860 protein-coding genes, 3 tRNA genes, 3 rRNA genes, 11 pseudogenes and 5 riboswitches (2 of these 882 running past the window's edge) are annotated in these 904,315 nt (G+C 63.2%); of the genes and pseudogenes, 450 read left to right on the top strand and 427 right to left on the bottom strand.

Annotation, left to right across the window (positions count from 1 at the left end):
* From AUR_RS10390 to AUR_RS10365, 6 genes are all read left to right on the top strand, one after another.
* Positions 1-598, top strand: the 3' portion of a protein-coding gene (locus AUR_RS10390) for a response regulator (RefSeq protein ID WP_021473143.1). It extends 59 nt beyond the left edge of the window; only the last 598 of its 657 coding nucleotides appear in the window; the start codon falls outside the window, past its left edge; it ends in the stop codon at positions 596-598.
* A gap of 68 nt (positions 599-666) precedes the next feature.
* Positions 667-2,655 carry a penicillin-binding transpeptidase domain-containing protein gene (locus tag AUR_RS10385; RefSeq protein WP_031216748.1) on the top strand — a complete coding sequence of 663 codons (1,989 nt, stop codon included), beginning with the start codon at positions 667-669 and terminating at the stop codon, positions 2,653-2,655.
* A 12-nt stretch (positions 2,656-2,667) separates the two neighbouring features.
* Entirely contained in the window at positions 2,668-3,927 is a 1,260-nt protein-coding gene (locus tag AUR_RS10380) for an FAD-dependent oxidoreductase (protein WP_062098892.1), read from the top strand.
* Between the two features lie 95 nt (positions 3,928-4,022).
* Positions 4,023-5,705, top strand: a complete 1,683-nt coding sequence (locus AUR_RS10375; RefSeq protein WP_128397249.1) for an ABC-F family ATP-binding cassette domain-containing protein — start codon at positions 4,023-4,025, stop codon at positions 5,703-5,705.
* Between the two features lie 186 nt (positions 5,706-5,891).
* The gene (locus AUR_RS10370) at positions 5,892-6,647 is read left to right on the top strand and encodes a DeoR/GlpR family DNA-binding transcription regulator (RefSeq protein ID WP_128397141.1); all 756 of its coding nucleotides are present in this window, start codon (positions 5,892-5,894) and stop codon (positions 6,645-6,647) included.
* Complete coding sequence (locus tag AUR_RS10365) at positions 6,644-7,843, top strand: MFS transporter (RefSeq protein ID WP_062098886.1); 1,200 nt, start codon at positions 6,644-6,646, stop codon at positions 7,841-7,843. Before AUR_RS10370 ends, AUR_RS10365 begins: the two co-directional genes overlap by 4 nt.
* Here AUR_RS10365 and AUR_RS10360 read toward each other — a convergent pair.
* Entirely contained in the window at positions 7,779-8,483 is a 705-nt protein-coding gene (locus tag AUR_RS10360; RefSeq protein ID WP_062098884.1) for a phosphatase PAP2 family protein, read from the bottom strand. The two genes, AUR_RS10365 and AUR_RS10360, sit on opposite strands and share 65 nt — an antisense overlap.
* 83 nt (positions 8,484-8,566) lie before the next feature.
* Here AUR_RS10360 and AUR_RS10355 point away from each other — a divergent pair, with 83 nt between their 5' ends.
* From AUR_RS10355 to AUR_RS10315, 9 genes are all read left to right on the top strand, one after another.
* Positions 8,567-10,072, top strand: a complete 1,506-nt coding sequence (locus tag AUR_RS10355; RefSeq protein ID WP_021473335.1) for a bifunctional phosphatase PAP2/diacylglycerol kinase family protein — start codon at positions 8,567-8,569, stop codon at positions 10,070-10,072.
* 167 nt (positions 10,073-10,239) lie between these two features.
* Positions 10,240-11,187 carry an ABC transporter ATP-binding protein gene (locus AUR_RS10350; RefSeq protein WP_062098882.1) on the top strand — a complete coding sequence of 316 codons (948 nt, stop codon included), beginning with the start codon at positions 10,240-10,242 and terminating at the stop codon, positions 11,185-11,187.
* On the top strand, positions 11,187-12,038 hold the full coding sequence (locus tag AUR_RS10345; RefSeq protein ID WP_021473333.1) for an ABC transporter permease: 852 nt from the start codon (positions 11,187-11,189) through the stop codon (positions 12,036-12,038). The genes AUR_RS10350 and AUR_RS10345 overlap by 1 nt, the downstream gene beginning before the upstream one ends.
* An 18-nt stretch (positions 12,039-12,056) precedes the next feature.
* The gene (locus AUR_RS10340) at positions 12,057-13,337 is read left to right on the top strand and encodes a sensor histidine kinase (protein ID WP_021473332.1); all 1,281 of its coding nucleotides are present in this window, start codon (positions 12,057-12,059) and stop codon (positions 13,335-13,337) included.
* Positions 13,337-14,044: a response regulator gene (locus AUR_RS10335; protein ID WP_021473331.1), complete on the top strand. Its 708-nt coding sequence runs from the start codon at positions 13,337-13,339 to the stop codon at positions 14,042-14,044. The genes AUR_RS10340 and AUR_RS10335 overlap by 1 nt, the downstream gene beginning before the upstream one ends.
* Positions 14,045-14,063: 19 nt before the next feature.
* A complete protein-coding gene (locus AUR_RS10330; protein ID WP_062098880.1) occupies positions 14,064-15,365 on the top strand; it encodes a M18 family aminopeptidase in 1,302 nt (433 codons plus the stop codon).
* A 236-nt stretch (positions 15,366-15,601) separates the two neighbouring features.
* Positions 15,602-17,017, top strand: a complete 1,416-nt coding sequence (locus AUR_RS10325; RefSeq protein ID WP_128397140.1) for an amino acid permease — start codon at positions 15,602-15,604, stop codon at positions 17,015-17,017.
* A 190-nt stretch (positions 17,018-17,207) separates the two neighbouring features.
* Positions 17,208-18,188, top strand: a complete 981-nt coding sequence (locus tag AUR_RS10320; RefSeq protein WP_062098876.1) for a DMT family transporter — start codon at positions 17,208-17,210, stop codon at positions 18,186-18,188.
* A 75-nt stretch (positions 18,189-18,263) separates the two neighbouring features.
* Positions 18,264-18,611 carry an ArsR/SmtB family transcription factor gene (locus AUR_RS10315; protein WP_069696656.1) on the top strand — a complete coding sequence of 116 codons (348 nt, stop codon included), beginning with the start codon at positions 18,264-18,266 and terminating at the stop codon, positions 18,609-18,611.
* A gap of 119 nt (positions 18,612-18,730) precedes the next feature.
* On the opposite strand, the gene AUR_RS10310 is transcribed toward AUR_RS10315, so the two are convergent.
* Positions 18,731-19,084: a cupin domain-containing protein gene (locus AUR_RS10310; protein ID WP_021473326.1), complete on the bottom strand. Its 354-nt coding sequence runs from the start codon at positions 19,082-19,084 to the stop codon at positions 18,731-18,733.
* A 137-nt stretch (positions 19,085-19,221) separates the two neighbouring features.
* Here AUR_RS10310 and AUR_RS10305 point away from each other — a divergent pair.
* Positions 19,222-19,304, top strand: a tRNA-Leu gene (locus tag AUR_RS10305).
* Positions 19,305-19,386: 82 nt separating this feature from the next.
* Here the strand turns inward: AUR_RS10305 and AUR_RS10300 are convergent.
* On the bottom strand, positions 19,387-19,725 hold the full coding sequence (locus tag AUR_RS10300) for a YnfA family protein (protein ID WP_021473325.1): 339 nt from the start codon (positions 19,723-19,725) through the stop codon (positions 19,387-19,389).
* A 225-nt stretch (positions 19,726-19,950) separates the two neighbouring features.
* Between AUR_RS10300 and rpsF the strand changes: the two genes are divergently transcribed.
* From rpsF to rplI, 4 genes are all read left to right on the top strand, one after another.
* Positions 19,951-20,256 carry a 30S ribosomal protein S6 gene (gene rpsF, locus AUR_RS10295; RefSeq protein ID WP_021473324.1) on the top strand — a complete coding sequence of 102 codons (306 nt, stop codon included), beginning with the start codon at positions 19,951-19,953 and terminating at the stop codon, positions 20,254-20,256.
* Positions 20,257-20,306: 50 nt separating this feature from the next.
* Positions 20,307-20,894, top strand: coding sequence for a single-stranded DNA-binding protein (locus AUR_RS10290; RefSeq protein WP_021473323.1), 588 nt, complete (start codon positions 20,307-20,309; stop codon positions 20,892-20,894).
* 63 nt (positions 20,895-20,957) lie between these two features.
* Complete coding sequence (rpsR, locus tag AUR_RS10285) at positions 20,958-21,197, top strand: 30S ribosomal protein S18 (RefSeq protein WP_003800144.1); 240 nt, start codon at positions 20,958-20,960, stop codon at positions 21,195-21,197.
* A gap of 18 nt (positions 21,198-21,215) precedes the next feature.
* On the top strand, positions 21,216-21,668 hold the full coding sequence (gene rplI / locus AUR_RS10280; protein ID WP_062098874.1) for a 50S ribosomal protein L9: 453 nt from the start codon (positions 21,216-21,218) through the stop codon (positions 21,666-21,668).
* Between the two features lie 138 nt (positions 21,669-21,806).
* Here the strand turns inward: rplI and AUR_RS10275 are convergent, their stop codons facing one another.
* Complete coding sequence (locus AUR_RS10275; protein ID WP_062098873.1) at positions 21,807-22,229, bottom strand: DUF1801 domain-containing protein; 423 nt, start codon at positions 22,227-22,229, stop codon at positions 21,807-21,809.
* 57 nt (positions 22,230-22,286) lie between these two features.
* Here AUR_RS10275 and AUR_RS10270 point away from each other — a divergent pair, with 57 nt between their 5' ends.
* Together AUR_RS10270 and AUR_RS10265 are read left to right on the top strand one after the other, a co-directional pair.
* Positions 22,287-23,138, top strand: a complete 852-nt coding sequence (locus AUR_RS10270; RefSeq protein ID WP_128397139.1) for a PhzF family phenazine biosynthesis protein — start codon at positions 22,287-22,289, stop codon at positions 23,136-23,138.
* Positions 23,139-23,162: 24 nt separating this feature from the next.
* Positions 23,163-24,062: a diacylglycerol/lipid kinase family protein gene (locus AUR_RS10265; protein WP_062098869.1), complete on the top strand. Its 900-nt coding sequence runs from the start codon at positions 23,163-23,165 to the stop codon at positions 24,060-24,062.
* Between the two features lie 2 nt (positions 24,063-24,064).
* Here AUR_RS10265 and AUR_RS10260 read toward each other — a convergent pair whose 3' ends face one another.
* Positions 24,065-24,946 (bottom strand): hypothetical protein, encoded by an 882-nt coding sequence (locus tag AUR_RS10260; protein ID WP_241650906.1) that lies wholly within the window; start codon positions 24,944-24,946, stop codon positions 24,065-24,067.
* 110 nt (positions 24,947-25,056) lie between these two features.
* Between AUR_RS10260 and AUR_RS10255 the strand changes: the two genes are divergently transcribed.
* The 4 genes from AUR_RS10255 (at position 25,057) to AUR_RS10240 (ending at position 27,431) form a co-directional block, all read left to right on the top strand.
* The gene (locus tag AUR_RS10255) at positions 25,057-25,506 is read left to right on the top strand and encodes an SRPBCC family protein (RefSeq protein ID WP_021473317.1); all 450 of its coding nucleotides are present in this window, start codon (positions 25,057-25,059) and stop codon (positions 25,504-25,506) included.
* Positions 25,507-25,789: 283 nt separating this feature from the next.
* Positions 25,790-26,311: an alpha/beta hydrolase gene (locus AUR_RS10250; RefSeq protein ID WP_241650905.1), complete on the top strand. Its 522-nt coding sequence runs from the start codon at positions 25,790-25,792 to the stop codon at positions 26,309-26,311.
* 93 nt (positions 26,312-26,404) lie between these two features.
* Complete coding sequence (locus AUR_RS10245) at positions 26,405-27,028, top strand: FMN reductase (RefSeq protein WP_062098867.1); 624 nt, start codon at positions 26,405-26,407, stop codon at positions 27,026-27,028.
* A gap of 49 nt (positions 27,029-27,077) precedes the next feature.
* The gene (locus tag AUR_RS10240) at positions 27,078-27,431 is read left to right on the top strand and encodes a TFIIB-type zinc ribbon-containing protein (RefSeq protein WP_373325249.1); all 354 of its coding nucleotides are present in this window, start codon (positions 27,078-27,080) and stop codon (positions 27,429-27,431) included.
* Here AUR_RS10240 and AUR_RS10235 read toward each other — a convergent pair.
* Both AUR_RS10235 and AUR_RS10230 read right to left on the bottom strand, forming a co-directional pair.
* The gene (locus AUR_RS10235) at positions 27,428-28,003 is read right to left on the bottom strand and encodes a hypothetical protein (RefSeq protein ID WP_021473313.1); all 576 of its coding nucleotides are present in this window, start codon (positions 28,001-28,003) and stop codon (positions 27,428-27,430) included. The genes AUR_RS10240 and AUR_RS10235 overlap by 4 nt on opposite strands.
* Before the next feature lie 8 nt (positions 28,004-28,011).
* Positions 28,012-28,464, bottom strand: a complete 453-nt coding sequence (locus tag AUR_RS10230; RefSeq protein WP_062098863.1) for a hypothetical protein — start codon at positions 28,462-28,464, stop codon at positions 28,012-28,014.
* Between the two features lie 626 nt (positions 28,465-29,090).
* Between AUR_RS10230 and dnaB the strand changes: the two genes are divergently transcribed.
* Positions 29,091-30,476, top strand: coding sequence for a replicative DNA helicase (gene dnaB, locus AUR_RS10225; protein WP_031216797.1), 1,386 nt, complete (start codon positions 29,091-29,093; stop codon positions 30,474-30,476).
* Positions 30,477-30,482: 6 nt separating this feature from the next.
* Here dnaB and AUR_RS10220 read toward each other — a convergent pair.
* The 6 genes and pseudogenes from AUR_RS10220 to AUR_RS10195 all read right to left on the bottom strand — a co-directional run bounded on the left by AUR_RS10220 (position 30,483) and on the right by AUR_RS10195 (position 35,149).
* Positions 30,483-30,867: pseudogene (locus AUR_RS10220) on the bottom strand (VOC family protein).
* Positions 30,868-30,888: 21 nt separating this feature from the next.
* Positions 30,889-31,230, bottom strand: a complete 342-nt coding sequence (locus AUR_RS10215; RefSeq protein ID WP_241650904.1) for a DUF1304 family protein — start codon at positions 31,228-31,230, stop codon at positions 30,889-30,891.
* Positions 31,231-31,260: 30 nt separating this feature from the next.
* A complete protein-coding gene (locus AUR_RS10210; RefSeq protein WP_062098859.1) occupies positions 31,261-31,719 on the bottom strand; it encodes a ribose-5-phosphate isomerase in 459 nt (152 codons plus the stop codon).
* 10 nt (positions 31,720-31,729) lie between these two features.
* Entirely contained in the window at positions 31,730-33,469 is a 1,740-nt protein-coding gene (locus tag AUR_RS10205; RefSeq protein ID WP_062098856.1) for a dihydroxyacetone kinase family protein, read from the bottom strand.
* Between the two features lie 34 nt (positions 33,470-33,503).
* Entirely contained in the window at positions 33,504-34,277 is a 774-nt protein-coding gene (locus tag AUR_RS10200; RefSeq protein ID WP_062098854.1) for an SDR family NAD(P)-dependent oxidoreductase, read from the bottom strand.
* The gene (locus AUR_RS10195; protein WP_062098852.1) at positions 34,274-35,149 is read right to left on the bottom strand and encodes a sugar phosphate isomerase/epimerase family protein; all 876 of its coding nucleotides are present in this window, start codon (positions 35,147-35,149) and stop codon (positions 34,274-34,276) included. Before AUR_RS10195 ends, AUR_RS10200 begins: the two co-directional genes overlap by 4 nt.
* 201 nt (positions 35,150-35,350) lie before the next feature.
* Between AUR_RS10195 and AUR_RS10190 the strand changes: the two genes are divergently transcribed.
* The 5 genes from AUR_RS10190 to AUR_RS10170 all read left to right on the top strand — a co-directional run bounded on the left by AUR_RS10190 (position 35,351) and on the right by AUR_RS10170 (position 40,223).
* Positions 35,351-36,688 (top strand): MFS transporter, encoded by a 1,338-nt coding sequence (locus tag AUR_RS10190; protein WP_062098850.1) that lies wholly within the window; start codon positions 35,351-35,353, stop codon positions 36,686-36,688.
* Between the two features lie 63 nt (positions 36,689-36,751).
* Positions 36,752-37,642, top strand: coding sequence for a transketolase (locus tag AUR_RS10185; RefSeq protein WP_021473303.1), 891 nt, complete (start codon positions 36,752-36,754; stop codon positions 37,640-37,642).
* Positions 37,639-38,649 (top strand): transketolase family protein, encoded by a 1,011-nt coding sequence (locus AUR_RS10180; protein ID WP_062098847.1) that lies wholly within the window; start codon positions 37,639-37,641, stop codon positions 38,647-38,649. The genes AUR_RS10185 and AUR_RS10180 overlap by 4 nt, the downstream gene beginning before the upstream one ends.
* Positions 38,650-38,760: 111 nt before the next feature.
* Positions 38,761-39,417, top strand: a complete 657-nt coding sequence (locus tag AUR_RS10175; RefSeq protein ID WP_021473301.1) for a GntR family transcriptional regulator — start codon at positions 38,761-38,763, stop codon at positions 39,415-39,417.
* A gap of 50 nt (positions 39,418-39,467) precedes the next feature.
* A complete protein-coding gene (locus tag AUR_RS10170; RefSeq protein ID WP_062098845.1) occupies positions 39,468-40,223 on the top strand; it encodes a ZIP family metal transporter in 756 nt (251 codons plus the stop codon).
* 28 nt (positions 40,224-40,251) lie between these two features.
* On the opposite strand, the gene AUR_RS10165 is transcribed toward AUR_RS10170, so the two are convergent.
* Entirely contained in the window at positions 40,252-41,226 is a 975-nt protein-coding gene (locus AUR_RS10165) for an acyl-CoA thioesterase (protein ID WP_062098842.1), read from the bottom strand.
* Between the two features lie 296 nt (positions 41,227-41,522).
* Between AUR_RS10165 and aztD the strand changes: the two genes are divergently transcribed.
* The 4 genes from aztD to AUR_RS10145 all read left to right on the top strand — a co-directional run bounded on the left by aztD (position 41,523) and on the right by AUR_RS10145 (position 45,346).
* Positions 41,523-42,812, top strand: a complete 1,290-nt coding sequence (gene aztD, locus AUR_RS10160; protein WP_062098840.1) for a zinc metallochaperone AztD — start codon at positions 41,523-41,525, stop codon at positions 42,810-42,812.
* Positions 42,813-43,002: 190 nt separating this feature from the next.
* The gene (locus AUR_RS10155) at positions 43,003-44,343 is read left to right on the top strand and encodes an MATE family efflux transporter (protein WP_062098838.1); all 1,341 of its coding nucleotides are present in this window, start codon (positions 43,003-43,005) and stop codon (positions 44,341-44,343) included.
* A 9-nt stretch (positions 44,344-44,352) separates the two neighbouring features.
* Entirely contained in the window at positions 44,353-44,925 is a 573-nt protein-coding gene (locus AUR_RS10150) for a hypothetical protein (protein ID WP_241650903.1), read from the top strand.
* A gap of 73 nt (positions 44,926-44,998) precedes the next feature.
* Positions 44,999-45,346 (top strand): hypothetical protein, encoded by a 348-nt coding sequence (locus AUR_RS10145; protein WP_021473295.1) that lies wholly within the window; start codon positions 44,999-45,001, stop codon positions 45,344-45,346.
* Positions 45,347-45,404: 58 nt separating this feature from the next.
* On the opposite strand, the gene AUR_RS10140 is transcribed toward AUR_RS10145, so the two are convergent.
* Positions 45,405-45,953: a CGNR zinc finger domain-containing protein gene (locus AUR_RS10140; protein WP_128397137.1), complete on the bottom strand. Its 549-nt coding sequence runs from the start codon at positions 45,951-45,953 to the stop codon at positions 45,405-45,407.
* A gap of 89 nt (positions 45,954-46,042) precedes the next feature.
* Here AUR_RS10140 and AUR_RS10135 point away from each other — a divergent pair, with 89 nt between their 5' ends.
* Complete coding sequence (locus AUR_RS10135; protein WP_206616237.1) at positions 46,043-47,041, top strand: EamA family transporter; 999 nt, start codon at positions 46,043-46,045, stop codon at positions 47,039-47,041.
* A gap of 47 nt (positions 47,042-47,088) precedes the next feature.
* Here the strand turns inward: AUR_RS10135 and AUR_RS10130 are convergent, their stop codons facing one another.
* Positions 47,089-47,352 carry a WXG100 family type VII secretion target gene (locus AUR_RS10130; RefSeq protein ID WP_021473292.1) on the bottom strand — a complete coding sequence of 88 codons (264 nt, stop codon included), beginning with the start codon at positions 47,350-47,352 and terminating at the stop codon, positions 47,089-47,091.
* 160 nt (positions 47,353-47,512) lie between these two features.
* Between AUR_RS10130 and AUR_RS10125 the strand changes: the two genes are divergently transcribed.
* Positions 47,513-47,785: a DUF2277 domain-containing protein gene (locus tag AUR_RS10125; RefSeq protein ID WP_062098831.1), complete on the top strand. Its 273-nt coding sequence runs from the start codon at positions 47,513-47,515 to the stop codon at positions 47,783-47,785.
* A 23-nt stretch (positions 47,786-47,808) separates the two neighbouring features.
* Here AUR_RS10125 and AUR_RS10120 read toward each other — a convergent pair whose 3' ends face one another.
* From AUR_RS10120 to AUR_RS10110, 3 genes are read right to left on the bottom strand one after another with little or no spacing between them, the layout of a single operon-like run.
* Positions 47,809-50,196, bottom strand: a complete 2,388-nt coding sequence (locus tag AUR_RS10120) for a heavy metal translocating P-type ATPase (protein WP_062098829.1) — start codon at positions 50,194-50,196, stop codon at positions 47,809-47,811.
* Positions 50,197-50,204: 8 nt separating this feature from the next.
* Positions 50,205-50,438 (bottom strand): heavy-metal-associated domain-containing protein, encoded by a 234-nt coding sequence (locus tag AUR_RS10115; protein WP_021473289.1) that lies wholly within the window; start codon positions 50,436-50,438, stop codon positions 50,205-50,207.
* A gap of 49 nt (positions 50,439-50,487) precedes the next feature.
* A complete protein-coding gene (locus tag AUR_RS10110; protein ID WP_021473288.1) occupies positions 50,488-50,850 on the bottom strand; it encodes a metal-sensitive transcriptional regulator in 363 nt (120 codons plus the stop codon).
* 201 nt (positions 50,851-51,051) lie between these two features.
* Between AUR_RS10110 and hxlB the strand changes: the two genes are divergently transcribed.
* From hxlB to AUR_RS10095, 3 genes are all read left to right on the top strand, one after another.
* Complete coding sequence (gene hxlB / locus AUR_RS10105; protein ID WP_062098826.1) at positions 51,052-51,654, top strand: 6-phospho-3-hexuloisomerase; 603 nt, start codon at positions 51,052-51,054, stop codon at positions 51,652-51,654.
* A 52-nt stretch (positions 51,655-51,706) separates the two neighbouring features.
* Positions 51,707-52,330 carry a 3-hexulose-6-phosphate synthase gene (gene hxlA / locus AUR_RS10100; RefSeq protein WP_062098824.1) on the top strand — a complete coding sequence of 208 codons (624 nt, stop codon included), beginning with the start codon at positions 51,707-51,709 and terminating at the stop codon, positions 52,328-52,330.
* Between the two features lie 81 nt (positions 52,331-52,411).
* Positions 52,412-53,398 carry a glucose-6-phosphate dehydrogenase assembly protein OpcA gene (locus AUR_RS10095; RefSeq protein WP_082694613.1) on the top strand — a complete coding sequence of 329 codons (987 nt, stop codon included), beginning with the start codon at positions 52,412-52,414 and terminating at the stop codon, positions 53,396-53,398.
* Positions 53,399-53,400: 2 nt separating this feature from the next.
* Here the strand turns inward: AUR_RS10095 and AUR_RS10090 are convergent, their stop codons facing one another.
* On the bottom strand, positions 53,401-54,663 hold the full coding sequence (locus AUR_RS10090; protein ID WP_062098822.1) for a helix-turn-helix transcriptional regulator: 1,263 nt from the start codon (positions 54,661-54,663) through the stop codon (positions 53,401-53,403).
* A gap of 300 nt (positions 54,664-54,963) precedes the next feature.
* Here AUR_RS10090 and AUR_RS10085 point away from each other — a divergent pair, with 300 nt between their 5' ends.
* Positions 54,964-55,491, top strand: coding sequence for an RNA polymerase sigma factor (locus AUR_RS10085; RefSeq protein ID WP_069696566.1), 528 nt, complete (start codon positions 54,964-54,966; stop codon positions 55,489-55,491).
* Positions 55,488-56,177, top strand: coding sequence for a hypothetical protein (locus AUR_RS10080; RefSeq protein WP_062098820.1), 690 nt, complete (start codon positions 55,488-55,490; stop codon positions 56,175-56,177). The genes AUR_RS10085 and AUR_RS10080 overlap by 4 nt, the downstream gene beginning before the upstream one ends.
* A gap of 86 nt (positions 56,178-56,263) precedes the next feature.
* Here the strand turns inward: AUR_RS10080 and treS are convergent, their stop codons facing one another.
* Positions 56,264-58,537: a maltose alpha-D-glucosyltransferase gene (gene treS, locus AUR_RS10075; RefSeq protein WP_082694619.1), complete on the bottom strand. Its 2,274-nt coding sequence runs from the start codon at positions 58,535-58,537 to the stop codon at positions 56,264-56,266.
* A gap of 265 nt (positions 58,538-58,802) precedes the next feature.
* On the opposite strand from treS, the gene AUR_RS10070 reads away from it, so the two are divergent.
* The 5 genes and pseudogenes from AUR_RS10070 to AUR_RS10050 all read left to right on the top strand — a co-directional run bounded on the left by AUR_RS10070 (position 58,803) and on the right by AUR_RS10050 (position 64,289).
* Positions 58,803-60,116 carry an LssY C-terminal domain-containing protein gene (locus AUR_RS10070; protein WP_062098816.1) on the top strand — a complete coding sequence of 438 codons (1,314 nt, stop codon included), beginning with the start codon at positions 58,803-58,805 and terminating at the stop codon, positions 60,114-60,116.
* Positions 60,117-60,354: 238 nt separating this feature from the next.
* A complete protein-coding gene (locus AUR_RS10065; RefSeq protein WP_479680823.1) occupies positions 60,355-60,588 on the top strand; it encodes a hypothetical protein in 234 nt (77 codons plus the stop codon).
* 7 nt (positions 60,589-60,595) lie between these two features.
* Positions 60,596-62,250: pseudogene (locus AUR_RS20780) on the top strand (N-acyl-D-amino-acid deacylase family protein).
* Positions 62,247-62,882 (top strand): bifunctional 4-hydroxy-2-oxoglutarate aldolase/2-dehydro-3-deoxy-phosphogluconate aldolase, encoded by a 636-nt coding sequence (locus AUR_RS10055; protein WP_062098812.1) that lies wholly within the window; start codon positions 62,247-62,249, stop codon positions 62,880-62,882. The pseudogene AUR_RS20780 and the gene AUR_RS10055 overlap by 4 nt, the downstream one beginning before the upstream one ends.
* Before the next feature lie 22 nt (positions 62,883-62,904).
* A pseudogene (locus AUR_RS10050) lies at positions 62,905-64,289 on the top strand (GntP family permease).
* Between the two features lie 311 nt (positions 64,290-64,600).
* Here the strand turns inward: AUR_RS10050 and AUR_RS10045 are convergent.
* Positions 64,601-65,107: a universal stress protein gene (locus AUR_RS10045; protein ID WP_021473275.1), complete on the bottom strand. Its 507-nt coding sequence runs from the start codon at positions 65,105-65,107 to the stop codon at positions 64,601-64,603.
* A gap of 192 nt (positions 65,108-65,299) precedes the next feature.
* On the opposite strand from AUR_RS10045, the gene AUR_RS10040 reads away from it, so the two are divergent.
* Positions 65,300-66,586: a DDE-type integrase/transposase/recombinase gene (locus AUR_RS10040; protein ID WP_062095146.1), complete on the top strand. Its 1,287-nt coding sequence runs from the start codon at positions 65,300-65,302 to the stop codon at positions 66,584-66,586.
* A gap of 88 nt (positions 66,587-66,674) precedes the next feature.
* Here AUR_RS10040 and AUR_RS10035 read toward each other — a convergent pair whose 3' ends face one another.
* Both AUR_RS10035 and AUR_RS10030 read right to left on the bottom strand, forming a co-directional pair.
* The gene (locus AUR_RS10035; protein ID WP_021473274.1) at positions 66,675-67,022 is read right to left on the bottom strand and encodes a CU044_2847 family protein; all 348 of its coding nucleotides are present in this window, start codon (positions 67,020-67,022) and stop codon (positions 66,675-66,677) included.
* Positions 67,019-69,553: a CHAT domain-containing protein gene (locus AUR_RS10030; protein WP_062098810.1), complete on the bottom strand. Its 2,535-nt coding sequence runs from the start codon at positions 69,551-69,553 to the stop codon at positions 67,019-67,021. Before AUR_RS10030 ends, AUR_RS10035 begins: the two co-directional genes overlap by 4 nt.
* 152 nt (positions 69,554-69,705) lie before the next feature.
* On the opposite strand from AUR_RS10030, the gene AUR_RS10025 reads away from it, so the two are divergent.
* Complete coding sequence (locus AUR_RS10025) at positions 69,706-69,906, top strand: hypothetical protein (RefSeq protein ID WP_021473272.1); 201 nt, start codon at positions 69,706-69,708, stop codon at positions 69,904-69,906.
* Positions 69,907-69,917: 11 nt separating this feature from the next.
* Here the strand turns inward: AUR_RS10025 and AUR_RS10020 are convergent, their stop codons facing one another.
* Positions 69,918-70,241 carry a CBU_0592 family membrane protein gene (locus tag AUR_RS10020; RefSeq protein ID WP_021473271.1) on the bottom strand — a complete coding sequence of 108 codons (324 nt, stop codon included), beginning with the start codon at positions 70,239-70,241 and terminating at the stop codon, positions 69,918-69,920.
* Between the two features lie 159 nt (positions 70,242-70,400).
* Here AUR_RS10020 and AUR_RS10015 point away from each other — a divergent pair, with 159 nt between their 5' ends.
* The gene (locus AUR_RS10015) at positions 70,401-71,324 is read left to right on the top strand and encodes a LysR family transcriptional regulator (protein ID WP_021473270.1); all 924 of its coding nucleotides are present in this window, start codon (positions 70,401-70,403) and stop codon (positions 71,322-71,324) included.
* Between the two features lie 45 nt (positions 71,325-71,369).
* Here AUR_RS10015 and AUR_RS10010 read toward each other — a convergent pair whose 3' ends face one another.
* Positions 71,370-72,404, bottom strand: a complete 1,035-nt coding sequence (locus AUR_RS10010; RefSeq protein ID WP_062098808.1) for an LLM class flavin-dependent oxidoreductase — start codon at positions 72,402-72,404, stop codon at positions 71,370-71,372.
* Positions 72,405-72,590: 186 nt separating this feature from the next.
* Here AUR_RS10010 and AUR_RS10005 point away from each other — a divergent pair, with 186 nt between their 5' ends.
* The 13 genes from AUR_RS10005 to AUR_RS09945 all read left to right on the top strand — a co-directional run bounded on the left by AUR_RS10005 (position 72,591) and on the right by AUR_RS09945 (position 83,991).
* Positions 72,591-73,532, top strand: a complete 942-nt coding sequence (locus AUR_RS10005) for a 3-carboxyethylcatechol 2,3-dioxygenase (protein WP_062098806.1) — start codon at positions 72,591-72,593, stop codon at positions 73,530-73,532.
* Positions 73,529-74,389, top strand: a complete 861-nt coding sequence (locus tag AUR_RS10000) for an alpha/beta fold hydrolase (protein WP_062098803.1) — start codon at positions 73,529-73,531, stop codon at positions 74,387-74,389. The genes AUR_RS10005 and AUR_RS10000 overlap by 4 nt, the downstream gene beginning before the upstream one ends.
* Entirely contained in the window at positions 74,389-75,189 is an 801-nt protein-coding gene (locus AUR_RS09995) for a 2-keto-4-pentenoate hydratase (protein ID WP_062098801.1), read from the top strand. The genes AUR_RS10000 and AUR_RS09995 overlap by 1 nt, the downstream gene beginning before the upstream one ends.
* Positions 75,182-75,634, top strand: a complete 453-nt coding sequence (locus AUR_RS09990; protein ID WP_021473265.1) for a nuclear transport factor 2 family protein — start codon at positions 75,182-75,184, stop codon at positions 75,632-75,634. The genes AUR_RS09995 and AUR_RS09990 overlap by 8 nt, the downstream gene beginning before the upstream one ends.
* A complete protein-coding gene (locus AUR_RS09985) occupies positions 75,631-76,383 on the top strand; it encodes an HpcH/HpaI aldolase family protein (RefSeq protein ID WP_062098798.1) in 753 nt (250 codons plus the stop codon). Before AUR_RS09990 ends, AUR_RS09985 begins: the two co-directional genes overlap by 4 nt.
* Positions 76,380-78,023, top strand: a complete 1,644-nt coding sequence (locus AUR_RS09980) for a bifunctional 3-(3-hydroxy-phenyl)propionate/3-hydroxycinnamic acid hydroxylase (RefSeq protein WP_062098795.1) — start codon at positions 76,380-76,382, stop codon at positions 78,021-78,023. Before AUR_RS09985 ends, AUR_RS09980 begins: the two co-directional genes overlap by 4 nt.
* A 121-nt stretch (positions 78,024-78,144) precedes the next feature.
* Entirely contained in the window at positions 78,145-79,140 is a 996-nt protein-coding gene (locus tag AUR_RS09975; RefSeq protein ID WP_062098793.1) for an ABC transporter substrate-binding protein, read from the top strand.
* Positions 79,141-79,244: 104 nt separating this feature from the next.
* Positions 79,245-80,075: an ABC transporter permease gene (locus AUR_RS09970; RefSeq protein WP_241650899.1), complete on the top strand. Its 831-nt coding sequence runs from the start codon at positions 79,245-79,247 to the stop codon at positions 80,073-80,075.
* Positions 80,072-80,845, top strand: coding sequence for an ABC transporter permease (locus AUR_RS09965; protein ID WP_062098791.1), 774 nt, complete (start codon positions 80,072-80,074; stop codon positions 80,843-80,845). Before AUR_RS09970 ends, AUR_RS09965 begins: the two co-directional genes overlap by 4 nt.
* Entirely contained in the window at positions 80,835-81,671 is an 837-nt protein-coding gene (locus AUR_RS09960; protein WP_062098789.1) for an ABC transporter ATP-binding protein, read from the top strand. Before AUR_RS09965 ends, AUR_RS09960 begins: the two co-directional genes overlap by 11 nt.
* Entirely contained in the window at positions 81,668-82,360 is a 693-nt protein-coding gene (locus tag AUR_RS09955; protein ID WP_062098787.1) for a TetR/AcrR family transcriptional regulator, read from the top strand. Before AUR_RS09960 ends, AUR_RS09955 begins: the two co-directional genes overlap by 4 nt.
* Complete coding sequence (locus tag AUR_RS09950; protein WP_062098785.1) at positions 82,357-83,082, top strand: SDR family oxidoreductase; 726 nt, start codon at positions 82,357-82,359, stop codon at positions 83,080-83,082. Before AUR_RS09955 ends, AUR_RS09950 begins: the two co-directional genes overlap by 4 nt.
* Before the next feature lie 33 nt (positions 83,083-83,115).
* Positions 83,116-83,991, top strand: coding sequence for a VOC family protein (locus AUR_RS09945; protein ID WP_062098782.1), 876 nt, complete (start codon positions 83,116-83,118; stop codon positions 83,989-83,991).
* Positions 83,992-84,018: 27 nt separating this feature from the next.
* On the opposite strand, the gene AUR_RS09940 is transcribed toward AUR_RS09945, so the two are convergent.
* Positions 84,019-84,723 carry a GntR family transcriptional regulator gene (locus AUR_RS09940; RefSeq protein ID WP_062098780.1) on the bottom strand — a complete coding sequence of 235 codons (705 nt, stop codon included), beginning with the start codon at positions 84,721-84,723 and terminating at the stop codon, positions 84,019-84,021.
* Between the two features lie 124 nt (positions 84,724-84,847).
* Here AUR_RS09940 and AUR_RS09935 point away from each other — a divergent pair, with 124 nt between their 5' ends.
* Genes AUR_RS09935 through AUR_RS09920 form a run of 4 tightly spaced genes read left to right on the top strand, consistent with a single transcriptional unit; the run spans position 84,848 to position 90,710 of the window.
* On the top strand, positions 84,848-85,690 hold the full coding sequence (locus tag AUR_RS09935; RefSeq protein ID WP_062098778.1) for a fumarylacetoacetate hydrolase family protein: 843 nt from the start codon (positions 84,848-84,850) through the stop codon (positions 85,688-85,690).
* Positions 85,691-85,692: 2 nt separating this feature from the next.
* Positions 85,693-87,315 (top strand): FAD-dependent monooxygenase, encoded by a 1,623-nt coding sequence (locus AUR_RS09930; RefSeq protein ID WP_082694451.1) that lies wholly within the window; start codon positions 85,693-85,695, stop codon positions 87,313-87,315.
* Positions 87,316-87,333: 18 nt separating this feature from the next.
* Positions 87,334-89,316, top strand: coding sequence for a flavin-containing monooxygenase (locus tag AUR_RS09925; RefSeq protein ID WP_062098774.1), 1,983 nt, complete (start codon positions 87,334-87,336; stop codon positions 89,314-89,316).
* Positions 89,313-90,710: a carboxylesterase family protein gene (locus tag AUR_RS09920; RefSeq protein ID WP_164888675.1), complete on the top strand. Its 1,398-nt coding sequence runs from the start codon at positions 89,313-89,315 to the stop codon at positions 90,708-90,710. The genes AUR_RS09925 and AUR_RS09920 overlap by 4 nt, the downstream gene beginning before the upstream one ends.
* 18 nt (positions 90,711-90,728) lie before the next feature.
* Here AUR_RS09920 and AUR_RS09915 read toward each other — a convergent pair whose 3' ends face one another.
* From AUR_RS09915 to AUR_RS09885, 7 genes are all read right to left on the bottom strand, one after another.
* Complete coding sequence (locus AUR_RS09915; RefSeq protein WP_062098770.1) at positions 90,729-90,944, bottom strand: death domain-containing protein; 216 nt, start codon at positions 90,942-90,944, stop codon at positions 90,729-90,731.
* Between the two features lie 190 nt (positions 90,945-91,134).
* A complete protein-coding gene (locus AUR_RS09910) occupies positions 91,135-91,479 on the bottom strand; it encodes a DUF202 domain-containing protein (protein ID WP_062098768.1) in 345 nt (114 codons plus the stop codon).
* 3 nt (positions 91,480-91,482) lie between these two features.
* On the bottom strand, positions 91,483-91,881 hold the full coding sequence (locus tag AUR_RS09905; RefSeq protein WP_062098766.1) for a YidH family protein: 399 nt from the start codon (positions 91,879-91,881) through the stop codon (positions 91,483-91,485).
* A gap of 90 nt (positions 91,882-91,971) precedes the next feature.
* Positions 91,972-93,381, bottom strand: coding sequence for an MFS transporter (locus AUR_RS09900; RefSeq protein WP_241650898.1), 1,410 nt, complete (start codon positions 93,379-93,381; stop codon positions 91,972-91,974).
* A gap of 54 nt (positions 93,382-93,435) precedes the next feature.
* Positions 93,436-94,758, bottom strand: a complete 1,323-nt coding sequence (locus AUR_RS09895) for an MFS transporter (protein WP_241650897.1) — start codon at positions 94,756-94,758, stop codon at positions 93,436-93,438.
* A gap of 43 nt (positions 94,759-94,801) precedes the next feature.
* On the bottom strand, positions 94,802-95,728 hold the full coding sequence (locus AUR_RS09890) for an MBL fold metallo-hydrolase (RefSeq protein ID WP_241650896.1): 927 nt from the start codon (positions 95,726-95,728) through the stop codon (positions 94,802-94,804).
* Between the two features lie 32 nt (positions 95,729-95,760).
* Complete coding sequence (locus tag AUR_RS09885) at positions 95,761-97,140, bottom strand: aldehyde dehydrogenase family protein (protein WP_062098760.1); 1,380 nt, start codon at positions 97,138-97,140, stop codon at positions 95,761-95,763.
* Between the two features lie 156 nt (positions 97,141-97,296).
* Here AUR_RS09885 and AUR_RS09880 point away from each other — a divergent pair, with 156 nt between their 5' ends.
* From AUR_RS09880 to AUR_RS09865, 4 genes are all read left to right on the top strand, one after another.
* Positions 97,297-98,097 carry an SDR family oxidoreductase gene (locus tag AUR_RS09880; RefSeq protein ID WP_062098758.1) on the top strand — a complete coding sequence of 267 codons (801 nt, stop codon included), beginning with the start codon at positions 97,297-97,299 and terminating at the stop codon, positions 98,095-98,097.
* Positions 98,098-98,241: 144 nt separating this feature from the next.
* Entirely contained in the window at positions 98,242-99,069 is an 828-nt protein-coding gene (locus AUR_RS09875; protein WP_082694453.1) for an IclR family transcriptional regulator, read from the top strand.
* Between the two features lie 162 nt (positions 99,070-99,231).
* On the top strand, positions 99,232-100,197 hold the full coding sequence (locus AUR_RS09870) for a PDR/VanB family oxidoreductase (RefSeq protein WP_062098756.1): 966 nt from the start codon (positions 99,232-99,234) through the stop codon (positions 100,195-100,197).
* A 45-nt stretch (positions 100,198-100,242) separates the two neighbouring features.
* Complete coding sequence (locus tag AUR_RS09865) at positions 100,243-101,442, top strand: cytochrome P450 (protein WP_062098754.1); 1,200 nt, start codon at positions 100,243-100,245, stop codon at positions 101,440-101,442.
* A 54-nt stretch (positions 101,443-101,496) separates the two neighbouring features.
* On the opposite strand, the gene AUR_RS09860 is transcribed toward AUR_RS09865, so the two are convergent.
* The 5 genes from AUR_RS09860 to AUR_RS09840 all read right to left on the bottom strand — a co-directional run bounded on the left by AUR_RS09860 (position 101,497) and on the right by AUR_RS09840 (position 107,912).
* The gene (locus AUR_RS09860) at positions 101,497-103,506 is read right to left on the bottom strand and encodes a flavin-containing monooxygenase (RefSeq protein WP_082694454.1); all 2,010 of its coding nucleotides are present in this window, start codon (positions 103,504-103,506) and stop codon (positions 101,497-101,499) included.
* A gap of 104 nt (positions 103,507-103,610) precedes the next feature.
* On the bottom strand, positions 103,611-104,402 hold the full coding sequence (locus AUR_RS09855; RefSeq protein ID WP_062098752.1) for an IclR family transcriptional regulator: 792 nt from the start codon (positions 104,400-104,402) through the stop codon (positions 103,611-103,613).
* Positions 104,403-104,469: 67 nt separating this feature from the next.
* Entirely contained in the window at positions 104,470-106,056 is a 1,587-nt protein-coding gene (locus AUR_RS09850; protein ID WP_062098750.1) for a bifunctional 3-(3-hydroxy-phenyl)propionate/3-hydroxycinnamic acid hydroxylase, read from the bottom strand.
* A gap of 3 nt (positions 106,057-106,059) precedes the next feature.
* Positions 106,060-106,998 carry a fumarylacetoacetate hydrolase family protein gene (locus AUR_RS09845; protein ID WP_062098748.1) on the bottom strand — a complete coding sequence of 313 codons (939 nt, stop codon included), beginning with the start codon at positions 106,996-106,998 and terminating at the stop codon, positions 106,060-106,062.
* 2 nt (positions 106,999-107,000) lie between these two features.
* Positions 107,001-107,912, bottom strand: coding sequence for a VOC family protein (locus AUR_RS09840; RefSeq protein ID WP_062098746.1), 912 nt, complete (start codon positions 107,910-107,912; stop codon positions 107,001-107,003).
* 255 nt (positions 107,913-108,167) lie between these two features.
* On the opposite strand from AUR_RS09840, the gene AUR_RS09835 reads away from it, so the two are divergent.
* Complete coding sequence (locus tag AUR_RS09835) at positions 108,168-109,538, top strand: MFS transporter (protein WP_082694457.1); 1,371 nt, start codon at positions 108,168-108,170, stop codon at positions 109,536-109,538.
* 1 nt (position 109,539) lies between these two features.
* Complete coding sequence (locus AUR_RS09830) at positions 109,540-110,130, top strand: carboxymuconolactone decarboxylase family protein (RefSeq protein ID WP_062098743.1); 591 nt, start codon at positions 109,540-109,542, stop codon at positions 110,128-110,130.
* A 487-nt stretch (positions 110,131-110,617) separates the two neighbouring features.
* Here the strand turns inward: AUR_RS09830 and AUR_RS09820 are convergent, their stop codons facing one another.
* From AUR_RS09820 to AUR_RS09795, 6 genes are all read right to left on the bottom strand, one after another.
* Positions 110,618-110,884, bottom strand: coding sequence for an ArsR/SmtB family transcription factor (locus AUR_RS09820; RefSeq protein WP_062098739.1), 267 nt, complete (start codon positions 110,882-110,884; stop codon positions 110,618-110,620).
* Positions 110,885-110,886: 2 nt separating this feature from the next.
* Positions 110,887-112,533, bottom strand: coding sequence for an arylsulfatase (locus AUR_RS09815; RefSeq protein ID WP_062098736.1), 1,647 nt, complete (start codon positions 112,531-112,533; stop codon positions 110,887-110,889).
* A gap of 9 nt (positions 112,534-112,542) precedes the next feature.
* Positions 112,543-113,391, bottom strand: coding sequence for a carbohydrate ABC transporter permease (locus AUR_RS09810; protein WP_062098734.1), 849 nt, complete (start codon positions 113,389-113,391; stop codon positions 112,543-112,545).
* Positions 113,384-114,331 (bottom strand): carbohydrate ABC transporter permease, encoded by a 948-nt coding sequence (locus AUR_RS09805; RefSeq protein ID WP_082694458.1) that lies wholly within the window; start codon positions 114,329-114,331, stop codon positions 113,384-113,386. The genes AUR_RS09810 and AUR_RS09805 overlap by 8 nt, the downstream gene beginning before the upstream one ends.
* Positions 114,328-115,707, bottom strand: a complete 1,380-nt coding sequence (locus tag AUR_RS09800; RefSeq protein WP_164888674.1) for an extracellular solute-binding protein — start codon at positions 115,705-115,707, stop codon at positions 114,328-114,330. Before AUR_RS09800 ends, AUR_RS09805 begins: the two co-directional genes overlap by 4 nt.
* A gap of 119 nt (positions 115,708-115,826) precedes the next feature.
* Positions 115,827-117,083, bottom strand: a complete 1,257-nt coding sequence (locus tag AUR_RS09795; protein ID WP_082694459.1) for an ROK family transcriptional regulator — start codon at positions 117,081-117,083, stop codon at positions 115,827-115,829.
* A 99-nt stretch (positions 117,084-117,182) separates the two neighbouring features.
* Between AUR_RS09795 and AUR_RS09790 the strand changes: the two genes are divergently transcribed.
* From AUR_RS09790 to AUR_RS20840, 4 genes are read left to right on the top strand one after another with little or no spacing between them, the layout of a single operon-like run.
* Entirely contained in the window at positions 117,183-118,142 is a 960-nt protein-coding gene (locus AUR_RS09790) for a formylglycine-generating enzyme family protein (RefSeq protein WP_082694460.1), read from the top strand.
* Between the two features lie 25 nt (positions 118,143-118,167).
* On the top strand, positions 118,168-118,524 hold the full coding sequence (locus AUR_RS09785; protein ID WP_062098726.1) for a YidH family protein: 357 nt from the start codon (positions 118,168-118,170) through the stop codon (positions 118,522-118,524).
* 15 nt (positions 118,525-118,539) lie between these two features.
* Positions 118,540-118,881, top strand: coding sequence for a DUF202 domain-containing protein (locus tag AUR_RS09780; protein WP_062098724.1), 342 nt, complete (start codon positions 118,540-118,542; stop codon positions 118,879-118,881).
* Positions 118,882-118,926: 45 nt separating this feature from the next.
* Positions 118,927-119,064 carry a LacI family transcriptional regulator gene (locus tag AUR_RS20840; protein WP_164888673.1) on the top strand — a complete coding sequence of 46 codons (138 nt, stop codon included), beginning with the start codon at positions 118,927-118,929 and terminating at the stop codon, positions 119,062-119,064.
* A gap of 351 nt (positions 119,065-119,415) precedes the next feature.
* Here the strand turns inward: AUR_RS20840 and AUR_RS09770 are convergent, their stop codons facing one another.
* The 3 genes from AUR_RS09770 to AUR_RS09760 are packed head-to-tail and all read right to left on the bottom strand — an operon-like array spanning position 119,416 to position 121,841.
* The gene (locus AUR_RS09770; protein ID WP_062098719.1) at positions 119,416-120,570 is read right to left on the bottom strand and encodes an alcohol dehydrogenase catalytic domain-containing protein; all 1,155 of its coding nucleotides are present in this window, start codon (positions 120,568-120,570) and stop codon (positions 119,416-119,418) included.
* Positions 120,567-121,016: an FmdB family zinc ribbon protein gene (locus AUR_RS09765; RefSeq protein WP_179011362.1), complete on the bottom strand. Its 450-nt coding sequence runs from the start codon at positions 121,014-121,016 to the stop codon at positions 120,567-120,569. The genes AUR_RS09770 and AUR_RS09765 overlap by 4 nt, the downstream gene beginning before the upstream one ends.
* A gap of 9 nt (positions 121,017-121,025) precedes the next feature.
* Positions 121,026-121,841, bottom strand: a complete 816-nt coding sequence (locus tag AUR_RS09760; RefSeq protein WP_062098717.1) for an N-acyl homoserine lactonase family protein — start codon at positions 121,839-121,841, stop codon at positions 121,026-121,028.
* 147 nt (positions 121,842-121,988) lie between these two features.
* On the opposite strand from AUR_RS09760, the gene AUR_RS09755 reads away from it, so the two are divergent.
* Positions 121,989-123,905 carry a helix-turn-helix domain-containing protein gene (locus tag AUR_RS09755; protein ID WP_062098715.1) on the top strand — a complete coding sequence of 639 codons (1,917 nt, stop codon included), beginning with the start codon at positions 121,989-121,991 and terminating at the stop codon, positions 123,903-123,905.
* A 19-nt stretch (positions 123,906-123,924) separates the two neighbouring features.
* On the opposite strand, the gene AUR_RS09750 is transcribed toward AUR_RS09755, so the two are convergent.
* The 4 genes from AUR_RS09750 to AUR_RS09735 form a co-directional block, all read right to left on the bottom strand.
* The gene (locus AUR_RS09750; RefSeq protein ID WP_062098713.1) at positions 123,925-124,866 is read right to left on the bottom strand and encodes an ABC transporter substrate-binding protein; all 942 of its coding nucleotides are present in this window, start codon (positions 124,864-124,866) and stop codon (positions 123,925-123,927) included.
* A 78-nt stretch (positions 124,867-124,944) separates the two neighbouring features.
* Positions 124,945-125,802 (bottom strand): ABC transporter ATP-binding protein, encoded by an 858-nt coding sequence (locus AUR_RS09745; RefSeq protein ID WP_062098711.1) that lies wholly within the window; start codon positions 125,800-125,802, stop codon positions 124,945-124,947.
* Positions 125,792-126,565 (bottom strand): ABC transporter permease, encoded by a 774-nt coding sequence (locus AUR_RS09740; RefSeq protein WP_128397135.1) that lies wholly within the window; start codon positions 126,563-126,565, stop codon positions 125,792-125,794. Before AUR_RS09740 ends, AUR_RS09745 begins: the two co-directional genes overlap by 11 nt.
* Positions 126,562-127,335 (bottom strand): ABC transporter permease, encoded by a 774-nt coding sequence (locus AUR_RS09735; protein WP_062098708.1) that lies wholly within the window; start codon positions 127,333-127,335, stop codon positions 126,562-126,564. The genes AUR_RS09740 and AUR_RS09735 overlap by 4 nt, the downstream gene beginning before the upstream one ends.
* A gap of 224 nt (positions 127,336-127,559) precedes the next feature.
* Between AUR_RS09735 and AUR_RS09730 the strand changes: the two genes are divergently transcribed.
* The 4 genes from AUR_RS09730 to AUR_RS09715 all read left to right on the top strand — a co-directional run bounded on the left by AUR_RS09730 (position 127,560) and on the right by AUR_RS09715 (position 131,515).
* On the top strand, positions 127,560-128,477 hold the full coding sequence (locus AUR_RS09730) for a polysaccharide deacetylase family protein (RefSeq protein ID WP_206616236.1): 918 nt from the start codon (positions 127,560-127,562) through the stop codon (positions 128,475-128,477).
* A gap of 30 nt (positions 128,478-128,507) precedes the next feature.
* Positions 128,508-129,155 carry an isochorismatase family protein gene (locus AUR_RS09725; RefSeq protein ID WP_062098706.1) on the top strand — a complete coding sequence of 216 codons (648 nt, stop codon included), beginning with the start codon at positions 128,508-128,510 and terminating at the stop codon, positions 129,153-129,155.
* Positions 129,156-129,275: 120 nt separating this feature from the next.
* Positions 129,276-129,992, top strand: a complete 717-nt coding sequence (locus tag AUR_RS09720; protein WP_062098705.1) for a FadR/GntR family transcriptional regulator — start codon at positions 129,276-129,278, stop codon at positions 129,990-129,992.
* Between the two features lie 260 nt (positions 129,993-130,252).
* Positions 130,253-131,515, top strand: a complete 1,263-nt coding sequence (locus AUR_RS09715) for an NAD(P)/FAD-dependent oxidoreductase (RefSeq protein ID WP_062098704.1) — start codon at positions 130,253-130,255, stop codon at positions 131,513-131,515.
* Between the two features lie 87 nt (positions 131,516-131,602).
* On the opposite strand, the gene AUR_RS09710 is transcribed toward AUR_RS09715, so the two are convergent.
* Genes AUR_RS09710 through AUR_RS09700 form a run of 3 tightly spaced genes read right to left on the bottom strand, consistent with a single transcriptional unit; the run spans position 131,603 to position 134,450 of the window.
* Positions 131,603-132,598, bottom strand: coding sequence for an amidohydrolase family protein (locus tag AUR_RS09710; protein WP_062098703.1), 996 nt, complete (start codon positions 132,596-132,598; stop codon positions 131,603-131,605).
* Entirely contained in the window at positions 132,595-133,302 is a 708-nt protein-coding gene (locus AUR_RS09705; RefSeq protein WP_062098702.1) for a 4-carboxy-4-hydroxy-2-oxoadipate aldolase/oxaloacetate decarboxylase, read from the bottom strand. The genes AUR_RS09710 and AUR_RS09705 overlap by 4 nt, the downstream gene beginning before the upstream one ends.
* Positions 133,302-134,450: a zinc-dependent alcohol dehydrogenase gene (locus tag AUR_RS09700; protein ID WP_062098698.1), complete on the bottom strand. Its 1,149-nt coding sequence runs from the start codon at positions 134,448-134,450 to the stop codon at positions 133,302-133,304. The genes AUR_RS09705 and AUR_RS09700 overlap by 1 nt, the downstream gene beginning before the upstream one ends.
* A gap of 99 nt (positions 134,451-134,549) precedes the next feature.
* Between AUR_RS09700 and AUR_RS09695 the strand changes: the two genes are divergently transcribed.
* Positions 134,550-135,497: a substrate-binding domain-containing protein gene (locus tag AUR_RS09695; RefSeq protein WP_062098695.1), complete on the top strand. Its 948-nt coding sequence runs from the start codon at positions 134,550-134,552 to the stop codon at positions 135,495-135,497.
* Here AUR_RS09695 and AUR_RS09690 read toward each other — a convergent pair.
* The 13 genes from AUR_RS09690 to AUR_RS09630 form a co-directional block, all read right to left on the bottom strand.
* A complete protein-coding gene (locus tag AUR_RS09690; protein ID WP_062098689.1) occupies positions 135,494-136,162 on the bottom strand; it encodes a 2,3-bisphosphoglycerate-dependent phosphoglycerate mutase in 669 nt (222 codons plus the stop codon). The genes AUR_RS09695 and AUR_RS09690 overlap by 4 nt on opposite strands.
* Complete coding sequence (locus AUR_RS09685; RefSeq protein ID WP_062098687.1) at positions 136,162-137,010, bottom strand: alpha/beta fold hydrolase; 849 nt, start codon at positions 137,008-137,010, stop codon at positions 136,162-136,164. Before AUR_RS09685 ends, AUR_RS09690 begins: the two co-directional genes overlap by 1 nt.
* A 10-nt stretch (positions 137,011-137,020) precedes the next feature.
* Complete coding sequence (locus tag AUR_RS09680) at positions 137,021-137,827, bottom strand: 3-methyl-2-oxobutanoate hydroxymethyltransferase (RefSeq protein ID WP_062098685.1); 807 nt, start codon at positions 137,825-137,827, stop codon at positions 137,021-137,023.
* Entirely contained in the window at positions 137,824-138,297 is a 474-nt protein-coding gene (locus tag AUR_RS09675) for a 3-methyl-2-oxobutanoate hydroxymethyltransferase (protein WP_139126720.1), read from the bottom strand. Before AUR_RS09675 ends, AUR_RS09680 begins: the two co-directional genes overlap by 4 nt.
* 45 nt (positions 138,298-138,342) lie before the next feature.
* Positions 138,343-139,623 (bottom strand): aromatic ring-hydroxylating dioxygenase subunit alpha, encoded by a 1,281-nt coding sequence (locus AUR_RS09670; protein WP_062098681.1) that lies wholly within the window; start codon positions 139,621-139,623, stop codon positions 138,343-138,345.
* Between the two features lie 77 nt (positions 139,624-139,700).
* On the bottom strand, positions 139,701-140,024 hold the full coding sequence (locus AUR_RS09665; RefSeq protein WP_062098679.1) for a 2Fe-2S iron-sulfur cluster-binding protein: 324 nt from the start codon (positions 140,022-140,024) through the stop codon (positions 139,701-139,703).
* 179 nt (positions 140,025-140,203) lie between these two features.
* Positions 140,204-141,277, bottom strand: a complete 1,074-nt coding sequence (locus AUR_RS09660; protein WP_206616234.1) for a carbon-nitrogen hydrolase family protein — start codon at positions 141,275-141,277, stop codon at positions 140,204-140,206.
* A gap of 51 nt (positions 141,278-141,328) precedes the next feature.
* Positions 141,329-142,333: an ABC transporter substrate-binding protein gene (locus AUR_RS09655; RefSeq protein ID WP_062098675.1), complete on the bottom strand. Its 1,005-nt coding sequence runs from the start codon at positions 142,331-142,333 to the stop codon at positions 141,329-141,331.
* A gap of 43 nt (positions 142,334-142,376) precedes the next feature.
* Positions 142,377-143,819: a DHA2 family efflux MFS transporter permease subunit gene (locus AUR_RS09650; RefSeq protein ID WP_062098673.1), complete on the bottom strand. Its 1,443-nt coding sequence runs from the start codon at positions 143,817-143,819 to the stop codon at positions 142,377-142,379.
* Positions 143,820-143,832: 13 nt separating this feature from the next.
* A complete protein-coding gene (locus AUR_RS09645; RefSeq protein WP_062098672.1) occupies positions 143,833-144,615 on the bottom strand; it encodes an ABC transporter permease in 783 nt (260 codons plus the stop codon).
* Positions 144,616-144,623: 8 nt separating this feature from the next.
* A complete protein-coding gene (locus AUR_RS09640; RefSeq protein WP_062098671.1) occupies positions 144,624-145,418 on the bottom strand; it encodes an ABC transporter ATP-binding protein in 795 nt (264 codons plus the stop codon).
* Between the two features lie 16 nt (positions 145,419-145,434).
* A complete protein-coding gene (locus AUR_RS09635) occupies positions 145,435-146,298 on the bottom strand; it encodes an ABC transporter permease (RefSeq protein WP_062098670.1) in 864 nt (287 codons plus the stop codon).
* 33 nt (positions 146,299-146,331) lie between these two features.
* Positions 146,332-147,360, bottom strand: coding sequence for an ABC transporter substrate-binding protein (locus AUR_RS09630; protein ID WP_062159989.1), 1,029 nt, complete (start codon positions 147,358-147,360; stop codon positions 146,332-146,334).
* A gap of 182 nt (positions 147,361-147,542) precedes the next feature.
* Between AUR_RS09630 and AUR_RS09625 the strand changes: the two genes are divergently transcribed.
* On the top strand, positions 147,543-148,169 hold the full coding sequence (locus AUR_RS09625) for a cysteine hydrolase family protein (RefSeq protein ID WP_062098668.1): 627 nt from the start codon (positions 147,543-147,545) through the stop codon (positions 148,167-148,169).
* Between the two features lie 70 nt (positions 148,170-148,239).
* On the opposite strand, the gene AUR_RS09620 is transcribed toward AUR_RS09625, so the two are convergent.
* A complete protein-coding gene (locus tag AUR_RS09620; protein ID WP_062098667.1) occupies positions 148,240-149,586 on the bottom strand; it encodes an SLC13 family permease in 1,347 nt (448 codons plus the stop codon).
* A gap of 13 nt (positions 149,587-149,599) precedes the next feature.
* Entirely contained in the window at positions 149,600-150,418 is an 819-nt protein-coding gene (locus AUR_RS09615) for a maleate cis-trans isomerase family protein (protein ID WP_128397134.1), read from the bottom strand.
* A 166-nt stretch (positions 150,419-150,584) separates the two neighbouring features.
* Here AUR_RS09615 and AUR_RS09610 point away from each other — a divergent pair, with 166 nt between their 5' ends.
* The gene (locus AUR_RS09610) at positions 150,585-151,364 is read left to right on the top strand and encodes an IclR family transcriptional regulator (RefSeq protein ID WP_062098666.1); all 780 of its coding nucleotides are present in this window, start codon (positions 150,585-150,587) and stop codon (positions 151,362-151,364) included.
* Between the two features lie 148 nt (positions 151,365-151,512).
* Positions 151,513-152,145, top strand: a complete 633-nt coding sequence (locus AUR_RS09605) for a flavin reductase family protein (RefSeq protein ID WP_062098664.1) — start codon at positions 151,513-151,515, stop codon at positions 152,143-152,145.
* Between the two features lie 11 nt (positions 152,146-152,156).
* Here AUR_RS09605 and AUR_RS09600 read toward each other — a convergent pair whose 3' ends face one another.
* Entirely contained in the window at positions 152,157-152,648 is a 492-nt protein-coding gene (locus AUR_RS09600) for a MarR family winged helix-turn-helix transcriptional regulator (protein WP_062098662.1), read from the bottom strand.
* A 211-nt stretch (positions 152,649-152,859) separates the two neighbouring features.
* Here AUR_RS09600 and AUR_RS09595 point away from each other — a divergent pair, with 211 nt between their 5' ends.
* Together AUR_RS09595 and AUR_RS09590 are read left to right on the top strand one after the other, a co-directional pair.
* Positions 152,860-153,078 carry a hypothetical protein gene (locus tag AUR_RS09595; protein WP_062098660.1) on the top strand — a complete coding sequence of 73 codons (219 nt, stop codon included), beginning with the start codon at positions 152,860-152,862 and terminating at the stop codon, positions 153,076-153,078.
* Between the two features lie 75 nt (positions 153,079-153,153).
* Positions 153,154-153,687 (top strand): annotated as a pseudogene (locus AUR_RS09590) (EAL domain-containing protein); the annotation flags it as partial.
* Positions 153,688-153,845: 158 nt separating this feature from the next.
* On the opposite strand, the gene AUR_RS09585 reads toward AUR_RS09590, so the two are convergent.
* The 9 genes from AUR_RS09585 to AUR_RS09545 all read right to left on the bottom strand — a co-directional run bounded on the left by AUR_RS09585 (position 153,846) and on the right by AUR_RS09545 (position 162,906).
* Positions 153,846-154,298, bottom strand: a complete 453-nt coding sequence (locus AUR_RS09585) for a YybH family protein (protein WP_062098656.1) — start codon at positions 154,296-154,298, stop codon at positions 153,846-153,848.
* 64 nt (positions 154,299-154,362) lie between these two features.
* Complete coding sequence (locus AUR_RS09580; protein WP_062098655.1) at positions 154,363-155,358, bottom strand: sugar kinase; 996 nt, start codon at positions 155,356-155,358, stop codon at positions 154,363-154,365.
* A complete protein-coding gene (locus AUR_RS09575) occupies positions 155,355-156,023 on the bottom strand; it encodes a bifunctional 4-hydroxy-2-oxoglutarate aldolase/2-dehydro-3-deoxy-phosphogluconate aldolase (RefSeq protein WP_021473245.1) in 669 nt (222 codons plus the stop codon). The genes AUR_RS09580 and AUR_RS09575 overlap by 4 nt, the downstream gene beginning before the upstream one ends.
* 110 nt (positions 156,024-156,133) lie before the next feature.
* Positions 156,134-156,862 carry a FadR/GntR family transcriptional regulator gene (locus tag AUR_RS09570; protein WP_062098653.1) on the bottom strand — a complete coding sequence of 243 codons (729 nt, stop codon included), beginning with the start codon at positions 156,860-156,862 and terminating at the stop codon, positions 156,134-156,136.
* 179 nt (positions 156,863-157,041) lie between these two features.
* Positions 157,042-158,118, bottom strand: coding sequence for a sugar ABC transporter substrate-binding protein (locus AUR_RS09565; RefSeq protein WP_164888672.1), 1,077 nt, complete (start codon positions 158,116-158,118; stop codon positions 157,042-157,044).
* Positions 158,119-158,318: 200 nt separating this feature from the next.
* Positions 158,319-159,386, bottom strand: a complete 1,068-nt coding sequence (locus AUR_RS09560) for an ABC transporter permease (RefSeq protein WP_069694467.1) — start codon at positions 159,384-159,386, stop codon at positions 158,319-158,321.
* Between the two features lie 8 nt (positions 159,387-159,394).
* Entirely contained in the window at positions 159,395-160,402 is a 1,008-nt protein-coding gene (locus AUR_RS09555; protein ID WP_021473241.1) for an ABC transporter permease, read from the bottom strand.
* Entirely contained in the window at positions 160,399-162,009 is a 1,611-nt protein-coding gene (locus AUR_RS09550) for a sugar ABC transporter ATP-binding protein (RefSeq protein ID WP_021473240.1), read from the bottom strand. Before AUR_RS09550 ends, AUR_RS09555 begins: the two co-directional genes overlap by 4 nt.
* 192 nt (positions 162,010-162,201) lie before the next feature.
* Complete coding sequence (locus AUR_RS09545) at positions 162,202-162,906, bottom strand: cysteine hydrolase family protein (protein ID WP_021473239.1); 705 nt, start codon at positions 162,904-162,906, stop codon at positions 162,202-162,204.
* A gap of 382 nt (positions 162,907-163,288) precedes the next feature.
* Here AUR_RS09545 and AUR_RS09540 point away from each other — a divergent pair, with 382 nt between their 5' ends.
* The 10 genes and pseudogenes from AUR_RS09540 to AUR_RS09495 form a co-directional block, all read left to right on the top strand.
* The gene (locus AUR_RS09540; RefSeq protein WP_021473237.1) at positions 163,289-164,290 is read left to right on the top strand and encodes a dihydroxyacetone kinase subunit DhaK; all 1,002 of its coding nucleotides are present in this window, start codon (positions 163,289-163,291) and stop codon (positions 164,288-164,290) included.
* A gap of 2 nt (positions 164,291-164,292) precedes the next feature.
* On the top strand, positions 164,293-164,937 hold the full coding sequence (gene dhaL, locus AUR_RS09535; RefSeq protein WP_021473236.1) for a dihydroxyacetone kinase subunit DhaL: 645 nt from the start codon (positions 164,293-164,295) through the stop codon (positions 164,935-164,937).
* Between the two features lie 267 nt (positions 164,938-165,204).
* Positions 165,205-165,822, top strand: a complete 618-nt coding sequence (locus tag AUR_RS09530) for a type 1 glutamine amidotransferase domain-containing protein (protein WP_082694467.1) — start codon at positions 165,205-165,207, stop codon at positions 165,820-165,822.
* Positions 165,823-166,012: 190 nt separating this feature from the next.
* Positions 166,013-167,683, top strand: a complete 1,671-nt coding sequence (locus AUR_RS09525; RefSeq protein WP_021474676.1) for a GMC family oxidoreductase — start codon at positions 166,013-166,015, stop codon at positions 167,681-167,683.
* 18 nt (positions 167,684-167,701) lie between these two features.
* Positions 167,702-168,415, top strand: coding sequence for a gluconate 2-dehydrogenase subunit 3 family protein (locus AUR_RS09520; RefSeq protein ID WP_062098650.1), 714 nt, complete (start codon positions 167,702-167,704; stop codon positions 168,413-168,415).
* An 89-nt stretch (positions 168,416-168,504) separates the two neighbouring features.
* On the top strand, positions 168,505-169,650 hold the full coding sequence (locus tag AUR_RS09515) for a mandelate racemase/muconate lactonizing enzyme family protein (protein WP_062098649.1): 1,146 nt from the start codon (positions 168,505-168,507) through the stop codon (positions 169,648-169,650).
* 102 nt (positions 169,651-169,752) lie between these two features.
* Entirely contained in the window at positions 169,753-170,631 is an 879-nt protein-coding gene (locus AUR_RS09510; protein WP_021474679.1) for an SMP-30/gluconolactonase/LRE family protein, read from the top strand.
* A gap of 89 nt (positions 170,632-170,720) precedes the next feature.
* Positions 170,721-171,731 carry a 2-hydroxyacid dehydrogenase gene (locus AUR_RS09505; protein WP_021474680.1) on the top strand — a complete coding sequence of 337 codons (1,011 nt, stop codon included), beginning with the start codon at positions 170,721-170,723 and terminating at the stop codon, positions 171,729-171,731.
* A gap of 320 nt (positions 171,732-172,051) precedes the next feature.
* Positions 172,052-172,342, top strand: a complete 291-nt coding sequence (locus tag AUR_RS09500; RefSeq protein WP_062098648.1) for a transposase — start codon at positions 172,052-172,054, stop codon at positions 172,340-172,342.
* A 35-nt stretch (positions 172,343-172,377) separates the two neighbouring features.
* Positions 172,378-173,232, top strand: a pseudogene (locus AUR_RS09495) (IS3 family transposase); the annotation flags it as partial.
* 143 nt (positions 173,233-173,375) lie between these two features.
* Here the strand turns inward: AUR_RS09495 and AUR_RS09490 are convergent.
* The 7 genes from AUR_RS09490 to AUR_RS09460 all read right to left on the bottom strand — a co-directional run bounded on the left by AUR_RS09490 (position 173,376) and on the right by AUR_RS09460 (position 180,903).
* Positions 173,376-173,963, bottom strand: a complete 588-nt coding sequence (locus AUR_RS09490) for a type 1 glutamine amidotransferase domain-containing protein (RefSeq protein WP_128397130.1) — start codon at positions 173,961-173,963, stop codon at positions 173,376-173,378.
* A gap of 416 nt (positions 173,964-174,379) precedes the next feature.
* The gene (locus AUR_RS09485) at positions 174,380-175,429 is read right to left on the bottom strand and encodes a Gfo/Idh/MocA family protein (protein WP_062098646.1); all 1,050 of its coding nucleotides are present in this window, start codon (positions 175,427-175,429) and stop codon (positions 174,380-174,382) included.
* A 71-nt stretch (positions 175,430-175,500) separates the two neighbouring features.
* Positions 175,501-176,496, bottom strand: a complete 996-nt coding sequence (locus AUR_RS09480) for a sugar phosphate isomerase/epimerase family protein (protein ID WP_062098644.1) — start codon at positions 176,494-176,496, stop codon at positions 175,501-175,503.
* Between the two features lie 2 nt (positions 176,497-176,498).
* Entirely contained in the window at positions 176,499-177,677 is a 1,179-nt protein-coding gene (locus tag AUR_RS09475) for a Gfo/Idh/MocA family protein (RefSeq protein WP_062098642.1), read from the bottom strand.
* 80 nt (positions 177,678-177,757) lie between these two features.
* Positions 177,758-178,618 carry a carbohydrate ABC transporter permease gene (locus AUR_RS09470; protein WP_062098640.1) on the bottom strand — a complete coding sequence of 287 codons (861 nt, stop codon included), beginning with the start codon at positions 178,616-178,618 and terminating at the stop codon, positions 177,758-177,760.
* Entirely contained in the window at positions 178,618-179,598 is a 981-nt protein-coding gene (locus AUR_RS09465; protein ID WP_062098638.1) for a carbohydrate ABC transporter permease, read from the bottom strand. The genes AUR_RS09470 and AUR_RS09465 overlap by 1 nt, the downstream gene beginning before the upstream one ends.
* Before the next feature lie 27 nt (positions 179,599-179,625).
* Positions 179,626-180,903, bottom strand: a complete 1,278-nt coding sequence (locus tag AUR_RS09460) for an ABC transporter substrate-binding protein (protein WP_164888671.1) — start codon at positions 180,901-180,903, stop codon at positions 179,626-179,628.
* A 710-nt stretch (positions 180,904-181,613) separates the two neighbouring features.
* On the opposite strand from AUR_RS09460, the gene AUR_RS09455 reads away from it, so the two are divergent.
* The 3 genes from AUR_RS09455 to AUR_RS09445 all read left to right on the top strand — a co-directional run bounded on the left by AUR_RS09455 (position 181,614) and on the right by AUR_RS09445 (position 184,908).
* Positions 181,614-182,645, top strand: a complete 1,032-nt coding sequence (locus AUR_RS09455) for a zinc-binding dehydrogenase (protein ID WP_062098634.1) — start codon at positions 181,614-181,616, stop codon at positions 182,643-182,645.
* A 44-nt stretch (positions 182,646-182,689) separates the two neighbouring features.
* On the top strand, positions 182,690-183,547 hold the full coding sequence (locus AUR_RS09450) for a sugar phosphate isomerase/epimerase family protein (protein ID WP_062098632.1): 858 nt from the start codon (positions 182,690-182,692) through the stop codon (positions 183,545-183,547).
* 140 nt (positions 183,548-183,687) lie between these two features.
* The gene (locus tag AUR_RS09445; protein WP_062098630.1) at positions 183,688-184,908 is read left to right on the top strand and encodes an ROK family transcriptional regulator; all 1,221 of its coding nucleotides are present in this window, start codon (positions 183,688-183,690) and stop codon (positions 184,906-184,908) included.
* 466 nt (positions 184,909-185,374) lie between these two features.
* Here AUR_RS09445 and AUR_RS09440 read toward each other — a convergent pair whose 3' ends face one another.
* The 3 genes from AUR_RS09440 to AUR_RS09430 form a co-directional block, all read right to left on the bottom strand.
* The gene (locus AUR_RS09440) at positions 185,375-186,280 is read right to left on the bottom strand and encodes an Abi family protein (protein ID WP_062098628.1); all 906 of its coding nucleotides are present in this window, start codon (positions 186,278-186,280) and stop codon (positions 185,375-185,377) included.
* A 636-nt stretch (positions 186,281-186,916) separates the two neighbouring features.
* Positions 186,917-187,591, bottom strand: a complete 675-nt coding sequence (locus tag AUR_RS09435) for a GNAT family N-acetyltransferase (RefSeq protein ID WP_128397129.1) — start codon at positions 187,589-187,591, stop codon at positions 186,917-186,919.
* Positions 187,592-187,739: 148 nt separating this feature from the next.
* Entirely contained in the window at positions 187,740-188,420 is a 681-nt protein-coding gene (locus AUR_RS09430; protein WP_021474683.1) for a GntR family transcriptional regulator, read from the bottom strand.
* A gap of 254 nt (positions 188,421-188,674) precedes the next feature.
* Between AUR_RS09430 and AUR_RS09425 the strand changes: the two genes are divergently transcribed.
* The 11 genes from AUR_RS09425 to AUR_RS09375 all read left to right on the top strand — a co-directional run bounded on the left by AUR_RS09425 (position 188,675) and on the right by AUR_RS09375 (position 200,912).
* Positions 188,675-190,141: a sugar ABC transporter ATP-binding protein gene (locus AUR_RS09425; RefSeq protein ID WP_225740075.1), complete on the top strand. Its 1,467-nt coding sequence runs from the start codon at positions 188,675-188,677 to the stop codon at positions 190,139-190,141.
* On the top strand, positions 190,138-191,178 hold the full coding sequence (locus tag AUR_RS09420; RefSeq protein ID WP_241650895.1) for an ABC transporter permease: 1,041 nt from the start codon (positions 190,138-190,140) through the stop codon (positions 191,176-191,178). Before AUR_RS09425 ends, AUR_RS09420 begins: the two co-directional genes overlap by 4 nt.
* On the top strand, positions 191,175-192,218 hold the full coding sequence (locus tag AUR_RS09415; RefSeq protein ID WP_021474687.1) for an ABC transporter permease: 1,044 nt from the start codon (positions 191,175-191,177) through the stop codon (positions 192,216-192,218). Before AUR_RS09420 ends, AUR_RS09415 begins: the two co-directional genes overlap by 4 nt.
* A gap of 50 nt (positions 192,219-192,268) precedes the next feature.
* A complete protein-coding gene (locus tag AUR_RS09410) occupies positions 192,269-193,474 on the top strand; it encodes an ABC transporter substrate-binding protein (protein WP_321171927.1) in 1,206 nt (401 codons plus the stop codon).
* Between the two features lie 304 nt (positions 193,475-193,778).
* Positions 193,779-194,069, top strand: a complete 291-nt coding sequence (locus AUR_RS09405; RefSeq protein ID WP_021474689.1) for a hypothetical protein — start codon at positions 193,779-193,781, stop codon at positions 194,067-194,069.
* Positions 194,066-195,634, top strand: a complete 1,569-nt coding sequence (locus AUR_RS09400) for a GMC family oxidoreductase (RefSeq protein WP_062098624.1) — start codon at positions 194,066-194,068, stop codon at positions 195,632-195,634. Before AUR_RS09405 ends, AUR_RS09400 begins: the two co-directional genes overlap by 4 nt.
* Before the next feature lie 52 nt (positions 195,635-195,686).
* On the top strand, positions 195,687-197,063 hold the full coding sequence (aldh, locus tag AUR_RS09395; protein WP_062098622.1) for an aldehyde dehydrogenase AldH: 1,377 nt from the start codon (positions 195,687-195,689) through the stop codon (positions 197,061-197,063).
* Positions 197,064-197,138: 75 nt separating this feature from the next.
* Entirely contained in the window at positions 197,139-198,308 is a 1,170-nt protein-coding gene (locus AUR_RS09390; protein WP_128397128.1) for a Gfo/Idh/MocA family protein, read from the top strand.
* A complete protein-coding gene (locus AUR_RS09385; RefSeq protein ID WP_062098618.1) occupies positions 198,305-199,513 on the top strand; it encodes a dihydrodipicolinate synthase family protein in 1,209 nt (402 codons plus the stop codon). Before AUR_RS09390 ends, AUR_RS09385 begins: the two co-directional genes overlap by 4 nt.
* Entirely contained in the window at positions 199,514-200,683 is a 1,170-nt protein-coding gene (locus AUR_RS09380; RefSeq protein WP_062098617.1) for a glycerate kinase, read from the top strand.
* Between the two features lie 43 nt (positions 200,684-200,726).
* The gene (locus tag AUR_RS09375) at positions 200,727-200,912 is read left to right on the top strand and encodes a hypothetical protein (RefSeq protein WP_021474511.1); all 186 of its coding nucleotides are present in this window, start codon (positions 200,727-200,729) and stop codon (positions 200,910-200,912) included.
* A gap of 477 nt (positions 200,913-201,389) precedes the next feature.
* On the opposite strand, the gene AUR_RS09370 is transcribed toward AUR_RS09375, so the two are convergent.
* The 3 genes from AUR_RS09370 to AUR_RS09360 form a co-directional block, all read right to left on the bottom strand.
* A complete protein-coding gene (locus AUR_RS09370) occupies positions 201,390-202,034 on the bottom strand; it encodes an NADPH-dependent F420 reductase (RefSeq protein WP_062099402.1) in 645 nt (214 codons plus the stop codon).
* A 75-nt stretch (positions 202,035-202,109) separates the two neighbouring features.
* Complete coding sequence (locus AUR_RS09365) at positions 202,110-202,541, bottom strand: DoxX family protein (RefSeq protein WP_062098615.1); 432 nt, start codon at positions 202,539-202,541, stop codon at positions 202,110-202,112.
* Positions 202,542-202,705: 164 nt separating this feature from the next.
* Positions 202,706-203,191: a flavin reductase family protein gene (locus AUR_RS09360; RefSeq protein WP_128397127.1), complete on the bottom strand. Its 486-nt coding sequence runs from the start codon at positions 203,189-203,191 to the stop codon at positions 202,706-202,708.
* A gap of 266 nt (positions 203,192-203,457) precedes the next feature.
* Between AUR_RS09360 and AUR_RS09355 the strand changes: the two genes are divergently transcribed.
* The 7 genes from AUR_RS09355 to AUR_RS20280 all read left to right on the top strand — a co-directional run bounded on the left by AUR_RS09355 (position 203,458) and on the right by AUR_RS20280 (position 211,720).
* A complete protein-coding gene (locus tag AUR_RS09355) occupies positions 203,458-204,027 on the top strand; it encodes a hypothetical protein (RefSeq protein WP_062098611.1) in 570 nt (189 codons plus the stop codon).
* A complete protein-coding gene (locus AUR_RS09350; RefSeq protein WP_062098609.1) occupies positions 204,024-206,918 on the top strand; it encodes an ATP-binding cassette domain-containing protein in 2,895 nt (964 codons plus the stop codon). Before AUR_RS09355 ends, AUR_RS09350 begins: the two co-directional genes overlap by 4 nt.
* 563 nt (positions 206,919-207,481) lie before the next feature.
* Positions 207,482-208,567, top strand: coding sequence for an ABC transporter substrate-binding protein (locus tag AUR_RS09340; protein ID WP_021474505.1), 1,086 nt, complete (start codon positions 207,482-207,484; stop codon positions 208,565-208,567).
* A 48-nt stretch (positions 208,568-208,615) separates the two neighbouring features.
* Positions 208,616-209,728 (top strand): ABC transporter ATP-binding protein, encoded by a 1,113-nt coding sequence (locus tag AUR_RS09335; protein WP_062098607.1) that lies wholly within the window; start codon positions 208,616-208,618, stop codon positions 209,726-209,728.
* Positions 209,725-210,642, top strand: a complete 918-nt coding sequence (locus AUR_RS09330) for an ABC transporter permease (protein WP_021474503.1) — start codon at positions 209,725-209,727, stop codon at positions 210,640-210,642. Before AUR_RS09335 ends, AUR_RS09330 begins: the two co-directional genes overlap by 4 nt.
* Before the next feature lie 2 nt (positions 210,643-210,644).
* A complete protein-coding gene (locus AUR_RS09325) occupies positions 210,645-211,460 on the top strand; it encodes an ABC transporter permease (RefSeq protein WP_021474502.1) in 816 nt (271 codons plus the stop codon).
* A gap of 95 nt (positions 211,461-211,555) precedes the next feature.
* On the top strand, positions 211,556-211,720 hold the full coding sequence (locus tag AUR_RS20280) for a hypothetical protein (RefSeq protein ID WP_021474501.1): 165 nt from the start codon (positions 211,556-211,558) through the stop codon (positions 211,718-211,720).
* A gap of 73 nt (positions 211,721-211,793) precedes the next feature.
* Here the strand turns inward: AUR_RS20280 and metH are convergent, their stop codons facing one another.
* The 4 genes from metH to AUR_RS09310 form a co-directional block, all read right to left on the bottom strand.
* Complete coding sequence (metH, locus tag AUR_RS09320) at positions 211,794-215,456, bottom strand: methionine synthase (RefSeq protein WP_062098605.1); 3,663 nt, start codon at positions 215,454-215,456, stop codon at positions 211,794-211,796.
* A 58-nt stretch (positions 215,457-215,514) separates the two neighbouring features.
* Complete coding sequence (locus AUR_RS09315; RefSeq protein ID WP_062098604.1) at positions 215,515-216,180, bottom strand: ArsR/SmtB family transcription factor; 666 nt, start codon at positions 216,178-216,180, stop codon at positions 215,515-215,517.
* 73 nt (positions 216,181-216,253) lie between these two features.
* Entirely contained in the window at positions 216,254-216,394 is a 141-nt protein-coding gene (locus AUR_RS20275) for a hypothetical protein (RefSeq protein WP_164888670.1), read from the bottom strand.
* Between the two features lie 304 nt (positions 216,395-216,698).
* Positions 216,699-217,118: a hypothetical protein gene (locus tag AUR_RS09310; RefSeq protein ID WP_062098600.1), complete on the bottom strand. Its 420-nt coding sequence runs from the start codon at positions 217,116-217,118 to the stop codon at positions 216,699-216,701.
* An 845-nt stretch (positions 217,119-217,963) separates the two neighbouring features.
* Here AUR_RS09310 and AUR_RS09305 point away from each other — a divergent pair.
* Positions 217,964-219,208, top strand: a complete 1,245-nt coding sequence (locus AUR_RS09305; RefSeq protein ID WP_241650894.1) for a WD40/YVTN/BNR-like repeat-containing protein — start codon at positions 217,964-217,966, stop codon at positions 219,206-219,208.
* Between the two features lie 8 nt (positions 219,209-219,216).
* The gene (locus tag AUR_RS09300) at positions 219,217-219,504 is read left to right on the top strand and encodes a MoaD/ThiS family protein (protein ID WP_031217229.1); all 288 of its coding nucleotides are present in this window, start codon (positions 219,217-219,219) and stop codon (positions 219,502-219,504) included.
* A gap of 47 nt (positions 219,505-219,551) precedes the next feature.
* Here AUR_RS09300 and AUR_RS09295 read toward each other — a convergent pair whose 3' ends face one another.
* Complete coding sequence (locus AUR_RS09295) at positions 219,552-219,788, bottom strand: hypothetical protein (protein ID WP_062098596.1); 237 nt, start codon at positions 219,786-219,788, stop codon at positions 219,552-219,554.
* 278 nt (positions 219,789-220,066) lie between these two features.
* Between AUR_RS09295 and AUR_RS09290 the strand changes: the two genes are divergently transcribed.
* A complete protein-coding gene (locus AUR_RS09290) occupies positions 220,067-222,862 on the top strand; it encodes an FG-GAP repeat domain-containing protein (protein ID WP_062098594.1) in 2,796 nt (931 codons plus the stop codon).
* 68 nt (positions 222,863-222,930) lie between these two features.
* Here the strand turns inward: AUR_RS09290 and AUR_RS09285 are convergent, their stop codons facing one another.
* On the bottom strand, positions 222,931-224,253 hold the full coding sequence (locus AUR_RS09285; RefSeq protein WP_021474489.1) for an MFS transporter: 1,323 nt from the start codon (positions 224,251-224,253) through the stop codon (positions 222,931-222,933).
* Between the two features lie 202 nt (positions 224,254-224,455).
* Here AUR_RS09285 and AUR_RS09280 point away from each other — a divergent pair, with 202 nt between their 5' ends.
* The 12 genes from AUR_RS09280 to AUR_RS09225 all read left to right on the top strand — a co-directional run bounded on the left by AUR_RS09280 (position 224,456) and on the right by AUR_RS09225 (position 236,008).
* Entirely contained in the window at positions 224,456-225,226 is a 771-nt protein-coding gene (locus AUR_RS09280) for an IclR family transcriptional regulator (protein WP_062098593.1), read from the top strand.
* Between the two features lie 251 nt (positions 225,227-225,477).
* A complete protein-coding gene (locus AUR_RS09275) occupies positions 225,478-226,374 on the top strand; it encodes a shikimate dehydrogenase (protein ID WP_062098591.1) in 897 nt (298 codons plus the stop codon).
* Positions 226,374-228,254, top strand: a complete 1,881-nt coding sequence (locus tag AUR_RS09270; RefSeq protein ID WP_128397126.1) for a bifunctional sugar phosphate isomerase/epimerase/4-hydroxyphenylpyruvate dioxygenase family protein — start codon at positions 226,374-226,376, stop codon at positions 228,252-228,254. Before AUR_RS09275 ends, AUR_RS09270 begins: the two co-directional genes overlap by 1 nt.
* A gap of 54 nt (positions 228,255-228,308) precedes the next feature.
* Positions 228,309-229,178, top strand: coding sequence for a protocatechuate 3,4-dioxygenase subunit beta (gene pcaH / locus AUR_RS09265; protein WP_062098587.1), 870 nt, complete (start codon positions 228,309-228,311; stop codon positions 229,176-229,178).
* A 4-nt stretch (positions 229,179-229,182) separates the two neighbouring features.
* The gene (gene pcaG / locus AUR_RS09260) at positions 229,183-229,797 is read left to right on the top strand and encodes a protocatechuate 3,4-dioxygenase subunit alpha (protein ID WP_062098585.1); all 615 of its coding nucleotides are present in this window, start codon (positions 229,183-229,185) and stop codon (positions 229,795-229,797) included.
* A complete protein-coding gene (locus tag AUR_RS09255; protein WP_062098583.1) occupies positions 229,794-231,212 on the top strand; it encodes a class-II fumarase/aspartase family protein in 1,419 nt (472 codons plus the stop codon). The genes pcaG and AUR_RS09255 overlap by 4 nt, the downstream gene beginning before the upstream one ends.
* On the top strand, positions 231,205-232,008 hold the full coding sequence (locus AUR_RS09250) for an alpha/beta fold hydrolase (protein ID WP_062098582.1): 804 nt from the start codon (positions 231,205-231,207) through the stop codon (positions 232,006-232,008). The genes AUR_RS09255 and AUR_RS09250 overlap by 8 nt, the downstream gene beginning before the upstream one ends.
* Positions 232,005-232,481 carry a 4-carboxymuconolactone decarboxylase gene (gene pcaC / locus AUR_RS09245; RefSeq protein ID WP_021474648.1) on the top strand — a complete coding sequence of 159 codons (477 nt, stop codon included), beginning with the start codon at positions 232,005-232,007 and terminating at the stop codon, positions 232,479-232,481. The genes AUR_RS09250 and pcaC overlap by 4 nt, the downstream gene beginning before the upstream one ends.
* A gap of 80 nt (positions 232,482-232,561) precedes the next feature.
* Entirely contained in the window at positions 232,562-233,776 is a 1,215-nt protein-coding gene (locus tag AUR_RS09240) for a thiolase family protein (RefSeq protein WP_062098580.1), read from the top strand.
* 4 nt (positions 233,777-233,780) lie between these two features.
* A complete protein-coding gene (locus tag AUR_RS09235) occupies positions 233,781-234,500 on the top strand; it encodes a 3-oxoacid CoA-transferase subunit A (protein ID WP_062098578.1) in 720 nt (239 codons plus the stop codon).
* A gap of 2 nt (positions 234,501-234,502) precedes the next feature.
* A complete protein-coding gene (locus AUR_RS09230; RefSeq protein WP_062098576.1) occupies positions 234,503-235,171 on the top strand; it encodes a 3-oxoacid CoA-transferase subunit B in 669 nt (222 codons plus the stop codon).
* Between the two features lie 33 nt (positions 235,172-235,204).
* Positions 235,205-236,008 (top strand): IclR family transcriptional regulator domain-containing protein, encoded by an 804-nt coding sequence (locus AUR_RS09225; protein ID WP_031217312.1) that lies wholly within the window; start codon positions 235,205-235,207, stop codon positions 236,006-236,008.
* Positions 236,009-236,012: 4 nt separating this feature from the next.
* Here AUR_RS09225 and AUR_RS09220 read toward each other — a convergent pair whose 3' ends face one another.
* Positions 236,013-236,357 (bottom strand): iron chaperone, encoded by a 345-nt coding sequence (locus AUR_RS09220; RefSeq protein WP_021474653.1) that lies wholly within the window; start codon positions 236,355-236,357, stop codon positions 236,013-236,015.
* A 238-nt stretch (positions 236,358-236,595) separates the two neighbouring features.
* Between AUR_RS09220 and AUR_RS09215 the strand changes: the two genes are divergently transcribed.
* Complete coding sequence (locus AUR_RS09215; protein ID WP_062098574.1) at positions 236,596-237,705, top strand: EAL domain-containing protein; 1,110 nt, start codon at positions 236,596-236,598, stop codon at positions 237,703-237,705.
* 96 nt (positions 237,706-237,801) lie between these two features.
* Here the strand turns inward: AUR_RS09215 and AUR_RS09210 are convergent, their stop codons facing one another.
* Complete coding sequence (locus tag AUR_RS09210) at positions 237,802-238,581, bottom strand: VOC family protein (protein WP_021474655.1); 780 nt, start codon at positions 238,579-238,581, stop codon at positions 237,802-237,804.
* Between the two features lie 296 nt (positions 238,582-238,877).
* Here AUR_RS09210 and AUR_RS09205 point away from each other — a divergent pair, with 296 nt between their 5' ends.
* Complete coding sequence (locus tag AUR_RS09205; protein WP_021474656.1) at positions 238,878-239,144, top strand: hypothetical protein; 267 nt, start codon at positions 238,878-238,880, stop codon at positions 239,142-239,144.
* 1 nt (position 239,145) lies between these two features.
* Complete coding sequence (locus AUR_RS09200; RefSeq protein WP_062098572.1) at positions 239,146-239,823, top strand: HAD family hydrolase; 678 nt, start codon at positions 239,146-239,148, stop codon at positions 239,821-239,823.
* Here the strand turns inward: AUR_RS09200 and AUR_RS09195 are convergent.
* Positions 239,820-240,224, bottom strand: a complete 405-nt coding sequence (locus AUR_RS09195; protein ID WP_021474658.1) for a superantigen-like protein SSL4 — start codon at positions 240,222-240,224, stop codon at positions 239,820-239,822. The two genes, AUR_RS09200 and AUR_RS09195, sit on opposite strands and share 4 nt — an antisense overlap.
* A 113-nt stretch (positions 240,225-240,337) precedes the next feature.
* Positions 240,338-240,949: an NADPH-dependent FMN reductase gene (locus AUR_RS09190; RefSeq protein WP_021474659.1), complete on the bottom strand. Its 612-nt coding sequence runs from the start codon at positions 240,947-240,949 to the stop codon at positions 240,338-240,340.
* A 184-nt stretch (positions 240,950-241,133) separates the two neighbouring features.
* Here AUR_RS09190 and AUR_RS09185 point away from each other — a divergent pair, with 184 nt between their 5' ends.
* From AUR_RS09185 to AUR_RS09170, 4 genes are read left to right on the top strand one after another with little or no spacing between them, the layout of a single operon-like run.
* Entirely contained in the window at positions 241,134-242,294 is a 1,161-nt protein-coding gene (locus AUR_RS09185) for a Re/Si-specific NAD(P)(+) transhydrogenase subunit alpha (RefSeq protein ID WP_062099400.1), read from the top strand.
* On the top strand, positions 242,294-242,647 hold the full coding sequence (locus tag AUR_RS09180; protein WP_062098570.1) for an NAD(P) transhydrogenase subunit alpha part 2: 354 nt from the start codon (positions 242,294-242,296) through the stop codon (positions 242,645-242,647). The genes AUR_RS09185 and AUR_RS09180 overlap by 1 nt, the downstream gene beginning before the upstream one ends.
* On the top strand, positions 242,644-244,017 hold the full coding sequence (locus AUR_RS09175; protein WP_062098568.1) for an NAD(P)(+) transhydrogenase (Re/Si-specific) subunit beta: 1,374 nt from the start codon (positions 242,644-242,646) through the stop codon (positions 244,015-244,017). Before AUR_RS09180 ends, AUR_RS09175 begins: the two co-directional genes overlap by 4 nt.
* A 31-nt stretch (positions 244,018-244,048) precedes the next feature.
* On the top strand, positions 244,049-244,396 hold the full coding sequence (locus tag AUR_RS09170; protein WP_062098566.1) for a hypothetical protein: 348 nt from the start codon (positions 244,049-244,051) through the stop codon (positions 244,394-244,396).
* Between the two features lie 416 nt (positions 244,397-244,812).
* Here AUR_RS09170 and AUR_RS09160 read toward each other — a convergent pair whose 3' ends face one another.
* A complete protein-coding gene (locus tag AUR_RS09160; RefSeq protein ID WP_062098565.1) occupies positions 244,813-245,790 on the bottom strand; it encodes an IS481 family transposase in 978 nt (325 codons plus the stop codon).
* Between the two features lie 674 nt (positions 245,791-246,464).
* Between AUR_RS09160 and AUR_RS09155 the strand changes: the two genes are divergently transcribed.
* Positions 246,465-246,701 carry a hypothetical protein gene (locus tag AUR_RS09155; RefSeq protein ID WP_021474664.1) on the top strand — a complete coding sequence of 79 codons (237 nt, stop codon included), beginning with the start codon at positions 246,465-246,467 and terminating at the stop codon, positions 246,699-246,701.
* A gap of 287 nt (positions 246,702-246,988) precedes the next feature.
* Here AUR_RS09155 and AUR_RS09150 read toward each other — a convergent pair whose 3' ends face one another.
* On the bottom strand, positions 246,989-248,236 hold the full coding sequence (locus AUR_RS09150; RefSeq protein WP_021474838.1) for an IS256 family transposase: 1,248 nt from the start codon (positions 248,234-248,236) through the stop codon (positions 246,989-246,991).
* Positions 248,237-248,337: 101 nt separating this feature from the next.
* Between AUR_RS09150 and AUR_RS09145 the strand changes: the two genes are divergently transcribed.
* Positions 248,338-248,523 (top strand): hypothetical protein, encoded by a 186-nt coding sequence (locus tag AUR_RS09145; RefSeq protein ID WP_062098561.1) that lies wholly within the window; start codon positions 248,338-248,340, stop codon positions 248,521-248,523.
* A 46-nt stretch (positions 248,524-248,569) separates the two neighbouring features.
* Here AUR_RS09145 and AUR_RS09140 read toward each other — a convergent pair whose 3' ends face one another.
* Positions 248,570-248,914: a hypothetical protein gene (locus tag AUR_RS09140; RefSeq protein WP_021474465.1), complete on the bottom strand. Its 345-nt coding sequence runs from the start codon at positions 248,912-248,914 to the stop codon at positions 248,570-248,572.
* Positions 248,915-249,047: 133 nt separating this feature from the next.
* Positions 249,048-250,195, bottom strand: a protein-coding gene (locus AUR_RS09135; protein WP_128397125.1) for an IS3 family transposase whose coding sequence is annotated in 2 segments (ribosomal slippage) — positions 249,048-249,922 and positions 249,922-250,195 — 1,149 coding nt in all. Because the reading frame shifts where the segments join, the coding sequence is not laid out codon by codon here.
* 262 nt (positions 250,196-250,457) lie between these two features.
* Between AUR_RS09135 and AUR_RS20835 the strand changes: the two genes are divergently transcribed.
* Positions 250,458-250,646 (top strand): immunity protein Imm33 domain-containing protein, encoded by a 189-nt coding sequence (locus AUR_RS20835; RefSeq protein ID WP_421913980.1) that lies wholly within the window; start codon positions 250,458-250,460, stop codon positions 250,644-250,646.
* A gap of 240 nt (positions 250,647-250,886) precedes the next feature.
* On the opposite strand, the gene AUR_RS09130 is transcribed toward AUR_RS20835, so the two are convergent.
* From AUR_RS09130 to AUR_RS09120, 3 genes are all read right to left on the bottom strand, one after another.
* The gene (locus tag AUR_RS09130) at positions 250,887-251,381 is read right to left on the bottom strand and encodes a barstar family protein (protein WP_021474466.1); all 495 of its coding nucleotides are present in this window, start codon (positions 251,379-251,381) and stop codon (positions 250,887-250,889) included.
* 4 nt (positions 251,382-251,385) lie between these two features.
* Complete coding sequence (locus AUR_RS09125; RefSeq protein WP_062098559.1) at positions 251,386-253,482, bottom strand: ribonuclease domain-containing protein; 2,097 nt, start codon at positions 253,480-253,482, stop codon at positions 251,386-251,388.
* A gap of 400 nt (positions 253,483-253,882) precedes the next feature.
* Positions 253,883-254,293, bottom strand: a complete 411-nt coding sequence (locus tag AUR_RS09120) for a hypothetical protein (protein WP_021474470.1) — start codon at positions 254,291-254,293, stop codon at positions 253,883-253,885.
* Between the two features lie 214 nt (positions 254,294-254,507).
* On the opposite strand from AUR_RS09120, the gene AUR_RS09115 reads away from it, so the two are divergent.
* The 3 genes from AUR_RS09115 (at position 254,508) to AUR_RS20830 (ending at position 256,149) form a co-directional block, all read left to right on the top strand.
* Positions 254,508-255,053 carry an SMI1/KNR4 family protein gene (locus AUR_RS09115; RefSeq protein WP_206616232.1) on the top strand — a complete coding sequence of 182 codons (546 nt, stop codon included), beginning with the start codon at positions 254,508-254,510 and terminating at the stop codon, positions 255,051-255,053.
* A 211-nt stretch (positions 255,054-255,264) separates the two neighbouring features.
* Positions 255,265-255,726, top strand: a complete 462-nt coding sequence (locus AUR_RS09110) for a DUF6188 family protein (protein ID WP_021474472.1) — start codon at positions 255,265-255,267, stop codon at positions 255,724-255,726.
* Positions 255,727-255,849: 123 nt separating this feature from the next.
* On the top strand, positions 255,850-256,149 hold the full coding sequence (locus AUR_RS20830) for a DUF4262 domain-containing protein (protein ID WP_128397124.1): 300 nt from the start codon (positions 255,850-255,852) through the stop codon (positions 256,147-256,149).
* Positions 256,150-256,260: 111 nt separating this feature from the next.
* Here the strand turns inward: AUR_RS20830 and AUR_RS09100 are convergent, their stop codons facing one another.
* Positions 256,261-256,935, bottom strand: coding sequence for a hypothetical protein (locus AUR_RS09100; protein WP_128397123.1), 675 nt, complete (start codon positions 256,933-256,935; stop codon positions 256,261-256,263).
* A gap of 139 nt (positions 256,936-257,074) precedes the next feature.
* The gene (locus tag AUR_RS20270) at positions 257,075-257,239 is read right to left on the bottom strand and encodes a hypothetical protein (protein WP_156784028.1); all 165 of its coding nucleotides are present in this window, start codon (positions 257,237-257,239) and stop codon (positions 257,075-257,077) included.
* Between the two features lie 288 nt (positions 257,240-257,527).
* Between AUR_RS20270 and AUR_RS09095 the strand changes: the two genes are divergently transcribed.
* The gene (locus AUR_RS09095; protein ID WP_021474476.1) at positions 257,528-257,872 is read left to right on the top strand and encodes a hypothetical protein; all 345 of its coding nucleotides are present in this window, start codon (positions 257,528-257,530) and stop codon (positions 257,870-257,872) included.
* Between the two features lie 107 nt (positions 257,873-257,979).
* Here the strand turns inward: AUR_RS09095 and AUR_RS09090 are convergent, their stop codons facing one another.
* The 7 genes from AUR_RS09090 to AUR_RS09060 form a co-directional block, all read right to left on the bottom strand.
* Complete coding sequence (locus tag AUR_RS09090) at positions 257,980-258,708, bottom strand: maleate cis-trans isomerase family protein (protein ID WP_062098555.1); 729 nt, start codon at positions 258,706-258,708, stop codon at positions 257,980-257,982.
* 9 nt (positions 258,709-258,717) lie between these two features.
* Positions 258,718-260,139, bottom strand: a complete 1,422-nt coding sequence (locus AUR_RS09085) for an amidohydrolase family protein (protein ID WP_062098554.1) — start codon at positions 260,137-260,139, stop codon at positions 258,718-258,720.
* Between the two features lie 26 nt (positions 260,140-260,165).
* A complete protein-coding gene (locus tag AUR_RS09080; protein ID WP_062098552.1) occupies positions 260,166-260,975 on the bottom strand; it encodes an aspartate/glutamate racemase family protein in 810 nt (269 codons plus the stop codon).
* Positions 260,972-261,661 (bottom strand): GntR family transcriptional regulator, encoded by a 690-nt coding sequence (locus tag AUR_RS09075; protein WP_021474480.1) that lies wholly within the window; start codon positions 261,659-261,661, stop codon positions 260,972-260,974. Before AUR_RS09075 ends, AUR_RS09080 begins: the two co-directional genes overlap by 4 nt.
* A 100-nt stretch (positions 261,662-261,761) precedes the next feature.
* Complete coding sequence (locus AUR_RS09070; RefSeq protein ID WP_021474481.1) at positions 261,762-263,102, bottom strand: MFS transporter; 1,341 nt, start codon at positions 263,100-263,102, stop codon at positions 261,762-261,764.
* Positions 263,103-263,582: 480 nt separating this feature from the next.
* Positions 263,583-264,023: a large conductance mechanosensitive channel protein MscL gene (mscL, locus tag AUR_RS09065; RefSeq protein WP_062098548.1), complete on the bottom strand. Its 441-nt coding sequence runs from the start codon at positions 264,021-264,023 to the stop codon at positions 263,583-263,585.
* A gap of 76 nt (positions 264,024-264,099) precedes the next feature.
* Entirely contained in the window at positions 264,100-266,688 is a 2,589-nt protein-coding gene (locus tag AUR_RS09060) for an AMP-binding protein (RefSeq protein ID WP_062098546.1), read from the bottom strand.
* A gap of 255 nt (positions 266,689-266,943) precedes the next feature.
* Positions 266,944-267,043: riboswitch (glycine riboswitch) on the top strand.
* A gap of 149 nt (positions 267,044-267,192) precedes the next feature.
* Here AUR_RS09060 and gcvP point away from each other — a divergent pair.
* From gcvP to AUR_RS09025, 7 genes are all read left to right on the top strand, one after another.
* Positions 267,193-270,045, top strand: a complete 2,853-nt coding sequence (gcvP, locus tag AUR_RS09055; RefSeq protein WP_062098544.1) for an aminomethyl-transferring glycine dehydrogenase — start codon at positions 267,193-267,195, stop codon at positions 270,043-270,045.
* A gap of 11 nt (positions 270,046-270,056) precedes the next feature.
* On the top strand, positions 270,057-271,193 hold the full coding sequence (gene gcvT, locus AUR_RS09050) for a glycine cleavage system aminomethyltransferase GcvT (protein WP_062098542.1): 1,137 nt from the start codon (positions 270,057-270,059) through the stop codon (positions 271,191-271,193).
* A gap of 21 nt (positions 271,194-271,214) precedes the next feature.
* Positions 271,215-271,598, top strand: coding sequence for a glycine cleavage system protein GcvH (gene gcvH, locus AUR_RS09045; protein WP_128397122.1), 384 nt, complete (start codon positions 271,215-271,217; stop codon positions 271,596-271,598).
* Complete coding sequence (glyA, locus tag AUR_RS09040; protein ID WP_062098540.1) at positions 271,595-272,914, top strand: serine hydroxymethyltransferase; 1,320 nt, start codon at positions 271,595-271,597, stop codon at positions 272,912-272,914. The genes gcvH and glyA (AUR_RS09040) overlap by 4 nt, the downstream gene beginning before the upstream one ends.
* Before the next feature lie 276 nt (positions 272,915-273,190).
* Positions 273,191-274,603, top strand: coding sequence for an L-serine ammonia-lyase (locus AUR_RS09035; protein WP_062098538.1), 1,413 nt, complete (start codon positions 273,191-273,193; stop codon positions 274,601-274,603).
* Between the two features lie 23 nt (positions 274,604-274,626).
* Positions 274,627-275,634, top strand: a complete 1,008-nt coding sequence (lipA, locus tag AUR_RS09030) for a lipoyl synthase (RefSeq protein WP_128397121.1) — start codon at positions 274,627-274,629, stop codon at positions 275,632-275,634.
* Positions 275,635-275,664: 30 nt separating this feature from the next.
* Positions 275,665-276,426: a methylenetetrahydrofolate reductase gene (locus tag AUR_RS09025; protein WP_062098536.1), complete on the top strand. Its 762-nt coding sequence runs from the start codon at positions 275,665-275,667 to the stop codon at positions 276,424-276,426.
* A gap of 656 nt (positions 276,427-277,082) precedes the next feature.
* Here AUR_RS09025 and AUR_RS09020 read toward each other — a convergent pair.
* Positions 277,083-278,285, bottom strand: coding sequence for a hypothetical protein (locus AUR_RS09020; protein ID WP_062098534.1), 1,203 nt, complete (start codon positions 278,283-278,285; stop codon positions 277,083-277,085).
* Between the two features lie 558 nt (positions 278,286-278,843).
* Between AUR_RS09020 and AUR_RS09015 the strand changes: the two genes are divergently transcribed.
* Positions 278,844-279,329 (top strand): SRPBCC family protein, encoded by a 486-nt coding sequence (locus AUR_RS09015; RefSeq protein WP_128397120.1) that lies wholly within the window; start codon positions 278,844-278,846, stop codon positions 279,327-279,329.
* Positions 279,330-279,374: 45 nt separating this feature from the next.
* On the opposite strand, the gene AUR_RS09010 is transcribed toward AUR_RS09015, so the two are convergent.
* Both AUR_RS09010 and AUR_RS09005 read right to left on the bottom strand, forming a co-directional pair.
* Positions 279,375-279,623, bottom strand: coding sequence for a hypothetical protein (locus AUR_RS09010; RefSeq protein ID WP_128397119.1), 249 nt, complete (start codon positions 279,621-279,623; stop codon positions 279,375-279,377).
* A 175-nt stretch (positions 279,624-279,798) separates the two neighbouring features.
* Positions 279,799-280,215 carry a hypothetical protein gene (locus tag AUR_RS09005; protein ID WP_062098528.1) on the bottom strand — a complete coding sequence of 139 codons (417 nt, stop codon included), beginning with the start codon at positions 280,213-280,215 and terminating at the stop codon, positions 279,799-279,801.
* Positions 280,216-280,358: 143 nt separating this feature from the next.
* Between AUR_RS09005 and AUR_RS09000 the strand changes: the two genes are divergently transcribed.
* Complete coding sequence (locus AUR_RS09000) at positions 280,359-280,772, top strand: DUF6924 domain-containing protein (RefSeq protein WP_062098526.1); 414 nt, start codon at positions 280,359-280,361, stop codon at positions 280,770-280,772.
* A gap of 84 nt (positions 280,773-280,856) precedes the next feature.
* Complete coding sequence (locus AUR_RS08995) at positions 280,857-281,435, top strand: hypothetical protein (protein WP_062098519.1); 579 nt, start codon at positions 280,857-280,859, stop codon at positions 281,433-281,435.
* A 345-nt stretch (positions 281,436-281,780) separates the two neighbouring features.
* Here AUR_RS08995 and AUR_RS08990 read toward each other — a convergent pair whose 3' ends face one another.
* Positions 281,781-282,161, bottom strand: coding sequence for a hypothetical protein (locus AUR_RS08990; RefSeq protein ID WP_128397118.1), 381 nt, complete (start codon positions 282,159-282,161; stop codon positions 281,781-281,783).
* A gap of 535 nt (positions 282,162-282,696) precedes the next feature.
* Here AUR_RS08990 and AUR_RS08985 point away from each other — a divergent pair.
* The 10 genes from AUR_RS08985 to AUR_RS08940 all read left to right on the top strand — a co-directional run bounded on the left by AUR_RS08985 (position 282,697) and on the right by AUR_RS08940 (position 291,291).
* Complete coding sequence (locus tag AUR_RS08985) at positions 282,697-283,146, top strand: hypothetical protein (protein ID WP_062098515.1); 450 nt, start codon at positions 282,697-282,699, stop codon at positions 283,144-283,146.
* Between the two features lie 96 nt (positions 283,147-283,242).
* Positions 283,243-284,088, top strand: a complete 846-nt coding sequence (locus tag AUR_RS08980; RefSeq protein ID WP_062098513.1) for a COG1470 family protein — start codon at positions 283,243-283,245, stop codon at positions 284,086-284,088.
* A 1-nt stretch (position 284,089) separates the two neighbouring features.
* Positions 284,090-284,608, top strand: coding sequence for a hypothetical protein (locus AUR_RS08975; protein ID WP_062098511.1), 519 nt, complete (start codon positions 284,090-284,092; stop codon positions 284,606-284,608).
* Between the two features lie 29 nt (positions 284,609-284,637).
* The gene (locus tag AUR_RS08970; protein WP_062098509.1) at positions 284,638-285,834 is read left to right on the top strand and encodes a hypothetical protein; all 1,197 of its coding nucleotides are present in this window, start codon (positions 284,638-284,640) and stop codon (positions 285,832-285,834) included.
* 80 nt (positions 285,835-285,914) lie between these two features.
* Positions 285,915-286,277, top strand: a complete 363-nt coding sequence (locus AUR_RS20825; protein ID WP_306293988.1) for a helix-turn-helix transcriptional regulator — start codon at positions 285,915-285,917, stop codon at positions 286,275-286,277.
* A 539-nt stretch (positions 286,278-286,816) separates the two neighbouring features.
* Positions 286,817-287,848 (top strand): FUSC family protein, encoded by a 1,032-nt coding sequence (locus AUR_RS08960; protein ID WP_241650892.1) that lies wholly within the window; start codon positions 286,817-286,819, stop codon positions 287,846-287,848.
* A gap of 137 nt (positions 287,849-287,985) precedes the next feature.
* Positions 287,986-288,474, top strand: coding sequence for a MarR family winged helix-turn-helix transcriptional regulator (locus tag AUR_RS08955; RefSeq protein ID WP_062098504.1), 489 nt, complete (start codon positions 287,986-287,988; stop codon positions 288,472-288,474).
* A 182-nt stretch (positions 288,475-288,656) separates the two neighbouring features.
* Positions 288,657-289,559 carry a serine/threonine-protein kinase gene (locus tag AUR_RS08950; RefSeq protein WP_021472935.1) on the top strand — a complete coding sequence of 301 codons (903 nt, stop codon included), beginning with the start codon at positions 288,657-288,659 and terminating at the stop codon, positions 289,557-289,559.
* Between the two features lie 66 nt (positions 289,560-289,625).
* Positions 289,626-289,886: a GlsB/YeaQ/YmgE family stress response membrane protein gene (locus AUR_RS08945; RefSeq protein WP_021472936.1), complete on the top strand. Its 261-nt coding sequence runs from the start codon at positions 289,626-289,628 to the stop codon at positions 289,884-289,886.
* Between the two features lie 178 nt (positions 289,887-290,064).
* Positions 290,065-291,291 carry a hypothetical protein gene (locus tag AUR_RS08940; RefSeq protein ID WP_062098502.1) on the top strand — a complete coding sequence of 409 codons (1,227 nt, stop codon included), beginning with the start codon at positions 290,065-290,067 and terminating at the stop codon, positions 291,289-291,291.
* Between the two features lie 22 nt (positions 291,292-291,313).
* Here the strand turns inward: AUR_RS08940 and AUR_RS08935 are convergent, their stop codons facing one another.
* Genes AUR_RS08935 through AUR_RS08930 form a run of 3 tightly spaced genes read right to left on the bottom strand, consistent with a single transcriptional unit; the run spans position 291,314 to position 294,174 of the window.
* On the bottom strand, positions 291,314-291,625 hold the full coding sequence (locus AUR_RS08935; protein WP_241650891.1) for a hypothetical protein: 312 nt from the start codon (positions 291,623-291,625) through the stop codon (positions 291,314-291,316).
* Positions 291,626-291,775 (bottom strand): hypothetical protein, encoded by a 150-nt coding sequence (locus AUR_RS20520; protein ID WP_241650890.1) that lies wholly within the window; start codon positions 291,773-291,775, stop codon positions 291,626-291,628.
* Positions 291,772-294,174 (bottom strand): molybdopterin oxidoreductase family protein, encoded by a 2,403-nt coding sequence (locus AUR_RS08930; RefSeq protein ID WP_062098500.1) that lies wholly within the window; start codon positions 294,172-294,174, stop codon positions 291,772-291,774. Before AUR_RS08930 ends, AUR_RS20520 begins: the two co-directional genes overlap by 4 nt.
* Positions 294,175-294,466: 292 nt before the next feature.
* On the opposite strand from AUR_RS08930, the gene AUR_RS08925 reads away from it, so the two are divergent.
* Positions 294,467-294,964 (top strand): Hpt domain-containing protein, encoded by a 498-nt coding sequence (locus AUR_RS08925; RefSeq protein ID WP_241650889.1) that lies wholly within the window; start codon positions 294,467-294,469, stop codon positions 294,962-294,964.
* A gap of 65 nt (positions 294,965-295,029) precedes the next feature.
* Here AUR_RS08925 and AUR_RS08920 read toward each other — a convergent pair whose 3' ends face one another.
* Positions 295,030-296,298, bottom strand: coding sequence for an MFS transporter (locus AUR_RS08920; RefSeq protein ID WP_062098498.1), 1,269 nt, complete (start codon positions 296,296-296,298; stop codon positions 295,030-295,032).
* Between the two features lie 149 nt (positions 296,299-296,447).
* On the opposite strand from AUR_RS08920, the gene AUR_RS08915 reads away from it, so the two are divergent.
* From AUR_RS08915 to AUR_RS08905, 3 genes are all read left to right on the top strand, one after another.
* Positions 296,448-297,188, top strand: a complete 741-nt coding sequence (locus AUR_RS08915; protein WP_031216704.1) for an IclR family transcriptional regulator — start codon at positions 296,448-296,450, stop codon at positions 297,186-297,188.
* Positions 297,189-297,294: 106 nt separating this feature from the next.
* Positions 297,295-298,482 carry a 4-hydroxybenzoate 3-monooxygenase gene (locus AUR_RS08910; protein WP_128397117.1) on the top strand — a complete coding sequence of 396 codons (1,188 nt, stop codon included), beginning with the start codon at positions 297,295-297,297 and terminating at the stop codon, positions 298,480-298,482.
* A 50-nt stretch (positions 298,483-298,532) separates the two neighbouring features.
* Positions 298,533-298,742, top strand: a complete 210-nt coding sequence (locus AUR_RS08905; RefSeq protein ID WP_062098494.1) for a hypothetical protein — start codon at positions 298,533-298,535, stop codon at positions 298,740-298,742.
* A gap of 21 nt (positions 298,743-298,763) precedes the next feature.
* Here AUR_RS08905 and AUR_RS08900 read toward each other — a convergent pair whose 3' ends face one another.
* Positions 298,764-300,632 (bottom strand): glycoside hydrolase family 15 protein, encoded by a 1,869-nt coding sequence (locus AUR_RS08900; protein WP_062098492.1) that lies wholly within the window; start codon positions 300,630-300,632, stop codon positions 298,764-298,766.
* A gap of 225 nt (positions 300,633-300,857) precedes the next feature.
* On the opposite strand from AUR_RS08900, the gene AUR_RS08895 reads away from it, so the two are divergent.
* Together AUR_RS08895 and AUR_RS08890 are read left to right on the top strand one after the other, a co-directional pair.
* Complete coding sequence (locus AUR_RS08895) at positions 300,858-301,088, top strand: DUF6458 family protein (RefSeq protein ID WP_021472945.1); 231 nt, start codon at positions 300,858-300,860, stop codon at positions 301,086-301,088.
* Positions 301,089-301,161: 73 nt separating this feature from the next.
* The gene (locus AUR_RS08890) at positions 301,162-301,446 is read left to right on the top strand and encodes a hypothetical protein (RefSeq protein ID WP_062098490.1); all 285 of its coding nucleotides are present in this window, start codon (positions 301,162-301,164) and stop codon (positions 301,444-301,446) included.
* 9 nt (positions 301,447-301,455) lie between these two features.
* On the opposite strand, the gene AUR_RS08885 is transcribed toward AUR_RS08890, so the two are convergent.
* The 3 genes from AUR_RS08885 to AUR_RS08875 all read right to left on the bottom strand — a co-directional run bounded on the left by AUR_RS08885 (position 301,456) and on the right by AUR_RS08875 (position 303,024).
* Positions 301,456-301,989, bottom strand: a complete 534-nt coding sequence (locus tag AUR_RS08885) for a DUF488 domain-containing protein (protein ID WP_062098488.1) — start codon at positions 301,987-301,989, stop codon at positions 301,456-301,458.
* Positions 301,990-302,029: 40 nt separating this feature from the next.
* Entirely contained in the window at positions 302,030-302,311 is a 282-nt protein-coding gene (locus AUR_RS08880; RefSeq protein WP_062098486.1) for a hypothetical protein, read from the bottom strand.
* A gap of 119 nt (positions 302,312-302,430) precedes the next feature.
* Positions 302,431-303,024: a histidine phosphatase family protein gene (locus AUR_RS08875; protein WP_062098484.1), complete on the bottom strand. Its 594-nt coding sequence runs from the start codon at positions 303,022-303,024 to the stop codon at positions 302,431-302,433.
* Between the two features lie 271 nt (positions 303,025-303,295).
* Between AUR_RS08875 and AUR_RS08870 the strand changes: the two genes are divergently transcribed.
* Both AUR_RS08870 and AUR_RS08865 read left to right on the top strand, forming a co-directional pair.
* Positions 303,296-304,762: a serine/threonine-protein kinase gene (locus tag AUR_RS08870; RefSeq protein ID WP_062099393.1), complete on the top strand. Its 1,467-nt coding sequence runs from the start codon at positions 303,296-303,298 to the stop codon at positions 304,760-304,762.
* Between the two features lie 433 nt (positions 304,763-305,195).
* A complete protein-coding gene (locus AUR_RS08865) occupies positions 305,196-305,663 on the top strand; it encodes a hypothetical protein (protein ID WP_021472951.1) in 468 nt (155 codons plus the stop codon).
* Positions 305,664-305,711: 48 nt separating this feature from the next.
* On the opposite strand, the gene AUR_RS08860 is transcribed toward AUR_RS08865, so the two are convergent.
* The 7 genes from AUR_RS08860 to AUR_RS08830 all read right to left on the bottom strand — a co-directional run bounded on the left by AUR_RS08860 (position 305,712) and on the right by AUR_RS08830 (position 313,957).
* Positions 305,712-307,070: a NosD domain-containing protein gene (locus AUR_RS08860; protein ID WP_062099390.1), complete on the bottom strand. Its 1,359-nt coding sequence runs from the start codon at positions 307,068-307,070 to the stop codon at positions 305,712-305,714.
* Between the two features lie 59 nt (positions 307,071-307,129).
* On the bottom strand, positions 307,130-308,077 hold the full coding sequence (locus AUR_RS08855; RefSeq protein ID WP_062098482.1) for a carbohydrate kinase family protein: 948 nt from the start codon (positions 308,075-308,077) through the stop codon (positions 307,130-307,132).
* Positions 308,078-308,089: 12 nt separating this feature from the next.
* Positions 308,090-309,637: a glycoside hydrolase family 32 protein gene (locus AUR_RS08850; protein WP_062098480.1), complete on the bottom strand. Its 1,548-nt coding sequence runs from the start codon at positions 309,635-309,637 to the stop codon at positions 308,090-308,092.
* 38 nt (positions 309,638-309,675) lie between these two features.
* Complete coding sequence (locus AUR_RS08845) at positions 309,676-310,716, bottom strand: LacI family DNA-binding transcriptional regulator (protein WP_128397116.1); 1,041 nt, start codon at positions 310,714-310,716, stop codon at positions 309,676-309,678.
* Between the two features lie 58 nt (positions 310,717-310,774).
* A complete protein-coding gene (locus AUR_RS08840; protein ID WP_206616268.1) occupies positions 310,775-311,698 on the bottom strand; it encodes a carbohydrate ABC transporter permease in 924 nt (307 codons plus the stop codon).
* A 5-nt stretch (positions 311,699-311,703) separates the two neighbouring features.
* On the bottom strand, positions 311,704-312,591 hold the full coding sequence (locus AUR_RS08835; RefSeq protein ID WP_021472957.1) for a carbohydrate ABC transporter permease: 888 nt from the start codon (positions 312,589-312,591) through the stop codon (positions 311,704-311,706).
* Positions 312,592-312,670: 79 nt separating this feature from the next.
* The gene (locus AUR_RS08830) at positions 312,671-313,957 is read right to left on the bottom strand and encodes an ABC transporter substrate-binding protein (protein ID WP_062098474.1); all 1,287 of its coding nucleotides are present in this window, start codon (positions 313,955-313,957) and stop codon (positions 312,671-312,673) included.
* 567 nt (positions 313,958-314,524) lie between these two features.
* Here AUR_RS08830 and AUR_RS08825 point away from each other — a divergent pair.
* The 7 genes from AUR_RS08825 to AUR_RS08795 all read left to right on the top strand — a co-directional run bounded on the left by AUR_RS08825 (position 314,525) and on the right by AUR_RS08795 (position 321,464).
* Positions 314,525-314,719 (top strand): hypothetical protein, encoded by a 195-nt coding sequence (locus AUR_RS08825; protein WP_062098472.1) that lies wholly within the window; start codon positions 314,525-314,527, stop codon positions 314,717-314,719.
* Between the two features lie 89 nt (positions 314,720-314,808).
* The gene (locus AUR_RS08820) at positions 314,809-316,014 is read left to right on the top strand and encodes a NosD domain-containing protein (protein WP_062098470.1); all 1,206 of its coding nucleotides are present in this window, start codon (positions 314,809-314,811) and stop codon (positions 316,012-316,014) included.
* Between the two features lie 30 nt (positions 316,015-316,044).
* The gene (locus AUR_RS08815; protein ID WP_062099388.1) at positions 316,045-318,642 is read left to right on the top strand and encodes a GH32 C-terminal domain-containing protein; all 2,598 of its coding nucleotides are present in this window, start codon (positions 316,045-316,047) and stop codon (positions 318,640-318,642) included.
* Between the two features lie 116 nt (positions 318,643-318,758).
* A complete protein-coding gene (locus AUR_RS08810; RefSeq protein WP_021472962.1) occupies positions 318,759-318,986 on the top strand; it encodes a hypothetical protein in 228 nt (75 codons plus the stop codon).
* 87 nt (positions 318,987-319,073) lie between these two features.
* Positions 319,074-319,877, top strand: a complete 804-nt coding sequence (locus AUR_RS08805) for a DUF1206 domain-containing protein (RefSeq protein ID WP_062098468.1) — start codon at positions 319,074-319,076, stop codon at positions 319,875-319,877.
* A gap of 90 nt (positions 319,878-319,967) precedes the next feature.
* The gene (locus tag AUR_RS08800; RefSeq protein WP_062098466.1) at positions 319,968-320,888 is read left to right on the top strand and encodes an SDR family oxidoreductase; all 921 of its coding nucleotides are present in this window, start codon (positions 319,968-319,970) and stop codon (positions 320,886-320,888) included.
* 30 nt (positions 320,889-320,918) lie between these two features.
* On the top strand, positions 320,919-321,464 hold the full coding sequence (locus tag AUR_RS08795) for a cysteine hydrolase family protein (RefSeq protein ID WP_021472965.1): 546 nt from the start codon (positions 320,919-320,921) through the stop codon (positions 321,462-321,464).
* Here the strand turns inward: AUR_RS08795 and AUR_RS08790 are convergent.
* From AUR_RS08790 to AUR_RS08775, 4 genes are all read right to left on the bottom strand, one after another.
* Entirely contained in the window at positions 321,461-322,327 is an 867-nt protein-coding gene (locus AUR_RS08790) for an AraC family transcriptional regulator (protein WP_062099387.1), read from the bottom strand. The genes AUR_RS08795 and AUR_RS08790 overlap by 4 nt on opposite strands.
* A gap of 149 nt (positions 322,328-322,476) precedes the next feature.
* Positions 322,477-322,737 (bottom strand): hypothetical protein, encoded by a 261-nt coding sequence (locus AUR_RS08785; RefSeq protein ID WP_062098465.1) that lies wholly within the window; start codon positions 322,735-322,737, stop codon positions 322,477-322,479.
* On the bottom strand, positions 322,730-323,008 hold the full coding sequence (locus tag AUR_RS08780) for a GlsB/YeaQ/YmgE family stress response membrane protein (protein WP_021472968.1): 279 nt from the start codon (positions 323,006-323,008) through the stop codon (positions 322,730-322,732). The genes AUR_RS08785 and AUR_RS08780 overlap by 8 nt, the downstream gene beginning before the upstream one ends.
* Before the next feature lie 337 nt (positions 323,009-323,345).
* Complete coding sequence (locus AUR_RS08775) at positions 323,346-323,534, bottom strand: CsbD family protein (RefSeq protein WP_021472969.1); 189 nt, start codon at positions 323,532-323,534, stop codon at positions 323,346-323,348.
* A gap of 197 nt (positions 323,535-323,731) precedes the next feature.
* Here AUR_RS08775 and AUR_RS08770 point away from each other — a divergent pair, with 197 nt between their 5' ends.
* The gene (locus tag AUR_RS08770; protein WP_031216712.1) at positions 323,732-324,154 is read left to right on the top strand and encodes a hypothetical protein; all 423 of its coding nucleotides are present in this window, start codon (positions 323,732-323,734) and stop codon (positions 324,152-324,154) included.
* 4 nt (positions 324,155-324,158) lie between these two features.
* Here the strand turns inward: AUR_RS08770 and AUR_RS08765 are convergent, their stop codons facing one another.
* From AUR_RS08765 to AUR_RS08755, 3 genes are all read right to left on the bottom strand, one after another.
* Positions 324,159-324,863, bottom strand: a complete 705-nt coding sequence (locus AUR_RS08765; protein WP_021472971.1) for an alpha/beta fold hydrolase — start codon at positions 324,861-324,863, stop codon at positions 324,159-324,161.
* A 144-nt stretch (positions 324,864-325,007) separates the two neighbouring features.
* On the bottom strand, positions 325,008-325,370 hold the full coding sequence (locus tag AUR_RS08760; RefSeq protein WP_021472973.1) for a nuclear transport factor 2 family protein: 363 nt from the start codon (positions 325,368-325,370) through the stop codon (positions 325,008-325,010).
* 45 nt (positions 325,371-325,415) lie between these two features.
* A complete protein-coding gene (locus AUR_RS08755) occupies positions 325,416-325,973 on the bottom strand; it encodes a hypothetical protein (RefSeq protein ID WP_021472974.1) in 558 nt (185 codons plus the stop codon).
* A gap of 287 nt (positions 325,974-326,260) precedes the next feature.
* Between AUR_RS08755 and AUR_RS08750 the strand changes: the two genes are divergently transcribed.
* Positions 326,261-327,469, top strand: coding sequence for an aspartate transaminase (locus AUR_RS08750; RefSeq protein ID WP_021472975.1), 1,209 nt, complete (start codon positions 326,261-326,263; stop codon positions 327,467-327,469).
* 17 nt (positions 327,470-327,486) lie between these two features.
* Positions 327,487-328,161 (top strand): 4-carboxy-4-hydroxy-2-oxoadipate aldolase/oxaloacetate decarboxylase, encoded by a 675-nt coding sequence (locus AUR_RS08745; protein ID WP_062098463.1) that lies wholly within the window; start codon positions 327,487-327,489, stop codon positions 328,159-328,161.
* Between the two features lie 256 nt (positions 328,162-328,417).
* Here AUR_RS08745 and AUR_RS08740 read toward each other — a convergent pair whose 3' ends face one another.
* Positions 328,418-328,639, bottom strand: coding sequence for a hypothetical protein (locus tag AUR_RS08740; RefSeq protein ID WP_021472977.1), 222 nt, complete (start codon positions 328,637-328,639; stop codon positions 328,418-328,420).
* Positions 328,640-328,760: 121 nt separating this feature from the next.
* Positions 328,761-329,705: a LysR substrate-binding domain-containing protein gene (locus tag AUR_RS08735; RefSeq protein ID WP_021472978.1), complete on the bottom strand. Its 945-nt coding sequence runs from the start codon at positions 329,703-329,705 to the stop codon at positions 328,761-328,763.
* 286 nt (positions 329,706-329,991) lie between these two features.
* Between AUR_RS08735 and AUR_RS08730 the strand changes: the two genes are divergently transcribed.
* The 5 genes from AUR_RS08730 to AUR_RS08710 all read left to right on the top strand — a co-directional run bounded on the left by AUR_RS08730 (position 329,992) and on the right by AUR_RS08710 (position 334,777).
* Entirely contained in the window at positions 329,992-330,780 is a 789-nt protein-coding gene (locus AUR_RS08730; RefSeq protein ID WP_206616229.1) for a LamB/YcsF family protein, read from the top strand.
* Position 330,781: 1 nt separating this feature from the next.
* A complete protein-coding gene (locus AUR_RS08725) occupies positions 330,782-331,519 on the top strand; it encodes a 5-oxoprolinase subunit B family protein (RefSeq protein ID WP_128397115.1) in 738 nt (245 codons plus the stop codon).
* The gene (locus AUR_RS08720) at positions 331,516-332,529 is read left to right on the top strand and encodes a 5-oxoprolinase subunit C family protein (protein WP_062098456.1); all 1,014 of its coding nucleotides are present in this window, start codon (positions 331,516-331,518) and stop codon (positions 332,527-332,529) included. Before AUR_RS08725 ends, AUR_RS08720 begins: the two co-directional genes overlap by 4 nt.
* A 57-nt stretch (positions 332,530-332,586) precedes the next feature.
* Entirely contained in the window at positions 332,587-333,927 is a 1,341-nt protein-coding gene (locus tag AUR_RS08715) for an MFS transporter (protein WP_021472982.1), read from the top strand.
* A gap of 100 nt (positions 333,928-334,027) precedes the next feature.
* A complete protein-coding gene (locus AUR_RS08710) occupies positions 334,028-334,777 on the top strand; it encodes an SDR family oxidoreductase (protein WP_021472983.1) in 750 nt (249 codons plus the stop codon).
* 153 nt (positions 334,778-334,930) lie between these two features.
* On the opposite strand, the gene AUR_RS08705 is transcribed toward AUR_RS08710, so the two are convergent.
* The 4 genes from AUR_RS08705 to purB form a co-directional block, all read right to left on the bottom strand.
* A complete protein-coding gene (locus AUR_RS08705) occupies positions 334,931-335,365 on the bottom strand; it encodes an acyl-CoA thioesterase (protein ID WP_021472984.1) in 435 nt (144 codons plus the stop codon).
* Positions 335,366-335,467: 102 nt separating this feature from the next.
* The gene (locus tag AUR_RS08700) at positions 335,468-335,971 is read right to left on the bottom strand and encodes a GNAT family N-acetyltransferase (RefSeq protein ID WP_021472985.1); all 504 of its coding nucleotides are present in this window, start codon (positions 335,969-335,971) and stop codon (positions 335,468-335,470) included.
* 192 nt (positions 335,972-336,163) lie between these two features.
* Positions 336,164-336,820, bottom strand: a complete 657-nt coding sequence (locus AUR_RS08695) for a histidine phosphatase family protein (RefSeq protein ID WP_062098454.1) — start codon at positions 336,818-336,820, stop codon at positions 336,164-336,166.
* Between the two features lie 98 nt (positions 336,821-336,918).
* On the bottom strand, positions 336,919-338,325 hold the full coding sequence (purB, locus tag AUR_RS08690; protein ID WP_062099383.1) for an adenylosuccinate lyase: 1,407 nt from the start codon (positions 338,323-338,325) through the stop codon (positions 336,919-336,921).
* A gap of 168 nt (positions 338,326-338,493) precedes the next feature.
* On the opposite strand from purB, the gene AUR_RS08685 reads away from it, so the two are divergent.
* Positions 338,494-338,805: a hypothetical protein gene (locus tag AUR_RS08685; protein WP_062098452.1), complete on the top strand. Its 312-nt coding sequence runs from the start codon at positions 338,494-338,496 to the stop codon at positions 338,803-338,805.
* Complete coding sequence (locus AUR_RS08680; protein WP_062098450.1) at positions 338,805-340,163, top strand: alpha/beta hydrolase family protein; 1,359 nt, start codon at positions 338,805-338,807, stop codon at positions 340,161-340,163. The genes AUR_RS08685 and AUR_RS08680 overlap by 1 nt, the downstream gene beginning before the upstream one ends.
* 17 nt (positions 340,164-340,180) lie before the next feature.
* Here the strand turns inward: AUR_RS08680 and AUR_RS08675 are convergent, their stop codons facing one another.
* Positions 340,181-340,609 (bottom strand): phage holin family protein, encoded by a 429-nt coding sequence (locus AUR_RS08675; protein WP_021472990.1) that lies wholly within the window; start codon positions 340,607-340,609, stop codon positions 340,181-340,183.
* 105 nt (positions 340,610-340,714) lie between these two features.
* Here AUR_RS08675 and AUR_RS08670 point away from each other — a divergent pair, with 105 nt between their 5' ends.
* The 4 genes from AUR_RS08670 (at position 340,715) to AUR_RS08655 (ending at position 345,796) form a co-directional block, all read left to right on the top strand.
* Positions 340,715-341,833, top strand: a complete 1,119-nt coding sequence (locus tag AUR_RS08670; RefSeq protein ID WP_062098448.1) for a histidinol-phosphate transaminase — start codon at positions 340,715-340,717, stop codon at positions 341,831-341,833.
* 151 nt (positions 341,834-341,984) lie between these two features.
* Positions 341,985-343,169 (top strand): pyruvate dehydrogenase (acetyl-transferring) E1 component subunit alpha, encoded by a 1,185-nt coding sequence (gene pdhA, locus AUR_RS08665; RefSeq protein WP_062098446.1) that lies wholly within the window; start codon positions 341,985-341,987, stop codon positions 343,167-343,169.
* Positions 343,169-344,149: an alpha-ketoacid dehydrogenase subunit beta gene (locus tag AUR_RS08660; protein ID WP_021472993.1), complete on the top strand. Its 981-nt coding sequence runs from the start codon at positions 343,169-343,171 to the stop codon at positions 344,147-344,149. The genes pdhA and AUR_RS08660 overlap by 1 nt, the downstream gene beginning before the upstream one ends.
* A gap of 51 nt (positions 344,150-344,200) precedes the next feature.
* Positions 344,201-345,796, top strand: coding sequence for a 2-oxo acid dehydrogenase subunit E2 (locus tag AUR_RS08655; RefSeq protein ID WP_062098444.1), 1,596 nt, complete (start codon positions 344,201-344,203; stop codon positions 345,794-345,796).
* Positions 345,797-345,926: 130 nt separating this feature from the next.
* Here AUR_RS08655 and AUR_RS08650 read toward each other — a convergent pair whose 3' ends face one another.
* The 9 genes from AUR_RS08650 to AUR_RS08610 all read right to left on the bottom strand — a co-directional run bounded on the left by AUR_RS08650 (position 345,927) and on the right by AUR_RS08610 (position 352,648).
* The gene (locus tag AUR_RS08650) at positions 345,927-346,550 is read right to left on the bottom strand and encodes a hypothetical protein (RefSeq protein ID WP_062098441.1); all 624 of its coding nucleotides are present in this window, start codon (positions 346,548-346,550) and stop codon (positions 345,927-345,929) included.
* Complete coding sequence (locus AUR_RS08645) at positions 346,547-346,873, bottom strand: hypothetical protein (RefSeq protein WP_021472996.1); 327 nt, start codon at positions 346,871-346,873, stop codon at positions 346,547-346,549. Before AUR_RS08645 ends, AUR_RS08650 begins: the two co-directional genes overlap by 4 nt.
* Positions 346,874-346,947: 74 nt before the next feature.
* On the bottom strand, positions 346,948-347,337 hold the full coding sequence (locus AUR_RS08640; RefSeq protein WP_062098439.1) for a hypothetical protein: 390 nt from the start codon (positions 347,335-347,337) through the stop codon (positions 346,948-346,950).
* A gap of 24 nt (positions 347,338-347,361) precedes the next feature.
* Entirely contained in the window at positions 347,362-348,318 is a 957-nt protein-coding gene (locus tag AUR_RS08635; RefSeq protein WP_062098437.1) for a DUF808 domain-containing protein, read from the bottom strand.
* 117 nt (positions 348,319-348,435) lie between these two features.
* Positions 348,436-349,833, bottom strand: coding sequence for a mycothione reductase (gene mtr / locus AUR_RS08630; RefSeq protein ID WP_021472999.1), 1,398 nt, complete (start codon positions 349,831-349,833; stop codon positions 348,436-348,438).
* 50 nt (positions 349,834-349,883) lie between these two features.
* On the bottom strand, positions 349,884-350,372 hold the full coding sequence (locus AUR_RS08625) for a DUF2306 domain-containing protein (RefSeq protein ID WP_062098435.1): 489 nt from the start codon (positions 350,370-350,372) through the stop codon (positions 349,884-349,886).
* 60 nt (positions 350,373-350,432) lie between these two features.
* Positions 350,433-350,771 carry a hypothetical protein gene (locus tag AUR_RS08620; RefSeq protein ID WP_021473000.1) on the bottom strand — a complete coding sequence of 113 codons (339 nt, stop codon included), beginning with the start codon at positions 350,769-350,771 and terminating at the stop codon, positions 350,433-350,435.
* 144 nt (positions 350,772-350,915) lie between these two features.
* Entirely contained in the window at positions 350,916-351,344 is a 429-nt protein-coding gene (locus AUR_RS08615) for a universal stress protein (protein WP_021473001.1), read from the bottom strand.
* Complete coding sequence (locus tag AUR_RS08610; protein ID WP_062098433.1) at positions 351,341-352,648, bottom strand: aminotransferase-like domain-containing protein; 1,308 nt, start codon at positions 352,646-352,648, stop codon at positions 351,341-351,343. The genes AUR_RS08615 and AUR_RS08610 overlap by 4 nt, the downstream gene beginning before the upstream one ends.
* A gap of 104 nt (positions 352,649-352,752) precedes the next feature.
* Between AUR_RS08610 and AUR_RS08605 the strand changes: the two genes are divergently transcribed.
* From AUR_RS08605 to AUR_RS08595, 3 genes are all read left to right on the top strand, one after another.
* Positions 352,753-353,601: an isocitrate lyase/PEP mutase family protein gene (locus AUR_RS08605; RefSeq protein WP_062098431.1), complete on the top strand. Its 849-nt coding sequence runs from the start codon at positions 352,753-352,755 to the stop codon at positions 353,599-353,601.
* 125 nt (positions 353,602-353,726) lie between these two features.
* Positions 353,727-354,788 (top strand): hypothetical protein, encoded by a 1,062-nt coding sequence (locus tag AUR_RS08600; RefSeq protein ID WP_062098429.1) that lies wholly within the window; start codon positions 353,727-353,729, stop codon positions 354,786-354,788.
* Positions 354,769-355,308, top strand: a complete 540-nt coding sequence (locus tag AUR_RS08595) for a hypothetical protein (RefSeq protein ID WP_062098427.1) — start codon at positions 354,769-354,771, stop codon at positions 355,306-355,308. Before AUR_RS08600 ends, AUR_RS08595 begins: the two co-directional genes overlap by 20 nt.
* Before the next feature lie 12 nt (positions 355,309-355,320).
* Here AUR_RS08595 and AUR_RS20515 read toward each other — a convergent pair whose 3' ends face one another.
* Both AUR_RS20515 and AUR_RS08585 read right to left on the bottom strand, forming a co-directional pair.
* Positions 355,321-356,283 carry a hypothetical protein gene (locus AUR_RS20515; RefSeq protein ID WP_241650888.1) on the bottom strand — a complete coding sequence of 321 codons (963 nt, stop codon included), beginning with the start codon at positions 356,281-356,283 and terminating at the stop codon, positions 355,321-355,323.
* A 174-nt stretch (positions 356,284-356,457) separates the two neighbouring features.
* The gene (locus AUR_RS08585) at positions 356,458-357,027 is read right to left on the bottom strand and encodes an NAD(P)H-dependent oxidoreductase (RefSeq protein WP_021473007.1); all 570 of its coding nucleotides are present in this window, start codon (positions 357,025-357,027) and stop codon (positions 356,458-356,460) included.
* 87 nt (positions 357,028-357,114) lie between these two features.
* Between AUR_RS08585 and AUR_RS08580 the strand changes: the two genes are divergently transcribed.
* The 6 genes from AUR_RS08580 to AUR_RS08545 all read left to right on the top strand — a co-directional run bounded on the left by AUR_RS08580 (position 357,115) and on the right by AUR_RS08545 (position 366,046).
* Complete coding sequence (locus tag AUR_RS08580; RefSeq protein ID WP_021473008.1) at positions 357,115-357,720, top strand: TetR/AcrR family transcriptional regulator; 606 nt, start codon at positions 357,115-357,117, stop codon at positions 357,718-357,720.
* 332 nt (positions 357,721-358,052) lie between these two features.
* Positions 358,053-359,036 (top strand): ABC transporter permease, encoded by a 984-nt coding sequence (locus AUR_RS08575; protein ID WP_062098423.1) that lies wholly within the window; start codon positions 358,053-358,055, stop codon positions 359,034-359,036.
* Positions 359,036-360,025, top strand: a complete 990-nt coding sequence (locus AUR_RS08570; protein ID WP_128397114.1) for an ABC transporter permease — start codon at positions 359,036-359,038, stop codon at positions 360,023-360,025. The genes AUR_RS08575 and AUR_RS08570 overlap by 1 nt, the downstream gene beginning before the upstream one ends.
* Entirely contained in the window at positions 360,022-362,184 is a 2,163-nt protein-coding gene (locus AUR_RS08565; protein WP_021473011.1) for a dipeptide ABC transporter ATP-binding protein, read from the top strand. The genes AUR_RS08570 and AUR_RS08565 overlap by 4 nt, the downstream gene beginning before the upstream one ends.
* Positions 362,185-362,260: 76 nt before the next feature.
* Positions 362,261-363,988, top strand: coding sequence for an ABC transporter family substrate-binding protein (locus tag AUR_RS08560; RefSeq protein WP_021473012.1), 1,728 nt, complete (start codon positions 362,261-362,263; stop codon positions 363,986-363,988).
* A 1,008-nt stretch (positions 363,989-364,996) separates the two neighbouring features.
* Entirely contained in the window at positions 364,997-366,046 is a 1,050-nt protein-coding gene (locus tag AUR_RS08545; RefSeq protein ID WP_062098419.1) for a Gfo/Idh/MocA family protein, read from the top strand.
* Here the strand turns inward: AUR_RS08545 and AUR_RS08540 are convergent.
* Entirely contained in the window at positions 366,043-366,516 is a 474-nt protein-coding gene (locus tag AUR_RS08540; RefSeq protein WP_062098417.1) for a hypothetical protein, read from the bottom strand. The genes AUR_RS08545 and AUR_RS08540 overlap by 4 nt on opposite strands.
* Before the next feature lie 25 nt (positions 366,517-366,541).
* The gene (locus AUR_RS08535) at positions 366,542-367,729 is read right to left on the bottom strand and encodes a hypothetical protein (protein ID WP_128397113.1); all 1,188 of its coding nucleotides are present in this window, start codon (positions 367,727-367,729) and stop codon (positions 366,542-366,544) included.
* Between the two features lie 268 nt (positions 367,730-367,997).
* Between AUR_RS08535 and AUR_RS08530 the strand changes: the two genes are divergently transcribed.
* The 3 genes from AUR_RS08530 (at position 367,998) to AUR_RS08520 (ending at position 370,230) form a co-directional block, all read left to right on the top strand.
* Positions 367,998-368,711, top strand: a complete 714-nt coding sequence (locus AUR_RS08530) for a hypothetical protein (protein WP_062098413.1) — start codon at positions 367,998-368,000, stop codon at positions 368,709-368,711.
* Positions 368,712-368,857: 146 nt separating this feature from the next.
* The gene (locus AUR_RS08525) at positions 368,858-369,415 is read left to right on the top strand and encodes an RNA polymerase sigma factor (protein ID WP_062098411.1); all 558 of its coding nucleotides are present in this window, start codon (positions 368,858-368,860) and stop codon (positions 369,413-369,415) included.
* On the top strand, positions 369,412-370,230 hold the full coding sequence (locus AUR_RS08520; RefSeq protein ID WP_062098409.1) for a hypothetical protein: 819 nt from the start codon (positions 369,412-369,414) through the stop codon (positions 370,228-370,230). Before AUR_RS08525 ends, AUR_RS08520 begins: the two co-directional genes overlap by 4 nt.
* 177 nt (positions 370,231-370,407) lie before the next feature.
* On the opposite strand, the gene ald is transcribed toward AUR_RS08520, so the two are convergent.
* Positions 370,408-371,526 (bottom strand): alanine dehydrogenase, encoded by a 1,119-nt coding sequence (ald, locus tag AUR_RS08515; RefSeq protein WP_021473020.1) that lies wholly within the window; start codon positions 371,524-371,526, stop codon positions 370,408-370,410.
* Between the two features lie 199 nt (positions 371,527-371,725).
* Between ald and AUR_RS08510 the strand changes: the two genes are divergently transcribed.
* Positions 371,726-372,940 carry a PucR family transcriptional regulator gene (locus tag AUR_RS08510; RefSeq protein WP_241650887.1) on the top strand — a complete coding sequence of 405 codons (1,215 nt, stop codon included), beginning with the start codon at positions 371,726-371,728 and terminating at the stop codon, positions 372,938-372,940.
* A gap of 132 nt (positions 372,941-373,072) precedes the next feature.
* Positions 373,073-373,993 carry an AEC family transporter gene (locus AUR_RS08505; protein WP_062098405.1) on the top strand — a complete coding sequence of 307 codons (921 nt, stop codon included), beginning with the start codon at positions 373,073-373,075 and terminating at the stop codon, positions 373,991-373,993.
* Between the two features lie 258 nt (positions 373,994-374,251).
* Here the strand turns inward: AUR_RS08505 and AUR_RS08500 are convergent, their stop codons facing one another.
* Complete coding sequence (locus AUR_RS08500) at positions 374,252-375,547, bottom strand: hypothetical protein (protein ID WP_062098403.1); 1,296 nt, start codon at positions 375,545-375,547, stop codon at positions 374,252-374,254.
* Between the two features lie 2 nt (positions 375,548-375,549).
* Positions 375,550-375,699: riboswitch (cyclic di-AMP (ydaO/yuaA leader) on the bottom strand.
* 215 nt (positions 375,700-375,914) lie between these two features.
* Between AUR_RS08500 and AUR_RS08495 the strand changes: the two genes are divergently transcribed.
* Complete coding sequence (locus AUR_RS08495; protein WP_062098401.1) at positions 375,915-376,982, top strand: ATP-dependent DNA ligase; 1,068 nt, start codon at positions 375,915-375,917, stop codon at positions 376,980-376,982.
* A 7-nt stretch (positions 376,983-376,989) separates the two neighbouring features.
* Here the strand turns inward: AUR_RS08495 and AUR_RS08490 are convergent, their stop codons facing one another.
* From AUR_RS08490 to ptsP, 6 genes are all read right to left on the bottom strand, one after another.
* Positions 376,990-377,232 (bottom strand): DUF6480 family protein, encoded by a 243-nt coding sequence (locus tag AUR_RS08490; protein WP_021473025.1) that lies wholly within the window; start codon positions 377,230-377,232, stop codon positions 376,990-376,992.
* Positions 377,233-377,330: 98 nt separating this feature from the next.
* Positions 377,331-378,143, bottom strand: a complete 813-nt coding sequence (locus AUR_RS08485) for an alpha/beta fold hydrolase (protein WP_241650886.1) — start codon at positions 378,141-378,143, stop codon at positions 377,331-377,333.
* 18 nt (positions 378,144-378,161) lie between these two features.
* Positions 378,162-378,404, bottom strand: a complete 243-nt coding sequence (locus AUR_RS08480) for a hypothetical protein (protein WP_021473027.1) — start codon at positions 378,402-378,404, stop codon at positions 378,162-378,164.
* 80 nt (positions 378,405-378,484) lie between these two features.
* Positions 378,485-378,904 carry a helix-turn-helix domain-containing protein gene (locus AUR_RS08475; RefSeq protein ID WP_021473028.1) on the bottom strand — a complete coding sequence of 140 codons (420 nt, stop codon included), beginning with the start codon at positions 378,902-378,904 and terminating at the stop codon, positions 378,485-378,487.
* Positions 378,905-379,039: 135 nt separating this feature from the next.
* Positions 379,040-379,318: an HPr family phosphocarrier protein gene (locus AUR_RS08470; protein WP_062098398.1), complete on the bottom strand. Its 279-nt coding sequence runs from the start codon at positions 379,316-379,318 to the stop codon at positions 379,040-379,042.
* A 61-nt stretch (positions 379,319-379,379) separates the two neighbouring features.
* Positions 379,380-381,080 (bottom strand): phosphoenolpyruvate--protein phosphotransferase, encoded by a 1,701-nt coding sequence (gene ptsP / locus AUR_RS08465; RefSeq protein ID WP_031216722.1) that lies wholly within the window; start codon positions 381,078-381,080, stop codon positions 379,380-379,382.
* Between the two features lie 129 nt (positions 381,081-381,209).
* Here ptsP and AUR_RS08460 point away from each other — a divergent pair, with 129 nt between their 5' ends.
* From AUR_RS08460 to AUR_RS08445, 4 genes are all read left to right on the top strand, one after another.
* Complete coding sequence (locus tag AUR_RS08460; protein WP_021473031.1) at positions 381,210-381,932, top strand: TetR/AcrR family transcriptional regulator; 723 nt, start codon at positions 381,210-381,212, stop codon at positions 381,930-381,932.
* A 64-nt stretch (positions 381,933-381,996) separates the two neighbouring features.
* On the top strand, positions 381,997-384,066 hold the full coding sequence (locus tag AUR_RS08455) for a PTS mannitol transporter subunit IICBA (protein ID WP_021473032.1): 2,070 nt from the start codon (positions 381,997-381,999) through the stop codon (positions 384,064-384,066).
* Positions 384,066-385,211, top strand: a complete 1,146-nt coding sequence (locus tag AUR_RS08450) for a mannitol-1-phosphate 5-dehydrogenase (protein ID WP_062098396.1) — start codon at positions 384,066-384,068, stop codon at positions 385,209-385,211. The genes AUR_RS08455 and AUR_RS08450 overlap by 1 nt, the downstream gene beginning before the upstream one ends.
* Positions 385,212-385,349: 138 nt before the next feature.
* Positions 385,350-385,688, top strand: coding sequence for a DUF8129 domain-containing protein (locus AUR_RS08445; protein ID WP_062098394.1), 339 nt, complete (start codon positions 385,350-385,352; stop codon positions 385,686-385,688).
* Between the two features lie 207 nt (positions 385,689-385,895).
* Here AUR_RS08445 and cycA read toward each other — a convergent pair whose 3' ends face one another.
* The 5 genes from cycA to AUR_RS08420 form a co-directional block, all read right to left on the bottom strand.
* A complete protein-coding gene (gene cycA, locus AUR_RS08440; protein ID WP_021473902.1) occupies positions 385,896-387,356 on the bottom strand; it encodes a D-serine/D-alanine/glycine transporter in 1,461 nt (486 codons plus the stop codon).
* A 173-nt stretch (positions 387,357-387,529) separates the two neighbouring features.
* Positions 387,530-388,291, bottom strand: coding sequence for an ABC transporter permease (locus AUR_RS08435; protein WP_062098392.1), 762 nt, complete (start codon positions 388,289-388,291; stop codon positions 387,530-387,532).
* On the bottom strand, positions 388,288-389,073 hold the full coding sequence (locus AUR_RS08430; RefSeq protein WP_062098391.1) for an ABC transporter ATP-binding protein: 786 nt from the start codon (positions 389,071-389,073) through the stop codon (positions 388,288-388,290). The genes AUR_RS08435 and AUR_RS08430 overlap by 4 nt, the downstream gene beginning before the upstream one ends.
* A 3-nt stretch (positions 389,074-389,076) precedes the next feature.
* The gene (locus tag AUR_RS08425; RefSeq protein ID WP_021473905.1) at positions 389,077-389,442 is read right to left on the bottom strand and encodes a DUF1048 domain-containing protein; all 366 of its coding nucleotides are present in this window, start codon (positions 389,440-389,442) and stop codon (positions 389,077-389,079) included.
* A gap of 1 nt (position 389,443) precedes the next feature.
* Positions 389,444-389,773 carry a PadR family transcriptional regulator gene (locus tag AUR_RS08420; RefSeq protein WP_031217003.1) on the bottom strand — a complete coding sequence of 110 codons (330 nt, stop codon included), beginning with the start codon at positions 389,771-389,773 and terminating at the stop codon, positions 389,444-389,446.
* Between the two features lie 217 nt (positions 389,774-389,990).
* Between AUR_RS08420 and AUR_RS08415 the strand changes: the two genes are divergently transcribed.
* Complete coding sequence (locus AUR_RS08415) at positions 389,991-390,434, top strand: MarR family winged helix-turn-helix transcriptional regulator (RefSeq protein WP_062098389.1); 444 nt, start codon at positions 389,991-389,993, stop codon at positions 390,432-390,434.
* Between the two features lie 19 nt (positions 390,435-390,453).
* A complete protein-coding gene (locus tag AUR_RS08410) occupies positions 390,454-391,695 on the top strand; it encodes an MFS transporter (RefSeq protein WP_062098387.1) in 1,242 nt (413 codons plus the stop codon).
* 44 nt (positions 391,696-391,739) lie between these two features.
* Here the strand turns inward: AUR_RS08410 and AUR_RS08405 are convergent, their stop codons facing one another.
* The 3 genes from AUR_RS08405 to rraA form a co-directional block, all read right to left on the bottom strand.
* Positions 391,740-393,206, bottom strand: a complete 1,467-nt coding sequence (locus AUR_RS08405) for a sugar porter family MFS transporter (protein WP_031217005.1) — start codon at positions 393,204-393,206, stop codon at positions 391,740-391,742.
* A 276-nt stretch (positions 393,207-393,482) separates the two neighbouring features.
* Entirely contained in the window at positions 393,483-395,135 is a 1,653-nt protein-coding gene (locus AUR_RS08400) for an MDR family MFS transporter (protein WP_062098385.1), read from the bottom strand.
* Positions 395,136-395,248: 113 nt separating this feature from the next.
* Positions 395,249-395,722, bottom strand: coding sequence for a ribonuclease E activity regulator RraA (gene rraA / locus AUR_RS08395; RefSeq protein WP_062098383.1), 474 nt, complete (start codon positions 395,720-395,722; stop codon positions 395,249-395,251).
* A gap of 155 nt (positions 395,723-395,877) precedes the next feature.
* Here rraA and AUR_RS08390 point away from each other — a divergent pair, with 155 nt between their 5' ends.
* Positions 395,878-397,182, top strand: a complete 1,305-nt coding sequence (locus AUR_RS08390; RefSeq protein WP_062098381.1) for an MFS transporter — start codon at positions 395,878-395,880, stop codon at positions 397,180-397,182.
* Here AUR_RS08390 and AUR_RS08385 read toward each other — a convergent pair.
* The 4 genes from AUR_RS08385 to AUR_RS08370 all read right to left on the bottom strand — a co-directional run bounded on the left by AUR_RS08385 (position 397,179) and on the right by AUR_RS08370 (position 402,215).
* Positions 397,179-398,408, bottom strand: a complete 1,230-nt coding sequence (locus AUR_RS08385; protein ID WP_241650885.1) for an FG-GAP-like repeat-containing protein — start codon at positions 398,406-398,408, stop codon at positions 397,179-397,181. The genes AUR_RS08390 and AUR_RS08385 overlap by 4 nt on opposite strands.
* A gap of 57 nt (positions 398,409-398,465) precedes the next feature.
* On the bottom strand, positions 398,466-399,749 hold the full coding sequence (locus AUR_RS08380; RefSeq protein WP_062098379.1) for an FG-GAP repeat domain-containing protein: 1,284 nt from the start codon (positions 399,747-399,749) through the stop codon (positions 398,466-398,468).
* Between the two features lie 144 nt (positions 399,750-399,893).
* Positions 399,894-401,036, bottom strand: a complete 1,143-nt coding sequence (locus AUR_RS08375; protein ID WP_128397112.1) for an FG-GAP repeat domain-containing protein — start codon at positions 401,034-401,036, stop codon at positions 399,894-399,896.
* 51 nt (positions 401,037-401,087) lie between these two features.
* Entirely contained in the window at positions 401,088-402,215 is a 1,128-nt protein-coding gene (locus tag AUR_RS08370) for an FG-GAP repeat domain-containing protein (RefSeq protein ID WP_062098375.1), read from the bottom strand.
* Between the two features lie 204 nt (positions 402,216-402,419).
* Between AUR_RS08370 and AUR_RS08365 the strand changes: the two genes are divergently transcribed.
* The 3 genes from AUR_RS08365 to AUR_RS08355 all read left to right on the top strand — a co-directional run bounded on the left by AUR_RS08365 (position 402,420) and on the right by AUR_RS08355 (position 405,167).
* Complete coding sequence (locus AUR_RS08365; protein WP_062098373.1) at positions 402,420-403,028, top strand: TetR/AcrR family transcriptional regulator; 609 nt, start codon at positions 402,420-402,422, stop codon at positions 403,026-403,028.
* A 311-nt stretch (positions 403,029-403,339) separates the two neighbouring features.
* Positions 403,340-404,533 (top strand): NAD(P)-dependent malic enzyme, encoded by a 1,194-nt coding sequence (locus tag AUR_RS08360; RefSeq protein ID WP_062098371.1) that lies wholly within the window; start codon positions 403,340-403,342, stop codon positions 404,531-404,533.
* 130 nt (positions 404,534-404,663) lie between these two features.
* Positions 404,664-405,167, top strand: a complete 504-nt coding sequence (locus tag AUR_RS08355) for a DUF456 domain-containing protein (RefSeq protein ID WP_021473920.1) — start codon at positions 404,664-404,666, stop codon at positions 405,165-405,167.
* Positions 405,168-405,243: 76 nt separating this feature from the next.
* Here AUR_RS08355 and AUR_RS08350 read toward each other — a convergent pair whose 3' ends face one another.
* Together AUR_RS08350 and AUR_RS08345 are read right to left on the bottom strand one after the other, a co-directional pair.
* Positions 405,244-406,197, bottom strand: a complete 954-nt coding sequence (locus AUR_RS08350; protein ID WP_062098369.1) for a polysaccharide deacetylase family protein — start codon at positions 406,195-406,197, stop codon at positions 405,244-405,246.
* A gap of 11 nt (positions 406,198-406,208) precedes the next feature.
* Positions 406,209-407,750 (bottom strand): purine-cytosine permease family protein, encoded by a 1,542-nt coding sequence (locus AUR_RS08345; RefSeq protein WP_062098367.1) that lies wholly within the window; start codon positions 407,748-407,750, stop codon positions 406,209-406,211.
* Between the two features lie 108 nt (positions 407,751-407,858).
* Between AUR_RS08345 and AUR_RS08340 the strand changes: the two genes are divergently transcribed.
* Positions 407,859-409,325, top strand: a complete 1,467-nt coding sequence (locus AUR_RS08340; protein WP_062098365.1) for a PucR family transcriptional regulator — start codon at positions 407,859-407,861, stop codon at positions 409,323-409,325.
* 106 nt (positions 409,326-409,431) lie between these two features.
* Here the strand turns inward: AUR_RS08340 and purU are convergent, their stop codons facing one another.
* From purU to glyA (AUR_RS08305), 7 genes are read right to left on the bottom strand one after another with little or no spacing between them, the layout of a single operon-like run.
* Positions 409,432-410,331: a formyltetrahydrofolate deformylase gene (gene purU, locus AUR_RS08335; protein ID WP_021473924.1), complete on the bottom strand. Its 900-nt coding sequence runs from the start codon at positions 410,329-410,331 to the stop codon at positions 409,432-409,434.
* Positions 410,332-410,333: 2 nt separating this feature from the next.
* A complete protein-coding gene (locus AUR_RS08330; protein ID WP_021473925.1) occupies positions 410,334-411,713 on the bottom strand; it encodes an L-serine ammonia-lyase in 1,380 nt (459 codons plus the stop codon).
* Positions 411,713-412,357, bottom strand: a complete 645-nt coding sequence (locus AUR_RS08325; RefSeq protein ID WP_062098364.1) for a sarcosine oxidase subunit gamma — start codon at positions 412,355-412,357, stop codon at positions 411,713-411,715. The genes AUR_RS08330 and AUR_RS08325 overlap by 1 nt, the downstream gene beginning before the upstream one ends.
* Entirely contained in the window at positions 412,350-415,295 is a 2,946-nt protein-coding gene (locus AUR_RS08320; RefSeq protein WP_021473927.1) for a 2Fe-2S iron-sulfur cluster-binding protein, read from the bottom strand. The genes AUR_RS08325 and AUR_RS08320 overlap by 8 nt, the downstream gene beginning before the upstream one ends.
* Positions 415,292-415,672: a sarcosine oxidase subunit delta gene (locus AUR_RS08315; RefSeq protein WP_021473928.1), complete on the bottom strand. Its 381-nt coding sequence runs from the start codon at positions 415,670-415,672 to the stop codon at positions 415,292-415,294. The genes AUR_RS08320 and AUR_RS08315 overlap by 4 nt, the downstream gene beginning before the upstream one ends.
* Before the next feature lie 12 nt (positions 415,673-415,684).
* Positions 415,685-416,905 (bottom strand): sarcosine oxidase subunit beta family protein, encoded by a 1,221-nt coding sequence (locus AUR_RS08310; protein ID WP_021473929.1) that lies wholly within the window; start codon positions 416,903-416,905, stop codon positions 415,685-415,687.
* Complete coding sequence (glyA, locus tag AUR_RS08305; protein WP_062098362.1) at positions 416,902-418,251, bottom strand: serine hydroxymethyltransferase; 1,350 nt, start codon at positions 418,249-418,251, stop codon at positions 416,902-416,904. Before glyA (AUR_RS08305) ends, AUR_RS08310 begins: the two co-directional genes overlap by 4 nt.
* A gap of 152 nt (positions 418,252-418,403) precedes the next feature.
* Between glyA (AUR_RS08305) and AUR_RS08300 the strand changes: the two genes are divergently transcribed.
* From AUR_RS08300 to AUR_RS08280, 5 genes are all read left to right on the top strand, one after another.
* Positions 418,404-419,075 carry a GntR family transcriptional regulator gene (locus AUR_RS08300; RefSeq protein WP_062098360.1) on the top strand — a complete coding sequence of 224 codons (672 nt, stop codon included), beginning with the start codon at positions 418,404-418,406 and terminating at the stop codon, positions 419,073-419,075.
* Between the two features lie 1,298 nt (positions 419,076-420,373).
* Positions 420,374-421,735, top strand: coding sequence for an MFS transporter (locus AUR_RS08295; RefSeq protein WP_021473932.1), 1,362 nt, complete (start codon positions 420,374-420,376; stop codon positions 421,733-421,735).
* 31 nt (positions 421,736-421,766) lie between these two features.
* Positions 421,767-423,023, top strand: coding sequence for an aminopeptidase P family protein (locus tag AUR_RS08290; protein WP_062098358.1), 1,257 nt, complete (start codon positions 421,767-421,769; stop codon positions 423,021-423,023).
* Between the two features lie 107 nt (positions 423,024-423,130).
* Positions 423,131-423,946 (top strand): IclR family transcriptional regulator, encoded by an 816-nt coding sequence (locus AUR_RS08285; RefSeq protein ID WP_021473934.1) that lies wholly within the window; start codon positions 423,131-423,133, stop codon positions 423,944-423,946.
* 221 nt (positions 423,947-424,167) lie between these two features.
* Positions 424,168-426,216, top strand: coding sequence for a glycosyl hydrolase family 28 protein (locus tag AUR_RS08280; RefSeq protein ID WP_062098357.1), 2,049 nt, complete (start codon positions 424,168-424,170; stop codon positions 426,214-426,216).
* A 94-nt stretch (positions 426,217-426,310) separates the two neighbouring features.
* On the opposite strand, the gene AUR_RS08275 is transcribed toward AUR_RS08280, so the two are convergent.
* A complete protein-coding gene (locus AUR_RS08275) occupies positions 426,311-426,784 on the bottom strand; it encodes a DUF4383 domain-containing protein (RefSeq protein WP_021473937.1) in 474 nt (157 codons plus the stop codon).
* A gap of 155 nt (positions 426,785-426,939) precedes the next feature.
* Here AUR_RS08275 and AUR_RS08270 point away from each other — a divergent pair, with 155 nt between their 5' ends.
* Complete coding sequence (locus AUR_RS08270; protein ID WP_062098355.1) at positions 426,940-427,911, top strand: hypothetical protein; 972 nt, start codon at positions 426,940-426,942, stop codon at positions 427,909-427,911.
* A 55-nt stretch (positions 427,912-427,966) separates the two neighbouring features.
* Here the strand turns inward: AUR_RS08270 and AUR_RS08265 are convergent, their stop codons facing one another.
* Positions 427,967-428,611 carry a LysE family translocator gene (locus tag AUR_RS08265; protein ID WP_021473939.1) on the bottom strand — a complete coding sequence of 215 codons (645 nt, stop codon included), beginning with the start codon at positions 428,609-428,611 and terminating at the stop codon, positions 427,967-427,969.
* A 102-nt stretch (positions 428,612-428,713) separates the two neighbouring features.
* Here AUR_RS08265 and AUR_RS08260 point away from each other — a divergent pair, with 102 nt between their 5' ends.
* Complete coding sequence (locus AUR_RS08260) at positions 428,714-429,169, top strand: Lrp/AsnC family transcriptional regulator (RefSeq protein ID WP_062098353.1); 456 nt, start codon at positions 428,714-428,716, stop codon at positions 429,167-429,169.
* Between the two features lie 18 nt (positions 429,170-429,187).
* On the opposite strand, the gene AUR_RS08255 is transcribed toward AUR_RS08260, so the two are convergent.
* Positions 429,188-429,646, bottom strand: a complete 459-nt coding sequence (locus tag AUR_RS08255; protein ID WP_031217015.1) for an Lrp/AsnC family transcriptional regulator — start codon at positions 429,644-429,646, stop codon at positions 429,188-429,190.
* Between the two features lie 377 nt (positions 429,647-430,023).
* Between AUR_RS08255 and gluQRS the strand changes: the two genes are divergently transcribed.
* The 3 genes from gluQRS to AUR_RS08240 are packed head-to-tail and all read left to right on the top strand — an operon-like array spanning position 430,024 to position 432,920.
* A complete protein-coding gene (gluQRS, locus tag AUR_RS08250) occupies positions 430,024-430,926 on the top strand; it encodes a tRNA glutamyl-Q(34) synthetase GluQRS (RefSeq protein ID WP_062098351.1) in 903 nt (300 codons plus the stop codon).
* A gap of 9 nt (positions 430,927-430,935) precedes the next feature.
* On the top strand, positions 430,936-432,090 hold the full coding sequence (locus AUR_RS08245; RefSeq protein ID WP_062098349.1) for a serine hydrolase domain-containing protein: 1,155 nt from the start codon (positions 430,936-430,938) through the stop codon (positions 432,088-432,090).
* Between the two features lie 41 nt (positions 432,091-432,131).
* Positions 432,132-432,920 (top strand): SDR family NAD(P)-dependent oxidoreductase, encoded by a 789-nt coding sequence (locus AUR_RS08240; protein ID WP_021473945.1) that lies wholly within the window; start codon positions 432,132-432,134, stop codon positions 432,918-432,920.
* Positions 432,921-433,045: 125 nt separating this feature from the next.
* Here the strand turns inward: AUR_RS08240 and AUR_RS08235 are convergent, their stop codons facing one another.
* From AUR_RS08235 to AUR_RS08185, 11 genes are all read right to left on the bottom strand, one after another.
* Positions 433,046-434,365, bottom strand: coding sequence for an ATP-binding protein (locus AUR_RS08235; protein ID WP_062098347.1), 1,320 nt, complete (start codon positions 434,363-434,365; stop codon positions 433,046-433,048).
* A gap of 120 nt (positions 434,366-434,485) precedes the next feature.
* Positions 434,486-435,406, bottom strand: coding sequence for a fumarylacetoacetate hydrolase family protein (locus AUR_RS08230; RefSeq protein ID WP_062099380.1), 921 nt, complete (start codon positions 435,404-435,406; stop codon positions 434,486-434,488).
* 103 nt (positions 435,407-435,509) lie between these two features.
* Positions 435,510-436,181, bottom strand: a complete 672-nt coding sequence (locus tag AUR_RS08225) for a FadR/GntR family transcriptional regulator (RefSeq protein WP_062098345.1) — start codon at positions 436,179-436,181, stop codon at positions 435,510-435,512.
* 177 nt (positions 436,182-436,358) lie between these two features.
* Complete coding sequence (locus tag AUR_RS08220; RefSeq protein WP_021473949.1) at positions 436,359-437,867, bottom strand: amino acid permease; 1,509 nt, start codon at positions 437,865-437,867, stop codon at positions 436,359-436,361.
* A 126-nt stretch (positions 437,868-437,993) separates the two neighbouring features.
* Positions 437,994-439,409: an aspartate ammonia-lyase gene (aspA, locus tag AUR_RS08215; protein ID WP_062098343.1), complete on the bottom strand. Its 1,416-nt coding sequence runs from the start codon at positions 439,407-439,409 to the stop codon at positions 437,994-437,996.
* A gap of 9 nt (positions 439,410-439,418) precedes the next feature.
* A complete protein-coding gene (locus AUR_RS08210; RefSeq protein ID WP_128397111.1) occupies positions 439,419-440,411 on the bottom strand; it encodes an asparaginase in 993 nt (330 codons plus the stop codon).
* Positions 440,408-441,136, bottom strand: a complete 729-nt coding sequence (locus AUR_RS08205) for a FadR/GntR family transcriptional regulator (RefSeq protein ID WP_031217021.1) — start codon at positions 441,134-441,136, stop codon at positions 440,408-440,410. Before AUR_RS08205 ends, AUR_RS08210 begins: the two co-directional genes overlap by 4 nt.
* A 78-nt stretch (positions 441,137-441,214) precedes the next feature.
* Positions 441,215-442,105 carry a GIY-YIG nuclease family protein gene (locus AUR_RS08200; RefSeq protein ID WP_241650884.1) on the bottom strand — a complete coding sequence of 297 codons (891 nt, stop codon included), beginning with the start codon at positions 442,103-442,105 and terminating at the stop codon, positions 441,215-441,217.
* A gap of 78 nt (positions 442,106-442,183) precedes the next feature.
* Positions 442,184-443,476, bottom strand: coding sequence for a type II toxin-antitoxin system HipA family toxin (locus tag AUR_RS08195; protein WP_164888669.1), 1,293 nt, complete (start codon positions 443,474-443,476; stop codon positions 442,184-442,186).
* Positions 443,473-443,688 (bottom strand): helix-turn-helix domain-containing protein, encoded by a 216-nt coding sequence (locus tag AUR_RS08190; protein WP_225740095.1) that lies wholly within the window; start codon positions 443,686-443,688, stop codon positions 443,473-443,475. The genes AUR_RS08195 and AUR_RS08190 overlap by 4 nt, the downstream gene beginning before the upstream one ends.
* Positions 443,689-443,851: 163 nt before the next feature.
* A complete protein-coding gene (locus AUR_RS08185) occupies positions 443,852-444,946 on the bottom strand; it encodes a thermonuclease family protein (RefSeq protein ID WP_062098338.1) in 1,095 nt (364 codons plus the stop codon).
* Positions 444,947-445,165: 219 nt separating this feature from the next.
* Here AUR_RS08185 and AUR_RS08180 point away from each other — a divergent pair, with 219 nt between their 5' ends.
* Both AUR_RS08180 and AUR_RS08175 read left to right on the top strand, forming a co-directional pair.
* Entirely contained in the window at positions 445,166-445,771 is a 606-nt protein-coding gene (locus AUR_RS08180) for a hypothetical protein (protein ID WP_205680063.1), read from the top strand.
* A 33-nt stretch (positions 445,772-445,804) separates the two neighbouring features.
* A complete protein-coding gene (locus AUR_RS08175) occupies positions 445,805-446,266 on the top strand; it encodes a DUF3817 domain-containing protein (protein WP_021473960.1) in 462 nt (153 codons plus the stop codon).
* A gap of 519 nt (positions 446,267-446,785) precedes the next feature.
* Here the strand turns inward: AUR_RS08175 and AUR_RS08170 are convergent.
* From AUR_RS08170 to AUR_RS08150, 5 genes are all read right to left on the bottom strand, one after another.
* A complete protein-coding gene (locus AUR_RS08170; RefSeq protein WP_241650956.1) occupies positions 446,786-447,688 on the bottom strand; it encodes a hypothetical protein in 903 nt (300 codons plus the stop codon).
* Positions 447,689-447,731: 43 nt separating this feature from the next.
* The gene (locus tag AUR_RS08165; protein WP_062098336.1) at positions 447,732-448,205 is read right to left on the bottom strand and encodes a DUF6318 family protein; all 474 of its coding nucleotides are present in this window, start codon (positions 448,203-448,205) and stop codon (positions 447,732-447,734) included.
* A 417-nt stretch (positions 448,206-448,622) separates the two neighbouring features.
* Positions 448,623-449,000, bottom strand: coding sequence for an RNA-binding S4 domain-containing protein (locus AUR_RS08160; RefSeq protein ID WP_062098334.1), 378 nt, complete (start codon positions 448,998-449,000; stop codon positions 448,623-448,625).
* A gap of 187 nt (positions 449,001-449,187) precedes the next feature.
* Positions 449,188-450,285, bottom strand: coding sequence for a sulfite oxidase (locus AUR_RS08155; RefSeq protein WP_021473964.1), 1,098 nt, complete (start codon positions 450,283-450,285; stop codon positions 449,188-449,190).
* 102 nt (positions 450,286-450,387) lie between these two features.
* Positions 450,388-451,422 carry an aldo/keto reductase gene (locus tag AUR_RS08150; protein ID WP_062098332.1) on the bottom strand — a complete coding sequence of 345 codons (1,035 nt, stop codon included), beginning with the start codon at positions 451,420-451,422 and terminating at the stop codon, positions 450,388-450,390.
* A 243-nt stretch (positions 451,423-451,665) separates the two neighbouring features.
* On the opposite strand from AUR_RS08150, the gene AUR_RS08145 reads away from it, so the two are divergent.
* Positions 451,666-452,157, top strand: a complete 492-nt coding sequence (locus AUR_RS08145; protein ID WP_021473966.1) for a flavin reductase family protein — start codon at positions 451,666-451,668, stop codon at positions 452,155-452,157.
* A 6-nt stretch (positions 452,158-452,163) separates the two neighbouring features.
* On the opposite strand, the gene AUR_RS08140 is transcribed toward AUR_RS08145, so the two are convergent.
* Positions 452,164-453,021 (bottom strand): hypothetical protein, encoded by an 858-nt coding sequence (locus AUR_RS08140; protein WP_062098330.1) that lies wholly within the window; start codon positions 453,019-453,021, stop codon positions 452,164-452,166.
* A 182-nt stretch (positions 453,022-453,203) separates the two neighbouring features.
* Between AUR_RS08140 and AUR_RS08135 the strand changes: the two genes are divergently transcribed.
* Complete coding sequence (locus AUR_RS08135) at positions 453,204-453,608, top strand: YchJ family protein (protein WP_206616228.1); 405 nt, start codon at positions 453,204-453,206, stop codon at positions 453,606-453,608.
* Positions 453,609-453,620: 12 nt separating this feature from the next.
* Here AUR_RS08135 and AUR_RS08130 read toward each other — a convergent pair whose 3' ends face one another.
* Both AUR_RS08130 and AUR_RS08125 read right to left on the bottom strand, forming a co-directional pair.
* Positions 453,621-455,585, bottom strand: coding sequence for an acyl-CoA dehydrogenase family protein (locus AUR_RS08130; protein ID WP_062098328.1), 1,965 nt, complete (start codon positions 455,583-455,585; stop codon positions 453,621-453,623).
* A gap of 62 nt (positions 455,586-455,647) precedes the next feature.
* Positions 455,648-455,950: a hypothetical protein gene (locus AUR_RS08125; protein ID WP_062098326.1), complete on the bottom strand. Its 303-nt coding sequence runs from the start codon at positions 455,948-455,950 to the stop codon at positions 455,648-455,650.
* Between the two features lie 355 nt (positions 455,951-456,305).
* Here AUR_RS08125 and AUR_RS08120 point away from each other — a divergent pair, with 355 nt between their 5' ends.
* Genes AUR_RS08120 through AUR_RS08110 form a run of 3 tightly spaced genes read left to right on the top strand, consistent with a single transcriptional unit; the run spans position 456,306 to position 462,077 of the window.
* Positions 456,306-457,763, top strand: coding sequence for a DUF3375 family protein (locus AUR_RS08120; RefSeq protein ID WP_031217356.1), 1,458 nt, complete (start codon positions 456,306-456,308; stop codon positions 457,761-457,763).
* Between the two features lie 43 nt (positions 457,764-457,806).
* A complete protein-coding gene (locus AUR_RS08115; RefSeq protein WP_241650955.1) occupies positions 457,807-458,637 on the top strand; it encodes a DUF4194 domain-containing protein in 831 nt (276 codons plus the stop codon).
* The gene (locus tag AUR_RS08110) at positions 458,634-462,077 is read left to right on the top strand and encodes an ATP-binding protein (protein WP_062098322.1); all 3,444 of its coding nucleotides are present in this window, start codon (positions 458,634-458,636) and stop codon (positions 462,075-462,077) included. The genes AUR_RS08115 and AUR_RS08110 overlap by 4 nt, the downstream gene beginning before the upstream one ends.
* 84 nt (positions 462,078-462,161) lie before the next feature.
* On the opposite strand, the gene AUR_RS08105 is transcribed toward AUR_RS08110, so the two are convergent.
* Positions 462,162-462,656, bottom strand: a complete 495-nt coding sequence (locus AUR_RS08105) for an FBP domain-containing protein (protein WP_021474722.1) — start codon at positions 462,654-462,656, stop codon at positions 462,162-462,164.
* 464 nt (positions 462,657-463,120) lie between these two features.
* Here AUR_RS08105 and AUR_RS08100 point away from each other — a divergent pair, with 464 nt between their 5' ends.
* Genes AUR_RS08100 through AUR_RS08080 form a run of 5 tightly spaced genes read left to right on the top strand, consistent with a single transcriptional unit; the run spans position 463,121 to position 468,287 of the window.
* A complete protein-coding gene (locus AUR_RS08100; RefSeq protein WP_021474720.1) occupies positions 463,121-464,191 on the top strand; it encodes an iron-siderophore ABC transporter substrate-binding protein in 1,071 nt (356 codons plus the stop codon).
* A 5-nt stretch (positions 464,192-464,196) separates the two neighbouring features.
* Complete coding sequence (locus AUR_RS08095) at positions 464,197-465,309, top strand: FecCD family ABC transporter permease (protein WP_062098320.1); 1,113 nt, start codon at positions 464,197-464,199, stop codon at positions 465,307-465,309.
* Positions 465,306-466,412, top strand: a complete 1,107-nt coding sequence (locus tag AUR_RS08090) for a FecCD family ABC transporter permease (RefSeq protein ID WP_062098318.1) — start codon at positions 465,306-465,308, stop codon at positions 466,410-466,412. The genes AUR_RS08095 and AUR_RS08090 overlap by 4 nt, the downstream gene beginning before the upstream one ends.
* A gap of 1 nt (position 466,413) precedes the next feature.
* A complete protein-coding gene (locus AUR_RS08085) occupies positions 466,414-467,238 on the top strand; it encodes an ABC transporter ATP-binding protein (RefSeq protein WP_062098316.1) in 825 nt (274 codons plus the stop codon).
* Positions 467,235-468,287 carry a siderophore-interacting protein gene (locus AUR_RS08080; protein ID WP_128397110.1) on the top strand — a complete coding sequence of 351 codons (1,053 nt, stop codon included), beginning with the start codon at positions 467,235-467,237 and terminating at the stop codon, positions 468,285-468,287. Before AUR_RS08085 ends, AUR_RS08080 begins: the two co-directional genes overlap by 4 nt.
* A gap of 71 nt (positions 468,288-468,358) precedes the next feature.
* Here the strand turns inward: AUR_RS08080 and AUR_RS08075 are convergent, their stop codons facing one another.
* Entirely contained in the window at positions 468,359-468,646 is a 288-nt protein-coding gene (locus AUR_RS08075; RefSeq protein ID WP_021474715.1) for a YciI family protein, read from the bottom strand.
* A 67-nt stretch (positions 468,647-468,713) separates the two neighbouring features.
* On the opposite strand from AUR_RS08075, the gene AUR_RS08070 reads away from it, so the two are divergent.
* The 12 genes from AUR_RS08070 (at position 468,714) to AUR_RS08015 (ending at position 482,865) form a co-directional block, all read left to right on the top strand.
* Positions 468,714-469,193 (top strand): MarR family winged helix-turn-helix transcriptional regulator, encoded by a 480-nt coding sequence (locus AUR_RS08070; RefSeq protein ID WP_031217354.1) that lies wholly within the window; start codon positions 468,714-468,716, stop codon positions 469,191-469,193.
* Positions 469,194-469,242: 49 nt separating this feature from the next.
* Positions 469,243-470,013, top strand: coding sequence for an SGNH/GDSL hydrolase family protein (locus AUR_RS08065; protein WP_021474713.1), 771 nt, complete (start codon positions 469,243-469,245; stop codon positions 470,011-470,013).
* 317 nt (positions 470,014-470,330) lie between these two features.
* Positions 470,331-470,567: a 50S ribosomal protein L28 gene (gene rpmB / locus AUR_RS08060; RefSeq protein ID WP_021474712.1), complete on the top strand. Its 237-nt coding sequence runs from the start codon at positions 470,331-470,333 to the stop codon at positions 470,565-470,567.
* Positions 470,567-470,734, top strand: coding sequence for a 50S ribosomal protein L33 (rpmG, locus tag AUR_RS08055; RefSeq protein WP_003798558.1), 168 nt, complete (start codon positions 470,567-470,569; stop codon positions 470,732-470,734). Before rpmB ends, rpmG begins: the two co-directional genes overlap by 1 nt.
* 4 nt (positions 470,735-470,738) lie before the next feature.
* A complete protein-coding gene (rpsN, locus tag AUR_RS08050; protein WP_021474711.1) occupies positions 470,739-471,044 on the top strand; it encodes a 30S ribosomal protein S14 in 306 nt (101 codons plus the stop codon).
* A 759-nt stretch (positions 471,045-471,803) separates the two neighbouring features.
* A 16S ribosomal RNA gene (locus AUR_RS08045) occupies positions 471,804-473,332 on the top strand.
* Positions 473,333-473,892: 560 nt separating this feature from the next.
* A 23S ribosomal RNA gene (locus AUR_RS08040) occupies positions 473,893-477,054 on the top strand.
* Between the two features lie 139 nt (positions 477,055-477,193).
* Positions 477,194-477,310 (top strand): 5S ribosomal RNA (gene rrf / locus AUR_RS08035).
* The 16S, 23S and 5S rRNA genes sit together here, the layout of an rRNA operon.
* Before the next feature lie 85 nt (positions 477,311-477,395).
* The gene (locus AUR_RS08030) at positions 477,396-477,959 is read left to right on the top strand and encodes a GNAT family N-acetyltransferase (protein ID WP_062098313.1); all 564 of its coding nucleotides are present in this window, start codon (positions 477,396-477,398) and stop codon (positions 477,957-477,959) included.
* 215 nt (positions 477,960-478,174) lie between these two features.
* Entirely contained in the window at positions 478,175-478,462 is a 288-nt protein-coding gene (locus tag AUR_RS08025) for an HU family DNA-binding protein (protein ID WP_011776355.1), read from the top strand.
* Positions 478,463-478,720: 258 nt separating this feature from the next.
* Positions 478,721-480,880, top strand: a complete 2,160-nt coding sequence (locus tag AUR_RS08020; protein ID WP_079941392.1) for a bifunctional copper resistance protein CopD/cytochrome c oxidase assembly protein — start codon at positions 478,721-478,723, stop codon at positions 480,878-480,880.
* Positions 480,880-482,865 (top strand): NHL domain-containing thioredoxin family protein, encoded by a 1,986-nt coding sequence (locus AUR_RS08015; protein WP_062098311.1) that lies wholly within the window; start codon positions 480,880-480,882, stop codon positions 482,863-482,865. The genes AUR_RS08020 and AUR_RS08015 overlap by 1 nt, the downstream gene beginning before the upstream one ends.
* 105 nt (positions 482,866-482,970) lie before the next feature.
* Here the strand turns inward: AUR_RS08015 and AUR_RS08010 are convergent, their stop codons facing one another.
* The 4 genes from AUR_RS08010 to AUR_RS07995 all read right to left on the bottom strand — a co-directional run bounded on the left by AUR_RS08010 (position 482,971) and on the right by AUR_RS07995 (position 488,426).
* Complete coding sequence (locus AUR_RS08010; protein ID WP_164888699.1) at positions 482,971-483,963, bottom strand: hypothetical protein; 993 nt, start codon at positions 483,961-483,963, stop codon at positions 482,971-482,973.
* A 188-nt stretch (positions 483,964-484,151) separates the two neighbouring features.
* Complete coding sequence (locus AUR_RS08005) at positions 484,152-485,879, bottom strand: helicase HerA-like domain-containing protein (RefSeq protein ID WP_206616227.1); 1,728 nt, start codon at positions 485,877-485,879, stop codon at positions 484,152-484,154.
* Between the two features lie 9 nt (positions 485,880-485,888).
* A complete protein-coding gene (locus AUR_RS08000) occupies positions 485,889-486,407 on the bottom strand; it encodes a GNAT family N-acetyltransferase (RefSeq protein ID WP_021474188.1) in 519 nt (172 codons plus the stop codon).
* A gap of 69 nt (positions 486,408-486,476) precedes the next feature.
* Positions 486,477-488,426, bottom strand: a complete 1,950-nt coding sequence (locus AUR_RS07995) for an FAD/NAD(P)-binding protein (RefSeq protein WP_062098307.1) — start codon at positions 488,424-488,426, stop codon at positions 486,477-486,479.
* Between the two features lie 287 nt (positions 488,427-488,713).
* Between AUR_RS07995 and AUR_RS07990 the strand changes: the two genes are divergently transcribed.
* From AUR_RS07990 to AUR_RS07970, 5 genes are read left to right on the top strand one after another with little or no spacing between them, the layout of a single operon-like run.
* Positions 488,714-489,682, top strand: coding sequence for an amino acid ABC transporter permease (locus tag AUR_RS07990; protein ID WP_241650883.1), 969 nt, complete (start codon positions 488,714-488,716; stop codon positions 489,680-489,682).
* Positions 489,679-490,536: an amino acid ABC transporter ATP-binding protein gene (locus AUR_RS07985; protein ID WP_021474185.1), complete on the top strand. Its 858-nt coding sequence runs from the start codon at positions 489,679-489,681 to the stop codon at positions 490,534-490,536. The genes AUR_RS07990 and AUR_RS07985 overlap by 4 nt, the downstream gene beginning before the upstream one ends.
* Before the next feature lie 11 nt (positions 490,537-490,547).
* Positions 490,548-491,522: an ABC transporter substrate-binding protein gene (locus tag AUR_RS07980; protein ID WP_062098303.1), complete on the top strand. Its 975-nt coding sequence runs from the start codon at positions 490,548-490,550 to the stop codon at positions 491,520-491,522.
* Positions 491,523-491,546: 24 nt separating this feature from the next.
* Positions 491,547-492,614, top strand: coding sequence for an LLM class flavin-dependent oxidoreductase (locus tag AUR_RS07975; RefSeq protein ID WP_062098301.1), 1,068 nt, complete (start codon positions 491,547-491,549; stop codon positions 492,612-492,614).
* Between the two features lie 9 nt (positions 492,615-492,623).
* Complete coding sequence (locus tag AUR_RS07970; protein ID WP_062098299.1) at positions 492,624-493,967, top strand: NtaA/DmoA family FMN-dependent monooxygenase; 1,344 nt, start codon at positions 492,624-492,626, stop codon at positions 493,965-493,967.
* Between the two features lie 229 nt (positions 493,968-494,196).
* Here AUR_RS07970 and AUR_RS07965 read toward each other — a convergent pair whose 3' ends face one another.
* Positions 494,197-495,432, bottom strand: a complete 1,236-nt coding sequence (locus AUR_RS07965; protein WP_062098297.1) for an FG-GAP repeat domain-containing protein — start codon at positions 495,430-495,432, stop codon at positions 494,197-494,199.
* Between the two features lie 200 nt (positions 495,433-495,632).
* Between AUR_RS07965 and AUR_RS07960 the strand changes: the two genes are divergently transcribed.
* A complete protein-coding gene (locus tag AUR_RS07960; protein WP_062098295.1) occupies positions 495,633-496,562 on the top strand; it encodes a threonine/serine dehydratase in 930 nt (309 codons plus the stop codon).
* Between the two features lie 11 nt (positions 496,563-496,573).
* On the opposite strand, the pseudogene AUR_RS07955 reads toward AUR_RS07960, so the two are convergent.
* Both AUR_RS07955 and AUR_RS07950 read right to left on the bottom strand, forming a co-directional pair.
* A pseudogene (locus tag AUR_RS07955) lies at positions 496,574-496,989 on the bottom strand (DUF302 domain-containing protein).
* A 47-nt stretch (positions 496,990-497,036) separates the two neighbouring features.
* Positions 497,037-497,294, bottom strand: coding sequence for a metal-sensitive transcriptional regulator (locus AUR_RS07950; RefSeq protein ID WP_062098293.1), 258 nt, complete (start codon positions 497,292-497,294; stop codon positions 497,037-497,039).
* Between the two features lie 127 nt (positions 497,295-497,421).
* Between AUR_RS07950 and AUR_RS07945 the strand changes: the two genes are divergently transcribed.
* From AUR_RS07945 to AUR_RS07920, 6 genes are all read left to right on the top strand, one after another.
* The gene (locus tag AUR_RS07945; RefSeq protein WP_021474176.1) at positions 497,422-498,042 is read left to right on the top strand and encodes a rhodanese-like domain-containing protein; all 621 of its coding nucleotides are present in this window, start codon (positions 497,422-497,424) and stop codon (positions 498,040-498,042) included.
* Positions 498,042-498,941 carry a sulfite exporter TauE/SafE family protein gene (locus AUR_RS07940; protein WP_021474175.1) on the top strand — a complete coding sequence of 300 codons (900 nt, stop codon included), beginning with the start codon at positions 498,042-498,044 and terminating at the stop codon, positions 498,939-498,941. The genes AUR_RS07945 and AUR_RS07940 overlap by 1 nt, the downstream gene beginning before the upstream one ends.
* 104 nt (positions 498,942-499,045) lie before the next feature.
* A complete protein-coding gene (locus AUR_RS07935; RefSeq protein ID WP_062099373.1) occupies positions 499,046-499,348 on the top strand; it encodes a rhodanese-like domain-containing protein in 303 nt (100 codons plus the stop codon).
* 66 nt (positions 499,349-499,414) lie between these two features.
* Positions 499,415-499,777, top strand: a complete 363-nt coding sequence (locus tag AUR_RS07930) for a thioredoxin family protein (RefSeq protein WP_062098291.1) — start codon at positions 499,415-499,417, stop codon at positions 499,775-499,777.
* Between the two features lie 186 nt (positions 499,778-499,963).
* Entirely contained in the window at positions 499,964-501,364 is a 1,401-nt protein-coding gene (locus AUR_RS07925; protein ID WP_021474171.1) for an MBL fold metallo-hydrolase, read from the top strand.
* A 117-nt stretch (positions 501,365-501,481) separates the two neighbouring features.
* Complete coding sequence (locus tag AUR_RS07920; RefSeq protein ID WP_062098289.1) at positions 501,482-502,768, top strand: MFS transporter; 1,287 nt, start codon at positions 501,482-501,484, stop codon at positions 502,766-502,768.
* 21 nt (positions 502,769-502,789) lie between these two features.
* Here the strand turns inward: AUR_RS07920 and AUR_RS07915 are convergent, their stop codons facing one another.
* Together AUR_RS07915 and AUR_RS07910 are read right to left on the bottom strand one after the other, a co-directional pair.
* Positions 502,790-503,512, bottom strand: a complete 723-nt coding sequence (locus tag AUR_RS07915; protein WP_128397109.1) for a VIT1/CCC1 transporter family protein — start codon at positions 503,510-503,512, stop codon at positions 502,790-502,792.
* Between the two features lie 82 nt (positions 503,513-503,594).
* Entirely contained in the window at positions 503,595-504,575 is a 981-nt protein-coding gene (locus tag AUR_RS07910) for an ABC transporter substrate-binding protein (RefSeq protein ID WP_021474168.1), read from the bottom strand.
* Between the two features lie 266 nt (positions 504,576-504,841).
* On the opposite strand from AUR_RS07910, the gene AUR_RS07905 reads away from it, so the two are divergent.
* Together AUR_RS07905 and AUR_RS07900 are read left to right on the top strand one after the other, a co-directional pair.
* Positions 504,842-505,831, top strand: a complete 990-nt coding sequence (locus AUR_RS07905; protein ID WP_021474167.1) for an LLM class flavin-dependent oxidoreductase — start codon at positions 504,842-504,844, stop codon at positions 505,829-505,831.
* A gap of 90 nt (positions 505,832-505,921) precedes the next feature.
* The gene (locus tag AUR_RS07900; RefSeq protein WP_062098287.1) at positions 505,922-508,558 is read left to right on the top strand and encodes a trehalase-like domain-containing protein; all 2,637 of its coding nucleotides are present in this window, start codon (positions 505,922-505,924) and stop codon (positions 508,556-508,558) included.
* Positions 508,559-508,626: 68 nt separating this feature from the next.
* Here the strand turns inward: AUR_RS07900 and AUR_RS07895 are convergent, their stop codons facing one another.
* The 8 genes from AUR_RS07895 to AUR_RS07860 form a co-directional block, all read right to left on the bottom strand.
* Entirely contained in the window at positions 508,627-509,553 is a 927-nt protein-coding gene (locus AUR_RS07895) for an AEC family transporter (RefSeq protein WP_062098285.1), read from the bottom strand.
* A gap of 186 nt (positions 509,554-509,739) precedes the next feature.
* The gene (panD, locus tag AUR_RS07890; protein WP_170828595.1) at positions 509,740-510,171 is read right to left on the bottom strand and encodes an aspartate 1-decarboxylase; all 432 of its coding nucleotides are present in this window, start codon (positions 510,169-510,171) and stop codon (positions 509,740-509,742) included.
* Positions 510,172-510,275: 104 nt separating this feature from the next.
* Positions 510,276-510,872, bottom strand: a complete 597-nt coding sequence (locus AUR_RS07885; RefSeq protein WP_220459252.1) for a DUF6036 family nucleotidyltransferase — start codon at positions 510,870-510,872, stop codon at positions 510,276-510,278.
* Positions 510,839-511,417, bottom strand: coding sequence for a helix-turn-helix transcriptional regulator (locus AUR_RS07880; RefSeq protein ID WP_021474162.1), 579 nt, complete (start codon positions 511,415-511,417; stop codon positions 510,839-510,841). The genes AUR_RS07885 and AUR_RS07880 overlap by 34 nt, the downstream gene beginning before the upstream one ends.
* A gap of 32 nt (positions 511,418-511,449) precedes the next feature.
* Positions 511,450-512,958, bottom strand: coding sequence for a rhamnulokinase (locus tag AUR_RS07875; RefSeq protein ID WP_062098283.1), 1,509 nt, complete (start codon positions 512,956-512,958; stop codon positions 511,450-511,452).
* The gene (locus AUR_RS07870; RefSeq protein ID WP_062098281.1) at positions 512,955-515,042 is read right to left on the bottom strand and encodes a bifunctional rhamnulose-1-phosphate aldolase/short-chain dehydrogenase; all 2,088 of its coding nucleotides are present in this window, start codon (positions 515,040-515,042) and stop codon (positions 512,955-512,957) included. Before AUR_RS07870 ends, AUR_RS07875 begins: the two co-directional genes overlap by 4 nt.
* A 6-nt stretch (positions 515,043-515,048) precedes the next feature.
* Entirely contained in the window at positions 515,049-516,215 is a 1,167-nt protein-coding gene (rhaI, locus tag AUR_RS07865) for an L-rhamnose isomerase (RefSeq protein WP_062098279.1), read from the bottom strand.
* Entirely contained in the window at positions 516,212-516,574 is a 363-nt protein-coding gene (locus AUR_RS07860; RefSeq protein ID WP_062098277.1) for an L-rhamnose mutarotase, read from the bottom strand. The genes rhaI and AUR_RS07860 overlap by 4 nt, the downstream gene beginning before the upstream one ends.
* Positions 516,575-516,701: 127 nt before the next feature.
* Here AUR_RS07860 and AUR_RS07855 point away from each other — a divergent pair, with 127 nt between their 5' ends.
* Positions 516,702-517,718, top strand: coding sequence for a LacI family DNA-binding transcriptional regulator (locus AUR_RS07855; RefSeq protein ID WP_062098275.1), 1,017 nt, complete (start codon positions 516,702-516,704; stop codon positions 517,716-517,718).
* 58 nt (positions 517,719-517,776) lie between these two features.
* Here AUR_RS07855 and AUR_RS07850 read toward each other — a convergent pair whose 3' ends face one another.
* The 7 genes from AUR_RS07850 to xylA all read right to left on the bottom strand — a co-directional run bounded on the left by AUR_RS07850 (position 517,777) and on the right by xylA (position 526,654).
* Positions 517,777-518,673 (bottom strand): aldose 1-epimerase family protein, encoded by an 897-nt coding sequence (locus AUR_RS07850; protein WP_062098273.1) that lies wholly within the window; start codon positions 518,671-518,673, stop codon positions 517,777-517,779.
* Positions 518,670-520,199 carry an L-arabinose isomerase gene (araA, locus tag AUR_RS07845; RefSeq protein ID WP_062098271.1) on the bottom strand — a complete coding sequence of 510 codons (1,530 nt, stop codon included), beginning with the start codon at positions 520,197-520,199 and terminating at the stop codon, positions 518,670-518,672. Before araA ends, AUR_RS07850 begins: the two co-directional genes overlap by 4 nt.
* 31 nt (positions 520,200-520,230) lie before the next feature.
* Entirely contained in the window at positions 520,231-520,938 is a 708-nt protein-coding gene (locus AUR_RS07840; protein WP_062098269.1) for an L-ribulose-5-phosphate 4-epimerase, read from the bottom strand.
* Positions 520,935-522,701 (bottom strand): ribulokinase, encoded by a 1,767-nt coding sequence (araB, locus tag AUR_RS07835; protein WP_062098267.1) that lies wholly within the window; start codon positions 522,699-522,701, stop codon positions 520,935-520,937. Before araB ends, AUR_RS07840 begins: the two co-directional genes overlap by 4 nt.
* Positions 522,702-522,896: 195 nt before the next feature.
* Complete coding sequence (locus tag AUR_RS07830) at positions 522,897-523,880, bottom strand: LacI family DNA-binding transcriptional regulator (protein WP_062098265.1); 984 nt, start codon at positions 523,878-523,880, stop codon at positions 522,897-522,899.
* 69 nt (positions 523,881-523,949) lie between these two features.
* Complete coding sequence (gene xylB, locus AUR_RS07825) at positions 523,950-525,374, bottom strand: xylulokinase (protein ID WP_021474151.1); 1,425 nt, start codon at positions 525,372-525,374, stop codon at positions 523,950-523,952.
* Positions 525,375-525,466: 92 nt separating this feature from the next.
* Positions 525,467-526,654 carry a xylose isomerase gene (gene xylA / locus AUR_RS07820; protein ID WP_062098264.1) on the bottom strand — a complete coding sequence of 396 codons (1,188 nt, stop codon included), beginning with the start codon at positions 526,652-526,654 and terminating at the stop codon, positions 525,467-525,469.
* Between the two features lie 137 nt (positions 526,655-526,791).
* On the opposite strand from xylA, the gene AUR_RS07815 reads away from it, so the two are divergent.
* Entirely contained in the window at positions 526,792-528,003 is a 1,212-nt protein-coding gene (locus tag AUR_RS07815; RefSeq protein WP_062098262.1) for an ROK family transcriptional regulator, read from the top strand.
* Positions 528,004-528,133: 130 nt separating this feature from the next.
* Positions 528,134-529,216 carry a YihY/virulence factor BrkB family protein gene (locus AUR_RS07810; RefSeq protein ID WP_021474148.1) on the top strand — a complete coding sequence of 361 codons (1,083 nt, stop codon included), beginning with the start codon at positions 528,134-528,136 and terminating at the stop codon, positions 529,214-529,216.
* A gap of 116 nt (positions 529,217-529,332) precedes the next feature.
* Here AUR_RS07810 and AUR_RS07805 read toward each other — a convergent pair whose 3' ends face one another.
* Genes AUR_RS07805 through AUR_RS07795 form a run of 3 tightly spaced genes read right to left on the bottom strand, consistent with a single transcriptional unit; the run spans position 529,333 to position 532,552 of the window.
* A complete protein-coding gene (locus tag AUR_RS07805) occupies positions 529,333-530,172 on the bottom strand; it encodes a sugar phosphate isomerase/epimerase family protein (RefSeq protein ID WP_062098259.1) in 840 nt (279 codons plus the stop codon).
* On the bottom strand, positions 530,169-531,383 hold the full coding sequence (locus tag AUR_RS07800; protein ID WP_062098258.1) for a dihydrodipicolinate synthase family protein: 1,215 nt from the start codon (positions 531,381-531,383) through the stop codon (positions 530,169-530,171). The genes AUR_RS07805 and AUR_RS07800 overlap by 4 nt, the downstream gene beginning before the upstream one ends.
* Positions 531,383-532,552 (bottom strand): Gfo/Idh/MocA family protein, encoded by a 1,170-nt coding sequence (locus AUR_RS07795; RefSeq protein ID WP_062098256.1) that lies wholly within the window; start codon positions 532,550-532,552, stop codon positions 531,383-531,385. The genes AUR_RS07800 and AUR_RS07795 overlap by 1 nt, the downstream gene beginning before the upstream one ends.
* A 197-nt stretch (positions 532,553-532,749) precedes the next feature.
* Between AUR_RS07795 and AUR_RS07790 the strand changes: the two genes are divergently transcribed.
* On the top strand, positions 532,750-533,787 hold the full coding sequence (locus AUR_RS07790; protein WP_128397108.1) for a LacI family DNA-binding transcriptional regulator: 1,038 nt from the start codon (positions 532,750-532,752) through the stop codon (positions 533,785-533,787).
* 963 nt (positions 533,788-534,750) lie between these two features.
* Here AUR_RS07790 and AUR_RS07785 read toward each other — a convergent pair.
* Entirely contained in the window at positions 534,751-535,524 is a 774-nt protein-coding gene (locus tag AUR_RS07785; protein ID WP_021474040.1) for a sugar phosphate isomerase/epimerase family protein, read from the bottom strand.
* Positions 535,525-535,569: 45 nt separating this feature from the next.
* On the bottom strand, positions 535,570-536,424 hold the full coding sequence (locus tag AUR_RS07780; RefSeq protein ID WP_021474041.1) for a LysR substrate-binding domain-containing protein: 855 nt from the start codon (positions 536,422-536,424) through the stop codon (positions 535,570-535,572).
* Between the two features lie 151 nt (positions 536,425-536,575).
* Between AUR_RS07780 and AUR_RS07775 the strand changes: the two genes are divergently transcribed.
* On the top strand, positions 536,576-537,991 hold the full coding sequence (locus AUR_RS07775) for an MFS transporter (protein ID WP_062098252.1): 1,416 nt from the start codon (positions 536,576-536,578) through the stop codon (positions 537,989-537,991).
* A 21-nt stretch (positions 537,992-538,012) separates the two neighbouring features.
* On the opposite strand, the gene AUR_RS07770 is transcribed toward AUR_RS07775, so the two are convergent.
* The 3 genes from AUR_RS07770 to AUR_RS07760 form a co-directional block, all read right to left on the bottom strand.
* Positions 538,013-538,489 carry a nuclear transport factor 2 family protein gene (locus tag AUR_RS07770; protein WP_021474043.1) on the bottom strand — a complete coding sequence of 159 codons (477 nt, stop codon included), beginning with the start codon at positions 538,487-538,489 and terminating at the stop codon, positions 538,013-538,015.
* A gap of 102 nt (positions 538,490-538,591) precedes the next feature.
* Positions 538,592-538,662 (bottom strand) — tRNA-Gly (locus tag AUR_RS07765).
* A gap of 74 nt (positions 538,663-538,736) precedes the next feature.
* Positions 538,737-540,290 carry a M15 family metallopeptidase gene (locus AUR_RS07760; RefSeq protein WP_062098251.1) on the bottom strand — a complete coding sequence of 518 codons (1,554 nt, stop codon included), beginning with the start codon at positions 540,288-540,290 and terminating at the stop codon, positions 538,737-538,739.
* Between the two features lie 195 nt (positions 540,291-540,485).
* On the opposite strand from AUR_RS07760, the gene AUR_RS07755 reads away from it, so the two are divergent.
* Positions 540,486-540,929: an SRPBCC family protein gene (locus AUR_RS07755; protein WP_062098250.1), complete on the top strand. Its 444-nt coding sequence runs from the start codon at positions 540,486-540,488 to the stop codon at positions 540,927-540,929.
* Between the two features lie 46 nt (positions 540,930-540,975).
* Here AUR_RS07755 and AUR_RS20510 read toward each other — a convergent pair whose 3' ends face one another.
* Positions 540,976-542,208, bottom strand: coding sequence for a CAP domain-containing protein (locus AUR_RS20510; RefSeq protein WP_277749650.1), 1,233 nt, complete (start codon positions 542,206-542,208; stop codon positions 540,976-540,978).
* A gap of 13 nt (positions 542,209-542,221) precedes the next feature.
* Between AUR_RS20510 and AUR_RS20505 the strand changes: the two genes are divergently transcribed.
* The 3 genes from AUR_RS20505 (at position 542,222) to AUR_RS07740 (ending at position 544,759) form a co-directional block, all read left to right on the top strand.
* Positions 542,222-542,839, top strand: coding sequence for a hypothetical protein (locus tag AUR_RS20505; protein ID WP_241650970.1), 618 nt, complete (start codon positions 542,222-542,224; stop codon positions 542,837-542,839).
* Positions 542,840-543,090: 251 nt separating this feature from the next.
* Positions 543,091-543,666, top strand: coding sequence for a dCTP deaminase (dcd, locus tag AUR_RS07745; protein WP_021474048.1), 576 nt, complete (start codon positions 543,091-543,093; stop codon positions 543,664-543,666).
* Positions 543,667-543,817: 151 nt separating this feature from the next.
* On the top strand, positions 543,818-544,759 hold the full coding sequence (locus AUR_RS07740) for an endonuclease domain-containing protein (RefSeq protein WP_062098248.1): 942 nt from the start codon (positions 543,818-543,820) through the stop codon (positions 544,757-544,759).
* 61 nt (positions 544,760-544,820) lie between these two features.
* Here the strand turns inward: AUR_RS07740 and AUR_RS07735 are convergent, their stop codons facing one another.
* From AUR_RS07735 to AUR_RS07725, 3 genes are all read right to left on the bottom strand, one after another.
* A complete protein-coding gene (locus AUR_RS07735) occupies positions 544,821-546,020 on the bottom strand; it encodes a cation:proton antiporter (RefSeq protein ID WP_062098247.1) in 1,200 nt (399 codons plus the stop codon).
* A 5-nt stretch (positions 546,021-546,025) separates the two neighbouring features.
* On the bottom strand, positions 546,026-546,508 hold the full coding sequence (locus AUR_RS07730; RefSeq protein WP_021474051.1) for a cation:proton antiporter regulatory subunit: 483 nt from the start codon (positions 546,506-546,508) through the stop codon (positions 546,026-546,028).
* A 77-nt stretch (positions 546,509-546,585) separates the two neighbouring features.
* Entirely contained in the window at positions 546,586-547,989 is a 1,404-nt protein-coding gene (locus tag AUR_RS07725; RefSeq protein ID WP_062098245.1) for an MFS transporter, read from the bottom strand.
* 129 nt (positions 547,990-548,118) lie between these two features.
* On the opposite strand from AUR_RS07725, the gene AUR_RS07720 reads away from it, so the two are divergent.
* The 6 genes from AUR_RS07720 to mnhG are packed head-to-tail and all read left to right on the top strand — an operon-like array spanning position 548,119 to position 554,373.
* Positions 548,119-551,100 (top strand): Na+/H+ antiporter subunit A, encoded by a 2,982-nt coding sequence (locus AUR_RS07720; protein ID WP_062098243.1) that lies wholly within the window; start codon positions 548,119-548,121, stop codon positions 551,098-551,100.
* Positions 551,097-551,597 (top strand): Na(+)/H(+) antiporter subunit C, encoded by a 501-nt coding sequence (locus tag AUR_RS07715; RefSeq protein WP_021474054.1) that lies wholly within the window; start codon positions 551,097-551,099, stop codon positions 551,595-551,597. The genes AUR_RS07720 and AUR_RS07715 overlap by 4 nt, the downstream gene beginning before the upstream one ends.
* Positions 551,594-553,162: a Na+/H+ antiporter subunit D gene (locus AUR_RS07710; RefSeq protein ID WP_062098241.1), complete on the top strand. Its 1,569-nt coding sequence runs from the start codon at positions 551,594-551,596 to the stop codon at positions 553,160-553,162. Before AUR_RS07715 ends, AUR_RS07710 begins: the two co-directional genes overlap by 4 nt.
* Positions 553,159-553,725 (top strand): Na+/H+ antiporter subunit E, encoded by a 567-nt coding sequence (locus AUR_RS07705; protein ID WP_062098239.1) that lies wholly within the window; start codon positions 553,159-553,161, stop codon positions 553,723-553,725. The genes AUR_RS07710 and AUR_RS07705 overlap by 4 nt, the downstream gene beginning before the upstream one ends.
* A complete protein-coding gene (locus tag AUR_RS07700) occupies positions 553,722-554,000 on the top strand; it encodes an MrpF/PhaF family protein (RefSeq protein ID WP_062098237.1) in 279 nt (92 codons plus the stop codon). The genes AUR_RS07705 and AUR_RS07700 overlap by 4 nt, the downstream gene beginning before the upstream one ends.
* On the top strand, positions 553,990-554,373 hold the full coding sequence (gene mnhG, locus AUR_RS07695) for a monovalent cation/H(+) antiporter subunit G (RefSeq protein WP_062098235.1): 384 nt from the start codon (positions 553,990-553,992) through the stop codon (positions 554,371-554,373). Before AUR_RS07700 ends, mnhG begins: the two co-directional genes overlap by 11 nt.
* Before the next feature lie 73 nt (positions 554,374-554,446).
* Here the strand turns inward: mnhG and AUR_RS07690 are convergent, their stop codons facing one another.
* Both AUR_RS07690 and AUR_RS07685 read right to left on the bottom strand, forming a co-directional pair.
* The gene (locus tag AUR_RS07690; RefSeq protein ID WP_021474059.1) at positions 554,447-554,707 is read right to left on the bottom strand and encodes a DUF4235 domain-containing protein; all 261 of its coding nucleotides are present in this window, start codon (positions 554,705-554,707) and stop codon (positions 554,447-554,449) included.
* Between the two features lie 68 nt (positions 554,708-554,775).
* A complete protein-coding gene (locus AUR_RS07685) occupies positions 554,776-555,447 on the bottom strand; it encodes an NUDIX hydrolase (protein WP_062098233.1) in 672 nt (223 codons plus the stop codon).
* Positions 555,448-555,630: 183 nt separating this feature from the next.
* A riboswitch (TPP riboswitch) is annotated at positions 555,631-555,766 on the top strand.
* Between the two features lie 77 nt (positions 555,767-555,843).
* Here AUR_RS07685 and AUR_RS07680 point away from each other — a divergent pair.
* Genes AUR_RS07680 through AUR_RS07670 form a run of 3 tightly spaced genes read left to right on the top strand, consistent with a single transcriptional unit; the run spans position 555,844 to position 558,796 of the window.
* On the top strand, positions 555,844-556,464 hold the full coding sequence (locus AUR_RS07680; protein WP_062098231.1) for an ECF transporter S component: 621 nt from the start codon (positions 555,844-555,846) through the stop codon (positions 556,462-556,464).
* Positions 556,464-558,005 carry an ABC transporter ATP-binding protein gene (locus tag AUR_RS07675; RefSeq protein ID WP_062098229.1) on the top strand — a complete coding sequence of 514 codons (1,542 nt, stop codon included), beginning with the start codon at positions 556,464-556,466 and terminating at the stop codon, positions 558,003-558,005. Before AUR_RS07680 ends, AUR_RS07675 begins: the two co-directional genes overlap by 1 nt.
* Positions 558,002-558,796 (top strand): energy-coupling factor transporter transmembrane component T family protein, encoded by a 795-nt coding sequence (locus AUR_RS07670; protein ID WP_062098227.1) that lies wholly within the window; start codon positions 558,002-558,004, stop codon positions 558,794-558,796. Before AUR_RS07675 ends, AUR_RS07670 begins: the two co-directional genes overlap by 4 nt.
* A 4-nt stretch (positions 558,797-558,800) precedes the next feature.
* Here AUR_RS07670 and AUR_RS07665 read toward each other — a convergent pair whose 3' ends face one another.
* Both AUR_RS07665 and AUR_RS07660 read right to left on the bottom strand, forming a co-directional pair.
* Positions 558,801-559,403: a GNAT family N-acetyltransferase gene (locus tag AUR_RS07665; protein WP_062098225.1), complete on the bottom strand. Its 603-nt coding sequence runs from the start codon at positions 559,401-559,403 to the stop codon at positions 558,801-558,803.
* A 45-nt stretch (positions 559,404-559,448) separates the two neighbouring features.
* A complete protein-coding gene (locus AUR_RS07660; RefSeq protein ID WP_062098223.1) occupies positions 559,449-561,584 on the bottom strand; it encodes a penicillin acylase family protein in 2,136 nt (711 codons plus the stop codon).
* Positions 561,585-561,686: 102 nt separating this feature from the next.
* On the opposite strand from AUR_RS07660, the gene AUR_RS07655 reads away from it, so the two are divergent.
* Positions 561,687-562,415, top strand: coding sequence for a siderophore-interacting protein (locus AUR_RS07655; RefSeq protein WP_062098221.1), 729 nt, complete (start codon positions 561,687-561,689; stop codon positions 562,413-562,415).
* A 127-nt stretch (positions 562,416-562,542) separates the two neighbouring features.
* The gene (locus AUR_RS07650; RefSeq protein WP_062098219.1) at positions 562,543-564,066 is read left to right on the top strand and encodes a UDP-N-acetylglucosamine 1-carboxyvinyltransferase; all 1,524 of its coding nucleotides are present in this window, start codon (positions 562,543-562,545) and stop codon (positions 564,064-564,066) included.
* 23 nt (positions 564,067-564,089) lie between these two features.
* Here AUR_RS07650 and AUR_RS07645 read toward each other — a convergent pair whose 3' ends face one another.
* The gene (locus tag AUR_RS07645) at positions 564,090-564,611 is read right to left on the bottom strand and encodes a hypothetical protein (RefSeq protein ID WP_128397107.1); all 522 of its coding nucleotides are present in this window, start codon (positions 564,609-564,611) and stop codon (positions 564,090-564,092) included.
* Between the two features lie 219 nt (positions 564,612-564,830).
* Here AUR_RS07645 and AUR_RS07640 point away from each other — a divergent pair, with 219 nt between their 5' ends.
* Positions 564,831-566,042, top strand: a complete 1,212-nt coding sequence (locus AUR_RS07640; RefSeq protein WP_062098217.1) for a glutamate--cysteine ligase 2 — start codon at positions 564,831-564,833, stop codon at positions 566,040-566,042.
* A 54-nt stretch (positions 566,043-566,096) separates the two neighbouring features.
* On the opposite strand, the gene AUR_RS07635 is transcribed toward AUR_RS07640, so the two are convergent.
* The 4 genes from AUR_RS07635 to AUR_RS07620 are packed head-to-tail and all read right to left on the bottom strand — an operon-like array spanning position 566,097 to position 568,594.
* Positions 566,097-566,699 carry a hypothetical protein gene (locus AUR_RS07635; protein ID WP_062098215.1) on the bottom strand — a complete coding sequence of 201 codons (603 nt, stop codon included), beginning with the start codon at positions 566,697-566,699 and terminating at the stop codon, positions 566,097-566,099.
* Positions 566,700-566,708: 9 nt separating this feature from the next.
* Positions 566,709-567,917, bottom strand: a complete 1,209-nt coding sequence (locus tag AUR_RS07630; RefSeq protein WP_062098213.1) for an O-succinylhomoserine sulfhydrylase — start codon at positions 567,915-567,917, stop codon at positions 566,709-566,711.
* 3 nt (positions 567,918-567,920) lie between these two features.
* Positions 567,921-568,331, bottom strand: a complete 411-nt coding sequence (locus AUR_RS07625; protein WP_021474072.1) for a rhodanese-like domain-containing protein — start codon at positions 568,329-568,331, stop codon at positions 567,921-567,923.
* The gene (locus AUR_RS07620) at positions 568,328-568,594 is read right to left on the bottom strand and encodes a DUF1737 domain-containing protein (RefSeq protein WP_021474073.1); all 267 of its coding nucleotides are present in this window, start codon (positions 568,592-568,594) and stop codon (positions 568,328-568,330) included. Before AUR_RS07620 ends, AUR_RS07625 begins: the two co-directional genes overlap by 4 nt.
* Positions 568,595-568,606: 12 nt before the next feature.
* Positions 568,607-568,720: riboswitch (SAM riboswitch) on the bottom strand.
* A gap of 166 nt (positions 568,721-568,886) precedes the next feature.
* On the opposite strand from AUR_RS07620, the gene AUR_RS07615 reads away from it, so the two are divergent.
* From AUR_RS07615 to AUR_RS07600, 4 genes are all read left to right on the top strand, one after another.
* Positions 568,887-570,215 (top strand): NtaA/DmoA family FMN-dependent monooxygenase, encoded by a 1,329-nt coding sequence (locus AUR_RS07615; RefSeq protein ID WP_062098211.1) that lies wholly within the window; start codon positions 568,887-568,889, stop codon positions 570,213-570,215.
* A 2-nt stretch (positions 570,216-570,217) separates the two neighbouring features.
* Positions 570,218-571,771: an aromatic amino acid ammonia-lyase gene (locus AUR_RS07610; RefSeq protein WP_062098209.1), complete on the top strand. Its 1,554-nt coding sequence runs from the start codon at positions 570,218-570,220 to the stop codon at positions 571,769-571,771.
* Positions 571,765-572,826 carry a PLP-dependent cysteine synthase family protein gene (locus AUR_RS07605; protein WP_128397106.1) on the top strand — a complete coding sequence of 354 codons (1,062 nt, stop codon included), beginning with the start codon at positions 571,765-571,767 and terminating at the stop codon, positions 572,824-572,826. Before AUR_RS07610 ends, AUR_RS07605 begins: the two co-directional genes overlap by 7 nt.
* 67 nt (positions 572,827-572,893) lie before the next feature.
* The gene (locus tag AUR_RS07600) at positions 572,894-573,376 is read left to right on the top strand and encodes a carboxymuconolactone decarboxylase family protein (RefSeq protein WP_021474077.1); all 483 of its coding nucleotides are present in this window, start codon (positions 572,894-572,896) and stop codon (positions 573,374-573,376) included.
* Positions 573,377-573,589: 213 nt separating this feature from the next.
* Here AUR_RS07600 and AUR_RS07595 read toward each other — a convergent pair whose 3' ends face one another.
* A complete protein-coding gene (locus tag AUR_RS07595) occupies positions 573,590-575,092 on the bottom strand; it encodes an amino acid permease (RefSeq protein WP_031217070.1) in 1,503 nt (500 codons plus the stop codon).
* A gap of 294 nt (positions 575,093-575,386) precedes the next feature.
* Positions 575,387-576,328, bottom strand: coding sequence for an aminodeoxychorismate lyase (locus AUR_RS07590; RefSeq protein WP_062098205.1), 942 nt, complete (start codon positions 576,326-576,328; stop codon positions 575,387-575,389).
* Positions 576,329-576,412: 84 nt separating this feature from the next.
* Here AUR_RS07590 and cls point away from each other — a divergent pair, with 84 nt between their 5' ends.
* Complete coding sequence (cls, locus tag AUR_RS07585) at positions 576,413-577,885, top strand: cardiolipin synthase (RefSeq protein WP_021474080.1); 1,473 nt, start codon at positions 576,413-576,415, stop codon at positions 577,883-577,885.
* Between the two features lie 52 nt (positions 577,886-577,937).
* Here cls and pabB read toward each other — a convergent pair whose 3' ends face one another.
* The 5 genes from pabB to uriH all read right to left on the bottom strand — a co-directional run bounded on the left by pabB (position 577,938) and on the right by uriH (position 584,203).
* Positions 577,938-580,049 (bottom strand): aminodeoxychorismate synthase component I, encoded by a 2,112-nt coding sequence (pabB, locus tag AUR_RS07580; RefSeq protein ID WP_062098203.1) that lies wholly within the window; start codon positions 580,047-580,049, stop codon positions 577,938-577,940.
* Complete coding sequence (locus tag AUR_RS07575) at positions 580,046-580,618, bottom strand: low molecular weight protein-tyrosine-phosphatase (RefSeq protein WP_031217071.1); 573 nt, start codon at positions 580,616-580,618, stop codon at positions 580,046-580,048. The genes pabB and AUR_RS07575 overlap by 4 nt, the downstream gene beginning before the upstream one ends.
* 179 nt (positions 580,619-580,797) lie before the next feature.
* Complete coding sequence (locus tag AUR_RS07570) at positions 580,798-581,745, bottom strand: ribokinase (protein WP_062098201.1); 948 nt, start codon at positions 581,743-581,745, stop codon at positions 580,798-580,800.
* The gene (gene uriT / locus AUR_RS07565; protein WP_062098199.1) at positions 581,742-583,175 is read right to left on the bottom strand and encodes a uridine transporter UriT; all 1,434 of its coding nucleotides are present in this window, start codon (positions 583,173-583,175) and stop codon (positions 581,742-581,744) included. The genes AUR_RS07570 and uriT overlap by 4 nt, the downstream gene beginning before the upstream one ends.
* Positions 583,175-584,203, bottom strand: a complete 1,029-nt coding sequence (gene uriH / locus AUR_RS07560; protein WP_021474086.1) for a uridine-preferring nucleoside hydrolase UriH — start codon at positions 584,201-584,203, stop codon at positions 583,175-583,177. Before uriH ends, uriT begins: the two co-directional genes overlap by 1 nt.
* 197 nt (positions 584,204-584,400) lie before the next feature.
* Here uriH and AUR_RS07555 point away from each other — a divergent pair, with 197 nt between their 5' ends.
* Complete coding sequence (locus tag AUR_RS07555; protein ID WP_062098198.1) at positions 584,401-585,435, top strand: LacI family DNA-binding transcriptional regulator; 1,035 nt, start codon at positions 584,401-584,403, stop codon at positions 585,433-585,435.
* A 6-nt stretch (positions 585,436-585,441) separates the two neighbouring features.
* On the opposite strand, the gene AUR_RS07550 is transcribed toward AUR_RS07555, so the two are convergent.
* A complete protein-coding gene (locus AUR_RS07550; protein ID WP_021474088.1) occupies positions 585,442-586,065 on the bottom strand; it encodes a LysE family transporter in 624 nt (207 codons plus the stop codon).
* A 49-nt stretch (positions 586,066-586,114) separates the two neighbouring features.
* Between AUR_RS07550 and AUR_RS07545 the strand changes: the two genes are divergently transcribed.
* From AUR_RS07545 to AUR_RS07530, 4 genes are all read left to right on the top strand, one after another.
* Positions 586,115-587,188 carry a DNA polymerase IV gene (locus tag AUR_RS07545; protein ID WP_062098196.1) on the top strand — a complete coding sequence of 358 codons (1,074 nt, stop codon included), beginning with the start codon at positions 586,115-586,117 and terminating at the stop codon, positions 587,186-587,188.
* 279 nt (positions 587,189-587,467) lie between these two features.
* Positions 587,468-587,878 (top strand): hypothetical protein, encoded by a 411-nt coding sequence (locus AUR_RS07540; RefSeq protein WP_128397105.1) that lies wholly within the window; start codon positions 587,468-587,470, stop codon positions 587,876-587,878.
* 29 nt (positions 587,879-587,907) lie between these two features.
* Positions 587,908-588,486, top strand: a complete 579-nt coding sequence (locus tag AUR_RS07535; RefSeq protein ID WP_021474090.1) for a hypothetical protein — start codon at positions 587,908-587,910, stop codon at positions 588,484-588,486.
* 7 nt (positions 588,487-588,493) lie between these two features.
* Positions 588,494-588,934 (top strand): hypothetical protein, encoded by a 441-nt coding sequence (locus AUR_RS07530; RefSeq protein WP_128397104.1) that lies wholly within the window; start codon positions 588,494-588,496, stop codon positions 588,932-588,934.
* 46 nt (positions 588,935-588,980) lie between these two features.
* Here the strand turns inward: AUR_RS07530 and AUR_RS07525 are convergent, their stop codons facing one another.
* From AUR_RS07525 to AUR_RS07505, 5 genes are all read right to left on the bottom strand, one after another.
* Positions 588,981-589,961 carry an aldo/keto reductase gene (locus AUR_RS07525; protein ID WP_062098194.1) on the bottom strand — a complete coding sequence of 327 codons (981 nt, stop codon included), beginning with the start codon at positions 589,959-589,961 and terminating at the stop codon, positions 588,981-588,983.
* Positions 589,962-589,992: 31 nt separating this feature from the next.
* The gene (locus tag AUR_RS07520; RefSeq protein WP_062098192.1) at positions 589,993-591,210 is read right to left on the bottom strand and encodes an RNA polymerase sigma factor; all 1,218 of its coding nucleotides are present in this window, start codon (positions 591,208-591,210) and stop codon (positions 589,993-589,995) included.
* A gap of 47 nt (positions 591,211-591,257) precedes the next feature.
* Positions 591,258-591,617, bottom strand: a complete 360-nt coding sequence (locus AUR_RS07515) for a YciI family protein (protein WP_021474093.1) — start codon at positions 591,615-591,617, stop codon at positions 591,258-591,260.
* Between the two features lie 94 nt (positions 591,618-591,711).
* A complete protein-coding gene (locus tag AUR_RS07510) occupies positions 591,712-592,527 on the bottom strand; it encodes a class I SAM-dependent methyltransferase (protein ID WP_021474094.1) in 816 nt (271 codons plus the stop codon).
* An 80-nt stretch (positions 592,528-592,607) separates the two neighbouring features.
* Positions 592,608-593,210 (bottom strand): MarR family winged helix-turn-helix transcriptional regulator, encoded by a 603-nt coding sequence (locus tag AUR_RS07505; RefSeq protein WP_128397103.1) that lies wholly within the window; start codon positions 593,208-593,210, stop codon positions 592,608-592,610.
* 161 nt (positions 593,211-593,371) lie between these two features.
* On the opposite strand from AUR_RS07505, the gene AUR_RS07500 reads away from it, so the two are divergent.
* Both AUR_RS07500 and trxB read left to right on the top strand, forming a co-directional pair.
* A complete protein-coding gene (locus tag AUR_RS07500; protein WP_062098190.1) occupies positions 593,372-595,543 on the top strand; it encodes an MMPL family transporter in 2,172 nt (723 codons plus the stop codon).
* 63 nt (positions 595,544-595,606) lie between these two features.
* Positions 595,607-596,584 (top strand): thioredoxin-disulfide reductase, encoded by a 978-nt coding sequence (gene trxB / locus AUR_RS07495; protein WP_062098189.1) that lies wholly within the window; start codon positions 595,607-595,609, stop codon positions 596,582-596,584.
* A gap of 11 nt (positions 596,585-596,595) precedes the next feature.
* Here the strand turns inward: trxB and AUR_RS07490 are convergent, their stop codons facing one another.
* From AUR_RS07490 to AUR_RS07480, 3 genes are read right to left on the bottom strand one after another with little or no spacing between them, the layout of a single operon-like run.
* Complete coding sequence (locus AUR_RS07490; protein WP_021472908.1) at positions 596,596-596,886, bottom strand: type II toxin-antitoxin system RelE family toxin; 291 nt, start codon at positions 596,884-596,886, stop codon at positions 596,596-596,598.
* Positions 596,883-597,158, bottom strand: coding sequence for a type II toxin-antitoxin system Phd/YefM family antitoxin (locus AUR_RS07485; RefSeq protein ID WP_021472907.1), 276 nt, complete (start codon positions 597,156-597,158; stop codon positions 596,883-596,885). The genes AUR_RS07490 and AUR_RS07485 overlap by 4 nt, the downstream gene beginning before the upstream one ends.
* Before the next feature lie 32 nt (positions 597,159-597,190).
* The gene (locus tag AUR_RS07480; protein WP_062099365.1) at positions 597,191-598,069 is read right to left on the bottom strand and encodes a prephenate dehydratase; all 879 of its coding nucleotides are present in this window, start codon (positions 598,067-598,069) and stop codon (positions 597,191-597,193) included.
* A gap of 198 nt (positions 598,070-598,267) precedes the next feature.
* On the opposite strand from AUR_RS07480, the gene AUR_RS07475 reads away from it, so the two are divergent.
* Together AUR_RS07475 and AUR_RS07470 are read left to right on the top strand one after the other, a co-directional pair.
* Positions 598,268-598,909, top strand: coding sequence for a LysE family translocator (locus AUR_RS07475; protein WP_062098187.1), 642 nt, complete (start codon positions 598,268-598,270; stop codon positions 598,907-598,909).
* A 46-nt stretch (positions 598,910-598,955) separates the two neighbouring features.
* Complete coding sequence (locus tag AUR_RS07470) at positions 598,956-599,768, top strand: hypothetical protein (protein WP_021472904.1); 813 nt, start codon at positions 598,956-598,958, stop codon at positions 599,766-599,768.
* 114 nt (positions 599,769-599,882) lie between these two features.
* Here the strand turns inward: AUR_RS07470 and AUR_RS07465 are convergent, their stop codons facing one another.
* Entirely contained in the window at positions 599,883-600,767 is an 885-nt protein-coding gene (locus tag AUR_RS07465) for a sigma-70 family RNA polymerase sigma factor (protein WP_062099364.1), read from the bottom strand.
* 17 nt (positions 600,768-600,784) lie between these two features.
* On the bottom strand, positions 600,785-601,243 hold the full coding sequence (locus tag AUR_RS07460; protein ID WP_021472902.1) for a carboxymuconolactone decarboxylase family protein: 459 nt from the start codon (positions 601,241-601,243) through the stop codon (positions 600,785-600,787).
* An 81-nt stretch (positions 601,244-601,324) separates the two neighbouring features.
* Here AUR_RS07460 and AUR_RS07455 point away from each other — a divergent pair, with 81 nt between their 5' ends.
* Positions 601,325-602,362, top strand: coding sequence for a zinc-dependent alcohol dehydrogenase family protein (locus AUR_RS07455; protein WP_031216691.1), 1,038 nt, complete (start codon positions 601,325-601,327; stop codon positions 602,360-602,362).
* Between the two features lie 80 nt (positions 602,363-602,442).
* On the opposite strand, the gene AUR_RS07450 is transcribed toward AUR_RS07455, so the two are convergent.
* From AUR_RS07450 to AUR_RS07390, 13 genes are all read right to left on the bottom strand, one after another.
* Positions 602,443-603,669: a pyridoxal phosphate-dependent aminotransferase gene (locus AUR_RS07450; RefSeq protein ID WP_062098185.1), complete on the bottom strand. Its 1,227-nt coding sequence runs from the start codon at positions 603,667-603,669 to the stop codon at positions 602,443-602,445.
* Between the two features lie 43 nt (positions 603,670-603,712).
* Entirely contained in the window at positions 603,713-604,648 is a 936-nt protein-coding gene (locus AUR_RS07445; RefSeq protein WP_062098183.1) for a PASTA domain-containing protein, read from the bottom strand.
* Between the two features lie 45 nt (positions 604,649-604,693).
* Positions 604,694-605,152: a hypothetical protein gene (locus tag AUR_RS07440; protein WP_128397102.1), complete on the bottom strand. Its 459-nt coding sequence runs from the start codon at positions 605,150-605,152 to the stop codon at positions 604,694-604,696.
* Between the two features lie 48 nt (positions 605,153-605,200).
* Positions 605,201-605,758, bottom strand: coding sequence for a phage tail protein (locus tag AUR_RS07435; protein ID WP_164888668.1), 558 nt, complete (start codon positions 605,756-605,758; stop codon positions 605,201-605,203).
* On the bottom strand, positions 605,751-608,357 hold the full coding sequence (locus tag AUR_RS07430) for a baseplate J/gp47 family protein (protein ID WP_062098177.1): 2,607 nt from the start codon (positions 608,355-608,357) through the stop codon (positions 605,751-605,753). Before AUR_RS07430 ends, AUR_RS07435 begins: the two co-directional genes overlap by 8 nt.
* Positions 608,354-608,788, bottom strand: coding sequence for a GPW/gp25 family protein (locus AUR_RS07425; RefSeq protein WP_021472895.1), 435 nt, complete (start codon positions 608,786-608,788; stop codon positions 608,354-608,356). Before AUR_RS07425 ends, AUR_RS07430 begins: the two co-directional genes overlap by 4 nt.
* 25 nt (positions 608,789-608,813) lie before the next feature.
* The gene (locus AUR_RS07420; protein ID WP_021472894.1) at positions 608,814-609,152 is read right to left on the bottom strand and encodes a hypothetical protein; all 339 of its coding nucleotides are present in this window, start codon (positions 609,150-609,152) and stop codon (positions 608,814-608,816) included.
* A 13-nt stretch (positions 609,153-609,165) separates the two neighbouring features.
* A complete protein-coding gene (locus AUR_RS07415) occupies positions 609,166-610,686 on the bottom strand; it encodes a phage baseplate assembly protein V (RefSeq protein ID WP_062098175.1) in 1,521 nt (506 codons plus the stop codon).
* Positions 610,683-611,438 (bottom strand): CIS tube protein, encoded by a 756-nt coding sequence (locus AUR_RS07410; RefSeq protein ID WP_062098173.1) that lies wholly within the window; start codon positions 611,436-611,438, stop codon positions 610,683-610,685. Before AUR_RS07410 ends, AUR_RS07415 begins: the two co-directional genes overlap by 4 nt.
* 1,121 nt (positions 611,439-612,559) lie before the next feature.
* The gene (locus AUR_RS07405; RefSeq protein ID WP_021472891.1) at positions 612,560-613,039 is read right to left on the bottom strand and encodes a phage tail protein; all 480 of its coding nucleotides are present in this window, start codon (positions 613,037-613,039) and stop codon (positions 612,560-612,562) included.
* A gap of 1 nt (position 613,040) precedes the next feature.
* Complete coding sequence (locus AUR_RS07400; protein ID WP_062098172.1) at positions 613,041-614,375, bottom strand: phage tail sheath family protein; 1,335 nt, start codon at positions 614,373-614,375, stop codon at positions 613,041-613,043.
* A 35-nt stretch (positions 614,376-614,410) separates the two neighbouring features.
* Positions 614,411-615,073: a hypothetical protein gene (locus AUR_RS07395; protein ID WP_021472889.1), complete on the bottom strand. Its 663-nt coding sequence runs from the start codon at positions 615,071-615,073 to the stop codon at positions 614,411-614,413.
* 179 nt (positions 615,074-615,252) lie between these two features.
* Positions 615,253-616,833, bottom strand: coding sequence for an alkaline phosphatase D family protein (locus tag AUR_RS07390; RefSeq protein ID WP_062098170.1), 1,581 nt, complete (start codon positions 616,831-616,833; stop codon positions 615,253-615,255).
* Between the two features lie 186 nt (positions 616,834-617,019).
* Between AUR_RS07390 and AUR_RS07385 the strand changes: the two genes are divergently transcribed.
* Entirely contained in the window at positions 617,020-617,535 is a 516-nt protein-coding gene (locus tag AUR_RS07385; protein ID WP_062098168.1) for a hypothetical protein, read from the top strand.
* 216 nt (positions 617,536-617,751) lie between these two features.
* On the opposite strand, the gene AUR_RS07380 is transcribed toward AUR_RS07385, so the two are convergent.
* The gene (locus AUR_RS07380; protein ID WP_062099362.1) at positions 617,752-619,104 is read right to left on the bottom strand and encodes an MFS transporter; all 1,353 of its coding nucleotides are present in this window, start codon (positions 619,102-619,104) and stop codon (positions 617,752-617,754) included.
* Positions 619,105-619,440: 336 nt separating this feature from the next.
* On the opposite strand from AUR_RS07380, the gene AUR_RS07375 reads away from it, so the two are divergent.
* Entirely contained in the window at positions 619,441-620,220 is a 780-nt protein-coding gene (locus AUR_RS07375; RefSeq protein WP_021472885.1) for an N-carbamoylsarcosine amidohydrolase, read from the top strand.
* A gap of 154 nt (positions 620,221-620,374) precedes the next feature.
* On the opposite strand, the gene AUR_RS07370 is transcribed toward AUR_RS07375, so the two are convergent.
* Entirely contained in the window at positions 620,375-621,178 is an 804-nt protein-coding gene (locus AUR_RS07370; RefSeq protein ID WP_021472884.1) for an IclR family transcriptional regulator, read from the bottom strand.
* Positions 621,179-621,238: 60 nt separating this feature from the next.
* Positions 621,239-622,168, bottom strand: coding sequence for an NAD-dependent epimerase/dehydratase family protein (locus AUR_RS07365; RefSeq protein ID WP_062098162.1), 930 nt, complete (start codon positions 622,166-622,168; stop codon positions 621,239-621,241).
* Between the two features lie 132 nt (positions 622,169-622,300).
* On the opposite strand from AUR_RS07365, the gene AUR_RS07360 reads away from it, so the two are divergent.
* The 13 genes from AUR_RS07360 (at position 622,301) to AUR_RS07300 (ending at position 635,181) form a co-directional block, all read left to right on the top strand.
* Entirely contained in the window at positions 622,301-623,014 is a 714-nt protein-coding gene (locus AUR_RS07360; protein ID WP_062098160.1) for a TetR/AcrR family transcriptional regulator, read from the top strand.
* A 22-nt stretch (positions 623,015-623,036) separates the two neighbouring features.
* Positions 623,037-623,843 (top strand): oxygenase MpaB family protein, encoded by an 807-nt coding sequence (locus tag AUR_RS07355; RefSeq protein ID WP_021472881.1) that lies wholly within the window; start codon positions 623,037-623,039, stop codon positions 623,841-623,843.
* Positions 623,836-624,747, top strand: coding sequence for a DUF817 domain-containing protein (locus AUR_RS07350; protein WP_062098158.1), 912 nt, complete (start codon positions 623,836-623,838; stop codon positions 624,745-624,747). Before AUR_RS07355 ends, AUR_RS07350 begins: the two co-directional genes overlap by 8 nt.
* A 215-nt stretch (positions 624,748-624,962) precedes the next feature.
* The gene (dnaK, locus tag AUR_RS07345; protein WP_021472879.1) at positions 624,963-626,825 is read left to right on the top strand and encodes a molecular chaperone DnaK; all 1,863 of its coding nucleotides are present in this window, start codon (positions 624,963-624,965) and stop codon (positions 626,823-626,825) included.
* A gap of 2 nt (positions 626,826-626,827) precedes the next feature.
* Positions 626,828-627,469 (top strand): nucleotide exchange factor GrpE, encoded by a 642-nt coding sequence (locus tag AUR_RS07340; RefSeq protein WP_021472878.1) that lies wholly within the window; start codon positions 626,828-626,830, stop codon positions 627,467-627,469.
* A gap of 87 nt (positions 627,470-627,556) precedes the next feature.
* Positions 627,557-628,528 (top strand): DnaJ C-terminal domain-containing protein, encoded by a 972-nt coding sequence (locus AUR_RS07335; RefSeq protein WP_062098156.1) that lies wholly within the window; start codon positions 627,557-627,559, stop codon positions 628,526-628,528.
* 10 nt (positions 628,529-628,538) lie between these two features.
* Positions 628,539-628,967, top strand: coding sequence for a heat shock protein transcriptional repressor HspR (locus tag AUR_RS07330; protein WP_062098154.1), 429 nt, complete (start codon positions 628,539-628,541; stop codon positions 628,965-628,967).
* The gene (locus tag AUR_RS07325; protein ID WP_321175045.1) at positions 628,937-629,674 is read left to right on the top strand and encodes an HAD family hydrolase; all 738 of its coding nucleotides are present in this window, start codon (positions 628,937-628,939) and stop codon (positions 629,672-629,674) included. Before AUR_RS07330 ends, AUR_RS07325 begins: the two co-directional genes overlap by 31 nt.
* A 199-nt stretch (positions 629,675-629,873) precedes the next feature.
* A complete protein-coding gene (locus AUR_RS07320) occupies positions 629,874-630,899 on the top strand; it encodes a sugar ABC transporter substrate-binding protein (protein WP_082694524.1) in 1,026 nt (341 codons plus the stop codon).
* Positions 630,784-632,418, top strand: a complete 1,635-nt coding sequence (locus AUR_RS07315) for a sugar ABC transporter ATP-binding protein (RefSeq protein ID WP_082694523.1) — start codon at positions 630,784-630,786, stop codon at positions 632,416-632,418. Before AUR_RS07320 ends, AUR_RS07315 begins: the two co-directional genes overlap by 116 nt.
* A gap of 17 nt (positions 632,419-632,435) precedes the next feature.
* Positions 632,436-633,440: an ABC transporter permease gene (locus AUR_RS07310; RefSeq protein ID WP_021472872.1), complete on the top strand. Its 1,005-nt coding sequence runs from the start codon at positions 632,436-632,438 to the stop codon at positions 633,438-633,440.
* 95 nt (positions 633,441-633,535) lie between these two features.
* Positions 633,536-634,414 carry a sugar phosphate isomerase/epimerase family protein gene (locus tag AUR_RS07305; protein ID WP_021472871.1) on the top strand — a complete coding sequence of 293 codons (879 nt, stop codon included), beginning with the start codon at positions 633,536-633,538 and terminating at the stop codon, positions 634,412-634,414.
* The gene (locus AUR_RS07300) at positions 634,411-635,181 is read left to right on the top strand and encodes an acetoin reductase (protein WP_062098149.1); all 771 of its coding nucleotides are present in this window, start codon (positions 634,411-634,413) and stop codon (positions 635,179-635,181) included. Before AUR_RS07305 ends, AUR_RS07300 begins: the two co-directional genes overlap by 4 nt.
* Before the next feature lie 110 nt (positions 635,182-635,291).
* On the opposite strand, the gene AUR_RS07295 is transcribed toward AUR_RS07300, so the two are convergent.
* From AUR_RS07295 to AUR_RS07235, 13 genes are read right to left on the bottom strand one after another with little or no spacing between them, the layout of a single operon-like run.
* Positions 635,292-636,197 (bottom strand): MurR/RpiR family transcriptional regulator, encoded by a 906-nt coding sequence (locus AUR_RS07295; RefSeq protein WP_062098140.1) that lies wholly within the window; start codon positions 636,195-636,197, stop codon positions 635,292-635,294.
* 15 nt (positions 636,198-636,212) lie between these two features.
* A complete protein-coding gene (locus tag AUR_RS07290) occupies positions 636,213-637,169 on the bottom strand; it encodes a phosphoglycerate dehydrogenase (protein ID WP_062098138.1) in 957 nt (318 codons plus the stop codon).
* A 5-nt stretch (positions 637,170-637,174) separates the two neighbouring features.
* Positions 637,175-637,780, bottom strand: coding sequence for a glucose-6-phosphate isomerase (locus tag AUR_RS07285; RefSeq protein ID WP_021472867.1), 606 nt, complete (start codon positions 637,778-637,780; stop codon positions 637,175-637,177).
* The gene (locus tag AUR_RS07280) at positions 637,777-638,736 is read right to left on the bottom strand and encodes a shikimate dehydrogenase family protein (RefSeq protein ID WP_021472866.1); all 960 of its coding nucleotides are present in this window, start codon (positions 638,734-638,736) and stop codon (positions 637,777-637,779) included. The genes AUR_RS07285 and AUR_RS07280 overlap by 4 nt, the downstream gene beginning before the upstream one ends.
* 36 nt (positions 638,737-638,772) lie before the next feature.
* Positions 638,773-640,272, bottom strand: a complete 1,500-nt coding sequence (gene glpK / locus AUR_RS07275; protein WP_062098136.1) for a glycerol kinase GlpK — start codon at positions 640,270-640,272, stop codon at positions 638,773-638,775.
* A 39-nt stretch (positions 640,273-640,311) separates the two neighbouring features.
* Entirely contained in the window at positions 640,312-641,361 is a 1,050-nt protein-coding gene (locus AUR_RS07270; protein ID WP_062098135.1) for a zinc-dependent dehydrogenase, read from the bottom strand.
* The gene (locus AUR_RS07265) at positions 641,358-642,425 is read right to left on the bottom strand and encodes a galactitol-1-phosphate 5-dehydrogenase (RefSeq protein WP_062098134.1); all 1,068 of its coding nucleotides are present in this window, start codon (positions 642,423-642,425) and stop codon (positions 641,358-641,360) included. The genes AUR_RS07270 and AUR_RS07265 overlap by 4 nt, the downstream gene beginning before the upstream one ends.
* 6 nt (positions 642,426-642,431) lie before the next feature.
* Positions 642,432-643,271, bottom strand: coding sequence for an SDR family oxidoreductase (locus AUR_RS07260; protein WP_017200025.1), 840 nt, complete (start codon positions 643,269-643,271; stop codon positions 642,432-642,434).
* Between the two features lie 45 nt (positions 643,272-643,316).
* A complete protein-coding gene (gene eda, locus AUR_RS07255; RefSeq protein ID WP_021472862.1) occupies positions 643,317-643,958 on the bottom strand; it encodes a bifunctional 4-hydroxy-2-oxoglutarate aldolase/2-dehydro-3-deoxy-phosphogluconate aldolase in 642 nt (213 codons plus the stop codon).
* Between the two features lies 1 nt (position 643,959).
* Positions 643,960-644,856 carry an MBL fold metallo-hydrolase gene (locus AUR_RS07250; RefSeq protein WP_062098133.1) on the bottom strand — a complete coding sequence of 299 codons (897 nt, stop codon included), beginning with the start codon at positions 644,854-644,856 and terminating at the stop codon, positions 643,960-643,962.
* Positions 644,853-645,680 carry an ATP-binding cassette domain-containing protein gene (locus AUR_RS07245; RefSeq protein WP_021472860.1) on the bottom strand — a complete coding sequence of 276 codons (828 nt, stop codon included), beginning with the start codon at positions 645,678-645,680 and terminating at the stop codon, positions 644,853-644,855. Before AUR_RS07245 ends, AUR_RS07250 begins: the two co-directional genes overlap by 4 nt.
* Complete coding sequence (locus AUR_RS07240) at positions 645,677-646,753, bottom strand: ABC transporter permease (protein WP_021472859.1); 1,077 nt, start codon at positions 646,751-646,753, stop codon at positions 645,677-645,679. Before AUR_RS07240 ends, AUR_RS07245 begins: the two co-directional genes overlap by 4 nt.
* 46 nt (positions 646,754-646,799) lie before the next feature.
* On the bottom strand, positions 646,800-647,852 hold the full coding sequence (locus tag AUR_RS07235; protein ID WP_062098132.1) for a substrate-binding domain-containing protein: 1,053 nt from the start codon (positions 647,850-647,852) through the stop codon (positions 646,800-646,802).
* Between the two features lie 129 nt (positions 647,853-647,981).
* Here AUR_RS07235 and glmS point away from each other — a divergent pair, with 129 nt between their 5' ends.
* Complete coding sequence (gene glmS / locus AUR_RS07230) at positions 647,982-649,886, top strand: glutamine--fructose-6-phosphate transaminase (isomerizing) (protein ID WP_062098131.1); 1,905 nt, start codon at positions 647,982-647,984, stop codon at positions 649,884-649,886.
* 40 nt (positions 649,887-649,926) lie between these two features.
* Here glmS and AUR_RS07225 read toward each other — a convergent pair whose 3' ends face one another.
* On the bottom strand, positions 649,927-650,703 hold the full coding sequence (locus AUR_RS07225) for an SDR family oxidoreductase (RefSeq protein WP_062098130.1): 777 nt from the start codon (positions 650,701-650,703) through the stop codon (positions 649,927-649,929).
* A gap of 251 nt (positions 650,704-650,954) precedes the next feature.
* Here AUR_RS07225 and AUR_RS07220 point away from each other — a divergent pair, with 251 nt between their 5' ends.
* Positions 650,955-652,259, top strand: a complete 1,305-nt coding sequence (locus tag AUR_RS07220) for an MFS transporter (RefSeq protein ID WP_062098128.1) — start codon at positions 650,955-650,957, stop codon at positions 652,257-652,259.
* 78 nt (positions 652,260-652,337) lie between these two features.
* Positions 652,338-653,342 (top strand): alcohol dehydrogenase catalytic domain-containing protein, encoded by a 1,005-nt coding sequence (locus AUR_RS07215; protein ID WP_241650880.1) that lies wholly within the window; start codon positions 652,338-652,340, stop codon positions 653,340-653,342.
* A 71-nt stretch (positions 653,343-653,413) separates the two neighbouring features.
* Here AUR_RS07215 and AUR_RS07210 read toward each other — a convergent pair whose 3' ends face one another.
* From AUR_RS07210 to AUR_RS07190, 5 genes are all read right to left on the bottom strand, one after another.
* Positions 653,414-654,178, bottom strand: a complete 765-nt coding sequence (locus AUR_RS07210; protein WP_021472853.1) for an SDR family NAD(P)-dependent oxidoreductase — start codon at positions 654,176-654,178, stop codon at positions 653,414-653,416.
* 32 nt (positions 654,179-654,210) lie between these two features.
* Positions 654,211-655,302: a 1-phosphofructokinase family hexose kinase gene (locus AUR_RS07205; protein WP_128397099.1), complete on the bottom strand. Its 1,092-nt coding sequence runs from the start codon at positions 655,300-655,302 to the stop codon at positions 654,211-654,213.
* A 17-nt stretch (positions 655,303-655,319) separates the two neighbouring features.
* The gene (locus AUR_RS07200) at positions 655,320-656,252 is read right to left on the bottom strand and encodes a transketolase family protein (protein WP_062098124.1); all 933 of its coding nucleotides are present in this window, start codon (positions 656,250-656,252) and stop codon (positions 655,320-655,322) included.
* Positions 656,249-657,142, bottom strand: a complete 894-nt coding sequence (locus AUR_RS07195; RefSeq protein WP_062098123.1) for a transketolase — start codon at positions 657,140-657,142, stop codon at positions 656,249-656,251. The genes AUR_RS07200 and AUR_RS07195 overlap by 4 nt, the downstream gene beginning before the upstream one ends.
* Positions 657,143-657,226: 84 nt before the next feature.
* Positions 657,227-658,258 (bottom strand): zinc-dependent alcohol dehydrogenase, encoded by a 1,032-nt coding sequence (locus AUR_RS07190; protein WP_062098121.1) that lies wholly within the window; start codon positions 658,256-658,258, stop codon positions 657,227-657,229.
* A 150-nt stretch (positions 658,259-658,408) separates the two neighbouring features.
* Between AUR_RS07190 and AUR_RS07185 the strand changes: the two genes are divergently transcribed.
* A complete protein-coding gene (locus tag AUR_RS07185; protein ID WP_062098119.1) occupies positions 658,409-659,224 on the top strand; it encodes an IclR family transcriptional regulator in 816 nt (271 codons plus the stop codon).
* Positions 659,224-659,964, top strand: a complete 741-nt coding sequence (locus tag AUR_RS07180; protein WP_021472847.1) for an IclR family transcriptional regulator — start codon at positions 659,224-659,226, stop codon at positions 659,962-659,964. Before AUR_RS07185 ends, AUR_RS07180 begins: the two co-directional genes overlap by 1 nt.
* Here AUR_RS07180 and AUR_RS07175 read toward each other — a convergent pair.
* Positions 659,961-660,359, bottom strand: coding sequence for a YybH family protein (locus AUR_RS07175; RefSeq protein WP_021472846.1), 399 nt, complete (start codon positions 660,357-660,359; stop codon positions 659,961-659,963). The two genes, AUR_RS07180 and AUR_RS07175, sit on opposite strands and share 4 nt — an antisense overlap.
* Before the next feature lie 75 nt (positions 660,360-660,434).
* Positions 660,435-660,848: a hypothetical protein gene (locus AUR_RS20500; RefSeq protein WP_079941286.1), complete on the bottom strand. Its 414-nt coding sequence runs from the start codon at positions 660,846-660,848 to the stop codon at positions 660,435-660,437.
* A gap of 228 nt (positions 660,849-661,076) precedes the next feature.
* Here AUR_RS20500 and AUR_RS07165 point away from each other — a divergent pair, with 228 nt between their 5' ends.
* On the top strand, positions 661,077-661,412 hold the full coding sequence (locus AUR_RS07165) for a DUF3040 domain-containing protein (protein WP_062098117.1): 336 nt from the start codon (positions 661,077-661,079) through the stop codon (positions 661,410-661,412).
* Here AUR_RS07165 and AUR_RS07160 read toward each other — a convergent pair.
* Positions 661,409-661,852 carry a hypothetical protein gene (locus AUR_RS07160; RefSeq protein WP_062098115.1) on the bottom strand — a complete coding sequence of 148 codons (444 nt, stop codon included), beginning with the start codon at positions 661,850-661,852 and terminating at the stop codon, positions 661,409-661,411. The genes AUR_RS07165 and AUR_RS07160 overlap by 4 nt on opposite strands.
* A 90-nt stretch (positions 661,853-661,942) precedes the next feature.
* Complete coding sequence (locus AUR_RS07155; protein WP_021472842.1) at positions 661,943-662,593, bottom strand: CG0192-related protein; 651 nt, start codon at positions 662,591-662,593, stop codon at positions 661,943-661,945.
* A gap of 106 nt (positions 662,594-662,699) precedes the next feature.
* On the opposite strand from AUR_RS07155, the gene AUR_RS07150 reads away from it, so the two are divergent.
* Complete coding sequence (locus AUR_RS07150; RefSeq protein ID WP_021472841.1) at positions 662,700-663,044, top strand: hypothetical protein; 345 nt, start codon at positions 662,700-662,702, stop codon at positions 663,042-663,044.
* Positions 663,045-663,205: 161 nt separating this feature from the next.
* Here AUR_RS07150 and AUR_RS07145 read toward each other — a convergent pair whose 3' ends face one another.
* Positions 663,206-664,357, bottom strand: a complete 1,152-nt coding sequence (locus AUR_RS07145) for a Fic family protein (protein WP_062099358.1) — start codon at positions 664,355-664,357, stop codon at positions 663,206-663,208.
* Between the two features lie 182 nt (positions 664,358-664,539).
* Here AUR_RS07145 and AUR_RS07140 point away from each other — a divergent pair, with 182 nt between their 5' ends.
* On the top strand, positions 664,540-665,205 hold the full coding sequence (locus tag AUR_RS07140; RefSeq protein ID WP_021472839.1) for a GntR family transcriptional regulator: 666 nt from the start codon (positions 664,540-664,542) through the stop codon (positions 665,203-665,205).
* A complete protein-coding gene (locus AUR_RS07135; protein WP_062098113.1) occupies positions 665,202-666,380 on the top strand; it encodes an MFS transporter in 1,179 nt (392 codons plus the stop codon). The genes AUR_RS07140 and AUR_RS07135 overlap by 4 nt, the downstream gene beginning before the upstream one ends.
* 75 nt (positions 666,381-666,455) lie before the next feature.
* Here AUR_RS07135 and AUR_RS07130 read toward each other — a convergent pair whose 3' ends face one another.
* Positions 666,456-669,866 carry a DEAD/DEAH box helicase gene (locus AUR_RS07130; RefSeq protein WP_062098111.1) on the bottom strand — a complete coding sequence of 1,137 codons (3,411 nt, stop codon included), beginning with the start codon at positions 669,864-669,866 and terminating at the stop codon, positions 666,456-666,458.
* 374 nt (positions 669,867-670,240) lie between these two features.
* Between AUR_RS07130 and AUR_RS07125 the strand changes: the two genes are divergently transcribed.
* Positions 670,241-671,197, top strand: coding sequence for a type IV toxin-antitoxin system AbiEi family antitoxin domain-containing protein (locus AUR_RS07125; RefSeq protein ID WP_062098109.1), 957 nt, complete (start codon positions 670,241-670,243; stop codon positions 671,195-671,197).
* A gap of 241 nt (positions 671,198-671,438) precedes the next feature.
* Here the strand turns inward: AUR_RS07125 and AUR_RS07120 are convergent, their stop codons facing one another.
* On the bottom strand, positions 671,439-671,951 hold the full coding sequence (locus AUR_RS07120; RefSeq protein WP_031216668.1) for a COG4315 family predicted lipoprotein: 513 nt from the start codon (positions 671,949-671,951) through the stop codon (positions 671,439-671,441).
* A gap of 132 nt (positions 671,952-672,083) precedes the next feature.
* On the opposite strand from AUR_RS07120, the gene AUR_RS07115 reads away from it, so the two are divergent.
* Together AUR_RS07115 and AUR_RS07110 are read left to right on the top strand one after the other, a co-directional pair.
* Complete coding sequence (locus tag AUR_RS07115; RefSeq protein ID WP_021472833.1) at positions 672,084-672,581, top strand: sigma-70 family RNA polymerase sigma factor; 498 nt, start codon at positions 672,084-672,086, stop codon at positions 672,579-672,581.
* Positions 672,578-673,240, top strand: a complete 663-nt coding sequence (locus AUR_RS07110; RefSeq protein WP_062098108.1) for an anti-sigma factor family protein — start codon at positions 672,578-672,580, stop codon at positions 673,238-673,240. Before AUR_RS07115 ends, AUR_RS07110 begins: the two co-directional genes overlap by 4 nt.
* Here the strand turns inward: AUR_RS07110 and AUR_RS07105 are convergent.
* Genes AUR_RS07105 through trmB form a run of 3 tightly spaced genes read right to left on the bottom strand, consistent with a single transcriptional unit; the run spans position 673,223 to position 675,032 of the window.
* Positions 673,223-673,711: an SRPBCC family protein gene (locus AUR_RS07105; protein WP_062098107.1), complete on the bottom strand. Its 489-nt coding sequence runs from the start codon at positions 673,709-673,711 to the stop codon at positions 673,223-673,225. The two genes, AUR_RS07110 and AUR_RS07105, sit on opposite strands and share 18 nt — an antisense overlap.
* Position 673,712: 1 nt before the next feature.
* Positions 673,713-674,105, bottom strand: a complete 393-nt coding sequence (locus AUR_RS07100) for a hypothetical protein (protein ID WP_031216667.1) — start codon at positions 674,103-674,105, stop codon at positions 673,713-673,715.
* Positions 674,106-674,126: 21 nt separating this feature from the next.
* Positions 674,127-675,032 (bottom strand): tRNA (guanosine(46)-N7)-methyltransferase TrmB, encoded by a 906-nt coding sequence (gene trmB / locus AUR_RS07095; protein ID WP_062098106.1) that lies wholly within the window; start codon positions 675,030-675,032, stop codon positions 674,127-674,129.
* Positions 675,033-675,198: 166 nt separating this feature from the next.
* Between trmB and AUR_RS07090 the strand changes: the two genes are divergently transcribed.
* Complete coding sequence (locus tag AUR_RS07090; RefSeq protein WP_062099356.1) at positions 675,199-676,434, top strand: MFS transporter; 1,236 nt, start codon at positions 675,199-675,201, stop codon at positions 676,432-676,434.
* 71 nt (positions 676,435-676,505) lie between these two features.
* Here the strand turns inward: AUR_RS07090 and AUR_RS07085 are convergent, their stop codons facing one another.
* Positions 676,506-677,798, bottom strand: a complete 1,293-nt coding sequence (locus AUR_RS07085) for an MFS transporter (protein ID WP_128397098.1) — start codon at positions 677,796-677,798, stop codon at positions 676,506-676,508.
* A 15-nt stretch (positions 677,799-677,813) separates the two neighbouring features.
* Positions 677,814-679,031 carry a M20 metallopeptidase family protein gene (locus AUR_RS07080; protein ID WP_062098104.1) on the bottom strand — a complete coding sequence of 406 codons (1,218 nt, stop codon included), beginning with the start codon at positions 679,029-679,031 and terminating at the stop codon, positions 677,814-677,816.
* A 144-nt stretch (positions 679,032-679,175) separates the two neighbouring features.
* On the opposite strand from AUR_RS07080, the gene AUR_RS07075 reads away from it, so the two are divergent.
* The gene (locus AUR_RS07075; protein ID WP_128397097.1) at positions 679,176-680,213 is read left to right on the top strand and encodes an Lrp/AsnC family transcriptional regulator; all 1,038 of its coding nucleotides are present in this window, start codon (positions 679,176-679,178) and stop codon (positions 680,211-680,213) included.
* On the opposite strand, the gene AUR_RS07070 is transcribed toward AUR_RS07075, so the two are convergent.
* Positions 680,210-680,938 (bottom strand): SAM-dependent methyltransferase, encoded by a 729-nt coding sequence (locus AUR_RS07070; RefSeq protein ID WP_062098102.1) that lies wholly within the window; start codon positions 680,936-680,938, stop codon positions 680,210-680,212. The two genes, AUR_RS07075 and AUR_RS07070, sit on opposite strands and share 4 nt — an antisense overlap.
* Positions 680,939-681,058: 120 nt before the next feature.
* The gene (gene soxR, locus AUR_RS07065; protein WP_128397096.1) at positions 681,059-681,583 is read right to left on the bottom strand and encodes a redox-sensitive transcriptional activator SoxR; all 525 of its coding nucleotides are present in this window, start codon (positions 681,581-681,583) and stop codon (positions 681,059-681,061) included.
* On the opposite strand from soxR, the gene AUR_RS07060 reads away from it, so the two are divergent.
* Positions 681,582-683,027 (top strand): MFS transporter, encoded by a 1,446-nt coding sequence (locus tag AUR_RS07060; RefSeq protein ID WP_062098100.1) that lies wholly within the window; start codon positions 681,582-681,584, stop codon positions 683,025-683,027. The two genes, soxR and AUR_RS07060, sit on opposite strands and share 2 nt — an antisense overlap.
* Positions 683,028-683,357: 330 nt before the next feature.
* Positions 683,358-685,091, top strand: coding sequence for a DEAD/DEAH box helicase (locus tag AUR_RS07055; RefSeq protein ID WP_031216663.1), 1,734 nt, complete (start codon positions 683,358-683,360; stop codon positions 685,089-685,091).
* 102 nt (positions 685,092-685,193) lie between these two features.
* On the opposite strand, the gene AUR_RS07050 is transcribed toward AUR_RS07055, so the two are convergent.
* The 4 genes from AUR_RS07050 to AUR_RS07035 all read right to left on the bottom strand — a co-directional run bounded on the left by AUR_RS07050 (position 685,194) and on the right by AUR_RS07035 (position 687,646).
* On the bottom strand, positions 685,194-685,844 hold the full coding sequence (locus AUR_RS07050; RefSeq protein WP_021472819.1) for an MBL fold metallo-hydrolase: 651 nt from the start codon (positions 685,842-685,844) through the stop codon (positions 685,194-685,196).
* A gap of 292 nt (positions 685,845-686,136) precedes the next feature.
* On the bottom strand, positions 686,137-686,532 hold the full coding sequence (locus AUR_RS07045) for a DMT family transporter (protein WP_062098098.1): 396 nt from the start codon (positions 686,530-686,532) through the stop codon (positions 686,137-686,139).
* 2 nt (positions 686,533-686,534) lie between these two features.
* Positions 686,535-686,849 carry a DMT family transporter gene (locus tag AUR_RS07040; protein ID WP_021472817.1) on the bottom strand — a complete coding sequence of 105 codons (315 nt, stop codon included), beginning with the start codon at positions 686,847-686,849 and terminating at the stop codon, positions 686,535-686,537.
* Positions 686,850-686,858: 9 nt separating this feature from the next.
* Positions 686,859-686,924, bottom strand: a riboswitch (guanidine-III (ykkC-III) riboswitch).
* Between the two features lie 113 nt (positions 686,925-687,037).
* Complete coding sequence (locus AUR_RS07035; protein ID WP_021472816.1) at positions 687,038-687,646, bottom strand: HutD/Ves family protein; 609 nt, start codon at positions 687,644-687,646, stop codon at positions 687,038-687,040.
* 86 nt (positions 687,647-687,732) lie between these two features.
* Between AUR_RS07035 and AUR_RS07030 the strand changes: the two genes are divergently transcribed.
* A complete protein-coding gene (locus AUR_RS07030; protein WP_021472815.1) occupies positions 687,733-688,329 on the top strand; it encodes a phosphoribosylanthranilate isomerase in 597 nt (198 codons plus the stop codon).
* Positions 688,330-688,436: 107 nt separating this feature from the next.
* Here AUR_RS07030 and AUR_RS07025 read toward each other — a convergent pair whose 3' ends face one another.
* Complete coding sequence (locus AUR_RS07025) at positions 688,437-688,889, bottom strand: SRPBCC family protein (protein ID WP_062098097.1); 453 nt, start codon at positions 688,887-688,889, stop codon at positions 688,437-688,439.
* A 328-nt stretch (positions 688,890-689,217) separates the two neighbouring features.
* Between AUR_RS07025 and AUR_RS07020 the strand changes: the two genes are divergently transcribed.
* Positions 689,218-689,619, top strand: coding sequence for a YccF domain-containing protein (locus AUR_RS07020; RefSeq protein ID WP_021472813.1), 402 nt, complete (start codon positions 689,218-689,220; stop codon positions 689,617-689,619).
* A 20-nt stretch (positions 689,620-689,639) separates the two neighbouring features.
* On the opposite strand, the gene AUR_RS07015 is transcribed toward AUR_RS07020, so the two are convergent.
* From AUR_RS07015 to AUR_RS07005, 3 genes are all read right to left on the bottom strand, one after another.
* Positions 689,640-691,367: a sialidase family protein gene (locus AUR_RS07015; RefSeq protein WP_062098095.1), complete on the bottom strand. Its 1,728-nt coding sequence runs from the start codon at positions 691,365-691,367 to the stop codon at positions 689,640-689,642.
* Between the two features lie 10 nt (positions 691,368-691,377).
* Entirely contained in the window at positions 691,378-692,262 is an 885-nt protein-coding gene (locus AUR_RS07010; protein WP_031216661.1) for a DUF4031 domain-containing protein, read from the bottom strand.
* Between the two features lie 152 nt (positions 692,263-692,414).
* Positions 692,415-693,749, bottom strand: a complete 1,335-nt coding sequence (locus tag AUR_RS07005) for an FAD-binding oxidoreductase (RefSeq protein WP_062098093.1) — start codon at positions 693,747-693,749, stop codon at positions 692,415-692,417.
* Positions 693,750-694,040: 291 nt separating this feature from the next.
* Between AUR_RS07005 and AUR_RS07000 the strand changes: the two genes are divergently transcribed.
* The 4 genes from AUR_RS07000 to AUR_RS06985 are packed head-to-tail and all read left to right on the top strand — an operon-like array spanning position 694,041 to position 697,158.
* A complete protein-coding gene (locus tag AUR_RS07000; protein ID WP_062098091.1) occupies positions 694,041-694,451 on the top strand; it encodes a TOBE domain-containing protein in 411 nt (136 codons plus the stop codon).
* On the top strand, positions 694,448-695,227 hold the full coding sequence (modA, locus tag AUR_RS06995) for a molybdate ABC transporter substrate-binding protein (protein ID WP_062098089.1): 780 nt from the start codon (positions 694,448-694,450) through the stop codon (positions 695,225-695,227). The genes AUR_RS07000 and modA overlap by 4 nt, the downstream gene beginning before the upstream one ends.
* Positions 695,228-695,254: 27 nt before the next feature.
* A complete protein-coding gene (locus AUR_RS06990) occupies positions 695,255-696,091 on the top strand; it encodes an ABC transporter permease (protein ID WP_062099354.1) in 837 nt (278 codons plus the stop codon).
* Entirely contained in the window at positions 696,088-697,158 is a 1,071-nt protein-coding gene (locus AUR_RS06985; protein ID WP_021472806.1) for a sulfate/molybdate ABC transporter ATP-binding protein, read from the top strand. Before AUR_RS06990 ends, AUR_RS06985 begins: the two co-directional genes overlap by 4 nt.
* A 3-nt stretch (positions 697,159-697,161) precedes the next feature.
* Here AUR_RS06985 and AUR_RS06980 read toward each other — a convergent pair whose 3' ends face one another.
* Positions 697,162-697,779: a pyridoxamine 5'-phosphate oxidase family protein gene (locus AUR_RS06980; RefSeq protein WP_062098087.1), complete on the bottom strand. Its 618-nt coding sequence runs from the start codon at positions 697,777-697,779 to the stop codon at positions 697,162-697,164.
* Between the two features lie 324 nt (positions 697,780-698,103).
* Here AUR_RS06980 and clpB point away from each other — a divergent pair, with 324 nt between their 5' ends.
* On the top strand, positions 698,104-700,776 hold the full coding sequence (gene clpB, locus AUR_RS06975) for an ATP-dependent chaperone ClpB (protein WP_062098085.1): 2,673 nt from the start codon (positions 698,104-698,106) through the stop codon (positions 700,774-700,776).
* A 92-nt stretch (positions 700,777-700,868) separates the two neighbouring features.
* Here clpB and AUR_RS20715 read toward each other — a convergent pair whose 3' ends face one another.
* A complete protein-coding gene (locus AUR_RS20715; RefSeq protein WP_263885416.1) occupies positions 700,869-701,528 on the bottom strand; it encodes a septum formation family protein in 660 nt (219 codons plus the stop codon).
* Positions 701,529-701,905: 377 nt separating this feature from the next.
* Here AUR_RS20715 and AUR_RS06965 point away from each other — a divergent pair, with 377 nt between their 5' ends.
* Complete coding sequence (locus AUR_RS06965; RefSeq protein WP_021472802.1) at positions 701,906-702,130, top strand: DUF3073 domain-containing protein; 225 nt, start codon at positions 701,906-701,908, stop codon at positions 702,128-702,130.
* A 280-nt stretch (positions 702,131-702,410) separates the two neighbouring features.
* On the opposite strand, the gene AUR_RS06960 is transcribed toward AUR_RS06965, so the two are convergent.
* On the bottom strand, positions 702,411-702,878 hold the full coding sequence (locus AUR_RS06960) for a DUF4383 domain-containing protein (RefSeq protein WP_062098082.1): 468 nt from the start codon (positions 702,876-702,878) through the stop codon (positions 702,411-702,413).
* Between the two features lie 205 nt (positions 702,879-703,083).
* On the opposite strand from AUR_RS06960, the gene AUR_RS06955 reads away from it, so the two are divergent.
* The gene (locus AUR_RS06955; RefSeq protein WP_206616226.1) at positions 703,084-703,866 is read left to right on the top strand and encodes a VOC family protein; all 783 of its coding nucleotides are present in this window, start codon (positions 703,084-703,086) and stop codon (positions 703,864-703,866) included.
* Positions 703,863-704,645 carry a VOC family protein gene (locus AUR_RS06950; RefSeq protein WP_128397095.1) on the top strand — a complete coding sequence of 261 codons (783 nt, stop codon included), beginning with the start codon at positions 703,863-703,865 and terminating at the stop codon, positions 704,643-704,645. The genes AUR_RS06955 and AUR_RS06950 overlap by 4 nt, the downstream gene beginning before the upstream one ends.
* A 123-nt stretch (positions 704,646-704,768) precedes the next feature.
* Here the strand turns inward: AUR_RS06950 and purM are convergent, their stop codons facing one another.
* The 6 genes from purM to AUR_RS06920 form a co-directional block, all read right to left on the bottom strand.
* Positions 704,769-705,923 carry a phosphoribosylformylglycinamidine cyclo-ligase gene (purM, locus tag AUR_RS06945; RefSeq protein WP_062098078.1) on the bottom strand — a complete coding sequence of 385 codons (1,155 nt, stop codon included), beginning with the start codon at positions 705,921-705,923 and terminating at the stop codon, positions 704,769-704,771.
* Complete coding sequence (purF, locus tag AUR_RS06940; protein WP_062098076.1) at positions 705,920-707,563, bottom strand: amidophosphoribosyltransferase; 1,644 nt, start codon at positions 707,561-707,563, stop codon at positions 705,920-705,922. The genes purM and purF overlap by 4 nt, the downstream gene beginning before the upstream one ends.
* 156 nt (positions 707,564-707,719) lie before the next feature.
* Complete coding sequence (locus AUR_RS06935) at positions 707,720-708,067, bottom strand: hypothetical protein (RefSeq protein WP_062098074.1); 348 nt, start codon at positions 708,065-708,067, stop codon at positions 707,720-707,722.
* 89 nt (positions 708,068-708,156) lie between these two features.
* Positions 708,157-708,498 (bottom strand): hydroxyisourate hydrolase, encoded by a 342-nt coding sequence (uraH, locus tag AUR_RS06930; protein ID WP_062098071.1) that lies wholly within the window; start codon positions 708,496-708,498, stop codon positions 708,157-708,159.
* Positions 708,495-709,004: a 2-oxo-4-hydroxy-4-carboxy-5-ureidoimidazoline decarboxylase gene (gene uraD / locus AUR_RS06925; RefSeq protein ID WP_021472793.1), complete on the bottom strand. Its 510-nt coding sequence runs from the start codon at positions 709,002-709,004 to the stop codon at positions 708,495-708,497. The genes uraH and uraD overlap by 4 nt, the downstream gene beginning before the upstream one ends.
* Positions 709,005-709,162: 158 nt before the next feature.
* On the bottom strand, positions 709,163-709,993 hold the full coding sequence (locus AUR_RS06920) for a phosphatase PAP2 family protein (RefSeq protein ID WP_062098069.1): 831 nt from the start codon (positions 709,991-709,993) through the stop codon (positions 709,163-709,165).
* A gap of 163 nt (positions 709,994-710,156) precedes the next feature.
* On the opposite strand from AUR_RS06920, the gene AUR_RS06915 reads away from it, so the two are divergent.
* A complete protein-coding gene (locus AUR_RS06915; RefSeq protein ID WP_062098066.1) occupies positions 710,157-711,257 on the top strand; it encodes a pyridoxal-phosphate-dependent aminotransferase family protein in 1,101 nt (366 codons plus the stop codon).
* 106 nt (positions 711,258-711,363) lie between these two features.
* On the opposite strand, the gene AUR_RS06910 is transcribed toward AUR_RS06915, so the two are convergent.
* From AUR_RS06910 to AUR_RS06845, 15 genes and pseudogenes are all read right to left on the bottom strand, one after another.
* A complete protein-coding gene (locus tag AUR_RS06910; RefSeq protein WP_128397094.1) occupies positions 711,364-711,636 on the bottom strand; it encodes a hypothetical protein in 273 nt (90 codons plus the stop codon).
* Positions 711,637-711,644: 8 nt separating this feature from the next.
* Positions 711,645-712,730, bottom strand: coding sequence for a C2 family cysteine protease (locus AUR_RS06905; protein WP_062098061.1), 1,086 nt, complete (start codon positions 712,728-712,730; stop codon positions 711,645-711,647).
* Positions 712,731-712,853: 123 nt separating this feature from the next.
* Positions 712,854-713,405: a hypothetical protein gene (locus tag AUR_RS06900; RefSeq protein WP_062098059.1), complete on the bottom strand. Its 552-nt coding sequence runs from the start codon at positions 713,403-713,405 to the stop codon at positions 712,854-712,856.
* Between the two features lie 191 nt (positions 713,406-713,596).
* On the bottom strand, positions 713,597-714,016 hold the full coding sequence (locus tag AUR_RS06895; protein WP_062098058.1) for an ATP-binding protein: 420 nt from the start codon (positions 714,014-714,016) through the stop codon (positions 713,597-713,599).
* Positions 714,009-714,341, bottom strand: a complete 333-nt coding sequence (locus AUR_RS06890) for an STAS domain-containing protein (RefSeq protein WP_062098056.1) — start codon at positions 714,339-714,341, stop codon at positions 714,009-714,011. Before AUR_RS06890 ends, AUR_RS06895 begins: the two co-directional genes overlap by 8 nt.
* Positions 714,331-716,293 (bottom strand): annotated as a pseudogene (locus tag AUR_RS06885) (glycosyltransferase family 2 protein). The gene AUR_RS06890 and the pseudogene AUR_RS06885 overlap by 11 nt, the downstream one beginning before the upstream one ends.
* Positions 716,294-716,365: 72 nt before the next feature.
* Entirely contained in the window at positions 716,366-716,578 is a 213-nt protein-coding gene (locus AUR_RS20820) for a SpoIIE family protein phosphatase (protein WP_375338545.1), read from the bottom strand.
* 298 nt (positions 716,579-716,876) lie between these two features.
* Positions 716,877-717,173: pseudogene (locus tag AUR_RS20815) on the bottom strand (response regulator); the annotation flags it as partial.
* A gap of 211 nt (positions 717,174-717,384) precedes the next feature.
* Positions 717,385-717,852 (bottom strand): thioredoxin-dependent thiol peroxidase, encoded by a 468-nt coding sequence (bcp, locus tag AUR_RS06875; protein ID WP_021472783.1) that lies wholly within the window; start codon positions 717,850-717,852, stop codon positions 717,385-717,387.
* A 116-nt stretch (positions 717,853-717,968) separates the two neighbouring features.
* Positions 717,969-718,778, bottom strand: a complete 810-nt coding sequence (locus tag AUR_RS06870) for a winged helix-turn-helix domain-containing protein (RefSeq protein WP_062098054.1) — start codon at positions 718,776-718,778, stop codon at positions 717,969-717,971.
* An 11-nt stretch (positions 718,779-718,789) separates the two neighbouring features.
* On the bottom strand, positions 718,790-720,139 hold the full coding sequence (gene allB, locus AUR_RS06865) for an allantoinase AllB (RefSeq protein WP_062098052.1): 1,350 nt from the start codon (positions 720,137-720,139) through the stop codon (positions 718,790-718,792).
* A complete protein-coding gene (locus tag AUR_RS06860) occupies positions 720,132-721,301 on the bottom strand; it encodes a glycerate kinase (RefSeq protein ID WP_062098049.1) in 1,170 nt (389 codons plus the stop codon). The genes allB and AUR_RS06860 overlap by 8 nt, the downstream gene beginning before the upstream one ends.
* 70 nt (positions 721,302-721,371) lie before the next feature.
* Positions 721,372-723,147 (bottom strand): glyoxylate carboligase, encoded by a 1,776-nt coding sequence (gene gcl / locus AUR_RS06855; protein ID WP_062098047.1) that lies wholly within the window; start codon positions 723,145-723,147, stop codon positions 721,372-721,374.
* A 129-nt stretch (positions 723,148-723,276) separates the two neighbouring features.
* Positions 723,277-724,176, bottom strand: a pseudogene (locus AUR_RS06850) (2-hydroxy-3-oxopropionate reductase); the annotation flags it as partial.
* A 138-nt stretch (positions 724,177-724,314) separates the two neighbouring features.
* Positions 724,315-725,118, bottom strand: coding sequence for a hydroxypyruvate isomerase family protein (locus AUR_RS06845; protein WP_062098043.1), 804 nt, complete (start codon positions 725,116-725,118; stop codon positions 724,315-724,317).
* A 466-nt stretch (positions 725,119-725,584) separates the two neighbouring features.
* Here AUR_RS06845 and AUR_RS20490 point away from each other — a divergent pair, with 466 nt between their 5' ends.
* The 3 genes from AUR_RS20490 (at position 725,585) to AUR_RS06830 (ending at position 726,944) form a co-directional block, all read left to right on the top strand.
* Positions 725,585-725,890 carry a hypothetical protein gene (locus tag AUR_RS20490; protein WP_228145639.1) on the top strand — a complete coding sequence of 102 codons (306 nt, stop codon included), beginning with the start codon at positions 725,585-725,587 and terminating at the stop codon, positions 725,888-725,890.
* A 122-nt stretch (positions 725,891-726,012) separates the two neighbouring features.
* Positions 726,013-726,501, top strand: coding sequence for a hypothetical protein (locus tag AUR_RS06835; RefSeq protein WP_062098037.1), 489 nt, complete (start codon positions 726,013-726,015; stop codon positions 726,499-726,501).
* Positions 726,502-726,701: 200 nt separating this feature from the next.
* Complete coding sequence (locus AUR_RS06830) at positions 726,702-726,944, top strand: hypothetical protein (protein ID WP_062098035.1); 243 nt, start codon at positions 726,702-726,704, stop codon at positions 726,942-726,944.
* Positions 726,945-726,995: 51 nt separating this feature from the next.
* Here AUR_RS06830 and AUR_RS06825 read toward each other — a convergent pair whose 3' ends face one another.
* Complete coding sequence (locus AUR_RS06825; protein ID WP_062098033.1) at positions 726,996-727,862, bottom strand: S1 family peptidase; 867 nt, start codon at positions 727,860-727,862, stop codon at positions 726,996-726,998.
* A 122-nt stretch (positions 727,863-727,984) separates the two neighbouring features.
* Complete coding sequence (locus AUR_RS06820) at positions 727,985-728,245, bottom strand: hypothetical protein (protein ID WP_128397093.1); 261 nt, start codon at positions 728,243-728,245, stop codon at positions 727,985-727,987.
* A 1,644-nt stretch (positions 728,246-729,889) separates the two neighbouring features.
* On the opposite strand from AUR_RS06820, the gene AUR_RS06815 reads away from it, so the two are divergent.
* A complete protein-coding gene (locus tag AUR_RS06815; RefSeq protein ID WP_062098027.1) occupies positions 729,890-730,126 on the top strand; it encodes a hypothetical protein in 237 nt (78 codons plus the stop codon).
* A gap of 486 nt (positions 730,127-730,612) precedes the next feature.
* Here the strand turns inward: AUR_RS06815 and AUR_RS06810 are convergent, their stop codons facing one another.
* The 3 genes from AUR_RS06810 to AUR_RS06800 all read right to left on the bottom strand — a co-directional run bounded on the left by AUR_RS06810 (position 730,613) and on the right by AUR_RS06800 (position 735,097).
* Positions 730,613-731,188 (bottom strand): hypothetical protein, encoded by a 576-nt coding sequence (locus tag AUR_RS06810; protein WP_128397092.1) that lies wholly within the window; start codon positions 731,186-731,188, stop codon positions 730,613-730,615.
* A 1,726-nt stretch (positions 731,189-732,914) separates the two neighbouring features.
* Positions 732,915-733,340: a hypothetical protein gene (locus AUR_RS06805; RefSeq protein ID WP_062098020.1), complete on the bottom strand. Its 426-nt coding sequence runs from the start codon at positions 733,338-733,340 to the stop codon at positions 732,915-732,917.
* A 173-nt stretch (positions 733,341-733,513) separates the two neighbouring features.
* Positions 733,514-735,097 (bottom strand): RNA-directed DNA polymerase, encoded by a 1,584-nt coding sequence (locus tag AUR_RS06800; protein ID WP_062098018.1) that lies wholly within the window; start codon positions 735,095-735,097, stop codon positions 733,514-733,516.
* 294 nt (positions 735,098-735,391) lie between these two features.
* On the opposite strand from AUR_RS06800, the gene AUR_RS06795 reads away from it, so the two are divergent.
* The 7 genes from AUR_RS06795 to AUR_RS06765 all read left to right on the top strand — a co-directional run bounded on the left by AUR_RS06795 (position 735,392) and on the right by AUR_RS06765 (position 742,902).
* Positions 735,392-736,387: a LacI family DNA-binding transcriptional regulator gene (locus AUR_RS06795; RefSeq protein ID WP_062098016.1), complete on the top strand. Its 996-nt coding sequence runs from the start codon at positions 735,392-735,394 to the stop codon at positions 736,385-736,387.
* A gap of 198 nt (positions 736,388-736,585) precedes the next feature.
* Positions 736,586-737,890: an ABC transporter substrate-binding protein gene (locus AUR_RS06790; protein ID WP_062099350.1), complete on the top strand. Its 1,305-nt coding sequence runs from the start codon at positions 736,586-736,588 to the stop codon at positions 737,888-737,890.
* A gap of 2 nt (positions 737,891-737,892) precedes the next feature.
* A complete protein-coding gene (locus AUR_RS06785) occupies positions 737,893-738,852 on the top strand; it encodes a carbohydrate ABC transporter permease (RefSeq protein WP_062098014.1) in 960 nt (319 codons plus the stop codon).
* A complete protein-coding gene (locus AUR_RS06780) occupies positions 738,849-739,748 on the top strand; it encodes a carbohydrate ABC transporter permease (RefSeq protein WP_021473502.1) in 900 nt (299 codons plus the stop codon). Before AUR_RS06785 ends, AUR_RS06780 begins: the two co-directional genes overlap by 4 nt.
* Positions 739,749-739,820: 72 nt before the next feature.
* Positions 739,821-740,924, top strand: a complete 1,104-nt coding sequence (locus AUR_RS06775) for a Gfo/Idh/MocA family protein (RefSeq protein WP_062098012.1) — start codon at positions 739,821-739,823, stop codon at positions 740,922-740,924.
* A 1-nt stretch (position 740,925) separates the two neighbouring features.
* Entirely contained in the window at positions 740,926-741,672 is a 747-nt protein-coding gene (locus tag AUR_RS06770; RefSeq protein ID WP_062098010.1) for a ThuA domain-containing protein, read from the top strand.
* A 33-nt stretch (positions 741,673-741,705) separates the two neighbouring features.
* Positions 741,706-742,902 carry a Gfo/Idh/MocA family protein gene (locus AUR_RS06765; RefSeq protein ID WP_062098008.1) on the top strand — a complete coding sequence of 399 codons (1,197 nt, stop codon included), beginning with the start codon at positions 741,706-741,708 and terminating at the stop codon, positions 742,900-742,902.
* A gap of 47 nt (positions 742,903-742,949) precedes the next feature.
* Here the strand turns inward: AUR_RS06765 and AUR_RS06760 are convergent, their stop codons facing one another.
* Entirely contained in the window at positions 742,950-744,110 is a 1,161-nt protein-coding gene (locus AUR_RS06760; RefSeq protein WP_062098006.1) for a S1 family peptidase, read from the bottom strand.
* A gap of 336 nt (positions 744,111-744,446) precedes the next feature.
* On the opposite strand from AUR_RS06760, the gene AUR_RS06755 reads away from it, so the two are divergent.
* The 13 genes from AUR_RS06755 to AUR_RS06710 all read left to right on the top strand — a co-directional run bounded on the left by AUR_RS06755 (position 744,447) and on the right by AUR_RS06710 (position 755,013).
* Positions 744,447-744,959 (top strand): hypothetical protein, encoded by a 513-nt coding sequence (locus tag AUR_RS06755; protein ID WP_062098004.1) that lies wholly within the window; start codon positions 744,447-744,449, stop codon positions 744,957-744,959.
* A 174-nt stretch (positions 744,960-745,133) separates the two neighbouring features.
* Positions 745,134-746,162 (top strand): daptide biosynthesis RiPP recognition protein, encoded by a 1,029-nt coding sequence (gene mpaB / locus AUR_RS06750; RefSeq protein WP_241650879.1) that lies wholly within the window; start codon positions 745,134-745,136, stop codon positions 746,160-746,162.
* Positions 746,162-747,427, top strand: a complete 1,266-nt coding sequence (gene mpaD / locus AUR_RS06745) for a daptide-type RiPP biosynthesis aminotransferase (RefSeq protein ID WP_128397091.1) — start codon at positions 746,162-746,164, stop codon at positions 747,425-747,427. Before mpaB ends, mpaD begins: the two co-directional genes overlap by 1 nt.
* A 47-nt stretch (positions 747,428-747,474) precedes the next feature.
* Positions 747,475-748,578, top strand: a complete 1,104-nt coding sequence (mpaC, locus tag AUR_RS06740; RefSeq protein ID WP_241650878.1) for a daptide-type RiPP biosynthesis dehydogenase — start codon at positions 747,475-747,477, stop codon at positions 748,576-748,578.
* 74 nt (positions 748,579-748,652) lie between these two features.
* A complete protein-coding gene (locus AUR_RS20260) occupies positions 748,653-748,793 on the top strand; it encodes a hypothetical protein (protein ID WP_021473492.1) in 141 nt (46 codons plus the stop codon).
* A gap of 53 nt (positions 748,794-748,846) precedes the next feature.
* Positions 748,847-748,972, top strand: coding sequence for a daptide-type RiPP (locus tag AUR_RS20710; RefSeq protein ID WP_021473491.1), 126 nt, complete (start codon positions 748,847-748,849; stop codon positions 748,970-748,972).
* A 45-nt stretch (positions 748,973-749,017) separates the two neighbouring features.
* Entirely contained in the window at positions 749,018-749,143 is a 126-nt protein-coding gene (locus AUR_RS20705; protein WP_021473490.1) for a daptide-type RiPP, read from the top strand.
* An 81-nt stretch (positions 749,144-749,224) separates the two neighbouring features.
* Positions 749,225-750,043 (top strand): daptide-type RiPP biosynthesis methyltransferase, encoded by an 819-nt coding sequence (gene mpaM, locus AUR_RS06735; RefSeq protein ID WP_062098001.1) that lies wholly within the window; start codon positions 749,225-749,227, stop codon positions 750,041-750,043.
* Complete coding sequence (locus tag AUR_RS06730; protein WP_128397239.1) at positions 750,031-751,239, top strand: YcaO-like family protein; 1,209 nt, start codon at positions 750,031-750,033, stop codon at positions 751,237-751,239. Before mpaM ends, AUR_RS06730 begins: the two co-directional genes overlap by 13 nt.
* Positions 751,236-752,888: a daptide biosynthesis intramembrane metalloprotease gene (mpaP, locus tag AUR_RS06725; RefSeq protein ID WP_062097997.1), complete on the top strand. Its 1,653-nt coding sequence runs from the start codon at positions 751,236-751,238 to the stop codon at positions 752,886-752,888. The genes AUR_RS06730 and mpaP overlap by 4 nt, the downstream gene beginning before the upstream one ends.
* Positions 752,885-753,595: an ABC transporter ATP-binding protein gene (locus AUR_RS06720; RefSeq protein ID WP_062097995.1), complete on the top strand. Its 711-nt coding sequence runs from the start codon at positions 752,885-752,887 to the stop codon at positions 753,593-753,595. The genes mpaP and AUR_RS06720 overlap by 4 nt, the downstream gene beginning before the upstream one ends.
* Entirely contained in the window at positions 753,595-754,317 is a 723-nt protein-coding gene (locus tag AUR_RS06715; RefSeq protein ID WP_062097993.1) for a hypothetical protein, read from the top strand. Before AUR_RS06720 ends, AUR_RS06715 begins: the two co-directional genes overlap by 1 nt.
* Positions 754,318-755,013 (top strand): hypothetical protein, encoded by a 696-nt coding sequence (locus tag AUR_RS06710; protein WP_062097991.1) that lies wholly within the window; start codon positions 754,318-754,320, stop codon positions 755,011-755,013.
* 260 nt (positions 755,014-755,273) lie between these two features.
* Here AUR_RS06710 and ggt read toward each other — a convergent pair whose 3' ends face one another.
* Positions 755,274-757,139 (bottom strand): gamma-glutamyltransferase, encoded by a 1,866-nt coding sequence (ggt, locus tag AUR_RS06705; protein WP_062097989.1) that lies wholly within the window; start codon positions 757,137-757,139, stop codon positions 755,274-755,276.
* A 104-nt stretch (positions 757,140-757,243) separates the two neighbouring features.
* A complete protein-coding gene (locus AUR_RS06700; protein WP_062097987.1) occupies positions 757,244-758,146 on the bottom strand; it encodes a patatin-like phospholipase family protein in 903 nt (300 codons plus the stop codon).
* A gap of 279 nt (positions 758,147-758,425) precedes the next feature.
* On the opposite strand from AUR_RS06700, the pseudogene AUR_RS20810 reads away from it, so the two are divergent.
* Positions 758,426-758,569, top strand: a pseudogene (locus AUR_RS20810) (helix-turn-helix domain-containing protein); the annotation flags it as partial.
* A gap of 96 nt (positions 758,570-758,665) precedes the next feature.
* On the top strand, positions 758,666-759,121 hold the full coding sequence (locus AUR_RS06695) for a hypothetical protein (RefSeq protein WP_241650877.1): 456 nt from the start codon (positions 758,666-758,668) through the stop codon (positions 759,119-759,121).
* Between the two features lie 74 nt (positions 759,122-759,195).
* Here the strand turns inward: AUR_RS06695 and AUR_RS06690 are convergent, their stop codons facing one another.
* Entirely contained in the window at positions 759,196-760,098 is a 903-nt protein-coding gene (locus AUR_RS06690; RefSeq protein WP_062097982.1) for a diacylglycerol kinase catalytic domain-containing protein, read from the bottom strand.
* 10 nt (positions 760,099-760,108) lie between these two features.
* Positions 760,109-761,134 (bottom strand): SPFH domain-containing protein, encoded by a 1,026-nt coding sequence (locus AUR_RS06685; protein WP_062097980.1) that lies wholly within the window; start codon positions 761,132-761,134, stop codon positions 760,109-760,111.
* 105 nt (positions 761,135-761,239) lie between these two features.
* Here AUR_RS06685 and AUR_RS06680 point away from each other — a divergent pair, with 105 nt between their 5' ends.
* From AUR_RS06680 to AUR_RS06640, 10 genes are all read left to right on the top strand, one after another.
* Positions 761,240-761,974 carry an NUDIX hydrolase gene (locus AUR_RS06680; protein WP_062097978.1) on the top strand — a complete coding sequence of 245 codons (735 nt, stop codon included), beginning with the start codon at positions 761,240-761,242 and terminating at the stop codon, positions 761,972-761,974.
* 268 nt (positions 761,975-762,242) lie between these two features.
* Positions 762,243-762,401: a hypothetical protein gene (locus tag AUR_RS20255; RefSeq protein ID WP_017200690.1), complete on the top strand. Its 159-nt coding sequence runs from the start codon at positions 762,243-762,245 to the stop codon at positions 762,399-762,401.
* A gap of 355 nt (positions 762,402-762,756) precedes the next feature.
* Positions 762,757-762,960, top strand: a complete 204-nt coding sequence (locus AUR_RS06675) for a hypothetical protein (protein ID WP_082694519.1) — start codon at positions 762,757-762,759, stop codon at positions 762,958-762,960.
* Between the two features lie 26 nt (positions 762,961-762,986).
* Positions 762,987-763,442 (top strand): hypothetical protein, encoded by a 456-nt coding sequence (locus AUR_RS06670; RefSeq protein ID WP_128397089.1) that lies wholly within the window; start codon positions 762,987-762,989, stop codon positions 763,440-763,442.
* Complete coding sequence (locus AUR_RS06665) at positions 763,439-764,668, top strand: Nramp family divalent metal transporter (protein ID WP_062097974.1); 1,230 nt, start codon at positions 763,439-763,441, stop codon at positions 764,666-764,668. The genes AUR_RS06670 and AUR_RS06665 overlap by 4 nt, the downstream gene beginning before the upstream one ends.
* Positions 764,668-765,090, top strand: coding sequence for a hypothetical protein (locus tag AUR_RS06660; RefSeq protein WP_062097972.1), 423 nt, complete (start codon positions 764,668-764,670; stop codon positions 765,088-765,090). The genes AUR_RS06665 and AUR_RS06660 overlap by 1 nt, the downstream gene beginning before the upstream one ends.
* Positions 765,077-765,412, top strand: a complete 336-nt coding sequence (locus tag AUR_RS06655) for a PRC-barrel domain-containing protein (RefSeq protein ID WP_062097971.1) — start codon at positions 765,077-765,079, stop codon at positions 765,410-765,412. Before AUR_RS06660 ends, AUR_RS06655 begins: the two co-directional genes overlap by 14 nt.
* Before the next feature lie 115 nt (positions 765,413-765,527).
* Positions 765,528-765,899, top strand: coding sequence for a hypothetical protein (locus tag AUR_RS06650; protein ID WP_021473471.1), 372 nt, complete (start codon positions 765,528-765,530; stop codon positions 765,897-765,899).
* Between the two features lie 83 nt (positions 765,900-765,982).
* On the top strand, positions 765,983-766,468 hold the full coding sequence (locus AUR_RS06645; protein WP_062097970.1) for an SRPBCC family protein: 486 nt from the start codon (positions 765,983-765,985) through the stop codon (positions 766,466-766,468).
* An 84-nt stretch (positions 766,469-766,552) separates the two neighbouring features.
* On the top strand, positions 766,553-768,076 hold the full coding sequence (locus tag AUR_RS06640; RefSeq protein ID WP_021473469.1) for a CYTH and CHAD domain-containing protein: 1,524 nt from the start codon (positions 766,553-766,555) through the stop codon (positions 768,074-768,076).
* A 39-nt stretch (positions 768,077-768,115) separates the two neighbouring features.
* Here AUR_RS06640 and AUR_RS06635 read toward each other — a convergent pair whose 3' ends face one another.
* Positions 768,116-768,952 (bottom strand): alpha/beta fold hydrolase, encoded by an 837-nt coding sequence (locus tag AUR_RS06635; protein ID WP_062097967.1) that lies wholly within the window; start codon positions 768,950-768,952, stop codon positions 768,116-768,118.
* Between the two features lie 123 nt (positions 768,953-769,075).
* Between AUR_RS06635 and AUR_RS06630 the strand changes: the two genes are divergently transcribed.
* Together AUR_RS06630 and AUR_RS06625 are read left to right on the top strand one after the other, a co-directional pair.
* Entirely contained in the window at positions 769,076-770,812 is a 1,737-nt protein-coding gene (locus tag AUR_RS06630; RefSeq protein WP_062097965.1) for an ABC transporter ATP-binding protein, read from the top strand.
* Positions 770,809-772,767, top strand: a complete 1,959-nt coding sequence (locus AUR_RS06625) for an ABC transporter ATP-binding protein (protein WP_062097963.1) — start codon at positions 770,809-770,811, stop codon at positions 772,765-772,767. The genes AUR_RS06630 and AUR_RS06625 overlap by 4 nt, the downstream gene beginning before the upstream one ends.
* 15 nt (positions 772,768-772,782) lie before the next feature.
* Here AUR_RS06625 and AUR_RS06620 read toward each other — a convergent pair whose 3' ends face one another.
* Entirely contained in the window at positions 772,783-773,355 is a 573-nt protein-coding gene (locus tag AUR_RS06620; protein WP_062097962.1) for an MOSC domain-containing protein, read from the bottom strand.
* 58 nt (positions 773,356-773,413) lie between these two features.
* Between AUR_RS06620 and AUR_RS06615 the strand changes: the two genes are divergently transcribed.
* The 3 genes from AUR_RS06615 to AUR_RS06605 all read left to right on the top strand — a co-directional run bounded on the left by AUR_RS06615 (position 773,414) and on the right by AUR_RS06605 (position 775,270).
* The gene (locus AUR_RS06615) at positions 773,414-774,184 is read left to right on the top strand and encodes an alpha/beta fold hydrolase (protein ID WP_241650876.1); all 771 of its coding nucleotides are present in this window, start codon (positions 773,414-773,416) and stop codon (positions 774,182-774,184) included.
* A 75-nt stretch (positions 774,185-774,259) separates the two neighbouring features.
* Positions 774,260-774,715 (top strand): excisionase family DNA-binding protein, encoded by a 456-nt coding sequence (locus AUR_RS06610; RefSeq protein WP_062097961.1) that lies wholly within the window; start codon positions 774,260-774,262, stop codon positions 774,713-774,715.
* Positions 774,716-775,270: a PIN domain-containing protein gene (locus tag AUR_RS06605; RefSeq protein ID WP_062097960.1), complete on the top strand. Its 555-nt coding sequence runs from the start codon at positions 774,716-774,718 to the stop codon at positions 775,268-775,270.
* Here AUR_RS06605 and AUR_RS06600 read toward each other — a convergent pair whose 3' ends face one another.
* The 5 genes from AUR_RS06600 to AUR_RS06580 form a co-directional block, all read right to left on the bottom strand.
* Positions 775,271-775,741, bottom strand: a complete 471-nt coding sequence (locus tag AUR_RS06600) for an NUDIX hydrolase (protein ID WP_062099348.1) — start codon at positions 775,739-775,741, stop codon at positions 775,271-775,273.
* A gap of 198 nt (positions 775,742-775,939) precedes the next feature.
* Positions 775,940-776,110: a hypothetical protein gene (locus tag AUR_RS06595; protein ID WP_021473460.1), complete on the bottom strand. Its 171-nt coding sequence runs from the start codon at positions 776,108-776,110 to the stop codon at positions 775,940-775,942.
* Between the two features lie 179 nt (positions 776,111-776,289).
* Positions 776,290-777,120, bottom strand: coding sequence for an oxidoreductase (locus tag AUR_RS06590; protein WP_062097959.1), 831 nt, complete (start codon positions 777,118-777,120; stop codon positions 776,290-776,292).
* Positions 777,121-777,190: 70 nt separating this feature from the next.
* Positions 777,191-777,469 carry a hypothetical protein gene (locus AUR_RS06585; protein WP_062097958.1) on the bottom strand — a complete coding sequence of 93 codons (279 nt, stop codon included), beginning with the start codon at positions 777,467-777,469 and terminating at the stop codon, positions 777,191-777,193.
* An 80-nt stretch (positions 777,470-777,549) separates the two neighbouring features.
* Positions 777,550-780,228: an exo-rhamnogalacturonan lyase family protein gene (locus AUR_RS06580; RefSeq protein WP_128397088.1), complete on the bottom strand. Its 2,679-nt coding sequence runs from the start codon at positions 780,226-780,228 to the stop codon at positions 777,550-777,552.
* A gap of 113 nt (positions 780,229-780,341) precedes the next feature.
* Between AUR_RS06580 and AUR_RS06575 the strand changes: the two genes are divergently transcribed.
* Positions 780,342-780,959, top strand: coding sequence for an adenylate kinase (locus tag AUR_RS06575; RefSeq protein ID WP_375338544.1), 618 nt, complete (start codon positions 780,342-780,344; stop codon positions 780,957-780,959).
* 58 nt (positions 780,960-781,017) lie between these two features.
* Positions 781,018-781,900, top strand: a protein-coding gene (locus AUR_RS06570; protein WP_128397087.1) for an IS5 family transposase whose coding sequence is annotated in 2 segments (ribosomal slippage) — positions 781,018-781,380 and positions 781,382-781,900 — 882 coding nt in all. Because the reading frame shifts where the segments join, the coding sequence is not laid out codon by codon here.
* 11 nt (positions 781,901-781,911) lie between these two features.
* On the opposite strand, the gene AUR_RS06565 is transcribed toward AUR_RS06570, so the two are convergent.
* The 3 genes from AUR_RS06565 to AUR_RS06555 are packed head-to-tail and all read right to left on the bottom strand — an operon-like array spanning position 781,912 to position 785,158.
* Positions 781,912-782,739 carry a glycosyltransferase family 2 protein gene (locus tag AUR_RS06565; protein ID WP_062097954.1) on the bottom strand — a complete coding sequence of 276 codons (828 nt, stop codon included), beginning with the start codon at positions 782,737-782,739 and terminating at the stop codon, positions 781,912-781,914.
* Positions 782,736-784,100 carry a bifunctional PIG-L family deacetylase/class I SAM-dependent methyltransferase gene (locus AUR_RS06560; protein WP_062097952.1) on the bottom strand — a complete coding sequence of 455 codons (1,365 nt, stop codon included), beginning with the start codon at positions 784,098-784,100 and terminating at the stop codon, positions 782,736-782,738. The genes AUR_RS06565 and AUR_RS06560 overlap by 4 nt, the downstream gene beginning before the upstream one ends.
* Entirely contained in the window at positions 784,094-785,158 is a 1,065-nt protein-coding gene (locus AUR_RS06555; protein WP_062097950.1) for an acyl-CoA dehydrogenase family protein, read from the bottom strand. The genes AUR_RS06560 and AUR_RS06555 overlap by 7 nt, the downstream gene beginning before the upstream one ends.
* Positions 785,159-785,456: 298 nt before the next feature.
* Here AUR_RS06555 and AUR_RS06550 point away from each other — a divergent pair, with 298 nt between their 5' ends.
* Entirely contained in the window at positions 785,457-787,739 is a 2,283-nt protein-coding gene (locus tag AUR_RS06550; protein ID WP_062097948.1) for a SulP family inorganic anion transporter, read from the top strand.
* 213 nt (positions 787,740-787,952) lie between these two features.
* A complete protein-coding gene (locus AUR_RS06545) occupies positions 787,953-788,540 on the top strand; it encodes a DnaJ family domain-containing protein (protein WP_062097946.1) in 588 nt (195 codons plus the stop codon).
* Here AUR_RS06545 and AUR_RS06540 read toward each other — a convergent pair.
* Complete coding sequence (locus AUR_RS06540; RefSeq protein WP_062097944.1) at positions 788,537-789,865, bottom strand: ammonium transporter; 1,329 nt, start codon at positions 789,863-789,865, stop codon at positions 788,537-788,539. The two genes, AUR_RS06545 and AUR_RS06540, sit on opposite strands and share 4 nt — an antisense overlap.
* Before the next feature lie 175 nt (positions 789,866-790,040).
* The gene (locus tag AUR_RS06535; RefSeq protein WP_031216836.1) at positions 790,041-791,267 is read right to left on the bottom strand and encodes an MFS transporter; all 1,227 of its coding nucleotides are present in this window, start codon (positions 791,265-791,267) and stop codon (positions 790,041-790,043) included.
* Between the two features lie 276 nt (positions 791,268-791,543).
* Between AUR_RS06535 and AUR_RS06530 the strand changes: the two genes are divergently transcribed.
* Positions 791,544-792,275: a glutamine amidotransferase gene (locus AUR_RS06530; RefSeq protein WP_062097942.1), complete on the top strand. Its 732-nt coding sequence runs from the start codon at positions 791,544-791,546 to the stop codon at positions 792,273-792,275.
* A gap of 47 nt (positions 792,276-792,322) precedes the next feature.
* Here the strand turns inward: AUR_RS06530 and AUR_RS06525 are convergent, their stop codons facing one another.
* The 3 genes from AUR_RS06525 to AUR_RS06515 form a co-directional block, all read right to left on the bottom strand.
* Positions 792,323-794,512, bottom strand: a complete 2,190-nt coding sequence (locus AUR_RS06525) for a transglycosylase domain-containing protein (RefSeq protein ID WP_062097940.1) — start codon at positions 794,510-794,512, stop codon at positions 792,323-792,325.
* Between the two features lie 107 nt (positions 794,513-794,619).
* Positions 794,620-795,093 (bottom strand): sensor histidine kinase, encoded by a 474-nt coding sequence (locus AUR_RS06520; protein ID WP_043427142.1) that lies wholly within the window; start codon positions 795,091-795,093, stop codon positions 794,620-794,622.
* A 147-nt stretch (positions 795,094-795,240) separates the two neighbouring features.
* On the bottom strand, positions 795,241-795,825 hold the full coding sequence (locus tag AUR_RS06515; RefSeq protein WP_062097938.1) for a DinB family protein: 585 nt from the start codon (positions 795,823-795,825) through the stop codon (positions 795,241-795,243).
* A 197-nt stretch (positions 795,826-796,022) separates the two neighbouring features.
* Here AUR_RS06515 and AUR_RS06510 point away from each other — a divergent pair, with 197 nt between their 5' ends.
* Both AUR_RS06510 and AUR_RS06505 read left to right on the top strand, forming a co-directional pair.
* The gene (locus AUR_RS06510) at positions 796,023-796,331 is read left to right on the top strand and encodes an MmcQ/YjbR family DNA-binding protein (protein ID WP_031216833.1); all 309 of its coding nucleotides are present in this window, start codon (positions 796,023-796,025) and stop codon (positions 796,329-796,331) included.
* A 139-nt stretch (positions 796,332-796,470) separates the two neighbouring features.
* On the top strand, positions 796,471-796,767 hold the full coding sequence (locus tag AUR_RS06505) for a hypothetical protein (protein ID WP_062097936.1): 297 nt from the start codon (positions 796,471-796,473) through the stop codon (positions 796,765-796,767).
* An 82-nt stretch (positions 796,768-796,849) separates the two neighbouring features.
* On the opposite strand, the gene AUR_RS06500 is transcribed toward AUR_RS06505, so the two are convergent.
* The 4 genes from AUR_RS06500 to AUR_RS06485 are packed head-to-tail and all read right to left on the bottom strand — an operon-like array spanning position 796,850 to position 801,981.
* Complete coding sequence (locus tag AUR_RS06500; RefSeq protein WP_021473441.1) at positions 796,850-797,662, bottom strand: bifunctional allantoicase/(S)-ureidoglycine aminohydrolase; 813 nt, start codon at positions 797,660-797,662, stop codon at positions 796,850-796,852.
* A 14-nt stretch (positions 797,663-797,676) separates the two neighbouring features.
* Positions 797,677-798,939, bottom strand: a complete 1,263-nt coding sequence (locus AUR_RS06495; RefSeq protein WP_021473440.1) for a DUF6986 family protein — start codon at positions 798,937-798,939, stop codon at positions 797,677-797,679.
* Between the two features lies 1 nt (position 798,940).
* Positions 798,941-800,554, bottom strand: coding sequence for a malate synthase A (aceB, locus tag AUR_RS06490; RefSeq protein ID WP_062097934.1), 1,614 nt, complete (start codon positions 800,552-800,554; stop codon positions 798,941-798,943).
* A gap of 32 nt (positions 800,555-800,586) precedes the next feature.
* Positions 800,587-801,981, bottom strand: a complete 1,395-nt coding sequence (locus AUR_RS06485) for an NAD-dependent malic enzyme (protein ID WP_062097932.1) — start codon at positions 801,979-801,981, stop codon at positions 800,587-800,589.
* Between the two features lie 221 nt (positions 801,982-802,202).
* Here AUR_RS06485 and AUR_RS06480 point away from each other — a divergent pair, with 221 nt between their 5' ends.
* Positions 802,203-802,958: an IclR family transcriptional regulator gene (locus AUR_RS06480; RefSeq protein ID WP_021473437.1), complete on the top strand. Its 756-nt coding sequence runs from the start codon at positions 802,203-802,205 to the stop codon at positions 802,956-802,958.
* 182 nt (positions 802,959-803,140) lie between these two features.
* Here the strand turns inward: AUR_RS06480 and AUR_RS06475 are convergent, their stop codons facing one another.
* Entirely contained in the window at positions 803,141-804,640 is a 1,500-nt protein-coding gene (locus AUR_RS06475) for a nucleobase:cation symporter-2 family protein (protein WP_021473436.1), read from the bottom strand.
* Positions 804,641-804,867: 227 nt separating this feature from the next.
* Positions 804,868-805,782, bottom strand: coding sequence for a factor-independent urate hydroxylase (gene pucL, locus AUR_RS06470; protein ID WP_021473435.1), 915 nt, complete (start codon positions 805,780-805,782; stop codon positions 804,868-804,870).
* A gap of 369 nt (positions 805,783-806,151) precedes the next feature.
* On the opposite strand from pucL, the gene AUR_RS20250 reads away from it, so the two are divergent.
* On the top strand, positions 806,152-806,328 hold the full coding sequence (locus AUR_RS20250; RefSeq protein WP_164888665.1) for a hypothetical protein: 177 nt from the start codon (positions 806,152-806,154) through the stop codon (positions 806,326-806,328).
* Positions 806,329-806,637: 309 nt separating this feature from the next.
* On the opposite strand, the gene AUR_RS06465 is transcribed toward AUR_RS20250, so the two are convergent.
* Both AUR_RS06465 and AUR_RS06460 read right to left on the bottom strand, forming a co-directional pair.
* Positions 806,638-807,567 (bottom strand): type IV toxin-antitoxin system AbiEi family antitoxin domain-containing protein, encoded by a 930-nt coding sequence (locus AUR_RS06465; protein ID WP_128397086.1) that lies wholly within the window; start codon positions 807,565-807,567, stop codon positions 806,638-806,640.
* Between the two features lie 185 nt (positions 807,568-807,752).
* Entirely contained in the window at positions 807,753-809,093 is a 1,341-nt protein-coding gene (locus tag AUR_RS06460; RefSeq protein ID WP_062097926.1) for an 8-oxoguanine deaminase, read from the bottom strand.
* 409 nt (positions 809,094-809,502) lie between these two features.
* Between AUR_RS06460 and AUR_RS06455 the strand changes: the two genes are divergently transcribed.
* The 5 genes from AUR_RS06455 (at position 809,503) to AUR_RS06435 (ending at position 816,936) form a co-directional block, all read left to right on the top strand.
* Positions 809,503-809,997, top strand: a complete 495-nt coding sequence (locus tag AUR_RS06455; RefSeq protein ID WP_021473431.1) for a nucleoside deaminase — start codon at positions 809,503-809,505, stop codon at positions 809,995-809,997.
* 6 nt (positions 809,998-810,003) lie between these two features.
* Positions 810,004-811,596, top strand: a complete 1,593-nt coding sequence (locus AUR_RS06450; RefSeq protein WP_069696110.1) for an NCS2 family permease — start codon at positions 810,004-810,006, stop codon at positions 811,594-811,596.
* A 357-nt stretch (positions 811,597-811,953) separates the two neighbouring features.
* Complete coding sequence (locus AUR_RS06445; protein WP_128397085.1) at positions 811,954-813,201, top strand: XdhC family protein; 1,248 nt, start codon at positions 811,954-811,956, stop codon at positions 813,199-813,201.
* Positions 813,192-814,127 (top strand): FAD binding domain-containing protein, encoded by a 936-nt coding sequence (locus AUR_RS06440; protein WP_062097920.1) that lies wholly within the window; start codon positions 813,192-813,194, stop codon positions 814,125-814,127. The genes AUR_RS06445 and AUR_RS06440 overlap by 10 nt, the downstream gene beginning before the upstream one ends.
* The gene (locus AUR_RS06435) at positions 814,117-816,936 is read left to right on the top strand and encodes a molybdopterin-dependent oxidoreductase (protein ID WP_062097918.1); all 2,820 of its coding nucleotides are present in this window, start codon (positions 814,117-814,119) and stop codon (positions 816,934-816,936) included. The genes AUR_RS06440 and AUR_RS06435 overlap by 11 nt, the downstream gene beginning before the upstream one ends.
* A 131-nt stretch (positions 816,937-817,067) precedes the next feature.
* On the opposite strand, the gene nboR is transcribed toward AUR_RS06435, so the two are convergent.
* The gene (nboR, locus tag AUR_RS06430) at positions 817,068-817,679 is read right to left on the bottom strand and encodes a nicotine blue oxidoreductase (protein ID WP_062097916.1); all 612 of its coding nucleotides are present in this window, start codon (positions 817,677-817,679) and stop codon (positions 817,068-817,070) included.
* A 187-nt stretch (positions 817,680-817,866) separates the two neighbouring features.
* Between nboR and AUR_RS06425 the strand changes: the two genes are divergently transcribed.
* The gene (locus AUR_RS06425) at positions 817,867-818,058 is read left to right on the top strand and encodes a YegP family protein (RefSeq protein WP_021473425.1); all 192 of its coding nucleotides are present in this window, start codon (positions 817,867-817,869) and stop codon (positions 818,056-818,058) included.
* A 72-nt stretch (positions 818,059-818,130) separates the two neighbouring features.
* Here the strand turns inward: AUR_RS06425 and aceE are convergent, their stop codons facing one another.
* The gene (gene aceE / locus AUR_RS06420; protein ID WP_062099344.1) at positions 818,131-820,884 is read right to left on the bottom strand and encodes a pyruvate dehydrogenase (acetyl-transferring), homodimeric type; all 2,754 of its coding nucleotides are present in this window, start codon (positions 820,882-820,884) and stop codon (positions 818,131-818,133) included.
* 290 nt (positions 820,885-821,174) lie between these two features.
* Here aceE and AUR_RS06415 point away from each other — a divergent pair, with 290 nt between their 5' ends.
* The 4 genes from AUR_RS06415 (at position 821,175) to AUR_RS06400 (ending at position 826,123) form a co-directional block, all read left to right on the top strand.
* Positions 821,175-822,743 (top strand): NCS1 family nucleobase:cation symporter-1, encoded by a 1,569-nt coding sequence (locus AUR_RS06415; protein ID WP_021473770.1) that lies wholly within the window; start codon positions 821,175-821,177, stop codon positions 822,741-822,743.
* Positions 822,744-822,833: 90 nt separating this feature from the next.
* Positions 822,834-823,577, top strand: coding sequence for an aspartate/glutamate racemase family protein (locus tag AUR_RS06410; RefSeq protein WP_021473771.1), 744 nt, complete (start codon positions 822,834-822,836; stop codon positions 823,575-823,577).
* A gap of 23 nt (positions 823,578-823,600) precedes the next feature.
* Positions 823,601-824,368 carry an SDR family oxidoreductase gene (locus AUR_RS06405; RefSeq protein WP_021473772.1) on the top strand — a complete coding sequence of 256 codons (768 nt, stop codon included), beginning with the start codon at positions 823,601-823,603 and terminating at the stop codon, positions 824,366-824,368.
* Between the two features lie 267 nt (positions 824,369-824,635).
* Positions 824,636-826,123, top strand: a complete 1,488-nt coding sequence (locus AUR_RS06400) for a cation:dicarboxylate symporter family transporter (protein ID WP_062097914.1) — start codon at positions 824,636-824,638, stop codon at positions 826,121-826,123.
* A 77-nt stretch (positions 826,124-826,200) separates the two neighbouring features.
* Here AUR_RS06400 and AUR_RS06395 read toward each other — a convergent pair.
* Both AUR_RS06395 and AUR_RS06390 read right to left on the bottom strand, forming a co-directional pair.
* Positions 826,201-826,600, bottom strand: a pseudogene (locus AUR_RS06395) (sterol carrier family protein).
* Positions 826,601-826,628: 28 nt separating this feature from the next.
* Positions 826,629-827,645, bottom strand: a complete 1,017-nt coding sequence (locus AUR_RS06390) for an asparaginase (RefSeq protein WP_021473776.1) — start codon at positions 827,643-827,645, stop codon at positions 826,629-826,631.
* A gap of 159 nt (positions 827,646-827,804) precedes the next feature.
* Here AUR_RS06390 and purD point away from each other — a divergent pair, with 159 nt between their 5' ends.
* Both purD and AUR_RS06380 read left to right on the top strand, forming a co-directional pair.
* The gene (gene purD, locus AUR_RS06385; RefSeq protein WP_021473777.1) at positions 827,805-829,115 is read left to right on the top strand and encodes a phosphoribosylamine--glycine ligase; all 1,311 of its coding nucleotides are present in this window, start codon (positions 827,805-827,807) and stop codon (positions 829,113-829,115) included.
* A gap of 3 nt (positions 829,116-829,118) precedes the next feature.
* Positions 829,119-830,057, top strand: a complete 939-nt coding sequence (locus AUR_RS06380) for a phosphoribosylaminoimidazolesuccinocarboxamide synthase (RefSeq protein ID WP_062097912.1) — start codon at positions 829,119-829,121, stop codon at positions 830,055-830,057.
* Between the two features lie 74 nt (positions 830,058-830,131).
* Here the strand turns inward: AUR_RS06380 and AUR_RS06375 are convergent, their stop codons facing one another.
* Positions 830,132-831,400, bottom strand: a complete 1,269-nt coding sequence (locus AUR_RS06375; protein ID WP_062099342.1) for a helix-turn-helix domain-containing protein — start codon at positions 831,398-831,400, stop codon at positions 830,132-830,134.
* A gap of 124 nt (positions 831,401-831,524) precedes the next feature.
* On the opposite strand from AUR_RS06375, the gene AUR_RS06370 reads away from it, so the two are divergent.
* Positions 831,525-831,749 carry a hypothetical protein gene (locus tag AUR_RS06370; RefSeq protein ID WP_021473780.1) on the top strand — a complete coding sequence of 75 codons (225 nt, stop codon included), beginning with the start codon at positions 831,525-831,527 and terminating at the stop codon, positions 831,747-831,749.
* Between the two features lie 197 nt (positions 831,750-831,946).
* On the opposite strand, the gene AUR_RS06365 is transcribed toward AUR_RS06370, so the two are convergent.
* The 5 genes from AUR_RS06365 to AUR_RS06345 form a co-directional block, all read right to left on the bottom strand.
* Positions 831,947-832,023 (bottom strand) — tRNA-Pro (locus tag AUR_RS06365).
* 108 nt (positions 832,024-832,131) lie between these two features.
* On the bottom strand, positions 832,132-833,964 hold the full coding sequence (locus AUR_RS06360; RefSeq protein ID WP_062097910.1) for an ABC transporter ATP-binding protein: 1,833 nt from the start codon (positions 833,962-833,964) through the stop codon (positions 832,132-832,134).
* Positions 833,961-835,760 (bottom strand): ABC transporter ATP-binding protein, encoded by a 1,800-nt coding sequence (locus AUR_RS06355; RefSeq protein ID WP_062097908.1) that lies wholly within the window; start codon positions 835,758-835,760, stop codon positions 833,961-833,963. The genes AUR_RS06360 and AUR_RS06355 overlap by 4 nt, the downstream gene beginning before the upstream one ends.
* Before the next feature lie 151 nt (positions 835,761-835,911).
* Positions 835,912-836,859 carry a metallophosphoesterase gene (locus tag AUR_RS06350; RefSeq protein ID WP_062097905.1) on the bottom strand — a complete coding sequence of 316 codons (948 nt, stop codon included), beginning with the start codon at positions 836,857-836,859 and terminating at the stop codon, positions 835,912-835,914.
* Positions 836,860-836,862: 3 nt separating this feature from the next.
* A complete protein-coding gene (locus AUR_RS06345; RefSeq protein ID WP_062099340.1) occupies positions 836,863-839,181 on the bottom strand; it encodes a transglycosylase domain-containing protein in 2,319 nt (772 codons plus the stop codon).
* A 37-nt stretch (positions 839,182-839,218) separates the two neighbouring features.
* Between AUR_RS06345 and AUR_RS06340 the strand changes: the two genes are divergently transcribed.
* Genes AUR_RS06340 through AUR_RS06330 form a run of 3 tightly spaced genes read left to right on the top strand, consistent with a single transcriptional unit; the run spans position 839,219 to position 840,842 of the window.
* On the top strand, positions 839,219-839,374 hold the full coding sequence (locus AUR_RS06340; protein WP_011775990.1) for a Sp36 family protein: 156 nt from the start codon (positions 839,219-839,221) through the stop codon (positions 839,372-839,374).
* Positions 839,375-839,376: 2 nt separating this feature from the next.
* Entirely contained in the window at positions 839,377-839,913 is a 537-nt protein-coding gene (locus tag AUR_RS06335; RefSeq protein WP_021473785.1) for a RidA family protein, read from the top strand.
* 17 nt (positions 839,914-839,930) lie between these two features.
* Positions 839,931-840,842 carry an NUDIX hydrolase gene (locus tag AUR_RS06330; RefSeq protein WP_021473786.1) on the top strand — a complete coding sequence of 304 codons (912 nt, stop codon included), beginning with the start codon at positions 839,931-839,933 and terminating at the stop codon, positions 840,840-840,842.
* Between the two features lie 189 nt (positions 840,843-841,031).
* Here AUR_RS06330 and AUR_RS06325 read toward each other — a convergent pair whose 3' ends face one another.
* The gene (locus AUR_RS06325; RefSeq protein WP_011775987.1) at positions 841,032-841,709 is read right to left on the bottom strand and encodes a Crp/Fnr family transcriptional regulator; all 678 of its coding nucleotides are present in this window, start codon (positions 841,707-841,709) and stop codon (positions 841,032-841,034) included.
* Positions 841,710-841,945: 236 nt separating this feature from the next.
* On the opposite strand from AUR_RS06325, the gene AUR_RS06320 reads away from it, so the two are divergent.
* Positions 841,946-843,130, top strand: a complete 1,185-nt coding sequence (locus tag AUR_RS06320; RefSeq protein WP_062097903.1) for a MarP family serine protease — start codon at positions 841,946-841,948, stop codon at positions 843,128-843,130.
* 145 nt (positions 843,131-843,275) lie between these two features.
* Complete coding sequence (gene aroQ, locus AUR_RS06315; protein ID WP_021473788.1) at positions 843,276-843,740, top strand: type II 3-dehydroquinate dehydratase; 465 nt, start codon at positions 843,276-843,278, stop codon at positions 843,738-843,740.
* 213 nt (positions 843,741-843,953) lie between these two features.
* Here the strand turns inward: aroQ and AUR_RS06310 are convergent, their stop codons facing one another.
* From AUR_RS06310 to AUR_RS06295, 4 genes are all read right to left on the bottom strand, one after another.
* Complete coding sequence (locus AUR_RS06310) at positions 843,954-846,125, bottom strand: alpha-galactosidase (protein ID WP_128397084.1); 2,172 nt, start codon at positions 846,123-846,125, stop codon at positions 843,954-843,956.
* A 94-nt stretch (positions 846,126-846,219) separates the two neighbouring features.
* On the bottom strand, positions 846,220-847,557 hold the full coding sequence (locus tag AUR_RS06305) for an ABC transporter substrate-binding protein (RefSeq protein WP_062097899.1): 1,338 nt from the start codon (positions 847,555-847,557) through the stop codon (positions 846,220-846,222).
* A 29-nt stretch (positions 847,558-847,586) separates the two neighbouring features.
* The gene (locus tag AUR_RS06300; RefSeq protein WP_062097890.1) at positions 847,587-848,507 is read right to left on the bottom strand and encodes a carbohydrate ABC transporter permease; all 921 of its coding nucleotides are present in this window, start codon (positions 848,505-848,507) and stop codon (positions 847,587-847,589) included.
* A 9-nt stretch (positions 848,508-848,516) separates the two neighbouring features.
* Positions 848,517-849,479 (bottom strand): carbohydrate ABC transporter permease, encoded by a 963-nt coding sequence (locus tag AUR_RS06295; RefSeq protein ID WP_062097888.1) that lies wholly within the window; start codon positions 849,477-849,479, stop codon positions 848,517-848,519.
* Between the two features lie 197 nt (positions 849,480-849,676).
* On the opposite strand from AUR_RS06295, the gene AUR_RS06290 reads away from it, so the two are divergent.
* Together AUR_RS06290 and AUR_RS06285 are read left to right on the top strand one after the other, a co-directional pair.
* Positions 849,677-850,876, top strand: a complete 1,200-nt coding sequence (locus AUR_RS06290; protein ID WP_128397083.1) for a Gfo/Idh/MocA family protein — start codon at positions 849,677-849,679, stop codon at positions 850,874-850,876.
* 14 nt (positions 850,877-850,890) lie between these two features.
* On the top strand, positions 850,891-851,910 hold the full coding sequence (locus tag AUR_RS06285) for a LacI family DNA-binding transcriptional regulator (protein WP_021473794.1): 1,020 nt from the start codon (positions 850,891-850,893) through the stop codon (positions 851,908-851,910).
* 215 nt (positions 851,911-852,125) lie between these two features.
* Here the strand turns inward: AUR_RS06285 and AUR_RS06280 are convergent, their stop codons facing one another.
* Together AUR_RS06280 and acs are read right to left on the bottom strand one after the other, a co-directional pair.
* Positions 852,126-852,920: a DeoR/GlpR family DNA-binding transcription regulator gene (locus AUR_RS06280; RefSeq protein ID WP_062097882.1), complete on the bottom strand. Its 795-nt coding sequence runs from the start codon at positions 852,918-852,920 to the stop codon at positions 852,126-852,128.
* A 145-nt stretch (positions 852,921-853,065) separates the two neighbouring features.
* Positions 853,066-855,105 carry an acetate--CoA ligase gene (gene acs, locus AUR_RS06275; protein ID WP_062097880.1) on the bottom strand — a complete coding sequence of 680 codons (2,040 nt, stop codon included), beginning with the start codon at positions 855,103-855,105 and terminating at the stop codon, positions 853,066-853,068.
* A gap of 467 nt (positions 855,106-855,572) precedes the next feature.
* On the opposite strand from acs, the gene AUR_RS06270 reads away from it, so the two are divergent.
* The 3 genes from AUR_RS06270 to AUR_RS06260 are packed head-to-tail and all read left to right on the top strand — an operon-like array spanning position 855,573 to position 858,480.
* Positions 855,573-857,003: a hypothetical protein gene (locus AUR_RS06270; protein WP_062097874.1), complete on the top strand. Its 1,431-nt coding sequence runs from the start codon at positions 855,573-855,575 to the stop codon at positions 857,001-857,003.
* 9 nt (positions 857,004-857,012) lie between these two features.
* Entirely contained in the window at positions 857,013-857,816 is an 804-nt protein-coding gene (gene nth / locus AUR_RS06265) for an endonuclease III (RefSeq protein ID WP_062097871.1), read from the top strand.
* Complete coding sequence (locus AUR_RS06260) at positions 857,803-858,480, top strand: NUDIX hydrolase (protein ID WP_062097869.1); 678 nt, start codon at positions 857,803-857,805, stop codon at positions 858,478-858,480. Before nth ends, AUR_RS06260 begins: the two co-directional genes overlap by 14 nt.
* A gap of 38 nt (positions 858,481-858,518) precedes the next feature.
* Here AUR_RS06260 and AUR_RS06255 read toward each other — a convergent pair whose 3' ends face one another.
* The 3 genes from AUR_RS06255 to AUR_RS06245 all read right to left on the bottom strand — a co-directional run bounded on the left by AUR_RS06255 (position 858,519) and on the right by AUR_RS06245 (position 861,494).
* Positions 858,519-858,719 (bottom strand): YegP family protein, encoded by a 201-nt coding sequence (locus AUR_RS06255; RefSeq protein ID WP_021473802.1) that lies wholly within the window; start codon positions 858,717-858,719, stop codon positions 858,519-858,521.
* A gap of 151 nt (positions 858,720-858,870) precedes the next feature.
* Positions 858,871-859,767, bottom strand: coding sequence for a CHAD domain-containing protein (locus AUR_RS06250; RefSeq protein ID WP_062097868.1), 897 nt, complete (start codon positions 859,765-859,767; stop codon positions 858,871-858,873).
* Between the two features lie 44 nt (positions 859,768-859,811).
* Entirely contained in the window at positions 859,812-861,494 is a 1,683-nt protein-coding gene (locus AUR_RS06245) for a bifunctional 3'-5' exonuclease/DNA polymerase (protein ID WP_062099338.1), read from the bottom strand.
* A 156-nt stretch (positions 861,495-861,650) separates the two neighbouring features.
* Between AUR_RS06245 and ssd the strand changes: the two genes are divergently transcribed.
* The 7 genes from ssd to AUR_RS06210 all read left to right on the top strand — a co-directional run bounded on the left by ssd (position 861,651) and on the right by AUR_RS06210 (position 866,868).
* Positions 861,651-862,757: a septum site-determining protein Ssd gene (gene ssd, locus AUR_RS06240; RefSeq protein WP_128397081.1), complete on the top strand. Its 1,107-nt coding sequence runs from the start codon at positions 861,651-861,653 to the stop codon at positions 862,755-862,757.
* Positions 862,754-863,941: a TadA family conjugal transfer-associated ATPase gene (locus tag AUR_RS06235; RefSeq protein WP_128397080.1), complete on the top strand. Its 1,188-nt coding sequence runs from the start codon at positions 862,754-862,756 to the stop codon at positions 863,939-863,941. The genes ssd and AUR_RS06235 overlap by 4 nt, the downstream gene beginning before the upstream one ends.
* A complete protein-coding gene (locus AUR_RS06230) occupies positions 863,938-864,774 on the top strand; it encodes a hypothetical protein (protein ID WP_164888664.1) in 837 nt (278 codons plus the stop codon). Before AUR_RS06235 ends, AUR_RS06230 begins: the two co-directional genes overlap by 4 nt.
* On the top strand, positions 864,774-865,403 hold the full coding sequence (locus AUR_RS06225; protein ID WP_062097863.1) for a type II secretion system F family protein: 630 nt from the start codon (positions 864,774-864,776) through the stop codon (positions 865,401-865,403). The genes AUR_RS06230 and AUR_RS06225 overlap by 1 nt, the downstream gene beginning before the upstream one ends.
* A 297-nt stretch (positions 865,404-865,700) precedes the next feature.
* Positions 865,701-866,078 carry a DUF4244 domain-containing protein gene (locus AUR_RS20485; protein WP_228145566.1) on the top strand — a complete coding sequence of 126 codons (378 nt, stop codon included), beginning with the start codon at positions 865,701-865,703 and terminating at the stop codon, positions 866,076-866,078.
* Complete coding sequence (locus AUR_RS06215) at positions 866,075-866,467, top strand: TadE family type IV pilus minor pilin (protein ID WP_062097861.1); 393 nt, start codon at positions 866,075-866,077, stop codon at positions 866,465-866,467. Before AUR_RS20485 ends, AUR_RS06215 begins: the two co-directional genes overlap by 4 nt.
* Before the next feature lie 89 nt (positions 866,468-866,556).
* The gene (locus tag AUR_RS06210) at positions 866,557-866,868 is read left to right on the top strand and encodes an Rv3654c family TadE-like protein (protein ID WP_241650875.1); all 312 of its coding nucleotides are present in this window, start codon (positions 866,557-866,559) and stop codon (positions 866,866-866,868) included.
* A gap of 68 nt (positions 866,869-866,936) precedes the next feature.
* Here AUR_RS06210 and AUR_RS06205 read toward each other — a convergent pair whose 3' ends face one another.
* Positions 866,937-869,276 carry a DEAD/DEAH box helicase gene (locus AUR_RS06205; RefSeq protein WP_062099330.1) on the bottom strand — a complete coding sequence of 780 codons (2,340 nt, stop codon included), beginning with the start codon at positions 869,274-869,276 and terminating at the stop codon, positions 866,937-866,939.
* A 12-nt stretch (positions 869,277-869,288) separates the two neighbouring features.
* A complete protein-coding gene (locus AUR_RS06200) occupies positions 869,289-869,984 on the bottom strand; it encodes a GNAT family N-acetyltransferase (RefSeq protein ID WP_062097857.1) in 696 nt (231 codons plus the stop codon).
* 116 nt (positions 869,985-870,100) lie between these two features.
* Here AUR_RS06200 and trhO point away from each other — a divergent pair, with 116 nt between their 5' ends.
* Positions 870,101-870,997, top strand: coding sequence for an oxygen-dependent tRNA uridine(34) hydroxylase TrhO (gene trhO, locus AUR_RS06195; protein WP_062097855.1), 897 nt, complete (start codon positions 870,101-870,103; stop codon positions 870,995-870,997).
* 53 nt (positions 870,998-871,050) lie between these two features.
* On the opposite strand, the gene AUR_RS06190 is transcribed toward trhO, so the two are convergent.
* Both AUR_RS06190 and AUR_RS06185 read right to left on the bottom strand, forming a co-directional pair.
* A complete protein-coding gene (locus tag AUR_RS06190; protein ID WP_062097853.1) occupies positions 871,051-871,584 on the bottom strand; it encodes a DUF6023 family protein in 534 nt (177 codons plus the stop codon).
* Positions 871,585-871,650: 66 nt separating this feature from the next.
* Positions 871,651-872,094 carry a hypothetical protein gene (locus AUR_RS06185; RefSeq protein ID WP_062097851.1) on the bottom strand — a complete coding sequence of 148 codons (444 nt, stop codon included), beginning with the start codon at positions 872,092-872,094 and terminating at the stop codon, positions 871,651-871,653.
* 91 nt (positions 872,095-872,185) lie between these two features.
* Between AUR_RS06185 and AUR_RS06180 the strand changes: the two genes are divergently transcribed.
* From AUR_RS06180 to proC, 8 genes are all read left to right on the top strand, one after another.
* Complete coding sequence (locus AUR_RS06180) at positions 872,186-873,832, top strand: DUF7059 domain-containing protein (protein WP_062097849.1); 1,647 nt, start codon at positions 872,186-872,188, stop codon at positions 873,830-873,832.
* 107 nt (positions 873,833-873,939) lie between these two features.
* On the top strand, positions 873,940-874,578 hold the full coding sequence (locus AUR_RS06175) for a helix-turn-helix domain-containing protein (protein ID WP_241650874.1): 639 nt from the start codon (positions 873,940-873,942) through the stop codon (positions 874,576-874,578).
* A gap of 134 nt (positions 874,579-874,712) precedes the next feature.
* Positions 874,713-877,433, top strand: a complete 2,721-nt coding sequence (gene topA / locus AUR_RS06170) for a type I DNA topoisomerase (protein WP_128397078.1) — start codon at positions 874,713-874,715, stop codon at positions 877,431-877,433.
* A 68-nt stretch (positions 877,434-877,501) separates the two neighbouring features.
* Entirely contained in the window at positions 877,502-877,936 is a 435-nt protein-coding gene (locus tag AUR_RS06165) for an SseB family protein (protein ID WP_062097843.1), read from the top strand.
* Positions 877,937-878,008: 72 nt separating this feature from the next.
* Complete coding sequence (locus tag AUR_RS06160; protein WP_241650873.1) at positions 878,009-879,169, top strand: Ppx/GppA phosphatase family protein; 1,161 nt, start codon at positions 878,009-878,011, stop codon at positions 879,167-879,169.
* Between the two features lies 1 nt (position 879,170).
* A complete protein-coding gene (locus tag AUR_RS06155; RefSeq protein WP_062097841.1) occupies positions 879,171-880,001 on the top strand; it encodes a sugar phosphate isomerase/epimerase family protein in 831 nt (276 codons plus the stop codon).
* A 225-nt stretch (positions 880,002-880,226) separates the two neighbouring features.
* Positions 880,227-881,354: an IS1249 family transposase gene (locus tag AUR_RS06150; protein WP_164888660.1), complete on the top strand. Its 1,128-nt coding sequence runs from the start codon at positions 880,227-880,229 to the stop codon at positions 881,352-881,354.
* A gap of 284 nt (positions 881,355-881,638) precedes the next feature.
* Positions 881,639-882,469 (top strand): pyrroline-5-carboxylate reductase, encoded by an 831-nt coding sequence (proC, locus tag AUR_RS06145; RefSeq protein ID WP_062097839.1) that lies wholly within the window; start codon positions 881,639-881,641, stop codon positions 882,467-882,469.
* A 50-nt stretch (positions 882,470-882,519) separates the two neighbouring features.
* On the opposite strand, the gene AUR_RS06140 is transcribed toward proC, so the two are convergent.
* Entirely contained in the window at positions 882,520-883,206 is a 687-nt protein-coding gene (locus AUR_RS06140) for a potassium channel family protein (protein ID WP_021473824.1), read from the bottom strand.
* Positions 883,199-884,632: a TrkH family potassium uptake protein gene (locus AUR_RS06135; protein ID WP_062097837.1), complete on the bottom strand. Its 1,434-nt coding sequence runs from the start codon at positions 884,630-884,632 to the stop codon at positions 883,199-883,201. The genes AUR_RS06140 and AUR_RS06135 overlap by 8 nt, the downstream gene beginning before the upstream one ends.
* A gap of 103 nt (positions 884,633-884,735) precedes the next feature.
* Here AUR_RS06135 and AUR_RS06130 point away from each other — a divergent pair, with 103 nt between their 5' ends.
* The gene (locus AUR_RS06130) at positions 884,736-885,962 is read left to right on the top strand and encodes an acetoin utilization protein AcuC (RefSeq protein ID WP_062097836.1); all 1,227 of its coding nucleotides are present in this window, start codon (positions 884,736-884,738) and stop codon (positions 885,960-885,962) included.
* A 10-nt stretch (positions 885,963-885,972) separates the two neighbouring features.
* On the opposite strand, the gene AUR_RS06125 is transcribed toward AUR_RS06130, so the two are convergent.
* Positions 885,973-886,449: a hypothetical protein gene (locus AUR_RS06125; protein WP_062099328.1), complete on the bottom strand. Its 477-nt coding sequence runs from the start codon at positions 886,447-886,449 to the stop codon at positions 885,973-885,975.
* Positions 886,450-886,607: 158 nt separating this feature from the next.
* Here AUR_RS06125 and AUR_RS06120 point away from each other — a divergent pair, with 158 nt between their 5' ends.
* Both AUR_RS06120 and gdhA read left to right on the top strand, forming a co-directional pair.
* Complete coding sequence (locus tag AUR_RS06120; RefSeq protein WP_062099325.1) at positions 886,608-887,147, top strand: ArsR/SmtB family transcription factor; 540 nt, start codon at positions 886,608-886,610, stop codon at positions 887,145-887,147.
* A gap of 206 nt (positions 887,148-887,353) precedes the next feature.
* A complete protein-coding gene (gene gdhA, locus AUR_RS06115) occupies positions 887,354-888,691 on the top strand; it encodes an NADP-specific glutamate dehydrogenase (RefSeq protein ID WP_062099323.1) in 1,338 nt (445 codons plus the stop codon).
* An 85-nt stretch (positions 888,692-888,776) separates the two neighbouring features.
* Here the strand turns inward: gdhA and AUR_RS06110 are convergent, their stop codons facing one another.
* A complete protein-coding gene (locus AUR_RS06110) occupies positions 888,777-890,108 on the bottom strand; it encodes an alpha-hydroxy acid oxidase (protein ID WP_062097834.1) in 1,332 nt (443 codons plus the stop codon).
* 78 nt (positions 890,109-890,186) lie between these two features.
* Here AUR_RS06110 and AUR_RS06105 point away from each other — a divergent pair, with 78 nt between their 5' ends.
* On the top strand, positions 890,187-890,885 hold the full coding sequence (locus AUR_RS06105; RefSeq protein WP_062097831.1) for a FadR/GntR family transcriptional regulator: 699 nt from the start codon (positions 890,187-890,189) through the stop codon (positions 890,883-890,885).
* Positions 890,886-890,909: 24 nt separating this feature from the next.
* Here AUR_RS06105 and AUR_RS06100 read toward each other — a convergent pair whose 3' ends face one another.
* On the bottom strand, positions 890,910-891,959 hold the full coding sequence (locus tag AUR_RS06100; protein ID WP_062097829.1) for a LacI family DNA-binding transcriptional regulator: 1,050 nt from the start codon (positions 891,957-891,959) through the stop codon (positions 890,910-890,912).
* Between the two features lie 181 nt (positions 891,960-892,140).
* On the opposite strand from AUR_RS06100, the gene AUR_RS06095 reads away from it, so the two are divergent.
* From AUR_RS06095 to AUR_RS06075, 5 genes are read left to right on the top strand one after another with little or no spacing between them, the layout of a single operon-like run.
* On the top strand, positions 892,141-893,550 hold the full coding sequence (locus AUR_RS06095) for a Gfo/Idh/MocA family protein (protein WP_062097827.1): 1,410 nt from the start codon (positions 892,141-892,143) through the stop codon (positions 893,548-893,550).
* 27 nt (positions 893,551-893,577) lie between these two features.
* Positions 893,578-894,564 carry an NAD-dependent epimerase/dehydratase family protein gene (locus AUR_RS06090; protein WP_062097825.1) on the top strand — a complete coding sequence of 329 codons (987 nt, stop codon included), beginning with the start codon at positions 893,578-893,580 and terminating at the stop codon, positions 894,562-894,564.
* Positions 894,561-895,466, top strand: coding sequence for a 5-dehydro-4-deoxyglucarate dehydratase (locus AUR_RS06085; protein WP_062097823.1), 906 nt, complete (start codon positions 894,561-894,563; stop codon positions 895,464-895,466). The genes AUR_RS06090 and AUR_RS06085 overlap by 4 nt, the downstream gene beginning before the upstream one ends.
* The gene (locus AUR_RS06080; RefSeq protein WP_062097821.1) at positions 895,466-896,593 is read left to right on the top strand and encodes a mandelate racemase/muconate lactonizing enzyme family protein; all 1,128 of its coding nucleotides are present in this window, start codon (positions 895,466-895,468) and stop codon (positions 896,591-896,593) included. The genes AUR_RS06085 and AUR_RS06080 overlap by 1 nt, the downstream gene beginning before the upstream one ends.
* Positions 896,574-898,025, top strand: a complete 1,452-nt coding sequence (locus AUR_RS06075) for an aldehyde dehydrogenase (NADP(+)) (RefSeq protein ID WP_062097820.1) — start codon at positions 896,574-896,576, stop codon at positions 898,023-898,025. The genes AUR_RS06080 and AUR_RS06075 overlap by 20 nt, the downstream gene beginning before the upstream one ends.
* A gap of 139 nt (positions 898,026-898,164) precedes the next feature.
* Here the strand turns inward: AUR_RS06075 and AUR_RS06070 are convergent, their stop codons facing one another.
* The 3 genes from AUR_RS06070 to AUR_RS06060 are packed head-to-tail and all read right to left on the bottom strand — an operon-like array spanning position 898,165 to position 902,536.
* Positions 898,165-899,277 carry a M24 family metallopeptidase gene (locus AUR_RS06070; protein WP_062097819.1) on the bottom strand — a complete coding sequence of 371 codons (1,113 nt, stop codon included), beginning with the start codon at positions 899,275-899,277 and terminating at the stop codon, positions 898,165-898,167.
* Entirely contained in the window at positions 899,274-901,328 is a 2,055-nt protein-coding gene (locus AUR_RS06065; RefSeq protein WP_062097817.1) for a DUF6807 family protein, read from the bottom strand. The genes AUR_RS06070 and AUR_RS06065 overlap by 4 nt, the downstream gene beginning before the upstream one ends.
* Positions 901,325-902,536, bottom strand: coding sequence for an acetylxylan esterase (locus AUR_RS06060; RefSeq protein WP_062097814.1), 1,212 nt, complete (start codon positions 902,534-902,536; stop codon positions 901,325-901,327). The genes AUR_RS06065 and AUR_RS06060 overlap by 4 nt, the downstream gene beginning before the upstream one ends.
* Positions 902,537-902,920: 384 nt before the next feature.
* Between AUR_RS06060 and AUR_RS06055 the strand changes: the two genes are divergently transcribed.
* Entirely contained in the window at positions 902,921-903,865 is a 945-nt protein-coding gene (locus AUR_RS06055; protein ID WP_021474328.1) for a carbohydrate ABC transporter permease, read from the top strand.
* On the top strand, positions 903,858-904,315 hold the 5' portion of the coding sequence (locus tag AUR_RS06050) for a carbohydrate ABC transporter permease (RefSeq protein WP_021474329.1). Its footprint extends 475 nt past the window's final position; the window shows 458 of its 933 coding nt (coding positions 1-458); its start codon is at positions 903,858-903,860; its stop codon lies off the right edge, out of view. The genes AUR_RS06055 and AUR_RS06050 overlap by 8 nt, the downstream gene beginning before the upstream one ends.

Raw genomic sequence — 904,315 nt, 5'->3', positions numbered from 1 at the left:
CGCCATGTTGGCCGACTTCCCCGGGGTCGCCGTGGTGGCCGAAGCGGCTGATGGCGCCGCCGCGCTGGCTGAGTTGACCAGATTGAACACCCTGGGCGAACCCGTGCAGCTGGTGCTCATGGACCTGCAAATGGGTTCGGGAATGGACGGCGTCACCGCAACGGGAAAAATCAGGGCCGGCGAAGGCGGCAGTCCGCCGCCGCCTGTCCTCATCCTCACCACCTACGACACCGATGCGGACATCCTCGCCGCAGTGGAGGCGGGCGCAAGCGGCTACATGCTGAAGGACGCGCCACCCGAACAGATCCGGCAAGCCGTGCTGGCTGCCGCGTCGGGCGAAACCGCCTTGGCCCCGGAGGTTGCCGCCCGGCTCATGGGCCGCATCCGGAACCCATCGCCGGCGCTGAGCGGCAGGGAAGTCGAACTGCTTGAACTGCTGGCCACAGGTATGAGCAACCGTGCCCTGGCGAAGCAATTGTTTATCTCCGAGGCCACCGTAAAAACCCATCTGGTGCATATCTACGCCAAGCTCGGAGTGGACAACCGGACAGCCGCAATCGCCGCCGCAACCAAGCAAAGGATCATCAGGGGCCAGTAGGCACGCGCGACCGTCCGATGTGTGGTCGGGACGGGAAACTGTCAGTGGAACCCGGCATAATGACGCAAATGGGGAAACTTAGGAATCTGGTCTTGGGACTCGCTGCGCTGATGATGGCCGGCTCTTTGACAGCCTGCGGCGATGGCCGTGAGGGTGCCGAGAACGCCGCCAAGCAGCTGGCCTCGTCGCTGGAAGCGCTCGACGTCGGTCAGCTCGCCGTTCAGGGCAAGGACGCCGCGGCGGCGAATGACGAACTTAAGGCGGTGTTCCAGGGACTCGGTGCGAAACCTTCGGTCCAGTCCGGAGAGGTGAAGCTCGACGGAGACACCGCAACCGTCCCTTTGAATTACAGCTGGAACATCGGGTCCGCCCAATGGGAGTACAGCCTGGAGGCCTCCCTTAAGAAGGACGGGGACAAGTGGGCCGTTCAGTGGAACCCCGGGCTCCTGGCGCCTGAACTGACAGACGGAGAGACGTTGTCCGCCAAGACGGTTCCGGCCCAACGCGGCGGGATTCTTGGTGCCGGTGACACGCCGATCGTTGAGGACCGGCCGGTTTTCCGTGTGGGGATCGACAAAACCAAGGTTTCCGAGGATCAATCCGATGCCTCGGCCCGCGCCATGGCTGCCTTGCTCGGCTTGGACGTTGAAGAATACGCGAAGCAGGTTGCCGCTTCCGGACCGCAGGCGTTCGTTGAAGGAATTGTGCTCCGGGCCTACACGGCAGACATCACCGAGGCGAAGATCAAGGCAATCCCCGGCGGTGCGAGCATCGCCGATTCCATGGCGCTGGCACCGACGCGTACCTTCGCGCGGGCCCTGCTGGGCTCCGTGGGACAGGCCAGTGCCGAACAGATCGAGAAGTCGAACGGTGCCTTGCGGGCAGGCGACAGCACCGGGACCGGTGGCCTGCAGCAGAAGTACGACTCCCTTTTGCGCGGCAAGGACGGCGTGGAAGTGGTTGCTACCGCCAAGCCCGCAGCGGAAGGCGGGACCCCGGACACCAAAGTGCTCTTCTCGACCCCGGCTGAAGCGGGTACCACCCTCAAGACCACGCTGGACCTGAAACTCCAACAGCTGGCTGAAGAAACCCTCGCCAACATTGAACCGGCGTCCGCGATCGTTGCCCTCAGGCCGTCCACGGGGGCTGTGCTCGCGGCAGCGTCGGGTCCCGGCAGCAACGGTTACAACACGGCTTTCCTGGGCCAGTACGCGCCGGGTTCAACCTTTAAGATCGTGGACTCGCTGGCCATGTTCCGCAATGGTGCTACGCCGGATTCCAAGGTCGACTGCCCGCCGACAGTCACCGTGGACGGCCGCACTTTCAAGAATGCCGAGGGTTACCCGGAAGGTTCCCTGGGATCGGTCGCCCTCCGGGATGCCTTTGCACACTCCTGCAACACCGCATTCATCAATGCCCGGGATACCGTCACCCAAGCCCAGTTGGAGTCGGCGGCAACGGCACTTGGTGTGGCGGTTGAGGCCCCCAAGCTGGGTGCGGACGCATTCCTTGGGTCCGTGCCCGGCGAAGCTGAAGGCACCGAGCACGCGGCGTCCATGATCGGCCAGGGCAAGGTCCTGTTCTCACCCTTGGCCGCAGCGGTGATGGCCGCTTCCGTGGGCAACGGAGCTCCGGTCTCACCCCAGTTGGTGTTGAATGCAGACGCCGCTGATGCGGAAACCCGGAACCCCGACGCCGGTGCTGCGCCAGCGGAAGGCGGCACCGCGTCGCCGTCGTCGGCTTCCGCCACGGCAACCACAACGCCGTCCCCGGCGTCCACCAACCCGATCACCAAGGAAGAAGCCGCTGGGCTCTCGGACATGATGCGGGCCGTGGTGACATCCGGGCACGCCGGGTTCCTGGCCCAGGTTCCGGGGGCGCCTGTGGGCGCGAAGACCGGAACGGCTGAGTTCGGCAACGAGGATCCGCCAAAAACCCATGCATGGATTGTTGCTGTTCACGGAGACCTTGCGGTGGCAGTATTTGTCGAGGACGGCGGCTTGGGCGCAACCACCAGCGGACCCTTGCTGAAGTCATTCCTGACTGCGGCAGGCTAACGGGAGGCTGGCATGGAGAAACCCACTCAGTGCGCTGTGGTCGGCGGAGGTCCGGCCGGCATTGTGTTGGGTTTGCTCCTTGCAAGGGCCGGAGTCCACGTCACCGTGTTGGAGAAACACGCCGATTTCCTCCGGGACTTCCGCGGTGACACGGTGCACGCCTCCACCCTCCGTTTGCTCGATGAGTTGGGGCTGGGTGACGGGTTCCGGCAACTCCCGCAAAGCAGGATGGACAACTTCCGGCTCCCCGCCGGCTCCGGGGAGTTTGTGTTGGCGGATTTTGGGCTGCTGAAGGAGCCATACAACTACGTGGCCATGGTGCCGCAATGGGACCTTTTGAACTTCCTGGTGGACGCCGCCCGGCAGGAACCCTGCTTCACGCTCATCATGAATGCCGAGGCGACGGACCTGCTGACGGATGGCTCCGGGGCGGTCGCCGGCGTGCGCTACCGCATCAAGGATCCAATCACCGGTGGAACTTTGGAGACCCATGACCTGCAGGCTCCCCTGACGGTTGCCTGCGACGGCCGGGGATCGGTGCTGCGCGCAAAGTCGGGCCTGACCCCCAAGGAGTTCCCGGTCCCCTTCGATGTGTGGTGGTTCAGGCTCTCCCGCGACCCGGAAGAAATAGAACGGGTGGCCTCCATTTCCCCGCGCTTTGGCGACTCGGATGTCCTGCTCAGCCTGACCCGCAGGGATTACCACCAGATCGCCTACCTGGCAGCCAAGGGCTCGGACCCGGAGTTGCGGGCCGAAGGAGTGGACGCCTTCCGAAACCGGATCGCGCGGTTGCGCCCCGATCTCTCCGACCGTGTGGGTGAGATCCTGTCCATGGACAATCTTCACCTGCTCGATGTGAAACTCAACCGGCTTGCCACCTGGCACAAGCCCGGTCTCCTCCTGATCGGCGACGCAGCCCATGCGATGTCCCCCGCGGGCGGGGTGGGAATCAACCTGGCGGTCCAGGATGCGGTGGCTGCCGCCAGGATCCTGGCGCCGGCACTGTTGGATGGCAGTTTGGATGACCACACCCTCGCTGCGGTCCAGAAGAGGCGCTGGCTGCCCACAGTCATCGTGCAAACGTTCCAGCGACTCATGCACCGGGCCATCTTCAACCAGGTCATGGCGGGCAAGCAGCCGAAACCACCCAGAGCGCTGGTCTTCCTGAGCCGCAAGTTTCCGCTCTTCCGTAAGGTCCCTGCGCGGATGCTGGCTTTTGGTCCGCTGCCCGAACACGCACCCGGCTTTGCGCGACGGAAGCCGGACGCATAGCCAAACCTTCCGGAGCTGGTGCGCCGACGGTGCGGTGCGCCGCGTAGCCGGGCACCGCCGTCGAGCATTAACCCGTGCCGTGGGAAGATTGGGCGGTGGCCCATATTGACGTTTCCGGCATCGACTACTTCCTCTCCGACGGCACCCAGCTCCTGAACGGTGTGGCCTTCAAGGTCCCTGACGGCACCAAAACGGCTCTGATCGGTCCGAATGGAACCGGCAAAACGACGCTCTTCAAGATCATCTCCGGCGATCTCACTCCCGACGAGGGCGTGGTGGGACGCTCCGGAAACATGGGCATCATGCGCCAGTTTGTGGGACAGGTGCGCGACGAGTCCACCGTCCGCGACCTCCTTGTCTCCACGGCCCAACCCAACCTCGCCGCAGCTGCCAAAGCGGTTGAGGAAGCCGAACTGGCGATGATGGAGCGGGACGACGAGCCCACCCAGATGAAGTACGCGCAGGCCATTGTGGATTGGGGCGACGCCGGTGGTTACGACGTCGAGACCGTGTGGGACGAAGTTTGCATGGCTGCTTTGGGGATCTCCTTCGACAAAGCACAGTTCCGCCGCGCCTCAACACTGTCCGGCGGCGAGCAGAAGCGGCTGGTGCTGGAGGCGTTGTTCGCCGGACCGGATGAACTCCTGCTGCTTGACGAACCGGACAACTACCTGGACGTTCCGGGGAAGCGCTGGCTTGAGTCCAAGCTCAACGAATCCAAGAAGACTGTGCTCTTCATCAGCCACGACCGCGAGCTGCTCAACAACGCTGCCGGACGCATTGTGACGCTGGAACCAGGCATCAACGGTGCCAGCGCGTGGATCCACGGCGGCGGTTTCGCCTCCTACGTGGAAGCCCGGGCCGATCGGAACGCCCGGTTCGAAGAACTGCGCAAGCGGTGGGACGAGGAGCACGTCAAGCTCAAGGAACTCGTCAACATGTACAAGAACAAGGCTGCCTTCCGCTCGGATATGGCCAATCGCTACCAGGCTGCGCAGACGCGCCTGGCCAAGTTCCTTGAGGCCGGACCACCGGAAGCGTTGCCCATTGAGCAGAATGTGCGGATGCGGCTGAAAGGTGGACGAACCGCCAAACGTGCAGTGGTTGCGGAGAACCTGGAGTTGACCGGCCTCATGAAGCCGTTCTCCACGGAGATCTGGTTTGGCGATCGTGTCGGCGTGCTTGGCTCCAACGGATCAGGCAAGAGCCATTTCCTTCGTTTGCTTGCCACCGGCGGCACCGACCCGGAGCGCGAGCATTTGCCGGTGTCCGACGTCGTCATCGCCGAAGTTCCGCACGAGGGGACCGTGAAGCTGGGCGCCCGCATCCGCCCCGGGTTCTTCGCACAAACCCATGTCCGGCCGGACCTCCTTGGCCGCACCCTGCTGGAGATCCTGCACCGTGGCGACGAGCACCGTTCGGGACTGCCCCGCGAAGCAGCCGCCGGTGCGCTGGATTCCTACGGCTTGGCCGGCCAGTCCGAACAGAAGTATGAGTCGCTCTCCGGTGGCCAGCAGGCACGGTTCCAGATCCTGCTGCTGCAACTCTCCGGGGCTACCCTGCTGCTCCTCGACGAGCCGACCGACAACTTGGACCTGCACTCGGGCGAGGCCCTCGAGCGGGCTATTGACGCTTTCGAGGGGACTGTCCTGGCCGTGACCCACGACCGGTGGTTCGCGAAGTCGTTCGACCGCTTCCTGGTGTTCGGGTCCGATGGCAAGGTGTACGAATCCGAGGAACCGGTCTGGGACGAGAAGCGCGTGGACCGCGCCCGCTAGTCCGGTTCCTCTCCCACATCCCACCCCCTTTTGACCGACGCTCTTGCAGATACTGCGAGAGCATCGGCGGTTGAGGGGCGGGATGTGAGAGGAGGATGGTGGGAACGTGTCGGGATGTGATAGAGCAACGGTGAGCAAATGATCACACTTGGTGATCATTTGCTCAAGAGCTGATAGCCTGAAGACATGGGAACAGCCGACCGCCACCGCTTAATCGGTGAATTGCTGCGAACCCGCGAGGCTGTGACAGTCGATGAGCTGATGGCCGAATGCGGTGCTTCCGGTGCCACCATCCGGCGCGACTTGGAGATCCTCGCCGCCAACGGAGTGCTTAAGCGCGTCCACGGAGGCGCGCGGAGCCTCCTCTTCAAGGGCGATAACCCCGGCTACGGCCAGCGGGAGTTGGAAGACCACCAGGGCAAAGTCAGGATCGCGGCAGCCGTGGACGCCCTGCTCCAGGACCGCGAACACGTCTGGTTGGACAGCGGTTCGACGGCAACGGAAATTGCCCGCAGCATCGGAAAGCGCCAACTGACCGTCATGCCCATGTCCCTGCACAGTGTGGATGCTTTGGCAGGGGGACGTCCTGAGCTGATCCTGCCCGGAGGACGGCTGGTCCCCGGCGAGCTCTCCTTCCGCGGACCCATGGCTGAAGCCAACGTGCGGTCACTGCGTTTTGATACGGCCGTCATCACGCCGTGCGCGTTCAACCTCAAAGACGGACTCCTTGCCCACGACCTCGATGATGCGGCAGTGAAGCGGGCCGGCCTGGAATCAGCGTCGAGGGTGATAGTGGCAGGCTCCGGCAGCAAATGGAGGGCCAGCGCCCTTGCCTTGGTGGCTGCGATGGACGCAGCCGACGTACTGGTTACCGATGTGGAACCGGCCCCCAAAGATCTTTCCTTGCTCGACGAACTCTCTGTGGAAGTTGTGATTGCATGACCACCAGCACCCGAACCGTCCCCAACGTGAACGCGGCCGCAATAGCCACGTTTTTCGTCTTCGGCATGAACGGGCTGGTCTTTGCCAGTTGGGCTGCCCGCATTCCCGCCGTTACCGAAGCGCTCAGCCTCACGTCCGGACAGATGGGCAGCCTCCTGCTCTGCACCGCGGTGGGCTCCCTCCTGGCGCTGCCAACGGCGGGCTGGGTCGTAGGACGGATCGGGACCGCCAACACGGTCCGGACGGCCGGGGCGGTGGCAGCGGCAGCCGGGGTAGGGATCGCCGTTGCCCTCATGGCGGCCTCTGTTCCCGTGATGGCCGTCTCGCTGTTCTTCTTCGGCATTGGCATCGGCCTGTGGGACGTCGCCCAAAACATCGAGGGCGCCGACGTCGAACACCGGCTCAGGCGCACCATCATGCCGCAGTTCCATGCCGCCTTCAGCGGCGGCGCGTTCGTTGGCGCGCTCATCGGTGCGGGCCTTTCACACCTTGGCGTGGGCCTGCCTGAGCATCTGCTGGTCATTGCAGGCATCGCATTGGTACTGGCGCTGACGGCGCCGCGCTACTTCCTGCCGCACGCGCCAGTTGTTGAAGCGTCCGACGGCGGCACTGACGTCAAGCGCGGACCTTCTGCCTGGCGGGACGGCAGGACGCTGCTCATCGGCGTCGTGGTCCTGGGGGCGACCCTGACGGAAGGCGCGGGCAACGACTGGATTGCCAAGGCAGCGGTCGATGGCCTGGGAACGTCGGAAGGGGGAGGCGCCCTGCTCTTTGCCCTGTTCGTTGCCGGCATGACCCTCATGCGTTTCCTCGGTGGCAAGGTGATCGACAAGTTCGGTCGGGTGGCCGTACTCCGGGCAAGCATGGCTGCCGCTGCGGTCGGCTTGGTCCTGTTCGTCCTGGCGGACAATGTGGTTCTGGCTGGAGCCGGCGCAACCCTTTGGGGCGTCGGAGCCGCCCTGGCCTTCCCCATGGGGATGTCCGCTGCCGCCGACGACCCCAAACATGCTGCAGTCAGGGTTTCCGTGGTGTCGACTATCGGGTACGTAGCTTTCCTTGCGGGTCCTCCCCTGCTGGGTTACCTGGGCGACCACACAGGTATCCACAATGCGCTCCTGGCCATTGGAGCACCTATTCTGGTTGCCCTTCTGCTGGCTGGCGTCGCGAAGCCCTTGCCTGCCACACAGGAGAAGTAACCGCAGATAGATTCTCCTGGATGCATATCTTCATGAAAGGGACCCACAGCAGCAGCGTCACGCCCACTCCCACGCATGCACCACCAAGGACATCGCTGAGCCAGTGGGCGGAGAGATAGGTTCGGCTGGCCATCGTGACGAGGATTCCCGCGATGGCCAGAAGCTTGAACCACAGCTTGCCTGTGAGCAGTACGAGGGTCATGAGAAAGACGGCCGTTGCGGATACATGCCCTGAAGGGTATGAACCAGTGTCCGTCAGGACCTTTGCGCCTTCAGGACGATCGCGCCCAACCACTGCTTTGGCAAGCTGGGTCACTCCCAACGCAATCAACGCCGCGAGGGCGGAGAAGAGGGCCATCTTCGGCCTGCGCCAGAGGAGCAACACCGCCACCAAGAGGACTTCCAGAATGAGCACGCCCACATAACCGAGCCAGTTCAGGAAGGCATTGACCTGGTCCCAGAACGGCGAATGAAGCGTAAAGATCAAGGCCTGCCACTGGGTGTCTACCCCGTTGAACGCCGGTTCGCCCTGCCCGGCGAGGATCAAAAGTCCGGGCACGAGGAATGCCGTCAACAACAGCGCGGCAGGTGCGACGAGCAGCGAGCTTGGCCGGTGGCGGGGTTCCAATATGCGTGGCATGCCTTCATGGTAGCCAGAGCTTCCTGGGCATTCGGGGGAAGGGACCTCCGCCGAACTACGGAGCGGGGCGATACTGTGGGTTGATGCGAGGCTTCCCGGGCATAGGTCCCCACAACGTGACGAAATTCGATCACTTCCTCGTGCGGGCCGTATCCCGCCAGCGCCAGGGCAACCACGACGACTTCTTCCGTTACCTGTCCGCTGCCGCCACCAAGGGCAAGCTGTGGTTCGGCATCGCGGGGGTCATGGCGACCGTTCCGGGCAGGCCGCGCCGGGCCGCGCTGCACGGTTTGCTCGCCTTGGGCGTCGCGTCCGCCGTCACGAACCTGGTTTTCAAGACCGTCCTGCCGCGCACCAGGCCCTCGCCCGATCACCTTCCTGTTTTCAGGTTCGTGAATCCTCAGCCCACCAGCTCATCGATGCCGTCGGGACATTCCGCCTCGGCAGTGGCCTTCGCGGTGGGAGCCGGGATCGTTTCACCGGCAATCGGCCTCGCTTTGGCTCCCGTGGCTGCCGGTGTGGCCTACTCGAGGGTCCACACGGGCGCCCATTGGCCCTCGGATGTTGTCTTCGGTTCGGCCCTCGGCGCCGGAGCCGCCTTATTGACGCGCAAGTGGTGGCCGGCCCGTCCGCCGGAGCCTACGCCCCGGCGGACTCCGGCGGACGTACCGGCAATCGCCGACGGCGACGGGCTGGTGATCGCCGTCAACGCCATGGGAGGGTCTTATACGCCAGAGACCGGCGAGCTGCTCAAGAAACTATTCCCCAAGGCGCATATACACGAGATCGCTGAGGGAGAAGACGTCGAGGCAGCTGTCCGCACTGTGGCGTCAAGACCCGAGGCCGTCGCTCTGGGGGTATGGGGCGGTGACGGAACGGTAGGCACTGCGGCGGCTGCCGCCGTCGAACATTCCCTTCCACTACTGGTCCTGCCGGGCGGAACGCTCAACCACTTTGCCCGCGACCTGGGCAGCAACTCCATGGACGATGCCGTGGAAGCGCTCACCAAGGGCTGGGGCGCCTCTGTGGACCTGGGCTGGGTGGTGGTGCAGCGCGGTCTGCCGGAGATGCCGGAAACCATCGAGCTGGCCATGCTCAATACGGCCAGCGTGGGTGTTTACCCCAACCTGGTGAGACGGCGTGAACGTTTGCAGCCGGCACTCGGTAAGCCGCTGGCGAGCCTGGTGGCATCGCTGCGGACCTTCGCGGTGAACTCCCCCACCACGCTCAGAGTGGACGGCGTCAGGCACAAGCTGTGGATCATGTACATGGGCCGTGGACGCTACTACCCCGCTGACCATGCGCCCATTCGCCGCCCGGTGCTGGACGACGGCGTCCTGGACTTGCGGATGATTTCGGCGGACGAGCCGTTCGCCCGTGCCCGGTTGCTGTGGGCAGTGGTGACCGGCACTGTAGCCTCCTCCAAGGTGACGCACCTGTCCGAGGCCGGCAGCATCACGATTGAGGCCGCGGACCAGCCCCTGGCCCTGGCCGTCGACGGTGAGGCGAAGGCCAACGTCCGGAGTGCCGAATTCTCGATCCGGACAGGCGGACTGCGCGTGTACTCGCCGCTTCCCCCGGTGGGATAACCGGCCGGATATCCGGGCGGATATCCGGGCGGGTCATCCGGTAGGACTACCCTGACCGGACCCTGAATCATCCCTGGGACAGGCGATTTCCTTCTCTTCCCTGACTAGCGTTTAAGTACATTCACAACTCATCTGCACGTACACGTGTCTAGGGAGGGAACGCTTCCATGATCGAAGCAAAAGGCCTGACGAAGGTCTACGGCGAAAAAACAGCCGTAGGTGGCGTCAGTTTTACGGTCCAGGCCGGCCGGGTAACGGGCTTCCTCGGCCCGAACGGTGCCGGCAAGTCCACCACAATGCGCATGATTATGGGACTGGACACGCCCACGTCCGGCTCCGTGACCGTGAACGGCGTGCCATTCGAAAAGCATGTGGCTCCCCTGCGTGAGATTGGCGCCCTGCTGGATGCCAAGGCAGTCCACACCAGCCGCACGGCTTACAACCACCTGCTGGCCATGGCAGCAACGCACAGCATCCCCAAGAGCCGTGTGCGTGAAGTGATTGAGATGACCGGCCTGGGCGATGTTGCCAAGAAGAAGGTCAAGGGATTCTCGCTCGGCATGGGACAACGCCTGGGCATCGCCGCCGCGCTTCTGGGGGATCCCCAGACAATCATCCTGGACGAGCCGGTGAACGGCTTGGACCCTGAAGGCGTCGTGTGGGTCAGGAACCTGGTCAAGTACCTGGCGTCCGAGGGCCGCACGGTCTTCCTGTCCAGCCACCTCATGAGCGAAATGGCACTCACGGCAGACCACCTGATAGTGATCGGCCGCGGCAAGATCATCGCCGATGCTCCCATCGCCGACATCATCACCGGCAAGGGCCAGGCCCGCACCCGCGTCCGCACCGATCAGCCTGAACACCTCATGCAGCTGCTGGCCGGGCAAGGCGTTTCGGTGGAGGTCCACGAACGCGAGCTTCTGGAGGTAAGTGGACTTGATCCACGCGCCATCGCACGCACCGCGTTGGACAACCAGGTCATGGTCTACGAACTCACGCCTCTCCAAGCGAGCCTCGAGGAGGCCTACATGGAGCTGACCAAGGACGAGGTGGAGTACCACTCGCACATCAACACCGGGACGTCGGTTCCCGCTTCGGCCGGAGGGAAGAACTAGTGAGCACCGCAATCACGGACAGCAAACCCACACGCACCCCGGTGGGCCCAGGACCGGCTTTCCACCGGGTTCTGAACTCCGAATTCATCAAATTCCGCACTCTGCTTTCGACCCTCATCCTCCTGGCCTCCACGGCTGTGGTCATGGTCGGCTTCGCGGCCTTGGCTGCATGGGGAACAGGACAGTTCGCCGACCAGGCAGCCCGCGATCCTGAAGCGGCCGCCGCGATGGCAGCCCAGGGCGGAGACCTGGCCGTCAGCATTCCGACGTCCGGAATCTCGTTCGCCCAGCTCATCCTTGGCTCCCTGGGCGTGCTGCTCATGAGCTCGGAATTCACCACCGGCATGGCACGTTCCACCTTCGCCGCCGTGCCCAAGCGCCTCTCCCCGTTCCTGGCGAAGCTCATTGTGGTGGTGGTGAGCGCGTTCCTTCTGACCGCTGTTGCCACGTACGTAGCAGGGCTCGTTTCATTGCCGATCGTGGATAACTACAACCTCAAGCTGGACCTTGGCAGCTCGCAGTCCATCAAGCTCCTGCTGGTGAACAGCATCTATGTGGCCGCCGTGGCTGCGATCGGCATGGCCCTGGGAACGATCGTCCGGAACTCGGCCGGTGGCATCATGAGCCTCGTCGGCCTGTTGTTCGTGGCTCCCATCGCATTCCAGCTCATCCCCGGCGATTTCTTCAAGGAAGCCAACAAGTACCTCCCCACCAGCACCATCAACCCGATGACCGCCGTCGAGCACGTCCCGGACACGCTGGAAGCGTGGCAGGCCGCGCTGGTGCTGACCGCCTGGGTTGTTGTGCCGGTGGCAATTGCCATGGTTCTGCTCAAGAAGCGGGACGTCTAGGGCGTTTAGGCTCTCTTCATGATCGAAGTCCCACAAAGGAAGGACGCGTTGGCCGGTCCGGCTGACGCGTCCTTCGCGGAAATCACCCAGCGCCGCCGCGGACGCGTGCGGCGCTATTTCTACGAGCACCCGCTGGCCATGGATGCCGTGGTGGTCTCTTGCTATGTGCTTCTGGCGCTGCCCACCATCATCTCTTCGGTCATCGAGGGCAAGTGGCTGGTCACGTCATTCCTTTTGCTCATCGCCCTGGCACTGTGGTTCCGGCGGCAGAGCCCGATTCATGTGGCGGCCGCCGTTGCCCTCCTGGAAATCGCCGCTACCATCCTCAACCCTTGGGGATCGAACGTCTCGGCGGGTCTTTGGTTCGCCCTTTACGCCGTAGCATCCGCCAGAAAGCGTCCCGTTGCCTTCGTGGTGCTGGGCGCGGCCAGCCTCCCCCTGAGCTTGCTCTATCTCTTCATGTGGACTAGCCCCAGCAACATGGACACGCTCCGGGAGGTTCCGGAGAACTTCCACCTCATCAACAACATCGCCACGGCCGTGACCATCATGCTGTCCAACCTCCTGGCCACGGGAATCGGCATTTCGGTCCGGGAGCGCCGGGAGCATGAGGCGGAGATCGCCGCCTGGGTGGCTCGCACGACCCAGCTGGGCAAGGTCACCGAGCGCAACAGGATCGCCCGCGAGATGCACGACGTCGTGGCACACTCGCTCACGGTCATGGTGAGCCTTTCCGACGGTGCGGCAGTGGTAGTGAAGAAGGATCCCGAACGCGCCGGCGAGGTGCTTGGTGAACTATCCAGGACGGGGCGGAACGCCTTGGCTGACATGCGCAGGGTATTGGGCGTCCTAAGGGACGATTCCGGCCGTCCGGCGCCGCTCACACCGTTGGAATCGGGACACAACCTTTCCAAGCTGCTGGATGGATTCCGGACGGCAGGGCTTCCGCTTCACTATGCTCATACGGGACCCGCGCTCCCGGCCGATCCTGCGTTCGAACTGACGGTCTATCGGATTGTCCAGGAATCGCTGACCAACGTCCTGAGGTACGGAAGGTCGCTGAGCCGGGTGGACGTGCAGGTGGCGCGCAACGGCGACCTGGTCACCATCGACGTGCTCGACGACGGCCGCGGAACCAGGGACGGCAACGGGAAGGGAAGCCTGGGCACCGGCCAAGGAATTGCAGGCATGCGGGAGCGGGCCGGAATCTACGCCGGAAAAATCGGGGCCGGACCTGGCAGGAACGGCGGCTGGGCGGTACACGCCGAGCTGAACTGGAACGGCGACAAGGGGGAGTAATGAGGGACTACGAACTGACAGGTCAAGGGACCATCAAGATCCTGTTGGTGGATGACCAACCACTTCTGAGGATGGGCTTTCGGCTGATCCTTGAGGGCGAAGATGACCTGACGGTGGTGGGCGAAGCATCGGATGGCGCAGAGGCCGTCCGCCTGGTGGAAGAGCTGCAGCCGGACGTCGTCCTCATGGACGTCCGTATGCCCGCCATGGACGGCATCGAAGCCACCCGACGCATATCGGCCGCGGGTGCTGATGCGAGGGTCATCATTCTTACCACCTTCGACCTCGATGAATATGCTTTCTCCGGTCTGCAGGCCGGGGCGTCCGCCTTCCTCCTGAAGGACGTTGCTCCCGCTGAGCTGGTCCACGCGGTTCGGGTGGTGGCCAGCGGGGACGCAGTGGTGGCACCGAGGATCACCCAACGTCTGCTGGAGACTTACGTCCGCGGGGGACACACGCCAGGGATCACGCCGGCCCGCCGTGACCCTCTGCTGGATGAACTGACTCCGCGCGAAACGGAGATCCTCACCACCATCGCCGAAGGCCTGTCCAACGCCGAGATTGCCCACAAATTCTTCTTGTCCGAGGCAACAGTGAAGACCCACGTGCGCCGTATCCTGAGCAAGCTGCAGTTGCGGGACCGCGTGCAGGTGGTGGTCTACGCCTACGAAACCGGGCTCGTGGTGCCCAGCAACCCGGACTACTGATCCGGATAGACTCGGGAGCATGCCTACGAACGCCTCCGCAGCAGAGCACATCAAGGACCTTGGCGAGTACGTTTCGGCGTCGCCGTCGAGCTTCCATGCCGTCGATGAAGCGGCCCGCCGCTTAGATGCAGCCGGCTTTACGGGGCTGAATGAGCTGGAGCCGTGGTCCGGGGGCGCGGGCGGCTATTACGTCATCCGGGACGGCGCCCTGATTGCTTGGGTATCGCCGGAGAACGCAGGTCCCGCCACGGGGTTCAACATCCTTGGCGCTCACACCGATTCCCCGTCCTTCAAGCTCAAGCCGAAGCCCACAACGGGGAAGTTCGGTTGGCTGCAGGCGGGCGTGGAGGTCTACGGCGGCCCGCTGCTCAATTCCTGGCTGGACCGGGAACTGCAGCTTGCCGGCCGCCTGGTGATGCGTGACGGTACCCAGCACCTGACGGCCACTGGCCCCCTCCTGCGGTTCCCGCAGCTCGCCATCCATCTGGACCGGGCAGTCAACGAAGGCCTGACGTTGTCCAAACAGCAGCACATGAACCCGATTTTCGGGCTGGGAGATCCCGCAGGGGAGGATCTTTTGGGCCTGCTCGCCTCGCGCGTGCAGGACGCCTCGGTGGATGCTGCGGAGATCGGCGGGTACGACGTCGTCGTGGCAGACACGCAAGCGCCTGCGGTTTTCGGGGTCAATAGTGAGTTCTTCGCCTCCGGACGCCTGGACAACCTGTCGTCGACCCATGCGGGCTTGGTGGCGCTCATCGCCCACGCGGGGTCGGCGCGTGACGACGGACCCATCGCAGTCCTTGCCGCCTTCGACCATGAGGAAATCGGCTCAAACTCCCGGTCGGGCGCTTGCGGGCCGATCCTGGAGGACATCCTCACCCGGATCTCAGACGGTTTCGGGGCTTCGGTGAGCCAGCGGCGGCAGGCGTTGTCGGCGTCGTTCTGTGTTTCTGCCGATGCCGGCCACGCTGTCCACCCGAACTACGCCGAGCGCCATGACCCCGCCAACCGTCCGCTGCTCAACCGGGGCCCGTTGCTGAAGATCAATGCCAACCAGCGCTACGCAACAGATGCCACAGGCGCAGCTTTTTGGGCCCGGTTGTGCGCAGAGTCGGGTGTTCCGTACCAGGAGTTTGTTTCCAACAACGACATCCCCTGCGGTTCCACCATTGGTCCGTTGACGGCCACGCGCCTCGGCATCCGCACGGTTGATGTCGGAGTTCCGCTGCTTTCGATGCACTCCGCGCGTGAGCTGTGTGGCGTGGAGGATCCCTACTCCTTGGCCAGGGTGACGGAACTGTTCTTCGCCACTGCCATGTGACCCCCGCCACGGCCCAAAGCCTCAAGGGGTCGTTTCAGGACGGTTTCAAAAGTTCTCAATAAGAAACATTTGATGCTTTAAGCGATACATTTTGTGCATACTCCCGGTTTGGCTGACGTCAAAATGTTTGTCTGCACAGCATCAGCCCCGGTATGGGGTGGCTAGTGTGGGAAAGCCAAGTGGCCCACTGCACACCTCCGTGGGCCTTCCAAGTACTCAAAGGACGGCGACGTTCCATGCACGCTGACCAACAACTTTCCAAATCGCTTAAGCCCCGGCACCTGTCCATGATCGCCATTGCGGGCGTCATCGGCGCAGGCCTCTTCGTGGGCTCGGGCGCAGCTATCCAACAGGCGGGACCAGGAATCCTCGGGGCCTACCTCGCCGCGGGCCTGGTAGTCATCCTGGTGATGCGCATGCTGGGCGAAATGGCTGCAGCCAATCCGGAGACCGGCTCGTTCTCCACCTATGCCGACAAAGCGCTTGGCCGATGGGCCGGGTTCAGCATCGGTTGGCTCTACGCCTGGTTCTGGATCATCGTGCTGGGCATCGAAGCCACTGCCGGTGCCGCCATCATGCACCGCTGGGTGCCCGGCGTCGATCAGTGGATCTGGGCCCTGATACTCATGGTGCTCCTCACCCTCACCAACCTCGGTTCAGTGAAGTCCTACGGTGAGTTCGAGTTCTGGTTCGCGTCCATCAAAGTCGCGGCAATCGTCATCTTCCTGCTTGCAGGAATCGTCGCCATCCTCGGTTTCATGCCGGGCGTTCCTGCACCGGGAGTGACCAACCTCCTGGACCAGGGCGGCTTCATGCCCAGTGGGCCGGGCGCGGTCCTCGCCGGCATCCTCGTGGTCGTCTTCTCCTTCTTTGGCGCGGAGATCGCAACCATTGCTGCCGGGGAATCCGAGAATCCGGTGGACGCCGTCAAGAAGGCCGTGAAGTCGACCGTGTGGCGCATCCTGATCTTCTACATCGGCTCCATCGCCATCGTGGTCACCTTGCTCCCGTGGAACAGCGCCTCCGTTGCCAAGAGCCCGTACGTTGCAGTGATCGAGCTCTATGGCATCCCGGGAGCCGGCACCATCATGGACATCGTTGTCCTCACGTCGGTGCTTTCCTGCCTCAACTCGGGCCTCTACACCGCCAGCCGCATGCTGTTCTCGCTGTCCCGCCGCGGAGATGCACCGAAGTCCTGGACGCGTATTTCCAAGCGCGGTGTGCCTGCGGCGGCCGTGCTTGCGTCCACAGTGGTCGGATTTATCACTGTGGGACTGAACTACATTGCCCCGGATACGGTGTTCCTGTTCCTCGTCAACACCTCCGGCGCCATCGCACTGTTCGTGTGGTTGGTCATTGCAGCCTCCCAGTTGGTTCTCCGCCGCCGCATGGGGGCCGCCGCGAAGGACCTCCAGCTCAAGATGTGGTTCTTCCCCTACCTCACGTGGATTGCCATTGCGAGCATCGTGGCACTCATCATCGGCATGGTCATCCTGGAATCCACCCGCGAATCGCTGTTCCTGTCGCTGGCCTTGGCGGTAATCGTCGTAGGCATCGGCGTCTGGCGCTACCGCAAGGGCGGAGCTGCGCCCGCCCAAGCGACCAGTGGCGAAGAGGAGCCTGCAAGCGTCGGTGCCGGTCCGGCGTCGTAAGCGTCTGTTTTGCTGCGGGGCAGCTGCCGTCAATAACGACGGCGGCTGCCCCGTTCGCGTTAAAGCTTGGCAACTCACAGCCCAAAAAAAGTAGTTGACATTGGACTCCAGTTAGCATATTTTCATGTTTGTAAAATTACATAATTTTGCTACTACGAAACTGGGGGGTTTCACTATGCATCGACCTTTCATGCAGTTATCAACCGCGACCCGCGGCCTCATCCTCTGCCTCATCCCTCCTCTGATCTGGGGCGGCATGTTCCCGATCGCCAACGATCTTGCTACGACCGTCAACGCTTTTCACATGACTTTGATCAGGTATGTCATTGCTGCGGCCCTCCTCGTTTTAATGCTCTGGCGGGCCGAGGGTCTTCGCGCGCTCCGCGTCGATGGTCGCTTGGGCAGGTTGTTCCTGCTGGGCAGCGCCGGGTTCGCTGGATTTGGCCTGCTGGCATTTACGGCTTTGCGATATACGAGCTCGCCCAACGTCAGCCTCATTATGGCGATGATGCCCGCCATTGGGGCGGTTGTAGGTGCGATGGCTACGAGGAAACTGCCTGCCAGCTACACTGTCGCATCAATCCTGGTGGCGTTTGCCGGAGTCTCGCTTGTCATCACCGACGGCGACTATGGCCGACTGTTCAGTGGCCAACTCGGACTGGGTGAACTGCTCGCCCTCCTAGGAGCCGTCTGCTGGGTGACGTACACCCGGGGTGCCATCGGGTTCCAAGGGTGGTCCGCCCTGCGGTACACCACGGTTACCACGGTGCTCGGCTGCATCAGCATTATGGGTGGAGTCCTCATCGCTACAGGGGTTGGCTACGTCACTGCACCTGACCTTGAAGCTATTCTGGGCGGCTGGTTACACCTTGCCTACGTCATAATCTTCGCTGCAGTGGTTGCTGTCCTCTCATGGAACAAAGGCATCGGCTTGCTGGGACCGCTCAATGGAACCCTGTTCATGAACCTCGTCCCCGTGGTTACCTTCGCCATTGCGATGATCCGCGGATATCAACCGACTGTGACTGCTCTTGTCGGGGCTGGTCTGGTTATTGCGGCGCTGCTCACGAACAACTACTTCTCCAGGCGGTCTGCACGCGCCGTCCGGGCGCAGCAGGTGCCGGCCAGTGCTGAGGCGGCCAGCGAATCAGAGGGGGTCCGCGCACGCTAATCCGAGCATGCTAGGATCAATCTTCCATAATTATGAAAATAGCAGTGTATAAGCCTTTTCGTGGAAGAGAAGATCATGGCCACCCAGCTCCATCACCCGGACCTGAACGGTATCAGCGTCGTTAGCATGCTCCGAGCAGTAGCTGACCCTGTAAGGCTCCGCGTGGTCGAGCTCCTCAGGGATGGACCGGAACGGACCTGCTCCTGGCTCGCCGAAGAAGTCCAAATTCCGCTCCCCACCATGAGTCACCATCTCAAGACCCTGCGTGAGGCTGGTGTTACGTTGTCCCGCAAGGAAGGGACCACCCGGTGGACGGGCCTGCGTACTGAGGAGCTTGAAGCGCACTTCCCGGGATTTGTCGAACAACTGGCCCAGCTTGCCCGGGCAGAGCATAGGCGGGAAACGCAGCGGCGGGAGGGGTAGTCCTGAGCGTGCAACGGTGGCTGCCCCGCTGGCTTCAACGCGACGGCAGTGAGCTTTGACTCGGTGGTCCACGCCCGTAGCCAGGCGTGCGCAGGCAAGGTGCCGCCGTCGTTCTCCAATCACGCCGACGGCTGCGCCTGACGGTCGGTCTTGACTACTGTGAAGAGCACCGCTGAGTCCTCTTCCGCTTCGAGGCTGTGGCGGCCGTCCGGCACGATTAACAGGTCTCCCGTTTTCCCCTGCCACGAGTCTTCGCCTGCCTTGAGCCAGACATTTCCCTTCAGCACGAAGACGGTAGCCTCGCCGGGGTTCTGATGTTCGCTGAGCCGCGTGCCTGCGCGGAAAGCCATGACTGTTTGCCGGAGGGTCTTCTCATGCCCGCCGAATGCTGTGTCTGCAGCGCGTCCGCTGGGTGCGGCAACTGCGGCTTCGATTTGCTGGCGGGCGAGAGCCTCGATCGATATTTTCTGCATGAGGTCACCGTACCCACGTTTCCTTGTTCTGCCGAGGGGTGTTGCCGTAGGTCCCGAATCAACAGAATGGCCAATGACGTGTTAGTGTTTTTGACGCTGTTGAGGAGAAAAAGGAAACTGGTTCTCCGAATCACCCTGCGCGGGTGGCGGAATGGCAGACGCGCTAGCTTGAGGTGCTAGTCCTCGAAAGGGGGTGGGGGTTCAAGTCCCCCTCCGCGCACACAATGAGCCCTGGAAGGTCAATGATCTTCCAGGGCTCACATGTTTAAGCTCCCATGTTCCAGCCGGTAAGCCGCCGGCCGTCACGCGCCCGTGCGCGGCGCGAACATGATGACGCCGACGCCCACTATGCAGATGACGGCTCCAATGATGTCCCAGCGGTCCGGGCGGAATCCGTCAACCAGCATGCCCCAGGCAAGTGAGCCGGCTATGAAAACGCCCCCGTACGCCGCGAGAACCCTTCCGAAATGGGCGTCGGGCTGGAACGCCGCGAAGAAGCCATAGATTCCCAAGGCAACGACTCCCAGCCCGGCCCACCACCAGGCCTTGCCCTCCCGGACTGCCTGCCAAATGAGCCAGGCGCCTCCGATTTCGGCTGCCGCGGCCAGAACGAAGAGGACTGTGGACTTGAGGATGGTCATGGCTCAAGTATTCATTGGCCCGTTTTCCACATAGGCCTTCCCGGTGCTTTCGGCCACGACACACCGCCGAATAGCTTTGGATGCAGGAGATGCACTAAGATATTGAAGTCTGTGCTGCGCCCTCCTTCCGAATCTTTGGCGGGGGAGCGAGGCACAGCAATCGCAAATGAACCTCCTGTTACGGAGATACCGTAACCGCTTAGCCCAAAGGAGGTGGGTTCACATATGCGTCCTTACGAATTGATGGTAATCATCGACCCCGAGGTCGAAGAGCGTACCGTAGAGCCGTCGCTTCAGAAGTTCCTGAATGTCATCACCACCGATGGTGGAACCATCGAAAAGGTAGACATCTGGGGCCGTCGCCGCCTGGCATACGACATCAAGAAGAAGTCCGAAGGTATCTACGCAGTGGTGAACTTCACCGCTGAGCCTGCTACCGCCAAGGAACTTGATCGCCAGCTGTCTCTGAACGAGACGATCATGCGCACCAAGATCATCCGCCCCGAAGACCAGAAGGTTGTTGCTGAGTAATCAGCCCCTTCCGGATCTTTACCCCGCAGGAACGAACAAGGAGGCAGTAGATGGCAGGCGAAACCACTATTACGGTCATCGGTAATCTCACCAATGATCCGGAGCTGCGGTTCACCCCGTCTGGCTCAGCAGTAGCGAACTTCACCATCGCTTCTACTCCCCGGACCTTTGACCGCCAGTCGAATGAATGGAAGGACGGGGAAACCCTGTTCCTCCGCGCGTCCGTATGGCGGGAAGCAGCCGAGAACGTTGCCGAGTCCCTCACAAAGGGAACACGCGTCATTGTTTCCGGCCGTTTGAAGAGCCGTTCTTACGAAACCAAAGAAGGCGAGAAGCGCACCGTTATTGAGCTTGAGGTCGACGAGATCGGCCCGAGCTTGCGTTACGCGAATGCCAAAGTCAACCGCACCCAGCGCTCCGGCGGCGGGTTCGGCGCCGGCAACGGTGGCCAAGGTGGCTTCGGTGGCGGCAACGCAGGTGGCTTCGGAGGTGGCCCCGCTGGTGGAAACCAGGGCGGCAACTCCGGTGGAAACTGGGGCGGCAACCAGCCCGCACAGCAGGATGACCCTTGGGCTACGCCCGGTGTCAGCAACGCTGGTGGCTGGGGCAACGGCCCGGACTCCGAACCTCCCTTCTAAACAAAAAAACACCACCATCCCGTGGATCAATATCCACGGGCTCCATAGAAAAGGAGCTCCACGATGGCTAAGGCTGAACTCCGTAAGCCCAAACCAAAGTCCAACCCCTTGAAGGCCGCTGACATCACTGTCATCGACTACAAGGACGTAGCATTGCTGCGCAAGTTCATCTCCGACCGCGGAAAGATCCGCGCTCGTCGCGTCACTGGCGTTACCGTTCAGGAACAGCGCAAAATCGCCCAGGCAATCAAGAACGCCCGCGAAGTTGCTCTGCTGCCCTACTCCGGCGCTGGCCGCGGCTAAGGGAAGGGATTAACTAACATGGCAAAGCTCATTCTGACCCACGAAGTAACCGGTCTCGGTGCTGCTGGCGACGTTGTCGAGGTAAAGAACGGTTACGCACGTAACTACCTTCTGCCCCGCGGCTTCGCTCTGACCTGGACCCGTGGTGGCGAGAAGCAGGTTGAGAGCATCAAGGCAGCACGTGCTGCCCGTGCCCACGCAACTGTTGAAGCTGCACAGGCACAGGCTCAGGCATTGTCCTCCAAGAAGGTCAAGCTCGAGGTGAAGGCCGGTCAGTCCGGTCGTCTCTTCGGCACCGTCAAGCCTGCTGACGTCGCTGCTGCTGTTGAGGCTGCCGGCCTCGGCGCCATCGACAAGCGCAACGTTGAACTGCCGAACCACATCAAGTCTGTCGGTTCGTACCAGGCCAACGTTCGCCTGCACGAGGATGTTTCCGCTGTCATCGACCTTGAGGTCGTTGCCGGCAAGTAGTCTCTGACTAAACCTGAAGGACCCCGCTCCCGGATTCCGGGAACGGGGTCCTTTTGCATGCCCCGAGTTGGCATTTGATGACAATGTTGGAGCCCCGGATTGCCATTAAATGCCAACTCGCGGAGGGCTCGCGCGGGGTTAGGGCCTATGGATCTCCGTCATGGTGTGGTTGTAGCCGGTGCGGATCAGCTCGGCCAGCACATCCCTGTCCACGTCGTCCAGCTTGTTGACGTACAGGCAGGACGCGCCGGTTTTGTGCTTACCCAGTTCTGGAAGCAGACGGTCCGCCTCCGGCCCCATGGTCAGTCCGTAGAGGGCCAGGTTGGTCTTCCGGGATGAAAAACCGACGGCCGCGGAATCACCCTCACGGCCGCTCGCATACTTGTAGTGGTACTTGCCGAAGCCGACGATCGTGGGACCCCACATCACGGCTTCCTGGCCGGTGAGCTCCCGCATCATGTTCAGCAATTCAAAGCCGTCCGCACGCCGCGTCGGGTGCTCCACGGCACCGAGGAACTCCTCTACGGACGCGTCGGTGGGCTGCGTCTTGTTCTCTGCCATGCAGGTAGTCTTGCAGACACGCCACAGGCTCACCAGCACCAGTGATAGCCTGCACCGGTGAGTCCACTTTCCCCCCGAAACCGCCCATTCCACCAAGTAGACGTCTTCTCCGACCGTCCCTATTTCGGCAACCCGCTCGCCGTCGTCGTAGATGCCGAAGGGCTCAACAGCGAAACCATGCAGCGGTTCGCCAACTGGACCAATCTCTCCGAAACCACCTTCCTGATCCCGCCCACGCATCCGGACGCGGACTACAAGGTGCGCATCTTCACGGGCAGTGAGGAATTCCCGTTTGCAGGGCACCCCACTCTCGGTTCGGCGCACACGTGGCTGCAGGCAGGGGGAGTGCCCAAGTCTGTCGGCGTCGTGGTCCAGGAGTGCGGAGCAGGTTTGGTACGCGTCAAGCACGACGGCGGACGGCTGGCTTTCGCGGCCCCGCCACTGACCCGGTTCGGTCCGGTGGAGGACGCTGTGCGGAAGCAGTTGGCCGCGGGTCTTCGACTTTCGGAAGATGACATCCTGGATGCCTCGTGGCTGGTGAATGGGCCGGCGTGGATTGGCGTCCTGCTCGAATCCGCTGACCAGGTCCTTGGCCTGGAACCGGACATGCTTGCCTTGGGGGACTTGAAGGTGGGCGTCATCGGGCCGTATCCGGCAGGCTCCGACGTGGACTTTGAGGTTCGTACGTTTTTCCCGGGCGACGCCATGATCGAGGACCCGGTGACGGGTAGCTTCAACGCGGGGGCAGCTCAATGGCTGATAGGGAGCGGGCGTGCGCCGGAGGCATACGTGGCCGCCCAAGGCACGGTGTTGGGGAGGGCAGGGCGCATCCACATCAAGGCTGAAGGGGACCAGGTCTGGGTGGGCGGTGATTCGACTACCTGCATCCAGGGGACAGTACTGTTATAGGCCTGGGTAACTAAAGGAGAACACATGGGTTCCGCACGGACATTTGAGTCGATCGTCATCATCTTCAACCCCAACAGCACGGGGAATGCCCCGGAGCTTGCGGAAGAGCTGCACGGGAAGCTCATCAAGATGCTGCCGTACTCGCCGGAGATCGTCCTTGAACCAACCCAGCACGCGGGGCACGCGGTCGATCTGGCCCGCGATGCCGCCGGTAAGGGCGGCGACGTCCTGGTGGTCTCGGTCAGCGGCGACGGCGGCTACAACGAGGTTGTCAACGGTGTGATGCAGGCGGAGAACCCCAAGGCAGTGGCCGCAGTCATGGCTGCCGGCAACGCGAACGACCACCGGCGGACGGTTGGAACCAAGCCTTTGGAGGAGGCCATCGCGGAGGGCAACGTCCACAACATCGACCTGCTCCGGATCCACACCGGCCAGAAAGAGAATGAGCCGCTGGAATACGCTCACTCGTACATCGGGTTCGGCCTGACTCCGGTTGTGGCGACGGAGTTGGAAAAGGGAAGCAAGGGCGCCCTGACGGAGATGGTGTCCGTGATCAAGACGTTCTCTGAGTTCAAGCCGTTCGAAATCCGGTTGGACAACGGCAAGCGCCAGAAGGTGGACAGCCTCGTTTTTGCGAACATCCCCGAAATGGCAAAGTACGCCACCCTCAGCGAGGCGGAGGAGACGCCCCGTGACGGCAAGTTTGAGGTCATCTTCTTCCCCCACATGCCCAAATGGCGGGTGGTCTTGAACGCTTTGCGGGCCACCACCCAGGGCCTGGGCGATCAGCCGAGCGTCAGCAGCTACGAATTCACCACGCTGAAGCCCCTGCCGTACCAAATGGACGGGGAAGTAAAGAACGTGGAAGCCGGGATCAAGGTCCGCGTGGAGAGCGCACCGGCGGCGCTGCCCACCATCGGCTGAGTTCAGCCCGCGCTGCAGGCAGCGGTGACAAAGTCATGGATGCGTCCGCGCAGATCTGCAGGAGCCGGCACCTTCAGGGCACCCTGACGGTTGCCGATGGCCACATTCAATGGAACCAGTGTTCCCACCTTGTCTTCAGCGACGGCATGGGGGTCGCAGCGGGCAGGGCGTACGCGCAGGGACAGCACCCGGGCGTCCGCTGCGGCCGCAATGGCGACGTCGCGGGGCCACGGGTCCGACGGCTGCTCCGCCAGTAACGTGGTGCCACCGATCGACTCGATGACCAGGGTCTGGTTGGGCGTAGCGGTTCTGGTTGGGGTGATAATCAGGCGCACGACGGCGGTTCTTCCGTCCGGCGCTACGTCCAGTTCCGGGGCCAAGGCGATGGATGCCACCGCCGCGGCCTCCTTGGCGAGGCAGAGTTCGTCCGAGTTGCGCTGCAGGACGCCGAAGGGATCTTGGCCTTCGGCGTTGATTTGTTGTTGCTCATTATTGGTGCGGGCGTACTGGATAGTGGCTGCCGGGGGTTCGCCCGTATGGCTCCCGCAGCGTGGCTCCGTAAGGTTGACGGGGAGGCTTTTGGGTTGGTTCGGCGGGAGTTCCAGTGGACCGTTCTCCGGCCTCCATGTGATGTCCTGCTGAAACAAGCCTGAGCGGAGGTCCACGCCGCTGACCGTGACGGGCGACCCGGAGGTGTTGGTCAGTTGGATGAGGATGGCTTGCTTTCCGTACTGGTCGCGGGACTGGTTGATGTTCACCACGATCTCTGCGGCCGGCTCACTGGTGCCCGATTCCGGAGCGGTCACGGGCTGGCAGGAAGAGACCGCACCCGCGGTGCACAGCAAAAGAATGGGTGCCTTCCAGGAATGCCGCTGCCGGGCCATGCGATCAATCTAGGCCTGGCGTTGGGAACCTGTACGGGTTCCTCTGGCGATAGCTTCGTAAGCATGCTTAGCTTAATTCCCAATACTGGTGCGCCACCGGAAAGGAAGTCATGTCCACTGTTACCCGGCCCTTCAAGTCTTCAGCAGCCGACGTCTGGAAAGTGATCGCCGACGGCTGGCTTTACCCTGGCTGGGTGGTGGGTGCCTCACGGATCCGCGCTGTGGATGATCAGTGGCCCCAGGTCGGTGCGAAGCTTCATCACTCCGTAGGCGTATGGCCCTTCCTGATCGATGACAGCACCAGCGTGGCTGCGGTCCAGGCCGGACGCTCCCTTGAGCTCCTTGCCCGTGGATGGCCGATGGGTGAGGCCAAGGTGCTGATCACGGTGGAAGAGGCCGGTCCGGACGAATGCCGCGTCTCCATCTCCGAGGACGCAGTGCGAGGTCCCGGCAAGTTGGTTCCCAAAGTCCTGCGGGATCCTGTGATCGACGTTAGGAACAACGAGACCCTGCGGCGACTGGAACTGATGGCAGTCGGCGGGGCTGGGCGGCAGAGGTAGTCTTTTCTGCAAGATCCTTCGCCCAGGGCCTCTTCCGTCCTAGCATGGTCCGCAGGTGCGCACACGGACGGTGCACAGGCGGGGGATGGGTTCATGGGGTCATCGGAAGCGGCAGAAGCCAGGGTGGCGGCAGCGGCCAGTGCAGGGCCCCCCAAGACGGAGAATGAGCCGGGCAGGCGCAGGCGTCCGCGGAGAATCCGAAGGCTGGAGCTCGCCGTCGTGCTGGTCCTGGCTGTACTCCTGGCCCTTTCTGCCACCCCGTGGCCATCGGCGATGGTGATCCGTGGGGTGGGACTCTGCGGGTGCACAGCTGGCCAGCCAAATAGCCACCCTGACAGTCAATCCTGCCTACGCCAACCTGCTTGGCGTAGAGCCGGCGTTGCGCAAGGAGGATCTGGCTGCCACCATTCTTCACTGCGGTGTTTACGATCTGGACGCCATGAGCAAGCTCAACGGTCTGGTGGAGTGGGGTCTCAAGACGTCTTTGTGGTCCTATACGGGCACCAAGGACTGGTCCGCCACCTATGCCGGGGCAACCATGTCTACCATCGGGTTCGTCACCGGTGACTTGCCCCCTACGTTCATCAGCGGCGGCAACGGAGACGGGTTGACCTGGTTGCAGTCCGTTCCCTACAGCAATCGCTTGAAAGCAGCCGGAGTTCCCGTGACAGAGCTTTTCTGGCCAGCCGACCACACTCCGGCACTTCCTCATGAGTACCAGTTCCAGTTGAATTTCTCCGAAGCCAAGGATGCCAAGGACAGGACCCTGGACTTTCTGGCCGCTCACGTGCGCCCGGGCCGGTAGAAGCGTCCGGGAATACTTCCGGAGCCCGCCCGGTTCAACCACATAGATGCATATGCATGTAAGCTGAGTTGAATCGAGCAACAGGAGAACGCCATGGAAACCCGCCGCATAACCGTCCTTTCAGCAGGGCTTGGCGTGCCGTCGTCGAGCCGTCTGCTGGCCGACCAATTGGCTGCCTCCACGGAACGGCAGCTGCAGGCAGCCGGGTACCAGGCGAAGATCGACATCGTTGAACTAAGGGACTTGGCGGTGGACATCGCCAACAACTTCGTCACCGGATACGCAGCTCCCCGCCTCGCGGAGGTGATCGCCGGCGTCGAAGGCTCCGACGGCATTATCGCCGTCAGCCCCGTTTTCAGCGCCTCCTACAGCGGCCTCTTCAAGTCCTTCATCGACGTTCTGGATCCCAAGTCGCTGGACGGCAAGGCGGTCCTCATTGGCGCCACGGGCGGCACCGACCGCCACCAGATGGTTCTGGACCACGCCATGCGGCCGCTCTTCAGCTACCTGCGGACCAGGATGGCGGCGACTGCCATCTTCGCCGGGCCCCAGGACTGGGGTAATGACGACGGCGGCTCACCGCTTTCCGCGCGCGTGGACCGGGCGGCCGGTGAGCTCGTGCAACTGCTGAGCGGCCCCCAGCCCGGGCGGAAGTCGCCCGCCTTGGAGTCGTTGCCGTTCGAGCAATTGCTGGCAGGAATCTCTGCTGCGCAGTAGGCCGAACTAATCGCCGTGCCGGGTCGTTGGGCAAGGCATGAAATGTCCTGTGGATTCTGTAGACCTGGTGATGAGCGAACGCAGCGGGGTTGAGATTGATTACTGCCCGCAATGCAGGGGTGTGTGGCTGGACCGCGGTGAGCTGGACAAAATCATCGATCGGGTGGCCGCCGACCCCCCACCCGCTCCGGCGCCGCACGTTCCAAGCCAACCTCCCATAGCCCCGCCACCGCTCTACAACCCTTTCGAATCTAGGCCCGGGCAGCCGCGGTACGACGACCGGGGTGGGCGCCGGGATTATGAGCGGAGGGACGCTGATCGGCGGGACTACGACCGTCGCGATGACTATGGCCGCAAGCGGAAGAAGAAGGAAGGCTGGCTCGGAGACCTGTTCGACTTCTAGTCGTCCAGCAGCTCGATGAATTCGCGCGCCTGCTTGATGGTGATGTCCGAGTGGCGGGTCAGGGCCAGCGCTGCGCCCTCCACGTCCCCGCTTTTGGCGAGGGTCCTGATCCGCCCGTAGATCTCGTCATTGAGCATATTGCTGCTCACCTCGCGGGTCACATCGCCCTTGCTGACGATTGCACGGTACCGGTAAGGGAACCGCTCGGGCTCGTCGTCATCGTCCGCCAGCAGGTCCTTGGCGGGAGCTTCCGGCCGGTAGGGCTGTGGATGGGCGGCGAGGGCTCCGACGGCGTCGCGAGAGGCCCGCAGACCTTCTCCGGTGGCCTGCAAGTAGAGCTTGATGGCCGCCATCCCTTGGCCCTGCGCTATGAGGGAGTACAGGCGACGGTGCTGTTCCTCATTTAGTTTGGCTGCCGACTCCTTGGCGAGGGTGACTGCATCCTTGGGCACGTTCAAGGCCGCGGCGTCGGCACGGGTCTCGGCAGATCGCTTGGTGTAGGAGCGAATGAGCAGCAGCACGCCCGCAATGACCGCAATGAGGATCACGAGCGGGATGAGAAGCGAATCCATGGCGTTTATCAGAGCCGATCTATGTAGTTCTTGGCGGTCATGAGATCTGAGTGTGTTGCCTGCCGCAGTACCTTGATGGCTTGGATCTTTTGGCCGCTGCGGACAAGGTTTTGGAGCTCAAATGCCAACTGTGGGTTGAGCTGGCCGTTGGGAAGTATTGCGGGTTGCTGACCCCGGGCAGGGGAATTCGGGGACTGCTGGCCAGGGGCCGGGCGCGAAGTGTGGGAACGGTTCTGGCTGGGCTGCGCGGAAGCTTCTATGCGTGCCCGCTGGGCCAGTGCCGCCTGGATTTGCGAGGCTTGGTGCGCGGCGGAGCGTGACGCCAGTTCACGTTGGTAGCGCTCCGCCTCGGACACTCCGGTATCACGGGGCCGAAGCGCCGTGGACACGGCCCATAACAGGCCAATAAGGATCACCAAAGGGAGGGCTGTCAGGAGCAGGTCGCCAAGGTTGTTCCCCATGCTTAGAGCTTATGCCAGATTGAGGTTATCCACAGCACATTCCATGAGCGGCATAAGCTTCCGAGAGGGAAGTGTCAAATGCGGCATGAACTTGTTGAATGCATCACATTCCGGGCATGTTTGTGCCTCGTCGAGGCGTGATGGGCTTCCCTCCTTGTGAATGTATCTGTGGATGGTTATCCACTAAAAAATCTTTTGCTCCACAAGCTGTGAGGGACGTTTTCCCATTTCAAAAGCGGTTTTGAGCGAAAAGAATTTTTGTATCCACAGGTTCACGCACAGTCTGTGCACAACCAATGAGGCTTATTCCACAGGTTATCCACAGATGTGCAAGACGGCCGGCTTTGTGCTTCCCAAGAGCGCGGATACCGTGGCTCAGGTACCTGTTTCAGGATGGAAATAACCCTCCCGAATACCCTCAGCCGACGGCGCGCAAATCAGCTTGGGGATACTTCTGTGGATAAGTTGTGGGTAACGGGGACGGCCCTAAGAATGTCGGTCCCGGACGATATAACAGGAGCACTCGGCTGGTCCGGATGCCAGGGTTATCCATTCCAGGTCCACCCGCGCTTTACGCACCGCCGAGGGACGGAATCTCTGCAGCGGTACACATATGGAGGACGGCTTTGTCAGTAACGCACTTGGACTCACTCGAGGGCACCCGGGCTTCGGATTCGAGCCGCAAACCTCCGCAGGACATCGCGGCTGAACAATCAGTCCTCGGTGGCATGATGCTCTCCAAGGACGCCATTGCCGACGTCGTGGAGATCGTTCGCGGGCACGATTTTTACCGCCCGGCGCACGAGACCATCTACGAATCCATCATTGACCTGTACGGACGCGGAGAACCCGCTGACGCAGTGACCGTCTCGGACGAACTGACCAAACGCGGCGAGATCAACAGGATCGGCGGGCCGGCCTATCTCCATGAACTGATCCAGACTGTCCCCACCGCCGCAAACGCCGGCTACTACGCGGAAATCGTCGCAGAACGTGCTGTCCTGCGCCGCTTGGTCAATGCCGGAACCAAGATCGTGCAAATGGGCTACGGGCAGGACGGAGAGGTCGAAGACCTCGTCAACCAGGCCCAGGCCGAGGTCTACGCTGTTGCTGAAAAGCGTACGGCTGAAGACTACGTGGCGTTGAAAGACGTCTTGGAGTCCACGGTGGACGAGATCGAGGCGTCCGGGCACCGTGGAGAGGGCATGGTGGGTGTTCCCACCGGCTTCTATGAACTGGACGAACTCACCCACGGCCTCCACCCGGGTCAGATGATCGTGATTGCAGCACGCCCCGCCGTTGGTAAGTCCACGTTTGCGCTGGACTTCGCCCGTTCGGCAGCCATCAAGAACAACATGGCCACTGTGATGTTCTCCTTGGAAATGGGCCGGAACGAGATCGCCATGCGCTTGCTCTCCGCGGAGGCCACCATCAGCCTCCAGGATCTCCGCAAGGGGACCATCAAGGACGAGCAATGGTCCAAGATCGCCACCACCATGGGCCGGATGAATGATGCGCCCCTGTTCATCGACGACAGCCCCAATATGTCCCTCATGGAAATCCGGGCCAAGTGCCGCCGCCTCAAGCAGCAACATGACCTGAAGCTCGTGGTGCTCGACTACCTGCAGCTGATGAGCTCGGGCAAGAAGGTCGAGTCCCGCCAGCAGGAAGTGTCCGAGTTCTCGCGTGCGCTGAAGCTGCTCGCCAAGGAACTCCAGGTCCCCGTGATCGCCCTCTCGCAGCTGAACCGTGGTTCAGAACAGCGTCAGGACAAGCGGCCCATGGTTTCCGACCTCCGTGAATCCGGCTCTATCGAGCAGGACGCGGACATGGTCATCCTCCTCCACCGTGAGGATGTCTACGACAAGGAGTCCCCCCGCGCAGGTGAAGCGGACATCCTGATCGCCAAACACCGTAACGGCCCTACCAAGGACATCGTCGTGGCATTCCAGGGCCACTACTCCCGGTTCGCCAACATGGCCGGCGATTCCGGCGGAGGCGGCGGTTTCTAGCACCCGCTAGGCAGCGTCCTCAAGCTGCTTCCGCAGCAGGCAGAACTCGTTGCCTTCGGGGTCTTGCAGCACATGCCATTGTTCCTCGCCCGTTTGCCCGACGTCGGCTGGCCGGGCTCCGAGGGCAAGCAGGCGCTCCAGCTCAGCAGCTTGGTCCCGGTCCACGGGATTTACATCGATATGGAGCGGCAGGCGGCCCGTCCGCGGGTTGCTGCTGGGGGCTCAGGATGATGGTGGGCTGCAGGCCGCCGAAGCCGGCATCGGATGGCCCGATCTCAATCGAGCCCTCATCCCTGTCGAGTTCGACGTATCCGAGAACGTCACACCAGAACTTGGCGAGCAGTTCGGGATCTTTGCAGTTCAGGACCAGTTCGCTGATTCGGCAAGACATGGACGCCAGTGTAGTTGGGCTTCAGCCCAGTAAGAGATAGAACACGATTGCCAATCCGGGGATGAGGGCCTGTCCTATCGCACTCGTCCACAAGCGTTTCTCCGTCACCCAGAGCCAAAAGCTCAGGAACACGTGGCTTGCGCAGCAAAAAAGGACGATTGACGTTCCACCAGCCGCGTTGCCTGTGTTCACTATCAACAAACCCACGGCCAATCCAAATGCGAAGGCAAAGTTGTAGGCACCTACGTTCATGGCCCACATCCTGACGGCCCTCACGTCGTCCGGTTGGATCAGTAAGATCAGGTGGAAGCGTTGATTGCCGTGGAAGAAAATCTCAAGAATGCCGACGCTGCCCAGCGTCAAGAGTGCAGGGCCGCAGATCCTCCGAGACAGCTAGCAGCCTTCGAAGTCGCTGAGGACTTTCACCTTCTCTGCGGAAGCGGACGTGGGATCGAAGGCGTAGCCAACCCACTCCTTGGCCAGCCGCCGGGCGAGTTCCACGCCCACCACGCGCTGTCCCATGGTGAGGACCTGGCAGTCGTTGGAGAGGATGGAGCGCTCCACGGAAAACGAATCGTGCGCCGCGGTGGCACGGATGCCGGGCACCTTGTTGGCGGCGATGGCCACGCCGATGCCGGTACCGCAGAAGAGGATGGCCCGATCAGCCTTGCCGTCACGGATCATCTCACCGGCGGCGATGCCCACGTACGGGTACGGCCTGGTGAAGTCCGCATCGGCACGGTTCACTCCGATGTCAATCACTTCGGTGATCCGGTGGTCTGCCTCCAGATCCGCGAGGATCCGGTCCTTGTAGTCAACGCCGGCTTCGTCGGCGCCCACGATGATGCGCATGGTTACTCTCCTAGTTGGTGGCTGCAGCTACGGGAACTGCCGTGAAGTGGGGTCCGACGGCGGTGAACACCATGGCGAGCGACGTCGCCCCGGGGTCGGGGGTGCCGATGCTCTTCTCGGCGAGGGGACGGGCGCGGCCTTTGAGCGGGCGAAGATCAGCGGTGGCGGCTGCTGCCGACGTTGCTGTTGCAGCCGCGGCAGCCCACGCCTCCTCTGCGGGGGATCCTGCAGTCACGGCGTGAGTGAAGGATGAAGCAAACGGCAGCAGGGAGTCCACCATGGTCTTGTCGCCAATTTCGGCTTTGCCCAGGCCGGTGATGCGCTCGGCGAAAGCGCGCACAGCGTCTGCGAGGAGGTCCGCCGTCGGGCTTTCCGCGTCGCCCAGCCGCTCGCCAAAGGCGCGCAGCCCGGCACCCCAGAGGACACCCGACGTTCCGCCGGCTTTGTCAGCCCACGCGTCGCCGCCGGCGATCAGCACGGAGCCCGCCCCGGCGCCGGCCGAGTAAGCGGCGGCAGCAGCCTCGAGGGCGGCGGCGGATCCACGGACCATGCCGCGGCCGTGATCACCGTCACCGGCGATCGCGTCCATGTCTCCGAGCATCGCCTCCGATTCGCGGAGCAGCTCCGCGGTGGTTTCCAGCGCGGCAAGGCACTTGCCGGCGTAGGCCCGCGATTCCTCTGTGGAGGAGTAGTTGGCGGAGTCCGAGGCAACGACTTCTTCCACAGCGTCGCCTGCCGCGGTGACATCGAACCCAACCGAACCCCGGCGATAGGCGGGAGTCAGGGCAGGAGCCGTCCAGTACTCCTCCAGTTCCTCGTCCAGCCACGTCAGCGTCAAGGAAACACCCGCCATGTCCAGGCTGGTCACCAGTTCTCCGACCTCGGGCATGACCAGGGTGTATCCCGCTTCGCGGAGGAGCGGGGCAACCGTGCGCCACAGGACAAACAGTTCCTCGTTCTTGGTGGAGCCAAGCCCGTTGAGGATGACGGCAACACGTCCGGGCACGGCTGCGGGCGCTTCCGCCAGGACGCGTCGCACCAGTTCGTGGCCAAGTTCGACGGCGGTAGGCAGTTCAGTATCGAACAGTCCCGGTTCGCCGTGGATGCCCAGGCCCAGGCCCATGTGACCCTCGGGAAGGCGGAAGAGGGGTTGCTCCGCTCCCGGGAAGGTGCAGCCGCTGAACGCCGTTCCGATGGTGCGGGTGCGGTCATTGGCCTTGCGTCCCAAGCGCACCACCGAATCCAGGTCCAGCCCGGCTTCGGCGGCTGCACCCATGACCTTGAAGACCACGAAGTCCCCGGCAATGCCACGGCGCTTTTCGACCTCGGACAGTGGGGCGCTGGCGATGTCGTCCGTGACCAGTACGTTTTCCGCCCGGATTCCCTCGGCATTCAACCGTTCGCTGGCCATGCCGAAGTTGAGGACGTCGCCGGCATAGTTGCCATAGGTGAAGACGACGCCGGCACCCGAGTTCGCGGCCTTTGCCACGGAGTAGGCCTGTTGGGTGGACGGTGAGGTGAAGATGTTTCCCACCACGGCCCCGTCAGCAAAGCCCGGGCCGATGATGCCGGCGAACGCGGGGTAATGCCCCGAACCGCCGCCCGTAATAACTGCCACCTTGGGAGCGGAGGGCCGGTTGCGGCGAACGGCGCCACCGTCTACCTGGCGTACGAGGTCCGAGTGGGCGTCGCAGAAGCCGGCGAGGGCTTCATCGGCGAAGTCGGCGGGATCGTTGAAGATTCTGGTCATGGTGGGTCCTGTTGTTCCTCGGAAATGCGGGCGACTAGTGAATGTGGCTGCCGCCGTTGATGTCGATGGTGGTGCCGGTGAGGTACGCGGAATCCTCGGAGGACAGGAACGTGATGACGGCGGCAACTTCCTCGGTGGTGGCGTTGCGGCCCAGCGGGATGCCGGCGTTGATGGCGTCTTCCTGCTCCTGGGTGCTGCCTACGCGGATGTTCGTGTCCACCGCGCCGGGGGTGATGGCGTTAACGGTCACGCCGGTTTCGCCGATTTCACGGGCCAGGGCTTTGGTGAAGCCGAGGATGGCTGCCTTGGCTGCGGAGTAGGGAACCTTGCCGAACACGCCGCCACCACGCTGGGCGGAAACGGATGACATGTTCACGATGCGACCCCAGCCGTTGGCGATCATGTCCGGGAGGAATGCCTTGGTCACCAGGTAGGTGCCAGTGGCGTTGACGTCCATGACCTTATGCCACAGCTCAAGGGTGGTTTCGAGGAACGGAACGGGCGAGGTGATGCCGGCGATGTTCGCCAAAGCGCCGACCACCGGGAGGTTTCCGGCCGACACTTCAGCCGCGACGGCAGCCTGGGCCCTGGCAACGGAGGCTTCGTCGGCCACGTTGATTTCGTAACCGAACGCGGGGACGTTGAATTCGTTGCCGATCTCGGCAGCGACTTTCGCCGACTTCTCGCCGTCGAGGTCGAGGATGACGACTCCCCAGCCCTGGGCGGCGTAGCGGCGGGCTGTGGTGAGGCCGATTCCACGCTCGGATGTGGCTCCGGTGAGGACTGCGGTGCGCTGGATGGTGGTCATGATGCTCCTTGAATGGTGTGCAGGGGGTACTGGATGAGGTCTGTGATGAAGCTGCCGGCCTTGGCTGCGGCAGAGGGCCGCTCGTCATGGGTGACGTCGCGGGTTTCGAGTTCCAGGGAGAAGTGGCCCGTGTAGCCGATGTCCCGCAGGGCGGAGAAACCGGCTGCGAAGTCCGCCTGGCCGTTGCCGATGCTGAGGTTGATGTTCCCGGGCCCGGTTTCGGTGGCGGGCACCGCATCGCGCAGGTGCACGTGGGTGATGCGGTCGCCAAACCGTTCGACGAAGTCCACCGGGTTGCCCCCGGAGGCCACGATGTGGCTGAAGTCCATGACGATTCCAACGTTTGAACCGGTGAGCTGGTCGGCAAGGAGCTGGGCCCGCTCTGTGTTCCAACACAGCCGGAAGTAGTGCAGGGATTCGGTCCACAGCTCCACGCCGAACTCTTTGGCCCGTTCGGACGCGTGGATGAGTTGGGCGGCAACCGTTTCGATATCTCCCTCGAGGCTGCCCACGGGTTCGTGGTCGATCGCACCGCACGGCAGGACCAGTGCTTTCGCCCCGGTTTTGGCGGCGAGGCTGAGCAGCATCTCAAGGTGACGTTCGCGCTCCAGCCGGGCGTCGGCGTCGAGCGTTGCATTCAGGTCCCCGACGTCGCCGTTGACGCTGCGGACACGCAGTCCGGACTCACGCACGACGGCGGCAACCGCCTCCACTGCCTCGGCGTCCAGCACGTAGGGCACGTGGTCGCAGACGCCGGGGAGTGCTCCGAGGTCGATCTCTTCGAAGCCGAGACCGCTGATGGTGTGCAGGGCTGTTGCCAGGTCCTGGTGCCGGAAGCTGATGGAAGAACAGCCCAGTCTTTGATGGAACATCGTCGTTGATCCTCAGGTTGCGGCTCTCGACGGAGAGAGCCTTTAGTGATGCGGACCACGTTATCGGAGTTAACTGTTAACAGTCAACCCTCAAAGTTGACTGTTGACATTGCTGGTGGTCTCGGTCACAGTTGAGGTATTATGTTGACTGTCGACAGTGGTGTTGCGGAATGCAGCCCACTCTTCGAAAGGGAATAAGCAATGAGCAATGATGCTCTGACCATGCGTGGTCCGGTTCATGGAACCAAGGAAGCCAAGCGAGTCGCCGTCGGTTCGGGCGTCGGCGCAGTCATCGAAACCTACGACTTCATCGGGTTCGGCACCGCTGCCGCACTGTACTTTGGTACGGCATTCTTCCCCGGCGCCGATCCGGTGACCGGTACGTTGGCGTCCTTCGCGACACTCGGTGTTGGCTTCGCTGCCCGTCCTTTGGGCGGCATCATTGGCGGCCACCTCGGCGACAAGCTTGGCCGTAAGCCCGTCCTCGTTGCCTCCCTCATCCTGATGGGCCTGGCGACCTTCGCTATTGGCCTCCTCCCGACCTATCAGCAGGTCGGCCTGCTGGCTCCCGCACTGCTCGTGATCGTGCGCATCATCCAGGGCCTGGCATTCGGCGCCGAATGGGGCGGTGCCATCCTGATGAGCTACGAGCACGCACCGTGGAAAAAGAAGGGCCAGTTCACCGGCATCGTGCAGGCAGGCTTCCCCGTAGGACTGCTGCTGGCAAACCTCGTCTTCCTCTTCAGCGTCGGCCTCGGCAGCGAATGGGCCTGGCGTGTACCGTTCCTCGCCAGCATCCTGCTGGTCGCCGTAGGACTCATCATCCGTTCCAAGGTGCCCGAGTCCCCGGTCTTCGAAGACGTCAAGACCAAGGGCGACATTGTTAAGTCCCCGATCGTCGAGGTCATCAAGACCGACTGGCGCAACATCGTCCGCGGCATCGGCCTCCGCATCGCCGAAACCGCCGGCTACGCCGTCTCCGTGACGTACATGATCTCCTACCTCCACAGCACCAAGCTGGCCGACAAGACCCAGACCCTGGTGGCCCTCTGCATCGCAGCCGCCATCGGCATCTTCGCCACCTACGCCTGGGGCAAGCTGACCGACAAGGTCGGCCGCCGTCCCGTGTACATCTGGTCAACGGCCTTCGCCGTGGCCTTCGGCATCCCGATGTTCCTCCTGGTCAACACCGGCATGTTCATCTTTATCATCGCCACCATCGTGATCGCCTACGCCGTATGCCAGAACTCGCTCGCCGGCGCCCAGGGTGCCTGGTTCCCCGAGCTGTTCCAAGCCAAGACCCGCTCATCCGGCGCATCCCTCGCCTACCAGATCTCCGCCATGGTCTCCGGGTTCACCCCGTTCATCACCACCCTGCTGTTCGTCAGCTTCGGCTGGATGGGCCCCGCAGCCCTCTTCAGCATCTACGGAGCCATCGGTCTCTGGGCCGCCCTGGTCACCAAGGAAACCTGGGGCAAGCGTGAGCGCCGGCTCGCCGAAGAAGCCGCCAGCAAAAATCCCCAGACGGTAACCGCCTAAGCAACCACTCGACGTCGGGCGTGTTCTCCCCATCGGTCCACGCCCGACCCCGGAAGGATTCCCGTGACTATTCCATCAGTCGAAGCAGCGCCCGCTTTGCCGGCCGCCGACCGCGTGGAGCGCATCCGCGCTGCCGCCTACCGCATCCGCCACCACGCCCTGAACATGGGTGAGGTCCAAGGCCAGGGCTACGTCGGCCAGGCCTTGGGTGCAGCGGACATGTTCGCCGCCGTTTACGCCGACCAGCTTACGTACCGTGCCGAAGATCCGCACTGGGAGGGCCGTGACAGGTTCCTGCTCTCCACCGGGCACTACGCGATTGGGCACTACGCGGCCTTGGCCGAAGCCGGGATCGTTCCCGTGGCTGAACTCGAAACCTACGGCTCTGACGATTCCCGCCTCCCGATGTCCGGGATGTCCACCTACACCCCGGGCATGGAAATCTCCGGTGGTTCGCTGGGACACGGTCTGACCATCGCCGTCGGGATGGCTCTTGGCCTCCGGGCGCAGGGTTCCTCCAACCGCGTCATCAACTTCCTTTCCGACGGTGAACTGGATGAGGGCTCAACCTGGGAAGCTGCCATGGGCGCACACCACCACCAGCTGGGCAACCTGACAGCCATGGTGGACATCAACGCCCTCCAGGCCGACGGCGCCACCAATACGGTGCTGCGCACCGAACCGGTCACCGAAAAGTGGGAATCGTTCGGCTGGTACACCCAGCGCGTGGACGGGAACGACGTCGGTGCGCTGCTGGCAGCGTTCGACAACATCGCCGCAGTTTCGGCACCGGTCGGGCAGCCGTCCGTGATCCTCTGCGACACCAAGGTTGGGCGCGGGGTGCCGCTGCTGGAGACGCGCGAGAAGGCGCACTTCATGCGCATCGAAGAACACGAATGGCAGATCTGCCGCGAGCAGCTGACCGCAGGATACGAAGGGACGGCATCAGCATGAGCACAGTCACCGCAGCGGCTTCGGCCGCAATGCCCAAGTTGAAGACGTCGGCGATGATCGCTTCCTTCGCTGACCCGGGCCAGAAGACCACCTCCGCCCCGTTCGGTCACGCGTTGGTTGCCGCCGCCGAGGCTGATAAGCGGATTGTGGGCCTGACGGCAGACCTCGGCAAGTACACGGACATGCATATCTTCGCGAAGGCTTTCCCTGAGCGGTTCTTCCAGATGGGCATGGCCGAGCAGCTCCTCCTTGGAGCCGCCGCAGGCATGGCCGAGACCGGCATGATCCCCTTCGCCTCCACCTACTCCGTGTTCGCAGCCCGCCGTGCCTACGACTTCCTCTGCCTGGACATCGCCGAGCCGAACCTGAACGTCAACATCGTCGGTGGGTTGCCGGGGTTGACCACCGGCTACGGTCCCAGCCACCAAGCAACCGAGGACATGGCGATCTTCCGCGGCATGCCCAACCTCACCATCGTGGACCCTTGCGACTCGGTCGACATTGAGCAGGCCGTTCCCCAGCTGGCAGCCTCGGAAGGGCCCACCTACCTCCGCCTGCTGCGGGGCAACGTTCCCACGGTGCTGGATGAGTACGACTACACATTCGAACTCGGCAAAGCCAAAGTGCTGCGCGGCGGCAACGACGTTGTGTTCGTTTCCTCCGGTCTGATGACCATGCGGGCCCTGCAAGCGGCAGACGCCCTGGCCAAGCACAACGTTGACGTTGCCGTGGTTCATACCCCCACCATCAAGCCGTTCGACTCCGCGACTGTCCTCGCCGAACTGAACACGGACCGACTCGCCGTCACCTTGGAAAACCACACCGTTGTTGGCGGTCTGTTCGAAACCGTCGCCTCCGCCGTCGTAACCGCCGGTCTGGGCAAGCGCGTGGTGCCCATCGCGCTTCCGGACCAGTTCCTCGACGCCGGCGCGCTGCCGACGCTTCATGAGCGTTACGGACTCTCCGTCGACAGGATCGTTGCCAAGGTCCTGGCCGAACTGGGCTAAGAACCTACCCGCAAGAGGGGGCGCAGGACTGCCGGTCCTGTGCCCCTGCCCGTAGTATCAACTGTTAACACCGGACTGTTGGCAGTCGCCCGTACACATTGAGGACACATCATGGCCCTAACCGCATCCCTGCTGGGACTGGAAAAGAAGAGCTTGCGCGAACAGGCGCTCATCGCTCTGCGGAGTGCCATCACCAGCGGGGAACTGGAGCCCGGCCGCCACCTCGTAGAGACCGAACTCTCCGAGATGCTCCAGATCAGCCGCGGAACCCTCCGTGAAGCGCTGCGGCAGTTGGAGCAGGAAGGGCTGGTCTCTGCCGGGGCGCGCGGCCGGCTCTCCGTTCGCCACCTGGACGTCAAGGAAATCCGGGACATCTTCGCGGTCCGGGGCGTCCTCGAATCGCTCGCTGCCCGTACCCTGAGCGACATGCCGGACAAGGAGGCCGCCCTCGCTGAACTGCGTGCCGCCGTCGAGAACATGGGTAACGCCGCAAAGCTCTCACTCGAGGAACAGATCGAAGCCGACCTCGAGTTCCACCGGACGCTGTGCCGGCTTTCCGGGAACGAAACGCTGCTCCATCAGTGGGAATCGCTGGAAGGCTCCATCCGGATGTCCATTATGTTCGCCGGTTTGGAGCGTGCCACCAGGAACATGAGCGTCGGACGGCATCACGATATTGTGGCCGCCATCGAAACCGGAGACGCTGCCAAGGCGCGCGAGACCATCATCGGACACATGGACGGTGCCGCCGAAAACCTGGTGGGCTAGGTAGGCTCGGTGAATCCGTGAGTTGATGGATTACTGAGGAGGGCGCGGATTTGCCGATGTGGATGCAGGCCCTGATGTGGGGCACGATCGCCGGCGGCGCGTTGGTGCTCGGCTCGGCGTTGTCATGGAAATGGTCCATCCCGCCCAAAATCGTCTCATCCGTCATGTCCTTTGGGGCAGGCGTCCTCATCTCCGCGTTAGCCTTTGACCTGGTGGACGAAGCCGTCAGTGGCGGGGGTCTATGGCCGACCGTCTTCGGGTTCCTGGCTGGCGCGGTCGTCTATGTGGGAGCAAACTTCCTGCTGGCCCGCCGGGGAGCCAAGCACCGGAAACGCTCGGGTGGCCACCAGCCCAGCGAAGCAGAGTCGCCGGGCAGCGGGACCGCGATCGCCGTCGGTGCCCTCCTGGACGGCATCCCGGAATCCGTGGTTCTGGGCCTGGGGCTGATCACCGGGGGAGGCGTCAGCCCGGCAATGCTCGCAGCTGTCTTTATCTCCAATGTCCCGGAAGGTCTTTCCAGTACCGCGGGCATGAAGAAATCCGGACGCAGCGCCGCCTACGTCTTCGGAGTCTGGGGTGGTATCGCCGTGCTGTGCGGTATTGCCTCACTGATCGGCTACTCGGCACTGGAGAACGCACCGGCAGGAGTCATTGCCTTCATCACGGCCACCGCAGCCGGTGCCATCCTGGCAATGCTCGCGGACACCATGATTCCGGAAGCCTTCGAGGAACATCACCTGCTGAGCGGCTTGATTGCTTCGCTGGGCTTCCTGACAGCCTTCACGATCAGCGAACTCGGGGGCTAGCCTCTTTCGCAGTCGATCAGTTCGCTGGTCACTGGCCCCCCGCGTTCAACAGATGGTCCGGCAGCCGATTTCCAGGTGCCCTGCCCCGGATTTCCAGCAGTTCGCGCGCGTGGGCGTGCAGCTTCTTGTCCTCCTCGGAGACCGGAACCCAAGCAGGGATGGGAACTGCGGTACCGGCCTCGTCCCGGGCCACCATGACGGTCAGGCAGTACGTGGTCAGATTCATCTCCCGGGTCTTTGGATCGCCCGAACGTACATGTACCGCAATGTGCATACCTTTGGCGCCCGTGTAGACCAAACGGGCTTCCACTTCCACCACATGGCCAATGAGGAGAGGCCTGTAGAAGCGGACACCTCCGGAGAACACAGCAACCGTGTCCTTTCCGCAGTACCGCGACGCGCAGACATAAGCGGCTTCATCGATCCACTTCATCACGATGCCACCGTGGACTTTTCCGCCCCAGTTCACGTCCGTGGGGGACGCCATGAACCGCAGGGTCACACGCTCCGCGGTTCCGGCGTCGGTATATTCCTGGGCGTTCATTGCGTTCACGATCTGTTCGCGAACATCTATGCGGGCAAGGGCATGTTCGCGTGCTTCGATTTCGGCGGGTGTGGATGGCTCGAACTGCGGAACGGGGATCGGCTTTCCGTCGGGCCCCACCGCAACAAAGATCACCATGCATTGGCTGTGCATTGTCTCCGGGCCGCCCTTGGGATCCCGGGAGCTCACGGTCGTGTGGATGTGCATGGACGAGCGGCCGGTGTAGACGATCGTGGAGGTGACCTCAACCATGTCGCCGCTGTTGACGGGATCTGCGAAGTGGATGTTTCCCACGTACGCCGTGACGCAATAGGACTTTGCCCAGCCGACAGCTGCTGCGTACGCCGCCTTATCCACCCACTCAAGGACGGTGCCGGCATCGACTGAGCCGCTGTGGCCCACGTCCATGGGGGCTGCGAGGAAGCGGAGGGTCACGGAATTCGCGGGGGACTCGCTCATGGTTCGAAGTTTACTGTTGGCGTGTTTCTGTTACGTGGCTGAGTCGTTCCTCTATCAATTCCCGCCCCCCTTTCTGCCGTTCCTCTATCGTCTCCCGCCGTCTCCCCGCCGTTGCTCTATCGTCTCCCGGCGCCTTTTCGCGGTTCCTCTATCTCTCTCTTGAAGGCAGTGATAGAGGAACCGGGAGATCGATGGGTTTAGTGATAGAGGAACCGGGGGATTGGGGGGTGGCTGGGGTGTCGGGCAGTAGGTGACACTGCAGTTGCGATGCAATTGAGAATCATTAATATTAACGCATGTCATCAATCACACCCTCCTTCGACCTGCCCTCGAGAACCACGCGCCGCCGTCTGCGGGCGGTTGCCGCCGTCGGGCTTTCCGCCACTTTGCTTGGCGCCTGCGCGGCGCCCGGCAACCAAGCAGGTGCGGCGCCGGAACCAAGCCCGTCCACAGCCTCCACCAAGGAGGCGCCCGGTCCCGCTCCTCGCCTCGTTTACACCCACGACGGCGGCGTGGCCGTTCTGGACGCAAAGACCCTGAAGCCGGTCGGCGGCGTGGAGCTGGAAGGCTTCAATAGGCTGAACGCGGCGGGTGACGGCAGGCATGTGCTCATCTCAACGGGGGACGCTTTCCGTGTCTTGGACTCCGGTGCCTGGTCCGAGGCGCACGGCGACCATAGCCACCACTACGTCTCCGACCCCGCCTTGACCGGGCTCTCCTTCGACGCCGACGAAGCAGGGCACGTGGTTACCCACGCCGGCAGGACCGTCCTTTTCAGCGACGGTTCCGGGAAAGTGGAGAGCTTCGCTTCTGCCGACCTCACAAAAGAGAGCGAACTGCCTGCCACCGACCAGTACACGACGCCCGAGCCTCACCATGGTGTCGCCGTCGAGCTTGAGGACGGCAAGATGCTGGTGACGCTCGGCAATGAGGAAAGTCGGAAGGGGATCGCCATTTTGTCGGCGGGCAAGGGCCAGGATCGCCGGGAAATTGCGCGCAATGAGGATTGCCCGGGCGTGCATGGCGAAGCGATGGCTGGCGGTGAAGCCGTGACGGTGGGGTGCACCGACGGCATGCTGATCTACAAGGACGGCGTCATCACCAAGGTGCCCAGCCCGGATGCCTACGGCCGGATGGGAAACCAGGCGGGCTCGGAGAAATCTGCCGTGATCCTCGGTGACTACAAGGTGGATAAGGGTGCGAAGCTGGAGCGTCCTACCAGGATCTCGTTGGTCAATACCGACTCCGCATCGCTGCGACTCGTGGACATCGGGACCAGCTATTCGTTCCGCTCGCTGGGCCGGGGACCCGCAGGCGAAGCGCTGGTTTTGGGAACAGACGGCGGTTTGCGCGTCATCAACCCGCTGACGGGCGCTGTGGAAAAGAACATCCCTGTGGTGGCTGCATGGGAAGAGTCGGAAACCTGGCAGGACCCGCGGCCCACCCTGTTCGTTCAAGGTTCGACGGCGTTCGTCACAGAGCCTGCGACGCGAACCATCCGCGCTGTGAACCTTTCCAGCGGGAAGGTTGCGGGATCGGCCCAGCTTGAGCACGTGCCGAATGAGCTCACGGGCGTCACGGGCTGATCTCTCCCCTTTCCACCCTCACCCGATGCTCTTCCACATCCTGCCTCCTTCAGCCCGACGCTCTATCACTCCCCTAAAGAGAGTGATAGAGCGCCGGGGGTTTGGGGGTGGGATGTGATAGAGCGTCGGGGCAATCAGGGTGGGATGTGATAGAGCGTCGGGGGTTTGGGGGAGCATCTACCCTTGATGAGTGCCTGAAACCACAACCGCCCCCAGCCGTTCCAATGCCCGGGAAATTCTCCGGCTAGCCGTGCCCGCTTTCGGCGCCCTGATCGCCGAGCCCCTGTTCCTCTTGGCCGACTCGGCGATCGTAGGGCACTTGGGCGTCGACCAGTTGGCCGGTGTGGGACTCGCCTCCACGGTTCTGCACACCGCGGTTGGGCTCATGGTTTTCCTGGCATATTCGACGACGCCGGCAGTCGCCCGCGCGATCGGCGACGGAAAGCTCGGCAGGGCTTTGGCGGCAGGGCGCGACGGCGTATGGCTGGCTCTTCTGCTTGGCGTGGCGCTCGCGGTGCTCGGCTTCATCTTCGCCGAGCCGCTGGTTGGTCTCATGGGCGCGAGCGGAGACGTGCAGGGATTCGCCGTCGACTATCTCCGCTGGTCCATGCCGGGCCTGGCCGCGATGCTCCTGGTTTTTGCCGGAACAGGTGTGCTGAGGGGATTACAGGACACCCGTACTCCGCTGGTGGTGGCCACTGCCGGGTTCGCGCTGAACATCGCCCTGAACTGGTTCCTGGTGTATGGGCTGAACCTTTCCGTGGCTGGTTCCGCGATCGGAACCAGCATCGCGCAGTGGGCTATGGCCGCGGTTTACCTGGTGTTTGTCGGACGCAATGCCCAGCGTTGCAACGTTTCCCTCAAGCCCGATTGGCACGGCATCCGCGCCATGACCAAAGTGGGCTCGTGGCTCATGCTCCGCACCCTCAGCCTCCGCGTGGCCATCCTCGCCACCGTTGTGGTTGTCACGGCACAGGGCGCGGTCAACCTTGCAGCCCACCAGTTGGCCATGACCATCTTCTCTTTCCTGGCGTTTGCGCTGGATGCCCTGGCGATTGCAGCCCAGGCCCTGATCGGCAAGGAGCTGGGAGCCCGGAACGCCCGGCGGGCCCGTGAACTGACACGGACCATGGTTCGCTGGGGCTTGGGCTTCGGCGTGATCACCGGGGTGTTGCTGGCCTTGGTGGCGCCGTTTGCCGGCTATCTGTTCACCTCGGACGCGGGAGTCCGGTCTGCGCTCACTCTTGCCTTGTGGGTGCTGGCCGTCGGCCAACCCCTCGCCGGTTACGTCTTCGTCCTTGACGGCGTGCTGATCGGTGCCGGCGACGCCCGCTATCTGGCGATTGCCGGCGTCGTAAATCTTGCTGTCTATCTGCCGCTCCTGGCGGCGGTGTACCTGACAAGGCCCGACGGCGCGGCGGGGCTGGTCTGGTTGTGGCTCGCCTTCGCGCTGGGCTACATGCTGGCGCGCGGGGTGACTCTTGGCCTTCGGGCGCGGACGGATCGGTGGATGGTCCTCGGTTCGCACTAAACTGGACGCGTGACTCTCCCAGCGAATGCCGCCCAGCCCCGTTCTGCCTCCAGGCCCACGCCTTGGAAGCCCGTGCTGCTCCGCGCCGCAATCGGTTTGGCGTTCGGTTTGGCCACGGCGTTCTGGAGCAACCCTTCCGGCGAGGGGCTTGCCTGGGCGATGGGCCTGTATCTGCTGGCGACGGCGGGGGCAGTGTGGATGTTCCGGACCCTGCCCGTGTTCGTTCCGGCGGTTATCGCCCTGGGCGGCATCGGCGCGATGGTTACCCGGTCCGACGTCGGCGTAGCACTCTCCGCCGTCGTTGCATTGCTGGTTCTGGGGGTTTCCGAACTGACTCGCGGCGTCCGGAAGCGCGACGACCTCGCCCGGGACTGGCTGATTTCCGGCGTAGTCTCCGTGGGTACGGCCGTGGTGCTGCCGTTCTTCATTTCCATGGGCGCCCATGCGCTCCTGGGTGTGGCCGGTGGCGGTGCCATCATCTGCGGGGTCTTGTGGATTCTCTCGGGGCTTACCTTGCGTCACGAAGCCAAGACGTCCTCCGGACCCTCTGCACCCGGCTCGTCACCCGAGGCCGTAAACTAGTAGCTGGACGTTCTACTGATCGTAGAACTTTGCAGACCGGCGGCAGCTCTTAGAAGCCGCCATTATTGGAGGAATGACCGTGGCTGACCAGACACCAGGAGAACCGCGCAAGATGCGGACTTCGGTCAAGGGACCGCTTGTCTTCTCCGCATTCTTTGCCGTTTTGGCGTTCGTCGCCGTACTGATCTTCGCCTCGGGCGGCAGCGCAAAGGCTCCGAGGTTCGACCTCGCCTTCACCGGCGCCGGCATCGCCTTCATTGTGAGCCTCGTGGTGGCTGCGATGCTGTCCATGAGCTACAAGGAGAATGCCGAACACCTCGGCAAGGGTTCGGGCGTCAACCTCAGTTCCAAGCGGCCGCAGGGCCGTCCGGGTTCGCCGGACTCGCCTGATACGCCGGAAACGCACGACGGCGGACACTAGGTTCCAGCGCTCCTCCCGTTTGATGGGGGAGCGCTTTTTTGTTGCGGTGGGGTGAAGGCTAGTCGCCCTCGGCGGCTTTCCGGGCCCGGTACGCTGCGACGTGGGTCCGGTTGGCGCAATTTCCGGTGTCGCAGTAGAGCTTTGAACGGTTGCGGCTGAGGTCCAGGACCACGGCGTCGCCGTCTTCCGCTGCGCAGAGGCGCATCCGCTCCATCTCCTTGCTCCGGATCACATCGACGATTGCCATGGCGGCTTCCGTGCCCATGCGATCCGCCAGCGGAGCTTCCGGGGTGGTGGCGTGGAGGTGCCAGTCCCACTGATCGTGCTTGACGAGCTGGGGGAGGGCCTTGGCATCGGCGAGGAGTTTGTTGATGGCTTTGGCAGCGGTGTCCTCATCGGCGCTCCAGAGTGCTGCGAGCTCACCCCGGAGGCGTTTTACGCTGCGCAACTCAGCTGCCGTTCTGGTGCGCGAACCGGAGAAGCCTTCGGCATCCAGGAAAGCGTCAAGGTCCTCGACGGTGGCCAGCGAGTCCTCTCCATTGGCGGCGGTGTTGATCAGGTTGACGACACTACGGAGGGCAACCTCGGTGTCAGGCGCAAAAAGCACTTTGACTCCTTACATGCTGGGGGAGTACTGTCATGACCATAAGCCCACTTTACTCCTGACAGGAGGCTGCTGTGTCAGCAACAAGGACCATGGCTGATGCAAAAGGATTCCTGGCATCCGGACTTGGCATCGCCATCATTTCCTCGGCAGTGTTCGGCACTTCCGGATCCTTCGCCAAGTCGATGCTGGAGACCGGCTGGTCTCCCGGGGCCGCCGTTGCCGTGCGGCTCAGTGGCGCTGCCCTCATCCTGCTGATTCCCGCCGTCGTGGTTCTTCGCGACCGTTGGCACCAACTCAAGGACAACTGGCTCACCATCCTGCTTTTCGGCCTGATCGGCGTTGCCGGCTGCCAGCTCTTCTACTTCAACGCAGTGGCACGTCTGTCTGTGGGCGTTGCGCTCCTGCTGGAGTACCTGGCGCCGGTGATGATCGTCCTGTGGCTCTGGATTTCCAGCCGACGCCGGCCACGCGCCCTCACTTCTGCCGGAGCCTTGCTCTCCCTGGCGGGGCTGGTGCTGGTGCTGGACTTGACCGGTTCCGTGAAGGTGGACTTCATCGGTGTCTTGTGGGGCATGGCCGCAGCCGTGTGCCTTGTCATCTATTTCTTCATCACTGCCAAGGAGAATGACACCTTGCCGCCGCTGGTGCTGGCTTCGGGTGGCCTGGTTGTGGGCGCGGTGGTCATGTGGCTGGTGGGAGCCGTGGGCCTGCTGCCCATGACGTTCAGCACGGCCAACACCTCGCTCGGACCCTGGGAGACCCCGTGGTGGGTTTCGGTGGGCGGCTTGGTGATCCTGGCAACCGTGCTCGCATACGTCTCCGGCATCATGGCTGCCCGTAGCCTCGGATCCAAGGTGGCGTCGTTCGTGTCCCTGACGGAAGTACTTTTCGCCGTGCTGTGGGCTTGGCTGCTGCTGGGCGAACTGCCCGGATCCATCCAGTTGCTGGGCGGCCTGCTGATTGTGGGCGGTGTGGTGTTGGTCCGGGTGGATGAACTGCGGGGCGACAAGCGGGCTGCCCGAGTAGACCCGGTGGCGGAGCGCGTCCTTGACCACGCGAACGACGTCGAGCCGGTCCCTGGTCCTTGAAAGGCGAAGGCCCGGACGCTGTGGCGTCCGGGCCTTTCCCAACTGTCTTAGTTGGAAGCCTGCTGCTGCTGCTCGGCGTTCTTCTGAGCGCGTGCGCCGGCGTCGCGAAGTGCGTCGGCAACCTTCTTGAGGCTGGAAGCGTGCTGGCTGTCCCACTCGCCGCGGAACTTGTCAGCGTCCGGGCCCTTCCAGTCGGTGCCGTCCAGTGCGCCCTTCAGCTGTGAGCGCTGCTGCTCGATGGTCTCTGCGCCGGCCTTCAGCTTGTTACCGAGCTGGCGAAGCTGATCAACGTCTGCACCCCAAATAGCCATGAGATATCTCCTTCATTCTTTTCGGACCCGAGCTCTTCGGCATCCCCAGCGGCCTCCGGCTCATCCGGAAGATCCAATGAATAAAACCTATCCCGGGAATCGCGGGACGGTCGATGGGCACCCCTCCCCATAGAGCCCTGCCCATGGCTAGCATGGGTTTATGTGCCGAAATATCCGGACCCTGCATAACTTTGAACCGCGTGCCACGTCGGCCGAAGTTGAGGCTGCTGCCCTTCAATATGTGCGCAAGATCAGTGGCTCCACCAAGCCGTCCAAGGCCAACGAGGAGGCCTTCGCGGAGGCTGTCCACCAGATCGCACACATCACGCAGCACCTGCTTGATTCGATGGTGAGCCACGGCCCCGCGAAGAACCGCGAAGAGGAAGCGGCCAAGGCCAAGGCCCGGGCCGCCGTCCGCTTTGGAACGACCTAGCCCGGGCCAGCTACTGGGTGGCGTTACTTCCCGAAGGAACGCAGCCTGAGCGAGTTCGCGACAACCAGGACGGAGCTGGCTGCCATGGCCGCGCCGGCGATCATCGGGTTCAGCAAGCCAAGGGCAGCCACCGGGATGCCGATCGCGTTGTAGAAGAACGCCCAGAACAGGTTGGTCTTGATGGTGGACAAGGTCCTCCGTGAAAGCTCTATGGCCTGCACCAACTGGTTCAAGTCGCTCCCCATGACGGTCAGGTCTGATGCTTCAATGGCGACATCGGTACCGGACCCCATGGCTATGCCCAAATCAGACTGGGCCAATGCGGCAGCGTCGTTCACGCCGTCTCCTGCCATCGCAACGGTGGCACCGGCATCTTGGAGCTTCCTGACGGCTTCGACCTTGCCTTCCGGCAAGACACCGGCAAAGACGTCATCCGGTGCGATCCCGACGGCGTCGGCAACCTGAGCGGCCACGGCCGCGTTGTCTCCGGTCAGGAGCATGGGACGGATCCCAAGCTCCTTGAGTTTGCGGATGGCGTCCGCTGAACCGGGCTTGATGGTGTCAGTCAGGCTCACGATTCCCGCAGCTTGACCATCCAACGCGACCCAGATGGCCGTTGCTCCGGCACGTTCCTGCTCCGCGAAGGTTTCTTGCTGGGCTGGCGTGGGCTTCACGCCGTTCTCCTCAAGCCAGCCGGTGCGGCCAACAAGAACCGACTTGCGGGCGCCGTTCAACGCAACGGTGCCCTTGACTCCACCTCCGGGAGCGGAAGTGAAGCCTTCCACGCCTGGCATGAGGCCGGCGTCGGGCATTGCTTCATTGGCGGCGGCAGCTATGGCGTGGGCGATGGGATGTTCCGACGCGGCCTCAACGGCGCCGGCAAGCAGCAGCACGTCCTCTTCGGCCTGGCCGTTGAGCGTAATAGTATGGTCCACGGCAAGCTTGCCGCTGGTCACGGTGCCCGTCTTGTCCAGGAGGATGGTGTCCACATGGCGGGTGTCTTCAAGGACTTGGGGGCCCTTGATGAGGATGCCCAGCTGGGCGCCGCGGCCGGTTCCGGTCAGCAGGCCCACCGGAGTGGCCAAGCCGAGGGCGCAGGGGCAGGCAATTACGAGAACTGCCACAGCGGCAGTAAACGACGCGTTGAGGTCTCCGCTGAAAACCACCCACAGTACAAACGTCAGAACGGCAATGATCAGGACGATCGGCACGAACACGGAACTGATGCGGTCTGCGAGCCTGGCGATGGGCGCCTTGCCCGTTTGCGCCTGGCTGACCAAGCGGCCCATCTGCGCGAGGGTGGTATCCGACCCCACCCGGGTGGCCCGGACCAGCAACCGCCCGGATGCGTTGATGGTGGCGCCGGTGACGGGACTTCCCGGTCCGACTTCGACAGGAACCGATTCGCCGGTCACCAAGGATGCATCGACGGCGGAAGAACCCTCCGCTACGACGCCGTCAGTGGCGACTTTCTCACCAGGGCGAACCACAAAGATGTCCCCCACTTGGAGCTGGTCCGCCGGAACTTTCTGTTCCCTGCCGTCCACGAGGATGGTTGCGTCCTTGGCGCCGAGGTTCAGCAGGGCCTTGAGGGCATTTCCTGCCTTCGCCTTGGCGTTGGCCTCCAGGTAGCGGCCGAGGAGCAGGAACGTGGTGACGACTGCGGCGACCTCGAAGTACAGCCCGCCGGACATGCCCTCCATGCCCGGATGCTCGGTGATCCGCGGGTCTGCGAACAACTGCCAGGCGGAGTAGAAGTAGGCCGCAATCACACCCATGGAGACAAGGGTGTCCATGGTGGACGCGAAGTGCCGGGCATTGATGGCTGCGGCACGGTGGAACGGCCACGCAGCCCAGCTCACCACCGGGAGTGCCAACACGGCCACAACCCAGCCCCAGTTGGGGAACTGGAAGGCCGGAATCATGGAAATCGCGAAAACGGGGACCGTGAGGATGGCTGCCAGGATCAAACGGGGAAACAGGGTTGATGCAGCCGGGCCATGCTCCATGTGGTTCTTGTGAGGAGCCTCGCCATGTGCGGCGTGGGCCCCCTGTGCGCCGAAGTCGTCGCTGTGGGCGACATGCTCTGCATGCTCGCCCGTACCTCGCTTGGACGCATGCTGCTGCATGTCCCCCACTTCGACGGAGTGGCGAGGTTGTTGGGTTGGTACTTGGCGGATGGTGGCCTTGTAGCCCGTGGCGTTGACCGTGTCTACGAGTTGCTGGTCCGTGACGGTCGACGGGACGGTGACGTGGGCTGACTCCAGGGGAAGGTTGACGGTGGCCTCGACGCCTTCGATCTTGCCGAGCTTCCGTTCTACGCGATTGACGCACGACGCGCACGTCATGCCCTCAATGTCCAGTTCAACTACCCGGGTATCGGGCTTGTGGAACGTCTCCTGGTTGGTCAAGGGAACTCCTATGCCTGGTTGGCTACCACCACGTAGCCGGCTTCTGCGACCGCTTCACCGATTTCAGCCGGTGAAAGCTCGCTTGTGGAGGTGATGGTCACGGTGGACAGTCCACCGGGGTTCAGGTCAACGGAGACTTCCTCGACCCCGTTGAGTGCTTCAAGTTCTTCGCTCACGCTCGAAACACAGTGCCCGCAGGTCATGCCGGAAACGTTGACGTTGGTTTGGATTGTCTGGCTCATGAAGTGCTCCTTGGTGGTGGGTTGAATGGGGTAGTGCGGATTTGACCGGCTACCGCAGCAGGCGGCCGATGGCATCGGTGGCTTCCTTGACTTTGGCGTCGATCTGCTCCGCCCGGGCTTGGGGATCGGGCTCGGAAGCGGCCCCCACAACACAATGGCCGATGTGCTCTTCAACGAGCCCCAGGCTCACTGCGTGAAGGGCCTTGGTTGCGGCGGCCACTTGGGTGAGGATGTCGATACAGTATTTGTCCTCTTCGACCATCCTCGCGATGCCGCGGACTTGGCCTTCAATACGTTTCAGGCGCCTCAGATAAGCATCCTTGTTGCCCGTGTACCCATGGGTGGTGGGCCCAAGATCAACCTCCAGTGCAGGGAGGTCTGATCCCGGGTAGTTCAGGTCTGCCGTGTTCATGGGATCAAACGTATACCCCTCAGGGGTATAAAGCAAGTACCCCCAGGGGGTATCTTCCCCAAAGGGCCAACCCATCCTTAAGGATGGGCAGAACCGTCAAAAAATAGCGTTACCCTACCCCTTTTGATTCGGAAACATGGTTGTCAGCAGGCAAGCATTCCGCAGACTCCCGGAGCCGGGACCGAATCGAAGGGAAAACCCGTGAACCCGCCAGCAAGCGCCAGCACGACCGCTGCATCAACGACTTCGTCCGATATCGTGCGGAACCTCTCCCTCATCACTGACGAGATGACGGGGACCGCGGCCAAGATCGACGAACTTCAGCTGGCCCGGGTAGCCAGCCACCTGGCACACCCCGGGCGGATCTTTGTGGCAGGAGCCGGTCGCAGCGGGCTGGTCCTCAGAATGGCCGCCATGCGGCTGATGCATCTTGGCCTCACCGTCCACGTTGCCGGAGACACCACTACTCCTGCCATCGCTTCCGGCGATCTCCTCCTGGTGGCGTCCGGCTCCGGAACGACCTCCGGCGTCGTAAAGGCCGCGGAGACTGCTGCACGGGCGGGTGCCCGGATCGCAGCGTTCACCACCAACCCGGACTCCCCGTTGGCGGGTCTGGCTGATTCCGTGGTGGTCATCCCGGCGGCCCAGAAGACCGACCACGGATCCGCCGTCACCCGCCAGTACTCCGGCTCATTGTTCGAGCAGGCACTTTTCCTGGCCACTGAAACCATCTTCCAATCCCTCTGGGACAACGACGCGCAACCCGCTGAAGAGCTGTGGTTGCGTCACGCGAACCTTGAGTAAAGCCACCCCGATTTCCCTCCAGCAGAACCACAACAGAAAGTAGTCCCTTCCCATGAAGCTCCAAGTTGCCATCGACCTCCTGACCACCGAAGCCGCCCTCGAACTGGCCGGCCAGGTAGCCGAGTACGTAGACATCATTGAACTCGGCACGCCGCTGATCAAGGCCGAAGGCCTGCCGGTCATCACTGCCGTCAAGAACGCCCACCCGGACAAGATCGTGTTCGCCGACCTCAAGACCATGGACGCCGGCGAACTCGAAGCCGACATCGCTTTCAAGGCAGGAGCCGACCTGGTCACCGTCCTTGGCGCAGCGGACGATTCCACCATCGCCGGTGCCGTGAAGGCCGCCAAGGCCCACAACAAGGGCGTTGTGGTTGACCTCATTGGCATCGAGGACAAGGTCACCCGTGCACGGGAAGTCCGTGCCCTCGGCGCGAAGTTCGTTGAAATGCACGCCGGCCTGGACGAGCAGGCCAAGCCCGGCTTCGACCTCAACGGCCTGCTGCGCGCCGGCTCTGAAGCACGCGTTCCGTTCTCCGTCGCCGGCGGCGTGAAGCTGGAGACCATCGCCGACGTGCAGAAGGCGGGAGCCGACGTCGCCGTCGCCGGTGGCGCCATCTACTCCGCCGAGGATCCTGCGCTGGCCGCAAAGCAGCTGCGCGCAGCCATCGCCTGATTCCTTCCGCACCAAGGTGGCGCCCCGCAGCTGGACTGCGGGGCGCCACCTTTCGCATATCGGACGAACCTGGAGAAGGCCATGATCGTAGATCTTCCCGATACAACCACCTCGAAGATTTCCAAGAAGATCACCTCGTTGCGTGAGCAGGGCGGGGTGATCGCGCTGGGGCGGGTGCTGACGCTGGTGGTGGTGACCAAGTCCGGGCAGGAAGAAGAAGCCATCGAGGCCGCGAACGAAGCCTCCCGGGAACACCCCTGCCGGATCATCGTGCTGGCCGACGCCGGAGCGCAGGCCCCGAACCGGTTGGACGCGCAGATCCGGGTCGGTGGCGATGCAGGCGCGTCGGAGGTGATCGTGTTGCGCGGGTACGGGCAGATGGCGCACGAAAGCGAATCCCTGGTTGCTGCGCTGCTGCTCCCGGACGCCCCGATCGTGGCCTGGTGGCCGAACGGGGCACCCGAATCCGCGTGCGAGACCTCCATCGGAGCGATCGCGCACCGCCGGATCACTGACTCGGCCAACGAACCGGACCCTGCCCAGGCCCTGGAGAACATCCGCCGAACCTACAAAGCCGGCGATACCGACCTCGCCTGGACCCGACTGACAAACTGGCGCATCCAACTCGCTGCGGCTTTGGAGCAGTCCGACGACGTTGAGGTCACCGCAGTGACGGTGGAAGGCGACGGCGATTCCCCAAGCACCCTGCTGCTCGGAAGCTGGTTGGGACGCGCCCTTCGGGTTCCCGTGGCGATCGTTTCCAGCCAGGCAGGAACGGGCATCGTTGGGGTCCACCTTGCCACGCCATCCGGGACCATCAGCCTGACCAGGGAACGGGGTTCGATCGTCGAACTCGTCCAGCCAGGCCAGCCCGCACAACGCATCGCCCTCCCACGCCGCAGCCTGAGGGACTGCCTCGCAGAAGAACTCCGCCGGCTCGACCCCGACGAAGTCTTCGGGGACACGGTGCGCAGCTTCGAGGCGTTCACTAACGTCCAGGCCAGCGCCGAGGATGTCCTTCTCAGCGGGGCGGACAGGCGGGATGACGCTTTGGTGAGGGTCGGTTAGCCTTACCGCATGCCCCGGCTGTGGGCCAGTGCGATCGCCTCGGTGCGCGAACCGACGTCGAGCTTCTTGAAAAGGTTCCGTACATGGAACTTCACGGTATTCTCGCTGATCCCCATGGACGACGCGATGGTGCGGTTGCGGTGCCCTGCTGCCAGCAGTTGGAGCACCTCCAGTTCGCGCGCGGCAAGGTTCCACGCGGCAACGTCTCCGGGCGGCCGCGTCGGCAGGTCCAGCGGGAGCGAAACGAAGACGTCCGCGCCCCAGCCGGACATGACATCCATCCGCATCTGACCCGTGAGGGCCTGGACCCGGCGGTCCAGCCTCGCAATGCCGGGGTCGTCAGTGGTCAGTGCGCCACCGCCGTCGTCGCGTACGTTGATCAGCAGGTTCTCGCCGTCACAATCCCATTGCGTGCGGACGCGGCGCACCTCCGGCTGTTCCATCATTGCCAGCACCAGCCCGCGGACAATGGCCCGGGCCGCATGCGCGACCTCGCCCGGCAGCGCCCTTCCATTGAGCGGCGGTTCGATGAACTGGACTTCGATTCCGCTGAAACTCGTCAACGGGCGCAGGTCCTCGCGCAGGCGTTCGAAAGCCCTGACAACCGGTTCTTCCACCAGATCGGTGGTGCGGTCGCTGTATGAACGGAGCGCCACCAAGGCCTTCGCTGCGAGGTTCGTGGCAGTCGTTCGGGCGGTTGCATCGTCCAAAGCGTTCGACCGCAAGGCCGCGAGCAAGGTCTCCAGAGTGGTCGAGTGGAGGTCCGTCAGTTCCGCCGTGACCCGGACCCGCTCGGCCGAGGCCGCCCGTGATTCAAGCAAGTACGACGGCGGTGCATCCGCGACTTTTTCGCGTATGCGCTTGGCCGTGAGGTCCCACAGGTACTCCAACAGTCCGAATCCGGGTTCCGGTTCTGCAGGCTTGGGATCCGTCAACACAAGAAGGGCATTGCTGGGCCCATGCCGTAGGGCGAGTACCTGCCGGGCTTGCCCTGCGATATCGGCTTCCCCGAGCCAGGGTGCCTCGTCGGGCAGCGCACCACGGAGAACGTCAAGCTCTGCAATGGACACGCGGGAAGTGATCTCCTCGGCGCCCGCCTTCTTCTGCGGCCGGCCGGTGCAATCCTCGGTAAAGATCACCAAGGCGCTGCAGCCGAACGTTGGAAGAAGGGCATCCCGCAGCCGCTCGGCAATCTCCGCCAAGGGCGCATCGGCCAGTGCAGCCACAGCGCGCAGCAACGGCCACGGAAGTTCGGGCTCAGGCATGAAATGTCCTTGTTGTTTCGTCAGTCGGACAGGCGACCGGGTACTGACACATCCTGCCCGAAAGTGTAGCCAAACTTGGCGTCGGCACCTAGACGCGTTCCGCCGTCGTGCCCTGTGCGTGGGCGACTACCGCAAGGTGTACCGTCACGACCCACTTTGGCCTGAACTTGGGCAGACACGCCGTGAAAGCTGGCAAGTGGGCGGGGTGCGCAACTCAAAGTAGGTGGTGACGGCACACGGGATCCCGTGCCCTTCAGCAAAACTGGTTACATTCTTCTGACTGCCGGACATTAACCGGCTATGAGCGTTGAGACGGATCAAGGGGGTCGTGTGGAGCCGACCCGGGAAAAGCAGTTCCTGGCGGCCCACGTTGCCTGCCACGACCAGGTCTACCGGTACTTTCGGCGCCGGACGGAGGAAGCGTCCACCGCAGAGGATCTCTCCGCGGAGGTGTTCAGGATCGCGTGGGAGAAATGCAGTCGTGACCAGGAATTATCCGTGCCGGTGGTGTTCGGCATAGCCCGGAACGTCCTCCGCAACCACTACAGGGCAAACCTTCGCTCCCACAACCTCACGAAGCTGCTGGAGATGCAGCGGACACACATGCCGGACACCCACGATCCGGGCGTCCGTGAGGCCTTGGACATGCTCAAGCCAGAGGAACGCGAGGTTCTTCTCCTGACGTACTGGGATGGCTTCAGCTCTACCGAAATCTCCAAACTGCTTCGGCTGACTCCCGCGGCCGTCCGGATGCGACTGCACCGGGCCCGTAAAGAACTCAGCCGGATGCTTTTGACCGACCATGCTGCAGAGGAATCCACACAATGAGTACCAAGCAGGACCTGGAACGACTGGTCGCGGCCGACCCGGCCCTGGCGGTGACGGAGGCGGAGTTGGCCAAGAGCCGGGAGAGGAGCCTCGCAGTCATCCTCTCTGACGCGGAGCAACTCACTGCGGGAGGTTCCGTTGAAGATTTCCACAATCAGTCGTCCTCTCGGCGGTTCCGACTGGTGGCGGGAGTTGGCCTGGTGGCGGCGACGGCGGCCGTGATTGCCGGCGTTGCTGTTTCCGGAGTGTTTGTGGCGGCAGCGGAGCAGCCGGCTCCCGCGGCCACCCAGACTGTCGCAACCGAGGAGACCGGATCTCCGTTGCCGGAGATCACGGGCCGCATGCCGACTTTCGACAACCACATCGTCACGGGCGGCAATGGCAATAAAGCCGCGGTCGCCAATGACCCGGAAGCTGACTTCCACATGGACGCCGCCAATCCGGGAAAGCTCGGCATTAACGCGGCCGGGTGTTTTGTGAGCACCTATACCGACGGCAGCGAGGGCAGCCTCATTTTCCCTTCGGGGACCAGGATCATCGACTCTGGAGTGGTCTTCCCCGACGGCGCGACCTTGACCATTGGCGACGATTTCGTGTTCGGAGGCGGTTCCGCCGAGGTAGATGAGGGGCAGTGCGCCCCCCGTGGTTCGGCTTTCCTGGTTCAGAGCTGGGACTCCACCCGCTGACTCCCGGAGGTGCGCCTTCCAGAGTGGCCGCAGGAAACCGCGACGGCGGCGCCTGGAAACCGCCGCCGCCCACCGCCGTCGTGCCCTTACTCTGCCTGTTCCTCCTCGGCAGGTTCCGGTTCCCGCAGTACCAGCGCGGTGCCTTGGTACGGGCCGAGCTCCAGGAAGAAGCTGTGGAGGTCGTCCACATGGCCGACGTCCTCGCTGCTGAAGAGGTCATGGACCACTGAACCGGGGACCAAATGCGGGGACTGGATGCTGCCCGCGATTTCCTGGTCGGAGAAGTTCAGGACCGTGACCTCGAGGCTGCCGTCGCCGAGTTGGTTGACCAGCACCAGGAGGGCGCGGTTGGAGACCTCCGGCACATCCAGGAGTACGCTCGTGGCGATGCCGGAGCTCTCGCGCACCCGCAGGATCTCCTGGAGGCGGCGCGCATAGGAGTTGGGATCCTTGAGCTGCTCCGGCAATGAACCATAGAGGCTCCGGGCGCGGGGCATCCCTGCCGCGGACTTGGCCGCATCCGGGCGGGTGCCCATGAGGTCGTGGGCGCCGCGGTTGATCCAACGGGTGTCGCCCTGCGCGGTCAGTTCGCCTACGACGTCGCGCGGCAGGGCGATGATGCCCGTGAGGTCCCACCCGGACAGGGCAAAGACGCCCGGCTGGAGCGCGTTGTACATGGACATGAGCACGTGGACGTCCCGAACCTGTGCCTCCTGCTCGGGCGTCATGGCCTCGGGGTCCGGGATGCCGAGGGTTGCCATGATGAAGCTCGCGGTGGTGCATGCGATGCCGTTGGTGGTGAAGAGCGCGTTGTAGGGGCCACTCTCACCGGTGAGGCGATCGCGGAGGGTCTGCTGAACTTTCTCCGCCACCTCTGCGCCGGTCAGTTCCTCGCCGCCGAGCTCGAACACATCCTCACGGTGGCCGGCAGCGAAGTGCAGAAGCTCGTACGTCAATTCATCGTGGTTCTGGAGGGCATGGACCAATGAAGCCTGGTCAACCCCGATCTCCATGGCCAGCCGCAGGGTGAGGCGGAGGAACTCGGTGTCCGCCGTGACCAGGGAGTAATGGTAGGCCGGGCGGGTGATGAAGTCGTAGGACAGATCGGCGCCGGCCTCGGACTGGGCCTTGATGTCGTCGATGGTGAGGTTGAGTTCCTGGAACGAAAACCCGCCTACTTTGCGGATCATGGAACCGATGAGTTGGTTGGCGGCCTCGGACAACGGGTGGCCCTCAGACCAGCCCGGTTGCTCTTCGGCGCTCTTTTCAACGCCCAGGAATCCGTTGGCATCAAGGCGGAGCGCGCCCGTGCCGAGGTCAAGCAGCGAGTGAAGGGCATCGCCCACAACCAAACGCATTCCTGCGAACGTCGGGTCCAGCCAGTTGATCGAGGGCTGCCCGGCTTTGAAGTAGTGCAGGTACACCCAGCGCCTGATTTTGCCCGTGGTGTCTGCCACCGGACGCGTGGCGCTCCAGTTGGTCTCCTTGACGCCCGGTTCGTAGAAGATCACACGCTGCAGGCGGCCAATGATGTAGCCGGCTTTCTGCAGCGCCTGTTCAGCCTCGGGGCTGATGTTGACCGAGTCCTTGCCCTCAGGAACATCAGGCAGCAGGTGCCAGTCCTCTTCGGGAATATCCACCATGTGGTAGATGCCGGGGTAGTCCCGGAAGTTCATCTCGGCGAGACGGAAATCGGCGCCCTTTCCGGTGTGGCCCGGAACGATGTCGTCAATGACAGTGCCATCGTGGTCCGCTGCCACCTCGCACATCCGGCGGAATTCCTCTTCCGTCCCGAAGGCGGGATCGATTGCCATGCTGATGCGGTCGAAGTGCCCATCAACGCTGGGCGTCTGGGACCAGCCACTGATGCCGCCGGCCAGTTTCACGGGTCCGGTGTGCAGGCCCCGAATGCCGATCTCGCGGAATGCCTCCCACAGTTCGGGGTCCCCCAGGGCGGCGAGGAAGGACTGCTTTTCCTTGGTGATGAAGGAAAGCGGATAGGCCGTGAACCAGACCGGGGCCTTCTCCACGGCAGCCCGCGGGTTCGGCCGGGCATAGGCGTTCTGCCACATGCTCGCCTGGCCTGACAACTGCCGCGCCATGGTGTTGGCATCTCCCAGCATCGACTGGTTGCGAAGCCAATCAACGTATGTCTTGTTCAGCCCGTCGAACTCAAGGGAGGGGCGCGCGGCGAAAAACTGGCGACGGCGGGCTACGGGCCGCAGCGCTTTGGGCCGCGCAGGGTAGAACTGCTCGTCGAAGGAGACTTCCGGGACTTCGGTTTCTTCTACCGTCTCTTCCCCGCTTGTGCCGTTCGATGACTCATTCAGCTCTGTGGAATCTCCGGCAGCATCCTTCATGCCGGACACATCGTCGCTGACTTTCGGCTCCTGCACAGTCTTCTCCTTTACGCGGCCCACGCACTTGGCGCCGGCCTTCCGAGGGCTTGCTCAAGAGGACACGTACCCGGGCAGCCCGGGAGTATTCATGCTAGTCGGAGCACCTCAACGTTTGTCGAACCCGTGCCGAATACTGGCTGATTGTGTACAGATAAGGCATCGCGGACCAAGCTTAAGGGGCGTGACATGAGCACGAACCGGATGTGTGATATTTCGGAGGGGGCCGATGTACAAGGCAATGGAGCAACAGCCTGGTGACAGCTGGATAGATCACGCCTTCTTTGTCCTGGCCGGGGCATCGGCGGTGTGGTTGGCCTTCCTGCTGGCGGGGGAGAGCTTCCAGCTTGGCTGGGGACAACTGTGGTCCTGGTTCCTCTTCTGGGCCTTTTTGGCATACCTGTTACTTCCCCGACTCCACCGGATCCTGACCACGATCTACGTTCCGGGCTACTTCATCGGCCGGGCCCGCACCAGTGACGGACTCCTCGGGGACCCCGTGAACGTTGCCCTCCTCGGTGCCGAACGCCAGATCCATGCCATCATGCACCGCGCGGGCTGGACCATCGCGGACGATGTCACCTTTGCCAGCAGCCGCCGCATCATCAGTTCAACCATCCTTCGCCAGAGCTACACCCAGGCACCGGTTAGTCCCCTCTACCTCTTCGACCGCCAGCAGGACTTCGCCTACCAGCAGGAGGTGGACAATAATCCCGGCAAACGGCATCACGTCCGCTTTTGGCGCTGCCCCGACGGGTGGATGCTCCCCGGCGGCCACACAGTGGATTGGCTTGCCGCCGGAACCTACGACCGCAGCGTGGGTTTTTCCCTGTTCACGCTTCAGATCACCCACAAGATTGAACAGAATACCGACGTCGAACGTGACCACATCGTCCGGACAGTCTCCGAAGCCGAACCCGCCGTCCGCGTCCACGTGATCAAGGACTTTTCAACGGGGTACCACTCGCGCAATGGTGGCGGCGATTCCATTTCCACGGACGGCGACCTTCCCGTCGTCGACGCCCGTGGGGTTCCCGTCGAGGAAGCCGACGGACCGAAGAACACGGACAGCCGCGACCGCCGTCCGGCACCAACCATTGTGGGCGCTGCCCTTGTGGTGGTCAGGGCGGTTGCGGCGCTCGCGCTCGCCGTCGCGTTGTTGACGTCTTCAGGCGATTTCTCGGATGTCACCCTTGATGACGGTGCGGCCGATCCGGAAACCACGACGGCGGTGCTCACGTTCCTGGGGATCGTTGTGTTGGTCTTCGGGCTGGGGGAGGTTTTCCTGGCCTGGCGGATTTTCCTGGGCAGCAATGCGGCCCGGGTGATCGCGATGGGCCTGAGTTCACTATCGATTCTGGTGCAGGCCATCGATGCTTCTACGGGCAGCACCAGCATCACGCTCGAAGCCGGGCTTCCGGGCCTTGCCACCGACATCCTGGTGCTCCTGGCCCTGTCCAGCCAGCGCGCCCGGGTCTATGCGAAGCGGCAGAGAGTCCCCGCGGTCCCGCCGGGATTGGCCCCGAAGCGCCTGACCCCCTGACCCGCCAGGCGTTGCTCGTTACCTTTTTCGTAGCCCGTTTCCTGGTGCAGGATGTGGGTGTGTTGGCCTGTTGGTTCCGGCATGATTGGGTTGCTCTGTTGATCGATGATCTTGAGAGTGTTGTCACCGGGGCTGGCGGGTGTTGGGAGACCGCTGATAGGGGCAGGGCAGTTTGGTAGATGTCGTGCGTAACGTGGGTGCCGGGTTCTGACACCGTTGCAGGCCAGCAGGGAAGGCCATCAACGACCAGCACTGCTTCATGGCCTACCCCGCAAACGTCACGGTCACACCCGGGGACGTCGTACGACTGGGCCTCTCACATCCTTGCACCGCCTTCGACAAGTGGACCGTCATTCCGGTCTTGGCGGATAACGGCAGCAGCGGCAACGGCAGCAGCGGCACCGGCAGCAGCGCCGACGCTGGCAGCCCGGCCGACCTGACCGTCGTCGACCTTATCCATACCTTCTTCTAGGAATCCCATGAAGACCCTCATCAGCAACGCCACGGTGGTGGATGGAAGCGGAGCGGAGCGCCGTGCAGCGGACGTCCTGCTGGACGGTTCCGTGATCGCGGAGGTGGCCGACGCCGGCAGCCTCACCGCTGCCGGAGCGGATCGCGTCATCGATGCGCACGGCCTGGTCCTGAGCCCCGGTTTCATTGACATGCACGCCCACTCCGACCTCCAGCTGCTGGTCAACCGGGACCACTACGCCAAACTCAGCCAAGGCGTCACCACTGAACTGCTGGGCCAGGACGGGCTCTCCTACGCACCCGTGGACGACGCAACATTGGCAGGCGTCCGGGAGAAGATCGCCGGCTGGTACGGCAACCCGGCGGATTTCGACTGGAACTGGCGCAGCGTCGGCGAGTACCTGGACCGCCTGGACGCTGAAGATTCCGGCGGCAGGATCGCCACCAACGCCGCCTACCTCGTACCGCAAGGAACCGTGCGGGCCATGGTGATGGGCTTCGACGAAGGTGATCCCACGCCGGAACAACAGCAGCGGATGCAGGACGTTGTCCGCGCCGCGATGGAGGAAGGCGCCGTGGGGATGTCCTCCGGGCTCACCTACACCCGGGCATGTACGCAACAACGGAAGAGCTGGCCGGACTGTGCCGGGTTGTCGGTGAATTGGGAGGGTTCTACGCCCCGCACCACCGCTCCTACGGCAAGAATGCCCTGGGCGCCTATGCCGAGATGATCGACCTGAGCCGGCACAGCGGATGTGCCCTGCATCTGTCCCACGCAACCATGAACTTTGCCGAAAACAAAGGCCGTGCCGGGGAACTCCTGGACCTGATCGACTCCGCGCTTGATGACGGTGCGGACATCACGCTGGACACCTACCCCTACCTTCCCGGCGCCACCACGCTGAGCGCGATCCTCCCCGGGTGGGCATCCGCGGGAGGAACCGAAGCAACCCTGGCACGCCTGTCCGACCCCGCCACGAGGGCACGCATCCGCGAAACCGTGGAGATCTATGGCTCGGACGGCTGCCACGGGGTTGTGGCCGAATGGGACACCTTGGAAATCAGCGGCGTCCAAAACCCTGCGCTCGCAGGCTTCGTGGGCCGGACCATCAAGGACATCGCCGCGGAAACAGGAGAGGAAGCGTTCGATGTGTTCGCCCGCATCCTCACCGATGACCGCCTGGGCACCGGCATCCTGCAGCACGTGGGCCACGAAGAAAATGTCCAAACCATCATGAAGCACCGCACGCACACCGGCGGCAGCGACGGGTTGTTGGTCGGCGCCAAGCCCCACCCGCGGGCGTGGGGCACATTCCCGCGCTACCTCGGCCACTACTCACGCGACCTCGGACTGCTGAGCGTGGAGGACATGGTCCACCACCTGACGGGCCGGCCTGCCGCACGACTCAAGCTCCGCAACAGGGGACTGATCCGCGAAGGGTTCGCCGCCGACGTCGTACTTTTCGATCCGGAAACCATCCGCGACGAAGCCACTTTCGACAATACCCGCCAAGCCGCCAGCGGCATCCACTACGTGTTCGTCAACGGAACGGCTGCGATCGACGGCGGCCGGCCCACCGGCGCACGTTCCGGCCGAGCCCTCCGTCGGCACCGTGACGGCCTCACCCGGGAAGCCGGATTCAACCGAGAAGGAATGCAATGACCCCCGAAGAATTCATCCATCAGCTCGAGGTCGACCGCACCCTGGCGGTGGTCCGCGCGCCGTCCATCACGGACGCTGCCGAGCTGTGCCGGGCGCTGGCCGACGGCGGCATCCGCAGCGTCGAACTGACCTTCACCACGCCTGATGTGCTCAAACACGTCCAGCGCGCGGCGGAAACGGCAGCGGACCATGGTGCCGCCGTCGGGATCGGCACGGTCATGACCGGTGACCAAGCGCGCGCTGCGATCGACGCCGGTGCGAAGTTCCTGGTGACGCCCGGGCTTCGGCCCGAGGTAGCCGCCGTCGCAACCGCCGCCGGTGTCCCGTTCAGCCTCGGCGCCATGACCCCCACCGAGGTGGCCCAGGCTCTCGATTTGGGATCGGCCGCCGTCAAGATTTTCCCTGCCCGCCAGCTCGGACCCGCGTACCTGAAGGACCTGCAAGGACCCTTCCCGGGAATCCGGCTGCTGCCCTCCGGGGGCATCGACGCCTCCAACGCCAAGAGCTACCTCGACGCCGGTGCTGCCGCAGTCTGCTGCGGCACCAGCGTGGTACCGCCCGCGGCAGTTGCTGCCGGCGACTGGGCAGACATCGGGGCCCGTGCCGCCGCCTTCACAGGCACCCTCAAGTAGGACTACCCGGAAAGACACGTCCATGAATGAATTCCTCGACTGGCTGCGGAACGATACCGCCGGCCTGCTCCTCCTGGCAGGCGCCGGCATTGCGCTCCTGCTGTTCCTGATCATCAAGGTCAAACTCGAACCGTTCATCGCCTTGGTGGGAACCGGCGTGCTGGTGGCCCTGGTGGGCTCGGTGGAGGCCCTGGTGGGATCGGCCACCAAGAGCAGCGACGCCCTCATTGAGAAGGGCTTCGCCGGCATCCTCGGGCACATCACGGTGATCATCGGCCTGGGTACTGTCCTTGGCGCGATCCTCGAACGGTCCGGCGGTGCCGAGGTGCTCCTTGGCCGGCTGGTGAAGATTTTCGGCGAGAAGGGAACGCCGCTCGCCATGGGTATCACCGGCTTTGTGCTGGGCATCCCGTGTTCTTCGACATCGGCATCTTCGTGCTCGCACCGCTGGTGTACGTTGCGGCGATCCGCGGCGGCAAGTCCCTCGCGCTGTATGCCCTGCCGCTGCTGGCCGGCCTCTCCGTGACCCACGCCTTCCTTCCCCCGCACCCCGGACCCGTTGCTGCGGCCGGCTTGTTCCACGTGGACCTCGGCTGGATCATCCTCATGGGCCTCATCTGCGGCATCCCCGCTTGGTTCGCCTCCGGTATTCTGTGGGGCACGTGGATCGGGAAGCGTGTGATGGTCCACGTTCCCGAGGACCGCATCATCGAGGAGGCGGACACTGCCCGCGGACACGAACCCTCCATTGGCCTGGTTCTCCTGGCCATCGGCCTGCCCATGATCCTCATCCTCGGCGGCACCTTCGGCAACATTTTCGTCCCGGCCGGCGCCTTCCGCGACACCCTCCAGTTCTTCGGCAACCCGGCCATTGCGCTGACCGTTGCCGTGCTCCTGGCCATGTGGCTCCTGGGCATCCGCCGCGGCATGACCGCCACCGAACTAAGCGAGATCACCGGTTCCTCACTGCGGCCCGTGGGCATGATCCTGCTGGTGGTCGGTGCCGGCGCGTTCTTCGGGGCCGTCCTCTCAGCCACCGGCGTCGGCAAGGCTGTTGCGGACACATTGTCCCAGGCGGGCCTTCCCATCATCCTTTCGGCCTTCGTGATCAGCGCCGGCATGCGCATCGCACAGGGATCGGCCACGGTGGCGATCGTGACCACCGGTGGCATCCTCGCGCCGAGCCTCGCCTCCGGATACAGCCAGCCGCAGCTCGCCCTGATTGTTGTGGCCATCTCCTCGGGATCCATCATCGCCAGCCACGTCAACGACGGCGGGTTCTGGATCATCTCCAAGTACTTCAACATGTCAGTGAAGGACACCCTGAAGACCTGGACCGTCCTGGAAACAGTCCTGTCCATTGTGGGCTTCGGCATGGCGGCCCTGCTGTACACGTTCGTGAGGTAAGCCGCCCGGGTTGGTGGGTGCCGCCGTCGTGCTTTTCGCCCGTACCTTCACCACCCACTTTGAAAGCAGAATGGCCCCGACACGCCGTGAGAGCGGCAGTCGGGGCCATTTTCACGCCCAAAGCAGGTGGTGGCGGCACGCGGATCCGGAAGGCACCCGGCACAAATTGGCTTAAACAAAAGCTCCGGAGTGCGTTATTGGGGGATACGCACTCCGGAGCAGCCTTGTGGCAGGCGCTTACGCTGACCTGCAGTAACAACTCTACGTTGGGTGTGACAGCATTGCCACCACTTGGAATTAGTACTTTCGCTTTAGTTTCCCGAGGTGTTTTCCGGCCGCTTTTTCTGCGGCACGATCAACACCGGCCGGCGCTGGTGGTGGCTCAACCACGCGGCCACCGAACCGTTCAATGCCTCGGAGATCCGGTGCCCAAGTCCGGGCTCGGGAGTGCCGACGATGATCATTGATGCTTTGATGTCCTCGGCGAGCCGACCCAGCGCCCGGGCCGGATCACCCGCCAGCAGTCGCAACGTCCAGTCTGCCGAGCCGCCGTCCATGGCTTCTGCGATTGCCTTGCCGAGTCCCTTCCGGATGGCGGCCACGTCCTCGTCGTCCTTCTCCGGGTGCAAAGACATCCTGTGGGTCTCCCGCGACGGATCCCATTCCACGAGGTAACTTGCCTCGTCCACATATGCGCAGACCAAGGGCACGCCGAGCTGCTCAGCCAATGCCCGGGCGGTCTGCAGGACCTCCACGTGCTGATCCGGCAACACGCCTACAACCAAAGGAATGCGTCCGCTGAAATCTTCGCCAGCCATACCTTATTGTTGCGCTGCAGTGTGCCCTTGAACAGGCCGACCGTCCCCCAACTGAGTCGCATTTGTGCGCGTTATGGGCGCTCAAAACGCGTGTGGAGTCTCATGACTTAATAGACAGTTCTGTCTCATGACTTCGTAGACACTCTGTCTCAGGACATCGTGGACACTTAGCTTGCGGGTTTGCTGCTATGCATGAGCAAACCCCAACCGGACATCAAGATCCGGCATGCTGTGGCAACGTGGTCCGAGGATTCGCCCAGAGGCGCGGTTACTGCGTTCTGCAGGAAGCACAATGTCTCCCGGGCCTGGTTCTACCGGGTCCGGGCGGCGGCTGCCGAGGTGGGGCCGGTGAAGGCATTGGAGAAAAAGCCCACGATTCCAAGAACCATGCCGGCCCTGACCCCACAGGCGATGATCGAGTTGCTGCTCGGTACCCGGGCGGAACTGCAGGAGAGCGGGCAGGACCACGGTCCGCTTTCTGTCATCGCGAAGCTCTCACGACAAGGCTTCACACCGCCCTCGCGTGCCACCGTGGCCAGGATCTTTTCCCGGGCCGGTGTCGTGATGCCCGAACCGCGGAAGAAGCCTCGAAGCGCCTACAAAAGGTTCGTCTATCCGCAACCCAACGCGTGCTGGCAAATCGACTCGACCGAATGGCAGCTCGCCAGCGGCAAGAAGGTAGCCATCTTCCAACTCATCGATGATCATTCGCGTTTGGCGCTGGCGTCCCTGGTCGCACCCGGCGAAACCAGCGCCGCCGCAATCGCCGTCGTTACCCAGGCCATCGAACGCCACGGAGCACCGCAGAAGTTCCTTTCCGACAACGGCTCGGCACTGAATCCCACCCGCCGCGGCCGCACCGGGGCCCTCGTGGAGTTCCTCAAAGCCAAAGGCATCGAACCGATAACGGGCAAACCCTACAAACCCACCACCCAAGGCAAGAACGAACGCTTCCACCAAACCCTGCACCGATACCTGCACAGGCAACTCCCGGCCCCTTCAATGGCTGCCCTGCAACTGCAGGTCGACGCTTTCGATCTCTACTACAACAACGAACGCGAACATCAAGGCCTACCCGCGGGAACGACGCCCTATGAGGCCTGGAACGCCACCCCGAAAACGCCCCCGCCAACCGTTCCTGAGCAAGTCACGCCCGCAACGGACAGGCAAAGCGCGCACCGAACAGTGAACCGGAACGGGTCCGTGACGATCCTAGGAACCCACTTCAAAATGGGCAAAGAACACACCGGCACCACCGTGCACATCATCTACGACGACACCACCATCATGTTCTTCGGAGCACAAGGCACCGAGATCATCACTCACCCCAGACCTCCGCACGGAACCACCTACGTCGGCAACGGAAAACCCTCAGGAGTCGTCGCAGACCCACAAGGCACCCGCAAGAAACGAACAAAGTACCCGCCCCGCAGAGGCCGACAAACAAAGTCCCAAGACGAAGTGTCCACACAGTCGTGAGACAACAACCGTCCACGAAGTCATGAGACATGAAGTGTCTACAAGGTCATGAGACATGACAGGCGCTCAAAACGCGCACTATTGCGACCTAGTTGGGAGGGTTGGGAGGCTTGTTCCACGTGAGGCGGACCTTGAAGTTGGACGCCGTGCTTGCCGAAGCAATGAATGCGCCGGCCTCGGCATGGAGGTCGATGCCGAACTCCACACTCACCTCATCCGGCCGGTTCTCCAAGCTCAGCAGTTCGTCGATGACGCCTTGGACTGCCGGCCTGACGTGCTCGAGCGCCCGCTGGAACGTCTGCTGGGCCCGGGCAAATACCCCCGAATGCTCGGCTGCGTGATCCCCGCCCCTGGTCACCAAGCTCCCGGCCGTGCTGGCCACCTCCACAACCACGGTGCCGCCGTCGTCCGTGGCGAACTCAACCAAGCGGCTCATGACGCGTCCTTGATGACCATGCCCACGCCCCCGACGCTCGCGGTGCGCTGTGCAGTGACAAGGAAAGCGATACCAGCCCCGCACAGCAGGATCAGGTGCAACAGCAACGGCAACGCCTGAGACATGTACCAACTCACCAGGAACACGCCCTTCCCTTGGATCCAAATGATGGGCAGCAGGACGGTAGGCAACAGCAGAAGCCAGGCCATCGTCTGCTGCGCGGGATACTTCATGGCAAGCACTCCGGCCCAGAGTCCGGAACCCGCAACGGCAAAGCTGCCGATGACGGCGGCTACCTCAACCGTGTAGTTAAGTCCGGCCAGTCCGAACACGCCTTGCGAGACCACCAGGCAGGTCATCGCCAGCCGTCCCTGCGCTGACCGATCCGGAAGGCCGGCGATCACGAGTAGCAGATAGCCGAACGCCGTGACCACGCCGTAGACGATGCGGAGCACGATGTCGCCGCCGTTGTCCTGCCAGTAATTCTGGTCGAACCACATGAAGAACACCACGAAGCCGGCGCCCACACCGCCGGCGGTTGCCAACGTTGCACCCGCCCAGGCGATGGTGGCGCCGGCGAGAGGCAGGTGTGGCCGCCGGGCCGGTTTCCACACCGGTTCGTCAGGGCCCGACGGCGGCACGAGCCCAGGTGCCTTCTCTTTGGGTTGGGCGCCGGCCTGCCTCTTAAGGGCAGGGAGATCGCTTGCGGTGTAGGATCCGCGCTCTTCGTCCGCGATATCCTCCGCGGCGCTCTCCGGGGCGGCCTTACTGAGCTCCGCCTTCGCTGCGGTGGTGAGACCGTCCGGATCCGCGGCCCCCGGATCGAGGGTCCTGAGCTCCTTGGCGACATCGATCACCGCCTCCCACGAACCTTTGGAGTGGTGGTAGCGGAGCTCTCCTTGGAGGTCGGAGATGCGTTGCTTGCGCTCGCAGCCTTCCTTGCGCCGCGCAGCGTCCGGGTACTGGGGGCTGTCCAGCAGCTTCGCGAAGCCTTCTGCTGCTGCAATCCAATCCCCGGATTCCTCCGCAGCCGTGGCGTCCCGGTAGGCCCGTTCTTCAGTGAGCCGCCTGCTTGCGGTGTCCCTGAGAGCCACAGCATCCCGGTAACCGGGCTCCAGGGTCAGGAGGTCGTTGAAGGATTCGAGCGCTTGTTCGTAGTGTTTGGCCCGCAGCTCGGCCGACGCCTCCACATACAAGGCACGCAGTTGCGCCCTCCGCCGGACTTGGTCCAGGTCCGTGCCGGAGGTTGTTGCCCGCGCGGTTTCGCTTTCCGGCAGTGGTTTGGTGGTTGCGGGACCCGGGGAGTCGGCTGGGAGGACTGACTCGTGGGGGATGGCTGTGTAAGCGGACGACACGGAGGCGGACTGACCGCCCGAGGCCCTTGTCGGCGTCGTGCGTTCCGCCGGGGGCCGCCCGCTCGGGGTGCCCTGCAGCGAGAACAGTTGCGTTGAACCGCCGCGGACGTACAGTGCGGGCGTGACCCATTCGAGAGTGCCGTCGGGGCTCGCCATGACGGAAATGCGGCCGATCCGGGCGGCTTCGTCCACTGTGCGGCCGTTTGCAATGGCCGCGTAAAAGCCGTGTGCAAAGGCGATGGCGGCGGAGTCGCTGATGGCGAACTGCATGGCTGCCACAGCTCCGATGCCGCTCCTGACCAGGGCCGAGGCTGTGCCGGAGAAGAGATCCGTCTGTCCCATCTCACCCGAGGAGCACGAGTTCAACACCACCAGGCGCGGCCGGGGAGCGGCCACGCTAAGGAGGGCCATCAGCCTGACGGCGCGGACCATCGCGGCGCGGCCGTCGTTGCCCACCAGCGCGATGCGGCCCTCATCCGTGCGGGAGTCGTAGTCGCCGTGTCCAACGAAGTGGACCACGTGCCATGGTCCGGCGAGGAGCATTGACTGGACGTCATCCCACGTGCCGCTCCTGGTCCAGACGAGTTCCACGCGGCCCTCATCGCCAGGACCCGCCAGAGCCTGGGCCAGATGGTCCTTCTCCGCCTGGACGTCGAGGGCGGGGAGGTCGCGGGGCGAGGCGACGATGCCGAGGATCCGCAGCGGCGGGGCGACATCCAACGGGTTCTGGTTGTAGTCCGGGGCCGGGATGTGCCGGAGCAGGGGCTCGGTCTGGCAGAGGTAGGTTTCCGTTTCGGGGTCGAACAGCGTTTCCCACGGCATGGTGGCCAGCTCGGGGGCAGCCAGCCGCAGGACCACGCGGAGTTGTTGGCCGGCATGCTGCGCTGCGCCCAGGCTGGCGCGGTAAGTGCCGTACACCTCACGGGTGAACAGCGCTTGGAACAGTTGCTGGCCAACTTCCCGAACGGCGACTTCGGCAACAGGGAGTGTTCTCCGGGCCGCTACGGCGGAGGCAAGGACGGTGGCTTCCAGCTGGGGGAGCCTGCCTTGGATGCCGTCGATGTCAAGGGTGAACCGGCCTGATGCGTGGCCTCCCGCCGGTGCACGGACCACGTGCACCGTGTACTCACCGCGTGTTGAGCCGGTGCCGATCTCCAGCTCGATGTCACAATCCATCGCGGGTCCCTCGTGGTTCCTACGTACAGATTGACCCCGACGGAGGCTCCTTACAAGGGGTTTTACCAGCTGGTCCTTGTAGGCGCACCGGCCCCGGCCTACCGTTAATCCGTGGTCTCACTTGGCGATGAGTGGACGGAAGGCGGCGTGCGATGGAAATCTTCATGTGGTGGCTCGATCTTCACCTGGACAGCAAGGAATGGTTGCGGGAAAACCTGCGGGCCGAGGAACTTCCCCTGGAGGTCCTGCAACACATTGCCGAAGCCGGTGGACCGCATCAGGACAGTCTCAGCGGGGGATTGACGGCGGCGGACTGGGACTTCATCGAGACGCAGTCGGAGTTTGTGGACTGAGGAAACGCGCCTTAGGCGGCTTGTGCTCCCGGAACAATCAGCTGCGCGCCGGTTTCCGGCGCACGGCTTGGTACCTCAACGACGACGGCGGCTGCCGGCTTCTTCTCCCGCATGCGGTAAAGCGCGACGGCGGAAATGGCGAACCAAGCCACGTTGGTCACCACTGACGGCCAGGCCCCATGCAGTGTGCCGTTGATGATGAATGCGCAGGATCCAAACAGGTTGACGACCTGGAAGTTGCGTCCAGGCTTCAGCCAACCCATGGACACTGCCAAGTAGGCACCGAGCATCGCCGCTGCGCCGGCCCATCCGGTCATTTCCCAGAGCAGTTCCATTGGAATCCTTCCGTATTTTAGGCGCACGCAAACAGGGGCGTTCGCAGTAGAGGAGGGGCCGCGAAGAAGTGGAACTTGCGGCTATGAACTAAATATTGGGGCACGTTCTGGTTTAGATCAATTGCAATCTTCTGAAGCCGGTATTTAGAGTTGCTTAACATGGATATGGACCCGCGCCGACTCCTTGTTTTGCTTGCTGTGGCGCGCACCGGAGGGGTGCTCGCAGCCGCCGATGAACTACGGATCACGCCGTCGGCTGTGTCACAGCAACTCAGCAAACTTGAGCACCAAGTGGGACAGGCCCTGCTGCAGCGGACCCCCAAGGGCTCGGTACTGACACCCGCTGGATTGGCGATGGCAGAAGCCGGCGAAGAGATCGAACGGGCGCTCAATGTTGCGCGTGCCCGGATGGAGGGCGAGGCCAAGGTTGCGGGTGTCGTTCGAATTGGCGGCTTCACCAGTTTCATGCGGACCGTGGTGATCCCGCGGCTTCCCGAGTGGCGCAGCCAGTACCCGCAATTGAAGATTGAAATCGTTGAGGACGCTTTCCCGCCCCTCATGCGGCTGCTGCGGCAACGGCAGCTTGACGCGCTGGTCATCGAGCAGGACTCGACGGCGGCCGAGCAGCGTCCGCTCGCGGCCGGCATGGTGCAGGAGCCCCTGCTGGATGAACCGTGGAAGCTGGTTGTTCCCGCAGGCTCACTGCTGGCCACTGAAGCCATCGACCTCAGCCGCCTCCCGTTGCCCTGGCTGGGAGTTGAGCAGTCCGCCGCGAACAGCGCCGTGCTGGGGCGCCTCCGCCATTCCACGGGAGTGCGGATTGAGACGGTGCATCAATATGTGGATACGCTCACCGCCCTTGCCCTGGTCGCATCCGGGGAAGGTGTGGCGATTGTGCCCACTTTGGCTTTGACCGGCGTCGTCCATGACCAAGTGGACATCCTGGATGTGCCGGGCCTCGGTACCCGGCACATCGCACTTCGGCGCTTCGACAGGAAGAAGCCGACGAGCCTGCCCGTGGACACGGTTGCCCGCCTGCTCAGGGAATCTGCGGCTCAGTTCGACACGCGTTCCGGCGCCTGAGCCGCCCGGGTGACCGGTCCGCCGTCGTAATTTAGGAGCTGTTCGTCAGTAGACCGGAGCCCAGCCCAAAGCCGGTCCGAGTTTCTCCGCGATGTCCGTGAGGATCTGCACGTAGTCCTCGTGGTCGAAGCTGAAAGGCAGTGCGAACGCTACCTCGTCGACTTCCTGGAAGCCCCCGTGCGCGTACAGCTGCTCCGCGATCTGGTCGCTGGAGCCGATAATGTCCGCAGCGAACACCATCCCGCGTGGTCCCTGCGGAGTGAGTGTGCGCGGAGTGCGCTCGTCCACGTAACGCTGGTACTTCTCCCGCTGGGCTGTTGAGGCAGAGTCCGTGGGGATGACCACCAGGCCCTGCGAGACCCGGGCGTTTGCGTGTCCGGCGCGCGCCGCTGCGTCGCGGAAAGCACGGATTTGCGCCTGCTGAACCGCGGCGAAGTACGGGGCTTGGTCCTTGTCCGGGAAAATGACGCTGCTGGAGAGCAGGTTGAAACCGTGCTCGCCGGCCCACGCGGCGGACTTCGAGCTGCCTGCTCCGTACCAGAGACGGTCCCGTAGTCCGGGAGAGTGCGGTTCCACCCGGTTGGAGAACTCCTCCACAACACCCTGCTTGCCGGAGAACTCCCGCACCTTGTCCCCGGCTACCAACCGGGCAAACCGTTCCACCCGTGCGTAACTGAAGTCCTCGGTGTCTGCGGAGTCGGGGTAGAGCTCGTGCTTGACAGTGCTGTACGTCATCGGTTCCCCCACGCTGACGCCCGGATTGATGCGTCCGCCGCTGAGCAGATCCACGGTGGCCAGATCCTCAGCCAAGCGCAAGGGGTTCTCCCAGCCCAGCGGTGTCACCGCGGTTCCGAGCTCGATCCTTGATGTGCGCTGGCTGGCCGCTGCCATCACCGCCACCGGTGATGAGATCCCGAACTGCAGATGCCGGTGGCGCAGCCAGGCGCTGTCGAACCCCAGGCGCTCGCCGAGCTCGATGATCTCCAGTGTGGACCGGTGGCCGGCCGCTGGGTCAGTGGGATCGAACAGGCCGATGGTGAGGAATCCAAGCTTTCGGAGGGGGCGATCGGGACTGGGCATGGGCTTCCTTCGGCTCTCTACAGGCGGCTACTTCCCCAGAATAGGCTCCGATCCCCGTGACGACGGCGGGAGGTTACCTCATGTGATCGGCCGTCGATTTCCCTCAGCCTATTGCAAAATGACGAATCTAGAATCTACACTCTAGGGAACGACCTGATGTGGTCGAGATCACTGAGAGGGAAAGCAATGTCGCTTGCGCTTGCCGCGTTGTCACACGCGCCATCATTTGGAAACGTCGATCCCGGCGGAACGATCTTCGCGGAAATCAATGAAGCCTTGGCAGAGGTTCGCTCGTTCGTGGAGGACTTCGCCCCGGATGTCACGGTCATCTTCGGCCCGGACCACTTCAACGGTGTGCTGTACTCGATGATGCCCCCGTTCGCCATTGGTGCTCAGGCCGTGGGCGTCGGGGACTACGGAACGGGTGAAGGCACCCTCCCCGTCGATTCCGAGACCGCCCGGGAACTGCACGCGCTGACCATTGCCCAGGGAATCGACATCGCCCGTTCGGAGCGCCTCGAAGTTGACCACGGCGTCATGCAGCCGCTGGAATTCCTGTACGGCTCGGGCTTCACCAACCCGTTCGTTCCCGTGTTCGTGAACGCGATCGGCAAGCCACTCACCCCCATGGCCCGCATCCGCCTGATGGGTGAAGCCCTGGGCCGCGCTGCCCAGCAGTTGGATAAGCGTGTTCTCCTTGTGGCCTCCGGCGGACTCTCCCACAACCCGCCGATTCCCGAGTACGACGGCTCGCCCGAACCCGTCCAGCAGCGCTTGGTCTCCTATTCGCCGTCGAAAGAAGACCGGGCTGCCCGCGAAGGAAAGATCATCGAGGGCATCCAGGCGATTGCCGATGGCCTGAGGTCCAGCGCTCCCCTTAATGAGGAATGGGACCAGAAACTGATGAAGGTGTTCCGTTCAGGGGCATTGACCGACGTCGACGGCTGGGACAATGACCAGTTCATTGCCGAAGGCGGCAGTGCGGCGCATGAGATGCGTTCCTGGATCGCGGCCTACAGCGCATTGTCGACGGCGGGCGACTACAGCATGGTTGTGGACCGCTACTGGCCGGTCAAGACCTGGGGCGCCGGTTTCGGCATCACAGCTGCCATCCCCCGGAACGCATGAGGCAGGCAACCATGTGGGCTGAGATCGCCGATCTCCCCCACACCCTCGAATACGTCCAGGTGGGACCATGGCGGACGCGCGTCCTGACCGTAGGCGCAGGAGAGCAGACCCTCGTCCTCCTTAACGGCACCAGCGGGCACATCGAAGCGTGGACCCATAACATCCGCGCCCTGGCGCAAAAGTACAGGGTGATCGGCTACGACTACCCCGGACACGGGTATTCAACGTTGGCTGAAGCCGACCTCGAGATCCCTGACTACGAGGCACACCTCCTGAATCTGCTGGACGTGCTCGACTTGGACAAAGTGCACCTCCTGGGTGAATCACTCGGCGGGTGGATCGCCATCAAGTTCGCCGCACACCACCCCGAGCGCCTGCACACGATTGTCCTGAGTGCTCCTGGCGGTCGCATGGTGGCTTCCAAGTCCATGGACCGTGTCAGCCCGGTGAGCCGCAAGGCCGTGGAGGATCCCAGCTACGAGAACGTCAAGGCCCGGCTCCAAGTGGTGATCCATGATCCCGAACAGATCACGGATGAACTGGTGGAAGTCCGCCGCGCCGTCTACGGACGGCCGGGCTTCATCACCTCTATGGAGCACATCATGGCGCTCCAGGTGCCGGATATCCGTGCCCGGAACCAGGTGACCAAGGAAGACTACGCTGCAATCCCGGTGCCGGCCCTGCTGGTGTGGACGGACCATGAGCCGACCGGCGGCGTGGCAACGGGCGAGACCCTGGCGGCGGCAATTCCGGACGGCGAGTTCGCGCTGATCCGCAACGCCGCCCATTGGCCGCAGTGGGAGGATCCCAGCACTTTCAACGAAAAAGCACTCGACTTCCTCAGCAGAAAGGCCTGATGCAGATGTCGGACATCATTACGGAGATCGCTGAAGATCTCTACAAGGCGCGGACGACGCGCACCCCTATCGAGTTCGTTCGCCACAGGTTGCCGGAGAAGGACAAGGACGCGGCCTACCGAATCTCCGAGCTCGTCACCCAGCAGCGCGAAGCTGCGGAAGGCCGCCGTCGTGTTGGCCGGAAAGTCGGCCTGACCAATCCCGTGGTCCAGGCGCGCGCCGGCGTGGACGAGCCTGACTACGGCATCATCCTCGACAACATGGTCTTCGAGTCCCCCGTTGAGCGGCCCGCGTCGGCGTACTTCCACCCGAAGATCGAAGCCGAGCTGGCTTTCGTCCTGAAGTCGGACATCCTGGATACCGATCTGGCATCCGTGGAGGCAGCGATCGACTATGTGACGCCTGCAATGGAACTGGTGGATAACCGTTACCACAGCTACAAGATGGGGATCGTGGACACGATTGCCGACAACGCCGCCTGCGAAGGAATCGTTACGGGTCCGGTTCGCATCCCCTACGGTGAGGTGGACCTCAAGCAGGTGGAGATGGTCCTCTACCGGGGCGATGAAGAATTGACGCGCGGTGTTGGCGCAAACGTCATGGGTGATCCCATCAATGCAGTCCAGTGGTTGGCAGAGACCTCGCTGCGGATCGGCAAGCCCCTTCGCGCTGGAGAGATCCTGCTCTCCGGATCCATCGGCCTGATCGTGGACTGGGATCCCAACGTTACGTACACGGCGAAGTACTCGCACGGGTTCGGAGACGTGGTCGCGCACCTGACGGAGGCTGTCCATGCGTAAGGTGACGATTGAAACCCGCGTGGCCATCGAGGCGCTCGTCGCGGAATTGCTGTGGCGGCTCGATCACGGCAAAGCGGATACAACCTGGGAGCTCTACACGGAAGACGCTGTATCCACGGGTCCCCTGGGTGACATGGATGGCCGTGACGCCATCAAGGCCTGGGGCGAACGTCGCGCCAAGGTCACCGGAGTGGTGGGCCGCCACCTCATCGGCGGCATCCGGTTGGAATGGGTAGGGGAGGAACTGCACGGTTGGACCCAGTACCTGACGTTCCGGGATTCCTCCGAGAACCCGCTCATGCCTGCCAGCGTTGGTGAGTTCCGGGAGGTCTACCGTGAGGTGGACGGCGAGTGGAAGATCGCGCGGCGCGAGATCAACCCCATCTTCGGCGGAATGAACGCTGCCGCACACGCCAAGCGCCTGACGGAAAGCGCCGCGAAATGAAGTGGGATAGCCGCGGCGGCCGGCCGCCGGCATTGTTGCACCAGGCCCTTTCCTCCCTCGCCGTCACGGAGTGGGCGCTCGCTGCCGGCTACGACGGCGTTGTGGTCGACCTGCAGCACGGCGAAGTGGGGCTCGAAGCTGCCTGCACCATGCTGCGGGCAGCACCCCGTGATTCCGCATATACCTATGCGCGGGTAGGAAGCCTTGATCCGGCCCCCATCCTTCGCCTCCTTGACAGCGGTGCCCGCGGCATCATCGCTCCGACCATCGAGTCGGGCGAACAGGCGCGCATGCTGGTGGAGGCCACCAAGTACCCCGGCGTGGGCAACCGTAGCCTCGGTCCCAGCAGGCCTGCCCTATATAAGGGAGAGTCCTACACCGAGGCCGGCAACCGCGCAGTGTCCACCGTCGCGCAGATCGAAACGGTGGCCGGCCTGAAGAACGCGGAAGAAATCGTCACGACTCCGGGCCTTGACTCGATCTACATCGGACCGGCGGACCTGGCAGTGTCCTTCGGTCTTCCGGGCAGGGGCGACTGGGAAGACGGACCTGTCCGCGACGCGATAGTCCACCTGGCTGCCTTGACGAGGGAACACGGCGTGACCCTGGGCATCTATTCGAGCTCCGGTACCTACGCAGCCGACCTTCTTGACCGGGAACTCGTCGACTACGTCGGACTCGGCATCGACCTCGTATTCCTTAGCCGTGCGGCACAGGAATCCATTAAGACCCTGAGGGGCACAGCATGAGCGACCGCAAGGACGTAATTATCATCGGGGCCGGTCCGGTCGGGTTGACCCTGGCCAACCTCCTTGGCCAGTTCGGCGTCAGCACCGTGGTCTTCGAGGCCGGCAATGAACTCATTGACTACCCGCGTGCGGTCGGCATTGACGACGAAGCACTCCGGACCATGCAGACCATCGGTTTGGTGGACAAGGTGTTGCCGCACACGGTGCCGGACCAGAAGATCCGGATCGTCAACGGTGACCGCAAGATACTGGCGGAAATCAACCCCACTACCCGTGAATTCGGCTGGCCCCGAAGGAACGGCTTCATCCAGCCGCTGGTTGATAAGGCCCTGCTGGAAGGCCTGGCGCGGTACCCCCATGTAGAGGTGCGCTTCGGTTGCCGGGTGGAGGCTTTCGAGTCGGATTCCGACGGCGTCACCGCCACCGTCAGCACGCCCACCGGTGAGGAGCGGGTTACGGCCGGCTACGTCGTGGGTTGCGACGGCGGCCGCTCGCTGACCCGTCAGCACCTGGGGCTCAAGTTCGACGGTGAAACACGATCGACGCGCGGCCTCGTGATCGACGTCGCGAACGATCCAATCGGCACCCCGCACGCGGTATTTGGCGGAGATCCAAGCCGCGGCTACGCAACCCTCAGCCTGCCCCACGGTATCCGGCGCTGGGAGTTCACGCTGTTTGAAGGGGAAACCGAAGAGGTGGCCGAGGATGATGAGTTCGTCTTCTCCCTCCTCGCGCCCCACGTCCCCGATCCCGCGCGCCTGAACATCATCCGCCGTCGGGTCTATGCCCATCATGCCCGCGTCGCGGAAAAGTTCCGGGTGGGGCGTTTCCTTCTGGCGGGCGATGCCGCCCACGTCATGCCGGTTGTGGCTGGCCAAGGGTGGAACTCCGGTATCCGGGATGCCCTGAACCTTGGCTGGAAGCTCGCGGCCGTCGTCCAAGGCAAAGCCAGCGACCGGTTGCTCGATTCCTACGAAGACGAGCGTCGGGAGCACGTGAAGGCCATGGTGGCGTTGTCACTGAACATGGCGAACCTGGTCACGGACCACAACAAGCTGCGCACGGCTGTCCGCGATATGGCCGCTGCCGTGGTGGATCGGCTCCCCAGGGCCCGCGCACGCCTGAACAGCCAGGGCTACAAGCCGATGCCGAAGTACGATCACGGCATTGTGGTCCCGTCGAAGCTTCCCACGTGGAAGTCACTGCCGGACAGGGAGGACGCGCCGCGTACGGTGGGAACGCTGTTCCCGCAGCCCACAGTCCGCAATGAGGACGGCAAGTCGGTCCTGCTGGACGACGCCACCGGCCAAGGCTGGCGGGTGGTGGTCTGGAACAACGATCCTACGGCTTTCGTGAGCGAGGCCGCCGCGGACAAGCTCGCAAGGCTTGGCGGCGTCCTGGTGCACGCGGTGCCGGCTACGCAGCTGCCGTGGGCCAAAGATGCTGCTGCACCTGGAGTCCGCGTTGTGGGCGACGAGAGCGGCGTTTTGAAGTCCTGGTTTGACGAGAGGCCTTTCTCGGCAATCATCGTGCGGCCGGACCATGTGGTGGCCGCAGAGTGCTTGGCGCAGGAGCTCAGCGATGTTCTGGAGAAAGTTTTCAGTGTGGCGACTGTCACTTTTGAGCCACAGAACGCATAATAAATCTAAGAATGCATAATCCATTGACAAAGGCGTTATCCACAAATACTGTTGCTGCAACTCGTCGCTGAAGACGGCAGGCAAAAGCCCGCGCAGCGTTCACTCAAGGGAGAGCGAATCCATGAACATCAAGAAAACCCGCGCAGCGGCCATCGGCGCCGTAGCCTTGGCACTGGCGCTCAGTAGCTGCGCAGCCGGATCTGTTGACGGCAGCACCCCCGCTGCGGGTGGCAGCAGCTCCGGGGGCCTGACCAAGGTCACCTACGGCATCTTCCCGTCCAACACCGTGGCAGCCTTCCAGGTTGCCAAGGACAAAGGCTTCTTCGAAAAGCATGGAATCGACCTGCAACTGGTGGTGGGTGCAGGCAGCAGCGCGGCACAGCTCCCCGCGCTGGCAACCGGTGACCTGGACTTCATGCTGGCAAGCCCCGTGACGGCACTGACGGCCACCACCCAGGGGCTCGATGTCCGGATCGTTGAAGGTGTCACCCAAAACGATCCCAAGATCGTGGAAGACTCCACTGCCGTAGTAGTGGGTGCCTCGTCCACCATCAAGACCGCCCGTGACCTTGAAGGCAAGAAGGTTTCCGTCAACGCCTTGGGCGGCATCGGCGAGATCGGCATCCGTGAAGCGGTAGCGAAGGACGGCGGCGACCCCAAGAAGGTGACGTTCGTCCAGCTGTCCTTCCCGGAAGTTGCAGCCCAGATTGAAGCGGGCCAGATCGACGCCGGCATGGCAGGTTCTCCGTTCATCCAGCAGGTAGTTTCCAAGGGGGGCCGGGTGGTTAGTGACTTCATCCACGACACCGGCCTGGGTGAGAACGAACTGGTCTCCATCTCCAGTGGCAAACTGGTGGAAAGCGATCCGGACAAGGTCAAGCGGTTCACTGAAGCCATGAAGGAGGCCCTGCCTTTCCTGACTGAAAACAATGATCTGATCCGCGACGCGATGCCGGCCGCCCTGGGGACTGATCCGGCCGCTGCAAAGAAGGCCCAGCTCTCGCTCTACAGCCCGGATATCTCGCAGGAGACGATCCAGTTGTTCGCGGATCTGCTCGTCAAGTACGGCATCGTCAACGCCGAGCCCGATGTGGCCAAGGTGATCTGGAAGCCGTAACTGAAGGTGTCGGGGCCGCCGCCCGGCGGCCCCGACCGCCAACCGATCGCACAAATGAGAGCAGAACAAAAACCGTGGAAACGCAAACTCCAACCCTGAGCAGCGTGGCTGTGAGTACCCTGCCTGCGCGGGAGCACAGAGTGCGTCGTGCTGCCCGGTGGACTGCTGTGGGACCCTACGTCCTGGGCGTCGTCGGCATCCTGACGGCACTCCTCGTCTGGGAACTCTACTCAGCCTTTGGCCCAGTCAGCCAGCACCACCTGCCACCACCTTCGGTGGTCATTCCCACCTTCCTGACAAACTTCACGTTCACCGCGTTCTGGCTTACCGTGGGCCAGACAATGTGGGCCTGGTTCCTTGGGCTGACAATCGCCACCCTGGGTGGTCTCGCAGTTGGCTTGCTCATCGGTTCGAGCAGCTTCCTGCGCGCTGCGACGCACACCACGGTGGAGTTCCTGCGTCCCATCCCTGCTGTTGGACTCATCCCCCTGGCCGCACTGTTGTTTGGACCGCGCATCGGGGCCGAACTCCTGATTGTGATTTATGGCTGTTTCTGGATTGTGATGATCCAAGTGATGTACGGCATCACGGACATTGACAAGGTGGCGGACGACACCGTTCGGACCCTTCGGATGACGTGGCTCCAGCGGGTACGGCACCTGGTCTTGCCGACGCTTCTGCCGTACCTGATGACCGGCATCCGCCTGGCTGCTACGGTGGCCCTGATCCTGGCAATCAGTTCCGAACTCATCGTCGGTACGCCCGGAATTGGCCGGGCGGTGGCGCAGGCCCAGCTAAACGACAACCCGCCGGCGATGATCGCCCTGATCCTGACATCCGGTCTCCTGGGCATCCTGGTGAACCTTATTTTCCGCTTCATCGAGCGCAAGGTGCTCTTCTGGCACAGCTCGGTCCGTTCGGAGGTGGCGGCATGATCGTCCTCAAACGCCTGGGCATGTGGCTGGGCCTCCCGGTCATCCTTATCGGCATCTGGTGGGCAGCAACAGCCCAGGGAGCCAACTTCTTCGTCCCCAAGCCGGACAAACTGGCCACCACGTTCGTCAACGTGTGGTTCAGCGAGAAGTTCTTCACCGACGTCGTACCCAGCATGGGTCGACTTCTCATCAGCCTTGCCGTCTCCTTGGTACTCGGGGTGGCACTGGGCATCGCCATCGGCCTCTCACGCACCCTGCGCTGGTTCCTGGAACCCCTGCTGGAGTTCATCCGGGCAGTGCCTTCAACCATCCTCATCCCGGTGTTGCTCCTGCTCATCGGCATCAATGACACGATGAAGATCACTGTGATCGTCCTGGGCTGCCTCTGGCCTGTCCTGCTCAACACGATCGAAGGCGTACGGTCCCTCGACGAAGTGCTGAAGAATACGGCTCTCGTCTACCGGCTCCGCGGCTTCGACCGCATCCGCTACCTGGTACTGCCGGGAGCGATGCCGCTCATCATGGCCGGAATCCGGCATAGCCTTGCCGTGGGACTTATCCTCTTGGTCGTCTCGGAAATGTTCGCGTCGACCGACGGTATTGGCTACTCCATTATTAACTTCCAGAACCGCATCGCGATCCCCGAAATGTGGAGCGGAATATTTCTCCTGGGGATCATAGGAGTGCTGCTTTCGGTGGTGTTCCAAGCAATCCAGAAGCGGGTTCTGGGATGGTACTACGGTCTGAAGGAGGCCTCCAATGACGGCTAACAAGTCGGATATCCGGCTCAGTGTCCAGCAAGTGCGCAAGGTCTACGGTGCAGGCACGCGCAACGAGGTGGAGGCCGTACGGTCCCTGACCTTCGATCTCCACGCCGGCGAGTTCGCCTGCCTGGTAGGACCTTCCGGTTCCGGAAAGACCACGCTGCTCAAATGCATCGCCGGTCTCCTGGATCCAACATCCGGGGAGGTGGTGCTGGACGGCAAGCGCGTCTCCGGGCCCGCCGAGGGCATGGCCGTGGTTTTCCAGGAGTACAGCCGCAGCCTCTTCCCCTGGCTGAGCGTCGAGGACAACGTCGAGCTGCCGCTCAAGACCTCCGGCGTACCCAAGGCTGAGCGGAAGGCGCGGGTCAAGGAAGCGCTTGAGGCAGTTACCCTGTCCCACGCTGCCAAGAGCTACCCGTGGCAGCTCTCCGGCGGTATGCAGCAGCGCGTCGCGATTGCCCGGGCCGTAGCCTCCAACCCCAGCGTCCTGCTCATGGACGAGCCCTTCGCGGCAGTGGACGCGCAAACCCGTGGAGAGCTGGAGGACCTGGTCCGTGACGTCTGGAAGCGGTTGGACATGACCATCCTCTTCGTGACCCACGACATCGACGAGTCTGTGTACCTGGCCGAACGCGTCCTGGTGTTGTCCAGCTCGCCCACTATTGTCCAGGCCGATATCCACATTGACCTCCCTGATGAGCGCAGCCAGGCTGACACGCGCTCCCTGCACCGCTTCGGTGAACTGCGCCATCAGGTGTACGAGGAGGTCCAGTTCGCCAAGACCAACCCTGGCGGCGAACGGATGAGCGCGCGCGATGGGTTGCACGCATGAGCCCGAGGGCAGCCGCGGACGTCAGCAGCAACAACGGCAAGACCGAGACCGGCAAGCGTCGCCGGGTCCACCAGTCCACACCGGAAAACGAACGCGCCATCCTTGAGGCCGTGCTCCAACTGGCCGTGAAAGTGGGCTATGAAGGCACCACCATGGCCGAGGTGGCCCGGGTTGCCGGTTTGCCGATCGGTTCCGTCTACTGGCACTTCGAAAACAAAGAGGGCCTCTTTGCGGCACTGATCGACTACTGCTTCGAACACTGGCAGACACGCCACCGCGGCCCGGAAAACAGAGTCATCCTCCGCACGAGCATTGCGGGTTCGGCAGCGAACTCAGCCGATCCTGCCAATGCGCAGGAAGCGTTCTGGATCATCGGTCTGCTGTTCGCGCTGGAGAAGCGGCTGGCAGGAAACGCGGCCCGCCAGAAATACCTCGAAGTGCGTGAGCAGATGTACGAGCTCATGGTTGAGGCCGTCACTCCGGGGCTTCCGGAAGCGGCCCTGCGCGTCAAGCCGGACCTTGCCCGGAAAGTAGTCATGCTGGGCCGCGCCCTGACGGACGGCTTCTACATCTCGGCCTCCGCGGGAGACGAGATCGACTTTGCCGAAGCGGCCGAGCTCTCTGCGCTCGCCATGGACAAGCTCGTCCAGCACTACGCCGAGCTAGGGGCGGCGGAGGACAAGCAGTGAACCCACCGGCGGACACGTCAGTCAAAGTTGCGCTGGTGGTTGGCGGTGGCCGCGGGATCGCAGGCGCTGCTGCCAGGGCGCTGGCCGATGACGGGTACAAAATTGCTGCCCTTTCGCCGTCCGGCAGTGCCATGGAGTTGGCGCAAAGCCTCGGTGGGGTGGGTGCGGTTGGTTCGAACCGTTCCGTTGCGGACCTGCAGTCAATAACCGACTTGGCGCTGGAGACTTACGGCAGGATCGACGTCGTCATTAACAGTGCCGGCCACGCGGCCAGGAAGCCGGTGCTTGAGATCAGCGACGACGAGTGGCTCGAAGGGTACGAGATGTACCTCATGAACGTCATCCGCCTGGCCCGGATTGTCACTCCCCACCTGCTGGCTGCCGGCGGGGGATCGATCGTGAACGTTTCCACCAGTTCCCCTTTTGAACCCAACCCGAACTACCCGGTGTCCGGCACGTTCCGTGCCGCGCTGGGCTCGTTCACCAAGCTGTATTCCGACGAGTACGGGCCGTCCGGAATCCGAATGAACAACGTCCTCCCGGGCTTTACCAAGGAGGATCCCGGCACCGTACCGGCTGAATGGACCACCAGGATCCCGCTGCGCAGGGCTGCCAGCTCCAAGGAAGTGGCCCGCGTTATCCGGTTCCTCGCGAGCGGGGAATCAAGCTACATCACAGGCCAGAACATCCGCGTGGATGGTGGCTCGTCGCGCTCCGTGTAGGAGCCGGCACCTGAAAGAAAGGCTTTTTTAGCTATGTCACTTGGTGTGATCACCGAAATGGGCTATCTCGCAATGAGAACCCGGGACTACGACGAGTCCCTTGAACTGGCCACCGACGTCCTCGGCCTGCGTATGACGCTGAACGACGACAAGCGTGCCTACCTGTCCGCCGCGGACCGCCACCATGAGCTCGTGTACGTGAAAGGCGAAGAGGACGGAATCGACCACGTCGGCCTTGTGGCAGACAGCCCGGAGGGGCTCGAAATCATCCGCAAGCGCCTTGAGGCGGCCGGGTTCCCGATCCTGACCCGCAGCCCGCTGGAGCGGGAAATCGGTGAGGGCTTCGCCGTCCTGGGCCCGGAAGGATACGTTTACCACGTTTATGTGGGCATGAAGGACCACCGGCACGGTCCGTCTTCCTTTGGCCCGGACCGTTACGGCCACATCAACATCCATCCCCAGAACCCCACCGCCATGAAGGACTTCCTGGTGGAGTTCTTTGGCTTCAAGGTCTCGGACATCATTGGCCAGGACTTCGCGTACTTCCTGCGCTGCAACCCCGACCACCACGGCATCGCCCTCATCAAGGGCCGCGGTTCCCTGCACCACCACGCGTGGCAGACGCAGTCCATCGCCGACCTCGGCCGCCTTGGCGACCGTCTGTTTGCCAAGGGCCGGCGCTTGATCTGGGGTCCTGTCCGCCACGGTGCGGGACACAACATCGCAGCGTATTACGTTGAACCCAACGGTACGGTGGTGGAGCTTTACACCGATCTGGAGCAGATCTACGAGCTTGAGCGTCCGCCCATCGAATGGGACCAGGATGACCGGACGTGGTTCAACAGGTGGGGCGTCTACAACGGCGAGGATTTCCGGAAGCACGGAGCGTTCCCCATCGCACTGAACTAGCACGTAGAACCAGGGGCCGGGTTGCCCTTAGTCGTTGGGCAGCCCGGCTTCGGAGGCGGCATGGAACTCGGCTTCTTCGATCACATCGATGGTGCGCATGTAATGCTCGCGCAGAAGCTTGGTGGCCGTCGCAGCATCGCGGGCAATGGTCGCCTCCAGGATGGCCCGGTGTTCGGCCTCTATGTCCCGGGTCTGGGCCCGCTTGTCCGGGGCGGTCCAGAGGCGGTAGAGCGCGGTAGCCTCGCCGAGGGTGGCTGCGAAGTCCTGCAACAAAGGGACCGGGCAGGCTTCCAGCAACTTTGCGTGGAAGGCCTGGTGGGCCAGGAACCATTCGACTGCAATATGGTCCGGGTCCTCGCTGGTGCGGCGCGGGGTCCGCTCCAGGCGGTGGTGGACCGCAAGGAGATCGGACTCCCAGGCAACATCGCCGTTCTCGATGGCCAAGGTCAGGCCATACTCCTCGACCCGGCACCGAAGTTCCCCCAGGCCGCGCAATTCTTCCAGGGTGTATTCGGAGACGAAGAAGCCTCTGTTAGGACGGAATTGCAGCAGCTTTTCGCCGGCCAAACGCACCAGTGCTTCACGGATGACCGTGGAACTGGCGCCGTACCGCTTGGTGAGCTCACCAACCTGGAGGTTGGTGCCCGGGGCCCACAGGCCAGCAAAGATGTCGGCCCGTAACTTGCCCCGGACCACTTCACTGATGGTTTCTGCATTCGCTTGTCGTGCCATGGGACAAGCGTACACTTAGGCACTCAGGCGATGGAAGTGCATTATTGACGCAAGAATGCATTCTGCGTATAGTTCAAACACCGGCACGCCGGAGGCAATGATGCCGGCCCTAGAAAGGATTCACATGCGCTACGCGAGTTACTTGAACCAGGAAGGCCAGCCCACGTGGGGCCTTGAAACCAACGGAGAGCTGCTGGACCTCGGTCCCAGCGGAGCCAACCTCAGCCCTTCGCTGCAGTCCGCCATCGAGGAAGATCTGCTGTCAGCTCCCCTGGAATGGGACAAGGCTCCGGTTCAGCCCGTTGAAGGAACCACCTTCCTCCCCCTTCTGTCCACTCCAGGCAAGGTCATCTGCATCGGTGTTAACTACCGCAGCCACCAAGAGGAAACCGGACGCGACTCGGTCGGCAAGCCCACCGTCTTCGCACGCTTCTCCGACACCCTGGCCGCCCACGGCGCCGACCTGCCGATTCCCGCAGAAAGCTCCATGTACGACTACGAAGGCGAAGTCGCACTGGTGATCGGTGCCCCCGCCGACCACGTCAAGCCTGAAGAGGCCTGGAACTACATTGCCGGCTATGCCGCATTCAATGACTTCAGCGCCCGCGACTGGCAGCGCCACACGGGTCAGTGGACCCCGGGCAAGAACTTCCCGCTCAGCGGAGCTTTCGGTCCGTACTTCATGTCTGCCGAGGAAGTCGGTGACGTCACCGAGCTCGTGGTGGAAACCCGGGTCAACGGCGAGGTTCGCCAGCGCGCAGCCGTCGCCGACCTCATCTTCGACATCCCCGCCATCATGGAATACGTCACCGCGTTCACACCGCTGGCTCCCGGCGACGTCATTGTCACCGGTACTCCGGGCGGCGTGGGACTCTTCATGGAGCCCCCCACATTCCTGGTCCCGGGTGACGTCGTCGAGGTAGAGGTCGGCAAGCTGGGCACCCTTCGCAACGTCCTCGTAGCTTAGGGATGCGTGGAGGAAACACTATGGATGACTTCGATGTCGCGGTTGTCGGGGCCGGGCCGGTTGGTCTGACGGCGGCGCTGTTGCTTGCCGACGGCGGTGCGCGCGTTGTGCTGCTCGAAACCGCCAAAGCGCCGATGGACCAGCCGCGGGCCATCAGCATCGCTGACGAGACCTTCCGGACCATGGACCGCTTGGGCCTCGCGGAAGCGCTGAAAGCGGAATCGCTCCTGGGAACCGGCAGCCGCTACTTCGGGTTGAATGACCGCCCACTTGCGTCGTCCACACCTGTTCCCTCCCGCGTCGGGCACCCTGCGAAGTCGCAGTTCGACCAGCCCGTGCTGGAAGAACTGCTGTGGAACAAGGCCCGTGACCATCAGGGGATTGAGTTTCTTGTCGGTGCCCAGGTAAATTCCGTCAACCAGAAAGCGGACGGGGTAACAGTCGGATTCGATTCCGACGCCGGTGCGGGCACCGTGACAGCCTCGTGGCTGGTGGGCGCCGATGGCGGTCGCAGCTTTGTCCGCGAGAGTCTTGGCATCGACCTGGTGGGGTCCACCCAGCAGGAACGGTGGATTGTTGTGGACCTGCTGAACGTCCCTGGAGCGCGCGAACCCTTCGCCGAGTTCCATGGCAACGGGACACGTCCCTACGTCCTGGTTCCGGGAATCAAGGGCCGCCTGCGGCTCGAATTCATGCTTTTTGATCACGAAGATCCGGACGAGATGACGGCCCCGGACAAGATCCTGGAGTTGTCCAGGCCCTTCCACCCGGAGCTCCGCACCGAAGACGTCAGGCGGGCCGTGGTCTATGTAGCCCATCAGCGGCTGGCCCGCACCTACCGTTCGGGCCGCGCTTTCCTGATCGGGGATGCCGCGCACCTGATGCCTCCCTTCTCCGGACAAGGACTGAACGCAGGCCTGCGGGATGCCCTCAACCTGAGCTGGAAGCTGCTGGAGGTGCTCCGCGGTGCGGGCACCGACCGCCTGCTGTCCACCTACGAGTCCGAACGCCGCACCCACGCGGCCAAGATGGTCAAGGTCTCGCGCCGGACGGGCGCTGTGGTTATGGCCGTCGGTGCCTTCAGGACCAATCTTCGGGATATTGCTTTCCGCACGGTCAGCCTGATTCCAGCCGTACATCGGTATCTGGGGTCGATGCGGTTCATCACCCCGCCGGACTACCGCAACGGTGTTGCGATCAAAGCCGACCGCGATGTTGATCGTCGACTCGCGGCCTGGGTGGGCCTTGCCCTCAGCCAACCGACCCTGACTGACGAGGACGGTTCAGTGGCGCCCCTGGACTCCCACCTGGGGAGTGGTTGGGCACTCATCACGCTTGGCACCGGCAGCACCGGCAGCACCGGAATGACGGCGGGCAACCAGTTTTGGTCCTCGCTGGGTGCTCGCCGGATTACGCTCACGGGGAATTCCCACGCCGCGCGCCCGCATGGTGAGGAGCAGATCCTGGTGGATTCCGAGCGCGTTCTGGCGCTTCCGGGACTGACCACGCCCCACACCGTGGTTGTCCGCCCCGACCGTTACGTCGCTGCTGTCTTCACCGGGCAGAGCGAGACGGCCGTGATCAACAAACTGCGTTCATACGTCGATCCGCAGCCGCGGGCCTGACGAGTTCAAGGAGGAAAAATGCCCAGCATGCAGGAAACGAGGTCTGAAACGATGCGGTTTGATGACCTCTACTGGGAAGCAAGCTCAGAGCCTATCGTCGAGGATGACGTCCACTTGGAAAAGATCGTCGGCCAGGCGGAACTTCCTGTCCTGCTGGCCGCCCTCGCGGCAGCGCTCGGCGACACCTCCTTCCTCAGCAGTGATCTGCAGCCCCCGTTGACCCTGGTGGACACCCAGCCCCACCCCCACGGGGGCATGTCACCGGAGCAGCAGGAACGTGCCAAGGCACTTGCCTTGGAGGGCTTGCGGCAACTCCGGGACAAGGCAATCACCAGCGTTGACCTGCTGGAGGACGCGGCCGTGACGGACCTCCTCGAGTTCCTCACGGGCGGCCGCGAGAACTGGTACGCGTCGCTGAAGCATGAACTCGACCTCGCCCCGGACAAGGGCGGAGCTCCGCAGTGGAACTTTGACGAGGTAGCTGCCGGGCGCGACTTCCCGGTGCTGATCATCGGTGCCGGCATCGCCGGAATCGCCGCAGCCTACCGCTACTCACAGGCAGGCGTGCCGTTCACCGTAGTGGAAGACGCCCCTACCCTGGGCGGGACCTGGGCCAAGAACACCTACCCCGGTGTCCGCTTGGACACTCCCACGTTCGGCTATTCGTATTCCTTCGCCCAGCGCGGTGACTGGCCGCACCAGTTCGCCGAAGGCGGCGACGTTTTGGACTACGTCCGGGACGTGGCTGAGCGTGCAGGCATTGTGGAATCCATCGAGTTCAACACCCGGCTTGTCAGTTTGATGTGGGATGAGGAATCCCGCACGTGGCAGGCAATCACCCGCAGCGGCGGCGGGCAGGAGCGGGTCCGCACCTTTGCCGCCGTCGTGAGCGCCCTTGGCCAACTGGACCGGCCCAACATCCCCGAGTTCCCCGGCGCGGAGCTGTACCGCGGGGTGACCATGCACTCGCAGGAGTGGTCCCACGGCGTCGATTACCGCGGCAAGCGCGTTGCAGTGATTGGCACGGGCGCCAGCGCGTACCAGATTGTGCCGGCGCTCGCCGATGAGGTGTCCAGCCTGGTGCTGTTCCAGCGGAGCGCGCCATGGATGCTGCCGGCACCGAATTATCACGACGGCGTCAGCGACACCTTCGCGTGGTTGCGGCGCAAGGTGCCGCACTATGCCCAGTGGTACCGCTTGTGGGTGACGCTCCAGGGTATTCCGGGCCGCATGCACACCGTCACGGCGGAGGACGGGTGGCACGGTGCGCCGTTGAGCGTTTCCGCCAAGAACCATGAAGTCCGGGAGGTGCTGATCGAGCGCCTCAAGGAGCAGTTGGCGGATCGACCCGAGCTGCTGGAGAACGCCATTCCCAATTATCCGCCGGGAGCCAAGCGGATGCTGCGCGACAACGGAGTGTGGGCCGCGGCCCTCAAGTCCGAGCGCACCACCGTGGTTACTGCCGGAATCGAGCGCTTCTCCGAGCAGGGGATCATCGACAAGGACGGCGTAGAACACGAAGTAGACATCGTGGTGTTCGCCACCGGATTCAAGCCTTCCGATTACCTCGACGAGGTTGAGGTAGTTGGCCGCGAGGGCGTAGAGATCCACGACTTCTGGAAAGGCGACGCCAGGGCCTACAACGGCGTCACCGTTCCCGGGTTCCCCAACTTCTTCCTGATCTACGGCCCCAACGTTGGCGGAGTGGTGGCGGGAAGCCTGCATTTCATGATCGAGCGGGCCGTAGAGTTCTCCCTCAAAGCCGTCCACGAGGTCCTGCAGCGTGGCGCCTCCGCGATCGACGTCAGACCTGCCGCTTTGGACCGCTTTGTGGAATGGGTCGACGCCGGAAACCGCCGGATGGCCTGGGGGCAGCCGTACGTGCGCAGCTGGTACCAGAACTCACACGGCCGCGTTTCCCAAGTATGGCCGTACACGAACGTGGAGTACTGGGAGGCAACCGAGACGGTCAAGGCCGACGATCACGAGTTCCTTGCGTGACTGTTCTGCTGATCGATACCCAGGCGGGGAAGGTCCGGGCGAATCTCTCTGCCGGGGTAGTGGATGCGCCCGGACTCCGGTACAGCACTGCTTCTTCACGTTCACGGGGCAGCGAGGTATCCAGTGTGATTGCCGGCGAAGCGCAAGCACGTCCAGCTGCCTTTCCCCAGCGGCCGGGCATGCTGGACGGGCTCCTCGGCACTGCGCTCAGCGAACTTGAACAGAGCGAGGACGCCTTCAGCCTGAGGGTCCAGGCGCCTGCCGGTGCCCACGGACTGCCCGTGCTCTTTTTCATTCCCGGCGGCGGTTTCACCACCGGTTCCGGGGAGAGCCGCTGGTACGACTCCCCGGACCTGGTGCGGAACGGTGGCTTTGTCCTGGTCACCGTGAACTACCGGCTCGGGGTGATCGGGCACTTCGGGCCGTCCGCAGACCCGTCGGAATCCACCAAGCCCTTGCGTGATCTCAAGGCTGCGCTCGCTTGGGTGCAGGAAAACATCAGCGCCTTTGGCGGAGACCCCGGAAAAGTCACTTTGGCCGGGGATTCGGCCGGTGCTTGGTACGGCTATGCCTTGAGCACGGACCCGTCCGCGCGGGGGATGGCGGCCCAAACCCTGCTGATCAGCATGCCCCGTCTGGCGCCTCTGCCCGTGGACGTCTGGCTGAGTCATTGTGCTGCTGTCCTTGCTACTTTGGGCTCGGATTTGGCCGCTGCCTCTGTTCCGGCCGTTCTTGATGCCCAAGAGGCTGCACGGGCAGGGCTGCGACCGTTCCCCTACATGCCCGCAGAATCAGGGGAGGTTCCGGCCGATCTGGTGCGGTTTGCGGATTCCGTGCAGAGAATTCACACCGACGCCCTTTTCATCCTGACCACGGCCGAAGAGTCCGCCGCGTTTCTGCGCAACCAACCGAGGGACCAGTTTTCCAACGCCGGTGTGGACGGGTTCCTTGAGCGAACCTTCAAGGATCCCGCCCTGGCCTCGGGGCTGTTGGGGGCCGACGATGCCTACTTGCGGATGGTCCGGGCTGCCACGTTGGCCCAGTTCCGCTTGCCTGCCCTGGAGATCGCGGCCCACTCACCCGTGCCGGCCCAGGTGGTCCGGTTCGATCACCAAAGCAAACTTGATGGCGCCTACGCAGCCCACTGCTTCCCGCTCGCGTTCATCTTTGATGGAACGAACCGCTGGGCTGATTCCCCGATGATGGTCGACGCCGCGGAGGCGGAAACCGCGCGCGTGACTGCTTCCATGCGGGACCTGATCTCCCGGTTCCTGTATTGCGGAGTAGCTGAAAGCAGCCGCTACGACGCCCGGGAGCCGAGGTCGATGGTCATCGATGCCGACGGGGTCGGGTGGGAGCCTGTCCGGGAGGCGGAAGTGCGGGTGCTGGGGTAGTTCAGCGTTCGCTTTGCCCTACCGCTTCCCGTACTTGCGATGGACGGCCTGCTTACTCACGCCGAGGCACAGGGCGATCGCTTCCCAGGAAAGTCCTGCTTGCCGGGCTTTCCTGACGAGGGAAGCTTCAGTGCGGCTGACTTCCTTCTGCAATTCGGTGACTGCTTGCAGCGCTTCGGCGGGTCCCTTGCCGTCCATGGATCCAATAAGTGTCTTCATGCGTTCCACCTCCATGCGTCAACATTAGTTGACGCTTTCGGGGCTCGTCAACCAATGTTGACGAGCCCGCCTTGGTGACGTGTCGCCGTCGTCATCGCCAACTTCGACATGTCCCGCCGAACGCTCCCGTGCCCCACCCGGTTCTTCACGTCGCGGGACGAAGCGACGGCCTGGCTGCTGGAAACCGCGGAGCCCTGAGGCAGGGCTACGGCCCCACCGGAATGAGCAGGACCGTGCAAATCCCGAGGACTGCGAAGGATACGACGCTGCCCGCCATGGCTGCAACCGCGGAGATACCGGGAGAACTTGCTTCGCGATGGATCCCGCTGATGGCTCGATAAAGGCGTCGCTTTCGCGTAATGCTGATGGCCAATGCCGCTAACACCGCGGCCACTACAAGCGTTCCCGCGAACCAGCCGTGGTGCGGCATCCAGCGGAGGAAGACGGCGGCGGCAACCACCAGCGCCAGAGCGGTGCGTCCCCAGGCCAGGTCCGTGCGCTCCGGCTGGAGCCCGGGGTCGCTATGGCGCGGTACATCACGTGACGGCATGGCTCAGGCAGTGCGGACCAGGACGAAGAGCATCATGGTGGCGGCTACGAGTCCTCCGCCGACTGCCAATAGCGGGGCGATCCACGGAAGCGGCAGCGGGTCCTTCCGGCGCATCGAGCGTTCAACGTTGAGCCAACGGAAGAAGGAGCCTACGCCAATAAGGAGGGCGAGCACCAGGAGCAGGACCGCAAGTGCTTTGCGCAATCCCGGGTCAAACAGCTCAGTCATGAAAGCTTCGACGGCCACGCCCCCGGCGAGAAGCGCCAACGAGGTGCGGATCCACGCAAGGAAGGTGCGTTCATTGGCCAAAGTAAAGCGGGGGTCAGGTTCGGTGCCGCCACCCAGGATCCTGCCCGGGAGCCCGGCTCGTCCGGCCTTCCGCCGGGTATCCAAGTCCTCCATGGGGTTCCTTCCACGTCATTCATGTTGTTCCACGCAGACCGGTGCGGAGGCCGCTTTGCGTCCTCCGCACCGATGATTTACAGGGGTACGTCAAGCCTTGCTGGGGACCTCCAGGGAAGGTGCCCCGGCTCCTTGGGCGGGAGCAGATGCTCCCGCGGGTGCGGCCTCTGCGGCTGCATCAAGGCCAAGCCGACGGCGGTCGCGCTGCTGGTTGACGAAGACCAGCGCAAGCAGGCCGAATGCCAGCAGGAGGCCTCCGGCGAGGGCAAAGGCTGCACGATAGCCTTCACCGGGCGAGGCAGCCCCGCCTATGAGGAACCCGGAGACCGCGGGGGCAAACACGCCACCGCTGGTGAGGACGGCGTTGGCTATGGAGAGGTTGGCGCCACGCTGGCTGATGGTGGTCAGTTCCGCCACCACAAGGTATGTGATGGCGAACAATGCCGGAGCAGTACCGAAGCCGAAGACCATGAGGGTGATGGACAGGACGGGTGAGGTGCTCATGGTTGCGGCGACCAGGCATGCCCCGGCGAAGGCGCCGGCGCCGCCCAGGACCCAGCCGCGTGCTTTCCTGGTGGGTACACCCTTGAGGTGCAGGCGCTGGGTGAGTGCACTGAGGCCTACAGTGGCCACCGTGCCCCATGCAGCGGGAAGGGCGATCATCGCGCCGGCTTCCTGACCACTGAAACCGAGGACATTCTGGAAGTAGGCGGGTCCCCAGGACATGGCCAGGGTGAATGTCCAGTAGCCGAAGAAGGAGGCAAGGACTGCAAAGATCCAGCTGGGGGACAGGATAGTGCGCCAGTAGCGGATCTTGGTTTCGGATACGACGGGGGCCTCTTCGGGCGCAATTCCGTCGATTTCCTGCTCAGCCTTTCGGCTGGTGTAAGGACCTTCCTTGCCGATGATGGCCCAGAAGACAGCCCAGATGAGGCCAACGATTGCCAGGAGGGCAAAGGCGGTCTGCCAGCCGAACTGTCCGATGACCCAGGCGAGGACGGGGGCGAACGCCACGATGCCCAGGGTTACTCCGGATGATGCGAGGGCTGCGGGGGTGGCGCCCTTCTTTTCCGGGAACCACTTGTAGATGCCGTGCATGAGGACGGGTGCGAGCGGGCCTTCACCGGCGCCGAGCAGCAGCCGGCTTGCCCAGAGCGCGGGCAAGGAGGCGAACAGCAGGATGGGAACCTGCGCCACGGACCAGAGCAGGCAAAGGACCAGCAGGATCCATTTGCTGGATACCTTATTGGCGATCGGGGCGGCAACGATCTGGGCCACGCCGAAGGTCAGGAACATGGCGCTGCCCACCAGGCCGAACTGCTCAGGCGTGATGCCCAGCTGCTTCATCAGGGGGACGGCTGCGATGCCCAGGACTGCTTTGTCCGCCCAACTGAGCATCATCAGGAAAAGCAGGCTGAACGTCACGAACCAGCCATAGCGGTTGCGCTTGGCCCGGGACCAGGTCCGGGGGTCGCGGGAGGTCGCGGAACCCGGCGTCATGTGGGGAGTTTCAGACACGGTTTGCCCAATCGTTGAAGGGGAGTCTTTGCCGGTTCACCGGCGTTTCCTTGACTCTAGGCTTGTGTGACCGGCCTTACATTCAGTCTTTCCGTTGGGTGGAAAGTCTCTTCGTAGGCCACGTGGAGTGCCGGTGATTGCGCTCGTCTTTTGCCCCAGGAACATCAGCAGCGCCATGCCCACGACGCTCATTCCGCACGTCAGCCACCACGTGGTACCCCATCCTCCAGTGGTGGTAGCAAGGAGGGCGAAAAGCGTCGGCCCCAGGAAGTTTCCCACATTGAAGATTTGCTGGGTCAGGCCCAGGACGGCCGTAACGGACCCGTCGATGGGGGCGATTTTCGCGGAGTAGCTGGTGACTGCTGCTGGTATGAGGCCGCCGACAGCCGAGAACACTGCAATGAGGACGAATTGAAAGAGTATGCCGTTCCGGATGTCCGCCCAGTCGACGGCAAACGTGGCCGCGGATGCGAGGGACATCGCCAGGAACGTCCATAAGATGATTTTCCGCTCAGTCAGTCCCCGCTGGATCAAAGACCCTGCGCTGAGGGCGCCGATCGCATTCACTCCGCCCACCAAGGCGCTAAGGATGCCCGGCCACGGGCCGCCCAGCCCTGCTGACCTGTAAATCGACGGCAGGAACCCCAGGACAGCCATCCATTGCGCCGTATAGCAGGCAAAAACCACCCCGATAATCCACGGTCTGCGCGAAGCCAGAGTGCGGGCCACCCTGCCGAGTGCGTTCCGGAGACCGGCGTCGACGGGTGCTGCGTCCTTGGGTACCCGACGGACCAGCAGCGGCACCGGGAGCAGTGTCAAGACGGCCATCACCAGCCACCACTCACGCCAACCGGCAGCCTGGAGGAACAATGCGCCCAGGGACAGGCCCAATAGTGTGGCCGTTCCTTGAAAGGTGGCCCAGCTTGCGAGGGCAAAGTTCAGCCTCCGGGGTGGCGACACTCTGCGGATAAGGGCAGGGGCGACGACGACCGCCAACAGGAAGCCAACGCCCTCCAGTGCTCGGGTGGCCATCAACCATTCGGTGCCGGGGGCCAAGGCTCCAAGGCCGGAAGCAGCACTGAGCAGCACCAACCCGGAGATGAGGAGCCTGCGCAGACCGGCAAGCTCGCCACAAACGGCAGTGGCAAGGCCGCCCACAATGCTGGCCAGCTGGATGATGCCGAGCAACAATCCCGCCTGGACCAGCGAAGTTCCAAGTTCGGTTTGTATACCGGCAAGGGCTGACGGAAGTTTCCAGATGTGCATGGCCGCCGCGATGCCTGCGGCGACGACGGCAAGCCAGGCGCCGTCCGTCGTCGTAGTTCCATCAATACCTGAAGTGCGCGACGGCAGTGCCACATCGATCCTTGCTGCAGGTGCGGGTGGTTCCTTTGCGGGTCTTCTAGGCGGGGGACAAGACGGGGCTGTCGATCCTGAAGCGTTGGCCGCTGACGGCAACATCAACCGGGCCGCTGAAGGTGGAGGAAACGCGATCATGCCACCACTTCGGCTCTGCCCTGCCGGCCAGGTGGGAAAGGACCAAACGGCCCACGCCGGCTTCAGCGGCAATCCTGCCCGCACCCTCAGGGGGAGTGTGGGCGATCCGCTGGTGGTTCAGGAATTCGGGGGCGAAGCCCTTGTCCGCGTAGAAGTCCAGGTTGACTGCTTCGTGCACCAGTACGTCTGCTCCCTTGGCGAGGGTAACCATGGCCTGGCATTCGGCGGTGTCACCGGAGAACACTACAGAGCCGGCGTCCGTCTCGAAACGGAACGCCAGGGCAGGGCGAACGGGCGGATGCTCCACCAGGATGCCTGTCACTTTCACCCGATCGTCCTCATAAACGTCAAAGGGCCGAGCAGCTTCCGGTGATCCATCCGAAGGAGTGTCAAGATCAACGGCGCGCACAAGCGCAGCCAAATCCGGACGCGCTTCATCATGGACCCGGATATCAATGTCATAGGAGAAGGCCTTCAGCGAATGGGCGACAAGCTCTGTTGTGCCGGAAAGGCCCACTCCGCCCGGGCGCGTCCCGTCCTTGCCCGGACCGACGATGGAAACCGGACGGGTGAAGCCTTCCACGGGGTTTCCCCAGTTCCAGAGCAGGAAGCCGGGAAGTTCCACGACGTGGTCCGAGTGCAGGTGCGTGACAAAACCCGCAACGAAGTCTTTGCCCCTCAGCCCAGCCTCATTGGCCGCACGCGAACAGCCCAGCCCAAAATCCACCATGTAGAAGGCGCCGTCCACCACCAAAGCACTGGAAATGCCGCCTTCAGGTCCGCGGATGGCCGGGCCGGCGGCGGTGCCAAGAGTGATCAGTTCGACGCTCACGGGAAAGTCCTTCTGCAAGAGTTTTTTCGGGCTTAGGAATGGGGGCGGGCATTGATAACGCGGGTTTCCAGGTACTCTTCCAAGCCCCAGCGGCCCCGCTCGCGGCCAACCCCGGACGCTTTCCAGCCTCCGAACGGGGCATCGGGTTCCACCTGGGTGTGCTGATTGATCCACACCGTACCGGCCTCAATACGTGAAGCCGTTGCGTAGGCCCGCTCCTGGTCCCTGCCCCACACGGAGGCCCCCAGCCCGAACTCGCCGGCGTTCAGCCCGCTAATCGTCGCCTCGAGATTGTCATAAGCCACAATCGGCAGCGCAGCGCCGAATTGCTCCTGCTCCACCAGGTCCATACCCGGCCCGGCGTCGACCACCACGGTGGGGGAGAGGAAGTAACCGGGGAGGTCACAGCCGGGCCTGCCGCCGGTAATGATGCGCGCGCCGGCCCCGACGGCGGACTCGACCAGGCCCTGGACCAGCTTGAGCTGGGACTCATTGTGCATTGGCCCCATGGTGGTGCCGTCTGCGATGCCGTGGCCCAGCACGTGGCGTTCGGCCTCGGCTGCAATAGCCTCGGCCAGTTCCGCGCTGCGGTTCCGTGGCACGTACACGCGCTTGACTGCCATGCAGACCTGGCCGGCGTTGCGGAAGGCACTGCCCACGATGCCGCGGGCGGTGACGGCGATGTCCGCATCATCAAGCACGATGGCGGGGTCGTTACCACCAAGTTCCATGGTGACGCGTTTTACGGTGGGGGCTGCCTGTTGGGCGATGGAGATGCCCACATCGGTGGACCCCGTGAAGGAGATCTTGCGGATGCCGGGAGAGGTGCTCAGGGCAACGTTGACTGTGCGCCGGGAGCTGGTGCGGACTTGCAACACACCGACTGGCAGTACCTCGTTGAGGAGGTTGACCAAGGCGATGGTGGAAAGCGGCGTGGTGGGCGAAGGCTTGGCAATCACCGTGCAACCGGTCACCAAGGCCGGAGCGAGTTTGACGCAGAGCAGCGAGATGGGAAAGTTCCACGGCGTAATGGTGCCGACGATTCCGACCGGCCTGTTCTGGACTTCCAAGGTGCGGTCCGCCCTCGGTGTGAGTTGCTCGGCTTCGTCCCACTCAAGGTCCGCGTAGTAGTCGAAAAGGCCGGCGGCAACGGAGAACTCGCCGGCGGCCTCGGCCTTGGGCTTGCCCTGTTCCCGTGAGAGCAACGAAGCCAGCTCATCCACGCGACGGCGGATCAGCGAAGCGCCGGCGCGAAGCGCACTGCGGCGTGCTTCCCGGTCCGCAGCCCAGCCTGCGGAGGCCGCGCGGGCGGCCTCGACAGCGGCCTCGACGTCCTCGGCGGTGTTTTCGGGAGCGTGCCCAACAAGCTCCAAGGTGGCCGGGTCGTGGACCTCGTATTGGGATGCCGTCATGGTTTGTCCTTTCGGCCGGGAAGAATTCTTATCCCAGTGTCATGGCATCGATCACATCCGCGATCGTCCTTTCCGTCCAACGGAAAGACTGGTTATGCTGCGCCGCCTGCTTGCCACTATGGAGTGAAGCACGTCACGCACTATCTGAGGAGTCTTATGTCCCACGAGAAACTGCCCATCGTCCTGACCGGGGTTTCTTCCGGAATCGGGGCAAAGACGGCTGACATCCTCGCCCTCCGCGGAATTCCGCTGATCGGCATTGACCGCAACCCGCCGTCGGAATTCCCCGGTACGTTCGTCCAGGCGGACCTTTCCACCCAGGAGGGGATCGCTGCTGCTGCAGCCGCGGTGGCGGCTGAGGCAACGGACGGGATCGCAGGGCTGGCAAATATCGCAGGCGTCCCCGGGACCGCGCCGTGGCGGACCGTGTTGGCCGTCAACGTCTTCGGCGTCCGCGGGCTGATCCGTGCGCTCGCCCCGCTGCTTCACGAGGGAGCCGCCGTCGTGAACCTGGCCTCCAGCGTTGCCGTGAACTGGAGGGATGTGAAAGCCAAGTGCTCTGCCTTCGCGTTGGCCCCTGATCAGGCGTCAGCCTTGGATTCCGTCGCAGACGATGAAGAGGTCACCGGTGAGTCCTACCTTTTCTCCAAGCAATGCGTAAGGGTACTCACCGAACACTTGGCGGCAGAGTTGCTGCCTCAGAGAATCCGCGTCAACAGCGTCAGCCCGGGACCTGTGGCCACCCCTATCCTTGAGGATTTCAAGAAGGACCACGGCCGCGACAAGGTGGAGGGAGCCGGCGCCCTGCTGGGCCGCTTTGGCGAGCCGGATGACATCGCGACTGTCATCGACTTCCTGCTCCGCCCCGAGTCGGGCTGGGTGAACGGATCGGACATCCGCGTTGACGGTGGTCTCGGCGCGTACCGCGGTTCCGGGCTCGCCGCCGTCGCCGGTTGAACGCTTAGTCTCCGGAGACGTAGAACAGTACGACGCCGGAGCCTCACCTCAGCCGTAGGAGGCGCCGGCGTCGGGCCTTAAGATGGCAGGGAAGGCACCGCGCCGCGTGAGACGACGCCCCGACCAGCGCTGAGGAGGGTGAGCATGGCAAACGCTGCCCCGTCAGGCCGGACCACACGCCGGCCGGCCGAGCGCAAGCCTCTTGCATCCGGGGGCGCTACCGCACGCCAAGCAGCCAGTGTCACCTCCCGCGCGCTGGCCTTGCTGGGCACTTTCGATGCCGAGCATTCGGCCCAGAGCCTCAGTTCCATGGCCCGCCGGGCGGGGCTGCCAGTGGCCACAGCCCATCGCCTGGCGGGCGAATTGGTGGCATGGGGTGGGCTCGAAAAATTGAATGGCGAATACCGGGTGGGCCAGAGGATCTGGCGGCTGGGTTTGCTGGCTCCAGCCCAGCAAAACATTGCTGAAGTAGCTGCGCCGTTCATGCAGGACGTCCTCTTTGTCACACACAATGTGGTGAACCTGTTCATCCTGGACGGGAACGAGGTTCTGTTGGTGGAGCGGATGTCAGGCACCAACGCGGGCCAGCCATTCCGGCGGGTGGGCGCGCGTTTGCCGCTTCATGCCAGCGCTGCGGGCAAGCTCATGCTCGCCTTTGGACCCAACGATTTGTTCTCCAACGCAATCCAACGGCTCGAGCCACGGACACCCAGGACGATCACCAGCCCCGGTCTGCTGGCCACCGAGATTGAGCGGGTCAGGGCCCAGGGCTATGCCACCACAGAGGAAGAAGCGGGACCGGACAATTATGGGCTGGCGGTTCCCGTGTTCCTGCCCGAGAAACGCATTGTGGCCGCACTGGGCATTGTCACCCGGGGGCGTCCGGCGCCGGTGGGGAGCGTGGTGCCCGTGCTGAACATCGCCTCGCGGGGAATTGCCCGACGACTGGGCGCAGAGCATCTCCCGCAGTAATCTCCTCGTTTGGGCGGCCGGAGGGCTCATCTTTCCGTTGGGTAGAAAGTTTCTCCGCTTTGTGTCGTGGAACACCTAACCTCAATTAGACCCACTTTAGAGCCGGAACTCCGGCCAAAGCCTGCGTGGCAGGCGAGCCGTTTCAAAGGAAGTGAAGACTCCATGACTGCACCCGCAGGAGCTACCATCGACGCCGTCGTCGATCAGGTGGACATTGTGGCCGACCAAGTGGTCTCCCTGGTGCTGCGCCGGGCCGACGGCCAGCTCTTCCAGCCGTGGCAGCCCGGGGCACATATCGATGTCCACGTTGGCGACGGTCTGGTGCGCCAGTACTCTTTGTGTTCCTCGCCCGGCGAGCTGGACCATCTGCGCATCGGAGTGCTGCACGTGCCGGACTCACGTGGTGGATCAAAAGCTGTGCACGCGTTGCTGGCCGGCACCCCGCTGACAATCTCCGAACCTCGCAACAACTTTCCCTTGCGTGAATCGCGACGCTATCTCTTCATTGCAGGCGGAATCGGTATCACCCCCATCATTCCCATGCTCGAGGCGGCCCAGGCCGCCGGCAAGGAGTGGACGCTGATTTATGGCGGGCGAAGCCGGAAGACCATGGCCTTCGCCCAGCAGCTGGAGGACAAGTACGGTCCGGAACGTATCCGGATCATCGCTGAAGACGAGGTGGGCCGTTTGGACCTCGACCAGATCCTCGGCATGCCAAGGGCACACATGCTGGTCTACGCCTGCGGCCCGGGCGGTCTTCTCGGAGCGGTGGAGGAACGCTGCATGGGCTGGCCTCCGGGTGCCCTGCACACAGAACGCTTCGTGGCCTCAACACTGGGGGCAGCAGCAGCGAACGCCCCCTTCGAGGTGCAACTGGCCCGTACCGGGACCACCGTGACGGTGCCCAACAACAAAACCATCCTCGAAGCCGTGGAAGAGGTGGGCGTCCGCGTCCTCTCATCCTGCCGCGGCGGACTGTGCGGTACCTGCGAAACCCGGATCATCTCGGGAGAGCCGGAGCACCGCGACGCTGTGTTGTCGGAAGAGGACCGTGAAGCCGGCGAGGTCATGCTGGTTTGTGTGTCCCGGGCCGCTGCCGGCTGCCCGCGCCTCGTCTTGGACCTCTAGCCCGTTACCTTCCCACCCCAAATTCCCTCACCAGGAGTGTTTCCCATGACCGTCACCACCCACGAAGCCAATGTGCTGGGCGAGGACCCGTTCGACACAGCAAATCTCTTGGATCCATACCCCTTCCTTGGCCGGCTTCGCGACGCCGGTGCAGTCTCCTACCTCGAAAGCACCGGGAGCTACGCCGTAGCCGGGTATCAGGAGGTGTATGAGGTCCTGACGGACTTCGAGACCTACATTTCCTCGGGAGGGCTGGGGCCGCGGGACATCCGCAAGGACTCCGGTTGGCGTCCACCGAGCATCCTTGAATCGGATCCCCCCATCCACACCGTCATGCGCCGCGCACTCACCGGCGTCATTAACCCCAGCACGGTTCGCGCCCTTCGCGAGCCCTTCACGCCCCCGGCCGAGGAACTCACGGAGCGGTTGGCGCAGCGGGAGACTTTCGACGCCGTTACTGACCTGGCCGAGAAGTACCCCTTGCGCGTCTTCCCCGATGCGGTAGGGATTCCCGACGTCGGCCGCGAGCACCTTTTGCCTTACGGCAATATGGTGTTCAACGCGTTCGGTCCGGAGAACTACATCTTCAAACAGGCCTTCGCCCAAGGTGATGAGCATGCCGCCGCGGTGATGCGGAACTGCCAGCGCGAAAACCTGAATGACACCGGGTTCGGTGCGCAGATCTGGAAGCGTGTGGAGGACGGGCTGATTACTGAGCAGCAAGCGACGCTGCTGGTCAGGGCCCTGCTGTCCGCGGGAGTGGACACGACCATCTTCGGAATCGGCAACACACTGTCGGTCTTAGCGCGCTATCCGGAGGCTTGGGCCCAGTTGCGTGCCAACCCCAGGATGGCCAAATTCGCCGTTGACGAGGCGCTGCGTCTTGAGTCGCCGTTCCAGAAGTTCCACCGGACCGTCGCCGTGGACACTGTCCTGGGCGGTGTGCATCTCCCGGCCGGTGCCAAGGTGTTGGTTTTCCTTGGGGCCGCGAACCGTGATCCCCGCAAGTGGGGAGACACTGCCGACGAGTTCGACCTGAATCGCAACGCCTCAGGGCACGTAGCTTTCGGCATGGGGTTGCACCAGTGCGTGGGGCAGCCGATCGCCCGGCTCGAGATGGAAATCGTGCTTCAGCAGCTGCTTCAGCGCGTCGCCGCCATCGAGCCGGACGGCGCTCCTGTTCCGATCCTGCACAACGTGCTCCGGGGGTTCGAGTCGTTGCCTGTGAGAATCGTCGCCGGCTAGCTTTCGCCAGTCGTCCGGGCCCGTGGCTTGACTGCCACGGGCCCTATGACTTGCCTACGGCAGAAACTCGTAGTCGTCAGCTTCGACCTTCTCGGTGATCCGCCAGTATTCGGTGGTCTTGAAAGGCCACACCTGGGAGACCCTGTTGAAGCGGTTCTTGTACCAGTTGGTCACGTAGGGCTGGCCCCACGTCATGCGGCGGTTCTCCGCGTCCACCCATTCGATGTGCCGATCGAGGGCTTCCTGTTTCAGGTCGAGCGCAGCCTTGTCGTGCAGGAGGAGCTGGTGGATCGCTTCAACTGCATACTCGGCGGCGCGCTCCATCATGATGTGCAGGCCGCCCGCGGCTACGCCGGTGGTGTTGGGTCCCAGCATCATGAACAGGTTCGGGAAATTGGGCACCGTGATGCCGGCGAACCCCTTGGCATCGCCCTGCCAGTAGTCGTGGATTTCCAGGCCGCCACGTCCAACAATCTCAATAGGATCCAGGTAGTCGGAGGGCCGGAACCCGGTCGCGTAAATCACCACGTCCACATCAATGTGTTCCCCGGTGCCTGTCACCAGCCCGGTAGGCGTGAAGGACTCCAAACCGTCTGACACCACTGTGGTGACGGGTGCCATGAGCGCGGCGGCCCAGACGCCGTTGTCGCGCAGCATGCGCTTTGCCGACGGCGGGTAGTTGGGGATTGCTTTTTCGAGCAGGTCCGGACGGCCCTCGTACTGGAGCTCCATGCGGCGGATGACCTCCTGGCGGAAGGCCTCGTTCCTGGGGCTGACGCTCAGGGGAGCCTTATCCCACCCTTCCTCGGCTTCAGCGACGTTGATGCGTCCTTCGATGCCAAGGGCAGTGACCCAGAGGCGGAACCACTTGCCGTAATGGGGCACCTTGGAATGCAGCCAATTGGCGGTGTCCGACATCGGCTCGTGGTAGCTCTCGGCGGGCAGCATCCAGGGTGCGCTGCGTTGGAAGACGTGCAGGCTTTCCACCTGGTCAACGATTGCCGGGATGATTTGGTAAGCGCTGGCGCCGGTACCGATCACGGCCACCTTCTTGCCGCGAAGGTCCACGGAGTGGTCCCATTCCTGGGAGTGCATCTGCGCGCCCGTGAATTCCTCCTGCCCGGGCCACGTCGGGATGTGGGGATGATCGAGCTGCCCGACGCAGGTAATGATGGCGTTGAACCGGCGGGTCTGCCGGGTCCCATCGGTGGATGCGGTGGTGGCTGTCCACGTCCGGCTGACCTCATCGAACTCCGCCTTCTCCAACCACGTATGGAGTTCGAGTTCGTCCGCAAGTTTTGCGCGAGCCACGACTGTTTCCAAGTAGTCAAGGACTTCCTCACCCTTGGCGAACTGGTGGGGCCAGTCGTCGCGCTGCGCGAAGGAGAAGCTGTATCCATAGGTCGGGGTGTCCAAGCGGACGCCCGGGTAGTGGTTCTTCCACCACGTCCCGCCAACCCGGTGGGAAGATTCAATCCAGGTGTAGGGGATGCCGGCTTCCTTGAGTCTGTAAGCTGCAGCGATGCCGGAGACCCCGGCGCCTACAATCAGCGTCTCGAAGGTTCGTCCCGGGGAGACCTCATCAAGGGTCCAGCCGGCGGAGCCGTTCCGCTGGGGGCTGATGAGCAATTCATGGTGCATTTCGCCCGCCCAGCTCGGATCGGAGCTGGTGCGCCCGCCCGTGAACCAATCCAGGATGTAATCCGCCTGCTCAGGGGGGAGTTCGTCTACGGTCCGGATGTCTTCATCGCGCAGGCGGCGCAGCGCTTCGAACGCAATCTGCCGTCCGCGGGCCACCTGGTCCTCTTTCAGGCCACCGTGGGGTTGCGTTGTGGCGCCCATGGGAGGCAGGGGCGGGGAAAGGTCCGGCTCCAGCAGGGACATATCCTTCAACGCTGCAGCCAGTGCGGTCATGAGGACCGGCAGTTCAGCACCTTCGACGAAGGCCCACAGCTCTTGGTCGGTCTCCGTCACCTGAGCGTAGGAGTCCCTGCCGTAAAGATCGCCGTAGTGGTCGGGCGAGGTCCGTTCGGTGGCGGTTGCCGGCGTGGTCATGGCATTCATGAGTTTCCTCCTGCGCGCCTTTGCGGCGCGGGTTATATGACGACGTTGTCTTGGTCAGGAATCAGCGCGTTGTCCGCGCCGTTACTCGCGAGCTGGGGGGCCTGTCAGCTTCTGTGAAGGCGGAAATCGTCCGTTGCGGCGCGTACTGCTGCGACGATTTCGGTGATCCGGGGTCTCATGCGTTCAGCGGGCCCGGAGACCGTCACCGCACCGAGGACTTCCCCTTTGTCGTTCCGGACAACAGCACTGACGCCGATGACTCCCGGTTCGCTTTCTTCATTGTTCAGCGCCCAACCGCGGTTGGAGATTTGTGCGAGTTCGGCAAGCAAATGGTCCCGGTCGTGGATGGCCAGGTCGGTGCCGTTGGTCCAGCTCCGTTCTCCCGAAAACATCCGATCCACTTCTTGCGGGGGAAGGGCTGCCAGAAGGCACTTTCCAGCCGAGGTGATGTGTGCCGGAAGGCGATGCCCCACCCTGGAGACGGCGCGGATGATATGCGGGCTTTCCACGCAGGCAAGGAACAACGCCTGGTCTTCCTTGAGCACCAAATAGTGGGCGGTCTCCCCGGTCTCCCTCGCCAGCCAGGCCAAGGTCGGCTCGATCTCGGTCCGGATATCGCCCTTGTTGGTCAGCGCCTGCGCGAGTTGCATCAACGCCGGGCCCGCTACGAACGACTTGTCCGTCGGGTGGCGTTCCAGCAAACCGGACTGGGCCAGCGTGGATACCATCCGGTGCGCCGTAGACCGCGCGGCGCCAAGCTCCTCAGCCACGTCCACGATTCGGATGCTGGACCTTGAACGCAACATGAGGAGGGTGCGGGCGGCGTTCTCAACCGACTCGATCGGATACCGGTATGCCGGATCCGCCGAGGACTCCTCGGGGACGGTGACGTTCATGGGGCTCAGCCTCTTCGTGTGTGGGTCGTCTGTAGCCAGCATAGACAGACCGTGGACCGCCGTGGCATTACGCATGGACGGTCCCTCCCACAAGCATGGCTTCCTGTCCGGCCAGCATCCGCGACTCCCGGCTGATGTACGCGCGAAGCTTCTCAATGGATTCCTCCAACGCCTCCGCGCCCTTGCCGGCGTCGAACACGTACGCGTCCGGCCGGACCAGCACCCAGTCGGCGTCAGCGGCACCCAACCAGTCCGTGAAGCGAGTCCCTTCCTCAACAAAGTTTCGAGGGGAAGCCTCACCCGGCCGGGTGCTGATGGAAGCTACGGAAACGTCCAGCAGTTCCAGGTGGCGCTTCGCGGTGGAAGGCAACCCGTTCAGTACTTCCGGCTGAACAGTCAGCAACGTCAAAGAGGAACCGAGGAGGTCGTCCAGGAGGACATCCTCGGAACCCGCAATTCGCGGTTGCACCGCCAAGCGGCCGCCAAGCGGACCGTCCACGAACCCGGCGCCGAGCTGCGGCTGGAACGGTGGATTGGCTTCTGTCTGGGCCTCGAGCTTTCCATCCCGTTCCGCTGCCTTTTGGGCATCCGTCTCGCAGACCAGTTGGCCTACACGGACCGATTCGGCGATGTACTCCGTCACGTGGGGCCGCCGGCTCTCCGTGTAGGCGTCCAGGAATTCGACCGGAGCGGTGCCTTTCAGCACCTTGTTGAGCATCCACGACAGCGTCATGGCATCACGCATTCCGCTGATCATTCCTTGGCCCATGAAAGGCGGCATCAGATGCGCGGCATCTCCGGCAAGCAACACGCGGCCCTGTTTGAAGGTCGAGGCCACCAAGGAATGGAACGTGTACGTGGTCGACCGGAGGAGCGTCGCCGTGTCCGCGGTGATCCACCGCCGAAGCTTGGGCCAGACGTTCTCCGGCTTTGCCGCTTCCACGGGATCGGCACCGTCGACGATCATGAACTCCCAGCGGTAATGGTCACCGCCCAACCAGGCCATGTGCGAAGGCTGGGCAGGATCGAGTACCTGGCCCGTGTCCGGAACCTTGGGGGCCTTGGCCCCCGCCTTCATTTCGACATCAATGACCACCCAGGTCGCTTCGAACCCGAGGTCGTCCCTTGCGATCCCTGCCTGCTCCCGAACGAGACTGTTGGCGCCGTCCGCCCCCACAACGAAACGCGCAAAGATAGGTTCCTCTCCGCCGTCGACCTTTAACTCAACACGGTCGCCGAGGTCGGACACGGTCCGCACGTTGGTCGACTGGCGCACTGTTACGCCCGGGGTGGACTTGGCCGTCGCGTCGAAGATGCCCTCGATGTCCGGCTGATAGAAGTGGTACGAGGACTCCCAGCCACTGGGAGTTTCCCAGCCACGCGGCAGGTTGGACAGGACGCTGAGATCGGCGCGGAGGAGCAGGTACTCGCGGGCAGGAACGATCGCGTCATTGATCTCCCCGGAGATCCCCATGGCCTGCAGGATCCGCATCGCTTCATGGTCCAGGTGGCAAGCGCGGGGCAGCGGGTACAGGCCGGCTTGCTTGTCCAGAACCAGGACCGACCACCCTTGACGTCCCAGCAGCGTGGCCAGGCTCTGGCCCACCGGGCCATAACCTACGATCGCGACGTCATAGTTCGTGGCTGCGTCCATTTCCTACTCCAGTCCCTGGCGGCGGAAGGACGCCGGCACCGGTGTCTTGGCCATGGTGGTGCGCTGGGCCCCGAGGCCCTCGATTTCGATGAGCACCTCGTCGCCGGCCTGCAGCCACGGGAATTCGCCCTCACCGTGGGTGCGGCTCAGTTCGAGGATGCAGCCCGTGCCACAAGTGCCTGAGCCGAAAACATCGCCCGGGCGGACTTCCGTGCCGCGGCTCGCGTAGGAAACCATTTCCCCGAACGAGTAGTGGACGTCAGCCCAGTTGGCCCGGGAGTATTCGACGCCGTTGACCTTGAGGGACATGGCCCGGTCAAAACCGGTCGCCGTCCGGTACGGCTCCAGTTCGTCCTTGGTAACCAGCCACGGGCCGAGCGAGGTGGCGGTGTCCTTGCCCTTCACCGGCCCCATGGACAGGAGCATTTCCTCATGTTGAATATCGCGGCCGCTCCAGTCGCACAGGATGCTGTAACCAATGATGGCGTCTTCGCCTTCCTCGGCCGTGAGGTCCTGCCCGCCCTTGCCGACAACTGCGGCCACCTCCAACTCGAAGTCGAAACGCTCCGAGCCGGGAGTCATGGGGATTTCGCCTTCACCCTTGAAGTTGTAGGGGTTGGAGAAGTAGAAGACCGGGATCTTGTACCAGAGCGGATTCATCTCCAGGCCCCGCGACTCCCGGCCGGCCTTGACGTGCTGTTCGAAGGCATAGAAGTCGCGGAACGTGGGTGGCGTGGCAATGGGGGAGAGGTTGCGGACCGTTGAAGGATCGACGACGGCGCCGGCCTGGATTGCTTGTTCGCCCGCCTTCCGCAGGGTTTCTTCGCCCTGTTGGATCAGGTCGAGCAGGTCATGGTGGCCTTCGATGACACGGTACGTGTCGTCAACAACGACGCCGACGCGAGGCAGTTCGCCTTCGCTGGTGAATCGAACGAACTTCATGGTTAACGTCCTCCCACCAGCAGGGTGTTCTGGCGGTACTTGGACGGCGTGGGGGCCAATCCCAGGGCGCGGAAGCCTTCGGGGAGGTAGTCGTTCCACTGGTTCCACCACACTTCGCCGTCTTCCCAAACGACTGGTTCGCGGTTGTCGTCATAAATCTGTTCGATGTCCGTGTAGAGCTCCACTACGTTTCCGGAGTGCTCCTTGTAGTAGCAGGCGATGTTGTTGCCTGCGCCGTGCCTGACCGGACCCCACAGCAGTTCACGGCCCAGGGCGTGGAGGCGGTCGCCGGCCTTGGTGAGGTCGCTGACGCCCTGGACCTCCCAGGCATGGTGGTGGAATGTGCCGCGACCTTGCAGCACGGCGATGCCGTGGTGTTCGGTGTTGCAACGCAGGAAGTAGCCCCGTGAACCGCCGGTGCCGATCACGTCGGAAATCCGGAAGTCGAGGACCTTGGTCAGGAATTGCACCATTCCGTGGTGGTCCTGTGGATGGAAGTTGAAGTGGCCGTAGCGGTTCGGACCGAAGCCCTTGGGGGCGATGCCGGCCTTCTGCAGGCCCAGGGAAATTTCGAAGGCGAAGCCCTCCGGGCCGATGAACGTGAAGCCGTCCTCCACGCCTTCTCCGGTGGGCTTCTCGGAGACGACCAGGAAGCCTTCGTCCTCCACCCGCCGTCGTATGTCCCTGAGTGCATCGCCGTTCGCGGCGATGAGTCCCAAGGCTTCCAAACCATCGACGTCGGACTCGACGTACGTCAGTTCGTGGTGCACGTCTGCGGCGGCCAGGTAGGAGACGCCGTCGGTCCGCTTGGTTTCGCGCAGACCCAGGATCTGTGTTGCGTCGACGACGGACTGTTCAAGGTTGGAGGTCCGGATTGATACCGGCCCCATTTCGGAAATAGCGCCCCAGGACATTTGGTACTCCACATCTGGCTGAATCGGTTCTGACTGTTCCGTCGAGTAGAACATGTTCTGCTCTGCGGATGTTACGAGGACGCTAACAGCTTTGACTCTGGAGTTGCAAGCTTTTGCTGCGGTGCAAAATTAGGACTTGTGCTGCAACTCACACTTCCAGTAGCGTGTGGTCATTCCCTCAGCGCAGAACATGTTCTGCTCTGCGAAACTTTACATTTCCCCTCTACAAAGGTGTGACTTGGGAAAGGACATGACATGACAGAACGGACGTCTACGCGGAGCCCGGAGTTGCGCAGCAGCTCCCGGGATCGCCGACGCGTGGTCTTTGCGACCGTCGCCGGCACCACCATCGAGTGGTACGACTTCTTCCTTTACGCCACCGCCGCGGGCCTGATCTTCACCAAGGTCTACTTCGAACCCGCGGGATCAGCCGCCGCGCCGCTTCTGGCATTCCTGACCGTTGGCATCAGCTTCTTGTTCCGGCCGCTCGGCGCATTCCTCGCCGGGCACTTCGGTGACCGCTACGGCCGCCGCGTTGTTCTGATGGCCACCCTGGTGTTGATGGGTGCTTCGACCGCGCTGATCGGTTTGTTGCCCACCTATGACTCCATTGGACTGGTGGCTCCAATCCTGCTGGTTCTCTTGAGGATCCTGCAGGGCATCTCGGCGGGCGGCGAGTGGGGAGGCGCTGCACTTCTGGCCGTCGAGCACGCTCCGACGCAGCGGCGTGGCATCTTCGGAGCCTCACCGCAGATCGGCACTCCCCTGGGACTCCTGCTGGCGTCGGGCATGTTGGCCACAATGACATTGATCGCTCCCGGTGAGGCTTTCCTTGAGTGGGGATGGCGCGTTCCGTTCATCCTTTCCGTGGCACTGATCGTCATTGGCTACTACATCCGACGCAAGGTGGATGAGAGCCCGGTGTTCAGCGAACTGGCCGAACGCAAGAAGGAATCCCGCGCACCGATCGTCGAACTCTTCAAGAACCACTGGCGTCTGGTCCTGTTGGCGGCTTTGATTCCTGCCGCAAGCCAGGCTTCCGGCTACATGACTACAGGCGGCTACATCCAGCGCTACGCCACCGATCCCGCCGGCCCCGTTGGCTTGGACGCCGGGGAAGTCCTCTGGGTGGTCACTGCCTCGGCCATTTCCTGGCTGATTTTCACCCTTGTTGGCGGAGCGCTTTCGGACAAGATCGGGCGCCAAAAGACGATGCTCCTCGGGTGGCTCCTGCTCGCCGCGGCGCTGCTCGTCCTCTTCCCGCTGGTCAACACAGCCTCGACGGTAGGGCTCTTCGCCGGACTGACCCTCGTGACCGTTGGCCTGGGACTGGTCATCGGCCCGCTGTCGGCGCACTACACCGAAATCTTCCCGGCGACCGTGCGCTTCTCGGGAGTCTCCATTGCCTACGCGTTAGGCGCGATCGTCGGCGGCGCTTTCGCTCCGACTATTGCCCAGGCCCTGGTTCAAGCCACAGGCTCCACCGGCGCCGTGACGGTCTACCTGGAAGTGATGGTGGTGGTGTCCATCATCGCAACCCTCCTGGTCCGCGACCGCACGGGTGTACCCCTTGGCGCAGAAATGGAGGACCGGGTTGAAAGCCCTGTTCATGGAGCCAACGCCTAAGATGTTACGCCGTTCAGATAGCCTGCGGCCGGATCAGATGGAGCCGGACCAGAAGAAGCTGTACGAAGCCATCACGCAGGGCACCCGGGCCCAAGGCCCGCAGCACTTCGCCCTCACGGATGAGCAAGGCCGTCTCAACGGGCCGTTCGGCGACTTCCTGTTGTCGCCGTCGGTCGGGATGGCGCTTCAAGGGGTTGGTGCCGCACTGCGCTACGAAACCGAATTGCCCGACCGGGCGCGTGAAATCGCGATCCTCCTTGTTGCTGCCCGCCATCACTCAACCTTCGAGCGGGAGTCCCACGAGGCCATTGGGCGGGCCCTCGGATTCAGCCGCCATGAGTTGGAGGCCATCCGGCGGGAAGACGTAACGCCGTTCGACGGAATTGAAGCACTGGTTGGCCGGACCGTCTTGGCACTCCTCGACGGAGACCTTGGCGATTGCGCTTGGTACGAGGCGGAGGATGTACTCGGCCAGCGCACGGTCTTTGAACTGGTGACCTTGGTGGGCTACTACTCAACCCTGGCGCTGCAGCTCCGGGTGTTCCGGGTGGATGCGCCCGTGGAGGATGAGACAGTCCCCGTCTATTGGTAGGGAGCTGCTGGCCACCCGGAAGCAGCTTGGGGCCCCGGAACGGTAATTCCGTTCCGGGGCTCTTTTGTGTATGCGGTTCGAACCAAGCTTGCAGAAGCTGGCTCTGTCGCCTCTGGCTGGGGCCAGGTCAGCGGGCACTCTGACGGCCGTCATTTAACCTTTGAGCCCGGATTGGTTCCAGACGTGGGGGAAGGTGAAGATTGCCACCGCGGCCAGTGCGGACTTGGCCAGGGGCATTTGCGATTTTCCACCGGATTGCTGTTCGTCCGAGTCCGTCGAGCCGGGCGGCTTCTTCCGGTTCTACCGGCAGGGCGATGTGCGATGAAGGCTTGCCGCATGATGAATGTCGTCGCCAGCACGCTCGGAGCTCCAAGTGCGGTTACAAGGATCAAGGCCAGTGCGTGTTGTTCCCGGGGAACGCCAGTGGCGGCAGCCGGAGGGTCTGAAAGTAAGTCTGAATTGTGTAGAGGCTGGGTGACCCACCTGCCTATTGGCGCGCCTGGGAGAAGCCCGCAAGGGCGGCCATGACGGCTGCCCTTGCTTTGTCTTCGAGTTCGTAGACGGATTTTCGTCCGTTTCGGTGGGAGGTCACTAAGTGGTGGCTCTTGAGGGCCGCGAGGTGGTTTGAGATGTAGGACTGGGATAGGCCGAGCGTGGATGCGATTTCGGTGGGACCTAGTGGTGCGGAGTACAGGAGCGAAATTATCCTTTGCCGGGTTTGGCTTTCCAGTACGGGCGCGACTACTTGTTTCATCGTTATCCTGCGGCTTCGATGGCTGGGCGGCCTCTGAGCTCGTAGAGGTCAACGATTCGTTCGAAGGGTAAGACCCCGACGCGATCGGCCCACTGGGCCCAGTCCGCGAGCAGCGATTCTGCAAGGTCCCGGTTCTCGGTGAGGACGTCATCGAGCTCAGTTGCGTCCTTGCCCAAGTTGTACAGCTCCCATGGTCCAGGGAAGTTCCGGACCAGTTTCCAGTCGCCGCGGCGGATCGCACCGTTGCCGGCGTGTTCCCAGTAGAGGGTGCCGCTCTGGGCATCCGCGGCGTGGCGAACAGGGTAGTTACCGTCGTCCCCGGTGAGGTGCTTCAGGAAGCTGGTGCCTTCCAGCGGGGGCATGGGTGTGCCGTTCATCTCGGTTGGCGGTTGTATGCCGGCCGCTTCCAAGAGGGTGGGCAGGACGTTGGTCAGCTGCAGGGGCTGACGTACCAGGCGGCCCTGCTGAACAGCCCCCGCGGGCCAGTGGATGATGAAGGGCGCCGCTATGCCGCCTTCGTGTGTCCATTTTTTGTACATCCGGAAAGGGGTGTTGGAGAGGTTGGCCCACGCCCTGCCGTAGCTGGCGTAGGTGTTCTCGGGGCCGGGAACTATTGCTGGTTCATTGCCGAGCGCGACGGGTTCCCCGTCGCGGGTGTGAGGGCGGTAAATGTCGCTGCGTTGGACGAAGGTTTCCCGCTCGAAGTGGGGAATCTCCTCGGGCGAGGCACCGTTGTCGGAGAGGAAGATGATGATGGTGTTGTCGAACTGGTTGTTGGCCTTGAGCTCGGTAATGATCTTGCCGATCCCTTGGTCCATTCGGTCCACTTGCGCTGCGTAGGTTTGCATGCGTCTGGTTTGCCAAGCATGGTCCGGGGTCTCAACCCAGGCTGCTTCTTCGGGGTCGCGGGGGCTGAGGACGCTTCCAGGTTCTACGATGCCGAGCTCGTACTGTCGTTCAAAGCGTTGTTGTCGTAGCTTGTCCCAGCCGGCATCAAAGCGCCCGTCGTATTTACGAATGTCATCTTCGGGCGCATGGAGCGGCCAGTGCGGTGCCGTGTAGGCAACGTAAAGGAAGAAGGGTTTGTTCTCCGTACTTGCCCTGTTGAGGAAGCCGAGGGCTTCTTCGGTGATGGCGTTCGTGTAGTAGAAGTCCGGGTCCTCGGCTTCGTGTTCGATGTTGGTTTCGTTTCGGGTGAGTGTGCCGGGGCTGTAGAAACTGCCGCAGCCTGTGAGTGTTCCGTAGAAGTAGTCGAAACCGCGCCGAGTGGGCCAGGCGTCGTTAGGGTTGCGGACGTCGGCTGCCAGATGCCATTTACCGGTGATTGCGGTGGCGTAGCCGTTGGCGGAGAAGATCTCCGCGGCGGTGGGGCAGTTGCGGTTCAGGTTTCCTTCGTAGCCTACGGGGGAGTCGTCGCCCGTGAGTACGCCGATGCCGGTCTGGTGCGGGTGCATGCCGGTGAGGAGCGAGGCCCGGGAAGGGCTGCACCGGGCCGTCGTGTAGAACTGGGTGAGCCGGGCGCCGCCTTCGGCGAGTTGGTCGAGGTTGGGGGTGTCGATCTCCCCGCCGTAGGAGCCCAGATCGGAGTAGCCGAGGTCGTCGGCGAGGATCACTAGGACGTTGGGTTGGGAGGTGGAAATGTCTTTCATGGTAGTCCTCTAGCCCTTCACTGCGCCTGCGGTCAGGCCGGCGACAATGTAGCGGTTGGCGATGATCGTGATGATGATGATGGGAATGGCTGCCAGGGTTCCGGCGGCTGCCATCTGGCCCCAGGCTACTTCGAAGGGCTGAACCAAGGATGCGATGCCGACCGTCAAGGGGGCTGTGACACCACCGGAGGTCATGGTCAGACCGAACAGGAACTCGTTCCAGGCCATGATCCCGGTGAACGTTCCGACGGAGGCCAGGCCGGGCTTGACCAACGGGAGCATCACCGACCGGAAGGCAGTTGCCTCCGATGCGCCGTCTATCAGCGCTGCTTCCCGCAGGGTGGCCGGCAGACCGTCGAAGTACACCTTCATCAGCAGCGCAGCAAAGGGCAACTGAAATACCGTGTTAAGGATGACCAGGCCGAGGGTGCCACCGATGAGGCCGAAGGAGGACATGGTGGCGTAAAGACCGGGGACCAGCACCATGGGCGGGATCAGCGGGATGAATGCCGTCAGTGCCAGCAGCGGCAGGAGCACGGCCCGGGGAATCGTCAGCTGCGACAGGGCGTAACCGGCGAGGGAACCGAAGATCAGGCACAGCAGCACTGTTCCGATGACGATGGCGAGGCTGTTTCCGAGCTGGGCCAGGAGCGGGTTGCCGGGTGCCAGCAGGTCGGTGTAGTTGCTCAGCGAAAAGCCAATGTTGATGTCGGCAGCGATGATGTTCTTCAAGGGTTGGAAGCTGAGGGCAACCATCCACACGATTGGCACGATGGTCGCGATGATGGCGGCGATGAGGATGAGTTCGGCGACGGTGCCGATGACGCCCATGCTGGCGCGGGTCTGGTTTTTAGACATGGGAGGTTCGCCTTCCGTTCACTGCTTTCTTGGTCAGGACGTAGATTCCGCCAAGCAGTGCAAAGATCAGGATGATGGCCACGCCAAGTGCTGAGCCGTAGCCAAGTTCCAAACGGTCGAAGAAGATGGTGCGGATGTGAAGGCTGATGAGGTTTGTGGAGTTGCCCGGTCCGCCATGGGTCAGCAGGAACATCTCATCGAAGGCTTTGACGGACATGATGAGTCGAATCACGGCTGAGGTGATGATTACTGGTTTGACCATGGGCAGGACGACCAGCAGGATGCTCTGCCATTCTGTAGCGCCGTCCACGCGGGCGGCTTCGAGGACTTCAGTGTCGATCGACTGGAGCGAGGTGTAGACGAGAAGGAATACCAAGGGTGTCCAGTGCCAGACGTCTACAGCGATGATGGACAGCATCGCTCCAACGGGTTCCCCCAGCCAGCCTTGTCCTGGGAGCCCGGCGGCGAGCAGTGCTTTATTAACAGCGCCGATGGTTGGGCTGAGGAGCAGCAGCCAGATGACGCTTACGACGACGGGAGCAACCACCGTGGGCCAGATCAGGATTCGCTTGGCGATTGTTTTCATGAACACGGCACGGTCGAGCATTACAGCCAGCAACGTTCCGAGGACGACCGTGAGCGCGACGGCTCCGACGATGAAGATGACGGTAACGAGCAGGACCGGAAGCGTGTCAGGGTCGCCCAGAATGCGGGCGAAGTTATCGAGGCCTGCGAACTCCATGTGGAAGCCGCCTTGGACGACCTGCACTTGGGAGCCGGCCATTACGATCAGCTGTATGGCGGGATACACGCCGAACAGGAGAAGGAACAGGGCAAAGGGCGTCAACGCCAGCAGCCCGAATTTGGACCAGGACTTACGGCCACGAGGGGAGGTTGCGGTTCTGACGGTGCGAACCGGCACGGTTGTTGTGGCTGTCATTTGAGGTACCCAGCGTCCTTGACGACCTTGGTTACCGCAGCCTGGAGCGCGTCCATGCCCTGTGCGGGGCTGACCTCGCCGGATGCTATCTGTGTCAGGAACTTCTCAGTCTCAGCGGCCATGGCAGGCCCGAAGGTTTGCCGGATTGAGGGTTTGATGTGATCGACTGACTGTTGGAGGGGTTTCAAGTAAGCTGCGCCGGCACCGGATTCGGCTCCCGATGCTAGGGCACTGCGGCGTGTCGGGATGCCACCGGCGTTCATGAAAATGGCCTGGGCCTCGTCGGTGAGGATCCACTTAATGAAATCAAGCGCGGCGCTGGCGCGTTCGGCAGGCAGGCCCTTGGGAATGGCCAGGCTCCAAGTGCCGCTGGTGGGTGCTGGACTCCCGCCCGGGCCTGCAGGAACCTCTGCGAAACCTACGGTGTCGGCAATTTGGGACTTATCCTTGTTCAGGAACTGACTGGCCGCGGCTGCCACAACATGCGTCTGGAGCGCTTGGCCGCCCTGCATGAGGGAAATAACTTCAGCCTGGCCGACAGTCTGAGGCTGTTCGGGCCCGAGCTTCGCCAGTTCACGGTAAGTGGTGGCAGCTGCGATGCCCGCCTCGGAATTGATGGTAGGCGTCCAGTCTTTGCCCTCCTCCTTGAACCACGAACCACCGTGGCTGTAGAAGACAGGCATGAATTCATAGGTCACCGAAAGACCGCTCTGCGCGGCCTGCGCGCGGGGCACGTAACCGTACCGGATCTTTCCTGCCTGCACCGCCTTGCGTCCGTTCTCAACGGCTTCCGACCAAGACTTGGGCACGGAAAGGTTGAGTTCCTCGTAGATGTCCTTGCGGTACACAAAAAGGTCCATGTTGCCATTGATGGGGTAACCCATCACCTTGCCGCTGTCAGCTGAACTCTTCTTCTCGGCATCCCAATAGGGGAGGTTCGCGTAGGTGAGCACTTCCGGATCCATCTTGAAGCCCGGGTCGATGGCATCAAAGGGCTGAGCCCAGCCGTTGGAGTAGAACTGCCCCACGCCGAATTCGTCGATCTGGAAGATGTCGAACGGGAAGCTGCTGCCTTGAACGGCGTTCGTCTGTTGCGTGAACAAACCGTCATAGGGGAACTCTCGAAGCGTAACCTTGATGCCGCTCACTTCCTGGTACTTGGTCGCCATCTTTCGGTAGGCCTCAAGCCAAGGTGTTTTGGCCGTCGGAACCACCAGTTCCGTGACTTTCCCACCGCCGGCGGATCCTCCGCCCAAGGCGCCGGTTCCGCTTTGGCTGCACGCCGTTACGCCGCCGAGCAGGGGAACAGATGCACCGAGTCCGAGTACCTGAAGGAACCGGCGGCGGTTGGTTTCAAATTGAACTTGCTCATTCATGGGGATCATCGCTCTCCGTTGAACGCCTCAGCTTAGGCAGCAGAAGGAATACGGTTTGGTTAGGTGATGTAACTAAACTCAGATTAGGAGACGTGCCTCACATTGTCAATACAAAGTTTCTAGGTCGAAACAGTCCAAGGAGAACGGACGAGCGCTTCGATGGCTGTGTCAATACCGCCGTCCAGAACAGCGTTTATGCCAAGTTGTGACACGACAGTTTTTGTGTCGTGCAGGAACTCCCCGCTGCTGGTCCGGGTGAGTTCTTCGGTGAAGGTTGGCGTCAGTAGGGGCGCCAACTGCGTCAAATACCCGCCCAAAATAATCAATCTTGGATCGAATATGGCCGTTAGTGTGGATGCGGCCCGCGCGAGCCATCTTCCCTGACTGGCCAGCTCGCGTGCCGCAGGGCGGCTTCCGGCCTCCACTGCCGACAGGGCCTCGCTTACCCTGACTGCCGCCGACGATGAACGACGGACGCCGGCGTCTTCCAGGGCTTTTGAGAGCGGCCCCACGCCCACGTAGGTCTCCAAGCATCCGCTGCGACCGCAGTAGCATGGCGGGCCGTCATGGTTGACCGTCAGGTGGCCGAATTGCCCGCCCATGCCGGCGTCGCCGCGGAGAATTTCCGAGTTCTTTTGGAAGGAGCCGCCAACGCCCATTTCGCCGTAGAGCAAAAGAATGCCTTCCTCTGCGGGCACCCCATGCTGGCGACGTTCGGCATGGATGGCCAGGTCGGCTAGCTTGTCCAACGTGAATACGGCGGTTCCTTCGAATCGTTTTTCAAGTTCCCGCACGACGGGAACATCCACCCAATTCAAGCTGAGCGATTTCAGGACCACGCCGCCTGCGTTATCTACGAACGCCGGACAGCCGATACTTACGCGTACTATCCGCATGCCTTCGGTGGCTGCGGCGGCTGCACCCCGCTTGATCATGTCCGCCGCCAAGTCCAAAACGTACTCTGGTGTGTGTTCACTTGCGGACACGTCCTGCCGCTCGAGAAATACGGCCCTTCCCTGCAGGGAGGTGCACTTGAGTGACAGGTGGTCAACGTTCAGCTCCAACGCGCCCACGGCCAGGTGGCTGTCACTCATTTCGAGTACGCGGGCCGGCCGACCCGACCGGCCGGTTGAGGCCAGGCCGACCTCTTCAATGAGTCCCATTTGTTCAAGTTCGCTGACCAGGTTCAGGACCGTAACTCGATTCAGTCCGGATTCCGCTACCAGCTCTGCCCGGGTTACCCGCCCTCGATCGCGCACCGACCTCAATGTCGCTGACAGGTTATGTCGGCGGATGTCGACGAGGCTAGGTGGGGCCGCTCCCTCCCCGGCGGGCTGGGCGCCTGCTTGTCGGGCCTGTGCGTTCAGCTTGTGCATAGGTGCTCCTAACGAACCGGGAGGTATGGTTTTGTTATATGACGCAACTTAACTATAGTCTCCCACTAAAGGGCTGACTGCGATTTCACCGGAGGGTAAATGAAGGAAAAATCCCGCGGCTGTTGCTCACCCTCCCGCCAGGGCCCCAGCAGGCCGGTCACCAATCTGAGACTCGCCGACCGCGCTCCCCGTCGGGCAGAAGTATCAATCCCGGCAGGCACGTTCCGCATGGGTGACTCATTTGATGAAGGATACTCCGCCGATGGAGAGGCCCCCGTCCATGAAGTGAGCCTCGATGCTTTTCGCATCGATTCAACTGCTGTTACCAACCATCAATTCGCTGCGTTCGTGGACTCCACGGGTTACCGCACGGAAGCCGAGATTTTTGGATCCTCCGCCGTATTTCATCTCTTGGCGGAGGCGGATCGAAAGGATATTCTCGGCGTCGCCGCAGGAACACCTTGGTGGCTGAACGTCCGGGGTGCCGACTGGGCACACCCTGGTGGCCCGTCGTCACACTGGTCACACATGGGCGATCACCCCGTCGTTCATGTCTCCCACAATGACGCGTTGGCCTACTGCGCTTGGGCTGACCGCAGACTCCCCACCGAGGCGGAGTGGGAATACGCGGCGCGGGGCGGCCTGGACCAACGGCGTTTCCCTTGGGGCAACCAGCTCTTGGGTGCCGAGGGGATGCACATGTGCAACATCTGGCAAGGGACGTTTCCTACGAAGAACACCGGAGACGACGGCCACCTTGGTACCGCCCCGGTAATGTCATTCCCACCCAACGGATTCGGTCTTTACGAAGTCAGTGGCAATGTGTGGGAGTGGTGCTCTGACTGGTTCCTGCCCAAGTACTACCGCAACTCACCGAAGCACTCACCTCAGGGACCCACGATCGGCTCGGGAAGGGTAATGCGTGGCGGCTCCTACCTATGCCACGACTCATACTGCAACCGTTACCGCGTCGCTGCCCGCAGCTCCAATACACCTGAATCCTCCAGCGGGAACACTGGCTTTCGCACTGCCGCTCGGAAAACACAGGTGACCCAGTGACGGCCCGCACTGAACAGGGCAGCAAATGAAAGAGCCCCGCTGGCGCCGGCAAGGGGCGACGCCGGATTACCGCTTCTCACTTGCCAATGAGAGAACCTTTCTCGCTTGGATACGAACGGCGCTGGCCATCATGGCGGGAGCAGTAGCCTTGGACCAGCTCGCGCCCAATGTCGCACCGGCGCCGATACGCTCTGGTCTTTGCGTCATCCTTGCAGCAGCCGGAGCCTTGCTGGCCACCCAGGCGTACAACCGTTGGTCCGCCCAGGAACGCGCGATGCGCCACAACCGAGAATTGCCACACTCCTGGCTGATGATGGGAATGACCATCATCGTCGCCGGATCAGCCGCTGTCTTCTCTGCCCTCATTCTCTTTGTTAACTGAACCAGCGCCACCTGCATGTTAACTGAACCAGCGCCACCTGCAAGGGATCCGGGGCTGCAGCCCGAACGCACGCTCCTTGCCTGGCGCCGGACTGTCCTGACGCTGGTCGTCACCGACTTCCTCATTGGTCGCGCATGGCTCACGGCTTCGTCAGCGGCAGCATCAAACACGGATGCACTGGGAGTAGCCGCGTGTGCTGCATCCCTGGCTACGCTGGTCCTGACGTTGTGCATCCTGGCAAGAGCGCGTCAGCTGATGAAGTCCCCGGCTCCTGCCCCGGCAGTCCTTCCGAAAGCGGCAGCTGGGGTCGTGATCGTCCTGGCAGCCGCGGTCTTTGCCTCAACGGGAGGTCCCTAGGAAGCGCGTCATAAACCTAACCTGGACTCCTTCAGCCTGACCACCGTGCGCCAGCCAAGCCGGGAGGTGGCCCGCATTGGCGCCAGGATGCTGGTCGAACGGATTCACACACCTGGGCAGCCCACCAAGCGGGTGGCCTTCCCGTGCGAACTCATCGTCCGGGGAAGCGCCAGGGAATCGTAGCCAAGGACTATCCTTCCCAGATCAGAGCCTGGGCTCGATCGACATCAACCATCACACGCCACAACTGGCTGCCTTCGGAACGTATGAATAGTCTCCGCCCGGCACCGGCCAGCAATTGGACCCAGAGAATTTCTCCGTCGTCAGTCACCGCATCCACGTGACCGGTCAGTTCGGTCCTTTTTTCTTGGCGGATGTGTACCTTTTCGCCCACTGCCAGTTGCGCCCAGTCCCTTACGTACTCGGCATCGTTTGGCGGCACTGGCGTCGGACTGTGACGCTCTGCCTTGGGCTGTTCGTGCCGTAAGAGCGGGCGGCCGCGGGCCATGATATTCCTCCGGTTAATCTGGGTCTTCAGGAAACGCAGGTTTCGGCTTTCGGTACCGCAGGACCATCACTTTCGGAGTTGAAAATGATGACTTGCCGAACAGCTTTTCCCTCAGCCAATTGGTCCATGGCCAGATTGATGTCCGCCAAGCGGATTCGGGTGGTGATGAGTTCCTCGACGGGGAGCCTGCCCTCCCGCCATAGTTGGGCGTACTGCGGGATATCGCGTGACGGTACGGCTGACCCAAGGTAGCTGCCCACGATTGTCCGGGCTTCGGCCGTGATGGTCATGGGCGGGATCTGGGCGCGGGCATCGGGCGACGGCAGCCCGGCGGTGATTGTCGTCCCACCTACCGCGGTTGCGGCAAACGCGGTTTCGAAGGCCTTGGGGTTTCCTGCGCATTCGATGACGTACTTGGCCTTTATGCCCTGCTCAAGTACCTGCTGCGGGGTGTAGGTTTCGTTGGCGCCGAGGCGCCGGGCATGTTCGAGCTTCTCCTCGAGCGTGTCGACGGCGACGATCCGTGAAACGTTCTGGGAAACAGCGGTAATCAGTGCGGCCATTCCCACCCCGCCGAGCCCGACGATCATGATGCTGTCTTCCGGTTTGGGGCGGGCGGCGTTCAAAACCGCGCCGCCGCCGGTGAGCACGGCGCATCCGAGCACTGCTGCGATATCCGCAGGAACGTCGTCATCAACGGGTACCACAGAGGCCCTGTCGACAACTGCGTGAGTGGCAAAGCCTGAAACGCCGAGGTGGTGGAAGACCCGTTCTCCTTCGCGGCTCAGATGGGCGGATCCATGCAGCAGGACACCCTCGCCATTCGTTTTGGAGCCCGTAGTGCAGGGCAGGCGGCCGTCCTCTGCACAGTTGTCACAGTCCTCGCATCGAGGGAGGAACGACATGACCACCCGTTGGCCGGTTTGAAGGTCCGTGACCCCTGTTCCCATCCCGACCACGCGTCCGGCGGCTTCGTGTCCGAGCAGCATCGGCGTGGGACGTACCCGGTTGCCGTCGACAACGCTCAAATCCGAGTGGCAGATGCCTGCGGCTTCCAACTGGACCAGGATTTCCGTGGGGCCGGGCTCGCCCAGATCCAGCTCGGAGATGGTGATGGGCCGGGATTCAGCGAACGGCCGTGGAAGGCCTGTTCCTTCAAGAACTGCGCCGATGATCTTCATTTGTCCGCTTCTTTTCCTTTGGATGGGATGGGGCGCGTTGCTTCCGGCCGGGCAGATTGCGATGGGTTGTAGGTCGCTTCGGCCACCTTGCCCGCAAGGGGGTCTCCCGCCCGCAGCGGGGCGTTCTCGAAGATTCCCTCATGGGCGAGGACCGGCCTCCGGTCCCCGGCAAGCTCCGGGTACTTTTCTTCAAGCTTTTCCCGTTTGGACATCAGCCGATGCCAACCGCGCACCATTTCCGGGTCTCCTCGCCGGATCCCATGCCATGTGTTAGGCATTTGGTCCCGCGACGGGCCTGCGTTCGCGGTCCCTGAGAGCCTGATGGCTGCAGGAATCTTTCCCGTCGGGGCACCGCATTCATGGCAGGGCGGGGTGTCGTCGAACATGGATTTCAGGGCTGCTTCAAAGCGGTGGCCCTCCGCGCATTTAACGTCGTAAAGGATCATGATGTCTCTCTAGGAGTAGTAGCCGTCTGGTGCGAACCGCAGCGTCTTGCGCTGCTCGGGGTCGTGGCCAAAGATGACCTCCGCGTTGGTGCGTTGGGCTATGCCCCGCAGCTTGTCCACGGATTCGAGCCACTTCACGTTGTCCCAGACAATGGCTGCGCCGACGGCCGGAGGACCCCAGCTGGCTCCGAGGTAGACGGCATCAGATGTGAAAATCTTTGTTCCGTCATTGGGGAGGTCCACCTGCAAGGACATTGTTCCCCAGGTGTGACCCGGGGTTGCGATAACGTTCACTCCCGGAAGGATCTCAGCATCACCGGACACCGCTTCGAGGTTGAGGCCGTCGAAGTCCGAAACCAGATGTGCCCCTTGGAACGCGCCGGAGATGCCCTGTACGCCCTGGATTTCATCGCTGCTCGCGATAATGCGGGTCTTGCCGTTGTCGAACATTTTGGCGTTGGCCGCGTGGTCGAAATGAAGGTGCGAGAGGACGAGGATATCGATGTCGCTCGGCTCGAGCTCCAGCTCGGCGAGTGCTGAATCAAGGTATCCCGGACCCGACGGATCTTCTTTGACGGGGAAAAAGTCTTGGAACCCGGTGGGCTCCCACCGCGTCTCCCAGTCGCGGGGAACTCCGGTGTCCCAAAGTACCCTGCCCTCGGGATGCTCGATCAACACCGCGTGCGTGGGGCAGTCACCCCACGCCGGAGGCGCGTCCTTATGATTGCGGTCCATGATGGTGGTCCCGCCCTTGAGGAGCAGCCACGTGTGGTCGCATTCCATGACCCCGCTGGAGAGCACATGCAGTTTCATATCGTCGCCCATGACGATCCTTTCTTTTGGAAGCTCTACATCGAGGTTATGCACTGCATCACAGCCCGCATATGTCACTCACGGCCACTGTCTGCTGCCTAGGAAGTGCACTTTGAACTGTTTCGCTACACTTTGGACGGAAGAATCAAAGGGGCAGGTATGGAAACCACCGGATTGTGGCTGGAACGCATCGAAGCCGGCATCGCCGACGATGACCTGTCCAAAGCCTTGGACGAGGCCTTGGCGCGCCATGAAATCACGGCACGGGCTGCCCAGGCCGCCCGCAACATCAACGCCCTCCTGCGTGGACAGCGGCAGCGCGAAGACTTGCTCAGGGCGCTGCATGACACGGCTACGGACCTGACGGGGATCAGGGATGTCGAGGCGGTGTTGCTGGCAATCGTCAAACGCACCCGTGTCCTCGCCGGAAGCGACATGTCATACATCAGCCTCAACGACTACGACCAGAACGAAACCTACATCCGGAAGTCCGACGGCGTCGCCACCGAGGATTACCGGACAATCCGGATGCCGATCGGAACCGGCGTTCTGGGTAAGGCTGCTGCCGGGCTTGCTCCCTACCAAACCACCGACTACCTCACCGATGACGGCCTCTCCCGTCTGCCCCACATCGATGCCATTGTGGCCAAGGAGGGAGTACGGGCAATACTTGGGGTTCCGCTTCAGATCTACGGCAGAGTCATCGGTGCGCTGCTGATCGCCGACCGGCGCCCCCGGACGTACCCGCCCGAACTTGTTGACCTGGTGGACACAGGCGCAAAGCATGCCGCAGTTGCCATCGACAACGCCCGGCGCTTTGCGGACGCTGCGTCCGCTCTCCAGCGCCTGGGCAATGAGAACCGCACCAGGCTCGAGGAGATGGGTGTCCTTCAAAGCCTCATCGACCTGGACGAAAGGTTCATTGAGGTCGTAGTCCAGGGAAACGGTCTGGAAGGCTTCGCTGCCCTCTCCCGGCAGATACTCGGAACGGACGTCCTGATATTGGACGCAGCAAACGGAGTCCTCGAGGAAGAGCATGGAACCTCACTACAGCAGGGAGGAGTCCCCTTCAGCGCCACCCTTATGGGGGACGATGGACGACGCGCCCTCGCTTCAGGTGTGGTTCAAGCACTGGCCTCCGGGCGCCCGTACGCCTTCACAGTTGCTCAATCAGAGCTCGTCCTCATCACAGCCAAAGCCGGGTCGACGCATCTGGCCACCCTGGTAGCCAGGGGCCCGTTCACCGACAGCCAACGCACGATCGCCGAGCGATTGGCCGTTTTCCTGACGGTTCTGCGTCTTTTTGACCAGGCAATGCACGACTCTGCCCAACGAGTTCAATTCGAAGTCCTCGATGACCTCATCTCCGACCGTGATGTTCCGCTGGAACTCATCCAGCAAAGAGCGGCGCGCTTTGGCGTCCCCGCAGCCGGGGGAATGACCGTGGCGGTTTTCGATTCCGGCGGAGCGGACTACGCACGGGTGGAGAAGATCATCCGTGAGGGGCTGGGACCAGTGAAAGCCCTGATTGCACGCCGCGGCTCCCGTACTTACCTTCTGGCATCGGGAAGCCGCAACATCACGCAGTCGGTGATGACAAGATTGAAGGAATCCAACGTCCCCGCAACTGCAGGACACGCCAGCACGGCCAACGGACTCGCGGGCATTAAGAAAGCCCACCGGCAGGCTGAGCTAGCCCTTTCCAGCCTCTTGGTGCTCGGCCGCAAGGGCGAACTCCTCGATGGAAACCATCTTGGGAACCTGGGCCTGCTGCTCAACGCGCTCCACTCAAACGAGGACCAAGAAGACTTTTACTCCCAGATCGAACCGCTCATCAAGCACGACACCCTGCACAACACCGAGCTGACCCGGACGGCCTGGACTTTCCTGGAAACAAACCACAGCATTGCCCGCACAGCAGAAGGCCTCTTCATCCATCGCAACACCGTCAAACAACGCCTTGAACGCATCGCCCTGTTGATGGGTGGAGACTGGCTCGACTCCACCCGTCAACTGGACATCCATCTCTGCCTGCGGATCTGGCACCTCCAGACCGCAGGCAGTGCAGGGCGCTGAGCGTCCAGCACCGGCGGGATTAGGGGAAGATGTCCCCGAGTTCCGGCTTCTGCTTCACCATGCCGTACTTATGTACGACGTCGGCCAGCTTGCCTTCCGCTTCCATGTCAAAGTCCACGGTGAAGGTGGGAAGGTCCATCGATTCCAGCTGCTCAACGGTGTTCTTGGTGTACGTGGTGACGATTTGGCGGACCTCATCCGGGTGTTCCTGCGCGTATGCCACTGACTTGGCCAGGGCCTTATTGAACGACTCCACTACTTTTGGTCGGTTCTTGACGGTGTCGTTCGTGGCGAAGTAGCCGGCCAACGTGAAGTTCGGAGAGAACTCGGAGAAGTTATATGAAACTACCCGGCTGCCCTCCGCGACGGCCTTCTGCAGGAACGGTGCCAGGATCCAGCCGGCGTCGACCTGCTTCTTTTCAACAGCGGCCTGGACCTCGGAAGGCGCAATCTCGACAAATTTCATGGTGCTTGAGTCGCCCCCGTCAGCGTCAACCAGGGCCCTGATGGTGGTATCCACCGAACCCGAGATGCCAAGCACGGCGACGGTCTTGCCGGCAAGGTCCGCAGGTTTCTTGATGGGGGAGTCGTTGGGAACGATCACTGCCTGGGACTTGGGCGCTCCGGCCGTGGTGGCCTCGTTGCTCACGAATTTCACGTCGATGCCCTTGTCGCGGGCCAGAAGGACAGAGACCGTGTTTCCCATGCCGAAGTCGTAGCTTCCGGAGACGACTGCGGGGAGGATGGCGCCGCCCCCGGATCCTGTCTTGATGTCCAGGTCAAGGCCTTCTTCTTCAAAAAAGCCCTTGGACTTTCCGAGCCAAATGGGTGCTGAGTCCACAATGGGAATGACTCCGGCGGTGACTTTTGTCGGTGCGTTGGCGGAAGGTTCTTCCGGACCTCCGCAAGCGCTCAACAACAACGCGGAGAGGGCAGCGAGTGCGAGGAAACGTTTATTCAAGGGTTTGCTCCTAAGATGCGGGTTCGAAAAATTTGGGGCACTGCAAAGGAAATCGTTGACGCTAGGCGAGGAACCCGTTCACACGCCCCCGCCCGCGGGGCGGTGGCCCTTCTTGGCGAGCTGGATCTGCTCGTAGACGTGATGCCGGAGCTCCGTGAAGCGGGGCAGTGTGCGGGTATTTAGCTGGTCGCGCTCCGCGGGCAGGTCTATGACAAGGTCTTCCTGGACGACGGTGGGGGAACTTGAGAGGATGATGACGCGTTCGCCCAGGTAGACAGATTCATCGATGTCGTGGGTGACGAAGAGTACGGTCACACCCAGCTTCTTCCAGACCGTCCGGATAAGGTCCTCCAAATCAGCGCGGGTCTGTGCGTCCACCGCTGCGAAGGGCTCGTCCATGAGCAGGACCTCCGGCTGGTAGGCGATGGCCCGGGCAATCGCAACGCGCTGTTGCATGCCGCCGGACAGCTGCCAAGGGTAGGAAAGCGGCACGTGCGACAATCCCACGGCTTCGAGGGCCTCTTCAACGAGCCGGTCACGCTCAGCCTTGGGCACGCCTTGGTTTTTCAAAGGAAGCTCGACGTTTTCACGGATCCGCATCCACGGAAAGAGGGACCGCCCATATTCCTGGAACACGACGGCCATCTTCTTCGGAGGCCCGACGACAGGCTCGCCATTCAAGCGGACTTCGCCGGCGGTCGGGGACATCAGCCCTGAGATGCACTTGAGCAAGGTGGTCTTCCCTGAACCGGAGGGACCCACCAGACATGCCAGTTCCCCTGGGCGGAGGTCGAAGTTCAGGCTCCGCACGGCTTCAATCTCACCGCCGTCGGTCTGGTAGACCTTCTTGAGCCCGCGAACGGAGAGCATTGCACGTTCGGTTGGAAGGGCATTCTTTTGCGAACCGGGTGTGGCATAGATGGATTCAGGCTGCATTTTCTACCTCTCGCAAGCCGTGGTACCAACGCAGCACTCGCCGCTCGGCCCACTGGAAGATGAATGACATGACGACGCCGATGAGGCCCAGGAGCACGATGCCGGACCACATCTCCGGAACTGCGAAGGACCGCTGGAACTGGACGATGGTGAAGCCGAGCCCCGAGGATGAGGCGAACATTTCGGAAATAACCATGAGGATTAATCCGAGAGAGAGGCATTGGCGGATGCCGGCCATGATCTGCGGCAACGCGGAAGGCAGGACGAGGTGCCGAACCCGCGCCGGGCCGGTGATCCCGTAGGTGCGTGCCGAGTCCGCCAACACCGAATCAATTGCCCGGACGCCTTCGATGGTGTTGAGCAACACCGGCCATATGCAGCCGGAGACGATCACGGTTACCTTCATGGAATCGTTGACCCCCAACAGGAGGATGAGCACCGGCACCAGAACTGGTGGCGGAATGGCGCGGAAGAATTCCAGGATCGGTTCAGTCAGTTCACGCAGCCAACGGACGGAGCCGATGAGCAGCCCACAAAGGACTCCGAGCAGGATTGCCATAGCAACTCCCGCCAGCAGCCGGCCGATGCTCGGCAGCACGTCCGAGAAGATTCGTTCTCCCACCCAGGTCTCTACAAACGTCGAAACGAGAGGGGCGGGCTTGGGGACGAAAAAGTTCGTTGAGGTGGAACTCGTTGCCCACCAGATCGCGACCAGGACCACAGGCAGGGCACTTGCATAGAGGAAACGCTTCAGGATGTTCATGCAATCGCCTCCGACCGGACCGATGAGTGCCAGGACAGGACCCGCCGTTCCACCTTCCGCATGGCAATATTGATGCCCACGCCAATGAGGCCGGTGGCTACAGCCAGGGCGTACATTTCCGGAACCGCGCCACCGGACTGGGCCAGGGCAATCTCGCGGCCCAATCCAGGGGAGCCGATGACGAGGCCGGCGGTCACGGCCAGGATCAAGGCGACGGCTGTGGCCAAGCGAAGGCCGGTCATCAGGTACGGCAGTGTGGTGGGGAAAACGAGATGCCGGATCCGGGCCAAGGAATTCAGTCCATAAGACCGGGCCGTTTGCATTGCGATGTTGTCCACATCAGCCACGCCATAGAGAACCTGAATGAAGATCTGCCAGAACGACGCGTAGATGATCAACATCAGCGACGACTCGATCTTTACGCCGAACAGCAACACCGCGAGCGGGATCAACGCAACCGAGGGAATCGGTCGGAGGAACTCCACTGTGGAATTGGTCAGGCGGCGAAGAACGGTTGAAGACCCGATGACGAATCCAAGGAGGACACCCAAAACAAGGGAAATGGCCAGGCCGATCGCCCACGCCTGCATCGTCTGTCCTGCCGCAATCCAGAACTTGTGGTGCACCAGATTGCCCATAAGCGCGCCCACGATGTCGCTGGCGGGTGGCATGAACCGAGAGTCCACAAGCCCTGAACGGGAACTCAGTTCGGATAGCAGCAGGAACCCCGCGATCCCGGCGAGACCCAGCACCTGCTTTCGGGCTTTCATGGCAAACCCCCTGGGTCCCGTGACGGCGGTCCCGCCGGCAATGGCGAGGGACTTGGTTGTGGATTCATTGGCTTCTTTCGTGGTGACAGCGGTTTGACTTGACCTTCCCTTTGGAAAGGTCTAACCAACGAATGGTATGATCAAAGTGAACGCGGTGCAATAGGTCACAGGCGTTTAGCTACTTGAGAGAGTGTGGTCCGGCGCGGCAGGTCGGGGAATCGAAGGTGATAACAATCGAGCAAGAGCTTTATGACTACAGTCCAATCGTCGATCGACCTCCTCTTGAGTGGCCCGGCGGCAAGCGGGTGGCATTTTATGTAGGCCTCAATATTGAGCATTTCGAATTGGGAAAGCGGTCGATATCAATTTCGCCCGGGTCCGCGGGCCTCCCCCTTGATCCGCTCAATCACGGTTGGCGGGATTACGGCATGAGGGTGGGGATTTGGCGAATTATCGAATCCCTTGACCGATACCGGCTACGCGCCAGCGCCCTGTTGAACTCGGACGTCTGCAGTCGTTATCCGCAGGTAATCGATGCAGGCAGGGAGCGGGGGTGGGCCTGGCTTGCCCACGGCCGTAACAATTCCACGCTGCAGGCGGGCATGTCGCCTGCAGAAGAGTTGGACTACCTCAGCGGAGTGATGGACACGATCGCCCTGCACACGGGCTCGCGACCCAAGGGGTGGTTGGGGCCCAATGCCACTGAAACACCCGATACTCCGAGGATCCTCAGCGAACTTGGAGTGAGCTATCTGCTGGACTGGCCTGCGGATGACCAGCCTTTTCACCTCAACGTGCCGGGGATGCTGAGCATCCCGTACTCCTTCGAAGTTAACGATGTGAGGATGCTGGGCGGCGCGGTCAGTGCGGGCGAGTTCTCGCGCATGGCAATTGACCAGTACGAACAGCTTAGTAAGGACTCGGATAAAGGTGGTCGGGTTATGGCATTGCCCCTGCATCCTTTTATAAGCGGCCAGCCGCACCGGACAAAGTACCTGGACTTGATTCTAAGTTTCATCACCAGCCAGCCCGATGTCTGGCTGACTACCAGCGACGAAATCGCCCGTCATTACCAGCTTGCTTGTCCGGCATCCCTGCCGCAGCGGGGCCACCACATCCACAAAACCAACTCCACACATTAGGGAAAGTAAATGCACTCTTGGAGAGACGTAATGTCCGACGAAGCCTACAAGGGGTTCGGCGCTTCGGCGGAACGTGCTGTTGAGGCGGGCCAGAGGCCGGCGCTCCTGATCATTGACGTTGTCACCGCCTTCCTCGGTGAACGCGGCCTGTCCCTGGAGGAATCAATTGCGGACCGCCCACTCAGTTGCGGCCCCGCAGGCTGGTCCGCGCTGACTCATATAAAGGAACTGATCGAGTGGGCACGCGAGAAGGATTTTCCAGTGATCTATACAGTGGGAGACTCGGGAATCCTGGGTGGCGCTCTGACGCGCCCCGTCGATGAGAGGCAATCCAGCCACTCGGAAATCGCGGAAATTCCTGACATGCTCGCACCTCTTCCCGGGGAGGCCGTCATTGCCAAACCCCGCGCCAGCGCGTTCTTCGGAACCCCGTTGGCCGCTTTGCTGGTCAAGCAGAAAGTGGACAGCCTCGTTGTCGCCGGATGCACCACATCCGGATGCGTGCGGGCTTCCGTAGTGGATGGGCACTCCCACGGTTGGCCGGTAGTGATCGCCGAGGATGCCGTCTTCGACCGCGCGAAGCTGAGCCACGACGTTAGCCTTTTCGAGATGAATGCCAAGTACGGGCAGGTAGCGAGCTCCAAGGACATTATGGAGGCCTACGCAGTCACTGCATGAGTCCATCCATTAGGCCATTGCTGTATGATTTCCTCTGTTGTCCTGCCGCAACCGGCGGAAGGCCCGCATTATTTCTTACGCATTCGATGAACCGTCCGACCGGCGGTCGACAGGGGGGCAATGGCTACCAGCACCGAGGATCTTTTCCTCCCTGTCAACGTTGACCGGGCCTCGCAGGTCATTGTTGACCAGATCAAGGTGCTCATCCGGGCCGGTAAGTTGCAGCCCGGGGACCGGCTCCCCAGCGAACGCGAACTGTGCCAGCGTTTTAACGTCAGCCGCGTAACTGTCCGCGAGGCATTACGGGTGCTGGAGACGAACGGGTTGTTGACTATCCGTGTCGGCTCCCACGGTGGCGCATTCCTCACCACGCCGTCAGCCGAGCGCTTGGGGGTTGGCCTGGCTGATCTGCTCTCGCTGGCGCCGGCCACGGCCCATGACGTGACCGAGGCGCGCTTCATCGTCGAGCTTGGCACCCTGCCTTTGGCGGTTGAGCGTGCCACCGAGGAAGATATTGCAGCTCTTTTTGCGATGGTCGGAGAAGCTGAAGCGGCGCTTAAGGCCGGCAAGTACAACGTTGAGCTTTCCGCTGCGTTCCATACCCGCATTGCGCAATGCACTCACAATCCGGCGGTCGAGATGCTGATGCAGAGCTTCAACGGCCCATTGCGGATGTCGCTCGAGGAGTCGCACACTACTGCGCCCATGGGTGAGCAAGGCATCGCGGAGCACCGCAAGCTGGCCGAGGCCATTCAGGCGCGCGATGTTGAGGGTGCCCGGAAGCTCATGACGGAGCACCTCAACCGGACGGCCGCCCGCGTCCTGCCAAACTCGTAGGCAACGCGGGTCAGCTCCCGGCCCCGCGTTGGTGTGCTGCAAAGGCCAGTCGGTCTCGGCTTCTCTTCGTGGGGGCACGCGGTACTCGACCGTCCGCAAGCAACTGCTTGCCCTCTGAATCGCGCCCTCAAACCGCGCCGGTCAGCTGCGACTTCGTACGCCGTAGTCCCACAAACTTTTTCCTTTAAAGCAGCGCCTCCCTCTCGCAATATCGGCGCGCCCGCGCTACGGTATAATGGTCTAACCAATGGAGGATCAACATGACCAACTCCGTCAGCGGAACCCTTATAGTCGGCGCCAGCCAAGCCGGCCTGCAGATTGCCTCGTCGTTGCGCGAATTCGGCGACACCGATCCCATCGTCCTGGTCGGCAACGAGGACGTTGCACCTTACCAGCGCCCGCCATTGTCCAAGGCCTACCTGACCGGCAAGGCCACGGCCGAGTCCCTCAGTTTCCGATCCCCCGATTGGTATGCGGGGAAGGGCATTGAGCTTCGCCTGTCCACCCACATCCAGCACCTCGAGCTGGACGGCCCCTCTTCGGGGAGCGGTGCGGCCATCACCAGCACCGGCGAGAAAATCCCGTTCGGCCGGCTCGCTCTTGCTGTGGGCGGCTCGCCGCGGCGTCTCGCTATTCCGGGCGCAGACCTCGACGGCGTCTGCGTCCTGCGCGATATGGCGCAGGCAGACGATCTCCGGCGCCGCCTTGACGCGGCATTCAACGTTGTGGTCATCGGAGGCGGCTTCATTGGCTTGGAAGCGGCTGCTGCCGCGAGGGCCGCAGGCAAGGACGTGACCGTCGTCGACGTCGCTGACCGGCTCTTGGGCCGTGCGGTGGCTCCGGAGGTCTCGGCGTTTTACCTGGCAGCGCACCGGCGGCGAGGCACCAAGGTGCTCCTGTCCGCAGCGATCGAGGCTATTGAGGGGAACGATCAGAACAGGGTCACCGGAGTCCGGCTTGGCGATGGCACGGTGCTGCCGGCCGACGTCGTACTGGTTGGCGTTGGGCTCGTGGCCAATACGGACCTGGCGGCAGGTCTTGGCCTTGAAATCGATCGTGGAATCGTTGTGGACGCACTGGCCCGCACCAGCAATCCGAACATCGTGGCCGCGGGTGACTGCACCACGCTCCCGCATCCCCTCACCGGTGAGGGCCGCTACCGGATCGAGTCGGTCCAGAACGCCGTAGCCCAGGCGCAGATCGCTGCCGCCACGCTCATGGGACGCAAGCGGGGGCCTGCGGCGGTTCCGTGGTTCTGGTCGGACCAGGCGGACCTGAAGCTGCAGATTGCCGGACTCTCCAACGGCTACGACCAAGTGGTAGTCCGTGGTGAACCGGGCGAGGAACAGTTCTCAGTCCTTTACTACGCCAGCGGCTGTTTGATTGCGATCGACTCCGTCAACGCGCCTCGCGACTACATGGTGGTCCGCAAGCTCCTGGGGGTGGGCGGAACCATTCCAGCCGGCTTGGCCGGGGATGTGAGCGTGCCGCTCAGGGATCTCGCCGCGGCTGCTGCAGTCTGATTCGCGGCGGTGCCCAAGAAAAGCAGCGTAAACAATAGGCCCCTCACCTCCGCGGAGGTGAGGGGCCTATTGTCTAAAAGCGGTAATTCAGGGGGTGACCGGAACGCGTGCGGCCAATCCCGGATAGACGCGGATGGCGTTCTCCTTAAGGATTTGGCGTTCAGCCTCCTGGGACAGGCCCGCGTTCTTCACATAGACCAAAGTGTCATCCCACTCCACCCCGGTCTGCGGATCTGCACCGCGCACCGCACCGAGCATCTCCGAAGCGAAGAGGATGTTTCCGGCCGGAACCACGCGGGTCAGCAGGTCGATGCCGGGCTGGTGGTACACGGCCGTGTCGAAGTAGACGTTGGTCAGCAACTCTGACGGGTCCTGCCAGCCGTTGCGCATGGAAAGGCCCCGGTACCGGCCCCAGTGATAGGGAATGGCGCCGCCACCGTGGGGGATGACGAAGCGCAGCCCCGGAAAACGGTGGAAAAGGTCTGATTGCAGCAGTTGCACGAAGACGCTGGTATCCGCGTTTAGGTAATGAGCGCCCAAGGTGTGGAAGTTCGGGTTGCAGGCAGTGGACACGTGGATCATGACCGGGATGTCGAGTTCCTGGATGACTTCATAAAGATCGAACCAGGACTCGTCGGTGATGGGCTTCCCGGCCCAGGTCCCGGACGGATCCGGATTGAGGTTCGCCCCCACGAAACCGAGTTCCGTCACGGTCCGGCGCAGCTCCGCGATAACGCCGGCGAAGTTGCCGTCAGGGGTCTGGGGCAACTGGGCCACGGGGGCGAAGTGCTCCGGGTACATTTCGCTCACGCGGTGCACGAGGTCGTTCGAGGCCCGCGCCCATGCATTGGCGGTAGTCGCATGAGGGACGTGGTGTTCCATGCCCGAGGCCCGCGGGGAGAGGACCATGAGGTCTCCGCCGCGCTCACGCAGGACCCGCAACTGGTTGGGCTCCACGCTGTCGCGAAGCTCGTCGTCGCTGATGGGAGCGAGGGTGGTCTTCTCCCCGTTGAGCTGGGCCTTGCGGAAGGCGAACAACTGCGCAGGTTCAGTGGTGTAGTGTCCGTGGACGTCGATGATCATTTCCGGGCCTCCTGTGTCCAGTCTTCGTAGGAGATGTAGCGGATGCCGGCTTTTTCAAGCAGCGGGCGCATGTTGTTGACGTCCAGGGCGATCTCCCCGGCTTGGTAGCGTGAACGTGCCCTCGCTTCCTTTTCCTCGCGGGCCTTGGAAGCCTCGAGGACCTGGGCGGCCATCAGACGCGGCACCACCACAACGCCGTCATCATCGGCAACCACCACATCACCCGGATTGACGATCCGGCCGGCGATCGAGATGGGTACGTTGACGTCGCCCAAGCTTCCCTTGCCGGTTCCTTCCGCCGAAACCGCCTTGGACCACACCGGGAAGCCGATCTCTTGAAGGTCGGCCACGTCGCGTACTCCTGCTTCGATGACCAGGCCGCGGACCCCGCGCGCTTTGAGCGAGGTGGCAAGGAGATCTCCGAAGTAGCCCATGTCGCACGGGGCGGTGGGTGCCACCACCAGCACATCACCGTCGCCGCACTGCTCGACGGCGACGCCGATGGTGGTGTTATCGCCCGGGGTGACCGTGACGGTGACGGCGTTGCCGGCAATCCGGGCTCCCGTCTGCACGGGGTTGATGTGCGAGCCCAGCAGTCCTTCGCGGCCCTGGGCCTCGTGGACGGTGGCTACGCCGTAGCCGGCTAAAGCGTCCACGACGGCGCGTTCGGCGCGTGGCGGGTTGGTGACAACGAGCCCGGCCATCAGCGCACCGCTCCGCCGGGCTGGCCCACCAGGTCGGGCATCATGGACACGTGAATGGCATCCTCATCGGTTTCACCGGCTAGGACGCGGATGGCATGGTCCACCTGGTCGATGCCGTAACGGTGGGTAGCCAGTTTCTCCAAGGGGAAGCGCCGTGAAGCGAGCTGGCTCACGGCGAGTTCGCAGGCGTTGAAGGAGTGGCCCCGGGCGGACTTGATGGTGATCGCCTTCTCGGTAATTTTCTTCACCGGGAACTCGGGGAAGGCGGCCAGTTCACCCTGGATGAGTAGGGTGCCTTCCCGGCGCTTGAGGACGTCAACGCCAAGCAGCACCGGTGCGGTGCCCGCGCGGGACGTGCAGTCCAGGACGTAGTCCAGGCCGCGTCCGTTGGTGAGGTCCATGATCTTCTCGCGGGGATCCTCGGTGAGGACGTCCACGACGGCGTCGGCGCCCAGCTCCTTGGCAAGCTCAAAGCGCGCCTTGTCCCGCGTGGTCCCGGAAACGATCACCTGCGCGGCGCCGGCTGTCTTGGCCGCGACGAGTTGCGCCAGGCCCTGCTGGCCCGGCCCTTGGATCAGCACGGTGTCGTTGTACCCGATTCCCGCCGTCAGCAGAGCCCACTCAATGCCGTTGGAGAGGGGCATGACCAAGCCGGCTTCCTCCGCTGTGATGGTGTCCGGGATCTTGTGAAGTACCGCGTTCCACGGCAGGTACATGTACTGTGAAAAACCGCCCCACAGCATGCCGGGGAAGTCGGCCGAGGTGTAACCGAAGCGGCGCGCATCCGGGTTGGTTCGCCAGTCGGTGGCCTCGCAGTGGCGGTACTCGCCAATGCGGCACCACTCGCAGCTGAAGCAGGCGACATAGTGTTCCACGAACACCCGGTCACCTTCTTCGAGTCCCTGGCGCTTCTTGAATTTTTCGCCGGCCTCCACAATGATGCCGACATTCTCGTGCCCCATGATCACAGGACCCTGGGTGGCCGCAGTCGATGGCGGATTGGAATACAGCTTCACATCAGTGCCGCAGATACCTGCAACCTCAATTTTCAACAGGGCCGACTCATCGTCGATCTTCGGCCGGTCAAACTCGCGCATTGCGGTGGTTCCCGGGGCAACCCGAACCGCCGCCAGCACCTTCTCAGACATCTTTGGCTCCCTTTGAGCACGGCTGCTAAGCCTTGGCAAAATGGTTAGACCAATCTACCATGCAGGTATCCATGCTTGCCATAGAAAGAGGAGCCCGCCGTGCCCGTTCAACTGTCAGCCCTCAGCAGGACCCAAGGGAACAACCGCCGCCTCAAGGACGGAACCGTTGTGCCTGAAGGATTCCCTCTGGAGTTTCAGGAAATGCCGGTCCTCGTTCAGGGATTTCGCCGGATGGTCCGCGAACTGGCCTATGACGTCAGCGAAATGGCGTTAACGACCTACCTGACGGCCAAGGAACACGGCGTGAAGTTCACCGCGCTCCCGATCTTCCTGGTGCGGGGATTCCATCACAACGCGATTGTGGTCCGACGCGACTCGGGCCTCACCCACCCCGGACAGCTTGCCGGCAAACGCGTCGGTGTGAACCGCGGGTACACGGTAACCACCGGCGTCTGGGCCCGCGCCATCATGGCCAACCAGTACGGCCTTGATCTGGACTCAGTGACGTGGGTCCTCTCCGGTGACGAACACGTCCAAAACTACGTGCCGCCGTCGAATGTTATTTCCGCGCCGTCCGGCAGGACGCTGGAACAGATGGTGCTCGACGGCGAACTCGACGCCGCGATCGGCGTCAAGCCCGGCTCCCCGGACTTGGTCACACTCATCCCCGACGCAGACCAAGCCGCAATCGCGGCCCTGCAGACAACAGGTCTCTATCCGATCAACCACCTGGTGGTCATTCGGGACGAGATCCTGGAAGCGCACCCGGATGCTGCCGTCGCCGTCTTCGAAGCCTTCGCCGAATCCAAGCGGCAGTACCTTGCGGACCTGAAGGCCGGGGCGCTGGCCGAACCCGACTCCGCCGATCGGCTCCACCTCCAAGTACTGGATGCAACCGGCTGGGACGATCCCCTCCCGTACGGCGTGGATCCCAACCGTGAAGTCCTGGAGGACCTCATGGAACAAGCAAGCCGGCAGCACATCCTGACCAGGAAAGTGAAACTGGACCAACTCTTCGCCGAGCCGGTCCGCGGCCTCACGGGCTAAACGTTCTCCATCCGCGGGTCCAACTGCGCACGGACAGCCACAGGGGCTGCCGTGCGCAGTTCGCGTTGGGTGGCTTCTTCCAGGGGCACGCCGGTGGACAGATGCATCAGCGCGCGCAAGGCATTTCCGTGGCTCACCACCACCACGGTCCGGCCCCTGCGCAGTTCGGGAGCGAGGATGTGCCGCCAGTACGGCGCCATGCGTACCGCCACATCCGCCAGGCTCTCAGCGGAGATAGCCGCCGCTTCGGGGTACGCAGCGTACCGGGGATCGGCCCGCTGGGCGGACAAGGCGGCGTCGTCCGTCTTGGGAGGACGGCCGTCGATGCCGCGGCGCCAGGACTGCACTTCGGCCTCGCCAAAACGCGCCCTCGCGTCAGCTTTGGCCAAGCCCTGCAGGGCGCCGTAATGACGTTCATTCAGCCGCCAATACGCGCTCGGTGAGAGCGGCCAGCGGGCTTCTTCGGCCAGCAGCCGGGCCGTTTCCACGGCCCGGCTGAGGACGGAGGTGTGTACTGCGTCGGGTGCGAGCCCGGCGAGCTCCGCCGCAGCCCGCCGGGCCTCCGCGCGTCCGCGCGCGGTGAGGGGAACATCGAGCCAGCCGGCGAATACATCCTCGGCATTCGCCGTGCTCTCACCATGGCGCAGCAGCACCAGGTTGGACATCAGTGTTGCTCGAGGAACGCCAGGATCCGGGCGGGGGCGGTACTCCGGGTTTGTTCGGCCACCGGAACATCCCAGTATTCGTGAACCGGCAGGCATTCCTCGAGGTAGCGCGCCGCCGACGGCGCATGCGAGCTGTCCTGTCCGGGAACAATCAGCCCCGGCACCTGGAGGGTCATCAGGTCCTCGGCCTCGACGCCCGGCACCGTGTCCCGGTCGAACAGGCCCCGCACGGAACCGGTGACCATCAGCTCGTACTGCTTCACGTCCATGGCCGCATAGGCTGCCGCGAACCCGTCGTTGCCGCGCAGCGGCGCCGCCCACGGACCCAGGCGCGGGTCCTTGCTGAAGCCCACCATGCTGGATCGGGCGAGTTCGACGACGGCACCCATCCCATGTTCCAGGGCGAAGGCAAGATGCTGGCCGAAGCGGCGGTGCTGGGCCATCCGGTACTGCGGCCCGCCAGCGGGGGAGAACAGGACCATGCTCCGCACGCGGTCCGGGTGCCGGATGGCCAAGGCCGCCGCAGTGGAGCACCCGACGCAACCACCCATCGTATGGACGGCCTCGTAGCCGAGGTGGTCGATCAGCCCGAGCGCCTGGGTCACGTAGCGATCCCACGTAAGGCGCTCCAGGCGCCCGCCGGACTGCCCGGATTCACGGCGGTCGAAGACGATGCACGTGTAGCTGCCCTTGAAGGCATCAACGAAACCGAGCTCCCGGTACCTGCCGAAGGTGAGCCAGTTTTCCAAGGTGGAGTCGAATCCGCCCGGGCTGAACATGAGCAACGGAGGGCCGTCGCCCACGGTTTCGTAACGCGTGGGGATTCCGTCAATTTCGACGACGGGCATAACAAGCCTCCTAACCTTGGCCGCGGAGATGCTGTCCCCCGCGGATATCTGCAATGCACTCGGTCAGGGCGTCATACGCGATGCGCCCTACATTGGCATAGGTAGTGGGTTCAGCATCAATCCACTTGGCGCTGTAGCCGACTGCCGCCGTCGACATCCTGATCCGGCCGTCCAGCCACGGCCCGCCGCCGAAACCGCCCAGCACCGGGATGGAAACGGCGTCCACCACCGCCGGACCCACCACGGGACCCGAGTTGGTGAAGTTGAGGGCGACGGCGCCGGCGGATTCGAGCCGCTTGGCTTCGGTGACGAACTGTTCCACCATTTCGTCCGGAACCACCGCCCCTTCGGCCTGCGAATACGCCACACCGTACTTAAGGGCTGTTTGCGGCGTGATGCCGAACTGCGCGAAGACGGGAACGCCGGCACGGGTGACCGCCTCCACTGCTTCGGGGAAGTCCGCGGCGCCGTCGAGCTTCACCATGTCAACGCCTGCTTCCTTCGCCAAGCGGATAGCCGCGCCGACTGCTCCCTTGGCCCCCTCCTGGAGGGGGCCGAACGGGAAGTCGCAACTGAGGAGGGCGGATTCCACACCACGTCGGACCGCTTTCGCTGCCACCAGGATTTCGTCCATGGTGATCTCCAGCGGATGGGAGTGCCCCCAGAGATTGACGCCCACGGAATCGCCTACTGAGACGATGTCCGCACCGGCACGGTCCGCGATCCGCGCCATCTGGTAGTCCCAGGCGACGATGCAGGCACTCTTCTTGCCGTCCCTCTTCATCTCCTGAAGCTTGGGAATGGTCATGGTGCTCATGCGCGCGTAGCCCTCAGCAGCTCAATCAGGTCATCTTCTTCGGCCGGGACCAGCAGGATCCTGGCGTGGGGCCGGAGGTGGAAGAGCGCATCGCTGGTGAGCGCACCGGGCGTCACAACCAGGCCCGCCGTCATGATGCCCCGCTCACGGGCGAGGCTTCCGACGGCGGCAACCGCCGCCCCGTTCTCCCCGGATGTGGAGACCATGATCACCGTGTTGGTGTCGGTCATGACCTCTTCCAAGGACACATCCGAGGCGCCGATTTCGGACAGCACCCCGCCGGGGTCGGCAACGGAGAAGAAGCGGGCCTGGCCCCAGTCGAGCAAGGCCGCGGAACGGATGATGCGCTCGGCTTCGTGGTCGAAGGCGACAACGCGGGTGTTCCGTGCGGCCGACAGCGGGTAGTCAATCCGAAAGGCCGCTTCCTTGGTGGTGGCCGCCCGGGCGCATGAACTCGGACCCGCGGGCACTGAACGTGGAACGCTTGAGTGTTCGTGATCGTGATCGGACATGGCTCAGACCGAGGTGTGCGGCTTGGCCGGTTCAGCGATCATGGCTTCGCCGATGCCCTCAACGAAGGCTTGGTCGGCGGGGAGCACGATCGCCACCGAACGGACCTTCTGGTCGCTGGGCCTGTTCCCGGTGGGTTCAACGCCGTCCTGCAGTGCTTTTACGGCCTTGTAGAGCTTCTGCCGGGCCTTGATGATGCCGGCGTCGGTGGCCACCAGGCGTTCCTTGGTCCGATCGACGAGCGGGCCCATCGATTCCTGGAGCGAGGAGTCCTGAAGAGCGATTCCCTCGATGCCGGAGTAGTTCTCGCCGCGTTTCTGGGACTCGCGGTCCATCAGGTAGTCGTTGTCCTTGTTCGCCAGTGGGCGGTAGGACGCGTCGTTTGCGCTGTGAACGCCCTTGCCGGCGCGCATCGCAGCGACTTCGGCTTCCGTGAGCTGCCGGGTGGGGTGGTAGTCGAAGCTGTAGGCCCAGCAGTTCTCGTCGTCGATGGGGACCCAGAAGTGGCCATGGACCGGGTGGTCTCCACGCGGCGGCACCATGGTGAAGTTCGGCAGCACCCATGGCGTTACGCGCCAGTAGTACTTGCCTTCCTCGGCGTTGCGGCGGGCGCCGATCAGCAAACCGCCTTCGTAGTCCACCACTTCGAAGAACGGCTTCAAATCGCCCTTGTTGTACTCATTGCCCTTGGATCCCTTGAACAGCGGGTCGCTTTCGAGATTGCCGCCGTGCAGGAAGGTGACGTGGCTTGAGTCGATGCCGCCCTCAAGGGCCTGCAGCCAGTTGCACTCCTGGAGGCGCTTGGAGGTGAAGACCTGGCCGTCCGGAACGGTGTACGCTTCCCACTCCGGCAACGGCGGCTGGGCGGCGGGGTCGCCCAGGTAGGCGAACAATACGTCCCCGCGCTTGACCATCGGGTAGGCCTTGAGCTTGACGTTGGCGCAGAAGTTGCTCGTGGCCGGCTCGCTGGGGACCTCCACGGCCTGGCCGGTGACGTCGTACTTCCAGCCGTGGTAGGGGCAGCGGAGGCCGTTTTCCTCGTTGCGGCCGAACCACAGCGAGACGCCGCGGTGGGCGCAGAACTCGTCCATCAGTCCGTAGCGGCCCTCGGAATCGCGGAAGGCGATAAGGCGCTCAGACAGCACCTTGACGCGGACCGGGGGGCAGTCGTTTTCGGGGAGTTCTTCGGCCAGCAGCACCGGCTGCCAGTAACGGCGGAAGAGGTCACCCATGGGAGTTCCCGGACCTGTTTGGGCCAACAATTCGTTGATGTCCGTACGCAGCATGCGAAGGATCCTTTCGTCCTGAGCGGAGTTGAAAACCGGTGTCCGGTCATGGGCTGTGCCAATGCCGGACGTGATAATTAGGGCTGGGTTGGGGGAAGGTCGACGACCAGGCCGTCGAGCTTGTCTTCGAGAACGATCTGGCATCCAAGGCGGCTGCAGTCCCGCGGCTCAGAGACGCCCATGTCGATGAGGTCCGCCTCGATCTCGCCTGGAGTGCCCACTGCATTCAGGAACTCCTCACGGACCCACACGTGGCACGTGGCGCAGGAGTTGTTCCCGCCGCACTCGCCGATGATGCCTGACACCCCGTTGCGGAGAGCCGCTGACATCACCGAGTCGCCGACCTCGGCGTCCACAACATCGATTGCGCCCTCGGCGCTGACATAAGAAATCTTGACCATTGGATCCTCCTACTAATGGTCTAACCATAATGCCGTTCCGCAACTCGTGGTGTCAATGAGGCGTCCATGAAAATTCGGGAGTTGGCCCGGGAGTCGTGGATGAAGCCCCGTCAGACAACAGCCAAGGCCCGACGCGGAGTCAGGCCCTGGCTGGATTGTTCTCTTGATGAAGCGGCGTATCAGGGTGTGGTCAGTTCCGGCACGAAGGCGTCGTTCGTCGCATGGTCTTCTACGGGTTCCAACCGTTCCGTGAGCTGCTCCGCCGTCGCCCCGCTATCTGCGGTGACGTAGTCGGTCGGGGGCTTGCGGTTGATCCTTAGCTGGAAGATGTCATTGCGGTTGTAGTGCCCGGCGAAGTCCTGCGCGATCTTCTGGCGAGCCCACTGGTCGAAGTCCAGCTCCGCATAGAGAATCCCTTCCGTAGTGCCGTCGAGCGGGCCTGCAAGGATCCGGGTGTCGGGACCGATGATGGCAGAGCCTCCCTGGCCAGCTCCTGATGCGATTCTTTCTGCGGCCTCCGCTGTCAACCCCAGGTCTTCCGCATAGCCCGGGTGGGCAATGCCGCAAGCGCTGATAACGAAGGCTTTGGACATCAGCGCGAAATTCTGTGCCGCCAGCAGCGAAGTCTGCGGCATGAGTGAAGTCCCGTCCGCAGCCGAACGGAAATGCGGTGGCCAGCTCATTCCGTGCAGTCTGGTTCCGGCGGCGGTCAGGGCAAAGATTTCCAGGGGGTTGGAATTCTCGCCGCAGACCAGGGCGCTGGCGGGTCCGAATTCGGTTTGGAAAGGCCCAAGAGTGTCCCCCCATCCTCCCCAGTGCACTATGCGTTCACCGGCGGTTGGCTGAAGTTTTTGGTGCTTGCCCAGGAACTGTCCGTCGGGGCCGAAAAAGAGTTGGGAGTTAATGAGGGATCCCGGTGCGTTTGAGGCCCGTTCACATACTCCCATTACCACGTAGGCTTCTGCGTCCCTGGCCGCCTCGGCGATTGCGTCGGCCTCCGGCCCCGGCACTCTGATGGCGTTCTTGAACAGCCTCAGGTTCAGTTCGTTTGAGATGGGGCTGCTGACCGGTTGGAAGTGGAACCACGTAGGGTGGCCGGGCAGGAAGCCTTCGGGAAAGACGATGAATTTCGCCCCGTTTGAACCAGCCTCCCGGATAAGTTCGCAGGCCTTTGTGGTGCTCTTTTGGAGGTCGAGGAATACGGGGGAGGCCTGGACTGCCGCAGCGGTGATGGAGCCGAAGAATTCAGCCAATGCTTGTCCTTTCGCGGGTTTGGACATGGTTCGCCTCCAGGCGGGGGTCCGTCACAGCTCCTGCCAGGGCTTGTAGATTTTCTTGACGTCATCGAGCGTCAAGGAAGCGGCCGACTTGATGGTGAAGTGGGTGGCTTCGAGAATCCCTTTCAGCTGGTCCTCCGTGAGCTTCCCGTCCCGGGAGCTCATGGGGATCTCCTCTTTAATGATCCGCGCCGCCAGCTTGGGGTCCATTCCCCAGTCGTCCACCATCATCTTCGTGGCCAGACTTTCGTCATCCATGATCCGGCCGGAAGCTTTGTAGTAGCACTCGGCAAAGGCCTTGACGTCTTCAGGGCGCTCTTTGATGATCTTGTTGCTCGCGAAGACCACCGTCATGGCGTTTGGCCCGATGAGTTCGCGCACGTTCTCCAGGACTTTGGCGCTGCCGGCCTGCTCGAGACCGAAAGCGGCGTGTCCGCCCCAGAGGAATGCGTCCACGGTTCCGCTTTTCAGTCCGGCCTGGATGCCGTCCAGGCTCCCCATGGTTACCTTTTTGAAGTCGGTGTCAGCCCATCCTGCTTGCTGGGCGAGCTTTTGGGTGGCGTAGTCACCTGCCGAGCCGAAACTACTGATCGCAAAAGTCTTGCCCTTCAGGTCGGCGAAGGATTTGGCGGTGCTGTCCGGCCTGACGACGAGGTATTCGTCGAATACCGACATTGAAGCGCCGATAATCGACGCGTCCAGCCCCTGGGAAATGGCGCCGATGACCCGGTTGGGGGACGTGATCCCGATGTCTGCGCTGCCTGCCGCTACGGCTTCTGCTGTCTTTTCGCCCGAGGTGACGCTGACTTTCATCTGTGGATCGCAGCTAGGCCAAATATCGAGGAAGTCCCCGGCTTCCGCGCCGAGTTCCGTGGGATCGTGCTTGTTGGACTGAATGACGCGGATCTCATTGGTCTCCGCGTCGTCAGCGCCCGCGGAACCACCACAGCCGCTGAGAAGCAGTATGAAGGCTGCGCCCGCGGCAGCTGTCCGGAGGCTCCTCGTGATGGCGGGGCGGGCAAAATTTCCCATAAGCATAAAACTCCTCTAAATGGTTGTTGGAGCGAATGTGGTCTTACATTTCTTTTGTGGTGCGACCTCGCCTGCCGTACATCAGCAGCACTGCAAGGAAGGCGACGGCGGCAAGCCCCGCGCCGACCAGCAGGACGCCTTGGAAGCCGGCAAGGAAATGATCGGGAGAAATCCCGGCTGTTGCGGGGGATCCGGCGAACAGCTGGTACAGCAACACGGTGAGCGTCACGCCGATGGCCCTCCCCAGGTTCCGAAGGGTAGCGATCGTGCCGTTGGCTACTCCGGCCTGGTCCTGCCCCAGGTCACCCATCACGGCCGAGCTGTTCGGTGAGCTGAAGAGTCCGACGCTCGCGCCGATGAGTGCCAGCAAGGCGGCAACCAACCAAGTCGGCGAAGACTCCCTGAGGAACGAGGCGCCAACAAACGTGGCAATCATGACGGACAAGGCCACGAGGGCAGGACGCCGGGAACCGACGCGGTCGCTCCACCAGCCGGAAAGGGGTGAAACCAAAAGCATGGCAACTGCCTGGCACGTCAACATCAAGCCTGTCAGGCCGATCGACCACCCCAGGACCTCGTGCATGTACAGGGGAAACAGGAAAGCGGGAAACAGCAGGAGTACGTAGGAAAGGAATGCTGCCAGTGTTCCCCAGCCATAGACACGCCTTCGGAAGTGACGGAGGTTGATGAGGGGAACGGCGGTCTTGAGCTCACGCAAGACAAAAAGCCCGCAGGTCACAACCGCCGTTCCCAACAGTCCAAGGACTACCACATGCGACCAACCGAGTCGGGGTGCGAAGCCCAGCCCGAGCAGCAGGCTGGACGAGAACATGATGAACAACGTAAAGCCGGGGACATCCAGTCGGGGAGTCCTGGCCCCCTTCTTCGAGTCCTTTGGGACCAAGGCCATGACGCCGATCGCACCGATCAGGCCAACAGGGACATTGATCAGGAAAATCGAGCGCCAGCCGAACGCCCCCGTAAGGACGCCGCCCAAGGCAGGCCCCAGAAGCGTCCCCGCGGCCACCGTGCTTCCGATAATCCCCAGGATCCGGCCCCGCTGGCCCACAGGAAAGGTCGCCAGGGCCAAGGGCGTGATGGTCGCCATGAACATGCCCGCTCCGATCCCTTGGAGCACACGGAACGCAATCATGACCGGAAGGGCCGGAGCCAGTCCCACTGCGAGCGAGGCAACGATGAAGGTCAGCAGGCCAATGCTGAGGATCCTCTTTCCGCCAATGGCGTCCGACAATTTGCCAAGGAACGGAACCACCGCCGTGATGGTCAGCAAGTAGGCTGATAACACCCATTGGAGGGAGTCGATGTCGACCCCGAATTCTTTGGCCATCATCGGCAATGCCACCACTACGGCTGTGGCATCCACATTGGCCATGAAGGTGCCTGTGGTGACGGAGAAGAGGATGATCCATCGGGCTGCTGTCCCCGCCGTCGTGCGTTGGGTGGGCTGGACTTGGGTTTCGGTCATGGTGCGCTTTGCTTTAGTGGGCGGCGTTGAGGGATTTGCCCCGTTCGGACTTGGGCGTCAGCAAGATATTGACCAGTCCCTGCAGCACGCCAACCAAGACCATGAGCAGGATGATCATGGCGAACGCTTGGGGAGCTGCAAAGGTCTGGCTGTTCAACGCGAGTTGATAACCAAGCCCCGCGGTGGAGGCCAACATCTCGGCGAAGATGACGGTGATCATTGACGCACCCGCACCAATGCGAACGCCGGAACTGATCAGCGGCAACGCACTCGGCAACTTAATAAGGAAGTCGGTCTGGAACGAGCTGGCTCCGAACGCCCTGGCCACCGTCAGCATGGTGGGCTTCACCGTAGCGAAGGCCCGCAGCGAGTTGTAGGCGATCGGGAAGAATGCGCTGACTGCCCCGTAACCGATCTTGGACCCCACGCCCGTGCCGAAGGACAGGATGAAGAGGGGGTAGAAGAGGATCAGCGGAGCGAGGTAGCCCCAGACGAAAATTGACTGGAAGACCTGCGTCCGGACTGGTGTCCTCGCTGCCCAGAAGCCCGCTGCGAGGCCGAGCACCGAGGCGATGACGAAAGCAGCCAGGATTTCACCGAACGTGATGAACGCGGCCTCGTAGGTCGCCGGCTGCGCAAGCGCTTCACCGAGGGCTTCCATGACCCTGGGGATGGTGGGCAGAACCAGCGGGGAGATCCCGCCGGGACCGTTCCCGTAAGCCCAGATACCAACCAAAGCACCAAGCCCGAGCGCCCGGAGGGGCCATACCAGCGGGGAATTTTTGTGTTGCTTCATGGATTTCCCTATGCTCTCTGCTTTTCCAAAGGGTTGGCGTGGGGGCCGTTGCCCATGGCTTCGTTCAGCATCAGGAAGAGCCGCGAACGCAGCTGCGCGAACTCCTCCGTGGCAATGAAGTCGAGCGGGCGCGGACGCATCTGTTCGATCTTGACTTCGGCCATGACCTTGCCCGGACGCGCGGACATGACGATGACGCGGTCGGCCCAGTAAATGGCCTCGTCGAGGCTGTGGGTCACCAGGACAACCGTCTGCTTGTTTTCCGTCAGGACCGTGGAGATGCTTTCACCCAGCGAACGACGGGTCTGCTCGTCCAGTGCACCGAACGGCTCGTCCATCAGCAGGATCGACGGGTCCATCGCCAAGGCCCTGGCCACCGCGACACGTTGCTGCATACCACCGGACAGCTGGCCGGGGTGGGAATCGGCCCACTGTGACAGGCCCATCATGTCCAGCAGTTCCTGGCTGCGTTGGTGGCGTTCCTGCTTGCTGACTCCGGCGAACCGCAGTCCGACGCCGACGTTGTCCAGGATGTTTTTCCACGGCAGCAGGGAGTAGTCCTGGAAGACGAAGGCAGCCCGGCGGGGGTCCGGCTCCTTCACCACTGAGTCGCCCACCAGAATCTGGCCCTTCGTGGGAGTCATGAGCCCTCCCATGCAGGTCAGCAGCGTGGACTTGCCGCAGCCGCTGGGACCAAGAAGGGCAACGAATTCTCCTTCGTGCAGCGACAAGTTAATATCTTTGAGTGCTTCGACCGTCGTTCCGGCACGCGTGAACGTGACTGAAACATCATTGATGGACATTCGCATTGCTGTTTACCTAACTTGTCGCGGTGGTTGTAGCGGCCCCGGAGGCGGAGGTCTGCCGCCACTTGGTCAGCCGTGTTTCTAAGTGATTCCAGATGGTCCCCGCAACGACTGCGAGGATGGTGACTGCCAGCATCAAGGCAAGGGTCTTGTCCGTATGCAGCTGTTCGGCGTAGACGCGGATCAATCCACCCACTCCGTCCGAGGAAGCCCACAGTTCTGCGATCAGGACCCCGATGAAGGCGTGGCGGATGCCGAACCACAACGCCGTGAAGATACCCGGCAGGGCGGAAGGGAGTACGACGGTGAGGATGGTCTGCCCCCAGGAGGCCTTGAAGGCGCGTGCCACTTTCATGTGGCGTTCCTCGACGAGCGCCATGCCTGCGGCCACGTTGATGGTGACGAATACTGCCGCCTCGAACGCCCCAAAAACGACGGCGGACGTGGAACCGATGCCGCACAGGAGGATGAAGATGGGCAGGAAGATGGACTTCGGTGTGGACATCAGGAACAGCAGCGGGGCCGAGTAGGCCTGCCAAAGAGTCTTGGAAAGGCCCATTACGGTTCCGACGACGATGCCCACGGCTGTGCCGATGACGAAGGCCATGAGGATGTTTCCACCCGTGCTGCCCAACGCCGTCATGACTTCGCGGGTGCCCAGCATCTCGACGAAGGCGACGGCGACGGCCAGCGGAGTGGATACGAAGTCGACGTCGATCAGGCCGAGCCGGGTGAGGACTTCCCAAACGACGATCACGGCGGCAATGACGGCCACCCTGCCAAAGCGTGCCTGGACCTTTACGTTGGAGTTTCGGAGCAGCTTGGGGGCGGACATCCGAATTTGCGGGCGGGGAGGTGCTGAAAGTTTGGTCTGCATCGGTTCAGCTCCATGCACCTTGGGGGGCCGTCATCACAGGCTCTTCCAATGCTTGTACATGCCCTTGACATCGTCGATCGTGAGCGACTTGGCGGACTTGATGGTGAACTGCGTAGCTTCCAGGAGCCCCTGCAGCTGCTCCGGGGTCAATTCGCCGTCCCGCGAGCTCAGCGGAATTTCATGTTCGATGATCCTGGCCGCCAGCTCGGGGCTCATGCCCCAGTCCTCGACCAACATCTTGGTGGCCAGGGCGGAGTCGTCCATCATGGCCTCGGTGGCCTTGTAGTAGCACTCCGCGAAGGACTTTACGGCTGCGGGGTGCTTCTCGATGATTTCATCGGTAGCGAAGACCACTGTCATGGCGTTCGGGCCCACAAGATCCTTCACGCTGCCCAGTACTTTGGCGGAGCCTTCGATCTCCAAGCCGAAGGCCGCTTGGGCGCTCCACAGGAACGCGTCGGCTGTTCCGCTCTTGAGCCCGGCCATGATGCCGTCAAGGCTGCCCATGGTGACGGTCTTGAAGTCGTTGGGACCCCAGCCTTCCTCGCGGGCGATCTTTTGAGTGGCGTAGTCCCCTGCGGAGCCGAAGCTGCTGATGGCGAAAGTGGAGCCCTTCAGGTCGGCGAACGAGGTGGCTTTGCTGTCCTTCCGGACCACGACGTACTGGTCCCAGACAGGCATGGACGCGCCGATGATCTTTCCCTTGAGCCCCTGGGACACTGCGCCGATGACGCGGTTGGGGGATGTGATACCAATGTCGGCACTCTTGGCGGCCAGGGCCTCTGCCACCTTTTCGCCGGCAGTGAGGTCAACCTTCACCTCGGGGGAGCACTCAGGCCAGATCTCCATGAAGTTGCCGGCTTCGGCACCGAGTTCTGTGGGGTCCTGCTTGTTCGATTCGATGACCCGTATTTGAACCGGTCCACCATCAGGGTTGGACGTGCCGCTGGCGCCACCGCCACATGCTGTCAGCGCCAGTGCTGACACGGCGGCCATTGAGGCCAGAAGGGGGAGTCGGCGCGGGGGACCAGATTTCTTCCTGGCCGGGATCCAAGAAAACATGAAGCTCCTCTTAGTTCAGATAGCTGCGAAACAGGTTCGGCGCATTGCAACAGAGGGCGGAGCAGGCGAACCACGTTGTTCAGGCGACAAAAACTTTTCGTGCCCGTTCAAGGACCGTAATTTACATCACTTAGGCATGTCAATAGTATGGTCAAACCATTAAGCCGAACTAAGGGGTTCTTGTGAATCGACTCGATGCAGCGAAGGCGGCAATCGTCGTCGTCGACATCCAAAACGACTTCTGCCATAGCGATGGCTACCAGGGGATGCGAGGAAAAGATGTTGCCCGGGTGCAGGCGGCGGTGGGCCGCTTGGAACCGTTCATCCAGGAAGCCCGGGACCTCGGTGTCCCCGTGATCTTCATGCAGAACCTCCACGATCCGCAGAGCGACACTGAAGAGTGGCGTGCCCGCCACCTGGAACCGCGCGATTCACAGTCCTGCCTGCCGGGAACCTGGGGCGCGGAGTTTTACATGCTGGAACCGCAGCCGCGCGACCATGTGCTTCCCAAGGCGCGCTATAGCGCCTTCGTCAACACCGGGTTGGAAGAACTCCTGCGCTCTTTGGGGCGCAGTTCGGTTTTCTTTTGCGGCGCCGCAACCAGTATCTGTGTGGAGACCTCGCTGCGGGACGCGACCTGCCTCGACTTCCTCGTCACCCTCGTGGACGACTGCTGCGGAGACTATTCGGAAACAGCCCACAACAACACCGTGTGCTCGGTGGCCGGCGGCTTCGGTGCAGTGACGGCGAGCAGGGATGTTTTGGAAGGCTTCCTGGTATCAGCCAGTCCCGTCTCTGCGGCGGGCTGAACTCCCTTAAAGGTGAAACCGCTGCGGGGCGTCCGTATGGTCCCGGACGCCCCGCAGCGGGCTTGTTCGACTAGCCCAGGCCCAGCTGGACGAAGATGAGCCACGCAAGCAGCGGCACAACGCCGATCATGACGATCGCCCAGACAAGCAGGGCGCGGAAGAACACGCGTTCATCCTTCGGCTGCGCGCTGGCCATGAGCAGGGCCCCGCTGGTGGACATCGGGCTGACATCCACCACCGAAGAGCTGATGGCTATGGCCGTGACCACTCCGATGGGGGAGAGTGCCGGATCCATCGCAATGGGGCTGACGATCGGGCTGACCACTCCCAGCGTGCCGGTGGTGGACGCGAACGCGGACACGACGGCGACGACGTAGCTGGCGATCAGGGCGGCAAGGGAGCTGTCACCCAGGCCGGCAATGCCCGCCTCGAGTTCCTTCAGGGCTCCCATTTCTTCGAGCAGTCCCACGTAGGTGACGATGCCGGTGACCAAGATGATGGCCGACCAAGGCATGGTGTCAACCGCGGGCTTCTGGATGCCGGGCTTCAAGCAGACCAGCACAAGGGCCACGATGAGGGAGGCCACACCAACATCGATGCCCAGGACAGTAGTCAACACCAGCAGCGTTCCCAGGCCAAGCAAGGTCAGGATCCGGATCGGGGTCGCCTCGACCTTCGCAGGCGCCTGGCGCGTCGGCGCGGGAGCGGCCTTGGTGAGCAGTGATGTCCCTGCGTCGCCGACCGAAGCCCCGACGGCTGGAAGCGCGGAGTCACCGCCGTCGTTGCCTGCATTATGTGTCTTCCCGCCAGAGCGGCGGTTCATGAACCACTGCACCAGGACGTAGGCGAGGAAGGCAAGGACGGCGTTGAAGACGAAGCAGTAAATGTACAGTTTCAGCGAGTCGTCGGACGCGCCCGCATCATCAAGCATGACGTTGGCGAGGACGCCGAAGGGGTTTACAGGGGAAAAGGCGCCTGCGTTCGCGCCCTGGACTATGACCAGGCCCATGGCCAGGGTGCTGATCCCGAACCGGAGTCCAAGTGCCAGAGCAACCGGGGCGACGATGGCGACGGCGGCCGGAGTAAAAGCGCCCGCGGAGGCGAGTGCGGCCGTCAGCAGGAACATCAGGATGGGAACAAGCGCCTTGCGGTCGCCGGCGAGGCGCTCCGCCCAATAGGCGAGCAGGTCAATCGTGCCGGTAATCCGCACGATGCCAAACAGCAGGGTGGCCCCTACGAGGATGAAGAACAGGCCGGCAGGAAATTGCCCGATGACATCCTTGACCGGCATTCCCACCAAGAGAGTGCCTACGCCGAATGCCGCAACGAGGGCGATGAGTCCGGCGTTGATCCTCGTGAACGAGCCAACGGCAAAGGCTGCAACGAGGATGAAAAACGCTATGAGGGAGAGGGACATGGCGGCGTCCTCTTTAGATGGTGACGCCGGTCAGGGTGCGTGCCCCTGACAGGAGGCTCCCGGCCCCCTTGATGGCGGGAGTTTGCCCCAGGGCCTTGAGGATTTCGAAGGTAGTCGCCGTGGCTGCAGTAATGACAGGCAGGCCCAGTTCATCCTCGACGGCCTGAACGGCAGGAAGCGACGGCATCTGAACGCATGCTGAAAGCACAATCGCCTCCGCGCCCTCCCGCTTGAGGTTTCGTGCAATGCCGGGCAGGTTCTGCGGATCCAGGCAGCCTACGGCCAGGTTGTCGGCTACTTCAAGGCTGGTTGCATCCAGGACAGTGATGCCCGCGCCCTCGATGTACTCCACCACCATCTGCGTTAGCGGCTTCATGTAGGGCGTGATCATGGCGACCTTCCGAACGCCCATTGCCTGCAGGGTGCGAACCAAGGCTCCGGCGCTGCTGGTGACCGGTGCGGGGTGACCGTTTTCTGCGGCGGCAGCGGCGATGACTTCTTCGGATTTGGTGTGGGCGCCCGGCCCTTGGGCCATGACCGCCACGAGGCACGCATACGCGATCACGTCTACGTCAGCGTCCGACACTGCCTGGGCGCACCCAGCAGCCTTGCCCACCATCGCCAGCAATTCTTCGCGGTTGACGTTTTTCATGCCGGCCCGTGCCGAGTGGAAAGTGTATTTGTGTCCCGTGGCTTCGGACTGGCGGCGGAAGAGCTCGGGGAGCTCAGTCTCCATGGTGGTGTTCGAGCTGGGGACGATCAGGCCGATGCGGGAGGCGCCGGGGCGCTTGGGTTCGGCGGCGGTTTCACAGGTTACTTCAGGGATGGTCACGTTTTTCTCCACGACGTTGTGCTTACAGATAACCCCACTATGCGGGTTGCAATCCCATAATGTGGGTTATTCGGCATGAGTGTCAAATGGGTCACACTCACTGAGAGGTAGGGGCTGCCTAAGATGGAATCCGCGCGGAAGGGGATTTCCGGCGGAAAGGACTTACGTGGCATCGGAACAAGGCACGAATTCTTCACCTCTCTTGGTGCTCCATAAGGTCGCCGAGATCTTGAACTGTTTCTCCGTCGCGGAGCCCGAACCGACCCTCCAGCAGATCATCCGGCGAACCGGACTTCCCTCCAGCACCTGCCAGCGACTTGTCCAGAACATGGTCCGGGAAGGTTTCCTTGACCGCGAGGGCGACCGGTATCGCATCGGCATTGGCATGGTGCGCTGGGCTGCGCCCGGCACCCTGGGCCTGGACCTCGTCAAGCTTGTCAAGCCCGTCCTGCAGCAGCTGCGCGACGAGACCGGTGAAACCGCCTGCCTCTACGTCAGGGACGGAGCCTTTCGCACCGTGGTTGCCGTCGCAGAAACGCGCCATGTAGTCATCCGCCCTTTCATGGTGGGTATGGTCATGCCGCTCCACGCCGGTGCGCCCGGCAAGATCTTCCTGGCGCATGACCCCGACGCCTGGAGTTCGTTGTCCGAGTCGCAGATGAGTCCTTTCACGCCCGCAACCCCGGTCTCGTTCGACGTCCTCCGGAAGCAAGCCGATGAAGCCAAGGAGCAGGGCTTCTTCGCCGCCTTTGGGGAACGTAACGAAGACGTGGGTTCCGTGGCCGCGCCCGTCTTCGACCATGCGGGTCGCCTGGCCGGAGTGCTTGGCCTCGGCTTCCCCACCCAGCGCGTTACGCCCGCGGATGTGCCTCGGCTCGGACCCCTTGTGGCGCGGGCGGCGGCTGCTGCGAGCAATGCGTTGGCTTACCAGGGCGCCGGGGGGTAGGAGAATGCCGGGCCCCAAGGGTAGCAGTTAGTGCGTGAATTGTTCGGGTACTAACTCTCTGCTACGTTGTTCAGGTTCCGTCCGACGAGGTCTCCCCCAATCCGCTTCGGGCGGAACACCCAAGCTGTACATCTGCCAAGGGTGGATCATGAGACATGACTTTGACCCCGGAGAGTTGTCATCACGCGACTTCTACCGGCTGCTGACGGCGGTGGTTGTTCCGCGCCCTATCGCCTGGGTTTCCAGCAGGTCCCCCGAGGGCGTGGATAACCTTGCCCCGCATTCTTTCTTTACCGTGGCCTCGGTGAATCCCCCCGTCATCCAATTCACCTCGGTCGGCGAAAAGGACTCCCTGCGTAATATCCGCTCGTCAGGGGAGTTTGTGGTGAACCTGGCGCCAGCCGGCCTCATGGCGGAGGTCAATGCGACCGGTACGAACTTCCCCCCGGACGTGAGCGAATTTGATGCCGTCGGAGTGTCAAGGGAAGAGGGGCGCACAGTAGCGGCGGCCCGGGTTGCCGAGTCGCCGGTGTCCTTGGAGTGCCGGCTTCACAGTACGACGGCGATTGGCGATTGCGTTTTGGTTTTTGGGGAAGTAACCCATGCTGCCGTAGATTCCGACGTCTTGGATGGCAGCCATCCACGCATCGACCTCCTCGAGCCGTTGGCGCGACTTGGGCTGGATGAGTGGGCCGTGACCGGTGAGGTGATGGAACTGAAGCGAATCCGTGCTGACGACTGGCCGGTCGGCTTCGAGGCAGGCAGTCGTCGGCCGGGATAAAGCGTGGCAGACTACCGGCCTGACGGTTCTCCGGTGTCCGCGACCGCGCCATCGGGGTCGGCTTGTGCTGCGCGGGTGAGACGGGTCATGGCGTGGTGGAGTTCCCGGGCTTCTTCGCGGCTGAGGCCCAGCTTGTCGAGCATGGTGGCGGGAACGGCCAGAGCTTTCGCTCGAAGGGCCGTTCCGGCCGGCGTTAAGCTTACGGCGAGGGAGCGTTCGTCGTTCGGCAATCGTTTGCGGGTGAGGTAGCCGGCGGCCTCCAGGCGTTTGAGCAGAGGAGAGAGGGTGGCCGGGCCGAGCAGTAGTTCGGCACTGATGTCCTTGACGGAACGGGGGCTTCGCTCCCAGAGTGCCAGCATCACGAGGTACTGCGGATGGGTCAGGTCAAGTTCTTGCAGTACGGGCCGGTAGGCGCTGATGACCGTGCGGGAAGCCGCCGTGAGTGCAAAGCAAAGCTGCCGCTCGAGCAAGAGGTCATCTTCGACCTCTTTGGGAGAAGACATAAGGGAAATGATACCGAAACCGCCGGAAGTTCTCCGGGATGGTCGGGTCATCCGGGTCCAGGCCATTAGTTCGTGGTCAAATTGTTCGTGTACTAACGGTCTGGTATCTTGAAATTCGGTCCCGCCCCGAGGGGCCTGGCACAAAGACGTCTCTTCAAGCTCAGGGGCCCGCGGTCCTGTAGCGTCGTCCAATCAGAAACAGGAACCATTCATGATCACCGCAAATTTCGCGCCTGTAATACGAGTAGCTGCAGAGGACCCTCAGCTGCTCGCCGAGCGCCTGGAAGCCGCTGAGAGGCAGGCGCAGGGATGGGCCATCCGTGAGGGTCGATGCGGAATCCTGGTGACACGCCATACGCCCACCGCCTTCACGGTGGAGCTGCATGAAGAGGTCCCCTACGGCACCACCCGGGAACGTGATTTCACGTAGAAACGACGGACTAGCCAATGGGTATGGGCTGCATGTCCCGGATCCTACGCGGCCTTGGACGAAACAGGGTGCTTGGTGGGGCTGAAGTTCCAGGCATCGAACCAGGAAGTATTTGAAATCGAAGCGCATCTTGAGCGGCTCTTCGCCACCAGGACGTTAGTGACCGCGTTCCAGCCGATCCGTGATCTGGCCAGCGTAGAGGTCGTGGGAGTCGAAGCGTTGACCCGCTTCGTGTGCTCCCCCCTCAGGTCTCCGGACCAATGGTTCCGGGAAGCCGAAGCCGTCGGGCGGGGCACCGATCTGGAATTCCTCGCGCTGGAGACCGCTTTGCGGGCCGCCGCGGATCTTCCGGAGCATCTTTACGTAGGAGTAAATCTCTCTCCCCGCGCCTGCCTTGATCCCAGGCTCAGCGAAGCTATAAGACGCTCACGCATGAAACCACGGAGGATTGTCGTGGAACTGACCGAGCACTCAGTCGTGGCAAACTATGCAGACCTGATGGCGGCACTAGCGTCGCTCAGGGAGGACGGACTCCGGCTAGCCATCGACGATGCCTGTAACGGCTTCTCGTCCCTACGCCATGTCGCCATGCTTAGCCCCGAGATGATCAAGCTGGACCGGACAATCTCTGCTGGAATCGACACCAACCCCAACCTGCGCGCCCTGTGTTGTGTTGGGCGATGGCGAGGGAAGCCGTGGCCCCGGGGGAGGGTACATTGCGAACCTGGACGAGCCGCCCGGTGGAGCGGATTACGAATTCGTCTCCTTCAGGCTTCGTCCACAGCGAACGGATTCATCATGGCGGCTAGCGGGGATGTGGGGGGTTGTTTCCCTTGGAACGTCCTAGAGGCGTGGTACTGGGCAATCAACCATGTCTCGCCGTCCCTGCGGACCACGAGGGATAGCTGAACCTGCGTCGTTCTGGCGTCCGGGTAGGTGAAGCGGAGCGCGGCGAATCCGCAGGCTAGATCTTGAGCCAGTTCGCGGGCTTGGATAATTTGGAACGTTGCCGTGATACCGGGGGGCAGGGCATCGAAGTAGTCGAAGATTTCTTTTCGTCCCGTGAGCAAAGTTGGGCTGAGCCCCTGGAAGAGCGCATCGCGTGAAAAGAGCCTGACCATGTCTTCGGGCCTATGCTGGTCAAAAGCCCGTTTCCAGGCCGTTAGCGCCTCTGCCAAGACGCCCGCATTAAGCGTGGCTGCCGGGTCGTTGATTTTCACCTTTCGATGTCTCCGTCCACTTTTGGCTGGATTTTGCTTTCACATAGGGAGTGAAGTGCTGTCTCTATCGGGAGACGGGTTCTGTGGAGTCCAGGAGGTCCAGCTCGGTACGTCGGGGCATGCCTTCCCAGTCTCCGGGCACCAAGCAAGCGAATGCACCAGTCCGGACGGCGGTCAGCAGGCGCTGGGGAACGTCCTCGTCATTGAGCAGCTCTGCGATGTATCCGGCGACGAAGGCGTCTCCCGCCCCTACTGTGTCTACGGCCCGGATGGGTACTGCGCGCTGGGCGTGCTTTTCACCGTGGACGACTGCGACGCAACCGTCAGCGCCCAGTTTTATGACCGCCTGAGATGCTCCCATCTCGTTAATTCGTCGAGCGAGTTCCCAAGGGTCTTGAGCACCGCCTACTGCGATGGCTGCTTCAGTGTCCCCAGCAAACACAACGTCCGCCCTGGGTATTATGCGGCGGTACTGTTCGCCGGCCTCTTCAGAGGACCATAGCGCTGAACGGTAGTTCAAATCAAAGGAGACCAGAGTACCGGCGGCCTGGGCACAGTCGAGGGCGTAGTTGACCGCATCGGCGGCGCTTGTGGATAGTGCGGGGGTGATGCCTGTTATGTGTAGCAGTTTCGCTTGGGCGATCTGCTCGGCCGGTACATCCTCGCGGCATAGCCGGGATCCGGCGCTGCCTTTGCGGTAGTACCAGACCTTTACGGCCTCAGCTGTCCTACGTTCCTTAATCATGAGCCCTGTGGGAGCTGTGTGGTCACGGGAGACGAGTGTGTTGATGGCTTCCGCTGCGAGCTCACGCAGTACCATTTCTCCCAGGCTGTCGGCTCCGACTCTGCCAGCCCACGTCACGGAAGTGCCGAGCCTGCGCAGCGCTATCGCAAAATTACTCTCTGCACCTCCCATACCCAGACTTAGTGAAGCAACGTGGGCGAGGGGGCCGGAAGACTCAGCCTTCATCAGCGCCATGGTCTCACCCATGGTCACGACGTCGGTGACATTGTAGGGAGTGATGGCAGGACTATCAGCCCCGGAATCCACCGTGATCATCGGTTTGTGCCTTTACGGTCCTCGGTCGCCGCAGATACCAGCTCGGTCACGCGTCGTGCCCTTTCTGTGAGCTGGGCGAGGCTGCCGCCGTCGAAGGCGTCACCCAGCAGGGGGCCGCCGAGGCTGACGGCGAGGGCGCCGGCCGAAATCCATCGCGGTGCGTCCTCGATGGTGATTCCGCCACTGGGTATGAGCTGCATCTGGGGGAACGGGCCGTGGAGTTGACCGATGTAATCCGGCCCGACAGTGGAAGCAGGGAAGACTTTGACGGCTACCGCGCCAGCGCTCCATCCCGCGTGCAGTTCGGTCGGGGTCAGGCCGCCTGGGACTATTGGTATTCCACGAGCGACAGCGGTATTGACGATGTCAAGGTTGGTTGACGGCGTGACCAGGAACTGGGCCCCGACGTCGCGGGCGCATTCAACTTGGCCTGTGGTGGTCACGGTGCCGATGCCTATTTCCGCAGTCTCTCCGAAAGCTGCCCTGATCTCGGGCAGGTGATCGAACACGCCCTGGGTTGTGAGCGTGAGTTCGATGAACCGGACTCCACCGGCGACCAGGCTTTCGATCACGGGCAGGTATTTGCTCGCGTGCGTGGTGCGCAGCACGGCTATCACCTGGCCCGTGAGCGGAACCGTCGGCTGTGGGGGAGAAGATGCGGTCATATCGCGTTATCCGTTCGTCCATGATGAGTTGGGCTCCGCGGAAAAATCACTTCGGATTTGGCGCGCTTATCCCTGCCGCGACCAGCGGTGGAGCGGCGGCGCTTAGAGCCCTAGTTAGGTTGGCTGGCCACCGGTTGGGCCAGGTTTTTGGCGATGTCCCTTTCGACGTCGCGAATATGGGCCACGGCCGCATCTCGGGCCTCCCGCACGCGGCCGGCGACGATGGCGTCGACAATTTTGCCGTGTCCTGCGTGGGAGTCTTCGCGACGCCCCGGCAGGGAAATCACCCGAAGCGAATACTTGGTCAGCATCGGCTCCAGGCTGCCGTAGATGGTTGCAAGCAGCTCGTTCTTTGAAGCCTTCGCGATTGTTTGGTGGAGCAGAATGTCCAGCTGCACGAATTCCTCGTCCGAGAGTTCAGGGTCTGAGCATTTTTCCATGATGCTCTCCAATGCAGCGGTGGTGGCGGGCGTGATTCTTTGCGCCGCCCAACCGGCCGCGTCGCGTTCGATCATGCGCCGAACTTCGAACAGCTCGGGCACGGTGAAATCTTCGAACACGAGCAGGTCCGACTGGCCTTGGGCAGCAACGGTATCGCTGACCACGAAGACGCCCACGCCATGACTGCTACTGACCAGGCCGCTTGCCTCGATACCCCGGATTGCTTCGCGCATCGAACTGCGGCTTACCCCGAACTCGTCGGCGAGGACGCGCTCGGCCGGTAGCTTTTCTCCCACAGCATAGACGCCATTGGTGATCAGTTGCGTCAGCTGGGCAGCGACGGAGTCCGACACTCTCAGCCGCGCAACACGCTCGATCCTGTTTGTAGATTCGGTCATGAGATCCCTCTTTCGCCAACCCGCACTGCTCGGTACATCCCTAATGATACTGGTCCGGTGGCCTGAACACTGGCCCATTCCGAAAAAGAAGACCGGGCGTGGCGGGAAAAAGGTTCGCCTTTCCCTGACTGCCCAGCGGGGAGGTGGCTTCATACCCGTTGAATGCCAATGCGGGGCGCTCAGTATGTTTTCTTCGGCGCCATGATGCCGTTGATGTACGCGGCATAAGCTTCCACGTTGTCTTTGGTCACCAGATGCGTCGTGATGTTGGAGATCTTGGGGACATAGTTCTTCAGGACCACGGACTGGAAGGCGATGTCGATCATCCTGATGGCGTTATCTACAGAATTCACGTCCACTGAGGCCGTCAGTTTGCCGTTCCGGATCGCATCCATGCCCGAGAGCAGTCCATCTGCGCCCACAATCACGATGCCCTGGGACCCGTCCCACTGTTTCAGTCCCGCAGCATCGACCGCCTGAGAGGCGCCGAGGGCCATGTCTTCGTTTTCTCCGTAGATCGCATTGATATCCGGGTGCCTGGTGAGGAGGTCTTGGGCCGCGCTGAGTCCCTTGTCGCGCAGATAGCCGCCGTCTGCAGTTCCCACGACCTCGATGCCCGGATTTTCGGCGAGAGCCTGGTTGAAGCCGATCAGCCGGGCCTTGGTCCAGTCGGAGCCGGAGGGACCCATAATCTGAACGATCTTGCCCTTGCCTTTGAGCGTATCCGCGATGAATTTTCCAGCCACATAGCCCGACTGTGTGCGGTTGTCGTAGCCAATATTGGAGACGGTGTTGATCTGATCCACTGGATAGAGCTCGACTGGCTGGTTGAACTGGAAGATCTTGGTGCCAGCGTTCATGGCGTTCTTATAGACGCCCTGCATGGTGGCGAAGTTGGCGCCCGTACAGATGAAGACGACGTCGAACTTGCGGCTTGTCCAGGTCTGGACGGTGCTGATCTGTTGTTCAACGGCGTTGAAGTTGCCAGTGGGGGATGACTTTTCCCATTTCCATTTGACCCCGTAGAGGTCTTCCAGTTGCGCCATTCGCGTGAAGGCTGCGTTTTCCATCTGCGTGTAGTACTCGGACAGGACCGGAGGGGTGAATCCGATCTGGACGGTGCGCCCGTTGACGAGTTTTTTGATGGCGTCGGTGAATTCCGCGCTGCCTTCGGCGCCGCTGCCTCCAGCACCGCCGGCGGCGGCCGACCCACCAGGAGGAGTTGTGCAGGCAGTGAGAAGACCGAGCGTCCCCATCAGGGCGCCTGCCCCGAGAATGTTGCGCCGGGTAGCCCCTGAGGTCGCATTCTCGCTTCGGGTTGAGGTCGTTTCCATTGTATTTCTCCTTTGAAAGTCAAGCAGGGGTGCGGTGCGGTTGTTTGGCAGGGGAGCGGGATCACTATCAGCCGGTGCGCCAGCGGTGGCGGTGGCGCTACCAGGCTTGGGGCAAAAGTGGATCAGCTCAAGGCCTGTTTGGTCATCGTCGAGGGTGCCGATTCTTGTTGTTGCTGTGGGGATTGTTCGATTTCCGCGCTGTTCTGACGCTGCTGGAAGTATGCGGTAATGCGATCGAGCAGTACGGCAAGTAACAGGATGATTCCAGTGACGACCTGCTGCCATTCGGACTTGACGCCGGCGATGTTCATTGCGTTTGCGATCAGGGTGATGGTCAGGGCGCCGAGAATGGCACCCACCATCCGGCCACGGCCTCCGGTCAGGGCTGCACCGCCGATGATGGCCGCCGTGATGGCCAGGATTTCATAGCCCGTCCCGAGAGTCGGGGCCACGTTGGTGGCACGGCCGGCAAGTATCACTCCGGCGAGTCCGGCACATCCACCGCTTACGACATAAGCGAATGTCTTCACCCTTGAGACTGAAATACCCGAGAGGCGGGCCGCGTCCGGGCTCCCTCCAACTGCGTACAGGTGGCGTCCAATGACCGATTTGCGCAGCATGAAGGAGACGAGGATGCAGAGGATGATGGCAATGATGATTGGGACGCTGATGATGCCGCCGAGCTTGACCTGGCCTCCAACGATCCTGTACTCCGGGGTCATATAGCGGGTGAAAGGCGTTCCCTTGGTCCAGAGGAACAGTACGCCCCGTGCTACACCGAGCATGGCGAGCGTGGCAACAAAATCGGGCAGCCCCAGTTTCGTGATCATCAGCGAATTCAGCAGGCCGCAAACGAGACCGCAACCAATGCCTGCTAACAATGCGAGCGGGAAGATGAGCCCCTGGTTGATCAGGAAGGCCGCAACACCAGCTGAGAGGCCCATGACCGAACCAACGGAGAGGTCGATTCCACGCGCGATGAGCACGATCGTCATGCCCAGAGCGAGAAGCAGCACGAAGACCGCCTGGTTGGCTACGTTTTCCCAGTTTCCAAAACTGAGGAAAGACGGTGCAACGAATGTCATCGTGATGATGAACAGGATAAGCAGGCCCACCAGGCCGGATCCTGGCTTGGCGAGAATCGTTTCGATCCGGTTGCTTAGGGCGGGTGCGTTCAGGGAAGAAGACATGTCGGGCCTCACTGGGCATTCTGGGTTGCGGCCGCTGCCGGGGACACCGGGCGGAACGTGGACTGCAGCCATTTTTGGGCGCCGCGGTCGAAGGCCACCGCGGCCACGATGGCCGCGCCGGTCACGATCGAGAACCAGAGCGGGTCGACGCCGATCAGTTGCAGACCGCGGCTGAGAATGGATAGGAAGAAGGCGCCAAGAGCAGCACGCCAGATGCTTCCGCGGCCACCCGCGAGGGCAACTCCGCCCACGACGCACCCGGCGATCGCTGTCAGTTCATAACCGCCCCCGAGTCCGGGCTGGACGGAGTTGAGGTGGGATGCCAGGAGCACTCCGCCGATGCCGGCAATGACTCCGGAGATGATGAAGACCGCGAACTTGGTCCTGCGCACGCTGACCGCAGCCAGGTACGCCGCGTTCGGGTTGATGCCTACGGCATAGATCGTCCGACCGAAAGGTGTTTTGATGAGCGCGACCTCAAGGATGAGCAGGATGACCGCTGTGATTAGCACCCCTGTCGGGATCCCTGCGATTTTTTCTCCCGCGAGGGCAAGGAAGGAACTGTCCGCAGTACCGGTGAGCTGTGTATGAGACGTGAAGACCTGCAGCACACCAGCCCCGATGCTCAGTGTCGCTAGCGTGACGATAAAGTCGCTGACGCCCAGCCCAGCCACGAAGGCCCCGTTCACCAGCCCGAAGATCAGCCCGGTGGCGATACCGGCAAGCACAGCCAGGACAGTGGGTGCACCGTTCATGGTGGCGAAGAGGGTTGCGGCAGCGCTCAGACCGATGTTGGAGCCGATGGACAGGTCGATTCCGCCGCTGATCAGGACGAAGGTCAGGCCGGCCGCCAGCAGCACCGCGGAAACGGATTCGACGAAGGTGTTGTAGATATTGTCGGGGCTAAGGAAATACGGAGACGCGAGGGCAAAGTAAACGCACATCATCAGGAAGACGATCGAAACGGCGACACCGTCAATCGCCAGTACTCGAGAAGAACGCTGGAAGATGCTCATACTGCTACCGCTCCTCGGGTTGCCAGAGAGATGATTCGTTCGCCGAGTTCACTGGTTTCGGACGCTGTTTCGTCACGGCCGGTGCTCTCGAGTTCGCCCACAATGGTTCCTTCGCGCATCACAGCGATACGGTCGGATACGCGAATCAGTTCGGGTAGTTCGGAGCTGATCACGATTGCTGCCCCTCCCTGGTCGACGAAGTCGTAGATCAGCCGGTAGACCTCGGCTTTGGCGCCGACATCGATGCCTTGGGTGGGCTCATCAAAAATAATCAGATCGGGTTCGGTGAAGAGGCAGCGTGCGATGACGACCTTCTGCTGGTTCCCGCCACTGAGATTGCGGATTTTTTCCTGCACGGAAGCCGTCTTTACGCTCAGATCACTGACGTACCTTTTCGCCGTGGCCGTCTCCTGCCGGCCGCGCAGGAACAGGCGCCCAGCGGCCGTCCTGTTCAGGTCCGAGATGGTGATGTTCCGCTTGATTGAGAAGTCGCCGAGAATAGCGTGGGTTTTGCGCTCTTCGGGCACGTAGGTGATGCCTCTCTGGCGGGCCTCACGAGGATTGCGGATAACCACGGGGCGGGAATGCAGGAAGATGGTTCCTGAGTCCGGGCGGTCGGCGCCCAGAATAACCATTGCAGTTTCGGTCCGGCCCGCACCGGCGATTCCGGCCAGCCCGAGGATCTCTCCCCGCCGGACGGACAGGCTGATGTCATGAAGAAGGGGGTGGCGGCTGACCGAATCCAGCCGCAGGACCTCGTCCCGGGCCCCGGTGAAGCCGTGAGCCCTTCCTTCCTCGACCGTCTCTTCCCGTGCTGCCAGGTTGGATCGCCCGACCATGAGCCGGACGAGCGATTCTGCAGTCTGTCCGGCAGGGTCTACGGTTGCGACGAGCTGACCATCGCGGAGCACCGTGATGGTGTCGGCCAGTCCGAAGAGCTCATCGAGACGGTGGGTGACCCAGAGCAGGGAGATTCCCCTCTGGCGTAGCTGGCGCATGTAACTGAACAATGTGAGGCGTTCGTGATCGGCCAAGCCGGAGGTTGGTTCATCCAGGATCAGGACCTGTGTCCGGAAGGCCAATGCTTTGATGATCTGCACGACGTGCTGCTTAAGGGCTCCGAGGGCTTCGACCGGGACTTTAATGTCGTGGTCGGTGAGGCCGAACTCATGCGCAAGTTCAAGCACACGGGAGCGCATTTCTTTTTCGTCGAGAACTCCGGCGACACGGTTTCTGCCGTTGATGAGTTCGCGGCCGAGGAAGATGTTCTCCACGGCGGAGAGATTCGGGGCAAGTGACTGTTCCTGGTGGACTGTTGAAATGCCGAGGTCCTGGGCGTCCCGTGGGGTCCCGATGGTGACTTCGGAGCCGTTCACCCGGACTGTTCCGGCCGTAGGGGCCACCGTTCCGGAAAGGATGTTGATTAGCGTCGACTTTCCGGCCCCGTTCTCGCCGAGAAGCCCGTGGATTTCGCCGGGGCGCAGATCAATGTCGACGTTGGCCAGGGCCACGACGCCGGGGTAGACCTTCCCGACGCCGCGCACGGACACGATGGGCTCATCGCCCGGTCCGGCCGCGCCGCTTGGAGAGTTTTCGTTGTTGTTCATTCCAACCTCATCGTCGAAATTGATTCCGTGTGGTGGTACCCCGGTAACCCGGTGGTCTGATGACTTAGTGCGAACTGGGCGCGCAAGAATGCCGGGAATGCCGGCTGTCGAGAATTGGAAAGCAGTTTGGAGCAGCTGCCGGGGGCGCGTCCCGCCGGGTGAGCGGCGGGACGCGTCGCTGACAAAGAGTGCTTAGACGGCGTCGATGAGCTCGAGGAATTCTTTGCTCGTGCGGACGTCGCCATGGTTGGCCTGAATGTTCCTCAATGCCTCCCAGTGCTGGCCGTAGCCCAGCGGATCGTCCTGTCCCGAGGGGATGGCTGCGCAGGTGTCGGCGAGAGTGATGATCTTGAAGTCCTGGTTGGCACCGTCGATTGCGGTAGCGATCTGGCAGTTGCCCGTGGAGAGGCCGGCAATCACCAGCGTGTCGGCGCCCGCACGGCGCATGTACTCTGTCAGCGGCGTGCCATAGAACGATGAGAAACGGTGCTTGCGGATCACCGGCTCATCATCCAGCGGCTTGAGTTCGTCGACGAGCTCATCGCCTCCATTGCCCCAAGAACCCGGGAAGCTGCCGAGCTGGCCTTCCAGACCCCATTTGACGTCGGCGTAGCCGGCGTCCTTACCATCCCCGCGAAGACCCCAGAGCGACCACACGACGGGGATGCCCTTCGCGCGGCAGGCTTCAAGGACATTCTTGACCGGCTCGATGGTGTCCTTGCCCTCCGGTGCGCCTCCGACACTGGGAATGTACATCGCGCCGCCGGGCTCTGCGCACGCCTTCTGCATGTCGAGTACGAGCAACATCGTCTTCTTGGGATCGATGGTGGGGGCAAGGTAGCGCGAACGGTCGATGACCTTGTCGATGTTTTCGTAGGTGTAGTCCAGTGAAGACATTTGTTCTCCTTCTTACAGGGCGGCAGCTTTGCGGCACCCATGGTTTTCCGCGTGGTCGCGGTCTTCAAGCCTTACCGGATCTTCTTTCCGACACATGTGAGCTACATGACAGGTGATCCGGTGGTCTGAACACTACGAGACGCCAAAGGGGCTGTCAATACCTTTTTAGGATTTCCAAGAAGGGCGCTGAACCGCCAGCCACAGCCGTGCTCAAGGGATCCGGTCCGGCAAGACGTCCTTGTCATCCGTCAGGGGAGGGATTGACTCGGGAAGTTTTCTAGGGGAAGCTTCTGGTCAGACCACCCGATCATCAAGCCACAGCTTCAATTTCAATCGCTGCACTGCGGAAGTAGATGGCCAGTCCGGAGGTAAATGGAAGGCAATGAAGAAATTTTTGAATGAACCATCGACTGCGGTGGATGACTACGTGGCGGGGCTCGTGGGCGCGCACCGGGAGATCCTGGAGTGGGACTGCACGAACCGGGTGCTTCAACGCCGGGAAGCTCCCCCTTTCCCGAAGGTCGGGCTCGTGGGGGGTGGCGGTTCAGGCTGCGAACCCACACACACCGGCTTCGTCGGTTACGGGATGCTGGATGCCGCCGCACCTGGGCAGATCTTCACCTCACCCGTCCCAAACCAAATCGTCGCCGCTACCCGCCGCGCCAACGCGGGAAGCGGGGTTCTGCACATCATCAAAAACTTTACGGGCGAGGTGATGAATTTCGGGATGGCTCAGGAGATCCTGTACTTCGAAGACATCCAGGTGGCGCAGGTTGTCGTCAACGATGACGTATCGATCCCGGACGACGGGGAAACGGCTGGACGCCGGGGGCTCGGGGCCACAGTCCTTGTCGAAAAGATTGCAGGCGCTGCCGCGGAGGAGGGCAGGGAACTGTCCGAGGTGCTGGCCGTTGCCGAGAAAGTGATCGCCCGCTCAGGAACGTTCGCGGTAGGACTCTCCTCGTGCACTCCTCCTGCACGCGGAAAGCCGGTGTACGAACTTGCCGAAACTGACATGGATCTAGGTATCGGCATCAGCGGTGAACCCGGACGTGAACGGGTCCCGATGGCCAACGCCCGGGAGATTGCGCGTCTGATGGTCAACGAGGTCCTATCAGACCTCGCACCGAAGGACGGGGCTGACCTTCTCATGCTGGTCAACGGGATGGGAGCCACGCCGCATCACGAGCTTTATCTTCTCGCCGGAGAACTGACCGCGGCGGCAGAGGCGCGCGGCGCCTGCATCACTCGTCAGCTAGTGGGAAATTTCGTAACTTCCCTCGATCAGACGGGCGCCGCAGTAACCTTCCTTGAACTCGACCAGGAGCTAAAAGACCTATGGGACGCTCCGGTCCATACAGCAGCATTGCGGTGGGGACGATGAAAATGACGACGGACACCAACCTGACAAGAACCGACTTGGAGCGCTGGATCCTGGATTTCGCAGACCAGATCATCCAACAGCACCTCACCCTCAGCGATCTAGACGCCGCCAGCGGCGATGCAGACCACGGCTCAAACATGGAGCGCGGAATGTCCGCACTGCTCAAGTCTGTGCCTGATTGGGACGCAGCCGCGACTCCAGGGGAGTTCCTCAAGGATGTCGGCCTGCATATCGTTTCCTCGGTCGGAGGGTCCAGCGGTGCGCTCTACGGAACCATCTTCCTCCGGATGGCGAGAGCGGTGGGCGACGCTCCGACTATCAGTCCGGGACTGCTGTCAGACGCCTTTGAAGCGGCCACCCAGGGGGTCAGTGAGAGAGGCAAAGTAAAACAAGGTGACAAAACCATGTTCGACGCGCTGGCCCCGTCCGTCCAAACACTGAAGGCGAAGTTGACGGAAGAGAAATCTCTGTCAGAGGCACTGAGGTCGGCGGCGACTGCGGCTGAAGCCGGCCGCGACGCGACTGCCGACATGGTTGCCCGCAAGGGCAAATCCAGCTACGCGCGGGAAAACTCCAGAGGGTTCATCGATCCCGGGGCAGTGTCCGTTGCCATGCTGATCCGCTCGGCTGCCAGAACGCTTGCATGAACCACGGGCAGGAGCTCAGGCCGACGCTGCCCGCGGCATCGCTATGCCCAAGGCCGGCTCAGCCCTGCAGTTCACTCAGCACCACCTAGCGCGTCCAAAAACCTTGACACCGGTGAGCAAATGCGGAAGAGTTCAGACCACCTGATAACCGGATGATTGACGCGCGGTGGTTCATCAAGTCCAGCAACTCGCGATCAGTCCGCTCGGGATATACCCCCTGCGAACCGTTCATTCCGATATCTACACACAAGAGAAAGTGAGTCACCCATGAGTTTGCATGGATCAAAGATTGCCCTGTTGATCGAGGATGAGTACCAGATCCTGGAGGGCTGGTACCCGCTGCTCCGCCTGCAGGAAGCCGGAGCGGACGTGCGCGTCATTGGCAGCGGCACGAAGAACAGTTACCACAGCAAGGAGCACTACCCGATGGAGGTCGACGCGGCTGCGGCCGACGTCAGCGCCTCCGACTTCGACGCCGTTGTCGTCCCGGGCGGCTTCGCCCCGGACAACATGCGCCTTCACCCTGAAATGATCGGCCTCGTCCGGGACATGAATGAGGCAGGCAAACTCGTCACCGCCATCTGCCACGGCGGATGGGTGCTGGTCTCCGCCGGCGTGCTCAAGGGCAAGAACGCCACCGGCTACCTGCCGATCAAGGACGACGTGGAAAACGCCGGCGGCACCTGGGTCGATGACGCTGTTGTCGTGGACGGGAACGTCATCACCTCCAGGACCCCGGTCGATCTTCCCGACTTCACCCGCGCAATCATCGCCTACCTCGAAGGCCGCCCCACCGAAACCGAACACACCACCCACAACCACGCGACAGACCTGACCGGCGACCCGGCCGGCACGCGATACGAAACCGGCGCGTCCGTCTCATAGCGGATGCCGCCAACCCCAGGCAGAAGCCACACAGTACGTGTGACCTGCGGAGTGTGTGGACGGGCCGCGTTCCCGGGAAGTGGGTGGTACGCGGCCCAACCGCGCAGCACCAGCTCCTGCAGCGGAGAACTGAAAAAGACAGAAAGTGTGGACGGCACGTGGTGCCGTCATCGAATTTAGGAGAATCGCAGTGGCTACAACGAAGAAGCCTGAAGCCGTTGACGCCGTCGTCGTCGGACTGGGTGCCAATGGCGGCACGGCGGCGAAAGTCTTGAGCGAGGCAGGGCTCAAAGTGGTCGGCTTTGACCGGGGCCCTTGGCTTCGCGCCCACGAACACTACTCCGGAGACGAGCTGAAATTCGTCAACCGCAATTACATGTGGCCCGACCCAACACTGTTCCCGCGAACCCTCCGCTATGCCGAGGATGAAGTGGCGCAGCCCTTCTCGTTCTCCCCAACCCCCCAGATGGTCGGCGGCGGAACGAACCACTGGGCGGGCTGGGTGCCCAGGCCACGGGAATCCGACTTCATGCTGCGCTCCCTCCACGGCGATATCGACGGCATGAACCTGGCCGACTGGCCGTTCCGATACGAGCACCTGGAACCCTACCTGACGAAAGTTGAATGGGCGTTCGGAGTCTCAGGCATCGCTGGGGCCGATAAGTACGAGCCATACCGTTCCAAGGGCTACCCGAGCCCGCCCCTGCGTCCTACCCGTTACGGAAAACGCTTCTATGACGCGTGCAACAAGATGGGTATCAACGCATTCCCGATCCCCCATGCGATGGTCACCAACAACCACAACGGACGCGACCCGTTCAACAAAACCAGTTTCTGGAACCAGTACGGTGATCCCTCCGGCGCCCGGTCCAACGTCTTGACCACCTTCATCCCCGACGCACTGGCTACGGGAAACTTTGAGGTCCGCGCAGAAAGCTTCGTCCGCGAAGTGAAGATCGGCAAAGACGGCAAGGCCACCGGCGTCCTCTATGTTGACCCGGACGGAAATGAGGTCGAGCAGGACGCCAAGGTCGTCATCCTTGCCTTGGGCGCCATCGAATCTGCTCGCCTGATGTTGCTCTCCCGCTCTGCGCAGTTCCCGGATGGGCTGGGGAACAGCTCCGGTCTGGTGGGAAAGAATGCAACATTCCACGAATACCTGTTCGCCGTCGGGCTGTTCGACAACGAGATCGACGAGCCGTTGAACGGCTTTGCCGGTAACTACATCTCCGGCGGATCCCTGGAATTCTACGAAACTGATGAAAACCGAGGCCACATCGGCGGGTGCATCATTTCAGCCTCGCAAACCTGTCACCCAGTCAACTGGGTCTTCCCGGGCCGCCCCACCTGGGGTGACGCCCTCAAGGACGCGGACCGAAACTATTACAACTACGCCATGAAGATCGGCCTGATCCTCCACGACATGCCCGTGGAATCAAACCGGGTCGACCTTGACCCAACAGTTAAGGACGCCTGGGGGCTGCCCGTGGCCCGCATTACCCACCGGCCACATGCCAACGACATCGCCATGGGCAAATGGCAGGTGGACAAGAACGCCGAAATCCTCGAAGCTGCCGGTGCCCGTAAGACGGTCCCGGTCTACCTGGACAAGATGACCGGCAATACCTGCCACCAGCACGGCACGGCCCGCATGGGCGTAGACCCGTCCAAGAGTGTGCTCAATGAATGGGGCCAGTCTCACGACGTCGACAACCTGTTTGTTGTTGACGGCTCCGGCTTCCCGACCGCTACGGGCGTGAACCCCACGTTGACCATGATGGCCAACGCCTGGCGCTGCTCGGACTATATCGCCACCACCTACTCCAAGGGCCGGGTCGAACGGCTCGCCCAGCCGGCCTGACGGAAAGGACACGCTGAAATGACACTGAAATCAGAATGGGAAATCGTCGGCGAACCCGTGGACCCGGATTCGACGGAGCGGTACTTCTTCACCGAACACGAATGGAACACGGTCGAGGCGGCCACTGCGCGAATCATGCCCACTGACCAGGACCCGGGGGCCAGGGAAGCCCGCGTGGTCGTCTTCATCGACCGGTACGTGTCGGGGATCGGCTATATTTTCGCGGCAGCGGATGGCTCGGGGTTCCTGAAGCTGTCAGGAAAGCATGCCGACGCGTGGCGTGGCCGGCAGTTCAAGATGCAGGAGCTTTACCGTGAAGGCGTCAAGGCGTTGGATGCCATTGCGCGGAACGTGGACGGAAAGAACTTCGTCGACCTGAACGAGGAACAGCAGGACCAGGTGCTGGTTGCCCTTTCAGGGGCTCCAAAGCCGATCAAGGTCACGCTGGGCACCAAGGAACCGGTCACGACGTTCCTCCAGGGATCGTTCGATGAGAACCTTCCGTTCTTTGACACGCTGTGCCTGCACACCCGCCAAGGCTTCTACGGCGACCCGGTGTACGGCGGCAACAAGGATCAGATGGGGTGGAAAACCATCGGATTCCCGGGTCCGAAATCGCTTAAGGACACCATGGACGGGACTTACGACACCACGGAGTACTTCTATGACGGCGACTACGACTGGTACGACCTGATCCCGCACCTGAACGAGTCTGTTCCCCGAGACCACTAACCCTAAACACGGACGGCGGCCCGGCATTTCCCGAAGTGCCGGGCCGCCTGTCGGCAGAATTCGCGACACCCGCGAAAGGACCTAAGAGCATGAAGATAACAGAGGTAAAGGCTTTCCCCGTCGGGGTGCCACTGGATGAGCCGCTCCGCTGGGGCGCGATGGAAGTGAACGTCAAAGGCGGCATCATTGTCCGGGTAAAAACCGACGAAGGTATCGAAGGGATCGGTGAGGCCGGATTCTCAGCCGAATACTTCCCCACTGTGGGTCCCATCATCAACCACCAGCTGGGTCCAATGCTCATCGGGCGTGACCCACTGGACATTGCGTCCATCTGGCAGGACATGCTCAATGCAACACACATGTGGGGCCGCCGCGGAATCGAGACCTACGCGCTGAGTGGCATTGACATCGCCCTCTGGGATCTTCTCGGCAAGGCCAGCAACCAGCCTGTCTACCGTCTCCTGGGAGCCTCCAAGTCGAAGGTGAAAGCGTACTACGCGCCGTCCCTGAAGCCGACCGAGGCAATAGTGGAAGAGTCTATAGCCGCCGTTGAGCAGGGTTTCTTCGCCATGAAGCTGCGCAATGGTCCGAGTCTGAGCAAGGGCGTGGACATGGTCGCCCGCGTCCGCGATGCAGTCGGTCCCGACATTGACATTATGGTCGATGCGAACATGGCCTTTGACCGCCGGGAGGCGCTCACCCTTGCCACCGAACTCGAGCAATTGGGCGTGTTGTGGCTGGAAGAACCCATTCTTTCCCGCAGCCTCACCCAGTACATCGACGATCATTCCTGGCTCTCTGACCGGGTATCGCTCAAACTCGCCGGCGGCGAATCGCTGCTTACCCGCTACGAGTACCTCGACCTTCTGCGCAAGCGGACCTTTGATGTCCTGCAGCCGGACTGCACAAGTGTCGGCGGAATCTCCGAATGCAAGCGGGTGGCCGATATGGCCAGCTCTTGGAACCTGTGGTGCGTCCCCCACATTGCCTGCAGCTCCGGAACCGGGGTGGCACTGGCCGCAGGGCTCCATATGATTCTCAGCTGCGAAAATGCGCCAATGATCGAATTTGACGCCTACGGGGGCCCCGGTTGGGACGGGCTGCTGGAACAGCCCCTCACAGCCACGGGGGGATACGTTGAAGCACGTGAAGTTCCAGGGCTGGGCATCGAATTCGCAGATGGAGCATTGGAAAAATACACGCTGACCGACGCACGTTTCGCCTCGGCTGCGTAATCAACATAAGCGGTGACGCTGGTGTCGCGCTTCGGGCAAACGCGCGACACCAGAACCCCTTAACCGCACCGGATCAAAACCGCCATTCGGAGACTCCTGATCATGAAAAGCAGGCACGTCGACATTGCCATCGATGCCGGAGCGGATCTTGCCGAGGGGCCGTGGTGGGACGAGCAGCGGCAGGAACTGCTGTGGGTTGACATCTTCGCCGGCAGGATTCACATGCTCGATCCCGCATCGGGTCTGGACCGCAGCATCGACGTCGGCCAGCCGGTTGGCATGGTGGCGCGGCGCCAGTCAGGGGGACTGGTGTGCGCAGTACGCGACGGAATCGGTTTCATCCACCCCGATGGGAACGCCTTCGAGCTCGCCGTCCCGGTTGAGTCCGACATTGCCGGTAATCGGATGAATGACGGCGCGTGTGATCCCGCCGGCCGTCTTTGGGCCGGGACCATGGCCACGGACCTTTCACCATCGGCCGGGAGCCTCTACCGAATCAGCAGCACACTCTGCGTGACCCCGGTACGCCAGAACGTTTCTATTTCAAACGGCCTGGACTGGTCGCCGGACGGCCAAACCTTCTACTTCACCGATTCGTCGACCAGAAGGCTGGATGCCTACGATTTCGATATCGAAACAGGCCAGATCAGCAACGGCCGCGTTCTGGTGGATCTGCCCCATCCTGTCGCCACGCCGGACGGAATGGCGGTCGACGCCGAGGGAACCATCTGGGTGGCCATGTGGGACGGGGGCTGTGTCCAGCGCTTCAGCCCCGAAGGCGTGTTGCTGGAAACACTCGACTTGCCCGTTAGCAGGCCGACCAGCGTCGCCTTCGGCGGCCCCGCTCTCAATCAGTTATTCATCACGTCAGCGCGCAACGGCCTGACGCCCCGGCAGCTACAGGACCAGCCCCATGCAGGTGCAATCTTCGTTCTGGAGCCGGGCGTGACAGGAAGACCCCCGTACTCTTTCCGCGGATAGGCCTTCACCATACCGGGAGACAGTGCCGGGATGGTGCAGAGCCACCGGGCGAAAGGCACGTCCAGTAATAAGCCCTAGCAAACGAGACTATGAAAATCGTCATCGCCGACGCTAGCCTCATCGTCCACCGCCCCGCCTTTGAACTGGGACTTGCCCCGGGAACGGCCATCTCCTGGCACAGATCCTGGGACGATCCCGCCGTACTGTCCGCGCTCCGCGACGCCGATGTCTTCGTCGGACCGCGCCTGACCAAGGCAATGGGAGCAGGAGCCAATAGACTCCGGCTGATTCATACCGCCGGCGCCGGCTTCGACGGAATCGAGCCGGAGGCCCTCAACACAGAAGCTGTGTGCGCCAACACCTTCCACCATGAAGGATCGATCGCCGAATACGTGGCCACCGTCCTCGTCGCACTCCGGCGCGACCTCATCGCCCAGGACGCAGCCTTGCGGAAAGGCAAGTGGCACTCAAGCGTCTATCGCCGCGGCCTGCCTCAGCCCAAAACGCTCAGGGGCGCGGTTGTGACATTCCTCGGCTTTGGTCACATCGGGGCCGCCTCATGGAAGCTCCTGCAGTCCTTCGGCGCCGAAGGCATCGCCGTGACCCGGACAGGATCAGTCGACGCGAAAGCACACGGGCTCCGGTGGGCCGGATCCAACGAGGATTTGCTCACGGCCCTGAGCGACTCTGACGCTCTCGTGATCAGTACTCCTCTGACGCCCGAGACCGCTGGGATCATCGGAGCAACCCAGTTGGACGCATTGGGACCCGAAGGCCTATTGGTCAATGTGGCACGCGGTCCCGTTGTGCAGGAAAAAGCTCTTTATTCCGCATTGAAACATCACCGCATTGCCGGAGCAGCCATTGATGTCTGGTATGGGTATCCCGGACCCGGCGGCGTCGGAAAATCAAGCACACTGCCCTTCGAATCCTTGGACAACGTCATCATGACGCCGCACTCCTCGGCGGTCACCGAAGAGACTTTCAGAGGACGATCCCAGGAAATCATTGAAAATATCAACCGGCTTGCCGCCGGCCAGCCTGTGCGGAATGTCGTGATGACGGGCCCATCCTGTTCCGCTGCGGAACCGGCATCGTGAACTACGATGACGCCGCGAACCGGGCGGGTCCGGAGACCGGTGAAGGAGCTTCCCCTGCGGTTCCCTGAGCACTACCGGCGGCGCCCACCCGGAATAAATCGCTTTGATTGCCGAAAAACTGAGGTACCGGGATTACCATGCAGGCTGAGTGCATTGTCGGCGACCCGCAGCGCGGTCCTGCCTCGGCCGAAGACCTCGTCGGCCGGTAAACAATCCTTCTGGACCTGCAGCTCCGTCCTTTTAGGATGAGCAAGTAAGTAAACTCAGGCAAGATTGAGGTGTACTACTGATGTGAGACACAGTTTGAAAGGATTGTGCTCATGTCTGCTCGACCTACCTATTCCGATGAGTTCAAGGCCGATGCCGTCGCTTTGGCGGCGTCTTCGGGCCGTCCGTTGCCTGCCGTTGCTGCTGATCTCGGGATCTCGTTGACTGCTCTGAAGCGGTGGATTCGGTTAGCCCGTGAGGCTGATCAGGAAAGCGGTGGCAAGCCCGATGACCCGGTAGATCCGGTGAAATTCAAAGCCATGGAGGCCCGGCTGCGGGAGCTCGAGCGGGAGAATGATTTCCTGAAAAAAGTTTCGGCGTTCTTCGCCAAAGAACAGCGGTAGAAGATCTCTACCGCGTTGTTCAGGAGAAGAACGCCGACTTTCCAGTGGCCTGGATGTGCCGGCAGTTGGGGCTTCCACGGGCCTCGTACTACCGGTGGCGGGACGCTGAGGAAACACCGACCGCGGCCCGTCACCGGGAACTGACGGACCAGGTGAGGACCGTCTTCGATTCCTCGGACGGCATCTTCGGTCACCGCATGGTGCATACCAAACTTGTTGCCGCCGGCATCGAGGTGTCGGTGGGCACCGTGGCGGGGATCATGGCTGAGAACGGATGGGCGGCAAAGCGGATGCGCGCCTTCAAGCGCACCACCATAGCCTCGGATCCGGACAAGGTCTTCGCGGACCTCATCGGCCGGGACTTCACGGCAGATGCCCCGGGCACCCGTCTGGTGGGCGATATTACCTACTTGCGCACCGGTGAGGGCTGGCTGTATCTGGCCACCGTCATTGACCTGTGCACCAGTATGGTCGTCGGCTGGGCCATGGCGGACCACATGCGCGCCTCGTTGGTTACCGGGGCCCTGACGATGGCCAGAGACCGCGGCCACCTGACCCCGAACGCCATCTTCCACTCAGACCGCGGGACGCAGTACACGTCCCGCGAAATGGGCGCCTGGTGCGCCGGAAACAAGATACGCCAATCGATGGGCGCTACCGGGGTGTGTTGGGACAATGCCGTAGCCGAATCGCTGTTTTCATCCCTGAAGAACGAGTTCTATCACCATCACAGCTTCGCGACCCGCCAAGACGCCAGACGGGCCACGATGCGTTACATCGAAGTGTTCTACAACCGCTGGCGGCCTCACACCAACAACAAGGGTCTCCCGCCAGCGACGGCAATGGCCAACTTCACAACCAACAGCCAGCCCCTGCCCGCTGCTGCCTGACCGAAAAGAAACTACCCGGCTGTCTCACATCCTTGACACACCTCAGATTGATGTCTCTGGGACCGCACACGGATGGGCGGTCCCGGATCTGTCGTGGTCCGGGACCGCCCACGGTCGCCGTGCCGGCGGGATTCGTGCCTTGTTCAGCCGCGGGTTCTGACGTTGTCCAAACCGGCGTGTTCGTGGGTGGCGTGTTCGGTTTCGGTGGGGCGGCCTTCGAGGTAGGCGATGATTGCGCGGGTGAAGTCGGGAAGATCGACCGGGGTCCTGGAGGTGATGACGTTCCCGTCCACGACAACAGCGTCATCGACCCAGGTGCCGCCGGCGTTTTCCACGTCGTCCTTGATCGGCAGGTAGCCGGTGGCGTTCTTGCCCTTGAGCACGCCGGCGGAGACCAGCACCCATCCGCCGTGGCAGATGGCGGTGACGAGTTTGCCTGCCTCGTTCATGTCCCGGACGAGGCCGATCATTTCGGGGTGAAGGCGCATGTTGTCCGGGGCGAAGCCACCGGGGACGACGACTGCGTCGAAGTCGGAGGCGCTGACGTCGGCCGCAGCCGCGTCGACCTCCATCGGGTAGTGCTCCTTGCTGTCATAACTGTTCTTCGTGCCGCTGCCGATGACGCGCACGTCCGCTCCGGCTTCCTGCAGGCGGAGCAGCGGGTACCAGCCCTCCAGGATCTGGTACTCATCCTCGATCAACAGGGCAATCTTGGTTCCATGCAAACTCATGGGTGACTCACTTTCTCATTGTGCTCTTTGTGGTGGTAATCCCCGCGGGATGCCGGGCCTCGCCTGACGGATCTTCGGGCTGCCGGCCCCACGGGCACGGGCTTGCTGCTCCTGCCCTGGACCCACTCGGTCGTCAGGGTAGTGGAACTCATGGCTCTGGAATGCGGAATCGCACGCCTTCCCAGAAGAACGTCAAGGGGCGCTGGCTCGGTGTCAGGACGGGATGTGCACAACTCGCTATGCGTCTTGCAAGGCGCGAGTTGATGGTCGCACGATTGCAAACGGCAGGGATATGACAGACGGGCCGAGCTCGGTTGCAGGACGAAATCTCCGGGCCCAAACGCAGGGTCCCGGAGCCCGCTTGTCATTCTGCATTTCCCGTTTGCGATGTCAACGACGCCGTCGGTGCGGCCCTGCTATGGGTTCTTGTGGAGTTGGTGAGCCTTTGACTCGGTCTGGGTGCTGCTGTCACGTGGTTCGAGTCCGATGGCTTTGTAGCATTGGTCGATTAGCTCCATGGTCTGGACGGCGTCTGCGCTGTCTGTGGGCATGGGGATTCCGTGCCGGATGAGGGCGGCAAAAGCTTCCAGCTGGTAGGTGTAGGAGGATCTTCTTCCCAGGTGCTCGGTCCGTTCGCCGTCACTCGTGTTCACCTTGAGGCTGTCATCGGTATGAGGAAGGATGAAATTTCCCACTGTGGCTTGTCCCTTGCTTCCCATGACGCGGTAGGTCATTTCGGCTCGGGTTCCGTTCATGTTGCATTGTGCCGTCGCGGTGACTCCCGAGGGATAAACCAGGTCGGCGTCAACCCATTCGTCGACTCCGGGCAGGCCGGAGCGTTCGGCTCCCCGGGCGCTGATGAGGGTGGGATTACCGCCTGCCAGGGGGGCCATGGCGCGGATGGCGTGAAGGCTGTAGCAGCCCAGGTCCATCAGTGCTCCCCCCGCCAGCGGCAGTGACCACCTTGGGTCTTCGGGAGGCGGGGGTGGAATCGTCACCATGGTTTCCACGCGTCGAAGCTCGCCGAGTTCCCCCGAGGCAACGAGTTCGTGGAGCCGCTTGGTGACCGGGTGGTAGAGATAGTGGAAGCCGTCCACGACCTTGACGCCCGCGCGTTCGCCTGCATCGCGCACATTCCTGGCTTCTGTCGCGTTTGCGGCGAACGGTTTCTCCGAGAGGACGTGTTTTCCTGCGGCGATGGCCGCTAGGTTCCAAGGGGCGTGCAGCGAGTTGGCCAGGGGGTTGTAGACTGCTTCGACTTCCGGGTCATTAACAAGTTCTTCGTAGGAGCCGAGTACCCGTTCCACGCGATGCTGGCCGGCGAAGGCCTGTGCCCGGTCGCGGTCGCGGGCTGCGACGGCCACCAGCCGCGCACCTGTCAGCCTTGCAGGTTCAATGATGGATGTGGGGCTGATGCGGGATGCTCCCAGGATGCCGATGCGCAGGGGTGCTTCTTTTTCGTCCATCTGTGGTCACTTTCGGGGTTCTGTCGACTTTTCCATACCGTCTTGACCATGGAGTCACGCCCTGGGGATGGCTATTGGTTGAAGGCGGCGTCGAAGCTGGTCTGCGATGCCGGGAAGTCGTATTTTTTGAGGTTGGCGAGGGCTTCGGGGGCGCCGTGGAGGCGGTCCATGCCGGCGTCTTCCCACTCAACAGAGATGGGGCCGGTGTAGCCGATCGCGGTCAGGGCGCGGAAGGAGGCTTCCCAAGGCACGTCGCCGCGTCCTGCGGAGACGAAGTCCCAGCCGCGGCGCGGGTCGCCCCAGGGCAGGTGGGAGCCGAGGACGGTGTTCCGGCCGGTTTGGCGGACCTTGGTGTCCTTGCAGTCGACGTGGTAGATGCGGTCCTTGAAGTCCCAGATGAAGGAGACGGGGTCGATCCCTTGCCACATCATGTGGGAGGGGTCCCAGTTCAGGCCGAACGCTTCGCGGTGGCCGATCGCCTCGAGGGTCCGGACGGTGGTCCAGTAGTCGTAGGCGATCTCACTGGGGTGGACTTCGTGGGCGAAGCGGACCCCTTGTTCGTCGAAGACGTCCAGGATGGGGTTCCAGCGGTCGGCGAAGTCCTGGTAGCCGGCATCGATGACCTTCTCCGGGACGGGCGGGAACATCGCCACGTATTGCCAGATCGAGGAGCCGGTGAATCCCACTACGGTGTCCACCCCCAAAGCCTTGGCGAGTCGGGCGGTGTGTTTCATTTCTTCGGCGGCGCGCTGGCGGACGCCTTCGGGGTTCCCGTCGCCCCACACGCGCGGGCCGACGATTGCTTCGTGGCGGAAGTCGATGGGGTCATCGCAGACGGCTTGGCCTTTGAGGTGGTTGGAGATGGCCCAGACCTTGAGGTTGTACTTGTCCAGGAGTTCGAGCTTGGATTCGACGTAGCCGGGTTCATCCCAGCGCCAGGCGTCCAGGTGGTCTCCGGAGACGGCGATTTCCAGGCCGTCATAGCCCCAGCCCGAGGCAAGGCGCGCGACTTCCTCGAAGGGCAGGTCGGCCCACTGGCCGGTGAACAGCGTGTACGGGCGGGACATGGTCAGGCTCCTTCGGTGGCGGTGTTGGCGGGCTGGACAAGCTGGATGATGGCGCTTTTCGCGGCCGCTGACTCCTCGACGGCCGCCAGCACGCGCTGGACGGCGAGGCCCTCCTCGAACGACGGCGACGGCGAACCGCCGCCGGCGACCGCGGCCAGGAAGTCGCGGATCTCGTGCGTGAAGGTGTGCTCCCAGCCGATGATGTGGCCCTGCGGCCACCACGCCTCCAGATAGGGGTGTTCGGGTTCGTTGACCAGGATCCGGCGGAAGCCCTGCTCCCGGACCGGGACGGTGGCGTCGAGGAAACCGAGTTCGTTCAGGTCTTCCAGGTCGAACAGGATGGTGCCCTTGTCACCGTAAATCTCCAGCTTCAGGGAGTTCTTCTGGCCGGTGGCCACCCGGGAGACTTCAACGGAGGCGATGGCCCCGGAAGCGAGGGACAGCGTGGCCCAGGCGGCGTCGTCGACCGTTACATCCTCCGGGCCGTCCTTGCCCGGGCGGACCGGCGTGAAGGTGTGCAGCCGGCCGGAGACCTCGGTGACCGCGTCCCCGAGGAGGAACAGCACCTGGTCGATCGCGTGGGAGGCGATGTCGCCGAGCGCGCCGGATCCGGCGGTTTCCTTGTTCAGCCGCCAGGTCATGGGGGATTCCGGGTCGGCGAGCCAGTCCTGCAGGTAGGTGGCCCGCACGTGCCGGACGGTGCCGAGCCGGCCTTCGGCGATCAGTTCCCGCGCCAACGCCAGGGCCGGGACGCGGCGGTAGTTGAACCCGACCATCGACTGGACTCCGCGGGTCCGGGCCGCCTGCGCCGCCGCTGTCATGGCCTCGGCCTCGGTGAGGGTGTTGGCCAGCGGCTTCTCCACGAGCACGTGCTTGCCCGCCTCAAGGGCGGCGATGGCGATCTCGGCATGCATCCAGCCCGGGGCGCAGATATCGACGATGTCGATGTCGTCCCGCTCCAGGACGGACCGCCAGTCCGTGGCGGACTCGGTCCAGCCATACTTTGCGGCTGCGGCCGCGACCTGGCCGGCGTCCCGGCCCACGAGCACTTTCTGCTCAAATGCCGGAACGTCGAAGTAGCTGGCAACGTTCCGCCACGCATTTGAGTGGGCTTTGCCCATGAACGCGTAACCGATCATGGCGACACCGAGCGTTTTGGGCGAGTTGCTTTGCTGTGACATCTATTCGTTCTTTCTCATACGAGTTCTTTGCGCGGGGAGGGGGCGCCGCTGAGGGGAGCTGGGCTAAGGCTGTCGATGGATCACTTGACCGCTCCGAATGCCAGCCCAGCGACCATTTGCCGCCGCAGAATGATCATTAGGACCAGGATCGGCGCAACGATGAGTGTTGCGGCGGCGGTGATGTCGCCCCAGTCGGTGCCGTACATGCCGGTGAATTGCTGGAGACCGACTGGCGCCGTTTTGGCTCCGCTTCGGGTCAGGGACAGTGCGAACAGGAATTCATTCCAGGACAGTACAAGGGTGAGTACGGCTGCTGTTGCTACCGATGGCACCAGCAGGGGCCAGATGATCCGTCGCAGGATATTCCAGCTTGAGGCGCCGTCCATCATTGCTGCCTCCTGGATCTCGTAGGGCAGCTGCAAAATTGAGCTGCGGAGAATCCAGACAACAATGGGCAGATTGAAGGCGGCGTACGGGACGATCAGCACGGGGTAGGTGTCCATCAGTCCGAGCTTGCCCGCGAACACGAAGATCGGAATCACGGCAACGATGGGCGGAAACATGTAGGTGGAAAGGATCCAGGAGGAGAGACCTTTCCGTGCACGGAAGTCCCGCATGGTCAGGGCGTAGGCGGCCGGCACTCCTACGGCGATGGCCAGGGCCGTGGCGCCGAGGCTAACGATGGCGCTGTTCAGAAGGAGCTGTCCGAAGGTCTCGGATTTACCGCCGCCCGCGGAGAGAACAGATGCGTAATTTTCAAGCGTCGGCTGGAACAGCCAGGCCGGCGGTATCTGGTTTGCCAGGCCAGCAGGCTTGATGGAGGTGACAAGCATGAACACCAGCGGGATGAGTCCAATGACGAGCCATGCCCAGAGGAAGGTGCGGCCGACAATGATCCGGGCTATTGAGCCGCGGCCGATGGTTGTTGAAGGTGTTGACATTAGATTTCCTCAGGATCGGACCGGCGGCCAATAACGCGCAGCATCAGGGGTACGAGCAGGGACAGGATGATCAGGAAGATCACGCCGAGGGCGCAGGCGAGTCCCACGTTGAAGCTTTGCAGGCCGACACGGAATATGCCGAGATTGATGATTTCCGTGGAGCTGCCGGGGCCTCCGCCGGTGAGGATCTTGAACGAGTCGAAGGTCTTGAAGGCTTGGATGGTGCGAAGGACTGCAGCGATGGCGATGAACGGGATCATCCCCGGCAACGTGATGTGGCGGAACATTTGCCAGGGCGAGGCGCCGTCGACCAGGGCTGCTTCCCGCGGTTCGCCGGGAAGGGACTGGAGCCCGGCCATCAGAATGAGGGCGATGAAGGGGGTCCACTGCCAGATGTCCAGGATCAGCAGAACGATCCAGGCGGAGGTCGGGTCGCCGAGCAGGTCAACGCCCTTGGGAAAGCCGAGTTGACCCAGGTAGTAGCCGACCCAGCCATAGTTGGGGTTCAGCAACTGCTTGAAGACCATGGCTGCCACGGCAGGTGTTACCGCGAATGGCAGCAGCATGAGGGCTGCCCCAACCTTGTTTGCGGTGGTCTGGGCGGCCAGGGGCAGTGCCAGCGCGAATCCAAGGAGCATTTCCAGGATGACGGCCCCGGCCACAAAGGCAAGAGTGATGAGGAATGCCTGGCGGACCGAGGCGTTGGAGAGAGCTTCGGTGAAGTTGTTGAACCCGACAAACCGGCCCACGCCACCTAGGATCTTGTCGTTCCGGAATGCCGAGTAGAAGATGAACGCCGCCGGTGCCACGGTCATTAGCAGCAGGACGATCATTGACGGGGCCATGTAGGCCCAGGGGAGTGAGCGCTTCTTCCAGGTCAAGGGTTTCCTGCCGGGCGGGACGGTCTGTGTTTGACCGCCCGCGCGACGGGAATCTTCAACCTGCAGCCCTGCGCTGGGCAGGGCGGCAGTGGATTTCATGATTGATGCTCCTTGGTTGGGGGTGGATCAGTAGCCGGCTGACTTCAGAAGGGTGGAAATCTTGTCGGCTGCTCCCTTGAGCGCCTGCTCCGGGCTGGCGGATCCTCTTGCCGCGTTGTTTACGGCCACGGCAATTTCGTGGCTCACTTCGGTGTAGTTGGTGAGGCGGGCGCGGCCCACGCCTACTTCCAGGGACTTCCCCAGAGTTTCGTAGAAGGCGGCGAGGGGGTGGTCATCCTTGATGGCGGAGTACACGGAACTGCGGCTCGGGTGCAGGGATTTTTCGGTCATGGCCGTCTGCTGCTCTGCGGCAGTAAGCCAGCTGATTGCCTGGTAGGCCCATTCCTTGTTCTTGGAATTCTTGTTGACGCTTAGCATCCAGGTGCCAAAGTGGGGGCCTGTGGCGTCGGCCTTGGGAACCGGAGCGTATCCGATGGAGCCCTTGACGTTGTCCGCGAGCTTCAGGTCGTGGTAGTTGATGGTCATGGCTGCCAGCCCATTGTCGAAGGATTCAGCTGTGGTTCCCCAGTCGGCGGAGGTGCTGCCTGGGGGTACATGGCCGCTTTGGGCGAGCTTGGCGTAGTAGCTGAGGGCCTTGGCTCCCTCGGGGGTGTCGAAGGCCAGACTCAGATCCTCGTTGACAAGGTGTCCGTTCCCGCCAAATGAGGCCAGAAGTGTCTTGAAGTCATCCGTTGCCCAGTCGCCTACGCCGGCCATGACAGTGGTTCCGTACAGATTCTTGTCCGGCTGGGTAAAGAACTCGGCCGTCTGAGCGTATTCGTCCCAGGTTTCCGGGACCTTCAGGTCCTTACCGTATTTGGCTTTGAAGTTTTCCTTCTGCTGGGGATCGTTGAAGAGGTCACTCCGGTATGCCATGACGGCGACATTTGACTGGATCGGAAGCCCGTATACGTCGAAGCCCGCAGTTTTGATGGCGTCCGGGGCAGGCTTTTCGGTCTCGTTGGGGTAGCGCTTGATCGGAGACTCGGCATTGTAGACGGCCGTGTCGTAGAAGACTTTCGGGATGAAATCCCCGATGTTGGCGTCACCGATCGTGTTCAGGTCCTTGTTTTGGATATAGGGAGTAAGCGGCTCAAGGTTCTGCACGAGGGCCGGTGCCCAGGGTGTGTCGACAACGACGATGTCGTAGTAGCTGCTGCTGGATGCGAATTCCGAGAAGACTTTCTGTTGGAGGGCGTCGTAGGGCTGATTGTCAATCTTTAGGTCGATCCCGAGCTTCTCCTTAAACTTCGGGACCAGGGATGCCACAGCCGCGCTGTTCGCTTCGTCGGTGGTGTAAAGCATTCTGAGTTCGGCCGGTTTCGCGGCACTTGCGCTTGGATTGGGCGATTCAGCTGAGCACCCGGTTGCGGCCAAGACGGTCGCGACCGCGGCTCCAAGCCCGGCCATCAGGCGGGACTTTGCAACTCGACTCTGAGTTTTGAACATTTGCCTGTCTTTCGTTGATCGGCGACAAGTTGGCGATTTTCTCGCCAAGGTGCGGGACAGATGACCACCCTCGCTACCTGGCCGAGAAGGGAGGCGGTGAGGAGGCTCACAAAAAGACTAAGGTGACTTTTGCTTTACGTCAATCAAAAGTTGCGCGTTGACCCCATAGTTAGCTTCCCTCGCAGGTATAAGCGGGCGAACCCGCTAGTTTGGCGGCAGGATCCCGGGCACTGCGCGCCAGGCGTCCGGCCTTGAGTGCTCGGACTATTGTCAGTCGCTGGGCAGACTTTTGCGCGTCTGTTGACATTGCATGTGTGTCTGATGTCATAATCGGGTATGGAAGTGGAGCGCGGATGAGCCGAAGCTGCGGCTACGCGGCCTGCTGTCGGGCCTAGGGTCCGCTTGTTCCGTGTCTGGCTGTCCCAGCTCGAAGTTGAGCGTCCGCAAAGGTGGGAACGGCCAAGGTTTTCCTCGAACGGTCAGCGGTGCCTCCAGCCGGCGCTGATGCCGTTGATGCATCCAATTTTTGTACGGCGTAACCATGCAAGAGTAGAAAGAGGCTCGAAGTGCGTGCAGTAATTCTCCCCGGTGATAAGAAGGTCGTTGTCGCCGATCGTGAACGTCCGGAGCCGAAACCCCATGAGGTCCTGGTCCAAACCAAGGCTTCCGCTATCTGTCGTAGCGATATGAGCCTGTACTACGGCAACCCGATTGTCGGCGGTGAGGCTGCAGAAACGGGTGACGTGGTCCCGGGCCATGAAGCGGCAGGAGTTGTCGTGGCAGTAGGGGAAGCCGTCACCGGTGTTGCGGTGGGTGACCGTGTCGCGGCTCATCTTGCCGTTGGTTGTGGCCACTGCGAGTACTGCGGCGCAGGCTACACAATGCTCTGTCCCGACTGGAAGTGTTTCGGTTTCGACTTTCCCGGCGGCGACGCTGAGTACTTCACCATCGCGGCCCGAAACGCGCTCCCGCTGCCCGAGCAGTTCAGCTTCAAGGCAGGTGCCGTGCTGACCGACATGATCGGCAGCCAATATCACGTCCAGAAGAAAATGGCCGTAAGCGGCAATAAGACAGTCGCGGTCATCGGTCTAGGCCCGATGGGCTCCGCAGCCGTTCTCGTCGCCAAGGGCTTCGGGGCACGGGTTATTGCCGTTGACATCCTGGATGAACGGCTCGAACAAGCCCGGGTCCTTGGCGCGGACGATGTCGTCAACAGCAGGGACACCGACGCTGCGGAAGCAATTCGCAACCTGACTCATGGACGAGGCGTCGAAGTCGCCATCGATTGTTCGGGCAACCCTGCCGGCCAGAACACCGCTCTCGACGCCGCAGCAAAGCTGGGCTCCGTCGCCTTCGTCGGAGAGTCCAGAGCGACGGAAATCAACCCGAGCGACCAGATCCTCCGCAAGCTGCTGACCGTCGTCGGCGGCTGGTACTTCCCGCTGGGCGAGTGGTCCGAAATCCTGCGCTTCATCGCGGACAACAAGGTCAATGTCGAAGCAATCATTAGCCACGAATATTCCCTGGAAGACGCCGAACAGGCGTTCGGCGCCTTCGATCGGCGCGAGACCGAGAAGGCCGTCTTTACCTGGTCCTGAACGCGCCCGGTCAGAGCTTCACATCGAGAAAGGACTAACAGTAAATGTTCCGCTACACCGCAGAAATTCTCCCTTATCACGACATGCCCCTCGAGGATGCGGTCAGGGACCTGGCTGAGATCGGGTTTACCGAAGTCAACTTGTGGTCGTCCGCATCACCCCTGGCCCACCACGTGAATCCGGGAGATGATCCGGGCAAAATCCGTGAGGTCTTGGACAAATACGGCATGAAGCCGTGCGGACTCACGGTCTACGGCAAGAACCAGGACGAAATCCTCGAGCGCGTGCAGTTCGCGGCGGACCTGGGCATCGACACGGTCATCTTCGACTGCGAGGCCAACTATTCCGACTTCGTCGGATCGTTCCTGCCGCCTATCGTGGAAGCCGGTGCCAAGGCGGGGGTCCGCATCGCCGTGGAAAACCACCTTACGGTCCCGTTTTCCGCCGACTTTGAAGCCGGGGGCAACGAAGACAAGCGCTGGGACGAAGGTGTGGACACCTTTGCCCAAATCAAGCGCCTTGTGCGGGACATCGACGATCCTTACTTGGGGGTTTGCCTTGCTCCGCCCCACATGTGGGTCATGCAGGAAACGATCAGTGAAGTCGTTGCTTTCCTGACCGAGCGTAAACGGCTGTACTACTACTACATCTGGGACGTCGACCGGGCGTACCGCCACGGCGTAGATGGCCTGAACTTCGGACCCGGCGAGAAACAACTTCCCTCGCCCGAGGGAACATTGGACCACCGTTTCCTCCTGTCAGAACTCAAGCGAGCGGGGTACGAGGGCGCCGCCAGCTTGAAATGCCATGGAACGCATGGGTGGAGCATGGAGAAGATCGGACGGGAGATCCGCAGATCCGATGCTTACATCCGCGACGCGTACGAGACGCTGAAAAAGTAACAGGTACTCCAAGGTTGCGATGAGCAGTGAGCAGTTTTGATCTAATGGAGGACGCACAACATGCGACATCCGGATGATTGCAGAACCAACCATGCAAGCCCGCTCGATGAGGCGGCGCTCTTTATCAGTAAGGGTTTTTGATGACCGTGGTCCAGACGTTGCCTGCTGCAGACAGCCAGTCCAGGGCGAAGAAAGCGGCACCGGGTTTCGGTGCCAGTGAGCTCTTTCAGATACTGAGGGACGGTCGTCCGCGCACACGCTCGGAGCTCGCGGCAGCCACCGGTTTTGCCCGGTCCACCATCACGGCCCGCGTTGAGGAGTTACTGCAGACTGGTTTCATTGCCCCTGTTGGTGATGCCGCTTCCACCGGGGGCAGACCACCCGCGCGTGTGGCGTTCAATCCGTCGGCGCGGGTGGTTGCCGCCGGTGATATCGGCGCCACGCACGCGACCGTGGCAGTCGTGGATCTGGCTGGGACCACCCTGGCGAAGGCAAGGGAAAAAATTCAGATTGCGGACGGTCCGGAATCTGTACTTGACTGGCTGACCGAAGCCGTCAGCAGCCTTCTGTCAAAGCTTCAGCGCGCCCCCGAAGACCTGATCGCGGTGGGGATTGGCCTGCCAGGGCCGGTCGAACACTCAACGGGGAAACCATCCCAGCCGCCGATCATGCCCGGCTGGGACGGCTTCGACGTGCCCGGCTACGTTCAGGGAACGTTTGACGTCGCCGTGCTCGTGGATAACGACGTCAACATCATGGCACTGGGCGAGCGGGCGGCATGCTGGCCACAAACGGACAACATGCTATTCCTCAAAGTAGCCACAGGCATCGGCTCAGGAATTATCAGCAGCGGGCAACTGCAGCGCGGAGAAAAAGGCACCGCCGGCGACGTGGGGCACATCGCCGTCAACAGGGCCGCCGGGATCGCATGCCGCTGCGGCAACATCGGATGCCTCGAAGCCATCGCCGGCCGCCCGGCCGTGGCCCGTGCCCTACGCGCTGCCGGTGTCGACGTTCCCAACGATTCGGATGTCATGGCACTAGTCCGCCAAGGCAACATACTCGCCAGCCAGACCATGCGCCAGGCCGGGAGAGACATCGGCGAAGTCCTCAACATGTGCGTGAGCCTACTGAACCCCGCCGTCATCGTGATCGGCGGTTCCATGGCTGAAGCCGGAGAACAACTCATTGCAGGGATCAGGGAAGTTGTTTACGCCCGCTCAACACCCCTGGCCACCCAGGATCTCTCCATCGTGCAAGCCCGAACCGGAGCCGAGGCCGGCATCACCGGCGCAGCCATCATGGCACTGGACCACGTCCTGGCCCCGGAGAACCTCCAGATGCTCGCCGCCAGTCAGTGACACCCGCACCGTCAACAGATAAGGTCGATGGCTGGGCAGTGGCGATCGTCGGACTATTGGCGTCGTTCGGAATTATCTACGCGCTGACGGTATCTCCGGGTTGGTAGTCGCGCGCGCAGTCATCGACACAGGGCCACCGGACGCCACAAAAAGAAACCTGCCGGTCCCGATCCGGGGGTGACCGCGTCCTGGATCAGTACCGGTTCCCGTTCCGGGGCGTGACACAAGATTCCTGGTCCGGACGGATCCTCCTCCTGCGCCGTGTTCGCGCCGGGAATTGTCGTAGCTTCTGGCCGTGGCAATAAGAGCGCTGGTCATTGCGGGACAAAGCCCGGTGGACCGCGTGATAGCCTGCCAGAGTCCGCATGCTGGTGCCAAGCCCACATCTCCTTCCACGAATATTTTGTAACGCCGATAATGGAGATTCCGTCAAGCTAGGTAGTCGTTCCACCCAGGCTTCTTGCAACTATTTCCAGAGCGCCGAGCCTGCCCATTGCGGGGGAGCACCAACATGCGAGATAGGTAGCAGCTTTACATCGGGATATGTGCGTAGAACCGCCGGGAGAAGTTGTCGCCGTCCGACGTCAAGGGTCCGAAGCATGTGCTGGATGAGCGTCAGTTGCCCGAAGGTCCGGTTCATCTCTTGGCGGGCTTTATCAACTTCAAGTAAGTGGCCCACGGCTGGAAGCTTTGGCTTGATCGCGTGGACTTTGTTGAAGAGTCTGCCGTGATGAGCGCAAATGTTCCGCACTACGTTGAGCGACTTCATCCATGACTCTAACTGCGGGGCCGTCAGGCCGAACTTGTCAGCAATGTCGTTTTGAATGTGTCGCGGCGAGAAACCATACAAGTAAGTGAGGGCTCCCCAGTCGAGGACTTCTACCGCCGCCCAAACTGGAAGAGTCCCGGCATACTTCGCCTGGTGATGCTTTACGAAGTCCTCCTTCGAATCAGCAAGACTCTTTTTGTAGCGCTTAATCCACGTCGCGTATGAGCCGCCTTGGCTCGCACGTGGGCCCAGAACTTTCGGCTCCAGATGGGCGCATTCGTGCAGTGTGCCGAGGGCGTGGCCGATCAGTGCCCTCAACGCAAGCTCGATAGGGGCCAGGGAGGCGAAGGTTGCTGTCCGGAGGCTTGCATCGAAGGTGTAAAGCCTTACGACGTCCTGGAAAGTAGTGCCAGCGTAGAAAGTGTCTTCACGGCCGGAGGTTCCCTGCCGCCTAAAGGCGTACCAGTATCCGCTAAGACGGTAGTAGTTGATGTGCTGGAGTTCTTGGATCGCTGCGTCTCGATCCCCGATGTCCATGCCCCGGGAGGCTAGGAGGTCAACCTGCTCGTCGTAAGTCTTGTAGGCCTTGACGGGTGTCGGCAACTGAGCCCCCCTGCCCAGAGAAAGTGAAGACCGGCCCTGGACCTACCGAAGTAGGCGGAACCGGTCGTAGTGGTAATAGTCTAGCTAATTTTCGTTCGTGGCTCCAGTTGGGGAGGTGCAGTGCCCCTCGCTATCGTTGTGGCCAAAGCACGGAGTTCCGACCCCATCATCCGTTGGCAGTGGAGGCATGCCTGTAAGAGCTTCGGGTGCCCTAGGGGAGATGCAGAAAGGTCAATCACGCCGGGCTGATGACTTTTGGCGAGTTTGGGTGTTTGCCGCGTACTTGGGTCAACATTCCGAGCTGTCTCGGTGCCTCCATGGCAAAAGGGCACCCCATCTTTGTCACGACGCGTCCTTACGCTGTCCGCATTTCAAGCACTAGAGCCAGAATGAGGTCGATTTCCGTCTTACTGACACTTGCTCGTGGTGGTCTCAGATCCAGCCTGACAAGTCTGAGGGGATCAAGCCGGGGGGAGCAGCTCGAGAATTCTCCAAAAAAGTCCAAGGAATCTGGGCTTGATGAGATCAGGTATCAGGAAGGCGGCGATGCAACCTGTGACGACCCGGCGGCCGCGTGAAACGACACCGGAACTCCGCCGCGACATGTGAATACTCCCTTGTCGAGGCGTCCTGACGTCAGGTTGGGGTGTGCCCGAATTGCACGGACCTTTCCAGGACTAAGTTAGGCAGAAGGGCCTGCCACGCTGAACCTCGAGTTGGCTCGGCTATAGGCCGTCGTATAGGGAGGACCAAGGGAAGGAGTTGGACCATCGCCGCAGTGCCAACACTGTTTGAAGTCATCTCTCGCGTTCCTGCCGAGACCTTCGCAGATCCGCGATGGTTGGTCATCAGCTCCTGCTCAGGGCAGTCACTTGCACGGCGGTCGTGGAAGCTCACGTGGGCAGGCTCCAGCCGCTTTATGAAGTAGACCCGGCGAAATCCATCTTCGATGTCTCGGTGTGTCTCTTGATAGCCACGGCGCCGGTAAAAGGTCAGGTTTTCGAGCATCGCCTCGTTCGTGTAGAGGCGGAGTTCATCACGCCCTGCGCGACGGGCGAGCTGCTCGGCTTCGATGAGCAAAGCTGATCCCAAACCCAGGCCCTGAACATCAGGGGATACGGCGAGGTTATGAATATGGAGTGCAGGGTCCTCCAAACGGGTGATAAGCATGCCGACCAACTGGTCATCGCTCCAGGCAAGGAGGGCGTCCCCGGAGGCAGCAATCGCAGCATAATCGAATGTCATCGGAGCGGGTTCCTTCCCGATCCGCTCAACGTAGATTGCGTACGCCCTGCGGGCGAGGTCACGCATGAAAGAGCTGTCAGAGGCACTTGCAGCCGCCAGTTTTATCCCTAATTTTCGGAGCATCTTGGAAGTGGGCATAGCCAGTGCGGGCCCCAGCCTAGCCTTTTCTTTCTGTGACGGAGCGACCGCACCAGGCTGACCAGACAGCTAGCCGTTAGCTCGCCTGGACGGCGGCGTCTACTCCCCCATTGGAGTGTGCAGTGGCGGGGAGATAGGCAGCGACATGATGGGTCAGGGCATGCTCGGCCAGCTCAGGATCGCCAGCCTCGAGGGCGTCAACAATTGGTCGATGTGATTCGGCTGCGTCATCTAATGGGATGTCACTGGAGGCCATTGCCAAGATCGTCATGACCTCGATTCCCAGGGCGTTCCAGGCGCGCAGCAGAGAGGCGTTTTCGGCCGCCCGTACGACGGATCGGTGGAACGTGGTACTGGCCGCAGCGAAAACCCTGCGGTCACCCCCTTCCGCTGCTTCCTTCATAGCCTCAAAGCCTCCACGGATCTCATCAGCGTGATTGTGGTAGTTATTGGCGGCTAAGCGGCCAGCTATGCCTTCAAGGGCAGAACGGATGGGCACCGCCTCAACCAAGTCCTTTTCGGCTAGTTGTCGTACACGGGTGCCGACGTGGATACGGGATTCGAGCAGGCCAAGGGCTGCGAGTTCACGAAACGCCTCACGCACCGGCGTCTGACTTGTTCCGAGCTGTGCCGCTATTTCCATCTCACGAACGGGGGCGCCCAAAGGTAGCCTTCCCTGCGCAATTTCCATGACGATGAAGTCTCGCACTTGGCTGGTAACGGTCGTTCTCGTCAGCCGCTTAGAGGTGGCGTCCATGGTTCCTCGGCCTTTCTTGGAGCGCCCGGAAGGCAAGCACGAGCTTTCTGGTCTCGCCGGGCTTTGCACTCACCCTACGCGGGGCAAGGAGAAAAAGAAAGTTTTAGGCATTATCGATAATGCTTGACTTGAGGGTGATCGCGGTCATACAGTTGCTGCTCGAACAGGCCGCCGAGACGATGCGGCTTTCCGCTTCGGCGGGCGTCACAACGAAGTGAGATGAGGCTTTCGTGTTAGCACTTGAAGTACGGGGAGTGAGCAAATCATTCTTCGGATTCCCGGTACTGACCGGCGTAGACCTTGAGATAAGGCCGGGAGAGGTGCACGGGCTCGTAGGAGAGAACGGCGCCGGGAAATCTACATTGATGAAGATTCTTGCGGGAGTCTACACAAGGGACGAGGGCAAGGTTGTTCTCGGTGGCAAGGATGTTATGTTCAGCCATCCTGTGCAGGCTCAGCTGGCAGGCATTTCCACGGTATTCCAGGAATTCAACCTGTTGCCGGACCGGTCCGTAGCCGAAAATATCTATCTCGGCCGCGAACCGCGTGTGCGAGGTTTCATCTCGCAACGAAAGATGAACGCAGCGACTGTAGAGCTTTTTTCATCCCTTGGAGTTGACTCCATTAACCCGGCAGCGCATGTGCGGACACTATCTGTGGCGCAGCAACAGCTCGTGGAAATCGCCAAGGCCCTAAGCTTTGACGCCCGGGTCATCTCCATGGACGAGCCAACCGCTGCGCTTGCGGATCACGAAGTGGAGCTCCTGTACAGCATCATTGAAAACCTCAAGAAGCGCGGCGTTGCCGTTCTCTACGTATCCCACAGATTGCGGGAAATTTTTAAGCTTTGTGACCGCATCACGGTTCTCAAGGATGGCGCCCTTGTAGCCACGAAGCCGGCAGAAGAACTCAACGAGCAGGAACTGGTCCGGCTTATGGTCGGGCGCCCCCTGTCCTCGTTCTTCCCGCCCAAGACCGAAGGAACAGTAGTTGGAGACACAGCGCTCTCCCTTCAAAACGCCGGGAACCATGTAGTAAACAACGTGACGCTGGAACTCCGTCGCGGGGAAATCCTGGGAATAGCCGGACTGCAAGGGTCAGGCCGCACAGAAGTCTTGGATGCTATCTCCGGATCGGCACCATTCACCCGCGGCGAGATACACGTCAATGGGGCACCCACGACCATCAAAACAACCCGCCAAGCAATTCGAGCCGGGATTGCTCACGTCACGGAGGACAGGAAAGCTACGGGACTTCTCCTGAATCAATCAGTCATTGATAATGCTCTGACAGTAATCCGAGCCTGCTATCCCAAACGCACTTCAACTGCCCGTCAGGCTGCAACCGACCTGTTTCTGGAGCTGCAACTCTCAGCACGGGGACCGGATCAGGAGATCAGGTACCTTTCCGGCGGCAATCAACAAAAAGTGATTCTCACCAAGTGGCTGCTTATGGAACCACGAATCGTCCTTCTCGATGAGCCAACCAGAGGGATTGATGTTGGTGCGAAGTTTGCCCTGTACGTCCTAATGCGACGTTTGGCTGCCGCCGGACACGCCATCCTCATGGTTTCCAGCGAATTGCCTGAACTCATCGGGATGGCCGACAGAGTTCTCGTTATGCGTGACGGGGAACTGGTCTCCGAGCTTCCTGCCGGGGCCAGCGAAGAAAGCATTTTGCAGGCAGCGGCCGGCATAACTGACACGACGGTGGCAGCATGAACGCTCACACATTCAAGTCCACTTTGATCAACACCCTCCGGTCCAATACAGGTTCGGTATATCTGGTCTGGATCCTCGTCATCTGCTGCGGTGCGATTCTCACTGGGCTCTCCGGCCGCAGCTTTTTTACCGAAGGGAACATTACCGACCTTCTGACCAGCACCACCGTCCTTGGCCTGGTTGTCGTCGGACAGACCCTCGTCATTCTCCTTGGAAGCCTTGATCTGTCCGTTCCATTCGTGCTCAGCCTTTCCAGCGTCCTGGCCGCAGGAGTCATGGCAGGACGATCAGAAAACTTTACTGCCGGTATCGTCACAGCGATTTTGGTATCCCTCGCCATTGGACTCATCAACGGCCTGCTCGTCGGTCTGGTCAAGATCAATGGCTTTATCGCCACGCTCGGTACAGGTCTTGTGGTTTCGGGATACCTCTTCACTAACTACCGCGGAAGCACTGGCAAAGCATCCCCTGAACTTGCCGCCATCGGGTCAGCCTCCTGGGGAGTGGTGCCATGGACGACAGTTGCCATGGTCCTATGCCTGGTGGCCACAGCCCTGTTTCTGAACAGGACCCGGACAGGGCTCCACATTTACGCCGTGGGCGGGGATCCCGCCGTCACAAGGATGTCGGGAATCAGGGAATCGTTACCCGCAATCGTGGCTCACTCCCTTTCCGGACTCTTCGCGGGCCTCGCCGGACTGGTCATCGTCGCGCGTCTGGGCGTCGGCAGCCCCGAGGTCGGCACCCAGGGTGGTTATGACCTGCTCTCAATTGCGGCCGTCGTGGTGGGCGGAGCAGTCCTAGCCGGCGGAAAAGGGTCCATTTGGGGCTCGCTCGGCGGCATTCTCATCTTCGCGACCATCGACAGCCTGCTGGGAATCATGGAAGTCAACCCCTACCTGAAGGAAGTAGTCAGGGGCCTCATCATCATCGCTGTCGCCGTCTATGCGAAAAGAACCCAGCTCAAACGATCCGCGCGCTTCGACTCACTGCGGACGAAATCAGCCAGTTCAATGAAGGAGGGAAGCATCCGATGACCACAATCAGGTATTCCGCCCAAAGGCAGCCCCTGTTTTCACGAACCCTGCATTCCTTCGCCACACCTGGTGGAGCGATTTACTTGCTCCTCCTCGCCCTCCTTATCATCCTGACCTTCTACAATCCATCCCTCGCAGAGCCGGACCAGATGACCCGGTTCATTGGGAGGTCAGTACCAATCGCGGTCGTGGCAATTGGCCAGTACTTCGTCATCGTCGCAGGGGAATTCGACCTGTCAATGGGCGCCGTCATCTCGGCTCAGGTCGTTCTTGCCGGAAATCTGATTGGCCAGGAGCCATCCCGCATCCCGCAGGTTATGGTCCTCATGATGGTACTGGGAACCGTTGTAGGCCTCGTCAACGGCGTACTGACCTCTCTGCTCAAGGTACCCAGTTTCATCACAACGCTCGGAACGGCGCTGGTCCTGTCCGGGCTGACTTTCTACTTCACCGGGGGCGCTCCCAGCGGAAACCCGGCCGATGCATTCCGCGCCATTGGCCGCGGCGGACTGCAAAATGTCCCCCTTATAGGATTCGTGCCCTACTCCGTTCTGGTTCTGCTCTTCGTAGCTATAGGCGCGGCCTGGCTCATGAAAAAACCGTTCGGACGAATGCTGATTGCAGTTGGTGACAATCCTGCGACAACAGCCCTTGCTGGCGCCAGCCCCTGGTGGATCCGTACTAAAGCCTTCATCCTTTCATCCACGGCAGCCACCGTGGCAGCAGTTCTCATGGTCGGCTACGCCGGTGTCAGTCCGGTTGTCGGACAGGGCTATGAGTTCACGGCAATCACGGCCGTCGTCCTCGGCGGCGTCGCCCTGGGAGGTGGACGCGGCGCAGTCCTGTCCGCGGTAGCAGGGGCTTACGTCCTGGAAACCCTTGTCAGCATTCTCAACTTTGCCGGCGTCCAATCGACGTGGCGCCCTTCAGTTCAAGGCGCAATTATCATCCTCGCTCTCGGCATCCCACTGCTGCGCATGAAGCGCCCAGCATGGCTGACGAAAAGGCCGGTAAACCGCAACACCCCGGATGACCAGTAACAAATAACAACAACCCCCTGGCCACAGCAGGCCACTTCGAAAGGAACAACGTGCCTACACAAGGGACCAAAACAAAGATGTTTGCGGTACTAGGTGCAGCCGCCATGATGATCACCGCGTGTGCTCCCGGTTCGACCGCTGGTGCGGAAACCTCTCCGGGTTCCACCACCACAACCAACGACTGGTTCGACCAGGCACAATTCGATCTGGAAAACTCGCAACGGACTGCAACCTTTGCCGGGGACCCATCCACCCCCTATCTTCAGCACCTCGACGGGCCAATGGTAGACGCCACAGCATTCAAAAAGAACGCGCCGGCCAAGGTCTGTTTCTCCAACGCTGCGCTCAGTAACACGTGGCGGCAGACCGGCTGGATCACCATGAACGAACAGCTCAAGGAGCTGCAAAAGCAGGGTGTCATCTCGCAAATGGAAACCCGCAACGCCCAAGACAGCGACAACACACAGGTTGCTGACATCGACTACTTCGTGAACCAGCAATCCTGTGACGCCTTCATCATCGCCCCCAATTCGCCACAGGCAACGGCACCGGCAGTGGAAAGAGCCTGCAACACAGGAAAACCCGTCATCATCTTCGACCGTGGGGCCGGCACGGACTGCGCAACCACATTCATCCACTCCGTGGGCGGCATGGCCTGGGGAATTGATTCAGCGACGTTCGTAACAGAAAACGTCAAGCCAGGAGGACACGTAGTAGCACTGCGTACGGCGCCTGGAGTTGACGTTTTCGAGCAGCGCTGGGCCGCTGCCCAGCACATTTTCAGCAAGGCAGGCCTGAAATACACGGACTACATCACCGGTGCCGACCCCACCAAAATCAAAGCAGTCGTGGCCGATGAGCTCGCCAAGGGAACTGTCGATGCCGTTTGGGTGGACCTGGGCGACCAGTCGGTTCCAGCTATCGAGGCCTTCGAGGATACCGGCAAGGACATCCCTGTGGTGACCGGCGAAGACAACCTCTCTTACCTCAGGGCATGGAAGAACAAAGGGTTCAAAGGCTTCGCGTCCGTGTATGACGCCTACCAGTGGCGAACCGCGCTCCTTGCGGCAGCGTCCCTCTTCCGGGGCGAATCCATCCCCAAGGATTGGGTGTTGCCGCAGGTACCCGTCACTTCCGAAGATCTCGACAAGGTCCTGAGGACCAACGAGGGAATGCCCGATTCGCATTACGCAGCCTTCGGCGGCGAGGACCTTCCAGGCTTTCCGCAGGTATGGCAAAAGCGGGTCATTCCCTAACGCACAGGGAAGGGCCGGGAAGGACGTCCTTCCCTCCACACTTCACTTCACTTCGAAAGGAAAACCCATGGCGGCAGACAGCGCTGTTTTTTCGCCCCATCCAGACCTATTTCCACCTGCGCGCGTCGCAGAGCTCATCATGCTGGCAAAAGCACTCTATCCACACCCGGACCTACGGGACGGACCTTACACCCGGACTGTTTCCAGCATCATCACACAGGCCGCATCAGATCCCGGGCTATACCGAACCCTGTCAGACGGATTAAGGGACTTGGCCCAGATAACAACTTCGCCAATCCGCGACATGGATTCCACGGCCCTTGATTGCCTGCTGCGAGCGGTTGAGCAAACGACGTTCTTCAACACTCTGCGTCCGCTGGTTGCATTTCACCTTTACGACGACCGCGAAGTCTGGGAATTCATAGGCTACCCGGGGTCTTCGTTCGAACAGGGCGGCTACCTGCACCGCGGATTCGACGACCTGGCATGGCTTCCCCAACCCCGCATCGAAGAACCCGCCGAGCCCCTCCTCCCCATCGGACCTCTCCCAACCACGTCTCCTGACGTGACCGAATACGCAAGGACAGCCGGATGAAAAAGTATGACCTCACTGATGACGACGTCGCCGTTATCATCGGTTCCGGCCCCGGCGGTGCCACCTTGGCCCTCAGACTCGTGCAGCAAGGCCTTAAAGTCGTGCTTCTCGAAGCAGGCCCATGGATCACCAACGACAAGTTCATCAACGACGAACGAAAGTCCTACAAGCAGCTCACATGGACCGACACCCGCCTGGCAACTGGGTCATGGAGCCTCGCGAAGGACTTCCCCGGCAGCCCGGCGTGGAACGGAAAGGCCGTCGGTGGAACGGCGACATTCTGGACCGGACTGACACCCCGATTCAAATGGCACGAGTTCAAGACACACACGTACTACGGAGACCTGCCCGATGGGACCATCGCAGACTGGCCACTGGACCTGGACGAACTCGACCATTACTACACCGCAGCGGAAAAAGCCGTGGGAGCCTCCCACCGGCACGGCCGACCTCCGCTGCCGGCGAGCAACGGCTACAAGGTCCTGGCGAACGGCGCCGAACGAATCGGATACCGCCATTACGCAACAGGCCCCTACGCCACCAACGTTGAACCCTACGATGGCCGCCCGGGCACAGTTCAGGACGGCTTCGCTATGGCAGGCGATAAAAGCCGCGCCAAGTGGTCACCACTTGTCAGCGAGATACCAAAGGCCTTAGCCACGGGCCTGCTGGAGCTGCGGACCGAAGCCCAAGCCGTACAAATCACGCTTGGCCCTGACGGCCGCGCGGACGGCGTCGTCTACACAGACACCGTCGGAAACCTGCAACGTCAACGGGCTCGCCTCGTAGCTGTAGCAGGAAACGCCATCGAAACCCCACGCCTGCTCCTGCTTTCGGCTACCTCGGGCCATCCCGACGGCCTTGCCAACTCCTCAGGCCAGGTCGGGCGCAACTATATGCGGCACACCACCGGTCTCGTCTACGCCGAGTTCCCCAACGAAGTCCATATGTACCGCGGCGAACCAATGGCAGGCATCATCAGCGACGAATCGCGGCATGACCCATCACGGGGCTTCGTTGGCGGCTACTACATCGAGATGATCGCCCAAGGGCTGCCCTCATTCAGTACCTTCATGAGCCCGGGGGAGTGGGGGCCACAATTCACAGAAAAGGTAGAAGCCTACACCCGCACAGCGGCACTTTGGATTTGCGGTGAGGACGTTCCGCAGGCATCCAACAGAGTGACCCTAAGCAACACCGTCACCGACCGCCTCGGTCTGCCCGCACCTGTCGTCCACTACGACGACCATCCCAACGACATCGCCATGCGGAACCATGGCTACGAGCAGGGCGAGAAACTCTTCAAATCTGTCGGCGCCATCCGCACAACCAGAGCCCCGGGGATGCCCTCCGGCCACAACCTGGGGACAGCCCGAATGAGCCAGAAGCCTGATGAAGGCGTCGTCAACAGTTTCGGTCAAGCCCACGACGTACCTAACCTGTTCGTTTCCGACGGGTCACAATTCACCACCGGAGCCGCCGCGAACCCCACCCTGACAATAGTCGCCCTGTCGATGCGACAGGGCGACTACATCGGCCGGCAGCTCAGCGCGGCAGCTCTGTAGACATTCCGTTCCGCTGCCCTACCAGCCATCGAAAACAGCAACAAGGAGCATCATGGCAATCGCGACCATCGACCCCACCACGGGCATCACCCTGAAAACCTTCGACGCCCATACGCCCGAAGAGGTAGAAAACCGGATCGCCCGGGCGGAAGCAGCATTCCGGTCACTGCAGAACACCTCCTTTGAAGAACGTGCCCGCTGGATGCATAAGGCCGCTGACATCCTCGAAAGCGAAGCCGATGAAGTGGCCCGTCTCATCGCCACCGAAATGGGCAAAACCTTAACGACAGCAAAGTACGAGGCCCTGAAATCAGCCACCGGCATGCGGCACTTCGCCGATCACGCCCAGCGCTACCTTAGCCCGGAAACCCCGGTCCCGGCGTCCGAGGTCAACGCCTCCAACCTCCACGTACAATTCGACCCGTTAGGCGTCGTTTTGGCCGTTATGCCCTGGAATTACCCCCTTTGGCAGGCCGTCCGCTTCGCCGCCCCCGCACTAATGGCGGGCAACACAGGGCTCCTCAAGCACGCCTCAAACGTTCCTCAATGTGCGCTGTACCTGGGAGACCTCTTCGCCCGCGGCGGTTTTCCTGAAGGCGCGTTTCAGACACTGCTGGTTGAAGGCAATGACGTTATTCCCCTCGTGGATGACGCAAGGATCAGGGCGGTCACCCTGACCGGCTCCGTCGCTGCCGGTTCCGCCATTGCTGAAGCAGCCGGCAGGAACATCAAAAGGAGTGTCCTGGAACTGGGAGGCATGGATGTCTTTATCGTCATGCCCTCGGCCGATATTGAAAAGGCCGCTGCCCAGGCAGTAATCGCACGCCTTCAAAACTCGGGGCAGTCCTGCATCGCGGCCAAGCGCTTCTACGTTCACGAAGATGTCTACGACCGCTTTGAACATCTGTTCGTTACAGGTATGGCCGAAACAGTTGCCGGTGACCCCTTGGACGAAAGCACCAGCTTTGGCCCCCTGGCCACGGAGCGAGGACGCCAGGACGTTCATGAACTGGTTAGGGACGCCCGCGAAAAAGGGGCAGCAGTTCAGTGTGGAGGAGAAATACCGGAAGGGGAGGGCTGGTACTACCCGGCGACTGTCCTCACAGGCGTAACAGAGAACATGCGCATCTACCGGGAAGAATGCTTCGGCCCCGTGGCCTGCCTCTACAAAGTGTCATCACTCCAGGAAGCCATCGCTCTCAGCAACGACTCTGATTTTGGTTTGAGCTCAAGCGTGTGGACCAATGACGAGACCGAAGCCACCGAAGCAGCGCGATCAATCGAGGCCGGGGGCGTCTTCATCAACGGTCTGACGGCGTCATTCCCGGCGGTGCCTTTCGGCGGCCTCAAAGACTCCGGCTACGGACGTGAGCTCTCCGCCTATGGAATCCGGGAGTTCGTAAACATCAAGACGGTCTGGACCGCCTGACCCACCCGAAACGGGGCGGCGCTGACCCTACCAACCCTCAGCGCCGCCCCTTCAACCCTTCTCTCTGAGGAAAATATGACTAAAACAGCGATTGTCCGCGTCGCCATGAATGGCATCACCGGCCGAATGGGCTACCGCCAGCACCTGCTGCGCTCCATCCTCCCGATCCGCGGCGCCGGCGGCATCACCCTCGAGGACGGCACCAAGGTCCAGATCGAACCCATCCTGGTGGGCCGTAACGAGGACAAGATCCGCGAACTCGCGGAGAAGCACAAGGTGTCCGAGTGGACCACGGACCTGGAGTCGGTCATCAACGACCCCACCGTCGATGTGATTTTCGATGCCTCCATGACCAGCCTCCGCGCCGCCACCCTGAAGAAGGCCATGCAGGCGGGCAAGCACATCTTCACGGAGAAGCCCACCGCCGAAACCCTGGAAGAGGCCATTGAGCTGGCCCGGATCGGCAAGGAGGCCGGCGTCACCGCCGGCGTCGTCCACGACAAGCTCTACCTTCCCGGCCTGGTCAAGCTCCGCCGCCTGGTGGACGAGGGCTTCTTCGGCCGCATCCTGTCCATCCGCGGCGAGTTCGGTTACTGGGTCTTTGAAGGCGACATCCAGGCTGCGCAGCGTCCCTCCTGGAACTACCGCAAGGAAGACGGCGGCGGAATGACCACGGACATGTTCTGCCACTGGAACTACGTCCTGGAAGGCATCATCGGCAAGGTCAAGAGCGTCAACGCCAAGACCGCCACCCACATCCCCGCGCGCTGGGACGAGGCCGGCAAGGAATACAAGGCCACCGCCGATGACGCCTCGTACGGCATCTTCGAGCTCGAGACCCGGGGCGGCGACGAAGTCATCGCCCAGATCAACTCCTCCTGGGCCGTCCGCGTCTACCGCGACGAACTGGTCGAGTTCCAGGTGGACGGCACCCACGGCTCCGCCGTCGCCGGCCTGAACAAGTGCGTCGCCCAGCAGCGCGCCCACACCCCCAAGCCCGTCTGGAACCCGGACCTGCCCGTCACCGAGTCCTTCCGCGACCAGTGGCAGGAAGTTCCCGCCAACGCCGACCTGGACAACGGCTTCAAGCTGCAGTGGGAAGAATTCCTGCGCGACGTCGTCGCCGGCCGTGAGCACCGCTTCGGCCTCCTGTCGGCCGCCCGCGGCGTCCAGCTGGCCGAACTCGGCCTGCAGTCCAACGACGAACGCCGCACCATCGACATCCCGGAGATCACCCTCTCATGACGTCCCTTATCCTTCCCTCCCACGACGGCGGCACCCGGGAGTATCGCCTGCAGGGCGCGACCACCTGGGCCCGCCCCGCCGCGCCGCTGAAGGCACGCCGGGCCTACGCCGCCGCCCACGTCATCCCGGAAGTCCTCGCGGACAACACCCCGGGCGCCCCTGCCCGGCTCGACTGGGACGCCACCATGGCGTACCGCCACGAGCTGTGGTCCTACGGCCTGGGCGTCGCCGATGCAATGGATACCGCCCAGCGCGGCATGGGTTTGGACTGGGCCGCCACTCAGCAACTCATCAAGCGCACCGGCGTAGAAGCAGCGTCCGTGGTTGCAGCGAACAATGCGGCCACAGTAGGCACGTCCGTCCGGGACCTTGTCTCCTGCGGCGCCGGAACTGACCAGCTGGACCTCGACTCCCTGCCCGCAGGCGAAGCCGGGCTGAAGGCCGTGCTCGAGGCCTACCGCGAACAGATCGCCGTTATCACCGAGGCCGGACCCAAGGTCATCCTGATGGCCTCCCGTGCCCTGGCCAAGGTTGCCGGCGGCCCGGACGACTACCTGAAGGTCTACTCCACCCTGCTCCAGGAAGTGGACAAGCCCGTGATCCTGCACTGGCTCGGCACCATGTTCGATCCCGCGCTTGCCGGCTACTGGGGCTCCGACGACGTCGCTGCCGCCACCGAGACCTTCCTGGGCCTCATCAAGGACAACGCGGACAAGGTAGACGGCGTCAAGGTCTCGCTGCTCGATGCCAGCCACGAGGTGGCCCTGCGCGCAGCGCTGCCCGAAGGCGTCCGCCTCTACACCGGTGACGACTTCAACTACCCCGAGCTCATCGACGGCGACGGCAGCCACCACTCCGACGCGCTGCTGGGCATCTTCGCGGCCATCTACCCGGCCGCCTCGGTTGCCCTGCAGAACTACGACGCCGGAAACGCCGCCAAAGCCCGCGAGATCCTGGACTCCACCCGGGAACTGGGCAAGCACATCTTCAGCGCCCCCACGTTCTACTACAAGACCGGCATCGCGTTTATGTCCTGGCTCAACGGAAAGCAGCCCGGGTTCCAGATGGTCGGCGGCCTGCACTCCGGCCGCTCCGTCTGCCACCTCGCCAAGACCTTCGAACTGGCCGACCAGGCCGGCCTGCTCCAGGACCCGGCACTGGCTGCCTTCCGGATGTCTGGATTTTTGCAGACAAGCGGGATCTAGATGGACCTTGCCAATCCGCGCCCGAATGGACACGCACGGGTTCTCATCGCATCAGATAAATTCAAGGGCTCCCTTTCCTCACGAGAGGTCGCCGCCCATCTCACTGCTGGTCTTCGCAGCGTGCATCCAGACGTTCAGGTCAAACAGCTGCAGGTCGCTGATGGTGGCGAAGGCACAGTAAAAGCGGTGATCAGTGCAGGCTTCAGCAGCCGTCTCGTTCAAGTCAGCGGTCCCACGGGACGTCCAGTTGTCGCAGAATTTGCAACACGGGGCAACGAAGCCGTTATTGAGATGGCAAATGCCGCTGGCTTAGCCCTTCTCCCAGGGGGTGCACCCGCTCCGTTGACCGCTAGTAGTAGAGGAGTAGGAGAACTCGTCTGCGCAGCCCTGGACCTGGGCTGTAACAAGATCGTCATCGGGGCTGGAGGAAGCGCCTGCACTGACGGTGGGGCTGGATTCCTAGCGGCACTTGGTGCCGAATTTCTCGATGCCAACGGTCAACCTCTGCACGAGGGCGGGGGGTTTCTGATGGACCTCGCCTCAGTGAATCTGGACAACCTGGATAAGAGACTTCGCCGGGCACGATTCGTTTTGGCAACAGACGTTAACAACCCATTGCTCGGTCCTGAGGGTTCAGCAGCGATATTCGCACCCCAAAAGGGGGCTACGATGACCGACATCGCGCGCCTCGAAGCCGGACTTGAGCATCTAGTCGCAAGTATGGAGCAAGAGATCGGTCCTCGGGCTATTAGAGCTGCCGCGGTACCAGGAGCGGGATCTGCGGGCGGGCTCGGTTACGCTGTCATCGCAGTCCTGGCTGCGCGAATCGAACCAGGAGTCGTTGCCTTCCAAAACATACTGGAACTGAATCACTACATTGCGGACTCAACACTCGTAATAACCGGTGAGGGAAACATGGACGAACAAAGCCTCGGCGGGAAGCTGCCCCTGGGTATCAGTCGCATCGCTTCAGAACACGGTGTACCAGTGATTGCAGTCTGCGGAAAAATCGCCCTGGACGCTTCGCAAGTTGAGCTCGCCGGTTTCACCCGGGCCTACTCTCTGCGGGAACTGCAGCCCGATCTGTCCCAATGCATCAACCAAGCTGGGCCACTGTTAGAACAGATTGGGAGCACCATCGGATCTGATCTTCACAAACTGGATTCATGACGGACACGACGGGCACGGCAGGTCGCACGTTGGAGGCAAGAATATGAGCGAATTCCAATACCTTGAGCCCGGCAACCGAATTGAAGCATGGGATAAAACCGGCACCCGCTGGCAAGGCACCGTTGATATGGCAGACCCTGATTTGGGCGTTATTTGGATCCACACGGACGTTGGGGAACGCAAACTCCTCGACTTCCACGAGCATACGATCCTTGCGCCCTGCCGGTAAATCTGCAACAGACTCGCTCAGGCCTGTGTAAGACAAAGGCCGATAATGGACGTTTCGTAAATCTAGGGATGCTGCCCGTACCAGCCCAATTCGCCCCTTTTCTGCCAGCAGGATTGACGTACCCAGCCCGAACCGGAGCGTGATACGGCAGCTCAACGCCCTAAGGGATCCCGCCGGGCCGTAAGCCGGAATGCCCCAGCGCTGACTCCGCAAACTGGTGGCGTCCCAGCTCTCCGGCTCCCGTAACACCACCAAACACGAAGGCCCACAAAGATCCCGGCGGTCATGTCATTACTTCAGAAACTGCTGCCGAACTTGCCGACTGGATCATGAAACCGACCTAATCCCGGTGACTCTCGTCGTCGCAGCCTACCTTTCGACAACAAGGCCGCACCCCACTGTATGGGGCGCGGCCTGCGTTGATGCCTCGGTACTTCGACTAAGCGGCGGGGACCAGGACCGCGGCGGGGACCAGGACTACGCGGCGGGGACCAGCTTCAGGCCGGAGTTCCACTGGTACGCCGGGAGTTCGTCATTGGCGGAGAGCAGGATGTGGAGGAAGCCGGTCTGCTCGAGCTGCCGGGCACGGCGCTGGGGGCCGACGACCACCGGGTTGAGCCCGGCTCCGGCGGCGAAGTCGACGACGGTCTGGATTGCGGCCTCGTCATCTCCGGCGATCAGGACGTCAAGGACGTGTCCTGCTACGGCACCTTCACCGAGGGTCGCCGCGAACGTGGTGTTGAAGGCCTTGACGACGCTTGCGCCGGTGATTTTCTGGAGTTCTTCGGCAGCAGAGCTGTCTGCGGGCACTGCCAGGCCTTCGAAGGTGGCGAAGTCCACGGGGTTGGTGATGTCCACGTAGACCTTGCCGTTCAGGGCATCGCCGTAACGGGCAACAATGGCTTTGGCTGCGTCGAAGTAGACAGCCGGGATCACGAGGTTGCTGGTGAGCTCGTCGCCCACCACCCCGGTTGAGACCTGGCCGCCGAGTTCCGAAGCGAGAACCTGGGCCTTGGCCTTGTCTTCGTGTGCGAGCAGCTGGACGCTCTTGCCGGCGGCGATTGCCCGGGTTGCCAGGCCGCGGGCCATGTTGCCGGTTCCGATGATGGTGATATCAGTCATTTTCTTCTTCTTTCCAAAAAGGTGGGACAGGAAGTTCACGGGGATCATTTCGTTGGGTGGAGGGGCCACGCGGTATTAGACGAGGGCCTTAAACCTTGTCCGGCTGAACAGGGCGTAATCACCTGAGAACTTGGCCGGGCCAAAGAGCGCGATAGCGATTGCTGCCGCAGCCAGGGCCAGGACCAGCTCATAGCCACCATCGGCCGCGAAGACGCCGGCCGGTGCGTGAACCAGGAACAGGGCTCCGAGCATGTCCACGGCGAGAAGTGCGGCGAACACGCGGGTCAGCACGCCCAGGATCAGGGCAATTCCACCGGCAAGTTCCAGGGTCGCCACGAGCGGAGCGACGATGTTTGCTGCGGGGACGCCCATTTCGGCGAAGGACGCCTGGGTGCCGGCAATGGTGAACTGGCTGAACTTCTGCCAGCCGTGGGCGGCAAAGACGAAGCCTGCGAGGACCCGCAGGACGGTCACTGCCGTGGTAGCGGCGGGGGAGAACTGATTCATGATGGTTACCGTTCGAACGAGGGGGAGCGTCGTCCTGAGAGTCGGACTGTCGCTACGCATTAGTTGAAGCTACAACTAGCGTCGCACGCAATAAGTTGAAGTGTCAAGTAAACGCCACAGTAGATCTGCGCCAGCCTCGGCCCGCCTGCCGCCGTCGGGCTCTTCTACCCGATCCGCGCCTCCTCCGTCAGCCGGTAGAAACCGCGGTCATGGTAGACCAGCGGCGTACCTTGTCCAGGCTGACCCACAACCTCAAGCACCTCCGCCGCCAGCAGGATCGAGGCGCCTACCGGAACCCTGTGCGTGATCCTGCAGCGCAGCGCCCACAGGACTCCTCCCAAAAGAGGCTCCCCGGTCGGCAGCGTCGTCCAGTCCATGCCGGCGGTGAACCGCTCTGTGCCGGGCTTGGAAAACACCTTCACGAGGTCCACCTGGGAGGCAGCCATCATGTGGACCACCACCGTTTCAGCCTCGATCAGCTGCTCGGCGGAACGGCTGCCGGACAGGGAGAAGGAAAGCGCCGGCGGATCCGCGGAAACCGACGCGACAGAGGAGGCGGTCAGGCCCACCGGCCCGGAATGCCCGACGGCGGTCACTACAGTTACGCCGGCAGGGTGGGACCGGAAGGCGCTGCGGAAGAGGTCGGTCATCGTGGGAGTTGAGTCTGCGGGGGCACTGGAGGGGGGGCATGGGCCTGCGCTTTCGTAGCAGTCCCCGGGTTTCCGGGGTCCCTACTACCCTAGGACCTCAACAATTGTTGAGGTCCAATCGACAGCGACGGGCCAAGGCGCCCCGGCCAAGGTGGCGGGCGCAAGGACCGGGCCGGCGGCATAGGACAACGCAGACCGCATGCCACCCGGCGTCACACAAGGCTGTTCCCAAGCCCCAAAACGCCTAAAACCCCTACCCTTAATCCGTGACTTTTCCCAAGATCCGCACCGCCGCCGCGAGCACCCTCGCCGCCGCCGGTCTCCTCATCGCCCTCGCAGCATGTTCCACGCCGGCCTCCACCCAGCCGAACCCCACCGCGACCTCCAGCGAAGCAGCATCAAGCACCTCTGCCAGCGCAGCCGCTGACTCCGGCCCCTGCGACGGCGTCAAGGTCATTGTCGATTCCGGCGCCATCAAGCAAGCTGCCGCCACCGAGTCCGTCTGCGTGCCCGTCAGCGAGGCCACCACCGCAGCCAAAGTCCTCGAACAAGCCGACGTGAAGACCGAGGGCACCAAGCAGTACCCCGCCGAGCTGGTCTGCCGCGTCAACGGCGTGCCCGCTGCCGACTTCGACATCACCCACAAGGGCGGCACCTACCGCGAAGAATGCGCCACCATGCCGGCAGCCTTCGCTTACTGGGCTATCTGGATCAAGCCCGCCTCCGGTGACTGGACCTACGCGCAGGAAGGCCTGGCCACCCAGCAGGTCAAGCCGGGCGAGAGCCTGGAACTGCTCTACACGGTTGACGGCGCACCCGCCACACCCACGGCATGACCTTCAGGCCCGCACCGTTACGCGCTGCAGCGGCACTCGCCGTTATCTTCGTTGCGGCGCGGGTCATCTATCGCATCCTCTTTAACGGAGCGGGCGCCGACGGTCCCGTTCTTCTCAACCTGCCGCCGGTCAGGCTGCCGGCGCCGTTCGCCCACGTCGTCCTGCTCGGCCCTGTCACCGCACCGGGGCTGTGGGACGCGGTGTTGTCGGCCTTGCCGATCGCTGGCCTGATTCTCGCTTTCGGCCTGGTCAACGCCTGGGTGGATGTAGCCCGGGGGTTTGTGCGCCTTGCCCGCGGCGGTCCGTTCCAGGGCATCGCGCGCACGCTGGTGGTCGCGTGGGCCGCGCTTCCGGCGCTCGCCGACGCCGCTCGTTCCGTCCGCTTGGCCTTCCGGCTGAGGGGCGAGAAATTCGGCCCGCGGGCCTTGGTGCCCATGCTGGAACGCACGCTCGAGCATGCCAGCCGGGTAGCCGCGGCCCTTGAGTTGCGCGGCTTTGGCAGCCGGAACAGCCGGCACGCGCCCCACGGAACCGGCCGGGCACCCGTGGAGATCAATGAGGCCTTCTTCACCATCGGCAGCACCCGGCTCCGCATCGACAATTTCCGTCCTGCGCCCGGTTCGGTCACCGTGATCACCGGCCCCACCGGCTCCGGCAAATCGACCATTCTTCGCGGCATTGCCGGCCTGCTGTCCCACGTCGACGGCGGAAATATCTCCGGCACGGTCCACGTCGGCGCTGTGAAGAGGGCGGATGCGCCGCCACGCGACACGGCCCGTCTGATCGGCGTCGTGCTTCAAAATCCGCGGGCCGCCTTCGCGAGCACGCGCGTTGAGGACGAGATCGCGCTCGCGCTGGAATTGCGCGGGGAACCGCGCGAGGACGCCAAGGCACGGACGCTCGAGGTCGCGGAACGCATCGGCGTCACGGCGCTCTTGCACCGGGACCTCAGCACACTTTCGGCAGGGGAAGCGACCCTCGTGGCCATCGCCGCCGCGGTGGTGGACCGCCCGCCCGTGCTTCTGGTGGACGAGCCGCTCGCCGACCTCGACCCGAATGCCCGGCACCGTGTCATCGCCGTCCTCAACAGCCTCGCGCGGGAGTCGGGAGCCTGCGTCATCGTCGCAGAGCACCGTGCGCGGCCCCTGGTGCCGATCGCCGACGCCTGGTGGACAATGCACGACGGCGGCCTGGTACCGGCCGCTGCACCCGCACCTTCGCTTCCGGTCGAGGAAAGCCCGACGTCGGCGGCGATCGAAGAGCCTCGGGGAGCCGAACGCGTGCTCTCCGCGAGCAACCTGTCAGTGCATCGGGACGGTAAAGCGTTGGTGCGCGATGCTTCGCTGTCCGTGCACCGGGGCGAGATCGTGGCGCTGGTTGGGCCGAACGGTGCCGGAAAATCGTCGCTGCTGGTTGCTCTGGCCCTCGGCGAGGGAACCGGTAGCGAAGCGAAGATCGACGGCGGCCGTATCGCCTTGGTACCCGACGCCTCAGATGACCTCTTCACCCGGGATACCGTGGCAGGAGAACTCCGTGCGGCAGATCGACGCACCGCCCGGCATGCAGCCAGCGCCGGCGGACGGGATACGGTTGCCGGACCAACCATCCCGGCCTGGGCCCGCTTGGCACTCCTTCGTGGACAGCCAGGGATGCCCGGCGGAACCGAGCACCCACGGGATCTCTCGGCAGGGGAGCGGCGCATCCCTGCCATCACCCTGCAGACAGCCGACGACCCCCAGGTCCTCCTCATCGACGAACCCACCAGGGGCCTCGATCCCACAGCCCGGGGTGCCGTGGCGACGGCGTTGCGTGCGGCGGCGGGGACGGGCGCGGCGGTCCTGATTGCCACGCACGATCTTGATTTCGCCCGGCAAATCGGCGCCCGGATACTCCCGATGCGTGAGGGTGTGGCTCCCGCTGTTCCCGGGCCTACTCCCGTGCCAGTTGCTGCGCCAGCTCCTGCTCCGGCTGTTCCGGCGGAGGCGATGCCGGAGTCCATCTCCCTGCATGGTGCGAACCCAAGGCATGACCACGTTGCCATGCCCGCACTGCACGCTACCCGCCGCCCTACCCGGCATTTCCGCATGCCGCGGTCCGTCGAAGTGGCCATCCTCGCGGCAGCAAACGTGCTGGCCCTGGGAGCGTTTTGCTGGCCCTTGGTCGCAGCCGCGCTTCCCCAGGATGCCGCAGCCGCACTTCCTTATGCGGCTCTTGCCATTGCGCCGCTGGCGGTGGTGGCCATTGTCGTGTCCCTCGACGGCTCCGTCCGCTCGGCGCACACAGTAGCGCTGCTCGGAGTCCTTGCAGCGGTTGGTTCCGCAATCCGGGTGGCGAGCACCGGCGTCGGGGGCGTTGAAGCGGTCTTCATCCTGCTGATCCTGGCAGGCCGCGCCTTCGGTGCCCGCTTTGGCATGCTGCTGGGCGCTGCGACGATCGCTGTTTCAAGTGCCCTGTGGAGCGGTATTGGTCCGTGGTCGCCGTTCCAGATCTTCGCGTGCGCCTGGGTCGGCGCCGGGGCCGGCCTCCTGCCCCGGAACGTGCGCGGCAAGGCCGAGCTGTGGATGCTGTGCGCTTACGGCGTTGTGGCGTCCTACGTGTTCGGTTTGCTGACCAACCTGTGGTTCTGGCCTTTCGCAGTGGGCGCTGGGACGGGCATCTCCTACGTACCGGGCGCCCCGCTGTCCGCCAACCTCAGTAGCTTCCTGCTGTATTCGTTCATCACTTCGACGGCGGGATGGGACACCCTGCGGGCAGTCACCACGATCGTGGGTATCGCGTTGGTGGGACGCGCGGTGCTTGCGGCGCTGAGACGCGCGAAGCCGCTGAGCGGCCAGTCCGGAACGGCTGCGGAAGGTCAGGGTGCCGCCCGCCCCGTCTCTGCCGATGCCTGAAGGTGCCAAACCACAGCGCCCGTTTCGCTGGCAGGCATAACACTGCCTTCGAAAACGAAGATCGGCTGTCCGCTGCTGCCTTCCGGCAGCCAGAATCCATTGGCTGGGCAGTGGGATCCTGTCCTGGCTGCCAATAGCGGCGCGCCGCTCCGTGATTCGTCGGGAAAAATGCGGACCTTCTTCACGTTAGCCTCCCAATCGCAATCCCGAACTCGTTAAGGCTTTCTGCCTTCTGCGAGACCACGTTAGGTTCCGGGGCGGCTCATGACCAAGATCAAATCCTGATACCTGCATAAGCAAATCAGATGACCCGCTCGGGTGCTTTGCCAACAGGCCGGTCATGGCGGCGTCGTGGGTGCCGGGCGTCATAAGGGAAAGCTATGGAGGGATACTCAATAGGTCTTTGTGTGATGCATATCTCCAGCATTAGGTTGAGAGCCGGGAACACATCCTTATCAATATTTTCCCTTTTCTACCCCAATAGAAATAAACATTTCCCTGCACCCTCGGAAGACATTTGCTGACGACGTCAAATTCTTCCTCCACATGGAAAGAGTCAATTAATGAATCTGTTCAGTAAAGGCAAAGTGGTGCTGGCGGCGGCAGCCGCGGCCACACTCGTTCTCACCGGGTGCGGAGGTGGTTCAGGGAGCGCCGGCACCAGCAACTCCAGCGCCACGTCGGGGGAAATCAACCTCATCGCCTACGCGGGTGTTTGGCAGGACCAGTACAACGCAGCCGTGATCGAACCCTTCAAGGCCAAGTACCCGGACATCAAGATCAATTACTCGTCGAAGCGGTCATCTGCGGAGATGCTGAGCGCGTTGCAGGGTCAGAAGAACGATCCCGCAACCGACGTGGCGATCATGGACAACTCCGTGTCCACCACAGGCAACACCCAGGGCCTGTTCGACAAGATCGATGAATCGGCAGTCCCCAACCTTGCCAATGTTCCTGAGAAGTTCCAGGACAAGAGCGGTTTCGGTCCCGTCGTCATGCTGGACGCCGTCGGGCTCTTGTACGACACGGCCACGTTCCCCAAGGCTCCTGAGAGCTGGGATGTGCTCTGGGACCCGGCATACGCAGGCAGGATCAACGTCAACGCTCCTCCGTCCCTGCTCGGTCTCTCCCTGACGGCGATCACCTCGAAGATGGAAGGGGAGGACTACACCCAAAGCATCGACAAGGCAGTTGCGAAGCTGAAGGAGATGGCCCCTGGCGTCCAGACGTTCGCACCCAACCCGGACGAATACCAGAACGTCATTACGGGACAGACCGTTCTTGGCCTCGGCCAGAACGCCCGCGGCCAGTTCTACAGCGACCAGAGCAACAAGAAGATGGGCGTGACTTTCCCGAAGGAAGGCACGGTCTACCAGATCAACACGGTCAACCTGGTGAAGGACGCCCCCAACAAGGCGGCCGCTGAAACGTTCATCAACTACGCCTTGTCGCCCGAAGCCCAGACGGCTTTCGCAAAGGCCCTCTTCTACGCACCGTCCGTGACCAACGCCGAACTTCCGGCCGAGGTGAAGGATCGCGTGGTCCCCACTGATGGTTCGCTCAACATCGTTCCCCTCGATGTCCAGTTCCTGTCCTCGGCCCGTGACAAGTGGACCGACACCTGGAAGCGCCAAATCATCACCAAGTAGCGCCCGGCAGCGCGCCCCTCGACCAACTTCGCTTCAGGAGAACTGAAAATGATTGAATCCAAATTGTCGATCGTGGATCTGACCAAGAGATACGCAGCCGGCCTTGATCCGGCCGTCGACCGCCTGAACATGGAGGTGGAAGAGGGGCACCTGGTGGCGCTCCTCGGCCCGTCGGGATGCGGTAAGACGACCACTTTGCGCATGGTCGCCGGGCTAATGGATCCCACAGCGGGATCGATCGTGGTGGACGGCAAGGAAATAACCCACACCCCGGTCAACAAGCGCGGGATGGGCATGGTGTTCCAGTCCTACGCCCTGTTCCCGCACATGAACGTTGAACAGAACGTCGGTTTCGGCCTTCAGATGCGGCAGGTGTCCAAGTCCGAGCAGCAGAAGCGTGTTGCCAGCGCCTTGGACATGGTCCAACTGGGCCATCTGGCCAAACGGCAGCCGAAGGAGCTCTCCGGCGGACAGCAGCAGCGCATCGCCCTGGCGAGGGCCCTGGTGGTGGAACCCACCTTGCTTCTCCTTGACGAGCCGTTGTCCAACCTCGACGCCAAGCTGCGCGAAACAATGCGCACCGAGATTCGCTCCATCCAGCAACGGACACGGGCCACAACACTCTTTGTCACCCATGACCAGGACGAGGCCCTGGACATGGCCGACCGCATTGCCGTCATGAATGGTGGCCTGATTGAACAGTTCGGATCGCCCACCGAAGTGTACGAACGGCCCCGGACGCGGTTTGTTGCAAACTTCATTGGCCAGGCCAACTTCCTGAAGGCGAGGGTGGTAGCTGAGATGGGTTCGGCTGCCGACGGTGAAATCCACTACAAGGTGGACGTGGAAGGCCTGGGACAGTTCGGTGCCGTGGGAGCTCCGGGCATGGCCGGCTCCACCCGCGAACTTGTTATTCGTCCGCATAGGCTCAGGGTTGGCACGGAGCAGGGTGCCACTGATGCCATCCCCGGCATTATCGAGCGGATCAGCTACACCGGAGATGCCCTCTCGGTGGGCGTCAGAGTCGCAGACCGCACGCTCAATGCCCAGCTCCTGACCTCCAGCGGAAAGCTGCCCAGGCTCGGAGACGCGGCTTACCTGTCCTGGGATGCCCAGGATGCCTACCTTCTGCCCGAAGCCCCGGAAAGTTCCGCATCATGACCACGCTCAAAGAACCATTGCAGCGGCCAAGGCTAGGCGCGGCAGAAGGGGAGCTGGAGCAGGCAACCACCAAGCGGAACAGGCGGACCTACCTCGCACTGCTGCTGCCCGGACTCCTCGGCCTCGTGGTGAGCTTCGTTTTCCCGCTCGCCTACATGGTCCGGATGTCCTTCAACAAGGGAGCACCTGACGGCGTCATCGAGGAGACCTTCACCCTCGACACGTACATCCAGCCCCTCACGGACCCTTACTACTGGCGCGTCACCCTGGACACGTTCCAGATGGGTGTCACGGTGGGCGTGCTGTGCGTCATCGTCTCCTACCCGGTGGCGCTGTTCCTCGCGCGCAGTACCAGCAAATGGCGCGGCTTGCTCATTGCCATAGCCATCGCTCCGCTGCTGACGTCTGCCGTCGTCCGGACGTACGGGTGGATGGTCATTCTTGGGACCAACGGCCTGGTGAACTCCACCCTTGCCGACTGGGGCCTCATCGACACCCCCTTGAAACTGACCAACAACATGACCGGCGTAACCATCGGCTTGGTTGAGATCTTCATGCCCTACGCCATCCTGGCCATGATCTCCGGCTTCGGGCGCCTCAGCCCGCAGCTTGAGGAAGCGGCCGGCTCGTTGGGGGCCAGCAAGTTCAAGGTCTTCACCAGAGTGACCTTGCCGTTGAGCCTGCCCGGGATCCTCACCGCATTCCTGCTGGTCTTCGTGCTCTCCATCAGCACCTTCATTACGCCGCGGCTGCTGGGTGGCGGAAGTGTCCAGGTCCTCGCTACCGAAATCTACGACCAGACCACAGGGTTGCTGAACTGGCCCTTCGCTGCAGCGCTCTCTGTGATCCTGTTGGTTTTGTTCGGCCTCATCATCGCCGTATATCAGCGCCTCACCAAGAAAATCGGAGGTTAGCCATGTCCGAGGCCCGCCTTTTCAAGCCACGCTTCAACCCGGCCAAGCCTGCCTTCGGCATCCTTGTGTTCCTGCTGTACTTGTTCCTGTTGGCACCTTTGCTGATCGTCTTCGTTGTTTCGTTCGCCTCGAACCAGTACCTTTCCTTCCCACCGGAGGGTTTCACTTTCAAGTGGTATGAGATGCTCCCCGAGGAGAGCACGTTCATGAACGGCATGAGGATCAGCCTCATCGTCGCAGTCATCGTCACTGTCATTGTTCTGGCGCTTGGCGTTCCGGCAGCCCTGGCGTTGGACAGGTTCGAGTTCAAAGCGAAGGCCGCGGTTCAATCGTTCTTCTTGTCACCCCTGCTCATCCCGAGCATTGTGCTCGCCCTCGGAATGGTCCTCCTTTTCGGGCCGCTCAAGCTCACCAACACCTACGCGGGCATCATCATCGGCCACATTGCGATCACTATTCCGTTCGTCATCAGGACCACGCTGATGAGCCTCGCCACCACGGACACGTCCTGCGAAGCCGCAGCCCGGATCCTGGGAGCCAACTCCTGGACCGTGTTCCGCAGGGTCACGTTGCCCATCATCCAGCCGGGCGTGATCGCGGGAGGCGTCATTGCTTTCATCGTCTCCTTCGACGAGGCCGTGATTTCCCTGTTCGTTGCGGAATCGGGCCTCCCCACACTGCCGGTTCAGGTCCTGCGATACGTGGAAAACTCAGCGGACGCCGCCGTCGCCGCCCTGTCCGTCATCCTCATCCTGATCTCCCTGGCCGTGGTGGTCATTGTTGAACGGGTCATGGGACTGCGCAAGGCGTTGCGCTGATTCTTCGCTCCTATGCGCGGGATGCCGCGTTTGTCCATCTCACCGGCAGTGCCGGAACCATCAGCGAGCGGATCAACGCCCGGGTTCACGAGTACATGCCTGCCACGTTGCTGGCTTCCCAGCTGGAAACCCTCGAAGCCCCGGACGCGGATGAGCGCCACATTTCGGCCGGGATCAACAACAGCCCGGAGCTGATCGTGGGTCAGGTCCTCGCCCAGCTGGGGCGCGGGCAGCCGGGAGACCGCCAGCTGGTCCGCTAGACACTTCCAGACACCACGCCGCAACCTTCGGAGGCCCGGGCCATGCAAGCCCGGGCCTTCAACGGTGTTTAACTCACACCTTGAAGTACTTCGCCTCCGGGTGGTGGAACACGAACGCGTCCGTGGATTGCTCGGGGTGCAGCATCAGCTCATCGCTAAGGACCACACCCATCCGCTCCGGCTTCAGCAGTTCCGTCACCTTCCGGCGGTCTTCCATATCCGGGCAGGCGGGGTAGCCCAGCGAGAACCGTGCGCCGCGGTAATCCAGCTTGAAGTACCCGGCCTTGTCCTTGGGCTCCTCGGAGGCAAAGCCCAGTTCGGACCGGATCCGCGCATGCCAGAACTCAGCCAGCGCCTCGGTAAGCTGCATGACCAGCCCGTTGAGTTCGTAGTAGTCGCGGTATTGGTTGGCCGCGAACATCTTGGAGGTGAACTCCTCGATCTTCGCGCCCGCGGTCACCAACTGCACGGGCAGGACGTCGATCTGGCCGGACTCCCGGGAACGCACAAAGTCGGCCAGGCACAGGTGCCGGTCGCGGCGCTGGCGCGGGAAGTCGAAACGCAACCGCTCGGAGCCCACTGCACCGCCTGAGCCTCCGTCGGGGGCAAGGAGGCCCGGGGTCCCGAGGACGCCGTCGGAGTCCTCTCCGTGGTGCAGCACCACTACCTGCTCGCCTTCGGCCACCACCGGGAAGTAGCCATAGGCCACCGAAGCATCCAGCATTCCTTCGCCGAGGATCCGGTCCAGCCAATACCGGAGGCGGGGACGCCCCTCAAGTTCCACCAGCTCGTCGTAGGAGGCGCCGTCCTCGCCCCGGCCCGGCTTCAGGCCCCACTGGCCCATGAACGTGGCGCGCTCATCGAGCAACGCGGCGTAGTCGTGCAGGGCTACGCCGCGAACAATGCGGGTGCCCCAGAACGGCGGCGTCGGAACGGGGTTGTCCGCGACGACGTCGGACCGGCCGGGCATTGCCTCCGGTTCAGTCACCGTAAACTTCGCCCCGCCCTTGTGGATGCGCTTCTTCAACGGAGGAAGGCCCACCGAATCCGGGTCGGCGCCGCGGGCCACCTGCACCAGCGGCTCCATGAGCGAGAGTCCCTCAAACGCATCCTTGGCGTACCGGACAGTCCCTTCGAACTGCTCCGCCAGGTCCTGCTCAACATAAGCACGGGTCAACGCTGCGCCACCAAGGATGATGGGCCACTTCTTCGCAAGGCCACGCGACTGGAGCTCGGCGAGGTTCTCCTTCATCACCACGGTGGACTTCACCAGCAGCCCGGACATGCCGATCACGTCGGCGTCGTGCTCCTCAGCGGCGGCAATGATCTCGGCAATGCCTTGCTTGATACCGATGTTCACCACTTTGTAGCCGTTGTTGGTGAGGATGATGTCCACCAGGTTCTTGCCGATATCGTGCACATCGCCGCGGACCGTGGCGATCACCATGGTGCCCTTACCCGAGGAATCCGACTTCTCCATGTGCGGCTCCAACAGGGCAACCGCGTTCTTCATGACCTCGGCGGACTGAAGCACGAACGGCAACTGCATCTCACCGGCACCGAAGCGTTCGCCAACCACCTTCATGCCCTCAAGCAGTTGGTCGTTGATGATGCCCAGGGCCGTCATGCCTTCGCTGCGTGCCAGGTCCAGGTCCTCCTCGAGTCCCTTGCCCTCACCGTCGATAATGCGCCGCTGCAGGCGTTCGCCGGTGGGCAGGGCGGCAAGCTCCGCCGCGCGCTGGTCCTTAAGTGCTGCGCTGTCGACGCCCGCGAACAGGTCCAGCATGGTGGCCAGGGGATCGTACGTGACGTTTCCATCGGCGTCGTACTCGCGGCGGTCCCACACGAGATCAAGCGCAACCTTGCGCTGCTCTTCAGGCAGCGAGGCGAGAGGCACGATCTTCGCGGCGTCAATGATGCCGCTGGTGAGGCCGGCCTGTACGGCCTCGTGCAGGAACACCGAGTTGAGCACCATTCGCGCCGCCGGGTTCAGGCCAAAGGAGACGTTGGAGACGCCGAGCGTGGTCTGGATGCCCGGGTACTTGGTGGTGATTTGTCGAATGGCCTCGATGGTTTCGATGCCGTCGCGGCAGGTTTCCTCCTGGCCCGTGGCGATGGGGAAGGTCAGGGCGTCCACAATGATGTCTTCAACCCGCATGCCCCACTCAGCCACCAAGGAATCAACCAGGCGGGAAGCGATGGACACCTTGCCCTCGGTGGTCCGTGCCTGGCCCTGCTCGTCAATGGTCAACGCGATCACGGCCGTACCGTGTTCCTTCACGAGGGGCATGATGCGGGCAAAGCGGCTTTCGGGACCGTCGCCGTCCTCGTAGTTGACGGAGTTGACCACCGGGCGTCCGCCGATGAGCTCCAGCCCTGCCTTCAGGACCGGCGGTTCGGTGGAGTCAATGACCAAGGGGAGCGTGGACGCCGAAGCGAAGCGGGACACCACTTCCTGGATATCCGAAACGCCATCCCGGCCAACGTAGTCGACGCATACGTCCAGCAAATGCGCACCGACGCGTACTTGCTCGCGGGCGATATCCACGCAGTCATCCCAGCGCTCTTCCAGCATGGCTTGGCGGAACGCCTTGGAGCCGTTGGCGTTGGTGCGCTCGCCGATGGCCAGGTACGCCGACTCCTGGTCAAAGGGCACGTGGTGGTACAGGGATGCGACGCCCGGTTCGCGTTCGCTGGGCACCCGCGCGGGGCCGTCGCCGTTCCCGGCCGCCGCGCCGGCGTCGGGGGCGTTGCTGATAGTGCGGAAGGGTTCAAGACGTTCGACGACGGCGGCCAGGTGCTCCGGCGTCGTACCGCAACAGCCGCCCACCAGGCCAAGGCCAAATTCACGCACGAACTGCTCGTGCGCTGTGGCGAGTTCCGCCGGGGAGAGCGGGTAATGCGCGCCGTTCGCCCCCAGGATCGGCAGGCCGGCGTTGGGCATGCAGGCGATAGCCACCGAGGACTGCTTGGACAGGTGCCGGAGGTGCTCGCTCATCTCGTCCGGGCCGGTGGCGCAGTTGAGGCCGATGGCGTCCACGCCCAGCGGCTCCAGCGCGGTCAGGGCAGCGCCGATTTCCGAACCCATCAGCATGGTGCCCGTGGTCTCGACCGTTACTTCGACGAAAATCGGGAGCCGGACACCACGGGAAACAATCGCCTGCTTGCAACCATTCACGGCAGCTTTGGTCTGCAGGAGGTCCTGGCTGGTTTCGATCAGGAATGCATCCGCGCCGCCGTCGATCAGGCCTTCCGCCTGCAACGCGAAGGTCTGCTTCAGGTAGTCGTAAGTGGTGTGGCCAAGGCTGGGGAGCTTGGTGCCCGGCCCCATGGAACCAAGGACCCAGCGCTCGCGGCCGTCCTTGGCCTCTGCTGCCTCGGCGCGCTCGCGGGCGATCAGGGCGCCTTTCCTGGCCAGTTCCTCGATGCGGTCATCAATGCCGTAGTCCGACAGGTTGGACCAGTTTGCGCCAAAGGTGTTGGTTTCCACTGCATCGATGCCCACTGCGAAGTAGGCGTCGTGGATGTCTCCGATGACATCCGGACGCGTGTCGTTGAGGATTTCGTTGCAGCCTTCCAGGTTTTGGAAGTCGGTCTCCAGTGAAAGGTCCCGGCCCTGCAGCATGGTGCCCATGGCGCCGTCGGCGATCACCACGCGGTGGTTCACAGCATCCAGCAGCGACTGGGAACGGGCAGGGCGGGGGACAGCATCAATATCGAGCGCAAAACGGGCCATATGAACAGACTACGGGCGGGGGTCTGACACACTGCGTCGTATTTCGGTGTACTACGCCTTATGTGGATAACGACGGCGATTGGTTGCCGTCGGTGGGTCGGCGCGGGTCCACGATGGGGAACGCGTTGAACTGGATCTGCACCGGTCGTGTGCCCGGTTCTCCCTGCTGCCCTCGGTACTTGTCCAACCGCGAACGCAGGAACATCTCCGTTTCCTTGGTGAGCTCTGCCAACTGCCCGCACGTCAGGTGGGTGTGGAGCGTGGCAATCATGCTGGCCTCGGTCCATTCCGTGGGGAGTACGTCCAGGGACTGGTCCAGGAAGTCTTCCAGCACCTTGGCCCGTTGAACTCCCATCTCGTGGTTGACCAGCCGCGCTACTTCCCGGCTGGCCGGGTTCGAGGCGAGATCCGGCGTCGAAATGGTGAGCGATCCGGGCGGCCTTTCCCACCAGCGTTCCCGGGCAGTGCCTTTGCCGGCCACTTCCCGCACGAACCCGTGCTTGGCGAGCTGGCGCAGGTGGTAGCTCGTGGCACCGCTTGACTCGCCCAGTCGCTGGGCGATGCTGCTGGCTGTCTGGGCGCCGTAGCTGGAAAGCACTTCGAGCAACTGAATCCGCAATGGGTGTGCCAAGGCCTTCAGGGAGACGAAGTCAACTGTCCTGTCGGCGGTGGCCTCAGCAGTTGCGGGTTCCTCCGGCGACGGCGTCTGGTGGTCTTCGCTCATGGACTACAGCCTACGAGAGAACCGTGGACCGCAGCCGCGCCCGGCCTGTGCGCGCGGTTGCTGCTGCGGAGGTTTATTGCCGTGGGCCGATCTGGTGCATGAAGACGTACACATCGTCACGCATCTGCTCGAGGCGGGCTCCATTGAACCGGGTGGCGGGCTCTTCAAGCGGAGCGCTGGTGTGGGTGAACAGGAGTCGGACTCGCTCAAACAAGGGACCCACCTTCTTTCGGATAAGGGTTTTGCGGTAATGCAAAGATACCTTTGCAAAGACTTCTTTGTAAACCCTCCAGTCGCGTCCGCGCCCTCCGTTTCGATCTTCCGGTGGAAGAGGTGCGCGGCTCCGCATCTCAAGAATGACGTGCGAACAGAACCGGGTCCGCATCGGGGCCTGGCTTCCACTGCAGCCACCACTGAACGCGATGCGACCCACGCCTAATGCAGGCAAAACGAAGCAGCCACCCTGCTGCAGAAGGGCGGCTGCCTACGTCAAACGGATTCGTCTGTTTGGACCTGACCTAGGGTGCGGCCTTGCCTACTGTGCGTTGACCGATGACGGTCGTACCATCTTCGGCGTAGAGTTTCAAAACCCGTCCAGAGCCGTCCTTCCGAGCATTCTGCATCTGAATGGCTTCTTCCGGCGAGTTAGGGGTTCCCTGATCCAGGTCAGCCTTCTTTAGATATCCGATCTTTCCGTCGTCCCCAATGGCACTTATGAGATCTGGTTCGTCGGCCGGTGTTCGCGCATCCATTGCTGACCCGAAGGTTTCACCTCGAGCGTTCTTGGGGAAGTCCACCTTGTCTCCTTTTTCGATTAGGACGGTAGGTGCTCCGGCGTTTGCCGTGGTGATGGCAAACCCAACTACACCGCCGATTGCAATAGCGACGGTAGTGGCCGCGACCCCGAAGGCCCTGCGGTGCTTAGTAAATGATTTCATGCCTAGAGCCCCCCGTATGCGGCTGGTGTCCGGTAAGTGTAGTAGTAGTTGTAGCTGTTGCCGTTCCAAGCGCCGACGACTCCATAGGACTGGTAGGCCCCGTAGCCGCATGAAAGCCATACACCGTTATCAAGTTGGTGGGCGACTATGCCGTTGTAAGCCTCCCATCCCTCATCGCAGAAGTTTCCGCCAATAAAGGCACGGCCGCGTGCGTACATCCAGCCGACGGGGACGTCACCTCCTTGGGCATAAATAAAAGATGCTGCACTCCCACGACCGCCGTCCCACGTTGTATCAAGCGCGGCCAACGTTTGGTATGTCCTCCCACCAGTCGAGAACTGGCCTATAAGACTTTGCGTATTCGTGGCGTATGCGGCGCCTGCGCTGAATCCGAGCGTGCCGCCAAGCAAGATAGCTATCAGTGTAGCTTTTGTGAAAGCCTTTATCCCGCGTTTTGGGCGCTGACTAAACTCTCAGAATTTTGTCCTGAATCAATAGCCATGTGTTAACCATTCCCCCCGAACAGTCGAACTAGTTGCCCATGGAGCAACCTAGTTGCCTTGGCAGCTTGACTGCCGATCAATGTGTTGCCAACCGCGAGCGTTGATGCCAACGCGATGCTGCCTAGCCTTTTCATAGATTCCCCAATCTAAAGAGACTCAGTTCAATGGCGCGCTTGCCAGAGAGCAGAAGGGTTGCCCGGTTGCAACACACCTTCACGAATAGGTAGTGCGCGGAGGTGCTGGAAAGTGATGCGAATCTCTTCCGCTGCCTGATGTCAGAGTCACGTTGTTGTCCACATAGCCACCAAGAACCCATTGCCCTCCCTATCCCACGATGGTTCGATGGGGATCATGGCAACCCCAAATACCGCAGAGAGTTATGTCTTGGCGATCGGGACCAAGAAGGGTCTGTGGCTGGCGACCAGTCCGGACCGCATAGATTGGTCCTTCTCCGGCCCGCACTTCCTGATGAGCGAGATACCGAGCATCGGGATAGATACGCGGGACGGCAAAACACGGATCATGGTCGGCGTCCGCTCCGAACACTGGGGGCCCACCGTGGCGCACTCGGACGATCTGGGCGCGACGTGGACCGAACCAGAGCACGGCGCCATTAAGTTTCCGGACGGCACCGACGCCGCCTTGGAACGCATTTGGCAGATATATCCCGACGCCGATTCCCGCCCCGGCGTCGTCTGGGCAGGTTGCGAGCCCATTTCCGTGTGGAAATCCACCGACGGCGGCGAACACTTCGAGCTGAACCGCGGACTTTGGGACCACCCCCACCGCAGTGAATGGGGTGCCGGTTACGGAGGTGCGGCGGCCCACTCGATCGTGGTGGATCCCAGCGGCGAGCAAGTACACATCGCCATGAGCACGGGCGGCGTCTATACCTCGATGGACGGCGGCACCTCCTGGGAGCCCCGGAACAAGGGAATCTCGGCCTACTTCATGCCCGATCCCAACCCGGAGTTCGGTCAGTGTGTCCACAAGATCGCGGCCGATGCCACGGTGGAGGGGCGGCTCTACGCCCAGAACCATCACGGCGTGTACCGGACGGACGACAACGGGGAGAACTGGAGCTCGATCGCGGAGGGCCTGCCCGCTGACTTCGGCTTCGTCATGCTGACGCACCCCCGCCGCGAGGGTACGGCCTGGGTCATTCCCCTGAAGGCGGACGGCGAACGTATCCCGCCGGACAGCAAACTGAGTGTCCACCGCACGGACGATGCCGGCGACTCCTGGACCGAGCTTCACGCTGGGCTCCCGGACCACGAATACAACGCAGTGCTGCGTGACGCCGCCGCCGTGGATACAGCCGAACCCGTCGGCGTGTACTTCGGAACCCGCGGCGGATCGGTCTATGCGAGTGCTGACGAGGGCGGCACCTTCACCGAAGTGATCTCGCACCTGCCGGACGTGCTCTGCGTGAGGGCCGCCGTCGTGGTTGGAAACCCGGCGGGCTTGGAAACGCCCTTGGCGGCAGCAGAAGCCAACGTCCTGGCGGAAGCAGCAGTGATCGTCGATACAGCCGCCCAAGTGGACGGCAATCCTGAAAGTCCCACCAGTGACCCGGTACCCGGTTAGGGCCGATGGTGGCTGACATAACGGTCGTGCTTCCCGGTGTCCTGCAGCCACTCGTCGGCGGACAGTCCTACCTGACTGCGTCCGCCGACGGGGCCGTGACCGTTGGACAGTTGCTGGACACTGTGACCGGTGAGTACCCGGTCCTTGCCCGGCGTTTGCGTGATGAAACCGGTGCACTCCGCCGTTTCGTGAATATTTACGTGAACGGTGACGAGGTCCGGCGGCTCAAGGGGCTTGATACGGAGGTAGCGGGCGGCCAGGAGGTGTTGATTATCCAATCCGTGGCCGGCGGCTGAACGGGCACGGGGTGTGGCGCCGGGGTTCTGCTCTGGTGCGGGGTCGCTCAGGCGACGCGCCAAACACTGCATTCGTCGGTATTGATGGCTTTCCTCATCCCGGAGGCGTGGTCCATGATCCACACGACGCCGATTCCAGGGGCTGTTTCCTGGACCCGACCGCGGCGAATGACCACGTCATCGTAAGCGGGTCCAACGGACAGTCGGGCCTCGATTTCGTCTCCACGATGGAGCTGGCTGATAGCGCGAATACGTGTTGTTCGGGATTTGGCTTCCTTCAGCATGGTGTCCTCCTGGCTGGAGCTGGAACTGGTGCCTGCGCTTGCCGGCCATTCCAGTGTGGCGGGGCATTGTTGCCGCAGTATTTCCGCATGGTTAGGGCCCGGTAAGCATTGCGCGCTGCCCGGGTTTCCGGACACGCTCGACGCCGGGACCTGCCCGCGGCGGTAAGACGCGCCGACGGTTGGCCGCCTCTTCCGCAGGCCCGCAAGCCTGCCGCTGTACCCTGATGTCGGTTCTTGAGACTCACGGGAACCAAAGGCTCCATCTCTGGGAGATTTTGATGGGTTTCTTGCAGCGGTCAATTGCCGTGTCCACCGGCCTGCTGGTTTTCGCCTCCAGCCTCATTTTTGCCCAAGCCCCGGCAACGGCCGTTCCGCTGCCCTCGCCGGACAATCCGAACGTAAAGTTCGTCGAGGGGACGCCCCATTCGGACCACGTGTTCGAGACGCCGTTGGGCGGTGCCCCCCAAGGCGGTGCCCCCCAAAGCAGTGACACCCGGTCCAGTGACCCGCGCGCAGGTGCGCAGGCCGCACAAGGACCTTCCGACGTCGAGGCCCTCTTGCGGGACGGCGTGGCCGCCACGGGTCCCAGCGGCGATATCCGCGTCCGTCTGGTAACGGCGAAGCTGGCGGACAATTCGAACACCGTTTCCATGGCCGGTGCCGAGCAGGTGGTGGCCTCGACCAGCAGTTACTGGAAGGCGATGACCAACAATCGCCTGTCGATGACCGTGGACAGCAAGGTGTCCGGATTCCAGTCCAAGGCGCGGTCCACTGACCACTACAGCGTCATCATGTCCACCATCACCAGCGAGTTGAAGTGGCAGGCCAGCCCGTACACCGCGCTGGTGATCTTCATTCCCTCATCCACCCTGTCCGGCAACGCGCTCGGCGCCGGCTACAGCAGCGGCAGCTACAGCGGCAGGGTCCTGTTGCCGCAGCTGAGCAGCTTCTCCAACAACGTGATGAGCCACGAGTTCGGCCACGTCATCGGTTTGATGCACGCCGATGCGCTGCAGTGCGGCAGCGGCGTTCCAGATGTGGGAACGGACAGCAGCGGCAGGTTCACCGATCCTTCCTGCTACATCCGCGAATACGGCGACACCACGGACATCATGGGCGCGGCGCAGTACAACCAGCCTGTGATCAGCTCGTCGTTCTGGGACTATGCAGGGCTCGGCCGGGGCGATGAAATCCGCGACGTCGGAGTCGCGGGTGGTGTGAAGAGCTACACCCTCAAACCGTGGGGCGGAACCGACGCCCAGCGTGCCATCAAATTCACCGACCCCGTCAGTAAAGAGGTGTACTACCTCGAACTTCGGCAACCGGTGGGTTATGACTCGTATTTGAAGAACCCGGGCCAAGAGGGCAACAAGGGCGTCAAGATTGTCCAACGCGGCGGGGCGACCATTGCGTCGTCGCTGATCCTCATGCCGTCAACGGTTCCGTTCACCGAGCCCTGGTACGCCAAGAACCACTCGTGGCCGGCGGGCAGGACCTTCACCACCCATACCGGCACCCAGGTGACCATCGATTCCGTTTCTGCCACGTCGGCAACGGTCACCATCAACGCCGATCCGAAGCTCAAGACGCGGATGCGGTTCTCGGCCGGCGACTTCGACGGCGACAAGCTCGCCGATGTCATCTCCCGCGAGGCCGACGGTTCCCTCCTGCTGTTCCGCGGACTGCCGGGAAACCGGCTCGCCGATCCTGTCCAGATCGGTTCCGGTTGGGGCATTTTCAACGCGGTTTTCGGCACTGCGGACTTCAACGGTGACGGTTTCGCTGACGTCCTCGCCCGGACCAGCGACGGCGGGCTCTGGCTCTACCCGGGCAACGGAAAGGGCGGCTTCCTCTCCCGGAGCCAAGTGGGATTCGGCTGGCAAGGATTCACCCAGCTGGTAGCACCGGGCGATTTCTCCGGGGACGGCCGCGCCGACGTTATCGCCTCCAGTCCGGACGGGCGTCTCTGGTTGTACCCGGGGGACGGTTTCGGTGGATTCCAAAGCCAGGTGCTGCTGGGCCAGGGCTGGGATGTCTTCAACACCCTCGCACCGGCGGGTTCATTCGGCGGCGGATCCGCAGGGCTTCTTGGCCGCGCCGGCGACGGTACCCTCTATGTCTACCCCGGCAACGGCAAGGGTGGCTTCTTGCCGCGAGCCGCCGTCGGAAGTGGTTGGAACAGCGCGGGCGACCTGATCGGTGGCGAGGACCTGACAAGGGACAAGTCCGACGACGTGCTGGCCGCTGCGGCGGGCGGCGCCATGACGATCTACCCGGGTGACGGCAGCGGCTTCGCCGATCGTCTGGCGATCGGCACCGGCTGGACCGCCTTCGACCAGGTGTGGGAAGCGGGCGACTTCAACGGCGACCGCGTGGCGGACGTCCTGGCGCGAAGCAAGGACGGCGCGCTATGGCTGTATCCGGGCAACGGTTCCGGTGGTTTCCTGCCGCGGGTGCAGGTGGGGTCGGGCTGGAACATGTTCGACACCATCCTTAGTGCCGGAGATTTCGACGGCGATTCGCGGCCGGATTTGGTGGGCCGGGCCCCTGACGGGACGCTCTGGCTCTACCCGACCGATGGCAAGGGGAAGTTCTTTGCCCGTCGGCAGATCGGGATGGGCTGGCAGGGTTTCACGCAGCTGCTGGCGCCGGGCGACTTCTCCGGCGACGGTAAAGCCGACATCGTTGGGCAGACTTCGGACGGCGTGTTGTGGCTCTATCCGGGTGACGGCGCCGGTGGTTTCCTTGCGCGGAAGCAGATCGGCACCGGATGGAACATGTTCAACCTGGTCCTCCAGGCAGGGGACTTCAACGGCGACGGCCGCGAAGACCTGCTGGGCCGTGCTTCCGACGGGGGGTTGTGGCTCTACCCGGGCAACGGTTCGGGTGGCTTCCTTTCCCGAATGAACCTGGGATCCGGCTGGAACATGTTCTCCAGCATCGCCGCTCTGGGCAATGGCTTCACGGGTACCGGCAACCCGTCGGTGGTTGGAGTAGCCGGCGACGGAACTTTGCTCCTGTACGCCGGGACCGGTGGGGGTAAGTTCCAGCCGGTGAAACTGAATCCCCTGTAGGAGTACACAGAAAACGTTCGCCCCCGGTTCTTCGTGAACCGGGAGGCGAACGTTTTTTTTGGGGCGGTCTACTTGCGCAGGCCCAGTTCCGCGGTTGGTACCTTCGCTGATTCGCGGGCAGTCAGGGCGGAGACTGCGGCAATGGCACAGATGATTCCGCTGAAGATGGAGATCTGTACCCAGCCGCCGGGCTTGGTGCCACCCATGGCCGTGACAATTGCCGGAGCGAAACCGGCCATGAGGAAGCCGAGCTGCGTGCCGATGGCCAAACCGGAGAACCGAACCTTGGTGCTGAACATTTCACCGTAGAAGGAAGGCCAGACGGCGTTCGCTGCGGCGTAACCGAATGAGAAGAAGACGACTGACACCAGGAACATCAGGGGGACGTTTCCGGATTCGAGCGTCAGCAGGAACACGGGAGTCATGATGGCACTGGCAATAGCGCCGTAGATGAAGACGGGCTTCCGGCCAATCTTGTCAGCCAGGGTGCCGAAGAGCGGCTGCGTACCCAGGGCAACCACGTTGGCCACCACCACGAGCCACAGCGTGATGGTGCTGCTCACGTGGGCCACATCCTGTGCGTACTTGATGGCCAGGGTGCCGAACACGGTGCTCACCGCAGCGATGAACGCGCAGCACACAACGCGCAGGACGTCGCGCCAGTGCAGCTTCAGGAGGTCGGCCACGGGAAGCTTGGCGATCTGGTTGTGCTTCTTGGCTTCTGCGAAGGCCGGGGGCTCGTGCAGGGTGCGGCGGATGAAGTAGGCCACGATCACAACAACCGCGCTGAGCCAGAACGGGATGCGCCAGCCGATGCCGTACTTGATCTCGTCCGGGAGGGCCACCACGGGGATGAAGACGAGGGCGGCAAGGATCTGACCGCCCTGGGTGCCCGTGAGGGTCCAGGAGGTGAAGAAGGAACGCCGGTTGTCCGGAGCGTGCTCAAGGGTCATCGACGAAGCGCCGGCTTGCTCGCCTGCGGCCGAAAGGCCTTGGGCCAGCCGTGCCAGCACCAGCAGGACCGGGGCCCACCAGCCGATGGTCTTGAAGTCAGGAAGGCATCCGATCACGAAGGTTGCGGCACCCATAAGCACCAGGGTGAACATGAGGACTTTCTGACGGCCGATCCTGTCCCCGAAGTGGCCCAGGATGATCGCTCCCACCGGGCGGGCAACGTAAGCGAAGCCGAAGGTGGCGAAAGACATGATGGCTGCGTTGGCGTCGGCGTCCGGGAAGAACACATGCGGGAAGATCAGCGCCGCTGCCGAACCGAAGATAAAGAAGTCGTAGTACTCCACCGCGCTGCCAAGGAAGCTGGCGAGGGCCGCTTTCTTGGGAGTGCCGGTGGTGGTTTCAGTGCCGGGCGTCGCTGACGGCATTGTTTGGCTCATGGGAGTTCCTTCTGTGACGACGATGTCGCGGATCAAGCTTCTGCGGGAGATCGAGGGCTAGGTGCGGCCGGATCGTCCCAAAAGTAACCACATGGTGAGAGCTACTTGTGCAATACAGCAATACTGGCTGTGAGAGCGGTCACTTGTCAAGAGATGTCACCACTATCTAGAAATAGCTCTCACCATATGAGAGCATCGAACCATGAATGTGAAAGAGGGCACAAAAACGGACATGGTGGGCAAGGCGCTGAGCCTGCTTGTTCTGCTGGGTGACGAGCCGAAGGGGGCGAGCGCCGCAGATCTGGCCAGGGCGGCCGAGTTGCCGTTCAGCACCACGTATCGGCTGCTGGGTTCGCTCACCCGCGACGGCTTTGTGGACTATGAGCCGGACGGGCGTCGCTACCATCTTGGACTGCGCGTGTTCCAGCTGGGGCAGCGCGTTTCCAACCACCATGGCTTCGCGGCCACGGCGCTCCCGGTCCTGCAGCGGGTCACCGAACGCACCCATGAGGCCACTATCCTCTCGGTTCGCGATGGAGACCACCACTTGACGGTCAATAAGGTGGACGGGCCCAAGACTTTCCGCGTAACCAGTGACCCCGGGCATCTCGGCGCGCTGCACACCACCTCCGTGGGCAAGGCGATCGTCGCCTTCGAGGAGGAGGTCGAGCGGAAGCGGCTCCTGGAAGAACTTCCCTTGGATCCGCTGACGGAACACTCCATCACGGACCGCGACAAATTCCGCGAGGAGATCGAGCAGGTCCGGCGCCAGGGCTACGCGGTCATGGATGAAGAGAACGAGATCGGCATGCGCGCAGTCGCAGTCCCCGTCCTCAACGCCCAGGGCAACGCATTCGCTTCCGTGGCCGTCGCTGTGCCGGTCTTCCGAATGACCATGGAGGAGCTGGTTTCACACGTCCCTACCTTGCAGGAGGCCGCAGCCGAGCTGGCGGCCCGCCTGCCCCAGCGCTAACCCACCCCACCCCGCCCATGCCAACCCCACCGACCCCACCCACCTACCCCCACCCAACTAGGTCGCATTAGTGCGCGTTTTGACCCCTCTAAACGCGCTTAACTGCGACTTGGTTGGGTGCGCACGCTGGAAATGTTCGCTATAAGAACATACGTGCGGAATATGAACATTTGTAGTAATCTCGATATCACCCGGCTCCGTGGACTCAGAAAATCCAAAGTCCGCGGTGCCGAAGTAAAAGGAGCTTGAGGATGAGCAACCGAGCCGAATCCGTTTTGGTGGGCCTGATAGGCGAAGGCGTCATGCCGTCGCTGACTCCGCCCATGCATGAACGCGAGGCCGATGTGCAGGGCCTTCGCTTGCTGTACCGCCCCATCGACCTTCTGGATCTCGCGTTGCCGGCAACCGCCGTCGGGGATCTCCTCACAGCCGCCGGCCGCATGGGCTTCAACGGCCTTAATATCACGCACCCGTGCAAGCAGCTGGTGCTGCAGCACCTTGATGAAGTGTCCGACGACGCCGATCGCCTGGGTGCCGTCAACACCGTCCTGATCCGGGACGGCCGCTTCATCGGCCACAACACGGACTTCTCCGGCTTCGGTTCGGCGCTCACCGACGGACTGCCGGCAGCGAAGCTGGACCGCGTCGTCCAGTTGGGCGCGGGAGGTGCCGGGTCCGCCGTCGCCTATGCACTCCTCAAAGCCGGCGTCAAGCATCTGGACCTTGTGGACATGGACGCCAACCGCGCGGCCGAGCGTGCCACTGAGCTCAGCGGACTTTTCCCGGTCGCGAATGTCACCGCGCACACGCCGGCCGCCCTGCAAAACCTCATGCCCCTCGCCGACGGCCTGGTCCACTGCACCCCGATCGGCATGGCAGCCCATCCCGGACTGCCGCTCGACATCGGGCTGCTGGAACCCCGCCACTGGGTGGCGGACATCGTCTATCGCCCTATCGAAACGCAACTGGTCCGCGAAGCGCGCGCCAAGGGTTGCGACGTGCTCGACGGCGGCCGGATGGCAGTCGGCCAGGCGGCGGACGCTTTCAAGCTCTTCACCGGCAAAGACGCCGACCGCGACCGCATGCGTGAACACTTCCTTGAGCTCATCGCCACCGAAGAATCGGCACTCGTGAAGGCGGCCCACTGATGCGCACCGGGATCGCCACCGTCTGCCTGTCCGGCACCCTGAAAGAGAAGATGCAGGCCTGCGCCATTGCGGGCTTCGACGGCATCGAGATCTTTGAGCAGGACCTGGTCACGTCGCCGCTCAGTCCTGAAGATATCCGCAAGATGGCCGCCGACCTCGGCTTGGGCCTGGACCTCTACCAGCCGTTCCGCGATTTCGACGGCGTCACTCCGGACCTGCTGAAAGCCAACCTCAAGCGGGCCGAGGCCAAGTTCAAGCTCATGGCGCGCCTGGGCATGGACACCATCCTGGTCTGCTCCAACGTGGCGACGGCCACGATCGACGATGACCAACTGCGGGCAGAACAGCTCGCGCAGCTTGCCGCACTGGCGGGGGACCACGGCGTCAAGGTGGCCTACGAGGCCCTGGCATGGGGCAAGCACGTCAACGACTACGAGCACGCCTACCGCCTGGTGGAGGCAGTGGACCACCCCAACCTGGGCACGTGCCTGGACTCGTTCCACATCCTTTCCCGCGATTGGGACACCGCGCCCATCGAGGACATCAACGCGGACAAGATTTTCTTTGTCCAGGTGGCCGACGCCCCCAAGCTCTCCATGGACGTGCTGTCCTGGAGCCGCCACTACCGGGTTTTCCCCGGGGAGGGCCAGTTCGAACTCGCCAAGTTCATGGGCCACGTGGTCCGGGCAGGCTACACGGGACCGGTGTCCCTGGAGGTGTTCAATGACGTGTTCCGCCAGTCGGACGTGGAGCGCACGGCCGTGGATGCCATGCGCTCACTCATCTGGCTGGAGGAACAGAGCGCCAAGTGGCTGGCGGGCACCTCCGCAGAAACCGCCGCCGCCGGGACATCCGAACAAAAAGCCGCCGGCCGCCGTCGTTATCCCATGGAACTGGCCACCCTGCCCAAGGTGAACGAGCCCGCCGGGTTCAACTTCGCCGAGGTCAAGGCCGACGACACCGCGCAGCTGGAAAAACTCCTGGGCCAGCTTGGCTTCGAGTTCGAGGGCCGGCACCGCACCAAGGACGTCCAACTCTGGACCATGGGCCAGGCCCGCGTGATCATCAACGAACAAGCGGCCTTGCACACGGAACCGGCTATCGCCGCTTTGGGGTTCGACGTCGACTCCCCAGTGATTGCCTCCGCCCGCGCCCAGCAACTCAAGGCGCCAGTGGTGTCCCGCAAGGTCCAGGCAGACGAAGAAGTATTCCAAGGCATCTCCGCCCCGGACTCCACCGAGATCTTCCTCTGCCAAGGCAGCCCAGACGGCACAGCGGCGTGGACGCAGGAATTCGGCGAAGGGCTGGAGCACCCGCGGGCAGCCCAAACAGCAGTCATTGACCACGTAAACCTCGCACAGCCCTGGCAACACTTCGACGAAGCCGTCCTCTTCTACACCAGCGCCCTCGCCCTGGAACCGCAGCCGTTCGCCGAGGTACCCAGCCCCAGCGGCTTGGTGCGCTCGCAGGTAATGCAGGCCAGCAACGGCGCGGTCCGGCTGGTGCTGAACCTGGCGCCCGTGCAGCAGGCGTCAGCGCCAAAGACTTACCAGGAACACATCGCCTTCGCCGTGGATGACCTTGTGGCAACAGCCCGGTCAGCACAGGAACGCGGCCTTGAGTTCCTGCAGATTCCGGCCAACTACTACGAGGACTTGGACGCGCGGTTCGATCTTGAACCGGGTTTCCTGGCCACCCTCAAGGAGCTCAACCTCCTGTATGACCGGGACGCCAACGGTGAATTCCTCCACTTCTACACCGCCACCGTGGGCAGCGTGTTCTTCGAAATGGTGGAGCGCCGGGGCAACTACGACGGTTACGGAGCCCCGAACGCGCCAGTCCGCCACGCCGTCCAATACGACTCACTCCACCGGGCATAGCTGCCTGCACCCTGACAACGAAGTTGACAACGAAGCCACAGAAAGGAGCCGGTTGTGCCGCAAGACAACACCGCGCAAGCTCTTGAATCAGAGGAACTCGTGCCGCCGGCCGAGCCGCACGCCGCCCACGACGCCGGAAAGGTGGAGACGCAGGCGGACCTCAGTGCCGAGATCAAGGCGATCGGCGACAAGTACGCCCAAGCCCTGAAGAACGGCAAGGCTCCTGAGACCATGCCGCGCCTGGACTATGCGCCGTACCGCAGCAGCATCCTGCGCCACCCCACCAAGAGCCTGCACCATGCCGACCCGGAAACGATCGAGCTCTACTCGCCCGCTTTCGGTCACCAGGACGTGCACGCGCTGGAGTCGGACCTGACCATCCAGCACAACGGCGAACCCCAAGGCGAACGCATCATCGTCTCCGGCCGCGTCCTGGACGGTGACGGCCGCCCGGTTGCGGGCCAGCTCGTGGAAATCTGGCAGGCCAACGCCGCCGGCCGCTACATCCACAAGCGTGACCAGCACCCCGCCCCGCTCGACCCCAACTTCACCGGCGTCGGACGTTGCATCACCGGTGCCGACGGCTCCTACTCCTTCACCACCATCAAGCCCGGCGCGTACCCGTGGAAAAACCACCTCAACGCATGGCGCCCGGCCCACATCCACTTCTCCATGTTCGGCTCCGAGTTCACGCAGCGCATCGTCACCCAGATGTACTTCCCGGGCGACCAGCTCTTCCCGTTGGACCCCATCTACCAGTCGATCGTGGACCAGGACGCCCGGGACCGCCTGGTGGCCACCTACGACCACGAGTTGACCAGCCCCGAATGGGCACTCGGCTACAAGTGGGACATCATCCTGACCGGTTCCAAGCGGACCTGGACCGAAAACGAAGCATACGGCGACGCCGGCGACGAGGAGTAAGCACATGAGCAAGCTGACACCCACACCGGGCCAGACGGTGGGACCCTTCTACGGCTACGCCCTGCCCTTCAACAAAGACAACGAGCTCCTTGCGCCGGGCAGCCCCGGCAGCATCCGGCTCCAAGGCACCGTGTACGACGGCGCGGGCAACACCATCCCGGACGCCATCCTCGAAATCTGGCAGCCGGACTCCGCGGGCAACATCGTCCAGCGCACGGGCTCCCTGGTCCGCGACGGCTACACGTTCACCGGCTGGGGCCGCGGTGCGGTAGGCAACTCCGGCGTCTACACCTTTACTACCGTCAACCCCGGGCCGCTGAAGCCGGGAGCGGCACCGTTCATCTCCGTGGCAGTGTTCGCCCGCGGCCTCATGAACCGCCTCTTCACCCGCGTCTACCTTCCCGACAACGAGGAAGCCCTGGCCAACGATCCGCTGCTGAGCTCCCTGGATCCCGAGCGCCGCAAGACCCTCATCGCCCGCCGTGACCCCGACGGCGGACTCACCTGGGACATCCGCTTGCAGGGCGAGGGCGAGACCGTGTTCCTGGACTTCCAGCAGGACGGATCGCTGGAATTGGCTTCGGGGGATTTGGCTTCCGGGGATTTGGCAACCTCATGACCGACGGCGACTTCGGCCTCCTCAGCCCCGTCACGGCCTCGCCTGCGGTGACGGCACTGACGGGCGACCGCGCCGTGATCGCGGCGATCCTCGACGTCGAAGCTGCCTGGGCAGCCGTTCTTGAGGAGTCCGGGCTGGCCCCGGAAGGGTCGGCAGCTGTGGTGGCCGAGGCCGCCGATCCAGGTCACTACGACATCGCCGCCATCGCAGAACGTGCCCAAGGCGGCGGCAACCCGGTGATCCCGCTGCTCGGCGAACTCCGTGCACGCGTGCGCAGCCTGGACGCTGACGGCATCGGCGCAGCCAAGGCGGTGCACACCTCGCTGACCAGCCAGGACGTGCTCGACACCGCACTCATGCTGCTGGCCAGCCGCACCGTTTCGGCGCTGCTGGTTGAGGTCAACGGCACGACGACGGCGCTCGCCACCTTGGCGGGCCAGCATGCGGACACGCTGTGCGTGGGCAGGAGCCTGACGCAGCATGCGCTCCCGTACACGTTCGGGCTCAAGGCTGCGCAGTGGTTCCAAGGGGTGGCCGCTGCCGGATCTCGACTGGCTTCCCTGGAGTTGCCGGTGCAGTTCGGCGGCGCCGGCGGAACACTGGCTTCGGGCACCAAACTGACGGCAGGCTCTTCGGAGACGCCGTTCAGGCTTGCCGATTCCCTCGCCGCAAAGCTCGGCCTGGCCCCGGCCACCGCACCCTGGCACACCAACCGTTTGGCTGTGACCTCCCTCGGGGACTCCCTGGCTTCCCTGCTGGATGCCTTCGGCAAGATCGCTGCCGACGTAGTGTTCCTGAGCCGCCCTGAGGTAGGGGAGTTCGGTGAGCCCTTGGCCGCCGGCCGTGGCGTTTCCTCGGCCATGCCGCAAAAACAGAACCCCGTCCTCTCCGTCCTGATCCGCAGCGCAGCATTGCAGGCTCCGGCACTGGCTTCACAACTTCACCTGGCTGCAGCAACCTTCAATGACGAGCGGCCCGACGGCGCCTGGCATGCGGAATGGCCGGCCTTGCGTCGTTTGCTCGCGCTGGCGCTGGGTGCTGCCGGACACCTTCGGGAGCTGACGGAAGGCCTGCGGGTGTTCCCCGAGGCCATGCGCAGGAACCTGGAGACCTCAGGCCCGCTGCTCCTCAGCGAAGGTGTGTCTGCCGCCGTCGCGCCTCTGCTCGGCGAGGACGGAAAGCAGAAGCTGCAGACCGTCGTCGATCAAACGCTCCTGGCGCCGGCTTCGCAGCAGGCAGATACGTACCGCAAGCTCCTGCGCGAGGCGGTCCCGCCTGCAACGCTGCCCGACGCAGACCTGGATGCCTTGCTGGATCCCGCGAGCTACCTCGGTGAGGCAGTGGAGATCAGCCGTCGCATCATTGCTGCCTACCCGGAATTCATTGCTTCAACGAAGGGAACCACCCGTGGCTAAGCCAATCGTCAAGGCCGTGCTGCTCACCCCGCAGCGCGAACCGGGATCCAAGCCGCTCCTGGTGGTGGGCCCGTCGCTGGGTACCTCCACCGTGCTGTGGACCGAGGCCGCCGCGCTGCTCGGCGACGAGTACGACGTCATCGGCTGGGACCTCCCCGGCCACGGCATGTCGCCGACCGCCACCGAAGGTTTCGACGTTGCGGAACTGGCTGACGCCGTCGTCGATCTTGTTGACTCTGTTTCTCCGGGCGTCCGGTTCCACTACGCGGGCGTCTCGCTGGGCGGGGCCACAGGCCTGCAGCTGGGCATCAAGCACGGCGACCGCCTGCGGAGCCTCTCGGTGCAGTGCACCGGCGCCAAGCTGGGCACGCCGGAGGGCTGGCTGGAACGCGCGGAAACCGTGCGGTCCCTGGGCACGCCGGTGATGATCCAGGGTTCGGCCGAGCGCTGGTTCGCCGCTGGTTTCATGGATCGACGCCCGGATGTCAGCAGCCGCCTCCTGCACGCCCTCCGCGACGCCGACCGGTTCGGCTACGCGTTCTGCTGCGAAGCCCTTGCCGCCTTTGACGTCCGGGAGCAGCTCGGCAGCATCACTGTCCCCACGCAGGCGATTGCCGGCTTCGAGGATTCCGTGGCGCCGCCGTCGTTCGCGGAGGAAGTGGTGGCCGGGATCAAGGCAGGTGGCACGTTTGCGGTGGCGGAAGCGCTCGACGGCGTCGCACACCTGGCGCCTGCCGAGGCACCCGACGTTGTGGCCGGTTTGATGCGGAACTTCATGAAGGAGAACGGACTGTGAATGTTGTAAACCCTGAACGGAGCGGCGACGCTTCCCGCTACGGTGCCGTGCAGCCCGGCGCAACAGGCCAGGAAATCTACGACGCCGGCATGGTAGTCAGGCGCGAAGTGCTGGGTGACGCGCACGTGGACCGGGCAAACGCCGGCATCGACTCCTTTACCGAGGACTACCAGGACATGATCACCAGGATCGCCTGGGGTGGAATTTGGACGCGGCCGGGACTGAGCCGGCAGATGCGTTCCGCCGTCACCCTCACGGCGTTGGTGGCGCACGGTCACTGGGAGGAACTGGCCATGCACATCCGGGCAGCCCTTAACAACGGCCTGAGCAGGGACGAGATCAAGGAAATCCTGCTCCAGACCGCCATTTATTGCAGCGTCCCGTCGGCCAACTCGGCGTTCAAGACGGCCCAGAAGGTCTTCGCGGACATTGACGCCGCCCCCGCCCCCAACTCCCCGAACTCACCCAACTAGGTCGCATTAGTGCGCGTTTAGACCCCTCAAAACGCGCACAAATGCGACCCAGTTGGGTACCACGAAATGAAGGAAATCTTATGAACCAGGCTTTTGTGTACGACGCCGTGCGCACGCCGTTTGGCAAGTTCGGCTCCGGACTTGCTGCCGTCCGTCCTGATGATTTGGCTGCGCACGTGGTCCGGGAATCGGTCAGGCGTGCTCCCGGGCTGGATCCGGAGCGGATCGATGAGGTGGTGTTCGGCAACGCGAACGGCGCGGGTGAGGAAAACCGCAACGTTGCCCGCATGGCTACGCTGCTGGCGGGGCTGCCGGTCTCGATTCCGGGTACTACGGTGAACCGGCTTTGTGGATCGTCGTTGGATGCGGCGATCATCGCATCGCGGCAGATCAACGCCGGGGACGCCGACGTTGTCCTCGTGGGCGGTGCGGAGTCGATGTCCCGTGCGCCGTGGGTTTTGCCGAAGACGTCCAAGCCCTACCCGGCCGGGGACATGACCTTGGCGTCCACCACGTTGGGTTGGCGTTTGGTGAACCCCGCGATGAACAAGGACTGGACCATCTCCCTGGGCGAGGCCACCGAACGACTGCGGGAGAAGTACGGGATCACGCGCGAACGGCAGGATCAGTTCGCGGCTGACTCGCACAACCTGGCCGACGCTGCGTGGAACGAGGGCTTCTACGACAACCTGGTCACCGCGGTTCCGGGCACGGACCTGGTCCGGGACGAGGGTATCCGTGCAGGTTCTTCGGCGGAAAAGCTGGCCGGGTTGAAGACGGTGTTCCGTCCCGAAGGTTCAGGGCCCGACGGCGGCACGGTCACCGCCGGGAACGCCTCGCCTTTGTCTGATGGTGCTTCGGCTGCGTGGATCGGGTCGGAGGCTGCTGCTGGGATTCTGGGGTTGGAGCCGTTGGCCCGCATCGCCGGCCGTGGCGCGCACGGCAACGATCCCCAGTTCTTCGGGTACGCCCCGGTAGAGGCCGCGAACAAGGCCCTCGCGAAGGCGGGCATTGGCTGGGACCAAGTTGGCGCCGTCGAACTTAATGAAGCGTTCGCCGCGCAGTCGCTGGCGTGCGTCGACGCGTGGGGGATCGACCCCTCGATCGTGAACCGCCACGGCGGCGCGATCGCGATGGGCCACCCGCTGGGTGCTTCCGGTACCCGCATCCTGGGTACTTTGGCGCGGTCGCTGCAGGCCTCCGGGCAGCGGTGGGGCGTCGCGGCGATCTGCATCGGCGTTGGCCAAGGCCTGGCCGTGGTGCTGGAAAACGTAACTGGTTCTGTAAAGGGTTAAGACGATGTTGAATTTCATTGACACTGTTGGCGAGGCCGTGGCCGGGATCAAGGACGGTTCCACGGTGATGATCGGCGGGTTCGGCAACGCCGGGCAGCCGTTCGAACTGATCGATGCGCTGATGGACTGCGGCGCGAAGGACCTGACCGTGGTGAACAACAACGCCGGCCAGGGCGACCAGGGCTTGGCGTTGCTGATCAAGGAAGGCCGGGTGCGGAAGATGATTTGTTCCTTCCCGCGGCAGTCCGATTCGTGGCACTTCGACGCGAAGTACCACGCCGGTGAGATCGAGCTGGAGCTGGTGCCGCAGGGCAACCTGGCCGAACGTATCCGCGCCGCCGGGGCCGGGATCGGCGGGTTCTTCACACCTACCGGGTTCGGCACCATGCTGGCCGAGGGCAAGGAAACCAGGTTCCTGGACGGCAAATGGCAGGTCTTCGAGACGCCGATCCACGCCGATGTGGCGCTGATCAAGGCGTTGAAGGCTGACGGCAAGGGCAACCTCGTGTACCGCAAGACGGCCCGGAACTTCGGCCCGATCATGGCAGCCGCGGCCAAGCACACCATCGTTCAGGTCTCCGAGATTGTGCCTACGGGTGCGTTGGATCCGGAAAACGTGGTGACCCCGGGGATCTACGTCAACAGCGTGGTCCGCGTTGACTCAGATGTAGCGTCAAAGGCTGCAGCGTCTGAAGCTGCTGCATCGAACGGAAAGGTGGCCTGAGCATGGGCACGCAAACAAGCATCCAAACCTCGGAGAAACCGCTGGGCCGTGACGAACTCGCCCAGTTGGTGGCCCGCGACATCACCCCGGGCTCGTTCGTGAACCTGGGCATCGGCCAGCCCACGCTCGTCTCCAACTACCTCACCGAGGACCAGAACATCACCCTCCACACGGAGAACGGGATGCTCGGCATGGGCCCGGAGGCGGTTGGCGATCAGATCGATGGTGACTTGATCAACGCCGGCAAGATCCCCGTCACGGAACTGCCCGGAGCCTCGTACTTCCACCACGCCGATTCGTTCGCGATCATGCGTGGCGGGCATCTGGACATCTGTGTCCTCGGTGCGTTCCAGGTCTCCGCCACCGGTGACCTCGCCAACTGGCACACCGGCGCGCCCGACGCGATCCCCGCCGTTGGAGGTGCCATGGACCTCGCCACCGGCGCCAAGGACGTGTTCGTGATGATGACGCTCCTGACCCGCGACGGTGCCTCAAAGCTGGTGGAGCAATGCACCTACCCCCTCACGGGCGTCGGCTGCGTCACCCGCGTGTACACCGACAAGGCAGTGTTCCTCACCGGACCCGACGGCGTCACTGTCCGCGAAACCTTCGGCTGCACCTTCGAAGAAATCCAGGAACTGGTACCCCTGCCTCTTAAGAAGGCGGAGTAGGCCCCGGCTTCAGCGCAACTAGGATTGATGACCATGACCGACTCCGCAGTGACCCCGCAAGCCAGCGACCAGTACGTTCAGTCGCTGGCCCGGGGGCTCGCTGTCATCCGGGCGTTCGACGCCAACAACCCGGTCATGACTCTGAGCGAAGTCGCGGCGCGTACCGACTTGACCCGCGCCACGGCCAGGCGGTTCCTCTACACCCTGGTGGAGCTCGGCTACGTCCGCACCAACGGCAAGACGTTCGCGCTGACAGCCAAGGTTTTGCAACTGGGGTACTCCTACCTGTCGGCGTTGTCCTTGCCTCAGTTGGCGCAGCCGCATCTGGAGCAACTCAGTGTGAAACTAGGGGAGTCCACGTCGGCCGCCGTCCTTGATGGCCACGACATCTTCTACGTTGCCCGCGTGGCCACCAAGCGCATCATGAATGTCGGAATTACGGTGGGCACCCGCTTTCCGGCCTATGCGACGTCGATGGGCCGAGTCCTTCTGGCCGGGCTTCCGCAGGCCAAATTTGAGGCATACCTTTCGACGGCGGAGCTCAAGCCGCTCACGGCGCGAACCATCACCGATGCGGCTGACTTGAGGGCCGCCGTCGAGCGCGTCCGCCAGCAAGGCTGGTGCCTGCTTGACCAAGAACTCGAAATCGGGCTGATGTCCGTCGCGGCCCCGGTGTGGAACCACAACAACGGCGACAACGTGGCGGCCATCAACGTGTCCCTGCAAGCCCAGGCGGTTGCGTCCCAGCCGGACCCGGAGGCGTACTTGGATTCCGTCCGGGAAGCCGTGGTTGCCACTGCCAAGGTGATCTCCCAGGATGTGTCAGCGAAGCACTGACGCGCTACTTCCGGATCGCCGCCAGCCGGGTTTCCAGGATCCGCCGCACCAGGGAATCGGGGAGGGGATTGTCCTCCGAGAAGCGCAGGGTCCCGGGAGACCAGGAGTATCCGCCGAGTTCCTCGGACATTTCCGGCAGGATCTGGCCGCTGAACGGGTAAAGCGCAAGGTGTTTCTTGGTTTCCAGGACGCTGACTAAGCCCTTGCCGTCCACGAGCAAAGCAGGCATGCCGTAGCTCGTGCCTTCTTCCGCGTCGGGCGCCAATTCACGGGCAATTTCCACGATCCGCTGCAGCAGGGAGCGGTGAGGGTCGGTGACGGTCTGCAGATATTCGGTGACGGTTCCCATAGGGCCATGCTCCCTCTTCAGGCGTGAATTCAACAGACAGCACTCAGTTAGGTAACAACCCTGCAAACGGTCTTCATGGTTGCCATGGGTCTCTTGTAGGATTCCTCACAAGCCTGGTTGCGCTGACGCACGACTGGGCTGCTTTGTTCCGTGCGCCGCTGGGAGGTGCTCGTGGACGAAGCTGAGCCGATTGTGTACTGGGCGCAGTCGGCACAAATTAACATTGAAGGAAAAGTCGATGTCTAGAAGTGGGCTCTCTCTTCCCCCCGGCGGTGCCTTGGAAGGGCCGCCGAATGATCGCGCCGGTAAGCCTGTCCCTGCTGCGGACGACACCCGCGTCCGGCAGCAGGCGTTGGAAATCATTGAGTCCATCCTCGCCGAAACGGATCCCCGGAGTCAGCAGAGCCGGAGGAACCTCGAGGAGCGGTTCACGCAACATCCCGATGATCCCAAGGGCGTCCTCCTGGAGCACTTGATCGTGACGCGAACCCAGCCGGAGACCGCCGAGGCTCCCGCTGCCCATCAAGACTCCATGAGCCTGAACCGTGAATCCGCCGAGGCTCCACAGACGGTCACCATTCCGGTGGATACGGAGGTGCGCAAGCGCATCCAATCGGTGCTGCGGGACAAGTTGCTGCTAACAGCCTTCCAACCCATCCACGCCTTGCCGTCCGGTGAAGTGATCGGCGTCGAAGCCCTGATCCGGTTTGTTGAGCAGGATGGCGCCGCGGCCGATGTGTGGTTCCGTGAAGCTTCGGCGGCAGGTCTTGGTACAGACCTGGAGATCGCGGCGCTGTCCTGCTCCTTGGCGGCCGCAGAGGACTTCCCGGACACCATGTTCGTAGCTTTCAACCTCACCCCGGAAACGGCAGCGGACCCGCGGGTGCGGAAGCTCCTGGAAGGGGCCGGCTTGGCGCCGGACAGGATCGTTATTGAGCTGACGGGCAGCCTGGAGTTGGCCGACGGCTGGGACGATGACCATGGATTGGGTCCGTTGCGCCGCCGTGGACTGCGCCTCGCAGTCAGCGCATCCGGTGCGGGTTTTGTTTCCATGGACAAGATCGAGGAACTTCGTCCGGACATCCTCAAGCTGGACCGCCACCTGATCGAAGGCATTGACAACTCTGAAGGGCAACGCATCCGCGCCCGCGCGGTTGTTGCGCTTGCCCGGGAACTGGGGTCCTCCGTGGTGGCCCAAGGCATCGAAACGGCCGGGGAGCTGCAGGAAGCAACCGCCCTCAACGTTGCCGCGGCTCAGGGTTACCTGCTCGGCCGCCCGTCGGTGCATCCCCTCGACTGGTCGTCCTGGTCCCTGCACTCCCAAGCGGAAGCCCAGTCGGTCGGCTAGCAGCCTGCTGAAAAGCCCGACGGCGGTGCTGCCGCCGTCGGGCTTTTCATGTCAGGCGGTGGTCACGGCCCAGCCCCGGCCACCGCGTGCCGTCACTCAGTCGTTGGCTGGCGCCACGGCGATAACTCCGAAGACGTCTCCTTGCGGTGCTTCAACGATGACCATCCGGCCAAAGGGTGTATCGGACACGGGGACCAACAGTGTTGCACCGAGTTCTTGTGCCCGCGCAGCCGTCGATGCGACGTCATCGCTGGCGAACCAGGTGAGCCAGTACGCGGGGTCGCTCTGCGGGATTTGGGTGTCGTGGTGAATACCGGCCACTTCCCGGCGGTCGGAGTCCCGGAGGCAGGTGGCGTAAACCATGTCCGCTCCTGTGACCTCGTGGTAATTGAAACCGAAGACGCCCGCGTAGAAGGCCCGGGCCTCCGCGTAGTCGGAGGTGTGGAGTTCGTTCCAGCACAATGAGCCGTGTTCATTCACGCGTTCAGCGCCGATGTGGTTTCCGGCCTGCCACACGCCGAAGACGGCTCCGGTGGTGTCCGCGGCGATGGCCATCCTGCCGGAATCCATGACGTCGAACGGCGCCATCAGCACCTGGCCGCCGGACTCACGGATCCGCTCAGCGGTGGCATTGACGTCGTCGGAGGCCATGAAAGTGGTCCATGCGGAAGGCATGGCCGGATCATCCTTGGGGCCGAGGCCCGCAATGGCATGGCCATTGAGTTGAGCCAGGAGATACCCTGCCTCATCGTCGGCGGAAAGGTAGTCCCACCCGAACAGGCCGGTGTAGAAGGTTTTGGCAGCCTCCACATCGTCGACTGACAGGTCTACCCACATGGGCGTCCCGGCGGGCCATTTGGAAATCTTGGTGGACATGTGACTCCTCGGTTAGCGCTGCAAACAGGTCAGCTGCCTCCCCGGGAACACCATGCGCGGGCGTTCCCGGGGAAGCAGCCATCCTTCTTGTATGGGCTCAACCGGATTCGTGACTCGGTTTAGTGTTCCTTTTCCAAGTCCTCAGAACGGCCATCACAATTCTTGGTCCCGGCCTTCGCAAGTGCCGGCGGGAGCGTAAGCCGGCCGTCCGCCGTCGTGCGTTTCATGAGGCGGCGAGAGCAGCTATATAATAAGTAAACTTACTAAGCGGAGGCATCAGAACGAGGAGGTTTGGGTTGGCGGGACATCTGGAATTGGTTGACGCTCCCGATGGGGGTTACCGCGTGCTGATGGTGGACGGTGAGGACACCCTCATGGGACTGTCCAAGCGCTACTCCTCAAAGAGGGAAGCTGTGAGGGCTGTGGAAGCGCTTCGGGAAGTAGCCGGCACGGGCCTGCTGCGGCAGGGTTCGGCGGATCGTTACGCGCTCCTGGAGTCGGAAGAATTCATGATGGACCGGACGCTCGCCGGCCCCGCTCCTGCGCAGGTGGAGGTGGGCTGACGTGGCCGAATCCAAGAAGCGGGGTGTCCTGTTTGACGTTGACGGGACGCTGATCGACTCAAGCTATTTCCATGCATTCGCGTGGTGGCAGGCGTTCAGGCGCGAGGGCCTCGACGTACAGATTTCCGACATTCACCGCTGCGTGGGCATGGGCGGCGACAAGCTGGTCCGGCATCTGGTCCCCGACTGCACGGATGAATTGGAAGAGGAGCTGAAGTCGGCGCACGGTGCCGTGTTCTCGACGTTCTGGCCGTCCCTTCGCGCTTTCGAGGCAGCCCGTGACCTCTTGGCGGCGTGTTCCGACGCCGGTCTGGCCGTAGGTCTGGCTTCCTCGGCGCAGCAACGTGACTTGGACGTGAGCCGCAAGGTGCTGGACGCGGGAACGTCGATCGATGCTTGGACGAGTTCCAATGACGCCGAGGCAAGCAAGCCGGAGCCGGACATTCTGCTGGCCTGCCTGGACAAGCTTGGGCTCAGGCCTGAAGATGTCGTGTTCGTTGGCGACGCCGTATGGGACGTGAAGGCCGCAGGGAGCATTGGCATCCCTGCCATCGCGTTGACCTGTGGCGGCATCAGCGAAGGTGAACTGCGGGACGCAGGTGCCGCGGAAGTCTATGACAATCCGCGGCACCTCCTGGAGAATCTCGAAAGCAGTGCGATCGGGAAACTGGCGCGTTAGCGCTGCTCGTCCTGTACTTCCTTGTTCCGGCCGCGTCCGCGCATGGCCCACACAATCACCAGAATGATGATGATCAGGGCTGCCGCTCCGAGGATCCACGGAATGACGTTGGTGCGGTTCTCTTCCTGCGGATCCGATTCACCGGTGCCGGGGTTGGCCGGGCCGCTGCCGGCAGGATTCGGGGTTTCAGAGGCGCCCTGTGACGGTCCGGGGTTGGTTGGCGTCTGGGTCGAGGGGCCGGAGGGGTTGGTCGGCTCGGGTGAGGGGCTGGTGCTGGTTGCCGAAACGTTGCTGCTGACGTGGCCGGAAACCGGCCCGGCGGCATTGGCGGCGCCGGCAGACAGCAGGGAACCGAACAGCAGGGTGAGCGCGAAAGTGGTCGAGGTTAATCTACGAAGCATCGTTTCTCCTGGGTAGGGGCGTGTCCGAGGACCTTCACACTAATAAGCATACTGACGAAATGGTGAAAAGTGGGCCGCACACACCCGAACTTGTGCGGCCCACTTTTCCTTCCCTAGCGGTTCAGCTTGTCGGCATCGGGCTGTTCATCACCGATGTGGCCGGGTGCGTTGGCGGCCAGGACGCGTTGAACAAACGCGCTGTACTCCTCCATATAGTGGCGCAAAAGCGCGGCGGTACCTTCGTCCTTAACTGTGCCGTCGTCGTCGTACGCGTCTGCCACAAACCGGATGTACGCCTCAGGTGCGTTCAACTGCGGCGCGTCCAGGAAGCTGAGGACGCTTCGCATGGACGACTGCATCACCGCGGTGCCGATGCCGCCCGGGGAAGCGCCAATGATGCCCGTCGGCTTTCGGGCGAACGAGTTGGTCCCCCACGGCCGTGACCCCCAGTCAATGGCGTTCTTCAAAGCGCCGGGGATGGAACGGTTGTATTCGGGGGAGATGAAGAGGATGCCGTCCGAAGCCGCGATGGCGTCCTTGAGTGCGCGGCCTGCAGGCGGAAAGTCGTTGTCGTAGTCAGAGCTGTACAGCGGGAGGTCTTTGATGGCGATCTCGTGGAACTCGAGTTCAGGCGGTGAGACGCTGATGAGGGCCTTGGAGAGCGTGCGGTTGATGGAGGTACTTGAGAGGCTTCCGACGAAATAGCCGATCTTGAATGAATCCATGGCGGCGTTCCTTTCCGACGGCACGGCCGGAACCGGCTCGTCGACGTGCGGAGGCTGGTTGCCCCAGCTCTCATTCGACCCTAGTTGAGTTGCGCACATAGCGCAGCCCCCTACTCCCGCCAGACGCCTTGCGGTCATAGACTCGTGGCAATCATGGTCGGGACGGCTCCGGAGAGGGGTGGCGGTGAGAGCAGGCATTGCACGCGAAACGCTCGACGGCGAGCGGCGGGTGGCGGCAACACCGGAAACAGTCAAGCAATTGGTCGGCCTGGGCCTGGAGGTGTCCATAGAGTCCGGAGCGGGGCAGGCCTCCGGCCACAGCGATGCCGACTACCAGGCCGCGGGTGCCACGGTGGTCCCGTCCCTGGACCTCGGAGCACTTGAGGTCTACTGCCACGTGCGTCCCATGGACCCGACGACGGCGGGAGCCCTCCGTCGTGGCGCCGTCACCGTGGGGCTGGGGTCGCCGTCGTCGGAGTTGCCTACCGTACGCGCGCTCGCCGCCGGCGGCATCACCTCCTTCGCCCTGGAACTGGTTCCACGCATCTCCCGGGCCCAGTCCATGGATGCACTGACATCCCAGGCGCTGGTTGCCGGATACCGCTGCGTGCTCGAAGCTGCGATGCGTTTGCCGCGCTTCTTCCCCCTCTACATGACTGCTGCAGGGACCATCCCGCCTGCCCGCGTGCTGGTGTTGGGCGCGGGTGTTGCCGGGTTGCAGGCCATTGGCACGGCAAAGCGGTTAGGAGCACGCGTCTCTGCCAACGACATCCGGCCCGCCTCCGCGGATGAGGTGGCTTCCATGGGTGGAACGTTCATCAAACTGGACCTCGAAACCGCGGAGGCGTCCGGCGGCTACGCGCGTGAGCTCAGCGCCGATCGGGGTGCTTTGCAGAGAGCTTTGCTGGCCCCGCACGTGGCGCAGGCCGATGTCCTCATCACCACTGCTGCGGTGCCCGGGAGGCGCGCGCCCATGCTGGTCACCCGCGAGATGGTCCAAGGAATGCGGCCGGGGTCCGTGGTTGTGGACTTGGCCGCGGAGTCCGGAGGCAATGTGGAGGGCGTGATTCCCGGCCAAGACCTGCACATTCCCACAGCAGACGGGCAGGGCGAGGTCACACTGGTGGGTATGAAGGACGCCGCCTCAGCCATGCCGGCCGATGCTTCGAGGCTCTACGCCAAGAATGTGGCGAACCTGCTGGCCCTCATGACCCAGGACGGGGCGGTTGCCCCGGACTTCGACGACGAAGTGGTGGCCGGAACCTGCCTGACCCACGACGGTGCCATCCGGCACGGTCCAACGGCGGAAGCCCTCGCTGCATTGGGAACAGAAGGAGCGCGTTGATGGACGGTATGAGCCTGCTGACGATCACCGTGCTGGCGGTGTTTGTCGGATTCGAAGTGGTTTCCAAGGTTTCCAGCACCTTGCATACGCCGTTGATGTCCGGGGCCAACGCCATTCACGGGATCATCCTGGTGGGAGCCATCATCGTGGCCGGGCAAGCTTCGGACCCCTGGGTGCTGGCGGTTGCCCTCTTGGCGGTTGTGCTTGCCACGGCCAACCTCGTGGGCGGCTTCGTGGTGACCGACCGCATGCTGGAGATGTTCCGCGGAAGGCAGCGGCCGCCGTCGGGCACTGACGCTGCCGGTAGCGCAGGTCGTTCCGGTAGCGGCGGAGCAGGGGAGCGGCGGCCATGACGCTCCTCGACCCCACCTGGACTGCCCTCCTGTACCTTGCTGCGGCTGCCTGTTTCATCCTCGCGCTGAAGGGACTGAGCTCGCCGAAGACGGCCCGCCGCGGCAACCTCATCGGCGCGTTCGGCGCCCTGCTGGCAGTAGTGACGGTGTTTCTATCGGTGAAGTTGGACAACATTCCGTGGATCCTGGGCGCGATCGTGGTGGGATCCGGCATCGCAGCGCCGGTTGCCCGGCGCGTCCAGATGACCCAGATGCCGCAACTCGTGGCACTCTTCAACGGCGTGGGCGGCGGCGCTGCGGCCCTGGTGGCATTGCTGGAGCTTCCGCACACGGATGATCCGTGGGTGCGCTTGGCGATTGTGTTCACGTTGTTGGTGGGGGCGGTGTCGTTTGCCGGTTCCGCCGTGACGTTCGCGAAGCTGCAGGGACTCATGACCACGCGGCCGGTCACCTTTCCTGGCCTGCCGGTGCTGATGGCTCTTGTGTTGTTGGCTGCCGTAGCCGTGGGCGTGGTGGTGATTCTTGGCGGTTCAATGGCTTTGGCCGTGGTGCTCCTGGTGCTGGGGCTGGTTGCGGGCGTGCTGCTGGTCCTTCCGGTGGGCGGCGCCGATGTTCCGATTGTCATTTCGCTCTTGAACGCCTTCACGGGCCTGGCGGTTGCGGCCTCCGGCCTGGTCCTGGGCAACGTGTTGCTTTTGGTGGCGGGAACCCTGGTGGGGGCCTCCGGCACCATCCTGACCCGCGCCATGGCCGCGGCCATGGGACGCAGCGTCGCCGGCATCATGTTCGGCGCCTTCAAGGGAGGTTCGACGGCGGGGTCCACGGCCGTGAGCGAACGGCCGGTGCGTTCTTCCAGCGCAGAAGACGTGGCGGTGCTCCTCGGCTACGCACAACGGGTGATCATCGTGCCCGGCTACGGATTGGCCGTAGCGCAGGGCCAGCACACGGCGGCAGAGCTTGCCTCGGCCCTGGAATCCCGCGGGACGGAGGTTGACTTCGCGATCCATCCCGTGGCCGGTCGCATGCCCGGGCACATGAACGTGCTGCTCGCGGAGGCGAACGTGCCTTACGAGTCCCTGAAGGAAATGGGAGACATCAACTCGGAATTCAAAACCGCGGACGTGGCCTTGGTGGTCGGAGCCAATGACGTGGTGAATCCTGCAGCCAAGACCACCGCCGGTTCGCCGATCTACGGGATGCCCATCCTGGAAGTGGCCGATGCCCGGCAAGTCGTGTTCCTGAAGCGATCCATGCGGCCCGGCTTCGCGGGCATCGAGAATGACCTTCTCTACGAGCCACAAACCACGCTGCTGTTCGGGGACGCCAAGGATTCCCTGACCAAAGTGCTGGGCGCCGTGAAGGCACTGTAAACAACCCGCGTATTGATAAGGAGCCCGGACGATGGCAGTGAAGCTCAACAAGAAGGCCTTGGACCACGCCAAGAAGTTGATCAAGGAAGGCAAAGTGGCCAAGGACGAGCGGGACGACTGGAGCGAGCACGCGCCCTCAACCAAGGAAGAAAACTCGTTCCTCGAAAAGCACGACTTCGCTGAGTACGGCAAGTGGTACCTCGGCGTGGACGACGACCATCCGGACGACCAGAAGGGGCACTACAAATTCCCCGTCGGCGACTTCAAGAAGATCCATCGCTGCGGCGTCATCTCAGCCGAAAGCCGTGCCGGCCAGAACGACTACGACGACATCCGGGACGCCCTGGGAAAGCTCTTGGACCTGATCGACAAGGACTGACCCGGACGTCCCGGCTAGCTCCTGGACCTGATCGACAAGGACTGAGCCCGGACGCCCTCGGCAAGCTCCTGGACCTGATCGACAAGGACTGAGCCCGGACGCCCCGGCTAGCTTCAGGGCATGCCAGAGGGTAACCGCCCGCCAGCTACTTCCCGCACTTGGGGTCCAGGAGCGGCGCCCCGGCCAGCTTCAAAGCGTGCCAGAGGGTAACCGCCACGGAATCGAGAACCGGTACTCCGGTGCGAGCCTCGGACTGTAGCTTTTAGGGCCCTTCACCGGGCATTAATTCGGGCGGGGTATACGGGAATCCGAGAATGGCGGAAACACTTGGAAGCTCGGAGAGCCGAAGGGCGGTGACGGAGCGGCCGGTGAACGACCGGCTTACGGGCGCGCTATTGGTCCACCCCTTAGGCGCCCTAGCTGTAATTCCCACTGAGGTTGTGAACGCGGCTGATGGGGGTTTTGCCTCCGATGCCGGTATGGGTTCGGTGATGATTGTAATGGTGGAGCCATGCCGGGTAGGTGGCGGCGCGCTCGGTTTCTGAGGTGTAGGGCCGGGCGTAGGCCCATTCGGTGGCGAGGGTGCGGTTGAAGCGTTCCACCTTGCCGTTGGTTTGGGGTCGGTAGGGGCGGGTGCGCCGGTGTTTGAGGTGCGGTCCCAGGGCTGCTGCGAAGGTCCGGGAGCGGTAGCAGGACCCGTTGTCCGTGAGCACCGCTTTGACGGTGATGCCGTGGGCGGCGAAGAATGCGGCGGCTCGCAGCCAGAAGGCGGCGGCCGTTTCCTTCTTTTCGTCGTTGAGGATTTCGGAGTACGCGAGCCGGGTGTGGTCATCGACGGCATGATGCAGGTAGGCATAACCGGTCCCGGCACGGCGGTTCCGCTGCCCCTTGGCGCGTCCGAGGGCGCGGTGTCCGCCGCCGTCGGGGATGCGCCCAAGCTTCTTGATGTCCACGTGGATCAGGTCTCCGGGGTTCTCGTGCTCGTAGCGCTGCGGTGCAGGTGTGCGAACGGGCAGACCGGTGCCCTGATCCAGGCAGGCCAGCCGGGGCATCCGGTACCGGGTCAGGACCTTGCCGACGGTGGAGCGGGCCAAGCCCAGGTGGGCCGCTATCCGGTGCGGTCCCCACCGCCGATTGAACCTCAACCCCACAATGCGGCGTTCGGTGCGTACGGGGGTGCGTTTCGGGCTCCGCCGCGGGCGGGAGGACGCGTCAGCCATGCCGTCCTCACCACGGACCCTGTAGCGGTCCACCCACTTCTTGGCCGTCGCTGGTGAGCATTGAAAACGTTCCGCGGCCCGGCGCAACGTCCAGCCCTCCTCAACGACCAAACGGGCCAGCTTCGCCCTGGCCTTAGGTGTCAGATCGGCGTTGGCATGGGTAACGTAGGACAACGAGAGCCTCCTGGCGTCGAGATGAGTGTGGTAACCCAAATCGATACCGGAGGCTTTCGCCTTTTACATCACGCCACGCTGTTCACAACCTCCATGGGAACTACACCTAGCCCTCAAAATGTCAGGGGCTGGCGATACCTTCCTAATACCGCGCAAAGGGCCGGTTGAATCTATAGGGGGCAACAATGAGCGCACCGGATCGACGAGTTCGCGTTATTTTCAGCTGCAAGAGAGGTCACCAACACGAACTTTGCGTGAGCATTGAGCGCCAAGTACCACCTGAGCTTCGTTGCACCCCCGATGCTGGTCAAGGGTACGGCGCCGGAGACGGCGCTGGGTGCAAGGTGCCGGCCAATCTGAACGAGGTAGTGGAGCGTGAGTTGCGTGACGCTTTCCAAGAAAGCAAACGCCGTGGCCACGTTCTAGTTCGCGAATAGTAGAAGCAACCATGGGGGTGGCGAGTTTGATAATCCGGCCACGGGTAACTGCCTAGCAGATGCTTGTGCTCGACTGCCCGGTTCCGGATCCTTGAGCGGACGGCGATCGCATCCGAGAAGGTCTGTCCGCAGCTTCAAGACGCCGGGTTCTGCTCTCCTGCATGTGCGATGGCGACGTCCGTGGAGTACGGCTTCGAGCAATCTAGGATGATTCGGAGAACCGTAGAGGGGGGGAAGATGACGCTGGGCCTGGTGTTCATAATCGTTGGCCTGGTCTGGGTCGTCTTTCGGAAATGGATTGCCAGCCGCCAACTATTTATCACTGACCAGATGCTCAACCGTCCGGACGAGCCAGAAGCTGGTCGAGTGAGTGGGTTCGAACAACTTGGTGTGTTCTTCTCTATCTTGTTGATCATAAGTGGTGTGGTCATTGTTGGGCTTACGCTCATCTTCCGGCCACCGTGGTCAGGTTAATGATGAGTTCACCGTTTCTAGCGCTGGTTGGAGCCTTCCTCGTTGTGAGCGGAGTGATGCTCTACCTTCTGAGGCAACGGCTCGCACGGGTCGGCAAGGATGGTTGGTCCTGGCTGCCGGAGACAACTAAATTCAAGTCCCACGAGTACCAGCTTCGGGCTTCGAAAGTTGCGGCGTACCTGGTCGCGATGACTGGGTTTGGCTTTTTAGCGATCTCCTTCATGCCTTGACGGGGGTGTCAAGTTTTCTGTGTAAGGGACCGGTCGGTTGTCCGGTCTGCCGGGTGGTCAGATCGGAAGTCGGTTGGGGAATTGAACGGCGAAAGCGTTCAGTGCCTGGTGCCAGCCTTGGGTGCCGGTTCCGAGTTCACCGCCGCGGGTCGTTTCGATGTTTCTGATCCCGAGGTAGACCAGCTTGATCGCGGCCTCGTCGGAAGGAAATGAGCCCCGCGTTTTGGTGATCTTCCGCAGCTGGTAGTTGATCGATTCGATCTGGTTCGTGGTGTAGATGACTTTGCGGATCTCCGGGGTGAAGGCCAGGAACGGGGTGAAGTCTTCCCAGGCGTTCCGCCAGGCCAGCACCGCCCCGGGAGCCGTGGCCTGCCAGGTTTCCGCGAAGGCCTCCATTGCCAGTTCGGCCGCCTGCACGGTCGGTGCGGTGTAGATCGGGCGCATGTCCCGGGCCATGGCTTTGCGGGCGCCGTAGGAGGCGTATTTCATGGCCGAGCGCAGCAGGTGCACGACGCAGGTCTGCACGACGGTCTGGGGGTAGATGCTGTTCACCGCTGCCGGCAGCCCGGTGAGCCCGTCACAGCACAGGATCAGGATGTCGGCGGCTCCGCGGTTGCGGATTTCGGTGAGCACGTTGGCCCAGAACTTCGCCCCTTCGCTGGTGCCCAGCCACAGGCCCAGGACCTGCTTGCGGCCCTCCACGTCAACGCCCACGGCCACGTGGCAGGCCTTGTTCACCACCACGCCGCCGTCCCGGATTTTCAGCCAGATCGCGTCGATGTAGACGATCGGATACACGGACTCCAGCGGCCGGTTCTGCCACTGGGCGACCTCATCGGCAATCACGTCCGTCACCCTCGAAATCGTCGCGGCGGAGACCTTGGTCCCGTAGATTTCATCGAGGTGGGAACCGATATCCCGGGTGCTCATCCCGCGGGCGTAGAGTGACAGGATCATGTCCTCGACCTTGCCCAACCGGCGGGCCCGCTTGGGCACGATGACCGGTTCGAAGGAGCTGTTCCGGTCCCGTGGCACTGTGACCTGCACAGGCCCCTGGAGGGTCTGAACGCTCTTGGTTGTCTTGCCGTTGCGGGAGTTGCCCGTGCCCTGCCCTGCGGGGTCCCCGGACTCGTAGCCGAGGTGGTCGCTCATCTCCGTTTCCAGGGCCCGTTCCAGGACCGCGCGGGTCATCCGGGCAAGGAGTTCCTCAACACCGTTGCGGCCCTCTCCGAGGTCCTCCGCAGCCGTGACGAGCGCGTCGATCTGATCGGCGCTCAAAACGCCTTCAAGGGGGTTAGTGGTCATACTGATTTCGGCCAAGAGGGCCCGTCCTTTCAGGGGTGAAACCGCAGGTCACACCCTAGTTAGAGACCGGACCCTTACACACTCAATGAAACACCCTCGCCTTGACTTCCCTTGGTGTTGCGGCCGCGGTCCAACGCCAAGGGAATCTGTTGGGGGAAGAGCTGTGGTCAGAGTTCGAGACAAGCGGCGATCTGGACCTATCCGAGTTCGCGGACGATAGCGAGTATGGCGTCTACTTCACCCCCATCTACGCCTCCAGCCAGCAGAAACGCTTTGGACGACAATAGTGATTAGCGCCCTTTAGTCGATCCCCGACCGAACAAAGACGGGCTTTCATGCACGTAGAAGTGTGTCATGGACCGAAGCGTGCTCGCCCACCCTCACGATCAACTCGCCGGCCATTCCTCCCCAGCGGGACCAAACGTGGAACTCAATCACGCCGCGCTCGCCCCGGACACTGACCTTCACGGTCTCTCGCTCAAGAACAAGGCGCACCTCGTCACCGTGGATCCAGCGGATGCTCGCTGACCCAGCGATCTCGTCCAAGGTAAGCGTTACGGTACTGCCGTCGTTCGCCCACGCCAACAGGTCGACCACCCAAGGCTGATCAGACGTCTCGATACCAACCCCGACGTCACTCAGGTCTTCAAGCCTTGGAACTTCCAGCGGGGCACTCATAACCACTTGCTCCCATATCACCCCGCCGCAAAGATCAGGACCAGCTGCACGCTACAGGATTCTTCAACTGACAGGGACTTGTGCGCTTTCTTAGGTGATGATGTTGATTGGGCCCCCGTTAGCAGTCCAGCGTCTATGCGATAGCTAATTGGTTTTCTTGCGTCCAGGTTTCCCAGTAGCGTTTCGGCGTCATGCCGTCCAGGGATCCGTGGGGCCGTTCATGATTGTAGATAGTCTTCCATTCCTCGGCCAAATACTTCGCTTCGGCCATGGTGTCCATGATCTCTCCGGAGAGTTGTTCCCTTCTGAATTGGGCGTTGAAGGATTCGATGAAGCCGTTCTGCCAAGGTGAGCCCGGGTCGATGAAGGCGGTGTCGACTCCGGCGGTATCGCACCAGTCGAGCAGTGCGGCGGCGGTGAATTCGGGGCCGTTGTCACACCTGAGGTATGTCGGTGCGGTGCCGGTTTCGGCGATGATGTTCTCCAGCACCGCGACCACGTCAGTGGCTTTGAACGACCTTCGCGGGATGACGGCCAGCGCCGTGCGGGTGTATTCATCGATGACGTTGAGGAACCGGATGTGCCGGCCGCAGGAGGTCACGTCGGATTGGAAGTCGAAGCTGACCACGTGCATCGGATACTGGGCTGTGAGGCGTTTCTGTTCCCCGGCGCCGGGCCCGGTGCGGCGCTTCTTCCGGGCTCTGGGTTTGCAGGTCAGGCCTTCGTCGCGCCAGAGCCTGCGGATGCGCTTCCTGTTCAGCGCTACCCCGTCCCACGCCGGCTGGGCCAGCAGGTGCCAGCGGGCCTTCCGCCAGCCCCACGCCGGGTGCTTCATTGCGATGGCACGCAGCTCCGAGCGGAGCTGCGCCTCTTCGAAGCCCATGTCGGGTTTCTTTTTGCGGAACGCGGACCGGTTCTGCCCCAAGACCTTGCAGGCGAAGCGTTCGGATGCCCCGAACTTCTCCACCGCCATGCGCACGGCACGGCGACGTGGTTCGGGGCTCAGAATTTTCCCTTCGCCACCTCGTTCAGGATGTCGATCGCCAGTTCCTTCTCCGCCAGCAACCGCTTGAGCCGGGCGTTCTCCTTCTCCAGCTCCTTGGTCCGCTTGGACGCTTCGGCGTTCTTCTCAGACCCGTACTGGTTCAGCCAGCGGTACCAAGTCGCCTCGGTGACCTGGAGCTCCTTGACGACCTCGACCATCGGACGGCCATCGTTGAGCATCTTTTGGCCCTGCCGGACCTTAGCGATGACCTGCTCCGGGGCGTGTCTGCGTGCCATGATTCGTGAATTACCTCCTGTGTCCATTCTCGGACACGAAACTCACACAAACACTGGACTACTCTCCGGGGACCCAACCAATGTTACATATGCACGATTCGATCCTCTCCGCCCAGATGCGGCTGACCGCCAGATTCGGGGCTGTCCCTACACCACCGTTGCAGGGCGTGAAAGGGGAGTGTCCAAAAACGTGTGGTCGCCTCATGTTTATCCACTTAACGGTCTGCGGCATGCAGCCGCGGCTGGGTAGAGTGGCTGGTTCATCTGGCGCGGTGAAGACCTAGGAACGGCGGATGACTTCTTCGTTCCGTTGTACGTCGAGCATCTGACGACACGGTGTTCTGAAGTCGTTCCCTCTCTTGCCTTGCCCGCAGGGTGGCGATTCCTCTTGACGCCTGGGCACGAAGATGTCTGGTTTGACGAGTCGTTGTTGAATGTTGAGGAAAGCTGACCCGGACGTCTGGATCTCTCGTTCGGGATTCGCGACAGGTAGAGGATCCCCGAGCGGGCAATGCAGCCAACGGGCCTCGCCTGGCGTAACAGCTGGCGCGAGAACAGGCTGCTCCGAGAGTGAATGCCTTCATTACCGCTTAGGAAATCTCACCACTGAAGCCGTTAGAGACGCCAAAATCATTATCCCGGGAGAGGAATCGGGGCTGAGAGATCCAAACCTGACGCTCAGGTAGTGACATCAAGGATGCACGACAACATCAACGGGACCAATTCCAGGTTGAGCCCAAGGGAGGCGGCCAGCCCTCTCCATAAACTCATTGGCACCTGCCAAAGCTGCCAGTAGACGCTCGCCCTTTTCCTCTACCACAATGACGAAGGGGACGTCTTGAGTTCGCCACCGATCAAGGATATTTGGAAACATGGATATAAAGTCGCCAGCGATGGGCGATGTTTCGGTGGCCCCACGAACAATCACTAAGTAACCCTTCCTGTTCCCGAACCACTCAAGGTCTGAGATTAAGTCAATGGCGGCATCGAGTCCCACGGTCCTATATGGATACCTAAACTTTGCTTCGAGGTAGGCACATAGGGCCGTCTCATCAGAGAGCCCCGACAAATCCAGTTCAAAGACCATCATCCCGTGTAGATGGGCATCGGCTTTGAGACGGTCGCGTAGGGAACCGGTGACGCCCAGGTGAACGGCATACTTTTTGCTGATGTCATCAATCTTCATGGTCCTACCTGATCTGAATGGGTGCATTCACATGGTCCCAATAATAGATGGCGTTGGGGTTCTTCTCGGATCCTTCGATGATTATTCGATCCGGTCCGCGCCTTGCTCCAGCGGGAGCTGCAGTCCATTCTGTATACGTCCCTTCGGGCAGCTGGCCCAGTCTATTTTCGTAAGGTTTGCCGTCGTGACCAGGAAAGCGGACTTTTCCGGTGGCTGCTCGAGAAATCGCGTCATCAACATTGGCACGAATTTCAGGGGAAAGTGCCTCCATAGCCGCTTTCAGGGAATTGGAGGATCCTCCCTTTAGGGCACCTCTAGCTGCTCCTTTCGCAGCCCCTCCACCGGGTATGAGCGAAGCTGCGGCCCCGATTTCTGCTTGCAGCTGGGCGTCCTCGTCGAGTTCCCCACCGTTATCGGCCGCGTTTCCGGCCGCCTGCAGTCCCGTGCCGACAAGTCCTCCTGTTAGGCACGCTCCAAACCCTGGTATGCAAGCCAGAACGCCTAGGGGGCCTCCAGCTATGATCGCGAATCCTTCCCATGTTCCTATGCCGAGCTTCCGGAAATCTGACTTTGTCGGTCCGCCATATCCAGCACCAAAGTCGGTCTTGAAGGCCCAGTCGTCAATGTTTCCCGGAGAAGACGAGGGAGCCGGGCTGGTTACCTTGAGCCACGATGGCACCGAAGGTGAGGAGGAGACAGGTGCGTTTCCGAGTAGTGGTGTATTAGATGAAGACGGGTAGGAGATTCCTGTTTCCTCAGTGCATCCACAACTTGGCCTCAACCCGCTTGGATCTGAGGTGTTAATGACCATGCCGAAGGCATACGTGTACGGGGTGAACCCCCGTTGGTCTTCTGTCGTGAGGATGGGGTCTGGCGCGGTAAATACGCCGAGGACGGGGTCCATGTCCCTGGCTCCGACGTGGGTGAGGGAGCTGATGCTGTCGTCGAGTCCGGCGATGTAGCCGTTGACGGCGCTGAACCCTGTGGCACTGGCGGCGTTGGTTCCTGTCCCGGAAGTGGCGGCTGCTGCGTTGGTGAAGGCTGCGGTGCCGGTTCCGGTGCTGTTGGCGCCGCGGGCGAGGCCGAGCGGGTCGGTGCGGCGGACAAGGGTGACGGCCCCGGTTCCGACGGTGGTGTTGGGCAGTGCCATGGTTTGGGCGGTGTTGATGTTGTCGCCGATGATGAACGCGACTTTGGTGCCGGCACTGGTGGCGGTGCGTTGGGCGACGACTTTACCGGAAAAGGTGTAGGTCTTGGTCGCTGTCTTGGCACCTGTTGCTGCGTTGTGGTGGGCGGTGATGCTGCCCAGGGTGATGGTGGTCCCGGTTCCGTCGATGATCCCGACGAGATTCCCGGCGGCGTCGTAGTACCGTGCCCCGGTGCTCCCGGCACCGGTTGTTGGTGCTGGGGGTGTGCCGGCTGTGGCATTGGGGTTCGGGTTGGCCGGGACAGTGCTGGTTCCGGTGGTGGTGTCGATTTTACCGTCGAGGGTGTAGGTGATGGTTTGCCCGGAACGGCCCGTCATCCGCCCTGCCGCGTCCCATGTGAAGGTCTGCGGTGTGGGGGTGGACCCGGTGACGGACTGGACCCGGTGGGGTCCAACGGTTCCGGGTGTGGGGTAGGCGTAGGTTTCGGTGACGGCGAGGGTGCCGTTGGATCCGAAGCGTTTGACCTGGGACCGGTCACCGGCTGCGGTGTAGGTGTAGGTCTGGGCGTAGGGTGCAGGGCCGCCGAGCCCTGTCACGCTTGCGGCCACGGGGGTTGGGGCGGTGCCGCAGGTTGTGGTTGCCGGGGTCCAGACGGCTTTGATCCGGTCGGCGTGGTCGTAGGTGTAGCACTGGTTGTCGGTCGGTGAGGACGGGCGTGAGGTGTAGGCCTGTTGGCGTGAGGTGATCCGCCCGGCCGGGTCGTATTTGTAGCTGGTGGTGCCTAGGTCCGGGGAGTTGACGCCGAGGTGGTTGGTGGCCTGGGTTTTGTTCAGCCGTCCGGTTGTTGCGTCCCAGGTGAGGGTCACGTCGATGCTGCCGGTCGTGTTGGCTCCGGAGGAGTAGTTGCTGTCGGCTTGGGTGTATTTGGTCAGCTGCCCCAGGTGGTTGTACATGCCGTTGCCGGCGTATTTGTTGCCGCTGCCGACAATCTCTGTCGGGTTGTCGAACCCGTCCCAGCCGTACCCGACGGATTCGGCCGGTAGCCCGGCAATGGCCGGGGTTCCGGCAACGTCGGTTTTGCCGGTGTAGGTGGTGGTGTTCGTGAAGGTGTAACTAATGCGGTCAAAAGTCGCCGCAGCCGTCGTGGGCTTTGCAGGTATGGTCTACCTCGCGACCGCCTAGTCAACGAGACGTACCCATGGGCCCCAAATGATTAAGCGGTCACCGGCAGCCGGCAGGGATTCCAGCTGCCTCCGTGCGAGAAGTTGCAGGGTTGAGCTGTTTTCGAAGGGTGCTGACCCTGGCATCGGACCGCTCTTAGACAAATTCGTTTCCGTGACCGCTTAGGGTCCCCTATTCGGGCGCTGTTTCAGCGGTCAGGCCTCGTGGGTCGGAGCGCCAGAAGAACAGCGCGCCGAATGCGGCACCTCCGAGAATCCCTGTGACAGCAGCCGTCGCCCAGCGATCAGCATGCAGTACTAGGGGAAGAACAGCGAAGAAGGCAAAGGTCGCGATAGATGAAGCCATCATTGCAACGGCACCAGTAGACAGCGCACGCCTCGATCGCGATGACGATTCCGGCACTACGCTCTCAAAGACATCCACGACCCCGGCAACGAGAAGCCCGAGCGCCGCTGTCGCCAAGCTGATAAAGAAAAAGGCGAACAGAGCCCATAGGGGCTCACCCAATTTGATTGGTTTTCCCCACCCCAAACTGAGGAAATAGACGGCCGATCCAGCTACCCCAAGGATTGCTCCCAGCAAAAGTAATCTGGGTTTCAACTCACCCCGCCGCCACTACCCAGGGCGGGAAGGTTTTCCAACCATCATGGAGCACTGCTTTCCGAAGATTCTTGGTGACAAGTCCAACTTTTCGAGCAATGCTATCGGACTTCCTCCGGCGGGAGGGGCATCCGAGCGACTGTGCGCTCAGGGATCGAGTTAGGTTCATTCTATGATGAAACCAATGACGGAAGCCATGAGCACCATTGACGAACACTTGGTGCGGCTTCAGCGCCCGACAGTTCAGCTGCTAAATCCTGGAGCGGACGCTGAAGAGGCTCGTCGCCGTTTCGGGGCACATGGTCTGCGACTCGGCAGGGAGCTCGCTGCACTGTATGGCTGGCATAACGGAACAAACGTTGCTCCAGGCGTTGTCTTGGATGACGCCCATCTCCTTCCGGGCTTCTATCTCATGAGTATCGACGAGGCATTCAGAACTTTCGAGAAGATGGATGAACTCAATGTCAGCCCCTCGTGGCTGCCTATCTTGACTAATGGTGGAGGAGATTTCTCGTTTATTGATTGCTCGACGGAAGATGTCCAGCCCATATTCAACTTCCGTTTCGAACAAGACGTCCATAGAATGCAGTTCCTGTCCGTAAGCGACATGCTTGGAACGATTGCTGAGGCTTATGACCAGGAAGTCTTCTTCCTGGAGGAACGTTGGCTTGAAACGGACGATGAGGCATGGTGGGAGCTTGCGCGATCCCTTAATCCAAGAGCGGATTATTGGAGTCACTAATGGGATAATTCTTCCGGGTATGAACTCGCCTAGTGCCTGTCCCTGCACGGTTGGGGATCCTTACCCGGACAAATATGTCGCTTGGACTACGGCGGGTACCGGGAGGCATATTCCTGCTACCGTGCTAGCTGTCCTGCCCCCGAGGCTCCATAAAGGCCCCTTGTCCAGCAAGCAAAGGGCGTTCCGCAAACGATCAATCACGCGAGGCAAAATGACCGACGACGGGCCGTTCATCCGAGCCGAAGCCGGAGGCATCCACGGAAGAAGGGACGAGCAGGAAATCACAATCGCCAATGATCTCATCCAGGCTGTCCTCGGGTACCAACTTGCAAAATTCCGCCTAGACTACGGAGTCCACCTGGAATTAGGAAACGACTTCGAGATCACTATCGAGACGGAATTCACCCTCGAAGCTGGCGAAATACGGTGGACCGGCGAGCCACTGACGACAGAGGCAGGTAAAGTCCTCTTACCTCTGACCTCGACGACGGTATCGGAAGCCACGATCGGCAACGATGGTACGTTACGTCTCGCCCTTGGCCAGGCGACGCTGACGGTTTCGCCGCACCCTCTTTACGAGGCATGGCAATTCAGAGGACCCCGAGACTTACTGATTGTGTGCTCGCCCGGCGGTGACTACGTCGCGTACTGGGCGCCGATCCTTGACCCCTAACCCTGCCCCGCTAAGGGATCCCCATCCGGGCGTGCAGCGGTGTCGTCAATCGACACCGCTGCCGATTGACGACACAGCTTCCACGGCGTTGCTAGATTGAGTCCGTGAAACTTAAGGACAGCAATGACCTGTCTTCAATCAACTGCTGTCGTTGATCGAAGAACACGGGTGGGCGGTACGTCATGTCGGCGCTTCAGCCCGGGAAGCATCACCACCGACCTCACCGAACCGCCAGCTCCCATCGCTTTCATCTCGGCAGAAAACGTCACAGGGCTGACGGCGGTGGCAGAAGTGTACGGCAAAGTAGAGGCTCTACAAGCAATCTGGAGTGACTCCACCGGACGGTTGCCCTGGGAGCCGTCCTACCGCAATGCTGCGGATGCGCAACCTCTGTTGGGTCCAGTCCCCGAGTCCTTCACCTAACCTTCTAGCTGGGTTGTAACAACGCCCGGTAGAGGATCCTCAAACTGGACGAAAATGCCTCGAGGCTTCTGGCCGTGCAAAAACCGATGGCAGGACGCCACGTTTCGTGTGTCAGTCCCGTCCCGACGGGTCTTCGCTCTCCTCGGCCGTGTCCTGCATCCCCCAGCGAACATTGAAGGCGTCAGCACTATTCAGCCCGAAACCGAGCCTATGCTCGGCTGGCACAAACTGAACACCTTCCGCAAAATGCATCGTCAGTTCGATCCGCGGACTTACCTCTAAACGGTCGTCTTCGACGCGTTTGACGTCATCGAGAGACACTCGCCATTCCATAACGGGGAACGAATTCGGTGGTTCTCCCATCCCCTCTGGGTCCATCACTTGGCCTATGAGATGTCCCCTCATCTCAATCCAAAGCGGGCTTGTGTCGACCAGTTTCTTGGTCAACAGCCCAGAGTGCGTTTCTGCTTCAAGAACGAGAAGGTTCAGTACCCCTGCTCGAACATAATCAAGGAGCTTTCGGGCGTGGAGATTGGCACTCGCTCGGTACTCTGACACTGCTATGCTCCCGTGCTCTAGTCCGTCGCTTGCCCTTCGTGCCGCGTCGTAAGTGTCTATATCTCCTTGGCAGATGACGTCTCGTCGCACTCTCGCTAGGAGCATCTCGATCCAGTTCGAACGCGTCACATCGATCCCTCTGTGCTGCGCATGGTCCTCGCGAGACTCGAAGCCGAGAGCCTCCTGTTGGGCCCGCTCGGCGGCAGGCGCAAGAGCCTCGAGAGCCATGTAGGCGTGGGCTAGTGCGAAAGCTTGGCCCCTGGTGTTCCAGTATTGGAGCGCAGCGTGGTACTGTCCGATCGCTCGGCTGAGACGGGCCGACTCTGGGGAGGCTAGGAAGGATTGGAGCAACTGGCCGAGAAGCCCTTTATCGAGCCTTCTGGTCCTCGAAGCGCGTCCAGAGTTCGACATCCACAGGCGCCGGTTCGGAAGGCAGTCCCTTAAGCGCAAAGCGATGGCCGGGCAGAAGCTCAGTTCCACTGCCCGCCAAGAGGAGCACGCGCCATCGTGCGGATTCATCTACAGCCTTCATGCATCCATCCCCTGTCATCCTGAAACAGAGCCGTTCCCACGGAAGTGGCGACCACATTTCCACCAACTCCCGTCGAATCACCATGGTCTGTACCCTGGTGCCCTCCGGTCGCTGCAGTGGCTTCAACATGCGGTAACGGCTCCAGCCAAGGCTACTTCTAAGGCGCCGTTCACTCACGGTCAACTCGTTCGGTAAGGGATCCTCAAACGGACGTCGGATAGCGTGACAGACTTCTAGCCAGTTCGGATTAGTTTCCGCGATTGCTCGACTGAAGGAGGAACTTACTTAGTGTCGCAGGTACAAAGACGAGAGGCAGTATATGACCTCATCCAGTTGCGGTGCCCGTTGCAGGAGGCCTTGGCTCGATTGTCGACTTTTGAATGGCCATCGCAGGAAGAGCTCGCCACTGCCTTTGCTCGGGATATCGGCCATGCACTTGATGAATTTTGGGCCGGGAAGATTAGCGCAGATGATCTTTGTGTGTGGGCTGAGGAACTGCAGGGCCGAGAAGATATTGCACTGAATCCCGAGGATCGCGATTTCTTGGCGGATGCACTATTCCAACTGTCTACGCCCGAGATATGTGGTCCCGCTGATGAGGTGGCCCTTGCCCTCAGGGTGCGGCTGACCTAACACCCAGGCCCTCATAGAAGACAGCCTGCCCGGTGAGGGATCCTTCACCGGGCAGGCTGAAACGGCCAGTGCTCTCGATGAGCCTGCGGAACGCCGCCCCGAGGGCGTCAGCCCGCCAGCAACTTCCCCCATTTGGGGTCCAATAGCGGCGCCCCCGCCAGCTTCAGGGCGTGCCAAAGGGTAACCGCCACGGAATCGAGAACGGGTACTCCGGTGCGGGCCTCCACCTCCGCCGTGATGTTGGCGCCGTACAGGTTGGTGCAGAGATACACCAACGCATCAGGATGGGATGCTGCGAGCTCCAGTGAACCCGGCAGCATCTCGTCGTCCGTCACCCGTGCGAACGACTCGTTGTCGCTCAGGTCCAGATGGCGGTGGTCGATGGTCTTGATCCCCTCGCGGGCGTAGGAAGCGATCACGGCGTCATTCACATCCGGGGTGTAGGGCGTGAACAGCCCGATCCGCTCGGTCTCGAACTCGGAAAACGCGGAAAGGTAGGCCAGCGTCGAGGTCGTGGCCGCGATGCCGGTGGCTTCGGTGATCTCCCGTACCATGGCGTGGTCATGCGCGGAGCCGAGCCACGATCCCGACGTCCCGTTCCAGGCGATGACATCAACGTTCGCCGTGGCCAGCAGTTCGGCGGCAGCCCTCATCACGGACGAATCGAACTGCTTGTCCGAGGAATCATCCAGCGCAATACGGGTCACCGGGATTCGGGTGGAATGGATGGTCACGTCCCGGCGGTCGCCGAGGATCCGGTAGGTCTGGGGTTCCAGGCACGTGTTGGAGGACGGCACGATCATGCCGATGCGGGTAGGGCGGTCAAATGAAGGCATGGGGGTCTCCTAGGCGGAAGCGGAAACAGGTGCAGAAAGGGAACGGTGTTCGGTGAAGCCGTTGCGGGCGATGAAGCGGCCCGCGGCTCCGGGATCGTGGAAGCCGGCGGTGTCCAGGACCACGCGACCGGCAGAAACCACGACGGCGGGCCAGCCGTTCAGCGTCTTCCCCTCGAAAGGCGAGAAGTCCGTCCCCATGTGCAGCGCACCGCCGTCGACGGTTCGCTGTGCGGCGGGATCGAAGATCACGAGGTCGGCGTCGAAGCCTTCAACGATGGCGCCTTTTCCAGGGAGCGCGTTGATGCGCGCGGGGCCGGCGGAAAAGACCTCCACGAAGTCCTCCACGGAGCCGCCTGACTCGGTGACCAAAGCCGTGAAGGCAACGGGCATCCGGGTTTCGACGCCGGGCAGGCCGTGAGGCATGAAGCGGATATCGTCCGTGCGCTCGCGTTTTTGGGAGAGGTCGTAGCAGGAGTGGTCCGAGGAGACGGTATGGATGGCGCCGGAGGCGAGGCGTTCCTTCAGGGCAGCAACGGTTTCTGCGTTGCGCATCGGCGGGCAGCAGGCGTACCACTCGGGGAACGTGGATCCGTACACGCTCTCATCCAGGGTGACGTAGTGCGGGCACGTCTCGGAGTAGGCCTCCTGGCCGCGCTCGCGGGCGGCGGTCACCAGGTCCACGGCGCCGGGCGTGGACTGGTGGACGAAGTAGACGGGGGCTCCGGTGTACTCGGCCATGGCCAATGTTTCCTTGACGGAGACTTCCTCGGCGAGTTCGGGCCGCGTGCGGTGCAGGTGTTCGATTCCGATCAGGCCATCGGAGGCGTGCTGCTCGGTGCAATCGGCAATGATGGCGTCGTGTTCGGCATGGATGTACGTGAGACCGTCCAAGCGCACCATTTCGCGCATGATCTTCAGGATGGTGTCGTTGTCCGCCATGGTGGTGCCGCGGTTGGTGGTGTACATCTTCACTGACCGGACGCCCTCGGCGGCGAGTTGTTCGAGCTGCCACGGTACGGTCTCATCCCAGGCGATCACTGAGCCGTGCAGGGCAACGTCGCAGCGGGACTCCTGGGCGAGGCGTTTCTTGTTGAGCACTGCCTCGAGTGGTGTTTCCTGGGCGTCGCGGGGGATGCCGAAATCGATGATGGTGGTGGTTCCGCCCCACAGTGCTGCGGTGGAGGTGGTGGCGTAGTCGTCCAGCGTCCGGAAGCGGCCGGTGACCTGTGCGACGTGGCAGTGCCCGTCCACGCCGCCGGGAATCACCAGCATGCCTGCAGCATCCACGGTGCGGGCCGCTGCGGGTACGGGTTCGGTGGCGTCGAGCAGCGCGGTGACTTTTCCGCCGTCGACGATGACGTGGGCGGACTGCCGCCCGAAACTGTTCACCACCGTGCCGTTGGCGATCACGAGGTCTGGGAGTTGGGACATCTTCGTCCTCCTGTTCTGAAGGGTTCTTAGGACGTGGCCGAGAGGTGCGCTGCTTGCGCGGCGGTCATGGCGGCGTCGAGGTTAGGGGAGAGGCCGCGGCGCGCTTTGACCGGCGGGGCCGCGAAGGAGCCACCCCGGTGGGTGCCGGACTTGAGGGAGACCACGGCCTCGGCCATGCGGATGCCTGCCGAGATGCCGTCTACCACCGGGACGGGGATTTGGCCTTCCAGGTCGCGGGCCAGCCCGGCAAGCGGGGCGCCGGCGAGGATCACGACGTCGGCTCCGTCCTCAGCGACGGCCTGCCGGCTTAGTGCCAGCAGGGTTTCTTTGAAGTCTGCCTGGACCGAACCGATGGAATTGAGGGATTGGTTGATGGAACGGATGGACGCGAGGCGGCCGCCGAAACCGAAGCGTTCCACGCAATCGCGGTACCAGGCCTGGATGCGGTCGGAGATAGCGATGATGGAGAAGCGCTGGCCTTGCAGGGCCGCGGCGCACAGGGCCGCTTCCGTGATCCCGATGACGGGGATGTCCACCAGTTCCTTCAGGGCCGGCATGCCGGGATCGCCAAAGGCGGCCACGACGACGCCGTCAATGGCGGAACCTGAGCTTGCGTCCGAAGCTGGACTGCCGTCGTCGTGCGTGTATTCGGCAATCAGCTCTGCGACCGCGCCGGCGGCAATCAGGGATTCAAAGCGCGTCTCGATGTACTCGACGCCGTGCCCGGCGGTCCGGACCACCAGCTCGGTGCCCTCGCTGGCTGAACGCAGGGCTTCTGCCTCAATGAGCGCCGTGACGTCGTCGCTGATGTTGGGGTTGATGACCAGGAGTTTCATGGCTTCTTCCGTAGTTTTCTGGGTTCGGGCACGCCCGCGCCGGTTTCCTCCGGGAACTGGTCGCGGTACTTGCTGACGTGCGACGCCGACTGGTGGGCCGCGCGGTCAGGGTCGCCGCTGGCGATGGCTGCGTAGAGTTCGCGGTGCTCGCGGATGAGTTCGGGCAGGTCGCTGACGTGACGGAACAGCCAGTGCATGCGGCCTTGGAGGGGTTCCAGCGCGGAGCGGAGAAAGTCGTTGTTGGCGATGCGGGTGATGGCATCGTGGAATTCGCTGTTGGCGCGGTGGGCTTCCAGGATGGAGCCTTTCGCGAGGAACTTTTCGGCTTGGTCGAGCAGGCCTTCGAGCTGACGGAGGTCTTCTGCGGTGGCGCGCTTGGCAGCCAGTCGGCAGGCGAGGACTTCGAGGGATTGCCGGACGTCGAAGAGGTCTTCCACGTCCTTCGCGCTGAGTCCGCTGACCTCGCTGCCGCGCCCTGCACGGTCGCGGATCAGGCCTTCTTGACGGAGCATCCGGAGCGCCTCGCGGATGGGGAGCCGGGAAACGTTGAATTCGGCAGCAAGGTCCCGCTCCACCAGCCGGGTACCGGGCGCATAATGCCCTTCGAAAATCCTGGAACGGAGCGTGTCACGCACGGATTCCCGGAGGGGGCGGTCCGTGTTGTTCGTGTCTTCTGCGGTCAGCATGTGAGCTCCATTTCGTGATGTGTGAGGCAATGCGCCCGGTCCCGGCGGTGCCCGGCCATTGGGTGGTTCAGGACCCTCCGGCCGGCCCGGTGAGTGCGAGTCAGACCGGGAGCCGCTTGTTGTAATCGAGGGCCAGGACGGAGATGCCCATGACCACAGCGGATCCAACAAAGTACAGCAGTGCCCAGGTGTAGGAGCCGGTGGCCCCGACAATCAGGCCTACCACAATCGGGGTGACGAACCCGGCAATGTTGCCGCTGAAGTTCATCGCTCCACCCAGCACGCCGGCATTGGTACGGCCGCCAAGGATGGACGGGATGGACCAGAAGAGGCCCACCCAGCGGAGGAAGAACAGGACTGCGGAGAGGAGGACGACGGCGGTGATCGGGTCCGGGACGATCGTCACGCCAACCAGGCCGCCGACTACGACGAGGCTGGAGATACCCAGCAGGGTGCGCATGACTTTGTTGGCCGAAGCGCCGGAGGCCCGCCACTTGTCCGCAATGGCGCCGCCGAGGATCTCGCCGACGAAGCCCGCGCCGAAGATCACGAACGTGGACCAGCCGATGGTCTTCAGGTCAAAGCCCTTTGCCTGTGCCAGGTACAGCGGACCCCACGTCAGCAGGCCGTAGAACACTCCGTTGAAGCCGAGCCAGCCGAAGCACATGGCCCAGAAGGAGCGGAACTTCAGGTAAGGCAGGAGGGCGCGCTTGCCCTGTGCCCCTTCACGGGCGGCCTCGGCGTCTTCCTCGGCGTGGGATTCTTCGATGTAGCTGGCTTCGGCATCGTTCACGCCCTTGTGCTGGCGGGGGTTGTCACGGATGTACCACCAGACGGCCAGGCCCATGAGGACGGTGGCTCCGCCGGCGATGATGAAGGACATCCGCCAGCTGCCGGTGGAGGCGATCAGCCAGGTGATGAGGATGCCGCCCAGACCGGCACCCAGGGGAGCTCCGGCGTCGAGGATGGTGGCGCCGCGGCCACGTTCCTTCCTGTGCATCCAGATGGCATTGAGCTTGCCGCCGGCCGGCATGACGCCGGCCTCGGTGACGCCGATGCCCAAACGGGCGATGAACATGCTGAGGAATCCGCCGGCAAGGCCGGATGCGGCCGTGGCAGCACCCCAGCCGACGCACGATGCGGTGACAACTTTGCGGGGGCCGAACCTGTCAATCAGCCAGCCCACGGGGATTTGCATAAGGGCGTACGTCCAGAAGAACGCCGATAGCAGCAGGCCCACGAGTTCAGGGGCGAGGTTGAATTCTTTTTGGATGATGGGGAGGGCTACGGAGATGGAACCACGGTCGATGTAATTGACCGCAACCAGGACCAACAAGAGGATAAAGAGCTTCCAGCGGACGTTCGTGCGTCGCTGCACGCCGTCCTTGCCGGGCTTTTGGTCGGTGTCCTGGGTTGCCAGTTGGGCGTTTTCGGTAGACACAGCTTCTCCTTCAGTAGGAGTCGACGGGATGGGGAATGTCTTTGGGGTGAGCCGGTGCGGGATATCGCTGCGGCGTGACCCTTACCGGCGGCAACTGTTGCGGTGCCTGCTCTTCGGTGGAACGTGCCCGCAGCCGGTGGTGGATCTTTTGGGATCCCGTTTTGGGATCCCAAAATCAAAGTTAGGTGTGGCGGGGGCCACTGTCAAGGGGTTTGGTATACCCAGCCTTCCGGCAAATTGTGACCGACGGTTTCTGCGGTGGATGGTTCAGTGCTTATCGATTGCTGCGGCTCCGCTTCCGACATGCGAAAACCCGGCGAACCTTGGTAGGTTCACCGGGCTTTCGTTGAGGTACTGGGCAGGATCTTGGTGGAGCTGGGCCAGCGGTTCTGGGCCGCTTGGGATACCGGCCCTTCTGGTGAGTTGGGCTTAACCCGGCCTGGGTATGCCAGCTGCCGGGCCGCCGTCGTGCTTTGCTCTTTAGCGGATGGGGTCGTTGTCCAGGTCGCGGTTCCCGCGGCCGTTTGTTTCCTTGAGCAGGTCGCGGATCTCGGCCAGCAGGGCAGTGTCGGCAGGCAGCGGCTCTTCCTCGGGCTCCTCGGTGGACAGGCGGTCCTTGACCATGGAGTTGATCTTGTTCATGGGCGCCACAAAGATGAAATAGACCACGGCAGCGGTGATCAGGAACGTCACCAGAGCGGTCAGGACGGCCCCCAGGTTCACGAAGGTGGCCTCGTTGTCAGGCCAAATCCGGAAGCCCAGGCCATCGGCGTTGACGCCGCCGGCCGCTGCGATCACCGGGTTGATGATGTTGTTGGTGAACGCGCCCACCAGTGCGGTGAAGGCGCTGCCAATGACGACGGCGATCGCCAGCTCGATCACGTTGCCGCGGAGAATGAAGTCCTTGAAACCCTTAAACATGTCATGTCCTCTGATCAGTCGGTGCTCATCGCTCAAAGCAGAGAACAAACTACCACCCGCAAGTATCAGGGCGATGTCACGCGACGGCCTCCGCGGTGGAGGCACGTGAAGGTCGACGGCGGCCAAGCCACCTTTCGGCGGCACCCATGGCCCTCGTGGCAAACGCCCAGTAGGCGATGCCACCGGCCAGCGACGCCGCAACTGCCAGGCCGAGGCTGGCCTCGGCGAACAGTGGATAAACGAGCCAATGCGTCACGTAGATGTACATGGAAGACGTGGCCAGCAACGCAGTGATCCGGTGAAGGCCCCGCGGCACAGGCAGGGTGGTTATCCAGAGCAGGATGAGGAACCCCACCAGGACCGTGGCGCTGCGGGGTTCGCTGGAGAACGATCCCGGAATGGTCAGCAGCGCCACGAGGGTCATGGCCGAGCGTTGCCACCACGTCTTGGACAAAGCGGCGGCCCAGCCGAAGGCGAAAAGCCACAGGACGGGCCCCTGCCCGGGGTAGGGGAGTTCGATCACGTCGAACCGTTGGAGCAGGTCAATCGCCGCGAGGCTGAGCGGAAGCAGCCACGGCCACCTGCGCTGTGCCCTGTCCAGGGCGGGGATGGCCAGCAGCGCCGCCAGGCCCACCAGGATATGCACCAGGATCTCAATGAACCAGAAGCGCGACATGTCGGTCCAGCCTTGGGGCCCCACCAACGTGTTGAGCAGGAAAATGTTGTGCCAACCGTAGTCGTCCGTGGTGGCGAAGGCCACGCCGATCACCGCCATGCTGGGCAGGGCGATCCGTGCCACCGCCTTCAGTTGCCGTTTGAGCCGTTCCCGGCGTGGGCCCGACAGTTGGAACCGGGCAAAGTTGTATCCAGCCACCGCTATCAGGACGTGGGCCGTCCCTTCCCAGTCGAAGAGGCCCACATGGGTGGAAACGATGAAGATGATGGCCACTGCCCGCAGGACGATCCCGGTCTCCATGCGCGCAATCAACCTGCGACGCTGCGGCGCCGTCCCCGGCTGTGGGTTGGGTCCCGCCTTGTTGGGCCCTGCTGGCTTCGCTTCCGGTTCTTTGGGAGTCAGTTCGCACACCGGCATCAGGTGCCACCCGTCGGGAAGGTAGCCCAAGGCACTTTCCAGCCGGACCGACGCGGCTACGTAGGAGAGCGAATCGCCGCCCAATGAGACGAACGTGTCCGTTTCCTTGACGTCGGTCCGCTCAAGAACATCGGCAAAAATGGTCTTGGGGTCATCGCAGGCTTTTGCGGATGGAAGCTCCGGGTTCCTTTGCGGCTCCTGCGATGCCAAGGCGAGGACGGCAGGGTAATCCGTCTTTCCGTTGACCAGCCGTGGAATCGAGTCGACTGAGCAGAGGGTCAACGCCGCCCGGGGTATGCCAAGGTCCTGCGCCACGGTCTTCGCGAGAATGGAGAGTTCATGCTTGCCTTCGACCGCGGCCACGAGGCCACTGTCGGACCCGGCAACTGCTGCCGTGACGCCGTAGTCGGCCAGGATCTTTTCGACCCGTCCCAGGTCAACGCGCAGCCCCACGATCTTCACGAAGCGACTCCGCCGCCCGACGATCTGGTACAAGCCTCCCGGCCCCCTGCGTGCGAGGTCGCCCGTGCGGAGCTCGGTGATGTCCCGTCCCCGGGCGAGGTCCGATGGCTGCTCGGCGTAACCCAGCATGACGTTCGGCCCGGAGTAGACGAGCTCGCTCTCATCCAGGCCGGGCACGGGCTCCAGCCGGAAGGATCCTCCGGGAATGGGGACCCCTATGGCGTTGGGGTTATCAGCGGCCTCATCCGGGGGAAGGTACGCCATCCGTGCTGTCGCTTCGGTCTGGCCGTACATCACAAAGAGGTCCCAGCCACGCTCCTGGCCGAGCTGCGCATAACGGCGCACGCGGGCAGGGTCCAGGCGTCCGCCCGCCTGGGTGATGTACCGGAGGCTGGGCAGCTCCATGGTTTCGAAGCCCACGCGTTCGAGCAGGTCAAAGGTGTAGGGAACCGCGGCGAAAGACGTGACAGACCGCGACCGCATCAGCTCCCAGAAGCACGGGTCAACCACGGACAGATCCGTGAGGGCAATTGAGGCACCCACCAGGAGGTGGCTGTTCACGACGCTCATGCCGTAGCAGTAGGACAGGGGAAGCGTGGTGGCCGCCGTGTCCGCCGGACGGAGATGCAGGTACTGCGCAATGGCCTGCGCATTCGCCTGCACCGATGCTGCGGAGATGCGGACCAGTTTGGGTGATCCGGTTGAGCCCGACGTGCTCAGCAGCAGGGCGAGTTCGGGATGGAGATCGTGCTTGCTCCCGGAGCGGCGTTCTTCAAGGGTTGTTCCACCGTCGACGGAGCGCGCAATGAGATCCGGCTCGTAAGCCGCCAGCAGCGACTCAACGGCAGGGCCTCCGCCGGAGGGAAGGATGAGCAGCGGATGGCCCGACGAGAGGGCTGCCAGGTACACCGTCAACGACGACAAAGTGTTGTCGGCCTCGAGGGCGACCAGGCGGCGGGCGCTGCCAAACGACGCCGCCATCTCCTGGACTCGGCAGGCCAGTTGGGCGTAGCTCACTGTGTCTGTTCCGAGGTGTACTGCGGGCCGGTCTCCAAACGATGCCAAATGGGCGGCAAAGGAGACTCCGGCCAAATCCGGCTGAATACTCACCAAGGCAAGATAGAAGGTATGCCTAACCTAACTCAAATGGATTTGCGCGCGGTTCCGAAATGTGAAGCCTTGGAGCAACCCGGAAAAGGGGAGGGGAAGTGATAGAGCAACGGACCTTCGGACGCTCTATCACTTCCCGCCGCCCTGCGGGGGACGCTCTAGCACTTCCCAACCGCCCTGACCTGCGCGTCTTGCCTTTCTTCGCGATCACCCGCTATGGTGTGAAGCGTGTCACCGAGGTGGCGCACACGCTTTTGATCTGCGGCGGGAGAGTCCTGCCGGGTACATCCAGTCAGGCGCCGTAGGAGCAAATCCTCCCCAGGAATCTCTCAGGCCCATGTACCGCCGCGGCGAGGCAACTCTGGAAAGCAGTCCGGGCAACCGGGCTCACCGACGGTGCAAGTGGGCAACCAAGTCCACGGAATCTCTCAGGTCCAATACAGAGCGGGGAGGAACCCATATTCACCATGGCGCTCAGCGGGCGCCTGAATCCTGGAGTTCCTCTTGACTGTTCAATCCTCCCCAACCGCGTTCGCGGACCGGCATATCGGCGCCCGCCGCCAGGCTGATATCGACACCATGCTCAAGGCCATTGGATACGACTCCGTTGATGGCCTGGTTGACGTTGCGGTCCCCGATTCCATCCGCCAGTCCTCGCCGCTGACCCTGCAGAAGGCCCTCAGCGAGACCCAGGTTCTGGCCGAACTCCGCAAGCTCGCGGCCAAGAATAAGACTGCCGTCCAGATGATCGGCCAGGGCTACTACGACACCATCACGCCCCCGGTGATCCGCCGCAACATCCTTGAGTCCCCGGCTTGGTACACCGCCTACACCCCTTACCAGCCCGAAATTTCCCAGGGCCGCCTCGAAGCACTCCTGAACTTCCAGACCATGGTCCAGGACCTCACGGGCTTGCCGATCGCCAACGCTTCCCTCCTTGACGAAGCCACCGCCGTTGCCGAGGCCGTGCTGCTCATGCGCCGCGCCAACAAGGACAAGACCGCGAAGGACGGCAAGACCGTCCTGGACGCCGACCTGTTCCCGCAGACCATTGCGATCGTGAAGGGCCGCGCAGAAGCGCTCGGCTTCGAGGTGGAGGTTGCGGACCTCTCCGCAGGACTGCCCGACGGCGACATCAACGGCGTCGTCCTCCAGCAGCCGGGCGTCTCGGGCCGGGTGTTCAACCACGCCCCCGTGATCGCGTCCGCGAAGGAGCGCGGTGCACTGGTCACCGTTGCCGCCGACCTGCTGGCACTCACCCTCATCACGCCCCCGGGCGAGCAGGGTGCGGACATCGCCGTCGGAACCGCGCAGCGCTTCGGCGTTCCGCTGTTCTTCGGTGGCCCGCACGCCGCTTACATGGCCGTCCGCCAGGGCATGGAGCGCACCCTCCCGGGCCGCATCGTTGGTGTGTCCAAGGACAACGCCGGCGTTCCCGCCTACCGCCTCGCCCTGCAGACCCGCGAGCAGCACATCCGCCGCGAAAAGGCCACGTCCAACATCTGCACGGCACAGGCCCTGCTCGCGATCGTTGCCTCGATGTACGCGGTGTACCACGGTCCGGACGGACTCAAGGCGATCGCCGAGACTGTGCACGGCCACGCTCGCGTTCTGGCCACGGCACTGCAGAAGGCCGGCCGCGAACTCGTCTCCGATTCGTTCTTCGACACCCTCACCGTCCGCGTCCCGGGCAAGGCAAGCAAGGTGATCGGTGCCGCCGAAGCACGTGGCATCAACCTCCGCCGCATCGACGAGGACACCGTGGGTGTTTCCGTTGATGAAACCACGACGCCGGAGGTCCTCTCCGCGGTTGCCGTCGCCTTCGGCGCTGGTCCGGTCGGGGACGCGGCAGGGTTCGAACTGGCCTCGGACGTGCTCCGTACCTCCGACTTCCTGCAGCACCCCGTGTTCAGCACGCACCGTTCCGAGACGCAGCTGTTGCGCTATATCCGCAAGCTGTCCGACCGGGACCTGGCGCTGGACCGCACCATGATCCCGCTGGGTTCGTGCACCATGAAGCTGAACGCCACGGCGGAGATGGAAGCCATTTCCTGGCCCGAGTTCGCCTCCATCCACCCCTTCGCTCCTGATTCCCAGACCGAAGGTTGGCGTGAGCTGATCACCGGCCTGGAAGCTGACCTGACCGAGATCACGGGTTACGACCAGGTCTCCATCCAGCCGAACGCCGGGTCCCAGGGCGAGCTGGCCGGGCTCCTCGCCATCCGCGGCTACCACCACTCCCGCGGAGACCAGCAGCGCAACGTCTGCCTCATCCCCGCCTCGGCACACGGCACCAACGCAGCGTCCGCCGTGCTCGCGGGCATGAAGGTTGTGGTGGTTGCCACGGCGCCCGATGGCACCATCGACCACGAGGATCTCAAGGCCAAGATCGAGGCGAACCGTGACGTCTTGTCGGCCATCATGATCACCTACCCGTCCACGCACGGTGTTTACGACGCCGACGTTGTTGAGGTGTGCGAGGCAGTGCACGAAGCCGGTGGCCAGGTGTACGTCGATGGCGCGAACCTGAACGCGCTGGTGGGCTTGGCGCAGCCGGGCAAGTTCGGCGGCGACGTGTCCCACCTGAACCTGCACAAGACCTTCTGCATCCCCCACGGCGGTGGCGGGCCGGGCGTCGGCCCCGTTGCTGCGAAGGCGCACCTGGCCCCGTTCATGCCGGGCGATGCCAATAAGGCAGCGCATGAGGAAGGGCATGGCGTTTCCATCTCGGCCTCCCGTTTCGGTTCGGCCGGCGTGCTCCCCATCTCCTGGGCTTACGTGAAGCTCATGGGCGGCGAAGGACTGACCGAAGCAACCAAGTCCGCCCTGCTGGCTGCCAACTACGTAGCTTCCCGCTTGAACGAGCATTTCCCTGTCCTTTACACGGGCGAAGGTGGACTGGTTGCCCACGAGTGCATCCTGGATCTCCGTGAACTGACCGCCCGCACCGGCGTGACCGCCGAGGACGTGGCCAAGCGCCTCATCGACTTCGGCTTCCACGCCCCCACCCTGGCGTTCCCGGTCGCCGGCACCCTCATGGTTGAGCCCACAGAGTCCGAGGACCTGGCCGAGATCGACCGCTTCATCGAAGCCATGATCACCATCCGGGCCGAAATCGAACAGGTAGCCAGCGGAGACTTCTCCGTGGAGGACTCCCCGCTTCGCAACGCACCGCACACGGCAGCCGCCGTCGTGAGTTCATCCTGGGAGCGCAACTACCCGCGTGAGCAGGCAGCCTTCCCGGTGCCGAGCCTCAAGCAGGACAAGTACTTCCCGCCGGTTGGCCGGATTGACGGTGCTGCGGGCGACCGCAACCTCGTCTGCTCGTGCCCTCCGATCGAAGACTTCGAGAACTAAAGGACCCCGACATGTCTGACAATTACACCGCTCTCTACGAGCAGCACAAAAAGGCCGGCGCCTCCTTCACGGATTTTGGCGGTTGGCAGATGCCCTTGAAGTACGAATCCGAGCTGGCCGAGCACCACGCCGTCCGCAACGCCGCGGGCCTGTTCGACCTCTCCCACATGGGTGAAGTCTGGGTCACCGGGCCGCAGGCCGCCGCGTTCCTGGACTACGCGCTGGTTGGCAAGTTGTCCGCGGTGGCAGAAGGCAAAGCGAAGTACTCGCTGATCTGCGATGCCGACGGCGGAATCATCGATGACCTCATCACGTACCGTCGCCCCTCGTCGGAGGAAGGCGTGGACAAGTTCCTCGTGGTTCCGAACGCGGGCAACGCTGCCGTGGTGGCCGCTGCCCTGCTGGAGCGCGCCGCCGGTTTCGACGTCGTTGTGGAGGACGCCTCCGCGGAGACCTCACTGGTCGCTGTACAGGGACCAAACGCCGAGGCAATCCTGCTCAAGCTCGTTCCCGCAGAGCAGCACTTGCTGGTCACGGAACTGAAGTACTACGCCGCCGTCGAGGTTTCGATTGCCGGTGACGAGCTGCTGTTGGCCCGCACTGGATACACGGGCGAGGACGGGTTCGAGATCTACGTGCCCAACCAGGACGCCGCTGAGCTGTGGGAGGCGCTGCTTGAAGCCGGGGAAGGCCAGGGCCTCATCCCGGCAGGCCTCGCAGCCCGCGACTCGCTCCGCCTTGAAGCGGGCATGCCCCTCTACGGCAACGAGCTCTCCCGCCACGTCAATGCCTACGCAGCCGGACTCGGCCCGGTTGTGGCGTTGTCCAAGGAAAGCGATTTTGTGGGGAAAGAAGCACTGGCCGCCATCAAGGCTGCGGGTGTTGGATCCACGATCGGTCAGAAGCTGGTCGGCCTCAAGGGCACCGGCCGTCGTGCAGCCCGCGCGCATTATTCGGTTCTGAAGGACGGCACCCTCATCGGTGAGGTGACCTCCGGCCAGCCGAGCCCAACACTCGGTTACCCGGTGGCGTTGGCGTATGTCGACGTCGAGCATTCCGCTCCGGGTACCACAGTTGAGGTGGACCTGCGCGGCAAGGCCGAGCCATTCGAAGTTGTGGCGCTGCCGTTCTACAAGCGTTCCAAGTAGTCACGAGAGAAGGATTTTGAGATGAGCAAAGTTGTTGCCGGGCTGAAGTACTCGGCTGAACATGAATGGGTTGCTGCAGATGGCGGCGGACCGGTAGGCATCGGCATCTCCGCCGTGGCCGCCGACGCCCTGGGCGACATTGTTTACGTGGACCTGCCCGAGGTTGGCTCTACGGTGACCGCAGGCGAGACCTGCGGCGAGGTGGAATCGACCAAGTCCGTTTCCGACCTGTACTCGCCCGTTACCGGTGAGGTGACCGAGATCAACGACGCTGTGGTCGATGATCACGCACTCATCAATAACGATCCCTACGGTGCCGGCTGGCTGTTCAAGGTTGCCGCCACGGACGAAGGGCCGCTCATGACGGGCGAAGAGTACGCAGCAGCCAACGGAGGCGAACTGTGACCCCTGTATCCGTGACTGAATTCGAACAGGTCGTATCGCCGTCGTTGGACGCCGACCTCGCGTCGCTGGACCCTGAGATCGCGGCGAAGATCGACGACGAACTGGGCCGCCAGCGCGGTGGCCTGGAAATGATCGCGTCCGAAAACCACACCGCCGTTGCTGTGATGCAGGCGCAGGGCTCGGTTCTGACCAACAAGTACGCCGAGGGCTACCCGGGCAAGCGCTACTACGGTGGCTGCGAGCACGTGGATGTGATCGAGCAGCTCGCGATCGACCGTATCAAGTCCCTCTTCGGGGCCGAATACGCGAACGTGCAGCCGCACTCCGGTGCGCAGGCCAACGCGTCCGTGATGCACGCACTCATCAAGCCTGGCGACACCATCATGGGCCTCAACCTCGCCCACGGCGGTCACCTCACGCACGGCATGCGGATCAACTTCTCCGGCAAGCTGTACAACGTGGTGCCCTATGGCGTCCGCGAAGACACCCACACCGTCGACATGGCCGAGGTGGAGCGTCTGGCCCAGGAACACAAGCCTGCACTGATCGTGGCTGGTTGGTCCGCATACGCGCGGCAGCTGGACTTCGCAGAGTTCCGCCGGATCGCTGATTCCGTTGGCGCCTACCTGATGGTGGACATGGCCCACTTCGCCGGTTTGGTTGCCGCTGGCCTGCACCCCTCGCCGGTGCCGCACGCCCACGTCACCACCTCCACCACGCACAAGACCCTCGCCGGTCCCCGTGGCGGCATCATCCTCTCCAACGATGCCGACGTCGCCAAGAAGATCAACTCTGCCGTCTTCCCCGGACAGCAGGGTGGCCCCCTGGAACACGTGATCGCAGGCAAGGCTGTGGCGTTCAAGATCGCTGCTTCCGAGGAATTCCGTGAGCGGCAGTCACGCGTCCTGGCCGGCGCCCGCATCCTCGCGGAACGCCTGGTGCAGCCCGACGTCGCTGCTGCTGGGATTTCTGTAGTGTCCGGCGGCACGGACGTGCACCTGGTCCTCGTGGACCTTCGCAACTGCGAACTCGACGGCCAACAAGCCGAAGACCGCCTCGCCGCGATCGACATCACCGTCAACCGCAACGCTGTGCCGTTCGACCCCCGCCCGCCGATGGTCACCTCCGGGTTGCGCATCGGTACGCCGGCCCTCGCCACGCGCGGGTTCGGCGAAGCAGCCTTCCGCGAGGTTGCGGACATCATCGCCGAGGCATTGACCGCCGACGCCGAGGCGGACCTTTCGGGCCTGCGTCACCGTGTAGAGGTCCTCGCCGCTGCTCATCCTCTGTACCCCGAGGTCGCGAACTTGGGTTAGGGGCTGATCGTCCGGCGGACCTCACATCCGATTCGTGGGCTAGCTGCGGAGTGTGCCGTGCGCACGGCACACTGCGCAGCGAACCCCCGAATCGGTCTGGCATTGATCTCCCGGGTGTGGCATTTGCTGGGAACGGATGCTGCACATTTACACCGGGTTGGAGGTTTGTACTGGACCTCCACGGGGGCTGGGCCGGCCTTGGCTCGGACTTGGCCCAGCTCCCACCTTTTGTTTTGCTTCCCGTTGTTTTTTCTTCGACCCCGAAAGGTCCCAGCCATGGCTGTTGGTGTTTTCGATTTGTTCTCCGTGGGTATTGGTCCGTCGAGTTCGCATACGGTGGGTCCGATGCGGGCTGGGGCGGTGTTTGCGCGGGAGCTTCGTGATTCCGGTGTTCTGTCTTCTGTGGCGGGGTTGCGGGTGGATTTGTATGGTTCTTTGGCTGCGACGGGTAAGGGTCATGGCACCTTTACGGCTACGTTGCTGGGTTTGGAGGGGTTTGAGCCGGAGTTGATCCTGCCCGGTGAGGTGGAGGAGCGTCTTGCTGCGATCGCGGAGACGGGCATGCTGAACCTGGCCGGGGCTTCGGGTGAGGGTGTGCTGTTGCCGTATGCCGTGGGGGATATGGTGTTGCATCCGTTGACGGTGTTGCCTCGGCATACGAACGGGATGAAGTTCGCTGTTACCGATGCCGGGGGGAACGTGCTGAGGGAGGCGACGTTTTTCTCGGTCGGTGGCGGGTTCATTGTTCGTGAGGGCGAGGAGGACGCGGCGCGGGCTGAGTTGGAGGAGTCCAAGGCGGAGTTGCCGTTGCCGTTCCGGACCGCTGCGGAGTTGCTGGGCCGGTGCTCGTCCAAGGGGCTGGGGATCAGCGACATCATGCTGGTCAATGAGCGGGCGTCCCGGTCCGAGGAGGAGATCCGGGAGGGTTTGCTGCATATCTGGTCGGTGATGGAGGCCTGTGTTGAAACGTCGCTCAAGCGCGAGGGTGTGCTGCCCGGGGGACTGAGGGTCCGCCGTCGTGCTCCTGATTGGTTGGAGCGGTTGTTGAAGGAGGACAAGGACCGGAACGATCCGAAGTATTGGCAGGAGTGGGTGAACCTGATCGCGTTGGCGGTCAATGAGGAGAACGCTTCCGGTGGGCGGGTGGTCACTGCTCCGACCAATGGTGCTGCCGGGATCATTCCTGCGGTGTTGTATTACGCGTTGCATTATGCCCCGGGGATGGATCAGGCCACGCAGGCGGACCGGGATGATGTGGTGGTGCGGTTCTTGCTCGCTGCCGGTGCGGTGGGTGTGTTGTATAAGGAGCAGGCCTCGATTTCCGGTGCGGAGGTTGGGTGTCAGGGTGAGGTGGGTTCGGCGTCGTCGATGGCTGCTGCGGGGTTGGCTGAGGTGATGGGTGGTTCCCCGGCTCAGGTGGAGAACGCTGCGGAGATCGCGATGGAGCATAATCTGGGGTTGACGTGTGATCCGATCGGGGGGTTGGTGCAGATCCCGTGTATTGAGCGGAACGCGATCGCTGCGGCGAAGGCGATCAACGCCGCGAAGATGGCGTTGTGGGGTGATGGCACGCACCGGGTTTCCCTTGATGAAGTCATCGTGACCATGCGTGAGACGGGTAAGGACATGTCCCACAAATACAAAGAAACCGCGATGGGCGGCCTCGCCGTCAACGTCGTCGAATGCTGAAAATCGATCACAAAGGAAATTCCATGACCCTGGCACCTGAAGGCCGTAAGTTGCTGCGCGTTGAGCAGCGTAACGCGGCGGTCCCGGTTGAGCGTAAGCCTGAGTGGATCAAAGCGAAGGTCCAGATGGGCCCTGAGTTTGTTGGGTTGAAGAACCTGGTGAAGAAGGAAGGCCTGCACACGGTGTGTGAGGAGGCCGGGTGCCCGAACATTTTCGAGTGCTGGGAAGACAAGGAAGCGACGTTCCTGATCGGCGGGTCCGAATGCACGCGGCGCTGTGATTTCTGCCAGATCGATACCGGCAAACCCTCCCCGCTGGACCGCTTCGAACCCACCAAAGTGGCCAGGAGTGTGCAGGCGATGCAGCTGCGCTACGCGACCGTGACCGGCGTGGCCCGTGATGACCTCGAGGACGAGGGCGTGTGGCTGTACGCCGAAACGGTCCGGAAGATCCACGAACTGAACCCCGGCACCGGGGTGGAACTGCTGATCCCGGACTTCTCCGGCAAACCCGAACACATCGCCGCGATCTGTGAGTCCAAGCCCGAGGTGTTCGCGCACAACGTCGAGACCGTGCCCCGGATTTTCAAGCGGATCCGTCCGGCGTTCCGGTACGAGCGTTCCCTGGACGTGATCACCCAAGGCCGGGATCTGGGCATGGTGACCAAGTCCAACCTGATCCTGGGCATGGGCGAGACCCGCGAGGAAATCTCCGAAGCCCTCCGGGACCTCCACGATGCCGGGTGTGACCTGATCACCATCACCCAGTACCTGCGCCCCTCCGAGCGGCACCTGCCCGTGGACCGGTGGGTCAAGCCCCAGGAATTCGTGGACCTCCAGCACGAGGCCGAAGAGATCGGCTTCCTCGGCGTCATGTCCGGGCCCCTGGTCCGCTCCTCCTACCGCGCCGGGCGCCTCTGGGCCACCGCGATGCGGAAGAAAGGATGGGCCATCCCCGAAGGCCTGGCCCACATCGAATCCTCCGGCACCACCCGCCAGGAAGCCTCCACCATCCTCGCCGCCCACGGCTAACTGATTATCAGCCAGCACAAAGGACTCACCATGCTTGCCACCCGCGTTGAAATCATCCCTACCGATGGCATCGTTGACGTGGTCAACAGTGCGCTGCCGGCCGGTTCGACGGTCAGCATCACTTGCCTGCCCCACCACGGAGTCGAATCCACCGTGAGGACGGCGATCAAGCTGAGCGAGCTGGGCTTCGTGGCCGTTCCGCATATCGCCGCCAAGTGCGTGGAAAGCCGGGAGCACTTGTCCGGGATCCTCGATGATTGTGCGGCGGCAGGGATCACGGAAATGTTTGCGATCGGAGGTGACGCCCCGCGAGCAGCGGGCGCCTACTCCACCGGCGTCGAACTTGTGCGTGACATTGCGGAACTGAGCGGCGGGTCGATGTCGGTGGGCGTCGCGGGCTACCCGGAAGGCCACCCGACCATCAATGGCCTGCAGCTGATGGATGCGTTGCTGGAGAAACAGGAGTTTGCCGGCAAGATCGTCACCCAGATGTGTTTCTCGGCGGAGACCATCCACAATTACGTCGCCCTGCTCCGCAAGGAGGGCGTGACCCTTCCCGTCCACGCCGGAGTTGCTGGTGCAGTTCCGAAAGCGAAGCTCATCTCCCTGGCAAGCAGGATTGGAGTGGGCGCCTCGCTCAAGTTCCTCAGCCGCAAGGGACCTCTTGCCCGCAAGCTCATCCTGGGCGAAAGATACGCACCCGACGCCCTGATTCAGGAGCTGGCTGCCCGGCCGGGTGTTGAAGGCATCCAGTTGTACACGTTCAATTCGCTCGAGGCGCTGCCGCAATAGGGCGCGCTCGAAGCCGGCGCAATGCCTGAAGTGATTGGCACGTGGGTCAGCCGGCGCGAGGTCGCGGCTTGCTGATTCGTAGATGGGGAGCGCCCCCGTGGGGGGACGCCGCGGGGATCGGCGCATGCTTATCTCGCTGAAGGTTTGCGAGACGTTAATCGACGCTTCAAGGTGCAGTAAGGGGATCCTTTACCGGACAGGAATCACGGGCCTCTGCAAAGCTACGACGTCTTTCAATAACCGATCATTGGCCTAGGAGACTGCTTGGAGCCCTGGTCGGTCCTTAGTGGCTCCGGACCTCTTATCAGCAAACACCCTAGGTGATGCCGGTCGCGGCCAAGGCGTCCAGCTGCCGGCTCAGGTCCTGCTTGGCCGTCGAGAGCCGCGTATCCGACCTCCGTGCGTGCACCGTACCGAAAGTCGCTCCTGTGACGGTCCTCTTTGTCGCGCGTTTTGGCATAACTTCAGGTACAGAACGATTTCGGGTGTGGTGCTGATTTGGGATGTCCGTTTTCGAAGTCGGCTGCACGGATGTCCAAAGTCGCCTGCCCAGGGTGTCCGGAAAAAAGGCTTATACGCTACACCGTTTTCACGTCCCACCTCCTTGGAACCCGAACACAGCGGGACACACCCCGAAAATCCGATCTGTCGGTGCCCTATGCCTTTCGAGGTGGGTTGCGGAAAGCATAGGGCAGTTCTAGGGGTTCACGGTTTCGGAGGGGAACAGGAACGACCTCTGCGGTTGCCAGAGGTTGATACGCCATGTATTCGTCCGAGTAGGTCGCGGAATAATTGGCGGGTATCCAAGGCAGGTTCTTGGGGCCGAGCTTCACCGAGAGTTGGTGTCGGTCTAGAGGTTCGTCGCTGTACGCACGGAACAGTCCTCCGGAGTGCTCGATGGCATCAGGGCCAAGGAACCGCCCAATGTCGGGCACAAGCCGAGGACCGGCCCAGACCCACCACACGGGGTAGGGCTGAAAGCCAACCCATTGTGTGGGAGGCAAGTAGATGAGGGGCACCCGGGTCATGTCTTGGCGGTTATCTAACTCAGCCCAGGCGTACGTCGCTCGGAGTTCGGAGGCCACGGTGAGGAAGAAACTTCGCACGGCGGCCCTGAATGCTTCATCTGCTAAGGCCGGCTCGTCCACGGCCAGGATGATCCGTGTGAAGGGGTTGCCCCACTGAAGTTCGTGACTGCTGATGGACCCGTAGGTCACCGGGGAAGGATTTTTGTAGTAAAGGCTCCAGTCATTGATCTCGCTGTTGTAGTACTCAGTGATGAATCCTTCGGCGCCGGCCGTATCAAACCGCCCTTGGAGGGGTTCATATTTGCCAAAACGCACCGGCACAGCTTGCGGCAGAAGCTCTTGGGCCATCTGAAGGTAGCGTGCGAGAAAGTCTTCCGGCAGCTCGTCCTCGGGGAGGAGCCAGCTCACCCAAACAGAGTTGACTGCGCGTTTCTCCTTCGCTGCTGACGGAGTTCTCGCTACACGGGGCTTGGGCCACACTTCATCAGTCTGCTCATCCACGGCCACCCCATGGCAGGCTTTCGCGAGTTTCTTCGCGAAGCGGACACCGTGCGGGATCTCCGTTTCTTGGGTTCCTTCAACCAGAATCTGGAACATCGTGGCTGCGTCAGATAGCACCGCAGCGACTTCCTCGGGCACATCCTCAACTTCCACGGTGAACGGACCGTCAACGGTGAAGCTGTAGTCCCGCTTCACACCGCGAAGCACCACCACACCGGTGTCGTTGCTATTGGCTGGATCCACGTGGAAGCCACGGGTGTTTCCGACAAGCAAAGCCACCTCTTCGATAGTGGGAGACCCCGGGCAATAGACGGTCAAGTCATAGGACATGCTCAAACTCTTCTTCCTCGCGGGGACACATTTCCGTCGAAGCGTGAGGGACCGTCATTGGCGGGTGCCCTTTGCGTGCTCCCAGCCTAAGCGAAGGACTGCCAGCTTGCTCGACACCGCGAAGGCGACGTCAGCACCGACTGTCTGTGAAGGAACAGACCGTCACGGACGTGGCGGCCGGGGTGTGGGAATGAAAGTGACCCTGACCGTAGGCCACCGGCGAACAAAGCCACGTCGGAGGCCGAAGGTGAGACATATTTGGAGGCCAAAGCATCCGCCGTTCCAGTGGGAGTCCTCCCGAGTCACCTGCCCGTGCTGTGTTTCCCCCGCGGCAGATGTCCCACATCCTTGGAAGTGGGACGCCCTTGCCGGACATTCCGAAAGGATGCGACACGCCTCAGGATTTCATCCCAAAACTATGCTCTCCAAAACGTCCCACCAGAACCGTACAAAGCAATCTTCGGTACAGTCGATGCGTGGATATTGGGTATGCCCGGGCCTCGACCGCCAAGCAGGATGACCACTCACCAGCCCACTGCGAAGATATACACTCACGCCATGAGTCCCTGGTTCAAGAAATCAACAGCAGCGTCGCCCCTAGCTGAAGCGCCCGTGTATTTCGTGTCGGCGTCTACCCCCATAAAAGCCTCACGCGAGTTGATCTGGGACCTCATCAAACCGGCGGAGAAAGCACCACTCCTTTCGCCGGAAACTGTGTGTGGCTTTCGTGCTCCTGACGTGGAGGGCCTCGGTGAGATCCAGGTATTTATCTCGGTGGTTGCCGGCGTTGAGCACGTGTCTGTTGTGGAAGTTATGGAGGAGATTCCTGGGGAAATGGCAATCACCCGCAACATAGGGGACGAAGATCCAGCAGCCCGACTGCGTTACACCCTGCACAGCGCGGACGACGGCACATCAGTTTTCGAAATCGGGAAGTACTTCACGCTGCCGCCCGACGAATCCGAAAATCTAGCCAAGTATGAGAGGAACTACGAATTCCTGAGCCAACAGTATGTCGAACGCGTGAAGACGCTCCTCGAGTAGCCCAGTCGTCCGCTAGCGGATGCCCGACCGAACGCTAGACAACTTTTATGTACGTAGAAGTGTGTCGTGGACCGAAACGTGCTCGCCGACCCTCACGATCAACTCGCCGGCCATTCCTTCCCAGCGGGACCAGACGTGGAACTCAATGACGCCGCGCTCGTCCCGGACACGGACCTTCACGGGGGTCTCTCGTTCAAGAACGAGGCGCACCTCGTCACCGAGAGCCAGCGGATGCTCGCTGACCCAGCGATCTCGTCCCAAGTAAGCGTCACGGTGCTTCCGTCGTTCGCCCACGCCACTAGGGAGACCACCCAAGGCTGATCAGACGTCTCGACACCAACCCCGACATCACTCAGGTCTTCAAGCCTTGGAACTTCCAGCTGGGCACTCATAACCACTTGCTGCCATACCAGCCCGCCGCACAGACCCGGGCCAGCTACACGTTAAAGGATCCCTCACCGGGCGCGTGCTACAGATCAGCAGCGGCCCCGTGCGAAGTAAGGATCGTGCCGTCCGAGACCAGTGCAACGCGGATGGATGCAGCCTGGAGGTCGATTATGCCGAGGTCCCCTTCAACGGTGTAGTGGTCTCCCTCGATGATGAGTGAGTCGATATTGCCGTAGTCAACTGACCCGACAGGGTCACGCGAAGGCCGGGAACTGAGCTGACCCGTCCAGGTCAAATCTGTTACACCATCGAACACCAGCACCCCCTTGCGGTAGCAGTAGTGCTCTCCGCGGCGTGCCGGGGCATAAGAGGGGTGTTCGTCGGTCAGTACGAACTCCGCGGTGATGACAAGCTGCCCTCGACTTGCATTGATGTCCAATACCCAGCTGTCTTCCAGGTAGAAGCCCCTAAGAACTTCATGCTCAAAGTACTTTCCCAACCTCGGCCTCCCTACCCGCCATGTCCGATGAATCGCGTGGCCCGGTCAACTGTAGCGCTGGGTGCAAGGCAGAGGACACGTAAAGCGATCCCTCACCGGACAAATACAGGGTTGCCGTCGGCCCCATGTGCTTGTATTGCGGTGTGCCAATTCTTCCGAACACCGATGATTCATTGCTATTACGTACTGCCTTTGCGGATAAGGCAGCTTGGATTGGAGCAATGTCGGCGGCCACATCGCCGGATGAAGACGGGTTCCGTGCCTACGTTCGAGTTGTTGATGACAAGGGGTGGGACGGCGTCGGTTGGGAGGATTTGCGGGAAGCGGTGGCTTCCACCACGAGCCAAGCCTCTGTTCTCTTTGTTGTGGACGATATAGCGTTGGATCCTCCTTATCCCATCCTGGTTGTTGATCTTGTGGAAGACCGAGCTCCGTTCCGTTGCATTGCCATCGAGTTAGGCAGCGTGGAAAACAACTTGAACATTGCCAATATGGACTGGGAGGACTTTACCGGGTGCACTGACGCCAATGGCGTTTTCAATGGCTTTGTTGACTGACACGTACCGCTGCGTTCGGTGCATAGAATGGCAGGCAAGCCCGGTTGAGGATCCCTCTGCGTTCGTCTGGTTACTCTCACTTGTATGGATGCTCTGTATCAACCGAATGCAACAGGCCTCGATGCCTTGGACGAACTCGACCACGTCGACTGGAACCGACTGCAGCACGCGTACGGAAAAGGCGTCGTTTCCCTGGAGGGCTCCAACGCGTCACTCAGCATTGCCGGCGACGTAGCGCGATCTTTAGCTGCGCTTCGAGTCGACCCTTCCTTCGCAATCGGTGATGGGCTCTACTCCAACGTCTGCCACCAGGGCACGGTCTATGAAGCAACCGCCTATGCAATCCCCTTTATCGCAGCAGTTGCCGCTGGTGATGTCCCAGACTCGATCCGCGTACCCTTGCTGGCGCTCTTGGGCGATATCTCTATCGGAGGAAGCTACGTGGCTCCTCACGGGTCTCACTCCGGTGCTTACGGAGATCAGGTAGGCGTCCTCGTCACTGAATCGCTCGCCACCTCGATGAGACGCTTTACAACGCTCCGAACGCCCGAGCTTGTGGCGCTGGTCCAAGCGATCCGGTCGCTTCTTGATCAATCAACCGACGCACACCGCGAGGCGGTTGAGTCCGCCATCGACTCTGCACTCAAGCTCGCTCAGCAGTAGAAGCGGCGCCCGTAAGCCGGTCGATAACCGCGCCGGCTGAGCATGCCGACTGGTCCCGCAAGGTTAGGGTCGAGGCCACGTACGTAAGACCCGCACGATGAAATGCACGATGAAGGGGCCGTAAACGCTACACCTCTCGTCGACCGGAGATGAAGGCACGCATGCGGTCACTTGCCTCGGAAAGTGAACGTTTGCGGGACGTTGGTGTCGGTCCGTCGGGAGTCTCTGCAGGCGAACCCGAACCTTCGGATACCGGGGAACACCTCTGCGGCCTGGCTAGTCATCTCACCGGGAGATCAGAGTCCCGTATCGAGGCATATCAGACCCCACTCCGCCCCATACCCCTCAGGCTCCGCCCGCACCCTCAATGAAGGACGCGGCTGCCGCCGTAACTTCCTTCGCCCGGTCCTCCCGAATCGCAGTCAGTGGAGTGTCCTCGTCGAGCAACGGGTTCCCGCCGATGAACCAGCCTCGGGCAATGTGTTCTCCTTCGGCCTGCTCCAGCGATGTCCACAAGCGGTGTGCCAGCTGCAGACGTCGGGTGAAATCGGTGCTTGGTTTCGGACCGTTTGGCTTTGCCCACCGGATCGGCTGCTTGCGATCCTTTGATCCGGTCAGCGCTGCGACGAGCGTGGAGCCTAGGGCATCGTTTAGTGCCTTAACGACTTGGTGGATGTCCATGCGGGCTGTCGCGCCGTGAATCTGGGTCTCAGTGAGTGTCGCCATACACTCAATCTACACCTGAAATACACCCGTGAATATTGATGTAGCGAATCTTGCGTTGAGCCCAGCCCTGCATTCCTCGAACACCAGCGCAGTTTTGGCTCAAGGCTCGCACAATGTTGGCGCAGTCGCGTGAGCAGTCGCCCGAAACGAGGCCGCAGGTCAGATAAATAGCCATCGCTAAAGCGCGCCCTCATCCGGCGCCCAGGCTTTTGCCCGCGCGCATGTCCCATGAATCGCGAAAATTCCCAAGATGGCAACGAATTCCGGCCATGATCAACAAGAAGCCCACGCGTCCGGCAGGGCCAAAATACCCCGCGAACCAAGTAGTCGTCAGTCAAAAAACCGAGTACTCGCCGCGCAAACCAACGTATTCCTGAACCATCGTTCAGGCGAAAAACAGGCGTACATCCGAGTGTGGCACCGCATGGGAAGCAACCTGAACTATTGGGGACATCGCTTCATCCGGGCAAAGGAACCGGATGGTGGGGGTTGCGACGCGGCTCCCCGGACTGCAGATGAACCAAGGAGCCAAATCATGCGCAAGCTTTCCAAGAAGAGCCGTATCACCGCTGCCGTTGCAGGTGTTGCCCTGGTCGCCGTCGGCGGCGGTGCGGCATACGCCTACTGGACCACGACGGGCTCCGGCAACGGCACCGCCACAAACTCAGCCGGCGGAGGCACCATAACACTCTTCGCGACGTTCGACGGCGGCCTCGCGCCGGGCAACCAGGTGGACGTCGCCTACACCGCGACCAACTCGATGACCTCGAGCACTAAGGTCGGTGAGCTGACTCCTACTGTTTCCACTGACAAGGCTGGCTGCCTTCCCGGATGGTTCACGGCCACCGCAGAAACGTCCAACACCCTTGTAGCTGCGGGTGCTACCTCGTCCGTCGGCGCCGGCACCCTGACCTTCAACGACAGCGAGGACAACCAGGACGCCTGCAAAGGCGCAGTAGTGACGGTCAGCGTCACCAGCAAGTAGCGGCCTCAGGTCGGGGACTGACCAACGACGGCGGTCCCCGGCCGGCTGCCTGCCCCCAGTTCCTAACACCCGGCCCGTCCGAAAAGAGCTTCTTCCATGGACCCCACGCAAGAGCGCCGCAGGCCTTTCCTCCGAGGTGGAATGCCGCTCCGCGCCGTGATCCTCGCCGTGCTCGTGGCACTTGTCCCTGTCACGGCTTTGGCGGCCAACGGACAGCAAACCGGCCAAGGCAACCCGGGCAAGGAAGCCAAGGGAATCGCGGTGACCTTGTCGCCGTCGAGCCGGAGTACGGACCAAGGGCTGGCTGTCACCTACACGGCGTCCGCCGCCTCCAAGGGAGGCTTCGCTGGTCCGGTGACGTTCGGCGTCGTGGGCTTGCCGGCAGGAGCAACAGCCGCGTGGTCGCCGTCGTCGGTCAACCTCACGTCCGGCAGCACCGCCCAGGCGACGTTGACCGTAACCACCGCACCCAGCACTCCGGCAGGCAAGACCGACTTCACCATCACCGGGACCGGCGGAGGTATGCAATCCACGGCGTCGGCGCAGTTGAACGTTCAGGAGGTCAAGCGGAACTTCGGGGTGACAGGCACCGTCAACGGTTTCCTGGCTCCGGGGACTTCCCAGCCAATAGAGCTGCAGATTTCCAACCCCATCGGCAAGAGCATCGCTGTGACCAATTTGTCGGTCGCGATCAGCCAGGTGGTCCGTACCCCGCAGGCTGTGGCGGCGAACCTGCCGTGCACCACGGCGGATTACGCGCTGACCCAGTTCAGCGGCACCTATCCGTTCACGGCCCCGGCCGGCTCCAGCAGCCTGTCCGGGTTGGGCATAGCCCAAAGCAAGTGGCCGCACATCAGGATGCTGGACACCCAGCTGCTTCAGGACGGTTGCAAAGGCGCCACCCTCCACTTCACGTACTCGGGGATGGGGCAGGGAAACTGACATGAACATCTCCCGCATACACCGGATTCGCCAGGGCAAACCAGCCCGTCCAGGCAGGCTCGCCCGCACGGCAGCCGCCACCACGGCCCTCTGCCTCCTGGGCGGCGTCGGCTCGGCGTACGCCTACTGGACCGCGGCCGGTTTGGGCAGTGGATCGGCGACCAACGGCACCATGCAGACCGTCACGGTGGACGCACTCGTCCCGGGCGATACCCTGCAAACCAGCCTCGTGCCGGGCGGATCGGCCGACGTCGTCCTCCGCATCACCAACCCGAACCCGCACGGCGTCGCTATCCACAGCGTGACCGCCAACGGGCCCATAGCCGCCGACGGCGCACACCCGGGCTGCGCCCCAACAGGTGTGACGTTCACGCCGGCCCAAATGACGTCCACGGCAATCGCTGCGAACACTTCCGTGCTTCTCACCCTGCCCGGCGCTGCAAGCATGAGCACGGCATCACCCTCCGCCTGCCAAGGCGCGCAATTCACCATCCCCGTCACGCTGGAGGTGCGGAAGTGAACCGGCATCGTCGTTCCGACCGAGTCAGCATGGGCGGCTGGAACCGCCTTTTCGTGGTGGCGTTGGGCATTCTTTTGGTTTCCTGGAGCGGCCCTGCGGCAAGCGCATTCTGGAGCTCGGTCAGCAGCAACGGCGCTGCGGCCAAATCCGACGCGCTGGCGCAGGGCTCAAAGCCGTCCACCAGCGTGACCGGCACCAACGTGTCGGTCACCTGGGCGGCCAGTACGACGGCGGCAGGCAGGTCCGTGACCGGCTACAGCATTGCGCGCTACGGCGCTGCGAGCGGCGGAACCCGTGTGCCTGCCACAGGTGCGTGCGCCGGGCCTGTCACGTCCTTGGCATGCGTGGAGGCCAATGTTCCCGCAGGGACTTGGTACTACACCGTCACGCCCATGCTTGCCCTGTGGCAGGGGCAGGAGAGTGCGCGAAGCGCGGGGAACCTCGTGGATACAACTGCCCCTGATGCGCCGTTGTTGACGGTTCCTGCATACGTCAATAAAGAAACAGCGAACAAGGTGCCTGTGGATGTTTCCGCAGAACCGGGATCTTCGGTGACGCTGACCGTCACCGGAACAGGCGCATCACCCATGACCCGGACCATAACGGGTGCTACCGGCACTCCTGCAACTGTGGTCTTGGATCTGAGTGCTTTCGCCGACGGGACCCTCAGCTTCTCCGCTCAAGCTACGGATGCTGCAGGCAACACTGGTCCGGCGGCTGCTGCCACGTCATTCAAGGACGTTGTGGCTCCTACAGTGAAGGACGTTCAACTGGTCAACGGTGGGGGTCCCAGCGGAACCGGCAAGATTGAGTCGAACGATTCCGTGGTGATTACCTTCTCGGAACCGTTGAGCGGAGCCAGCATCTGCGGTTCGTGGACGGAGAGCGAAAACTCAAAGACCTTGAGCGGTCTTACGGTCAATGTCTCTCCCGACAATGAACTCACGGTCTCCGGTGCCGCATGCCCCACACTACGCTTCGGCAAGGTGGCCCTGGGCGGTACCTACTACCAGTCGGGCACTCTCAGTTACAGCGGCTCGAGCCTGGAGTGGAATCCGGCTACGAAGAAGCTCAGTGTCACTCTGGGGGCGACGGTCACTGGAAGTCCAAAGAATGGCAGCCAAACGGCTGGTGTGGCGAACTTTGCCCCAGCGCAGGGCCTGACGGATGAGGCCGGTAATCCACTGGTATCAGGTTCAGCCACTTGGGCGACGTCCCGTTTCTAGGGTGTGTTGCTAAGCTTGGCTCCCGCCCACGCCTAGCCGGAAGCAGTAAATGGGTAATAGTTTACGCATAACCGGGCGTTATGGGTAAACTATTACCCATGGGACGTCGAGAGCTAGGCCTTACCCGCGCGGCCGAGGATGCTATTGTCGTGCTAGGGCAGCAAATTCGGATGGCACGCGCTGCACGAGGGATGACGGCCGAACACCTCGCTGGCACAGCAGGCATTACGCGGAAAACTCTAGCGGCCATCGAGCGCGGAAACGCTGCGAGCAGCATCGGCAACGTATTCAACGTTGCATCGATCGTTGGCGTGCCACTCTTCGGGGTCGACGACCCAAGCCAACTCATTGCGCTCCGCCGACGAGGCGAAGAACGGCTCGCGTTGCTTCCCGCACGTGTCGACAAGAAGCGAAGGGACAACGACGATGGCCTCGACTTCTGACATCTACGTGTGGGTATGGCTACCCAAAGCGGACACGCCGGTGCCCGCCGGCCGTTTTCGAGAGGGTGCGCCTGGCCAGTTTTTCTTCGACTACGGTCGGCGGTACTTGGAGCGACCCAGCGCCGTATCGCTGGCACCAGCCCTATGACAGGAATGGGACAAAGCGGAACAACCTATCTGACCTGATCGCCGCCCGCAGCCTCTATGACCTGACCAAGGACCAAGCAAGCAGTATCGTTGCCCGAATCGAAGACGCCATTCGTGAGCACTGGGCAGAGGCTGCGGACTTCGGAAGGCTCACCAGCGCCGACAGGCGTCTCCTGTGGGGGCGTCAGTTTCTCAATCCCGGCACCCTCTATGGTTTCCGGGACCGGTGAGGTTCGTCCAAGCGCAACGTCCGTGACTACGCCCACTATCCGCCTGCCTAACGCAAGGTGACCAACCGCCCGGGCGTAACCTAGGAAGCGGACGCCAGTGCCGCCGTCGTACGTTTGATCCTGCGACGAAAGGCGAGCCGCTCTTTGAAGGCTGTAGCGGAAATGTTCACGATGGGCCCGTCGAACAAGGACCATCACCCGGCCATCCGTTGCGCTGTAGGCGTGTTCGTCCCCCTCATTACGTTGACGCTGCTGGGGCGGCTGGACTTGGCCGTGTTCGCGTCGTTCGGTGCGTTCACGGGCATCTATGGGCGCAATGAGCCGCATAGCGTGCGCTTCCGTAGCCAACTCCGGGCCGGAAGCTTCATGCTTTTGGTCATCCTTTTCGCCACCCTGACGGCCCGGGTCGCGCAGACTCTGGGGGTCGATGGAACCGCGTATTCGTGGCTCCTGACGGCTGCGACCACCTTGGTTGCCGGCCTCTGCTCCGTTGTGGTGGCAGCTTGGCGGCTTCGCCCCGGCGGCTCTCTCTTTCACATCTTCGCCTTCGCCGCGATTGCCTCCATCCTCGCGCAGCCGCCGCTGTGGGAAGCGATGCTTGTGGCCATGCTTACCACGCTCCTTAGCCTGCTGATCGGCATGTCATCCCGCATCCTCAAGAGCCATCGAACTCCATGGAAGCGGCCGCCCCGCATCCGTCACACCGCTCTGGAACGCCGCGCGATCTGGCTCGAAGGCGGCGGCTACCTGGTGGCCGCGGGACTCGCCGGAACCATTGCCACGTTGGTAGGGGAGAGGCTCGGTTTTGGCCACAGTTACTGGGCGATGGTTGCGGCCGTCGTTCCTTTGGTGGGGCACTCGACGCGCCACAGGATCAGCCGGGGTTTCCAAAGAGTCGCCGGCACAGTGATCGGCCTGCTGCTGATGGCCGCCATCCTCTGGCTGAATCCGGCGCCGTGGGGGATGGTCCTGGTGATCGCGGCATGCCAGTTCGGCGCCGAACTTTTCATCGCGCGGCAGTATTTTGTGGCGCAGGTCTTCGTTACGCCGTTGGCATTGATCGCCACCCTCTTGGCTGCCCCGGTGGACCCGGGCCTGCTGCTACGGGACCGGATCGTGGAGACAGTGATCGGCGCCGTCATTGGCGTAGCCGTCGTGGTGGCCCCGGCAGCCTGGCGGCGGCTGCGCTCGTAGCGCCACCAGATCGGCAGCACCCCTGAGGTCTGCTGGGCGCACCGACCCGAACCTGCATGCTCGTCATTTCATAAGTTTCCTTAGTAGTACCATAGTACTTAGACAGCCAAGCTACTCGTCTAACGAAGGAATGGTCCATGACTGCGGATGTCGTGAAGGAAGGATATTGGTACGGCAATCAAACTGTTGCCGTCGAAGTCCTGAATGCCCTGCGGGATTATCGATCAGCCGAGGCCGCCATGCGTCGGCGAACCCGCTCCTCCATGGGCATGGGTGAAACGGATCTTCTGGCTTTGCGCTACCTCCTGGAATACGAGCGCGCGGGCAGGATGGTCGGACCCAAGGAACTCGCCACGCGGCTGGGGATCACCTCTGCCTCCATGACCAGCCTGGTGGACCGCATGGTGAAGTCGGGTCACGTCGTGCGCGAGCCGCACCCTACCGATCGTCGCGCCTTGGTACTGAGGCCGACGTCGGACTCTGACGAGGAGGTTCGCAAGACTCTCAGCGGCATGCACCGGCGAATGATGGACGTCGCGGCGTCCCTCAGTCGTGGCGAGGCCGTGGTGGTGGTCGACTTCCTGAAGCGAATGCGGGAAGCGATCGATGGGATTGAGCAACATTGACCACCCGGCTGGACTTAAGTAGTAAGTACACATATAACTAGATATCCAAGATACTTATTCGAGATTGTGGGAGATGACATGACAGTCGTTGCAAGGGAGGAAGCTCCCGCAAACGAAATGTCCTGCGAAAGCGGGTTCCGGATGGACATTGAGGCCACGGATCCCGTGAACGGTGTCTCCAAATGACAGCCATCATTCCTGCAGCCGGTCCTCTGGGATCGGGCACCCTGCCGTCGAGCCTGCATCACGAAGCGATGGGCTCGAATGTGCCGGTGGCAAGCGGTCATGACAGCTTGCTGGGTGGCCGGTACAGCCTGGGACGATGGCTCGGAGGTGGCTCCGAGGCCCACGTCTACGAGGCTTTGGACGCCCGTGCAGGTTCGGTGGTGGCCGTGAAGGTCTTCCGCGAAACGGGCCGGGTCCGTGGTGGAGCTTTCGAACGCGAACTCGAAATCCACAAGCGGTTGCGGAACAAGAACATTGTGCGTCTCCGGGACTCGGGCAGCCTCATAGCCGACGGCGAGCCCCACCACTATGTGGTGATGGACTTGGTGAACGGGCAGGACCTGCGCGCCGTCCTCCGGGAAGCACCCGCAGGCTCCGGCACGACAGCTGCTTGGATGACCGATATTGCAAACGCCCTGGCATACCTGCACCGACGCGGGATTGTGCACAACGACGTCAAGCCCGGCAACATCATGGTCCCGGGTCACGCTGGAACTGGTCCCGCCATGCTGACTGATTTCGGTGTCGCGATCAGTCCGGCACACACGGCAAGGAGTTCGTCCTCCGGGACGCCCCACTACATGAGTCCCGAAGCGGTGTGCGGAGAAGTTCCCACCGCTGCAAGTGACATCTATTCCCTGGGATTGGTGACCCTTGAGTGCCTCACGGGCACCAAGGCATTCCCGGGCCCCCCGCTGGAGTCCATGGTTGCCAGGACTCTGAGCGAACCCCGAGTTCCCGGTACGGTGCGGCGGCGCTGGTCCATGGCATTGCATGCCATGACAGACCCCGATCCGGCCGGTAGGCCGTCTGCAAAGCAAGTCGCCGGCATGTTCCGGCGGCTCCGCTGGCAGGGCTAAACCAAGGTCCTCCCAGGCGCGCACGTGGACGCCGGGAAGGACCAAAGCACTAGAGAAAGAAGAAAAATGGGAATCTTTGGATGGATCATTCTGGGCCTGATCGCCGGTGCCATCGCCAAGGCCATCAAGCCTGGCAAGCAGGGCGGCGGCATTCTTGCGACTCTCCTGCTCGGAATCGTTGGTGCCGTCCTCGGTGGATGGATCGGCAGCGTCCTGTTCAACGTGGGCATCAACGAGTTCTGGTCGCTTTCCACGTGGTTGCTCGCTATCGGCGGTGCACTGATCGTCCTCATCATCTGGGGACTGCTCACCCGCAAGCGGGCCTAGCGTCCTGAGCCTGAAGGTCCCGCGCCGTCTGTTTTCGCAGACGGGGCGGGGCCTTTTGCATGCCCGGGGTCTTCCGGGAAGGTCTCAGTCACCGGTCACAATCCGCGCGCAAGATCACGCCCCGCCCACCCGGTTTACGCTGCTTCTGAAAAGCACCTTCAAGACTCCAAGGGCAGCCATGACCTTCTCTTCAGCAGCCACCGCCGCTACGCCTCCCATTCGGAAACAGCGGAGCGAACTTTCTGCGGCCGGCACCGCTCTCGGAGCCCTCGGCATGGCCGCTGCGGTAGGCGTCTTTGCCGCCCTCCTTCACGTGCTATCGGAGGTTTCGCCCCGCATCGGCCCGGTTTTCGAAGGGTGGTGCGGCAGCGTCGACGGTTCCCCTCTGGATGCCGTGCGCTGGTTCCTCGGGGACATGACCGAGCCACTGTTCTTCAAGTCCGATCTGGCCGCAGCAGGTCTTCTGACCGGCGCCGTCATTGCATGGTGGGCGGGCCGCCGTCGGAAACGCTGGGCAGGGGAGTTGAGCTACGGAACGGGCCTATGGCCCTGGGTCTTCGCATCTGCTGCGCTGAGTCTCGCCTTGTCCAACGCAGCCTTCGGGTGGATGCTCGACGGCGGATGGCAGCCGACGTTTGTTCCTTTCGTTTGCGTCGCACCCGCCATGGTCCTGGTGTACGGGGGCGGCTGGCGGTCGTGCCTGACCGGAGCGGTGCTTGGGGCGGCCACCACAACCCCGCTTGCCCTCTTGCTGATCCCCACAGTCTCGGCCCCGCTGGGGCTTCCGGCATTGGTGGCCAACGTCCTGGCGATGGCTGTGGGTTCTGCGGTGTCGTTCGCCGTCGCGCGGAAGCTTCCGTGGCTGGCTCCGCGAGCCGTTGAGCGGCGCAAGACGACGACGCAAACCGGCAATCCGGCGTCGGGCCCCTCCTGGAAGAGCGACACCTTCTGGGCCGCACGGCGCGTCCTGAAAGACTTCACGGAAACGCACTTCTTTGCCAACGAACTCGCCAGTGCAGGCGTGATCCTGGGTGTGGGCGCAGCGTTCGCCTTGAACCCGGGCCTGCCCTCCTACGGCTCGAACCTGCTTCCCGGGATCCTCTTTGCGCAGGCGCTGACATCCGCGTTCGGAGTAGTGCTGTGGCGGGAGTGGTTCCGCGACGGCGGTTGGGCAGCTACGTACGCGTCCGTGGTGTCCGTCGCCCCGGCGGCAGTACTGGCCTTCAACGGATCATGGACATCCATCATCGGCGGGGCGCTGCTGGGAGCCTTAGTGGCGCCGCCCGTTGCGCGCGGCATCACCACGCGACTGCCTCCCGGTTACCACCCCGTCATTGCCAACACCGCCGCCATGGCAATATCGACGGCGGTTGCGTTGCCGGTTCTGGGGCTGCTGCCGCACTGACGGTGTTTAGGAGCGGAAGGCCTTACTCAGCCACCAGCAATGCCTGCGGCGCGGCCTGTTTCATCCGCGTCTTCAGCCAACTGATCTGTTGCTGCGTCTCCGCTTGGCATTTTTCAACCGCGCTCAGCAGTTCCTTGTCCCGGAGCGCAGAACCCGCCTGCTCAACCACCGTCCACGTTGCATCCACCAAGGTGGCCAACAGATACAGGTCCTGCAGGTCGCGGAGCAGCCCCACCGGCCCGCCCCTGGTCTCTGACAAGCCGTCAGCATGGAGGCGTTCGGGTTCGTCGTCCGAGCCGTCCTCGCCGTACCGTTCGGCCAAGGGTGCCAGCAATTACTCGTGATGGTCGCATTGTTTTGCCAGGGTCTGGCAGAGGAAATGGACATCCGGTTCGGCCCCGTGGCCCTCGGCCACCTGCCGGAACGAATCCGCCAGCGTTTGCTCACCCTTGTGCAGCAGTCCCAGATAGATGTTGAGGTTCACTGTTCTCCTCCTGCCGGCCGTGACGCTGTGGTTGTGGGCGCGGGGGCCATCCCGGCGCCGTCGCGGATCTTCTCGACTCTTACCGCCGCGTTCTTGAAAACCGGCTGCTTGGAGATCGGGTCCCACTCCGTGAGGGTTAGCTCGTTGGCGGCCGAGCGGAACGTATCGTCATCGGGCCGGTTGCCGTCGGCCCGGGGATCGTCCCAGTAGCCGTAGTGGAACGGGGCAAAGACAGTCCCGGGCCGGATACCGCTGACACGCGCGGGTGCCTCCACCACGCCGCGGCGCGAGGTGACCCGGACGACGTCGCCCTCGGAAATGCCAAACCTGGCAGCGTCATCCACGGAGAGCTCCACCCACATCCGCGGGGCCGCCGAATTCAGGGCCTTGGACCGGGCCGTCTTGGTCCGCGTGTGGAAGTGGTACGCGGTGCGGCCGGTCGAGTACAGCAGCGGATAGTCATCGTCCGGCTCTTCATGCGGGGGATGGAACATGGTGGTCTTGAGCCAGGCGCGGCCCTCGGGCTGCTTTGCTTTGTACGCTTCGGGCTCCACCTCGGCTCCGGTCAGAAGATGGTGCCCGAAGTTCTCGCAATACTCTGCATTGGAGGGGAACTGCCCGTCAGCGTAAAGGCGCTGCGTTCCCTCCGGACGCTCTTCGGTGCAGGGCCAAGGGATGCCGCTCCCGCCCCGCAGCTTGTCATAGCTCAATCCCGTGTAGTCGCACGGGCGGCCCCGCGAGCATTCCTTCCAAGCCTCGAAAGCGTCCTCGGGGCCGGTCCACGTCAGGAGGGGCTGACCGTCGAGGTTGGTGAAGCCCATCCGACGTGAGTAATCGAGGAAAATGTCCAGATCGCTGCGCGCTTCGCCCGGTGGGTCCACCGCTTTGTCCGAAAGGTGCACCACCCGGGAAGCGTTGGTGAAGGTGCCGGTCTTTTCGCCCCAGGCGGCTGCGGGAAGTACGACGTCGGCAACTTCCGCCGTCTCGGTCAGGTACAGGTCCTGGACCACCACGAACAGTTCGGGCTTGGCCAGGATCTTACGGATCCGCTGCAATTCGGGCAGCGACACCGCCGGGTTCGTGGCCGAGACCCACAGGAAGTTGATGGAACCCTGTTCGGCGTAGCGGAAGATCTGCATGGCGTGGGTCGGCGGCGCCCAGTGGGGAATGATCGCCGGGTCCACGTTCCAGAGGGCAGCGAGTTCGTTGATGTGGTCCGGGTTGTGCCAGTTACGGAAGCCCGGAAGGTCGCCGTCGGCCCCGCATTCCCTGTTGTTCTGCGCGGTGGGCTGGCCGTTCATCTGCAACAGCCCGGCTCCCGGGCGGCCCAGCATGCCACGCAGCAAATGGAGGTTGTTGACCTGGCAGGACGACGCCGTGGCCTGGTTGGACTGGTAGAACCCCTGCAACACCGTGGAAAGAACGCGTTCAGAGGTCCCGAAGATGCGGGCGGCCTTGCGGATGTCGTGGGCGCTGACCCCGCACACTGCGGCGGCCGCCTCGGGGGTCCATTCCTCCACCGTGGCCTTCAGGTCCTCGAAGCCCATGGTGTGCTCTTCGATGTAGGAAGGGTCGTGCCAATTGTTATGGAGTACTTCGCGGATGAGAGCGTGCATCAACGCGAGGTTGGTTCCCGGCCGGACCGCGAGGTGTACCTCTGCGTGGCGTGCGACGTCCGTATTCCGGGGGTCTACACACACCAGTCTGGGCGGGTTGGGCCCTGAGAGGCGGTCCAGGATGCGTGCCCACAGGACGGTTTGGGTTTCCGGCATGTTGTGGCCGTAGAGGAAGATCGCGTCGCAGCTGTCGATGTCCTCGTACGCGCCGGGCTGGCCATCCGCGCCGAAGGTCTCCTTGAGGGCCGAAGCTGCAGTGGCGGTGCAGAGCCGGGTGTTGCCGTCCATGTGCGGGGTGCCCACACCGGCCTTCCCGATCACTCCCAGCGCGTAGTACTCCTCGAGGAAGAGCTGGCCACTGGTATAAAAGCCATGGCTGAGCGGTCCCTTGTCCTTCAGCAGTTGCGTGCTGCGCTCGACGATCCGGTTCATGGCGGTGTCCCAGTCCGTTTCCACCAGGCGGCCGTTTTCGCGGATCAGCGGTTTGGTCAGGCGGTCCTTGTTTGCCACGCCCTGCCAGCTCGCGAAGAGTCCCTTCGGCCCCAGCCTGCCCTTGTTGATCACGTCCGCTTCCCGGCCGCGGATGCCCACCATGACGCCGTCCTTGACGGCAATATCGCAACCGCAGCCGTTGCTGCACAGGACGCACGCGGACTGGACCCAACGGTCCACGTCCCCTCCTTCGACGCCTTCCATCAGGGCGTAGTCCACCCGGGTGGGCCATTGCCCGTCCCTCTCATAGGGAGTCCTGGCACCCCAGATGTCCTTGATCCGGTCCGTCATGGGTGCCGCAGCATCCCCACTGTTTGGCTGTTCCATACCTACAGGATTATCAGCATGCTTATGTTCCGTCCAGATGCCCCGCCCGCCGGCCCAACTAGGTCGCATTTGTGCGCGTTTTCAGTGCTGAAAACGCGCACAAATGCGACCTGGTTGGGTGCCGGGGCGGGGGTGGGTGAGGGGAGGGACGGGATTTCCTGAGCCAGACTTGAGCAATTCCTCAGGAAAGCCTGAGCAGCCTGTCCCACACTCATAAAGAGGCGGTCGTCGAAGCCACGGAAGGAGGGTCGGGACCATGAGCAACAGCATGAGTGGACCCGCCCCCGATGGCAACGGTTCCCACCCGCCCCTGAATGCCGCTGTGATGCAGCCCGCAGCGGCATTGCAACTTCCCTCTGGAACGCTTGAATCCGGCCCGGCGCACCTTCACATGGGCACGCTGCGGTCGCTGGCTGAAGAACTGGGAGACGCTGCTCACGTGCTGCGCTTCCTCTCCACCTACCTGTCCATGCTGCCAACGCGGATGGGACGGATCGACGTGGGACTGGCCGCAGCCGAGGCTGAGCCCAGCCTCGAAGCGGTCCTGAGTCTGAAGATTTCCTCGTCGATGGTGGGCGCCCGCGTCACCGAACGCCATTGCACGGCCATGGAAAAGATGATCCGCAAAGACCGCCTGAGCGACGCCATCCAAGCCCTTCCAGCCCTCCGGCGGGTGACCGATCAGTGCTATGCCGCACGCCCGCACCTGCTGGACAGAGCTGCCGAAGCGTTGCTCCGCCGCGGCGGTCCATAAAGCACAGGCCCCGCGAACCCTCTGGGATTCAGGTTCGCGGGGCCTGTAAGTCTCCGTGCCGGCGGCTACCGTTCTCCCGCCGGCACGGCTTTCTTGTCCACGTGGATGTGCGTGGGGACAACAAGCAGTGCTACGAGGGCAAGGAGGCCCGCCGCGGCGAACACGTAGAATCCGGCTGGATAGGCGATATTGGCGGCTACCAAGGTGCCGGTCACGGCCGGGCCAACAATGGCGCCCAGGCGGCCAACGCCCGCAGCAAACCCGAGGCCTGTGCCGCGGAGGTGGGCCGGGAACAGCTGGCTCACCCACGCATAGACCAGTACCTGCGAACTGAAGACGAACACGCCGGTAACGAACACGGCTGCATTGAGCAGGAATTCGTTCTGGATCTTGACGCTCAGGATGGCCAGCAGAACACCGGACAAGCCGAACCACAGCAGCACGATCCGCTTTGTCCCATGCTTGTCAGCCAGGACACCTGCCAGGAACAGCCCGGCAACGGCCCCAAGGTTCAGCACAAGCAGCAGCGTCAGGCCGGTGCTGACCGGATAGCCGGCTGCGGCCATCAGCTGCGGCAGCCATGTGTTGAGGCCGTAAACCAGCAGCAGTCCCATGAACGACGCGATCCCGATTCCCACGGCGACCACGGGGTAGGGCTTGCGCAGAAGGTCGCGGAAGCCGGTCTTGGGCTCTTCGGTTGAACGCCCGACGGCGGCAGGGGCCTTGGCAGCGTCAGCGGACGGAGCGGGGGCTGCTTGGGGGAGGGATTCGGGCAGCTTGGCCCACAGGAACGGCAGCAGTACCAGGCCGGCCGCACCGCCAATGATGAACATGAGGCGCCAGTTGGGAATGATGAGGATGGCCAGCAAGGCAGTGGCCACGGCGCCCACGTGGTAGCCGGTCATGGTGCGCGTGGTGGACTTGCCCGCTGACCCCGCCGGGGCGTAGTCGTTCATGTAGGCCAAGGCTGCGGGGAGGCAGGCTCCCAGGCCCAGCCCTGCCAGGAGGCGAAGGACGGAGAACACGGCCACGTTGGGGGCGAACGCGACGGCCAAGGTGAAGAGGGAGAAACCTGCCACGCAAGCGATCAGTAGTTTGCGGCGCCCGAACTTGTCCGAGAGCGGGGCAATGAAGAGCGCACCCAAACCCACGCCGACCAGGGAGATGGTGGCTGCGAACGTGGCGCCAACTGCGTCGAAGCCAAGCTCGCCGGTCTTGATGAGCGTGGGAATGACCGTGCCCAGGACCACGAGGTCGAATCCGTCCAGGACCATGGCGAGCCAACAGAGCCACACAGGCCATTGTGAGCGGCGGGCAGATGTCATCGTCGGCATAGCGTCCTCGGTACATGATGGGTCGGATCCCGACCGTCAGAATGATCGGTTGGTTATGAGATTTGTATCACCGGGAGCTGTTACGTGACGCACGTTTTACCATTGAATGGAAGGCAGCCATGGCGGATGCCGCTGACCTTGGGAGGAAAATGGCCAACTCGGCGTCGGGCGATTCGGTGGTGGACCGCGTGGTCCGGGTCATCGCTGCCTTCCCTGAAGGAGTCACGACGCTCCAGCTGGCGGAGGTGGCGGAGCGGGCTTCCTTGCCTCTGTCAACGGCGCACCGGCTGGTCCGGCAACTGTCCGATCATGGCCTGTTGGACCTGGGCCCCGGCGGAACAGTCCGCTTGGGGTTGAGGCTGTGGGAGCTGGTGAACCGCAATTCGCCGACCCTCGCGCTGCGTCAGGCGGCGATGCCTTTCATGGAGGACATTCAGCAGGTCCTGAACCAGAACGTGAACCTGGCTGTGCTGGAAGGGTGGGAGGCACTCTTTGTTGAGCGCCTGTCCAGGCGTGGCTCGGTAACGAACAGGGCGCAGGTCGCCGGCCGCATGCCGGTCCATATTTCCTCGGCGGGCCTCGCTTTGATGGCCCACCAGCCCCGCGAACTGCAGGCGGAGTACCTCCGCCACTTCGAGGACCCCTCCGGAAAGGTGACTTCCGACGTCGTGCGTCACCTTCTGGCGGAAAGCGCCAGGCAAGGTTATGCCCAACTCGCGGGCGTCGTTGATCCGGACACGTGGGGCATCGCGGTCCCCGTGATGAACGGCAAGCGCCGGGCCGTCGCTGCTTTGGGCGTTGTGGTGCCCCTTGCGGAGGTGCGCCTCCAAGCGCTGGTACCGGCGCTCCAGACGGCGGCGCGGGGCATCAGCCGGCGTCTCGACGAGTAACTAGATTCCGTTCAACGGAATCCGTGTAACGCCTGTCACGCGCGCCGGTCCACACTGAGGTGAGACTCACCCGGGACCGCCGGGACCGCAACGGAGCGAGGAAATCATGGCACGCACCACCATCACCACCCAAGTCGCCATCATGGGCGCCGGACCCGCAGGGCTCATGCTCTCCCACCTGCTGGCGAAGCAGGGCATCGAATCGGTAGTGGTGGAGATCCGCAGCCGCAAGGACATCGAGGAAACGGTACGCGCCGGAATCCTGGAGCACGGAACCGTCAACCTGTTGGTTGACTCCGGAGTGTCGGATCGGGTGCTGCGCGAGGGTGACCGCCACGACGGCATTGAGCTGCGCCTCAACGGCGAAAGCCACCGGATCAACTTCAAGGAGCTCGTTGGGGAGTCGGTGTGGCTCTACCCGCAGACCGACGTCTTCATGGACCTCGCTGCCCGCCGTGAGGCCGACGGCGGCGACGTCCGGTACAGCGTCACGGACACCTCCGTGTCCGACCTCGAGGGCAAACCGAAAGTCTGGTTCACCGATTCGGATGGCCAGGAGTTCGAAATCCAGGCTGACTTCCTGGTGGGTGCCGACGGCTCGCGCAGCCACTGCCGCTTCCAGATCCCGGAGGCCAACCGCAAATGGTTCTTCCACGAGTACCCTTTTGCGTGGTTCGGAATTCTTGCCGAAGCCCCGCGCAGCTCGGACGAGCTTATCTATGCCAACTCGGAGCACGGATTCGCGCTCATCTCGCAGCGCACGGAAGCCGTCCAGCGCATGTACTTCCAGTGCGACCCCAAAGAAAACGTGGCCGACTGGGACGACGAACGCATCTGGTCCGAATTCCGCAAGCGCGTCAACGGCAACGGCTTTGAGCTCAAGGAAGGCCCTGTCCTGGACAAGATGGTCCTGCCTTTCCGCAGCTTCGTGCACACCCCCATGCGCTACGGCAACCTGTTCCTGGCCGGCGATGCCGCGCACACCGTTCCGCCGACCGGTGCCAAGGGCCTCAACCTGGCCATCAACGACGTCAAGGTGCTCTTTGAAGGCCTCGATTCCTTCTACTCGAAGGGTTCTTCGGCCCTGCTGGATTCCTACAGCGACCGAGCGCTGGACAGGGTTTGGAAGGCCCAGCACTTCTCCTACTGGATGACCTCGATGCTGCACACCGTCCCTGGCGCCGACGACTTTGATCGTGCCCGCCAGCTTGGTGAACTCCGCTCGGTGGTCTCCTCCGAACACGGAAAGGCATACCTCGCCGAGTCCTACACGGGGTGGCCGGAAGTCCGCTAGGCCCGGTACCCGTGGTGTCGCTGCGGGGCTGACAGTGGGACGATGTCCCTATGGATGACCAGGAGAAGTCCCGCCCCGCCGCGCCTTCGGAGGAACGCGGCTACGGTACTGGTGACGACGTCGGTTCGCCCACCACCCAGCAGATGCGGGCCGTCGGCCAGCGCCGGCGTGATGCGGAGCGGAAGCTGGATCAGCACCTTGAGGAGGCCAGGCACAAGGCCGAACTCCCGGATCCTGACGAGCAGAAGACCGAGAGCTGACGCTGCGCCATCAGTGAGGAGCTATTTCTTTCCCTTGGACGGTTCGGGGTTCTTGGGCATTGACTCCTGCTTGCCGTGCTTCCGTTCCGTGAACGGAGTGTCGCTGTCGTGGGCCTGGCCATGGTGTAGTTGCAGCGCAGAGTGGATGAGTGGAAAGTGGCTGAACGCTTGCGGGGTGTTTCCCAAGTGCCGCTGGTTCCGCGGGTCCCATTCTTCGCTCAGCAGTCCGACGTCGTTCCGCAAATCCAGGAGCCGTTCGAACATCTGCGTTGCCTCGTCCTTCCGATCGATGCCCAGCAAGGCATCCACCATCCAGAACGAGCACGCCAGGAATACTCCTTCGTGGCCCTCCAAGCCGTCGTGCCCGGATTCTGTCCTGTAGCGCAGCACCAGGCCGTCCTCGGTGAGCCGTTCCTGGATCGCCTTCACAGTGCCCGCAACCCGGGGGTGGTTGTGCGGCAGGAACCCCACGCGGGGAATGAGAAGCAGGCTCGCGTCCAGTTCCGTGCTGCCGTAAGACTGCACGAACGTGTTCAGCTCCTGATTGAAGCCATCGGTCATGACTTCCTTGTGGATGGTGGACCTGAGCGCAGCCCAGCGGTCAGCGGGTCCGGGCAGCCCGGACTTCCTGACGCCCTTGACCATGCGGTCGGCGGCCACCCATGCCATGACCTTCGAATGCGTGAAGTGGCGGCGCGGGCCCCGCATCTCCCATAACCCGTTATCCGGCTGGTCCCAGGCTCCTTCGAGGAATTCCATCAAAGCGATCTGGATATCCCAGGAGCTGTCCCCCGATCCCGCCGGGGAGGCTGCCCTGGTGAGGGCCAGGCCATCCAGGACCTCGCCCCAGACGTCCAGCTGCAGCTGCGGTGCCGCGGCATTGCCGATGCGAACGGGGGCTGAACCTTCGTAACCGGGCAGCCAAGGCAGGTCGAATTCGGGAAGCCGCCTGGCGCCGTCGAGCCCGTAGACAATCTGGAGGTCGGCCGGGTCCCCGGCCACCGCGCGGAGCAGCCAGTCCCGCCATGCTGCCGCTTCTTCCGTGTACCCGGCGGCCAGCAGTGACTGCAACGTCAGGGAAGCGTCGCGCAGCCAGCAGTAGCGGTAGTCCCAGTTCCGGGAGCCGCCCAGCTGTTCGGGAAGGGACGTGGTTGCAGCGGCCACGATCCCGCCCGTCGGTGCATAAGTGAGTGCTTTCAAGGTAATCAGCGAGCGCTCCACTGGTTCCTTGTATTTGCCCGTGATCTCGCTCCGGTCGATCCAGTCGCGCCAGAACGAACAGGTGGTGTCCAGGGCCCGGGAGGGATTGATCCGGCGGGGCTCGGGTTCGTGGCTTGGCGCCCACCGCAGCACAAAAGGAATCCGTTCCCCGGCCCGGACGGTGAACTCGCTGACGGTTCGCTTGTCGTGGCCTCGAAGCGGGGCATGCGTGGTGAGGTAGGCCGAATCCGGACCCGCTACGGCGCTGATTCCCTGGCCATGCCTCCGCACCCACGGCACCACGCGTCCGTAGTCGAAGCGGAGCACGAGTTCCATGGTCATGGCCACTTCGCCGCTGAGGCCCTCGACAATCCGGACCAGGTCCACGGCGTCGTCGCGCACCGGCATGAAGTCCGTGACCCGGACGCTGCCGCCGTCCACATCCCATTCCGTTTCCAGGATCAGCGTGTCTTCGCGGTACCGGCGGCGCGTGCAGTTGCCGTCACTGCCTGGGGCCGGGTTGGCGGGGGCCAGGAGCCACCGGCCGGCGTCACTATCCGCCAGCAGAGCGGCGAAGCAGGCCGGCGAGTCGAACCGGGGCAGGCACATCCAATCGATGGAGCCGTTGCGGCCCACCAAGGCGGCCGTATGGAGGTCTCCGATCAGTGCGTAATCCTCGATCTTCGGCATAGGGCGGCTCCTTGCTTTCCCGGGGACAGGACTTAGCCTGACCGTACCCGCTTGCCGGGAACAGGGCGAGTGCGGCGGACCGTTCGCCTGGTCCGGCACGGCGTTTCTGCGTGGGACAAAGAAGGACACAAAACCCTAGCCGTCAGCGGAATTGATCAGTACTCTGACTATATCCAACGGTCGGGATTACCCCCTGTGCCCGACCGGACGCGGAAGGAGCACGTCATGAGAATAGGTTCTTCCATTGCATTGATCGCCATAGGAGCCATCCTGGCCTTCGCCCTGGCACCGGGGCTGATTCCCTTCATGGACCAGGTGCTGATCGGCTACATCCTGATGGTGGTAGGCGTGCTGGGCCTCATCATTTCCATCATCATGTCCAACCGGACACGCCACACGGTGGTGGAACGGCGCACGGCCCCGGAGACCATTGTGGAGAGGCGCCCGGAAGTCTGACCTCGCCGAAGGTCAACAGCGCACGACGGCGGCAGCCCCGCCGTCGTGCGCTGTGACCGTTAGGCTGCTCTTTATGGAGAAGACATTCGAATTCGAACGCGTGAATGAGGACGAGTACTTGGTGCGCTGGGCCTCGGAGGGGCAGACCGGCGAATCGGTGGTCCGGGTAAATCCGGACTTCCTCACCGAGGTGGGCCTGGGCGATTTCGAGCAGCAGGCCGTAGTTGAGGAGACCGCCGAACTGCTGGCCGAGCGGCAACCAGTCATTGACTTCCCCCTCACGGTCGACTTGGAAGAGATCGCCGCCGCATACGAGGATTTCGCCGAACAGCTGCGCACCCGCCTCGCAGCCAAGTAGCCCGCGTTCTCAGCCAGTGGGGGCGTCGTACCTCAGCTGTCCGTCCAGTACCCGGCTGCCGGACGTGACCGCGTGATCCACCAGCTTTGGCCCTGGCATGAGGTGCCGTACGTGAACCCCGTGCAGCAGGGTGCAGTGATCTGAGATGAGGCGCCGGTGGCAGCGCCACCACACTGTTTCGCTGCACATGATGGCGGTACGCTGCCGGTCGGCTTCTGCCAGGAGTTGCTTCAGGGCTGCCTCGAATTCCGGCGTCCGCATGTAGCCGGCGTAAGCGCGGAAGGAATCGTTGCGGAGCGAGGTGTCCGGAGAGTCCGGGAGGAGTCTGCGGAAGCCGCCCAGTTCCTTCTCCCAGCGGTACGCGATGCCTGCCTCCGGGAGCCAGGCCTCCATCGAATCCTTGCCAAAGTGCGGATGCTTCCGGCTGCCCGGCCCGATCCGAACATCAACAAGCGACTCCACCCCCGCCCACCGCAGAAGCTCGACGAAGTCGGCTTGGGGTGTGGTGCCGTGGCCTACGGTGAAGAGCTGCATACCTGCCATTAAATACAGTGACCACCCAGGTTGCTGGCTCCTGCGGCCATCACCATTGGACGTGGACGTCGAACTCCCAGGCTGCCCTGCCGGTTGATTGGCATGCAGCCTTGCGGACGGCCTCCGGTGCCCGGTCGAGCCTGCTCGCGTGCACCACCAGTCCGGGTATCTGAAGGACGCTGAGTTCGAACCATCCATCGGCGGCCAACGTCACGATGGCCGTGAGTGTCCGGATGGCGCTGCCGGGCCGCACCTCATCAAGAGGCGGGGTTTGGCTCCCGTGGGAAGCGGCATGCTTATCTGCACGGGAATCGGCCAGAAGGGGTGCCAAGGAGACCTCCAGCGCACTGGACTTTGGACGGCCAACTTCTCGACTGGCACGAGCATATAAAAACCTGCATGGCCTATGTCAATAACCTGGGGGTCTATTTCGTCTAAACGCGGAGGAAATCAGCTTTCCACCACTTCGACGAGGCGCTCGCCGTTGTAGTAGTCCAGCTGCCAGCCGTCCACGGCGTGGTGGTGGGCCAGGTTCAAGACAGCGTTGTGGACACTGTCCAGCTTCCGGCCGATGGCACGGCTGAGGGTCAGCCGGATCAATGTCCCATGGCTGACCACCAACACGCGCTGCCCGGCGAATTCCTCGGCGAGATCGTTCAGTGCGTCAATTCCGCGGGCTGCTGCATCGTCATCGCTTTCGCCCCCGCGGAATCCTCCCGGGATCCGCAATGCTTCGAGTTCCGGCCCGGCCTGAAGCCCCTCTGCGGGGCCAAAGCTGCGTTCGATGAGTTTCGGTACGCGGCGCGCAATGTTCAGTCCAAGCCCCTCTGCGATCAAGTCCGCGGTTTCGGCGGCGCGGCTCAGCGGCGAAGAGACGATGGTGTCCCACTCATAAGCGGACAGCACATTGACGGCGTCCCGGGCCTGCTGTCGCCCCACGTCATTCAGCGGAATATCCGTGGCGCCCTGAAGCCTGCGCTCGGCATTCCAGTCGGTTTGGCCATGGCGTACGAGGGCGAAAGTCGTGAGGGTCATGCGTCCCATTCTGCCCTGAAGTCCCGGCGCTCCGCAGTTCAGTACGCCACACGGATTCATGTGCCGGGTTGCCCCTTCGCCGAGGTAGTAAGTATCCTGATGACTAATCTGGTGAACCGGATGATGCTGTTCAGATGCAGGGTTGCTCGAGCCGCAAGGAATTCGCTCCACACAGCGGACCGCGCGGCTACCGTGAAAGTTTGATCGACGGCGTTACCTGGTAGGTGATGGACATTGAGGGTCCATCGCGCACGGGAACGCCTGAAGGGCGTGACAATTGGTGGGCAAGAGAGACGAGACCGTGGATACCCGCGGCACCGAATCGGCCGAATCAAGTGGTGGCATCGTTGATGACCGTTACGAGTTGGGATCCGTGCTCGGCAGGGGAGCCATGTCCACGGTGTACCGGGCCAAGGATCTTCGGCTTGGCAGGGAAGTTGCCCTTAAGCTGTTCCTCCCGGGCTCCGGCGACGAGTCGTTCAAGCTCCGTCAGCAGACGGAGATGCGGCTCCTGGCCGCATTCGATCACCCGGGACTGGTTCAGGCTTACGACGCCGGCGTTGACACCCGCAATGATGAAGAACGGGCCTACCTCGTCATGGAGCTCGCCGAAGGCCGCGACCTGAGGGCAGTGCTCAGCGACGCTCCGCTCAGCGTTGAAGACACGGCGGCCATTGGTGCGCGCTTGGCCGGCGCCCTGGCACAGGTGCATGAGCACGGAGTGATCCACCGCGACATCAAACCTGCGAACATCCTGGTCTCGGACGAATCAGGCGACGCGAAGTCGGTGAAATTGGCGGACTTCGGCGTCGCCCTGGTCATGTCGGACAACCGGCTCACCGCCACCGGCTTCACGGTGGGCACCGCGCAGTACCTCAGCCCCGAGCAGGCCCAAGGCCTGCACCTGACCCCGGCCAGCGACATCTACTCTCTGGGCCTGGTGCTGCTGGAATGCCTGACGGGTAAAGCCGAATATCCGGGCACTCCGGTGGAAACCGCGGCGGCCCGGCTGCATCGCAGGCCCCAGGTCCCCGAGGACTTGCCCGCTCCCGTTATCAGCCTCCTTGAGGCCATGACGGACATGGACCCGGAGCGGCGGCCCTCGGCAGACGCCGTCGAGCAGGCCCTAACCAGCCCGCGACGGTTGTCCGCCATGGCAGCGACCGCTGTCCTGCCGCCCGTCGCTCCGACGACTGCGCCGGTTGCATCCAGTGCGCCGGTAGCCGCGCGGACCCCGCACGTTCCTTCCGCCCCGCGCGTTCCTTCGGCACGCCGCGCGGCGCGAGTGTCCGCGGCGCGACGTGGGCAGGAAAACCTGAGGCCCACCAGCAAGCCCGGAAGGAAGCTCCTTGGTGGCGTTGCGGCCGGTGTTGCGGCCATTCCTCTGGCCGTGGTCCTGTTCCTGCAGGGCGGCTCCATTGCCGGTACCTCGGCTGATCCTTCGGGGCCCGCCGATCCGGGAACTTCATCGAATGAACGCCAAACCAGCGTGCCCGTGGAAGCGGCCAACACCACCCCGGACAACACTGTTCCGGCAGCTGTTGTGGTCCCGGTTGCTGAGGAGGCCCAGGTTGTCACCGGGCAGGTCCAGCCCGCGCCGGCGAACGTACCGCAAGAACCAGCCCCGGCGCAGGCCCCGGAGGTCAAGAAGGCCCCCGAGTCCACCATGGACGGTCAGGTCATCGCCGAGGTCAAGAGCGGCGGCAAGAACAAGACCAATTCCGGTAAGGGCAAGGAAGGGAAGTAGCAGCCCCCTCTCCTTCCTTGGGTAAGCCGAAGTATCGGCGCAGTTCAGGAGCGGATTGCCAGTTGGCGGGCGCGTAGTTGAAGGTCGCGCCCGCCGGAAATATGAGTACCAACTACTCGTGTGCCGAGGGAAGGTAAGCATATTTACTAATGACGGCAGGACCGCACGGATGCCCGGTTCTCCAGTTCCCCTTGTGGGATGGGGCCGCGGCATGCATCGGGTCCCGCCGGGGGCCCGGGCGGCGTTACCCAGAGACGCTGCCCGGCAACCTCCGGCCCTGAATCCGGCTCTGTCAACAACGACGGCGGTAGTCGCCGTACAGCGCTGCCGAACTGACTCCGCGTGCCTGCAACCCGAGCAGGATCGGAGAAGCAAGGCCCGCCACCACCGGCATAAGGTGAACCAACAAACAGGAACCCACGAAGGAGGAGCCATGCCTTACACCGTCGACTTCCAGAACGTCTCCACCGCGGGGCTTGAGTCTTCCCCTGTCGCGGAAGCGCTCGCAGGGCTGCGGGCCAACGAAGCGCGGTACTTCAAGAACAAGTACAACCACGTCTTCGCCACGGTCCCGGCGGAGGAGTCCCCGGAGATCGTCGACTACGTGAACCGGGTCCTTAAGGAGCGGGACCTCGTCATCGAGTCGCGGCCCCTCGAGGTCACGTCCTTTGAGGTGGAAGGCACCCGCTGGACGTACGTGTTCTACGAATCCGGCCTGTCCATCAATGTCCTGTACGGCCTTGATGAGGGATCCAAACGGGCTGTTGGCTTCAAGCTCTCCCAAGGCATGGAGATCCCGGCGGAACTGGCCGGCACCTTCAAGTTCGCACGGCAGAAGTCCAAACTGGCAGGAGAGATCCGGGGCTCGTTCTTTGTGATCAAAGGCGAATACTCCATCTGAGTGGCAGTAGGGGTTGTTCCCAGCGCTGGGAACAACCCCTACTGCCAGTTACATGCCGGGTGTAGCCGTCAATTGGATGCCCGGCGTGGCCCTCACCGCGTTGGTGGTCCGGTCGGCCACCACCTGTGCTTCGCTGCCGGAGTCCAGGACGGTGTTGTGGACAGAGGCGGATTCGACCAGGACGGTGGTCACTTGCAGTCGTTCCGTAGCCCGGCTTGCCAGCAGTGCGTCCACCTGCGCTTCAAAGCAGGATTCGCTCGATGTGGCCTGGACGTCCTTGGCCACCACGTGGTTGGTGGAGACCATGTTGCCCGCACCCTCGGCGAGCTTGATGATCACGGGGGCTGTTCCGGAGGGCCGGATGCTCTCCGAATCCACGATCAAGGAGAAATGGTTCGCGAAGATCGAGTTGTGGTTGCCGTGGACGTTGAGCAGTCCAAAGTCATCGTCCAAGCCGTTGTCGATCCCGAAGAAGGGCGTCCAGGGTTCGTGATCGCGGAGGAAGTGGTTGGTGGCCACGAGGTTCTCCGAGCTGCCCTCTGCAAGGATCACCATCCCGGGGTAGAACGAGTGCAGGCGGTTGTTAGTGACGCTTGAGCGTGTGACCCCGGAAAGGTGGACGCTGCTGGCACCACGGGGGAAGACATTGTTGGCCGTTATCAGTAGGCCGCCATGGTTCTCCGCGTAGATTGAATGGCCTTTGAAGCCTGCGCCGATCAGGTTGTCGGTGATCTTGGATGCCTGTCCCCATCCCCGCAGTTCGATGCAGTTCCCGCATTCGGCAATGAAGTTGTCGTGGATGGAGAGCGCATCAGCTTTGTGGATGGCAAGGGCATGCTCCAGGTAGATGAACCCCATGCCATTGACGCGGAAGGAGTCATTGGCGCTGGCAACGTGAATGCCGGTCTTACCGTTGACGTACGTGTTCTCCGCAGGGAGCGCGGAGCCGTCCGGTGAGAAGTGCAGGCCATCGATGCAGAAGTCGGTGAACTCAACGGAACTGATCCGGGGGCTGCCCTCACGCTTGACGAGGAAAGCGGCCCCCTCTGATTCGTCCGCAGAGTCGCCCGCAGCGAGGTCCACCAGGATCCGGCTGCCCCCGGGCCACAGTTCGTGCAAACCGGACCATTCTTCCTGCGGCACGTTGAACCGGATGCTCGATGACGTGAAGCCATGCCCTGAACCTTGGATCCTGAGGAAGCTTATGTCGATCAGTACCTGTGTGCGCAGGCGATAATCACCGGGCGGAAGGTAGATCACCGCACCCGGCTTACCGCCGTCGTTCACGTCCGCGGCGGTTTGCCGCTGCTTGATGTCGGCGATGATGCTGTTGATGACTTCTCCGACGTCCTCGAAAGGGTTGCCAACAGGCCACGTGGTGACGTCGTAGTAGTTGTTGCTGGACATGGTGTGAATCCCCTCGGGGTGGTGGGTTGGGAGCGTGGTCATTCCTGGGCCTTTGTGGATCACGGGACCAACGCTTCCTGTTCCGGCAGGTCCATGTGCAGCTCGGCCAATGTCGGCGGGTTGGCGCCCGCCCGGCGGACTGTGATGGCGGCAGCTTTGGCCGCAGTCCGACCCAACGAAGCCAGCACTGACGCTGAGAGACCTTCGCTTCCGCGATGCAAGAGGCCATGGATCAAAGCCGACATATAGGAATCGCCCGCGCCGATGGTATCTGCCACTTTGGACCCGACAGCGGGAACCACAGCGTGGGCCTGCGCGGTAGCAAGCACTGAACCCCGGGACCCGGCGGTGATGGCCACCAGCCGTGCGCCGAGTCCGAGGATGTGCCCGGGGACGTCGTCCAGGTGCACCCCCGGGTACAACCACTGCGCATCCTCGTCGCTGAGCTTGACCACGTCGGTGAGCGGGACCAGCTCTTCGAAGATGCTCCTGGCCTCAGCGTGGCTTCCCAAGAGGGCCGGGCGGATGTTCGGGTCATATGTCACCAGGCAGCGCTCATGGGATTGGAGCAGCAACTCCTTCACGGCCGCTGCTCCGGGGGCCAGGAAGGTGGCAATCGATCCCGTGTGCAGGATCTTGGGCAAAGTGGCCGGAGCCGTTCCGGGAAGGGTCCAGCGGATATCAAAGTCGTAGTGTGCTGAGCCGTCGTCAGCGAGCGTGGCCGTTGCCGTCGCGGTCCGGCCCGGGCGCCGGGAGCCCGGCAGGAGGGTCACGCCGGCACCGCTGAGGTGCTGTTCGATGGCAGCCGCCCGGGGGTCGTCGCCAATCGACGTCAAAAGCGCGGTTTCAACCCCCAACCGGCCTAAGCCGTAGGCAACATTGGTTGGTGATCCTCCGGGATGTTCCACGGACCCTTGGGCTGAAACAACGATGTCCATGATCGCTTCGCCCACCACCAGGACTTCCAGCGGGTTCCTGGGGTCAGAGGTTGGCCGGGTACTTTGCATCGGGAGTCCTCCTTAAGCGAGCTTCGAAACGGCGAGTTTGAGCAGGGTTGCCCGGCTGTCCGTCAGGGTGAGCCGGTTCTCCAGGCTGCGAACGTCCGGGAAGACGAGGTCCGTCAGGACAACGCGGCCATCTTGGGCGAACACTTCCACTGAGCAGTGATCGGCCACGATGAGCAACTTGAGCAGACCGTCTTCCAGTTCAAGGGGCGCTGATTCAACGGACGGGAACTTCTGGTGGAAGCCGGTGTTTCCGGAATTCCTGCGGTCCAGCGTGAGCCGGGCAGTGGTTGGATCGTACCGAAGGTACGTGCCTTGCGCGCCGTCTCGGCTGCCGAACAGCAGAAACTCCACCAGGCCTTCGCCTTCGAGCCGCATTTCGGCGTCGATCACCTGCGCGCTTCCCGGTTCTGCGTCCGGCAGGCTAAAGGGAGGATCCCCGGGTTCAAGGTCGCTGCCAGCCGGCAGTTCGGGCAGGACTGGTTCCTGGACCAAACGGGGCGAGCCTTCGACCGTGACGAGCCGAAGCTCGCGGGGGAGTGTCATGGCCGAACGCCACGGAGAAGTGGGCAACTCGTTGGCGTAGTCCCAGTTGCTCATCCATCCGATGATGATGCGCCGGCCTCCCGGAACATTGCTGAAGGAGACAGATGCGTAGCAGTCGCGTCCCCAGTCCAACCAGAGGCAGTGCTGCAGCGCCTCGGTGCGTGCCTCCGCGTCGGGCAGGGCGGACAGCCCGGCAGGGGCGGCGAGGGCAGCTTCGTCCGGAACGAAACGGACGCCGTCGAACTGTCCCACAAAGTACTGGCCGCCCGACCCTCCGGCCACCGCGCCGGGGTTCACGTTGACGATCAGCACCCACATGGTGTCCGCCGGGTTCCCGTCCAGTGCCAGCGGAAAAAGGTCAGGACATTCCCACTCGCCCTCGTCGGCATTGGCCGGGCCGAACTCGCTGAGGAAATCCCAAGATTTCAGGTCATCAGAGCGGTACAGGACAACTTTCTGTTGTTGGGCTTCGACGGCGACCATCACCCAATAGGCGTCACCCCCGCCTTCGTAGCGGAAGACTTTGGGGTCCCGGAAGTGGGCCGAGCCGCGGGTGAGCACGGGATTTCCGCCGTACTTTTGCCAGGTCATTCCCGAATCGGTGCTGTACGCAAGGGACTGCGCCTGAGTGCCGCTGTATTCGGTTCCCGGCTTGAAAGCGCTTGTATAGATCGCAACCAAAGCGGGCGCCTCAGCCGTGCCGAAACCGGACGTGTTGCCGTGGTCCACCACAACGCTTCCGGAGAAGATGTCCTCGCGCTCATCGCAGGCGATAGCCACTGGAAGCTCCGTCCAATGCAGGAGATCCTCGGACGTGGCGTGCCCCCAGGACATATTGCCCCACACGTTGCCGGAGGGATTGTTTTGGAAGAAGAGGTGGTACAGGCCGTCGTGGAAAACCAGGCCGTTGGGGTCATTGAGCCAAGTGTCCTTTGCCGTGAAATGGATGGCAGGCCGGAACCCGGAATCTTTGTCCGGAGCTGTCTCCGGGCGTGCGGCATCAAGGCTAGTGGACATGTGTGGCGTTCCTCTTGGAAGTACGTGGAAAGGGCGGCTTACCGGGGAGCCGCGATCGAGTCGCGGCGGACCAGAGGGCAACCCAGGATGGTCGGGTGGAGGGCCAGCGGATCGAGGTCCGCCTTGCCTTCAATAGCGTCAATCAGGTGCTCGGCAGCCCAAGCACCCATCTCGTAATGCGGCAGGGCCACAGTTGTGAGCCCCGGGTAGAGGTTGGCGGCGATGAGTTCCTGGTCGTCGAAACCCACCACGGAAAGGTCGGTAGGGATGGTGAGGCCCAACTCCGCGGCGGCACGGTAGGCGCCCATCGCCATGCGGTCGTTGTAGCAGAACAGGGCCGTCGGCCTGTCTTGGCCCGACAAGATGCGGAGGGTCGCTTCGTAGCCGCCCTGCACTTCGGAGAGTTCGGACTCAACAGGTGCCCCATCGCCGTCGAGCCCTGCTTCGTTGAGCGTGGCACGGAAGGCATGGAGGCGCTCGCGGGTGGCGGGGACATCATCGGTGTTGTTGATGAAACCGATCTGCGTGTGGCCGGCTTCCAACAGGGCGCCGACGGCGGCACGGGCGCCTCCGTCTTCGTCCGGGATCACAGCCGCGATGTTCCCGGCGGTCGCCACCGAGTCAACCAGGACCGACGGGACGCTGCCGAGGTTGGACGGCAGTTCCACGTTGCGGTGGTACATGGTGGCGTACAGGATGCCGTCCACCCGTCGCTCCAACAACGCCTGGACGTCGGCTTGCCGCGATTCGAGGCTGGCTGAGCCCGGCGTGTTGATGATCATCAGGTTGTACCCGCGGGCCTTCGCGGCTTCATCCGCACCGAGGATGATCCGGCCGGCGTGCGGGGTGGTGGCGATTTCCTCACTCACCAGGCCAAGCATGCCGGTCCGCTGCGTGCGAAGCGCTTGTGCCAGGCGGTTGGGACCGTAGCCGAGCTCTTCGGCAACGCTCCTCACCTTGTCCCTGGTTTCGGGGCTGACCCTGGCGTAGGAAACATCGTTGAGGACGTGGGAAACAGTCGTGACGGACACGCCGGCGGCGACGGCCACATCCTTGATGCCCACGTTCTTGTTGCTCATCTGTCTCCCACGTCCTTATGGTCGGTTTGCCCTGGGGGGCTATCAGTAGGCTACTGCGTCAGCCCTTGACGGCGCCGAGCGTCATGCCCGCGACGATCTTCCGTTGCAGCAACAGTGTCAGCAGGATCACCGGGATCGAGTACACCGCCGCGAGTGCAGTCATGGATCCCCAGTCGAGTCCGAACTGGGTTTGGAAGTTCGCGATCACTACCGGTGTGGTTTGTGAACGGATGGCGGTCATCAGGAGTGCAAACAGAAACTCGTTCCATGAGGCCAGGAAGGCGAAGATCGCGGTCACTGCAATGCCGCCTGATACTACCGGGATCACCACCCGCCACAACGCACCCAGCCGGCTGCAGCCGTCAACCGTTGCTGCTTCCTCCAGGTCCCGCGGTACGGCTTCGAAGAAGCTGGACATGAGCCAGATGGAGAGCGGCAGGGAAATGGTGGTGTGCGCAATGGACAGTGCAATGGGAGTGTCAGCCAGTCCCACCGCGGCCATCATCGACGCCAACGGGATGCCGATCGCCACCGGCGGAACCATGCGCGTCACCAGGGCGGCCATGATGAACACCCGGCCGCTCGGGGTTTTGTAGCGCGTGATGCCGTAAGCCGCAGGAATGGCCAGCACCAGTGAAAGCAGGGTGCTGATTACCGCGGTCTGGATGCTGTTGATGAACGATGCCACCACACCGCCACGGCCCAAAGCGTTGACGTAGTTCTCCAGCGTCCATTCCTTGGGGAGGATGGTGGGCGGAACTGCAATAGTGTCGATCGGCGTCTTGAATGACGTGAACAACAAGTAGAGGAACGGGAACCCGTAAAGCACCATGGCTGCCGCAAGCAGTATCCACAGGATGGTCCTGGTGCTGCGGCGGCCTGCTTCGAGGCCTTCACGGTTGACCCCGCGGCGCCTGCGCGGAGGCTGGGAAGCCGGAAGGTTCGACGCCGGCGGGCTGGCTTTGCTTGGTGCGCTCACCATGGTCATCAGGTGTCCTTTCCCGGCCGCCAGATGGTGGCCACCGCGAAGAAGGCGACGGCGAGCATCGCGATGAGGTAGATGGTGCCCATGGCGCTCGCAAGACCCGGATCGCCGAAGCGGATCATGGTCCGGTAGATCAGGAGGCTCATGGTTTCGGAGGCCGACTGCGGGCCGCCGTTGGTTTGGATGAGGATGGTGTCGAAAGCGCGGGCGGCGTCGATTCCACGGACCACCAGTGCCACGGCGATCACGGGTCGCAGCAGCGGGATGATGATCCGGAACAGGAGGGCCGGGGCGCGTGCGCCGTCGAGGCGGGCGGCTTCGATCAGGTCACCGGGTATGTTCTGCAGGCCCGCAAACAGCACGAGGCACATGAACGATGTGGTGAGCCAGATGTCCGGGATCGCTACCGAAAACAAGACGATGTTGGGGTCGGACAACCAGCCGATCTGGTTGGGATTTTCCAGGAGTCCGGCTTGGTGGAGGAGGGTTCCGATCAGGCCGAAGTTGTCGATCATCAGGAACTTCCACAGAAGGCCGGCCACGATCGGCGCGATCATCAACGGGTAAAGGAAGACGGTCCGCCAGATCTGTGACTTCTTGCCGAGCGTTGTGAAGAGCAAGGCCATGCCGAGCCCGAGCGCGAACTCGAGGGTCACCACCACCAGGGTGTAGGCGAGGGTCCGCCAGCCTGCACTGGTGAAGGCCTCGGACGCGAAGGCGGTGACGTAGTTCTGGAAACCCACGAACTCGCGGGGACCGCCGGCGATCGGCGAGATCTTGAAGAAGCTGTCTGCCACCAGGCGAAACAGCGGGTAGGCGACGAACACGGCCAGGAACAGGGCCGCGGGCGTCATCAGGAAGAGGGCAAAGCGGCGATCGGAGATACGCACGGTTTTCTTTTCTGCTGGTTGTTTTCTGCTGGTTGGAGCCGCGGCCGGCACGGTCTTTGTGGTGCCGGCCGCGGAGTCTTTACTTCAGGAGGTCCTGGACCTGCTTCTTGGCGTCGGCCAGGAGGGCGGAGGTGTCGCCTCCGGCCACGGCCTTCTGCAGCAACGGAATCAGGACGGTGTCCACGATCTGCTGCCACTTTGCCGTTGCCGGACGGGTTGCCGTGGCGGGGGCGTTGAGGGTCTCGATCAGCGGCTTGAAGCTCTCATAGCCCGGCTGGTCCTGGTACTTCTCGAAGGCGCTGATTCGTGCTGCCAGGCCCAGCTTGGAGTCGATACCCGTGCTGTTGTAGTCGTAGGCGCACTTGACGAACTTCTTAGCTGCCTCGGCGTTCTTGGTGGCCTTGGGAACCGACAGGTACCACGGTCCCGGGACACCCGCGACGCCGGCGCTGCCACCGATCATCGCAGCTGCACCCACCTTGCCTGCCACGGGAGAATCCGCGGGGATCTGGCGGTAGGCGTGGGCCCAGAAGCGGGTCATGGCGGTCTTGCCCTGGTTGAACAGGTTCTGCGCTGCCGCCCAGTCAACCTGTGCAGCACCGGTCGGGGCGGACTTGGTGAGGCTCACGTAGAAGTCCAGGGCTTCCTTGTGGGCGGCGTTGTCGATGACCACGTTGTTGTTCTCGTCCAGCACCATGGGAGACCCGGCCTGGAGCACGTGTGCCAGCCATTCGGTTTCCACGGCACCCTTCACGTCCGTGCCGAACATGCCGTCCTTGGTGAAGAACTCGGAAATGTCCTGGTACTGCTTCCAAGTCTTGGGTGCTGCCAGTTCATAGCCGTACTTGGCTTGGAAATCCGCCTTGTTCTTGGCGTCCTCGAACAAGTCCTTGCGGTACAGAATGATCTCGGCATTGGTCCAGGCCGGCATGCCGATGAAGTGGCCGTCCACGTTCGCTTCCTTCACAAGCGCCGGGAAAATGTCCTTCTTTGCCTCGTCGGTGAAGAGCTCATCGATGGGCTGGACGGCGTCCTTGAAGCTGGGGAGCCACACGGAGTCCAGTGCAGCTACGTCGAAGGAGACATTGCCGGAGGAGAACTCGCTGGAGAGGCGGTTGAACATGCCGTCGTAGGGGAGTTCGACGAAGTTCACGTCCACGCCGGCGTCCTTCTTGCATTGCTCTGCCACGCCGGTGAGCTCAGCGTGGCCGCCGGCTTCCACCAGCACGTTGACAGTGCTGGAGCCGCCCGATCCGCCGGACGATGGTGCGGCACCGCCAGCGCCACAACCGGTGGCAACGAGTGCGACGGCGGTGCACAGCCCGCCGAGGGAGACGAGCTTGGAAATGGTCTTTCGAGTGGACATCGCTGTCGACTCACTTTCTCTTGAACGGAAATTGCAGAGAGATGGTGGAGCTGATGTTGGCTTGAAAAATCGTTTTGCCAAAACGACTTGGCACCGACATTAGAGCTAGTTGCGCCGATGTGTCAACAGCCTTCTTCGAAACAATTCGGGGCACTTGACGGCCTGAATTCCTAAGCCATAAAGTGATCGACGCCACTCGACAAATCGTTTTGGCATATTTTGGCTGGCTCGGCCGCTGTTTTGGCTGGGCTCTGGGGGCGTCGGGGCTGCACTTTTGGCGGGGTGTGCACCCGTACCCGCTGGACGCACCCGTACCCGCTGGACGCACCTCTACCCGGGGCCGCACCCGTACCCGGGGGCGCACCTCTACCCGGGGCCGCACCCGTACCCGCCGGGCGCAGCCAAACTCCGGGGTGCGATCGGCGCGAAGTGGTGCGGCGCTTGCCACGAACGGGTGCGCGGGCGTAAAGGGGTGCACTGCTTCCCGCTGACAGTTGCGCCAAGCCCAGTTAACTCCCTGTTGTCCCAGTACAAAGCCCAGTCAACCGACAAGTTCAAAGGAGAATCATGAACCCATCCGAGCCCCTCAGCCGAAGGAGCATCCTCCGGTTGTTCCCGGCAGCGGCACTGTCCGCAACCGCCGTCGTACTTTCAGCGAAGGAGGCCCTGGCTAAGAACAAGCCGGACACGCCAAATCCGCATCAAAGCCAAGGAAGCACCCACGCCGCGCAAGGGCATCGGGCCATTATCGGAATGCTGTAAAACCCGGCATCAAGGCAACAGAAGCAACACACAAGCAGTCAACGCACGGCCATAAAGCAGTACCCCCAACGATGTGAGGAGAACACGCTATGACCACTGTCTACGACGTCACCACCTGGTCGGTCCCCGGGAATCCGTCGGCCACGCCCTATAACGACATCGGGCTCATCATCAACAGCATCATCGCGGACGTGAAGTCCCAGCAGACCAATCAGGCCTCCAAACCCGGCGCGGTGGTTTACATCCCGCCGGGCGACTACTCCTTGAAAACCCGTGTCAACGTGGACATCAGCTTCCTCACCATCCGCGGCTCAGGGCACGGATTCACGTCCAGCAGCATCCGATACAACGCCGGCAACACCTCCAGCTGGCACGAAATCTTCCCCGGCGGCAGCCGCATCCGAGTCGAAAACACGGACGGCAACACTGAAGCTTTCAGGGTTTACCGAACCGGCGACCCGCGACTCAGTTCCATTGTCTTTCAGAATTTTTGCCTCGACGGTGTGTCCTTCAATTCGAACCAGAACTCTTACGTGAACGGCAAAACGGGTATCCGCTTCGATTCGGCCAATGATTCCTGCCGGGTTGAAGGAATGGGGATGGTCTACCTGGAGCACGGGCTGGTGGTGCGGGACACGGACGCCCTTAGTGTCAGTGGCAACTTCCTGGCTGAATGCGGGAGCTGCATCGAACTCACGGGCTCGGGGCAGGCATCCAAAGTGACTGACAACCTCATCGGCGCCGGCTATGTGGGCTTCTCCATTTTCGCCGAGGGCCATATGGGCCTTCTGGTCAGTGCCAACAACGTATTTCCCCGCGGGAAGAGCAGTGTCCATTTCAAGGACTGCACTCGTTCGTCCATCACGGCCAACAGGTTTCACGCGTTCTACCCGGGGATGGTGAACTTTGAAGGCAATTGCACTGAGAACCTCATTGGTGCCAACCATTTCCTCCGGCAGGTGGAGCCTTTTGATCCGCTGAAGCCCTACAACAACGGATTGGATGACCTGTTCGGCCTGGTCCATGTTGCCGGGAGCGGGAATACCGTCACAGGGAACCATTTCAGCTACGACGTACCCTCCGGGTCGGTGACTCCCTCAGGTCAGAAACCGACCATCATCCTGGTGGCCTCGGGCGCCAACAACTACATCGCTGCCAATAACACCATCTCCTCGGTAGCGGCGAACACGGTAGTGCTGGACGGATCCACCACCGGGACCAAGGTGCTGGATAGCGGCGGTGCGGGTGAGTTTGTGCATTACACGAGTTCCTACTCATTCCGGGCAACCCCCTGACCCGTCGCTGAGAAGGAAGGTCTGTCAATGATGACAAGACGCACCAAACGTGGACTGCCGGCGTTGGCGGCGGCCGCCGTCGTTGCTTCATTCACCTTGGTGGTGGCCGCGACTGCCGCGCCCGCCCCGGCGCATGCCAGCGATCCCGACCCCGCCACCCAGCAGTACCGTCCCTATTTGCACTACACACCGGTCAAGAACTGGATGAACGATCCCAACGGGTTGGTCTACTACAACGGCACCTACCACATGTACTACCAGTACAACCCTTACGGAACCACGTGGGGCAACATGAGTTGGGGGCACGCGACGTCCACGGATTTGCTGCACTGGACCGAGCAGCCACTCGCAATCCCGCAAACCTTCAACGGCAGCGGACAGGCTACGGAGGACATCTTTTCCGGTTCAATCGTGGTTGATTCACAGAACACCAGTGGATTCGGGACGTTGCAGAATCCGCCGATGGTGGCTGTGTACACCAGCAACTTCACCGGCAACCACCCCACGCTGGCCGGCAAGCAGGCCCAGTCCCTGGCCTACAGCACGGACAGCGGCCAAACCTGGACCAAATACTCGGGCAATCCTGTCCTCAACAGGAACACCACGGACTTCCGGGACCCCAAAGTGTTCTGGTACCAAGGGGCAGCCGGCTCGTACTGGGTGATGTCCGCCGTGGAAGCCAACGAGCACAGGGTTTTGTTCTACAAGAGCACAGACCTTAAGAGCTGGACGTACTTGGATGACTTCGAACCAGCCAACGCGACGGGTGGGCAGTGGGAGTGCCCGGACCTCTTCCCTCTCGCGGTGGATGGGAACCCGAACAACATCAAGTGGGTGCTGGTGGTCAACATCAACCCGGGATCCGTGGCTGGTGGCAGCGGGGGTCAGTACTTCGTAGGCAGCTTCGACGGCACAACATTCACCTCCGAAACCACTGATCCAGTGGATGCGGCCCCACCGGGAACCCTGCTCGCGGGGTTCAACGGAGGAAGCTACAGCGGATGGAACGTGAGCAACGATCCCGCCAATCCCGGGGGTCCGTGGGGGACAGCCCCGCCCAGCGGAACTCTGACGGGTCAGCAGGCAGTTACCGGGTCGATCGGTGCCGGCCTGGTGAACGGCTTCAACGGGGGAGATGTCCCAACAGGCACCTTGGAATCCGATCCGTTCACGATCAGCAAGGACTACATCAACTTCCTTGCCGGTGGCGGAAACCACCCGCGGCAGGCAGGGGAGCAACCCGGCAACACGCCACCCCCCGGGTACCTCCTGTTCGACGGCTTCGATTACCCGGGAACCCTGAGTGCGGCCGGTTGGCAGCTGACCGGAGACTTTGAGGCAGCCAGAAACCCGTCAACCGTTGGCGGTGAGTACGCGATCGGCAAACGCATCAACACATTCGAGGGCGGCCCCAACGCTGACAACAACACCGGAACAATCACGTCCCCGGAGTTCTACCTCACCAACACCAATATCGGGTTCCTCCTGGGCGGCGGCAACCGGACGGACGGCCAACTCCAAGTGGAACTCCTGGTCAACGGCGTGCCCGTGCGAAGCACCACGGGCAGCAATTCGGGTGACATGAACTGGAAGAACTGGGATGTAACCCCGTACTACGGTCAAATAGCCCGCATCCGGATTGTGGACAACGCCACAGGGGCATGGGGCCACCTGACGTTGGACAACATGGTCCTCGGTTCGGAGCCGGCAAAACCGCGAAGCAGTGAAACCACCGTAAATCTCATGGTCAACGGACAGGCCGTTCGAACCACCACCGGTTCCAATTCCGAACATCTGGAATGGAAGGCCTGGGACGTCAGCGCCTACAAAGGAAGCGAGGCAACCATCCGGATCGTCGACAACAACCGTGGCGGTTGGGGCCACATCCTCGCGGACGAGTTCGTAGCCTCTGACATCACGCGGCCGGAACAGCACGACTGGTTGGACTGGGGCCGGGACTACTACGCAGCCGTTTCCTTCAGTAACGCCCCCGACGGCAAACGGATCATGGTGGGCTGGATGAACAACTGGGACTACGGGCAGTCCACGCCAACAAGCACGTGGCGGGGAACCATGGCGTTGCCCCGCGAAGTCCAGCTCACCCAAACCGCCCAGGGACCGCGACTCACGCAGAAGGTGGTCCAGGAGGTGGACGCGTTAAGGAACACAGGTGCCGCCTACACCGCATCCGCGCAGGACATCGCTCCGGGGACCAGCACCCTTCCCGTTTCAGGGGACGTGGTGCAGGTGGATGCGGAGTTCTCCCCGGGGACGGCATCGGCGTTCGGGCTGAAGGTCCTGGGTAATTCAACTGAGGCCACCAAGGTTGGTTACGCAACAAGTTCGGGTCGCGTTTTCATCGACAGGACGGCCTCCGGCAACGAAGGTTTCCATCCGGCCTTCGCCTCTGTGGATGACGTACCCGTCCAGCTGATCAACGGCAGGCTTCGGCTGCGGCTCTATGTGGACAGGGCATCCGTGGAGGTCTTCGCGCAGGACGGTCTGGCTACGCTGACCGACCAAGTGTTTCCGGCAGCGGGCGCGAACACATTGTCCCTGTTTTCGGAGGGAGGGACTGCCCGGCTCGAAAGCCTCACCGTCACGCCGCTTCACAACGCGATGTGGTAGCCGGTGAGTGAGGCTCGACGGCGGCCGCGCACCCAGGCGGCCGGTCGCCGTCGGGCCTTCCACGATCTTGAGCGAATCTTGAGATGACCCGGCGTCGTTCTTGAGGACCCCGTCCGATGGTTGAAGTGTCAGCCGAGGAGCTGGCGGAACCTGCCGGAAGGACTGCCGAAATGCCCGACCAGATCACCGTCACTTCATCAAGCACGGATGCCGCACAGCTTGCCGGCGGAACGCACGCCCCAGTGGACGGTCAAGACCGCGCAGTCACCTCGATCCGCGAGCAGTTCAATCCCCTGGGCGTCGGCCTCCGGAGCATTTGGCCCCAGTCGGTCTGCGGCTACTAGCCACCACTCACGTGGCCCCGGCACGCTTCCGGTGGCACCATGGTGTTCAAGTCATAAGTCATCAGGAGGCTTGTCATCAAAGAAGAGATGCGGAAGGCCGCAGACGCAGCCGAGGAAGCCTCGAACTCGCGGCCCTTTGAAATTGCGGCGCGGTCCGGATTCGCTGTGAGCGGGTTGCTTCACGTGCTGATCGGTGTCATCGCCGCGCGCTTGGCCTTTGGAAGCAGCGGCGAAGCGGATGTTTCCGGTGCCATCGCCGAATTGGCCGCCCAACCCTTCGGCCCGTTGCTGCTCTGGGTCTGTTTCGCTGCCTGCGCGGCCCTGGCTCTATGGCAGTTGTCCAACGCTATCTTCGGCCACCGCAACCAGTCCCATCCCAAGCTCTCCAAGCGCCTTTCCGAGGCAGGCCAAGCGGCGGTCTTCGCTTTTGTGGCCGTGACCATCATGTCCTTCGTCGTTGGGCAGGCGCGCAACAGCCGTCAATCCAGCAGTGACCTCACCGCCACCCTCATGCAATCTCCCTGGGGCGTCGCGTTTCTGATAGCTGCGGGAGCCGGCGTCATGATCACCGGCATTGTGTTCGCGGTGCGCGGTTTCACGAGGTCGTTCAAGAAGGACCTCGTCCTTTCGCCGCACGAAGGACCACGGAAATTCCAAGTAGCCGTGGGAACGGTGGGATACGTCGCCAAGGGATTCGCGCTCCTTCTTGTGGGGCTGCTTGTGGTCATCGCTACTGTTACCGCCCGGCCCGAGCAGTCAACGGGGTTGGACGGCAGCCTTAAGGCCCTCAAGGAACAGCCCTACGGACCGTACCTCCTTGCCGCCGTGGCCGCGGGCCTGATTGCGTATGGCCTGTTCCTCATGGTCAAGGCAAAGACCATGAGGACCTAGCCGCAGTTTCATAGTGCGGCACCCTGGGTACAAGCCGGGTGGGACGTGAAGCGTCGCGCACCAGTGAACCGATTCTGAAGGGGCAGGACCATGACACAAAGCGATCCGGAACAGCAGGGAAACCACAAGCTCACGGCTCCGCCGAAGGACCCTCGCAGCGGGTATCACTCCGGGGAGTTTCCGCAGCAGGAGCAGAAGCAACCGGGCCTCACCAAACCCCTGGAGCCCCAGCCCGATCACGGTGAGTCCAGCTACGTCGGCCACGGCCGGCTTGAAGGCAAGACGGCGTTGATCACCGGCGGCGATTCCGGCATTGGCGCGGCGGTGGCCATCGCCTACGCGCGAGAGGGTGCCAACGTCGCCATCAGTTACCTTCCGGAAGAGGAAGAAGATGCGCGTTCGACGGCGGAATGGATCCGTGAGTGCGGCGCGCGGGCACTCCTGCTCCCCGGAGATTCGCGTGACGAAGGATTCGCAACCGAGATCGTGGAACGTACAGTCCAGGAATTCGGCGTGCTCAACATCGTGGTCCTTAACGCGGCCTACCAGAAGAACCGCGAGGGGCTTGAGACCATACCGACGGAGGAGTTCGACAGGGTCTTCAAGACCAACCTTTACTCCCTGATGTGGACCGCGCAGGCGGCCATTCCGCATCTGCGTCCGGGGGACTCGATCATCGTCACCGCCTCCATCCAGGCCTTTAACCCGTCTGCTCAGCTGGTGGACTACGCCATGACCAAGGCGGCGCAGGTGGCCTTCACCAAAGCGATGGCACAGGAACTCGGCCCCAAGGGAATCCGCGTCAACGCTGTTGCCCCGGGTCCCATCTGGACGCCTTTGATCCCGGCGACCGAGTGGCCGGACAAGCTCCCGTCGTTCGGGCAGGACACCCCGCTGGGCCGCGCGGGCCAACCCGCTGAGCTTGCCCCGGCATACGTTCTGCTCGCTTCCGACGAGGGTTCCTACATTTCAGGTGCCGTGCTTCCCGTCACGGGCGGCAAGGGCCTTTAACTCCACGACAAGAGAGGTGCCACTGCGCTGATGATCGCTGTTCTGGTAATTGACATGCAAAACGCCTTCTTCGAGGACCCTGCCCTCAAGCAGAGACGCGAGGAAGTTGTGGCTGCCTGTAACTCACTGACCAGCGGGGCGCGGGAGGCGGGAGCCAAGGTTCTCCTCATTGGAACCGAGCATGAGCGGGACAAATCGACGTGGAGCCTGAACATGCTCGATGACGATCAGGGCTTTATTTTCCGGGGCAGTGAGCAGGCCGAGTTTGTTCCCGGCCTGCTCACAACCGACTTCCCCCAGATGGTCAAGACCCGCGACAGCGCCTTCATGGGAACAGACCTGTGGATGCGCCTGCGGAACTGGGAGGTGGACACCGTGGTCCTGGCGGGAGTTTCCGCGCATAACTGCATCGCGCAGACGGCGGCCGACGCCTTTGCCCACAACATCCGCGTCATCTATGCCGCAGATGCCATCGCCACGGAGAACGCCGAAGCCGCCGAAGCCGTGTTGCGGATTCTCACGCGGGAGTACAGGCAGCGGGTGCTTCCCTTGGAGGAAGTCCTCGCGTTGTTCTAGGCGGGCTGCCCTTCCGGTTCCACGGGGATCCACAACTGCCCGCTGCCATGGGTACCGCCGGGCTGGGCCTTGACGCTCAAGAGCTCCGGACCCGGGGCCCATCGGTACGGGTTGGCAGGGAACCATTCCGTTGCTGCGTCGGCCCACATGCGCTGCAGGACTTCGGGAAATTTTCCCTCGGTTTCGAAAACAACCCACTGCCCGGCCGGTACCTCGAGGACGTCAAACCCCTCGGGTGCCGGCCCCGTGGTGGCCACGGCATGCCAATAGTCCAGTTCACTGCCTTCGCTGCGGGACTCCTCGATGTTGACTGTCACGGAGACCGGGCCTGTCGGCTCAGTGTCCACCAGTTCCAGCAGACGCTTGGTGACGGCAGGGTCGATGCTGCGCTGGAATTCAATGATGGCCGGATTGGGCCCTTCATGGACGAGCGGAACCCTGGTCTTCCGGCCGACCAGCCGGAAAGCGGCTTTGTTCACTATGCGGTGCTTCATGTCTATGTTCCCTTCGATACGGAGGTGGAACCTCAATTGAGGTTGGGAACGGAGGACGGCGTTGGGACGCCGGGCGTCCGAAGGCGTCAACCCGTGGTACGCCTTGAAGGCGCGGCTGAATGCCTCGGCGGATCCGTAACCGTACCGGACGGCAACATCGAGCACACCGGCGCCCGCGATGATTTCAGCGGTGGCAGCAGTCAGGCGCCGTCGGCGCACGTATTCCGAGACGGGCATCCCGGCCAAGGACGCGAACATCCGCCTGAAGTGATACTCGGATGTGAGGGCGGTCCTCGCCACAGCCTTCATATCGACGGCGGCAGCCAAGTCCTGCTCGATGAGCTCGATAGCCCTGTTCCATTCGTGCATGGGATCCTCCATTCCGAAAATCACCCTACGGCGCCGGTTGGGGCTCCGTCCCGACTATCCGTGCCCGAAAATGTCAGGCACAGCAAGAACCCGGACGCTCCCCTGGTGCGTCCGGGTTCTTGCTTATTCAGTTTTTGTCAGGGGCAGCGCTAGGGGTGACCCGTGCCTGCAGCTTCGTCATCCGGCTCGGAGGAGAAGGGGCGATCCTCCGGGGTGTCTTCGGTGTTCCGCTCGTCAAGCTCCGCATCCGCAGACGGGACGGTCTTTTCCGCGTAATCACCAGCCGTGTAGTCGCCGCCGGCGTCCTCTTTGAGGGCTTCGGGTGATGCTCCCGCGTCCCCGTAGTTACCCTCCGAGTACTGGCCTTCCATGTCTTCCGGGTCGGAGCTCGGTGTGGTTCCGTTAGCCATGGTGCGTCCGGTGCGTGCGACGTCCGGTTACCAGGCCGTAGACCAGCAGCACGAGGATCGAGCCGCCGATAGCCAGAAGCCATGTGCGGATGGCGAAGAATTCGGTGAGTCCCTCACCGAAGATCAGGCCGCCGATCCAGCCGCCCAACAGGGCGCCAACTACGCCCAAGAGGAGGGTCACCAGCCAGCCGCCGCCTTGGCGTCCGGGAAGAATAAGCTTGGCAATTGCGCCTGCCAAAAGGCCTAGGAGAAGAAAACCAAAGAAACCCATTTTTGCTCCTACTTTCTTGTTGATGGAGATTCCATGAACTCTGCGAAGCGGTTCAGTTCATCGGGTCGGGAAATCAAACATCCGGGCGTGGAAGAATTGCCTCCTTCTCACCCCGGACATATGGGGGAATGGAGTGGCGTGAGAATTACTGTAAATCTAGAAACCCAACCAAAGAGCACTCCTGTCGACTGGTCCACCACGGGACTACACTTGCAACGCTAGCCGCTCCCGGAAAAAACAGCAAGTAACCTGACTATTTTGTTGCGAAGCCCCGTGGTGCATGGTCTCTGCGGTCCGGCAGTGGACTGTGAAGCCCCGGTTCCCGGGGTGTGACAGCCTATTTCTTGCCGAAGGCGTCCCTGGCCGCGTCCTTCAACTTCTCGCCCGCCTGCTTGATGTTGGCAGAGGCCTGGTCGCCTGCACCCTCGGCCTGGAGGTCCCGGTCTCCGGTTGCCTCGCCGGTCTTTTCCTTGGCCTTGCCCCCCAGGTTTTCGGCGGCGTTCTTGATCTTGTCATCCAGTCCCATGGTTTTAACTCCTCGGGTTGCGATGTTTCATTGCCTGCGGTGATTCCGCTGGTTGGCAACAAAGTTTAGTCGAATGTTTCAATTCAGCAAATGGCCATTAACTCCACTCCCCGGGTTCTGCAACGGAAACCGGCGTGACACTGCAGATATACACCCGCTAGTGTCATAGGAAATTGCACGTCGAAAGGAGTGGTCCCATGAAAGGGAAAGTAATGTTCGCCGCTGGTGTCGCGGTGGGGTACATCTGGGGATCAAAGTCCTGGCCGGAGGTGTACCGTCGCCTTCGTGGCGGTTCGGAGAAGGTACTGAAGAACCCCGAGGTCCAGGAAAACGTGCACCATGTGGCCGAGACGGTCCAAGAATCTGTTCCGGAGATCGTGGACAACCTCTACGCGACGGGAAAGAAACTGGTGGAAAAGGCCGAGGCCTTCCTGCCCGGCACCCGGGACGGAAAGGGTGACGAAGCAAACGGTGCGGAGGACCGTCCTGCTACGACGTCAACGGTCAAAGGTGACGTCGTCTCCGATCCAGCGCTCGATGACACCACCGGAAGCGACTGGACGGACGAAGGCGGCGCAGCACCCGAGGGACCTGCAACCAACACCCGGCCGAAGCCCTGATCGCTTAGGCTGCCCGCTCAACCGCTGTGAGGATCGCCTTCCCCAGTTCGGCCGGCTTGGTGAATTGGGGCCAGTGCCCGGTGGGCAGGTCGATGAGTTCCACGTGCTTTATGCGGGCGAGCTCCTCCGTGAACGGATGCCCTGCATCCATCATCTCGTTGAGAAGGGATGATGGAAACTCGCAGGCGATGACCGTGGCAGGAACCTCGTAACGACGCACGTCATGCAGGTGCTGCTGTTCGATTGCGACCCCCTTTGGTTGGGGAATGGCGCGCGCCCGGAACGCTGTACGGAGGTCTTCGTCCAGATCGGTCAAGTCAGCTTCTTCGAACCCTTCCCAGGGCGGGAGCGGAATGTCGTCGCCTTCGGCAGGCAAGTCGTCGTTGATGACTCCGCCTTCGCCCAGAGGCCCGCTGTCCACGTAGATTGCGCGGGCAACACGGTCGGGCCTTGCGTCCACCACGGCGTGGATGATGGCGCCGCCCCCGGAGTGCCCCACCAGGACCACCTTGCCGTCCAGGGAGTCTACGGTCCGGATGACGGCGTCGATGTGGGTCCGCAGGCCGATGTTCGCGCGAGGTGCATCGGCCGATTCCAAGCCAGGAAGCGTGAGGGCGTGGACGGTGTGGCCGGCGTCCTCGAGGGCGGGGATCACCTCATCCCACGACGATGCGTCCAACCAGAAACCGGGAACCAGGATGATGTCCATGCCGGTACCCTACGGGAGGCTGCGCCCAAGATGAACACTTTTTGCTGGATCATCCTCGTTCCCGCGGAAAGCGGCCCCGTGTTTGACGCGGTTTCAACAATGACCATGCGAATGATGCAGCAAAATCTGCACCTGCGCGTCTAGCTAGCCGGATTTGCGTGCCATGTACCACTCCGTGAACTCGCGGACCCTTCCGTCCTTGGCGAAACGGAGGACCCACAGGTTGTCGTAGGTCGGGTCGCCGTTGAGGTAGGTGGTGACGCCTTGGACGAAGGCGGTGTCTCCGTCGCGGCCAAGGAGCGTCCATTCGAAGGTCCAGTCTTCGGGCTTGTCAGATGAGTCGCCGGACCATTCCCTGACGATCGCATCATGTCCCCGCCAGGCGCTGGTGTCGTGCGGGCGGGTGTTGTAGATGGCGTCCTCGGTGAAAAGGGCCCGGATGTCATCGGGCTCGTTGGAGCTCCAGGCACGTAGGTACAGGTCCATCCATGAATTCACGTCGCTCATTCATCCGTTCTACCCGCCGCACGCCCGGTGTTCAACGCCTCCGGGTCAGGCAGGGCGTCCTACGCTGCGGCCGGAACGGCGAATGTGGTCCGGCGTCAGGCCTGTCAGGGACGCAAGCTCCAACTCGTCGCAGGCCTGGGTGCGCAGGGCGATGGAGATCAGTGCTTCCCGGCGTTCCAGGATAACGTCCCGGTGCCGCTCGGCTTCCTTGAGGGCGTCGTTCTTTGCCTTCAAGGCTTCCAGCTGTAGTTTGCGGGGGACCCCGCTCAGGTGGAGGTCGTCATAGGCCAAAGCGATGGTACGGACAGACCTGGCGTTCTCCCTGATGACCGCAGCAATAGTGGCAATTGATATTCCGTCCTCCACGGCCTGGGCAATCAACTCATTCCTTGCAGAGGTCAGTGTCCTGATGGAACTGGCGGCGTGGGAGAGGAGCTGGCGGTGGACTCCGAGTGCGTGAACCAGTTTGGCGTGCCCGGCATTGGCGTTCGACGATGTTCGCGCGGGGGAGCCTGCGCGGTACGTGTACCGTCCCGTTGCTGAACGGCCTTTGACCTGCTGGTCGGCGCGGCGCGGCTGTCCGGCCATGGTCGGGGTCGGCATGAGGGTTCTCCTTGCGACGGGTGGGCTCCGGTGACCTGTCGAATGTAGGCAGGGATGCTGGGTGCGCGGAAATACCAATACCAAGTGAACCCATAAGCAAAGCGCATGGAAGAAGCCCGTACCGCCGGAACAGGCACCGAAACACGCGTCTTCGAGGAGACCGTCATAAGTCCCCCTTATGAATCCACGCACATTAGGTCTTATCCAGAGAACCCCGCGAGTACCTAGTCTCGAAACAGGAGATACGCGAATCCGCGCGTCCTGAGTTCCACATTCCTGGAGGAGACATGTCCGAGTTCCTGCCGGCGTCGAGGGTTACCCGCATCAAGGCCTCAGCCAGCGTCGCTGCGGCCGCCCGTGTGCGCGAACTGAAAGCCGAAGGCGTCCAGATCATCGACCTCACGGTAGGTGAGCCGGATTTCGACACCCCGGACCACATCAAGGCTGCCGCCGTTGAAGCCATCAACAGGGGCGAAACCAAGTACACCTCGGTTACCGGCACCCCCGAATTGCAGGCGGCGATCCTCGGCAAAATCGAGCGGGACACCAGCCACTCGTACGGGGCCAACCAGCTGACGATCGGTGGCGGCGCCAAGCAGGTTCTGTATGTCGCGCTGATGGCTTCCCTCAACGCGGGTGACGAGGTCATCGTCCCGGCGCCGTACTGGGTGTCCTACCCGGATATGGTCCTTGCCAACGACGGCACCCCGGTCATCGTCGAGACCACGGAGGAAGAAGGCTTCAAGCTCACTCCGGGGGCGCTCGCCAAGGCAATCACGCCCAAGACCAAGTGGCTCATCCTCAACGCTCCGTCCAACCCGACCGGCGCTGTCTACTCCCGTGAGGAACTCCAGGCCATCGGCGCGGTCCTCGAAGAGAACCCGCACGTCTTCGTCCTCACCGACGAGATCTACGATGAGGTCTACTTCGGTCAAGGCCGGGTCACCAGCCTGGTCACGGCTGCGCCGGCTTTGAAAGACCGCATCCTGCTGGTGAACGGCGTTTCCAAGGCCTATGCCATGACCGGCTGGCGCCTCGGCTACGGTGTTGGCCCTGCGCCGCTGATCGCAGCGATGAACAAACTCCAGTCGCAGACCTCTTCCTGCCCGTCGTCCATCAGCCAGGCGGCCGCGGCCGCCGCATTGAACGGGGACCAGTCCTTCGTCCGGGACAGCGTGGAGGTCTACCGCAAACGCCGCGATGCCGCCGTCGAGGGTTTGAATGCCATCAACGGCTTGTCCGTCGCTCCCGCGGAGGGCGCTTTCTACGCCTACGTGAACTGCGCCGGGGTGATCGGCAAGACCGCCCCTGACGGCCGCGTGATCGCCAACGACCAGGACTTCACCCTCTACCTGCTGGACGCCGCGCGCGTGGCGGTGATCCAAGGCTCGTCTTACGGCCTGGGCCCCTACTTCCGGATCTCCTTCGCCACCTCGCTGGAGACCATCAACGCGGGCGTGGACTCCATCCGCGACGCCGTGAACGCACTGAACTAGAAACTAAGGAACACACCATGATCCACGTCAAAACCAAGTTCGAGCGTCCCGAAGCGGACGTCGTAGCCCGCCTGGCCAAGTTCTCGTCGGCGACCATCCACGAGGCACAGGGCCGCCGCGGTGCGCTGAGCTCCCGCATCAAACCGATCGACCGCTCCATGTCCTTCTGCGGCCCGGCCGTCACTGTCGCGTGCGCTCCGCAGGACAACCTGATGCTGCAAGTGGCCATCCACTACGCCCAGGCAGGGGACGTTGTGCTGGTCGGCGCGCAGGAGATGGCCGAGGCGGGCACGTTCGGTGATGTGCTTGGCAATGCCATGAAGGCCAAGGGCATCGCGGCCATGGTCACCGACTCCGGCGTCCGTGACACCCATGACCTGATCGAACTTGGTTTGCCGGTGTTCTCCGGCAGCGTCTGCATCAAGGGCACCGTGAAGGAGACGCTCGGTCCCATCAACCACCCGCTGGTTTTCGGTGACGAAATCATTTACCCCGGCGACATCCTGCGCGGTGACGCCGACGGCGTGGTGGTGGTCCGCCGGGAAGAGGCCGAGGAAGTCATCGCCCTGTCCCAGGCCCGTGATGACCACGAGCGTGAGCTCATCAAGCTTTACCACGACGGCGGCAACACCATTGAGCTCTGCGGTCTCACCGAGAAGCTCAAGCAGAAGGGCCTTCTGGTGGAGGACTAGTCACCTCAGCGCTAGTCGCCACAGCACTGGTCGCCTCAGCGCAACGGACCGGCCGCATTCCTTGGAAGCGGCCGGTCCTTTCGTCGTTGGATGTACGACGGCGGGCGGCCGGTTTGGGTGCGCGGCGTACCGACGGCGGGTGGTTGGCTTGCGTGCCCTGCGTGCCGGGCAGCAGAAAGGCGCCCGCCCGCATAGTTGCGGGTCGTGGCGCCGTAGTTGCCTGCCGTCTGAGCCCTGCGTGCCGGCCGCCTGGGCTCTAGTCGAGTCCGGAGTGGCCGGGACGGGTGTCCACAAGGTGCCATTCGATGCTGTTGCCGCCGTGCGGGGGCATCAGGCTGCCCTCAAAGACAAACAGAGGTTCACCGATTCCGCCCACCGGGCGCCAGAAACCATTTCGAGGGCAGTGGAATCCGGTGCGGGCTGTGGCTGCTCCGTGCGTTGGATTGGATACCCATCCCAGGGTGCTGATCTTTTTCACCGTTTTATCCTTTGAATGTGCCCGGTAGCCCGGGCTGGTATCGAATTTGTTCTTAATTCGATGTTAGGAACTTGAAACGGATTTGAATAAGACCAAAGATGTCTGGCTGGATAAGGCTTTTTTATGGATGCCCGGGCAGTTGGACGGGGTCTGTCCCGTACTTGGAGATCAGCTGTTGGTGGAGCATTTCCTTGACTACCAGCAGCACTGCGGAGGCGGCCTCGGACAGGGGCTCGTGGTCCGGTGTGCACAGCGCGATCTTGCTCTGCAAGGCCGGCTCCACGATGCGCAGCACTTGGAAGTCCTGATCGGGGAAGAGCGCATCGGCAGCAGACTTCGGCAGGACTGTGCCTCCCAAATTGGCTTGGATGAGCCTCGTCAACGACGGAACGGATTCAACCTCTCCCACCAGCTTCAACGGCAGGTCCTGTTCAGCCAGGCCCTTCTCGATCAGTTGACGAAGGGTGTGGTTCTTCTCCGGGAGAAAGAGCCCCACAGTGCTCGCCTCTGCTAGCGTCACGGTGTCCCGGCCCTGGCTGACGTCCACATCCGGATGCACCACCAGATGGAGGTCCTCGACGATCATGGTGGTGAACTGGACGCCGCGGATCTTGCCCGGTTCGTAGATCAACGCCATGTCCAGGCGCCCGTTCTTAATGGCTTCGCTCAGGACACCACCGAAGATTTCGGTCAGGTGAACCACGATGTCCGGGTACCGGCGGCTGACCTCGCTGATGATCCGGGGAGTCAGGCTGGACGCCATGCTGTAGGGGGCGATCGCGATGGACACCCGGCCTGAGGGAGCTGCGCCCGATGTAGCCACATCTTGCCGCGCCTGTTCCACCAGGCGAAGGATGGACTGCGCATGGCGGTACAGGGTATGGCCCGCGGCGGTCGGCTGCACGCCCTGTTTGCTGCGGATCAGCAGGCGCTGCTTCAGCTCATTCTCGAGGGACGATACCTGCTGGCTGAGGGCCGGCTGGGCTACATGGAGGGCCGCCGCAGCCTTGGTGATGCTCCCCGAGTCAACAATCTGGACGAAGTATGAGAGCTTCCGCGTGTCCATGGATCCACCTTTCTGGTCGTTCAAATATATCCACACCCGCGCCGGCAACTGCCGGGAGCCGCGTCACAGGACCGGGTGTTACACGTCATAACGCAGAGCTATTACGGGATAGCTATTAGGTCTTTGTGCGGGGCTGTGGCTGGGTGCGAGACTTTTGGTAGAACTTCTGGCGAAGGTTTCGGATTACCCGAAAGTCAGCCACGCTCCCCGGAAATGCAATATGAGTCCTTATGGGTTTTGTCCTTTTTCGGAAATTCATAAGTTATACCCACGGAAAGAGAAGCACGTGAACCCGATGATTGATCTTGTTGCGGATCTCGGAGAAGGATTTGGCGCGTACACCGTTGGCGACGATTCCGAACTTCTGGAGATCGTTTCAAGCGCCAACATCGCTTGCGGGTTCCATGCCGGTGATCCTGACATCATGGCAGCCACCGTTGCTGAATGCGTCCGCCGCGGGGTGGGTATCGGTGCGCACCCCAGCTTTCCCGACCTGAGGGGTTTTGGCCGCAGGGACATGGGCCTCAGCGCCCACGAAGTCCAGAACGATGTCCTCTACCAATTGGGTGCCTTGAGCGGGTTTGCCGCTTTCAACGGAACCAAAGTCACCCACATCGCACCACACGGCCGTCTGGGGAACCTCGTGGCTGTCCGTGCCGACTATGCATCGGCCGTGGCAGAGGCTGCAGCCCAAGTGGACAAGGAATTGATTGTGGTTGCCCAGGAAGGTGAACTGGCATCAGCTGCACGTTCGGCCGGCCTGGACGTGGCGATCGTCGGCATCGTGGATCGCGCATACCAGGAAGACGGGACGCTGGTTCCCCGCAGCCAGCCCGGCGCGGTACTCCACGACCCCAGCGAGATTGTTGATCGAACCATTCGCATGGTGGTTGAAGGCAAGCTTCGCTGCGCCAGCGGTGTGGACATGGACATCAACGTTGACACCGTCCTCCTGCACGGCGACAACCCCGGCGCCGTTGAACTTGCCCGCTTGATTCGTTCCGAGCTCGTCGCAGCCGGTGTCCAAATTGCTCCCTTGGCTGAGGTCATGGACGCCAAGCGGAAGGCAGCCTGACATGCCGGTACTGACGGTGGCTCCCACGGAGATCTACGAATCAGGGGACTCCGCGCTCCGTGTAGTGGCGATTTCCGGAACCAGCGACGACAACTGGCTGACCGTCCACCGCCTCGCTGACTGGCTGGAAGACTGCGGAGCGGAAGGGCTGCGTGCCGCCGTGCCCACCTATGATTCCGTCCTGGTGGAGTTCGATCCCGTGATGGTAACAGCTGGCCAGATGCGCGCCTTCGTCAGGCTCGGCCTGGGTGAACTGGCACGCGCTGCCGGGTCCACTGCGGCCCCGCGGGAATTCGATGTTCCCGTGGTTTACGGCGGTGAGTTCGGCCCGGACCTGGAGAAGGTTGCCGAGCATCAGGGCATCTCCACGGAGGACGTCATCCGGCTCCACATCGAAAAGACCTACACCATCCGCTGCTTGGGAGCGCCCGCAGGTTCCCCCATGATGGACGGTCCGGCTTTCCCTAAGCCGGTTCCCCGTTTGAAGGATCCCCGGCTGAGCGTACCTGCAGGCGCTGTCTCAGTTGCCGGCCGTCAAGCGGTCATCGCTCCAGCGGTCGCCCCTGGCGGCTGGTGCGTCATCGGCCAAACTCCTCTGTCAGTCCTCAACATCCGCCGTGAGCCCATGGTTCCCTACACCCCTGGCGACGTCTTGCGCTTTCGCCGCATCGGCATCGAGGAGTTTTCCCTCCTTGCCGGCCAGGAACTGCAACCGCTGGCACGGGAGGCACAGCCATGAGCGGTGAGATTCTCATCCAGCAACCGGGCAATTCCGTTGTCACGGACCTCGGCCGGACACGCGGTCCCCGCTATGGCCTGCCGGTCAACGGCGCTTTGGACCAGTACTCGGCCCGTGCTGCCAACATTCTGGCCGGAAACCTTGATAACGCGCCGTTGATCGAGATCACCGCATTGGACTTCCGCATGAGGGCCACCACGGATCTGTTGATCGCCGTCACGGGCGCGCCCCTGACACTGACCGTCGGCGGCCGACCCGCGAGCCAATGGGAACCCGTTTCGGTCCTCGCCGGCGAATCGGTTTCCATCCGCGGAATCCATCGGGGCCTCCGGGCGTACATGGCGATCCACGGCTCGGTCGAGGCGGAAACCCTGCTCGGGAGCGCGGCACCGGATACCGTGGTCGGTTTCGGCCTGCAGTTGAAAGAGGGGAGCAGCCTGGCTGCCCTGCAGAGCGTACGCCCCATCCGCCAGCCCTACTTCGACCTTCCCCTCTTCAGGTTGGGTCTTGAAAAGCCCGGCATGGGGTCAGACTTGGCGGTCGACGTGACCGACGGGCCGGACGTTGCCGAGTTCGGTGAATCCGGCGAACTGCTCTTCTCCTCCGAGTACACCGTCAGCGGACGCAGCAACCACATCGGCCTGCGGCTTGGCGGGGAACTTCCCGAAAGAACCTCCAACAGCGAGGTGCTTTCCCGCGGTGTGCCGGTTGGCGCCGTCGAGGTTCCTTCACAGGAGGAACTGCTGGTCCTGCACCGGGGGCGCGGCGTGACCGCCGGGTACCCAGTGCTCGCCGTGGTCACCAGCACCGGACTGGATGTCCTGGCCCAGGCGCGTCCGGGGGACAAGGTCCGCTTCCGGAAAACCACAGTGGCGGAGGCAACTGCCGCCCATCGACGCTCGCGGGCACAGCTGGAAACCCTCCGCGAATCCGTCAACACCGTCTTCGGACTCCTTGGCATCGGATGCCGTCCCCAGTGGCAGGACCTACCAGTTGCGGCATGCAGCTAAAGAACCTGTCGTAATACCCCCAAGGCGTTGCTACGCTCATTTCAGTAAGGAAAAGTCATGACCGCAAGCACCAATGCTGCCCCCGGGCAGCGTGAGCGGCTCACCAGCCGCCAAACCCGCAAGGTTGTCACCGCAGGCTGTGTTGGCATCTTCGTGGAACTGTACGACAACGGCATTTTCGCCTTCATGGCGGGAACACTGGCCCTGGTATTCCTCGCCCCCGGAAACCCGGACAATGCGCTGTTGTTCGTGTTCGCCGGCTACGCCGTGTCCTTCTTCGTCCGGCCGCTCGGCGCGATTGTTTGCGGCTACCTCGGGGACAGGATCGGCAGGCAAAAGCTGCTTGTCTTCGTGATCATGCTGATCAGCGTGGCCACGGCCGGTATTGGTTTGCTGCCGCCGTATGCAGCGATCGGCATCGCTGCGCCCATCTTGTTGGTGCTGTTGCGCCTGGTGCAGGGCTTCTCCGTGGGCGGCGAAGCTGCCGGCGCCATGACCTTCCTCGCTGAGCACGCTCCTGAAGGCAAGCGCGGCGTCATCACGTCATACGCCCAGATCGCCTCATTCGCCGCACTCCTCACCGGCACCCTGGTTGCCTACGCAATGTCGCCGTGGCTTACCCAGGCAGCCATCGACGGCGGCGGCTTTGGTTCCTTCGCGTGGCGAATCCCCTTCCTTGTCGCCATCCCCATGGGCATCATCGGCTGGTACATCCGCAAGGCCATCAACGACACCCCCAACTTCGAGAAGCTCAAGGAAGAGGGCGGTCTGTCCAAGAACCCCCTCAAGGAAGCCCTCGCCAGCCCGGTCCACCGCCGCGCCATGCTGTTGGCCCTCTTCATTCCGCTGATGAACGGCTCCGGCTACTACGTCCTCTTCTCCTACATGCCCACGTTCCTGAAGGGTAAGCAGTTGAACTTCACCATCGGCGAGGCTCTGCTCGTCACGGCCTGCAGCCTGGTGGTCATCTGCATCGCGATTCCGTTCATGGGTGCCCTGTCCGACAGGCTCGGCCGCAAGAAGGTCATCGCGGGCTCGGCAATCGGCATGGCAGTGCTGGGCATCCCGTCCTACGCACTGATCGCCACCGGTGAGATGGGCCTGGCCATCCTCGGTGCCTGCATTATGGCCGTCATCTTTGCCGGGCACACCGCAGTCATCCATATCCTGCTGGTCGAACTGTTCCCCACCCGGGTCCGCTACTCCGCCTACGGCGTGGGTTACAACATTTCCTCGGCACTGTTCGGCGGCACCGCACCGCTGCTGATGACGTGGCTGATCAGCAGCACGAACAACATCTACATGCCGGCCTTCTACGCAGTGGTCACGGCCTTGGGCACGCTCATCGCCGTCAGCACGGTCAAGGACCGCGCCCACGAACCCCTGCGCGACGCCTAGGCGCAGTCCTCTTTCCGCCGGGTAGGGCCCGGAAACGGCCCTACCCCCTCGGCGGTCGCCCCTACGGCGGCGTCCGCCCCTTCCCACCTTTGGAGAACCAATGTCCTTTTCTGACTACACCACCGCCCTTGTCACCGGCGCTTCCACCGGCATGGGTGCGGCGATCGCCGAGCGCCTGGCCAAGCGCGGCCTGACGGTCCACGCGGTTGCCCGCAACGAAGCCCGCCTGACTGAACTGGCCGACCGCACCGGAGCCGTCCCGCACGTGCTGGACCTGACCGACACGGCCGCGCTCACCGACGTTGTCAGCGGCCTCAACGTGGATGTCCTGGTCAACTGCGCCGGGGTGTCCCGCCCGGGTAACATCCTGGACTCATCTGAGCAGGACATTGACGAACTGGTGGACGTGAACCTGCGAGGACTGCTCCAGCTCACGCGACTTGTGCTGCCGGGCATGGTGGAACGCGACCTCGGCCACGTGATCAACATCAGCTCGATCGCCGGCGTGTACAACTTCTACGGCCACACGGTCTACCACGCCACCAAAGCCGCGGTGCACCAGATCTCCCGCCAGCTCCGCAACGACACCGTGGGCAAGCGCATCCGCGTCACCGAGATCTGCCCCGGCCGGGTGGAAACCGAGATCTTCGGCCGGAACATGGGCGGCACTCCCGAGGCCATGGAAGAAGCCTGGAAGACCTACTACGAAGGCTATGAATCGCTCACCACGGACGACATCGTGAACGCACTGGACTACGCCATCGAGACTCCGCGCCACGTCAACGTCGGCATGCTCGAACTCATGCCAACCTTCCAGGTTCCCGGCGGCCTTACCTTCGATCGGCGCTGACACCCGGCGTTGTCATCCGGCGCCCCCATAAGGCGCCCCACAGGTTCCGGCGGCACTCACTCCCGTCGCCGGAAAATATAGGCCGGCGGCCGCACTTCTGCGGCCGCCGGCACCCGTTTGAGCCAGTGGTCTTCACGCTCGACGGCGGCTGGTTCAGTCCTCTTCGAGGGTCTTGGTCAGGTGGTGGGTGGGAATACGGTCGCGGTCATACGTGATCTCGGTGTAGCCGTGGGGCTGCGGGCGGCCGTCCGGTCCCAGGTTGACGAAGACAATTTCCTCAATCGTGAGGATGCTCTGGCGGGTGATCATGTTGCGCACTTCAGCACGCATGGTCAGCGAGGTCCGGCCGAAGCGTTTGGCGGTCAGGCCCATTTCGATCAGGTCACCCTGGACAGCTGAACTTACAAAGTTGATTTCCGAGATGTACTTGGTGACCGCCCGGCCATTGCCCAGCTGGAGAATGGCGTAGATCGCGGCCTCTTCGTCGATCCACTTCAGCAGGCTGCCACCAAAGAGCGTGCCATTGGCGTTGAGGTCCTCGGGCCGAACCCATTTGCGGGTCCGGAAGGTGATGTCTGCTTTTTCCATAAAGCGAGATTATCGAAGAGCGGCATCGAACGCTGGATGTTGCGTTCCCTGAGCTGTTCCTTTGGGCGTGGTCTGGCTAGGCAGCCGGGCCGGGCCCCCGGCTCAAGCCATGGCCGTGTGGGAGGCGCTGTGGGAGTCGATCCGTTTGGAATAGCAGTGCGACTCCTCCGCGCCGACATAGGGGCCGAAGTTGGGGATCTCTTCAAAACCGGAACTTGCATAGAAACTTCGCCCATCCGACTGGGCAGAACCGGCTTCGGCCGTGATGACGCTGAATCCCCTCGAGTGTGCCTGCGCTTCCAATGCAGCCAGGATGGAGCTGGCAACCCTCGATCCCCGGGCGTACGGGACTACATACAGCCGCTTGATTTCGGCCGTGGTGTCATCCAGCATCCTGAGTCCACCGCAGCCGAGGGGCTGGCCGGAACATTTCTCGTACGCCACCACGAACACTGCGGTGTCGGCTTCCGACGGCGGAGGGCCGGGCTCGTGGTCCGTGCTTCCGAAACGCGCATCCAATTCTGCTTGCTGTGCTGCCCGAAGGTCGGCGCCAACGGGGTTCGACCAGGCAACCTGCCGGATGTTGAGCCGGGGATTAGTCTGCATGTGTGCCTCACTTTGCTGCGTTTCGCTGAGGTGGTGATGCGACTTAATCCTAGGAAGGAGTGGTTACCGCGGTGTTTCCTCCGCGTTAGTTCCGGGAGAACTGCTGCTACCCAAGTAGCTCGCATTTGTGGTTGCCAGGAGGGCTCAGAACAACAACTAATGCCAGCTGGTTTGAGCTTGCTCAGCCGGGCGTTAGTGTGCCTCGCCCGTGGGGTCCTCGGCGGTCCTGTCCGCGAGAGCCTGTCCGCCCACCGGCATTTGATCCCAGTGGAGGACGCGCCAGCCGGTCTTCAGGTCGCCTTCGAGCGCAACGATCCCTGTATTGGGCAGGGGATGCCTCTCAGCGAAATTGGTGTCGATGTCCACGGCCCTGCGAGCGGCCCAGCAACGGATCGCGGCGCCGTGACTGACGATTGCCGCCGTCGAGTGTCCGTTGGCCAGCACTTTTTCGACCGAAGCGTCGAACCGGGCAAAGAAGTCGTGCCCGGTGTAGGCGCCGGGCATCCGAAGGTCCAGATCACCGCCGGACCAGGCAAAGACCGTACCCATGTACCGCAGGTGGGACTCATGGTCCGTGTTCGTTTCCAAGGCGCCGGCTTCGATTTCATGCACGCCATCCAGCATCTCCGGGTCCAGCCCGGTGTTCCTGGCAAGTTCTCCTGCCGTGCGCTGTGTCCGCTGGAGGGTGGAAACGTACAGCCCCTCGAGGGACTCGTCCTTGAGGGCCTGGGGAAGCGCGGCGGCCTGCCGTTCACCGAGTTCAGTCAGCCCTGGTCCCGGGAACGCAGTATCCAGCCGGCCTGCCACGTTGCCTGGGGTTTGTCCGTGCCTGATCAACAGGAGCTTCATGGTGCTCCGCTCCTCACGTGTAGGTGTCGGTCCTCGGTGCCTTCAGGACCGAAGACGACGGGGCGCGGGCCCTGCCGTCTTCGGCGCCTGACTGCTTGTTACTTCAGGTGATCCACCAGCTTGTTGGCGATACCCGTGTACTTGCCCGGAGTGAGAGCCAGCAAACGGGCTTCGGCCTCGGGAGAGAGCCCCAGGCCCTGAACAAATTCCTGCATCCGCGCCGCATCCACGCGCTGGCCGCGGGTGAGGTCCTTGAGACGCTCGTACGGGTTCTCCATGCCTTCAACGCCGGCGATGGCTTCTGCTCGCATCACCATTTGGATCGCTTCGCCCAGGACTTCCCAGTTTGTGTCCAGGTCTGCAGCGAGCACATCCTCTGCCACGTCAAGCGCCTTCAAGCCCTTGGCTACGTTGGAAATGGCGAGCAGGGAGTGGCCGAAAGCGACGCCGATGTTGCGCTGCGAGGAGGAATCGGTTAGGTCGCGCTGCCAGCGGGAAGTCACCAAGGTGGCCCCGAGGGTGTCAAGGAGGCCGTTGGAGATCTCCAAGTTGGCTTCTGCGTTTTCGAAGCGGATCGGGTTGACCTTGTGCGGCATCGTTGAAGAACCGGTGGCTCCCGCAACCGGAATCTGACGGAAGTATCCGATGGAGATGTAGCTCCAGATGTCCGTGCAGACGTTGTGGAGAATGCGGTTGAAGCGTGCAATATCCGCGTAGAGTTCGGCCTGCCAGTCGTGGCTTTCGATCTGCGTGGTCAAGGGGTTCCAGGTGAGTCCCAAGCCCTCCACGAACGACTTCGCGACTGCTTCCCAGTCAGCACCGGGCACGGAGGCGACGTGCGCAGCGTACGTGCCCGTGGCGCCGTTGATCTTGCCCAGGTAGTGGGTCTTGGCGATCCGCTCAAGCTGGCGGTTCAGGCGGTGCGCTATGACGGCCAGTTCCTTGCCGAGGGTGGTCGGCGTGGCAGGCTGGCCATGCGTGCGGGACAGCATGGGAACCTCACGGTTCGCTTCCGCCATGGCTTGGATCTGCTCCACCAGAGCCTTGGCATTGGGAAGCCAGACGTCCTCCACGGCACCCTTGATGCCTACAGCGTAGGAGAGGTTGTTGATGTCCTCGGACGTGCAACCGAAGTGCACCATCGCGGTAAGGTTTTCAATCCCGATTTCGGGAAGGCGCCGGCCAATGTAGTACTCGACCGCCTTGACGTCGTGCACGGTGACGGCTTCGATCTCTGCCAGCTCGTTGACGGATGCGGCATTGAAACCGGTGACGATGGCCCGGAGCTTGCCTACCTGCTCGTCGGAGAGGGGTCCGGCGCCGGGGAGTACCGACTGGCTGGTGAGGTGGATGAGCCACTCAACTTCGACGTGAACGCGGTCGCGGTTCAGGGCCGCCTCGGACAGGTAATCGACGAGGGGCGCGACGGCGGCACGGTAGCGGCCATCAAGGGCACCAAGGGCGAGGGGTTCGGAAGCGAGGGACACGCGGGGGGATTCAGCCATGGTGCCCATTCTTTCATGTTCTGCGGGAGGTCCCGAGTTGGTGACACCGCCTCTGTGGAAGCCCACGGCGTTTTCCACATAGCCCTTGTTTCCGCTTCCGGACCCCCGCAGCGGCTCCGTAGCGTCAAGTCCACAGATCACCACCACAACAAAATGGAGTAACGGACTATGAGCGTCGGCTTGATGCCTCCTGCCACCCCGCCTGCCTTTGATCCCTTGGAGTGCGCGTCGCGCGGCCATGAAGTCCAGAGGCTCGCTTGGCGGGCCAACGCGTGCGTGGATCAGGCTGATACTGTACTTGCCGCCCTGCGCCGGGCCCAGTTGGAAGACTGGCAATCACCGGCGGGGCGCGCCTACAGGGCAACCGTGGCAGTTCATGCCTCGGAGCTCCAGCGTGCGCGGGAGTCCCTGGAGGCAGCTGCCGCTGCCATCCTTCGCCACTCCCAAAGCGCCAGTGTCTCCCGGAAAGCGGATCAGTAGTGGCGGATGCAGCACCTGTCGGCGCCGGTTCAGCACCGCAGCCAACTCCTCCGGCCCAGGACGGATACCTCAAAATCAGGGGTGGAATCGGAGGTATCTCTTTTCAGCTCGAAGAACTTCTGAGCGGCGTCGCGGTGATGGACGGACTGGTGCAACAGCTGATCGGCATCGAGGACGAAACGCAGCGGATCCAAGAAGCGCTGGAGCCGTATCTCTACGATTCACTTGCCACCGGCTCCGCTGCCGTGGATGCTGTGGCAGCCGGCCGGCAACACGTCGGACGGGTACGCCGCCAACTGGTGGAAGTCAGCGCCGACGTCCGTGCCAGCGCCCGCGACTACGAAGCCGCGGAAGAACGGCAGGCACGGCCCCATTTCGTCGGCGTCGACGAATTTACGTGGTCCTGGCCGTTGGGGCGCGACGTGACGGAGGAGATAGTCAACAGGGTCGTTCCCGAGGGCCATACCGCCAGGGAATCGGTGCGCGAGACCTTGAATCCCGAGGTCTTTCCAGGTCTGCAGCCCAGAACTGTCGGCATTGAGCCGGTTAGCCAGGAGACGCTGTCCGTGGATCCGTCCATGGCGTGGGCGCTCCGGCGGATTCAGGAGATTCACGCCCGTGGGGACGGCGAAATCGAGGTCATCCGGACGGACAACGGTGGCGCGCCGTCGTGGATGGTGATGATTCCAGGCACCGAACCCGAACAGGAGAACATGGGCGGGTCTAACCCATTGGATGAGGCCGGCATTGCTGAGGCCATAGGGTATGACTCCCAATACGTGGTGCCGGCCATTGCCGAGGCCCTTCGGGAAGCGGGAGCATCACGTGGAGACCACGTTGTGGCCGTCGGGCACAGCCAGGGTGGAGTCCATGCCATGAACCTCAGCCAGAACAAAGCATTTCTTGCGGAGTTCGACCTCAAGTACGTGCTGACGGCCGGCTCACCCACAGGGGAAATAATTCCCGAGCCGGGAATCACGGTGCTTCACTTCGAGCACGCCCAGGATTGGGTGCCGGGCAGCGAAGGGAAGGCGAATCCCGAGACAAGGGACAGAACTACGGTGACGCTCACAAAGCCCGTTGGGGTGCCTGAAGGAGAGGACCCCGGCTTGGGTCCGGGGCATGACCTGGACAATTATGCGGAAGGCGCCGAGTTGGCAGCCGCCAGTCAAGATCCGTCCTTGGTGGCGTCTACTGCTGTATTTGCCGGTGCAGTTGGCTCCGGTGCAGGTGCGGCCGTCTCCAGGTTCAAGCTGGTCCGGGCTCCCGCGCCGGTCGCCGTTCCTGCCCCTGACGGACGGTCCGCCCTGCGGATCCCGCATCTCCCGGAGTCAAGATCCGGATCCGGGCCTCGATAGGCCGTCCCTGAAATGCTCTATCGGTTGCGGGTTCCGGGGATCAAACCGGCAACCAAGCTCACCACGCTGATGATGATCGAGGCGAGGATAGCTGTCCAGAAGAAGGAATCGATGGTCAGATGCACCGGCGTAAAACTGCTGAGCCATGCGGTGAGGTAAAGCATCGCCGCGTTGATCACGATCGTGAAGAGACCGAGAGTCAGGATCGTCACCGGGAGGGACAGGAGCTTGACCAACGGCCTGACCACGGCATTCACAACGCCGAAAATCAGTCCTATGAAGAGATAAGCGAGGACGATTCCCACCGTGTCGGCACTATTGGTAAGTCCGGCATTTGCTGCCGCCTTCTCCGTTGCTGCCGTGGAAATCTCCAGGCCTGTCAAAAGCCAACTGGCAACCCACAGGGCCAGTCCGTTGATGATGACTCGAACAATGAAGGAACCCATGCACCTAATGCTTCCATACCGCGTTGTGTTGACACTGCTGCGGGCAATAAATAACGAATGCCTATCGCGCTTCACCGTCGATGACCTGCAAGTAGGCTTGAAGCCATGACTAATTCTGACAACGTACCGGAGGGCGTACTCCCTCGACCGGTCGTGGGCAGGCTTCCCAAATACGCGGCGGGTAAACCTCCTGCCGCGATTGAGGGCCTCACCAGCTACAAATTGTCGTCCAATGAAAACCCGCTGCCCCCAATTCCTGCAGTGTTGCAGGCAATCGCGGACCAGTCGGACATCAACCGCTACCCGGATCCGCTGGCCACCAAGCTGCGCAATGCGCTGGCGAAGTTCCTCGACATACCCGCTGACGACGTCGTCACAGGGGCAGGCAGTCTTGGCGCCCTCAACCAGATCCTCGCCACCTTCGCCGGTCAAAACGACGATGGCAAGCCTGATGAAGTGATCTACGCGTGGCGCTCCTTTGAGGCCTACCCCATCTGTGTTGGCCTCGCGGGAGCGGCCAGCGTCCAGATCCCTTTGTTGAAGGACGGGCGGCATGACCTGGAGACAATGGCTGCTGCTGTTACTGTCCGCACGAAAGTCATTCTGCTCTGCACGCCGAACAATCCCACGGGACCGATCCTCACCGCCGAGGAAACGGAACAATTCATCAAGTCCGTCCCGCCAAACGTCGTGGTGGTCATCGACGAGGCGTATCAGGAGTTCGTCAGGGACCCCGAAGCTGTCGACGGCATCAAGCTTTACCGAAAATACCCGAATGTGGTGGTGCTGAGGACGTTCTCCAAGGCTCACGGTTTGGCCGGTCTGCGCGTCGGGTACAGCGTTTCCGGTCCGCTGCTGACGCAACACCTGCGCGTCACGGCGACTCCCTTTGCTGTCTCGCAAATTGCGGAACGCGCTGCGGTCACATCCTTGGAGAATTTCGACCAGGTTGTGGAAAGGGTACAAAGCCTCGTCGATGAACGTGAACGCGTTGTCAACGGGCTCAGGGAGCTCGGATGGTTCGTTCCGGATGCCCAAGGGAACTTCGTGTGGCTGAACCTGGGTTCGAACAGTGGCGAGTTTGCGGCGTTGGCTGCGGAACAGGCGTTGTCCGTGCGCGCCTTCGGAGATGAGGGGGTCCGGGTAAGCATTGGCGAGGTTGAAGCGAACAGCAGATTCCTCCAGCTCTGTGCAGGTTATACAAAGGCGCCGGAGGGTTCCTAGCGGTTAACGAATGTCCCACCGCTACCTACTGCCTATAAAGTAAGGACCGAAAGCCAAAATATATGCCCATTCAGGAATGCATTCCTGAATGGGCATATATCCCAGCGACAGAATTGCCACTGCGAACGGCGGGGGCTAGCAAGGAGACTGTATGGGCTCGACACAACTGCCCTCCGGGGCTGACCAGACTCTGGCGGCGGCGTCGGCGGCAGTCGCGCCGGAAGAAGCTGTAGACATGGTCCAGCTGTTGGGCCCGGACGGACAGCTCGGCACCGATTCCATCTTCTCGGACTACGCCAAGCGGATAGATCCGGAAAAGCTTCGCGTCTTCTACACAGACATGGCACGGATCCGTCGCTTCGACCAGGAAGCCACCGCCCTCCAACGGCAAGGTGAATTGGCTTTGTGGGTTCCGCTCACGGGCCAGGAAGCTGCCCAGATCGGCTCGGGCCATGCGAGCCAGCCGCAGGACTACATTTTTCCCACGTACCGCGAACACGGTGTCGCGCTGGTCCGGAATGTCGATCTCTCCGAGCTGCTCAGGCAGTTCCGCGGTGTCTCCAATGGAGGTTGGGATCCCCGCGAAAACAACTTCCATCTCTACACCTTGGTTCTCGCCGCCCAGACCCTGCATGCCGTTGGCTACGCCATGGGCATCCAGCGGGACCAGAAGGCAGCGCACGATTCGTCTGACCCCAAAGCGGCAGTCATCGCCTACTTCGGTGACGGCGCCAGCTCCGAGGGCGACGTCCACGAATCCATGGTTTTTGCAGCCTCCTATAACGCCCCGGTGGTGTTCTTCTGCCAAAACAACCACTGGGCCATCTCGGTGCCCACTGAAGTGCAGACCAAAGTTCCCCTCGCCAACCGGGCCAAGGGATACGGCTTCCCGGGCATACGCGTTGACGGCAATGACGTGATTGCGGTCCACGCTGTTACTGAATGGGCGCTGGAACATGCAAGAGAGGGCCGGGGCCCCGTGCTGATCGAGGCCTACACCTATCGGGTCGGCGCTCACACCACCGCTGACGATCCCACCAAATACCGGGAATCCGCCGAGGAAGCAGCCTGGCGGGAGAAGGACCCGCTGGAGCGGCTGGAGAAGTACCTCCGCGCGGAAGGGCTCGCGGATGACGCCTTCTTCGAACAGGTCAAAGCCGACGGCGACGAACTTGCCAAGTACGTCCGCAGCACCACCCACGGCCTCGAGGTTCCGGATATCCGTGACGCCTTCGCCAACGTCTACGCAGAGCAGCACCCGCTGATCGCGGAGGAACTGGCGTGGTTCGAAGAGTATTCGGCAGGGTTTGAAAGCGAAGAGGAGGCATCCAACTGATGGCAACAATGACCATCGCCAAGGCCATCAACGAAGGCCTCCGCGCATCGCTGAAGAGCAATCCGAAGTCCTTGCTCATGGGAGAGGACATCGGACACCTGGGCGGCGTCTACCGGGTTACCGACGGCCTCATCAAGGAATTCGGCGAGGACCGTGTGGTGGACAGCCCGCTTGCCGAGTCCGGAATCGTGGGCACAGCTATTGGACTTGCACTCCGCGGCTACTCACCAGTGTGTGAGATCCAGTTCGATGGCTTTGTCTTCCCGGCCTTCAACCAGATCACCACGCAGTTGGCCAAGATCCATTCCCGCAGCTTGGGAAAGCTGAGGGTGCCCGTGGTTATCCGGATCCCGTACGGCGGAGGAATCGGGTCGATTGAGCACCACTCCGAGTCTCCGGAAGCGTTGTTTGCGCACACTGCAGGCCTGCGCATCATTACCCCGTCCAACCCGCACGACGCCTACTGGATGATCCAGAAGGCGATCCAATGCCAGGACCCGGTGATTTTCTTCGAGCCGAAGCGCCGCTACTGGCTCAAGGGTGACGTTGATGTGGAGGATGCCGGACTGTCGGAGGATCCCTTCAAGGCGCACGTAGTCCGGGAGGGAACGGACGCCACGATTGTTGCGTACGGGCCCTTGGTTCCCGTTGCCCTGGCTGCCGCCAACGCCGCAGCCGAGGATGGCCGAAGCATCGAGGTAGTGGACCTGCGTTCGATTTCCCCGGTGGACTTTGACACGGTGGAGGCTTCCGTCAAGAAGACCGGCCGGCTCATCGTGGCCCATGAAGCCCCGACGTTCGGCGGCATTGGCGGGGAGATCGCTGCCCGCATCAGCGAGCGGGCGTTCCTGCACCTGGAGGCCCCGGTGATTCGCGTGGGCGGATTCCACATGCCCTACCCGGTGGCGAAGGTTGAGGAGGACTACTTGCCGGACATCGACAAGATCCTCGAAGCGCTCGACCGCTCCCTGGCCTACTAACCCTGCACTGATCCAGCCCCTCCTGAGGGCGCACGGAAACCGAGGACCACTGTGACTGTAAAGAAATTCAACCTGCCGGACGTTGGCGAGGGCCTCACCGAGGCCGAGGTCGTGGCGTGGAAGGTTAAGCCGGGCGACACTGTGGCAATCAACGATGTCCTTTGCGAGATCGAGACGGCCAAGTCCCTCGTTGAGCTGCCTTCTCCATACGCCGGCACGGTCACCGAGCTCTTGGTGGAAGAAGGGATCACCGTGGAGGTTGGGACCCCCATCGTGGCCGTCTCCGAGGGCCAATCCGGCGAAGCAGTTCCCCAGCCCCAAGCCCCTGCTGCGGGTGGGGAAACGGCCTCTTCAACAAACCAGAGCCAGCCATCCGCAGGTCAGTCCGCGGTACAGGACGCCGGACCCATGTACGGGAAGCTTCCGGCGGACAGCGGTGATGCACCGGCCGGCGGCCCCTTGGTTGGCTCCGGACCGAAGGCGGACGCCGTCAAGCGCCGTCCCCGCAAGCGTTCGGTAACGGCGGCTGTTCCCGTCGCGGAGAGCCCGGAAGGAACCGTCCAGGACCACCAGGCTGCCCTCGCCGCCCAAGCAGCCGTACCGTCGGTGCCGCAGCGGCCGCACCCGGCCCCCGCCGTCGTGCCTTCCGCTGCTCCGGCCTCCCAGCAAGCGTCTCCGGTCCAGGGAACAACCCCAACGGCGGCCTCGCGCGGTGCCGTGATCGGCGGAACCATCACGGGGCTGGTGAACAGGGTCTTGGCGAAGCCGCCGGTCCGTAAATTCGCCCGTGATCTGGGGATCGACCTTGCCGACGTCGTGGCCACCGGCCAGCGCGGGGAAGTGACCAGGGAGGATTTGGTCAGCTACCAGGCACAGCGCGATGCCGAGCTGGATGGTGCCGATTCGTTCTGGGGCGCCTCGAAGAAGCCGCAGGAGCAGAGAATCGAACGCGTACCCGTCAAGGGCGTACGCAAGGCAACCGCCAAAGCGATGGTGGACTCAGCGTTCTCTGCCCCGCATGTGAGCATTTTTGTGGATGTCGACGCCAGCCGGACCATGGAGTTCGTGAAGCGGCTCAAGGCCTCCCGCGACTTCGAGGGCATCAAGGTTTCACCGCTGCTCATCCTGGCCAAGGCCGTCATCTGGGCAGCGGCCCGGAACCCGAGCGTGAACGCGGCATGGGTTGACGACGCTGACGGCAAGGGCGGCGCCGAGATCCAGATCAAGCACTTCATGAACCTGGGCATCGCTGCAGCGACCCCGCGTGGTCTCATGGTGCCCAACATCAAGGACGCCCAGGACCTCTCCCTCAAGGAACTGGCCTTGGCGCTCAACGAACTGGCCACCAAAGCACGTGCCGGCAAGACCCAGCCAGCGGAAATGCAGGGCGGAAGCCTGACCATCACCAACATCGGAGCGCTGGGTATTGATACGGGAACCCCGATCATCAACCCGGGCGAGGTTGCCATCATTGCTTTCGGAACCATCAAGCAGAAGCCGTGGGTACTGGACGGTGAGGTGATCCCCCGCTGGATCACCACTCTGGGCGGTTCGTTCGACCACCGCGTTGTGGACGGCGATTTGTCGGCCCGCTTCATGGCTGACGTCGCAGCGATCCTGGAAGAACCGGCGCTGCTGCTCGACTAAGCAGGACCTTGAATGCAAACCGGCTGCACACTTGCCATAGGCAACGGTGCAGCCGGCTTTGTTTAAGCGAGGTCGGCGTTTAAGCGAGGTCGGCGCCGCGCGTCCATTGCCCTCGATAGGCGGCACTACGCTACCGCGCCAGGCCTGTCGCGATTCGTCGTGCCGTTGGTCCGGTGAGTGCTGCGACGGTGACCGCCATGAGGAGCCCGGCCACTGCGTACACGGAGATCATGACCGGGGCGGGCGTACGCTCATCCACGATCGGCGATGGTGCGATTGTCCAGAGGAGGCCTGCTGCCCAGGCGCCGGCGTTCACCGGGATCCAGCGCAAGGTTTGCGATCCGCCGCGGCGCAGAACCAGCCACTGCAGCGATGGAATTGTCACCAGCAACAGCATCGCACCACCGGTGACCAGAGCGAGAGTTGGCGGTGAGGAGATGTCCAAGCCCCCTTGGATGCCCGGGAGCATGCCAAGGGACCACGCAACAGCGGCGCCGGCAGAGGTGGCCACGATCCAAGGAACCCGCGAAACCACCCCGCGGCCGAAGCCCAGCCACTGCCCGTACCCCAGCAAGGCGCCCTCACAGGCGCCGGCGGCGATCATGGCCGGGTAGACCACGGTGTCCGGGGCTCCGGTCAACCCCAGCCAAGCGCCCATGCTCGCTGGAATCAGGAATCCGAGTGCTTCCCCTGCCGCCACCATGATGATCCACCGCGGGAGGAAGCCCACGGGTGCGTCACCAGCCTTCGTCACAGGCCCTGCCTTTGGCCCCGCTCGAAGACAAGAGACCACGGATGCTCTCCTTTGCCTGTTTGCTCCCAGCCGTCCCTTGCGAGGTCTTCGAGGAGCCGGTCCAGGGCTTGTCGCATGCCGGGCGAGTATGTCTCCTCCGGCGGACCATCCCGGTAGGAGCGCGGTGAGGTGAACGTGTCGCTTGTATAAAGGGAGCGTCCATTGGACCGGGCCACAAAGCGGAGGAGTCTGCTGCCGTACTGCGATGTCAGGACCGTCAGGATCCCGGCCCACCAGGACGTACTCCCGATATCCTCCAGTTCCACGGTCAGCCGCTCACCCATGGACCGATTATGCGACTCGCCGGTACCGGTCGACCACCCCACATGCGAGCGGGCGTCGGCAGGCTCTCCGAAATCTAGAAGAACAGCAGCACAAAGCCGCCAATCGTGCTCAACAAACCAACGGCAGTGAGAACCAGCCCCAGGAGCAGGACGGTCCGGTCGGGCCGGGGAGGGGTCAGGGACCAGCGGGCCGGATGGCAGGTGTCGTAGTGAACCTGGACAGGGTTCCGCCCGTCCGCAGGCAGGACGGCTTCAAGAAGCACCTGCCGTTCGCTCCCATCCGGGCGGTTCCAGCGGAGTCCGGTGAATCCTCCGGCGCTGAACGTCGTCGCTTCCACCGAGTCCCACTGGCACCGGCGTTTGGCAATGATCCACGCCGCGATGAGAAGGGGCACGCCGGGAACGAAGCCCACCCAGGTCATCATTTCCAGGATCGGGCCGAGAACATCCACAGGTGCCGCCACAGCCTGATCTTACGGCTTCCGTCCTTAGTGGGAAGTGCTTTTCTTCTTTCCGAACGGCAGTACACGCCGGACGGCCTGCACCAGGACCATGACGCCGGAACCCCAAAGGATGCCCAGGATCGCCGAACACAGAGTGTTGATCAGCCACGCAAGGGCGCGGCCTATCGCGGGGATTTCAGCCACGGGCGATTCGAGTTTATGGACCAGGTCATAGGGCAGGTGCCAGCCGAGGTCGTAGCTGGCTTGCAGCAAGATATGTCCGCCAACCCAGAGCATGGCGATCGTTCCGACCACCGTGATCACGGTGAGGACTTTTGGCATTGCGGCGACCAGCAGGTGCCCGGTTCGCTGGGTGGCCGGGGCATCTCTCTTGGTCAAGTGGAGGCCGATGTCGTCCATTTTGACGATGAGCGCCACTGCCCCGTACACGGCCACGGTGATGATGATGGCCACGACGACCAAAATAAGGGCGCGAACCCAGAGGGATTCGACGGCGACCTCGTTCAGGGCGATGACCATGATTTCGCAGGACAGGATGAAGTCGGTGGTGATGGCGCCACGGGTGACTTTGGCCTCGGCTTCCGGCCCGCGGTCCGGGGCCGGAGCGTCGGCGGCTTCGGCATGGCCCCGCACCTTGTGCCAGACCTTCTCGGCGCCCTCGTAGCAGAGGTAGGTGCCCCCGAGCAGGAGGATCACAGGAATGATTCCCGGTATGAAGGCGCTGATCAGCAGCAGGGCCGGCAGGATGATCAGCAGTTTGTTTCGCAGCGACCCCCAGAAGATCCTGCGGATCATGGGCAGTTCCCGGGACGGGTCCACCCCGGACACGTACTGCGGTGTCACGGCCGCATCGTCAATGACGACGCCGGCGGCCTTCGCCCCGGCCTTCGCGGCGCCGGCGGCGACATCATCTACAGAGGCGGCGGCCAAGCGGGCCAGTGCAGCGACGTCATCCAGCAGCGCAATCAGACCCCCGCTCACAGCTTCACACCATCCTGTAGGGGTGCATCCAGGCGGACAAGATTATCTGGGGCAAGACCTGAAAGCTGCATAGTCGCAGTCTACGTCCCGGGCTTGCCCGGCACGAAAATATTCCGGTTAGTCGAACTCGAGGCCGAGCAGGGCGTTTTCGGTGACTTCGGGCAGCGCAGGGTGGATCCAGTATTGCTTGGAGGCGAAGTCGCGCACGTCGAGGTCGAAGCTGAGGACGGTGATCATCTGCTGGATCAAGGTGGAAGCCTGCGGGCCCATGTAGTGCGCGCCGAGGAGTTTTCCGGTGCTGCGGTCCGCGATGAGTTTGCAGATCCCGGTGGTGTCTTCCAGTGCCCACCCGTAGGCGACGTCCCCGTAGTGCTGGACTTTGGTTGTCACGTTGTGCCCGTGTTCGCGGGCCTGGTCCTCGGTCATGCCGACGGTGGCGATCTGGGGATGGGTGAACGTGGCGGCGGGGACGTGGTCGTGCGGCAGCTTCCTCAGGTTTCCGGGGTTCAGCAGGTTGTGCCGGACTGAGCGCATTTCGGCGTTGGCTACGTGTTTGAGCATGTAGGGGGACGAAACGTCGCCGAGGGCCCAGACGCCTGGCGCCGACGTCGAGCGGCCGTATTCGTCCACCTTGATGCGTCCGTCTTCTGTCATCTCGATCCCGCCGAAAGACAGGTCCAGCCGGTCCCCGTTGGGGATCCGTCCAGTGGCTACCAGCAGTACCTCCCCGGTGGCGGTCGAGCCGTCGTCGAGCCGGACCTTTACGCCGTGGTCTGTCTCTTCGACGCCCACGGTGGTTCTCCCCGCCCTGACGTCGAAGCGTTCTGCGGCCAAGGAGTTGAAACGGTCGTGGAGGTCCTGGTCGAGGTGGCGCAGGAGCGTCGAGCGGGCGATGATCGTGACGTCGGTGCCCAGGGCATCGAAGACGTGGGCGAATTCCATGGCGATGGAACCCCCGCCGATGATCACCACGGACCTGGGCTGTGCGGGCAGCCGCATGATGTCTTCGCTGGTGTGGTAGCGGACGCCCGAGGCGGCGATGACTTCCGGGACTGAGGGCCGGGAGCCGGCGGCGACGACGATCCGGTCACCGGAGATGGTTTTCCCGTGTGTTCCTTGGCCTGTGCGCAGTGTGCGCTCTCCAATGAAGACGGCGTGTTGGTCATAGACGTCGATGTTTGGCGTCCTGGGGCCGCGGCGATATTCCTCACCAGCGGCGGCGATGGGATCGATGCGGGTCTGGAAGATACGGCTTACGATGCCCGGCCAGTCGACTGAGTTGACCGTAGCCAGGACGCCCAACCGCCCGGACTCAGCAATTTCCAGGGCCGTGTCTGCAACGTGAACGTACATTTTGGACGGGATGCAGCCGGCATTGAGGCAGGTGCCGCCGAATGAAGCTTCTTCGATGATCGCAATCGACAGGTCTTCGAACTCCGGACCCGGGATGGAGTTCCCGGACCCGGTGCCGATGATGACCAGGTCATAGTGCCGATCGGCGGCAGCAGCTTCCATGCGGGTTCCTCCCTGAGGGCTTTCCTCCACCCTAGTGAACCCGCGCCCGATTACCCGGCGCCGAGAGGCCTTTGCGCTTTGCGAAGCCGGGCGAGCCCCAGCACCGTCATGGCTGCTGTGCCGAGCAGAACCAGGATCAGCAATCCCAGCAGAGGAAGCTCATGGATGGCAAGCTGGGGGATTCGGCGCGAGGGCACAGCCAGCACGCCTACGAACGCGCCGATCAGACCGAAGTAGCTACCCGTCATGAAGCTGCGGTGGGCCCGAATATTCCCTGTTCTTACAGCCCACAACCCTGCGGTCAGAGTGCCAAACGTCAGAGCTGAGAGTGCATGGAGCCAGTTGAATCCGCCGTCTATGGTTCGGATTCCGAATGAGGTCAACACCACGATGTACATGGCAACAACCCAGATTCGCCCCACAATCCTATGGAGACTGCCGCCTTTGGTTCGACGCAGCAGATTGACGGCTCCAAATATGAGTGCATAGCTGGCGGCCACTGCGTGCACAGCAATCAGGACAGTCCAGGAAGAAGGCATACTCCGGAGCGTAGCGGACCCGGGAAGCCTCCGGCCCTCTTTACGGTCTGTGCTGCGGTTTTAGAACGCCGGGTAGTTGACCAGCAATGCTTGAAGGTCCGAAGAGGACATGTGGTTGGAGAGCTCAATGCTCACGCCCATGGCAGCGGCCGCGATGGTGAGCATGGCGATGCAGGCCACGGACAGAAAGCGCCAGTCATTGCGGAAGACGCTGCCGATGGTCTCGGGCATGTCCAGCTGCGGGGCGATCATGTTGGGGGCGCTGTCCCAGGAGCCGTCGTCCAGCAGGGCAATGATGCGGTCATTGCTGCGGTCGAAATGCATGGTGCTGATGTTGTTGCCGTGGCGGGCCAGCAGGATGTCGTGTCCAACGCGCTGACGAGGCTGCAAAGTAAGCAAGAATATCCCCTGGAATCGAAAGAATAGTGGTGGCTCACATCATTGGGGGCATCTCGATTTTATAACGGTTGCAACTTTCGCCGGCCTCAAAAGACGCCAAAAGCCGGGTGAGACTGCCCACCCGGCGGCGTGATCCTGCTCGCTTTACGGTGCGTCTGTCTTGGCGATGTAGACGTCACACGGTGCCGTGTGCGCCACCGTGTTTGCCACGCTGCCCAGGACCCTTCCGATGCCCTGCATGCGTCGGTTGCCCACCACAATGAGCCGCGCATCGTGGATCTCGGCTTCTTTGACCAAGGCCTCCCCCGGCTTACCGCGGGCAGAGGAGTAGGTTACTTCCAGCCGGTCGTCGGCAAGTTGCTCGGCCACGGCCCGGGCTACTGCCTCGGCTTCGGCGGCGTCGGAGACGATCCATCGATCGGTTCCGATTTCCACAACCTCGGTCCGGTTGGTGTCAAAGGCGCTGACGACGCGCAGGTTGGCGCCGAGCCCGATGGCCAGCTGCTGGGCCGCTTTCGCCGCCCTCAAGGCGGTCTCGCTGCCGTCAACTCCTACAATGACTACTCCGGTCATAGCGCTGCTCCTTCATTGCTGGCTTGGATGGCCTCTGCAAGCACAGGTGCCAGGCGGCGTACGCCTTCGGCAATCGTATCCGGGGGCACGGCACTGAAGGCCAGGCGCAACTTGTTGGACGGGCCGTCCGCGGGTGAAAAGGCCGCGCCGGGGATGAAGACAACACCGGCGTCGATGGCTTTTCCGAGGAGGGGATAAGTGTCCACACCCTCCGGCAGGGTCACCCAAACGAAGAAGCCACCGTCAGGCCTGGTCCAGGTAAGGCCTTCGGGCATGTGCTCGTCCAAAGCAGAAAGCAGGGCCCGGCAGCGCTCCGCGTACAACGCCCGGTAGGTTTCGATCTGGCCGCGCCAGTCGAACTCGCGGATGTAGGAGGAAACGAGCATCTGGTTGAGGGGCGGCGGGCAAAGGGTGACGGCCTCGGAAGCCAAGTAGAAGCGTCGCTGCAGGTGGGCGGGGACCAAGGCCCAGCCGATGCGCAAGCCGGGGGCAAAGATCTTGGAGAAGGAGCCCAGGTAGATCACGTCATCCGGGTTCGCCGCCCGCATGGGTGCGATGGGGTGGCCGTCAAAGCGGAGCAGGCCATAGGGGTTGTCCTCGAGAACCAATATATTCGCCGCGCGGCATATTTCGACGATCCGCTGGCGCCGCTCTGCGGCCAGCGTAATGCCTGAGGGGTTGTTGAAGTTGGGGATGGTGTAGAGGAACTTGATGCTCTTGCCCTCAGCCTGAAGCGAAGCGATCCTGGCCTCGAGCACCTCGGGGACCAGGCCGTCGTCGTCCATTTCGATCGGTTCCACCTGCACCTGGTAAGCCTCGAATGTGTTCAGCGCGCCGACGTACGTCGGATTCTCAACGAGCACCACATCGCCGGGATTGCAGAACACTTTGGTGGCGACGTCCTGCGCAGACTGTGAACCGGCGGTGACCACCACGTTTTCCGGCCGGGCATCGTTGATGCCCTCTGCGGCCATGACTTCGCAGATTTGTTGGCGGAGCTCTTCGGTGCCTTGCCCGCCGCCGTATTGCAGTGCGGTCATTCCTTCCTCGGAAATGATCCGGGCCGCCGTCTGTCCCAGCTTTTCCAGCGGAAGCGATTGCAGGTACGGGTTGCCGCCGGCGAGGGAGACCAATCCGGGCTGCATGGAGATGTCGAAGACGTCGCGAACCGCTGACTGCTTGATGTTGGCTGCGCGGGCTGAAAACAGTCCCTCGTGCGGATGGGCCGCAGTGGCTGCCCGTTCAATGGCATCGATTGCTTCGGCGGGAAGAGTGGTGTCGGCATTCAATGTTTCGTGGGTCACACTGACAGGATACTCCCGAAGGTTGTCAATAGTGCAACGTTTGTTTTCAACCAATCGGCTGGCCGGGGCTTTACGGAGTCAACCCGAACGGCTGGAATGTACTCATGACTTCGCACCAAGCATCCGTGACCAAGGCCGAGCAGTTCCATAAACTTCACCAGGCGGGTCCCGCGCCGCTGATTTTGGTGAACGTCTGGGACGCAGCCTCGGCCAAGGTGGTGCAGGAAGCGGGTGCGACGGCGATCGCCACCTCAAGCTCCGCCATCTCCTGGAGTCTGGGCTACCGGGACGGCGACCACGTGCCGTGGGGCCTGGCGATGGCGGTCCTGGGGCGCGTCGTGGCGGCGACAAGCCTGCCGGTCACCGCGGACATCGAAACGGGCTACGGACGTTCTGACGACGAACTCCGCGCCACCATCAACGCGGTACTGGACGCCGGCGCCGTCGGAATCAACATCGAGGACTCCGGAACCGAACCGCTCGCGGATATAGCGGAACAATCCCGCCGCATCGCCCTGATCCGGGCCGCGGCGGATGAACGCGGGATCCCGCTCTACATCAACGCGCGCACTGATACGTACTTGTCCGGGGCCTATCCCGATGCCGCTTACGAGGAGACGCTCGCACGCGCGGCGTCATACCTGCAGGCGGGCGCCGACGGCATCTTCGTCCCGGGCGTCTTGGATCTCCACACTTTGCACCAGCTTTCCGCAGGTATTGCCGCGCCGCTGAACGCGTTGGGCGGGCTCGGCGCGCCTTCGCCCATGGAATTGCACGACGCCGGCGTACGGCGCGTGAGCATAGGCGGCAACACAGCGAAGGCCGCTTATGCCAAGGTGGCCCGCGTCGCCACAGAAGTTCTGGGTGACGGCAACTGGTCCTGCCTGGCGGGCACCCGCAGCCATGACGAAATGGACGCGCTGTTCGCGGCGGCCCCGAAGTACGTGCCCTGATGCGGGCGTCGCCAGTGCAAGCGAACGACGGCGGCACGCGCCTTTAATGTCAGACCCCACCAATAGCTTGGAACAAGAGAAGGAGCCGGTAACCGGGCTCGGATAGCGGGCAACCAGGAGGATGGATGGCGAGGCGAAGCGTCCAGTTTTGGCGCATTGCGCAGGTGAACGGCGATGACCTCGGCCGTCCGTTTCCGGCGCGCCGGCTGGCTGAAGTGCTTCAGCAGGCTCGTCACGCGGGCACGGACCGGCACTACGTGTCCCCGGATGGAACCGTCCTGGTAGCCCAGGCTGTCGCCTTTACGCCGCATCCGGTCCTGCTGCTTGACCGGGTGCGGGACACCAACCTGCCCAGCGTCGGGGATCCATCGGGCCGCCGCAAGCCGTTGCCGTTGGCCCCGGGGGACCACCTCCTGGAAACCACCTATTTCGCTTTCTTGAAGCGAAACGTCGTGGCCGTGCTGACGAGCGGCAACGGCCCCCGCGCTTCGCGGATGGGGGAGTACCTGGAAGGGATGCTGGGCTTGGATCCCGGTCTGGTTCCGGTGGTGCGCGAGGACGTCGAGGAGATTCTCAGCCGGCTGGAAGTAAGCCGTTTTGAGTTCGCGCTGCCGGCCGAGCGTTTATCCGGAAAGCTCATGGAAGGCGAGTGGGCCGATGTCCTGGACAGCGCGTCGAGGCTGATGACCGAGGGCACGTTCCGGATCTCGCTGAGCGTCGGCCGGTCCGGCAAGGCCGCAGACAAACAGCGCATCCGCGAACGGATCCATCAATTGATCGAGCAGTTCCGGCACGCGGGATCCGTGGAACATTTCGATTACGTGGTGGCCGAGGGCAAAGATTCACTGACGGGCGATCGTGAGGTTGTCGATCTGCTCAAGGAACGGTTCATCTCGCACGTTGAGGTGGATGCGGATGCCTTCAATGATCCCGCCAAATCCGTTGCCCAGGCGGTTTCCATACTTAACAAGCAAGCGCGGGACAACGAGGAATTCTTCGCACGGACTTTGCCCGAGGTCCAGGGCTCGCCTGACACTGCCCTGGTGCCGGACCTGATCGCAGGTGGGATGGCTGCGGTGCGCGAGGCCATGGCTGCGAAAGAAGCCGCCAGTGCTGGTGTGTCGACGCCAAGCGTCACGGCGGATTCCCGGGAAGGGGGTGCCGGGCATGAGCTTGTACGAGGTTGATGTGGAGCGGCGCGGAAGGCGTCGAACCCTGTGGCGGTGGTTCCTCCTCCATCCGAGGGCTGACTACCTCTGGGCCTTGATATTGGTGCTCCTGTGGATGGCTGCTGCTTTGCTGTTCCGGCAGCCTCTGATCCTGGAGGGCGTCGGACCCGGTGCCCGCCGGACGCTGTTCCAGACCCTAGCGACGATGGCCGGTGCCACAGCCGGCCTCACGCTGACCAGCGTCTCCATGCTGATCAACGTCCTCGGGAAGAAATCAGCGCCCGGCCAACGTGAACTGCCGTTGGAGAAGCTCACCCCCACGCACCGACGCCAAATCGGTGAGGTGTTCCTGTTCGCGATCCCCGGGCTCGGACTGCTCCTGATCGCTTCCCTTATCACTGTGGTCCTCGAAGGTGATGAATCGAGGGGGCTCTGGATCCCGGAAGCCGTGGTTTTCGTCTTTGCCTTCGCTTCCGCGCTGGCGTTGCTCAGGGTCGCGTGGGCGCTCCGTCGGGTCCTGGCCATTGCCACCGGATGACCGCCGCCCACGTCACCGCAGGCTCAGTGCGACGTCCAAGGTCATGCCGTTGACGTAGATTTCGGCACGCGTTGCACCGCTGGCAGCCACCACGGTGTGCGTGAGCTGCGCTTCGATCCGGGGGATGTCGCACACGCCGCCCGGCCGGATGGACCCGCCCAGGTTCACCACCACCGTGGAACCGCTGACATAACCGGAGACGAAGTGCAGGGAGGAGGCCGCGAGGGAATCGTAGAGTGCGGCGTCGTTGTCCACGGGCAACCCTGCGCCCAACAAGCGGCCGAGGGCCACGGTCAAAGGATCGCCGGATGACGCCGGACCGCGGACTGGGACAAGGCTGTCATTGCAGCCGAACCGCACACCGCGGGAACCGCCGTCGTTGATGGCCACGTAGTAAACGGCAGGGCCGGGCTCCACCTGCGGGGGCACTACCGCTGCCCGCGCGGCCTCGCCGCCCGCTGAGGGGCTGGCTGATGGTCCCGGGGAAGGCTCCACGGCGGTGCCCGGGTCGGCCGGGCTGCTGGCGCCTTGGCTGGTGTCGGTCGGGGTCGAAGGACCTGGGACCGCGCCCGTTCCGCCCCCGCCCGACGCGCCGCCGCCCGTTCCGGCCGCGCTCGTAGCGGCCCCGCTGGACACAGCACCGCCCGATCCCGGAAGCGGGCCGGGGGCTGAGGGCTGGCCGGGATCACCAGAAGGAGGCAGGTTCCTGGGGGTGGTATCCGGCTGCGGTGTGGCAGGCGAAACTGGCGGGGCCAGGCTGTTGCTGACGGGTTCGTCCGGGTTCTGCGGACCGGTAGAACCTGCTGCCGAAACGAATGGCGTGGAGGAAGGCGAAACCGCCTCAGGCGACGCCGTGCAGCCGGCCACGCAGCCGGCCACCCACGTACTGAACAACAGGCAGGCGGCTGCGATCGCCGTCGTACTCTGCAGCCCCAGCCCGGCACGCATGACAGCCCCACACTCCTGTCCGTTCACCTGTCCTTAAACGTTAGGCCGCCTTGCAGGTGGGCAACATGCCGGTACGGTGACGGTTCGGACAAGACTCGGTCACGCGGGGCGGGAACGGTGTGGAAAACGGTGCCGCTAAACGCAAAGTGCCCCCGTCCTGTCCGGTAGATGTGGACGGAACGGGGGCACCAGGAAGAGTGACTAGGCTGCGGCTGCTTCGTCATCCTGAACGGCGGTCAGCGGCTCGAAGATGCCCTTGATCTGTTCCACGACCTCGGCGTCGTCCTTCGGGTGCAGTTCGGCGAAGCGGACCATGGATCCCGGCACGGCGAGCTTGACGTCTTCGAGGACCTTGGCGCCGGCGATGCCGACGGCCTTGCGGGCTTCGTCCTGCGCCCAGACGCCGCCGTACTGGCCAAAAGCGGTTCCGACGACGGCGGTCGGCTTGCCTGCGAGAGCGCCGGCGCCGAACGGGCGGGACAGCCAGTCGATGGCGTTCTTGAGGGATGCGGGGACGGTGCCGTTGTGCTCGGGGGTGACCAGGAGGAGGGTGTCAGCATTGGCTGCAGCCTCGCGGAGGGCGGCGGCTTCGGCCGGAACCTGGCCGTCGACGTCGATGTCCTCGTTGTAGAACGGGATGTTGCCCAGCGAGCCGTGGATCTGGACGTCAACGTTCTCCGGAGCGTTCAGCGCGATGGCCTCGGCGAGCTTCTTGTTGTGGGAATCAGCACGGAGGCTGCCGACGAGGGTGAGGACGGTGCTCTTGGTCATTGTGGTCTCCTTGGTAGGTTTTGGGCCTTCACCGATACTAAACGGACCACGGTCCGCTTTCTATTCCCGGGGTCTAGAATGACTCATGTGAGCTTCATCCCACTCCGGCCCGACGTGCCTTCTGAATCGCCGCACGAACGGCGAGACGCCGCGCGCAACCGGGAGCGCCTGCTGAGCGCCGCACGCGAGCTGGTAGATGAGTTTGGCGCTGAAGCGCTCACCATGGATGCGCTGGCCTGCAAAGCCAAAGTGGGCAAAGGGACGGTGTTCCGGCGCTTCGGCAGCCGGGCCGGACTGATGATGACCTTGCTGAGCGACTCCGAATCCGAATTCCAGCGCGGCTTCATGTTCGGGCCGCCGCCGCTGGGCCCCGGCGCGCCGCCGCGGGACCGCCTGGTTGCCTTCGGTGAGGGTCGGATTTATTTCATTCTGGAGAACGGTGACCTGTGGAAGGCCGCGGGTGCTTCCACCCGGAACCGTTTCGAAGCTCCACCCACCGCCCTCGCGCACCGGCACGTGGAGATGCTGCTGCGGGAGGCGGGCATTCCCGATCCCTGGGTGATGGCGATGGCCTTGATTGCGGCCCTGGACCCTGACCGGATCGTCAATGACGTGCGTGTTCACGGCATCTCGCCCAAGCGGCTCACCGATTCCTGGGGTGAGCTGGTCCGCCGTCTCGTCCCGTCAGCCTGACGGCTGCATCCGGGCACGTTCAGCAAGGGAACGCGCCCTGTCGGCTGCGGTGAGGCAGGGCCGGTAAGTGGCATAGCACCTCCATTTATGACGCAGTCTGCTCATAACGATCTGGCTGCAGGGGTTAAGACGGGGCGCAACGGGCCAAATATGAAGCAGTTATTGTGGTAGTTTTCCTTGTGAATGTGACCCATGCCATACATGGCCGGTGATCACTGAAGGGGTTTTGGGGTACACATCCCTGCGCCAATTCGTAGCTGACACCGGCCACCGCCGGTAACCGCGGAAGGACCAGCTTTGAGCTTTGCCACGATCAAGGGCAGCCGCCCGACATGCTGAAATATCTGCTGAAGCGGTCGGGAATCTACCTGATCATGATCTTCCTGACCACCAGCGCGGGATACTTCCTGGCTGTCTCTACGCTCAAGCCGGCGCTCCTCGAGCAGGAAAAGATTCCGCGGCCCACCCCGGAACAGGTATCGGCGTCGTTCAGGGGACTGGGATTGGACCCGGATGCCAACCCGTGGCAGCGCTACGTGGACTGGCTCGGCGGCATCATCACACGCTGGGATTGGGGCCGCAGCCCGAACGGAGCGTACGTCAACGCCGAGTTCGCGGACCGCGTGATGGTCTCCACCCGGCTCTTCATCGCCTCCATCATCCTGACCCTCATCATCGGTGTTGCGCTGGGCGTCTACTCGGCAGCCCGGCAGTACAAGTTCCCGGACAGGGTTATCACCTCCTACAGCTACTTGGTCCACATTCTCCCCGCGCCGATCGCCTACTTCCTGGTGCAGCTGGGTGCCATCAGCGTCAACGAGGCGGTGGGGGAGCGCATCTTCTTCGTGACGGGAATTTCGACGCCGGGAATAGACCCAGGCTGGCCGGCTTTCGTTGACCTTGTGGCCCACTACGCCGTGCCCACCTTCGCGATGACCATCTTCGGTTGGGCGGGATACCAGATTGCGCAGCGGCAATACCTGCTGGACAACGTCAATGCCGACTTCGTGCGGACAGCCCGCGCCAAGGGCCTCACCCGCAACCAAGCAATCCGCAAACACGCGTTGCGGGTGTCCTTCATTCCGGTAGCGCAGAGCATCGCGTTCACCATCCCGGCCATCTTCACGGGCGGTTTCTTCGCCGAAGCGATCTTCGCGTGGCCCGGCATCGGGCTGTGGAGCATCCAGGCGATCGGCCTCCAGGACGTTAACGTCGCCACGGCAACCCTGGCCTACGGGTCGGTGATCTTCGCGATCGGCGCCATCCTGGCCGACTTCGCCACCACACTGGTCGATCCACGAGTGAGGGTCCAGTAATGAGCAACATCATTGATCCCATCGCCGAAATCGACGAGTCCCGCGTTGCAGACCAGGACGTGGTGATCGGCAAGTCGCGCATCATCTTCCGTCGTTTCATGCGGAACAAAACTGCCGTGGCCGGCCTCGTGATCTTCCTGGCGCTGTTCCTCTTCTCCCTGTTTGGCGGGTTCCTGACCCCGTGGGACAAGGACACCATCGATCCCCTCAACATCGGAATGGGGCCGTCGCCCGAGCACTTCTTCGGCACCACCCAGGCAGGCATCGACCTCCTGGCCCTGATCGTGGACGGCACCAGGACCTCGATCTTCATCGGATTGATCGTTGGTGGCCTTTCCGTGCTGATCTCCGCTGTCTATGGCTGCACCATGGCGTTCTTCGGGGGCAAGGTGGACGCCACCATGCTGTTCATCCTCGAAGCGTTGATCATGATGCCCGCCATCCTGGTTGTCGCCGTCGCCACCAACGGCGGTGGCGGACTCAAGAACCTGCCCAGTTGGCTGCTGCTGATCATCGTCCTGCTGTTCTTCAGCTGGATGGGCACCGCCCGCTTGGTGCGGTCCTTGTCCATGTCCCTCATGCAGCGCGACTACGTCAAGGCCGCCAGGTACATGGGCGTCCCTTCCCGCAGGATTGTGTGGCGGCACCTCGTCCCCAACATTGGCTCCCTCCTGGTGCTCGACTTCACGCGTGGCATCACCGGAGCAGTCCTGGCAGAAGTAGCTTTCTCCTTCATCGGCATCGGCATCAAGCTCCCGGACGTCAGCCTGGGTGTCCTGATCGGCCAGGCAACAGGCCAGGTGTCCTCCTTCCCGTGGATGTTCTGGGTTCCGTTGGTGGTCATGTTCCTCCTGACGGGTTCGCTGGCCATGATGAACGACGGCCTCCGTGACGCTTTCGACCCCAGTTCCAGTTCCATCGGCCGGGCCAAGCGAAACTCCGGCAAAGCAGTCGAAGCTACACAGAGCTCAAAGGGAGCCAGCAAATGAGCACCAACATTTCCCAGAGTCCCGCGGAACGGCTCCACGATGCAGGCCTCTACGCTCCCGGCGACGCGGTCCTCAGCGTCCGCGACCTGAACGTCCGCTTCAACTCGGAAAACGGTGTTGTCCACGCTGTCCGCGGCGTTGATTTCGACCTGATGCCCGGCAAGACCCTGGGCATCGTGGGCGAATCCGGTTCGGGCAAGTCCGTCACCTCCATGGCGATCATGGGCCTCCTGCCGGAAACGGCGGACATCACCGGGTCAGTCCGATTCAAAGGCAAGGAACTCCTGGGCCTGAGCGACAAAGCCATGTGCAAGCACCGCGGCAATGACATCGCTATGGTGTTCCAGGATCCGCTCTCCTCGCTGACGCCCGTCTACACGGTCGGCAACCAGATCATCGAGGCGCTCACGGTCCACAACCCCACCATGAGCAAACAGGCCAAAGAAGCCCGCGCCGTCGAACTTTTGCGGATGGTGGGCATCCCGAGTCCCAAGGACCGGCTCAAAGCCTTCCCGCACGAATTCTCGGGCGGTATGCGCCAGCGCGTCATGATCGCCATTGCGATCGCCAACGATCCGCGGGTGCTCATCGCCGATGAACCCACGACGGCGTTGGACGTCACCATTCAGGCGCAGGTGCTGGAAGTCCTTCACACCGCGCAAGAGGAAACCGGGGCCGCCGTCGTCATGATCACGCACGACCTCGGCGTCGTAGCGGGCATGGCCGACGACATCATGGTCATGTACGCGGGTAAGCCGGTGGAAACCGGCACCGTGGAGGACATCTACTACAACCCCCGGATGCCCTACACGCTGGGTCTCCTGGGGGCAGTGCCCCGGGTGGATACCGCCACCAAACAGTCGCTGGTGCCCATCGAAGGGACGCCGCCCAACCTCACGTTGCCCGTCACCGGTTGCTCCTTCGCCCCCCGCTGCCCGCTGGCCAGCGAGGAATGCCTGGATGGCGAGCCAACCCTGTGGCCGGTGACGGCGCCCGATGGCGCAGTTGTCCAGGGCCACCAGGCAGCCTGCATCAAGTCGGAGAAACTGGCCGGAGACGCCGACGCGCACCGCATCTTCAAGGCGCCCCCGCTTCCGGTATCGAAGTTCGACGGCGTTCCCCGCGTCGAGCGGGAAAAGGTCCTGGAACTCAAGGACGTCAAAAAGCACTTCCCGCTGCTCAAAGGTGCCCTCATCAAGCGCCGGATCGGCACGGTCAAAGCCGTGGACGGCTTGAGCTTCGACATCCGCGAAGGTGAATGTCTCTCTATCGTGGGGGAATCGGGCTGCGGCAAGACCACCACCCTCCTGGAAATCATGGAGTTCCACCCCGAGCAAACGGGCGAGGTGGTGATCGGCGGCGTCAGCAACAAGTCCGCCACGGACAACAAGACCAAGATGGCCATGCGCAAGGAAATGCAGATGGTCTTCCAGGATCCCACCGGAGCCCTGGATCCGCGGTTCACCGTGTACGAGGTGCTGGCCGAACCGCTCGAGAACCTGGGCATGCCCAAGGCGGCGGTCAAGAAACGGATCATGGAACTCATGCGCCTGGTGGGGCTGCAACCGGACCACGTGAACCGGTTCCCCAACCAGTTCTCCGGTGGCCAGCGGCAGCGCATCGGCATCGCCCGGGCGCTCGCGGTCAATCCGAAGCTCGTTGTCCTGGACGAGCCGGTGTCCGCGCTGGATGTCTCCGTGCAAGCCGGCGTGATCAACCTCCTGGACCAGCTCCGCGCCGAACTCGGCCTGAGCTACCTGATGGTGGCACACGATCTCTCCGTGGTCCGGCACATCTCCAACCGGGTGGCCGTCATGTACTTGGGGAAGATCGTGGAGACCGGCGACGTGGACGACGTCTTCGACAACCCCCGGCACCCGTACACAAGGGCCCTGCTGTCCGCGATTCCCGTGCCGGATCCGGAAGTGGAACGCACCCGCGAACGCATCATCCTCGAAGGTGACCTGCCCAGCCCCCTGGACGCCCCCAAGGGATGTAATTTTGCGACTCGCTGCCCCGTATTTGCAGCGCTTCCACCGTCCAAACAGGAGAAGTGCCTTAATCTGGAGCCGCCCTTGGCCTCAGAAGGGCAACAGGAGTTTGCATGCTTCTTCCCGGATGGAGAAATAGATGCCGACATGCTGGTGGTGCATGCCTGACGACACATGACGCATTGAAAAAATCCCTGGTCTCAACTCGCAATGATTTTCCAGTCGTAAACATGAAGGGCACACCATGAAGAAGTACACGACGATCGGCGGCGTAGCACTGGCAACAGCGCTGATGCTGACCGCCTGCGGCGGGGGAACGCCGTCGGGTCCGGCCTCCCAGAAGGCCGAAGAAGCAGGCGGCGACATCAGCAAGCTGATCAGCGTCAACGCCAAGGAAGCCAAGGACCTGGAGCAGGGCGGCACGGTCACCCTGGCCGTGGGCAGCATCGGCCCGGATTTCAACGGCTTCTCCAACGTGGGCAACAGCGCGGACACGTCCGCACTCATGACCCCGGTGAACACGGCCTCCATTAACAGTGGCGGCATCGGCGGTTGCTGGAAGCTCGACTTCGACGGCAAGGCAGAGCCGAACAAGGACTTCTGCGAAGAGGTCAAGAGCGAAGTCAAGGATGGCAAGCAGACCATCACCATCAAGATCAACGACAAGGCTACGTGGAACGACGGCACGCCGATCGACGTCAAGACGTTCGAGAACACGTGGAACATGCTCAAGGGCGAGGACACGTCGATCGACATCGTAAGCGCCGGTGCTTATGCGTTTGTTGACTCGGTCAAGGCCGGAGCCAATGACAAGGAAGTCATCGTCACCACCACCCAGCCGGTCTACCCGCTGGAAGGCCTGTTCTTCGGCCTGATCCACCCGGCCATCAACACCCCGGACATCTTCAACAAGGGCTTCGCCGGTGAGATGCACCCCGAGTGGATGGCCGGCCCGTTCAAGGTTGAAAACTACGACACCACCGCCAAGACCGTCACCATGGTTCCGAACGACAAGTGGTGGGGCCAGAAGCCTGTTCTCGAGAAGATCGTTTGGCGCCAGATGGAACCCAGCGCCACCATCGCAGCTTTCAAGAACGGCGAAATCGACGCAACCAGCGGCCGTACCCTCGGCCGTTACAAGCAGCTCGAAGGCACCAAGGATTCCGAGGTCCGCCGTGGCCAGCGCCTCTTCGCAGGTGGCCTGAACCTCAACGCCAAGCGTCCGGCCCTCACCGACGTCGCAGTACGCAAGGCGATCTTCACCGCCGTCGACCGCAAGGCCATCCGCGATGTCCGCTTCAACGGCCTGAACTGGTCCGAAGAGAGCTCGGGCTCCATGATGCTCATGCCGTTCTCCGAGTACTACCAGGACAACTACCCCGTGAAGGAAGGCGGCGCCGAGCAGGCCAAGAAGGTCCTGACCGACGCCGGTTACGCCCCGAACGACAAGGGCATCATGGCCAAGGACGGCGTCCCGGTTGCCTTCAGCATCACCAACTTCGGTGACGATCCCACCACCGCCGCCACTTCGCAGACCCTGCAGAAGCAGCTCCAGGCTGCGGGCATGGACGTTTCCATCGACCAGCGCGGTGACGCCGACTTCGGCAAGGTTGTTGGCGGTCGCGAGTTCGATGTGACCATCTCCGGCTACACCGTTGGCCCGGATGCCACGGACGCAGTCAAGCAGTACTACGACTCAGCCACCAACGAGAACGGTCTGGGCGACGCCGAGCTGGACGCCGAAATCAAGCGTCTTGCAACCATTGCCGACGACGCCGAGCGCAACAAGGCCGCCATGGAGGTAGAGAAGAAGCACATGGAGAAGTACTTCTCCATGGGTACCGTCCTGAACGGCCCGGAGATCCAGTTCGTTCGTACGGGCCTGGCCAACTACGGTCCGTCCCTGTTCAAGAGCCTGTCCAACGTTCCGGACTGGACCACCATCGGTTGGGAAAAGGGCGCCAAGAAGTAACCCGTCAAGCCTGATCTGACTGATCTGCTTGATCTGACAGTTTCGACAGGATCTGAACGATCTGCTTGAACTGAAGAAGGCCGGGATTTCCCGCAGCCGCTGGTGTGTGCCACGGCCCGCGGAGGAGTCCCGGCCTTCCCCATGCGTTCCTCTATCACATCCCACCCCCTTTCACCGATCGCTCTCCCACATCACGCCGCGTTTCGCCGGTCCTTCTCTCACATCCCACCCCCTTTCACCGATCGCTCTCCCACATCCCGCCGCGTTTTGGGCATCCTTCTCTCACATCCCCCTCACAGGACGTGCTCCCGCTCCGGGGCGGAAAGGCGTTCTGTACATCATGTACATCTCGGACACCATCAACCGCGCTGCCTACGGGCACGAGCGCATCAGCGTCGCACGTCGTGGCAAGGTTGCGGCCGTTTTGATCGGCGCCCAAGATCTGAAACGACTTGAACTACCCGAAGATGAGGCGGACCTGCGGGCTCTCCAAGCACGACGGCACTCGAATCGGTCTTGACGAGATGCTGAAGGAGAACGGCACTAACCGTTGACCGTCTATCGAATCGAGTTCACCGCAGCAGCTGCTAAGCAGATCCGTAAGCTCGACCCGGCTATCAGGCGACGACGTCTGCTGGGCATTTCCGACCTTCGGGACGATCCGCGACCCCCGAGTGATTTGCGAAATAGAGGACAGCGAGCTGGTTGTTGTCTTCCGGTCAGCGCACCGGCTTGAGGCGTACTGAACTGCCCGGCACGGCGTTGCCCATCAACGTGTACGGCTCCCCGATGTCCCACCGACTCCCCGGATAGCGCCCGCCCAGATAGAGCGTCGCTGAAAAGGGGTGGGGAAGTGATAGAGGGTCCGTCGGGAGGGGTGGGGAAGTGATAGAGCGTCCGTCGGGAGGGGTGGGGAAGTGATAGAGCGTCCGTCGGGAGGGGTGGGGAAGTGATAGAGGAAGGCCCGGGAGGGGGCGGGAAGTGAAAGAGGATCGGTAGCCTAGGCACATGGCTTCCTCACCGATCCGTACCGCTGTTGCCGGCTTTGGGTTGTCCGGCAGCGTCTTCCATGCCCCGTTCATTGATGCCCACCCTGCTTATCGGCTGAGCATGATTTCCACGTCGGACCCCGGCCGCCAAGCGCTGGCGCACACGAGGTACCCGCAGGCAACGGTGGTCCAAACACCGCAGGACATCCTCGACGCGGCCGGGCATCTGGACCTCATCGTCCTGGGCACACCGCCCGCAACGCACTTTCCACTCGCGAAAGCAGCGCTGGAAGCCGGCCTCGACGTCGTCGTCGACAAGCCTTTCACGGTGCGCAGCGCCGAAGGCGAGGAACTCATTGACCTTGCCCGCACAGCGGGCCGGGTCCTCACCGTGTACCAGAACCGCCGCTGGGACGGCGACGCGCTCACCGTGCGGAAACTGCTCGACGCCGGGACGCTGGGTTCAGTGACCCGGTTCGAGGTGGGGATGGAGCGCTGGGCCCCGGAGATCTCCAAGGCCTGGAAAGCCGGCGCCACGGCGGAAGACGGGGGAGGCGTCCTGTTCGACCTTGGCACCCATGTCCTGGACCTCGCCGTCCAGTTCTTTGGTCCCGCCCGGGTCGACTACGCGGAGATCACGGCCCGCAGGCCGCAGGAACGGGCGGACGATGACGTTTTCCTGGTCCTCCGCCATGAGTCCGGCGTCGTGACCCACGTGACGCTGAACCTCAACAGCCACCTCCACGGCCCGCGCTTCCGTATCCTGGGCACGGACGGCGGCTTCGTGAAGTTCGGAACCGACCCGCAGGAACCCTTCCTGCTGGGAGGCGGCCTGCCCACGGACGCTGACTACGGCGTCGAAGATTCCGCGAAACACGGAACGCTGGAAGTCAACGGCAAAAGAACTCCTGTTCCCACCGAGCGCGGCGCCTACCCTGAGTTTTACCGCCTGCTTGCGGAGAAGATCGACGACGGCGGTGCGGCCTCCGTGCTTCCCCCGCCGGTGGATCCGGCTGGCTCCGTAGAGGTGCTGAAGTTGATCGAGCAGGCGAGGGAGATGGCCGTTTAGCCAACCTCGGCGCTTGCGACCAAGGCGTAGATCGCTTTGAGGTCCTGATTGTCATCCGACGCCCGGCAGCTGCCTGTGAGTTGGACGACGTCGGTTGCCACATCCTGCTGAACCACTGTCACCGCCGTGAACTGGGTCAGGGAACCGGCATCGGGATGGGTGTACCGGGCCTCCCTGATGTGCCAGTCCCTGCCGTTGATCACCACGGGCTCGGTGCCCAGCAGGACAGCGTCCGGGAGGGTGGAAAGGAAAGCATCCACGGACTTTGCGATGTCCTTCAATCCATAGTCCGGGGTGCGGCGGGATACTGTGATCACCACATTCGGGACGTAGCTGCCGGGGACCGCCGGGCCCATCAAAGCTCCGACGGCGTCAGGAACCACCCGGGGCGTCCAGCCTTCCGGGGGATCCACCGCGATGGAAGGGAATGCCGGGAAGGCTGTTGACGGGAAAAGCTGTGTGGACGGCATGGGTGCCCTTCGCGCTGGGAAGTGGTTACTTGGACAGGAACTCGACGAATCCGGTGACTGAATCCTTGAAGCCGGACGGGCTGATCTTCACTTCGGCCCCGGCTCCGAGGCCCAGTTCCGCGGTCACCTTGGCACCGACGCCCAACGTGAAGCCGTCTTCGTCCATGGAAGCCTTGAAGGTGTAGCCCTCCCCGGCGCCGGCGGCAACAGTCCCGGAGGTTGAGAGCCGCTGCCCCAGGAACTCCACGTACTGCGACTGGGTCAACTCGGCGCCGACGCCTGCGCTCGCGGCCGAGCCTGTAACGCCGTCGGCCTTGCTGCTGCTGACTTCGGCGCTACCGGCACTTGCCCACGCGCCGCCCCGGATTTCCCCGCCTTGGCCTACCCCGAAGAGGCCTCCGGCAAACTCGGTCTCATTGGTCATGGTCACCTTCTGGCCGGCGAAGGCCTCGCCGCCGCCTCCGAAAAGGAACGGGCCGGCGTTGGCGTGCGCGCTGGCCTCGGCGCCTGTCATGGCCCGGACGGTGGAGGTGTTGTTGACCCAGCCGTCGAAGAATTCGCTCTTGGTGGTGGTGATGTTCTCGATGCCGACGAAGGCCTCGCCGGTGGCCTTAAGGGCCGGGCCATCCAGGAAGTTGAAGCCGAACGGGATGTGTCCGGTGATGCTGCCGTTCCCGCGCGCACCGGCGAACGTTTCGTTGGTGGTTACGGTCTTGACGGGCCCGAACTCCCCGCTGCCTGTAATGACGAACCGACTGCCTGCCGATCCGTCCGCGGACACCCCGAATTCCACTCCGGCGGGACCGAGCGAGCCATGTGCTTCGCTGCTGCCTTCCACGCCGGTAGACCCCTCCGCGCCGACCGTCAAGGGGCCCACGGTGACGGGGTCAACGGTGAAGCCGTTGGAGTTGGAGTAACTGCTGCTGGCGACGAACGCGTCCCCGCGTGAGGCCAGCTCCTGTTGGGTGGCGTTCGTCCGGAGGGTCCTGGCATTGGCCCTCAAGCACGCGGCGGCCGCTGCAAGGCGCCGGGAGAGCTCGCTGTTCCACTGGCTTCGGAAGCGGTCGGCGTCCTGCCCGCGCCAGTAGCGGCCGTCATGGACCAACGACGTTAGTTGCCGTTGAAGTGCTGCCATCTTGTCCGCCTCGGCGTCCATCACTTGGGACAGCCGCCGAAGATCCGCGACGTCGGCGCCAATCAAACCTTGTCCCACAACAGCTCCCCCTGCGTTGAAAGTTATCCGGCCGCAGACAAGGAGTTCAGCAAGGCCGTTCTCCGAGCCTAGCCGTCGGCAGAGGGGCGCGCGATGGGCAGTTCTCTCCTGTGGGTTTCCTTCTCCGTCAAAAAGTTTTTCACCCATGCGTAACCTCGCCGGGGTCCGTAGCGATGTAGAGGGTGTGCGGGCCGCGTCCGCACCTTGATCATCCGGCTGCGGACACGTCGCTGCCGGGGCAATCTCCCAAACTTTCGGAGGGTCTTCAATGTCCTTGTTCTCTGTCATCGCCTCGAGCAAAGTCGCCGCGAGCGTCCTGGCCGCCGGAGCCGTAGCCGCCGGTGGAACCGGCGTCGCTGCAGCCAACGGCGCGCTCCCCACCGAGCTCCAGCAGAGCGCCCACGAGCTCGTTGGCGCCCCTGCCCCCGCCGCAAGCCAGGCCACCGAGCAGGCCACCGACGCAACGGAAGCCGCTGCTGCCAAGGCGACTGACGCCGTCGAGACCGCCAAGGCTACGGCCGAAGAGGCGAAGGCCGCCGGTCAGGACAAGGCCGCAGACGCAGTAGCTGCCGCCAAGTCCGCTGCGAACGACGCCGTCGCCGCCACCCCGGAAGCATTTGGCCTGTGCACCGCGTTCGTCAACGGCGGACTGAAGCCGGACACCAAGATCCCCGGCTACGAATCGTTGGTCATCGACGCCGGCGGCGAAGCCAAGGTTGAGGCCCACTGTGCCGCTGTTGTGGACGCCGGCAAGGCCGCGGGACTGAAGGCTGACGCCACAGCAAACGCCGACGCCGATGCTTCCGTTTCGGCTGTAGTCCCGGCCGTTCCGGCTACTCCGGCAGTTCCCGGCACGCCGTCCGTACCGGCAACTCCTGCAGTTCCCGCCACTCCTGCGGTTCCCGCAGCTCCGGCACTGCCTTCCCAGGTTCCCACGGACCTGCCCGCAGGCCCTGGTGCAGCGCTCGATTCTGTCCGCTAAGCACCTGGCAGCTACGGTTTAAGGGCGGGGCTTCTTGCCGGATCCGAGCGATCAGGCACGGAGCCCCGCCACGTAACGGACGGCAGCCGCAACGGTTTGGGGGCTGTAACGCGTCGCTGCGCTGCGCAGGATGGAGGCATCCGCGGGTGCTGAACCCATTGGTTGAAGAGAATGTCCAGGCAGACCAGGACGATCCTGGCCTGCTTTTTACCGCTGCCTACAACACCTTTTCCGGACCCGTCCTCGGATACCTTCGGGCCCGGGGTGTTGAGGATGCGGAGGCCGTGACGCAGGATGTGTTCCTGGCCCTGTACCCCAGGATCCCCACGCTTCAGGGCGGCCTGCAAGGGGCAAAGTCGTTGTTGTTCTCCATGGCCCATGCGCGGATGGTGGATCACTACCGCCGGCGGGAGCGCACCCCTGACGCGGCCCCCTACGATGCCGACCTTGACCACCGCAGCGCACCTTCGGCCGAGGAACAGGCTGTCGGCGGCCTCGGGGCTATCCACCTCTTGGAAGGACTCCCCGACGATTACCGCGAAGTCCTGGCACTCCGCGTGGTAGCCGACCTGTCCGTCGAAGAAACAGCGTCCATCATGGACAAGTCCCAAGGGGCCATCAAGCAACTGCAACGCAGGGCACTGACCGCGTTGAGGAAACAAGCATTGGCGCAGCGGACACCGCAAAGGAACGAGCACGCATGAACAACCATCCTCAGCGGCAACGCCCGGAGGCCTCCGTTGACCGCTTCCTGGCAGATTCCGGCGTCGACGATGCTGCGGACATCCGCACCGAACTGCTGGAGCTTCGTTCGCTCGCGGCCACCAATCCGGCGCCGTCGGACGCTGTGCGCGCGCTGATGACCGGCAGTGCAGGCGCGCAGGAAACCACGACGGCGGTACTCACCGCAGTCGACACTTCACCGGATGCGTCGGCGGCAGCCGCAACGGAACCGGGCACGACCCCAAGACCTGCTGTCCGCGACGAACTGGCCCTCCGCCGTCGTAAGCGCCGCGCAGCCTTCACGGGACTTGCCGTGGCGGTTTCGCTGGCAGGCGGCGCCACGGCCGCCGCTGCACAAGAGGGCGGAATCGCGGGAACATTCCAGCACTGGGGTGCGGCCATTGGCTCGGTAGTGGACCAGTTTGCGCCCGCTCAGGCTCCTGCCGAGGCGCCCCACGAGGAAGAGCCGGCAGGCGTCCCCGTTCAGGACTCACACTCGCCGCAACCCGCATCGGGCGTCCCCGGAGAATCGGCCGGCACCGTTCCGGGAGGCGGAGCCACGCCCCCAGCAGCGCCCTCATCCGGACCCGGGAAACCCAACGGCAACGAACAGGCGAAGGAACCCGCCCGGCCGGCGGTTCCGGGAAATGCACTCCCGCTTCCCGCCCCGCCCGTCAGCCCGGAAAACCTCCCCAAGCTGGATCCACCGAAGGTTGAACCGTCCGACATCCCGGTGCCGGTTCCCACGCATGTTGTTCCGGAGGTCCCCAAGGCTCCGGCCAACCCCGCCAAGTAGCCCCCAACCCTGCGAAGTAGCCCCCCGCGAGATGACAATTAATGCCAATGTTTCCCTCAAGCATTGGCATTAACTGCCATCTCGGTAGGGGCGCAGCGGGGTGAACAGACGACGGCGGGGTACTGCTTCCGTAGAAGCAGCACCCCGCCGTTTTTCTTGCCCGGGTTTGCTCAGCCGTTAGGCGGAGACCAGGGTGTGCCAGTCCTCAACGAGGGGCAGGTTGTGCGCCTCGGAGACGGAGTGGTGAGCCACGTGGCCGGCGGCGATGTTGAGGCCGGCTGCGAGAGCGGGGTCGCGGTCGAAGGCGGCCTTGACGCCCAGGTTGGCCAGGGCAACTGCGTAGCGCAGGGTGACGTTGGTCAGTGCGTACGTGGAGGTGTTCGGAACAGCGCCAGGCATGTTGGCAACGCAGTAGAAGATCGAGTTGTGGACCTTGTACGTCGGTTCCTGGTGGGTGGTGGGGTGCGTGTCCTCGAAGCAACCGCCCTGGTCCACGGCGATGTCCACCAGAACCGAGCCCGGCTTCATTCGGGACACGAGTTCGTTGGTGACCAGCTTGGGAGCCTTGGCGCCCGGGATCAGGACGGAACCGATGACCAGATCTGCGTCGACAACTGACTTCTCGATCTCGTAGGCATTGGAGGCAACGGTCTTCAGGCGGCCCTGATAGAGGGCGTCCAGTTCACGCAGCCGGTTGATGTTGATGTCCATGATGGTCACATCAGCACCAAGTCCCAATGCCATGGCAGCGGCGTTGGTTCCCGCAACGCCTGCGCCGAGGACAACAACCTTGGCCGGGCGGACGCCCGGGACGCCGCCCATGAGGATGCCCTTGCCGCCGGCGGGGGCCATGAGGGAAGAAGCACCAACCACCACGGAGAGGCGGCCTGCAACTTCGGACATCGGGGCGAGCAGCGGGAGGGTGCGGCCTTCCTGCACGGTTTCGTAGGCGATTGCGGTGACGCCGGAGTTGATGAGCTCGGCCGTGAGCTCGGGCTCGGCGGCCAGGTGCAGGTAGGTGAAGAGGATCAGGCCCTTGCGGAAGCGGTGGTATTCCGCCTTGATGGGTTCCTTGACCTTCATGACCATGTCCGCGCGGGCCCAGACATCGTCGGCGTCGTTGACGATTTCCGCGCCGGCGATCGAGTATTCCTCGTCGGTGATGCCGGAGCCGAGGCCTGCACCGCGCTCTACCAGGACGGTGTGGCCGTGGGTGCGGAACTCGTGCACGCCGGCGGCCGTGATGGCTACGCGGAATTCGTTGTTCTTGATTTCCTTGGGGACGCCAATGATCATCTGGGGCTCCATCGTCAGCGGCCTCTTAAGGCCGGTTTTTGTGCTGTGGGCTGTGCTTCCAGAATAGGTCCGGCTGTGAGGCAGGTGACATGGACTGGTGTGGATCCGGCTGCGGATTCCGCGGAATACCAAGGGCTGTGCTCGACATTTGTCGAGAAGCGGAGCGTCAAGTGTCGCCTGCTGTTGGTACGCTTTCTTGATGCAGCAGGACGTTGAACAACTCGTCGAACGCGTAGCGCTAAAGCTGGGCAGGGGATTGTCCCTTGAGGACCTTGATGGTGTCCTCCTTGCATACAGTTCCAACCAGTCCCACGCGGACCGCGTCCGGGTGAATTTCCTGCTCAGCAAGCGTGTGCCCAGCGACGTCAGCGCCTGGCAGCTTTCGCACGGTATCGCGACGGCGGTCCGTCCCGTTGTGATTCCGGCCAACCCTGACTTGGGCATGCTGGGGCGCGTTTGCGTACCGCTGTTGGTGCGCGGCTTCCGCGTCGGTTACCTGTGGGTGCAGCAGGACCTTGAGGAGCAAAGTGCGACGGCGATCCTCACCCAACTGCCCGGCGTTCGTGACGAGTTGGACCTGCTTGCGGCCTTGCTGCTGGACTCGAACACGGCGGAGTCCGAGTTCCGCCGCCGGAGGGAGCAAGAGTTCCTCTCCGCCTGTGGAGGGGAATCCAACGCGGTGGCTGCGGTGGCCGGGTGGAAGGAGATCCAGGGCAAGGGCCCCTGGCAGGTGGTGACCATCCTGGACGCCGGTGGTGCCGGGTCCGGCGTCGATCCTTTGGACGCTACCTTGACCCACCGTTCCGCGGCGCTTCAGTCCACCATCGGCGTCGATGTTGCCCTCTTCAGCGCCGGGACCGAGACGCATTCGGTGGTCCTCTTCCGTGAATCGGGCGGCCGGGCCGTTCATGCGCAAGTGCTGGTGCATTACCAACTGGAGTTGGCCAAGCGTGCCGGCCGTTCGGTGGACCGCATCATCCTAGGCATCAGCGAACCAATACAGGTGATCCGGCAGCTTGCGGGAGCGTACCGGCAGTCGAAGGTGGCTGCCCAGGCTGCGGCTGTCGAACCGTCGCTGGGAGAGCTGGTGGACAGCCGGTCGGTGGGGGTCTATCAACTCTTCGACCGCCTGCAGGCGCCCGGCGGTTGGGACGATACGGGCTCCGTCCACTACAGCACCCTTGAAGGGCAGGATCGAAACGGTGAGCTCCTGCCCGTCCTGGAGCTCCTCTACGACAACGACGGTTCGGTGCAGGATGTCGCCGCCAAACTCCATCTGCATCGCAGCAGCATTTACAACCGGCTCGGCAGGATCCGCCAACTCATTGGAGCCGATCCCCTCAGTGGTGCCATCCGGCTGGAGCTTCACGCCGCGCTGAAGGCCCGGCGCTGGGCGCTCAGGCCACGAATCTAAAGGCGCCACAGGATGAACTCCGATGGACAGCCCCTGCCCGTACGCTTAGGGTGAGAAAGCGGTTTCTCGCAGGATTAGTAACTAGGGAAACCGTTCCAAGCGGGACCTGTTACCAATGCGAAAGGGGGCGGGGTGGGCGGCGTCGTTTCCGGCATCCTCATCATTTCGGCAGTCATTGCCGTGGGCTACCTGGCCGTCCGGTGCAAACTGCTCGCCCCGGAAGTGCAGGCTGCTCTGACCCGCACCGCCTTCTACATCACCAACCCGGCGCTGCTCTTCACCGTGGTGGCCGGGAGCGACATACGGGCCGCGCTCGGCGTCGACGCCCCGCTGGCCCTTCTGTCTGCTGCCGCGATGGGCCTCATGTACTGCCTGCTGAGTTTCCTCTTTTTCCGACGGTCCGTTGCCGAAACGGCCGTGGGAGCCATGGCCAGCAGCTATGCCAATGCCAACAACATCGGGATCCCCGTTTCCCTCTACGCGGTGGGAACGGCCCAGCACGTTGCCCCGGTCCTGCTGGTGCAACTCCTGGTCCTGGCGCCCTTCTATGTCACCATCCTTGGTGTGGCCGGAGGGGCGAAAATTCCCTGGAAGCGGGTAGTGCTGCAGCCGTTGGGGAATCCCATGATCATCGCGTCAGCGCTGGGTGTGGTGGTGGCGTTGACCCGGTGGGAGGTTCCGGAACTGGTCCAGCGGCCCATCGATATGTTGGCCGGAGCTGCCGTTCCCATGGTGCTGCTCGCCTTCGGGATGTCCTTGGCGGGCCGCGCTCCGCTGCAGAAGGGCGACGGCCGGGTGGAAACCGTGGTGGCGACGCTCCTGAAACTCGTGGGGATGCCCTTGGTGGTCTGGGCGCTGGGGCGGTTCGTCTTCGGGCTCGAAGGGCAGCACCTCCTGGCGGTGGTCATCATGGGTGCGCTTCCCACGGCACAGAATGTGTTCCTTTTCGCTTCCCCGTACGGCCGTGGCACTGTTGTTGCGCGCGACGTCATCCTCCTGACCACAGTGCTCTGCGTGGGGGCCTTGCTGGTGGTCGCGTGGCTCTTGGGGTAGCGAAACATGTGACCGACCCGGGGGCGGAAGAGCCGGGTGGCAGAACAGTCGGGTGGCAGAACAGTCAGGTGGCAGAACAGAAGGCAGGAACCCTTGCTGGGTCCCTGCCTTCTTGGCTTTTTTGCGGCGCCCGTCAGAAACGGCGCAACCGCTGGTGGCTCCAGCGGCCCATCCGATGGCGGAAAGTGGCCGTCCGGCTGCTGCAGCAGTACCGGCCGTGCCAGCCGATGTGGGTAGTGGTGCGGGGCATGCGGGTGCTCACTTGAGGACCCCCTTGGCTGCGTCGAGCAGGCCGTCCACGTCCAGGCTCGGAACCTCCGTCGGTGCGCTGGACTTAGGGGCGGAGCCCGGCTTCGGGGAGTCGCTGGGCCGCGGCTTGGAAGTCTGCGTCGTCGTCGGCGTGGGCGTTGGGGTGGTGGTTGGCGTCGTCGTCGTTGAAGGCGTCGTGCTGGGCGAAGGCGCCGTGATGTTGTCCGACGGCGGTGCCGGCTGACTCGGAACGGGCGACGTCACGCCCGGTACCGGAACCACGGCCGAAGGGGCGTTGGACGGAATCCACTTGGGGTCGGCCAACGAAACCTGCGGCGTCGGAGTGGACGACGGCGGTGCTGCCGCTGCCGGAGAGGCTGCTTCGACTGCGGACTGCCCGGTATCCGTCGTAGCGGCCGACGTCGAGGACGCGGTGGAGTAGGACGGCGTCGGGCCAGGAGTGGCCGAGCCCGTTGCCCGGCCTTCGCCGGAATTGTTAGCGCCACTGGCCTGGTTTTGGGTGTCCTGGCCGAAGATCGGCAGGTCCATGGCTTGGCTTACCGTTCCCACCGTGAGGACCAGGCCCAGTGCTCCGGCGACCACCGCCATGCGCTGGCTCATGGTCTTCACGGACGCTGCCTTGGTCAGGACGGCGTGGGGTTCCTTGGTGAAGGATGAGGAAGCAAAGGAACCAAAGGCCGACTTCGCAGCATTGCGTCTTGCAGCGGCTCGTCCTGCCGCAGGGCGTGCGCCGTCGTGTTGGCCCCGGGCGGTCTTGCGACTGGCCAGTCCGGCGGCGGCTGTAGCGTCAGCGGCGATCCGGGCCGGCGTCTTGGGCTGGGCGGTCCCGGCCTCGGCGGCAACGTGCGCCGAAACCACCGGAATAGCGGCAGTCGCGGGCTCGGCCTCAGCGGCAGGCTCCGCCGGCGTGGCCTTCACCACGGGGATGGCAGCCGTGGGCGGCCCGGGCGTAGTGGACTCCGAGCGCGGAGGAGCGGCAACTACCGGGATGGCTTCGGTGCGCGGCTCTTCGGTGGGGGATTCAGCGGGGGTTTTGGAGACGGACTCTGCACTCGGTGCAGCTTCCGGAGCCACGACTGCCTGGGCCGCGCGCTCGCGTTCCATCGCCCGACGCTGCGCTCGTGTCATGGGCGCAGCGGTGGGGTCGGTTGCGGTGGCGGGTGCCGCCGTCGTGCTTTCCATTTCGGTGGCCGGACCGCTGGGCTGGGCCCGACGGCGTCCGGTTGGCTTGGTGGGCTGGCCGTCCCCTTGGGCACGGCGCGGCTGATCCATGGTTGGGGACATGGTGTTTGCCTCTCAACGCCTGCGAGGTTAGCTGTCGGGTTCGGACGAGGCCGTCCGGCCGCACGTGGCGGCTTCACCCCAAGGGCCTGCGGGGAACAGGCCCGGGAACTCTGGGTCCCCCGTCTCTGCCGCGGGTCTGGCGGGATTCCGGGATGCGGCAGAGCTCGGCGTCAGCCCGGAAGCGGCCCAGCGGAGATACGGGTCGCCCTACGAAGTTACAGCAGCAGGGAAGTAAAGTCACATTAATGTAACGGACGGTACATGAGGGCCGGCAGCGCCCGCGCTGACGGACGGACGCGCCACACACCGTCCACATATCCCTGGTGAGCACTAGCTTTCGGCGTCTACCGGTCGGTAGACATGAGCTATGGACCTACCCGTGATGCCACCCGTTTCGCCCATGCTCGCCAAATCCGTGCCCAACATTCCTGAGGTTGGGCACTACGAACCCAAATGGGACGGGTTCCGGACCATCGTCTTCAGGGACGGGGATGACGTCATCCTGGGCAGCCGGAACGAGAAACCCATGACCCGGTACTTCCCTGAGCTGGTGGAGGCGTTGAAGAAGAACCTGCCGGAGAAATGCGTGGTGGATGGCGAGATCATCCTTATTTCCGGCAACCGGCTCGACTTCGAAGGACTGCAGCAGCGCATCCACCCCGCCGACAGCCGCGTCCGGATGCTTGCAGAGAAGACGCCGTCCTCCTTCGTCGGGTTCGACCTCCTGGCCCTCGGGGACGAAGACCTCACTGCCCGGCCGTTCTCCGAGCGCCGTGCTGCGCTGGAAAAGGCGCTCGCCGATGCCGAGCCGCCCGTGTACGTGACGCCTGCGGTCACCGACCTTGAGCGGGCACAGGAATGGTTCGTGCAGCTTGAGGGAGCAGGGCTCGACGGCGTGCTGTCCAAACCGCTCGACGGTACCTACCAGCCGAACAAGCGGGTGATGTTCAAGACCAAGCATGAACGGACGGCGGACTGCGTGGTGGCCGGTTTCCGTTGGCACAAGACGGCGGACGTCGTGGGGTCGATGCTGCTGGGGCTCTATGACGATTCCGGCAAACTCCACCACGTTGGAGTGGTGGCCGCCTTCCCCATGGCGAAGCGGAAGGCGCTGGTGGCCGAGTTGGAACCGTACCAGGTGGAGATCGCGGACCACCCCTGGGGAGAGTGGGCCAGCCAGGAAACCGGAGCGGCGGTTGGTTCGAGGATGCCGGGGGCCCAAAGCCGCTGGAGTGCCGGCAAGGACTTTTCTTTTGTTCCTCTGCGGCCCGAGCTGGTGATCGAAGTGGCGTACGACTACATGGAAGGAGACCGGTTCCGGCACACCACGCAATTCCGCAGGTGGCGGCCGGACCGGACTCCTGAAAGCTGCACGTACTCACAGCTGGAGGAGCCGGCCGACTATAACCTCGGCGAGATCCTCAAGCTGCACTAGGGGAGCTCTATTCCTCGTGCCCTTGGTCCATGCTCATGCTGTCTTCCGCTGGAGGCGTTTCTCCCGGGGGTACTCCGCCGCCGGGTTCAAGCCCTGTGACGTTGCCGTTGTCCGGATCCGGGTTCGCTGATGCGGCGGGATCGCGGTCTTCGTCCTGCCTCATGTCCGGGTCCTCGTGGATGCTGTCGGGCTCGGCCGCGCCGGACACTCCGAAGGTCTGCGGATCGTCTTCCGGGTCATAGCTTGTCATGGTCAAACCCCTTCCTAAGCAAACTTACTATTTGGCTTGCCCTGCCAGCCTAACCGTGTCCCGTCCAACGCAACAAGGGGCGTGCCGCCGTCGTGAGGCTATGCCTGCCTACGGTCCGACGTTGCGGCGACGAAGCTCCGGATGGCGTCCGCAACGGCCTTCGGCCTCATGTGCTGGGCCACGTGTCCCACTCCCGGAATCTCCACCAGCCTGCCTTGGGGAACAGCTCGGGAGAGCCGCAGCGACCATTCGGGTCCTGCCACGTGGTCGCGGCTGCCGCGCAGGATCAGCACGGGGCTCCCAACAAGGCCCAGTCGTTTCTCGGTGGGGTACTCCATCATCACGGGCAGCTCGGTGAGGTACCAGCGGGGGCCGCACAGGAAGTAGTCGGAGACGACGATCCAGTTGGATGACGGACTTTCGCGTAGGAGCCCATCCAGGAAGAGGGCCAGCGATTGCCGCCGTACGTTCTTGTGCTTCGAATCCACCACGGGACCCATCAGAACCACGTGCGAGGCCTGCTCCGGTGCATGAAGCGCAGCCTCGATGGCGAACTGGACGCCCATGGAGTGGCCCACCAGCACGTAGGAGGTAATGCCTTTCGCTTTCAGCGTCTCCGCAATGAAGGCCCCGTATTCCTCGGCCGTGACTTGGTGGTCCGGTGTGGGCGTGCCCGCAAAACCCGGCAGGTCGAACGAGTACGTCGGTGAACCTGCGGCAAGAACGGCGTGGAGACGCGCAAGGTAACGGTGTGAGACGCCGATGCCGTGAATCAGGATGTACACGGGGCTGTCCGGGGAGCCGGGCGATGGCTGCGAGCCGGGTGGCGGGGTTCCGTTCGTCCAAAGGATGCGACCCTTAAGCCCGCCGGCTTCGACGTTTTCCGAGCGCAGGGGCGTGCGGCGTGTCAATCGTCCTCGCACCCGGTTCTACTCCCGCGCAGGGTCGTCGGACCCGGCTGATTCATCCGCGCTCTGGTGAACGTCGGCAGCGTTGGCTGCTTCCCGGCGTCGGGCGATCTTTGATTCCGTCCACATCGCGACGGCGACGAACACAACGCACGCGAACATGAACGTGGCCACGAAGTTCAATCCCATGGCCGAGCCAAGGGGTGCGGCAACAGCCATGGCGGCCGCTCCGGCCACGATATGCCACCCCTTGAAATTTCCCACCAAATAAGCGTAACCCCGGCGTTTGCGGCACTCCGCCTCTTGGCCGGGATCGTTGCTTGATCCTTATCACCACGCCCTGTCTACGGCGTGTCGTCAGGTCCTGCGGCTTCCTCTGCCGCATTGGCGGCGGCTTCCTTGCGCTTCTGCTTTTCCAGCCAGGCCATGATGGCAGCCTGCCGGATACGGCGATGGGTTCCCCGGTACTCCACGGGGATTTCGCCGCGGTCGGTCATATTCCGCAGATAGGTGTGCGAAATCCCGGCAAGCTCAGCCGCCTGGGAGGTGGTGAGCATTTCCTCGACACTGCTGACGGTCACGGTTTCGCCCCGGCTGAGCCGCGCGAGGAGGTCGACGACGGCGTCCTTCGCCTGATCGGGCAGGCGGTGGACGGTGCCATCGACGAACACAGTGATGTCGTTGCTGTCCTGGAGCGAGCGTGCCAGGTTCCGGGCGTCATCGGCGGGAAGGCCGGCCGTAACGCGGGGAGCTATCAATGCCATGGCAGAAGCCTAGCGCGGCTGCACCCCAAGGCGGTGTTGCATGCCGGTTCGCCCGTTTCGACGATTAGCTGCGTGTTAGACGTTTCCTACCGTCTAACACGCAGCGAGCCATCGAATCGGGCGGCAAGCCAAGAGTCAGACGGCGTCCAGGTCCGTTTCCAACAGTTTCACCAAGGCATCCAGTGCCTCGTCAGCACCTTCACCCTCTGCCCGGAGCACCACCACATCGCCCTTGGCCGCGCCAAGCGTCATCAGGGACAGGATGCTGGCGGCGTCGAGGGCGTCTTCGGCGGGTTCTCCCTGCATGGCGATGGTGACGTCCACGGGCTGTTCACCGGCGGCCTCGGCAAAGAGCGCCGCGGGACGCGCGTGGAGGCCGGACTTGCTGGCGATGGTAGCTGTGCGTTCGGGCATGGGTTTCTCCTTGCGGTTGGGAACTTGCGGAACTTGCTGGATGCGGCGGGTCGGGCTGGACTTACAGCCCGAGCTCTTCGAGTACCGGGAGCTTGGCGCGCACCCACTCGCGGGCTTCCGTCGCACTTGGTGCGGACAGGGCCAGCCGGGCCAGCTCCTGCGCCTGTTCCAGTGTGACGGTCTTCAGGACAGTCCCGACGGCGGCCAGCGAGCGCGCGGTCATGGACAGTGTGCTGACGCCAAGGCCGGTGAGTACGACGGCGAGCGCAGGGTCCGCGGCCGCCTCGCCACACACGCCGACAGGCTTGGGATCGCCTTCCCGGCCGGATGCTTCGGCGGCCGAGCCTTCCACGGTGAGCTGCACCAACCGGAGAACTGCGGGCTGCCACGGAGTGTTCAGTTCGGCCAAGGGGCCCAGCTGGCGGTCGGCTGCCATGGCGTACTGAGTGAGGTCGTTGGTGCCGAGTGAGGCGAAAGCGACCTCCCTGAGCACTGTGGCCGCGGTGAGCGCTGCCGAGGGCACTTCCACCATTACGCCCGGTGTTTTCAGTCCGGCTGCGGCGCAGAGCGAGGCGAAGCGGCCGGCTTCGGCTGCGGTGGAGATCATCGGCGCCATGACCCACACATCGGCTTCTGATTCGGAGGCGGCCTGTGCGATTGCGGAGAGTTGGCGTTCCAGCACGCCGGGGGTGGTGAAGTCGGTCCGGTAGCCGCGGACGCCCAGCGCGGGGTTGGGTTCCGTGGCATCGGTGAGGAAGGGCAGGGGCTTGTCCGCGCCGGCGTCCAGGGTGCGGAGCACAACCTTCTTGCCGGGGAACGCGTCAAACACTGCCTTGTAGGCCGCGGCCTGTTCGTCCACGGAGGGCTCGGTGTCGCGTTCGAGGAAACAGAACTCGGTGCGGAACAGGCCAACGCCCTGGGCACCCAGCCCCGCGGCGGCAACCGCGTCCTTGGCACCTCCGACGTTGGCGAGCAGCGGCACCAGGTGTCCGTCCGCCGTCGTGCCGTTTCCGTCGAAGGAAGCGAGCGTTGCCGAGGTTTCCGCCCAGGCCATTGCGGCGGTGCGCTGTTCATCGGAGGGTTCCAGGGAGACGAGGCCCGCGGCGCCGTCAACGTAGATTTCGGTTCCGTCGGGTACGGAGTCGACGCCGTGGGCCGCCACCACGGCAGGGAGGCCGAGGGAGCGGGCAATAATCGCGGTGTGTGACTGCGGTCCGCCGCCGGAGGTGACCAGGGCCAGCACTGTGGAGGGGTCCAGTGTGGCGGTATCGGCGGGGGCGAGGTCTTCGGCGACGAGGATGAAGGGGGTTGCCGAGGAGGGGATGCCGGGCGCGGGAACGCCGCGGAGTTCGGCGACGATGCGGGCGCGGACATCCAGGACGTCGGTGGCGCGTTCGGCCATGTAGCCGCCCAGGTTATGCAGCATTTCGGAGACGGAGGCGCCGGCTTCCCAGATGGCACGTTCGGGAGAGGTTCCTGCATTGATCAGCTTGGTGGCCGATTTCAGCAACATGGTGTCCTTGGCCATCAGTGCCGTCGCTTCGAGGACGGCCTTGCCGTCGCCGCTGGCGGTGTCTGCCCGGCGCTTGAGCTCGTCATGGACGGTTTGGGCTGCTGCCTTCAAACCGGCGACGGCGTCTTCCGCGCTGGCGTCCGCTGCGAGCCGTTCGCCCGCGGGCGGTTCGCTGACCGGCTTGGGCATCTGCCGAACGGAACCAATGATGCGTCCAGGGCTTACCCCTACTCCTTGGAAATTCTGCACTGAATCCTCTGTTCCTGCTGGTTGGATCTGACCCTGCGGCATCGGCACCACGAGCCTTGAAGTCGAGCTTACAAAATTGTGCTGTGAGCCACTTCATATAGCAACGCTATAGGTGCTAGGGTAGCGGCTATGAGTTTCGATGACCAGCTTCCGCCTAAAATTCGGTTGCTTCGCGCAGCTGCCGAATTGCTGGCGAATTCGGAAGGGTCAGCGGTCTCTACGCGCCAAATCACCAAGCTTGCCGGTGTCACGGCGCCTACGCTCTACCACCACTTCGGAACCAAAGAGGGCTTGTTCGACGCTGTCGTGTCGGCCGGTTTCGAAGAGTACGTGGCCAAGGAGCGCGACTTTGCACCGTCCGGGGAACCACTGGAGGACGTCAGGCGGATGTGGGACAACCACGTCAGGTTCGGACTCTCCCAGCCCCATCTGTACTTGGTGATGTTCGGCAATATTCGCCCGGAGAGCCGCCCGGCCATCGTGGCCGACGCGGAAGCCCTCCTGGAGGAGATGCTGAACAAGGCCGCCATCTCAGGACAGATCAATGTGCCGCCCCGCGAAGCGGCGCGCAGCATCCTCGCGGCCAATGTGGGCGTCACGCTCATGCTTATCGCCGAACCGGCCGAAGACCGGAACCTGGAGCTATCAACAATGACCCGGGATTCCATGATCTTCGCCGTCTCCACGGATACCGCCCGTGGCGCCGCAGCGGAGGACTCCGGTAAGTCCTCCGTGGTTGTTGCGGCAATCGCCCTGAATGCGGCACTGCAGGCCTCGCATTCTGACCAACTGTCCAGTTCTGAATTGAAGCTTTTCCTGGAATGGCTTCACCGCATCTCCAGCAGCTCCTAAAGCTGTCCTCTCGATCTATATCGACTGACCCCGCGCCGCCGCGGGAAACACGTTAGGAATTCACATGGCAACAGAGACCGTTGCGAAGCCCCGCACCAGCGTTCGCGTTGGTGTCCAAAAATTCGGAACCTTCCTGTCCGGCATGATCATGCCCAACATCGGAGCCTTCATCGCGTGGGGCCTCATCACGGCCCTGTTCATCGAAAAGGGCTGGTTCCCCGTTGCCGAGTTGGGCGGGTTCGGCACCAACGCCGAGGGTGAGCCCAACGGGGGCATCGTCGGCCCGATGGTCACCTACCTCCTTCCGATCCTGATCGCTTACACCGGCGGGCGGATGGTCTATGACGTCCGCGGCGGTGTGGTTGGTGCCATCGCAACCATGGGTGTCATCGCAGGAACCGACTCGCCAATGTTCATCGGTGCCATGATCATGGGCCCGCTGGGCGGTTGGACCATGAAGCAGATCGACCGCCTGTGGGACGGGAAGATCCGCCCGGGCTTCGAAATGCTGGTGAACAACTTCTCGGCAGGCATCTGGGGCGCAGCGTTGGCCCTCGGCGGTTTCTATGGTCTGTCCTGGGTGGTCCAGCGCTTCACTGAAGGTGCGGGCGCCGTTGTGGGCTTCCTCGTCAACAACGGCCTGCTTCCCCTGACCAGCATCTTCATCGAGCCGGCCAAGGTCCTCTTCCTCAACAACGCCATCAACCACGGTGTCCTCACACCTTTGGGCATCCAGCAGTCCCTGGACCAGGGCAAGTCCATCCTCTTCCTGCTTGAGGCCAACCCCGGCCCCGGCTTCGGCATCCTGCTGGCTTACATGTTCTTCGGCCGCGGCGCCGCGAAGGCTTCGGCTCCCGGTGCTGCCGTCATTCACTTCCTCGGCGGTATCCACGAGATCTACTTCCCGTACGTCCTGATGAAGCCGATCCTGATCCTCGCTGCCATCGGCGGCGGCATGACCGGCATCGCAACCCTGGCCATCACCAACTCCGGCCTCGTTGCTCCCGCAGCTCCGGGTTCCATCATTGCCGTACTGGCCCAGACCTCCCGCGACAGCTATGTGGGCGTCATCCTGGCTGTGGTCCTCGCAACGGCAGTTTCCTTCCTGATCGCATCGCTCATCCTTCGGACCTCCAAGAACAAGGGCGAAGACGACCTCAGCGCCGCCACGTCCCGCATGGAAGCCATGAAGGGCAAGAAGAGCTCCGTTTCCTCCGCCTTGGTGGGCGATGAATCCGCCGCCGGCCGCGGTGAAGGCACTGTCCTCACCCGTCCCGTCCGGAACATTGTCTTCGCTTGCGACGCCGGCATGGGTTCCAGCGCCATGGGTGCCTCGGTGCTGCGGAACAAGATCAAGGCAGCCGGCTTCCCGGACGTCAAGGTCACCAACTCCGCAATCGCCAACTTGAGCGACACTTACGACGTTGTGGTCACGCACCAGGACCTCACCGAACGGGCACAGCCGCGGACCTCATCCGCCGTGCACTACTCGGTGGACAACTTCATGAACAGCCCAAAGTATGACGAGATCGTTGAACTGGTGCGGACCAGCAACGACGCAGAGGCAGGCGGTGCCGCCGTCGCAGAGAGCACGACGCCGGAAACCACCGCAGGTGCCCGGCCTGCCGCAGCTGCCACTCCCGCTGCTCCGGGTACCAGCCATGGTGCGCATGCCGCGGAACCGGCCACCGCCGTCGAAGGTAAGGGCGTCCTGCTTGCCGAAAGCGTGAAGCTGAACGGCTCCGCGCAGGACCGTGACTCTGCCATCGACGAGGCCGGCCAGCTCCTCCTGGACCGCGACGCCGTGGATGTCAGCTACGTCCACGCCATGCACGAACGCGAGGAATCAGTGTCCACCTACATGGGCAGCTTCCTGGCCATCCCGCACGGCACCAACGACGCCAAGGACCACATCAAGCACTCGGCTGTTTCGATCGTCCGCTACCCCGAAGGCATCGACTGGGGCGGCAAGCAAGTGAAGTTCGTGGTCGGTGTGGCCGGCCTCAACAATGAACACCTCCACATCCTGTCCTCAATCGCGAAGATCTTCACCAACAAGGCCCAGGTGGCCCGCTTGGAGGAAGCAACCACGGTTGAGGAAGTCCTGGAGCTGTTCGGAAAGGTCAACGCATAGTGAAGGCAGTCCATTTTGGGGCAGGCAACATTGGACGGGGATTCGTGGGGCTTTTGCTGCACGAGGCCGGCTACGAAGTGGTGTTCGCGGATGTCGCGGACGCGCTCATCAGCCAGTTGGCCGGCGCGGACAGCTACGACGTGCATGAAGTGGGCGAGCACGCCGCGGTCAAGACCGTGGACGGCTTCCGCGCACTGAACTCGGCAACCGAGGAAGCTGCCGTCGTGGAGGAAATCTCGACGGCGGATGTGGTCACCACCGCCGTGGGGCCGCACATCCTCAAGTTCGTGGCACCCGTGATCGCCCGCGGCCTGGCTGCCCGCCCCGCAGGGATGCCCCCGCTCCAGGTGATGGCTTGCGAAAACGCGATCAACGCCACGGACATCCTGCAGCAGGAGGTCCGCTCCGCGTGGGACGAGTCCGCAGGCAGCCTGGATGCCGTGGCTGTCTTCGCCAACACCGCAGTGGACCGGATCGTCCCCAACCAGGCGCCGGGCCAGGGCCTGGACGTCACCGTGGAGACCTTCTATGAGTGGGTCATCGACCGGACTCCCTTCGGCGGCAACGCACCGGTCATCCCGGGAGCGACCTTCGTGGACGAGCTGGGTCCCTACATCGAGCGCAAGCTCTTCACGGTGAACACGGGGCACGCCTCGGCTGCATACTTCGGGTACCAGGCAGGGCTGGAGAAGATTTCCGATGCCATGGCCGATCCTTCCGTCGCGGCAAAGGTGCGGGCCGTGCTGGAGGAAACCAAGGAACTCCTGGTGGCCAAGCACGGCTTTGCGGAAGCGGAGCAGGAAGCGTATGTGCAGAAGATCCTGTCCCGCTTCACCAACCCCCACCTGCCGGATACCGTGGTCCGGGTTGGTCGTGCACCCTTGCGGAAGCTCGGACGGCACGAACGGTTCGTTGGACCCGCTGCGGAGCTGGCCGAACGCGGCGTGACACCCGTGGCGTTGCTCGAGGCGATGTCGGCAGCTCTTCGATTCGACGAACCCTCGGACGACGAAGCCGTGGAGCTCGCAAAGCTGCTGTCCGAACTGGACGCGGCCGCCGTCGTCGAACGGGTCACGGAACTTCAGCCGTCGCATCCGCTGTTCCCCGCCGTGCAGAAACTCGTCGAGGACCGCCAAGCCCGCTGATCCTCTATCACTTCCCGCCGGTTTCCGCCGGTTCCTCCAACAGAAGAGCCCGACCCGTCACTCACCAGTGCCGGCGTCGGGCTCTTCTCTTGGTCAAGAGGCGCTCGGCCCACACGCTCTATCACCTCCCGCGGGTTTTTGGCGGTTCCTCTATCACCTCCCGCCGCGTTTGGCGGGACGCTCGCTCACATCCCCAACGGCACCCTGACGTCGCGGATTTCCGGCCTTGACCAGGAGGGCATCCAACTCCTTCTCGACTACGAGCGCGCCCACGGCAACCGCCTCCCGGTCATCCAGATTCTCGAAAGCCGGCTCAACGCGCTCAAGGGTGGAACGGAGCCAAGCGGAACCACCGCGCCCACCACCCCCGAGGTGAGCCAGTCGAGCACAGGCTCGCCGGTGAGCCCCGCGACGTCGGGCCCTCCGGTTAACCCGCCGTCGCAGGGTGACCCCACCAATCCGGCCCAGCCCCGCTAACCACCATCACTCTGCATGGTGCGGGAGGATCGCCCGAAACGCGTCGGGATGTGGGAGAGCAATCCGGAAAAGGCGTCGGGATGTGGGAGAGCAAACCGGAAAACGCGTCGGGGTGTGAGAGAGGGGCGGTAGCAGGGGGAAAGCGCAAAGCCCGACGTCGGGCACCCAGGCTGGGTGTCCGACGTCGGGCTTTTATTGCGTGAGTGCTTAGCGCGCTGCCGCGGTTTCCCTCTCAGCCATTGCCTTCCACTCGGCCACGCGGGCCTGGTGGAGCGGTGACCGGCGGACGACGGCGTACGCGATGCCGAGGACGGCGAACCAGATCGGCGTGACGAGCAGTGCAGTGAGCGTGTCCGGCTGCGTCGTCAGGGCCCAGACCAGGAACGCGAAGAATGCGAACACCACCCAGACCATGGGGATGCCGCCGGGCATCTTGAACGGGGAGGCCGCGTGCTGCTCGGGGCGGCGTTTGCGGTAGACGAGGTAGCTGGCCAGGATGATGGACCAAACGAACATGAAGCAGACCGCGGATACCGTAGTCACCATGTCGAACGCGGCGCCAACGTCCTTGCCGGCGTAGAGGAGAACGACGCCGGCCAGCAGCAGGACGCAGGACAGGAACAGGGCGTTCTGGGGTACTTTGCGGCGGGAGAGGTGGCCGAAAAGCTTGGGCGCGTCGCCGTCGTTCGCTAGGCCGAAGACCATCCGGGAGGTTGAGTAGATACCGGAGTTGGCCGAGGACATTGCAGAAGTCAGCACCACCAGGTTCACCACGGTAGCGGCCATGCCGAGGCCGGCCAAGGAGAACATCGCGATGAAGGGGCTGTGCCCGGCCTTGAACTCGGTCCACGGGGTAACGGACATGAGGATGATGAGGGCGCCTACGTAAAAGAGCATGACGCGCAACGGAATGGCGTTGATGGCGCGGGGGAGGTTGTGCTCCGGGTTCTTGGTTTCAGCTGCCGCCGTGCCAACCAGTTCGATACCCACGAACGCGAAGACAGCTATCTGGAAGCCTGCCACGAAGCCCATGAATTCCTTGGGGAAGAAACCGCCGTGGCTCCACAGGTTGGTGAAGCTGGCCGTGCCGGCGTTCGACTGGAAGCCGGTGAAGATCATCACGAGGCCAACAACGATCAGGGCAACGATTGCCACGATCTTGATCAGCGCGAACCAGAATTCCGTCTCGCCGAAAGCTTTGACAGTGGGCAGGTTCAGGAGCAGCAGGATGAGGATGGTGGCCAGGCCCGGGATCCACAATTGGATGCCCGGCCAGAGCTCGTTGGCGTAACCGGCGATCGCGATGACGTCCGCGACGCCCGTTACTACCCAGCAGAACCAGTATGTCCAGCCCGTGAAGAAGCCCGCCCAGGGTCCCAGGAGGTCGCCCGCGAAGTCGCTGAAGGACTTGTAGTTGAGGTTGGACAGCAGGAGTTGGCCCATGGCGCGCATCACGAAGAAGAGCATGAAGCCGATGATCATGTAGACAAAGATGACGGAAGGGCCGGCTACGGAGATGGTCTTGCCCGAACCCATGAACAGGCCGGTTCCGATTGCGCCGCCGATAGCGAGGAGCTGAATGTGGCGGTTGCTGAGCGCGCGTGACAGGTGCGGTTCGCTGTCCCGGCTGGAGGCAGCGCGCTGCCCCGTGGTTGTTTGGTCTGACATGTTTGTTCAAGAACCCTTCGGAAGAACCGTCACAAAGGTGACGGCCGTTACAAATCTGCTTGACCAAGCTATAGCCAAGTGTGGGCAATTGACCAATCGGTCGGTTGGCGGATGTCGTGGCGGCTTAATCGAGCGCGGGCGTGGCGCTTGGGCAGCACCACGCCCTCGCCTCCCTAACCGTTTTTCCGTCGGTAGATACCGTTAGCAGCGGCGTACGCCACCGCGAGGATGCCGAGGCACCACGCCAGTGCCACCCAAATGTCCGATCCCACGGGCTTCTGCGCGAACAGGTTCTGGAGGGTGTTGACGATCGACGTGACCGGCTGGTTTTCCGCGAACCAGCGGACAGGTCCCGGCATGGTGTCCGTGGGGACGAAAGCCGAGCTGATGAAGGGCAGGAAGATCAACGGGTAGGAGAATCCCCCCGCACCGTCCACCGACTTTGCGGAGAGCCCGGCGATGATGGCGATCCAGGTAAGGGCAAGCGTGAAAAGTGCCAGGATGCCGGCCACGGCGAGCCAGTCAAGGATGGTGGCCGATGTCCGGAACCCCATGAGAAGCGCAACGCCAACAATGATCACCAAGGATAGGCCGTTCGCCGCGAGGGACGTCAGGACGTGCGCCCAGAGTACCGACGACCGTGACACCGGCATTGACCGGAACCGCTCGAAAATTCCGCCCTGCAAATCGGTGAAGAGGCGGACCGCCGTGTAGGCAATGCCCGAGGCGATGGCGATCAGCATGATGCCGGGCAGGAGGTAGTTCACATAGTTGGAAGTCCCGGTGCGGATGGCGCCCCCAAAAACGTAGACGAACAGCAGCATCAAAGCGATCGGTGTGATCGCGGTGGTGATGATGGTGTCCATGCTTCGGAAGATGTGCCGCATGGAACGGCCGGTCAGTACCGCGGTGTCCATCACAAAATGCGTGCTCATGACCTGTCCTTCACTGATTCGCCATGTCCCACCAGCGTAAGGAAGATGTCCTCGAGGCTGGGTTGCTTTTCGACATACTCCACCGTGGCCGGCGGAAGGAGGCGCTTGAGTTCCGCCAACGTTCCATTGGCGATGATCCGGCCGCCGTGCAGGATGGCGATTCTGTCCGCGAGGTTCTCCGCCTCGTCAAGGTACTGGGTGGTGAGGAGCACGGTAGTGCCTTGGCTGGCGAGGTTCCTGACGATGTCCCACACTTCCAGCCTGGCCTCGGGATCGAGCCCCGTGGTGGGCTCATCGAGGAAGATGACCCGAGGTTCGCCGACCAGGCTCATGGCAATATCCAGCCGACGGCGCATGCCGCCTGAGTAGGTTGCGACCTTCCGCGCCCCCGCGTCCGTGAGTCCGAACCGCGCAAGCAACTGGTCTGCGGCTTGTTGCGGGTGCTCCAGATGCCGCAACCTTGCCACCAGCACCAGGTTCTCCCTGCCTGTGAGGATCTCGTCGACGGCAGCGAACTGTCCGGTCAGGCTGATGACTTCGCGAACCTTATGAGGCTGGGCGCCGACGTCGAAGCCCTCGACTGCGGCTTTCCCGCCGTCCGCTGCGAGCAGCGTGGACAAGATCCTCACCAGCGTGGTCTTCCCTGCTCCATTGGAGCCCAACAACGCGAAGATGCTCCCGCGTGGAACGTCGAAATCGACGCCTCGAAGAACATCGGTGTCCTTGAAGGACTTCCGGACGCCCTCCACAACAATTGCCGGGGCCGAAGCTGGAAGGGTCATGACTCACTCCTCCTTCTTTTTGGCGTCTTCCACGGCCTTGGTGAGCCGTTCGCGTTCCTTGTCGATCCAGCGCTTCCCCCCGTATGCCTGGGCGAAGGTTTCAGCGAACTCGATGGGGTCCTCCCCGACAATCCCGCCGATGGGTGCGCCGTCGATCGCTGCACGTTCCCAGAGATCGGCGAGGTCCGTGAACATCTGGACCATGGTCCCGCCCTCGGTCACGCCGCCGTAGTACATCAGGTACCGGTTGTATGCAGCGGCGACGGTCCGGTACGGCTCGGGGAGCGCGTCCATCCGGGATTTCGCCTGCTTGTACTGCTTCTTTTGTTCGAGTGATCCGGTGACCGTTTCGATCCATTTCGCCGTCATGTCAGTTCCCTCCCTTGCGGAGTTCTTCGAGCCGTTCGGACAAGAAGCTCCACGTGTTCCAAAATTCCTTGAGTTCGTTCTCGCCCTTGGTATTGAGCGTGTACACCTTGCGGGGCGGACCTTTTTCCGACGGACGCTTCTCGACGTCCACCAGGCCCTTCTGCTCGATCCGGACCAGCAGGGCATACACGGTGCCTTCGGCGATATCGGTGAAGCCCCGGGCCCGCAATTTGGTGGTTATTTCGTATCCGTACGCGGCTTGTCCGGTGAGGAGGGCCAGAACGATGCCCTCCAGCGTCCCCTTGAGCATCTCCGTCATTTGCTTTCCCATGGGAGACCTCTCGCTACTCAGTCTTACTGGCTACCAGTACATAGTAATGCTGAGTAGCGGTACTTAGCAATACTTAGTTGCAACCCGCGGCAAGCTTCTTTAGCCCACCCAACCAGGTCGCATTAGTGCGCGTTCTCACGGCTGAAAACGCGCTCAGCTGCGACCCGGTTGGGACACTGTTGACATTTAGGTACCCTAACTATTAGGGTACCTAAATATGACGAAAGCTTTCGATCCCGCGCTCCTCGACTTGGCGCAGGAATTCCGTGAGACCCTGCGCCTGGGCGTATACATGTTCCGCCGGCTGGACCCTGAAGGGGAGCTCACTGCTGCGCAGCTCAGCCTGCTGGCCATGATTTCCGACGGCGGCCTCCGCGTCGGAGACGTCGCCCGGAACCTTGGAATCAAGGTCCCCAGCGCTACCGAACAAATCATCAAGCTTGAGCGCGCAGGCCTCGTCAGCAGGCAGCCGGACCCCGATGACTCCCGGGCCGTGCAGGTCGCCATCACCCAAGCCGGCATGACCGCCGTCGACTCTGCCAACCAGCGCAGGAACGGGCTGGTAGCCACGCTGTTGCAGGAACTCAGCGACGACGAACTTGGGCACCTGACGGCGGCACTGCCCGTGATCACAAAGATCAACAACGCTTTCCAGAACTAATCCGAAAGGGGCACACCCCATGTCACGCCAGTTGGCTGACGCCTCAACGAGCGCCGAAAACACCTTGGAAGCCGAGAAGGTTTCTTTCCTCAAGCAGCCCAAGGCAGTGTGGGCAACGGCCCTCGCCGCAGTGTTCGCCTTCATGGGTATCGGCCTTGTTGACCCCATTCTTCCCGCGATCGCCGAAAACCTGGACGCCTCCACCAGCCAAGTGTCCCTTCTGTTCACCAGCTACTTCCTGGTGACGGCCGTGGCCATGCTCATTAGCGGCTACGTGTCCTCGCGGATCGGCGGCAAGAAAACGCTGCTGATTGGCCTCGCGGTGATCGTGGTGTTCGCTTCCCTGTCCGGACTCTCCGGCAGTGTGGAGCAGCTGGTGGGCTTCCGTGCCGGCTGGGGACTGGGTAATGCGTTGTTCGTGGCCACGGCGTTGGCGGTGATCGTCGGCGTTGCCAGCGGTGGAACCGGAACGGCGATCATCCTCTACGAGGCAGCCCTGGGCCTGGGCATCTCGCTCGGACCACTGCTGGGTGCCTTGTTGGGTGGCTGGCAGTGGCGTGCCCCCTTCTTTGGCACCGCGGTCTTGATGGCTGCCGCTTTCATCGCCCTGATCGCTTTGCTGCCCAAGACCCCTGCCCCTGCCAAGAAAGCGCGGCTGCGGGATCCGCTCCTTGCGCTCGGTCATAAGGGTCTCAGCACCACCGCCGCCAGTGCGCTGTTCTACAACTACGGCTTCTTCACCATCCTGGCCTTCACCCCGTTCATCCTTGGCATGGACGCGTACGGCATCGGGGGAGTGTTCTTCGGCTGGGGCGTTGCTGTTGCAGTGTTCTCGGTTTTTGTGGCCCCGGTCCTGCAGAATCGCCTCGGTGCGGTCAAGGTCCTCACCGGAACGCTGTTCTTCCTCATGCTCGACCTGATCGGGCTGGGACTGGCCGCGGGGCACTCGGCGCCGGCCGTCGTCGTGCTTGTCATCGCTGCCGGCGCCCTGCTGGGCGTCAACAATACGATCTACACCGAACTGGCCATGGGTGTTTCCGATTCACCGCGACCCGTTGCCTCCGCCGGGTACAACTTTGTCCGCTGGATGGGCGGCGCACTGGCGCCGTTCGCGGCTGCGCAGCTCGGCGAACATTTCGGTCCCCAGGTGCCGTTCTTCGCCGGCGCCGTGGCCATGGTGTTCGCCATCCTGGTGGCATTCGGCGGGCGCAACTACCTGAAGGACCACGAACCCCACCTGGTCCAGCACCCAACTAAGTAGCAGCAGTGCGCGTTTTGAGCCGTCAAAACGCGCACTTTTGCGACCTACTTGGGCTGGTCGGCCGTGGGCAGCGGTGTTACGGGGACGCCCTTGGGCACGAAGAGCGTTTCCGCCTGCTCAAGGGACATGCCGTTGGTCTCCGGCACCTTGAACATGACAAAGAAGAACGACGCCGCAGCGAACGCTGCGTACATGGCGTACGTCAGCGGAAGCGAGGCTGCCGCCATGACAGGAAAACTCAGCGTGATGGCGAAGTTGGCAATCCACTGCGCTGCCGCGGCCAGCCCAAGGGCGCGTGCGCGGATGCGTGAAGGGAAGATCTCGCCCAACAGGACCCACACGAGGGGGCCCCAGGAAGCTCCGAAGCTGATCACGAAGACGTTAGCCGCCACCAACGCAGCCGGACCCCAGCCGCCCGGTAGGGAAATGGCCGTGCCGGTTCCGGTAGCCGAGGAAAACGCGACCGCCATGACCCCAAGGGACACGGCCATGCCAATGGAACCCGTCAGCAGGATCGGGCGACGACCCACACGGTCCACCAAGGCGATGGCCACCAAGGTGACCAGGATGTTGGTGACCGAAGTTGCCACTGAGATGGTCAGCGAGTCCTTCTCTTGGAAGCCGACTGCCTTCCACAGCGTGGTGGAGTAGTAGAAGATCACGTTGATGCCCACGAACTGCTGCAACACGGACAAGATGATGCCGATCCAAACCACGGGCTGCAATCCGAATGCCTTGCCGCGCAGGGAGCCCTTCTTGCTGGAGAGTTCGTCTTCCTGGATTCCCTCGCGGATCTCGCGGATGTGGCGTTCGATGTCTTCGCCGGGCATGATGGCGTCGAAGACCTTGCGGGCTTCCTTGTCCTTGCCGTTGAGCACAAGGAATCGCGGCGACTCCGGCAAGCGGTAGGCGATCAGGCCATAGACGGCGGCCGGCAGAGCGCAGGCAATGAACATCCAGCGCCAAGCCTCGATGCCCAGCCAGAAGTCGTTGGCGGCGCTGCCCGCGGAGTTGGCCAGCAGTGCGTCGGACAGGAGCGCGGCGAAAATACCGGTGGTGATGGCCAGCTGTTGGAGTGAGGCCAGACGGCCACGTACGTGGCGGGGCGAGATCTCCGAAATGTAGGCGGGAGCGATCACCGATGCCAGGCCGATGCCAAGGCCGCCCACGAGGCGCCAGAAGATAAGGTCCCAGACGCTGAACGCCAGGCCCGTTCCAAGTGAGCTCACCAGGAAGAGGATGGCGCCGATCTTCATGGCCGGGATACGGCCATAGCGGTCGGCGACTTTGCCGGCCAAATAAGCACCCAAGGCGCATCCAAGCAGGGCGATGGCAACCGCAAAACCGGTCACGGCCTCGCTCAGAACGAACTCATCCTTCATGGCATCGACGGCCCCGTTCACAACGGACGAGTCGAAGCCGAACAGGAATCCGCCGACAGCTCCCGCGACCGCCAGGCCGACCACCTTTCGGGAGACTGGTGGGGTGCCTTCAGCGCTGGAGTTGGACATGGTTCTCCCTTGGGACTTGTGGTTGGGATTCACGGTGCAGTCGTCATCGGCTTGACCGACGGGGACGCCGGTGCACACGCGCTACACAGTGTGGCACGTCATATCGGGCAAGTTCCAGTCACAAGGAAAGGATGACATGCATTCACTAAGTGAATACATGTCATCCTTTTTGGGTCTTCAGGCGTTAATTCCCCCTCTGAAGTGGGCTTTTGACCCTACTTGCGTCAATGAAATGAACACAAGGAGTGGTCGGGCCCATGAATCAAAGAAGTAGGCCTAGTGAGCCGGGGCTGCTTCCTTGGCGGCCGACTTGGGGTCGGTGAGCTTCTTGTTGGGCAGGGCGAAGCTGATCAGGAACGCGATGACCATCAGGCCCGCCGCCGTCAGCATGACGACGTCAATTGCTTGCGCGAACCCCTCAGTGATGGGCCTGGTGAGGGTGCTGTTGGCGGCGTGGACCCAACTGGTGTCATTGAGGGAGTCGTTGCTTGCGCCGTTCTTGAAGAAATCGAACAGCTTGGCGTTGGCGGGGTCGCCGGCAACGGCAGGGTCATTCATCACGGCTTGGTAATCGGGGTTGGAGACCGCGGTCTTCATGCCATCGGCGATCTTGTCGGCGGCCAGGCTGAAGAGCAGGGAGATGAAGACGGCAGTGCCGACGGCTCCGCCCATGGAGCGGAAGAATGCTGCGGTGGAGGTTCCCACGCCCATGTCCTTTGGTGGCACGGAGACCTGCATGGCGAGTGTCAGGGGCTGCATGCAAAAGCCCAGACCGACGCCGAAGAACACGGCGATCAGGCCCGGTACCCAGAGTCCGGTGTCGACGCCCAGGACCAGGCCCATGGCCAGGGCGGCGCCTGCCAGGATGGCCGTCCCCATGATGGGGAAGACCCGGTAGACGCCGGAGGACGAGATGGTACGGCCGGCACTGATGGACCCGAACAGGATGCCGACGGTGAAAGTGATCATCATGAGACCGGCTTCGGTGGGGGTGAGGCCCTTGACCAGCTGCAGGTACATGGGGAGCATCGCGATGGCACCGAACATTCCGATGCCAATGATGAAGTTCAGCAGCGAGGAGAGCCCGAAGGTGGCGTTGCTGAACAGTCGGAGCGGGATGAGTGCGTAGTCGCCGGCCTTCTTTTCGACGAACAGGAAGGCTCCGATGCCCACCACGCCGAGTCCGTAGCAGAGCCAGGAGGCGCCCGAGGCCCAACCCCAGGTGCGGCCTTGCTCGGCGACCAGAAGCAACGGCACGATTCCCAGGGTGATGGTGGCAGCACCCCAGTAGTCGATCTTCTGCTTCACATGCCGGGCCGGCAGGTGCAGGAACATGTAGACCACAACCAGCGCGGCAAGGCCGATGGGGAGGTTGATGAAAAAGACCCAGCGCCAACCGTCAAAACCGAGGATGTTGCTTGCACCGGCCAGGGCGCCGCCGATCACCGGCCCCAGGACCGAGGAAATGCCGAATACGGACATGAAGTAGCCCTGGTACTTGGCCCGGTCCTTCAGAGCAACGATGTCTCCGATGATCGTGAGAGCCAGGGCCATGAGGCCGCCTGCTCCAAGGCCTTGCACGCCCCGGGCCATTGCGAGCTCAGTCATGGAATGGACCGAACCCGCATACAGCGACCCTGCCAGGAAGATCGCAATGGCAACCAGATACAGCGGGCGTCGGCCAAAGATGTCGCTGAGTTTGCCGTACAGGGGAGTGCTGACGGTGGATGTGATGAGGTAGGCGGTAGTTGCCCACGCTTGGAGGGACAGTCCATCAAGATCGTTGGCGATGGTGTAGATGGACGTCGACACAATGGTCTGATCCAGCGAGGACAGGAACAGGCCGAGCATGAGTCCCACCATGACGGTGAGGGTCTGACGGTGGGTCAGCACCTCGCCGGCGGCCCTGGCTGAGGCGGATTTGGACATGTGGTTCTCCAAGGAAGCAGAAGGAAATCGGGAAGCGACAGATAGTTGCTTTCAGTAACTATCCTAATCCCTGTTTGATTCCCGAAAGAATTGCCGGACGGAACCGTGAATCCTTAGCGCTCCACCAGGATGCCGTCGGGATCGCTGTACACCATGACGCCGGGCTGGATCCGGACATGGTCGATGACGATCTCAACGTCGACTTCTCCTACGCCGGTCTTGGCGCTCTTTTTGGGGTTGCTCCCCAAGGCCTTGATGCCAAGGGACAAAGTTGCCAGCGCTTCACGGTCCCTGACTGCCCCGTTGATGATGACGCCGGCCCATCCGTTGGCCACGGCGCTCGCCGCAATCAGGTCTCCCATGAGGGCGGTACGCAATGAACCTTGGCCGTCGACAACCAGGACGGCGCCTTCACCGGGAGTAGCAAGCACGGACTTAACGAGTGCATTGTCCTCAAAGCACCGGATAGTCCGGGCCGGTCCGCTGAAGTGCGATTCACCGCCGAAGTTTTGAAACTGTACAGAGATGGACTCCAGGTCCTCGCCGCGCTCGTCGTAGAGATCGGCCGTGTTCAGATGCTCGCTCAAGGTTTCTCCTTCTGGGTGTGATGCCACACTAACGCTGGAATCGCGCGGACGGCACGGTTGACTGGATCTATGTGGATATAGCCGACGCACAGGGTTTGGCGCCCTCCGCCCGCGCTAGGCTGAATCCAAACATTTAAAACAGGGGGGAACCTGCCATGAGTTTGTCCGACCTTCCGGGGCCGGTCCCCGACCCTTTGATCGGAGCATCGAGAACGACGACGGCACTCGCCGAACCCGTGGAACGCGTCCGGGGACTGTGGGTCACCGGGGTGGTGCTGGTCAACCTTGGCATCAACGCCGCTTTCTTCGGTCCTCTCCAGGTTCTGCTGGGGCAACAGGCGGAGCATTTCAACGCTGCGGAGAAGGAAGCAATCCTGGCGTTGGTAACCGGATGCGGCGCCGCGGTTTCCTTGGTTGCCAACCCGCTCTTCGGCGCCTTCAGTGACCGGACAACCTCCCGCTACGGCCGCCGTGTTCCCTGGGTCCTGATGGGGGCGGTCCTTGCCGCTGCGGCTTTGGTCGCCTTGGCCGGTGCCCCCAATGTTGCCGTCATGACCTTGCTGTGGTGCCTCGTGCAGGCGGGGGCGAACGCCATGTACGCTGCGATTTTTGCAGCTGTCCCGGACAGGGTTCCCGTTCCACAGCGGGGAACGGTGGGCGGTTTGGCCGCTATGGGCCAGACGGTCGGCATTCTGGTCGGCGCGGTGATTGCCGCCGTCGTTGCCGGTAACTTTGCCGCAGGATACTGGGTGTGCGCCGCGTCGCTGCTGGCCGGCATTGTTCTCTATCTCTTCAAGAGCGACGATCAGCCCCTGCCTGCCGGCGAGCGTCCCTCGTTCAGGCTGCTGGGATTCCTCCGGGGCTTCTGGGTCTCGCCCAAACGCTACCCGGACTTCGCATGGGCTTGGCTGACCAGGTTCCTGGTGAGCACAGGCAATCACATGGTGACGATCTACCTGCTCTTCTTCCTGGGGGACGCAGTACGCCTGAAGGAGACCGAAGGCATCGAACCCGAAGTCGGTGTTCTTGTGGTTACGGGCCTGTATGCGGTCACCGTGATCATTACCAGTGTTGTGGGCGGAAGGCTCAGTGACAGGATGGGCAAGCGGAAGCCTTTGGTGATTGCTTCATCAGCCATCATCGCAATGGCCTCGCTGATCCTCGCTTTCGCACCTACGTGGGTCGGGGCGATTTCCGGCGCCTTGGTGCTGGGGATCGGCTTTGGAGCCTACCTGGCAGTCGACTTCGCGCTGATCACCCAGGTCCTCCCCGCAGCCCTCGACCGCGGAAAGGACCTTGGCGTCGTCAATATTGCCAACTCACTGCCGCAGGTACTGGCGCCGGCAATCGCCTATCTTTTCGTCAAGAACCTTGGCGGCTACGTCTCGCTGTACGTGGCCGCAGCAGTGATCGGGCTCTTGGGGGCCGTCTTTGTGGTGAAAATCAAGAGCGTGGCCTAGAAAACAGCCGTGAAGCCACCCCATCCCCAACCGACCACGGCGGAACCCTTCCAGCGGAAGCCGGCAATACCCCAGTGGCTGAAGTCGGATGTGTCGCCGAAGTACATCGTGAGCCTTCCGCTGCGGTCGATTCCGTAAATGTCCGAATCCCCGTCGCCGTTGAAGTCTCCGGCCATTCCGAATCGCACCACCGAATCCCACCCACGGCCGATTGTGCCCGCGTAACTTCCAGGCAGACCATACTCTTCGAAGTATCCGTTGCGGTTCGACGTCCGGGCTTGCAGGTCTCCCCAAAACGTCCTCGACAAAGTCACCACGCTCGAATAGTCAAAGAAGTGGCCGGCTCCCACGGAGTCCATGTCTTGCCACCCTTGACCTATCCAGCGGGGCGGGAGCCAGCCCCCGTGGCCATTGCCCGGGTACAGGAAGAGACTGCCTGCAGAGTCCACCGCGAGGATGTCATTGCTTCCATCGCCGTTGAAGTCGCCGGCGGCGCTAATTTCCTTGAAACCTTGCCAGCCCTGGCCCACCTGCAGTGCCTTCTTCCAGCCGCCGGATCCGTTGCCCTGATAGAGGAAGAGACGCCCCTGCCCATCCCTCGCTAAAACGTCCACGGTTCCGTCACCGTCAAAGTCGCCGGGTGAGACCAGAAGGTCAAAGCCGTTCCAACCCCAGCCGATGACTTGGGGCGCCTGCCAGTTGCCGTGTCCGTCGGTGGGGTACAGCAACAAACGGCCGAAGGAATCGCGCGCAAATATGTCCAGTGTGCCATCGCCGTTGAATCCCCTGGCCCGTGGCGCTGCCGCGACCCGGAGCGGATGGGAGGCTTGAACAGTCAAGGACGACTCGGCGTCGTAAGTCACTGTCAGGTTGGCGGCGACCACTCGTCCCAAGTCGGCGGCCGTAGCCCGGTACGTGATGCCGTTGGCCCCCGGGATGACCACGCCGTCCCGGGTCCAGAAGTAGGAAATGGCGGGTGTTCCGCCTGCCGGCGACACGTAGGCGAACGTCGCCTTAATATCGACTTTCAGGAGCCCGCCTACCGTTGGATCCCCTACGAGTCTCGGTGCGGTGGAGACATAGACGTAACGGGTAGGTACGGCCACAGAAGGCAAGGCAGCCTGGGCAGGCACGCCGGAAACCAGGAGACTGCAGGCAAGGGCGGAGGCGGCAACGAGCATCGAGAGCCGGCGTCGCCGTAGGCCCGCGAAAATGAAAGATTTCAAGATTTCCTCAGGGACTAAGGTGTGGGATGTTCAGTGGAGCGAATGGGAGGCATGCGCCTAGAAAACAGCCGTGAATTCGCCCCAGCCCCAACCCACGACGCCGGAACCCTTCCAGCCGCCCGCGTTGTTGCCGTAGTACATGCGCATTTGCCCGGCGGTGTCGATGCCCCAGACGTCGTTCACGCCGTCGCCATCGAAGTCGCCCACGCCGCCCAGCTTGGTGATGGCGTTCCAGCCCTGCCCTATGACCCGGCTTGTGGTCCATCCGCCTGAACCGTTGCCGCCGTAGAAGACGAGGTTTCCTGCGGAGTTCCTGGCCAGGACGTCGGGTTTGCGGTCTCCGTCGAAGTCGCCGGGGGAGAAGATCGCGGTCATGCCGTTCCATCCCCAACCCACGGTCGACGCAGCCAGGAAGCCGCCGTAGCCATTGCCCGGATAGAGGACCAGTTCGCCGTTTGTCTTGCGGGCCAGGAGGTCGTTGTTGCCGTCGCCGTTGAAGTCCCCTGCGGCGAAGATCGAATTGAAGATTCCCCAGCCCCAACCGATTTGTTGGCGGGGGTTCCAGCCTCCGTACCACGTGCCTGGGTACAGGAAGAGGGAGCCGGCAGCATCGCGGGCAATGACGTCGTTCTCGCCGTCATTGTTGAAGTCGCCCGCCGCGATCATCGTGTTGAAGATGTTCCAGCCGGACCCGACCTCGTAGGCCTGCTTCCAGGTACCGTTTCCTCCGGTGGGGAACAGCCCGAGCCGGCCCCAGGAATCACGGATCAGCAGGCTCATTGTGAAAGGGTCCCAGTAGTTGTCACGGTAGAACCCGCTGGTGTGGGGACGATCGAGGCTGACTGTGGAGGAGTAGTTGAAGTCCAGGGCATCCAACGGAACGGCCGCTGTTCCGGAGCTCGGAAGGTTGTCCGGGTTGTAGTTCAGGGATCCGTCACGCCAGTACACGATGACGTGGCCGGCCTCGGTCTGAATTTCCACGTACTGGGCACGGTAGCTGCCCGGCGCGGCTCCCGGCGCGAAGAAGACCTCGAACGTGTACGTGGAGTCCGTTGGGTTGTAGGAACCCCGGGTCACCTCGCGGTGGACCGTGCCCGTCGCTGTGTTCCGGAAGGCGACGTAAACGTCTGCGATCGGTGCTGAGGCCTTGAGGGTGATCCGTGACTGGGCATGGCCGCCGGCACCGATGGACGTTGGGGTGGTGGATACTGCTACCGGGACGGGAGCGAACGCGTCGTCGGCCAGCGCTGCAGGTGCCGAGCCCAAGCCGCTGATAAGAAGAAAAAACGTGACGAATACAGCGAGCCAGGTGCGCGCACGGCGCGCAGGAGTGATCCCCATTGTTCCCCCAAGTCAGGCTGGTTGCAGATAACCGAGCCGGTGTAAGTGACTTGAGGGTACATCGGGATAGCCGGCGTCTGGGAATTTCCTGGGAACATTTCCAGGCTTAAAGCAAGTCAAACCCCAAAACCAACCGAAATCGGTTTAGAACACCGGGTTGAAAGCGCCCCAACCCCAGCCGATGACGCCCGAGCCGTTCCACCCGCCGTCGCCGTTGCCGTAGTAAGCCAACAACTGGCCGGAACCGTCCACTGCGAACACGTCCACATTGCCGTTGGCGTCGATGTCTCCTGCTGCGGCGATGGCGGACATGCCGCCCCAGCCCCAGCCGATGGTTGCTGAGCCGCGCCAACCTCCGGCGCCGTTGCCGGCGTAGAGACGCAGGTTGCCGGAAGTATCGCGGGCCAGGATGTCGACGTCGTGGTCACCGTTGAAGTCGCCGGGGGTGATGATCTGGTTGAGGATGTTCCACCCGGTGCCCACCACGGAGCGGTTAAGCCAACCGCCCTGCCCGTTGCCTGGGTAGAGGTACAGGTTTCCGGTGGTATCCCTGGCGAGGACGTCGTTAACGCCGTCGCCGTTGAAATCGCCGGGAGAGACGATCGATGTGAAGCCGTTCCAGCCGCTGCCGATTTGGCGACCGGCTACGAAGCCGCCGCTACCGGTGCCTTCGTAGAGGAACAGCCGGCCTGCCGGGTCCTTGGCGAGGACGTCGTTGGCGCCGTTACCGCTGAAGTCGCCGGGCGAGAACACTGTGTCGAAGCCGTTCCAGCCGGGGCCAATAATGCGCGCCGGTTCCCAGGCGTTGTTGATCCGGGGATAGAGCATGAGCGTTCCGTCGGTGCGGCGTGCGAGCAGCTCGAAGGCGCCGCGGCCTGTGAAGCCGTTGGCCCGGTTGGACGCTGAAACAGGCGGGGTCTCCTCGCTGGACACCTGCTGGCCCCCGCACCCGTTCTGGCTGGCTACAAGGTGTGCCGCAATGGTTTTGCCCTGGTCCTCTTCAGTGAGGACGTAGTTTGGCCACTGCCTGGAGGAGATGACTCCGTCGCGGGTCCAGTAGATGCTGTAGTCGGGACCGGCCGCGAGGCCGCAGCCCATGTACGAGCCCTGTTCGATCTCCACAGTGAGTGTTGATCCGACGAACGGCGCTCCGTGGACCACCGGCTGGTCGGGTTCCGCGGCGGCCATGGCAGGCGCCGGTGCGAAAGTGACTGCGGCGACGATTGCGGCCGCAATTCCCGCCACCGCCCGGCGCACGCCGAACGTAGGGCGTGATGAAGCGCTCATGGTGTCCTCCCCAGACTTATGCCCTTATATGATACCGCTGCTGGGAATCACCTAGAAGATCGCTGTGAAACCACCCCAGCCGCTGCCGACGACTTCCGAACCCCGCCACCCGGTCCGGCCGTCGCTGTAATAGACCACCAGGCGTCCTTGCGGATCCACGCCGTAGACGTCCGGGGAGCCGTCCCTGTCGAAATCTCCGGCGGCACCCACCGACTTCAGGGCGCTCCATCCGACGCCGATCAGCCAGGACCGCGCCCAACCGCCTGCGCCGTTGCCGCCGTAGAAGTAGAGGTAGCCGTTGCGGTCGCGCGCCAGGACATCGGTTTTGCCGTCGCCGTTGAAATCGCCGGGTGTGAGGAGGGCGTCCATCACCTGCCAGCCCTGCCCGACGGCGGTCCGCGCCAACCAGCCCCCGGAGCCGTTGCCCGGGTAGAGATAAAGGGCGCCACCGGGTTCGCGGGCGAGGATGTCATTGGTGCCGTCCCCGTTGAAGTCCCCGGGGCTGACGATGGAGTCGAAGATGTTCCAGCCCTTGCCGACGGTTTGGGCGGGTTTCCACCCGCCCGTGCCGTCGCCGGCGTAAAGGTAGAGGGTTCCTGCGGTGTCCCGCGCAAGGACGTCCGACTTGCCGTCGCCGTTGAAGTCGCCGGGGGAGAGGACGGCGTTGAAGCCCTGCCAACCCCAGCCGACGGTCCGTGCAGGGTCCCACGCTTTGCCTGTGCGACCGTAGAGTGACAACGTGCCGTCGCTGCCCCGCGCCAGAAGTTCGAAGGCCCGGCCGGTGAATCCCCTGGCCCGGTTCACGGCTCCCACGGGTGCTGTTTCGTTGCTGTGCAGGGTTTCGCCGGAGCATGAGTTTTTGCTTGCGGTAAGGTGCGCGGCCATCCGCCCGCCGGTGTCGTCCTGCTGCAGCACATAGTTTCGGCCGGTTTCGCCGGCTACCAGGAATCCGTCGCGGGTCCAGTAGATGGTGAAGTCCGGTCCCTTGCCGCCCCCGCATCCATAGAAGGTGTAGGGGCCGATCTCGGTGGTCAGCGTCTTCCCCACAAAAGGTTCACCTTGTACCACCGGGTCCGGTCCATTGCTGGGCGCCGCCGACGCCGGCAGGGGAGTAAGTGCCATGGCCGCCGCAGCTGCGGTCACTACCGCAGCCGCCATCCGGCGTCGTAATTTCCCCATGTGTGTGCCTTCCGCGCGAGACTGAAACCTCCCAGAAGTTTAGGGTGCCGCGCCGCGAATACCGGGAGCGGCATGCTGTGCCGGTGCTCGAGGGACTTTCAGGAAACGGTCAAGAAGCTCCCGTATCATTGATGCGGTCGGTCAGCAGGGGCCCCTCGCTCCAGTCCGCCGCGTCCTTGCCAGCTTCCCAGGAAATCGTCGGAGATGTCTGCAGCAAATTCACTGGAACCGTACTCCCTGGACCTGACCACAGGGCTTCCCCGCATGGCTGCCGCGCCCACTACCCCGCGGCAGTTGTTGCGTTACGCCCGCATCCTCAGGACGGCGGCGGGCTTCGCCCAGCGCCAGTTCGACACCCTGAGCCTTTCCGACGTTGCTGCCCGTGCAGACGTGCCCCTGGGCACTCTCTACCGTTACTTCCCTTCCACCGCGCACCTTATGTTGGCGGTGTACCGGCAGCAGTTGCGGGAATTGCGCGACGGCGTCCGGCAGCGGCAGGGGAACAGCCACGCCCTTGCGGGCCTGATGAAGGAGATTTTCCATCTGCGGGTCATGCAGCCGGGTGTGGAACACTGCCTGATCCGCCCCGCAGGAAAGGACAGCGACACAGCCCAGCTGCTGCGGGAGATTGATGCCCTGTCCGAAGAAGTGGTGAACTCACTGAGCAAAGACCCGGGCAAGGACCCCGTGAAGGCGCGCATCCTGTTGCATCTGGTGAGTGGTCTGGTCCAGGCCGTGCGGTGCCGGCGGTTGTCGTTGTTCGAAGCGGAGAAGGACCTCAAGAAGGCCTGCAGCCTCGTAGCCGGTGAGTGAGCATGCCTAGGGCAGCCAAGGTGCCGCACCCCGGTCCTTCGTACTGGTCTAGACCTCCAGGGGCTAAAAGGGCCGGTTTTCGCATGACCTGAATCACATTTTGTACTGCAAAAACGTTTTACTCTCGAATCGTCTCTTTAGGTATTGAATCTACCTCTCCCCGCAGTTCCCTAGGCTGGAATAACCGAAGCGGCTAGCAGCCCAAATCTTCAGACTCACCGCCGGGCCAGCCACCATTGGCCCGAACCCGCAGTTCTGTCCCTGCCATTCACCACGCCGTGGGTCCACGGCTAGCCTGAGGAGACAAAGACGTGTCCACTGAGACCATTTCACCTGACAACACCACCGCCCTTGTGCTGACCGAAGAGGAAATCTTCAAGGCCCACGAGGGCGGAAAGCTGACCGTATCCAGCACGGTCCCCCTCAATGACAAGCGCGATCTTTCCATCGCGTACACCCCCGGCGTCGCCGAGGTCAGCCGCGCCATCCATGCAGATCCGAAGCTGGCCCGCACCCACACCTGGGCCGAGCGCCTTGTAGTTGTGGTCAGCGACGGCACGGCAGTCCTTGGCCTGGGCAACATCGGCGCAAGCGCCTCCCTGCCGGTCATGGAAGGCAAGTCCGCACTGTTCAAGACCTTCGGCGATCTGGATTCCATCCCGCTGGTCCTCAACACCACGGACGTTGACGAGATCATTGAAACCCTGGTCCGCCTCCGCCCGAGCTTCGGCGCGGTCAACCTCGAGGACATCTCCGCTCCCCGCTGCTTCGAGCTGGAAGAGCGCCTCATCGAGGCCCTCGACTGCCCCGTCATGCACGATGACCAGCACGGCACCGCCGTCGTGGTCCTCGCCGCATTGACCAACGCAGCAAAGGTGACCAACCGCGAGATCGAAAACCTCAAGGTTGTTGTGTCCGGCGCAGGCGCGGCGGGCATCGCCATCGCCGAGATCCTCCTGGCCGTGGGTGTCAAGGACGTCGTCCTGCTCGACTCCAAGGGCGTCATCAACGCAGAGCGCGCCGACCTCGTTGCCGATGCCGGCAGCGTCAAGGCACGCTTCGCCCAGCGCACCAACCCGCGCGGTGTTACCGGCGGACCGGGCGAAGCACTCACCGGCGCGGACGTCTTCGTGGGTGTCTCCTCCTCCAAGCTGGCCGAGGAACACCTGAAGCTCATGAACGACCAGTCGATCGTGTTCGCCCTTTCCAATCCGGACCCGGAGGTCCTGCCTGAGGTCGCACGCCAGCACGCAGCTGTTGTAGCCACCGGCCGCAGCGACTTCCCGAACCAGATCAACAACGTCCTGGCCTTCCCGGGTATCTTCCGCGGAGCCCTGGACGCCGGTGCACGCCGCATCACCTCTGAGATGAAGATCGCGGCAGCCCGGGCCATCGCCCAGCTTGCCGAAGAGGACCTTTCCGCCGACTACATCGTGCCGAGCCCGCTTGATGCCCGCGTGGCACCTGCCGTCACCGCGGCTGTAGCGGCTGCCGTCACCAAGTAGCGGCCACCGCTGTACCAACCACGACGGCGACGCCCCCCTCACGGGGAGCGTCGCCGTCGTTTTGCTAAGGCAGCTCGTGCCCGGTCCGGCGTGGCGGGCCGGACCGCAGGGTGCCACCTAGACTGGGCCCATGAATGCCGAAGTGATTGTGACCATCCTGTGCGGCCTTGCCATTGCCGTGGGCGTCGCCGGAGTGATCATCCCGATCCTGCCCGGCAGCATCCTCATCGGAGTGAGTTTGCTGGCTTGGGCCATCTGGGGTGGAGCAGGGACGCTTGGCTGGGTGATCTTCGCCATCGGCATGGTGTTTGTGGTGGCCGGGATGGCTGCCAGTGCGGTGCTGACCGGCAGGAAGCTGATGCAACACGGCATCCCCAACAGATCAGTGCTGGCCGGTGTCGTGGTGGGCGTCGTGGGCATGTTCGTCATCCCCGTGGTGGGGCTCTTTGTGGGATTTGCGCTGGGTTTGCTGCTGAGCGAGGTGGCACGCACCCGCGATCTGCGGACCGCCGCGCGCACCAGCCTGGCTGCCCTCAAGGCCACCGGCATCGGTATCCTCGTGGAGTTCGGACTGGCGTGTGCGGCGGCCAGCACATGGGTGATCGGTGTGTGGATCAACGCGGTCAACGGTTAAACACCGGCGCCGAGTTGGCACTTAATGACAATTGCGAGGCGCAACATTGTCATCAAATGCCAACTCGGCGGAGGCTTTAGGGGAGCGCGGGCTCCGGGTTGCGCACCTGGGCCGGGCGGAACGTGGCACCGGCCCCGGGGAACGTTGGAACATCGATGCGGGCGTGCGTGTGGATCTCCTGCACCGTTGACGCCGTGTGCCCGGCGATCTCGGCCAACGTTGTGACCCACATGCCGTCCAGGTCCTTCACCCGTTCGATCAGCTGTTCCAAGGCTACGGCGCGGGAGGGCCGGCCGGAGATGAAGGGGTGGTTGGTCAGGACGAAGCAGCTGCCCTGCGAGTGGTGGGCCTGGGCTTCGAGGGTCCACATTTCCAACGCCTTGGCGGGGCTCTCGATGACTCCGCTGCCCGTGACGCCAGGGTAGAAGGCGTATTGTTCCCAATCGTCCAGGGCCCAGTCGACGGGGATCTCCACGATGTCACGGGAGTCACCGTCGGCGACGGCCATGCGGTAGGGGGCATCGCCGTCGAGCAGGCTGGAATCGTAGAGGAAGCCGCGGTCGGCCAGCAGCGCCGGCGACTGCCAGTTCAACTCCCACCAGGGTGCCCGGTACCCCACCGGGCGTATGCCGGCAACCTTGTGGAGCGCGTCCAATCCACGGTCCAGGTAGCTGGCTTCAGTGGCGGCGTCGATTCCCTGCATGGGCTCGTGAAGGTAGCCGTGGTGGCCGATTTCATGGCCGGCGTCGGCAATCCGGCGCACGACGTCGGGGTAACTCTCGGCCGTGAATCCCGGGATGAAGAACGTTCCCTTGATGTCCTGCCGCTCCAGGATTTGCAGGATCCGCGGGACAGCGATCTTGGGGCCGTAGGACTGGTGGCTCATGAGGGACATACGGCGGGTGCTGGTGGGCTCGTGCGCGATGGTGCAGGACTCGGCATCAACATCGAAGGTAAAGGACGCTGCTGCCCTGAAGCCTTCCGGCCAGCTGATGGGATGCAGGGAGTCCGCGAAGGCGGGGTTGTTCATGGTGTCGATCCTTACTTTGCCGGTGCTTGCGCGGCGGGTTCGTGGGTGGGAGCCGGTGCCGGCTGCGTCACCGAGATGTGGTTGGACTCAGCGAGGAGAAACCTTTTGTGGACCCGGGGGCCAAGGATGGCGTAGCAGGCCGCGCTGGTGAGTCCACCGGCCAACCAGGACAGGTCCCAGCCGCCCAAGGCGACGGCGATCGGCCCCTGCATGACGGGAATCAGCCCGTACATGAACAGCCAGGTGGAGAAGATGCCTGCCAGGAGGGACACGACGCCGGCCCAGTTGACCACCGGGAGGCGCGGCGTGTTTACGCCGTCGAACAGGCGTTCCACCTTGGCGGGCCAGCGCCTGTCCAGCCAGAAGTAGTGGACCAGCATGATGCCGCCCCAGGCTGCAACCCAGGCCACGAGGCCGATCAGCCACGCATCGAGAACAGCTGCGAAGTCCTCTTGGAAGATGAAGAAGATGACGGCGATCAGGGAGAAGACGCCGACGAACAGGTTGAGTTTGCGCCGGTTGATGTTGATGTCCAGGGCCTGGGTGGCCACGGAGAACGTGTAGATGTTCAGGATGTTCGTGGCGATGGGCCCGTGCAGGACCATGAGGAGCACCGGAAGGGCGAGGACGCCGAAGTTCTGCACGATCAGCTTGCCGGGATCCACTTCCCCGCTGTTGGTCGCAAGGCTTGCACCGAGGACACCGAGCCAGACCACCGGAATGAACTGGCCCAGCACGGACGCCAGGTAGACCTTGCGCTTGGGGACCGAGGTGCTCACGAACCGCGAGTAGTCAGCGGCGTACGTGAACCACGTGATGCCCCAGCCAATGCCGATGGCGGTCATGACGGCGCTCATAGCTGCAATGCGCTCGGAGCCCTGGAGGATGTTGCCGGCCGGACCCGCGTAGCCCCAGTCGATCTTCATGCCGAACCACGCCACGGCGGACATCACTGCCAGGATGATGATGGTGGGAGGAACGGTCCATTTTTCGAACGCTGCAATGGCTTTGTAGCCAAACCAGGCGATCGCCACCTGCGCGGCCATTATGGCAGTGGCTACCCCGATCTTCCACGCATAGTTGGGAGCGTCCGGATCCACCCAGCCGAGGGTGCCGAAGAGCGCCATCACCAGGTCCAGGATGATCCAGGTGTTCACAGCGCACCAGCCGATGACAAGGAGTGCCTGGATGGCTGCGGGAAGGTAGTTGCCGCGCCGTCCGAATGCTGCACGTGCCAGGACCATGCCGGTAGCCCCGGTCTTTTGGCCCAGCAGGACGAAGCAGCCGAAGAGGAGCATGCCGATCAGGTTTCCCAGCACCAGGACAGTGACGGTGTCTGCGAAGCCGAGGCCCAGATGGATACCGAGTGCGCCCAGCACCCAGTTGATGGGAGCCAGGTTGGCGCCCGCCCAGATCCAGAATTGTCCGGATACTTTGCGGGTGCGGTCCGACTCGGGAATTGGTTGAAGCCAGGCTTCGCTGTCGTGGGCCGGCGCCGTTGCCGGGCCCGACTGCGGACCACCCGTCTGTGCTTGAGAGAGGTTGTCTTGCATGGGGAGAGCCTCCGTTTATGAAAGGGACCCTCTAAGGCTATGTGCGCCAAGTCACAGCAACAAGATACTATGTGTCATGAAGAGATAGATCCTAATTGACGGAGTGTCATGTCCATCCTCCTCGGCGAAGCATTGAGTACCAACAGCCTGAAAGAGGCCGATCCCCGGCTGCTCACGGACGTCCCCGGCGCGCTATCCAGGCCTGTCCGATGGGTCCATTCCAGCGAAGTCCTGGATATCGCTCCGCTGCTCAGGGGCGGTGAACTCCTCCTGAGCGGCGGCCAGGCGCTCGCCGGCGTGGACAGTGAGCGGCGGAGCGCCTACGTCGCTGAACTTGCTGCCCGCCGGATTGCGGCGCTGGCGCTGGAAACAGGTCCGGCCCTCCCCGAAATTCCGGCCGCCATGCTGGAGGACGCCCAGGCCTTGGGACTCCCCATCATTGAGCTGCGCCGTCAGACGCCCTTTGTTGGAATCATGCAGGAAATCAACTCCCTGCTGGTGAGCGAGTCCGTGGAGCACCTGCAACTGGGAGACCAGGCGAGCCACGCCATGGCAGCAGAGCTCGCGCACGGGGCCGGTTTGGACCAGTTGCTCGCCGTGCTGGCAGAAAAGACCGGCGTCGGCGCCCGGTTGGTGTCGCCGTCGGGCTTGACCCTCGGGGCCGCGGGCCCCGCGGCAGAGGAAGGCGGCAGCGTTACCGTAGTGGACGTGCCGGTTCGGGGCGTCCTTGCCGCCCGGCTGGAGCTGGAAGTGCCCGACGGCGGAGACAGCGGCCTCGCGCGGGTGGCGGGGGAGAGGTCGGTGGACATCCTCGGCCTTGCCCTCATGCAGCGAATGCCCCCGGGTTTGAAGGAGATGGCCGGGCTCGAACTGATGAGGGCCATCAATTCCGGCAGCCAGCCGTGGCAGCTTCACCAATTGGGCCCTGCCTCGGGGTTCCCCGTTGACGGTGCCGTAGCCGCCGTCGTTGTCCGCTCGGCAGGGTCGGGGCACCTGCGTGCCGCGGTCGATGCCGCCCTGGCTCGCTGCGTTCCGCACAGCGCCAGCTACGCCAACAACGCTGAGCTGATTGCGCTGGCGGCCCTGCCGGAAGATGTGGCCGGTGCACGTGCCGGGTTGCTGGAAGCGCTCCGGTCCTTGGAACTGCCAACCGGCGCTGCTGTTGCTGTAGGGCCTGCGGGAAAGGGGATCGACCAGGCCCCCTGGTCATTGGCCGAGGCGCGGCTGACTCTCGATATGCCGCTCGGAATGGGGGGTGTGCTTGATGCGGAGGCGTTCGCCGTTGAGCGTCTGGCGCACGGAGCACTCGGCGCGGAGGTTCGTGAAAGGTTTGTGGCGCAGCAACTCGGCGGCGTGCTGGAACACGACCGGTTGAGGAAGTCGGCGCTGCTGCGGACGCTGACTGTGTGGCTGGACTCGGGATGCAACACCGCACAAGCGGCCAGGGAACTCCACTTGGAGCGGCAGTCCATGCACCAAAGGCTGCAGCGCATCTTTGAACTCTGCGGTGGCGATCCGAGGGGGACGGGCCGGCTGGCGGGGCTGCATCTGGCGACGAGGTTGGCCCGGCCCTAACCATCCTTAAACACCGAATCGCGGGACCACTACCCCGGTCGCCGGAAAAGAACGGCGAAGAGGCAGCGGACCCGCGAAGTCGGCCCGCAGAAGGGGAGGGCAAGGACTACTTCAACACAATCGTCCTGTTCCCATTCAGGATGATCCGCCCTTCGCAGTGCCAACGAACGGCGTTGCTCAGAGCCTTGCACTCCGTGTCCCGACCGGCCGCTACGAGGTCTTCCGGTCCGAACGTGTGGTCCACCTCCACAACCTGCTGCGAGATGATCGGTCCTTCGTCGAGCTCGCCGTTGACGTAGTGCGCGGTAGCGCCCACGGTCTTGACGCCTCGTGCATAAGCCTGGTGATACGGCTTGGCGCCCTTGAAGCTCGGAAGGAACGAATGGTGGATGTTGATGGCCCGGCCGTCCAGCTTCCGGGCAAGATCGTCGCTGAGGACCTGCATATAGCGGGCAAGCACCACAAGCTCAACGTCGAGTTCGTCGATGATGTCCAGCAGGCGGGCCTCGGCGGCGGGCTTGGTGGCGGCCGTGACGGGAACGTGGAAGTACGGAATCCCGTGCCATTCAGCGAGTCCCTGGTGGTCCAGATGGTTGGACACCACGCCCACCACGTCAATGGGAAGCTCACCGATCCGTGCCCTGAACAAGAGGTCGTTCAGGCAGTGCCCGAACTTGGAGACCATGATCAGCACTTTGCGCTTGTAGCCCTGCCGCTCCAATTGCCAGTTCATGCCGTACTTCTCGCCAACGGGAGCGAAGGAGGCCCGCAGGGTGTCCACGGTGGTGTCGTCGCCGTCGGACGCAAAATGCACGCGCATGAAGAAGTGCCCTTCGGCGCGGTCGCCGAATTGCTTGTTGTCGATGATGTCGCAGCCGTGCTCCAGCAGGAATCCGGAGACCGCGTGCACAATGCCGGGACCTTCCGGGCAGTCCAGCGTGAGCACGTGCTCCACCGACGTCCCGGAAGACACAGCGGCAGAAGGTTCAGTTTGAATGGCAGTCATTGCTAGCACTCCACTACGTTGACGGCGAGTCCTCCACGGGAGGTCTCCTTGTATTTGGATTTCATGTCGGCGCCGGTTTCCCGCATGGTCTTGATGGCCTTGTCCAGGGAGACCTTGTGGCTGCCGTCGCCATGGAGCGCGAGGCGTGCGGCGTTGATGGCCTTGACGCTCGCGATCGCATTGCGTTCAATGCACGGAATCTGCACCAGCCCGCCCACGGGATCGCAGGTCAGGCCAAGGTTGTGTTCAATGCCCACTTCCGCGGCGTTTTCCACCTGCCTCGGCGTTCCGCCCAGGACTTCGCAGAGCCCTGCGGCCGCCATGGAGCAGGCAGAACCCACCTCGCCCTGGCAACCAACCTCGGCGCCGGAAATGGAGGCGTTGATCTTGAACAGGATCCCGACGGCGGCCGCCGCCAGCAGGAACCGCACGACGCCGTCGTCGTCTGCTCCCGGAACGAACTTGGTGTAATAGTGCAGCACCGCCGGCACAATCCCGGCTGCACCGTTGGTGGGTGCGGTGACGATCCTGCCACCGGCCGCGTTCTCTTCATTGACGGCCAAGGCGAACAGGTTCACCCATTCCATGGCCAGCAACGGATCGCTGCTGTTGGCTGCCTCGGCGTCCGCAAGTTTCTTGAACAACGACGGCGCCCGTCGCCTAACGCTCAAACCGCCCGGCAGGATGCCCTCGGCAGAGCAGCCGTTGTCCACGCATTCGCGCATGACTGCCCAGATGCGCAGGAGGCGTTCACGCAGTTCCTCCTCCGAGCGCCACACCAGCTCATTGGCCAGCATGATGTCGGAGATGGACTTGCCCTCGCGTTCACAGATGGCAAGGAGCTCGTCGCCGGTGGTGAAGGGATAGGGCAGGACCGTGGTGTCCGGCACGATCTTTTCCGTGCCGGTGACGTCGCCGTCCACCACAAAGCCGCCGCCGATCGAGTAGTAGCTGCGCTCCCGCAGCACCGTGCCTGTGTGGTCCAAGGCGCGGAAGGTCATGCCGTTGGGGTGCGCCGGGAGGGACTTGCGGCGGTGCAGGACCACGTCCTCGTCCCAGTTGAAGTCCACCCGGTGGCTGCCGCCCAGGCGCAGCTCGGCATCCAGTGCAGCAGCTGCCACTTGGTCATCTGCGGTGCGGGTATCCACGGTTTCGGGGGAGTGGCCCTGAAGCCCCAGAACCACGGCCTTGTCCGAGCCGTGCCCCCGGCCGGTGGCGCCCAGCGAGCCAAAGAGCTCTGCTTGGACGCGCACCGTTGCCGGAAGTTGGCCGGACGAAACAAGGCCGTCCGTGAACTGCTTAGCCGCCCGCATCGGGCCCACCGTGTGTGACGACGAGGGCCCGATGCCGACGGAAAACAGGTCAAGCACGCTCAGTGCCATTACGGAACCTCAGGCGACGCGTACTCCCGCATTGAATCGAGGAGCCAGCGGCCCAGGAAGTCGGCGAACGACGCCCGGGGGAAGATCCGGAACGTCTGGTCGTCGGTCTTCCAGAGAACCACCGGGATGTGCCCGATTTCCGTGGACAGGGCAGTGCCTGCCTTCAGGACGCGGGGGTGGAGGTCCAGTGCGCAGCTCTTCTCGAGGACTGCGCGGGCACGGCTGCCGGAGAGTTCGAACGTGGTGCGGTTGGCGGAGAGGTCCACCACCTGGCCGGAGTCGCTGCCCAGGGCCGCGGTCAGATCGGAGACCAGGGAGCCGCCGAAGGAGTCGTGGGACTCCTCGGGAGCAACCACAAGGAACTCAGTCGGGCCGAGCCACAAGGTGCTGATGGCACCCGAGCCCGTCACCTCGCCGCAAGCGGCAGGCAAGCCGCCGGTGATCGCGGCAACCCGGGAACCGGCGTCGGACGTCCTGTTGACACGGACACCCACCTGGGTCTGGTAGGGAATTTCCTTGAGCGTGACCTTGCCGGCCACCGAACCGGCAGCGAAGGCCTCGGCGAGGTGCTGCGCCGGGCTGCGGCGGGCCTCACGAACGCGGTCTGCATTTACGGGTTGTGCGGGTGTTGCTGTCTCAGCCATCTTTGCGGGTCCCTTCAGCATCGAAAAGTACGGTTTCGCCAACAACCACGTCCACCAGCTGGTCTCCGACGGAAGCCTGGAGGGTTTCGCCGATGCGGTTGCGGCCGTTTTGGATCAGGGCCAGGCCGAACGAACGGCCCAACGCGGCACTGTGGTAGCTGGAGGTCACGAAGCCTTCCATGGGAACGGGACCGTAGGCCGGGTTGACCGCGATGCCCTTCTCAACAAGCTGGGTGCCCTCGGGAAGCTTCAACGAGTGGTCGGCAGGCAGGACGCTCACCAGGTGCTTGCGGTCCTCGCGCTTGGAGTCCGCGCGGAGGTAGGAACGCTTGCCGATGAAGTCCTTGGCCTTGGAGACGATCCACTCCATGCCGGCATCCTGCGGGGTGACCGTGCCGTCGGTGTCCTGGCCGACGATCGGGTAACCCTTCTCGGCGCGGAGAACGTGCATGGTTTCCGTGCCGTACGGGGTGATGTTGAACTCGGCACCCGCGGCAGCGACTGCTTCCCAGGTGTTGAGTCCGTACCAGGACGGAACGTTGATTTCGTAGGCCAGTTCACCGGAGAAGGAGATCCGGCAGACGCGTGCCTGCACGCCGGAGGCCAGCGTGGTCTCGCGGAACGTCATGAACGGGAAGTTCTCTGCTTCCAGTCCGCCGTTCTCCGCCAGCTGCGGGGCCACCTTGGCGATGACTTCGCGGGACTTGGGACCGACCACCGCAATGGTGCTCCACTGCTCCGTGACGGAGGTGAAAACAACATCGAGTTCCGGCCATTCCGTCTGGTGCCACTCTTCCAGCCAGTCCAGCACCTTGGCTGCGCCACTGGTAGTGGTGGTCATGAAGTAGGTGTCCTCATCCAGGCGGAGGGTCACGCCGTCGTCGAAGATCATGCCGTCAAGGGTGCACATGACGCCGTAGCGGGCCGAACCCGGAGCGAGCTTCTTGAACGCGTTGGTGTAGACGCGGTTCAGGAATTCGCCGGCGTCCTTGCCGCGGATCTCGATCTTGCCCAGGGTGGTGGCATCCATGAAACCGACGGAGTCGCGGACTGCTGCGCATTCACGGAGAACCGCGGTGTCCATGTCTTCGCCGTCCTGCGGGTAGTACCAGGGGCGCTTCCACTGTCCGACGTCTTCGAACAGGGCGCCTTGGGCAACGTGCCACGGGTGGATGGAGGTGACGCGGGCGGGATCGAACAGCTCGCCGCGCTGGCGGCCGGCCAGGGCTGCGAAGGCCACCGGGGTGAACGGCGCGCGGTACGCGGTGGTACCGATTTCGCCGATGCCCGGAACAGCGTCAGCGCCGCCGTGCTTGAGGGCCGCGGCGATCACGCCGATCGCGTTGACGCCGGAGGTCTTGCCCTGGTCGTTGGCGGTGCTGATGGAGGTGTACCGCTTCACGTGCTCTACCGAACGCATGCCGGCGCCGGTGGAACGGAGGACATCCGCCACGGACTGGTCGCGCTGGAAGTCGACGAAGTGGTTGTGCCACTCGCCCGGTTCACCCGTCTGGCCCGGAACCAGCCACAGCTGGCGGGTCGGGGCGGACGCGGTCGGTGCCGTGAGTTCGGACGGCGTGGTTGCCGATTCGAAGCCAGCTGCGATCGACGCCGCCGCGCCGGCGGAGATACCCTCAGCCAGGCAGTCCTGCAGTTCGTAGCTGCCGCGGCCTGCGCCCACAACCTGCTGGTCGCGGACCACGCTGGAGGGGATGAAGGCCGCGAGGTCGTCGTCCCAACGCAGTTTGCCCTGGCGCTGGCTGTGGAGGTGGACCACCGGGCTCCAGCCACCGGAAACAGCGAGGACATCGGCGGCGATCTGCTCGACGCCCGAGGTGAGTTCGCCGTCGTCGTTGATGCTGCGGACGGTCACGCCGTTCAGGCGACCGGCCTCATCCGCGCTGGTATCGGCAACTGCGCTGCCGATCAGGACGCGGAGGCCGGATTCGACGGCGGCTGCGGCCTTTTCGCTGATCTGCGGACGGGCGTCGACGACGGCGGCAACCGGAATGCCTGCTGCCTTCAGGTCCGCGGCGAGCAGGTAGGCGGAGTCGTTGGTGGTGCTGATGACGACGCGCTGGCCGACTGCGACGGCGTAGCGGTTCAGGTAGGTGCGGACGGCGGAAGCGAGCATGATGCCAGGACGGTCGTTGTTCTCGAACACCAGGGGACGCTCGTGGGCGCCCGGTGCCAGGACCGCCTGTTCAGCACGGATGTGCCAAATACGCGTGCGGGAAACTCCGGGGGCTGCCGGGACGGTGAGGTGGTCCGTGCGGTTCTGGGCTGCGATGAAGTAGTTCGAGTCGTAGGAACCGAAGGCGGTGGTGCGGTGCAGGACCGTGCACTCCTCGGCGGAAACCAGTTCGGCTTCAACGTCTGCGATCCATTCGAGGGCCGGCTTGCCTTCGATTTCTTCGGCGAGTCCCTCCGCCGTGGAGGCAGAGAGCAAGGAGCCACCGAGTTCGGGCTGGTCGTCGATCAGGATGACCCTTGCGCCGGTGCGGACGGCTTCGCGTGCTGCAGCCAAACCTGCAACACCGCCACCGACCACCAGGACGTCGGTGTGGACGTACTTCTTGTCGTATTCGGCTTTGTCCTCGGCCGGGTCCAACTTGCCCAAACCGGAGAGGAGTTCGATGTTCTGTCCGTCCACCAGGGAAACCGCCGTGGCCGGGAGCATGGACTCGGCAACGTGGCCGGGGAAGCGGGGTGCGATCTTGACCAGCGCGTTGGGCTCCTCGACGCCTGCAGCCATGATGCCGCGGGGACGGTCCTCATAGAGGGAGTTGCCGGCGTTGATGTGGCCGTTGGCCAGGAGGGCCGAGGCTATCGTGTCGCCGGGGTGGCCAACGAATTCCTGGCCATCCACGGTGAACCGCCAGGTGATGCTGCGGTCGATGCGGCCGCCGGTGGCGAGGCGGGCGTTCTTGCTGCTCACTTCCGGGCTCCTTCCGGGGAGGTTGTAGTGGTGGGGGCGCCGGGGGCGAGGCCCGGAGTGCCGGCCTGGCCTTGAGCTGATTGGGCTGCTGCCTTGGAGCCCGGGAGCTCCGGCCGCGGTGAGCCCATCGCGTAGATGGAGTGGATGTCGTAGCTCACGGTGTCGCGCAGCATGTTGAACCACTGCCGGCAACCGGTGCTGTGGACCCAGCGTTCGGCAAAAGTGCCCTTGGTGTTCTCGCGGTAGAACAGGTATTCAGCCCATTCCCGGTCCGTGAGGTCGTTCGGGTTTTCGGGGTAGGGCACGTGTGCCTGTCCGCCGTAGTGGAATTCGGTTTCGTCGCGTGGCCCGCAGTTGGGGCATGAGATGAGGAGCATGTCTGTGCCTTCCTAGTGGGCCACGGCTGCGGCGCCGTGTTCGTCGATGAGGGCACCGGTCTCGAAGCGTTCCAGTGCGAAGGGCTTGTTGAGCTTGTGCGGTGCACCCGTTGCGATGGTGTGGGCGAAGGTCAGGCCCGCTGCCGGGGTGCCCTTGAAGCCGCCGGTTCCCCAGCCGCAGTTGACAAACATGTTCTCCACCGGAGTGAGGCCCACGATCGGGGAAGCGTCCAGCGTGGTGTCCACGATGCCGCCCCAGGTACGGAGCACGTGAGCCCGGGCGAAGATCGGGAACAGTTCCACGGCTGCCGCCATCTGCTCTTCGATCACGTGGAAGGAGCCGCGCTGTCCGTAGCCGTTGTAGGAGTCGACGCCGGCACCCATCACCAGTTCACCCTTGTGGGCCTGGGAGACATACACGTGGACGTGGTTGGACATGACCACCGTGGGGTGGACGGGTTCGTGCAGTTCCGATACCAGTGCCTGCAGCGGGTGGGACTGGATGGGAAGGCGGAAGCCTGCCATTTCTGCCAGTACGGAGCTGTGGCCGGCGGCGCAGAGGCCCACCTTTTCGGTGTTGATGGTGCCGCGCGTGGTCTTGACGCCGGTGACGCGGTCGCCGTCCTTGATGAAGCCGGTGACTTCACAGTTCTGGATGATGTCAACGCCCATTTCGTCGCACTTGCGGGCGAATGCCCAGGCAACGTGGTCGTGCTTGGCGATGCCGGCACGCGGCTGGTAGGTGGCGCCCATGACCGGGTAGCGGATGTTGTCGCTCGTGTTCAGGATGGGGCAGAGTTCCTTGACCTGATCCGGTTCCAGCCATTCGGCGTCAACGCCGTTGAGGCGGTTGGCACCCACGCGGCGCATGCTCTCGCGGACGTCACCCAGGGTGTGCGCGAGGTTCATCACGCCGCGCTGGCTGAACAGGAAGTCGTATTCGAGTTCCTCGGGAAGGATTTCCCAGAGCTTGAGGGCGTGCTCGTAAATGGCGGCGCTCTCGTCCCAGAGGTAGTTGGAGCGGATGATGGTGGTGTTGCGGGCCATGTTGCCGCCGGCGAGCCAGCCCTTTTCCAGGATGGCAATGTTGGTCATGCCATGGTTTTTTGCCAGGAAGTAGGCGGTGGCCAGGCCGTGCCCGCCGCCGCCGACGATCACTGCGTCGTACGACTTTTTGGGTTCCGGGTTGCGCCAGAGGAAGTCAGGGTGTTCGGGGAGGTGGTCGACACTCACTGGGCTGCTCCAATCATTTCTGCTTCTAGTACGGATTCGGCGCCATTGCCGTTGTTGGAAAGGTGCGGGTAAAGCGGGAACTTTTCCGCCAGCGCGGTGACGCGGGTACGGAGTTCGACGGCGGTCCGGTCATCCAAGGTGCCGGTGCCGGCCGAGGCGATCAACGCCGTCGCAATAATGTCTGCAACTTCGGTGAACTCTTCGGCGCCGAAACCGCGGGCGGCCAGTGCCGGGGTGCCCACGCGGAGGCCGGAGGAGACCATCGGCGGACGGGGGTCGAAAGGAACGGCGTTGCGGTTGACGGTGATGCCGATGCGGTGCAGCGCATCTTCGCCCTGCTGACCGTTGAGTTCGGAGTTGCGAAGGTCAACCAGGACCAGGTGGACGTCGGTGCCACCGCTGACGACGGAGATGCCGGCGGCTGCAACGTCTTCCTTGAGGAGGCGCTCGGCCAGGATCTTGGAGCCTTCGAGGACGCGTTCCTGGCGTTCCTTGAACTCAGGCTCGGACGCGAACTTGAAGGCGACGGCCTTCGCGGCGATGACGTGCTCCAGCGGGCCGCCTTGCTGTCCGGGGAACACTGCCGAGTTGACCTTCTTGGCGATGTCGGCGTCGTTGGTGAGGATGACGCCACCGCGGGGTCCGCCGAGGGTCTTGTGGGTGGTGCTGGTGACGATGTGTGCGTGGGGGACCGGGCTCGGGTGCAGTCCTGCTGCCACCAGGCCGGCGAAGTGGGCCATGTCCACCATGAGGTAGGCGCCAACGGAGTCGGCGATGCGGCGGAACTCCGCGAAGTCCAACTGGCGGGAGTAGGCGGACCAGCCGGCAACGATCAGCTGCGGCTTGTTCTCGAGTGCAAGGCGCTCCACCTCTGCCATGTCGATGGTGTGGGTGTCTTCCCGCACGCTGTATGGAACGACGTTGTAGAGCTTGCCGGAGAAGTTGATCCGCATGCCGTGGGTAAGGTGTCCACCGTGCGCGAGGTTGAGGCCCATGATGGTGTCGCCCGGCGTGATCAGCGCGTGCATGGCAGCGGCGTTGGCCTGGGCGCCGGAGTGCGGCTGTACATTCGCGAATTCGGCCCCGAAGAGCGACTTCAGGCGGTCAATGGCCAGCTGTTCGATCACATCAACGTGTTCGCAGCCGCCGTAGTAGCGCTTGCCGGGGTAGCCTTCGGCGTACTTGTTGGTGAGCACCGAGCCCTGTGCCTCCATGACGGCGGTGGGGGCGAAGTTCTCTGAAGCGATCATCTCCAGCGTGGACTGCTGGCGGATGAGTTCCTGGGCGATCGCCTGATCAACCTCCGGGTCCGCTTGGGCGAGCGAGCGGATCAGCGGTTCAACCATGGTGTTCTCCTTAGAAGTACTTGTAGTTGCTGACTGTTAGTCAACTAATATATTAGAACTTCTGCCATGGTATGTTGGAGATCACATAGTCGTCAACAGGTCCGCGGCAACTCGTCCAGCAGACTGGGAAATACGACCACGGGGAGTAGGCCATGAGCACAGCTTTGGAAGCACTGGAATCCGCTCCGCAGGGAGCATCCCTCGCGGAGAACGCCTACCTGCTCCTGCGCGACAGGCTCATCATGCTGGACATCAAGCCGGGCGATCCCATCAATGACGGCCAGATCGCGGCCGAGCTCGGAATTGGCCGCACGCCCGTACGCGAGGCGATCAAGAGGCTTGAGAGCGACCACCTCGTGGTGTCCTATCCGCGCCGCGGCACCTTCGCCACCGGTGTGGACATCACCCAGCTCGCGGAAGTCTCCGAGATCCGTGAGTTGTTGGAGCCATTGGCCTCGCGCAAAGCGGCGCGGATGGCCAGCCCTGCCATGCGGGACGAGCTGCGCGCCGTGGCCGCGGCCATCCGTGACCTCGAAGGCCAGGATGCCTCCTCCAAGGAGCTCATGCGCTACGACATCCAGGTGCACCGGCTCATCTACAAGGCCTCAGCCAACGCCCACCTTGAGGACGTCCTGATCCGGTACGACAACCTCGCCACCCGTATCTGGTGCCACATGCTGGAAAAGATGCCCTCGGTTTCCGGGCACATCTCCGAGCACGCCGAGCTCCTGACTGCCATTGCCGACGGCGACGAGGAACTCGCTGCCAAGCTGGCCATGCACCACGTGGTGAGCTTCGAAGAGACCATCCGCAAGGTCCTCTAACCCACCCTCCCTCTATCACCTCCCGCCCCTCTATCACGTCCCACCCCTTTTGCCGGGATGCTCTATCACGTCCCACCCTTTTTGCCGGGATGCTCTATCACGTCCCACCCTTTTTGCCGGCTTGCTCTATCACCTGGCTGTACCCCCGCGCCGCGGGATCTGAACTTCTCGTGGGGCTGCGTACCGCCACGACCCACATTGGGCCGTCCTGCCCGCAGGTTCCCCCAATTTTCCGGCGTGTCACCGTCCGGCGCCTTCAATGTGGGTCGTGACGGAACGGGCCGGCGGCACTGTTACTTCCTGCCGCCGTCGTCGTCCGACGCTCTATCACGTCCCACCCTTTTTGCCGGATTGCTCTATCACCTGGCTGTATCCCCCGGGTCGCGGGTGATCTGAACTTCTCGTGGGGCTGCGTACCGCCACGACCCACATTCGGCCGTCCTCCCCGCAGGTTCCCCCAAATTTCCGGCGTGTCGGCGTCCCCTGTCCTCAAAGTGGGTCGTGGCGGAACGGGCCGGCGGCACTGTTACTTCCTGCCGCCGTCGTCGTCCGACGCGCTATCACGTCCCGCCCTTTTTGCCGGCTTGCTCTATCACCTGGCTGTACCCCCGGGCCGCGGGATCTGAACTTCTCTTGGGGCTGCGTACCGCCACGACCCACATTCGGCCGTCCTCCCCGCAGGTTCCCCCAAATTTCCGGCGTGTCGGCGTCCTCTGTCCTCAAAGTGGGTCGTCGCGGCACAAAACGATTGCACCCCACCGCCCCGTCACGCCAGGCCTGCTCTCTCGGTCTGGCGTAGGGCTCGACAGTCGGCCTCTACCCTTCCTGGCAGCTGCGTCCTGAACATTGGCAAGCAGCGGGGCGGAACGGCCGTGACTCCGAGGCATGACTTGTGGTTGCCAACCTGGTCGGCTTTGGCCTCAGCCCCTCGTTGCCCGGCGCTCTCCACCAGTTGTTTACCGCCGCCAGGGTTCCGGGTCCAAAAAGGGGGTGGGGTGTGAGAGAGGAAGGTCCAAAAAGGGGGTGGGATGTGAGAGAGCGTTCGGGGATGGCGGGAGATATTGGAGGCATTTGTGCCCAGCCTGTGCCTTTCGGTGCAACTGCGTTGATACAAGTGCAACAACAGCAGTCGAGGGAGATTGGGGGCACTCTCCTGCCCGTCGTCGATGGAACGTAGCGACGACATTTCTCGGATAGTTCTCGGGCAGAAAAAATTCACCCTTGACCGTGGTCCCGCTCACACTTAGTCTGGTGCAACAGCGTTGCGTTCAATGCAACCCCAATCAACTTGGTGGAACATGAGTAACGAATCCAACCCGGTGGCGGCCGTATCGGAAGACCTGTCCAACGGCGGACAGGGAACCACACCCGCCCCCAAAATTTCGGTTAGCAAGGACACTCGACGTCGCGTGGTCACGGCTAGCTTCATCGGCAACTTCGTCGAATGGTTCGACTACGCCGTCTACGGCTACCTTGCCGGAATCATCTCGACCGTCTTCTTCCCGGAGTCCGATCGTCAAACAGCACTCCTGGCAACGTTCGGCGTCTTTGCGATCTCCTTCTTTGTGCGACCCATTGGTGGTTTCATCTGGGGCCACATCGGCGACAGGATCGGACGCAAGCAGGCGTTGTCCCTGTCCATCCTGCTGATGTCGGTTGCAACTTTCTGCATCGCACTGATCCCGGGATACGCAACCATCGGCGTCATGGCGCCGATCCTGCTCCTGCTGGTCAGGGTTGTGCAGGGATTCTCGGCAGCAGGCGAATATGCAGGAGCCTCCGCATTCCTGGTGGAGTACGCGCCCGCACATCGGCGCGGACTCTATGCCGCCGTCGTACCTGCAAGCACTGCGGCGGGACTGCTGCTGGGGTCGCTTCTGGCCGCGCTGCTGACCTCCGTGATGAGCGCGGAGCAGCTCAACGAATGGGGCTGGCGCCTTCCCTTCCTCCTGGCAGCGCCCATGGGCCTGATCGGCCGGTACATCCGGACGAAACTGGAGGATACGCCCGCCTTCCGCGAGCTCGCCGAGACAGACCACGCAGTCAAGGCCCCGGCATTTGCGATGTTCAGGACCTACCGCAAGCAGCTCGTCATCGCTACTGGAGCGGTCTTGCTGAATGCCGTCGGCTTTTACGTCATCCTCAGCTACATGCCCACGTACCTCTCGGAGGAATTGGGATTCGGTGCGGCGGAATCGTTCCTCGCAACCACCATTGCCCTGGCCAGCTACATCGGCTTCATCTTCCTCACGGGCATTGCTTCGGACAGGTTCGGCCGGAAGAAGATGCTCATCATCGCAGCGGTGCTGTTCAGCGTCCTGACGGTCCCGGCTTTCATGCTGCTGGACTCCGGAAGCTTCGCGGTGATTGTTTTCGTCCAGATCCTCCTCGGCGGCATGCTCACCCTGAACGACGGAACCCTGCCCAGCTTCCTGGCGGAACTCTTCCCCACAAAGGTTCGCTACACCGGGTTCGCGGTTAGCTTCAACCTCTCCAACGCCCTGTTCGGTGGCACGGCCCCGTTCATGGCTACCCTCCTCATTGGCATGACACACAACCAGCTGGCACCCGGCTGGTACCTGGTCGCCGCCTCCCTTGTTTCCCTCATCGCAGTCCTCTTCGCCGCAGAGACTTCCCGCAAGCCCCTGCAGCAGGACTGAAACAACCACACCCCATTGAAAGGAAAGAATCATGACCATCACGCAGAACGAGGCTGTCAACGACGTCGCCAAGCTCGAGCGCCTCAAGGTCCTCAACAACGGTGAGAAAGTGTCGCTGACCTTCTCCGACGCCGAGTTCGAGCGCCGTCTCGCCGGACTCCGCAGCATCATGGCAGAAAAGGACCTCGACGCCGTCGTCCTCACCAGCTACCACTCCATCAAGTACTACTCCGACTTCCTCTTCACCTACTTCGGCCGTTCTTACGGGATGGTGGTCACCAAGGATGACACCGTCACCATCACGGCAAATATCGACGCCGGCATGCCTTGGCGCCGCAGCTACGGCGAGAACCTCGTGTACACGGACTGGCGCCGCGACAACTACATCCACGCCATCCAGGAAGTCCTGCGCACCCGCGGCATCAAGCCGCGCCGCATCGGCGTCGAAGATGACTCCTTGCCGCTGGACAACCGCAACAAGATCCAGGCGGCGTTCGCCGATGCAACGCTGGTGGATGTTGCCCAGGCTGCGATGCGTCAGCGCATGATCAAGTCCACCGAGGAAATCGAGGTCATCAAGCACGGCGCCCGCATCGGCGACCTTGGCGGCGAGGCCATCCGCAACGCCATCACGGCCGGAATCACGGAGTACGAAGTCGCTTTGATCGGCACCGAAGCCATGGTCCACGAGATCGCCCGGACGTTCCCGAACTCCGAAATCCGCGATACGTGGGTGTGGTTCCAGTCCGGCATCAACACCGACGGCGCCCACAACTGGGCAACCACCCGCAAGATCCAGGAACACGACATCCTGTCCTTGAACTGCTTCCCGATGACCAGCGGCTACTACACGGCGCTTGAGCGGACCCTGTTCTACGGTGAGCCCGATGCCCGTTCGCTGGAGCTGTGGAACATCAACGTCGAGGTCCACAAGCGTGGCCTGGAACTCATCAAGCCCGGCGCCGTTTGCAAGGACATCGCTGCCGAACTGAACGAGATCTACGTCAGCCACGGACTCCTCGCGAACCGGACCTTCGGTTACGGTCACTCCTTCGGTGTGCTGAGCCACTACTACGGGCGTGAGGCCGGGCTGGAACTCCGTGAGGACATCGAGACTGTGCTGGAGCCGGGCATGGTGGTCTCGATGGAACCGATGATCACTGTGCTGGACGGCCAGCCCGGTGCCGGCGGTTACCGCGAGCACGACATCCTGGTTGTGGGCGAGGACGGCGCGGAGAACATCACCAAGTTCCCGTTCGGCCCCGAGTACAACATCATCGGAGCCTAGCGTGGTGCGGCCGGCGGACGCAGTGCACGGCGTCCGCCGGCCGTCCCGGCCCAGTGCCGGGCAAACCGGTACCGGTTCAACCGCTGCAGCGAAATATAGTGAGACCCATGACTCCCACCGAATCCACCGAGACTCCTGACGGCAGCAACACTAACGGCGACGGCAAAGGCACGTCGGTCATCGTTAACGCCATTGCCGTGCTGAAGAGTTTCAGCGCCGAGGAACCTTTGCTCGGAGTCACTGAGATTGCCGGCCGCGTCGGACTGCATAAGAGCACCGTTTCGCGGATACTGGCCACTTTGGAGCAAGAGGGTTTGGTAGAGCGCGACGTCGATTCGCGCAGGTTCCGCTTGGGGCTGGGAATGATCGCCATGGCGGGCCCCCTCCTGGCGGAACTCGAAGAGCGGCGCGTGGCCTATCCCGTCCTCCGCGAGTTGACCGAGCGGACAGGCGAGACCAGCGCACTCATGGTGTGGAACGGCGTCGAATCCATGTGCGTGGAGCAGATCCCGAGCCGGCACCAGGTGAAACACCTTGCCCCGCTGGGGGCGCGCTACAGCGAAGCGTTGAGTTCCTCGGTCCAGGTGTTCCTCGCCGCCGAGGACCAGGACCGCGTCCGGAGTCTTCTCCGCAGCGGTTCGGTCACACTGCCCAGCCTGGATGCCGACGCCGTTGAGTCGTACCTCCGGCGTCTGGAGGAAACATCGAAGCGCGGATGGGCCGTCAATTTTGGGGAAACCTCCATCGAGGAGGTTGGGGTTGCCTCGCCCGTTTACGATCACCGCGGCGACATCGTGGCTTCGGTGCTGATCCCGGCCCCGAAGTTCCGCGTCTCGCAGGACACCCTCAACAGTCTCGGAGAAGCCTGCGCGGATGCGGCGGCCAAGGTGACGTCGCGCCTGGGTGGGCGCCCTCCCGCCTGACGTGGCCCCAGGCCACCGTCGAGATGGCAAATGATGACAGTCCGAGGCCGCAACATACCTATTAACTGCCATCTCGGCGTGAGGGCCAACTACTTGACCTGCGCCGTTCTCCTTCCTAGGGTGTTGTGAGAAAACGTTTTCTTGCCCTTGCTTGTCCATGCCGGAGTGCCTCAGGCGCTCCCGGACTGGGTCACATTGTTGTGCCCAGGGAAGGATCATCCATGCAGAGAACCCACAAGAGAGAACGCCTGCGAAGGGTCGGCGTGGCCACCCTGGCTACAGCGCTGGGCCTGGCGTCGCTCAGTGCGCTGGGAAGTCCAGCCAGCGCCGTTCCCGCGAACGAGCCTGGTTCGGCGGACTCTCCGGCCTGCTCCAGCGCCAGTGTCCAGCTCATCGCCACAACCGGCAGCGCGCCGCAGAATCTCTGCGTCCCCGCCGAAGCCACGGAGCACAACAAGACCTTGCTCGTCTGGAACAAGCCAGGCGTATACGACGACGTGGTGGACTATCGCGTCTACATCAACGGCCAGCCGCTGGGCACGGCCGAGGAAAATGCGAAGACCCATTCTCCAGCACAGGAATACATTGATGCTTTCCGGGCTGCGGACCGGGACGGGTTCCATGCGAAAACCGTGGCCCACAACTTCACGGTGACTGGGCTGGCGCCACGGACCACCTACCAGTTCAGCGTCACCGGCATCAGGAAGGACGGAACCGAGACCCCTTCGAGTGGTCCGATCACGGTGACCACCACTCCCGAACGCCACCGCGTGAACATCGCGCACCCCGCCTACAAGGCCGTGGGTGACGGTCAGACCCTCAACACCAAGGCAATCCAGAAGGCAATCGATACCTGCCGGACCCCGGGCTGCACGGTGGTGGTTCCAGCGGGCACCTTTAAAACGGGTGCCCTGTTCCTGCATTCGGACATGACGCTGGAACTGGCAGAAGGCGCAAGGCTCTTGGGTTCGGACAGGCCGGAGGACTACCCGCTGGAAAAGGGCTATTACCTCTATCCCGTCCCCGACCCCGCTCCCGAAGAAACCGAATACCGGAACTTCCGCAGGCCGCCGTCGCTCCTTAACGTCCTGCCGGCAGACAATGGGCGTTCGGCAGAAGGCCGTGAGCCGGGAGCTGTCGCGAAGAACGTTCGCATTACCGGCAAGGGCGTCGTGGACGGCAACGGGTGGAAGCGGACCGCGGAGGGCTCCATCACGGACGAAGCGGGAAATGTGCTTCCGCAGTACGTTGCCAGTTCGGCCGGCAAGGTTCTGGATGACGGTCTCCTCGCCGCGGCCCAATTCCGCAATGCCAAGGAACACCCGGAGTTCCTGACGGGAGTGGTCAACAAGCCGGAAACGCTGGAGGATTCCGTGCTTTACGGCCAGTACCGCTCAAGCCTGATGACCTTCATGGGCGTGGAAGGCCTTTACCTTGAGGGAATCACGGCCGATAACCCGGCCTTCCACGGCGTGATGATCCTGGACAGCCAAAACACTACGGTGAACGGGATGCGCCACACGACGTACAACACCAACAACGGCGACGGTTTGGAATTCGGTGGCACCAGCAACGGCATGGTGCTCAACAACTTCTTCGACACCGGGGATGACCAGGTCAACTTTGCTGCCGGACAGGGAAAATACGGCGCACAAGGACGGCCCAGCGAGGACGTCTGGATCTTCAACAACTACATGCGCATGGGTCATGGCGGAGTTGCCGTAGGTTCCAACACGGCGGCGTGGGTTCAGCGCGTCCTTGCCGAGGATAACGTCATGTACAAGGTGGAGACCGGCGGACTGCGCATGAAGAGCACGTCGGACATGGCAGGCGGCGGACGGGATTTCCTGTTCCGTGATACGGCCATGGCCTGCATGGGGAGCAGCGCGTTCATCATGACGCTCAGCTACAACCAGTCGCCGTCGGGGTACGTCGCAGCAGATTCCGCGACTTTCAAAAACGTGAAGGTCAAGAATGTGTCTGTGGACGGCAACAACTCACCCACGTGCGGCATGGCCGTCTCCGACAGCAAGCCGGTGATCGACATCCAGGCGGGGCCTGCCCTGGGTGAAGGGACGGCCACGCTCAGCGGGTTCACCTTCCAGGATGTGGTGTTCCGGAACGTTAATCCCACCAACATCAAGGGCCTCACGGACTCCGCGTTCCACGGGGTGACGTTCCACAGCGTCCGGAACAACGCCAACCCCTGGCGCTTTGACGGCTACTCCACCGGGAACACGTTCACGAATGTGAGCCCGCCCGTCAAGTGATGCGGAGTTGGCACTTAGTGACACACAACAGGACGGCGGCCGCCCCGAAAAGGAAGCGGCCGCCGTCGTGATTGTTGCGGTATTGAGGAATGCGCTACATTGCCTTCCTTGAGGTGGTCTCATCCATAGCGTCCCTGCCCAGCCACGCGCCCAAGCCAATCATGGCCACGCCAAGCACAAAGTGCAGCCAGTTGTCGGCGGTGTTGAACGGAACAAAGTTGGCAGCGGTTTCCTGGTTGATGACCAGGCCGTAGATCCAAAGGACGATGTACACGGCACCGCCACCCAGGAGGAACAGGCGAGCCATGCGGCCTGTCCTCGCCATGGCCAGGCCGGCCGCGCCAAACAGCAAATGGACGATGTTATGGAGTATTGAAACTTGGAATATTCCAAACAACATGGCGCCTGATTCATGTCCGGCAAAGGTCATGGCGCCGTAATTGGTGGTGATTCCCGGGATGAACCCAAGAACGCCTACCAGCAGAAATACAATGCCAACGCCCAAGGCGGTGTTGTGGAGCGTTAAACCCATCGCATGGTGATGTGCTGGGTGCGAAGCGGTGGTCATAAGTCCTCCCTATTCACGCTGTTTTCCGGCTCTTCTCATGGAGAGCCGGCCCGCGGCAAGGGGTGTCGGAAAACCTTGCCGACGCCGCCATAATACTCCTGAAATGCCGCTGATAGCAGGGGAAAGGGCAGTTCAGCGCCGGTTAGCATTGGTTCATGACTCAAGGCCCCAACGGAGGATTTGTTTCGATTTTCCACGACACCCGTGACGTCACTCCATTCCGTGAGGGACACATCCGAACTCCCGTGCGCGGATTGACCGACGGGCTTGGCGGAGCCCTGTCCGGAGTGTTGATCGGCCGGAACGCAGCCAGGCTCTCGGTGAGCGGCGATGCGCCGCGGTTGAAGTTCCTGGCATCCAGGCAGTCGCGGCTGATGCACGACGCGGTTTTCGGCTCATCCGACCCGGACCGCCTGCTCTCCCTTGCCCGTGAGTTCCCGGGGTGGGCGGGTCTTTGCTATGTCATGTCCGGCTTGCTGGTTTACAAGCACGGTGGATACCTGCGGGCGTCGGAACTGCTGCAACGGGGCCTGGCAACAAGGATCGACGACGACGCCAGCCAGTTCTCTGCCCAGTACCTGGGGCGGGTGGTCGCCCGGGTTGAGGTTGCCGAACGCGTTGAAGTCCCGGTTTTGTTCAGCGAGGAATCGGTCTTCCTGGCCCTGTCCCATTGCCTGCGGGAGATGAGAATGATGGAGGCGGCACTCGAAGCGGTGGTGGGCCTGCCGCCGTCGTTGCCTTCTGCGCTGGCCCGCTGCACGGCGGCTTTTGCGCTGGGACGCTACCGCGACGTGGTGATCTGGACCAACGGCTTGCTGAATACTGATGACCTGTCTGCCGCGCTGTTGCTGATCCGCGCCCGGGCGCAGCGAGCCCGCGGAGACTTCGATTCCGCCCAAAACGCCCTCAAGGAGGTTCTGCGCCGCAAGAAGACCAGCTTGGCCCTCCGTAATGATGCCCTCACGGACAGGGCCCTGCTTGCGCTGGACCAAGGACGTTTCACGTTGACTCCGCGGTCCCGGCGGCCTGCGCCGCCGGCTGAGTTGGAGTCTTTGGAAGTCATCCGCAAAGACGCCGAGATGCGCCGGCTGTGGGAGAACGACTTCAGGCAGCTGGGCGGCGAATAAACACGGCGTCATTGGGTATGTGCGCTTGGACGAAGTGCTCGCAGCCTGAAAGCGGCTAGATGTGCGTGGCCACCAGCGGAATGATCTGTTCCGCCAACAGCACCACGCCCAACCCCACCATGATGATGCCGCTGGTGAGGGTCACAACCCGCGCAGCGCCGGGCCTCGAGGCAAGCAGTTTCCGTGAGGTCAGCGCCACGCCCGTGTAGACCAGCCCTGCCATCACCACGAACGTCATCCCCAGCAAGCCGGACTGCACGGGCACGGGAAGCGACGCGTCGGGACTGACGAACTGCGGAACCAGCGCAACGAAGAACAGCAGGCCCTTCGGGTTGATGCCGCTGGTTCCTACGCCCTGCAGGAAAGTGCGGAGCTGGTTTCCGGAATGTACGACGCCGGCATCCGCACTAAAGCTCGCACCTCGCCACGAGCGGATGGTTGAGGCGCCAAGCCACAGCAGGTAGGCGGCGCCGGCAACAGTGAGCCAACTCAGGAGGCCCGGAACGCCTGCCAAAAGTGCCGCCAGGCCAGCCGCCATGAGCAATGTGTGAATGACGTAGCCCCCGCAGAGCCCCGCTACGGCAGGGACGAAGCTGCGCTGCCGGAGGCCTGCCGAAATGGAATAGGCCCAATCCACGCCGGGGGTGCAAGCCAGGCTGACAGACACCAGCAGGAAGGCGAAGAACAGCTGCGGATTCAAGGTTCTCTCCAGGGTTTGTTGGTAGGAAAACTCTAGGGAAAATCGCTTGAGAAGTGCTCGCCAATTTCGCCCGGATCGCTGCCCTTCGGGTAAGATTTTTGCGTGATTGACGGAATCGACAGAAGTATTTTGCGGCACCTCAAAGAAGACGGAAGGATTACTGCCACCGCGCTGGCCTCCAAGGTCGGCCTGACTGTCGCTCCGTGCCACCGGAGGCTCCGCGACTTGGAGCAGTCCGGCGTGATCCGCGGTTACCGCGCAGACATCGACCCCGCCGCCGTCGGGCTTGGTTTTGAAGCGATTGTCTTCGTGACCCTCCGCCAGGCGGACAGGGCAACCATGGCGGCTTTCGAGGCCCGGGTGGCTGCCAGCCCCAACATTGTCGAAGCGCAACGACTGTTCGGTTCGCCCGATTACCTGCTGAAAGTCATTGCCGCGGACCTGCCCGCGTATCAGCGCTTCTACGACGACGAGTTGGCCGCACTTCCGGCGGTGGAGCGTTTGAACTCGACGTTGGTTATGAAGAACCTCAAAACGAACACGGGACCACCGGTCTGAGTCGGTCCTGGAGCGGGGCTATTCCTGGAGCAGGCCGGTGGTGCGGTAAGGGATCACTTCGCGGAGGAACATGCTGGTGGATGTCCTGACGATCCCGGGGCAGAGCCGGATCTCCTCGGAAACCCGGTAGAGATCGTCCGGGCTTTTCGCCACCACCCTGATGATGAGGTCGGTATCGCCGGCTGGAGCATGGCATTCCAGGACTTCCGGGATCTTCCGCAGGGCGGCGATGGCCTCGTTGAGGTGGCTTTGGTCCAGTTCGGCGCTGACTGCAGCGGCGACGCCCCTGCCGAGGGCGGAAGGAAGCACGCGGCTGCTGTTGGCGCGCAAGGCCCCGGCCGCCGTCATGCGTTCCAAACGGGTTTGAACCGTGCCCCGGGCAAGGTTCAGCTTCTGCGCCAGCACCATGATGGGCATGCGGGGATCATCGTCCAAGGCGGCGATGATCCGGCGGTCGGTGGCGTCGAGTTCCTGCAAAGTGACTACTCCTTGTCGGTTCTTCACGGTGATACTGGTCAGATCGACTAATCATCCTAGACTCTGTTGCACCAACTGTATGCTTCCTGCTGAAATTGTGACAACGAAGCGGAACGAGGCCATCGCCGGATCCCGCAGGCACCAGGCAGCCCGGTACACCACCCGGAATCCTGCGAAAGCATCCCGCAAGGAAGCAGCCGCTGATTGACTCTTGTTCACGCATTGTCATTCCGCACAACATGCCCGCATGGGCACCACAGTAAGAGCCCCTGAGCCACCGAATCGTTGCGGTAGCTGAGGGGCTCTTGTGTTGTCCGTGGCGCGCCTTGGCGGTGGTGGAGCCATCCTGGCCGAACCACGCCGCATAGGCTTGGACCATGACTTCCGCAGGACGCTTTGCCCCCAGCCCTTCCGGGGAACTCCACGTGGGCAACCTGCGGACCGCTATCCTCGCCTGGCTCTTCGCCAAGGGCAGCGGCCGGGACTTCCTGCTGCGCGTTGAGGACCTGGACAGGGCGCGCTCAGGCGCCGAGGCCGTGCAACTCCGCGACCTGGCGGCCGTGGGCGTGCGGTGGGACGCCGCCGTCGTGCGCCAAACCGACCGCGTGACGCTCTATGCGGACGCGATTGCGCAGTTGACGGCCCAAGACCGCACGTATGAGTGCTTCTGCACGCGGCGCGAAATCCAGGAAGCACCGTCGGCGCCGCACGCCCCGCAGGGCGCCTACCCGGGAACGTGCCGGCGGTTGTCGCACGCCGAACGGGAGATCCGGCGGGCCACCCGTCCCGCCGCCATCCGGCTCATGGCAGACGTCACCGAGTGTGCTGTGGAGGACCAGTTGCACGGCCAGTACCGGGGAGTCGTGGACGACTTTGTGTTGCGCCGCAACGACGGCGTCACGGCCTACAACCTCGCCGTGGTGGTGGACGATGCAGCCCAGGGCATCGACCAGGTGGTGCGCGGCGACGACCTCCTCCCTTCAACGCCCCGGCAGGCTTATTTGGCTACCCTCCTGGGCCTCCCGGTCCCCGAATACGCGCATGTTCCGTTGGTTGTTAATCACGACGGCGCCAGGCTGGCAAAGCGCGACGGTGCCGTCACGCTGGGGGACCTCGCCGCCGTCGGGGTTTCTGCCGATGCCGTGCGGGACCTTCTGCTGGGGTCGCTCGGATTGCCCGCGGGATCCTTGGAATCCGCCCTGCCTTTCTTTGAGCCGGCGAAGCTCCCGCGGGACCCGTGGGTGTGGAAAAACCCCGTGCCGGAGATGCCCGCCCGTTAGGCTGGCAGGATGCATTCACAGGTGATCGCCCCCGGATTCGAATACGTCGCAGAGCTCTTTGGCAGCTTCCTGGAACAGGATCCGGAGTACTCCGCGCAGGTCGCCGCCTACCATCGCGGCGTCAAGGTCCTTGACCTCAGCGGGGGACCGCACATCCGGGCCGATTCCGTGACCGGCGTCTTCTCCTGTTCCAAAGGCATGGGTGGCTTGGTGATGGCCCTGCTCGTCCAGGACGGTTTGCTGGACCTCGACGCTGAAGTGGTGAAGTACTGGCCGGAGTTCGGCGTCGAAGGCAAGGAAAGCGTCACTGTAGCGCAATTGCTTTCGCACCAGGCCGGGCTTTTGGGCGTGGAGGGCGGGCTGACCATGGAGGACGTCAACGACTCCGGGCTGGCCGCGGCAAAACTCGCCAAGCTGCCTCCCTTGTGGAAGCCGGGTGCGGCGTTCGGCTATCACGCACTGACAATCGGGGTCTTCATGGAGGAACTCTGCCGCAGGATCACCGGTTCCACCCTGCAGGCCATCTTCGAGGAGCGGATCAGGTCGGTTGCAGGCGCGCACTTCTACCTGGGCCTGCCCGCCGAAGAGGAAGGTCGGTTCGCGCCCTTCCGCTGGGCCTCCGACCCCTCAATGCCGTGGGTTGACCCGGCAAGCCACTTCGGGCTGACCGTCAACGCGACTGCCGGGGACCTCCTGGACCTGCCCAACATCCGGGAAGTCCGCGCGGCAGGACTGAGCTCCGCAGCAGGGGTTGCCAGCGCGGACGGAATGGCACGGATCTATGCGCTTGCGCTGACGGGCCTGTCTGGTTCCGCTGAGCCGGCTTCGGGCGGCGCTGATTCTACAGGCAGTGCTTCGGCCGTCCCGCCCCTGCTCACCGAGGAGACCATCCGGGCGGTGTCCGCCGAGCGGGTCTTCGGAATCGACCGGGTGTTTGGAGAGACAGGATGCTTTGGCACTGTATTCATGAAGTCGCACAACCGGATGCCTTTCGGCAGCCACCGTGCGTTCGGGCACGACGGTGCCAGTGCCTCCCTCGGATACGCAGATCCCGTGTACGAACTCGGCTTTGGCTACGTGCCCCAGCAGGCTGAACCAGGAGGTGTGGGCTGCCGGAACTTCCTGCTCAGCTCGGCGGTGCGGCAGGCTATCTCGGAGCTGTAGTCCTACCCCGTCAAGCCCGGCCCATACAAAGGATGAACACCATGACCATGACCTACAAGGGCACCACGGCCCTGATTACCGGTGCAAGCTCGGGGCTCGGTGCCGAATTCGCAACCCGCTTTGCGGCCCGAGGGGCCAACCTGGTCCTCGTTGCCCGGCGTGCTGATCGATTGGAAGAGCTGGCCAGGGAGCTGCGTGCCGAACACGGGGTCTCCGTCACGGTTCTGGCCATGGACCTGAGCAGGGCAGACGTGGGCCGCGAGCTGGCCGCCGCGCTGTCCACCCGAGGGATCGCGATTGACACCCTGATCAACAACGCAGGCTTTGGTACCCGGGGGCCGTTCGCCCAGGAGGATCCCGATGTTGTTTCCTCCGAAATCGCTGTAAACATCTCAGCCTTGGTGGACATCACCAGGGCATTTCTTCCTGGCATGCTGTCCTCCGCCAAAGGCGCGCTGGTGAACGTTGCCAGCACTGCGGCCTTCCAACCCGTCCCCGGCATGGCAGTCTATGGCGCCACCAAGGCCTTCGTCCTGAGTTTCACCGAGGCCATTGCCCATGAAACGAAGGGAACCGGACTCCGGGTCCTAAGTCTGTGCCCAGGAGCCACCCTTACCGAGTTTTTTGAGGTCCTGGGCAGCGAGTCGGCAGCAGTCGGAATCATGCAGACGCCTGAACAAGTGGTTGAAACCGCCCTCAAGGCACTGGGTGGGAAGGCCACTCCGGCCAGCGTGGTGTCAGGCCTGACCAACCGCATTGCCGCGGGGCTGGCCCAGCGCCTGCCCCGCGCCCTCACCGTGGCCATCGCCGCCCGCGCTGTGCAGGACTAGCCCTCCCGCTGTGCACCGCGGTAGTGCCGGGTTCGTGGGAATGCGTCAGGATCGCCGTTCCTCTACGCACGAAGGGGCAGGCTTCCAGCGAACTGGGCGCAGCGAACTCGGCGAACTGGGCCTGGCTAGACCCGCCCCAGCACGTCGATGTCCTCGAGGAACTCCCGGTACACCTCGTCGCTGACGGTGGTCCGGGTGTCGGCGATCGCGTCGAGGTAGTCCTGCGTGACGGGTCCCTTCCGGCCCTGTGAAGCAGTGCTGCCGTTCGAGGGCGAGCCGGCGGCAGCAGCGTCGTCGTACACGGCTTTTTCCAAGGCGCGCTGGGAGGCGCTGCGCGCAGCGAACTCGATGTCCGCGGGTGAGAAGCCCTCGGTTCGCTCAACCAACAGCGGAATATCCACGTTGTCCACCACAGTTGCCGGAATGAAACGCTGCCACATGGCTTCGCGGGCATGGACGTCCGGAAGGCCGATGGGGATGACGTAGTCGAAGCGGCCGTGACGTAGGAAAGCCGTGTCCAGGGCGCGGATGAAGTTGGTGGCGCAGACCAGGAGGCGGCCGGGCTGTTCGCGGAAGGCCGGGATGATCTTCAAGAGCTCGTTGGTGACGCCCTGCAACGGCGACGGCGGATCGCCGGCACGCTGGGAGGCGATTTCCTCCACTTCGTCGATGAAGACCACAGCGTGTTCCAGCTCTGCGATCTCAAGGAAGGTTTCCCGCAGCGCACCCGCCAGGCCCTTGGGGTCGGAGGCGAGCCGGGAAGGGAAGACCTCTACGAACGGCCACTCCAGCCGTGAGGCGATGGCCTTCGCAAATGTGGTCTTGCCGGTGCCGGGAGGGCCGAACAACACCACGGCGCGTGGGGGTACTACTCCGTATTCATCGGCGAGGTCGGCTTCGGCCAGCGGAAGGACGAGGCGGCGTTCCAGCAGTTCCTTCTCGCGCTTCATGCCCGCCACGTTTTCCCACAGATCCCGGGCCAGGATCCGGCCTCCGAGCAGGCTGAGCGGCTCCAATTCCTGCCGCTGGACGGGGATGGTCCGCTCGAAGTAGCGCAGGTTCTTCTTCACCACGAAGCCGCGGCCAAGGAACGCCTCCACCCGGGTTTCGGTTTCGGGCATGAGTGCCGAGAGCTTGTTCAGGCCGTGCGGTGCCATGCGGTTCTCGACGGCGGACAGCAACGAGGTGCCGATCCCGCGGCCGCGGAACTCCGGCAGGGTGGCGAGGAAGACGATCCAGCCTTGATCATGCGCGGCGCGTCCGACGGCGGCTCCCACCACTTCGTCGCCCTGCACGGCAACAACCGCGTGGTCCTTCTCGCAGGAGGCCAGTACTTCGGAGAGTGCGTATACCGGCTCGACGCCGTTGGCCTTCAGCGATTCCCACAAATGCAGGATGCCGTCCAGGTCCGAGGAGTGAAAATCCCTGATGCGCCAATTAGTCATGCCCGCTCCTGAGTCCTCATAGTGAGTCGCCATTGAATCCTTGGAGTCGAGCATAGGCGAACCCGGCAGGCGGGACGTTGCGCAGCGGTTGCGTTACGCACCCGCCGTTGGGGTCAGGAGCTAGGCGTTGGCGAGTGACGCACCGGCCCGCTTACCCGCACCTGCCCGCTTGCCCGTGCCCGCACGGTAGTACTCCTGGCGCTGGACGCCCAGGCCGTCGATCTCAAGCTCGATCACGTCGCCGGGCTGGATGAAGGGGAACCGGCCGGACAATGCCACGCCCTCAGGGGTTCCCGTGATGATCACGTCGCCGGCCTCCAGCACCATGTACTGGCTGAGGTGGTGGACGATCGTGGGGGCATCGAAGACCATGTCCGAGGTGTTGGAGTCCTGCCGGATCTCGCCGTTTACGCGCGTGCGCAACCCAAGGTTGGCGGTATCGACGTCGGACGCGGGTACCAGCCACGGACCCAATGGCGTGGAACCCGGGAGCGTCTTGCCCTTGGTCCACTGCCCGGCGGGGCCGTTCATCTGGAAATCGCGCTCGGAAAGGTCGTTCGCTACGGCGTAACCGGCAATGTATTCCGCCGCCTCCTCAACAGAGGAGACGTAGGAGGCTTCCTTGCCGATCACGATTGCGAGTTCTACTTCCCAGTCGTACTTTTCCGACGTCGGGGGGATGGGGGCCGCGTCGAAAGGCCCGCTGATGGTGTTGGCCGGCTTGAGGAACGCCACCGGGACCTCGGGCGGCGTGACTCCTGATTCAGCGGCATGGGCCGCGTAGTTCAGTCCGATCGCGATGACGTTGGCCGGCCGGGCAACGGGGGCGCCGATCCGCAGGCCGTCGGCGGAGATCTCCTCGAGTTGGCCGGCGTCCAGGGCTTCGCGCGTGCGGGCGATGCCGTCCGAGGCGAGGAAGCCGCCGTCGAGGTCTTTGGTGAGGGACGTCAGGCTGAAGTACTTTTCCCCCTGTGCGTCCTGGGCAATGACAACAGGTTGTTCGTTTCCGGCCGCTCCCAGCCTGGCGAATTTCAAGGTCATGGCTTCCTCCGTTTTCGGTACTGACATCCGCAACCCAGTGTGCTGTGTTGGCCGGGCAATCCTTAAATGTGACCCGGCCGGGCTCCCGCTACCCGGCCTCCCGCTAAAGGGTCCGCCGGAGCCGCTTCTCCAGATTGCTGATATGGACGGTGACCAGTGCCTTCACGAGTTCGGCATCGCCCCGCTCCAGGGCGTCGACGATCGTCCTGTGGTCATCCAACGCCCGAGTTACCGCCTTGTCCCTGGTGACGTCCTGCCAGATGCGGGCCCGTATGGTGCTGCTGTAAAGGGCTTCCACGAGGCTGCCGAGGTAGTCGTTTCCGGCTGCTTGCGCGATGACGCCGTGGAACGTCAGGTCATGGGCAACCAATTCCTCCACGGAGCTGTATTCGTCCACCATCTTCAAGCTGTCGCGCAGTCTGGCGATGTCCGGCGCAGTTATTTTTCCTGCGGCCAAATGGGCCGTGGCGGGCTCCAGGATACGTCGGACCTCGAAGAGTTCAAGGACCGAGCGATCCTGGTGCAGGTCCACCACGAAGGCGACGGCCTCGTTGAGCAATTTGGCGTCGAGGCTGGTCACATAGGTTCCGTCGCCGCGGCGGACGTCGAGGACGCGGGTGAGTTCCAGTGCTTTGACGGCTTCCCTCAGGGAACTCCGTGAAAGCCCGAGCCGTTCGCTGAGTTCCTTCTCGGGAGGAAGCCGGTCGCCGGCTTTGAGTTCGCCCTGGATCAGCATGTCCTTGATTTTGCCGATCGCCTCATCTGTCACAGCCATGGACCCAATATTAGGTGCCAGTGATCCGACGTCTGTACTCAACTAGGTCGCAATTGTGCGCGTTTTCAGCGGTCAAAACGTGCACTAATGCGACCTACTTGGGGGCGTTAACTCACGACGGCGGCACCCGGCTTCCGCTGTTACGGAACCCGGGTGCCGCCGTCGGGCACTCAGTTGCTAGGCGTCTTTGCCCGGAAACGGCCGGTTGGCGACCACGGGAGCACTGCCGGTGTAGCCGTCACGGGTGGCTGCAATCTCGTGGATCTGCTTGCGGCAGAGGAACCAGCCCCAGACCATGAGGGCGCAGGCGATGGCCGTGACCAGCATGGTGAGCGGCGATTCGATGAACACCATCACCAAGACGCCGGCCAGGAAGAGCAGGGACAGGTAGCCCGTGTAGGGGGCTCCAAACATCCGGAACGATGGACGTTTGAGCCAGCCCTTGTCCGCCCAGCGCTTCAACTGCATCTGGCAAAGGACGATCGTTGCCCAGGTGACAATGATGCCCACGGAAGCCACGTTGAGGACGATCTCGAAGGCCTGGGCCGGGACGAGGTAGTTCAACGGGACGCCGAGCAGGGAGACGCCGGCCGTGATGGCAATGCCGCCGTAGGGAACGCCGGCCTTGTTCATGCGCTGGGCGAACTTCGGAGCCGAACCGTTGACGGACATCGACCGGAGGATACGGCCCGTTGAGTAGAGGCCGGCGTTGAGCGAAGACAAAGCGGCCGTCAGGACCACGAGGTTCATGATGACATCGACGCCCTGGACGCCGATGGATCCGAAGAAGGTCACGAACGGGCTGACGCCCTTTTCGTAGGAGGTGTACGGCAGGAGCAGAGCCAGCAGGATCACGGAGCCGACGTAGAAGACAGCGATGCGGAAGACCACGGAGTTGATGGCCTTGGGCATGATCTTCTCCGGGTTCTCGGTCTCGCCGGCCGCGGTTCCCACCAGTTCAATGGAGGCGTAGGCGAACAGCACACCCTGCATGAGGATGATCATCGGGAGCAGTCCGTTGGGGAAGATGCCGCCGTTGTCGGTGATGAGGCTGAATCCGACTTCCTGGCCTTCCACCGGGGTGCCGAAGATGACGAAGTAGGTGCCCACCAGGAGGAAGGCCACCAGGGCTGCCACCTTGATCAGCGCGAACCAGAACTCCATCTCGCCGAAGACCTTCACGGAAACCAGGTTCAGGCTGAGGACCACAACCAAGGCGATGAGAGCCCAGGCCCACTGCGGGACGGCACCCATCCACGGGACGTATTTGCCGAAGAAGTTCATGTAGAGGGCCGCTGCCGTGATGTCCACAATGGTGGTGGTGGCCCAGTTGATCCAGTAGAACCAGCCGGAGACGAACGCGGCCTTCTCGCCGTAGAATTCGCGGGCGTAGGAGACGAAAGAGCCCGACGACGGGCGGTGCAGTACCAGCTCGCCCAGCGCTCGCAGGATGAGGAAGGCAAAGAAGCCGCATACTGCGTAAGCGATGACTAGAGACGGGCCCGCGGCGTTGAGGCGGCCGCCGGCTCCGAGGAACAGGCCGGTACCGATGGCGCCGCCGATCGCGATCATCTGGATTTGGCGGGGCTTCAGGTCCTTGTGGTAGCCCTTGTCTTCCTTGTGGAGGGCTTGTTCGCTGGCATGCGCTTGGAGCGGGACCGTGTGGTCCGTGATGGGGTTGGTCATGGGAATCCTTACGGGTGTCCTTTAGGTGTACTGCACGTGCCCTGTACGGGGTTTTTGGGCGCGCGCAATTCCTTATGTGGGTGCCTCATCGGGCAGGACGGCTTTGGGGCCGTTGGGCTGGAGGGCCTACTTGCTCAGGTTTGCCAGGCGTTCGGGGCTGAGCAGTTCCTCGAGTTGGGTTGCGGTGAGCAAGCCGTGTTCGAGGACGAGCTCTGCCACGCCTTTGCCCGTGGCCAGGGCTTCCTTGGCGATTGCTGTGGCTGAGGCGTATCCGATGTGCGGGTTCAGTGCCGTGACGAGACCGATCGACTGCTCCACGGTAAGCCGAAGCCGTTCGGTGTTTGCGGTGATGCCCCGGACGCAGCGGGCCGTCAAAGTGCGGCACGCTGCTTCGAGATGGGAAATGCTCTTGTGCAGGCTGTGCACAATGATCGGTTCGAAGGCATTCAGCTGGAGCTGGCCTGCCTCCGCGGCCATGGTGACGGTGACATCGTTGCCGATGACCTCGTATGCGACCTGGCTGACTACTTCCGGGATCACCGGGTTGATCTTGCCGGGCATGATCGAGGAGCCGGACTGGACAGCCGGCAGGTTGATCTCGCCCAATCCCGCACGCGGCCCGGAGGACAGCAGGCGGAGGTCGTTGCAAATCTTGGACAGCTTCACGGCGACGCGCTTGAGCACGCCTGAAAGGTGGACGAACGCGCCTACGTCCTGCGTAGCTTCGATGAGGTCCGCTGCTGTCAAAAGGGGAAGGCTGGTTACTTCGGCGAGGTGCCGGCACGCGGCATCGGCGTATCCTGCAGGGGCGTTCAGTCCCGTGCCGATGGCCGTGGCACCCAGATTGATCTCGTGGATCAGCATGTGGGACTCATCCAGGCGGGCGCGGTCCTCGCCGATCGTCACGGCGTAGCCGCCGAATTCCTGGCCCAGGGTCATGGGAACAGCGTCCTGGAGCTGCGTGCGGCCCATCTTTACGACGGTGCGGAACTCGCGGCCTTTCTCAGCGAAAGCCACTTCAAGTTCTTCCAGTGCTTCCAGGAGTTCCTTGACGGAGAAGATCGTGGCGAGGTTGACCGCCGTCGGGTAGACGTCGTTGGTGGACTGGCTCAGGTTGACGTGGTCGTTGGGGTGGAGCTTGGAGTAATCACCCTTGGGGTGGCCCAGGATTTCCAAGGCGCGGTTGGCGATGACCTCGTTGGCGTTCATGTTGGAGCTGGTCCCGGCTCCGCCTTGGATCACATCCACCATGAACTGTTCGTGGAGCTTGCCGTCCATGATGTCCTGGCATGCCTGGTCGATCGCGTTGGCACGTTCGGTGTCCAGCAGGCCCAGTTCATGGTTGGTCCGTGCAGCGGCCTGCTTGACTGCCGCGAGGCCACGGACCAAGTGCTTGTTGGTGGAAAGCGGCTGACCCGTGATGGGGAAGTTTTCGATGGCGCGCAGGGTATGAACGCCCCAGTAAGCGTCTGCGGGAACATCGCGGTCGCCCAGAAGGTCGTGCTCGGAACGGAGAGGGATCGCCTGATCGACGGTGGTCATAGCTGTCCTTTAGTTTGTGGTGAAAATGTGTCCTGCACGGAGCTCGCCGACCGGAAGGCCGCCACCCAGCACGGGTGGGCTCTGCAGCGTGTCCAAAGTGCCGCCGTCGAGCCCCAGACGACGAAGCACCTCAAGGGTGATGGGCATGCGGGCGCGGTCCCCGCCGTCGGAAATCTTCACGGCCACGGCCCGGCCGTCGGCGAGGCCGACCAGCTGCAGGCCCTCAAAACCGTCCTTGGCGAGCAGGCCCGGGACCGCACGCATCAGCGCGGTGACATCGCGACCCTCGCCGGCCACCATATCCGGGTGACGGCGCATCGCGTGGGCGACTTTGCCTTCGTTTGTTTGCTCGTCCGCTGAAGCGAGGCGGCCGTAGGCGCGGGCCATCGCGTGCAGCGAGTGGGCGAACAGGGGAGTGCCGCAGCCATCGGTACTGACCGCGGCTGCGTCCTCGCCGGTGAGTTCAGTGATGGTGTCCCGCACCAGGACCTGCAGCGGGTGTTCGGGGTGCAGGTAGCCCTCAACCGGCCAGCCGTTGATGACACAAACCGAGGCCATGGAGGCGTGCTTGCCAGAGCAATTCTGTGCCAGCCGGGTGGGGCCGTTGCCCTCGCGGAGCCATTGGTTGCGTTCGTTGAATCCGTAGGGGAGGTCCGTGCTGTTGGCCAAGGCGGCTTCGGTCAGTCCGTGGATTCTGAGGATTTCCGCTGCGCCGTCACGGTGGTCCTTGCCTCCCGAATGGCTGGCTGCCGTCAAAGCCAGAAGCCGTTCCGGGATGTCCAAGCCGGCCTTGAGGAGCGCCACGGCTTGAAGCGGCTTCAGGCTCGACCGCGGGTACATCGGCGCATCCGGTTCCCCGGCTTCCAGGGCCGTGCTGCCGTCCGCATTCAGTGCCACCAGCGAGCCGAAGTGGATGCTCTCCACCAGTCCGTCGCGGGTCTGCTCAACCAGCGGGACGTGGCGGGTGGCTTGCTTGACCATTTCCATGGTTTCCTTTGTCATTTGCTGAGGATCGTCTCGAGTGCCACGCTGACGGCCTGCAGGTGCTCGGCCATGGCTTTGCTGGCGCCCTGTGAGTCACCTTCCTCTATGGCGTTCAGGATGGCTACGTGTTCTTCATCGGAACGGTGTTGCCGGTCAGCGACGAGGTTCAGGGTCTCGGACTGGTGGGCGAGGGCGTCGCGGATGTCCTGCACGACGCTCGCGAACACACGGTTGCCGCTGGCGCGTGCGACGGCGGAGTGGAAGGTCGCGTCAAGGTTCACCCACGCTTCGGGGTCGTTTTCGTTGAGCATCTCCTGGACGATGTCCTTGAGGTGCTCAAGTTCCTCTTCAGTGCGCCTTTCGGCAGCAAGCCCTGCCGCGGGGATCTCGATGTGGGGACGGGCTTCATTGAGATCGCGTGCGCTGTACTGGCCCAAGGTAAGGTCATTAGCAACCTTGTTTGCCACCACGAACGTGCCCTTGCCGGTCTTGGTGGTGGTGAGGCCCAGCGTGTTGCAGGACCGGAGTGCTTCGCGGATCACGGAGCGGCTGACGCCATACTGTGCTGCCAGCGTTGCTTCGGAGCTGAGCTTGGTGCCGATATCAAACTGTCCGCCCTCGATTGCCCTCCTGAGTGCGGCGAACACCGCTTCTGCCGCTGAAATACGGGAGATAGGAGTGGGCGTCGAGCGGCTTGTGCTCGCACCATGCTGTCCGGCTGTCCGGCTGTCTGACAGGTTCACGATATTGAATATGGCACGGGTCACAAGGGGCTGTCAACGCTGAAAGGATTGCTTCACGCCTTGGTGGTTGGGGTGGTGTCAGTTCCGGTTGAGGCCGTGTATCCGAGTCATCAAGGCGGCCTTGTAGTGCGATTCCGCCGCGTTGACCTCGGTGGAAGGCGTGCTCGGCCCGAAAACACGGAGAAGGCTGAAGAGAAAGTGGCGGGCATGGTCTGTCTTGGCACCCGTGGTACTGCCGACGCTCTCTACGGCTAGCTCCCTGAGGGCCACGTTGCCGCCGTGACCATCCCGGGCATAGGCCGTCCATCGCCCGAGGATTCGCTCAGAACCGTCTGCCTTGCCGACGTATTGTTTGCCATTGCTGGAGTCGGTGATGAGGTAGATGCCCTGAACTTCAGCCAGTGCTGCGCGCCAATCCGAGTAGCGGGAATCATCCACCAGCTCCCGCAGCTGGTGAAAGGTGAGCAGGACCCCGTCGAAGCCCGGAAACGGGACCTTATCGCGGTCGGCAATCTCGATCACCTGCATACGCCGGGCGCTTGCTGACTGCGCACTGCGGTGCCAACTCCGCGGGTTATCCCAATCGACGACCAGTCGGTCCTTGAGCGTAGCCAGGAAGTTGCTCGGCCGGAGGTCGAAGTATCGGCAATCTTGGGTACGCTCCTCTTCCAACTCGCCGTGATTTTCGAATGCGCCCCACAGCCGCGAGCGATTCTTGCCATCGGCGATGAAAATGGCCCACACTTGGCCGGGCTGAGCGGGGAAGCGGCGCGGGGAGACGTCCTGCTCACGCGTGTAGGCATGAACCTTCTGCACGGTCAGATCCTCGAAGCCGCGAAGGGCAGATTCGTCATTGGCCCTGAAAGAGTGGCGGATGACGTGGATTTGCTCCAGTTGAATCGGCGGATCATGCTCCGCGCCAACGCCGGCCAAAACGTGGGCGAGAGTTAGGGACTGCTGCTGGTCCACTGCCCCCAATGCAGTTCTCTCCGATCAGTCGCCTCGCTGTACTGGATTAGTCAATCATGAGGGAGTGAATGCTCAGTTCTATTTCCGCGCGGCCGTCACAACCAGAGGCAGCAAACGTACCCTGGCAGTTACCTCTTCAGCGATGTCCGGCAAGGATCCCAGCTCCCGCAGCAATTCTTCCTTGGCGGCGTCAAATGCATCGATCATTTGCTCGCAGTAGTGCACAACAACGCTTTCTGCGGCATCGCTGGGGACGCCAAATTGCGCGCCTGTGGCGACCAGCATTTGTTTGCTGATTCTTTGCAAGCGGTACTCGCCCTTCACGCTCATCGCTAAATTGATGCTGGATTCGCCGTCCCAATAGGGGGCGTACGTAGCGAGGTCGTAGAGCGGCGCAAACCGGACTTCCTCGCCGTGGAGTAGCAGCGAATAGTTCTTCGCATGGGCGTCTGTACAGCCGGCCACCGTATTGAAGACGAAAGCCCGATATAACGACTCGCCTGCCGCTCTGCGGTCTGCTTCGAGCGGGAACGACCTGACGAGGGAGGCCATGTCGCCGGCGCCCGGACCGCCGTCGCGATGCTGGTATTTCTTGGCGGGCGAGACGCTGAGGGCCTGGCAGAAGTCTTCTTGATGCAGGCGGCGCCAGGTTCCGTCTAGGACGTGGCGGTCATAGCGACGCGTGACGAAAACGTCCCATCCACCGATCCGTTTGAGCTCGGAGTTCGCTACCTCGAGCCCTAGGAAAGCAGCGGCGCGCATCGTCAATTGTTCGACGACATCCAAACGGCTGAAGCTGCCCGCCGCGGGTTTGAGGATGTGCGTCGTAGGGGTGGCATCCGCGGGAACCGCCCACGTGCCATCCGGGAGTTGGTGGAGAGCGATCTTCGGTTGTGCTCCGGCCAAGCTGAAGCGTCCCGCCGCATCATCGTAGGGAGTGCCGTCTTCGTACTCCGTCACCACGTGGTCCAGCATCGCGGCCACCTCAGAGTCGGAGACCGGTGTTACAGAGGTCCTCTGGAACTTGCCATCGGATGATTCCGCTCCCGGTGGCAGGAATTGCAGCGCGCCCGCGACGTCCGCGCCGATGTGTTCAAGAACTGCAAAAGGGTTCGCTGGTGAGACCCTGAATCGCCTGGCGATTGTCTGCAGGGCGCCCTCGCTGTCCGGAAGCAGGCCTTGAAGGAAGGGCAAAACGGCGCGCTTCTTGTGCGATCTCGCAGCCAGCGGCATGGAAAGGGACAGTGGTGTTGCGTCACGGCTCGCCTGATATTCGGGGAGGTAGTCGAACACCAGGTTCCCTGAGGCGGACTGCTCCACTCGTCCGCAGAGCGTCCCATCCATGAAGACATCGAGTGCGCGGGTACTCACCATCGAACATCACCCGTCTCGCTGTCCCGGATTGCGAGCTCGAACCCCAGTGCTTGGAATACGTCCATGAACTTGGATGTCTCCACAGTGGCCTTGCCGGATTCGAGGTCGATGAGGAAGGTTCGCGAGACGTTTGCCCGTCGCGCCAACTCGGCTTGCGACCAGCCGCGTTCTTCCCTCAGTTCCCGGACCAATGGTCCGGCTTCCCGCACGGTCCTCAACGAGCTCTCCTGTCGTCGTACGGCAACTTCTTCAATTGTCGCCGTACGCCGACTTTAGCATTTGTTGCCGTACGGCAACAGGAATCTGGGCTTCACGACAAAGAAAGCCTGGCGCTACCCTGCGGACAGTGCCAGGCTTCGGCCACCGGCTTCGTCAGCAGGGGCGCCACGTCTTTCCGCCGGGTGCGTAACAACGAGGACCGGTGTAACCCGGATATGGGTTTGATGGAGCAACCGGCTGAGGAGCTATGTACTTGGGGGCAGGTGGAACATACGGTTGCGGCGCCGGAATGTTCCGCAAGCGTTCAGCTTCCGCTGCGGCGGCTGCCGCTCGGGCCTGTTCCGCGGCGGCAGCTTCGTCAGCCGCCTTCTTAGCTGCGGCTGCTGCTTCCTCGGCGGCCTTCTTCTCCGCCGCTGCCTTGGCTTCAGCGGCTTTGCGCTCTTCCTCAGCCTTTTTCTCAGCTGCGGCCAGCGTTTTCTGCTGCTCCTTGACCTGGTTCAGCGTGGTGTCGGCGCGGGTAATCCGGTCTGACAATGCCTTGAGTTTTGAGGCAGCTTCTCCAGTGGAGTACGCCGCCCAGATGATGGAATGCTCGGAGTCCCTCTCTGCAGACAAGAGGTCATGGGCGGCCTTGGCGGCGACGAGCGCCGAAGCCCATGTCGACGCGGATGCACCAGCGGCTGATGAAGTCGTTGCCGGGGCGGCCTCCTCAGCGGATGCCAGCGCCTCTGAAGCAGCTGCCACCTTGGCCGGAAGCGTGCATTCTATGGATTCCGCGAAAAGTCCCTCCCCGGCTTTACGCGCTTCGTCGTGGGCAGCCTGTACCGGAGGCAGGAATTTGCGGTTTTCGCCTACAACCATTGGGACGCCGAGTCCTTTTCTGGCGATCTCAGCATTGACCAATTGATTGGAAGCGTTGAAGACACCAGCCAAAGTCCTGCCGTACTTGTCGTGCCGCTCGACGTCGAACTCGAGCCGAACCTTGCTTCCAGCGGGCAGCGCTTGTTTGAGGTATTCCGAAGCCTCCGGACCCAGGCACTCCGTCGGTTTGTTTGGGTCCTTTGTCTCCGGTGTATTCACGTTCAGTAGGCGGATGGTCTGGTCGTTGTTGTTGATCGAGACGACTACGGTGTCGCCGTCGACCACCCGCACAACAGTTCCGGAGTCCGCGTTTGCTGCCGCAGCAGCGATGAGAGAACCGGCGACGAGCGCTGCGGCGGCAGTCGATCCGATGAGCAGCTTACGCATGACGCCCCCTGCTCTGGCTGAAGGGTTGCTCGGAGCGTGGGCAAGTAATTATGCCGTCTGTTTGGGCGCGCAAATAGTCCCCCTATTTTGCGTTTGAGTCGAGTGAGGAAAGCTCAGCGTACTTGACGGTGCAACTTATTGCTGAACGTGCAAGCGGACGTCGAAGTTTGTGTCCTGCAGACCTACAAGCGTGCCCATTCTCAGCGCATAATGGCTGGCATGACTGCCCCTCAGTCCCGTGACACGTCGGAGCTTCCTCGCGTCACCGTGGAGGTGCCCGTGTTGAGCATCGGTGCCGGTCCTACGGATTACGAGGACCTGGGTCGCCACGTTGACGCGCTGAGGAAGCCGGGCAGCCTGCATATGACTCTCCTGCACATCGGCATACTGGAGCGCTTGGCTGCCGACATCTTCGCCTGGACCAAGGGGCGGATGCCTGCGGAAAGGGCGGCACTGGAGATAGCCACCTGGCTTCGTGAACTTCCTGTGCTCGACGGTTTCCTGGGCAAGTCAGACACCATCCTTACCTTGGGCGGTGGACGTATCAGCAGTCTGGAGGTCGTGGTTCCGCAGGCAGTGCATGACTACCAGACCTTGTTGCTTCAAGGGCTGCATGTGCTTCTTGACGACCTGGGCTTGGACTATATCGATGACTTCATTCTCAGCTCGCCGGCGCTTGGTTACCGGTCACCCCACTGGATACCGCATGTGGCGGTGGGCAAGGCACGTGCGAAACATCAAGAGCCCATTAAGATAGAAACGCTGGCTTTGGAATTCGGAACATCCCGAATACGGAACGAGATGTCCCTCCCGTCCGTTGTCTAGAGCGACCATGACTCCCATCACCGAGGAAACTCAATGCAACCCCGCGCCCTTTTCCGAACTGTTGCCTTCGCCGAAGCCGTCACTTGGACTCTTCTTCTGATCGCGCTTTTCCTTAAGTACGTCACCAAGACGACTGATGCAGCGGTGAGCATTGCAGGTGGTGTCCACGGATTCGTTTTCCTCTGTTACGCCTTCATTGCCGCGTTCACGTGGGTCAACCAGAAATGGAAGGCCCGCACCGGGCTCGTGGCCATCGTGTCGGCTGTCATTCCGTATGCCACCATCCCCGTCGAAAAGTCACTTGATCGCAGAGGCCTCCTTGCCGGACATTGGCGCCTTGCCGCTGGACGCGAGGAACCGATGGGTGCTGTGGAGAAAATTCAGGCCTGGATCTTGGCTAAGCCGATCCTTGCCGCAGTAGTGGTGTTGGTCGGCGTGGCTGCTGTATTTAGCTTCCTTTTGTACATGGGGCCGCCGGATACGTGGTTCTCGTAGGGCACGTTCGCCGCTGACCAGGTCCTGTCAGTATTCCCCGGCCAACTTCTGGGCAGCGAGCTGGCGGATCCATCCGGGAGTCTCTTTGCCCAGCCGACGATCGCAAACCAAACGAAGCCGTGCTGCCGCAATCTGGACACTGCGATCATATGAAACGGGTGAACGCTTCCTGTAAAAGGGGGAAGGGTTCTGCTCTGCTGGGGTGGACTCCGCCTGCTGCTCTTGGTACTTCACGGTAAACCTCCTGGTTATCGCAGCACGTTTGCCTCGTCGGCGTTCCGCTTGACGGAGTCCCCGGACCGTTATCTGCTTGCACAGGGTTAGTGGCCGAAGGACTCGGGTCGTGACGGGCGGAGCGGCCTTAGAAGGTCAAACAAGGTCCTCGTCTGTGCCTTGGCTGTGCCGTTGCGACCTTCTTTGATGCCCGGGTGTGCGTTTTTCCTTCGAGTTGGGTGGGTTTTGCCGTCGATGTGGGGTCGTGGCGGTGCGGCTGTGTTTCTGGTGCCCGGGTTGGTGGTTTTAGTCGTTGGTGCCGGGGCAGCCCCAGGAGTGGGGGTTTTGTTCGCAGGTGTCGGCGACGAGTGCTCTTTGTGTTTTCCAGACGTGGATTGTTTTGGCCGGTGTGGTGATGTTCAGGGTTCCGTTGATGGGCAGGGGTGGGCCGTTGTTGACGGAATAGGTGCCGGTGAAGCTGGTGGTGATGGTGGCGGGGTAGTTGCCGGTTTGGGTGTAGCTGTGGCTGGTGCGGGTTTCGGTGGTGAGCCGTTCGGTGTCGGGGATGGCGTAGCCGGCCGCGGGGGTGGGGCCAAGGGTGGTGCCGTCGCCGTAGTTGTAGGTGTAGGTGGTGGGGGTGGCTGTGAGGTGGACGTTTTGTCCGAGGATGGTGAGGTTGAAGGTTTGGGGTGTGGTGGTGGCGTAGAAGTTGGTGGGTGCCCCGATGAGGGTGTTGGGGAAGGGTTGGGTTGTGAGGGTTCCGGGGTTGAGGGGTAGTTGGCGGAAGTCGGTGAGGATGCGGGCTGCGATGTCGTCGAGGATGTTGTGGGGTTCGGGGCCGTAGAGGCAGGTGGGGCCGGTGACGGGGATCCAGTCGGTCCAGCCGGGGTTGGTGATGGCTTTGGGGGCTTCTTTCCAGATCACGGGTGTGCCGGTGGCGCCGTTGGGTGATGGTGGGCAGGCGAGGGTGAGGCAGCCGGGGTCCACGGTGTCGGGCCCGTCGGCGCGGCAGTGGGTATCGGCCATGTACTGATTCGGGTCCTCGGATGCAGCAGCGGCTCCGTTTCCGCTGGAAAGCTGAGACGCCAACTGGCCGGTCGAAGCATCGATGGTGAACTTTGCACCCACAAGGAGTTCGCGTTCATTACGGTCGGCAGTGACTCGACCTTCCTCGGCGTAAGCGGGAGATGGGCCGGATAGTAAAAGCATCACGAGGCACAGCGCCGAAGCTCGGCGGAGTTTGGATTGGAACTTACCCAACGAGCGCTCCGTAATCGGTTACACGCCAGGCGTCGTCCTCAAACCGCGAGAAGACTGCATCTGCTGTGTTGGTCGAGGGTGAGTCCTCTTGGCCCTTGGCCCCGTCTGCGTCGAAGTATTGAATTGCTTCCTGAATTACCTGAACCTTCGCGGATTGTGACTGGAGGCCATCCGCGTCCCACGCGATCTCTACGGTGGGGGTCGTGAGGCGGCCGCCGACGATCCACCTATTTTCAATGTAATTTAGCGCGACAGATTCCTTGTGTGCCCTTGCTGCGGGCGTGGTCATATCGGTGCATGCCGACCAAGCACCCATGTCGCCTGTTTCCAGAGCGTAGGAATATGTGGCGTACCAGTACCGAATGAACGCCTCCAGCCCTTCCTTCGAGTTTTCCTTCGCCAGCTCGGGTATGACGGGCACCGGTACGTTCTCGGCTTTGCCCTTCGAATCAGCAGGCTTGTACACCCCCGGATTCCCGGAGGAGGGACTCGAGGAACCGGAAGGCGAGGCACTTGCTGCGGGAGTCGCCGTCGTGGTTTCCGTAACCGCGCCTGGAACCGGCGGCGAGCCAGGGTCTTGGCATGAACTCAAGAGCACAAGCGCAGAAACCGTGAGAGCGACGGAACGGAAATGGGCAGGCGAAAGATCAAACAAAAAGCGTGGCAATGTACAGACTCCCCAGCGACTGTTGTGGCGTAGTGCTGGCCAGTCTAAGCAGGGGGTTCGCGCTGGTTCGAGCCGGTAAGACCCATCTGTGGATAACTGCACCGGGAAGAATTTGCTGGATCATTGCGCGGCCAAGGCGCCAAAACCACAGAATCCAGAGGGCCCACAGAAGCGCACCACTGAATGATCCAGCAAAATTCAGCCGGGTCCGGAAGGCTATCCCCGCAGCTTGTCCATATCCCGGCGGTCCTTCTTGGTCGGCCGGCCGGCGCCGCGGTCGCGTTGGGGCAGGCCCAGCTGGGGGAGGACAGGACGCGGGGGAGTGTGGTCGGTGTAGCAATGCGATGCAGCCTCGGCGCCCACACGCTTGGCAATGAGTCGCCGAACTTCAAAAACGCGTTCCCACCCGGATTCGCGGACCCGGATGGTGTCTCCCACAATCACAGTCTGCGACGCCTTCACGGGGTTGCCGTTAAGGCGGACATGCCCGGCCCGGCAAGCTGCCGTCGCGGCGGAACGGGTTTTGTAGGCTCGGATCGCCCACAACCAGGCGTCGACGCGGACGGCGGCCGGGGCGGAAGACTGGCTACTCATGATGCAGTCGAGTCTAGCGAAAGCGGTTACGGCGGAGAGTCGTGTGTTCGCCGCAAACGTACGTTGACCGCTGCAAGGCGACAGCGAACAAGCAGGTTTCCCGCGAATTCGGCGGAAGGGAAGAGTCGTTCCCGCGAACTCGGCGGAAGGGAAGAAGGCGGGAGGGCCCCCACCCGCGAAACACCCCCTACCGCACCGTCACCTCCACCCGTTGCGCCATGTTGTTCCCTATGCCCTGGTAATTCCACACCTGTTCCGTGGGCTGGAGGGCACCGGACGAGTCCATGGCGCGGCATCGCAGCACGTGATCACCCTTGTTCGCCACCCACACCATGGACCACGAGCGCCAGGCAAAGTCCCCAACGGGCGGATCGAGGTGCGCAGGCATCCACGTTCCATCGATACCCACTTCCACGCGCTCCACGTCGCCATGCCCGGACCACGCGCGCCCGTGAAGCATCACCGGTCCGGCATCCACTACCCGGCGACGGGTGAAGAAATCGGGAATCCCCGGCGGCACCATCAAAGACCGCACCCGAATATGGGTCACGGGCAGCCCCGGCCCGTCGGGTCCTTGGAGGTAGTGGTAGGCAACAGCTTGCTGGTACCCCATAAACCTGGTTGTCACAGCTTCAATGGACGTCAGCCACTTCACGCTCGCCATTCCGTACCATCCGGGGACCAGCAGCCGGAGCGGGAAGCCGTGCTGCAACGGGAGCGGTTGGCCGTTCATGGCGTACACCAGCATCACCTCGGGGTGCATGGCCTCCTCAATGGTCAGGCTCCGCGCATACGGCTCTTCGACGCCGCCTTGGATGCCGCTGTCAGCGCCGGTGAAGACAAGTTCGACGGCGTCACTCGCCAACCCGGCCTCCTCCAGCAGGGGTGCCAGGGGAGTTCCGGTCCACTCCGCCGTGCCGACGGCACCGAGGACCCACGGCTGGCTGAGTGGCCGGGGTTGCAGGAGCGATCGCCCGTTTCCCGCGCATTCGAGCGTGACGGGCATGGTGACGGCGGGACGGGCTTTGAGGTCGTCGAGGCTGAGCTCCAGGGAGTCTGCAACAGCCCCGCCCAGCCGCAACCGCCACGTCTCAAGCGAAACGTGCGGAATGTCGAAGTGGATCAGCAAGTAGTGCAGTCCCGCAGGGGTGAGATCGTCGTGCAACGCTTCAAGCGGCATCGAGTGGTTCCGGCCGGCGAGTTGGAGTTCTTCGTGGGTGAGTGGGCCTTGGGTCGGTTGGCCCGGGGTGGCGGCAAGGCCGCGTTCAATATGGGGTGTGGACATGGCGGGCGGCGTTCTACTGGAACCGACGCTGCGGATGTGCCGCAGCACTTAGGTCAAGGATCACGCCGCGCCGGAACCGCCGTCAATAGGACGTTGCAAGGCCTACCGGCGTCGAAGTTCCGGATACTCCAGGTGCGGCGCCACGGTGCCGGCATCCCGCTCGAGGAAGTTCACGGCGGGGGCAACAATATCGTCGATCTCGTCCAGGATGGCTTCGCTGAGTACGACGTCAGCGGCCTTGAGGTAATCAGTAAGATGCTCCTCGGTCCGTGGCCCGATGATGACGCTGGTGACCGCGGGGTGGTTCATGGCGAATGCCACGGCCAGTTGGATCAAGGAGATGCCGTAGCGGGCAGCGACCCGGCCCAAGGCATCGGCCGCGTGCAGCTTCGCTTGGTTGAAGGGCGCGGTCACGTCGAAGCGGCCCGGGACAGCCGAGAAGCGCGAACTTTCAGGCTGACCGCCACCCACCCGGTACCCGCCGGCGAGCCAGCCGCCGTCGAGCGGTCCGTAACTCAAAACCCCGACGCCGTACTGCTGGGTGATGGGGAAAACGTCCCGTTCGTTGGCACGCACCAGGAGCGAATACGGAACCTGGTCCACGACTGGGGGCGTGAGGTGGTTGGTGTTGGCAATCCACTGTGCCTCCACCAGTTGCGCGGGACTGAACACAGAGGTGCCGTAGTAAAGGATCTTGCCCTGCCGGATGAGGTCGTTGAGGGCGGTGATGGTTTCCAGCAGGTCGGTGTTGTAGTCCGGGCGATGTGCTTGGTAAAGGTCGATCCTGTCCGTACCCAAGCGACGCAGGCTGTCTTCCACTGCCCTGACGATCCAGCGCCGCGAGTTGCCGGCGTGGGCCGGATTGGAACCCATCTGGCCGTGAAACTTGGTGGCGAGGAAGACTTCGTCGCGACGGCCGTGGATGGCCTGGCCCACCACGTTTTCGGCCTCGCCCTGGGAGTAGATATCCGCGGTGTCGATGCTGGTGATCCCGGCATCGAGGGCTGCTTTGATGATGCGGATACTGTCCGCAGGACCGGTGGGGGCGGTTCCTGTCCCGAAGTTCAATGTGCCAAGGGTGAGGGGGCTGATCAGGGCGCCGGTGCGTCCAAGCGTCCGTAGCTCGTTGAGGCTCATGTCGGCTTCCTGTGGTGGGGGAGGTGTCCCGTCGAGGCTACACAGCGCTGCCGGACGCAGAAACGCAAGTGGTAGAACTTCTTCGTTTTTCGTCTTGGGAAGTAACGGAAGGGGCCTTACTGCGAGACATTTCTTGACACCGGGCAATACAAACGACTTCCGGATCCACAAACGTGGAGGTTCCCGGGAACGCATGAATCATGGGGAAAGAGGTTCAATCGACGCGCAAAGGGGACAGATCAAATGACACGGACAACGGTGGATGAAACAGCAGCGATCAAGGCTGCCTTTGCCCGGTTCCCGTCCGGTGTGGCTGCGTTCAGTGCAATGGTCGACTTCACGCCCGAGGCCTTGGTGGCATCGTCCTTTACAGTTGGCGTTTCCTTGGAGCCTCCGCTGGTGATGTTTGCCGTGCAGAACTCCTCCACCACGTGGCCCAGGCTTCGGCAGGCAGCCCGGCTCGGTGTATCCGTGCTTGCCGAGGGGCAGGAAGCCGCGTGCCTCCAGCTTTCCTCCAAGACCCGCGACCGTTTTGACGGCGTGGCCCACAGCGTCACCGACTCGGGGGCTGTGCTGATCGACGGTGCCGTGCTGGGTTTCGAGTGCGAAGTCGTGTCAGAGATTCCGGCGGGGGATCACGCGATCGTGGTCCTTGAGGTCAAGTCCACCACCGTCAACCATGATTCCGAGCCACTCATCTACCACGGGGCATCGTTCCGCCAGCTGGCGGCCTGACCCCGCCTAGGAGTTGCGGCTGGCACCGCTCAAGGAACCCTTGCGCACTTGGCCCGGGGACTTCCCTTTGGCGGTGTTCTTGGGCCCCTGCTTGTTGGCAAGGGGCTTGAGTGCGGCCGGTTGGACTGGTTTTGCGGGTTCAGCCTTCTTGGCAGGGTCTGCCGGCCCGGGCGCTGTTCCTGCGTCCGGGGAAGGACCATTTCCCGACGACGGTTTGGCCGACGATCCTGACTCTCCCACCTCGCGGACTGTCACCTTGATGGCCGGGGGCTGTTCAGCCTTGGCCCGGGCAGCCGCCCGCTGGTCAGCTTCAGCCACGGCCTCGGCCCAGCCCTTCGCCAGGACGGGCGGTTCCTTGGCTGCGGCCACGACGAGGGGATGGTGGTTGGTCTGGGTGTCCATCCTGGACTTCCACGTGCCGTCCTTGACGGAGGCAGCCGCCCCCGCGACCCGGCGTCGGGCTTCTCCAAGGAGGTCCCGCTTCGGTTGGGCCGGGGCAGGTGGCGTTTCAACCACTACCGGGGGTGCGGAAGGTACGGGGGGAGCGGCAACAGCGGCTGCGGCAACGGCGGCCACATGGCCGGACGCGGGCTCGTTCAGCGGAGCGCCAGCAGCAGGCAGGACGCCGGAACCAACCGGGGCGGAGGAGTCCTCCGGCCGCTGGGGGAGGTGGACGATCGGCGTCGTTTCCTTCTTGGGGAAGATGCCGAAAAGCGCAAGGATGATGATCGACAGCAGACGCCCGATACCGGCCACCACAAGCGTGATGATGATGACGAATACCAGACCCAGGAACATGAGGACTGCCATCCCCAACGTCCCCAGGTAGGTCAGGTTGATGGCGAGCGTTGTCGGATCCTCCACGTAGCCTCCCCTGGCTTTGCGTTTTGATGCCCGCGGTCTCCCCCGCTTGCACATCTAGCCTACGGTCCGGCACCGACGGAATCACGCCCGGCTCAGCACTCCTGCGGGGTTGTTTCAAAGCTGTTATACGGCGTGGGAAATATGTTGCGCAGCTCTCATTTACGGCCTCGGAAAGGGGCATTTTGACGCCTGATCTCACCCGTCTCCGCAACGGCGCTTGCCCGTGCCTGTCCGGGGATCCATACGACCAGTGCTGTGGCCGTTTCCACCGCTCGGAAGCCGACGCGCCAACTGCCGAACAGCTCATGCGCTCGCGGTATTCGGCCTTCGTCGTTTTGGACCCCGAATACCTTCTGCGCACGTGGCATTCGAGCACGCGGCCGGACACCATGGACCTGGATCCGGACATGGAATGGCGGCGGTTGGACATTCTCGGAACCACGGCCGGCGGACCTTTGGACGCGCGGGGCACGGTGGAGTTCGCAGCCCACTACAGGCACGACGGCGAACGCGGAGTCCAGCGCGAACTCAGCCGTTTTGTGCGTGAGGACAAGCGTTGGTACTACGTGGACGGCGACGTCCGCTAACGCACAGGAAAGCTACCTGTACTTGCGGTGCAGGCTCTCCTTGGCTGAGGGGCCGGGGGAGGCGTCGGCGATCCACGGCCCTGTTCCTTCGGACTGGTCCAGGATGCCGGCCTCAAGCCAGGCGTAATCCCCGGCGAGGACCTTGCGCGAAAGGTCGCGGTCGGCGTCGTCGGTGTTGCGCCAGAGCTGGTCGAAGTATTCGTCCACCCGCACGCGGGCCTGTTCGCAGTAGGCCTCTGCCAGTTCAAAAGCTGCTGCGGCATGCTCGGGCCGGGTGTGCAGCAGGTTCTCAGCCCGCGAGCAACACGCGGCCATCGCGAACAGCTCGGCTCCGATGTCCACGATCCTGCCAAGGAACGCTTGTTTGTGCTCGAGCTTCGCCTGCCAACGGCCCATGCCGTAGAAGGTCTGCCGTGCCAGCCGGCGGGACGAACGCTCCACGAAACGCAGTTGCTTGCCCAGCCGCCCAAAGTCCGAGTAGGACCTCGGGTCCATTCCCGCCCCGGCCACCAGCTTCGGCAGCCAGCGCGCGTAGAAACCGGAAGCCCCGACGGCGGCCTTCGCTTTGTCCTGCAGGCTCGCATCCAGCGAGGCGAGGTCGCCCGCTGCCGCGAGGTGCGCGTCCACGGCCTCGCGGGCGATGAGGAGCTTCATGATCTCGCTGGAACCCTCGAAGATGCGGTTGATCCTCAGGTCACGGAGGAGCTGCTCCGCTGCCACCGCGCGCTCGCCGCGGGCCTCCAGGGAGTCGGCGGTTTCAAACCCTCGGCCGCCGCGGATTTGTACGAGTTCGTCGGCAATCCTGCAGCTCAGCTCCGTCGACCACAACTTGGCCAGTGCGGCTTCGATCCGGATATCCCGGGCGCCGGCGTCGGCCATTTCGGCGGACAGCTCGAAGACTGCCTCCAAAGCGAAGGTCGTGGCGGCGATGAAGGCGATCTTTTTGCTGACGGCCTCGTGCTGTCCCACCGGGCGGCCCCACTGGGTGCGGGCGTTGGACCACTCGCGGGCAATCTTCAGGCTCCACTTTCCGGCAGCAACGCACAGGCCGGGGATGGAGAGGCGGCCCGTGTTGAGGGTGGTCAGGGCAATCTTCAAACCCTGGCCTTCGCGCCCCAGTCTGTTGGCCGCCGGGACACGTACCTGGTGGAAGCGGGTGACGCCGTTCTCGATCCCGCGCAGGCCCATGAAGGCGTTCCGGTTCTCCACGGTGATTCCAGGAGAATCCATCTCCACGACGAACGCGGAGATGCCGCCCTTGTGGGTGGTGCCGTCCGCATCCGTATGTTCAGGGACGCGGGCCATGACCACAACGAGCTCGGCTATCACGCCGTTGGTGGTCCAGAGCTTCACGCCGTCCACAACGTAAGACCCGCCGTCGTCGGACAGGACCGCGGTGGCGCCCATGCGCGCGGGGTCGCTGCCGACGTCGGGCTCTGTTAACAGGAAAGCGGTAATCGCGCCCGCGGCGCATCGGGGCAGGTACTCGCGCTTCTGCTCGTCCGTGCCGAAGACCTTCACGGGCTCGGGGACGCCGATTGACTGATGGGCGGAGATCAGGGCGCCCAAGCTGGGATGGACCGAACCCACCAAGGCCAAAGCGCGGCCGTAGTAAACCAGCGACAATCCCAGGCCGCCGTACTCACGCGGGATCTTCATGCCGAAGACGCCCAGCTCGGCCAGTCCTGTGAGGTATTCGTCCGGGATCTTCGCGTCGCGTTCGATCACGCGTCCGGACATGGTCCTGCAGAAGGCCTCGAGCTCGGCCATGAACTCTTCGCCGCGCTCAACATCCTCTGCCTTGACCTCGGGCCAGGGGTGGATCAGGCTGAGGTCGAAGCTGCCCAGGTACAGGCCCTTGGCGAAGCTGGGACGGTTCCATTCGGTTTCCCGCGCGGCTTCGGCGACGGCACGGGCCTCCTCTGCGGAGGCGTTGACGCTTGCTGCGGAGAGACTGTTGTCAGTGGCGGACGTCATGGGATAACTCCTCTAACCGGTTGTGCCGGATGGAGCCAGGGTCCGCCTCGGGTGCGAACCCTTCAGCTGTCCCTCAATGCTACCCGCGGGTAGCTACCCGTACCAGTGGATACCTGCGGCTGGAATTCGGCCGGGATGTCCACCTGGCCGGCATGGTGGACCAGCCGGTCCCAGGCGAAGTTGATGCCATGGACCAGTCCGCCAAGGACAGCCTTGATGGCATACCAGGCCATGCCCATGACGCCGATGAGAACAATTGTTGCTATTGCCGCCGCCGCGATGAAAGCGACCAGAAGTGCAGCGAACGCCAGCGTTCCAATGAACACGTAAGTGGCGGTTTCCAGCGTCGTAAAGTCGAAATCCACAGTTCCCCCTATGCGACAGTGCGTGGGTAGACGCGGCGTTGCCGGCGTCGATGATCTGACCTTAGGGGCGGCGGGGGCCCGCGGCCAGCATGGAAACGGTGTTGATACGGGATCGAAACCCTACCCTGTGGTAGGTCACGGAAAGGGCACGACGGCGGCACGCACGCGGGTGCCCTCCCGGCGCCCCACCCCCGCGCCCACCCGGGTGCCCCCCCAAGTAAGTCGCACTTGTGCGCGTTATCAGCGTTCTAAACGTGCTCTGCTGCGACTTAGTTGGGTGCGGACGCTCTGCGTTAACCTTGTACGGGGCAGTTTTCGCTGCCAGCCAGGTTTCGCAGCAGCTGAAGGAGAGTAGTTGTCCCGTTCAGCCATGTCCTCCGCCGACGCCATCAGTGCCCGGCTGAGGGACCTCGAACAGCTCACCAAAGGGCCGGCCTGGACGTTGACGCGTTCGGCGCCGTGGGTCATCGCGGTGCTCCAAGCCTCCTTCACCCGCACCCGGCCGCAGCTTCCGCTCGAAGAGTTCCATGCCGACGTCGACGCTTTCCTTGAGCAGCTCCGCCGCCAGGACCCAGCGCTCGGCGGGCAGCTGAACGGCAAAGCTTTCGGCGACGAGTGGACCCGAAAACAGTTCCTCACCCGTCGTAACCAGTCCGGCCAGATCGTCTACGAAGTCACCGAAGCCGCAGCCCGCGTGCTCGCCTTCCTCGACAGCCTGTCCAGTGAACGCTCAACGCTCAACGGCTCCCGGCTGGGCACCCTGCTCGGCGATGTGGAGAAACTCGCCAACGAGACCAACCCGGACCAGAGCGCCCGCCTTGAAGCCCTCGAGGAGGAGATCCAGGAGCGTCAACAACTGGTGGAGGACATCAGTTCCGGTGAATTCGACGGGCTCCTGGACGATGAGGAAGCGGTGGAGGCCGCCGGCAACATTCTGGACCTCGCGGCCAGCCTGCCCGCCGACTACAAGAAGATGCGTGACCGCATTGAGGAACTAGTGGGTGAACTCCGGAACCAGATCATTGAAGAGTCGCTCAGCAAGGGTGCCACCATGGCCCAAGTGCTCGAAGCGGACAAGCGGCTGAGGCAGAGCCCCGAGGGTCGTACCTTCCGTTCATTCACGGCGTTCCTCGAAGACCCGCAGCAGCAATTGCGTTTCCGCTCAGCCATCGGCGAGGTCCTGAGCAGGCAGTTCGCAGACGATCTCACCCACGAGGACCGGGAAACCCTGAAGAACCTCGTCGCCGAGCTCCGGACGCAGCACAGCGAGATCCAGCGGATCTACGGCAAGCTGTCGGAAAGCCTCAACACGTATATCCAGAGTGACGATGTCCGCCAGTCGGTCACGCTCCGCAAGGTGCTCGCCGAGGCCGAGCAGGCAATCCGTTCCATGCCATACGAGCGGGACCGTCCGGGCCTTGTCCCCGGGCCCGTCCTCTACAACGCGGGCTTCGAGTCGCTGGCCATGGTCAAGCTCTTCGACCCCGACGAGTTCGCCACGCCACCCCGTCTGGCGGACCCCATCGCTTTCACCGACTCGGACCGCGTCAAGTCCGCCCGCACCGGAAAGGCAAGGCCCGACGTCGTCCGTGCCGCCATGGCAGGGTCCGCAACCCTGGGCGAGGCGTGGGAAAACCTTCCCGCTGAGGAACGGCACATCAACACCGTCCGTTCCCTCCTGTCCATGGCCTTGCAGACCGGCGCCGCCTTTGACCGGGCCGCCTGGGAGCACATCGACTTCGAACAAATCGACGGCAGCATCCGCACGGCATATCTGCCCGTCGTCACGCTGAATGAGGATTCTGATGACTGAGGAAATCACGACGACGGAACTCGCCGCGACGGATAACCCCACCATGGATGGTGGCCGGGAAGAGGTGGAGACGCACACCGCGGATCCGTTCCGTGTGTCCCCGAGGGATACGTTCGTTGACGGTGCAGCTCTCTTCCCCGGGGATACCGGCGTCCTGCCCATGAAAGTCCGCCACGCCCTGGTCAAACTGCTGAAAGGGCCGTACATCGACGGCGGCCGCGACGAGAAGCTCTGGACCACGCTCCTGGATAACCAACTGATCCTTCGGAGCCGGTTGTCGGAACTCTTCCTGACGCTCCAGCTGGACCACGACCGCAAGATCGCGGTCCTGCGCCCGGTGGATCCGGAGATCATCGGGGCAAGCTCCCGGTCCAGCATCCTCCGCCAACAGCGCGCCCTCAGCCGGGTGGAAACCATCGTCCTGCTGCGGCTTCGCCTGCTCCTGGACCGCCATGTCACGGCCCAGACGGATCCGACCGTAACGCGCGAGGAGATCTCCGACCTGGTAGCGAACTACACCCCGGCCGGCCAGCAGGATGCCTTGCGGGACTCCGACGTCGTGAACCGCACCATCACCAAACTCCTGGCCCGCCAACTGCTCCTGGCCACCCCCCTGGACGACACCTACACCATCAGCAACGCACTCCCGCTGGCCCTCCCCTTCGAAAACATCGGCGACATTCCGGCCCACATCGAAGCCCTGGTGGCAGTAGCAGCCGACGAATCCGGCACCGAACCGCTGCTTGACTTGGACCCCGATTCACATCAAACCAGCCCCTCAGATGACGACATGGACGACGACACGGATGACGACGGACCCGCTGCGGTGAGTTCCGCCGCGGACTCAACCGACGCCGAAGGGACCACGAAGTGACGATCGCAAGCATGCTCCCGTTGGGCGAACAGACGAACCCGGGCCAGATGCGCCTTGCCCTCGTCCAGGTGGTCAACTGGGGCACCTTCCATGGCGCCCACACCATGCACGTGGACCGCAACGGCACGCTCCTCACGGGTAATTCCGGCGTCGGCAAATCGACGCTCTTTGACGCGATGCTCCGAGTATTTGATGCCCGTCCGCGTTCCAACGAGGCCGCGGCCCAGCGGTCCGGCGGTGCTGTGGAGGACAAGAGGACCACCTTCACCTACATGCGCGGCAAGGTCGGTGATAAGGCGGTCGGCGACAGCTCGGCCAGTGCCTTCCAGCGGCCTGGTGCCACCTGGTCCGCCGTCGCACTCACGTTTGATAACGCAGCCGGCACCAAGGTGACGATTTCCGCACTGTTCGACCTGCCCAAGAACGGCACCGAATCGAGCGTCGGCCGGTTCTATGTGATCGACAGCAAGCCTTTGGATCTTGAAGCGATCGAGGGGATCGCGCAGAAGCGGTTCACCAAGGGCGCGCTGGAGTCGATCTTCCCCGAGGGGCAGGTCTTCGACGTCCATAAGGCTTTTGCCGAGCGGTTCCGCCGGCTTCTGGGCATCAATTCGGACCAGGCGCTGCCCTTGCTCCGCGTCATCCAGGCAGGCAAGGGCCTGGGCGGCAGCGTCAACACCTTCTTCCGCGACCAAGTGCTCGACGCTCCTGCGACGCTTGCCGCCGCGGACGATGTGGTTGAGGAATTCAGCAACCTGATGTCCATCCGCCAGCGGTTGGAAGACGTCCGGCAGCAGCGCGACCAGTTGGCACCGGTTCCCGGCCTCAACAAGGAATACGCGCAGGCGTTGCTGGATGCCAACCGGCTCCGTGAGCTGACGGGCGAGGAATTTGAGGCGTACAAACAGCAGCTCGCGGTTTCCGTGCATGCCAAGACCTTGGCCAGGTTCAGGGAATTGGCCCAGCAGAAAGCGCAGGAACTCGCGGCGGAGCGGACCATCCGGGACGCGCTCGCCAAGGAACTGCGGGAGCTGGAGTCCGACTACAACAACCGCGGCGGCAACGCGATCTCTGCCATTGAGCAGTCGCTGGAGAACGCCCGCGTCGGCCTGAAGCTGCGGCAGCAGGTGGAGGAGTCTGCCAGGAAGGCGTTGTCCGATGCCGGGCTGAACCTGGAATGGTCGGCTGAAGGTTGGGACCAGGCCCATGAGCAGGCCGCAGCGCGGTCGGCATCCTTGCAGGACGACTCGGAGTCCCTCAAGGAACTCCGTTTTGAGGCGTTCGATGCCCACGCCACCAAGAAGCGCGAGCTCGCAGCGGCCCAGCAGGAGTTGTTGTCGCTGCGTTCGCGCAAGTCCCTCCTGCCGCCGTCGAGCATTGAAAACCGGGCTGCGATAGCTGCGGCCACTGGCGTACCCGAGGAACGGATGCCGTTCGCGGGCGAGCTCATCGATCTCGCGGAGGGCCAGGAGCAGTGGCGTCCAGCCGCCGAACGCGCGCTCCGCAACCTCGCAACCACTCTGCTGGTCCCGGGTGAGTACTTCGCGGCCGTAACCCGCTACCTGAATGACAACACCATCCGCGGAGCCCTTCGCGCCGTGGATGTTTCCAAGCCGCTTGCAGGCGGCGCACTTGCTGTGGAGGACGTGTCCGACGGCGATCTCTTGACTAAGTTGAGCATCCTCACGTCGGGGGCCAATGCAGAGGCGGGGGAGTGGGTCCGTGAACGGATCGCCGTGGACTTCGCCTACCCGTGTGTCGAGGACCCGGACGAGCTGGCTTCGCTGGACAAGGGACTGAGCCTGGGCGGCGTGGTCAAGCGCAACCGGCACACCGTGGAGAAGGACGATCGCTTCACGAGCCGCCAGGACTACGTTCTCGGTTTCGACAACGCGTCCAAGTTGGAGCTGGTGGCGGCCCGCGTCGGTGAGCTCGAGAACGAGTTGGCCAAAGCTGCGGAACTGGCACAGAGCCGGGAAGATTCGCATCAGGGAATGGCCCGCCAGTTGGAAGCCCTTCGGCGGGTTGCCGAGGACGAACGTCCTTGGGAGCAGGTTTCGGCAGCAGTTGCCGGGGAGGAATTGGCGCGGATCGAGCAGCGTCTTGCCGACGCCTTGGCCGCGCAGGCCGATCTGGAGCCGTTGCGGGCAAACATCGAGGCGGTGCGTGAGAAGCACCAATCCTCCACAGGTGCCGCGGCCGTCCTGCAGAGCGAATACAAGGCGCTCGACCATCAGATGACCACGGCTGACGGGCTGTTGGACGCGGCGAGGCTGAAGCTTGAGCAAGCACCGCCGTCGAGCTCCACCGTCACGGCGCTTGAGCCGTATTTTGCCGGCGCTGCCGACGTCACCCAGCTGTACGAGCTGGATAACCTGGCCAACAGCGTCCGCAACAAGCTGCTTGATGAATTGCACGTAGCCGAGTCCCGGGGGCAAGCAACGGCGGAGCGGTTGACCCGGATTTTCGAGGCGTTCGTGCGTGAATGGGGCAGTGCCATCAGCGCCGATCATGGCACGTCGATCGGCGCCGCCGGTGATTTCGAAGCCCGGTACCATGCGATCGTGAGCGACGGCTTGCCCGCACAGGAAGCGGAATTCCGTTTGTTCTTCAACCAGCGCACGCATGAATCGTTCAGTACGCTGCTGCACCTCCTTGATGAGGAACGCCGCAGCATCACCAGCCGCATCCTGCCGCTGAACGGGATCCTTTCCCAGGTCAATTTCCACGAAGGCAGCTACCTGGAACTGGACATCAAGCAGACACTTCCTGCCACTGCCAAGCAGTTCAAGGACGCGATCCAGAACGCACTCAAGGCCAAGCACGCACGCCCGTCCCGGGGAGCCGCGCCGTCCGAGGTGGATGAGGACGCCGAGCTCACTGCCCGTTACAAGTCACTGGAAACCCTGGTGAAGCGGCTCGGCTCGCAGACCCCCGAGGACCGGCGCTGGCGTTCCGAGGTCCTCGATGTTCGCGGGCACCTCTTCATCCAGTGCAAGGAGCACCGCGAGGTGGCCGGAGCGTCAGGCAGGAAGAAGACGGAAGTCTTCATGCATGCGGACACCGGCTCCATGTCCGGCGGCGAGCGTCAGCGATTCACCGCCTTCATCATGGCGGCTGCCCTGAGTTACCAGCTGGGCATCGCCGAGCAGGGTTTCACGACGTACGGCACCGTGATGATGGACGAGGCGTTTGTCCTGGCGTCCGAGGAATTCGCCGGGGCGGGCATCAAGGCGCTCCACGAATTTGGGTTCCAGTTGCTGTTGGCTGCCCCGGAGAACGTCATCGACCTGTCACGCCACCTCGGCTCCGTCACGGAAATCCTCCGCGACAAGCGCACCAACCGTAGCGGCGTGCTGACCGCGCCCGTCATTTCGGGACGTGGCGAGCCCGGAGCGTGGCGTTCGGAAGCCAACCCTGTGGACATCGTCCTCCGCTGACGGCCCCGCCGCCGTCTCCCAACTGACTGGCAGCAGGGGTTGTTCTGAGCACTCATAGCAACCCCTACTGCCAGTCACATTGGCCTACTTGCCCCGTACCCTGCTCAGGAATTGGGCCGTGCGGAATTCCAGGCCTGCGATCTGTTTGAGCACCACGGCAGCCGGGTCCGGGTTGATCTCGTTGACCGGCGGCTCCTTGCGGACGTTGGCACTGCAACCGAATTCCGCGCAGATCAACGTCCCCACCGTGTTGCCGTCCTTGCCGGACTGACCCGCCCTCTTGGCAACCCACAGGTAAACGTCATCTTTGGAAAAGACGTCCCGGCACAATTCGCACAGGACTGCACGGTTCTTGCCGGAGCCGCCTTCCGGAGCGCGGAGCAGGACGCCCGTCAGCTTTCCTTCATACGGCACAACCAGGTACCCCCGTTGGGGCATCTTCTCGTCCCGCCAACCGAGGAACTCCAGGGTTTCCCATTCGATCGATTCGAAGTTGCGGGGAAGATTCAGTTTGGCAGCTTCTGATCGGCTGGCATTGATGAACGATGATCGGATTTGTTGGGCAGTGATTTTCTGCATGGCGAAGCTTCCTTTGAAAAATTACGACGTCGGCAGCGCACCTGGCGCTGCGTCATGGCACGTTAGGCGCGGGGGTCGTCTCTGTGGAGCACAAGGGCACGCCGAAGAAGCCAACAGTGGCGTTGGATCTTGGTGCTTGCGGTGCTACTTGGACGATGCCGGCGCGTGGGGGTGTGCCAAGCAGGCCAAAGCGGCCACCTCGCCAACCATGGCTGCGGCAACTGATGCAGTGCGCACGCTCATTCCCCTCGTAATTTTTCCTGGAAGCGGTAGTCCGCTGCCGATATCCTCCCAAATCTCCGCGGGAGCTGTCCACCGGGAGGGGATGTGGGAGAGGGATTCCCGTACGTGGGTGGGATGTGGCGGAGGAATATGGGAAGGGATTAAGCGACAGAAACGTTTCGTAATTATTTGAAGGATAGGCTAGCCTTACTTAGGTTCGCATAACTTACCTAAGGAGTCCCGTGGCTTCCCTTCTTCCACGCCGCGCCCTGCTGAAGACTGCAGGTTCAGCGACGGTCGCATTGGCCGCTGTCGCACTTACCCTTTCCGGTTGCTCCACCGGTCCCGCCAACTCGGCGCCGGCATCATCGGAAGCAGCATCGTCGGCTTTCCCCGTCACCATCAAGCACGCCTTCGGTGAGACCACGATTAAGGAACAGCCCAAGCGGGTCGTCACCATTTCGTGGGTCAACGATGACATCGCGATCGCCCTCGGCGTTGTTCCGGTCGGTGTCCCCAAGAACGAGTGGGGCAACAATGACAAGGGCTCAACCCCGTGGAAGGACGAAGCCCTGGAGAAGGCCGGCGCCGGCTTTGGCTCCGATAAAGCTCCCGTCCAGTTCTCCGAGGCTGACGGCATCAACTTCACTGAAATCGCCAAGCTCAGCCCGGACGTCATCCTCGGCGCGTACTCCGGCCTCGAAGAAGCCGACTACAAGAAGCTGTCCGAGATCGCCCCGGTTGTTGCCTATCCGGAGCTGGCTTACGGCACGCCGTGGCAGGAGAGCACCACCATGATCGGCAAGGCGCTGGGCAAGGAAGCCGAAGCCAAGAAGCTGGTGGAAGACACCGAGGCCACCATCAAGGACAAGGTATCCAAGTACCCGCAGATCAAGGACAAGACCTTCATCTACGGCAACCTCGAGCCCGCCAAGGGCGATGGCGTGAACGTCTACACCGCCATCGACAACCGCCCCCGGTTCCTCTCCGACATCGGAATGAAGCTGGCACCGGTGGTCACTGAGAACACCAAGACCAACAAGGACTTCTTCATCCCGTGGTCCGCCGAGAAGGCCAACGAACTCGACTCCGACATCTTCGTCACATGGGTTCCGGATGCCACCACCGCCGAGGCCATCAAGACTGATCCACTGCTGGGCCAGATCCCCGCCATCAAGAGCGGCGCGCTGGTTGCCGACTCGGACAACACCCTGACCCTGTCCATCTCTGCCTCGTCCCCGCTGAGCCTGCCGTGGGCGCTGGATACATTCCTGCCCCAGCTGGGTAAAGCAGCGGACGCAGCAGGCAAGTAAGTCCAGTGAAGTTGAGCACGACGACGGCGGCTCCCGTGGAGCGGGTTGGTGGCACTTCGGCGCCTGGTAACCAGCGAGGGATCGCTCCCGGCAGCAACGCGACCGCTCCAAACGGTCCGCGAATGGCAGGCAAGCGCACCGCCTTGCTGCTGCTCGCCGTCGTCGTGCTTGCTGCTGCGTGCGCCGCGTCTTTGGCGATCGGCGCACGCGGGCTTCCCCTTTCAACCATTTGGGAAGCTGTCACCACCTTCAATCCGCAGGACGGCGACCACGCCGTGGTCATCGCCCGGATTCCGCGTACGGTGCTGGGCCTGCTGGCGGGGGCCGCTTTGGGCCTGGCCGGCGCTGCCATGCAGGGCGTTGCCCGCAACCCGTTGGCCGATCCCGGCATCCTGGGCCTCAACGCCGGTGCTGCACTGGCGGTGGTAGTGGGCATCTACGTCTTTGGCATCACGTCGCTGACCGGCTACATCTGGTTCGCTTTCGTCGGAGCCGCAGCGGCCGCCGTCGTGGTCTACGCCATCGCCTCCCGCGGCCGTGATGGTGCGACGCCGGTCAAGCTCGCCCTGGCAGGCGCGGCGCTGAGTGCCGGGTTGTTTTCGCTGATGAACGTCATCCTGGTCTCCAGCCAGGACACCCTGGACCGCTTCCGTTTCTGGCAGGTGGGCAGCATCGGCGGTCGTGACTGGTCGGTTCTCCTTCCGGCACTGCCGTTCCTGCTCATCGGTGCTTTGGTGGTGGTGGCGGGCGGGCGTGTCCTGAACGGCCTGGCCTTGGGAGATGACGTCGCACGCGGACTCGGCCAGAACGTTGGCCTTTCGCGCGGAATCATCGGACTGGGAATCGTTTTGCTGTGCGGGTCGGCCACGGCCCTGGCCGGTCCCATCGGGTTCCTGGGCCTCGTTGTGCCGCATGCCATCCGATCACTGACCGGGCCGGACTACCGCTGGATCCTGCCGTTCTCCATGGTGTCCGCACCCATCCTGCTCATCGCCGCCGACGTCATTGGCCGTGTCATCCTTCTTCCGGGTGAAGTCCCCGCAGGCATCATGACCGCCTTGGTGGGCGCACCCGTCTTTGTCTGGCTCATCCGCCGGGGCAAGGCGGCCGGACTATGAGGACACTCCACAAGCTCCCCACCGAGTTGGCAGTTAATGCCAATCCTTCGCCCAAACACCCTCATCAATTGTCATTTCGGCGGGTCCGGAGCCGCACGTTCGTCCTTGCCCTCGCGCTGCTGGTGATGTTTGCGGTGTACGTGCTCCTGGGCAGCTACACGGTGACGATCCCCGACTTCTTCACGATCGTCATCAACCACCTCACCGGCGGCGAAAAGATCCCCGGCGCCAGCTTCATCGTCATGGAACACAAACTGCCGCGTGCAGCGGTGGGTACATTGATCGGCGTCGCGTTCGGCCTTGCGGGCGCCCTGTTCCAGACCATGCTCCGGAACCCCCTCGCCAGCCCGGACATCATCGGCATCAGCTACGGGGCGAGCGCCGCCGCTGTCACGGCGATCGTGATCTTCGGAGCCTCGGGTGCCGTGGTATCCGCGGCGGCCTTGGGCGGGGCGCTCGGCGTGGCTGCCATCATCTACGCCATCTCACGGAGTGCGGGAAATGGCGGCGGCAACCGAGGCAATGCGGCAGGCAACCGCCTCATCCTCGCAGGGGTGGGCATCGCCGCCGCACTGCACGCCGTAGTGAACTTCCTGATGACCCGCGCGGACATTCGCACGGCAGCGGACGCACTCGTTTGGCTTAACGGATCCCTTAATTCCGCCAATTGGGAACGCGCCGGAATCCTGGCCGCGGCCTTACTGGTGCTCATTCCGGCAGCGATGTTCCTCTCCGGCCCCCTGCGCATGCTGGAACTCGGCGATGATGCCGCAGCAGGGCTCGGAATCAGGGTCAACGCCACCCGGCTGGGACTTGTGGTCACCGCCGTCGCGCTGTCCGCCGTCGCAACCGCAGCCGCAGGTCCCGTAGCGTTCGTTGCTTTCCTGGCCGGACCGATTTCCCGCCGCTTCGTCCGCAAGCTCAGCCTTCCGGCGTCGGCCCTCACAGGTGCGCTGATTGTGCTCGCGGCCGACTTCTTCGCCTCCAACATCGCACCGTTGATCCTCGATGGAACCGTCCTGCCGGTGGGCGTCATTTCCGGCGCACTCGGTGCACCGTTCCTCCTGTGGCTCCTCGTCACGTCGAACCGAAAGGAAGCCTGACATGGCCCTCCTTAATGCCAAGGACCTGACGCTCCAGTATGAGCAGCGCAAGGTGGTGGAAGGACTTTCCACGGAGATTCCCGAAGGTAAAGTGACCATGATCGTCGGGGCGAATGCCTGCGGCAAGTCCACTCTGCTGCGGGGGCTGTCACGGCTCCTGAAGCCGGCCGGTGGCGCCGTCACCCTGGACGGCAAGGACATCCACGCCCGTCCCGCCCGCGAACTTGCCCGCACGCTCGGCCTGCTGCCCCAGCACCCCACCGCTCCTGACGGCATCACCGTCCGGGACCTCGTGGGACGTGGCCGGTACCCGCACCAAGGCCTCTTCCGCAGTTGGAGCGCCAACGACGACGCCGCAGTGCAGCGCGCGCTCGAGGCGACCGCAACGCTGGAGCTCGCAGAACGCTGCGTCGACGAACTGTCCGGCGGCCAGCGCCAACGCGTGTGGATCGCCATGGCGCTGGCCCAGGAGACCGAAGTCCTGCTGCTCGACGAGCCCACCACCTACCTGGACCTCGCCCATCAAGTGGAAGTCCTGGACCTGGTGACCGACCTCAACCGCACCCGCAATACCACCGTGGCGATCGTGCTTCACGACCTCAACCTCGCTGCACGCTATGCGGACCACGTGATCGCCATGAAGGGCGGTTGCATCGTGGCCGAAGGTCCCGCCTCCGCGGTGGTCACCGAGGAACTGGTGCACACCGTTTTCGGCCTGGACTCCCGTGTGGTCCAGGACCCCATCTCCGGCACACCCCTGATCGTTCCGATCGGACGCCATCACGCCCAGCCCGCTACAACCAACCAACTGGAGATCGCCTCATGAGTGCACACCCCACCCAGGCCACAGCGAGTGCCGTGGAGCCGATGACGCTGGCGTTCGATGTCACGGTCAGCGCTGTTCAGGAACTCAGCCCCAACTTCCGGCGCATCACGTTCGGCGGCTACTCCCTGCGCAAGTTTGGCGTAGCCGGGGACACCCTGGATCTCCGCGTGAAACTGATGATCCCGTCCATGGACGCAGCGGGACAACCGATCCCGTTGCCCGAATTCACCATGGAAGAGGCCGGCTGGTACAAGGAATGGCTGGCCATGGTCCCCGCTGTCCGAGGTTCGATGCGCACCTACACCGTCCGCTCGGAGCGCCTTGATGCCGTGTACCCGGAGATCGACATTGACTTCGTCATGCACTTTGACGATTCCGGCCATGGCGGGCCAGCCGCGAACTGGGCCTTGGCCGCCAAACCGGGGGACACCCTCACCATCATCGGCCCCAACAACCGGGCCGCCCAGTGCACCACGGCCGGCGCGTACGGAGGCATCGAGTGGCGGCCGGGCCTCGCCCAGCGTGTCCTCCTCGCCGGCGACGAAACAGCAGTCCCGGCCATCAGCGCGATCCTCGAAAGCCTTCCGGCCGACATCACCGGGCATGCTTTCCTTGAAGTGCCCTCTGCCGCGGACTTCCAGGAGATCAGCACGCCGGCAAATGTCGAGATCACCTGGCTCGCCCGCGGCGCATCCATCGGACGCTCGCGTCCCCACGGGGAACTCCTCAAAGCGGCCGTCGCCAAGGCTGTTCCCGTTCCCGGCTGGGTGGGTTTGAAGGGCGCCGAAACCGCCGCCGGTCCCGAGCCGGAGGAGGTCAACGTGGACCAGGACATCCTGTGGGAAACCCCGCAAAGACTGGATGCCGCGGCCATCGAAGCCACCAAGAACCCCACGCTGCCGGCCGGTGCGTTGCCCTTCTACGCCTGGATTGCGGGGGAAGCGTTCGTGATCAAGGAAATGCGGAGGTACCTGGTGCGCGACGTCGGCATTGACCGTAAGCAGGTAGCTTTCATGGGCTACTGGCGGCGCGGCAAAGCCGAAGGCTGACCCTCTGTCACATCCCGCGCGTTGTGGGGCGTTCCTCTGTCAGGTCCCGCGCGTTTTCCGGCGTTCCTCTGTCAGGAATCCAGCAGGTTCTCGTAGCCGTCCGCCACGGTGGTGGCGTTGAATTCGATGATTTCAAAATCCGCCACTCCGTTGCTGTAGAACGGGTCCTTCGCCAGGGATTCATCCAAAGTTGCCCTGTCCACGTTGGAGAGCAGGACTCCGCCAACTGCCGGGACGCGACGTCCGGACGCTACGAACACACCGCCGTCGAACGCTTCCTTAAGCCAGGCCATATGGCCTGGCCGGTGGAAGTCCACAATCTCGTCGGGAACCCTGTAGGTCAGTGACACAACAAACATGCCGTCAGCCTACCGTTTCGGGACTGCGCGGACGGGGGAGGTGACGGATTCTCCTAAGATTGAAGCCATGACTGAACCGCGCTGGCTTAACGCTGAGGAACGCCGGGCTTGGCTGGCCCTCCTGAGCATCAACACCCTTCTTCCGTCAGCGTTGGACACGCAGCTGCAGTCCGCCGGAAAGCTGTCCCTTTTCGATTACAACGTTTTGGCCATGCTCTCCGAGGCTGAGGGCCGCTACCTTCCGATGAGCGAACTCGCTGCCCGCACGAGTGCTTCTTTGTCCCGCCTTTCACACGTGGTGACCAAACTGCAGAAGCGCGGCTGGGTTGAGCGCGAGGCGCACCCCGGTGATGCCCGGGTAACTGTTGCCCACCTGACAGAGGCGGGGATGGACACCATCGTTTCGCTGGCGCCCGGACACGTTGAATCTGTCCGCACGCTGATGCTGGACTCGCTGACCCCCGACGACGTGGCGGACCTGGCGCGCATCGGTGAGAAGATCGTGGCCCGGCTCGACAACAACCACTGGATCCTCCGCGATTCCTAGCAGCCTGCCGGCTTTGTTGGGCCGAGCCTTCGGGTGGCAGACTGGCGGCATGGATTTTTCTGCCCGTTATGTTGCCCTTGGAGACTCCTTCACCGAGGGCGTCGGAGACGCTGACTCCTCGCGCCCCAACGGAGTGCGCGGATGGGCCGACATCATGGCCGGTCAGCTGGCCCAGAGCAATGAGGGCTTCGGGTACGCCAATCTCGCTATCCGCGGCAAGAAACTGCGCCAGATCATGGCAGAGCAGGTGGATGCCGCCGTCGAACTTAAACCCACGTTGGTGACCCTGTACGCAGGGGCGAACGACATCCTGCGTCCCAAGATCGACATTGACTCGCTTTTGCAGGATTACGACGCCGGAATCGCCAAGTTAAGCGCGACGGGCGCAACAGTGGTTCTCTTCACGGGCTTCGATGCCAAGGGTTCCAAGGTCTTCGGCGCCATGCGCGGGCGCACGGCGATCTACAACGAACTGGTTCGCGAAATTGCCGAAAACCACGGGGCCCTGCTGGTGGACTACTGGCGATTCGACGAATACGACGACTGGCGCATGTGGGACACGGACCGCATGCACATGTCCACTGCCGGTCACCTGAACATGGCCAAAAGAGTGCTTGATGTCCTTGAACACGAGCACGTCATCGACGTTCCGGAACCCGCGCCGCAGCGGCTGCTCAGCCGTGCCGAAACATTGCGTGAAAACGCCCGGTGGGTTCGTGAGTTCGCTACGCCCTGGGTTGTCCGGCGGGTTCGGGGAACGTCGTCCGGCGACGGGCTGAGCCCCAAGTACCCTGCGCTGGTCCGGCCTGATTGGTCTTAATTTGGTGCTGCCCGTAGAATAGTTAGGCGCTAGGTAGTGCGGAGCGTGTGCAATTGCTCCGGTTGGCGGTAAATGTTGGTCTGACCAGCATCCCGTGGGCCGGTAGTTAGGGGCTCAAGTTGCGTGCATCCCTGTATTCGCCCAGTATCCCAGGATCTGAAGCAGTGATTTTCACTGCCCTGTTCTGAGGCCAACCTTCTTCGCCGCGTTACTGCGGAATCCATCGGGCTGGTTCGGACTGGACGCGGACGCTGCCTGTCGCACGGTACTGCAGGAAGACCCTGCACGCCGTTACATTCAAACTTTGGAGGAGAGTCATGGCAGCACACTGCCAAGTGACCGGAGCCGAGCCGGGCTTTGGACACAGCATTTCGCACTCGCACCGCCGCAACAAGCGCCGGTTCGATCCGAACATTCAGAAGAAGCGTTACTGGGTTCCTTCCCTGCGCCGCAACGTCACCCTGACGCTGTCCGCAAAGGGCATCAAGGTAATTGACGCTCGCGGCATCGACGCGGTCGTCGCCGACATCCTGGCACGAGGAGTGAAGCTCTAATGGCAAAGGACAAGGACGTACGTCCCATCATCAAGCTGAAGTCCACTGCGGGCACCGGCTACACCTACGTGACGCGCAAGAACCGTCGTAACGACCCCGACCGTCTGGTCCTGAAGAAGTACGACCCCAAGATCCGCCAGCACGTCGAATTCCGAGAGGAGCGCTAAACACATGGCTAAGAAGTCCAAGATTGCTCGTAACGAGCAGCGCAAGGTCATCGTTGAGCGCTACGCTGCCAAGCGCCTCGAGCTGAAGAAGACCCTGGTTGACCCCAACGCGTCTGACGAAGCCCGCGAAGCTGCACGCCTCGGCCTGCAGAAGCTGCCCCGCAACGCCTCCCCGATCCGTCTGCGTAACCGCGACCAGATCGACGGCCGTCCCCGCGGCACCTTCCAGAAGTTCGGTATCTCCCGCGTTCGCTTCCGCGACATGGCTCACAAGGGTGAGCTGCCGGGTATCACCAAGTCTTCCTGGTAAGCACCCAGCTCGTCCAAAGAGGCCGGTAACCGTCATGGTTGCCGGCCTCTTTGGCGTTTAAGCGGCGGTTTAGGGGTTGCTCTATCACGTCCCGTCGGTTTCCCGGGTTGCTCTATCACGTCCCGTCGGTTTTCCCGGGTTGCTCTATCACGTCCCGTCGGTTTTCCCGGGTTGCTCTGCCACGTCCCGTCGGTTTTCCCGGGTTGCTCTATCACCGGGCGTTCAGGGCCGGGGTAGGTGATGGGCTTCACATGGGCGCAATCTCGCTGTGCGAGGCTGTTTTCACGCCGCTTCCCTTGTGTTCCAGAGGTTTTGGAGGGGTCTCGGTGCCGATTTGTTTCGGGGGTGGGGGGTGTGTAAAGTTATTCGAGTTGCCGCCGCTGATGCGGGTTTGACGGTGACTTTCTCCCTTTCGAATGGCCGGTTTCCGGTGGTGCTTTGGTGCGCTGTTGGTGCTGGTGGGGGTTCCGGGCTGGTTTGCTTTGTGTGGCTGGTTCGGGTAAGTTTGAAAAGTTGCTCCGGAGCGATCTGCTGGCCGTTGTGGTTGGTTGTGGTACTGCTTTGGATTAGTGACCTGTTGTTTGAGAACTCAATAGTGTGCCAAGTTTGTTGATACCGATTGTTTTTTGATTGGTTGAATTTTTGCCGGGCCATTGCGCACCCCCGTGTGTGGTGGTTTGGTTTTCAGCTGGTTTCAGATTTGCAGCTGCTTCTTGCCGTGATTTCCGGTGGGGGTGGTTGTGTTTCGTTTTTTGTTTTTGAACGGAGAGTTTGATCCTGGCTCAGGATGAACGCTGGCGGCGTGCTTAACACATGCAAGTCGAACGATGATCCGGTGCTTGCGCCGGGGATTAGTGGCGAACGGGTGAGTAACACGTGAGTAACCTGCCCTTGACTCTGGGATAAGCCTGGGAAACTGGGTCTAATACCGGATATGACTTCTCATCGCATGGTGGGGGGTGGAAAGCTTTTTGTGGTTTTGGATGGACTCGCGGCCTATCAGCTTGTTGGTGGGGTAATGGCCTACCAAGGCGACGACGGGTAGCCGGCCTGAGAGGGTGACCGGCCACACTGGGACTGAGACACGGCCCAGACTCCTACGGGAGGCAGCAGTGGGGAATATTGCACAATGGGCGAAAGCCTGATGCAGCGACGCCGCGTGAGGGATGACGGCCTTCGGGTTGTAAACCTCTTTCAGTAGGGAAGAAGCCCTCTTTGGGGGTGACGGTACTTGCAGAAGAAGCGCCGGCTAACTACGTGCCAGCAGCCGCGGTAATACGTAGGGCGCAAGCGTTATCCGGAATTATTGGGCGTAAAGAGCTCGTAGGCGGTTTGTCGCGTCTGCTGTGAAAGACCGGGGCTCAACTCCGGTTCTGCAGTGGGTACGGGCAGACTAGAGTGCAGTAGGGGAGACTGGAATTCCTGGTGTAGCGGTGAAATGCGCAGATATCAGGAGGAACACCGATGGCGAAGGCAGGTCTCTGGGCTGTAACTGACGCTGAGGAGCGAAAGCATGGGGAGCGAACAGGATTAGATACCCTGGTAGTCCATGCCGTAAACGTTGGGCACTAGGTGTGGGGGACATTCCACGTTTTCCGCGCCGTAGCTAACGCATTAAGTGCCCCGCCTGGGGAGTACGGCCGCAAGGCTAAAACTCAAAGGAATTGACGGGGGCCCGCACAAGCGGCGGAGCATGCGGATTAATTCGATGCAACGCGAAGAACCTTACCAAGGCTTGACATGGACCGGAAAGACCTGGAAACAGGTGCCCCGCTTGCGGCCGGTTTACAGGTGGTGCATGGTTGTCGTCAGCTCGTGTCGTGAGATGTTGGGTTAAGTCCCGCAACGAGCGCAACCCTCGTTCTATGTTGCCAGCGGTTCGGCCGGGGACTCATAGGAGACTGCCGGGGTCAACTCGGAGGAAGGTGGGGACGACGTCAAATCATCATGCCCCTTATGTCTTGGGCTTCACGCATGCTACAATGGCCGGTACAAAGGGTTGCGATACTGTGAGGTGGAGCTAATCCCAAAAAGCCGGTCTCAGTTCGGATTGGGGTCTGCAACTCGACCCCATGAAGTCGGAGTCGCTAGTAATCGCAGATCAGCAACGCTGCGGTGAATACGTTCCCGGGCCTTGTACACACCGCCCGTCAAGTCACGAAAGTTGGTAACACCCGAAGCCGGTGGCCTAACCCTTGTGGGGGGAGCCGTCGAAGGTGGGACCGGCGATTGGGACTAAGTCGTAACAAGGTAGCCGTACCGGAAGGTGCGGCTGGATCACCTCCTTTCTAAGGAGCTGCTAACGGCGTCCGGGTCTGCCTGCATGGGCGGGTTCCGGGGTTGTCAGTGTTGCCCATTGCGCAGGCGTCTGTTCTGCGGTGGGTGCTCATGGGTGGAATATCAGCAAATCAAGTTTTTTGGCATGGCCTGTTGGTGGTGGTGTCCTGGCGTGAGTACGGCGGCCCTCTTTTCGCACTTTTGTGTGTGGGGGGGTTGTTGGGAAAGCGGTCCGGGGTGTTGGTTGCCGGGTTGTGTTTGGCGCACTGTTGGGTCCTGAGGCAACAGGGCCTTTTTGCAGCAATGCAGGGAATCCTTGGTGTTTCTTGTTGTTCCTGCGGCCGGCACCCCCTCGTGTTTGTGTGGGGTGGGTGTGGTTGACGGGGTTGTTGTTTGAGAACTACATAGTGGACGCGAGCATCTGGACACATGGTCCTGCACTCTTTTTGGGGGTGTGGGTTGTGTGTTCTAGCAATTTCTTTGATGAATGAACCTGGCCCTTTTGTGGTCGTGGTTCTCTCGAATTGATTGAGTGCATCAGCCGCAGCCTGTTTGGGTTGTGGTTTTGTGTGGTCAAGTTTTTAAGGGCGCACGGTGGATGCCTTGGCATTAGGAGCCGAAGAAGGACGTAGGAATCTGCGATAAGCCTGGGGGAGTTGATAACCGAGCGGTGATCCCAGGATGTCCGAATGGGGAAACCCCGCACAACGCTGCAAGGTGATTGTGTGACCCGTGCCTGAATTCATAGGGTGCGTGGGGGGAACGCGGGGAAGTGAAACATCTCAGTACCCGCAGGAAGAGAAAACAAGAGTGATTCCGTTAGTAGTGGCGAGCGAACGCGGATGAGGCTAAACCGTTCCATGTGTGATAGCCGGCGGGCGTTGCGTGGGCGGGGTTGTGGGACTTTCCGTGCTGGTTCTGCCGGACCGGTGGGGTGTGGGTGTGCGTATAGGTGAACGGTCTTGAAAGGCCGGCCAGAGAGGGTGTGAGTCCCGTAACCGTAATGTGTGGCACCGCCTTTGGAGAGGATCCCAAGTAGCACGGGGCCCGAGAAATCCCGTGTGAATCTGTCAGGACCACCTGATAAGCCTAAATACTTCCTAATGACCGATAGCGGACCAGTACCGTGAGGGAAAGGTGAAAAGTACCCCGGGAGGGGAGTGAAACAGTACCTGAAACCGTGTGCTTACAATCCGTCAGAGCATCTGCAGCCCTTCGGGGTTGTATGGGTGTGATGGCGTGCCTTTTGAAGAATGAGCCTGCGAGTTAGTGTTACGTCGCGAGGTTAACCCGTGTGGGGAAGCCGTAGCGAAAGCGAGTCTGAACAGGGCGTGTTCAGTGGCGTGATCTAGACCCGAAGCGGAGTGATCTACCCATGGCCAGGTTGAAGCGACGGTAAGACGTCGTGGAGGACCGAACCCACTTCAGTTGAAAATGGAGGGGATGAGCTGTGGGTAGGGGTGAAAGGCCAATCAAACTCCGTGATAGCTGGTTCTCCCCGAAATGCATTTAGGTGCAGCGTTGCGTGTTTCTTGCCGGAGGTAGAGCTACTGGATGGCCGATGGGCCCTACAAGGTTACTGACGTCAGCCAAACTCCGAATGCCGGTAAGTCAGAGCGCAGCAGTGAGACTGTGGGGGATAAGCTTCATAGTCGAGAGGGAAACAGCCCAGACCACCAACTAAGGCCCCTAAGCGTGTGCTAAGTGGGAAAGGATGTGGAGTTGCTTAGACAACCAGGAGGTTGGCTTAGAAGCAGCCATCCTTGAAAGAGTGCGTAATAGCTCACTGGTCAAGTGATTCCGCGCCGACAATGTAGCGGGGCTCAAGTACACCGCCGAAGTTGTGGCATTCACGCATTACCCTAGCCTTCGTGGTTCAGGGGTGTGGATGGGTAGGGGAGCGTCGTGTGGGCGGTGAAGTCGCGGTGTAAACCAGCGGTGGAGCCTACACGAGTGAGAATGCAGGCATGAGTAGCGAAAGACGGGTGAGAAACCCGTCCGCCGAATGATCAAGGGTTCCAGGGTCAAGCTAATCTGCCCTGGGTAAGTCGGGACCTAAGGCGAGGCCGACAGGCGTAGTCGATGGACAACGGGTTGATATTCCCGTACCGGCGAAAAACCGCCCATGTTGAACGGGGGATACTAACCACCGCCGGTCTTTCTTGTTGCGCCACTTGTGGTGTGATGGTTGGGCTGGTGCTGGGACCTGATCCCGGGAGGCAAGCGTATTAACAGGTGTGACGCAGGAAGGTAGCCGGGCCGGGCGATGGTAGCCCCGGTCCAAGGATGTAGGGTCAGGGATAGGCAAATCCGTTCCTGTGTGTTTCGAGCACGATCCTGAGATCTGATGGGACCCCCGCATGGGGGGATCCGGTGATCCTATGCTGCCTAGAAAAGCATCGACGCGAGGTTTTAGCCGCCCGTACCCCAAACCGACACAGGTGATCAGGTAGAGAATACCAAGGCGATCGAGAGAATTATGGTTAAGGAACTCGGCAAAATGCCCCCGTAACTTCGGGAGAAGGGGGGCCTGCCCCGTGATACAGACTTGCTTTGTGGAGCGGGTGTGGGCCGCAGAGACCAGGGGGAAGCGACTGTTTACTAAAAACACAGGTCCGTGCGAAGTCGCAAGACGATGTATACGGACTGACTCCTGCCCGGTGCTGGAAGGTTAAGAGGACCGGTTAGCCCCTTGCGGGCGAAGCTGGGAATTTAAGCCCCAGTAAACGGCGGTGGTAACTATAACCATCCTAAGGTAGCGAAATTCCTTGTCGGGTAAGTTCCGACCTGCACGAATGGAGTAACGACTTCCCCGCTGTCTCAACCATAAACTCGGCGAAATTGCAGTACGAGTAAAGATGCTCGTTACGCGCAGCAGGACGGAAAGACCCCGAGACCTTTACTATAGTTTGGTATTGGTGTTCGGAGTGGCTTGTGTAGGATAGGTGGGAGACGTTGAAACCCGGACGCCAGTTCGGGTGGAGTCATCGTTGAAATACCACTCTGGTCACTTTGGACATCTAACTTCGGCCCGTGATCCGGGTCAGGGACAGTGCCTGATGGGTAGTTTAACTGGGGCGGTTGCCTCCTAAAAAGTAACGGAGGCGCCCAAAGGTTCCCTCAGCCTGGTTGGCAATCAGGTGTCGAGTGTAAGTGCACAAGGGAGCTTGACTGTGAGAGAGACATCTCAAGCAGGGACGAAAGTCGGGACTAGTGATCCGGCGGTACATTGTGGAATGGCCGTCGCTCAACGGATAAAAGGTACCTCGGGGATAACAGGCTGATCTTGCCCAAGAGTCCATATCGACGGCATGGTTTGGCACCTCGATGTCGGCTCGTCGCATCCTGGGGCTGGAGTAGGTCCCAAGGGTTGGGCTGTTCGCCCATTAAAGCGGTACGCGAGCTGGGTTTAGAACGTCGTGAGACAGTTCGGTCCCTATCCGCTGCGCGCGCAGGAAATTTGAGAAGGGCTGTCCTTAGTACGAGAGGACCGGGACGGACGAACCTCTGGTGTGTCAGTTGTACTGCCAAGTGCACCGCTGATTAGCTACGTTCGGATGGGATAACCGCTGAAAGCATCTAAGCGGGAAGCTCGCTTCAAGATGAGATTTCCAAACACATTTATGTGTGAGAGGCCCCCAGCCAGACCACTGGGTTGATAGGCCGGATGTGGAAGCGAGGACTAAAGACTCGTGAAGCTGACCGGTACTAATAGGCCAACAACTTACACCACACACAACACACTGCACGCGTCCACTATGTGGTTCCCAACCAACAACCCGGGAACAACAACACAACAACACAACTAAACAAGCACCACAGTTGTAACCACACACTTCCCACCCCCACACAGGGGGGACGGGTAACAAGGTTACGGCGGTCATAGCGTGGGGGAAACGCCCGGTCCCATTCCGAACCCGGAAGCTAAGACCCACAGCGCCGATGGTACTGCACCCGGGAGGGTGTGGGAGAGTAGGACACCGCCGGACAACCATTAGGTCGAGACCCCCCAACCCACACGGGTCGGGGGGTCTCCCACATCAACCACCAAAACACCACGGGTAGAGTCACAGGATGCACCTCAGCAGAATCCTGGACCTGAATTTGCAGCCTGCGGGCGCAGCTCGGCTCGCAATCCGGCCTTTGGCTTTGGCTGACGCTGCATTGCTAGCGGATGCCTATACGCGGAACGCCAGCCATCTGGCCCCGTGGGAGCCTCTGCGTGAGGATTTGTTTTTCACCGTCCAAGGTCAACGCACTTCCATTCTTGGAAAGTTGGCGCAGTTCGAATCGGGTACTGAGGTGCCGTGGGTCATCCTTGCAGGAGAACGCGTCGTGGGCACAGTCACGTTGACAGGCATTGTTCGAGGCCCCTTCCAGAATGCCCATGTGGGGTACTGGGTTGACCGGACCCTGACGGGGCAGGGCGTGGCAGGGGCTGCGCTCAAGGCCGTTCTGGAAATGGCAGGCGAAGGTCTGGGTCTTCATCGTGTTCAGGCGGCAGTCCTTGGCAACAACGGTCCTTCCAGGGCGGTCCTCAAACGGGCAGGCTTTAAGGAGATCGGGCTGGCACGGTCCTATTTGAAGATCGCCGGCCGCTGGCAGGATCACATTCTGTATCAACGTATTCTGCCTTGACGGCCCGGCAGCAGGGTCCTATTTGTGGGCCGTAGGGTACGGCATGAAGCGTTCTGAGCTCCAAAAACCCCGAAAAACCGGTGATTTCGGTCAAAAAAGCGCGGAAACACGCGGAATTTGCTGGCCAACAGTGTCCAAGCTGGTAAGTTTTCGAGCAGTGGCTTGCTCGCGTTCCGCTTGCCGGCTCAAAAACGTATTAGTCCAGGAGGACGTAAATGGCTAAGAACCGTAGTGAACTCGTTGCAGAGGTAGCAGGCAAGGCCGGCACCAGCCAGGCAGCCGTCAACTCCGTGCTCGATGCACTGTTCGAAGTTTTCGAGACTTCTGTTGCTGCAGGCGAGAAGATCACCATCCCGGGCTGGCTCGCAGTTGAGCGCACCGACCGCGCAGCACGCACCGGCCGTAACCCGCAGACCGGCGAAACGATCCAGATCGCAGCCGGCCACAGCGTCAAGCTGACCGCAGGCTCCAAGCTGAAGGCTGCTGTCGCCAAGAAGAAGTAGTCAAACACTTCGGCGAACGCCCGGAAGGGGTGGCAACGTAAGGTTGCCACCCCTTCTGCTTTTAAGTGGTGCTTATCCCACTTCCCCTCCCCAGAGGCTTCCCGATTCGCAGCCCGGGGGTGGGTGTCGGACAATGGATAGGTGCCATTAGCCAGAAGCTCCGCCACTGTCCCTTCGCCGAATCCCAAACCGGGAGCGCGGGAAGGCGCCTCAGGCGTGGGCATTTCCGTACCGTGGCAACTGGCTGGTCTGGCAATCATGCTTTTGGCCCTCGCCGCGGCACTCATCTTCTCCGGCGCGGCAGCCGCTCGCCAGGTCTCGGATCCTGGAGCCTTGGTGCGCTGGGGACTTCCTGTGGCCAAAGCACTTCACAACGTCTCCGTGGCAGCCGTCATCGGTGGCCTGATTTTTGCGGTGGGCGTCCTGCCGAAGAGCATCAAGCCGTCCAGGTCACGAGCACGCGACGAGGTCGAGCCGCCTGAGCACCCCGCATTTACCCGTGCGCTGGCTGTAGCCGCGGGTGCAGGAGCGCTGTGGACGCTTTCGGCTGTAGCTGTCTTGGTTCTGACATACGCTGACGTTGCTGGCCAAGGTATCTCGGGGGACGCGGAGTTCACCCGTGCGCTGGTTTACTTCATGACTGACATCGAAACCGGCAAGGCATGGCTCGCGGTGACCATCATCGCTGCCGTAGCCACAACCGCACTTTTTGGAGTGCGGTCACTGACTGGACTGGCGTTCACGCTACTTCTAGCGCTCGTCGGCTTGGTCCCTCCAGCCCTCATTGGCCACTCCTCCAGCTCCAGCGACCATGAGGGCGCCATCAACTCGCTGGGACTGCACTTGGTAGGTGTTACCACCTGGGTGGGTGGCATCATCATGCTCGCTGTCCTGTCCGGCCTGCTGACGGGTCAGCGAAGCAACGCGAGCACAGACATCACTGAGCCGACGCTTCGACGTTTTTCCTCGCTCGCCGGCTTCGCTTTCGTCTTGGTGTTCGCATCAGGTGTCATCAACGCCGCCATCCGCGTGACCAGCCCGGGTGATCTCTTCGGTTCGCCTTACGGCCAACTGATCATCGCGAAGGCGCTGGCCACGCTGGTGCTCGGGGGCATTGGCTTCATGCATCGGCAGTGGGTAATACCCCAGTTGGGGAAGGGCACCATGTCCGCCCGCCGGGTGCTGTGGCAACTGGTCTTGGTGGAGCTACTGGTGATGGGCGCGACGTCGGGACTCGCCGTTGCGCTTGGACGTTCCGCCCCGCCGCAGCCCACCACGTATTCGCCTGATGCTTCTCCCGCATTCATCCTGTCCGGCTACGAGGTACCGCCGGAGCTTACTCCCGAGCGGTGGCTGACAGAGTGGCGCTTCGACTGGCTGTGGGTAGGTGTGGCGCTCTTTGGTGCTGTTTCCTACATCATGGGCGTCCTCAAGCTGCGCAGACGGGGTGACAGCTGGCCTGTATTGCGCACCATCCCCTGGTTGGTGGGACTGGTTGTCCTCACCTATATAACTTCCGGTCCGCCGGCCGTCTATGGGCGCGTGTTGTTCTCCGCACACATGGTGGACCACATGGCACTGACCATGGTGGCCCCGATCTTCCTTGTCCTCGGGGCCCCTGTGACGTTGGCCCTTCGCGCGCTTCCTTCCCGTGGAGAGGGGGCGCATGGCTCGAGGGGCCTGCGCGAGTGGCTGCTGTTGTTCGTCCACTCAAAGTTCTCCCAAGTGGTTACGCACCCCCTTTTCGCTGCCGCAAATTTCGCCGGCTCCATTGTGCTGTTCTACTACTCGGATCTTTTCGGCTTCGCCATGCGCGAGCACGTGGGCCATGAGCTCATGAACCTCCACTTCCTCCTCACCGGTTACATCTTTGTTCTGAGCATGATTGGCAGCGACCCCCTTCCTCGACGGGCGCCCTACCCCATGCGACTGCTACTGCTCCTGGCAACCATGGGCTTTCACGCTTTCTTCGGTGTGGCGATCATGGGCGGTACGGGTCTTCTGGCCGCCGATTACTTCGGCAACCTCGGCCGCACGTGGGGACCGTCGGCTATCGCAGACCAGCAGTTGGGCGGTGCCGTTGCCTGGGGCATTGGAGAAGTTCCGACGCTTCTGGTGGCCATCGGTGTGGCCGTCATGTGGTCACGTTCCGACGCGCGGGAGACGAAACGGGTAGACCGTGCAGCCGACAGGAATAACGACGCCGATCTCAGTGCTTACAACGATATGTTTGCCCGGCTCGCCGAACGGGACGCAAAGTTGTCCGACCGCCGTACTCCCGCGGCCAGCCAAGGTAGCGAGGCCACTATGGGCAAGGGAATGAGCAGTGGCAATGATGGGCAGCGAGGCAAGCAATCCGCGCCCATTGAAGACGCACCCGGGCACAACGAACCAAACACCAAGCTGGAAGGACGCTGATGAGCGAAACCGTACGCACCCAACTGCGGGTCCGGGCCTCCGAACTGGAGGGCCGCGGCTGGCTCAACACAGGCGGCAAGTCCTTGGACTTGGAATCCCTGCGCGGCAAGATCGTGTTGCTGGACTTCTGGACGTTCTGCTGCATCAACTGCCTGCACGTCCTGGATGAGCTTCGGCCATTGGAGGAGAAGTACTCCGACGTTCTTGTAACAGTGGGCGTGCATTCGCCGAAGTTCGAACACGAAGCCGATCCCGTTGCCTTGGCGTCAGCCGTTGAACGGTATGAGATCCACCATCCGGTCCTGGATGACCCGGAGCTGGCCACCTGGAAGGCGTACACCGCACGTGCGTGGCCGACCCTCGTGGTGATCGACCCCGAGGGCTACATTGTGGCCCACCTTTCGGGAGAGGGACACGCAGGGGGGCTTGGCGTCCTCCTGGAGGAACTCGTCGCTGAGCACGAGGCCAAGGGCACGCTCCACCGCGGCAACGGACCATACGTGGCGCCCGAGCCGACGTCGGGCACCCTGCGGTTCCCTGGCAAGGCCACCCAACTTGGGAACGGCAACTACCTTGTTGTCGATTCCGGTCACCATCGTTTGGTTGAGTTGCGCCCCGATTTCGAGACCGTAGACAGGCTTATTGGATCCGGAACCAAAGGCCATGCCGACGGCACTGGGGACGTTGCGCAATTCAATGAGCCGCAGGGCGTGGCAGTGCTGCCTGCTGAGCTGGCAACCGCAGTCGGATATGACGTGGTGGTTGCGGACACGGTCAACCACCGGCTCCGGGGTGTTGATCTTGGCACCGGAGAAGTCAGGACTGTGGCCGGAAACGGCATTCAACGACTGCTCGACGCCGGCCCGGCCCGGGTTACGGAGTCCGGCGCCGGTGAATGGTCCGAACCCCGTAATGAACACCACGACGGCGGCCCGGCGGACTTTGCCGCCGATGCAGTGGACGTGGGGGTACTTGGGCTCGGGACCGGCGTTTCCTTGTCTTCGCCCTGGGACGTTGCCTGGAGCGAGAAGCTGCAGCGGGTTGTGATTGCCATGGCCGGCACACACCAGATTTTTGCTTTCGAACCGAAGTCGGGCGAAGTGTCGATCCTTGCAGGATCCGGGCTTGAAGGTTTGCTGGATGGCCCCGCGGAAGAGGCTTGGTTCGCGCAGCCGTCCGGTTTGGTGATCGACCAGGATCAGAACATTTGGGTAGCGGACTCGGAAACCTCCGCGCTCCGGCGTTTGGTAGTGGGCGATTCCGGCGTGACCGTGGAGACCGCGATCGGCAAGGGCCTCTTTGACTTCGGGTTCAGGGACGGCGAGGCAGCCGAGGCACGCTTGCAGCATCCTCTGGGTGTGACGGTCCTGCCGGATGGCTCCATAGCGATCGCTGACACCTACAACGGTGCCGTTCGCCGGTATGACCCCACGAGCACCAACGTGTCCACCTTGGCACGTGGCCTGGCCGAGCCAAGCGATGTAGTAGTGGTCAACCACGAGGACGGCGAACCTTTGCTGGTGGTGGTTGAGTCGAACAAGCACCAGCTTGTCCTGGTACCGATCCCCAAGGAAGCCCAGCAGGTAGATGAGGGCGCGTCGCAGACGCACCGGCCCAAGAGCCCTGTTGCCCCAGGGCACTTGGAGCTCACAGTGCGGTTCACGGCTCCAACGGGGCAGAAGCTCGACGATCGTTGGGGTGATCCGACGCAGCTGAAGATCTCCTCTACTCCGCCGGAACTGCTTGTCTCCGGTGGCGGTACGTCGGTGGGGCTCCTGCGTACCCTCGAATTGTCTTCGGACGTGCCTGAGGGCGTCTTGCACATCACTGCTCGAGCGGCAGCTTGTGACGGACCCGAAACGGAGGACGGCGAGATCCCGGATCACGCAGCCTGCCATCTGTATCAGCAGGACTGGGGAATCCCCGTGGTCCTGGAAGCTGACGGCGACTCGGAGCTTGTGCTGGACCTCCGCGGAATGGACTAACCGCGAGGGCACGCGTCGGCGGCTGGAAGAACAGCCGCTGGCGCGGTCAGCGGCGCCACCTGCACCGACGCCACCCACACTGGCGCAGGACGCGATACCCGGCCTCTAGAAGCTCAGCAGGGGCGTGACGGTCACTGTGTTGCCGTCCGTATCCAGCTGGGTGGTAAAGCTGAAGTCGTGTTCAACGTTGAGATCGTTGACGTAGCCCGTGAAGAGGTTGATTTCCCGGGCTGTCAGCCGGGCTTTGCCGTTGAGGGGGGCCACTACCCACTTGCCGCCGAACGGTTCGATAGTGATCTTCGGGTATTCCGTGATTTCCCATTTGATGGTCCCGTCTACCACGCGGGCGTTGCTGGCGTGATAGAAGGGGCAGTCCGGCTGGAGTCGCTGCTGCTCAGTCGCCTCTGCGGCACAGGTGTCCAGGAATTCGCGGACCTTGCCTGCCACGGCTTCATCCATGGACTTGGTGGACCGGGTTTGCAGGTTCAGCGGGGCCGTTCCGCCGTCGCGGTTTGAGACGAGGGCCGACGTCGGAGGAGCTTCAAAGAAAGTGCCGTTGAGGCTGGCCTCGTACTTGCCGGGATAGAAGACGGCAAACGTGTTGTGCCCGTTGGGCATATTGACCGGCACTCCATTAAGGGCTGCCTCGCTGGCGTTCACCACGGTCACCTCGATGGTGGGTAACGTGGTGGGGACGAAGGCCCATTTGCCGAAAAACAGCCACTGGGTACCAGTGCGTTCCAGCAGGAACTCGCTATGGAGGCGGCTGCCGTCCAACGAGTAGTCCACCGGTACAGCGACCCGGTTTCCGCCACGGGATTGCGCGTTGCCGATCTTGATATCCGACAATGCGGATGCCGCGGTTTGCAGGGCTGTGCCGTCCAGCATGGCGGCGTTGGCCTTCGGGACCTTCGCGCGCAGCAGACCAAGGGCCTGTTCGCCCTCGCCCTTCTGCAGAGCTTCAAAGTATTCCCGTACAGGCTGCTGCGGGCTCGCCACGGACTGGCTTACCAGGTTGATGCACACCACGGCACCGGCGGCAGCAAGCATCAGACCGAGCAGCCATCCGGCTGCGGTCTTGACCAACGCTTGACTCACCTGCACGCCCTTTACGTTACCCGCCGCCGCGCGATTAGCTGCGCAGCAAGACCGTAAGGTGACTTAGCAAGATCCTCAAAGAAGTCCGCGACGGCGGTACGTTGCCCCACCAGACCGGCCACCCGCCGTCGGGCCCTGACCCGCCCGAACCGGTCACCCGCCGTCGTTACGACGCAGGACAACAAGCCCTAACGGCGACGACGCTTGGACGACGTACCGAAGACGCCCCGGATCAGGTCGCGTCCCAGCTGTGTCCCCATAGAACGGACCATGCTCTTTAGTCCGCCACCCAACGCGCCGCCAAGCGCACCGGCCAGGTCACCAAACATGCCGGTGTCCTGCTGGGACGTTCCTGGCGCGGAGGGTGCAGGAGGCTCGGGGTAGGACGGTGAAGGCGAAGGGGCGGGGCGGGAACTGGGGCGGCCGAGGATTTCCACCTCGATGCGCCGGGCTTCGGCGTCGATGTCGGCTTGGGAGGGCACGGACCCACCCGATGCTTCCGAGGCGCTATCCAAAGACGGCCCTGGCGCGCCCCCCGAAGCCGGAGAGCCTGTGGGCACTGGCGCCGCCCCACTCAGTTTCTCGTACGCCGAGACGTTGTCCACGGCGGTGCCATACTTGGCCAACAGCGATGAAGCCCCAACCGTACTGCGGATGAGGTCCTCGGCGCTGGGACCCATGACTGACTCGGGTGCGCGGAGCCTGGTCAGGGCCACGGGCGTGGGTGCGCCCTTCTCATTCATCACGGTGATGACTGCCTCGCCGATTCCCGCGGAGGTGAGGGTTTCTTCGAGGTCGTAGTCGCTGACGGGGAACGTGGACACCGTGGCCTTCAGGGCCTTGGCGTCTTCCGGGGTGAAGGCGCGCAACGCATGCTGCACACGGTTGGCCAACTGTCCCAACACGTCTGCGGGTACGTCCTTGGGGGTCTGGGTGACGAAGAAAATGCCGACGCCCTTGGAACGGATGAGCCTGACTGTTGTGGTGATCGCCTCAAGGAAGGCCTTGGAAGCATCGTTGAACAGCAGGTGCGCCTCGTCCAGGAAGAACACGAGCTTGGGCTTGTCCAGGTCGCCGGCTTCGGGAAGGTCTTCGAAGAGGTCGGCGAGCAGCCACATGAGGAACGTAGAGAAGAGAAGCGGCTTGGTCTGCAGGGTGGGCAGTTCGAGGCAGCTGATGACGCCGCGGCCGTCGGGGGCTGTGCGGAGGAGTTCGGCTGTGTCGAACTCGGGTTCGCCGAAGAACTTCTCCATGCCCTGCGCTTCCAGGGACACCAGCTCGCGCAGGATGACGCCGGCCGTGGCCTTGGACAGCCCGCCCAACTCGGCCAGCTGGGGCTTGCCTTCATCCGAGGTGAGGAACTGGATGACGGCCCGCAGGTCCTTGAGGTCGATGAGTTCGAGGTTGTTCTTGTCGGCGAAGTGGAAGATCAGCTGGAGGCTGGATTCCTGGGTGTCGTTCAGGTCCATGATGCGCGAGAGCAGGATAGGCCCGAAAGAGGTAATGGTGGCCCGCACGGGAATGCCGTTGCCGTCACCGCCCAGCGACAGGAACTCAACGGGAAAGTTCTTTGCCGACCAGTCCTGCCCAAGGGCCGACGTCCGGGCGCTCAGCTTCTCGCTGGCCGTTGCCGGCGTCGCCAGTCCCGAGAGGTCGCCCTTGATGTCAGCGAGGAAAACCGGAACACCCGCCGTCGACAGTTGCTCCGCAATCATGTGGAGCGTGACGGTCTTGCCTGTGCCGGTGGCGCCGGCCACCAGCCCGTGACGGTTCATCATCGCTAACGGAAGGCGGACCTGCGCTTCCTTGTGGACTTCACCGTCCACGATTGCGGCACCCAGCTCGATGGTGGCACCTTGCAGGGTGTACCCCTGCTGGATGGTGGCGAGTTTTTCGGCAGTGGTTTTCGTGGCCATGCGGATAGCTTAGCGGTGCGCCACAAGATCCTTGCTGAAGGCCAAATGCTTGATTTCCTCGGGATCCGCTGCGAGATCGAAGAGGGCGGTGTAGCCCGTGGCGAGGTACAGGTTCCTGGCTTCGGGCTGGCGCGGCCCGGTAGTCAGGTAGAGCTTGGTGTAGCCACGGCGCAGGGCTTCAGCTTCCAACTCGGCCAGCACGCGGCGGGCCAGGCCACGCCGTCGGTGCGCCGAGTGGGTCCAGATGCGCTTCAGCTCGGCGGTGTCGGCGTCGTAGCGGCGGAACGCTCCACCGGCTACGGATTCGCCGTCTTCCTGGATGATGATCAGCGCCCCGTGCGGTGCGGCGAATTCCTCCGCCGGGTACCTGCTGAGTTCCTCGGAGGCTCCCTTGCTGCTGAACAGGTCCCCGTAGCGGGTGTCATATTCGACGGCGAGCTCATCCAGGAGCGGCCGGACGCGGGGATCGTCCATGGCGAGGCTGAGGACGGAAAGGCCCGACGTCGGCAGGGTTGGCGGTGCGGTCATGGCTTGCCTTTCGTGGTGGGCACCCAAGTAGGTGACAGTTGTGCGCGTTTTGCGGGCTCAGAACGCGCACTAATGCGACCTAGTTGGGAGGGACGGGAGGGACGGAAGGGGGGTGGCCAGCGTGTGAAGGATGCGGCGGGCCAGAGCGTCGTTCTCGCGGAACGGCGCCGCGTTGGTGTTCGGCCGGGCAAACGCACCTGCGCCCCAGCCTGACGTCCATGGACCCACTGCAAACAACCCATGCTGTGGTGTTCCAACAGGAGAAAGGACCTCATGATTTCCGGAGACCAGAAGTTTCCCTGTCGAATGCGCACCGTCCAAGGTGAGCAGCCTCTGTTCGGTGCCCAGTCCGGCGTCGTGCAGGTTCAGGAGGGCAGGGTTCGCGGAACGCTCCACGGAGGCCGAAGGCAGGCGTGCCTCGATGTACGCGGAGGCCTCCACCAGGACCGGTGACTGGAAGGATCCGGCAACAAAGCGGCCGGTTGGTTCGTCGGCGCGGACCCACATGCCCGGTCCCAGGAATTGCAGGTACCCGGCCCGGTGCAAGGCAAGCATTTCCTGCAGTCGGTGTGCCGGAGGGCCGGAATCGACGAAGCTGAAGAAGCCGTGCCACCAGCCGTGGATTGCCTGCTGCGATCGGGCGTTGAGCCGTTCCTGCGGCACCAGGCGGCCCAAGTCCATGTAGACGAACAGCAGGGCCATGAACAGGGCAAGCGTCTCCGAATGGTCGAGGCTGGTCCGCAGTGCCAGGTCGCGTTGGATGTAGGCGGCCACGGACCGCTGCACCGCCTCATGGGAATCGAACGCGCAACCGCTGAAGGGCTGGTCCAGCGACTCAAGGTCCAGGCGCACGGCGGGATCCGGGACGGCAGAGGCCACAAGCTGCTCCCGCCCGGAGCTATACCAGTCGAGGGCATCGAAGGGCGCCTCGAAGTCCGCCCAAGCGCCACGAACCCGCTCAGGGTAGCCGGTGAACAGTTCACGGTAATAGGCGTAGCCCGCATCCTTGGCGATGAGCGGCCAGAGGTGGGTACGGAAGTCGAGCTCGTCGTGTTCGGCCAGCAACGCTTCAACAGCAGCAGCCGTGAAGTACCGCGGCCGCTCCACCGGACTGCGCAACGACGAGGAGATTTTGGAATGGTAGGGCACACCCCGGCGTGAACCGGCCCAGACCCGTGGCTCGGCGCCCGAAGGCACATATTCGAGGACGCCGTCGGGCCTTTCCTCGAAGCGGCCGCCGCGGCCCTCGAACAACAGCACCAACAGGTCCACGAAGGCCAGCCCCATCCCGGAGACGATGACGTCCTGGCCGGCTTCAATGGGGGAGTAGTCCACATCCGTTGTGTACGACGGCGGCGCGTAGTAGCCGCCGTGCGCGGCCGCGAATCCGGCCAGCCGGGTCGCTTCCGGATGCGCCTGCGAATCGGTGTGGCCCAGGGCGTACACCACGACGTCGGCACGCACCTCGGTGCCGGAGGCCAACCGCACGAGGTGCGTGCCGGCGTCGGGATGCCCGGACAGCGGCCCCGTGGCCCGTTCGACGGCGGTGGCCACATCGCGGTGGACGGTGACGGTGACGTCCGGCCCGAGCGAGGAAACCGCCCGGCGGAAGAACCACTCAAGGTACTTGCTTTGGAGTTGCCTCGTGGGGAAGGACGCGGGGGTCAGGGAACGGAGCTGTTCCAGGATGTGCTGCTCGAAGACCGGCACATCACGGATACTGCCGTCCAGTACGCCGGCTGCCCAGGTGGCGAGGGCCGGGCCGTCCAGCGGCGGTCCGTCACAGGCCACGGAAGAGTCGGTGAACATTGTGACGTCGGCGGCCGTGGAATTCATCAGCAGGCCGGGATCCTGGTGATAACGCCAGATGCGTCCTGAGCCAGGTTCATGCGGCTCAACGACGTGGATCTGCAGGGGGCCTTCGAACAAGGCGGGACGGCTGGCCGCCAGCCTTTCCAACACGCCGGCCGTGCGCGGGCCGCCGCCAATAAAGACGATGGCGGGAACTCGTGACGGCATGCGGTCTCCTGATCTGCGGTGGTTGGTAAGGCCAATGTAGGGAGCCTGTGGTGCCCGGGTCGAGGCGCCGGTAACCGCCGTTCACCACGCGTCATTCAGCGTTAACCGAGGAAAACAAAACGACTCAAATGGCTCCGGCTGAACTCATTGATGACGCCGAAAGAAGCCTTTTGAAGCCGCAATAAGTCCCGTGAAGAAGTACAAAAATCCGAATTGCCGGTGGATAAATTCCGCCCCTAGATTTGCAGCAATCCGATAGGCAAATCCCAACTGAAATGAGGTGGCGCATGAGTGCAGCCGCACCGCCCGCCACGGCGGACGAGGCCCTTCGGCCCGCCGTCGACTACTCCGACTACAAGCTGGTCCCGGCAAAGCATCCGTGGCGCTGGGTGGGCACCGTGGCGGTCGCCCTGGGCGTCACCGCCATAGCGTGGTCCCTGCTGACCAACCCGCGCTGGGAATGGGGAGTGGTTGCCCAATGGTTCACTGCCCAGTCCGTGGTGGCAGGGTTGGTGGAAACCCTCAAGCTGACCGCCATCTCCGGCATCCTTGGCTTCGTTCTCGGGTTCATCCTCGCCTTGATGCGCCTCTCATCCTCACCGCTGCTGGTCTCCGTATCCTGGACGTTCTCCTGGATCTTCCGATCCACTCCGCTCCTGGTCCAGCTACTCCTTTGGTACAACCTCGGCTACCTCTACGAGAAGATCAGCCTGGGCATCCCGTTCACGGATGTCCGCTTCTTCGAAGCCCAGACCACCACGTTGGTCAGCCAGTTCGCGGCAGCCGTCCTAGGCCTCACCCTGAACCAGGCGGCCTACTCCGCCGAAATCATCCGCGGCGGCATCCTGTCCGTCGACCAAGGCCAACTGGAAGCCGCAGCCGCCTTGGGCATCCCGGCCTGGAAGCGTTCCACCAGGATCGTCCTCCCGCAGGCAATGCGGGCCATCCTGCCCACGGCCTTCAACGAGATCATCGGCCTGGTCAAGGGAACGTCGATCGTCTACGTCCTGGCCTACTCCGAGCTGTTCTACACGGTGCAGGTGATCTACAACCGGACCCAACAGGTGCTGCCCCTGCTCCTTGTGGCAACGCTCTGGTACGTGGTGATTACTTCCGTGCTCAGCATCTTCCAGTACTACGTGGAACGGCACTTCTCCAAGGGCGCACTGCGGAACCTGCCGCTCACGCCGCTGCAAAAGGCCCGCAAGTTCTTCGCCAGCCACGCTCCCGCCTCTCCCAGCAAGGACGCCCGATGAGCATCATCACCGCACGCAAAGAATCGACGACGGCGGCAACACCTGCCGCTGCCGGCCCGGCCAGCACGGTGGCCACCAAAGGACAGGTGGACATCCACAACATTCGGAAGTCCTTCGGCAACACCGAAGTGCTCCAGGGTGTTTCACTGTCCGTGCCGCCTGGCGGAGTGACAGTGATCGTCGGCCCGTCCGGCTCCGGTAAGTCCACGCTGCTGCGGACCATCAACCACTTGGAAAAGGTTGACGGCGGCTTCATCACCATCGACGGTGAATTGGTGGGCTACCAGGCCCGGGGGAACAAGCTGCACGAGCTGCGCGGGAAGGACATCCTCAAACAACGCACCAACGTTGGCATGGTGTTCCAGAACTTCAACCTGTTTCCCCACCTCACGGCCTTGGAAAACGTGGCCGAAGCGCCGATCGTGGCACAGAAGCGCTCCAAAGCCGAGGCCCGGAAGCGCGGGCTGGAACTCCTGGACCGTGTGGGTTTGAAGGACAGGGCCGACGCGTATCCCCGCCAGCTTTCCGGAGGCCAGCAGCAGCGTGTTGCGATCGCCCGGGCGCTCGCGCTCGAACCGAAGATCCTGCTCTTCGACGAGCCCACCTCCGCATTGGACCCCGAACTCGTCAACGAGGTCCTGGACGTCATCCGCGAACTGGCCACGTCCGGCACCACGTTGATCGTGGTCACGCACGAGATGGGATTCGCCCGGGACGTAGCGGACACCGTGGTGTTCATTGACCAAGGCCGGATCATCGAGTCCGGCGCCCCGCAGGACATCTTCAGCAACCCACGCGAAGAACGCACCCGCAGTTTCTTCTCCAAAGTCATCGAACCCGCCTTCAACATCTAGGAATCTCCCCAATGCTTCGCACCACCACAGCCAAATTCCTGGCACTCGCCGTCCTCCCCGCCGTCGTACTTCCGGCGCTCGCCGGGTGCTCCGATCCTGGAGCGTCGGCAGCCAAGCCCGAATCCGAAACCGCCAAGAACGGCGTCGTCTACAACACCTCAGTGGAGCAGAACCGCATCCGCGTTGAGAAAGATGCCACCGCCGCGGCCACCGTCCCGGCAGCCATTTCCAAGGACGGCAAGCTGACGGTTGCCACAACCGCGGGGTCCGTCCCGTTGTCCTTCCACGCCACGGACGACAAGACCCCGATCGGCGTGGAGATCGATCTCGCACAGCTGGTGGCAGACAAACTGGGACTCGAGCTGGACCTGCAGGTGACATCGTGGGAGAACTGGCCGCTCAAGACCCAGTCCGGCGATTTCGAAGCCGTCTTCTCCAACGTGGGCATCAACGCCGCCCGGGTGAAGCTGTTCGACTTCTCCACATACAGGGCCGCTTACATGGGCTTCGAAGCGAAGAAGAGCGCCAGCTACGACATCAAGGGTGCCGACGACATTTCCGGCTTGAAGGTTTCCGTGGGCCCGGGCACCAACCAGGAAAAGATCCTCCTGGCCTGGAACAAGGAACTCGAGGAGAAGGGCAAAGCCCCTGCCACCCTGCAGTACTACTCCTCGGACGCAGACACCATCCTTGCGCTCTCCTCAGGACGCACCGACCTGAACCTCGCCCCTTACCCGTCCGTGACCTACCGCGAGAACACCCGGGACGACCTCAAACTGGTGGGCAAGGTCAACGCCGGCTGGCCGTCCGAAACCCTGGTTGCCGCGACGACGTTGAAGGGCAACGGCTTGGCGCCCGCCATCACCGACGCCTTGAACTCCACCATCAAGGACGGCTCCTACGCGAAGGTCCTGGAACGCTGGGGCCTCTCCGAAGAAGCAGTGCCGGAGTCCAAAACCGTCTCGGAAACAAGCTTCGGCAAATAGACCCTACGAACGTCAGGACCAGAAGTGAGTACCCAAGATAACAAGGCCGGTTTCCTGGCCATAGAGCTTGACGGCGCCGGCTGGGACGGAGGCGCGTTCGGCAGCCTTGCCGGGGCGGTCCTCGCCGTCGAGGCGGCCGGATTCCATGTGGCAACCTTCAAGGACGCTCCGGAGCCGGGCCGGACGAACGCCCTGCAGCGTGCCGCCTACGCAGGGCCTGTCACGCGGACCATCGCACTGGCCCCGGAAGTGGACACCGTTTACACCGAGCCGTTCCACATCGCCACTCAGCTCGCGAGCTTGGACTACGTCTCCGGCGGCCGTGCCGGATGGATCGTCACCGCAGCCGAGTCACCCGCGGCCGCTGCCGCCGTCGGGCGTTCCGCAGTCAGAGGCAACGCGCTGGTCCACGAGGCCGCTGCGTCCATTGAGGTCGGGCGCCGTCTCTGGGACTCCTGGGAAGACGACGCGGTGATCAGGGACGTTGCCACCGGACGCTACATCGACGTCGACAAGCTGCACTACGTGGACTTCGAAACCCCGGCCGATTTCGCGGGCACACCGTATTCCGTCAAGGGCCCCTCCATCATCCCCAGGCCGCTGCAGGGCCAGCTTCCCGTGCTGGCATCGGCGTCGCTGGTTGGCGGCGGTGTTCCGGTGGAATCTGTTGACGCAGTGCTGGTCACGGCTCCCACGTCCGAACTGCTGGTGGCCGGGGTTCGCGACGCGCGGGAACGCCTTGGGGCGGTGGCTGTGGTGGCCGAACTCGGCGTCGTCCTTGATTCCCGCGGTGAGCCGGCTGCTGCGCGGGCAGTGCCGGAAACCGGCCGCGCGCAATTTGCAGGCACCGCCGCGGAACTCACCGGGTACCTTCACGGACTGCTGTTGGAGGCCGACGGCGTTCGGCTGCACCCGGGCGACCTGGCGCGGGAACTCGATGAACTCTCCCGGCTGGTCCTGCCGGAACTCCGCCACCGGGGTTCGCTGCGTGCTCCGGTCCAGGACGGCACCTTCCGCGGGTTGCTGGGCTTGGAACGGCCCGCAAACCGCTACTCGACCTCAACCACCGCCAGCGCCGCTGCCGGAAAGTAAGGGAACAGCATGACACGGGATATCTTCAAGCCCAGCGGCCGGATCCAGTTCGGCATCTTTTTCCAAGGCGTCAACTCCGGCACGATCTGGAAGGCCGCCGAATCCGGTTCGCAGACCGATTTCGAATCCTTCCGCAGGATCGTTCAGACCGCCGAACGGGGAAAGTTCGCGGCGTTCTTCCTTGGGGAAGGCCTGCGGCTGCGGGAGCACTTGGGGCGTCCGCACGCCCTCGATGTGGTGGGCCGGCCGGATGCGCAGACCATGCTCGCGGCGTTGGCTTCGGTGACCACGAACATCGGCCTGGTTGCCACACAGAACACCACCTACAACGATCCCGCAGACCTGGCGCACAGGCTGTCCTCGCTGGACCTGATCTCCGGGGGCCGCGCTGCGTGGAACGTCGTCACGACGGACAACGCCTGGACGGGCGCCAACTTCCGCCGGGGCGGATACCTGGACCACGCGGACCGGTACAGGCATGCCGAAGCGTTCGTGGAGACCGCCAAACGCATCTGGGATTCGTGGGAGACGCCGTCCGGTCCCGCGCACCGTGTCCTTCACCAGGGGCAGCACTACACTGTGGACGTCACACCGCGGTTGCCCCGTAGTCCGCAGTACCGTCCCGTGCTCTTCCAAGCCGGTGATTCACCCGAGGGCCGCGATTTCGCTGCACGCCAAGCAGACGTGATCTTCTCTGCGCACCCTAGATTCGACGATGCCGTGGAATTCCGCCGGGACATTGTTTCCCGTTCAGTGGCTGCCGGCCGCGGCGCCAACGCGGTCCGGATCATGCCGGCCAGCGAGTTCATCCTCGCCGCTACAGACCAGGAGGCACGGGAGAAGAAGGACTGGGTGCGGAGCCTCCAGATCGGTCCGCAGCAGGCCATTGCCTATCTGGAACAGTTCTGGGGACGTGAGCTTTCCGCGTACGATCCGGACGGCCCGCTGCCTGACATTGATCCCGTGGTGGAAGAGACCTCGGAAACCCGCGGCAGCGGCTTCCATGGCGCCAAGGCCCGCCAGTTGGCGGATCAGTGGCGTGCGGAAGCCAAGGACAAGGGCCTATCCATCCGCCAGTTCGTCACGTCCAGGACGGCTCGGATCGACTCCACCTTTACCGGCTCGTACAACGCGGTGGCCGATCACCTGGCCCAATACGCGCGGGTTGGAGCGGTGGACGGTTTCAATATCTCCCCCTGGCTCATCCCCACCGGCCTGGATGACATCGTGAACCACCTGGTCCCGGAGCTCCAGGAACGCGGCGTCTACCCCACGGAGTACCGCGGCAGCACCCTGCGGGAGAACCTTGGGTTGGAAACGCCGGTTCGTTTGAGCCAGCAGGTGAGCGTCTGATGAAGCGCCTGCTTGATTTTGCTGGATCATTCTTCGGGCGTCTGGGCGGAACCGGTTATTGGCGCGGTGTTGCCCCGGCGGATGCCCGAATGATCCAGCAAAATTGTGCGGCCTCCTCACAGGGCACCGTTCGGCTGGAACTGGCCGTGTGGGAGCAGCTCCTGTAGCTTCCCTTGGCTCGTTCGGCTCGCTGAGAGGAGTTCGGCTCGCTGAGAGGAGTTCGGGTCGCTCAGAGGAGTTCGCGGAACACGTTCCACCCTGCCCCGACCGGGCCGTAAGGCCCCCAGAGGACCCCGGTTGATGCGCCGGTGGAGTAGGTCATGAGATCCCCGTTGCCGTTGACAGCGAACAAGTTGTTGTACTGCTGGTGTCCGAAACTGCCCAGCCCTGCAATATCGGAAAAGGCACCCCAACCGCCGCTGAGCATGGCCGAGGACTCCCAGCCACCCGTGCCGTCGGCCCGGTAGATGGAGAGGTATCCATTGCGGTCCCGGGCGAAGACCTCCACGGGACCGTCCCCGTTCATGTCACCGCCGGTGATGATCTTGTCCATGATCTGCCAGCCTTGGCCCACCTTGCTGCGGGGTTTCCAGCCGCCGGCTCCGTCGCCGGGGTAAAGATAAAGGTCGCCGGCAGCATCGCGGGCCAGGACGTCGTTGTAACCGTCCCCGTCAAAATCTCCAGGACCAACAATCGAGTCGAAGGTGTTCCAGCCTTGACCAACCTGGCGGCGGTCAAGCCAGCCCCCGTTGCCATCGCCCGGGTAGAGATACAGGTTGCCTGCGGCGTCGGTTGCGAGGAGGTCGTTGTAGCCGTCGCCGTCAAAGTCACCCGGCGAGAACACGATTCCCATAGCGTCCCAGCCCTGGCCTGTCTGGCGGGGTTCGTCCCACTCTCCGAAGTACCGCGGGCAGGCACCCTCGCAACTGCCGGGAACGTACGTATACGTCCGGGGGTAGAGGATCAACCTGCCATCCGCCGTGCGCCCGAGGGGTTCGAAGTTCCCGCGTCCCGTCCAACCCATGGCCCTCGAGGATGCCTTGACCGGTGCCGTGCCAGGGCTCACCCGCGTGGCATCAGGGCAATTGGGTTCTTCGGGCGTTGAAGGGTGGACCCTGAGCGAAATCCGGTGACCGAAGTCCGCCGGGGTGAGCTGAAGGACTTCGCCCTGACGTTCGGGCGGTAGGGGTACCCCGTCCTGGAGCCACTCCGCCCTGTACCCGTTGGGGGTGGTGCCGTCCGGGTTCTTGCAGCCCGCATAGTCGTAGTCGTATTGCTTCCGCAGCTCCGCGCCGACGTAGGGGACTCCGTCGATGACTGCCGTGGGGCCAACTGAAGGGGTCTGAACGTCAGGTGCGGACGTTACTTCCGGTGCTGCCGTCGCTGGGGGCGCACCCATCAGGGCCACACCTACCGCCAGTGCCGTTGCTGCGTATGCTGCCTTGCGCGTGCCAAAGATCCCCATTGTTTCCCCCCGGAAGCCAGCATCGATAGTGCGTGGGTCTCTGCTGAGGCTACCTCACTCGCGGGGATCTTGGGCAGGTTCCTTACCTCTGGGCGGGGACTCCGCCGAATATTGCGTGGACTGATGAATAACTGGAGGGCCGCATCCGCGATGCCCGCGGTCCCGATCGTAGGATGAGACCCAACGAAAGGGGCAGTCGGATGGTCACTCGCGAACAGGTTGAGGAAGCGTATTCCCGGACGGCCGCTTGGGTCCGCCACACCCCGATGGCGGCGAGCGGCAATGAAGGGACGTACCCGCTGTGGTTTAAGTGTGAGTACATGCAGCACACGGGTTCGTTCAAGGCCCGTGGTGCTTTCAACAGGCTGCTCACTGCCCGGGAGAACGGGGAGCTCAACCCCGAGGTCGGGGTGGTTGTTGCCTCCGGCGGCAATGCGGGCCTGGCAAATGCCTACGCCGCTGCGAAGTTGGGTGTTCCCGCCACGGTGTTCGTCCCGGAGTCCGCTCCCGCCAACAAGGTCCACAAGCTGTACGCAATCGGAGCAAGGGTGGTTCAAGGCGGATCCGAATATGCCGAGGCTTATGCTGCGGCGGTCGCCTTCGCTGCAGAAAGCGGCGCCGTTTACTGCCATGCCTATGACCAGCCGGAGATTGTGGCGGGCGCCGGTGGTGTGGGCCTTGAAGTGATGGAGCAACTGCCCGACGTCGACACCATCCTCGTCGCTGTCGGCGGCGGCGGGTTGATGGGTGGCATAGCGGCCGCTACCGAGGGGCGGGCCCGGGTTGTAGGAGTTGAGCCGGAAACAGTGCCTACACTCCATAGCGCATTGGCACACGGCGAGCCCGTGGACGTACCGGTTTCAGGCATTGCAGCCGATTCCCTGGGTGCCCGCAGGCTGGGGGAGATCGGCTTCGGGGTTGCCCGCAGGACGGGCGTGCAGAGCGTGCTGGTCACTGACCAGGCCATCATTGAGGCCCGCCGCAGGCTATGGGAAGGGCATCGAATCGTCGTTGAGCATGGGGCCGCGGCTGCGTACGCGGCCCTGCTCTCCGGGGCTTATGCCCCGAGCGCTGGTGAGAAGGTCGTCGTCGTGCTGTGCGGAGCGAACACGGATCCGGCGCATTTCTAGCCCGGTCTCTCTTAGTTGGCCGCTTCGCTGAGGTCCGCGAGTGCTTGACGGAGGCGGGTGCCGGCGTCGTCAGCCACTTCCTTGACCGATGGGGCGTCGCTGAGTTGGACCATGGTTTGCGGGTCGATGGCCTCGACCGTGGTGGTGTCTGCATCCTTGGCGCGGCGCACCACGACGTTGCATGGGAGCAATGCCCCCATCTGAGGCTCTGCCGCGAGGGCGCGGCTGGCCAGGGCGGGGTTGCAGGCGCCGAGAATGACATAGTCTCCGACGGCGTCGGCGGCTTCGGCTCCGAGCTTCTTCTCGAAGGTGGCGCGGACGTCGATTTCGGTCAGGATTCCGAAGCCCTGCTCAGCCAGGGCGTCCGGGTCTTCTCGACAACATCAGACCAGGGGAGGGCAACGGTCGCGGCGAGGGTGTACGTCATGGTTCTCCTTGGGTAGGGCCGGGCAGGGGATTGTCGGAAGGAAGGGTTCAGGCCAGGGAGAGGAAGAGTTTCTCCAGGTCCTTGGTGTCCATGCTTGCGTCCTTTTGGACGATGCACTGCTCCAATCCGGTGGCGATGATGGCGAAGCCCGCGCGGTCCAATGCCTTGGATACTGCCGCCAGTTGGGTGACGACGTCCTTGCAGTCCCGGCCTTCTTCGAGCATCCGGGTGACGGCCGCGAGCTGGCCTTGGGCGCGCTTGAGCCGGTTGATGACGGGGGTCAGTTCGGTGGGATTCAGTTCCATGGGTACTCCAAAGTAATGCGGTTTCTTGGACCCAGCCTATACCCCCTAGGGTGTTTTGACTACCCCAGGGGGTATCTGTAATACTCGGTGGGGTATTCACCTGTTCACTCGAATCGAGAGGCCATTCATGACTTCCCCTTCCACGGCATCCGCTGTTACCGCCCTTGCTCCTGAGGCGCTGCAGTCCTGGATCAAGGAGCATCAGGACCTCGTGGTCATCGACGTCCGCTCCGCTGCCGAATTTGAGTCCATGCACATCCGCGGCTCCTACAACGTGCCTCTGTCGCTGCTGTCCGAGCACACCGACGAGCTCGCCGCCCGGCTTGGCTCCCGGGTGGTTTTGGTCTGCCAGTCCGGCGTCCGCGCCGAGCAGGCCCGCCAGCGCCTTGCCAAGTCCGGGATTGACACCGCGTACGTCCTCACGGGCGGGGCTCCGGGGTACGCCGCGGCCGGCGGCGACGTGGTCAAGGGCAAGGACCGCTGGGACCTTGAACGCCAGGTGCGCCTGGTGGCCGGCTCCCTGGTGGTGCTGGGCCTGGCCGGCGGTAAGTTCATTTCTCCCAAGATCCGGACCCTCGCGGGCGTTATCGGCACCGGGCTGACCTTCTCTGCTGCGACCAACACCTGCGCCATGGGCAAGGCCATCTCCGCGATGCCGTGGAACAAGGCCGCCAAGGAGCCCACCCGCGAAAGCGCCATCCTGGCCCTGCCCGCCGCCGGCAGCAAGAGCACGGAAGCCGCAGCCTGATGAGCCTCACCCTGCTCCTGGTCCTGGCCCTGTCGGTGGTCATCGGGCTCTCGCTGGGAGTCCTGGGCGGTGGCGGGTCGATCCTGACCGTGCCAATCCTGGTCTACGTGGCGGGATTCGAGGCCAAGGAAGCCATCGCGGCGTCCCTGTTCGTCGTCGGCGTTACTTCGGTGGTCAGCGTGATCAGCCACGCCCGCAAGGGCAGGGTGATGTGGCGGACCGGACTGATCTTCGGTGCCGCCGGCATGGCGGGTGCGTTTGTTGGCGGCCTCCTCGGCGGTCACATCCCCGGCCAGATACTGCTCATCGCCTTCGCCATCATGATGGTGGCCACCTCGCTGGCCATGCTGCGTGGGCGGAAGAAAAAGAACGACGGCGGAGCGGCGCCTGTCAAGCACGAGTTGCCCCTTGGCAGGGTGCTGCTGGACGGCGCCGTCGTCGGTCTCGTGACCGGCCTGGTCGGCGCGGGCGGCGGTTTCCTCGTGGTGCCGGCGCTGGCGCTGCTGGGTGGCCTGCCGATGGCGGTGGCCGTGGGAACGTCCCTGGTGGTCATTGCCATGAAGTCCTTTGCAGGCCTCGCGGGCTACCTCACTACCGTCCAGCTGGACTGGGGCATCACCCTCGGGGTGACCGTCGCGGCCATCGTGGGCTCATTGATCGGCGCCAAACTCGCCGGGCGCATCCCGGAGACGGCCCTGCGCAAGGCTTTCGGCTGGTTCGTCCTGGCCATGGGTACCTTCGTCCTGATCCAGCAGGCCCCCGCCGGAATGCAGTGGCCCATCGCCGCCGGTGTCGCGGGGCTCACCGCGGTAACCGCAGGCATCTGTTGGTTCTTCGTGAGCTCCTGCCCGCTCCGGAACCGCGGCCGCCGCAGTACCGATGTCCCGTCGCCCGTCTGACCCGGGCACCACAGAAAGGAATTGCCATGGGACTTTTCGATTCCCTCAAGAAGGCCTTCAGCAAGCCCTACCAAACCATTTCCGTGGCCCAGGCCGAGGAACTCCTGGGCTCTGGAGAAATCACCATCACCGAAGCCGAGCAGCGCCGCGCCAGTGCCCGGATCCTCGACGTCCGCGAGGACTTCGAAGTCACCGAGGGCATGATCCCCGGCGCCCTGCACATTCCCATGGGGCAGTTGCAGGCCCGCCTGGGCGAGCTTGACCCTGCCGTCCCCGTGATCGCCGTTTGCCGCAGCGGCAACCGCAGCGCCGCCGTCGCCAATGCCCTCAACGGCGCCGGTTACAAAGCAGACACCATGGCAGGCGGCATGAGCGCCTGGACCCGCGCAGGACTTCCCACCACCTAAACCCCTGACCCGGCAGCGGCACCAGCCAACCGGGCGCAACCAAACCTCCCGAAGGGACACCAGGCCATGGCCACCATTGACATCACCCAACACACATTTGCCCAAGCCCTGGAGAGCAGCGAGATCGTCTTCGTTGACTTTTGGGCAGCCTGGTGCGGCCCGTGCCGCATGTTTGCCCCCACCTACGGCGCCGCCGCCGGACGCCACCCGGACATCACCTTCGCCAAGGTAGACACAGAAGCCGAACAGGCCCTCGCCGCCGCGGCAAACATCACGTCCATCCCCACCCTCATGGCTTTCAAGGACAAAACCCTCGTCTTCTCCCAGCCGGGCGCCCTCAACGCGACGGGACTCGAGGAAGTCATCCAGGCCGTGAAGAACCTGGACATGGACAAAGCCCGCGCCGAAGCCGGCCGTCAGCACGCCTGATCCAGGTTCCGGAAAACCGGCCGCCGGCACCTGCCAAACCCAACGAAGCGCCAGGCCTCCTGCGCCTGGCGCCAGGGCCCTCCTGCAGGAAAAACCCCGACCGCAGCGCGGTTGCTAGATACCCCAGGGGGTATCTGTACTGAATGTAGGCCCCAACATCCCCTTTCACTTGAAGGAGAGCACCCCATGCTTATCGAGCGCATTTATGACGAAGACCTTGCCCAGGCCAGCTACCTGATCGGCTGCCAGGCCAAAGGCGAAGCGATCGTCGTGGACGGTCGCCGCGACATCGCCGTTTACCAGGACCTGGCCGCGAAGAACGGCATGAAGATCGTGGCAGTCACCGAGACCCACATCCACGCCGATTACCTCTCCGGCACCCGCGAGCTGGCTGCCGCCACCGGAGCAAAGATCTATGTCTCCGGCGAAGGCGGCCCGGACTGGCAGTACCAGTTCGACGGTGAACGGCTCTACGACGGGGACACCATCACCCTGGGCAACATCAGCATCAAGGCCGTGCACACCCCCGGGCACACCCCGGAGCACCTGTCCTTCCTGGTCACCGACGGCGCGTTCAGCGACCAGCCCGGTTACCTGCTCTCCGGTGACTTCGTCTTCTCCGGAGACCTGGGCCGGCCGGACCTGCTGGATGAAGCAGCCGGCGGCGTTGACACCCGCTTCGAGGGCGCCAAGCAGCTCTTCGCCAGCCTGCGCGATAAGTTCCTGACTCTGCCGGACTACGTTCAGGTCCACCCCGCGCACGGCGCCGGAAGCGCCTGCGGCAAAGCACTCGGGGCCATCCCGTCCTCCACGGTTGGTTACGAACGGCTCTACGCCTGGTGGGGTCCCTACCTGGCAGCCGACGACGAGCAGGGCTTCATCGACGAACTCCTCGACGGCCAACCCGACGCACACGCCTACTTCGGCCGCATGAAGCGCGAAAACCGTGAAGGCCCTGTGGTCATGGGTGAACGCACCCCACTGCCGGAGCTCTCCACCGGGACCGTCGCAGCAGGCCTGGCCGAGGACACCTTGACCTTCATCGACACCCGTTCCAACGGCGAAGTCCACGAGGGAACCGTGGCCCGATCGCTGAATGTCCCTGCCGGCAAGTCCGTGGCCAGCTACGGTGCCTGGGTGGTGAACCCGGAAACTGACAAGAACCCGCTGGTGCTCCTCGCCGCAGACCAGGAGCAGGCGATGGACCTGTGGGACCACTTGGTACGCGTGGGCATCGACAACGTGGCGGGCTACCTCACCAGCATTGACGGGCTGCCCACCACCACCCCGAAGCTGATCCAGCCTGAGGAACTCGAAGGTTTCGACGCTGCCATGGTCCTGGACGTCCGCAACAAGACTGAGTACGCCGCCGGGCACGTCCCGGGCTCGTACCAGCTCAGCGGCGGCCGTGTCATGTGGCACCTGGACGAACTGCCCGCCAACGGCACGATCGTCAGCTACTGCCAGTCCGGCGTCCGGAACTCCGTCGCCGCCAGCGCCCTGCGCCGTGCCGGGTACGACGTCGTCGAACTCGACGGCAGCTACGCAGCCTGGAACTCCTGGAAGAACAGCGTCCCCGCCGTCTAACCACCCCCAAGCCGCCCGGGCAGGTCCCCCCTCCTGTCCGGGCCCCGCCCGGGTACGCTTCCCCCAAGCGTGCCCGGGCACCCTTTGCCCGCACACCGGATTTGGAGCACCCCGCGCATGGCCAGCGACATCCCAAAGTACGATGCGCCCTCTCCACGAACCGTACTGGGCTTACGGGAGAACTTGCCGCAGTTCATGTTGCTGGTGGCCGTCAATGCCCTCGTAGGCGGGACCTTGGGCCAGGAACGCACCGTGCTGCCCCTTCTCGCCGCACAGGAATTCCACCTGGACCAGTACACCGGCGGGCTGACCTACATCCTGGCCTTCGGCTTGTCCAAGGCCGTAACGAACTACTTTGCCGGCACGCTCTCTGACAGGTATGGCCGCAGACCTGTCCTCGTCGCCGGCTGGCTGGTGGCGGTCCCCGTTCCGATTCTTCTCATTGCCGGCCCGTCCTGGTCCTGGATCGTAGCGGCCAACGTGCTGCTGGGCATCAGCCAAGGGCTCACCTGGTCCACCGCCGTCATCATGAAAATGGACCTGGTGGGCTCCAAGCAGCGTGGACTGGCCATGGGCTTCAACGAGGCCGCAGGCTACCTCGGCGTGGCCGGCACTGCACTCGCCACAGGCTATCTGGCCACCGCCTACGGCCTGCGTCCAGCCCCCTTCCTGCTCGGGGCCGCCTTCATCGCCCTGGGCCTGGGCCTGACGGTGCTCGCCGTGAAGGAAACCCACCACCACGTAAAAACGGAAGCTGCCCGTCACGTCGCTACTCAATCACGGGCCCACGGCAGCCTGACCACCGGGCAGGTGTTTACCCTGACCAGTTTCAAGGACCGCTCCCTGTCCGCAGCCAGCCAGGCCGGACTGGTGAACAACCTCAACGACGGCTTGGCCTGGGGTCTCTTCCCCGTCCTGTTCGCTGGCGCCGGGCTGAACCTTGGGCAAATTGGCATCCTGGCCGCCGCTTACCCGGCCGCCTGGGGTTTGGCACAACTGGTCACCGGTGCGGCTTCAGACCGCGGCGGCCGCAAATGGTTCATTACGGCCGGCATGCTGGTTCAGTCCGTGGCCTTGGGAATCTTCGCCTTCGCCCACGACTTCGGACCCTGGCTTGCCGCAGCCATTATTTTGGGCCTCGGTACCGCATTGGTGTACCCAACACTGTTGGCCGCCATCGGCGACGTTGCCCACCCCATCTGGCGGGCGCGCTCCGTAGGGGTGTACCGGTTATGGCGCGACGGCGGGTTCGCCGTTGGTGCCCTCCTGTCAGGAGTGCTCGCGGACCTTTACGGCATCCCCGCAGCAGTCGCCGTCGTCGCAGCGATCACCGCGGCTTCCGGCGCAGTGGTGGCCGTGCGGATGCGCAACAATGACCATCTGCGGGACGCATCGACGTCCTAGAGGCAGGTCCTGGAGGCGAGGTCAGGCTATCCCCGTGGTGCCCAGCAGCAGGCCAACAGCGTAGGTGAAGGCCATGGCAAGGGCGCCGCCGATGACCAAGCGCAACGTGGCCTTCCGCTTCGAGCTGCCACCGATCCTGGCGCTGACCGTGCCGGTGATGGCCAAAGCCACCACCACGGCCACAAACGTCAACGGGATCCGGACCTCGGCCGGCAGGAGGAGGATGGCCAGCAGCGGAAGCACTACGCCAACGGTGAAGGCAATTGCCGAGGCGAAGGCCGCATGCCAGGCATTGACTACCTCTGCCTCGTCGATCTTCAGTTCAGCCTCCAGGTGGGCGCCCAAGGCATCATGCTCGGTGAGTTCGCGGGCTACCGTCCGCGCGGTGGCTTCGCTGAGGCCCTTGGCCTGGTAGATGGAGGCAAGCTCCGCCAGTTCGCCTTCGGGATCGTCACGGAGTTCCTTCCGTTCCTTCTCAATCAAGGCCCGCTGGCTGTCGCTTTGGCTGCTGACGGAGACGTACTCGCCAAGGGCCATGGAAACGGCCCCGCCCACGACGGCGGCCGTGCCGGCTACCAGAATGGGGGTGACATCGTTGGTAACACCCGCGACGCCCACAACCGTGGCGGCCACGGACACGATGCCGTCGTTGGCTCCGAGGACGCCTGCGCGCAGCCAGTTCAAGCGTGCCGCGATGCTGTCATTGTGCGGTTCGTTGGGGTGCTGCTTCAGCAACTCAGTCATAGTGAACAGTAAAACACCGGTGGCTACTGCCGGCCACGTAGGTTTGCATACCCTTCACAGGTCCTGGAACCACCGTGCCCTGCTACTTCTTGGGCAGGCCTGCCGGGTTCAGTTCCGAAGCCGGGATGGCTTCGGAGGAAAGGCCCCAACGCTCGAGAATCCTGCCGTAGTTGCCGTCCTTGATCAGCTTGTTCAGGGCGCTCTGGGCGGCTACCGCCAAACCGTTGCCCTTCTTGGTGGTGAAGGCGATCTCCGCTTTCAGGGGCCAGCCGCCTTCAACCGTTCCTACCTGCTTGGTCTTGCCGTCCTGCGCAGCCTTGTAGGCCGCTGAGGCGTTGGGGCCGAACGTGAGGTCCGCACGGCCTGACTGGAGGGCAAGCTGGGAGGCGGAGTCGTCGTCGTAATACTGGAAATCAACGGGCTTCAGTCCGTTCTTCTTGTTCTCCTCGTCCCAGCGGACCAAGATGGCTTCCTGGTTGGTACCGGAACCCACGATGATGCGTTTTCCGGCTACGTCCTTGGCTTCCTTGACCTGGGAGATGTCCGAATCGCTCTTGGCGTAGAACCCCAGGAGGTCATTGCGGTAGGTGGCGAAGTCAAACTTCTCCTTGCGGGCCTCAGTGACTGTCACGTTGGAAAGCACGGCCTCGTACTTGCCCGACTCCACGCCCAGCGGCCAATCGGCCCACGCCACCGGCAGGACTTCCACCTCAAGGCCCAAGGTCCCGCCCACGGCGTACGCGATATCCACCTCGCTGCCGATGAGGGTCTTGTTGTCGGACGCGAAAAGACTCAGGGGAGGGGTTCCGCCGGTAGTCACCACCGTGAGCTTGCCGTCAGCCTTAATGGCATCGGGAACCTGTGCAGCGGCTGCAGAATCCACGTCAACTTTGATCCGGTCCTGTACCGGCGAGAGGTTGAACTGCTTGGCAGTGGCGCTCGCCGAAGCGGAGCCGGAACCGGTTGCCGCCGTCGCGCCGGGATCCGAGCAGGCCGCGAGGCCCAAGAGAGCAGTGACTGCCAGCGCCACGGTGACGCCGGTCTTGGTTGTGAATCGTGCCATGGGTACCCCTTGGGTGAAGTTCGATGCGTACTTGTCGCTGCCACTATCCGGTAGGGCGCAAAGAGCGGTCAAAGCGCTATGAAACGCGGAGATACAGGGGGTCACAGCCGGTAATCACGCGTCCCGCCCGGTCACAAAGCGGGGCATTTTGGACGCTTTGGAGAACCGCGACGTAACTCACAGAAATAAGGCGGGCAACGCCGTCGTTGTCGCTTAAGTGCCCGCCAACGGGCCGACGCGAACCACTCCGAAAGGCCGGTACCCCTGTGACTGTTCCTCTTTCCATCCTCGACCTGGCAACCATCGGGAAGGGCCAGACAGTGGCGGAAAGCCTCGCGGGCAGTGTGGCCATGGCGCAGAAGGCGGAAGAGCTGGGATATCGCCGGGTTTGGTACGCCGAACACCACAACATGTCCGCCATCGCCTCATCCGCCACCAGCGTGCTGATCGCCCACGTGGCAGCGCACACCAACAGCATTCGGTTGGGGGCAGGCGGCATCATGCTGCCCAACCATTCGCCGCTGACCATCGCCGAACAATTCGGGACGCTGGAAACACTCCACCCGGGCCGCATCGACCTCGGCCTGGGCCGTGCTCCGGGCAGCGACCAAAACACCATGCGTGCTTTGCGGCGCGATCACATGTCTGCCGACTCGTTCCCGCAGGACGTCCTGGAACTTCAGGGTTACCTCACGGGTCCTACCCGGATCCAAGGCGTGGAGGCGACTCCGGGCAAGGGAACCAACGTGCCGCTGTACATTCTGGGCTCCTCGCTTTTCGGTGCGCAGCTGGCTGCCCGGCTGGGACTGCCGTACGCGTTCGCTTCACACTTTGCGCCCGCCGCCCTGCGCGACGCAGTGGCTATCTACCGCCGCGACTTCAAGCCCTCCGAGCAACTGTCCGAGCCCTACGTCATTGCCGGCGTCAACGTGACAGCGGCTGACACCAACGCAGAAGCCCAGGCAATCCACCTCGCCGTGAAGCGTGCCAGGGTGGCGCTGTTTTTTGGCGGCGGACGCGAGTTCACGGACGACGAGGCGGATATGGTCCTTGACTCCCCGCAGGGGCAGCACATCGCCCAGATGATGAAGTTCTCCGCCGTGGGAACCCCCGACGTTGTGCGGGAATACCTGGACGAATTCGCCAAGCATGCGGATGCGGATGAACTGATCGTTGCGCACCAGAGCGTGGGGACTCAGGAGCGGCTGCGGTCGGTCGAGTTGGTGGCCGAGGTGGCGGGTCTGGTCCCGGCCTAGGACCTCCTTTTACACATACGCAATTACAGAGCTATACGAGGGAAACCCTTCGGGCGGAAACTATTCCTATCCACTCCGGAAGGAACCGCCATGCCGACGCCGTTGAACCAGTCAGTTGCCGATTCGGCGCTCTTGATGAACTCGTTGCCGCTTGGTTTACTCCGTTCGTTTGTCCGTCCCCAGGAGGACCAAGGGATCACCCCGGAGTTGATGGCTGACCTCAAAGTCCTGTCCAGGGTTCCGGGCCTTTTGGTGGCCTGCAATTACGGCGGCACGCTGTGTGAGGCCGAAGGCGTTTCCAATGAGACGTTGCCCTTGGACAGCGCGGCCGTGGCACTGCGTGCGCTGGCGGCGCTTCCCAACACGCATGCAGGCATCATCTCCGGGCGGTCATTGCGGGACCTGGCCGCCGTTTCCCGGTTGCCGGCGGAGGTGCATTTGGTGGGGTCCCATGGAGTCGAATTCGACATGGGATTCGCCTACGGGCAATCCCTTGCCACCGAAAACCTGCTGCATGAGGTGGCTACGGCGTTGAGTGAGGCCGTTGGCTTCGAGAAGGGCGTCAGCATAGTCCGCAAACCCGTAGGCGTGGCGGTCCGCACCCGCCCCGCCACGCAGGATGTGGTGGAACGCGTAACGTACAAGGCGCAGCACATTGCCATCCAGTACGGCCTCTACTTCATCGTCGACGGCACCGTCCTGGACCTCACGGTGGAAGAACCTGCCAAGGGCAAGGCACTTGAACAGCTCCGATCCCGTTTGGGCGTTACAGCCGCTCTCTACGCCGGGGACGCCGAGAGCGACGAACGGGCGCTCGCCACGCTGCGCGGACCGGACCTTGGCTTGCACGTCGGGCCGGGAGATACGACGGCGGCACACACCATTCCGGACCCCGAAGCCTTCGCGAGGGTGCTGGCTTTGTTGTTCGAACTGCGGCGGTCGTGGCTCTTTGGTGAGGACGCCGTTGGTTTGGAGCGGCACTCGATGATTGGGAACGGCACCTCCACGGCGCTGCTCACCCCGGACGCGAAGGTCTGCTGGATGAGTCACCCGCTGCCCGATTCCGGGTCCTTGTTCGCACACATCCTCGGTGGCGAGCCGGCAGGTCACTTCAGCATCGAGCCCGTGAAACCCTCTGCGGTCCTCGCGCAGCGCTACGTGGACAACACCATGATCGTGGAGACCCGCTGGGCCGATGTCACCGTGACCGACTACCTCGAACCGGCACCGGACGGCATCACCAGCCTGGTCAGGGTCCTGTCCGGAAACGGCACGGTCAGGGTGGTCTTCGCCCCCCGCCCGGACTACGCCAGCGCTCCCTTCAACATGGAGATCCGCGGCGATGAGATCCACGTTGTGGGCACCTCGGATCCCATCATCCTGTCCGCGCCGGGCGTTGAGTTCACCATCACCAGTGACAGCCGGCACGCAACTGCCACCGCGGAGGTATATCTGGGGTCCGGGCCGGTTGTGCTCAATTTGCGCTGCGGTGATACAGAATCCGCCCCTCCGGATCCGGACGGAGAACCGGCCAGGCGCGCCGCCGTCGGGCAGTCCTCCAGGGAGTGGGTCAAATCGCTCCGGTTGCCGGCCATTAAGACTTCACTGGTGAGACGCTCGGCGCTCGTTCTGAAGTCCTTGGTCCACCAGCCCACCGGGGCTGTCCTTGCCGCGCCCACCACGTCGCTTCCGGAGGGGATCGGCGGCACGCGGAACTGGGACTACCGCTACTGCTGGCTCCGTGATGCCTCGATGACCGTGAATGCGTTGGTGGGCCTCGGGTCCACGGAGGAAGCGGAGGGCTTCCTCGGCTGGTTGGGGCGGATCCTGGAGAACGCCCCGGGGCCCGAATGGCTGCACCCGTTGTACTCGGTGACGGGGGCGCCGCTTTCCACCGAAGCAATTGTGGACAGCCTGCCGGGGTATGCCGGTTCGCGCCCGGTCAGGATCGGCAACGCGGCTGACCACCAGGTTCAGTTGGACGTCTTCGGTCCCATTGCGGAACTGATCCATGACCTGGCGGAACGGCGGGGTTTCCTGCCGGATGACCACTGGTTCCTCATGGAGCAGATGGCCCACGCCGTCATCGCCCGATGGCACGAGCCGGACCATGGAATCTGGGAGGCCCGCAAACCGCCCCGGCACCATGTCTACAGCAAGGTCATGTGTTGGGTCACCCTGGATCGTGCTGTCCGCACGGCGGGTTTGCATGGTCGGATGCCGCATGCCGATTGGGCGGGAACCGCTGAGACCATCCGTGATGAAGTCCTGCGGGAAGGGTGGGATTCTTCCGTTGCGTCCTACACGGTGGCCTATGACAGCCCCGACCTGGACGCCGCAGTGCTGCACATTGGATTGTCCGGCCTGCTGGATGTCCGCGACCAGCGCTTCCTGGATACGGTCACCGCAGTGGAACGGGAACTGCGCGTGGGGCCCACAGTCTTCCGGTACAGGTACGACGACGGCCTGCCGGGCTTGGAGGGTGGCTTCCACATCTGTACCACGTGGCTGATCGAGGCCTACCTCGCAGTGGGCCGTTTGGACGATGCCTTGGAGCTCTTCAACCGCCTGGTCGCCTTGTTCGGTCCAACGGGATTGTTGCCGGAGGAATACGATCCCGGCACGGAGACCCACCTTGGCAACCACCCCCAGGCCTACTCGCATCTGGGATTTATCCGCTGCGCCCAACTCCTGGAGCTCAATTTGGCGAAGGCGGACGTCGAGTAGCCCATCCAGGTCGCAGTTGTGCGCGTTTACACGCCGCTAAACGCGCACAATTGCGATCCAGTTGGGGACTAGGCGAGCAACAACGCCACTGCGATCATCGCGGGGACAGCCACGATGGTTGTGAGCAGGACGGTGTCCTTCGCTACCGTGATGCCCGCTTGGTATCGGTTGGCGGCAACGAACACGTTCTGTGCTGTCGGCAGGGCAGAGGTCACCACCACCGCGAACAGCGCGTGCCCGTCCATGTTCAAGGCGAAGCGGGCAAACACATACGCGATCAGGGGATGCACCAGCAGCTTGAACGCACTGGCCAGCAGGGTGTCCAAGCGCCGGCCCCCGGAGTTTTGCAGCGGCTTGGAACCGTTCAGGCTCATACCGAAAGCCATCAACATGGCCGGAATCGCCGCCCCGCCAATCAAGTGGATCGCCTCGAGGATCAGTTGGGGGACTTGAAAGCCGGTACCAGCCACCACAAGGCCCAATGCGGATCCCACGATCATCGGATTCCTGACGATCATCAGGACGAACCGCAGGGGAGTGGTGCGATGGTTGCTGGTGCTCGCATCCAACGCCATCAAATACATGGGCGTGAAAAATGCCAGTTGGAAGATGAGCAACGGCGCCACGTAGCTGGCGTCGCCCAGGACAAACACGGCGATGGGAATGCCAAGGTTGGCCGAGTTGGCCAAAGACGAACTCATCGAGGACATGAGCGATTCAGGAAGGCTGCGCTTCAGCCAGAACTTCGCAATCAGGAAAAACAAGAGACCCGTGATGGTCGCTCCCACTGCCGTCACCAGCAGCGGCGCGGCGAAGACCTCGTGAAGCTTGGCTTTGCTCAACGTTTCGAACAGCAAGGCAGGGCTGGCGACGAAGAACGTCAGCGAACTGAGCACGGATCTCGCGTTGTCACCGAGGATGTTTCGGCGCCCCACGAACATTCCCACCAGGATGATGGCCCACACCACGAAGAACCCGGACAAGACTCCGATCATGGCAGGGGACAGGCTGCGTAAATGTGGATCACGCCTTCAGCCTAATCAGATTTATTCACGAGTAAGCGTTTTCAGTGCTGAGGTCCGTTATCCGGACGCACGCACTCGAGGGCCCACTCACGCGCGCAGACGCCGACGGCGGCACTCAGGGTGAGTGCCGCCGTCGAGGTTTGGTTTGTGGCTGGTTCAGCTAAGGTGAGCCGCGTTGTTCAAGGCATGCGGGGGCCGCATCAGTCCGGGTGTGTGGGCCTCGGCGGGATCGTTGCCGAGCTGCAGGATCTGGTTTTCCTTCCCCACGTGAACCACCTTGGGCTCGTAGGACCTGGCTTCTTCAGTAGTCATCTCCGCATAAGTGATGAGGATGACGAGGTCGCCCACATGGACCTGATGGGCTGCGGCACCGTTGATGCCGATGACCCCTGATCCGCGCTCGCCGGCGATGGTGTACGTCTCCAGGCGGGCACCGTTGGTGATATCCACGATGGACACGAGTTCGCCGGGAAGAATGTCGGCGGCGTCCAGGAGATCCAGATCGACGGTGACCGACCCGACGTAGTGGAGATCGGCGTGGGTCACCGTGGCACGGTGAATCTTGGACTTGAACATTGTGCGGATCATAATGCGTTCAGTTTAGCGCGGGGGCTTCACGGCCGCTGTGACGTAGGAGACGTTCGAGGTCAGTGATCTGCGCTCGCGGTGCATGAACCGCTGGGCGGCATGAATTACGGGGAAATGGGTGGTCGGCGCAGGGCCCGGGCGGCGGCAATTGCCTCTTCGGCGACAATTTCGTAATTTTCAGTGGGGGCGCTCAGTGTCACTGAATGCTCGCCATACTTTTGAAAAGCCAGTTGCACCAATTCGGCAGCATCATCAATGCCCATGGCCAACACCAAATGCCCAAGGTCCTCGATGTCCTTGGCTCGCTCCGCCGCTATCTTCATTGCAGCCAGGGTGGGCAAGTCGGCGAGTCTCACCGCCGAAGAGGTTCCTTTCGGACCAACAATCCATTGGGCGTCGTCAGGGAGGAACGCTGCTGCGCGGTTGTTCAACCACTTTGGGGGCAACCCGTACTCTTGGGACATGTCTGCAGCTACTGCATCCACCACACCGCTGGGGGTGTATTGGGCATCGACGTCGGTGGTTGCGCGATCAAGAAGACCGTGGAGTAGGAGCGCGGCCCCGCCAATGATTTGGATGTCCAACGAGACGCCACGGGATGCGAGGCGAGCCTCTAGCTCCTGGAGCAACCTAACCACGTCTGAACGTCGAAACTCACTCAATGCACTCACACCGTCGCCAAGTCCCGCTCGCGGATCCATACGTTCATTGCAGCGATCTCATACGGAGTTTCACGACGAATGAGCTCCTTCATTCGTTCGCTGACCGGATGGAGCTTCTCGGCCAGGAACACGGGTTGCGTTGCCGCCTTGGCGTTCTTCGCCCATTTGGGCGCTGGGGTGCCGGTCTTAGCTGCTACCCACCGAGTGACTGCGCCAAGTGCGGTGCAGTAGGCATCGTCCGCGAAGGAGGGTGCATTTGGCATGAGCGCTCGTCCGGCTGAGAGTGAGGAAGCAGCGTATTCACCCAGCAAGCGAATGGCATAGTGAAAGTCGCCCTCATTAATTGTCTTTGTAAAGTCTTCGGCGAATTCGTGGGCACGGTTGTCGTCCAAGGTTATGCTCAGGCCAAGGATTTTCATGGTCTTCAGGACCAGGCCAAAAGATGCCCCACCCTTGCCCCCCTCCAGATCGACCACAAACTTACGGGAAGTGCCGATTGCGTCAGCCAAATCCTGTTGGGTGTAGCCGTAAGCCTTTCGTCGCTCGCGAATTGCATGGCCAATAGACTCAACACTCATGTCCATGACTTCATTATGACACCTTTCGGTTACATTCTTCAGTGCGGGCCTGTGCTGGAACGTGAGGAACTCTGAACGATCCGGGCCTCCACGGGCTCGTACCTCACCAGTTCCGTCCCTGACGCAACAAGCGCCCGCAATTCCGTCAACCCGCCGATCACCACGCCGGCGGCGCGGGCTTGGACCAGCACGTTGCCCAGGGCCGTGGCCTCAACCGGCCCGGCGACCACCGGCCTGCCCGTGGCATTCGCTGTCAGTTGGCAGAGCAGCCTGTTTTGCGATCCGCCACCCACCACGTGCACCACGCCGGCGGTACGGCCTGTGAGGCGTTCGGCGTCGTTGAGGGTCCGGGCGTATCCCGCGGCGAGGCTGTCCATGATGCAACGCACGACGGAGGCCGGACGGTCGGGGAGCACGTCACCGTTGTGCCGCACGGCTGAGCGGATGCGTTCTGGCATGTTGTCCGGTGCGGTGAAAGCGGGGTCTTCGGCATTGATCTGCGGTCCGCCAGGAGGCAGGGCGGCAGCCGCGTCCAGCAGTGCGGGGAGTGATTGGGTGAATCCCTGGGCTGCCCAGGTGCGCTGGCACTCGCTTAGTAGCCACAGCCCGCCCACGTTGCGCAGGTACCTGGTGGTGCCGTCGACTCCGCGTTCGTTGGTGAAGTTCGCGGCCCGGCTTTCTTCTGAGAGCACGGGGTGCTTCAGCTCCAGGCCCACCAGGGACCACGTTCCGGAGGAGATATAGGCGAACTCTTCCTGCTCGACAGGGACTGCGGCAACAGCCGAGGCGGTGTCATGCGAGCCCACGGCAACCACGGGGGTACCGGAAGGCATGCCCAGCTGTGAGGCGATGTCCGGCCGCAGGGTTCCGTAAGATTCGCCCGGCTGGATCAGTGGCGGGAAGATGTCCCGCGGAAGCCCCAGTACATCCAGGAATTCCGTGGCCCATTCCTCCGTCACCGCATCAAACATCCCGGTGGTGGAGGCATTCGTTGCCTCGGTCCGACGCTGCCCGGTCAGCAGGAAAGCGATCAGGTCCGGGATGAGCAGTGCCTGCACACCGTCGAGGGAGGGCTCTGCAGCCAGTTGGTAGATGGTGTTGAACTGCAGGAACTGCAGGCCAGTGGTGGCGTACTGCTGCTCCGGTGGAATGAGCGCGTGCACGCGCGCCACGGCAGACCGGCTTCGCTCGTCCCGGTAGCTGTACGGTGGGGCGATCAGTTTCCCGGAAGCGTCCACCAGCCCGTAGTCCACGGCCCAGGTGTCGATTCCGATGCTTTGGATCCGCTCGCCGTTTCCGGCTGCCACAGTCGCGGCCGCGCGGAGGCCTGCAAGTACCTCCGCGAAGAGGGCGTCGAAATCCCAGCGGAGTCCGCCGTCGAGCTCCACCACTCCGTTGGGGAAACGGTGCACGGTCTCCAGCGTCGCGCCTGTGGAGGGGCAGACGCGGCCCAGCATGACGCGGCCGGAGGACGCGCCGATATCGACGGCGGCGAACACACCGGAGGTGGGCCGCCCGCCGTCGATATCGCCAAATGCAGTGCTCATCGGAGGAACGCTGCTGCGACGCCGGCGTCCACGGGGATGTGCAGGCCGGTGGTGTGGGAGAGTTCGTTGCTGGTGAGCACGGCTGCGGCGTTGGCCACGTGTTCGGGGAGGACTTCGCGCTTGAGGAGGGTGCGCTGGGCGTAGTACTCGCCCAGCTTTTCCTCGTCCACGCCGTAGACCGCTGCGCGTTTGGCGCCCCAGCCGCCGGCGAAGATGCCGGAGCCGCGGACCACGCCGTCGGGGTTGATGCCGTTGACGCGGATGCCGTGGTCGCCCAGCTCTGCAGCGAGGAGCCGGACCTGGTGGGCTTGGTCGGCTTTGGTGGCGGAGTAGGCGATGTTGTTGGGTCCGGCGAACACGGAGTTCTTGGAGGAGATGTAGATGATGTCTCCGCCCAGGCCCTGGTCAATCATGACCTTCGCTGCGGCCTTGGAGACGAGGAACGATCCCTTGGCCATGACGTTGTGCTGCAGGTCCCAGTCCTTCTCGGTGGTTTCGAGCAGCGGCTTGGAAATGGACAGGCCGGCGTTGTTGACCACCAGGTCCAGGCCACCGAAGGCGAGCACGGCTTCGGCGATGGCGGCGTTGATCTGGGCTTCGTTGGTCACGTCGGCCTGGACGCCGATGGCGACGTCGGGACCGCCCAGTTCCTCGGCGACGGCTTGGGCGTTCTCAAGGTTCAGGTCGGCAATCACTACGCACGCGCCGTCGGACGCCAATCGGGTGGCGATCGCCTTCCCGATGCCGGAAGCCGCGCCGGTGACCAGTGCGATGCGGGTCGCGTGGGACTTGGGCTTGGGCATCCGGGCGAGCTTGGCTTCCTCCAGTGCCCAGTACTCGATGCGGAACTTCTCGGATTCCTCGATCGGGGCGTAGCTGGAGATCGCCTCGGCGCCGCGCATGACGTTGATGGCGTTGAGATAGAACTCCCCGGCCACGCGGGCGGTCTGCTTGTCCTTACCGAAGGAGAACATACCCACCCCGGGGATGAGCACGATCGCCGGGTCCGCGCCGCGCATTGGGGGTGAGGCTGGGCCCACGGCCGCCGGGTCCCCTGGCCGAGCTTGCGAGGTTAGGGAGCGGCTGGGGACGGCGTGCCGGTCGTAGTACGCCTGGTAATCCTCGCGGTATTCAGCGTGCAGTTCCTTCAGGCGGGCCACGGACTCTTCGATGGACGCGTCCGCGGGCAGGTCCAGGATGAGGGGCTTGACCTTGGTCCGGAGGAAGTGGTCCGGGCAGGACGTGCCGAGTTCGCCGAGGCGTGGATGCTCGGTGGAGGCGAGGAAGTCAAGCACGACGGCGTCATCGCTGAAGTGCCCCAGCTGCGGTTTGTCCGTGGAGGCCAGGCCGCGGATCACGGGGGCCAGGGCCGCCGCCTTGGCGCGGCGCTCCTTCTCCGGCAGGGCGCCGTAGCCGGGGAGGGCGGGGCCGAATGGCTCGGCTTTGCCGTTCTCTGCGATGTACTTCTCGGCCCGGTCGATGATCCAGAGGGAGTTCGCTTCGGCTTCTTCGCTGGTGGCGCCCCAGGCGGTGATGCCGTGGCCGCCCAGGATGGTGCCGACGGCCTGCGGGTTGGCTTCCTTGATCGCGGCGATGTCCAAACCGAGCTGGAAGCCGGGTCGGCGCCAGGGAACCCACACCACCTTGTCGCCGAAGATCTTCGACGTCAGCGCTTCACCGTCCACCGCCGTCGCAATGGCGATGCCCGAGTCCGGATGCAGGTGGTCAACGTGGGCTGCGTCCACGAGGCCGTGCATGGCGGTATCGATCGACGGTGCTGCGCCGCCCTTGCCGTGCAGGCAGTAATCGAACGCGGCCACCATCTCGTCTTCACGCTCGACGCCGGGGTAAACGGACTTGAGCGCCTGGAGCCGGTCGAGCCGAAGTACTGCGAGGTTTTCGGCCTTCAGGGTGCCCAGGTCGCCGCCGGAGCCCTTAACCCAGAGGAGTTCAACGTCCTGGCCGGTCACGGGGTCCTTCTCGAAACCCTTGGCCGAGGTGTTGCCGCCGGCGAAGTTGGTGTTCCGCTTGTCCGCGCCGAGGCGGTTGGAACGGGTGATCAGGTCTTCAACAGTCTTGTTCATGGCTACTTATGCGCCCCATCCGGCTTGCTGGCCGCCTGCGCGGTCCTCGTTGATCTTCTTCTGGTAGCCGCTGGCCTTGTAGGCAGCGATCGGGTCGGCGGGCAGGCCGCGGGATTCACGCCACTCGGCAAGGGCCTGACGGACATCGGTGTAGAAGGCATCGTTGAAGATGCTGTTGGCTGCCAGGACATCCCCGGCACGCTGCGCCTCGTTCAGCGCTGCGGTGTCCACCAGCAGGGCGCGGGCAGTCATTTCCTGCACGTTGAGCACCGAGCGGATCTGGCCCGGGATCTTCTCTTCCAGGTTGTGGCACTGGTCCAGCATCAACGCGACACCGGAATCCTTCCCGAAGCCGCCGCCACGGATGACCTCGTGCATGATGCGGAAGAGCTGGAACGGATCAGCCGCGCCCACAATGAGATCGTCATCGGCGTAGAAGCGGGAGTTGAAGTCGAACGAGCCCAGCTTGCCCAGGCGCAGGAGCTGCATCACGATGAACTCGATGTTGGTCCCCGGGGCGTGGTGGCCGGTGTCCAGGCACACGAACGCCTTCTCACCCAGGGCCAGGGTCTGCGCGTACGAGGTACCCCAGTCCGGAACATCGGTGTGGTAGAAAGCCGGTTCGAAGAACTTGTACTCCAACACCAGGCGCTGCTCATCACCCAGGGCGGCGTAGATTTCCTGAAGCGAGTCGGCCAAGCGGTCCTGACGGCCCCGCATGTCGTCCTGGCCAGGGTAGTTGGTGCCATCGGCCAGCCAGATCTTCAGATCCTTTGACCCGGTGGCGTGCATGATCTGGATGCACTCCAAGTGGTGCTCGATGGCCCTGCGGCGTACGGCCTCGTTGGACGAGGTCAGGGAGCCGAACTTGTACTCGTCATCCTGGAACGTGTTGGAGTTGATGGTGCCCAGGCCAATCCCCAGGTCCTCTGCATACGAACGCAGAGCGGAGTAATCGTCCACCTTGTCCCACGGGATGTGCAGCGCAACAGTGGGCGCCAGGCCCGTCAGTTCGTGGACCTTCGCCGCGTCCGCGATCTTCTCCTGGACCGTGCGCGGGGTCCCCGGGGTGCCGAAGACCTTGAACCGGGTCCCCGAATTTCCGTAGGCCCAGGACGGCACTTCGATGGCCAGTTCTCCCAAGCGGCCCAGGGCCGATTCCGTGGTGTTCATGCTTCTTCCTTCTGGTGGGTGCTGTGACTGGCCGCAGCCAGTTGGTCTTCAAGGTTGAAAACTTCGTCGAGGATTTCGAATCCCTCATCCGGCGGTACGTCGCTGTTCGCGAAGAGGGTTGCCATGTCGGCTTGCCAACGGGCGTTGACCTCGGTGAGGGCCATGCGGGCCTGAGCGTCCGCGTAGTCCTCGCATTCCAGGTAGCCGATGAGCTGCCCGTCCGGAGCAAGGAACAGTGAGTAGTTGTTCCATCCGGCGTCCTTCAATGCGCGAAGCATCTCCGGCCAGACAGCTGCGTGCCGGCGCCTGTACTCATCCATCAGTTCGGGCTGAACTGAGGAGCGGAAACATACCCTCATCTGCGGTTCTCCGGGGTTACTCGGTTTTGAATCGTTTCATTTGTTACGATTCAAATTACCCTCGCAAGGAAGGGGGTGTCAAGGGCGTTCATATAGCCGGACAAGACGACGGGGGAGACCGGAAAGCATGTCCCAAACAGCCAGCATCAAAGATGTTGCCATCCACGCCAAGGTTGCCGTGGGCACCGTGTCCAATGTGCTGAATTACCCGGACCGGGTCTCGCAGCGGACCAAGGAGCGCGTTCTCAAATCCATTGCCGAGCTCGGATTCGTGCGCAATGACGCTGCACGCCAGTTGCGCGCCGGCCAGAGCCGAACCATCGGCTTGGTGGTCCTCGATGTCGGCAACCCCTTCTTCTCTTCAGTGGCCCGGGCCGCCGAAGATGCGGCCACCGCGCTCGGAAGCGTGGTCCTGGTGGGGGACAGTGGCCAAGACGCTGCCCGCGAAGCCCACTACATGGACCTCTTCCAGGAACAGCGCGTCCAAGGACTCCTGATCTCACCCGTAGGGGACGTCACGGCCCGGATCGATACCTTGCGGGAACGTGGCGTGCCCACGGTGCTGGTGGATCAACTCGCCGACAGCGATCGCTGCAGCTCAGTCTCCGTCGATGATGAGGAAGGCGGTTACCTGGCCGCCCGGCACCTGCTGGACATCGGCCGCCGTCGTCTGGCTTTTGTTGGTACCCCGTCCATCCGCCAGGTGGCCCACCGACTCAAGGGCGCGCAGCGTGCGGTCGCCAAAGAATCCGATGCGTCCATGGAGGTACTGGATTCTGCCGGCCAGACCGTCCTTGCCGGGCGCCAGGTGGGCAACAGCCTGGTGGAGCGCTCGCCGGAGGAACGTCCTGAAGCCGTCTTCTGCTCCAACGACCTCCTTGCCCTTGGCGTCATGCAGTCACTGACCATGCTGCGAACGGTGAGAATCCCCGAAGACATCGCCTTGATCGGTTACGACGACATCGACTTCGCCGTCTCCGCCGTCGTGCCCTTGTCCTCCATCCGGCAGCCCACCGAGGCGCTGGGCCGGACCGCCGTCGAGCTTCTCGCCGAAGAGCAGGAGAGCGGCGGAGCCAAGCACCGCGCCGTCGTCTTCACGCCCGAACTCGTGGTGCGCCAAAGTACCGCCGGCTCCCCCAAGTAGGTAGCATTTGTGCGCGTTCTGAACGTTCAAAACGCGCACAAATGCGACCCAGTTGGGTTTACAGGGAGTAGATGCTCCAGGACGCGGAGTGGGTTGCGCCCGGTTCCAGACGGATCAGGTCCGTGCCGCTGTTGAAGGCATCCGGCGGGCACGTCATGGGCTCCACTGCCAGTCCGATCCGGTTGGGCAGGGGAGCCGGCTTGTCCGCCGTGTGAATCTGCAGCCACGGGCAGCGTTCGTCCCACGCCATTCCGACGCCGGCGCCCGCCGGGTCCCGTAGCGACAGGCGCGCCGACCCGCCGTCGAACGCTATGTCCGTGAACGCGTGGTCGATCTCGGTGGTGCCGATTGCACGTGGGGAGCGGAAGTCGAACTCATGACCTTCCACAGACGCCAGTTCAATGGGGAGGAGCCGGTCCGGCGTCACCTCAAGGAACGTGGCTGCGGGGACTTCGAGGATCCATTCGTTCAGTGGCGATCTGCCGGCCACCAGGTACGGATGCGGACACACGCCGAAGGGAGCTGCGGACTCCCCGATGTTCGCGGCGCGGACCGTGCTGTGCAGCCCGTTTTCATCCAGGGCGTACTGCGCCGTGAGTTCCAGCACGAAGGGGTAGCCCTCGCTTGGTCCCACCACACACGTCAGCGTGACCGAACCGGCGTCGTGCTCCTTCGCAGTCCAGTCGAGCGGAAAGGCGAGGCCATGCAAAGAAGCGCCACGCTCGGGTTCATTGACGGGGAGCTGGTGGGTGACGCCGTCGAAGGTGTACTGGCCGTCTTCGATCCTGTTGGGCCACGGCGCGGCGATGATGCCCCGGTAATCGGGGATGGGCCCCCCTTCCGGGAACTGAACCACCAAGTCCCGGCCGTGGAACTGCAGCACCCGCAAGGCCGCAGCGTGTTCCGTCACTACGGCCTTGTAACCGCCGGCTTCAAGGGTGAATTCCGTGCTCACAGGCCGCCTGCCAGTTTGTAGTAGGCCGCGTTCCAAGCGAGTTCCTTCTTGAACTGTTTGATGGTGGTGCTTTCGTCGATGGTGAGGAGTTCGGTTTGGGCGATTTCGGCGAAGTCCTCGAACACGTCCATACCTACCTGCGTGGACAATACCGTGTGGTGCGCCGCTCCGGCGGTGAGCCACGCGGCGGCCGAGGTGGCGAAGTCCGGCTTGGGTTCCCAGAGCGCGCGGGCCACCGGCAGGTGGGGCAGCGGCTGGTCAAGGTCGACGACGTTCACAGCGTTCGCGACCAGGCGGAACCTGTCGCGCATGTCGGACAGCGCAACGACGACGCCGGACGAGGCATCGGTGTCGAACACCATCCGGACGGGGTCCTCCTTGCCGCCAATACCAAGCGGGTGGATCTCCACACGCGGCTTTTTCGCGGTCAGGGACGGGCAGACTTCAAGCATGTGGGCGCCGAGGATCTTTTCGCTGCCCGGTTCCAGGTGGTAGGTGTAGTCCTCCATCAGCGAGGCACCGCCGGGAAGCCCGGATCCCATGACCTTTGCGGCGCGGACCAGGATGGCGGTCTTCCAGTCGCCCTCGGCCCCGAACCCGTAGCCGTCGGCCATGAGCCGTTGCACTGCCATACCGGGGAGTTGGCGGAGTTCGCCCAGGTCCTCGAACGATGTGGTGAACGCGGCCGAGCCGTTGGCCTCAAGGAAGCTCCGGAGGCCCAGCTCGATCCGGGCGCTGTAGCGGAGGGACTCGTGGCGGGCGCCACCGGCTTTCAGCTCGTCAGCCACCTCGTAAAGGTGCTCGTACTCGGCAACCAGGGCGTCGACGTCGGACTCTTCCGCGGTGTGGACAGCGTCGGCGAGTTCGTTGACAGACCAGGTGTTGACCGAGACGCCGAAGCGGAGTTCGGCCTCGGTCTTGTCGCCTTCAGTGACGGCGACGTTGCGCATGTTGTCGCCGAACCTCGTCAGCTTCAGGTTCCGGACCGCCGCCCAACCGGCGGAGGCGCGCTGCCACGCGGCCACCTGGCGCGCGACCTCCGGGTTGGAGACATGCCCGACGACGGTCTTCCGCGGCACGCCGAGGCGGGACTGGATGTACCCGAATTCGCGGTCCCCGTGGGCTGCCTGGTTGAGGTTCATGAAGTCGAAATCGATGTCCGCCCACGGCAGGTCCCGATTGGCCTGGGTGTGCAGGTGCAGGAGCGGTTTGCGGAGGGCGTCCAGGCCTTGGATCCACATTTTGGCCGGGCTGAACGTGTGCATCCACGCGGTCACGCCGATCACGGAGTCGTCCGAGTTGGCTTCAAGGGCTGTCCGGCGGATGGCGTCCGAGTCGGTGAGGACGGGCTTCCACACGAGCTTGACCGGAACGTTGCTGTTGGCGTTGAGGGCCTCGGCGATTTCCTGTGACTGGGCAGCGACCTGTTTGAGGACGTCCTCGCCGTAGAGGTGCTGACTGCCGGTCAGGAACCAGACTTCGAACTGGTCGAGGGATGTGCTGTTGGCCGATGTGTTGTGGGGCATGAGTTCTCCTGAAGTTTGGGGTGGGCCTGGTTCAGCGGCCGTAGACGTTCTGGTAGCGGTCGAACAGGGAGGCGATCTTGGCTTCATCAATCGGCAGCGGCTCGCCAAGTTGGCGCGAAACGTGGACGGTCTTGGCCACTTCTTCGCACATCACGGCTGCCTTCACCGCCGCACGGGCGTCCTTGCCGATAGTGAAGGGCCCGTGGTTCTGCATCAGCACCGCGGGGGAGTTCGAATTCTTGAGCGTCTCCACAATTCCCTTGCCAATGGAGTCGTCACCGATCAGCGCAAACGGCCCCACGGGGATCGGGCCGCCGAATTCGTCCCCCATCATGGTCAGCACGCAGGGGATGTCCTCTCCGCGGGCAGCCCACGCCGTGGCGTAGGTGGAATGCGTGTGGACCACCCCGCCCACCTCGGGCATGTTCCGGTACACGTAAGCATGTGCAGCGGTATCGGAGGACGGCGACAGGGCCGGATTGTGCCAAGAGATGGTTTGGCCAGTGCCGGTGGTGATGCTGTCGACCGGCACGCCATGGAGGTCGGTGACCACCATTTGTTCAGGGGTTAGGTCGTCATAGGAAACGCCGGACGGTTTAATGACCATGAGCTCGTGGCCGGGGATCCTGCCCGAGACGTTGCCGGCCGTCCACACCACCAGTTGGTAGCGGGTCAGTTCGGCGTGCAGCCTGCAGACTTCTTGCCGGACTGCGGCGATGGTGTCCTGGAGGGAGCTCATGCGGTGGCACCTTCCAGTGCTTGGCTTGCTTGGGACGCGGCGTTCGACGGCGGTGCGTCGCCGGCCATCGCTGATGCGCTTCCCTTGGACGCCGCTTTCCGCTGGATGGCCTTGAGCCGATGCATCACGTCGTTGGTGCCGCGACCGAAGTAGTCGTGGAGGGTCCGGTACTCGTTGAACAGTGCCTGGTAGGCCGCGACGTTTTCAGGGATGGGCGTGTACACGGCACCCGGGGCTGCAGCCATGGCCGCGGCGGCTTCGCGGATGTCCTTGTACTTGCCCGCAGCCACTGCAGCGTGGATGGCCGAGCCCAGCGCCGGGCCTTGTTCCGAACCGATCGTGGAGAGCTGCAGACCCGTGACGTCGGCGTAGATCTGCATGAGGAGCTTGTTCTTGAGGAGCCCGCCTGCCACGATGAACTCCTTTACCGGAACGCCGGAGTCGCGGAAGGCGTCCACGATCGTCCGGGTGCCGAATGCCGTGGCCTCGAGCAGCGCCCGGTAGGTGTCCTCCGGTTTGGTGGCCAACGTTTGGCCCACAACAACGCCGGAAAGTTCGTGATCCACCAGCACCGAGCGGTTACCGGAGTGCCAGTCCAACGCAATCAGGCCGTGCTGGCCGATTTCCTGCTTTTCTGCGAGTTCGGTCAAGTACTCGTGGACGCTGACGCCTTGAGCCGAGGCAGCTTGGTGGTATTCCGGTGGAACGCCGTTCTTGGTGAACCAGCCGAAGATGTCCCCCACACCGGACTGCCCTGCTTCGTAACCCCACAGCCCGTCCACGATTCCGCCGTCGACCACTCCGCACATGCCGGGGACCTCACGCAAGGTGTCCCCGTTCATAACGTGGCACGTCGATGTGCCCATGATGGCCACCAACTGGCCAGGTTCGACCGCGTTCGCCGCAGGGGCGCAGACATGGGCATCCACATTGCCAACAGCCACGGCGATCCCGGCCGGCAATCCGGTCCAGGCTGCAGCTTCCTCCGTCAAGGTTCCCGCCGCTTCGCCGAGGCGCCCGATGCGGTGGGCGAGCTTGTCGTCAACGAAGTCCCCGAACTGCGGGTTGAGTGCCGTGAGGAAGTCTTTGGACGGGTATTGCCCGTCCTGGAGAATGCCCTTGTACCCGGCTGTGCAGGCGTTCCGAACGTAGGTGCCGCACAGCTGCCAGACGATCCAATCCGCCGCTTCCACCCAGTGGTCCATCGCAGCGTAGATCTCGGGGTCTTCCTCAAGCAGCTGAAGGCCCTTGGCGAATTCCCATTCGGAGGAGATCAACCCGCCGTAGCGGGGCAGCCACGCTTCCGTCCGCTCTTCCGCAAGCTGGTTAATGCGGTCCGCCTGGGGCTGCGCGGCATGGTGACGCCAGAGCTTGACGTAGGCATGCGGCCGGTCAGCGAAGCGGTCCAGTTCGTTCAGCGGAGTGCCGTCCGCCGTCGTCGGGACCATGGTGCAGGCCGTGAAGTCAGTGGCGATGCCCACGACGTTCTCTGGATCGATGCCCGCGTCGGCGACGGCGGCGGGGACTGCGTTGCGCAGGACGTCGCGGTAGTCGTTGGGAACCTGGAGGGCCCAATCGGCGGGGAGGCGCTCGCCGGTAGCGGGGAGTACCTCGGACACCACGGCATGCGGATACTCGAACACGCCACTGCCGAGTTCCAGCCCGTCCGAGACGCGGACTACTACCGCGCGTCCGGACAGCGTCCCGAAATCGACGCCGATGACGTACTGCTGATCCAAGGGTGAGTTTTCTACGGGGTTCATGGGATTCTCCATCCGGCTGGCCAAGGCCTCGTTGCCGGGGGTCGGGTGAAGTGGGGAGGGGTGAAGGGGCGGACAAAGGGTCTGCTGCAATTGTTAGCGCTAACAACAAGCAAGTCAAGCCCCCCACTCACCGCCGCCCCCAACTGAGTCGCAGCAGTGCGCGTTTTCACGGCTCAAAACGCGCAGTGCTGCGACTCAGTTGGGAGGGGCGGAGGTGGTCTTGCGCGTCACCAGACGGGGCGCCACGGTTGCGGCAGTGACGCCCGGGCCGTTCTCCACCAGGTGGAGCATAAGATCGATGCAGCGCCGGCCCAGCTCTTCGAAATCCTGGGCGACGGTTGTCAGTGGCGGAATGAAGAACGCAGATTCAGGTTGGTCGTCGAAGCCCACCACGCTGATGTCTTCCGGAACCCGTGTTCCCGATTCGTGGAAAGCGCGCAAGACGCCCAGGGCCATTTGGTCATTGGCTACGAACAACGCCGTCACAGTGCGGTCGGCGGCGATCCTGAGGCCTTCGCGATAGCCGCATTCGGCACTCCAGTCGCCTTCGATCAACTCCGCCGGCTCCAGCCCGGCCCCCTGCAGGGCCTCCTGCCACCCTTCGATGCGGGCGGCTGCGTCAATCCAGTCAGTGGGGCCGGAGAGGTGCCCTATCCTGCGGTGCCCGAGTTCAATGAGGTGCTGGACCGCGAGCCGGGCCCCCTCACGCTGATCGACGGCGGCGCCGCTCAACTCTTCGTCCCCCACGGCACCTACGGCTACCAAGGGCACTTGGCTTGTGACTTGGTGCAACACCTCGAACGTCCCCGGGTGCGGGACGATCACCACGATGCCGTCCACGCCCTGGTCCATGAAGTGCGCCACTGCGTCCTTGATGGTTTCCGGTGTCACGTCCCGCAGCCCGGCGACGCTGACGAAGTACCCGGCGTCCCGCGCCGCCTGCTGTACTCCAAGCAGGGTACGCGACGGACCGTATTGGCCCATTTCGCTCCCGAGCACACCAATGGTCTGGGACCGGCGTGTCACCAAGCTGCGGGCAGCGGTGTTCCGCCGGTACCCGAGCTCGGTGATCGCCTGCTCGACGCGCTCTTTGGTTTTTGCGCTGACGTTCGGATGGTTGTTCAGGACCCGGGAAACTGTCTGGTGGGAGACGCCGGCCACGCGGGCGACGTCTTCCATGACCGGAGGCCGACTGGGGGCGGATTGTTCGGGGCTCACCCTGTCACGATAGAGCACCGGCAACGCCGATCAGTGGTTGGCTGCCTTCGCGGCGTAATGACGGTACCTGGCCAGGAACTCCGGGTCCGGGGAACCGGCGGCAACGTTGGTTCCCTCCATCTCCCAGTCCGGAAGCGATCCGGTGAGGACTCCGGCGGCCTGACGTGCTGCGCCGTCGGCGACGTACTCTCCCGGTTCCGGCACGGACACGGGCAGCCCGAACGCCGCGGCGGCCACCTGCTGCACGGCCTCGGATTGCGCGCCTCCGCCCACCAGGATGATCCGCCGGGCGGCCACGCCTTGCGCCTGAAGCGCCGCAAGGCCGTCGGCCAGCGAACACAGGACACCCTCGACGGCGGCGCGCGCCAGGTTCGCGGGCGTGTAATTGGACACCGTGAGCCCATGAAGGGAGCCGGTGGCATTGGGAAGGTTCGGAGTGCGTTCACCCTGGAAATAAGGAATGAGCGTCAGGCCGCCGGCACCCTCCGGAGCGGACAACGCCAGCCGGCCCAGTTCGGCAAGGTCAACCCCGAGCAACGATGCGGTGGCATCGAAGATCCTGGTGGCGTTGAGGGTACAGGCGAGGGGGAGGTAGTTGCCTGTGGCGTCGGCGAACCCCGCCACCAGGCCTCTGGCGTCCTTGGCCGGAACATCGGATACGGCAAAGACTGTCCCGGAGGTGCCGATCGACACCACGACATCTCCGACGGCGGCGCTGACGCCGAGTCCCGCTGCGGCGTTGTCCCCGGCGCCGGGTCCGATCAGGGCGCCGGCGGGAGTTTTGCCGCCCGCTTCCAGTGGTCCAAGGACTACGGGCAGCAGGGGCACATGACCCAGCGTGTTCTCAAGGACCTGCGGCAGGAATTCATTGCGTTCGGTGGAGAAGTAGCCTGTCCCGGAAGCATCGGAGCGGTCTGTGCGGAGCAGGCGCAGCGGCTCGGGGCCCGATCCCGGACCGTGACCGGCAAGCCGCCACGACAACCAGTCATGCGGCAGGCAAACCGCAGCGGTGCGTCGGGCGTTTTCCGGCTCGTTGCGTGCAAGCCAGCGCAGCTTGGTGGCTGTCAGGGATGCTACCGGGACAGTGCCGGTGAGCGCGGCCCACTGCGCTGCGCCGCCAGCCGGATCTCCTTCGCCTGCCTCCATAACCATGGCTTCGGCGTCGGGAGCGGAGCGCGTGTCATTCCACAGAAGCGCCGGCCGCACCACCTCGCCGGACTCGTCGAGGCACACCATGCCGTGTTGCTGGCCGCCTACGGAAACGGCATCGACGTCGTCCAATCCGCCCGCTTGGGCGATGGCTTCCTGCAGCGCGTTCCACCAATGGTCGGGGTGGACTTCGGTGCCTTCCGGGTGGGCTGCGCGGCCCTGGCGCACCAGGGCGCCGGTTGCTGCGTCCCTGATGACTACCTTGCAGGACTGGGTGGAACTGTCGATCCCGGCGACGAGGGGCATAACTCTCTTATCTTTCGTGTAAACGGATCGGGTGCGGTGGCCGGCCCGGGGTCAAAGCCGGACCGGCCACCGCAACTTCACGATGGAATGAATCAGCGGGCGCCGAGGAGGTGCTCGATGGCCAGCTGGTTCAGCCTGATGAAGGCGAAGGAGCGCTCCGCGGCCTTGTTGGCGTCGAACGACTCGAAGGCTGATGCGTCAGCCAGGAGGTCCGCGGTGGTCTCGCCGGCGGCCAGGGTGGATTCGCCGAGTTCGAACACGCCGGAGGTTGCGAGTGCTTCCTGGACTTCGGGGTCCGCGCGGAAGGCAACGGCACGTTCCTTGAGGAGCAGGTACATGGCCATGTTGGACTTGGCCGACTCCCAGACGCCGTCGTAACCGTCGGTGCGTGAGGGCTTGTAGTCGAAGTGGCGCGGACCGTCGTACTTGGGTCCGCCGTTCGGGAAGCCGTTCTCCAGGAGGTCGACGGTGAAGAAGGCGCTGGTGAGGTCGCCGTGGCCGAACACCAGGTCCTGGTCGTACTTGATGCCGCGCTGGCCGTTGAGATCAATGTGGAAGAGCTTGCCGGCCCACAGTGCCTGGGCGATTCCGTGGGTGAAGTTCAGGCCTGCCATTTGCTCGTGGCCGGTCTCCGGGTTGAGGCCGACAATGTCGCCGTGTTCCAGCTGGGCAATAAATGCCAGGGCGTGGCCTACGGTCGGGAGGAAAATGTCGCCCCTGGGCTCGTTCGGCTTGGGCTCCAGTGCGATGCGCAGGCCATAGCCCTTCTCCTTGATGTAGCCCGCAGCGGTGTCGACGCCTTCCTTCATGCGGTCCAGTGCTGCGGAAAGGTCCTTGGAGCCGTCATACTCGCTGCCTTCGCGGCCGCCCCACATGACGAACGTTTCTGCGCCGAGCTCAGCGGCAAGATCGATGTTCCTCAGGACCTTGCTCAGGGCGTAGCGGCGGATGGATCGGTCGTTGGACGTGAAGCCGCCGTCCTTGAAGACCGTGTGGCTGAACAGGTTGGTGGTGACCATGGGCACCTTGAGGCCCGTTTCTGCGAGGGCGCCCTTGAAGTTCTTGAGGATGAGGTCGCGTTCGGACGCGGTGGCGTCGAACGGGACCAGATCGTTGTCATGGAACGTAATGCCATAGGCGCCAAGCTCACTCAGCTTGTGGACGGCTTCCACCGGGTCCAGCGCCTCGCGGGTGGGAACACCGAAGGGATCATTGCCGGTCCAGCCAACAGTCCAGAGGCCAAAGGTGAAACGGTCCTGGGGTGTGGGTTGCGGGGACATTCTTGCTCCTTTGCAATGCGTGGACGGAGGCACCTGAGAAAAGCACTCCAATTAGTTTTCAATCTGAACTATATGGGTGATGATGGATCATGGTCAATGGAATCCGACAAGAAACTTTCAAGCCGCGAGGAAGTCCCATGCCAGTGAATGAGAACGCCGCGCCCGGGCGGGTGGGTGACGTCCGCCGTCGTAATCTTTCACTGGTCCTGGACTCCATAGCCCGGACGGGAGACGCCAAGCCAAGCCGGGCGCAGCTGGCTGCGGCAACCGGCCTCACCAAGGCGGCCGTGTCCAGCCTGGTTGCGGAGTTGGTGGAATCCGGGCTCGTTTCCGAGGTGGGCCTCTACAGGGACGGCGAACGCGGCCGGCCAGGCCAGAGCCTGGAGCTCAGCCCCAGGCGGGGCGTGGTGGGCATGGAAATCAACGTGGATTACCTCGCGGTGGGGCTGGTGGACCTCGGGGGAAACCTCCGCTTCACCACCACTGTGGAGTCGCATAACCGTGGTCTTAAACCCGGCGAGGTCATGGCCAAGCTCGCAGAACTTGCCGGCGAGGCGAAGGGCGCCGCGGCTGCCGGGGACATAGCCATCCTGGGAGGCGGGCTTGCCGTTCCGGGCCTCGTGGATGAGGCCCGCAGTGTTGTCCTGTCCGCTCCCAACCTGCATTGGGAGCATGAGCAATTGAACGTGGACGCGCTGCTGGGTGATGTGCCGCTGGGTGTCCGCTTGTCCAATGAGGCCAACAGCGCTGCCTTGGGCGAGCTTTGGTACGGGGCAGGCCAGCCCGATTTCCTCTACGTCTCCGGCGAAGTAGGCGTAGGTGGCGGCGTCATCATCGGCTCCGAGCTCTACACGGGCCCCGGCGGTTCGGCCGGGGAGCTCGGCCATATTGTGGTGCACCCGGAGGGGTCCGGATGTTCCTGCGGCGGCGTGGGATGCCTGGAAACTTTCGCGGGCCAGGAGGCTGTGTTCGAGGCTGCCGGGATTGCCCCCGGTCCACTCTCCGGACGGACGGCAGCTTTGCTGGCCGCCTTGGCGGACAAGGAGCCGCGCGCCGTCAAAGCAGTGGACGACGCCGGAAAGTACTTGGGCGTCGCGCTCGCCTCATCAGCCCGGTTGATGGATATTGAAGCCGTGGTCCTGGGCGGTCACTTCGCCGAACTCGCCGAGTGGCTGCGTCCCGCGGTGTTGGCCAGCGTGGAGCGCCACGCCCCGGGCCTGGTGCGCCCCGAAGACCTCAAGGTGTCCGGACTCAAGCACGCCGGTACCTTGCTTGGCGCTGCCGGGCAGGTGATCCGCTCCGTCATCGCGTCGCCGCTGGGCCTGGTGGTGACGGACCGCACCGCCTAGGGCGGACTGTGAAAGCCGGCCCGTGGGCGCCGGCCTGATTGGGGCAACGGACTTCCCTTGTGATAATCAGCATGCTTAGTATTGTTGGGTCAGTTGTTCGCGCAAGCTATCCCCCACGGACAGGTGCCTCATGAGTACTAACGAAACTGAAAAGACCAGCACCGCGAAGGCAGCTACTGCCCCTTCTCCCGAGGACTCCCGGAAGCCGGACAGTCCCAATGACCTTGTGAAGCCCACCTGGACGTACATTGCCAAGCGCACGCTGCGTGAGTTCACCAAGGACCAGTGCCCCGACGCGGCCGCGGGTTTGACCTACTACGCGGTCCTTTCCATGTTCCCGGCGCTGCTCGCCCTGGTTTCCCTGATCGGTATCTTTGGCGATGCCGGGAAGACGACCGGGGCGCTCCTGGACATCGTCCAGCAATTCGCGCCGGGGCCGGGCGTCGAGGCCATGCGCCAGCCCATCGAAGAGCTGACTAAGTCCAACACCGCAGGTTTGGCCCTGGTCTTCGGTATTTTGGTGGCCTTGTGGTCAGCTTCCGGCTACACCACGGCCTTTAGCCGGGCCATGAACCGAGTCTACGAGGTGGACGAAGGCCGCGGCTTCGTCAAGCTGCGCGGCACCATGCTCGCCGTGACCGTCGTGGCCGTGGTTGGCGCTGCCCTGGTGGCGGCCATGCTTGTCCTCAGCGGCCCGGTGGCTGAAGCAGTGGGCGGGGCCATCGGTATGTCGGAGACGTTCCTGACCATTTGGAACATTGCCAAGTGGCCGGTCCTGATCCTGATCGTCGTCGCCATCATCGCGGTGCTCTACTACTTCACTCCCAACGTGAAGCAGCCCAAGTTCCGCTGGATGAGCATGGGCTCCCTGATCGCCCTGGTGATCTTTGCCCTGGCCTCGCTCGGCTTTGGGTTCTACGTTGCCAACTTCAGCAACTACAACAAGACCTATGGCGCCCTTGCGGGTGTGATCATCATGCTGCTGTGGCTCTGGATCCTGAACATGTCCCTCCTGTTTGGTGCAGAGTTCGACGCCGAGATGGAGCGGGGCCGTCAGTTGCAGGGCGGCATCGAAGCCGAAGAGACCATTCAACTGCCTCCGCGCGACACCAAGAAGAGCGACAAGATGCAGGAAAAGGAAGACGAGTTGGTCCGCAGCGGTGAGGAAATCCGTGAAGTCCACGGCAAGGGAGAAAGCGGGCGGAGCTCCTAGGACCCTGGACCTGCCGGGGGGCACAAACAAAAGCGGATCCCTGCCGTGACCTTGGCAGGGATCCGCTCGTTTGGCTGTGATCCGCCAGGGATTCCCGACCTGACGGATCACAAGTCTCAGGCGTACGGAAGCACGAGCTCCGCGTAGCGCTCCTTCATGGTTTCCAGGACCTTGTCCCCGTCCGCATCCCAAATCTCCTGGTTGAAGATCTCCACCTCGATGTCACCCGTGTATCCGGCGTCCCTGACCCAGGTGCCGATGGTCGCGAAGTCGATGACGCCGTCGCCCATCATTCCGCGCGACAGCAGCGCATCGGCGGCAATCGGCAGGTTGAAGTCGCACACCTGGTAGGAAGCAATGCGGTTGTCGCGGCCGGCGCGTTCGATCTGCGCCTTCAGTTCCGGATCCCACCAGACATGGAAAGTGTCGACGGCGACGCCCACGGCCCTGGCGTCGTAGGGCGCGGCAAGATCCAAGGCCTGGCCGAGGGTGGAAATGAGTGCCCGGTCCGCTGCGTACATGGGGTGCAGGGGTTCCAGCACCAGGCGCACGCCGTTTTCCGAGGCGAAGGGAACCAGTTCCTCGAGCCGGTCCGCGACGCGCTGGCGGGCAGCCACAACATCCTTCTCCCCGGGTGCGAGTCCGCCGACCACCAGGAACAGCTCCCGGGTATCCAGCGCCACGGCCTCGCGGACAGCCTCAAAGTTGTCGGCAAGTGCTGCTGCCTGGCCCTCGGGATCGGCTGCCGTGAGGAAACCGCCGCGGCACAGTGATGAGACCCGAAGGCCGGCGTCCTTGATCAGCTTGGCTGCCTTGTCCAGGCCCGCTTCCGCAACGCGGTCACGCCAAGGGCCGATGGCCGGGATGCCCGCCCGTGCGCAACCGTCGACTGCTTCCGCGAGCGTCCACTTCTTGGTGGTGGCGCTGTTGAGGGAAAGACGCGAGAAGTCGCTCATGCGGCCACCCCGTTGATCCGCAGGTAATCGGACATGCGGAAAGCTGCCAGCGACGGGTCCTTCAAGAGCCCGGCCTTGTCTGCCAGCTCGAAGGTCTTCGCGAGGTGCAGCACGGAACGGCCGGAGTGCAGTCCGCCCACCATCTGGAAGCCGGGCTGTCTGCCGTTGAGCCAGGACAGGAAGGCGATTCCGGTCTTGTAGTAGAACGTCGGTGCGCTGAAGATGTGCTTTCCCAGCTCACGCGTCGAATCAAGGATGGCGCGCCCCTCTGCACCGTTGCCGGCGTCGTACTTCTGGAGGGCGACCGACGCGGCCGGATAGATGGCCGCGAAGATGCCCAGCAGCGCGTCCGAGTGGTGGGTGGCGTCGCCGTCGATCAGTTCCGGGTAGTTGAAGTCGTCGCCCGTGTAGAGGCGCACGCCTTCCGGAAGGGCTGCGCGGAGGCCAACCTCATGGGAAGCATCCAGCAGGGAAACCTTCACGCCGTCCACCTTGTCCGCGTGTTCACGGATCAGGCTGAGGAACGTGTCGGTAGCCACGGAAACGTCGTCCGAGCCCCAATAGCCGGCCAGTGCGGGATCGAACATGGTGCCCAACCAGTGCAGGATGACCGGCTGTTCGACTTCCTGGAGGAGCGTGGAGTAGACGTGCAGGTAATCGTCGGCGCTGGTGGCCACTTTGGCCAGCGCGCGGGATGCCATCAGGATCACCTTGGGACCGGCTACGCTGACGACGGCGATCTGCTCGCGGTAGGCCTCGATCACGGCTTTGATGCCGGCTGCGCCGTCCGGAAGGGCGGCGATGTCCAGCTGATCGGTGCCCGCGCCGCAGGAAACGAGGTCACGCACGGACTTTCCGGCGATTGCGGCGTTGTTGCCGCTCACCACCGAGGCGGCCTCGGCGCCGGTGCGCTTGATGAGTTGCTGGGTTGCGGCCCAGTCCAGGCCCATGCCGCGTTGAGCGGTGTCCATGGCATCGGCAACGCCCAGGCCGTAGGACCATAGTTCATGCCGGTAGGCGAGCGTGGCTTCCCAGTCGAGCTGGGCCGGGGCGCCGGGGGTGTTGTCAGCAGCGACCTCGGGGATGACGTGGGCTGCGGCATAAGCGCGCCGTGCGGTCAGGGGAGCAGCGGGTTTGGCCCATGTGGTGGCCGCCTGAAGGCGGTATTCGCGGGTACCGCCGTCGTCGGTGGGGAGGATAAGGGACGTCATTAGAGGCTGATCTCCGGGATGTCGATGGTGCGGCGCTCGGCCGAGGACTGAAGGCCGAGTTCGGCCAGCTGCACTCCGCGGGCCGCGGAAAGCAGGCCGAAACGGTGCTCGCGTCCCGCTACGACGTCGCGCAGGAACTCTTCCCACTGCAACTTGAAGCCGTTGTCCAGTTCGGCGTTGGCGGGGACTTCCTGCCACTGGCTGCGGAAGGATTCGGTGACGGGAAGGTCCGGGTTCCAGACGGGCTTGGGGGTGTGGGCGCGCTGCTGCGCGACGCACTTGTTCAAACCTGCGACGGCGGAACCGTGCGTGCCGTCGATCTGGAACTCAACCAGTTCGTCGCGGTACACGCGCACGGCCCAGGAAGAGTTGATCTGGCCGATGACGTCGTCGCCGCCCGGGGTCTCCAGCTCGAAGATGCCGTAGGAAGCGTCATCAGCCGTTGCCTTGTACTCCTTGCCGGCTTCGTCCCAGCGGGTGGGGATGTGCGTGGCTGTCTTGGCGTTGACGCTCTTGACCTTGCCGATGATGCCTTCAAGGACGTAGTTCCAGTGGCAGAACATGTCCGTGGTCATTCCACCGCCGTCTTCCTTGCGGTAGTTCCAGGACGGGCGCTGTGCCGCCTGAACGTCACCTTCAAAGACCCAGTAGCCGAACTCGCCGCGGATGGAGAGGATGCGGCCAAAGAACCCTTCATCAACCAGGCGGCGCAGCTTCACCAGTCCCGGGAGGTACAGCTTGTCGTGGACGACGCCTGCGGTGACGCCGGCTTCCTTGCCGATCCTGGCCAGTTCGATGGCTTCTTCAAGCGTCTCGGCCGTGGGCTTTTCAGTGAAGGTGTGCTTGCCGGCCTGCATGGCCTTCTTCAGTGTGGCTGCGCGGAGGCTGGTCATGGAGGCATCGAAGATGATGTCCACGGTGGGATCGTTGATCACGGCATCGAGGTCCGTTGTCCACTCGGAAACCTTGTGCAGCTCGGCGAGTTCACGGATCTTGGCTTCGTTTCGGCCCACAAGGATGGGCTCCACCTGGACCTTGGTGCCGTCCTCCAGGGTGAAGCCGCCCGCGTCACGAATGGGGAGGATGGAACGCAGCAAGTGCTGGCGGTACCCCATTCGGCCGGTGATGCCGTTCATGGCGATGCGGATCGTCTTTGTTTCGAAGCCCATGTTTTCTCCAAGTGCCTAAAGTTGCCTGCCGCGACGGTGCGGGCAGTGGATGTCTGCAGGATGGGAAAGCGCATTCCCACTGAATCGATGATGCCTTATGGCGTGGCTGCTTGGCAAGCGCTTTCCCGGAATTGGAGGAATGCTGCCATAATTTCCCTAGCGCCAGTCCCGGGCGCACGCAGAGAAGGAGGGCCGTTGTGGCCGCCAGCACACTGAGCGAAGTAGCGCGCCTGGCAGGGGTTTCCCTGGCAACGGCATCGCGCGTCCTGAATGGATCCTCCCGCAAGCCGGCAGAGGACATCGCCGACCGGGTCCGCCAGGCTGCGGACAAGCTCGGTTATGTCCCCAACGCGCAGGCCCAGGCGCTGGCCAAGTCCAGCTCGGGTTTGATCGGCCTCATCGTGCACGACATCGCCGACCCCTATTTCTCGGCGATTGCCCGAGGAGTACAGGGTGCGGCCCGCGAGCAAAACCGCATGGTCCTGTTGGCCAGCACCTCCGGATCGCCCGCAGAAGAACGTGAAGCCGTGGCCGCGTTTGCGGCGCGGCGGGCTGATTCGATCGTGATCGCCGGTTCACGCTCTGCCCGGGACGAAGACGCTCTGGCCAATGCCGGGCTCGCCGCGGAATTGGACCGCTATTGCCGCAACGGTGGCCGTGTAGGGGTGGTCGGCCATCCAGTGGTGGGTGCTTCAACAACCGAGGGCTACCGCGTAGTGGAGGTACCCAACGAAGAACTCGCTGCCGATCTGGCCCGGGAACTTGCAGACTCCCACGACGCTGGGTTCGTGGTGGTGGCGGGACCGGAAGGGCTCTTTACCTCGGACGACCGTGTCCGCGGATTCCAGCGTGGACTTGCGGAAGCCGGCAGGCCTGCCGCCGAGGTTATCCGGACCGGCTTCAACCGTGCAGGTGGTTACGACGCCGGGCTGGCGTTGGCCGAACGGATCACCTCAGCCAAGGACCGCCTCTGCATTTTCGCTGTCAACGACGTCATGGCCATTGGCGTTACCGCGGCCCTCCGTTCCAAGGGGGTATGGATCCCGAGGGACGCCACCATTGCCGGGTTCGACGACATTGAAACCCTCCGCGACTTCCGTCCGGCCCTGTCCACCGTGTTCCTGCCGTTGGAGGAGATCGGCCGCCTGGCTGCCGGAGCAACGGAAGGCGGCTCTGTCACGGGGTCCCTCAAGCTTCGACGCAGTACTGAGGTCCCTGCCGGCGACCCCGCCTGAGGTCGGCCGGGCGATGCTTTTCGCCGCGTTCGCCGGAAACCTGCAGTGACACCCCAAGCTTTCCCACGAACCGCAGCGTTGCGGCGAACTCGGCGGCTGTGCCCGGTTTTCAACAGGCGCCTGAGCCGGATTGGGTCCGAATGGAGCGCGTCGATAGCATGAAAAATGCCACCCGATCGGGTGGCATTTTCTCAATCTCTTTTATCTCCGAGCGTAGGCTTTCGCCCTCAAAACCCGAAGCGTGTACGCAAGACACTACCGAGATAGGCGGGTCCGGTCAATTGCAGTACGCCGAGATACGCAGGGCCATCACCCCTGCCCGACTGACAGCTTTTGACCGTGCGGCGCAAAGCAGAGGCGCCAGCCACGATGACGCCATCAACTTGTACGAGTGGAACGCCGAGCTGGCTTCGGCACTGCTGCTGCCGTTGCACTTGTTTGAGGTAGTGCTTCGGAACGCCATCCACGAAGCACTTACGCGGACGTACCTGGAGAGATGGCCCTGGGACAACCGTTTTTTGTACAGCGTCCCCCAAAAGCACGGGCGCTACGAGCCTCGCAGGGATGTTCAGCAGGCAGCTTCCCGGAACCCCACAACAGGCAAAGTTATCCCAGAGCTCAAGTTCGTATTCTGGGAACAAATGCTTTCCAGCCGGTACGACACAGCGATCTGGAATCCTTTGCTGACCACGGTGTTCCCGAACGTGCCCGAAAGCGAAGGAACATCGGCCGCTGTACGAGGGTTAGCCCGGGACGTGGGCGTGGTCCGTGGCATAAGGAACCGGGTGGCACATCATGAGCCGATTTTCTCCCAGAACATAGACCGCGTCATGGACGCCATCCAGAGAATATCGGCATGCAGATCTCACGATGTCGGCAATTGGGTTAAGGCGTCCCACCGAGTGACCGAGGTTCAGGGCCAGTGTCCATCCTGGTATGCCGGCTCGGCGGCTGTGCCCGGGCTTAGTCCTCGCCGAGGGCGATGCTGTGCAGGAACGTGGCGTCGTTGAGCACGTTTTCCGGGAGGTCGTCCGCGACGAATTCGATCATTACGTCCATGTCTTTCCCATTGCCCCTCAGCACATCGGAGACTGCCTGCCACAGCTGCTTCCGTGACCGCAGGGGTTGGCGTTCAGCTTCCGGACCCCAGGAGAAGCAATGGACGCCCACCACGTGGGGCAGGACCTTGTGGAGCGACTCCAGGGCTTGTTGATCGGAAAGCCCGACGGCGGGCTGCCAGTAAGTGCCCACGTTGCCTTGGCCGACGCGATCCAAGAGGTCAAGGGTGGCCTCGGGGGAGTCGGTGAGGGTGTTGGCGTGGTACTCAAAAGCGATGGAGATTCCGCGTTCGGCAGCGAGCCCTGCAACCCGCCGGGCATCACGGATGACGGCGTCCCGGAGTTCGGCGTCCGCGTCGGCTGAGCCCGACCCGCCTGCCCAGATCCGGATCCTCGGTGCGCCCAGGATCTCCGCAAGCTTGAGCTCCTGCTCGAAGTCCCCGAACGAGCCCGCGCGATAGTAGGAGCCGAGGGAAAGCGCGGTCAGGCCGGCTTCCTCCGAGGCCTCCCGGGCCTTCTCCGCGGAAGCGGTATCGGTGACATGCGCATCCGTTCCCCACTCGATGCCCGCCAGTCCCGCCTCGGAGGCAACGCTGACCACCTCTTCGATACTTGCGGAGCGGAGCGTGACGGAACAGATGCCGGGCGTGAGGTCCGCCAGCGTAGTGAGGTCGATCATCGGCCAAGGTTACCGGGAATGCGCTTACCGGGATAGGCCTGACTGCTATGTGGACTTGTTCAGCGTTCTGCCCATGATCGCCTGGGTCAGTGCATCAATGACTTCTGCGTTGGCCAAGGGATTCCGGATCAACGTGAAGTCGACGTCCCCCACCGGTGGCAGCCCGAAGCGTTGGGTGATGACTTTCAGGTCTTCCGGAACCAGGGAAGCGGGCATGACGGCTACTCCGATGCCGGCCCGCACCGCTGCGAGGACGCCGCTGATCTGCTTGGTGCTGCACGTGATACGCCAGGTCCGGCCTGCCGCCTCCAACGCGTCAATCGCAAGCTTCCGGCTCAGGCTCGGAGCGGGGTAGGCGATCAGCGGTACCGGAGCACCCGGTTCCAGGACAGTCTGCTCAAGGCCCACCCAGGCGAAGTTGTCATGCCGGACCACCGTCCCGTCCTTGGCGCCTGCCACCCATTTGACGAACACCAGATCCAGTTGCCCGGCGTTGAGGCGCTTGTACAGCTGGTCGCTCTGGCTCACCGTGAGTTCCAGGTTGATCTGCGGGTAAAGCTGCCTGAACTCGCGGAGGATACGGGGCAGGCCGGTGATGGCCAGGTCGTCAGCGGTTCCGAAGCGCAGGCGGCCCCTCATCGCCGAGCCTGAAAAATATCGGGCAGCGGAGTCGTGTGCTGCCAGGATGTTGCGTGCAAACCCGGCCATGGCGTCACCGTTGTCGGTCAGTCGGACTTCGCGGGTATCCCTGGCCACCAGCACGCGCTTCGCGGCGGTCTCAAGCTTGCGGACGTGCTGGCTCACGGTGGGTTGCGCCAGGCCCAAGCGTTCTGCGGCCTTGGTGAAGCTCAGCGTTTCCGCCACGGCGAGGAAAGAACGGAGCTGGACAGGTTCAAACACGGAACTCCTCGAGGCCTGGCGGAAGGCGGAGTGGCGGACGTCCCATTGCGATCCGCAATCTTAGTTATCACCGCAATACGCTTCCACAATTACTGTTGGCAACCCTAGCGTTAATGGCATTCCACTAAAACCCCTGATCCGAGGACTTCCTTTGGCACCCCCTCCGCCTTCTGCGGCAAACGTCAGCCAGCCCGTCGTCGATTCCCTCTCCGCTGGTCCCATGCCGGTCACGAACCAGCCGGGCACAAACAAGCCGGACACCGCCACCCAGCCGCTCGCCGTCGTGAGCGAGAAGCTGCCCTGGCGCCACACATTCATTTCACTGAAGGTTCCAAACTTCCGGATCTTCGCCATCGGCCACTTCATTGCCGTCATTGCTGTATGGATGCAGCGCATCGCGCAGGACTGGATGGTGCTTCAGCTCTCCGCCTCCGTCACAGCCGTCGGAATAACCGTGGCCCTGCAGTTCCTGCCGTCGCTGTTCCTGGGACCGTGGGGCGGCATGATTGCCGACCGCTTCGCAAAGCGGAAGATCCTGATCATCTGCCAGTCCGCCGCCGCGATCCTGGCGGCAGCGCTGGCCATCCTCTCCCTGACGCACGTGGTGGAGGTGTGGCACGTCTACGTGATCGCGCTCCTGCTGGGCTTCGTGACCGTGCTGGACCAGCCCGCACGCCAAGTGTTCGTCAACGAGCTGGTCGGTCCCAAGTACTTGCGCAACGCCATCAGCGTGAACTCCACAACGTTCCAATTGGGCGGGCTGATCGGTCCGGCCCTGGCAGGCTGGCTCCTGACCGCCGTCGGAGCCGGTTGGGCCTTCGCCGGGAACGCCGTGGCGTGCTGTTCCACGGTGACCATGCTCTTCATCCTGCGCAAGGATCAGCTCCACATCAGCCAGCCCACGCCCCGCCGGAAGGGCATGCTGCGCGAAGGACTGAACTACGCGCTCAGCAAGCCGACCATCTACTGGCCGTGGTTGATGGCCGGGTTCGTGGCGGTTTTCGCGATGAGCCTGCCCGTGCTGCTGGCCGCGTTCGCGGACCACGTGTACGACGCCGGTGCCGGAGGCTACGGCCTGCTGAACGCCATGGTTGCGCTCGGTGCGCTGACGGGGGCAGTGGCGTCAGCGCGCCGTCGCCAGCTCCGGCTGCGTTCGGTGGTGGTATCCGCGGGCCTCTACGGACTGATGCTGGTCCTGTCGGCGGCTATGCCCTCCATGGTGTGGTTCTGCGTGGCCATGGTCCTTGCAGGGTTCTGGTGCCTCATGTTCCTGACTGCCGCCAACCAAATGGTCCAGACAAGTTCGAACATGGGCATCCGGGGTCGCGTCATGAGCCTCTACCTGGTGGTGCTCATTGGCGGCCAGGCAATTGGCGGTCCGGTGATGGGCTGGCTCGCCGAACACCTCGGGCCGCAGCTGGGCATCCTGATAGCAGGCGGCGTTCCGGCAACGGCAGCCGCGGTGGTCGCCGTCGTCCTCGCCCGCCGGTCCTCCCTGCAGCTGAAAGTGGACCTGCGCGACCGTCGCCGCGTGGTGCGGATCGTGGAGAGGACACAAACCGCCTGAGGCCTGGCCGGCGTCGGTGGATTACCGTGCCGCTTCAGCCGGTGCTTCCCGGGTTGCCGGCCGGCCATGCGTGACCCGGTGACTGACCCTGTCCGCGGTGTCGACGACGCGGGGGAGATGCTCCACAGGCTCCATATAGAAGCGGGCGCTGTTGATGGCATGCTCTTCCACACCGAAGATCACTACGCCCGTCAGCTCGTGGGGTGTTCCGTCGCGCCAGGCACCCTGCATGTGCAGTTCCGTCCACACCTGGTCTGCGGAAACACTGTGCGAGACCATGCGGACCTTGATGTCCGGAACTCCGGTGAAGAGCTGCTCCCAGTTGCTGCGGATAGTGTCGCGGCCCGTGAATCCGCGGGTGGGGTGGGCCGGGGTTTCGTTGACGTAGCCCGGAGCGAAGCACTCCGCCAGGCTTTCCAGATCGTGTTTGTTCGTGGCTTCCAACAGGCGGTGGATGACGGCGAGCGGACCCGCCCCAGCATCGTCGGTGAGAGTCATGGGGGACCTCCCGGGTAGGTGATGTACCTACGATTTTAGGCTCGGGGCGGCACAAGAAAAGACCCCTTGCCCGTGGAACCACAGGCAAGGGGTCTTCGTCTGAGCGGGCGACGGGAATCGAACCCGCGTATCGAGCTTGGGAAGCTAGCGCTCTACCATTGAGCTACGCCCGCATTCGTCCCGGTTGGTGACCGGAGCGAATCCCAGCTTAGCGCAGTTCACGAGCTGTTCCGGACAGACGCGCGAGCTACTTGAAGAGCTTCAGGCTGTTCCACCCGGAGCCGACCTGTGCATACGTCGTCCACTGCCCGCGGCCCAGTCCGTAGTTGTACAGGTTGCCTTCCATGGTCTGGGCCGTGATGCCCCGCGTTCCCGCGCCTGTCAGACCAAAGCTCGGCGTCAGAACCCGCATGTATTGCCACCCGGTGCCGACCGTCATCGCCGGCCCGTAAAAACCGGCCCAGCCATCACCGCGATAGTTGATGAGTGCTCCCGATGACCTGCGGGCAATGATGTCGTTGGCGCCATCGCCCTCCCAGTCGGCCATGGTGAGTTCGAGGCCGTTCCACCCCGTGCCGATGACCTGCGGGCCGCTGAGTGCTCCACCGAACGTGTTGGGGTAATAGCGCAGGACGCCGTCGGGGAAGTATCCAACCACGGAAGGCCGGGGATGGGCGTGCGACCACTTGCCCACGGTGATGGTCATGCGGTCCCAACCGCCGTTGCCCACCACAACCTGCCCGGCGAAGCCACCTCCGGGAAGTCCCCGGTAGACGCCCAGGACACCGTTGTTCCACTGGGCCAGGATGTCGTACACGCCGTCAATGTCCCAGTCCACCACGAAGCCTTGTTTCAGCCCCGTCCAGCCCGAGCCGATCTGAACCGGCGCCGCGTAGCTGCCCACCGCCGTCGCCGGGTAACGCAGCAAGCGGCCGGAAGAATCGGCAGCCACCAGGTCCGCTCCGGACTTGATGCTGGCGGCAGCGGCCGGGTTGCCCGCAAAGTACTGCTCCATGGTGGCGTAGCCGCGGCGGTTCATGTCCGTCGCCAGTGCCACTCCCACGTACCGCAAATGCCACGGTTCGTAGCTGTAGCCCGTGGTTCCGGTGTAGCCGTTGGGGTAGCGCACTATGAAACCGTACTTGTGCGCGTTGGCAGCCACCCACCGTCCGGCCACGGTGTCCCCGAAACACGTGCTCAGGCCGCAGGAACCGTTCTGGTTGCCGACGTCCACCGCCAGGCCGGTCTGGTGCTCGCTGTAGCCCGGCCTCGCGGAAATGGTGTCCGCATATGCCTGGCCGTAGATGCTGACGTAGTAGGCATAGACCTGCTGCTGTTGGGCGTAGGACCGGTAGCCGCTCACGATCGACAGCCCGCCCGTGCCCGCGTCCGCTGCCCCTTGGAACAGGCCGTTCAGCCACGCCGCTGCTTCGGCCCTTAGGTACTGCCCTGAGCCGCGCGCATTGATGAGGTCACCCGGCGCGTAGCTTGCGGGGTTCAGCGGACGGGACTTGTTCACCAGCACGGAGAAACTCGCGGGGTCGCTGATGGGGTCCACGCTTGGCAGCGGGTTCACGGTGGCGGGCAGGGCCGCCTTGGTAACCGACGACGGCGGTGCGGAGTTGGGCGTTGCACCCACCCGCGCCGGGGTCATGTGGGCTGCGCTTGCCGATGCGGCGGCTGTTGCGTTTGCCGGTGCGGCGACTGCTGCGCTGCCCGTCACCACGGCGAGGCCGGCAGCGAGCCCGACCAGCCGTCGTCGTACTTTTGCCGCCCGAGCGCGGTGATCGTGAAGCTGCATGTTTCCCCCAACATCTGTTTTTGCCAGCGGCACGCACTCTACCGCGCCCCGGGGTGCCATGTCAGGTAACCATTCGATCAAGGCTCGCCCGAGTGCGTGTTGGAGGCAGGTCCGGCTGATTATTCTGAAGGTGTTAGCTGCAGTGTATGGGGAACCGGGCTACGACCATTCGACCGTACGCCGAAAGAAGTTTCCGTGGCACTCGCAGCCTATGAAGTGGTGATCAACAGGGACGCCATGACCGTTTACGGGTTCCTCATGGATGGCCTTAACAATTCCCTCTGGCGTTCCGGCGTGCGCAGCATTTCGCTGCAATCAGGGGAGCGCGGCCAAAAAGGTGCCGTGTACCAGCAGACGCTGACAGGCCCCGGCGGCCGTCCGATCGCCGCGGACTTCAAGATCACCGAGGCGCGGCCCGGTGCGGAAGTCCGTTTCGAAGTCATCGCCGGGCCCGCACGCCCCACGGGCGGCTACTACCTCAGCACCGAGGGGCCTGCAACGCGCCTCCGGTTTGCCCTCGAATACCACCCCAAAGGCCTGCAAAAGCTGATGGTTGGCATGGTCCAGAAAACCATGGAGGCCGAGGTTGCCCAGCTGGAACAGCTCAAGGCAGTGATCGAATCGCGGCCTGCCGCCTGACGTTCGTTATCAGGCCGGCCGGGCCGAAGGGCTCTGCGCCAGTTTGCTACTGCGCCAGTTTGAATCCGGTCCAGCCGCCGCCCACGGACACGGGCGTTGTGAGTCGTCCCGACGTGAGGTCCCAGTACTCCAGAACGCCGTTCGTGCCCAAGCCCGCGACGCCCGTGCTGCCGGGCCCGTCCACTCCCTGGAGGGAACGCAAGCCGGTGTAGTCGGTCCAGGCCGCACCGACAATCGGCCGTGCTTCCTGGCGTGGAGTGGCCAGCCCGCTGCCGCGGTACAGGCGAAGGTAACCGCTGGCCTCCACCGTGAGCAGGTCCTGGAAACCATCGGCGTTGTAGTCCACCATGCTGAGCCGCACCGCAGGATTGCCTGTGGCGATGGCGGCCTGGCTTCGGATGTACGTCATGCCGGAGTTCTTGTAGAGCCACAACCCGCCCGAACCGTCCATGGCCACGATCTGCGGCAGGCGGTTGGTCGCGCACCACTGACCCACCGCGAGGGTCAGCGACTGCCACCCATGGCCCAGGACGCCGGGCGAGCCGAACCCGCCCGAAGCCCTGCCCGGGTACACCAGGAGCTGTCCATCCGTCCGCTGGGCGATGAGGTCGAACACCCCGTCACGGTCCCAGTCCGAAACGAAGAGTTCCTTGAGCCCGGTGAAACCCTGGGCGATCTTCCGGGCCGCCCCGTACTTGGCGTTGCCCAAGGAAGGGTACGAGTACACCGAACCGTCGGCTGCGACAGACACGAGGTCGGCTCCGCTGCGGATGGCGGCTGACTTCAGGTCCACCGTGGGCGGCTGGTATTTGTCGCCGGGTTCGCAGGCGGCCACCGGATCAGCCGGCGGGGTGACCGTTCCCGGAGGCGTGACTGTCCCGCCCGGTTTGGTCACCGTTCCCGCCGGCAAAGTGGTGTAGCCAAAGAAGTTGACCACGCCCCACATGGTGAAGCGGTTGGGCGTGGTCTGCCAGTTACCGTCGGTGTACGTGATGCCGATGCCGATCACGTTGAACCGGGGATCCCTCAATACGGCATCGTGGCCGGGAGAACCCTTCCACCACTCCACCAACTGTGCGGCGTCGCGGTCCCAACGGACGGCGATCACCTCGCCGGCACCGTTGTTCGGGTTCAAAGCGCGGGGATCCGTCCAGAAGTTGGCCCTGTGCTGGATCACTTCCCGGCTGGCAATGTTGTTGGACCACTCCTGGGCGAGGCCTGCCACGGTTGCGTGGTACTTCACCGGGGCCAGTCCGAGGGAAGCCCGGTAGCTGTTGATGGAGTTGAAAACAGTGAGGATCGCTGCCGTGTTGCTGTCGGGAAGCAGGGCGAGGGCGCCGTTGTCAGCGTTGGTGTCGCCGCTGGGGGTCTTGCCGGGGAACGGTGTTGGAGGGCTCGTCGGCGTCGGAGTTGCGCTGGGTCCCGTTGCCTTGGTGGGGGTCGGGGTGGCCGTTGCAGTCGGCTTGGGTGACGGGGTGGCTGTGGCCGTCGGGGTGGCTGTGGGTGTTGCCGTTGGGATTGCTGTTGCGGTGGGCTTGGGTGACGGGGTCACCGTTGCGGTGGGCGCTTCCGACGGCGGCGCGGAAGGTGCGGGTCCAGCGGCGGGTGCAGTCGGCGTCGGGACTGCGGACGCTGACGGTTCGCTCGGTGCCGGTCCTGAAGCACCAGCCCCTGCGCTTTCCGATGGCGTACCAACCGTGCCCGGGGCGTCCGGACCCCATGACGGTCCGATCGTCGGCACCGGCGGCGGGCTCTCAATGGTCGGCTCGACGGCGACTGGCCGGGTTGGTCCTGCAGGTGCCGGAATTGATCCCGGGTCCGTCGCCGGGCTGGACGTGGCATCCCCGCCAACCGCGGGCGTGTCCACCGCAGGTGAGGGTACCGGCGTCGTACTTGGTTCGGGAGCCTGAAAAGCGGAAGGTGCGCTGCTGGAGGGGGTGGTCCCGCCGCCCGGCGTGGATTCCGTCGCTGGAAGCAGCTGGCTGGATCCGACTATGACCAATGCCACTGTTCCGGCCACGACCATAGCCGCGGGCGCTGCCCATTTCCCCACAATTACCCCGCGAATGCTCGTTGCCCCCAAACCACGGGCGCGGCTTAACTTGTCCGGGAACTATCGTCCCACGGGAGCCGGAACAATCAATACTGTATTTTTGATGCTGTGCTGATCTCTGACCGCGATATTCGTGCCGAAATTGACTCCCAACGGATTGTCCTTGAACCGTACGATCCCGCGATGGTTCAGCCGTCTTCCGTGGACGTGCGGATTGACCGCTTTTTCCGGCTGTTCGACAACCACAAATACGCCCACATCGACCCCGCCGAGGAGCAGCCCGAGCTGACCCGGCTGGTGGAGGTCGAGGGCGACGAGCCGTTCATCCTGCACCCGGGTGAATTCGTCCTCGGTTCCACGTATGAAACCGTGAGCCTTCCGGATGACATCGCGGCGCGGCTGGAGGGAAAATCTTCCCTTGGCCGGCTTGGTCTTTTGACCCACTCCACCGCCGGGTTCATTGACCCGGGATTCTCCGGCCACGTCACGCTGGAGCTGTCCAACGTGGCAACCCTGCCCATCAAGCTCTGGCCCGGAATGAAGATCGGCCAGTTGTGCTTCTTCCGGCTCACGTCGGCAGCGGAGCACCCCTATGGGTCCGGCGAGTACGGCAACCGCTACCAAGGCCAGCGTGGCCCGACCGCCAGCCGCAGCCACCTGAACTTCCATAGGACGTCCATTTAGCACTTTCTGCCCGCCGAGGGGTTAGCTCTCTGGGCTTAGGTGGGGGCTTAGTGCCGGGAACTCACCCCTCGGCGTAGGGTTCTGACCGGGACTGCTCCTCCACACTGTGGGTAACCCGATCGGGGCCCTTTGGTCGTGCCAAAAATAGTTCATGAGGAAACCTGCGGCCCTGCCTTTCGACATCCAAGGACGTTCGTTCACGCTGTCCCAGCAGAGGGATGCAGGCGTTCCCGAGCACCGCGCGTGGGCCAGTGACTTGCTGGTTCCCAGCCGGGGCATCCGGGTTCCGTGGGGCCAAGCCCAGGACATCCGGCACACAGCACGTGTTCTGACGTCGGTCTGTGAGGGGACCGTTTGCGTTCGTGAAACCGCTGCAATGCTGTGGCTGTGTCCGTTGCCCTTGGCCACCCAGCGCGACTTCCTGGTGCACCTCTCCCGGCGTGATGGAACGCATCGGCCGCAACGGCGTGGAGTCCGCGGACATCGTATGGTCCTGCCCGACGCGGATGTCTGCGAGCTGGACGGCGTGCCGCTGACCACCCCGGCCCGTACGTGGTTGGACCTGGCAAACGTGCTGCCGTTCGAAGACCTGGTGGCGGCGGCCGACCATTTTATCTGCAGCCAGACCAGGAGTTTTGGACACAACAGCACCGCCCTGTGTTCGCTCGCCGACTTGGCTGCACAGATCGAAGCAAACGCTGGTCAGCGGGGAATTCGCAAGGCACGGGCCGCTTTGGAACTCGCGAGGGTAGGTGCCGACTCAGTGCCCGAGACCAAGCTTCGCCTGGCCCTGGACCGTGCATTCCTCCCCGAGCCGGTGCTTAGTTATGTGGTGTGCACTCCGGAGGGGCGGGAAATAGCGTGGCCCGACCTCGCCTTTCGGGAGTTCAAGGTGGCTGTCCACTACGACGGCGGTCATCACCTGACTGCCGAGCAGAAGGAATCCGATATTCGCCGGGACGAAGCCTTGGCCGAAAACGGATGGACGTCCATAACGGTGACGGCAAAGCACATCCGGTCCGGTGGGTATGACGCCGCGGCAAGGCGTGTGCGGGATGCCCTGATCCGCAAAGGCTGGTCGCCGAGGGGTTAGTTCTCTGGGCTTAGGCAAGGGGTTAGTGCCGGGAGCTCACTCCTCGGCGAGCGGGGCGGCGTTAGACCGGGGTGGGCTCGGTTCTCCGGGGAGGGGCCTTGGGGCTCTTGCGGATCATCTTGACCAAGGGCTCCACGAACCGGGCCGCGAGTGGGCCAAGGATGGCCATGATGAGCACGTAAGCCGTTGCGAGAGCCGCGAGCTCGCCCGGAACGGCGCCGGACGCAAGGGCAAGCCCGGCAATGACGATCGAGAATTCGCCGCGGGCAATCAAGGCCGCCCCTGCCCTGAAACGACCGGGAACTGCGATACCCGCGCGCTTGGCTGCCCAGACGCCGGTAATCACCTTGGTTGCGGCTGTGAGGACCGCCAGGACAAGCGCCCAGCCGAGGACCGGCGGAATAGATGCCGGATCGGTGTTGAGCCCGAACGCTACGAAGAAAATAGCCGCGAAAAGGTCCCGCAGGGGTTCCAGGATGCGGGTGGCGTTGTGGGCGGTTGCACCGGAGATGGCGATGCCCAGCATGAAGGCACCCACTGCGGCCGAGACCTGCAACGCCGAGGCAAGGCCCGCAACCAGGAGCGCCAGGCCGAGGACGTTGAGCAGGAACACCTCGGAGTTCTCGCTGTGGATCGCCTTCGACACCCGATGTCCGTGCCGCAGCGCCACCACCAGGACCACCGTGACAACGGCCAGTGCTATGCCCACGGTTTGCAGCCCGCCGAGGAAGCCGACGCCGGCAAGGATGGCGGTGAGGATCGGGAGGTAGACGGCCATGGCGAGGTCCTCGAAAACAAGGATCGACAACACTACGGGTGTTTCACGGTTACCGATCCGGCCAAGGTCCGTAATGACCTTCGCGGCGATGCCCGAGGACGAAATGTAGGTGACGCCGCCCATCACGATTGCCCCCACGAGTCCCCATCCCAGGAGCATGGCGATGCCCGCGCCGGGGATGAAGTTGAGGACAAGGTCCATAATTCCGGCTTGCCATGAGCGCTTGAGCCCGGTGACAAGTTCGGATGCGGTGTATTCCAGCCCGAGCATCAGCAGGAGCAGGATCACCCCGATCTCGCCGGACAGGTGCGCGAACTCATGCAGGCCATCCAAATCCACCAGTCCGCCTGCCCCAAAGGCCAGTCCGCCAACCAAGTACAGCGGAATCGGGGACATGCCGATCCTGCCGGCCAACCTGGCAAGCAGCCCCAGGCAGAAGACTACGGCGCCCAGTTCCACCAGGGTCACTGCTAAAGGATCCATGCGGGTCAGCCGTTACGGAAGATGGCGGCGGCCAGGTCAAGGCCTTCCTGCGTGCCGACCGCTACGAGCAAATCACCGGGATGAAGGACGTCTTCGGGTGACGGTGACGGGATCACCTCGCCTTCGCGCATGAGGGCCACGATGGAAACCCCGCTTCGCGTCCTGATCTGTGCCTTCCCCATGGGCTGGTTGGCAAAGGGGGAACTGGACTTGATGGAGAACTGCCGCGTGATGATGCCCGGAAGTTCCTTGTGATCTTCCGCAAGCCGCATGGCAATGTGCTGTCCGCCCAGGAGGTTGCCCAAGGTTGCAGCTTCATCGGCCGTCAGCGGGATGGAAGCCTGGCAAGTGTCAGGATCGTCCCATGTGGAAACGAATAGTTCGGTCTCACCCTCACGGTGCTCAACCACGCCGATGCGACGACCCGACGCTGTGACGAAGTCCTTGCGGACACCGAGGCCCGGGAGTTCGGTCTCTTCCACGTTCATCTCTCAACCTTAACTCTGTAGAAAATCTTCGATAGTCCGCTGGGGAGCGGCATTCGTACCCGGTTTCCGCCGGGCCTTTATTTGCTGGGGACCACGGCAATCGCGGTCTTGTTCGGCGGCCTCACCGGCAGGATCACCAGCAGGCCTGCCAGCAGGACCACCATGATCCCGAGGATGCCCCAACGTTGGGCCCCACCTTCTTCAACAAACGGAGCGGCGATTGTGATGCACAAGGTGAAAAGACTGGGAGCGAGGAAGCTGACAGCCCGGCCCGTAGTGGCGTAAAGACCAAAGAGTTCGCCCGATTCGCCCTCCGGAGCCAGCCTGGCAAGGTAAGCCCGGGATGACGATTGCGCCGGTCCTACGAACAGGCAGAGGAGGAGTCCGAAAACCCAGAAGGTGGTGGAGCCGGCCCATTGGTATCCGAAGAAATCATAGTCCCCGTTGCCGAGGACCAGGATGACCGTTCCGGCGATGAGCAACCCGATCAACGACAGGACGATGACGGCCTTGGGCCCGATCCTGTCATCCAGGAAGCCGCCCACGATGGCGCCGGCGGCTGCGACCACGTTGCCGAAGATTGCGAAGAAGATGACGTCCTTCAGTTCAAAGCCGAACGTGCCTGCGGCAATCACCCCGCCAAAAGTAAAGACGGCGGCCAGCCCGTCCCGGAAGATCGCGCTGGAGAGAAGGAAGAAGATCGTGTGCGGGCTGGTGCGGTAGATGGCTGCGATGCGCCGCAGCAGCAAGCGATATGAGGCGAAGAAACCCAGCGCGGCAGTGTCCTTGCGAATCCGCACTTCCGGCACCGTCAAGAGGACCGGCAGGGCAAAGACAAAGAACCACAAAGCCGAGAAGACAGCCACCAGGCGGATATTAAGGGAGTCTTCCGTGGACGAACCGAACCACTCGAAAGACGGCTGGACAAACAGTTGCAGGACCAGCAGGAGGGCGACAATCCCGCCGAGGTACCCCATGCCCCACCCGAAGCCACTGACCTTGCCGATGTTTTTGGGCGTGGAGATCTGGGCGAGCATCGCGTTGTAGTTGACCCCCGCGAACTCGAAGAAGACATTCCCCAGCGCGATCAGGCTGACGCCCAGCAGAAGGAAACCCGGTTCCGGGAACACGAAGAAACACAACGCGGTCAGAACTGCCGTCGCTGCAGTGTTGACGCCCAGCCAGAGCTTCCGGCTTCCTCCGGCATCCGAGCGTTGGCCGGTGACCGGGGCAAGGAGGGCAATGGCGAGGCCGGCGACGGCCAGGGCGGCGCCAAGGGCAGCAGATGCAGTATCTTCCCCGCCGAAAGCATTCGACGTGAGGTACACGGTGAACACGAAAGTGGTCATCACGGCGTTGAACGCAGCCGAACCCCAGTCCCATGCAGCCCACGCCAGTATTTGGCCTTTCTTGGAAGAGGCAGGACCCGAGGCAAGCTCGGACGACGGTGGGGAAGTTTCGGGAACTGCAGCCGCGTTCATAGCCTGAATGCTATCCGGAGCAGGGGAAAAACTGTCGGTTCGCCTTGATAAACTAGACAGACTGAACCCAACGTATGTACCGCCTGCTCCAACTTTTGATAATTCATTCCTGACTTTGCGGAGACACCTTTGATCACAGTTCTCGCCATCACCTTTGTAGCGGCAACTGTGGCGCCCTTGATCTTCAGCAAACTTGGTAGGAACGCTTTTTATGCCCTGGCGGCCATACCTGCCGGCGCGTTCGCTTGGCTGGTCCTTCAGCATGACGCTGTATATTCCGCCGGTGGCATAGAAGAGATCGTCCCCTGGATTCCGGACCTGAAACTGGAATTCGCGTTCAGGATGGACGCCCTGTCCTGGGTGATGTCGCTGTTGATCCTTGGCGTGGGCACGCTGGTGCTGGTTTATTGCGCGCGGTACTTCAAGGACTCAGACCACAGTCTTGGCGGATTCGGCGCCCAACTGCTGGCTTTTGCAGGCGCGATGTTCGGTTTGGTGACGTCCGATGACCTGCTGATGCTGTTCATCTTCTGGGAACTGACCACCATCCTCTCCTACCTCCTGATCGGCTACGCGCGGACCAGGCTGGCAGCCCGCCGCTCGGCCCTGCAGGCATTGATGGTCACCACCGCAGGCGGGCTGGCGATGCTCGTGGGCCTCATCATCCTCGGCCAGGCAGCCGGAAGCTACCGGATCTCGGCGATCCTCGAGCAAGCCGGGGCGCTCATGGGCGGCCCCATGCAGGATGCCGTGACCGCCGCCGTCGTGCTTGTCCTGGTTGGTGCCATCACCAAATCGGCCCTCGTCCCGTTCCACTTCTGGCTGCCCGGTGCCATGGCGGCGCCCACGCCAGTGAGTGCATACCTCCACGCTGCGGCGATGGTGAAGGCCGGCATCTACATTGTTGCCAGGCTTGCTCCCGGCTTCGCCGAGTCTGCGTTCTGGCTGCCGCTGGTCCTCGGATTGGGCCTGGCGACCATGCTCATAGGCGGCTACCGGGCGCTGCGGCAGACCGATATCAAGCTCATCCTCGCCTACGGCACTGTCAGCCAGCTCGGCTTCCTCACCATGGTGGTTGGCTTGGGCAGGCCGGACGCGGCCCTTGCCGGACTGGCACTGTTGCTGGCCCACGGTTTGTTCAAGGCCACGCTGTTCCTGGTGGTGGGCATCATCGATCACCAGTCGGGTACGCGAGATATCCGCAAGCTGTCCGGCGTATTCCGTTCCTCCCGGGCTTTGGGCGTAGTGGCTGCCATCGCCGCGGCATCGATGGCCGGCGTGCCGCCGTTGGCGGGTTTCGTGGCCAAGGAGTCTGTGTTCGAGACGTTCGTGCATTACGCCACCGAGCCCGATGCGCCCGCCTGGGGCATCTGGATCCTGGTGGGGCTGGTGATCGGCTCCATCCTCACATTCGCTTACAGTGCGCGGTTCATGTGGGGTGCTTTCGCCACCAAGCCCGGTGTGGAACCCACTCCCTTCAAGGCCATCAAGCCGGCCTTCCTCGCAGCCCCCGCTATCCTTGCCGCGCTGTCGATCGTCTACGGCCTCTGGCCGGTTCCTGTGGACGCATGGATCCAGCCTTACGCCGCGCTCTTCGCAGGCAAGGAAAACGCCGTCGACGCCGGGCACCTGGCTTTGTGGCATGGCGTCACTCCCGCGTTAGGTCTGACAGCACTGACTTTCGCGGTGGGCGCGGCCATGTTCTACGGCCGGAACCTTGTGTCGCGGGCACAGGCCCTGGTACCGGACTGGGTGGATGGCGACCGCGCCTACCAGCACACCATCGGTGCGTTGGACGACGTCGCAGTCTGGATCACCGGCCGCACGCAGCGTGGTTCCCTGTACTTCTACCTGACGGTCATCCTCAGTGTCGCTTTCGCGGTTCCCCTGACGGCACTGCTCGTTTCCAACAAGCCGTTGCCCGGCAACGTGTACTTCATTGATCCCAATTCGCCGCTCCAGCTGATTGTGGGAATCGGCATTGTGGTGGGTGCGTTGGCGGCCGTCCGGGCCAACAAACGTTTCCTCGCTGTACTCATGGTGTCCGTCACCGGTTACGGGATCGCCCTGGTCTTCGCCCTCCAAGGCGCTCCTGACCTCGCCTTGACCCAGATGCTTGTGGAAACAATCGTCCTGGTTGCTTTCGTGCTGGCCATGCGCAGCCTTCCTGCAGAGCTGCGGGACCGCACCGGCGGCAGGCTGCGGGTTATCCGCGTCATTATCGGTGCAGCCTTTGGCGCCACCATGATCTTCGTTGCCATGTTCGCGATGGGTGCTCGGGTGGCCACGCCGGTCTCCCTGGAATTCCCGAAGCTTGCCTACGAAGGCGGCGGGGGACTGAACGTCGTCAACGTGACCCTCGTGGACATACGGGCATGGGACACGTTCGGTGAGATCTCGGTGCTGGCCGTTGCAGCCACCGGTGTGGCCAGCTTGATCTTCGTGCGCAGCCGGGGCGACCGGATCCGCACGTCTGCGGCAGTACCTGAAGGCAGTGTGGGCCGGCGGGTGGAGCGCGATTCCCGCGACAGTGCCACGCTGGCCGTCGCCCGGAAGTTCAGCGACGTGACACGCGATGCCTGGCTTGTGGCAGGCCGTACCCTGGCCCCCGAGCGCAGGTCCATCATCTTCGAAGTTGTCACCAGGTTGATCTTCCACTCCATGATTGTTTTCTCGATCTACCTGCTTTTGGCCGGACACAACCTGCCCGGCGGCGGCTTTGCGGGAGGCCTGACAGCAGGCCTGGCCCTCACCATTCGTTATCTGGCCGGCGGCCGGTTCGAGCTCAGTGAGGCAGCTACAGTCAGCGCCGGTACGCTCCTGGGAACTGGCCTGGCCACGGCGGCTGCGTCCGGCGTCGTACCGCTGTTCCTTGGCGGCCAGGTGTTCCAGAGCGCCATCATCGAGTTCTGGCTCCCGGTGTTCGGAGACGTCAAGTTCGTCACCTCCACCATCTTCGATATCGGCGTGTACGTCGTGGTGGTGGGCCTGGCCTTGGACGTGCTCCGCAGCCTTGGTGCCGAGATCGATGAGCACTTTGAAGGAAAGGGAGCCCCCATCGCCGAGGAAGACGCCGCCGAGACCGCCTCTGCAGGGAAGGGCAACGCATGAGCATCAACCTGACCTTGCTGATCGTCATGGGCGTTCTCTACGCCTGCGGGATCTACCTCATCCTGGAACGCAGCCTCACGCGCGTCCTGCTGGGACTGATGCTGTTGGCAAATGCCACCAACATCCTCATCCTCGCGACCGGCGGCTACGCGGGCCTGGCTCCCTTGTACAGCAAGGAAACAGATCCGGGAGCCTACAACGACCCCCTGCCGCAGGCTTTGATCCTGACCTCGATCGTCATCTCCTTCGCTGTCACGGCGTTCATGCTCGGCATCATCTACCGCACTTGGGCGCTGGCGCGGCAAGACGAAATCCAGGATGACGTTGAAGACCGCCGCGTGGCCAAGACACCGAGCTATGACGCTGAAGACGATGCGATCGTTCCCTTGGAAACGTCCGAGTTCGCCATTACGCCGTCCACCCCCGAGGAACGCCTGGATCCGGAAGAAACCGAAACCCCCAAAACGGCAAAGAGCCGGGAAGGAGGCAGCGCGTGAATCTCGCTAACCTGTCACCGCTCGCTGTCCTTCTCCCCATCCTGGGCGCTGCGCTGGCGTTCGTGTTGATCCGGCACACTGCGGCGCAGCGTGCCGTCAGCATCGGGATCCTGAGCCTCACACTGATTCTGGAATCCTTCCTCCTTTTCTCCGTCTGGAACGGCGGCACGACGTCCGTCACGCTGGGCGGTTGGCTGCCTCCGTGGGGCGTGGTCCTGGTGGTGGATCAGTTCTCCTCGCTCATGCTGGTGGTCTCCACGGTGGTGAGTCTGGCGGTGTTGATCTACGCAACCGGCCAGGGCATGGCCGACGGCGACCAGGAAGCTCCCGTCTCGATCTTCCACCCCACCTACTTGATCCTCGTGGCCGGTGTGTCCAATGCCTTCCTCACCGGTGACCTTTTCAACCTCTACGTGGGCTTCGAGATCCTCCTGACCGCGAGTTACGTTCTCATGACCCTGGGAGGTACCGGACCGCGCATCCGCGCCGGCGTCACCTACGTGGTGGTCTCCGTTGTCTCCTCGGTCCTGTTCCTGATCGCCATCGCCATGATTTACGGCGCCACCGGCACCATCACCATGGCGGACCTGGCCATCAAACTGGCCGAGCTGGACGACGGGACCCGGAATCTCCTGCACGTGATGCTCCTGGTCGCCTTTGGGATCAAGGCAGCTGTCTTCCCGTTGTCGTTCTGGCTGCCGGACTCCTATCCGACGGCCCCGGCGCCGGTCACGGCCGTGTTCGCCGGCCTGTTGACCAAAGTGGGGGTGTACGCCATGGTCCGGACGGAGACGCTCCTGTTCCCGGGGGACACGCTCAACACCCCGCTCATGGTGGTGGCCCTGCTGACGATGGTGGTGGGCATCCTCGGTGCTCTGGCGCAGAGCGACATCAAACGTCTGCTCTCCTTCACGTTGGTCAGCCACATCGGTTACATGGTGTTCGGCCTGGCGATGTCTTCCGTGACGGGGCTGGGAGCAGCGGTCTTCTACGTGGCCCACCACATTACGGTGCAGACGAGCCTGTTCTTGGTCACTGGCCTCATTGAGCGTCGCGGTGGATCGTCATCCATCGACAGGTTGGGCGGGCTGGCCAAGCTCTCCCCGCTGCTGGCCCTGCTGTTCTTCGTACCGGCCATGAACCTTGCCGGCATCCCGCCCTTCTCAGGCTTCCTGGGCAAACTTGGCCTTCTGCAGGCCGGCGTGGACCTGGGAACACCGCTGGCCATCACGCTTGTAGTGGGCGGGGTTGTCACAAGCCTCTTGACGCTGCTGGCGATCGCCCGCGTCTGGAACAGGGCCTTCTGGCGCAAGCCCGAGGACGCCGACTTCCCGGACCCCGTCCTTCAATCTCCCGGCAGCGTCGGAGTCCTCCCGCGAAGCATGGTGGGTTCTACCGCAGCGCTGGTGGTCTTCGGCGTGGCACTGACAGTCTTCGCCGGACCGCTCTTCAAACTCGCCGGCGGGTCTGCGGAAATCATGCTGGACCGGGGTGCGTACATCCACTCCGTCCTGGGTGACACCGCTCCCGTGCCCGCGCAGGCGCAGCCGGGTGATGCCAAATGAGCCGTAAACCCATATCCTTCCGGACCGAACTGCCGCTGCTCGTATGGCTCGTCATCGTGTGGGGTGCCCTCTGGCGGGACTTCAGCCCGGGCAACCTGCTGTTCGGTGCGTTGATTGCGATCATTGTGGCCAAGCTGTTCTACCTTCCGCCCGTGGAGCTCAGTGGGCGGTTCAATGTGCTCCGGGCATTCCGCTTCGCCCTCATGTTCCTCGGCAAAGTGGCGGCAGCGAGCTTCCTGGTCCTCTACTTGGCCGTGGTCAAAGGGCCCAGCGTGCGCAGCGCCATCGTAGCTGTTCCGTTGCGGAGCCATTCCGACCTCATGGTGACGGCCACCGGCCACGTCATTTCGCTGATTCCGGGCTCGCTGGTGGTGGAAGTGGACCGCTCTACGTCCACCCTGTACCTGCACGCCCTGAACATGAAAACCGAAGAGGACATCCAGAAGATCCGCCGGGAGGTCCAGGACATCGAAGCCGGGCTGATCCGGATCATGGGAACCCGTGAGGAACTGGATGCGCTGCAAAGCGAGCAGCGGCCAGGCGTGAAAGGGGCAGCGCTATGAAGGAACTTGTACTGGTGGTTACGGCGGTGATCCTGAGCCTGGCGGCTGCCGGGGCCATCATCCGGATCGCGGTCGGCCCGTCACTCCTGGACCGCGTGTTGGCTTCGGACGTCCTGCTGGCCATCCTTGGCGCGGCGCTGGCTATCGACATGGCCGTGAACCGCCACTTGAACAACCTCATGTTGCTGGTTGCCTTGGCCGTCATTGGATTCATTGGATCCGTAACGGTTGCCCGCTTCGTGGCCGACAGAAGGGGTCAAAGCAATGAGTCCTGATGCGACAGGCATGGACGCAGTCATTGATGGCGTGACCGCCGTCTTTCTGGTGGTGGGCGCGTTGATGTCCCTGGGCGCCGCTATTGGCTTGCTGCGTTTTCCCGACCTGATGAGCCGCATGCACGCCGCCACCAAGCCCCAGGTCCTGGGGCTGTTCCTGATGCTGGCCTCCATAGGGCTGCAGATGAGGACGTGGTGGGTGTGGCCGGTCCTGCTGGTGGCCTGGATCTTCCAGCTGCTCACCGCGCCAGTCTCCGCGCACATGGTGGGCCGCTCCGCGTACCGCACCAAGCATGGACACCGGGAACTGCTGACCAAGGATGAACTGGAAGCAGTGGTCCAGCGGGCAGCCGAAAGCCAGAAGGAGAACTGACACCCGTTCCCTGCGTACCCTGACGGGTGCCAAGGACGGGTGTCAGCGACGCGTGTCAGGAAACCGGGAACTCCTAGATGATGTCCTGTGACTTCGCGAAGCGGGCAATGGCACGCTGGGTTCCGCGGCTGGTGAGCACCTGGATGAGCGTGCTGACGAAAGCCGACACCAACGCGAAGGTCAGGGCTGAGCGGAGGCTCGTCTCGACGTCGTCGTGGCCTGTGGGCGGCTTGTGGCCTGTGGCCTTTTCCCAACCCTTGTTCACCAGTTTGGTGCCAAGGAAACCCGCGCCGAGGCTCACGCCGGCACCCAGAAGCTTGAAGAAGAAGTTCATGACCTCAGCCTAGCGGCACGGCAGTGGCGGTCGCGTGCGGAAGCCGTGGCATTCAGGGGGACCGCGGTTTACTGCTTGTTCCCGCGTTCCTTCAGGAACGCAGCCATGGAGCCCGGAGGTGACAGGACGGGCCGCACTTGGTGCTCGGCCTGCCACACGGCCTCCACGCTGTGGAACTCCGAGATCTCCTTGAGCAGGAAATAGGTTGGCGGCATGAGCTGAAGCTTGCCCTCTGCCTCGGCCGCCAGGATGCCTTCCACCGGCATCCAGAGTGACTGCCAGGCCTCCGTGGTTTGGTGCTGCGGTTCGGCTCCGGGGGCGGGCCTGGCCACGTAGAAGTAGGTGTCGAAGCGCTTGGGCATGTCCGTGGGCGTCACCCAGTTGGCCCAAGGGCGGAGCTGGGAGGCGTCGAGGGTCAGCCCTGCTTCCTCGAACACTTCGCGGATGGCAGCCGCCAACACCGTGCCGGCTTGCGCATACGGGTCGGAGGCTGCGATCGAGCTCATCGCCCAATCGGCCGCATGCCTTTCCAGCAGTTCGGAGGAGTAGTCCCAGCCCTCCGCGTCCGAGGCATCGACGCGACCGCCGGGGAACACCACCATGCCTGCTGCAAAGTCCATGGAAGAGACCCTGTGCTGGACAAAGGCTTCCAGTCCCGCCGCCGCATCCCGGAGCAGGATCACGCTGGCGGCAAGACGGGGTTCGGCCACGGGGGTGTCCTTGGCTGGCTGTTCTGTCATGGGATGGGCGCCCCTCTTGCTGCTGTGAATCCGGTGTGCTGAACCTGCTGGCCCCATTCTCTCAGGTGTGCAGCGCAGCCGGTCGCGGCTGTGCGCCCGTGAAACAGCAAAAAGGTTTATGACCGGGCCCATAACCCGGCGCACCCCTTCCGGTGTAAACTGGGCACGCCCACAAGGGCAGATTGATAACGACAGGGGAGCGCCGCCGTCGAACCTGCAGGCATGCAGGAGACGCGAGGGCGCTGAGAGTGCGGACAGCCGCAGACCCTCGAACCTGATCCGGTTAGTACCGGCGCAAGGGAGTCGAGCTTCTCAGAGTGTCCGGAACCGGATGGCAGCAGGCCGCCGGGAATACCGGGGAGCACTTTCCCCTCCTGTAACCTCAGGAGGCTAAGAATGACCACGTCAAGCGTGAAGAAGGCCGGCAACAGCTGGCGCGTTGTAGACATTGTGGTGGCGGCGCTGATTGCCATCGCAGGCGGAGTGATCTTCTGGGCCTGGTCCCAGGGCGCCGCACTCGTATCCGTTCCCATGAATGCTGCTTATCCGCCCCTCACCGGCCTGATCGCCGGTGGGTGGATGATCCCGGCCGTGCTGGGCATGCTCATCATCCGCAAACCGGGAGCAGCGCTGTTCTGCGAAGCCGTCGCAGCAACGGGTGAGCTCATCATGGGGTCCCAGTACGGCACCACGGTCCTGATCTCCGGTGTCCTTCAGGGCCTCGGCGCGGAACTGATCTTCGCCGCCTTCCGCTACAAGAAGTTCAACCTCCCGGTGGCCCTCCTCGCGGGTGCCGGGGCAGGACTGTTCTGCGGCCTCAACGATTCCTTCATGCCGTGGGGCTGGAACATCGCCTACGAAGCCGTCGACAAGCTGGCCTACATCGCCTTCACCACCATTTCGGGTGCAATCATCGCCGGGGCACTGTCCTGGGTGGCCACCCGCGGGCTCGCGTCCACGGGCGTCCTGAGCTCCTTCGCGTCCCGGAAAGCCGCGTCAGAGCCAGTCTTCAACTGATGGGACCGGCACAGGTACGGCCCGCCGCCATCTCCGCCAACGGCTGGGGCTGGCGGCATTCCGGCCGGACGGTACCAGCCATCCAGGGGCTGGACCTGCAGATCGAACCCGGGGAACGGGTTCTGCTGCTGGGGCCGTCCGGCGCCGGCAAATCGACGTTCCTGCACGCCCTCGCCGGGGTGCTGGGCGATGAGGAAGACGACGCGGACGAGACCGGTTCCCTCCTCATTGACGGTGCGGCACCTCGCGAACAGCGGGGCCGGGCCGGGCTCATGCAGCAGGACCCGGAAACGCAAGTAGTCCTGTCCCGCGTGGGCGACGACGTCGCTTTCGGCGCCGAGAACCTTGCCGTGCCCCGTGACGACATTTGGGCCCGGGTCCATGAAGCGCTCGACGACGTCGGGTTGCGTACCGCTGCCGGCGACGGCCTCGCGTTGGACCACCCGACGGCGGCTCTTTCCGGCGGACAGAAGCAGCGCCTGGCGCTGGCCGGGATCCTGGCGATGCGGCCGGGGCTGATCCTGCTCGATGAACCAACGGCGAATCTGGACCCGGCCGGCGTGCTGGAAGTCCGGGACGCAGTTCGCCGCTGCCTGGAGAAGACCGGTGCCACGCTGGTGGTTGTAGAACACCGGGTGTCCGTATGGAAGGACTTGGTTGACCGCATCGTGGTCCTCCAGCCGGGCTCGGCCGGTGGCGGAGTGCTGTTGGACGGCCCTCCCGATCAGGTGCTCGCCGAAGCCCGGAGCATGCTCATCACAGCCGGAGTCTGGGTCCCGGGATATGTGCCCCGTACCCGTACCAGGACCACCGCCGAGGGGCCGGCGGAGTTGCTCCTCGCAGCAGAGCACGTGGCCGTTTCCCGCGAAAAGCCCCGACGGAGGGGTTTCAAGAGCATCCCGCCCATCCCGGTCCAAGCCGGTGTGTCCGCTCAGGTGCGGGCAGGACGGGCGTTGACCATCACTGGCCCCAACGGTGCGGGGAAGTCCACCTTTGCGCTCACGATGGCCGGCCTTCTGGCGCCGGTGGCAGGAAAGGTCTCAGCCGCCGTCGAGCTTTCCGAAGGCGCCGGAATCGATCCCTTCAAGTGGAAGGCGGATCAACTGATTTCGCGCATCGGGACGGTGTTCCAGGAGCCCGAGCATCAGTTCGTCACGGGCAAAGTGATGGATGAGTTGATGTTTGGGCCCCGCCACCTCGGCAGGGGTGAGGAGCGGGTGGATGAACTTCTGGAGAGGCTCCGCTTGACGCACTTGGTGGACGCGAATCCCTACACCCTGTCCGGCGGCGAGAAGCGGCGGCTTTCCGTTGCGACCGTCCTTGCCGCCCACCCGCAGGTCCTGGTGCTCGATGAGCCCACCTTCGGGCAGGATGCCAACACCTGGGCGGAACTCGCGTCGTTCCTGTCCGAGTTGCTGGACCAGGGCACGGCCGTTGTGTCCGTCACCCACGACGAGGAATTCAGCGCAGTGCTGGGCGGCATGGAGTTGCGGCTGGACCCGGCCACTGAAGCTGCCAGGCAGGAAGCGGGTGCGGCATGAGGGATGCGCTAAGCCTCACCGGAAACAACGCGGTGCTGACCAAGGCCAACCCCCTGGCGAAGTTCGTTGCGGTGTTCCTTATTTCAATGGTCCTGGCCCTGTCCATCGACTGGGTATCGGCGTCCATCGCCCTTGCCGCCGAACTCGCACTGTTCCCCCTCGCCGGGCTGACCTTGCGGCTCTTGTGGGTGCGGGCGTGGCCGCTCATCATCGCAGCCGCAATCGGCGGGTGGAGCACTGCGATTGTCGCCGCGGACAGCGGGGCCGTACTGCTCGACGTCGGACTGTGGTCCATCAGCGAAGGCTCCCTTGAGTTGGGGCTGGGTTTCATGCTCCGCGGTTTGGCGATCGCCCTTCCGGCGATCCTCCTGATGACCTGCACGGACCCCACGGACCTTGCCGATGCGTTGGCTCAGAAGGCCCGCCTCCCGCACCGGTTCGTGTTGGGATCGTTGGCTGCGATGCGGCTTGTGGGGCTGATGGCGGAGGAATGGCAAACCATCGGCATGGCCCGGCGCGCCCGCGGCGTGGGTTCGCAGGGGAGCCCGGTGCAGCGGCTCAAAGCGACCCTGGGCCAGAGCTTCGGGCTGCTGGTCCAGGCTGTCCGGCGGGCGTCGCGGCTGGCTGTGACCATGGAGGCCCGGGGCTTCGGGGGAGCGCAGCGCACGTGGGCCCGGGAGTCCACCTACTCCTTGCTGGACGTTTGGGTCTTGCTGGGAGGGGTGCTGATTGCCGCCGCTGCCGTGCTGGCCGCTTTGGGCGCCGGGACGTGGAGCTTCGTCTGGCGCTAGGGGTTCAGCGAGTGGATTGCTCCGCTTGGATTTGTTCGAAGCCGGCCCGCGTGAGGAAGCCGAGTTGGGCTTCCTTTTCTTCGAGCTGGATGATCGGACCCAGCTCGAAGCAGGTCGCCTCCAGCCGTCGAAGCGCTTTGGCGTTCCTGGCATCGGGCTCAACTATGATCCGGTCCTTTCCGGGCACCGAGAACATGTACTTGATGAGGGACGTCGCAAGCCGCGGGGTGAAGTGCGGAATCGGTCGCGTCGCGGGAGCGAGCAGCAGGTGCATGCCGATGTCCTCCTCCCGCGCAGGGTAGGCCTCACCCACGGGATCGTGCAGCGGCTCGTACGTCTGGAACAAAGCCAGCGGCTCCCCGTCCAGGATCACCAGGAAGGCATGGTGCGTGTCCAGGGAATCCAGGAACTCGTAGATTTCCTGGACTTCCTCGCGTGATTTTTCGGTCATGCCCCAGAACCTTGCCCTTGGCTGCGAGACCCACTCGTGGACCAGCTCGATGTCTTCCGCAGGAATGAGCGGGACAATCCGCAACGAACCCCAGCCCGTGAGTTCTTCTGCGTAGATGGTCCGGCGGACGGCAAAGTCTTCTGTTGAGGTGGTCATTCATTCTCCTTTTGGTTTGTGTGGTGTGCGTGCCGGAAGCAGCTGTCAGCGCGTTTCCTTGCGAAGACGGCCCCAATCCGTGATCACGGGAATGAGTTCACCCTCGGCCCAGAGGGGGAGTTGGTCGGCAAAATGGGGGCTGTCCGGTCTGCCGGAGGCGCCGAAAGGGACCACCCAGCGGCTGTTGCTTCGCTCGGCAAGGTCCCAGACATAACGGGCGACAGGTCCCCGGAAGCTGCGGTCGTCAACACCGGGAAGGCTCTCCGTGCAGAGGACGCATCCGGTGTCCCCGCTGAGCGCACGTGTTGGTGCCGAACCGGCGAGGTCTCCGGGCAGCACATGGACCGCCAGAAGCTGGTGCCGGTCACCCCACGTGCCGCGGTTCTTGCTTGAATCCTCCAAGGCCCTATCCTGCGCCGCATCCTCAAGGGCCGCAGTAGCCTCAACAGGCACCGATATCCCCAGTTCGCCGGCGCGGACCGCCAGGGTTTCGAGCGCGAACCCCACCCGGGAAGCTATGGAGAGCCACGGTCCGAACAAGGGCGAAAATCCCGTCGGCCCGGCAAGGGCAGATAAGGCAGGATGCCTGACCATCCTTTGGACCAGGGCACCCCGCCACGCTGCAAAGCACGCCGCCAGATGGCTCCCGGCGTCCATCCGGCCATCCCATTCGAGAAGTTGGACGCGGAGGGAGGCGGCTTCCGGGGAAAGGCCGCCCGGGTCAAGGGTCGCCAAGAGTTTCCGGAAGTGTGGCCACGGCCCCAGGTACGTGTCCGAGTGAATGCCCCGCATGTGGTCCGCTGTCAAGGGTTCCGAGGCGGCTTCCAAGAGCTCGCGAATCCTCCGCGCCCTGTGTTCCGGTGCGAACTCCAAAGCTACGGAGTCTCCACCGCCGGCTGCGCGATCGTTGGCGCTGACGGCGAAATGCCGGACCTCGGTGCGGGGAAGAGCCACGTACTGCTTGTCCCATCCGTGGCGGGAGGAGAAGCCCGGAACAGGCAAGCGACGGTTCGCAGGATTGCGTTGCGGAACCAGGCCGGCCACGAATTGTCGTACGGAGCCATGGATGTCTGCTGTTATGACACTGTTGACGGGTTCCACCCATGAATCGAAAGCAGCCTCCACATCTGCCACGCTCCGGCTCCGCAACAGCGGAAGGAGGGATTCGAAACCCAGCCGCCCTTCAACCGACGCGGGGAAGCGCAAGCTCAGCGCGCCGCCGTCGGGCGTTTGTGAAATAACGGGACCGCGGGGCGTCTGGAGGACTTCCACACGGACCGGCTCGCCGCCCCGCACGGTGATGGTTTCGACCCCGGCCTCAACGACGTCCCAACCCCTGGGGCCCCGCGCGAGCACCCGCTCGGCGGAGTCCCCACGGCCGGGGAGCCGGCGGAGGTGTTCTTCAAAGAGATCCTGGTAGTCGGCCATGGCATTGGTGATGGCCCAGGCGGTGTGACCTGTGTGCGCAAAATGCGGCAGCCCGGGGACACCCGGGAAAGCGAACCCGACGGCGTCGAACTCCGGGCAGGCCAGGCGCACTTGCTGGTACACGCCGGGCAGTTCCATGAGGCGATGGGGGTCGCCGGCCACCAGCGGAAGCCCGCTTTCTTTGACGGATCCATGCGCAGCCCACGCGTTGCTGCCCGACCACACCGGTGCCTCGATGCTGAACATGTCCACTGCCTTGTCGCCAAGGGTACGGGCAACGTGGGCACGGAACAGCTTGTTGGGAAAGGTGGAGAACAGGATGTGGTGAACGAGGAAAACTCCCAGCGGGGTCCAGGGCTTCCACGGTTCGGCCGCAGCGCCGGCCTGGTCGAATTCCGCGCCGCCCCGCAGGCCGTCCGCCAAAGCCTGGTTCACGCCGTCCACATATTTCCCACACCAGCGGCGGGTGGCCTCGTCCAACCCTTCAAAACAGCGCCGCGCAGTATGGTCCAGCCGGGCCTGCCTGGCGAAACGGTCCCACTCAAGGACCGCGGATCCCAGGAGCTCGGCCGTCCGTCCTTCGGAGCGCCAGCGTTCCAGCTCGATCTGCCAAGACCTGTCCGCTGCCGCGTTGAAGCCTTGGAGGAAAGCCAGGTCATCGGCACTGTCAGCCCACAGGTGGGGGATGCCCCACTCGTCCCGGTAGATCCCGGAACCTTCTGCGGGCGGGTTGTACGTCGACGCTGGCGTCATAGTTTTGGGACCGCTTTCGAGCTTAGGTTAGGCTTACTTAAGTTCAAGATAGGCGGTGCGGCCGCCACCTCAAAATCCCTGCCATTCATGAAGGAGTGTTGCTTGAAGCGGAGCTGGGAAGGCATCGTCCTTAAGGCGATGGGTGCCAAGGACTTCATGTTGGAGGTCATCGGGCGGGAAGAAATTAGCCCTGACTTCCTCCGCATCAACGTCAAAGACGGTGGGCTGCTGATGGTCTCCGAGCTGCACCCCACCATGTGGATCAGGCTGTGGTTCGACGACGGCGGAAAGGGTCATCAGCGTGCCTACACCCTGGTGGATCCGGATGTGCGGGCCGGAACTTTCAGCATGGACTTCGCCATGCACGCAGGTATCGCGGCTGACTGGGCCCGTACGGTGCAGCCCGGCGCCACCATCGAAGCGACCGTCCAAGGCAGCGCCTTCAATTTCCCGCAGCCGGCGCGGCGCCTTTGGATCGTTGGCGATCCCGCCTCGATCCCGGCCATCAACTCGCTCTTGGACGCACGTTCCGACGTGGGATCCACGGCGCCGGCGCACCTTTGGCTGGAATTCCAGCACGACGCCGATCCTTCCCTTGAGGTCCGGACGACGCCAAGCGATGCTGTTACCTGGATTCCCCGCAAGCGTGACGGAGCGGCCCTGGCGGAAGAAGTCTGCTCGTCGCTGACTGCAGAAGCCGTTTCGCCAGAGGAGGACTTTTTCTGGGTTGCCTGCGAGGCCTCCAGTGCGCGCGCCATTGCCAAACACCTGCGCAAGGTGGTGGGAGTGGATAGACGGCGGATCGACGTCCTTGGGTACTGGAAGGCCTGACCCCCGCACCTTGGCCGACAGTCCGCCGTCGAGCTTTATATCGCACCGGCCGGGTATGGTGTGACCTTAACCGCTGAATCGGTGTTTTGCGCGGGCCTTCTAACTCACTTGTGATATTTCTTGGGTTATGACCCAACCTACTGCCGAACACGTTGGCCTTCTGCTTCGCGACGCCCGCAGCGAGAAGGGCTGGACCCAAGGACAGCTGGCCGCCGAGCTGGGAACCAGCCAGAGCGCCGTGGCCCGCATGGAGCAGGGCAAACAGAACCTGAGCCTTCGAATGATTGAACGGCTTGAGGCCATCTTTGGCCGTTCCATCGTCAAGGTGGGCCGTCCCCAGATGACCCACCTAAGGGTTGAAGGCGGGCGCACGTTATCCGGTGCCGTTGACGTCAACAGCAGCAAGAATGCCGGCGTGGCCCTGCTGTGTGCCAGCCTGATCAACCGGGGAACCACCACCCTGCGTCGTTTGGCAAGGATTGAAGAGGTCAACCGGATCGTCGAGGTCCTGACGTCCATCGGCGTCGAGTGCACGTGGCTTAATAACAGCGATCTGCGCATCCGCCGTCCCGAAGTGCTGGATCTCGGCACCATGGACGTCGATGCAGCGCGCCGGACCCGCAGTGTCATCATGCTGTTGGGACCGCTCCTGGACGAGACCGACGAATACCTGCTGCCGTATGCCGGTGGCTGCGATCTGGGGACCCGCACCGTTGAGCCCCACATGCAGGCGCTGCGCGAATTCGGGCTGAGGGTCGAGGCGAAGTCCGGGTTCTACTCCGTAGCAGCCCCGCCGGCCGACGGCGAAGACCGCTCGTTCGTGCTGACGGAACGCGGCGATACCGTGACCGAGAACGCCATCATGGCTGCCGCGCACCGTGCGGGCACCACCGTTATCCGCAATGCCAGCCCCAACTACATGGTCCAGGACCTGTGCTTCTACCTGCAGGGCCTGGGCGTGGGGATCGAAGGCATTGGCACCACCACGCTGCGCATCACCGGCCGGTCCAGCATCGACGTGGACATCGAGTACTTCCCCTCCGAGGACCCCATCGAGGCAATGTCCCTTATCACTGCCGGCATCGTCACCAACTCCGAGGTGACCATCCGGAGGGTGCCCATCGAGTTCATGGAGATCGAGTTGGCCACCTTGCAGCAGATGGGCCAGGAGCTGGAGATTTCCGGCGAATACAAGGCACGCAACGGACGTACCCGTTTGGTGGACGTCACCACCAAGCCATCCGAGCTCCGCGCCCCGCAGGACAAGATCCACCCCATGCCGTTCCCGGGGCTGAACATCGACAACCTGCCCTTCTTCGCCGTGATCGCCGGCAATGCAGAGGGCCAGACCATGATCCACGACTGGGTCTACGAGAACCGCGCCATCTACCTGACCGAGCTCAACAAGCTCGGCGCCCAGGTCCAGCTCCTGGATCCGCACCGGATCTACGTCAACGGCCCCACCAAGTGGCGTGCCGCCGAGATTGGCTGCCCTCCGGCCCTCCGTCCGGCGGCGTGCCTGCTCCTTGCGATGCTTGCCGCCCGCGGAACGTCGGAGCTCCGCAACATCTATGTCATTGAACGTGGCTATGAGGACCTCGCCGAGCGGCTGAACACCATCGGCGCCAAGGTGGAGTACTTCCAGGACTAGGCCGGTCCCTCAAATTTGCTGGATCATTCCGGCCTCGGCCCTCGGGGACCCTGCCATTCCGGGGCTTCGCCTGCGGTCAGGTGCGAATGATCCAGCAAATTTTTGCTCGTCCACCCAAATGGCGGGGTCTTCCCCTGGCCAGGAAGCCCCGGATTTCCGCCATGACGTGCTCCGGCGAGTTCCAGATCTGCTCCGGGGCGTACTTCCACGGAGGCAAGGGGAAGACTGGCCTCCGGACCGAAGCGGAGACCGCCGTGCCGCACGAAGCCGTGCCCTCTGCCGTGCCTGGTGGCTAAGTGAAGCTTTGCCGGTGTGGTCTTGAGCCAGAGACCGTACCTGAGGGCTGCGCTGGCACATGTCAGGTAGCCGTTGTTGGAAACCGCCTTAAGGACAGCAGGGTTAGCCGACGGTATGGCCCACAGACCATGCCTGGGCTGATAGGCACCTGCGAGCTTGCGGATATCGGCGGGGGTGTACCCGTTGGCCCGGAGCAGCCCGATCTTGGCGACTCCGCCCACCGATGTGAGGAATTCAAGCGCATCCATAGGGCCAGCAAGCCACGATCGACGCCCCGCCAGGAGTGGTCGGGGGCCTTATGTGGATAGCCCGACGAGAAATTTGCTGGATCATTCCGGCCTTGGCCCTCGGGACCCCGCCATTTTCGGGGCTTCGCCTACGGTCCGGTACGAATGATCCAGCAAAATTGACGGACCAGGTGGCGGCGGGGTTTGCGGCCGCGGCTATCGTGGGGCGCAAAATGGAGCATGCGTACTTTCGGGGTGGAGGAGGAGCTGCTCATCGTCGATCCCGTGACGGGTCAACCTCTGGCCCTCGCGGATGCGTTGATCAGCGGAAGAGGGCAACAGGACGGGACTTCCGAGGGCGACGGTTCAGGGCTCAGCCACGAACTAAAGCTGGAACAGATCGAGACCCAGACCCGGCCCTGCCATAGCTACGACGAATTGCTGCATCAGATCAGGCGGGGCCGGGCCTTGGCAGACCAGGCCGCCCGCAAGCACGGGGCCCGCGTAGCCGCACTTGCCACTTCGCCCCTCGCTTCCACCCCGCACACGACGCCCAACCCCAGGTACGCGGAGATGCTGGAGCGCTTTGGACTCACCGCGTACGAGCAGCTGACGTGCGGCTTCCACGTGCACACCTCGGTGGAATCGCCTGAGGAAGGCGTCGTAGTCCTGGACCACATCCGGGACAAGCTCGCTGTCCTGACCGCCATCAGCGCCAATTCTCCCTACTGGCGCGGACAGGCCACCGGCTTTGACAGCTACCGGACCCAGGCCTGGAACCGCTGGCCAACGTCCGGGCCGTCCGCTGTGTTCGGTTCCCTGACCTCCTATCGGCGTATGGTCAAGCGGCTGTTGGAGACGGGCGTGCTGCTGGATGAGGGCATGATCTACTTTGACGCCCGCCTCTCCCGGGACCACCCCACAGTGGAGGTCCGGGTTGCCGACGTCTGCCTGCGTTCGGAGGATGCGGCCTTGATTGCCGTGCTGGTGCGGGCTTTGGTGGAGACGGCCACCCGGGAGATGCTCGACGGCGTTGAACCCGCCTCGGTGCCGACGGCGTTGTTGCGCATGGCCAGTTTCCAAGCCAGCAACATGGGTTTGCGCGGTGACCTTCTTGACTTTGGTGAATTCCGTCCCGAACCGGCCACAAGCGTGGTGTGGGCATTGGTGGAGTACTTGGCCCCTGTTTTGACGGAACAGGGCGAGCTGGAACTGGTGAAAGCAGGTTTAGCGAACATCCTGGAGCGCGGAAACGGCGCCCATCAGCAACGGGAAGCTGCGGCTCGCTTCAACAGCCGCCAACGGGACGGCCAAAGCCCCGCAGGGAGTCCGCCCAGTGTTGAGGCGTTGGGTGCCGTGGTGGGGCATGCCGTCAAAGTCACCGTCTCCGGCACACCGGGAGGTGCCATCAAGGATCCCGATCCCGTGCTGGCACGCGTCCGCCGGTCCTAGGAACTCCGCACTACGGGACCTCAGCCAACCGCGGGAACTCAGCACTGCGGGAACTCAACCAACCGCGGGGTCGCCCGCGGGAGGCTCCGGATCCCACACCATCAGGTACCCTCCCACAGTCGCCTCCGTAACGTAGAAGACGAACGGCGGAATGTCCTTGGCCTTGAGCAGGATGCCGGCGAAAAGTACCGCAGCACTGCTGGCCGTCAGCCCCACCCAGCGGTTTGCCGGCGATCGCAGCAAGCCGGTGCCGAGGGCGGCCAGGCCGGCGATGTGCAGCCATGAGTAGCCCAGGAACGGAACATTCGAGCCGCGACGATACGCAAACCGTTCAAGGTCCGACGCCCTCCGGGACAGGCTGTACACAAACAGCGGAGCTCCGGCCAGGAGCGCCGCAGCCGAGGCCTCTACCCAGTGCTTGGCCTTGGCGTCAGGCATGGCCCGTGCCAAGGCGGCGAATCCAATCGGCACGGCCGCGGTCCCGGCTGCGGCCACGTGGTGGCCGGTCACCCATCCCCGCTCACCCCGCAGAAGCAGCCTCAAACGCTCGGCCGGATCGTGGGTGGTATAGACGCGGGGCACCGGAGATATTCCCGCCAGCCACACGACCGAACCCGCAACAATGACAGCCCCCGCGCGGCGGTATGGATGCCTCATGGCATGAGATTAGACCTGTTTGAGGGCCTTCTCCAGATCCAGGATGAGGTCGTTGACGTCCTCGAGCCCAACGGACAACCGGACCACGCCGTCGGAGAGCCCGATGGCTGCACGGCCTTCGGGTCCCATGGCCCTGTGGGTGGTGGTAGCCGGGTGGGTAATGAGCGACTTCGAGTCGCCCAGGTTGTTGGAGATGTCGATGACCCGCAACCCGTCGAGCAAGGCGAACGCGGCTTCCTTGGCGGAGCGGCCGGACGACGGCGAAAGCTCGAACGTCAACACGGTACCGCCGGCCTTCATCTGCTTGGCGGCCAGCTCATACTGCGGGTGGGATGTGAGCAAGGGGTATTTGACCCAGTTGATCGCAGGCTGGTCTTCCAGCCATTCGGCAATCTTCAGCGCAGAGGCGGAACTGTGGTTCACCCGCAGGCCCATGGTCTCCAGGCCCTTGGTCAGCACCCACGCGTTGAACGCGGACAATGACGGCCCGGTGTGCCGCATGAGTTGCTTGACCGGGCCTTCGATGAACTCCTTGGTGCCCAGGATCGCGCCGCCCAGTACGCGGCCTTGGCCGTCGATGTGCTTGGTGCCGGAGTACACAATGACGTCGGCGCCGAGCTCGCCGCAGCGCTGGAGCAGGGGAGTGGCAAAGACGTTGTCCACCACCACTGTTGCCCCGGCGGCGTGCGCGAGCTCGCTGACGGCAGCGATGTCCACGATCTCCTGCATCGGGTTGGACGGGGACTCGAAGAACACCGCGGTGGTGGGCTGGGCGAGGGCAGAGCGCCACTGGTCCAGGTCGGGGCCGTCCACGAACACGGTCTCCACGCCCCACCGCGGCAGGATCTCGTTGAGGATCACAAAGCAGGAACCGAAGAGCGAGCGGGCGGCAACCACCCGGTCGCCGGCGCCCAGCAGGGCACCAAGGGCTGTGAAGACTGCGGACATGCCCGACGCCGTCGCGAAGCAGGCTTCGGTGCCTTCAAGGAGACGCAGCCGCTCCTGGAAGGTGGCAACGGAGGGGTTGCCGTAGCGGGAGTAGACGAAGCGTTCGTCTTCTCCGGTGAAGGCGCGCTCGGCAGCTGCAGCCGACTCGTAGACGAAGCCGGAGTTGAGGAAGACGGGCTCCGCCGTTTCCTGGAAATTGGTACGGTCAAGGCCACCGCGAACGGCTTGGGTGTCTGGATTCCAGCCGGCGGCGTCAGGGTTGAAAGTCACTTCTTATTCGTTTCCAAGGTTGGTTGGCAGGCCGCGGTTTTTCCAGCCGTTGACGGTTCGTTCGCCGTAACGGTCCGGTTCACCTTCGAAGCCTTCGAGGACGTTGTAGGCGGTGAAACCTGCCTGGGTTGCGGCGATGGCCGCAGCAATGGAGCGCTGGCCGGACCGGCAAAGGAACACAAGCTCAACGCCGTCTCCCTCGGGTGCCTGTTGCTGCAGGTCTTCGATGAAGCGGGAGTTCGGGACGCCGCCTGCAAGGTTCCACTGGATGAACAGGGGATCGTTTTCCGTGGCCTTGGTGTCGGGGATGCCGATGTGGGCCCACTCGCCCTCGGTGCGGACGTCCACCAGGATGGCACCGTCCTGCAGCTTCGCCCAGGCATCCTGCGGGGTCAGGTCTCCGGCGTAGCTCATGCGTGGCCCTCGAATGCTGCCTCGTCTTCGTAGTTCTCCAGCTCATCCACGGCATTGGCCACGGCGGCATCCGCGCTGGCGACGGCGGCAGGCAACACCACTGCCTGTGCCACGATGACGTCCGTTCCGTTGAAGGTGGCCGACGGGCTGCCATGCAGGACGTAGCCTTCAGCGAGGGCGTTGCTGATCCGTTCGCAGAAGTCCCGGGTGTCCGGGCCCGTGATCAAACGGTAGGAAAGTCTCTCTTCGATGGGTTCAGGCATTAATGTGCTCCTCAGTCACGCTTGCAGTTCGAAGTGTCGAATACGCCGAGTAGTCACCTGAGGCACCCCGCCGCGGGAGAGGGTTGCCGACCAGCAAGTCAGGGCTTGGCGCTGGTACTCATTACTCAAGAAGAAAATAACATCCGCGGCCGTTGCGACGCATGTGGCGGGTGTCCCGCCGTCGTCATGTTGCGTAACCGGACCGGCCGCCGGGACTGGACCATTTAAGACGTCACGGGAGCATAATTGACGCAATACGACCCCCTGTAACTTCGCATGAAATCAGGTCGCGGTGAACGGACAGAGCAGTTCTACACTCAAGCCCATGCTGCATTTCGGATGGTTCGTGGGCCATGGATTCGGTGTCCAGGGCTGGGGGACTCCCGGCTACAGCCTTGGCTATGACTGGAAGAAGCCTGCGCTCTACCAGGAGGCGGTCAGGGCTTTTGAACGGTCGGGGCTGGACCTGTTCATCATCGAAGATTCACTCACCGTCCCGGACACGTACGGCGGCACCGCGGAAGTGTCGCTCGCGCACGCGTCCTTCGCTCCGAAGCACGATCCCTTGGCCCTGGTGCCGTACCTGCTGTCCGCGACGGAACACCTTGGCATTGTGCCCACCATCAGCGCGTCCTTCTACCCGCCTTTCACCGCGGCCAGGCTCCTTGCCACCCTGCAGCATTTCTCCGAGGGCCAACTCGGCTGGAACGTGGTGACCTCCGGCAGCGACCTCGCCGCGCAGAATTACGGACTGGACCAGCAGATCGAGCACGACCTGCGTTACGAGAAGGCGGAGGAATTCGTCGACGTCGTCCGGCGGCTTTGGCGGAGCTGGGAACCGGACGCCGTGCTGGAGGACGTGGAGGCAGGCCGGTTTGCGGACCACACCAAAGTCCATCCCATCAACCACGACGGGCAGTTTTTCAAGGTCCGGGGTCCGCTGAATACGGCACCCCTTCCCGAGGAACCCGTACTGGTGCAGGCCGGTGCATCGCCCCGGGGCAAGGCGTTCGCGGGTGGCCACGCCGACGTCGCAATCGCCCTGGCCCGGGGCGTCGACGGGATGAAGGCCTACCGCGATTCCATCCGTGCCGAAGCCGCAAATGCAGGACGGAATCCCGACGACGTCAAGGTACTTTTTGTCCTCAAGCCCACCGTGGTGGGGTCTGCTGCGGAGGGGGAGGAACTGCGGGCACGGCGCAAGGAGCTGACGCAGCGGGACATCGACAGCCAGCTCAACTCGATCTCCTACCTTTCGGTGATCGACTTCAAGCAATTCGACCTCGATCAGCCCCTCCCCGAGCTGAGCACTAACAGTAACCAAGGAACGCTGGAACACTTCGCCAAAGCGGCTCCTCCCGGGTCCACGCTGCGGCAGATCCTGCAGGCCCGCAGCGGCGGCGCCGGTGATTCGATCATCGGGACCGCCGGAGAGATCGCCGACTACCTCGAGGAGACGGGCGAGGCCGTGGGCGGTGACGGCTTCCTGTTTTCCGGGTTCGTCGATCCGGTGACGGTGCATGGGGTCCTGGACAAACTGACTCCCGAACTTCGTCGCCGCGGCCTGCTGAGGAAAAGCTATGGCAACGGCGGTTTCCGGCAGAATCTCCTGGATTTCTGACCATGTTTCCGGAGTCGAAGGTGCTGCTGATCGGGACGGCGCCCGTTCATTCAGAAAGCATCGCCATGGCGGCGGCGGAAGACTCCTGCCACGTGAAACTCAACCATGATGCCCTGACTTTGATCGGCCGTTCACGGGAAGTCGTGGAGCACGTGGCGGCCTCCGGCGAGCGGGTTTACGGCCTCAACACCCTCCTGGGGTCCGGCCGCGATACCGCTGTTGAGGAAGGCTCCATCCTTGCCTACCAAGTGCAGGTGGTCAGGTACCACAACAGCGGGGTGGGACCCTACCTGAGCCGCGCCGAAGCACGTGCCGTGATCCTCGCCCGCCTGGTCGGATTCAGTCGCGGCGGCTCCGGCGTCCGGCCCGAAACAGCCCGCTTCTACGCCGACCTCCTGAACCGTGGCGTCCACCCCGCCATCCCGGCCGAAGGTTCGGTGGGCTCTTCCGACCTCACCCAACTGGCCGCCGTCGCCGCCGTCGCGATCGGTGAGGGAGAAGCGCTTGACGCGTCCGGCGTCCTGGTGCCCGGCGCCAAGGCCCTCGCGGACGCCGGACTTCAGCCCCTCACGCTCCACGCCGGTGAGGCCTTGGCCCTCGTCAGCGCCAATGCCTATTCGGTAGGTGCCGGCACCCTCGCCTTGCTGAGGTTGCGGCATGTGGCCCGGCTTGCGGACGTCGCGCTCGCCCTCTCCCTGGAAACCATCGCAAGGTACGACGGCGGCGGCAACCTCAGCCCCTTCTCGCCGGCTATCCAATCGGCCAAGGCCGTGGACGGCCAACGGGAATCGGCCGCCGCCGTCCGCCGCCTGTTGAGCGGCGGGTGGCTGGAAGACGTACGCCCGGAAGTTTCCGTGCAGGACCCCCTGTCCTTCAGGGCTGCGCCTCAGACGCACGGGGCGTTCAGGTCCGGGGTGGGGCAGTTGGCGGCAGCGTTGGACGTGGAGTTGAACGGCAGGGGTGACAATCCGCTGGTGGACCTCGAATCGGGGCAGATGGTCTCCGGGGGCAATTTCCAGCCGATGCAGCTGGCGTTGGCCTTCGAGGGCTTGCGCTTGGCGCTCGCCCACGTGGGCATCCCGAGTGAACGCAGGATCGCCAAGCTCTACCCGCCGCAGCGTGCCATCCGGGCGAAGCACCTTGCCGCAGCGGCCGGGTCCGGCCTGGTGCAGGAAGAGTTGCCGGGGCTGCTGTGGTACTCGGCGGCCGGGCTCCTCGCCGAACTGAAATTCCTGGCAGCGCCGGCCACCCTTGGCGCACCCACCTTGTCCGCCGACGTCGAAGACCATTCAACCCTCGCGCCGCTCGCCCTGCAGCAACTGGTGAAATCCGTGGACGCCGTGGAGAAGCTGCTCGCCATTGAGGCCCTGACGGCGTCCTATCTGCTGCTCGAAGCGGGAGCTGCGCAGCCGCTGGGCAAGGGGACCGCCGCCGTCGTTGGCCGCCTTGCCGACGTCCTTGCAGACCGGCCGTCCGCCCCGGAACTTGTGGAGCACGCGCGGCGGGAGCTTCGGATTGTTGTTGACGGACTCCGGCAAGGTGGAAACGAATGGTGACGACGGCACATCGGAAGCACGGCGCGCATGCTGCAACTGTCCCTGCCGATGCGCTGGACGCCTCCGTGCTGGAGCGGGTAGGGAACACCCCGCTGGTGAAGCTCGAAGCCCTGGGCCGCGGGTTGGGCAGCAGCATCCACATTAAGCTTGAGTCGGAGAATCCCGGCGGATCCATCAAGGACCGGACGGCCTTGAGCATGGTCCGGGCAGCCGAACGGTCCGGCGAGTTGAAGCCCGGGGCCACCATCGTGGAGAGTACGTCGGGCAATACGGGGATCGGCCTCGCGCTGATCGGGCGGCTCACCGGGCATCCGGTGGTGGTGGTCACCGGCGACACCATTTCCTCGGAAAAACTCGCCGCCTTGCACAACTACGGTGCGCGGGTGATCCTGACCGATTGGAGTGCGCCGTCCGAATCCCCGGAGAACGCCCGGGCCGTGGCTGCACGCGTTGTGGAGGGGACCCCCGGAGCTTGGCGTCCCATGCAGTTCGACAACCCGGCCAACCCCCTGGCGCATTACCGGACCACGGGACCGGAAATCTGGGAACAGACCGGGGGCGCCGTAACCCACTTCGTGGCGGGCATCGGCACTGGCGGGACCATCAGCGGCAACGGGCGGTACTTGAAGGAACGGGTGGCGAAGGAGCGGCCGGGCGGGCACGTAGAAGTGGTGGGCGCCGATCCCTACGGCTCCGCCTACAGCGGTGGCCATCCCGGCGAAATCCTGGTGGATGGCGTGGGGAACTCATGGCCGGCCGCGGAGTGGCCCAAGATCTTCGACCGCTCGATCGTTGACCGATTCCTCCGCATCCCCAACGACGAGGTCTACACAGTGGTGCACCGGCTTCTTGACGAAGAGGGCCTGTCCTTGGGGCCGTCGTCGGGACTCACTGTGGCAGCGGCCTTGCGGGTGGCCAGGGCGGCGCCCCACGGTTCGGTGGTGGTGGCGATAGCCCCCGACGCCGGCACGAACTACCTCAGCAAAGCCTTCAACCCGCAGTGGCTGGCTGAGAACCACATCCGCCTCGCGGTGGACATCGTCCCCGGCGAGTGATCCCTCTATCACGTCCCGCCGGGTTTTGGCGGCGCTCTATCACGTCCCGTTGCGCTAGGCTCCAAGCATGCCCGAACAGGAGACAACGCCGCGCCTCGCCGGCTATCTGGACAAGCAACAGCCGGACCTCTACGCCACGTTGACGCACTACTCGCAGCAGTTAGTGGATGAAGCCGACCGGGTGGGGATTCCGCGGAAGACCTTGGAACTCATCAACTACCTGTGTTCGCAAATCAACGGATGCGCGTTTTGCCTGGACCTTCATCACCGGCGGGCCTTGAAGTACGGAGAGACGGAGCAGCGGTTGTCCCTGGTTGCCGTCTACAGGGAAGTGGGGCTGTTCGAGGCCGCAGAGGTCCTGGCCATGAAGATTGCCGAGCAGATCACCCGAATGAGCACCTCCAGGCCCAGCGCCGAGCTCTTCGCTGAAGCCCGGGAGCACTATTCGGACGAGCAGATCAGCGTGATTTGCATGGCAGCAATCGGCATCAATGCCTTCAACAGGCTGTCCATACTGAGCGAGCATCCGGTCCGGGTGGCCAAGAAGTAGCTGTCCAGGCGTACCTCCACGACCCTCTTTGGGCTCACTAGGCGCCGCTAGGCCGGGTTTTCCCGGCGTGTTGGGCCTCCGCCGTCTCAAAGTGGGTGGTGGCGGCACACCCTGCCGAGGCTTCGAGGGCTTTTAGATAGAGATTTGCAGACGAAAGCAGCCCCCGTGCAACCAATGAAGGTTGCTCGGGGGCTGCCCTGGTTCCAAATGAGGTCAGGAGCCTACAGAGGCCTTGCCCTCGACCGCTCGGGGGAGCCGCCGGCGTCGTCCGTACTTGAAGTAGAAGACGGCGTAGCAAGCACCAACGAACGGGATGCCGAACAGCAGCGCTGCAACCTGGTTGGGATCGAAGGCGATGCCCACCAGGGACACAACGCACAGCGCAAACGCGAGGATTGGTACCAGCGGGAACAGCGGAGCGCGGTAGGGGAGCGAGGAGAGGTCGCCGCCGTTCCGTACGAAGGTCCGCCGGTAAACGAAGTGCGAGGCCACGATGGACATCCAAACGCCCACGGTTGCGAAGCCCGCAACAGAGACCAACACAAGGTAAACAGTGGCGGGTGCCACGACGCTGCTGATCAACGATGCCAGCCCGCCCAGCATGCTGACGCAGAGTGCGACCATGGGGATACCGCGCTTGGTGAGTTTTCGGAACGCCTTGGGCGCATGGCCCTCGTCGGCGAGGGAGAACAGCATCCGCGCACAGGAGAAGAGGCCGCAGTTGCCGGCGGACAACAACGCTGTGATGATCACGAAGTTCATGATGTCCGCAGCGAACGGGATGCCGAGCATGGAGAACACCGTCACGAACGGGCTTTCGTCAACGCTGACCTTCTCGTAAGGGATGGTTGCTGCGATGACCAGAATCGCCCCGACAAAGAAGATCATGAGCCGGATGACCGTGGTGCGCATGGCCTTGGGGATGTTCTTGCCCGGATCCTCGGTTTCACCCGCAGCCACACCGATGAGTTCCGAACCGGAGAAGGCATAGAACACGGCCAGGCACGTTACAAAAACGCCGGTGAAGCCGTTGGGGAACAAGCCTTGGGAGGTGGTGAAGTTCTCCGTCAATGACGGGTAATCGCCCTGCGCCAGCGGGTGGAAGCCCAGCAAAGCGGCGCCGCCCAGGATGATCAGCCCGACGACGGCGGCAACCTTGATCAGCGCGAACCAGAACTCCGATTCGCCAAAGACACGCGATGAAATCGCATTGAGGGTGAAGAGGACGGCGGCGAAGATGAAGCACCAGATCCAGACGTCGACGTCCGGGAACCAGCGCTGCATGAGCAACCCGGCTGCTGTGAACTCCGATCCCAGGGCCACCGCCCAGCAGAGCCAATACAACCAGGCAGTGGCGAAACCGGTGGCGGGCCCAATGGTCCGCGCTGCATAAATGTGGAACGCGCCTGAGACGGGGAACGCAACGGCGAGCTCCCCGAGGCAGGCCATGACCAGGTAGACCACCACGGCGCCGACGAGGAAAGCGATGACGGCTCCCAGTGGTCCTGCGGTGGCGATGGTGTAACCCGAGCTGACAAACAGGCCCGAACCGATGACGCCGCCCATGGCGATCATCACCAGGTGGCGGGCACCCATGGAACGGCGAAGGCCTTCGGCGGAAGACCCTCGATCCGATGCATCAACGTCTGAAGGCCTTCTGTCCGACGACGCGTCGGTGGCCGATCCCTCGGCATGTGTTGGGGAGCTGAGTCCCATATTCCCTCCGGAAAGTTAGCCGGCAAACTCTAAAAGGTGGTGCAAGGAGGAGGTGATCCAACTAACACGAGAACAAGGTTCATCACAGGACGAAGCCCCATTTCAAGGAGGCTAAGGAAGCCGATTGGACGCGAAGGAGCGCAAAGCCTGAGCTTAAGAGTTTCTAATCAGAGCGTCATCAGAGCGATTACTTCACTTGCTGTCTGTTAGGTTCCTTGCGGGCAGCTTCCGTGCAGGCGCCTGGACCCAGGGTGCACCCCCGCTGCACCCAAGGCGCACGTCCAGGACGTGTTCCTATTCGATGCCCGCGAAAAGCTGGTTCAACTCAGCGGTCAGCTGCTTGCGGACTGCGGGCGAGCCGATTTCCTGGCCATTGATGTGGTTGACGGGCGCGATCAAGCGAATGCTCGAAATCAACCAGACAGCATCAGCATCAAAGAGGTCCTGAGGCACCAGCGGACCGTAGCCGAGCTCCCAGCCCGCTGCCTTGGCCGCCGCAAAAAGGGCGCCTTGGGACGTGCCGGGCAGGATGCCGCTGTCCAGTTGGGGCGTGATCAGGCGCCGGACCGTCTTGACGGAACCTTCGCCGTCGTCCACCGTCTCCAGGTGGGCCAGCAGCACCGTGGAGGTAGGCCCTTCAAGGACGCGGCCGTCGGTGGACGTGAAGATGGCGTCGTCCGCCCCCTGCTTGTGCGCGTAACGCAGCGCGGCCATGTTCACGGCGTAGGACAGCGTCTTGGCGCCCAGCAGCAGCCAGGGCGCCCGTTCGCTGGCCTCGGTGTCGAAACCGCGGTCAAGAAGTACGACGTCGATGCCCGTCTCGCGCTGCCGGCGACTGCCCGCGGGTGAGGGCGAAGCCTGGACCCAGCACGTGGGCGTTGCGGCGCCTTCGACGCCGCGGGTCACCAGGAGCTTGACGACGACTTCGTCTTCCTCGGGCGTTGGAGCAGGGTAGTTCGTGCGGAATTCGGCGAGGGCGGTATCGATGGCGCTGCGCCAGGCATCCTGCCCCGGAATGGCCAGATCGAGTGCCGCTGCGGAACTGCCCAAGCGGTTCAGGTGCGCCTGTACCTTGCGAGGCCTGCCTTGGACGGCGAGCAGGGATTCAAAGACTCCGTCACCGCGTGTGGCACCCAGATCCGTGGCCATGAGCTGCGGCTGGCTGGAATCGGCCACCCTGCCGTTCGGGTAGGCAGGATCAAGGAAAACGAGGACCGTTGGCGCGGGAGAAGTCATGATCCCAGCTTAGTGGCGCTCGGCAACGCGCACGGCGGATAGGCTGTGGTCACCGTTAGTTCATGAACCGTGGGGGTTTGTCGAATGCTTTTCCCTTTTCCGCTGGGCCCTGAATGGACGTGGCTTTTGGGCGTTTGGGTCATTGCGGAAGTCATCATGCGCATTGTCCTCCTGGGCATCATTCCCGGTAATCGCCGCCCCACCACGGCCATGGCCTGGCTGCTGGCCGTCTTCCTGATTCCTTCCGTGGGCTTCGTCCTGTTCCTGCTGTTCGGCAACTTCAGGCTCTCCAAACGCCGGAGGGAACAGCAGGAAGCGGTCAACCACAGGGTCCGGTCCGTCACGTCCGATCTGTCCGACCCCACGAGCGAGTACTCCGGCCCGGAATGGGTCCGTTCGGCCGGCGAGCTTAACCACCGGCTGGGTTCCTTGCCCATGGTTGACGGAAACAAAGTGGAACTCATCCCGGGCTACGAAGAGTCCATCAAGGCCATGACAGAGGCCATCCGCGGGGCCAAGAGCTACATCAACGCCGAGTTCTACATCATGAGCAGCGACTACGTGACTGATGAACTGCTGACCGAACTGGAGAACGCCACGGAACGCGGCGTCACTGTCCGGTTGCTCTTTGACCACATTGGCACGCTCCGCATCAAGGGTTACCGGCGGTTGAAGCGCAGGCTCAAAGCGAGCAAGATCCAGTGGCGGCCCATGCTTCCCCTGCTACCCATCCACGGGCAGTGGCGTCGCCCCGATCTCCGTAACCACCGCAAGATCCTGGTGATCGACGGCTTGCTGGCTTTCACCGGTTCGCAGAACCTGATTGAGCCGTCCTACAACAACCCCAAGCATCGCAAGGTGGGTCGGAAATGGGTGGAGCTCATGGCCCGCCTCGAAGGTCCGATCGTTCCGACCCTCAACGTCGTCTTCGCCACCGACTGGCTCAGCGAGACCGACGAATCCCTTGAAGACCAGTTGCGCCTTCCGGAGCAGTCGAATCCAGGACGCGTCACGGCCCAGGTGGTGCCGAGCGGTCCGGGGTTCTCAACGGAGAACAACCTTCGCCTGTTCAACACGCTGATCTATTCGGCACAGCACCGGATCTCCATTTGCAGCCCGTACTTCGTCCCTGACGATTCACTGCTCTACGCCATCACCACTGCTGCCCAACGGGGAGTTGACGTGGAGTTGTTTGTCTCGGAAAAGGGCGATCAGTTCCTGGTCCACCACGCCCAACGGTCCTACTACGAAGCACTCCTGGGCGCGGGGGTCCGCATCTACCTGTACCGGGCTCCGTACGTCCTCCACGCCAAGCACTTCACGATCGACGACGAAGTGGCGGTGCTCGGTTCCAGCAACATGGACATGCGCTCCTTCTCCTTGAACATGGAGGTCTCGGTGATGCTCCTGGGCGCCGACACCGTGAACCTCATGCGGGCCGTGGAGTCCACGTATCGCGAGGTTTCCCGTGAGCTTACCCTCGAGGATTGGGTGCACAGACCCCCTCTTGCCAAGTATGTGGACAACGTGGCCCGGCTGACGGCCACCCTCCAGTAAAAGGGCCCCGAAACGGCTCAAACGAAGCAGCCAACGGAACGCCCACGGAGGCTCAGGACGGGAATGTCGCTCCAAGGGTCGACAGAACGCCGAAGGCCTTCGTGCGGATCTCGTCGTACTCGTCATCCGGCGTCGAGTCCGCAGTAACCGCCCCGCCGACCCCCAGGCTGAGCGTTCGTCCGCCGCCGCCGTCGGGGTTTATCACCAACGTGCGGATGACGACCGCCAGGTCCGTAGCGGCGTTCATCGAAAAGTAGCCGATGGCGCCGGAGTAGACGCCGCGCGGGCCTGCTTCCAAGCGGTCCAGGATGTCCATGGTGCTGATCTTCGGCGCCCCGGTCATGGAACCGGCCGGGAAGGCGGCAGCCACGGCCTCTGCCCGCGGTGCCCCGGGCCGCAGGTGGGCGTCCACGGTGCTGACCATTTGGTGGACGGTGGCGTAACTTTCGATCGCGCACAGCCTGCTCACCGTCACCGAGCCCGGCACCGCGAAGTGGCTGAGGTCGTTGCGGAGCAGGTCCACGATCATGATGTTCTCGGCGCGGTCTTTCAACGAGGTCTCAAGATCGTGCCGCAGCCGGATGTCCTCGGCGTCATCTGCCGAACGACGGCGCGTGCCCTTGATGGGTTCGGCCCGCATCCCGCCGTCGGAGGTGATCCGCAGGAAGCGTTCCGGAGACGTACTGGCAATCGCCAAGCCGCCGAACCGCAGGTAGCTCGCGAACGGGGCGGGGTTCCGGCGACGCAGGGCTTGGTAGCTTTGCCACGGGTCGAGTTCCCCCGCGGGGGCCTCGAGCGTGGTGGTGAGGCAGACCTCGTAGGAGTTTCCCTCGCTGATTTCGTGCTGCGCCTCGGTGATTTTGCGCCTGTAGTCGGTGGCCGAATCCCTGCAGGCGAACTCCGGGGAAGCGGCCGCAACGGCTTGCCCGGTGGTATCGATGGGGACACCCACGGCGCGGCGGCCGGAAACCGGGAGGCCGGAAACCGGGCGGACCGTTGCCGGGTGCACGGCAGGGTGTGCGTCAGCTGCCCCCACGGCGGCGCGGGCAACGCTGAACCATTCGTCGGCGTCGGGCGCTTCCAAAGCGAGCAGCCAGACGGCGTGCTCGCGGTGGTCCAGAACCAGCGCCCGCCCGGCGAAGACCAGCGCCGCGTCCGGGGTAGCGGAGCTGACGTCGTTGCCGCCGGTTTCCCGCTTGAGCTCGTAACCGAGGTACCCCAGCCAGCCCAGCGTGAACTGGCCGTCGTATCCCTCGGGAGAGCGCACTGCCCGGCGGCCCCACACCGAGTCCAGCCAGCGGAAGAAGGGGCCGGAGCTGCGCACGGTGGCCGAGCCGGTCGTCACCCACGTAGTCCCTGAGGAGTGGCGGACAGACTGGCCGAACGTCCCGCCGTCGTCGGCCATGATGCTGAACCGGCTGCGGGCGGCGGCCTGGGTTCCGCCGGTGATGGCGGTGTCGGCGTTGGAAGAATCGAGCCACACGGCATTCGTTGACGATCCGTAAACGTCCTGGAAGAGGGCTTCGGCGTCGGGCGCCGCGTCGATCCGTTCCGCCCGAAGCTGCAGGCCGCGTCGCGCGCTCAGCTCGGGCGAGAGCACGGCGGCCAGCGGTGCAAGGTACGTCATGGCCTGCAGCACGTGCGCGGGGGCGCTGCCGTCGGCGGGATTCTGCACGCGGATGTCCGCCGCTTCCGTCACAGGGTCAACGGCCAGCCACTCTTCTTCCTGCTGCGCCCAGGCGTCCCAGTACGGCTCGTAGCTCCCGCCGTCGCGCGCAAGGGCCCGACGACGGCGGTCCTCACCTGATGCTTCCACCCAGACGACGGCGTCGAGCATGCCGCGGGCGGCTTGGGCTGCCGCGCCGACGCCTTCAACAATAACGATTTCCGCGGGGAGCGTGACCTGGGTACGACCGTCGTAGTGCTTTTCCCAGTCCCAGCTGATCCATTCCGCGGGTTTGCCGTCGCGCAGCGGAGCAAGCACCGTTGCCACATAGCGCTCAATGCCGCTTGCCAGCCCGTTCCAGCCGGGGTAGATGTCTTCCAGATGGAACAGGGAAACTTTGTGGTGCTCCCGAAGGCGGGCGGCCAGTTCAACGGCGAGGGTGGTCTTGCCTGCGCCTGACCTCCCGTCGACAGCAATAATCACGGGGGCAGGGGTCATGACATAGAGGTTACCTGCTGGTGGTCCTCTGACCCGTCCAGCCGACCTGCTCCTTCGCGTTCGGCGATAGCCGCCTTGACGTGCTGCACGATTCCCGGGACCGCTGCCCTGATGAGGATCCATGTGTTGTCGAAGTCCGTATGGCCGCCGTACCAAGGGTCCTCGATGCCTTGGTCGAGGGAGCTGCGGCCGGCCATTGCGGGGTCGAAGCTGCGGAGCATGCGGACCCTGCCCAGTGCTTCCTTGTCCGGAGCGCCTTCCTGGAGCCAGCCGAAGTGGTCGACGTCCAGTGCCAGGATAAGGTCCCTCTCAATGAACCATTCGCGCCGCCATTCCCGTGCGATGTGGTCCTCCGACGCGATGTGCTGGGCCATCAGGACACGGGCCGCGCGGGGATCGATGGGGTGTCCCACCTCGTATCCCGTCGTCCCTGCGGAGTCCACCTCAACGAGGTGGCCGAGCCCTTCCGCTTTGAAGGCTTCGGTGAGCATGAGGGCTGCCATGGGCGAGCGGCAGATGTTCCCGGTGCAGACCGTAATGACGCGGTATGGGCTCGACGTTGAGTACATGGTGCAAGCATGATTCATGTCGCCCCGACTTGGCTAGTGGATTACTCGAATCACGTGTCACTTTCTGTGTCGAATTTGTCATATCCGGTGACAGGAGCTCGAAAATGCTCGGCCCGGCCTAACCCATGTAGGTCGCATTTGTGCGCGTTTTGAGGGCTCTAAACGCGCACAAATGCGACCTAGTTGGGAAATGGCTGGGCGGCTTCTACCTGCTCGAGGGTGGGGTACGCAGCTTGCGTGCCCTTCTTTGTTGCAGCCAGCGCAGCTGCCACCGAGGCAAACGACGCAGCCGCCACCAACGAATCGCCGGCGGCCAAACGCGCAGCCACGGCACCCGTGAAGGCGTCCCCGGCGCCGGTCGTATCCACGGCCGAGACCTGCGTTGGAGCAATGCGGGTCAGCTGCCCGCCCAGGGCCAGCGAATCCAGCACCACAGAACCCTGCGCGCCCAGGGTCACGAGCACCCGCTGCAGGCCCCGGTCCGCAAAGCGGCTCCGCACGGGCTCCCAGGCTTCCACTGCAGCGTCCGGATCCGGGATGCCGGCCTCCGAGCCCAGGAACAGTGCGGCCTCGTGGGCGTTCACCAGCAGGACGTCCGCCAATCCGGCCAACAACTCAGGCACCTCAGCGTAAGGCGACAGGTTCAGCAGTACCGCTGCTCCGGCGTCGTGCCCGGCTTGTGCGGCGGCTACCACGGTGTCGATGCCCACCTCCAGGCAGAGGCAGACGACGGCGGCGTCGCGGAACGCGTCGAAGTCCACGTCCGCGGGGGCGAGGGTGCCGTTGGCGCCAGCGGAGATGATGATGCTGTTCTCGCCGCGCGCGTCCACGGAGATCACCGCCACGCCGGTGGCCGTGTCGCAGCGCCGGACGCGGGAGACATCCACGCCGGCACCCGCGGTGGACTCGAGGAGCATCGTCCCGTTGGCGTCGTCGCCGACGGCACCGATCAGCGTCACATTCCCGCCGAGCTTGCTGGCCGCGACGGCCTGGTTGGCGCTCTTGCCGCCGGGATTCACCGCGAAGCCGTTGCCATGCACGGTCTCTCCCGGCTGGGGGAGGCGCTCGGTGTAGATGGTGAGGTCCGCATTGAGCGAACCCACGACGACGATCCCGGACCTGCTCATGCTGCTACCTCTTCGTGTTCGGCTACTTCGGCGTCGACGGGCTTGGGGATCAGCAGCGATGCGGCGAACGCGGCGAAGGTGATGGCAAAACCAACGACGACGACGGTCAGGTAGGACCCCTTCGCGTCACCCAGCGCTGAGGTAGCCACCAGGACTGCGGGAAGGACCAGGAAGCTGAGTCCGGCGCCGAGGTTGAAGGCCCCGGCGTTCATGCCCGGAAGGAAGCCCGGGTTGCCTTGCGGGGAGAGCACCACGCCCAGTCCGTTCAGCATGATGTTGACCGTACCGGCGTACATGATGCCCAGCAAGGCCGTGCCGACGATCATCATCGGCAGGTTGTTGAGGCCGAACAAGGCGATGATGGCCAAGGCCACGAGGCTGCCGACGAGGCCGATGCGAAGCACCTTTGTGTAGCCCAGGACCGGAGCCAGCCGGCCGCTGATCGGCCCGAAAAGCCAACCGAGCAGGGCGTACGGGGTAAGGATGATGAGCGACATCTCGGTGGGTCCCACGCCGAAACCCGGGTCTGCGGCCTGGACGTACGCCGGGACGATTCCGTTGATCACCGCGAAGATACCGGTCATGGTGAGCGTCGTGGTCAGCAGGGGAGCCCACGTGGAGCGCTGCCGCAGGTGCACGGTTTCCACCATCGGCTGCTTGGCGCGCTTCTCCACGGTCCAGAAGGCGAAGAACGCGACGGCGGCGACCACGGTCAGCACGACGGCGAAGGTAAGGGTTCCGGCGTCGAAGGCGGTGGCGAGTTTGGCGCCCTCGTTCAGCGCGGTCAGCAGGGCACCGACGGCGATGACGATGAAGAACACGCCGAGCCAGTCCATGGTGGTGCCGGCGGCGGGCTTGCTCTCATTGGCCAGGAAGGCAATCAGGAAAGTCGCCACGATGGCCAGGGCTACCATGAGCCAGAAGATGCTGCGGAATCCGAAGTTCTCCGCGAAGTAGCCGCCTACGAACGAGTCAACGCCCGCAACGCCACCGTTGACCGCGGTGATGAGGCCCATGAGTGCGCCGTACTTGCGGTTGTTGCTCACGGCCGAGCGAAGCATGATGAGGCACAGCGGAACGGTCGGGCCGCTGACGCCTTGGATGATGCGGCCAACGAACAGCCAGGTGACATCCGGGGCCAAGGCCGCAATGACCGAGCCCACGGCCATGAGGAGCATCATGCCGAGGAGGATCTTCTTGCGGCCCACGATGTCGCTGAGGCGGGGCAGGAACAAGGAGAAGAGGGCTGCAGCCGTGAAGAACCAGGTCTGCGACAGGCCGATGGTTGCCTGGTCGGTCTGAAGTTCGTTGCCCATGGTCACCAGCGCCGGGCTGAGCATGGACGCGTTGAGCTGGAAGGCCACGCAGGCTGCGAGCAGGGCAACCATGAGGGCTGTGACGTTGTTGCGGGTGGCGGTTGGGGTGGTCATCACTTTGCCTCTCCAGCCAGCACGGCCTCGGCAGTTTCGGCGACCAGCGCATCTGCGGAAGCGCCGCCGTCGTGCGTTGGTTCGCCAATCCGTTCAATCGCATCGATGACCAAATCCCAGAACTTGCCGTGGTCCAGGTCAACGGCAACGGATGTGTGGCAGTCCTCCGGAGCGGGCGCGCGGAAGTCGGCCACCGTCATCCCGAGCGTGAGCTTGCCCTGCAGTTCGATGTCTACGGGAACCTTGCGGGTGGTCATGACGGTGGGGTCGATGACGTAGGCAACGGCGCAGGGATCGTGCACCGGCGGGAAGTCGAAGCCTTGGGCATCCTTGTAGGTCTTCTTGAAGAATTCCATGAGCTCCAGGACGAACGTGGCAGGCTTGGTGCCGATCCTGGCGATCCGCTGGACGACCTCATCGGTAGCCAACGCCTGGTGCGTCAGGTCGAGGCCCACCATGACCACCGGCCATTTCTCGTTGAACACGATGTGTGCCGCTTCGGGGTCGATGATGATGTTGAATTCCGCCACTGCGCTCCAGTTGCCCACGTGGTAGCCGCCGCCCATCAGGACCACTTCCTTGACGCGCTCCACGATGCGCGGTTCCTTGCGGGCGGCCATGGCGATGTTGGTCAAACCAGCGGTGGGGACCAGCGTTACCGTTCCGGGCTCGTGCGCCATGACGGTTTCGATGATGAGGTCGACGGCGTGGCGCGGGTCCAGCTCGATCGCGGACTCGGGCTGTTCCGGGCCGTCCATGCCGGTTTCGCCGTGGATGCTCGGTGCGGTTTCGATGGTGCGGACCAAGGGGCGGTCGCATCCTGCGGCGAACGGGACGCCGGTGATGCCTGCGATCGTGGCAACCGAAAGTGCGTTCCGCGTGACTTTCTCGAGTGTCTGGTTGCCTACCACCGTGGTGACGGCCAGCAGCTCGATGTCCGGGTTGCCGTGAGCCAGCAGCAATGCCACTGCATCGTCATGGCCGGGGTCGCAGTCAAGAATGATCTTTTTGCGGGCTGTTATTTCCACGTCTCTCTCCACGTCATTGGGGCCTGTCCGTTGACCATGCCCCGTGACGGGGCGGCGCAGTGCCGGACAGGGTGCTCGGCATTCACGGGAATCATGGCACTCATTGAGGGTTTACGTCAAACGCTTAACGTTTGGAGCGTCAAGCGCTTGATGCCATACGGGACAAGAATTGCCCGGATCACGGCTAGGATCGATGCATGGACAGCCACCAACAGACCCGCACGCGCGCGCCCCGCGTTACGGCTGCGATGGTGGCGGCCAAGGCAGGGGTTTCGACGGCGACCGTCTCCCTGGTTGCCAACGGCAAGACCCAAGGGCGGGTCTCCGAGGAGAACATTTCCAGAGTCCGGACTGCGATTGCTGAGCTCGGTTACGTGGTGGACAGCATCGGCAGCTCCTTGGCACGCGGTGTCAGTTCGATCGTCATCCTCGTGACGCCGGACGTGTCCAACCCCTTCTTCGCCAACGTGATTGCCGGCGTCCGCGAATCGTTGGGTGCCCAATACCAGCTGCTGCTCTCCGTGATCGACGCCGGGGAGTCACCCCAGGCTGACGACGTCCGTAAGCTGCTGGCCCTCCGACCCGCCGGACTGCTGGTCGGCGCTCCCAGCGCCGAGTTCCTGGAAGACCTTTCCGCCGGCGGTCCGCTGGTCCTGCTCGACGCCCCCGGGCTGGATTCCTGGGCGCCGTCAGTCAACCTGGATGTTGCCCAAGGCGCCCGCGAACTGGCGCGCCACCTCGCGTCATCCGGGCACACCCGGGCCGCCTACGTGGACGGCATCACGGGGACGGAGACGTTCAAACTGCGCCGTGAAGCGTTTCTCGAGGAAGCTTCCCGCTGCGGGCTCACTGTCTCAGCGGACCACGTCATCAGCACGTCCATCGACGTCGGCGAGGCCGCCGCTGCTTTCGCCGAAGCCTGGCCCTCCTGGCAGCGCGAGGGAGTTACCGCCGTCGTATGCGGCACCGACACGCACGCCTATGGCGTGCTGCAGGAGGCCCGTGTGGAAGGTATCCGGATCCCGGAGGAAGTGGCCGTGGCCGGCTTCGATGACCTCCCGTATTCCGCCACAAGCAACCCGTCGCTCACCAGCGTGCACCTGCCCGCGACGGACCTGGGGCGGAAAGCGGGCGAGCAGTTGCGGGCGCTGATGGAGGGGCTGGCCCTGACGGAAGCGCACGTGACGTTGGAGAGTTCGCTGGTGGTCAGGGGATCCACTGTTCCCGCGTAGCCGGAGTTAGTGGATCACTGCCAGCAGGACGCCAACCAGGACGAAGAGGCAGCCGAAGACGCGGTTCAGGATCTTCTGCCCGTGGGCGTTATGGGTAAAGCGCTGGAATGACCTGGCGGCGAGGGCAAAGAAGAACCACATGACCATGATGTCGATGACGATCACCGTGGCCGTCAGCACGACGTATTGCTGGAGCAGGGGCTCACTCGGCCGGATGAACTGCGGCATGAAAGCCAGGAAGAACACGATCGCCTTGGGGTTGAGCAGGTTCACCCAGATGCCGCGCTGGAACATGGAGAGCGCGGGTTCGTTCTTCTTCTCCTCGACGGATTCCTTGTCCAGGTCCGGCTTGTGAAGGAACTGCCGGATTCCCAAATAGACGAGGTAGGCCGCCCCCGCGTAGCGGATGATGTTGAAGATCAGCGGCGAATTGGACACCAGGACGCCAACGCCCAGCGCCACGATCACAATGTGGATGACCAGTGCCACTTGCTGGCCGAGGATGCCCCAAATGGAGCGTCGGAAGCCCGAGTTGAGCGAGTTGCTCATGGTGAAGATTGCCCCGGCGCCGGGAGTGAAACTGATCAGGGTGCCGGCACCAACCAAGGCCAGCCAAAGGGAAAAATGCACCAGATCAGCTTATGGTGCTTTGGCCGGGCGAGTGAGGCAGACTAATGCCGTGACCGGAATCCCGTGGGTCCTGCACGTCGATCTCGACCAGTTCATAGCAGCGGTCGAGATACTTCGACGGCCCGAACTCGCCGGGAAACCCCTGATCGTGGGAGGTCGAGGGGATCCGAGCGAGCGGGCTGTGGTGTCCACGGCGTCCTACGAGGCCAGGAAGTTCGGGGTAGGTTCGGGCATGCCGCTGCGCATTGCCGCCCGGAAAGTGCCCGACGCGATCATCCTCCCTGTTGACCAGGAGGCATACCTCGCCGCCTCAGAGGTTGTGATGGCCACCCTCCGGAATCAGCCAGACGCCACGGTGCAGGTGCTGGGCTGGGATGAGGCCTTCGTCGGGGTGACCACCGAGGACCCCGACGGCTACGCCAGGCAGATCCAGCAGGAGGTCCTCAAGAACACCCGGTTGCACTGCAGTGTGGGCATCGGCGATACCTTGGTCCGCGCGAAGAATGCCACGGACTTCGGTAAACCGGCTGGCATCTTTCGCTTGACGGAGCAGAATTGGCTCGAGGTCATGGGGGATCGGCCCACGCGGGATTTGTGGGGAATTGGACCCAAGATTTCCAAGAGGCTCGCGGATCATGGCATTAACACCGTTAATGAACTGGCCGCTGTGGACCCGTCCAGCCTCGTGGAAGAATTCGGTCCGAAAATGGGCCCTTGGTACGCACAACTCGGCAGGGGTGAAGGTTCCAGCGAAGTTGACGATACCCCTTGGGTTGCCCGGGCGCACGGCCGGGAAACCACGTTCCAGCAGGACCTGACCGAGCCCGCTCAAATCAGCGACGCCATCAAGGAACTTGCCGCCAGGGTTTTGGAAGACGTCGCAGCTGAGGGCCGGCCTGTGGTCGGGCTGACGCTCAAGGTCCGCTACAAACCGTTCTTCACCAAGACCTATGCACGGAAAATCCCCGAAACCTTCGACCGCGCCGAGGTCCTCGCCCAGGCCCTGGGCCTGACCTCCAAGATGGAACCCGACCGGCCTATCCGCCTGCTGGGGTTGCGCGCCGAAATGGCCATGCCGGACGACGCCCGGAAGGGCCACACGCCAACCCGCAGCGGCTGGTGAAGCCGGCGTCGCTAAAGCACGACGCCGGCCTGACGCCTACCAGCGCGGGTGTCATTCTCCAATAGCCTGAAGTCTGCCTCCAGAGCCATTAGCCATCAGCTCGGGATTAAACTCGACATATTTCGCGTCATGAACCGAAGGTTTGTGTTTCGAGGTCGTTCTCGCTTTGCCCGCGCGTGGTCGAAAGAATTAATCGTGGAAATTCAGCGAGATCGTTGATAACTTCCTTCATCAGTACTAGTCTCAGAACGGGGTTCCCACCATAACGATGGAGGGAAAATGAAAACTTCAACGTCAAAGCTGAAACCTTTCGCACTGCCTATAGTGGCGTGCTGCCTGAGTGTTTTACTAATGTTTCTGGCGCCAGCAGCGGACGCCTCATGGAATTATCGTTACTTCGATGGCGAAAGCTTTGCGAACAGTCTCTGGCGAAGTGCAACCGGCACTGACTCGGGTGGTCGTGTCTACACGGGCATGGGCGCGGCGGGGTACGGCTTTAGTAACTATCAGTACACGGCAAGCTACGACGGCGCTACGGGTTATTGGATCTCTTCTGCATCTGGCGATACGGGTAGTTGGACAAATAATTGGTCAACATTGCACTACAGCGCCTTTCAAGAGTGCTGGTGGAATTCAAACTACTCTAATCCAGGACAGCCTGCGATGACATGTGAGCAATTCCGTGATTGATGGCAAAGAAGACTTCTAAGGAGAAAACCATGAAAAGATTTTCCAAGGTGCTTTCACTAGCTTGCGTCCCGGTGGCAGGCCTGGCCATAGGCGCGTCACCAGCTATGGCTCAACAGATCACCTCTCTGGATACACCGGTGCTGGTCCCCGCGCTGGCTTTCCCTCAGGGTTTGCAGGACAAGGAAATCGCAAGGTCTATACCGGGGCAGGCTGCCGTCGACCCCGCCAGTCTTCGTCTTCTCGGAGAGGACACAAATGGCAAATATTCCGTTGCACAAGCAGAGGGCGGAACGCAGATATGCATCATCGTTCAACTGCGCGGTGTTGGCTCTGTAGGGGGATCTTCGTGCACAACGAAAGAGCAGTTCGCCCTTTCAGGCGTAAGAGTGGGCGTTCAGGAGAACGGAGGGCGGGCTGTCGTCACGCATCTCCTGCCCGCGGATGTGGATGCAACTCCCATTAAAGCCAACTCGAATTTGACCGGGAAGTTTGTAAGCAATCTCGTGGTTCAACCGAATGCTTCCCCCGGGTCAGGACAAGTTGAACTTGACCGTCTAAAAAGCAGCGCCAAGTTCAATTATTCCGCTTTGCCGTTGGCTTTTAAGTAGCAATTGGATGCAGCATTCGAAGACTTCACTAGCTGTGGTTCCAATTTTGTCATTCGCCGTTGTGCTGGCAGCCGGATATCTCGCCCTGCAATCAGAGGGCATGCTCAACGGGTATCTCTTTGACTTCACCGGCACACCTGCAGTATCTATTGCCAAGCGGTTTCCTTGGGAACTTCACGTAGCTACTATCTTAGTGTGCTTCTCGGCTACCGTCGGCTATCGAAGGCTTGCGGTCAGTGTTCGCCTAAAGGCACTCGTGTTCGTCACCTTGGTGTTGGCCTCGGTTCTCTCGATTCTGCTCTATGAAACAATCCACACAACGAGGACCAATTTATTCGCCATGGCTTTTGTTGATGGAGGCGTTTCGCCCATGACGCTGGGACTGATTGCGGCCGTCGCCTCGGACTCAATCCATAGTCGACGAGGACGAGCCCGCGGCTCGCCATAGGACATCTGTGGCGGCGACCGACTGGTGGCGCCGCCACAGCTGACGCCTACCAGCGCGGGTGGATCGCTTCGCGGAAGTAGCGGTCATAGATGTCCCGGACGCCATCAAAAAGGCTGCCTTCCAGCGAGACGGAGCCCGCCTCAGCGTTCGCGCGGGCCTGCGACGCCGACCGGGCACCCGGAATGACTGAACTGACGCCGTCTTGGGCAATCACCCAGGCGAGGGCCGCCTGTGCGGTGGTGACGCCGTCGGGAACCAACTGGCTGAACTCCTGCGCTGCCCTGACGCCGGTGGCGAAGTCGACGCCGGAGAAGGTTTCACCGACGTCGAATGCTGCGCCGGTGCGGTTGTAGTTCCGGTGGTCGTTCTCCGGGAATGTTGTTTCCGCGGTGTATTTCCCGGACAGGAGGCCGGACGCCAGCGGAACCCGTGCAATGATGCCGACCCCTGCCTCCTTGGCGGCGGGCAATACTTCGTCCAGGGGCTTGAGCCGGAAGGCGTTGAGGACGATCTGCACGGTGGCGGTGTTGCCGCGCTTGATGGCTTCGAGGGCTTCATCGGTACGTTCAACGCTGACGCCGTAATTGCGGATGACGCCTTCGCTGACCAAGGTATCCAGGGCGTCGTAGACTTCGGAGTTGCTGTACACGGCTGTCGGTGGGCAGTGCAGTTGGACCAGGTCCAGGGTGTCCTGCTGGAGGTTGCGGCGGGACCGGTCGGTCCATTCGCGGAAGTTGGCCAACGTGTAGTTCTCCGGCACTTGGTCGACGCGTCGGCCCATCTTGGTAGCCACGGTGATACTAAGGTCCGGGTTGCTGCGCAGGAACCGGCCGATGAGTTGCTCGCTGCGGCCATCGCCGTACACGTCCGCGGTGTCGAAGAAGGTAACGCCGGCGTCGACGGATGCCTCAAGCACCGCCAAGGCGTCCTCTTCTGTAACGGATCCCCAGTCGGCCCCAAGTTGCCAGGTGCCCAGCCCCACGGTTGAGACGTTCCGGCCGGTCTTGCCAAGTATGCGCTGTTCCATGGAGTCGACTATATGGTGTTTGTGAGCGCTATCACCAAGTGCCCCGGGAATCCAGATCCGCCACTTTGCCCATGAGGTACCGCCTTTCCTGGAGGCTTCCCGTCTTGCCGGCGGCGGCCACGTACGCGGAACGGGCTTCCCGGAACGAACCGGAAAGTTCCAGTAGATGCCCCCGTACCGAGTCCAGCCGGTGCGACTTCCCCAGTGAGGAGCCCAGTCCGTCCAGCACGGCCAGCCCCGCGGCGGGTCCGCTGACGCGTGCAACGGCAACGGCCCGGTTGAGGGTCACCACGGGACTCGGGGCCAACCCCTCAAGCACCGTGTAGAGGGCAAGGATCTGCGGCCAATCGGTTTCCGCGTCGGACGCTGCTTCGGCGTGGACGGCGGCGATTGCGGCCTGGAGTTGGTACGGCCCCGGTGCCCCGCGCCCCGGCCCACCGCGACCGAGGACCGAGGACAGCAGGGCGATGCCCTCCTCGATCTGCCCGCGGTTCCACAAGCGGCGGTCCTGATCCGCCAACGGCACGGGCATTCCGTCCGGTAAAGTCCGCGCCGCGCGCCGGGAATCCGTGAGTAGCATCAGTGAGAGCAGCCCACTTGCCTCCGGCTCGTCCGGAAGGGCTTCCAGCAGCAGCCGCGTCAAGCGGATGGCTTCCGCCGTGATGTCCTCGCGTTGCAGCGAGTCACCCGAGCTTGCCGCGTAGCCTTCGTTGAAGATCAAGTAGAGGACGTGAAGTACGACGCCGAGCCTGGCGTTCCGCTCCGCCGTCGCCGGTTGCTCGAACCTGGCGCCCGCCTTCCGGATCGCCTGCTTCGCGCGGCTGATGCGCTGTCCCATGGTGGCTTCCGGGACGAGGAACGCGGAGGCGATTTCCGCCGTCGTGAGTCCTCCTACTGCCCGGAGCGTCAAGGCGAGTTGCGACGGTGCGGAGAGAGCCGGGTGGCAGCAGAGAAACATGAGCGTGAGGGTGTCATCGGCTTCGGAAACGGGGTCCGGCAGGGAGGTGTTGGGCGGCTCCATGGCCGCTGCCTGCTCTTCCCTGCCCCGGCGGGCGCTCTCGCTGCGCCAAGCATCGATCAACCGGCGGTTGGCCACGGAGAGCAACCAGGCTTTCGGGTTGTCCGGAAGTCCGGAGGGCCACCGCAGGGCAGCCTCGATGAGTGCCTCCTGGGTGGCATCCTCGCAGGCGTCGAACTGGCCGTGCCTGCGGACAAGCGCGCCAAGGACCTGCGGCGCGAACGTGCGCAGCAGGTCCTCGATTCCCGTGTCCCGGGAGGGGTCCGGCAGGCAGATGGCTAGACCTCCGGCGGGCCGTCCGGGATGGCGCGGAGTTCCACCACTTGCGCGTACTTGACGATGCTGGAGCAGATCTCCACGGCCCGCTCCTCGCTGGCGACGTCCACCACCCAGTACCCGATCAGGGACTCCTTTGCCTCGGCGTAGGGGCCGTCCGTGGTGATGACGCCGTCCGGGGTCTGCTTGACCAGCTTGGCGGTGCTTCCGTCTGCCAGTCCGGCGTTGAAGACCAGCTCACCGGAATCACGGAGATCCTTGTCGATCTGGATCATGAAACCGATCATTTCCTTGACCCACTCCGGATCAGCGGTCTCCATCATGCCCTCGGCGGATCCGAACATCATGATCATGTATTTCATCTCTGAACTCCTTGGTGAGGGGCTCCCTGTGTGGTTGCCTTCACTCATAGGTCGGAACTGATACCGGATTTTCTACGTGGTTCGGCAAACTTTTTTACGCCCGGGCTATGACTTCGCCGTTGGGGATGAGGAAGTAGCCGTCCTCGGTGGCTCCCCAACGATGCCAGCCCGCTGCAATGCGGGCAAGGTCGGCCTCGTTGGCGAAGCCGTATTCAAGAGCCTGCTCGGCGAAGGCCGAATGCAACACGCGTTCGCTCCAGACCCTGGATTGCCACGCGCGTTGCTGGGCCGTGGCGTAGAGCCAGTTGCTGCTGCTTGGCGAAACCTGTCCGAACCCGGCCTGCTGCGCCCACGAGACCAAGCGGCGTCCGGCGTCGGGCTCGGCGCCGTTGCGGCGGGCGATCTTCTGGTAGAGCTCCATCCATTCGTCCAATTCGGGGACTTCCGGGTACCAGCTCATGCCGTGGAAGTCGGCGTCGCGAACCGCGACGATGGCCCCCGCCTTTGCGACCCGCCGCATTTCGCGCAGCGCTGCCACGGGGTCGGTCAGGTGCTGGAGGACCTGGTGGGCGTGGACGAGGTCGAACGACTCATCCTCGAATTCGAGGTCGTAGATATTGCCGGTGCGGAACTCGACGTTGTCCACGCCGCGGTCCTTCGCCAGCTCGGCGGCCTGGTTGATGACATCGGGTGAGCGGTCCAGCCCGATCACGTGCCCGGGGGCGACCAGCCGCGCGAAGTCGCACGTGATGCTGCCCGGTCCGCAACCGACGTCGAGCACGGCCGTTCCGGGCGTCAGGTGAGGTATGACGAACGCGGCCGAATTCTCGGCGGTCCGTGAGGCGTGGGCCCGGACAACCGACTCGTGGTGTCCGTGGGTGTAGACATCTTCTGGCTGCTGCTCGTTCATAGGGAAACGCTACAGCTTGCCCACTCAACTAGGTCGCAATTGTGCGCGTTTTCAGCGGTCAAAACGCGCACAATTGCGACCTAGTTGGGTTCGGGGTGGGGCGGTTGGGTGGGTTCGGGGTGGGGTGGGTGGGTTGCTTCGTGGCGCGCTGCGATGGTGGCCTCCACCATGTCCGTCATGAAGCGCTGCACCAACTCCAACTCTTCAGGAGTGTAGGCTCCCATCGCTTTGCCCATCCGCAGGGCGAGGGGAAGGAACATGGCGCTGCCATCCTGGTAGGCCTTGGGGGTCATGTGGAGCTGGACCTGCCGGCGGTCGGAGCCCAGGCGCTCGCGGGTCAGGTGGCCGGACGCATGGAGCCGGTCCACCAGCGCCGTGGTGGCAGGCGAGCTCAGCCGCAACTCGCTGCGGAGGACCCCGGGGGTTACTACGCGGCCTGCTGCCGAGTGGCGCATGATCACGGCCAGGGCGTTGAGGTCGGTGCGGTGCATCTCCTTTCGCCCTCCGGCAGCGTCCACGTAGTGGTTGGCCTCGAGGGTGAAATCCTGCAGCACGCGCACGAGGTCCTGCGTCAGCCCACCCTGAGGGGGCCCGGTCTGTTGTCCGCCGGTCGCGGCCCCGGGTTGCGGGCGCTCCGTGGCCTCGTCAGCACTATTGGGGTGTTCGGCCCAAGCCTCAGCCATGCTGACCCTCCTGCTTTCATGTTTGCTGCCTTCCGGATACTACTCCCGCTCCGGACCCACGAGGTATTTCCGAATCAGAGGATTGGAATAGTTCCATGGTGGAGATACTCTATTGTCTAATAAATAGTAAACCCCGCCACCCCTCCCTGGAAGAAGGACTCATGACATCGAAGGTGCCTTTCTGGCTCAGATGGTTAGTGCCCGTGGTGCTTGTCATCACGTGGCTCGGCATCGCAGGCATTGGTGGACCGACATTCGGCCGGATCAGCGAAGTCTCCTCGAACGACCAAGCATCGTTCCTGCCTGCAAGCGCTGAAGCGACCGCCGCAGCGGAGTGGCAAGCCAAGTTCCGCGACTCCGAGGAAATTCCAGGCGTCGTCATCATCGAGAACGACTCAGCCTTCACACCCGCACAGCTCGGCGAAGCAGCCAAGCTGAAGGCCGACATTGAGGCACTCAAGCTGGGCAGCGCCGTCGTGGGCCCTATCCCGTCGGAAGACGGCAAGGCTGTCCAGTTCATCGTCCCCATTGCGTCCTCGGATGAGCTGCGCGAGAAGGTCAAGGAGCTCCGCGACGTGGTCCAGCCCGGCGCGCCCGATGGCATGCAGGCCTTCGTGACCGGACCCGCCGGACTCACGGCGGACCTCGTGAACGCCTTCGGCGGCATCGACGGCATCCTTCTCCTGGTGGCCCTCGGTGCGGTGTTCATCATCCTGCTTCTGGTGTACCGCTCAGTGGTCCTGCCGATCGCCGTGCTGCTGACCTCGGTCTTTGCGCTGTCAGCAGCCATCCTGTTGGTCTTCGGCATGGCAAAGGCCGGCTGGATCCAGCTCAACGGCCAGAGCCAAGGCATCCTCTCCATCCTGGTGATCGGCGCGGCAACCGACTACGCGCTCCTCTACGTTGCCCGGTTCCGTGAGGCGCTGACCCACACCACCAACCGAACGCAAGCAGTTCTCACCGCGTGGAAGGCATCGTTCGAACCGATCCTGGCCTCCGGCGCAACCGTCATCATCGCTCTGCTCTGCCTCCTCTTCTCCGACCTGAACTCGAACAAGGGCCTTGGGCCTGTGGCGGCGGCCGGTATCGTATGCGCCCTCCTGGCGGCACTGACCCTCCTTCCTGCTTTCATGGCGTTGCTGGGCCGCGCGGCCTTCTGGCCTTTCCGGCCCAAGCTACTGCCCGACGACGAACGCGAACCTGAGCTGGTCACCGGACTTGAGGGGCAAAAGGGTCTGTGGCGCCGTGTGGGTTCGCTGGTTTCCAAACGGCCGCGCATCGTATGGGTCGCCTCCGTCCTGCTCCTTGCGGTCGCTTCGATCGGCATTACGCAGTTGAAAGCCAACGGTGTTCCGCAGACCGACGTCATCCTGGCCAAGTCCGACGCCGTTGACGGCCAGGCAGCACTGGCGAGGCACTTCGACGCCGGCAGCGGCAGCCCCGCCGTCGTGGTGGCTTCCGAAGGCAGCGCCCAGCAGGTGCTGGACAAGGTCAAGGCAACCAACGGCGTCAGCGACGCCTACCTCCTGGCCGAAGGCAACATTCCCGTCACCGGGGCTCCGGGAGCGTCGGCTGACCCGGCCGTCCGCGACGGGCGGGTACTCATCAACGCGACCCTCAGCTCCGCGGCGGACTCGCTCGAGGCGGAAGAGACCGTCAAGGAACTGCGGACGTCACTGAAGGAAGTGGATTCCGAAGCGCTGGTGGGCGGCATCACGGCTACCGCCCTGGACACCAACACCACCGCCCAGCGGGACCTGGTGGTGATCATTCCGATCGTGCTGGTGGTCATCCTCTTCATCCTGATGCTCCTGCTCAGGTCCGTGGTGGCCCCCGTGCTGCTGGTGTTGTCCGTAGTGCTGTCCTACGGCGCGGCGATGGGCGTCTCCGCATGGGTCTTCAACGGGATCTTCGGATTCTTGGGTGCCGACGCCACGGTGCCGCTGTTCGGCTTCGTGTTCCTGGTGGCGCTGGGCGTGGACTACAACATCTTCCTGATGAGCCGCGTGCGCGAGGAATCGCTCAAGCACGGCACCCGTCCGGGCATCCTCCGCGGCCTCGGCGTCACCGGTGGCGTCATTACTTCGGCGGGCGTTGTCCTGGCTGCCACGTTCGCGGCCCTCGGTGTCATCCCCATCATGTTCCTGGTGCAGTTGGCGTTCATTGTTGCCTTCGGCGTGCTTCTGGATACCGTCCTGGTGCGCTCGCTGTTGGTCCCCGCCCTCGCCTACGACATCGGAGACAAGGTCTGGTGGCCGAGCAAGCTAAGCCGCGGCAGCTCCCGGTCGCGCGTCCAGGCAAGCGAGCAGGACAAAGCGCCTGTGAGCGGATAACCCTTGATTGCTTGGCGGGTACTTGTTGCACTTGATGGGTACCCGCCGAGCCAAGGAGATTTTGTGAGCACGCAACAGCTGATCATCATAGGGTCCGGCCCCGCCGGCTACACCGCAGCAATCTACGCCGCCCGCGCGGGCCTCAAGCCCTTGGTCCTGGCCGGTTCCGTAACGGCGGGCGGGGCCCTCATGAACACCACCGAAGTGGAGAATTTCCCGGGGTTCCCCGATGGCATCCAAGGCCCGGAGTTGATGGATGGCCTCCAAGCGCAGGCGGAAAAGTTCGGCGCTGAAATAGTGTTCGACGACGTCACCTCGGTGTCACTGCAGGGTCACCTTAAGTCGGTGGTCACCGGGGCAGGGGAGACCCACGAAGCTCCGGCCGTCATCCTTGCCACCGGGTCGGCCTATAAGGAACTCGGTCTCCCGGAAGAGAAGAAACTCAGCGGCCATGGAGTGTCCTGGTGTGCCACGTGCGACGGCTTCTTCTTCCGCGAGCAGGACATCATTGTGGTGGGCGGCGGCGACTCCGCCATGGAGGAAGCAACCTTCCTGACGCGGTTCGGGAAGTCCGTGACCGTGGTGGTGCGTAAAGGCGAGCTGCGTGCCTCCCGCATCATGGCCCAGCGGGCGAAAGACAATCCAAAGATCCGCTTCGCGTGGAATTCGGCAGTGACGGCCATCCATGGCGATTCCAAGGTCACGGGCGTAACCCTCACGGATACGCGGACCGGTGAAACCCGCGAGCAAGCGGCAACCGGGATCTTCGTTGCGATCGGGCACTTGCCCCGCACGGAGCTCGTGGCCGGCCAGGTTGAGCTCGACGCCGAGGGCTACATCAAGGTGGATTCGCCTACCACATGCACCAACCTGTCCGGGGTCTTTGCATGCGGCGACGCCGTGGACCACCGGTACCGCCAAGCGATCACCGCCGCGGGCACCGGCTGCGCGGCCGCGTTGGATGCTGAACGGTACCTCGCAGCGCTGGACGACGTGGACAGCATTGCCACGGCATTGGTGGAGGAACCGACGCACTCCTAGGTGCTGACGAATCAGCGAGGTTTGTAGACATCTGCGCGGTGCTGAATTCGATGGACGTAGAGCACGTGGTCCTCGATGTCGAGGGTGAACAACACGCGGTAATCACCTCGGCGGGCGGTGCGCATGCCAAGAAGTTCATTGGTCAGGGGTTTGCTGAGGCGGTGTGGGTTGCCTGCCAGGGCCCCGGTTATGAACTCCACTATGGCGGAGGCGGCCTTTTCGGGAAGCCGATGAAATGTTTTCAGTGCCGGACTTGTGACCTGAATGTTCCACGGCTCGCCCTCCAAGCTGGAATTGCTCACCGGGGAGGCAGTCCGAATTCACGGCGCAGGTCATCGCCGCTTACTGTGTTGCCCTCTGCGATATCGCGGCGAGCCTGTGCAAGATCCTCACGTAGGCCCGGTTGGGACAGCCAGTGGATGGTTTCCTGAAGTGATTCCAGGTCATCCGCAGACATGAGGACGGCCGACGGGTGTCCGTGGCGAGTGATCTGAATGATTTCGTGTGTGGTGTCTGCTTCTTCGACCAAGGCCGAGAGTTTGTCCTTGGCCTCGCTGAGGGGAACCGTCTTCATGACCCAATTCTAGCCAATTATCAGGCTAATAACTAGCCTAGTAATTGGCTTGCACCCGCGGTCTCTGTGCTCTTTGCGCGGTACGCGTCTGCCGGGTAGACGCCAAGGACCCGGACCTCGGTGGTGAAGAACTCGAGTTCCTCCAGGGCCCGCCGCAACCTCGCGTCTTCCGGATGGCCTTCGACGTCGGAGATGAACATGGTGGCCGTGAACTCGTTACCCACCATGTAGCTCTCGAGCCGTGTCATGTTGAGGCCGTTGGTCGCAAATCCACCCAGTGCTTTGTACAGCGCGGACGGAACGTTGCGGACGCGGAACACGAATGTGGTGATAGCCGGGCCGGGAAGCTCCGCCTTTGTGGGAAGGGCAGTCTCCCGCGCCAGCACTACGAAGCGGGTGGTGTTGGTGGGATCATCTTCGACTCCCGAGGCCAGCACCTCCAGTCCGTACAGCCCGGCAGCAAGCGGCGGGGCCAGGGATAACTTGCGGGGATCGTTCCAGTCCCGCACCTCGCGGGCCGAACCGGCGGTGTCACCGGCGATAACAGGCTTCAGTCCGGCTTCCCTGATGATCTTCCGGCACTGGCCCAAGGCGTGGATGTGGCTGTGGACTTCCGTTGCCCCTTCGATGGTGGCGCCGGGGATTCCCAACAGGTCAAAACGGATAGGCAGGAAGTACTCGCCCACAATCTGCAGGCTGGATTGTGGAAGGAGGATATGGATGTCCGCCACGCGCCCGGCAATGGAGTTCTCGATCGGGATCATGGCCAGGTCCACGTCGCCGTTGGATACCAACTCAAAAACATCCTCAAAGCTGGCGCAGGGCACGCTCTCGTATCCGGGGTACATTTCCTTGCAAGCGAGATCGGAATTGGCTCCCGGTTCGCCTTGGTACGCAATCTTCTGGGCCATGGTGCTCATGGTTTCACGCGAGGCATAGGGCTGCGCAAAAGCGTCCACCTTATGGCCGGTCCGTAGCGAGAGCTGGTGCTCAGTATGCCAAGTCGAGGCCGAAGTGCTTCTGCAGCTCTTCCAGGCCGAAATCAGTCACCTTAAGCGCCCGGACGAGCCAGCTTCCGCTACCTGCGGGTATGCCCCACAATCAGTCTTGTGACTCTCGCATCCCTCGCTGCTTTCGCCGGGCTTTGCCTGGTGCTGTCCGTAACTCCGGGCCCTGACACCTTCCTGGTGCTGCGCATCGCTTTGAACAGGCCGAGCGCTGGGATCGCTGCCGCTGCCGGCTCGGCGGGCGCGGCGATCGTCTGGGCAGCGCTGGTAGGCGTCGGTCTCGCCGCGATCCTTGAGCAGTCAGCCGAGCTGTTCCGGTGGATCAAGATCGCCGGTGGCCTCTACCTGCTCTACCTCGGCATTTCCTCCTTCATCAAGTCCCGTAAAGCCGCCAACGCCGGCACATCGGGGGACGGCCATGACGCACCCCTTCCGTACAGCAGGCTCTCCGCTGTGGGTGCCGGGGCGTTGTCGACGTTGCTCAACCCCAAAGTGGGCCTGTTCTACCTGGCCGTGGTCCCGCAGTTCATCCCCCACGGCGGAGACACCATGGGCACGTCCCTTATCCTGGGCGTCACGGTGGCCGTCATTGCCTTCGCCTACCTTTCCATGGTGGCCGTGGTGGCGTTCAAGGCCATGCGATGGCTCAAACGCCCCAAGGTGAACACTGTGGTTGAACGGGCCAGCAGCGGAATCATCGCGGGACTGGGCGTGGGCGTGGTGGCATCGGGGGCTAGCAGCTAGCCCTGCATCCCCTTGTAACTGGAACGCGCGGTGCCACAATTGACCCATGACCGCAGCGTGGTCGATTCGTGGAGGATTCCGCAGTGGGCCGGATCCCGGTGCGCTGCGCCGTCCGTTCTTCATCGCCGCCGTCGTCGTATTTGCGTTGGTGATCCTCACCGAAGTGGGCATGTCGCTGGTACTGGGCCAAACCGCCGTCGAACCTGTTTCTGCCGATGAGGCAGGGAGGCTGGGCGTCCCGCTGGATGTCTTCCTGAAAACGCAAAGGGCCGACGCCGATCCGCCCGGTACCGGCATAGGTTTCCTCGCGTTTTTGGACGGCTTGCTGCTGTTCACGGTGGTGATGCTCGGACTGAGCCTGATCATGGACCTGCGCGCCTACGGGCGGATCCAAGGCATCGTGACCCTGGTGGTGACGTTCCTCTGGGTGATCGCAGCTTTCCTCACCGCGATGCTGGCCCTGGCCAAGCTGTTCCTGATGATCGGGCTGTTTGTGGCCACACCGTTCGGAACACTGGCCTACCTGGCGCTCTGGGGAAGCTTCCCCAAGGGGCAGGCCGCAGCCATCCTGGGCCTTCTGTTGCTCCTGAAGATCGTGTTCGCGGTCCTGCTGATCCTGAGCCAGCCGAAGTTCTTCAAGATCACGGGGCTGGTGTTGCTGCTGGCACTCTCCGTCCTGCTGCAGGTGATCCTTGGTGTGATCCACGGCTTCCTGCCGGGGCCATTGGTCTCCATAGGGGACCAGTTTTGGGCACTCATCACCGTGGTTGTGGCCCTGGTGTGGGCCGTGGTGATGCTGATTGCCTCCATCCCGGCGATCATCAATGCTCTCCGGGTGAGTGGCTCGGTGGGGGACTAGGCCCCGGAAGTCGAGCTCGCCGGGTTCGCGGGAAGCCTGCGCTTTCGCAGGGAGGCTTGGCCCTCGCCCGCACGTTTCCCGCGAAGCCGCCACACGGGCTACAACGAAACCCGGCTACAACGAAACCCGGGTCAGCTTGTCCGGATTGGAGACCTGGCGCACTCCGCGGATGGTGCCGTCAGGTCCGGCGTCGATCACCAGGACGTCGGCGCGGCCTTGATGCCTCAGGACCATGCCGGGTTCGCCGTTTACGTCGACGATTTCGGCCCTGACCGGCTGCGAAGGATCGAAAGCCACGGCCTTGCCCAGGATGCCGGTGAAGAACCGCGCGATCCTGGCCGCCCCGAACAGCGGGTTCATGGCGCTCTTGACCTTGCCCCCGCCGTCGGCCCAGAGTACGGCGTCCCGGTCCAGCATGGCCACCACTGTCTCAATATCGCCGTCCTCAATGGCGAGAACCAGCTTCTCCAGCGCGGCGCGGTCCTTGGCCCGTGGTGCAGGAGCGTTGGGGTCGATCTCGAGGCGCCGTTCCGAACGCGAGATCATCTGGCGCACGGCTGCGGGTGATTTCTCCAGGATCTCCCCAATCTCCGGCGCGGACATGCTGAAAGCGCGGTGCAGCACCAGGGCCGCCCGCGCTTCCGGTGCAAGCTGCTCGGCGAGGTGCAGCAAGGTCAGGGACAGGAGCTCGCGGTTGGCTACCGTTTCCTCGGGAAGCCGGGAAACGTCCACCGGTTCAGGCAGCCAGGGACCCGTGTATTCCTCACGCAACGTGGCCAACTGACGGACACGGTCGATCGAGCGGCGCACGCACACCGTGGTCAGCCATGCGGGCCAGGAGTCCACGCCGGACCGACGTTCCTGCCGGACGGCGTCGATCGCCACTTCGGAGACAACATCCTCCGCGTGGCCGAAGTCGCCCAACATCCGGTAGGCGATGCCCAGGAGGCGGTTCCGTTCGCTTTGCCACGCCGCAGTAGCCGACACCGCAAGAGTCATGCCCTCCACGCTACCCCTCAAGCAATCGGGTTCTTCTCATCAACCGGCGGTTCCATCTGCGTGCTGACGGCAATCCTGTTCCACACGTTGATGGTGGAGATGGCGAGGATGAGCGCACCCATTTGGCCGTCGTCAAAGTGCGTGGCGGCAGCGTTCCAGATCTCGTCAGTGACGGTGTCCGGTCCGAGCCGGGTGACCGCGTCCGTCAATGCGAGCACGGCTTGTTCACGGGCGTCGAAGAACACCTTCGAGTGCTGCCACGCGGCCACAGCGTGCAGTTTCCGCGAAGGAATGCCGCGCTTCCGGCCTTCGGTTGCGTGCATGTCCACGCAGAACCCGCAACCGTTGAGGATGGAAGCGCGCAGCTTGATGAGTTCATACAGTTCGGGCTCCACGGACTTTCGGGCGTAGCCCTCCAGTCCAATGACGGCGGCGTATCCAAGCTTGTTGCTGCGCCCCATGTTGATGCGTGGCATGGTGTTTCCTTTCCGGTTGGTTGCTTACATCAGGGATGTCGGAAGGGACCCCGGAAGTGTGACAGCTTGTAGAGTCGACCCGTGCGAGCAGTGATTTTTGACGACGTCCGAAGCCAACCCCACGTAAGGGAAGTTGCCGTCCCCGAAGCGCCTGACGGCGGTGTTGTGGTCAAGGTCGTGGCCACGGGAATGTGCCGCAGCGACTGGCACGCCTGGGCGGGACACGACGACATCGCCCTTCCGCACGTTCCGGGCCACGAACTCGCAGGGGTGATCGCCGCCGTCGGGCATGGCGTGACGCGCTGGAAGGCCGGCGACCGCGTCACCGTCCCGTTCGTCTGCGGTTGCGGCACCTGCGAATGGTGCCTCGCCGGGGACGCACAGGTTTGCCCGGACCAGCAGCAACCCGGGTTCACTCATTGGGGATCGTTCGCCGAGTATGTGGCCCTGCACGCTGCGGACAGCAACCTGGTTGCCATTCCTGACGGTGTTGAATTTACGACGGCGGCAAGCCTCGGCTGCCGCTTCGCCACCGCATACCGGGCCCTCGCTGCCCGGGCAAAGGTGAAGAGCGGAGAATGGGTAACGGTCGTTGGTGCCGGGGGTGTAGGCCTGAGCGCTGTGATGATTGCCAAGGCGCTGGGGGCACGGGTGGTGGCGGTGGACCGTAACCCGGAAGCGCTCGCCGTGGCGGCCCGCGTGGGTGCCGACCATACCGTGCTGGCTGACGGGACGGACATTCCCGAAGCCGTCAACCGGCTGACCGGTGGTGGCAGCCACGTGGCAATTGACGCCGTCGGAAGTGAACAGACGTGCGCCGACGCGATCCTTAGCCTTCGCCGGCGGGGACGGCACGTGCAGATCGGCTTGTTGCCTTCCATCAACGGGCACCCGCGCGTCCCGATGGATCGGGTGATCGGCTGGGAGCTTGACTTGTTGGGCAGCCACGGCATGGCAGCGGTGGACTACCCGGGCATGATGGCGCTCATCGAGCAGGGCGCGTTGCAGCCGCAGATGCTCATTGAACGGACAATCGGCCTGGAGGAAGCGGCGGCCCTTTTGCCGACCTTCGACACAGCGACCGTGGCCGGGATGACCATGATCGACCCGGCGCGCTAATTGCCCCCATCTGGCCCAGCTGGGTCGCAGCACCGCGCGTTTTGAGCCGTCAAAACGCGCACAAATGCGACCTACTTGGGCTAGTCGGCGGGGCGGTTGCGGTACGCGGCGAGGAAGTGCGAGATCCGGCGGACGGCTTCCTCGATGTCCTCGACTGCAGGAAGGATCACGAACCGGAAGTGGTCCGGGGCGGGCCAGTTGAAGGCCGTGCCGTGGGAGATCAGGATCTTCTGTTCCTGCAGGAGCTGGAGGACGAACTTCTCGTCGGAGTCGATCGGGTAGATCTCCGGGTCCAGCCGGGGAAAGAGATACATGGCGCCGGCGGCGGGAACGCAGGAGACCCCGGGAATGGCCGTCAACAGCTTCCATGCAAGATCGCGTTGTTCCCGCAAGCGGCCACCGGGACGGATCAGGGCCTCAATGCTCTGGTAACCGCCGAGGCAGGTCTGGATGGCATGCTGCGCGGGAACGTTGGAACACAAGCGCAGGGAAGCCAGCAGTTCCAAGGACTCCCGGTAGGCGGCGGTCGCGGCGAGGGGCCCGGTCACCGCTACCCAGCCGGCACGGTAGCCGGGCATCCGGTAGGCCTTGGACAGTCCGCTGAACGTCAGCACGCAAATGTCGTCCGCAATGGAAGCCGTGTGGATGTGCGGGGCGTCGACGTACCGGATCTTCTCGTAGATCTCGTCGGAAAACAGCACAAGATCGTGCTTCCGGGCGAGCGCCGCGAACTGGTCCAGGATGTGCCGGGGGTAGACGGCGCCGGTGGGGTTGTTCGGGTTGATGATCACGATTCCGCGGGTGCGCGGGGTGATTTTGGCTTCGACGTCGGCCATGTTCGGCCACCACTGTTCGTCCTCGTCGCAGAGGTAGTGGACGGCTTTGCCGCCCGTGAGCGTGACGGCGGCGGTCCAGAGCGGGTAGTCAGGCGCCGGTACCAGGATCTCGTCGCCGTTCTCCATGAAGGCCTGGAGGGTCATGGAGATGAGCTCGCTAACCCCGTTGCCGATGAAGATGTCTTCCACGCCGATGTTCATCAATCCGCGCGTTTGGTAGTACTGCGAGATGGCTGTGCGGGCGGAGAAAATGCCCTTGGACTCGCTGTAGCCCTGGGCTCCGCGGATGTGGTGGATCATGTCCACCACCACGGACTCCGGCGCTTCGAGTCCGAACGGGGCGGTGTCTCCGAGGTTCATCTTGAGGATGCGGTGCCCTTCGGCTTCCATGACCTTGGCGGCCTGGAGGATAGGACCACGGAGTTCGTACCGGACGTTCTGGAGTTTGCTGGAGTGCTGCATCGGGCGCATGGTTGATCTTTTCATGTCGCAAGGCCAAGCGAGTAAAAACGCCTCAAGGTTGCAGCCTCTGGACGCAGAACTGCGGATTGGTCTTGCAGATGTTGGGCAGGGGGTCCAGGACGATGATTGACCGTGGCTCGGTCCGCACCAGGACCAGGGCGTTGACGTTGACCTTGGTACCGACGTCGGGATTCACGCCCACCACCACGCAGGGCCGGAAGAGCGGCTCAAACGCGGAACCGAAGCATTGCGAGCCCTGGGTGAAGTCCAGCTGGATTTTCGCAGCCTGGAACGCAGTCTTGGCGTCCTCGATCCGCTTGCCCAGGACGTCCGGCACTGTGGGGCGCGCAGGAATGGCGACCTCGATGTTGACGGTGCTGCCGCGGCCTGCGGTTTCGCCGCCATTCGGGGTCTGCTTGACCACGGTGCCTTCGGTCTCGGCGCTTTCCACCTGGCTGCTGCCGACCTTGAACCCGGCATCCGTGAGGATCTTCACCGCTTCGGCCTCCGGTTTGGCCTTCACGTCCGGGACGTTGGCGTCCTTGAAGATGAAGAACAGGATTGCGCCGACGATCGCCAGGAGCACCACCCCGCCGATGATCACCCACAACCACGGGAACGGTTGCGGCGGCTTGGGTGCCTCGGCCGCCGGCACCTTGAGGGTGACCACATGCGCCTGGTCGGCGTAGTCCTCGGGAGCGTCATCCGCGGAATAGGCGATCAACTTCACGGGGTAGTTCCCTGCCGTTGCACCTGTGGTGTCGAAGTTGACCACGTACTGTTCGGTGGCGCCGGCGGCTATGGTCCGGAGCGGGTTGGGGATGGTGGTGTACGTCTTCGACGGCGGATTGGTCACCTGCCCGGGGAAGGCGCCCAGGACCACGCGCTCGGCTTCGGGCGAGCCGTTGGTGACTGATGCCGTGAGTGATCCTTTGCCGTCCTTGAGAACAACATCGGGGGAGCTCAGCGTCATGGTGATAGTGGTCATGGCATAACTCCTCTGTGGACGGTTGCGAGGGTAGTCAGGGTCATTTCAGCCTCCGGGTTCCAGCAACTGGAGCGCACAGGCGCCGATCAGCCGGCAGGTGATGCCCAGCTCTCCGCCCGACGTCCCAAAGGTCAGGTCCACGGTCTTCCCCGGATCGGAGTCCTGCTGGGCGCGGGTCCCTTGCAGGAAGAGGGTCACCGTGACGGGCTGTTGGGGAGCCAGCCTGGCCCGTTTGGTGGGTGGCCCGAAGTAGAACGGCCCGCCGCCGAAATCTTTCACCGCCAGCACGCATCCTCCGTTGACCACCAGCTGGGCGTCCGACACCGTGCAGGAACCAGCCGTGACGGTGAAGTCCGCTGCGGTAAGCCGTGCGCCGCCGCCCGCTCCCGAGATGCCTGCCTGCCAGTCCGGGGCGGCATTGTTGTTACCGCCGCCGCAGCTGACACCGAACACCAGCACCAAGACGGCGACCACCCCGCAGGCGATCACCACCAGGATCGGCATCCGGTTCTCCTTGTTCATCGCGGGCGACCGTTCATCGCGGGCAACCGTTCATCCAACGTCACCCGGTTCCGGCAGCAGTACCAGCTGGTCCGTAACGTGCGCCGGCTTCATGCCTTTGACGATCCGGCCCACCAGCTCAAGGTGCCCGGCGGCGTCCGCAGGCACCAGTACCTTGATATGGAACTCACCTGGGACGGATTCGACGGCGAACCCGGGGACGCCCGTCGCAAGGTGCAGGAACCGGGTGAGCCCATCCACGGTGCCGCGCCGTGACGACAGGTCCGCCGCGGCTGCGATGAGGTCCCGCTGCCTCGCGACGGGAATGGTGCCGGGATGTGTACTGTCCGCTGTGGCCGTGCCGGGATCGGGCAGCGTCAACCAGTCCAGGTCCACCCAGTGCGAGAGGAATGGAATCAACGACGCCGGTGCGCGCCTTGGGTCCGGAACGGTGTGGATGCGGTCCAGGACTTCCCGGACGGGCCCCTGCATATCCTCGGCCACGGCCATGAGTGCCCGCATGGCAGGGCTCGTGTCCGCGGCTACCTGGAACACCTCCGGGAGGACCTTGAGGAGCCTGGACCCCGACGGTTTCACGGGATCATCCATGGCCATGGACCACCTCAATCCGGTGGTCTCCGGAACAGAACAACCACGTGTCCGGCAACGTCACCACATCCGCCACCACACGGCGTGTGCAGCTCGCCCAGGACACGGCGTTGTCCGTGCTGCGGTATACGCCCTTGGGCCCGGCTGCAAGCACCATGGCCGCTCCGCCGGGGCCAACAGCGCCCGAAACAGACCGCACGGGCTCAAAGCGGGTCCGGTCACGCAGGGGCAGGTTGCAGTTCACATCGGGGACGCTCCACTGCGCCGAGGCCTGTCCCAGCTGCAACCGGAGAACCCCGCCGCTTTGGGTGGCAGCGTAGGCGGCGTTGCCCATGACATGCACGCCCCAGCAGCTGCCGCCGGTCCAACCTGCACTGAACTGCTCCCAGGACTCCATGAACTGCTGGTCGAAGTCAGTCCTGCCCAGTTCATCAATCTTCAGCCGGAGGCAACCCGTCCCTGTGCCCTCAGGAACCGCGCGCCCCACCCACACGTAGCTTGCGCCGCCGTCGTACTGGACCGTCAGGCAGCGGATGTCCTCCCCGGCTGCCTTGACCTGTTTGAAGCTTCCGGCGGTTCCGGCGTCCGGGGAGAGCCACACGCCCGCCGACGCCTCGGCCGCCACCACCACGCCCGTCCTGCCGCGGATATCCACCAGGGCGTCCACGGCGTAGAAGCCGCGGTCCGGCTGGCTGGTGTCCACCACGTTCTGGACCGGGATGGCTCCTTCCGTAACGGGCAGTTCGTACAGGCCGCGCTCGCCGGCCAGGAGCAGCAGGGGCTCGCCTTGGCGGTCCACCCAGCACAGGTCTGCCACCACAAAGCCGAGCTCCGCGGCCTTCCGCCATGACTCGCCAAGGTCCTCGCTGATGTAGATCCGGGAGCCCGTGCCCGTGACGGTGCTGACCGCCACCATGCCGGGGTGGCGTTCGGGTCCGGCCCGGCCGGGTGCGGGGGAGCGGAAAGGTGCAATGGAACGGACGGTTTCGTCGTCCCCGTCGGCGAAGTCGGCGCACGCCTCCCAGCCGTCAGCGGCGTTCGTGGTCCGGAACAACGTCCCGTCCTGGCCTACGAACCACGTATTGTCCTGGCCCTCGGCCTGCACCAGTCCCACCGCATCGGTGTCCGGTACCTTGTCCACTTCCAGCCGGACGCGGTCAACGTACTGGACCCCGGGCTCGGCTTCCTCCATGGCCCGGTAGAGGTTGGAGACACGCAACGGCTTGCCGAAGCCCGAACCGTAGGATGACGCATCGGAGCCCAAAGGACTGATGCTTTCTGACAAGCGGCCCACGATCCGGTTCTTCACAGCCTGGGCATCCTCGTCGGGACGGACCACGATCCGTGCATCAACCAGCACCTGCTTGTAGAGCCCCCACCGCACCACCGGTTCGGCGCCAACGGTGGATCGCCTGCGAAGATACGCTTCCACTTCGGAGCGCACCTCTTCCCGCGACTGGGCTTCGAGATCCGCGGCGCGCACCGGACTGTGCCCGGGGCCGCGACCGGCGGGGACAAACGGCACCAGCACAATCTCCACTTCCCCCGGACGCGCGAACGCCCACAGGTCCCTCCGCGTGAAGGCCCGCGCCCGCGCCACCCCGCCGTGGCGGCGTGCCAAAACCTCATAGTCGCGAACGGTCACCGCACGGTCACGCGCTTGGAAATCCTGGGGCGCGCGGCGAAGGGCGTTCTCCAACGACTCCCCGTCGCGGCCTCCCGTGGCAGGCTCCGGATTGGTCACCTTGGCCCCCGGCACCGGCGTCCGAAGCACCGTCAACTGCCCGGCCCCGACGTTGCCCGACGCGCCGCCGCCGCTGCGGTACCAGGCCCGGACCTCTGCTCCCGGACCGGGGACCAGCACCGGGTCCGACCTCCCGGCCGACTCCTCGTCCCACCACGCGAACATCACGACGCCGGCACTGCGGTCGATCCGCACCGGCACCTCCCCGGGGCCCGCGTCGGCGAACGCCTCCACCTCCTGGCAATAACGGAAGGGTTTGCCGTCCACCAGCACCGCCTCGCCGCTGGCAAGCCGCGTCCCCGGTGGAACCTCGACGGCGATTGCCAGGCCGGCGCCGGAAACGATCGGTGCATTGGGGATCACCATGCTCTGGCCCGGCCTGCCTGTTCCCGTACCGATCGGGATGGCGTCGTACATGGTGACGTCGGCTGCGTCGACCAGGACGCTCGCCTGGCCGGACGCCAGAGTGGCTGCCGCCGTCGTCGTGAATAACGGCTGTGATGTCCCCGGCACGCCGGGCGGGCAGCTGACCTGGGTGCCGCGCGGGATCCGGATCTCCTCGTCGGCATTCGCCGCGGACGCGCGGCTGAACTCCAACACCGTCTCAGCGCAGGACGGCGGATAAAGGGCCGTGCCGAGGAGGTTCAGGTAGACGGCGTAGAGCTTGTCCGGGACCCGGTTCACCCGGTACATGAGGGTATCGGTGAGGTACGCGAAGGCCTCCACGATGGTGATCCCGGGGTCGTGCACGGAAAGGTCAGTCCACTCGGGCGCTACCTGCCTGATGCGCTCGCGGGCCCCTGCCACAAGGTCGGAAAAATCGCGGTCGTCGAGGTTGGGGACGGGGATGCTCACGCCACACCTCCGGATTCGACGGGAAGGGCTATGACAATCTGGTCCTCCATGTGCGAGGTGCGGACCCGGTACTTGAGCCGCACCTCAAGGACCTCGGGAGCCTCCGGAGACCGCGAGGCATCCAGGGAAAGGACCGTGATCCTGCGCTCCCACTGCTCAACCGCCCTGGCCACATAGTGGATCGCCAGCCCGGCCGTGGTGTCGTCAGCCGGCGCGAAAGCCAGGCGGAACAGATGGCAGCCGTAGGTGGGACGGTTCACGCGTTCGCCGGGCCGGGTGCTCAAAAGGAGCAGGAGGGCCTGGCGGATGGAGGCGGCGTCGGTCACCGTGGCGAGCCGTCCCGCCGGAGTGATCCTCAAGCCTGGAGGCCCCGCCGCGGCGTCAAAGTCGGGGTGGATGAAAGCCGCTGATTTGTAGCGCGGGGTGCTCATCGTCCGCGGCTTCCCATGATCCGGCTCATGATCCGGCCCCCACCAGCGTCTGGCCCGGCCGGCGGACCGTGTACTTGACCGCGCCCGGAGGGGTCCCGTCCGTGAAACCCTCCACAGTGTCCAGGCACACGGCCTTGCCGCCGATCCTGATGAAAGCCGAATAGCCCCTGATCACCGGCAAGGTCTTCCGGCAGGGCTTGATGTTGATGCTGATATGCGGGCACATGGAGATGTCCCGGCCCTGCGGATCCGTTGCCACCAGGACGGGAGAACCCGTGACCCGCACCCACTCCTGCGACGGCACGTTCTCCACCTTGCCGTCGTGTCCGCAACGGAGGATGGCTTCTTTGACCAGGACCTTCATGCCGCCTCCATGCTCAGGCTTCCTCGAAATCCACAGACTTGGCCCTGATCTTCATGGCCCTGCCCGGAGCTTCCAAAACAAGGTCCGTCGCGGCGGAAATCCGGAGCTCGTCCGGTCCCAAATGCACCGATGAGCCGTGCCCGTCCGTGAAGCTGACCGTGCGCGCACCGCCGTCGAGCATGATCTGTTGGCCGTCCGCGCTGCGGAACGTATAGCGGCTCTCGCGGGGCGTATTCACGTGATGGTCCGGCGGCTGTTCGGCGCCGTAGAGCCCGCCCAGGACGATTGCCTGGGCGGGGTCGCTCGCCGGGAGCAGAACCAGGACGTGGTCGCCGGGGGCAGGGGGCGCCACCATTCCCTTGCCGGGGCCCGCGGCCGCCATGAGGACAGGTGCCCACAGGGTTTCCAGGTCCGGATAGGCAGGCAGCCGGACCCGGACCCTGGCGCGGGCCTCGGGATCGTTGGTGTCCGCGATGGCTCCAAGGGTGAAAACATCCGGCCTGCGTTCGGGGACGGGAGAGGACGGCCTGGTGGTCAGCGTGGTTTCGTAGCCGGTGCCGTCCAGCCTGTGTGCTGCGCTCGCGATCAAGTATGTACCCTCAACGGACGCCGATACCCCGGTGATCCGGACCCGGCCACCCGCCCTGAGCTTCGGGTTGCCCTCCGCGATGAAAACACCCGACACCTGGCCTGCGATCCTGGCATCCAGCTCAGCCTGCGCAAGTCCGGCCGCGAGCGCCGGCGAGTCGAAGAGCTCGTTGTCCCGGATGACGTCGCCACCTGCGCCTACGCTGGCCAGGCCCGGGTCTGCGGTGACGTGGGCTTTGGAGTCGCTGGTGCTGGTTTCTGCTTGGTGGAGGGAAGCATCCTCCGCACGCCAGCCGTGAGTTGTTGCGCCGGCATAGGCGGGCTCCTGGCTGACCTCGATCTCGGCCGAGTGGAGCGTGGAGCCAAGCGTCAGTTCCAAGGGTTCGCCTTCGCCGTCGAGCCCCACGAGCTTCAGGTTGCCGTCATGGGCGACGGGGTAGGCGCCGACCCTGGCGCTTTGTTCAACCAGCAGGCTCAGGTCCGTGCGGGCGCACTGGTAGACGTGGCCCAGCCGCTCATTGCCGCCCACCACGCTCAGGCCGGTGCCTTCGCAAAGGGTTTTGGCCAGTGTTGCGAGGTCGGTGTCCTCGTGGAGCCGCGTGTATTGGCGTTTCCTCAGCCGGTGCAAGGCATCGTAGGCGCGGATGCGGATTTCCTGGCCAAGGTCGGCCCCGTAGCCGTACTCCACCACGGTCACTTCGCCGGCGAACAGCGCCGTCCGTTGGCCGCCCAGCTCCACCCGGAGCGCGTCCCCGGGTGCGGGGTCCACCCCGCCGCGCGCCGCAGCAGTGCGTCCCGGGCCGGGGCGCCAGGAAATGAGGCATTGGGCCGGCCTCGCTAGGGAACTGAGGACATTGACGGAGACGATCGCTGCCGTTTCCGCCGTGGTGAGGCGTCGCCGGCCCAGGGTGACGATCAGCTCGGGAAGTCCTTGGAGTTGCCTCATGACGCCTCGCCCATGGGTGGGACGGCCAGGGGGCCGTTGAAGTGCGCGGGATCATCCACGTTGTTGTATTCAAGGAGCAGTTTCCAGAGCAGGGGCGTCCCGAATGCTTCAATGGACAAGCGTCCCAACTCGGCCGGCGGCACCTCGGGAAGGAGCCCGCCGTCGGGAGTCAGTGCGTCCCGGTCTGTGCTGCCGTCGCCGGTGACCGGCAAGGTATCCACCGGCGGTGCGGTCAGGTCCACGGGAGGAAGCCTCCGGGCGAGTTCGTAGTTCTCCCCGCCTTCCTCGTCCGCGGCTTGGCCGACGCGGACGAACACCATCCGCATCCAGGAACGGAGGGGCGAACCGTCCGGGGCGAACCGGTCAAAGCGCTCCGCCACTTCCGTCACGATGCCCGGCACGTTCCACGCGCGGCCCCACACGAACCGGACCGACGGCGGCCGGCGCTGGCGTTCCACTTCGGCGCTGTTTTCCGCGAGCGCCCAGATGGGGCGGGTCATTTGGCGGACGTCCTGGACGTGGAGCAACGCCGGCGCGAGGTCGACGTCGAAGAGGAGATCCAGCCGCAACTCGGTGTGGCCGCCGCCTGTGAAGAGGAGGGGATCGTCGGCCAGGCCGGTGCCGCTCAGCTTGCCGCCCGCGCTTCTTCGGGGCTCAACACCGGCGGAGCGTTGCATCACCACCGTTTCCGGGTTGAGGAGGCAGCCCAGGTGTTCCCCGGTGTCCTCGATCAGGAAAGCGACCCGTTCCATGTCAGAGCGCTCCGTGTTCCTGGTCAATCCGGGTCTGCCGGGCCATGGCACTGGTCAGGGTTGCCCCGTCCACAGGTGCTGACCGGGAAGGACGGCGAACGAGTTCCGGCCACACCCCGGGAAGTGCCGGAGCCGGGGTGTGCGCGTTGGCATGGGCGCGGGTCTGCCGGGGTTGGCTGCGTTGTGGGACCCGCTGTGCGCGCTTTGTTGGTTCGTTGGGACGCAGAGCGGGCCCCGCACCGGGTGTGCTTGTGGGTGCTTGGAGTGTTTCAGGGTGGGAGGGCGCGCGAAGCCTAAGGGTTGGGGTTCGTTGTGGGGCCTGCTGTGCGCTCTTTGTTGGTTCGTTGGGGCGGAGAGTGGGCCCCGCAGGGGGTGTGGGTTCCTGTTGTGGGGCCTGCCGTGCGCTCCTAGTTGGTCTGTTGGGGCGCAGAGTGGGCTCCGCACCGGGTGTGCTTCTTGGCGCTTGGGGTCTTTCAGGTTGGAAGGGTGTACGAAGCCGCAGGACGGGGGTTCGTTGTGGTGCCTGCTGTGCGCTTTCCGGGTGCTCGTCAGTACGCGGAGCGGGCCCGGCAACGGGTGTGGGTTCCTGTTGTGCGCTTTCCGGGTGCTCGTAAGCACGCAGACTAGGCTCCGCAACGGGTGTGCTTGTTGGTGCTTGGGGTCTTTCAGGTTGGGAGGGCGTACGAAGCTTTAGGGTTGGGGTTCGCTGTGGGGCCTGCTGTGCGCGCCACAGTCGCGGGATAGCACGCTGAGCGGGACCGGCAACGGGTTGTTCGGCGGTGGGCTCAACGTGTGGTGCCCGCAGTGCGCGCCAAAGTCGCGGGGTAGCACGCAGAACGGGCCCCACAACGGGGTTGGGAGCTGCGGGGTTGGGAGCTGCGGAGTTGAGACCCATCCGCTTGGGCGCGGCGGAAGGTGCCAACCCGGCGTTCCGCAGCAACGCAACCCAATGCTCGGGTGCGTCCGCCAGGTCAAAGGCGCGTTCCGCCGTCGTCGTCTCAAGAGTCGTACTTTCAAAACCCGCGACGCCGGAGCCGCCGCCTGGTTCCACCCACGCCGCTGCCCGGCGCAGGCGCCCGGCCAAGGCCCGCCGCCAGGAAGCCCGGGCGCCCGAGGGGACGTCAAGCGACGGGAGCGCGGGCATCGTCGAGCTCCAGGCGGTCGTAGGCGATGCTCAGGGTCTCGATGGCGAGGTCCTTGCCGAGGGCGTCCAGCGGTGCGCCGAACCAGTCGCAGGGCCAGGCTCCCAGCAGGTTCCAGCGCCGCACTTCCGTGGAACCCGCGTCGTTCAGCATGGCGATGGAGACGTTGCGCCGCTCGACCGTCCCGTTCACGGCCTTGAACAGCCACTGGAGCATCTCGGTGGAATCGGTGAGCCCGTATTTCAACGTCACCGGGGTGTATTCCACTTGGCCCGGGATGACGCGCACGGTGCTGTTTTCGCCGCCGGAACGGTACAGGATGCGGCCGATCTTGAGGCCCAGGCCCTCCACTTTGGTGAAGTGGCCCTGCACCACTCCTTGGATGACCAGCTTGAAATTGTAGGCCCGGTACGGGTCCACCACGTTGCCCGGTTGCGCTGCAGGTGTTGGGGTGCTCATGTCAGGCTCCTCCGCTCTCTGTTTCGCTGGTGTTGTCCGCGGATTGCATGAGCTTGAAGATCACGAATTCCGCCGGCTTCACGGGTGCGATGCCGATCAGCGTGACCACTTGCCCGGCGTCGCGGACTTCGGGAGGGTTGGTTTCCTCGTCGCATTTCACAAAGAACGCCTGTTGAGGGGTAGTGCCAAGCAGCGCTCCGTCCCGCCAAACGTTCGTGAGGAACGCCCCGATGTCGCGTCGGATGGACTTCCACAGGGTGTGGTCGTTGGGTTCGAACACCACCCAGCGGGTCCCGTCCGCCACGGATTCCTTGATCATGTTGGTCAGGCGCCGGACGTTGATGTACCGGTACTCGCTGGCCTCGGGAGCCTTGGTCCGCGCGCCCCAGACCCGGATTCCTTCGCCGGGGAAGTATCGGATGCAGTTCACGCCGGCAGGGTTCAGGACCTCCTGCTCACCGCGGCTGACGCGCCGCACCAGGTCGATTGCGCCTTGGATCGGCTCGTTGGCGGGCGCCTTATGGACGCCGCGGGTCGCGTCCACGCGCGCCCACACCCCCGCGATATGGCCCGACGGCGGTTGGGTTACCTTCTTGCCGGAGACCGGATCGATCATCACGATCCATGGGTAGTACAACGCCGTATAGCCGCCGGGGGACTGGGGTGCGCCGAGGTCCTGTTGTTCTCCGGCTTCCGTGCTAGCCACATCCGGTCCGTCCCGGCCGTCCGGCTTGTTAGAACCATCCGGCTTCTCAGCACCATCCGGCTCGTCGCCATCCTCCGGTTCATCGGGCCCGGTGTCCGCCGAATCTTCGGCCAGGGCATCCGGGGTCCCGGGAACCCCGGAGGTCGCCGCCCGGGTGAGCGCACCGACGTCGTCCACTTTCTCCACGGTGTCCAGGATCGCCATCCGGTCCTGGCGGAGCGGATGTTCCACGTGGGCCTGCAGCGCTGCGTACGCCTCGGCGGTGGCGTAGCCCGGGGCGGCGACTATGGAGAGGTCGTCCACGGCTTCGAAGAGGGTCAGCCCGGTGGGCGCCGAGGCGGTTCCGGTCAGGCTGCCGCCCGGGCCGATGTTCACTACGTAGCAACGGCTTCCTCCGTTGGAGAAGAAGCCGTACACAGCGTTGGAGAGCGGGGTACCCGCCGTCGCGGTCCCGACGTATTGGTCCACGAATTGCGTCCAGTTATCCAGGACGCGGAGCTCATCGACCAAGGCGTCGTTGTCCGGAGCCAGGCCGACGAATCCGGCGATGCTGGTGTTCACCTGTCCTATTGCGCGTGCCCCGCTGGGGACTTCCTGTACGTAAACGCCTGGCGCCTGGTAATTCGCCATGGTGCGCTCCCTTCCCTACCCGCACATGGGCGGGTTCAGGTCCACCGGATGATGACCGGCAGGCTGCTGGTGCTGGCCGAGACTTCCCGTTCGGTGCCGTGGACCGCAACGGCGAAGTGCTGGAGTTCGTCCGCCGAGGCCAGGACCTCAAAGTGGCCGGTCGCATCACTGACGACCGCCGTGGCGGAGGAATGGGCGTGGATGTAGGCGTCGGGGATGCCTTTGTTGTGGACGTCCACCAGGCGTCCTTGGATTCTGCGGGCGACTCCGGTCTTGGCCACGAGCGGTTCCAGGACCGGCGGGCCGGACGGTTCTTCGAAGCGAAGGGGTACCGGGATGCGCACCAGGAAGCCGAGCCCGTCGCGGATGCTTTCCTGGTACTCGCCGGGCCGGTATTCGTTGCTGGAAACAATCGAGTACTGGCTGTGGCGTTCCACGGACAAAAGCAGTTGCTCCATGTTGTCCAGTTGTTCCGGGCCGTGGCATTCCACCGCGACCCGCAGCTCCAGGTCCAACACGGGACCGTCGCGGCGCGAACGGCCAACCCTGTCGAGGGCGACGGCGTGGACAGTCACGGGAGCTTCGGGAGGGGAATCGGCGCCGTGGGGGGAGTCGTCGTCGAACCTTACGCGTTGGGGAGCGACGGCGTCGGAAAGGACTCCGAGAAGGTCGGACAGCGACGAACGCACATAGCCCACGGCAGAACCCCAGCTGGAAGGTGATCCACAAACGTAACTGGGAATAGGGTACTCCCGCAGTTGCCCGTAGTCACTGGGGAAACAGGGGTAACTCCATTCGTTTGAAAAGTCGCATGGGAGGGGCCCGGGCCGGTGCCGGCAACTGCCAACCGGGACAGGTGCCGGCACCGCGCCGGGAATCAGGCCAGGCCGGGCACGCGGTCGTTGATGGTGAAGGATTTTCTGGTACTCACCGGGGCTCCGGGCTTGGTGACGTAGTCCAGGACGCGGAAGTCTGCCGTCATGGAGTCCTTGGTAATTCGGGTGTTCACGTATCCGCGGTTGTCGTTGTAGAACTTCAAGTGCGGGTTCCATGCCATGGTTGCGTCCGTGGTGGATCCCGAACCGTCTCCCGTGGAGGTGATGGAGCTGCACACGAGTTCGGAACCGACAACCGGCGACTCCGGATCCTTATAGTCCACTTTCAGGTCCGTGGCCCAGTGCCGGTGCACGTCGCCGGTAAGTACGACGGCGTTACGGACCTTCGCGTCAACCCAGCCTTGGGTGATACGCCGGCGGGAGGCGGCGTAACCGTCCCAGCCGTCCATGGAAACGTCGTCGATGTCGGGAGCCTTGTTACGGTCGCGCTCGGCGAAGAAGACCTGCTGGCCAAGGATGTCCCACCGCTGGGTGGAGTTCCTGAAACCGTCCAACAGCCATTTTTCCTGTTCGGCTCCCGTGATGGTCCGGTTCTCGTCTAGGCGTTCGGCCACATTCTTGCGCCAGCCGTCGCCGGCGAGCTGGTCGTCGCGGTACTGCCGTGTGTCCATCATGTGGAAGTTGGCCAGTTGGCCCCATTGGATGGTGCGGTAGATCTTCATGTCGAAGCCGGCCGGGAGCGAGGAAGGGCGCAGCGGCATGTTCTCATAGTACGCCTGGAAGGCAGCTGCACGACGTTGCCGGAAGTGTTCAGTGGTGTCGTTGAGCTGGGCAGGATCGCTGTTTTCCGGGATCTCGTCCGCCCAGTTGTTGTCCACTTCATGGTCGTCCCAGACCACCAGCCACGGTGCGATGGCGTGGGCTGCCTGGAGGTCGGCGTCGGCTTTGTACTGCGCGTGGCGCTGGCGGTAGCCTGCCAGGCTGACAGTTTCCGGGCCTTCATGGTCGCGCGGGTTGCCGCCGCCGATCACATAGCTGTCCTTCTTGTATTCGTACAGGTAGTCGCCCAAGTGGAGTACCAGGTCCGGGTGGTCCTCAGCCAGGCGCTTGTAGGCCGTGAAGTAGCCGTGCTCGTACTGGGCGCAGCTTGCGAAGGCCATGGCCAGGGCTGCGGGAATCTCCCCGGGCGCGGGGCTGGTCATCGTGCGGCCGGTGTCGCTCAGGTGGCGGCCGGTGCGGAACCGGTAGAAGTATTCGCGGCCGGGTTTGAGGCCTTTGAGTTCCACGTGCACCGAGTGGGCGGACTCGATCCGGGCCTGTTCGACGCCGCGGGCTACTACCCGGCGCATGTGCGGGTCCTCTGCCACTTCCCAGGCCACCGCAACGTTGCGGGACGGCATGCCGCCCAGGCCGTCTTCGGCCACGGGGTTGGCGGCCAGCCGGGTCCAGATGACGAAGCCGTCCGGCCACGGCTCCCCGGAAGCTACGCCGAGCGTGAAGGGATTGGTGCGGAGTCCGGCGTCGTCTGCTGTTGAAACGGCGACGGCGGTGTGCGGCAAGGCGGCAATCAAACCGGCCCCGAGGCCGGCGGATATGAGGGATCTGCGGGTGATGTTCTCCATGCCCTCGACGCTAGGAAGCCTTAGTTGACAGGCGCCGAGAGTGGTGTGAACTGCCGGTTAATTGTGTGACAAAAAGCGTTAACTCGCTGCTGTGTCATAGGCGGGGTGCTGGTCGCACGAACTGCTGCACCGAATCAGGACGTAAGCCCCTATGCGGCAGATGGGCATGGTCGGGAAGCTGGGTGTATGCACGTTGACAGTGTCAGATCAGGACGCCGCACCATCACCGCGCGGGTGCTGGCGGTGGCCGGGACAGTCCTGGTCGGAATTCCCTTAGCGGCGCCCATCTTTCTTGCGGCGATCTTCTTCGTGAGGTCCGGCGGCTTTCATCTTGACTTCCTCATGCCCGGGGAACTCTTCGTGGTGGTCCTTGGCGGAGGTGTGGTCCTGTTTGCCTCCAGCCTGGTTTCGCGGCAACGACGCAACCTCACCGGATGGCTGGTGTTGGCGGTGGGGGTCCTGTTCGTCGTCAGTATGATCCTGGCGATAACCACGGGCCTGGCCTCGGGAGAGGCGCCGGCAGAGGGCTGGCCGCTTGCCATTGTGCTTGGATCCTACGGTCTCTACCTAGTGGCGGTGGTCGCCCTCTTCGTGGAGGGTGTGGGGCTTTGCCGCCGCCTGTTCGCTGCGGCTCCCGCCTTCAACTTTCCACATGCGGGGATTGGGGGCGGCTTGGCCGGACCAAAGAGAGACCGCTCATAGGCCCCTCCAAGGTTCCTTGTTTGGGGACGCGATGGGTTCTCATGCCATTGAACGGTTGCGGGTGCGCCGACAGTGCCACTTCATTCGCAGCCCACAACTTCAGGTGCAACACTGGCCCGTCGCGCCGCGAACGACCATCCTGTCAGTCCGCCAGGGAACAGCATGCAGGCTGTCCCCTGGCGGTGCGGCAGCTTCCTCGAGAGCCGGTAGACCGTGTCAGACCTCCAGCGCGTCGTCGTGGAAGCGACGCAGGGGCTTGCCGGCCGTTTCGCGGATGAAGATTGAGGCGACCCCCAGGGCGATGACAGCAACAACCGTGACGTAGATGGCCGGGGCCAGCGAATTTCCGGTGGTCGCCACCAACCAAGTAGCCAGGTAGGGTGCGGTTCCACCGAAAATCGCGTACGTGACGTTGTAGCTCAGTCCGGAGGCCGTGTAACGCACGTCCGTGGAAAACATCTCGGACAGCAGCACCGAGGTCACCACGTTGGCGGACACCGCGCCCAGGGCGATCAGCGCCTGGCTGGCCACGGCACTGCCCAAGGTCCCAAGCTCGGCCAGCATGTACGCGGGGATGGTCATCACTGTCAGCAGGACCGCGGCCATCTGCATCATGCGACGTCGGCCGATCCGGTCCGATAACCGCCCCACGACAGGAGCGAGTGCCGTGGCGAACAGGAGTGCGACAAGGCTGGAGAGCAGGGCCAGGCTCTGATCCAGTCCCACCACCCGGGTGAGGAACGTGGACATATAGGTGGAGAAGATGTAGAAGGACAGAGCCGTCAGCATGACAAACCCGCCAAGCCTGAGCATCTGGGGCCACTGACTGCCAACAACTGCACCCAGGCTCAATTTCGGGCGGTCGGCTGAGTCTTTGACCATGGCCTCGAACTCGGGTGACTCGTGAAGCTTGGAGCGGATGTAGAACGCGACCAAGCCCATGGGGATGGACAACAGGAACAATGCACGCCATCCCCAGTCGCCCATGGCCTCGGCCGGCAACATGAAGCTGAACAGTGCCCCGAGGCCGGCGGCCAACGCAAAGGAAGCGAAGGTGGCCATGGACATCGCGCTGGAGTAGCGGTTGCGCCGGTGGTCCGGGCTGTGTTCCACGGTGTAAATGGTGGCGCCGGCGTACTCACCGCCGGCAGATAGGCCTTGGATGCAACGCGCGATAGCCAGAAGGACCGCGGCCCAGATCCCGATCGTTTCATAGCTGGGGATGAGGCCGATGGCCGCCGTCGATCCGGACATCAGCAACACCGTAAGGATCAAAGTCTGTTTCCGCCCGAGCCGGTCGCCCAGCCTCCCGAAGATGATCCCGCCTAGCGGACGCATAGCGAAGGCGACGGCGAAGATGGCAAAAGTCTCCAGCAGTCCGGTCAGCGGGTCGCCGGATGCGAAGAAGGTGGCAGCGATGTGGGTGGCCATGTAGCCGTAGATCGCGAAGTCGAACCATTCGACAACGGTGCCGGCGAAGGAGGCCCCCACAACCTTTCGGAGGTGCCCGGCACTCACTTTGTGGAGTTCGGGTACGTGGTCTCGATCAATGCTTGGACGGTCGGCCATGGATTTATTGTCCGCGGTAGAGGGCATGGGTTTTCTCGTTTCAGTTGACCTCAGTGGCGGTGCGCCACTTCAGGTGAGAGTGATCCGTTTCACAACATGTTGCTCGTATAGCAATTTAGACCCGCATAGAGCAACAAACAACCCCCTAGGTGGACATTTTTAGATCCAAGTCTTTTGTGGAATTTCCGGGCTCCAGGTGACCGCGGTCAGAGCGTGATTCTTGCGCAAGGCATTTCGGCCGGCCTCTAGCGCTCTGCAGTTTCGTGCGTTACTGTAGCCAACACAGCAACTTAGTTGCTAGGAAAGAAACATCTATACGAATGAGGAAAGAGAACCATGACAGTAGAGACACAGACGGCAAGCGACATAGAAGCCCGCCTCGCAGCAGTGCTCCAGGAGGCATTCGAGGCAGGCACCGATATCTACAACGAGCGGGGATTCAAGCGTCGGATCGGCTACGGCAACCGCCCGGCTGTTATCCACATCGATCTGGCGAACGCCTGGACCCGCCCGGGCCACCCGTTCAGCTGCCCGGGCATGGAGGAGATCATCCCGAACGTTCAGCGGATCAACGAAGCTGCACGGGCCAAGGGTGTTCCTGTCTTCTACACCACAAACGTCTACCGCAACCGGGATGCCACCTCGGGGACTAACGACATGGGTCTGTGGTACTCGAAGATCCCTGTGGAGACCCTTCCGGCGGACTCCTACTGGGCCCAGATCGACGACCGCATTGCGCCGGCGGAAGGCGAGGTTGTGATCGAGAAGAATCGCGCGTCTGCATTCCCGGGTACCAACCTCGAGCTGTTCCTGACGTCCAACCGCATCGACACCCTGATCGTCACCGGCGCGACAGCGGCCGGGTGCGTACGCCACACCGTTGAAGACGCGATCGCGAAGGGGTTCCGCCCCATCATTGCCAGGGAAACCATCGGCGACCGCGTTCCGGGCGTCGTGCAATGGAACCTTTACGACATCGACAACAAGTTCGGTGACGTTGAATCGACGGACTCTGTGGTGGATTATCTGAACGGTCTCCCGCAGTTCGAGGACACGGTTCCGAAGACCCTTTCGGACCCCCAGCCCGAAGTGGCTGCCCCCGCGGACCCCGCCTAAGCCGTTTCACCTTTGCTGATACACCTGCGGGCGGAATCCCCGTATTGACCTGAAAGCCGGCACCCCTGATGGGTGCCGGCTTTCCAGGTTAGTTAAGTGCTGAGGAAACGTGGCGTCCCTTGTGGGCGAGGTCGCTCAAGGAACTTTTGCTGCATCAGCCCGGAAGAGAAGCAGACCAGCCCAAGCGGATGGAAATTTCCGATGCCGCCTGTTGCGCGGCCTGAACAAGAGAGTCCTTGACCCCTTCTTTCTGCACCCTCGAACGAGGGGCAGAGACAGTAATGCAGCCCACCACCTTGCCGCGGTAGTCCCGAACCGGAGCGGAGACCCCAAACTCCTCTTCGGCGGACAGGCCATCGTTGACGGCATACGCTTGATGGGCAACTTCCTTCAGATGGGTGGCGATGTCCTCCGGCAGGCCGTCATCTTTGGCGCGCAGTATCCTTCCGGAATCAACGAGGTCAGCGGCCAGTGCCGGCGGCAGTTCCGCCAGAAAAACCCTTACCGATGAACTTTCGAATTTGTTGTACCGAGTCCCGATCCAGGCGGTGTGTTTAACCTGGTGCGGACTGGCCACCTGCTCCACCACGATGGCCTCGGCGCCGTTCCACACGGAGATGGCGCTTGTCTCGTTGGTGTTTGCGGTGAGTTGTTCCAAATAGGGGACTGCGGCACGCCTCACGTCCAAGTCCGCCAGAAGCGGTCCGGACAACGCAAGTAGCCCCAGCCCCAGCCGATACCGGCCCGTCTCCTCATCCCGCTGGACGTAGCCTGCATCTGTAAGGCCGCTCAGAATGCGCGAAACCGTGCTCTTGTGGAGGCCTACGCGTTGGGCCACCTCTGTCACACCCAGAACCGGATTCTGAACCGAAAAGGCTTCCAGTACAGCAAGACCATTTAGCAGCGACGCCGCAGCGCCCTGGACTTGGCTGTTGTCCTGTTTCGGCCTGCCTGCCATGCGTATCCCTTCGCCGTGTCAATGCCCCGCGCTTTTGGCCCATCATATGCCGCGTGCGCATCAGACCGCGGCCACGGTGTGCTTCCACCATTGCACGGTCGCTGCCGCCGCCTCAGGGAGCGGCGTCGGTTCCAGGCCAAGAAGGCGTTGGCTCTCCGCCGAGTCCATCACGAACGGCCGCTCGAACTGATAGAGCATCTCCGCCACCTCCCGCATGTCTTTGGACACCAGGCCAGCGCCCCGAACAACCCAACCAGGAATGGCCGTTACTTTCGGCGCCGGCAGTCCCGCTGCCGTGGCGTAGGCGGTTGCGAGCCCGCGCTGGGTCAGTGCCGGATTGGTGGGGGCGTGCAGCACGCTGTTCCACAGATCGGGACGCCGGGCTGCCGCAATCATGGCCGCCGCCAGGTCCGGCACATAAGTGAAGGAGTGCAGCTGGTCGGCACTGCCCAGCACTTGGACAGTCTTTCCTTTGAGAACCAGGGGCACCATGCGTTCACCCGCGTGTGCCATCCTGACCCGGGGCCCAAAAAAGTCCCCCGCCACCACGCTCACAGTTTTTGCGGCGTGAGCCTCCCGAGCCTTGAGCAGTTGCGTACGGATGCCGCGTTTGCCTCCGCTCGCCTCGCGGGCCCCGGCCTCTGTCATGTCGCGGTCCGGCTCGCTGTAGGAGTACAGGCTTTCGGGAAAGACGACGACGACGCCCGCGGCTGCCGCTGCATCCATCACCACCTGCTCGGCGTGGGGGAGCTCGGCCTCCCAGGCGGATGCGGAGTACTTGGACCCGTGAATGCAGTGGAAGATCGCCTCTGCGCCCCTGACCGCCTCGGTGAGCCGCGAGGGGTCTGAAACGTCAACTCTCATCCGCTGGATCAACGCATGATCGGGTCCGCTGCCGGAACGCGTCAGGACGCGGACTTCATGGCCTTGGTCTGCCAGTTGCTCTGCGATGGCCGAGCCGACGGGTCCTGCTCCTGTAACGACGTACACGGTGCCTCTTTCCTTGTAATGGTGATTGAGAGAGCACTGCTCTCTCAATCAAGGTTCGGGCAGTGGTCCGCAATTTTCAAGAGCAGTGCTCTCTTTTGCTATCTCCGCTCTTGTTTATGGCAAGCTATCCCCATGCCCGAGAAACCGAAGCAGCCCACCCCGCGGGAGCGAGCCCGTGCCCGGACCATTGCGGACATCGTTCAACTGGGCCGGCAGCACCTCGCGACCCACGGGGCCGCCGCACTGTCCCTCAGGGCGGTTGCCCGGGATTTGGGCGTCGTTTCTTCGGCTGTGTACAGGTACGTCGAAAGCCGGGATGAGCTTTTGACCTTGCTGCTGATCGATGCCTACAACGAACTCGGTGACGAGGTGGATGCGGCAGTCCGTGCCGTCCCGGGTGATGACTTCGCCGCGCAATTCCGGGCGTTGGGCACTGCCGTCCGAGCATGGGCGCTCCGGGAACCTGCCAGCTATGCGCTGCTGTTCGGCAGCCCCGTGCCCGGCTACCAGGCTCCGGGCGAGCGCACCACCGGCCCCGGCACCCGCGTCATCGTCACCCTGGTGGGAATATTCGACGCCGCCTACCGCGCCGGTGCGCTGGACGCGGAGGTGGCTCCCGCCGTCGTCATGCCTTCCAAGCTGGCCGCAGACCTGGCCGGTATCCGCGCCGACATGGGGCTGGCTGCGCCCGATGCGTCGCTGGCGAGGGGCGTGCTGGTGTGGACCTCGCTGTTTGGGGCGGTGAGCTTTGAGGTGTTCGGTCAGTACGGGGCAGATACCTTTAGCGCGCGGGACGAACTGTTCGATCATCAGCTTGCAGTACTCCAGGCAGTCGCCGGGCTGTAGGGAGCGGAAGTAGAGTATTCGGATGGCTCGTGGTTTGGCTGACATTGGAGCCGAGGGTGTACTCCTCGCGGGGGCCGGCCGTGCCATCCTGCTTCAGGTTGCGGACCCGCGCATTGGCCACGGCGTGGCGGCGCACAGCAATTTTGTTGACCGGCCGCAGGACCGGCTCGTGGCAACGCTGACCTATGTTTACGCGATTGTCTATGGCACCGACAGCCAGGTTGTGGCAGTGCGCCGCGCTGTCAACCGCGCGCACGCGCCGGTGCGTAAGCCTGCTGATGGTAGTTCCGCCGGTTACAACGCCTTCGACGCGTCGTCCCAATTGTGGGTGGTGGCTACGCTCTACAACACCGCAGTCACTGTCTACCAACATGTACTGGGGTCGATCGATGACCACACGGCTGACCGCATGTACCGGGACTATGCCCGGATCGGGACTGCTCTGCAGTTGCCGCGGGAGATGTGGCCGGCGGATCGTGCCGCTTTCGCCGAGTACTGGAACCGGCAGGTTGCCTCCTTGCAGCCCGATGAAGCGGCCCGGAAGATAGCCCGCGACTTGCTGTACCCCTCGCGCGGTCCCGTGCTCATGCGTCCCCTGATGCCGTTGGCCCGGCTGTTGACTGTGGGGATGTTGCCGGAACACGTCCGCGAAGGGTTCGGCCTTGAATGGGGTCCGGCCCACGCCCGGCGGTTCCAACGGACCATGCGATTGCTGGGGCAGGTTTATCCCAGGCTGCCCCGCCGGATCCGGCACTGGCCAAAGAACTACTGCCTGGGCAAGCTGCAACCCGCGCCCGCCCGGTTGCGGGGCGGGACCCGGAATGCGTAGTTCGACGTCGGTGGAAGCGTCCATCGACCGCCTCGCCCACCGCTACCTGGACAGGGTGGTTTCACGCGGCGGGGCGGGAGGCGTTTGGAAAGCGCGGCTAACGGAGTTCGTGGTGTTCGGGCTCAAGCAGGCGTGGGCGTGCGTCTTTGGTGCCCTGCTGCTCGCCGTCATCATTGCGGTCCGCCTCTGGTACCCCTCCGGTGCCGCGTTGGCGAGCAACGACTTCCTCACCCTTTCGGCAGTCGCAATCCAAGTGCTGATGGTCGTTTTTCGTCTGGAAACGCTCCGCGAGCTTCGGGTGATCGTGCTGTTCCACGTGGTGGGCACGGTCATGGAACTGTTCAAGACGGAAGTGGGCTCTTGGGCTTATGAAGCTGACGGGGTGCTCAGGATCGGCGCCGTGCCGTTGTTCAGCGGCTTCATGTACGCAGCAGTCGGGTCCTACATGGTGCGGGTGTTCCGGTTGTTCGATCTGCGCTTCGACCGCTACCCGCGCCGTTGGATCACTGCGCTCGTGGCCGCGGGCATCTACGTCAATTTCTTCTCGCACCACTTCATCCTGGACTTCCGCTGGGTGCTGCTGGCCGCCGTCGTACTTGTCTACGGCCGGTGCGTGATGCACTTCCGGGTCTTTCGGAAGCGGTTCCGGATGCCCATCCTGCTCGCGTTCCTGCTGGTGGCCCTGTTTATTTGGTTCGCCGAGAACATCGGCACCTGGTCCCGGGCCTGGCTGTACCCGAATCAGCTGGAGGGGTGGCAGGCGGTGTCCATTGACAAGCTGCTCGCGTGGTTCCTGCTCATGATCATCTCCGTGGTGCTGGTGGCGTGGGTGTACAAGCCGGAGCCTCCGGAAGGTTCCCACGGCAGCCCATCGGCAGTTCACGCTGGGCGAAATGAGGCCTGAAGCCCGCGTAATTTCGCGGTTTTTCGCAAGTCGTGGGTCAAAGTTGAGCGTAGTTGGCTCAACTTTGGATTGACATCGTTCCGAGGCTGAGTACAGTTGAGTGCAGAACGCTCAACTAGCCGATTGTTGAGTGGTTCCCCGAACAACACAACCGCTGCCGCGGAGGATGCTGCCGGGCGCGATCATCAACATCGGCCATTGAAAGGAAACAAGATATGTCACGTGCAGTAGGTATCGACCTCGGAACCACCAACTCCGTGGTTTCTGTCCTTGAAGGCGGCGAGCCCACGGTCATCGCCAACGCTGAAGGCGGCCGCACCACGCCGTCCGTCGTCGCGTTCTCCAAGTCCGGCGAGGTCCTGGTCGGCGAGATCGCCAAGCGCCAGGCCGTCAACAACATCGACCGCACCATCGCTTCGGTCAAGCGCCACATGGGCACCGACTGGACCAAGGCGATCGATGACAAGAAGTACACGCCGCAGGAAATCTCCGCGCGTATCCTCATGAAGCTCAAGAACGACGCCGAAAGCTACTTGGGCGAAAAGGTCACCGACGCTGTGATCACCGTTCCGGCATACTTCAACGACGCCGAGCGCCAGTCCACCAAGGAAGCCGGCGAAATCGCAGGCCTCAACGTCCTCCGCATCGTCAACGAGCCCACCGCGGCTGCTTTGGCTTACGGCCTGGACAAGGGCAAGGAAGACGAACTCATCCTGGTCTTCGACCTCGGTGGCGGTACGTTCGACGTTTCCCTCCTCGAGGTTGGCAAGGACGAAGACAACTTCTCCACCATCCAGGTCCGCGCAACCGCAGGTGACAACCGCCTCGGCGGCGACGACTGGGACAACCGCGTTGTCGAGTGGCTCCTGGGCCAGCTCAAGGTCAAGGGCATCGACCTCTCCAAGGACAAGATTGCCCTCCAGCGTCTCCGCGAAGCTGCAGAGCAGGCCAAGAAGGAACTGTCCTCCTCCACCAGCACCAACATCTCGCTCCAGTACCTGTCCGTCACCCCCGACGGTCCGGTCCACCTGGACGAGCAGCTGACCCGTGCCAAGTTCCAGGACCTCACCAAGGACCTGCTGGACCGCACCAAGAAGCCGTTCCACGACGTCATCGCTGAAGCCGGCATCAAGGTTTCCGACATCGACCACATCGTCCTCGTCGGTGGTTCCACCCGTATGCCTGCCGTCTCCGAGCTCGTCAAGGAACTCGCCGGTGGCAAGGAACCCAACAAGGGCGTCAACCCGGACGAGGTCGTGGCCGTAGGTGCCGCACTCCAAGCCGGTGTCCTGAAGGGCGAGCGTAAGGACGTCCTCCTCATCGACGTCACCCCGCTGTCCCTCGGCATCGAAACCAAGGGTGGCGTGATGACCCACCTGATCGAGCGCAACACCGCAATCCCCACCAAGCGTTCAGAGACCTTCACCACCGCGGACGACAATCAGCCGTCCGTAGCCATCCAGGTCTTCCAGGGCGAGCGTGAATTCACCCGCGACAACAAGCCGCTGGGCACGTTCGAGCTGACGGGCATCGCTCCGGCGCCCCGTGGCGTTCCCCAGGTTGAGGTCACCTTCGACATCGACGCCAACGGCATCGTCCACGTCTCCGCGAAGGACAAGGGCACCGGCAAGGAACAGTCCATGACCATCACCGGTGGCACGGCCCTTTCCAAGGAAGACATCGACCGCATGGTCCGTGAAGCCGAGGAGCACGCAGCCGAGGACAAGGCACGCCGCGAAGCCACGGATACCCGTAACTCCGCTGAACAGCTCGCCTACTCGGTGGAGAAGCTGCTCTCCGAAAACGAGGACAAGCTGCCTGAGGAGGTCAAGACCGAGGTGAAGGCCGACGTCGACTCCCTCAAGTCCGCGCTGGAAGGCACCGACGACGCCGCAGTCAAGACGGCGTTCGAGAAGCTCCAGGCATCCCAGACCAAGCTCGGCGAAGCCATCTACTCGCAGGCAGCTGCAGCTGATGCTCCGGGTGCAGGCGCAGAGGGTGCCCCGGCAGGTTCCGGTTCGGCCGATGAAGACATCGTTGATGCCGAAATCATCGACGAAGACGAAGCGAAGAAGTAGCCATGCCCCATCACGGCAACGAAGCAGAGCACTCTGAAGGCAACGAGCAGCGTAAACCTGTCATCCGGGACAACCGCAAGGTTGACCCGGAGACAGGGGCGGCCCGCCACCCTGAAGGCGAAGCGAAGGCAGCGCCCACTGACGGCGACGCCCTCTCCCAGGCCGAGGAAATCCTCAACGGGGTTGAGGTTCCAGCCGAAGAGTCGGTAGCCCCCGGTGCTGCAGCCGAGGCCCAGGCAGCGGAACTCCGCAACGACCTCCTCCGCCTGCAGGCTGAGTACGTCAACTACCGCAAGCGCGTTGAACGCGACCGCGCCGTAGCAGGAGAGATGGCCGTCATCGGCGTCCTCAACTCGCTCCTTCCGGTGCTGGACGACGTCGACGCCGCCCGCCAGCACGGTGACCTCGAAGACGGCCCCTTCGCCGCCATCGCCACCAAGCTGGAGAATGCGCTGAAGACGTACGGACTGGAACGCATCGCGGAAACGGGCGTCGAATTCGACCCCACCATCCACGAAGCCCTCATCCAGCAGCCCGGCGAGGACATCGAAGTGGACACGGTCAGCCAGGTGCTGCGCACCGGATACCGCTCCGGCGAGCGTGTTTTGCGTGCAGCCCAAGTGATTGTGGCCGTACCCGCGTAACAACTCATCGAGATGGCAGTTCGTGACAGTGTTTGAGATGAACATTGGCATGAACTGCCATCTCGTTACCAACGAAAGGAAACGCTCTTGGCCAGCCAGGACTGGGTTGAAAAGGATTTTTACGCGATCCTTGGTATCGCCAAGGACGCCTCCGACGCCGATATCAAAAAGGCTTACCGCAAGCTTGCCCGGCAGTACCATCCGGATACCAACGCCGGGGATGCTGCCGCGGAGAAGCGGTTCAAGGACATCTCCGAGGCTTACTCGGTGCTGTCGAGTCCTGAAGACCGGCAGCAGTATGACGCCATTCGCGCCATGGGTGGCGGGGCACGCTTTGCCCCGGGTGCCGGGCGCGGGGGTGCCGGTGCCAACGGCGGGTTCGAAGACCTCTTCGGTGGCCTGTTCGGCGGCGGCGCACGCCAATCTCCCGGGGCGGGCGGAATTCCGCCGGAGTTCGCCGACCTGTTCGGCGGAGGTTTCGGTGGGGGACCAACCGGGTTCCAGCGGGCACCGCAGAAGGGCACGGACCGCACGGCAAGCACGTCCATCTCCTTCGCCGGTTCCATCAAAGGCACCACGGTCAGCCTGCGCGAGAGCAACGGCAACGTGATCGACGTCAAGATTCCCGCCGGCATTAAGGACGGCCAGAAGGTCCGCCAGCGCGGCAAGGGCAACGCAGGCCCGGCCGGCAACGGTGACCTCATCATCACGGTCAACGTGAAACCCCACGACTTTTTCCAACGCGACGGCGACAACATCCGCATCCACGTGCCGGTGACTTTCGCGGAAGCGGCGCTGGGCGCCACCATCGAGGTTCCAACGCTCGACGGCGACACCGTCAAGTTGCGCGTTCCGGCGGGCACGCCCTCAGGCCGGACGCTGCGTGTGAAGGGCCGAGGTGTGAAGACGTCCAAGGCGACCGGCGACCTGCTGGTGACTATCGACGTCGCGGTTCCGCAGAACCTGAGCAAGGAAGCGGAAGAGGCCGTGAAGGCATTCGCCGCTGCCACCTCTGATGCTAACCCGCGGCGGGACCTGGCCTCGAAGGCCCGGTTGTAAGGAGGCGGTCATGGCAATCGACGTCAACCAGCCGATCTTTGTCATCTCCGTCGCCGCGGAGCTTGCCGACATGCATCCGCAGACGTTGCGCCAGTATGACCGCCTGGGCATCGTTTCCCCCAGCCGTGCTCCGGGCAAGTCCCGGCGTTACTCCCAAAAGGACGTTGACAAGCTCCGGGAGGTCCAGCGCCTCTCGCAGTCGGGTGTCTCCTTGGAAGGCATCAAGCGCATCATGGAGCTTGAGAACCAGGTGGCTGCGCTGCAGTTCAAAGTTGCTGAACTGACCGAAGAGCTGTCCCGCCGGCGTAGCCCCATGGATGCCCGGATCTTCGCGGCGGGTGCCGGCGGCGATGTTGTCAGCCTGGCCCGCGGGCAGCGTCCCCGCCCACGGTCGCAAGCCGTTGTTGTGTGGCGACCGCGGCCGGAGAAGCAGCGGTGAGCGCCGTTTTGCCGCAACTTGCCCTACCGGGTGAGCGTCCTTCCTCGCTTCAGAATATTTTTGGCTCTTGGTGCCCCAAGGCAGTGGTGTTTGATTGTGACGGTCTCCTCATGGACACCGAGTCCCTATGGACGCAGACGCAGGAAATAGTTTGTGCCCAACTCGGCATTGCCTTGGACCAGGATCTCCGGCATCGGTTGGTGGGCCTCCCGGCCAGCCGCATCGGCCCGCTGATGGCGGAATGCGCCGGGGCTGAACCTGCCACGGTCATCAAGCAACTGCTCGACGTCAATGAGGACTTGGTTCAGAAGCATGGTCGTCCCATGCGGGGCGCTCGGGAACTCGTTGAAGCCATGAGCGCAAAGGTCCCTCTCGCTGTAGCCAGCAACTCCGCGCGGCGCATTTTGGATGTCGCCATGGCTCAGTCGACGTTCAGCCGGCACTTGGCTGCCACGGTTTCTGCTGAGCAAGTTGCACTGCCGAAACCCGCCCCCGACGTCTACCTTGCCGCCGCCGAAGCACTGGGTGTTTCTGCAGAAGAGTGCCTGGCCTTCGAAGATTCGGAAGCTGGTGCCAAGGCGGCTGTGGCGGCCGGCATGAAAGTCATCGCGGTCCCGCAGGTAACAAGCCAAAAGCCGCTCGCCCACGCATTCTGCGACTCGTTGGAATCAGCGGAATTACGCGCGTGGGTAGCGGCGTGGACTTAGTGCGGATGAAGATCTCTCAGCGGAGATAGTTCGTACCGCTAACCCGGCGCCGCATTTCGCGCGTGCGCTTTCTGAATGTTTCTACCGATGTGAGCCGGGTATGAGCATGTCCTCTGATAAAAATTTCTGCCAAAACTATTCACGCGAATGAAAATTCCTGTTAGGTTGAACGCGGGGTTTGAGGCAGAAAGGTTTTAGGATGTTCAACTGTGCTCAAAGGCGTGCGAAGCTCTTTCGCGTAGCCGCCATCGGATCTGTGGCGGCACTTCTATTCGGCACCTCGGCTTGCTCTTCTCCACAGGGGGAAAGCGGCAAGGAAACGAAAACAATTGGTTACTCGACGTTCAATCTGACAAATCCGTACTTCGCGGGAATTCTCAAGGGCTTGGAAGACCAGACAGAGCAATATGGCTGGAAGCTCGTGGTGACCAACTCGAACAACAGCGTTGAGAAGCAGGTTTCCGACATAGATAACATGCTCACCCAAGGTGTGGATGTCATCATGTTGACTCCAGCAGACGCACAAGCCGTGCTGCCGGCCATTGAAAGCGCAAAACGGGAAAACGTTCCTGTCTTCGCGCTCGGCGACACCGTTTCTGCTGATATCGATCAGCAGGTGTTGCCTGATAGCGTTGCGGCCGCCGAAGAAGCGGTGGACCAGATCGCCGCGCACCTTAAGTCGAAGTACGGTGAAGCCCGCGGTTCCGTTGTGAACGTCCGGGGAAAGATCGGCACAGTGGTAGAGCGCCAGCGTGAGGAAGGCTTCCGTAAGGCTCTCGAGAAGTACCCGGCCATCAACGTGGTGGCTGAAGGTGATGGAGGCTTTGATACAGCCAAGGCCAACTCACTGATGGCCGATATCCTGCAGGCAAACGCCCAGGTTGATGCCGTTTGGGCTGCCAACGACGCGATGGCGGTAGGCGCTTCTGCTGCCATTAACTCGGCCGGACGCTTCAGTCCGGTAGGCAGCAAGGAACACATCTACGTCATCAGCATGGATGGCGCCAAGCCCGCTATCGAGGACATCCGAAAAGGCGTGCAGGACGCCACTGTCAGTCAGAATCCAATCGAGATGGCCGCCACGGCCGTCCGAAACGTCAAGATCAAGGATGAGGGAAAGACCTTGGAAAAACAGGTCAATTTCCCGACATTGCTCATTACCGGCGACAACATCAAGTCCCCGGAGGTGCTCGAATACGGCATCTGGGCTGACGATGTCGAATAGCACCGAGGCTGCCCCTGCAACGCCAGTAACAAGTGCAACACCTAAGCCTGTCCTCGAGCTGAACGACGTCTCCAAATCCTTCGGCCCTATTGAAGTCCTCCGCAACAACAGCCTTGCTCTCATGCCTGGAAGCATTACTGCCATCGTGGGTGAAAACGGGGCCGGGAAGTCTACGTTTATCAAAGTGATTTCCGGGGCGGAAGCGCCAACAACCGGGAACGTTTTCATCGGCGGCAAGCAGGTTCCACCAAATCCCGGACGGGTCATCGAGGCAGGTGTGTCGGTCATTTATCAGGAATTGACCGACATGCCGGAGATGTCCTTGGGAGACAATGTCTTGCTTGGGCGGCAACCGTCCACGATGGGCCTGGTTCGCCGCCGCATGGCTGATGGCATTGCAAGGGAGGCGTTGGCTCGTGTCGGTATGGGTCACATTTCGCTGCGACGGCCTATGCGTGAGCTCAGCATTGCGCAACGGCAGCTTGCCGAGATTGCGCGCTGTCTGACTCGCGATACCAAGGTTTTGGTTCTGGATGAACCCACGTCCTCTTTGGCAGAAGGCGACGTCGAGGCTCTCCTCGACACCCTGACTGCTCTTCGCTCGGAGGGACTGGCCATCCTTTACGTCAGCCACCACCTCGACGAAGTATTCCGGATCGCGGACAGAATCGCAGTGCTGAGGGATGGTTCTCTGGTGGACACCCGCCCTACCCCTGAGTGGACCGAGAAATCCTTGGTGCGCGTCATGATCGGGCGAGATCTGGAGAACGCCTTCCCATGGAGGGAACGTGAGGTATCGGGGACGCGCCTGGCAGTGAAGTCCTTGACTGGTTCAGGGTATTCGAATGCGTCTCTCACCGTCGGCGCCGGGGAGATCGTCGGCGTGCTGGGCCTGGATGGCTCCGGCCACCGCGAACTCGTGCGGGGCATCGCAGGAGTCAGCCGTCCTACGGGGGGAAGTGTCGAGGTGGACGGACTGGCGGCGAGGAAAGGTGGCTTGAACAGTCTCCGCCGCCAAGGAGTTATCTATTCACCCATGGATCGGAAAATCGAGGGGCTGACACTGGACGCAGCTGTCGAGGACAACCTCATCTACGGCCTATATCCCAAAGTATCAGTGGCGGGCGTGTTGTCCACGGCCCGCAAGCGGAGATTGGCCAGGAATGCCATAGCAAAGTTCGGCATCAAGACCAGCTCGCCCAGGCTCCACGTGGGGAGGTTATCAGGCGGGAACCAACAAAAGGTGGTCCTGGCCCGCCTGGCCGAGAACAATCCCGTGGTTGCGCTTCTCGACGATCCAACGAGGGGAGTCGACGTCGGGGCCCGCGCCTCAATACACGACCATATTTTGTCAATGGCAGAGACGGGAACGGCAGTGATTTTGACCAGTTCCGACTCTGATGAAGTGATGGCCATGACCGACCGACTCTATATTGTGCGCGCCGGACGTGTGGTCGCCGCCAGGCTACGGGCCGACTATGACCGTGATGAGATCCTGCACCTCGCGGCTGCAGGTTGATCAGGAATGAGACATTCATGAATACCTCCACCCTTGCCTCGCCTGTAACGGCCCCGGATTCCGGGCACCAGGGCCGACTCGCGGGTCTCCTAAAACATCAGACCACGCCCATTTTCATCGCATTTGTGCTTGTCTGTGCTGCCTTGGTCCTGATGACGGGGAGTTTTGCAACGCCGCGAAACTTTTCCAACATCATGGTTCAGGCCTCGATCGTCGGCATCGCCGCTGTGGGCGCGACCTTCATCATCATCACCGGTGGTATCGACCTCTCAGTCGGCGCCGTAGTCGGACTCGCCGGGATGGTTGGCGCGCAGCTCGTCCATGCCGGAATGGACCCGATCCTGGGACTGCTCGTGACCATCGCTTTTGCCATGCTGTGCGGCGCGTTCAACGGAGCCTCTGTGGCGTTTTTGAAGATCACGCCGTTTATTGTCACTCTCGCTCTCTTGGGCATGGCGCAAGGCCTGACACTTCAGCTGAGCCAGGGCGAGAGCGTTTACGACCTTCCGAAGGCGCTGACGTGGCTCGGTGGTGGAACAATCGCCGGTCTTCCCGTACCCGTGCCGTTGACGTTCGTGGTGTTCGCCATCGGGGCCTTCGTCCTCAACCGAACCACGTTCGGCCATAAAGTCTTCGCGGTCGGGGGCAACAAGGAAGCCGCCCGCTTGGCCGGCATCAACTACCGTCGCGTCATCTTCTGGGTCTACGCCATTGCCGGCGCTTGCGCCGGACTTTCTGCGGTGGTGCTTGTCGGACGGCTCGGTTCGGCTACTCCAACAGCCGGCCTCGGCCTGGAACTGCAGGTAATCGCTGCCGTGGTCATCGGAGGGACGAGCCTCTTCGGCGGAAAAGGAAGCCTGTTCGGGACCCTTATTGGTGTGCTGTTCATTGCGGTAGTGAACAACGGGCTCACCCTGCTGAACGTCAATCCGTACTGGATCCAGATAGTCCAGGGCGCCATCATCTTTGTCGCCGTGCTCATGGATTCGATCAATTCAGGCCGGCTAAGGCAAGACGCCTGACACCTGGCCCGGCTTCCCATAGATGTTCATTATCAACCGTCAGGCGCGCCTTTTGGCTTGGAAATCGCCTGTGACTATTGCAAGGAGGCATAAACATGTCCGAAATTGGTTTGCACATGCTGGTATACACCCCTGAATGGAACGAAAGTTCAGCCAAGAGGTTCATGGAAAGGGCAGCCGCACATGGCTACGACTTTGTTGAAGTGCTGATCTTCGAACCTTCCGAGACGGATGCCCTGATGACTGCGAGGCTCGCCGAGGAATTTGGCCTCGGTGTGGTGGCAGCGATCTGCGGAACGCTGGACGCGGATATTTCCAGTTCCGACCCGGAAGTCGCGCGGCGGGGTGAAGCCCGCATCGCCAGTGCCATTCCCCTGGCACGCGATATGGGTGCCACGATGATTGGCGGGCCGACGTACTCAGCTATCAACCGCTATCTTCAGCCATCTTCGCCGGATGCAGTTGGCCGGGCCGTGGAAGCTTTCTCGCGGATCGCTGATTCAGCGCAGGCAGCAGGTGTCCGTGTGGGGTTGGAAGCGGTGAACCGCTACGAAAGCAATTTCATCAACACCATAGGTCAAGCCGCGGATGTCTGCCGGCAGGTTGGATCCGATGCGCTGTTTGTTCACGGAGACGTTTTCCACATGAACATCGAAGAGCCCGACATATCAGTCGCGCTTCCGGCAGTCCGGGACGTCCTTGGGTACCTTCATGTGACGGAGAGCAACAGGGGAATCATCGGCACCGGAAATTTCAAATGGCAGCAGATGTTCGAGACGCTGGCCGCCATGGATTACCAGGGTCCGATTACCTTCGAGTCGTTCTCCCCTTCCGTTGTTGGGCCTGAGTTGTCCTCCATGTTGGCGTTGTGGGAGGAACCTTGGACAGATCCCGAGCCCATTGCGGCGGACTCACTTTCCTTCATCAAACAAGGATTGGCTGCTGCACGGGCCAAACGGGGACTCGACGCATGAGCAAGGTCGCACTGGTAACGGGAGCGGGATCGGGAATTGGGTCTGCGATCGCCCTCCGGCTTGCCTCGGAAGGCTTCGCCGTAGGACTTTTTGACCTCAACGCCGGTGGTGTTGAGTCAGTCGAGCGAGTCATTCTCGAACGTGGTGGTTCCGCTGTCAGTGTCCAAGGAGATGTGACGAAGCGCGAGGATGTGTTTCATGCCGTCGAGAGGACTGCAGCCGAATTCGGGGGGTTCGACGTCATGGTCAATAATGCAGGAATTGGCCCGGCGAAGCCCATCCTCGACTCGAACCAGGAGGACTTTGACAGGATCATGCATGTGAATGTCCTCAGCGTCCTTTGGGGTATTCAGGCTGCAGCAGACAAGTTCAAATCTCTTGGGCGGGGCGGCAAGATCGTCAACGCTGTTTCCCAGGCCGGTCATAGGGGCGACGGTTTCGTTCCACTGTACGCAGCGTCCAAGTTCGCTGTGCGAGGCCTCACCCAGTCAGCGGCCATGGCTTTGGCCAAAGACAACATCACTGTTAACGGGTACTGTCCCGGGCTGGTGGACACCCCCATGTGGCGATCCATTTCCGATGAACTCGCAAAGTCGGAAGGACGGCGGGGCGACGAGGTCAGGGCGGAACAAGTCCAGCGTATTGCCTTGGGCCGGTATCAGACCCCTGAAGACGTTGCAGCGTTTGTCTCGTTCCTCGCCGGACCCGACTCGAATTACCTGACAGGCCAGTCAGTACTGATCGACGGTGGAATGGTGTTCGTTTAAAGAAGCCGGACGAATTGAACTAGCGACGGTGCGCGGGAGCTGAACTCTATATGCCCCGCGCACCGTCGTCGATTCCGGACATGCTAAAACGGTGCGCCGATTCCTGAGAATCAGGAGCTCCTCCGCGATTGGCGGATGCTGTTCTGGTAGGTGTCTTTGAGGTGTTTGACGGTGGTGTCGTAATGCCTGGTGGCGTAAGCGGCGTAGAGGATGTCGATGACCAGGAGCTGGCCCCATTTGCTGGTCACTGATTCGCCGTAGAGTTCACCGCCGCTGGGGACAGTGGCCGTGAACAGTGCTGTGTCGGCGTGCTCCAGCAGGGGTGAGCCTTCTGTACCGGTGATGGCCAGGGTGGCTGCACCGCGTTGCCGTGCCAGGTGCAGTGCCTCAATGATAGGTGAGCTTTGCCCGGAGTCGCTGATGCCGATGAGGAGATCGCCCGGGGCGAGGATGGTGGCGAGCATGACCTGGATGGTGGTGTCGCGGTAGAGCATGCATTTCTTGCCGGCACGGGTAAAGCGCATCACGGCTTCTTCGGCGGCGATGCTGGAGGACCCCATGCAGCAGAACACCAAGGTGTTGGCGGCGTCGATCATGTCGACCGCACGCTGGATGGCCGTTACGTCCTGTCGATGTCCCGTTCGCCGGAGGGATTGGATGCTGCTGCGTTCAACCTTGCCCACGATGTCACTGGGGGTATCTCCGCGAGTAACACCTTCGTACACCACATCAGCTGCGGAGGACTGTTCCTGGGTGGCGGCTTTCGAAATGAAGGTTGCTTCGGCCAGGCCCAGCAGCAAGGATTTGTATCCGTCTACACCCAGCTCCCTGACGAAGCGGGAGACGGTGGATTCGCCGACCCCGGCGGCCATGGCCAGCTCAGTGATGGTCATGCTCTGCGCGCGTTCAGGCGATTTCAGGACGGCTTCTGCCACAAGACGGAGCGACGGCGGAAGGTAAGGCAGCCGCGCCGAAATCCGGTGCAGCAGTCCGCCGTCGGTAAAGGTCTCCGTCATGTGGCAGTCTCCGGTCTAGTGCTGGTGGGCCAGGGCCTTAAGCAGGTTGTCCACGGCCGCCCACGTGGCCCGGTCAACGCTTTCCCCAGTGTAGCCACCGATGTGAGGGGTCGCGATGACATTGGGGTGTCCTACCAGCGGCGTACGGCCGGGTGGCTCGGGGTCGAAGACGTCGGTGGCCAGGAAGCCCAGCTGCCCGGACTCCAACGCAGCCAGGACTGAGCCATCATCCACCAGTGATGCACGGGCGGTATTGATGATGCCTGCTCCGGGTTTCATCAGGCCAATGGTCCCTGCCCCGATCACGGGTTCCGCGGACGGCGGCATGTGGAGGGAAACAACATCAGCTGACCGCAGCACTTCCTCGAGTGAACCCCACGCAAAGTCTTCGGACGGGCGGAAGGACTCCAAAGGGTAGGCGTCGAAGGCGATGACCTTCATGCCGAGGCCCAAAGCCATGGTGGCCACGCGGCGACCTATTTGGCCGCACCCCAGCAATCCCAGGGTTTGCCCGGAGACCTCCCGGCCGGCCCGCCGCGCCCACGTGCCAGCTTTCAGCTGTGCGTCGTGCCATGGGATCCCGCGTATGGCGGACAGCAGCAGGGCTATGGTCAGCTCAGCGACGCCCTGGGAGTTCGCGCCGGGAGCGGTCAGGACACTGATTCCTTGCCGGGCGGCGGCATCAACGTCGATTGAATCAACGCCCACGCCGTTACGGGAGATGGCTTTGAGCTCCGGAAATTCTGACAGGAAGGAACCCGTCAGTCGTTCGGTCCCGGCGATGTACCCCACACAGCCTTGCAAGGCTCCGCGCAGCTGTTCTTCGTCGGGAACGGCACCCGGTGCGGGATAGACGACGTCGTAACCCGCCTTCTCGAGCTGGCGTAACGCGGGATGCCCCCCGACCGAAATGGAACGGGGGGTTACCGCAATCCGGCGGGGACCGCCGTCGTGCGTAGCGTTCGGTGACATGGCAATCAGGCCTGCCAGCGCGGGTTGTCGATGAACTCGGGCTTGCCGTCACGCTCGACGCACAGCTTACGGAAGCCCTTGGTTTCGATGGTTCCGTAGTCGTGGCCGGCGTGCCCCGGGAAGGCGAAGAAGGTTACCAGCGGTTCGGTGTCGGAAATGTTGATGCTGCGGTGGGCGTAGCGGCGTGGAACGTAGACGGCCTGTCCCGGCTTGAATTCCGCGGCCTGCCAGTCACCCTCGGGGTTTTCCATGAGCATGTAGCCGTTGCCGCTCAAGCAGTAGTAGATCTCCGCCGTATCCAGGACCTCGTGGAAGTGGCCCTTTGTCATGTAGTACTCATCGCCCACCTTTCCGGGGTAGGTGATGCTGGTTCCGTAAGCCACGTCACCGGGCGTGGACGGGACGCCCATGTCGAAGAATTCGTACACCAGGACGTCGTCCTCGGCAACCTGCGCGGCAGCGGCCTCCTGGTCGGCGTACATGTCAGCCATGGCGGAGAGCTTGCGCTGGAGCGGGGTCTTGGTGGTGGACAGACCCGTCTTGACGTCGAAGTCCGTCAGTACTGCCTGGACGGTGGTGTCAGCAGCGGTGGTTTGAGCGGTGGTGTTCATTTGGAAATCTCCTTCTTGGATACGTTCAGTGCGATATCGGACAGGCGCTCGAACGCCGGTCCGCGGGTAGGAATGTCGATGCCGAAGACGTCCGCGATCACGCGGGTCCATCCGTGGAGGAAGTAGACCCAGCCGTCTTCGACGCGGACGTTCAGGCTGGATTGCTGGGCCCGCGCCTGGTCCAGGAACACGAGCTCGCCCCGGTAATTGAAGTCCCAGGCGATGGAGTCCTGTGGGAAGACCACATTGTCCGTGAGTGGGGATCCCGGGCGGTCCTTGCCCAAGCCCGTGGCGTTGATGACCACCGAACCACGGGGAGCGGCAGAAACCACGGCGTCATTCCCGGCGGCATCTGCCACCTGGACGTAGGAGATGGGGAGCGTGCTGCCCAGACCTGCGTGCATGGCCTGCATCTCCTCCAGACGGCTGATCCGACGATTGGTGACCGTGATTTTGCGGGGGACCGGGAAACCTGCGGCGGCGCGTTTGTGAAGGTAGTACGTCAGCGCCAAGGACGAACCGCCCGCGCCCAGCAGGATCAGTTCGGCGTCGGAGTCCTGCCAGTAGTCTTCAGGGACAATCGCTTCCAACGACAGTCCGCTGGTGACGGCGTCCATGGCATTTCCCCATAGCTTGCCGTCCTTCTTGGAGATGCTGCTGATCTCGTGCAGAACCTGGGCGTCATCGCCGAAAGTGTCGAAGTCATCCCGGGCGGCGCTGACGATATCCAGCTTGTGGGTGGTGACCAGCGCCCCCAGGGACAGCGGATCGTCTTTGATGAAGCGGACAACGTCCCGGTAATCGGACGCCGGAGCTCCGGGCGGCAGGTCTATGCCTTTCAGGACAGCGGACAGTCCCAGCTCCTCGGCCCAAGCTGGAAACACCCGCATGATGGACGATTGTTTGGTAGTGACCCCAACAAAGTACATGGTGGGTTCAGTGGCGGGCATCAACATGGTGGTGCTCTCCTCGGTGTGCTGTGAATGAATGGTCTAGTGCTCTTCCCAATCGGAAGCCCGGGCTACGGCCCGTTGCCAGCCGGCGTATAACTTCTTGCGCTTTTCATCGGCCATGTCCGGAACAAATTCCCGGTCCAGCGCGAAGGTTTCGCGGAGTTGGTCCTGGCTGCTCCATATTCCGCAGGCCAGTCCGGCCAGAAGGGCTGCTCCGCGTGCCGTGGACTCCACTTGCCGGGGACGAAGAACACGGACGTTCAACATGTCGGCTTGGAACTGCATGAGGAAGTTGTTGCGGACAGCCCCGCCGTCCACCCGGATTTCGGAGACCGGGATCCCTGCATCCGTTTCCATGCAGTTGATGACGTCCTTGATCTGGAAAGCGATGGACTCCAGAGTTGCCCGAATGATGTGGTTCCTGCTTGAACCGCGGGTCAGCCCGAGGATCGCTCCACGTGCATAGGGATCCCAGTAGGGGGCAGCCAAGCCGGTGAACGCCGGAACAACGTACACGCCACCGGAGTCCTCCACATGGATGGCCGCGTATTCGCTGTCTGCGGAGTCGTAAATGACACGGAGTTCGTCCCGCAGCCACTGGATGGAAGCAGCAGCAACGAAAATGAGTCCTTCCAAGGCATACTCGACTTTTCCGTTCAGCCCCCACGCAATGGTGGTCAGCATGCCGCTGTTTGAGCTGACAGGAACGCCGCCTGTGTGCATGACCAGGCTCCCGCCTGTCCCGTAGGTTGCCTTGACCATCCCGCGGTCGAAGCACGCCTGCCCGAACAGGGCAGCCTGCTGGTCGCCAACGGCGGAGGCCACAGGGACGCGGGCACCGGCAAAGATTGCATCGCAGGTGTGTCCGTAAACCTCGCTGCTGGGGCGGACCTCGGGCAGCAACGCCCGTGGGATGCCCAGTTCATTGAGCAGTTTGTCGTCCCAGTCCAAAGTTTTGATGTTGAACAGCATCGTCCTTGCCGCGTTGGAATAGTCCGTGACATGGGCCTTGCCACCGGTCAAGTTCCAGATCAACCAGCTGTCCACGGTCCCAAAGCACAATTCCCCGGCTTCAGCACGTTCCCGCGCACCCGGGACGTTGTCCAGGATCCAGGCGATTTTTGTTCCGGAGAAGTAGGCATCCACCACCAATCCGGTGGTGGTGCGGACATGCTCTTCGAAGCCCTTGTCCTTCAGTTCGTCACACAACCCTGCCGTGCGCCGGTCCTGCCAGACGATGGCGTTCATGACGGGCTTGCCCGTATCCCGGTCCCAAACGACGGTGGTTTCGCGCTGGTTGGTGACACCGATCGCGCCGATGTCCGAGGGATCTATTCCCGCAGCCTCTGTAGCCCTTCGGGCCACGGCGAGCTGTGTATTCCAGATCTCAATGGGATCGTGTTCCACCCAGCCCGGCTTGGGGTAGATCTGCGTAAACTCCTGGCTTGCCTCGCCAACAATTTCAAGATCCTGGCTGTAAAGGATGGACCTGATCCCGGTGGTCCCGGCATCGAGTGCCATGATGTACTTCTTCGTCATCAGATGTCCATTTCTGTTTGCGCGAACCCTTTGACCGCGCTACTTCGTGTCGAAAAGGATCATGGCTTTCATGCCGGCGCCCGATCCTGCGTAGTCCATGGCCTTCTCGATGTCATCCAGTGTGAAGGTCTCGGTGACCAGGGGCGAGAGGTCCAGGCGTCTCTGTCCTACCAACCGCAGCGAGGCGGCGTAGTCGGAATTGCTGGACCCCGTTGTTCCCGTCAAGGTGAGGCCTTGATAGTGGACCCTGTTGGTATCGACGGGAACCCGCTGTGCCTTGCCCAAGCCAGCAAAGAAGTTCACCCTGCCGTGCATGGCCAGCAGATCCACTGCTTCGGCCTGGACTTCCGGCTTGGACACGCACGTCAGCGCGACGTCCACGCCCCTGCCGTTGGTTTCCTGCTCGACCACGGACGCCAGCTCGCGTTCGCCGAGGTTCACCAGGACATCAGCCCCCACGGAACCGGCGAAGTCGAGCCGGGCCTGGCGGTTGTTGGACACAATGACCTTGGCTGCCCCATAGAGCTTGGACAGCATCACATGGCAGGCGCCGATCGGGCCGGCACCCATCACCAGGACCGTGGTCTCCGGCCCAACGTTCAGCTTGCTGATGGCGTTGTAGCAGCAGGACAACGGCTCAACCAGGGCTGCCTCGGCGTAGTCCACGGAGTCCGGGAGGTGGAACACGTTCCCGCGTTCAAGCGCGAACCGGGGAATGAGGACGTACTCCTGGAAGCCGCCGTCCAGCGTGATTCCGAAGGCCTCGTAGGAAGGGCACATGTTGTTGAGCCCCACCAAGCAACTCGTGCAGCGTCCGCATCCCACGTTCGGGGTGACGCTGACCCTGTCTCCCACGGCATAGCCGTTAACTTCCTCCCCGGCCTCAACAATGTCTCCGGCAAACTCATGGCCGAGGACACGGGGTGTTCCTTCCGGGAGCTTGAAGTGGCCGTTGACTGCGATCCGGCGGTCCGTGCCGCAAATGGAGGCTGCACGCACCTTGATGACAATGTCTCCGGGTCCCGCAACGGGACGCTCTACCTCGTCCACGGTAATGGTGCCGGCGGAGTGGAGCCTTGCAGCCTTCACTGGGTACGCACCTCCTCCTGCGCTTCCTCGGAGACAGCGAACAGGACCTTGTTGTACCAAATGGAGCGGTCCGTCAGTTGGCGGAACAAAGCAGGAGCATCTTCCAAGGGGCGGACGTGGCTGATCAGCTCCTCCACTTTCAGGTCCTTGCCCAGATGGGCTATGACCATGTCCCATTCACTGTGGCCCTTGGGGGTCACTTTGGCATTCCATGTCCCGTAGAGCCGAAGTTCCCTGCGGAGCAACGACGAAACTTCGGCCTTGGCCAGCTGGAGGTCGCCGCTCAGGTCCCCCAGCAGCACTACCTGCCCTTGGACGGATGCGGCGTCGATCGCCTGGACCAGCGCTTTCGGGTTGCCGGTGGCTTCCACGGTGATTTGCGGTCCCCAGCCGTCGGTTGCCGTACGGGCGAGGTCGGCCGTGTTACCGGTCCTGGCATCCAGCGTTTCGAAGCCCAGGCCGGACATGATCTCCAGCTTTTGGTCGTCGATGTCCGCCACTAACACCCGCGAGCACCCAAGGATCCGCAACCATTGCGCGGCCAGGGCGCCGATGGGTCCGGCGCCGATCACCAAGGCTGTGGCGTGGGTGGGAATGTCCAGCTTCAGCATGGCGTGCAGGGCTACACCTGCCGGTTCCACCATGGCCGCGTGGGTCAGGGCAGTGCCGTCCGGGACTTTGAAGATGCTCTTGGCGGGCACCCACATACGCTCGGACATTGCGCCGTGGCGACGGGAGCCGAAGTAGTCGTAGCCGGTTCCCAAAGCGTGTTCACCGATTTCGGACATTGGGTCGCCGTGCTGGTGCAACAGGGGAAAAACAGCGGCGCGGTCCCCGGGCTTGAGCCCGGTGCCCGCCGGCGCCTCCTCCACGATCGCGGAAAATTCGTGGCCGAGGACCAGCGGGTAATGGTACGCCTTGCCGTGGCCGTAGCGGAGTACATCGGAACCGCAGACCCCGACGGCGCCGACCCGCACCAGGACGGGGTCCTCGCCTACAGGTTCGGGCTCAGGGATGTCCTGGTACTCCAGGTCATTGAGTCCATTGAGAATGGCAGCCTTCATGGCAGGTTAGACCTCCATGCCGTAACGGTGTGCCTTGTGGGTGGGGTACAGGGCGATCTGCGGAATGGTGACATCCGGCGTGCGGGTGGCCACATAGAGGGTGATCTCCGCGACGTTGTCCACCTCGATGCAGCTGGCGTGAATGCCTTCTTCGATTTCCTTCTTGTCCAGCCAGCCGTCGATGTAGGCCGGGACGTCGCCATCGTAAAGGCCCTTGTCGATGATTTCGGTCATCGGGGTCTTGACGTGGGACGGGTTGATGACAGTGACGCCGATCTTCTTGTCCTTGCCTTCAAGCAGGATGTTCTTGCTGAAGCCCATGAGGCCGTGCTTGGAAGCGCGGTATGGGCTGTGGCCGGGGCCGGAGGCGACACGGGCGGACGAGGAGCCCATGTTGATGATGCGGCCACCGTTTTCCTGCTTCTCCATGATGCGGAAGGCTTCGCGGCACATGAGGAATACTGCGGTCAGATTGGGGTTCAGGGTCTTGTTCCACTCGTCCAAGGTGACGTCCGTGACCGGCGGGGCCAGGGAGTCGCGGCCGGCGCTGTTCACCAGCAGATCGACACTGCCCCAGTTGGTCTTGGCCCAGGCGAAGAGATCGATCACGGACTGTTCGTCGGTGACGTCGGCAAGGATCGAGTGGACGTCTCCGCGGCCATACCCTCGGATGCTGGCAGTGACCTTGTCCAGGCGCTCCTCGTCGATGTCCACCAACAGGACTTTGCTTTCGTTGGCGGCGAAGATGCGGGCCACGGCCTCGCCGATGCCGGAGGCAGCGCCGCTGATGATGGCGACCTTGCCGGCCAGGGCGACGCCGTTCTGGGGGACGTATGTTTCACTCATTGTGGTTCTCCTTGTATTAGGTGGTTTTGATGGGGTCTGTGGCGGTCACACGGACGCCACGGAAGGGGATGCCAGGCGAACGGCCTGGCTGGCTTTGGTGCGGATGTCATCCCAGCGCCGTTCGGCGATGTCGTTTTTGGTGGCGATCCAGGAACCCCCGCAGGCCACCACGTTGGGCGCCTGCAGCCAGGATTCCAAAGAGGACGCCGTGATTCCGCCGGTGGGCATGAACTCAACATCCGGGTAGGGGGCCGCGAAGGCTTTCACCAGCGGGAGTCCGCCCACCGCTTCGGCGGGGAAGAGCTTCAGCAGGCGGAGGCCAAGCGACCGGGCTGCCTCAATTTCGGTGGGAGAGGTGACGCCGGGGATGATCGGCACACCCGCGCTGCGGGCGCTCGCCACCACGGCAGGATTCAGACCGGGCGAGACCAGGAAGTGCGCACCGGCGTCGACGGCTGCGTCCACATCCGTCACTGAAAGGACGGTTCCGGCGCCCACCAGCAGGCCGGGGACCTCACGCACCATTCGTGCGATGGCCTCGGCGGCTGCCGGTGTCCGGAACGTCACTTCAGCTACGGGCAGTCCGGCCTCCACCAACGTTTGTCCCAGAGGGACGGCGTGGGCGGCGTCGGCGATTTCGATCACGGGAACAATCCGCAGCTGCCGCAAAGTATTTTCCGGGGTCATGTCAGCGTCCTTTCAGCTGTTCTGCCGGTTCGCGGGCCGGCTCGACGGAGTAGCACCTGCCCACTTCAGGAAGGGTCCATTGCAGGTCACCGGCCACCTCGCCAAGTTCGCGGGCGGCGTCTTCGCGGGGCACCGTGTTGAAGTCGAACAACCCAAAATGGTGGCCAACGACGGCGGGAATCGCCGCTTCCTGGCAGAGCGCCGCTGCTTCGCGAACCGTCATGTTGCCGGGGACGCCGTTTTGCAGCCTGCGGCTGTCCCGCCCGTTGATGGGCAGCAAAGCCAAGTCCACGTGGTGGTTCCGCAGCAGTTCGACCTGGCCCCCATACGGTACACAGTCGCCGGAGTGGTAGATTCGGATGCCGGCGATATCCAGGATGTAGCCAAGGAAAACGGAGTCGCCGTTGGCATCGAATTCGAGGTCCTCGTGCGCAGCCGGAACGGCGGTAACGGACATTCCATTGCCGAGTTCAACTCGATCGCCGGCGGTTACGGCCCGCAGCCGGTCCGCCGGAATGTTCCTCTGGATGGCTACATCGCGCCGTGCCCTCGGAGCCACGAACAAAGGGCTGTTGTTCTGCAGCAATCCTTCAACGGTGTCCGGGTCCAGGTGATCGGTGTGTGCGTGGCTGTGCAGGACAGCCTCAACACCAAGCACCGCGGCAGGGTCCACCGGGACCGGATGAAGCCGGGCGTGCGGAAACACCTTCCCTGCGTACTTCCGGGCAAGGCTGTCCGAGAGGTAGGGATCCACCAGAACGCGCCGTCCGGCATGCTCGAAGGCGAAGCCCGCCTGCCCCAGCCACCAGAAGCGGAGGCCGCCGGCGTTGTCCGCTGCCCGGGTGAGATGCCCGACGTCGGGACCGCCGTCGGCGCGAAGGGTTACCGCAGCGCTCATCGGACTGCCAATCGGGCTGGAAGTGCCTCGGGGTCGTGACCGGCTGGCGGTGTCTGCGCGCCGGTCATGAGGGATACGGCGTCGTTCATGGAGATGTCTGTTTTCTGGACGCAGGCGATGCGGCGGCCGAGGCGCTGGACGTGGATCCTGTCCGCCACCTCGAAAACATGAGGCATGTCGTGGCTGATCAGGATGACGGGGATGCCGCGGTCACGGATGCCGGCGATCAGGTCCAGGACCTTGCCTGATTCCTTGACGCCCAGTGCTGCCGTGGGTTCGTCCATGATGATGACCCGGCTGCCGAACGCTGCCGCCCGGGCCACTGCCACACCTTGGCGCTGGCCGCCGGAAAGTGTTTCTACGGCCTGACCGATGTTCTGGATGGTCAACAGGCCGAGATCTCCCATGATCCGGGCAGTTTCCTTGCGCATGGTCTTGTGGTCCAGCATCCGCAGCCCCCAGCCCATGGGGCCGGGTTTCCGGAGTTCGCGGCCCAGGAAGAGGTTGGCCGCAATGTCACGGGCCGGTGCCAACGCGAGGTGTTGGTAGACCGTCTCAATGCCGGCGGACCGGGCGTCCAAGGGGGAGCGGAACTTCTGGGTTTCGCCATCTACTTTGATCTCGCCCTCGTCCGGGATCAACGCTCCTGACAGTGCCTTGATGAGGGAAGACTTGCCGGCACCGTTATCCCCGATGACTGCCAGTACTTCGCCGGGATAGAGCGTGAGGTCCGCGCCGGCCAGTGCCGTGACATGTCCGTAGCGCTTTACGAGGTTGCGTGCCTGGAGGATGGGCTGCGTGGTTGGGGTTGGGTTGGTGGTCATCCCGCGACCTTTCGGGTCCACTGGTCCAAACCGACTGCGACGATGACCAGTACGCCTGTGGTGAATACCTGCCAGAGAACATCGACGCCGGCCAGTGTCAGGCCGTTGCTGAAGACTCCGATGATGAGGGCCCCTAAGAGGGTGCCAAGGACGTTGCCGCGGCCGCCGAAGAGGCTGGTGCCTCCGATGACTACTGCTGTGATGCTGGCGAGGTTGACGCCTTCGCCGGAGAACGGGCTCACGGAGCCGACGCGGCCGATCAGCAGCCAGCCGGCAATGGCACAGATGATGCCCGCCACGATGTAGACGCTAAGCAGGACGCGGGTTGTCCGGATGCCGCTGAGCCGGGCGCCTTCGGCGTTGTCGCCTACCGCGTAGATGTGTTCTCCCCACGCGGTGCGCTTGAGGATGAAGGCTACGGCGACGAAGCTCAGAAGGACCAGGATGGACCCATAGGTGACCGGCGCTCCGAGGACCCGGAAGGTTTCACCGGGCCAGAGGAGCAGGTCCGGGAGGACATTGGCCTTGATGGTTTGGCTCCCGGAGGCCAAGAGGTTCAGGGCCGTGAAGATGCTCAGCGTTCCCAGCGTTGCGATGAATGGCGGCACGCGGAACCGCGTCACCAGGAGGCCGTTGAGGAAGCCGCAGGCTGCGCCCGTCGCCAAGGCAATCACAAGTGCGACGACGGCGGGAAGCCCGGCTTCAGCGGCCAGCTTGCCGGAAATAACGGTGGTGAAGACCATCACGGCGGCCACGGAGAGATCGATGCCTGCCGTCAGGATGATCAAAGTCTGCGCAATGCCCACCATGCCGATGATCTGGACTTGCTGGAGGATCAATGACACGTTGAGGGGGTCCACGAACCGGGGGCCCACCATGACCGTGAAGACAACGCAAGCAAGGATCAGGACGGCGGTTGGACCCAGGAGGGGATGGGCGTGCATTTGACGCTGGACCCGGCCCAGGAATGAGACCGGCGGTTGCTGGTCAAGGCGCTCGCCCACCTTGCGTTGGATCGGTGCGTCCGGGGCCTTGGCCGGCGCGGGGCCGGGCGTCGCGGATACTGAATTCATTGTTGTACCTTCGCTGTTCAATGAACGGGTGGTTGGCTGCCGGGCCTTAGCCCCAGCAGTTCTCCAAGCCCCAGGAAGTCGGTTCGGAAGTGACGCCCGGTGCTGCCTGATCGGTGATGAGCGTGACGCCGGTGTTGGTGAAATCGAGGCCTTCTGTGGTGGTTGGCTTGGTGCCGTCCTTCAGGTAGGCGTTGATGGCTTGAAGTGCGTCGGTGGCCATCTTGATGGGGAACTGCATGGACGTTGCCCCAATTGCACCGGCCTTGACGTCATTGACTCCCGGGCAGCCGCCGTCGATGGAGACCACCTTTACTTGACCGTCCAGTCCGGCTGCCTTGATGGAAGAGTAAGCGCCGGCAGCGGCCGGCTCGTTGATCGTGTAAACGAGGTTGATGGTGCGATCCCGCTGGAGGAGCTTCTCCATGGCAGCCCGGCCGCCGGCTTCGTTGGCGTTGGTGACTTCGTGGCCGACGATCCGGGGGTCTTTTTCGTCGCCGATCTTCTTCTTGTCAGCCAGGTCGACTCCGAAGCCTTGCAGGAATCCCTGGTTGCGCTGGACGTCGACGGCCACTTGGGCCGGGCTGAGGTCCAGCATGGCGATTTTTGCCGGCTTGTTGGCGAACTGGGCTTTGGCCCACTGTCCGATGAGGACGCCCGCCTGGAAGTTGTCGGTTGCGAAAGTGGCGTCGGCGGCATCAGTGGGGTTGGTGGGGGAGTCCAGAACTGCGACGAAGACCCCTGCATCCCTTGCCTTCTTGATGGCAGGAAGGATGGCTTCCGAGTCCGACGGAGCGATCATGATTCCCTTCGCGCCGCGGGCTACCAGGTTCTCGATGGCCTTGACCTGGGAGTCGTTGTCGCTCTGGCCCTGGCCGGAAAGCGACTGGAGCTCGAAGCCCAGTTCCGCGGCCTTCTTTTCGGCGCCTTCGCGCATCTTGACGTAGTAGGGGTTGTCATCGGTCTTGGTGATGAGCCCTACCAGCGGTTTGGAATTGGCTGCCGATGAAGAACATGCGGCGAGGGTTGCCGTAAGTCCGGCCGCCGCGATGAAGGCAGCTGCCTTGACGGTCAGTCCACGCCGTTGTGTACGAGCGGTCATTTCGAGGCCTTTCTGTCGAGAGGAACTCTCTGGTTGGGGAGGGGTGGTGTTGATCACAAGCCTAGCAGGAATTTCCTTCCGAACAATAGTTTCTGGAAGAAATTTCCAAACTCGATTAGGCTGGCCACCATGTGTGGAATCGTTGGTTACGTCGGCAGTGCCGACTCAGTTAAAGCCCGTCGGCAACGTGCCCTGGATGTCGTGATGGGCGGCTTGCGCCGCCTTGAATACAGGGGCTACGACTCGTCGGGCATCGCCATCCAGTCGGAGGGACGCATTCACGTCCGTAAGAAAACGGGAAAGATCAGCAACCTCGCGGCTGCGGTCGCTGCCGAGCCGCTTCCTGACGGGAAGGTGGCCATTGGGCATACCAGATGGGCCACGCACGGTGCTCCGACGGATGCCAATGCCCACCCGCATCTGGCCGATCAGGGCCGGTTGGCGGTGATCCACAACGGCATCATCGAAAACGCTGCGCCGTTGAGACATGCGTTGTCAGGAAGCGGGCACGACTTCGCTTCGGAGACGGATACCGAGGTGGCCGCGGCGTTGCTCGCGCAGGCGTACCGCGCCGTGGTCACCGACTGCGCGGCTCCGGCCGCCGCGGAAGATGCCTTGGCAGAAGCCATGCGCCGCGCCTGCCTCGAACTGGAAGGCTCCTTTACGCTATTGGCGGTCCACGCTGACCACCCGGGACTCGTGGTGGCTGCGCGGCGGAACTCGCCTCTCGTCGTCGGAATGGGCGACGGCGAAAATTACTTGGGCTCCGACGTCGCGGCTTTCGGCGAATTTACGAGGCGCGCAGTTGAGTTGGGCCAGGATCAGGTTGTCGCCGTCACCGCAGACAATATTGCGGTGACCGACTTCAACGGCGCCCCGGTGGAAGTCGCGGAAGTGGCAGTCGACTGGGACCCTGCCACCGCATCCAAGGGCGGCCATTCGTCTTTCATGGCCAAGGAGATGCTGGAACAACCCGAAGCTGTGCGGCGGACCATCCAGGGTCGCATCGGCGTAGACGGCTCTGTCCGCTTGGACGGCTTGGGCATCGACGACTCCACGTTCGCCGGGATCAACAAGGTAGTGGTGGTGGCGTGCGGCACCGCGTCCTATGGCGGACAGATTGCGAAGTACGCGATCGAGCGTTGGTGCAGGATCCCGGTGGAGGTCGACCTTGCCCACGAATTCCGGTACCGAACCCCCATGCTGGATTCCCGGACGCTTGTGGTTGCCATTTCCCAATCCGGGGAGACCATGGACACGCTGATGGCTGTCCGTTACGCGCGTGAACAAGGCGCCGTTGTGCTCTCCATCTGCAACACCCAAGGGTCCACGATTGCCCGCGAGTCGAACGGCGTCCTGCATACGCTGGCCGGACCCGAAATCGCGGTCGCCTCCACCAAGGCCTTCTTGGCGCAGGTAACGGCTAATATCCTCTTGGGTCTCTACCTGGCGCAGCTTCGTCGGAGTGCCCTGAAAGAAGAAACGTTCGCCGTGGCGCGGGAGCTGCGGATGGTGCCGGATCTCGTCCAGCGCACCTTGGCGGGCGCGCCGCGGGTCAAAGCGTTGGCAGCCGACATGCGCGAAGCGACGTCGGTATTGTTCGTGGGCCGGCATGTTGGGTTCCCTGTGGCCTTGGAGGGAGCGCTGAAGCTCAAGGAGCTTGCCTACATCCATGCAGAGGGATTTGCTGCCGGAGAGCTCAAGCATGGTGCGATCGCGCTCATTGATCACGGGCAGCCGGTCATTGTCATTGTTCCCTCGCTCCGGCACAGCAGTCTTTTGCATTCCAAGGTCATGTCCACCATCCAGGAGATCAAGGCCCGCGGCGGCAGGGTCATTGCGGTGGCGGAGGAAGGAGACGGGGTTGTTGCGGAATGGGCGGACGAGGTAATTACTGTGCCGGAGTCGTCGCCGCTGTTGGCTCCGTTGCTGACCACGGTCCCGCTACAACTGTTTGCTGCCGGTCTTGCCGCTGAAAAGGGACTCGATGTGGACCAGCCCCGGAATCTCGCCAAGTCCGTCACGGTGGAATAGCCCAGGGCCGCCCGCTGATAAAGCGGGCAGCCCTGTTGCTTCAGCTCCGCATGGAGGCGGGGAGTTCGGGTGTGGCTGCCTGGGTGTTGCTGAGCGACTGCAGCCGGGTGGCCACGACGCTGATTTCCGCGATGTTGGTCCGGGGCGGCAGGCTCACGGCGCAGTGGACGGCCTCTGCGATGTCATCCGGGTGGATGGCCCAGTCGCGGACTTCCCGTGGCGGCGGGCTCGGGCGAAGATCAAGGATCGGGGTATCCACAATGCCCGGCAGGATGCTGCACACGCGGATGCCGTTTCCGTGTTCGTCCCGGGAGGCTCCACGGGCCAGGCCCAGCAGTGCGGACTTGGAAGCGCCGTAGGCGGCTCCGCTGTGGTCCGGCCAGCTCGCGGCGATGCTGGAAATAATCACCACGTCGCCCTTGCGTTCGCGCAGTTGGTCAAGCGTTGCGGAGAACAAGGTGAAGACCCCGTAAACGTTGGTCTTCATGATCTGGTCAAAGCTCTCGTCGGTGAGTTCGGCAACCCGGCGGCGCGGAACGTTGGTCCCCGCGGCACAGACCAGGATGTCGATCGGATCGGTTTCGGCCAGCCGGGCGGCCAATGCCCGGGATGCCGCAGTGTCCGAAACGTCCAATGCGTGTGTAACAAACCTTCCATCCGCCAAGTGTTCCGGACTGACTTCGTTCAAGGCTTCCTGGCGGCGTGCAACTCCGTGCACCCGGGCCCCCGCTGCGAGGAGCCGGCGGACCACGCTGGCTCCGATCCCGCTGCTTGCTCCCGTTACAAGGGCAACCCTGCCCTCAAGATTCGTCTCCATGGGTCCTCCTTTACGCCGCGGTCCGGCGTTTTCTCGTTTGGGAAATGGGGCGGGAGGACGGGCCACCCTGCCACCGTTTCTAAATTATCACTTGACAGACACTTTGTCCGCATGATGATGTTAATCGCAGAAAGTGAGCCTTCCGGCCCACGGCCTGGCCTAAGCCGCCCGCCCAGAGGGGCTGCACATCATGGCCGGGTCACTACCGAGTCCAAGCCACATCACGTGGCTTCCCAACGCGGGAGCATTCAATGACGATTGTTGAGCAGAACGCAGCCCTACAGGGGACCAGCCCCGAGCGGCTGCGTCTTCAGCGCAAATCCTTGCTCGCCACTGGTGTGGGCAACTTGCTTGAGTGGTTCGACTGGACCATTTACACCGTTGCTTCCGTCTATATTGCGGGCAGTCTTTTCAACTCGGGCAACCCCATGTCGGCACTGCTGAGCACCTTGGCGGTCTTCGCCGTCGGCTTCCTGATGCGGCCCATCGGCGGCCTGGTCTTTGGTCCCTTGGCCGACAAATTGGGCAGGCGCAAGGTCCTCCTCACCACTATGTTTCTCATGGCAGGGGCGAGCCTGGGCATCGCCTTGATTCCTTCCTACGCCGTGATCGGCAGCTGGGCGTCCTTGCTGCTGCTGCTCGCCCGGCTTGTCCAAGGCTTCGCCCATGGCGGGGAGTCGACGACGTCCTATGCCTACATCGCTGAGATCGCGCCGCCAAAGCGCCGGGGCCTGTGGTCGAGTTCAGTCTTTATTGCCGTGGGATCGGGTTCTTTGCTCGCCACCTTCTTCATGGCACTGCTGACGGGATTCTTCAGCAAAACCGAGATGATGGAGTGGGGCTGGCGGATTCCGTTCGCCGCGGGTGCCTTGCTGGCCGTCGCAGCGCTGTGGTTGCGCCGGGGCATGATGGAAAGCGAACATGTTGCGGCCGCTCCGGAATCAAGCGCAGCGCCGGCGTGGAGCAGGAAGCAGGTTGTCACTGCGGGCGTGAAGCTCTTCCTCTATGAGGCCGGCGCCACGCTGACCTACTACACGTGGGTGACCTCGGCAGCAATCTATGCGATCGGCGTCAAGGGTATGGACCCGGGCCAGGCCTTCGTGATGAGTGCCATCGCCCAAGTGGTCTACATTCTGTTCCTTCCAGTGTCGGGCTGGATCTCTGATCACTGGGGCCGCAAGACCACGACGCTGATTTCCTTGGTGGGCATCGCCGCGACCGTCTTCCCCCTGTGGGCATTGATGAGCAGCGAGCCATGGACGTTGCTTGTCGCCCAGACCGTGGGCCTCCTGCTGGTTGCCTTCATCACGGGCTCCAAGCCGGCTGCCATTTCGGAACAGATCCCCACCCGCTACCGCACCCGCATCTTCGGAGTGTCCATCTCCTTGGGCGTTGCCATTTGCGGTGGCACAGCGTCCTACCTCAGCACCTGGCTCAACTCGATCGGTAACGGCTGGATCTTCAATATCTACGTCATCGCGGTCGCGGCCATTTCCACGCTTGTGGTCTTGAAGTGGAAGAACAACTCCGGCGTTCCCCTGCACCAAGTCCGGTAAGTCCGGCCATCAGATCAACAGACAGTTCCCGGCGGTGCCCCTGGCCCCCGGGAACTGTCGCATTTCGGAAGGATCTCCATGAATCTCCCCGCAACAGCACCGGCCGCCGTCCGGTCATCCACGGCGCCCCGCAGCATCATTGTCAGCATGAAGGATCTTCCAGACCCTGCTCTTCAGGAAGTTCTTGTCCGCACTGAATATTGCGGACTGTGCGGGGCCGATCTCCACATCTGGAACGGCGACGATGGCTACGACTGGGTGCCCTGCGGCACAACCCTGGGTCACGAAATCGTGGGAACCGTGGTCCGCAGCGGTCACGGATTCACCGCGGGGGACAGAGTCACCGCAATCGCCCAGTCGGGGTGCGGGGAATGCCCGGCGTGCCAGGCCGAGTACGCGAACGGCTGCGAAGGGAAAATGACCTTGGGCTTGACGCGCGACGGCGGCGCTGCGGCTTTCGTACGAATCCCGGCCGCGCAGTTGCTGGCCGTTCCGGAGAATGTCCCTACGCTTACTGCCGTTCTCACGGAGCCGCTCTCTGTAGCCGCCCGCGCCGTCGCCGGCCGGGGGAGGATCACCGCAGAAGACACTGTGGTGGTCAGCGGGCCGGGAACCATCGGTATCCTCGCAGCATTGGTGTGTAGATACGTGGGTGCGCGGGTGCTCCTGAAAGGCACGGCCGGTGATGTTGCCTCACGTGCGGGTCTCGCGGCCCGGCTCGAGCTGGAACTGGCGGAGTCTGTGCCCGGAAGTTATAGCCCTACGGTCTGGATCGAAGCCGCAGGCGCATCGGCAGCACTAACTGATGCCGTGAGGGCCCTGCCGGTCAGGGGTCGCTTGGTGATGGTGGCACTCTACGGCGCACCACCTGTGCTTGCAGCCAACGACGCCGTGCGGAAAGAACTGGACATTATCACGAGCTACAGCTCCCACCGGCCCGACTATGAACTTGCGCTCCAGGTGCTCCAGACACAACCGGACCTGGGCAGCATCCTCGTGGAGACTGTCCCGCTCGCCGACATAGCCGGGGCGTTCGAGAAAGTGGGTCGGGGTGGTGCACCCAAGGTCGCCGTCGTGCCCTGAGCGCAAAGGTGCCTTAAATACAAGGGCCGCAGCGTCCGGAAGTCCGGTGCTGCGGCCCTGTATCCGGTCCGTCAGTCGAATGTCCCGTCGACCGTGAGGCCGCCGTCCACCTTCACCACCTCACCGTGAATGAACGACGCGTCCGGAGACAGCAGGAACGCGATGACGGACGCTATTTCCGACGATTCCGCCAGCCGGCCAAGCGGCGTGCGTCCCAATAAGGATTCCTCGTTGAGCGTGCCGTTTCGGAGGCCGCTGCGGACCATCTCGGTGTTCACATAGCCTGGGGCCACCGCGTTGACGCGGATGCCGTGCCTACCCCATTCGACGGCGAGGGTCCGGGTCAGGCCCAGCATTCCCGTTTTGGCCGTGGAGTAGGCAGAGCGGCCCGGGAGGCCAAACGAGGAGCCTACCGAGGCGATATTCACGATGGAGCCGCGGCTGGCTTTCAGCAGCGGAAAGCCGGTTTTTGCCATCAGCACCGATCCGGTCAAATGGATGTCCAGGAGACGCCGCCACTGGGCGATGTCCAGCTCTTCAGCGGGCTGGCGGAGGATGTTGCCCGCGCAGTTGACCAAGCCGTCCAAACCTGTGGTTTCCTGCGAGACAGAGGTGAAGAGCCCCTCCACGCTGATCTCGTCCGCAACATCCACGCCGAATCCGAGGTGGGGCTCGCGCGTCGGTGCACCGTGGTTGAGTTCCTCCGCGAGATCCTTGGCGGGCCCTTCGTTCAGGTCCGCAACCAGCACGCGCCACCCCCTCTCGGCGAGCAGATGGGCTGTGCGGGCACCGATTCCCTGGGCGCCTCCGGTGATCAGGGCGGTACGTGGGTTCATGATGTGCTCCTTTGTGACATTGGGGATGCGCCTCAGGCTGTGCCAAGGCGGAAGTTTTCTTCGGGGGCCTGGACTGATACCGCAGGCGCCCCGGTGAGGGTGCCGAGAGCGGTGGTGGAGCGCCCGACCGCCAAGGCGCCCCAGGCTGCCGAGCGGGCCAGGGATTCTGAGAAGGACCACGCACGGTTTCGCGGCCCGGTTGGGCCTTCCGGTTCCACACAGGCCTCGCTGAGGAATCCGGCCAGGGCAGCGTCCCCGGCACCGGTGGTGTTGACTACCGTGGTCTTGGGCGCACGGGCCCACAGAATGCCGTCGGGTCCTGAGCCGATGAGCCCGTCCGCCCCCATGCTGGCCAGGACAGCCCCGACGCCGGCCTTCCGAAGCTCTTCGGCTGCCCGGACTACGTCGCCGACTGTTGCCAATTGCTTTCCAGCGAATGACTCAAGCTCGGGAACGTTGGGTTTGACCAGATTCACGAGGCCCGTGGCGGCCCAACGATTCAGGTCAGGGCCGTTGACATCCAAGCACACTCTGGTACCGATGGCCCGGGCCTCGCGAAGAAGGCATTCAAGATCGGCTGGTTGACCGTCTTCCGTGACAGGCAGGGCGCCAGCCACCACCAGCCAGTCGGCATTCAACGCCTGGACCTCCCGCAGCGTCGTTTCGCAGACGGACTGCCACTCACGCTTAGGCAAAATCCCGGGCCGCTGGTTCGCGTTGGTAGTGGTGCCTTGTGAGTCCACCAATACCGTGTTCACTCGGAAGGACGTGGAAACGGGGACGGTGGCCACCGGGGCCGACACTGACTGCAGGAGCGCTGCCCTGCTCTGGTCCGCTTCGCTGGCGGGAATGACTGCGGTGGTTGGGTTGCCCGCCAGCTTCAGCGTGCGGGCAACGTTGATCCCGTTCCCGCCGAGGCTCTCCTCGACGGCGGACGCCCGGTTGACAGCGCCGGGCACGAAGTCCTCGAAGAAATAGATCCGGTCAACCACGGGAGATGGTGTGAGGGTCACCACCCGCTGTTGGCCCAACCGGGGAGTCGGGGCGGGCATCGGGGGATGGGAGGCGCCATGGGAGCGGTAAACCGAAGCGCCGCGGATGGTTCTATGGGTGAGGCTGCTCATGGGATCGGCGCCTGCGGCTAGTCGTCGGCCAAGGCGTGCCGGACCTGCTCCGCTACGCGCTGTGCAGAGAGGCCGTATTTGTCCAGCAGGTATGCGTTGGGAGCCGATTCCGACCAGGAATCCGCGAGGCCAAGCCGCGTCACGGTTTTGCCCAGGGTGGTACTGGTCACCAGCTCGCTGACCAGTCCGCCGAGGCCACCTATGACGCTGTGCTCTTCGATCGTGAAGATCGGTGCAGGTCCGGAGAGCGCTGACAGGAGAGCAGCTTCGTCTACGGGTTTCAGGCAGGGAACGTGGACCACACGGACTTCGAGTCCTTGTTCGGTCAACAGTTCTGCGGAATCCATAACCCGGGAGGTCTGGACTCCGGTGGAAACCAGGATGGCGTCGCCTCCTTCGCGCAGTACGTGGACAGTGCCGGGTACAAAAACATGGTCGGAGTCGAAGACGTCGGCCACGGCATCCCTGGCAAGACGGATGTACACAGGGCCGTCGTAGTCGGCGGACCAGCGGATGGCAGCTTCGGCCTCCTCGGCATCGGCCGGTGCGATGACCGTCATACCCGGCATGGCGCGCATGATGGCGAGGTCTTCGATGTCCTGGTGCGTTTTTCCGCTGCTGCCGTTGAGGAGTCCTGCATAGGAAGCCGCGATCTTTACCGGTGCTCCCGTCTGGGACACAAGCATGCGGATGGGGTCCAAAGCCCGGTGTGTCAGGAAGACGCCGAATGTGGAGAGCCACGGCCGGTATCCGAGCGTTGACAGGCCGAATGCGACGCCCACCATGTTTTGTTCGGCTATGCCGATTTCAAAAAAACGCTCCGGGAAGGCCTCGGCGAAAAGATCAGCCTTGGTGGAGGTCGCGAGATCGCCGTCCACCAGGGCAACCCGGCTGTCGCTGCGGGCGAGGTCCACCAGCGTCTGGCCCCATACATCGCGCTGTGCCTTCACTTTGCTTCTCCTTCGAGTGTTTGGCCGAGTTCTGCAGCAGCAACCGCCAGTTGTTCCGGTGTGGCAACGCCGTTGTGCCACTTATAGGTGCCCTCCGTGAAAGAGATGCCCTTGCCTTTGACAGTGTTCGCGAGGATCACCGTCGGTTTTCCCGAGCCATGGCCCGCGCGCACGTGGTCGAAGGCTGTTTGGATCTCGTCAAAGTCGTGGCCGTCAATGCTGACGACGTTCCAGCCAAAGCTGCTGAAGACCCCTTCGAGGTTCACTCCCGCCCATGGGTTTGAACGGTCGAAGCGGTCGCCGTCTTCGGTCACAGGCCACCCGTATTGTTGGAGGCCGTTCAAGTCGATGACAGCGGTGAGGTTGTCCAGCTTGAAGCGCCGCGCGGTGTGGACTGCTTCCCACACCATCCCCTCCTCCAGTTCCCCGTCGCCCAACATGACCCAGGTGTGGAATTCCGCACCGAGTTGCTTGGCCGCGATCGCCATGCCTGCACCGGCTGAGAGCCCTTGCCCCAAGGATCCGCTGGATGAGTCCACGCCCGGGGTCAGTTTCATGTCGGGGTGGCCTTGAAGCCGGGAGCCGCCTTGATCGAATGTCGCCAGCTCTTCGATGGGGAAGTAGCCGCGGAGGGCCAGGACTGCGTAGAGCCCGATCGCGCAGTGCCCCTTGGAAAGAATGAAGCGGTCCCGGGCAGGGTCCTGCGGCTGCTGAGGATCGATGCGGAGCTCGTTGAAGTAGAGCGAGACCAGAAGGTCCATGGCCGAGAGCGGTCCGCCGATGTGGCCCGCTTTGGCGTTGGTGACGGTCTCAATAACGTGCCAGCGGCCGGCTGCCGCCAAATGCTGAAGTTCGGCTGTGCCGATTCTGCTTGCTTGCTTGTTTGGCATGACTTTGTCCTCGTCGATCGTGTCAGCAGGTCTGTAAGCCTATTATTATCGCTTAGTGGACGTTAAGTCCAGAAGGTGAGAAATCTAGTTGCAGCTCCGAACGAGGACCTTAACTGCACCGGACCCTGAGCGGGCCTCGGCGAAGGCGCTCGCGACTTCCTCAAGCGGGTACTCAGACACGGGGATGTCTGCCAAGGGCAGGGCCTGGCTGCTGATCAGTTCCACTGATCGGGCGAAATCCTGGGGTTCATATACCCGTACCCCGATGATTTCCTGTTCGGCGAAGGCCATTTCCCGGAGGTCCACCTCCGCCGGGCCGTGATGGACGGCCACGATGACAATCCGGCCGCGGACCGGAGCGGCTTCGGTCAAAAGCGGAGTGACGCTGTGGTGACCCGCGCAGTCGAAGACGACGTCGGCGGCGTCGTCGCGATGCAAGCGCGCCACCGGAACATCCTCTGGGGCCAGTGCGGTGAGCCCCAGTGACTCAACCACCTGCCGCCGTCGTTCGCTCGGCTCCACGACGCCGAAAACCTTGGCGCCTTCATGCCGGGCGACCTGGGCAACCAGGATGCCGATCGGTCCTGCTCCGAAAATGAGCACACGTTCTCCGGGGACGACGCGGGCGCGACGCACCGCGTGGATCGCGACCGCGAGTGGTTCCGCCAGGGCGGCCTCCCTTGCGGGCACCGGTTTGGGGAAGGCGGTGATGTTCGCGGTTGGTACAGCCATGACTTCCGTCATGGAGCCGGGAGTATCTATGCCTAGCAGTCGAAGGTTGCGGCAAACATGGGGGAGTCCCCGGGTGCATGCTCCGCACTCGCCGCAAGGCAGCAGTGGATTGACCGCCACCGTGGTCCCTGTCTTCAAACCGCTGCTTCCCGGGTCCTCGATGGTTCCCGTCATCTCGTGGCCCATCACCAGCGGCAGCACGGCGCGGGGGTGGGTTCCGTCGACGATGGGGAAATCGGATCCACAGATCCCCGTGAAGGTGATGCGGACCAGGACTTCGTGCGCTTCGGCCCGAAGCTGGCTGCGGTTTTCCACGGCAAATTCCCCGGGCGCAGTGAGTACTGCTGCGCGGTGGGGCATGAGGGTGCCGGTGTGCGATGTCATGGTTCTCCTTCGGTAGATTGTTTCAAATTATCATCTAACGGACAGTCAATCCATAAAACGATAAAGTGCTGGTAAGGAGTTTGGTTGCGCTGCAAGGTTTCCCTTCCGTATCGTGAGTCATGGTCTATGTCCGCTAGGTGAGAGGTTCCAATGTCGGAAGTAACGGACCCCGCAGGCGGAATGAACCTCGTCACCAAGTCGGCTGGCGTACTCCACGCCATTGCGGAAGCCGGAGAGCTCACCGTCGGCGAGCTTGCAGAACGCACAGGTGAGCCTGCGAGCTCGCTCTATAGGTTGCTCGCCACGCTTCACGCCATAGGGTGGGTCGAGGACGGCTCGCGGCGCGGGAAGACGCGGCTTGGCCTGGACTTCGTTCGGTTGGGGGCAAAACTGGAGTCGCAACTTGATTTACGGGAGTTGGCGCGTCCCGAGCTTGAAAGACTGCACGCGTCCACGGGCCAGACGGCATTCCTCTGCATCCGACGGGACCTGCGTGCAGTCTGCATCGATAGGATCGACGGCTTGGATGTCCAGATCCACAACCTCAGGTTGGGCGAGTCCATGCCGCTGGGACAGGGCGCCGCGCCCCGGGCAATCCTCGCGTTCGAATCCGACGAGCTGATTGAGCGCTACTTGAGCGAGCTGCCGGAGGATGAGTTCTTTGGTCCTGTAGCCGTCGACGCTGACGAGCTCCGACGTCGTCTTCAGGAGACGGCCGCGGCAGGAGTGGCCGTCGCGCACAGTGATTGGGGCCAAGGAATAGGCGGGGTCGGCGCTCCGATCTTTAACCATTCAGGAGCAGTAGTTGGTGCTCTTTCCATCAGCGGCCAAACTCACCGGGTGTTTCACAGCGGCTACGACCCCGTGGAAGTGGTTCTTTCTGCCGCGGCGGCAGTCAGCCGCGCCTTGGGCGCCTCGTTGCAGCAAGGCGCCGACTTCCCCGCCAAAGTTGGAAGTGACTCCTGATGCCCGCAAAGCCCATTAAAGTCATGGCCAACAGTGCCGACCTTTTGAACGCGTTGGCTGATACCGGGCCAATGAGCGTCGCTGACATTGCCGATGCCATCTCCATGCCGCGGCCCAGTGTCTACCGTCTGTTGGATGCGCTGGCGCACGTAGGCCTGGTGACTGTTCGGGAAGACGGGCGCGCCCAGCTGGGCACCGGGATCCTTCACCTCGCCACCGCAGCGCTCAAAGGAATTCCGGAAGTCGGAGCAGCCCGTTCTGCAATGCAGCGGCTCAACGACGTGACGGGCCAAACCGTCTACCTCTGCTCCCTCCGTGACCGGCGGGTGGTGTGCCTGGACTGGGTCGAGGGCACAAAGGTCACGCTGATGCTGCTTAAACCCGGAGGAAGTCTCCCGCCCCACGCCGGCGCGACCTCCCGGGCGATCCTGGCTTACGACAATTCCCTTCGCAACAGGGTCTTGGAGGCTGCCCCCCTTCAGGAATTCACTCCCCAGACCCTTACCAGTGCCGAGCAACTCGAGGCCGATGCCGCGCTGATCCGCGAACGCGGCTTCAGCTTGTCTGACGAAGACGTTACCCTCGGCGTAGCGGCGCTGGGCGTGCCGCTGTTCGATTCCAACGGTGTCCTGCGGGGGGCCCTCTCCGTCGCCGGGCTCCGGGACGACGTCCTGCCGCACCGAAACGAATACGCGGACCTGCTGCGTGAAGCAGCGCAGGAAGTCTCGGCAAAGCTTTAGCCGCCCACGGTGTCCGCGTGCCGGTGTACCACCTTCCACTGTCCGTCTTCGCGCCGATACACCTGGGTAGCCCGCAGCACGTAGCTGCGGGCCTCGCCGTTAACGGACGTTGAGGTGTGTTCGAGGCCGACGGTGTAGGCCATGTCGCCCACGACGTCGTAGCTCTGGAGCTCGAACTCGTAGGACACGCAGTCTGAGAAGCTCTCGCCCAAATGCGTGAAAAGGTCGTGCAGGGCGAGCTGTCCCAAGGCATTCCGCCAAGCACCCATCACGCTCACTGGTTCTTTGCGCGACCAGACGGCCCGGCGGGGTTCTGGATCGCCGTTATGCAGGGCCTGTTCGGCGTGCCGAAGATCGGACGTTACCCAGGCCAGGAAATCTTCACGATCGGTCATACCGACAGTATGCGCCTGGGTGGCGCTGATGTGACGGGCTGTGGTGGACCGACTGTGTGAGCCCAGCCGGTTGCCTCAGAGGCCCGTTCGGTTCCAGCTGACAACTACCCGGGCCGCGCCTTCCTCCGTCCGCTCGACGTTCGTCACGATTTCCGCGTCAGTGGCGCCCATGTTCCGGATCTGCCGGCGGTAATCCTCGATGTGGGCCTGCAAGGATTCCTCGGTCCACTCGCCAGGACGCATCCGGGTCGAGATCTCTACCGGTTCAGTCCGTGGGAGCAGCACGTCCGGCGTGTTGGTGCCCACAGGTTCCGTTGCCGCCCGTTTACCCGGTTGGCTGTTGCCGGCAGGGACAGCCGCCCGCCGTGCAAAGATGCCCCCTGCCACACCGGCAACGAGGGCCGTGAGGATCAGCCATGCAGCCCGCCCACGCTTGGGTCGTGTTGCTTGTGCAGTGTTGTTCCGGATTCTTGCAGTTCGTCGTGCCATGGGAAGAAGTGCCTTCCAGTTGGTTGTCCGTACGCGTGCTGGGAACTACCCCTTCAGGGTGCCACAGTCAGCTCCGGTCATGCACTGCGGTAGCTTTAGCCTGAACCTGCCCAGTGGCTAGTACCCCGGATTCGGCAGATAATGAAGGCAAGGTACGGCAAGCAGTGCCCGCGCCCGGCAAGAGGGCTCCAGCGTCAGAAACGGGAGCCGTAGGTGAGGTAGATTCCGATGTCTTTGTCGGATGAAGAACGCAGGAGTTTGGAAGAACTCGAACGGGGCCTGGCCGCGTCGGACCCCGACTTGGACCTGCAGCTGAAGTCAGGCCGCCTGCGGGGGACGGCGGCCAGGACGGTCATGGGCGTGCTGGGTGTCCTTGCCGGATTCGCCTTGATCATCGCCGGGATCGCCACGCAGATCCTGATTGTGGGTGTCGCGGGTTTCCTCGTAGCGGGTGCGGGGGCTTATGTGTTGTTGAGCAGGCTGGTATTTCGTCGGCGCCTCCGCCGGGACGACGGTGGGGACCGGAACGATCAGACCGGCCCCAAGCGGCTCTGGCCGGACTAGTTCGTGCCCTCTTGTGACGAAGCCGCGTGGTTGGCCCCCGTCTCCGAAGCGGAAACGGGCGTGGGTTCTCCTTGAGGGAGCAGCGTCCGCCAGAGGAAAACGGCACCCGCGGAAAGACCTGCTGCGGCAATGAACGTCAACCACAAACCTCGGCGCGAAGGAGTCCTTCCCGCTGACCCCAGGCGACGGTCAGCAAGGGCCTGAGTGGCCCGTTTGACCGCCTTGTCCGCTGCACGGCGGGCTTTCCGCGCCGTCCTGCGGTTGCCGGTGAGCGTCATCATCACTCCCTGCACAACGGACGGCACGTCGGCGTGGTTGATGCGGGAGAGGGCCCAGCCCACCACTGCATCGGACTGCGAGGCCTTCCCGTCAGCAGCGTGCCTGACCCACTCGCCTGCGAGCTCCTGGGCTGCGGAAATGACGGTCTGCGGCTTGTGCATGAGGACTCCTGGGAGAGGGATGTGCTTGTGCTTCGACGGCCAGCCTACGCCGCCAACTCCTTCAGGAACAGGTGACTCTGCGCGCGCAGCTTAGTCGCGGATTACCGAAGCCAACTCGACCGGGTTTTCAAGCCCTTCCCAGGTTCCCGTGAGGGCCAGCTCGGTGTGAAGTTCCGGTGCCGCGGCAGTGTTGACAGCGGCATCGACGGCGACTTCCACTACGCGGTTTACTTTCAGGCGGAGGCTTCCCGCGTCAATGATGGTCACACCGCTTCCCGATACCGGCGCCGAAGCGCTCAAGGCGGGCAGGCCGCCGTCGAGCATTCCCGTTCCTTGCACCGAAACTGTGCTCGGGCGGGGCTGGGACTCGCCGTCCACGAACTGTTCGGCCTCTTTCTGCCCGGTGAGGATGGCAGTGGCCAGCGCTTTGATGTAGACGGGGTCGGCGCAGGCGTCGTAGACCCAGCGCTTCCCAAGGACGGAGTGGTCCATGGTGCCGATCAGCCAGTCGTTCGCACCGGCCAGCTCGTAGCCGCGGTAGCTGAGGGGAACCTGGTAGATGCGGTCGCCGGCTGAGACGACGTGGGTTTCGATTCCGACTTCACCGGCGGGATCGTCAAAGCGGTAGGCGCCCACCAGCTCCGGTTCGCCCTCCTGGATGAACCACGGCTGCTTCGGCAGGTAGTCAGCGATGAGCTCGAGCTTGCTGGGGGACAGGGTTGCCTTGTGAATGATCGCCATGCCACCCAGCCTAGGGCAGCACCGGTCAGGTCTCTAAGTTGTCCCGATGCGCAGGCATTGCGGGGCTCTGATTACAATCGAAGGGACGTCGACCATTGAGGGAATCATGAAGAAACTCACCACTGTCCTGATCGCTGCCGGGCTGCTTGCCTCGGCCTCCGCCTGCTCAGCACCGCAGCTGACCACCGCGCAGACCTGCGACAGGATGGCCGCCGCCGCTTCCGGGCTCACCCAGGAATCGAACAAGACGGCAACCAACCGCGTGGCCAACGCCATCCGTCCCATCCAGGCCGTGGCTTCCGAGGAGATGAAGCCCGTGGTGACCTCCATCCTGGATTTCCTCGACGAGCAGGCCAAGTCCGATCCCGATGAAGCCAAGCTCGGCGAGCTGACCACCGCCTACCAGGAAGCCGGCACCAAGTACGGCGAACTCTGCCGCGGCGCCCAGTAGCCGGCACCCCTTCCGGACGCTCTCTCACATAACGGCCCCTTTTCGCGTTTCCTCTCTCACTCGATGACAGAGGAAACGCCGAATCGGGGCCATAAGTGAGAGAGCGTTTTTTGTGCGTAGGCTTTCACCACTCCGTACCGGTGGGCGCGGGGCTGAGGTACTCAATAATCGCGATTTGCCAGACGACGGTTGAGCCGGTCGACCTCGTCCAAGACTTCCGTTGCCGCCCAAGCGCGATTTCGCTGCGACTGCGTGATCAGGGAGAGTACTCCGGCGTCTGTCAGCCGGTCAAGGACCCTATAAACAGAGCGCTCGTCGATCCCCGCGGCATACGCGGCACTGTGCGCCTCAAAGACAGGGCGTTCCAAGAGCCAAGTCAGAATCCTTTCGTCGGCCGAACCCTTGCGGGGACGAACGACCTCTGTCCATGCTGCAGGCAGCGCGTCCAGTGCGGTAACGGATTCGCGCGCAGCATCCGCAGCTCGAACTGACGACTTGGCTAGATAGAGCACGAAAGGATCGACATCCCCGTCGCGGTAGTTGTTCAATAACGCGAAGTAGGTTTCGACGTCAGCCACCATTGCGGAGGCAACTGGGGTCACAGTGTTCCTGGTTAGTCCCCGTCGACGCGAGACGGCCCCAATCAGGGCCCTGCCGATGCGGCCGTTGCCGTCAGTAAACGGGTGGATGGATTCAAAATGTGCATGCGCAATGGCTGCCTGTGCCATGATCGGGATGTCTTTGCGCTGACAGAAGGCCATGAGGTCGTCCATGAGTTCCCGGACCATCCCGGGTGGGGGAGGAACATGGACTGCTCCTCGCGGGGAATAATCGCTGCCCCCGATCCAGTTCTGCACCTCGCGGAAAGAGCCGGCGTTGTGTCCGTCCAGCGGGTCATCCTTCATCAATGTCCTGTGTGCTTTGAGAAGCGACTCCATCCGGACTTCACCTGCTACCCCGGCGTCGTTGATCATGCTCTGCACAGCCTCGGCGGCGGCTACCATCGACTTGGCCTGATCGGATGCTTTCAGACCTACCAGTGCCCGCGCGTAGTCGTTGCGATTCGCGTCGACGTGTTCGATCTTCGACGAGGACACTGCCTCACTCCGCAGGAGGAAGTCGCTGATTGCCGCCATCCGGGACCCTGCCGTGACATCCAGCGATGCAATGGCAGCGGCTGCCTCTTCGAGAGCTACAACGGTCTCCCGGCTCGGCTCGAACCCCAGATCCGCAATGTGCGGAGGAAGCGATACCTCAACTTCGGTAAACATCCTGTCTTCGCGGGGCGGACGCCCGGAAGATTTCCATGGCATGACGCGCCTCCCGTGCGCTGGCCAACCTCCCATCACCCCTCCTAACAGTGATTTAGCTGCCCCCTATTCGCATTTTACAGTTTAAGTGCGAATAAGCGCTCATTTAGGCGCTCTTTTTGGTCCACAGCAGAAGCGATGTATAGATGTATACAAGTACACTTCACTCTTACTTTGGCGGCAGCATGGCAGAATCACGGCTTCGGAACACCGGGGCGAACCTCGTCTACACCGAGCTCAAGCGGCAAATCCTCGATCTGGAGTTGAAGCCCGGGACCCGTATCTTCGAGCCCGCGATGGCTGCAGCACTGCAGGTCAGCCGGACCCCACTGAGAGAAGCGATCAGGAGACTCATTTCGGAGAGCCTTCTTGAGCAACAGCCAACTGGCGGCGTCCTGGTTCCGTTGCTTGATGAGAAGGCGGTCTCCGAGCTGTATGACGTCAGGGCTGCCCTTGAGTCATTGATGGCCCGCGAAGCCTGCGCCAAGGCCACCACCGAACACATCGAAAAACTACGGGGAATCCTGGACCGAAACGCAGCCATGGTCGGATTCGCGGATGAGGCCATGAGGCATGGAGTGACCCTCCACGCCACCATTGCAGACATCGCCGGCAACTCCTGGGCACTTCGATTCCACGAGCAGATTGCCAGCCACGTTGAGCGGTACCGGTACTTCACCAACAACTCACCGGAACGTCGGGAGGAAGCCTTAGCGGACCACCGGGCTTTGGTGGAAGCCTTGGCGGCCAAGGACCCGGAGCGTGCGGCGAAGATAGCCTTCGATCACGTCATTGGAGCCCGTGACGAGACTCTGCGCGTCATCGCAGACAAGGGACTTGACGTCGAATGATCGGCGAACTGGGGCGGCGCTCGTCAACTGCTCTCCTCCTTCACTCGGCGCTGATTCAGGCCATCACTTTCCTGGTGAGGCCGGCTGCAACATACCGGGCCCTGGAACTCGACGTTCCCGCCTTCGCGCTCGGTGTGCTGGCCGCCAGTTACGCAGTCTTTCCGTTGTTGCTGGCCCTCCCCATCGGAAACCTGGTGGACCGCCTTGGCGAGCGTCGGCTGATGGCCGCGGGCTCCGCCGTCGTGCTTTCCTGTTCGGTGTTCCTGTTGCTGTGGGGGTCGTCCGTGGCCGCGCTGATCGCGGGAACAGCGCTCCTGGGTGCGGGCCAGCTTGCGTGCGTGGTGGGGCAGCAAGCCGTGGTGGCGAATAACGCTGCCTCGTCCCGTCTTGACTCTGCTTTCGGTTACCTGACCTTCGCAGCGTCGTTGGGCCAGGCCTTGGGGCCGCTGGCTATCTCGTTGGTCGGAGGTCAATCAGTGCGGCCCGACACCCACTCGATCTTCCTCTTGGCCGCCGGCATGGGGCTCGTGCTGTTCGGGACGACGTTCCTGGTCTCATCACGGGTCAGTGGTGGAAAGCGGGCCACCCGCAGCGGCGGAGCTCCCCGCGGAAGCGCCTTCTCCCTGTTGCGCGTGCCAGGCGTGGCGCGGGCGCTGGCCACCAGCGCAACAGTGCTGGCCGTCGTCGACCTCACCGTGGTCTACCTCCCCGCACTGGGTGCCGAGCGCGGACTCACCGCGGCCACAGTGGGTCTGATGCTCACCGTCCGGGCAGTCTTTTCCATGGTTTCCAGGCTCGGCCTGGGACGGGTGTCCCGCAGGCTCGGGCGGCTGAAACTCCTTGTTCTTAGTCTCGCTGTTTCGACGGTCGCCTTGGCTGTGGCGGCGATCCCCATGCCGGAGTGGTTGCTCTTCGTGGTCATGGCGTTCCTAGGTTTGGGGCTGGGAATCGGCCAGCCGCTCACCATGTCCTGGCTCTCCGCGCAAGCTCCGGAAGGGCAACGCGGGAGGGCCCTGGCCCTGCGACTGGCGGGGAACAGGGTGGGGCAAGTTGTCCTGCCAAGTGCCATCGGAGTGGTGGCTGTGGGCTTGGGCGCCTCCGGAGTGTTCCTGGCATCGGCCGTCGCGGTGGGAGGGACGATGATCCTGCTGCGCGGAGTGCGCCTGGACGACTGACCGTCACGAGATCTGACTGGCAGTAGTGGTTGCCAAAAGGGCTGGGAACAACCGCTAATGCCAGTCAGTTGGGAGTTATTCCGCAAACAGCGCTGCCAGGTCCTCGGCCGTCAACGAGCCGCCGGCCAGGGCGTCACCTTCCATCACGTCCGCGAAAAGTTGCGACTTCTTGGCCTTCAACGCCATGACCTTTTCCTCGATGGTGTCCTTGGCCACCAGCCGGTAAACCATCACGTTCCTGGCTTGGCCGATCCGGTGCGTGCGGTCCACGGCCTGGGCTTCGGATGCCGGATTCCACCACGGATCCAGAAGGAAGACGTAGTCCGCCTCGGTCAGGTTGAGGCCGAATCCACCGGCCTTCAGGGAGATCAGGAAGACCGGAGCCGTCCCGTTCTTGAACTCGCTCACCACGTCACCGCGGTTGCGGGTGCTGCCATCGAGGTAGCAGTATTCAATGCCTTCGGCGTCCATGCGTTCCCGAACCTTGCCCAGGAACCCGGTGAACTGGCTGAAGATCAGCGTCCTGTGGCCCTCGGAGATGATGTCCTCGAGCTGTTCGAACAGGACATCCAGCTTGGACGACCGCACCGCGGACATGGAGGAGTCCACCAGCGAAGCGTCCAGGCTGAGCTGCCGAAGCACCGTTAGCGACTGGAAGATCGTGAAGCGGTTCTTGTTCACATCGTCGATCAAGCCGAGGATCTTCTGCCGCTCCCGCTGCAAATGGGTTTGGTAGACCTTTTGGTGGCGCGGGTTGAGCACGACCTCCAGCACCTGCTCCTGCTTTGGCGGAAGGTCCTGGATAACCTGCTCTTTGGTGCGCCGCATCATGAGCGGACGGACCCGACGCCGGAGCTTGCCCAGTTGCGCCGAGTCGCCGTTCTTCTCCACCGGCTTCTGGTAGTTCTCGGCGAACCTCTTGGGACTGGGGAACAACCCCGGCGCAACGATCGACGTCAGGGCCCAAAACTCCATCAGGTTGTTCTCCAACGGGGTGCCCGTGATGGCCAGCTTGAAGCGCGCAGGCAGCTTGCGTGCGCACTGGTAGGCCTTGGACTGGTGGTTCTTCACGAATTGGGCCTCGTCCAGCATGAGCCCGGCCCATTGGAAGTACGCGTAGGCCTCGTAATCGATGCGGAACAGCGCATAAGAGGTAATTACGACGTCGGCACCCGCCAAAGCTTCCGACGGCAACAGGCCACTCTTGGCGAATGTTTCCGAAACCGTCCGAACCGTCAGGCCGGGTGCGAACCTCTGTGCTTCCAAGGCCCAGTTGCTGACGACGCTCGTTGGCGCGACCACCAGGAACGGGGCCCTGTCCCTGCCTTCGGAAGCAGCCAGTTCCCGCGCCGCGCAGATCAGCGCCAGCGCCTGGACGGTCTTGCCGAGGCCCATGTCATCGGCGAGGACGCCGCCCAGGCTGTGCTTGTAAAGGAAGCTCAGCCAGTTGAACCCTTCCAGCTGATACGGACGCAGCTCAGCGTTAAGGCCGGCCGGCAGCGGCAGTCCGGTGACGCCGTCGTCGAGCAGTCCACCAACGGACTCCCGCCACGCCGCCGCTTGTTCGTCCACGATCCCAAGCTGTGCGAGTTCGTCCCACAGCCCTACCTGGAACCGGCTGATCTGCAGGGTTCCGTCTTTGTTGTCCGGGTTGTCCTGCAACGAACGGGCCTCGTCGATGAGCTCGCGGAGCTGGTGGAGCTCGGGCAGATCGAGGGAAAAGTGTGCGCCGCTGGGCAGCAGCATGCGGGTCTGCCCGGCAGCGAGCGCCGAGAAAACGGCGGCGAAGGATACCGGTTCACCCTCGAGCGTGATGACGATCCCGAGGTCGAACCAGTCTCCGCTCGCGGTCTCCTTGGTGGAGATCGACACGACAGGCGCTTCTTCGGCCTCCCGGTAATCGGCAATGTCACCGGAGGTTTCCACCACGACGTCGGGCAGTTGCCTGAGTGCCGGCAGCACCTCTTCGGTGAACGCCAGGGTGTCCAGGCCACTCAGTTCAGCGGTAGCAGTGAGCCGGGGCGCACCCCAACCCCCTGTTGAGGATTCCGCGAGGGCAGGGACGATCTCCCACGGGTGCCCCAGCGATTCGAGGATGCGTGCCTCCGCGGCGTCGTCCCGGTAGCCGCGATCGTCCGGGTGCCGCCAGAGGGGTTGGGCCGTCACCAAGGTTCCCGACGTGTAGTGCCACTCCCAGTGGAGCCGGACCTTGTGGTCGTTGCCGTAGTTGGCCAGCAGGGACAACGTCGGCACGGCAAGCGTCGGCAGCTCCACTGATTCGTCGGCTGCTTGGACAGGCGTGGACTGACGGAGCTTGGGGTAGAAGGACGTGAGGAAGCGGCCCTCGTCCTCGGCCGGAATCTCCAACGTGGAACCCTCGGTCACGAACTCCAGCAATTCATCGCTGAGGCTCCCCCCAAGCGGTGCAAGGGTGATCAGGTTCTTCTGCTGCGGCGCCCCGGGCAAAGTGTCGGCGCCGGATTGCGTATAGAAGATTCCGTTGGCCGGCTTTCCCACAAAGCCAACAGTGGCCGGATCAACGGCTTCCCCGTCCACGGTGACTGACGGCGACAGCTGCAGGCCGCCGTCGGGCTTTCCGTCAACGGAACCTTCCCGTCCCGTCCTGGCCAGGCTCAAGCCCACGACGGCGGGTTGGGACGCCACGTGAACGGGCTCAGTACCAGCGGTGTGGATGAGCGGAATTCCGGCTTTCCTGGCTTCCTCAAGGAGTGACCAGAGGTTCTTGCCGGCGAAGTCGTTCAAGCTGAGCCACATTGCGCCGGAGGGCTGGTGCCGCCCGCTTGGGGAACCGTGGGCTGCCATGAAGGTTTGCAGCCACTCCACCTGGGCTTCGTTGAATTCACGGCGGAAACTGATGTAGCTGAGGTTGTTCCACGATACGTCGCCGCGGATCCATTTGCCCTTCGCGCCCATCATCATGGGGCGGGCCTTGAGTTGCCTTACGCTCCTTGCAGGGTCGCGGCGGCCTGTGTAGGAGAAGTGCGCGGCAGGTTCTTCCACTTCGAACTGCAAAGCGAGCTGGATACCCGCGGGGTTGGCGGGTGCTCCAGGCTTGGTGATCAGCCTGTTGAGGGCAAGTTCCCATGCCGGGCGGCTGGTGGCCTGGCTTGGGTTCGCCGTTTGCATTCCGGGGGATTGGGCAAGGAGCTGGGCTCGAATGGTGGGGTGGTCCTCCGCCGTGAAGAGCAGGGCTGCGACGTGCTTGCAATCCTTCCGGACCGGGCAGCTGCAGATGCCCACGGTGCAGCTCCAGCCGCTCGGTTTTCGCACCAGCTTTGCCGACGTGGAGTAGGGCTGCACTCCGTTGCCCCGGACTTTGCCGAGGAGGAGACCGGTGGCTGAGTCGAAGGTAATCCCGTTGACCCGGCTTCCCATGGCATAGGCCAGCCCCGCCGCGAGGGAGCGGTCGTTGATGGCAGGTGTTTGTATGGCCAGTTCCCAATTGTCATCGGGGTGGGATGGCATGCAGGCGACTACTTTCGGAAGGAGGTTATCTGCCCAATCTTAGTCAGCCTGCTGCGGCTCCCAAACTTGAGCCGCCGGGTTCGCGGGAACGTCCCCTCGTAGCCGCCGAGTTCGCGGGAACGCTGTGGGTTCGCATGGAAGCTTGGGGTGCGGCGGCAGGCTTCCGGCGATCTCGGGAGCCGCAGGTGGGCGATAGGTAAAGCGTGCCGCGGAGCTCGGCGTCGTTCCCGCAGCTTTGGTGCATCCCGCCGGGTTCGCGGGTACGATGCCCAGACGCTGTAAGTTTGCGGGGGCATTCGCACCGTTGGCGTCTACTTTCCACATAGCGACGACCAGGCCTACTGCCGACTTGGAGGCCCGGCGATGCTGAAGCGATGCAACCAACATCAAGTGTGACCACTCAGTCGACCCTCCGCGCCGCACCTCAACGAGGCTATATGTGGCGCACGGACGAGCTGCTTCGCCTGGGCTACAACAGCCGAAGCATCAAGTACCTCTTGGATTCAGGCGAGCTGCGTCGAATGCGGTACGGATGCTACATGAGCGCCGGCAAGTGGGACTCCATGGGACCACGAAGTCAGGCCCTTGCGCGGATCATGGCCCATGCTCACGGAACCCTGACGACTTCGACGGGCGGTTTGGTCTACAGCCATCTATCGGCGGCACGACTCCATGGCCTGTTCTTGTGGGGTGTGGACCAAAAAGTCCACGTCCTGCACCCGGTTCGACCGTCCTCGGGTCGATGGGGCAAGGACGTCCGGGGTCATACTGAAGCGCTGGCCGAGACTGAGATCGTGACGGTGAGAGGCCTGCGGGTCACGTCGCTTGAGCGCACAATGTTCGACTGTGCCAGGATGCTCAGCTATCCGAAGGCGTTGGTCATCATGGACCATGGTCTGCGGCTTGGGGCAGATCGGAATGTGCTCGCCTCAATGGGCGCAGCGTCCGCGGGAAAGCGCGGGATCCGTATTTTTCGCAAGGCCCTTGAGAATGCCGATCCCCGGTCCGAATCCGCAGGCGAGACGCTGAGCCGGGAGTTGATGCAGCGGTTACGCATCAAACCACCGGAACCCCAATTCCGCGTGAAGACCCGGGTAGGAAACCACCGCTTGGACTTCGCGTGGGAGGAAGAAAAACTGGCCTTGGAATTCGACGGGAAAACCAAGTACTTCGACTACAAACCAACCGACGAGGTCATCTTTGAAGAAAGGCGACGCGAAAAGGCGCTCATGGAGGACGGCTGGAGGTTCATCCGGATCGAGTGGAAGGACCTGTTCCAAGAGCGGACCTTCAAAGAACGAATCCTTCGAGCGCTCAGGTCGCGCAGGTAAGGGGGTGGTCGCGCGGGTTCGTGGGAAACGTGCATGGGCGCAGGGAAGCTTGCAGCGGTTCGGCACGCTTCCCGCGAACAGCAGGGGTGGTCGCGCGGGTTCGTGGGAAACGTGCATAGCAGCAGGGGTGGTCGCTCGGGTTCGTGGGAAACGCGCATAGGCGCAGGAACGTTGCAGCGGTACGGCACGCTTCCGGCGAACTCGGCGAACTCGGCGATCGGCAACGGACGAGGGGGCCCACTCAGTAGCCCGAACCAGCAGCGCCCTTGATCATCTCTCCGCCGGGGCTCACCAGGTACCAGACGTTGTTCACACCCTGGCCCGCAACATCACCGGGGGCCTTGTCCTGGGCGTAGTAGTACAGGGGCATGCCGTTCAGCGTGACCTGCTTCTTCCCGTCGGGCGTGGCGATGGTTCCCACAGTGCCGGTGACGCCATCAACCTTGGGCGCGTCCGCCGTCGTCGTAAATACGGGCCACGCGGCAAGGCATGCATCCACGCAGGCGCTCTTGCCGGAGTCCTTGACGTCCTTCGTGAAGAAGTAGAGGCTCATTCCTTTGCCATCCACCACGATCGGGCCGGCGCTGGAGGACGCCACTTTCATCTCCGCGTCTGCCTCTGCTGTGCTGGGAGCGGACACGGATGACGACGCCGGCGGTGCAGAGGACGTGGACGTGCCCGGACTGCCGGCGCATCCTCCCAAGGCCACCGCGAGGACCACAGCACCAAGTCCAAAGCTGAATCTATTCTTCATCACTGGCTCCCTTGACGGGCCGGCCGGAGTGGGCCGGCGCTAACCCTAAGACGCCGCCGGGGGAAGAATGGTTCATGGTGAACCGTGTGCCGGGAAAAGGCGTCGTATGGGGTGGGATCGAAGGAGGTGGCTATGCCGTTGGACGAGGACGTGGTGGCAGCGATCTACCGCGACCACGGCACGGCCCTGAAGCGTTTTGTGCTCAGTTGCACCCCGGATGCGCACCTGGCTGACGACGTTGTGCAGGAAACCATCCTGAAAGTGTGGCAGCACGCCCCGCACATCACGGGAAGCCTGCGAAGCTACCTTTTCAGGACCGCGCGGAACGTGATCATCGACAACTACCGGAAGGCCCAGCGCAGGCCCGCGGAGGCAGAGGAGCACGAACTTCCGGACCACGTCGCCACCGAGCGCGTGGACGAGCTCTTGAACCGTGTGCTCATGGAGGAAGCGCTTTTGCGGCTCAGCCACGAACACCGTGAAGTTTTGGTGGCCCTGCACTACCAGCGGTACACGGTCACCGAGGCGGCGCTGCACCTGAACATCCCCGTGGGCACTGTTAAGTCCCGGGCTTTTTATGCAGTGAAAGCCCTCCGAACGATTCTTGACGAAATGGGGGTGGAAAAATGAACGCCGATTCCGTCCACCAGTTGCTGGGCGCCTACCTGCTGGGTGGCCTTGAGCCGGATGAGGCACGCGCGTTCGAGGACCACCTCGCCGCTTGCGCGGACTGCCGCGGCGAGCTGGAGGAGCTCGAAAGCCTTCCCGCGTTGCTCGACGCCGTCCCCGCCGCTGATGCAGTCGCCCTCACCGTTGCGGGCGGAAGCCAGCCGTTGGCGCCGTTGGAGACTGTCCCGCCGTCGCTCCTGGTTGATCTCTCCACCCGCAGGCGGAAATCACGACGGCGGTGGGCAGCCGTTGTTGGGGCTGTCGCCGCCGCGTGCCTGGCCTTGGGATTCCTGGCGGGTCCTTTGCTGAACCAGCCACCGAAACCCGACGCCACGTATTCCGTTCAGTCGGGCGATGGCCTGCAGCTGACGGTTGGCATGGTCAAGAAGACCTGGGGCACGGAGTTGGCTGTTGAGGGGCGGAGCATGCCGCTGGAAGGGACGCTCTATCTGTGGGTCAAGGGGCGCGACGGCGCTGAGGAACGCACGTGCGGGTGGACGGCGACGCCCAGCGGACGCATCAAGATCACCGGCGCCACTCCTGTTCAGCTGACCGGCATCGCGGGTGTTGAGCTCAGGGACGATTCGGACAGGACGGTGGCGTCAATCTCCGTGCCGTGATGCTGCTTGCAGTTCGGCCACGAGGGCGGGGTCCTCGCATGCCCTCGCGAAGGCCTCGATCCGACGCTCAATTTCGCGGCCCAACACCCATGTCCCGATTTTTTCGGCGATAGGCGCCAGCCAGCCGGGCCTGCAGGAGAACGTGTATTTCCACACCGCGCGGGTGCCCCCGGGCTCCGGAGTGAACCGCCACCCGCCTCCGAAGGTGCCGAAGAACCAGGGGCCGGCCACCATGGTCATTCCTACGTTTCGTGGGGGATTGTAGGAAACGTACTCGGTCACCATGGTCAGCTTCATCCGGGAGACGGTGCGGGTGCGGACCCCTTTGCCTGGTTTCGTGGCGCCGTCAACGAACGATTGTGCCGAGATGAACGGGTCCCATGTAAGCCTGAATGCGCCTGTGCTCTGGGAGAGGGCGAAAGTGGTCTCCGGATCCAGGCGGATGAACCGTTCTGCGCGTACCTGCGGCATATCAGCCCGCTTGTCCGGATCCGAGTACCAAGATCACCATGAAGGCCACCCCGAAGACGTTGACCGCCATGATGGAGAGCCCAACGATGCCCGTGATTCTCCCGGCGTTCATGCGGCCTGCCCGGAACACGGCAATCAGTCCGCAGACCACGGCCACAATCGCCAAGGCAACAGCCAACGCGGCGAAGGCCAAAGCTCCGATCCACCACGCATCGTTGCCCTCGTTGAAGCGGCTCATGGCAGAAGCCACCGCAGCGATGCCCAGCGGAACACTGACCACGGCCGCCACCGGCGAGAGCACGGCAGCCACGATGCTGGTAATGCCGGCCCCCAACCCCCGCGTCCCCGGTCGGGGTGGCTGCTGGTGGTATTCGAGTGGTGGTTGGTAGCTCATGGTTCCCCCGGAGTCCGTGGACTAGATCTTGCGGTAGGTGAGGTCGAAGATCATGCGCCCGGCCTCGTGGGCTTTGTTCTCGAAGCTGGTGCGGATCCGGCCGTCGAACCGGGGAGCCCAGCCGCCGACCTCGTCCACGCCCTGGTTGGGGCCGGTGTGCTCGGTGCTGACGGGTGCGCGGCCCTCCTTGACGGGGGCGCCGCCAACAACGGATTCGACGCCGGATTGCCAGACTTGCGTCAACGGGCTCTCCTCGCCGCTGCGCTCGCCTTCGTGCATGTTCTCGAACTCCGTGGAACCTGCAAGGACTTCCCGAACGTGGATGGCGTAGTTGGACCAGTCGGTGGCAATCCGCCAGTAGCCACCCTTCTTGAGGGCCTTGGCCGCGACGGATGCGAAAGCCGGCTGGATGAGCCGGCGCTTGTGGTGCCGGGCCTTGTGCCAGGGATCCGGGAAGAATACCCAGAGTTCGCTGACTGAGCCCGCGGGCAGCATGGACTCCAGGACCTCGGGTGCGTTGGCTTCCACCACGCGCACGTTGGTCAGCCCGCGGCTGTTGATCTTGATGATGGTGTTGGCCAGGCCGGGGGTGTAGACCTCAACGGCAAGGAAGTCCTTGTCCGGGTTCTGCTCGGCAGCATGGACCACTGCATCGCCTAAGCCGGAGCCGATCTCCACGATCAGGGGAGCCTTGCGTCCAAACACGGCCTCGGCGTCAAAAACGTAGTCCGGGTGCACGGACGTGTTGGCCACATGACGGGGGACCTGCACAGCCCAGCGTTCGGCATGTTCTTCCCAGGCTGCCTGGCGGCGGCCCTGGAGGCGGGTACCTCGACGCACAAAGCTGACCGGACGGCCGCCGTATGTGCCAAAGGAAGCTTGGCTGCCGGGGGTGATGGGGCGTGGGGTATCTGGGGTCTCACTCATGTCCCTTCCAGAATACTTGGCCGTCCAAAACCGGGTCACAGTCGGTCCCACAGGGGCAGCAGTAAACAGCCCTGACAGAATAGGACGTGTGACCTCCTCCCAGAAGCCTGCCTCCGCAGAGAGCCGAACCAAGAAGCGCACAGAGAAGTCCGAAGAGAAACGCCCCTTGCCCGAGATCGCCGTCGACGCTGAGATCGACGAAGACCCGGCCCCGGCTCCCACCCAGCTCAAAGGCAAGCGGGCGCTGGCTTATCTTGCGGTCTGCCTGATCCTCATCGGCCTCAACTTGAGGACCGTCTTCTCCAGCTTCTCCGCGGTGCTGCCGGAAGTAACGTCCGACGCCGGTCTGCCGGGTTGGTCTGTTGTGGTGCTGACTACTGTGCCGGTGACGTTGCTGGGTGTCTTCGCACCTACGGCACCCGTCCTGGCGAGAAGGTTTGGAGCAGAGAGGGTGTTGCTGGGTGCGATGGCCGTCCTCACCGCAGGGCTCCTGCTGAGGCCGGCCGAGCTCCCCGGCGCAGGCCACCTGCCCGCCTTGCTGGTGGGAACAGCGGCGTGCGGTGCAGCCATCGCGCTGTGCAACGTGCTGCTTCCCGGCGTGGTGAAGAGGGATTTCCCGCACCGTCTCGGCTTGATGGGCGGCCTGTACACCACGGCGATCTGTGCCTCCGCAGCACTCGGCGCGGGATTCACGTATCCGGTCTTTACGGCAACCGGCCACTGGACATCGGCGCTGTGGTTCTGGGCGGTGCCGGCCGCCGTCGTACTTTTGCTCTTCCTGCCGCCGGCCATCAGGCAGCACCCCGTACGGCACCAGCACCTCAAGGGCGGGGTGAATGTGTGGAGATCCGCGGTGGCGTGGCAGGTGACGGCGTTCATGGTGCTGCAGGCGATGATGTCGTTCAGCGTGTTCGCGTGGCTGGCGCCGATCCTGCGTGACCGCGGTGTGGACGGTGGCACGGCGGGCCTGATCGTCTCGGTGTCGATTGTGCTGCAGATGCTGGGGTCGTTGTTCGCCCCGGCGCTCGCTGCCCGGCTCAAGGACCAACGGGTCATCAACATGGTGGTGGCGCTCATGACGGGCGGCGGCTTCGCCCTGAGCATCTTTGGGCCCACTGAGTTGATCTGGGTGTGGACGGGGTTGCTCGGGCTCGGCCAAGGGTCACTGACTGCCGTGGCACTGACCATGATCATGCTCCGTACCCGGGACGCCCACACAGCCGCGCACCTTTCCGGAATGATGCAGGGGGTGGGCTACGGGGTGGGTTCCACGGGGACGCTGATGGTTGGCCAGCTCCACCAAGCAACGGGTGGCTTCGCCGCGGCGGGGGTCCTGTTCCTGGTGGTCGGCTTGCTGGCGGCGTTCTTCGGATTCAGGGCGGGCCGGAACCGCTTCGTCTAACCCAACTGAGTCGCAGCAGTGCGCGTTTTGAACGTTCAAAACGTGCTCTGCTGCGACCCAGTTGGGAGGGGTCAGGCGGTCAGGTCCTTGCCCTTGGTTTCGGGGATCAGGAAGGCGAACAGGATACCCACCAGCAGCAGGATCACCGCGTAAACGTTGAACAGGTACGCCTGGCCGATCGTGCCCAGCCACGTCTGCAGGTAAGGGGCCGTGCCACCGAACACGGCTACGCAGATCGAGTAGGGAACGCCCACGCCGACGGTCCGGATGTGGGTCGGGAAGAGCTCCGCGTAGACGGCGGGGACGATCGCGGCGCTGCCGGCGATGAAGAACAGCATCACGGACATGGACACGGTCAGCTGCCATGGCGAATCCTTCAGCAGCCAGGTCATGGGGAAGTGGAACAGCGCGGCACCGGCGGAGGACATGATCAGGACGGGCTTCCGGCCGATCCGGTCAGACAGGCGACCCCAGAACGGCAAGGCTGCAATGAACACCACATTGGCGAGCACGCCGGCCCACAACGCAGCGCCGCGGTCCATTTTCAGGGCCGTCGCTGCGTAGCTCGGTGCCACAACACCCCAGATATAGTACACCACCGTGAGGCCCACAGTCAGCCCAATGACTTGGAGGGCCTGCTTGCGGTACTTCACGATTTGCGGCCACATCGGCGCGCGCTTTTCCTTGGGAGACTCAGCCTCGAAAGCCTCGGTTTCCTTCATCTTGGCCCGCATGAACAAGGCATAAATGCCCAGGGCGCCACCGATCAGGAACGGAATGCGCCAACCCCACGCGCCCATGTCTTCCTTGATGAGCACAGCGGTCAGGATGGCGCCAAGCAGCGTGCCTGCAAGGATTCCGGCCGTGCCGGAGGTGTAAATGAGGGTGGCCCAGAAGCCACGCTTTTCCTTGGGTGCCATCTCCGAAAGGTACGTTTGCGACGACGGCAGCTCGCCACCGTGTGCCAGGCCCTGGATGAGGCGGGCCACCAGAAGCATCACGGATGCGAAGGCGCCGACGGACTCGAACGTGGGGGCCACGCCGATTAACAGGCTGCCGATGGCGCCGAGGGCCACGGCAACAGTCATTGACGTTTTGCGTCCAATCCGGTCGCCTATCCAGCCGAACACGAACCCGCCGAACGGCCGGGCTACGAATCCGACGGCGAAGATCGCCAGCGTGGACAGCACGGCAGAGGTGGGGTCGGCCGCGCTGAACAACGCGCTCGCGATGAAGGGCGAGAACGTGGCGTAAATAGCCCAGTCGTACCATTCAACGGCGTTGCCGATGCCGGTACCCACAAGGGTGCGGACGTGCGACTTGTGGACCTTGATGTCGGCAGGGGTTCCAACAGTGGTTGTCATCTGGTTCTCCAGGAGTCAGTTGGCGGCGAGCGCGGCGATGCGGGACACGGCCAGTTCGGCGTAAAGCGCGGCACCGTCGGTGAGGACGCCGTCGTCGAACGTTGCGTAAGGGGAGTGGTTGAAGGGCGACGTCGAGGGGTCGGCGCCGGGGGCAACGGCACTGAGTCCCACGAAGGTTCCGGGGACCTCGGCCAGCACGCGGGAGAAGTCCTCGGAGCCGCTGAGCGGGGTGGCCATCCGGGTGAGGCGGGAGTCTCCGAACATGCCGGCAATGACTTTCTCGGCGGTATTCGTTTCATCCTCGTCGTTGATGGTGAGCGGGTACTCCTCTTGGTAGTCCACGTCCACCTCCAATCCGTGTGCTGCGGCGATGCCTTTGAGCAACCGGGGAACTGCTTCCATCATCTTCTGCCTGGACGCTTCGGAGAAGGTCCGGATGGTGGCTTCGATGCGTGCGGTTTCCGGGATGACGTTCCGTTTGGTCCCTGCGTGCAGCACCCCGACGGTGAGGACCACGGGATCGAACATGTTGAACTGGCGGGTGACCATGACCTGCAGGGCCGTGACCATTTCCGCCGCGGCAGTGACGGGGTCCTTGGCGGAATGCGGGGCCGACCCGTGGCCGCCCGCGCCGAGGACCGTGACCACCAGCCCGTCGGAGGAACTGAGCATCACGCCGTCCTTCGTGACGAACTGCCCGTGCGGCTCCAGCGAGGAGAACACGTGCATTCCGTAGGCGGTGTCCGCCCGGCGCCCGGCAGCGTCGAGGACGCCTTCGTTGATCATGTAGCTGGCACCGTCGAATCCTTCTTCGCCCGGCTGGAACATGAGGACCACGTCTCCAGCGATTTGGTGGCGGCGTTCGGCCAGGAGGGTTGCGGCTCCGGCGAGCATGGAGGTGTGGAGGTCGTGGCCGCAGGCGTGCATGGCTCCGTCCACCCGGGAGGTATAGTCCACGCCGGTTGTTTCCTGGACTGGCAATCCATCCATGTCGGCGCGCAGGAGCACCACCGGCTTCCGGGCCGAAGCGTGGGCCGCACCGCCCCGCAGGACTGCGGTGACCGACGTCGTGTCCTTGCCCAGCGTGATCTCGTACGGAAGTCCGTCCAGCGCTTGGAGTACTTTTTCCTGGGTGCGGGGGAGATGCAGTCCGATCTCCGGTTCGCGGTGCAGTTCGTGCCGGAGCCGGACGATGTCTTCGCGGAGTTCCTGGGCGTCGGCGGCGATGGTCATGCGGGGTCTCCTGTGATTTGTTCGGCTTGCGCTTCTCTTAGATCATTCTGCGGTGATGCACCTCACAAGGCCCGAAAGATCAGGAAATATGCATGGCATGTGTGAAAGGTGCAGGATTCATGCAAGCGGGAGAGAATTGGGGACATGGAACTCAGTGAGGAAGACCTGCGCCTCATCAACGCCCTGCAGATTTCACCCAGGATCAGCTGGTCCGACGCCGGCGACGTCCTGGGCGTCCATGCCACCACCTTGGCCGCCCGTTGGGACCGGCTCAAAGCCCAAGGTGCTGCGTGGACGACCGCCCACTTGATGGGTGACCCCAAGAACATGTGCCTGGCGATGGTGGACGTCGATTGCGACATGGATCTTCGGCCCGACGTCACCGCGGCCCTCGCCCGGTTGCCCGAGGTGATCACCGTGGAGGAGGCGGCCAGCAACCGGGACCTCACCCTGACCGTCATCACGCAGGACCTGGATCACTTCAGTACCGGTTTGCTGCCCCGGCTCGAGGAAGTCCGGGGCCTCACCAAGTACCACACGTCCCTGTGCACCAGGATCCATACAAGTGGCTACGCCTGGCGGCTTAACGTCCTCACCAAGGCTGAACAGCAGGCATTGCGCGCAATGGCCGGTCCCGAGTCGGCTAACCCGCCCGCACCGGACGCCATTGTTGTGCCGCTGCCCGAAAGCCACCTGGCACTCATCCCCTTCCTGGCCCGCGACGGCCGTGCCACAGCCGCGGAAATTGCCCGGGCCCTGGGCCGCCACCCGGCCACTGTCCAGCGCCAACTCACCCGCGTGCTCGGCAGCCGCATGCTCTCCTTCCGCTGCGAGATCGCACAGAAATTCTCCGGCTACCCCGTGACCGTGCAGTGGTTCGCCAACGTCCCGGCCGGCCAGCACGAAGCCGCGGCCACGGAATTGCGGGCCATCCGGAACGTGCGGTTCCTGGCCTCAACCACGGGGCGGACCAACTTCACCATGATCATGTGGCTGCGCACCCTGGCCGAGGTGATGGAGATGGAACTTGCCATCCAGCAGCGCATCCCGGGGATCGAATTGGAGGAGAGCGTCGTCATGCTGAACACCGCCAAGCGGGTGGGCTGGATGCTCAACCCGGACTCCACGTGCACCGGAACCGTGGTGCCACCCTTCGGCGAGCTGCTCCCGGCGAGCGCTTAGGGCTTCCTCGTAGCCCGAAGGACGGTATCCATGATGGTGGCAGGGTTGCCATCCGGGTCTTCGATGGTCCGCTCGCGGCTGGTGAGAACCCCAATCGACCACGGCCCGTGTTCCAAGCCCAGTTCCTCCGCGAGTTCTTCGGGTGTGTAGAACATGTCCGTCTCGTGGTGCCGGCTCCATGGCGCCAGCCCGTGCGGGTGGTGCCCGACCACCAGCAGCGTTCCTCCCGGAGCTACTGCGGCGGCAGCCTTCGACGCCGAGTCCCGCCAGGGCAGTAGGGGAGAGTGCAGGAACTGGGCTGAGACAAGGTCGAAGACAGGCTCGGGTGTCCACTCCGCGAGGTCCTGTTGCTGCCAGTTGACGCTCTCTTGAAGTCCGGCTTCCCTGGCATGCCCGGCTGCACGTTCAAGCGCGACAGCCGATACATCCATCGCGGTGACCTTCCATCCGTGCTTCGCGAGCCAGATGGCATCCGCACCCTCGCCGCAGCCGAGGTCCAGCGCAGTTCCCGGCTCCATGCCCGTGATCTCTGCGACCAGTTGGGGATTCGGGTTCCCGCTCCAAATCTTCGGGCGTTCCCGGTACATCCCGTCCCACATGTCCACGGCGTTGTCCGCATCCTCGTGGAGGTCCAGGCGGCCCTGTTGGTCGCCGCCTTGGCGAGCCACGCCGTCGTGATGATGCGCGTGCTGGCGGGTTCCGCCGTCGTGAGTGTGTTCAGTCATGATTCAAGCGTGCCGTCCGCCGCAGACCCGACGCAACACCTGTTGCTGTTCCAGCAAACCCCGCCCAACTAACTGGCAGCAGCGGTTGTTTTGAGGGCTCAGAACAACCCCTAATGCCAGTCAGATGGGTGCATTCCACCGCTGGGCGCCCGCCCCGGATGCCCCGAGTTCGTCCGACGGGTTCTGCAACGTGCACGATTTCAGGCTCAGGCAACCACAACCGATGCATCCGTCCAGATCGTTCCTGAGGTGCTGCAGGGCGGCGATGCGCTCGTCGAGTTCCTGCCGCCAGCGCAACGAGAGCCTGGTCCAGTCGCGCTTGGTGGGTGTACGGCTGTTGGGCAGGGACTCCAATGCCTCGCGGATGTCCCTCAACGGCAGCCCCACCCGCTGGGACGTCTTGATGAACGCCACGCGGCGCAGCGTCTCGCGGGCGTAACGCCGCTGGTTGCCTGGCGTGCGTTCGGCGCTGATGAGGCCGTTGCGTTCGTAGAAATGAAGGGCCGACGGCGACACTCCACTCCGCTCGGAAAGCTCGCCGATGGTCAGGGGCCTGTGTCCGGATACCTTCGACATGACTGAACTTCCACGTGCCCGGCGGGGCGTTGACCTCAACAATAGTTGAGGTTCTAGGGTAGCGTGCATGACCCCTGACACCTCAACGGCCGGTATCCTGCGCCGTCCATACCTCCTGGCCACCGTGGGCACCTGCGCGTTGGTGTTCCTGAGCGCCTTTGAGTCCCTCGCCGTCACCACCGTGATGCCGGTGGTCAGCCGGGACCTGAACGGAGCCGGCCTGTATGCACTGGCCTTCGCCGGTCCGCTGGCTACAGGCGTGATGGGCATGGTGGGTGCCGGGAACTGGTCCGACCGGAGAGGCCCGAAGGCTCCTCTCTACGCATCGGTGGCGATGTTCGTGGTGGGACTCCTCATCGCAGGAACTGCCGGCACCATGGAAATGCTGGTGCTCGGCCGTCTGGTCCAGGGCCTTGGTGGCGGGGCAGTGACTGTGGCGCTGTACGTCTTGGTCGCGCGGATCTACCCGCCCGTCCTGCACCCCAAGATCTTCGCGGCCTTCGCCGCTTCCTGGGTGATTCCGTCCCTGATCGGTCCTTTCGCGGCGGGGGTGGTGGCGGAGCTGAGCAGTTGGCACTGGGTCTTCCTGGGAGTTGTTGGGCTGGTCATTCCGGCCTTGGCCATGGTTGTTCCTGCGATGCGCGGGCTGGCTTCTCCGGAACGCGGTACCGGGGCCCCATCGGGCGCGGATGCACCCACCGTCCCATGGGCTTTCGGGCGCATGGCGTGGGCTGCGCTCGCGGCCGTGGCCGTTCTTGGACTGAACCTGTCCGGCGGGGTGCCGGGCGTCGGCGCGGTGATTGCCGCCGTCGCACTTGTCACGGCGCTCGTGGCTGTCCGTCCGCTGGTCCCGCGGGGAACCCTCACAGCGCACCGGGGGTTGCCGAGCGTCATCCTGTCCCGTGGGCTGGCGTCGGCTGCCTTCTTCGGTGCCGAGGTGTACCTGCCCTACATGCTGACGGAGCGCTATGACTTCAGCCCGACCTTTGCGGGCCTGACCCTGACCGGATCAGCGCTGGCGTGGGCCGGGGCGTCCGCTGTGCAAGGACGGCTCGGGTCCCGGCTGGCTGATGCCTTGGCTGTACAGATTGGCGCCATCCTGGTGTTGGGGGCCATCGTTTTGGCGCTTGTCACGTCCGCGCTGGCGCTGCCGGCGGCCATAGCAATTGTTGGCTGGCTCTTCGCGGGCTTCGGCATGGGCCTGATGTACCCGCGGCTCAGCGTCATGACCCTGGCGCTGTCCTCGCCGGATAACCAAGGCTTCAACAGTGCCGCCATGTCCATCTCCGACTCCCTGGGCGGTGCGCTGGCCCTCGCCGCAACGGGCCTCGTCTTTGCCGCCTTCACGAACGTCGGGCCCTTTGCGGCGGTCTTTGCACTGACGGCGGTCATCGGCGTCGTCGGTGTTGTGGTGGCACCGCGCGTCGCGGCCCGGCCGGGTGGTTCCGCCGCACCCAACGCCCGCGGAGCCCGCGACGGCCAAGCCGACTTCTCGCTCACCCAGCCCAAGTAGGTCGCATTTGTGCGCGTTTTCGGGGCTCAGAACGCGCGGTGCTGCGACCCAGTTGGGGGCCCGATGCAAGGAGAAACGTCCACCGCTGCTAGAATGGGATCACTTGATGTGCGGTGACGCCCTGAAGCAGGTGGCCTGACAGGCTGCGCGGCGGGGCATTTTTCATGTGAGAGGCACATCCTGCGTCGATGAACGCGTTCCATTTGGTCCCGGCCAGCGCTCCTGCAGCGAACCGGTAGACCACCTGACTTTTCCTCGGCGAACCCCTGGCCCAACCGGCGTCGGGGGCCGATGTCCGCCACAGGACACCGCCCGAAAGACATGAAGTACATGACTACTTTTGCTGCCCTTGGCACGCCCAAGGCAATTGTCGAATCCCTCGCTGCAACCGGCATCGAAGAGGCATTCCCCATCCAGGTCAAGACCCTGCCGGACACGCTGGCCGGTCGCGACGTCCTGGGCCGCGGCCGCACCGGCTCCGGCAAGACCATCGCATTCGCCATCCCGCTCGTTGCCCGACTGGCCGGGCGCGAGGCAGGCTACTTCCGCAAGCCGGGCCGTCCCATGGGCCTTGTCCTTGCGCCGACCCGCGAGCTCGCAACCCAGATCAACGCCACCGTCGAGCCGATGGCCAAGGCCATGGGCCTGAACACCACCGTGATCTACGGCGGCATCTCCCAGGCGCGCCAGGAGAAGGCGCTGCGTGCCGGCGTCGATATTGTCATCGCCTGCCCGGGCCGCCTCGAGGACCTGATCCGCCAGCGGATCCTCACGCTTGAAGCGGTTGAGGTCACCGTCCTGGACGAGGCAGACCACATGGCCGACCTCGGATTCCTCCCCGTGGTCAAGAAGCTCATGGACATGACCCCCAAGCAGGGTCAGCGCCTCCTCTTCTCGGCGACGCTGGACAACGGTGTTGACAAGCTGGTCAACCGTTACCTGTCCAACCCGCTGACGCACTCCGTAGACGATCCCCAGGCCGCGGTCACCACCATGGAACACCACGTCCTGGTGGTCAACGACCAGACCGTCAAGAAGCAGCTCATTGTGGAACTGGCGTCCGGCGCAGGCCGCCGCGTCCTCTTCATGCGGACCAAGCACCATGCCCGCAAGCTGGCCAAGACCCTCACGGACGCCGGCATTCCCGCGGTGGACCTGCACGGAAACCTGTCGCAGAACGCCCGTGACCGGAACCTCGCCGAGTTCTCCAGCGGCGAGGTGCGTGTCCTCGTGGCCACCGACGTCGCCGCCCGCGGTGTGCACGTGGACGACGTCGAACTGGTCATCCACGTGGATCCGCCCACAGAGCACAAGGCCTACCTGCACCGTTCCGGCCGTACGGCCCGCGCGGGTTCGGACGGTACCGTCGTTACGCTGACGCTCCCCGAGCAGCAGCAGGACGTCAAGAAGCTCATGCGGGCTGCCGGCGTCGACGTCTCGTTTGAGCGCGTCACCGCCAACTCTCCGCTGGTGGCTGAGCTCGTGGGGGATGTAGCGGACAAGGTTGACCCCCGCACCCGCGCTGCACTCCTGGCAGCCAAGCTCCCGCAGCAGGGCGGCGGGACGTCCAACGGCGCCAATGCCCAGCGCAAGCGCGCACGGCGTTCCGGCCAGGCTACGCCCACTGCAGGCGGTCGCGGCGGGCGCGGCGGACGCGGCAAGGTTTCGGCCGAGCCGGTTCGCACGGACCTCAGCCGTGCGGAGCGTCGGGCAGCAATGAACGACGACGTCGCCCGCGGCTCACGCGGTCGCGGCAAGGCAGGTGCCTCGCACCGTAACGACGTTCCCGGCTCGCAGGGTCAAAGCGGCCGCAGTGGTCGCCCCGCAACCGGCCAGCGTGCATCCGGCGGACAGCGGTCGGCCTCGGCTCCGCGAACCGCTTCTGCCACCACGACGCGCAGCAGCGGAAACAAGGCCGTGTGGTCCTCGAACACCGGCGGCACCTCGGGTGGATCCTTCGGCGCGGGTAATTCCGGCCGTGGGGGTTCCGGCTCAGGTCGACCGGCGCGCAGCGGTCCCCGCCGTGCGTCTGCCCCGGCGTCTAACGAGCGCCGCGGCCGCTAAGATCCCTCACGCTGTGAGGCCCGCTCTGCGCTCTATTCCGTGGGTTTAGGGCGCAAAGCAGGCCCCGCAAGTCTGGCCCGCGAGGTTACCAGCCCTGCGAGGTTACCAGCCCCGGGCGCGCCACTCCTCCAAGTGGGGGCGCTCGGCGCCGAGCGTGGTAGGCAAGCCATGTCCGGGATGCACTACGGTGTCATCCGGGTACGCGTCGAAGAGCCGTTCCGTGACGTCATTCAACAGTGACGTGAAGCGTGCGGGATCGTTCTGGGTGTTGCCCACGCCGCCCGGAAACAGCGAGTCTCCACTGAAAATGTGGGCCGGTCCGTCCGGGTCCTGGTACACGAAAGCGATCGAGCCAGGGGTGTGTCCCCGAAGGTGGATTGCACGGACCTCGAAGTCGTCAAACTGCTCAACGTCGCCGTGGCTAAGCCGCACATCCACGGGAACAGGCAACGCGTCGGCGTCGTCCGTTCCTGCGGAAGTGGTAGCACCGTTGGCTGCCACCAGCTCCGCCAAGGCACGCACGTGGTCCCAGTGTTGGTGGGTGGTTGCGATCCTCAGCAGCTTGGTGGGCTTAGGCGTATCCGCGGCGGAGTCGGCCAGGAGTTGCTGGATGGCCGGGAAGTCGTCGGCAGCATCGATCAACAACTGCGCACCTGTTGCCTTGGACGTCAGCAGGTACACGTTGTTGTTCATCTCGCTCACGGAGATGCTGCGAATAGTGACGTCGCGGGTTGAGTGAATTAGCGAATCCATCTGCTCAGCCTACGTCGTTGGGTTTGCGGCCTTGGTGACACGGCTGCCTGTTCCCCTGGTCTTGCCCTTGGGTTTGCCCTTGGTTTAGCCCTCCCGACAGCTCCGCCATGACCTCCACGGTTTCCACAATCGGAACGCGGAGGTCATGGCGGTGCTTGCGGGGTTTCGGCTTGCGGGGCGCTACCTGTGGGCTTCAACTTCCCCGATTCGACGACTCGCTGCGTATTAGACGGTAGGACACGTCTAACGTGCAGCGGGTCGTCGAATTCGGCGAAGAGTGCTGCGGGTCGGACTACTCGGCGCTGGTGGCGGCCTTGTCAGCCGGCTGGTCTGCGGGGAGGGCCTTCAAGCCCGCAGCACAGCCCACGATTCCCGCGATGAAGAGCAGCTTCAACGGACTCGCCGGCTCGACACCCGTGACCATGGCCCAGCCAACGGTCAGTGCTGCACCGATCCCCACCCACACGGCATAGGCCGTGCCCAAGGGGATGCGCTTCACGGCGATGCCCAGGCCGAGCATGCTCAAGGTTGCGGTGACCGCGAATACCAGCGTTGGAATGAGTTCCGTGAAGCCATTGGAGAGCCCCAGGGCTGTTGCCCACACGGCTTCCAGGACGGCGGAGGCGAGGAGGACCAGCCAGGACACTCCGATCCTTGCCTCGCGTTTGGCGGTGGTGGGGGTACCCATGGCTACGCCACCACCTTCAAGCCGACCACGCACAAACCGATGCCGGCGAGCAGCAGGAGACGGGCCGGCGTCGGGCGTTCGACTTTGGTGACCATGGCGTAAGCCGAGGTCAGCACGACGCCCACGCCAACCCACACAGCGTAGGCCGTGCCCGTGGGAATTGACTGCATGGCAATGGCCAGGCCGCCGGTACTCGCGATCACGGAGACCAGGAAAACGATGCTGGGGACAGGCTTCCGGAAGCCCTTGGAACGGTGGAGTGCGGCGGCCCAAACGGCCTCGAGCGCACCGGACAGAATAAGAATCAGCCACGACATGACATTTCCTTTGGCCAGTCTTGTCGCGCACCGGGTACTGAACCGTCGTCCGGAGGTTCCAGAGCGGAACCTTGATTTCAGGCTAGCAAGTCCCGCGGAGGGTGGCCACTTCCGGTGGCCAAGCTCACCAGTTCGGCGCTGGCAGCCTGGCGGGGCTGCTCCCCGGGCCGGCTGCTCCCGGGCGGGGATCAGGCCCGGTCGATGGAAACGACCGCCACGAATCCGCGGCCCGAGATCTCGGGGCTCGCGACGTCGGAACCCACCACGGCGTCGTACCTGGCCAGTTCAACGGGTTCGCCGGGGCTGGCCGGCGGGGCGTCGGCGTCGGGGGTTTCCGCAACGCCCTGCGTCACGGTCGCCTTGCCTTCAAGAAGGATGGCGAGCTGGCCCTCGAACACCGGGTGCGGGCGCTTCTTGGAAATCTCGACGATTGACGTGTACCCCTTGAACGCCCCCGTCCGGGCTATGACGTTGAGGTCGCGGATGTCGCCGGTAGGCAAGGTTGCCGATGACGCCGCGTCCCCTGAGAACCGGAACGGGCGGTACTTCTCCAGCGGATGTTCGGCGCCGTCCACTGTCAGGAGGAGGAGTTCGCCGTCGATCAGGGTGATGACGCGTTCCATGCCGGGGAAAGCGGAAAAGTCCCCGGCTTTGGAAACGTCCGCGATGCTGACCCGCCAGTCCCACGAACCGTCCTGGGCTGAGGCCGCTTTGGGGTGGCTGGCGAGTTCGCGGGTGATCCCGCCGCCGTTGCGCCACGGCTCGGGATGGGTGTCGGCAAAGCGGATGATTTCCATCAGTCCAGCCTAGTAGTTCGGCGTTGCACTGCAGCGCTTGCTAACGTCATAAGAGTTGGTTTGCACGCAACGTCTGGAGGCACGGCATGTTCGTCAAAGTGTGTGGTTTAAGCACGCCCGAATCCGTGCAAGAGGCCGTCGACTCCGGTGCGGACGCCGTTGGCTTCGTGCTGACCGCCAGTCCCCGCGAGGTCACGCCCGAGCAGGTCCACGTGCTGCTTCCGCTGGTTCCGGAGGGCGTGCATGCGGTCGGCGTCTTCCGCCACGAAACCGCAGCCGACGCCGTGGCCATCGCCCGTAAAGCCGGTCTCACCTGGGTTCAGCTGCACGGTCACCGGACTGCCGACGACGTCAAAACAGTGCACGACGCCGGCATGCGGCTCATCAGGGCAGCCACCATGGGTGCCTCTGTGGAAGAGTTCGGTGATCTGGGCGAGGACCTGTTCTTGATCGATGCCGCCGTTCCGGGCTCGGGCGAGGCTTGGGATTACGAGTCCGTACAGGAGAAAGGCCTCGACGACCGGAAATGGTTGCTCGCCGGAGGGCTCGAACCGGGCAACGTGGCGTTCGCCGCAACGGCTGCCGGTGCTTGGGGCGTTGATGTTTCCTCGGGCGTAGAGGCGTCCCGTGGGGTGAAGGACCTGGCGAAGATCCGCGCGTTCGTGGAAGCCGCCAAAGCCTAAGGTTCCCCTCCCCGGCGTTCCTCTGTCACGTCCCGTGGGGTTTTTGGTGTTCCTCTGTCACGTCCCGTCGGGTTTCCGCGGATGTTTTCCCAACGCACGTCCGCTGGCTAGGCGAGCACCGCATCCAGCTTGTCGAATGACGTGCCCCAGCCGTCCTTCGTCATCTCCACCCACTCCTCCGACGCGAACGGTCCCTGCGTCAGGTGCATCCGGGTGCGGCTGCCGCCCAGGTCTTCGAACTCAAGATGCATTTCTTCGTACTCGTGGTCCGAGTCCGGGGCGGCTTTAGCCTTCGCGACCAGAAGGCCCGGAGCACCCAACTCGGTGATGACGGCCTCGATGGGCGCTTCCTGCCGGCCGTTCTCATCCGTCCAGACCATGACAACCTGCCATATTCCACCAACCTTGGGCTCCACGACGATTTTTTCGCGAGGGGCATCTACGTCCACTGGGCCGAACCACTTAGTGAGTTGGTCCGGCTCCATCCAAGCCCCGAATACTTGCTCGCGAGGGGCGTCAAAGTCTCGGGTCAGGGTCAAAGTGTGCTGTGCCGTGCTCATGGGGCTCCCTTGGTGAGTAGATCGACTGATGGCCAAAGACGCTGTTGTCTGACCGAGTCTAGGCTTACGACCGGCAAAAACCGACGGCGTGCTGATGAACTGCCCCGGAAGAGTGGCAGAGGGATGGCGGAAGTGGGGTGGGATGTGGCAGAGGGATGGCGGAAGGGGGGTGGGATGTGGCAGAGGGATGGCGGAAGGGGGGTGGGATGTGGCAGAAGGATCGCGGAAGGGGGGTGGGATGTGAGAGAGGGTTGCAGGGCGGAAGTCAGGGACGATTCAGGGCCTACCCCGGGTTATTTTGTCGGCCGTTCAATGGAGAATGGACCCTATGAAAACGCTGCTCAACATCATTTGGCTGGTCTTCGGTGGCTTTTGGTTGGCTTTGGGCTACTTCGCGGCAGGACTCATCTGCTGCGTGCTCATTGTGACTATCCCTTGGGGCATCGCGTCGTTCCGCATTGGCTTCTACTGCCTGTGGCCCTTCGGCCAGATGGTGGTGGAGAAGCCAGGTGGAAGCGGCGTCTTCGCCCTCCTTGGCAATGTGATCTGGCTGCTGGTGGCCGGCATCTGGATCGCGATCGGTCACGTCGTGACTGCCGTTGCCATGGCCATCACCATCGTCGGCATCCCGCTGGCCATCGCCAACCTCAAGCTGATCCCGGTATCGCTCATGCCACTGGGTAAGCAGATCGTTCCGACCGACAGGCCGTTCGTCAGCACCTACCGCTGAGGGTTACCCAGCGCAATGGGTTAGGAGCCGGAGACCTCTCCGGTCCGCACATCGAACCGGAACTGCCGCTCCACACGGAACTTCCCGCCGTCGGCCTCCGCTACGAAGGTGAGTTCCACCGTGCCCGAGCACAGGTCGGATTCCGTCACTGTGTAGCTCGGGGTGAAGTACAGCGAATGCTCACCGGGCAGCAGGTCGACGGCGGGAAACTCCTGCCAGTGCGGCCCATGAAGCACGACGCCGGAAAGCGGTTGGGTGCCGGCGTTCCGGATGCGCCCGGTGAAAGCCAGGATGTCATCTGCCTTGTAGCCGGGAATGATGGGGCCGTAGTTCAGGTCCTGTGCTTCGCGGGTGCCCAGGATTTGATCCCCGTCCGCGTAGCCTTGGCCGATTTCCTTCCACGTCTGGACGTCCCACTCGCCGTCGCTGTTGGAGGGGATCACGTGGAATTCCCCGGCGTTCTGCCATACTTCGGGCCGTCCCGGGGTGATCGAGCGCAGTTCCATGTCGAAGGACAATGGGCCGGCTTCCCCACGGTGCACGGGTGCCTCCGGAAGGCGGGGGGAGGCCAACTGGCGGGTGAGTTGTTCCGCCGGCACCGAGGCAAAGACGATCTCGCGATACCCTTGCCGTTCATACAGCACGCCGATATTCCCGTCCGGCAACCGCGTCGCCGTGGAGTAGGCAGAACTGCCCGCGCACAGCATGAGCTTCGCAGGCCACGTGGCACCGTTGTCCGGGGAGAGGCTCAACACTGTGTTGCGGCGCAGGTGCGGATCCTGGTTATTGGTGGCAATCAGCCAGCTGCCCGAAGCCGAACCGGACGCCGGGCCCGAAGCCGAACTGGACGCCGAACCGTCGCCAGAGCCCGTCTTCGGGTCCGCGAGTGCGTCAACAATCGGCGCCCCGTCGAAACGTGCCAGGGAGCCGTTGTCACTGGGGTCCGGCAGTTCGGGAACGGGCAGCAGTGAACTCCAGGTCTGGCCGCCGTCGTTGGAGATGGCAGCCAGCCGCGACGGAGTGGCCCTTGAGTGCAGCAGCAGCCGGCCATCGGACAGGCACACTACCTTGTTTTCATTGGGCCCAACTCCGGCCGGGCCGGGCCCGATCAGCCCGCCCAGCGTCCACGTCCCGCCGTGATCGTCGCTGTAGGCGGAGGCGGCCCTGATTTCGCCGTTTATCAGCAGTACGTATTGCTGGACCAGACGTCCCGCATACGGGCCTGTGTGGACTTGAATTCCTTGGCCGGCTGAGGCGAAGAGCCCGGTGGTTCCAGCGTGAACGGGCTTGAGCATCGCGGTGAGCCGCCTGTGCTGCCAGGTGCCGCCGTCGTCGTCGGAGAAGCTGACATCCGCGTGCTGGATGTCGTCCTCGGGTTCCAAGCCGGACGACGCTTCGAAGAAGCCGGCGTGCGTTCCTGCCGCGTGGAACATGAAGATCCGGCCGGTTTCTGCGTCCACCAACAGGCTCGGGTCACCGTAACCGTCCAAGCCCGAACCGGTGCGGACCACGTGTTGCCCGGTCCACGAAGCGCCGTTGTCGAAGCTGCGGCGGAGCAGGAGGTCGATGGTGTTGGGGAGGTCGTCGAGGTTTGGCCTGCCGTCGTAGGCGGCGAGGATGGTGCCCCGCGTGCTGACGGCGAGGGCAGGAATCCGGTATTGACGGTACCCGCCTACGCCTCGAACGGCGAGCACATGCTCCACAGTGGGCCGTGCTTGCGGGATTGACGGAGGGATGTAGGAGGTCACACCTCCTAGTTTAGGCCCAAACCAGCGCCGACAACTCGGCCGCGAGGTTGCGGCGGGCTGCCTCCAGCCATAACGCCTTCGCGCGGTCTCCGTGGAACAGCGGGTCCAAGGCCAGCAGGTGGCGCACGACGGCGGCCCGCCCCGTCGCGAAGTCGTCGTCACTGATGTGGGCGTAGTCTTCGCGGACGGCCGCGACGTACTTGGCATAGGACTGTTCGTCGCCGCCGAGGACGGAGAGGTCCGCATCGCACAACAGTGCTCCGGCATGATCGCCGGGTTCCGGATTGTGCTTGTCCGTGAGCCGCACAAGACGGGCTACTTCCGCGACGTCCTCCGGGGAAAGTCCGGCCTCGGTCAAGCGGTCCTCAGCCAGTTGCGCGGAGGCCTCCTCGTCCTGTCCGGCGACTCCTTCGTAAACAGCATCGTGAAACCACGCCGCCAAGGACACTGTCCTGGCAGGGAGCGCCGGCTCGGTGAGGACGTCCAGGGCCTCAAGGACAGCCAGCAGGTGGGTGCGGCCGTGGTATTTCCGGGTGTCCTCGCCCCAGCGTTCCAGCAACTCGAGGCCCAGCTCCTCGTGGCCGGGGTAGATGGTGTTCCAGTGCTTCATCAAGGGAACTGTGAGGGCCTTGTTCCGGTCCCGGGCGGGAATCCTGAGTCCGCTGGCAAGGAGTTTCCGGACCAGGACACGTGCCTCCACCGGAATGGCTCCCGCTTTGACGAGGTCGTCGTAGAGGCGCTCGGGTACGTCGTAGTGGTCGCCGTCGAAAGCCCGTTCGGGAACCCCCGCTGCCGAAGCGAACGCATGCAGCTCATCCAGGGACTTATCGGAGATCAAGTGGGAGAAGACGGTCCCGTGCGCGGGCCACAGGGGCGGATCGACGTATACGGCCATGGGCACAGTGTAGTCCCGGTTCAGCCTTGGCAAAGGCGGCGCGATCCTTCCCAGTTGCCGGTCGTCAGGGCGTGTCTACCGCCGAACCACCGCCCCGGAATCGCGGGCTTCGCTGCCCGTGGTATTCACGGCAACCGGGAAGGAGCCTGGGGTCAGCGCTCGGCCGGCAGGATGTTCTGGTTGCCCCTGAAGACGTTGTCGGGATCGAATTGGGCTTTGACCTTGGAGAGCCGCCTGTAGTTCTGCTCCCCGTAGGCCGCCATGATCCGGTCCTGCCCTTCGTCGCCGATGAAGTTGAGCCACACGCCGCCGGTGGTATGCGGGGCAATGTCCTGCCGGAACTGCTTCACCCAATCCTTCGCTTCCTGCCATCCTTCCCGCGTCTCGGCCAAGCCAAAGGGGTGGCTCACCCACGCTGCGCTGCGATGCTGCAAGGGCGTGTTGGCCGCAGCATGTCCGCCCACCGCGCCACCCCAACGCCCCACCAGCTGCTGCGAATTGGGCCCGGGGAGCCGTTGTGCCGAGTCCACCAGGATGTCCAGGGCTTCGTCGCTGAGGTGATCGTGATAGTCGGCGCTCCAGTAGTTGTAGTGGTCCGGCGGATCATCGATCATGCACTGGAAATCCGCGTAGTTCATGGCGTCAATAAGGTCCACGGACGGGCCCAGCTCCTTGAATGGCCTTGCGTGCTCTTCGCCCTCCTCGGCGTTCCCCGCGTACAGGTAAGCCATGCCAACGGCCAGCTTGCCCACCATGTCCGGGGGTACAAAATCCTCGGACGGGGCTGTCAGGTAGACCAGGGCTGTGCCCACCTCATCGGGTGCGCTGAGTGCCAGGTCCCGGTAGGCGCGGGAGATCTCCGGTGCGGCTTCCCCGGGGAAGAGGGCCAGCCCGGCCGTCACCGTGGGACCAAGGTCGTGGAGTTGGAACGTGAAGGAAGTTGCCACGCCGAAGTTTCCGCCGCCGCCGTGCAACGCCCAGAACAGCTCGGGGTTTTCCGTGGCGCTCGCGGTCACCAGGTCCCCGGAGGCGGTTACCAAATCCACGGAGAGCAGATTGTCGCAGGAGAACCCGTAGGACCGTTCCAGCCAACCCGAACCTCCGCCCAACGTGAAGCCGGAGACGCCCGTGGTGGACGCCCTGCCACCGGTTACCGCCAGCCCGTGTTGCTGGGTGGCGCGATCGAATTCGCCCCATGTGACACCGCCGCCGACCTTGGCCGTCTTCGCTTCCGGGTCCACGTGGATGGATTTCATGGGCCGGACGTCAACTACCAGGCCGTCGTCGTTCGTGGACATGCCGGCCACTGAATGCCCGCCCGACCTGACGGCGACATCCAGATTGTGTGTCCTGGCGTGGTGGAGGGCTTCGGCCACCTCGCCGGGAGAGGAGCAACGGGCAATGACAGCCGGCCGTCGGTCGATCATTGCGTTGAAGAGTTTTCGGGTTTCGTCATAGTCCGGATCTTCCGGACGAATCCATTCCATGTGGACGCTCCTTCGCGCCTAAGACTCTCTCCCTAGAACAGGGTACGGCGGCGCATCGTGGCGGGCCATGGGTAATGCTTACGGAAGTACGACGGCGGTGCGCACCTCCTGCCACCGGGCTCACCCGGTGTTGTGGGTGCGTCGTGCGGGAAAGGACGCGGCGTGAGCCCAAAAGGGTGCGTGCAGCGGAAACGGGTGCGCCCAGGCAGCCCGGCACCAACGCCGGGTCACATGACGTAGTGCGGCACTCCGAGCCGCAGAGAACCGCAAATGCGACTATACACTTCCCATATGCCGCAAATACGGATCTCCGAAGCAGCCCGTTTCCTGGGAGTCAGCGATGACACCGTCCGGCGTTGGACGGAAAACGGGACCCTCACGGCGCAGAAGGATCCCTCGGGCAGGCTCGCTGTTGACGGGTTGGAGCTCGCCAAACTGGCAAGGGACCAATCACACCTTCAAGACGATCCTTCACGTGCAGGGAGCTCGGCCCGCAACCGCTTTGTGGGCCTGGTCACCGGAATCACCACGGACAAGGTCATGGCCCAAGTGGAGCTGCAGTGCGGCCCGTTCCGCGTGGTGTCCCTCATGAGCAGTGAAGCCGTCCGGGAGCTGGGACTCGAGCTCGGCTCCGTCGCCACCGCAGTGGTGAAAGCGACCACCGTGATCATCGAAGCACCTCAGGGAAAGAGCATCATATGAGCCCCCGCAGTCTCCTCAGCGCGTTGCTCGGTGCGGGGGTCCTTGCCGTGGCAGTGACAGGCTGTGCTCCGGCAAATCCAGCCGCCTCGGGGGAGGGGCCCTCCGGAACAGTCACCGTCTTTGCTGCGGCGTCCCTCAAATCAACCTTCACCCAGCTGGCCCGCGACTTCGAGGCCAAGAACCCTGGAACCAAAGTCAGCCTGAACTTCGCCGGTTCCTCGGACCTCGCCACGCAAATATCCCAGGGGGCACCCGCGGACGTTTTCGCATCGGCGGACACCCGGAACATGACCAGGCTTGCCGATGCCAACCTCCTGGACAAAGCACCCAGGAACTTCGCAACCAACGTCCTGGAGATCGTGGTTCCGCCGTCCAATCCGGCAAACATCAGTTCGTTCCCGGACTTGGGTAAACCGGGCGTCAAAGTTGTGGTCTGTGCACCACAGGTCCCTTGCGGCGCCGCCACGCAGGTGGTGGAGAAGGCTGCAGACACCGCTCTGACCCCGGTCAGCGAGGAGTCCTCGGTCACCGATGTCCTGGGCAAAGTCATCAGCCAGGAAGCGGATGCCGGACTGGTCTATGTCACGGACGTCAAAACAGCCGGGAGCAAGGTCAAGGGGATCCCGTTCCCGGAGTCGGCACAGGCCGTAACCACGTATCCCATTGCCACAGTAGGTTCGGCCAGGAACAAGGAACTCGCTGAGGCATTCATGGACCTGGTGACCGGTAGCGAAGGCCGGAAGGTACTGAACGATGCCGGCTTCGGCACCCCGTAAGAACGCACCATGGCGCTGAAGACACCCATGAAACGACGCGGCGGACAAGGCTACACCGGCGTCCCTGCCTGGGTCTATGCCCTCGCAGTGGTTGGAGCGGCCTTCATTGTGCTGCCGCTTCTGGCGATTGTGGCCAAGGTGAATTGGGCGCAGTTCTTCCCGCTCATCACGTCGGAATCGTCGTTGACGGCGCTGGGGCTGAGCATGCGGACGTCGGCGGCAAGCACTGTTCTTTGCGTGCTGCTCGGGGTGCCGTTGGCCCTGGTCCTGGCGCGGAGTCCGTTTCCCGGTCAGCGTCTCCTGCGCGCCTTCGTCCTGTTGCCGCTGGTGCTGCCGCCCGTCGTCGGGGGTATCGCCTTGCTTTACACCTTCGGCAGGCAGGGTTTGCTGGGGAAGTCGTTGGAGCTGGCTGGTGTCCAGATCGCTTTCTCCACCACCGCCGTCGTGCTTGCCCAGACGTTTGTTGCGCTTCCGTTCCTGGTGGTGAGCCTGGAAGGCGCCCTTCGCACGGCCGGGAGTAAGTACGAGGCGGTCGCGGCAACCCTTGGAGCCGGTCCGGGTACCGTCCTTCGGCGGGTGACCGTGCCGCTGGTGCTGCCGGGCCTGGCCTCGGGAGCGGTCCTGTCCTTCGCGCGCAGCCTCGGTGAATTCGGCGCCACCCTCACGTTCGCCGGAAGCCTGCAAGGAGTCACCCGTACCCTGCCCCTTGAGATCTACCTCCAGCGCGAAACCGACGCCGACGCCGCCGTCGCCCTGTCCCTCGTGTTGGTTGCCGTGGCCATCGCCGTGGTCGGGCTGAGCTACGGAGGCCGCAGGGCCGGAATCCGCACCGGAAACCGCGCAGAATCAGGGGCCACGAAATGACCTTTGAGCTGTCCGCACGCCTCGCCGCCCGCAACTTCGACATGTCCCTCACCCTTGCCGAGGGCCAAACCGTCGCCGTCCTGGGCCCCAACGGCGCAGGCAAATCCACGTTGCTCAACATCACGGCAGGCCTGGTTCGCCCGGACTCCGGCACGGCACGGATAGGCGGCAGGCCGCTTTTCACGCTCGACGGCGGCACCCACCAGTGGAGCGCCCCCCACCACCGCGGCATAGCCCTTCTGGCACAGGAAGCGTTGCTCTTTCCCCACCTGAGCGTCCTGGACAACGTAGCCTTCGGCCCGCGAAGCACGGGGAGTTCCCAACGCAAGGCACGCGAAGCGGCCCGCCACTGGCTCTCCGAAGTGGACGCGCTCGAGCTCCAGGACCGGAAGCCGGCGCAGCTCTCAGGAGGCCAGGCCCAAAGGGTGGCGGTTGCCAGGGCGCTTGCCGCCGAGCCCGAGCTGCTGCTCCTGGATGAACCGATGGCCGCCCTGGATATCCACGCAGCTCCCATGCTGCGGCGGGTACTGAAACGCGTCCTGGAGGGCCGCAAAGCCATCATCGTCACCCACGATGTCCTTGACGCCTACATGCTCGCCGACAGGGTGATCGTCGTCGAGGGCGGCCGCATTGCCGAGGAAGGCCCCACGCGCCAGGTCCTTGAACGCCCCCGCAGCCATTTCGCCGCAGGACTCGCCGGGCTCAATATCGTCACTGGGTCCATCACCGAGGAAGGAATCACGACGCCGGATGGTCGGCTTTTCGCAGGACAACACGATCCCGAGTGGTCACCCGGGCCCGGCCAGGCAGGCGTGGCGGCCTTTCCGCCGTCGGCCGTTTCCGTCTTCCTGGGCGATGTGCATGGAAGCCCCCGCAACTCTTTCCCGGTGACCATCACCGACTTGGAGCGGCACGGCGGCCAGGTCCGTGTGCATGCACGGGGCGGGGAAGCGGGCACCCTCTCCGCAGACGTCACCCCGGCGGCATCGGCCGATCTGGGGTTGGCTCCGGGGATGGAGGTCCGGTTCGTGGTGAAGTCGGCCCTGGTGTCCATCTACCCGGCCTGACACCTAGTCCTTGTACATTCGCTCCGCGTAGGAGGGGCCGTAGTAGGACTCCAAGTCTTCGAGGGGCGTTTCGGGCTGGACGTAGGCCTTGGAGAGCTTGGCCATACTCGGCAGGCCCTCGGAATCCCAAGAGTCCGGCTCCCACAGCCCGCTCCGCATGAACGCCTTGCCGCAATGGGTGAAAACTTCCTCTACGGAGACCACAATGGCCACGCGGGGCCGGTGTCCCTTGACCACCATCCGGTCGAAGAAGTCGCCATCGCTGACCAGCTGCGCCTGACCGTTGATGCGGAGGGTGTCCGTCCGGCCCGGGACGATGGAAAGGACTCCCACGTTCGGGTTCTCCAGGATGTTGCGGAATCCGAAGGCGAGCTTGTTGCCAGGCCGCTCGGGGATGGCGATGGTGCGCTTGTCCAGGACCTCGATGAAGCCCGCGGGATCGCCCTTCGGTGAGGCATCGACGCGACCCTGGGCGTCCGCCGTCGAGATGACGCAGAAGGGGCTGGCCGCGAGCCATTGCCGGTCGAAGTCGCTGAGCTCGCTGCGGACTTTCCGTCGGACCCGATCCAGGGGTTGACCGATCAGTTGTTCCAGTTCGTCTGCGCCGTCGATGGGTTTCATGGACTCAGCCTAGTTTCCCCGGTGCCCGCGTGGGGCTGGCGCACCCTGCTGCGGTCGATTGGGGGACGCACCCTTTTCCTCCATTCGCGCCCGTTGGTACGTGTGCGCCGTGCGCGAACGGGTGCGGGGCTTCGCCGGAACGGATGCGCCGGGCGGGTACGGGCGCGGGAGTGGACCGACTTGGTCCACGTCCAACCGGGTAGAACGGCTCTGGACAGCAGTTTCGCCGTGGGCAAACATGGAACACAGTGGACCAAATCCAAAGTTGAGCGTAGTACACTCAACTTTGAAAGCACTGGTACTACTCCAGAAAGGGAGCTCTCTTTGGACGCCAAATTCACCACCAAGAGCCAGGAGGCCCTTTCTGCGGCCGCCATGAATGCCTCGACTGCCGGCAATCCGCAGTTGGAACCGGCTCATCTCCTCAAGGCGCTCATGGATCAGCGGGAGGGCGTTGCCGTGGCACTGCTGCGCGCCACCGGCGCTGACCCGGATGCCGTGAGTGTTCAGGCAAGTTCAGCCATCAAGGCATTGCCGTCCACGTCGGGAAGTTCGGTCCAGCAGGCCCAGCTGTCGCGTCAGGCCATGCAGGCGATCCAGGCTGCCCAGGCTGAGGCGGACAAGCTGGGAGATTCCTTCGTCTCCACAGAGCACCTGCTCCTGGGGCTCTCGGCCGGCAGTGACGCCGTCGGGAAGTTAATGCGCGACGCCGGTGCCTCCCATGAAGCGCTGCTCGCCGCCCTGCCGGGTGTCCGGGGCGATCGCAAGGTCGATTCGCCGGATCCTGAGAACACCTTCCAGGCCTTGGAGAAGTTCGGTACCGACCTCACTGCCGTGGCACGCTCGGGCAAGCTTGACCCCGTGATCGGCCGTGACAGCGAGATCCGGCGCGTGGTTCAGGTCCTGAGCCGCCGTACCAAGAACAACCCTGTTCTGATCGGTGAGCCCGGCGTAGGCAAGACCGCCGTCGTCGAAGGCCTTGCCCAGCGCATGGTGGCAGGCGACGTGCCGGAAAGCCTCCGCGGGAAGACCCTCATTGCACTGGACCTTGCCTCCATGGTGGCCGGCGCCAAGTACCGCGGTGAGTTCGAAGAGCGGTTGAAGGCCGTGTTGGAGGAGATCAAGAACTCCAACGGGCAGATCGTCACGTTCATCGATGAGATCCACACCGTTGTTGGCGCCGGTGCCACAGGCGAGAGCGCCATGGACGCAGGCAACATGCTCAAGCCGATGCTGGCGCGCGGTGAGCTGCGCCTGATTGGTGCGACCACCCTGGACGAGTTCCGCGAGAACATCGAAAAGGACCCTGCGCTGGAACGCCGTTTCCAGCAGGTGTATGTGGGTGAGCCCAGCGTGGAGGACACCATTGGCATCCTCCGTGGATTGAAGGAACGCTACGAGGCCCACCACAAGGTAGCCATCGCGGACTCCGCCCTGGTGGCAGCTGCCACGCTGTCGAACCGGTACATCTCGGGCCGGCAGTTGCCGGACAAGGCAATCGACCTCGTGGATGAAGCCGCCTCGCGCCTTCGCATGGAGATCGACTCCGCTCCGGAAGAAATCGACCAGCTGCGTCGTGCCGTGGACCGCCTGACCATGGAAGAGCTGGCCCTGCAGGGTGAAACGGATCCCGCATCGGTTGAGCGTTTGGCTGCCCTTCGGGCTGACATGGCGGACAAGAAGGAGGCACTCAGTGCGCTGAATGCGCGGTGGGAAGCCGAGAAGGCCGGCCTGAACCGGGTTGGTGACCTGAAGGCCAAGATCGACGAGCTGCGTTCGGCTGCCGAGAAGCACCAGCGCGAAGGCGACCTCGAGTCGGCGTCGAGGATTCTCTACGGTGAGCTGCCTGCCTTGGAGCGCGAGCTCAACGCAGCTGCCGAAGAAGAATCGGCGAGGGGCGCCAAGCCCGAGCTGATGGTGGCGGAGGAAGTCGGTGCCGACGACATCGCCGAGGTCATCTCCGCATGGACGGGCATCCCCGCGGGACGCATGCTCCAAGGCGAATCACAAAAGCTGCTCCACATGGAGGAGGAGCTCGGCAAGCGCCTGATCGGTCAGTCGAAGGCCGTGCAGGCGGTTTCGGACGCCGTGCGCCGTGCCCGGGCCGGGATCAGCGATCCCAACCGCCCCACGGGTTCGTTCATGTTCCTCGGCCCCACCGGCGTCGGCAAGACCGAACTGGCCAAGGCCTTGGCGGACTTCCTCTTCGATGACGAACGGGCCATGATCCGGATCGACATGTCCGAGTACAGCGAGAAGCACTCCGTCGCCCGTTTGGTCGGTGCCCCTCCGGGATACGTCGGCTACGAGGAAGGCGGCCAGCTTACTGAAGCCGTGCGGCGCCGCCCGTACTCGGTGGTCCTGCTGGACGAGGTTGAGAAGGCCCACCCTGAGGTCTTCGACATCCTCCTGCAGGTGCTCGACGACGGTCGCCTCACCGACGGCCAAGGCCGCACCGTTGACTTCCGGAACACCATCCTGGTGCTGACCTCCAACGCGGGCAGCCAGTTCATGGTGGACTCGTCCATGGATGCGAAAGCGAAGCGGGACGCCGTCATGGCCGTGGTGCAGGCATCCTTCAAGCCGGAGTTCCTGAACCGCCTGGACGAGATCGTCCTCTTCGACCCGCTGTCGGTCGAAGAGCTCGCCCGGATTGTGGAACTGCACGTCGCCGAACTCACCAAGCGCCTCTACGAGCGGCGGCTCACGCTCGAGGTCACGGACGGCGCCCGCGCCTGGCTCGCAATGTCCGGCTACGATCCAGCCTACGGTGCCCGGCCGCTCCGCCGCCTGGTGCAGCGCGAGATCGGTGACCGCCTCGCCAAGGAAATCCTTGCCGGGGAGATCAGCGACGGCGACACCGTCCTGGTGGACACCGCCGCCGACGTCGACGCCCTCACCATCGAGGGCCTTGAGGAGATGGGAAACTCCGACGGCGGCTGGTCGGCAGGGACGGGTCTTTCGGTCCGCCGGAAGGAACCGTCGCTGGAAAAGTAGGCCGGCCAGAGACTGGCAGGGCCAAAGAGCTGACGGTGCTGGAAAGCTGACAGTGCTGGAGGGGTGACGTTGTTGGAGGGGTAGCCGTGAGGCTACTTCTCCAACAGGTTCTCCTTAATGGTGCTGCCGGGGCTCACCACAATGAAGCAGTCCACGCGCCGGTCCCCGCGGTCCCAGCTGCTGGGGCTCGGGTACACATTCTGCTGCAACAGATTGGTGTACTCGTTGGCAGCGTCATTGAGCTTGATGCCTTTGCAGACTTCCCGGCCCTTGTCGCGCAGTGCATTGGTTCCCGGGAAGGAATCATCCGTAGGGTAAGTGAAAGCCGCGCCCAGTTGGGCAGTGTGCTCAGTGTCGCAAGCCACCGCGCGGGCCTTGGATGCGTTGGGGTCGAAGTCCGCGAAGCAGTCCCCGATCTGGAAATCCTTGGCGTCCGTGTCGCGGGGGAGGGGTCCCAGGGTGGCCGACGGCGTGGGCGAAGCGACCGTAGGTTCGGGGCGGGTTCCCAGCAGGTTCAGCAGGACCCAGATGACGACGCCGATGAGGACCAGGGCCCCCACCACGATTCCCCCGATGACCAGGCGCTGGCGCTTGACCGGATCACCTTGTGGTGGCGGCGGCTGCTCCGCGTAGCCGGGCTGCTGCGGATCGATTGGCTGTGCCGGGTAGCCGGGCTGCGGGTTGTCCGGCTGCTGCGGATCGATTGGCTGTGCGGGGTAGCCGGGCTGCTGCGGATCGGTTGGCCCACCCATTGGCGCCGGCTGTCCCATTGGCGCCGACTGTGGCGGCGGGGGTGGAAGGTCAGGCTTCGGGGGCACATTCGGGGCAGGCGGCACCTGGTCCTTGCCTGGTTCCGATGCCGACTCGTCACGGGGTGGAGTGTTGTCCTGAGTCATTCGGGTGGTGTGCCTTCCTGATCTGACGCCGCATTGAGGCAGACTCTACCCAATTTTCGATCCCTTGTGAGGTGCTGCAGCCGGTCTGGGGGTCAGGCACGGCTCTGAGGTGGCACACAGGCACCCCTGAAACCATGTAATCTAGACATACGACAAATTGACCAAACATTCCGGGGCCTCACCGATAGCCAAAGGTGACCACCTCCGGTCCAAGTACAAAAGGGGGTCACGCCATGGGGCGCGGCCGTCAAAAGGCAAAAGCTACCAAGCAGGCTCGGGACATCAAGTACTACTCCCCGAACACCGACTACTCGGCACTTGAGCGTGAGCTCACGCGCCCATCTAGTCGTGCCAAGAGCCACTTCCAGGAGGATCCTCCGGAGCCGGATTACTCGGCTTACGAGGACAAGTACGCGGAAGATGATGACGACGAGGTAGACACCCGCCGTCTCGGCTAGCTGTCGCAACACAACAGGTGCCTCCAGACACTGAGTTGCGTACCGCCGTCGTACATCAAGGTTGTCGTGCATCCACGGATGCCGAAGATCTCCCAAGAAGGCCCGCAGGGCATGCCGAACATGGGCATACCCTGCGGGTCCTTTTTGCGTTCACCCACAACCTTGCGTTCACCCACAACCTTGCGATCACCCACAACGTCGAGCGTCCTTGAACGCATCAAGGCCCGCCCTGCGTCCCCCCGTGGGAGGCGCGCAAGGGCGGGCCCTGAACGTTGCGAGGCTACCGGCCCACGACGTTGCCGGTGCGGTTGTCCGTGGTGCGGCGGCTGAGTCCGAAGCCGAGGCCCAGCATGCCAATGCCCAGGATCAGGTGCAGCCAGTTGTCGGCGCTGTTGAGCGGCACGAAGTTGGCCGTCGAATCCTGGCCGATGAGCAGGCCGTAGATCCAGAGCACCAGGTAGATGATGCCGCCACCGACGAGGTAGTTGCGGGCTTGGCCGGGTGTTTTGGCCATCAGCAAGCCGGCTGCGCCGAAGAGCAAGTGGACGATGTTGTGCAGGATTGAGACCTGGAAGATGCCCAGAAGGAGCGCTTCGGAGGTGTGTCCGGCGAACTGCATGGTGTCGTAATTGGAGGTGATTCCGGGGATGAAGCCCAGAATGCCGACCAGAAGGAAAACTACTCCAACAATTTGTGCTGCGCGCTGGATGGTTGTTCGGGTCCGGGCGGGGTGGTTCGTGGCTGTCATGGTTTCTCCTCAGTGAGTGTGGGTGCGTAGTCCTGAGTTCTTTCCGTGCACTCCAGACGCTGTCATAAGGTTCCTTAGTATTAGAGATCCGTGATGGAGACGTTACCTTCACATGCGGACAACGGAAGCGGCGCGGCTCCCGCGCTGCGGGCAGCACAACCGGAGATACTAGGTTGAGGGGGCCACGTTCTCGGAAAGGACAGCCATGCCGGAAGTTGATCGGTACAAGCAGGGGACTCCGTGTTGGGTGGACCTGTCTTCCACCGACATCGAAGTCTCCAAGAAGTTTTACCGGGAACTTTTTGGTTGGGAACTTGAAGCCATGGACGTGGGCCAGGGCCTGACCTACTACATGGCCAGGCTGAAGGGCCGGTACGTCGCCGGAATGATGCAGCAGCTTCCCGATGCGCCTCCGGGCATGCCTTCCTATTGGGCGAACTACCTTGCCGTGGACTCGGCAGATGCGGCAGCCGAGCGTGCGGTGGCCGCGGGAGGAACCATCGTCGTCGCTCCGGACTCTGTGCCGAACGGCAGCGGAAGGATGTTCTTTGCCGCCGATCCCACGGGCGCGCAAATTGGCTTCTGGGAGGCCGGAACCCATCTGGGCTCAGGCCTTATCAACGAGCCAGGAACCATGATCTGGAATGAGCTCCAAACCAATGACGTCCCCAAAGCCGTTGCTTTCTATGAAGCGGTCACAGGCTGCACCAGCAGCACAGGGCCGGCAGGAGACCAACGGGAATACACCAGCCTCGTGGTGGAGGGCCGGCCGGTTGCCGGTGCCCTCAAGGTGCCCATCGAAGGACTTCTCCCGTTCTGGATGACCTATTTCAACGTGGAGGACGTGGACCAAGCGCTGCAACAGGCCGTCGACCTTGGCGGGCACGTCATCGCTCCGGCGTTCGATGTTCCCGGAATCGGGCGAATGGCTGTGCTCATGGATCCCGCCGGAGCGGCGGTCAGCATCATGGCAGGACTCCCGGCATGACGTCCCGGACCCACTACGCCCACGGGGAGCCGTGCTGGGCGGATCTTCAGACGAGGGATGTTGGGGCGGCCAAGGACTTTTGCGGTGCGTTGTTTGGCTGGACCTTCCAGGACCTGCCCACGCCCGATGGCCGCCGCTACGCGCAGGCGTTTCTGGGCCAGGACCTTGTGGCTGTCATAGCTCCGCAGAATCCGAGGCAGGAAGCTGCGGGAACACCCGGGCAGTGGAATATTTACTTCGCTGCCAGGGACGCAGAGGAGATCGGTGAGGACGCCGTCCATGCCGGCGGCAAGCTCGAATTCGGGCCGGAGCAGGTTGCCGACACCGGTGTCCTTGCGTTCGTGGCTCCGCCCGGAGGCGGCACCACGGGCATCTGGCAGCCGGGCACGCACCGCGGGAGCCACCGCTTCAACGAACACGGCGCCTTCGCATGGGCGGAACTCCTGACTCCCCAACCGCAAGCCGCCGTCGCATTCTTCCAAGAGCTTTTCGGTCATGACGTTACGGAATACCCGCAGGAAGACGGCGGCAGCTACTCGACGCTGATCGTTAACGGTAACGAGGTGGCAGGGATTGTCCCTGCCGAAGATGGCGATGAGGCCGGCTGGCAGGTCTACTTCGGGGTCTCGGACGTGACAAAGGCCGTGGACACCGTGATCGCTGCCGGAGGGACCGTGCTGGTGGAGCCCGAGGACCAACCCGAAGAGGGCTGCCTAGCCACCATCATGGATCCCCAAGGCGGCGTCCTGAGCTTGATCCAGGTCCTCCCACCCAACTAGGTCGCATTAGTGCGCGTTTTGATCGCTGAAAACGCGCACTAATGCTACTTAGTTGGGGGAACGCGGAGCGGCCCGGCAGTTCGAAAACTGCCGGGCCGCCCTGTGTGTGAGGCGATAAGCCGCTTAGGCGTAGGCGTTCACCAAACGGACAGCGCCGCCGTCGACGCCCTTTGCGCCCTGTACGTAATCCGGGCCGGTCTTGTCGATCGAATCCGAGTTCTCTGCAACCGTGCCCATGACCCAGGAGGGGAGTCCGCGCTCGTTAAGGCGGGCGACTGCGGCGTCGGCAGCTTCCGGAGAAACGATCGCAACCATTCCGACGCCGAGGTTCAGCGTGCGCTCGAGATCGGCCAGCGGGACGTTGCCCAGCTCGGAAACGAGCTTGAAGATCGCGGGAAGTTCCCACGTGGCGCGGTCAACCGTGGCAACAAGGCCCTGCGGAAGAACGCGGGCCAGGTTGGCGGCGAGGCCGCCACCGGTGACGTGGCTGAAGCCGTGGACAGCCGCCCCTGCCGTCACCGGAAAGGTGCGGGCCAGGTCCAGGCAGTCGGCTGCGTAGACGCGGGTCGGCTCCAGGAGCTCCTCGCCCAAGGTGCGGCCGAGCTCGGAAACCTGGCGGTCCAGTGCCCAGCCTGCGTGGTTGATGACGCGGCGGACCAGCGAGTAGCCGTTGGAGTGGAGGCCGGAGGAGGCCATGCCGATCACTACGTCCCCGGCGCGGACGCGGTCCGGGCCGAGCAGGGCGTCGGCTTCGACGACGCCGGTTGCGGCGCCTGCGACGTCGTATTCGTGCTCGCCCAGCAGGCCCGGGTGCTCGGCGGTTTCGCCGCCCACCAGTGCCGTGCCGGCAACGGAGCAGGCGGAAGCGATGCCGCGGACGATGTCAGCGATGCGCTCGGGGACAACCTTGCCGCATGCGATGTAGTCGGTCATGTAGAGGGGTTCTGCACCCACCACCACGATGTCGTCCACAACCATGCCCACGAGGTCGTAACCGATGGTGTCGTGGATGTCCATGGCCTGCGCGATGGCGACCTTGGTGCCTACGCCGTCGGTGGACGTGGCCAGCAGCGGCTTCTTGTAGGTCAGCAGCTTGGAGACGTCATACAGGCCGGCAAAACCGCCGACGCCGCCAATCACCGAGGCGTTGTGGGTCGCCTTGACGGCGTCCTTCATGAGCTCGACTGCGCGGTCTCCCGCTTCGACGTCGACACCCGCCGAAGCGTAGGTGATGCCGGAGGCGTTCTCAGGGGTTCCGGCAGGGGATGCGGAGGTCATACGGACTCTTTCTTGTCGGCGTCGGTCAAACGATCAGCGTCGGTCAGGAGGTTCTCGAATTCGGCATCCGGTCCCGGGTCGCAGCCGGTGGCACCCGATTTCTCGGCGGGATCCTCGGTGGAGGCCGGATCGGTGGCAGCTTCGGCAGTGGGCTCAGCAGGCGCAAGCCCGCCAAGATCGGTGCGTTCCAGCAGGTTCTTGCCCAGCTTGTCCGCGTGCGGCAGCTCGATGGGGTACCTGCCGGTGAAGCAGGCCGTGCAGAGGCGTTCGCGGGGCTGTTGTGTTGCCCCGATCATGCCGTCCTCGGAAATGTATGCCAAGGAGTCCGCGCCGATTGCCTGCGAGATCTCATCGATGGTGGCTCCGTTGGCGATCAATTCTGCGCGGGAGGCGAAGTCGATGCCGTAGAAGCACGGCCACTGGACGGGCGGGGAGGAAATCTTGACGTGGACTTCCTTGGCGCCGGCCTCGCGCAGCATCCGGACGATGGCACGCTGCGTGTTGCCACGGACGATCGAGTCGTCGACCACCACGACGCGCTTGCCGCGAATCACCGATTCCAGGGCGTTGAGCTTGAGGCGGATGCCCAGTTGGCGCAGGGTCTGCGAAGGCTGGATGAACGTGCGGCCCACGTAGGCGTTCTTCACGAAGCCGTGCGCGAACGGGATGCCGGACTGTTCGGCGTAGCCAACCGCTGCCGGGGTGCCGGACTCGGGGACGGGAATGACGAGGTCCGCCTCGTGCGTGTTCTCGCGGGCCAGCTGGCGGCCCATCTCAACACGGGACTCGTACACCGAGCGGCCTGCGATGGCGGCGTCGGGGCGGGCCAGATAGACGTACTCGAAGACACAGCCGGCCGGGGTGGCCTCCGCGAAGCGCTGGGAGCGGACGCCGTCCTCGTCGATCGCGATGAACTCACCGGGCTCGATCTCACGGATGAAGCTCGCACCAACAGTGGCCAGGCCGGACTGTTCCGAGGCCACAACCCACCCCCGGTCCAAACGGCCAAGGCAGAGGGGACGGATTCCGTACGTGTCACGCGCAGCGTAGAGGGTGCCTTCGTCCATGAAGACGAAGCAGAAGCCGCCCTTGATCTTGGGGAGCAGCTCCAAAGCGGTCTGCTCCAGGGTCTTGCCCTCTTCGCCTTCCAGCAAAGCCGTCACCAAGGCGGTGTCCGAGGTGTTGCCCTGCTTCATTTCACCGGTCAGCTGGCCGTCGTTGCGCTGCAGGATCATTTCCCGGAGCTCAGCGGTGTTGGTCAGGTTGCCGTTGTGAGCCAAGGCCACCGTGCCGGTTGCGGTTGCGCCCAGGGTGGGCTGCGCGTTGGCCCAGTGACTGGCACCCGTGGTGGAGTACCGGCAGTGTCCCACTGCGAGGTGCCCGGTGAGGGTATTGAGGGTTGTCTCGTCGAAGACCTGGGACACAAGACCCATGTCCTTGTAGACATTGATGCGCTTGCCGTCACTGGTAGCAATACCAGCCGACTCTTGTCCGCGGTGCTGCAGCGCATACAGCCCGTAATAGGTAAGTTTTGCTACCTCTTCGCCAGGAGCCCACACCCCGAAGACGCCACAAGCGTCCTGGGGGCCCTTTTCGCCGGGAAGAAGATCATGAGAAAGTTTTCCGTCGCCACGTGCCACTGGTCGATTGTCTCATGTTGCGGCCGTGGTAAGTTCCCGCTCCGGTTTTGTGACCACGCGGCCGGGCCTGTTTCCTTGCGCGATCAGGCGATTTGTCCGCCAAATGCGGCGCGTGTCACAGTGGCTCCCCATGAAAAGGTGCCCTGGCTGCGTCCCTTAGCGGTCGCCGTCGTGCTCTGGTCCTTCGTCCGGAACCGAGTCCGGAACGGCTTCCACCACAGCCCGCTCTGCGCGCTTGACGCTGAGGCGGTCGAGGATGAGCGCGAGGATGGAGAAGAGGATCACGCCGCCGCCGGCGCAGGCTACGAGGAAGAATCCGAAGACCGTGGGGGCGTCGAATTCGGGATCGGCGGGGCGGCTGAAAGCGATGATGGCGGCGACGATTGCACCGACGATTGCTCCGAGGATCATGAAGGGGACGAACTTTGGTGCCCGGCGGACCGTGACGTCGCGGCGGGCGGGTGATTCGTTGCTGGGGGTGGGGTTGGTGTCCTCGGAAGCCATGCCTTCCAGCCTACCGTTCCTCGCCGAAGTGACAGTTAATGCCCATGTTTGCGGGAAACATGGGCATTAACTGTCAACTCGGCGCCGGGTCAGCTGCCGCGATACGTGGAGAATGCGAACGGGCTCAGGAGCAGCGGCACGTGGTAGTGCTCGCCGGCGTCGGAGACCGTGAAGTTCAGGTCCACTTCCGGGAAGAACGTCTCAATGCCCAGACCGTCGTAGTAGGCGCCCGTCGCAAAATTCAGGCGGTACGCCCCGCCCGGAATGCGCTCCGGTCCGAGGTCCTTGATACGGCCATCGGCATCGGTTTGGCCCTTGCCGACCAGCGTCCAGTTCTCGCCTTCGCGGACGTAGAGTACGACGGCAACACCCGCCGCCGGGCGGCCGGAACCGGTGTCGAGGATGTGCGTTGTTACCTGTGAAACGCTCATGCGTTGGCTCCTTCGCTGACGAGTCCGGAGAGGCGCAGCAGTGCGATCTCGCGGAGTTGCTCAGCCACAATTGTGTCTTCTTGTTCAGGGGTGTGGGTGAGGCGCTCCTGCAGTGAGGACAGGATTTCCTTGGCGCTGCGTCCCGCCGCGCGGATCAGGAAGACCCTGCCGAACTTTTCCTCGTAGGCGCGGTTCCCTTCCGCCAGCGCGGCTGCTGTGCCGTCGTCGTTGGGGTCCACGCCGGCTTGCTCGGACCGGGACATGGCCGCTTCGGTTGTTTGTGCCTTGGGCCGCTCGCCGATCCTGGGGTGGTGGGCAAGGGCGGATTCGACCTCTTGGGGGCTGAACGGATCGGCGGCCTGGTTCGCCGTGCGGAGCAGTTCGTCGACGCTCGCGAAGGGTCGGGCGTCGACGATTGTTTCCACCCAGCGGCTGATATCCAGGCAGGGGGTCAGGGCCTTGATGGCCTCGTCGCGTCCAACACTGTTGAATACTGCAAGCTCCATGCTTGTGTCATCCTCGTGTTAATGCTGGCATCCATGGTGTGGGCTATGCGGAACTCCTGCTTGTTGGGCAGGAGGAAGCCGTATTGCTTCCAGCTTCCGCATCATGGAACTGTTATTTCAGCATACGTAATAAGTGAAGCCGAGTTCTTGGGCCGGTGTCAAGACGCTGCCTCTTGGTGGTGCCGCGTCCTCACCGTGAGATAGAGGCGATGCGCCATGATGACCAGCGACAGCCACGCGATGCCCAGCGCCCACGCAGCCAGCACGTCGGTAAGCCAATGATGGCCCAGATAGACGCGGCTCAACCCCATGGTCAGCGAGAAAACGGACGCGATCACGATCGTCAGTATGCGCGCCCTCTTGCTCTTCAAGCGCAGGATGACCAGGTATGCCACGATTCCGGCGATCACGATCGAGTTCAATGAGTGCCCGCTGGGGAATGACGGCGAGTGTTCAAACGGAGGAATGGCGTCGCTGAGGTCCGGGCGGGTCCTGCCGAAGAGGGGCTTCCCGGCGACTGTCAGGAGCAAGGAGCCAAGTCCGGCGGCCAGCATCAGGATGACCGGCGTCCACGACTTCCGCTTGGTGGCCAGGAAGATCATGATGCCAACGGCGATCAACGGCATTCCCACCGTTCCGCCGACGTTTGTGTAGGCCGTGGTGGCTGCATCCAAGGCGGGGGACCGGAAGGACTTCGCCGCGTCGAGGACAGGATGGTCCAGGCCGGCCACGCCGTCCGCTTCGGTCACTGATTCGTAGACCTCGCCGAAAGTGACAATCAGGGCAACGGAGATGAGGAGTCCGATGACCAGGGTGATGACCAGTGCGGCATACGGGCCGAGGAACGTCGTGATGCGCTGGGCCGTGGCAGCCATGAGTTGACCGACCGGGCTTTTCCACCGCGTCAGGTCCTGCCCGGCCACATAACGGTCTTGCCGGACTTCTCCGCGGACGCCGTGGTCCTGCGACTCTCGTCCCTCAGTGGTCATCTTCGTCCTCTTCGGCTCGGCGGGGGTGGACTTGATAATAGTGAGTAACCTTATCATTTGTGGCCGGTGCGGGACCGCGCGCCGCGCTTCAGGGCGCCTGCTGCTCGCTCCACGCAACCGGCTGCGGCAGAATGGCCATCAACTGCGTTGAAGGAGTTGCTCCATGCCCCAGATCCTGACTTCCAGATTCCTGTTCGGCCCCGGTCCGAGCAACTGCTACCCGGAAGCGATGGCCGCTCTTTCCTGGCCCGTGCTGGGGCATCTGGACCCTGTGTTCATCGAGCGCCTCGACCGGGTCTGCGAGGGTCTCCGTACGGTCTGGGGAACCTCGAACGCCCGGACCCTTCCGTTGAGCGCCACGGGCTCGGGCGGCATGGAAGCGGCCTTCGTGAACACCGTGTCCGACGGCGACGTGGCAGTCATTGCGGTGAACGGACTCTTCGGTGCCCGAATGTGCGAGGTTGCCCGGCGTTGCGGTGCCACCGTGGTCAGGGTGGAGCATGAGTGGGGCCAGCCGGTGGACGCTGACCGGGTGTTGTCCGCCCACCCCAACCCGAAAGTCATCGCGGCTGTGCATGCGGAGACTTCCGTGGGGGTACAGTCCGACATCGCCGCCCTCGGGGCAGGCAAAGGAGACGCGCTCCTGATTACCGACGCTGTCACGTCCATCGGCGGCCTTGAGCTTTTGGCAGACGACTGGGGCATCGACGTCGGATATGCCGGAACCCAGAAATGCCTCGGCGTGCCGCCGGGCCTCTCCCCGTTCACGGTCTCGGACCGCGCCTTCGAACGTCGCGTCAAGGATCCGCGCTCCTGGTACCTGGACATCGGTCTGCTCGGCGGTTACGTAGGAGCAGCTTCCGGATCGAGGACCTACCATCACACGGCGCCGGTAACCATGATCGCGGGTCTCGAAGCGGCGCTGGACCGCATCCTGGCCGAGGGGCTCGACGTCGTACAGGCCCGCCACCGCGCTGCCGGGGCCGCGCTCCAGGAAGGTTTGCAGGAGATGGGCCTCGAGCTCTTCGCCGCCGAAGGAGCCCGGCTGCCGAGCCTCACCACTGTCAAAGTGCCCGACGGCGTCAACTCGGCTGCCGTCCGCGCTTACCTTTTGGAGCACTCCAGCATGGAAATCGGCGCGGGTGTTGGTGAATACACGGACACCGTCTGGCGGATCGGCATGATGGGCCCCAACGCCAACAGCGCATCAGTAACGTTGGTGCTCGGCGCACTGAAAGAGGCGATGGCGAAGGCGTCAGTGTAGGGATCTGATAGAGCAACGCCGGAAACCTGCGGGGATCTGATAGAGCATCCCCCAACCACCGTTCCTCTATCACATCCCGACGGGTTTTTCCGGTTCTTCTATCACCTCACGGGGTGAGCTGACCGGCGTCGTACGCCAAAACCGCGGAGGCGGGTGTTCCGCCGTCGGCCGGCTGAATCGACACGATCCTCAAGGTTCCGGCACCCGGCAGTGCGGTCGACTGGCCCTCCCGGAACGCCTGCTTGCGCTCCTGTTCGCCGGTCCGGATCCAAAACTGGATGGCGGGTTTCCCATCCGCGACGCCGATCTTCACAACGCCCACCTTCACGCCATCGAACGTGGGTTGCGTCCCTTGCTTGACTGTTACGAGCTGTTCCACGGCCATCCCTACTTGGTGTCCACGGAGTACACGGAATCAAAGTTTTCCTTGTACTCGTCCTCGGTCAGTTCCAGTGTCCCGGCTTTCTTGTCGTCGTCCCCGCTCATGTACCCTCCGGAAGGTCCCCAAGGGTTGGCCAGGACGATCACTTTCTCGCCGTCGTCGTTCGTTTTTACGTCCACCACAACGTATGCGTGGTTGGGAACGACGTCGGTGCGGTTGACTTCCTCGGACTCCCAGAACCAGTCGAAGTCGTCATCCTTGACGTCCTCGGTTCCCACCGAGACCGCCTGGCCGGAGGCAAGCTTTTCCTCGATGGAGCCAAGGTCGAGTTCCCCGTCCTTGTCCGCGGAACGGCCGGTCATCAGCTCCATGGCGTCGTTACTGAAACCGCCGTCGATGTCATCGTAGGAGCCGCCCAGGTGCTCGGCGGCCGCGCGTTCGTAAATGGACAACCAGTTGGGTTGGCCGTCAGCGCCGCGGACGCCGCCCTCGGTGGACTTGGCCTCCACCGTGACTTCCACCGGTTCGCCATCCTCGTACAGTGTGACCACCCAGTGGGTTGGCGGGTCGCCGACCGGCCGCATGTGCGATTCGAGGAACTCGTCCAGTTTGCCTTGCTGTTCCAAGGTTTGCGCCACGGACCCGATGCCGGCCAGCAGCCAGCAGTCGCCGATTTGTCCTTGGTTGATGTCGCCGGGATCCCCGGCGTCCGGGTCCTTGCGCACGTCGCCGGGGACATCGACGTCGGGCCTGTCCGGATCGAGGGGACCGGGGTCGCCGGGCGGGTTGGAGTCGCCCCTGCTGGAGTCGCCGGATCCGGTGGAAGCGGCGCTGGACTTGTCCTGCTGGTCCGCGTTCCGTTCCAGTTCCTTGGACTGTGCTTGGAGGGTGGTGGCCGTCCGGTGGAGCATCGGCCGGTGTTCGGTATCCCACGCCTGACGGAACTGGATCGCATCACGGCCGTCCCACGGAGCTGAGGCGATGAGTTGCCCGAGTTCCTTGGACAGCGCGTTCATTGTGTCCGAGTGCCGGGCCATGGTCTTGGCCAGTGCCCTTAACTGCTGGATATCGGCACCGTAGAATCCCGGCATCGCGTCCCCCTCGTGAATGTCTTCAAAGATGTGTGGCCGACGTCAAGCAGCGGTTGGCCACGGTCACGGTATCCCGGCCCCGTGGGGTGGGTCGATGGGTAGAAGTTCCCTTGGCCCGCCGGTTTAGTCGATCAGGATTTCAGTGGGGCTGCAGCTGGCTGAGGCCACCGGAACCGTGATGCGCAGGTAGGCCGGGCCCTTGGCCTCGATGCTCACGGTGGCACCTGCGGCGTCCGTGCTGCGCGCGACCAGCCAGCCGCCGGGGACATCATCCGTCCCCCCGAACGCCGGGAACCCGTACTTCCCCAGGACGGGGTCGCCCGCTGCGAAGACATCCTCGAAGTTTCGCGACGCCTCCACAATGTCCGCGCTGCTCTTCATGCTCGCCGGTTGGAGGATGCACCGGCCGTCGTTTGATTTAGCCAGGGTGGCGGCTTTGTCCGTACTCCACGTGATGCCGGGCAGCTTCTGTTCCAAGGCAGCGGCCAGATCGGTGCGAAGGGAATCGTATTTGGCGTAGCTCTCTGCCACGGAGGCGGGCTTTTGGGTGGGGGTCGCTGTTGGTGTTGCCGTTGGCGTGCCGCTTGTTGGGCCGTTCGGGGTTTGGGTGCACGCGGACAGCGCGAGGACACAGGCCACGGTCCACGTGCTCAGCCTGGCGGTGGTCTTTGGCATTCTTCCCCCAGTTTCGGTTTTGCTTACGCGCGCGTGGAAGCACGACGGCGGCAGTCACCGCATGGTTTCACACTTGCCGTGCGTCCGGCCATGGGGAGAAGGCCCCCTGGGTGGGAAGTGATAGAGGGGCGGGGGAAAGCCGAGGGAGGTGATAGAGGGGCGGGGGAAAGGGGGTGGGATGTGATAGAGGGTCAGGTGTTGCGGGTGAGGATCCAGGTGTTGGTGCCGTCCTGGCGTTCGAACGTCACCGTTGTCACCAGGGCTTCGATCAAGGCAAGGCCACGCCCGGACTCGGCATCGGAACCGGGCATGGAAGCCTGCATGTCCCCGGCAAACGGCTCGCGGGCGTTCCGGGCGCTGACCCGGGCAACCAACCGTGCCGGCCATACGCTGATCTCGACGTCGATCTCCACCGGCTTCTCTGCCACCGGAACCGCATACTGGACCACGTTGGCGGCGGCCTCGATCACGGCGGTGGTGAACGTCATCCGGTCCACATCAGGCACAAAGGAGGCGTCCTCCCACAGGGAATCCAGTTCGCCGTGGATGGCCTCGATGGCTTCCTCGTTGGACGGGCCGTGGAAGCCGCGGCGGGCAATGACCTCAGTCATCGCCGAACGCTGCCTCGGCCGTGGGATAGGCGGTGAGGACACGGTCCATGTTGGTCAGTTCCACGACCATCTTTACCTGCGGCTGGACGCCGGCGATCCGGAGGTCCCCGCCGGCCTGCCGGGTGGCCTTGAGGCAGCCGATCAGTGCGCCAAGCCCGGACGAGTCCATGAAGTCAGTGCCGGCCAGGTTGACCACCACGCGGCTGGAACCGCCGGCAACAACCTCGTTCACCATCTCGCGGAGCTTCGGGGCGGCCACCATGTTCAGACGGCCAACGCTTTTGACCTCCGCGTAGGTGTCCTTGACTTCGTAGCTAAACTGCATCTGCCTTCCTTTCTTCGGAACTTTCAGGCACAAAACCCTTGTACAAAACTGCTTTGACCAGCACGCTCAGGACCACCAGGTCGAACGCCACCCAGGCGACATTCACCAACGTCCCCAGCGGCTCGGCCAGGCCGGTCAACAACCTCGCAACACCCACCACCAAGGCAATGGCCAGCAGCACCGCCACAATGATCTGCGGACGGATGAGGCTCCAACTTGGCCCGCCGCTCTGGCGCGCCTTGGGGGTGACCGCGAACCCGAGGGGACGGCCGAACCAAACGTTCCGTGCCGCCGTCGTACATGCCTTGATCCACGTGGGGAACAAGGCGAGGCTGTACTGCTGGCCGCGCCACGTGGGGATCCCGTGCCCCGCCACGACGAAGAGCAGCTGGTTGACCACCATGAACGGGATGAAGCGGATGAAGAAGTCGAAGCTGAGGCTGGTGACCGGGAGGACGCCGAGCGTGAGGTAAATGATGGGCGCTGCGAAGTACACGACGGCGGCGAATCCGCTGAGGTAGCTCCACATCGTTGAGAAGTACATCAAGCGCTGGCCCCACGTGAGTTTCCGCTGCACCAACGGATTCTCGCGGAGGAGGACCTGGATGGTTCCCTGGGCCCAGCGGAGGCGTTGGGTGAGCATGGTCTTGATGTCCTCGGGAGCCAGTCCGTTGGCGAGGATCTCATGGTGGTAGACGCTCTTCCACCCGAGTCCGTGCAGGCGCATCGCCGTGGCCATGTCCTCGGTGACGGAGATCGTGGCCAGCGGCATGACCGGCTGGGCTTCGTCGCTGCGTTCCACGGAGATGGCGTCCAGGACCGCATGGACGGACTCCAGGGCACCGAGCGGCGACCAGTCGCGGCCGGACATACGGTCGACGGCGTCACTCGCCACGGTGGTCACGCCGCCTTCGCCGACGTGGGCCAGTTCCATGGCCGCGATTTCCTCAAGGTCGGCCTGCAACGCAGAGAAATCGGCTGCGACGAGGGTCCGCACGGCGTCGTCAACCTTGCGGCGGACGCGGTACGTGATCTCGCTGAGGGACACCCGGGCCTCGAGATCCTGCTGCGCGGCGTTGGTTGCAGCCTCATCTTCGTTGAGCATCTGTTCCACCAACGGGTTCGCGGCCTCGGGCGAGCGGCGGGGCCTTCTTGATGGCCTGCTTGGAAGCGGCCAAGGCACGCTTGATGCTCTGCTCCGTTGCTTTCACGTAGCCCACCAGGCCCAGTTGCATGAGGGCTTCCCGGCGGAGGATGGCATTGGATCCGCAGAAGAACGCAGCGTTCCAGCCGTCCTTGCCCTGCTGGATGGGGCCGTAGAAAAGGGGTGCCTGGCTGCCCAACGGATCGTCCGCGGGGACATTGATGAAGTACTGCGGAGTCTGGACCAGTGCGACGCGATCGTCGTTGAAGTAGCCCAGTGTCTTGTCCAGGATGTCCGGCTCCGGGATCTGGTCGGCGTCGAGGATCAACAGGTACTCGCCCGAGGTGAGCATCAGCGCGTTGTTCAGGTTCCCCGCCTTGGCGTGCCGCGGCATGTCCGGCGTCCAGTCTGCGGTCCGCGTCACGTAACCGATGCCGTTGGCTTCGGCGAGTTCACGCATCTCAGGCCGGTTGCCGTCGTCGAGGATCCAGGTGCTGTGCGGCCAGCGGATCTCCTTGGCCGCAAGGGCGGTGGTCATCACCAGGTCCAGTGGCTCGTTGTACGTGGTGATGAAAACGTCCACCGTGGCATCCGCGGGCGGGGCGGGCGGCGCCTTGCGGATCTTCAGGTTCCACACCGTCAAGCCGAACAGCATCACATCAATGAGGCTGTACGTCTCCACAACCACCAGCGGAACGGCAATCCACCACGCCTCCCAGTTCAGCGAAGCCAGCCACCGCCAGGCAACGTAGTTCACGCCAAGAATGACGGTGAGGACAACGATCAAACGGGTCCAGAAACGAGTCAAAATCCCCCTGTGTGGCTTTACAGTCCGGCCGGCAGCGGTGCAGGTTTTCGTCGAACAACGACGGCGGTCACGTCATCTTCCGCTGTGGCGGCCGGCGTCGATATAACTGAGCCTGCCCGAGGCGCTGTCCAAGCGTGCGTGGAACATGGTCACGAACGAACCCGACTGGTCCAGGTCCGACGCGATGGTGGCGCTCGCCGAGCCGAATGCTGCGTCGATGGCCGGCGTGTCCGCGACGGAACGCATCACGGCACGCACCGTCGCTGCGATGAGGGCGGCTCCCATTCCCTTGCCCATGGCGTCCGCGAACGTGAGGTGGACGCCGTCGGGGGTTTGGTACCAGTCGTAGAAGTCCCCGCCAACGCTGCGCGACGGCCGGAAGGCGCCGGCGACGTCGAAGTCTTCCAGCCGTACTTCTCTTGCGGCAGGAGGCTTTGCTGTACGACGGCGGCGCGCGCCAGTTCGTCGGTTTGGCGCGGGTCCTCCGCGGGCTGGGCAGGGGTGCGGGCCGGCGGAAGAGGGCCCGGATGCGGGCCTGGAGTTCCTTGGGGCTAAAAGGCTTGATGAGGTAGTCGTCCGCGCCGGTGTCCAGGCCCGTGAGCCGGTCCAATTCATCAGCGCGTGCCGTGAGCATCAGGATGTAGGCGTCGGAGAATTCCCGGAGGCGGCGGCAGACTTCCATGCCGTCGAAGTCGGGGAGGTTGATGTCCAGGGTGACCAGTTCGGCGTTGGTGTTCTTGACTGCTTCGACGCTGGTGGACCCATCTGCGGCTTCCGTGACGATGAAATCCAGCTGCTCAAGGACAACAACGAGGAGGCCGCGGATATCCTCATCATCTTCAATGACGACGGCATGACGCTGGGGCGCAGGTGACACCATGGCTCCATTAACTAATGCTGCTGACTTTTTGTCACGTTTGGTCAAGCAACATGAACGCCCGCTCACTTTCGGGTGAGCGGGCGTTACAAGAATTGTGTAGTTAGGTGAAAGAGCGTCCGCCGGAAACCGGCGGGATGTGAAAGAGGAACCGCTGGAAACCGGTGGGATGTGGGAGAGGAACCGCCGGAAAGCGGCGGGATGTGAGAGAGGGTTAGACGCCCAGCTCTTCGCGGAGAGCCTGGACGTGGCCCTGGGCGCTCACCTGGTACTGGGCCAGCTTCACCTTGGCGTCGCCGTCGAGGACAACGGTGGAGCGGACGATTCCTTCAACGATCTCGCCGTTGACCAGCTTCTCGCCCCAAGCGCCGTAGGCCAGGGCAACGGAGTGGTCTTCGTCGGAGAGCAGCGGGAAGGTCAGCTCGAAGTCGCCGGAGAAGCCTTTGAGTGCTTCCTGGGCGTCGGGGGAGATGCCGATGACGTCGTAGCCCTTGCCCTGAAGGCTGGCCAGGTTGTCGCGGAAGTCGCAGGCCTCGGTGGTGCAGCCGGGGGTGGCGGCCTTCGGGTAGAAGTAAACGATGACGTTGCGTCCGCGGTAGTCGGACAGCGAGACCTTGTTGCCGTCGGCGTCGAGAAGCGCAAAATCCGGTGCCTGCGTTCCGACGAGGAGTTTCTGGGCCATAGCGATCCTTTACATTCAACCGGCGGTTGCCGGCATTTTCACACTGACGCGTAGCCAGCAATGGTCATTCAGGGCGGACTGTCAGGACAGGTGTGCCTCTGGACAGAACAGCGTCGTTAGATGCTGTATTCCGCAGGTCCGCGCACGGTGGCATATGGGCCAGGCACGAACTGGTAGCCGCCACCACGGACGGTGGCAACCGTATAACGGGCGGAGCCGAGCTTCCGCCGCACCCTTCCAACATAAACGTCGATCGAGCGAAATGCCGCGCCCGGGAGGTCAAATGACTCCAGGAAGCGTTGCAATTCTTCACGTCCGATTGCCCGCGAGCAGTTCACCACCAGGTAGCGCAGCAGCTTGTATTCCATGCCAGTAAAGGCAACGGGCTTGCCGTCAAGGAGCACTACTTCAGCAGCGAGGTCGATTGCAAGCTGGCTGCGCCGGGCTGCCAACGTTACGGGCTCGACGGCGGTGCTGCCGCCCTCGGAGGGGTGGTCGCCGCCGTCGGATTCGGCCGTGGCGCGGGCGGCGGCGAGAGCCTCGGCCAGCGCCATCGAACCCGACTGCGGAAGGTGGTTACCGGCGTCGGCGGCTTCCTGCGGAGTGCCGCCCCAGGAAGTGTCGCCGACGCCGGAGTGTTCTGCCCCGATGGCGGGCCAGATGCGGACTTCCGCCTCCGGGGCAAGTTTCATGGCCCGGGCCAGCACAAGGCGCGCTGCCCGGTCCCAAATTTCAGGGTCTACGGGATCGCCCTCGGCCGGGTTGACCCAAAGGGCAAGGCCCCGTGCACTCAGACCCGTAGCGTTCTGGCCTTGCTGCCGCGCGGTACCCGCACTGGCGGAGGCTGGACGTCCCGTGGTGGGTCGTCCGGCTCCCTGGCGTCCGGGGTACCGTGCCGGCGGCGGGCCGTAGGCCTGTACTGCCATGGCGATATGTCCTAAACGTTGCCGCGGCGGATCAGCTTTCCGCCCGGGTTCTGGAAGTCGATCTCCGAGCCACGCAGGAAGGTCTTGCGGACCACACCGGAGAGCGGGCGGCCGTCGTACGGAGTGATCGGGTTCTTGTGCTTGAGCTTCTTGACGTCCACCACGAACGCGTCATCGTGGGCGAAGATGCTGAAGTCGGCGTCGTAGCCGAGGGCGAGCTGGCCCTTGTTGTGCAGGCGTGCCAGGGCAGCAGGCTTCTCGGACATCCAAGCCACCACCTGCTCCAGCGGGATGCCGCGGTGGCGTGCTTCGGTCCAGATCAGGGACAGGCCCAGCTGGAGGGAGGAGACGCCGCCCCAGGCTACGGCGAAGTCGCCGTTCTCCAGGTCCTTGAGGTCAAGGGTGGAGGGGGAGTGGTCCGAGACGATGCAGTCGATGGTGCCGTCCTGCAGGCCCTTCCAGAGGAGCTCGCGGTTGGAGGCCTCGCGGATGGGCGGGCAGCATTTGTACGCGGTTGCGCCGTCCGGGATTTCCTCGGCCATGAGGGTCAGGTAGTGCGGGCACGTCTCAACGGTGAGGTTGACGCCGTCGCGCTTTGCCGACGCGATCATGGGCAGCGCGTCGGAGGAGGAAAGGTGCAGGATGTGGGCGCGTGCGCCGGTCCAGCGGGCGCGTTCGATGACCTCGGCGATGGCCTTGTTCTCGGCGCCGCGGGGGCGGGAGGCGAGGAAGGTCTCGTAGTGGTCGCCGCCGGGGTGCGGGGCGCGGTCGATCGCGTGGGAGTCCTCGGCGTGGACGATCATGAGGGAGTCGAAGGACTTCAGTTCCTTCATGTCCTCTTCCATCTCGTCTGCATCGAGGTGCGGGAACTCGTCCACGCCGGAGTGCAGGAGGAAGCACTTGAAGCCGAACACGCCTTCGTCGTGCAGCGGGCGGAGGTCGGCCTTGTTGCCGGGAATGGCGCCGCCCCAGAATCCGACGTCAACGAATGCCTGGTCCTTGGCCACCACGCGCTTCTGCTCCAGGCCGTCCACGCTTGTGGTCGGCGGGATGCTGTTGAGCGGCATGTCGATGATGGTGGTCACGCCGCCGGCTGCGGCTGCACGGGTGGCGGAGGCGAAGCCTTCCCACTCGGTACGGCCGGGCTCGTTGACGTGGACGTGGGTGTCCACCAGGCCGGGGATGAGGGTCTCGTCGTCTGCGAGGTGGATGACCTCGGTGCCCGTCAGGCCGTTGCCCAGCGGTTCGATGGCGACGATCACGCCGTCACGGATGCCCACTTCGCGGGGTGCAATGCCGGCGGTGGTGAGGATGCGCTGGCCCCGGATGACGAGGTCGTAAGCGCCGATTGCTTCAGACATTGAGGTACTCCTTGTTTTCGGTCCGTTCCGCCAGGTACACGCCTATGTGCTTTCCTAATTCTTCAAGCAACGGACCTGCTTCAGCGATACATTTTTGGACGTTGTTTTCCATGTCGGTCAGGGCGTGGACCGTGTGGAATCCGGCATTGGTGAGTTGCTCCGCACTCAGGGTAGTCCGGCCGCAGACTGCGATCACCGGTATTCCGGCTTTCGCGGCTGCGCGGGAGACGCCCATGGGGGTCTTGCCCAGGAGGCTTTGTTCGTCCAGGCTGCCTTCGCCGGTGATCACCAGGTCGGCGCCCTTCAGTTTGCTCTCGAGCTCAGTGAACTCAAGCACGACGTCGATGCCCGGCCGGCGTTCAGCCTTCAGTGCCGCGATGGCAATGTAGCCGACGCCTCCCGCCGCGCCTGCGCCCGGTGCCTTCGCTGCGTGCTTGGCTTCCGTGCCTGTGGTTTGGCTCAGCACTTCCACGAAGTTGCTGATCGCCGCGTCGAGTTCGGCGACGTCGTCCGGCGTCGCGCCCTTTTGCGGACCGAAGATGGCCGGAGCTCCGCTGGCCCCCAAAAGGGGATTGTCGACGTCGGACGCCAACACGAACTCCGTTGCCTCGACGCGGACGTCGAAGTTGGAGAAGTCGATGCTGTCTATCGCGGCGAGGGCGGCACCGCCACCGGGGAGTTCGTTGCCGTTCTTGTCCAGGAAGACGGCTCCGAGGCCCTGCAGGACGCCTGCGCCGCCGTCGGTGTTGGCGCTGCCTCCAACGCCAAGGATGATCTTGCGGCAACCGAGGTCCAGCGCAGCGCGGATGAGTTCGCCCGTGCCGATGCTGGTGGCAGTCTTCGCGGTTTCGCTCGTGGGGCCCTCCGGGAGGAGCGCCAAACCGGAAGCTGCTGCCATCTCGATCACGGCTTCGGTGTTCCTGACCGCAAAGTCAGCCTTCACCGGTTCGCCGAGCGGGCCGGTGACCGAGGCGGTCCGGCGGGTGAAACCGGAGCCGATGGCGGCATCGATGGTGCCTTCGCCGCCGTCGGCCACCGGAATGCGTGTTGTCTCCAGGCCGCTGGCGCCGAAGCCCGCCTGCAGGCCTGTTGCCAGGTGCTCGACGACCTCGGGCGCGGACAGCGAGCCCTTGAATTTGTCCGGGGCGATGACCACACGCATTCCGGTGCCTCCTTTACTGTTTCTCTTTAGCCGTGGCGGCTGTTGGGCCGTTCGCGGCCGTGTGCGGCTGTTAGGCCTTGGCCAGGATCGCCGTGGGGGCGTCCGCAGCGGTTTCGGCCAGCTCTTCGAACTCGTTCACTGCGTTGATTTCCAGGCCCATGGAGATGTTGGTGACCTTCTCCAGGATCACTTCCACAACCACCGGAACCTTGAACTCGTCGCGCAGGGCCTTGGCCTTGTCGAAAGCGGCAGGCATGTCTGCCGGGTTCTCCACACGGATGGCCTTGCAGCCCAAGCCCTCTACAACCTTGATGTGGTCAACGCCGTAACCCATGGTCTCGGGGGAGTTGATGTTATCGAAGCCCAGGGACACGTGGTAGTCCATGTTGAAGCCGCGCTGGGACTGGCGGATCAGGCCCAGGTAGCTGTTGTTCACCACAACGTGGATGTACGGCAGGTTGAACTGTGCGCCCACGGCCAGTTCTTCGATCATGAACTGGAAGTCGTAGTCACCTGACAGGGCAACAACGGTGGCATCCGGGGTTCCCCTCACTACACCGAGAGCTGCGGGAGCGGTCCAGCCCAGCGGGCCGGCCTGGCCTGCGTTGATCCACTTGCGGGCACCGAACACGTGCAGCATCTGTGCGCCGGCGATCTGCGACAGGCCAATGGTGGACACGTAGGTGGTGTCGCGGCCGAAGGCCTTGTTCATCTCCTGGTACACGCGCTGCGGCTTGATGGGCACGTTGTCGAAGTTGGTCTTACGGTGCAGGGAGCCCTTGCGCTCCTGGCACTCGGCAACCCAGCCCGAGTAGTCCGGCAGGGTCTTGGCTGCCTGGCGTTCGCGGGCCAGCTCCAACAGACCGTCCAGCGCCGCACCGGCGTCGGACGCAATGCCCAAGTCCGGCGAGAACACGCGGCCGATCTGCGTGGGCTCAATGTCGATGTGAACGAACTTGCGGCCGGCCGTGTAGGTGTCCAGGCCGCCGGTGTGGCGGTTGGCCCAGCGGTTGCCGATTCCGATCACAAAGTCGCTCTGCAGGAAGGTCTCGTTGCCGTAGCGGTGCGAGGTCTGCAGGCCAACCATGCCGGCCATCAGCTGGTGGTCGTCCGGGATGGCGCCCCAGCCCATCAGAGTGGGGATGACCGGTACGTTCAGCAGCTCGGCCAGCTCAACCAGCTGGGCCGAAGCGCCGGCGTTGATGATGCCGCCACCGGCAACGATCAGCGGGTGCTTGGCCGAGGTCAGCATGTCCAAGGCCTTTTCCAGCTGCTTGCGGGAAGCCTTGGGCTTCTCCACCGGCAGGGGCTCGTAGGCGTCGATGTCGAACTCGATCTCAGCCATCTGAACGTCGATGGGCAGGTCCAGCAGAACCGGGCCCGGACGGCCGGAGCGCATTACCTGGAAGGCCTTCTGGAAGGCGCCGGGAACCTGGCCCGGCTCCAGGATGGTCATGGCGAACTTGGTGACCGGCTTGGCGATGGACTCGATGTCCACGGCCTGGAAGTCTTCCTTGTGCAGCTTGGACACCGGAGCCTGGCCGGTGATGCAGAGCATGGGGATCGAATCGGCCCAGCTTGCGTACAGGCCGGTGATCATATCCGTGCCCGCGGGGCCCGACGTGCCGATGCAGATGCCGATGTTGCCATCAGCTGCGCGGCTGTAACCGTCGGCCATGTGGCTGGCGCCCTCAACGTGGCGGGCCAGCGTGTGGCGGATGCCGCCGTGGGCACGCATTGCTGAGTAGAAGGGGTTGATCGCTGCGCCGGGCAGACCGAAAGCTTCGGTTGCGCCTTCCTTTTCCAGGATGGCGACTGCCGCGTCAACGGTGCGCATCTTAGCCATGGTGTGCTCCTTGTTTTGCCCTCTGGGGGCGAAGTCTGGGGTGTTTTTGGGTGTGGTGAGGGAGCCGCCGTCGTTATTTACGACGGCGGGTTCCCTGCTGTGTCTTATTGGCGCCTTAGCGCCGGGCTGCTACTTGCGGCCGCTGAGCTGGAGGACCTGCTTGAAGAGGCCCGAGTGGTCGAGGCCGCCGTCGCCCTGGTTGACGGTTGCGGCGACGAGCTGTGCGACGACGGCGCCGAGCGGGACGGCGACGTTGGCTTCGCGGGCTGCGGAGGTGACGATGCCGAGGTCCTTGTGGTGGAGGGCCAGGCGGAAGCCGGGGTCGAAGTTGCGGTCGAGCATCTTCTGACCCTTCTGGTCGAGGACCTTGGAGCCGGCCAAGCCGCCGCCGAGGACCTTCAGTGCTGCGTCGGTGTCTACGCCGTAGGCCTCAAGGAAGGCGATGGCCTCGCCGAGGACCTGGATGTTGACGGCCACGATCAGCTGGTTGGCTGCCTTGACGGTCTGGCCGGAGCCGGACGGGCCGACGTGGACGATGGTCTTGCCCACTGCGTTGAGGACATCCTGTGCTGCCTCGAAGTCTGCAGCTTCGCCGCCGACCATGATGGACAGGACGGCGTCGATGGCGCCCTGCTCACCACCGGATACGGGAGCGTCGAGGGGGCGGATGCCGGCTGTCTTTGCCTCATCTGCCAGGCGCTTGGCGACATCCGGGCGGATGCTGGAGGCATCGATCCACAAGGTGCCCTTCTTCGCGTTGGCGAAGACGCCGTCCTTGCCGGAGACAACACCCTCAACGTCCGGGGAGTCCGGGACCATGGTGATGACGACGTCGGCGTCCTTGACTGCGTCCGCGATGGAACTGGCACCCTGGCCGCCCTCGGAGACGAGCTTGTCGATCTTGTCCTGGCTGCGGTTGAAACCGGTGACCGTGTGGCCGGCCTTGACGAGGTTGATGGCCATGGGCAGGCCCATGATTCCAAGGCCGATGACTGCAACGTTGCTCATTGTGTTTCTCTTTCCGGGAAAGTCTGTGTGTCTGAAGTCTGGGTGTGTCTTTTAACTCGAGTGCGCTAACTCAGGTGTGCTTACCCAACTAGGTCGCATTAGTGCGCGTTTTGAGGGTTCTAAACGCGCACTGCTGCTACTTAGTTGGGCGCGCGGGGCTTAGTTGGCTGCGGCGCGCTGGCGGATGGCCCAGCTGAATGCCGTTTCCTGCGGTTCCTTGTACTCGAGGCCGATGTAGCCGTCGTAGCCGAGTTCGCGGCTGCGGGCGATCCATTCGCCGAGGGGGAGGTTGCCGGTGCCGGGAGCGCCCCGGCCGGGGTTGTCGGCGATCTGGATGTGGCCGAAGTCCTTGGCGTGGTTCTCAATGACGGATTCAACGTCGTCGCCGTTGACTGCCAGGTGGTAGAAGTCGGCGAGGAGCTTGATGTTCTGTGCGCCGGATTCTGCCTTGACGCGGGCGATGACCTTGAGTGCGTCTTCTGCCGTGAGGAGCGGGTACTTGGGTGCGCCGCTCACCGGTTCGAGGAGAACAGTTCCGCCAATACGTGCGACGCCGGCAGCTGCCGCGGCGAGGTTCTTGGCGGCGAGTTCGTCCTGCTCTTCAGGGGTGAACTCGTCCTGGCGGTTGCCGTAGAGGGCGTTGAAGGCCTTGCAGCCCAGGCGCTCACCGATGCCGGCCACGACGTCGATGTTGTCCTTGAACTCGGAGCAACGTCCCTTCCAGGAAACCAGGCCGCGGTCGCCGCCGGGCATGTTGCCAGCGTTGAAGTTCAGGCCCGTGAGCTGAACGCCGGCGTCCTTGATGGCTGTTTCAAACTCGGTTACTTGCGCGTCGGTGGGGACGGAGGTCTCGAAGGGCCACCAGAACTCGACGGCGTCAAAACCGGCTGCCTTCGCGGCGGCGGGGCGCTCGAGCAAGGGCAGCTCCGTCAGGAGGATGGAGCAGTTCACTGTGTACGTCATCGTAGGTCCTTCCGAGGAGGGGCTTTGATCTATCTTCCGGGTGCTTGGCTGTTGCCTTGGTGCTCAGCTTCAGTTTCCGCTTTGTGGAATTTAGATTCTGCTTTATGAAAAGTTTAGGGAAGGTGGGGGTGGGAGTCAAGGGGGCGCGTTGACTCATGGAAAAGGTCCGCGGGGGTGGATACGTTACATCATTGGAAAAGGTCCGGTTGGGGTTGGTCGCGGACATCCTTGAGGGAGGTTTGACGATGAGCCAGCGCAGGGCGGTCACTGTGATCAAAGCACGGGCTTACGCCCGGGGAACGCGCCCCGAGAAGGTCCGGACCCTTGATGAGTTGATCGAGTTGACGGGTTGGAATCGGGATTATGCCCACGGCGTGCATTGCGAAAGGCGCTGGAGCTCAGGCCCGTGCGGGCCCGGCCGGCTCCGGTTCTGGTTCCGATGCTTCGTCGTGATGGTGAGCTGTCCTTGAATGATGATGAAGCGATGTTATTGATGCGGATGGGCGCGGCGACGATTGACCGGAACCTGGCACCGGAGCGGGCGAAGTTGGTGTTGCGGGGGCGCTCCCATACCAAACTGGGGTCGCTGTTGAAGTCACAGATCCCGATCCGTACCTGGGCTGAATGGGACGACGCGGTCCCGGGATACGTAGAGATCGACTTGGTGGGCCATGAAGGCGGCGTGGCATCGGGAGAGTTCTGTTTGACGCTGACGGTCATCGACATTGCCACCGGCTGGACGGTGAACCGGTCCGTGCCGAACAAGGCCTAGAAGTGGGTGTTCGAGGCCCTGAAGCATGCGCTGAACCATTTCCCCTTCCCATCGACCTTTGATAGCAGAATGCCGCTGCCGAAGCTCTCCGGGCATGGGCAGGACGGCAAGGACACCGGCTCATGAACCTCAGCGGATACGACGAGCTGGGCACCATCGCCACCTCCGGCGGTCAAGAACTCCGGGCAAAACTCGTCCTCGGCAGGGACCTCGACCGCTCCACCGTGGAAGTCCGCATTGAAGGCGTAGCCAAGGCAACGACTCAGATATCCCCTAGAGGTCTGCTCTCAGCTGATGTGGGCACCATCAGGCAGCTTGAAAACAGGGTCTCGTCATTGCCGCGGCTTGCCGCTGACGTCGAAACACGCCATCCGGAAGCCCTCACCCGCATCGTGCAAGCAGACAAGGCGCTGGCAGAACCTTTCAAACACGCCGAAGCCCTCAAAGCCGCCCAAGCCAACTCCGCTCGCATCGACCAACTCATGGCCGACGCAACAAGACCGGTAGAGCCCGCACGGACCGAATCTCGACCGGAAGTCGACCCGCGGCTGGAGCAGATGCGACGCGTCATTCCCGCGACAACCGGGCTCCGCAGCCCCGGAGCGGCGTAACGGAAGCTCAGCCGTCGACTCTGAACTAGCCGCCCCAACAACGGACAGGGTATGAACGGTGAACACAATGCGAAGATGAACGGCTCGGTCTGACGCACATGTTGCGAGGGCTAACGCTGCGCCTCAGGCTCCGGGAAACCCAGACGGGTATCGGCCTAAATAGCCTCGCCGTCAGACTCGCCCGGCCGTAAGGTAGGTCCATGAGTAGTGATCGGCGTTTCTCCTTGTTGGCCGACGCTGTGGACTTGGTTGGGCGCGTTGATACGACTACTGCGGCTAAGCAGATCTACCTGAGGCCGGATGCGAACCTCGAAGCGTTATCAGCTGCCAGAATTGAAATTCACATGATGCTAGAGGATTTGGAGGAGGATTGGCTGAGTCGGGACCTTAGGCTTGCCGACGAAGCACTCTCGATAGCAGAGCGCTGGCGTTTAGAACAGTGAATCTGTCCCATGGAGCGGGTGCACGCAGCTCCGTTACCTTGTCAAGAGCTACTATTTTGGCCCCATCGTTTCACTCAAGGGTGAGGTGCGAAAGTCCGGTGGTGGCAGCTCCGCATATTCACAGAAACTACTTAGTACCTTCTTGATCGCAGCAACATTCGTCACAACCCCGAGATCGAGCGATTCGTCTATTTCATACTCAGTTTCAAAAACATTGATAGGGTTTTTTCGGTTGTAAGATTCAGTGACAATTCCGGCGAACAGCGCCAGCTGGCGGCGTATCAGTCGGGAATTATACAGGAGCGTGTCCGTGCGTGCTATGAACAGGGGGCTTCCACTACTGCCCTGAAAGACGCTTGCATCGATCAGGAACGCCGGCTTGCCGTCGAAGTCCAGCGTTGCTGGGGTGGCGGTGCCCCCCCGGCGAATTATCGGCGTCTGATTCACTGAGTCCCAGCGGCCATCAGGGAATCCTAGAAAGAAGACATCTTCGAGCGCATCAAGCGAGGCATATTCCTCTTCTGAAGGAAATTCCGAGACAGGCAGGGACCGCCAGAAGGGTTTATAGCCCGGGTACTGCTCCTCGAACTCTCTTAGAACGGCCCCGAAGGGTATTATCGCGATGTCAACATCGTCGTCGGTTGAAAAGAAGCGGTCGCCTTCTAGTTCCATTCGTACCTGCACAGTGTGGCCCAGTGCGACTTTTCTCGGCCCCTCGCTCGCCGTCAGGTGTATGGAAATCTCGACAGCATGCTCGAGGACGTGCCTGTTGGTAACAAGTACCGGCGTGAGCGAACCAGGCACTACCTCGAGGTCGACGATCAGACAGGTTCCCACATTGCCATCTCCATCTTTGCGCGTAGTGACGAGACGCAGCACGGAGAACATCAGATCTTTGTAGAGGGTATTCACTTCCATCACTCAAACTCTAATGCCTTACGTCAAGCTATCGGTGCCGGAGCTGGCGGTGACAAGGGTCTTTAGGAATTCAAAATGACCATCGGGGGAAACAAGCTTTTCCGCGTACTAGTGGTCGCCGTTCACTGCGGTGCTGCAGATTTGGGATCGCCGAGTGATGTAGTGGGAAATCCAGTATCGAATATCAACGGATGACCATCATCATTCGAGCGGTGCCAAGACCAGCCAGCATCGCCCAGATTGCCCTCGAATCTTTCCTGTTCCCCGGGCGGAACTTCATTGACGAGCACCATAGCTCCTGATCCATCAGGCAGATCAAGTTGCCCGACTTTGCCGATGCAATCGAAAGACACATTTACATCAGGAGCGCCGTGGGAGATCATGATTTCAAACCACAGAGCAGATCCGACAGCGGCGGGAGTCCACCAGGATATGTTGGCCTTCGAACGTTCGGCCGGCCTTGACTGAGCGTTGCGGAGACTAGCCGTGGGGACGATAACTGAGACAGCTCTGCGCCAGTTTCCTGCCATGAATGGCGGTGGTTCAAACCGCGCAAGAACTCGGTCCCCAGCTGATCCTTCCTTTTCCCACCACGCACTGGTGTAAGCGAGACGCCATGAGTCGGATTGGTGAAGCGATAGCTTCAACTGGTTCATCTCGGCGCGACTTCCGATATATAGGTCTCTGGTGTTTCGGGACCCTTGTAGCTTCCAACTGGCTGATCTAAGCCCGTCAGGACTACCTACTGCAAAGCGGAGCTCGCCTCCGGCGTTAGCCATAATTTCCGGCGGTGGAGTCGCGAAGCCTTTCATGCTGTGAGGGTATGCGGTTGGCGGAATCGAAGCTAGTGCAGCGACCATCCCGCTACGTCAGAAACGACCGTTATGTAGTAGTTAGTAGTAGCCATTGCCACCCGCGACGCCGTTGGATGCAGAACAGATCGCTTCTGAATTCGAAGTTTGATCTGTCAGAGCAAACTTTATGGGGACTGCAACGTCCCCCTCGATTCAGAGAGCAATTCCTGGATGCCGCCGGTTTAGCTCGCTGAATCTAAGGGATCAACCCCGCAAGTAAATCTCAGGTAGGCCTACTTGCTCTGATTCCACAGTGCGATTCTTCTGATGCAAGGCTTCTCCACGGAAATATCAAGAGTGTCGGACGTCAGGTCGCAACTATGAAGTGGATTCCGACCCGTCCAGAAATGCAAGCTACACTATCGATCTGCTCAAGTGCGTGGTTATCCTTCAGCTCTCTTGTGCCCTCGTCGACACAAATAACCCAGATGGGGAACTCTTCTCGGAGGGCCGGCTCTCGTCGCCGCAGACCATTGACTGTGTTGTGCCCCAGCTCGGAGAGCTTGCTGAGGCGTCGGTCCAATTCCTCCTCTAAAGCTTCGATGTCGAAGGTAGGTGTAGAGCCGCCAATCGATGCAGCTAGGGCTTTGTCTCTGTGGAGCCCGGTGTACCCCGAAGGTGAGCGTTTGCAAAAAAAGACCAATCTCGGGCCCTTGTGGCGGCTTCAGCTTGGGGGTGCTGTGTCGCGCCAGCTTGGAAGCTCCGTTTCGTCAAATTCGAGATCGCGCTGCACCAACTTTCTATAGTCCATGAAGGCGTCATCCGCTGCCATCATTGGGCCAACTGTGCCGTCTGGGAGCCTGCGCGTGGCATCGGCAGCGCGTCTAGCGGCTACCGCTGCTTCGGCTCTAGCGAAGAGCTCGACATCGACAAGTCTTGTTCCAAGCTCTCTGGTCCAGTCAGGCTTGGGGGCTTCGGTGCCGGGAATGCCGACACGCGTGTGCATAGCCATCCAATGCTGGAGTCGTAGGTGCTCAGCGAGTGCCGGTATTTCGGGACAGAATTTGGTAGGTGAGGCTTGTTAGTTACACGAGCGTCAGTACGGCAGCCTGAACGCGCAGCTGCAAGAGAGGGGCCTCGCTGGTGGCACGCGAAATCTTTCATCTGGGAGAGCAATTCCCCTCGTAATTGGTACTATTTTTGACGTCAATGACAGTAAAGAAATAGAATTGAATGACTGACGACGCTGCCCGAAGGACTGTATTTCCGGGCAAGGCGGGGTCTTGGCTCCAATGTGCCTTTTTCCAGTTAATCTGGACCATTCTCGTGCTGAGCTGTGTGGCCTTAACGATTGAGGTGCGCCAGCAGTGGCCGGAGTTCTTCGTTCCTGGTCATGCCATCGGTGAGTTCATTCAGAACCTTGCTCACGCCCCTAATTGGTGCGGTTCTGTTCAACTGGATACTCACTGAGATTCCAGCGGCCCGACGTCGCCGATTTGCCTATCACAGAGACCTTCTGGCATTTCTGGTCCTGGTCTAAAGTGGTCCGAACATACATGCGTTTTATCGCTTGGCAGCCAAGAGGCTGGGTGTTGCAGAGCTGCCCTTGGACGCTTGTAGTAGCTCCAGCCTGGAGAACTTTGTTTGCGCTATCTATGAAGTTCACCCGGCCCCTTCGGTCCCGAGCGAAGGCAACTGCTGGCCAACACCATTTGGGCATTCAAACTTCGCTGAATGGATTAGAAGCCGCTACATACTTTTAGATTCCACACGTGACAGCGGGATGTGCACATAGCTTGGGAGTTACAGGAGGGAGCCAGCCGACTGTATAAGGCTCTGCCGTATTGCGCCCCGGACTTGGATCTGCAGGTGGAGGGGAGAGGGAGCTTTCCGAACTACTCTCCAACTGAGAACCCGAGGCTGGAAGACCTGGTCCCCGTGGCCTAGTACCAGAGTCTACTGGCGACCCACGGCATTGGGATGGATCTCGAAGCCAAAAGTCGTCCCGGCTTCTCCGAGGACGCGGTTTCGTCCGCAAACAGCAATCATTGTCCAGAGCCGTTCCACTGTGTCCGCGATGCGCTGGTTGGTAGAGGCAGAGACTTGGTCCCACAAAGCGTTGTTCGAATTGGCATCCATGGCGGCTTGGTACATGGCGGCGATCTGAGGATCCTGAACTACAGCATCCTCTATGCTCTGCCAGTAAGCGCTGGGACTATCCAAGAGTTGGGGAGTGTCTCCAAGTCTATCGAGATGATAAAACCGCCCGGACTCGCCATATCTGCTGAGAGTGGTAATGAGCGGAACAATGACGGCATCGGCTTCAACCCCTGTCAGGAGGCCCCGTACGTATTCCGTGCTTCCAGCCGTTCTTTGCGAGAGTTCGGCCATGAGAGTTGAATGCATTTCGGTCAGGTTATGGCCAAGGCTCTTCATCTGCCTCTTGGTGGGCCAAGCCTGGTTGGAGTCCAGGGACACGAGTCCAAGCGTGAGTTTGTAGAGTTTCTCGACGCCTATTGAAAGCGTGGTCAAGATCGGATCCCGTGTTGTCTCCAAGAACGCGGCCGTACGAACAACGTGGGTACCGTAGGCCAACAGGTTTCTGGCAGACGTCATCTCTTCGATGAGTGCGAATGCCTTTTCTCGGTCTAAGTGGGGTATCGACATGTGGTCACCCTATCGGTGAACTCAAGTTGCGCTATCCTCTCGGGCCTTTCCCTCCGGCTTGCTGGTCTGGGCGGACCGGGAGATGCCGATACCGGGTGATGCCAGCCAGGCCAGTCTTGCTGACGACCTCCCGTAGGGGACGCCCTTGTCCCGCAACATAACCGCATGTTCAATCTTGTAAGGGCCGTTTGGCCGTGGCCACAGCCCGGGCATGAGCGGCCCGTTCCGCAGCGTACATCACAGCGAAGAGCGCCAGCATGACAACGGTCAGTTGCGCCATCGGCCTGTTTGGGTCCGAGGTTTCGATCGGTAGCGGATTAGCCAACGTGCAGACCCCGCCCCGCGCTCTTTAAGTTCGTGCGTCAGATTCAGGGTGTCGCGGACCGTTCGGCCCAATCTGTCAAGGTATGAACCACGATCATGTCGCCGGCTGGGGCCTGTTCCAGTTCGCTTTGAAGTTCGGGTTGGTGGGTGGTGGCTCCGGACTTCTTGAAGGCAATACCCAGGTGAAGCGCTGGACTGCTAACGGGCCCCATCACCTTGATGATGATGAGTCCGAGTTCGAGGACATCTGCAAGTTGATCAAACCGCGAATACTAAATTTCCTAGTCAATCCGCCAGACGATAGTCTGAAATCTCGGGGTGTTCATGCCCGGTGCCATCAACGAGTGCTGCGAATCTTCGCTGGGGTCGTTGGCAGAGATGTTTGGACGGACGTCGGAACTACAGAGCGGTTCGCCCAGTCCGTCAGAGGGTATGAGCGCTGCCGAGACACTTGGTTGTCCGCTGGAATCTGAAGTATGCGGATCATCTCCCTCCTAGGTTTTTTCATGAGTGGCATCTTGTGCATCAAGGCGGTGACGACCGTGTTGACCTCTCGGGAGCGGTCGGAGAGCACAAAGAAACAGTCGGTGGTTGGAGACGCGTTCCGCACCAACGCGAGACGGCAAAAGTCCAGAACGAACTTGTCCACGTGCAGTGACTGGGACCCGCCCACGTCGCCTCGATACAGGCAGTGGGTCCTCCGATAGTTGGGGGCTGAATGAAAAAGTCAACCTCGCGCTTCCGTCCTGGAGCGGGTTTGCCTGCTCTTGCTGGCGCAGGGTGAGGGTAGCTCGCGTGCGGTACGGGGGCGCCGGGGTCAAAGTTCGCTGAGATGATCTCGTTCATCACAGCGTGTAGGTAGTACTCCCCGATGAATGCCCTCGTTCACATACGAAGTCGAATTCAATGCGGGCAGTAATACCCTCTGACAATTTTCTTCCCATGTCTTTCGCATAACTCGAGCATATTGCCTATGCTCTTGCCACAGATTCTGCCTCTTTGCAGGTATACATGTTTTGCCTAAGCCGGGCCAGTTCTTGACGTTTAGCTCGACAGCCCATTCAGCGCTGTTGTTGAACCTCAACCGTAGATGATTCGGTCGCGCGACGGCCTATGCAGGTGTACCACTATCGGCCATGTCCATTTTGACATGGCCGCTACCTCAATCCCAGTTCAACGAAGCTGGCCCTAGCATCCTGATCGGTGGCGCATATGTCCTTCTAGGCTTGACTCAGGCTCACGTTGGACATCATGACCAATCGAGCGGTCAGGTGATGTCGCCGGTTTTGGCCTGCACAAGTTCATCAATTTCAGAAATTAGTGCTATGCACGCATTCCTAACATTCACAAGGTTGGCTTCTTCTAGAACTATGTTGTCGCCATTGAGGTCAATATTAGCCAGGGCGATCTTAGTGGTGGTGGACGCACGTTTGTTGCGCTGAATTCGAGTCAGTTGTCCCAGACCGTGTGCTATAGCATTACGCACCTCGATGAGCTGATTGACCCTGGTCCAGCTCGGCTTGATTTCGTACCAGTTCTTGTAGGCATCCTGGATGCCCGACCAAGTGCTCACAGCCGACGTCGATGCTTTCTCCCAGATAAGAGTCCGAATTGCGTTACCTCCCGGCGACACCTCATCTTCAGCCAGCTCGAGCAAGCGATCCGCGCAGAAGGCTTCGGTGATGGAGATCATTCGTAGGAAAGTCGCCTGGCGCTGTACTTGAAGACCATCAAATGCAGGCGATGCTAGACGGGCCGGTGCTTTAGCGGGCTGAGGGCTTGGCGTCTGCAGTCGATGCATCCCCAACGTCTGATTGAGTAGCCGACAGGCCGCTTCCGCGCGAGATCCAAGGACGGCTGGTAGGCTCATGATTCGAGGGTTTTCAAGAGGAGTCTTTCGATTTGATCTTCGGCGACCGATTGGGCCGCTTGAGGGTCTGACTGCGCGATTCCCCAAAGTACCAGCGACCGCCACGCCGGACCGACCTGGTCCAGCGAGGCGGTGAGCTTGCTGACGTCACCGCGATGCAACCGGCCAAGCGCCGCTGCCGCCGTAGCTGCCAACGCCGGATTTGGGTCGGCCACACACTCTTGTAGCCATGCGTAGTGTTGATAATCAGTCTTAGCTGGCCGAATGCTTCCGGCTGCTTCAGCAAGCCAGATCTTCTGCCAAACGCTAAAGCTCTGTTCCTCGAAGAGAAGATCCAAGATTCGGCGGAGCTTAGTTCTAGCGCCTGGACCGGTGCTCGCCAGTTCTATTATGTATGTGCTGATCTGAGGAGTCAGCGCAGGTTCGAAACGCAGGAGTTGTGAGAGGAAATCAACGGGTTCAGTGATACCCGAACGGCCCAATATTGGAAGAGCCCTTCCAAGAAGAGTCTCCGTGATAGCAGCCTCGGTGATTGAGTGCTTAGAATTTCCCTCTTTTTCCTCCACCCATATCTTCCAGGCTTTTTGGGCAGCTCGCGTTTGCTCCGGCTTATCGACCGTTACTTCGTCCGGCGGCGAGGAGAATAGCGCGTCTTCCTCAAGCACAGGCTTAGCGGCCGAAGCGGCCAAAGTCTTTGGCACGTCGTCGGGTGCGCCGTCGTCCGACTCATCCGAGTATCCGTCCAGGAATAGGAGCCGTAGGTCCTCGTCGTGCCCATCGCCTTCCTCAAATAGTTGCTTCTCGGCGTCACTGAAAGCGTTCAGTGACAGCACGTAGTTTGGGGCGGTGTAGGTGAAAGTCTTGGCTTCATTAAGGGTTAGGCCGAGCGAGCGGACCTCTCTGGCACATGTTTCGAGCGCCTGCCGGGCATGAGCAAGTGAAGGCGATGCGATGCGAAAGTCGTCCGAGTAGGTCGTTACGTGGTATCCAGCACGACGCATCCGGCGTCGCACGGGGTCGATATACGTATCGCCCAGGATGTCGCTCGATCGATGGACTTGCGGGAGGCCGACGCGCCGCCCCATAATCCGCCACAAGAGTTCCTTCAACGCAGCGATGGCAGGTGCTTCGCCAGTCTGGGCTTCTAGTTCGTCCGCTAGCCGATCGTGATCGACATACTCGTAATATGAGGTGACGTCGGTCTTGCTGATATATCGTGCTTGATCCGCAGCCAGAAGTGACGTCTTGAACTCTTCGTGCGGCACTCTGGTGACGAGTTGGGGCGGCAGAGTCTCCGCAATCAGATCAACCAGGGCACGGAACAGCACCCTGTCTCGCAGGGTCATCTCGCTGATGGGGCGCCGGCCCCTTCGGTTCTTTTCGACAAAGAGGATATCCGCGAGATCGCCGAACTGGCCTTTGGCGTACTTGGGTCGTAGCAGTGCGCGAACTTCATTCGCCTTGGTCGCGAGTGCAATGCGATCCGGACGACGTGGCATCAGCCGGTTCGACATCGTCATTTCCAGTTCAACGGCGCGCTCTAAGTTGAGGCGCTTTAGTAGCTCAGGGGCAAGATTCACACTCTCATCATGACTTAATTCACTGCGTGTTGATGGCATCGGTTCAACCAGCCACGCCGAAATCGACGCCGCACCGGCTCGGAATATAACTTCGGCTGTCGGACTACAACCTGGGTTGTCCACAGGCGAAAAATCGCATCGACAAACCCGCGGTTTAGCTTTGGGCGTCCATAGCATTAGGTGCTTCTCTGACTCCAGTCTCCTGAGGGATAAGGCTAAGCTGAGGAACGCCGGTGGGCGCGACAGTGACGTGGCGGCAAGGATCATCAGAACTGCTCCCGGAAGGACAAACTAATGGCTCGGCCGACAGTGCAAGACGTCGCCAGGACTGCTGGCGTGTCCGTCGGGACCGTGTCGCGCGTCTTGAACGGGAGCTCCGCGGTCAGTGCGTCGGCCAAGGAAAAGGTCAACGCCGCTATCAAGGAGCTCAGTTACCGCCCGCTCGCCTCAGCAAGGGATCTCCGAAGAGACCGCACAATGCGTGTCCTCGCCCTGGCCAAGAACCTCGACTCCCTCGTCATCAGCGAAGTCTTCCGAGGCGTAGGAGACGCCGCCGCGGACAACGGTTACGTCAGCCTCATCGCAGCCACGGATGGGGACCGCGACCGCGAACAGCAACTCGTGGACATGCTGCGGAACGGCTCGGTGGATGGCCTTGTGATCTTCTCGCCAACGATGCCCGACGAAGACGTCAACACGGTCGCCGAGCAACTAAGTGTCATCCAAGTGTGCGAAATCGTCGACGCCGAGGCAGCATTCGGGGTGTCCATCGATGACCGCCAAGCAGCCTACGACATCACCAAACACCTCATCGACACCGGCGCCAAGAAGCTGGCGATGCTCGCCCACAGGGGTGCCCGCTCGGGTCGGCTTAGGGAACAAGGCTTCCGCCAAGCGCTCACGGAGGAAGACCTGGAACCGGGCCAAATCCTCCTCGGCGAAGGCAACTTCGGTTTCCATGCAGGCCGCGAGCTCACCAAGAAACTCCTGGAGACCAAAGACCTCCCGGATGCGATCTTCTGCGGGACCGACGTGGTCGCTGCCGGGTGCGTCCGTGAGCTCACCGACGCCGGGCTGAGAGTTCCACAAGATGTTGCCGTTGCCGGTTTTGACGACTCCGCCCAAGCAGAAATGTGCGTCCCGGAGCTGACCACGGTCAGGCAGCCGGCATACGAGATGGGCCGCGTAGCCTTCGCGGAACTCCTGGAACGCATGACTGTCGAAGGCGCGCACCGCAAGGGCAGGACCTTCCTCCCGCATCAACTCGTCATCCGAGACTCCACAAAATAACGAGGGTTGACAGCTCCGCGTGGCGACTGTCACACTTCTTTGGAATCGATTCCACGGCCGCAAGGCCGTTTTCTAAGAGCACTTTTGGAATCGATTCCAAAGGACCAGCAAAGCAACACCGGCAACGAAGCCAAGCTCAGGACGCAACACAGCCAAAGCAACCTGAACCACCATCCCCACAGACCAAAGGAGCCACTCGTGGACTTGAACCGACCTGCCTCTCCGCTCCATAACAAACGAAACCGAAAAACCCTCGCCGCCACCGCCATAGCCGCAGCCCTCCTCCTCAGCGCTTGCGGCGGGGGAGCAGCACCCCAAGGTGCGGAACAAGCGGCAGCTGCCGATCCGGCGTCGGGCGCTAATGCCAGCGGCGCCGTGAACATCTGCGGCGTCAAGGACGCGAGCGGCATTTACAAGGGCACAGCGGAAGCCTTCACCAAGGCGAACGGCAAGGTCACGGCCAAGTACACCGAGATCGGCGCCACCACGGACGAGGCCCGCACGCAGATTGTGCAGCGGCTCGAAGGCAAGTCCACTGAGTGCGACCTCTTCCTCACGGACGTCATCTGGACCTCCGAGTTCGCCTCCCAAGGCTGGCTGTTGGACCAGACCAAGCTGGTGGAAGCCAACAAGGACCGGCTCATCCCCTCCACTGTGGAAACCACCAAGTACCAAGACAAGTACTGGGCCTCGCCGTTCTTCACTAACGCCGGATTGATCTACTACCTGAAGGACAAGGTGGCCAAGCCCGAGTCCTGGCAGCAGCTCTACGCGGAAGCCGCAAAGGCTCCCGGCAACGCTTACGTATACCAAGGCAAGCAGTACGAGGGCCTCACGGTGAACTTCCTCGAAATGCTCTACAGCGCAGGCGGCGAAGTCCTCAACGACCAAGGCGACGTCAAAATCGACTCCAAGGAAACCCGCGACGTCCTCAACTTCATGAGCGACGGCCTCAAGAACGGCTCAGCCGACCGCGCCGTCCTCACCTACAACGAAGATCCCGCCCGACTCGCCTACGAGTCCGGCGACTTCGGATACCAGCGCAACTGGCCGCACGTCTACCGCCTGCTCAACGCGACACCGCTTGCGTCCAGCTTCGGCGTTGCACCGCTGCCGGCATGGGAAGGCGGAAAGGCCTCCGGTGTGCTGGGCGGCTGGAACCTGGCGATCTCGGCCCACTCCACCAACCAGGCCGGAGCTGTCGCGTTCATCGATTTCGCCACCACCCCGGACTGGCAGAAGCACGTGGCCATGGACTACTCGCAGGCCCCCGTCAACGAAGCTGCCTACTCTGACGCCGCGGTGCTCCAGAAGATGCCGTTCGCTACCGAACTCCTCGCCTCGGTAAAGGGTGCCAAGCCGCGCCCGATCTCCCCGGTCTACCCGCAGATCTCGCAGGCCATCTACAAGAACGTCTACGCCGTGCTGTCCGGCACCGCGTCCACTGAGGACGCCGTGAAGAAGATGGCCGACGAAATCACCACGGCCAAGGCGAGCTTCTAAACATGGCCACCAAAACCATCGTGCCGGGAGCGCCCCCAAGCGCGCCCTCCAACGCACCAAGAACAAACGCCCGCGACCGTGCCGAACGCCGCCTCGCCTTCCGGATGACCGCCCCGTCGCTGATCCTCATGGCCCTCGTGGCGGCGGTCCCGATCGGCTACGCAATCTGGCTCTCCCTGAACCAATACAGCGTCCGCACGGCAGGCCTCTCACGGTTCGTCGGCCTGGATAATTACATCGCCGCCCTGACCAGCCAGGAGTGGTGGGCCGCGTTTGGGCAGACCTTCACCTTCGCCGCCTTCTCGGTCACCTTGGAGCTGATCCTCGGGACGGCCATGGCGCTATTGCTCAACCTCGCGTTCAAGGGCCGCGCGCTTCTGCGCACGGTGGTCCTCCTGCCGTACGCGATCGTCACCGTAGTCAGCGCCATCACGTGGCAGACGATGTTCCAGCCCGACCTCGGCCTGGTCACCAACGTCCTCTCCGCGCTTGGTCTGCCCGGCGGCGACGTCGTGTGGCTGGGTGAGCGCGGCTACGCGATGGCCGTCATCGTGCTCGCCGACGTCTGGAAAACCACACCTTTCGCGGCCCTCATCATCCTGGCCGGCCTGCAGGTCATCTCCGCCGAAACGTACGAGGCCGCCGAACTCGACGGCGCCAGCAAGTGGCAGACCTTCGTCCACATCACCTTGCCGCTGTTGCGTCCGGCGATCGTCCTCGCCGCGATCTTCCGCACCATGGACGCCCTCCGCGTCTTCGACCTGCCGTTCGTCCTGACCCGCGGCGCCAACGGCACCGAATCAATGTCCATGCTGGCCTACGGCGAACTCCGCGAAAACCGGCTGGTGGGCGAAGGTTCGGCCCTCTCAATCCTGACCTTCCTCACCGTCATGGTGGTCTCGGTCATCTATATCCGCTTCGGCGGCGGCAACATCCGCGACGTCGCGAAGGAGGAGCAATGAGCACGCTGACAGCAGAACGCACGACGGCGGCACCCGCCACCGGGACCAAGTCGCCGAAGCGCCGGCTCAGGGGCGAAGCGAAACTCCACCCCTTGGTGTGGGTGTTCGTGGTGGCCGTCATGGGCTTCTCGCTCATCCCGTTCTATTGGCTGGTGAACACCTCCCTTAAGAAGGGCGCGAGCCTGTCCCAAGGCGAGCTCTTCCCGAGCCAGCCGACCCTTGAGAACTACCTGGTGGTCTTCCAGAACCCCGAGTTCCTCCTGGCCCTGCGCAACTCGGTGATCATCGCCGTCGTCACTACAACGGTGGCGCTGGTGTTCGCGTCCTTCGCTGCGTATGCGCTGGCGCGGCTCAAGATGCGCCGTAAGGGAATGATCCTGACGCTCATCCTGTCGGTGACCACGTTCCCGGCCATCGCGATCGCGGCTCCGATGTTCTCCATCTGGCGCGAAATCGGCCTGTACGACACTCTCTTGGGCCTCATCATCCCGAAGTTGACGTTCGCGTTGCCGCTGGCGATCTACACGCTGACGTCCTTCTTCAAGGAGATCCCGCGCGAACTCGAAGAATCCGCGTACATGGACGGTGCCACGCCGTTTGTCGCGTTCCGGAAGGTCATCCTGCCCCTGGCGGTCCCCGGCCTGGCGACGACAGCGATCCTCGTGTTCATCTCGGTTTGGAACGAATTCCTCCTCGCCGTCACGCTGACCACCTCGCCGGAATCCCGCCCGGTCCCCGTGGCGATCGCGTTCTTCAGCGGCACCAGCGAGTTCGACCAGCCACTCGGCACCATCAGCGCCGCGTCAGTGATCATCACAGTCCCGCTCGTGATCCTCGTGCTGCTGTGCCAGAAGCGCATCGTCTCCGGCATGACCGCCGGGGCCGTCAAAGGCTAGGCCACTTCTGTGTCACAGAATCCAGCAACCACCTACAAACTCCTCAAAACCCCAGAAAAGAACAGGAAAACAGTGAGCATTCAGCAGCAGGCCCCATCCGCAACCCTCAAAGTGGGAGTTGTGGGCATCGGTTGGGCCGGCCAGCAGCACCTCAAGGCATACAACAACATTGAGGGCGTCGAAATCGTGGCCGTCGCCGGGATGGAAGCCGACCTCCTCGCCCAGCTGAAGGACGAATACAACATCCCCCACGCCCTCACCCGGTGGGAGGACATGATCGAGCTCGAAGACCTCGACGCCGTCAGCATCGCCGTGCCCACCTTCCTGCATGCGCCGATCGCCATCGCTTCGCTCGAGCGGGGACTGCACGTGCTGAGCGAGAAGCCAATCGCACGCAACGCCGTCGAAGGTCAAGCAATGGTGGACGCCGCCCGCAAGGCGGGACGCGTCCTGGACGTTGCGTTCAACCACCGCCGCCGCGGCGACATCCAGGCGCTCAAGCAAGTGATCGACGACGGGACGCTGGGCCGCCCGTACTACGCCAAAGCGTCGTGGCTGCGCCGCCAAGGAATTCCCATGCTCGGCAGTTGGTTCACCAACCCGGCGCTCGCCGGCGGCGGTCCGTTGGCTGACATCGGCGTCCACGTCCTTGACTACGCACTGCACCTGTTGGGCGAGCCGAAGGTCCTGGCGGTTTCCGCCTCGACGCATTCGGAGCTCGGTCCGCGTGGCCTCGGCGGCAACGCGCGGTATACGGCGTCGAACTCCAGCCACAAGTTCGAGGTGGAGGACTTCGCCTCCGCGTTCATTCGTCTGGAAGGCGGCGGCACGTTGATTCTTGAAGCGGGTTGGGCCGCGTACCGTGACGAGCGGGACCTGATGGACTTCACGGTTTACGGGACCGACGGCGGAGCGGACTTGCGCTCGGTGGGCGCCTCCGAGAACCCCGTCGCAGATGTGCACATCTTCACCGAGAAGGATGGCGAGAACGCCGACTTCGAGGTAGTGGCCGAACCCGGGCGAGCCCACCAGGCCGTCGTCGAAGATTTTGTTGCTGCCGTGCGCGGCGGCGAGACGGTGTGGGGAAGCCACGACGGCTCCCTCGCCCTCAGCCGCGCGCTGGTGCTCGATGCCTGCTACAAGTCCGCCCTGGAACAACGCGAAGTGAGCCTCTGATATGTACGACAAGAAACTGAAGGTAGTTGTCTGGAATGAAGGCGTCCACGAGGCGCGCAACGAGCCCGCCACCATCGGCGAAATGTATCCGGAAGGAATCCACGGCGCCATCGCGGCGGGACTCCGCGGCTTCTACCCCGACTCGGAAATCTCAACGGCAACCCTCGCCGATCCCGAACACGGACTCTCCGAAGAGGTGCTGGAGCAGACCGACGTGCTGCTGTGGTGGGGGCACATTGCCCACGACCAGGTTGCTGACGAGGTAGTTGAACGAGTGCAACGCCATGTGCTCGGTGGCATGGGCCTGATCGTGCTTCACTCCGGGCACTTCTCGAAGATCTTCACGCGTTTGTTGGGAACCACATGCTCTTTGAAGTGGCGCAACGAGGGCGAACGGGAGCTCGTTTGGACGGTCAAGCCGTCGCACCCGATCGCGGCCGGCATTGAAAGCCCGATCTTGATTCCCCAGCAGGAAATGTACGGAGAACTCTTCGATATTCCGGAACCAGACGACCTGATTTTCATCAGCTCGTTCGAAGGGGGAGAGGTGTTCCGCTCCGGCGTGACGTTCTCGCGGGGCAAGGGACGGATCTTCTACTTCAGCCCGGGCGATCAGGAATACCCGGTGTACCACCAGCCGCAGATCCAGAAGGTCATCGCCAACGGCGTCAGTTGGGTGGCCCAGCCTGGTGTCTTCCGCGAGGCGCCCGAGGTTTCCAACCCGGCCCGGGGCTGGTTCGAGGCCTAGGCCTTTCCGTACTCACTTCAAAGGAGCAGCAACATGAGCACCTCCCTTCCCGCCGGGCGTCCCTTGGTGACTGGCCGTCCCTTGGGCGTGGCCGCCATCGGGTACGCCTTCATGGGCAAGGCCCACTCCAATGCGTGGCGGAACGTGGCCAGCTTCTTTGAGGTCCCGGCCTTCGAACAGAAAGTGCTCGTTGGCCGGGACGCGGTCCAGGTTGCGTTCGCGGCAGGGAAGTATGGGTGGTCGGAGTCGGCGACTGATTGGCGCTCGGTCATCGACCGGGACGACATCGACATCGTGGACATCTGCGCACCGGGTTGGATGCACGCCGAGATCGCTATCGCCGCGCTGGAAGCGGGTAAGCACGTGCTCGTGGAGAAGCCGCTGGCCAACACTGTGGATGAGGCCGAGCTGATGGCCACCGCAGCAGCATCCGCTCAGGCCCGCGGTGTCCAGTCGATGGTCGGTTTCAACTACCGCCGGGTTCCCGCGCTCGCCTTGGCCCGTGAGTTGATCGCCGAAGGACGTCTCGGAACCGTGCGGCACATCCGTGCCGCTTACCTGCAGGACTGGCTTTCCGACGTCGAGACTCCCATGAGCTGGCGGCTCCGGAAAGAGACGGCCGGCTCCGGGGCCCTAGGGGATATCGCCTCCCACGCGATCGACCAGGTCCAGTACCTGACCGGTCAGGCCGTGACCGAGGTGACCGGGCGGTTGAGGACTTTCGTGCCCGAGCGCCCGGGCCCCGGCGGCATGGAGAAGGTGACGGTGGACGACGCCGCGTGGGTCACTTTGGGCCTTACCGGCGCCCTCAGCGCATCGGTGGAAGCGTCACGGGTGGCTACCGGACAGAAGAACTCGCTCAAGATCGAAATCTACGGGTCTTTGGGTTCTTTGACCTTCGATCTGGAGAACCTGAACGAGCTCGGCTTCCTGGACGCCACGCTTCCGGTGCGCGAGCAGGGTTTCCGCCGGATTCTGGTGAATGAGCCGGAACATCCCTACCTCGAAGGGTGGTGGCCCCAAGGGCACATCATTGGCTGGGAGCACACATTCACCCACCAGATCCGGGACTTCCTCTGTGCCATCCGGGATGGTGAGGCGCCGTCGCCGTCGTTCGACGACGGGCTGCAGGTTCAGCGGGTGCTGGCCGCAGTGGAGGAATCGGCTGCGAGGAGGAGCGTGGTGACGGGAGTTCCGTCTGGCTGCACATCACCATCACTCTCGATTTGACCGAACCGAAAGGGTCATTCGGTGTCCCTTCTGGAATGCCGTGCTGGTCAGGGGGCCCGGCCGGGTCCGTTGTCGGGGTGGTTTGGGTTCTGCATCCACGGTGTGGGTGGAATGGCTGCTGGTGGGCCGGCCGGTGCCTGGGCGTAGGCTGCGGGTTGGCGTTGCTTGCGCATGTTCATGATCAGCAGGACGGCCATGCCGACTACGGCCAGAACGAGCACTGCGACGATGGCGATCAGCCACAGGGGGATCCCGGGCGCATCTTGTGTGGTGCTGGTGGGCGCATCGGCGGCGGCTGCCGGCGTCGCGGACGCGGTTGTGGCCTCGGCTAGTTTGACGCCGTTGGAGGTCAGGAAGTCGCGGAGGGTTTGGGTGTCGGTGATGTAGTTCGCTTGCCCTGATCCGCGGGCAACATAGGCGGAGTTGATGCCGATGACTTCCCCGTCTTCGTTCACCGAGGGGCCGCCTGACATACCGGGTGTGATGTCGGTGTCGATTTCCGTGCGCGGAACACCCTGGGTTGAGTAGCTGCGTGAGCTGACAGCCCCGGAACGGTAGGACGGCTTTTGCCGTTCAACGTCCGAGGTTGAACCGACGAGGTCGGGGAATCCGACGGACGTGACTTTTTCGCGCACTTTCGGTGCCTCCGCACCCAGCGCCAGCGCGGGGGTATCCTTCATGTCGGCAATCCGCAACAGCGCGTTGTCGCCTTTCTCGAAGCCTTGCTTGGCGATGAGCTGGGCCGTGATGGCCGTTTTGCCGCTGAGCAGACCACCGTCAATGCCCGAGGGCTGGTCGACCTTGATGAGAGGGTCCGCCAGTGACAAGGGCCAGTCGACGTTTTCGGGTTTCACCCCGGTGAGGCCCTGCTCGTCAATGACTTTGGCGTAAATGCTGGTGTAGAGGGCGTCATCGGCGTCGACGCAATGCCCGGCCGTGGCCACGTGCCCGGTCGTGCTGACAAACCAGCCGGTGCAGAGAGTGACCAGCGTGGTCTTGTAAGTTTCCGTGGTTCCGTCTTTGAAGGGAACCTGCACTGTTGCCGACCACGCTGTATCGACCCACACAATGGATTTGTCGATCGTGTCGGAGTTGACCTCCGCCGTGGCCGGTGCGGCTGCCAGCAGCGGGATCGACAGTGCGGCGGCGAGGGCCAGCGGAGCGGTGTGCTTTTTCTGTGCTTTCCAGGAGGTGCGGGGTGTTTTCATTGAGGGCTTCCTGATGTTCGAATGCTCTGAAATTGTGTGCACCCCAGCCCGTATGTGGAGTGTAGATGAGACTTCCCGGAGGAACCATGCCTCGGAGGTACTCGATTTTGCCCGGGTCCACTACTTGCCCGGGAGGGCCGCTTACCTGCTGCACAGTTGGCCGTTCACGTTGGACGACCACATAGGCGTTTGTGCAAAGCGACTCTGCACAAAATCCGACCTGGCCCATCCACCTCCGCCAGGCGCTCTGAGCCCCTGCCGCGGTTTTCCTAGATGCCATCAAGGCATTAGACAATTCATTGGATAAACCCCTAGTGGCCGCGTATCGTCCCTTGGATGGGGAAGACAAAACCGAACCGCGCCGCTGTGGCGATTGCCGCCGTCGTACTTGCTGCTCTGGCGGGTTGCGCCGAGGCGCCGGCCACAACCACGCCAAGCAGCAGCAGTCCTACGCCAACGGCAGCCTGTCCGATCACCGGCACGGAGCCTCAGCAAGCCAATTGCATCGCCTACGACGGCGACGCCGCCATGGCCCACAACGAGATGTACCGGCAGCGGCCGAAGCTCACCCCTGAGATGCTGACGCAGCTTAACCAGCACGTCGAGCCCGCAAAAAAGGCGCTCGCGGCAGTACCCCGGCCCGTCACCGGCGACGACGTCGAAGCGGCGCTGACCAGTATCGACCTGACGGACATACGGACCGACGACGGCGGAAAGGGCGTCAGGTTTGGTGCGGCGGTCCGCAGCGGCGGCTGCATCTACGGTTTCATGCCGAACGACGGAGAACCGGAGTTGGCGACCGGTGGCCCCATCATGGACGGTGGTTGCCTGGAGATGATCGGCCACTAGACCGGGCCAAAACCCACCACCTAGACCACCCGCTTCCACCACCTAGATCGGCCCGTCCACCACCTAATTTGGTTCCGCCCGATCGTGGAGCCCGTCCACGCCCATAGTGTCCTTCTCAGGAACGAGCCGAGCCCGTCCGGGTCGCTCCAGCGGAACATGGACAACTATTGGGGGTTGGAATTGGCGCTGAGTCAGCAACAAGCCATCGCGGCGGCTGTAGATCAATGGGTTACGGGCATTCCGGGACGGATCCCGGGCCACACCGTATTCGTGGAAAACGCGGGGCATTCTTCCTATGCGAAGGAGATCGCAGAGGACGGCTCGGTGGTCCTGGTGATTGATGGCGACGCCGACGATCCGGACCTGGTCACCGTCAAGGGCCGTTATGACGAGTCAGGCGAAGAACTCCTGGTGGACGGATCCCTGAGCATCGAAATTCAGGACTACCTGGCCGTCCCGTTCATCAGCCTTGTGGGTCCTACAGTCATTCGCTTCGCAGGCCAGGATGACTGGCAGTCGTTCTTCGACGACGCCGATGAAGCCCGCAGCTCCGGCCACTTTGTCCGCCAACTCAGCGAAGTCAACGCGGTACTGTCTGAGCGTGCCCTGCTTGCCGGGCACGGAAACGCAGACTCGACGCTGGCCAGGATCCACATCACCGCCAACGGGACCATCCTCAACGGGCCCAGTGGAACCGTGATCGGCTGGGTCGGCGATGAACTGCAGGACATCCGGGCCAGAGCGATGCCGCTCAAGCCCGAGTCCTCGATAGCCTCCCTGACCCACGCCCCTGAGGTCGTGGCGGCCCTCAACAACAGACCATGGGTTCCGCGCTATTTGGCCGCACTGGATGCGTGGAAGTTCATCGGTCCAGAGCAACGCGCTGGCACCCGCCTGGTGGGCTTCGGGTTGAGTCTGTACGGTGCCCCCGACAGCCACGGCCTTCCGCTGCCCAATGCTCCTTTCATCCTGGAACGGGAGGGGGAATACAAGCTTCTTGATACCACCGCCGGGAGGGTCTTCACCATCGGCCGGGACGCTGCCGTCCTCATTGAAGCCATCTCCAACCTGAGGGGCGTGGAGGCTGCCGCAGGCGTCGCCGCAGTCTCCATGGGCATATCGCCGGAGCTCGCGAAATCATCGGCGGAAGCCGTCGTGGAGCAGCTGGGCCACCTCGGAATCGATCTCCTGGGCGGCCACTGATGACCCGAACAAGCCTTCCCCTCTGGGTGCCCTTGGTGGAGCAGCGGGACTTCAATCCTGACACCCATACGGCAGTAGCCGCCGACGGCGTTCACGTCACCTTTAGGGACGGCCAACGCCGGCTTTGCGCGAAAAGCGGGCTCTGGAACGCCAACCTGGGATTTGGAAACCGGGCGATCGCCAAAGCAGTGGCCGCAGCACTGGAGAGTGCGTCCTACCTGCCGCTGTTCCGCAGCGCACACACCCACGCCATTGAGGCCGCCGAAGCACTGCTGCAGCTTCCGGCACACCCCTTTGGGAAAGTCATTTTCTCAACCTCCGGAAGTGCCGCCAACGATGCCGTCATGAAGCTGGCCAGGCAGTACTGCATAGTGATCGGTGAACCCGAGCGGAAACTGATTGTCGGCTTGCGGGGCAGCTACCACGGTCTGACGTATGGCAGCCAGAGCCTCAGCGGGGACGATCTCGGGCAGCCCCTCTATGGTGTGGACACCCGCAACATCCGGCACGTCAGGTTTGATGACGGCGGAGCCGAGCTGGAGAACCTGATGCGTCGGGAGGGCCACCGCGTGGCAGCCGTTGTAGTGGAACCTGTGCTTGGCTCCGGAGCCGAGGCCGTACCCGCAGACTTCATCACGGCCCTCCTTGCACACAGGGAGGAACGGGGCTTCCTGCTGGTGGCCGACGAGGTAGCGACGGGTTTCGGCCGGATACACTCCTGGTTCGTTACGGACGAATGGCCGGAAGCGCCGGATGTCATCGTCACATCAAAAGGCCTCACCAACGGGACCAGTGCCTGTGCTGCACTCCTGGTGGGCACCAAAGTCACGGAGACGTTTGACCACACCGGAGCGGTCTTCGTCCACGGTGAAACCCAAGCCGGCACACCTGCCGCCTGCGCAGCGATTCTTGCCACGATTGGGGAAATGGCACGGGTGGGCCATGAAAGGCTCACACGCAACGTCAGTGTGGGGCTCTATGAACTGATTCGAGACCTTCAAAGCATCGACGGAGTTGGCGAATCAACCGGCCGTGGATGCATGCGGGGCCTCAAGCTGTACTCGGACAACGGGGTGCCGCTCCACGCACGGGCGACGCTCGCCGTCGTGAATCGCATTCATGGCGCTGGTGCCATTGTGCAGCCTGGCCCCGGACGCATCCAGCTCCTCCCTGCCCTGACCTATATGGAGGAGGACTTCCAGGAGCTCCACACTGCAATCGCGCAAGGAATCCGTGCAGCTCGCAGGGACGGGGTCTTCGCATGATCGCGGACAGAACGTGGAAAACGCGTTGCGTCATTTTGGCGTCCGGAATGAGCCCTAAATACGTGGGTTCACTGACCCGCGGACGCGTGGGGCTTGTGATCGACGCAGCCCTCGTCGCGCATCAAAGCACGCTGTTGGACGGTGACCTCCGGGGAGTGGCCGGCCTGGCACTGGATGCAGTTCCCGTCAGTGTAGGGACGCTGCGTGAGGTAGTGGGGTTCATCCAGGAACACCGGCTGGACACGGTGGTGGCGCTGGGCGGGGGATCGATCCTGGACGCGGTCAAGCTCGCCGCTATGTTCTCCGCCGATCCAAGCCTGGCAATCTTCGTGGAACGCCACGCGAAGCGCTCCGGACTCTTGGTACTGCCGCCTGTTCCCTACACAGGCAAACGACCCAAAACCGTTCTCCTCCCGTCCACAGTGGGGACCGGCGCGGAAGTCAGTGCGGTTGCGTGTCTGGATACCGCCGTCGGGCGGCGCCTGCTGGCGTCACCCCAGTTGGCCGGAGACGTAGCAGTGCTCGACGCCGGCCACCTCGCCACCCTGCCGCGGAGCCTGGTACTGGAAGGACTGCTGGAAGCCTTCATGCGTGTGGCCGGAACCATGGCGGGGAGCGCGGCCAGCATGTTCGACGACGACGGCCACCACCTCCTGGCGCGGATCGTTCGCTTGGGAGAGCACTTGAGGAAAGAGGACTCGCCCGAGAATCGCCTGCTTGTTGCCCGGCTGAGTATGGAAACCCACACCGGCTGGTCGTTGACGGGACGCAACCCATACGGCGCCAAGCATTGGTACGTGGCCAACGAACTGGCCTACCTGACCGGCGCCCGGAAGATGGCTGCAACCGCGCCACTGATTGCGCCCATCTGGGAGGAAATCGAGCGGGGCAATTTCCCGTGGGGTGACGCCGACCGGCTTCGCAGGCTTTGGTCGGCGGCAAACAGCGAAGAAGCCTTCGACGTGCGTCCCTCCAAAGGTATTGCCGAACTCATTCACCAGTGGGACATCCCGAGGTTGAGCGGCTGCAGCGAAGGAACCATCAAGGATGCCTCCACTGCCGCCGTCCGTAACTGGGGCGGAGTGCTCCCCATGCTTCGCGGCATTGGCGCGGTCCAAATCCAACACGTCCTGCGCGCAGCTCTCACCTGAGCCGCGCCCCACTGCTTACCGCTCGGCACCTGCGGTAAGGCATTACCCACCGGCAAGGGAAAGGAGGTGACTACATGATCAGCACTGCACACAGGCCCTTGGATCTTGGGATTCAGGAGCTGGAAACCATCGCTGTACCGGATGACTGGAGCGAAAGGATCCACGGCATCACCGTTGGCCTGGCCATCATCACCATCACCGTCGGCATCACCTGAGATCCCGTCAACTCAGCTGGCACCCCGTCCAACAAGCACAGAAGGAGGTGAACATGCAGAAGCAACTCAATCTTTCCATCCAAGAGCTTGAGGCCTTGGACACCCCTGACTTCAACAACTGGTTTATCGGCGTATCCCAGGGAGTGGCCCTGGGACTCATCGCCGTCGGCATCACCTAGCCAATGGCGACTTCATTAGCCGCAAGCAACAGAAAGGAGGCAGGCATGACACTTCAACTCCAGGTCGAAGAACTCGAGAACCTCGACACCCCGGATGAAACCCCCTGGTACATGCGCGTTGGTGACGTGATCATCATCGCCGGCGTCGTCGTCGCAATCGCGACGACCTAGCCACCCCCAAGCCGCGCACGCGGGTGGTTTCCTTCCTCGACTGCCCGCGTGCGCTCCCACCACCTGCCCAAGGACACTCTGATGAACCCCGCTCCTGACAAAACCGCAGACGCCATCCTTCGCATCCTTGGACATATGGACCCGCCTGAGGACCTTTACAGCGTCTCCGGCTCGCGCCTCTATGACCAGATCACCGAGAACGACCTCACGGAACTGCCTGAAATCCAAGCCGCCGCACGCAGGACCACGGGCCCCATTCTGGAACTGGCGGCCGGATCAGGGCGCATCACGCGTGCCCTGTTGCCGCTGGGACGTCCGGTCACCGCCGTCGACTCCTCTCCGGAGATGCTGGAGATGCTCCGCGCGAAAATCCGTACCATGGCCTTCAACCCGCGGCAGGCGGAGGTGGAACTGCTGAACGGTGACATGTCCCGGTTGGAGTTCGACGGCGGTTACGGTTGCGTCGTGCTCGGTGCCAGTTCCGTGACTCTCCTGGACAGGGAAGAACGCAGACAATTATTCCGGGCGGTCCGCACCGCGATGAGTCCCGGTGGCCGTTTCCTGCTCACAGTCCTCAACGCGGACAGTCACCAAGGCGCGGCACACTACGACGGCGAACCAACAGTTTCGGCCCTGGGGGAGGACGCCTTCCTGATCACCGCAGAAAGCAGGGACGCCGTCAACGGCTCCCGCCGCGTGACCATGATTCATGTTCGCTTCAACGAAGGCGGGACCTATCGGTCATCCGCGTACGCAAGCGACGTCGCCTTTGTCAGCAACGCGTTGATCGAGGAAGAAATCCTGGGTGAGGGCCTGAAGGTCCTTGAACGCAGGCCCGTCCGCATCGCCAACCCGAATCCCGCGTTGAAAGACATCGAGCTTTGGGTGTGTGGACTGTGAACCTGGACCCCATACTGACCCTCGACCCCGCGCTGGGGCTGGTCTCCGAGTCCACGGTGTACCCGCCCAACGACGTCGGACTCTGGCGGACCGTGGCGATGCTCGCCAACGGCGAGATCACCGAACAAGGGTTCGCCTCCGCCGTCGGGGCTTTCGATGTCAGCCGACGGCGGTCGCTGATGAGGGGCGCCGGCGAGGCCGTGGAGCGTTACGCGTTGGTGCCTGCGTCAGCCGATGCCGATCATCTGCACGTGCAGAACGACGTTGGGCGGCGGATCGACTTTGTTACCGGAGGGCTGGGCCGCGCTTCAGCGCTTGCCTGTGATCTTCCTTGGTACCGCGCTACGAATCTGCTCACCGGGGGAGAGTCCCGGGTTCCGGGTCCGGTTGTTGATTATTGCCCCGGCGCTTCCACGGTCTCCGAATGGGACCGGTTGTTTGACCCCTCGCCCAACGGTGCTGCTTCGGGGCCTTCCCAGTCCTTCGCCCAGGCATCCGGCCTGGCGGAGGTCATTGAGCGGGATGCGTTCCTGACTTCCTGGTACTCCGGGGCGCCCCTCCAAAAGATAGACATCCGCAGCCTGCCGGCATCACCCACGGCCAGGAGTCTCGCTATGTTGACGGAAGCAGCGTTGGCCCAGGGCGTGGTGTTCACCCTGGCCCTTGTCCCGACCGCAGCGCCCCTGGTAGTGGCTGCCTGCTTTATTACCGGCGCAAACGAATCAGCTCCCTTCGGCGCCGTGGGACTTAAAGCGGCCGCCGGTCCAGGTTCAGCGCTGCTGGGAGCCATGCAGGAGGGATTGCAGATACGGGAGCTGTTCCTGTCGAGACGCCCTTCATCTGACGCCGGCGGTTCGGTCACCGATGACGCCTCGCGTGCGGACTTTTGGAATACCGCTTCAGCCGTTGCACGGCTGGAGGAATGGGTCCGTTCCTTTCCGCCGACTCCGATTCCTGAGGGGTTCGACGTACCGGGGGTTAACCACCTGGCGGCGTACTTTGCCGGCCGGAACATCAGCCCTCAATGGGTGGACCTGACCCATAGGCTGCCCGCCGCCATCAGGAACCACGGCTGGCATACGGGCAAAGTGGTGTGTCCCGGCGCCGTGCAACTGTCCATGGACGAAACCAAAAGTTTGGCCCCACACCGGCCAGGTATTGTCCGCTCGCAAACCATGCCCCATCCGCTGATATGAAGGGCACAAGGAATCGCGCCGAGCCGCAGTGGCCGGTTCGGCTGGCGTCCCATGCTTCCATTGAGCCACCAGCAGACGACGTCGGCCCATGGATCGTGGCCCTCGACGGAGTGCCGAGGGCACGGATCTCGCAGGACGTGGCGTCCGTGCTCAAGGAACTGGACGGTGAAAAGGACGCCGGTCAGATAGCACTGACGTTGGGTGCTCCCTGGACTGCGTCTGATGTGGGAAGCGTGGTGGAGCGAGTTGCGCCGACCGGAATTTTCGACGCCGGATCACGGAGAAACGCACCGCGAAGAGTCCAGTTCCGTGCCCCTCTGACAGTTCAACTGACGCTGTTCGATCCAAGCAGCGTGCTCCTTGCCCTCCATCCCGTTGTGACGTTCCTGCTCCGCAGGGGGTCGTTGGCGCTGCTGGCCATAGCCCTTCTGGGAGGACTCCTCGTCGTGAGCTCAGCCGGGCCGGAAATCGTGAGGCTCTTCTCGTCTCCGCTCCCTTTGCCAACCTACCTTGGCGTGGCGGCAGCAATGTTTGCCTCAACCCTGCTCCATGAGCTTGGCCACGGCTTGGCGCTGTCCTACTTTGGGGGCAAACCCCGACGCATCGGCATCATGCTGTTCTACCTGTCTCCGGCGTTCTTCTGCGATGTCACCGATGGCTGGCGGCTCGCCTCCAGGAAACAACGCGTGATGGTGGCCCTGGCCGGTCCTTTGGTTCACGTTGGATTGGGTAGCTTGGCGCTGTGTGGCCAGGCCTTCATGGCAACTTCTCCGCTCAAGGATGGCCTGCTCCTCTACGGAGTGCTTTGTTACACGGTCGCCCTTCTGAACCTCTTCCCGTTCATCAAACTGGACGGATACGTGGCCCTAATGTCTGCGTTGGACATACCCCACCTGCGTCGTAAGTCTCTGGCTGCTGCCGAGGAAGTTGTTGGTCGCTACGCTCTTGGCACCACCGTGCAGGTGCCGCGCTCCGGCTTCCTCGCGCTCTTCGGACTAGCCAGTTTCGCCGCTGGAATCTGCTTTGTGGTGGTCGGTTGCCAACGCCTTGTTCCGGTCTTCCTGCAGATCGGAATGGCGGGTCATGCGACGGTGGCCTTGCTGATCGGGCTCCTGGCGGTACTGACGGTCAAAGGCATCGTTCGGTTCTTCCGCACTGCCGCCGCGAATGGCAGCACCCTTTGGCGTCGGACCTTGGCCTTGCTTCTTGGCGCTGGTTTGACGTCGGCCGTGCTCGCCACCGTCCCGGTGTCATCTGTACAAGCAGCAGGATATTCGTTGGAAGCAGGGCAGTTGAGCATCGTTTTTCCCAAGGACTCGAAGTTGCCGTCGATCGACGCAGGGGACAGGGTCAGCCTGCAGACGCAAGGAACAGTAGTCCACACAGAACTGGGGCTGGCCACTATAGGTTCCGTGCCGCCGTCGGAAGCCAACGCCCCACTGGAGAGCATTGCGCCGGTGACCCTGCCGGGCATAACCGTTCCAGTCATTGCCTACGACGCCGACATCCGGGCTGCGCATGTTGACCTGCCCGCCCATGGTCGCGCAGAGGTGACCAGCAACGTCCGAACCACCCTGGGGGAGTGCCTCTGGACTGCAGTGACGTCATCTCCCCTGTGGCCGGAAAACGCGGGAAAGGAAAACAGATGACCATTCATGCGAGTTTTCACGGATTCACCAAATGGCGTGGAACGCAGCTTGCCGTCGAGGACCTTACCTTTGATGTTCCTGCTGGCCGTGTTGTGGGGCTGATCGGCCCCAATGGTGCTGGGAAGAGCACTGCGCTCGCAGGACTTACGGGGCTGCTGGATCCGACGTCCGGCCATGCGAGGGTGTTCGGCACCGACTATCGCTCACTGAACAGGCCAGCCCGCAGGGTTGGCGTCAATCTAGATGGGATGGACGTGGAGGACGGACTGACCGGCCGGCGCCACCTCCGTATCTGCCAGATGGCCGCCGGGGTGGGCAAGGTGGATGTGGAACGCGTCCTTGCCCAAGTGGACCTGACGGCGCAGGCCAACAGGAAGGTCAAGGACTACTCACTGGGCATGAAGCAGCGGCTGGGGATCGCTTCGGCATTGATTGGCAACCCGGAACTCTTGGTTTTGGACGAACCGGCTAACGGATTGGACCCCGAAGGTATCCACTGGCTGCGAGGCTTCCTCAGGGACTTTGCTTCCACTGGTGGGAGCGTCCTTGTCTCAAGCCATCAGCTGCTGGAGCTGGAGCAGGTTGCCGACGAGGTAGTAGTCCTGAAACGGCGGATGTTGTTTCAGGGATCTCTCGACGAGGCAAAACGTGTGGGGAACGGAAGCCTTGAGGCTGCCTACTTCAGGATCCTGGAGGGTGCGCCGTGATGGGCATGCTGCGTTCGGAGTTGTTGAGGTTTTTCAGTGGCTATTCTTTTCTGGGCGTACTAGGTTTCAGCATCCTTATTCCGTGGTTCGTCAGCAACTTCCTCGGCTGGCCGAGGACCGCCGGTGGCCTGACCGCCGTCGAGAACGCCAGGATCTTCTGGGCTTTGGCGGCAACCATGGCAATTGTGAGTGTATTCGCGGGTAGCTACGTAGTGTCACGGGAGGCCTATTACGGAACACTCAAGCGCAGTGTGGTGATGTGCGGCCTGACCCGGCTGGTGCTGATCAAGTACGCTGCTGCCGTTGCTGTGGCACTGATCGTTGCCTTGGCGGGGACTGGACTGTGGGCAGCGAGCCTGATGCTGTGGTCCATACCCGAAGCCCGGGCAGGAGTGCTGGTTCCCGATGCCTGGCGGTTTCTTCCGGGCGTCCTGCTTGCCTCGGTACTCGGTGGGGTATGGGGTTGTTCGCTTGGCTGGATCATCCGTCACTACTACGCCACCACGGTAGCGGCGATGTTGGTCCCGTTAGCCGTGGAATTACCCCTGCTGGCAAATTCCACCGAGGTGGCCCGCTGGCTTCCTTCCGGTGCCTTGGCCGGGATCAGCTCGGTGCCGTTCGAGGGCTTATTGCCGCCCATTCAAGCGTCCTTGGTCTTCCTGGCGTGGATTGCCCTTTCGGGCATTGGCGCGGTGTTGGTACTCGGCCGGAAGGAGCTCTGAGTGTTTCCTCCGGGATCCGTCTTGTCCGCTGAGCTCAGCAGACCCTGGCTGTGGCGGGGCGCGGGTATCGCTGCACTCATTGCGGTTGGCCTGATTGCCATACCCATCGTTTCCAGCTTGGCACATGAGGTACGTGTCGGTCAGCTGGGCGCTGCCCTTCTGGGACCGGCGCTGTCGGTGATGCTCACGGTCGGGGCGGTGCTGGGATCCTTCGCCTTTACGGTCGACTTCCGTCGTGGCTCCTTGCACCGGAGGGTCCTCCTGTTCAGCCGAGCACCGATCTTTGCATCCCGGGCAGCTTCCACATTTCTTGCATCGATGCTCGCGGGCGGCGCAGTGGGAACAGTGCTGGTGCTCATCATGCTCCCGGTCGGCGGACACCCAACCAACTTCTTTGCGGCCGGGGCGTTTGCGGGCGTCGCTGCTGTGGGTTCCATGTGGGGCTTTGCCGTCGGATCCCTTGTCCGTAACCATCTGGTGGCATTCTTCGTGGTGCCGTTGACGCTTGCCCTCCCCGAGTTCCTTTCTGGTGCGGGGCTAACCACCGGCTTCTTCTTCCCGGTGCTGACATCGGAGTGGTCCACCAGCGTTGCAGAAGGACGCATCAACTCCATGCCGCTCCTGGGGTCGCTGTGCTGGCTGGTGCTGTTGCTCGGCTCCGCCGGGGCCGTTTTCTCCCACCGCGACCTTCGCTAAACCCCCTCTGCCGCTGGACCTAAGCCGCGAAAGGAACGAACCATGAATCACAGATCACTCGTCTGGCTCATGCTTGCCCTACTCTTGGGCGCTTATGCCGTGTACGCCCTTTTCTCCAATCAAAGCGGCTCGGTGTGGCCGTTACTGACGGGGGTCATCTGCTCTCTGGGCGCTCTTGGAGCACTATGGCGTTCACGGGAGGAAGCCAGAGCGGACCGTGAATAGGCCTGCCCTGGCTTCCCGGGTTTCAACCTGTAGGACTACTTGGACTTCGGGCCCTTCCCGTGGCCATTCGACGGCTGGTCACCGGACGAAACCACCATGGCCGATCCACCACCCCGCCGCTCCGGCTCCGCCACGGCAACGAGCTTGCCATCTTCACCGAACTCGATGGCCGTGGCAGCACCAATCTCGGCTGCGGATGTGAAGGCGTCTCCGGCCGGGACCAGTTCGTGGCCAAGGGCGGTGAGCTGGGATCCATAGCTCTGTATGAAAGCCGGTTCGGCTGTCACCGTTACCGTGTTTCGTTGGGCTGCCCGGGGAGCTGCCAGGGCTTCCGAGATGTCCATGCCCAAATCGACCCGGTTCAAAATCGTCTGAAGCACGGTGGTGATGATCGTTGAACCACCCGGCGAACCGAGGGCCAGGAATGGCTTGCCCTCATCCAGGATGATGGTGGGTGACATCGATGACCGTGGCCGCTTGCCTGGTTCAATACGGTTCGGGTCCTCGGGGTTGTAGACCGTGCTGAAGTCCGTCAACTCGTTGTTCAGCAGGAATCCCCGACCCGGAACAACAATGCCCGATCCTCCTGTTTGTTCGATTGTCAGCGTGTACTCCACCACGTTGCCCCACTTGTCAGCGACCGTCAGGTTGGTAGTGGAGATGTTCTCGGTGTCCGTCTCATCAGCGAGCGGCGCAGCGGAAGCCGGGCACGCGCCGTCGTAATTCTCTACGTCCCCGGGTTTTACAGGCTTGGTTGCCGCCGCCGTCGGGTTGATCAGGCAAGAGCGTTCCTTGCCGAAGGCCGGGTCCAGCAAGATGTCCGTAGGAACATCAACGGACGCGGGGTCACCCACGTAGGCGCCACGGTCGGCGAACGCCAGGGCGCTCGCCTCGAAGTAGTGGTGCAGGGCGTCTGCTGGCTGCATTTCGCTGAGGTTGTACGGCTCAAGAATGTTCAAGGCCTCGCCGACAGTGGTGCCTCCGCTGCTCGAGGGTGCCATTCCATAGACGTCGTAGCCGCGGTACTTCATGTGGGTGGGATCCTGGTTCAGGACTTTGTAGTCGGCCAGGTCCTGGGCAGTCATGAAACCTACAGGCACAGGCAGGGTGGGTTCCGCTACCTTGGGCGGCGCCTGGACCGTGGCAGCGATTTCCTCAGCCAGCGGGCCGTTATAGAACGCGCTTGTCCCCTCCTTGGCAAGCAGGCGGTATGTTGCCGCCAGCTCGGGGTTCTTGAAGATACTTCCGACGGCGGGAGACTCACCGCCGGGGAGGAAGAGTTGCTGTGTGGAGGTGAAGTTGCTGAACCGTGCCTTGTTGTCCTCGGTCTGCTGACGGAAAGTCTCATCCACCACGAAGCCGCGGTTGGCGACCTTGATGGCCGGTTTCAGGGCCTCGTCCAGGCCCAAGGTTCCCCACCGTTCCAAAGCGCGTTCCCATGTAGCCGCAGTACCGGGAACACCAACAGAGACGCCGCTGGTGACCAGATCCGGCGTGAATTTGTAGGGCTCGCCGGTAGCAGGATTGATGAACGCATCATGGGGCATTGCCGCAGGTGCCGTTTCGCGGCCGTCTATGGTTCCGACTTCACCGGTCTTGGCGTCGTAGTAGACGAAGTAGCCGCCACCGCCGATGCCGGCGCTGTAGGGCTCAGTTACGCCGAGGGTGGCAGCAGCAGCGACCGCTGCGTCGGCCGCGTTGCCGCCCCGCTTCAATACTTCGATGGCCGCTGCGGATGCCTCCGGATCCACCGTGCTGACGGCGCCGCCGTAGCCCGTGGCCGTGGGGTTCTTTTCGGTTTGCCGGGGGTCCGCAAAAGCCGGACTGGCCACTGCTGCGCTGCTTACACTAAGTGCCAACGCGGCAGTGGCCGCGGCAAACTGACGTCTCTTAAGTCTCATGGTGTCTCCCAGAAATTACCCAGAGTTTGTTGAGGGTTGGCGGTCCGGCCACCCTACTCCGGGGCTTCGGGAGGGACAACGGTTGACTCCCGGCTGGTCAGGGGCTAAGTGAGGGGCCCTTTCCAGAACCCGGAAAGCCCGCTGGCCAGGCTTTTTCCTTGCTCAAAGCCTGCCACCGCTGCGGCCGGACGGAGGGAGAAATCCATGGCGTTGGCACCGAACAGATGTTCCGACTCAACGGCGGGGAGAATCGTCTCCACTTGGTTGCCGCCAGCTCGCAGAACCTCGATGTGGGAGGCGAGGTCCTGCTTCCACGCTTCAGGAGTCCGGGTTCGACCACCGAAAGGCGAAAGGACCAGCACTCTCCTGAAACCAGCCGCAAGGTCCGCATTTTCAGCGTTGGAGCGGTAGCCGCCGTCGATATAGTCTGCGCTGCCAATCCTGTACGCGAAGCCGCTGGCGCAACTGGCTGCAACGGCGTCAACCAGGTCCACCCCGCTGCTGTTGCCGAACTCGACAGGTTCGCCGGTGCCTGCATCAACGGTTGTGATGAGGATTTGCTGTTGCGGCCATTCCTGCCGGGGAAGTCTGGCCGCCACCGTAGCGCGCCATCGTTCCTGTGTGGAAGGGTCCAACGCGGCTTGCAGTTCGAGCGCCGCAGCCCCCATCCGGCGTCGCATGTCTGCAGGATCCGCGGAAGAGGCGATGATCCGGGCAGTCCGTTCCATGTGGGCAGATACGTCCCTGCCTTTGGCGGGCGCCGAGGTCCGGCTGGCGGGAGCTTGAACGGTTGCGGCATACAACTCAGCGATAGGAGCGCCACTGATTTGGGCGGCAGCGGTTGAGCCGGCCGATGTGCCGATGGTGAGGTCGGCGTTGGTGACATCGAGGCCCGCGTCCGCCAGGCCGGCGATGACGCCGGTCAACCAGGCATTGCCGGTGGAACCTCCGCCACCGAGCACCAAGGCCCGGGCACGCGTGATGCCTTGGGAAAGCGTTGTGTTCATGGGAGAGCCCTTCACGAAAGAGGATTGGCGCTCCCGGTGGCGACTACTTGCGTCGCGGAATCGTGGGCTGCGGGGGAGCGCCCATTGCGGATACTGCGTACATGGGTCTCACCTCCTGCTTGGTTCTCACGATCATGGGAATGCTAGCACTGCCGGGCTGGGAGCGGGAGTGGGCGTGGGACGCGAACATCACATCGAGCCGACAGTGCACAAATATATTCCGCGCGGGGAAGTATTTTGTATGCACAAAAGACTTCCCCTCGCGGTAGTCTTCTGTCTATGGTATCGACTTATCTCACAACCGCAGAAGTCGCTGAACGTCTTCACGTGAGCCAGCGGCAGGTGCGCAATATGGTGAGCCAAGGTCACCTGAAGACGCTGCGGGGTGGTGGATTACTACTCATCAGCAGTGATTCGTTGAACCGGGCTCTCCATAGACCGCGGGGGACCGGTCGAGCATGGAGCTCCAAGACAGCCTGGGCGGCAATAGCGCTCCTGAGCGGTGAGGCGGCGCCATGGTTGAATCCCCACGAGCGCTACCGCTTGCGAACATCGTTGCAGGGCCGCAGCGTCGAGGATGTCATGGTTGCGGCCCGGAAACGGGCAACGGTCAGAACGTTTCGGGCGACGACGGAAGCTGTTGGGAAGTTGCAGGAACACGTGCTGCCTACAGGCGGAGCGGCAATGCGGGCAGCCGGTATGGGGGCTGTGTTCGGTCTCTCCGGTGGCGACGGTTTTTTGGACGGTTACGTTCCGGTGGGTACGGCAGACGAAATGGCCGCGGCGTTCCACATGGAGGAATCAGAGGACGGCAATGTCACGCTACGGGAGATCGACTTTGAAGAGGGACTCCGCAACGGAGTTCCTGTAGCTGCCATTGCCCTGGATTTGGCTGAGTCAATGGCAACACGGGAGCAGTCAGCCGGTAGGAGAGTCCTGCGGAAACTCTTGCAAGACTACGCAATCCGTGGCTGACCGCCTTCACGCAGATGTACCTCAACAGGGTTTCCTGCGGACAGTACCAAACTAACCGCTGCCAACCTCGCCCGCTAAACCACCAGCCGCAGCGGCCGCTGCCCTGCCTGCACTGTGATTTCCTGCCCCCATGAGGCGATCAGCCGGTCATCTTCCATGCCGTCGCCGAACACCACCAGTTGGTCCGATGCGACGGTGATGCGGAGGACTTCGCCGGCTTGCAGGAGGCCTTCAGTGAGGGAAGCTCCCGTAACGGGCGACGGCCAGGCTTCGCGGACAAACCACGCAAGCGTCGGGTCAGTCGGTGCGGGCAGGGCCCTGCCGCCGCGTTCCAGTGCGATTGAGGCGCACCAGCCGGTGGCTCCGGTGCCGGTGGAGACGATCAATCCCGATGAGGACTGCCGCTCGGTTTGACCACCGGAACTTGTAAAACTTGGCGCCGTCAACTGGTACCTGGCGGACTGGTGGGAGGCGTGCCCCACGAAAATCTCGTTGAGCGCCGAAAGCTGCTGCCCGTCGTCGAGCGTTGCCGTCACGGTGGTGAGGTCCAGGCAGCGCAGGCGGTTCGGGTCGCCGGCGCGGATCATGGCCGCTGCCGCCGCGGGCGTGTGCCGCACCAGGACGCCGGGATTGGCTCCAGGCTCCGGATCCACGCCGATGACCGGTTGCCCGGAAAGGTACTTGGCGGCATTGGCCACCAGACCGTCCTGGCCCACGGCCACGATGATGTCCTCTGCTGTCAGGAGGAAACGGCTGAGGTCGGCCCGCTCCACTTCGGCTTGCCGCCATTCGGCCGGGACCGCTCCCCGCACGGTGGCGAGGGCTGCGGTGAGGTGGTCGTGGCGTTGCTGAACTTCTTCGAGGCTTCGGCCACGGGTCCGGAGGAAGAACTCAGCCTGTCCGCGGGTCGAGTGGCGGTCCAGGAGTTCCTGGAGTTCGGTACGCCTGTGAACGATGACGATGCGTGGAGTTGCCATGGTCTGATCCTTACTTGGCGGCCGGTGCCGGTGCTTGTCCGTTCTGATCCTTGAACAGTCCGGCCAGGGCTCCGCTCAGGAGGTCCGGGGTGATGGTCAAGTTGCCGATGTTCGGCAGCGAACCGGCTGCGTCCCGCAGGGCGAGGGCAAGCAGCGTGGACTGTTCCATGCCCCGGTAGACCTCCATGGTGGCAGCTTCACGTGCGGCAGCTGCTTCACCCACCAGCCGGATCTGGTTGGCTTCGGCCGCAGCGCCGATGCCCTTGCGCTCGGCCGAACCCTGGGCCTCGATGAGGCCGGCTGCGGCCTTTTCCTCCGCTGCCCGACGGGCGTTAACGCCCTCCTGCGCCACGAGGTTCTCGCGCCGAACGGCCAGTTCGATTTGGCTGGCCATCTCGTTTTCGGAGATGGTGCGTTCACGTTCGACGGCGACCGCCCGCCTTTCGTAGACAGCCCGGTCCGCTTCGGCTTGCAGCTGTTCGCGGACGGGTGTCTGCAGGGCACGTTCGACGTCGGACTCGGGTCGGACTGCCAGGACCTGCACCCCGAGGATTTCGATGCCGGTGGATTGCAGCCGGGCGTCTGCGCGGAGGGCTTCGGTGAGCACTATCCGCAGCTGGCTGACGCCGCGTTCCAAGGCTTCGGCCAGGGTGGTGGCGGCAATCTGGTCGATCGCGTGGCTCTGGCAGAGCTGCCCGATGATGGTGGAGACCTGCTCGCGTCCCGTTGCCGGCGCGGACCCCGGTGTTTGCAGGCCAAAGTCGAGCCGAGTCGACACCGCCACAGGATCCACGAACCGGTAGGTGACGTTGGCCTGCACTGTGACGTCCTGGTGGTCCCGGGTAATGGCGTGGAAGAGGGTGGGGAGTTCCTGATCATCTACCGGCACTTCGCTGAGCACGGAATTCACGGGCCGGAACCAGAACGCCTGGCCCACTCCTTGGTGCTTCACCGCGCCCTTTTGCAGGTGCACGACGTAGCCGGTGGGGCTGCCGAGGAAGTGGCTGATCCAGGGGTATCGCTTGATGGTTGCCATGATGCTCCTTGATTTGAAGAGTTATCGTCTATCTGACGATAACCACACTCTAGGGCGCTGGAACTATTAATGTCAACATGACGATAAATGCCGTAGGATTGCCGCATGACACAAGCTGTTCCAGCACCCGCGAGCTTCCCCGTCACGGTGGACATCGTTGCCCTTACCGTCCGCGGCGGTGAGCTCTGCGTCCTCCTCATCACCCGCCTCATCGAGCCGTTCCGCGGACGGCTCGCCCTCCCCGGCGGTTTCGTCTTGCCCGGCGAGGACCTCGTGGAAGCAGCGATCCGCGAACTGGGCGAGGAAACCGGCGTCGAACGTTTGCCAGGCTATTTGGAGCAGTTGGCGAGCTACGGCCCCAAGGGTCGTGACCCCCGTGGCGACGTCCTCACCGTGGCGCACCTTCTGCTGGCGCCCGACTTTCCCGTCCTGTCCGCCGGCAGTGACGCCGAGCAAGCGGCGTGGTATCCGGTGGAACGCGTGGCCAATGGCGAGGTGGATTTGGCCTTCGACCATGCGCAGATCCTGGAAGATGCCGTGGAACGGGCCAGGGCCAAGTTGGAGTACTCGCCTTTGGGCGCGGCGTTCTGCGGCGAAGAGTTCACCATCGCCCAATTACGGGCCGTCTACGAGGCCGTTTGGGGGACCCGCCTGGACCCGCGAAACTTCCATCGCAAGGCCACCGGCACGCCCGGCTTCCTTGAGGACACAGGGCGCATGACCGCGGGCGATGCGGGCAGGCCGGCGGCACTCTTCAGGCTCGCGGAGGAGGCGCGTTCGACGGCGGGGCACCCCACCCGGGCGGTGCTGAACCCGCCGTTGATGCGCCCGAGGGTGTAGGCGGGGAAACGCATTGACAGGGCGATCCGCCTCGAAAAATGTTCGGCATCAAATCACTTCGCCAAAACACAAAGCGTGCTTATTATGAAGCTGTGCACGTGCTTCCCGTAGTGGTTGCTCTGTTTGAACCATAGCCATTATGGGTAGGTACGGAATAAGGAGAACATTCTCCGTTGGTGCCCGTTGGTATGGGGTGGGACTTCATTTGGGGTCCCGGCGGATGCCTTCCTAACTGGACAGAAATTTGTTTGAAGGGATGCGTAGCTACATGAACACACTATTGATCATCGCCGGAGTCATTGCGATCATCCTGCTGCTGGTGGGTGGATTCAACCAGGCCCTAAGTTTCCTGCTGTGGGTGGGAATTATCCTTCTTGTTCTTGCCCTCATTGGATGGGTTTTGGGACGGGGGCGGTCGCGCGTATGACCTCGGACCCAGTGGAATCTGGGGGCCTTAGCCACATCCATGACGGAGTAACAACCCCTGGCCATCCGATCCCGCGGGATCTCGGAACACCGCTCGCCAGCGCGCAAGTGCCGGCGGACGGTGGGGCCGGGGGAGATCCGGACGACGCTGCCGACGCCGGAGCGAACAAGTCTGCTACTCCGCCGGGACCTGCTGAGGAAAAAGATGCAAAGACTGCGGACGACCGCAGCTTAACTACTGAACCTAATCCGACGGATTGATCGGGGCTTCGAAGCCGTGGGTGGATAATCGCCCACGGCTTCGCCCATAATCCGCCCGGTTCCGGGTTTATCCATTCTTTTGATTGAGGTGGAAAATGCGTATCGGATCAATTCTCGGGCTGATCGTAGTGGTGTGGTTGGTCGTCGGTGCAATAGCTGCGGGGCAGCGGGGATATTACAACGCGCCACCGGCGCAGTGCTCACAGTTCGCCACGATCGCCCTCAACATTGTTGCCGGACCGCTGAATTACACGGGGCTTGATCCGCAAGGTGGATGCGAGGTGCCGCAGCCGTCGTGAGCTGCTTGTGGAAGCATGCTTTCAAGGTGCTCCTGACATTCGCGTTGCTGGTCGGAGTCGTTTCCGGCTGCTCGGAAAGTCCCTCGACGCAGGCCCTTGAGGGGCCAATGAAAGACGCCTCCGCTGCTGTCAGGACCACGGCCATGGCCGTGGAGCTGCGGCTCAAGGGCCACACGACGGCGGCGGCCGGCTCAACTGCGGCTGACGACATGCTGAAGCAGGTCGACTCAGCTACCAAGGACGTCCAAGGCACGTCTGCCAGTAACGGAGATGACCAGGACCTCCGGGATGACGTTCTTGCTGCCTTCGCAACAATTTCCCGTGCGTTGATCCACGCCCGTGATGCCCTGGCGGCGCCGCAAGGCGGCCCCGAAGAGGGCAGGATCGGAAGCGACCCATCCCACTTGATGCCCGTGCTCGATGAATTGCACAGGGCCTCGGACCAGCTCGACGCCCTCATGACCAAGGCCGGCATACAGTGAAACGGCTCCTCGGTGTTGCGCTCGGCATCCTGACAGCGATCGGGGGCTTCGTCGACATCGGGGATTTGGTCACCAATGCCGTGGTGGGCTCGCGCTTTGGGCTCTCGCTGGCGTGGGTGGTGCTTGTGGGAGTAGTAGGAATCTGCCTCTTTGCCAACATGTCCGGCCGGGTTGCTGCGGTGTCGGGAAGGGCCACATTCGAAGTGATCCGGGAACGGATGGGAGCCCGCGCCGGGCTGGCGAACCTCGGTGCTTCCTTCCTCATCAACCTCATGACGGTCACTGCCGAAATAGGCGGCATTGCCCTGGCCCTGCAATTGGCAAGCGGCGTTGCCTATCTCTTGTGGGTTCCCGTGGCTTTGCTGGCTGTGTGGCTGGTGATCTGGCGGGTGAAGTTCAAGATCATGGAGAACGTCACGGGCCTGGTGGGACTCTCACTGGTGGTCTTTGCAGTGGCTTTGTTCCTCCTCAAGCCGGACTGGGGTGCCTTGGCCTCCCAGATCTTTACCCCCTCTGTTTCCCACGAAGAGAAGGCCGGAACGTACTGGTACTACGCCATTGCCCTCTTCGGTGCGGCCATGACCCCGTATGAGGTTTTCTTCTTCTCTTCGGGTGCCGTGGAAGAAAAGTGGAAGGTGAAAGACCTGGCGCAATCGCGGCTTAATGTCCTGCTGGGCTTCCCTCTTGGCGGTTTCCTTTCGCTCGCAATCGCCGGGTGCGCCGCCGTCGTCCTTCTCCCTGCCGGCATCGGCGTGACGACGCTGTCGCAGGTGGCTGTGCCGGTAGCGCAAGCGGGCGGGCAAATCGCTTTGGCCGTCCTGATTGTGGGCATCGTAGCGGCAACGTTCGGAGCGGCATTGGAGACGACGCTTTCCAGCGGCTACACCTTGGCGCAGTACTTCGGCTGGTCGTGGGGGAAGTTCCGGCGTCCGGCGCAAGCAGCACGGTTCCACATGTCCATGATCGTGGTGCTGCTGGCGGGAGTGGCGGTGCTGATGACAGGGGTCGATCCGATCCTGGTGACGGAATACTCGGTGGTCTTCTCGGCCATTGCCCTCCCGCTGACGTACCTGCCCATCCTGATCGTGGCAAATGACCCCCAGTACATGGGCGAACACGTCAATAAGCGGCCGGTGAATATTGCCGGAATGGTCTATCTGGTCATCATCCTGGTGGCGTCGATTGCGGCGATTCCCCTCATGATCGCTACCGGAGCGGGGGCGTAATGGCAAAGAACCGAGGGCTGGATACGAGCCGTTTGAAGCCGCCACCACAACCCGCCGGGTTGGTCCTCGACGCGCAGCTGCATCTGCTGGACCGTCAGGTTCTGGACATCGACGACGTACCCGTCACCACTGTGGACGACATTGAGTTGAGCGGCCCCGAACCGTACCAGCCGATCCCGCCGGGTACCGACCCGCCGGTTATCACTGCGCTGCTGACCGGGCCGGTGCTGGGTACGCGGATCTTTGGCGGCAGGCCGCCGTCGAGCCGGCTGATCCGTATCCCGTGGGACGTTGTGTCAGGCGTGGGGACCGTCATCTCCGTGGGGGTCCGCTCGGATTCCCTGGACGCGTCGTGGGTGGAGCGCTGGCTGCGGAACCACGTCATTGGCCGCATTCCGGGAGGCCGCCATGATCCTGACTGACATGCTGGGAATTGACGTGCTGGACAGCAACGGAAAGCGGCTCGGCGAGGTGTCGGACGTCCGTTTCGCGCTGGATGCTGCTCCCGGCCCGCTGCTGAGCAAGGCGCGGCTGGTGGGGATCATTGTCAGTCCCCGCACGGCGTCGTCCTTCTTGGGATTCGAGCGGCAGAACCTCACCCAGCCGTGGCCGGTAGCCCAACTGCTCCGGTGGCGGCACCGCGGTTCGTTCCTGGTGCTGTGGGAGGACATTGCGCTGATGGGGCCGAAGTCCGTGCGGCTGCGGTCCGACTTCACCCCTTACGAATCCGGCCTGACGTGGTAGCCGATGAAGTGAAGAAGTACTAAGTTTACTGACTAAGGCCTTTCGGCATGGACAAATAGCTAAGTATGCTTATAAATTCGAAGTGTTCCATTAACCGTTGGAAAGGACAGGTCTCATGGACAGTCAGAACGCCACACCTGAAGAAGAAGTAGGCGGCTACGGCACCCCGACGGCAGAGCAGGAAGCTGGCGGAGGGCAGGCCCAGCCCCGTGTAGAAGAAGACCTGAGCGACGCCGGATTGAGCCAGGACAGCCCCGACGGCGAGACCTACGCAACCGGCGCTCCGAACCTCAGTCACTTGGATCCGGAAGATTCGGACAGCTCCGGCGAACCGGGCGCAGGCCGTTTCGGCGGGACAGATGAGCAATCCCTCCAGGAACAGAACCTGCAGCCCGACGCAGAGGACCTGCCGGACGGCAGCGGCACCGACCTTCCCCAGGACCAGGCGCCTAACGACGACGACCAAGAAGACTTCAACGCAGGCTAAGCCCCGGACGCACGAGGCACGCGACCGCAAGGCACGCGACCGCAAGGCACCCCGCACTCGACGGCAAAGAAGGAGCAAAATCCATGGCTACCGTCAACAAATCAATTGAAGTAGATGTCCCTGTTTCCGTGGCCTACAACCAGTGGACCCAGTTTGAGAGCTTCCCGGAGTTCATGAACGGTGTGGAAGCCGTGCGGCAGTTCGATGACACGGCACTGCACTTCTCCACCAATGTGGGAGGCGTGAAGCGCGACTACAACGCCCAGATCATTGACCAGGTTCCGGACTCCCTGGTGAGCTGGGCCAGCGTGGACGGCCCCCGCAACGGCGGCTCGGTGACCTTCGAGCCGCTCGACGCCGGCAGGACCCGCGTCAACGTGGAAATCGTGTGGGAACCGGAAACGCTCGCCGAAAAGGCAGGGTCAGCCGTTGGAGCCGACAGTCTGCGCGTTGGCGCGGACCTGGACAAATTCAAGAAGTTCATTGAAGCCCAAGGGCACGAAACCGGGGGTTGGCGTGGCACCATCTCCGGCGGGGATGTAGATGAAGCCGGAGGACCGCTGGTCTGATGCAGCGCGGTGAAGGCCGGCCGGCGATCCGGCCGGCCTTCACCGTTGCGGGCAACATTTACGGCAGCAGGAGGTATTTGGACCATGGCCAAGTCCACTGTGGAAGTGGAGCGGAAGTTCGACGTCGAACCGTCAACGCCGCTGCCTGACCTGACAGCCATCGACGGCGTCTCCAGGGTAGGCGAGCCGGTGACGCACCGGCTTGAGGCCGTCTATTTCGACACCAAAGACCTCGCCCTCGCCTCCTACGGGATGACGCTCCGGCGTCGTACCGGAGGACCGGACGCCGGATGGCACCTTAAGCTGCCCAAGGGACCCGGGCAGCGCACGGAAATACATGCTGCGTTGGGCCGGCCGGAGATCCTCCCGGATGACATCCTGGCCAGGATCCTTGCCTGCACCCGTGGCCATGCCGTGGCACCCGTGGCCACTGTGAACACCAGCCGCACCAGCATCGGCCTGTACGCGGAAGACGGCAGGGCGATTGCCGAGTTCGTCGATGACCACGTCGAGGCCGAGGTGTCTTTCAACGATTCCACCGCCCGCACGTGGCGTGAGTGGGAACTGGAGCTGAACCACAATCCGGGCGACGACGCCGCGGCAGCACTTTTTGAAGCTGCCGCCGGGATACTTACGAATACCGGCGCGCGCCCCAGCGAACGCACGTCCAAACTCGCGACCGCGCTGGCCGGACACTTGCCCCGTCCCAAGGGGAGCGGCCGCGAGGTCCCCGAACGTAAGGGACCGGCCGTTGTGCCCGTCCTCGACTACCTTGACCAGCAAGTGGCCAGGATGCTCCGGCGGGATGCCCACGTCAGGATGAACGCTGATGATTCCGTCCACCAGCTACGGTCCGTCACCCGGCGGATCCGGTCGGTGCTCCACAGCTACCGCAAGTTCTTCAAAGCCGGCCCGGTGGACGAGTTGGAAGCGGGCTTGAAATCGCTCGCCCAAACTCTGGGCCGGTACAGGGACGCCGAGGTGCTCCATCGGCGGCTGCGGGAATCGCTGGATGAATTGCCGGGAAGGCTTGTGCTGGGCCCCTTGGCGGCAGAGCTGGACGAACGCATGAAGGTTCGGAAGGACACTGCCCTGACGGCCATCCGATCCCGGATGGACAGTCCTGGATACTTCCGGCTGCTGGACCAATTGGAGGCCTTCGTCGAGGAGCCTCCTGTCGCGCCCGAGGTCATGCCCGGTGCGGGCAAAGCAACGGCCAAGCGCGTCAACAAGGCTGCCAAACGCCTCGCCGAACGCCACGACGCAGCGGTTGCCGCCGCCGTCGGGCCTTCCCGTGACAAGGCCTTCCACGAAGTCCGGAAGGCAGCCAAGAAGTTGCGCTTTGCGGCTGCGGCGGCAGAAAGCATCCACGGCAAGCAGGCATCGAAGATCGCTGATATGGCCCACCGGATACAGACCATCTTGGGTGAACACCAGGACAGTGCCGTAGCCCGGACTGAACTGTTGAAGCTCGGCTCCGCTCCCGGCATGGGCAACGCCGCATTTACCTACGGAGTTCTCCACGCCAGGGAACGGACGGCAGCGGACGCGGTCCAGCAGGAGTATCTCCGGCTGGGAAAGAAAGTCCGCAAACTCAGGATCACTTAGGAAATAGCCCTCAAGAAAAGGTTCTTGAGGGCTATTTGCCTACTTTTTGAGGAACCCCAGAAGGGCTTCGTTGATTTCTGCTCCGTGCGTCCAGAGGAAACCGTGCGGCGCCCCCTCGATTTCCACGTATTCGGCGCTGGGAAGTGCATCCTTGAATCGGCGGCCGGTGACATCGATGGGCAGGATATTGTCCGCAGTGCCGTGAACGATCAAAGCGGGGACATCGATTGTGGGGATATCCGCGCGGAAATCAGTGAGCCACGTGGGCTGTGCGGCAACTGATGCGAATGCACCCGAATTTGCTGCCAGGTTCCAGCTCGCATCGACCAATTCCTGGCTGAGGCGGTCGGTGCCCAGGAAGGTGTCGCTGTTGTAGAAGTTCTTGAAGAAATCCGTGAAGAAGGCGTAGCGATCAGCCTTGACGGCCTGGGCGATGCCATCGAAGACATCCTGCGGGACGCCATCCGGATTGTCGTCGGTCTTCAAGAGGAACGGTTCCAGGGAGCCGAGGAACACAGCCTTGGCCACGCGGCCTGAACCGTAGGTGCTGATGTAGCGGGCAACCTCGCCGGTTCCCATGGAGAACCCCACCAGTACGGCGTCGTTGAGGTCGAGGGTTTCCAGGACCGCTTTGAGGTCGGCTGCGAAGGTGTCGTAGTCGTAGCCGACCGTGGGCTTGCTGGACTTCCCGAAGCCGCGGCGGTCATAGGTGATCACCCTGTAGCCGGCGTCAAGGAGGGCCGTTGTCTGCTTCTCCCATGACGATCCGTCCAAGGGATAGCCGTGGATCAGCACCACAGGCTGCCCCGCCCCGTGGTCCTCGTAGTAGAGCTCAATCTCAGTGCTGTTTTCGTTTCCGACGGTGATGTAAGCCAAAACTTCGGTCCCTTCATAGCGGTTCTGGGGTGGAACGCTTCCAGCCTACTGAATACCCCCTAGTTGCCCCCAGCAACCAGACGTAAACTGGCCTTCGGTTTACCCCCGGACGCTGGAGATCCCATGCTGTGGAAGGTCCTTGTTCGTTTCCTCCAGCCGCACCAGCGGCTGCTGGTCGCCGTCGTCGTTTTTCAGCTGGCCCAGTCCATCGCCTCGCTGTACCTGCCCACGCTCAATGCCGACATCATCGACCAGGGCGTCGCCACCAGCGACACCGGATACATCCTCCGCATGGGCGCGGTCATGCTGCTGATTACCCTGCTGCAGATCGCCTGCGCCGTGATTGCGGTGTACTTCGGCGCGAAGGCCGCAATGAGCCTTGGCCGCGACCTCCGGGACGCGATCTTCGGCAGGGTGGGGGAGTTCTCGGAGCAAGAGGTCAGCCGCTTTGGCGCGGCGTCCCTCATCACCCGCTCCACCAACGACGTCCAGCAGGTCCAGCAGTTGGTCCTCATGTCCTGCACCCTGATGGTCGCGGCGCCGATGCTGAGTATCGGCGGGGTGATCATGGCGGTTCGGCAAGATGCGCAACTGTCGTGGTTGATCGCCGTGGCGGTGCCGGTGCTGCTGGTTTGCGTCGGGCTGATCGTGACCCGGATGGTTCCGCTGTTCCGCAAAATGCAGGTCCGGATCGACGCCGTGAACAGGGTGCTCCGTGAGCAACTGACCGGTATCCGCGTGGTGCGGGCCTTCGTGCGGGAGGACATGGAATCGCTGCGGTTCGGCAAAGCGAACGACGACGTCACGGACGTTGCGCTGCGGGCCGGCCGGCTGATGGCGCTCATGTTCCCTGTGGTCATGCTGGTCATGAACATTTCCAGTGTGGCGGTGATCTGGTTCGGGTCGTTCCGGATCGAGGACGGCTCCATGCAGGTGGGCACTCTGATTGCGTTCCTGAGCTACCTTATGCAAATCCTCATGTCCGTCATGATGGCCACGTTCATGGCCGTGATGATCCCGCGTGCTTCCGTCTCAGCCGACCGCATCGGCGAGGTGCTGGGGACCGACTCAAGCGTCCAGCCGCCGTCGAACCCTGTGTCCCTCACCGGCCGCCGCAGGGGCGAGCTGGAAATGCGCGACGTCGGATTCGCCTACCCGGGTGCCGAACAGCCCGTCCTCAGCGGGGTGTCCTTCACCGCCCGGGCCGGCCAGACCACGGCGATCATCGGCAGCACCGGGGCAGGCAAGACCACCCTCGTGAACCTCATGCCGCGACTCTTCGACGCCACCTCGGGATCCGTCCGGATGGACGGCGTGGACGTCCGGGAACTGCAACCCGACCACCTGTGGGGGCACATCGGGTTGGTGCCGCAAAAGCCCTACCTGTTCTCCGGAACCGTCCGCAGCAACCTGCTTTACGGCAAACCGGACGCCACCGACGACGAACTGTGGCAAGCCCTCGCCGTCGCCCAAGCCCGCGACTTTGTTGAGGAAATGGACGGCGGGCTGGACGCCCCGATCTCCCAGGGCGGGACCAACGTATCCGGCGGTCAGCGGCAACGGCTCGCCATCGCCCGGGCACTGGTCAAACAGCCAGAACTCTACATCTTTGACGATTCGTTCTCGTCCCTGGACACTGCAACGGACGCCAGGCTGCGCCGCGCCCTCAAACAGCACACCCAGGGCGCCACGCTGGTGATCATCGCCCAGCGCGTGTCCAGCATCGCGGATGCTGACCGGATACTAGTGCTCGACGACGGCAGGATCGTTGGGCAGGGAACGCACGATGAGTTGTTGGAGACTTCCGAAACGTACCGGGAAATCGTGGCCTCCCAACTCGCAGCGGAGGAGGCGGCATGAGTACAGCTGTCCGCGGTCCGCAGCGTCCCCCGATGGGGCCGGGCAGGGGCGGGCCGTTCGCCGGCATGAACGTCCCGGCCGAGAAGGCGTCCAACTTCGGCGCCTCCGCCAAGCGCCTGCTGGGAACCCTGCATCCCGAACGGGTCTGGCTTGCCCTGGTCCTGATGTTCGCCGTTGTCAGCGTGGCCCTGAACGTCATTGGCCCACGGCTGCTTGGCGAAGGCACCAACCTGATCTTTGCCGGCGTCGTCTCCAAGGAACTGCCCGCCGGCGTTTCCAAAGAAGCCGTGATCGCAGGGCTCCGCGCCGCCGGCGAGAACACTAAGGCCGACATGCTCAGCGCCATGCCCCTGACACCCGGCGTCGGCATCGACTTCGGCGCGCTGTCCTCGGTACTGCTCTGGACGCTCGTGCTGTATGTCCTGGCCGCGGCGTTCGGTTGGATCCAGGCGTACATCCTCAACGGCGTCGTCCAAAGGACCGTCTACCGGCTGCGCGAACGGATCGAAGCGAAAATCCACAGGCTGCCGCTGAAGTACTTCGACAAAATCCAGCGCGGCGAGCTCCTCAGCCGGGTGACCAACGACGTCGACAACATCTCCCAAAGCCTCCAACAATCCATCAGCCAAGTAGTCTCCTCCCTGCTGACCGTGCTGGGGGTGCTGGTGATGATGTTCATCCTTTCCCCGCTGCTGGCGCTGATTGCCCTCATCACTATTCCCCTGACCCTCGGGATTACTGTGTTGATCGCCAAGCGTTCCCAAAAGCTCTTCGTGGCCCAGTGGAAGAACACCGGCGAACTCAACGGCCACATTGAGGAGACCTACACCGGACACGCTTTGGTGAAGGTGTTCGGCCGGCAGGACGAGGTACAGCAGAAGTTCCGGGACAAGAATTCCGAGCTCTTCCAGGCAAGTTTCGGTGCCCAGTTCGTCAGCGGACTGATCATGCCTGCCATGACGTTCATCGGAAACCTCGTCTACGTGGCCATTGCCGTGGTGGGTGGCCTGCAAGTGGCTTCCGGCGGAATGCAGCTCGGCGACGTGCAGGCATTCATCCAGTACTCGCGGCAATTCACCATGCCGCTTGCGCAGCTCGGATCCATGGCGAACATGCTGCAATCCGGTGTGGCCTCAGCCGAACGCGTTTTCGAATTGCTCGACGAAGAGGAAGAATCGCCCGAGCCTGTTGGTTCTGCTTCCGGTCCGGGACGGGGCCGGCTCGTGTTCGAGAACGTCTCCTTCAGCTACTCGCCGGACAAGCCTCTCATCACCGGGCTCAACCTGGTGGCCGAGCCGGGGCAAAGCATCGCCATTGTTGGGCCTACAGGTGCGGGCAAGACAACATTGGTGAACCTCATGATGCGCTTCTACGAGCTCGACGGCGGCAGGATTACCCTGGACGGCGTGGACATCTCCACCATGTCCCGGCAGGAACTGCGCTCGCGGATGGGCATGGTGCTGCAGGATACGTGGCTGTTCGGCGGGACAATCCGGGACAACATTGCCTATGGCCGGCCCGATGCTTCGGAAGCATCGATCGTGGAGGCTGCGCAGGCCACCTATGTTGACCGCTTTGTGCGCTCGCTGCCCGAGGGGTACAACACCCTGTTGGACGATGAGGGCAGCAACGTCTCGGCAGGGGAGAAGCAGTTGCTCACCATCGCCCGGGCCTTCCTGTCACGCCCTTCAGTGCTGATCCTGGATGAGGCAACAAGTTCCGTGGACACCCGTACCGAGGTGTTGGTCCAGAAGGCCATGAATGCCCTGCGCTCGGACCGCACCAGCTTTGTCATCGCGCACAGGCTCTCCACGATCCGGGACGCCGACCTCATCCTGGTCATGGAGTCCGGGCAGATCGTGGAGCAGGGGACCCACTCGGAGCTTCTCTCCGCCGGTGGCGCGTACTCCCGGCTGTACGAAGCCCAGTTCGCGGCGCCGGCTGCGGAGGTGTGAGGCGCAGGTTCCGGGCTAGGGCAGCCGGGTGGGCCGCAGCACGGACGCTTCCCCGGCGCGGGCCGGGTTCAGGGGGACAGGGCTGACCAGGGTGGCGGGCCCACGGTGGAGGAACCCGCCGGAGATCACTTGGCACCTTACTCCGCCCCTTCCGCGCATGGCTTTGTGGGCGCCGGGAGCCAACATCTGGTCCATCCACGCGCAGGGGTGGGCGGGGCGGCCGGCTCTCAAACGGACGGAATCCTTGCCCGACTCGAGGACAAATTCGTGGCCCAGCAGGGGTGCCAGCTCGGCGCCGCGGATCACCACATTCCGCCGGGTCAGCAGGGGATCAAACGGGCCGGAATCGAGTTCCGCAGCAATAGCCTCGAGCGCCTCGACCGCGAACACAGTCACGGCCGCATCCATGTGCGCCGCTTTGCCAAAGAAACGGTCTCCAACAACGCCCTTGCCTGCAACAAGCTCCGCAGTCGGTGCATCGGTGGTCGGAACATCTGCGGCGCCCTCCCGTGCCCTGCCAAAGTAGGCATGCGCGGGCGACACCAAAAGGTGAAGCACGTCGACGTCGTACCTGTACTCAGCGGTCATCCCTTAACGCTAGCCGCCGCGCAGACCCTTCCGGCCGCTGCACCGATAAAGTGTCACGGTGAACTTTGCTGCGGCCCCTGACGGAACCGAACTGGCGTGGACGGAGTCCGGCGGCGGGGAGCCATTGCTGTTGATCGCCGGTCAGGCGACGGCCATGGACGGTTGGGGCCTGACGGCGGAACTGTTGTCCCGCTTTTATCGCGTAATCCGCTTCGACCACCGTGGGGTTGGCCGCAGCGGGCAGGGGCAAGCTGATCGCTATTCCACCCGTTTGCTGGCTGCCGATGCGGTTGCTGTACTGGACGCCGCCGGGGTGGAGACTGCGGACGTATATGGGCACTCCATGGGTGGCCGGATAGGGCAGTGGCTCGCCATCGACTTCCCTGAGCGAGTGAGGACGTTGATCCTGGCTGCGAGCAGTGGAGGACGATCAACGGATCCGGGGATGCGGGCGGACCCGGCGGCCCTGGTGAGCGGCGACCTGGTACGGCTGGCCCCTTTGTTCTTCGATGCGGAGTGGGCTGCGGACCACCCCGAGGCGGTGCAAACGTTCTTCACGTCCAGGGCCTCGGCCTGGGCAAAGTCGCGTCATTTCAGGGCCAGCCGTGAGCATGACGCGTGGTCGGAACTGGGTTCCATCCTGGCTCCGACGTTGATTCTCCACGGGACGGAGGACCCGTTGACGCCGCTGCCGAACGCCGTTGCGCTCCGGCGACACATCCGGGGCTCAGTGCTGGTCCGCGTCCCGGGGGCAGGGCACGGCCTCCACCTGGACCACCCCGAAACCGTTGACTGGATCCAGGAGTTCACAACAAGGAAGAGCCGATAGCAGGAAGGCGTTTCGTTTATTTCGTTTAGCGACTAAGCTTGCTTGGGTACCCTGCCCAACCTAGGAGGACGCACGATGACCGTTGAGCCGGCAACTCCGGCGTATCCGCACGGAAGCGATGCTGAGCTGGCCCGTGACGCATTGAAGGTCCTGCGGAGGGCCGTGGACTCGCACACTGACCCGCGCCAGCCGGTTGAGATGACAGTGGCTGACGGTGGGCACCTGGAGATGCCCGGACCTGCAGCCGAACTGATGATTCGAATTCTGGGAAAGATGGCGGCCGGGCAAGGAGTCACCGTCATCCCGATGAATGCCGAACTGACGACTCAGCAAGCTGCGGATCTGCTCAACGTATCGCGTCCCTATTTGGTCCGGTTACTGGAATCAGGTCAGATCGAGTTCCGTAAGGTAGGCACACACCGCCGCGTGATGGCGGAGTCACTCTACGATTACAAACGCCGGGCTTTGGTGGCCCAGAAGGACGCTGCGGACGAGTTATCGGCGCTGGGACAGGAAATGGGGCTCATTTAGGTGGTCTTCACGGTCGTCTACGATGCCAATGTCCTTTACCCAAGCGCATTACGGGACCTCTTGGTGCGGGTAGCGCAGAGTGGCTTGGTGCAGGCCCGCTGGACGGAAGTCATCCTGGACGAGACTTTTCGAAACCTTAAAGCCAATAGACCTGACCTTGACGGTTCCAAGCTGGACCGCACGCGAAAACTGATGTGTGATGCCGTTCCGGACTGCCTTGTAACCAACTACGAACCACTGGAACAGATGTTTGCAGCGTCTCCGGATGCAGGCGATGCCCATGTGATGGCTGCGGCAATGAAGGCGCAAGCCCAGGTCATCGTCACGAAGAATTTGAAGCACTTCCCAGTCGGGCTCCTGGAACCCTGGGGCATTGAGGCCAAGCACCCGGACGATTTCCTCATGGATCAGTTCTATTTGGACGCTGTGGAACTACACGTCGCGGTGCGGAATATGTCCGAAGCTTTCCGGAACCCTCCGTTGGACGTCAATGATGTTTTGAGACGGCTTGAGATCGAGGGCCTACCGCAGATTCCGGCGGCGTTGAGACGCTGATCAAGCATTGAGGTGCGCAACCAGGGCATCCACAATGGGCAGCTGACCCTTGACCAGCTTGGTGCGTGCTGTTGCCTCGTCGATCCATTGGGCGTCGTCGATCTCGGGGAACTCCTTGATGGTACCGGAGCCTTTGGGCCATTCCATGGGGAAGGTGTTGCTCACCACTTCCTCCGGCTGGAAAGCCGGGGCCTCCGCAGCGAAGGCTGTGATGAGTTTGCCGGAGGGTTGCCGGAAGATGCCCAGTAGGTGGTACTCCGCGTCCGGCGGGGGTGACCCGATCTCCTCCGTGAACTCGCGCCGGGCAGCAACCAACGGGTCTTCGTCGTCTGCGAATTCACCCTTCGGGATGGACCAGGCGTGCTGGTCCTTGCGGGCCCAGAAAGGGCCGCCCATGTGGGCAATCCAGAGTTCCAAGCCATTCTCCGCGGACCGCCTGTAAAGCAGGATCCCTGCGCTTCGGATACTGATGCGTCCTCCCTTGACAAGCTGTGCCTCGAGGTCCAAGGCTACTCCACGGCTTGGTCACCGGCCGGGCGCAAAACCGGCGACGTCGTAGGGAAACTTGCAGGGTGTTTGGCACGTTTCCAGCGAACTCGCGGAGCAACAAAAAAGCGGACGACGCCGGTGGGTACCGGAGTCGTCCGCTTTCTGGTGTGTCTGGACTGCTTAGCGGTTAAGGCTGACCGTGAAGGTCTTGGGTCCGCTGAGGGTCACGGAGATACCGCAGTTCTCCGCAGCGGCGCGAGGGGTGAGATCCCGGATTGCGGCTTCGATGGTGTGGTCGATTGCCGAGTTATCCCAGATTTTAAGCGAGATGGAGTCAGTATGTGTCGTCATTGTCAGTACTTTCACTCAGGCTTTTAACAGCCCCAAGCCTCTTCGCCCGGGGCCGCATCCTCGTCGGTGAGGATTGCTGATTCAGCTTGTTGGGAACGCGTTCCCTCATTCATGGTTCATGGTGGCTGCCCTGAATGACAAGCAAATCCGCCCAAGTGTGACCGATTACACGTTGCTCTTTACTCTGTGTAACCGGTGCTCCCGCTCCGTTCCCGCCAGCGCTCCACCTCGGCCCGCATTGCTTCTTCAACGGCGTCGTAGGCATACAGGGCGTCCGCTCCCAACAACAGGAAGGCGGGCGTCTCTTCGGCTTCAACGGCGTCGATGATCACCTGCGCAGCCTTGTCCGGGTCGCCGGGCTGGGTACCGTGAACGGTGTCGTTTTCCTTGCGGCGCTTTCCGGCGGTGTCAGCATAGTCATCGATGGCCTCCGCGGACTGCGTCAGGGAACGCCGGGCAAAGTCCGTGCGGAATCCGCCCGGCTCCACCGCTGTGACCGAGATTCCCAGCGGCGCCAGCTCCTTCTGCATTGACCCCGAGATACCTTCCAGCGCGGCCTTGGAAGCGGCGTAGTAACCGGAACCGGGAGGGCAAATCCGGGCGCCTATTGAGGAGATGTTCACAATGGCCCCGGACCGCCGTGCACGCATGCCGGGAAGCACCGCTTTGATCATGGATACGGGGCCGAACACGTTGGTGTCGAAAAGGGCCCTGACATCCTCCCCATCGCCCTCTTCGACGGCCGCACGGTAACCGTATCCGGCGTTATTGACCAGCACATCAACGCCGCCGAACCGGTCCTCCGCCTTCTTCACGGCATTGGCAACCTGGGTGGCGTCGGTGACATCGAGCCCCACGGCGAGGGCCGTCGTCGGGAATCCAGTGGTGAGGTCCTGCAGGGTTGCGGTGTCACGTGCGGTGACCACCGCGTTGTGGCCCTTCTCGAGCACGGCTTTCGCCAAGGCCTGGCCGAGGCCTGTTGAGCAACCGGTAATAAGCCAGGTAGTCATGAGGTTCCTTTGAAGTCGTGACGAAGAGATGCCGCCCCGGGCGATGGCCGGGGCGGCATTCCACGTGCTGCTAGTGCTGTCCGAGTGCTCCGCCGAGGGGCGGCACGGCACCCGGGCCTTTCCTGCCTTCGGGGCCTGTGGCGTCCTCGCTGGTGTCGCCGTCCAGTACGCCTGCCCCTGATTCGTCGTCGTCCGTGCGTTCGGCTTCGCTGCGCGTATCGCTCTCAGCCGTGCCGTCGGAATCGCCGTCGAGGTCGTCCGCCAGTCCGTTGGTTTGGTCGAACGGATGGGTGATTGGGTTCAGAGTGTCTTCGCTTGCGGTGGTGCGTTCCGTATCCTTCTCGGTCACAGCGTCCTCCTGGCTCGCTCGGAATTTGTCAGCATACTTACTATATCTGGATTTGCGGATCCGGACCAGAGGTATAGGGATTACGACGCCGGATCTGCAGGCAGGTGCCCGCCGATGAGGGCCAGGTTCTGGATGGCGGCCAGGCCAAACTGGGCGGTGTCATTGGTGGACACCGTGGGCGCCTCATCAACGGGTTGGAGGACATACGGGGGCTTGATCGTCTTCAGGGTGAACGCCTCGGCATGGTTCAGGTTTTCGCCGCCGACGCTGAAGCTGGACCAGGCCGATGCGGCCAGCTCAGGCGAACCAAGCCGGGCTGCTGCGTAGGCCGTGAGGCGGCTGTGGGCCTGCGTCAGGTAGATGCCGTCCAACGCATGGCCCACCTCGGCGGCCTGCTCTTCGGGTGAAGCCAGGAACAGCCGGCAATACTGCAGCCAGGCCTCCTCGAACCCATCGTCCGGCACCAGGCTGATGAGCTCGCTGCAGATCTCCACCAAGCCGAACACCGCACTCAGGTGGGAGACCCTGATGACCTCGCGTCCGGCGTCGAACCTTCCTGCATCCAGGTCATACAGTGCCTCACCCGTGAGGAAGCCGTACTTGAGGGCGCCGATGTCAGCCATGGTGCCCAACAGGCGGTCGCGTGAGCGGGGGTTGCCGGTGCGTTCCCAATCGGTGAGCCAGGTGGCCGCGAGCGAGCCCCAGTCGGTACCCAGCCCAACGCCCAGTGCGCCGCGGTCCGGGCGGTAGGTATCGGCATCGGGGCGAACCTTGCGGACCGGGTCCAGGCCAAGGAAATTATGGTCGCTGTCCACCAGTTCGGTGAGGAGATCCCCGGTCCGTTCGTCGGCCGTCAGGTAGTAGTAGAACCGGCGATAGGCAGGGTTGCTGATCCGCAATTGCTTGGCGCTGCAGCCCCAATGCTGGACGTTGTGCCGCGAGCCAAGTCCGCGCCAGGGGCCCAGATGGTAGACATCCACCTCGCCGGTGTGCCGGGTCATGGCCTCGGCGAAACGGAACACATCGGCGCGGCCGGAGCGGAGGTACATGTACCAAAGCCACAAGTCGGGGGAGAGCTCTGAGTTGTCCCACGCATAGCCGCCGACGTCGTAGCGCCAGACGTGCCGGTCCGAATCGTAGGTATGCATGACGTCGCCGTAGTTCCAGAAACCGTACCAACGGCGCTGCTCCTGCTGGCCGCGGTAGAAGTCGAAGAGGAAGTCCAGCTTGTCTTCGAGTTCCGCGCGGGGAGGCGTGCTGCGATCCACCGGTGTCCAGTCGCCGAAGACGCCCGCGCTGTGCAGGTACTGGGGCGAGGGTTGCAGGACCGGTGGCCGGGAGGCGTACGCTGCGTCGGTTTCCAGTGACTCGACCGGGGGAGTGGAGTCGTAGGCGAAGAGCGTGAGCTCGTGCGTCCTTGCTATCCCTTGTGCACTGCCGAAGCCGGGTTCGTAGTCCTCGTAAGTGATCTCCAGGCCTTCGAGTTGCTCTTCGAAGGTGTCCTGGCCCAGGCCGTCGTGGTAGAAGCGCAGGTCCATGGGTTGGGCTTCGGGGGAGTAGAGCCACGCCGTGACGCTGGGTTCGGCCGTAGCGGCGCCGCGGATGTCCAACTGCCCGGGGTGCGATTGCCAGAAGTCCCGCACCCCTATCCCGAAACCGCCGCCGACGTCGCTCAGCGAGCAGAAACCGGCGGACCGGGTGCCGCCCGAGATCCCCACCCAGCCATGCCCGGCGGCGGTCCGTTTGCGGAGCTCAAAGCCATCGGCGGACAACTGCGTGAGGGTGAAGTCGTTCCACGCGGGAATCAGGTGCAGGCGCTCGGAGACCTCCGGATTCCACTGCTCCAGCGGCGGCGTGGGTTCCCCGCCGAGCTGGGCTTTCCGCACTTCGGCGCCCGGATCGCGGCGAAGGCCCGTCAGTCCGCGGACGGCCTCCACCAGGAACCCGCCGTCCGCCCCGGCAAGCCGTACGTGCCGATCGTGCAGTTCGCTGGCCAAGGGGACCGTGAACCGCACGCCCAAGCCGGCCAGGAAGTCTTTTTCAACATTTCCGTCCCACACGAACGAGTGCACCATGCGAACGCTCCGGGCGCCGGCGAGGAAGTAGAAACGAACAGTGAAGGGGAGCCATTCCCGCCGTGGCGACTGTGGACTATCCGAACGATGCCGGCCGTCCATCCGCACCACAGCCCGCACGGGCCCGCTCTGTTCCACCGTCGCCGACTCGAGGTGGCCCGTGAATCCTTCCCTGCTCGTGCTGCCGGCGCCCTCGGCAATCCCGTCCTGCAGCAGGCTTACCAGTTGTGCGTCCCGGGCCACCACCGAGCCGTCCCGCGTCAGGCTTCGGAACAGCCGGTCGCCGGTGCGCGCCAGAAGCATGTCCATTGTTCCTGTGGAGACTGTGATGGTTTCCGCCGTTTCGGTGACCACCACCTGCGGTTCACGTACGACGGCGGCTGCCGGACCGGCGTCGTGCGCTTGCGTTCCGTCCGCCGCGCCGGAAGGAAGCTGCACTGAGTAGCTGGTTGAGGGGTTGTCCGTGGCGCCGATGGCGAGTCCGGCCCACTTGAGGGAGCCGTCGGGCCAGGTAGCCAAGGGCCAGGCATGGGAGGGGGTGGCGGTGCCGTCCGCGTCGACGACGGACAGGGCATCGGCGTCATGGACTGTTCCGCGCTGGAAGGGCATTCCCCAAGTGGAGCCACCGCTGAGCGTGGCGGGGGGTGCGCCGTCGATCCACGTGACCGGGGCGTGCTGTGTCATGGAATTTCACCTCAAGAGTCTGGGAAAGCGCTTTCTTTGTGACGTTTCAAAAACCGTACTCCGATGTGATGGGGCTCGCAAGGGCGGGGTGCCGCGATAAAGCGCAGGGGCGTATGGTTGAAGTCTCCGCCTCTTTCGAATGGACCAGCGTCATGGCGCGACTGATCATCATGGGACCTCCCGGTTCTGGCAAGGGAACACAGGCTGAACACATCGCCAAGCACTTCTCCGTGCCCGCGATTTCAACGGGCGATCTCTTCAGGGCCCATGTCCGCGACGGGACAAGCCTCGGTGCGGAGGCCGGACGCTACATGGACCGTGGCGAGTTCGTGCCGGACCACGTCACCACGGCGATGCTGAGTCAGCGCCTGGAAGTTGACGACGCCGGTGCGGGCTTCGTGCTGGACGGGTACCCGAGGACCGTGGCACAGGTGGAATCGCTTGACGCGCTGCTCGGTACGCGGCACCAGGCGCTGGAAGCCGTCCTGGCCCTCACGGTTTCCGACGACGAATTGCTGGAACGGATGCTCCTGCGGGCCAAGGACCAGGGCCGCAGAGACGATACCGGTCCCGTCATCAAGCGGCGGCTGGAGCTGTACCGGGAGCAGACGCGTCCCGTCATCAGTGCCTATGAACAGCGCGGGATTCTCTTGACCGTGGAGGGTTCAGGGCAGAAGGAGATGATCACGGCAGCAGCCATCGCCGCAGTGGAGTCGGTGATCCGGCACTAGGGGCGTACTAGGGCGTGTCTCCCAAATAGGCTGACCGCCGGCTGGAAAACTTGGGGGCGTGTCTCGTTTCCAAGTCTTTACCGATGATCAGTGGGCCCGCGTTGAGCCGTTGCTGCCCAGTTCCGACGGCCAGCGCGGTCGCCCGTTCCGGAACCACCGCCAAGTTGTGGAGGGCATCGCTTACCGGTACCGGTGCGGGATTGCCTGGCGGGACCTGCCGGAGCAGTTCGGTCCGTGGCAGACGGTATGGAAGCGCCACCGCCGCTTCGCAGCAGACGGAATCTGGGACCGAATCCACTCCGTGCTGCTGACCGAAGCTGACGCCGACGGGGAGATTGACTGGACTGTATCGGTGGACTCAACGATCAACCGCGCCCACCAGCACGGAACCAACCTTCCCCGCAACACAGGGGGATCCGCCGAATTACAAGAAACTCTCGGCCGAGCCTGAGGATCACGCAGTTGGGCGTTCCCGTGGCGGCTTGAGCACGAAGATCCACCACGCCTGCGACGGGAAAGGCAGACCTCTGGCGTTCATCATTGGACCAGGCCAAGGTTCGGACTCACGCGTGTTCCCGCACGTCATCGACGCCATCAACGTCCCGCGCGCCGGAACGGGCCGGGCCCGGACCCGCCCCGACACGGTGATGGGCGACAAGGCCTACTCTTCCAGGGCCAACCGCTCACTCCTGCGGGCCCGGAAGATCAAGGCAGTCATTCCCGAACCCAGAGACCAGATCGCCAACCGCAAACGCAAAGGCGCACGCGGTGGCCGACCCGTGGACTTCGACAGCGAGGCCTACAAAGGCAGGTCCGTCGTCGAGCAGTCCTTCAACATTTTCAAGCAATGGCGCAGCATCGCCACCCGATACGACAAGCTCGCCATCACCTACCGCTCGGGGGTCGCCCTCTACTCCGTCCTAATCTGGCTACGCCAATAAGGAGACACGCCCTAGGCGATATCCGCGGTGACAGGCGCCAGTTCGCCGAGGGTCCGCAGGTAGGTGGCGAATCCCTGGGGTGCCCGGGCTGTTGTCCGGGACGACGTGACCACCCTGTTGGCGTCCGTCGATCTGATCACGAATCCCTGCCGTGACAACCGCGTGGCCAGAATCCGGTCCTCGTGTGCCTGCAACTTCGGAAACCCGCCCACGGCCAGGTACGCGGACGCGCGGACGCCGAAGTTGGCTCCGTAAATGTGCGGGTGGTCCTCCCGGAAAGGATGCAGCTCAAGCCAGCGGCGAAGGATCCCCGGGTCTGCGGTGCGGGAATCCGGTTCGACTGAGCCCAGGACGACGTCCACCCCGGCGTTGGCCAACTCCACCTGCCGGATCAGCCAGTTTGTTGGCACCCTGGAGTCCGCATCAGTGTTGGCCAGCCAGACCGTGTCCGGATTGGTGCCGCGGTCCGCCTCGAGGTCGGCCAGCGCGGCCATCACGCCGGCTGCGCGGCTGGCTCCCGTGCTTCGGGCCCGGGTCTCAATCATGCGGACCCTGGCGTCGGCGGTGGCATGGGCCCTGACGATATCGCGGGAACCGTCGGTGCAACTGTCCAGAACTACCGTGATGCTGACGGACACCTGTGGTCCTTGCGCGGTTCCTGCCTCGGCGGCCGAGTCCTCGGCACTCCGGGCATCGGCCGCTTGGACCTCGCGACGTAGATTCCCGGCACTCAGGGCGTCGGCCGCATGGCGGATGGCACTCAGGGCGGGGCCGAGTTCCTCTTCTTCGTTATGCGCGGGCACGACTACCGCAACGTGCCGGATTGCCCGCCCTGTCACGCCGCACCGCCCGGGGCGACGAGCACTTCCAGGAGGAAGTCCTTCTCCCGGTACAGTCCCCGGCTTGGCCAGTCGAGCACGCGGCGGGCGGTCCTGTGGACGGTTTCTCCGTCCAATGTCCAGCCGGAGATCGGGTGGCGCCAGTGGCACAGGAGCAGCGTGCCGCCGGGCCGCATGGAGTCCTTGACGCGGTGCAGCATCCCATCGAGTTCATCCGGGCTGAGGTAGTACCCCATCTCTGACACCACTACCAGGTCAAAGGTTCCGGAGGGCCATTCCGACGGCACGGTCAGGTGCCCGGTGCCCGCATGGCCTATGCCGGACAAGCGTCGGGCGGCTTGGGCAAGGGCCGTACTGCTCGCATCCACGGCCAGGAACCGCTCGCATCGCGGGGCAAGTTCGGCGCTGAGGACCCCGATCGAGCAGCCGATTTCCAGTCCGGATTCGTACCTCTCTTCCGGCAGCGCCGCGAGTGTAAGGGCCCGCTTGCGGCGTTCATACCAACCCGAGGCGTAGTCCCACGGGTCCTCTTCGCGGGCATGAACGGCGTCGAAGATTGACTCGGCGTCGCGGGCTGTGTTCGATCCTCCGGCTGGAGGGGTCCACGCGAAGGTCTCCCAGCTCCGCGAGAAGTGTTCCAGGAACGTAGGGGACAGCAGGGTTTCGTCGCCGGGTTCCTGGGAGAGTGGCTGCGTTTGGGATGCGTGGGAGTGCATGGCCTGCGCTTTGGCCCGGCGTTCGTCAGGGCCCAGCGGCAACCGCACCCACGATTCCCATGTGCCGTCTTCCGGCCCGGCCCAGAGCCAGTACCAAATGGGGTACTCGAGCAGCCCGTAGCCTTCTGCTGCCGCGATCCGGGCCGCGGTGCTTCCGAGGGCATCGTGGTCGGTATGTCCGTCCGAGCGGTAGGGGGCAACCAGGACCACCCTGTCGGCCGGGGCGCCGGACCCGGCCACTTCCCGGCGGATGGCGGCGGCAACGCTATCAACGTGTGCGGCCACGCGACCATCCGGAACCTCCACGAACCGCCACTTGGCGCTGGGAGCCAGCCCGGACACAGCCTCTCCGAACTCAGTGAGCCTGACGGCGGCAAGCTGTTCCGGCGTCGTGGTTGTGGATTCCGGATGTGATGCCTCGCCTGCTGTGCACAGCAGCAGGCGGACGGTGGCACCCAGCGCGTGGAGCCTGGCCAGGAGGCCGCCGGCGCCCAGCGATTCGTCGTCGGGATGCGCTGCCAGGACGACGAACGTCATGCTGGCGAGCTCCTCGGCACTCATGGGCAGTTCCGGGAGCGCGCGAATGCCGCTGGCATCCCAGTCGGCCTCGGGGGTGCCGGCGTCGTTGTGGGTGAAGGTCACCATTCGCGGTCCCCTTGCAGGGCGCGGGCGCCGAGCTGCGCGTCGTCCCGCATGGCGTGGTGCTGGCGGACGTAGAGGGACAGGTCCGCCATGCGTTTTCCGTACGAATCGTTGAAGGCCAGCGGGCCCGGGCCCAGGTTTTGGTTCACCAGGGTTTGGATGCGTTCGACGGCGGCGGCAACGGTTCCGCGGACACGGAGTGCCCCGCTCCACGTGCTGGAAAAGGCGTCGGGTTCGAAGGCGTCGATGCGTTCGGCTGCACGCGCGAGCGATGCGGTGGCGGAGTTGATGGTGCGGTCGATGTCGCCGAGGTGGGCCAGCGCGATTTGGTCAGCCGCCCGCCCCTTGTCCGCGGACCTGGCCAAGGATTCGGCAAAGTCGCGTGCCAAAGCAATGGCACCGCCGAGCCAGCACGCCGCCACGCCCATGCCGCCCCACGCGAATCCCGGCCGCTGATGGTACCAACCCGGACCCTCGATGATGGTGGCCGGAACCCTGTTGAAATGTACTGGGCCGCTGGGGATTTCCCGTAGTCCACGGCTGGTCCACGCCGGCTCCCCGCAAGTGACGCCGGGGTCCTTGAGATCGACGGCGAAGGCCGCACGACCCTCTTCTCCTGGCAAGTGCGCTGTGATGACTGCCCCGTCCAGTTGCGCGGCGAGGGAGCACCAGGGTTTATCGCCTTCCAGGACGTAGCCGCCGTCGCTATCCTTCTTGGCCTCCAGTTTTTGCCCCGGACCCTCGGCAGCGAAAACACCCCATGCGCCGTCTGGTTGGTCGTGCCCGGCCTGGGCGAGGATATGCAGGGCATCGAGGTGGGGTTCCAGGATCCGACCCGCCGCGACATCCACTGCCGTGACCGAGGCCAGGAGCTCCCACAGTTTGCCGGTGCTGCCCTCTCCCGGGTGTGGGGCAGTCCGTCCGATGTCCTTCGCGATGTCCAGCAGGGCAGGGACATCGCCTATGTGGGTGTGCACGGCGTCGAGCGTGGGTTGCAGGGCTTGGAGCTGCACCGGTTCCGAGCTGATCAGCACTGGTTGGAATTCGGTGGTTTCGCCCATAGATGCCTCCAAGCTGCCGATTGGCCGTTTTCCGGTTCCCACCAACCTACCCTAAGGAGCCTTACTTTTGGGTCCGAGCCTTTAGCCCCGGTCCGTCGGGTCCTGAACCTGGCGGGTTGCGAACGCAATCGTACGACGGCGGGTGCTCAACGACTTCCGGGGAGGCAAAAGTTCCCGCTTGTCGCTGCATGAAGCCGCCGATTCACTAATTTTGTCAACTCTGTCACAAAACCTTGTCACAAGGCGTGACAGTTTTCCTACGCTGGGGTCGTCAACTCCCCGAGCCAAGGAACATCCCATGCATCCAACCCTCAAGTCCAAAACGTCCCTCAACGACGCCCACAGCCCGCCAGGACAGAAAAGGCTCCGATTTCCAGCCAGCCTGGGCGCTGATCTCCCGGCCTCGCTGGTCGTCTTCCTGGTGGCACTCCCGCTGTCCCTCGGCATCGCCGCAGCGTCTGGCGCGCCGATCATGGCCGGCCTCATCGCCGCGGCTGTCGGCGGAATTGTGGCCGGCAGCCTTGGCGGCTCCGTCCTCCAGGTGAGCGGCCCGGCAGCAGGCCTGACGGTGGTGGTCGCCGGGCTCATCGCCGAGTTCGGCTGGCAGGTGACGTGCGCAATCACCGCTGCTGCCGGCGTCGTGCAGTTGCTCCTGGGGCTGAGCCGCGTGGGGCGCGCTGCGCTGGCGGTCTCCCCGGTGGTGGTCAAAGCCATGCTCGCGGGGATTGGAATCACCATCATCCTGCAGCAACTCCACGTGCTCCTGGGCGGGCAGGCGGGGGACTCCGCAGTCGACAACCTGGCAGGCCTGCCGGCCGCCATCACGCGGGTCGAGCTGCACTCCGCGTTGCTCGGGCTGGCGGTCGTGGCGGTCCTGATCGCGTGGAAGTACCTCCCCGCTGCGGTGCGGAAAGTGCCTGGCCCCCTGGCGGCCGTCGTTGCTGTGACTGCGGTGTCCGTGGCGGTGGCGCCCGGCGTGGAGCGGGTCAGTTTCAGCGGCTCCCTGTTCGACGCCGTGGCGTTGCCGGTACTGCCGGACGGCAATTGGTTGTCCGTCGGCATGGCGGTCATGACCGTGGCGTTGATCGCGAGCATCGAGTCGTTGCTGTCCGCGGTGGCCGTTGACAAGATGCACACCGGACCCCGCGCCAACCTCAACCGTGAACTGGTGGGGCAAGGCTCAGCCAACATGGTGTCCGGCATGCTGGGTGGCCTCCCGGTCACCGGCGTGATCGTCCGCAGTGCCACGAACGTGGAAGCCGGCGGCAAGAGCCGTGCCTCCGCGATCCTGCACGGGGTGTGGGTGCTCCTCTTCTCGGCCCTGTTTGCGGGCATCATCCAGCTCATTCCCCTGTCCGTGCTCGCGGGCTTGCTGCTGGTGATCGGTGCCAAGCTCGTGAAGATCGCCGACATCAAGACCAGCCTCCGCACGGGCGACCTCCTGGTGTACTCCGTGACGTTGGTATGTGTTGTGGCGTTGAACCTCCTGGAGGGCGTCATCATCGGCCTCGCGCTGGCCGCCGTGTGCGTCCTGTGGAGGGTTCTCCGTGCACAGATCCACGTCCACCAGCCCGTGCTCGACGGCCAGCCGTGGCGGCTCACCATTGCAGGGTCTTGCAGCTTTTTTGCCCTTCCGCGGCTCAACCGGGTGCTCCACTCCGTGCCCGCCGGCCAGGACGCACTGGTGGAACTCAACGCCGACTACCTGGACCATGCCTTCCGCGAAGCGCTCACCGCATGGCAGGCGCAGCAGCGCAGCACCGGGGCCACCGTCACCATCGAAGAACACGGAACCACGGCCTTCACCGATGCCGCCCACAGCGCACCGCAGCGCCAGGACCTGCGTGAGTTTCCGCTCCCGCCGCGATCGTCCTGGCAGCCTGCTGCGCCGGCCGATCAAACAGCGGACGACGACGGACACGATCACCCGCCGCTGCGGTCAATCCTCCTGGGCATCGACAAATACCATCGCCGCTACGCCGACAAAGTCCGGCCACTGGTCCAGGACCTCACCGAGGAACAGAACCCTGACACCTTGTTCATTGCCTGCGTCGATTCGCGCGTCAATCCCAACCTCATCACCAGCAGTGGACCCGGCGACCTCCTGACCCTCCGGAACATCGGCAACGTGGTCTGCCGCGATGATGACGAGGCTTCGATTGATTCAGTCATGGCCTTCGCCGTCAAAGGGTTGGCCGTGGATTCGATCGTGGTGTGCGGGCACTCGAATTGCGGGGCGATGAAGGCTGTCCTGGCGGATGCCGAGGGCCCCGCGCCTACGTTGGGTTCGGGCTTTGATGCGTGGCTGGACCATGCCCGGCCGGCCTACCGTTCACTGGTTGATGGCCATCCTGTTGCCTTGGCGGCAGCTGCTGAGGGGTTCAACCGCGTGGATCAGCTCAGCATGGTGAACGTGGCCGTGCAGTTGCGCAAACTTCACGACCATCCCGTGACCGGACCCGCGTTGGCCTCCGGGCAGGTGCAGGCCACGGGGCTGTTCTATGACATCTGCACCGCCCGCGTCATTCTGGTGACGGCGGAAGGCATTGAGCAGCTGGATCCGAGTATGGCTGTCAACTAGTCCGTCTCCACCGACACCTGTGCCGCCACGACCCACTTTGAGCCAGGGGTGCCTCCAACACGCCGCATTTCCGGCGGCTTCGGGGCCTCCCGCTGGCCAAAGTGGGTCGTGGCGGAACACGGATTCCATGTTTCACCACCGACGCATTGGGGAATACTGGGAAGTAGACCACGATTCCTGCTGTTACGGACGATCGTGAGAGGCGGTGGTGCCATGGGCGACCACAACAACAGGCGGAGACTGGAACGTGCTGCCGAACTCCGGGCGGGCCGAGGTTCCGTGGGCGATGCCCGGGAACGGGCTGAACTGGACGCGGATAACGCGCTGAGGGAGAAACGCCGCAAGGTCAACGAGGCTGCACGCGCCGACTATCTGGTCCGCGAAGCGATGTCCCAAGGGAAGTTCGACAACCTCAAGTACGCCGGCAAACCGATTCCCGGCCTCGGCAAGGGCTACGACCCGGACTGGTGGGTCAAGGGGCTCATCCAACGCGAACAGATCAGCGGCCTTGGTCCTCCCGCGATTCTGCTGCGCACCGAAGACGCGGAACTGGAGGCCAAGCTGGACCAGTTCCTCATGGAGAAACAAGTCCGGGAGACGCTGGAGGACTTCAACAAGCGCGTCATCGAAGCCCGCCGCCAATTGCAGGGCGGGCCGCCCGTGATTACCAAGCTGCGGGACGTTGAGTTGGAAGTGGAACGGTGGCGGGAACGGCGTGCTGCTTCCGCCCCGCAGCAACCTGAACCCGAACCGCCGTCGAAACGTTCCTGGTGGCAGCGGCTCTGGAACGGCGGGGACTAAACGTAGCTGTCTTCCCGGGACTCCACACCGGGTGCCGGCCCGGGCTTGCGCTTGAGCAAGGAGGCGAGGTGAGCCTGCTGCTGCCGGAAGTGGCCGTGGGCGGTGAGGCCAAACTCGTAGGCAGTCTCAGCGTGCTGGGTGAGGTCCACGCCGGTGACTTCGTGTTCGTGGGTGACGCGGAAGCCGATGGTCTTGTGGATCGCCCGCCCGATGACCAGCGTGCCTAGGCCCGAGAGGATGATGGTCACCAGTACCGCCACACCCTGGGCGACGAGTTGTTGGAAGCCGCCACCGTAGAAGAGGCCTCCGGCAGACCCATCGAGGGGAAGCGCGATGAACCCGAGGGACAGCGTTCCAATAACGCCGGCACCGAAGTGCACGCCCACCACGTCCAGTGAATCGTCAAAGCCGAGTTTGTACTTGAGGTCCACGAACACCGCACAGGCCGCGCCGGCCACCAGGCCCAAACCGACGGCGGCGAGCGGGCTGATGTTGGCGCACGACGGCGTGATGGCCACCAGGCCTGCAACCACGCCTGAGGCGGCGCCCAGGGAAGTGGGGTGTCCGTGCCGGACTTTTTCGACCACCAGCCAGCTGAGCATCGCGGCAGCCGGCGTCACCAGGGTGTTGACCCAGATGAGGCCCGCCTGTTCGGCGGTGGTCGCGGCACCGCCGTTGAAACCGAACCAGCCGAACCACAGAATGGCGGCCCCGATCATGATGAACGGAACGTTGTGCGGCCGGTGGTTGGGGTCCTTTGCGAAGCCGTGACGCTTTCCCACGATCAAAGCGAGGACAAAAGCTGCGGTTCCGGAACTGACCTCGACCACCGCACCACCGGCGAAGTCGATCACTTGTCCGAAGATGCTGGTCAGGGCGCCGCCTGCGCTCATGAGGCCACCGCCCCACACCATGTACGCCAAGGGGCAGTAGACAACTGTCACCCAGATCGGCACGAACACGGCCCATGCGCCGAACTTGGCCCGGTCGGCGATGGCTCCGCTGATGAGTGCGACCGTGATGATCGCGAACGTTGCAGCGAAGCCGGCCTTGATGAGGTCCGGGGATCCGATGAGGTCCTGGAGGCCGAAGTGCGCGAAGGGGTTTCCGAACAGGCCCAGGAAACCGTCGCCGGTGGTCATGGAGTAACCCCAAAGGACCCACACCACACCCACGATGCCAGCGGAGATGAAGCTCATCATGATCATGTTGAGGGCAGCCTTGGCGCGCGTCATTCCGCCGTAGAACAGGCCGAGGCCCGGGGTCATGAAAAGCACCATTGCCGACGCCAGCATCAGCCAGACGTGTTGCGCAGAGATCTCCATCTGCGTTCCCTTCTGATCAAACCTGTCCGAAAACCGGGCCTCGGAAGTCGGGCCCTTGCTAACCCCCGATCAATAGTCGGTGAGCTATGTTTCCGGTTCAGAAGAGCTAAGTTGCGGCTAAGTTACAGAAATCCCGCCTTCGTGAAGATCGCGTGACCGGCATGTTTCGGAGATGTTAACGGCGGATCTCCCTGCCCCCGGCCGGGTACCCGCCACGCCTGCCGGCGATCATGATGGCCAGCGCGATGGCCGTGGGCAGGGCCGCGGCCAGCGGAATCCACTGCGCCCCCGCGGTGGTGAGGGCAACGGCCCCGTATCCCGCACCCACGGCGATGCCCAGTTGGATGGTCACTACCGTGATCCCATTGGCTGCGTCTTTGTGTTCCCCGCCGGCCCGCAGGATCGCCGCCTGGTTGTAGATGCCCTGCGCGCCGAACGCTGCGCCCCACACCGCCATCAAAACGAAAACGCCCACGGCCGTGGTGCCCAGGAACGGCATGAGCGCGAACACCAGAAGGAGAAGCCCGACGGCGGTCATCACCGAGCGCCGTGGGTAGGAGTCTGCGGTCAGGCCGGCAATCCAAATGCCCACCAGCCCCGAGACACCCACTACGGAGAGGGATATGCCGGTGAACGCTTCGGGCAGTCCCGAGGAAAGGAGGAACGGGGCAATGTAAGTGAAGATCGCGAAATGGGCCAGCAACAACAACGGCCAGGCGATGGCCACGGCAATGACGCCCGGCAACTTGAGGGCAGCCCGCAAAGAGGGTGCTTTGTGGCTTCCCGGATCCTTCACTGCAGGCAGTACCCAAAACGCCAGGAAGGCCAAAAGGACTCCAACGCCGGCAAGGACTACGAACGAAGCCCGCCACGTCAGGACGGTGCCCATCAGCGTTCCAATCGGCGCTCCGACGGCCAAGGCGATGCTGTTGCCGCTGAACACCACGGCCATGGCTTTCCCCATGGAGTGTGCAGGAACAATCCGCGCAATGTACGGGGCCATGGTGGACCACAGCATGCCGTGGGCGATGCCGCCCAGAAGCCGTGCACCCACCGCGACGGCGAGGGTCGGGCTCAGTGCCAACAGCACGTTGCTGAGTGCGAACGCGAGCATGGTCCCAAGCAACAGGGTTTTCCGGGGAACGCGGCCGGCCAGGAGACGCGACAAGGGAAGAGCCGTGAAGACGATGATCGCGGCGTATGCTGCCGTGAGCGAGCCAACGGCCGACTCTTCCACACCAAGGTCCCGGCTGATCTGCGGCAGCAAACCCGATGGCAGCAGCTCGGTTGTGACGGCCGTGAACCCGGCGGCTGCGAGGACCAGGAGGGCGGACCAAGGTATTTTGCCGGGGCGCGTTGCGGACGCGGGGTGCGTGCCGGACGCAGGGCGCGCTCCGGACACAGCGAGCTGCGGCGTGCCGCGAGCCGCCGTCGTTTCCTGTGAAAGTGGCTCTTGGGTGTCCTTGATGTCCTCGGTCGTCTGGCTTTCAACTGCGGACGGGTCTTGCTTCAATATGGCTCCTCAACAATGGATCGCACCCGGGGCGTTAGCGCGAACAATGTCAAAGCTACGCAATACTGACGCGCTGAGGGAGTGTCTGTCAGACACCCCCTCAGCGGCCCGCACTCCTGCGCAACACGCTTGGAAACAACCAGCGCCCTCCCGCAGACTGGGCCTGTGAAGCCATTCCTCTTGCTAGCAACCCGCGCCGAAGACCACGCAGCCGACGACGAGTACCAGGCCTACCTGCGCTACTGCGGCCTCGATGAGCGGGAGCTGGTCCGCGTCAGGCTGGAAGCAGGGCCCCTGCCGCCCATCGACCTCGATGACTACTCCGGGGTGATTGTTGGAGGCAGCCCGTACACCTCCAGCGACCCTGTGGAGGAAAAGAGCGCGGCTCAGATCCGTGTGGAGGGTGAGCTCTCACGTTTGCTGGACCGCATCGTCGCCGACGACTTCCCGTTTTTTGGCGCGTGCTACGGGGTGGGAACGTTGGGTGTCCACCAGGGCGCCACCATCGACCGCCAATTCGGGGAACCTGTTGGGCCAACCCGGATCACGTTGACGGAGGACGGTGAACAGGACCCCTTGTTGAAGGGCCTCCCGCGAACCTTCGAGGCGTTCGTTGGCCACAAGGAAGCCTGCAGCCAACTTCCCGGTCACGCCGTCTTGCTGGCCAGCTCCCCGGCTTGCCCGGTGCACATGTTCCGCATCAAAGAGAACCTGTACGCCACGCAATTCCACCCGGAGCTTGACGTGGACGGCCTCACCACACGCATCACGATCTACAAGGATGCCGGATACTTCCCGCCGCACCAGGCCGACGAACTCATCCGGACTGCACGCCAGCACCCCGTCACCGAGCCCATGCGGATCCTCCGGAACTTCGCGGAACGCTACGCCCGCTGACATGCCCGACGGCGGGAGGCCGCCGTCGTGCGCTGGCTTGCTTGACCCTAGCGTCCGGTGGGGCGCGGTACGGCCGGTGCGGTGGCGACCGGCGGGGGTGGGGGAGCCGGCGGGTTGAAGGCGCCGCTTGGGTAGAGCGCTGTGGCTTCCATCATGTAATTGGCCCATTGGGGTCCGGCGATCATGTAGCCGTCCAAGGACTTGTAGAACTTGCCGTTGATGGTGACGTTCTGCCCTGCCCGCTGCTGCCCTGCAGTGGTGTCTCCGAAGAAGGAAGCCGTGGCCAGTCGCGTGGTGTACCCGGCGATCCAAGTGGCCCCGTTGTTGTTGGAGGTGCCGGTCTTTGCCGCAACAGGGACCTGGTTCTGGACCTTGGGATTGATGTAGACGCCGGAACCGATCTTGAGGACATCCTGCAACACTGCCGTCACGCCCCGCGCGACCGAGGGTTTCACGGCATCCCGGCATTCGGTCTTCTGGGCATCGTAGTTCCGGCCCTGGACATCGGTGATCTCGGTGATGGCGATCGGCTTGCAGTAACGGCCGTCATTGGCGAAGGTGGCGTAGGCATTCGCCAGGACCAGTGGAGCAACACCGATGGAGCCCAGCAGGTTTCCGATCTGGTGCATGTTGACGGGTGCGTTGTCCAAGCCGCTGTGCAGTCCGACAGTATCCACCATGCGCTGGATGCCGCAGAAATCGAGCTGGGCTGCCGTGGCGAACGTTGCGGTGTTGATGGAGTTGTAGAGGCCGTAGTTGATGGGCATGGGACGGTAGTAGCCGGCATCGTTGTTTTGGAGGTCGTCATCGGCGCCGAGGTTCTGGGCTTTCTGGGCGCTGCTGTACCCGCCAAGGACTTTGCCGCAGCTGGAACGCCAGGGGAAGCCCACCGGGTAAACCCTGCGTGAGGCATCAACGACGGCCGTGGGATTCTTCCCCTCGTTCAACCACTCGGCGTAGATGAACGGCTTCATGGTGGATCCGGGTTGGAAGCCGCCCGCGCCGTTGAGGTCGTAGCCGTTCTCATCCTTGGCGTCGACGTTGAAGTTCAGTTGGGTGTCGAACTTGCCGGGCTCCGGAACGAACACCGTGTTTTGGGCCATCGCCAAAATCCTGCCTGTTCCCGGTTCAACCGTGGTCAAGGCGGCACCCCACTTGTCCGGATTGTCTCCGGCCGAAGCGTCCACCTGTGCCTGCGCTGCTGTCTGCAGGCGGGTGTCAAGGGTGGTGGTGATGGTGAGCCCGCCCCTGTACAGGAGGCGCTCGCGGTCGGCGAAGGTGGCCCCATAGGCTTCATTGTTGAGGATGAGGTGGGAGACGTAATCGCAGAAGTACGTGGCGATCGCGGCTCCGGCGCAGCCTTGAAGGGATGGCGTGATCTTCAATTCCACAGGCGTGGCCACTGCGGCGTCATGGTCCGCCTGGCTGATCATGCTCTGCTCCAGCATCCGGTCCAGGACCAGGTTTCGCCGGGCAATGGCAGCGTTCGGGTCCACAGTGGGGTCGTAGATGCTGGGGCCGTTCACCAACCCGGCCAACATCGCAGCCTGGGGAAGGTTCAAGTCCTTGGCTGAGGTGCTGAAGAAGTACCGTGATGCTGCCTCAATGCCGTACGCGTTCCGGTTGAAGAACACGATGTTCAGGTAGCCCTCAAGGATCTGGTCCTTGGTAAACCTCTTCTCCAACTCCAAGGCAAGCTTCACTTCCCGCAGCTTGTCGCCCATTGATTTCTGTCCGCTGAGGACCACGTCCTCGGGCCGCCCGTCAGACAGACGGGACTCGTTGAGGACGTTAGTGACGTATTGCTGGGTCAGCGTCGACGCCCCTTGCCGTGTGCCCTTGGTCAGGTTGGAAGTCAACGCCCGCATGATGCCCTGAGCATCGACGCCGGCGTGCTGGTAATAGCGGCTGTCTTCAATGGCCACAATCGCCTGCCGGATGAACGGCGACATCTGGTCCAAGGGGACCTTGACGCGGTTCTCTGCGTAGAAAGTGGCGATCGGCGTTCCGTCGGAGGCTACTACCTTGCTGGACAACGACGGCGATTCAACGTCCAGTTGGCTGGGAAGGCTTTGATAGAACCCAATGGATCCACCCACGGTGCTGCTGGTGAATGCCACCACGGGAACTATGAGCCCTGAGATGAGCACGCCGCAGAGGAAACTAACAAAGAAGAAGCCGAAAAGCCTGAACAGGAACCTGCCCAAACCGATGCTCTGACCCTTGTTCCGCGCCATTTTCCTGCCGTTCCGTCCGGAGTCCAGGCTGAAAAGTAGCTACAGAATACGTCGGCTCCTGCAATGGTTCCATGGCCGGGGCAGTCAATTTATGTCCCAATCAGGACTCAATCCAGGGGCAGCGTCACACTGACGGAGGTTCCGCGTCCAACTTCGGAGGAGATGTCCAGGATGCCGCCTGCATCGTGTACCGCCAAGGACATGAGCAACAGCCCGAAGCCGTGCCGGCGTCCACTCGGCGCAGCGTGGATTTCAAAGCCCTTGCCGTTGTCACGGACGGTGAGTTGGATGCCGTGGTAGACCGCGTTGAGCTTGACGGTCAGTTCGCTGGCACCGGCGTAATTGAGGGTGTTGCTGAAGGTCTCCTGGGCCACGTGATACAGCAGTCCCGCAGATGCCGAGGAAATCTCAATGCCGTGATGGGGGATCTCCCAACTCACCTGTACACCGGAGCGGCGCAAAGGCTCGGCTAGCCGGTCGATGCACCCCGCAACGCCCAGCGCGTGGAAGTCCACCGGGTGCTGGTCCTGGATGATGCCTTTGACGGTCATCACCTCTGCTTGAGCTTCTGCCTGATCCATCATTCCCCCACGTCCTTGTGTCCTTGCTGGAAATTCGTAGCCGAAGCCTCCGTGGATGCTTCGCCTGCAACCAGAGTCACGCCGGATCATCAAGGATCGGGTTCGTTTGGCTCAATTTCCCATCAAGTTTCAGTGGGCCGGGTGGAATCAGCTGAGGCCGTCCGCTTCGAGTGCAGCTTGCTCGATGCTGAACCTGTGCGCGGCCCATTCCTCGGAGTTACGCCCGGAAATGTTGGGGTCGTTGGGCCCTTGACCCGCAGAACCATCGATGAGTTCCCGGATGATGTCAGCGTGGCCCGCATGCCGGGCAGTTTCCACGCACATGTGGACCAGGATTTGGTGGAGAGTCACCTTCTTCTTGTCCTCGGACCACCAAGGCACAACGCCGGGCGCATCGAGGGGTAGTGACTCGATGGTTTCGTCGCTGCGCTTGGCGGAGAAGTGGTGCAGGTCGATGATGTCCTGCAGGCTTTCATTAGCCGGGACCCACATGTCGGCATCGGGTTCGGCGGTGTCCGCATACCACGGGAGATCCCTTCCGTTGGGGCGTCCGAAGGTCTCCCCGAAGTACCCCAGTTCTACGCTGGCCACGTGTTTAACCAGCCCCAGAAGGTTGGTGCCGGTGGGAGTCATGGGCCTTCGGGCATCGTATTCGCTCAAGCCCTCTACTTTTCCGAGCAGGTCGGCCCGACGGGTGCGCAGGTAATGAAGCAACGTTGCTTTGTCATCCATGTGAGCACTCTACCGAGGCACTTCGGTCCACCGAACCCCGAAGCGCCTTGTGTCCGCGCGCCCCGTACGCCGCGTTCGCCGCAAGCCTGTGCTTTCGCCTGCAACGGCACTCGTGTCTGGCAGCTTTCGCGTGGGTTCGCAGCTTTCCCGCGACCCGGGGCCTCGACGGCCCTAACCGTGGCGTGCCACAGTGGGCTATGGCCACGGAGGAGGACGTAAGAGGAATTTGCTTGGGCATGCCCGGGGTCACTGAGCGCTCCAGCTGGGGTCGGCCTGCGTGGTTCGCGAAGACACTCATGGCCCGGATCTGGGAGGAGAGGGTCCTGACGGTCAAGACAGAAGAACGCGAAGCGCTCGCGGCCATGGAACCGGACAAGTTCTTTTGGACGCCACATCACCACCGTTCCCCGAACTTGGTCCTCATCCGCCTGGACAAGATCGACGTCGATGAACTGACTGAGCTCCTTCAGGAGTCCTACCGGATCGCGGGCGCAACCAAGAACTAGGGGTGTCGTCCCGGTTGCCCGCGAATCCGCCGGAAGACAACGAAATCGTTGGAACGGCACCCGTGTTTCGCAGCTTTGGCGTGGTTTCGACTCCTTCCCCCAACGTGAGCCGGTCAGAGCGGGGGTTAGGCTAGCGGGCATGGGGGACAACAACACACCTGGGGAACACCACTCACCGCACCCTGCACGCAAATTCCGGGCCGCCGTCGTGCCTTTGCTGGGACTGATCACTGTGGCTGTGGGGGTCGCGGTGGCGTGGACCAGCCTGAACGCGGAGGTGGGTTGGTTCGCCTACGCGCCCCTCAGCAATGAGGTGTTCGTGGGAAACAACGGGTCATTCCTGAGCAACGAAACACAGCTCGGCGTGGCCATCTCAGTAGTCGGCCTGCTGGCGCTTTCCTTCTGGGCGGGGCTGGCCATCGGCCGGCGGCGCTGAAACGGCCCGAAAACGACGAAATCGCCGGAACGTTCCCTGCGAAAGGACAGCGTTCCGGCGATCTCGAGCCAACCAAAGAAGACTACGTGAGCTTCACCTGGCGGTTCATGTCCTTGTACAGCAGGTACCGGAACTCGCCCGGTCCGCCGGCGTAGCAAGCCTGCGGGCAGAACGCGCGCAGCCACATGAAGTCGCCGGCCTCAACCTCAACCCAGTCGTTGTTGAGCAGGTACATGGCCTTGCCCTCGAGGACGTACAGGCCGTGCTCCATGACGTGGGTCTCCGGGAAGGGGATCACGCCGCCGGGCTGGAAAGTGACGATGTTGACCTGCATGTCGTGCGCGAGGTCGCTGGAGTCCGTGAAACGAGTGGTCTTCCAGACGTCGTTGGTGTCGGGCATGGACGTCGGCTCAACGTCCTTCTCATTGGTCACGAACGACTTGGCTTCGTAGCCCTCGAGCCGTTCGTACGCCTTGCGGATCCAGTGGTAGGAAACGATGTCGTTGGAAACGTTCTCCACGCCCCACTCCGCACCTGCAGCGAGGTACGCGTAGCCGCCCTCTTCGAGGTGGTGCAGTTCGCCGTCGAGCGTCAGGTTGAGCTGGCCCTTGGTCACGAAAATGACGCCCTCAACACCGGCTTCGAACTCGGCCTTGGGAGCACCGCCGCCGGGTGCGATCTCCACGATCAGCTGCGAGAACGTGGTGGCGAACCCGGAAATCGGCCGGGCGATGATCCAGGACCGCGTGTTGGTGAAGCCGGGCAGGTTGCTGGTGACGATGTCCGTGAGGACGCCCTTGGGGATCACGGTGTACGCCTCGGTGACGATTGCCCGTTCCGTGGTCAGGTGGGTCTGCGGCGGCAAACCACCGGTCGGGTAGTAGTAGTTGCCCATCAGGGTGCTCCTAATCAGTGCGAAGTTGGTTGTGCGAGCCGCGGGTGCGCCAGTGCGGTCAGCTGTGAAAGTTCGACGCCGGCAAACGCCTTGACCTCGTCGGTCCCCACTGCGCCGCACTGGACGCCGCGGAGGACGAACCCGGCCAGGGCACGGGCGGTGGCGGGCTCGTCCATGACGCCGCCTTCGGTCCGCTCGACATAGTTGCGCAACCGCAGTGCCGCTGCGGGGAGGCCTTCGCGGTAGAAAGCGTACGACGCCGAGAAACGGCTGGGCAGCTGGGCGGCATGGAGATCCCACCCTTGGTAATAGCCGTTTTCCAGGGAACGGCGTACCAGCCGGCCGTGGAGTTTCCAGGCGTCTTCCACGGCATCGCCCACGGGGATGATGTTGGTGGAACCGTCGGAGAGGCGGATGCCCGTACCGGCCACGGCGAGCTGCATGACTTCCTTGGCGAAGTCGGCCACCGGGTGCTCCATGGACTGGTATTCGGCGGAGATTCCCAAGGAGGCGCTGTAGTCGTACGTGCCGTAGTGGAGGGCGCTGATGCGGCCGGGTACCACGTGCGGGAGCTGTGCCACGGGCGAGGTTCCGTCGGCACCGAGGATGAGCTGCGGGGTTTCCACCTGCACTTCGAAGCGGAGCCGGCCTGCGGGGAGTCCGTGGACTTCCTCGAGGCGGGACACTGCGTAATCCATGGCCTGGACCTGGGCCACCGTGGTGACCTTCGGCAGGGTGAGGATCAGGCCCTCGGGAAGCTCGCCGGCCGAGGCAAGCGTGGACACGAACAGGTCCAACGTCTTCAAACCACGGGCACGCGTCGCAGCTTCGAAGCACTTGAAACGGATGCCGATGAACGGCGGTGCCGTGCCGGCCGCGACTGCCGCGGAAACAGCCTTGGCGGCAGCAACGACGTCGGCGTCTTCTGCCTCGTCGCCGCGGTCGCCGTAGCCGTCCTCGAAGTCCAGGCGCAGGTCCTCAATGGGCTCAGAAGCGAGCTTGGCCGAAACCCGGGCGGCAACAGCAGCCGCGAGTTCCGGTTCCTGGCCCAGCAACCGGCCGAGCTTTTCGAGACCGCCGTGTGCTTCCGCCGTCGCGAGTGCCTGGGCACCCCAATCGGCAGCGAAGGTGGTCGTGAAGCGGTCGGCGGGGACGTAGACCGTGTGGATGGGCTGGCGCGAGCCGTCGTCGCCGGGGTAGTTGCGGTCAAGCAACTGGTCCGTGGCGGCGAGCCGGGACTCGATATGCTCCAGGTCCGATGCGGAGAATGAACCCATCTCAGCCCACCAGCTCATACGCGGGCGTGGTGAGGAAGTCCGTGTACTCGTCGGAGAGGCAGATTTCCTCGATCAGCTTGGAGGCCGGCTCGTAGTACTTGGTGAAGTTCTCGTCACCGAACTCGATGCGAAGGCGTTCGGTCTCTTCGCCGAGGATGCGGGTGACCAGTTCGCGGGTCACGGTGTTGCCGGTGTCCGCGAGGATGGACTTGTTGCGCAGCTGCTGCCACACCTGCGAACGGGAGATTTCCGCCGTCGCAGCGTCTTCCATGAGGTTGTGGATGGCCACGGCGCCACTGCCGGAAATCCAGACGCCGGTGTAGGCGACGGCGACGTACAGGTTCAGGCGCAGCCCGGCCTCTGTGACGGTACCGCCGGCTGAAGCGACGTCGATCAGCTGTTCGGCGGTGACGTTCACCTCGGGGCGCTGCTTGTCGATCTGGTTCTTCTTGCCGCCGTTTTCCGGATCGCCGAGCACGGAGTCGAACACCTCGCGGCACGTGGAGACCAGGTCCGGGTGGGCAACCCAGGATCCGTCGAAGCCGTCGTTTGCTTCGCGGGTCTTGTCGGCGCGGACCTTCTCGAAGGCCGCGGCGGTGACGTCGGGCTGCTTGCGGTTGGGGATCACTGCGGCCATGCCGCCCATGGCGAAGGCGCCGCGCTTGTGGCAGGTCTTGACCAGGAGCTCGGTGTAGGCGCGCATGAACGGGGCGGACATGGCGACGGTGGCGCGGTCCGGGAGGACGAACTCTTCGCCGGCATCACGGAAGTACTTGATGATGCTGAAGAGGTAGTCCCAGCGGCCGGCGTTCAAACCGGAGGCGTGGTGGCGCAGTTCGTAGAGGATCTCGTCCATCTCGAAGGCGGCAGGGATGGTTTCGATCAGCACCGTGGCACGGATGCTGCCCTGCGGGATGTCGAGGTAGTCCTGGGCAAAGACGAAGACGTCGTTCCAGAGGCGTGCCTCCAGGTGGCTCTCCATCTTGGGCAGGTAGTAGTACGGGCCGTGGCCGTTCTGGAGCAGCTGCTTGGCGATGTGGAAGAAATGCAGGCCGAAGTCCACCAAGCCACCCACAGTGGGTTCGCCGTCGATCAGCAGGTGGCTCTCCTCCATGTGCCAGCCGCGGGGACGTGCCACGACCACTGCAAGGGGAGCGTCCGTGCTCAGGCGGTATTCCTTGCCCTCGGGGGAGGTGAAGCTCAGGGTGCCCCGGGCTGCGTCACGGAGGTTGAGGATGGCGTCGATGACGTTGGGCCATGTGGGAGTGCTGGCGTCCTCGAGGTCGGCGAGCCAGACCTTGGCGCCGGAGTTCAGGGCGTTGATGGCCATCTTGGCCGGGGTGGCCGGGCCGGTTATTTCAACACGGCGGTCCTGCAAAGCCGCAGGAGCCTCGGCGACCTTCCAGTCGCCGTCGCGAATCTCCCGGGTCTCCGGGAGGAAGTCCAGGCGGCTGGTCTCGGCAACCTGCTGACGCTTGGCCTTACGGGCCTGGAGGAGTTCGTTGCGGGTACCTGCGAAGCGCTTGTGCAGTTCCTCGATGAAGCCCAGTGCCTCGGGAGTGAGGATTTCCTCGGCGCGATCGATCGGCCGGGGATCGGTGACTGTGATAGCCATGTGAGCGGATTCCTTTGTCTAGTGCGCTGGTGCTAGCTGGCGGCGTTTTCCTGGGCGGCTGCGGCGACCGCAGCAGCAACCTCGGCGGCAACATGGGGATCGAAGACGCTGGGGATAATGTAGCTCGCGTTGAGCTCGTCGTCAGCCACGCGGTTGGCGATGGCTTCGGCTGCAGCTACCAGCATGTTCGGCGTGATGTCCGATGCTCCGGCGTCGAGCAGGCCGCGGAAGAAGCCGGGGAACGCCAGGACGTTGTTGATCTGGTTGGGGAAGTCGCTGCGGCCCGTTGCCACGACTGCTGCGTGCTTGGACGCGATGCCCGGATCTATTTCCGGGGTGGGGTTGGCCATGGCGAACACGATGGCGTTCTCTGCCATGGAAGCCACCTGCTCCTCGCCGATCACGTGCGGTGCGCTGACGCCGATGAACACGTCGGCACCCTTGAGGGCTTCGTGGAGGGTGCCGGAGAAGCCCTCTTCGTTGGTGTTCGCGGCGATCCAGCTGCGGTGCTCGTCGTCGTACTTTTCGCCAGAGTGGATGGCGCCGGAGCGGCCGGCGGCGACGATGTGCTGTGCGCCCTGTGCCTTGAGGAGCTGGATGATGGCGGAGCCGGCTGCGCCGACGCCGGAGACCACGATCTTGACCTCGGACAGCTTCTTGTCCACGACGCGCAGGGCGTTGACCAGGGCGGCGAGGGTAACGATTGCCGTGCCGTGCTGGTCATCGTGGAAGACCGGGATGTCCAGTTCATCGCGGAGGCGCTTTTCGATCTCGAAGCAACGCGGTGCGGCGATGTCTTCGAGGTTGATGCCGCCGTAAACCGGTGCCATGGCCTTGGCGATCTTGATGATATCTTCCGTGTCCTGGGTGTCCAGGCAGACCGGCCAGGCGTCCACGTTGGCGAACTGCTTGAAGAGGGCGGCCTTGCCTTCCATGACCGGAAGGGCGGCGGCGGGGCCGATGTTGCCCAGGCCCAGCACGGCCGAGCCGTCGGTGAGGACGGCAATGGTGTTGCGCTTGACCGTGAGGTTGCGGGCAGCGGCAGGGTCCTCGGCGATCGCGAGGCAGACACGTGCGACGCCGGGAGTGTAGGCGCGGGAGAGGTCGTCGCGGTTGCGCAGGGCTACTTTGGGGACGACTTCGAGCTTGCCGCCGAGGTGCATCAGGAAGGTGCGGTCGGAAACATGCTGGACGGAAACGCCGTCGAGGGCGTTCAGGGCATCCTTGACGCGGGCTGCGTGGGCGTCGTCGGTGGTGTTGCAGGTGACGTCGACGACGATCGTCTCGTGGTGGGATTCCGTGACGTCCAGCGCAGTGATTGCGGCACCGGCGGCGCCAACTGCGGCAGCCAGTTCGCTCGTCGCGGTGAAGCTCGACGGCGCGGAGACGCGCAGGGTGATCGAGTTACCGGGGCTCGGGTTCGCCATTGAAATTCCTCCTGTTGGGCCCGTTCGAGGGCCGCCGTTCAAAACTGAATGTTTTCGTATTATGGATATTATTATCTGCAAAGTGGAAATACAACCCCTTCGCGGGTCATCTTTGGTCTCGTCGCCAAGGTGTCCGCTGTGCTGTATCTTGGGTGTTCTAAGCAATTCTTTTCACGATGCGGATAAGAGTTGTCGGAATCTGAGTCATTGGAGACAAGGGAATGGCTGAAAAAGCCTCCGGAGGCGTGCAGTCCGTCGAGCGCGTCTTTGAACTGTTGGAACTGATCACCGATGCAGGCGGGGATGTCACGCTCAGCGAGCTGTCGTCGTCCACGGACCTGCCCCTGCCCACCATCCATCGCCTCCTGCGCACCTTGGTGGCCCTTGGCTACATCCGCCAACTGCCCAACCGGCGCTACGCCCTTGGGCCGCGGCTCATCCGGCTCGGCGAGGGTGCCAGCAAGCAGCTCGGCGCCGTGGCGCGTCCCCAGCTCAAGAACCTCGTTGAACGTCTCGGCGAGACCTCCAACATGGCGGTCCTCGACTCGGACATGGTGATCTACGTGGCCCAGGTTCCGTCCATGCACTCCATGCGCATGTTCACCGAGGTCGGCCGCCGCGCCCACACGCACGACACCGGCGTGGGCAAGGCCATCCTGGCGCAGCTGGACGACGAGCAGGTCCGCGGCATCGTGGCCCGCACCGGCATGCCTACCCCTACGGCCAAGAGCATCGGAGACATCGACTCCCTGCTGGCAGACCTCAAGCTCATCCGTGAACGCGGCTACTCCATTGACGAGGAGGAGCAGGAACTCGGCGTCCGCTGCTTTGCCATGGCCGTCCCGAACGCTCCCACACCCACGGCGATCTCCGTCTCCGGTCCCATCACCCGTGTGGACCAAAGCTTCGCCGACCGCGCGGTACCCATGCTCCGTGAAGCAGCCCTGGCGATCTCCGCGGAGCTCAACCAAAACTAACCACCGAGTTGGCATTTGATGGCAATGTTTCCTGGAAACATTGCCATCTTTTGTTGTCTCGACGCCCCGGACGTGTGCCGCCATCCCGCCCGGGTGTGTGCCGCCGTCGTACATTCCACGCGACGCGACAAAAGACGACAGCTTCCACACGGGACGCTGCCGTCTTCTGCCGGTGCCGGGAGCTAGTGCTCCGAGGCGCTGTTGGTCTTGATGGGGACTTCATTGCCGTCGGCGTCGATCAGCTTGCCGTTCTCGAAACGGTCGCCTTCGTTGAGGCACTTGATGTCCTCATTGGTGATGATCCGCTCCGTCCCGGCCACGAACACCGACTGGTTGTCCGTGTTGCCGGCCTTGAAGTGGTTGAACAGGATGTTCAGGATGATGGCCATGACTGCCGCCGAGCTGATGCCCGAGTGGAAGATCGTCGAGAACCAGGTGGGGAACTGGTCGTAGAACTTCGGCGCAGCGATGGGGATCATGCCGAAGCCGATCGAAGCCGCAACGATGATCAGGTTCATGTTGTTCTTGTACTCGACCTTGGCGAGGGTGCGGATACCGCTGGCGGCAACCGTTCCAAAGAGTACGACGCCGGCGCCGCCCAGGACGGGCGTCGGAACCGCTGCGACAACACGGCCAAGGATCGGCAGGAGGCCCAGGATCACCAGGATGAGGCCGCCGGCGCTGACGACGAAGCGGCTCTTGATGCCCGTGATGGCCACCAGGCCGACGTTCTGGGCGAAGGCGCTCTGGGTGAAGGAGTTGAACAGCGGGGAGATGGCACTGGAGAGCATGTCGGCGCGCAGGCCGTTGCCGATCCGGCGGGAATCGACCTTGGTGTCAACGATCTCGCCCACAGCGATAATGTCCGCGGAGGTTTCGGTCAGGGTCACCAGGATGACGATCAGCATTGAGATGATCGCAGCGATTTCAAACGTGGGAGCACCGAAAGCGAACGGGGTGGGGAAGGCGACGATGTCGCCCTGGCCAACCTTGGAGAAGTCTGCCATGCCGGAAACGGTGGCGATGATAGTGCCGATGACCATGGCCAGCAGGATGGACAGGCGGGAGATAGCGGCGTTGCCCACCTTGCTGAGGAGCAACACGACGCCCATGGTTGCAGCCGCGAGGCCGATGTTTGCCATGCTGCCGTAGTTGTCTGCCTTGGCGTTGCCGCCCATGGCCCAGTTCGCGGCCACCGGCATGAGAGTCAAACCGATGGTGGTGATCACCGTGCCGGTAACTACCGGCGGGAAGAACTTGATGATCTTTGAAAACAGGGGAGTGATGGCAAGGCCTATCAGCGAGGCCACGATGACCGACCCGAAGACTGCCTGGATCCCGCCGCCGCCTTGGACAATCGCCACCATGGTGGAGACGCCGGCGAAAGAGACGCCCTGGACCAAGGGAAGCTGCGAACCGAACCACGGAATGCCGACGGTCTGAAGGATGGTGGCAAGGCCGCCCACAAAGAGGCAGGCAGCGATCAGGAGGCCGATGTCCTGGGAGGACATGCCGGCTGCGGCACCAATGATCAACGGCGGGGCGATGATGCCGCCGTACATGGTGAGTACGTGCTGGAAGCCGTACGCGAACGTGCTTCCGATGGGCAGCCGCTGGTCCTCGGGACGCTGCGACTTATGCGCGGTGGGATTCGCGGAGCGGGATTTCTTCTTGATGTTCATGGCAGACTCTCTGGGTTCATGGCAGACGTCTTCGTCTGGCTAACTGTGTCTGGCTAACAAAATCTGGGGTTTCCTGGGGTCGGGTTTGTGTACAGGTGCTGCCGGTATGGAGGGGTGCCTCAAGGGCAGGACCTGTACACAAACTCCGGATTGGTTCGGCATTGTTGCCGGGGTCGGCTTGGTTGCCGTGGTCGGCTTCGTGCCGTGCCCGGTTTGGGCCGGTGGGTTTAGCAGAAGCCGGCGATGCCCATCCAAGCGAGCGGTGCGGCGGTGGTGTTGTCGCGCTGGACGGTTGCTTCGATGAGGCCGTACGGGCGGTCGGCGGCGAAGAAGACCTCGTTGGGGTTGTCCTGTCCGAACGGGCTCAGATCAACCAGGAAGTGGTGCTTGTTCGGCATGGAGAACTTGATCTCGTCAACCTCGCTGTGTGCTTCGAGGACCTTCTTGCCCATGTCGAAGAGGGTCTGCTGCAGTGCGTGCGAGTAGTTCTCGGTGAAGCCTTCCAGGAGGAGGGCCTTGATGTCCTCGTAGCTCTTGTTGAAGTCGGTTGCTCCGGCGTCGAGGTTGGTGTTGTAGCGCCAGCGGGCCGATACATCCGTTGCGAGGATGCGGTCCGTGGTTTCGGGGAGGGTGGTGTACTTGTCGCGCGGGTAGCCGACGAAGCCGGACTGCGTGGTCTTCAGGACGGTCAGGTCCTTGAGGCCGGAAATAATGTGCGTGGTTGCGCCATCGCGGACGACGACGGCGGTACGCACCTCTTGTCCGTTGCGGACGAAGCTGTGGTCGTGTCCCTGGCCGTGGGCCTGGATGCGCTCCCATGCGTAGGACTCAGCTTCCCAGCGGCCACCCGTAACCCAGGAGAACTCGCCGGTGAAGTGGTCAGCAAGACGCAGCAGGAACGCTTCCGGAGAGCCGATGCCGTCACGGGCGAAGGCGTACACGGTGTTCTTCTGGGTGTCGGTTGCCACCACATGGCCGTTGTCGCCTTCGAGGTGGGCTGCCTGGAAATCACCGCGGAGCTGCGAGGTGACGTTCAGGTCTTCGATCTGGTGGCGGTCGGTATCCCGGGTGACCTTGACGACGCGGACTTCTGCTTTGCCGTACTGGTTTTCGCCGAGGACGATGTTGTTGCTCATGGTCATATCCCAACTTCTGTGAGGTGGAACGTATGTTCCATCAATGAAATTAAGTGAGTGTTTCCACTCCGTTTCCGGTGGAGCCGACCCAACAAAAAAGAGCCGGCATCCATGGATGCCAGCTCATTACGACCCTGCCTGCTGCTCTCAGGTTACGTGACCTACGCCACGAACTCATTCGAGAGTAGCCCATGGTTTGCCCGCTGTACATGGGTTCCGGGGGATCGTTGTGAATCTTCCGAATGTGACCGGAGCAACTTTCCGTGATCACTGGAGGGGTCTTGACGGGTGTTCTCCGGATTCCCTAGACTTTCCACATATCAATAAAAAGTTTCCAAAATACGGAAACCTTGGATGCTGAAAGAGGAGGATCAGATGGACTCGAAGGATACGGGCAAGGTCGTAGAATTTCCGGCACCGGGTCAGGAGCTGTACCTGCCCTTCGGCGCCACGGATCCGGATTTCTACATTCCGGCCGACTGTGACCGCAAGAGCGGCGGGTTCTCCCGTTGGCTCAGGGCGCTCCCTGTCTTCGGCCGGCAGCGTCCCTGATTTTCTCCGTCCTCAGCGACACGGTTACCTTTCCTCGCCAGCATGGACAGGGAGCCCTGCCGCTGCGGGATTGTCAGGGGTGGACTCTGCGCAACAGAGCCAACGGAGCGGGCGGTACCTGGGGAGGTGCCGCCCGCTTTGTCATGCCCGCCCCACCCCGGCCCGGGCTCCCTCCCGCTCGCCCCGCCCTCCTTCGCCCCGCCCCCTCGCCCTCACGCTCCCAGCCCCCTCGCCCGTTTCGACGACTCGCTGCGTAGGATGCCGTGCGCAACACCGAGTGCGCAGAGAGCCCCCGAAATGGGGGTGGATCTAGTCTTTGAGGGCCCGCAGGAGTCGAACCTTGAAATCGTGCTCGCGGAAGAGGTCTTGCCATTTGATGCGGATAAATCTCCAGCCGAGCTCAGTTAGTGCTTTCTCGCGCTGACGTTCCCGGTAGATAACCTCGTCGGTGGGGGCGTAGTCGAAGTACTTGACCTTCCCGTCGAACTCCAGCGCCAACTTCTTCCTGCGCCACGCGAAATCCAAGCGGTGGTGGCCCTCGGTGGTGACTATCTCAACTTGCAGCTCAGGCATGGGAATTCCAAGCCGTTGAATCAGTTCACGCGTCAGTGTCTCACCTGGGGACTCCGATTTTGGGTTTGCATTCACCAATGTCCTTCGAAGATTGCGGACACCGTTTCGTCCGTCCAGCCTGGTGCACATCTGCTGTATGACGAGGGCGTCGGCGCCCAGTCTGAGAGCATGGTCCACCACGATCAGGGATTGCTTGTAATTCAGCATGAGGCAGCAGTCCACCACGGTCCGTTCCAAAGAGGTGCAGAGCATGCCCTGCACGGTCTGGATCTCTTCCGGGCCCAAGGCGCGTGTGTGCGGAACAACCTCAGCTCCGTGGGATGTTCGCGAGGCAGTAGTGGCTGCCGTGATATGCACGCGATCATCCACAGCCCAGAGAAACAAACCGTGTAAACGGGCAGCGGACGTGTGGCTGTAAACGAAGCTGCCGGCCGCCGTCGTGAGGGTTCCGTGCGCATGTGCGGCAATCAGCTGACGGCTCCGGACCCAAGGCTTCTGCGCTTTCCAAGTGCTGCCGCGGATGTAGCAGCCGCGGCGAAGCCGAACAAGGTTTCCGCTCCGCACAAGGGCGGCGATATTTCGATCGTTGAATCCGGCATCATGGAGTTCTTCTGTTCGCCACAGGTCCATGCCTGAGGGGAGTTCGAGCCTTGGAGTTTTTCTCATTCATCCAGCGTCAACTGAGTGCGCTGGAAGAAATAGGAGTCACGAGTTGTATGTGGAAAAGCCCGTTTCGTGGACTCGCTGCGTACTGTGCCGAACGCACGGCACAGTACGCAGCGAGTCGTCGAAACGGGCGTCGGGCCCACACGAAACGGGCCTCGGGCACGCACGAAACGGGCCCCACGGACCTACCCCGCGATCAGCTTCCGGGCTGCGGCCGTGTGCTCCGCGATCAGCCCGGCCACATCCAGATCGGGAATCGCGCCGTCAACAACCCGCCAGGACCCGCCCACCATCACCCGGTCGGCCCGGTCCGCGCCGCAAAGGAGCAGTGCTGCCACAGGATCGTGGCTCCCGGAGAAGCGCAGGGAATCGAGCTTGAACATGGCGAGGTCGGCCTGCATTCCCGGAGCCAACTGCCCGATGTCCGAGCGGCCAAGAACGGCGGCGGATCCTCGGGTCGCCCAGCCGAGCGCGCGGGACACGGGGACCGAGGCGCCGTATCGGAGCCGCTGCAGGTACAGGGCCTGGCGCGCCTCGAGGATCATGTTGGACGCATCGTTGGAGGCAGAACCGTCAACCCCCAGGCCCACTGGAACCCCGGCCGCCTCAAGTTCCAGCACCCGCGCGGTGCCGGACGCCAGCCGCATGTTCGACGTCGGGCAATGCGCGACGGCGGTTCCGGCGGCTCCCAGCCGGGCGATCTCCTCGTCGTTGAAATGGATGCCGTGTCCCAGCCAGGTCCGTGATCCGAGCCAACCGACGGATTCCAGGTAATCAACGGTCCGGAGGCCGAACATGGAGCGGCAGAAGTCCTCCTCGTCGATGGTTTCGGCGAGGTGTGTGTGCAGCCGGACATCGTACTGTTCGGCCATGACCGCGGACTCGGCCATGATTTCCTTGGTCACGGAGAAGGGCGAGCAAGGGGCTAGGGCGATCTGCACGGATGCCCCGGCGCCGGTCTGGTGATACTCACGGATGAGTCGTTCGCTGTCCGCAAGGATCACCTCGGGTGACTGGACCGTGGTCCTCGGCGGCAGCCCGCCGTCGTCCTCTCCCAACGTCATGGACCCGCGGGTCAAGGTTGCCCGCATCCCCATCGACCGCACGGCGGCCACCTCAATATCGATCGCGTCTTCCATGCTGTCCGGGAAGAGATAGTGGTGGTCGGCGGCGGTGGTGCAGCCGGACAACAGCAACTCGGCAAGGGCCACCTGCACGGCAAGGTCCAAGCTCCGCGGGGTGAGCCGCGCCCAGACCGGGTAGAGGTTCTGCAGCCACGGGAACAGGGGAGCGTTGGCCACCGGTCCCCAGGCGCGGGTGAGTGTTTGGTAGAAGTGGTGGTGGGTGTTGATCAGGCCCGGCAGCACCACGTGCCCGGAGGCATCGAACTCGGTGCAGGGAACGGATGGGCGTGCGCCGGAGGGTACGAGTTCCAGGATCGTGCCGGCGTCGGAAACCACTAAACCGTTGCCGGCGTCGAGGTCGTTTGCGGTGAAGATACCCAGCGGGTTTTTGATCCAAAGCATGAGGGCTCCTTGTCTGGTCGGCGTTTCTGCGTTCCAGCTCAGTTAGGCCCTGTCTGCTGATCCAGGTTCCGGGCGTCACGTCAGCTCCGGTCCCGCCAGAGTAAGATTTCCGACGGCGGCAGTCAACGTCCGTGGGAGCGTCGCCGGTCATATCCGGCGTCAACCGCACTCCAAAGGCAAATTTCACAAGACGAAAAACTTTTTTCAAAAAACGTATGGCGCGGCTCACAGCGTGGGTGTTACGCTCTATCTGCCAAAGGCGGGCACCCGGATCCCGGGAAGCTATCTACCAGGCGCAACTTAACCTTCATCGCACATGCTGAAGCCTGGTAACCAAGCACTGGAGCTCTCCTTTCCGGCGCGCCCCCCGACAGGTCACCCGGCTTCCCAGCACTAAGGAAGTCGCAACATGAGTACAACCGTCACGGCCGAACAATTCCTGGCCACATCCATTGAGCTGGCAACGGCCAATGTCCTCAACAGTGGAGGCCCTTTCGGCGCCGTCATTGTTACCGCGGACGGACAAGCCTTCCATGGCGTCAACCGCGTGACCGCCTCGAACGATCCCACCGCCCACGCAGAAGTAACGGCCATCCGCAACGCCTGCAGCGAACTGGGAACCTTCGACCTGAGCGGAGCAACCCTCTACACCAGCTGCGAGCCGTGCCCCATGTGCCTGGCATCCGCACTCTGGGCCCGCATTGACCGCGTGTTCTTCGCGGCCGACCGCCATGACGCCGCGTCCGTCGGCTTCGATGACGCGGTCTTCTACGAGTACTTCGAGAATGACAACCGGGACGAGCTGATGCCGGTATCCAAGTTGGAACTGGGCGACCCCCAGGCTCCGGCGGTCCTCCAGCCGTTCACCACATGGAACACCCTCGATTCCAGGATTGACTACTAGGGCCCGGTGGCTGACATGGAAATCCTGGATACCGCAGACATGCAAAATACCGCTGAAAAGCAGACCGCCGCTGAGAAGCAGGCTGCGCTCCTCCCCAACGGGGACAAGGGCGCAGGGCACGCAGCGGCACACGCAACCACCGCACCCGGAGCAGGCAATGGCAAGAAGCCGCCGAACTTCCTGGACAAGTTCTTCGAGATCTCCAAGCGCGGATCCACGCTCGCCCGGGAATTCCGCGGCGGCCTGGTCACCTTCTTCACCATGGCGTACATCGTCATCCTCAACCCCCTCATCCTGGGCGGCTTCACCGCCGACAACGCTCCCACGGATGTTGCCGGCGGCTGGCTGTCGGCAGCGCAAGTAGGTGCTGTCACGGGCCTCACGGCCGGCGTCATGACCATCGTCTTCGGCCTCGTAGCCAACCTGCCCTTCGGTCTCGCAGCGGGCCTTGGCATCAACTCCTTCCTGGCCGTCGCCGTCATCCAGGAGGTGACGTGGCCCGAAGCCATGGGCCTGGTGGTCATCAACGGCGTCCTGATTGTCCTCTTCGGCGCCACGGGCGCACGGACGGCGATCTTCAAGGCAGTACCCAAGGAACTCAAGGCCGCCATCACCGTTGGCATCGGCCTGTTCATCGCCTTCATCGGCTTCGTCGACTCCGGCTTTGTCCGTCCCACCAAGGGCGGCCCGCCGGTCCAGCTCGGCAACGATGGGTCCATCACGTCCATCCCCACCCTCGTTTTCATCGTCGGATTGCTGGTCATGGGTATCCTCGTGGCACGCAAGATCCAGGGCGGCCTGCTGATCGGCATCGTCGCAACAACCGTCCTCGCCGCTGTTGCCGAGGCCGTGTTCCGGATCGGTCCCGGCAGCGCTGACAACCCCGGCGGCTGGCACCTCAACACCCCGGTGCTCTCCGGCCAGCTGGTGTCAGTCCCGGACCTGAGCCTCGTGGGCCAGTTCGATCTCTTCGGTTCGTTCGCACGGATCGGCGGCCTGGCTGCCACCATGCTGGTCTTCACCCTGGTGTTCACCAACTTCTTCGACGCCATGGGCACCATGACCGGCCTGGCCAAGAGCGCCGGCGTGGCACACAAGGACGGAACGTTCCCCAAGCTGAAGTCCGCCTTCATTGTTGAAGGCATGGGCGCAGTGGTGGGCGGCGCAACGTCCGGTTCGTCCAACACGGTCTACATCGACTCCGCAGCGGGCATCGGCGAAGGCGCCCGCACCGGCCTGGCTTCCGTGGTCACCGGCGCGTTGTTCCTGGGATCGATGTTCTTCACCCCGCTCACCTCGGTGGTTCCGCTGGAAGTTGCAGCTGCTGCCCTGGTGGTTGTGGGCGCGATGATGATGGCCCAGATCCGTGAAATCAAGTTCACCAAGTTCGCCATTGCACTCCCGGCGTTCCTGACAATCGTCACCATGCCACTGACCTACTCGATCGCCAACGGCATCGGCGTCGGATTCATCTCCTTCGCAGTGGTCAACGCGGCGTCCGGCAAAGCCAAGAAAGTGCATCCACTCATGTGGGTGGTCACGGCCGGCTTCGTCATCTACTTCGCCCGCGGCCCGATCAATGCGCTGATGGGCATCTGACCGGGGCGGCAAACCCCGTGCCGGCGGGCAAACCGGCACCCGAAACGGCGTTGAATCCGCTCCCACCGCACGAATAGGCGTCAGCCGTCCTCCCTTATGAGGGAAGGTCCCTTCCACAGCAGGGCACCTGATTAAGGGACGACGGCGGGCGGCGGCCGGGAGCCGATGCTCCGCCATGGAGCGCGCAGCTCCATCGAGTGGGGCAGGGAGATGAAGCCCTGCCCCACTCCACCAAAACCATTGAACTTAGTCAGCGCGACTACCCTCAGCCACCATCCCGAATGAGAATTGAGGCAAGATCGCGCACTGCCCCGGCCGGGCCACCCTGCCGGGACACCTGGAAAAGGACGTGTAGCCATGCTGGATCTGATGCCTTCACTGGGCAGCTGGCGGCCGGCGGTCTCCGGCCAACGCTGCGCTGTGGCAACGATCGTGGGAACCGGTGGCTCGGTTCCGCGGCCCTTGGGGACTTCCATGATGGTCTCGGAAACCGGCGAGATCCTGGGCAGCCTGTCCGGCGGATGCGTGGAAGGGGCCGTGGTTGAAGCGGCGTTGGAAGCAATGCGCGACGGCGGCCCGCGGTTTGAGTCGTTCGGCTACAGTGCCGAGGACGCTTTCGCGGTGGGGCTTACCTGTGGAGGGGAACTGGAAGTCCATATCCAACCCCTTGCGGACGGGCTCTCATCGCTGGCGGACGAATCCACCGCAGCCCGCAACGGCCAGGCCCCAAGCCCCTTGGCACTCATCCGCAGGCTGGACGGCGCAGGGGGAGTCGTCGTCGTGCATGATCCTGTGCGCTTCCGCGCGATGGAGTCCACTGAACTCGCCAAGCTGGTGGGGGACCACCCCGCAACGCTCTTCGCAGCGGCTGCCCAGGTGGAGCCACTGCTTCAAGGCGGCCGCGCCGGTTTGGTGCGGCTGGCCCCGCCCGAGGGTTGCATCGACGGTTGGGTCACGCTGGACCGCTGGGAGGCTCCCCGCGATGAACCGGAACCCCAACCCATCACGCTGTTTGTTGAAAGCCGACTGCCGGCGGCCCGCATGCTGGTGTTCGGAGCCAACGACTTTGGTGCCGCGCTGCTGCCGGCCGGGCAACTCCTGGGCTACGAGGTCACCTTGTGCGACGCACGCCCCGCCTTCGCGCAGCAAAGCCGCTTCGCCGGGGCGGACCAGGTGATCACGGAATGGCCCCACCGCTACCTGGAGAACGAAGCAGAAGCCGGACGCATCGACGCCCGCACCGTGGTCTGCATCCTGACCCACGACCCCAAATTTGATCTTCCCCTGCTGGAAACAGCGCTCAGCCTGAACCTCGCCTACGTGGGGGCCATGGGTTCGCGGCGAAGCCACCGGCAGCGCACTGATGCGCTGCTGGAGAGGGGCACGCCCGCCGGGATCCTGGAACGGCTGCATTCGCCCATCGGGCTGGAGTTGGGCGCCGTCACGCCTGCCGAGGTGGCCGTATCCATCACTGCGGAAATCGTCGCATCGCGGGGAAGCCTGCACGGGGTTGGAGCTTTCCGCTCTCTCAAAGACACTTCCGGTCCAATTCATGCCGGGACCGGCACCCAAGACTCTCTGACCGAGGAGGACTCATGGACATGAACACCATAGAGGCCGTGGTACCCACCACGGATCCGGCCCAGTGGCGGGAAGGGGATGCCTGGCTGGCCGGCGGGACGGTCCTCTTCTCCTACGGAAGCACCGTCCTGCAGCGGCTCCTCGACCTCGGCAATGCCGGCTGGCCCGCCATCACCGTCACCGATGAAGGCATTGAACTCGCCGCCACCTGCACGGTGGCTGAACTGTACGCCTTGCCGGAGTCGGATCAAGCGGCCCACCGCGAATGGCCCGGCCTGGCCCTGGTGCGTCCCAGCTGCGACTCGTTCGTGGCGTCCTTCAAGATCTGGAACATGTCCACCGTGGGCGGCAACCTTTGCACCTCCCTGCCCGCCGGTCCCATGATCTCGCTGTGCGCCGGCCTGGACGGCATGGCCACCATCCTCAGCCCCGACGGCACCAGCCGCAACGTTCCAGTTGCCGATTTCGTCACGGGGGAGATGGAGAACGTCCTGGCCCCGGGTGAGCTGCTGCGGAGCATCCACCTTCCTGCCGAGGCGCTCTCGGCGCGGGTGGCGTTCCGTCGTCTTTCCCTGAGCAACCTCGGCCGTTCCGGGGTGCTGCTGATCGGCCGGCTGGATCCCGTCTTTGGCCTCGTCATCACCGTCACGGCGTCCACCAAGCGGCCCGTGCAGCTGCGGTTCCCCGCCGATCAGGTTCCCGACGCCGCGGCCCTGGCTGCCGCCGTCGAGCATTCCATCCCCCTCGACCTGTACCACGACGACATCCACGGGCTCCCCGCATGGCGGCGTGACATGACCTTCCGGCTCGCAGAGGAAATCCGGGCCGAGTTGCTGGACGAATCCATGACCGTGTCCGGCGACTTCTGGCCCCCGCACGCCACCTCGCCGCAGCCGTCCACGCAACCCAAAACGTCAGGCACCCAGAAGGAGGCCTCCCATGGCAATTGAGATCAACGGCGCTGCCTCGCAGGCCACACCCCGCCCCGGCCAGTGCCTCCGCACCTTCCTCCGCGAGCAAGGCAACTTCGGCGTCAAGAAGGGTTGCGACGGCGGTGACTGCGGGGCCTGCACCGTCCACGTCGACGGCACGCCAGTCCACAGTTGCATCTACCCGGCCGTCCGTGCCGAAGGAAAAGCCGTCACCACCATCGAAGGCCTCGCCACGGCCGACGGACTTCACCCCGTGCAGGAACAGTTCCTCGAGGCGCAAGGCTTCCAGTGCGGCTTCTGCACCGCCGGGATGATGATGACCGCTGCAACCTTCGACGACGAACAGCGCGCCAACCTGCCGCGGAACCTCAAGGGCAACCTCTGCCGGTGCACCGGGTACCGCTCCATTGCGGACGCGGTCTGCGGCCACGGTCCGGACGGGCACGGTCCAGACGCGCACGACGCCGGAGCTGACGTTTCCGGCGCACAGTCACCCGCCGCCGTCGAACCTAAGAGCGGTCAGCTGGGCGACAACGTGCCCGCACCCGCCGGCCCGGCCGTGGTCACCGGAACCGCGAGGTATGCCCTTGATGTTCCAGCGGACCAGCTGCCCGGCCTGCTCCATCTCAAGCTGGTCCGTTCACCGCACCCGCACGCACGCATCGTGTCCATCAACAAGGCGCCTGCGCTCGCCGTGCCGGGGGTCGTGGCCGTGTTCACTCATGAAGACGCCCCGCAGCAACTCTTCTCCACCGCCCAGCACGAGCACTACAAGGACGATCCCGACGACACCCGCGTCCTGGATAACGTGGTGCGCTTCATCGGGCAGCGGGTTGCCGCCGTCGTAGCGGAATCGGTGGGCGCAGCCGAGGCAGGTGCCCGTGCGCTGGAAGTGGAATACGAGCTCCTGGACGCGGTGTTCACGCCCCTGGAAGCCATCCTTCCCGGTGCTCCCGTCATCCATGGTGACAAAGACGCGGTGGCTACGCGGATCGCCCGGCCCCTGGACAACGTAGTGGCTGAAGTCCACGCGGAGCTCGGCAGCGTGGAGGAGGGTTTTGCGGCCGCTGACTTCGTCCATGAACACACCTACCGGACGCAGCGTGTTCAGCACGTTGCCATGGAAACCCACTCGGCCATCGCGTGGCTTGACGAGGACGGCCGGCTGATGGTCCGCTCCTCCAGCCAGGTTCCGTTCCTGGTCAAGCGAACCCTGGTCCGGCTGTTCGACCTTCCGGAGGAGTCGGTCCGCGTGGTGGCAGGACGCGTCGGCGGCGGCTTCGGGGGCAAGCAGGAAGTGTTGACCGAGGACCTCGTGGCACTTGCGGCGCTGGCCCTCAAACGCCCGGTGCAGTTGGAATTCACCCGGACCGAGCAGTTCATGGCCACCACTACCCGGCACCCCTTCACCATCAAGCTCAAGGCGGGAGCCAACCGCGACGGTTACCTCACGGCCTTGCAACTGGATGTCATCACCAACACCGGCGCCTACGGAAACCACGCTCCGGGGGTCATGTTCCACGGCTGCGGCGAATCCCTGGCCGTGTACAAGTGCGTCAACAAGAAGGTCGATGCGCAGGCGGTGTATACCAACACGGTTCCTGCAGGTGCCTTCCGCGGCTATGGCCTCAGCCAGATGATCTTCGCGATCGAGTCCGCCATTGACGAGCTTGCGGTCGGAATCGGCATGGACCCGCTGGAGTTCCGGCTCAAGAACATGGTCCGGCCCGGCGACCACATGCTCTCCACCACCCCCGAACCCGAAGAAGATGTGCATTACGGCAGCTATGGCCTGGACCAATGCGTGTCACTTGTCCGGGACGCCCTTGATCGTGGCAAGGAACGTTACCGCGCCGCGGGCCTGGATGACCTCGGCCCGGAATGGGTCACCGGCGAAGGCGCGGCATTGTCCATGATCGACACCGTCCCGCCGCGCGGCCACTTCGCCCACACCCGGGTGAGCCTCGAAGCGGACGGCAGGTTCGCCGTCGACGTCGGAACTGCGGAATTCGGGAACGGCACCACAACCGTGCATGCGCAGCTTGCCGCCACCGCGTTGGGGACCTCCGCCTACGCCGTTCAGGTGCGGCAGTCGGACACGGACTTGGTGGAGCACGACACCGGCGCCTTCGGTTCGGCAGGGACGGTGGTGGCCGGGAAGGCGACCCTCGCGGCCGCGCTCGAGCTCGCCACCCGGATCCAGACCGTCGCCGCATCGCTCACGGGCGCGCCGTTGGCGGATTGCCGCCTGGTGGACGGAGCCGTGGAGTGCGGCGACCGTTCGGTGCCGTTGAAGGAAATTTACGACGCCGCCCGCCTCCAAGGCGTCCGCCTTGCCACCGACGGCAACTGGGGAGGCACGCCGCGTTCGGTTGCCTTCAACGTCCACGGATTCAGGGTTGCCGTGAACACCGGAACGGGAGAGCTGCGGATCCTGCAGAGCGTCCAGGCTGCCGACGCCGGCGTCGTGGTCAACCCACGCCAGTGCCGGGGACAGATCGAGGGCGGCATTGCGCAGGCCTTGGGTGCCACGCTGTATGAGGAGGTCAAAGTTGACGACTCCGGGCACGTGACCACGGACATCCTGCGGCAGTACCACATCCCGTCCTTCGCGGACGTGCCCCGGAGCGAGGTCTACTTCGCCAAGACCAATGACTCCACGGGGCCGCTCGGCGCCAAGTCCATGAGCGAGAGTCCGTTCAACCCAGTGGCACCGGCCTTGGCCAACGCGATCCGGAACGCGACCGGGGTGCGCTTCGGCGAACTCCCCATCGCGCGGGACAAGATCTACCTCGCCCTCCGCGACCGCACCCTGGTACCCAACTAACCAACCCCACCCCGCCCCGCCCAGCACCCAACTAGGTCGCAGTAGTGCGCGTTTAGACCCGTCAAAACGCGCACTATTGCGACCTACTTGGGTTAAAACGGGGGAGCGGGGCGGGTTAAAGCGGGGGCGGATCAGGCTTCGAGCAGGTGCAGCTGGTCCTTGGTATCCAGGTCCTCGCCGGAGCAGAGGTCGCTGCAATCCACCAGGTCCACCAGGCCCGGATGCGCCTTGAGGAAGGACCGCGCCCCCGTGTCACCTTTCGCCGCTTCCGCGGCTTGCTCGCGGAGCCCGACGTCGATGATCAGCGGGTGCCGACGCTTCAGGTGGCCCGCATCATCGGGGTAGGCCGCCGCAGTGATCCGGCCGGGACGGTGGGCGCCCAGTAACCTGCTGACCGCCGTCGGGGTCAGTCCGGGCTGGTCCACCAGAGCCACCAGGATGCTGTTGTTGGGGTTGGCGGCCTCGATGCCGGTGCGGAACGAGCCCGCCATACCCTTGGCCCAATCGGCGTTTTCCACCACGGTGTAGCGATCCAGGTCGGTGTCCTTCCGGATGTTGGCCGCCTCGGCACCGAGCACCACCACCACCTCGCGGCAGCCGCCGTCGTACAGGGTTTCGGCCAGCACTTCCACCAGGGTGCGCCCCCGGAAGGGGAGCAGTGCTTTGGGGCCGCGGCCCAGACGGGTGCCTGCCCCGGCCGCCAACAGGACGCCGGTGATCTGTGATGAGCCGGAGTGAGTCATATCCTCACCATACGCGCGGCATTCGACGGGGTCTCTAGGTCCATGCAGGCTTTTGAGGGTTATCTACCGGAATCGGTTGAAAAACTACTGCCGGGTAGGGCTTTTGGCGCCTTCGCGGGCCTATTAGGGTCTGAAGGGAATTGTTCAAATCAGCTCTGATGCAATGACGCGTGGAGGACAAACAAAGATGGCGGGCAGTTTCGAAATTCTCAAGGCCGGACCCAGCACCTTCCGGTTCCGGCTCACGGCCGACGACGGCACGGTTGTGGCAGTGTCGCCACAGTTTCCCAACCTGAAGGCGGTTGTAGCCGGGATCAATGCAGTCCGCGAAAATGCGGCCACCGGGTTTGTGGTGGATCGGCGCAGCTTGCGAACGTAGGTCCTGTTGGAACAAAAAAGCGGCGGCAGTGTTCATGAAGAACACTGCCGCCGCTTTTTGTTGATGCAGGGTTTAGGCGTCGCCGCCCGGGCCTCCGGTGGTGCCGGCGTTGACGTCGAGCAGTTTGTAGCGATCAATCGCGTACGACGGCGCGCCCTCCTCAACCTCGTCCCTCGCCGCCAGCATCTGCAGGGTTTTGGTGACGATGGAGTGGGTGTCGTTTTTGAAGTAGCGGCGGGCGGCTTGGCGGGTGTCGGAGAAGCCGAAGCCGTCTGCTCCGAGGGAGGCGAAGTCGTTGGGGATGTATTGGCGGATTTGGTCGGGGATGGCTTTCATGTAGTCGGACACGGCGATGACGGGTCCGTTGTGGCCGTGGAGTTGTTTGGTGATGAAGGGGGTGGGTGTTTCCTGGCCGGGGTTGAGGAAGGCGTGTTCTTCGGCGGCGAGTCCGTCGCGTCGGAGTTCGTTCCAGGAGGTTACTGACCAGACGGCCGCGGCGACGCCCCAGTCCTCGTTGAGGATGCGGGCGGCTTCCAGGGCCCAGGGCACGGAGACGCCGGAGGCGAGGATTTGTGCGGTGGGCCGGTTCGGGTCCCCTTCGGGTGCGGGGGCGAGTTGGTAGATGCCTTTGAGGAGTCCGTTGATGTCCAGGTCGGCGGGTTCGGCCGGTTGGGTGATGGGCTCGTTGTAGACGGTGAGGTAGTACATGACGTTCTTATCCGCGTCAGCGTCGTCGCCGTACATTTGTTCGAGTCCGTGGCGGATGATGTGGCCGATTTCGTAGCCGTAGGCGGGGTCGTAGGTGCGCACGGCGGGGTTGGTGGAGGCGAGCAGGGGGGAGTGTCCGTCGGCGTGTTGGAGTCCTTCGCCGGTGAGGGTGGTTCGTCCTGCGGTGGCGCCGATGATGAAGCCGCGGGTCATTTGGTCTGCTGCGGCCCAGAAGGAGTCTCCGGTGCGTTGGAAGCCGAACATGGAGTAGAAGACGTAGATCGGGACCAGGGGTTCGCCGTGGGTGGCGTAGGAGGTTCCGGCGGCGGTGAATGCTGCGACGGCTCCGGCTTCGTTGATGCCGGGGTGGATCAGTTGTCCGGCGGGGGATTCTTTGTAGGCCAGGACGAGGTCGCGGTCCACGGAGAGGTAGTTCTGGCCTTTGGGGTTGTAGATTTTCGCGGTCGGGAAGAACGCGTCCATGCCGAAGGTGCGTGATTCGTCCGGGACGACCGGGACGAGGCGGTGGCCGAAGTTTTTATCGCGCATGAGGTCTTTGAGCAGGCGCACGAAGGCCATGGTGGTCGCGGCTTGTTGTTTCCCGGATCCGCGTTTGGCGATGTCGTAGGATTTGGCTTCGGGCAGGGTCACGGGGGTGTGGCCGGGGCGGCGTTCGGGCAGGAATCCGCCCAGTGCTTTGCGGCGTTCCATGAGGTACTGGATTTCCGGGGCGTCCATGCCGGGGTGGTAGTACGGGGGCCGGTAGAGGTCCGCGTCGAGTTGTTCGTCGCTGATCGGGATGCGCAGGTGGTCACGGAAGGCTTTGAGGTCTTCCATGGTCAGTTTCTTCATTTGGTGGGTCGCGTTGCGGCCCTCGAAGTGCGGGCCCAGGCCGTAGCCCTTGACGGTTTTGGCCAGGATGACGGTGGGTTTGCCCTTGAACTCGGTCGCTGCCTTGTACGCGGCGTAGACCTTGCGGTAGTCGTGGCCGCCGCGTTTGAGGTTCCAGATCTGTTCATCGCTCAGGTCCGCGACCATGTCCTTGGTCTGCGGGGTGCGGCCGAAGAAGTGTTCGCGGACGAACCCGCCGGATTCGGCCTTGTAGGTCTGGTAGTCCCCGTCGGCGGTTTCGTTCATGAGTTTGACCAGCGCACCGTCGTGGTCCGCTTCCAGGAGGGAGTCCCATTCCCGGCCCCAGACGACCTTGATCACGTTCCAGCCCGCGCCGCGGAAGAACGCTTCGAGTTCCTGCATGATCTTGCCGTTGCCGCGCACCGGCCCGTCCAGGCGCTGGAGGTTGCAGTTGATCACGAAGTTCAGGTTGTCCAGGTTCTCGTTCGCTGCCAGCTGCAGCAAACCTCGCGATTCGGGCTCGTCCATTTCCCCGTCACCAAGGAACGCCCAGACCTGCTGGTCGGAGGTGTCCTTGATCCCGCGGTTATGCAGGTACCGGTTGGACTGGGCCTGGTAGATCGCGTTCATCGGGCCGATACCCATCGACACGGTCGGGAATTCCCAGAACCCCGGCATCAGGCGCGGGTGCGGGTAGGAAGACAGGGCATGGCCTTCCTTGGACTTCTCCTGCCGGAACCCGTCCAGATCCTCCTCGCTCAACCGCCCTTCCATGAACGCACGCGCGTACATGCCCGGGGACGCGTGGCCCTGGAAAAACACCTGGTCACCGCCCGAAGGATGGTCCTTGCCGCGGAAGAAGTGATTGAAACCCACCTCATACAACGTCGCCGCGCCCGCGTACGTGGAAATATGCCCGCCCACCCCGATATCGGAGCGCTGCGCCCGGTGAACCATCACCGCCGCGTTCCACCGCATATACGCCCGGTACCGGCGCTCGAACTCCTCATTACCCGGGAACTCAGCCTCCTGATCCACCGGAATCGTGTTCACGTAATCAGTAGTGGTCACCATCGGAACACCCACGCTCCGGGCACCGGCACGCTGGAGCAACGAACGCATAATGAACTGCGCACGCTCAGTACCCTGCTCAGCGATCAACGCATCAAGGGACTCAATCCACTCCGCAGTCTCTTCCGGATCACGATCAGGCAGCTGGGCAGTCAACCCGCTGAGGATGTGTGAGGTCTCTTCTCCTGCAGCCACGTCCAACCTCTCTTCATTGAATGTCTGGGCGCTTGCTCTGTGGGGGCGCTCAAGGAATTTCGTATTGTGAGAATAAAATTCTGCAATTCGAGATTACGCACGCGTGGTGGGCGGCGTCAATACGGATTGCTGGACCGATACAGTCAACTCCTCCGCCCCCGGCCAATCAACAGAATGTGACCCGACAGACAGTCGACCCCTTGACCGCGCGTGATGTAGGTCATAAAGTGTTTTCACTATTCAATAACTAGTTTCCACCTGACGGAAACAGTACGAAGTGGAGATCCACGATGCAGACGACTTCATCAGTCGGCGTCACTGGAGCTCCGGAAGAAGACGCACATAAAGGTGGAGGACACCTTCCTTCCGTTGGAAATACGGAACTCTGCGCCATAGCTTCCGAAGCATCAGGCCGTACCATCAGCCCCAGCCTCTACAACATCGACCTCGCACCCACCAAGGTGGAGGGCCGTAAGTGGACCAGCTACAGCATCTTTACCCTCTGGGCCAACGACGTCCACAGCCTGGGTAATTACGCCTTCGCCATTGGCCTCTTCTCCTTGGGCCTTGGCGGCTGGCAAATCCTCGTTGCGCTGGGAATCGGGGCAGTGCTGCTCTTTGCCCTGCTCAACTTCTCCGGCTTCATGGGGCAGAAAACCGGTGTTCCTTTCCCGGTCATGAGCCGTATCAGCTTTGGCATTCGGGGAGCCCAGCTCGCCAGCCTGGTCCGTGGCGCCGTTGCTGTCGCCTGGTTCGGCATCCAGACGTACCTCGCTTCAGTGGTCCTGCGCGTCCTGCTGGTAGCTGTGGCACCCGGGCTCAAGGACCTGGACAGCAATTCCATCCTCGGCCTCTCCACCTTGGGCTGGCTCTCCTTCGTTGCACTGTGGATCGTCCAGCTGGTCATCGTGAGCTTTGGCATGGAAATGATCCGCAAGTACGAGGCCTTCGCCGGGCCCATCATCCTGGTCACCATGGCCGCCATCGCCGTGTGGGTCTTTGTCGAGGCCGGCGGTGCCATCCAGTGGTCCGGCATCAAGGGCCTTGAAGGTACGGAGATGTGGCTGACCATCTTCGCCGGCGGTGCCCTCTGGGTGTCCATCTACGGCACGTTCGTCCTGAACTTCTGCGACTTCACGAGGTCTTCCACGTCCAAGAAGTCGATCGTCAAGGGCAACTTCTGGGGCATTCCCATCAACATGCTGGTCTTCGGCGCAATCGTCGTGGTCATGGCCGGCGGACAGTACAAGATCAACGGAACGGTGATCGAAAGCCCCTCGGACATCGTCCAGAGCATCCCGAACACGCTCCTCCTGGTCCTGGCTTGCCTTGCACTGCTGATCCTGACCATCGCAGTGAACCTGATGGCAAACTTCGTGGCTCCGGTCTACGCACTGACCAACCTGTTCCCGCGGCACCTGAACTTCCGCAAGGCGGCCTGGGTCAGCGGCACCATCGGCCTGGTCATCCTTCCGTGGAACCTGTACAACAACCCGATCGTCATCGTGTACTTCCTCGGTGGCCTTGGCGCCCTGCTCGGTCCGTTGTTCGGCGTCGTGATGGCCGACTACTGGCTGGTCCGCCGCGGCAAGGTCAACGTCCCCGAGCTTTACACCGAAGACCCGAAGGGTGCGTACTTCTACAAGCGCGGCGTCAACCCCCGGGCCATCATCGCCATGATCCCGGCCGCAGGGCTGGCCATCGCCATCGCTTTCATTCCGGGCCTGGCCGCGGCCGCGCCGTTTGCCTGGTTCATCGGAGCGGGCGTCGGAGCGCTGACGTACTTCGCTGTGGCTGACAAGAAACAGGCACACCTTGACGTCTCCGGCGAGCCGATCGCCGTCGCAAGCACCCACTAGAAGCAAAACCAAGGCGCTGCCCGTCCTCCCGGTTCCGGACCACGGTCCCACCGGTCGCAGGGCGGGCGCTGCCCGTTGAGAGGAAAAACCATGCGCATTCTTGTTGCGAACGTGAACACCACGCAGTCCATGACCGATTCCATCGCCGCCCAGGCCCGCGCTGCTGCCGCGCCGGGTACGGAGATCGTCGGGATCACCCCGCGGTTCGGCGCCGATTCCTGCGAGGGCAACTTCGAGAGCTACCTTGCCGCGATCGCCGTCATGGATGCAGTGGTCAACTACCCCGAGCCTTTCGACGCCGTGATCCAGGCAGGCTACGGTGAACACGGGCGCGAGGGCCTGCAGGAACTCCTCGATGTCCCCGTAGTGGACATCACCGAGGCAGCAGCCAGCACGGCCATGTTCCTCGGTCACAAGTACTCGGTGGTCACTACCCTGGACAGGGCGGTTCCGCTGATTGAGGACCGTCTCAAACTGGCCGGCCTGGACGCCCGCTGTGCTTCCGTCCGTGCCAGCGGTATGGCGGTCCTGGAGTTGGAGGCGTACCCGGAGCGCGCCGTCGAGGCGATCGTAGGGCAGGCTGAAGAAGCCGTGGGCAAGGATCACGCCGAGGTGATCGTCCTGGGCTGCGGCGGAATGGCAGGCCTTGACGAGCAGATCCGCCAGCGCACCGGCGTTCCCGTGGTGGACGGGGTAGCCTCCGCCGTCACTATCGCCGAGTCCCTGGTCCGCTTGGGCCTGACCACTTCCAAGGTGCGCACCTTCGCCACGCCGCGTCCCAAGACTGTCATAGGCTGGCCCATAACCCAGGCAGCCCGGACTGCTGCACGCTAGGCGACCACCCGAAAGGCATCCATATGACTGACCCAAGCCTGCCCGCAGACCCGAGGGTCGCCGTCGTCACCGGGGCCGGTTCCGGTATTGGCCGCGCAGTTGCCCGGCTCATGCTGTCCGAGGGTTACCGGGTGGCGCTGGCAGGGCGGCGCGAGGCTCAGCTGCTGGAAACAGCGGACGGCCACCCGGACGCGCTGGCGGTCCCGTGCGACGTAACAGTGCCCGACGACGTTGCGCGCCTTTTCGAACAGGTGCGGCAACGCTGGGGACGGGTTGATGTGCTGTTCAACAATGCCGGCATCTTCGGGCCGGCAGGCGACGTGGGGGACCTGGACATCGCGGAGTGGGAGGCCACGCTGCGGGTCAACGTGACCGGCTCCATGCTGTGTGCCGCCGAGGCCGTCCGGACCATGAAGGCACAGGAGCCACAGGGCGGCCGGATCATCAACAACGGATCCATCTCCGCGCATTCACCCAGGCCCAGGTCTGTTGCGTATACCGTCACCAAGCACGCGATGACCGGCCTGACCAAGAGCATCGAGCTGGACGGCCGCGGCTTTGGCATCACCTGCGGACAGATAGACATCGGCAACACCCGCACGGAGATCATGGACACCATTGGCGTTGGTTCCGGTGCCCTCCAAGCCGATGGGTCCCGCAAAGTCGAGCCGATGTTTCCTGTGGATGATGCGGCCCGCGCCGTGCTGATGATGGCCAACATGCCGCCGTCGGCCAGTGTGGGATCCGTGGTGGTGACCGCCGCCGGCATGCCGTTCATCGGCCGCGGCTAGGAGTTTCCCGCCTGGCGCCCAAGGTGCGCGTACCGCCCCGACCAACATTGAGCCCAAGAAGCCCCCGACAAGCCCGAATTTCCGGCGTGTCGGGGGCTTCCTGCCGTCAAAGTGGATCGTGGCCGCACGCCGCAATGGCATACCAAACTAGATATGACTTCCGTATTATGGAAAATCAATTTCCCCTTGCGGAATGATGTGAGCAGGATTACATTGAAAACATCCCCCAAATGAGGGGCCTGTTCCCAAACTGATTGGTTCAGATCAATGAAGATCCCAGACTCTGCGGCGCTGAAGGCGAGTTCGGCTCCGCGGAAGAAGAAGCCCCTGTATAGGTCGCTCTTCTTCCAAATCCTGATCGCCGTCGTCGCAGGTGTACTCATCGGCCACTTTTGGCCGACCATCGGGTCCACCCTCCGGCCGTTGGGCGATGGTTTCATTCAACTCATCAAGATGATCATTGCCCCGCTGATCTTCCTCGTGATCGTCACGGGTATCTCAGCGGTCGGCGACGTCAAGGCGGTCGGAAGGGTCGGGGTCAAAGCACTCCTGTACTTCACCGGCGCCACGCTTTTCGCCCTCGTCTTCGGACTCATCGTAGGTAACATCGTCCAGCCGGGTGCCGGCCTGAACATCGATCCCGCGACGCTGTCCCAGGACGCCCTCAACGCCAAGACAGGCAACGCGCCGCCCAAGGATGCCGCAGCCTTCATCCTGGACGTCATCCCCACCAGCGTCATCGGCGCCTTCGCGAACAACAGCCTGCTCCAGGTCCTGTTCTTCTCGGTCTTCTTCGGCGCAGCCATCGTGGTGATCGGCCGGGAACGCTGCATGCCGGTCATCAGCCTCATGGAGACCGTCCTCGAACTGATCTTCAAGATCATGTCCTGGATCATGAAGGTCGCCCCCATTGGTGCCTTCGGCGCCATGGCGTTCATCATCGGCCAGTACGGCCTGGGCACCCTCAGCACTTACGCCCTCTTGATCGCAGCCTGCTACGGAGCGGCCATCGTCTTCATCGCGCTGCTGTTCCTCGTTGCATGGGGCTTCGCCCGGGTTCCGCTGTGGAGCTTCCTGAAGTACACCCGCGAAGAATTCCTGCTGGCACTCGGAACCGCCTCCACGGAGGCCGTCATGCCGCGCATCATGACCAAGCTGACCAACGCCGGCTGCTCCCGGGCCACCACCGGCCTGGTGGTCCCCACGGGTTACTCCTTCAACCTTGACGGCGCCGCGATCTACCTTTCCATCTCACTGCTGTTCCTGGCGCAGGCGTTCGGGCACAACCTCGACCTCGGCCAGCAGCTCGCGGCGCTCGGTGTGCTGCTGCTGACCTCCAAGGGCATGGCAGGAGTTCCGGGATCATCGTTCCTGGCCCTCTCGGCAACCGCCGCAGCCCTGGGCATCTTCCCGGTTGCCGGCGTCGCACTCCTCCTCGGTGCGGACCGCCTCATGGACTCCATGCGCGTTGTAGTGAACCTGCTCGGCAACTGCGTGGCGACCTTCGTGGTGGCCAAGTGGGAAGGCCAATTCGACCGCAGCGTCATGCTCCGTGCTTTCAAGGGTGAGATCACCAACGAGGATTCGGCCATCATGCTCGGCAAGGAAGACGTCTACGAGGAGCAGGAACTGCAGCGGATCACCGGCGGCCAGAACCCGTCGCCCAAATTCCGTGGCGGTCCCACCCCCGACAACATTCCACAGTTCGAAATGAGCAAGAAGGGCCAGTCCGAAACCCCGGTCTGTCCCGACTGACTCCAAACAGTCGCGCGATGCCCCCAAGACCCGGTCTTGGGGGCATCGCTTGTTTCCGCCGGCTATCGGGTTTGTGCCTAGAGCGGCAGGAGTGTTGAAAGGTCCGCGCGCAGGCCGGAAGCTGCCACACGCCCGGCGGCAACGGCCTCTCCCCACGTGGTCCGTCCGGTCACCAGTTCAAGCCAGGTGGCGCCGTCGGTCTCGATGACGTTCGGGGGAGTGCCCCGCGTGTGCCGCGGACCCTCCACGCACTGCGTCACGCCGAACGGCGGTACACGGACCTCCACCGAATTACCCGGCGCGCGTGCGGGTGACTTCCTCCAGCGAGTAGCGGACCGCCATCGCTATGACGGAGCGCGACGGCGGGGTCCCGGCTCCGTCGCCGCCGGAACCTTCCCGGGGCCCGACGGCGGACTGCCAGGCTTCCAGCGCGGCGCGGCCCTCGTTGATGTCGACGCGGCGTCGTGCAACTGCCATGAACTTCTCCTAAACCTGCGTATCAGTCTTAGTCGAGCAACGCGGACACGGCATTGCCCAGCCGGATCCTGCCTACTTGCCGTCCGCCGCCGAGGACGGGTTCCACCACGCGCTCCAGCACGTTGGAGACCGCCGGGATGTCCACGGCGCCGCTCACGGCAAGGAGCGTCAGGCCTACCAGCGACGTGGCCCGAAGGTTCCCGTCCAGCACTTTGACGGCCACGGTCGCGCCGGTGTCCGTGGCGAGGACCAGCACGCCTTCCGCGCCGATCTTGGCCAGGACTCCCAGCTCTTCCATGACGGTGGTATTCGCTTCGCCCCGGCCTTGCACGGCCCACGGGTAGTCCAGCATGGACGTGGCGATGGTGGCGGCCCGGGCATTCGAAGCCGGGTTCCCGGGCGATTGGGCCAAGCGCGAGTAGGCCCGGGCCAAGCCGGTCAAGGAGATCGCCGCAACGGGTGCGCCGCAGCCGTCGATGCCCAGATGCGCAATCCGCTGGTCGGCGTACTCCTCGATCACGGCGCGCACTTGCTGCTGCAGGGGGTGGTTCGGCTCGAGGTAGCTGCGGAGGTCCCAGCCGTTTTCCACGCACGCCCAGAGGAAAGCTGCGTGCTTGCCCGAGCAGTTGAAGGCGAGCTTCGACTGGCCCCGCTCGGTCCGGACCAGCCAGTTCCTTGCGGTCTCGTCCTGGGGCCAGGCTGCGGGGCACTGGAGCTGGTCTTCCTTCAGCCCGGCCGCTTTCAGCATGCCTTCAACCACGTCCATGTGATCGAGGGAGCCGTTGTGGCTGGCGCAGGCGAGGGCCACCTGTGCACCGCGGAGCGGGACGCCGGACTGCATGGCGGCGAGGGCCTGGAACGGCTTGAGGGTTGAGCGGGCCATGACGGGGGCGTCGATGTCGCCGAGGCTCGTAACCACATTCCCGTCTCCGGACAGGACCACCGCGGAACCGATGTGCCGGGACTCGATGAAGCCGCTGCGTTCGATCACTGCAAGTTCGACGGCGGACTCAACGGTGAACGTTTCATGGGAACTCAGTGGCATGTGCCCAGTCTAGGCGGCGCGGGACGCCGGGAGCGGGTCATCCCTGCCGGGTCCAACCTGCCGGGTCATGCACGCAGGGTCATCCTTGCCGGTCATCCTTGCCCAGGGGGCTGACACACCTTAGGACTCGCACGCCTTCACAAAGTACCCTTGAAGACTGTGAAGGTACTCGTCATTGGCCCAGGCGGCCGCGAACACGCCATTGTCCGCTCCCTGCTTGAAGATCCCAACGTCTCCGAGGTCCACGCGGCGCCCGGAAACGCAGGCATCAGCAAACTGGTTCCCACCCACGCGATCGACGGGAACAGCCCGGAAGCCGTGTCCGCCCTTGCCACCAAGCTCGGCGTGGACCTGGTAGTGGTTGGTCCGGAAGCTCCCCTCGCTGCCGGTGTTTCCGACGCCGTCCGTGAGGCAGGCATTCCCGTTTTCGGTCCTGGCAAGGAAGCCGCCCAGCTTGAGGCATCCAAGGCTTTTGCGAAGCAGATCATGGCCGAGGCCGGCGTGCCGACCGCCATGGCCCGGGTTGCCGAGAACGCCGAAGAAGCCGCCGACGCGCTGGACACCTTCGGTGCTCCCTACGTTGTGAAGGACGACGGACTGGCTGCCGGCAAGGGCGTTGTTGTCACCCGTGACCGCGACGAAGCCCTGGCCCACGCGCAGGCCTGCTTCGACGCCGGCGGAACCGTGGTGATCGAGGAGTTCCTCGACGGCCCCGAGGTATCCCTGTTTGTTCTTTGCGACGGCCGCAACACCGTCCCGTTGTCCCCGGCGCAGGACTTCAAGCGCATCTTCGACAACGACGAAGGCCCCAACACCGGCGGCATGGGTGCCTACACCCCGCTGGAGTGGGCACCGGAAGGCCTCGTCCAGGAAGTCATCGACCGCGTCGCCCAACCCACCGTGGACGAGATGGCCCGCCGTGGCACGCCTTTCATCGGGGTCCTGTACTGCGGCCTCGCGTTGACCTCCCGCGGCACCCGCGTCATCGAGTTCAACGTCCGCTTCGGCGATCCGGAGACCCAGGCCGTCCTTGCCCGCCTCAAGACGCCGCTCGGTGCGCTGCTGCTGGCAGCTGCCAAGGGCGAACTGGACACGGCAGAAGAGCTGCGCTGGTCCAAGGACACGGCGGTCGCCGTCGTCGTGGCCGCCGAGAACTACCCGGACACGCCCCGCACGGGCGACCGCATCCGCGGCCTCAAGAAGGTTGACGAGCTGGACGGCGTCCACGTCATCCACGCCGGCACCAAGCTGGACGACGACGGCAAGGTGGTCTCGGCCGGCGGCCGCGTCCTGGCCGTTGTTGCGCTCGGTTCCGACCTGGTGGACGCGCGCGAAAAAGCGTACGACGGCGTGGAGCTGATTCAGCTCGAAGGCGCACAGTTCCGTACGGATATTGCAGGCAAGGCCGCCCGCGGGGAAATCCACGTACCGTACGGCGCCACCGGAAGCATCCCGAAAGTGCAGGCCTGAGCCATGACTGATTCCCTTCCCACCGGCGGCCTTGAGACGGAGGCTTTGCAGCTTCCCGGCTGGACGCACGTGTACTCCGGCAAGGTCCGCGACCTCTACGTTCCCGCCGATGAGTCCATTAACGAGAAGTTCGGGCAGGAGTGCGTCCTGGTGGTGGCCAGCGACCGGATTAGCGCCTACGACCATGTGCTCAGCAGCGAGATCCCGGACAAGGGCCGCGTGCTGACGCAGTTGAGCCTGTGGTGGTTCGATCAGCTGGGTGTTGAGCACCATGTGCTTGCTTCCACCGTTGAAGGCGGTGTTCCGGCGGAGGTTGAGGGCCGGGCCATGATCTGCAAGAAGCTGGACATGTTCCCTGTGGAGTGCATCGCCCGCGGGTACCTGACCGGTTCCGGGCTGGCCGAGTACAAGGAATCGGGCACGGTGTGCGACATTCCGCTGCCCGAGGGCCTGGTTGACGGGTCCCGCCTGAAGAAAGCGCTGTTCACGCCGTCGGCCAAGGCCGAGGTGGGCGAGCATGACGAGAACATCACGTACGACGACGTTGTGGCCATGGTTGGCGACGACATCGCTGCACGCTTGAGCGAGCTCACCCTGAAGATCTACACCCGCGCCGAGGAGATCGCCCGGGAACGGGGCATCATCCTGGCCGACACCAAAGTGGAGTTCGGTGTCGATGCGAACACGGGCGTGATCACCCTGGGAGACGAGGTCCTGACGCCGGACTCGTCCCGCTTCTGGGATGCGTCCACGTACGAACCGGGTAAGTCGCAGCCGTCCTACGACAAGCAGTACGTCCGCGACTGGCTGACCTCCGCGGAATCCGGGTGGGACAAGTCCTCGGACACCCCTCCGCCGGCACTGCCTGCCGAGGTTGTGGAGCGCACCCGCGCCCGCTACGTCGAAGCGTACGAGAAACTGACTGGCCGCACCTTCGCGTAACGCCTGCCCAACTGACTGGCAGTAGGGGTTGTTCTGAGCGCTCAGAGCAACCCCTACTGCCAGTCAGTTGGCGCTTAAACGGCTTCCGGGTGTGTTGCGGCGGCGCGGCGTTCGGCCAAGCGGATTTCCAGGACCGCGTCCATGGCCTGCTGGACACGGTCTGAGGCACCCGCCGCGCTGAAGTCGTGCTGTGCTTCCTCCAGGAAGTGAAGCGCCTCGGCGGTTTCGCCCGCAGCCTTCAACGACTTGCCGAGCAGAAGTGAGACTTCGCCGGCAGTGTGCCGGGCCAGGACCTTGCGGTCCTCGTAAATCTCCCGCAGTTTGTCGACGGCGGCAGGAATATCACCGGTCAGGTACAGCCAGCGCGCACGGATGAAAGCGACTTCGAGCTGGTCGGTCTTGTTGCCGCCCACAATGGACAGGGCCAACTCGGCCCGCTCGATGGCGGACAACGTCTCCGGCTCAACGATTCCGGAGGACAGCCGGACTGCGGCGGAGGCCTTGTTGAAGCGCGCCCACAGTTCGATGTCGTTGGCGGGGGAGAGGAGCTTGGCGGCCCGTTCGTGGTGCTTGATGCCCTCTGCGTAATCGTGGCGCATGAAGGCGACGTTGCCCACCACCCAGGCCACCTCGCCGGCGAGCTGGGACATGGAGTGCTCATCCATGTGCTCGATCATCGCAAGGCAGTACTCCCACGCCTCATCCAGTTTTCCGCTCTCAGCCATTGCACCGATCAACGCCCGGTGGGCGCCGATGATCAGCGTGGATCCCTTGGGCAGCTGACTGGAGAGTTCAACTGCCTTCTTGGCATGCTCGACGGCGGTGGCTAGTTGGCCTTGACCGTGGCACACAGCAGCAAGCATCTGCCAGGCGCGCACTCCCAAGCCTGCGGACTCGGTGGCCATAGGGTGTTCCAGCAGGTGTTCGACAATCTGCTGGCATTCCTTCAGCAGGCCCTGCTTCATGACGCACTCGGCCTGCATGTAGGTCATGTTCCACCAAGCGCTGTTGTTCTTGGCTTCCAGGGCGATCTGCGCTGCCGTTGCTGCATGACTGGCGGCTAATTGGTAGTCGCGGAGGTCCCAGGCCTGCCGGGCGTAAAGACCGGCCAGGACGTACTCGGCGTCACTGACTGAAACGGGCTGGCTCCAGGCCTCCAAGGCCTTAGGTGCCAATTCCAAGCGCCGGGCGAGTTCCTCGATGACCTCTTGGGTGGGCTCGCGCCGTCCGGTTTCAAGCAGGGAGATGTAGCTCGGGGAGTACAGGTTCTTACCCAGCTCGGCCTGGGTCAGACCGCGTTCCAGCCGTTCGGCACGTAGTTTCTCGCCGAATCCGTTTCCCACGGGTTCCTCCCTCCGGTGTCTTTCGACCCAAACCTTGACAGTGTCTGTGGAAAACATTTTACAATGTATGTCAACAGGGACCGCGCAATTTCCGTAACGAATCCGACTCGCATTGGGGAACAATATGTTCAAGAAACTCGCCGCCTCGGTGGCACTGGCAGGCGCGCTTGCGTTCACGGTTGCGGCTCCCGCAGTCGTCTCCGCGGCTTCGACCGTTGAATCCGACACTTCGCTCAGTGCCATTGGCAACTGGCCTGATCCGATGCGCGCAAGCGTAGCGGCACCCACCAAGACAACGGAGACGACGTACACCACCTCGTCCATCGGCAACTGGCCGGATCCGATGTAATCAATCACTCGACTGGAACCCCGGAGCATCACGAGCAGCTCCGGGGTTTCTTTTTGCGTTTTATGCGTGGACAGCCCGGCGGCGCAACCGTGAGTCTCGTGCCTTGAGACAAGGCCCCGGCCCAAGGTCCCGGGCTCGGGTCCCGGGCTCAACTTAAAACAAAAAAGGCGCCGATTTCTCGACGCCATTTTCGTGTTTGGTCGGGATGACAGGATTTGAACCTGCGACCTCTTCGTCCCGAACGAAGCGCGCTACCAAGCTGCGCTACATCCCGATCCGCTGCGAAAGCAACTGTTAAAGAATAGCTGACTCGGTGCGGGATGCGAAATCGGGGGAGCGGTGTTGCTCGTCACAACAACACCGTGAGCCCCACCCCTTGACGCTAGACCAGGGAATCCCGCCAAGCCCCGTGCAGGCGGGCGAACCTGCCGCCGCCGGAGATCAATTCCGCGGGTGTCCCGTCCTCAACGATCCGTCCGTCGTGGACCACCAGCACACGGTCCGCAGTCTCCACGGTGGAAAGACGGTGGGCAATGATGATCGCAGTCCGTCCCGCGCTGCCCCCGGATACTCCTTCCAGCAGGTTGGCCAATCCCTGCTGGACCATCCGCTCGGAAGGGATATCCAGGGAGGAGGTTGCCTCATCCAGGATCAGGACTGCCGGCGCCGCGAGGAAGGCCCGGGCGAAGCCTATGAGCTGGCGCTGCCCGGAGGATACGCGTCCGCCCCGCTTGTTCACATCGGTGTCGTAGCCGTCAGGCAGGCCCATGATGAACTCGTGGGCTCCCACTGCCCGTGCCGCTGCTTCAATCTCGGCGCGGGACGCTTCCGGGCGTCCCAGGGCAATGTTGTCCGCCACCGAGCCACTGAAGAGGAAAGCTTCCTGGGTGACCATGACCACTGCCCGCCGAAGATCGGTGGTGGACAGATCGCGCAGATCGACGCCGTCCAGCGTGATGGACCCGGAAGAGACGTCATAGAAACGCGCTATGAGCTTGGCCAGCGTTGACTTGCCGGCGCCCGTCTGCCCCACCAGCGCCACGGTCTGTCCGGCAGGAATGTGCAGGTCAAGCCGTGGAACCACAATGCTGCCGTCGTTGTAGCCGAACTCCACGCCGTTGAAGTCGATCTCGCCGCGCGGCTGCTTCAACGCCACCGGGTTCTTGGGCGGACGAACGGTGGGAACTTCCTCGAGCAACCCGGACACCTTTTCCAGGGCAGCCTGCGCACTTTGGAAGGAGTTGTAGAACATGGCCATCTGGTCCACGGGTTGGAAGAAGCGCTTAGTGGACAGGATGAGGGCCAGCAGGACACCCACCGCCAGATCCCCGCTGAGAACCCGGAAGCCTCCGAACAACAGAACTACAGCCACGCAGACGTTACCGATCAGCACCAGGCCGGGCTGCAGGACACCGTTCAGGAAGATCGACCGGACCGTGACCTTGCGGTAGTCCTCGGCCACCTCGCCGTACTGTTCGGCGTTCTCCCGCTCCTTGCGGAAAGCCTTGACCGCACGGATGCCGGTCATGGTCTCCACGAAGTGGACGATCAGCCGTGCCGACACGACGCGGGATTCCCGGAAGGCGATCTGGGAACGAATTTGGTACCAGCGGGCCAGGAAGAACATGGGCACCCCTGCAGCCAGGACGATCAGTCCGCTTCGCCAGTCCAAAGCGAAGATGGTGACCGCGGTGAAGATCATGAACAGCAGGCCGGATGCCAGTGAGCTGACGCCCGAGTCCAGGAGCTCGCGGAGAGCCTCCAGGTCCGAGGTCTGCCTGGCGATGATGCGCCCGGAAGTGTATTTCTCGTGGAATTCGAGGCTCAGCCGCTGAGTGTGGCGGAACACCCGGACCCGGAGATCCAACAGCATCGCCTGGCTCAAGCGTGCCGTGGAGGTGACGTACAACGCCGTCATTCCGGCAGTTGCCACAGCCGCGGCGATATACAGAACGCCCACCAGAACCAGCGGACCGTTGTCGCCGGACTGCAACGCGGGGAGTGCGTGGTCGATGCCAAAAGCGATGAGTGCCGGCCCCGCAACGCGGGTGAGCTGCGAAACCACCACCATCACGATCGTCAACCAAAAACGCAGCCGGACCGGACGTATCAGGGAGGCAAGCAAAGCGAGGGACCGCCGTCGTACGGTTTTGCTGTCAGCTTTGGAGAGAAGGGTGTTGTCCTCGTTGGCCGTTCCAAAAGTCGTGGCACTCACCGGCGGGCCTCCTCTGCGTCCTCGAGATCGTGCAGTTCGCTGTCCAGGTCCTTGGGCCCGGTGTCCAGGCTCGCGATGACGTAGCGGTAGTGGGCGTTGTTGGCCAGGAGTTCGGTATGGGTTCCGACGGCGGTGATTGTTCCGTTTTCGAGCAAGGCCACGCGGTCCGCCAACGCTACCGTGGACGGCCTGTGCGCAACGATGAGCGTCGTGGTGTCGTGGAGGACATCGCGAAGCCGCGCTTCCACGCGTTCCTCGGTGTTGACGTCCAAGGCGGACAGGGGGTCATCCAACACCAGGACCTTCGGCTTGGCTGCGATGGCACGGGCCAGGGCGATCCTTTGCCGCTGGCCACCGGAGAGGCTCAGCCCTTCCTCTCCGATCAAGGTGTCCACGCCGTCCGGCAATGAATAGGCGAACTGTGCCTGGGCGACGTCAAGTGCTTCGTCGAGGGCTGCATCCGAGGCGTCGGGCGCGCCCAGCAGGACGTTGTCCCGGACGGAACTGGAGAAGAGCGTGGTGTCCTCGAACGCCACTGCCACAATCCTCCGGAGTTCTTGGAGGTCGAAATCGCGCACGTCCACGCCGTCGATGGTCACAGCTCCTTCGGTCACGTCGTAGAGGCGCGGAACCAGCTGCAGCATGGCGCTCTTTCCGCTTCCCGTGATGCCCACGAGGGCCATGGTTTCGCCGGGGCGGATGTCCAGGGTGACGTCGCGCAGGAGCGTCCCGCCGTCGTCGAACCCGAAGCCTGCGTGCTCAAAGCGCAAGGCGCCCCTGACCACGGAAGGGGTGGCGGGCTGGTCCGGGGACGTGATGGTGTTGACCGTGTCCATGACCTCGAAGTGGCGGTCAAGCGCGGTTTTGGCGGTCAGCGCCATGGCCAGAAGCATGCCCGAGAATTCCACGGGAGTCGCCACGACCGCCGCGGTGGCGAAGAAGGCCACGAGCGCTCCAATGCTCAGCTGGCCTGAAGCAGCCAGCATGATGCCGACTACCAGTCCAACACCCAGGGCAAGTTCGGGCAGGAGGGTGACTACCAGCGTGAAGCCGGCCTGTTGCTTGGCTTTGGCGATCTCCGTCTGGCGAAGTTCCTCGGCCTGTCCATTGAAGTTCTCCAGCGCTTCCCGGCTGCGGCCGAACGCCTTGAGGACGCGGATGCCATGGACCGACTCTTCCACTGTGGTGGCAAGGTCGCCGGCCTGGTCCTGGCTGAGCCGCGTGACCAGGCTGAAGCGGCGGCGGAAACGGAACGAGTTGACCATGATCGGGACGGCAGCGGCCAGGAAGATCAACGCCAACTGCCAGCTCATGGAGAACATGACGCCCACGCCAATGATCACCGTGAGCGTCGTGACCACCAGCATGATGGCGCCGAATGCCATCCAGCGGCGGAGGAAGCTGAGGTCCGTCATGGCCCGCGAGAGCAGTTGCCCCGAACCCCAGCGATCATGGAAGGCAACCGTGAGCTGCTGCAAGTGCCCGTACAGGGACACCCTCATCTTCGTCTCGACCGTGGTCGCAGGGTTGATCACGAACTGACGGCGCAGCGCCACCAGTCCCGCTTCGCCCACGCCAAGCGCAAGAATCACGACGGCGGCAGTCCAGACGGCGCCCGGGTTGCCGTCGGGTTCAAGGGAGTTATTGACCAGTACCCGGAGCACCTGCGGGATGGCCAGTGCCACGACACTGGCAAGCAAGGCGCACAAAAGGCCCATGAAAAGCCGGGGCAGGATGGGCCGCACATGGGGGTATAGCCGGCCGACGGAGGTAAAGAACGACGTTTGCTTGGACATGCCCGCTTCTCAACAGCTGGATCTTCAGGTGGTGCGGAGGTAGTTTCCCGTAGCAACAACCCTATGCCATGCCGTGATTCGTTTCACAGGATGGCGCGACGCCGTTGGAATGATGGTCCCAGTTATTGGGCTTTGTAATGCCGCAGCTGGTTCAGTTGCGGGCCGTAAGGGTCAACAGGACCGCTTCAGGCCGGCAAGCTATGCGTACCGGGGCGAAGCGGGAGGTTCCGATGCCGCCGGAGACGTTCACCGGCGTCGTGAATCCATCGCTTTCCCAATCGTGGAGGCCGCGGGCGCGCCACGTGGGGAGGTCGCAATTGGACACGAGCGCACCGTAGCCGGGGATGCAGATCTGGCCGCCGTGGGTGTGCCCGGCGAGGATGAGGTCTGCCTCCGCTTCGGTGAAGCGGTCCAGGACGCGTTGGTACGGAGCGTGGATTACCCCAACCTTCAGGTGCGGGCGGGCATCCTGATTGACCGTGCCTCGGGGCCAACCGGCAAAGCGGTCACGCTTCAGATGCGGATCATCGACGCCGGAGAAGTCGAAGCGCAGGCCGTCGATGACCACCGATTGGGCCCGGTTGGTCAGTTCGATCCACCCGCCCATGCCGAAGGCCGTGCGGAGCTTGGGCCAGTCGAGCTTGATGGGGTCTTGCTTGGGCTTTGACGGTCCACGGAAGTAGCCGGCCGGATTCTTCATGCGGGGCGCGTAATAGTCGTTGGAACCCGGCACAAAGACGCCCGGGAATTCCATCAGGGGACGGAGCGCCTCCACCAAGGGATCTATTGCCTTCTGGTGGCTCAGGTTGTCACCGGTATTGACCACGAGGTCCGGTTTGAGGTCTGCCAAAGACCGCAGCCACTGCGCCTTTTTGTCTTGTCCCGGGACGAAGTGGATGTCGCTCAGGTGCAGGACGCGGAGTGGTCCAAAGTCCTCGGGCAGAATGGGCAGCGTCTCCCGCCTGAGCTCGAACTGGTCCTTTTCCCACCAGCCGTAGGCGGCAGCTGCTGCGCCGGCTGTTGCTCCGATTGCTGTGGTTACGGCGAAACCGCGCCCAATAACGCGGACGCGGTTTGCCAGGGAATCACGGAAAGTCACTAGTTAGTCCTTGCCGGGGCCGTTGTTATTGCCGTTTCCACCGTTGTTCCCGTTGTTGCCACTATTGCCGCTGTTGCCGCCGTTCGACGGGGCCTTGCTGTTCTGGGTGTTGGGCGCCGGTGTGGTGTTGCGCTGCGGTGCTCCGCCACCCATGAGGTTCGATGGCGGTGCCGGGAACGGGTTGGTTCCATACGCCGGTGCCACCGCCAGCATAAAGTTGGTGAACTGCGGGCCGGCGATCATGTAACCGTCAATGGACTGGTAGAACTTGCCGTTGACGGTGATGTTACGGCCCGGGCGGAGCTGGTCACCCAAGGGATCGCCGAACCAAGAGGCCGTGGCCAGGCCGGTGGTGTACCCGACAACCCACGTGGAGCCGTTGGAGTCGTTGGTACCGGTCTTGGCAGCGACGGGGAAGTTGTTGCGGGTGCTGAGTGCGGGCCGGATCAAGGAACCGGAACCGGCATTCAGTACTTCCTGCATCGCATAAGCCACGCCGCGCGCAACCTCAGGTTTTACGGCGTCCTTGCAGTTGGACGACTGCGCCGGGAGGTCAGCTCCGGTCTGGTCTTTCACTGACGTGATGGCGATCGGTTCACAGTACTTGCCGTCGGCAGCGAAGGTCGCGAAAGCACTGGCCATCGTCAGCGGTGCGGTCTGCGTCGCACCGATCAGGTTGGACAGCGTGGTCATGGGGACCTTGGGATTCGGATCCGTGATCTTGCCGGTTTCCTTGTCCCGCGCGGGCAGACCGCCATGGATTCCCACAGCGTCAACAATCTTCTGAATCCCACAGAGGTCCACCTGTGCCGCTGAAGCGAACGTGGCGGTGTTGATGGAGTTCATCAGGCCGTAGAGGACCGTCATGTTCCGGTAGTAGTTCTCCTCGGAGTTCTGGAGATCGAACGTGCCATTCGTCGCGTCATACCACCCAACGGTCGGCGTCTCGCAGGTGTTCTTCCAAGGGAAGTTCTGCGGATACCGGCGCTGTGCTGCGTTGACCGTCTGGTTCATGGACTTGCCTTCGTTCAACCATTCGGCGAACGTAAACGGCTTCATCGTCGAGCCGGGCTGGAAGCCACCGATGCCGTTCAGGTCGTTGCCCTTGGCGTCCATGACGTCCACGTTGAAGTTCTGGGTTTGATCGAACTTGCCCTCTTGCGGGAGCCACACGGTGTTCTGGGCCATGCTCACGATCTGGCCGGTGCCCGGCTGCACGGAGACGATCGACGCTCCCCACTTGTCCGGGTTGGCGCCGGCCGTACCGTCCACCTGCTGCTGTGCCACAGCCTGGGCCGTGGGGTCGAGGGTGGTCTGGATGGTGAGGCCGCCGCGCATGATGCGCTTCTCGCGATCGTCGGAAGTTTCGCCGTAGGCGGGGTTGTTCAAGAGAAGGTGGAGCACGTAGTCACAGAAGTACGGAGCCATGGTGGCGTAGGCGCAACCCTGGCGGGCCGGGGTGACCTTGGTGGTGACAGGAGTGGCCACAGCCTCGTCGTACTCTGCCTGGGTGATTTTGCCCTGGTTGACCATGGCGGCCAGCACCAGGTCGCGGCGCTTCTTGGAGTTGTCCGGGTTGCTGATCGGATCAAAGGCCGAGGGGCTGTTGACCAGGCCTGCAAGCAGGGCTGCCTGCGGCAGCGTCAGGTCCTTCGCGCTGGTGCTGAAGAAGAACTTGGAAGCGGCTTCGATGCCGTAAGCGTCACGGTTGAAGAAGACAATGTTGAGGTATCCCTCAAGGATCTGCTCCTTGGAGAACTTCTTCTCCAAGGCGATCGCGAGCTTCATTTCACGCAGCTTGTCCCCAACGCCCTTGTTAAGGCCGTTGAGCTTGACGTCTTCTTCCTTGCCGGAAGCCACCAGTGACTCGTTGATGACGTTGTTGACGTACTGCTGGGTGATGGTGGACGCACCCTGCTTGTTACCGCGGGCCGTGCTCACCAGCGCGCGCATGATGCCCGTGGTGTCGATGCCGCCGTGCTCATAAAAACGGCTGTCCTCGATCGCGATGACAGCGTCCTTGATGAAGGGGCTCATCTGGTCGAGGGGGACCTTCGTCCGGTTCTCCGCGTAGATCGACGCAATGGGCGATCCGTCCTTGGCCAGAATCGTGGTGTTCTGGCTCGGCGGGTCCACTTGGAGCTCCGCCGGAAGCGTGTCAAAGAACTGGATGGAACCACTGGCGGCACTGCCGGAGACGGCGGCGGCCGGGACCAAGAGGCCCGCCACCAAGACGCCACAAATTGCACTCACGCCAAGGAAACCTAGAATCTTTCCGAGGGTGGTGGCAGTGTCGAATATGGGGTTCTTGCGAGTCACCATGTTTTCCACTTTACCGGCAAGGGCTAGGCTTTCTGTCATGACCAAATGGGAGTACGCCACGATTCCGCTCATAATCCATGCCACGAAGCAGATCCTGGACCAATGGGGCGAGGACGGCTGGGAGCTTGTACAGGTCGTCGGTGGCCCCGATGGCAAAGGACTTGTCGCATACCTTAAAAGGGAGAAGCAGTAACAATGACTACCCCCGCAGAAACCACCTCTGCCGCGGAATCGGGCGCTCCGACGTCCGCCGTCGAACAGCGCCTCGCGGAGCTCGGACTGACCCTTCCCGAGGTCGCCGCTCCGGTTGCTGCCTACGTTCCGGCCGTCGTGTCCGGCAGCTACGTCTACACCTCCGGCCAGCTGCCCTTTATTAACGGCAAACTCGAAGCTACGGGCAAGGTCTCCACAGGCGAACTCGGCACGTCCGATGAGCCCACCGTCGATCCCGAGGACGCCAAGCGTTACGCCGCCGTATGCGCGATCAACGCCCTCGCAGCAGTGAAGAGCGTCATCGGCGACCTCGACCGCGTTACCCGGATCGTCAAAGTTGTTGGCTTCGTCTCATCCGATCCCACGTTCACCGGCCAGCCCGGTGTCATCAACGGCGCTTCCGAACTCCTGGGCCAGGTATTCGGCGACGCCGGCATCCACGCCCGTTCCGCCGTCGGCGTTGCCGTATTGCCGCTTGACTCGCCTGTCGAGGTCGAGCTCATCGCTGAATTCAGCTAAGGAACCGGTTCACCCAAGTGCCTCAGCTTGCCCGTCGCCTGTTTGTCCTGCCTCCTGAACTCGAAGGAGCGGCAGAGAACTGGCTTCACCTTGGCGAGCGGACCCCCAGGGCCGCCCGCTACGCATCATCCGTTGTCCTGCTGCGTGATTCGCCCACCGGCTTGGAGACGTGGCTTGGTTACAGGCCCGGCTCCTCGCCGTTGGGCGTTCTCGCGTTCCCCGGCGGTTCGCTTGAACCCTCCGACGACGAACCCGTCGGTTGGTTGGGCCCGTCGCCCCAGCACTGGGCCGAGCAGATGGGGACGGACGACGTCGGACTCGCCCGCCGTCACGTGGTGGGCGCCATCAGGGAGCTCTTCGAAGAGACCGGCGTTCTGTTGGCAGGCCCTGACGCTGCCTCCACGGTGGAGTCGAACTCCACCGTGGAATGGATGAAGGCCCGCGAGGCTGTTGCCGCCCAGGAGAAATCCTTCACAGAAGTCCTGGCGAAGCGCGGACTGTCCGTGCGCACCGACCTCCTCAAACCCCTGGTCAATTGGCTCAGCCCCGACTTCGCGCACTCACGCTTCAACACGCGCTATTTCGCGGCCACTGTTCCCGTCAACCAGCAGCCGAGCATCCTGGGCAGCAAGGGCGTATGGGGCCGATGGGTCAATGCTGCCGAGGCTATTGCCCTCAGGGACACCTCCGCCTTGGGTGATGAAGTGGCACAGGAAAACACCGTCGGCCACAAGCTCGGCGAGCTGCTGGTTCCCGGGTCTGAGATCATGCTCGAGAAAATGGCCCACGCCAACGGCTGCATCGCTTACCTGAGCTACAAGCGGAAGGCGCATGTCTACCAGCCCCGGCTCGTGGACGAGGGCGGGCAGCTCATGCTCGAGGTTGAAGCCGCAAGGACCGTCCCGGGCGAACCCCAGCGCGAACGCTGACCCTCTATCACTTCCCGCCCGTTTTCCGGCGTCCCTCTGTCACTTCCCGCCGGTTTTGAGGCGTTCCTCTATCACTTCCCGCCCGTTTTCCGGCGTCCCTCTGTCACGTCCCGCCCATTTTCGGGCGTTCCTCTCTCACGAAAAAGGCCGCCCCGGTGATCACCGGAGCGGCCTCTTTGCGAAGGGGGTTTAGCGGGAGCGCTGACGCAGGCGCTGCATGTCGAGAATAACGACGGCGCGCGCTTCCAACCGCAGCCAACCGCGCTGGACGAATTCGGCCAGGGCCTTGTTGACAGTTTCGCGGGATGCGCCGACCAGCTGGGCCAGTTCTTCCTGCGTCAGTTCGTGGGCGACCAGCACGCCGTCGGTCGCAGGGCGGCCGAAGCGGTCGGCGAGGTCCAGGAGGGCCTTCGCTACGCGGCCGGGGACGTCGGAGAAGACGAGGTCGGACAGGGAATCGTTGGTGCGGCGCAGGCGGCGCGCCAAGGCCTGCAGCAGCTGGGCCGACACCTCAGGGCGGGTGCGGAGCAGTGCGTTGAGGCTCTCGTTCTTCAGGCCGGCGAGGCGGGTCTCCGAGACAGCGGTTGCCGTAGCGGTGCGGGGGCTCGGATCGAACAGGGCCATCTCGCCGAAGAGTTCACCGGGGCCGAGGATCGCCAGCAGCGACTCACGGCCGTCGGGGGAAGTGCGGCCGAGCTTTACCTTGCCGGACACAATGAAGTAGAGCTGGTCACCCTGGTCTCCTTCGCGGAACACCGACGCCCCGCGGGAAAGATCCACCTCGGTGAGTTCGTCTGTCAGCAAGCGGAATGCATCGTCGTCAAGGGTGGCGAAGAGGGGTGCGCGGCGCAATACCTCGATGTCCATGAAGTCTCCTGAGAATAAAGTTTCGGTCGTGGCGCTTCAGCCATTGTTTCAGAATTTTTAGCGTTCTGTGACGTACTTGGCACGTGAAACGCTGAAATCACGCGGATTCCGTTGCCCGATCGCCCTGTTTCAGGCCACAACTGAACCCGGACCGAGCCCGCTCCGTGACCGGGCTAACGGTTTACTGTCAGGGTCCCCCTCTAGAATTGGCGCTACCCGGCTATGAGGAGCACTTGGTGTTTGGCTTGACCATTTTGGACTTTGCATTGATTTTCATGCTCTTGTCCTACCTGATCTATGGCCTTCGCAATGGCTTCCTGGTGACCCTCGGCGGGATCGCGGGATTCATCGTTGGTGCAATCGCGGCCTTCATCGCGGTCCCGCTGGTCAGCGGCTGGGTGAGTGACAGCGCGTGGAGGCTTACCGCCACAGTGGCTGCCGCCGTCGTACTTATTGCTTTGGGCCATGGACTCGGAACCATGATCGGGCGACGGGTCCGTCACGTGGTGCGGCTTAAGCCGCTGCACGCTGTGGACCGCCTGGTGGGCGGTGCGGTAAGCCTCGTGGTCGCCGCGCTGGTCATGTCCATGTTGGCCTTCAGCATCAGTTCCCTCGGTGTGCCCTTCGTCTCACAGCAGCTGGCGCAATCCAGGGTGATCCGGTACATCGATTCACTGACGCCAACGCCCGTCAAAGCCACCATGGCGCAACTGCGGTCCACGGTGATCGGCGATGGCATTCCCAAACTGATCGAGGGCTTCGGCTCCACCACACCGGCCAAAATCCCCAACGAGTCCACCGATACCCCTGCCCTCAACCAGGCTGCACAATCCGTGCTGAAGATCGCCGGCACAGCCTTCCAATGCGGCCAGAACCAGACGGGTTCCGGCTTCGTGGTGTCACCGGAGCGCGTGGTCACCAACGCGCACGTCGTTGCCGGCGTGTCGCAACCGGTGGTGGAAGTGCCCGACGGCGGTGCGCTGCCGGGACGGGTGGTCTACTTCGACCCCCGGCGGGACATTGCCGTGTTGGCTGTGGACGGACTCGCCGCTTCGCCGCTGCCGTTGAGCGGGGACCTGCCTGACGGCAGTCCCGCAGCGTTCGCCGGTTACCCGCACGGCGGGCCGTTCCAGTCCAAACCCGCCACTGTGGAAGGGATCTCGACGATCCTGGTTCCGGACATTTACGGCAGCAACCCGTCACCTGAGCTGGTCTATAAGCTGGCGGGCGACGTCCAGCCGGGCAACTCGGGCGGGCCTTTGCTCACGACGCAGGGGCAGGTGGCTGGCCTCATCTTTGCCAAAACAACAACCAATGCTGCCCTCGGTTTCGCGCTGACCATGCAGGACGTCCAGCCGGTAGCGGCGCAGGCTCCCGGATTGAGCGCCCCGGTGGAGTCAGGCCAGTGCACGCGCAAGTAATACCCGCTGCCTGACCTGCCCCCGTCCGCGTGATGTGCCCCCACATTCGCGATGCTCTCTCACATAATGAGCGTTTTTTGCCAACGCTCGTTCACCTAAGGGCCCTGATTCCCAGACGCTCTTTCACCCCTATAGATTGAGAGTCATGACTGAAGCCACTCCCGCCTCTGAACCCGGACGCGGCACCATTCTTGTTGTCAACGGCCCCAACTTGAACCTTTTGGGTACGCGTGAGCCCGAGAAGTACGGGACCTCCACATTGGCGGACGTTGAACGACTGGCCTTGTCCGCCGCCGAATCGCACGGGTTCACGGTGGATTGCGTCCAGTCGAACCATGAAGGCGATCTCTTGGACGCAATCCACGCCGCCCGCGGAACGGCCGTTGGCATCGTGATTAATGCGGGGGCGTTCACTCACACGTCCGTGGCGCTTCGCGACGCCTTGGCAGCTGTCCAGCTCCCCGCCGTCGAGGTGCACATCACCAACGTCCACCAGCGGGAGGAATTCCGCCACCACTCGTACCTGTCCGGCGTGTGCAACGCGATCATTGTTGGTGCCGGTGTACTCGGGTACAAGCTGGCCGTCGACTATCTGGCCGACACGCTCTGACGGTTGGGATGTGATAGAACGTCGGGCCCAAAGCGTTGGGATGTGATAGAGCGTCGGGCCCAGCGCGTTGGGATGTGATAGGGCGTCGGGCCCAAAGCGTTGGGATGTGATAGGGCGTCGGGCCCAAAGCGTTGGGATGTGATAGGGCGTCGGGCCCAAAGCGTTGGGATGTGATAGGGCGTCGGGCCCAAAGCGTTGGGATGTGATAGAGGATCACAAGGCGGTGATCCGGAGGAGGACCGCGTGCTCAGGGTGCAGGACGGGCATCGGCAGCCCGACTTCCCCGAGGAACCGCCCGGAAGCTTCCGCGCCGGAGGCGAGCCACTGCACCGGCTGGGCTTCGATGACCGTGTGGCTGTAATCGGGGTCTTCCGGCGTGGGGAACAGCAGCTCCACACGGTAGCCACGGTCCGCATCGAGCCCCGGGAGTGAAACGCGGCCCACCTGTTCGGCGAACGACGTCCGCGTCTTGACCACCGCAAACAGCGCCGCAGTGGCACCGGCCGGGATACCGCCGTCGTACTCCGACGCGACCACGCCATGCACCATGAGGGACTCATCGGGGGAGTCGGCGCGCACCATTCGTCCACTGTGGATGAGGTCCCGGTGCGCCTTGTACAACGCGATGAACCGCTTGAGTTCCTCGCGCTCGGCTCCCCTGACCGCGCGGACATCCCACTCCATGCCGAAATGGCCGAAGAGTGCGGTGATCGCGCGGAAGGAAAGATCGTGTGTCCGGGCGGTGGTGTGCGACGTCGTGGGACCGATGTGGCTGCCGACCAGCTCCGGGGGGACCACCATGCCTGTCCAGCGCTGGATGGTTTGGCGCTCCAGCGCGTCGTTGCAATCCGATGCCCAGATCCGGTCTGTCCGCTCCAGGATCCCCAAGTCCACGCGGGCGCCGCCGGACGAGCAGCTCTCAATCTCCACCTCCGGGTGCGCAGCACGCAAGGCGTCGAAGAGTCGGTATGCGCCGAGGGTCTGCTCATGGACCGAAGCGCGCCCCGCATGTCCGTGTTCCAGCAGGTCGCGGTTTTGGTCCCATTTGAGGTAGCTGATGTCGTTCTCCCGCAGCAGGGCGTCGATCCGATCGTAGACGTACTGCCAGGCTTCCGGGTTGACGAGGTCCATGACGTGCTGGTGCCTCCACTCGAGCGGGAGCCGGCCGCCCTCCTTGTAGGACGCAACCGAGGGGCCAACAATCCACTCGGGATGGGCGCGCGCGACGTCCGAATCAAGGTTGACCATCTCCGGTTCCACCCACAGCCCGAACTCCATGCCGCGGGACGTCACCGCCTGGATGAGCGGTGTCAGCCCCTTGGGCCACACCGTTTCATCCACGTACCAGTCGCCCAGCCCGGCATGGTCATCACGGCGGCCACGGAACCAGCCGTCGTCCAGCACAAAGCGTTCCACGCCCAAATCAGCGGCTGACTCCGCGAGTTCCAGCAGGGTGTCCAGATTGTGGTCAAAGTAGACCGCTTCCCAGGTGTTCAAGACCACGGGGCGCGGGCCCGATACATGGTGCGGCCGGGCCCGGAACCAGCTGTAGAAGGCTTCAGTGATGCCGTCGAGGCCACGGTCCGAGTAGGCGGCGTACAGGGCGGGAGATGCGTAGCTTTCGCCGGGTTGCAGCACCACTTCGGCGGCGCCCAGCAACTCGGAGCCGCCGATCATGGTGCGCCCGTCGGCCGCGCTGTCCGCAAATTGTTCATGGTTGCCGCTCCACGCGAGATGCGTGGCCCAAACCTTGCCGTGCCGGTTGCCGAAACCTGCCGTCCCGGCGGCGAACAGCAGGGACGAATCATGCCCGGTGCGCCCGTGCCGTCCCGTCCTGACCCACGTTCCCTGCTGGAGGGGGCGGCGCTGCGGGTGGCGCTCCCGGCACCAGCGTCCGGTCAGGTCCAAAAGTTCGACGGCGTCCGGCGCCACCGGGAGAACGGTTGCCAATTCGTCCACCTGGAACGGCGACGTTCCGTCATTCCGTAGTTCGTGCCGCAGTTCCAGCAGCCCGCCCGGATGGAGGGTGAGGTTGCTGGTGACGGTGATCCCGGCGTCGGGATCTGACTGAAGAACGACGGCGGTACTGCCGTCCGTCGGCGCACTCACCACGCGGAGGCGCACCGAAAAATCAAAGCCGGGAACGCCGTCTATGACGCGGTGTCCCCTGAGGCCCGGGCGGCCCTGCCACGAGGAGGAAGCCTGGGGGAGCAGCCCGGCCGGTACATTCGCGTCAGCCGCGGACGGCGGAACGGGCTCGTTGAGGATGGAAAGGTCGGGGAGTGAGTCGCCGAGGTCGGCTCCCCAATGAGTAATCTCGGCCTCTCCGCGGTGCGTGCTGATGACCAGGCTGGTGCCGGCGGAACGGAGGTGGAGCGGGTGCATGCGTGTTTGTCGCTTTCAGATAAGGGGTGCGGGGCCCGGTGTGCGCGCCGTCCTGGGAATCAAAGCGCGCAGAACGGGCCCCGCAAAAGGGGCTTTACTTGAAGAGATCGTTGACCTGGTTGTTGGCTTCCGTGAGCGATGAAGCGGGCTTCTTGCCCGAAAGCACGGCGTCCATGGCGGGCTTCATGATGCCGTCCACCTTTGCTGCTTTGTCTGCAATCGGGAAGAGGAAGGTGGTGCCGTCCTTGACGTGAGTGGTGAAAGCGGACACGTCGATGCCCTTGTCGGCGAAGGCCTTGGCGGCGATCTCGGCGGAGCTGCTGATTGCCGGGAACACCACGGCCTTGCCCGCGACGACGTCCTGGCAGGCTGCTGAGCCGAGGTATTCAGCCCACTTGACGCTCGCTGCCGGGTTCTTGGTGCCGGCCCAGACGGAGTCCGCCAAGCCGTTGAACATGGAAGCGCGCTGGCCGTTGGGGCCCTTGGGCGTAGGAGCAATGGCGGTCTCAATGCCCTTGTAGGTCTTGTACTGCCCGATCAGCCAGTCGCCGTTGGAGTTGATGGCGGCCTTTCCGGCGCCGAAGCTGTCCGGCATGCTCGCACCCACGGTGGTTTCCAGCTTGGGCATGTAACCCTTTTCCGTCAGCCCGGCCCACCAGGTGATGGTCTCCTGGAAGCGGGGGTCGTCGTAGTTGAACTTGCTTCCCCAAGGGTTCTTGTCCGTAGCAGTCCATCCGGTGGTGGCGGTGAGGAAGCTCCATTCAGTCTGGCCTTGGCCTGCGCCGCTGCCGGTGAGTCCCAAGCCGTACGTGGCTACATTGTTCTTATCGAAGCCGGGCTCGTCGCCGCGCTTGCCGTTCTTGTCCACCGTCAGCTTGGCAATGACTTTCTCGTAGCTGCCGCCGTCCTTGGGGTTCCAGTCAAGGTTGGCCATCTGTTCGGCCGGGATGCCTGCGGCGTCGGTCATTGCCTTGTTGTAGAACAGGCCCACGGTGTCCCAGTCTTTGGGAAGGCCGTAACGCTTGCCGTCCTGGCCGACCCACAGTTCCGGAAGCCCGGCGGTGTAGGCGTCCAGTTTGACGCCGTCCTTTTCAACTGCTTCGTCCAAGGGCAGCAGCTGCTTCTTGGCCGCGAATTCCGGGTATTTGGAGAGGTGGTTGGTAAAGACGTCCGGTGCCGTTCCGGCCACAAAGCCGTTGGTCAAGGTGGTCCAGTAGTCGTCCCACCCGCGTTGGGTGATTTTGACCTTGATATCCGGGTTGGCTTTGGTGAAGTCATCGGCGCACTGTTGGTAGGCGGGAAGCTGGTTGGCGTCCCAAAGCCAGTAGTTGATTTCGCCGTTTGCCGCGGAACCGGAATCGGAGCTACCGCAGGCGGACATCGTCAGGGCAAGGACGGCGGCTGCAGCTGCGACGCCAAGGGGTTTCTTCATGACAGGCCTTTCAGGAGTGTTCTTGCGGTTTATTTGATTCCGGAGAATCCGATGGAGTTCACAACCTTCTTGCCGAAGGCGATGAACAGGATGAAGATCGGCAGCGCGGCCACGAGGGTTCCGGCCATGAGTCCGGACCAATCCAAGGCGCCCTGCGGGGATTGTGATTTGAAGACGCTCAGGCCGACAGTGAGTACCCGGACGCTTTCGTCCTGGCCAACCAGGAGCGGCCAGAAGTATTCGTTCCACTGACCGATGAAGGTGAGCAGCGCCAGGGTGGCGATGGGGGCTGCGGCGTTGGGAAGCACAATCTGGAAGAAGATCCTCAGGTGCTTGGCGCCGTCGAGCATGGCCGCTTCCTCAACCTCGCGGGACATGCCCAGGAAGAACTGGCGTAGGAAGAAGATCGCAAACGGCGTCATGAACAGGAACGGGAGGGTCATGCCGGCCATGGTGTTGAGCAGCCCGAGGTTCTTGATCATGAGGAAGTTGGGCAAGGCGGTGAAGATGGGCGGGACCATCATGGTGGTGAGGAACAGGCCGAAGACCTTGTTCCTTCCGGGCCAGCGAAGCCGGGCGAAGGCGTAGGCAGCCATCGCGCTGAAGAACACCTGCGCCACAGTGGTGACCGTGGCAAAGACGATCGAGTTCCTCAGGTAAAGCCAGAAGTTGATGGCGGCGCCGGAGCCGCCTTCGGCGATCGCTTCCTCGGTGGTTTGAAGGCCAAGGACCCGTTTGAAGGCGCCCCAGCTGAACTCGGCGGGGAGGAGGTTGCCCGAGTTGGAGGCTAGGGCGCCGTTGCTGGAAAGTGCCGTGCGCAGCATCCAGTAGAAAGGGGCAATGGTCACGGCGACGGCGACGGCGACCAGCACCCACGCGCCGATGCGGCGCCAATTCAGGGGCTTCTTCCGGGACGGCGTGCGGGTTTCAGGCAGGGTTGAGCTTGTCATTGCGGTTCCTTAGTCCAGGTCCGATTCGTTGCCCTTGAGGAACTTCATCTGGATGAAGGCCACCAGGGCGAGAATGATGAACAGGATGACGGACAGTGCGGAGGCGTAGCCGAAGTCCGACTCGCCGAAGGCTTTTTGGTAGATGTACATCTGGATCACGCGGGAGGCGTTGACGGGCCCGCCGTTGGTGGTGACGGCCACGGTGTCGAAGACCTGGAACGATCCGATGACAGTGACCACCAGCACCAGAACCAGCACGGGCCGGAGCAGGGGCATGGTGATGCTCCAGAATGTCCGGGTGGGTGAGGCGCCGTCGAGGTTTGCTACCTCGTACAGGTGGTTGGGGATGGCCTGTAGGCCGGCAAAGATCAACAGTGCCGTGTAGCCCATGTGCCGCCAGACATTGACGAACGCGATGGTGGGGATGGCCCATTGCTCGCTGCCGAAGAAGGCCACCCGGGGGAGCCCGATCCAGCTCATGACTTCATTGACGATGCCCAGTTGGTAGTCCAGCATCCAGAACCACACAAGTGCCACGATGACGTTGGCTACCAGGAACGGCAGCAGCAGGGCGCCACGGATGAAAGTGGATTTCGCTACCCGGTGCATCAGCAGCGCGAGCCCCAGCGCGATGACGGTCTGGAATCCGATGTTGAGCGCCACGTACTGGAGGGTGACTCCCATGGCGTTCCAGAACAGTTCGTCCTGGAAGAGTGCCGAGTAGTTCTTAGTCCCGATCCACGTCGGCTCACCCAGGATGCTGTATTCCGTGAAGCTGAGGTAGATGCCGCGGATGGTGGGGACCAGGAAGAAGGCCACGAAGCCAACCATCGCCGGAAGGATGAAGAGGATTGCGATCCGAAGGTCGCCGAGGCGGCTGGTAATGCTGCGTTTGACGGGTGCGTTCCCGGGCCCCTGCTTGCGTCCGGAGCGCTTGGCTGCGCTGGCCGGAGGCTTGGTGAGTGTGGTCATCGTCGACACTTCCTGACTGTGATGCGGGTAACAACGCTGCTGAATCTACACGAGTAGAAACTTGTTAAGCAAGGTCTTGCCTAGTTTATTGATGTGATAAGCCTCCTTAGTTGACTCGAGTAGATAGTGGTGGGAGACTCACATCACGCCCTTCTACGGGCGCCTCAATCCCAGGCAACGCAGCTCAGGAGGGCAGAATGTCGTTTTCGATTGGTGTCTTGGGCGTCGGCCAGTTCGGCGGCCAATTCGCGCACTTGTTCAAGCTCCACCCCGGTGTCAGCGCGGTCTACGCGGTGGATGAACGCCCCGAGAGGGCGCTGGCCGCCCGGGAGCAATGGAGCTTGGACGGCACCATGGCCTCCTTCAACGAACTGCTGGCCTCCGACGTCGATGCGGTCGCTATCTTTACCCAGCGATGGACGCATGGCCCTTTGGTTGAACGGGCGCTGCGCGCCGGAAAGCACGTCTACTCCGCCGTGCCGATGGCCGTTTCCGAGGAAGAAATCGAGCGCATCATCACCGCCGTCCGGGAAACCAAGCTCGTCTACATGATGGGTGAAACGAGTTATTACAACCCCGCCACGGTCTTCGCCAGGAAACAGCAGGAAGCCGGAAAGTTCGGCCGCATTTTCTACACCGAGGGGGACTACGTCCATGACATGGACCTTGGTTTCTATGAGGCCTACCAGTACAGCGGCGGCGACCGTTGGAAGGAGACCGCCAGCTACCCGCCCATGTTGTATCCCACCCACGCAATAGGCGGGGTTCTGGGTGCTGTCCCCGGACATGCGGTCAGCGTCAGTTGCATCGGAGTCAAGGACCAGCGGAACGACGGAGTCTTCGACAAGGACGTCAGCATGTTCGCCAACGACTTCTCCAACGCAACGGCCCTGTTCGAAATGAACGACGGCGGTGCGATGCGCACCAATGAGATGCGCCGGGTGGGGTACCCCTCCCACATCCGGGAGTCACGGTTCCGCTATTTCGGCACCGAGGCAAGCTTCGAACAGCTCGTGACCACCACACTGTGGCAGGACAAACAGGGCGTCACCGATGTGTCGGACCAGGTTGAAACGAAACCCACCATGTCACCTGACGATCTGTCCCTGGCGGGCGTAGCCCCTGAACTTCGGGACGCTTTCATCTCCGGTCTTGCGCCCGTCCACGAGCCGGCCCGGCTTCCGCAGGAGTTCCTCGGTGCCCCCAACGGCCACGAGGGCAGCCATCAGTTCCTCGTGGACGACTTCGTCACTGCCGTCAACAAGAACCAGCTGCCACCCGTCAATGCCTGGGTTGCTGCGCGGTATACCCTTCCCGGCATCGTGGCGCACCAGTCCGCGTTGCGCGGAGGCGAGCGCCTTCCCATCAGGGACTTCGGCGACGCTCCTGCGATGTAGCTAGCATTTACCCCATGACCACTTCTGCTGTACAAACCCCGCGCGGCCCTGTGACCCGCAAGGACGTGGCCCGGTACGCCGGGGTGAGTACCGCCGTCGTGAGTTACGTTGTGAACGGCGGTCCCAAGAACGTGGCGCCGGCCACCGAAGCCAAGGTGCGGGACGCCATCCGAATCCTCGGATACCGGCCCAACGCGGCTGCGCGGGCGTTGAAGCTGGGGTCGACCGAGACTATCGGCGTGGTGGTTCCGGACAACACGAACCCGTTTTTTACCCATCTGGCGCATGCCGTGGAAGAAGCTGCCGCCGCGCTGGGCTACGGCATGGTGCTCGCCAACTCGAACGGCAGCCTGACCCGTGAACGCAAAAACATCCACACCTTGGCGGCGCGGCAGGTGGATGGGGTTTTCCTGGCAAGCTGTGTTTTCGACCCGGACCTGACGGACCTGGAGGCCACCGACATTCCGTCGGTGCTGCTGAACAACCTTGGTTCGCCTCCCGGTTTCAGTAGCGTCGGAGTGGATTTGGAAGCAGGTGCCCGTGCTGCCGTGGAGCATTTGATCGGCCACGGCCACACCAGCATCGGCCTGGCGATCGGCACCAATACCGGCAATCAATTGGATGGGCGTGAGGCCGGTTGGTTGGCCGCCCTGCGTGCGGCAGGGCTGCCCGACGGGCCACTGATACACGGGGAATTCAGCAGATCCGGCGGCTACGAGGTGGGCAAGCGGTTCCTGGCCATGGCCAACCGGCCAACGGCGATCTTTGCCAGCAGTGACATGCAGGCCATCGGCATACTGCGCGCGTTTCACGAAGCCGGTGTGCGGGTTCCCGCGGACATCGCGCTGGTCTCCTTCGACGGTTCCCTCGACGCCGAGTACAGCTGGCCGGCGCTGACCACCGTTTCGCAACCCATCGAGGCAATGGCCGAGGCCGCGGTCCGGTCACTCGTGGGCGCGAACCGTGGGGAGGAGCTCCAGCACCACATCCTGCCCACCGAACTGATCATCCGGCAGTCCTGCGGTTGCCCCTAGCTTCCTCTCTCACGTCCCACCCCCTTCCCGGGCGGTCCTTTGTCACATCATCACCCGTTGAGGGCTTCCCTCTATCACTCCTCTCAAGGAAGTGATAGAGGGTCGGCCTGAACGCTGCGGAAAGTGATAGAGCGTCGGTAGGGGAGGCCGGCGCAAGACCCATCCAGGTCGCAGCTGAGCGCGTTGTGAAGGCTCAGAACGCGCACAAATGCGACCTAGTTGGGTGCGCCGGCGATCCGGAGCTTGGCCACATTCTCGGCCAGCACCTTGCGGGCATCGTCACCGAGCAGGGAGTCGGTGATAAGTTCGTCCGCCTCCTCAAGGGCAGCTATGGAAGCGATGCCTACAACACCCCATTTGCTGTGGTCGGCCAGGACCACGGTGCTGCGGGCCGATGCCATGAAGGCCCGGTTGGTTTCGGCTTCAAGCAGGTTGGGCGTAGTGAAGCCGGCCTGCGCATCCATGCCGTGCACGCCGAGGAACAGCGCGTCCAAATGCAGCTGCTTCAGCGACGACGTTGCGATCGGACCTACCAGGGCATCCGACGGCGTGCGCTCGCCGCCGATCAGAATCACTGTGGAGCCGAACCGTCCCGGACCGGACGACGCGCCGTGGTGGAACAGGTCCGCGATCCGGACAGAGTTGGTCACCACCGTGATGCGAGGGCCGTGGACGAGCTCCTGGGCCAGCGCCCACGTGGTTGTCCCGGCGCTGAGCCCGACGGCCATGCCTTCCTGCACCAGCGCAGCCGCCTCAACGGCAATGGCATGCTTCTCGGACATCAGCCGGGTGGACTTCAGTTCAAAGCCGGGTTCGTGGGTGCCCGCATCTCCGGGAAGCTTGGCGCCGCCATGGATGCGCTCAACACGCCCGGTTTCTTCCAGGGCCTCAATGTCCCGACGGACCGTCATGGGGGAAACGCCCAACAACTGGGCCAGATCCGAGACACGCACCACGCGTTCGCGTTGCACGGCTTCGAGGATGGCGGAGTGGCGTGCTGCCTGAAGCATCAGGGCCTTTCTTGGGGGCCTCGAGGGAGGGAGTCGTCTGGCTACAGTCTAGGGCGGGATTCCGTTGGCTGAGTGCACAGAACGACGACGGCGCCGCTCACCTGGTGTGGTGGGCGGCGCCGTGGTTCCCGGCAGGGAAGGGACGTTACTTGCGCAGCGACTCGGCGATCTGCTTCATGATCGAGGGGTCGGCCAGGGTGGTGGCGTCTCCGGTGTCGCGGCCTTCTGCGATGTCCTTGAGGAGGCGGCGGACGATCTTGCCGGAGCGGGTCTTGGGCAGTTCCGGCACGATGAGCAGTTGCTTGGGCTTGGCGATGGGACCGATTTCCTTGCCCACGTGGTTGCGCAGTTCCAGGACGGTTTCGTCGCCCTTGTTGGTGGCGTCACCGCGGAGGATGACGAACGCGACGACGGCTTGTCCGGTGGTGTCGTCCGCGGCTCCGACTACTGCTGCTTCAGCAACAGCGGGGTGGGAGACCAAGGCCGATTCGATTTCGGTGGTGGAGAGACGGTGGCCGGAGACGTTCATGACGTCATCCACGCGGCCCAGCAGCCAGACGTCGCCGTCTTCGTCCTTCTTGGCGCCGTCCCCCGCGAAGTACATGGCTTCGAACCGGGACCAGTAGGTGTCCTTGAACCGTTCCGGGTCGCCCCAGATTCCCCGGAGCATGGAGGGCCACGGTTCGCGGACCACGAGGTAGCCGCCCTCGCCGTTGGCCACCGAGGCGCCGTTTTCGTCCACGACGTCCACGGCGATGCCGGGCAGGGGAACCTGGGCGGAGCCGGGTTTGGTGGAGGTGACCCCGGGAAGCGGGGCGATCATCTGGGCACCGGTTTCGGTTTGCCACCAGGTGTCCACGATCGGGGCTGGATTGGCTTTCTTGCCGCCGTTGCCGCCGATGACCTCGCGGTACCACATCCAGGCTTCGGGGTTGATGGGTTCGCCCACGGAGCCCAGGACCCGGATGGCGGAGAGATCGTACTTGGCAGGGATCTCGCGTCCCCACTTCATGAACGTACGGATGGCCGTGGGGGCGGTGTAGAGGATGGAGACCTTGTACTTTTCGGCGATTTCCCACCAGCGGCCCTGGTGCGGGGAGTCCGGGGTGCCTTCGTACATGACCTGGGTGGCGCCGTTGATAAGCGGGGCGTAGGTTACGTACGAATGCCCGGTGACCCAGCCGACGTCGGCGGTGCACCAGTACACGTCCGTTTCCGGGTGCAGATCGAATACGGCCCTGTGCGTGTAGGCGGTCTGGGTCAGGTAGCCGCCGGTGGTGTGCAGGATGCCCTTGGGCTTGCCCGTGGTGCCGGAGGTGTAAAGGATGAATAGCGGGTGCTCGGAATCGTGCCCGACGGCGGTGTGCTCGCTGGGTGCCTTATCAACCGTTTCGGACCACCAGAGGTCGCGGCCGTCCACCCAGTTGACGTCTTCGCCGTTGCGCTTAACCACAACCACGTTGTTCACTGAGTGGCCGTCGCCGTTTTCCATAGCAGAGAGTGCTTCGTCCACGGCCGGCTTGAGCGGGGAGGGCTTGCCGCGGCGGTACGTGCCGTCGGCGGTGACCACGAGCTTGGCCTCGGCGTCCTCGATCCTGGACCGCAAAGCATCAGCGGAGAACCCTCCGAAGACCACGGAGTGGACCGCGCCGATCCGGGCGCAGGCAAGCATGGTGATGACGGCCTCGGGAATCATCGGCAGGTACACGGCCACCCGGTCGCCCTTGGCAACGCCCAGGGACTCGAAAGCGTTCGCGGCTTTCTTCACCTCTTCGGTGAGCTCCGCGTACGTGTACGTGCGGGTATCGCCCGGTTCGCCCTCGAAGTAGATCGCTACCCGGTCGCCCAGGCCATTCTCCACGTGCCGGTCCAGGGCGTTGTAAGCGGCATTGACCTCCCCGCCAACGAACCACTTTGCAAACGGCGGGTTGGACCAATCCAGCGCCTGATCGAAGTCCTTGCTCCACGTCAGAAGCTCACGCGCCTTATTCGCCCAGAACGCAGGCCGGTCCGCATCAGCTTTAGCGTACTCATCAGCCGTTACCACCGCATTCGCCGTGAACTCCGCCGACGGCGCAAACTTACGGTTCTCCTGAAGCAGGTTTTCAAGGGCATCCTGGCGGGCCTGGCCTCCGGCGGCCGAAGGTGCTGCGGTTGCCGTTGATCCGGTGGTGTCCTGGGACATGTGAACCTCATCATTCATCGCGATCTAAGCCGCAACCGCCGTCCGCGGGGTCCCGCACAAGCCGTGTTCCGGCGTCGTACTGGCCCTGGGCGGGGGCTGCAGCGCTGTCCGCCATCAACACTATCCCTTTCGAGAGGTCCTACGTGTGCGTCATCACAAATGCGTCAGTGAGCGGTAAGAATTTGGCGCCGAATGGCGCGTTGGGTGGCTGGGAACCGCTTTCATGACGACGACGGCGGTACTCGTTTCGCTGGTCGCGGGCCACGCATTCCTGCGCCCATCCGTAAGTAGCCTTTGAGTTTGCTGAGGGCGAAGCCGGAGGACCGTTTTTGGCTAGGTCAGTGTCTGTGGGGTGGCATAGGCTGAATAAGTCTTGGGGACGCCAGAGGCGTGTCAGGTTGGGCTGCGGAATGCCGCGGAACAGCCGGTCCGGACTGCCCAGGACGACGCCGCACGAAGGAGATTAGATGAACCAGCTGAGACCAGGCCCGCACGACTCGCAATCCTCGGGAACGGACACCAACGCTGGAACGGCCACACCTGACAGCACGGCAACCACGTCCGGGGCAGCCGGCAAGTTTGAAGCCGTCGCCGGTCCGTTCACGGTCAGGGACTTGACGGTCTTTGGTTCCGTCCTGTTGATGTTCATTGCGTCGCTGCTTCCCATGTTTGGCGGTCGCTACAACCTGTGGAACCTGGGCAACCTGTTCTTCCTCTTGTTGGGGGTCATCCTTCCGCTGGTGGTTGCCGCACTTTTTGTGGCACGTCGCCTCCAGCCCGGCACCAACATCCGCATCGGCTCCCTGTCCATTGACCAGTTCGCCTCAGTCACCGCTGCCTTTGCCTTGCCCCTGTTTTTCCTGACGATCGCGGACTCCTTTAATGGCAGCGTTTTGCTGGGCCTCGTGGGCTCCGTGGGCCTGCTTGCCGCCACGGTCCTTGGGCCGCACCTTCCCTTCCTCTCGGTCGACTTCAAGGGCCGTGCCGAAACACCAGCGCACGTCGTGGCCCGGCAAGCCGCTGTTCCCACCCGCAAACCGGCTGCGCCCAAGGCACCGAAGGTGCCCAAGGACGGCAAGTCCGGTGTTGGCCCGGCAGTCCCCGGATTCACCGGTTCGGCCTCGGCTTCGGGTGCGCAGGCCCCTGTTCCGCAGCAGACGCCTGTTGCGCAGCAGACCGGGAGCCAGCAGCCTTCCGCCCACACGCCTGTGACCCACTCTGCGCCGGCGACGCAAGCAGCGCCGAGGACCGCAGACCAGTCCGCGCGGGGCCCGCAGCAAGGTGCGCAGGAACCTGCCTCCCGGGAGCCCGGCTTTTCCTCCGCAGCCCTCGGAACCGCGGCCGGTACTCCCGCCGCTGCAGCCCAAGGCGGGGACCAGCCTGCAGCTGCCCAGCCGGGAACCGCCCAGCCGGGAACCGTCAGCCACCCAGCCGGCCAACCGTCAGCCGCCGAACCGTCAGCCACCCAGCCGGCGGCCGCCCAGCCGGGAGCCGCCCAGGAAGCAGCTGCGCAGCAGGCAGCATCCCGACAGGCTGCGGCCGAACAGGTCGGCCAGTCGGCCGCCCAGCAGCAATCCAATGAACGTCCATGGGCAGCGACCATGGCGACGCCGATCGTTTCGTCCGACACCCGGACCGTCAGCGACTCCATCGGCGCAACAGTGGATCCCGCGAGCCGACCCGACGAGTCCCAGGACGCGCCGCACTACGAGGCTTTCTGGTTCGCCGTAGCCCAGCCGCGAACGGCCTATGACCAGAGGACCGGCGCTCCTGCGTTCGTCATTCAACCCGGTGGTTGGGTGTTGGCTCTCGAGGACCGCGGCCATGAGTTCCTGGTGCAGGACACCGACGGCAAGCTTGGGGTCCTCAGGGAGCTCAGCAACATCGAACGCGGTTAGCAGGACGCCGTGGCCATCACTGACGCTGGTTCCCCGTTCGCGCTCAAGCGCCGCGCACGCAAGATCAACAGGGTGCTCGCGGAGAAGTATCCGTACGCACATGCCGAGCTGGACTTCCGCAACCCCTTTGAGCTTGTGGTGGCCACGGTCCTTTCTGCCCAAACCACGGATGTCCTGGTAAATCAGGTCACCAAGATCCTGTTTGCCCGCTATCCGGACGCCCGTTCCATGGCGGAAGCAGACCCCGTCGAACTTGAGACCATCCTGCAACCCACGGGGTTCTTCCGTGCCAAGGCCCGGAACGTCCTCGCCCTATGCAACCGGCTGGTGGACGAGTTCGACGGGCAGGTCCCCGGCCGCCTGGAGGATCTGGTAACCCTGCCCGGCGTTGGCCGGAAGACTGCCAACGTGGTCCTGGGCAATGCCTTCGGAGTCCCCGGTATCACGGTGGATACCCACTTCGGCCGCCTGGCAAGGCGGTTCGGGTGGACCGCATCGGAGGATCCGGTCAAGGTTGAGTTCGACGTTGCAGAGTTGTTCGAGCCGCGCGATTGGACCATGTTGTCCCACCGTGTGGTGTTCCACGGCCGGAGGATCTGCCACGCGAAGAAACCGGCTTGCGGGGCGTGCCCGGTGGCGAGCTTGTGCCCTAGCTACGGTGACGGCGAAACAGATCCGGTCAAAGCCGCGAAGCTGCTTAAATACGAGTTGGCGCCCGGCAACGAAGCATTGCTGGAGCAGTTGCTGGCAGAAACACACCGGGCCGCCGAGATCCGGATGGAGTCCCAGAGGAGGCCCGTTGACGGCGTTTGAGGATTTATCAGCGCTGGTTGCCCGTTTCGAGGGTGGCGGGCAAAGCCACGCCGGGCAGTGGGCCAAGCTGCCGGTCAGCGCGGAGACGAACAGGCCTGCGGCGGTGTTGATGCTCTTTGGAAAGCTGGACGATGTCCCGGCCGAATCGGATCGTCCCATTGCACCGGCAGACCTCGATGTCCTCCTTTTGGAACGGGCACATACCTTGGACGACCATCCAGGCCAAGTGGCTTTCCCGGGTGGCAGTGTAGACCCCGAGGATGAATCAGTGGTTGCTGCCGCCCTCCGGGAAGCCGTTGAGGAGACCGGACTGGACGTCGCAGGAGTGCGCGTTCTGGGAGTGATCCCGGAGTTGGGCATCACGCGCAGCAACTTCCGGGTCACTCCCGTTGTGGCCTGGTGGGACTCCCCGTCACCGGTGGGTGTAGTGGATTACGCCGAATCGGCGCAGGTGTTCCGCGTTCCTGTCCGGGACCTGCTGGATCCCGCCAACCGGGTGACGGCCACCATCAGCCGCATGGGACGCACCTTCACCAGTCCTGGTTTCACGGTGAACGGCGTCCTGGTCTGGGGGTTCACGGGCATGGTCCTCAGCGGGCTGTTCGATGAGCTCGGCTGGACCGTGCCTTGGGACGAAGGCAAGCTTTACGACGTCGATCTCTGACGCTTGCCAACCCTGCCCCTGGCAGTCCCACGGCTATGTCAGGCTGCCTCCCGGGCAGTGCTTGAACGGTCCACGATCAGTCCCGTTGCTGCGTTTTCGCGTACCGCGTGGATGCCTTCCACGACGCCCTTGAGGTGCTTGTATGCGGGCGATTCCGCCACCACGGTTCCGTCCGCTGCCGTAAGGCGGAAGCGGTACGTGCCGTCGTTGTCCCGAACAATTACGAATCTGCCAGCCATCGCTGATCCCCCTTGTCAAAATGCGTCTTTGCATACGTTGAGTGACCTTGTGTTGCAGGCCACACAAGAGACCGTATCCAGAAGCGGCGAGGAATTAAAGTTACTTCCGAGTACCCGTCATGGGGGTGGTCATGGTCCATCACAAAGCGTCTTATGACTGGTCCTGGAGCCGAACGGCGGGTACTGCGCCGTCAGATGAAAGCACGGCTCCCGGTGCGGGAACAGGTGTTTCCAGCAGGGTCCGGCTGTACTCCCTCTCTGCTTCTTCCAAGCGCCGTGCTTCCATGTGGCGAAGCTGGTCCAGGTCCGATGCGTCAATTCCCCGGTCCACGGCGAGGGTGTCCATCCACGCCAGGCTCGCAACGGCGTCGTGGTGTTCTCCGAGAACCCGCTGGAGGGCAACGGCCGGCTGAAGGATGAGTAGGGAACCGGGACCGAGCGCCCCGGCAACGGCCTCCAGGGCATAACGGAGTCTTTTGACGTCCTTCCGGGCGTCGTGGAGGAGTTCATTTCGTGCGGAGCCGGAGCGGGATTTCTCTGCTTCGGCGATTCGCTGCTGCATCACCTCCCACTGACGGTGCAGGCAGGCGATGGCTTGCCCGTCGGTGGGCCCATTCGGCCCCGTTCCGTGAGACGGGAGGCCAGCAAAATCCGTTATCGCCCTGCTGGCACGTAGATCGCCGGCAACGTGACGGGCGATGCTGTTGCTTCGCTCCACCAGACCCTCGACGGCGGTGCGGAGGATCTCTGCCGACCGCCACGGCACCGGGGCGTCCAACCACAGCTTCACGCGCTGGGCCAGGACAAACAGGTCCCGCGCCTCACCCAGGGACGTCGCAAGCCACCTGATTCCGTGGCGCGCCTCCGGCGGGGCAGGGGGCAGGAAGATGCCAAAGCAGGAAATCCCGGACCGCAGCCGCCGCAAGGCGAGGCGGGCGCTGTGGACAGCTTCCTGGTCGGCCGCCGAAATGAGGGGCATGGAACGCTGCACCTCGGCGATCTGAAAGGCGAGGTAGGCGTCCAGGGATTCGCGGACTTCCGAAGCCATGCAGCCAGTTTCCATCCGTGATGCGGCGGGCTTCAAGGCCGGGGCTACTTCGCTTTGTCGTAGGAGTCGACGACGGCGATGCTCACCGGGAACTCCACGGGAATCCGGCCGAACATGAGTTCCTTGGCGGCATCGGCTGCTTCCCGGATAGCCTCCACGCACGCCTCCACCGCATCGTCCGCCGCATGGACCATCACTTCGTCGTGCAGGAAAAAGACGAGTTCACCCGAGGGACGTCCTTCTGCCCTGAAGGTTCGCAACCGGCGTCGTAATTCCGCCAGCCAGCACGCAGCCCACTCAGCCGCGGAACCTTGCACCACGAAGTTTCGGGTGAAGCGTCCGCGCGAGCGTGCGATGGTGTCTGCCCGCCGCTGTTCCTCGGCGGTGGTGGACTGCTGGCTGCGCAACCAACCGAGGGAAGGCGCGGGACTGCTGCGACCCAGCCGGGTGGTCACCGTACGCCCCGCCTCGCCTTCGCGCGCCGCCTGCTCAACGAAGCCGACAGCACGCGGATACGTGCGGGCAAGCTGGGGCATCAAACGGCCGGATTCACCCGTGGTGGCTCCGTATATTGCGCCCAGAAGCGCCACCTTGGCTTTTTGGCGGTCGCCGCCGAACCCCTGCGCGGCGATGCCCGCATACAGGTCCTTGTCCCGCGCGGCCTCCGCCATCTTCGTGTCCTGCGCCAAGGCCACCAGAACCCTCGGTTCCAGCTGGGATGCGTCGGCGACAATGAGCTTGTGTCCGGGTTCTGCATGGACGGCCGCACGGATGTTCCTGGGAATTTGCAGGGCTCCGCCGCCCCGCGACGCCCAACGGCCGGAGACGACGCCGCCAACTACGTACTCGGGATGGAAGCGTCCGTCGCGAACCCAGGTATCCAGCCAGGTCCAGCCATTGGCGGTGTGGAGGCGGGACAGTTGCTTGTACGCCAGCAGCGGTTGGATGGCGGGGTGGCCGGACTGCTGGAGTTCCCACTTGCGGGTGCTTTTGACCTCGATGCCGTTGCGGTGCAGGGCCCGCATGAGGTCCTGGGGCGAATCCGGGTTCAACGCGGGCGAATTGAGCATGTGCCGTAACTCGTTGCACAGCGCCTCAAGCGCGGGTGGCCGGTGGCCCAGCGGAGGCCGCGGGCCAAGGGCTTCGGTGAGGATCTGCTCATGCAGTTCCTCGCGCCATGGAACGCCGGCGTGCTGCATTTCGACGGCGATGATCGCGCCTGCCGATTCTGCGGCGAGGAGCAGCTGCAGCCGCTTGGATAGATCAGCATCATCGACGTCCGCTAGGGCGGCCTGCTGGGCGGCGAACTCGTTCCGCAACTCAACCACGCCCGCCACAACGGGTTTGATGTCCTCGAAGAGGGCCCCTTGCGTACTTGGCGGGGGCGGCGGTTGCAGGGCCCTGGCAGGGGTTGTGTCGTCATCCTGGACGAGCTTTTCAGCGTTCTTCGCGTACTCCGTGTGGGCGGTCAGGGCGGAATTGGCGAGGATCGATCCGCACAGCGCCAAGTCATGGCAGCGCTCCAGTTCAACACCCCGGGCCAGCAGTTCGGGGTACCAATCCTGGGCGCGGCTCCACACCCAGCGGGGCCGCTGCAGTTCCAGTTCACGTACGACGCCGGGCAGCTCACCTTTGGTGACGGGGCGCGCATCGGATGTGGGCTTTCCGGAAGGGGAAATCCTCTGAATAGCTGCGCCGTCCTGGTGGGCGGCGAGCAACAAATACATGGAGTCCATTCTGCCTTGCGGCGCGGGACGCGTTGTACGCGCAGGGCCTGTAAAGCCCGGGTGACTGTTCCTCCACAGCCTCGGGGTCCCGGGCTTGTCCACATACGCCCGGTCAAGCCTTACTTCCCGGCCCGGACACAAGCGAGGCTGGCTTCCATGGGCAGAAGACAACAACGGCCACGACCACCACACAGTGAAGCCTCAGGGGATCCCTGGATACCGCCTGCCGCCGCTGACATCCTGCTCGTTTCAGCCGACCCATACCTGCAGGATGAAGCCGTGCGCATCGTGGCGGCGTCCGGCGGGAGGCTGCGCACGGTCGAACGGGTGGAAGAGGCGCTTTCGGGATGGGACACGGCCGATGTTCTGATCGTAGGCAGTGACGTCAGGGAGACGCCGCCACGCAGGCGAGCCCCGGCAGTCCTGTTGGGCCGGTCCGCCGAAGCCGAAGAATTGTGGAGGCTGGCAGCGGTCCTGGGAGCAGAGCGTGTTGCGGCGCTGCCGGAGGCCGCGGCATGGCTTGCCGAGCACCTGAGCCTGGCCAGCGCCCCGGAGCCCGGCGGAACCATGGTGGGGGTGGTCGGTGGGAGGGGAGGATCCGGCGCCACGACTGCAGCCATCTGGTTGGCCCATGCCGCGGCCAACCATGGCGTCGCTACCCTATTGGTGGACGGTGACCCGTGGGGAGGCGGGGTGGAACTGGCTGTCAGCGACCAGTCCCTGCCGGGACTGAGGTGGCCGGACTTCGCCGCGACAAGGGGCAGCATCGATCCCGGCCAGTTCAGGGACTCCCTGCCCACGGCTGGAGGCTTCGCGTTTTTGTCCTGGCCCGGTAGGCGCGAGCCGTTCGAAAGCACGGATCCGGCTTCCGCATCTGCCGTTCTCGATGCGGCCCGCCGGGCATTCGAACTGACTGTCATTGACATTGCCCGGAACCAGGAAGGATTGCAGGCGTTCGCCTGGGACTGTGACCGGATACTGCTTCTCACCACAACGCACCTGAAATCCGCCGTCGCAACCGCAAGGGTCCTCAACGAGGTGCCACCTACCGACACAGGGCTGCTTGTCCGCGCCGCTGGATCGGACCCAACAGACCCTCACCTTGTGGCCGATGCCCTGGGAATTCCGCTGGCAGGAGTGGTACCGGACCTCCGTGGAGTAGGGGCCGGGACGGAGCAGGGACGCCTCCTGGAACTTGGACGGCGCCGGCCCGTCAGGCGGTTTGCCGAGGCGGCACTTGGATTGAACGGTGGCGACCGGTGAACCGAAGGGACAACCGCGGACGGGAACACCGACGTCTTGACGCGGTCCTTCTCGAGACAGTTCGGGAGTCGGTGCTGGCAGGACGCGGCCCCGTCACCCCTTCCACCGTGGCAGCAGCTGTCCAAGCCAGCGGCAAGCTCCTTGGCACAGCAGGGGCTTTGGAAGCGGCCGAGACGATCAACGCCGAACTCAACGGCCTGGGTCCGCTGCAGCCCCTGGTCCGCGATCCAGCGGTCACCGACATCTTCGTCAACGCGCCCGACTCCGTCTGGTTGGACAGGGGCAGCGGTTTGGAGCGCTCGGCCGTCAGGTTCGACACAGAAGCCCAAGTACGGTCACTTGCCTCACGTTTGGTAGCCGCTGGCGGGCGTCGCTTGGACGACGGCTCACCCTGCGTGGACGTTCGCCTCAGCGGTGGCTACCGGGTGCATGCAGTGCTCCCGCCCATCTCCACCGTTGGCACCCTGCTCTCCATCCGTATTCGGCGGGAAGAAACATTCACCATCACCGAATTGCGGGCAGGAGGAATGTTCTGCGAAGAGATAGAGGACGTTCTCAAGGCGATCATCAGGCACCGCCTCAGCTTCCTCGTCAGCGGCTCCACAGGCTCGGGGAAGACCACCCTTCTGTCCAGCTTGCTGGGCCTCAGCGATCCCTCCGAACGACTTGTCCTGATCGAAGACGCAGCCGAACTCAACCCCGTCCACCCCCACGTGGTGACCCTTGAGTCCAGGCATGGAAACCTTGAAGGGGGCGGCGCGCTGGATCTTGGTGAATTGGTGCGGCAGGCTCTCCGGATGCGGCCGGACCGGTTGATCGTGGGCGAATGCAGGGGAGCGGAGGTCCGTGAACTTCTGACCGCGCTGAACACCGGTCACACGGGCGGGGGCGGGACCATCCATGCCAATACGGCCCAGGCGGTCCCTGCACGGTTGATCGCATTGGGCGCGCTAGCAGGGTTGAGCGCGGAGGCCGTGCGGTTGCAGGTCGCCAGTGCCTTGGATCTGGTGATCCACGTGGAGCGTTCGCAGACGGGCCGAAGAGTCTCCTCACTTGGCATCGTGAGCGACGCTGGTGTCAGCCAGACCGTGGTGCCTGCACTGACGTTGACGGACAGCGGCCTGGCCCGCGGTCCGGGCTGGCCGCTGCTGGCAGCACGCTTGGCCCTCGGCGCTGATGCATGAGTACCGCGTTCGTCGTCGTGTTCGCCACTGTTGCTGTGCTTCTCCACTTCCGGGGAGCTTATGCAGCCACACGGCGGATACGACGCCGTCTTGACACTGGCGATGGAACGCCACCCGGGCCGGGCGTGCCAGCAACCGGGCGGGCGCAACGTGCAGGACTTTCCGGCCGTTTTAGGGGCGCCGTTGCCGAACGAACCCCGTCAGTGTCCATGGTGGTCCTGGTGCAGCAGCTCGCTGCCCTTCTCCGTGGCGGACGGGCGCAACTGCAGATGTGGGACGAGCTGTGGCGCGTGCATACATCGATGCCCCGTGGCACGGGAGTACCTGGGCGCCGATCCTCCCGCGATGGAAGGCAAAGCGCTGTAACCGTAGTCTCCGGCGAATCTTTGGAGATACTGGCCGCGGCCCGTGCAGTAGCAGCAGTGGGCAGTTCCCCGGCCCAAGCAATTAGGAGCGCGTGTGCCCGGGTGTATCCCGTGCGCGGTAGCAAGGAACGGCGGGTTTGGATTGAGTTGGCCGCGTGCCTCGACATCGCGGAGATCAGCGGGTGTCCGCTCGCCGGGCTATTGGCGCGCTTTGCTGCCCAGCTGGAAGCGGAAGAGGACGCCGAGGCTGCCCGGCAGACTGCCTTGGCGGGACCCAAGGCAACCGTCCGGCTCCTGTCGTGGCTCCCCGTCTTTGGGCTGTTGCTCGGGATGGCCCTGGGAGTGGATCCCGTGGGGATCCTGCTGGGTAACGTCATGGGCACGGCGACGTTCGTCTCGGGGCTGGTGCTGACCATGGCAGGCCGCCTGTGGTCGGCGCGCTTGGTTGCGGCGGCGGGGGCTGATTGATGTCCGGTATGTCCCTGTTGGTGCTTGCGGGCCTGCTTCTGGCAGTCGTGGTGGGCTTCGGGAAACGTCGACGGCCGCGTGCGGAGTTCCGCAGACGACTGAGTCTCACCGGCGCCGGGCATCCGGCAACGCCGCACACCAGGAACTCTGAAATTTCCGTGGGTCATGCCGCGCCGCTTCACGAGAGCGCAGCGGACGGTTTGCGCGATCCCGCTATGATGCTCGAGCTGATGGCCTCGATGCTGGACTCCGGGGCAGGAATCGGGCGGGCCTTGGAACTCATTGCACGGAGTGCCACCACTCCTGTTCGCGACTCCCTGAGGCCTGTGGTGGCCGCGTTGTTCTTGGGAACGGACTGGGAAACAGCGTGGAGTACACCTGGCCGCCAACCTCCCGAAGTGGCCCGTATACGTGACGCGTTGGCTTTCGCAGCACTTACCGGTGCGCCCTCGGCATCGATCCTGTATGCCCAGGCCGCCCGGGAACGCCGTGAGCAGTTCCGTGCTGCAGAGAAACGCGCGGCCGCCCTGGGGGTCAAACTCGTTATTCCCCTTGGCCTGTGCTCGCTTCCGGCCTTCATTTGCCTCGGGGTGGTGCCCGTCCTCATCGCCATGCTTCCCCCGGGTTGAGGCTCACACTGCTCCTCCACAGAAGGTGCAGGCAGTGGGTTTTCCACTTGAACGAACGGGGATCTTCAAAGGTAATCCGCGGACCGGAAGAGTCGTCTTACCGGAATCTTCCGGATCTACGAGAGGAATGTCTTGACCATCATCACCAGCTCTTCGCCAGCTCGTCGAACGCATCGGCGTCAGGGCCGTTTTGTCTTTGGGGCCTTTGCGGCCAGACGAGGTGCCAGGAATTCGCAGGCAGAGGGGGAGGCACGTCGGAAGCCCCTGCCGCAGGCAGCCGGGGAAGCTCGTCGGCCGTTGGCACAGACGACCGGCGCCAGCCCGTCCCTCGCCTCGCAAGCGCCGCACATCCCGCAAGCGCAGCACATCCCGCAAGCGCAGCACATCCCGGAAGGCGTGCCTTCCCTACAGGTGGCGTCATCGGCCGGAACTTCACGGATCGGAACTTCACCGGCCGGAACGTCATCGGCTGGAACGTCACCGGCCGGACGTTCCCTGGTCAGCAGGATGCGCAGGCGGGTCATGGCCGGTGAAGCGGGGATGGCTACGGCCGAATACGCCATCGCTACCCTCGCTGCCGTTGGACTCGCCGGGCTGCTGGTGGTGCTCCTGCGCAGCGATGAAGTTCGTGGGTTCCTGCTCAACCTGATTCGAACCGCGCTCTCTTTGCCATGAGGCAACACCTCCGGGCCCGGTTGGCCGGCAGGGATGACGTGGACGGCAGGGAATCCGGAGCCGTGACGGCCGAATTGGCGGTGACCTTGCCCGCGGTGATCCTGCTGTTGGCCTTTCTGTTGGCCGCGGGTGCAGCAGGTATCACCCAGCTGCGTCTGGAGGAAGCTGCGCGCGCCGGCGCTCGGGCCCTGGCCCGCGGAGAAACCGAGGGGGAGGTGCAAGGGATCGTCCAGCGCATCGGTGGAGAGGAAGCAAGCGTGCACGTGGGAAGCGACGGAGACTGGTTTTCCGTTACCGCCACCGCCCGGGCAGGGGGAGCGGTCGGCCCACTGATTCCGTGGGATCTGAGTGCTACGGCCATAGCTCGCCAAGAGGTACCGGGAAAGTGAGACGTACCTCCGGAATGACCCGAAGGGCAGGTACGGGTTCAGAGAAATGTTGTGAAGCGTTCCTCGCTGAGCGCGGATCCGGAACAATCTTGTCCCTTGGCCTCGTCGCAGTCCTGGGCGCGCTGCTGGCGGGACTGCTGCTGTTGGCCCAGGCCGGCGTCATGGCTTCACGGGCGGCAACAGCTGCGGACCTATCGGCTCTTGCGGCCGCCGATGCCGCTCGCGGGCTGACCAGCGGAGAACCGTGTTCCGTCGCATCGGCTGTCGCGGCGGAGCACGGTGCCCGTACTACTCGTTGCGGGACATTGGGGGAAGGGATCGTCGAGGTCAGTACGGAGCTGCTGCAACCGTTCCTGTTTGGCCAAGCCACTGGACGGGCACGGGCCGGACCGCCGCCCTAGCGTCTGCGGGGCTGCGGCTCTGGCACGGGTAGGACCGCGGAGGGTAGGACGGGCACGGGAGCACCGGATCAGACGGCTTGCTTCAGCAGGACATCCAGAAGTGTGATGGCGGCTGCCTTGTCCAGCGGGTTGTTCTTGTTCCCGCATTTGGGGGACTGCACACAGGACGGGCAGCCGGCGTCGCACTCGCAGGCGGCAATGGCATCCCGTGTGGCGCTGAGCCAGGTTTTGGCCTTCTCGAAGCCGCGCTCCGCAAAGCCTGCTCCTCCGGGGTGCCCGTCGTAGACGAAGATGGTGGGCAGCCCGGTGTCAGCATGCAGCGCCGTGGAGACGCCTCCAATGTCCCATCGATCACTGGACGCGACCAATGGCAGGAGCCCGATCGCAGCATGTTCCGCGGCGTGCAAGGCTCCCGGGAACTGGGCTTCAACCAGGCCGGCATTGTTCAGGGACCGGTTTTCGACAACAAACCACACGGCCTTGGTGAAGAGTTCCCTGGCTCCAAGGTCCAACGGTTCTTCACCGAGGATTTCGTTGGAGATCAAGGCCTTGCGTTGGAAGGACACCACTTGCGTGGTCACTTTGACTTCCCCGAAGTGTGCGGTGACATCGCCCCATTGGACGGACCGGTTCGTATCCAGCACCTCGATCTGGGTGACGTCCCTTGCCGTCGTGTAGAAATCGGGGTTCACCCGCCGGACCATGACGCAATGATCGCCCTCGTTGAGCTCCTCCACGAGGTAGCTTTCGCCTTGATGGACATAGATCGCGCCGGTGTGGGCCTGGTAGTGCGTCTGTGGCGAATCCATGGTGCCCAGGAGGGAGCCGGTTTCGGCATCCACGATGCTCACGGGGCCGCCACCGTCGGCCCGGAGATTGACCATTCCGGCGGCGCTTTCCGAATGCGTCCAGAACCAACCGGCAGGGCGCTTCCTGAGGTAACCCTGCATGACCAGCCGGTCGAGGAGTCCCTCAGCGCTGGGCCCGAACAGATCAAGTTCGGCCGGTCCAATGGGCAATTCCGCGGCAGCGGCACACAGATGGGGGCCGAGGACGTATGGATTTCCGGGATCAAAGACCGTGGCCTCCACCGATACGTCGAAGATGGCCTGGGGGTGGTTCACGAGGTAGGTATCCAAGGGATCGTCGCTGGCCACGAACGCAGCCAAGGCGTCCTGCCCGGCGCGTCCCGCGCGCCCGATCTGTTGGAAAAGCGATGCCCTGGTGCCCGGCCATCCTGCAACGAGCACGGCGTCGAGGCCGGAGATGTCGATTCCCAGTTCCAGTGCCGAGGTACTGGAGACGCCCAGCAATTGACCCGACCGCAGCGCTTGCTCCAGGGCCCGGCGTTCCTCCGGCAAATAGCCCGAACGGTAGGCCGCCACCCGTGCAGGCAGGCTCGGGTCCACCTCGTCCAACAGCCGCTTGGTGATCGAGGCGATGGACTCAGCGCCGCGGCGGGACTTGATGAAGGCGATGGTACGGACGCGGGACGAAACAAGGTTGGCCAGGATATCTGCGGTTTCGGCCACTGCCGTCCGCCGCTGTTTGGCGCCGTTCTCGCCCTTGAGTTCGGTCAGGGCCGGCTCCCAGAAGGCTACCGTTGTGGAACCGTGCGGAGAGCAGTCCTCCGAAATTTCCCGGGCGGGGGCTCCGATGAGCCTGCCGAAGGACACGCCGGGGTCCGACGCCGTTGCGGATGCGGCGATGAAGACGGGCTCGGGAAAGGACGTACCTGCGCCGTAATAAGCGCAGACCCTCCGCAACCGCCTCATCAAGTTGGCGACGTGGGAACCGAACACCCCGCGGTAGCTGTGGGCCTCGTCCACAATGACGTAGCGCAGCCTACGGAAGAACTTGGCCCACCACTCGTGGTTGGGCAGGATGCCGAAGTGCAGCATGTCGGGGTTGGCGAGGATCAGGTTGGCATGATCACGGATCCAGCGCCGGGACGACTGGTCTGTGTCGCCGTCGTAGGTTTCTGCGCGGACCGTCGGCAAGCGCAACGAGCGCACGGCAGCGAGCTGATCGGCGGCCAAAGCCTTGGTGGGGGACAGATACAAAGCCACGGCGCCGTCGTCGTGGAGTTTGCCGGGTTCGGACAGGACCCGGAGCTCAGACCTGTGGATCGCATCCAAAGCGGGCAGTTGGTAGGCGAGGGACTTCCCGGAGGCGGTGCCCGTGGCGATGACCACGTGTTGGCCGGAGTGGGCCAGACCCGCTGCCTGCACCTGGTGCCGGTACGGTTCCTGGATTCCCAGGCCTTGGTAGGCGGCAACGATGTCCGGATGCACCCATTCGGGCCACGGCTCGTTGACGGCTTTGCGCGCCGGGATGGTGTGGACGTGGCGAAGTTGCTCCGGATCGGTTGTCCGGCTCAGCAAGGGGATCAGGGATGGTGCGGCCACCAACCCATTCTGTCATTCCGCGGAAAGGTCCGGTCCTCCAGAGCTTCCCACGGACATCATGAGGACGTGGCACACCACGTCCCAACCGAGGTGGGAGTAGAGCTTCTGCCCGTCCAACGAAGCCAGCAGCAGCCCGTTCTCGACGTCGTGCGAGAAAGCCTGGGCGGCCAGTGCCTTCATGATGAAAGTTCCCAAGCCGCGCCGCTGGAAGGCGGGCTCCGTGACGATCTTGTCGAACACCGCTGTGCCGTTCACCACGTAAACCCGGCCGCTCGCGGCCACCTGCTCACCGGAATGGACCACGGCGTAGTGCACGCCATTGGACTCGCTGGTGGCCAGTTCAAGATCATCGTCGGGAAGCCAGGGATCTTCGGCATCCTGGGTCTCCATGTCCACGATCATCATGGTCTGGGAAGCGGAGTTGACGTTGAGTCCGTGTTGTTCGGCAAGGTACTTGTACCGTTGAACGTCGTTGGTCAGGATCGTCAGGATCCGGGTCTCTGCTTCTGCGGTTTTCGCAGCCAGTGCAGCGAATTCCTCGTCGGAAGGGTCATGGGCAAAGTACTCCCAGTCACCTGTCTTGTCGGCGCGCAGCGCGGCAGGAAAACGGCCCTCTTGCCGTGATTCGTAGCCCCGGCAGCCGGTCCACCCGGCTACCCAGACTTCCAAGAGGTGTGCGATGTCTTCAACCAAGGCGTCTGGACTCATGTAGAGAGAGTATGCCAGCGCTCCGGGAAGCAACAGAGCCGGTTCTGCCCGCTAGCGGGTGCTTATGAAATTGTGACTTCGCCGCGGGATTCTAATACACCAAGTAACCTTTAACGGTGGCTTTGAACCGAATTGTACTTTTTTACGGCTTTACTCCGATCGCCGACCCGGATGCAGTGCGCCTATGGCAGCGCGCCCTCTGCGAGAAACTGGGCCTTACCGGCCGCATCCTGATCTCCAAGGACGGCATCAACGCAACTGTCGGCGGTGAGCTCAACAACATGAAGCAGTACGTCAAAACCACGCGTGAGTACAAGGGTTTCCACGATATCGACTTCAAATGGTCCGACGGCGGCGCTGACGACTTTCCGCGGCTCAGCGTCAAGGTCCGCGATGAGATTGTCTCCTTCGGCGCACCGGGCGAGTTGAAAGTGGACGAGAACGGCGTTGTGGGTGGCGGTAAGCACCTGCAGCCCGAGGAGCTGCACGCCCTGCTGGACAGCAAGAAGGCCGACGGCGAGGACGTTGTTTTCTTTGACGGCCGCAACGCGTTCGAGGCTCAGATCGGCAAGTTCAAGGATGCGGTGGTCCCGGACGTCGCCACAACGCACGACTTCATCAAGGAACTGGACTCGGGGAAGTACGACGACCTCAAAGATAAGCCTGTAGTTACGTACTGCACCGGCGGGATTCGTTGCGAAGTTCTCTCCAGCCTGATGGTCAACCGGGGATTCAAGGAGGTCTACCAATTGGACGGCGGAATCGTCCGGTATGGAGAGACCTTCAAGGACAACGGTCTTTGGGAGGGCTCGCTGTACGTCTTCGACAAGCGCATGCATGTGGAGTTCAGCGACGACGCCAAGACCATCGGCTCGTGTGTCCGGTGCTCGGCGCCCACCAACAAGTTCGAGAACTGCTCCAACCCAAGCTGCCGTACGTTGACGCTTTACTGCGCGGATTGCGCTTCGGATCCGGCAACCTTGAGGTGTCCGGACGGCTGCGAAGCCGCCTGACCGCCGTCGGGCGCCGAACCAAAGGCGGCTACCCGCCCAAGGCGGCTGACCCGCTAAAGCCGGCTGACCCGGTACGCGAAGTTGGCATCGGACCTCGTTCCAACAGTGATGTCCAGGACCGCATCAGCCTCGAGTTGCACGACGCTCACGCGGGCATTTGCGCACCCAAGGGTCAGATCCACCAAATCCGATTCATCAAGCGCCACTTTGAAGGAGACCCTGCGGGTGCCGCGGCAGGCCAACGTCACCGCGTACGTGCCGCCGGGCAGTTGAACCGTTTGTTCCGTCCGTGATTCTCCTGGCTCAAGGTAGCCGCTGCTTGAGTAGAAAGACCGTCCCTGGGATTCGGGCAGTGCCGCTTGCGCCCACTCTTTCAGGGCTTCACCGGTCACTGTTGATTCCAAGGCCGGATCCGGAGGAAGCACTACGTTCCTGCCCGCGGAGGTCGTGGAATCAGCTTCGGCCCGGCCAGGTTCCTCATAGGTGTACTCGCACCCCGTCAGCGCCGTGACCACTCCAAGCAGAAGCACGACGGCGGAACCCGCCAACCGTCGCGGTCCCACGGAGCCAGCCGCCTTGCCGCCCATGTTCTGACTTTACGCTTGCGCGCCGGCTCTCCATAGAGCCGGTTGTTGGTTCGATGGAGGCGGAGTTCAGCTCGTCGCGGGCGCCAGTTGGTAGGCGTAGATCAATGGCGCGTCAACGCTGCTCGTGGAGATGATGACCGCCCCCGTGGCCGGGATCTTGATCTTCACGGTTTCACGGCTGCCGTTGCAGGCAGCGCCGGCGTCGGCGATCTGCTGTCCGCCCGTGGATACCGCGAAGAAGGCTTTTCCTCCGCCGTCACAGGCCATGGTGAGGGTGTACTGGCCGGCAGCAACGTTCTGAGCATCCTTCACGATCGGGTCCCGGTCCAGGATCTTTCCCGAGTCCTCCAACACAATGCCGGAAGCGGCGGGCAGTGCGTCCTTCTTCCAGGCGGACACATCGGCGCGGGAGATGTCCACCGGCTGCTGGCATGCGGTGGCTGCCAGCAGGAAGCCGGCGGCAGTGAGAACCATGCCGGCACGGCGGACTGTGGAGGAGACATTGAGCATGGTTCCACGCTACCGGTTTCCCCGCGGGAGTCTTTCCACATAGCGCATCCACGGTGAACCGGCAGGGCAACCCCGACCATAGACTGGCAACGTGAACCCATCCACATCAGTGTTTTCCTCAGGCAATACCCCCGATGCTCCCCGCAGTGACCAACCGGCGCTCCTGGCTGCCCTTGCAGACGCGTTCAAGTCAGTGAATTACACGCTCGACGGCGTTGCGGACCTTCTGGGGCCATCAGCCTATGCGGCGCTGGGCAGGGACCAGATCATCCCGGCCCTTTTGGCCACGGAACGGACGTCGGGTTCGGGCCAGGCCGGGCTGCGGGGGTTAACCGTCCTGGTGCGGCTCTGGCTTCTTGCGGTTCCGCAGGCTGTTGCGGACGTTGATGCCGCCCTGCCAGGTCCAGGTGCCAACGGGCTCGCCGAGCTCGGGCTCGTCTCCATCGCGGACGGGGTTGCTACCGCCGCCGTCGATGTCCGTCCTTATGGATGGGACGCTAATCCGGACGGCAGCGGCGGAGCGGAACTGTGGGTGGCGAGTGACCTGGCGGCCCACCAGCAGCCGGGCGTGCTGCGGCACGACCACGTCCTGGGAATCGGCCAGGCTTCCACAACGCTGGTGCAGACCACCATTAGGCCGCATGCCAAGCGTGCCCTGGACCTGGGTACCGGTTGCGGAATCCAGACCTTCCACCTGCTCCACCATTGTGAGCACGTCACGGCAACAGACATTTCGGAAAGGGCCCTGGCCTTCACGAGGTTCAATCTCGTCCTCAACGCCGCAGCCTTGGAAGTGGATCCAAACAACCTCGAAGCCCGCATCAGCCTGAGGCTCGGTTCCCTCCTGGAACCGGTGGAAGGCGAACGATTCGACCTCGTAGTCTCCAACCCGCCCTTCGTCATCACTCCCCGCACCAAGGGAGAATCCGCAGCAGACCGGTTCACCTACAGGGATGGCGGTTTGCCGGGCGACCAGATCGTCTCTTCCTTGGTGAAGTCCCTCGGCAGCGTCCTTGAGCCAGGCGGAACCGCCCAAATGCTGGGCAACTGGGAGATCACCGCTGGTGCGCAGTGGAAGGACCGGCCTGCGTCCTGGCTCGAGGGTTCCGGACTGGATGTCTGGTTCATCCAACGCGAGCAGGTGGGGCCCGAACAGTACGCCGAGACCTGGCTCCAGGACGCATCCGAGTCCCGGGACCCGAACCATTACAAGGAGGCCTACGCTGCCTACCTTGAGGACTTTGCCTCCCGGAATGTGGAGGGCATTGGTTTCGGCATGATCTGGTTGCGTCGGCCGGCCGGAAGTCAGGGCACCATCAGCCGGTTCGAGGAAATCACCTACCCCATCGAGCAACCCATTGGCCCCCACTTGGGCGCGGCCATCGAGAGGGCGGACTGGCTGTCGGCCAACCAGTTGAACGAGGCCCATTTGCTGGTGGCCGAGGACGTCACCGAGGAGAGGCATCAACGGCCGGGCGCTGAGCACCCCGGAGTGATTCTGTTGCGGCAGGGGGCAGGCCTCCGCAGGACCAACTTGCTGAGCAGCGAACTAGCCGGCTTCGTCTCTGCCTGCGACGGTGACCTCAGCGTCAACCAGATCATCAAGGCACTGGAAGCCCTCCTGGGAGGGGAAGAGGGATTCGACGCCGAAGCCTTCACCTCTACGCTCTTCCATGAGGTGGGCAATCTGGTCCTGGACGGATTCCTCGTGCCGGCCGAGCCGGGCAAATCTCCATGACGCACGCAGATCCACGGAGGTCATTCCCCGGTGCCGGCACCCGCACTCCATCAGTACCCCCACGTGGCGCTGATCTCCCTGGACGTGACGCTGATTACACTGATGAAGTGATTGCGAAGAATCAGGAGACCGGGGTAGCGGGCGAACCGGCGGGCAGTGGACGTAACGAGCAAAAAGTTGAGATCACCGATCCCAAAGCCATCCGCGCCTTGGCGCACGCGGCGAGGTTGGAAGTCATCTCGGAACTTTATGCCACGCAGGTAAGCCACACGGCCACGGAACTTGCTGCCAGGACGGGCCTGACTCCCAGCGCCATGAGCTACCACCTCCGCGCACTCCAGAAGTGGGGGATCGTTGTTCCGGCCGAGAACGCAGGCGACGCCCGCGAACGTCGGTGGAAGGCGGCAGGGAAGGACGTCACCATTTCCGGCGGCAGCGTCGCCAGCCCGGAGATCGCGGTTGTCGATCTGGAACTCGATGCGTTCAGGCGGAGGGCGTCCGCTTTTGCCAAGGCCAGGGGCGAACGGCGGCAACGCGGTGAGACTGCGGAGGAACCGGCATCGGTGCTCCTGTCCAGCAACCTGCTGTATTTGACCAACCAGCAGCGTAAGGAACTTTCGGACAGAATCCGTGAAATTCTCAGGGAGTACGAGCTCGAGGATCCCACCCGGATTCCGCAAGATGCTGAACGTGTTGCTACGTTATGGTCGATGATTCCGGACGATCGGTCAGCGCCCGGGAACTAGGATTCAGGAGCCAGCCACCAACCGGCATCCTGGAAGGGCGGATTGACCGGCCCAAACGCAGGATTCTGCAAACTATGGTGAACTAGGCCAATATGGGCACCAGCCCAAATACACATTTTTTCTGTAGGAGCACCGTGCCCAGCAAGGCAAAAACCGGCAAGAAACTCGTGATCGTGGAGTCTCCGGCCAAGAGCAAGACCATCGCCAAGTACCTTGGCGAAGGCTTCATCGTCGAGGCTTCCATTGGTCACATCCGTGACCTTCCGCAGCCGTCCGACCTCCCTGCAGAACTCAAGAAGACCTCGCTGGGCAAGTTCGCTGTTGACGTTGAGCACGACTTCAAGCCGTACTACGTCGTCTCCCCGGACAAGAAGAAAAAGGTCGCCGAACTCAAGGCCCAGCTGAAAGACGCCGACGCGCTTTACCTCGCAACCGACGGGGACCGCGAAGGCGAAGCCATCGCGTGGCACCTCCTTGAGGTCCTGAAGCCCAAAGTTCCGGTCTACCGCATGACCTTCGGTGAAATCACCAAGGAAGCAATCCACCGCGCGATGGACAACCTGCGCGACGTGGACACGGCCCTCGTTGATGCGCAGGAAACCCGACGGATCCTGGACAGGCTGTACGGCTACGAAATATCGCCTGTGCTGTGGCGCAAGGTTGCCCGCGGCCTTTCCGCAGGACGCGTGCAGTCCGTGGTGACCCGGATGGTGGTTGACCGTGAACGTGAGCGCATGGCGTTCAAGGCCGCTTCCTACTGGGACCTGACGGGCCAATTCGGCGCCGAGTCGGGCTCCTTCAAGGCCAAGCTTGCTGCCGTCGACGGCTCCAAGGTTGCCACCGGCCGCGATTTCAATGACGACGGCCAGCTGGTCTCCTCGAACGTGGTCCACCTCAACGAGGAACTAGCCACCTCCCTTGCTGCCGGCCTGGAGAACGCGGACTGCAAGGTCCGCTCCGTGGACACCAAGCCGTACACCCGCCGTCCCGCCGCCCCGTTCACCACTTCCACGCTGCAGCAGGAAGCCGGCCGTAAGCTCAGGTTCTCCTCCAAGAGCACCATGCAGGTTGCGCAGCGCCTCTATGAAAACGGCTACATCACCTATATGCGTACGGACTCCTCGGCGTTGAGCGACGAGGCCGTCACGGCCGCGCGTCGCCAGGCTGCTGAGCTCTACGGTCCCGAATTCGTGCCGCAGAGTCCGCGGATCTACGCGAACAAGGCCGCGAACGCCCAGGAAGCGCACGAGGCTATCCGCCCGGCCGGTGACTCCTTCCGCACCCCGGCCCAGGTGGCCAAGCAGCTCAGCGGAGACGAGTTCCGGCTGTACGAACTCATTTGGAAGCGCACCGTGGCCTCCCAGATGGCAGATGCCAAGGGCTCCACGGCAACCATCCGCCTTGGCGCAGTTGCAGCGGACGGCCGGGACGCCGAGTTCTCTGCTTCCGGTACCGTGATCACCTTCCCCGGCTTCCTTGCCGCCTATGAGGAAGGCAAGGACGAGGGCCGCGGCGATGACGACTCGGACGACGCCCGCCGCCTGCCGAACGTGGCCAAGGACGATTCCCTTACCGCCTCGGATATTGTTGCGGTTGGCCACGAGACATCTCCGCCGCCGAGGTACACCGAAGCGTCATTGACCGCTGAACTGGAAAAGCGAGGCATTGGACGCCCGTCTACCTACGCTTCGACCATTTCCACCATCCAGGACCGCGGCTACGTCCGCAAACAAGGTTCCGTGCTGGTACCCAGCTGGATCGCCTTCTCTGTGATCCGCCTGCTGGAACAGCACTTCACCGACTATGTGGACTACGAATTCACCGCTGACATGGAAGGCGACCTGGACAAGATCGCCAACGGGCAAGCGGTGGGCGCAGCATGGCTGAAGCACTTCTACTACGGAGAAGATGCCGATCCCGGCCTGTTGAGCATCGTCAACAACCTCGGCGAGATCGACGCCCGCGAGATCAACTCCGTGCCGATCGCAGACGGCATCACGCTGCGGGTGGGTAAGTTCGGCCCGTACCTTGAGAGCACCATCCCCACGGTCGATGAGAAAACCGGGGAGGTCGTGGAGTCCGCGCGGGCCAATGTTCCCGAGGAACTGGCCCCGGATGAGCTGACGGCAGCCAAGGCCATCGAGCTCATGGAAACGGCGGCACCCGAGGAACGGGTCCTGGGAACAGATCCGCACACCGGGCACACAGTTGTAGCCAAGAACGGCCGCTACGGCGCTTACGTCACCGAGATCATCCCGGAAATGACGGAAGAACAGCTCGCCAATCAGCCGGTTGAGTATTACAAGAACGGCAAGCCGAAGCCGCCCAAGAAGCCTGTGAAGGTCAAGCCCCGCACCGGCTCGCTGTTCAAGTCCATGTCCGTGGACACCGTCACGCTGGACGAAGCTTTGCAGCTGATGAGCCTGCCACGGGTCCTCGGCGAGGACGCGGAAGGCAACCCCATCACCGTGCAGAACGGCCGCTTTGGGCCTTACCTGAAGAAGGGGACGGACTCGCGCTCCATTGGTTCGGAGGAGGAAATCTTCACGATCACCCTGGAGCAGGCGCTGGAGATCTATTCGCAGCCCAAGCAGCGTGGCGCCCGTGCAGCGGTCCCGCCGCTGGCTGAGTTCGGTCCCGATCCCGTGTCGGAAAAGAACATCGTGGTGAAGGAAGGCCGCTTCGGCCCCTACATCACTGACGGCGTCACCAACATTACGGTTCCGCGTTCCACGTCCTTGGAAGAGCTCACCAGGGAACGGGCCATCGAGCTGCTCGCCGAGAAGCGCGCCAAGGGCCCGGTGAAACGGACCACCCGCAAGGCACCGGCCCGCAAGGCAGCGGCGAAGAAATAGCACTGCGTCGGGACGCATGGCGATGATCGCACTTTGCGTCCCGGCCGCCATCATGGTCGAGTAGAACCATGACTGAACAGACTGCCGCCCCGGACAACCAACCATTGAATGATCTTGAGGCGAAGCTTGCTTTGGCCGAGCAGCCGGATGCGAATCCGGTGGATGTCATCCTCGCCTTCCTGAACAACGAGGTCTACCTGGTCAGCTCCGAAGCCGTAGACGGTCCGGATTCCTCCGTGGAACCCTTGGTGCTGTCCAACGCGGACAACCAGCCGGTCCTGGCTGTCTTCAGCCACCCGAGCCGTGTGGATGCCCGCTTCCTCGAAGCGGCCCCGAACGTGCTGGGTACCATGGGCTCGGCCATCCTCGCGAACATCGGCGACGAACTGGGCCTGGTCATCAACCCTGGAAGCGAACACGGCTTCGAGATCGATCCTGAAGGCATCGCCAATATCCGCCGTGATTTCAAGCGGGCGGACGAAGTCGACGAGACTGCAGAGTAAAAGGGCCTCAGAGTCGGACGAAACGTGCCCGCGAGTTGCTTCCCGGGCTCCGATTCGGTGAATAATGGCAGAATGCGTCTTGGCGTTCTCGACATCGGGTCAAACACCGTCCACTTGCTGCTGGTCGATGCCCATCCCGGCGCGCGTCCGGTGGCTTTCGCCTCCCATAAGCGTCCGTTGTCGCTGGTGCAATACCTGGACGGCGACGGAAACATCAGTGATGAGGGCCAGCACGAGCTGATCGAATTTGTCCTTGAGGCGTGGGAGTTCGCTGCCCGCCACAAGGCCGAGGATCTGTTGGCCTTTTGTACCTCGGCCATTCGCGAGGCCACCAACGGTGCCGAGGTCCTGGCCAGGGTCAAGCACGAAACCACCGTGACGCTGCAGGAACTCACCGGGAGCGAAGAAGCGTCCATGACGTTCTTCGCCGTGCGCCGCTGGTACGGCTGGGGGGCCGGGCCCATCCTGGACCTGGACATAGGCGGCGGCTCGTTCGAAATGGCCTACGGCACTGACGAGCTTCCCGAGTTCGCCACGTCCGTCCCCTTGGGCGCAAGCCGGCTCACCCGGGACTGGCTGCATGAGGACCCGCCCACGGCCAAGAGCGTCAAGGAACTGCGCCGGTACATCCGCTCGACCCTGAAACCGGTGGTGCGCGAATTCCAGGAACTCGGCCGGGCCAACCTCGTGGCGGGGACGTCCAAGACTTTCCGGTCCCTGGCACGTATTGCGGGTGCCGCGCCGAGCGCCGCAGGCCCGTACGTCAAACGCGAGCTCCATGCGGCGGACCTCGGCCTCTGGGCACAGCGGATCTCCGCCATGACCGTGGCGGATCGCCTGTACCTCCCGGGAGTTTCCGACGCCCGGGCCCGCCAGCTGCTCGCCGGAGCGCTGGTCGCCGAGGCTGCACTGGAGCTTTTCGAGTTCCCCAAAATGGAGATCTGCCCGTGGGCGCTGCGGGAGGGCCTGATCCTCCGCCGGCTGGACCAGTTGGTGTTCGAGGAAGCCCTCGAACCGGCCCCGCATGTGGGCAAGCGCAAGAAAGACAAGTCCAAAAAGAAGAAGAAGGCCAAGGAAAGCGAAGAGCACACGGACACAGACAAGCACTTGGAAACGGCCGGGCAAGCAGATGCCGACGGTCCCGCGCACCCGGTAGAGGGCCTGCCGGTACAGCTCGGCGCGCCGGTCTCCGACACGGCACCGGCCATGACGGCAAGGGGGGTGGCTTCCTAGGATGACTACCGACGTCGAACCTTCAGAGAACCATCGCCGGATTCCGGTGGCGCTGTCCAGCGCATCCGTTTACCCGCTCAGCGTCCACGACGCCTTCGCCGTGGCCCAGGACCTCGGTTATGACGGCGTGGAGGTCATGGTCACCAACAATGCCGTGAGCCAAAACCCCGGTGCGCTCATCCAGCTAAGCCACCGCTACAACCAGGAAATCGTGTCCATCCACGCACCCACGCTGTTGTTGACGCAACAGGTTTGGGGCACCGCCTGGAACAAGATTGAGCGTTCCTGCCAGATGGCCAAGGAGGTGGGTTGCGACACCGTGGTGGTGCACCCGCCTTTCCGGTGGCAGTCCAACTACGCCGAAAACTTCGTTGAAGGCGTCCGTGAGATCTCGGCAATGTACCAAGTGCACATCGCCGTTGAAAACATGTACCCGTGGCGCGTCCGGGGACGTGAAGCGGTGGCTTACCTGCCGCACTGGGACCCTATGGAGGGGGATTACGACGCCGTCACGTGGGACTTCTCGCATGCGGCCACTGCCGGGGCCAACAGTTTGGAGGCCGTGAAGGCCTTGGGCAGCAAACTGCGGCACGTCCATCTCACGGATGGTTCAGGCTCGGGCAAAGACGAACACCTGGTCCCGGGAACAGGAACCCAGCAGTGCGCCGGTGTCCTTCAACATCTTGCCTCCAACGGGTTCACAGGCGCGGTGGTGGCCGAGATTTCCACCCGTAAGGCCAAGGTCACCGGGGAGCGTGAGGAGATGCTCGCTGAGACGTTGCGCTTCGCACGCCAGCACCTCGCTGCCCCGGTCCGCAGCCTGGAGGGGTAGCGCCGGCTTCGGCAAGGCCCGGGACCCGGACATAAAACCTGGGCCCGGGCTTTGGCGTGCTTACAGCGGAAGCCTTTGCCTCGCGTTTTGTCCCATAACCGGGTTATAGGACAAAACGTGTGTAACGGAGGGGCTTGCTTCTCAGTATCGGCGGGCGAAATTCGGGGTAGCTAAGCTTTTGGAGCTTAGTGTGGCTGGGGTGCTTGCATATCTGGGAAATGTTTGGTGTGTGGCCAAACGCTGGTTCGGAACGGGAAAACGTCAGCGGGCAAACAACGCTACCGGTGCCTGAACTGCGGGTCGAGCCGCTCTGGTGAACGCCCGGATGTCAGTCGCAGGGCCGAGTTGGAAGCGTTCCTTGGCTGGTTGATGGGCACCACCGGCCAGGCCGCTGCTGCCTCGTTTGGCACGGCCCGGTCCTTCCGTCGGCGCACTGCCTGGTGCTGGAACATCGTCCCGCGGATCCCTGCCACCGGTGAGGTCCATGACCAGATCCAGGTCGATGGGATCTACGTCGGCTCGTGGTGCTGTTTGATCGCTGTTGCCGGGGAACATGTGCTGGGCTGGCAGTGGTGTGACACCGAGAAGAAGACCGCGTGGGCGGCGTTGCTGCAACGGTTCCCGGCACCACGGGTGGTGATCACCGACGGCGGGTCCGGGATCGCCGCTGCCCTGTCGGAGTGCTGGTCCGAAACCGCGGTCCAACGCTGCCTGGTCCATGTCCAGCGGAACGTCCGCACCTACCTGACCAGCCGGCCCAGAACAGAGGCAGGCAGGGCATTGCTGCGGCTAGGACGGGCGCTGACACGGATCAACGCCCCGGCCGAAGCAGCAGCATGGCTGGCAGGGCTCAATGCCTGGCACCAGGAACACGGGGCCCTGGTCAAAGCCCGCACCTACCGCGCCGCGACGGCCGTTGCTCCGGGATGGGTCCGATCGAATCAGGCCTGGTGGTACACCCACGACAGGCTCCGGAAGGCCTACCGGCTGCTCGAACGCCTCGGCCAGGCCGGCACGCTCTTCACCTACCTGAGCCGTGAATACAACGGGCTGGACATCGCCTCGACAACGAACAGGATCGAAGGCGGCACCAACGCCCAACTCCGGCTGATCCTGCGGACTCACCGCGGCATGGGCGAGGAACACCAAAAGCGAGCGATCGAGTGGTACCTCTACCTACACAGCGAGCAACCCCGCCCACCGGCCGCGCTCATCGAAACGAGTTACTACCGACCAGCCAAGAGAACAACCCAGACCCTGCAGGAACAAGAACCAGGCCCAGAGCTCTACAGCACCGGCCTCAGCCCAGACGAAGGCCTCTGGCACCGCACCGGCTGGGCAGGACGCACCTAACACGCCCGGGATTTACACACGTTTTGTCCTATAACCCCCATAACCCCGCTTAAAAGCGAAAGCACCGGCGGCCGAATCGGGAAATGGGGGAAAACCCGTCCCGGCCACCGGTGCTGCTGGCGGACATCCCCATGCCCGCCTCATCACTCGCACCCTCAATGAGGTAAGAACCAACTTACGGACCAACCTTGGGTGGGGCCTGCAATAATCTTGGGAACTTGCTGTGAATCCCTCAGTGCGGACTCCGTTCGACCCCTCCGCAGGGGAACTGCCATGATGGACCAATGAGCAACCGAATCGCATTCCTTGGCTGTGGATCAATGAACGAGGCAATTCTCACCGGCATCCTTGCTGCCGGGACCGCCCCTTCGGACATCGTCGCCACGGTGCGGCGGGCCGAGCGGGCGGAGGAGCTGGCCGAGCGGCACCGGGTTACCGCTATTGCAGGCGAAGAGGAACCGGACAACAACAAGCTGGCCACCAAGGGTTCCAGCATGGTTATCCTGGGCGTCAAGCCTGTGGGCATCACGGACCTCGCCCGGGAAATCAGCCCGGCGCTGGCGAAGGATACTGTGGTGGTCAGCGTTGCTGCCGCGGTTTCCATTGCCCAGCTTGAGGCGGCCCTCCCGGACGGCCAGCCGGTGATCCGCACTATGCCGAACACTCCCTCCAAGTTGGGCCGGGGCGTCATTTCAGTGTCGCCCGGAACGCACTGCACGGCTGTGCAGCTCGAGTCAGCCAAGGCTGCGTTCGCAGGAGCCGGCAAGGTTGTGGAGATTCCTGAGGAGCAGGTGGACGCCCTGTCCGCGATCAGCGGTTCGGGTCCCGCTTATGCGTTCTATCTGGCCGAGGCCATGGCCGCCGCCGGTGTTGAGCTCGGTCTGGACGAGGAATTGTCCGTCATGCTTGCGCGCGAGACCGTAGCCGGGGCCGGCTTCATGCTCGCTGAACCGGGTGCGGATCCGAGCGCACTCCGCAAGGCAGTCACCAGCCCGAACGGCACCACCGAACGCGCCATTGCCGCGTTCGACGACGGCGGGCTGCCCAAGATCATTGCCGAAGGCGCCCGGGCTGCCGCAGCGAGGGCAGCTGAGATCACCAAGGAGCTTGGCTGACCGCCAAGGCGGCGCCGCACCGCCAAGGCCGCACCGCCAAGGCCGCGCCGCTAAGGCCGCGCCGCGAAGCGCTCCAACAAGTCCACGTGTCCGGATACGATCAGCATGTCGTGTCCGGACACTTTGGTTTCCGGCCGGGCATACGTGAAGTCCTCGCCCGGAGTCTTCACGCCAACGATCGTCACGCCGTACTTTGAGCGGACCTTGGATTCCTCCAGCGTGAAGCCCACGGTTTCCTTGGGCGGGTACATCTTGACGATTGCGTAGTCGTCGTCGAACTCTATGAAGTCCAGCATGCGCCCGGACACGAGGTGCGCTGCACGGACGCCGGCATCGGCTTCGGGGTAGATGACGTGGTTGGCGCCGATGCGGCTGAGGATCTTCCCGTGCGAGGGCGTGATGGCCTTGACCCACAAGTGCTGGATTCCGAGGTCCACCAGGTTCACCGTGATCAACACGGAGGATTCGATCGATGTACCGACGCCCACCACGGCGGAGCTGAATTCCTGCGCACCGAGCTGACGGAGGGCGTCGATGTTGGTGGCATCGGCTTCCACGACGTGGGTCAGCACCGGTGCCCACTTCTGGACAAGCCCACGGTCACGTTCGATCGCAAGGACCTCCCGGCCTTGTTTCACCAGTTGCTCGGCGGTTGCCGAACCGAAACGCCCGAGTCCGATCACCAGGACAGGCGCGTTGTGGGCGGGGCGATTGGCCGCCCCTTGGATGCTAGCCAATGATTGGCCTCTCTTCCGGGTAGTGGTACAGCTGGCTGCGCTGGCGCAGGGCCAGGCCCGCAGCAAGGGTAACGGTGCCGACGCGGCCCGCGAACATCAACGCTGTCAGGACGTAAACGCCCGACGGCGGCAGTTCGGCACTGAGGTTGGTGCTCAGTCCAACGGTGGCAAAGGCGGAAATGGTTTCAAACAGCACCCGGTCCAGGGAAGCTCCGCTGATGGACAACAGCAGGAAAGCAGCCACGGAGACGAGCGTTGCTCCGGCCACGATGACGGAGATGGCTACCCGCATGGTGCCTTGGGGGATGGTTCGGCCGTAGACCTTGACGTCTGCGTCACCGCGCGCTTCGGCAACGATTGCCAGGAACATGACGGCGATGGTGGTCACCTTGATTCCGCCCGCGGTGGACGCCGAACCGCCGCCGGCGAACATCAGGGCATCCGTGAGCAGCATGGTGGTGGATTCCATGTGGTTCTGGTCCACCAGGTTGAATCCACCGGACCGGGTCATCACCGAGGCGAAGAGTGAGTGGATGATCTTGTCCCCGAGGCTCATGTGCCCGATGGTCCGCAGGTTGTCCCACTCCATCAATGCCCAGAGGACTGTTCCCGCCGCCAGCAGGATGAAGGACACCTGGATGGTGAGCTTGGTGTGCAGGTTCCATTTCTTCCAGTTCAAGCCGTTTTGCTGCAGCACCATGACCACGGGAAAGCCGAGGCTGCCCAGGAATACCCCCAGCATCAGGGGTACGAGGATCCACAGATCGGTCTCGTAGGGAACGATTCCGTCCGAGTGCGGAGTGAAGCCGGCGTTGTTGAAGGCTGAGATGGAGTAGAAGACACCGTGCCACACCGATTGCCAGAACGGCTCACCCAGCAGCATGAACCGTGGCACCAGGACCAGGGCCAAGGCACCCTCGATGACCACCGAGGTCACGATCACGATCCGGAGCAGGGTACCCACTTCGCCGAGCCTGCCGGCGTTGTTCATGGCTTCCTGCGCGATGAGCTTTCCACGGACACCAAGCCGTTTGCTCACCATGAGGGCCAGCAGCGACGCCAGCGTGAGCGTACCGAGGCCGCCCACGAAGATGCCGATCAGGATGACGAGCTGCCCGAAGAAAGACCAGTGGGTGGCAGTGGAAACAACCGTCAACCCGGTAACGCAGACGCTGGAAACCGCGGTAAACATGGCTTGGTGGAGGGGAGTGGGCTCCCCGGAGGCAGAAGACGCCGGAAGTGACAGTAGCCCGGTGAAAAGCAGGATGACCAAGGAGAAGGCCACCAGCGCCAGGCGGGCCGGGGAGGTGTTGGCGATGTTGTCGATAAAGTCGCGCGCACGCGTGAAAATCCACAAGCCTTCGCGTTCCGGCTGGCCGGGTTGCCAGTTGGCCGGGGTAGTTGACCGCGACTGGCTTTGAGACATGGCGCTCTTCCTCAAGTGAACATACTTTCCCTGAGTAGTAAACCACTATTCGCCCGCCGTAACCGGGCGAAGCGGCGGGACGCCCTCAGGTAGCCTGTTCTGGATGAATGACACGCTTGGAACGCCTGCTTCCAGCATCACCCGCTCCGCACTGCCAACGACGGTGGTGTGGGACTCTGCCATGACCGCGTACAACTTCGGGCCTACCCACCCGATGGCACCGCAGCGGCTTGAGCTGACAGCAAGACTTGCTGAAACGCTGGGCCTGTTCGACCACAAGCATGTGGCGATGGAACCGCCCAGGATAGCCACCGACGTCGAACTTTGCTCGGTCCATAGCGCCGCCTATGTGGAAGCGGTGCGGAAGGTCAGTGATGACCCTTTCACTCCGGATGAAGAACGCGGGCTCGGGACCGAAGACGACCCGGCGTTCGCCGGAATGCACGAGGCCAGCGCGCGACTGGCCGGAGGTTCGCTGGTGGCGGCGGACGCGATTCTGTCCGGGGCCGCCGTGCGGGCCGTCAACTTCAGCGGCGGGATGCACCATGCCGCCCGCGAACGGGCCAGCGGCTTCTGCATCTATAACGACGTCGCGATGGCCATCCAGAGGCTGCTCGACAACGGCGTGCAGCGGGTGGTGAGCATCGACGTCGACGCCCACCACGGCGACGGGACCCAGAGCCTGTTTTGGGACGATCCGCGCGTCATGACCATTTCCTTGCACGAGTCGGGCCTCACCATGTTCCCCGGAACAGGTTTCGCCAATGAGACCGGTGGCCCGAATGCCCGGGGCACGGCAGTGAACGTGGCCGTTCCGGCGTTCACGGGCGACGCCGCGTGGCTTCGGGCGTTCTACGCAGTGGTTCCGCAGATCGTGGGCGCTTTCCAGCCCGAGGTCATTGTGAGCCAGCACGGTTGCGACTCCCACCGGCTGGATCCATTGACGCACCTCAACCTCAGCGTGGACGCCCAGCGGGAGGCCGCAAGCGCGATCGGAAGCCTCGCGGCCAGGTACTGCGATAACCGGTGGATAGCCACCGGGGGCGGCGGGTACGAGGTTGTGAACGTTGTTCCGCGCGCGTGGACCCACTTGATCGGAATGGTGACGCAGCGTCCCGTTCCCCTGGCCAAGCCCGTGCCCGCATCGTGGCGCACCTATGTCAGCGAGAAGTACGGGGTGGCCGCGCCGGAAAGCATGGGCGACGACGTCGATATCTGGTGGCGCTCCTGGGAAGTGGGCTATGACCCTGCCGATCCCGTGGACCGGACTGTCATCGCCACGCGCAAGGAGATCTTTCCGTTGTACGGCCTGGACCCCTGGTTCGACTGAGCGTTTGCGGCTAGGCGTCCGACTTTTCGGTCTGGAACACCACCCCTGCAGCCCCCACCAGCCAGCCGAGCAATGACAAGGCGAAAGCTCCGATGAGGTCCGTTGAAGCCTGGCCTTTGAAGAGCCACAGCACCAGGACCAGCATGCCCATGGTCATGTAGGTCATGATCGCGAAGATCACCCGTCCGGAGAGCCGGGTGGCCACCTGTGCAGGGTTCACCAGCGGCCCGTTCCCGTCCGCCCCGGCGTTGTCCCTTTTGACCTCCGAGATGGTGAACCCCAACGCCGAAGCGGTGAGGGAACTCAGCGACGTGGCCAGGACTCCGGCGGCCGTCACCAAGGCTCCGTTGAGTTCGGGTGCCTCGGCCTGGCCGGTCGGAACCCACGTGCCCACCCGGATGAGCACCGTGGTCCACACCAGGACAAACAGCGCCAGGAACGCCGCAGCGATGATGTTGAAGATATGCCGGCGGAAGAAGTCAGCCATAGCAATGCACCCCGTGCAGTTGGCGGTCGGGGCCTGGGAGCCCGGACGGACCGTGAAAACGTTGTAGCACCGGGTCATTGCGCGGTCAACGGGGAGGGCCGGTGACGCCGCAGGAAACAGGGATGCCAATTGACGTATATGTCGCTAGGGTGGGAGGCATGGTGACTGACGACGTATTTGCCGTCATAGCTGAGGCAACCAGGCGCGAGATCCTGGTTTCCCTCCGCTCTGGGGATAAGGCTGTAGGCGAACTGGTGGAAGAACTGGCTGCGAGCCAGCCCACTATCTCCAAGCACCTGAAAGTCTTGCGTGAAGCGGACCTTGTCAGCATGCGCGCGCAGGGCCAGAAGCGTTACTACACCCTGAACCCCAAGCCCCTGGCCGGCGTGGCCAGCTGGCTGGAAACGTTCGACGTCGGACCCGCGGCTCCCGTCGCCGTCGTACCTTCTGCGGGGGAGAAAGCGGCAGTGGCTGCCGAGGTGGCCGAAGCTCCCGCCGCAGCCGAACTGACAGCGGTGCCCCAAGCGTTGAGTCCGGCCGTCACGGTTCAGGCCGGCGAGGCTCCGGTCTCGGTGGAGCTTCAGACCGATGACACTGTTCCGCAGCAAATTGGCCGCACGGTGGGCCGGGCCGCCACCAAGGCAGCCGACCTGCTTGCGAACCTGCCCACCCTGCCTAAGTTCGGGCGGAAGCGCTAGCCCGCAATCTAACGTGATCCTTCTCACATTGTGAGGTTTTGTTCACCTTCTGATCCTTTACATTTCAAGGATTTTCCACGGTTGTGTTAACTCGCGTTCCTCGGTCACATCCGACCCGGGTGGAGATCCTACCTTTGATGGTGAAACCATGAGTGCGACTTACTGTCTTGCCGCCGCCCGTGGCACTGAAGGGATTGGAAGACGCAATGGATTCAAGGCTCGAAGCCGTCCGGGACACCGTACTTGCTCGCAATCCGGGTGAGAAGGAGTTCCACCAAGCCGTGACCGAGGTTTTCGAAAGCCTCGGCCCGGTCCACGACAGGCACCCCGAGTTCCTTGAGGGTGCGGTCCTGGAGCGCCTCTGCGAGCCTGAACGCCAGATCATCTTCCGCGTCCCGTGGACTGACGACTCCGGCCGTGTACACGTCAACCGTGGCTTCCGGGTGGAGTTCAACTCGGCCCTCGGCCCGTACAAGGGCGGTCTCCGTTTCCACCCGTCCGTGTACCTGGGAATCGTGAAGTTCCTGGGCTTCGAGCAGATCTTCAAGAACGCCCTGACCGGCATGCCGATCGGTGGCGGCAAGGGCGGATCCGACTTTGACCCCCGTGGCCGCAGCGATGCGGAAATCATGCGTTTCTGCCAGTCCTTCATGACCGAGCTGTACCGGCACATCGGAGAATACACTGACGTCCCCGCGGGCGACATCGGCGTGGGCGGCCGCGAAATCGGCTACCTCTTTGGCCAGTACAAGCGGATCACCAACCGGTATGAGTCCGGTGTGCTCACCGGAAAGGGCATCTCCTGGGGCGGATCGCTGGTCCGCCCGGAGGCCACCGGCTACGGCACCGTGATCTTCGCGCAGGAAATGCTGAAGACCCGCGGAACCTCCTTCGACGGCCAGCGCGTTGTGGTCTCGGGTTCGGGCAATGTTGCCATCCACGCGATCGCCAAGGCCCAGGCGCTTGGCGCAACTGTGGTGGCGTGCTCCGATTCGGCCGGCTACATCGTGGAGGATTCCGGCATCGACGTCGAACTCCTGCGCCAGATCAAGGAAGTGGAGCGCGCACGCCTCACGGAGTACGCGGCCCGGCGCCCCGGCTCGAGCTACGTTGCCGGCGGTAGCGTGTGGGACGTCAACGGCACTGTTGCCCTGCCCTGCGCCACCCAGAACGAGCTGGACGGCAACGCCGCTGCAAAGCTGGTCAGCAATGGCCTGCTCGCCGTGGCCGAAGGTGCCAACATGCCTTCCACCCAGAAGGCCGTGTCCGTCTTCCAGGAGGCCGGCATCCTGTTCGGGCCGGGCAAGGCTGCCAACGCCGGCGGCGTGGCAACCTCGGCCCTGGAAATGCAGCAGAACGCCAGCCGCGATTCGTGGTCGTTCGAGCACACCGAGCAACGCCTCACCGAGATCATGGTGGGCATCCACGACCGCTGCGCCGAGACGGCCGAGGAGTACGGCGCGCCCGGTAACTACGTAGTGGGCGCGAACATCGGTGGTTTCGTCAAGGTAGCCGACGCGATGCTCGCCCAGGGCCTGATCTAATTCCAACTGAGTAGCAGTAGAGCGCGTTCTGAACCCTCAGAACGCGCTCTACTGCTACTTGGATGGGTTAGCGTACCTGGACGGGTCAGCGCTGGAGCAGCCGCACGTGCTCCGGGTTCAGCTCCGAAACCTTGCTGACGCCCAGCAGGGCCATGGTGCGGGTCATGTCCTTCTCCAGGATCTGGATGGTGCGGTCCACGCCCTCGCGGCCCCCGGCCATGAGTCCGTACAGGTAGGCGCGGCCGATCAAAGCGAAGTCCGCGCCAAGGGCAAGTGCTGCCACGATGTCGGCTCCGCTCATGATGCCTGTGTCCAGGACGACCGCGGCGTCGCTGTTGTCCGCTTCCAGGGCAGAGGTCACCTCCGGCAGCAAGTGGAACGGAATCGGTGCCCGGTCCAGTTGGCGTCCGCCGTGGTTGGACAGGACGATCCCGTCTGCGCCATGGTCCACGACGCGCCGGGCGTCCTCCACTGTCTGGATGCCCTTGACCACGAGCTTGCCCTTCCACGTTTCGCGGAGCCAGTCGAGGTCCTCGTAGGTCAGTGTGGGATCGAACATCGAGTTGATCAGGTCGGCCACCGTGCCCGTGTAGCGGGACAGTGAGGCGAAGGTCAGCGGTTCGTGCGTGAGGAAGTTGAACCACCAGGCCGGCCGGTAGGACGCGTCCAGCACCGTCTTCAAGGTCAGGGCCGGCGGGATGGTCATGCCGTTGCGGACATCGCGGAGCCGGGCGCCGGCCACTGCCGTGTCCACTGTGACCATCAAGGTGTCATTGCCTGCCTTGGCAGCGCGCTCGATCAGCTCGAGCGAGCGGTCCCGGTCCGTCCACAAGTACAGCTGGAACCAGTTCCGGCCGTTCGGTGCAGCCGCTGCAACGTCTTCGATCGATGCCGTGCCCATGGTGGACAGCGTGTACGGGATCCCGGCGGCTTCAGCTGCCTGGGAGCCGGCGTACTCGCCTTCGGACTGCATCATACGGGTAAACCCGGTGGGGGCGATGCCGAACGGAAGCTTCGACTCCTGCCCAAGGATGTCTGTGCGCAGGTCGATCTTCGACACATTGCGCAGGATCCCGGGACGGAACTCGATGTCCTGGAACGCCTGGCGTGCCCTGCGAAGCGTGATTTCCTCTTCGGCCGCACCGTCCGTGTAATCGAAGGGCGCCTGGGGTGTCCGCCGCTTGGCGATGTCGCGGAGTTCCCAGATGGTGTTGGCCCGCTTGAGGCGGGCGGCCTTGCTGAATTCGGGCTTCTTGAACTGCATCAGCGGCGCGAGGTCCGCCACTTTGGGGACGCGGCGCTTCAGCGCGGGAGGCTGTACGACGGCGGGGGCCGGCTGGGGTGCGCGGCTGACGTTCTGGTCGCTGCCGGCATTGGCGGGGGCGGCCGTGAGCTTGGGATCGAGGGTGTTTGTCACTTCGGTTCTCCCTGGTGGTGGTGTGGTCTAACCACACTGTAGGCCATGTGGACAGACCACATCAACTACTATTCGACTATGCGAACGCACCAACTTGTCCTGGAATGGATCGAGAACCAACTCGCCAGCGGAGAACTGGCACTCGGCGGCCGGCTCCCCGGCGAGCGGGCCATGGCCGAGCAATTGCAGGTCTCCCGCACGTCCGTCCGTGAAGCCGTGCGGATCCTGGAAGCCATGGGGGTGGTCCGCGCCGGCGTGGGGTCCGGAAAGGACGCAGGCACCATCGTGATCGCTGAACCGGGGTCGGCGTTGGGGTCCACCCTTCGCCTGCACGTGGCCACCAGGCACCTGCCGGTCCCGGACATCGTGGAAACGAGGGTGCTCCTGGAATCCTGGGCAGCGGAGCGGGCCCGGCCGGGGTTAGCGGCACTCGACGACGCCGCGGAGCTTCTCGAGCAAATGGAGAACGCCCCGGACGTCGACACTTTCCTGGCCCTGGACTCCCGGTTCCACGTCGCCCTGGCTGAGGCGGCGGGCAACGCCGTCGTCAGTGCCATGATGGCGTCCCTGCGCGGCGCCATAGAAAACTACGCCGGCGAACTGACAGGAAACCTGCCCGATTGGAACGCCACTTCGGCGCGGCTTCGGGCGGAGCACCGCGCCATCCTTGAGGCGGTCAACGCGAACGACGGCGGCCGGGCAGCGGAGCTGGTGGCCGCGCACATCAGGGGCTTCTACGCGGAGGCAGGTGTGGGCTCGGCGCCCTCACCGAAGTGACAGTTTTACCCGGTGGGATTGCTCTTAACTGCCAACCCGCGGGGCAGGAGTGGGCGTGAGTGCAGGGGCCGCGGTGCTTTTGCGGATTTCAATCCGGGGCTCGAACTCATCCTGCGGTTGGCTGAGGGCTTCGGCCGATTGCTGGATCTGTTCGCGCATGCGCCGCCAGGCAAGGCTGCCGAGTTCGTTGATGGGCACAGCGGCCGTTGTGAGCGGGGGAGTGGTGTACTTGGCGAACGGGATGTCGTCGAAGCCGGTGACCGAGATGTCTTCCGGGACCCGGATGCCGCGTTCGTGCAGGCCGCTGAGCAAGCCCATGGCGACGAGGTCGTTGAATGCCAGAATGCCGGTAGCGCCGCTGGCGATGATGGCGTCCGTGGACTCGTGTCCGGAATCGAAGTTGGAACCGCCGTGGAGCATCTGCAGCTCGATTTCCGGGTGTTCCCTCCGGAACTTGTCCAGGCCCACCAGGCGCTGCCGGTTCGATGCGCTGTGTTCGGGACCGGAAAGGAAGGCCAGGCGCTTGTGCCCCAGTGAAACCAGGTGTTTGGCCAGCTCCTGGATGCCTTCCCCGTAGTCGACGCTCAGGCTGGGGGTATTGGTGGTGATGGTGGTCCGGTTGATGAGGACCAGGGGATGGAGCGTGGGAGCCAACTCTTCGAGTTCGGCATCCGCCATGCGTGGCGCGCAAAGAACAACTCCGTCGCAGCGCCGGCGTGCTTCTCCGGCCAGGATGGCTTCTTCGCTGGTTACTTCGGATGAATCGGCGATCAGGACCCTGTAACCGTCCTGGGCTGCTGCGATGCTGAGTCCGCGCAGGATGGCTTGGAAGGTCGGGTTGGCAAGGTCGGGCACCACGATGCCGATGGTATCGGTCTTTCCCAGTGCCAGGCTTCGGCCAACGGGGTTCGGCTGGTACTTCAATTCCGCTGCCGCAGCACGGACCCGCTCTGCGATTCCGGGGTCCACTGCTGCGTTGCCGTTCATGACGCGCGACACGGTGGCGTGGGAGACGCCTGCCTTTTCCGCGACGTCGGCAATGCCAACGCGCCTGTTGGTATTCCTGCGTGCCATGGTGCCCCTTCCGGTTGGCCGACCGCGTGCTGCTCCGTCCTTGGAGCGATGGTTGACGCGACCGCCAGTGTCTTGATACAAAGCTTATAACGCTCTGAGAAAACGCTTTCTCATGATTCTTCCCAGATCAAGCCGGGCCGTCAAGCGGTTCATTCCTGCCTTTGGAAAGGGGCATTTCCCCATGGTCAACGTCGACACCGCCGAGACCCAACCAGTCGCTGCTGCGGCATCCCCGAACACCTCCGCCCACCGGACCAGGATCGCCCTCATCGGCACCGGTGGCCGCTCCGAAATGTACATCAGGGCCATCTACGGCCAGCACTCCGACGTGGCAGAACTCGTGGCGTTGTCCGACGTCAACCCGGGCCGTGTGGACTTCTACCAGGACCTTATCCAGGAGCTCGGCGCGCCGGCTCCGGTAGCATCCTTCGAGCCCGCCCGGCTCACGGAGTTCATCCAGGCCAACGGCATCGAGCGCGTCATCGTCACCACGCCTGACTACACGCATGCGGACTACATCGTCGAAGCGCTCGAGGCCGGTTCCGACGTCGTGGTTGAAAAGCCGCTCACCATTGATGTTGAAGGCTGCCGCCGCATCACCACCGCAGTGGCCGAAACCGGCCGCAACGTGGTGGTGACGTTCAACTACCGTTACTCGCCCCGCAACTCAGCGCTCAAGGAAATCATCCAGAGCGGCGTGATCGGCAAAGTGACGTCCATCGACTTCAGCTGGGTGCTGGACACCGTGCATGGCGCCGACTACTTCCGCCGCTGGCACCGCGATAAGAAGAACTCCGGCGGCCTCCTCATCCACAAGGCCTCCCACCACTTCGACCTCGTGAACTGGTGGATCGACGATGTCCCCGAGCGCGTCTTTGCCTCCGGCGGCCTTCGCTTCTACGGGGACAAGAACGCCAGCGAGCGCGGCCTCGGTGCCCGTCCGGAGCGCGGAACCGTGGACGGCCTGGAACGCGATCCCTTCCGTTTGGACCTCCGCGACGACGAACGGCTGAAGGCGCTGTACTACGACAACGAAAAGTTCGATGGGTACCGCCGTGACCAGGACGTGTTCACCGACGGCATCACCATCGAGGACAATCTTGCGCTGGTGGTGGACTACCAGGGCGGTCCGACCCTGAGCTATTCCCTGAATGCGCACAGCCCCTGGGAGGGCTACCGGGTGAGCGTCAACGGAACCGAGGGCCGCGCCGAGCTCGAAGTGGTAGAGCGCGCCGCCGTCGAATTCAGCACCGACAAGAAGACCGTGGTGGACCCGAGCGCTACCCCGGTTGAGGAGGAAGACGCGGTCCGGCGTAACGGGGAGCGCCTGGTGGTCCAGCGCCACTGGGAGCCCGCCTATGAAGTCCCGATCATCAATGGAGAGGGCGGCCACGGCGGCGGCGACAACCTGCTCCTCTCCGACCTTTTCAACGGACCCGGCGTGGACCCTTTGGGCCGACCGTCCGGCTACATCGATGGGCTCCGCTCCGTCTCGGTTGGCATTGCCGGCAACCAGTCCCTCGAAACCGACCTTCCTGTCCGCATCAGCGAGCTTGGCCTCGGGGCCGACCTCAGCCGCGGCCAGGGCTAAAGCTTCTTTGACAACAAGGACTAACCAATGAGCAGGATTTTCGTCACCGGCGGTTCCGGCCGGCTTGGCCGCAGCGTCGTCGCCGGACTCGCGGCCGCCGGACATGAGGTGTTTTCGGTCGACCGGGACGCCATCCCCGCAGAGCAGTTGCCCGCCGGCGCAGTGCAGTACACCGCCGACCTTCTGGCGCCGGGGGAAGCCGAACGGCTGATTCGCGAGACGGCGCCGGACGCTGTCATCCACCTCGCGGCCATCGCTGTCCCCTTTAGCGCTCCTGAGGACGTCATCTTCAGCACCAACACGCGGCTCGCGTTCGCCGTCATCAGCGCAGCAACAGAAGTTGGCGTTCGCCGGATCGTCACGGCCAGCAGCCCCACCGCCTTGGGCTACGGCTGCCCGGAAGGCTGGCTGCCGCCGTCGTTCCCGCTGGACGAAAACACGCCGGCAACACCCTGGAACGCGTACGCGCTGTCCAAGCTGATCGCCGAGCAAACAATCCGGATGTTTGCCGCCGCCCAGGGGGACAAGATCCGCTACGCGGCGTTCCGCCCCTGCTACGTCATTTCGCCTGAGGAGTGGGAAGGCGCGCTGACTCAGCAGGGCCACACCGTACGCGAGCGGTTGGCGGATCCGTCGCTGTCCGCTCCCGCACTGTTCAACTACGTTGACGCGAGGGATGTTGCTGATTTCCTGGATGCGCTCCTGGTGAAGATGGACTCCATTCCGAACGGGCAGACGTTCTTCGTGGGGGCCAAGGATGCCTTGGCTGCCGCGCCACTGTCGGAGCTGCTGCCGCAGTTCCTGCCCGGCAGCGGCCCGCTCACGGAACACCTCACGGGGACCAGTCCAGCGTTCTCCATCGAGAAGGCACGCACCCTTCTGGGCTGGGAACCGAAGCGGAGCTGGCGCACCGAACTCACCCCGCCTTTTGACGGCGCAGACACAGCAGTACTCAAGGACGAGAACAACCGCGGGCTTGTGCCTGCGGGCGCAACCAGCAAGGAGACAGCATGAATTTCGACGGCGTACTTTTCTTCCCCGTCACACCCTTCGCCGAAGACGGCTCAGTTGATGTGGAGCTTTTGAAGGAACACATCGGTTCACGGCTGCCGTTTGGTCCGGGCGGTGTGTTCCCAGCATGCGGCACGGGCGAATTCCATGCCCTTTCCCTCGATGAGATCCGCACCGTGGTGACTGCCGCCGTCGAGGTCGTTGCCGGCGCGGTTCCGGTCGTCGCCGGTGCGGGAGGCCCGCTGGGCCACGCGATCGCCGCTGCGAAGGTGGCCGGGGAAGCCGGCGCCGACGCACTCCTGGTGTTGCCTCCGTACCTGGTCTCCGGGCCGACGGACGGCGTAGTGGCTTACGTTGAGGCCGTCGCCGCTGCCAGCAGCCTTCCCGTCATTGTCTACCACCGCGGCACGGCGAAGTTCACCGCGGCAGCCATGACCCGCCTGACCGCCAACCCCAAGGTTGTGGGCTTCAAGGACGGGATCGGCGACGTTGGCCTTGCCCAGGAAATTGTGTCTGCCATCAACGCCAGCGGCCGCAAGGACTTCGCATTGTTCAACGGACTCCTCACCGCGGAACTCACCCAGGGCGCTTACCGGGGACTGGGCATCCCGCTGTACTCCTCGGCTGCCTTTGCCATGGCTCCGGAGATTGCCAAGGCCTACTATGACGCCTACGTCGCCGGCGACGAAGACCGCCGCAATGCGTTGCTTGAGGGGTTCTACGCACCCCTGGTCCGGCTCCGCGACCAGACCCCAGGCTTTGGTGTCTCCCTCATCAAGGCCGGACTCCGCCTCGCCGGGCTTCCCGTTGGTTCCGTCCGCCCGCCGCTGGTTGATCCCACCGAAGAGCAGCTGCTGGAGCTCAAGGCGATCCTGGCCAAGGGTCACGAGCTGGCCGGCAGCTGATGACTGCGAGGATCACCGGACTCTCCACGCGGCTTATCACCGTTCCGCTGCTGCGCAGCTGGGGAACCGAGGCGCCGGAGAACCACGTGATTGTCACCGAACTGTCCACGGACGACGGCGGCAGGGGCCACGGTTTCTCCTGGACACCTACCATTGGTCCCCACGCTGTAAAGGCCCTGCTGGACCACGACATTGCTCCCTTTATTTCCGGTGTGGAAGCCAACCCGGAAATCGTGTGGGACCAGTTGTGGAAACGGCTCCACGAAGCCGGCGGGGGAGGGCTGACCACCATCGCGATGGCCGGCGTGGACCTCGCCCTGTGGGACCTCCTGGCACGGCAATCCGGCACCTCCATCACCGGGTTCCTTGGCCAGAGGCAGGAATCCGTAGAGGTTTACGGCTCCGGGGTGAACCTGCACTACACGCTGGAGCAGTTGGTGGAGCAGGCCCAACGGTGGGTGGCGGCCGGACACAACGCAGTCAAGATCAAGGTTGGCAAGCCCGAGCTGCGGGAGGACGCCGAACGGGTGGCTGCTGTCCGGGAAGTGATCGGCCCGGACCGCCTGCTCATGATCGACGCCAACCAACGGTGGGACCTGGCCCATACCTTCAGGGCCTTGGATGCCCTGGCCGGCTATGGCCTGGAATGGCTGGAGGAACCGATCCGTGCAGACGATCTTTGGGCCTACCGGAGGCTGCGCAAGCACTCGCCGGTGCCCATAGCCTTGGGGGAGAACGTCCACACGATCTATCGCTTCAGGGATTTCATCGAGGCAGAAGCCGTGGACATCATCCAGCCGAACATTGTCCGCGTGGGCGGCATTACCCCGTTCCGGAGGATCGTCGAACTAGCCCGGGCCAACAGCATCAGGGTTGCCCCGCACCTTCTGCCCGAGTTGTCCGGCCAACTGGCACTGACCATGGCAGAAGCGGTCAAGGTCGAAGACGTCGAGGATGCTTCGTTCGCACAATTGGGCATCCTGGCCGGATCATCGCCCATCCATATCCGCAACAGCAGGCTCAGTTCCGGGGGGCGTCCCGGGCTCGGCTTCGATTTCGGTTCCATGACGCCCGCAAGCGAGAGCTCCGAAAACAAAGGAATGCACATTGAGTACAGCAACTCTTGACCTGACGGCGGTCACGCAAGCAGCGGCAGCCGCCGCCAAAGTGACCGCAGCAGCTTCCGACGCCGAACGCGCCACCTGGTTGACCGCCGTCGCCGACGCGCTGGACGCGAACGTGAACGAACTCGTGGCCATTGCCGATTCCGAAACCAGTCTCGGCACAGTCCGCCTGGCGGGGGAAGTGGCGCGGACCAGCGGGCAGCTGCGGTTGTTCGCCAAGGTGATCACCGAGGGCTCGTACCTCGAAGCGGTCATTGACCATGCCGATCCGGGCGCCACCCCGCCCAAGCCAGACCTGCGCCGCATCCTCAGGCCGGTTGGCCCCGTAGCCGTGTTCTCGGCGTCGAACTTTCCGTTCGCGTTCTCCGTGGCAGGCGGAGACACCGCCTCAGCGCTCGCCGTCGGCTGCCCCGTGATCGTGAAGGCCCACTCCGGGCACCTTCGCCTCTCCGAGCGGACCGCGGAAATCGTCAGCGAGGCGCTCGTGGGAGCAGGCGCGCCGGAGGGTATCTTCGCGCTGGTCAGCGGACGGGAAGCCGGCACTGCCCTGGTCCAGGATCCCGCCATCAAGGCCGTCGGCTTCACGGGTTCCATTCCCGGCGGGCGCGCACTGTTCGACCTCGCTGTTTCGCGCCCGGACCCCATTCCGTTCTACGGGGAACTGGGCAGCCTGAACCCCGTGGTTATCACGGAAGCGGCAGTGGCCGAACGGGGCGAGGAACTCGCCGCGGGCCTTGGAAGTTCCTTCACCATGGGTGCCGGCCAGTTCTGCACCAAACCGGGACTCGTCTTCATCCCAGCCGGCACCGTCTTCGCCGCGCACCTGGCCGAAGCCAGCAAGGACAAGCCCGCAGCAGCGATGCTGACCGAACGCATCGCGGAAGCGTTCCCGCACGGGCTGCGGGGCGTCGCCGAGTTGCCCGGCGTCACGCTGGTCAGCGGAACCGCTGAGCAGGATGCGCTTGCCGACGGCGCCGCCCCCGTGGTTTTCGCGACCACCGCGGCGAACGTGGTGGAGCGGCCGGAGGAGCTGCTGGAGGAGTGCTTCGGCCCCACCACGCTGCTCATCGAGTACGCCAACCAGGATGAGTTGTCGCAGGCCCTCGCCAAGGTACCCGGCAGCCTGACCGCCACTGTCCACTCCCAGCCGGGCGAGGACATCTCCGCTTTGGTGGAGCAACTGAGTGAACTCGCCGGGCGTGTGCTGTTCGCGGGGTGGCCTACCGGCGTCGCGGTGAACTGGGCCCAGCAGCACGGGGGCCCCTACCCGGCCACCACCTCCCTCTTCACCTCGGTGGGAGCCACGGCTGTGCGCCGGTTCCAGCGGCCTGTTGCCTACCAGGACGCTCCCGAAAGCATCCTGCACCCCGCCCTGCACGAGTCCAACCCGCTCGGCGTCCCGCGCCGGGTGGACGGCGTGCTCCAGCTTGGCTAAAGCACCCAACTGAATCGCAGTTAAGCGCGTTTTCAGCCGTCAGAACGCGCTTAACTGCTACTTACTTGGGCGGGGGAACGCAAAAAGTGGCGGGTCACCTTCCGGTGGCCCGCCACTTTTGCGTCGTCGCGTTGGGTGCCTACGGACGCAGCGTCAACGGACGACGGCGGCCGTCCACTTCCGTTGTGGGCCACCGCTCGTCCATGGTGAGGATATTGAGTCCGCTGTCAGTGAGCAGCACCGTATCCTCGATCTTCACCCCGGGGCCCGAGGGGTTCCACGTGAAGGGCTGGTTCAGCACGATGGTGTCCGTCACCGCGGAGGTGACCCGTGGATCCCGGCCGGCGTAGCCCGCGGGGCCGCCCTGGTGGTGCAGCGTCCACTGCTCGGGTCCGAAGCCGTGACGTTCGTAGGCCTGCTGGATCTCCGTGAAAACCTCATTCAGCCGTACCCCGGGGACGGTCGCGCGGAAGATATCTGCCTCAACTGCGGCGATTCGGGCCTCTGCGTCCAACTCCGCAGGGCTGCCGGCGTCGAAGGCCACCCACCGGGTCACATTGGCCACCAGGCCATCACGTCGAGCGCAGACCACGGCCATCGCCCGCCGCCCGATGGGGGAATGGGTGGCCAGGGGGTGCCGGAAATCGCTTCGCCCGGCACCGTTGCAGAGCAGGACCAACGGCTCGGCCCCCGCGGCCACCACGCGGGCAGCGAGGCGGGAAACGAGTTCAAACTCCGTGGTGTCAGGGGTCGCTTCGCCCAGGACATCAGTCATCGCTGCGGCGGCATCGGCAGACAAGGCAGCGTAGCGGGCTGCCTCCGCAGGGAGGAGTTGCTGCCGGGCAGCCCGCAATTCCGCGGTGACGTCCCCTTCCAGCAGCGGGTTCCCGTCCGGGGCCAGGCCGGCGGCTGTGGCGTGCAGCGGTCCGTGCCAAGGAACGGTATGCAGGCTCACGTCCGCGGGCAGTTCCTCGGCAGCGATCCGTCCTGCTTCATTATTGAACGTGACCAAGTGGTCGCCCGTCCGGTCAACCAGCAGGGCGGCGATGGGGTCACCGGCCAGGCTGATGTGCACCCGGCTGCCATCCAGGTACCAGGTCAGGGCGGTGTTGCTTGTCAGCAGCAGGGCGTCCCGGCCGGAGGCGTCGAGGATGTCCAGGACGCGGCGGCGTTTGATGGCACGGTCGGCGGCGTTGCCGGGTGCCGTGCGGGACGCGGTAATGGTGCGGGTGGTCTGCGTTTGAGCGGTCATGCCGTTTCCCCCAAAGTTGCGATGAGTTGGTCAATGTCTTGTGAAGCCAGGAAGCCGTCGGCGATCAGGACCGAGACGGTGCGGTGGATGGGCTTGCCGGGTTCCACGGCCACGGGGGATTCCCAGGCAAGGGAGAGCCCCACGCCCGGGTAGCCCGAGTGCCGGACGAACCAGGGGTCGGGAGCCTGCGGGGACGCCCGGAACACGAGCGTTGCCGGGTGGCCCAGAGATTCAGCGCCATGCACGCCTGCCGGACTTCCGGCGTCGAACGTTCCCGACCAGGCCAGCCACGGCGCAACGCTGCCATGGACGGCATCCTCACCCCGCGCGTCAGCAGTCCAGATGGTGGCGTCCGCAACCTTGGGCAGGCGCCAGAAGAATCCACCGTAGCCGCCTTGCGGCCTGCCGTTCGAACCCGGGCTGCCCAGCAGCACCGTCCCGTCCGTGGCCGTCTGAAGCGTGAAGTCCAGCGTCAGTTGCCAGATGGACTGCCCGACGGCGGACCAGCGCCACTCGCGCTGCTCGCCGATCAGACGCGTGCCGTCCGGGCCAACCCAGCTCAACTGTTCCAACCGCCTGCCGTCGCCGTGGTCAACCGATTCGGTGACGATCCGGCCATGATCCTTGCGCCAGACGTAGGCGCCGGCGTCACGGGTGTACGTGCGGCCGCCCCAGAAATTGATGCCGTTCACGTCCTGCACGGCTACTCCCGCGCCGAGATGCCAGACGTGGTCCGCCGGGACGTGATCGGTCACCACCGTGCCCGCCAGGGTGCTGACGGGATGCAGGTAGGGCCGCGGCGATGACGTGGGCCGGATGCTGCTGCCGTCCTGGAAGACGGCCACCGTGGTTCCATCAATGCTTGCGGCAGGACGGGTTGCGGGGGACGCCCACGGGGCACCGAGCTCGGCAAAGGTTGCCTGCCCGAGTGCGGCGCGCCGGATCCACGACCCGATGTCGTGGACAACAGCGTGGGCATCATCGCCTTCACCCACCCAGGTGACGTGGGCCGGGTCGATGAGCCGCGGCGCCTCGGCGGTCCGGATGGCCTCCAGCACCGCCACGTAGGCCCCGGTTTTGGCGAGGGGACTGAGCAGGTCCTCCTCGGAGCGGGCTGTGATGAGGTTCTCCAGCAAGTCCGTCCGGGCGAAGTCCTGGATCCTTGTTCCCTCCGGAGACGTGATCTCCACGCGGTCCTCGGTGTAGGAGAACGTGAGTTGTCCCAGCGTTCCGTACACCGTGACGGCGGGGGCAGTCTGCACGGGCGCGCAGAGGGTCAGGGCGCACGTGAGCACGGTCCCGGCGGTGGCCACCCGGACCACCGTGGTGTCGTCGCTCTCGGTGTCGTTTGCCCTGTAGAGGTCGGTGTCCACGGACCGGACATCGGTCACCGTCTCCGCTCCGGCGAGGCGCAGCCCCGTCGCAACCGCATGGGCGAGTGCGTTGGTCGCAACGCCATCCACCACGTCCACTCCGTCCAGGCGGCGCTTTCCTGCCCAGCGGGAGCGCTTGAAATAGGCCTTGGTGCGCAGCCATTCCCCCGTGGTGCTGATGCCCCGTACCTCGCCGATCGCGCCCGTTTCCACGAGGTTCCGGATTGCAGGCACGGCGTGCGAACCCAGGCTCTGGAAACCCACTTGCACAAGCTTTCCCGCCGCACGCGCTGCGGCCAGGACTTCTTCGTAATGCGCCATGGACGCCACGGGAGGCTTCTCGAGGTAGACATTCGCGCCGGCCGCCAGGGCTTTGAGGGCCAAGGGGGCGTGGGTTTGGATGGGGGTGGAAATGATGACGACGTCGGGTGTCATGTCAGTGCCGTAAGCGGCCAGGAGGGCCTCGAGCGAGTCAAAGACGTCCACTCCTGCGGGGAGCCGGCCATCGGCCGGCGGCACGGGATCGGCCACCGCCACGAGTTCCAGTTTGCCTGCCGAGCTCAGGCGGGCGATGTTGTCGAGGTGCCGTTCGCCGAAGCCGTGCACGCCCACCAACGCGATGCGGGGGAGGCGGCCGGGAGTCAGCGATGGTTCGGGCACGGTAGCGGGCAGGGTCATGGGGCCGTCCTAGCGGGATCAGTTGAAGGTGGGGTGGCATGGGGTCGTTTTTCGCGCAGCCCGGACGCGAGGAAAGCGGCAGCCTCGTCCTGCATGGCCGGGGTAAACACATGGGGCTCGTCCCAGAAGGTGCCGGTGTACCTGCCGGGCAGATGGTGGGAGAGGTACGAGTGCGCGTCTCGCATCCCCTGCTCGGGAAAGAGGCCGTCCCGAAGCGAATACTGCACCAATACGGACTCGGCCCGGGACCGGAGCGCGATGTCCGGCCACTCGCCCAGCTCCGCCAACCCGGGGGAGTGCAGCAGCCAGGAGTGGGCGTCCAGGTAGGCGGGCAGGAGCGAGGCAAAGGTGGTCATCATGCATGTGACGACGTAGCTGCGCACCAGCGGGCTGAGGCCGGCGAGGATCAAGGCCCGGCCGCCTCCGCCGGAGAACCCGATGCACCCCAGCCGCTCCGGATCCACTCCGGGAAGGCCGGCCAGCACATGGAGCGCGGAAAGGTCGTCGTGGGCCACGGTCCCGGCCACAGTGGTACCCATGAGGGCAGCGGCTTTGGCTACCGTTTCCTCGTGCGCCGCGGCCGCCTCGTTATACCGTTCTGCCGGTGAAGGTACGACGCCGGCCTCCCGCCACAGTGCCTCCTGTCCGGCAACGGCGTGCGCCGTTCGGTAGGGGAGCGGGTCAAGGGTGAAACCGCGGCTGCCCCACATGAAGGCATCGTGGGCCAGGACCGCGAAGCCCTGCTGGGCGAGCCAGGTTGCCAGCGGACGTCCCCCGTACAATGTCGTCCGCAAGCCCGCTGGCACGGGGCCGGGCTGATGCGCGGAGGAGGTTCCGCCGTCGGGCATTGCCACCAGCCGTTCGGCACCGTGGGATTTGATGCCGCCGTGGCAGTGCAGGGCAAGGACCCCGGGCAGGGGGCCCGAAGGTCCGGCGGGGCGCACGAACCACGCGGCGGTCCGGGGTCCAAAACCGGTCTGCCAGCCAAGGAGCGAGGTGACCACGCCGTCGTGTTCCACTTCCCGGTGCACCGTGTAATCGAGGTTCCCGCTGACGGCGGGGACGCCCAACGTCAGGGCAAGCTGCCGGGCTGCCGGCGAACTTCCCTCGAAGCCTGTACCCGGACCGGTGTTGCGCGCGGCGTAGTCCGGCCAATCTTCGTACCCGGCGATTGCGCCGGGGCGTTCCGCCGTTTCAGTCACCGGCATGGTGACGGGCCCTGGGGAACTGGGTTGATAGGAAACAATGGGAGTCCTGCTTCGCTGGGCGGAGGGTTTGCGAAACCGCACGCCGAGCTTCTTCAGCGTGGGGAAAACTTTGCATTGGCGCTACTAAGAAAACGCTTTCTCAAAAATTAGCAAAAGGCTGTACATGGGTCAAGAAAACGTTTACTTTGGTACGGAGCCGCTGAACGTCGGGATCGAAATCCCGGAAAATCAGAGGGCAGCGCCGGTTTTCTCCGGCGGTCCCGGAAGGCAGCAAGTCCCAGCACGAATTCCGTGGCAGGCCACGATGACCAAAGGAGACCACATGGCCGAAAAGCATCACCCTGAGGCGCCGTCGGGCGTTCAGGGTCTCGCAGGGAGGACGCAATGAGCGCGATTGGTGAACTCTCATCGATGACCCGACGCAAGGGTCCCATGACAAAGGAAGAGAAGAAGGCGAACGGCCGCGACAACAAGGCCGCCTACATCTTCCTTCTGCCCTGGTTGCTTGGCCTGGCGGTCATCACTGTTGGCCCCATGTTGATGTCGCTCTACCTGTCCTTCACGGACTACAACCTCTTGCAGCCGCCGGCCTGGGTTGGCTTGGACAACTTCGCCCGCATGTTCGGCGATGCGCGGCTCCATAACTCCCTGCGGGTCACCTTCACTTACGTCCTGGTGGGTGTTCCCCTGCAGCTGGCCGTGGCGCTGCTGATTGCGCTGGTCCTGGACAAGGGGCTGCGTGGTCTCCCGTTCTACCGCTCCATCTTCTACTTGCCCTCGCTCCTGGGTGGCTCGGTGGCCGTTGCCATCCTGTGGAAGCAGATCTTCGGCACCACCGGCCTGGTCAACCAGGTCCTTGCCATGATCGGCATCGAAGGCCCGGGCTGGATCTCTGACCCCAACACCGCACTAGGTTCGATCATCCTGCTGCACGTGTGGACCTTCGGCAGCCCCATGATCATCTTCCTGGCCGGCCTTCGGCAGATTCCGAACATGTACTACGAGGCTGCCGAAGTTGACGGTGCCACCACCATGCAGAAGTTCTGGCGGATCACCATTCCCATGCTGAGCCCGATCATCTTCTTCAACCTCGTGCTCCAGATCATTGGATCCTTCCAGTCGTTCACGCAGGCGTTCATCGTCTCCGGTGGCAATGGCGGTCCGTCGGACTCCACCATGTTCTTCACGCTGTACCTGTACCAGAAGGGCTTTGGCCAGTTCGACATGGGCTACGCCTCAGCGATGGCCTGGTTCCTGCTGGTCATCATCGGTGCCTTCACGGCCATCAACTTCATCGCTTCAAAGTATTGGGTGTTCTACGATGACTAAAACTCAGACCCTGCCTCCCGCATCCGGTTCTTCCGCCGACAAGCCCGGCAAGACCCCGCGCCGCCGTGAATCACCCGGAGGCCTTGCCTTCAGCCGGAGCGCACGCGTCAAAGGACTCATCAAGCACGCCATCCTGATCCTGGTGGGTGGCATCATGATCTACCCGCTGCTGTGGATGGTGGTCTCCTCCCTGCGGCCCAACGACCTCATCTTCCGCGAGCCCGGCCTCTGGCTGCAGAACCTGGAGATGAGCAACTACACGGACGGTTGGTCTGCGCTGACTCACCCGTTCGGCCACTACATGGTCAACTCGGCGATCGTGGTGCTGGGCTCGATCATCGGCAACCTGATTTCGTGCTCCATGGCGGCGTACGCGTTCGCAAGGCTTCAGTTCACGGGCAAGAAGCTCTTCTTCGGCATCATGTTGTTGACCATCATGCTGCCGTTCCA

It is taken from the genome of Paenarthrobacter ureafaciens, assembly GCF_004028095.1.
GTDB lineage: Bacteria > Actinomycetota > Actinomycetes > Actinomycetales > Micrococcaceae > Arthrobacter > Arthrobacter ureafaciens.
Note: the sequence above shows the minus strand (reverse complement) of the source record. Positions and strands in the feature narration are given on the sequence as shown.

Bases quoted from the DNA above. Each gene is read 5' to 3' on its own strand.
- AUR_RS07540 (WP_128397105.1), top strand. From the start codon at position 587,468: ATGAAAACTTCAACGTCAAAGCTGAAACCTTTCGCACTGCCTATAGTG.
- gdhA (WP_062099323.1), top strand. From the start codon at position 887,354: ATGGATTCAAGGCTCGAAGCCGTCCGGGACACCGTACTTGCTCGCAAT.
- AUR_RS20830 (WP_128397124.1), top strand. From the start codon at position 255,850: ATGACCTGTCTTCAATCAACTGCTGTCGTTGATCGAAGAACACGGGTG.
- AUR_RS07070 (WP_062098102.1), bottom strand. From the start codon at position 680,938: ATGACTGAACACACTCACGACGGCGGAACCCGCCAGCACGCGCATCAT.
- AUR_RS09665 (WP_062098679.1), bottom strand. From the start codon at position 140,024: ATGGTCAAGATTTCTTATGTCAGCGCCGAGGGCGCAATCGATGTTGTG.
- AUR_RS06900 (WP_062098059.1), bottom strand. From the start codon at position 713,405: ATGCCAAAGACCACCGCCAGGCTGAGCACGTGGACCGTGGCCTGTGTC.
- AUR_RS10040 (WP_062095146.1), top strand. From the start codon at position 65,300: ATGAGCAAACCCCAACCGGACATCAAGATCCGGCATGCTGTGGCAACG.
- AUR_RS06245 (WP_062099338.1), bottom strand. From the start codon at position 861,494: ATGTATTTGTTGCTCGCCGCCCACCAGGACGGCGCAGCTATTCAGAGG.
- AUR_RS06820 (WP_128397093.1), bottom strand. From the start codon at position 728,245: ATGATCTCCCACGGCGCTCCTGATGTAAATGTGTCTTTCGATTGCATC.
- gluQRS (WP_062098351.1), top strand. From the start codon at position 430,024: ATGACTTCCGCAGGACGCTTTGCCCCCAGCCCTTCCGGGGAACTCCAC.
- AUR_RS07515 (WP_021474093.1), bottom strand. From the start codon at position 591,617: ATGAAATACATGATCATGATGTTCGGATCCGCCGAGGGCATGATGGAG.
- AUR_RS06960 (WP_062098082.1), bottom strand. From the start codon at position 702,878: ATGACAGCCACGAACCACCCCGCCCGGACCCGAACAACCATCCAGCGC.
- AUR_RS09985 (WP_062098798.1), top strand. From the start codon at position 75,631: ATGAAGTGGGATAGCCGCGGCGGCCGGCCGCCGGCATTGTTGCACCAG.
- AUR_RS09835 (WP_082694457.1), top strand. From the start codon at position 108,168: ATGACAGAACGGACGTCTACGCGGAGCCCGGAGTTGCGCAGCAGCTCC.
- AUR_RS06520 (WP_043427142.1), bottom strand. From the start codon at position 795,093: ATGGATCAGGCAGAAGCTCAAGCAGAGGTGATGACCGTCAAAGGCATC.
- AUR_RS10195 (WP_062098852.1), bottom strand. From the start codon at position 35,149: ATGTTCCATCAAAGACTGGGCTGTTCTTCCATCAGCTTCCGGCACCAG.
- AUR_RS08430 (WP_062098391.1), bottom strand. From the start codon at position 389,073: ATGACCCTTCCAGCTTCGGCCCCGGCAATTGTTGTGGAGGGCGTCCGG.
- AUR_RS07460 (WP_021472902.1), bottom strand. From the start codon at position 601,243: ATGCCACGCATCAACATGGGGCGCAGCAACAAGCTTGGATACGCCGCC.
- AUR_RS08005 (WP_206616227.1), bottom strand. From the start codon at position 485,879: ATGGCCACGAAAACCACTGCCGAAAAACTCGCCACCATCCAGCAGGGG.
- AUR_RS07915 (WP_128397109.1), bottom strand. From the start codon at position 503,512: ATGACTGAGTTGCTGAAGCAGCACCCCAACGAACCGCACAATGACAGC.
- AUR_RS09210 (WP_021474655.1), bottom strand. From the start codon at position 238,581: ATGTCCACCAAGATTTCCAAATGGCCCGCCGGGACGCCCATGTGGGTA.
- AUR_RS06555 (WP_062097950.1), bottom strand. From the start codon at position 785,158: ATGGGCGAAACCACCGAATTCCAACCAGTGCTGATCAGCTCGGAACCG.
- AUR_RS07120 (WP_031216668.1), bottom strand. From the start codon at position 671,951: ATGAAGAATAGATTCAGCTTTGGACTTGGTGCTGTGGTCCTCGCGGTG.
- AUR_RS08170 (WP_241650956.1), bottom strand. From the start codon at position 447,688: ATGCTTTTACTATCCGGCCCATCTCCCGCTTACGCCGAGGAAGGTCGA.
- AUR_RS08910 (WP_128397117.1), top strand. From the start codon at position 297,295: ATGGCACGCACCACCATCACCACCCAAGTCGCCATCATGGGCGCCGGA.
- AUR_RS08810 (WP_021472962.1), top strand. From the start codon at position 318,759: ATGGTTGAAGTGTCAGCCGAGGAGCTGGCGGAACCTGCCGGAAGGACT.
- AUR_RS09785 (WP_062098726.1), top strand. From the start codon at position 118,168: ATGAAAGAGCCCCGCTGGCGCCGGCAAGGGGCGACGCCGGATTACCGC.
- AUR_RS08940 (WP_062098502.1), top strand. From the start codon at position 290,065: ATGACCTTCTCTTCAGCAGCCACCGCCGCTACGCCTCCCATTCGGAAA.
- AUR_RS07105 (WP_062098107.1), bottom strand. From the start codon at position 673,711: ATGCCGCAGGTACGCGCAGAACGGTTCATCCGCCTGGATCCGGAGACC.
- AUR_RS06515 (WP_062097938.1), bottom strand. From the start codon at position 795,825: ATGGATGACAAAGCAACGTTGCTTCATTACCTGCGCACCCGTCGGGCC.
- AUR_RS10210 (WP_062098859.1), bottom strand. From the start codon at position 31,719: ATGCGCATCATCGTGGGCGCCGACGAAGCCGGCGTTGACTACAAGGAC.
- rplI (WP_062098874.1), top strand. From the start codon at position 21,216: ATGGCAAAGCTCATTCTGACCCACGAAGTAACCGGTCTCGGTGCTGCT.
- AUR_RS09755 (WP_062098715.1), top strand. From the start codon at position 121,989: ATGGAAACCACCGGATTGTGGCTGGAACGCATCGAAGCCGGCATCGCC.
- AUR_RS07485 (WP_021472907.1), bottom strand. From the start codon at position 597,158: ATGAAGACGGTTCCCCTCAGCGAGGCCAAGGACAAACTCTCGGCCTTG.
- AUR_RS08425 (WP_021473905.1), bottom strand. From the start codon at position 389,442: ATGACGGCGAAATGGATCGAAACGGTCACCGGATCACTCGAACAAAAG.
- AUR_RS08570 (WP_128397114.1), top strand. From the start codon at position 359,036: ATGAGCAACATCATTGATCCCATCGCCGAAATCGACGAGTCCCGCGTT.
- uriT (WP_062098199.1), bottom strand. From the start codon at position 583,175: ATGACCACCCCAACCGCCACCCGCAACAACGTCACAGCCCTCATGGTT.
- AUR_RS10090 (WP_062098822.1), bottom strand. From the start codon at position 54,663: ATGCCTGAGCCCGAACTTCCGTGGCCGTTGCTGCGCGCTGTGGCTGCA.
- AUR_RS06335 (WP_021473785.1), top strand. From the start codon at position 839,377: ATGACTACCCCCGCAGAAACCACCTCTGCCGCGGAATCGGGCGCTCCG.
- AUR_RS09290 (WP_062098594.1), top strand. From the start codon at position 220,067: ATGGGTTTCTTGCAGCGGTCAATTGCCGTGTCCACCGGCCTGCTGGTT.
- AUR_RS10190 (WP_062098850.1), top strand. From the start codon at position 35,351: ATGAGCAATGATGCTCTGACCATGCGTGGTCCGGTTCATGGAACCAAG.
- AUR_RS07625 (WP_021474072.1), bottom strand. From the start codon at position 568,331: ATGAGCTACGCCGGAGACCTGACCCCGCAGGATGCCTGGGCGAAGCTG.
- AUR_RS08025 (WP_011776355.1), top strand. From the start codon at position 478,175: ATGGCTAAGAACCGTAGTGAACTCGTTGCAGAGGTAGCAGGCAAGGCC.
- AUR_RS07930 (WP_062098291.1), top strand. From the start codon at position 499,415: ATGGCCACCATTGACATCACCCAACACACATTTGCCCAAGCCCTGGAG.
- AUR_RS08475 (WP_021473028.1), bottom strand. From the start codon at position 378,904: ATGGCATTGATAGCTCCCCGCGTTACGGCCGGCCTTCCCGCCGATGAC.
- AUR_RS09595 (WP_062098660.1), top strand. From the start codon at position 152,860: ATGATCACCGCAAATTTCGCGCCTGTAATACGAGTAGCTGCAGAGGAC.
- xylB (WP_021474151.1), bottom strand. From the start codon at position 525,374: ATGCCCCTCGTCGCCGGGATCGACAGTTCCACCCAGTCCTGCAAGGTA.
- AUR_RS07025 (WP_062098097.1), bottom strand. From the start codon at position 688,889: ATGAGCACGGCACAGCACACTTTGACCCTGACCCGAGACTTTGACGCC.
- AUR_RS09600 (WP_062098662.1), bottom strand. From the start codon at position 152,648: ATGTCTTCTCCCAAAGAGGTCGAAGATGACCTCTTGCTCGAGCGGCAG.
- AUR_RS06505 (WP_062097936.1), top strand. From the start codon at position 796,471: ATGGGGGACAACAACACACCTGGGGAACACCACTCACCGCACCCTGCA.
- bcp (WP_021472783.1), bottom strand. From the start codon at position 717,852: ATGGCCCAGAAACTCCTCGTCGGAACGCAGGCACCGGATTTTGCGCTT.
- AUR_RS06340 (WP_011775990.1), top strand. From the start codon at position 839,219: ATGACCAAATGGGAGTACGCCACGATTCCGCTCATAATCCATGCCACG.
- AUR_RS09115 (WP_206616232.1), top strand. From the start codon at position 254,508: ATGAGCACCATTGACGAACACTTGGTGCGGCTTCAGCGCCCGACAGTT.
- AUR_RS08945 (WP_021472936.1), top strand. From the start codon at position 289,626: ATGGGAATCTTTGGATGGATCATTCTGGGCCTGATCGCCGGTGCCATC.
- AUR_RS09635 (WP_062098670.1), bottom strand. From the start codon at position 146,298: ATGCAGACCAAACTTTCAGCACCTCCCCGCCCGCAAATTCGGATGTCC.
- AUR_RS06300 (WP_062097890.1), bottom strand. From the start codon at position 848,507: ATGACAAGCTCAACCCTGCCTGAAACCCGCACGCCGTCCCGGAAGAAG.
- AUR_RS09545 (WP_021473239.1), bottom strand. From the start codon at position 162,906: ATGTCTTCACTGGACTACACCTACGAAAACATCGACAAGGTCATCGAC.
- AUR_RS06060 (WP_062097814.1), bottom strand. From the start codon at position 902,536: ATGCCGGTGACTGAAACGGCGGAACGCCCCGGCGCAATCGCCGGGTAC.
- AUR_RS09670 (WP_062098681.1), bottom strand. From the start codon at position 139,623: ATGCTGCGTACGGACATCAACGAATTGTTGGCCCAAACAGGTCCGGGA.
- AUR_RS07175 (WP_021472846.1), bottom strand. From the start codon at position 660,359: ATGACCGATCGTGAAGATTTCCTGGCCTGGGTAACGTCCGATCTTCGG.
- AUR_RS08390 (WP_062098381.1), top strand. From the start codon at position 395,878: ATGAGTTTGTCCGACCTTCCGGGGCCGGTCCCCGACCCTTTGATCGGA.
- AUR_RS07635 (WP_062098215.1), bottom strand. From the start codon at position 566,699: ATGAGGCATCCATACCGCCGCGCGGGGGCTGTCATTGTTGCGGGTTCG.
- AUR_RS08705 (WP_021472984.1), bottom strand. From the start codon at position 335,365: ATGGAAAAAGCAGACATCACCTTCCGGACCCGCAAATGGGTTCGGCCC.
- AUR_RS06610 (WP_062097961.1), top strand. From the start codon at position 774,260: ATGACCGTTGAGCCGGCAACTCCGGCGTATCCGCACGGAAGCGATGCT.
- AUR_RS08890 (WP_062098490.1), top strand. From the start codon at position 301,162: ATGGAGAAGACATTCGAATTCGAACGCGTGAATGAGGACGAGTACTTG.
- AUR_RS09995 (WP_062098801.1), top strand. From the start codon at position 74,389: ATGCAGATGTCGGACATCATTACGGAGATCGCTGAAGATCTCTACAAG.
- AUR_RS09405 (WP_021474689.1), top strand. From the start codon at position 193,779: ATGGATTCCACGGCCCTTGATTGCCTGCTGCGAGCGGTTGAGCAAACG.
- AUR_RS09020 (WP_062098534.1), bottom strand. From the start codon at position 278,285: ATGTCCTATGACTTGACCGTCTATTGCCCGGGGTCTCCCACTATCGAA.
- aspA (WP_062098343.1), bottom strand. From the start codon at position 439,409: ATGACCACCGTCGATCAGGCGATCCCTCTCCGTTCCGAGCACGACCTT.
- AUR_RS06770 (WP_062098010.1), top strand. From the start codon at position 740,926: ATGTACGACAAGAAACTGAAGGTAGTTGTCTGGAATGAAGGCGTCCAC.
- AUR_RS09430 (WP_021474683.1), bottom strand. From the start codon at position 188,420: ATGGACGCCACCTCTAAGCGGCTGACGAGAACGACCGTTACCAGCCAA.
- gcvH (WP_128397122.1), top strand. From the start codon at position 271,215: ATGAGCAAAGTTGTTGCCGGGCTGAAGTACTCGGCTGAACATGAATGG.
- AUR_RS06095 (WP_062097827.1), top strand. From the start codon at position 892,141: ATGGTCAACGTCGACACCGCCGAGACCCAACCAGTCGCTGCTGCGGCA.
- allB (WP_062098052.1), bottom strand. From the start codon at position 720,139: ATGTCTGAAGCAATCGGCGCTTACGACCTCGTCATCCGGGGCCAGCGC.
- AUR_RS08400 (WP_062098385.1), bottom strand. From the start codon at position 395,135: ATGTCCAAATCCGCCTCAGCCAGGGCCGCCGGCGAGGTGCTGACCCAC.
- AUR_RS08290 (WP_062098358.1), top strand. From the start codon at position 421,767: ATGACCATCACGCAGAACGAGGCTGTCAACGACGTCGCCAAGCTCGAG.
- AUR_RS08695 (WP_062098454.1), bottom strand. From the start codon at position 336,820: ATGAAGCTCCTGTTGATCAGGCACGGACAAACCCCAGGCAACGTGGCA.
- AUR_RS07450 (WP_062098185.1), bottom strand. From the start codon at position 603,669: ATGCGCCCGATGCAGCACTCCAGCAAACTCCAGAACGTCCGGTACGAA.
- AUR_RS06495 (WP_021473440.1), bottom strand. From the start codon at position 798,939: ATGGGTTCATTCTCCGCATCGGACCTGGAGCATATCGAGTCCCGGCTC.
- hxlA (WP_062098824.1), top strand. From the start codon at position 51,707: ATGAAGCTCCAAGTTGCCATCGACCTCCTGACCACCGAAGCCGCCCTC.
- glpK (WP_062098136.1), bottom strand. From the start codon at position 640,272: ATGACGAAGAAGTACATCATGGCACTCGATGCCGGGACCACCGGGATC.
- AUR_RS08895 (WP_021472945.1), top strand. From the start codon at position 300,858: ATGAGAATAGGTTCTTCCATTGCATTGATCGCCATAGGAGCCATCCTG.
- AUR_RS09085 (WP_062098554.1), bottom strand. From the start codon at position 260,139: ATGTCCCAACTCCCAGACCTCGTGATCGCCAACGGCACGGTGGTGAAC.
- proC (WP_062097839.1), top strand. From the start codon at position 881,639: ATGAGCAACCGAATCGCATTCCTTGGCTGTGGATCAATGAACGAGGCA.
- AUR_RS09505 (WP_021474680.1), top strand. From the start codon at position 170,721: ATGAAAATCGTCATCGCCGACGCTAGCCTCATCGTCCACCGCCCCGCC.
- AUR_RS09840 (WP_062098746.1), bottom strand. From the start codon at position 107,912: ATGTCCTGGGGCGCTATTTCCGAAATGGGGCCGGTATCAATCCGGACC.
- aztD (WP_062098840.1), top strand. From the start codon at position 41,523: ATGTCATCAATCACACCCTCCTTCGACCTGCCCTCGAGAACCACGCGC.
- AUR_RS09550 (WP_021473240.1), bottom strand. From the start codon at position 162,009: ATGAACAACAACGAAAACTCTCCAAGCGGCGCGGCCGGACCGGGCGAT.
- AUR_RS06845 (WP_062098043.1), bottom strand. From the start codon at position 725,118: ATGACGTACACAGTGAACTGCTCCATCCTCCTGACGGAGCTGCCCTTG.
- AUR_RS07185 (WP_062098119.1), top strand. From the start codon at position 658,409: ATGTCGGAAGTAACGGACCCCGCAGGCGGAATGAACCTCGTCACCAAG.
- AUR_RS08955 (WP_062098504.1), top strand. From the start codon at position 287,986: ATGACTGCGGATGTCGTGAAGGAAGGATATTGGTACGGCAATCAAACT.
- AUR_RS06980 (WP_062098087.1), bottom strand. From the start codon at position 697,779: ATGAAACCCATCGACGGCGCAGACGAACTGGAACAACTGATCGGTCAA.
- AUR_RS10275 (WP_062098873.1), bottom strand. From the start codon at position 22,229: ATGGCAGAGAACAAGACGCAGCCCACCGACGCGTCCGTAGAGGAGTTC.
- AUR_RS08700 (WP_021472985.1), bottom strand. From the start codon at position 335,971: ATGCAGACTAATCCCCGGCTCAACATCCGGCAGGTTGCCTGGTCGAAC.
- AUR_RS07330 (WP_062098154.1), top strand. From the start codon at position 628,539: ATGGCAATCGACGTCAACCAGCCGATCTTTGTCATCTCCGTCGCCGCG.
- AUR_RS06765 (WP_062098008.1), top strand. From the start codon at position 741,706: ATGAGCACCTCCCTTCCCGCCGGGCGTCCCTTGGTGACTGGCCGTCCC.
- AUR_RS06870 (WP_062098054.1), bottom strand. From the start codon at position 718,778: ATGGCAGTACAGGCCTACGGCCCGCCGCCGGCACGGTACCCCGGACGC.
- AUR_RS08380 (WP_062098379.1), bottom strand. From the start codon at position 399,749: ATGGGGATCACTCCTGCGCGCCGTGCGCGCACCTGGCTCGCTGTATTC.
- AUR_RS06720 (WP_062097995.1), top strand. From the start codon at position 752,885: ATGACCATTCATGCGAGTTTTCACGGATTCACCAAATGGCGTGGAACG.
- AUR_RS06100 (WP_062097829.1), bottom strand. From the start codon at position 891,959: ATGGCACGCAGGAATACCAACAGGCGCGTTGGCATTGCCGACGTCGCG.
- AUR_RS06650 (WP_021473471.1), top strand. From the start codon at position 765,528: ATGGACAGTCAGAACGCCACACCTGAAGAAGAAGTAGGCGGCTACGGC.
- AUR_RS07920 (WP_062098289.1), top strand. From the start codon at position 501,482: ATGGCCAGCGACATCCCAAAGTACGATGCGCCCTCTCCACGAACCGTA.
- AUR_RS07995 (WP_062098307.1), bottom strand. From the start codon at position 488,426: ATGCCGTCACGAGTTCCCGCCATCGTCTTTATTGGCGGCGGCCCGCGC.
- AUR_RS10055 (WP_062098812.1), top strand. From the start codon at position 62,247: ATGACCCCCGAAGAATTCATCCATCAGCTCGAGGTCGACCGCACCCTG.
- AUR_RS07855 (WP_062098275.1), top strand. From the start codon at position 516,702: ATGTCCCAAACAGCCAGCATCAAAGATGTTGCCATCCACGCCAAGGTT.
- AUR_RS08065 (WP_021474713.1), top strand. From the start codon at position 469,243: ATGGATTTTTCTGCCCGTTATGTTGCCCTTGGAGACTCCTTCACCGAG.
- AUR_RS06405 (WP_021473772.1), top strand. From the start codon at position 823,601: ATGACTGACCCAAGCCTGCCCGCAGACCCGAGGGTCGCCGTCGTCACC.
- ald (WP_021473020.1), bottom strand. From the start codon at position 371,526: ATGATCATTGGCGTCCCCAAGGAAATCAAGAACAACGAATTCCGCGTA.
- AUR_RS06640 (WP_021473469.1), top strand. From the start codon at position 766,553: ATGGCCAAGTCCACTGTGGAAGTGGAGCGGAAGTTCGACGTCGAACCG.
- AUR_RS07100 (WP_031216667.1), bottom strand. From the start codon at position 674,105: ATGAGCTACCAACCACCACTCGAATACCACCAGCAGCCACCCCGACCG.
- AUR_RS07210 (WP_021472853.1), bottom strand. From the start codon at position 654,178: ATGAACCCACGTACCGCCCTGATCACCGGAGGCGCCCAGGGAATCGGT.
- AUR_RS07805 (WP_062098259.1), bottom strand. From the start codon at position 530,172: ATGAGCGACTTCTCGCGTCTTTCCCTCAACAGCGCCACCACCAAGAAG.
- AUR_RS09170 (WP_062098566.1), top strand. From the start codon at position 244,049: ATGGCAGTGAAGCTCAACAAGAAGGCCTTGGACCACGCCAAGAAGTTG.
- AUR_RS06105 (WP_062097831.1), top strand. From the start codon at position 890,187: ATGCGAACGCACCAACTTGTCCTGGAATGGATCGAGAACCAACTCGCC.
- AUR_RS06120 (WP_062099325.1), top strand. From the start codon at position 886,608: ATGGTGACTGACGACGTATTTGCCGTCATAGCTGAGGCAACCAGGCGC.
- pucL (WP_021473435.1), bottom strand. From the start codon at position 805,782: ATGACCATGAGCAACAACATCGTCCTCGGCGAAAACCAGTACGGCAAA.
- AUR_RS10115 (WP_021473289.1), bottom strand. From the start codon at position 50,438: ATGAGCCAGACAATCCAAACCAACGTCAACGTTTCCGGCATGACCTGC.
- AUR_RS07260 (WP_017200025.1), bottom strand. From the start codon at position 643,271: ATGAGTGAAACATACGTCCCCCAGAACGGCGTCGCCCTGGCCGGCAAG.
- AUR_RS08725 (WP_128397115.1), top strand. From the start codon at position 330,782: ATGCCGGTACTGACGGTGGCTCCCACGGAGATCTACGAATCAGGGGAC.
- panD (WP_170828595.1), bottom strand. From the start codon at position 510,171: ATGATCCGCACAATGTTCAAGTCCAAGATTCACCGTGCCACGGTGACC.
- AUR_RS07055 (WP_031216663.1), top strand. From the start codon at position 683,358: ATGACTACTTTTGCTGCCCTTGGCACGCCCAAGGCAATTGTCGAATCC.
- AUR_RS09390 (WP_128397128.1), top strand. From the start codon at position 197,139: ATGACTAAAACAGCGATTGTCCGCGTCGCCATGAATGGCATCACCGGC.
- AUR_RS06070 (WP_062097819.1), bottom strand. From the start codon at position 899,277: ATGACCGCTCAAACGCAGACCACCCGCACCATTACCGCGTCCCGCACG.
- AUR_RS09330 (WP_021474503.1), top strand. From the start codon at position 209,725: ATGACCACGCTCAAAGAACCATTGCAGCGGCCAAGGCTAGGCGCGGCA.
- AUR_RS09520 (WP_062098650.1), top strand. From the start codon at position 167,702: ATGACACTGAAATCAGAATGGGAAATCGTCGGCGAACCCGTGGACCCG.
- AUR_RS08235 (WP_062098347.1), bottom strand. From the start codon at position 434,365: ATGACTAATTGGCGCATCAGGGATTTTCACTCCTCGGACCTGGACGGC.
- AUR_RS09845 (WP_062098748.1), bottom strand. From the start codon at position 106,998: ATGAAGTTCGTTCGATTCACCAGCGAAGGCGAACTGCCTCGCGTCGGC.
- AUR_RS07575 (WP_031217071.1), bottom strand. From the start codon at position 580,618: ATGTACTCAACGTCGAGCCCATACCGCGTCATTACGGTCTGCACCGGG.
- pdhA (WP_062098446.1), top strand. From the start codon at position 341,985: ATGGGCTCGACACAACTGCCCTCCGGGGCTGACCAGACTCTGGCGGCG.
- AUR_RS20250 (WP_164888665.1), top strand. From the start codon at position 806,152: ATGGACTCGAAGGATACGGGCAAGGTCGTAGAATTTCCGGCACCGGGT.
- AUR_RS10110 (WP_021473288.1), bottom strand. From the start codon at position 50,850: ATGAACACGGCAGACCTGAACTACCCGGGATCAGACCTCCCTGCACTG.
- AUR_RS09310 (WP_062098600.1), bottom strand. From the start codon at position 217,118: ATGAAATCATTTACTAAGCACCGCAGGGCCTTCGGGGTCGCGGCCACT.
- AUR_RS10235 (WP_021473313.1), bottom strand. From the start codon at position 28,003: ATGGATTCGCTTCTCATCCCGCTCGTGATCCTCATTGCGGTCATTGCG.
- AUR_RS07265 (WP_062098134.1), bottom strand. From the start codon at position 642,425: ATGAAGGCTGCCATTCTCAATGGACTCAATGACCTGGAGTACCAGGAC.
- AUR_RS09955 (WP_062098787.1), top strand. From the start codon at position 81,668: ATGAGCCCGAGGGCAGCCGCGGACGTCAGCAGCAACAACGGCAAGACC.
- AUR_RS07725 (WP_062098245.1), bottom strand. From the start codon at position 547,989: ATGAACGCGGCTGCAGTTCCCGAAACTTCCCCACCGTCGTCCGAGCTT.
- AUR_RS09305 (WP_241650894.1), top strand. From the start codon at position 217,964: ATGGGGATCATGGCAACCCCAAATACCGCAGAGAGTTATGTCTTGGCG.
- AUR_RS08885 (WP_062098488.1), bottom strand. From the start codon at position 301,989: ATGGCAGGTATGCAGCTCTTCACCGTAGGCCACGGCACCACACCCCAA.
- AUR_RS08115 (WP_241650955.1), top strand. From the start codon at position 457,807: ATGGATGGTGGCCGGGAAGAGGTGGAGACGCACACCGCGGATCCGTTC.
- AUR_RS09465 (WP_062098638.1), bottom strand. From the start codon at position 179,598: ATGAAATCCACTGCCGCCCTGCCCAGCGCAGGGCTGCAGGTTGAAGAT.
- AUR_RS10335 (WP_021473331.1), top strand. From the start codon at position 13,337: ATGAGGGACTACGAACTGACAGGTCAAGGGACCATCAAGATCCTGTTG.
- AUR_RS09905 (WP_062098766.1), bottom strand. From the start codon at position 91,881: ATGGAGGACTTGGATACCCGGCGGAAGGCCGGACGAGCCGGGCTCCCG.
- AUR_RS07570 (WP_062098201.1), bottom strand. From the start codon at position 581,745: ATGAGCAGGTCCGGGATCGTCGTCGTGGGTTCGCTCAATGCGGACCTC.
- AUR_RS08300 (WP_062098360.1), top strand. From the start codon at position 418,404: ATGAGCACAGCTTTGGAAGCACTGGAATCCGCTCCGCAGGGAGCATCC.
- uraH (WP_062098071.1), bottom strand. From the start codon at position 708,498: ATGAGCGTTTCACAGGTAACAACGCACATCCTCGACACCGGTTCCGGC.
- AUR_RS10080 (WP_062098820.1), top strand. From the start codon at position 55,488: ATGAGTACCAAGCAGGACCTGGAACGACTGGTCGCGGCCGACCCGGCC.
- AUR_RS10085 (WP_069696566.1), top strand. From the start codon at position 54,964: ATGAGCGTTGAGACGGATCAAGGGGGTCGTGTGGAGCCGACCCGGGAA.
- AUR_RS09575 (WP_021473245.1), bottom strand. From the start codon at position 156,023: ATGACCGCATCTTCTCCCCCACAGCCGACGGTTCCGCTCACGGGCCAG.
- AUR_RS07830 (WP_062098265.1), bottom strand. From the start codon at position 523,880: ATGGAAGACGTCGCCCGCGTGGCCGGCGTCTCCCACCAGACAGTTTCC.
- rpsN (WP_021474711.1), top strand. From the start codon at position 470,739: ATGGCTAAGAAGTCCAAGATTGCTCGTAACGAGCAGCGCAAGGTCATC.
- mpaC (WP_241650878.1), top strand. From the start codon at position 747,475: ATGAGCCCTAAATACGTGGGTTCACTGACCCGCGGACGCGTGGGGCTT.
- AUR_RS10125 (WP_062098831.1), top strand. From the start codon at position 47,513: ATGTGCCGAAATATCCGGACCCTGCATAACTTTGAACCGCGTGCCACG.
- AUR_RS07130 (WP_062098111.1), bottom strand. From the start codon at position 669,866: ATGCCATCCCACCCCGATGACAATTGGGAACTGGCCATACAAACACCT.
- AUR_RS09385 (WP_062098618.1), top strand. From the start codon at position 198,305: ATGACGTCCCTTATCCTTCCCTCCCACGACGGCGGCACCCGGGAGTAT.
- AUR_RS09220 (WP_021474653.1), bottom strand. From the start codon at position 236,357: ATGGGAACCGTCACCGAATATCTGCAGACCGTCACCGACCCTCACCGC.
- AUR_RS07525 (WP_062098194.1), bottom strand. From the start codon at position 589,961: ATGGAACAGCGCATACTTGGCAAGACCGGCCGGAACGTCTCAACCGTG.
- AUR_RS06675 (WP_082694519.1), top strand. From the start codon at position 762,757: ATGCGTATCGGATCAATTCTCGGGCTGATCGTAGTGGTGTGGTTGGTC.
- AUR_RS10165 (WP_062098842.1), bottom strand. From the start codon at position 41,226: ATGAGCGAGTCCCCCGCGAATTCCGTGACCCTCCGCTTCCTCGCAGCC.
- AUR_RS08765 (WP_021472971.1), bottom strand. From the start codon at position 324,863: ATGGACATCATCCTGGTTCCCGGTTTCTGGTTGGACGCATCGTCGTGG.
- AUR_RS06795 (WP_062098016.1), top strand. From the start codon at position 735,392: ATGGCTCGGCCGACAGTGCAAGACGTCGCCAGGACTGCTGGCGTGTCC.
- AUR_RS08350 (WP_062098369.1), bottom strand. From the start codon at position 406,197: ATGAACAACCCCGCCTTCGCGGACTCCCTGCATCCCATCAGCTGGCCG.
- AUR_RS08575 (WP_062098423.1), top strand. From the start codon at position 358,053: ATGCTGAAATATCTGCTGAAGCGGTCGGGAATCTACCTGATCATGATC.
- AUR_RS09705 (WP_062098702.1), bottom strand. From the start codon at position 133,302: ATGGCCGGGCTCGTTGTCACCAACCCGCCACGCGCCGAACGCGCCGTC.
- AUR_RS08960 (WP_241650892.1), top strand. From the start codon at position 286,817: ATGTTCACGATGGGCCCGTCGAACAAGGACCATCACCCGGCCATCCGT.
- AUR_RS08540 (WP_062098417.1), bottom strand. From the start codon at position 366,516: ATGCCGTCCACACAGCTTTTCCCGTCAACAGCCTTCCCGGCATTCCCT.
- AUR_RS10350 (WP_062098882.1), top strand. From the start codon at position 10,240: ATGATCGAAGCAAAAGGCCTGACGAAGGTCTACGGCGAAAAAACAGCC.
- AUR_RS06305 (WP_062097899.1), bottom strand. From the start codon at position 847,557: ATGAAGAAACCCCTTGGCGTCGCAGCTGCAGCCGCCGTCCTTGCCCTG.
- AUR_RS20820 (WP_375338545.1), bottom strand. From the start codon at position 716,578: ATGGGAGCCGCCCTCATCGCAGCGACGGTGCGTGCCGTGATGCGTTCC.
- AUR_RS10200 (WP_062098854.1), bottom strand. From the start codon at position 34,277: ATGACCACCATCCAGCGCACCGCAGTCCTCACCGGAGCCACATCCGAG.
- AUR_RS06345 (WP_062099340.1), bottom strand. From the start codon at position 839,181: ATGGTGACTCGCAAGAACCCCATATTCGACACTGCCACCACCCTCGGA.
- AUR_RS08800 (WP_062098466.1), top strand. From the start codon at position 319,968: ATGACACAAAGCGATCCGGAACAGCAGGGAAACCACAAGCTCACGGCT.
- AUR_RS07020 (WP_021472813.1), top strand. From the start codon at position 689,218: ATGAAAACGCTGCTCAACATCATTTGGCTGGTCTTCGGTGGCTTTTGG.
- AUR_RS09815 (WP_062098736.1), bottom strand. From the start codon at position 112,533: ATGAAAGACATTTCCACCTCCCAACCCAACGTCCTAGTGATCCTCGCC.
- AUR_RS09870 (WP_062098756.1), top strand. From the start codon at position 99,232: ATGACTGCACCCGCAGGAGCTACCATCGACGCCGTCGTCGATCAGGTG.
- AUR_RS08745 (WP_062098463.1), top strand. From the start codon at position 327,487: ATGATCCACGTCAAAACCAAGTTCGAGCGTCCCGAAGCGGACGTCGTA.
- AUR_RS09940 (WP_062098780.1), bottom strand. From the start codon at position 84,723: ATGGCACGACAAGCGAATGCAGAAACCATCAGTGAAGTGGTCCGGGGC.
- AUR_RS07355 (WP_021472881.1), top strand. From the start codon at position 623,037: ATGGCTCGTGGTTTGGCTGACATTGGAGCCGAGGGTGTACTCCTCGCG.
- AUR_RS07940 (WP_021474175.1), top strand. From the start codon at position 498,042: ATGAGCCTCACCCTGCTCCTGGTCCTGGCCCTGTCGGTGGTCATCGGG.
- AUR_RS09445 (WP_062098630.1), top strand. From the start codon at position 183,688: ATGACCGTGGTCCAGACGTTGCCTGCTGCAGACAGCCAGTCCAGGGCG.
- AUR_RS07085 (WP_128397098.1), bottom strand. From the start codon at position 677,798: ATGACAACCACTGTTGGAACCCCTGCCGACATCAAGGTCCACAAGTCG.
- AUR_RS08470 (WP_062098398.1), bottom strand. From the start codon at position 379,318: ATGCCCGAACGCACAGCTACCATCGCCAGCAAGTCCGGCCTCCACGCG.
- AUR_RS06985 (WP_021472806.1), top strand. From the start codon at position 696,088: ATGACCTTTGAGCTGTCCGCACGCCTCGCCGCCCGCAACTTCGACATG.
- AUR_RS06325 (WP_011775987.1), bottom strand. From the start codon at position 841,709: ATGGACATCGAGGTATTGCGCCGCGCACCCCTCTTCGCCACCCTTGAC.
- AUR_RS08595 (WP_062098427.1), top strand. From the start codon at position 354,769: ATGAGCTTGTACGAGGTTGATGTGGAGCGGCGCGGAAGGCGTCGAACC.
- AUR_RS08495 (WP_062098401.1), top strand. From the start codon at position 375,915: ATGGACCTACCCGTGATGCCACCCGTTTCGCCCATGCTCGCCAAATCC.
- uraD (WP_021472793.1), bottom strand. From the start codon at position 709,004: ATGGAGCTTGCAGTATTCAACAGTGTTGGACGCGACGAGGCCATCAAG.
- AUR_RS09865 (WP_062098754.1), top strand. From the start codon at position 100,243: ATGACCGTCACCACCCACGAAGCCAATGTGCTGGGCGAGGACCCGTTC.
- AUR_RS06540 (WP_062097944.1), bottom strand. From the start codon at position 789,865: ATGGAGATCTCTGCGCAACACGTCTGGCTGATGCTGGCGTCGGCAATG.
- AUR_RS09915 (WP_062098770.1), bottom strand. From the start codon at position 90,944: ATGGAGGTGGAACGCATGAAGACACTTATTGGATCCATGGACGGCAAG.
- AUR_RS09930 (WP_082694451.1), top strand. From the start codon at position 85,693: ATGCGTGGAGGAAACACTATGGATGACTTCGATGTCGCGGTTGTCGGG.
- AUR_RS08345 (WP_062098367.1), bottom strand. From the start codon at position 407,750: ATGCAAGACAACCTCTCTCAAGCACAGACGGGTGGTCCGCAGTCGGGC.
- AUR_RS08795 (WP_021472965.1), top strand. From the start codon at position 320,919: ATGATCGCTGTTCTGGTAATTGACATGCAAAACGCCTTCTTCGAGGAC.
- AUR_RS09450 (WP_062098632.1), top strand. From the start codon at position 182,690: ATGTTCCGCTACACCGCAGAAATTCTCCCTTATCACGACATGCCCCTC.
- AUR_RS09100 (WP_128397123.1), bottom strand. From the start codon at position 256,935: ATGGCTCTCGAGGCTCTTGCGCCTGCCGCCGAGCGGGCCCAACAGGAG.
- AUR_RS06355 (WP_062097908.1), bottom strand. From the start codon at position 835,760: ATGTCCAAGCAAACGTCGTTCTTTACCTCCGTCGGCCGGCTATACCCC.
- AUR_RS08995 (WP_062098519.1), top strand. From the start codon at position 280,857: ATGGATGCTCTGTATCAACCGAATGCAACAGGCCTCGATGCCTTGGAC.
- AUR_RS10340 (WP_021473332.1), top strand. From the start codon at position 12,057: ATGATCGAAGTCCCACAAAGGAAGGACGCGTTGGCCGGTCCGGCTGAC.
- AUR_RS08500 (WP_062098403.1), bottom strand. From the start codon at position 375,547: ATGTCCCCAACCATGGATCAGCCGCGCCGTGCCCAAGGGGACGGCCAG.
- AUR_RS09255 (WP_062098583.1), top strand. From the start codon at position 229,794: ATGACCGACGGCGACTTCGGCCTCCTCAGCCCCGTCACGGCCTCGCCT.
- AUR_RS07965 (WP_062098297.1), bottom strand. From the start codon at position 495,432: ATGGGGATCTTTGGCACGCGCAAGGCAGCATACGCAGCAACGGCACTG.
- cls (WP_021474080.1), top strand. From the start codon at position 576,413: ATGCTTTTCCCTTTTCCGCTGGGCCCTGAATGGACGTGGCTTTTGGGC.
- AUR_RS09765 (WP_179011362.1), bottom strand. From the start codon at position 121,016: ATGATCCTTTACGACGTTAAATGCGCGGAGGGCCACCGCTTTGAAGCA.
- AUR_RS07505 (WP_128397103.1), bottom strand. From the start codon at position 593,210: ATGGCTGAGGCTTGGGCCGAACACCCCAATAGTGCTGACGAGGCCACG.
- AUR_RS07240 (WP_021472859.1), bottom strand. From the start codon at position 646,753: ATGAATTCAGTATCCGCGACGCCCGGCCCCGCGCCGGCCAAGGCCCCG.
- AUR_RS09965 (WP_062098791.1), top strand. From the start codon at position 80,072: ATGATCGTCCTCAAACGCCTGGGCATGTGGCTGGGCCTCCCGGTCATC.
- AUR_RS09035 (WP_062098538.1), top strand. From the start codon at position 273,191: ATGGCTGTTGGTGTTTTCGATTTGTTCTCCGTGGGTATTGGTCCGTCG.
- AUR_RS06090 (WP_062097825.1), top strand. From the start codon at position 893,578: ATGAGCAGGATTTTCGTCACCGGCGGTTCCGGCCGGCTTGGCCGCAGC.
- AUR_RS08330 (WP_021473925.1), bottom strand. From the start codon at position 411,713: ATGGCACTGAGCGTGCTTGACCTGTTTTCCGTCGGCATCGGGCCCTCG.
- AUR_RS10000 (WP_062098803.1), top strand. From the start codon at position 73,529: ATGAGGCAGGCAACCATGTGGGCTGAGATCGCCGATCTCCCCCACACC.
- AUR_RS08295 (WP_021473932.1), top strand. From the start codon at position 420,374: ATGAGTAACGAATCCAACCCGGTGGCGGCCGTATCGGAAGACCTGTCC.
- AUR_RS08775 (WP_021472969.1), bottom strand. From the start codon at position 323,534: ATGGGACTGGATGACAAGATCAAGAACGCCGCCGAAAACCTGGGGGGC.
- AUR_RS07150 (WP_021472841.1), top strand. From the start codon at position 662,700: ATGAAGAAACTCACCACTGTCCTGATCGCTGCCGGGCTGCTTGCCTCG.
- AUR_RS09195 (WP_021474658.1), bottom strand. From the start codon at position 240,224: ATGCTTCGTAGATTAACCTCGACCACTTTCGCGCTCACCCTGCTGTTC.
- AUR_RS08850 (WP_062098480.1), bottom strand. From the start codon at position 309,637: ATGTCCACTAGCCTTGATGCCGCACGCCCGGAGACAGCTCCGGACAAA.
- AUR_RS06965 (WP_021472802.1), top strand. From the start codon at position 701,906: ATGGGGCGCGGCCGTCAAAAGGCAAAAGCTACCAAGCAGGCTCGGGAC.
- AUR_RS09875 (WP_082694453.1), top strand. From the start codon at position 98,242: ATGGCAAACGCTGCCCCGTCAGGCCGGACCACACGCCGGCCGGCCGAG.
- AUR_RS06655 (WP_062097971.1), top strand. From the start codon at position 765,077: ATGATCCTGACTGACATGCTGGGAATTGACGTGCTGGACAGCAACGGA.
- AUR_RS10070 (WP_062098816.1), top strand. From the start codon at position 58,803: ATGTACAAGGCAATGGAGCAACAGCCTGGTGACAGCTGGATAGATCAC.
- AUR_RS08415 (WP_062098389.1), top strand. From the start codon at position 389,991: ATGACGAAAGCTTTCGATCCCGCGCTCCTCGACTTGGCGCAGGAATTC.
- AUR_RS08520 (WP_062098409.1), top strand. From the start codon at position 369,412: ATGAACAACCATCCTCAGCGGCAACGCCCGGAGGCCTCCGTTGACCGC.
- AUR_RS07960 (WP_062098295.1), top strand. From the start codon at position 495,633: ATGGTCACTCGCGAACAGGTTGAGGAAGCGTATTCCCGGACGGCCGCT.
- AUR_RS09150 (WP_021474838.1), bottom strand. From the start codon at position 248,236: ATGACCACTAACCCCCTTGAAGGCGTTTTGAGCGCCGATCAGATCGAC.
- AUR_RS07315 (WP_082694523.1), top strand. From the start codon at position 630,784: ATGAGGGAAAGACCTTGGAAAAACAGGTCAATTTCCCGACATTGCTCA.
- AUR_RS08280 (WP_062098357.1), top strand. From the start codon at position 424,168: ATGCAGAGAACCCACAAGAGAGAACGCCTGCGAAGGGTCGGCGTGGCC.
- AUR_RS08150 (WP_062098332.1), bottom strand. From the start codon at position 451,422: ATGAGCCTCAACGAGCTACGGACGCTTGGACGCACCGGCGCCCTGATC.
- AUR_RS08285 (WP_021473934.1), top strand. From the start codon at position 423,131: ATGACTCCCACCGAATCCACCGAGACTCCTGACGGCAGCAACACTAAC.
- AUR_RS08675 (WP_021472990.1), bottom strand. From the start codon at position 340,609: ATGGGTTCCTTCATTGTTCGAGTCATCATCAACGGACTGGCCCTGTGG.
- AUR_RS08105 (WP_021474722.1), bottom strand. From the start codon at position 462,656: ATGCAGAAAATCACTGCCCAACAAATCCGATCATCGTTCATCAATGCC.
- AUR_RS07300 (WP_062098149.1), top strand. From the start codon at position 634,411: ATGAGCAAGGTCGCACTGGTAACGGGAGCGGGATCGGGAATTGGGTCT.
- AUR_RS09980 (WP_062098795.1), top strand. From the start codon at position 76,380: ATGAGCGACCGCAAGGACGTAATTATCATCGGGGCCGGTCCGGTCGGG.
- AUR_RS08770 (WP_031216712.1), top strand. From the start codon at position 323,732: ATGAAAGGGAAAGTAATGTTCGCCGCTGGTGTCGCGGTGGGGTACATC.
- AUR_RS07530 (WP_128397104.1), top strand. From the start codon at position 588,494: ATGCAGCATTCGAAGACTTCACTAGCTGTGGTTCCAATTTTGTCATTC.
- AUR_RS07305 (WP_021472871.1), top strand. From the start codon at position 633,536: ATGTCCGAAATTGGTTTGCACATGCTGGTATACACCCCTGAATGGAAC.
- AUR_RS09340 (WP_021474505.1), top strand. From the start codon at position 207,482: ATGAATCTGTTCAGTAAAGGCAAAGTGGTGCTGGCGGCGGCAGCCGCG.
- AUR_RS07910 (WP_021474168.1), bottom strand. From the start codon at position 504,575: ATGGCACGATTCACAACCAAGACCGGCGTCACCGTGGCGCTGGCAGTC.
- rhaI (WP_062098279.1), bottom strand. From the start codon at position 516,215: ATGAACACCACGGAATCGGCCCTGGGCCGCTTGGGAGAACTGGCCATC.
- AUR_RS08760 (WP_021472973.1), bottom strand. From the start codon at position 325,370: ATGAGCGACGTGAATTCATGGATGGACCTGTACCTACGTGCCTGGAGC.
- AUR_RS20270 (WP_156784028.1), bottom strand. From the start codon at position 257,239: ATGAAGGCTGTAGATGAATCCGCACGATGGCGCGTGCTCCTCTTGGCG.
- AUR_RS06525 (WP_062097940.1), bottom strand. From the start codon at position 794,512: ATGGCGCGGAACAAGGGTCAGAGCATCGGTTTGGGCAGGTTCCTGTTC.
- AUR_RS08735 (WP_021472978.1), bottom strand. From the start codon at position 329,705: ATGGACACGCGGAAGCTCTCATACTTCGTCCAGATTGTTGACTCGGGG.
- mpaP (WP_062097997.1), top strand. From the start codon at position 751,236: ATGAAGGGCACAAGGAATCGCGCCGAGCCGCAGTGGCCGGTTCGGCTG.
- AUR_RS09580 (WP_062098655.1), bottom strand. From the start codon at position 155,358: ATGATCACGGTGGATTCCGGGGCTGATAGTCCTGCCATCACTCCCTAC.
- AUR_RS06645 (WP_062097970.1), top strand. From the start codon at position 765,983: ATGGCTACCGTCAACAAATCAATTGAAGTAGATGTCCCTGTTTCCGTG.
- modA (WP_062098089.1), top strand. From the start codon at position 694,448: ATGAGCCCCCGCAGTCTCCTCAGCGCGTTGCTCGGTGCGGGGGTCCTT.
- AUR_RS09880 (WP_062098758.1), top strand. From the start codon at position 97,297: ATGTCCCACGAGAAACTGCCCATCGTCCTGACCGGGGTTTCTTCCGGA.
- purB (WP_062099383.1), bottom strand. From the start codon at position 338,325: ATGGCTGAATCCCCCCGCGTGTCCCTCGCTTCCGAACCCCTCGCCCTT.
- AUR_RS06370 (WP_021473780.1), top strand. From the start codon at position 831,525: ATGTTCAAGAAACTCGCCGCCTCGGTGGCACTGGCAGGCGCGCTTGCG.
- AUR_RS07700 (WP_062098237.1), top strand. From the start codon at position 553,722: ATGAAGGAACTTGTACTGGTGGTTACGGCGGTGATCCTGAGCCTGGCG.
- AUR_RS08805 (WP_062098468.1), top strand. From the start codon at position 319,074: ATGCGGAAGGCCGCAGACGCAGCCGAGGAAGCCTCGAACTCGCGGCCC.
- AUR_RS09645 (WP_062098672.1), bottom strand. From the start codon at position 144,615: ATGAAGCAACACAAAAATTCCCCGCTGGTATGGCCCCTCCGGGCGCTC.
- AUR_RS08980 (WP_062098513.1), top strand. From the start codon at position 283,243: ATGGACCCCACGCAAGAGCGCCGCAGGCCTTTCCTCCGAGGTGGAATG.
- AUR_RS07685 (WP_062098233.1), bottom strand. From the start codon at position 555,447: ATGACAGAACAGCCAGCCAAGGACACCCCCGTGGCCGAACCCCGTCTT.
- AUR_RS06480 (WP_021473437.1), top strand. From the start codon at position 802,203: ATGGCTGAAAAAGCCTCCGGAGGCGTGCAGTCCGTCGAGCGCGTCTTT.
- AUR_RS08920 (WP_062098498.1), bottom strand. From the start codon at position 296,298: ATGCCGACGATGACATCTGCCCGCCGCTCACAATGGCCTGTGTGGCTC.
- AUR_RS08585 (WP_021473007.1), bottom strand. From the start codon at position 357,027: ATGACCAAGAGCACCGTCCTCACCCTCGTCGGCAGCCTCCGTGCTGAT.
- AUR_RS06310 (WP_128397084.1), bottom strand. From the start codon at position 846,125: ATGCACCCGCTCCACCTCCGTTCCGCCGGCACCAGCCTGGTCATCAGC.
- AUR_RS09275 (WP_062098591.1), top strand. From the start codon at position 225,478: ATGAGCAACCGAGCCGAATCCGTTTTGGTGGGCCTGATAGGCGAAGGC.
- AUR_RS06685 (WP_062097980.1), bottom strand. From the start codon at position 761,134: ATGGCAACCATCAAGCGATACCCCTGGATCAGCCACTTCCTCGGCAGC.
- AUR_RS10010 (WP_062098808.1), bottom strand. From the start codon at position 72,404: ATGCCCAGTCCCGATCGCCCCCTCCGAAAGCTTGGATTCCTCACCATC.
- AUR_RS06135 (WP_062097837.1), bottom strand. From the start codon at position 884,632: ATGTCTCAAAGCCAGTCGCGGTCAACTACCCCGGCCAACTGGCAACCC.
- AUR_RS07220 (WP_062098128.1), top strand. From the start codon at position 650,955: ATGACGATTGTTGAGCAGAACGCAGCCCTACAGGGGACCAGCCCCGAG.
- AUR_RS08970 (WP_062098509.1), top strand. From the start codon at position 284,638: ATGGGCGGCTGGAACCGCCTTTTCGTGGTGGCGTTGGGCATTCTTTTG.
- AUR_RS20260 (WP_021473492.1), top strand. From the start codon at position 748,653: ATGATCAGCACTGCACACAGGCCCTTGGATCTTGGGATTCAGGAGCTG.
- cycA (WP_021473902.1), bottom strand. From the start codon at position 387,356: ATGTCAGACCAAACAACCACGGGGCAGCGCGCTGCCTCCAGCCGGGAC.
- AUR_RS09720 (WP_062098705.1), top strand. From the start codon at position 129,276: ATGGCTACCAGCACCGAGGATCTTTTCCTCCCTGTCAACGTTGACCGG.
- AUR_RS06905 (WP_062098061.1), bottom strand. From the start codon at position 712,730: ATGCCGGGATTCTACGGTGCCGATATCCAGCAGTTAAGGGCACTGGCC.
- AUR_RS10245 (WP_062098867.1), top strand. From the start codon at position 26,405: ATGGAAACCCGCCGCATAACCGTCCTTTCAGCAGGGCTTGGCGTGCCG.
- AUR_RS06825 (WP_062098033.1), bottom strand. From the start codon at position 727,862: ATGGAAGTGAATACCCTCTACAAAGATCTGATGTTCTCCGTGCTGCGT.
- AUR_RS10205 (WP_062098856.1), bottom strand. From the start codon at position 33,469: ATGACCAGAATCTTCAACGATCCCGCCGACTTCGCCGATGAAGCCCTC.
- AUR_RS07045 (WP_062098098.1), bottom strand. From the start codon at position 686,532: ATGGGTACCCCCACCACCGCCAAACGCGAGGCAAGGATCGGAGTGTCC.
- AUR_RS09810 (WP_062098734.1), bottom strand. From the start codon at position 113,391: ATGTCTAAAAACCAGACCCGCGCCAGCATGGGCGTCATCGGCACCGTC.
- AUR_RS09605 (WP_062098664.1), top strand. From the start codon at position 151,513: ATGAGACATGACTTTGACCCCGGAGAGTTGTCATCACGCGACTTCTAC.
- AUR_RS09400 (WP_062098624.1), top strand. From the start codon at position 194,066: ATGAAAAAGTATGACCTCACTGATGACGACGTCGCCGTTATCATCGGT.
- rpmB (WP_021474712.1), top strand. From the start codon at position 470,331: ATGGCAGCACACTGCCAAGTGACCGGAGCCGAGCCGGGCTTTGGACAC.
- AUR_RS08075 (WP_021474715.1), bottom strand. From the start codon at position 468,646: ATGTTTGTTGTGTCACTGACCTACAGGGTTCCCGACGAGATTGTGGAC.
- AUR_RS06475 (WP_021473436.1), bottom strand. From the start codon at position 804,640: ATGAACATCAAGAAGAAATCCCGCTCCGCGAATCCCACCGCGCATAAG.
- AUR_RS09540 (WP_021473237.1), top strand. From the start codon at position 163,289: ATGAAGAAATTTTTGAATGAACCATCGACTGCGGTGGATGACTACGTG.
- AUR_RS09480 (WP_062098644.1), bottom strand. From the start codon at position 176,496: ATGTCCCGCCCGTACACGCTGTTCACCGGCCAGTGGGCCGACCTGCCC.
- AUR_RS10370 (WP_128397141.1), top strand. From the start codon at position 5,892: ATGGGAACAGCCGACCGCCACCGCTTAATCGGTGAATTGCTGCGAACC.
- AUR_RS09025 (WP_062098536.1), top strand. From the start codon at position 275,665: ATGCTTGCCACCCGCGTTGAAATCATCCCTACCGATGGCATCGTTGAC.
- AUR_RS07770 (WP_021474043.1), bottom strand. From the start codon at position 538,489: ATGACTCTCACCGACGATGCTGGGGCGGGTCCGCTCGCCGTCATCCAC.
- AUR_RS10180 (WP_062098847.1), top strand. From the start codon at position 37,639: ATGAGCACAGTCACCGCAGCGGCTTCGGCCGCAATGCCCAAGTTGAAG.
- AUR_RS09215 (WP_062098574.1), top strand. From the start codon at position 236,596: ATGTCTAGAAGTGGGCTCTCTCTTCCCCCCGGCGGTGCCTTGGAAGGG.
- AUR_RS08245 (WP_062098349.1), top strand. From the start codon at position 430,936: ATGCATTCACAGGTGATCGCCCCCGGATTCGAATACGTCGCAGAGCTC.
- AUR_RS09935 (WP_062098778.1), top strand. From the start codon at position 84,848: ATGCGCTACGCGAGTTACTTGAACCAGGAAGGCCAGCCCACGTGGGGC.
- AUR_RS09270 (WP_128397126.1), top strand. From the start codon at position 226,374: ATGCGCACCGGGATCGCCACCGTCTGCCTGTCCGGCACCCTGAAAGAG.
- AUR_RS06950 (WP_128397095.1), top strand. From the start codon at position 703,863: ATGACGTCCCGGACCCACTACGCCCACGGGGAGCCGTGCTGGGCGGAT.
- AUR_RS07735 (WP_062098247.1), bottom strand. From the start codon at position 546,020: ATGGATCCTTTAGCAGTGACCCTGGTGGAACTGGGCGCCGTAGTCTTC.
- AUR_RS08220 (WP_021473949.1), bottom strand. From the start codon at position 437,867: ATGACCAACCCCATCACGGACCACACGGTCCCGCTCCAAGCGCATGCC.
- AUR_RS07480 (WP_062099365.1), bottom strand. From the start codon at position 598,069: ATGGCCCAGAAGATTGCGTACCAAGGCGAACCGGGAGCCAATTCCGAT.
- AUR_RS08715 (WP_021472982.1), top strand. From the start codon at position 332,587: ATGACCGCAAGCACCAATGCTGCCCCCGGGCAGCGTGAGCGGCTCACC.
- AUR_RS08660 (WP_021472993.1), top strand. From the start codon at position 343,169: ATGGCAACAATGACCATCGCCAAGGCCATCAACGAAGGCCTCCGCGCA.
- AUR_RS08565 (WP_021473011.1), top strand. From the start codon at position 360,022: ATGAGCACCAACATTTCCCAGAGTCCCGCGGAACGGCTCCACGATGCA.
- AUR_RS06285 (WP_021473794.1), top strand. From the start codon at position 850,891: ATGACCACTTCTGCTGTACAAACCCCGCGCGGCCCTGTGACCCGCAAG.
- AUR_RS10030 (WP_062098810.1), bottom strand. From the start codon at position 69,553: ATGGATTGTGACATCGAGCTGGAGATCGGCACCGGCTCAACACGCGGT.
- AUR_RS06680 (WP_062097978.1), top strand. From the start codon at position 761,240: ATGACACAAGCTGTTCCAGCACCCGCGAGCTTCCCCGTCACGGTGGAC.
- AUR_RS06415 (WP_021473770.1), top strand. From the start codon at position 821,175: ATGCAGACGACTTCATCAGTCGGCGTCACTGGAGCTCCGGAAGAAGAC.
- AUR_RS09790 (WP_082694460.1), top strand. From the start codon at position 117,183: ATGAAGGAAAAATCCCGCGGCTGTTGCTCACCCTCCCGCCAGGGCCCC.
- AUR_RS08820 (WP_062098470.1), top strand. From the start codon at position 314,809: ATGACCACTGTCTACGACGTCACCACCTGGTCGGTCCCCGGGAATCCG.
- AUR_RS08015 (WP_062098311.1), top strand. From the start codon at position 480,880: ATGAGCGAAACCGTACGCACCCAACTGCGGGTCCGGGCCTCCGAACTG.
- AUR_RS07415 (WP_062098175.1), bottom strand. From the start codon at position 610,686: ATGAGGCAACTCCAAGGACTTCCCGAGCTGATCGTCACCCTGGGCCGG.
- AUR_RS09325 (WP_021474502.1), top strand. From the start codon at position 210,645: ATGTCCGAGGCCCGCCTTTTCAAGCCACGCTTCAACCCGGCCAAGCCT.
- gcl (WP_062098047.1), bottom strand. From the start codon at position 723,147: ATGGCTAAGATGCGCACCGTTGACGCGGCAGTCGCCATCCTGGAAAAG.
- AUR_RS06500 (WP_021473441.1), bottom strand. From the start codon at position 797,662: ATGGGCAACTACTACTACCCGACCGGTGGTTTGCCGCCGCAGACCCAC.
- AUR_RS07785 (WP_021474040.1), bottom strand. From the start codon at position 535,524: ATGATCGACCTCACTACGCTGGCGGACCTCACGCCCGGCATCTGTTCC.
- AUR_RS06590 (WP_062097959.1), bottom strand. From the start codon at position 777,120: ATGACTACCTGGCTTATTACCGGTTGCTCAACAGGCCTCGGCCAGGCC.
- AUR_RS09435 (WP_128397129.1), bottom strand. From the start codon at position 187,591: ATGCGTGACCTCGCCCGCAGGGCGTACGCAATCTACGTTGAGCGGATC.
- AUR_RS20825 (WP_306293988.1), top strand. From the start codon at position 285,915: ATGGGTAAACTATTACCCATGGGACGTCGAGAGCTAGGCCTTACCCGC.
- AUR_RS09650 (WP_062098673.1), bottom strand. From the start codon at position 143,819: ATGACCGAAACCCAAGTCCAGCCCACCCAACGCACGACGGCGGGGACA.
- AUR_RS07760 (WP_062098251.1), bottom strand. From the start codon at position 540,290: ATGCAGCTTCACGATCACCGCGCTCGGGCGGCAAAAGTACGACGACGG.
- AUR_RS08875 (WP_062098484.1), bottom strand. From the start codon at position 303,024: ATGGGACGCATGACCCTCACGACTTTCGCCCTCGTACGCCATGGCCAA.
- AUR_RS09155 (WP_021474664.1), top strand. From the start codon at position 246,465: ATGACGCTGGGCCTGGTGTTCATAATCGTTGGCCTGGTCTGGGTCGTC.
- AUR_RS07225 (WP_062098130.1), bottom strand. From the start codon at position 650,703: ATGGAGACGAATCTTGAGGGCAGGGTTGCCCTTGTAACGGGAGCAAGC.
- AUR_RS09990 (WP_021473265.1), top strand. From the start codon at position 75,182: ATGCGTAAGGTGACGATTGAAACCCGCGTGGCCATCGAGGCGCTCGTC.
- AUR_RS09630 (WP_062159989.1), bottom strand. From the start codon at position 147,360: ATGTTTTCTTGGATCCCGGCCAGGAAGAAATCTGGTCCCCCGCGCCGA.
- AUR_RS09700 (WP_062098698.1), bottom strand. From the start codon at position 134,450: ATGTCTGAGAAGGTGCTGGCGGCGGTTCGGGTTGCCCCGGGAACCACC.
- acs (WP_062097880.1), bottom strand. From the start codon at position 855,105: ATGTCCCAGGACACCACCGGATCAACGGCAACCGCAGCACCTTCGGCC.
- AUR_RS09690 (WP_062098689.1), bottom strand. From the start codon at position 136,162: ATGTCCAACCTGGTGCTGCTGCGCCATGGTGAGAGCACGGCGAATGCC.
- AUR_RS10300 (WP_021473325.1), bottom strand. From the start codon at position 19,725: ATGACCATCCTCAAGTCCACAGTCCTCTTCGTTCTGGCCGCGGCAGCC.
- AUR_RS06755 (WP_062098004.1), top strand. From the start codon at position 744,447: ATGGGGAAGACAAAACCGAACCGCGCCGCTGTGGCGATTGCCGCCGTC.
- AUR_RS10380 (WP_062098892.1), top strand. From the start codon at position 2,668: ATGGAGAAACCCACTCAGTGCGCTGTGGTCGGCGGAGGTCCGGCCGGC.
- mscL (WP_062098548.1), bottom strand. From the start codon at position 264,023: ATGTTTAAGGGTTTCAAGGACTTCATTCTCCGCGGCAACGTGATCGAG.
- AUR_RS09235 (WP_062098578.1), top strand. From the start codon at position 233,781: ATGTTGAATTTCATTGACACTGTTGGCGAGGCCGTGGCCGGGATCAAG.
- AUR_RS09175 (WP_062098568.1), top strand. From the start codon at position 242,644: ATGACGCTCCTCGACCCCACCTGGACTGCCCTCCTGTACCTTGCTGCG.
- AUR_RS06895 (WP_062098058.1), bottom strand. From the start codon at position 714,016: ATGACTGAGGTCATTGCCCGCCGCGGCTTCCACGGCCCGTCCAACGAG.
- AUR_RS10135 (WP_206616237.1), top strand. From the start codon at position 46,043: ATGGCTGATGCAAAAGGATTCCTGGCATCCGGACTTGGCATCGCCATC.
- AUR_RS06435 (WP_062097918.1), top strand. From the start codon at position 814,117: ATGGCAATTGAGATCAACGGCGCTGCCTCGCAGGCCACACCCCGCCCC.
- AUR_RS09510 (WP_021474679.1), top strand. From the start codon at position 169,753: ATGAAAAGCAGGCACGTCGACATTGCCATCGATGCCGGAGCGGATCTT.
- AUR_RS08840 (WP_206616268.1), bottom strand. From the start codon at position 311,698: ATGGTGAGCGCACCAAGCAAAGCCAGCCCGCCGGCGTCGAACCTTCCG.
- AUR_RS07595 (WP_031217070.1), bottom strand. From the start codon at position 575,092: ATGGGACTCAGCTCCCCAACACATGCCGAGGGATCGGCCACCGACGCG.
- AUR_RS07620 (WP_021474073.1), bottom strand. From the start codon at position 568,594: ATGCCTGAACCCATCGAAGAGAGACTTTCCTACCGTTTGATCACGGGC.
- AUR_RS07665 (WP_062098225.1), bottom strand. From the start codon at position 559,403: ATGACCACCTCAACAGAAGACTTTGCCGTCCGCCGGACCATCTACGCA.
- AUR_RS06055 (WP_021474328.1), top strand. From the start codon at position 902,921: ATGAGCGCGATTGGTGAACTCTCATCGATGACCCGACGCAAGGGTCCC.
- AUR_RS07675 (WP_062098229.1), top strand. From the start codon at position 556,464: ATGGGACCGGCACAGGTACGGCCCGCCGCCATCTCCGCCAACGGCTGG.
- AUR_RS06780 (WP_021473502.1), top strand. From the start codon at position 738,849: ATGAGCACGCTGACAGCAGAACGCACGACGGCGGCACCCGCCACCGGG.
- AUR_RS06510 (WP_031216833.1), top strand. From the start codon at position 796,023: ATGGCCACGGAGGAGGACGTAAGAGGAATTTGCTTGGGCATGCCCGGG.
- AUR_RS08685 (WP_062098452.1), top strand. From the start codon at position 338,494: ATGAGCGTCGGCTTGATGCCTCCTGCCACCCCGCCTGCCTTTGATCCC.
- AUR_RS07110 (WP_062098108.1), top strand. From the start codon at position 672,578: ATGAACGCCGATTCCGTCCACCAGTTGCTGGGCGCCTACCTGCTGGGT.
- AUR_RS06280 (WP_062097882.1), bottom strand. From the start codon at position 852,920: ATGCTTCAGGCAGCACGCCACTCCGCCATCCTCGAAGCCGTGCAACGC.
- AUR_RS07670 (WP_062098227.1), top strand. From the start codon at position 558,002: ATGAGGGATGCGCTAAGCCTCACCGGAAACAACGCGGTGCTGACCAAG.
- AUR_RS07795 (WP_062098256.1), bottom strand. From the start codon at position 532,552: ATGGGCTTCGAAACAAAGACGATCCGCATCGCCATGAACGGCATCACC.
- AUR_RS09485 (WP_062098646.1), bottom strand. From the start codon at position 175,429: ATGGACGAAAAAGAAGCACCCCTGCGCATCGGCATCCTGGGAGCATCC.
- AUR_RS09125 (WP_062098559.1), bottom strand. From the start codon at position 253,482: ATGTACAACCACCTGGGGCAGCTGACCAAATACACCCAAGCCGACAGC.
- AUR_RS07190 (WP_062098121.1), bottom strand. From the start codon at position 658,258: ATGACATCGCACACCGGCACCCTCATGCCCCACCGCGCAGCAGTACTC.
- xylA (WP_062098264.1), bottom strand. From the start codon at position 526,654: ATGTCCCCGCAACCCACACCCCAGGACCGTTTCACCTTTGGCCTCTGG.
- AUR_RS06620 (WP_062097962.1), bottom strand. From the start codon at position 773,355: ATGACCGCTGAGTACAGGTACGACGTCGACGTGCTTCACCTTTTGGTG.
- AUR_RS06575 (WP_375338544.1), top strand. From the start codon at position 780,342: ATGGTTGAAGTCTCCGCCTCTTTCGAATGGACCAGCGTCATGGCGCGA.
- AUR_RS09710 (WP_062098703.1), bottom strand. From the start codon at position 132,598: ATGATCATCGACGTCCACGGACACTACACCACTGAACCTGCGCAGTTG.
- mpaM (WP_062098001.1), top strand. From the start codon at position 749,225: ATGAACCCCGCTCCTGACAAAACCGCAGACGCCATCCTTCGCATCCTT.
- AUR_RS06440 (WP_062097920.1), top strand. From the start codon at position 813,192: ATGGACATGAACACCATAGAGGCCGTGGTACCCACCACGGATCCGGCC.
- AUR_RS08085 (WP_062098316.1), top strand. From the start codon at position 466,414: ATGGCCCTCCTTAATGCCAAGGACCTGACGCTCCAGTATGAGCAGCGC.
- AUR_RS10255 (WP_021473317.1), top strand. From the start codon at position 25,057: ATGTCCACTGTTACCCGGCCCTTCAAGTCTTCAGCAGCCGACGTCTGG.
- AUR_RS07420 (WP_021472894.1), bottom strand. From the start codon at position 609,152: ATGAAGGTCCTGGTCAAAGAAGCCATCCTCCGTTGCGGACACGACGGC.
- AUR_RS08145 (WP_021473966.1), top strand. From the start codon at position 451,666: ATGACACGGACAACGGTGGATGAAACAGCAGCGATCAAGGCTGCCTTT.
- AUR_RS06625 (WP_062097963.1), top strand. From the start codon at position 770,809: ATGAGTACAGCTGTCCGCGGTCCGCAGCGTCCCCCGATGGGGCCGGGC.
- AUR_RS09240 (WP_062098580.1), top strand. From the start codon at position 232,562: ATGAACCAGGCTTTTGTGTACGACGCCGTGCGCACGCCGTTTGGCAAG.
- AUR_RS10230 (WP_062098863.1), bottom strand. From the start codon at position 28,464: ATGGGGAACAACCTTGGCGACCTGCTCCTGACAGCCCTCCCTTTGGTG.
- AUR_RS20255 (WP_017200690.1), top strand. From the start codon at position 762,243: ATGAACACACTATTGATCATCGCCGGAGTCATTGCGATCATCCTGCTG.
- AUR_RS07425 (WP_021472895.1), bottom strand. From the start codon at position 608,788: ATGAGCACCCCGCGCTACAAATCAGCGGCTTTCATCCACCCCGACTTT.
- AUR_RS10130 (WP_021473292.1), bottom strand. From the start codon at position 47,352: ATGGCTATTTGGGGTGCAGACGTTGATCAGCTTCGCCAGCTCGGTAAC.
- AUR_RS07010 (WP_031216661.1), bottom strand. From the start codon at position 692,262: ATGGCCGTATACGTCGATCCGCCCCTGTGGCCCGCGCACGGGACCGTC.
- AUR_RS09360 (WP_128397127.1), bottom strand. From the start codon at position 203,191: ATGACCGACCTCTTCCGCAGCGCCTTCCGGTCCCACCCTGCCGGCGTA.
- AUR_RS08405 (WP_031217005.1), bottom strand. From the start codon at position 393,206: ATGTCCAACTCCAGCGCTGAAGGCACCCCACCAGTCTCCCGAAAGGTG.
- araA (WP_062098271.1), bottom strand. From the start codon at position 520,199: ATGCCCCACAACACATCGGCCAACAGCACATCCCTCGACCAGTTCGAA.
- AUR_RS07290 (WP_062098138.1), bottom strand. From the start codon at position 637,169: ATGTCACCGAACGCTACGCACGACGGCGGTCCCCGCCGGATTGCGGTA.
- purM (WP_062098078.1), bottom strand. From the start codon at position 705,923: ATGACCTCCGCATCCCCTGCCGGAACCCCTGAGAACGCCTCCGGCATC.
- AUR_RS06165 (WP_062097843.1), top strand. From the start codon at position 877,502: ATGACTGAACAGACTGCCGCCCCGGACAACCAACCATTGAATGATCTT.
- AUR_RS08270 (WP_062098355.1), top strand. From the start codon at position 426,940: ATGACTCAAGGCCCCAACGGAGGATTTGTTTCGATTTTCCACGACACC.
- AUR_RS07510 (WP_021474094.1), bottom strand. From the start codon at position 592,527: ATGAACGAGCAGCAGCCAGAAGATGTCTACACCCACGGACACCACGAG.
- AUR_RS07895 (WP_062098285.1), bottom strand. From the start codon at position 509,553: ATGATCGGAGTCTTGTCCGGGTTCTTCGTGGTGTGGGCCATCATCCTG.
- AUR_RS06065 (WP_062097817.1), bottom strand. From the start codon at position 901,328: ATGACCCTGCCCGCTACCGTGCCCGAACCATCGCTGACTCCCGGCCGC.
- AUR_RS08780 (WP_021472968.1), bottom strand. From the start codon at position 323,008: ATGGGTTTCTTTGGTTTTCTTCTCCTAGGCCTTTTGGCAGGCGCAATT.
- AUR_RS07470 (WP_021472904.1), top strand. From the start codon at position 598,956: ATGACCGCAGCGTGGTCGATTCGTGGAGGATTCCGCAGTGGGCCGGAT.
- AUR_RS09225 (WP_031217312.1), top strand. From the start codon at position 235,205: ATGACCGACTCCGCAGTGACCCCGCAAGCCAGCGACCAGTACGTTCAG.
- AUR_RS08030 (WP_062098313.1), top strand. From the start codon at position 477,396: ATGCACCTCAGCAGAATCCTGGACCTGAATTTGCAGCCTGCGGGCGCA.
- AUR_RS08710 (WP_021472983.1), top strand. From the start codon at position 334,028: ATGTCCTTTTCTGACTACACCACCGCCCTTGTCACCGGCGCTTCCACC.
- AUR_RS07385 (WP_062098168.1), top strand. From the start codon at position 617,020: ATGCACGTTGACAGTGTCAGATCAGGACGCCGCACCATCACCGCGCGG.
- AUR_RS06700 (WP_062097987.1), bottom strand. From the start codon at position 758,146: ATGAACACAACGCTTTCCCAAGGCATCACGCGTGCCCGGGCCTTGGTG.
- AUR_RS09380 (WP_062098617.1), top strand. From the start codon at position 199,514: ATGGACCTTGCCAATCCGCGCCCGAATGGACACGCACGGGTTCTCATC.
- AUR_RS07600 (WP_021474077.1), top strand. From the start codon at position 572,894: ATGCCCGAACAGGAGACAACGCCGCGCCTCGCCGGCTATCTGGACAAG.
- glyA (WP_062098362.1), bottom strand. From the start codon at position 418,251: ATGGTTGAACCGCTGATCCGCTCGCTCGCCCAAGCGGACCCGGAGGTT.
- AUR_RS06560 (WP_062097952.1), bottom strand. From the start codon at position 784,100: ATGGTGACCTTCACCCACAACGACGCCGGCACCCCCGAGGCCGACTGG.
- AUR_RS08560 (WP_021473012.1), top strand. From the start codon at position 362,261: ATGAAGAAGTACACGACGATCGGCGGCGTAGCACTGGCAACAGCGCTG.
- AUR_RS08070 (WP_031217354.1), top strand. From the start codon at position 468,714: ATGACTGAACCGCGCTGGCTTAACGCTGAGGAACGCCGGGCTTGGCTG.
- AUR_RS07800 (WP_062098258.1), bottom strand. From the start codon at position 531,383: ATGACGTCCCTTATCCTCCCCACCGACGACGGCGGTACCCGCGAATAC.
- AUR_RS10310 (WP_021473326.1), bottom strand. From the start codon at position 19,084: ATGCAGAAAATATCGATCGAGGCTCTCGCCCGCCAGCAAATCGAAGCC.
- AUR_RS07215 (WP_241650880.1), top strand. From the start codon at position 652,338: ATGAATCTCCCCGCAACAGCACCGGCCGCCGTCCGGTCATCCACGGCG.
- AUR_RS09745 (WP_062098711.1), bottom strand. From the start codon at position 125,802: ATGCAGCCTGAATCCATCTATGCCACACCCGGTTCGCAAAAGAATGCC.
- AUR_RS08900 (WP_062098492.1), bottom strand. From the start codon at position 300,632: ATGCCGAAGATCGAGGATTACGCACTGATCGGAGACCTCCATACGGCC.
- AUR_RS08530 (WP_062098413.1), top strand. From the start codon at position 367,998: ATGTCCTTGTTCTCTGTCATCGCCTCGAGCAAAGTCGCCGCGAGCGTC.
- AUR_RS06410 (WP_021473771.1), top strand. From the start codon at position 822,834: ATGCGCATTCTTGTTGCGAACGTGAACACCACGCAGTCCATGACCGAT.
- AUR_RS08365 (WP_062098373.1), top strand. From the start codon at position 402,420: ATGTCTGCAGCAAATTCACTGGAACCGTACTCCCTGGACCTGACCACA.
- AUR_RS06390 (WP_021473776.1), bottom strand. From the start codon at position 827,645: ATGCCACTGAGTTCCCATGAAACGTTCACCGTTGAGTCCGCCGTCGAA.
- AUR_RS07075 (WP_128397097.1), top strand. From the start codon at position 679,176: ATGGAACTCAGTGAGGAAGACCTGCGCCTCATCAACGCCCTGCAGATT.
- AUR_RS10365 (WP_062098886.1), top strand. From the start codon at position 6,644: ATGACCACCAGCACCCGAACCGTCCCCAACGTGAACGCGGCCGCAATA.
- AUR_RS07885 (WP_220459252.1), bottom strand. From the start codon at position 510,872: ATGGATCCGCGAGCGGGACTTGGCGACGGTGTGAGTGCATTGAGTGAG.
- AUR_RS09740 (WP_128397135.1), bottom strand. From the start codon at position 126,565: ATGAACATCCTGAAGCGTTTCCTCTATGCAAGTGCCCTGCCTGTGGTC.
- AUR_RS09640 (WP_062098671.1), bottom strand. From the start codon at position 145,418: ATGTCCATCAATGATGTTTCAGTCACGTTCACGCGTGCCGGAACGACG.
- aldh (WP_062098622.1), top strand. From the start codon at position 195,687: ATGGCAATCGCGACCATCGACCCCACCACGGGCATCACCCTGAAAACC.
- AUR_RS10045 (WP_021473275.1), bottom strand. From the start codon at position 65,107: ATGGCTGGCGAAGATTTCAGCGGACGCATTCCTTTGGTTGTAGGCGTG.
- mtr (WP_021472999.1), bottom strand. From the start codon at position 349,833: ATGGAAGCTGCTGCCGCCGATCGGCACTATGACCTGGTCATCATCGGC.
- AUR_RS07870 (WP_062098281.1), bottom strand. From the start codon at position 515,042: ATGAACAAGACTGTTGAAGACCTGATCACCCGTTCCAACCGCCTCGGC.
- AUR_RS07860 (WP_062098277.1), bottom strand. From the start codon at position 516,574: ATGAGGGTATGTTTCCGCTCCTCAGTTCAGCCCGAACTGATGGATGAG.
- AUR_RS06460 (WP_062097926.1), bottom strand. From the start codon at position 809,093: ATGCTTTGGATCAAAAACCCGCTGGGTATCTTCACCGCAAACGACCTC.
- AUR_RS08670 (WP_062098448.1), top strand. From the start codon at position 340,715: ATGACTAATTCTGACAACGTACCGGAGGGCGTACTCCCTCGACCGGTC.
- AUR_RS09565 (WP_164888672.1), bottom strand. From the start codon at position 158,118: ATGGGGACGCTCGGTCTTCTCACTGCCTGCACAACTCCTCCTGGTGGG.
- AUR_RS08370 (WP_062098375.1), bottom strand. From the start codon at position 402,215: ATGGGGAAATTACGACGCCGGATGGCGGCTGCGGTAGTGACCGCAGCT.
- AUR_RS07950 (WP_062098293.1), bottom strand. From the start codon at position 497,294: ATGGAACTGAATCCCACCGAACTGACCCCCGTCATCAACCGGCTCAAG.
- AUR_RS07400 (WP_062098172.1), bottom strand. From the start codon at position 614,375: ATGGCGAATTACCAGGCGCCAGGCGTTTACGTACAGGAAGTCCCCAGC.
- AUR_RS08355 (WP_021473920.1), top strand. From the start codon at position 404,664: ATGAATGCCGAAGTGATTGTGACCATCCTGTGCGGCCTTGCCATTGCC.
- AUR_RS06295 (WP_062097888.1), bottom strand. From the start codon at position 849,479: ATGACCACACTCACCAAGCCTCCGGCCAGCGCAGCCAAGCGCTCCGGA.
- AUR_RS07875 (WP_062098283.1), bottom strand. From the start codon at position 512,958: ATGAGCACTGCATTTGGCGATATCGACGGCGGGCGGCCCACCTCCGGT.
- mnhG (WP_062098235.1), top strand. From the start codon at position 553,990: ATGAGTCCTGATGCGACAGGCATGGACGCAGTCATTGATGGCGTGACC.
- pabB (WP_062098203.1), bottom strand. From the start codon at position 580,049: ATGACCCCTGCCCCCGTGATTATTGCTGTCGACGGGAGGTCAGGCGCA.
- AUR_RS07500 (WP_062098190.1), top strand. From the start codon at position 593,372: ATGACATCGAAGGTGCCTTTCTGGCTCAGATGGTTAGTGCCCGTGGTG.
- metH (WP_062098605.1), bottom strand. From the start codon at position 215,456: ATGGCCCGTTTTGCGCTCGATATTGATGCTGTCCCCCGCCCTGCCCGT.
- AUR_RS20715 (WP_263885416.1), bottom strand. From the start codon at position 701,528: ATGGGTGGGCCAACCGATCCGCAGCAGCCCGGCTACCCCGCACAGCCA.
- AUR_RS06805 (WP_062098020.1), bottom strand. From the start codon at position 733,340: ATGATCTCCATCACCGAAGCCTTCTGCGCGGATCGCTTGCTCGAGCTG.
- AUR_RS09295 (WP_062098596.1), bottom strand. From the start codon at position 219,788: ATGCTGAAGGAAGCCAAATCCCGAACAACACGTATTCGCGCTATCAGC.
- AUR_RS09570 (WP_062098653.1), bottom strand. From the start codon at position 156,862: ATGACCGAATCTACAAACAGGATCGAGCGTGTTGCGCGGCTGAGAGTG.
- AUR_RS08600 (WP_062098429.1), top strand. From the start codon at position 353,727: ATGGCGAGGCGAAGCGTCCAGTTTTGGCGCATTGCGCAGGTGAACGGC.
- AUR_RS08985 (WP_062098515.1), top strand. From the start codon at position 282,697: ATGCGCAAGCTTTCCAAGAAGAGCCGTATCACCGCTGCCGTTGCAGGT.
- AUR_RS06595 (WP_021473460.1), bottom strand. From the start codon at position 776,110: ATGACGACACATACTGACTCCATCTCGCTTAAAATCTGGGATAACTCG.
- AUR_RS07125 (WP_062098109.1), top strand. From the start codon at position 670,241: ATGCAACCAACATCAAGTGTGACCACTCAGTCGACCCTCCGCGCCGCA.
- AUR_RS09180 (WP_062098570.1), top strand. From the start codon at position 242,294: ATGGACGGTATGAGCCTGCTGACGATCACCGTGCTGGCGGTGTTTGTC.
- AUR_RS07590 (WP_062098205.1), bottom strand. From the start codon at position 576,328: ATGACTTCTCCCGCGCCAACGGTCCTCGTTTTCCTTGATCCTGCCTAC.
- AUR_RS07040 (WP_021472817.1), bottom strand. From the start codon at position 686,849: ATGTCGTGGCTGATTCTTATTCTGTCCGGTGCGCTCGAGGCCGTTTGG.
- AUR_RS09420 (WP_241650895.1), top strand. From the start codon at position 190,138: ATGAACGCTCACACATTCAAGTCCACTTTGATCAACACCCTCCGGTCC.
- AUR_RS06890 (WP_062098056.1), bottom strand. From the start codon at position 714,341: ATGCAGTTTAGCTACGAAGTCAAGGACACCTACGCGGAGGTCAAAAGC.
- AUR_RS06785 (WP_062098014.1), top strand. From the start codon at position 737,893: ATGGCCACCAAAACCATCGTGCCGGGAGCGCCCCCAAGCGCGCCCTCC.
- AUR_RS07970 (WP_062098299.1), top strand. From the start codon at position 492,624: ATGACACGGGATATCTTCAAGCCCAGCGGCCGGATCCAGTTCGGCATC.
- AUR_RS09680 (WP_062098685.1), bottom strand. From the start codon at position 137,827: ATGAGCACCATGACCATTCCCAAGCTTCAGGAGATGAAGAGGGACGGC.
- AUR_RS07155 (WP_021472842.1), bottom strand. From the start codon at position 662,593: ATGGCGATCATTCACAAGGCAACCCTGTCCCCCAGCAAGCTCGAGCTC.
- AUR_RS09795 (WP_082694459.1), bottom strand. From the start codon at position 117,083: ATGCACAAGCTGAACGCACAGGCCCGACAAGCAGGCGCCCAGCCCGCC.
- AUR_RS09830 (WP_062098743.1), top strand. From the start codon at position 109,540: ATGTTACGCCGTTCAGATAGCCTGCGGCCGGATCAGATGGAGCCGGAC.
- mpaD (WP_128397091.1), top strand. From the start codon at position 746,162: ATGACCCGAACAAGCCTTCCCCTCTGGGTGCCCTTGGTGGAGCAGCGG.
- AUR_RS07605 (WP_128397106.1), top strand. From the start codon at position 571,765: ATGGTGACGACGGCACATCGGAAGCACGGCGCGCATGCTGCAACTGTC.
- AUR_RS06230 (WP_164888664.1), top strand. From the start codon at position 863,938: ATGAGTACCGCGTTCGTCGTCGTGTTCGCCACTGTTGCTGTGCTTCTC.
- AUR_RS06860 (WP_062098049.1), bottom strand. From the start codon at position 721,301: ATGCGTGTGGTCATCGCCCCGGACAAATTCAAGGGCTCGCTGTCCGCG.
- AUR_RS06690 (WP_062097982.1), bottom strand. From the start codon at position 760,098: ATGGCAACTCCACGCATCGTCATCGTTCACAGGCGTACCGAACTCCAG.
- AUR_RS09715 (WP_062098704.1), top strand. From the start codon at position 130,253: ATGACCAACTCCGTCAGCGGAACCCTTATAGTCGGCGCCAGCCAAGCC.
- AUR_RS09735 (WP_062098708.1), bottom strand. From the start codon at position 127,335: ATGAAAGCCCGAAAGCAGGTGCTGGGTCTCGCCGGGATCGCGGGGTTC.
- AUR_RS10315 (WP_069696656.1), top strand. From the start codon at position 18,264: ATGGCCACCCAGCTCCATCACCCGGACCTGAACGGTATCAGCGTCGTT.
- AUR_RS07740 (WP_062098248.1), top strand. From the start codon at position 543,818: ATGAGGAAACCTGCGGCCCTGCCTTTCGACATCCAAGGACGTTCGTTC.
- AUR_RS09805 (WP_082694458.1), bottom strand. From the start codon at position 114,331: ATGACAGCCACAACAACCGTGCCGGTTCGCACCGTCAGAACCGCAACC.
- AUR_RS07340 (WP_021472878.1), top strand. From the start codon at position 626,828: ATGCCCCATCACGGCAACGAAGCAGAGCACTCTGAAGGCAACGAGCAG.
- AUR_RS08860 (WP_062099390.1), bottom strand. From the start codon at position 307,070: ATGTCCAGCAACAACTACTACGACGTCACCACGTGGCCTGTTGGCAAC.
- AUR_RS08185 (WP_062098338.1), bottom strand. From the start codon at position 444,946: ATGCGTAAGCTGCTCATCGGATCGACTGCCGCCGCAGCGCTCGTCGCC.
- AUR_RS10095 (WP_082694613.1), top strand. From the start codon at position 52,412: ATGATCGTAGATCTTCCCGATACAACCACCTCGAAGATTTCCAAGAAG.
- AUR_RS09475 (WP_062098642.1), bottom strand. From the start codon at position 177,677: ATGTCACAGCAAAGCAACTCGCCCAAAACGCTCGGTGTCGCCATGATC.
- AUR_RS10175 (WP_021473301.1), top strand. From the start codon at position 38,761: ATGGCCCTAACCGCATCCCTGCTGGGACTGGAAAAGAAGAGCTTGCGC.
- AUR_RS06465 (WP_128397086.1), bottom strand. From the start codon at position 807,567: ATGAGAAAAACTCCAAGGCTCGAACTCCCCTCAGGCATGGACCTGTGG.
- AUR_RS08315 (WP_021473928.1), bottom strand. From the start codon at position 415,672: ATGCTCCTCATCTCATGCCCCAACTGCGGGCCACGCGACGAAACCGAA.
- AUR_RS20500 (WP_079941286.1), bottom strand. From the start codon at position 660,848: ATGGCACGACGAACTGCAAGAATCCGGAACAACACTGCACAAGCAACA.
- AUR_RS06835 (WP_062098037.1), top strand. From the start codon at position 726,013: ATGAACCTCAGCGGATACGACGAGCTGGGCACCATCGCCACCTCCGGC.
- AUR_RS07815 (WP_062098262.1), top strand. From the start codon at position 526,792: ATGCCAGTGAATGAGAACGCCGCGCCCGGGCGGGTGGGTGACGTCCGC.
- gcvT (WP_062098542.1), top strand. From the start codon at position 270,057: ATGTCTGACAATTACACCGCTCTCTACGAGCAGCACAAAAAGGCCGGC.
- AUR_RS08155 (WP_021473964.1), bottom strand. From the start codon at position 450,285: ATGTCCACACCCCATATTGAACGCGGCCTTGCCGCCACCCCGGGCCAA.
- AUR_RS07360 (WP_062098160.1), top strand. From the start codon at position 622,301: ATGCCCGAGAAACCGAAGCAGCCCACCCCGCGGGAGCGAGCCCGTGCC.
- AUR_RS07165 (WP_062098117.1), top strand. From the start codon at position 661,077: ATGTCTTTGTCGGATGAAGAACGCAGGAGTTTGGAAGAACTCGAACGG.
- AUR_RS06455 (WP_021473431.1), top strand. From the start codon at position 809,503: ATGAGTACAACCGTCACGGCCGAACAATTCCTGGCCACATCCATTGAG.
- AUR_RS06185 (WP_062097851.1), bottom strand. From the start codon at position 872,094: ATGCTCAATGTCTCCTCCACAGTCCGCCGTGCCGGCATGGTTCTCACT.
- AUR_RS07990 (WP_241650883.1), top strand. From the start codon at position 488,714: ATGAGTGCAGCCGCACCGCCCGCCACGGCGGACGAGGCCCTTCGGCCC.
- AUR_RS08325 (WP_062098364.1), bottom strand. From the start codon at position 412,357: ATGGCTGAGACAGCAACACCCGCACAACCCGTAAATGCAGACCGCGTT.
- AUR_RS06200 (WP_062097857.1), bottom strand. From the start codon at position 869,984: ATGAGTCCAGACGCCTTGGTTGAAGACATCGCACACCTCTTGGAAGTC.
- purU (WP_021473924.1), bottom strand. From the start codon at position 410,331: ATGACTGCCATTCAAACTGAACCTTCTGCCGCTGTGTCTTCCGGGACG.
- AUR_RS09855 (WP_062098752.1), bottom strand. From the start codon at position 104,402: ATGAACGTCACCGTCCCCGAGGAGTCCTCGGCGGATCCGGCATACCGG.
- araB (WP_062098267.1), bottom strand. From the start codon at position 522,701: ATGAACCCCGTAGAAAACTCACCCTTGGATCAGCAGTACGTCATCGGC.
- AUR_RS06250 (WP_062097868.1), bottom strand. From the start codon at position 859,767: ATGGCTTCGGAAGTCCGCGAATCCCTGGACGCCTACCTCGCCTTTCAG.
- AUR_RS09315 (WP_062098604.1), bottom strand. From the start codon at position 216,180: ATGAGCGAAGACCACCAGACGCCGTCGCCGGAGGAACCCGCAACTGCT.
- AUR_RS08865 (WP_021472951.1), top strand. From the start codon at position 305,196: ATGCCTTACACCGTCGACTTCCAGAACGTCTCCACCGCGGGGCTTGAG.
- AUR_RS06290 (WP_128397083.1), top strand. From the start codon at position 849,677: ATGTCGTTTTCGATTGGTGTCTTGGGCGTCGGCCAGTTCGGCGGCCAA.
- AUR_RS09470 (WP_062098640.1), bottom strand. From the start codon at position 178,618: ATGTCAACACCTTCAACAACCATCGGCCGCGGCTCAATAGCCCGGATC.
- AUR_RS08180 (WP_205680063.1), top strand. From the start codon at position 445,166: ATGACTGCCCCTCAGTCCCGTGACACGTCGGAGCTTCCTCGCGTCACC.
- AUR_RS06380 (WP_062097912.1), top strand. From the start codon at position 829,119: ATGACTGATTCCCTTCCCACCGGCGGCCTTGAGACGGAGGCTTTGCAG.
- AUR_RS06270 (WP_062097874.1), top strand. From the start codon at position 855,573: ATGAACCAGCTGAGACCAGGCCCGCACGACTCGCAATCCTCGGGAACG.
- AUR_RS09280 (WP_062098593.1), top strand. From the start codon at position 224,456: ATGAATGTGAAAGAGGGCACAAAAACGGACATGGTGGGCAAGGCGCTG.
- AUR_RS09925 (WP_062098774.1), top strand. From the start codon at position 87,334: ATGCCCAGCATGCAGGAAACGAGGTCTGAAACGATGCGGTTTGATGAC.
- AUR_RS10385 (WP_031216748.1), top strand. From the start codon at position 667: ATGGGGAAACTTAGGAATCTGGTCTTGGGACTCGCTGCGCTGATGATG.
- AUR_RS09945 (WP_062098782.1), top strand. From the start codon at position 83,116: ATGTCACTTGGTGTGATCACCGAAATGGGCTATCTCGCAATGAGAACC.
- AUR_RS09500 (WP_062098648.1), top strand. From the start codon at position 172,052: ATGTCTGCTCGACCTACCTATTCCGATGAGTTCAAGGCCGATGCCGTC.
- AUR_RS08210 (WP_128397111.1), bottom strand. From the start codon at position 440,411: ATGACAAAGGAAACCATGGAAATGGTCAAGCAAGCCACCCGCCACGTC.
- AUR_RS20280 (WP_021474501.1), top strand. From the start codon at position 211,556: ATGCCTGCCACGTTGCTGGCTTCCCAGCTGGAAACCCTCGAAGCCCCG.
- AUR_RS09090 (WP_062098555.1), bottom strand. From the start codon at position 258,708: ATGCCTTCATTTGACCGCCCTACCCGCATCGGCATGATCGTGCCGTCC.
- AUR_RS09075 (WP_021474480.1), bottom strand. From the start codon at position 261,661: ATGCTGACCGCAGAAGACACGAACAACACGGACCGCCCCCTCCGGGAA.
- AUR_RS08275 (WP_021473937.1), bottom strand. From the start codon at position 426,784: ATGACCACCGCTTCGCACCCAGCACATCACCATGCGATGGGTTTAACG.
- AUR_RS06130 (WP_062097836.1), top strand. From the start codon at position 884,736: ATGAATGACACGCTTGGAACGCCTGCTTCCAGCATCACCCGCTCCGCA.
- AUR_RS07690 (WP_021474059.1), bottom strand. From the start codon at position 554,707: ATGAACTTCTTCTTCAAGCTTCTGGGTGCCGGCGTGAGCCTCGGCGCG.
- AUR_RS08080 (WP_128397110.1), top strand. From the start codon at position 467,235: ATGAGTGCACACCCCACCCAGGCCACAGCGAGTGCCGTGGAGCCGATG.
- AUR_RS06160 (WP_241650873.1), top strand. From the start codon at position 878,009: ATGCGTCTTGGCGTTCTCGACATCGGGTCAAACACCGTCCACTTGCTG.
- AUR_RS06255 (WP_021473802.1), bottom strand. From the start codon at position 858,719: ATGGCTGGCAGATTCGTAATTGTTCGGGACAACGACGGCACGTACCGC.
- AUR_RS06400 (WP_062097914.1), top strand. From the start codon at position 824,636: ATGAAGATCCCAGACTCTGCGGCGCTGAAGGCGAGTTCGGCTCCGCGG.
- AUR_RS07295 (WP_062098140.1), bottom strand. From the start codon at position 636,197: ATGACGGAGACCTTTACCGACGGCGGACTGCTGCACCGGATTTCGGCG.
- AUR_RS09780 (WP_062098724.1), top strand. From the start codon at position 118,540: ATGTTAACTGAACCAGCGCCACCTGCAAGGGATCCGGGGCTGCAGCCC.
- AUR_RS10015 (WP_021473270.1), top strand. From the start codon at position 70,401: ATGGATATGGACCCGCGCCGACTCCTTGTTTTGCTTGCTGTGGCGCGC.
- AUR_RS09230 (WP_062098576.1), top strand. From the start codon at position 234,503: ATGGGCACGCAAACAAGCATCCAAACCTCGGAGAAACCGCTGGGCCGT.
- AUR_RS08990 (WP_128397118.1), bottom strand. From the start codon at position 282,161: ATGGCGACACTCACTGAGACCCAGATTCACGGCGCGACAGCCCGCATG.
- AUR_RS08845 (WP_128397116.1), bottom strand. From the start codon at position 310,716: ATGAGCAACAAGAACGTGGGCATCAAGGATGTGGCCGTCGCCGCCGGC.
- AUR_RS09860 (WP_082694454.1), bottom strand. From the start codon at position 103,506: ATGAATGCCATGACCACGCCGGCAACCGCCACCGAACGGACCTCGCCC.
- AUR_RS09285 (WP_021474489.1), bottom strand. From the start codon at position 224,253: ATGAGCCAAACAATGCCGTCAGCGACGCCCGGCACTGAAACCACCACC.
- AUR_RS09460 (WP_164888671.1), bottom strand. From the start codon at position 180,903: ATGCTTTACACCACCGACGAAGCGAACAGCGCGGCTGTGGCATCCCTG.
- AUR_RS08340 (WP_062098365.1), top strand. From the start codon at position 407,859: ATGTCCATCCTCCTCGGCGAAGCATTGAGTACCAACAGCCTGAAAGAG.
- AUR_RS10265 (WP_062098869.1), top strand. From the start codon at position 23,163: ATGGGTTCCGCACGGACATTTGAGTCGATCGTCATCATCTTCAACCCC.
- AUR_RS07205 (WP_128397099.1), bottom strand. From the start codon at position 655,302: ATGAGCAGCCTCACCCATAGAACCATCCGCGGCGCTTCGGTTTACCGC.
- AUR_RS20705 (WP_021473490.1), top strand. From the start codon at position 749,018: ATGACACTTCAACTCCAGGTCGAAGAACTCGAGAACCTCGACACCCCG.
- AUR_RS07610 (WP_062098209.1), top strand. From the start codon at position 570,218: ATGTTTCCGGAGTCGAAGGTGCTGCTGATCGGGACGGCGCCCGTTCAT.
- AUR_RS06125 (WP_062099328.1), bottom strand. From the start codon at position 886,449: ATGGCTGACTTCTTCCGCCGGCATATCTTCAACATCATCGCTGCGGCG.
- AUR_RS06815 (WP_062098027.1), top strand. From the start codon at position 729,890: ATGACTGACGACGCTGCCCGAAGGACTGTATTTCCGGGCAAGGCGGGG.
- dnaK (WP_021472879.1), top strand. From the start codon at position 624,963: ATGTCACGTGCAGTAGGTATCGACCTCGGAACCACCAACTCCGTGGTT.
- AUR_RS08905 (WP_062098494.1), top strand. From the start codon at position 298,533: ATGGATGACCAGGAGAAGTCCCGCCCCGCCGCGCCTTCGGAGGAACGC.
- AUR_RS08615 (WP_021473001.1), bottom strand. From the start codon at position 351,344: ATGACCGGAGTAGTCATTGTAGGAGTTGACGGCAGCGAGACCGCCTTG.
- AUR_RS08000 (WP_021474188.1), bottom strand. From the start codon at position 486,407: ATGACCGCACCGCCAACCCTGCCGACGTCGGGCCTTTCCGTCCTCAGC.
- AUR_RS07005 (WP_062098093.1), bottom strand. From the start codon at position 693,749: ATGGAATGGATTCGTCCGGAAGATCCGGACTATGACGAAACCCGAAAA.
- AUR_RS10020 (WP_021473271.1), bottom strand. From the start codon at position 70,241: ATGGAACTGCTCTGGGAAATGACCGGATGGGCCGGCGCAGCGGCGATG.
- eda (WP_021472862.1), bottom strand. From the start codon at position 643,958: ATGACCCCGGAAAATACTTTGCGGCAGCTGCGGATTGTTCCCGTGATC.
- AUR_RS10330 (WP_062098880.1), top strand. From the start codon at position 14,064: ATGCCTACGAACGCCTCCGCAGCAGAGCACATCAAGGACCTTGGCGAG.
- AUR_RS06920 (WP_062098069.1), bottom strand. From the start codon at position 709,993: ATGACCACTGAGGGACGAGAGTCGCAGGACCACGGCGTCCGCGGAGAA.
- rpsF (WP_021473324.1), top strand. From the start codon at position 19,951: ATGCGTCCTTACGAATTGATGGTAATCATCGACCCCGAGGTCGAAGAG.
- AUR_RS10290 (WP_021473323.1), top strand. From the start codon at position 20,307: ATGGCAGGCGAAACCACTATTACGGTCATCGGTAATCTCACCAATGAT.
- AUR_RS07980 (WP_062098303.1), top strand. From the start codon at position 490,548: ATGCTTCGCACCACCACAGCCAAATTCCTGGCACTCGCCGTCCTCCCC.
- AUR_RS07050 (WP_021472819.1), bottom strand. From the start codon at position 685,844: ATGGATTCGCTAATTCACTCAACCCGCGACGTCACTATTCGCAGCATC.
- AUR_RS09975 (WP_062098793.1), top strand. From the start codon at position 78,145: ATGAACATCAAGAAAACCCGCGCAGCGGCCATCGGCGCCGTAGCCTTG.
- AUR_RS08930 (WP_062098500.1), bottom strand. From the start codon at position 294,174: ATGACGGACCGGATCAAGGACATCTGGGGTGCCAGGACTCCCTATGAG.
- AUR_RS09800 (WP_164888674.1), bottom strand. From the start codon at position 115,707: ATGAATGAGCAAGTTCAATTTGAAACCAACCGCCGCCGGTTCCTTCAG.
- ggt (WP_062097989.1), bottom strand. From the start codon at position 757,139: ATGAGACTTAAGAGACGTCAGTTTGCCGCGGCCACTGCCGCGTTGGCA.
- AUR_RS07135 (WP_062098113.1), top strand. From the start codon at position 665,202: ATGATCGGCGAACTGGGGCGGCGCTCGTCAACTGCTCTCCTCCTTCAC.
- AUR_RS07645 (WP_128397107.1), bottom strand. From the start codon at position 564,611: ATGGATGCGCTTGAATTCCTCACATCGGTGGGCGGAGTCGCCAAGATC.
- AUR_RS07985 (WP_021474185.1), top strand. From the start codon at position 489,679: ATGAGCATCATCACCGCACGCAAAGAATCGACGACGGCGGCAACACCT.
- lipA (WP_128397121.1), top strand. From the start codon at position 274,627: ATGACCCTGGCACCTGAAGGCCGTAAGTTGCTGCGCGTTGAGCAGCGT.
- AUR_RS10035 (WP_021473274.1), bottom strand. From the start codon at position 67,022: ATGAGCCGCTTGGTTGAGTTCGCCACGGACGACGGCGGCACCGTGGTT.
- AUR_RS08830 (WP_062098474.1), bottom strand. From the start codon at position 313,957: ATGTCCACTCGAAAGACCATTTCCAAGCTCGTCTCCCTCGGCGGGCTG.
- AUR_RS06550 (WP_062097948.1), top strand. From the start codon at position 785,457: ATGCATCCAACCCTCAAGTCCAAAACGTCCCTCAACGACGCCCACAGC.
- AUR_RS08925 (WP_241650889.1), top strand. From the start codon at position 294,467: ATGAGCAACAGCATGAGTGGACCCGCCCCCGATGGCAACGGTTCCCAC.
- AUR_RS08815 (WP_062099388.1), top strand. From the start codon at position 316,045: ATGACAAGACGCACCAAACGTGGACTGCCGGCGTTGGCGGCGGCCGCC.
- AUR_RS06580 (WP_128397088.1), bottom strand. From the start codon at position 780,228: ATGACACAGCACGCCCCGGTCACGTGGATCGACGGCGCACCCCCCGCC.
- AUR_RS08915 (WP_031216704.1), top strand. From the start codon at position 296,448: ATGGCCAACTCGGCGTCGGGCGATTCGGTGGTGGACCGCGTGGTCCGG.
- AUR_RS06935 (WP_062098074.1), bottom strand. From the start codon at position 708,067: ATGGCTTCCGAGGACACCAACCCCACCCCCAGCAACGAATCACCCGCC.
- AUR_RS07180 (WP_021472847.1), top strand. From the start codon at position 659,224: ATGCCCGCAAAGCCCATTAAAGTCATGGCCAACAGTGCCGACCTTTTG.
- AUR_RS09850 (WP_062098750.1), bottom strand. From the start codon at position 106,056: ATGGACGCAGCCACGAACTATGACGTCGCGATCGTAGGTTATGGCCCG.
- AUR_RS07810 (WP_021474148.1), top strand. From the start codon at position 528,134: ATGAGTACTAACGAAACTGAAAAGACCAGCACCGCGAAGGCAGCTACT.
- AUR_RS07030 (WP_021472815.1), top strand. From the start codon at position 687,733: ATGTTCGTCAAAGTGTGTGGTTTAAGCACGCCCGAATCCGTGCAAGAG.
- AUR_RS08510 (WP_241650887.1), top strand. From the start codon at position 371,726: ATGCAGCAGGACGTTGAACAACTCGTCGAACGCGTAGCGCTAAAGCTG.
- AUR_RS06080 (WP_062097821.1), top strand. From the start codon at position 895,466: ATGACTGCGAGGATCACCGGACTCTCCACGCGGCTTATCACCGTTCCG.
- AUR_RS07320 (WP_082694524.1), top strand. From the start codon at position 629,874: ATGTTCAACTGTGCTCAAAGGCGTGCGAAGCTCTTTCGCGTAGCCGCC.
- AUR_RS06085 (WP_062097823.1), top strand. From the start codon at position 894,561: ATGAATTTCGACGGCGTACTTTTCTTCCCCGTCACACCCTTCGCCGAA.
- AUR_RS07390 (WP_062098170.1), bottom strand. From the start codon at position 616,833: ATGGAGAACATCACCCGCAGATCCCTCATATCCGCCGGCCTCGGGGCC.
- AUR_RS06830 (WP_062098035.1), top strand. From the start codon at position 726,702: ATGAGTAGTGATCGGCGTTTCTCCTTGTTGGCCGACGCTGTGGACTTG.
- AUR_RS08020 (WP_079941392.1), top strand. From the start codon at position 478,721: ATGCTTTTGGCCCTCGCCGCGGCACTCATCTTCTCCGGCGCGGCAGCC.
- AUR_RS08855 (WP_062098482.1), bottom strand. From the start codon at position 308,077: ATGCAAAGTACCCGGCCAACCTCTGACCCCAGGAACCCGCTGGAAGTC.
- AUR_RS07140 (WP_021472839.1), top strand. From the start codon at position 664,540: ATGGCAGAATCACGGCTTCGGAACACCGGGGCGAACCTCGTCTACACC.
- rpsR (WP_003800144.1), top strand. From the start codon at position 20,958: ATGGCTAAGGCTGAACTCCGTAAGCCCAAACCAAAGTCCAACCCCTTG.
- AUR_RS08130 (WP_062098328.1), bottom strand. From the start codon at position 455,585: ATGACGTCCGCCACTGACAACAGTCTCTCCGCAGCAAGCGTCAACGCC.
- AUR_RS09770 (WP_062098719.1), bottom strand. From the start codon at position 120,570: ATGAAGATCATCGGCGCAGTTCTTGAAGGAACAGGCCTTCCACGGCCG.
- AUR_RS07660 (WP_062098223.1), bottom strand. From the start codon at position 561,584: ATGACGCCAGCGTCGACGTACAACCCGCCCGCAGAAGGTTCCGGGATC.
- AUR_RS07405 (WP_021472891.1), bottom strand. From the start codon at position 613,039: ATGAGCACCCCAACACCTGCAGCGCAACCGGGCAACGTGGTGGACCCG.
- AUR_RS07445 (WP_062098183.1), bottom strand. From the start codon at position 604,648: ATGACCACTATCACCATGACGCTGAGCTCCCCCGATGTTGTTCTCAAG.
- AUR_RS08950 (WP_021472935.1), top strand. From the start codon at position 288,657: ATGACAGCCATCATTCCTGCAGCCGGTCCTCTGGGATCGGGCACCCTG.
- AUR_RS08410 (WP_062098387.1), top strand. From the start codon at position 390,454: ATGTCACGCCAGTTGGCTGACGCCTCAACGAGCGCCGAAAACACCTTG.
- AUR_RS07640 (WP_062098217.1), top strand. From the start codon at position 564,831: ATGCGTACTTTCGGGGTGGAGGAGGAGCTGCTCATCGTCGATCCCGTG.
- aceB (WP_062097934.1), bottom strand. From the start codon at position 800,554: ATGGCTATCACAGTCACCGATCCCCGGCCGATCGATCGCGCCGAGGAA.
- AUR_RS06660 (WP_062097972.1), top strand. From the start codon at position 764,668: ATGGCAAAGAACCGAGGGCTGGATACGAGCCGTTTGAAGCCGCCACCA.
- AUR_RS09655 (WP_062098675.1), bottom strand. From the start codon at position 142,333: ATGGGAAATTTTGCCCGCCCCGCCATCACGAGGAGCCTCCGGACAGCT.
- AUR_RS07280 (WP_021472866.1), bottom strand. From the start codon at position 638,736: ATGTTGATGCCCGCCACTGAACCCACCATGTACTTTGTTGGGGTCACT.
- AUR_RS07080 (WP_062098104.1), bottom strand. From the start codon at position 679,031: ATGACCATCGCCGCCGACGCCCAGGAACTCCGCGAAGACATCGTCCGG.
- AUR_RS09685 (WP_062098687.1), bottom strand. From the start codon at position 137,010: ATGCCCGTCGTCGAAATTGACGGAATCCCCACGCGTTACGAAACCGTG.
- AUR_RS09130 (WP_021474466.1), bottom strand. From the start codon at position 251,381: ATGAAGATTGATGACATCAGCAAAAAGTATGCCGTTCACCTGGGCGTC.
- AUR_RS08230 (WP_062099380.1), bottom strand. From the start codon at position 435,406: ATGACCTTGAAATTCGCCAGGCTGGGAGCGGCCGGAAACGAACAACCT.
- AUR_RS07160 (WP_062098115.1), bottom strand. From the start codon at position 661,852: ATGCACAAGCCGCAGACCGTCATTTCCGCAGCCCAGGAGCTCGCAGGC.
- AUR_RS09370 (WP_062099402.1), bottom strand. From the start codon at position 202,034: ATGACTGATATCACCATCATCGGAACCGGCAACATGGCCCGCGGCCTG.
- AUR_RS10360 (WP_062098884.1), bottom strand. From the start codon at position 8,483: ATGCCACGCATATTGGAACCCCGCCACCGGCCAAGCTCGCTGCTCGTC.
- AUR_RS06225 (WP_062097863.1), top strand. From the start codon at position 864,774: ATGTCCGGTATGTCCCTGTTGGTGCTTGCGGGCCTGCTTCTGGCAGTC.
- AUR_RS09900 (WP_241650898.1), bottom strand. From the start codon at position 93,381: ATGACGCCGGGTTCCGCGACCTCCCGCGACCCCCGGACCTGGTCCCGG.
- AUR_RS10325 (WP_128397140.1), top strand. From the start codon at position 15,602: ATGCACGCTGACCAACAACTTTCCAAATCGCTTAAGCCCCGGCACCTG.
- AUR_RS07370 (WP_021472884.1), bottom strand. From the start codon at position 621,178: ATGGCAGGCAGGCCGAAACAGGACAACAGCCAAGTCCAGGGCGCTGCG.
- AUR_RS09555 (WP_021473241.1), bottom strand. From the start codon at position 160,402: ATGAGCATCTTCCAGCGTTCTTCTCGAGTACTGGCGATTGACGGTGTC.
- AUR_RS07535 (WP_021474090.1), top strand. From the start codon at position 587,908: ATGAAAAGATTTTCCAAGGTGCTTTCACTAGCTTGCGTCCCGGTGGCA.
- AUR_RS08435 (WP_062098392.1), bottom strand. From the start codon at position 388,291: ATGAGCACGCATTTTGTGATGGACACCGCGGTACTGACCGGCCGTTCC.
- AUR_RS10005 (WP_062098806.1), top strand. From the start codon at position 72,591: ATGTCGCTTGCGCTTGCCGCGTTGTCACACGCGCCATCATTTGGAAAC.
- AUR_RS09725 (WP_062098706.1), top strand. From the start codon at position 128,508: ATGTCCGACGAAGCCTACAAGGGGTTCGGCGCTTCGGCGGAACGTGCT.
- AUR_RS09910 (WP_062098768.1), bottom strand. From the start codon at position 91,479: ATGCCGTCACGTGATGTACCGCGCCATAGCGACCCCGGGCTCCAGCCG.
- AUR_RS08240 (WP_021473945.1), top strand. From the start codon at position 432,132: ATGACCATGACCTACAAGGGCACCACGGCCCTGATTACCGGTGCAAGC.
- AUR_RS07245 (WP_021472860.1), bottom strand. From the start codon at position 645,680: ATGACCACCAACCCAACCCCAACCACGCAGCCCATCCTCCAGGCACGC.
- rpmG (WP_003798558.1), top strand. From the start codon at position 470,567: ATGGCAAAGGACAAGGACGTACGTCCCATCATCAAGCTGAAGTCCACT.
- AUR_RS09490 (WP_128397130.1), bottom strand. From the start codon at position 173,963: ATGAGTTTGCATGGAACCAAGATTGCCCTGTTGATCGAGGATGAGTAC.
- AUR_RS07115 (WP_021472833.1), top strand. From the start codon at position 672,084: ATGCCGTTGGACGAGGACGTGGTGGCAGCGATCTACCGCGACCACGGC.
- AUR_RS08625 (WP_062098435.1), bottom strand. From the start codon at position 350,372: ATGCCTTCTTCCTGGACTGTCCTGATTGCTGTGCACGCAGTGGCCGCC.
- AUR_RS07840 (WP_062098269.1), bottom strand. From the start codon at position 520,938: ATGAGCTCCCTCCAGGACACCATCGCCGCAGTCCGGCAAGAAGTCTGC.
- aroQ (WP_021473788.1), top strand. From the start codon at position 843,276: ATGACTGAAGCCACTCCCGCCTCTGAACCCGGACGCGGCACCATTCTT.
- pcaG (WP_062098585.1), top strand. From the start codon at position 229,183: ATGAGCAAGCTGACACCCACACCGGGCCAGACGGTGGGACCCTTCTAC.
- AUR_RS06155 (WP_062097841.1), top strand. From the start codon at position 879,171: ATGACTACCGACGTCGAACCTTCAGAGAACCATCGCCGGATTCCGGTG.
- AUR_RS09015 (WP_128397120.1), top strand. From the start codon at position 278,844: ATGAGTCCCTGGTTCAAGAAATCAACAGCAGCGTCGCCCCTAGCTGAA.
- AUR_RS07465 (WP_062099364.1), bottom strand. From the start codon at position 600,767: ATGACTCTTGCGGTGTCGGCTACTGCGGCGTGGCAAAGCGAACGGAAC.
- AUR_RS09140 (WP_021474465.1), bottom strand. From the start codon at position 248,914: ATGAGTGCCCCGCTGGAAGTTCCAAGGCTTGAAGACCTGAGTGACGTC.
- AUR_RS08090 (WP_062098318.1), top strand. From the start codon at position 465,306: ATGAGGACACTCCACAAGCTCCCCACCGAGTTGGCAGTTAATGCCAAT.
- AUR_RS07680 (WP_062098231.1), top strand. From the start codon at position 555,844: ATGACCACGTCAAGCGTGAAGAAGGCCGGCAACAGCTGGCGCGTTGTA.
- AUR_RS08455 (WP_021473032.1), top strand. From the start codon at position 381,997: ATGGCAACAGAGACCGTTGCGAAGCCCCGCACCAGCGTTCGCGTTGGT.
- AUR_RS09080 (WP_062098552.1), bottom strand. From the start codon at position 260,975: ATGAAACTCCTGGTCATCAACCCCAACATCAGCGACGACGTCACGGCG.
- AUR_RS08420 (WP_031217003.1), bottom strand. From the start codon at position 389,773: ATGGGAAAGCAAATGACGGAGATGCTCAAGGGGACGCTGGAGGGCATC.
- AUR_RS20710 (WP_021473491.1), top strand. From the start codon at position 748,847: ATGCAGAAGCAACTCAATCTTTCCATCCAAGAGCTTGAGGCCTTGGAC.
- AUR_RS07285 (WP_021472867.1), bottom strand. From the start codon at position 637,780: ATGAACACCACCGCTCAAACCACCGCTGCTGACACCACCGTCCAGGCA.
- glmS (WP_062098131.1), top strand. From the start codon at position 647,982: ATGTGTGGAATCGTTGGTTACGTCGGCAGTGCCGACTCAGTTAAAGCC.
- AUR_RS07650 (WP_062098219.1), top strand. From the start codon at position 562,543: ATGACCCAACCTACTGCCGAACACGTTGGCCTTCTGCTTCGCGACGCC.
- AUR_RS07730 (WP_021474051.1), bottom strand. From the start codon at position 546,508: ATGAACGTGGAAGAGACCGAACTCCCGGGCCTCGGTGTCCGCAAGGAC.
- AUR_RS10260 (WP_241650906.1), bottom strand. From the start codon at position 24,946: ATGGCCCGGCAGCGGCATTCCTGGAAGGCACCCATTCTTTTGCTGTGC.
- AUR_RS08785 (WP_062098465.1), bottom strand. From the start codon at position 322,737: ATGGCTAACGGAACCACACCGAGCTCCGACCCGGAAGACATGGAAGGC.
- AUR_RS09885 (WP_062098760.1), bottom strand. From the start codon at position 97,140: ATGACGGCATCCCAATACGAGGTCCACGACCCGGCCACCTTGGAGCTT.
- AUR_RS10355 (WP_021473335.1), top strand. From the start codon at position 8,567: ATGCGAGGCTTCCCGGGCATAGGTCCCCACAACGTGACGAAATTCGAT.
- AUR_RS07000 (WP_062098091.1), top strand. From the start codon at position 694,041: ATGCCGCAAATACGGATCTCCGAAGCAGCCCGTTTCCTGGGAGTCAGC.
- AUR_RS08605 (WP_062098431.1), top strand. From the start codon at position 352,753: ATGACTTCGCACCAAGCATCCGTGACCAAGGCCGAGCAGTTCCATAAA.
- AUR_RS06425 (WP_021473425.1), top strand. From the start codon at position 817,867: ATGGCGGGCAGTTTCGAAATTCTCAAGGCCGGACCCAGCACCTTCCGG.
- AUR_RS08225 (WP_062098345.1), bottom strand. From the start codon at position 436,181: ATGGCTGTGACAGATGAGGCGATCGGCAAAATCAAGGACATGCTGATC.
- trmB (WP_062098106.1), bottom strand. From the start codon at position 675,032: ATGAGTGAGACCCCAGATACCCCACGCCCCATCACCCCCGGCAGCCAA.
- AUR_RS08825 (WP_062098472.1), top strand. From the start codon at position 314,525: ATGAACCCATCCGAGCCCCTCAGCCGAAGGAGCATCCTCCGGTTGTTC.
- AUR_RS06715 (WP_062097993.1), top strand. From the start codon at position 753,595: ATGGGCATGCTGCGTTCGGAGTTGTTGAGGTTTTTCAGTGGCTATTCT.
- AUR_RS08490 (WP_021473025.1), bottom strand. From the start codon at position 377,232: ATGACAAGCTATGACCCGGAAGACGATCCGCAGACCTTCGGAGTGTCC.
- AUR_RS07310 (WP_021472872.1), top strand. From the start codon at position 632,436: ATGAATACCTCCACCCTTGCCTCGCCTGTAACGGCCCCGGATTCCGGG.
- AUR_RS09820 (WP_062098739.1), bottom strand. From the start codon at position 110,884: ATGAAACAAGTAGTCGCGCCCGTACTGGAAAGCCAAACCCGGCAAAGG.
- AUR_RS06445 (WP_128397085.1), top strand. From the start codon at position 811,954: ATGCTGGATCTGATGCCTTCACTGGGCAGCTGGCGGCCGGCGGTCTCC.
- AUR_RS06990 (WP_062099354.1), top strand. From the start codon at position 695,255: ATGAAACGACGCGGCGGACAAGGCTACACCGGCGTCCCTGCCTGGGTC.
- AUR_RS07250 (WP_062098133.1), bottom strand. From the start codon at position 644,856: ATGAGCGCTGCGGTAACCCTTCGCGCCGACGGCGGTCCCGACGTCGGG.
- AUR_RS07410 (WP_062098173.1), bottom strand. From the start codon at position 611,438: ATGGAACGGGTCGCTTTCCTGATCGAGGACACCGGGGAACACCTGGGC.
- AUR_RS08975 (WP_062098511.1), top strand. From the start codon at position 284,090: ATGAACATCTCCCGCATACACCGGATTCGCCAGGGCAAACCAGCCCGT.
- AUR_RS08160 (WP_062098334.1), bottom strand. From the start codon at position 449,000: ATGAGTAGCCAGTCTTCCGCCCCGGCCGCCGTCCGCGTCGACGCCTGG.
- AUR_RS06190 (WP_062097853.1), bottom strand. From the start codon at position 871,584: ATGGGCGGCAAGGCGGCTGGCTCCGTGGGACCGCGACGGTTGGCGGGT.
- AUR_RS09415 (WP_021474687.1), top strand. From the start codon at position 191,175: ATGACCACAATCAGGTATTCCGCCCAAAGGCAGCCCCTGTTTTCACGA.
- AUR_RS09515 (WP_062098649.1), top strand. From the start codon at position 168,505: ATGAAGATAACAGAGGTAAAGGCTTTCCCCGTCGGGGTGCCACTGGAT.
- AUR_RS10320 (WP_062098876.1), top strand. From the start codon at position 17,208: ATGCAGTTATCAACCGCGACCCGCGGCCTCATCCTCTGCCTCATCCCT.
- AUR_RS07195 (WP_062098123.1), bottom strand. From the start codon at position 657,142: ATGCCAAACAAGCAAGCAAGCAGAATCGGCACAGCCGAACTTCAGCAT.
- AUR_RS10025 (WP_021473272.1), top strand. From the start codon at position 69,706: ATGGAAATCTTCATGTGGTGGCTCGATCTTCACCTGGACAGCAAGGAA.
- AUR_RS07145 (WP_062099358.1), bottom strand. From the start codon at position 664,357: ATGCCATGGAAATCTTCCGGGCGTCCGCCCCGCGAAGACAGGATGTTT.
- AUR_RS06630 (WP_062097965.1), top strand. From the start codon at position 769,076: ATGCTGTGGAAGGTCCTTGTTCGTTTCCTCCAGCCGCACCAGCGGCTG.
- AUR_RS09350 (WP_062098609.1), top strand. From the start codon at position 204,024: ATGACCTTCAGGCCCGCACCGTTACGCGCTGCAGCGGCACTCGCCGTT.
- AUR_RS08460 (WP_021473031.1), top strand. From the start codon at position 381,210: ATGAGTTTCGATGACCAGCTTCCGCCTAAAATTCGGTTGCTTCGCGCA.
- AUR_RS07440 (WP_128397102.1), bottom strand. From the start codon at position 605,152: ATGCCGATCCTGGTGGTGATCGCCTGCGGGGTGGTCGCCGTCTTGGTG.
- AUR_RS09110 (WP_021474472.1), top strand. From the start codon at position 255,265: ATGACCGACGACGGGCCGTTCATCCGAGCCGAAGCCGGAGGCATCCAC.
- AUR_RS06760 (WP_062098006.1), bottom strand. From the start codon at position 744,110: ATGAAAACACCCCGCACCTCCTGGAAAGCACAGAAAAAGCACACCGCT.
- AUR_RS07375 (WP_021472885.1), top strand. From the start codon at position 619,441: ATGACAGTAGAGACACAGACGGCAAGCGACATAGAAGCCCGCCTCGCA.
- AUR_RS09530 (WP_082694467.1), top strand. From the start codon at position 165,205: ATGAGTTTGCATGGATCAAAGATTGCCCTGTTGATCGAGGATGAGTAC.
- AUR_RS09190 (WP_021474659.1), bottom strand. From the start codon at position 240,949: ATGGATTCATTCAAGATCGGCTATTTCGTCGGAAGCCTCTCAAGTACC.
- AUR_RS06915 (WP_062098066.1), top strand. From the start codon at position 710,157: ATGCCCCAGATCCTGACTTCCAGATTCCTGTTCGGCCCCGGTCCGAGC.
- dhaL (WP_021473236.1), top strand. From the start codon at position 164,293: ATGACGACGGACACCAACCTGACAAGAACCGACTTGGAGCGCTGGATC.
- AUR_RS09375 (WP_021474511.1), top strand. From the start codon at position 200,727: ATGAGCGAATTCCAATACCTTGAGCCCGGCAACCGAATTGAAGCATGG.
- AUR_RS09365 (WP_062098615.1), bottom strand. From the start codon at position 202,541: ATGAATCAGTTCTCCCCCGCCGCTACCACGGCAGTGACCGTCCTGCGG.
- treS (WP_082694619.1), bottom strand. From the start codon at position 58,537: ATGAAGGATGCTGCCGGAGATTCCACAGAGCTGAATGAGTCATCGAAC.
- AUR_RS09760 (WP_062098717.1), bottom strand. From the start codon at position 121,841: ATGGGCGACGATATGAAACTGCATGTGCTCTCCAGCGGGGTCATGGAA.
- AUR_RS08375 (WP_128397112.1), bottom strand. From the start codon at position 401,036: ATGAGCGCTTCATCACGCCCTACGTTCGGCGTGCGCCGGGCGGTGGCG.
- nboR (WP_062097916.1), bottom strand. From the start codon at position 817,679: ATGACTCACTCCGGCTCATCACAGATCACCGGCGTCCTGTTGGCGGCC.
- AUR_RS07880 (WP_021474162.1), bottom strand. From the start codon at position 511,417: ATGGACATGAGTGTTGAGTCTATTGGCCATGCAATTCGCGAGCGACGA.
- AUR_RS07435 (WP_164888668.1), bottom strand. From the start codon at position 605,758: ATGGATGATCCCGTGAAACCGTCGGGGTCCAGGCTCCTCAAGGTCCTC.
- AUR_RS07900 (WP_062098287.1), top strand. From the start codon at position 505,922: ATGCCGACGCCGTTGAACCAGTCAGTTGCCGATTCGGCGCTCTTGATG.
- AUR_RS07555 (WP_062098198.1), top strand. From the start codon at position 584,401: ATGGACAGCCACCAACAGACCCGCACGCGCGCGCCCCGCGTTACGGCT.
- AUR_RS07235 (WP_062098132.1), bottom strand. From the start codon at position 647,852: ATGACCGCTCGTACACAACGGCGTGGACTGACCGTCAAGGCAGCTGCC.
- AUR_RS08720 (WP_062098456.1), top strand. From the start codon at position 331,516: ATGAGCGGTGAGATTCTCATCCAGCAACCGGGCAATTCCGTTGTCACG.
- AUR_RS06215 (WP_062097861.1), top strand. From the start codon at position 866,075: ATGAGGCAACACCTCCGGGCCCGGTTGGCCGGCAGGGATGACGTGGAC.
- AUR_RS07705 (WP_062098239.1), top strand. From the start codon at position 553,159: ATGAGCCGTAAACCCATATCCTTCCGGACCGAACTGCCGCTGCTCGTA.
- AUR_RS08790 (WP_062099387.1), bottom strand. From the start codon at position 322,327: ATGCACGAATGGAACAGGGCTATCGAGCTCATCGAGCAGGACTTGGCT.
- AUR_RS10145 (WP_021473295.1), top strand. From the start codon at position 44,999: ATGACCGTGGCTGACCAGACACCAGGAGAACCGCGCAAGATGCGGACT.
- AUR_RS08645 (WP_021472996.1), bottom strand. From the start codon at position 346,873: ATGGGTGAGCGGCTGACCGTGGAACTGGAGGATATCGGGAGTACGTCC.
- AUR_RS06955 (WP_206616226.1), top strand. From the start codon at position 703,084: ATGCCGGAAGTTGATCGGTACAAGCAGGGGACTCCGTGTTGGGTGGAC.
- AUR_RS09335 (WP_062098607.1), top strand. From the start codon at position 208,616: ATGATTGAATCCAAATTGTCGATCGTGGATCTGACCAAGAGATACGCA.
- AUR_RS08545 (WP_062098419.1), top strand. From the start codon at position 364,997: ATGGCTTCCTCACCGATCCGTACCGCTGTTGCCGGCTTTGGGTTGTCC.
- AUR_RS09960 (WP_062098789.1), top strand. From the start codon at position 80,835: ATGACGGCTAACAAGTCGGATATCCGGCTCAGTGTCCAGCAAGTGCGC.
- ssd (WP_128397081.1), top strand. From the start codon at position 861,651: ATGGGCAGAAGACAACAACGGCCACGACCACCACACAGTGAAGCCTCA.
- AUR_RS07380 (WP_062099362.1), bottom strand. From the start codon at position 619,104: ATGGCCGACCGTCCAAGCATTGATCGAGACCACGTACCCGAACTCCAC.
- AUR_RS07060 (WP_062098100.1), top strand. From the start codon at position 681,582: ATGACCCCTGACACCTCAACGGCCGGTATCCTGCGCCGTCCATACCTC.
- AUR_RS07945 (WP_021474176.1), top strand. From the start codon at position 497,422: ATGACTTCCCCTTCCACGGCATCCGCTGTTACCGCCCTTGCTCCTGAG.
- AUR_RS09560 (WP_069694467.1), bottom strand. From the start codon at position 159,386: ATGTCTTCTTCCCTGAACGCACCCGCCCTAAGCAACCGGATCGAAACG.
- AUR_RS07925 (WP_021474171.1), top strand. From the start codon at position 499,964: ATGCTTATCGAGCGCATTTATGACGAAGACCTTGCCCAGGCCAGCTAC.
- AUR_RS06545 (WP_062097946.1), top strand. From the start codon at position 787,953: ATGGGCGACCACAACAACAGGCGGAGACTGGAACGTGCTGCCGAACTC.
- AUR_RS08750 (WP_021472975.1), top strand. From the start codon at position 326,261: ATGTCCGAGTTCCTGCCGGCGTCGAGGGTTACCCGCATCAAGGCCTCA.
- AUR_RS09620 (WP_062098667.1), bottom strand. From the start codon at position 149,586: ATGTCCCTCTCCCTCATAGCGTTTTTCATCCTCGTTGCAGCCTTTGCC.
- AUR_RS08175 (WP_021473960.1), top strand. From the start codon at position 445,805: ATGCAACCCCGCGCCCTTTTCCGAACTGTTGCCTTCGCCGAAGCCGTC.
- soxR (WP_128397096.1), bottom strand. From the start codon at position 681,583: ATGCACGCTACCCTAGAACCTCAACTATTGTTGAGGTCAACGCCCCGC.
- AUR_RS07715 (WP_021474054.1), top strand. From the start codon at position 551,097: ATGAGCATCAACCTGACCTTGCTGATCGTCATGGGCGTTCTCTACGCC.
- AUR_RS06485 (WP_062097932.1), bottom strand. From the start codon at position 801,981: ATGGCGAACCCGAGCCCCGGTAACTCGATCACCCTGCGCGTCTCCGCG.
- AUR_RS07350 (WP_062098158.1), top strand. From the start codon at position 623,836: ATGCGTAGTTCGACGTCGGTGGAAGCGTCCATCGACCGCCTCGCCCAC.
- AUR_RS08755 (WP_021472974.1), bottom strand. From the start codon at position 325,973: ATGCCGACCCCGACCATGGCCGGACAGCCGCGCCGCGCCGACCAGCAG.
- AUR_RS07035 (WP_021472816.1), bottom strand. From the start codon at position 687,646: ATGGAAATCATCCGCTTTGCCGACACCCATCCCGAGCCGTGGCGCAAC.